Genomic DNA, 898,640 nt, shown 5'->3' with positions numbered 1-898,640 from the left:
TCGAGGAGGTAGATCCCAGCGGCGACGCCCGCGCCGAGCAGGAGGTTGACGTTCCCGAAGAAGTAGTTCACCACCATCTGGGAGCTCAGATAGCAGAAGGCGAAGATCACCACCACGTCGATCCAGCCCAGCGGCCGTCCGAGGTCTTCGACGTACCTGACTGCGAACACGGTGAGCGCCGCTGCGACGAGTGCGTTCACGCCCAGGAACAGCCAGTAGCCGGTCGTGGGCGAGACAAGCTGCGTGGGGAGAAAAAAGAGAATGGTGATCGGCGGGTAGAGATACTGATAGAACTCGCTCTCCCCAGGCGGCGAGACGTCGTAGATGCTCCCACCGTCCAGCAGGGCGTCGACGGCGTAGTAGTAGACGTCGTAGTTCACGCCGACCTGACGGGCGGGATCGACGCCGAGCGGTTGCAGGGTGGCGCCGAAGTAGGACTGGAGTTCGTGCATCCCGAAGACGACCGGGACGAGCAGGAGGAGCCAGGGGATCGGGTAGAACCGGGCGACGAGCGGCCGATTCGACCCTGGTAGCTGCATGTGGCGAGCGCTACACCGGATCTATACAAGGGTTTTGTGACACGTCACGGCCCTCGGCAGCGAAACGGAGATCTAGAATGCAGTGAGTGACGAAGAATTCGAGTCGGCAACGAGAAGCGCGGAGACGACCCGCCGAGATCTGTAGCTAGCTCTCAGCGCCCGTCTCTGCCAGTCTCGCCTCCACGTCGCCGACGAGCGCCGTCAGGGCCTCCGCACGGACCGTCTCCGCGTCGTCGGAGTCTCGCTCGTCGGTCACTTGCTCGACGAGGGCGTCCTGCGGATCGCTGTCCGCCAGCTCGAGGACGCGCTCACAGACCGCGTCCGTCATCTGGGGAACGAGCGCACCCACGGTGTCCCAGACCGCGTCGGAGCGGTTCTGCATCGGCAGCTCATCGGCCGCCTCGGTGGCGAGCGCTCCGACCAGCTCGTCGTACTCCTCGGCGTCCAGCTCCCCGTGGAGTTCGGCGTCCATTGATTGGGGGTTGCCCGCCAGTCGTATGATGGTTTCGACGATCCATCGACGATCGATTTCGGCAGCTACCTGCCAGCTGTGGCGGCGGTTGCTTTTTGCCACCACGGCCACTCTCAGTGCCCATGCTGGACTATCTCGACCTCGAGGCGGAGCTGACAAGCGAGGAACGCCTCATCAGAGACACCGCCCGGGAGTTCGTCGCCGACCGCGTCCGACCGGAGATCGGTGACTGGTACGAGGCCGGTGAGTTCCCCGACCACCTGATCGAGGAGATGGGCGACCTCGACTTCTTCGCGCCGAACCTAACCTACGGCGATCTGCCCGGCGTCGGCGAGCGGTCCTACGGTCTCCTGATGCAGGAGCTCGAAGCCGGGGACTCCGGCATCCGGTCGATGGCGAGCGTCCAGGGTGCCCTGGTGATGTATCCGATCGCAGAGTACGGCAGCGAGACCCACCGTGACCAGTGGCTCCCCGATCTCGCCAGCGGCGACGCCGTCGGCTGTTTCGGACTGACCGAGCCCGATCACGGCTCGAACCCCTCCGCGATGGAGACGCGTGCAAAGCCGGACGGCGACGGGTACACTCTCTCGGGGACCAAGACCTGGATCACGAACGCCCCGATCGCAGACGTCGCGCTGGTCTGGGCCAAGCTGACAGAGGACACCGAGCACGGCGATGCCGGAACGGTTCGGGGCTTCCTCGTCGAGGCCGATCGTGACGGCTTCTCCGCCAGCGAACAGGACGGAAAGCTCTCGATGCGGGCCTCTGTCACCGGCGAGCTGTCGCTCTCTGACGTGCACGTTCCCGCGGACGCGATTCTGCCAGGCGTGTCGGGGATGAAAGGGCCGCTCTCCTGCCTCACGCAGGCCCGATACGGCATCGCCTGGGGCGCCGTCGGCGCGACCCGGGACTGCTTCGAGACCGCTCGCGACTACGCCACCGACCGCGAGCAGTTCGGTGGTCCGATCGCACAGTTCCAGCTCCAGCAGTCCAAGCTCGCGGAGATGGCCAGCCAGTGCACGACTGCTCGACTGCTCGTTGAGCGACTCGCAGAACTGAAAGAGCAGGGCGACCTCCGGCCCCAGCAGGTCTCGATGGCGAAACGGAACAACGTTCGCGTCGCGAGGGATCAGGCGCGGGTGGCACGCGAGATGCTCGGCGCCAACGGGATCACGATCGACTACCCGCCGATGCGCCACGCGGCCAACATGGAGACGGTCTACACGTACGAGGGCACCGACGACATTCACACGCTGATTCTGGGTGAGGATCTGACTGGGATCGCTGCCTACGAGTAACCCTGTGACCGGCCACGCGGCCCGGAACGTCGGTGAGTGGTCGCGTCGAAACTCCGCTCGATCCATTCGCCCGATCGTGCCAACAAAAAACTTATTCTGGGCCGTTGCGGAGCCGATCGCATGCCCTCCAGACGGACGGTACTTGCCACGGGAGCCGCGTTCGGCGGCGTCCTCGCCGGCTGTATCTCGGTCGACAGCGACAGCTCTGACACTTCGGACGCAACACTCCGACTGGAACGAATCACGGATCGACAGCTAGCCGATCGGACGATCGACCGGTACGACGTTTCCAGGCCGGTCGTCGACGACGCGATTACCGCCGATCGCGCGATCACCACCGCGCCCGAATCGATACCGGACGAGAGTGTTGGCCGGAGAACCGGGGGCGGGTACTATCGGTTGAGCGTCTCGGAGTCGGCCCCGCGCTGGAGCGAGTACACCGTCGGTCTCGCGCCCGCGGATGACGTGATCGACGCTTCCGATGGGTCGGTACCGACGTCAATCGCGGAGCTTCCGCCGGTCGATCAGGCCGTCATCGCAGATGCATTCGACAGCGAGGCCGACGGCGGGGCGGACCACTCTTTCGAGGACGGCCCAACCGTCGAACTGTTCGCGAACCACGTCTACGACGTGGCGGAGATCGTCCGGTCGGCGATCGTCGACGGCCCGACGGATGCGCTCGAACACGAGGGATCGTCGTACGCCGTCCATGTCGAGTGCGTCCGAACGCTTCCGAGCATCGCGACCGTCTCGGCAGAACACGTCGCGGAGGACGCCGAGGAGTACGGCGAACTGGTTCGTTCGGAACGGGCGATCGAGCTCTCGGGGCTGTCGGCGGCGGAACGAGAGGTCGTCGAGGCTGCGATCCGCGACGAGTACGAAACCGGCGCGGACGACGAGACCTTCGGTTCGGTGATCGATCGACTGCAGTCACGGGGACGATTGTCCCAAGGCGGTCGGGGCTCGCTCGTCAGGTACGACGACGCCACCTACGAGCTGTTCGTCTGGGGGCTGGAGCACTACCGAGGAGAGCGAGCATGACGGACGACGGAACGGAGCAACCAGACGCCGGTGCCGCCGATCGGGAAACCGACGAGAGACTGCTGGACTCCACGAACCGACGGCGTTTGCTCGGTGCAGCGGGCGGCGCCAGCGCCGCTGCCCTCGCGGGCTGTTGGGGGGAACACACCCGGGCCATCGACTTCCAGGAGGTCACAGTCGCGGAGCTCGCGGATCGGGCCTCGATTACCGATCACGATCGCGACGAGCTCGTTGCCGCGATCGAAGCTCACGGAACCGTCGTCGGCACTGAACCGTCGCCGCCCTTCGCGAGCGAGGACGTCGTCACGACCCCGTCGGGTCCCTACCTGCTGCTCGAGGTCACGAACGCGGTCGAGTCCTGGCAGGAACTTGCCGTCGGCTTCGAACCGATCTCGAGCACTGTCGAGGGCGAAACACTCAGCGCCGAAGAGCTCCCGCCGATCGATCGGTCGGTGCTCTACGACGCGTTCGAGGAGCCGAAGGGGTACGGCGAGACGATGTCGTTCCCCGGGGCCGAATCGATCGCCGCGTGGGGGACGCGCGTCGAAGCTGCCGTCGAAGACACTGCCGGTGTTTTCGGACCCTCGGAAAACCGGATCCTCCTACGAGACGGCGACCGCTACCGAATCCACGCCCGGAAGCGAACGCACGCCTCACTCCGATCCGAGTACGAGGCGGTCGACCGGTGGGACGACCCGAGCGAAGCCGGCAACTGGATCGCCCAAGAGAGGGCGATCGAGCTACAGAACCTCTCCGAGGCCGAGCGCGAGGTCGTTCGCGACGCGATCGACGGCAGGTGCAAACGCAGCGGGACGGACGGCGAAGCCTTCGACTCGATCGTCGAGACGATACAGTCGCGAGGGTCGACCAGCGCTGAACGCTACGGAATCACCGGATACGTCGTCCGGTGGCAGGGTGCCACGTATTGGGCGGACCTCAACGCGCCAACCGGCCCCTAAAGCCGGTCGCACCGGACCGAAAACGGCCAGACGAGACCGCAACGGCCGAACCGACCGCTCGCTCTGGCCGTCCGGAACGACACGCCTTTCCCGAGCGACGGCAACTCCTCGTCCATGGAGCCCAAGCGGGAACTCGCCAGCGTCGACCTCCGCGCGCTCATCGGCGAACTCGGGAGCTACGAGGGCGCGATCGTCGACAAGGCGTACCTCTACGACGACGGGCTGCTCCGCTTGCGGCTACGCGATCACGACCGCGGTCGGCTCGAGCTGTTGATTCAGGTCGGCGAGCAGAAACGGATCCACATGTCCGATCCGGATCTGATTCCCGACGCGCCGGAGCGGCCGCCGAACTTCGCGAAGATGATCCGGAACCGGATGTCCGGCGCGACGTTCGAAGGAATCGAACAGCACGGGTTCGACCGCATCGTCAAGTTCGATTTCGAGCGCACGGACTCGGACACCTCGATCGTCGCCGAGCTGTTCGGTGACGGGAACATCGCGGTGCTCGACGACAACGGGAGCGTCGTCGACAGCCTGGACACGGTCCGACTCCACTCCCGAACCGTTGCGCCAGGATCGCAGTACGAGTACCCCGATGCCCGCGTCGATCCGCTCTCGCTGACCTACGACGGGTTCGTCCAGCACATGAACGACTCGGACACCGACGTCGTTCGGACGCTCGCGACGCAGCTCGACCTGGGCGGCGAGTACGCAGAAGAACTCTGCGCCCGTGCGGGCGTCGAGAAGGAGCTGTCGATCGAGGCGGCCGACGACGAGGCCTACGAGCCGCTCTACGACGCGATTCAGTGGCTCGCCGACGCACTCGAGATGGCGGATCTCGACCCTCGCGTCTACTACGACGATCCACCAGAGGACGTGGCAGACGAGGAGGCCGCCGATCGCGGTCAGCCCGTCGACGTCACGCCGCTACCCCTCGCGGATCACGAAGCGCTTGCGAGCGAGCCTCACGACACGTTCAACGCCGCGGTGGACGGCTACTTCCGCGAGCTACGGGCCTACGAGTCCGACGCCGGTGAGTCCACCGGCGAGCCCGACCGACCGGATTTCGAGGGCGACATCGAGACGCAGGAGCGGATCATCGCACAGCAGGAGGAGGCAATCGTCGGGTTCGAGCAGGAGGCCCAGTCGCTACGCGCCGCCGCCGAGGCGCTTTACGCTCAGTACGATCTCGTCGACGAGTTGCTCCAGACCGTTCGGGCCGCCCGCGAGGAGGGCCACGACTGGGACGCCGTCGAGGACCGTCTTGCGGAGGGAGCCGACCGAGGTATCGAAGCGGCGGAGATCGTCGATGACGTCGATCCACAGAACGCCCGGATCCGCGTCGAGCTGGAAACCGAGGGAGATGAGGGAGACGAGAGCACGGAGCACGACGCCTGGATCGACGCAGAGGAAGGCGTCGAGCACAACGCCGACCGGCTCTACACCGAGGCAAAAGCAGTCGAAGAGAAAAAGGCAGGCGCCGAGTCTGCGATCGAAGATACGCGCGAGCGTCTCGCCGACATCAAGACCCAGCGCGAGGAGTGGGAGGCGCGGGACGAGGACGACCAGGAGCGGGAGTCCGAGACCGAGGACGACGACGAGGACGACGGCCGCTCGGACCAGGAGTGGCTCGACATGCCCTCGATCCCGGTCCGAAGCCGCGACTGGTGGTACGACCGGTTCCGTTGGGTCCGGACCTCCCAGGGCTTCCTCGTAATCGGTGGGCGCGACGCCGACCAGAACGAGGAGCTCTTCCAGAAGTACCTCGAACCCGGCGACCGCTTCCTCCACGCACAGGCCCACGGTGGCCCGGTCACGATCCTGAAGGCTGCCGATCCCAGCGAGTCCGGTGCCGACGTCGACGTTCCGGAGGCCGCCGAGCGGGAGGCTGCCCGCTTTGCAGTCACGCACAGTTCGATCTGGAAGGAGGGCAAGTTCGCCGGCGACGTCTACGCCGTCGACCACGATCAGGTCTCGAAGACGCCCGAGAGCGGAGAGTTCCTCGAGAAGGGCGGGTTCGCGATCCGCGGCGATCGGACCTACTACGACGACGTGGAGGTCGCCTGCTCCGTCGGGATCCAGTGCGAACCCGAAACGCGGGTCATCGGTGGCCCGCCCGAGTCGATCGAGGAGCGCGCCGTGACGACGATCTCCGTCGAGCCGGGGAAGTTCGCCCAGGGCGACGTCGGCAAGCGGATCTACCGGGAGTTCCGCGAGCGCTTCGCCGACACTGGGTTCGTTCGGAAGGTCGCCAGCCCGGACCTGATACAGCATTTCCTGCCGCCGGGAACGAGCCGCATCGCAGAGGAGTAGACGCCGCCCGGTCTTACTGCACCGACTCGAGCACGTCGCCAATCCACTCGAGATTGCGCTCGGGAAGCACTCCGTATCCATAGAATGAGAGGCGGTCGGCGCCCGCTTCGAGTGCAGCGTCGACCTGGTCAGCGAGTCGATCTTTGGTGTCGAGGATCGGATGTCCGGCGAGGATGCCTGCGGTCACGGGGACGTCGAGGAGTTCCTTCGTCGCGCGCACGTCGTCGCGGACGACCGCCGGGTCCTCGTGGTAGGCGAGGACGGTCACGTCGTCAGCGACCTCCGAGAGAGCAGTCAGATCGAGCCCGTGCTTCCAGGAGTGTTCGACGCCCATTCGATCGTCGCCCAGTCCGCCCATCTTCAGGTAGTAGGTGAAGTCGGCGGGCGCGATTTCGTCGGCGAACGACTCGAAGAGGTCGGTGAGCGTGTCCCGCCGAACGTCTGCGTACGCCGCGACAGCACGGTGCTCTGCCAGCCCCCCTCCGACGTCGGTGGTCGAAGCGAGGCCACCGTCGAACCGCGCCTCGAGTCCGGCTCGAGCGTTCTCGCGAGCAGTCTCCACGTCGACGCCTGCGTCGCGAGCGTTCTCCTGGCAGTGATCACAGAAGCAGAGTCCGAAGAGGAACTCGCCGAGCGGGCCGAGCTCCGTGAAGAACTCCTGGTGGTGCCAGCCATAGCCCGTGCCGTACTGGTAGTCGGCCAGCTCCATCTCGATGGCGTCGAACCCGTGGTTGTTGGCGACGTCGCCGACGAGCGCGCGGCCGTACTCCTGGACGGCGGGGTTCGAGGGGCAGAGTCCCCAGACGAGCGAGTCCCCGAACGGCGAGCGGATCGTCGCGTCGGGGTGGTTGCGACCCTGCTGCGAGCTGTGAAACGGGACGGTCCACGATCGCAGCGAGATCGGTGACCCGTCGAACGCGTTCGCGATCTCCGCCGCCCAATTCGCATCGCCCATCGTTTCGTTGACGTCCGGCGTTATCTCGCCGTATCGCTCATCCTCGGGCTGGAAGTAGGCGCTGGCGTCCGCGAAAAACGTCTTGCGCTCTGGATTGTGCGGATTCAGCGTCTGGACGGAGTGCATCGTCGTCGCCAGGTTCACCGTCGAGATCCCGAGGGTTTCGAGGCGATCCGCCGCCGATTCTGGGCCTTCGTCGATCAGGTCCCACGGATGCGCCCAGATAGCGGCGTTCACGCCGACCACCTCGGTTCGTCGATCGGAGCGATCGGACGAGGAACGCGTTCGTACGGTAGCCCTTCGAGCACCTGATCGGTCGCCACGCCGAACGCTTCGTCCGTCGTCACGTCGTCGGCGAACCTATTCGTCTCGTATTCGGTCGTGGTACCGGCGGAGTGCATCGGCCAAACGAGGGTCCGGTGGTGAGGTAAACAACCCGGTCGGTTCCGTGTACGGCGCGTTGAAATCAGACACTGGCTCGGCTGACTATCCGATCCTGAGAGCGTCAGTTTGCCAGACGGTACTCGGTCACCGCCAGCACTCACCAAACTGTAAAGTGGCCGATCTCCGTGGGTCCGGACAGTATCCGTGGCGACCGAGAACCCAGTGTGTCCCGAGTGCGATGGCCCGATCGGGACCACGTCGGCCGTTTGCATGCACTGCGGCGCCGATCTCGTTGATCGTCATCCCTCGGACTCCGACGACGCTACTGCGAAGCCACGGACCGATACCGTCTCGCCGGATGCGAGCGAATCGCCCCTCGACTTCGACGTGGTCGAGTCGTCCCACTCGGAGGAGACAGCCACTCGGTCTGACCTTCCGGCGGAGTACCGATCGCGGAGTGACCCCGTGGATCACACGAACCTCTTGCCGGACGGATTCGCCCGCAAGGCGGCTGCGTTCGTGCTGTCGCTGGCCGCGGGGCTAGCGGTCGGAATCGGTAGCATGTACGTCCTCTCGGAGATACTCTCGCCGTCGATGGCCTTCTTGCTGGGCGTGGTCTGCTGGCTGGGGTCGACTGCGGCATTTCTGCGGCTCTCTCCCGGGTAGACCGAGCAGCACAGCGATCACTCGAGCTCGCGCTTCGTCTTCTCGATGACCTCGACGTCCCCGATTCGAGTCGACGGATACGCACCGTCCTGATTTTTCTCCGCTGATTTCACCATATCCCAGACGACGTTGAGACTGGTGGTCACGCCCTCGAGTGCCTCCATCTCGCAGCCGGTCTTCCCGGTCGTCTCCACGGCCACGACTGCGACGAGCGCCTCGTCGACGAGTTCGAACTCGACGTCGACGTTCGTGATCGGGATCTGGTGACAGAGTGGGATCGTCTCCCAGGTGTGTTTGACTGCCTGAATCGCGCCGATTCGTGCCGTCGCGAGCACGTCGCCTTTCCCGATCTCGTTGGCGTCGATCGCCTCGATCGTCGATCCCTGCAGGTGAATTCGACCGCGTGCGACCGCTCGCCGCGCGGTGTCGGGTTTCTCGGCGACGTCCACCATGTCGACCGACCCGTCGGCGTCGGTGTGGGTGAGTTCTCCGGTGCGTTCCAGTTCGCCGACGGCGCGATCCTCGCGGTCGGCACGCTCGTCGGTGCCGCCCTCACTCACGCTGCTCACCCCACATCGTGAGTGGAATCTCCTCGAGGAGATCGGTCGCGAGCAGGCCGTAGCCGCGGTCGTCGACCACCGAATCGCCCGACCTGCCGTTGACGAACGCGGCGATGGCGCCGGCCTCGAGGAGCGGTTGCGTCGAGGCGAGCGCCCCGCAGATCCCGGCGAGCACGTCGCCGGTTCCACCCGCTGTCATCCCCGGATTCCCCGTCCGATTGACGCGGGTGTCCTCGCCGTCGCTGATCACGTCGTAGGGTGCCTTCACCAGCAGCGTCGCGTCGAGCTCCGCGGCGAATGCCTCGACGGCGTCCGCCCGCGATCGCCAGTCGTCGGCTTCGGGGCCGCCCATTGCAGCTAGTTCACCACGGTGTGGCGTACAGAGCAGCGTCGCGTCCATCTCACCTGGCTCGAGATCTGGAACGACCCGCAGCGGATCGGCGTCGACGACGACTGTCCCGCCCGCGGACGCGAGGAACTCCCTGGCAGCGTCGAGTGTCCCCTCCGACCGACCCAGTCCAGGTCCGATCACCGTCGTCGTTCGCTCGGCCTCGAGATCGAGGAGGGCGTCCACGTGTCCCGGCTGCACCAGGTCGCCGGGGAGCGGATGCGTGATGATACTTTCGTCGTACCCCTGGACCTCGTCGGCGACGGACTCCGGGCAGGCGACGGTCACGAGATCGGCACCGGCGCGGAGCGCAGCCTGTGCGGTGAGTGCGGGTGCGCCAGTGTAGGGACCGCCACCGATCACGAGGACGTGCCCGTGATCTCCCTTGTGGCTGTCTGCGGCTCGATCGAGTGCGAGGAGGTCTCCCCGCTCGACGAACAGGTCCGCGGCGTCCGGGATCCCGATGTCGGCGATTTCGACGGTGGCGTCGAGTTCCGACAGACCGGGCTTCTCGTCGTGAAACGTGACGACGTGGTCGGCGTCGACGGCGGTACCCGCTGCCGTCCCTGCGTCCGCGTCGATTCCGGAGGGGACGTCGACGGCGAGGACGGAAGCGTCGGCGGCGTTGATCCGCTCCGCGGCGGTGGCGGCCGGTTCTCTGAGGGCGCCAGTGACACCGGTCCCGACGATCGCGTCGACGACGAGATCGGCGTCGTCGAAGAGCGCTCCTACCGATGCGTCACTGGTCTCCGTATGGAGTGCGGTCGCGTCCCGAATTTCTCGAGCGTCGAGTTCGGCCGACTGCAACGCCACCCAGTTGTCGCGAGCGATCTCCGTCGAGATCGCCTCCGCACGGCCGAGCAGGAGCGTCGTCACGTCACGGTCTTCGAGAAATCGTGCCGCGACGAACGCGTCCCCGCCGTTGTTTCCGCGACCGGCGACGATCGCTACCCGATCGCCGGGATCGGTTCGCTCGCGAACCGCGCTGGCAACGGCGTTGCCGCTGGACTCCATGAGCTGCTTTTGCGGGACACCGAGCGCCGCGGCGTTGGCGTCGACGGCCGCCATCCGGTCGCTTGTGATCATGGCGATGCGTTCGACGCGGGAGGACAAAGGTCCCGGGGAGGCACACGGCCGACGGAACTGCCAACTCCGTTTTGTACAGATATCGTGTCGATCGTTGGTGTGGTCGGCTGCCAGAGAGCAGCATCAGACGTCCGGCACTCCGGAGATACCAGCCAGTCGCGTGCGGGAATACTACTCCATACGGTCGCATACCTTCCGAGTTCTTTGAACTGAACAGAACTCAGTACTGTACGTTCGTGGCAATCCCAAGGCCTTAAGCCCCAGCGAGCCGGATTGGAACGATATATGGAGCTCTCGGTAGTGGTCCCCACTCTCAACGGACGGGACCAGCTCGGTGGCTGTCTCGACGCACTCACCGAGCACGTCCCGGGGGCGGAGGTCGTCGTCGTCAACGGCCCATCCGCTGACGGGACTACCGGAATGGTCTCCGAGCGCGGTGACGTGGATACGCTCGTCGAGATCGCGGATCGGAACGTCAACGCGGCCCGGAACGCGGGCCTCGAGGCAGCGGCCTCCGACACGATCGCGCTGTTGCGGTTCGATCGCGTTGTAGACGACGGCTGGCTCGACGCGGTGCAGGGAGGGCTCGCCGGCGGCGCCGACGTCGTCACGGGACCGACCAGGACGACGCTCGAGGGCATTCAGGAACCGGCGCGCTCGATCGCTGGCCGATCGGTCACATTCTGCAACGGTGAGAACGTCGTCTTCTCTCGAAATGCCGTCGAGGCGCTCGACGGATTCGACGAGTATCTGGAAGTAGGTGGCTCTCGGGACGCCTCTCACCGACTCGCCGGGATGGATTTCGACGTGGAGTGGGTGCCGGAGATGAGCGTCCACAGCCAGTACGGAGCCGACGGTGGCGAACTCGATACCGACCGTCGGGCACGCTACCGCTCGCTAGCCTATCAGCTCGTCAAGAACTACGGTCTTCGACCGTCCGTGGTCGTACGGTCGCTTCGCGACGCGGCGACGGACGCCGTCGGCGCTGCACGAGCGGTGCTCGATGGAGAGGGCCAGTTCACGAGCTGGTTCGGACACGGCCGAGCGGCGATGGCTGGCCTCGCCGTCGGGGCCAAGGACGGATTGGGAGCACGTCGGCGCGATCGGAGTCGTCGTCGAAATCCCAACGGTATCTCGGCGCGGGCCGACCGCGTAGTGCAGCGCTACGACTGGCGATAGACTCCGTTTCGGGTCTCCTCATTTTTCGATCTGATTCGCGTTTGCTCACTCGTCGATCGGTGCCTCGTCTCCTCACTCGTCGATCGGTGCCTCGTCCCCGAACTCGCAAGTCATCCGCACGAGCTCCTCGGTATCACCCTCGGGAACCTCGATCTCTGGATCGAACAGCTCGAATCCGACTGATTCGTAGTACGGTACGAGCCCACGACGACAGAGCAAAGCCAGCCTCGGCAGCTCGGTCAGACCGGGATGGTCGACGACGCCCTCCATGAGCGTCGCACCGATTCCCTCACCCCGCCGATCACTCGCAACGACGACGTCGTACACCATGGCGTAGTACCGATAATCAGTGATCACTCGTGCAGCAGCGACGAGTCGATCGCCCGTGCGAACGCCGACGGCGACGTCTGTCTCTTCCAGGCAGCTGTAGACGCCATCGACGTCACGATCTGCCCACCACTCGTACGCTTCGTAGAGCTCCGTCAGTTCCGGAGCGTCGTTCGCCGTCAGGTCGACGGTCTCGGGCACGACCGCATCTCAGTTCAGCGACGGTAAATCGGTTGCTCCGGCGTGCCAAACGTGCACGCAGCCGAGCGGATTCCGCGTAGCTCCGCTCTGTCACCTCACCCGACGGGCGTGTTCTCTTCCTGTGGCGCGAGCGCTTCGATGACGCGGGCTGGGTTCCGATCGAACGCCCGGCGGAGCTTGTCTTCGGAGACGTCCAGCGTGAGTAGCTCCATTACGCCCACGTTCGGATGGCTCGCTGGCGCTCCGCTCCCGAACAGCACGCGATCGGGATGTTCGAGCAGTGCTCGCTCCAGGGGCTCCCGGTAGCGGACCAGACTGGTGTCGAGATACGTCTCGTCGTACTCGTCGAGCAGGTCGATCGACCGGTCCATCAGCTCACGCTGGAGCGGGTGGCCGCCGAAATGGCCGAGGATCGTCGGGAACGACCGTTCGAGCAGTGTTTTCGCGATGCGGTCCGGTGGAAACGCCTCGCCACCGGGAACGAGCACGGGGAGGTCGACGGCCTCCAGTTCGTCGAGGGTCTCCTCGTCGAGCAGCCCGTCGCGAGCGGGATCGAGCACGAATCCATGGAAGCGGTCATCGTACGCGTACTGCTCGATCTCCTCGGGATCAGTGTGGGAGTCGTCAGGCCGCGAGACGGCGTCTCGAAGACGGTTCGTCGCCGAATTCGACACCGAACGAGGGCCGCTGAGCCTGGCGAACGCGACGAACGGCCGCTCGACGCTCAGGCGCGCGACTGCGTTGTTGTACTGCAGATAGCGGCTCTCGGGGTTCGTCTCGGGAACGACGACCGCCCGGACCACGCCAGCCTGGCGCATCTCCCGTTCCAGCCGGTCCGGGGAGATCATCCGACCGCGGGCGGCGACGTCCTCGTCGACGGACAGCCGCGCGTGGACGTCGACGACCCGGAACCCGTGCTCCAGCTCCAGCATTGGTTCGTGGTACCATCCCCGCCTACATAACCGTCCTGCCTACGACGGCGTAGGTAGCCACCGAAGCAGAGCAAGGTGATAGAGGTGGATCGGCCCCACGGGGAACCTCGGTACTCTTCTCCTCCATCTCCTCACCTCACGTCAGCGTCGTCGATGCCCGATGGCGAGGTTCGGGCAGCTCCTGCCTTCCATTTGCTGACGATTATCGATTCTCGGCACGGAACACCCACGACGAAGCCGCAAGCGTTTACACTGCCGCCCTACGAACGTTCGGTATGGCTAACTGTCCGCTGGCGGACGACTGTCCCAGCTTCTCGGAGCGCATCGAGGGGATGGGTTGTTCGCATTACGGGGACCGGGGTGGGAAGGAGTGGTGTAACCACTACAGCCAGCCCATCGACGATCTGAAGACCCAGCCGGTGAAGCAGGGCGAGGAGGTCGTCGTCGACGTCGAGGACATTCACGAGAGCGGTGCGGGCGTCGGTCGCACTGACGACGGCTTCGTCGTCCTCGTCGACGGCGTGCTGCCTGAGGCTCGTGCGAAAGTCGAGATCACGAAAGTGCACTCGAACCACGCAAAGGCCGACGAACTCGAACGCCTCCCCATGGACCCCGACGAGGAAGAGGAAGACGCGGACGACGACGAATCCGCCGAGAGCGACGATCACGAGAAGCAGGAGGAACGACGTCCCCACCTCGGCAGCCGCGAAGACTTCTGGGGAAGCTGATCGGTCCGCCCCGAGCAAATTTATGATGTCTCCCGGTGCGTTCCAATGACGGAACAAGACGGGGTCGACGACGCGGATCTCGCAGAGTCTGAACCAAGCGAACCGACGACTGGTGAGACTGACGAGGATGACGGCACTGCGGGGAGCGTTGCCGATCCTGACGCAGCCGCTATTCTCGACCGCGCCGGCTACGTCGCCGAGGAGAACGTCCTCACCCCACGGCAGGCCGAGGTGCTGGCACTCCGCGAACGCGGGCTTACACAGACCGAGATCGCCGACCGTCTCGGCACGTCGCGGGCGAACGTCTCCAGCGTGGAGTCGAGCGCTCGGAGCAACGTCGAGAAGGCGATCGCTACCGTCGCCGTGGCCGAGGCGCTCGAAGCGCCCGTCAGCCTGCGAATCCCCGCGGACACCGACCTCTACGACATACCCGATCGGATTTACGCCGCCTGCGACGAGGCCGACGTCAAAGTCGATGCCTCGACGCCGGAGCTCATATCCAGGATCACCGATCACAGCGACGCGGCTTTCGACGGCCGCCGGCTCGTCGAGTCGCTCACCGTATCTGTGACTGCGGAGGGCGAGATCAGCGTTCGCGGGCCCTGAGGAGGCCCCGGGATGCTGGTCGTCTTCGACGCGTCCTAGAACTCGGTGCCCTGGCGAGTTGCACCAGTCCTCTCAGAAGAATCCCCACTCATCGCGGAGCGTTTCGTAACAGCTCTCGTACTGCTCGAGGACCGCTTCTTCGTCGAAACTCGCGAACGACTCGTCGAGCGTGCGCTGTTCGAGGTTCCCGGCGTCCCTGATCGCCTGCGCGGTCTCGCGAGGGTTTGTCGTCCGGAATCCACGCTCGCGCCCCTCCACGAGCTCGTGGGCACTGGAGTCGGCGTGGTACTCGACGATTCCGACGCAGCCACAGGCGAGCGCCCAGAGTAGCTCGGTGGCGAAGACGCAGCGCCGGGCAGTCTGGGCGAACGCGTGGGCGCCCCGGTAGATCGCGACGCGCTCCTCCCGGTCGCAGGCCCCAGCGAAGGTGACCCGGTCGTCGATCCGGAGGTCCTTCGCCTGCTGTTCGTACTCCTCGCGAGCGGGCCCGTCGCCGACGATCGTCGCCGACCAGCCACGGTCGCGGAGTTCCGCGAGGCCGAGAAAGAGGCTCTCGAGGTTCGCGTCTTCGTCGAGACGCCGTGCGTAGACGACGTCTCCGTCGTCGTCTGGGTCCACGGACTCGATCTGTTCCATATCGATCGCATTCGGGATCACCTGCAGTTTCGCGTCCGTCGCGCCGAGTTCCAACAGCTGTCGACGGGTGAGCCGTGACGGCGTGACGATGCGTCCAGGTCGTGAGAGCGCCTGTCGAGTGGACCAGTCGCTCGCAGAGGCCAGCGACGGATCGTACCACTCAGCAAGCACCGGCGCTCGCGCGAGCGTCGCCCCGACGCGGGAAGCGACCACCGTCGACGGCCGAGTCGCGACTGCGTGGATGACATCTGGCTTCGACTTTCTGATCGCCAGTGGCGCCCATGTACTGAACGCCCGCTGGTCGTTCGCGTCGGCGATGACTGCCCGGTAGGTGACGTCGTCGACGGTGACCGTAGATGAGATTTCCTCTTCTCGTGCGGCCTCCGGATCCGCCGTATTCCGGTCCGGCGAATCTCGATCGGGTGAATCTCGGCCATCCCTACCCCGGCCGGAGGAATCGGAGTCCCCTGAATCGGGATCCTGGTCCGCCGCCGCGACGCCGGTCTCGTCGGGTGCACGCTCGCTTGCTTCGCCGGCAGCCGGGGTCCCGGCGGGCGGAAGGTCGTCCGGGTCAGCCGCTGGGGCAACGTCCGGCGCAGCTTCGTTCGTCCCTGTGGCGATTTGCTCTGCTCCATCGGCAACGGGGCCAGCGCCTTCCCACCAGCGGCCACAGCAGACGGTGACCTCGTGACCGCGGTCGGTCAGTCCGCGAATGAGCCGTTGCAGTCGCCGGGTGTCGTCCGCGTCACGGTGGTGAATCGTCTCGGGCGACACGACGGCGATTCGCATACTGCCATCGATGAACAGCCCGGATAAAAATCCCACTGGCCTGCTTCGACCGATCGATCGACAGACAAGAGCGGACATCGTACGAGATCTGTGAACGAAGAATCCAGATCCGCGATGGAAGATTCAGATCCGGGACGAAGGATCCCCTCTGCGAACGAGGTTCCCATCGGCGGAGGTTCGCTCGCCGCGAGCTTTTTGGCCGCTGCTCCAGAACTCGACCCATGTCCTACGATCTCGAACGGTATCTCAACGTTCGAAGCGCTCACGGTGCCTCGTGGGCGCCGGATGGCGATTCGATAGCCTTCCTCCTCGATACGACCGGCGTTCCGCAGGTCTGGACCGTGGACGCTCCCGGCGCGTGGCCCGTCCAGCACACGACGTTCGAGGAGCGCGTGACCTTCGTCGACTACTCGCCGACCCGAAACGAGCTCGTCTTCGGTATGGACGAGGGCGGCAACGAGCGCGCCCAGCTCCACCGCCTCGACCTCGACGACGGCCAGATAGACGATCTGACGCAACGACCCGATGCCAAACATCGATGGGGTGGTTGGGACAGCGAGGGCGATCGGTTCGCCTTCGCCTCAAACCGACGGGACGAGGCCGTCTTCGACCTGTACGTCCAGCACCGCGAGGATCGTGGTGACGACGCGGAGCTGATCGCCGACGGCGACGGCTGGCTCTCGCTTGCCGGCTGGAGTCCGAGCGACGACAGACTGCTCGTCCACGAGGCCCGATCGAGCTTCGACCACGAACTCCACGTTCTCGACGTCGCCAGCGGTGACCTCCAGCAGGTGACCGATCACGAGGGCGATATTCGGTACTCGAGTCCGGAGTGGGCGCCAGACGGGGAGGGGATCTACCTCGCGACCGACGAGGACGCCGACACCCGATCACTCTGCTACCTCGAGCTCGCTACTGGTGACATCGAGACGGTCTGGGACGGCGGCGACTGGGAGGTTGGCGGAGTGGTCGTCGACGAGGATAGCGGGCTGGTCATCGCGTCCCGAAACGTCGACGGCGACACCGATCTCGCGGTCGGGTCGCTTGCCGGATCGGCCGAGATCGATCCGCTTCCCGCGCCACAGCTCCCAGGGCGCGTCGCCGGTGGCGTCGACGTGGCACCGGACGGAACGCGGTTCTCGATCACGACGACGGGCAGGAGCACGAACGCGAACGTTTTCGTGGTCGACGTCGACGACGCCGACGTCACGTCGATCGCTGGCACCGGCTTCCGGGCAGACGCTGGACGCGACGGGAGCCAGAGCGACACCGACCCGCTCTCAGTCGAACGCTGGACCGACGCTCCGACGGCGGGCATTCCACGGGAGACCTTCCGCGATCCGGAGCTCGTTCGCTACGAGACGTTCGATGGACGCGAGATTCCGGCGCTGTTCACGATGCCTGGAGACGACGGTGCAGACGGAACCGCCGCCGAGGACGGCTCGCTTCCCGTGATCGTCGACGTTCACGGCGGCCCGGAGAGCCAGCGAAGGCCCTCTTTCAGCGCGGTCCAGCAGTACTTCCTGGCGCGCGGCTACGCCCTCTTCGAGCCAAACGTACGGGGATCGACAGGTTACGGCAGAGAGTACACTCACCTCGACGACGTCGAGCGACGGATGGACTCGGTCGCAGACCTCGCCGCGGGCCACGACTGGCTCGCAGAGCATCCCGCAATCGACGACGACCGGATCGCCGTCAAGGGCGGCTCCTACGGCGGGTTCATGGTTCTGGCAGCGATGACGGCGTATCCCGACCGCTGGGCTGCGGGCGTCGACGTCGTCGGAATCGCGAACTTCGTCACGTTCCTCGAGAACACGGGCGACTGGCGCCGCGAACTCCGCGAGGCCGAGTACGGCAGTCTCGAGGACGACCGCGACCTCCTCGAGCGGATCAGCCCGATCAACTCCATCGACTCCATCGACGCGCCGCTGTTCGTCGCTCACGGCGCGAACGATCCCCGCGTGCCGCTGGGAGAGGCCGAGCAAGTCGCCGACGCCGCTCGCGAGCAGGGCGTTCCCGTGGAACTGCTGGTCTTCGACGACGAGGGTCACGGCTTTAGCAAGCTCGAGAACCGCATCGAATCGACCGAGCGAATCGCGTCCTTCCTCGACGAGCACGTCTGAATTCGGACCACGACGAAGGCGGCGCCGCCCGATCGGTGACGCTCCGATACACTCTCAGCAGTCCTGATGGATGGGGGAGTCGAAAAGTGAGAGAGAGATAGCGACGACGGATGAACGAAGCGCCGAAGAAGTAACGAAGTGACGAATTGCCCAGATACTCTCCCTGGCAGCGATCGGATCCGCGCACTATCGGTCAGTTAGCGTCGGTGCCGGACTCGTACGGCCAGTCGCCGATGATCTTCATCCCTGTCGCGAGATCCTCGTCCTCGAGTTGATCGGCGATCGCTTCCGCAGACCTGTGGTCGACGTCGGTCTCCTCGTCTGCGAGTCGGAAGACGAGTTCCGCGATGAGAATCGACTGCTCGCGAAGGTTCCTCGGTTCGAGTTTGTCGAGGGTGTCAGCGCGGGTGTGTCCCCAGCCACGACCTTCGTAGTCAGTCTCTGCCATCAGGTGGTAGCCCGGCACGCCCCACTGTACGTATGGCCAATGGTCGCTGTGGGGTCCAAGCTTTGGCGTCGTCTCGATCGGATGATCGAACTCGTCCGCGACGCTCTGGGCAACGGCGTCGAGGGCATCGAATCCGTGCGTGAAACACGTGAGCGTGCGTCCACGGACCACGCCGTCGTTGTTGACGATCGCGCGGATCGAATCCCGATTTCGCTGGGCCGCGTCGTACTCGGATCCACGGAGGCCAACCTCCTCACCACCGTATGCGAGCAAGTGGACTTGCGTATCGAGTTCCGTTTCGCGGGCGGCGAGAGCGTTCGCGACCTCCACGAGAACCGCCGTTCCCGCGCCGTTGTCACCTGCTCCTTCGGCAATGTCGTGAGCGTCGACGTGGCTCGTCAGCAGTATCTCCTCCTCGGTGTCCGGTCCGACCGTCGCGTGGACGTTCTGACTCGTCGCGGCGTGGACGTCGGCGTCGACTGTCACCGTCACCTCCTCGCTCTCCCAGCGGCGCTCGAGCCGGGACCCGACCTCCTTCGAGACGCCGACAGCGGGAATATCGCCGATCGGATCTGCCGCCGTCCCGACGCTGCCAGTGGGGGCCAGACATCCTTCGACGTGGTTCCGGAAGACGAACGCCGTCGCACCGGCCTCCACCGCGTGATAGTACTTCTCACGGCGGTGCAGAAAGCGGTCGTACCAGTCGGGGACGTTGCTCGCAGCCATCACGACCTTCCCTTCCAGGTCCTGCTCGAAGTCCTCGGGAAGTCCGTAGCCGACGTCGACGAGTTCGCCGGTCGCGTCTCCGGCTGGGCTTCGTGGGAGCGCGATGGAGTCCTGGGTGGTGTCACCGGCCTGCACGGCTGAGGAGCCACGTGTCCAGCCCTGTAGTTCGAACGTCTCCAAATGTGCGTCGCGGGCGCCCGCGTCGGCCAGTGCATCTCGCGTTGCCTCCGCAGCACGGCGTTCCCCCTCGCTTCCTGCCATTCGATTGCCGACGTCGACCAGGGTCTCGAGGTGATTCCAGCCGGCGTCGCTCGTGAACGTCTCGCCGATCCACTCGGTCATAGCTCCACACCCGTAGCGGTGCGCAAAATGTCCTCGGGATGGTATCGGGCGATCGAGGCGGTCCCCTTACGATTTCTCTCAGTCTCTTTGATCGGCCTCCTGAAACTGGAATGATCGCACGTCGGATAAGGAGAGCATTGCTCGACGTCGAAACGGAGCTAACCGTCCGAGCGCTCGTACCGGTTCCGGAGCAGGATGGCGGTCCCGTTCATCACGAGCAAGACGAGTAGCAAGGTGACGACGCCAGCGGGAACGACGCCCCGCGGGAACGGCTCTGGCTGACCGTACCAATTGAACAGCTGGAGCGGCATCGCAGACACCTGATCAAAGACGCCCGACGGAGCTGCGGTCCGTGCGGTTACGGCTCCGATCAAGAGGAGCGGCGCCGTCTCACCGATGGCGCGGCCGAGGGCGAGGATCGTCCCCGTAAATATTCCTGGCAGTGCTTCGGGGACGACGACGTTGCGCGTCGTCTGCCATCTGGTTGCGCCCATGGCGTCTGAGCCACGTCGGAGATCGTCGGGGACGGCGCGAAGCGCCTCCTGCGCGGAGATAATCGTGATCGGCAGGATGAGCAAGGAGAGCGTCAATCCCGCAGTCACGACCGTTCCGAGTCCAAATCCGAGCATGTTCGCGAACAGGGCCAGCCCCAGGAGCCCGTAGACGACGGAGGGGACCGCAGCGAGGTTCGCGATGTTGATCTGGATCAGACGTGTGAGCGAGCCGACGAGCCCCTCGTCGGCCGTGTACTCCTCGAGGAAGATCGCCGTTCCCACGCCGAAAGCGAAGGAGAGCACCGCCACGACGGCGATGACCAGTACGGAGCCAACGATCGCCGGATAGAAGCCGGCCTCGCTCGCCGTGCCCGACGGCGGGTTCGTCAGGAATCCAGAGTCTAGCCACGGGTCCGGACCGGCAATACCGAGCGCGTTTGCCACTATGGTGCCGATAACGATTCCAATACCGAGAACTAGCGGTGCGAGCAGTCCGATCCGCTCCGGTGACGTTCCGGCGGTGTCGAATGCGTATCGTCCGGCGGGAACGAGCCCGATCAGGAGGAGGAGACCGTAGCTGGCGGCGATGCCCTGGGTTCCGATTGCGAGGCTACCGACGACGAGGACCAGTAGCGTCACCCCGGCAGTGGTCATCCAGCCCGCGTCGGTTTCTGGCTCATCGTCGAGCCAGGCCGTCGCGACGGCTACCGGTACGGCCAGCGCCCAGACGTGGAAGACCCAGTACGGGACGGTAATGAGGAACACACGGTGGATTGCCACAGCGGCGAACAGGCCGAGAACTCCGACGGGGATCCGAAGGCGACCAAGGATGGATGTGGGGTTCTGGCGTGCGTATGCCACGCATCCGACCGCAGGCAGCACGGCCAGAGAGTATACGAGGAACCAGAGCTGTGGGTCGAGTATCTCGAAGACCACCACGAGACCTGCGGCAAACACGGCACCGCCCAGGATTCGTCCGAAGAGACCGTTCGCAGCTCCGCCGACCGGTCCATCGCGGCCGGTGACGAGCACCGTCCCCGTGACCGGAACCACGACGGCGAAGAGGTAGAGTAGCTCCCAGTTCAGCGTGGGGATAGAGACGCCGACGGCGGCCAGAGCGGTTTCGAGGAGGAATGCCGCCGGCGCGCCGACGAGGAGCGCGGCGCCCGCCCGTCGAACCAGCCACTGGTCATCGAGCCGATAGCACCACAGCGCGAGCATCGGGACGACGAGAGCCGCGACGTAGGTGAGGATCCACCCCGTATCTGCAGCCGCAAGCCCAAATGCGTCCACGACGACGAACACCAAGAGTACTGCCAGGGCGACAATGCCGAGCACCGAGGATCCGAAGGAGACTGCCTCGAACACCTTTCCGCGAACCCTGCTGACCGCGCCGAACTCCTGTTCATGCTCAGTTGCCATCTCAGTATTCCTCCCTGTAACGTTCGGCGACCACGTCACTCGCGACGTTGAGGACGAGCGTTCCGACGAACAGTGTCAGCCCGAGAGCGAATAGTGCGTCGTACGCTATCGAGCCGCCGGTGAGTTCACCGCCGCGGGTGTGGACCATCGCCGACGTGATGGTCATGCCCGGTTCGAGCAACACTTCGCCGGGATGAACGTAGGGGATCACCCCACCGGCCTCTCGGACGGTCGGCATATTCGCCTGCGTCCCCGCGGCGACTGCGATAATCATGGTCTCGCCGATCGCTCGCGAGACTGCCAGAATGTAGGATGAAGCGATCCCGGACACCGACGCTGGCACGACGACGCCGGTCGATACCTCGAACTTCGTCGCGCCGAGTCCGTAGCCCGCCTGTCGGAGGTCGTCTGGCACGGCGCTCATCGCGTCCTCGCTGATCGAGGAAACCATCGGAATCGTCATGATTCCGATCATCAGCGACGCCGAGAGCAGGTTGAACGTCGGCAGTCCGGGGAAGAGTAGCTGGAGAACGGGTGTGACGTAGACCAGCGCAAAAATACCGTACACGATCGTCGGGACGCCGGCGAGGATCTCGAGCAACGGTTTTAGAATCGCTCTGACACGCCCAGATGCGTACTCGCTGAGATAGATCGCGGTGAGCGTGCCGATCGGAAGGGCGACGATTGCGGCGGTGATCGTAACGAACAGGGTCGCGAGCGCGAGCGGGAGGATCCCGAAGACTTCGTTCGAGGCGCGGAACGTGGTGCCGGTGAGAAAGGAGCCGGCATCGTACTCGGAGAAGAACTCGGCGGATCGGAGGAGCAACATTGCAGCGATGCTGAGGGTCGTCGCGAGCGTGAGAACCGCACAGCCGACGAAGAAACCGGCGTACCCGCGCTCACGGAGGTCAGACAATGCACTGTCGCGCGTGAGGTCCGGAGCGTCTGGCTCCGCGCTCATACTGTCACCTCCCAGATTGTGTCGTTGAGTTCGGTGAACTCCTCGCCTGCGAGCTCCGGCGAGTTCGGGACGTAGCCGACTTCGTCGGCGACCAGGGGTTCGCTCGTGCTTCGCTTGAGAGCGTATCGGGCGAACTCCCTGACGGCCTCTCTCTTGAGGGCTGATTTCGCGACGTAGGTGTACAGCGGACGCGAGAGGACGCCGTACGCTCCAGAGGATGCGGTCTCGAGACTGGGAACGACGCAGCCGTCTCCGCTATCGACGCCGAGTGCTTTGACTGCCTCTGGGTCGTAGTAGGAGAAGCCGAGATAGCCGATGGCGTATTTGTTCCCCTCCACGCCGGACCGGATGTTGTTGTCCTGTTCGGTTGCCTGGTAGTCCGTCGTGTGCTCGACGTCTTCTCCGACGACGTGGGTGTTGAAATAGTCGAACGTGCCGGAGGTGTCGGCGGCACCGAAGCGGGCGATCTCTTTGTCGGGGAACGACGATCGGACCTCACTCCACCGTTCGGCGCCGTCGGTGCGCCAGATCGAGGAGAGCTCATCGACCGTCAGACAGTCGACGAAGTCGGCGTCCTTGTTCACGATGACGGTAATCGCGTCCCTCGCCAGCGTCAACTGGAGGAACTCGACGTCATTGGACTGACACTGTTCGACCTCGGGTTGGCGAATCTCTCGGCTCGCGTTGTTGAAATCCGAAGTTCCAGCGCAGAAGTAATCCGAGAAGCCCGCCCCCGTTCCTGTCGACGTGGTGTTGATAACGACGTCGTCGTGATCGGCAGTGAACTCTTCGGCCATGCTTCGCATGAGGGGAAAGACGGTCGAGCTGCCCCTGACGTCGATCGTTCCAGAGAGCCCCGATCCAGACGATGCATTGCTCCGGAACTCGACACAGCCCGAGAGCGCTACGCCCCCTATTCCCGCGATTGCAGCAAGTGTTTCACGACGCGAGACGGTTCGGCGGTCCGACGCTGTGCCGCCTGGCATTAGCAGTACGTATCGACAGGGTACACTAATACCGTGCTATTTCACGTATATACTCCGACCATCACATACACATTCATGGGTAGGACTATATAGAATGTCTCTCACTCCTGTACAGCCGGTGGTCCACGAATTCGTCCAGTAACGGCCGGGAGCAATACTCGGTGAATCCTCGAGGCCAATCGCTGACGGGTGTCGTCTCGTCTGAGAATTGCCAGTCGTGATCGTCCGGAGCGCAACCGATTTCACCCGACTTGCAGTAGATGGCATACATGACGAGTTCGCCTGGCCCCCTCGCGGATCGGGAGTGGCGATTGATCCCCGAAGAGTCCCGCTCCGGACCGATGCAGATGGCGCTGGAGGAGGTCGCTGCGGAGACTGCCGTCGCTGGCGGTCCACGGACTGTCCGTGCCTTTCGTTGGGAACCGAGCACGCTCTCGCTGGGCTACCGACAGGAGCCCCATACGGTCGACTGGGACTACTGCGAGACCGAAGGCATTGGCGTCACCCGCAGACAGACCGGTGGTGGTGGGATCTACCACGATTTCGACGCCGACATTTCCTACAGCGTGATCGCACCAGCGGAGGAGCTACCGGGCGATCTCATGGAAACTTATGCGTTGCTCTGTGAACCGGTTCTCGACGCGTTCCGGCGCATGGGCGTCAGCGCGGCGTTTGCCGATGCCGAACAGCCCGCGATCCACGAGCCGACATGTTACCTCAGGGCGATCAATCCGGCACACGACGTCGTGGCGACTGCAACGGCCGGACGTGCCGGTGATCCCGAAGCCAACGATTCGGCTGATCCTGCCCCGAAGAAACTCAGCGGCAACGCCCAGTACCGACAGCGCGAGGCCATCATCCAGCACGGCTCGCTCTCGTACTCGCTCGATCCCGAACGACATCTCGGCGTCTTTTCCGATCCGGGCGTGGATTCGTCGCGATTCCGGGAGCGCGTCACCTCGATCACCGATCATGTCGACATCGTGCGTGCGGAAGCGGTCGATCACCTCGAATCGGCACTCGTCGACTGGGCCGACGCCGAGATCGGCTCCTGGTCGGACGAAGAACTCGACCGCGCACGAGAACTCGCCGACAGAAAGTACGCGAGTAAATCGTGGCTCCGGGAGCGAACTGCGCCAGACGCCTGAACTGCATCCATCCCCGATTCCGGCGGTAGCGTCGTTCCCGTTCGATTGGCTGCAATCGAAGTCCCTTTGCTGGTCGGCTGGCTCCGTTCGGGCATGAAGATCGGAGCACACGTCTCGATCGCCGACGGCGTCCACAACGCCGTCGAGCGACAGCTCGACGTCGGCGGAAACTGTGGCCAGATATTCACCGCTTCGCCCCAGGTCTGGAAGGGTCCCTCTATCGACGAGGACGAAGCCGAAGCGTTCCGCGAGAGAACCGCTGAACAGCTCGATGGACCCTGGCTCATCCACTCCGCGTACCTCGTGAACCTCGCGACTCCCAAGGACGATCTCCGAGCGAAGTCAATCGATAGCATGCAGGCGGAACTCGACGCCGCGGACACCCTCGGCGTCGAGTACGTCAACGTCCACCTCGGCGCGCACACGGGCGCCGGCGTCGAGCAGGGACTCGACAACGCCGCGGAGACGCTCGACGCACTCGACGTTCCCGACGGCGTTCAGATCCTCGTCGAGTCCGACGCCGGATCGGGAACGAAGCTCGGCGGCGAGTTCGAACATCTCGCTGGCGTCCTCGACCGAAGCGAGCAGGATCTCGGTATCTGTCTCGATACTGCCCACAGTTTCGCCGCGGGGTACGATCTCGCGACCGAAGCTGGCGTCGAGGCGGCCATCGACGAGTTCGACGACGTCGTCGGCCTGGAGCATCTGAAAGCGTTCCACCTCAACGACTCCAAACACGCCAGCGGTACGAACAAGGACGAACACGCCCACGTCGGTGAGGGCGAAATCGGCGAGGAGGGTATGACCGCGATCCTCACACATCCCGAGGTCCGTGACCTCCCGTTCGTGCTCGAAACCCCCACGGAGGACGGCAAGAGCTTCGAGTGGAACGTCGACCGAGCGCGGACGCTCCGCGAAGACGCATAGGGAACCAGCGAGTTCTCGCGGTTGATTTCCCGCCAAGCCAACTACGGAGGACCCTGTGATGGGTACTCGAACGTGGAATTGAATACGTAGTCGATGGTGTGATCGAATTATCACGTGGCGATCGCTCTCGCCCAATTCTTCGGTCCTGGCATCAGGAAGACGGCTATCGCCGTACGAAAAAATTCGACGGGATCTTATCCGAATGTTTTCGGACCAAAAACACTCGTTCATTTTATATCCGGTGATAATTTTGATAATATGAATGGGAGATCTGTACAAATATTACGGTTCTTTTAATAGCTTCTGGCCTCTTTTCGGTGGCAAGTGGCCACCACCGGCCACCACAAATCATGACTGATATCGGAGGGGTGCTCGTCGGGACACTGGGAATGATAACCACTGCCGCCTCGGGGTGGTACGTGGTTCGTGGTCCGTTCTTCGGCTACCCAGTCCCGCCCGCAGAGTACTTGCTCGCAGCGTGTGGCGTGTTCATCGTGGCGACGTACCTGTTCGCCTGGGGACTGGACAGGAACTACCGCTCGTTCAAGACGGAGCGGCCAGACATCGACGAGGAGCAGAATCAGACGCTCGATATGCCGTTCGGTCGCCGATAGCTGCTCGCCGTTGTCTCCTCGATCGAGTTGCTACACGCGCTTACTACCAGACGGTGAGTGCTATTTATGTCGATCTACGTTGAGAGCCATCCAAGTGCGTCCGGTTCAGGCACCTGGGGCCGACACCGGATGTTCGACATTGCGGATCATCCGGCTGATCTCGGGGGACTGCTGTTGCAACGCTTCGGGGTGGACGCCGATGGCTGCGATTAGGTCGCCCTCGTGTTTGACTTTCGTCACGTGAACGTACAGCGTCACGTTACGATCGCCGATCATGGTCTCGGTTTCGAACACCGTGACGTTCGCAGCGTAGCCAAGCATGGGCTCAGTCCGCTGAGAGACCTCCCTGAGCTCCCCGATCTGACCGATCTGTGACTCCAGTTCTCCCTGGAACTGATCGACCAGTTCGCGGTTGGACATCCGCGCAGCAGGATTGACCGACTGGCCACCGATCGAGACGTCCGGCGTCGAGATCACGACGAATCCGCCGGTGTCCCGGTCGAACTGCTCGAGGTTCGACGTCCGATTGTAGATCACGGCGTGATTGGTCGTGTTGATGTGTCGTTCCTGACCCAGTACGTCGACCGTCTCGTTCAGGTGGACCGTTCGGTACTCGGAGAACGTGAACTCCGTCTCATCGACCGTCTCCTCGTTCACTGCTGCGGGCTCACCGTCCATCTGGACGCCGTCGCCGATGACCAGGCCGACGCAGCCACCAGTGATCATCACCGCGAGCACAGCGAGGACGAGTACCCCCTGCCGCTTCATGGCCCGTACTGAGCAGGGATCGGATAAAGGGCTTCCGGGGGTCTACGAACAGAGGTCACGATATCCGTGATACGCTGCAGTCACGGGTGTGCGCGGAGGAGTCTCGAAAGCTTCCGCACTGACAGACCCGACTATCCGCCGTAGTGCAGTCGCGCGAGCCGGGCGAGCGTCGGCACGTCTCGCAGGTGGAGTAGTTTGGCAATCGCTCGCTTGTTGCCTTCGTTGGCATCTGCGAGAGTGTCCTTCTCCGAGCGTCGCAGATCGCCCATTAGCTGATCGTACCGGCTGTTCGGTGCGAGATACAGGAGTTTGGTGAGCAGCAGGCGCTTGTTGGCGTTGGGGGCGACCTCGTCGTGCCAGAGATCGTCGTAGATCGACATCTTCTCGGTGGAGGTGTTGACCTCTCCGGTGAGTGCGTGATCGGCGACGATCGCGGCCGCACGCGCGGACTTCATACACTTGTGGATCCCCTCGCCCCAGAGCGGATCGATCGTCGGGACGGTGTCGCCGATCGCCATGAACGACTCGGCGGAGAGCGAATCCGGCGGCTGGATGTGTGCCGACCCACGGTGTTGTTTGCCGGCGATGCGCTCGGCGTTCTCGAACCGCGGGTCGTTCTCGAGCCAGTGATCCAGGTAGCCGTCGATCGTTCGGTCCGCCGAGGAGTAACGCTGGTAGCTCTCGTTTTGGATGTAGCAGAGTCCGACCTTCGCCGTGTCACCGCCGGTGTGGAAGATCCAGGAGTAGCCACCCGGTGCGAGGTCGTGATCGAGCCGCAGCATCATGGCGTCCTCGAGATCCGCGTACCCCTCGACGTCGAGGTCGACGCCCTCGAACTCGTACTCGATTCCGATCGCCTGATTCCGTCGCTCGAGATTGCTCACGCCGAGCTTCTTCGCGAGCGGGGCGCTCGGTCCGGTCGCGTCCATGACGATGTCGCCGTAGATCTCCTCGTCGCCGTTGTACGTCACGCCCACGAGCTCGCCGTCCTCCTCGAGGGGCTTGGTGACTCTGGCGTCGAAAATGTACTCGGCGCCCTTCTCTCGGCTGTCCTCGACGAGATATCGTTTGAACTCGGCGAACTCGAGCACTGCCCCGGGCTGTTCCTGTACGTAGTGATCGTTCGGGGACTCGAGAACGACCGAGTCGGTGAACTGCATCACCACGTCGTCGGGAATCCCGAACGTCGCCATCATGGACGGGAAGGTTCCGCCAGTCGATTTGTTCGATTGGGCAGGGAACTCGTCCTCGCCTTCCGTCTCGAGAACGACCACGTCGTATCCTCGCGCGGCGACGTCCCGCGCACACTGCGCGCCTGCCGGTCCTGCACCGGCGATTACCACGTCGTAGTGGTCGTCCATGGGCAAAGGTCCGCCCTGACGGTTATGAATATTGCTGAATGGTGCGCACGGTGCAGTCGGGTTTCAGCCGTCTGGCGTGGGTCAGAATCCAGATCCGGCCACACGTTCCTGCCGGCCAGATACAGACGTCGAGTCCGAGCACCTCGCCGGCTTCCCAATGCCTTTGACCGAACGACGGCAATTTCTTTCCATGAGTGAGCAACTCTCAGCGGCTGCCGATTGTCCGTCGATCGGCGGTGCACCGGCACTCGGCGTCGGAACCTGGCAGAACGAGGATCCCGAGCAGTGCGCGGCAAGCGTGAAGACGGCGCTCGAAGCCGGTTACCGTCACGTCGACACCGCACAGATTTACGGGAACGAATCTGCCGTCGGCGATGGGATCGCCGCTGCGGACGTGGATCGCGACGACATCTTCCTCGCGACGAAGGTCTGGATCGACAATCTCGATTTCGACGACGTGATCGCGACGACGGAAGAGAGTCTCGACAAACTCGGCGTCGACGCCGTCGATCTTCTCTACGTTCACTGGCCTGCACGCGCGTACGAACCCGAGGAGACGTTCTCGGCGTTCGCCGAACTCCGCGAGCGTGGCCTGATCGACCACGTCGGTATCAGCAACTTCCTCCCAGAACAGGTCGACGAAGCCATCGACGTCTCTGACGTACCGATCGAGTTCCATCAGTTCGAGATTCATCCGTTCCTCCCACAGCGAGAGCTCGTCGACCACTGCCAGGACCGTGACGTGACGGTCGTCGGCTACTCGCCGCTCGCTCGCGGTGGCGTTCTGGACGATCCGACGATCGGCGAGATCGCCGAGAAACACGGCGTCAGCGAAGCACAGGTCTCGCTCGCGTGGCTCCGACAGCGCGACGTCGTGACCATCCCGAAGGCGACCAGCACCGACCACGTCCACGACAACTGGCGGAGTCTCGACCTCGAACTCGACCCGGACGACGTCGACCGAATCGACGCGATCGATCGTGAGGAGCGGTGCGTCGACCCCAGTTTCGGCCCCTGGAACTGACGACCGAGTTGGCGATCCGAACTCGTCTTTGCAGGTAACTGCGTGCCCGTAGTGCAGAAACGGTGCCTTTTGACCACTACGTTGCTTTCTATACAGCTTTTCCCACAGCCCACTGGACGTTTACTCCGTACCGCTCCTCCCGTTCTCACTCAGACCGCACGATGGGGAAATCGTCCCAGTCATCTGCTCTGGCGTTTCATCGGCCTTTGTCGTGGTATCGGTCCGTCGTCCCGAGCCGTGGCTAGAGGTCGCCGTCGTTCCCCAACATTCAATTCCCGGCGGCGCGCACAGATCGTGTATGGCAGCCGGCTCTGCGCGCGGCGGCGTCCTCGACGGGGTCAAGATCGACCTCCGGCGGCTCCACGACACGTGGATGGAGCTCGTCTTCCCCCGGCAGCGGCAGGCCCACTCGGTCCTCGGTCGGTGGACCCCGAACACGACCTCCGGCAAGATCGCTTACCGCGCGTGGAGCGCGGTCGGCATCCTGATGGTCGGCATCCTCTACCCGCTCGCCCTCTTCGGCGTCGTAACGCGCTTTTACTCCCGTCGTATCGACACGTTGATCGCTGGCATTGGCATTCTCGGCGTCGTCATCGTCGCCGCCGTCGTCTGGGGCGGGCTGACGATACTGGCTCACTTCCAACTATCCTGGGAAGGGTTCCTCGCCGTCGCGGCAGCTGGCGGAGTCGCCACGTTTTCGGCCGGACTCGCCGCGCTCTGTACGCGCTATGGCGGCCGCGGCCTCACGATCACGATCGCTTATCCCGCTGCGATGACGGCCATTTTCCTCCCGCCGGTCGTTGCCGCGCTCTTCTCCGGCGTCGTCGGCGATGCGATCTTCCCGCGGAGCGAGGATCTCGCGATCTGGCTCCTCGACAACGTTCTGTTCGTCGGGGGTCTCAACGAGTCGATTCGCGACGCCTTCGATCTCGAAGGGTTCGCGTACGTGCTCATGTGGCTGGGAATCTCCGTGCCGCTGGGCTGGCTCCTCGGACTGGTGGTCTCGCTCGCGGGCGTCATCAGGCCAAGTGGCCAGTCGTCCTCCTCGTCGTCCTGAATACAGGCGCGGCCTCGTTGGACCTCCGGCAGTCAACGCCGAAAAGCCCGGTATTTTCAGGCTGCAGCGGCTTATTACGGCCATGGTCGAGTTCGACCCAGTTACGACGCTAGTCGCGTTCCTCGCCGTGATCGCAGTTGGTATCGGCGGCCTGGTTGCGATGGGGTTCATGGCGCTGCAGACGACCCTGATGATGGTCGCACCGTCGATGGCAGTGTTCGGTGTGATCTGTCTCGCGATCGGTGTCAAGTTCGGCGAGTATCGGGCGACGCAGTAGGTCGTATCGGTCGCAGTAATCGACAGTTTTCGACGGACCCGTCCGCGTCGACAGTCGGTGTGCAGCGCATTCGCTGATCGTTTTGGTCGGCAGAAACGTCCTGGCTGAGATTTGAACTCAGGTCCCCGGCTCCGCAGGCCAGGAGGATAGTCCACTACCCTACCAGAACTCATCCTATCATAGGACCCGACCGCACTAAAGGGGTTACGATGCGGAACCGCCGTAGGGTGAAACACACGGTGCCTCGAATATGGATACCATACCCGCCGCGAGCGACGTCCACACCTTCTTGTCCGAGACCGCGGCGAGGAGCGGGTATGGGACACACGATGCCCACGGAATACGGCCGATCGACGCGAGTCGAAAACCACCAGCAAGCGCGGCGATTCCGCGCCAACGACAACGCTTAAACGGCGCCCAGCCATGCTGAGCGATAGAATGGGCGTCATCGAGGAGATCCACGAGGACCTCGAGGCCGACGTGGAGCTCGAGGAGTTTCGCGAGCGGGTCGAGGAGCGGGTCGAGCGGATGGGTGGGCTCGCCGACGACGAGACTGCCGCCATGCTCGTCGCACACGAGCTCGACGAGGACGGCGGCGAGGTCGAGGGCGTTGCGGAAATCGACGCGGGAATGGAGGAGGTGAAGTTCGCCGCCAAGGTCGTCTCGCTGGGCGAACTCAAGACGTTCGAGCGCGACGACGGCGGGAGCGACGATCAGGATACGCTCGAGGACGAGAGCACGGAGCGCGAGGAGACGACCGAAACAGAGGCCGATCCTGCAGAGCGAGCGGAAAAGGAGCAGCCCGAGGACGCGGATCGTCCGAACGAGGGCCGTGTGCTCAACGCCGAAGTCGCCGACGAGACCGGCCAGCTCCGGATCGCATTCTGGGACGCGCTCGCCGCCGACGCTGCCGAACGAATGGAGCGCGGCGACGTGATCAAGATCGCGGGCCGGCCTGCCGAAGGCTACCGTGGACTCGAAGTCAACGTCGACAAGGCCGAGCCCGCACCGGGCGTCGAGGTCGCCGTCGATCTCGACGGCACCACGGAGATCGACGACCTCACGCTCGGACGCTCGGACGTGAACGTCGAGGCGCTCGTTCTCGACACGGAGTCGGTTCGGACCTTCGATCGCGACGACGGCTCGGAAGGGAAAGTCGCAAATCTCGCAATTGGTGATCCGACTGGACGGATCCGCGTGACGCTCTGGGACGGCATGGCCGACCGGGTCGAAGAGATCGATCCGGGGATCTCCGTCGAGGTCGTCGACGGCTACGTCCGCGAGCGCGACGGCGATCTCGAACTGCACGTCGGCGAACGTGGTGCGATCGAAGAACTCGACACGTCGATCGAGTACGAGCCGGACTCGACGCCGATCGGCGATGTCGAGATCGATCAACAGGTGGATCTGGTGGGCGTCGTTCGGTCCGCGGATCCCAAGCGCACGTTCGATCGCGACGACGGCTCGGAGGGACAGGTCAGAAACCTTCGCGTGCAGGACGACACTGGCGACATTCGCGTCGCACTCTGGGGGGACAAGGCCGACCTCGACGTCTCCCCCGGCGACGAGGTCGCGCTCGCCGACGTCGAGATCCAGGATGGCTGGCAGGACGACCTCGAAGCGTCCGCTGGCTGGCAAGCCGCGGTAACCGTCCTCGAGCGCGACGACGGAATGCCTTCGGCCGGCGGCGGTACGGCAGACGGAGACGCAGATCTGTCGGCCTTCGGTGGCGATGGTGACGCCGGCGATGACGGCACTGGTGACAGTGACACTGGCGGTGACGAAACGACCGAGGATCGACCGGCCTCGGAAGCGGCAGCCGTCACTGCCACGGATGGAGCGGCACAAACGACGACGGACGTGACCGAGGACGCTACCACGGCCGAGGCAGGCGAAGCCAGCGTCGTCACTGTCGGCGAAACCGTCGAGTTCACGGGCGTCGTGGTACAGGCCGGCGATCCGATCATCATCGACGACGGCGAGCAGACCGTCCGCGTCGACGCGGACACTGACGTGCACCTCGGCGACGAGATCACCGTTCGCGGCGAGGGCGTCGAGGACGACCGGATCGCAGCAAACAACGTCTTCTGACCTCGCGGTGACGATTCGTTCCGGTCGAATCGAGGCGTTTGCCGGTTCGAGCGCGCCGTAGCGGCACGCAGAGCAAAACGTTAACGGCAGCGCTCCACCGATGATGTGTATGAGCGTCGAGCTCCCCTTTGCACCGGTCGATACGATCATTCGACGGAACGCCGGCGACCTCCGGGTGAGCGCGGAGGCCGCCGAGGAGCTCGCGAGACGGGTCGAAGAACGCGGCGCGGATCTGGCGGTCGGTGCCGCAGATCGCGCGACTGCCGACGGCCGAAAGACGCTGATGGCGGAGGATTTCGGCGTCGAAGCCGCGATCGACAAACAGTCGCTCGAACTCCCGGTCGCGCCGGTCGATCGCATCGCGCGGCTCAAGATCGACGGTCAGTATCGGGTTTCGATGGACGCACGTATCGCACTCGCAGACATCCTCGAGGATTACGCCGACAACGTCGCCGCCGCGGCGGCAACTCTCGCCCGACACGCGGATCGTCGGACGGTGAAAGCCGAGGACGTCGAGACCTACTTCGCGCTGTTCGACGCCACGTGACATGCATTTCGGGTACAGCGACCGCTGTCTCGGCCACGATCCAGGGCGACGACACCCGGAGTCACCGGACCGCCTCCGGGCGATCCGTGAGGGACTGAAACGCGAGCACAGCGTCGAGTACGTCGACGCGGAGCCGATCGATCTCGACACGGTCAGATCGATCCACGATCCGGAGTACGTCGACGAACTACAGGAGTTCTGTGCGAGCGGCGGTGGTGAATGGGATCCCGACACCGTCGTTGGAGAGGGCACCTGGGAAGCAATTCGGACGAGTGCGGGGCTCGCTCGGTGGGCAGCAGAGCGGGCGATGGACGGCGCCAACGGACGCGAGACTCCGTTCTCGATCGGCCGTCCCCCAGGCCACCACGCCGTCGAAGACGACGCAATGGGATTTTGCTTCGTCAACAACGTCGGGATCGCTGCGCAGACTGCTCTCGATCACGGAGCGGAGGGCGTCGCGATCCTGGATTGGGACGTTCACCACGGCAACGGAACGCAGGACGTTTTCTACGACCGCGGCGACGTGTTCGTCGTCTCCATCCACGAGGACGGCATCTACCCCGGAACGGGCGAAAGCGACGAGACCGGCACCGGAGCCGGTGCCGGGACGACGCTGAACGTTCCGATGCCTCCCGGCGCTGGCGACGCTGCCTACGCCCTCGCACTCGAAGAGTTGGTCCGCCCGGCAGTTAGCGGCATGGATCCCGACTGCCTCCTGATCAGTGCGGGGTTCGACGCACATCGACACGATCCAATCTCCCGGATGCGCGTCTCGACGGAGGGTTACGGCTGGCTCGCGTCGCTGGCCCGATCGATCGCGGAGGACGTCGATGCGGGGATGGGCTACGTTCTCGAAGGGGGATACGGGTTGGACGTGCTCGCAGAGGCGGTGACGAAGGTCAACGAAGTGTGTTCGGGCTACGAACCCGTCGAGCCCGAGGACGATCCAAGCGATCAGGTCAGGTCCCGTATCGACGCCATTGCGACCAGCCACCAGGCGATCGGTCCGGACTGATCTGCCGGAGCGAAATGGGAGACAATCATCCGGCCGGCGTGCTCATCCGATCCGCTTCTCAGGGTTCGGGGTCGAAGTACGCTGCGAGTTCGTCCGCGAACGTCGGTAGTAGTTCCGTGAGTTCAGGTCCCGTGAGCAGATCGTAGCCGCTTTCGAGACGTCGCTCGACGCCCGCACCGTGGTGCCCGTCGAAGATGGCGTCGCTATCGAGGAGTTCGACGGCGTGCGTCACGTCCCGCGGGCGTTCGACGACGTATCTATCTCCATCGACGAACGGCCCGTAGACAGAGTCGTCGGTCGCATAGGTTTCATAGAACGCCTCGGCGTGCTCGCGTACGTGGACGGGCGGGCCCTCGTGGCGCTCGATGGCCGGCCGTTCTACGACTTCGAGCTCGACCAGCAGGATTGCATCGCCATCCGCGACGGCCGTAGTCGAGCGAAGCACGTCGAACCCCAAGCGTTCGAGGAGCCCGACGATGCCCCCGAGCGATGCCCGAAGCTGCGGGTAGAGGTCGTCTTCGACGAGATCCGGTGCGGTGAACCGAATCGCGATCGGCGTGGTGCCTCGTCGCTCGACCTGCGACCGGAGCGCGTCGGAATCGATCGCGGCCTCCTCAGAGGTGGTGGGCGTTTGTGTCTCGAAGGCTTCGACGTCTGGGCGCTCGAGGAAGAGCCTGGCGTGGTGTTGTAGCCGAGCGACGTTCGCCGCCGAACAGACGGCTGCGACGTTGCGCTCGGGGTCCGTCGGATCGATCATCACGAGAGGGTCCTCGAACGTCGCCGTGCCGTGTTCGTTGGGATCCAGCTGGACCGGTGGGTGCCAGTCTGCTGCGGCCTCGAGGAACTCTCGGAAGCCGCCGTACTCCAGAGCGAGCAGCTCCGTAAGATAGCCCGATAGTCCGCGCGTTCGGAGGTCGCTCCCGTAGATGCCAATCCCCGTCGCGAAGGCTTTCGCGAGACGGACCTCCGTCGCGAGATCGTCGTCGAGCTGTCTGCGGACGTACTCGGTGTGGAACGGCGTCCGATCGACGGCGGACCGGATGTCCGTTGCTGCGTCGAGGTCGTAGCAAGGGACGACGTCGACGTCCACGTCCTCCAGATCGCCTTCGTCGACGGCCCCAGTCACGTAGGGGTGCTCTGCGTACTCCTCGTGACCGTCCCCGAGGACGGCGTGCCCGACGGCGAGTCCGTGCTCTTCGAGCGCGTCCCGATCGAGATCCGCGGGGAACTGCAGAAAGATGTCGACGTCGCGCTCACCCGGAAGCCAGGTGCTGCGCGCGGTCGACCCCACGAGCACCACGTCGGCTTCGACGGGCAGCTCTTCGATCGCCGCGACTGCTCGCGCTCGGAGCCGCTCGGTGGCCGCCCGGAGCGCCGCTCGCTCGCCTTCGTCGGGCGTGACGAGCGTGCGTGCCCGTTCGAGCACCGCATCGAGGTCGTCGCTCATTCGGTCGTGGCTTCCAGTGTCTGGGCCGAAAGCGTTCCGGTCGGCGTGTCAGCCCGTGGCGTAATCCCCTGAAAGCGAAAGCCTAATCAAACGCTTCCGGGTTATTTGGAACTGCAACGGGCCGCCATAGCTCAGTTGGTAGAGCACCACGCTGTTAACGTGGTTGTCCCAGGTTCGAGCCCTGGTGGTGGCGCTTCTCGGGTTTCGTTTGCTTCGGTCCTCGTTTCGTTGCCAGATCAGCACTCTCTCCGCGATCCGCAACGGCACACGAATCGCAATGACTACGATTCCCTAGGGGAGCAGCTACTCGCTAACTCCGGGACTCACCCCAGCACGACGGGATCGACCTTCAGATACTCGCGCAGGAGCACGGTCGCGTAGGAGCCTTTCGGCAGCGCGAAGGTGAAGCGGGGATCGTCGCCGCCGTCAACGGTGAGGTCCGTGCGGACGGTGATCGCGCGTCGCGTACCCGTCGATCCGAAGGGGTCGGGCAGATCGAACGCATCGTTCGTGAGATCCAGATCGTCGAGCACGCTGCGTTCGATTTCGCCGGGCTCGCCGTCGCCCAGGTCGGTGTCGGTCCCGACGAGCGGCGCAGTAACGAAAGCCCGGCCGCGCTCGCAGTGCCGAGAGATCGTGTCGACGCGGTCTTCGGTCACGCGCTGGAGGCGGTCGGTGTCCGGCAGGGAGAGGTCCTCCGGTGCGTCGGCGTCGTTGAAGCAAACGACGTCCCCGGCGACGGGCTCGTGAAACGGTAACCCGCGCTCGAGGCGCTGGGAGAGGATCGCGTTGAACGCGTAGGACTGTGCCGCGTGCACGAACATGCGCTGGAGATTCTCTGGCAGGTCCTCCAGTGCTTCACGGAACGCGGCCTCGTTCTCGGTATCCTCGCCGGCGGTCTCCTGACGGTCCAGTGCGTGGAGGAGCGTTCGCTCGTACCCGAGGCGGTTTGGCATCGCGTCGAGTGCGCCGGCCCAATCGCCGTCGGTCATGCACTTGCCAGCCACGGCCCGTGCCTCCTGGCTGGAATCGGGCTCGGAGTCGTAGCCGTCGCCGACGTAGATCCGTACCGCTTCGCGCCACTCGCCCCGCACGATCGCCAGACCGACAGCGTGAGTGATCGGCCGTCGACTTCCGAACCGTTGCTGTCCGAAGTAGTTCGGCACCGCGACGGACTTGGTGGCGTCTTCGGAACTGTCTCCCGGGAGATCGCCTACCGCAAATGCAGCCAACGAGTTCGTGATTGGGTCGACATTCTCGGGCCGTTCGGGATCGGTGATCGTGATCTCGAACTCGTTTCCGACGAGATCGCCCAGCTCGATCGAACGACCGAGCCGCCCGAGTAGCTCGATCTCAGCCTCGTCGATTCCGCCGGGACCGGTTTCGTCGGTGTAATCGGTCCCGTCGCCGCGATCGGTTTCTTCGCGACGGTCGGGTTCTTCGCCCAGATCAGTCCCACTTCCACGGTATCCCGTACCGGGCACTGCCGCCGGATCGACGTCGTCGATCGAGAAGAGTTGCGTCGTCACCGCCCGCTTGTCCTTCGTCCCGGCCCAGTGGACGCGTTTTCGGCTGATACCCATCCGATCGGAGAGCGTGCTCGCGAAGTCGTTGGTGTCCCAGCTTCGGAGGGTCGCCCGAATCACGACGTGTGGGTACGCGCCAGGATCGGCGTCGATCGGCTCGGGATCGATCCGTTCGATCTCTCGGACGCGGAACGCGTCGGGACTGGTGCGAAGTCGGCCGCCGGTTCCGTCGACGTCGCTGACGTAGTGTTCCATGCCGACGGCTCGTTCGGCAGGGTGAGCAACGCGGAGCGAGCGGGCAGCTTCCGAGCCGTCGGCGTCGTCGGCCATCAGTAGAGGGAGAGGTCGCCGGTGATCTCGTCGACGGCTCGATCGCTTCCGGGGCCGACGGCCAGCGCCGTGACGGTGCCGGGTTCGAGCTGTGTGTGGCCGGCGTCGCGGATGATCGCGTGCGGGAGTCCCGACCGTTCGGCGCGGTCGGCGAGTTCGAAGAGCTGATCTTCGCCGTCGGCCTGGAGCACGACCTTCTTCTGGCCACTGCCCTTCCACTCTCGGCGGTTCGGTCCGTCCGTGTCCTCGTAGGCCGACAACGAGGCGTGGGCGACCTGCGCGGCGAGCTTGCCCTCGCCCATGTTGATGTCCGTCCGGGCGACGATGGCCTGTTTCATGCTCGCTGGTGGGCGCCCGCAGCCTAAACGTCTGGCTACTCGCGGGCGAAACGGAGGCCTGGCGACGGCGCCTGCTTCGAACCAACCTTTATCGCCTCATTAGACCAACGTGCATACACTGACCGACATGCTCGATCGGATCTGTATCGGCGTCGACGGGTCGGACTGCGCGCGACGGGCGACAGCTGTCGGTATCGCCATCGCCGAGGCGGCAGGTGCCGAGGTGGACGTCGTCCACGTCGAGGTAACCGGTCGCGGCATCGAGTCGTGGGACTCCCAGGCGGTGCTCGAGGACCTCGACGACGCGATCGAGGGCGCGAGCGTCTCGGTGGAGCGCCACGCAATCGACGGACCCGCTGCAGCGTCGATCGTCGAGTTCGCGACCGATCGCGACGCTGACATGCTTGTCCTCGGCCGTCGAGGTCTGGGTGGCGTCAGCGATCGACTCCTCGGGAGCGTCGTCCACGCGGTCTTGCGCCGATCCACGGTGCCAGTCCTCACCGTCCCCGATAGGACGGGACCGTTCGAGTGCACCGACCTGCTCGTCCCGACTGACGGCAGCGAGGCTGCCGAGCGGGCAGCGCCGCTCGGGGCGACGCTCGCCGGTCAACTCGACGCGAGTGTTCATAGCTGCTACGCGCTGGACCTCCTCACCGTCGCAGGACCGTTCAACGCGGGTGGGGTCGACGAAGGGACGATTGCCGGCTACGAGGAGGACGGACGTGCGGCGATGGATCGGCTGGTGGAGCGACTCCACGAGACCGATTCACGTCTGCCCGTCGAAACGGACGTGATTCGAGACGTACCACACGCCGCAATCCGCGAGTATGCTCGCGACCACGACATCGATCTTATCGTGATGAGTTCGACTGGTGGGTCCAGTGCCCTTGGGCAGGTCCTCGGCAGTACGGCCGACCGGGTGCTACGGACGGTGGACGTTCCCGTCCTCGTCGTGATGAGCGGTCAGTGACGGTCACGGGCGCAGCCCCGATCCAGCGTCACTCGGCCGAAGCGCCGCGGTCGGTCCCGCCACCTGCGCCGATCGAGCAGGTTCGCGGGTCGCCGGCCCGTGCGAGAAACACCAGTAGAAGTGCGATTCCGCCGACGCGCAACAGCGTCCCGTCGTAGGGCAATACCGCCATCGCGCCGACGAACCCGAGCGCCCCGAGTACACCGGCCCCACAGCTCGCACAGCCCGCTGCGAGTACGCCTGGCAGAATCCCCGCGATGCTCGTCGCGCCAGATCGGCGTCGGTGCCTGAGGAGTGTGACGGCGTTCGTCACTGCGACGCCGGTGAGCAGCGAGTAGACGACCACCAGGGCGAGCCCGAGCCAGCCCCTCGTCAGGTACACTTCGCGCGTGAGTACGGAAACCCCGTAGGTGACGTCCGTCACGTCTCGTTCGAGAAGCTGGCGGGTGAACTGGGGGTAGGTGCTCAGCACGAGAAGAACGTACGTCCCGATCGTGACGAGCCCTGCCCCGAAGAGGCGAACGTCGGTGGTGAGTGGGTAGACGAGCGCGGCACGGAGATCGGCCGCACTGCGGCGGAGGCGGCGTCGGTCGACGCCGATCACGTCGCCAACACCCGATCGATCGCCGTCTCGAAGTTGTCGTAGGGATGTGCACCCACCAGATGGCCCGCCTGGTCGGTCTCGCGGTTGTATACCACGAACCCGGGCGTGCCACGGATTCCAGCTGACTGTGCAGCCGAGGCGTCCGCATCGAGCTGGTCGCGAATCGCATCGCCGCGCGTCTCCCGACAGGATTCGACGTCAGACAGGGAGACGTCCGCGACCCGTTCCGTAACGTCGGCGAAGGTCGCGTCGTCGGCCCAGCCATCGCCGGAAGATCGCTGGACGTCGAACACCTCACCGTGCCAGTCCCAGTACGCGTTCGGATCGTCGCCGCGGACCTGCTCCCAGACGCACCGATCCCAGACCGCAGCGGGCATCGAGTACTCGCCGATGTTCGGATACAGGAGGAAAGGGATGCGCACCTGGCCGGCGTCCACGTAGTTCCGCCCGATCTTCGCGAGGGTGTTGGCCTCGAAGCGCGCACAGAACGGACAGAGGTAGTCGGTCCAGTAGTAGAGGTCGACCTGCGCATCGGGTTCGCCAACGATGGGACGCCCTGACAGTTCGATGCCGAGTCCGCTGGCACCGGAGCCCTCGTGGATCGTCGCGGGCTCGTAGGTCGAGTCCGTCGACGGTGAGCGCGTCGCGAGGTACGCGACGCCGGCGCCGAACCCGAGCGTCGCACCGCCAGCGAGGATCGCCCGACGTCGCGTAATCGTGTCTTCGTCGTCCATCAACGTGCAATACTATCGCCATCCGCCTCAAGGGACTTTCGTCCGTCAGACACGGGGAATTGGCGTGAATCGGGGGCACCGAAGCGAAAATCGGCGGGGCGCGGGAGTCGATGGCGGGAACTGACGGGACGCTGGCGTGATGGCGGGAACTGACGGGACGCTGGCGTGATGGCGGGAACTGACGGGACGCTGGCGTGATGGCGGGAACTGACGGGACGCTGGCGTGATGGCGGGAACTGACGGGACGCGGGCGTGATGGCGGAAACCGACGAGTTCGCGTTCGCCGAGGACTGAATTGACCGTCCGTGGGTTGCGCCGAGACGCATCGCTCCGATCCGTCGTGTACGATGCCCCAGTCCGGGGCATCGAATCAGTTGTAGCGGAGACCGCAGGAAGCTTCAGGGCGCAACAGGAGTCATCGCGGCGTGCGCCCGACAATCGCGGCTCAGTTCGTGTAGCGATCGATCAGCGACGCGAGCTGGTCCTTGGACTGGACGCCGACGATCTCCTCGACCTGCTCGCCCTCGGCGAAGAGCACGAGCGTCGGAACGCCACGGACGCCGTACGCAGCAGCGAGTGGCTGGTTCGCGTCGACGTCGATCTTCGCGACGGTCGCCTCCGTCTCGGCTGCGAGCTCCTCGACGACGGGCGCGATCATCTGGCAGGGACCACACCAGTCGGCGTAGAAGTCAGCCAGCACGACGCCTCCCTGGTCGACGAGTTCCTCGAGGTCGTTCTGACCGTTCACGGCGACCGGCGCGTCGTTCGTCTCTGCGCTCTGATTCGTAGCGGTATCAGTCGTCATCACTATCGACTACGGGCCGGTCGGTACTTAGGGGTTTTGGATAGATCACACAATACTATGAAACACTCTATCGGCCAGTGCGTACTGAAACTCTCTGACGGGCGAACAAGTCGAACGACGACTCGGGAGGAACGTAGTAGCGCCCATCAATACGCACCGGGAAATCGGCGATAGAAGACTACGGTTCAGGAAAACGGCGTTAACCCTGGACGGACGCAGCCGGCTCGGCCTCGTCGTACTTCGTCTCGAACTCCTGAATGAGCTGGCCCATCTTGGCGTACCAGTCGTTGAGCATTCGCTGCATGTCGTCGGCGATCTTTCCGGGATCGGTCGGCGAGTAGACGTGGTAGTAGCCGCCCTGTTCGTAGTTGACCTGCTCCTTCTGGATGAACCCGGTCTGCAGGAGTCGCTGGACGGCACGGTAGGCGGTCGATCGCTCGCGATCGACTCCGTCAGCGATCTCATCGACGGTCAGTGGGTCCTCTGCGGACACCAGGGCCTGGAAGCAGTCTTTGTCGAGCTGCTTCAGCCCGTGAAAACACTCGAGGAGCCCCTCACACTCCATGTCCTGCTGGAGTTGTTCGGACATCGAATCTGGCATAGTTATCGAGCGAACGTTGCCACCGCGGCGGCAAAAGACTTGTGCATGGTCCCTACAATTCTGGAACTGCGAGCACCGTTCGGAGACCGTGATGACGCTTCTCTCCAACCGATCCGATACAGACACGCCTCGTGCCACTTGGTCGCTATGGGACATCGAATTCGCAGGTCGTGAATCGGCACTCGGAGACACCGTCCGATCCCACAGCGAAAGCGAGGAGCGCCACGACAGCGTGGACGTCTACGTCAGCGACAGCCGCGACGGAGGCGGCTCCTTCTCAGTCCGGGATCGAGGAGCCGGAGCCGTTGGACTCCCGGAGCGCACTCAGGCTACTCTGGACGACTGCACCGCTGACCAGGAGCGCGGAGCCGACGATCAGCACCATACTGACGACGTTGAGCTCCGGGATACCGGTCACGTTGCCGATCTCTCGGACCGCGACCGCGACTGCGCCGCCCAGGAGCATCACGCCGAAGTACACCTTGATCTCGTCTTCGTCGACGATGCTCGTGGCCGCGGACCCGACGCGGGCACCCAGTGCGCTCCCCGCGAGCAGCGGGACGACGATGCCGAGGTTGACGCCGCCGTCCATCGCGTAGAGGAAGCTGCCGATCCCGCCCGAGAAGACGATCTCGAACAGGTCCGTCCCGACGGCGATCGGGACCGGCACGCCGATCAGGTAGAACAGCGCGGGCATGCGGATGAATCCGCCGCCGACGCCGAGAAAGCCCGACAGCAGGCCGGTCGCGAACGCCACGCCGAGGATCATCCACAGCGAGACGGAGACGCCGCCCCGTAGGTCGATCATCGGTGGAACTCGGTACGACTGAATTTTCTTGGCGATCTCGGGGATGTCGTCGGAGAGGTCCTCGTCGGGGTCGACGTCCTCGACGTCGTGGTCGACGCCACCGCCGCCGTCACCCTTGACCGCCTCGTAGGTGACGAACGCACCGATGCCACCCAGCAGGACGACGTAGGTCACGCTGATGATGCTCCCGGCCAGGCCAAGTTCCTGAAGGTGGAGGACGATCTCCTTGCCGACCTCGATCCCGGCAGTCGTCCCGGCGATCATCAACACCCCGAGCTTGTAGTCGACCTGCCCGAGGTCACGGTGTTTCAACGTCGCGATAACGGAGGTCCCGAAGACGAACGCCAACCCGCTCCCGACGGCGACGCTGGATTCGTAGCCCATGACCAGCAGCGCCGGCGTCACCAGGAAGGATCCGCCCATCCCGAAGAAGCCAAACAGGATGCCGATCAGGAGGCCGAAGCCGACGAACAGCGCCAGCATCGCCACGCTCATTCCAAACAGTGCCATCGTGTTAGCTCGTGAGTCGATCGATCAGTTTCTGGCCGATCGCCTGTTCCACTGCGCCGTAGCCGACGTAGAGGATCATCGCCTCCACGAGGACTACGCCGATCAGCGCTGCTGCCTCTGCCCACGCCGGCAGCCCCGACAGACCGATCATCGATACTCACCCGCTCCGTTGCACAGTTGTGTGCGAATCATGCTTTTCTACTCGAATCAACGTACCCGGAGCGACCTAATAACGGTTGTGGAAGTACAGTGCAAGATTACTGCGCTGGTGCGTATGGCTATCCCACCGAGATATACGCATAACGTATGCGAATACTGGAGGTTCAGCGCCCGGACGATTTTGGCGGGATTTTCCCGGGTCGAGGGTTCGCGCGCGCCGACCGTTCGAGCCGGCGCTCCGACGCTCTGTCAGGCCAACGCCCTAGCACCGCCGACAAATACTCTGCACCGAATATTGGGCAAACAAAACAATATTATGCGTTCGCCCGCTACACACGTACATGCGAGCAATTTACGCGACCGACCTCTCGGCGGCGAGCGAGGCGGCGATCGAGAACGAAACCTGCCTCGAGTGTCTCGAGCGGATCGGCGTCGACACGTTCCACCTCGTCACCGTCATCCCGTCGAACGTCCACGCTGGCATGCCGGGAATGCGCTTCGAGGAGCGCAGGGAGCAGGCGCTCGACCGCTATAGCCGCGTGATGGAGGCGGCAGGCTTCGACGTGGAGACCCACGTCGTCCGCGGGACGCCGTATCGACGGATCAACGGGATCGCCGAGACTGTCCGCGCTGACCTCACGATCGTCGGCTCGCGCGGGAAGAGCCCGCTGGAAAACAGGGTGATCGGGTCCACCGCCCGGAACCTCGCACGCACGACCGTCGTCCCACTCGTGGTCAACCGGATCGAGCGCGAGGCCGAGCAGCCCGACGTCCTCCGCGAGCACCTCTTCCAGCGGGTGCTCTTTGCGACGGACTTCTCCGAGAACGCCGAACGCGCGTTCGATTCATTCTCCTACCTCCGACACGCGACCCAGGAGGCCACGCTCGTCCACGTCGAGTCCCCGAAGGACCCGATTCCGGACGAGGGCGAGCCCACTCCCGAGGAGCGCCTCGACGAGCTCGCCGAGACCCTGGAACAGTGGGACATCCAGACCGAGACCGACGTCCGGCGGGGCGATCCCTCCGAGGAGATCCTCGCCGCCGAGGAGGCGTTCGTCCCCACCACGACGCTCGTTGGGTCCCGCGGTCGGAGCCGGATGCGACGGCTGCTGCTGGGTAGCACCTCCGAAGACGTCGTCGCACGTGCGAAGGGGAACGTGTTCCTCGTCCCGCCGCCGCGGACGGCCTGATCGCTCGCCGTTCGGACGACGGCCGTCGTTTCCAGGACCGCGTGAGGCGATCTGAGCTACCGCGCGAAACGACCCGAGCTTTCGCGTGAGATGACCTGAACGACTGCGTAGCGGCCGATCGTAGCGACGGAGCGACGACAACGAAGAAGAAAGAGGAGCCTACCGCGCCGGGCGTCGATCCTCTGCAGTCGACGGCGACTCGGACGCGTCAGTGAGTCGATCGACCGACTCGGCGACGTCGCCGAGTGCTGCCGTCTGCTCTTCTGCCGAGGCAGCGAGCGACTCCGATTCTGCCGCGACGCGATCGGCGGCGTCGGCGAGACCGTCCATCTCTGCCGCGATCGCTTCGGCGCTTCGCGCCTGCCGATCCGTTGCCTGCTCGATCTCCGCCATGCCGTCGGCGGTTTCGTCGGCCGCCTCGTGCACCGTGTCGAGCCGGTCGCCGAGCGATTCCACCCGCTCGGAACTGTCCTCGAGCTGGGCCGCGGTGTCGTCGATCGCGTCCGAGACCTCCCGGGCGATCGTCCGGAGCTCCTCGACGGTTTCGGGAAGCTCCGCGAGCTGGTCGCTCGTATCCTCGGCGAAGGATCGGACCTCCTCGCCGAGAACGTCGAGCGCCTCGCTCGAGGCGTCGCTCCGGCTCGCTTCGACGCGGGCGTTGGCAGCGAGGATCTTCGTCTGGTTCGTGACCTCCTCGATCGTCTCGACGACGTCGTCGATCCGATCGGCCTGCTGCTCGAGGCGTTCTGTCGCTGCCACGGCAGCCTGCGTTTCGTCGCGGAGATCGTCCATCGCAGCTGCGGTCTCCTCGGCCTCCTCGACGCCCGCGCTCGCGATCTCCTCGGTGCGTTCGCCGAGCGTCCGGACGGTGCCGGCGGTGCCGGCGATCTCCTCGACGGTGGCGCTCAGGTCCTCTGCCTCCTCGGCGGCGGTGCGGACGCCGTTTGACTGGTCGGTCGTCAGCTCGTGGATCGTCTCTGCGCTCTCGGCCACGTCGCCCGCAGCGTCGTGGAGATCGTCGAGTGGCTCCTGCACGTCGGTTTCCACGTCGCTGGCGAGCCGCTGCCGACGTTCGATCTCGTCTTCGAGCCGGTTGCTGTAGGAGTCGACGTAGGTGTCACACGCCACCTGCACGTCGAGGTTGATGATTCGCAAGAGCGCGAGGAGGTCCGCGACGCCGTCGTGGATCGCGTCCCGGACGGTCGACTCGAAGGCGTCGTCCAGCTCTCCCGGGTTCTCTGCGTCGTCGTCCCCGAGCGCTCCCAGCACGCTGCCGAACAGCCCGTCCGAGCGCTCGGCTTCGGCGCGCTCGACGGCCCACTCTTCGATCGCGTCGACGACCTGATCCTGAATTCGCTCGTCCAGTTGCTCGAACAGCAGGTCGTAGTAGACGCCGTACTGGCCGATGTAGTGCTTGAGCGGCATGTCCAGCAGCTCGTGGAGCTTTCCGATCCGCGCCCTGTTCTGGAAGTACGCTTCGTCGTACTCACCGGTCGCGAGCGTCACGAGGTAGGCCTGCTGTGTCAGCTTGAGTTGCTCGACTGACTTCTCCGATCGGCCGATGACGTCGGTCGTTTGGTCGTACCGCGTGAGGTTGACGTAGAAGCGTTCCGCGATCTCCTCGCGGTGTTCGCGCAAGAGTGGCTCCATCGACGCGAGTCGGCGCTCGTCCTCCGCGTCGAACCCGATGAACTCCTTCCGCCACGCAATCTCGTCGCGATCCAGCCCGATGTCGTCGGTCAGCTGATCGGCATCGACGTTCGCGTTCAATTCCCCGCGACCGAACACCTGCTCCGGCTCCATATACGGAGATGGCAAGTCCGGTTTCAAAATCCGTCAGCCGGGTTCCTCCCGAGCGGGAACGGGGAAGTCGTTTTTAAAAGCGGTGCCGAATATGTCCGCCGTTACGCGGTATCGGACGATGCGGATCGACTGGCGGTTCACACCAGCGAGAGCAGGGCGATCGCGCCGAAGCCGACGACGAACGCCAGCACGAAGGAGCCGGCCCACGCGCCGAGCGTCACGCCGATCTTCCGCGGATCGATGGCGTCGCCACCGCCCACCGCTGCGCCGCTCCCGATGATCGCACTGACGACGATCTCGTTGAACGACACCGGCACGCCGAGCAGGACGGCGAGCTGCGCTATCAGAAAGGAGGGAACCAGCGCGGCGATCGAGCGGCGCGGTCCCAGCGAGGAGTAGTCCTGCGCGAGCGACTTGATCATCCGCGGCGCGCCGGTCCAGGAGCCCACGAGCATCCCGAACCCGCCGCCAACGAGGACGACGATCGGCGAGATCGCGCCGACCTCGTCGAGCAGCGGGAGCAACGGACCGACCGCGAGGCCGACCTGACTACCGCCCGCCGAGAAGGCGACGAGCGAGCCGAGCGAGAGCAGCACCCGCCGTAGTCCGCCTTGCTCGTCACGACTGACGTCCCAGCGGACGAGCACAGCGACGGCCAACGCGATCGTGAGCGTGGCTGCCAGCACAGACGCAGTTCCATCGACGCCGACCGTCCGCCGTATCGCACCGACGATCGATCCCGCAGACGTACCCGGACCGACGAACGCGAACTGGAGGTTGACCACAACCGCTGCGACGAGGGCGGCGAGCAGCGGGATGCTCAGTCGCTCGGGGACACCATCTCGGGGCAGGACGCTCGCGATCGCGAAGGCAATGCCACCACCGACGAACGGCGTGAACACCCAGACGGCCCCGATCTGTCGGTAGGTCGCCCATTCGGGCGTGCCGCCGAGCGCGAGGCCGACGCCGACGACGGCGCCGGTGACCGTGAACGCCGTCGCGATCGGGTAGCCGGTCCGGATCCCGACCGCCATCAGGCCGGCACCGATTCCCAGCGCGACGATCACGCCCGTCGCGGGCAGCGAGACGCCGCCCACGAGCCCGCTTCCGAGCGTCTCGGAGACGTTCGCGCCCTGCGTGACGGCGCCGGCGAAGCCGAAGATGCCGACGACGAACGCGGCGCGCATCGTCGAGATGGCGTTGGCTCCGACGGCTGGTGCGAAGGGCGTGGCGCCGCTTGAGCCCGCGCCGATGACCCACGCCATGAACGTGCTGGCGAGGGCCGCGATCAGGAACAGGGCGACGATCGTGGGATCCATCTATGACTGGTGAAAGTGCGGGTGCCGGCTGGAGAAACTGGGAAACAGCGTTGGTGGATTACTCGTCAGTCGGCACTGGTTGGAGCGGCCTCGTCGCTGGGCGATCGGCTCCGGAACACGCCCTGGGCGTACGCGCCGATGAACATCCCGGCGATCGCCCAGAGGATCGTGACGTTGCCGATCCCGACGCTGGCGTAGGCGGCGCCCGGACAGATTCCGGAGAGTCCCCAGCCGACGCCGAAGATAGCGCCGCCGACGAGCACGTTCCGGTCGAAGGGCTTGAGCCTGCGCTCGAAGTCGTCGCCGGACAGGACCGCCCGGCCCAGCAGCCGCGGAGCCAGGAAGTACGTGACGCCGGTGACGGCCGCTCCGCCGAACATCACGAACACCAGCCCGAAGTCCTCGAACTGGAGGAAGTCGAGCACGACCTCCGGTCGCGCCATGTGGCTGTAGGCGAGCCCGAAGCCGAATATCAGGCCGCCGAGGATCACCAGCGGCGCGAACAGCGGGTGTCGCTGCGCGGCGCTCCCCGCCATTACGGCGTCACCCCGGCTGCTGCGACCAGTTGCGCTGTCACGATCGCGACCAGCAGGAACGTCACGACGCCAACGATCGACGTCTTCGACGCAGAGCCGACCCCGCAGACGCCGTGTCCGGAGGTACAGCCCTTGCCGACGCGGGTGCCCACGCCGACGAAGATGCCGCCGACCAGGAGCCGCCACGGGTGGACGTCGGTCGTCCAGGCGCCGCCCTGGATCGTCACGGCGTAGACGGCCGCGCCCAGGACGATGCTACCCGTGAACAGGAGCCGCCAGTCACGCGAGGCGACGTACCGCTGGAAGCGAGACTCGCCGGACACGTAGGACAGCGTCGACTCGAGGAACGTGCTCGCGCCGGCGCTGATGCCGGTCCCGAGGTAGATGACCGCGGTTCCGAGGCCGACGAGCAACCCGCCGACGGCGTACCGACTAATCCCGTTGGGAAACGGGTCGGATGCGATCGAAGCGGGCGCGAGGTCGACCGCGCTGGTGGCGGCAACCAGGTCGGCCGCAAGCGCTACGGTGATGAGGTCGGACAGCATTGGCTACCGAGTTAGTCCCCCGCGAGCGACTCCTGGCTCGCCGCGCAGTTGTTCGGACCGAGTTCGAGCGTGAACGCTTTCTCGTCGTCGACGGTTTGCTGGCCGAGGTTCGTCGCGATGATCGACTCGTAGTTCGCGGGACGGGGCGGCATGTCCGAGAGGATCAGCTCCACGAACTCCGCCTCGTCCATCGACAGCGCGTCCATGCGCTCTTTCAGGTCACCGATCGGAGCGGTGTAGGTCCCGTCGTCGGCCGGCACTGCCGCGTCGCTGAAGTGCGCGCCGCCGACGAGCGTCTCGTCGGGCAGCGTGAGGACGCGCTCCTGGAGCGACTCGTAGAGCATCCGGGCAGCGTCGGGCGCACCGTCGTCGCCCTCTTCGAGGTCGGGGCGCGCGACGCTCTCGATGAACAGGCCGTCGCCGGTCGCGAGCAGGCTGTCGTCGACGAGGTAGGAGGTCATCCCGGTCGTGTGGCCGGGCGTGGAGACCGTCTCGATCGTCGCGTCGCCGACGGCGAACTCGTCGCCGTCCGCGGCCTGCGTCAGGTCGTCGGCGTACGCGACGCCGCGGTCGACCGCTGCGGCGGGGATGACGCCCTCGACTCCTTCGTCGTCCAGATCACGAACACCGTCAGTTCGCTCCGCTCCTGACGAGCCCGCGAACTCGTGGAGTTCGCGGACCCCCGAAATGTGATCCGCGTGAATGTGGGTGTCGATCGCGTACAGGAGGTCGGCGCCGAACGCCTCGGCGTCCTCGAGGTATCGATCGGTGAACGCCCGCAGGGGATCGATCACCGCGGCCTCGTCGCCCTCGACGAGGAGGTAGCCGAGACAGCCCGAGGAGGGCCGCTGGTACTGGTAGAGCGTGCCCGCGCCGTCGTAGTCGTTGACCTCGACTTGCTCGTAGATGCGCGCCCAGCCGTTCATCCCGTCCTCCAGGTGGACGACGTCGTAGCCTGCCTCGATGAGACGGCCCGCGACGTACTCGCTGGCGCCGCCCTTCGCACACAGGGCGACGATCTCCTCGTCCTCGGGGAGCTGGTCGAAGACGGTCTCGTCGATCTCGTCCTCGAGGAACTCGAAGTAGGGGACGTTGATCGACTCGACGCCGTCGCCGTCGATGCGCCACTCGGCGTAATCCGAGCTCATCCGGGCGTCGAGAATGGTGAGGTCCTCACCGGCGTCGACGCGTGCCTTGAGCTGATCCGGTTCGACCGATTCGACCGCCACGTCGGGCGTGGGGAAGTCGTCAGCGTTCATGTGTCGTGTACCTCCACGTTCCAGAGGCGAGCACATAAGAGTTTGCATAGTAGTTCGGCAATCGCACAATACAGCAATCGGCGAGACGCGGCGAGATCGTTGCAGATGAGCCACTACGCCCATACGCAAGAATTATTAGATATCTCGTACGGGGCAGTAGTTCGCAGATCGCACAAGAACCGATATCCTTTAGTGATCGGCCTTGGTATTGTGCGTTAACTCCAATACAAACCAACGGAGTGATTCACCGATGACAGACGCAATCGACGTTACTGAGACGCTCGACGTGAAGGGAGCATCGTGTCCAATGCCGGTCGTCAAGACGAAGTCCGCGATCGACGACCTCGCCGAGGGTGAGGTCCTCGAGGTACTCTCGACGGACTCCGGCAGCATGAGCGACATCGACGGGTGGGCGAGTGGGACAAAGGGCGTCTCGCTCCTCGACCAGGTCGAGGACGGCGACCTCTACAAACACTACGTGGAGAAGACCGCATAGATGAGCACCGACGCAGCCGAGACGGAGGAGACGCCCGAGGAGAAGGCCGCCGCGAGTGGCGACGAGGCCCCGACGGCGGACGGGGCGGACGTCCCACAGACCGAGGCGGAGCTACAGGCCCGCATCGAGGAACTGGAGGATACGGTCACGACGCTCGAGCGCGAGGTCGACGACGGGCCGATGAAGATGACGATCATCGCGACGAAGGGCACGCTCGACATGGCGTACCCGCCGCTGATCCTCGCGAGCACCGCGGCCGCCTTCGGCTGGGACGTCGTGGTCTTCCACACGTTCTGGGGCCTGGACATCCTCCACGAGGAGAAGTCCTCGAACCTCCAGCTGTCCTCCGTCGGCAACCCGAACATGCCCGTCCCGAACGCGCTCGCCGCGCTCCCGGGCATGGACCGGGTCACGACGAAGATGATGGCGAAGAAGATCGACGACAACAACACCGCGACGATCGAGGAACTCATCGAAGTGTCCCTCGAGCAGGGCGTCGAGATGCAGGCCTGCCAGATGACGATCGAGCTGATGGACTACGACGAGGACGATTTCTACGACGACGTCACAGTGGGAGTCGGCGCGGCGACCGCGCTCGAGCACATGGCCGAGTCGGACGTGCAGTTGCTGGTCTGAATCGCGCTGTACACGTTGCCTGACCAGCCCCACCGTTTACTTCTCTCGGCGATTTGGCCCGCGAGCGGCGCCCCTGCTGATCAGATGCAGCCGTCTTGCGATCGCCGTTGAAGACCGATGTCATTTGGACGGATTTGTGATACTCGCTGAGAAGGAGCTTTATGATTATTATTTGAATAGTAAATAGCAATGACAATGGCCTCAATTAGTTCTACAGGGACCCATTGGATTTTAACCTTCACAGTGCGTTTTCGGGACGATGTCGGATGTGAGTCGTTTACGTGAGATTGTTGAAGAGGAGGTTGAGAAGAGGGAGGAGCTCCGCGATGAAATTTCGTTCGACCAATGCGAGCAAATCAAGGAGGTTGGAGAGTTTTACCGTGATTCGACTCTATCAGAGGCTGCCAGAGAGTTCGATATTAGTCGTTCTGACACAAGGGAGCTTGTTATCCAATATGTGAAATTAGTGAATTATCCAACAGCTAGAGTTACCTGGGAGGCAATATTTAGTGGAGTCCAGTTCTATGGCGGCCAGAATTCTTTCGACGAAATTGTGGATGAATCAGAATCTTCAGCCGAGGAGGTCAGGATGTCAATACGTGAATTTGTGGGGATGACACTGGCAGAAGAAAATCGGGAGATAGATTTGAGATCGGTCTCGATATTTGAAGGCGTAAAATATCCAGAGGGTGTTGTACAGTCGGTCGATGCCATTCATGAAACCGTAAATCAGGTTAGTAGGCAAGTTGCTGAATCAATCCAACCTGTCGCGCCCAACTTGACGTCGATGTTTCAAGACATGATAGATCAGTTTAGACCGCTTATTCAACAACTTCAAGAGTTTGCCAGAGAGGTCCGGGAGGCCATTGAAGAGGGGATATCTAACTTTGAAGAACCTTCTAATTACGATCCAGAAATTATCCAATTAAATTCTGTTGCTCAGGCTGCTGGGACTCAGTATCTTGACGAAGTACTAAATGGCATGGCTAATATTCAGGAACATCCATTAGACCCTTATTACAACCGGTTAGAAAGGGGAATCGAAGAGTTCAGGGATGGAAGGTTTTTAACACCGGTTTTTAGCTTTATCAGTGTTCAGGACGGCATAATGCATTGGCTTTGTGAGCAGGAAAATGTATCACCTGATTACATGAACCGATTTGGAGACCCAGTTTATAAATGGGACACCAAACGTAACAAACTGGCTGAACTTCACGTTGAATGGTATGGGGTTTCCACTGGAAATTTTATCAATAATCTTGAATCATTTTATGCCCATAGAAATGCGATCATGCATGGCGATCCCGTCGCGTTCTTCGATGAAAATATCGCTACAATATCATTACTATTCTTGTCGATGACTCTTGACACAGCTCTCAACTATTCAGATCAAGAAATAGACTTCGCTTCCTGAACAATGCCAGGGAAACCGTGGCATTTTACTAGATTATCGGCCCTGATGGCCTCTGAAACTTCAAAAACCGAGTCCAACAAATGAATCAGTCAAACCTGATTGATCATCTGCCTTTGGAGTTGGCGAATATTCGTGCTGATCCTCAATTCATCCATTCTGATCAAATCCTCGGAGATTCTACTTGATCGTACGAGGAATCTCGTTGAGGAGTGGCGGGCATTGAGAAACCATATACGAAAGGACTAGTGTCACCGATTCAGTTCACGCATATGCTTGCTCCGATTCCTGTATCGCGTTCCGAGCTTCCCGTGGTTTTTCAATTAGTGCCTGTTCGTAATAGGCTTCAATACATTGTCTAATCAACTTCACTCGATCGCGCTCGGAAAGAATTTGGTCGACTTTCTCCCATGGGAGGTCCATCAATTCGTCAACAGTCATCTCTTCCCAAGTTTCCATTCGCCGCTGTGATTCGTCTTCGAATTCTTGCAAAATCTGATCGGCTTTCTCTTCCGACAGATCAGGAGTACCGGAAGGATCTAATCCACCAATCAGTTCAATCAGCTCTCCAACCTCGACATCCGTGTCAGCGTCCACCAAGTCTGCAACCCTGTATAAATGATACATCATTCCAGCGACCGAATCTTCATTTCGGTCTGGTTGGGGCAGATGGGCCAAATGGTACGCCATCCCGGCTGCTGCGATGACACGATTTTGAACCTCGCTACTCACCCTCAATCGCACCCAAATAGGCAGAGAATTTACCTTCGAATCGAGTTTAATAGTTGTTGGGATCAGTTCTTGAATCAGTTCTTCGTCGCGTGTCCGAGACGTTCGCATACGACGGCCCACTGAGATCACCTCAGCAAACAGCTCTTGCACCTCCCGGTGCCATTTGAGAGTTTGTTGACGTTTACGTTCTCTTCTACGCGACCAAAGATCCCATCGTTTATTCACAGCAAATATCAGAATAGCTCCCGCTACGCTAGCTATTGAAATCTGACCCCAGGTAACGTCGAAGGGGAGCATTTCAGTATGATTGGCCCTTTGAAATACATTAATCTGATCCCTTGAAGCCAATCGACCCCCTCCCAACAGGAAACAGTTGAAGCAAACTGGTTGGCGAGGAATGAGCAATACTCATGAGAAGATCTGACCTCGTTTCCCCTCCAAAAGGATTCACCGACATACCTCATATGAAAACGGATGGCGTGTTAGATACGCACCTGCGATTCAGTACGATCCGGTAGGACCGTCAGCGACTGAAAGCCAATTAGAGCCACTAAAACGGCGCGAAAGCGCTTAGTACTCATCCTCCAGCCCGCCCAACAACCGATCAACCTCCTCCGCCGTGTTCACTGCGTGAACCGACGCCCGAATAGCGTCCGGAAATGGCAGCGGTCGAACGACGATCCCCTCGTCCGCGAGCCGCTCCACCGTCGCCTCGGGATCGGGAACGTCGATCGTCACCAACCCTGACTCCGGCTCGGCAGGACTCAATAGCTGCTCCTCCGGCACCCCGTCGGCAAGTCGACCCGCCAGGTCGAGCGTCCGCTCTTCCATTCGATCCACGCCGACCTCTTCGATCGCTTCGATCGCTTCCGCCAATGCGACGTGTGACGCCGGGTTCGCGGAGCCGACCTCGAATCGCTTCGCGCCGGGTTCGAACGCGAACGGCTCGGCGGTGGGCTTCTCGACGCTCCGGTAGCCGACGGTCCGGGGTTCAAGCTCCTCGGCGACCTCGCGGTCGACGTAGAGGAAGCCGCCGCCCCAGAGTCCGAGGAGCCACTTGTGGCCAGCGGCTGCGACGGCGTCGGCGCCCCACTCCGAAACGTCCAGTTCGGTCTGGCCGGGGACCTGCACCGCGTCGACCAGCGTGAACGCGCCGGCGTCGTTGGCGATGTCGACCAGCTCCGCGACCGGCAGGCGGGTGCCGTGGGTCCAGGTGAGCGCGCTGAAGCAGGCGAGGTCCGCGCCCTCGACGGCCTCGGCGAACTCCTCGGGATCGACGCGGCCGTCGGTGGTCTCCACGACCCGGACCTCGACGCCCTCGCGTTCGAGGCGCTGCCACGCGAGGATCCCGGCGGGGTGTTCGAGGTCGGTGCGGACCACCACGTCCCATGGCTCCCAGTCGATCGCCCCGGCGATCGCGTTGATGCCGGCGGTGGTACTCTCCGTGAGCGCGATCTCCTCGGCCTCGGCACCGACGAAGTCGGCGACCGTCTCGCGGACCATCTCGAACGTGTCGAACGCCGTCTCGTAGGGGTCGTCGACGATCGGCGACTCGTACTCGTGGCTCTCGATGAAAGCTTCGGCTGCCTCGACGACGAACCGCGGGCTCGGGCCGTGCGCGCCGAAGTTGAAGTACGCGCCATCCTGCAGCGCGGGGACGTCGGCGCGCAACTCCAGCGGCGTCATCGCCTCGCCCGTCCCGCGTGGATCTCGCGACGTCATTGCGACGATGCGTCCGCTGCGCGTGCTCGACCGATCGCTCGTGCCATGGCTAGCACGTAGCCCAGCCCGTACTTCACTTCGGGGTCGCGCATCGCCCTCGCCATCCCGATCGCGCCGACGGGTTCGGGCTCCGCGCGCTGGGCCTCGCCGATCCCCTCGAGCATCGTCTCGATGCCGTCTCTGGTGTCCGGCGCCGCAGCCGTGTCGGCGACCTCGCCCAGCGATCCGCCCATCGCCGCGAGCGAGCGGACCATCTCGTCGTCGAGCGCGGCGGTGGCCAGCGAGGCGATCGACGCCAGCTCCGCGAGGTCGTCGAGCGTGCCCGCCCGCTGGAGTTCGAGCATTGTCTCCAGCGCGTCCCCGAGTTCCTCGCCGTTGTCGCCGACGGTTTCGGCGAGTGCGACGGTTTCCTCAGTCGCGAGGCCGTCGGCGGACTCCGCGAGCGTGGCGCCCGTTCCGGCGAGTTCGGTGACCATCTCGTCGGTCATCGCGCTCTCGCCGAGCGCGACGACGTCGAGCAGTTCGTTGACGGCGTCGAGCCGGCGGACGAACTCGGCGACCGCCTCGGGGTTCTCCGCGATCGCGGCTTCGAGGGCGTCGCTTTGGCCTGCCTCGGCGCCTTCCGCGACGCCGCCGTCGGCGATTTCTGGATCGTTCTCGGTCATGATCTACAGTAGCCCCCGCGCGGTGAGCCAGTAGGACTCGTTGTACGACAGCTTCGACCAGTGCAGCGCCGTCGAGGGCGGCGCGGGCGACGGCGGGGTCTCGTAGTCGAACTCGACGAAGCTGGCCTCGTCCATGCCGGTCTCGATGAAGCACAGCGTCTTGCCGTCGTAGGTCGCCGTCGCCGGGCGGCCCCTGACGTCGCTGGCGATCCGCTGGGCGACGACGCCGGCCTGGTAGTGGGCAACGCTGCCCGCTTTCGGGACGCCAGTGTCGGCGGTGTCGCCGAGTGCGTAGACGTCCTCGGCGGCCGTGGCTTCGAGCGTGTGGCTGTCGACGTCGACCCAACCCTCGTCGCCGAGGCCCGCCTCGGCGATCAGGTCCACGCCTGCATGGGGTGGGATCGTGACGAGAAGGTCGTAGTCGATGGAGTCCCCCTCCATCGTCTCGATGGTCTCCGCGTCGGGATCGATCTCCTCGGCGTTGACGAACGTGTGCACCTCGATCCCGCGCTCTTTCATGATCGGCTCGGCCCACTCGGCGATGTGCGGGTTCCCGTGGACGCGCTGGATCGGGTAGGTGTAGACGACCTCGACGTCGTCGCGCAGCCCACGCTTCCGGAACCAGTCGTCGACCATGAACGCGAACTCCAGGGGCGCCGCTGGGCACATGTGTGGCGACCCGACGACGCTGAGGACGACCCGCCCCTCCTCGAAGGCGAGGAGGTCCTCGCGGAGCGCCTCGGCCCCGTCCTCGCTGTAGAAGTCGTGCCCGGCCTCCGCGAGCCCCGGCACGGTCTCTGGCGCGAGCGTCGAGCCGGTCGCGAGCACGAGGTGGTCGTAGCGCACCGTTCCGGCGCCGTCGCGAGTCCGCAGTTCTTTCGCGTCGCTGTCCAGGTCGGTGATCCGGTCGATCCGGAGGTCGATCCGGTCGTCCACGAGGTCCGAGAGGGCCCGCCGGCCGTCCTCGGGTTCGCGGAGTCCGAAGGGGACGTACAGCCAGACCGGTTTGTAGACGTGGTCGGGATCGTCGTTGTAGAGGGTGACCTCGACGTCACCAGCGTCGATCTCCCGTTCGAGTCGATCGGCGAGGTCGTTGGCGAGGACGGTCCCCCCGGTCCCCGCGCCGACGATGACGACGTGCTCGGTCATGCTTTCTGTACGTAGATCGCGTAGTGGTCCTCGGCCCCCTCGACCTCGAGCACCTCGTTGCCGGACTCTTCGGCCCACTCCGGCACGTCGGTCAGCGACTGCTCGTTGTCGCTCAGAAGCTTGACGACGGCTTCCGAGTCGATGCCACGGATCGCCCCAATCAGGTCCATCAGGGGTCCCGGGCAGCTTGCTCCCCGTGCATCCACGATCGTCGCCGGATCGATGTCTGGACTCGGCATTGTCACAGGTGCAGCTACGACGTCCGGGCTCTTAATATTGTGCGTCAGTTCCAAGATTGTGGTAATCTACACACCGAACCCGTTCTACCCCTCCATCATTCTGCACCCCGTAGGCCCACTGTACAGCTTCGGCCACACTCTACCCCCTCACCCAGGTAGTCAGAACGAACTCAGCTTGACGCGGCAAACGGGATAGACCATGCCGACCGCGGCGTTCCAGATCACCGGGAGTCTCGCGTTGATCGTGCCGTTGCCGACGAGTGCGTCGATTGTCGTGTACTCGTCCACGGCGTGGACGGTGTCGGTGCTCAGCGCACACTCGACAGTCGGAATCTGGGCGTTCCGGAGGGTCTTCGCATCGCCACCGCCCGTAGCCCGTCGTCGCCGACATCTTCGTCGCTGACGAAAGCGAACGACAGCGTCACCGGTGGCGGATCGTCGGCTTGGCGATAGGGACAGGGCGAATTCAGACGGGTGGCTACGACCCCCAGGATCCGATCCTTTCCACTCTGACCCACTTCATTCCGACGACAACGAGAAGCACCAAACACTTGGTGCGCGCCGTGATTGCTGGAAACGTGCTTCCGCCGACGCCGTTCCACCGTCCGGTCACGTTCTTCTCGGACGCGCCCAGGTGGGCCCGTTCCCCCGCGGTCGCGGTCGGCGTCGCGGTTGGGTCGGCTCTCCTGCTGGCGATCGCGGTCTACGCGCTCGGCGTGGAGTTCGCCTCGCAGTTTTCCGAGACCGTCACGGTCGATAACCCCGCCTACCCGGGCGATCAGTTCTGTGAGATAAACGACGGATCGTTCCCAAGTGGACCGGAGGGCCACGATCCGTGTGACGAACCTGCGACGGTCGAGCGCGACCCTGGGCCGATGGTTCGGGAGGCATTCAACGAGGTCGCCGTCTACGCCTTCATCGGCTGGATGCTCGCGTGGGCCGTCGGAGCCATTCTGTTGCACGTCGGCGCGAAGGTCGCCGATGGCGTAGCTGACATGAGCGACACGTTCGCGATCGCAGCCTGGAGCGGGGTTCCGTCTGCGGTTGCGACGCTCCCGACGGTGGCCGTGATAGCGTACGCACTCCGATCCGAGGATCTAACGTTAGAGGATCCAGAAACGACGCAAGCGGCGATCGAGGCCGCACTGGCATCGGTCGAGCCGATCCTCCTCGTGTTGGCGGTCGTCGGGACGACCTGGCAGGCCGCAGTCTGGTACGGTGGATTGCGCGGGCTGCACGATCTCGACAGACAGAAGGCCGGGGTCGTCGCCGCCGTCTTCTGGGTGATCACACTCTTGATGAGTGTATAGTGCCAGGCCACTCGATCCAGCCGCCGCCGACGGTTGGCCAAAACCGCGCCAGACCGCACCATTTACGCCGACCGCCGCGCAGACGACAGGTATGATCCTCTCGGACCGGGACATCCGTCGTCGGCTACAGGACGGCGAACTCCTGATCGAGCCGCTCGACGACCCCGACATGCAGATTCAGCCGGCGAGCGTCGACATGCGCCTGGGCCGTGAGTTCCTCACCTTCCGGCAGTCGAACATTCCCTGTATCCGACCGGATCAGGGATCGGTGGCCGCGGACTACACCGAGCGAACGACGATTCCCGGCTCCAGCGGATCGGGCCAGAAAACGCTCCAGGACGTCGCCGACGAGACCGACGAGCAGACCGATACCATCGACGACGAGTTCATTTTACACCCGGGAGATTTCGTGCTCGCGACGACGAAGGAGCGGGTCGCGATCCCCGACGACCTCATCGCACACGTCGAGGGCCGGTCCTCTCTCGGGCGCCTTGCGATCGTCGTCCACGCGACCGCGGGCATCGTCGATCCTGGATACGAGGGCCAGATAACGCTCGAACTGTCGAATCTCGGCACTGCACCCGTGGCATTGACGCCGGACATGCGAATCTCCCAGCTGACCTTCACCAAACTCAGCTCGGCGGCGGAACGGCCCTACGGCAAGGAGCGTGGCTCGAAGTACCAGGGTCAGAGCGGTCCGCAGGCCTCGAAGATTCAAAACGACCGCGAGTTCGGCGGCGATCAGTAACGGCTGCCGCCTGCGCCAGTCACTACGTGGACTGGGCCACCTCGATCCACTCCTCGGCTCGGCTCGTCGCGACGTCAGCTTCGTCCGCGATCGTCTCCGCAGCTGCGTCTGCGAGTTCCGTCATCGAGTGAATGCCGCCCTCGTAGAGCCGTTCAGCGTACGTCGGGCCGAGTCCGTCGATCACTTCGAGCTGCTCGATCGTCTCTTGTTGCGTATGCCCTCCTTCCTGTCGTGCGTGACCGCTGTCGTTCTGTGCGTCATCGTGATGCGTCGTTCTGGCCTGCTGCGCACCGCGGGTCTGTCCATGGACGGCGCCCCCCTCGTCCGCAGCCTCCAGCCCCTGTTCGGTTGCTGTCACCGTCTCTGATGCAAACTCCTCGCCCTGCCGCTGGGCTGTCTTGGCGACGTCACGAGTCCGACCGGCGCTTTCGATGGCCTGCTTTTCGACGGTAGCGTGGGCGTCTAAGGCCGAATCGACTGATTCGACGACAAGATCGCGCTGCTGAGCGGTGAGGTCCTCGAACGCGTCGAGGAACGCGTTTTCGAACGCCTCCATCGCTGCAGCGCCCTCGTCGTCGTAGGCTTCGAACTGGCGGTCGACGATCGCGCGGAACTCGTCGCCGTTCACCGTGGCCTGGACCGCGTCCGTCTGCGCGTGAAAGAGTCGCCGAGCGAGTTCGGCTCCCTGCTCCTGGGCTTCTCGCTGCATCGCGAATCCATTGTGCATCGTCGTCTGCATGGTGTCTCGCTGTGCCGTGAGCAGCTGCTCGAACAGTCGTTCCCCGAACTCGATCGACCGTCGTTGCAGTTCGAACGCCGCCGCCATGGGATTGGTTGCTGTCGACATCGGGTTTCGTCTGGATCGGGGGGTTCGGCGCCGTTAAATAGTAGTCCCGAACCCTGGGACAACGCCACCATTCCAGTCGCTCCGCACGACGGGATCCTCGGTAACGAGCCGATCGTCCATCTCCGCGCAGCCTGCGATCCTCCACGACGTGAGCGGTAACTCCAGCCGTGTCGAGAGTAACGAGATCATGCGTGCCCTCAGTCGGCACCAGCGCCCTTCAGCAGTCGTCCGACGTGGTCGAGTTCGTCATCGTTGACCGTATGGCCCATTCCCAGGTAGATCTCGACGGTTACGTCCCCACCGAGGGTGTTCAGGGACTCCGCGGTCGCGTGGACGCGATCCTCGGGGATGTGCGGATCGACGTCGCTACAGCCGAGGAAGATCGGCGTGTCGTCGAGATCGGCGTTGGCCTCCGCCAGCGTCGCTTCTTCGTCCCACTCGATACCCTCCGGACCGATTCGTCCGCCAGAGAGTCCAGCCAGCCCACCGTAGCTGGCGGGGTTCCGAGCGAGGAACTCGCTGGAGAGGCAGGCGCCCTGTGAGAACCCGAGGAGGATCACGTGGTCGCGGCCGACGGCGTCGGCTGCACGATCGACGACGCGTCCGAGCAGGTCCAGGGCGCTCGTGAGGTGGGGCTCGTTGGCGTCGATCGGCGCCAGAAACGAGTTCGGGTACCAGGTGTTTCTGGTCGCCTGTGGGGCGAGAACTGCGGGCTCGTCGGCGCCACTGCGCTTGGCCGCCTGTTCGACCAGTTGGACGACGCTGCGTGCCGTGGCACCGCGACCGTGGACCGCTACGACGGCGATAGACGCGTCCTCGAGGTCCGCGCCCGCCGTCACGACGTCCGCTTCTCCGTGGGGATCGCTCATGATACTTCGAACGCCGTCTGGACACTAAGGGCGTCTGGTGGCGGCGAGCGGGGGAGGGTTCAGGGCACGGTATCGCGCCCGATTCGAGCGCGCCAAACTCCGAGGAAACTGCTCGATCTGAACCGGTGTGGACGACAGTCTGGCCACGGAGTGGGACTCGCCTTGGGCCTCACTCGACGGAGACGGTTCGCGTTTCGACGATCGGGTCGATGGGGAGTTCCGGGAAGACGACCTGGATCCGGAGTTCGAGCTCGTTGGCGTCGGCACCGAAGCAGGCGACCGGGACCGTCGTTGCGTCGCTGAGGTAGGTCTCGTCGGCCGTCATCTCCACGTCGTTGACGGTCACGCGAACACCCGCCTGTGCTCCGCCGCCACGGTTGCGGATCGTCGCCTCGCAGAAGGTCCGCTCGCCCGCAGCGATCGAACTCGGGAGCTCCCCCCACTCGATTTCGATTCGTGGAAGCGCCGCCGCGGCTTCGACGATTCGCTCGGCGACGCCGTCACCGACGCCCGCGGCGGCGATCGTCGTTGGCGATGCGCCAGCCACGTCTACCGGCGAGTCGAAGCCGGCCTTGGCCAGCGACTGGGCGCGCCCCTCTCCGACGCCGTCGATGGCGGTCATCGCCGCGGCGTCTGGACCGACGCCGTGTTCGATCCGGGCCTCCAGCCGACAGCACTCGTTTGCCGCTTCGGGGCCAGCGAACTCCTCGAGGACGGCACCGAGTGCAGCGAGCATCCGGAGTGCGTTCTGGCGAATGATCCACGCGTCCGAGCGGAGCGAAGCTGGGGTAGCGCCGGAGACTGCCGCCCGGAGGATCGCGAGAATCTTCCGCTGGCCGTCGGGGAGATCCGTCCCTCGCTCGCCGAGCACTGCGTCGATGGCGTCGGCCTCGTCGCTCCGTGCGGCGACGTCGTCGAACTCGACGGCGGTTGCGACCGCCCGGAGAATCCCGGCCTCGTCGACGTGATCGCGGGTCGCCAGGTCGTGGAACCCACGGGCCGTCTCGAGGCGTAGGTAGAACTGGGAGGCGAGGCGGCCCAGCGCAGTGGGGGCAACGCCATCGGTCCCGCCTGGCCCGTCGAGGTCGAGGAATCCGTCCCCCGCGAGCGAAGCGAGCGTATCGTCGATCTCTCCGGCGAGTGCCTCGCTCGAGTCGTCCGCCCCGTCGTCGGCTGCGACCCCGTCGGCTCGGACGGCGTAGAAGGTCGTGTCGAGCCACTCCAGTGCGTCCGCTCGGGATTCGATCGTTCCGACGCAGACCTCTGCGAGCAGGTGTTCGGGGAGGTCGTTGGAGAGGTTCGAGTGGATCTCAGTGCCCTCGCGGAGCAATCGTCTGTAGCGGTCGGCGTCGGAGCGGTCCGTGACGACCCAGCCGTACCCGACGTCGTCGTAGCCTGGACGGCCTGCGCGGCCGAGCATCTGGAGGACGTCGAGCGGGCTCATCTCGACTTCGCCCTCCAGCGGGTCGTGGTATTTCGTGTCCCGGATGATAACGCAGCGTGCGGGAAGATTGACGCCCCACGCCAGCGTCGATGTCGAGAACAGTAGCTCGATCTGGCCCTCACGGAACCACTGCTCGATCAGGTCCCGGTCGGACTTCGAGAGTCCGGCGTGGTGGTAGGCGACGCCGTCGAGGACGCCCTGCCGGAGTTCGTCGTCCTCGAGTCGTTCGGTTTCGGTGTGGAAATCGTAATCCCCTCGCGCGCCGATCCGGACGTCGCGCTCTGCCAGCTCGTCGCGTGCCTTGGCGGCCGCCCGCTGGGTGTCCTGGCGAGAGGCGACGAACACGAGCGACTGTCCGTCCTCTTCGAGATGTGGCTGTGCGAGGTCGAGCGCGCGGTAGAGTCGCCGGTATTTGTCCGCGAAGGAGTTCTCGCCGTGGCTGTAGGTCTTGACGTCGGCATTGAGTTCGACGGGACGGTGATCCTCGTCGAAGTCAAAGGTGGTCGCGTCGGGTGCATCGAGCCACTCCGCGACCTCCTCGACGTTCGGCATCGTCGCGGAGAGCGCGACGATCCGTGGATCGCAGAGCCGGCGCAGGCGCGAGACTGTGACTTCGAGTGCGCTCCCGCGGCGTTCGGAATCGAGCAGGTGCACCTCGTCGACGACGACGGTTTCGACGTCGGTGACGAAGTCGTACCGGCGGGTGTCGTGTTTGCGCGTCGCGGAGTCGACCTTCTCGGGCGTCATGACGAGGATGTCCGCGCGGCGAGCGCGCCGGGGGTTCAGATCCCGCTCGCCCGTGACGACGTAGACCGAGTAGCCAAGCTCCTCGAAGCGTTCCCAGTCACGTTCTTTCTCGTTGGTGAGCGCCCGCATCGGCGCGACGAACAGCGCCGTGCCGCCAGCGTCGAGCGTCTTGCAGATCGCCAGCTCTGCGATCGCGGTCTTGCCGCTGGCCGTCGGCGCGCTCGCGACGAGGTTGTGATCGGTCTCGAGGATGCCCGGAATCGCCGCTCGCTGCATCGCGTTGAACTCCTCGAACGCGAACGCGTCAGCGAAGTTCGGCAGAACCTCGGCGACTTCCATCTACACAACGAGGCGCTGTCACTCCTCATAGGCGTTTCCGTCACTGGACCGTGCGGAGTGAATGTGGAACTGGTCGGTGACCGATCGACTGGCGCAGTTCGTCGCGGTGGGAAGGCAGTCCCCTGATAACTTGCTGGCGGAGCGTTCTTGCCGGACCCGTTCCTACCATCGGGCGGCCGATGACGACGGCACCGACTCCGAGCCGGTCTCGGCAACCGGCCATGAGGAGCCCTATGAGTGCCGAGGCCCAACTTCGTTAGTAGGCTTCGTCGCTCCGGCGTGGCGAGGACGATTTGCTCGTACTTCTGATCGGTGAAGCTCGCATCCCCAACTGTTCTGCTACTGTCAGTCTCCGGTGTAGCAATCCGCCGTTCGATATCTGTAGCCGCGATTGCCCGATAGGGTCACTTTCACAATCCGAATGGGCGTACGGTCAACCGTGCCACCAACGCTCTGGCTCAGTATTGCATTGTTACTGCTCGTTCTCGGCGTAGTTGGAGCCGTCACGCCGCTCGTCCCCGGCCCGTTGCTCTCGGTTGCCGGCGTTCTTCTCTACTGGTGGAGCACCGGCTTCGGGGAGCCAGGGATCGTCTTCGTCGTCGGCGTCCTCGCCGTCGGGATCGGGGCATTCCTCGTGGATTGGCTCGCCGGGGCGATTTCGACCAAGGCGGGTGGTGCGTCCACGACGAGTGCCGTCGTTGCGGCGATCGTCGGATTTCTCGCGTTCTTCGTTGCTGGTCCGGTAGGCGTTCTGGCCGGCGTCGCAGTGGCCGTGTTCGCCACGGAGTTCTACCTGCAGCGCGACCTGCGGAAGGGGTTCAGGGCGTCCATCTACGCGACAGTCGGATTGCTCGCGTCGGCCGTAGTGCAGGTGCTCATCACGGCAGCGATTCTGGTTGGCTTCCTCCTCGTGCTGGCAGTATAGCTGGCGTTCGTTGGCTGGTCGTCCCTCCTCCGCAGTGAGTTCTACTGTTTCCTCGTGAGGACCTCGACGACGCAGCTCGATCGACGCCGCACCCGGCTGCATTCACCTCTCGCAGTTCTGCCTCGAAGCGGTCACTGGGAACCCCCAGCGGGCGATCGCTCAGACCGGCGAGGTGATCGTCCCGAAGTAGACCTGCCAGGCAAGCAGGGACTTCGCGACCAGACTGAGCAGAATGTAGGTTTTCTCGCCGAATAGATAGTCCTCCCAGCGCCAGAATCGCCGGTACTGGAAGATCATGGTGAGCGCGAAACAGTTGAAGAACAGGAAGATCGAGACGTAGATGTAGAGGACGAAGTCGGGCACGTTCCCACCGCTTGCGGTGAGCGAGCCTGCGATGGCGATAGCGATCACGATCCACGGAACGAGGCCGGCGATCGTGCCGACGACGTACGGCGACCAGTCGACGTCCTCACGTGCGAACTCGTTTCGGGACTCCATCAACAGCCCTGAGAGGTTCATCACGGCCACGAGTCCGAAGAGGGCTACGAGCGTCCCGCCGTCCCAGATCCCAGCGAGCATCGCGACCACGACGATCATCAGCGACGCGCTCACGGCGTACTCATACCAGCGGTAGGGGTTCATCCCCCGTTCCAGATACGCGACGTAGCTGTCGTACCGGAGCGTCGCGATTGTGGCGTGGGCCAGCGCCGAGACGAAGAGGAATCCAGCGACGAGTAGCGGCAGGGTGACCTCGGCCCACTCGACGCTGATTGGGGCGATCGTCTCCGTGGCAGGATCGAACTCGTATCGCGTCCGAGTGATCGGCCAGCGAACGGGTGAAGCGAGCGCCACCATCAGTGCGCCCTGGAGAAAGTGAATGACTGCCATCACCGCGTTCCAGCGACGGAGACGTCGATACCGTGAGGCGTCGACAGGCGAGTTCGCGTCGGTGGACGAGGCCGGGGTCTCTGCGCTACCGGTCTGTGTGCCATCGGGGCTCGTCATTCGCGAAACAACGCTTCGGCGTCGGAAATGTATACGGGGCTACAACCTGGTCCCCCTTTTCAGGCGTCGTCGGGACGCACCTCCCGCAATTACTGATTCGTCGAGATGATCTCGACGACGTCGCGATGTTCCAGCACCGTGTCAGCGCTCACCTGTCGGCTGTCACGGCAATCGATTGCGTGGAGAAACCCGTCCCCGATGTCGGAGTGGAGGTGGTAGGCGAACTCCTCGGCAGTCGCGTCCGCAGGGAGGAGGAAGCAATCGCGGAATGGGCCGTTCGTCCAGTTGCCCGAATCCGTGCCGGGAAACACGGCTTTGAGATCGAGCACGTCGAAGGCCGCGGCCTCGAGCGCGCGCTGGACGCCGGTGCCGTCGTAGCGCTCGACGAACGACTGGATCTGCTCGAGCCCCGCTGCTTTCTCCTCGGGGAGGTCGCCGACGATCTCGAACTCGGCGTCGCCTGGCGTGTACTCGATCGCTCCCTGCTCGTTCGCGTTCTTTAGGGCCTTCTCCGCGTGCGCGGAGACGGGAACGAACTCGAGGTGATCGTACTCGGGGTCGTCGGTGATCGACTCCCAGTTTTCCTGCGCTTCGGGCGTGTCCATCTTGTTGGCGGCGACGACCATCGGCTTGGTCCGTTTGCGGATCTCGCGAGCGAGCGACTCTCGCTCCTCTGGCTCCCACTCCATGGGCGTAACCTCGAGGCCGAGACCGAGAATTACCTGCTTGACCTCCGCTGCAATGATTCCAAACGCGGAGAGTTGCTCGGCGAGCACGTCCTCGGGATCGTCGTCGGCCATGTGACGGTCGGCGTAGCGCTGGATTCCCTTCTCGAGGATGTCGAGGTACCAGGCGTCGAGTTCGTCTTCGAGGAAGTCGATGTCCTTGCGGGGGTCGTGCCCTTCCGTGGACTCGCCTTCGAGATCGGTCGTGCCGGAGAAGTCGACGACGTGGACGAGGACGTCGGTCTCGTTCAAGTCGGTCAAGAACTGGTTCCCGAGCCCCTTCCCCTCGTGAGCGCCGGGGACGAGCCCGGCCACGTCGACGAGCTTGACCGGGACGAACCGCGTACCGTCCTCGCAGGCGCCGACGGACGGCTGGCAGGTCTTCTCGAACTCGGGTGCGGCGCAGTCCGTCCGGACGTACGCTTCGCCGATGCTGGGGTCGATCGTGGTGAACGGGTACGCCCCTTCGGGCACGTCGTTCATCGTCGCAGCGTTGAAGAACGTCGACTTGCCCACGGAGGGCTTGCCGACGAGACCGATCCGATAGCTCATTGCAGATGGATTCGCGTGGGTGCCTATACGGATTTCCAACTCGATCCCCGTGTGCGTGAGGTTGTCAGTGGTGACTATCTGATCGCGTTCCGTGTAGGTGGGTATTTTCGTCTGGAGTACCAGGTTCCGGTAATGACGTTCGAACTGGGAACTACACCGAACGGAGGCCCGCATCGATGAACCCAACGCGCGTCGACTTCGCGGTCGACCTCGCGTACGGCGTGATGATCTTCGTCGCAATCATCCTGCTCGTCCAGGTCGGTACCGGTATTGGGATCGCATTCGGTCTGGGCGTGCTGGCGTCCTACGTAATTCACGTCGCCTGGAAGATGGCCCGGTTCGATCCCGACTGGATGACGCGACAGGTCGCCGAACGCGTCGAACAGACCGTCGGGGAGACGGTGAGCAAAGAGGTCGAGGACACTGTCAGTAAGGAAGTCGAGGAGAGCGTGAGCGGAACGGTCAGCAAAGAGGTCGAAGAAACCGTGACTGACACGGTGAGCAAGGAGGTCGAAGAGACCGTCAGCGACACCGTAAGCAAGGAAGTGCAGGACACTGTCAGCAAAGAGATGGAAGAGACGGTGAGCAAGGAGGTCGAGGAGACCGTCAGCGACACCGTGAGCAAGGAGATGGAGGAGACGGTTAGCAAAGAGGTCGAGGACACTGTCAGCAAGGAGATGGAAGAGACGGTGAGCAAGGAGGTCGAAGAGACCGTCAGCGACACGGTCAGCAAAGAGATGGAGGAGACGGTGAGCAGGGAGGTAGAGGACACTGTCAGCAAGGAAGTCGAGGAGACAGTGAGCAAGGAGGTCGACAACGTCGCCGAAACCGTCGGCGAGACCGTCAGTGAGGACGTAACCAAGACGGTCGAGGAGACGGTACACGACGAAGTCGAGAAGAAAGTCAACGAAGCCTCGGCCGAATCTGACGAGTCCGACGAGGGCAAAACGGCGACGGCGGACGAGGACTGAACGCTCGGGTGCCGTGGGCGTGCGTCGGTCTGATCGGTTAACCTATTTTTGCTCGCAGTCCGGCTGTTCGCGCAGACTCGCCAGATCTAGACCATTCGTAGCATCCCGTGTACGTGAAGCCGCGGGCACAACTGCGTGGACGAGATTGCTGGCGCCCCGTGCCAGTTGCTCCTCACGCGCGTCTTCGATCGATTTTGTACCGGGAATGCGGGCGGCTGTGGGGTCGGAATCCGGACAAACGATTTGACGCTGGCGACCGAACAGATCCGTATGGTCCCCTCCGAAGATAGCGATCGAGTCGAAGGCGTCGACTTCGCAACAATCGATGAGGTCCTGGACGACGTCTCCTTCCCGATCACCGCCGACGAGCTGATCGACCAGCACGGCGACGTCGCGATCGAGCGAACCAACGCAGACCCGATCACGCTGGCCGAGCTGTTCGACTTCATGGGCGACGACACGTTCGAGTCGGCCGACGGCGTCCGCCAGATGGTCATGAGTCAGATGCCACGCGAGAGCGTCGGTCCCTCGAACTACTCGGATCGGGGGGGTGCGACGCCCACGGAAACCGAGGCTGCGGAGGCTGCCGAGGAGCAATCCAGCAGCGACCTCCAGGACGGCTCGGCGACGGACCGGGACGTCGACGCGGACGGCGAACACCACGATGACGACGATTACGAGACGGAAGACGAGGCTGACGGTGACGCGTAATGCGCCATCGCCAGCGTACCAACGGCCAGTGGCCACTGTCGCTCCGGTCAGTCCGACGCAGTCGTCTCCAGATCGTTGCAGGTGACTGATGCACAGCTCCACGGACCGGCGCACTGTGCTCGACCGGCGGCTGGAGCGTCGGTCGTCAGCAGATCCCCGACCACCCGTACTGCCGGCTATCTGGAACACCCATCGTCCCTGTTCCGGCACGTGAGACCTGACGATAGCACGCAACCGTCCGACGACGCCCTCCACCGATCATGAACGTCCAGCTCATTCGATTGAACGATGCCGTAGCGATGGTAGAGGAGCCGTTACTCCGGCCGAGTGATAGCTGTTCACACATCATGGCGCTACACCTCGATGTGCGAACGCCCGGGACTCTTGGCGTCCTCCGCTGTATCGGTAGCAGGGATGGCCGAGTCCACATTCCTGGGTTCGTCGACCGTAGCGTGCTCCGGGTCGTGGAGATGGACTCGGAGTACGCTGCAAGGATGGGGCCGCAGCTCCAGATAGACGGAACAGAGGCTATCCTGTCCGTTCTCGACGAGTACGGGAGAACGGAGTTTCTGGGGTACGAAGACCCGATTCTCTACCGGTTCGACGGCGCCGAGGACCAGCTGCACCTCTACTGTACGATTCCGTTTTACGATCCCGAAGAGGAGGGTGCAGTGCTCTACCTCGGGCACGCGAGCGGCCCCGATCTCCATTCACTCACGATGCAGGAACCAGTGCTCGGTCCGGAGTCCGGCGTCCATCACGGTGCGAAAGAGCCCGCAATCGCTCCGGTGTCCGCCGAGGGCCACCGGTACAATCTCGTCGAGTCGACCGACACCGAGGATGGAACGACGTACTCCGTGCTGCGGTCGGTGATCGCGAGCGATCCCAGCGGCCCCTGGGAGTACGGTGATATTGTGCTTCACCCGGCGCGTCGAGGAGAAGAGTGGTGTGCCGGCCACGTCTCGCCAGGCCCGTTTCTCCCGCAGTCGTTCCTCGATGTCGGCGACGGGAAACGCGTCGGCTTCCTGAATGGTCGCGAGACGGAGCGCTGGCATGGGGATACACTCGGGTTCGGCGCGTTCACGATCGGGCTCATGCTCTACGATTACGAGCAGGGTGTCGTCGAGTGGATCTCGGAGGAGCCGTTGATCGAGGATCCCGACGCTCACACGATCACGTTCGCAAGCGAGTTTCGCCAGACCGCCCCCGATCGTGGACTCATCTACGCGCACGTCGACGACTCGTTCATTCGGGTCTACCAGGTCGACGCCACGGCGCTTGAGTCCTACCTCCCGTAACTGCCGGCCGCGGATCGAGTTCAGTTTCGGCCAATCGGCGCGTATCCGCGGCAGGCCATTCGGCGGAGCTGAGGTCTCTCAGTAGATCCGGGTTCGTTCAGTAGATCTCGTCAGTTCTGAAAGCCTCAGTGACTGTTCTTCGAGAGAATATGTGTTCGGTCGCCAGAGGGACGCCGCCCGCCTGGTCACTCGGGATAGAGTTCGTGCTCGCGTTCGACCCCGTCGATTGCGTCGACGTCCTCTTTCGTGAGCTCCACGTCCAGCGCTGCCCAGTTCGACTGCTGGTGGGTTCGGCTCGATGCCTTCGGGATCGGATGGATTCCTTTCGCGAGCAGCCACGCGAGGCTCGCCTGCTCGGGCGCGATCCCGTGGCGATCCGCGACCTCGACGACGGCGTCCACGGAACTGACCTCACCACCCGACAGCGGCGAGTAGGAGACCAGCGGATATCCGTGCTCTCGGGCGTGTTCGAGCCGGTCTTCGGGCTGGAAGAGCGGATGGTACTCGACCTGATTCGCTGCCGGCGGGCGTCCCAGCACTTCCTCGAATCGGTCGATGTCGGGCAGTTCGAAGTTGCTGACGCCGATAGCGTCGATGAGTCCGTCCTCACGAAGTGATTCCATCGCTGGGAGCGTGCTCGATGGCTCGTACTCTCCCTTCGGGCGGTGGATGTACAGCAGTTCGACCGAATCAAGGCCGAGCCGATCGAGGCTCGCTTCGGTGCTTTCCCGAACGTCGTCGAGCTGGTCGATCCAGAGTTTCGTCGCGACGACCAGCTCCTCGCGATCGACGCCGCTCGCGGTGATCCCATCGCCGACGACGGATTCGTTGTCGTAGATTTGCGCGGTGTCCAGATGTCGGTAGCCGAGGTCGATCGCCGAGCCGATCGCGTCCGGGTCGTCGATCCCCATCGTCCCGAGACCGAGTGACGGTAGTTCCATACGGCCCGTTCCGAGCCCAATCGGAACTGTGTGCCGATCACGGCAGTTCAGACGGCGGTCAGCGAACCGTATAGCCGCCGTCGATGACGACCGACTCTCCGGTCACGTAGCTCGACGCGTCGGACGCGAGATACACGACCAGCGGCGCGATCGCCTCCGGTTCGGCGAACTCGTCGACGAGCATCTCCGATCGCCACGTTTCGAGTTGTTCGTCCGCTTCGGCGTCGAGCCCGGTATCCACGAAGCCGGGATTGACGTTGTTCACGCGAATGTCGTCCTCGGCCCACTCGGAGGCGAGTTGGTTCTTGAGTGCTTCCAACCCGCCTTTCGACGCCTGATAGTCGACCTGGTGTTTCGGGTAGTTCGCGACGAAGGCTGACATCGACGAGACGTTGATGAGTACCCCACCGCCGCCCTCGCGCATGACCTCGCCAACGTACTTCGCAGTCCGATAAGCCCCGGTGAGGTTTACGTCGAGCGTGTGCTGGAACTCCGCGACCGATTTTTCCTCGACGGCGTTGTGCTGGACGATTCCGGCATTGTTGATGAGGATGTCCACGCCGCCGAACTCGTCGACGGTCCGATCGACCATCGCCTGGACGTCGGATTCCTCTGTGACGTCCGTCGGGACTGCAAGGGTCTGCACGCCGAACTCGTCGGCGATCTCTTCGGCAGCACGGTCTCCAGCCGCGGCATCGCGGTTGGCAATCACGACGTTCGCTCCAACGTCTGCAAGCCCGTCCGCGATCGCCCTGCCGATGCCACGGTTCCCGCCCGTCACAATTGCCGTCCGTCCATCGAGCCGGAACTGATCGAGGATACTCATGGCTACGTGAAGGTCGGGATCTCGGTTAACGCTGGTCGTACCGGCGATGGAACCACCCAACGCTCCGATCCTGTTGGGGTAGTTTCTGTGCTGCCTACTCGACGATCGCGGGCGAACGATCCCTTGCCCGACGACTTACCCGTCCTGAGTCCCTGTCTTCGACCGAATGCGAACCCTCCAGCTGAACCCCTACGAGGGAGTTGCCTGGGACGCCGTCGAGGCCCACCAGGCGCAGCTCCACGCACACACCTCCCACCCACTGACCGAGGGGCACAGCGGGACCGACCCGCCCGCCACCGTCATCGACGACTACGCCGAAGCAGGCTACTCGGTTCTCGCGCTCACCGGTCACGAGTACGCGACTGATGGCACGACGTGGCCATGGAATGACTGGGAGCGCTCCCCGGACCAAATCGGGATGATGGCGATTCAGGCGGCCGAGCTCGGGGGCAGTGAGGACGGACTCGATCGCGACCTCTTGAGCTACTTCTCACAGCTCGCAGATACCGCCGGAATGACCGTCTCCGACGCGCTCACGGCAATCGGTGAACGGGACGGGCTGGCGGTCTTTCCGCATCCCGGTCGTTATCCCGAGGACGCGGCGTGGTACGTCGATCACTTCCGCACTCACCCACATCTCCTCGGGGTCGAGGTGGTCAACGCAGCGGACAGATATCCGACGGATCGCGACGTGTGGGACGCGCTCCAGGGCCTGCTCGGCAACGATCGGCCTGTCTGGGGGTTCGCCAACGACGACTACCACGGCCGAGGCGCTGGCTACTCCTTCGATCGATCCCGCAACGTCCTGTTCCTCGAGGACCTCTCGGCGGCTGCGGTCCGCCAGGCGCTGGTCGATGGACGGTTCGTCTATCAACACATCGTCGAGGGAGACCAGTCGGGTCGAGACGGCAGCGCTCGCGAGGCTGCGCTCGAACCTCCCGTCATCGAGGCAATCGAGCACGATCCCGATCGCGGCGAACTCCACGTCCAGGCCCGTTACTGGACCGAGATTCAGTGGGCGTCTGCCGGCGAGATCGTCGCGACAGGTCCGCGGCTGCACTACCGCGACGTCGACGGCATCGGCGAGTACGTTCGGGCGAGACTCGTCGCCGAGAGTGGTAGCGAGACGGGGACGCAGCCGTTCTTGCTCGGCCAGACGTAATCCGCGGCTTTGGGGACTGCCGCAGTTTCGCCGCCGTTGCTCACCCTACTGAAAATTCTGCTGAGGTCGGCGATTCACTGTGCATCGTCGGAGTCCGAACCGGACGCTCGATCGTCGGATGCCTGTTCCTGGCTCGCCCGTTGTTGGGCTGGATGACCATCAAGGTCGCTATCGGCTTGGGCCGGTGGCTGCTCGTCGTCCGCGCGCTCTTCGCTCCAGACGGCACCACCGCTGGCTGCGTCGGGACGTAGATCGCGATACGCACCGTCCTCGAACTCCGAGAGGAACGCTCTGTAGGCGGCCTCGGCGTCCTCGAACTGATCGTCCATCCGGTCGAATGCGCTATCGAGCGATTCGGTTTCGTTGGGAAGATCGATCGAGCCGTCGGCGTACGTACCGGCGAGCTCCTCGCTGGTCGTCGGGTAGCTGCGTTCGCCGAGGTCGGCACGTACCGACGCGAAGACATCCTCGATGGACGACTCACGTTCGTTCTTCCGCCGTTTCGATCCAGCCTCGACGTCCTCGTGATCGTTCGCCATACAGCGCATTCGCCCGGAACCCAGAAACGTCCCGTGCCGGCACAGGACGGGTGCGGTTTGTGCACGATCGACAGACGTGAGCCACCCGACGCTCGTCACCGCCCGTAGCTGCCTGCACACACAGCGCGACGACTGAATGCCTCGGCAGCCGGACCTAGACGTGGCGATCCCACATGACGACAGACTCCACCGAACAGCTCCTCGTCGACGGCCTCCAGGAGCTGTACTACGCCGAAGAGCAGCTACTCGACGCGCTGGAAACGCTCGCTGAACAGACCGAGGACGAGCAGACCAGCCAGGCCTTCTCGGAGCATCGCGAAGAGACCAAGGGCCAGATCCACCGACTCGAACGGATCTTCGAGGACATGGGCGTCGATTCCGAACCCCGCGAGGAACCCGTTATCGATGCCTTGATTCAGGAACACGAGGCGTTCTCCAGCGAGAACGACGGCGAGGTGCTCGATCGGTACAACATGGCCACGGGCCAGAAGACGGAGCACTACGAGATCGCTGCCTACGGCAACCTCACGTCGATGGCCGAAAAGCTCGGCTACGACGAAGCTGCCGACCTGCTCGAACAGACGCTTCGCGAGGAAGAGGAGGCGCTCGAGGAGGTCACAGAGTCGAGCGAGCAGTTCGACCGACAGAAAATCTCGAGCGACTGACGGCCTGCAACATTCCGCTCCGGTCCGAGCGGATGCTTGCCCAATGACACCTGCCCGGGCGCCTTCCCCCGGGCAGTTGGTCGTTCGGCGCGGCTTCCGTTACTCTGCGTCGTCAGCCGTTCCGACGAGGAGCGTGTCTTCCATGAGCGCTCCCGTCCCCCGCCGCAGCTGTTCGGAGAGCGCCTGATGTGAGACTGAGAGCTCTTCTGAGAGCTCCTCGAGTGTTACTGACCGTGGCACGTCGTAGTATCCCCGTTTCGCTGCCTCCACGAGCGCGGCGTACTGGTCGTCCGTGAGCCCGTAGCGACCAGCCGGATCGCCGTCCATCTCCCGGATCGACTCCACGTCGAACGTGAGGCCGTGTTCTGCGACGAACTCGTGAGTCTGGGAGAAGTACTCCCGATTCGGGTAGAGCGCCCGGAGCTGCCACGTTCCGTCTCGACCGTGTGCGTCGAGCACCGTTGCCTCCCCGTTGGTGATCATGTGGAGCAGCAGGCGAACGTGATCGACCCACTGCATCTGGTAGAGGGCTTCCGCCTCGAAGAGTGACAGGCAGTTCACCGCATCGACTGTCGGGTCCGCTTCCAGGGCCGCTTCCACGGCATCGTTCTCCCTCGAGCGAACCCAGAGGAGAGGCAGAATCGAGCGCTCGCCGCTCTGGACGATACGTTCACACTCGAACTCGACCTCGGGCAGTTCCTGAAGGGTATGGCTGAGCGCGAACTCCTCGGCGGGGACCGTTCCGCGAATGATGATCGCCACGACTGCTCGTACTGCTTCATGGCCCAAGAATCGACTTCCGACGTAGGGGCCGGCTGGCTACGAGGTTATTCCCGATCGGGCCCCGTTCCTGGCCCGTCCCTGCTGACCAGTCCATCACGGCTGATCTGGTGAGGTGCGGTTTCCCCGACGAAATCGCCCGAAATTCTCGTGGCGCGTTGATCGGCACTTCGGTCCGACGGGATCGATCCGTCCTCGAACTGATCTACACGTTTTCGAGGTGTCGTTCGAGGCTTCGTGCGTTCCAGACGTTGGCCTTCCAGAACGCGTCGAACAGCGTACCGAGCACCGGAACCGATCCAACAATGGCGTCCACCACGACGAGCGAGAGCATCTTCGCGATCGTGCTCCGCGGCGCGTCGAGGCGGTATGCCTCCGCGATCGGGTACAACGATAGTGCTGCTGCGACTGTGTCACCACCCGCTGGCAAGATGCCGAGTAGTGGATCGATTCCGAACCGGACGTCCGTCCCAGGGATCCGGATCGACTCGTCGAGGAGATGGGCGACGCCCTCGACGCGTTCGAGCGCAGCCTGCTCCCTCTGTGTCATGTCCGACCCGCTCGCTGGGTCGTCGATCGTTACGTCGATCGTCCGAGACTGGTTCACGTCCTCGTCCGTCAGTGACTCGGCGGGTCGATCCTGCTCCATACACTCCATTGGGCGCTCGGGACGAATAGGCGGGCCGCCTGCGAATGCCGGGTACCACCGATCCGGTGGCGCCGAGCACTCTCTGCTCGGAAAACCGAAGGGTGATCGTTGGCAAGAAAAGGACCGATGCGAATCGTTCTGCCAGCTCGTTGCCGACGTTCGTGGATGAATATCCAACTGAATAGGATTTCTTCGAAATATCGCGTGTGAAACAGTGTCTCGAGCGTACAGATACGGAACCCTTATCCGTCGCTCGGGCATCCATATGATTGCAATGGCAAACGGTAAGGTTGACTTCTTCAACGACACAGGCGGCTACGGCTTCATCGAGACCGACGACGCGGACGACGACGTTTTCTTCCACATGGAGGACGTTGGCGGCGAGGATCTCACTGAAGGTACCGAACTCGAGTTCGACATCGAACAGGCCCCCAAGGGCCCCCGCGCGACCAACGTCGTTCGGCAGTAACTAACCGGTTCTACGTCGTCGGTTTCCGACGACAGAATCGATTTTCGTAGTACTACTCCCTCGAGAGAGTTCGTTGCGTCGGACGGTTTCGACGACCGAACTCGACTCGGTGAGCACCTGCTTCGGTTTGGGGACCAGCCCTGGCCTCGCTGTGGCGGCTCTCCCGGATTCTCTCAGTCTGCTGTTCCCAATTCTCTGAACTAGCCTACAATCCCACCGAGCTCACCGCTTGCCGACGTTCCACTCGCCATGTACGGATTGGTAGCAATCCCCAAAGTAAACACACTACAACGTTCTTCGAGTGGAAGGGAACGAACTCGTTTAATAATCGTGAAGAAATGGGCGTACGGCAGGATTCAATGACAGAACCTTAGTACGCGCGAAAACAGATTCCTACCGACGCACGTCTATCGCGAGTAACTGGGAACCTACGTATGAAAGATACCTACGACCTCATCATCGTCGGCGGGGGGATCAGCGGTGCGTCGTTGCTCTACACCGTCGCATCGTTCACGGACGTCGAGTCGGTCGCACTGATCGAGAAGGAATCCGAGATCGCTGCGATCAACTCTCACCACACGAACAACTCACAGACGCTTCACTTCGGCGACATCGAGACGAACTACACGCTCGAGAAGGCCGAAGAGGTGAAGGAGGGCGCGGAGATGCTCGCCGGCTACCTCGAAGACGTCGATCCAGAACGTGAGCTCCACAGCAAGCGCTCGAAGATGGTACTCGCGGTCGGCGACGACGAAGTCGAGGAGCTGGAGGCCCGCTACGAGGACGAGGGGTTCGGCGACCTCTACCCCAAACTCGACGAGATCGGCCGCGACGAAATCGCCGACCTGGAGCCGAAGGTCGTCGAGGGCCGGGACCCCGACGAGGAGATGCTCGCCCTCCAGACTCCCGACGGCTATACCGTCGACTACGGCGCGACGGCGCAGTCGTTCGTCGACGCCGTCGCCGAGGAGACCGGTGTCGACGTCCATCTCGGTACTGCGGTCGAGGACGTCCGCGAGACGGTCGACGGGTTCCTCGTAACGACTGCCGACGGTGACAAATTCGAGAGCGACGCAGCAGTCGTCGCTGCTGGCTGTCACAGTCTCCAGTTTGCCCAGAAAATGGGCTACGGAGAAGAGCTCTCACTGCTCCCCGTCGCCGGGAGCTTCTTCGTCGCGAACGAAGGGCTGCTCAACGGCAAAGTGTACACGCTGCAGATGAAGAAGCTGCCGTTCGCAGCGGTTCACGGCGACGCCGAAGTCCACGACGGCGATCTCACGCGCTTTGGCCCGACGGCGAAAGTCGTCCCGACGCTCGAGCGCGGGGACTACGACACCATCCGGGACTTCTTCGACGTGTTCGCACTCAACGTGGATTCGTTCGCGAGCTACACCTCGATCCTCGCCGACCGCGTCCTGTTCCCCTACGTGGTTCGAAACCTCGTCTACGACCTGCCGGCGGTTGGCGAGCGCGCCTTCCTCCCCCACGTCCAGAAGGTGGTTCCAACGGTCGAGTCCGGCGACATCGAACGGGCGGAGGGCTTCGGTGGCATTCGTCCGCAGATCGTCGACACCTCCGAGCGCTCCCTCGACATGGGCGAGGCGAAGATCACGGGCGACGGCATCGTGTTCAACGTCACGCCGTCTCCGGGCGCCTCGACGTGTCTGAAAAACGCGATGCGAGACACCCATCAGGTGCTCGAGTTCCTCGACGGCGAGTACGAGTTCGACGAGGAGGCCTTCCGCGATGCGACGATCGGCAACTTCCCACGAGCCGGATCGCCGACGACAAAACAGCCCATCGCCGCTGACGACGACTGAGTCGGCGCGTCGGTTCTTACTGCGTCGACGTCCGGAACGCTCGCACCGTGTCTCCCTCGTGGACGACGGACTGCTCCTCGGCCGTGAGTTCGATTTCCGTGAGGTCCTCGTCCGCGAACTCCTCGCTCCAGTCCCGGTAGTAGAGCGGCACGTCGTCGTCCACGTAGTTCACGGTCGTCTCCGAGCCGTCGCCCTCGTTCTCGATCGAAATCAGGAGGTCGCCGGTGATTCGGATCAGTTCGGAAAATACCCAGCTCGAGCTTGGGTGAATGTGCTGGAGCGTCTCGACGGAGTACACTGCGTCGAAATGGTCGTCGGGAAACTCCTCGACGACCGCTTCGATCGCGTCGTGATAGAAGGTTCCAGTTTCGGCGAGTTCGGGATACGTCTCTTCCATGACGTCAAAAGCGTCGGCGTTGACCTCGATGCCCGCGAGGTCTTCGTAGCCACCGTCTCGCAAGTGTGCGAGGTGTCGTCCCGAGCTACAGCCGAGTTCGAGCACACTCGCGTCGCTATCGAGGGTGCGATCTAGAATGCTGCGAACCGACTCACTCGTTTCGTCGGGTCCGTAGTACGCGTAGTAGCCCGGCGAGTACTCACCGGAGCGTTCCGCCCACTGGCGACGGACCTCGTCAGATTTCACACCGAAGATGGTCACCGCGTACGGAAAGGTTCGTCGTCGTGTGGGCGAGCACACGGAACTCTCGCGCGACCGTAGTGGCTCTTTTTAACGGCTGAACTATCCGACAGATGCGCTGATCGACCCCCATTGTCGTACGCGACAGCGAGTGGACGCCCTCAGTGGGATTTCCTCAGGTGTCGTCGGACGTGTTGTCCGTGCCGGTGGTGTTGTCACCGTCAGTCGTATTTCCGTCGGTGGTGTTTCCGCCGTCGGTCGTGTTCTCACCGTCGGTCATATTACCGTCGTCCGTGGTATTCCCGTTCTCGCCATCAGTCGTGTTTCCGCCGTCACCGTCGGTGGTGTTCCCGTCAGTACCGTCGTCGGTACCGGTGTCGTCGTCTGTTTCGCCATCCGTCCCTGTCCCGTCGTCCGTTCCCGTTCCGTCGTCCGTATCCGCGCCGTCGTCCGTCCCGGTGCCATCGTCCGTTCCATCGTCGGTGCCGGTGTCCGTCCCGTCGTCCGTCATTCCCCCATCGCCGGTGTCGGTGCCTTCGTCGTCCGTTTCGTTTCCATCGCCACCGCCACCGCATCCCGCCAGCCCGACCGTGATCGCACTCGCGAGGAGTGCCCCGAAGCGCCTCCGCGACGTATTGGATCGTGACATGCGTGTCCTTCTGGTGGGTCTTCGGCCCTTTGTTATGAAGCGCGTCAGCCCAGTATCCCGGTCGTAGCGACAAGGACGACCTGGTACAGCGGAGACATCGGCGTGGGTACGTCTGACCGAGAGCGTATCACTGGAGAGACCCCAATCGCCTGCCATCGGCCCGTAACGCTGGAGTACGTCCTATCGGTCTGACTACTGAGAAGAGTAAGTCCTGCGGCAGTGAATTGTTCGAGGCGCTAGACGGCGACCCACGCCAGGTAGACCAACGTGGCACCGATTCCGGTGCTGACGACGGCGTGGATGCGGAGTCGGTCCAACAGGGCGTGGTCGTCATCGTGCTGGTGGGCGACGTGGTCGTGAATCTCACTTCCCGTCTCACAGCGTGGTAGGAAATCCATCGCGACGTGGAGGAAGGTTCCGGCAGCGAACCCGAAGACGACTGCCTGGACGTTTCCGTCGGTCGGCCCACCGATCATGCTCACAGCGAGCGCTGCAAGGCCGACGCCAGCTGCCGGGAGCAAGATTGGAGCGACCGATCGGTCGGATCGAACCAGCCGACGAGCTGCGGCGTAGCCGGCAGGCCCCTTGTGCGAGACGATAGCGAGCCCGAGCAGTGGGCCGAGATCGGGCATCGCTGCGTAGACGACGCCGATGATGATGCCAGCAGACAGCGCGTGCGCAGTGAGCTCAGCGACCGTTCGGTCCATCGGAAGTTCGAGGTGGGTGAGCCTGTGGCCGATGGTGTGCCCAGCGAACCCGACGAGCAGGCCGATCGCGACCCCGAGACCACCGTATCTGGGATCGGCGTTCGTCGCCTGCGGGATCAAGAATAGCGCGGCGCTGGTCACCATCGCACCGGCGGCGAGTCCGTACCCCCACACCATCCCGCGCGGGTGTTCGTTCCTGGCGCGCATGCCGAGTACCGCACCGCCGGCCATCGCTCCGAACGCTACCCAGCTAATGACGAGGAGTTTCGGTGCGGGCGCGATCGTACTCACGGCTGCAGAGAGCGCAACCAGTGCGACGACGGCAGCAACCCCGAGATACGTCTCCGACGAAATTTCGTCCCGGGAGAGGGTGACGTTCATCGTGTTATTAACCACTGGACTGGATTTAATATGCCTATCGATGCAGTGCGCTCGGCGTTCCTACTGCAGTCCTATCAGCAGCTACGAGGCCGGAGAGACAGATCCGCACGTCGCCGCAGAACAGTTACTGAATGTGGCCTTCGTCCCGGAGCTGGTCGGCGTCCTGCTCGGAGTAGCGCCACTCGATGTTCGCCTTCTCGTCCTGCCAGTCCCAGGGCTCGACGAGGACGACGTCGCCCTCGCTGATCCAGGTTCGATATTTCATTCGGCCAGGGATTCGACCCATCCGGTCCTCTCCGTCGGCGCACTGCACGCGAACGTGATTTCCGCCGTTGTGCTCTGTGACTACCGCGAAGACCTCGTCGTCGGACGGCATCCGAAGATTCCGTCGCTCTTGTTCCTCGCTCATGCACGGTAGTAAGACCTGCAACCGTTTAAAGTGCCGCGGAAGTCGCGGTACCATCCCACACGGATCGCAGCGGTGAGAAGCAGGAAGCGGGACTGCAATTGCGAACGGATGGCGGTGAGCGAAGCGCTACGACCGACTGAAAATCCGAATGGCTGGGGCGAGTGAGTGTGAAAAGATGACATCGACTCGTCGCAGTGGAGCGTCGGTGAGATACTCGAGAAGGTTCAGCTAGTCGAGAGACGGCGTTTCGTCGGCAGCCGGCGTCGGCTCGTCCGTTCCGCCGTGGCGATAGAGCGGCGCGGTTCCGAGCGCAGACCGATCGCCCTCATAGCGACCGTACGTCTCGAGGAGGGATTTGAGCGCCGGACAGTGCTGGCCGAGCAGGCAGCTCTCGCCCCACTCGGGCCAGTAGTGGTCCACCGGACGACGGACGTCGATCGGGCCCCACGGTTCTGGCCGGTACTCGTAGTGGCTGTACACCTCGATACAGTCTGGCCGCTCCCAGAGGTGGACGTGCCACTGCTTGGATCGGTCCTGTGGATCGAGTCGACGGTACGAACCGTCGTCGGGAATTCGAAGTTCGGGGTGGAGTTTCTTCGCAGAGATCGGATTGTAGGAGTACGACCGAGCCTCGAGGATCGATCTAACCTCGGCGAGGCTCACGTCCAGCGAGCCGACGAACTCGGATGGCTTCAGCGTGAAGACGCCGTAACACCGACCGGGAAGGATCGAATCCGCAACGCCACCCACGGCGTGACGGAGACGGTGTTGCAGCTGTATCATAGTCGACTACTTATCTACCTGCCTCTTGAATCGTGGTGGTTTCGGGTTACGAAATCGGCAGACGACGGCCACAAATGCGAACATATCTCGAACGTAGGGATCCATCCGAAACCGGAGCTATCTATGGGTGCAGTTTCGGACGTGGTGGCGTCAGCCGAGAGCGGTCTCGAACGTCGTGACAGCACCAGAGACCACGGAGAGTGAGTGGAGCTACCGCTCACGGCTTTACTGTGCCGGAGACGGCCCCAGACACCTAGACTCCTTCGACTGTACTCCGAAACGCCCGAACGTCCTCGAGTGCCGCGTCGACGGCCTCCTCGACCGAGGAGGGTCCATCGTCTTTCAGATTACCAAGCTTGGTCTCTACCCGCGCGAGCGTTCCGTGATCAACCGAGTAGTCTCGCTCGGCGAGGTCGTGGAGTCGATCAGCCTGGTCTTCGATCCGTGCGGCGAGTTCCTCGGGTGCCTCCGCTGTGACGTCGCGCAGACGATCGCTGGCGGACTGCAGCTGCTCTCGTGTCATATTCTTCGCTTCTCATTGCCGGTACAAAACTCTTGACAAGATGCTCGGACTCACGTCACCCGTGGTAGCAGACGGTTTCTGGTACTGTGGTAGGAAGGGTAGTCATCCTCACGAACATCGAGAAGCTTCCCTCGAACGTTCGCTGGGCCTTCGAACATGGTGCTCCGTGGATGGTGGGATCACGGCCGGGACGATACGATCGTCACGAACGGAACGCTTAGGCGACAGCCACGACCACGCATTTGCATGTCCACGAGCGATTGGGACGACTGGCTTGTTCGCGAAATCGAAGCGGCGGATCCGAATGGACTCGCCACCTGGTATCTCGGCTGCAACGGGTTCGTCGTGAAAGCAGGCGACGGAACGACGATCTGGATCGATCCGTACGTCGGCCTGGGGGATCCGCCACGAACTGTACGGATGATCCCGATTCCGTTCGATCCAGCGGACGTCGAGGAAGCAGACGCGATCCTGGCGACCCACGAACACACAGACCACGTTCACGGCCCGAGCCAGGCGCCAATCCTCGAACGTACCGACGCGGAGTTCTACGCACCCGACGATAGTCTCGCGGTCGCTCGCGAGGACGAACAGTGGCAGACCGAGTTCGATATCGATGACGAGCAGTTTCAGGAAGTGGCAGAGGGCGATCAATTCGAGGTCGGTTCGGTCTCTATCACGGTCGAACACGCCAACGACGCTGACGCGACCCATCCCGTGTCCTACGTCTTCGAGTACGACGGAAGGACGCTCTTCCACGGCGGCGACACGAAACCCTCCGACGAGTTCGCTGCCATGGGCGAGGAGTACGACGTCGATCTGGGAATTCTGGCGTTCGGCTCAATCGGCAACATCGACGACAAGGAGACCGGAGAGCCAGAGCGAACCAAGTGGTACAACACCGAGAACGAGATCGTGGACGCAGCCAGCGACCTCCAGTTCGATCGGCTGCTCCCGAGCCACTGGGACATGTGGCGCGGGCTCACTGCCGATCCGACCGCACTCCACCATCACGTGAACAGCTTCTCCCATCCTCGCGATCTCGAGATCGTGCAGATCGGCGATCGCGTCGACGTGTAGGTCGTTTACCGGATTGCTCGGGGCGCACGTTGCCGCAGTTCGGGCAGTTCGGTTCTACTTGTTGCGTTCCGCTGGCACCGGGGCGGTCTCCGGGCACTGTTCGTGATTGCGCACTTCGCACGTCCGCTGCACTCTCGCAGCCATCCTCACCGCCAGACCGTCGTGCTCTCTTCTCGTTGGAATTCTTCGACCCTGGAGATCTACACCGATCCAGCCAGGAACGGATCGCTCCTGCGACCTGTCGATAGCGATCCAACACTCTGTCGTCCTCGAGTGGAGCCCCACTGTGTGGAACTGCGATCGCTCGATCGATCGCCAACGTCGTGCGGACCGCTGTGGGGAGGTCGTCGGTTCGTGTGACGATCGCGCCGAGGACTGGAACGCCGAGGGTCCGGGCCATTCGGACCGTCTTCTCTGCGTCCTCCGTACTCTCTCGTCGATTGGTCGTGACGACGATCGCGGCGTCGGCTTCGCGAAGTGGCGCTGTCGCTGCTGGCCCTGCGCCTGCGGGACAGTCGAGGAGAGCGATGCCATCCTCCGGCTGGATCGCGTCGAGCGCTGTGGGGACGTCGAGGTCTTCGAGCGCGCGTGGGGCGGGCACGATCTCCACGCCGGTGGCGTCCCGCTGGATCGGTTCGTCGGGTGCCTGTTCGGAAGCCCCGTCGGCCGTCTCGATCAGATCGGTCAGTGACGGATCACGATCGACGTCGGCCATACGGTGGAGGTTGGGCATTCCGGCGTCGAGGTCGACCGCTCGGACGTGGACTCCGCCGGCACCGAGCGCCCGGGCCGTCGCCAGCGTGGTCGTCGTCTTTCCACAACCGCCCTTACCGCCAGCGATCGCGATCATAGCGGCTCTGGCCGCGGGCTGGTATTTGAAGGTGTGGCCGTCCCGATCGCCGCTGCCACCCACTCACTGCTGGAGCGTGTGACCACCGGACACCGGCGGCGTTTTGAACCCACCGGGAGAATGCGATCACAATGGACGAGGATCTTCGCGATCGGGTGCGTGCGGCCGCAGAGACGCACGCCCTGATCAACGCGGTCAAGCACGAGAGCGATCCGGCCGTCGGCCCGATCATGGGGCCGATGATGGGCGATCACCCCGAGTTTCGGGAGCACGGCGACGAGGTTCCTGGCGTCGTCGGGCAGGTCGTCTCCGAGATCGGCGAGCTGAGTCACGAGGAACGCCGCGACCGACTGGCCGAACTCGATCCCGACGCTCTCGCAGAGATCGAGGCCGAAGACGAGGGCGAGGAGCACGCGCTTCCAGACCTGCCGAACACCGAAGAGTACGACCAGATTCGGATGCGTGCCGCACCGAACCCCAACGGCCCCTGGCACATCGGGCACGCTCGCATGCCGGCGGTCATCGGCGAGTACGCCGAACGCTACGACGGCTGGTTCTGCGTGCGCTTCGACGACACCGACCCAGAGACGAAGCGGCCCGATCTCGACGCGTACGACGCGATCCTCGAGGACGTCGAATATCTCGGGTTCGAAACCGACGCCGTCTACCGCGCCTCCGACCGGATGGAGACCTACTACGGCTACGCCCGGGAGCTGATCGAAGCCGGCGGTGCCTACACCTGCTCGTGTTCGGGCGAGACGTTCAGCGAGCTGAAAAACGACGGCGAGGCCTGTCCGCACCGCGAGCAGGACGCCGAGGACACACTCGCTGATTTCGAGCGGATGGTCGACGGCGAGTACGAGTCCGGCGAGAAGGTGCTTCGCGTGCGAACCGACATCGAACACAAGAACCCGGCCCTCCGTGATTTCGTTGCCTTCCGGATGGTGGACACGCCCCATCCCCGAGAGTCCGCTGCGCACTACCGGTGCTGGCCGATGCTCGATTTCCAGTCCGGCATCGACGATCACGAGTTGGGGATCACGCACGTCATCCGCGGCATCGACCTCCAGGACTCCGCCAAGCGCCAGGGGTTCGTCTACGACTACTTCGATTGGGAGTACCCCGAGGTCGTCCACTGGGGACACGTTCAGGTCGACGCGTACGAGGTTCCGATGAGCACGTCCTCGATCAAGGAGCTCATCGACGACGGCGAACTCGACGGCTGGGACGACCCGCGCGCGCCGACGCTCAAAAGCTTGCGGCGCCGCGGAATTCGCGGAGAGGCTATCGTCGAGGCGATGGCCGGCCTCGGCACCTCGACGTCGAACGTCGACCTCGCGATGAGCACCATCTACGCGAACAACCGGGAGATCATCGACGACGACTCGGATCGCTACTTCTTCGTTCGCGACGGCCTGGAAGTCCCGCTCACCGGCGGTCCGGACGAAGCGAACCCGCCGCTTCACCCCGATCACGCGGACCGCGGCGACCGATCGATCCCTGTCGGCGAAACGGTGCTCGTCGAAGCAAACGATCTACCCGGCCACGGCGAGCGCGTCTGGCTCAAAGGGCTGGGCTGCGTCGAGAACATCCGCGACGCCTTCCAGTTTACCGGCGACGACATCGAGGTCGTGAAATCCGGTGCAGTCGACGTGATTCACTGGGTCCCCGGCAAGGAATCCGTCCCGTGCCGGATGCGGACTCCCGACGGCGACGAGCAGGGACGAGCCGAGCCCGGCGTGGGCGAGCTCGACGCCGACGAGGTCGTCCAGTTCGAACGGGTCGGGTTCGCGCGAATCGACCGCCAGGACGACGCGGAGACGGTGACGTATTTCGCGCACGACTGATTCATCTACGAGTAGATCACTGCACTGGCCATCTACACGAACTGATCGGATATATTACAAAAACTCGGTTCGGCGAACCCTTTTGCTACAGTCGCCACAACGTAGCCGTATGAGTCAGCACGACGCCATCGAATCCGAGGAATCGATCCTCGAGTGCGTCGACTGCGTCGATCCTGCCGAGGCCTTCTCCGTCATCGGTAACGAGACCCGGTTGTCGATCCTCGAGACCCTCTGGCAACTGGAGGAGTCGCCGGTGAGCTTCTCCGAACTCCGTCGCGAGGTCGGTATGCGCGACAGCGCGCAGTTCAACTATCATCTCGGCGAACTGACCGATCACTTCGTCCGCAAGGCCGACGATGGGTACGAGCTCCAGCACGCCGGCGAGAAGGTCGTCACGGCCGTCGTCGCCGGATCGATCACGGAGAAGCCAGACATCGAGCCGTTCCCCGTCGAGGGAGAGTGCTTCGCCTGTGACGCCGGGCTCCAGGCCGTTTACGAGGGCGAACGCCTCGCGATCGAGTGCGTCGAGTGTGGGCACCAGCACGGCAACTACGACTTCCCGCCGGGCGGGCTGACCGACCGCACGCCGGCGGAGATCGCGGAGGCGTTCGACCAGCGCGTTCGCCACCTCCACTGTCTCGCGGCCGACGGGGTCTGTCCGGAGTGTAGCGGGCGGATCGATCACAGCATCGAGGATGAAGGGGACTGCTGTCTGGGCGTTCCGGTTCGGGTCGAACACGAGTGCCAGCAGTGTGGCCACGAGCTATGCTCTGCGCCGGGGTTGCGACTCCTCGATCACTCCGCCGTCGTCAGCTTTCATCGCGAACACGGGATCCACCTCGACGAAGAGCCGTACTGGACCCTTCCCTGGTGCGTCGGAGGGGGATATACGGAACTCGTCGACAGGGATCCTGTTCGAATCGAGCTCCGGGCATCGATCGACGGCGAGGAACTGCTTGTGACGGTCGATGGTAATCTCGACGTCGTCGAGACCGCCATCACGACGCAAGGCTGACCCTCGAGGAGTGGATTCTTGGAGGAGGAAGAACGGTCGATTCCGAAAGGTGTGGCTCGCTCAGATAGAGGTACCCAGCGCCGCCGCGATACCATTTGTCCATCCAAAACCATACTGGAGACGGTACTCCCCGCTATCGTCGGCCGTCGTCACCGATTCGACGTCGTATTTCTCGGCCATCCGCCCGGTCTCCTCGAACGCCGACCGGTTCAGCGTCACCCATCTCTCCGCGATTTCGTCGGCGAGATCGTCGTGACCGTATCGCCGCAGCCCGGTGACCGCCATCCACTGTAGCGGTGCCCAGCCATTAGGGGCATCCCACTGCTCGTCGGACGTTTCGAGCGTCGTGACGAGGCCGCCGGGGTGGAGGAACTCCGCTTCCAGCCGCTTCGCGACTGCGTCGGCGCGTCGCTGCTCTGCAGCTCCGGTAAACAGCGGCGCCACGCCAGCGAGTGTCACGCGGTCGGCTGCTCTGGCGTCAGTCCAGCAGTAGTCGACGTAGAAGGACGCGTCGTCGTCCCAGCAGTACTCCTCGATCAGCTCGCTTCGCCGAGTTGCTGCCGCGGCGTAGCGCTCGGCGGCGTCGTCCTCCCCGATCAGGGGAAGCCACTCCGAGAGGGCCGATTCGACGCCGAAGAGCACCGAATTGAGGTCGACTGGGAGCATATCTGTCGTACGGATCGACGCGAGATCCGCGGGGTTGGCAAGCCACCGCGTGCTGAAGTCCCATCCGGACTCGGCGGCCGCCCGGAGGTCACGAAACAGCCCGGGTCGATCGTCCGTCGGAACCTCTGAAGCGAGCGTTCGATCTTGCCAGTAGGATTCCGGTCGGGGACGCGCTCTGTCGTCCCAGTACCGATTGCCGAAGGTGTCGTCTGGTAGTGCGACCACGCGCCGGTGGCTTCGGTCGCTTTGCGCACCGGACGCGTCGATCCGGTCAGCCCCGTCCATCCAGAACTCGTGCTCTGTCCGGAGCGCGTCGACGTAGGGTTCCACGGCCCCCGGACCACGTTCGCGCTCGAGGATCCGGAGCATCCGATAGAACAGGGGCACCTGTGAGCGACTGTCGTAGTAGACGCGATTTCCGAGCGGAACGAACTCGAAGCGCTCCAGGAGCGACGCGACGTTGTCGATCATCCCCTCGACGAGTTCGAGCCTATCACACGCGGCGAGCCCTTCCGCGGTAAAGTAGCTGTCCCAGTAGTACATCTCACGGAAGCGCCCGCCCGGGACGACGTGAGGATTCGGCAGTGGAATCAGAGTAGTTCCGGCGGTCGGGTCGATTTCGAAGGACCGCGTCAGTGGATCCCAGAGTGCCTCGATGTGTTCGTCCATCGTCCGGGAGGGGTCGAGTTGGGGATTCGCTGCCACCGGCTCCGGGAGCCGGAAATGCTCGTCGACGAACGATTCGAGATCGAAGGTTGCTCCGTCACTAACGGCGAGATACCGCTCGAGTAGGAGATCGACCGGCACGCGAGGCTCCGCGTCGACGAACTGTTTTGGGTCGTCGAACAGCTCGGCGTGCTGGACTGCACGGAACAGTTCCCCGGATACCTGCGGGTAGCTGCTGTAGTCGAATCCGCGGGAGGTCATCGCTTCCAATTTATCCCAGTATTCATAAATAATTGTTGGGTCATCCCGACAAATCGATGGGGAGAAGCGATCTAACCTACGTCTTACAAGTCCCTTAGGAATGATTAATTATAAGTGCCGTAAACGAATAATGTTGGGGTACGCCGATGACCCGCATCTCCATGCGGTCGGTCAGCAAGTACTTCGACGGGGGTGAGACAGTCGCCAACTACAAGCTCGATCTCGAGGTCGAGGACGGGGAGTTCCTCGTCTTCCTCGGGCCGTCTGGCTGTGGGAAGACGACTGCACTCCGGATGATAGCCGGCCTCGAAACGCCATCCGAGGGTGAGATATACTTCGACGACGATCGGGTCGACGGGTTGGCGCCCGCTGACCGGAACGTCGCGATGGTGTTCCAGAACTACGCGCTCTATCCGCACATGAACGTGCGGGAGAACATCGAGTACCCGCTCAAGGTCAGGGGCGTTCCACCGGAGGAGCGCGACGAGCGCGTCGCCGAAACGGCCGAACTGCTCCACATCGAGGATCAACTCGGAAGCGATCCCGCGGAGATCTCCGGCGGGCAACGTCAGCGAACGTCACTCGCACGAGCGATCGTCCGCGAGCCGTCCGTGTTCTTGCTCGACGAACCGCTGTCAAATCTCGACGCGAAACTCCGTCTGGAGATGCGTTCGGAACTCAAACGCCTCCAGAACGAGCTCGACATCACGACGGTCTACGTCACCCACAACCAGGAGGAAGCGATGAGCATGGGTGACCGAATCGCCGTCATGAACGAGGGGACGATCCGGCAGGTCGCAGAACCCCAGGAGCTGTACAAACGCCCACAGACGACCTGGATTGCCAACTTCATCGGCTCCCCGCCGATGAACCTCTTCGAGGGGACCCAGCAGAACGGCACGCTCGATCTCAGGGAGGACAACACGCTGCCGATGAAAGGGGAGACCGCCTCCGAATCGGTTTCGCTCGGGGTTCGGCCGGAGGACCTCACCGTTTCGCCGGATGCGCCAGACAGTGACTGGACCATCCAGGGGACCGTCGAAACCGTCGAGCCTCTGGGAGAGTACGTCCTCGTCAACGTCGACGTGGCCGGATCGCTCGTGAGCGTCAAGGTGCCGACGACGGACGTGAGGCCCGGTCAGCACGTCCACTTGTTGTTCGAGCCCGAAGACGCCTACCTCTACGACGGAGACGGGATGCTCGTCGCCTGACCATGTCCCTGGAAAACGACCCCGACGGTTGGTTCGATCGCGACGTCGACTGGGAGAAGCTGAAGGCGATCCTCGTCTTCATGGTTCCGGGGCTGACGCTGTTCGCGATCTTCTCCGTCTACCCGATGGTCTACTCTGTTGGGGGAAGTTTCTGGGTCTGGGACGCCTTCGACCCGATGCATTTCGTCGGCCTGGACATCTGGGTCGAGACGTTCCAGGACGAGGCAGTGATCAACTGGGACAACATCAAAGAGCTCGAGTATCCGATGGGGGCACTTCCCCAGAATCTGATCTGGATGGTCATCCACGTCCCACTGAGTACGTTCCTCGGTCTCGGACTCGCACTTCTCTTCTCCGACCTGCGAGGGCGACGCATTCTCCGGTCGATGGTGTTCCTCGCGTTCACCACGCCGACCGTCGTCATCGGGCTCGTCCTCCTGTTTGTCTACGACCCGCAGGCCGGAATCTTCAACGAACTCCTCCGGACCATCGGCCTCGAGGGCCAGGTCAGGAACTGGCTGCAGGAGCCCCAGCTCTCCATGTACGCGCTGATCCTCGGCGGAGTCTGGGTCCAGACCGGCTTCAGTATGCTCCTCTACAGTTCTGCACTCGCGGGGATCGACCCGTCCTTGCTGGAGTCCGCCCGCGTCGACGGCGCTAGCAGATACCGACGGTTCAGAGACATCATCTGGCCGCTCGTCAAGCCAGTGACCGCAGTCGTGGTGATCATGGGGATGATCTGGGTGCTCCGGATCTTCGCCATCGTCTACGCCGCAGGTGGCCCCTCTGGTGGTCCGAATGGGGTCTACTCGGTCCTGGGACTGGAGGTCTACCAGTCGGCGTTCTCTCATCCGATCGAGTACGGGAGGGCGATGGTCGTCGCTCTCGTCGAGCTATTCATCGCGCTCCCGATGGCGTACTACATCGCTCGCATGGACTAGATCACAATGACTGATACACCACACACCGACGGGGCGGCAGAGTCGGAGACCGGATCGAGTCGAACCGACGGCGGGACGCGCGTGCGGTACGACGTACCGGACACGGCTCCGACCGACGACCGAGATCTCAGCACCCGGCTCGTCGACTCGTTGCCGTCGGCTCCGCGTGCCGCTCGCTACGCGATCGCCATCGGAATCGCGCTGCTCTGGCTCGTTCCCCTGATCGGTCTCTTCATGGCCTCGGTTCGGCCACTCAGCGAGATCATCCAGGGCTGGTGGACGTTCGAGAATCTGACCATCACCTTCGAGAACTACGAGCAGGCCTGGAACTACGAATCCGGACCGATGCGACAGGCGCTGGTCAACACGGCGATCGTGACGATTCCGGCCGTCCTCGCAGTCACGCTTTTGGGGACGATGATCGCCTACCCGTTCGCTCGGTTCGACTTCCCGCTCAAGACGTTCCTGTTCTTCTTGCTGATCATCGTGATGGCAGCGCCGCCGGAGCTCGTCGCGATGGGGAACTACAACACGCTGCAGGATACCGGCCTCTTCGACACCTACATGGGGCTCATTCTGGTCCACATCGGGTGGGGAATGGGGTGGGTCGTCATGTTCCTCCGTAACTACTTGCTCGGACTTCCGAAGGAGCTGGAGGAAGCCGCACGCGTCGACGGTGCGTCGCGCTACCAGATTTTCAAGTCGATCGTGCTGCCCTACTCAGCCCCCGCGCTCGTGTCGGTCGCGGTCATTCAGTTCACCTGGGTCTGGAACTCCTTCTTCTTCCCACTGGTGTTCATGCGGTCCCAGGAGAACAAGCTCGCACCGCAGGTCCTCCCGCTGATGAAGGGTCGACTCCAGATCGACTGGGGCCTCGTTGCCGCTGGATCGGTGCTGACGATGATCGTCCCGGTGCTTCTGTTCATCGTCCTCCAGCGGTACTACAAGAAAGGGATGGTCGCTGCGGTTGCGGACTGACTGCGGCGTTTCGTTTTTGGAGTTTCCGTTACTCCGCCGATATTCGGTCTTCCTACAGTTCTCGATGTTGCTCGATTCGACTACTGAGTATTGCAATTGCTCATCGCGGAGTGACGTGGACAGCGAACCGTTTGGATTCCGGGAGATCAAAGATCTCCCGACGTCGCGGCTTGCGCCGCGACAGCCCCCTACCGCTCGCGCCCGCTCGCTCGCTGTGCTCCTCGCCTCCCAGTGGTCGGCTGCGGTGCTTGACTTCGCGAGCGAACGCGAGCGGACGGCCCCTTCCAGTCCCACCCGGTGGATTTGGGGAGGGTCTTCGCCCCGGTGGAGCATCCAGCGGACTGTAGCCGGCGGTCGATCCCCAGTGCAAGGCACGCCCGAGGAACCCCCGCACTTCGCTCCCCGGGACGGCCTCCGGTTGAGGCTAGCGAGAGCAAAGCCCTCGCGAGGTAAGAAGGATCCCGATGCTTCGATACTTCGGAAGGGGCCGACTGGTCGTCGCAGCTACCAAAGGTAAGCCGAGGGGAGTGAGGCGAACGTCGAAAGACGAGCGAATCGACGTCTTTCGGAATAAGCATCACAGGTGAGCGAAGCTAGCCGAGGAGCGTCGTTCGAAAGGCGCGGAGCGTCTTTCGTGATCACGAGAGAGCATTGCCGTATCGGACGACAGCGAGTTAGCCGCGTCGGGCGAGAGGGGGTTCCGTGGCTGTCTGCTGTGCTGATTCACTACCTAGAAATGATACACTCAGTAGTCGAGTACACCGAACAGCCAGTACGAAGATCACGCACCACGCCGACTCGTCGAGAATACAGTTCGACCGGCGACTACAGAGCGCCGATCAGTACGGCAGCATGTAGGTGTAGGTAGCGACGATAGCGACCCCTATCGCGAGGAGCTGGGAGACGAAGAACGCTCTGGAGGAGGCCCATCCGAAGTAGAGGAGTGTGCCAACGGGGATCAGTGCGACCAACGACGCCATCAACCCCTTCGTGAAGAGAATCGCGAGGAACCCCGTCGTCACGAGAATGAGGAGATCCATCCCGAGCGACACGAGATTTCGGCGGCGGAGCTCCTCGGGGTCGAACATCCCCCCGAACCGTCGGGATGAGCTCTCGTCTGCCGTCCGATTAGAGTTCGATCCGGTGGACACGGTTACTCGCTGAGGGTTTCTTCGTGGGCAGTGTCGAGCGACGACGTGATATCGTCAACGTCCGTGTTCGGCGAGGCCCAGAGGCCCTTCAGCTGGGACCAGAACTCGCTCTGGAATGGGTCGCCGAGGGCGTCGTCGAGGTCGGGCACGACGGTGACCTCGTTCGCGAGCTGTGGCAGCTGTGCCATGACCTCGATCTGGTAGGCGTCGCTCGGTACCTGGGTGTTCGTTGCGATGAAGCCGCCGCGTTCGGCCCAGACCTCCTGGCCACCGGCGGAGACGATCGAACTCACGGCCTCTTTCGCGTCCTCAACGTTGCTCGAGTAGGTCGGGACAGTGAGCCAGTTGATGCTGGACGTGATCCCGTTGCCACCGGGCATCCGGAACACGCCGAGGTCCGAGGGGTCCTGTACTGCGTCCTGGGCCGGCGTGAAGGAACCCATGAAGTACAGGGGACAGGAGCCGTCCCAGAAGTACTCGTACTGGACGCCGAAGTCGCGTGTCACGCTGAAGTACTCCTCGTCGTGGAGCATTTTGATCTCCTCGAACGCGGTCGTGACGCGATCGTCGGTGAACGATGCCTCCCCGTTGATGAGGTTCTGCTGGAGTTCGGCACCGTTCTCCTGCCGCATGAAGAACCCCTCCGTAATGTCACTGAGGGGCCACCCAGTCCCGTTACCGGAGGCGATCGGCGCGTCGACGCCGTCGATCTCTGCGATGTCGGCGAGTAGCGTCATGAACTCGTCCCAGCTCTCGGGTTCGGAGAGATCGTGCTCGTCGAAGAAGGACTTGCGGTACCAGAATCCAGGTTTGAGGTCCATCTTGAACGGTGCGGCGTAGACGCCCCCCTCCCCGCTAACGCGGTCCGGATCGACTGCGAAGTTCTCCGCATCCCACGTGTCACCCAGGTCTGCGAGGTGACCGTTCTCCCCGTCGGCCATGACGCGGGCCGGTGACGGCATCACGACGATGTCCGCCGTCGCGGTCCCGTTCTCGTAGTCGACCAGCGTGTTCGATAGCAGCGCGTCGGTCGTACGGGAGGAGTAACTGAGACTGAGGTCCGTCTCCCCCTCGGCGTAGTCCATTACGGCCGAGAAGTCCTCCTGCTCGGCGTCGGCCCAGACGCCGATGATCTCGACGTCCGAATCACTACCGCCCGAATCGTTGAAGCAGCCTGCCAACCCGGCGGTGGCGACGACAGATGCCGCCCCCGTCGTCTTGAGTACGTCTCGTCGCGTTCGGTGGGATCGTTGCTGATCGTCAGGCATCTCATTAACAACCATGGCAATCCCATTACTTCAAATTTATTGATTAATTACGGACATAGTTACCGATAAGTGTCCCGGAGCCGGCGAAGGTGGCCCCCGAGATCCGCCATTAAGTATCCGGGCGACATCTCTTCGTTCATGGGAGACGTACCAGCCGACGTGCATCCAAACCGTCCCAACCTGGTCCTCGTCCACTGTCACGACCTCGGGCAACACCTGGGATGTTACGGGGCCGACGTCGAGACCCCGAATCTCGATCGACTCGCAACAGACGGCGTTCGGATGAAGAACAGTTTCTGTACGGCGCCCCAGTGCTCGCCCAGCCGTTCGAGCATGATGACCGGCGCGTATCCACACGAAAACGGCGTCATGGGCCTTGCGCACATGGGCTGGTCGCTCGACGACGACTGGATGACGCTCCCGAAGTATCTCCGCGAGGCTGGGTACTCCACGCACCTCCTGGGGTTCCAGCACGAAGTGCCGGACGAACCGGAACGGCTGGGATACGATCAGGTCGACGACGGCACGAAACGTGCACTCGAACTGGTCGACGTCGTCGACGAATTTTTCTCGACACGTGCTGCGGATGGCGAGCACGCAGGAGCGGGATCTCCGTTTTTCGTCTCCATCGGTATCGAGGAGCCCCATCGACCGTTCCGTCGAGAGTACCTTCCAGAGGACGTCTACGAGGACTCCGATCCCGACGCGACCGATACCGCCGATTTTCCCTACCTCCCGGACGCTCCGGGCGTTCGAGAAGACGTCGCAGATCTTCACTCGCTGATTTCAGGGACGCTCGACCCCGCAGTCGGCGAATATCGCTCCGCTCTCGAGGACGCCGGCCTCGCCGACGAAACGCTGTTCGTCTTCACCACCGACCACGGGCTCGCGATGCCGCGTGCGAAAGGTACGTGCTATGACGCCGGTCTGGAAACTGCTCTGATGCTCTATCAGCCGGGCGTCGTCGACGGTGGAGCGGCCCGGGAGGAGCTCGTCAGCAACGTGGATTTCACGCCGACGATGCTGGACCTCCTCGACGTCGAGCCGCCGACTGACGTTGCGGGGAAATCCTTCGCACCAGCGCTTCGCGAGACTGGCGAACATACCTACGAGTCCCGAGATCGCATTTTCGGCGAAATGACCTGGCACGATCGCTACAATCCGATTCGTGCGATCCGCACGGAGCGCTACAAGTACGTCCGAAACTTCTCACTACTCCCTCGCGTGTTCGTTCCGATGGACGTCGCTCCGACGCCCGCTGGCCGGGCGGTTCAGGAGGAGTTCTACGTGGAACACAGGCCCGTCGAGGAGCTCTATGACCTGGAAGCCGATCCCCACGAGCTGGAGAACCTCGCATCCGATCGGAAACCGTTCGAGACGGCGGACGAAGCCGGCGACGCGGATCCAGAGTACGCCGATGTAGTCGATCGGCTTCGCAAGGAACTCTTCGAGTGGATGACGAACTCGGACGATCCCCTGCTCGATGGTCCCGTTCCGTATCCCTCGATGGAGTAACTGACTCGTTCTACCCGCTAGTTTCCGGACGCAGAAATTTTCCACAGGCTGCGTTTCTTCGTCGTCGCTCCTCGTACCCGCCGTACTACCATTCTCTTTGCCTCTCGTCCCTCACCACCCCGCTGCCGGACGCGAATATTCGCCAAACTCGATACTTTTTACCTACTGGAGTGGTCAACTCGTGTCAATGGATACCGAGGAACTGTCGGAGGTCCTCCAGGCAGCGGACCTCTCGTTCTACCAGGCTGACGCGTACGTTACACTCCTCGAACTGGGAACTGCCTCTGCGACCGAAGTTGCGCGGTCGAGCGAGGTGCCCGACGCGCGAATCTACGACGTGCTCCGGGATCTGGACGAACTCGGCTACGTCGAGCTCTACGAACAGGACACGTTCCAGGCCCGCGCGACGGATCCGGAAACCGTCGTCTCGAACCTCACACAGCGCGCCAACCGCTTCGAGAGCGCGGCAGAGGAGATCACCGATCGCTACGAGCAGCCGACGCTCGACAGCCATACAGTCAGTATCGTGAAGCGATTCGATACCGTGCTCGAAGCGGCACGGATGTTCGTCGCGGACGCCGATACGCAGATCCACGCGACGCTGACGCCAGACCAGTTCGAGGAGCTGCGAGACGACCTCGCCGAGGCAAAAGGGCGTGGGGTCACGGTCAACGTCACGCTCCTCTACCGTGGTGACGATCAGGAACTCGATGCGCCTGACTTCCAGGGCGTCTGTACGGAAGTCCACCGACGCCCGCGCCCCTCCCCGTTCATCGTCACCTCCGATCTCCAGCGAACTGCGTTCGCGTCCAATCCTGCGGCCATCGAGGATTACGGCATGATTCTCGAGAACCGGTCGTTCACGTACGTGTTCTTCTGGCACTTCCTCATCTTCATGTGGCTTCCGTGGCCGGTCACGTTCTCCGATGAGCCGGGCGGAACCCCCACGCGGTACGCCGACGTCCGACAGTTTCTGCTGGAGTACATCCAGCCGATTCGCGAAGGCGCACGCGTCAGCGTCGAGATCGAGGGCCGCGATACCGAAAACGATCAGGACGTGACGATCTCCGGTGTCGTGGTCGACACCGAGTACGTCTCCGAAGCCGCAGCTGCTCTCGATTCGGAGTTGCTCGAACTCGCCGGGACGGCGACGATCGTCGTCGATGACGGTACCGAACGCCACACCGTCGGCGGTTGGAGCGCGACCTTCGAGGACGTCGAAGCGAAGCAGATCACCGTCACTGGTCTCGAGGCCGCTGGTTCCGAATCCGAGTAACCGCTCGTTTGGTCGATTCGCGCGGTTCCGTTCGCTCGTGCTTCGTATTGCATTGTGCGAGTACTGCCAGTGGATGCACGTGATCTCAACGACCAGATCGAATGTAGCCGTCGTAGACTGGTAACGAGGTGGATGCGTACCCTAGTCGAAGCTGCTCCTACCTGTTCCAGGACGTAACTACACTGAAGGGGGAATCTCCTGTCGCGCTGTCACATGGTGGGGACTCCGTCCGAGCAAGAGCCAAAACTGCTAGAGCAGACCCGAATGCTCGTTGCCGTCGGTTTCTTGCTCCTATTCTTCGGCATTGCCACGTTCACGATTATCGGTGGAGACCTCGGTACCGGGCCGCTCGCCGACGACGCTGGACCGTCCGGAGTCGAGGCGCCGCCATCCGGGACGAACGACACAGTCACTGGTGACGATCCGGACTCCTCGGGGAACCCTGTCGGTGATGGAATGTCCAGCGAGGTGAACGACGGAGCCACGGATGAAGATGACGGAGGGGCTGGAGAGGACGATGGGGATCCTGGTGTGGAGGATGCCAACCCTGCGAACGAATCTGCCAACGCGACGGTGAACGAGACTGCGCAGGACCAGAGTAACACGGACGACACGGAGGATGACGGTCAGGCTCAGGACGCCGGCGAGCAGGATAGCGGTTCCGCCGAAGACGGTGACGGCGCAGACGGAACCAGCTCACAGGACGCAGACACGACATCGGGTGGGGACGACGATAACGAAGACGACAGCGAACAGGATGCGGATACGAACCCACAGACGGACTCTGAAACGAACCCGAAGCCGAATCCTGAGACGAGCGACGACAACTCTGCGACGCAGGGCGACTCCGCTGACGGTGATTCCACCGATGACAGTGGTGGCGCGAACGACGACGCCGACGAATCAGGTGATGATGCAACGGATGGGGATTCCTCGGAGGGGCCCAACGACGCACAGCACTCGGATTCGAACGACCAAGAACACGATGAGACCACCGACGGGGTCAATGAAAGCGAGCAATCAGAGTCTGGCGACGAATCCGAATATTCCGGTGAGTCAGGGGAGTCCGAAAACGCAGAGGACGCAGGAGATTCTGACTCCTCAGGGGAATCCGGCGATGCGCAGGAGATAGAGGGTTCGAACGAGACCGACGAATCCTCGAACTCCAGACGGTCCATCAGCGAGTGTCGGTTGATCACCGAACCGGGCACCTACGAACTCACGCAGGACATCCAGGGGGCCTCGGGGATACCCGTGGGGCTCGGTAACGGGCTGGAGCGGTCCGTCTGTATCGGGATTCAGAGCGCTGGCGTCACGGTCGACGGGAACGGACACGTCGTCAGCGGGGTCGGCGCCTCATTGAGCGTCGGCGTGCACGTCTACGATCCGGCCGGTTCCAGCGTCGATGCCGTTACCGTTCGCAATCTGCAGGTCGAGGGGTGGAGTAACGGCATTCAGGTCGGCGTCGATTCCTGGGCCGTCAATCCGGCTGGTCCCTCGTCGGCGCGTTTCGAGAACGTCGCTTCGGCCAGAAACGGCAATCACGGGTTCTTCATCACGGGCGCAGGCACGCAGCTCGTGTCGGTCTCGGCGACCGACAACGACGGTAGCGGGATCGGTATCCTCGATGGGAGAGCACTCTCTGTAGCGGGTGCGGACGTTTCCGGGAACGCCGAAGACGGCCTGGCGCTGTTCGAAGGGGTGTTCGACAGCGACTTCGATAGTGTGATGTCGCAAAACAACGGGGAAGCCGGCGTTTCTGGAGGCATCGGCGTTGCCGGCAACCGGTTCACCGATCTTTCCGTCGACGGGAACGGTGAGCCCTTCGACGGGTTCGACGGAACCGAGAACTCGTTCGAAGATCCGAGCCGCTTCGACAATACGAACGCCGATTCGGAGGGTGCTGAAGACGGCCAGAGCGGAACAGAGAACGACTCTGAATCGGGCGACGATGCGAACGACACCGAGGATGAAGCAACTAACGAGGGTGACGACGGAACGGAGTCGGACGGAAACGGAACTGCGGAAGCCGAGAACGAGAGCGTTGACGACAAGGACGCGAATGCAACGGGCAGAGAGGACGCCACTGACAACGAGAATACTACCGAGGAAGGCGCTGCTACCAGCGACGAGGATGACACCAATCAGTCGACGGGTGACGACGATACTGGCATCGAGCCTCCGAAGGGGACCGAATCCACCAACTCGTTAGACACGAACTCGACCGCGGATGGTGAGGAACCATCCAAAGACGGGGGGTCGGCATCCGAAGACGCGGACGACACCCCCGGTGAGGACGACGATAGCGACGCTTTCGAAGACGCGGAGAGTGAAGAAGAGGAGGAAGAGGAAGAAGAGGAGGAACAGGAAGAAGAGGAGGAACAGGAAGAAGGCGACGACGATTCTGAAGACAGAACAGAAGACGGTAACCACGGAGACGGTGGCGATGTCAACGAATCTGAAGCAGTAGACGCTGGGGCAAGTGACCCGCTACCGTCCCTGTCTGTTACTCTGTTTCGGTAATCGAATTAGAGCGGGCTCTACTCGTTCGCGTCGACGTATCGCTTTGCGAAGAGGATCCCACCAAACAAACCCAGAAGTGCGCCAGCACCAACGTACATCGAGAACTCTTGGGTGGCGACCAGTGTCAGTGTCGTGCCCAGAAACGCACCTTCAGACGCTGCTAACAGGTACGCTGCAGCGGCACCGTCCGTTGAAACGTGGGACGGAGTCACGGCTATTTCTGCTCTGATTTCCGAAGTAATAAAGGCTGATGCACTCCGGTCTGGTAACTGGGCCAGTTACTGGGGTCCGCTGTATTGGTAGCGTTTCCAATGGTGGCCTCTGAGATTTTCAGATAGATTGAAGATGAAAATGGGTTCGGGCGGATTTGAACCACCGATTTCGGCCTTGTAAGGGCCGCGTCATAACCAACTAGACCACGAACCCGCCGCTGGAAAATCACCGAGCCGCGCAGATAACCCTTTCTGTCCCGGGCACGAACCCGTCGCCGTGCAGCGACGGTACGTGCTGACGCTGGTCGTCGGACTGCTTCTCGCGGTCCTCCTCATAGCAGCTGGTGCAGCACTTTACGAGCCAAGCGATCCGGAAGGGTCCGCCGTCATTTACGATGGAGACAAGCGCGTCGCTACTGTTGATCTCGAGATAGCTGATGACCAAGACGAACGATGGGAGGGGCTGAGCACCCACGATTCGCTGGCCGACGACGAAGGAATGCTGTTCGTCTACGACGAGCCGGGGAACCACACCTTCGTCATGCGGCAGATGGACTTCGGGATCGACATCATCTACGTCGACGCCAACGGTTGCATCACGTCGGTCAATCCGGCCCCGGAGCCGGGACCAAACGAGACGGGTTCGAACCAGGAGTATCCCGGCTACGGACAGTACGTCATCGAGGTGCCGATCGGTCTGGCGTCCGAGAACGGAATCGCCGCTGGTGATCCGGTTCGAATCGAGTACGGCGGCACTACCGTAGACGGGGCGGAAGAGACCTGTTTCGAATCGTAGGCCTAAAACGCCTCGGCTGCCCAGAATGTGCAAATGAGTGCCGGTGACGTAGCCGTCGACGACGATCCGTTCGAGGAGCAACGAGAACGGGTCGAAAATCCGATGAAGCGTCTCTTTCGGGTGTATGGAGTTCCGAATCTCCGCTATCTCATCACAGGTATCGTTTCCTCGATCGGCGCTCGACTGCTCGACCTCGTTCCGCCAATTTTGCTCGGTTTCGCCGTCGACGCGATCTTCAGCCAGGAGAAGTCCTACGCTGCGATCTGGCTCGTTCCCGACGGCTGGATTCCGGCGAGCCAGGAGGGTCAGGTCTGGTTCACCGTCGGGCTGATCGCCGCGACGTTCTCTGTTGGAGCGATCTTCCACTGGACGCGGAACTGGGGATTCAACGCGTTCTCACAGAACATCCAACACGCGATACGGACGGATACCTACGACGCGATGCAGGGGCTGGACATGGACTTCTTCGCCGACAAGCAGACCGGCGAACTCCTCTCGATCCTCTCCAACGACGTCAATCGCCTCGAGCGGTTCCTCAACGACGGCCTGAACTCGCTGTTCCGCCTCTCGGTGATGGTGCTCGGGATCGCCGGCGTGCTCTTTTACTACAACTGGCAGCTCGCGCTCGTGGCACTCCTGCCGGTTCCGCTCATCGCCGGCTTCACCTACGTCTTCATCCAGATCATCCAGCCAAAGTACGCAGAGGTCCGTTCGACGGTCGGCAACGTTAACTCCCGTCTCGAGAACAACCTCGGCGGCATCTCCGTGATCAAGGCCTCCACGACCGAATCCTACGAATCGGATCGCGTCGACGACGTCTCGCAGGATTACTTCGACGCGAACTGGGATGCGATCGACACGCGAATCAAGTTCTTCCCGGGTCTTCGCGTGCTCGCCGGCTTCGGCTTCGTCGTGACCTTCCTCGTCGGCGGTCTCTGGGTCGTCTCCGAGCCTGGGCAGGGTCCGTGGTTCTTCACGGAGCCGATCTCGACCGGTGAGTTCGTCACGTTCATCCTACTGACCCAGCGGTTCATCTGGCCGATGGCGCAGTTCGGGCAGATCATCAATATGTACCAGCGAGCGCGCGCATCCAGTGCTCGCGTCTTCGGGCTGATGGACGAACGCGGACGGGTCGAGGAGTCGCTCGACGCCAAGGAACTCGAGGTGACCGAGGGTTCCGTCGAGTACGAGAACGTGAGCTTCAGCTACGACGATCCCGCGACGCTCGATGACGACGAATCGGTCGAGCTGATTCTCGACTCGGTCGATTTCGACGTTGACGGTGGTGAGACGGTCGCACTCGTTGGGCCCACGGGCGCGGGCAAGTCGACCGTCCTAAAGCTCCTCCTTCGCCTCTACGACGTCGACGACGGGTCCGTCCAGATCGACGGCACCGACGTGCGCGACGTGACACTTCCGAGCCTCCGCCGACAGCTTGCCTACGTACAGCAGGACACCTACCTGTTCTACGGCAGCGTCGAGGACAACATCCGCTACGGTAGTTTCGACGCCTCTCGCGAGGACGTCGTGGACGCAGCGAAAGCCGCGGAGGCTCACGACTTCATCACCAACCTCCCCGAGGGCTACGACACGGAGGTCGGCGAACGTGGCGTCAAACTCTCCGGTGGGCAGCGCCAGCGTATCGCGATCGCTCGTGCTGTCCTCAAGGATCCGAAGATCCTGGTCCTCGACGAGGCGACCAGCGACGTCGACACCGAGACGGAGATGCTGATCCAGCGATCCCTCGACGATCTCACGGAGGACCGCACCACGTTCGCGATCGCACACCGGCTCTCGACCATCAAAGACGCAGACCAGATCCTCGTCTTCGAGGACGGCGGCATCGTCGAGCGTGGCTCGCACGAGGACCTGCTCGCACGCGACGGTCTCTACGCGCATCTCTGGGCTGTACAGGCTGGTGAGATAGACGAGCTCCCCGATTCCTTCGTCGAGCGAGCGGCCGAGCGGAGAGCGAAGACGGACGTGGAGACTGACGACGACGATTGATCGGTCGCGACGAGTTTCTATCCCTAGCGCATCGTCACGTCCTCCTGCGGATCGTGACAGTCTCCAGTAGGTGACTCCCTTTCGCCTGGCGCTTGGATCAACCGCTTCACGGTTACGGCTGTTCTGTCCGATCAGTTGTTCGAACGAAGCAGGTATCGAAGCCGCTCAGTTGCTCGTGACACTCGGTCTCCCGAGCCGCTTAGTTATTCGCGTTGTCCAGTTGTCCAAGCCGATCGATTTGTACGGGCTGCCCAACTGGCAAGACGATCAGTGCCGCTCGGTCGGTCCTCGGATCGATTCTCTACACCGCCCTATCGTGTTGGAACGAGGTTTCGGAGGATCCCACCGACGTCAGGAACGAAGTCCCCGTTGTCAGGCAACATGGGGTAGAGTGCGCCGAGGAGCAGTCCCCACACTACGTGAGAGACCAGGGTGATCACTGTGAGGTTCGGGATGGTTGCATCGAGGTTGACGGCCATCATCCAGACTGGCATGACGATGCCCGCACCGACGAGCCACAGCACCAGTCCCCAGCCCAGTCCCAGGGCAGTCGATCCCCGAACCGTCGACGCAACGTCGTCGAGCGGTGCGACAGTGCAGCCAGCAGCGAACAGCAGCGCGAAAAGGATGCTGTGGAAGAGGTGGGCGACCCACCCGACGAGCCCGTGCTCGACGCCGTACATCGCGCCGAGGGTGGGCATGATGCCCGCGATGTGGTCCATGAGTAGCCCCATAGCAAATCCGGCAACGAGTGCTGCGACGGACACTCTGAGGAGGTCAACGACCGGCACGCCCAGAGCGAGAGCTGGCGTCGATCGCTCTCGCGTCCGCTGGAGTGTCACAGTCACCGACGCGCCCCCGTCGCTGGTAGCTGCGATCGCGCCGTCGTACTGCTCGACGAGGAGCCGAACCATCTGCAGACCGTAGCCGAAGGACGGATCGTCGTATTCGGGGAGAGAGCGTGCTGCGAGCACTTCTTTCGCTGTTTCGGGAAGACCGGGGCCGTCGTCACGAACGGTAAGTTCGACGGTCCGTCCGTTCGGGGTCAGTTCGATGGCGACGTCTGGGTTCGGTCCAGCGTGTTCGATTGCGTTCTCGACGAGCTCCGCCACGAGCAGTTCGAGTCGATCGTCAGCACGGACGAGGGTATCGTCGGGAATCGATCCGGCGACCGTCACCTCGACGTCGTCTGGGAATAATTCGAGCGTTCTCTCGACTGCGTCGCCGAGATCGGTTGGGGCGACCTCCCCCGTCGTTCCGGCGAACTCGTTGACGTGATCGACGGTTCGCTCGATCTGCTCGGTCGACTCTCTGATTGCGGTGCTGGCGTCTTCGATCTCGTCGTCCTCGATCCCGTGGGCGTACCCTTTCACGATCGCTGCGACGTTGAGAATTTCGTGGCGAAGCCGTCGGTTGACGAGCATCGCTCGCTCGGCGTACTGGACGAGCTCTTCGTTCTTCCGTCTGCTTCTGGCAGTACGATGGCCGACGATCGCTCCGAGAATTGCGCCGCCCAGGAACACGTTCGCGATCACGATTCCGGACTGTTCCCAGAGCTGGTCGAGTGGCTCGCCCTGGAGCACCGTGTTCAGCGAGGCTGTGGCGAGGACGAGCACCATCGTGAACGTTCCAAGTACGGACCAGCGCCAGACAGTGTGAGCGTAATCGTGCGAGACCGCTCCGACCCCGATTGCGACGCCGTAGATCGTCAGGCCCAGTCCCGCTACGAGAGGGACCAGAATAGCGAAGACGAACGTGTCGACTTCGGCCCGTGTGGCTCCGGCGACCAGGAATCGAGTCAGGAAAAACGCGAGAAAGGCGAGCCCGAACCCACTCAGGCGAATTCCGGGCCGCGAATCGCTCATGACAGACCGGTGGGACGAGCGACGCAATAAGTGTCGGGGAACTGGATCGCAAGAGAGCAGGTTCGCCTCCGACGTTGTCTGTCGACGATCTCGAAGCGACGCGTGGACGCTTGTCGACGTGCGAAGGGTTGCCCGCGTCCAGATCGCTGGGGTTGAAGAGCGTCGGGTCCGATCGTCTGGTCATGAATCTCGCGGAGGTGGCCTGGCCCGACGCCGCGGCCGTCGACACCGATCTCGCCGTCCTTCCGGTTGGTAGCACGGAGCAACACGGCCCCCACGCACCACTCGCGACGGACACCATCGCCGCCGAAGCCGTTGCGAAGGCTGGCGTGGATGCGTACGAGGGTGACGTCGTCGTCGCTCCGGCGATTCCGGTCGGCATCGCCGAGGAGCACCGCCAGTTCGACGGCACGATGTGGGTGAGCGAGGATACCTTTCGTGCGTACGTCCGCGAGGCAGCAGCGAGCCTCGCCTACCACGGTTTCGATCGCATCGTCATCGTCAACGGCCACGGCGGCAACGTCGACGCACTCCGAGAGGTCGCGGGCAGTCTCTCTCGCGACGGCGACGCCTACGCGGTGCCGTTCACCTGGTTCGACTCAACCGACGCTTCCGACATGGGACACGCGGGCCCCGTCGAGACGTCGATGCTCCTGCGCGTCGAACCCGATCTCGTCCGCGAGGACCGACTCGAGGAGGCAGTCGCCGGCGCGAGCGAGGAGTGGGGCGATTGGGTCGCCGGAGTCAACCTCGCCTTCGACAGCGTCGAGTTCGCCGAGAGCGGGGTCGTCGGCGATCCGAGCGCTGCGGATGCCCAGCGTGGCGAGGCACTGCTTTCGGCCGCTGCGGAGGCGCTCGCGACGCTGCTCGATGCCGTCGCAGAGCGCGATCCGCCGTCGTCCTACGATCGCTGACCGGGTGCTGGAGTCTGGCGGTTTCAGGATCGGAACGCGTTTTTCGTTGGCAGTTCACTCGTTCGTATGGCGTCCGTCTCCGGGACTGTCTACACGCGCGAGAACTGTGACCTGTGCGACGACGCAATCGAGACGCTTCGCTCCGTAGCGAGCGAAGAGGACGTCGACCTCTCGCTGTCGATCGTCGACGTCGATGAGGATCCAGAACTCCGTGAGGAGTACGGTGAGCGAGTTCCCTACGTCCTTCTCGACGATCGGCCTGCATTCAAGTACAGCGTCGATCCAGTCGCTGCACGGAGCACGCTGCGCGCACTCGCCGACGAATAGCCATCGGACGCTCGTTTTGTTCCTACCGAATACGTTCGGCACAACGCGGAGTTGGCCAGCGATCGGACGTACGAGCGCATGCCACGACTGGACCTGCGCGACGTTTCGCCGCCAAAGCGCCATCCACTGATCCACGAGGCCTTCGACGAGATGGACTCCGGCGACACGCTCACGATCGTCAACGATCACGAGCCAAAACCACTCTTCTATGAGTTCCAGGCCGAGGTCGACGCGTTCGACGTCGATGGATACGAGGTCGAGAAGACTGGCCCGAACGAGTTCGAGGCCGAACTGCCCAAGGAATGACGACCGAGCTGGTTTCGCTCGACGATCTCGAGTCAGAACCACACGCCGTGCTGTTCGAGGACGAACCCAAGACGATCAGGCTCGCGCTCGAGGCCGGTGACGAAATCGCAGCACACAGCCACCCCGATCGCCAGATCGTGTTCCACCTCCTCAGTGGGTCGATCGCGGTGGTGCTGGACGACGAGGAACACGAGCTTTCTCCCGGCGACGTCGCACGATTCGACGGTGATCGGGACATCTCGCCGCACGCGCTGGAGGATAGTACGGCGCTCCTCGTGCTCGCGCCACGGGCCGACTCCTGACGTCGTCCGTTGCAGCGGGACGCCTGTGGGCGGGCCGTCCTACTCGGTCGCGGCGTCGATCGCCTGATCGAGGTCGTCGATCACGTCCTCGACGTCTTCGAGACCGACGGAGAGGCGAACGAGGTCGTCGGTGACGCCGCTGGCGAGCTGTTCTTCGTCAGTTAGCTGCTGGTGGGTGGTCGATGCGGGGTGGATGATTAGCGTCTTCGCGTCGCCGACGTTCGCGAGGAGGCTCGCGAGCTCCGTCGATTCGACGGTCGTTCGCGCTGCGTCGTAGCCCCCCTCGAGACCGAAGCAGATCATCCCGCCGTAGCCGCCGTCGAGATACTCGGACGCTACGTCGTGGGTTTCGTGATCGTCGAGACCCGGATAGGTCAGCCACTCGACCTCGGGATGGTCGTCCAGATGTTCGGCGACGGCCATGGCGTTCTCGCAGTGGCGCTCCATCCGGAGGGGAAGCGTCTCGAGTTTCTGGGTCGTCACCCAGGCGTCGAAGGGCGCCTGCTGATTGCCGAGGTCCCGCAGCGCGCGAGCCCGTGCCGTCATGCTGAAGGCCAGTTCGCCGAACCGTTCTTTGAAGTTCACGCCGTGGTAGGCCGGATTGTCGCCGGCGATCTCGGGGTAGTCCTCCGCGGTCCAGTCGAAGTCGCCGCCGTCGATCAACACGCCGCCGATCGTCGAGCCAGCACCGTGGATCCACTTCGTGGTCGAGTGCCAGACGAGGTCGGCGCCGTGGTCGAGCGGGTTGCAGAGATACGGCGTCGCAAATGTGTTGTCGACGAACAGCGGGGCGCCGTTCTCGTGGGCAATCTCCGCGATGCGCTCGATGTCGGGCGTCACGAGAGCGGGGTTGCCGATCGACTCCAGATGGACGTAGGCGGTATCGTCGTCTATCGCGTCCGCGTACGCGTCGTAGTCCAACGTATCGACGAAGCGCGTCTCGATCCCGCGCCGGGGTGCAGTGTGGGTGAAGTAGGTGTAGGTCCCGCCGTACAGCGCCGATGCCGTAACGACGTTGTCGCCCTCGCTCGCGAGCGTGAACGTTGCAAGGTCGAGCGCTGCCATTCCGCTCGACGTTGCGATCGCACCGACGCCGCCCTCCAGCGATGCGAGTCGCTGTTCGAGAACGCCGTTGGTGGGGTTCATGATCCGGCTGTAGATGTTGCCGGGCTCCTCGAGCGCGAAGAGCGACGCCGCGTGCTCGGCGTCGTCGAACTCGTAGGACGTGGTCTGGTAGATCGGGGGCGCGCGTGCCCCAGTCGTCGGGTCCGCCTCCTGTCCGGCGTGCAGGCTCCGCGTGTGGAAGCCGAGATTGTCGTCTGACATCGGCTGGACGTTCTCAGCGGTGGCGCAAGAAGGTTGTGAGGAAGCTGTCCGGCCGAAGGCAACTCACTCCGTCGAGGAGGAGACGATCGTCGCGGTCGGCGACCGCTCGACGAACAACGAGTAGGCGAGGGCGACGAAGCCCAGCGCTGTGAATGCGCTCTGAACAGCGATGCTCTGGAGTAGCGATGCGGCCGTGAGCTGGTGAAGCGATCCGCCCAGAAGCGTTCCCAGCGTCACGAGCCCGAGACCCACGCTCAGCGCTCGAAGGGCTCTCGATCCGGTTCGGGTGTACGCACGGTAGGCGAGGAAGACGATCGCACTCCCGAAGACGAGCGTCACAGTGTTCGCAGCGACGACGGCGGTGGTGAGAGCGTCCATTCAGATCACCCTCCCAAGAGTATCAGCCGCTCGACTGTTGGTGAACTTTCGGTCGCGGTACGGGCGGCGCGAAGAGGAATTCCGGATGGAGTGTTCAGTAGAAACGCGGTTCTTGCTGACGTGTTCGGTGGCAACGGCGGGGAGGCCGTCTGGTAGCGGGGCGTGTGGCATGGTTAGTTCGTCTCGACCGTCGCAGATTCAGGCGATCGGAGCTGATCGTCGGCGAACCGCTTGATCACTTTCTCTTCTGCTCGGTGAAGCGTCTCAGAGCAAGTAGATTTCGCGATATCCAGGGCATCGGCCAGCTCCGTCATCGAAGACTCTCGTGGCGTGTCGTAGTAGCCCATCTCGATCGCGGTCGTAATGAGTTCGCGCTGTCTGTCCGTCAGGAGTCGCTCGGACTCGGCCCGTGGGCTCACGTACTCGACGTCGAACTCGAGACCGAAGGCGTCGAACTGACGACCCAGTTCGGAGAGGCGATCCCGGGAGGCCGTCAGCTCCAGCGTCGTGGTACCGTCGACGATATCGACGGGGAGTTCGATCGGCATTCTCGACTCGCGCGCGGAGAAGAGGAGGAGCGGCTGGGTCGTCTCGAACTGGACCATCGCGCGGTCCTCGCCGGCCTGGAGGAGTTCCAGTCGCGTGATTGCGTCGTGATCCTCCATGTCAGCGAGCACCGGTCGCGGATCCGACGCAGTGAGTTCGACGAGGCCGAATCCGGCGTCACCCCCCGGAAGCGCTGCGAGCACCCGGAAGGTGGCGCTGGGATGTTTCGTGGACACGTCCTTGATCCACGTCCCATCCGGGAGCGTGACGGTGAGTTCTGCGTGGGTCATCTGGCGATCTCTGGTCAATAATACTGAACACAGCCTTGTATGATCGGGTCCGATTCCCACGTCCTGAGAAATCGAGCGCCTGCCAATATGCCACTTGAGGGGGCGAACGCAGCCGCTCGATCCGACGGACGTGATTCCCGCACACTGTTCGGTTCCCGCAGCTACCACTTCAATTTATTAGGGAGGAGTCCCGATACCAGAGCATGAACCGGGACGACGATCGGGCTGGAGACGAGTACTCTCAGCCTCGCGTCCCCGCCCCGCTTCGCGATCGCGTTCACGAACTCTTCGTCGCCGAGCGGGGCTACGAACCGGCGAGCTTTCAGGAAGCCCTCAGCGTCGCCGTCGACCTCGCCGCTCAAACGCAGGACTCCACTGCTGAGTCACGCACAAACGAACCGGGCGCTGGCAACGCGGTGGAGACTGACACTGAGAGTATAACGGAAACTGACGCCGGGACTGAGATCGGAGCTAACTCGGAGCAGTCCGGGCCGTCTTCACACTCCTCCGAGGGCACCGAGATCGACCGGGCCCCCTCGACTGAGCCGATCGATGCCGTCGTCGACGAGCCTGCCCTCGATAGCCCCGATGGCGAGTCGGTGAGCTTCGACGAGTACGTCGACGGGCTCGAAGAGACGCGACAGGACCCATCGCCGTCCGTCGAGTCGATTCTGGATACCGAGCACGCCGACAGCGTCGTACGAGAACTCGCAGCGGAGGTCCTCGAGGAGATGACCCAGGACGCGTTCCAAGAGCTCGAACACGGCGTCGATCACGGCGTCGGCGCGGGAGTGACCGACGGGATGGGATCAACTGCGACTGCCGATGGATCGGGAACGGCACCGTCAGATACCACGGGCGACGGCGTTCCTGACTCGCTCACCGCAGACCCGAAAAGCGACTGTGCCGTCTGTGGCCGATCACATCCGGTGAGCGTTCTCCACACGACGATTCTCGAAGACGAAGGCAGTGTTGCGTTGGTCTGTCCCTCCTGCGCCGAGTGACGGACTGATTGCTGGCCTATTGACTGCTCCGTGCGTTTCTCATCCGCTGCTCTATTCCCTCTCTCGTTGGCTCTGTTCGCCGTCGATCGGCAGGTGATCGTCACTGCTTTGCGCCACCAGTGGTCAGTGGCGTCCATGTCGACGCTGGATTCGGTCGCAACGGTGGTACACGTGCTCGTCGGGGGCCTCTGGATCGGTGGTGTAGTGTTCGTCGCACTGGCGGTGCTTCCGCTGGGTCGGGACGCCGACGTCGATCCGCAGCCGCTGGAAACCGTCGTCGATCGTCTTCTTACGCTTTCGAGGTTCGCCGCGGTGGTGATGCTCGCTTCCGGGGCGCACGTCCTCTATCACGTCACCTTGGGTGGTGAGGTCAGCACTGAGCCATTGACCAGCAGTGGTCGGGGGCACCTGATTCTCACGATGGTCGTCCTCTGGCTCGGCGTGACGGCCACGGTCGAGATCGGTGCCAGCAAACTGTTCGACGGTCTCGACGCAGGGAAACTCCGCGAGCCGACGCGAGCAGCGTTGCCGTGGTTTCGTGCTGCGGCCGTCCTCGGCATCGGCGTCCTGACCGTCGGCGGAATGCTCTCGGCCGGGGTAGGGTTCTGAACGCGCACTCGGGTCGGCTGGAGTGAGCAGCGAACGCAGTGAACCGGAACCACTACCTGCCGGCACCCCGCAGCCCGGGACATGTACGTAGGCGTCATCGGTCTGGGTCGGATGGGGCAGATCGTCGTCGATCGGCTACTCGACGCCGGTCACGACGTCGTCGCGTTCGACATCGACGAAGAGGCAGTTGCCGACGCTGTCGACGCCGGGGCCGAGCCAGCGGAGTCGATCCCCGACGTCGCCGACGCGCTAGGCGAGGACGCGCGTATCTGGCTCATGGTCCCCGCCGGGGATCCCGTCGACGCTGCGCTGTCCGAGCTCGACGGGCACGTCGACGGAGACGATGTGATCGTCGACGGCGGCAACTCACACTTCGAAGCGTCCGTTCGGCGCGCCGATGCCACGGACGCCGCGTATCTGGACTGTGGGACCAGCGGCGGTCCCGCGGGAGCCGAACTCGGTTTTTCGCTGATGATTGGCGGCCCGCAGTGGGCGTACGACGAACTGGTGCCGGCGTTTGACGCCGTCGCGACCGGGCCCGACGGCCACGATCGAATGGGACCCGTCGGATCGGGTCACTACGTCAAGATGGTTCACAACGGGGTCGAGTACGCGCTCATGCAGGCCTACGGCGAAGGGTTCGAACTGCTCGCCCGGGGTCGCTACGATCTGGACCTCGAATCCGTCGCGCGGACCTGGACCAACGGTGCCGTGATCCGCTCCTGGCTCCTCGACCTCTGCGAGGAAGCGTTCCGCGAGGAAGGCTCCGATCTGGGCGACGTTGCCGACCACGTTGAGGGCGGCTCGACCGGTACCTGGACCGTGCAGGAAGCTCTCGAGCAGGAAGTGCCGGTCCCGCTCATTTATCAGGCGCTGGCGGAGCGCTTCGATAGCCGCGAGGATCGGTTCGCCCGCAAGCTTGCGAACCGCCTGCGGTACGGTTTCGGCCGTCACGAGATCGTTCGGGAGTGACGACGACGGCGACGACCTGCGAGGGTTACGCTTCGACGACGTCGTCGGAGCGATCGAACTCCATTGCTGCAGCTACTTCCTCGGCGAGGTCCGCTCCCCAGAGTCGTTCTGTGAGCCAGCATCCCAGATCGAGACCTGACGTGACGCCGCCGGCAGTGACGACGTCTCCGTCGTCCACGACGCGCGCGTCGACCACTTCGGCGCCCGCTGCTCGAAGATCGTCGATCGCGCCGTGATGCGTGGTCGCCGGTCGTCCGTCGAGCAGGCCCGCCGCTTCGAGGATCATCGCCCCCGTACAGACCGAAGCCACGACCGCGCCCTGTTCGTGCGCACGACGGACCGCCTCTGGTAGATCTCCTGACTCGACTTCCGCTCGGGCCCCGGCGTCCGCACCATCGTTCCAGCCACCACCCGGCACCACGACTACGTCTGCGTGATCGGAGAGCGAGCCCTGTGCAGCGATCGTCAGATCGTGCGCCCCGGTCACGTTCGTCGCTCCGTCGAGTGTGACGAGATCCACCGCGGCGGTAGCGCCACCGTCCACCGCGTTCTCGAGGACCTCGTACGGGCCGAGTGCGTCGAGTTCGTCGAATCCCTCGAAGACGACGATCTCGATGGACGACCGGTCGCTGGAACTCATAGACCGGCCCTTGCTTCGCATCGACAAAAAGACTCGGTGCGATCTGATCCGAACAGCTTCGGGGCGACGCGGTCAGCGGATCACAATGTAGATAAACCACCGTTTCGAACGCCCATGCAAATGGAACTCGGTCTGCCCCTTGCGGTCGGGCTCGGTCTCACGGTGCTCACCGTTCTGGTGCACTTCTCCCGCGGGACCGGCTGGTCGGCCAACGAGGACATCTCACAGGCGGTGCTCGAACAGCGCGCGCAGTCAGTCCCCGAGACCGACTTCCCGGAGCCGTCGAACCGGACCTTCGGCGCGGGCGGCGGTGGCGCCGTCGCCGTCGGCGAGGGTGAGGAGGGTGCCGAGCTCGAGGAGGGTGGTGAGGATGATGGGGCCAGCCCCGGAGACATCCCCGACGACGAAGTCGAGTATTTCGACGTCGAGTTCGTCAAAGAAGGCGAGACGATCGAAGTCTCGAACGACGAACCGCTGCTCGATCAGGGCGAAGACGAAGGCTGGGACCTCCCCTACGCCTGCCGAGAAGGCCAGTGCGTCTCCTGTGCAGGTCACATCCCCGATGGCGACGCGCGAGACTTCGTCGAACACGACGATCAGGAGATGCTCGACGATCCCGAACTCGAGGATGGATACGTCCTGACCTGCGTCGCCTACCCGCGTGCTGACTTCTCGCTCGAGACAAGCGAGTCGCCCTGAGCGGTCGGAACTGCGCTTTTCTTCGTCCGACGTTTCTGCTGTCGCCAGCATCGCAGAGCCGCCAGTTCGTTCTTCGAATCGACGCCGCTGAGGAACCCCTGCTGAGATTGCAGTCACCGACTGGTTTCTGACGGGCGTGTGCCCTGTGTCTGGTCCCCACACCTCCCACTACTTTCATACCCGAACCCTCGGTAGCTGGACGGTGTGTCGCGACAGTCGAACCGCGAGAATCTGACAGGCGGTGGGCTGGCTCGCCCGCTTTTCCGGTTGGCGTGGCCGATCGTCATCATCCAGCTCCTGCAGGTCACCTACAACATCGCGGACACGATTTATCTGGGCTGGTACGATCCGACGTCGGTCGCTGCGATCAGCCTCGCCTTTCCCCTGCTCTTCCTGATCATCTCCGTAGCTGGCGGATTCACCACTGCCGGCTCGATCCTCGTCGCGCAGTACACAGGTGCAGAGGGGGAGCGATCGGCGGGGAGGGTGGCCGGCCAGACGCTGGCGTTCGTGGGGACGCTGTCGGTGGGACTCGCGATCGTGGGCTTTCTCATCGTGGATCCGGCGCTGGGGTTCCTCCCAACGGACGCCGAGACCGGCGAGGAGGTCGTCCCGCAGATGGCGGCGTACCTGAAGGTCCTCTTCGTTGGGCTGCCCGCTATCTTCGGCTTCTTCGTCTTCTCGGCGCTCATGCGGGGCTACGGCGACACCCGGACGCCGATGCGGATCATGGTTGGCTCAGTTGCGCTGAACGTCGTCGCAGACCCGATCCTCATCTTCGGGCTCGGACCCGCCCCGGAGCTCGGGATTGTTGGCGCCGCGATCGCCTCCATGGGCGCACGCGGGCTCGCCACGATCGCGGGTCTCTACGTCCTCTTCCGGACGAATCGCGGCCCGGCGATCACTCGCAAGGATCTCCCCTTCGATCTGGATGTCATCCGCCAGATCCTCCGGATCGGCGTCCCGAGTGCGCTCGAGCAGTCGATGGCCGCCGTCGCAATGGTCACGCTGACCGTCATGGTTGCGCAGTTTGGCCCGCCGGTCGCAGCTGCGTACGGCGTCGGTAACCGCCTCGTCTCGCTGGTCTTCCTCCCAGCGATGGGCGTCGGGCGCGCGACGAACACGATGGTCGGGCAGAACCTCGGCGCGAACAAGCCCGATCGCGCGGCCAAAGCCGTTTGGCTCGGCGTCGGCGTCGCCGGCGGGGTGATGGCGCTGGTCGCAGTGGTGGCGGTGCTCATCCCCGAGCCGATCGTGAAGGCCGTCCTCGGTGCGGACACCGAGCACACCGCGGAGTCGATCCGGCTGGGCACGGAGTATCTCCGGATCCGCTCAGTGGAGTTCCTGTTCATCGGCGTGATGCAGGTAATCCTCGGCGGGTTCCGCGGTGCGGGCAACACCCGCACCGCTCTGGGGATTTCGTTCGTCACGCTGTGGGTCGCCAGAGTGCCAACAGTGTACTATCTCGCGATCGTCGCGGGTTGGGGTGCCACCGGCATCTGGGTCGGGATGACGATGGGCCACATCCTCGGGACGCTGGTAGCAGTGCCGTGGTTCCTTCGTGGCACCTGGAAGCAGGCGGTCGTCGATTCAAACGATTCGCGGGCTCCCGAACCGGCGGAGGGGTAGCTACGGACGCGTTCGTGTTTCGATAGCTGCTACCATCGTGGTAGGCTCGTCACTCAGTGGATCCATCCCCTGGTTCCGGACCAGAATCGTAGTCCCGGCTCCCTGGTCGGCCAGCGTCGTGGGCGCGGATCGCCGAGTGAAGATTTCGACCCTGTCAGTCTCATTTCACTCAGTTCCAATGGTACGAACTGCCTCTGGCCATCGATCACGTCCGGGCCATCGCAACACTCAACCGACCGAGTCACCTCGTTTCAGCCGATGACGGCGGATCCCACGACCGAGCAACACGTCATTCTCTTCGATGGGGTCTGCAATCTCTGCAGTGGGTTCGTCCAGTTCGTCGTCCCCCGAGATCCGGACGGAACGTTCGCGTTCGCGTCACTCCAGTCCGACGTCGCCGACGATCTACTGGCTGATCACGACGTGGATCCGAACGCCCTCGAATCAATCGTCCTGATCGAGGGCGATACGGCCTACGTCAAGTCGGACGCAATTCTGCGAATCGGCTACCATCTCGGCCTCCCCTACCGCCTGGGGTGGCCGTTCCGGTTCGTCCCCCGTCGGTTCCGGAACTGGTGGTACGACGTGGTCGCCGAGCGCCGGTATCGGTGGTTCGGCAAGAAAGACCGCTGCATGGTGCCGGAAGGTGACCTCCAGTCGCGGTTTCTGGACTGAGATAGTTCACGTCTCTCACTATCGTTCTGTACGAAGCGCGACTGATAGCGCAGCAGCACAGTTGGGATCCTATGCGTGGCTGCTCGAAGATGAAACATTCGCACGAACGAACCGATCAGGGTGACATGATCAGTCCGAGGAGGACGAGGATCGCAGTCCGCTGACGCGGCTCGAACTTCGTTCTTTCACGTCGTCGATGCGTTCGCGCGCGGAGAGGCGCGTCTCACCGAAGGCAGCGCCAACCATTGCACCGAGTGCGGCTCCGGAACTGGCTGCGTTTCGGCTGAAGAGACCACCGAGGCCACCACCGATCGCCGCGCCCATCGCTGCGTACCGTGCTCGACTCAGCGCCCGCTTGATTCTACTCGGGGACATTACCAGATAGTAAGCGCGAGAACGGAATAAAGGTATGGTTGAGTGATCCCAGCGTCTGGGCTATCGGACGTGAGAGTAGCCTCTCAGTTGCTCTCACAGTGTACGTTCGATATATCGCTCGATTCGCTGGACGCGGACGGGATCGTACGTCCAGAATCCGCTCCACGTCCGCGGTTCGATCTCGTACGCGACGAGAGCGATCGAACCGTCGGTCCCGTCGGGTGGATTGAACAGTACGAACCAGCTTCGTCGGAAGTCCTCTGTTTCGCCAGCGTGGACGATCCCGCGGAGGTCCTTGGGAGGCAAGTCCTCGGCGGTGCCATAGAGGTGCACGTCGAGATCCGTGTCGACGAGTGATTCGTACACCTTGCGAGTACCTATTTCGTCCTGAATGCGACCGAGCTCCTGGAAAGACGCCCGGAGCGTACCGTCTCCTGCTTCCCAGGCACGGCGTTCGATCAGCCTGGAAATAGCGATCAACACGAGCTTCTCCCGGTCAGATTCCGGGTACCCGCGCAGACGAAACGGGTGTTCGTCCATCGCCATGAGCACCTCCGGAATGACGACGTCCTCTAGCTCCCGCGTCCCAGTCCGATAGATATCCGAGTTGACGTACAACAGATGATCCCCGATCTCTGCCATCGGAGATCGAGCGACGACGGTCCCGTCTTCGACGAGCAAAAGGAGATCCGTCTCCGCATCGGCGGCTTCGCGCTCGATCGTGGGAACGTCCCGCTCGGGGAACGTCGCCCCGAGAAGCGACGTTACCTGCTCGGGCTCGGTCCTGTTGAGCACCACGAGCGTTCGATCCTGCTCGGGGAGCTCGTCCACGAAGGACTCAAGCGTCACAGAGGGACGTTGACGATTTTGCGGTCTAAACGTTCTGGCCGTGGTGACAGCTCTGCGGTCGGCCGGGACGACCATCGTCACGATGTCCCGGGTAGTTACCGATACGAATACCTTTTGTGACCCCTCTTCGAAGCGATTTCCATGGCTGATTTGGACGATGCCCTCCCAGCACAGCGATTTCTCGAACGTGACTGGGACTACTGCATCGTCCTCGACGCGTGCCGATTCGATCGTTTCGAGGCCCACTACGAGGAGTATTTCGTCGGGAACCTACAGAAGTTCCTCAGCCCCGGTTCCTCGACGCCAGAGTGGGCATATCGGACCTTCACCGGAGATCACGACATCGCCTACTTCTCGAGCAATCCGTTCATCAACGGGCTCGGAATCCCCCTCAACGAACTCAAATGGGGCGCTAGCTGTGACTACCCCTGGACGGCGACGGACCACATCGAAGACGTGATCGACGTCTGGCAGGACGGCTGGGACGACGATCTCGGCACGGTGCCACCGGACGCACTCGCCGAGTCGCTGGCCACGCACCGCGAGCTTGCAGAGGACGCCGAGCGAGTCGTGTTACATTACATGCAGCCCCACGCACCATATCTGGACAGGGGGACAGGTGGCAAGCTTTCGACGATCAAGGAAGCCTTCGAAGCACAGGGGGAACGGGCCGACGACGCGGAGCCCGGCGTCATCGAGCGTATCAGTGACCGTGTTCGTCCCACGGTCGAGTCGGCACTGGACGGCAACTCCTTCGCGCAGAAAGTGGGTATGTGGCTCGAACTCGACAAGCGGAATCTCCTCCGCTCGGGCACTCGGGAGGCGGCGTTCGACCACTACGACCGCAACCTCGAGATCGCACTCGATTCCGTCGTGGAGCTGATTCCCGAGCTCGATGGCGACGTCGTCGTCACGGCAGATCACGGCGAGGCCTTCGGCGAACAGGGCGTCTGGGAGCACCACATCGAGACGCCGATTCCACCGCTGATCGAGGTCCCCTGGATCGAGGTCGAAGACGTCGTCTAGATCCTGCTTACACCCTTCGTTTCGTCCCAGGAAACGAGCTCGCCCCCACCGTCTTCGCCGTGGCAAACGTCTATAGCATTGACAGCCCATTCTCGAGTCATGACGCACGTAATCGTCGTCGGAGGCGGCCCAGCCGGGCTCACCGCTGCACTGTTCGCCGAGAAGAATGGCCTCGAGGCAACGGTCTTCGACACCGACGAGACGTGGATGCACAAGGCGCATCTGTTCAACTATCCAGGCGTCGGCTCGGTCGACGGCTCCGCGTTCATGGAGACGCTCCGGACGCAGGTCGACAGCTTCGGCGTCGAGCGCAAGCAGGGCGTCGAGGTGGCCTCTGTCTCCGACACCGGCGACGGATTCGACGTGGAGACAGACGACGGCGAACTGCACGAGGGCGATTACGTCGTCCTGGCGACGGGCGCAAATCGCGATCTCGCGGAGTCGCTTGGATGCGAGTTCGACGGGGACGTCGTCGACGTCGACGTGACGATGGAGACCAGCGTCGAGGGCGCGTACGCGACGGGTGCGATGGTCCGCGCCGAGGAGTGGCAGGCCGTCATCTCCGCAGGCGACGGTGCATCGGCTGCCCTCAATGTCCTCTCTGAAGAGATGGGCGAGCACTACCACGACTTCGACGTGCCGGCTGACGCCGAGCAAACGTTCGGCTCCTTCGGCGAGGAGTGAAGCGTCGTCGATATGGCAGATCCGCTGGGGCGGCCAGTTGCCAGCCCAAATTCGGCGCGAGGGATTCTCGGCATCGAATCGTAGCCCGTCGTTGAGATCAGCCAATCGCGGTGCTCGGTCGGAAATTGCTGGGATGGGTGGCGTATCCACGTCGCCTATCCACGCCGAGTCTCTCGAGGATCGCGCTCCCTGGCGCGACGAAAGCGGCAACGGCCACACCGTTAACGTCGTCCGACGCCTGATACAACTCATGCCAACCGATATTCCTGGGATTCACCACGTGACGGCCATCGCTGGCGACCCTGGACGAAACCTCGAGTTCTACACGCAAACGCTGGGCCTCCGTCTCGTGAAACGGAGTGTGAATCAGGACGACGCCGGCACGTACCATCTGTTCTACGGCGACCACGGCGGATCTCCGGGGACCAGTATGACCTTCTTCCCGCATCCCAACGCCCGCTCCGGGACGATCGGGAACGGTCAGGTCTCGACCACGCAGTTCCTGATTCCCGGCGATTCCGTCGACTACTGGACGGATCGGCTCGACGAGGCGGACGTCGAGGTTACGGGGCCAAGCGAGCGTTTCGGTAACACCGTCCTCGCCTTCGACGATCCAGATGGACTTCCCCTCGAACTGGTCGCTCGCGACGACGCGATTGCCGGCGATCTCCCGGACGGTCCAGTCCCCGATGAGCACGCAATTCGGGGGTTCTACGGCGTCTCGCTAGCGCTTGCTCGCGGCCGAGCAACGAAAAATCTCCTCGAGACGATGGGCTTCGAGCCCGGCGAGACAGAAGACGAACGGCAGCGATTCGTGGCCGGCGGCGACCTCGGATACGTCGTCGAAGTTGTCGAGGACGAGTCGCGATCGGCAGGAACGCAGGGAGCAGGGACAGTTCACCACGTCGCGTTCCAGGTAGCTAGCGTGGAGCAGGCGGAGTGGCGCGAGATCCTGCAGGATCATGGTCTTCGCCCGACAGAGATCATCGACCGCAAGTGGTTCGAATCGGTCTACGCCCGGACCGCTGGCGGTGTTCTCTTCGAGTTTGCAACGAAAGAGCCCGGTTACACCGTCGACGAACCGCTCGATGAACTGGGGGAGCATCTCGTCCTCCCGGAGTGGCTCGAGGACCGCCGCGAGGAGATCGAGGCACAGCTACCGCCGCTGGACGTCAGCAAGAGCGCGGACTGAACTGGATCGACAGTGGACTGTGGCCCGATCGAACTGCCACGATACCGAATTTTGATTCCAAGTGGTGAGGGGAATCTTCCTTGCTCTCGAAACTGGACTGCCATAGATCTATGTGGCACGAGGTCGAACCTCGCTGTGTGCACGAACTCGACGATACTGATCTCGAGATCCTCGAACTGCTCGGCGAGGACGCACGTCGACCGTACAGCGAGATCGCCGACCAGGTTGGGATGTCCGGGCCTGGGGTCTCCGATCGCGTCGATCGACTCCGCGAGGCCGGCGTGATCGAACGGTTCACCGTCGACCTCGACCGGTCACAGATCCGTGGCGGTTCGCCAGTGCTCGTCCAGGTCTCTGACGGTGGTGAATCGGTGGAGCGGCTGCAGGAGGATCTCTCCAGTGCAGACGCCGTCGAGCACGTGTTCGTGACCGCTGCTGGCGACCTCACGTTCATCGCGCGTCCTCCAGAGGGATCGGTCCGAGAGTGGCTCGACGACCGACTCGATCTCGGGACAGTGACCGTCGACGTTACGCTGCTCGACGAGGTGAACTGGACCCCGTCGATCGGTGGTACCGCCTTCGCGCTTGCGTGCGCCGAGTGTGGCAACACCGTCGACAGCGAGGGGGAGCAAGAGACAATCGACGGTGATCGGTACCACTTCTGTTGTTCTTCCTGTCGCTCACAGTTCGTGGAGCGTCACGATCGGATCGCCGAAGAGGCCTGAATCGCTTCGAACGCGAGATTCGGGTCCACTAGTAGTTTGGATTTCGAGGGACAACGTGCCTAAAGGAGGAACCCCTATTAGCTAGCAATGACGAATAGGACTACGCACCTCACGATTACCGGGATGAGCTGCGCGAACTGCTCGCAGACCATCACCGAGCGCGTCGAGTCACTCGACGGCGTCGAGCGCGCCGACGTCAACTACGCCACCGACGAGGGCTCCGTCGAGTACGATCCCGACGCCGTCGCGCTCGGGGAGATCTACGACGCGATCGATGCGGCTGGCTACGGCGCCGTCGACGAGTCCCGCTCGATCGCGATCACCGGCATGAGCTGTGCGAACTGCGCGGACACCAACGAGGACGCGCTGGGCTCCGTTCCTGGTGTCGTCGACGTCGACGTGAACTACGCCACGGACGAAGCGTCGGTCCGCTACAATCCCAACGACGCCGACCCTGAGGACCTCTACGACGCCATCGAAGGCGCTGGTTACTCGCCGGTCCGTGAGTCCAGTAGCCATGCTGGTGGTGAATTAGGTGAGGCCGGCGACGGTGCCGAGGATGGGGGAGCCGCCGACGACGGGCGATCCAGCGCCGACGCCGCTCGAGACGCAGAGATTCGCAAACAGCTACGGCTGACGCTGTTCGGAGCGGCGCTCTCCATACCGTTCCTGCTCTTCCTATTCGATCGGTTCGTTCTCGGCGGGAGTTTCGTCCCCGAGACGCTGTTCGGCGTCGAGTTCGGCTGGCTCGAGTTCGCGCTCGCGACGCCGGTCCAGATCGTACTCGGACGGCCGTTCTACAGGAACTCCTACAACGCGCTCGTCAACAACCGTCGCGCCAACATGGACGTGCTCATCGCGATGGGCTCCTCGACGGCGTACGTTTACAGCGTCGTCGTCCTCCTCGGCCTGATCGCGGGGAGCCTCTACTTCGACACTGCCGCGCTCATTCTCGTGTTCATCACGCTCGGGAACTACCTCGAGGCCCGTTCGAAGGGCCAGGCCAGCGACGCCCTGCGACAGCTTCTCGAGATGGAGGCCGACACGGCGACCCTCGTCGACGAGGACGGCAACGAAGAGGAGGTGCCACTCGAAGACGTCGAGGTTGGCGATCGCATGAAAATCCGTCCCGGCGAACAGATTCCCACCGACGGCGTCGTGGTCGATGGATCGTCGGCCGTCGACGAGTCGATGGTCACCGGCGAGTCCGTTCCCGTCGAGAAATCAGACGGAGACGAGGTCGTGGGCTCGACGATCAACGAGAACGGCGTGCTGATCGTCGAGGCGACCAAGGTGGGCGAGGACACGGCGCTCCAGCAGATCGTCGAGACCGTCAAGGACGCGCAGTCCCGCCAGCCCGAGATTCAGAATCTCGCGGACCGCATCTCCGCGTACTTCGTTCCGATCGTGATCGGAAACGCTCTCTTCTGGGGTGCTCTCTGGTTCCTCTTGCCAGATCTCGTCGGCGGATTCGTCGGTGCACTACCCGTCTGGGATCTCGTGGGTGGCGGTCCCGAGTCCCTCGGTACCTTCGAGTTCGCAGTCGTCGTCTTCGCTTCCGCGGTGCTGATCGCCTGCCCCTGCGCACTCGGGCTCGCGACGCCCGCCGCGACGATGGTCGGGAGCACGCTTGGCGCGAAAAACGGCGTCCTGTTCAAGGGCGGGGACGTCCTCGAACGTACGAAAGACGTCGATACCGTCGTCTTCGACAAAACCGGGACGCTGACCACGGGCGAGATGCAGCTGACGGACGTCGTCACGGCGGAGTCGATGGCCGACGGAGCGGACGACGGGGCCGCTCCGGACGGCGGTGCGGTCGCCGGAGAAGCCGAAGATCGGTCGTCAGTCGACGAGGACGAACTGCTCCGGCTCGCTGCGAGCGCCGAGAGCGGAAGCGAACACCCACTCGGCCAGGCGATCGTCGAGGGGGCACGCGACCGCGATCTGGACGTCACCGATCCCGAGTCGTTCGAGAACGTCGCCGGTCAGGGCGTGACTGCCACAGTCGACGGGCACGAGGTCAGCGTAGGCAATCATCGACTGATGGAGAGCGACGACGTCGACGTCAGTGGTGCAGAGGAGACGATGGATCGCCTCGAGTCCGAGGGCAAGACGGCGATGTACGTCGAGATCGACGGCAGGCTTGCTGGCGTGCTCGCCGACTCGGACACGATCAAGGAGTCCGCGAGCGACGCCGTCGCCGCACTCCAGGATCGCGGCCTCGACGTGATGCTCATCACCGGCGACAACGAGCGGACGGCCCGTGCAGTCGCGAGCGAGGTCGGCATCGACCCCGACAACGTTCGGGCGGAGGTCCTGCCGGAGGACAAATCCGACGCAGTCGAGTCGATCCAGTCCGGGGGCCGGAAGGCGATGATGGTCGGTGACGGCGTCAACGATGCTCCCGCACTCGCAGTAGCTCACGTCGGGACGGCGATTGGCTCCGGAACGGACGTCGCAATCGAGGCTGCGGACGTCACGCTAATGCGCGACGATCCGCTCGACGTCGTGAAGGCGATCCGGATCTCGGAGGCGACCCTTCAGAAGATCAAGCAGAACCTCGTCTGGGCGCTCGGCTACAACACCGCGATGATCCCGCTCGCGTCACTCGGGCTGCTCCAGCCCGTCTTCGCTGCTGCAGCGATGGCAATCTCCTCGGTGTCGGTGCTCACGAACAGCCTCCTCTTCCGCCGGTACACGCCCGACCGGGATTACCGGCTGTTTGGCTTCCTGCGACGGTAAGTTCGAGTCTTCGTTTTTGAGCAGTGGTGCTGTACCGTCCGCTTCTTCGTTCGTTTGAGGACACTCGGTCTACGCATCCGCCGCAATGAGTTCCACGTCGTCCCCGACGGTGATGGAGTCGCCGCGATCCGCGTCGTCGACGGACGCGATCACCATCACGGTGTAGAAGTGATCGAAGGCCGCGGAGTCGGCCCAGTCGGGGAACGTCTCCTGGCGTTTCTCGACGAATCGCTGCTGGAACCCTTCGATCGCCTCCCCACCGTCAGGATCGCGACTCGGCACGACACACCGGCCACAGGGAGTGACCCCCTCGATGCGAACGTCTCCAATACGGACCGCCGGTGCGGCCTCGCCGACGAGACGATCCTCCCAGAAGGCTGGAACGCCACCGATCTCGATGTTCGCACGGAGACGCCGTCGAGCGCCGTCCAGAGATACGCCGTCGAACCAGGACGCGACCGTTTCGAGGGTCGCGGTGCTGATCACCGAGGGCCCCATCTCCGGACGGTCGACGAATCCGGTTGTGTCGTTCCGTTCCAGCGTGCAGTCCACAGAGAAGATGGATCCGAATAGCTCGGCGGCACCCTCCGATTCGGCCGGTAACTCGAACTGCTGGGCGAGCCCATCGACTGCTGGGCCGCCTACAGTGAGCGCTCCTTCGTCGGGATCGTAGGCCGTCTCGACGTCGTGCACGAGCGGCGTTCGCTTTCCGTTGACGACGTCGCCGTCACCGTCGTATATCGCGTACTCCCGGTCGTGTTCGAGTGTGCCGCCCTCGAGGATCTTCGCCCGGGCCAGGGGGCAGCGATCGAGCCCTTTCACCGGGTAGGCGTCGATCCGTTCGACGTGCGCCATCGAGTCGACAATGCAGTGCGCACCGATTAGAGTTTGTCCCGAATCGGAATCGGTGGACGTTCGTCGATGTTGAGGGCCGCTGGCTCGGACCGACGACGGCATCCGACGGTGACCTCTCTGGTCCCGAATCGGTGTCTTGGTAGATCCGCCCCCAGTTTATTGATGATGGTAGGTGAACCACCACCCGATGACCGAAGCGGACGACGCCGTACGAGTCTGGCTGGTGGAACGAACCTACTCTGACGACGAGCAGAACCTGGTGATACTCACCTATGCGACCCCGGACGGTGAGCAGTATTTCCGCAAAGAGCGTGCGCTAACGTCGTTCAACGACGTTCGGGACACGACTGCGGCTGTGGACGCGGAGCCCGACAATCTCGGGCCCGTCGAGGATCCAGAACTGCGAGAGCGGTACGCGGACGAAGCGACGCGGATGGCGAACGAACACGATCCGGAACACGTGATCTGAGACGCGCATCGATTCCCTCGTGCTCCCCGTGGATCTACGACGCCGAATCGTCGGTTCGGAGGATCGACAGCAGCCGGCCGCGGTAGACGTAGCCGAGTACTGATGCCCCGAGCAAGACTACTGCGAGCATCGTTGCACCGACGAAATCGCCGCTGCCGAGTCGATCGCCGAAGACGTTGATCAGGAAGAATCCTGGCGCCCGACCCACGAGCGCAACTGCGACGAGCTTCCGTAGCTTCAGGTTCGTGAGTCCGCCCACGAAACAGAGCACGTCGTCGGGCAACCCCGGAATCAGAAAGAGAACGAAGAGCGTCGCGAGAACGTTATCCTCTCCGATTGCATCGAAGGTTTCCACGATTTCGGGATGGACGATCTCTTCGACGTAGGAGCGGCCGTACCGACGGGAGAGCCAGAACGCCGCAGTGCTCCCGATCGCGATACCGATCATGTTGTAGAACGTCCCCAACCAGGCGCCGAAGAGATAGCCAGCGACAATGGCGAGCACCTGCCCCGGGATCGGCGCAATGAGTACCTGCAGCGCCTGGAGGACGATCAACGCGAGCGGTGCGAACACGCCGAAACTGGCGACGAACTCCCGGGCGTCGTCGGGATCGAGCAGGAACTCGAATCGATCGACGACGAGCAATCCGGCCGCAAGTACTACGACCGCCGCGACGACGGCGTGAAAGAAGAAACGCCGACGAGCCGTCCCGGAACTGAACACTTGTGGCGACCGGGTGATCCCCATACAGAGAACAGTCTGGCCATGCGCACATGTCGTTTCGGATCGACGACCCACTTTTTGCAGTTCGGGCCGAAGGACGTGGTATGGTTCCCGACGCTCCAGCGGAGATGACGGCCGAGGACCGGTCAGCAGTGCTCGGTACCGGTGGTGTGGGTGTCCTCTCGCTCTCGACGGATGGATCCGATGCGCCACATGCCGTGCCCGTCTCCTACGGGTTCGACCCAGTCGAGGAGGTGTTCTACTTCCGGCTCTCCACTCGACCAGGGAGCACGAAAGGAGAGGTCGACGGCCGGTCGGCGAGTGTCGTCGTTCACGGAGACGACGGTGACGGTCACTGGAGCGTCGTCGCTCGAGGGACGCTCGTATCCACGGACGAAGCGTCGGTCTCCAACGAGTCCCTGGCGGGGTTGGACCGGGTCAACATTCCACTCGTCGACGCGTTCGACGCACCGATAGAGGAGATTACCTTCGCGTTCGTCCGACTCGACCCCGATTCACTGACCGGACTCCGTGTCGACTGAGGGCTGTACTACTGCGTTACTCCGAGTATCCTTCCTGGAGGAACGTACCCTCGGTCTCGTAGACGGTGAGGAGCTCCTCGATGAACTCAGCGTGGGATTCGCCCTCCTCGCGGTAGTCGTCGATTCGCTCCCAGACGTCGTCGTCGAGTTCGATGGTGTGGGGCATGGGGATCGCTCCGACATTGTGTAGGGGTTCCACCCGTATCAATCGGTCCCCGTACGGGAGCGTCTGGAGAACGAACCGACGCTACGTGGCATCGAGCAACGCGATCGCGGCCTCGCCGGAGGTCTCCCTGAGGTCCTCGTAAAACTGGCCGACTGCGGAGAACGACGTTGGCGAGTGTCCCCGATCCACGAGCGCCGTCCCGAGCGCTCTACCGTCTGCCTGACGATCTGCGAAGCCGCCCTGCCCTCGTTTGTCGTTCACGCGATCTCAGACGACGAACACGGGTCGCCCCGCATTCGAGACGACTCGGTCGGTGACCCGCCCGAGGTGGCTGGGGTCGGAGTGTGAGTGGCCCTGGTAGCCGACGACGATCATGTCCGCGTCGATGGCGTCACCGTATTCGACGATCTCGTCCGACGGCCGCCCGTGCGAACAGCGCGTGAGAACGTCGATGCCGAGCGACTCGGCGCGGTGCGCGACCTCGTCGAGCTGTTCCTGCCCCCAGGCCTCGATCTCGTTGGTCGCGAGCTCGGCGCTGCTAAGGGCCGGCTCCGCGAAACGCTCGGTGTCGACGACGTAGAGTGCGTGGAGCTCCGCACTGGTCTGCTGGGCGAGTTCGAGCGCGTGCGTCACTGCTCTGGTCGCCGAGCCACTGCCGTCTGTCGCCAGAAGGATGGTTTCGTACACGCCGTCGTAATTGGGCGAGCACGCCAATTAGTAGCACGTGCGTTGTCCATAGATACGGTCACCGTAGCAGAGCGCAGAGAACGTATTGTGGCGAGGACGCAGGGCTTACCAGCAACAATGGATGTGATACTGGGCCGCGGTATAGCTTCGAGCGACCGATCAGATCGGCGTACCGACCGAATGATCGCGCGTACCGAGTGGAGCCGCAAGCTACGCCAAAGAGGTGGCCAGTAGCTGGCAACGCCGTTATTTGGCCGTTGACGTTGGAATAGGCGCCGTGAACGTTCGCCGTCGCGATGGCATCGCTCTGGCCATACAGTGCTGCCAGGCCGTTGTGGGTCCCAGACCCTCTCGCCCTCCCCGCCCGTTCCGAACAGGGGCGAGTTCGGCTCTCTTCGGCGAGCGACGACGAGGTGAATCTCCATGAGCGACGAGCTACCGCCACGATCGACTGCCCGGCGCTGGCTGACCTCGACCAACCACAAAGACGTCGGCATCCTCTATATCGTTACGTCGCTGTACGTGTTCGTCTTCGGCGGCCTGATGGCGCTGCTCTTTCGGACGCAGCTCTGGACGGCTGGCGAACTGTTTCTCACCGGTATCCAGTACAACGAGGTCGTCTCCGGCCATGGGCTGTTGATGATCTTCTGGTTCATCACTCCCCTGGCTGCAGGATTCGCGAACTACTTCGTCCCATTGCAGATTGGCGCCGACGATCTCGCATTCCCCAGACTGAACGCGCTGTCGTACTGGCTGTACTTCGTCTCGTTGCTGGTCTATCTGAGCTCGTTCCTGATCGGCACCACCTTGGCCACTGGCTGGACGATGTACGCGCCGCTGAATCTCCCGATGTACACGCCAGCGATCGGCGGGACGGTGACCGTGGCCGCGCTCGCGATACTCATGCTCTCCTCGACGATCGCGTCGGTGAACTTCATCACCACCATTCACTACTGCCGCGCGGAGGGGCTCTCGCTGCTCAACGTGCCGCTGTTCACCTGGACCTGGCTCCTCACCGTGTGGATGATGCTGTTCGCCTTCGCGACGCTTCTCGCCGCGTTGCTTCTCCTCGGCTCAGATCGCGTGCTGGGGACGCTCTTCTTCGTGGGTGAGGGACCCGGTGGCTCCCTGCTCTGGGGGCACCTCTTCTGGTTTTTCGGCCATCCGGAGGTCTATATCGTCTTTTTCCCGCCGCTGGGGCTCATGTTCGAGATGTTCCAGACGTTCTCTGGCCGGCGGGTGGTCGGGCGAAAATGGGTGATCCTCGCGATGATTCTCATCGCGCTCCAGAGCTTCCTCGTCTGGATGCATCACATGTTCCTGACGACGATCAACCTCGAGATGAAGACGCTGTTCATGGCGACGTCGATAGGCATATCGCTGCCATTCGACCTCATTGTCTTCTCGCTAATCTACACGCTCGTCAGGGGAAAGATCCGTTTCCACACGCCGTTCCTGTTCGCCCTCGGCGGGCTCATTCTGCTGATTCCCGGGGGTATTACGGGCGTGTTCCTCGGTGCAGTCGTCCTCGACTACGAGTTCCGGGGGACGTACTGGGTCGTCGCACATTTCCACTACATCATGCTCGGCGGCGGTGGCACCGCACTCATCGGCGGACTCTACTACTGGTTCCCGAAAATGACCGGGCGGATGTACGACGAGTTCCTCGGGAAGCTGCACTTCGCGGTGTATTTCCTGGGGTTCAATCTTGCCTTCGGCGCGCAGTTCGTCGGCTGGGAGACGCCGCGGCGGGTGTTCGACTACGCTCCAGGCCTGACCGAGTGGCATCAGGTCATGACGATCGGCGCGTTCTTGCTTGGCGGCTCCTTCCTGCTCATGTTCTACAACTTCGCGAAGAGCATTCGATCAGGCGATCAGGTCGAGGGCAGTCCCTGGCAGTACGTGCGGACCGCGGAGTGGGCAACTGCGTCGCCACCGCCACTCGAGAACTGGCCCGGTCGGCCGACGTACACCTCAGGGAGCCTCGAGTTCGTGAGCCGAGCCGCTCCAGACGGCGGTGCGGCACAGTCCGCCGACAAGCCGGCGATCGAGAGTGCCCGGGAGCACCCCAGCCATAGCAGCCCTTGGCCCGTGGTTGCGGCGGTTGGGACGGGGCTGTTGTTCCTCGGCATCGCACTCGCACAACGGAGCATGCTCGATGCAGCAGTGGTCGGCATTGCGGGGTTCCTCGTGACCACGTACGGCGCACTCCAGTTCGGTCTCGAAGAGTTCCACGCGCCGGAGTCGCCAGTCGCTGCGCGGTGGCCGTTCGACGGCGTCGGGAAAACCAAACTGGGCATGTGGGTGTTCCTCGCCTCGGACGTGATGGTCTTCGGGGCGATCGTTGGTTCTTACGTCTTCGCCCGGGCCAATCTCGGTTGGAACGCCTGGGAGACGGTGCCGCCGTCCGCGATACCGGGCCTGGTGAACACGTTCGTTCTCCTGACGAGCAGCTTCGCTGTCGTGCTCGCACTCGAGTACGCCAGACGCGAGCGACAAGCCGGAGTGGTCGCCTCGCTGGGAGCGACGCTCGTGCTGGGATTCGTCTTCCTCGGAATCAAGGGGTGGGAGTGGAGCGAGGAGTTCGCACACGGCGTCTACTGGGACAGCTCCATCGAGGCGTCGACATACTTCGTAACGACCGGGCTCCACGGGATTCACGTCATTCTGGGGATGTTCGTCGCTGGGTTCCTACTCTGGCGGTCGTGGAACGGCGCATATCTCGACGATCCGCGCCCGATCGAGTATTTCGGACTCTACTGGCATTTCGTCGACATCGTGTGGGTGTTCCTCTTTCCGCTGTTCTACCTGCTGTGATTACCCCAGAGCCACTGGCGTAGAGGACGCTCTACCACGCCGGATCAGTCTTGCAGCGACCCCGATCCCGGTTGCCAAACCCGCAGCTCACGAACTGGGCATCTACACACCCGTCAGTAACGGCTTCATACCTTTTTTCATGGCTACGCGGATTTCGAGCATGGCAGCCATCGAGTGTTCGAACCTTAGCAAACGGTTCGGCGACGTCCTCGCCGTCGACGATCTCGATCTCACTATCGAAGACGGAGAGATATTCGGATTTCTCGGACCCAACGGTGCAGGCAAGTCGACGACGATCGACATCCTTCTCGACTTCGTCAGACCGAGTTCGGGAGCAGTTTCGGTCATGGGCCACGATGCCCAGACGGAGGGACGGACCGTGCGGCAACGGACTGGCGTCCTCCCCGATGCGTACCACGTCTATGATCGCCTCACAGGGCGCCAGCACGTTCGCTTCGCCTGTGAGATGAAGGGCGTCGACGACGATCCGGTCGCACTCCTCGACAGAACGGGCGTCGCCGGGGCTGCCGACCGAAGGGCTGGTGGCTACTCGAAAGGGATGCGCCAGCGACTCGTCCTCGCGATGGCACTGGTCGGCGACCCCGACCTGCTCATTCTCGATGAACCGTCCACTGGGCTAGATCCCAACGGCGCTCGCGAGATGCGCGAGATCATCCAGGCCGAGAACGACCGGGGGACGACTGTGTTCTTCTCGAGTCACATTATGGAGCAAGTCGAAGCGGTCTGTGACCGGGTCGGGATCATCAACGAGGGCCATCTCGTCGCCGAAAACTCGATCGACGGACTCCGCGACGCAACCGAAACCGGCGAAATACTCGTGGTCAGCGTCGGGCACGTCGATCAGACCACCGTCGAACGCGTACAGAGCATCGAGGGGGTATCGGGTGCAGCGATCGAAGACGGGCGCGTTCGGCTCTCCGTGACTGGTCGATCCAAGTTTCGAGTGCTCGAATCGATCGACGATGCGGTCGGTCCCATCGAGGATTTCGAGGTCATCGAGGCCTCACTTGAGGACCTGTTCGCGCGTTATACCACCGGCAACCAGGGAGATCGGATGTGAGCTCCCTCACAGTAGCCCGGAAGGATTTCCGGGACGCAATTCAGTCACGGGCACTCTGGGCGCTCGTCCTGACTTTCCTCGTCTTCTCCGTGATCACGGCCTATGGATACACGGAAGCTCCCGAACTGTTCGGTGGTGAGGCCGAGGCGACCTTCGGCGGACTCGTGTTCTTCTTGCTCGCATTTACCGCACTGTTCGTTCCGCTCGTTGCGATCGTCGTCGGCTACAAATCCATCGCCGGTGAACGCGAACTCGGGAGTATCAAACTCCTGCTCTCCCTACCGACTACCCGGAAGCAAGTTTTCGTCGGGAAGGTTCTCGGGCGAGGTGCCGTGCTGATGACGGGGCTGTCGATCGGCATCGTCGTTGGACTGCTCGTCGGCGCTGTACTGATCGGGTCGATCGACCTGTACGCGCTGGTCGCGTTCGTCGGCCTCACCCTGCTGTTCACGGCCGTCTACGCGGTGATCATGGTGAGTATCTCTGCCACGACCGGGTCGACGACCAGAGCGACCACGTACGCAATCGGCTTTTTCCTCCTCTTTGAGCTAATCTGGGACGTGGTCCCGCTCGCGATCGTCTACGTCGTCGAGGGGTTCTCGATTCCCTCGGAGTTTCCGCCGTGGGTGTACATCGTCACGCAAGTCTCCCCGTCGACCGCGTACTCTTCGGGACTGCTGGCACTGTTGCCGGATATTGCGGACTCCCTCGGTGAGAATACCGGTGGTGGCACGGCAGGAGACGTCGGGAGCGGACCGGAACCGTTCTATCAAACCCCGGAACTCGGTCTCGTGATGCTCGCGTTCTGGCTCGTCGTCCCACTCGTCGTCGGCTACGTTCGGTTCGAACGTGCAGATCTGTGAGGTGACCGCTATCCGGCCAGTAACCGGGGCCGATCGCGCCATTGTCCCTCCCACCTGTCGAGAATGGTGATCCCGTTTTATCGCACTGGGCCACGTTATACCCTCACACGGGTTGGCGCTCCCGCGATAGCGCCGGAGAATCTCCAATGAATGGAATCAGCGGTTCGACGACGATCGTAACGGGCGGTGGATCAGGTATCGGTCGGGAAGCAGCGTTGCGCTTCGCTGAAGAGGGTGCGAACGTCGTCGTCGCTGACGTCGACACCGACGGCGCAGCAGAGACTGCAGATCTCGTTCGTGAGGCCGGCGGCGAGGCGACGGTCACGGACACCGACGTGAGTGATCCAAACGACGTCGAGGCGATGGTCGACACGGCGGTCGAGACCTACGGCGGACTCGACTACGCGTTCAACAACGCCGGGATCGAGGGCGAGTCTGAACCCGCAGGCGAACACCCACTCGACAACTGGGAGCGGGTGATCGACGTGAATCTCAAGGGCGTGTTTCTGTGCATGCGCTATGAACTCCCGGCGATGCTCGAGTCAGGAGGCGGTTCGATCGTCAACACGTCTTCGATCGCCGGCATCGTTGGGTTCCCGAACCTGAGCCCGTACGTCGCGAGCAAGCACGGCGTCATCGGACTGACGAAAAACGCTGCACTCGAGTACAGCGGTGAGGGCGTCCGTGTCAACGCGATCAGCCCCGGCGTGATCGAGACGCCGATGGTGCAACGATCACAGGAAGACGATCCCGAGCAGATGGAACAAGTGAAGGCAGCAACCCCGATCGGCAGGCTCGGCGCTCCGGACGAGATCGGCGACGCCGCCGTGTGGCTCTGCTCGGAGGACGCCTCTTTCGTGACCGGCGAGACGCTGGTGATCGACGGCGGCTACGTCGCGCAGTAGCCGTCAGCTCCATCTCAGGGAGCGTTTCGCCCTCAAAAGTCCGAGCCCAGGACTGCCGCTATGCGCTCGGCACTGTCCTGCAACAACGGGAGATCGTCAGAGAAGACCTCGACGGCGACGGTTCCGTCGAATCCCTCCAGATGCTCCTCGACGACGTCGAAATCGATCTCCCCCGCACCGATCGGTATATGCGTGTCACCGCGGCCCCGTGCATCGTGCACGTGAAGGTGTGAGACGAGATCGGCATTCCGTGAGAGGAAGCGGTCGATTGCATCGTTACCCCCTTCCATGTATCCATGCCCGACGTCGAAACAAACCGGAGCGTCGGCGTCCCGCGCGAGATCTGCGAGCACAGACAGCTGAATGCCCTGTTTCTGGTGCCCGACGTTCTCGACGACGACCTCGACGTCGTACTTGGCACCAACCGCGACGATGCGACCGAGCTGCTCGCCGATCGTGGGTCTCAGATCGGTGTCGTAGGGGTTCCGCGCGGTCGCGTGGAGGACCGCTTTGTCGGCGTCGAGTGAGCCGGCCCACGCCAGGAGATCGTCGAGGTAGTCGACGATCGCGTCGTTGAGCTGTTCGACGGGCGTTGCGACCACCTGTTGAAACGGAAGGTGAACGCAGAGATCGCAGTTCGTGGTGGCCAGCGCCTCGCGTAGCTCCGGCGCGGCCGCATCGGTGGGTAACGGCTGTGCCTCGCCGACACCGACCTCCGCAAAGTCGAACGGTTCGCCAACGGCTTTCAGTCGCTCGATCGAATCGCCAACGGTGACGCCCACGTCCATACTCCCGATTCCTCGCCCGTTCCCTTGAACGTCAGCGTCGTGGTCGATACGTCGTCTCGGATGCCACGTCCTGGGGACCAATCCATTCGTGGCGTCACGTGATTCGGGCCGGCACTTTAAAGCGAATCTCGTGACAAGGTCAGTTGTTCCATGACTGATTCCCCTCCCAGCGACATGTCTGCTGACTCCGGGGAGGACGGGATCGGTCGCGAAGTTCTCGACACCGACGCCGGCCGAATCGTCTTCGATCCGAACGGCAACGGGTCAGTCGAACGGACTGCACACCGGCTGGCTGATCTCGACGGCGGACCGCCCGCCCACTGCACGATCGAATTCGACCCGAGTGGCGCCAGGAGCAGCGAATCCGGGTCACTCGCACTGGAGCGACATCTCGAGAAGCAGCCCGGCATCTTCGACGCGATCGCGTCGTTCCGAAGCGGTATCGTCCGCGTGACCTACGACGACTCTATACTCTCCGCCGCCGACGTCGAGACGCTCGTCCGCCGCCGGGGGCTGCATCGAACCGATAGCTCGACGACGGAGTCGGACGCGCAGTCGGGGACCGATTCCGACGACGCAGCCACTGGTGACGACGCGAAGCTACGGCGGGAGGCTACATTCGTGGGAATAACGCTGATCGGGATGATGACTGGGCTGCTCGGACATTGGTTCGGTGGGCCAGCGGCAGTCGTCTGGCTCGGCTACGGCGCCGCCTATCTTTTCGGCGGTTGGTACGGGCTCCTCGGCAGCATCGACGTGCTGCGTCAGCGGGCGGTCGACATCGACCTGCTGATGATTCTTGCGGCGCTCGGGGCACTGGCGATCGGCGCCCCCTTCGAGGGCGCCATGCTCCTCTTCCTGTTCTCGCTGTCGAACACCCTCCAGCACTACGCCACCGGCCGCTCGCGACGGGCAATCAGGTCCCTACTACAGATGCGTCCGGAGACCGCGCAGGTCCTCCGCGACGGCGAGGAGGTGACGATCCCGATTGACCAGGTTGACGTCGGCGATACGATCGTCGTTCGGCCGGGGGATCGTATCCCACTGGACGGGGTGGTGGATTCCGGTGAGAGCACTGTCGATCAATCGTCGCTCACCGGCGAATCCGTACCAGTGCCGAAAGCGCCGGGAGACGAGGTGTTCGGCGGGACGATCACAGAGAACGGGAGCCTCGAAATTCGCGTCACGCGTCAGGCCCACGAGTCGGCCATTGCACGGCTCATCCACATGGTCGAGGAGGCCCACAGCGAGCGTGCACCGACGCAGCGGCTCATCGACCGACTCGAACAGCCCTACGTGCTGGCAGTACTTGGCATGACAGTTGCCGCGATGGTGATCCCGCTCGCTCTCGGTGCCGAGCAAGGCCCGACGATCTATCGCGCGATGACGTTCATGGTCGCTGCCTCACCGTGCGCCGTGGTGATCTCGACCCCAGCCGCGGTGCTTTCGGCGATCACGGCCGGCGCACGACAGGGCGTCCTCTTCAAAGGCGGCGAGCACGTCGAAAGCGTCGCCACCGTCGACGCGGTCGCCTTCGACAAGACCGGGACGCTCACCGAAGGCGACACCAGCCTGACCGACGTCGAGGTCGTTCAGGATGCGACGCTCTCTGGCTCCCCGCTCACGGAGGATCGCCTCCTCGCGACCTGCGCCGCCGTCCAGGCTCGTTCCGAACACCATCTCGCAGAAGCGACCGTCGACGCCGCCGAAGAGCGCGACCTCGACGTTCCGGCGGCGACCGGGTTCCAGGCGATCGTCGGAAAAGGCGTCAGCGCAACTGTCGACGACAGGACGATCCACATCGGTAACCCACGCTACTACGAGAGCCTCGAGGGCCCGGACCCGGAGGGGGTAGCGACGGGGCTCGATGCGCTCGAAGGTCTCCAGCAAGACGGGAAGACCAGCGTCCTCGTCACGGCCGAGGAAAACGGGGAACGAACGGTGCTCGGCTGGCTCGCGTTCAGCGACGAGATTCGGGAGGGTGCTGTGGAGATGATCCAGTCACTTCGCGATCTCGGCGTCGAGGAGATCGTCCTCCTCACCGGCGACAATCAGCAGGTCGCCGATCGGGTCGCCTCGGAGCTTGGGATCGACACCGTCGGCGCAGAACTCCTCCCCGAACAGAAGGTCGAACGCGTCAGCGATCTCGTCGCCGAGCACGAGACCGTGGCGATGGTCGGCGACGGCGTCAACGACGCCCCTGCCCTCGCGACGGCCGACCTCGGGGTCGCGATGGGCGGCGCTGGCACCGACGTCGCGCTCGAGACTGCCGACGTCGTGTTGATGTCCGACGACGTCTCGAAGCTGCCCTACGCGCTAGGACTCGGCCGCAGGACGCAGCGGACCCTCTACGCAAACTTCGCGATCGCGTTCGGTGCCATCGCGGTGATGGTCGTTGCGATCCTCACCCAGGGTATCCCACTGCCTCTTGCTGTCGTGGGCCACGAAGGATCGACGGTTCTCGTCTCGCTGAACGGCCTTCGGCTGCTCGGGTTCCGCGGCTAAGAATTTTCACCTTCTTTTGGCTCCTCTCTTCGCCCTCTTCCTCTATCCCCGCACGCCAGCGACTGGCAAGTACGGTGTGACTGTCTTTACTCGATGACGGAGCCAACTGTTCACATGGTCGAGACACTGCTCCACGTGAGCGACTCGATGGCCTTCGCCAGCAGCGACGCGGAGGACGACTCGATCGACCTCGGCGGCATCCCGATCGTCGTCCAACGAGTGATCGACCGCGACGTCGACGCCGTCGTTAACACCGGCAATCTGTTCCGTTCGCTGTCGCCGGGCGAAGAACCCGCCGAGGGGGTCCGACGGACGGTCGAACAGCTCGACGACGCCGATATTCCGTTCGTGCTGCTGAAAGGGACCCGTGAGACGACTGGTGAGAGCGACGTGATCGATGCCGCGGTGCGACGATCCGCCGTGACGAAAACCGGAATTGTAGTTTACGGAAAGGTATAATGGGTTCGCGTCTACGATCCGGACACGTCCCCTTCGATGGCTTCGACGGAACCCACAGATTGGCGCCAGAGAATCACCGCTGGTCTGGACGCGGTCGCGGCCGGCTTCGAGCGACGCGTCGAGATCGATTTGCGGGCGCTCGCAGCGTTCAGGATCGGGCTCGGCTCGTTGATCGTACTGGATCTATTGCTCCGAACGAGGGACTTCACCGCCTTCTACACCAACGACGGCGTCCTTCCCACGAAGGCACTGTACTCGGATTACACCGACGTTCACTCGCTCCACGCGTGGCTGGGTGAGTGGTGGCTGGTCGCACTCCTCTTCGTGGTGGCCGCGGCCGTTGGCGTCGCGCTCGTCGTCGGGTACAGGACGCGGACGGTGACGCTCATCTCGTTCCTCCTACTGTTTTCCCTGCACAACAGAAATCCGATGGTGCTCAACGGCGGGGACATACTGTTCCGGCTCCTCGTCTTCTGGGCCATCTTCCTGCCCCTTGGCGAGCGGTGGTCGATCGACGCCCGCCGGATCGATCGCGAACGATCCAGTGTCGCCACGATGGCGACGTTCGCTGTCCTCGCACAGATCGTGATCATGTACGTCTCGAACTTCGTCCACAAGACTAACGGCCAGGATTGGATCCAGGGGAAAGCCGTCGCCTACATCCTCCATCTGGACCAGTTCAGCGTGTTTCTCGGACCGTATCTCGCAGAGTACACCGGACTGTTGAAGCTGTTCACGTGGGGGTGGCTGTTCCTCATGGCGTTATCGCCGTTCCTGTTCGTCCTGACTGGCTGGCCACGGGCGGTGGTCGCGACGGGGTTCATGGGAATGCATCTGGGTATGCTCGTGACGATGCAGATAGCGATCTTCCCGCTGGTCGTCGTCGTTGGCCTCCTCCTCTTCTATCAGGCCCCTATCTGGGACTGGTTCGAGGCAGTGGCGAGCCGATTCGTCACCGCGGATGGATCTGCGAGGGGTCCTGACCTGCTCGGCACCGCTCGTCGCTCGGTGTCTGGAGCAGGGGGGTCCGTTGCCAGTCGTCTCCCGACCGCGTCCCTGAACCGTCTCCCTCGGATCCCCTACCCTGCAGAGATCCCGGGCGTTCGCCCGACCCTCTCGATGATCATTCCGGCCGTATTCATCGCGTTGATCATCATGTCCAACGCGCATGCACTGGGGTATACGGCCGAGCCACCCGAGCAGGGACAGACGTTGCTCGACAAGACGGATACGGACCAGTCCTGGCAGCTCTTTGCACCGAATCCGCTCAAGGATACGCGGTGGTTCGTCGCCGAAGCTACGTTGGCAAACGGCGAGACGGTCGACGCGTTCACCGGTGGTAACGTGACGTTCGATCGGCCGCCGAACGCGGCGGATCGGGCGGGGACTGCCCGGTGGCGCAAGTATCTCGCGAACATGTTCACCGCGGGCAACGAGAACCACCAGTCCTACTTCTCCAACTACCTCTGTGGCAAGTGGAATCGGAGCCACGACGTGAAGATGGAGAGTGTGGAGCTCCACGGCCTCCACGAAGAGGAGACGCCGTTCGGACCCGACGTGGAGATCCAGCGCACACGGTTTTCAGAGTACGATTGCTCGGGGCCGTTCGTACAGGACTAGCGGCGGTCGAGATCCGGTATTGTCGGTTCGATTTCAGCTCGATTCAGCCGCTCGGAACGTAGGTATCTGAGTGAGTTCGCTTCCTAACTCGTCACATTCCCGCGCGGTGACGATTCGGCACGGCGACACCCTACCGGTATTCCCTGGGCTACTCGACGCATCGAACGGCACGTTACCTCGCGCTACAGGCAGTATAACGAAACGGGACGACCCCCACCGTTCACGCGATGTCACTGGCAGAAACCGTCTCCAAGATCGATACGCTCACCGAGGAACAGCGAAACTGCATCGAACTCTGTAACGAAGCCGTCGAGATCTGTGAGTGGTGTGCAGACGCCTGTCTAGGCGATGAAGACATGGAGGAGTGCGCCCGGCTCTGTCGGGACGTCACGGACCTCGCCTCGCTCCACGCTCGGTTCATGGCACGGGACTCCCAGTTCAGCTCACAGCTGGCCGAAGCCTGCGCAGACGCTTGCGAAGCCTGTGCCGAGGAGTGCGAACAACACGACGCAGACCACTGCCAGGCTTGCGCAGAGATTCTCCCGGAGTGCGCCGAGAGCTGCCGATCCATCGCGTCGGCGTAACCCGGAACTGGGAGCGCGGAGCCTCGACAGCGACGCTATTTTGCCCGCCGGGCACGTGTCTCTCTCCGTGGCCGTTTACGAACGCGAAACCCGCGTACACGCCCCCTTCGAGGACGTATGGCAGTTCCACGGGACGACCGACGGGCTGGAAGCGCTCACGCCATCGTGGTTCGGACTGACCGTGGAGTCTGTTCGAGGTCCCGATGGCGAGCCTGACCCTCCAGAACTGTTCGAGGGCTCTTCGATCGAACTTTCGGTCCGCCCGTTCGGTATCGGACCTGGCCAGCACGTGACCTCCATCATCGAGCGGCGCGAGCAAACGGACGGTGCAGGTCTGTTCCGTGACTCAATGATCGGCGGTCCGTTCGCCGAGTGGGATCACACCCACGCGTTCTACGCTGACGATGGTGGGACGATAGTACGGGACCACGTCGAGTACCAGCTTCCATTCGGACCTCTCGGCAGGCTCACAGCGAAAGCGATGGTCGCCGGACTCGCCCCCGCGTTCCGTTACAGACATCGACAGACGCGAGCCCTTCTCGAGGACTGACCACGCTGGACAGTCCAGGTATATAGCACACGCCAGGTAGTACAGTGGCGACGCGTGGTCAGCCAACGGCGCTGACCGCTGCGCCCCACAACGGGCAAGACCCCCGGCCATCACGATCCAGACGTGTTCGAACGCGTCACGGGTCGCTCCTGGTCCGGTGCTCACCTCGCGCTCGCCGTCGCAGTGTTCGGCGTGGCCTGGAGCGCCATTCTCGTCCGCTGGAGTGACGCACCCAGCGACGTGGTCGCGTTCTATCGCGTGCTGTTCACACTCCTGGCAGTCGCACCGTTCGCGATCGGCCGCCACCGGGATGCATTCGGTCGCATCGCCGGACGCGACGTCGTGGTCGCGAGCGTCGCTGGGATCGCGTTGGCCGTCCATTTCGTCACGTGGTTCGAGAGTCTCGCGTGGACGAGCGTCGCCGCCTCGGTAACGCTGGTCCAGACGCAGCCGGTGTTCGTCGCGATCGGTGCTGCGCTGGTACTCGGCGAACCAGTCGATCGACGGACGGTAGGCGGGATCGTGCTCGCCGTTCTGGGTGCCGGTGCCCTGACGGTCGCTCAGAGTGGGGCGTCGGTTCCGGCTGGCGGTTCGGCGCTGCTCGGTGGCTCACTCGCCGTCGTCGGCGCGATCTCCGGCGCCGGCTACGTGCTCGTCGGTCGATCGCTCCGCCAGCGAATTTCGATCCTCCCCTACGTGACCGTCGTCTACGCCGCTTGCGTCTCCACGCTTCTGGTCGTCGTCGCGATCGACGGCGCCGCAGTCGTCGACGTTATGGAGGGAAGCAGTTCGGGGGACCATCTGCGTGCGATCGTCGACGCTAGCGCCTTCGTCGGCTACCCCGCAGAGGAGTGGGGTCTGTTCGTCGCGATGGCGCTCGGACCCGGACTCCTGGGCCATACCGTTGTGAACTGGACGCTCGAACATCTCCGCTCGACGGTCGTGAGCGTTGCACTCCTCGTCGAGCCGGTGGGTGCAACTGTGCTCGGCGTCGTGCTCCTGGGCGAGGTAGTGGGCAGCGTGACAATTGCCGCAATGGGACTGGTGCTCGCTGGAATTTACGTAACGGCGACGGCAAATCGATCGCCGACGGAGCGTACGGATCAGCGGGAATCCCGCGTGTGAGCTGAGACTACGTTCCGTTGGGCCGCGTTCCATCCGATCCGGCGGGGGAGTCACTCTCTTCGAGATCCAGGGTGGCACCGTCGCCGTCGAGGCCCAGATCGGCGCCGTCGATCGTCCGGCGGTAGACGCTGGTTCGTCGGCCCCGTTTCGAGGTCTGTTGGCCCTCACAGACCAGCAACCCTGCTGCTTCTAACTCCTCGATGCGACGATAGCAGGTCGCGATAGGTATCGCGAGCTCGTCGCTGAGTTCCTGCGCCGAGACCGGACGATCGGCAGCGGAGAGGATCCGCGCGGCGTACTTGCCACCGAGGGCCGCCAGCGTCGATTCGACCACGCTCGGATCGTCGACGGGCTCCCTCGCCATGGCGGCGTAGTTCCAGTGATGGCGGTTTGTATCTTTGGGCGGCCTCGGCTCGGGCATGGCATTGGGGAAGAGGTCAGTCCAGGCCGTTTCGACACTCCCGCTCAGGACTGATGGATCCGAAGTGGATCGATCAACACCACGTCATCACCCCCGATGCGAACCTTGCCGCGCACGTGTCTGATAGAGCCGACGGTCGCACGAATTTCGTCGACGGTCGTCGGATCGCCAACCTCGGAGACGAGCCACCCCGGAACGTGGCCGTCGGTTCCGCAGCCGTGAAACACCACGACTGCGGTGGTCGAGTCAGAGTTCGCACCGAGCAACGACGCCGCATCGGCAATTTCGACGGTGTGATCCCGTACGTCTATCACCGATCCTGGCTCTGCATCGTCCAGCACCCCGGTGCGGAGCACCGTAGCGACCCTGTCGAGCTTGACTGCGTAGGTTTCATCGCCAACGAACAACGGTAACACGTCGATTCCACTCCTGCGATCTCCACGTTGATCGCCCATTCACTTTCGATCAGAAGACCATCGTATTAACACCTTTTGTCAATGAATATTCGCGAAGCGTGATCGACCGCAGCCGTCGACGGTCGTCTAACGGTCCATCGTACCCAGATCAATTGCTTGGCAGTAACTGCTGATGGCAGTGAGACAGAGCGAAAGAGAGCGAAAGAGAGAGTGAGATAGAGAGAGCGAGATACTGCCGGAAACCGTTCATCTGGATCAATATAGTCACTCGGGGGTCAGACTTAACAGGACGGCCATCTTGCTGAAACCCGATGGAGCTGCCGGAGGAACTCGTCGGGATCGAAGAAGAACTCGACATCGACGAGGAAACGGAGCCCGACGTTGCACTGGGCGAGACCGACGACGACCGGCCAACGCAGGAGGAGCGCGAAGAGCGGGAGCAGTTCGTCCGCTTCTCGTTCGGCGACGAAGAGTACGCGCTCCACGTGAACGCCGTCCGTCGGCTCGTGGACGTCGGCGAGCGTACGCGCGTGCCTCGGACGGCCGAAGCGATCGACGGGATCACCGACCTCCGCGGAGAGATTACCGCGGTGATCGATCCACGGAAACTCTTCGACCTCCCCGAGTCAGACCGTGACGTGGACCTGCAGGAGCTCATCGTCTTCGCGACTGGCCCCGAGCAGGGTAACTCCGGCATTCGCGTCGACGCCGTGGATGGCGTGGAGGCGACCCCGGTGTCGCAGGTGATCCTAGAGCCCGAGGACGTTGACGCTGACGTCGAGCTGGTCACCGAACTGCTCGAGGACCCGCTCGTCGCCGGCCTCATTCGCGAGCAGGGTGACGACAGGAACGTCGCCTACGTGCCCGTGATGGACGTCGACGCAGTGCTCGACGTGGCGCGATCTGTCAGCGTCTGAGTCGATCGAATTGGATTGTCCTCAAGGGGTGCGCTTCTCACGAGCAGATCGTGTGCAGACGAGTCTGACATCGCTCAGTACTGCGCGTCCGCCAACTCTGAAGACTACGGTCGTCCTACTCAACAGAACGGGGAGATCGCTCCTGGGGCCGTTGAGCTAGGCCGGTCGTCAGCTACCAAGCTGCAGAACACCCGTTAGCAGGCTCCTACGGCAGTTATTCTGGGGAGCGTGCGTAGCAATGGCCGGTAGGACGAGCTTGTGCCCATTGTTATCACATTCGATATTGTGGCGGTAGCATTTATGGTCCACCTTCGCCAATCCGCTCGTGGTGTACCAAATGTCGACAGGGGTCCTCATCGTAGACGACTCTCATTTTATGCGGAACCTCCTCAGGCAGATACTCGAGGAGGAGTACCACATCGTGGGAGAGGCGTCAAACGGTGCCGAAGCGGTGAAGCTGTACAAAGAACACGAGCCGGACATCGTGATGATGGACATCGTGATGCCGAAGTGTAACGGAATCAAGGCGACAGCGGCCATCAAGAAGCTCGATTCCGACGCGCGCGTCATCATGTGTACGAGCGTTGGCCAGCGCGAGAAGATGAAACTCGCAGTCAAGGCTGGCGCCGACGGCTACGTGACGAAGCCGTTCGAAGAGCCAAGCGTCAGAAAGGCACTCAAGGACGTCGTTCCCGCATGAGCGAGGTACTCGTCGTCGACGACTCGCAGTTCATGCGTACAGTGCTCACCACGGTGCTCGAAGAGCACGATTTCGACGTAGTAACTGCTAGCGACGGCGAGACCGCGATCGACGCAGTAGCAACGCACGAACCAGACGTGATCACGATGGACGTAGAGATGCCCGGAATGGGCGGGATCGAAGCCGTCGAGGAGATCATGAACGAGCGTCCGACGCCCATCCTCATGCTCAGCGCTTACACGAAGGAGGGAGCAGATGCGACGCTCGACGCGCTCTCTCGCGGCGCGATCGACTTCCTTCCCAAGCCAAGCGGTGAAATTTCCGCCGACATCGGCCAGCTCGAGGACGAGTTGATCGAAACCGTCGAAGCCGTCCAGGGCGCGGACGTCGGCACAGTTGCGGCGTCCCGCGCAGCATCAGCGGCGCGGACCGCCGCCGATGCCGAGGCAGTGGTCCGCGAAGCGAGCGCCACGGTCGAACAGGCGCTCAGTAGCGGCGAATCGTCGAGTACGACGTTCGGCGGGCCGACGGCAGGAACCACGGCCGACGGCGAGCCGTCGATCGAAGCGGCCGACGACAGAGCCGTTCCCTCGACCTACGACGGATCGCCGACGATCGTGATCGGTGCGTCGACGGGCGGTCCGCGCGTGCTCGAACGAATACTCAGCGATCTGCCCGCCGAACTCAACGCCCGCGTGCTGATCGTCCAGCACATGCCGTCGAGCTTTACGGACCGACTCTCTCGCCGACTCGACGGCTTCAGCGAGTACGACGTCCGCGAGGCAGCAGACGGTGCGCGCGTCACGCCCGGTGAGGCGCTCATTGCCCGGGGCGACTACCACATGGAAGTGGCCTACTCCGGCCCCGAGCACTGCAAGGTCCGGCTCACCGAGTCCGAGCGCCTGCACGGCGTTCGACCCGCGATCGACGTGACGATGCTTTCCGCAGCGCGCGAAGTCGACGGAGCGCTGATCGGCGCGGCGCTCACCGGCATGGGCCGGGACGGCGCGCAGGGCATCAGCGCGATCAAAGGCGTCGGCGGTGCGACGATCGCCCAGGACGAAGCAAGCGCGCCAGTGTACGGTATCCCCAAGCAGGCGATCGCGACGGGTGACGTCGATCGCGTCGTCGCCGACGAGGATGTCGTCGATACGCTGGTCGAGATTGCGATCGATCAGGACGAGAGCGGCCCACCGGAGGTGGACGTCAATGGCTGATTATCTCGATGCGTTCGCACGCGAGAGCGAGGAGCAGATCACCGAGCTGAACAACGCACTCCTCGAGTTCGAGGACGATCCCACGAACGAGGCAGCGATGGAGCAGATCTTCCGCACTGCCCACACGCTGAAAGGCAACTGCGGTGCGATGGGGTTCGAGCCGGCGGAGGACCTCGCGCACGCGATCGAGGACCTCCTCGAGGCGATCCGGTCGAACCGCGTCGCCGTCTCTCCGGAGCTCATGGACGCGATTTTCGCGGGCGTCGACGAACTCGACGCGATGATCTCCGAGGCCGTCGAGACCGGCGCGGTCGAACGCGAGGCCGACGAGGAGATCGCCACGCTCAGGGAGTACGCAGACACGGAGGGGATCGCCTCTCCGACCGATCCCGAGATCGACGAGTTGCTCGACGCCGTCTCGACGCCGTCGGACGACGAACACAGCGTCTATCACGTGCGGCTCGACGTGGCCGGTGACCCCGCGGTCCACGGCCGGGCCGTCGTGGACGCGCTCGACGACGCGTTCGAACTGCTCGGAACCGATCCCGCTGGGGAGACGATCGATGCCGGCGACTACGATGGAACGGTCGACGCGGCGTTCGCGAGCGTCGTCCAGCGAAACGCAGTCGAAGCTGCCCTGGAACCGGTCGACGCCGTGGTCGATCAGGTGATTTCCGACGTCTCCGACCGCGTCGACGATCCTGCAGCGTCCGGAGACGCTGCTGGCGCCGCTACAGCGGGAGCGCCTGCTGCGGCAGCGGACAGCGACGAGGACGACGTCTCGACGCTCTCCGTCGACGAACTGCTCGAGGACGACGACGTCGACCAGTTCGACGATCTCGACGAGATGGCCGAAGACGTCGGTGACACCTCCGAGTTCGAGGATCTCGGCGACGCCGGATCGTTCGCCGACCTCGGAATATCCGGCGACGACATCGACGTCGGCCCCGTGGACGACGCGGCGCCAGACGCCGAAGCAGCAGATGACACTGCGACGGATGAAGCCGTAGACACGGCTCAGTCGGACACGGGCGCCGACGCACCAGACGACGAGGAGGTCGAAGACGCCGCAGCCGAGTTCGCCCAGCTCAAGGAGGAGGTCGAGCCCGTCGGGTTCGACGAACTCCAGGACGAACTCGCCGAACTCGAGTTCGACGAGTACGATAGCGACGACGAGGTCGGCTTCGACGAGCTGCTCGAGGACGACGAACTCGATGACGACGGCTCGTTCGCCGAGTCTGCCGTGACGGCAGCGGCGGCGGACGACGCGGCGCTCGTCGACGACGGAGACGACGTTGATGCTGCGGCTGACTCTCCCGGGGAGACGGACGCAGCCGACGACGGTGCGACGGTGGACGCAGGGTCGCCCGACGCGACCGCGGAGGACCTCTTCGGTGGCGCAGGCGGCGACGATACAGCGACAGACGCGACGGCCGATCCAACTGCAGATGGCTCCGTCGAGGCAGAGGCAGCAACTCCGGACGCAGACGAGAGGGGTGCTGAGGTCGAGGAGACCGGCGACGCCCTGGACGAAGAGCCGGCGTCGCCAGCTACCGACGAGCCTTCCCCGGCCGTCGAGGACAGCGATATTTCGCCTGCAGTCGAGGCGCACGATTCCCAGGCTCCAACGACTGCAGACGATACCGAACCGGTCGTCGAAGACGTCACTGCCGACGACGAGGCGTTCGACGCGGCGGAGATGCTCGACGCGGAGTCTCTCGACGAGAGCGCCCAGTCCTTCGGCGAAGGAGGCCTCGATCTCACGGACGAATCCGTAGACGAGTCTCCCCCCGATGCTGAGGAGGAAGTGCCCGCCGGCGCCGACGAACTCGATCTCGACGACTCCTTCGGCGAGATGGAAGCCGAGGCTATCGACGAAGCGGCGGCCGAGGCCGACATAGTGTCCGACGCCGGCGGCGACGACCCGCTGGATCTCGGCGAGAGCGACATCGACTTCGGGGACGGAACGATCGCAGGTGCCGACGACGGAGACCAGTCCAGCTTCGCTGATTCCGTCGACGAGGGACTCGCAGTCGGCGAGGCGCTCGAAGACGATTCCTTCGGCGACGGGTCAGCGACCGCTGACCTCGAACCAGACGCCGGAACTGCCGCCGATTCAGACGCTGCGGACGACGAGATGGAGCCCGTCGACGGGTTCGGTGACGATGACGACAGCGTCCTCGATCTCGACGACAGTGCCGTCGCTGGCAGCGAGGCGCCGCCGGAGGGCCAGGAGGATTCGCTGGACCCGATCGACGCCGAAGAGGTCGGCACGGGCGCGCGCATCGAGGGCGACGCCGCCGCTGGCTTCGACGACGGCGTGGATGCAGAGTTCGATGACGTGGATGCCGGGTTCGACGACGTAGACGACGGACTCGACGACAGCGTCGATGCTGGCTCTACCGCAGAGGGTGACGCTGGTCAGATGGCCGATGCTGCATCTGGCAGCGACGAATCGACGACCAGCGCACTCGACGATCCCGGGTTCAGCGACGCCACCGAGGCAGACGACGAGGGGCCGGACGTCGACGAGGAGCGTATCGATCGGATCCGGAGCCTCGGCGTTCCGTACAGCGACGAAGATGCGGCGGCCAGCGCTGGGGGGACCCAGTCGATCCGCGTCGACGTCGCCGCACTCGACGAGATGCTGAACATGGTCGAGGGGCTCGTCACCAGCCGTGCCCGACTACGGCGTGCGCTGATCGAGAACGAACCCCGCGAGGTGCTTGACGACGAACTCGACGACCTCGAGGATGTCACGAGCGAACTACAGGACACCGTCATGGACGTGCGACTCGTCCCGCTCCGGACGGCAGTGAACAAGCTGCCCCGGATCGTACGCGACGTCGCACGCGAGGAGGACAAGCAGGTCGACCTCGAGATGGTCGGCGAGGACGTCGAACTGGATCGGTCGATCCTCGACGAGATCGGCGATCCGCTCGTTCACCTGGTCCGCAACGCGGTGGACCACGGGATCGAGACGCCGGAGGTTCGTGAGGCGGCTGGGAAGCCGGCGGAGGGATCCGTCGAGCTCAGGGCCACCCGCGAACGCGACCGCGTCACGATCACCGTCGAGGACGACGGGGCCGGCATCGAAGTCGATGCCCTGCGTGACGCGGCCGTCGAGGAGGGGATCCACACCCGATCCGAGGTCGACTCGATGGATGACGACGACGTCCTCGAGTTGATCTTCCACTCGGGCTTCTCGACGGCAGCGGAGGTCACCGACGTCAGTGGGCGCGGCGTCGGGATGGACGTCGTCGCCGAGACGGTCGATCGTCTCGACGGCACCGTCTCCGTCGACACCGAGCCCGGCGAGGGGACGACGATCACGATGGAGTTGCCGGTGACGCTGGCGATTGCAGAGGTGCTGTTCGTCGACGTGGGGGGCGAGGAGTACGGTATTCCAATCAAAACCGTCGACGAGATCGGTCCGGTGGTCGGCGTCGAGACCCAGGACGGACAGGAAGTCCTGGTGAGCGACGGCGGCGAGGACCGACGCGAGCTGATCCGGCTGGACGAAGCGCTGTCCACTCCGGGACGGTCTGACCCGAACTCGGGAATGCTCGTTCACCTCCGGAACGACGTTCGTGAGGCAGCGATCCACTGCGATCGCGTCCGCGAACAGCAGGAGGTCGTCGTGAAACCCTTCGAGGGCGTACTCGGCGACGTACCTGGACTCAGTGGTGCGAGCGTTCTCGGTGACGGGGACGTGGTAACGATCCTGGACGTTGAAACGCTATGATCGCATACGAGGTTCACAAATGACGCTAATGGTCGATATTCGGAAGTTGAGCTTCATCAACGAGATGGCAAAAGTAGGGACGAACGGCGTCGCCGAGAACATGTCCACCCTCACGGGAGAGGACGCCCAGATGGAGGTGACGACCACGAACTTCGTCGAGATCGAGGACATCAAAGCCCAGCTCGACGCCGGCAAGCGCGTGGGCGTCCGGACGCGGCTGATGGAACCCCCACACGGCCACGTCCTGATCCTCTTCCCCGAGTCCAGCGCGAAGAAGATCACCGCGCTCATGCTCTCTGACATGGTCGACGACATGTCCTCCGTCTCCGGAGAGATGGCGCGCTCCGCAGTCGAAGAGCTCGGCAACATGATGGCGTCGGGATTCATCGACGGCTGGGCTGACGTGCTCGGAACGACGATCGACGTTGCTACCCCGCAGCTCGTCTATGCCCCCGCGGGTGAGATCGTCGAGCGAACCGCCGGACTTGGCGGCGACGATCTCGCACTGTTCTTCGATTCGAGTCTCAACGTCCCCAGCTACGAGATCGAGGCGGAGATCTACGCCTTCCCCGATCTCGAGGAGTTCGTGGAAATGGTCAACAATCTCGAGACCGCCACAGCATGAGGCTCGACACTACGGCACTTGGAACCTTCCACGAGATGGCTCGGGAAGGGGCCGGGATCGCCGCTGGCCGACTGACGGGCATCGCCGAAGTCGAGGCCCGCGTCGGTATCACGAAGCTGAACTTCGTGCGCGGCAACGAGATCCGAAAGGAGCTGGCCGCCGGTGGCGAGAAAGTTGCCGTTCGCGTCGAACTCTCTGGCGCGATCGAGGGGCACTCTATGGTCGTCTTCGACGCCGACAGTGCACGTCGCGTACTGGAGACGCTGCTCGGTGAGGAGTTCGACGACACCGCTCCGGCGGTGGCCGATGGCGAGGACGCTGCCGTCGACGCGACTGGCACGGACGCGGGAGCAGACGCAGCTGCCCCAGCGGAGTTCGACGAACTGAGCCAGTCAGCGATGGAAGAGGTCGGCCAAATCATCAACAGCGGATTCGTGGACGGCTGGGCGGACGTCCTCGAGACTGCGATCGACATGACCACCCCACAGTTCGTCCAGGGGACCGATCCGGAGCCCTTCCTCGACGGAATCGACACCACGCCGGGCGAAGAGGATATGGCGATCATGTTCCGCAGTCAGATCGAGGCTGTGGGTGAAGCAATCGGTTTCACTCATTACCTCTTTCCCGACCACGACGACTTCGCTGATCTCCTCGATCGGCTCCGCGAGACCGAGGGCATCGAGTACGACAAGCTGGTCGGATTCGATCGCATGGCCCAGCGTGGGGCGGAGGAGGTCGCCGACAACATCTCGACGATGACCGGGTTCGATACGGAGATCGAGCTCCGCCGGCTCAACTTCGTGCCGATGGCCGCGATTCCACAGGAGCTTGGCAACCGGCAGCTGATCGCCGTCGCCTTCGAGTTCGAGGGCACGCCGAGTGGCTATCTGGTCTTCTGTTTCGAAGAGGAGTCCGCGGCGACCGTCGTCGAAGGTATGCTTCCGAGTGCGCCCGACGACGCGTTCGGCGAGATGGGACAGAGCGCGATCAAGGAGCTCTCGAACATCATGGCGAGTGGCTTCCTCGACGGTTGGGCGAACGTGCTCGATACAAACATCGACCACACGCCCCCGGAGTACTCCCACGATCTCGGAGCCGCCGTGATGGACCCGATCGTCCTCCAGTTCGGCGATTCACAGGAGTTCGCGTTCGTCTTCGACACGCACGTCCAGGCAGCCGAACGCGGGTTCGACGTGGAGATCTACGCGATCCCCGACGAGGACGATCTCGAACGGGCTCTCTCACAGCTCGACGTCGATCGCATCGACGACGAACCGATCGAAGCGGACTTCCCGATCGACGAGGCCTGATTCATGAAAACGTATGGCAGTGAACCGGGGGCGCCGACGCCCCAGCAAGTCCAGGTCGGCATCTCGGAGTTCGTCGTCACGGACGCCGATACGACTCTCAAGTCCTACGGGCTCGGCTCGTGTCTGGCTGTCGCGCTCTACGACGACCAGGCCGAGGTCGGTGGCCTGGCACACGTGATGCTTCCGAGTGGCGACGAGGCCGGCTCCGAACCCACGAACCCGGGGAAGTTCGCCGACACCGCGATCCGCGCGCTCCTCCGACGCATGGTCGAGGAGGGAGCAACGTACACGGACGTCGAAGCCAAGATCGCCGGGGGCAGCGACATGTTCGAGTTCGAGAGCTTCGGCGAGGGCGTCGGGATCCGGAACGTCGAGGCTGCGAAGTCAGAACTCGAGAAGCTGGGCGTCCCGCTCGTCGCCGAGGACGTCGGCGGCAAGAAGGGTCGTACCGTCGAGTTCAACGCGACCACTGGCGTGCTCACCATCACCGTCGCCGACGGCGAAGTCGACGACGGAGAGGGCGCCGGAGTGACCGAACTGTGAGCGAGGTCGATTCGGACGCCGGCTTCGACGATCTGGCAACGTTCGTCGAAGACGAAATGTCGTTTGCGACGAGTCATTACAACGATAGCTACCTCAAGCGCCGGTTCACGTCTCGTATCAGGCGGACCGACACCGAGAACTTCGAGGAGTATCACGAGCTCCTCGTCGGGAATCCCGAGGAGCAACAGGCGCTTCTCGACGCGCTCTCGATCAACGTCACCGGCTTCTTCCGGAACCCCGACGTCTGGGAAGGGATCCGCGAGCGCCTCCGCGAACTGACCGAGGAGCGGTCGATCGTTCGGGCGTGGAGTGCCGCCTGTGCCGACGGTCGCGAACCGTACTCGCTGTCGATGCTTGCACACGACGACGCGAGGTGCGACCCAAAGCGAGTGCGGATCCGTGCGACGGACATCAACGACGAGTCCCTCGATCACGCGCGGAACGGAATCTACGAAAATACCCGCACGATCGACGTGGACGAGCAGCTGCAGTTTCTCTCGAACTACCACAGTTACGTCGAGCGATCGGGCGATCGGTTCCGGATGCGCCAGAACGTCCGCGCTCCGATCCGTTTCGAGAAACACGACCTCATCAACGACGAGTCGAAGTCGGAGTTCGACCTCGTCATGTGCCGGAACCTGTTCATCTACATCGACAACGAGTACAAGCAGCCGGTGCTGTCGACGATAGCGGAGTCGATGCGCTCGGGCGGCTATCTCGTCATCGGGAAGGCGGAGACGATTCCGCCAGCGCTTCAATCCGCATTCGAAGTCGTGGACAGTACCCTGCGGATCTACCAGCGCGTCTGATCCGCAACTAGAGCTCCAGCGATACGGTTCAGCCGCACTGACCGAACGATCGTCTCTCCTCGTGCCCTCATTGTCGAAGGCCATACGTCACAGCGGACCCTTCACCCAGCCGTGGAACTCGGAGTGCTCGGCTGGCCCGACGACTCGCCACGACTGACCGTCGACCATGAGCAGTTCGCGTACGCCGGGAACTTCGCTACCGGTCGGACGGGCATCGCCGTCGCCGTCGAAGACGACGTGGCGCTTCCAGAGGACGGTATCTGGGAGCCCGCCAGCGGCGAGGTGCTGGCAGCCGCGTCCTTCGACGAGGATCGAGCCGCACAGGCCGCCCTCCGAATTCGCTACGTCTCCGTTCGCGAGGATCGGAGGGGAGAGCGAATTGGTCCGACGTTGCTCGCGTTCGTCGTTGATCACGCCGTCGGCGCTGATCGCGGGTACGACCGCGTCAGAATCGGCGTCAACAACCCGATCGCGTACCAGGCCTGCTATCAAGCGGGGTTCGAATTCACCGGAGAGGAAAGCGGGATGGGCGAGCTCGTACTCGAAGCACCGGCAGGTGGGGAACGGTCACGGGAGGACTATCGGGACGGGCTGGCGCGCTTCGGCGAGCGCGACCTCCCAGAGAGACAGACAGCTGTCGTCCAGCGACACCTCGGTACTACAGTGCCGACCACTATCGACCTGGAGTAATCGTCCCCTCCGCCGATTCGCTATGACGGGGATTCAAGCCCAGTGATGGCATAGCTGGCCTCAATGGGGAACGCAGCTCTGCGAGATCTCGCCGCGATCGAGAGCGTGTCGATCGACACGCTCGCCGGTGACGTCGTCGCTATCGACGCCCACAACTGGCTGTATCGGTATCTGACGACGGTCGTCCGATTTACGCGCGATGACGCCTACACGACGCCGAACGGCGAAGAGGTAGCGAACCTCATCGGCATCTGCCAGGGCGTACCGCGGTTTCTCGAAAACGACGTTACGCCGGTGTTCGTCTTCGACGGCGCAGTCACCGAACTGAAAGACGACGAGGTCGCCCAACGCAGGGAGGAGCGCAAAAAGCGAGAGGAACAACTCGAAGAAGCCCGGGAGTCTGGCGATGCGACGGAGGTCGCGCGACTCGAGTCCCAGACCCAGCGCCTAACTGAGACGATCCAGTCCACCTCCCGTGAGCTACTACAGCGACTGGACCTTCCCGTGATCGAGGCGCCCGCTGAAGGCGAGGCCCAGTGTGCCCACATGGCGAGTATCGGCGACGTCGACGCAGCAGGAACGGAGGACTACGACGCGCTCCTGTTCGGATCGCCGATCACGTACCGCGATCTCACGAGTAGTGGGGACGTCGAACGAATGGACCTGCAGGCAACACTCGACCGACACGACATCACCTACGAGCAGCTCGTCGACGCCGGCATCCTCTGTGGGACGGACTTCAACGAGGGCGTCCACGGCATCGGGCCCAAGACCGCCATCACTGCGATCAAGGAACATGACGATCTCTACGGTGTTCTCGACGATCGCGGCGAGACCCTCCCGCACGCCGATCGCATCCGGCAACTGTTCTTCGATCCGCCGGTGACCGACGAGTACGATCTCGATCTCACGGTCGAGCCGGACGTCGAGGCAGCGCGGGAGTTGGTCGTGGACGGTTGGGGCGTCGCCGAGGACGAAGTCGACCGCGGGTTCGAGCGGATTCGAGAAGCGACCCAGCAGACCGGACTCGATCGCTGGAGCTGAGTTCGTCGCCGCGGTCACACACACACACACACACACACACACACACCTATACGTCATCGCCGCTCGCGTCGGATTCGTCAATCCGGTGCGTTTTACTCCCGGCCCGAGAATTCTCACCCATGACGGAGGATTACCGCACGGAGCGGGATAGCCTCGGCGAGATGCAGGTGCCGGCCGACGCCTACTGGGGCGCACAAACCCAGCGCGCGGTCGAGAACTTCCCGATCTCGGACCGGACGTTCGGTCGTCGGTTCGTTCGCGCACTCGGCATCGTGAAGAAGGCCGCGGCACAGGCCAACCTCGACCTCGGATTGATTCCCGAGGAGAAAGGCGAAGCCATCGTTGCCGCAGCGAACGAAGTCATCGTCGGCGATCACGACGACCAGTTCCCTGTCGACGTGTTCCAGACCGGCTCGGGGACCTCCTCGAACATGAACGCCAACGAGGTCATCGCTAACCGAGCGACGGAGATCGTCGGTGGCGAGATCGGCAGTCGGGAGGTCCACCCCAACGATCACGTCAACTTCGGTCAGTCCAGCAACGACGTGATCCCGACGGCGATGCACGTTGCCGCGCTCGAGGCGGTCGAGAAGGATCTCGTCCCGGCGCTGGTGACGCTGGAGGAGGCGCTCGCGGAGAAAGAGGAGGAGTTCGATGGCGTCGTCAAAACCGGCCGGACGCATCTCCAGGACGCCACGCCGGTCCGCCTCGGCCAGGAGTTCGGCGGCTACCGTACGCAGGTCGAGCGGGGGCTGGAACGGCTCGACACCGCCGGCGACCACCTCGAAGAGCTGGCACTCGGAGGAACGGCCGTCGGAACGGGACTCAACACCCACGAGGAGTTCGCCGAGCGTGCTGCAGAGTACATCTCCGAAGAGACCGGTCTTCCCTTCAGCGAGGCCGAGAACCACTTCGAAGCCCAGGCCGCTCACGACGCGATGGGCGCCGCCCACGGCGCACTGCGAACGATCGCCGGCTCGCTGAACAAGATGGCCAACGACCTCCGGCTGTTCGCCTCCGGACCACGCAACGGGCTGGGCGAAATCGAACAACCCGAGAACCAGCCAGGCTCTTCGATCATGCCTGGCAAGATCAACCCCGTCGTTGCCGAGTCCGTCAATCAGGTCCACAAACAGGTCGTCGGCAACGACGCCGCAGTCTCGGCGGGATCGGCCCGTGGCGAACTCGATCTCAACCTCTACAAGCCCGTGATCGCTAGCAACTTCCTCGAATCCACGCAGCTCCTGGCCAACGCCAGCGGCACCTTCGCAGAGAAGTTCGTCGCGAAACTCGAGGCCAACGAGCCACACTGCGAGTCACAGGTCGAGCAGTCGATGGCGCTCGCGACCGCGCTGAACCCCCACATCGGCTACGACAAAGCGAGCAAAGCCGCAAAACAGGCGCTTGCAGAGGACAAGACCGTCCGCGAGATCGTGGTCGAGGAGGGCTACTTGAGCGAAGCGGAGGCCGACGAGGTGCTCGATCCCGAATCGATGACTCGTCCCGGTATTCTCGGCGAAGAGTAGACCGAAAGCCACGGCTCGCCGTCTGATCCTCAGCCTTCGTTGTGTTCACCATCACTGAACCAGGCAGCCTACCCGTCGTACACAGTCCCACGACGTCGAAATTACTCTTCGAACTGCTGCCGCCAGCCAACGTGCTCGTCGATCCGTGCGAAGGCAGCCGTCGATCGCTCGTCCCCCGCAGTAGCGACGACGTCGCCGAGCTTTGCGAGGCGTTCCAGACCGTCGGCATCGTCGAAGGCCTCGACGTCGAGTCGTGAGGCCGGGACAGTCGCTTCAATGACGGCGGCACAACCCCGATTGACGGTCGGAACCACCCGATCGCGAACGCCGGATTCGACCGGACTGAGTGACCACTCGACGATCTCCGTGCCCTGATCGTCGGTTCGGCCTCCCTCGTCGACGATTATCCGGGTCCATGCGTCTGCAGAGGCAAGAATCGGGGCGTCGGTTTCGAAGACGCCGAGGGCTGCCTCGACGAAGTCCAGCGGGTCGCGCGTGAACTGAACGAACGCCTCTGCATCGGTGGGGCCTGGTTGGAGTTTTTCGTCTATTTTCGTCGGAGAGGTTTCCTTCCCGCTTGTATTGACGTCTGAGCCACTGATTGCGTCGAAATTCCGTCGCGTACGAGTCTTCCCGTAGGTCCGGGCAGTCATCGGAGTGTCCGAACCTGGCTCGACGGAATCCGTATTCGCTGCATCCGGTGTGATTCCGAGTGCCGCCTGATTCCACAGACCGTTCGGCCCCTTCGTCGCGACGATGGTCTCCGTGACGCCAGTGAGTCGCGTCGGCCAGCCGTCGACCAGCTCGCCGTCGGGGTCGATACCGGGGCTGGGTTCGTGGCTCACGCCGACACCTCTTGGCGAATCATGGCAACGAACAGCCCGCCGGCGAGGACGTCCGCGGTCGTCCCAGGGTTGATACCGCGTTCGACCAGCTCCTCGGCAAAGGTGCGGACGGATGCTCTATCATCAGGATCGATCGTAGCCGCGCGATCCCTGACCGATTCTGCCGTCGCCTGGTCGTGCTTCGTCGCGACGAGCGTGTCCGGCTCCTCGGCGAGCAACTGCAGGTGGACGCTGGCGGCGCGGTCTGGAGACGGGCCACCGCGTTCTGCGAGCCATTCGGCGGCAGTGAAGGTTCGTTCGAACTCATGGGTCCACTCGGCTGCGATTCCGTCACGGTCAACGGCCGACGCCATCACGTCTTCCAGTGTCAACCCACGTTCTCGAACTGCCGGGACAGCGTCGGCGCCGCGACGGACGTCCAGCAGTTCCATTTCGGCAGGCGGATCGTCGACGCGGACGTCGACTTGATCGAAACACCGATAGAAGGATGCCGCATCGTCGACGGTGGTCTCCTCGACGACGTCGCTCGTCGTTGCTGGCGTCAGCGTCCGATCCGAGGCGGCTGCGCGGACCAGCGGAGCCAGCAACAGGAGGGAGCCGAACTGGGTGTTGGTGCCGGCCGCGCCAGCCATCCCCGCAACCGCTGACTCCAGCCCCTCCCCGAGTGGACTCCCGAGTGCGAGCTGATCGAGTCCAGCACGTGCGCCGGTCGCGCCCGCGAGGAACTGATCGAACTGAAGGTCTGCGAGGTCACGCTCGCGGTCCACGTTGCCCGGCGTCGGCGTCGCTGCGACCTCGAAGAGGAGGGCACGCTCTGCCACTGCCGCCGGCGTGGTCATACGGCGTTCGTGGCACCGGCAAGCAATAAGGCCGATGCCACCGGCGGCAGTCGCCGTGGGCTCGTACCCGGAGCGTCCGCGCTCCCAATTTGTCGATCAGGGTGCGACGTGCTCGGCGTCGAACCACTGCTCGGTTGCCGTCCGGACTCGCTCTAGAACCGCTGGCTCTGTGCTGGGTCGCCCCACACTCACGGCGTCTGCTCCGTACTCCAGATACTCGCGGACGCTGGCTTCGTCACGGACCTCGTTGTTGGCGATCACGAACGCGTCGGTCTCGTTTACCACGTTGGCGACGATCGATTCGGTATCCATCGCGTCGACGTGGAGGACGCCGGCGCCTGCGGCATCAGCCCTCCGAGCGACGTGGGGAAGGTCGACTCCGTCGAGTTCGGCACGAACTTTGACAGAGACGGTTGCACCCGCGGCACTCGCCGCCTCGACGTACGTCACGAGACGATCCGGATCTCGGAGAAGGGTCTCACCCGTCCCCGAGGCACAGAGTTCGGGCTGGCGACAGTGGGCGTTCACCTCGAGAACGGCGCCGTAATCGGCACAGATCTCGGCCGCGCGGGCAACCGGGTCCGGCGTTGCAGCGCGGACGTTCACTGCCGGGAGTAGCGGTTCCCCCGCGAGCGAAGCGAGCTGCTCGTCGATCCAGTCGAACGGATCCGCAGGGAGGAACTCGTCGCGGTCACGCTCGACGAGCTCCCGGGCAGCTTCACGAGTCGGCTCGTCGAGTGCGATGCCACCGAGAAAGGCGGCGCCGACGTGGGGCAGCGCCCCCTTCGCCCAGTTGGCGTCGGACTGACCGCTCAGGCTCGCAGCGGCGACGCGTGGCTCGAAGGAGGGGTGTGTATCCCTTCGATCGTTTTGTATCGCTTCACTCGCGCCAGAATGGTTCATATAGGTCGGTGAGTGGCCGGTCAGACCTCGTCCAGTGCGCGCTCGACGGCCTGCACCACGCGCGCGGCGTCCTCTCGGTCGTCGATCTCTATGTCAGTCCGGACGACGGGCCGATCGAAGTTCGTGTCGTCGTCCTCGTCGACGACGAAGGCGTCCGCGAACGGATACGCCGTCGCCAGGCCTGCCGTCGACGGTTCGGCACCGACTGCCTCCATCAGTTCGGCCACCGGACCGGAGAACGCTTCCTCGCCGCGGAACGGCGACACTGCGACGACGGTCGACTCCGCGAGCGCGTCGCCAATGCCGTCCAGAGCGAGCATCGGCCCGATGCTCGTGACGGGGTTGGAGGGACCGATGACGACGTCGTCCTCGAGCGCTTCGAGCACGCCCGGCGCGGGATCCGCCGTCGAGGAGCCGCGGAACTCGACGTTCTGGACGTCGGGCTCACCGTCACGTGCTACCCAGTACTCCTGGAAGTGCATGACTTCCTCGGGCGTGTGTACGAGGCTCGCGACGGGATCGTCGCTCATCGGGAGGAGGTCCAGCGTGACGCCGAAGGCCTCACAGAGCCGCTCCGTTACCTCTGAGAGCGTGTGGCCCTCGTCGATGAGGCTCGTTCGAGTGACGTGCACCGAGCGGTCGCGGTCGCCGATCTCCATGAACTCGACGGCGCCGGAGAAGCGGCGCCAATCGGCGATCGAGCGGCCGGCCGTCTGTGCGTCGTCTTCGAGATAGCGGGGGCCCGGTTCGAGCCCCATCGCCTTCCCGATGTCGTGGAGTCCGTCGTGGGTTCGAGACGTGTCGCCGCCGATCCCCCACCAGCGGTCGCGGTTCAGGACCCCTCCACCCTGGTAGAGCAGGGTGTCGAGGTCGGGACAGACCAGCAGCCCCCCGAGCTCGATGTCGTCCCCCGTGTTCGCGATGACGGTCGTCTCCTTGGGGTCGTACGCGACGGCAGCCCCGTCCAACAGCTTCGGCGTTCCGGTCCCGCCGGAGAGGAACGTTACCATGCTCTGACCCATTGGAGCACGCCCCCTTAACGATGTTCACCGTTGCAATCCAATCAGCCAGGTCGATTGACCGAAAGTACCTGTACTGAGGACCAGCGGAATACACAGTGTTCGCAAAAGAGGGCCCTATGCATTCCCTCAGAGACCCGATCTCGACGATTGCCGTGATTCCCTCAGTATATTTATTTGAATGGGTTTGTAATTTTCCGTCGTGAATGATCCCATCGAATGGGACAGGTCGGGAACGGTAGCCCTGGCTGGTGGGACACTCCTCGGAATCGCTTACGCTATCGGTGTCACGTGGTACGCAAACAGAATGGGGTATCCGATCCTCGACGTCGGTAACCCGGTGGTAGTATTCGCGTTCTGTGTGCTGATCGTCGCCGGCATGGTCCCGGCGTTAGCGCTAATCCGAGGGCACGTCGTCACACCCGGTCTCGTCCTTGGCATTGCTACGTACACCTGGATTACGTCCGAGGGGGATCCAGGTCCGGGAGATCCCCTGGCCGGGTTCCTGTACCTGATGCCATTCTGGATCGGACTGATGGCAGTCCTTGGCGTGGGAGAACGCCGCGTTCGCACCGCGACGCTCCGTGTTTTGACTGTCGACTCAAAGTAAGTGGTTAGCCGACAGTTGCGGAAGCCAACTGTATCGGCGCCGATGGAGCGATCGATCAGCCGTCCAGCCAATCGACGAACGACCCCTCCAGCAGCGTCGCCCGCTGACGTTCGAAGTAGTCGTGCTGGGCAGTCTCGATCGCTTCCGTGAGATCTGCGCCATCTTCGGCGGCTGCGCGCGCTCTGTCACGTTTCCAGGTGGCTGGCGTTACACGGCACTCGACGCGCTCGCGGAGCGGCTGTAGGTAGGCGTCGATCTGATCGTCCGTGAGATCCTTCGCCCGCAACCCCGCTTCGGCGTGGCCGAGCAGATCGTCGTAGATCCCCTCGATACGCCGCGTCTCGTGACCGTCTTCAGTGATCCAGCAGAGATCGGCGTCCAGCCCGTCCCGCATTGCGGCGTAGAAGTTGTCGTAGGCCGTCTCCCACTCGAGTCGATCCACGGGATGATCGCTCTGGGGAAGCTCGACCATCAGTCCGGCGAACGCAGCGAGGACGGCGACGGAGTCGCGGACAGTTGGCTGGCCGGCAATTGGCCGGAATTCGATTCGGGCGTTCGCAGCGGACTTCGAGGGACCGTCGAACACGGGGCGAACCCACCGCCAGAAGCTCCCGTGTTTGTGTCTGAAGTGGGCGAACGCGTCGTCGTAGCGTCCTTTCGACTCGACGTCGGTAGGGACGAGTAGTTCGTCGTCTGCGACGCGATCGACGGCCTGTTCGGCGGACTCGATCTCGCGAGGGAACCGGACCTTGCCAGCGGTTTCACTCGGTGCGTTGAGCACAGTCTCGAAGACGGCGATGCGGTGAGCGTCCCAGCCGTCTTCGATAGCGTCCTCGATCGTCGTTCCGTCGTCGTAGCAGTCCGGCGGGACGAACGGGCTGTTCGCACAGAGCGCCAGCAGCGGCGCTGCGACGCGCAAGGCGTAGGCAAAGTAGTTGGGAAGGTCCGTCGCCTGTGGAACCTGGTAGTGGGGCTGGATGGAGGTGATGAGGCTCTCGGGCATCACCGTGTCCGCGTCGAGAGAGACGTGTGGTGCGTCGAGGACCAGCCCGACTCTCGCAGCGTCGCTGTTGGCCATCGCGTGGTAGCGAACGGCGTCGCTCATGTTCGTCGCGATGGTGACGTCCGCATCCGTCGCTGACGCCATCAGATACTCGCGTGCAGTCTCACCGTGGGGTGGGATCGTCCAGATGCCGTCGCTGACGAGGCGCATGCCCTCCGTCCGCGTGACGTCGAGTGCGGCGGCGAGTCGGCTCTGGACTTCCGCTTCCTGTGATCTGAGGCCGTACTCGTTGAGCGGCTGGGGGCTCGTGCTCATCTCCGCGTTGTGGAGGCCAAGCTCCTTCTCGAAACCGATCATCGAGAGCAGTCTGCGTGGCACCCGCATGAGATGACCGGCGTCGCTCACTGGGGAGCGTCCCTCGGCCGTATCGGATTCCGCGACGGCGTAGAACTCGTACTCGAGACCGATGCTCCCCTGCGGGTTATCGAAGACACCGTCTCCAATCGCATCCTTGAGCTTGGCGCGCTCGTGCTCGACCTCGGCGCGGAACTCCGCGTGGTCGACGTCCCTGAGCGATGCGACGTCTTCCACGAGATCCACGTCTGCCATGCCCGTCGTTCCAACGGCGACGACCTTGAAGGTGGGGAACACTGGTGCCGATCGGCGTCGACGCACGCCTGCGATTCCGCCACATCACACGGTCAGACGGTACCACGCCGATCTACGACGACCCGATTCGCTTAACAGCGATCCCCCGAAACCTCGAATCGATGGAGTTCGAGGCGTTCGCCGATCGCGCCCGCGAGATCGAGGCTACGGACGCCGACCTCGACGTCATATCGTTGACTGCGGCACTCTTCGACGCCGCTGACGACGACCTCGCGGTCGTCGCCCGGTTCGTGCAGGGGCGGGTGTTCCCCGCCTGGCAATCACGAACCCACGACATCGGTCCCAGTCGCTGCTACGCGGCACTCGCCCGCGCCGCAACGCCCGGCGTCTCCGCCGTGACCATCGAGGATCGGCTCGCAGAGCGTGGCGATATCGGTGACGTGGCCGCGAGCCTCGACCTCGGTGGTCAGACGGGGCTCGACGCGTTCGCAAGTGGTGGTGGCGACGGTTCTGGTGTTGATGGTGCCGGTGGTGGAGCACCCAGTGACGGAGCGGATGCCGCGGAGGTCACCGATGGAAGGACGGTCGCCGAAATCTTCGCCGAGTTCGATGCGATCGCGGACGCGTCCGGTTCGGGAAGCGAGGAAGCGAAAGAAGACCGCCTGTTCGCTCTATTCAGTAACAGTTCGCCAGAAGAGGCGCGCTACCTCGCTCGACTCGTGCTCGGCGAGATGCGTATCGGCGTCGGACAGGGAGCCGTCCGCGACGCGATTGCGGAAGCGTTCGACGTCCCGGTCGATGCGGTTTCTCGCGCGCTACAGGTAACCAACGACTACGGGCTCGTCGCAGAGCGTGCTCGTGAGGGTGGTGAATCCGGTCTTGCAGAGCTCGGCCTCGAGGTCGGCCGTCCAGTTCAGGCGATGCTTGCCCAGGCAGGCACCGTGACGGACGCACTGGAGGAGTGGGAGGAGGCACTCGTGGAGACGAAACTCGACGGCGCACGCGTGCAGATTCACGTGGCTGCCCCCGACGATCCAAACACCGCAACCCTGGACGGCCAGAGTGAGCGGGACGCGACGGAAGAGAACGGAACGCACCGAGCAGATTCCGGTCCGGAGCCTCGAGTCCGGCTCTTCTCAAGAAATATGGAGGAGGTGACGGATGCACTCCCCGAGATCGTCGAGTTCGTCGCAGCCCACTGCGACGGGCCGGCGATCCTCGATGGCGAGGTCGTGGCGGTCGACGAAGAAGGCGATCCGCTGCCGTTTCAGGAGATCCTACGGCGGTTCCGACGGAAACACGACGTGGCTGCTGCTCGCGAAAACGTCGCCACCGAACTGCACGTCTTCGATTGTCTGCACGTACCGCGGCGCGTCCACGAGGAACTCGGGTTCGACGCCGTACCGACCGGCGCCTCCGACGGGGGCGATTCTGCGGCGGACGCGGTGGTTTCAGACGGCACTGATCGAGACGACGATCAGGCTGGGCTAGATAGCTGGGCTGACGATCAACCGGCGGATCCAGCGCCGGACGAACACTCGAGATCCTCAGATGGCCCGGGTGTGGACCTCCTCGACGCTCCGCTGAGTGCGCGACGGACATACCTCGAAGCGGTGATGGAACCGGGCGTCGTCGACGCCATCGTCACCGACGACGCCGAGGCAATCGAGTCCCTGGAGCAGGACGCACTCGCGGCCGGTCACGAGGGGATTATGCTCAAGAATCCCGAGGCCGCGTACACGCCGGGACGCCGCGGAAAGGACTGGCGCAAGCGGAAACCCGACGTGGAGACGCTCGATCTCGTCGTCACCGGTGCCGAATGGGGCGAAGGACGACGGGCGTCGCTGCTCGGAACGTACGAACTCTGCGCGCCGACCGATGACGGCTACGCGACTGTCGGCAACGTCGCGACTGGGATCACTGACGAGGAGCTGGCCGAGCTCCACGAGCTCCTCCAGCCACACGTCCTCTCGGAAACTGGGCAGTCCGTCGAGATCGAGCCTGCAATCGTCTTCGAGGTCGGCTACGAGGAGATCCAGCGCTCGCCGACGTACGACTCGGGCTACGCACTGCGGTTTCCGCGCTTCGTCACGGTGCGAGAGGATCTGGATCCGGACGCCGCGGACACGCTGGAGCGCGTTGAACGGCTGGCTGAGGAGCAGTAACCGGACAAGAAGCCGCTACGTAGAGGAACCCGATTTCGCGTTCCCTCGTGCCGCCTCGATCGACTCGACGTAGGCCTCGGTCACGATCTCGAATATCGCCTCGCCGGCTGCCTCGCTGGCCTTCCGCGGATCACCGAGCACGCCCTTCGGAGCGATCGACGCGAACCCTTCTTCGAGGAGTCGGTCCGTTGAAATCTCTCCCTCCACCCCGACCTCGATGCGATCGTCTCTGACCAGTTCGGGATCCGTGGCGAGGATCATCGATGTCTCTGCCGCTCCGGCGTGGATCACTGGCTCGTGGTAGTCGACGCTCGCGGCCGCGAGCCCCTCGTTCAAGAGCTCCATGTGGTGATCGAGATCCGTCAGCGCGATCAGCGTCGCGTCGAGATCGTCTGCGATCGATTCGACTGCTGCATCGACCGGCTCGAAGTTCCCGCCGTGGGTCGGGACGAGGACGACGTGTTCGAACCCGTGGTGATCCAGGGACTCGCAGTAGTCCCGGACGAGCGCGGCAAGCGTTTCCTCCCGGAGCGAGATCGTTCCGGGAAATTCCATGTGGTGCTCAGAGCAGCCCGGTCGGATGCTCGGCGCGGCGAGGGCGTCGCCGAGTTCGGTTGCGATCCGACGGGCCATCTCGTCGGCGTCGATGGTGTCCATGTTCAGTGGAAGGTGGGGCCCGTGTTGTTCGATCGCGCCGATTCCCACGATCACCGTCCGCGAACCGTTTTCCAGAGCACGCTCCACGTCGGTCCAGGTATGCTCCGCTAAGGAGACTGCCTCAGAAGACGTCACAGCAATAGCTTCAGCCGCGATGGGAAAAACGTTCAGGTCACGTGCTAGCAGGACCCGTCCTGGCCTACGTCGGCTACTCGATTCCGAGTTCCTCGATCAGCGTCTGGGCCGCCGCTGCGGAAGAACCTGGACCGCGGGCAGTGATCAGATCACCGTCGACGGTGACCGAGGTATCCTGATCGAGTTCGGCGTCCCAGTGGGCGCCAGCGGCTTTTACTTCGTCCTCGACCCAGTAGGGCATCTTCCGTCCGTCTGGCATCAGGTCGTGCTCGTCCACGATACCCTCCTCCCACTCGTTGGGGAACCCTGTGACGGAGCGCCCGGCGACGAGGAAGCCGCCGTCGGCCTCGCGGGTGAACGCGAGGAGGCCCACGGCGTGACAGACGACGAGTGCCTTCCCGTCGGAGCCAGCAACCCCCGTTCGGAGCAGTTCGCGGGCGTGTTTGTCCTGATTGACGTCCCATTCAGTGCCGTGGCCGCCGGGGAAGACGACTGCGTCGTAATCGTCGGCGTCGACCGTCGCGACCTTGACGGGATTCTGGAGGCGCTCGTCGGATCGGGCGACCTCTGTGACGTGTTCGGCCTGCTCCTCGCCGACGTTCTCCGGATCGACGGACCGTTCGTCGGGCTCCGGTGCGGCCCCTGTCGGTGTTGCGACCGTCACCTCGACGCCGGCGTCGGTGAGCGTTTCCAGGGGTTCGACGCACTCCTCGCCCCAGTAGCCGTGCTCGCTGACGACGAACAGAGCGGATGTCATCGTCTGAACTACGGCTCGCTCCCGAAAAACGCTGGTGCTACCCCACAGCTACGCGAGATTTTTACTGAACTGACTGGGGTCCTACCGGACGACCGGTCGACCGTGCGGGGCGAACGCAGGACATTTCCCCGGCCGGGGCAGATCGCGATGTATGCGAATCCAGGACCGGTATCACGTCGAGGGCGGTGCCGAGCGGATCACCCTCGTTCCGGACAGCCTGGACGACCTCTGGCACCTCCAGTACGTCGTCGAGCCGGGCGACCGGGTCGCTGGCGACACCCACCGGCGGATCACTCGCGACGACGAGGAGCTCCGGGACACCGGTGGCGAGCGCGAGCATCTCTGGGTCGAGATCGCCGTCGACACCGTCGAGTTCCACAAGTTCGCCAACCGCCTGCGCATCGGCGGCGAGATCGCGGACTGCTCCCGGGAGGACCAGCTCGGACTCCACCACACGCTCAACGTCGAGGTCCACGACGAGATCGAGATCGAGAAACATTTCGCTGCGGATCAGATCGAGCGCATCGAAGAAGCCGAGGCTGCCACCGACCAGCCCGACGTCGCCATCGCGACCGTCGAGGAGGGCGAAGCCGCGGTCTACACCGTCGAGGCGTACGGCACCGAAGAACGCGCGACGATCACCTCGACCACGGGAAAGGGTGAGTTCGCGCGCGATCGCGACGAGTTGTTCGACGAACTGGCGACCGTGCTCGGACGGATGGACGCCGATGCGATCGTTCTCGCTGGACCGGGGTTCACCAAGCAGGACGCACTCAAATACGTCGAGAACAACGATGCCGAGCTCGCCGAGCGCATCCGAACGGTCGACACGAGCGCCGGTGGCGACCGGGGCGTTCACGAGGTTCTCAAACGCGGCGCAGTCGACGAGCTCCGGGAGGAGACCCGCATCGCGGAGGAGGCAGCGCTCATCGACGAACTAACCGCACGTATCGGGAGTGACGAGCCAGTCTCATACGGACCCGATTCGGTCGCGGAGGCGACGGAGTTCGGCGCCGTCGAAACACTGCTCGTACTCGACGACCGGTTGCGCATAGAGCGGGCCGGTGAGGGCGAGTGGTCGATCGACGCGGATCACGTCGTCGAACGTGTCGAGCAACAGGGCGGCGACGTCGTCGTCTTCTCCGGCGAGTTCGATCCAGGCCAGCAGCTCGCCAACCTCGGAGGCATCGCCGCGCTGCTCCGGTATCGGATCGACTAACGGGCGCGTCCATACTCGCCCTGTTCTCTGTTTGGAGTCCTTGCAGTGCGTCCAGCGTGCTATCGTTGATCGATCGTCACGGAGAGTCCGTCCTGAGCCATGCGCGCGTCGACGTCGTATGAAGCGGTCAGGGAATCGAGCATCGCCTTTTCGTGCCCGTCCGCGTGGGGATACCGGTGCGTGAGATAGAGCCGACCGATATCGGCGTCGGCCGTTGCGAGCGTCTCTCCGAGCTGTGACGGCGTCGGATGGTTGGAGACGTCGATGCCATCGGGAAACGAGCAGTCGTGAGCGACGACCGCCGTCCCATCGAGGAAGGTTGCGAGCTCCTCGATGGCTTCCGAATCCCCACTGAACGCGAATCGGTCGTCGAACCGATACGCCAGACAGGGCATCGAGTGCTGGGTCCACTGCGCCTCGACGTCGAATCCCGCGACAGTCGTCGATCCCGGGCCGATCTCCCGGACGGTGAGCTCGATCTCGTCGTCCATCTGCTCGTGAGCCTCGAAGAGGTCGTCGAGCAGCGACTCGGTACCCTCCGGACCGACGACGGTGAGGTGCTCCTCCCCAGCGAGGTATCGCGCGTTGCAGAGTGGGAGGAGATCCGAAATGTGATCCAGATGATGGTGAGTCAACAACACCGTGTCGATCGCTTCGTAGCCTGGGCCGTGGCTCTGGAGCCGATGGATGACGCCGCTCCCACAGTCGACGAGAACTCGGTTGCCAGCGTCCTCGACGACGATTCCCGCCTGGTACCGGTCGCCCGTGGGCATCGCACTCCCAGTTCCCAGAAACGTGACGCGCATACTGGGCTCGATGCGACGGGACGGTTTCAACCCGGCGACGAGACCTCAGTCGTCTGCCGGAGGCGTCGAGCCGCCCTCGACGATTGGAACCGTAACGTGGATCCGACTCGCAGCATCGTCGTCGATCCGGAGTTGCCCACCAGCGGCCCGGACGGCCCAGCGAGCGATCCAGGGCGAGATCCCTGTGGCATGCCGAAGTTTCGTCTCGTCCAGTCCTTCCAGAGCCGCCCGCTGTTGCTCACAGAGTTGGCCGTCGGTCTCGAGGGTGACAGTCACGCACTCGTTCGATACCTGTGGATCGAGGCGGATGTACGTCGCGTCGCCGTGGTCCGACAGCGTTCGACAGAGCTCTTCGACGGCGACCCCAGTACGGCGATCGACGGATACCGTCGGAACGGTCCCAGCGATCTGGAACTCCCCGGAAAGGGACGCCGAGATTGATCGTCTGACGCGGGTCGTCGCGTTCCCGAGTTTCGTCGCGGTTGCCGTCTCGGTCACGGACTGCATCCGTCCTGCAGACGTTGCAACACCCCGGAGATCAGATGCAGCCTCGACGATCATGGCCGCCTGCTCACGGGACCGCGGATCGTCGGACGATTCGGCGATGGTTTCGGCGTAGCCGAGCAACACGGTTAGATCGTTTCGAAGGTCGTGGCGGAGGACGCGTCGTAGGACGGAAAGCTGCTGATCGCGCACTCGCCGGGCCGTGACGTCTCGAAACTGAAGATAGGCGGCGACGTCGGCCCCCGGAGCGGGAATGCCACGAACCGAAAACTGGCGGTGGCCGGCGGGCGTCCGTTTGGTCGTGACGGTCTGGGTCGAAACGCCGCCGATGGCTGTCCCTGCGACCTCGCGCTCGGTATCGGAGAGGCGCGTCTGGCGACCGAAAGATCCCTGCTCGGTGTCTGAGACGCATCGGCCGTCGAACTGCTCGAGATACGCCCGGTTGACGACCTCGATCCTGGGTGTTTCGGCACTCCGAACCGCGGCAAGGGGTTGCGGGGCGTGCTCGAACAGCGCTGCCGAACCTCCGATCGACGGCCCAGGGCGAACCGTAGCCTGTTCGTTGCTACTTGCGTCGCTCACTGAGCGTCACCCGCTGTAAACTGATGAATCGATCGCGCCGTATCGTGTACGAAAAACGTGACGTTGCCCGGGCTGGGTGGGACCCGGGGGCAGTCACCTGCGTCGGCAACGTCTTCTGTGGTTGGATCCGGCATCGTGGGGGAGAGGGGTGGGCGCGGCCAGTTCGCCGGCCCGATCACGACTTTGGCCCGGAGGTTAATAAGATTACCGTTGGCAATTTCCTCTGGAGTAGGGGCCGGTTACTCCAATCAGATCCACGATATTGGGGTCCGCTGTGCCACACCTTGGGATGCGAAAACCGCAAGTAGAGACGCCGGAGGCAGTCGCCGTGGCGAAGGCAAGGATATTTACTCACTCGACGCGTATTAGACTCCAATTGTGCGACTGAGGCAACCAACTGACTTCCTGGTGCTGGAAGCGCTCCACTCCTACGGCAGGAACGTCGCTCCGAACGTAGCAGAGATCACAGGCAAGAGTCGGAAAAATGTCAACAATCGCCTTCCCGTGCTCGACGACTACGGTCTCGTCCGCAAGATCGGGCCTGCGGATCGGTCAGGGCTCTACGAGATCACCGAGCGGGGTCGCGTCACTCTACAGCTCCGAGACCAGTACGATGCTGCAGACGATTTTGACGCACTCGTCGATCGACGCGCCGACTCACAGAGCGCGAGTGCAGCGACGGCGGAAGCGGCGGTCCGCGGTGGCGACGGCGACGAAGCCACTGACGAAGACTGATCTATCGCCCCTCACGTATCAGCAGTTTTCAGTAGGACTCGTTCCTCAACCGCAGGTGTCGGCTCACTCGTCGCCGAGACTCGAGAACAGTTCCGAGGCCGTGAGGTCGGCCGCATCCTGCGGAACGTCGTCGCGCTCCTCGCCCTGGGGCGATCCCTCCTCGACGCTTTCGACGAGATCCGCGACGTTGGCCTCGCGGCCTGCGTCGGCATTCTCCCCCGTTTCAGGCTCGGTATCGGCGATGTCACGTTTTAGTTCGTCGAACAGATCGTCCATCGGATCGTCGGCATCAGTCGCCGCCGCGGCCCCGCCGTCGATCGCGAGTGTGCCGCCACCGGCGTTGCTAGTCGCTTCCGGATCCGGATCTTCTGGTTCGAGTGAGACGTCGGAGAGGTCGCCGAAAACGGACTGCACCTGATCGTCGCTCGCTTCGACGTCTTCGCCTGCGGCCGCTGCTGTGGTGCCAGAGCCAGCATCGTCGCCTTCGACGGAGTCGAGAATCGACTCCGGCGAGTCATCGACGTCGAAACCGAGATCGGCGTCGGTGGGTTCGAGGTCGTCGAGTGACTCCGTCGCCGGCACGTCGAGAGAGATGTCGGACTCGTCCGCCTCGTCGGACTCGTCGCTCGGATCGTACCAGGACGGAACTGGTGGTTGCTCGTTTGCGAAGGCCGGAGGCTGGTCGGCCGCGAGTATCGGCGCGCCGAAGATCCGCAGCCGGTCGCCGTACCGCTTTTCGAGCGCCGCAAGCTGGTCGACGCTCATCATCGCGAACCGCCAGCGGCCGCGTGGAGCGACGAGACGAACGATTCGGAGCCCTGCAGGTGCGAGTAGCTGCTCTTCGACGTGGTGGAGCAGCGCAGGGTAGTTGTCCGAGCCCAGCTCACTGTCGGGGTAGTCGAATCTGGTCCAGAACTCGGTCCCCTGGGCGTCGGTCAGCCGGACGACGAACTTGCCCTCGGCGAGGGTATCGGCCCACTTCGAGGGCTGAATCGTGATCGAACAGCCGTAGGGCGCGAGCAGTTCGTCGAGGTGAACTTCGGGAGCGTGGTTCCAGTATTCGGCGGGTGCGTCGATGCCTCGTGCCGACGCGGCGATGGCGTCGCCGAGCTGATCGTGAAGCTCGGCGTTTTCGGTGCCCGGTAACACGTCTGTCAGATACGCATCTAGCGAACGTTCCGGTCGCTCGCGGTCTCCGTGGGCGTCGGCGATGGCCGACTCGGTCAGCCCAATTCCACGGAGAACGGCAACGTACTCCTCGATGCGTTCGGATGACGACCGCTCGGGCATATGCTCTATGTGTTGAGCAGTCGGGCCGGACGAATATAACTTTTGACCACCATACTGTTCGATAGAAGCCGAACATGATTGGCGGCCGACGCTCGCGGCCTCCAGTGTCCTCGAAACGCAGATAGAGGAACGAACGTTGCAAACGATGAGAGTGAAAGCAAAACGTGACCGGTGGAGCGGGGCCACTTTTAATCTAGCAACTATGGCTGCAACCCCAGCTGACGGCCGAAGCTCAGGTATCGGATGCCATACAAAACGTGTGCTGGTCGTCTCTGGACTATGGCCCTTCGATTCGATCAGACGACCGATCCGTTCGAACTGCTCGGTGATATCGTTGTGACCGATCCGCTTGCCGCACCGATATTGCTCGTCGGAGTACTCCTGTTGACCGTCACCGTCGGCGTCGTTGGGTTCCTGACGATCGGTGCCCTGCTGGAGTCCATCGCGACGCCACTGGACTGAATCTGGTTCTACTCATGCTGTTTCACTTCCAGACTGAGAAGCGACCGCAAAAGAGCTACTGCATCGCCCGTTCGACGGCGTCCGCGGCGAGATCGATCGCGTTCTCAAGATCGGGACCAAGCGGGGAGCCAACGACGACCCCGTCGACTACCTCGACGATGGCTTCGAGCCGGTCGGCGACGTCTTCGGGCGTTCCAGCGACCGACAGCGCGTCGATCATAGCCGGTGAAACGGCGTCGAACGCGCGTTCGAAGTCCCCGCGTTCGAGTGCTGCGCCGATCCGGTCCGCCCGATCCGTCTCCAGGCCGTGGCGATCGAGCACTGGTTGCTCTGCCCCGGCCGCGATGAACGCGACCGGTCGCCGGGCGAGCTCGCGGGCAGCGGTTCCGTCCCGAGCGATCGAGACGCTCGCGTACGCCAGCATCTCGGGATCGACGTCGTCCTGTCGCTGGGATTTTCCTTCCTCGACGCGGTCACGAGCCCACGACAGATCCTCCGGGTGTGCGGCGTTCACGAGGAGCCCGTCGCCGTATTTTGCCCCCATGCGAAGCATGTCGGGCCCCTGTGCGGCGACGTAGGCCGGGAGCGGCTCGACGTCGTACTCCAGACCGGCGTCGGCGGCCTCGAACGTTCCGTTCACGCTCACGCGCTCGCCGTTCCAGAGGTCTCTGGCGACCTGCACGGTCTCGAGGACCCGGCGAAGTGGTCGCTCGCGGTCGATCCCCAGCGAGTTCAGCGCGGACGCGTCGCCAGGTCCGATACCGAAAATGGCACGGCCCGCACTCGACTCCTGTAGCGTCGCCATCCGCGATGCGAGCGCGACGGGATGCGTGTCGTAGGGGTTCGCCCCAGCAGTTCCCACGCCGATCGTGTCGGTCGCGGTGGCAATCCGGGCCAGCGCAGTGAACGGGTCGCGGTTGAAGTAGTGGTTCGCGACGAATACCGAGTCGAACCCAGCGTCCTCGGCGTGGCTCGCCAGTTCTGCGACCCGCTCGATCGGATGCTCCGGCGTCAGTTCGATGCCGGCTGGGCCTGCAGTTGTGTGCGTCACGTAGAACCCCCCTCGAAACTCCAGTCCCGCAAGGCATCCCGAACGAGGTCGTCGTCCACGTCTCGAAAGAGGTTCTCGCTGCCGTCGTGAGCGCCGAACTCGAAGTCTCGGACCACGACGATCGGAATGCCATCGTCGCCCTCCCCGGTGATCAGATTCGCCGTTCCAGCGAGCTCGTCGACGATCGATTCGTTGGTTACTTCGAGTTCGTGTCCATCCCGATCGGTCTCGCCGCGCCAGTCGCGCGTGGCGGAAATGCCATCGTAGCCGATCGCGACGCCGGTCTGGCCGTGTCGGAAACAGCGACCACAGGTGTCAGTCACCACGACGCCCACGTCGGCGTCGAGGTTCGAGCGGATGCGCGCAGCGCTTGCACTAGGGGCCTCTGGAAGGAGTAGCAGGTCGTCGTCGGGGACGTTCGATCGATCGATACCGGCGTTGGGCGCCACGTGGCCGAACGTCGTTGCCGCGAGGATGAAAGGCGCCTCGAGGACGAGTTCGTCGCTCTCTTCGATGACGGCCTGTGCGAAGCGTGGGTCCTTCTCCTCGCCCGAAATCGCTTCGAGCCGGTCTGCGATCGATCGCGCCCGCTCGCTCGCGGGAAAGGCGGAGAGGTCGAACGCACGATCCTCCGCCTTGGAGACGATCGTGCTCGCGACGCAGACGACGTCGTCGTCGCGGAGCGTCGTACGCTCCTCGATCAGCGCCGCGACGTCGTCTCCGGGGCGGACCTCCGGTAGCCCCTCTATCCCGATCGCGTTCATACCAGCGGGGTCGGCGCCGGACGTGAAAAGGTATCCGCTACCGGTGACGGCTCTACGAGAGCTGCGAGCAAAGACGCAACCCCTACGACCAGGACGTGTCGGGGGCTTTTTGTCTGGCCCAGACACTGGTCGCATTCGATGGCAGCGGTGGCGACGGAGTGGGAACGGGCGGTCCTCTCGCTTCTCGACGATGAGTACGCCAGGCGGATTCTGGTGGCGATCAGCGGTGAGGCCAAATCCGCCGGCGAGCTCGCGGACATCTGCGACGCGTCCGAACCCACGATCTACCGTCGCCTCGACCGACTCGGAGAACACGATCTGGTCGAGGCTCAGCAGGCGCTCGATCCCGACGGCCACCACTACAAGACCTATCTCGCCAGCGTCGAGCGCGTCAGCGTAGAGATCGACGGCGACGGCGTCGTAATCGAGATCGTCGAACGGGAACGCGATCCAGCCGATCGGTTCACCGAACTCTACGAGGGGCTCCGATGATGGGGAACGAAATCGCGTCCTCGGTCACGCCCGTGGCTGGAGGAAGTGCGGCCATTCCCCTCCAGGCGACACAGGCCGAAGGCGGCTCCGCGCTGCTGGTGGGGCTCGTACTCGTAACCTTCGTCGTCGCTGCAGTACTTTCGATCGGGATCGCCTATCGGCTCTACGTTGGCTATCGTGGGTCGGGCGACCGATCGATGCTCGCGATCGCCGTTGGACTTCTGCTCGTGACGACGGTACCGACGGTGATCCGCATCGCCATACCGACGATGGTCGGTGACGCCACGCGGCTCCGTATCCTCGCTGCGACCTCCTCGGAACTCGCCGGGTTGTTGGCTATCGTCGTGGCTGTCAGAACGCCGGCACGGACGCGTCGACGTGTCAGACGAGAGCGAGCGACGATCCTCCCGCTCGTGATCGCTACAACAGTCATCACGATAGATCACCTGGTGTGGATCGCGTACAGTGTCACACCGCTGGTCGGGAGCTACGTGACGTGGCTGGCCTACAGGGGGTACCGCCGAAACGACAGTGCACCGATGGCGTTTCTCGCGATGGGGATCTTGTTCCTGACTGTAGTTCCGACGATTGCGGCGTTCGGTATCGGGCCGGTACTCGGTGCAAGCGACGCCGGATCGCTGCTCGCAGCCTCGCTCTCACAGGTTGGCGGACTCCTGTCAGTCTACTACTCGCTCACGCGTGCGTGAGATTGACCAAAACGTTTGATGTCCCGATAGCGTCTGCTTTCCCGCCCTTTGCTGTGTGATCTATCCGAACTCTACACGCCGTGTGCACGCAACAAATCGCACGAGGCGAGGCTGTACTCGGCACGTTTTTCATATCGTTCGTCGAATCGAATATCGATGGCCGCTGTGACGTCTCGGATGATCAGCACGCTCAGATGGTTCTTCGGAGTGGCGATCCAAGGGCGAACGTACCGACGGCTCCTCTTTCTCGCCCTCGCCTTCCCGCTGGGAATCGTCTATTTTGTTGTACTCCTGATGATGTACACTCTGGGGATCGCGCTCGCGATAGTCCTCGTCGGGATCCCGATACTGGTTGTGGCAATCGGTGCGACCGTGGGGTTTCTTGCGCTCGAACGGGTTCTTGCGAAACGTTTGCTCGACGTCGAGTTCGACCGGTCGATGCAACCGGAGCTCGACTCTGCCCACGAAGTGATCCACTCGCTGGTGGTGACTCGCCGCACGCTCCTCGGGTTCGTGTATCTGCCGAGCAAGTTCTTCGTCGGGATCGGTGCGTTCGTCCTCCTCTGGTGCACCGTGGGAGTGAGTATGGCGTTACTACTCACGCCGTTGTACTACGGCGGTGCATCTGTCGGCATCCACCTGCCAGAGACGATGCACCTGTCGGCGGATCTGGTCGTCGGCTGGGGCACTCGTGAGATCGAACTCGTGGTTCCGATTACTATCGGGAGTTGGATGGCCAACTCGCTGCTCGACGCGCTCGGCATATCGGTGATCGGACTTGTCATGCTCGTTATTTCGCTCCACCTGACGAATCTTGCGGGCTGGATCCTCGGACTGTACAGCAACGTGATGCTCCGGTAACGGGGCGTCCAGATCCGGTGCGTTCATTGTCCGTTTCGACGAGATGCGCGCATGGACGGGGAAGCGCCTGCGGGAGAGAAAACAGCGAACGGAGACGAGGAGGATCGGGACGAGCACGGCTGGTTCGAGGCGGAAGTCTGCATCGTTGGCGCCGGGCCAGCCGGACTCACAGCAGCGATCTACACTGCCCGTGCTGGGCTGGATACGATCGTCGTCGACGGCGGCCCGTCGATTCTCGAACGAAACGCACATCTCGAAAACGTCCCCGGATTTCCGGGCGGCGTCGACGCGCGTCGGTTCCTTCGCGGGACCGAACGGCAAGCGGTAGATGCGGGGGCTCGCGTCGTGGACGCTCACGTCGAGGGAGTGACGCAAGACGGTGACCAGCTGGTGGCGACAACAGCCGATCTGTCGATTGCCGCGAATCGACTCGTCGTAGCCTCGTGGTCGGACTGTTCGTATCTCTATCCACTCGACGTCGCCACCAAGCAGCGCGGGACCAAGACGTTCCTGGAGACCGACGGGGATGGCCGAACCTCGGCCGACGACGTCTACGCTGCTGGCAGGATCGCTGGCATACCCCACCAGACCGTGGTCGCCGCCGGCCACGCTGCCGAAGTTGCTATGACAGTTCTCTACGACGCAGACGTTCCGTTCTATCACGACTGGGTGACTCCGGAGGGGTATTTCACCGATCGTGGTCGGGACGTTCCGCCGGGCTGTGAGGAGATCGACGCCGAAACGCGCCGCGAGCGTGAGTCCGTGAGTCGAGAGCGACAGAGAGCTCTCCTCGAGGAGCCACCAGACGAACCACGAACTCACCCGAGTCTGGGCGACGAGACCGACCCCGAAGAGTGAGATTGGGGGGTAGTGAGTACGTGATCTTGTGAGTGAGGGATAGAGAGATTTACCTACACGCCGACATCGGCGCCATCCGGTACCGACCGTAACGGCCAAACCACGGCCGGGCGAAGGGGTTTCCATGACCGACGGTCTGTTCGTGGCGTTCGAGGGGCTCGACGGCGCCGGCACGACGACCCAGGCCGAGCGAACGGCGGAGTACGTCGACGCCGAAACTGGCCGAACGTCCGCGCTCTCTGCCGAGCCCACCGACGGACCGGTCGGGACGCAGATTCGGCGCTGTCTGGAGGGCGAAATCGACTTCGACGCCGAAACGCTGGCCCTGCTGTTCGCTGCCGACAGACTCGATCATATCGACCGAGATATCGAACCCAGCCTCGCCGCTGGCGACGTCGTTCTCGTCGATCGATACTCGCTGTCGTCGTTTGCGTACCAGCACGCCGACGGCGTCGATGGCGACTGGCTCCGATCGATCAACGATCGAGCGCGTTCCCCCGACGTGACGTTCTATCTCGACGTTCCACCCGCGGTGTGTATCGAGCGGCTCGCCGACGACGGTGGGGGAACCGATCGCTTCGAACACGCAGAGACGCTCGAACGCGTCGAGGCGGCTTACGAGCGAGCGATCGCAGCCGAACGTGACGCAGGGAACGACGTGCGCGTGATAGACGGTACGCGTTCGGTGTCGGCGGTATCGGACGATATCGCGGCGGTCGTGGACGAACTACTGTAGCACACCGGCTCGCAGTTGTCGCACGCAGGATCCGACGCAGACCAATTCTGTACCCCGATCATTCGGTTTCGACGTGACCAGTTCCTGACCTACCGGCTCGCAGACCTTTTTGAGTGTGCCGTTCGTATAGAGTCGTATGGAGATACTCGTCACCGGCGGAACGGGGTTCATCGGGACGGCACTCGCCACCGAACTGGCCGACCGCGACCACGACGTGAGCGTGCTGTCGAGAGACCCAGAACCCGAGGAGCTTCCCGAAGGCGTCCAGGGTGTCGTCGGTGACGTGAGCGCATACGATTCGATCGAGTCGGCGTTCGATGGCGTGGACGCCGTCGTCAATCTGGTCGCACTCTCGCCACTGTTCAAGACGCCCAGTGGTCTCACGCACGAGGGCGTCCACCTCGATGGGACGAAACACGTCGTCGAGGCAGCCGAGGCCCACGACGTCGACCGCATCGTTCAGATGAGTGCGCTGGGCGCCGACCCGGATGCATCGACGGAGTATCTCAGAACCAAGGGCGAGGCTGAAACCGTCGTTCGCACCGCAGATCTCGATCACGTCATCGTCCGACCCTCGATCGTGTTCGGCGACGGCGCGGAGATCGTCCCCTTCACCAAGCGAGCCAAGCAGATGTTCGCGCCCCTGGTTCCTGTGTCACCCCTTCCCGGGGGTGGAAAGACGCCGTTCCAGCCCATTTACATCGGCGACCTCGCGCCGATGCTCGCCGACTGCGCAGACAAAACCGATCACGCGAATCAGACCTACGAACTCGGTGGGCCAGAGGTCCTGACGCTCGCGGAAATTACTCGCCGGGTGTACGAGGCCGACGGAAAACGAATGCGCGTGGTCCCGATCCCGATGCCCCTCGCCGGCCTGGGACTCTCGGTGCTCGGCGTCGTTCCGCCGTTCCCGTTCACCGCAGAGCAGTACCGCTCCCTGAAAGTGGACAACACCGTTTCCGAGAACGACGTGAGTGCGTTCGGCCGATCGCCATCGGAACTGACCACGTTCAGTTCGTATCTTGGCATCGCCGACTGAGTCCTCGACCCGCTCGTTTGGAGAGGATCCAGGTGCCGTCAGTTCAACAAGTCGTGTTGGCGTTCGGCAGTGATTTCGCGTACTCACTAGACTAGCAGTCGTGGCCGACTTGGCGGTAGAATCTTCCTTCCAAAAAGTAACACTTCACTCATCGACAGTACCGACGCTGATCCTTTCCTAATCGTAATCACACGTCGCCACGACCTACGGAACTGCGCCAGACTGGTTTCCGTGACTTAAATCGCGAACCCCGGATGGAATACTGTGAGCTCGAGAGAGCGCCTGCAGAGCAACGATGTCGACATTGTGGTGCGGTTTGGTGGCACGACCCCATCGCACGTGTCATGCTGACCAACACAAGGCTTATCACCCTAATCCTGCTTTCCTACCGTTACGAGGCCAATTTCAAGATGAAACTGGCGATGATCGGATTCGGCCAGGCCGGCGGGAAGATCGTCGACAAGTTCCTGGATTACGACCAGGCTACCGGGAGCGGTATCGTCCGCTCGGCGATCGCTGTAAACACGGCCAAAGCCGACCTAATGGGACTGGACAACGTCCCCCAGGAGAATCGCGTTCTGATCGGGCAGTCCCGGGTCAAGGGACACGGCGTCGGTGCCGACAACGAACTCGGCGCCGAGATCGCCGAAGAAGACATCGACGAAGTCCAGGGGGCCGTCGACCAGGTACCCGTTCACGAAATCGACGCCTTTCTGATCGTCGCCGGAATGGGCGGCGGCACCGGGTCTGGTGGTGCACCCGTTCTCGCCAAGCATCTGAAACGGATCTATACGGAACCCGTCTACGGCCTGGGCGTCCTCCCCGGCTCCGACGAAGGAGGAATCTACACGCTCAACGCTGCTCGTTCCTTCCAGACGTTCGTTCGGGAGGTCGACAATCTGCTCGTCTTCGACAACGACGCCTGGCGACAGGCCGGCGAGTCCGTAGAGGGCGGCTACGCGGAGATAAACGACGAGATCGTCACGCGCTTTGGGATCCTCTTCGGCGCTGGCGAGGTCGAAGCCGGCGACGAGGTCGCCGAGTCAGTCGTCGACTCCAGTGAGATCATCAACACGCTCGACGGCGGCGGCGTATCCACCGTTGGCTACGCTGCGGAGGACGTCGAACCCCAGGGCGGGGACGGCGGTCTCCTCTCCCGCTTCACTGGCGACGAGCCCACGGACAATCTCGACACCGCACACACGACGAACCGCATCACGAGCCTTGTACGCAAGGCTGCACTTGGTCGACTCACTCTCCCCTGTGAGATCGAGGGGGCAGAACGTGCGCTGCTCGTTTTGAGCGGTCCGCCGATGCATCTGAACCGGAAAGGCATCGAACGCGGCCGGAAGTGGCTCGAAGAGCAGACCGGTTCGATGGAGGTTCGCGGTGGCGACTACCCAGTTCCCCACTCCGGGAAAGTGGCGAGCGTGGTCCTGCTCTCCGGCGTGAACAACGTCCCACGGATCAAGGAGCTCCAGCAGGTCGCCATCGAGGCACAGGACAACATCGACGAGATCAAACAGGAGAGCGAGCAGAATCTCGAGAATCTTGTCGAGGACGACGAGGATGAGCTGGAGCCACTCTTCTAAGCTCGGGCTCGTCGCCGTCGCCGTTCTCGTGCTCGTCGCCACGGTTGGTGTGGCGAGTGCCGTCTCGGTTACGCAAGAGGATGCGCCCGAGGAGGCCGAGGTCGGCGATTCGGTGACGATCACCGTAGAGCTAGGAGAGCTGTTCACCAGCGAGAGCGCGTGGCAACTCAACGGACAGACAGAGCTCCAGAACGCGCAGTGGACGATCGAACTCTACCAAGGGGATACGTTACTGAACACCCACGAGAGTAGCGGTGATCAACCGGATCCGGTAACCCTCGAGGAAAGTTCGACCGACGCCGATCGCGTCGTCGTAAAGATCAGTGGGACGACGCCGGAGGTATCCTCCTACTCCTATGAGGAGCCAGCGACTTTCAAAGGGGGTGAAATCGTACAGGTGATCGGCAACGGTGAGGAGGTGAACTACCTCTCCGAACACCAGGTCCATCACTTCACCTCCGCTGACCCGGGCAGCAAAGAAGCCCGGACGGCACTGAACGACGCCGACGCGGCGATTCAGTCCGCATCCGACGACGGAGCGGACGTCTCTGACGCCGAGTCGTCGTTCGACGAGGCCGTCACGGCGTACGACAACGCCGAGTTCACCAACGCAGTCTCACTCGCCGAGGAAGCTCAGTCCCAGGCCGAGTCGTCCGGCTCTGGTGGATCTGACGGCGGGTCGTCCACCGACGACGGATCCAGTACCGATGGGAGTTCTGATGGAACTTCCGGCGACGGGTCCACTGACGGTACCAGTGCTGACGGGGCCGACTCTGGCGGAAACACGAGCCAGAACGGTGACGACAGCGGAAACGCTTCCTCCGACGGCGGTTCGGACGATTCCGACGACGGGGGTCTGCTCTGGCCGATTCTCTACGGGGTCTTCGGCCTCCTCATTCTCGGTGGCATTCTCGGTGGCGTCTACTGGTACCAGCAACAGAGCCAGGGACCGAACCGCGACCCGCTCGGGTAGCGGACGACACGCCTTTCTCGGGGCGCTCACAACGCGGAGCTATGGACGTTGCAGTGCCGTTCGACGCCGTCGATCCGAAGAGCCGGCTCTCCGGTGTGTTCGACGCCGACGAACGGACGTCATTCGCACGGGTACTTCTTGTCGACGTTCTTGATGCTGTGCGAGCCACTGGTCACGAGCCGACAGTGTACGCGACGGGGCCAGCCGAGGTTGACGCGGAGGTCGTCGTCGATGAGCGGGGACTCGATTCGCTGTGTAACTCACTCCTCGACGATCCCCCAGTCGCCGTCGTCATGGCGGATCTCGGACTTGCGACGCCTGCCGCCCTGGAGCGACTGTTCGATGCTGAGGGTGAGGTCGTCGCAGTGCCAGGGCTCGGCGGGGGAACGAACGCACTGGTCGTTCGCGACGATACGTTCTCGACCGATTATCACGGTGTCTCCGTCCGCGATCATCGACAGATTGCGAGCGACGCAGCGCTCGAGTGGACGGAGATCGACTCGTTACGGTTGGGCGTCGACGTCGACGAGCGTGCCGACCTCGTCGAAGTGCTGCTCCACGGAGACGGCGAGGCACCCGACTGGCTCCGGGCCCACGGATTTGCCGTCGCGGTCAGAGACGGCCGTGCGACCGTCGTCCGGGAGAGCTGAAAGCAGGTCGGTCTGCAGGATCCGGCGGCGTCTCCGAGTGCGGCGACGGGTGCCCCGAACCGAACGCATTTGCCCGCGGAGCGGCGATCCGCGAGTGTGATTCCCGGGGCCGCCGAATACGACGTCGACGTGACCATCGAAACGGAGGACGTGGAGCGACTGCTCGACGTGGGTCCCGACGACGTCGAAGCGGCCGAGGAGCTATCCTTCGCGCGTAACGTCTTCATCCCGCTCACCACTGCCTGCCGGTACACCTGCACCTACTGCACGTACTTCGATCCACCGGGTGAGGCGACGCTCATGTCGCCGGCTGATATCCGTGACGTGTGCGAGCGCGGCGCCGACGCCGGCTGCACCGAGGCGTTGTTCACCTTCGGTGACGATCCGGACGATCGGTACGACGAAATCTACGACCAGCTCGCCGAGTTCGGGCACGACTCGATCCACGAGTATCTTCGCGAAGCCTGTGAAATCGCGCTCGACGCCGGGTTGTTGCCCCACTCGAACCCGGGCGATCAGACGCGCGAACAGATGGCGACCGTCGCAGATCTCAACGCGAGCATGGGCGTCATGCTGGAGACGACGGCCGACGTCGGCGCGCACGCTGGCCCCCGTACGAAATCGCCCGGGCAGCGTCTTCACACGATTCGCACCGCTGGCGAGCTCGGCGTCCCGTTCACGACGGGCATCCTGCTCGGGATCGGTGAGAACTGGCGCGATCGGGCCGAGAGCCTGCTCGCAATTCGCGATCTACACGAGCGGTACGATCACGTACAGGAGATCATCGTCCAGCCGGTCCGCGAGAACGAGCGCTGGCACGGCGACACCCCTGGCCTGGAGACCCTTCGCCGAGCGACCGCGATGGCCCGCGCTGCGATGCCGGAGGAGGTCTCCATCCAGGTGCCGCCGAATCTCGCGCCGGCAGGTGAGGTCGTGGACTGTGGCATCGACGATCTGGGTGGCGTCTCACCGGTCACGGACGACCACGTCAATCCCGACTACGCGTGGCCCGCGCTCGATCACCTCCAGACCATCGCAGACGGCGCGGGCGTCCCACTACTCGAGCGGTTGCCTGTCTACGAACGCTTCGTACCCGCCGAGCTGCAAACGGCTGATAACGAGTCTCTGGCTCCGACTACTGCAGAAGAGCCGATCCAGATGGAGTCCCAGTCTCGCTGGCTTTCCGATCGGATTCGAGACGTGATCACGGCCCACGACGACGCCGGTCATCGGTACCGGCGTGTCCTCGCGAACGAGTCCCTCGAGTGAGCCCGTCTCGGCCCCAGCCGGATCCGCACCGAGACGACCCCGCAAGCCTTATGGCCAGCTCCGTTCGTTAGTGTACACATATGGACGCTAGAGAAGAGGTCGCGCCCGCCGTGCGCTCCATCCTGGACGCTGCCGGAGCGCGAGAGCCACCGGATCGGCGCCTGTCGGTCGATCCGCGATCGCTTCCAGGGGCGGTGGCCGACGCCACAGCAGACGGCCGGACGCCAGTGATCGCAGAAGTCAAACCTACGAGCCCGACCGCAAACGGGACGCGCGAGGACGATCCCGTCGAGCTCGCCGAAGCGATGGTCGATGGTGGCGCCACTGCACTCTCTGTGCTTACGGAGCCGGAGCATTTCGGCGGAAGCCCGGAGACGCTCGAACGCGTGCGGGACGCCGTCGACGTTCCCGTGCTCCGGAAGGATTTCGTACTGAAGGATGGCCAGCTCGACGTCGTCGAAGCCGACGTCGTACTCCTCATCGCCCGGTTCGTAGACGATCTCGAGGGACTCCTCGTCGCTGCGCGGGAACGCGGGTTCCAGGTCCTCGTCGAGGTACACACCGTGACAGAGTTCGAGACAGCGCTCGAGGCCGGTGCGCACGTCATCGGGGTCAACAATCGGGATCTCGCGGCGCTGGAGGTTGATCTCGGGACGACCGAAGCGGTTCTGGAGTCCGTCGACGTGCCCGAGGACGTGACAGTGATCGCAGAGAGTGGCATCAGTTCTGCTGCTGACGCACGCCGGATGCGAACAGCGGGCGCCGACGCGTTGCTGATCGGGAGCGCGATCATGGACCACGCAGCAGCGGGAAGCGATTCGGGAACAGCAACCGTGCGAGCGAACACCGAGACGTTCACCACCGCGGAACGAGAGGGGCAGCCATGAGCAGTGACGCGACGTTCGGGGACTACGGCGGGCAGTACGTTCCCGAAGCCCTGATGCCGGCTATCGACGAGCTGACGGATGCCTACGAGCGCTACGTCCTCGACAACGAGGACGGCTTCATGGACGAGTTCCGTGCCCGCCTGCAGGATTTCGGTGGCCGACCGACGCCGATCCAGCGGGCCGATCAGCTCTCCGAGCGGTACGGATGCGACGTCTACCTCAAGCGGGAGGATCTCCTCCACGGTGGAGCGCACAAACTCAACAACGCACTCGGCCAGGTGCTGCTCGCGAAGTACATGGGCAAAGATCGGATCATCGCCGAGACAGGCGCCGGCCAGCACGGCACCGCGACGGCCATGGCCTGCGCACACCTCGATATGCCTTGCGAGATCTACATGGGCCGGACGGACATCAACCGACAGCGTCCCAACGTCTTCCGGATGCGGATCAACGGCGCAGAGGTAAATCCGGTCGACGTGGGCCGCGGGACGCTCAAAGAAGCCATCACCGAGACGTTCCGCGACTGGGCCGGGACCGTCGAGGACACTCACTACGTCGTCGGCTCTGTCGTGGGGCCGCACCCGTTCCCGAGCATGGTCCGGGATTTTCAGGCAGTGATTTCCGAGGAGGCTCGAGCGCAGTTCCGCGACCGTACCGGGGGGCTTCCCGATACGGTCGTCGCCTGCGCCGGTGGCGGGTCGAACACGATGGGATCGTTCGCGGCGTTCATCGACGACGATGGCAGCGACGGCGACGATCGCGTCGACCTCCACGCCGTCGAAGCCGGCGGCTCCTCCCTGCAAGTCGACGAGGAGGCCGGGGTCGCCCCCAACTCCGCGACGCTCTCGACTGGCGAGGAGGGCGTCCTTCACGGCGCACGGACGAAGCTCCTTCAGGACTCTGACGGGCAGATCATGGAGTCTCACTCCGTCTCTGCCGGCCTGGACTACGCTGGCGTCGGGCCGGAGCTCGCCCAGCTCGTCGACGAGGGTCGCGTTACGCCGGCAAACGTCGACGACGACGTCGCGCTCGCCGCGTTCCACCGACTCTCCGCGACGGAAGGTATCATCCCAGCTCTCGAAAGTGCGCACGCACTCGGTTATCTCGAGGAGAGGATCGGTGTCGTGGAGGAGACCGAGAAGGGTGGCGCGGCCCTCGGCGACTCGATCCTCGTCACGGTCTCCGGTCGCGGCGACAAGGACCTCGAAACGGTCATCGAAGAGTCCGCCGACCGCGATCTCGACGCAGCGCCTGACATGGACGTCTTCCGTGAGGGGATTCGATGACGGGAGACGCCACGACGTCCGGCACTAGCGGCTCGGGCGATCTGGACGGATCCACGCTCTCCAATGCGTTCGCAGAGGGCCCGGCTTTCGTCCCGTACCTGGTGGCGGGCGACCCCGACTTCGAGTCGTCGAAGGCCTATCTCGAGGCACTCGACCGCGGTGGTGCGGACGTCATCGAACTCGGGCTACCTTTCTCCGAGCCGATGGCTGAGGGACCGACGATCCAGACTGCGATCGCGCGAGCCCTCGAAGGGGGAATGACCCCCGACCGGTATTTCGAACTCGCGGAATCACTCGACGTCGAGGCCTCGCTCGTCTGCATGACCTACTACAATCTCGTCTACCAGTACGGTACGGAGAGTGGGCCACGGCCCTTCGTCGAGCGAGCCGCCGAGGCGGGGATAGAGGGGCTCGTCATCCCCGATCTGCCCGCTGAGGAGGCTGAGGACCTCCGGGCCGCATGCGACGAGTTCGGGCTCGATCTGATCTTCATCGTCGCACCGACGACGGACGGGGATCGGCTCGATCGAATGCGGGAACTCGTCTCGGGCTACGTCTACGTGCAGGCCCGGCTCGGCACGACCGGCGCGCGAAGCGACGTCTCGGATCAGACTGCCACGATCCTCGAGCGCGTCGCCGACTGGGAGGTTCCCCGGGCCGTCGGTTTCGGGATCTCTTCTGGCGAGCACGCAGAGCGGATCGTCGCTGGCGGCGCCGACGGCATCATCGTCGGAAGCGCGTTGATCGACGTCGTTGCGGAGGGCGTCGAGACCGGACGACCGGTCCGCGAAACGGCCAATCAGCTGGAATCGCTCGCGAGCGAACTGACCGAGGGAGCGGCGGCCGGCGCTCGCAAAAACCGTTCCGAACCGGAAGGGCAATAACCCGGGATTGCCACAGATTGACACACGACCACACACGCCTTTCGAGCATGACAACTGGAACGACAGCGCGACTCTCGCGCATCGGCACCGACGGCAGCTACCTGATCGTCCCGATGGACCACGGGCTCACGATCGGTGCAGTACAGGGACTGAAAACGATCGAATCGACCATCGACGCGATCACGAGCGGGGGAGCGGACGCAGTGTTGACCCAGAAGGGAATCGCACCCCGCGTACATCCGAACAAGAACGGCGCCGGCTACATCGTTCACCTCAACGGATCGACGACGATCGGTCCTGACGAATCGGACAAACGCCAGACTGGCACGGTGAAGGAAGCCATTCGCGCCGGCGCGGACGCCGTCTCCTTTCACATCAACGTGGGGAGCGAGTACGAACCGGCACAGCTCACCGAACTCGCAGAACTCACCGGAGAGGCCTCGGAGTACGGTATTCCGGTACTCGCGATGGCCTACGCCCGTGGGCCGGGCATCGACGAGCAGGACGCGGAGTCGCTGGGTCACGCCGCACGGCTCGCCGAGGAAACGGGCGCAGACATCGTAAAGACGGCCTACAGCGGCGATCCGGAGAGTTTCCAGCACGTGATCGACTCGACGCGCCTGCCGGTCGTCATCGCTGGCGGCTCCAAGGGAAGCGATCGCGAGACCATCGAGATGGTCCGGGGCACGGTCGACGCTGGTGGCGCGGGCGTGTCGATGGGCCGATCGATCTTCCAGCACGATGATCCCGAAGCCATTACGCGTGCCATCGCGGCAGTAGTTCACGACGACGCCTCCGTCGACGAGGCGCTCGAACTGTCCGGTCTGGCCGTCGAAGCCTGATCGGCACGACCCTCTCCTGCTCAACGACACGACCGCAGTCGGTTGACTGCTGGTGAGTTCGATTGCAGTCGGCATCCAGGTCCGATTCAGTCCGATTCTGAACCAATAGTGTCGGTCTGTCGAACCCGTTTCGTACCGGCACCATCCGTCTTCGGCCTCACAGATCGCTCTACGACTAGATCAGTCCATATCGGACGTATCAGTCGATTGTCGCAATCTGTTCTCCCCATCGGCACCGGCGATACGTGCGACGGTGATCCTCCACTACAACTTTAGGTACGATGCCGCGACCAGACTCCGTCGTGCGAAGGGCCTCCCTCGTCGTCACCGTGCTACTTCTGACTGCTACGGTAACACCGGCCAGTGCAGTCGCAACCACCACGGAGAGCGGCCAACTCTCGTCACAGTCGGGAGACGCACTGACAGCTGCAACTGGTGTCGGATCGCCCCCTCCCAAAGCGAATGTCACGGGATTGCCCGACTCGGGCCAGAGCGACGCATCTGAACCGTCACTCGTCGGCTTCGTTGCGAATCCGTACGCCGACGAGGACGCTGGCGAGTACGTCGTCGTCGAGTTTCCCCATCCAACCAACACCACAGGCTGGACGCTCGTCGACGACGCAGGCGCCGTGGCATCGCTTCCGGCTGCAACGCTCGAGGATCGCGTCGTATTGTCACCGGAGCCTGAAGCGGTCGAACTGAACGAGTCCGTCCCAGTTCACCCACTCGGTGGCCAGCTCCAACTGGCCAACGGTGGCGACGCCCTCGAGCTACGTCGAACCGACGGGAGCGCGGTCGCTGCGACCAGCTACGACGATGCTCCTGAGGGTGAACGCTATGCGCTGACTGACGACGGATGGCAGTGGCGCGTGCCGGGCACGACCTCTCTCGATCCCGTCACGACCGAGCCAGATCGAGCAACCGCGTTCGTCTTGCCAGACGCACCAGCCGTCGTCGAGAGCCAACTCCGGGCTGCTGAGCAGCGAATCCTGCTCGGAGGATATACGCTCACGTCGGATCGAGTCCTCGAGGCGCTGCTAGACGCAGAGAGCAGTGGGGTCACGGTTCGCGTGCTCCTCGAGGGGTCTCCGGTCGGTGGCGTGAGTCAACAGCAAGCGGACGCACTCGACAGGCTGAGGAACGCCGGCGTGCAAGTGACGGTCCTCGCTGGTCCAAAGGATCCCTTCGGCGTTCATCACGCGAAGTACGTCGTCGTCGACGATAGCGCACTCGTGCTCACGGAGAATTTCAAACCGGCTGGGACCGGTGGCCACTCGAGTCGCGGCTGGGGCGTCGTCGTCGAGGGCGGCGAGACCGCAACCGAACTGGCATCGTTGTTCCACGCGGATCGAACGGGCCCTGGCGCAGTCGACTGGACAGACCACAGATCGTCGATCGATCCGGTTCCAGGCGGATCGAGCACCCAAACGTATCCCACGCATTTCACGCCCAAAGACGTCCCTCTCCAGCAGGCCGAGCTACTCGTCGCACCGGACAACGCACGCTCGAACGTCGAGACGTTGCTCAGATCGGCGAACGACTCGATTCGGATCCAGCAGATGGGAATCGAGGGAATCGACGACCCGCTCCTCCAGGCAGCGATCGACGCGGCACGCAACGGAACCGACGTCGAGGTACTGTTGAGCAGCGCCAACTACGCCGTTGCTGAGAATCGGGCCCTCGTCACAGCAATCGACCGTCTCGCCGAACGGGATGCCCTACCCATCGATGCGAAACTCGTCGATCCACGCGGTCGATTCTCGAAAGTCCACGCGAAGGTCGCGATCGTCGACGAACGCCACGTCGTGCTCGGGAGCTTGAACTGGAACCCTGCAGCGTACGAAGAAAATCGAGAAGTCGTACTGGTGCTTACCGGAGAGGAGATCGCAGCCTACTACACAGCGGTGTTCGACGCCGACGCGAGAGACGAACCGCTGTGGCCAGTGCCGACGGGGATCGTCGTTGCAGTCTGCGTCCTCTGGGTCGCGCTCGCGCTACTCGCTGTCGCTCGAATCAGATGGGCGGCGTAGAGACGCAGCCACAGCAGAAACAGTGAGGCGAACCGACCGACGATCGTTACTCGATCGCCGTCGTGGTCGTTCCGAGATCTTCGTCGATCTCCGCCGCCGCCATCTTCTCGACGAGGGAGTCGAGCACTTCTTCGCGGCGTCCCTCGACGTACTTGATCGACCCGACGACGAGGTGACCACCGCCAGAGACGCCACCGCCGACGATATCGTCGGTGAGTTCGCTCACCATCTCCGGTATGTCGAGTCGGACGCCGTCGGACCGGAGAACGGCAAAGTCTGGACCGAAGCCGATCGAGATCGCGGGTTCACCATGTTCCTCGACCATGTGGTCGTGGACGGCGCCGGTGGTCTTGCCGGGGGCCGGGTAAGTGAAGCGGTGCGCGTGATTCTCCACGTCGATTCGGTAGAGCGAGGCGCCGTTCTCGAGATCTTCGGACTCGACGTGGGGAAGTGCAGCGTCCAGTTGTGTGTCGATCGCTTCGCGCGAGCGCTCGGCGAGGAGGTCAACGAGTTCCTCGTGACGCTCGGGATCGTCACAGCCGACGTTCAACACGTCGTCCACGAGGTGTCGGCCGTCGTCGTAGCGCAGCCAGTGAGCGGTGTAGTCCAGAGCCTCGCCGACGTCCCGGAGATCATCTTCGTCGTAGCCCGATTCGTCGGCGAGGTCGATGTAATCTGCCATCGCGTCGGCGTCCGATCGGTCACAGAGGCCAGCGACAGCTGGGACGTGAGCGAGTTCGTCGGTCGTCTCCTGGGGTTCGGGATCGACCATTCGTGCCAGTTCGACGCAGAGCATCCCGGTGGTGACGGCGTAGTCCTCACCGTGGAGGTACGGGTTGACGTGCTCCTCGACGAGATGGGCGACTGCGTCGGGATCTGGATGGTGGTGGTCGACGACGACGATCGGGACGTCGTAATGCTCGAGTGTTTCGTAGGACGGAACGTCCTCCTCGGTCGATCCGTTGTCGAGCATGCAGACGAGTGGGAGTTTCTGCCCGTGGCGAGCGCGATCCTCCAGCGCCTGCGTGAGATCGCGCGTGGCGTCTTCGAGTTCGTAGAACGGTGCCTTGCTTGGCAGCCGACGGATCGCGTGGTCTGGCGCCTCGGGATCCTCGCTCACGTCGGCGACGAACCGTTCGAGAGCTCGCTGGAGAGGCACGCTTGCACACATTCCGTCACCGTCCGCGTGGTGACGAACGCTCACTGGGCGACCCTCGAGGATCGACTTGCGGAGCAAGGTTGCAACACGCTCGAGCTCCGGCCACATCTCGTCGAGTGCGCTCCACTCGACCAGTGGATCGACGTCGTTTGGAGCTGCTCGCTCTGCGACGGCGTCGTCGATGGTCGCCTGCGTCTCAGCTGCCTCCTGGCTTTCGAGTACGGTCAGCTCGTCGATTTCGAGCTGGAGACTCTCCTCGTGGCGCTCGACCGAGCCGATCACTCGAACGACGTCGCCGACGTCGACTTCGGGGTATGCCCGAACGCCAGCAGATTCGAACGCAGCCGCAGGGACGATCCCATGGCCGTCGAGAAGCTGGAAGATCGTCGGGCCACCAGTCTGTCGGACCTGGGCGATCTCGGCCTCGAGCTGGATCGTCGTCTCGAGATACGTCTCGAGTTGGCCTGTGGTGATGACGTCGTAGTCGGGCGTGACGCGTTCGAGCGTCGCGCCGATCGGCTCGATTCCGGCGGGGACGAAGGCGAGATCGCCGTTCGCCTTTCGCTCGTCGAGCTCGACCACGAGGTCGTCGCCGACTTCGTAGCTGTCCGCAAGTGCGGATTCGTGTACGAGGCCGGAGACGGACTCGGTGAGGTCGACGAACACGCCGTACTTGACGACGCCGTTGACGGTCGCAAGGTAGGGGCGGCCGGACTGGACGTCATCGACCGAGCAGGCAGGGTCGAGATCGTAGACGACGGACGCAACGTCAGAGTCGCTCATGTTGAACATTGGTTCGCTTGGCCGACGGTTAACCCCTTTGGGATCGGCCGCAGGCCCGCGAACCCCGCCGATTCCTGGTGCAGGAGGGGCGCGCCAGGGTGCGATCGCCAATGTGCTGATTCCGGAACGTTTAGCAGTCACAGGCTCCGATTTTGATTATGGGCCTCTTCGGCAGGCTGTTTCGTTCCAGTGACCTTCTCGGTATCGCCGAGGAAACGCTGGAGTTTGCACTCGAAGCGAGCGAAGACGCCCATCCGAACGAGTATATGGCGTTTCTCCGGGGCACGGAAGCCCACGATCTCGGCCTCGAGCGAGACGGGATCGTGATCACCGACGTGCTCGTCATCCCGGGGACGAAATCCAACTCGGTCAGTGCTACTGTGAAGACCAACATGATCCCGAATGACCGGTCTGCAGTCGGATCCGTCCACTCGCATCCAAACGGCGTTCTCCAGCCAAGCGCAGAGGACCTCGCGACGTTCACGCGCGGCGACGTCCACATCATCATCGGCGCGCCGTACCGACGCACCGACTGGCAAGCCTTCGACGAGGAGGGGCAGCGTCGACCACTCGACGTAATCGACGTCGAACTCCCCGAAGGCGACGATTTCTTCCACTTCGATCAGGCTGACCTCGACCGAACCGCAGGTGAGCACCAGTGACCGACGCCGACGCGATCCCCGGCGACGATACCAGTGGAGATACAACGGTCGTCGCACAGGGAACCTTCGACATCCTCCACACTGGCCACGTTCACTACCTCGAAGAAGCTGCGAGCTTCGGCGACGAACTCCACGTCATCGTCGCCCGGGACGCCAACGTCTCCCACAAGCCGACGCCGATCGTTCCAGAACAGCAGCGCCGGGACGTGATCGGCGCGCTCTCGGTGGTCGATGAGGCACGTCTCGGCGATTCCGACGACATCTTCGTCCCGATCGAAGATATCGATCCGGATCTGATCGTGCTGGGCCACGACCAGCACCACGACGAGGACGCACTTGCAGACGCACTCGCAGAACGCGGTATCGATTGTGAGCTTCGTAGAGCGTCCGCTCGCCCTGAATCTGGCGACGACGAACTTCTCTCTACTGGGCGAATTATCGACAAAATCCTCCGCGATCGGTCCTGAACGACCGGATTCGTTTTTCAGTTTATTGTAACGACCAGCCCCGAGGCTGCCGCCTCAGAGGTCGGGCCAGGCGGCTTTCGCACGCCGCCAGGAGGTGACGTCCTTGATCCAGCGCGCCGCGATCGTCTTCTTCAGCAGGCGAGCCGGGACGGAGCCGAAGGTGTCGAAGAAGGGCACGACGTCGACGTCGTGGGCGACAGCGTCCTCGCCGATCGAGACGACGGTCCCCTTGTCGTCGTACCGCCAGGATTTGAGCGGCCGGCCCTCGATCGTCCGGGCCAGATTCACACCGGCGACCTCTGCGGCCTGCCAGGCTGCCTGCGCCGTTGGTGGCGCCACGTCGTCGTCCTGTGCGACCAGTGCGGAGTCACCGATAGCGAAGACGCGATCGTCAGAGGTCTGGAACGTGTCGTCTGCGGTAAGTCGGTTGTGCTCGTTGTCGAGCCCAGAGTCCTCCATCGCATCGCGGCCACTGATCCCGCCGGTCCACACCAGCACGTCGAAGTGGAGGTCGTCGCCCTCTTCGAAAATCACGGCTTCGTCGGTTGCTTCGGTGATCGGGTCGCCGGTGAGGATTTCGATACCACGCGCCTCGAGGCGCTTCCGGAGGGCCCTCTGGATCGATGGATCCTGTCCAGGGAAGATCTCGTCGAGCGCCTCGACGAGGACGATGTCGATGGGCGCGTCGTGTTCGTCGCGATACTCTGCGACCTCACCCGCGGTCTGAATACCGGAGAGGCCGGCCCCACCGACGACGACGGTTGCTGGATCGTCGTGGGTCGCATCGGCGGCCGCCGCTGCCACGTCATCGTGGATGCTGAGGGCGTCGTCGAGACTCTTGAGCGTGTGTGAGTGCTCGGCGAGACCGGGAATGCCGTAGAATGCGGTCGCACTGCCGATCGCAACGAGTACGTAATCGTACTCGACGTCGTCCGCGTCGCCGAGTTCGACGAGCTGGGCATCGGTGTCGAGCCCGGTCACTTCGCTGTGGACGAACGTCGTCGACGGCGACTTCACTTCGTCGATTGGGATGACGATGGAATCCTGAACCTCGGGATCACGGATACAGCGATGGGACTCGTGAAGAACGAGATGGTAGTCCGTATCTGAAATCCAGACGAGATCCACATCGTCGAGCTCCGACTCGAGACGTTGCACCGCGCCGGCACCCGCATACCCTGCGCCGAGCACGGCGACCGTCGCTGACATGTGCGGTATTCCGCGATGCCCCGATACAAACCCTGCGAATCGCACGCCTGCGTGCCATCAATTCACGTCCATCACTGTTCGTGACAGACCAGATGGTCCGAGGAAATCGGCGATCGCTACCTGCCGTTGGTGAATCGTTCCTTCGTGGGCGAACGAATCAACGTATCCCGAACGACGAACGGCCAGGTCGAGCCTGAATTCAGTGGGACGGCTCTTCGGATGGGGCCACCATGTCGTCGATTCGCAAGATGAGGATATTCGCGCTGTCGTCTTTTCCGTCCACGGTGCCTGTGACTTGCAGCTTCGAGAGCGGGGTCGGGCCGACGATTACCTGATCGCCCTCGTCGATTCCGCGGATCGACCCCTGCAGGTGGATCTCTGCGCGGCAGAGTTCGGGGTGATGGACGCTGTTGAGGTCGATCTCTTCGACGGTCGCACCTTCGAGTAGCTCACCTTCGTGGAAGAGAGGGACGCTCGCTGCGTCGTCCATCTGCTGGACGTCGAGGGCCTCGTACGCCGTCGGTGTTGGTTTGTACCCGCCTTTCGGACCGGGAACGCCCTCGACGAGCTGGAGTGCTTTGAGGCTCTGCATCTGGTTCCGAATCGTCCCGGGGTTGCGATCGACTTCCTCGGCGATCTGCTCCCCCTTGACCGCATTCTCGGATTCCTCACCGTAGAGGTTGACCAGTGCGGTCAGAATCGTCTTTTGGCTGGGAGTTAGCTCGATCGATGACATGCACAATCTTTGCTCGTAGATTTCCTTAAAACCGTGGGTACCGTCCTCGAACGTCGCATCGGGCGATTCGTCGGATCAGGCACGCTCGAGTTCCGCTGAAACTGCCGTCACGAGTACTTCCTGGGCGACCTCCTGCGGCAGTGCACAGGTCTCAGCTTGTGCAGCAGCCCGAACCGTTACGACGCCGAACGGTGCAACGTCGGTAAGCTCGAGCACTGCTCCTGGCTCGATACCGCGGTCAGCGAGATACCGGAGTATCTCCGGGTCGCCGTCCTCGATGCGCGCAACGGCGACGCGATCCTCTGTCTCGAACTCGGTCAGCGGGACCCCCTCGTCGGCGGGCGGTGGATCGAGCTGCTCGTTCGGAATTGGATCGCCGTGGGGGTCGACCTTTGGGTCGTCGAGGAGCTCCGCGAGACGTCGTTCGAACTTCTCAGAGATGTGGTGTTCGAGGCGGTCGGCTTCGTCGTGGACTTCGCTCCAATCGTAATCGAGGTGTTCGGTGAGATACGCTTCGAGCAGCCGGTGGTGTCGAAGCACCTCGAGTGCGACCGTCTCGCCTTCTTCGGTGAGTCGGACGCCCTCGTACTTTTCGCGGTCGACGAGACCGCGCTCTTCGAGCTTCTCGAGCATGCTTGTGACCGTCGGCGACGTCACGTCGAGATGCTCGGCGATCTCGGAGGTTCGGATACGCTCCTCCTCGTCCTCGCCCTGGAGGTAGTAGATCGCCTTGAGGTAGTCCTCCATGACGTCGCTCAGCATCATGCGCCGAGTTGGGTCGGCCGTCTTCTATACCTGCCGATCGTTCACCCGCTGGCCATCCCCGATCCCCGTCCGTTCGCGGGCATCGACCCGTCACGCTTTTTTGAGTCCCCCGTGGAGTACACTGTATGACACGGGGTGACCTGCGGTGAAGCAATCGACGCTCGACATTCTCCGATGTCCGCTTGACAAGGCGGAGCTCGATCTGGACGTCGAGGAGCAGGACGGCGAGGAGATTCTCGATGGAACCCTCACCTGCACCGACTGTGGCGAGACCTACGAGATCGACGAGGGCATCGCGAACCTGCTCCCGCCGGACATGCGGGAAGAAGCTCCCTCCTGAACGTCCGACTCGGTTCTTCGATCGTCGACGTGCGATCGGCAGATAGGCCCGTTCCGATGTTGGGGTTCTGGATCGATTTTTGAATCTCACCGACGCCCGCGAACGCGGCGAACCTTTTTGCCCGCTGCCTGAGCAGTATGCCCCGTGACAGACGCGCTCGTGGTTCACCTCAACCGCTCGGAACATCACGCGATCGAGCCCGCGAGCGACAGCATCGAGACCGACGGACCGTTCGTGGTGCGCGTCCAGAACCACGGCGAAGGGAGTCACATTCACTGCTCGATCGCTGGTGACCTGGCGAGCACTGCGACGGTGGCGGAGGGAAACCCATTCCTCGAACCAGAGGAAGTCGTCGAGATTCCAGTCGACGTTCGGACGGACCTCCGGCCAGCGCGGGGAACTCTCGAGCTCTCGACTGGTTACGGCAGGGAGTCCGTCACGATTGGCGTGCTCGTTCGAGAGTCTTCCTCCGTTCCGACGAGCCCGATCGAACGCGATCCTGCTGATACGGAAAGCAAGGGAGCGACCAGTAACTCACCCGCACCGGCCGCATCGACCGCTGGCTCCACAGAGGTCGCTGAACAGGGCAGCGACGAAGAGTCTACGCACGCTGTCGGGGGAGTGGTGACGACGGTCGAGGAGACGACCAGCGCCGTGGTCGATTCACTAACCCCTCGTCTGGATGCCGGGACAGGTCTGCTAGCTGGACTTTCTCTCCTGGCGGTACTCATCGCGATCGGTGCGTGGCAGTTCGTCGACGGGGCAGTCGTCCGGCTCGCCGTGATCGTCGTCCTGGCTACCGTCGTCGGCACAGTTGCCATGCTAATTCGACGATAACGCACTCATGCGACGTGCCACCGACGATCTCTGGGTAAAATTTACTCCCCGTCTCCGTTCGTCGTCTCGACGCCACAGAGATTGCCGTCCTCGTCGAAGCGTTTCGCTCTGAGATATCGGGCCCGGTAACGGTTCGCCCCGTCGCCGACGTCGGCCTCCCGAACGTCGTCGACGCGACCGTCCGCGACGGCGTCGATCAGCTCCTCGAGCTGGTTTTTCTCACTGGGCGTGAGTTCGAACTCGTAGGTTCGCTCGGATTCGCCCTCCAGAATCGTCCACTTTCGCGCGGCCGCGACCACGAGCGAACAGGGCTCACGGCAGGGGAACTCGCCGTCGCCCGCTGGCGCGGCGAGCTCCTCGTCATCGTCGTACTCCCACTCGCGGCGTTTGAGACACTGTGAGTCCACGCAGCAGGCCTGAGCGACCCATTCGACGGCCTCCCGTGGAAGCTCCTCGACGACCTCGTAGATGCCGGTCTGTCGCTCGGCTGTGTCCCGCCAGTTGTCGATATCGAGATCGCCTTCGCCCTCTCGGTACCAGTTCGGAATCGTCGCGGGGTAGAAACACTCCACCGCGCGAACGAGTTCGTGTGGCCCCAGGTCGGGGAAATGCCACCCGCGCTGGAGCGTCGGAGCCGTCTTCAGAGGGCGATAGCGACCGTCCTCGTCCAGTTTGGAGAGCTCGCGAGCGTCGAGTGGATCGTGATACTCGGTGAGATCAGCCCCGTCACTGGTCACGTCGTCTGCGTGACACAGGGCGTACTGCCGACTGTACTCGCCAGCGTCACCGTCGGGATCGAGAGAGACCGTGACGTGCAGTTGGCCCCACGTCGCGTGAACTCCCGATTCGAGTCGGTCCAGCCGCTCCGGCAGTTGGGTGGTGTCGGTGCCTTCCAACCACCGCAGGAACGCCACCCGGTCGTCTCCGGGTGGGACGCCTCGCTCCCAGAAATACCAGTTTCCGCCGTAGCTGGAGTGGTCCGACGCGAGTGATCGGAACGTCGATTCGTCGAGATTGTCACGGCGGTCGCCATCGACCGCGAAGACGTACTCGCCGGCGGCCTCGTTCTGACCGTCGCCCCCTGACCGCCTCGCTGCAACAAGACCATCGCAATCGACCCCGTCCTCGGCGGCCGCGACGAAGGCGTCCAGCTGTGCGTCCTCCATATGCGGCCGATCGCACCGGCGAGAGAAAAGTGGGGCGCTTCCGGCGGTCGAACAACCGCTCTGGTGTCGAGAAAACCGGGCGGTTGGCCAGTACTCAGTCGTCAGCGGGGCCGGAGACTCGTGTCCCCTCACGTACTTGCTCGATCGCATCACCGACGTCAGCGCCAGCATCAGCCGCACGCTCGAGAAGTACGTCCGCCATGAGCGGTTCGGTACCGACGGCGCCAGCATACCAGATCTGTTGGCCGTCGACTGTTGCCGGCGTCTCCCAGCCCTCGCGATAATCCTCGGTCAACCCCATATCCTCGGGGATGTCCTCCTGGGTGTGGTAGCCGTCGGCGACGAACAGTGGAACGACGACTACGTCGTCGCTATCGAAGTACTCCGTTACGTCGTCGACCTCCGGCTCCTCGTCCATGAACAGCGCCTCGACCTCGTCGAATCGGCCCCGCTCGCGGATGCGATCGGCGTGGTACTCGATCGCCCTCGCGGAGTGCTCGTTGCGCTTGGTCCCGTGACCGACCACCGCGAGTCCGAACCCTTCGCCGACGTCCGGATCGCCGCTCACTGATTCGGCCCTGCGGACGATGACGTCGGACATCGCGTCGTGGGTGCCGGCTGGCCCGGCGTAGTGGACTCGCTTCTCCACGTCGTCTGCAGTGTAGGTCGCGTGGCTCGCGCTGACGCCGTCGCCGGATTCCCAGTCGGTGACGTCCCATCCCTCGAGACGCAGCTCCCTGGGGATCACCTCTTCTGTGAAGTAGCCCTCGCTGATGAACAGTGGAACGACGAACACCTCGTCGGCTGCGACCGTCCGGAGCGCTTCCCTGAAGTGAGGCTCTTCCTTCCAGAACGCTTCGCGAACCTCGTCGAAGGCGCTGGTCGCGCGGATCGTATCCGCGTGGGCAAACGTCGGCGCACTCGATTCAGGGTTGAGATGCGAGCCGTGGGCGACGATCACGAGTGCCTGCATACCCAATCAGTGGTGACGGGTGGCTTTCAGCCCTTCGTCCGGCGACGCTTTTGCACCGATGGAGCCTCGCGTGCTTAAAGGGGATTTTTCGGTGGAGAGAGATAGAGAGTTCTGTTGAATACGGATAGAGAGAACGAGGACAGAGGGGATGGCGGGTGAGAAGAGAGGCAAAGGACGGCGAGGCATTGCAGCGAGGATGCACAGAGTGAACGACAGTGAGGAGTGGCACTGAGCGGGACGAGTGAGGCGGAGGGACGGTTTGCAGGGTCTGCAACAGTCGTGTCCGGTTGAAGTGGGGCGGAGACGACTGTTCGAATGCAGTCCCTCTGGCGCCGGTCGGCCCTCCTGACCGACGAGTGTATCGACTCTGGGAAGAGCGGTGATGGATCGACACTGCCAGGCTGAATCCGTCCGGTGGAGAAAATGTCGGATCGTTTCGTGCGATCGTTTCACTCGGTATAGTACGATTTATGGTTGTTCCCGCGACGAATGACGAGTAACATTGCTCACTGCCCGCCACGTCCTTCTCGCGCTCGTCGTCCTCGGCGGGGTCACGCTCGCTGGCTGTAGCTTCACGTCCCAGGACACCACGTATCCGGACGAACCGCAGGTCCGCGACCAGCTCGCATCTATCGAGACGCTCGAAGCGGAGGTCGTCACGGAGACCACGGTCGATGGCAACGAAACGACGGTGCGCACGCACCTCGTTCGAGAGTTCGATACTGGGCACTATCGATCGTCTGTAATCGATGGGCCAGCCGAAGGGATGACGGTCGTGATGAACGAATCGGCGATGCAGTTCTACGATCCCAGTTCGAATACGCTCCAGTACATCGACCGACCGGCGATCAACGCAACCGCGATCAATCGCACCGTCGATACGGTGAGCACCATCTACAATCGTCTCGACGATGGCGATACGAACACTGATGGCCAGATCGGGATCTCCCCCGCACCGACGGTCCCCTCGACGGGCACTGGCTCGAACGCGGGTCAGCCCTCGATGATACTTCCAGTCGGCGACAACGTCACCGTCACGAACGCTGGCATGGACACCGTCGACGGCCGCGAAGTGCGCGTCGTCGACCTCGACTCGACCGACGAGAAGAGTCTGATCCAGAACGCGACGTACTACATAGACACGGAGTGGCATCTACCGTTGCAATCCACCGTCGCAGTCGAGGTCGGCAATCAGACGACCGTCACGACGTCGACCTACACGAACGTCACCATCAATGGAGCTATCGACGCGGGAACGTTCGAATTCCAGGCACCTCCGACGACGACCGTCGTCGACGGACCGAACGGGAGTTTCCAGCAATTCGACGAACGGGCGTCGCTCGTGGAGGCAACCGACGAGACGGTCCCCGACCCATCCGTACCGACAGGCTACGAGTTCGAGAGCGCAGAGGTCTACCCCGCGGCGAGTGGCCAATCGCTGACGATCGTGTACGCGGGAACGTCGGACTCGATCACCGTCACGAAGCGGACCGAGAGCGATGTGAACCTCACGAACGGGGAGCAGATCGAAATCGCGGGCGAGCCCGCCCGCCGCGTCTCGGTCGGTCCCAACGACGCAATCGTCTGGACGTGCGCTGGCACCACCTACTCGGTCGTTGGTCCAACAGATGGCCCATCGATAGCCGACGTCGCGGCGTCCATGGGCTGCAACTGAAGCTCGACCCCACGCCTGTATCCCACTTCTCCACCTCGCCAGACCTTGGAGTGCCTGCAGCCGACGCTACGGAGTTCGCTTAGGGGTAGGGCGAACGAAGCCGCGGGGCGAGTCAGCACACGACGAGTGGGAGATCGCGGGACGACGGTCGGACGCCGAAATCACTCGGGACGATTGTAGAGGGAGTACGTGATGAGTGCCAGCCCCGCGACCTGTAGCAGCCTGACCACCAGTGTCAGTGGATCCTGCAGGGACGCATCGAGGTAGCCAGCCCGCAGAAGCAGGGTGCCGACGAACGCGAGGGTGTAGGAGCCCGCCGTGAGCAACAACAGACCTGCAGAGAGCTGACGCATCGACGCGCTGTGGTGGCGACGAAACCCTCTGTACGCCTGGTAGCCGACGACGAGCCCGAGGAGCGTCGCGAGGAGCGACGCCGCGAGAATCACCAGCTGCAACGTCGTCATCCCGAGCATTAGAGACCCTCCCACATGCGAGTGAAGCGATCTGCAGGGTCCTCCGCGGACGCCTCGGCTCGTTCGACCTCCAGAACCGGATCCGCGTCCTCGAAACGAACGCGGACCTCCTCGAGGCGCGATGCGTAGACGCTCCGGTGGTGGCCCTCCGGATCGTACTGCATCTGCTCCTCGAGGAGATCACAGTCAGTGAGTCGATCGATGCGCCTGTATATCGTCGACCGGGACGCGTCGCACCGGTCGCTGAGTTCGGTTGCTGACATGGGTTGGGCACTCGTTTCCCCCAGAATCGCCCGTGCGTACTCGTCGTCGAGGAGAGCGAGGATCTCCGACTCGTCACACTCCTCGGTCACGGTGTTCCTTCGCTACCGGTCCCGTATAAATGCCCTGTGACTGTCGCAGGCTGCGGGAAGGCCAGACCAAGAGGAAGGAGGCGGCTGGTGTCGGAAGGTTTTCGAGCCGTCGCGATCGAACTCGGCCGTATGTCGGTTGCTGCGCGGACCAGACGAGCGGTGAAAGCGGATCCGGCACTCTACGACGCGCTTCGGGACGGTGTCGTCAACTACAGCGCCGCGGCACGATCCCTGAACGTCGAGGGCGACGAGGAGTCCATCGCGACCGCTCTCCGACGGTTCGCCGACGAGCTGGACACACGCCAGGAGGATCAGCGACGCGTGAGCGTTCGGCTGCACCGCGGCGTCGCACTCGATTCAACCGCGGCTCGCGGTATCGATTTCGAGGCGAGTGGTGACGTAACGGCGATCGAGGCGAGTGGTGACGTCGATCCTCGTGCGCTCGAAGCTGTGCTGGGCCGGCTTCGGACGGCAGAAATCGGGGTCCTCCAGACAACCCTGACGGACGAGTCTCTCGTGGTGGCGGTAGAGCAACGTGCCGGTGCGGATGCACTCCGCGTCACGGAAGACGCGCTCGAAGGGCCCCGGTAACGCCTGCGCCGCTCCATCGGACGGTCCACGAGACCGGAGCGTTGAAACGCCGTCCCGCTGAACGACTGCCCATGACGTTGCGGCTTCACGATACGCTCTCTGGAGAGACGACGGAGTTCGAGCCGATCGAGGATACCGTCACGCTCTATCTCTGTGGCCTGACGACCTCCGACCCCGCACATCTCGGCCACGCGCGAGTCTGGCTCCACACGGACGTCCTCCACCGGTGGCTCGAGTACTCCGGCTACGACGTTCGCCACGTCGAGAACTTCACCGACGTGAACGAGAAAGTGCTCGCCCGCGTGGGCGAGGACGGCGATAGCGAGGCAGAGGTCGGTCGTCACTACGTCGCCGAGTTCCTCCGCGACATGCGATCGCTACGACTCGAACGCGCGACTGTCTACCCCCGCGTCACGGAGCACGTCGACGAGGTGATCGAGATGGTCGAGACGCTCGTGGAGAAGGGCTACGCCTACGAGTCAGCCGGCTCGGTCTACTTCGACGTCACCAGCTTCGACGAGTACGGGAAGCTCTCGGGCCAGCAGATCGACGAACTCGAGACGCAGGGACCGGAGGACGAGCTCGCCGAGAAGCGTCATCCGGCCGATTTCGCGCTCTGGAAGGCCGACGGCGTAACGCCCGGTGAGATCGTCGATCATCAGCACGACGGCGCGGCAGATCCCGCCGACGCCTGCGAAACGGCCCAGACCTGGGACTCGCCCTGGGGAGAGGGGCGCCCAGGCTGGCACATCGAGTGCTCGGCGATGTCGACCACCCACCTCGCGGATACGTTCGACGTTCACGTCGCCGGCGAGGATCTCGTCTTCCCCCACAACGAGAACGAGATCGCTCAGGCGGAGGCGGCGACCGGCGAGCCTTTCACCAACCACTGGCTGCACGTCGGTCTGCTCGAGACTGGCGAGGAGAAGATGTCCTCGAGTCTCGGGAACTTCTACACCGTCGACGAGGCGATCGAGACGTTCGGAACGGACGTCGTCAGAACGTACCTCCTCTCGGCAACCTACTCGGAGAAGCAGACGTACTCCGAGGCAGCGCTCGACGAAGCTGCAGAGCGCTTCGACCGCATGGAACGCGGCTATCAACGGGCTGTCGGCGTTGCGGACTCTCCGGACGCACACTCGAAGAGCGTCGACCAGTCGCTACGTGCCGCCGTTGACGAGGCACAAGAGCAGTTCGCGCAAGCGATGGACGACGACCTCAACACCCGAGAGGCACTCTCTGCGTTGCTGGAACTCACCTCGGCCATACACGAACATCTCGACGCCCACGACGCTGCGGATTACCAGGGACTTCGGTCGGCGATCGAGACGTACGACGATCTGGGGGGATCCGTCCTGGGGCTCTCCTTCGGGGACGTCGGTGACGGGCACGTCGACCTCACTGCAGAGCTGGTGGAGCTCATTCTGGAACTTCGTGAGCAGGAGCGGGACGCTGGCAACTACGGGCGTGCGGACGATCTCCGCGACGAACTACAGGCAATCGGTGTCGAAGTCCACGACACGGACGATGGGCCAGAATTCCGGCTGTAGGAACGAGACGGAAACTGTACTCTGGGCCTGTACGTCGACCCTGCTGATGTGGAAGTAGGTTTTCTTCGCGCTTTCAGGGCCCGTGTCGTCGCTGCTAATATCTGATTCCCGCAGCGCTTCGTCGAAGTAGACGTTCTGGCCACCAGTCACGTCGCCCCTACTCTTGAAGATAGTACCGTCACGGGTCACCAGCGTAGAAATCGAGATCGTTTTCGAGGAATATCGGCTACGGAAAATTTGTCCCAGGGCGTCAGTCGTCTACCTGCAGCGACGTTTCGGAAAGATGGAGGTAGTAGAACGGTGCGTCGCCGACGGTCTCGTATAGTTGAATATTCTGAAGTTCCGAGCTAATCTCCATCTCTGTGTTACCGAAGTCGTAATCCTCCGCGACGAGTGCCCCGCTGGCGTCGTTATTCCCTCTGAAGAGATTCACCTCTGAATTTGGAGCATAGATGAGACCGTGGAAGTCGGTGTTCTGTCCCTTGTCACCAATCTGGTCCACGTCAGAGTGGAAGAATAGACGGAGCTGTGAAGCCTTACCGTACGTACCGATCTCTCCACTCCCACCGCCGGACGACACTGCTTCGCTCGTCGCGTACACGCTTACATTGTTGTTGCCAATGATGTCGACGTCGGATTGACTATCGAAGATTGGCGTTTGGTCCGAAGCTATCTGTATATCACCGTCGGATGTGTCGAAAGTGACACTTCCGCTCGAAAGATTGCCGTCGTCGTAATATAAACCGGATTCATCGATGACACCGTCGTCTGGAAGAACTTTCCCCGATTCTTTTGCTTCTTCGAGTTTGGCCTCGACCATCGGCGTTGCACTGGGTGCGTCCGTCGAATCTGCAACCTTATCTGGGTCGATGTCGAAATTATCTTCTAATTCTTTGTCACTGTGCTCACCTCCGACCAAGACACCATTCTCTAGACCATCGAGTTCGAAGGGCACGCTGAACTGGATCTCGAGGACGCCCTCCTCCCCGTCGTCACAATCCTCCGCTGCTGATCCGTCGGTCCTGCTCCGGAAGTACTCCTCCCACCCTTGACAGTACTGGCTCTCGATCTGGATCAACACGCTTCCGTCCGTGAGGGGGTTGTAGTGATTCGGTTGATCAGGATAGAGGTTGGTGGACTCCGATGCAACCATCGATCCGGACGTATCGCCCGTTGCCGAGAAATTGCTGTCGACAGTCACGATCGGGAACGTGATTGTCGGATCGGGGTTCGCCCGGTAGTGGAACTCCGGAGATCGAACGAGTGAAGATCCACCGGTCGGATCCTGGCGCCAGACGCCACCGCCCTGATAGGCGATTTCGGTGCCGTCGGACGCTTCGTAGACGATCGCACCCAGGGACCGCTCCATCGTCAGCAGCTGCTTATCGTTGGTCCGGTTGGTGACCGTAATGTTCAACCTCCCAGTATCGCTAACTGCGCGTACCTTCCCCGAGTCGGTCCCCAAGATCTCGAAGTCGGCCTGACTGCTTTCTCCAGCGGCGATCCGATCACCAGCGGCGGCCAGCTGTGCCATCGACTGTTCGGCCTGTTCGTACTCGGCGGACGATTGCGTGGCGTCCGAGAGCGATATACCGACCAGAAACAGCGCCATGGAGGCGACGGCGGTGATACCCAGGAGTAGGACGAGTCCGAGCACCGGTGTCAGGCCTCGGGAATTCATATGGCGAGTAAACGAACTCGTATGTCATATAGTTATTATATACCTCCAATCATAACACTAGATAGTTCATCAATTTACTCGAATTAATCGCCGGAATATACTTGATAATACATCCTGACGCGTGATAATTTCCAGAGCGAACTACCGTTTTGGCCACAATCTATATATGTTCGTTTGTAATTTGCCACCCACCGAAGGTCGGAATTCAGCCTCGGCCGATCGATTACTTGGGCCGTTTCGTCGCTCGCACGGTCTACGGGCAGAGGATTTACCGGGACCCTCCCGTACTGGTGAACCGAATGCCGGACCAACGCGCGACGCTCGCCGAACTCGCGGACGCCGTCGGTCGTGGAACCGACGACGGGTCGCTGGACTCTGAACGTGCCGTCCAGCTTCGAGCCGTCGAGCCCCTGCTCGAGACACTCGATTGGGACATCCGCGGTCCAGACGTCGTTCCGGAAGCGGACCTCTGCGGGCTGACGATCGAGTACCTCCTGCAGATCGAGGAAACGCCATCGGTCGCCGTCCGAACGGTGGAGCCCGGAACCGATTCACTGGACGACGCTGCCTCCCAGCTAGAATCGGTGCTCGTCGATGGGCGTCCGTCGCGTGGTATCGTGACCGACGGCCATTCGATCGCTCTACTACTAATCGAGGGCGGGGACGCTCACCGCCGTACGATCTCGTTTGTCGACCTTCCCGACCACGCCGAGGCACTCGGACAGTTCCACCGGTCAGTTCTGGAGGAGGCAGCCACTCACGATCACGCCGACCGACGAGCGGCTGCACAGCGGTTAGCCGAGAATCGCGACGCAGTCGAAGACGCAGTGACTGCAGAGATCGTTTCGGAGACTGGCAGTGAGTTCCGCGACGTCGTGGCCGCGGAGAGTAGCCGCACAATCGACGCGATTCTGGAGGCGCTGGACCCGACCGATGACAACGAGCGAGGCTCCGCCGAGGTCCAAGCCGAACAACTCCAAGAGGGCGTAGACAGCCCCGAAGACAGTGATGGCGGAGTCGACGTCGAGGACAGAGCTGACGGAGAAGGACCTGACGAACCACGCGACGAAGCTAGCGATGCGGCCGAATCCGAGAGTACGCCCGAGCAAGCGAAATCAACGGGTCGTTCGACAGCCGGGACTACGAAAACCGACCGCCTGACCAACGGCAGTTCCACCGACGGCTCAGGAGCGGGATCCGACGGCTCGTCGCCCCGCGGCGAGTACGTAGTCCGCTTCTTCGGCGGTGCGAGCTCCGTCGGCGCTGTTGGCACCCAGTCACCAACCGGGACGGTCGTCGGGACCGTTCGGTATCTGCTCGAAAATCACGACCTCGAATCTAGTCTCACGCTACCCTGGCAGACGTCGAGTGGAGCGACCCTCCTCGCAGCGTCGGGTGAATCGCCGGACTGGACGACCCTCGAGAACGCGCAGGGCAAGGCGGTCGCAGTGCACTCGATCGACGATCCGGCAATCGCGAGGGAAGGGATCGAAGAACTCGCTGACGCTGCCGGCCTCCGCGTCATGTTCCAGGGCGACTGGTAGCTACAGATCGGTGGAGAGCGGCTCTGCACTGGATCCGCATGAGAGTTCCTCAACGCTGAGAGAAGGAGAGAAAGAAAAAGAGAGATGTCATCCGGAGCGACGACCATTTCTCGATTCAATCCGTTTCGGGAATAGCGACTGCGCCCACCACGAACGCCACCACAGCGAAGGCCACGAGCACTCCCAGATCGATCCAGGGGTGACCGCCACCGTACATAGCGTCCCGTGCCCCCCGTGCGAAGTACGTGAGCGGAGAGAGATTGACTATCGGCTGGAACCACCCCGGGAGTTGCGAGGGAGTGACGAAGGTGTTCGAGAGGAAGAGCAGCGGCAGCCCGATCGTGTTACTCGCGGCGACCGCGCCGTCTCTCGAATCCGTCACGCGCCCCAGGATAGTTCCGACGCCACAGAACGCGACGATTCCTGGGACGACGAACAGCGGCAGCGTCCAGAGATCGCCGAGGGGCGCGCCGGTGAGCGCCACCACGAGCCCCAGGATCAGTGCAGTAGCGAGACTAACGATTGCCACGTTGACCGCTACGTGCGCAGCCAGCCATTCCCAGCGTCGGAGTGGCGTTGTAGCGAGCTTCTCGAAGCGATTTCCTTCCCGATGACGTGCAACCTCGCTCGACATCCGCGAGAGCGGCGTGAACAGCACCACGACTGCCAGATAGCCCGGGACGTAGTACGCGGGCGACTCTGCGAAGAGGCCGCCGCTGCCGGGATCGGTCCTCACGAGCGCGCCGAAGATCACGACGAGAATCGTCGGGAAGAGGAACGTGAAGAAGACTGCAGTGCGCCGACGGAGGAAGGATCGCCAGGCGACGCCGAACTCAGAGCGAAGTCGGCCAATGCGGCTCACGAGCCGTCACCTCCACGTCCGTCGGCAGGGCGTGCAGAGTCAGGACTCAACACTGCATCTGCCGAGACATGTTCGCCAGCGATCTCGAGATACGCGTCCTCGAGTTCGGGACGACGCCACTCCAATCCCTCGTAGGAGACGTCGACAGCCGAAAGTCCCGCGACGATAGATTCGATCGCTTCGGGACGCACGTCCGTAACGACGACGCGACCGTCCCCCGTGGTGGTGCAGTCGAACCCTCGTTCGCGGATCGCCGTTGCCGCGGAGTCGACGTGAGCGCGATCGTCGCTGCTCACTTCGTCCTCGACTTCCACGATTACGCGAGGGGGTCCGCCGTGTTCGTCGATCAACGACGAGGGCGTCCCAGTCGCACGAATCCGACCGTCTGCCAGCAGTGCGACGCGATCGGCGATCCGTTCGGCTTCATCCATGTCGTGCGTCGTAACGAGGATCGTCGCACCACCATCCGCAAGTGAAGCGATCTGCTCACGGACGGTCCGCCGACCAGCAGGATCGATTCCGGTCGTGGGTTCGTCGAGGAGGAGGACGCGTGGATCGTTCACCAGCGCAGAACCGAGGCAAACTCGGCGCTGCTGGCCACCTGACAGGTGTTCGTAGCGCGTCGAGCCAGAATCCGCCACGCCGATGGAATCGAGGAGCGCGTCAGGATCACGGGCGTCGTCGTAGAGACCTGCGTAGTAGTGCAGGAGCTCCCGCGCAGTGAGACGATCCGGCGGCGAGAACGCCTGTGGCAGTACCCCTAATCGGTCGCGGCGCACGGAGGCCGGGTCCTCGCCCAGCACCTGAATCATCCCGTCGTCTGGCGTCACGGTGCCCGTAAGCGAGCGTAGCAGCGTCGTCTTTCCAGCGCCGTTCGGGCCGACGAGCGCGAGCACCTCTCCTTCGGAGATCGTCAGCGAAACGTCGTCGAGCGCGACGGTATCGCCGTACGTCTTTCGAACGCCGTCGGCGACCAGCACCGGACACATGGGTGACCGTGAGCGTGGGACCGGGAAGGGCGTTCCGGGTTGCTACCGTGCGTTGCAGGAAGCGCACCCAATTCGTCGAGATGAGAACGAATGCACCCCAGTTACTGAGGTTATTCGCTCGACGCCGATCGACCGCGAAGCACTGGTCGCCAGTAGAGCAGTGCGACAGTGACGACGTAGAGCACCATCCCACCCTCGTACGCGATCGGTGCGACGACGGCCAGGAGCCCGCCGCTTGACGCCCCGACGGCCCCGGTGATCACCGCTGCCACGAGCGGCATCGTACAGCTAACGCAGGAAAAGAGGCCGACGAGCCCGACCGTCGCGAGGCTCGCAGCGTCGAGGAGCGTCGCGTAGACGAGATAGGATAGCGCTGCGAATCCGATCACGTACGGCGGCATCAGCGATACGTGGATCAGATCGCCGTTGTAGAGGGCGTAGGGGCTCCACCCCGGCGGCTGCGGACCGTACATCACGAAATCGAATCCCAGGGCGGGCGTGTTGCTACCGAAGGCCGCTCCCGGCGCGAACATATTGCTCAGAAAGCCGAGCGCGACGAAGTACAGGGCTGCCAACACGATCGCGAACCGTTTCCGTCGTGGTTTCGCCTCCGGAGGATCGGTCCGTATCAGCGCCCAGAGTCCGACGTTGATCCAGACGAACGGGAACAGGAGAAAGGCGAGATCCGGCGACCGGCCGGTGATCGCGAGATACGTGAGGACGAAGAGCGCCTCGACGTTGACCAGGACGAGGCCCCAGACCACAGTGCTGCGACGAGGGCGAGGGATCCGAGCGTCGATGGTGGAGGCGGCTTCGTGCATTGTGACAGGCCGGATTCAGTTAGAGCCCGATCGCATCGAGTACGGCGGCGTCGAGCAGCAGTGCGTCGACGACGATCGCGACGAGAACCAGCCCGAGATACGCATTCGAGGCGTGGAACGATCGCAGTGCAGCGGACTCCGTCTGCTCCTGATGGAGGCGAATCGCGGCCCAGAGGAAGACTCCGCCAGCGACGACGCTCGTCAGCGCGAACAGTGGGCCGAGCGACGATACGGTGCCGAGGATAGCAGCAGCGGCGAGCGTCGCACCGAGGTACCAGAGCACGTGCCGTCGAGCGGTCGCCTCCCCACGAACGACGGGGAGCATCGGGAACCCGCCGCGAGCGTAGTCCTCCTTGTACGCGAGCGCAAGATTGTAGAAGTGTGCCGGCGTCCAGAGGAAGATGACGCCAGCGAGCGCGAGCGCGGGAATGCCGATCTCGTTCGTGACCGCGGCCCAGCCGATCAGAGCGGGGAGTGCGCCTGCGCCACCGCCGATGACTGTGTTCTGGACGGTGTTGGGCTTGAGAAGGACGGTGTAGATCACGCTGTAGTATGCGATAGCGACGAGCCCGAGAACCGCCGCAAGCCGGTTGATGGCGAGGAAGGCACCAAGCGAGGCGAGTGCTAAAACGAGCCCGAAGGCGATCGCGTTCCGAACCGGAATCAGATCGACAGCGAGTGGCCGATCGGCGGTCCGGTTCATCTGCTGATCGACGTCACGCTCGAGGACGTTGTTGAACGTGCCACTCGCGCCGATGGCGAGGACGCCACCGAGCATCGTGAGGAGGAACGTTCGCGTCGAAATCGCGGGGCCCGCGGCGAGCGCCATCCCTGCTGCCGCGACGAGACAGAGGAGCCACATCAGGCGTGGCTTGGTCATTCGGAAGTAGGCCAGCACGACGAGTTTCAGGCGAGCAACGCCGCCGGCAGGAATGTCCCGTGGCTCGGCCTCACCCTCGATCGGGGCGGGATCGTCCATGGGTTCGCGGTCCTCGGCACTCGCGGTCCGGGCGTCGAGCGACCACGCGAGCGCTGCGAGGACGCTGGCGAAGATCGTGAGCCCGAGTCCGAGGTGGAATACCCCGAGTATCCCCGTGGCGCCGCCGGACGTGGCTGCAATAGCGCCGAGTCCTATCTGCACGGGGTAGAGGGCGAGCGCGAAGAGAAGTGCGGCGCGAACACGACGGCCGCTTGCTCGACGAACGGCGAGCACCGTCGTGGCGAGGACGAGACCGCCGACGAGCAGTGCGGCGATACGGTGGCCGATCGCGATCGCAAGTTGTGGCTCCTCGAGCGCACCGAGAGCACCTTCGCACGCTGGCCAGGTTCCGCACGTCGACGCGGCCTCGGAGACTGCGTTCGTCGCACCGAGGATCACGAGAAGGTATGCGCCGATCGCCGTCACGGCGAGCAGCGTCGTGAACGAGTTTCCACCCTCGATGTCGGTCTCGGCGGTCACGGCTGTTGTCGAAACCTTCGCCTGTGCGTATTTAGTCCCCGCGCTTCGGCGATACCGGTGACGGTTGCGGCGGGGAAATAGAACACCGAGAAAGCCCCAATACTTGGGACCGGTGCTGTAGTCGGATCGCCAGTATGCGAAATCGACGCGCGGCTGCTCCGGGATAGGGCGCAACTCTCACCGATCGTCACATTCCCATACTTTCGGCGGGGTCGGGAACGGGGAGGTCGTGTGGCGCGACGCCGAGCAGTTCCGCCGCGTGATCGAGTGCCATGTCGAACCCGTAGTACCGTTCGAGTTCGTCCCCGTCTGCAGACGGTCGCACTTTCAACATCGCGTAGCCCTCGCGGTTTTGGGCGATCGCAGCGGTAGTCCCCTCACGATCGAACTCGAGAATACGTTCGGTCGTTGACTCTCGGTAGCTCGCCGTGATGCCGGACTCCGTCACGGAGGCTTCGGTCATTGTGCAAACTCTGCGAGCCCTGCCCTCGTAGCTGTCGGTTCGAAGCGGGCTGATGACCCACAATGCCGTTCGGGCCCATCCGCAGACCGCAAGAATCCTGTCGGCACCACTCCAGGGGTCGAGCATGACCAAGTGGCTTCAAAGCGGGCTTCGTCGCGACGTATGTATCGTACTCGCCGGCGAGGGCGAGCTCCACGGCCAGCAGCTCAAATCTCGAATCGCTACACACTACGACGAGCGCATCGACCCGTCGACGTTCTACGGCGCACTCGACTCACTCGTCGACACCGGTCACGTGGCCGTTCACGAGGACGGGCTCCACGACGCCTACGCGCTGACAGATGCAGGACGTGCGATGCTGGAGTCGCAGTTCGAGTGGATGCGCGAGCACGTCGAGAACTGAATCGGCAGGAAATCGGGCGAATCACCGTCTCTTCGAGAACTACCACGATCACCCGCCTATACTACTTGAACTACTCCTCCAGTACGCGCTCGCCGATCGTATTCCGCAGCACCTCGCTGGTCCCCTCGTAGATCTCGTTGAGCTTCGCGTCGCGGTAGAACCGTTCTGCGGGGAAGTCCTTGACGTAGCCGTAGCCGCCGTGGATCTGAATCCCTTCGTTGGCGACCTCCCGAGAGATTTCGGAGGCGTAGAGCTTCGCCTGCGCGGCCTCTTTCACGTAGCTCTCCCCGCGGATCTTTCGATCCGCCGCGCGGTGCATCAGGAGCTTCGCAGACTGGACCTTCGTGTCCATGTCCGCGATCTTGTGTTTGATCGCCTGGAACTCACCGATGGGCTGGTCGAACTGCTCGCGTTCGGTCGCGTACTCGCTTGCTGCCTCGAGTGCAGCCCGGGCGATACCGACGCCGCGAGCAGCGATCGTGATTCTGCCTCCGTTGAGCGTCTTGAGTGCCTGGACGAACCCCTCACCCTCCTCGCCGAGGCGTCGATCGGCAGGTATGCGGAGGTCGTCGAAGCGAAGCTCCGCAGTGGGACAGCCTTTGTCGCCGAGTTTGTCTTCGGTCCCCTCGACGTTGAACCCCTCGTCTTCCTCGGGACGAACGACGAACGACGAAATGCCCTTGCGCCCGGCGTCGGGATCCGTCTTGGCGAACACGGTCACTGTGTCCGCGACGGAGCCGTTGGAGATCCAGAGTTTGCCACCGTCGAGCACGTACTCTTCAGCGCTTTCATCGTACTCGGCCGTCGTCTCCATCGCGGGAACGTCGCTCCCGGCACCGGGCTCGGAGAGTGCAAACGCGCCGATATCGCTGCCTTCCGCCAGTGGTGTCAGGTACTCCTCTTTCTGAGTTTCGTTGCCGAACTCGTAGAGCATGTTGCCGGCCAGCGAGACGTGGGCGGCGACGATCGTTCCGAGGCCACCACTGCCCCGCGAGATCTCCTCGAGCGCGATCGCGTAGGAGTGGTAGTCCAGGCCGGAGCCGCCGTACTCCTCCGGAAACGGCGCGCCCATGATCCCAAGCTCGCCGATCTGTTCGACCAGCTCCGCCGGGAACTCGTCGGTCTCGTCGATTTCGGCAGCGCGGGGGACGACCTCCTCGTCGACGAACTCAGCGACGGCGTCACGGATCTGGCGTTGCTCCTGGCTGAGACTGAAGTCCATACACCCCTTTGAACGGAGGGGCCCTTCAGTGTCTTCCCCAGACCTTGCGTGTGGATGACCCCCACTGGTAACAGGCGGAACTACTGACCGCTGGTATCGATTGCTCCAATCGGCCGAATCAATCGATCGAGGCAGTCGGTCGAACCAATCGATCGGATCGATAGATTAGACGCTCCGAACGGAGCGCTCTGCGACGAAACCGAACTCACCGACCGAACAGACCGACCGGAACAGACCGATGGACAACATTACTCCGCGACGAGCTGTTCTTTCTCCCGCTTCGTGAGCGACTTGATCTCGTGCTCGCGAGAGAGTGCATCTCCACGAGAGGAGTGTTCCTCGACGTGAACGAGTTCGACTGGCGTGCGGCTCCGCGTGTACTTCGCACCCTCTCCGTCGTCGTGCTCCTCGACTCGCCGCTCCGGATCCGTCGTGTAGCCGGTGTAGAGGCTGTCGTCGGCACAGCGCAGCACGTAGACGTAGTGCTCTGCCACAGTGGAAGGGTGCAGGCCCAAACGAGGAAGCTTTCGGTTCGGTGCAATCTCTGGGGCACCGTCACGCGGGTACGCCGATACGTCCCGCGGAAATCGATTCCGCCAGTCGGCACGATCCTCAGTTGGCCGCGTCGCGCACTCTGGCCTGCTCGGCGATGCCGGCGTTGGTCGAACAGTTGGGGCAAGCCTCGATGCGGCCGCTTTCGAGGGCGAAAACGCGGGCGAACTTGTCGGAGACGTGCGCGTTGCAATGATCGCAGGTGGGCATTGTCGGGAACCGCTCGGTGGAGCGGCGACACCCCTAGGGCCTGCAAAGCAATATTGTTGTCTCCCTACGGTCGTATTTGGGACGCAAACGATCGTACTTGCGGAACTCGACGTATTCTCGCGTAGCAACCGCTGCTTATCGGGCTGCGGCGATCGATCGCGCTATCAGACCAGCCTGGGCGCCCGCAACGAATCCAGCGTCGACGTTCACGGTCGAGAGCACTGTACAGGACTGGAGCATCCCTGCGAGAGCAGCCTCGCCTTCGCCACCGAAACCGTAGCCACTCGATACGGGTAGACCGATCACCGGAACGTCGACGAGGCCGGCGACCACTGTGGGCAGCGCTCCCTCACGCCCGGCAGCGACGATCAGCACGTCCGCTGCCCGGAGCTGTTCGACACGGTCGATGACTCGCGCGATCCCCGCGACGCCGACGTCTTCGACGCGATCGACGCGGGCACCCATCTCGCTGGCGATCGTGGCGGCTTCACCGGCTGCCTCTGCGTCGGAGGTTCCGCCCGTAACGATTCCGACGGTCGCATCGAGACGCGGTGGCTCGAAATCGGAGGCGTGGGCGACGACGGTCCTGGCCCGCTCGTCCCAGCGAACCGTCGCCTCTGGTACTGCCTCCTCGAGGGTTGCAACCACTGCGTTCGCGTCCGAAGAATCCGTACGGGTCACGATCGCTCGGCCCGTCGTCGCCACCGCCGTCTCGGCCAGTTCGGCGATCTCCTCGGTGGTCTTGCCGTCGGAAAGGATCGCCTCGGGAACACCACGACGGCGCTCGCGCGCGGCGTCGAACCGGCCGGCATCGACGGAGGCGTACCCGGCCAGCTCGGCCTCAGCTTCCGCGGGCGAGAGATCGCCAGCAGCGACCGCATCCAGAATGTCTCGCATGGGCAGTTCGTGGTCCCGGGGGGCTAAGTGCGGTTCGCTCGCGGAGTGACGGAGTCCGAGTGGGCCAAAAACCGTCAGTCGTCGATTCTCCCTACGATGCCCACGATTCGACGCTACAACCGATCGATCAGCGTGTTCGCAGTGGTCGATCCGACACCATCCACGTCCTCGAGCTCGTCCCTAGAGGCAGAGCGGATTGACTCGATGCTCCCAAATCGGGCGAGAAGCGCCTCGCGCGTCGTCGATCCCACGCCGTCGATCTCGTCGAGTGCCGTCGACACGTCGTCACGGACCGTCTGGTGGTACTGTACGGCGAACCGGTGCGCCTCGTCGCGGACGCGCTGACACAGCCTGAGTGCCTCGTCGGGAACGTCGATCCGGCCGTCGCTCCCGAGGATCCGATCGCCGCTGGCATCCCGGTCGCCGATCTCACCTTTCGCAATCGCGACGAGCGGAATCTCCCAGCCCGCTGCGTCGATCGCACGCCGTGCGGCGTCGAGCTGATCGCTGCCGCCGTCGATCAAGAGGACGTCGGGGTCGGGCCTGTCGTCACGACCTTCGACGGCGCGAGCCGCGCGCCAGCGAAGCAGTTCGTACATGCTGCCGGGATCGTCGTTCCCCTCGGGAAGCTTCTTCCGGCGGTAGCCGTCCGTCTGCTCTGCACCGTCGACGGCGAGCACGTTGCTCCCAACGGTGGCCTTCCCGCCGGCGTGACTCACGTCGAACCCCTCGACTCGCTGTGCGGAATCGATTCCCAGCGCGTCGGCGAGCGCGAGACAGGGATCCCGTCCCGGGCCTGCTCGCCGGGCGTTTTTTAGGGCGAGATCGACGAGTCTTGCCTCCCGTCCGGCACCGGGAACCCTTACGTCGACGTCTCGATCCTCGAGCCAGGCGCGAACCTCCGCATCCGCTGGCTCCTCCGGGAGCAGGAGTACGTCTGGCAGGCGGCGATCAGCGTAGTACTGTGGGACGAAGGCCGCGAGCAGCGACGCTGGGTCCTCCCGTGCGGACTCGGGGACGGCCAGAGGGGGACGGTGACGGTCGACCAGCTTGCCGCCCTCGCTTTCGAGCACGGCGACGGTCGGCTCTCGTCCCTCGACGGCGGCGCCGAGGACGTGCGTCCGAACGCCGTGGCCGCCATCGTGACTGCCGGCGTGCGAGACGACGTCTTCGCCCTCGCCGTGAAACGCTTCCACGGTCTCCAACCGGTCGCGAAACGACGCCGCCCGTTCGAACGCCTGGTCCTGTGCTGCAGCACCCATCCGTTGGCGGAGCGGATCCGCGAGCGCCCCGGTTTCACCCTCGAAGAATCGTTTCGCAGCGAGTACGTCCTCCGCGTAGGCCTCTGCGGATATCTCACCAGTGCAGGGCGCCGTGCAGAGCCCGATCTCGTAGTCGAGGCAGGGACGATCCCGACCGCTGTATTTGTGATCGGAACAGCCCCTGAGTCCGTACAGTTCACGGATCGCCTTCACGATCGTCTCGAGTTCGCCGCGGTCGGTAAAGGGGCCATAGACGGTCGCTCCCTCGTCTGGATCGCGGGTGATCTCGATCCGTGGAACCTCGTGGTCCGTAAACTGGACCAGTGGATAAGATTTATCGTCGGTAAGGCGGACGTTGTAGCGTGGCTGGTGGCGCTTGATCAGGTTCGCTTCCAGCAGGAGTGCCTGCGTCTCCGTGTCCGTGACCGCGACTTCCACGTTGTCGGCGTTCTCGACCATCCGCGCGATTCGCGTGCCGCGAGGATCGGCGTAGGAACGAACGCGATCCCGAAGATCGACGGCTTTGCCGACGTAGAGCACGCGTTCGGTGCCCGAGGAGCCAACCGTGCCGTCACCACCGCCCACTCCGTCCGACGTCCCCGCGTCGGTGTGACCGCCGGCGTCAGCGTCCGCGGGATAACCGCCAGCAGCGTCGCCGCCAGCACGATCCTCGGTCGCCCGAAACTGGTAGACGCCCGACTCTCTGGGCAGGTCGTTCGCCAGCTCGCGGACCGCGGCGGTGTCCATCGACGCAGGCTACGCTGTCTGGCGTTGATGTGGGTTTCCCTGTGGGACGACGGAGAGCCAATACAGAGCATCTTTCCGACGACCGCAGCCAGTGGTTTACACCGCTGGTGGTGCTTGCGCTTCCGCTTCCGGCACGTCGATCGCAGCGTCGATCTCTGCGACCGTCGCGTCGTCCACGCCCCAGGATAGCACCACGTCGTCCTCGCCAGCGATCTCGATGGCGAGTCGATCCTTCCGCGTCGCGAGCTGAACGGTGAGGAGCCCGACCCCCACAATCGAGAGCACTGCACCGAGAGCTAGCAGTGCGAGATCCAGCGCGTAGAACACCCCGAGCATCGAATCGACGGTATCGACGACGCCCATTCCCTGCGCACCGGAGAGGTCCGGCCGCGGGAACAGTGCCTCTGGATCGACGACGAGCCCGACGAGCACGAGCAGGCCGCCACCGACGCCGAGTTTCGTCGCCTTCGAGAACAGATCGAACGGCGAGACGCCGCGTTGCTCCACGCCGAGCACGTTCGGTCGGTCGATAGCACGGTAGCGCGGGCCGTCGCCCTCCGGCGTGAAGACGAGCACGCGGTGGCTGGTCACGACGATCGTGCCAGCGCCGACGTCGACGGTCGATTCGACGGACTCGCCGTCGAAGAGCAGCTCGTCGACGCGCTCGCTCCAGTCGGCCATCTGGATCGGTTTGGCCTGCCGCCCCAATAGCATCTTTGGGCGGCAACCGACGGGACGGACGAGACGGGGCAGGACGAAAGAGACCATCGGCGGACGCCTGACTCGCACGCCACCGGTGCCCGCGCGGTCACGCCACCTTCTTGGTCGGCCTCGTCGTGGACCGCAGTATGAGCGAGGACGCGCAGGTCCGGTGCTGGCTGGTCGAACGCGATTACTGGGACGAGGACGTCGTCACCCTCGTGTACGCGACGCCCGACGGCGAGCAGTACTATCAACGGCAGCTCTCCGGGGCCCTGCTCGTGAAAACCGACGTGACGGCGGCGACGACGGTCGAGCCGGAAGAGCTGGAAACCACCTCGTCCGAGGATCGGGAGCGCTACGCCACCGAAGCCGAACGGGTCGCCGCGTCCCACGATCCCGACGACCTGTTGTAACCGGGATATCGGCTGGACTCGCCTCACCATCGAAAGAGGCCGCACAGCAGATCGGGCGGAACGAAGGGGTGCTCGTCGGCGTCTCGGCCGGGCAGCAGCGGCCGCCGCTGGCGACCACGCGCGGGAACATCCCAGGGCAACGATCGTGGCCGTGCTCCCAGACGGCGGAGAGCGATACCTCTCGACGGATCTATTACCAGCACCTGCTGCCGAGCGCTGAGGCGGCCGAACGACCGTCCCATGGATTAGCCCGCAGATTCGAGCCGTTCCTCGAATGACTCGGCGGAGAGCTCCGGCACGTCGTTTTCCTCGGCGTCCTCGCGCTTTCGCGTCCCGGGATTCTCGCCGACGACGAGATAATCGGTGTTCGAGGAGACGCTCGAGGTAACGTTGCCGCCCTGGCGCTCGATCTGCTCGGTCGCCGCAGAGCGAGTCAACGACGGCAACGAGCCGGTGAACACGATCGTCTCGCCATCGAACGCCTCCCCAGCGTCGTCGACGTCCGGTGACTGTGGTTCGACGTGTTCCAGTAGCGCATCGAGAACGCGCTGGTTCGCCTCGGCCGCGAAGAAATCGCGGATGCGCTCGGCGACGACGGGGCCGACGTCGTCGACGGTCTCTAGTTCCTCGCGGCTCGCGTCCTGGATCGCTTCGACGCTCCCGAACTCGCGTGCGAGCGTTCGAGCCGTCGTGCCGCCGACTTCCGGTATCCCGAGCCCCGTGAGGAAGTCAGCGAGCGTAGGATCACGTGCGTCGTCGATCGCGTCCACGAGCTTCGTCGCTGCTCGCTCGCCGAAGCCCTCTAGCTCGGCGAGATCATCGACCTCGAGTTCGTACAGATCCGCGAGCGTCTCCAGTAACCCTGCCTCGACCAGCTGATCGACAGTCTCCTCTCCCAGCCCTTCAATGTCCAGTGCGCCGCGACTCGCGTAATGCTGAATCCCACGCCGACGCTGTGCTGGACAGTCCAGGCCCGCTGGACATCTGGCGATCGGCCCCTCACGTTCGAGCAGGGTTCCACAGACGGGACACTCCTCAGGATACTCGAAGTGGCCGTCGCCGTCGTTGCTCTCGACGACCGCCACGACTTGCGGAATCACGTCGCCAGCACGCTCGATGCGGACGCGATCCCCGATGCCGACGCCCAGTTCTGCGATCTGATCGGGATTGTGCAGACTCGCACGGGAGACAGTGACGCCGCCGACGTCGACGGGATCCATGAGCGAGACGGGCGTAGCGCGGCCCGTTCGACCAATTTGCAGAACGACGTCCCGGACGGTGGTCTCCTCCGTTCGTGGCGGGAACTTGTAGGCGAACGCCCAGCGAGGATGACGGCTCGTCGATCCCAGCGCTTCCTGTGGCTCCCGACCGTCGACCTTGATCACCGCGCCGTCGACCTCGAAATCGAGATCGTCACGGTCGGCCACGATCTCGTCGCGATACTGGATGGCGCCATCGATCGAGTCGACCCGCTCCATCCGATCGCTCACTGGGAGACCGAGGTCGGAGAACGCCTCGTGTTCCGCCCACCGCGACGGCCAGGGATCCGACGTGTGGAGGACGTCGAAGGCGACGAAGGCGAGGGGTCGCTCGGCAACGATCGACGGGTCCTGCTGGCGGATGGTGCCGGCGGTGGCGTTCCGCGGATTCGCGAACGGCTCCTCGCCGCGCTCGACGAGTTCGCGATTGTACGCCTGGAACTCATTGCGGGGCATATACAGCTCTCCGCGAACGGCGAGCTCCGACGGGGGATCGCCGGTGAGGCGCTGGGGGATCGTCGGAATCGTCAGCGCGTTGCTCGTCACGTCGTCACCTTCGGTGCCATCACCGCGGGTGACGACGCGCTGGAGCGAGCCGTCCTCGTAGACGACTTCGAGTGAGACGCCGTCGAACTTCGGCTCACAGACGTACTCGACGTCACCCACTTCTCGGCGGACCCGGTCGTCGAAGTTCCGGACGTCGGCTTCCTCACCACTCTGGGCGATCGATCCCATGTGTGCGACGTGTTCGACCGTCGGGAACCCGTCGACGGGCTCGCCGCCGACCCGGTTCGTCGGGCTCTCTTCGGCGTCGAGGTCGAACGCATCCTCGAGATCCTGGAGTCGATGGAATAGGTCGTCGTAGGCGCTGTCGGCAACGAGAGGATCGTTCTCCACGTAGTACCGGCGGTCGTGGTGCCGGATCGCCTCGCGAAGGAGATCGGCCTGCTCGCGGGCGTCCGCCGCCGGGAGGTCGTCGACGGGTTCGAACTCGGTGGGCGGGTCCTCGAGATACGGATTGTCCGCGTCGGCCATTGACGTGACTTTCCCGGGCGATCGTGGATAAACATTCGCGATTCGGCACCAACTGGCCTCGGTCGGCGGTGGAACGATCGGATTCGGGAGCTCCGGCGCGTCCGACTGCTTTTTCGAGGGCTGGACACGGATACCAAAAATCGGATATTCCCGCGCTGTGAGTCATTAGCCAACGGTGGAACACGTGACGAAGAAACAGGAGTATACGGACGATTACGACGACAAGACCCTCTACATCCCCGGTCCGACGGAGGTTCGTGAGGACGTCATCGAGGAGATGGCCCAGCCGATGTTCGGTCACCGGATGGATCGGATGACCGACCTCTACACCACGATCGTCGAGGACACGAAGGAGTTCCTCGGCACCGACAACGAGCTCATCGTCCTCACCGGCTCCGGCACGGAGTTCTGGGAGGCGTCGACGCTTAATCTCGTCGACGAGAACATCCTCGTCCCGACATGCGGAAGCTTCAGCGAGCGACACGCCAACGTCGCGGAGCGACTCGGCAAGGACGTCGACCGGCTGGAGTACGAGTGGGGCCAGGCAATCAAGCCCGAGGACATCCGGGCGGAACTCGAGGCCAGCGACAAACACTACGACGTCGTCGCGACCGTAATGAACGAGTCCTCGACCGGCGTCCGTAACCCGATCGAAGAGATCGGCGACGTGATCGCGGAGTATCCGGACACCTACTTCGTCGTCGACGCCGTCTCCGCACTGGGCGGTGACTACGTCGACATCGACGAGCACGAGATCGACGTCATCTTCGCCTCGACGCAGAAGGCGTTCGCGATGCCGCCGGGGCTCGCGGTCTGCGTCGTCAGCGACGATGCCTACGAACGCGAGCTCGAGAAAGGATCTGCGTCGTGGTACGGCGGGTTCCAGCGCACGCTCGATTACTACGACCGGAAGGGGCAGACCCACTCCACGCCGGCGATCCCCATCATGCTGGCCTACCGCAAGCAGATGAAGTACATGCTCGAGGAGGGCCACGACGGTCGCGACCAGCGTCACCGCGAGATGACCGAGTACGTCCACGACTGGGCCAGCGAGCACTTCGACCTGTTCGCCGAGGAGGGGTATCGCTCCCAGACCGTCTCCTGCATCGAGAACACCCAGGACATCGACGTTGCCGAGACCATCGAGACCGTCTCCGAGGAGTACGATTACGTCTTCTCTAACGGCTACGGCTCCCAGCTCGGGGAGAAGACGTTCCGCATCGGTCACATGGGTGAACACGACGTCGAGAGCATCCGCGATCTCACCGACGCTATCGAGGACGTCGCCGGACTGTAACCCCGATCTCACGCGCGCCCTGAATATCCCAACAGCGTTCTCGAACGTCTTTTTCGATCTACCGACCGTTCACAGCTCCTCTACAGCCACGTTCAGTTACAACTGCAGTTTCGTGCGTTATCGTTCACGAAAAACTATGCCCATTGGTTCCATGGACCGACCATGGATCTCGGACTCGAAGACAAGACTGCCCTAGTCACGGGCGGTGCAGGCCGCCTGGGAAGCGAATTCTGTGAACACCTCGCTGGAGAGGGTGCCCACGTCGTCGTCCTCGACGTCGACGAGGAGGGTGCAGCGGCAGTCGTCGATGGGATCGTGGAGGCCGACAAACCGGGTTCGGCAATGGCAGTCGAGTGTGACCTCACCGATCGGGAAGAGGTGGGAGCCACTGTCGCATCCATCGAGGCGGAGACTGACGGCGTCGACGTGCTCGTGAACAACGCTGGGTTCGTCGACGCTGTCTCGCGGATCGGTGAGTTCCCCGACGACCTCTGGGACCGCGACGTGGCGCTCAATCTCACGGGTGCCTACAACGTCACGAAGGAGGTCTACCCCCACATGAAATCCCGCGAGTGGGGCCGCATCGTCACGATGTCCTCGATCGCGGGCTGGCGAGGGAGCTTCGCGCAGGTCTCCTATGCAGCCACGAAATCCGGGCTCATCGGCTTCGGAAAGGCGCTCGCGCTGGAGGGCGCAAAGTATGGTATCACCTCGAACGTTCTCACCCCGAACATCGTCGTCGGCGAGCTGGCGGATCTGAGCCCCGAGGAACTCGAACAGTTCAACCCGCAGTTCGAGCGCATCCGACAGGCCACGCCGATGCAGAAACTGGGGCGGGAGGAAGACGTCGCGCCGCTGGTCTGTTTCCTCGCCAGCCAACACGCCCGTTACATCACCGGGCAGGTCGTCGGCGTGACTGGCGGGGCGGACCTCTTCTCGTACTGACCGGATCGGCGATACGCTTCGCCGAATGCCTGGGCAGCCACGCTTCGCTACCAGTAGGAATACTCTCCCGACCCGTACAGGAGCGTGCTTGGGCGACGCGTCCATCGGGGAGGGGACGAGCGATTTGCCGACGGTCGTAACCGGCCGGTCGCGAGAGTTCATACGACCGAGGCTCACCGACGACGTTTTCCAACGATCACGGGACTCGAACACCGTGGTCCGGAACGATTACCTTCCGATTGACCCAGAGGGTTGTCATGGACGAAGAGGACGAGACGGCTGCTGTCGAGGACGTCTACGACGAAATCGCTGCATCCTACGCCGAGGGATACTGGTCGGACAATCCCCATCAAGCCGAGCTCGAGTTCCCCGCGACGACAGACCTCATCCCTACCGTGAGCGGTGAGAGGGTCCTCGATGCCGGCTGTGGCAGCGGCGTCTACACCGAGTGGCTGCTCGATCGAGGCGCCACGGTCGTCGGCGTCGACCTGAGCGAGGCGATGCTCGAGGAGGCCCGAGACCTGGTCGGGACCCGAGCGACGCTTCGCCTGGGCGACCTCTCTGAGGGCATTCCCTTCGCCGAAGACGGGGAGTTCGACGGCGTCGTCTGTGCCCAGGTTCTCGACCACCTGCCCTCGCTGGAGGCACCATTTCAGGAGTTCGCCCGGATTCTGGAGGAAGGCGGTTTCCTCGTCATCTCGGTCCGACACCCACTCCGGAACGCCAGCGAGTACGAGGACTGGACGTACTACGAGACCGAGCGTCAGATCGAGGATTGGGGCGTCGAGACGCCGCACTACACACGGCCGCTCCAGTCGATCCTCAACGAACTCGTGGCTGCAGGCTTCCAGCTCGAGCACGTCTCCGAACCCGAACCGACGGAGACGTTCAGGGAAGCGGCGCCGAAGGAGTACGAGCAGTTATCGAAGCGACCCCAGTTCCTCTGCCTGAGGGCGAGGAAGCGGTGACGACGCAGACACCGGAGCTAATTCACATTCTCGAATAGACGACTACCCCAGCGGCAGGCGTTACGGTGAAATGCCGTACACGTCGCCCTCCCAACCGCGCAGTCGGTCGTCGTAGACGGCCTGTCCGCGGTCGATGTCGTCGATCCGCGCGAGATCCGCCTCGTCGATCGACCAGCCGAACAGATCGAGGTTCGCCCGGACGTGATCGGGGCTCGTCGACTTCGGGAGCACCGTCACGCCGCGGTCGACGGCCCACTTCAGCGCGATCTGCGCCACCGACCGATCGTATTTCTCTCCGATCTCCTGCAGGACCTCGTCCTGGAAAATCTCCGTCCGGCCCAGCGGCGCAGCGGCTTCGATCGTCACGTCGTTCTCGCGGCACAGTTCGACGAGTTCCGGTCGCTGCAGCCATGGGTGGAACTCGATCTGGTTCACCGCGATGTCCACGGGTGAGACGTGCAGCGCTGCCGAGAGCTGGTACGTGTCGAAGTTCGAGACGCCGACGTTTCGCACGAGGCCCTCCGCTTTGAGATGTGCCATCGCCTGGAGCGTCTCCCGGACGGAGATCGCGGGGTTGGGCCAGTGGATCAAATAGAGGTCGAGATACTCGGTCCCGAGCTTTTCGAGGCTCTCCTTGCACGATTCGATCACCGACTCGTAGTTGAGGTTCTTGGGCAGGACCTTCGAAGTCAGGAACAGCTCCTCGCGATCGACGTCCGCATCGGCGATGACGTCGCCGATCGTCGCCTCGTTCATGTACCCCTCCGCGGTGTCGACGTGGGTGTATCCAGCTTCGAGGCCTGCCCGGAGTGCGTTCTCGAGATCCTCTCCCTCGATGTTCCAGGTTCCCTGTCCGACCATCGGCAGCTCGTCGCCACTTGGAAGTCCCGTAGTTGGAGTCGTCATCGGATAGAGCGAGGATCGTCGGGGTCCTAATGGCTGTGGCTGCGGCAGTTCGGTGGGTCGAGACAGCTTCGCCCGGCCATGTGGCGAAATCACACATCGTGGGGAGCTTTTTTACACTGACTCACGATCGCCAGTTCGTGAACGTCCGACCTACGACAGCGGCAGATCGAGAGGCCATCATCGACGTCCACGAGCGGTCGGTCTACGAACTCGCTGGAGAGCACTACCGCGAGGCGGTTCTCGACGCCTGGACGGACCTTTCTCAGGGAGACGATTCCGACGGCGAAGCCACTGAGGACGACGTTCAGCCCGAGAACGGTCGTCGGTACGTCGCCGAGGTCGAAGGCCGTGTCGTCGGGTTCAGCGACGTCCGGTTCGACCCGCCCGAGTACCTCGAGGAGCCAGTCGACGGTGGCGTGCGCGCCGTGTACGTCGACCCAGACGTCGCCGGAGAGGGCGTCGGCTCGTCGCTACTCGCGACCCTCGAAACCACGGCACGCGAAAACGGTCTCGGCTCACTCGGGCTCCTCGCGTCCCTCAATGCACGGGGGTTCTACGAGCACCACGGCTACGAGATCGTCGCCGAGACCACGTTCCAGTACGGCGAGGACATCGAAGGGCCGGCGGTGGAGATGCGAACCGACCTCTGAGCGGCGCTGCCTGGCGTGAACGCGCTCAGGCGTACGCCTCGAACTCCTCGCCGAAGACGAGGAAGTAGCCAGTCCCGACGAGACCGATCACGGCGGCGACGACGAACGCCACTTCCGGACTCACGAAGTCCCAGAGCGCGCCACCGATCGCCGCACTGGGGATCACGATCGTGTTCCGCAGCAAGTAGTACGCACCAGTCACGCGGCCCCCGGCACCAGCTTCCGCCGGACCGACGATCAAGGCCTTATGGGAGGGGAGGCCCGCGAATCGCAGGCCGGAGAACGCGAACACGACGAGGAGCGCGTTCGGGCTGGCGGGCGCGTAGATCAGCACGATCGGGAAGATCGCGTAGACCGCGAATCCGAGCGCGACGACGGGTTTGAGTCCCACGCGCTCGGCGATCTTCGCTGCAGGCGCCATGACGAGCAGTGCGACCAGCATCTCGACGCCCAGCAGGTAGCCGAAGAAGGCCGCCGGTGAGACGTTCAGGTCGAAGGTGGTTCCCGCGAGCGTGATGGAGTCGAGTCCCACAGCCAGAAAGTCGGTAACGACGAGCACGAAGAAGACGTACACCATCCCGTTCGCGAACCGGACCAGCGTGTCGCCGATCAACAACGGCCGGAGCGGCGCCGGCATCGCTGCGAGATCGTCTCGGAGCTGTGCGACGCCCTCGAAGGAATCGCCGATCGAGTCTTCACTCGCGTCGTAGAGCACGTGTTGGGCCAGCGTACCGATCACGCCGAAGACGATGCCCACCGCGAGCACGTACTGGAAACTGACCGTGAAATCTGGGTGGAGACCGATCAGGACCGCCGCGAGCACGGGCCCGATCAGAAACGCGGTTCTGCGGAACGTCTCGGTGCTCGCGAACCCAGCGGCTAGCCGGGATGGCTCGGTCGCCTGCTTGACGACGGCGAAGGTCGCACCCAGGCCGAACGACTTCCAGGCCTGTGCCAGCAGCAGACCGACGAAGATCCAAATCCAGGAGGGAATCGTGAGGCCGACAACACTGATCGGCCCAATCCCGGGGGCGATCAGCCAGACGACGAATCCCAGCGTCGAGAGCAGTCCAAAGAGCGTCAGCGCGTACCGCGATCCGATCCGGTCGGAGATCGCACCACCTGGATACGGATAGACCGCCGAGACCACGTTGCCGACGGTGCCGAACAGACCGACGACGAATCCACTCGCGCCCAGCACGGAGAGATACTCCGGGAGAAATCGGCTCGTCATCTGGAAGCCGAGGCTGAACGCGAACATCGCGAGCGAGAGCACGAGGACGTCCCGCTCGAGCGCGAAAAACTGCCGGAAGGCGTCTATCGGTCCCCCGACCTCGGCCTCGTCGGTCCCCATAGATCCCCGTGCCAAGCCCGGTGACTAAGGTGTTGTCCCAGCGGCGAGCGCGTCAGTCGCGTCGGCTGCCAGTGGATCCTGCGAGAACCCCTGGAACCGAACCGCTAAAGGGGGTAGGGGTATCCACCTTGGACAATGACGTCCCTCGGGTCGGCGGAGGCCGCACCGGGTGAGCGAGACACCGGGCGGCTGGTCGTCGGCGAGACACGTGATGGAAGCGAGTTTGGCCTCCCCGTGGCCGTGATCAACGGCGCCGAGGACGGCGACACACTTTATCTGCAGGCGGCCAGCGACGGCGACGAACTGAACGGCGTCGGCGTGCTCCAGCGAGTCGTGCCCCAGCTCGATCCAACCGAGCTCGCAGGGACGATCCTCATCGTCGGCATCGTCAACTACCACGCCTTCCAGGTTGCAGAACACCGGAATCCCATCGACGATACGAAAATGAACCGGACGTACCCCGGCGATCCGGAGGGTACGTCCAGCGAGCGGATCGCCGCGGCGACCTTCGACGTCGCGTCCTCCGCGGATCTGATCGTAGATCTCCACCAGGGGTCGACGAGTCGGATGATCGACGAAGTTCGTGTCCGTTGTGGCAACCGCCACCGGCTCCACGATCAGTGTCTCGAACTCGCGAAAGCCTTCGGCTGTGGCCACGTGCTCGACCAGAAAGGACCCGACGGACAGCTCGCTCGCGAGGGCCCCGACGCTGGCGTTCCCACTGTCGATCCCGAGCTCGGCGGCTGCGTCGGCTGGGACGAGACGTCCATCCAGGCCGGTGTCGAGGGCGTGTTCAACGTGCTCAGACACTACGGGTTCCTCGATGGAACCGTGGACATCGAGGCACAGATCCGCGCCAGCAGTTTCGAACAGTACGGGTCGCCGTGTGGCGGGCTGGTCTCGATGCACGTCGACCTCGGCGAGCGCGTGGCTGCAGGTGACGAGATTTTCACGGTGACCGACGTGTTCGGGCAGCAAAAAGAGACCGTGACGGCGACCGAACAGGGAATCTGCTGGCGCACCCGTCGACTCCCACAGGTAGCGACCGGCGAGTACGTCTGCTCGATCGGCACGGAGGTCGACCAGTACTGATGCCGGTCGACGACGCGACGCCCACGGACCTCGAGTGCGCCGACTGTGGTGTGACGTACGACGCCGGTGCCGACGAACCGTGGCGCTGCTCCTGTGGCGGCCCGCTGGATTACGCGGAGAATCCGATTCCGGACGGCTCGCCACCGCCGTTCTCTCGACTCGACACGCGCCGTGGGCTCTGGGCCTTCTTCGAGTTCCTGCCGATCAGCCAACAGGTAAGTCTCGGCGAAGGATTTACCCCGCTCGTCGGCTCCGAGACGTGGGACGCACAGTTCAAACTCGAGTACGTGTTCCCCACGGGCAGTTTCAAAGATCGCGGCGCGACGACGACGCTCTCCCGCGCAGCGGAGATCGGCGTCGACACGATCGTCGAGGACTCCTCGGGCAATGCGGGCGCGTCGATCGCTACCTACGCCGCCCGCGCCGACGTCGACGCCGAGATCTACGTCCCTGCGGAGCTTCCACAATCGAAGTTGATGGCGATTCAACGCGCTGGTGCGAAACCCGTGCGCGTCGAGGGCACGCGAGAGGACGTGAGCGACGCCTGCATCGACGCAGTCGAACGTGGCGATGCGTGGTACGCCAGCCACGCCTGGAACCCTGCCTTCCTCGCTGGAACGATGACGTTCGCGTTCGAGGTCGCTGCACAACGGGACTGGTCGGTGCCGGACTCAGTGGTGCTCCCGACGGGTAACGGCACGCTCAGCCTCGGTGCCTACAGAGGGTTCAAAGCGCTCTACGACGCTGGAATGATCGATCGGCTGCCACGGATGCTGGTCGCGCAGGCCCGAGGGTACGCCCCGATCGTGGACGCACTCGACGGCATCGAGATCGATCCGGCAGAGGAGGCAGATGCCGACGAAGAGACCGCGGCGCCATCCGACGGTCCGAGAACAGGCGGCGGACTCGGCATCTCGATCGGTGACGACGACTCGCCCCTCCCGGACAACGAACTGGCCGATGGGATCCAGATTCGGGATCCCCCGCGAAAAGATCAGATCGTCGAAGCCATCGAGGCCACGGACGGCGCGGCCATCGAGATTGGCGAAAACCAGCTCGAAATCGCGCTCGATCGGCTTCACCGGTCGGGGTTCTACGTCGAACCGACGTGCGCCGTCGGTCCCGCTGCACTGCGTGCGTTCCGCGACGAGGGGCTCGTCGGACCCGACGAGGACGTGGTCGTCGCGCTGACGGGGAGCGGTCTGAAGACGCTGTAGACGCTGGAGGTCTCCCGAGGACCGTTCGCTGCAACGCAGTCCGCCCCGGCTATCGGCTAGTTCCCTGTCACGCGGTCTCCCGCTCGCGTCACGTTCAGCGCCTCCTCGTGGAGTTCGCCGCTCGTTGCGACGATCCCGCGAGCGTCGTGCCGCCAGCGCTCGCCGTCGACGTCGGTGACCCGTCCGCCCGCCTGTCGCACGAGGTGAGTGCCGGCGATCGTGTCCCAGGGATGCGCGTCGACGTTCGCGAGCGTGGCGTCGAGGGCACCGTCAGCGACGAGCGCGAGTTCGTACTGGGCGGAGCCGATCCGCCGACAGTCCGCGAACGTGTTCACGACCGCGCCAGCGATCGCAGCGAACTCGTCGCGTCGCTCTCGGGACCACCAGAGCGTCGGGCACGCGGCTGCAGCCTCTGGATCCGTCGTCTCCGAGACGTAGATCGGCTCTCCGTTTCGGGTGGTTCCCTCGGCTCCGGCGGCGTAGACGTCGTCGAGTGCAGGCGCAACGACGGCGGCCGCGACCGGTTCGCCGTCCACGACAGCTGCGACGGCAGTCGTCCAGTTGTGCACGCCGCGAACGTAGTTTGCCGTGCCGTCGATTGGGTCGATCACCCAGGCGGGCCCGGTCTCCGGGACCGTGCTCGGCGTCTCGTCCTCTTCGCCGACGATCGGATCGTCGGGGAACGAGTCACGGATCTCCGAGACTACCGCTCGCTGGGCGGCGCGATCGGCCTCAGTGACGAAGTCGGTCGGTCCATCTTTGGTCTCGATCAGAATGTCTCGCCGGAAATCCTCGAGCGCTCGCTCCCCGCCGGCCTCGGCTGCGGAGCGGGCGACGTCCAGCCGCGTCGCTACGTCAGTCATAGCGCACTGTCGCAGTTCCGGAACTATCCTGCTTCCGGTCTCGGTTGCGTTCCGCGAGCGATACGGAGCAGGAAGATCGGTACGTAGCGCTGGGAGGTTCTCCCAGCCAGAGTGGCCTGATCGAGGACGCCCCTCGGCCAGGGCCGCGGGTCACAGCTCGGGGTGGATTGGTCCGTCGAACCCACCACGGACCAGTGGCTTCGCGACGTGACGGCGCGCGACTGGCGGCACCTCGTACCACCCCTCTTCGAGCGACCGATCGATCGGACGCTCCATCTTGCCGGGTGCATCGGTCCTGCAGTCCCGGCACCGATACCCCTGGTCCGCGCCGGCGCTCTCCATCGTCCGATCGCAGTCAGGACAGATCGGCGTCGTCAGTTCGGTGCGCACCAGATCGCGGATCGCGAACTTCTCGAGTTTCATCGTCCCGTCGCTCACTTCGCCACAGACCGTTACGACGTCACCAGAGCGGAGGGCTCGTACCCGGTCGCGGAACTGTTTGGTCGGCTCGAATGCAACGCAGGGAACTGACTCTCCCTGGGAATCGCTCGTGCCGGCACCGTCTCCATCCCCAGCTTCGATTGTCAGAAAGACGTGCCCGCCTTCTCTCGTTTCGGGTGTTGTCGCAACTGTTCCGTCGATGCAATACGCGTGATCGTCCTCGATCTCGTGGAGATCGGCGTCCCGGAGGTGTGCGTCGGTTCCCTGGTTCGTGATGAAGGTAGCGACGCGATCGACTGGCTCGCTCTCGATGGCACCGGCGACGTCCGCGATTTGGTCGCGGTCGTCTCCCCGGATTCCAAAGAGAACGGGACAGGGCGTCCGCGGAACGCAGACCGCAGTACCGGTCGATCGATCGACGGTGTCCCAGACTGCAGGCTGGCTCTGGGCCGCTGCGTCGAAAACGGATTCGACGTCGACCTCTCGCTCGGTACCCCAGCGGGAACGTTCGCGATACGCAATCTGTTCGTAGGTCCAGTCGTCGAACGGGCTGCTCCAGGCGCCGATTGCAGCGAGCGCGCCGATCCGGCCACGGCCAGTCCCCCAGCCAACGTGCTCGAAGCCGTGCTCGTCAGCTAGAGCGACCGCGTCTCCAAGTTCGTGGTGACCGCGTACGGCGGTTTCCGTGAACGCGGCTACGTCGTCGGGCAGCTCCGCCGGATCGGCATCGGCGACGACGAGCCCCGGATTTGCGTCGCCACCGGTCGTCGCAGCGAGGTCGGCAATCGTCTCCCGAGCGATCTCGAAACACGCATCTGCGGCCACAGCCCGATCCTCGTTCGTCTCGCCGGCTTCGACGTGGAGAGCGAGCGCCGCATTGCCGCGCGTCTTGTGCTCGACAGCAGGATTGCACCGGACCAGCAGCTGTCGGCGAACCTCGAAGCCCGCGTCGTCGAGGCGCTCGCCGATTCGCGCAGCGACGTACGTCGTACACATCCCGCGCTCGCGGGAATCGGTGTCGTCCAGGCCGACGACTGGCATCGGTTCGGTCTATCCCTCCACGGACATAAGAGGTTCCGCTCGGGGATCCATTCCGGTGACTGCGGGCAGTCAGGCGGTGCCATGCGCCGACCGAGGCCGTGCCCGTACGAAAGGGGTAGGAAAAGGTGGTGGCGAGCGCAAATCTAACCAGTATAAAAGTATTCGCCCCGTGAAACCTGGGTGATCGCCAGACGTGGCTCCGATTGGCCCCCACAACACTCTTAAGGTACGAACCCCCTATTCCCGTCTATGTCACGGTCCGCACTGGTCGGGAACGTGATCGCGATGCTCGAAGACGCGGGCTTCGCGGTGAGCGACCGGTGTGCAATTCGGCCACGGAGTTTCGATCTCGCGGCCCGCCGCGGTGAAGAGCTGTTGCTCCTCAAGGTGCTACGAAACGTCGACGCCTTCGACGCCAACACCGGCGAGGAGATGCGCCGAATCGGTGCGTATCTCGACGCAACGTCGCTCGTCATCGGTCTCCGGACGCGAGACGAGCCCCTCAAACCGGAGGTCGTCTACCTCCGTCACGGCGTCCCGGTTCTGAGCCCGGACACGGCACTGGACCTGTTCCTCGAAGGAGTGCCGCCGCTGATTTACGCGGCTCCGGGTGGCCTCTACGTCAGCATCGACAGCGACGTCCTCGCCGACGAGCGCGAGGAACGAGGCTGGTCTCTCGGCCAGCTCGCTAACGAACTTGGCGTCTCGCGACGTACCGTCTCAAAGTACGAGGACGGAATGGACGCCTCGATCGAGGTCGCGGCCCAGCTCGAGGAGCTCTTCGGCGACGGGCTGACCAGCTCCGTGAACGTCCTCGGTGGGGCCGAGGAGATTCGCGACACGGAACCGACGCCGGACGCACCAGAAGCCGATCCCGACGACGAACCGATGGTCGCGGTCATGCACCGCGCAGGCTACCGCGTCCACCCGACGATCCGCGCACCGTTCAAGGCGGTCAACGAGGACGGCGACACCGACGAAGGGATCGTGCTCACTGGACACTCCGAGTTCACGCAGTCCGCGGAGAAGCGCGCCCGCATCATGGCCTCCGTCGGCGAGGTCGCCGAGACGCAGTCCGTCTACTTCGTCGGTTCGACCAATCGCGACTCCGTCGGCGGCACCGCCCTCATCGAACGCGAGGAAGCAGAAGAGATCGACGACGCCGATAGATTACGCGACCTGATCCGCGAGCGGTCTGACGCGGAGCCGGCCTAAGTGAACCGACCGGCATCGCCGCTCGGTACTGACGAGCCGATTTCTCGATTCGTCGCGTCAGGTAGCGCCGCCGTACGTTTCCTCGAGATACGCGACGATGTCGTCGCTTTCTGCCATCCCCTCGACGTCGTGCTCGGGATCGACGAGTACAGGGACGCCGGTCTGTCCGCTGACTTCCTCGACCTCGGTTCGCTCGCCGTGAGATCGGGGAACCATCCGGGACTCGTAATCCAGGCCCAACTCGTCGAGCGTGTTGATCACTTTCGCACAGTACGGACATCCCTCCAGTTCGTAGAGGACAAGGTCAGAGTCTACCATCGACCACTAGTTCGACGACGATCCCCTTCAGGTCGGCGGTGGCGGGCATTCGGGTTGCACGAGCGATCCGTATCTCTTCGTCGCCACACGGTTGCTTGCTAACCGAGTAGATCACGACTAGGAAAGCAGGTCGGACTGTTTACGGACCGAAGAGGTGCGATCCAGCCCACCTGCGACCGATCATGGTGCCTGCAGTTCGACGGATGGCATCTCGAAGAATGCCGTTTCGTACCCGTCGTGTCTGGAAAGCTGTGGCGGCGAACCGATCTCGATCGTCGGTGCAGAGTCGAGAGCGTCCTCGAGTGCGACGCCGTAGTGGTGGCCGAGCTGATCGTCGATCGTTTCCACGAGCTCCACCGTGTCGCCATCGAAACTGGCAGAGAGCGAACTGCTGGCGAGCGCGATCCGGTTGTACGGCGTCCGCATCGACACTGCGAGATATTGGCCCTCGCCCTCGACGCCCGCCGGCGGCGAGTCGAGCAGTCGACCGACGAGGACGGCGTCACTGGAGGTGCCGCTGCCCAGGGACGTTCCCGGAAGATCCTCGGTGATGGGGACGCGCCCCGGCGGGGGTCCCATGCCGTCCATCGGCTCGATCGCCTCGCGATTGCCGCGCCGGTTCTCCGCGATCTCGTCGATGTTCAGGTCGAGGACGTCGCTGCTCTGGAAATCGATCGAGAACGTCGTGCTCTCTGGCTCCTGGAATCGGCCCACGAATGTACCGGCTGTGCGGACGGCGATCGGATCGAAGGAGATCCTGACCTCGTAGCTCCCCTCGCCGGGCAAAGCGACGTTGTTGCCGAAGTGAAAGCCCATCCGCTGGGCGAGCATCGACCAGAGCTGATAGCTCTCGACGGGCTCACCATCCTCGAGCAGCGTGCCCGTTGGCTGGCGCGGAAGCACGACGCCGGTCTCTGGGTCCCACGCCGAGACCATCAGATGCATCGAGTCGTCTTCGGAAACCTCGACTCGGCTGGGGGCCGACCCAGTGACGGTCCAGAAACGGTGTGGATAGGTGTAGTGGAGCGAACAGCGAGCCTCGTCAGCGAGATCCTGCATCCCGTACGTTCCCATCTGCTCGCTGGATGCTGGCAGGTAGACCGCTTCGGGCCGGTCCTCGACAAGCGGCGCACCGCTCCAGACGGACTCGGTTTCGAAAAAGTCCGTGCAGCCAGCGAGCACTGCACCCACCCCGACGCCAGCACCGCGAAGGACGCTGCGGCGATTCATTGACGGACGTAGGAGAGACGACGGATTAGAGGTTCTGCTTCGCAGGTGGCGACCCCATTATTTCAGGGGCATCGCAGTGAGAGGACGGTCGGTAGTGGATCAGATCGGCGACACCGTCGGGAGCGAGATGATCCAGAGGCTCGCGATCGTGAAGCAAACCATCACGAGGATGAACGAGTACTGGCTGCGAATCGCCTGAACGCGTCCCGGGAAGGTGTCGATCGCCGTTCCGTGAGCGAGCCAGACGGCGAGCACGTGCCCGAGCAGTATGGCAGCTGCCTCGACGTGCCCGAACCACGACGGAAGCACGATCTGTGATGGATTGAGCGTGGAAAACGGCGCCTGAGCGACGGTAGTCAGCGTCGGCCACAGCGAGAGGAGGAAACCGCCGTAGTGCGCAAAGTGGTAGCCGGCGGCGATCGCGAGGAGCGGCCCTGCGAAGCGGTAGCCCAGATACCGCGTCGAGAGGAAGGTCTGAGCGCGGAGGCGAGAGCGCTGTGCAGCCAGAAGATACGCCCAGAAGAAGAGCCCGAAGGTCGTCAGCAACAAGACGGCGTACACGATCGGCGACGGAACTCCCAGGTCGGTGATCGAGCTAACGACCCGAGTGCCTGGCCGGGTCGCAATTGCTCCGCTGAACGTGAGTTCTGCGACGAGGAGGACGGCGAAGGCCACGCCGGATCTGTCGTCGAAGACCTCACCGTCGCGTAGCCGAGCACCGAACGGTCGTAGTTCGACGCCGTCGTCCGTACGTTGCAGTGGTGCAACGGCGCCATAGTATCGGTACCAGACCGAGAGTGGGTCGGCGCGGCGGAACCAGACGTCTTCACCGAAGGTGATTGCTCCGAGGAGCGTGAACGCCGTGTATCCCAGGACGAGCGTCGCCAGCAGAGCCGGATCGCTCGTGACGGGAAGCACGACCTCGAGCCAGATCAAGACGAGGAGTGCCCCGACCGCTGGCCAGGTCCCGGCGCGATCGGGATACTCCCGGAATCCAGACGGGAGCAGGCTGGCGATTCGTCGCCACGGGTCGAGCATCGGCCACGGATTGCCGAACACGTACGCGACGATCGTCAACCCAGCGCGACCCCCGACGAAGACGAGGAGCACGCCGAGGTTCACCTGCCCGATCTGTGGGCCGAACAGTCCGACCGCGACGATCGTCACGAGACCGAGGATACCGATCGCGCCACCCAGCAGCGTCCCGATGCGTCTGGCTGCCGTCGGAATGCCGAATCCGGCGCGTTTGCCGTGGAGTGCATCGAGGAGCTCGCGATCAGTGACGAGCATCGACATGAGTCCGGAGGCACCGATCACGCCACCGCCAGTGATTGCGTAGAGCCAGGTCGGCACCGACACTTCTCCGCGACTCCCCAGCCCAGCGGAGACGTTGCTAGCTGCTACGACGTCGATCGAGGCGAGCAGCGCGATCGCGAGCGCACCCGAGAGCACCCCACGCCGCACGTGCCTGTTCATCGGCGAGACCTTTCCGTGGGAGCGGCAATTAGCTGTCGTTCTTTACTGCGGCCGGGCGGTCTGTAGCCGAATATCTGGGGGTCGATTCGCAGCACTTCGACGCGATGCCACGCTTGGACACCGCCGTCGAAGTAAAGGGTTAAGTGCAGCCGGCGGGGATCTCAGTGTAGATGACGAGCGTCCGCTTCTATACCGGGGTGTACGTCCTGCTGGTCGCCCTCGTATCGATGAAGATCGTGTTCTTCGAGACCCTTTCCTACGACGTAGCGCTCGCGCTCACGATGCTTTCCGCCGTCGCAGAGGCCATCGTGATCGCTGGCTACTACCAGCACCTCCGTTTCGAGCCCCGTTCCCTGACCTACGTAATGCTCATGGGGGTCGCTGGCGTGTTGCTGGTCACCTTCGCCGCCGCGTTCTCGATCCTCTGATCGGGCGTCACGTTTCTTCGAACACTGCGTCTTTGCTCAGCCACCAGCTCTCTACCATTCTTGGAACGCCACGCAGCAGACGCCACATCGGCTGGTAGCGATCGAGGCTCCGATGTCGTGCCACCTCTGACACACACTGGCAGCGGAACCACTCCACCCGATCGACGAGAAATACCGTGTTCGAAGAGCGAAATCGAAGCCATCTGACACTGCAGCGCAGGACCGGCGCGAGTGACTACCCGTTTCTGGCAGGCGGGAGTCAATCACAGTGCTGACGCTGACGAACAGGTGGCTGTGAACTCTGTGAGTAGCAAGCAGAGAGTTGGATCGGTAGCCCCTCGTGAGTGCGAACGGCCACACGACTGGGTATCAGAGGACGCAATGGAGGCTGGATCCAAGGGGGCCAGCCCCAGTCAGCTGAGGGAAAGGAAACGTCGCGATCGATCAGGCGCCCGTGATGAGGTTGCCTGCGATAACGAGTACGACGATGATGCCGAGAACGAGCGACGTGATGAACGTGGCCCCGGCACTGCCGAAGCCTGCGTTCTCGACGATCGAGTAGGTGCCAAGCGTGATGCCGATCCCTGCGGCAAGGACCGAGAGCAGGAGTTGCGGTTCGGCGAACGCGTGCCCCTGCAGGTAGAAGATGACGCCACCGAAGGCGCCGACCGCCAGGAGCGCGAAGGAGACGAACAGCGCGTCCGTACTCGACGCCCAGTGTTTCGCCTGCTGTCGTTGGGAGACGAAACCGCTTCCAGCGGCCTCCTGTCCGAGCAGCGTCGGGTGACGGCGCCGTGACAGCGTCAACACCGCGAGGATCCCCAGGACGATCAGTCCGGAGAGGACCGCGCTCGCAGCGAGTGAAGCCTCGACCATGTGCGAGGCGAGTGGACGACCGCTATTAAACCCTGCCGGATCGCCCGCGGCGAGCCCCCAGTGTGGCGGTTCCATCGGGCCCGATTTCGTCCCTGAACGGGCAGATCACCACGGGACCGACAGAATGTTCCCGCTACAGTCCTTCGAAACGAGCAATGGCAACGCAGGAATCGCAGCCCCTGGACGTCGCCGCGATCCGGGAGGACTTCCCCATCCTTCAGCGACGCGTCGGCGGCGAGGTCACGCCCGGCACGATCGGCCAGGACGTTCCCGACGGCCAGCGAGTCGTCTATCTCGACAACGCGGCGACGACCCAAAAGCCCGAAGCGGTCGTCGACGCCATCACCGAGTACTACTACGGATACAACGCGAACGTTCACCGCGGCCTCCACCATCTCAGCCAGGAGGCCTCCGTCGCGTACGAGCTCGCACACGATCGGGTCGCGGATTTCATCGGCGCATCGGGCGAACGCGAAGAGATCGTCTTTACGTCGAACACCACAGAGGCAGAGAATCTCGTCGCCTACGCCTGGGGACTGAACGAACTCGGTCCCGGCGACGAGGTCGTGCTCTCGGAGATGGAACACCACTCCTCGCTGGTGACCTGGCAGCAGATCGCAAAGCGAACCGGGGCGACGGTGCGATACATCCGCGTCGGTGAGGACGGTCGTCTCGACATGGAGCACGCGCGCGAACTGATCGGCCCCGACACCGCGATGGTCTCTGTCGTCCACGTCTCGAACACGCTCGGGACGATCAACCCCGTCTCGACGCTCGCAGACATGGCACACGAGCAGGACGCATTCATCTTCGTCGACGGCGCGCAGGCAGTCCCCACGCGTCCCGTCGACGTCGAGGCGATCGACGCGGACTTCTACGCGTTCTCCGGTCACAAGATGCTCGGCCCGACCGGCATCGGCGCTCTCTATGGCAAGAAGCACATCCTCGAGGAGATGGACCCGTTCCTCTACGGCGGTGACATGATCACGAAGGTCACCTACGAAGACGCAAGCTGGAACGAACTCCCCTGGAAGTTCGAGGCCGGAACGCCACGAATTGCCCAGGGCATCGGCCTCGACGCCGCGATCGACTACCTCGACGACCTCGGGATGGAGAACGTCCGCGAGCACGAGGAGCTGATCGCCGAGTACGCCTACGACCGTCTCTCGGAGTTCGACGACATCGAGATCTTCGGGCCCGAGCCCGGTCCCGACCGCGCCGGCCTCGTCGCCTTCGAACTCGACGGTATCCACGCCCACGACGTCGCCTCGATCATGAACGACCACGCCGTCGCGATCCGCGCCGGACACCACTGCACGCAGCCCCTCCACCAAAAGATGGGTATCACCGCCTCTGCGCGAGCGTCGTTCTACGTCTACAACACCCGTGAAGAGGTCGACGCGCTGATCGACGCGATCGACGACGCTCGGCAGCTGTTCGCCTGATTGGGCTGTCTACCTGGTCTACTTTCGATCGAGACCGAACCTTTTCGTCTCGCGGCGTGACGAAGCAGGCATGACGAGCAGTCGTACGTTCGCCGCGACGACGGTCATGCTGGGAGTCGCCGCATACGCCCACGCGCTCTTGACCTGGTCGCTGGAGGGCGCCGTTGCGCTCTTCGTCGGTGGTGCCGTCCTCGCCTTCGTCGGCGAGGTGATCGTCGTGAATATTGGGTGGCTCGAGCACCACGTGGGTCCGAAAGTAGCCGGCGTGCCGCTGTACGTCCTGCCAGGTTGGACGGCCATTATCTACGTCGCCGTCAGGGTCGCACTCGTCATCACCGATGGCTGGATGGTCGTCCCGATCGCGGCTGCGCTCGCGACGGGCTACGACGTGCTCGCAGACAATCGCAGCGTCGAGGACGGATACTGGACGTACACCGACGACCTGCCGGGGCCACAGCACGGCGAGGTACCGTGGTGGAACTACGCAGGCTGGTTCGCGATCAGTGGAGTAACTGCTTCCCTCGTCGTGCAGTTCCTCTAGCTCGGACATTCCCAGGCAGATCCTCGATGCGACGACCGCTCACCGCAGTCCAGGATTCGGATAGTGGCCGATCGTCTCGAGTGCCTCCCACTCCCCTACAAGGCAAGTATTGAGGACCTCGTGATGCTCCTCGTCGATTTCGAAGACTTCCTCGTCGCCAGCGGCCGACGCAGCCTCCACGTCTTTCGTCTCCATGTAGACGTAGAGATACTCCACGCCGTCGCTTTCGCGGATGAATGCTGTTTCTGTCTAGACGCCCTCGTGCTGGAGCATCTCGACGACTTCGTCCTCGCGGTCGTGCAGTTCCGCGTACCACTCGCGGAGTCGGTCGGCCTTCCCGGGTTCGATCGAGGCGCGGGCGAGCGTGACGTCCATCGAGAATGTCGCCGCAGTCGAGTCAGGAACCGATTTCGGTATGCCTCCGAAGGAGAATCCGAGGACTTCGTGACCGCTAACTGGTGGAGGCGGTGCTGTGGCGGACGATCGCAGCACCCGCGCCGAGCGGAGCGAGGCGCGGTCTTTTTTAGTGGAGATTTTTTGCGCGAGGGGTTCCCGCAGCGAGCGACCGAAGGGAGCGAGCGAGGAAACCCGAGCGGAAAAAAGGTCCTTTAGAAGCCTTTTCCGAGCAGTTCGCGCGCGATGATGTTCTTCTGGATCTCCGTCGTCCCCTCGTAGATCTGCGTGATCTTCGCGTCGCGATAGAGGCGTTCGACGTCGAAGTCGTTGACGAACCCGGCGCCGCCGTGAATCTGGACCGCCTCGTTGGCGACGTCCACGGCGGTCGCGGAGGCGAACTCCTTGGCCATCGAAGCGAGCGCGGTGAGCTGCTCGCCCTCGTTCTCGACGCTCCACGCGGACTTGTAGGTGAGCTGGCGTGCGGCCTCCGTCCGGGTGTGCATCTCGGAAAGCTTGTGCTGGATGGCCTGGAAGTCGGAGATCTGGCGGTCGAACTGCTCGCGCTCCTGGGCGTAGTCGAGCGCGCGCTCGCAGGCGCCCTTCGCGATACCGACGCCCTGAGCGGCGACCATCGTTCGCGTCTCGTCGAAGAACTGCATGAGCTGGAGGAAGCCAGCGCCCTCGGTACCGATCAGGTTCTCCTGGGGCACGCGTACGTCGTCGAAGATGAGTTCGGCCGTGTCGGAGGAGCGAATGCCCATCTTCCCGGTGATTTTCTCGGCGGTGAACCCGTCGCGATCGGACTCGACGAGAATCTGGGAGAATCCGGAGTATCTGTCGTCGGTGTCGTCGGTCTTGCACATGACGACGAAGTAGTCACCGACGCTCCCATTGGTGATCCACATCTTGTTCCCGTTGATCACCCACTCGTCACCGTCCTTCTCCGCGGCGGTGGACACCGAGGAAACGTCCGAACCCACGTCGGGCTCGCTGATCGCTGCGCCCATCACAGCGTCGCCAGCCGCGATCGGCTCGAGATACTTCTCCTTTTGCTCCTCCGTGCCGTTGGCCATGATCGAGTCGGCCCCGAAGGCAGCGCTGGTGATACAGAGGCCGATCCCAGGGTCGACGGCGAAGAGCTCCTCTGTAATCAGTGCCATCTCGAACGGCGTGTAGCCCGCGCCCCCGTACTCGACGGGAATGTGCGCGCCGGTCAGCCCCATCTTCGCAGCCTCGTCCATCACGTCGTAGGGGTAGGATTCCTCCTCGTCCAGTTCGGTGGCCACGGGCGCGATCTCGTTCTCGGCGAACTTGCGTACCTCGTCGCGAATCGCTTCCTGCTCCTCGGTCAGTTCGAAGTCCATAGGGTGACAAGGAGCGCCATCCCCAAGACGTTTTTACTCAGTTATAAACTCCAGAGGCGTTGCAAGACCGTCGTGAGGGCAACGTTGAAACGACCGGGTGGCAAAAGGAGTGGTATGGAGTTCGACGAAATCAACCGCATCACGGTTCTCGGTGCAGGAAATATGGGCCACGGCATCGCGGAAGTCGCCGCGATGGCTGGCTACGACGTGACGATGCGCGACATCGAGGAGGAGTTCGTTCAGGACGGCTACGAAAACATCGAGTGGTCGCTGAACAAGCTCGCAGAGAAGGACCGGATCTCCCAGGACGAGGCGGACGCCGCCATCGAACGCGTCACGCCGATCGTCGACCTCGAGGAGGCCGTCGAGGAGGCAGACGTCGTCATCGAAGCCGTGCCGGAGGTTATGGACATCAAGCGAGACACCTACGAGGAGATCGACGAGTACGCGCCCGATCACGCCATCTTCGCCAGCAACACGTCCTCACTCTCGATCACCGCACTCTCGGAGTTCACGGAGCGTCCCGAGCAGTTCTGCGGGATGCACTTCTTCAATCCACCAGTGCGAATGGACCTCGTCGAGGTCATCTCCGGTGCCCACTCCAGCGAGGAGACCCTGGAAACCATCGAGGCACTGGCGGAAGACTTCGACAAGTCACCGGTCCGCGTGCACAAGGACTCGCCAGGCTTCGTCGTCAACCGCGTACTCGTCCCGCTGATGAACGAGGCTGCGTGGCTGGTCTCCGACGACGAGGCGACGATCGCGGAGGTCGACTCCACGACGAAGTTCGGAATGGGCCTGCCGATGGGAAGCTTCGAGCTGGCCGACCTCACCGGCATCGACGTCTCCTACCACGTTCTGGAATACATGGAGGAGGAACTCGGTGACGCCTACGAGGTCGCACCGCTGATCGCGGAGAAGGTCGAGGCCGAGGAGCTCGGCCAGAAGACCGGCAAGGGGTTCTACGACTACGAGAACGGCGGCGTCGACATCCCCACGGACGCGCAGAGCGATCTCGTCGCCTCCCGACTCCTGGCCTGCATGGCCAACCAGATCGCGTTCCTGGTCGGCAACGACGTCGCGGGCCCGGACGCGATCGACCGCGCCGTCAAGCTCGGTGCTGGCTTCCCGGACGGCCCCGCCAAGCTGGCCGACGAGCACGGCCTCGACGACCTCCTGGCGACGCTGGAGACGGCATACGACGAGACCGGCCACCCGCGCTACGAGCCCGCACCGTACTTCGAGGAGGCCGCAGAGGCAGGCGGGTTCCACGCGGCAGAGGACGGCGGCACGACGGACGACGAAGCCGACGCACCCGATTTCGAGACGATCAGCGTCGAGTATCCCGGCGACATGGTCGGCAAAATCGTCATCGACCGGCCACACCGCATGAACACCATCAGCACGGAGGTGCTCGACGAACTCGGCGTCGCGATCGACCTCCTCGAGGACGACGAAGACGTCCGAGCCATCCTGCTACGGGGTGCTGGCGATCGCGCGTTCTCCGCCGGCGCCGACGTCCAGAGCATGGCGGCGGGCGCGAACCCACTCGACGCCGTCGAGCTCTCGCGGAAGGGGCAATCGACGTTCGGCAAGCTGGCCGACTGTGACATGCCGGTCGTTGCCGCCATCGACGGGTTCTGTCTCGGCGGCGGAATGGAGCTTGCAACGTGTGCGGACATCCGCCTCGCGACGGAGCGATCGACGCTGGGTCAGCCCGAGCTTGACCTGGGGCTGCTACCCGGCTGGGGCGGTACCCAGCGGCTCCAACAGATCGTCGGCATGGGACGCGCCAAGGAGATCATCCTCACCGCGGACCAGTACGAGCCCGAAGCTATGGCCGACTACGGCTTCGTCAACGAGATCCACGAGGTCGACGGATTCGACGAGGTCGCACAGGAGTACGCCGCAGATCTCGCTGCCGGTCCGCCGGTCGCACAGCGCTACACCAAGCGCGCCATGAAGAAGGGCCGCGAGTCGACGGAAGCAGGGCTGGAGATCGAATCCCAGGCGTTCGGTCAGCTGATGAACACCGACGACCTCATGGAGGGCGTCACGGCGTTCATGGGCGACGAGGATCCGGAGTTCGAAGGCAAATAGGCCTGCGCGACCGGTCGGCACCGGTACCGATGGCAGTCGTCTGTACCGTTCGCAGTCGATGTACACGCGTCCGTAGATCGGCCCCATTCCGTGCGTCGATCCACGCACACTTTTTGTCTGGAGGGGTCGTAGGTCAGCTGCATGTCGCTCGAGGCCGTGATTGCGTCGGTCGAGCGGAGCGAGCGAACGCTGACGGTGTTCAATCCGAACGACGGCGAGGCCGACGCGTCCGGCGTCGTCGACGATCTCCGGACGACGCTGATCGATCGCAACGTCGAGGTCCGATCCGAGACCACGGAGTCGGGACGGCCCAGGGATTTCGCCGTTCTCGCAATGGACGGCGTGGTGCTCGCGACGATCGACGTCGAATCCCTCGAGTCGATGCTCCAGGCAAGTGATACGGCGTCGGGGAAGCTGGGCTTCGATACCGAACCGTACGCGGACGTCCTTCGTCACCTCCAGGAGACGACGTTTACCTCCTACGACCGGTCACGGATGCTCGAGGCCACCAGAGAAATAGAGGATCGCGCATTTCGGGTCGGCCACGGCGAATTACACGCGGGGTTTCAGACCGTCGACCGGCTGGAACTGCAACGAGAACCCTACGAACAGCTGGTAAATCGAGGCCTGTCCGTCACTGCGTACGCCACACCTGCAGACGCGCCGTTCGAGCTACCGAATCTCGTCGTCCGGACCACCGACGCCGAGGAAATCGCGGTGCACTGGTTCGTCGCGTACGACGGTGGCGGAGAGCCCAGTCAGAAGTGCGCGCTCCTCGCCGAGGAGCGATCTGACGGGTTCTACGGCTGCTGGACGTACGACCCGGACGTCGTCGACTGGATTCTGACGCATCTCCGCGACCGATACGGCACGAACGAGTGAGTCTCGTCCGCCACACACGGGGCCATAGTACTCTCAGCGGGGCGGAGGAATCACAGTCGAGCCCATCCGATCAACGTTAGGCCACCGGCTTTATGAGAGAGTACGTCAAACCTCGGGTAGGGACCCCCCGGAATCACATGTCTGAAGACGCACCCGAGATCCTGGTCGTGGACGACGAATCGCGGCTCGCAGATCTCTTTGCCGCGTGGCTGCAGGCAGACTGGAACGTCGAGACCGCCTACGACGGCGAGACGGCGCTGGAGAAGATGGGCGAGTCCGTCGAGATCGTTCTCCTCGACCGACGGATGCCCGGGCTCTCCGGCGACGAGGTGCTCGAACAGATCCGCGAGGAGGGGTACGACTGCCGAGTCGTGATGGTAACTGCCGTCGACCCCGATTTCGACATCATCGAGATGGGGTTCGACGACTACCTCGTCAAACCCGTCTCCAAGGACGATCTGCTCGACATCATCGACCGTATTCAAACGCGATCCACCTACGAGGCAGACATTCAGGAGTTCTACTCACTCGTCTCGAAGAAGTCTCTCCTCGAATCCGAGAAGTCCGAACGAGAACTGGAGGACAACGAGGAGTACCAGGAGCTCGCCGAACGCGTCGACGAACTCGAAGAGTCAGTCGACCACTCTGTCGGACAGCTCTCGAACCACGACGACTTCGTCGGGGCCTTTCAGGATCTTCCGGGCAGCGACGACGCATGAGACGCCGATAGTTCTCTGAGGCGGAGTGTTCATCGGTGAAATCACGGCGACGAGACGCGTCGCCGCCGAGCATCGGACCGCGGATCGCTACGTTCGCACCGGCGTCAGCGCTCACTCTTCCGCGAGTTGCAACCCCGTTCCGGCGCCGCGTGGAATAGCGATCGTCCCGTCGATCACCGGCGCAGGATCCGGGCCGAGATCCTCCGCGAACCGATCCCCCGTCGCGAGTCCGCAGGCACCGATCGGCGCCAGCGCACCGGCGACGTGTACCGCACCGAGCCGTCCGACGACCGCGTCGACAGTCGTCGAGATCACTGGCTGAACGCCCTGCTTTCGAACGCGACGTGCGAGCCCCACGGTCTTGTCCGGCCCGCCGAGGACCATGGGCTTGCACACGATCACGTCGGCTGCCTCGACGTCCAGCAACCGATCGAGATCGGCCGTCGCAACCGATTCGTCGAGCGCGACGTCGACGGCACCGCCGCGCAGCTTCGCGTGGCCGACGAGATCACCAGCAGCGAGTGGCTGCTCCACGTAGGACACGTCGAACTCGGCGAGTCCATCCAGTGCCGCCTCCGCAGTCGATCGATCCCAGGCCTCGTTGGCGTCGGCGCGGAGCTGCGGACCCGGTCCGACGGCGTTCCGAACCGCGCCGATGCGGTCGAGATCGGCCTCGAGTGATTGCGCACCGATCTTGATCTTCAGGCAGTCGAACCCAGCCGCAACTGCTCGCTCCGCGGCCTCGACCGTCTCCGCAATTGATCCATCGCCGATCGTTGCGTTCACGCGAAGTCGTCGAGATCGCGAACGAGAGCCGCCGCCCAGCTGTCGAACGAGCGGCACGTCGAGACGTCTGGCTCGAAGGTCGGCGAGCGCGAGCGCGAGCCCGTGGCGGGCTGCTGGCGCGTCTGCGATCTCCGCGAGCGTCGGATCGGGGCCACGGAGGCCGATCAGGTCCTGTGCCCGGTCGAGGGCCTCCGTACATTCCTCGAGGGATTCAGTCCAGCCCGGTAGCGGCGTCGCCTCCCCGAGACCGCGGCGATTCTCCGTCCGGAGGCGCACGAGGAATCCCGATCGGGACTCGATTACGCCGTCGGCCGTCCGGAGCGGGTCGACGAGGTCGAGGTCGAACCGCTGGAGATCGAGCTCCACTCAGTTCACCTCCGAGAGAGTCACACCACCACCCCGAACGCGAACGTGACGGCGTAGACGAACAGGAGCTGGCCGGTGCGCTCCAGCGCGGGATTGAGCGCCTCGCCGTCCGTTCTCGTCCGGACGATCTGTGTCAGTGCAACGCCCAGCGGAAGGGTGACGAGCGGAACGAGCACACCGATCGGATAGCCAAAACCCAGCCAGAGCACTGGCGGTACGAGGTACGCGAGAGCCATCATCGCGAAAAACTCGACGCGACTCCAGCGGTAGCCGATCATCACGGCCAGCGTTCGCTTGCCAGCTTCCCGGTCGGTCTCCAGATCACGAACGTTGTTGATCACCAGAATCGTCGTCGAGAGTCCCGCCATCGCGAGACTCGCGACGACCGCTTCGGGAAGGATCGCCCCACCAGGCGGCGATACGATCGGTGGGTTCGCGAGCGTTGCAGCTGCCTGCACGTAGGTCGTTCCGGTCACTGCGACCACGCCGAAGAAGACGAACACGAAGAGATCACCGAGCCCTTTCGACCCGAGCGCCGGTCCGCCAGCGTAGGCGTAGCCGCTCACCACGCTCGCGAGCCCGATCACGACGATCGGCAGCCCACCGACGTAGACGAGGTAGATCCCCAGCACAATTGCGAGGCCGAACGTGCCAAAGGCCGCTATCTTCACCTGTTCAGGTGGGATGAGTCCGGCGTTCGTCGCGCGGGTGAACCCCTCACGATCGGCGGAGTCGACACCGCTGACCGCATCGTAGTAGTCGTTCGCGAAGTTCGTACCGATCTGGATGAGGAGGGCCCCGACCAGCGCTGCGAGCGCGGGTAACGGAGCGAACACTCCTTCGTGTACCGCGACGGCCGTCCCGACGATCACCGGTGCCGCACCAGCTGGAAGCGTCTGTGGTCGCGTGGCCAACACCCAGGCCCGAGCACGGGATGGCTCGCCGCTCATTACCCGTTCTCGGGAGCCGGTCGGCCTTAACCTTGGCATCTCGGCGACGGTTCTTTGATACGAGAACACGAAGCTCGTGCAATGGCCCGACCGTTACTCAGCCGTCTCTGGGACGCCAGTGAGGCCACTGACTCCGAGAGCCCTGGGAAGAACGAATCACCTGCTGACTGCGAAGCGGCGGATCCAGAGGAGCGAACTGACGCGGACACGGACTCGAACGACGTCTGGGACATCATTCCATCCCGAGAGTACGATGGAAAGTACGTGGAATCGGGTGGCCACTCGCGAGGCGAACAGGAGCAGGCGCTCCGTGAGATTCAGCGGCAGGCCGCCGAAATCGAGGGTACGGACGACCCACAGGAGTTCGCGCAGGACGGCTGAGAGAACTGTTCGGTAGTCAGTACCGCCAGGGGTAGTCGTCGAAATCTGGCTCGCGCCCCTCGACGAACGCGTCGCGCCCTTCCGCTGCCTCGTCGGTCATGTAGCCCAGCCGCGTCGCCTCGCCGGCGAACACCTGCTGGCCGACGAGCCCGTCCGAGTCGAGATTGAACGCGTACTTGAGCATCCGCATCGCGGTCGGACTCTTCGAGGTCATCTCCTCGGCCCACTCGAGCGCGCGCTCTTCGAGGTCTTCGTGGGGGACGACTTCGTTGACCATCCCCATGTCGGCGGCCTCGTCGGCGTCGTAGGCCTTCCCAAGGAAGAACACCTCACGGGCCTTCTTCTGTCCGATCTGTCTGGCGAGATACGCGGAGCCGAATCCGCCGTCGAAGCTCGCCACGTCGGGATCGGTCTGCTTGAACGCCGCGTGCTCCTCGCTGGCGATCGTGAGATCGCAGACGACGTGGAGCGAGTGGCCGCCGCCGACGGCCCAGCCCGGAACGACGGCGACGACGGGCTTGGGAATGTGTCGGATCTGGCGCTGTACCTCCAGAATGTGGAGCCGGCCGACGTCGGATTCAGAGCCAGCGGTATCATCACTCCCCTCGTCGTCCTCGTCGTCCCCGCGATACTCGTAGCCGTCCGCGCCGCGGATTCGCTGGTCGCCACCCGAGGAGAAGGCCCAGCCGCCGTCTTTCGAGGACGGACCGTTCCCGGTCAACAGGACGCAGCCGACGTCCGTCTGGCGCTTCGCGTGGTCGAGCGCGGCCGAGAGCTCGTCGACCGTTCGCGGGCGGAACGCGTTCCGGACGTCGGGCCGATCGAACGCGATTCGAACCGCGCCGATGTCCACGGCGCGGTGATAGGTCACGTCCTCGAACTCGACTGCGTCCACGGGCTCCCAGCGAGCCTCGTCCATGATCGCGGAGGTCATGGTCATCGGTGGGTTCGGCCTCCTGAAAGCACTTTCCCGACGAGGGGACAATCCTGCATGCTCTGCGTACTGGGAACGGTCGAACGAAAATCGGGAAGGGAGAGCGATCCGTCTGGCGGTGTCCTTTTTGGTACTGGAGGGTGATTGATCGGACGATTCGAGCCCTCCACATGCCAACCACGTACTACGATCTGCTCGAGGTCGACCCCGACGCCGACCAAGAGACGATCCGGGACGCCTACCGCGAGAAGGTCAAGGAGTACCACCCGGACGTCTCCGATCACCCCGACGCAGGGGAGCGGTTCAAGCGAGTCAAACGCGCCGAGATCGTACTCACCGATCCCGACGAACGAGCGACGTACGACAGACTCGGACACGACGCGTACGTGAACGGCGACGAACCAGAGTCCAACCAACCGACTGGGGACGAGGTGCGGTGGGCCGCAGCCCGGGCGGCCGAGGGTGACCACGACGCAGGCGGTGGCCGGAGCGCAGGCTGGCGCGAGCGCGAAAGGCAGGCTCGACGACGGGATCGTACGGAGTGGTTCGGTGGGGGCAATGGCGACGACGATCCGTTCGACGATCCCTTCGATACGGAGTCCGGAGATGGTTCACGTGGCAGCAATCCGCGAGAGACCGTGGGGAGCGTGGGCGGCCGGGACGATAGTTCGCCAGACGGTGGTGGCCTGGGTGCGGAACGAACGGCGACCGACGGGTGGGGCACCGCGAACGATCAGTCTGCCAGTCACACTGTTCACGAGTGGGGCCCAGAGGAGCGGACCACAGGTATCCCCCGACCGAACTGGACCCAGGACGACGTGGTCCTGCTCGCGTCCTCGATCATGCTCTATCCACTGCTGCTCGGACTGACGGCAATGCCGGCATTTCCGGTCGTCGCGCGCGCCGCGATCGGTCTCTGTGCGATCGCACTCGTCGCATTCTTGCTTCCGCGACCGGCCTTCGGCATCCCGGTGTTCGGCACCTGGAGCATCCTGCTCCCCGCGGTGCTCGTCGGGCTCGAAGTGTCACCACTCTCCGTCGTCGGTATCGTACTGCTCGCTGGCGTCTGGCTCCCGCTCGGCTACTCGGTTGCCGTCGCGATGGTGCTGGTGCGGTAACTCCACATCGCGGTCGGTACCCTTCTCACGGTCTCGCCGACTCCGCGAGGATCGAATCGAGTTCTGCGGCGAGAGATTCGCGCGTACGATGGCTGGACGCGGCGTCGAAGCGAAGCTCGATCACGTCGACTCCGTCGCGTCCGATCGACGACGAGCATGCCGTCTGGAGTGCGTCGAGTGACTTCACGCGTTCGTACCCGAGATCGTAGAGCTCGGCCGTCGGCTCGAACTCCAGACCGTGAGGCGTCTTGAACGCCTCAGTGAACGGCGGCTCGAACGACTCGATCGGCAGCGCGTGGAAGATGCCGCCGCCGTCGTTGTTGACGACGACGAGCGTCGCGTCGAGGTCGCATCGGCCCGCAGCCAGCAGTCCGTTCATGTCGTGATAGAAGGCCAGATCGCCGAGGATGCCGACGAGGGGTTCCGCACCGCCGCTGGCAGCGCCCAGTGCCGACGAGACGATACCGTCGATGCCACTCGCTCCGCGGTTCGCGAGCGCGCCGATTCGCCGGTCGTCGGGCGCACCGAACCGGTCGAGATCCCGCACGGGCATGCTGTTCGACGCGAAAACGGTCGCCTCCTGTGGAAGCGAGTCGAGGACGGCAGGCACGACAGCGCCTTCGAACGGTTCGTCGTCCCGAGCGTCCGCGAGCACCGACCAGTGTTCCGACTCCGCGGCCGCGAACCGCTCGCGGTACCGCACGCGTCCAGAGCCAGTGGGATCGACGCCGCGATCCCGGAGCGATGCCTCGAGTGCGTCGAATGCCAGCGGTGGATCCGCGCGCAGCACCGCAGACGCGGAGAACGTCGCTTCGCGCCACTCGCCCGCGGGATCGATCAGCACCTGGTAGGCGTCCGTCTCCCCGAGATACGTTCTGAGGGCCTTCGACGTTGGGGAAGCCCCCGTCCGAACGACGACTGACGGCTCGGGCCACTCCGCGACCGCATCCGAACCCACGTAGGCGTCGTAGCCGCCACAGACGAGCGCAGGTTCGTCGCTGGCAGCCGATTCTGGACCGGGACCGAACCGCGCCCCCGAGAGTGGATCCGCGAGCACCGGTGCGCCTGCCGCTGCGGCCGCCGATCGGATGGAGTTGCCACTCGAAATTCCGGTGTGGTGTTCCCCGGCGTTCACGCTCCGCGTCCCGTCCGAACTCTGCTGCCCGCCCGCACTCCGCTGCCCGCCCGCGCCTTCGACGACCGGGTCGGCAGGCCCTGCGACGAACAGGACACGATCCGATTCGGCAATTCTGTCAGCGAGTGCGTCGATGCGGTCCTGTGACGGACGGTGTGACCCGTCGTCCGTGTCCACGAACGGTCCGTCGCGGCCGCTGACGCCCAGACCGTCTGGATCCTTGGGATCGTCGCCCTCGACCTCGATTGGTTCGAGGGGTTTGCGGAACGGGACGTTCAGGTGAACCGGGCCAGCGGGCGACCCGCTGGCGCTTGCAACTGCACGCGCGGCGTCGACGCGCAGCCGTCGGAGTTTCCGATCCGTCGGTTCGGGCTCCGGGAGTTCGCGAAACCATCGGACTGCGTCCCCGTAGAGCTTCGTCTGATCGACGGTCTGGTTCGCACCGCTGTCGCGCAGCTCCGGGGGGCGATCCGCCGTCAGCAGGACGAGCGGAACGCGGGCCTGGCTCGCCTCGATCACTGCGGGGTGGAAGTTCGCCGCTGCGGTACCAGACGTGCAGATCAGTCCGAGCGGGCGACCGGTTCGGCGAGCGCGGCCAAGCGCGAAGTAGCTCGCGGAGCGTTCGTCGAGGTGGGAAAAGACGGTCAGCTCGTCGTGATCGTACGCCGCTACTGTCAGCGGCGTGGATCGGCTCCCCGGAGCGATGCAAACAGCGTCGAGACCATTCGCGACGAGCTCGTCGACGAGGATCTCGGCCCAGAGTGTGTTCCGGTTGGGCGCGGTCATTCCGAGAGCGCCTCCAGCATCGGACCGTACTTGAGCTGTACCTCGTCCCACTCGCGGTCGGGCTCGCTGTCCGCGACGATGCCGGCGCCGGCGAAAAGCGTCGCCGAGTCACCGTTCGCGATCGCAGAGCGGATCGCGACCTCGAACGTCCCGTCACCGGCGGCGTCGAACCAGCCGACTGGTGCGGCGTACCAACCCCGATCGAACGCCTCCGTCGATCGGATCGTCTCAAGAGCGGCCTCGGGTGGGAGACCGCCGACTGCGGGCGTCGGATGGAGCGCCTCGACGAGTGAGAGAACGTGCTCGGCGTCGGAGAGCTCCGCTGAGATCGGCGTCTCGAGGTGCTGGACCGTCGCGAGCGTCCGGATCTGGCGCTGTCCAGTCCTGACGGATGCCGCGAGCGGCGAGAGCTGCTCCCGGATCGCCTCGACGACCAGTTCGTGTTCGTGAGCGTCTTTCCGGCTCTCCTGGAGCTCCTGGGCAAGCCACTCATCTTCTTCCTCGGTGTCGCCGCGGCCAGTCGATCCCGCGAGTGCTCGCGTCTCCACCGAACGACCCGAGAGGGAGACGAGTCGTTCGGGGGTCGCACCAAAGAGCGTCGCGTCGGTGGTCGGACTGAGCAAATAGCGCGTGCAGTCGGGGTAGGTGCCGGCGAGTCGTTCGAGCGCGTCCGAGGGCGAGAGCGACCCGTTGAGCGCCAGCTCCGTGGATTGGGCGAGTACGACCTTTCGGAGCGAGCCGGCGTCGATCCGTTCGATCGCGGTACGGAGCTGCTCTCGCCACTCGTCCTGTGAGGGGTCCCGACTGCGTTGTTCGAACCCCGGCGGCGCAGCGGGAGGGCCGGGGTCAGGGAGATCAACCAGCTCGTCGGCAACGTCGTCGGCCCGTGCACTTGCGGCGCCCGCCTCGGCGTCGGTGAGTGTGACGGTCAGTCGGGTCTCGTCTCCGTCGCGGACGACCTGAATCTCGGGCAATACGAAGTAGGCGCCGGGGAAGCCGGTCCACGGGTGGCCCGGCTCGTGGTCGCCGTGGAAGGCGAACCCGCCGAACAGACGCGGCCGTGCAGCGCGAGGCGTGCTCTCTTCGAACGTCCCGAAGAGCTCGTCGGCCTGTGATTGGATCGACTCGAAGCGGTCCGACCCGCTCGCCGTGAGTGTCGCAGCGGCGCCACACCCCACCAGCGAGGGGTCCTCGGGTGCGCGCCAGCACGCCGTCGGGGGACCGAACGTCTCGAGTACCGCCCGGAGGGAGACGTCCGGTATCGTCCGCGTGTGCGAGACGAGAGCGCCATCCCCCGCGACGACCGACACGGCTCCGGTCCCGTCCATTGACGGTGAGTCGGGGCCGCTGTCCCTTCAGGCTATCCCATTCGGCGAATCGGTCGGCGACGGTGAATCGCCGCTCTCGTACAGGGAGGCACGATCACGTCCCAGGCTGTCCACCAACGTCCCATTCCCATCGGCCGATTCCAGGAGTGCGCTCGTCGTGGGCCGCCCCGTCAAAGTTAAATACCCCTCTGCCGAACCGCCGCACGTCCGATGCCAAAGGTCGAGATCACGGTCCCGGAGCACCTCGAGATGCAGATCGCCCAGCTCGTCGAGAAAGGGGAGTTCGTCAACCGAGAGGAGGCAATCGAAGAGCTCCTCTCCACGGGCCTCAAGGCCTACAAGACGAGTGGACCCATGGACGACGAGAACGAACCTGGTGGCCTCGAAGACGACGGTATGATGGGCCACGACGACGAATACGTCTTCTGAGAGCGCGCGTGGCGAACGGCAGCGTCCTCCACACCGGACCGAACTCCCTACGCCGTCCGTCCGATTCCGCACGCCCGACACCGGCCGATAGTACCGTCTGAACGATGCCGGATCGTCGCCGCCCCGTTCCCTCTGGCGTTCTGGTCGCGACTGGCGGCTTCACCGGCGCGATTGCCCGGTTTCTCGTCGACGAGGCCATGGGAGCGTCGTTGCAGTCGACGCTCCTCGTGAACGTCGTCGGGAGTTTTGCCCTCGCACTGCTACTGGCGAGGCTGCTCAATCCGAGCGGGTCGGAACTCCCCACGGGGCGACGGCGACTGCAACGGTTCGGTGCGACCGGCTTTCTCTCCTCGTTCACGACCTACAGCACGTTCGTCGTCGGGACACTCAAGCAGGAACCGGCAGTCGCCGTCGGATACGTTCTTGCGACCTACGCCGCGGGCTTCGCGGCCGCGGGCCTCGGCCTGGCTGCAGGAAGGTGGCGGGGTGAGCGCAGGTGACGCCGATCGGCGCGGTACTCACAGTGAGCCAGGCGAGCAGCGGCGGATCGGGAATCGAACCCGTCCTCCTCGTCGGCGTTGGCGGCGCAGCAGGAGCACTCACGCGATTCGCAATCGGCGAACTGATCTCCATCGATCGGTACCCTGCGTCGGTGATCGCTGTGAATCTGCTGGGATCCGTGCTCGCGACGCTCTTATTCGTTCGCTCCCCCGGAGACGAGTTGGTTCTCCTCACCGGTGTCGGATTCTGTGGATCGCTCACGACGTTCTCAACGTTCTCCGTCCAGACGGTACGTCTCTGGACAGAGGATCGGCCCGCAGCGGCGATTTCCGTCGCATTTGGAACGTTACTCGCCTGTCTGGTCGGCGCGTCGCTCGTAGTGGCTATCCACTCGACACTCTGAGTGAATCCAATCGAGGTGCGCGTAGAAAACCGCGCCGACCGTCGTTGAGAGACCGTTAGGCGAGCAGGGCGGGAACGCCGTAGGCGACGACGAGCCCAACAGCCGTCACCACTCCGCCGATCGCCGCTTCTCGCATCGTGAACTCACTCTGCGGCGCGGTCGTGCGACCGGCCGGCTCGCTGTCGTGGTCGTGTGCGTCGTGGCCGTGACTCTCGTCCCCGTGATTGCCGTGGTCGTGATCGTCGTGGCCGGCGCCGTCGTCATCGCTATCGTTGGCGATCTTTTCCAGGTCGATGTCGGGACCGACGGAGTCGGACTCCTTCTCGTCGTCGCTCATACGAGCACGTCGTTGCGCTCTGGCCTTAAACGCAGCCATCCCAGTTCACGTAGCAACCGTTCGGAGGCCGATCAATTAGACGCGGGCTAGAAGGGCAATCGTTCAAAGGCCGCGGAGGCTGTGAGCAGCGCCACGGGATCGACCGCGGATTGGCAACCAACACGACCGACTGGCGAATACTGCACGCGAACGCACGGTTTTTCCCGACTGCGATGGTAGCCAGAGGTGAATGGGACTCACGAAGCGGATCATTCCCTGTATCGACGTGGACGTCGACGAGGACGGGAACGCCGCGGTCTACACCGGTGTCAACTTCGAGGATCTCGAGTACACCGGCGATCCCGTGGAGATGGCCAAGCGGTACAACGAGTCCGGCGCCGACGAGTTCGTCTTTCTGGACATCACTGCCTCCGCCGAGGGGCGCGAGACGATGCTGGAGACCGTCTCCGCCGTCGCCGACGAGGTGTTCATTCCGCTCACCGTCGGTGGCGGGATCCGCACGCGCGAGGACGTCAAGGAGACGCTTCGGGCCGGTGCCGACAAGTGTTCGATCAACACTGGCGCGCTCCAGCGTCCCGAGCTGATAGAGGAGGGTGCCGCCGCGTTCGGTTCGCAGTGTATCGTGATCTCGGTTGACGCCCGGCGCCGCTTCGACGAGCAGGGGGAACACTACGAACAGGTGGACGGCGAGTCCTGCTGGTTCGAGTGCACGGTCAAAGGCGGCCGCGAAGGAACTGGCCGCGACGTCGTCGAGTGGTCGACGGAAGCCGAGGATCGCGGTGCCGGGGAGCTGTTCGTCAACTCGATCGACGCCGACGGGACGAAGGACGGCTACGACGTGCCGCTGATGAACGCCGTCTGTGACGCCGTCGACACGCCAGTCATCGCGTCGTCGGGCTGTGGTGGTCCCGAGCACGCGTACGAAGTGTTCACCGAGGCAGACGCCGACGCGGCGCTCGCGGCGTCGATTTTCCACTTCGACGAGTACACGATCCGGGAAGTCAAGGAGTATCTCGACGACCGCGGCGTTCCCGTTCGACTGTAGGTACTCCGGGGCGTGGTGAGGTCGGCACTATCCTACCGAACCAAGAGAAAGAACGCTTCGACGATCAGGCTGCTTTGACGGCCTCGGTCAGCTCGTCAGTCTTGGCCTTGACCTGCCCGGCCGCGTCTTCGAGCGTTTCGAGGGGATCCTGGCCGTCGGTCTTGATCGTCAGAATGGGGTCGGTCTGGCCACCGGACTGCTCGGGGTTCATGTCGTAGGTCGCCGCCTCGACGCCGTCTGTCTCCAGCAGCGTCCCCTTCAGCACGTTCATGAAGGTGTGGTCCTCGTCGGCGATTTCGATGGAGAGTTCCTCGTCGGATAGGTCGATGACCCGCAGATCCATGCTACAGAGTACTGAAGCACCGCGTTTGTAGCTTTCGAAGCGTGACCAGTCTGGAGGTGTAGTGACCAGCCAGGGGAGCGGTCGGGAGGACTGCGCACGCCCTAGCGCTATCGAAGCCGCCATTCTGCTCGGGCAGACCGACCGAATAGCTGACAAGGGACCTGTTCGTGACCTTGTACAATGGCACCCTCCCCGATGCAAATCGTCGTCGCCGTGGTGCTGGCGGCGACCGTCGTCTCGCTCTGGCTGTTCCCGGGTCGCGATCGCTGGCAGTCGAAGCTTCAGGAGCGATTTATACTCGGGGTTCCGTGGGGATCCCTGATCGTCGTCGTGGTGAACGTCGCCTTCTACCTCTTCGCCCAGAGCGGCCTCCAGCAGTGGGGATCGCCCGTCATCTACGCCTTCGTCTCCTGGTCGTACTTCTACCCACTCGGGGTCGTGACCTCCGGGATTGCACACGGCTCGCCGGCGCATCTCGTCGGCAACATGGCAGGGACGATCGTCCTGGCCCCGATCGCGGAGTACGCCTGGGGTCACTACGCTCATTCGGAGCGATCCTCCTCCGCAGTGGACGCAGACGAGGAGACTGATCGGAACGCCGAGGAGCGGCACCGAGACCACGAGTCCGACGAGCAGACCGGATTCGAATGGGGTACGGACTCGACAGCGACCAGTGCCGGTGGCGCGGACGAGCCGTGGGACACCGACGACGAACTGCTCCCCGATGCGCCCTCTAACGGGACCGATCGAACGATCGTGGAGCAGCCGTTCCTCCGCGCGTTCGTCTTCTTCCCCGGCGCGCTGTTGGCGATTTCGCTGATAACGTCTGTCTATTCGCTCGGTCCGAGTCTCGGATTCTCCGGCGCGGTCTACGCAATCATCGGGTTCGCGGTCGTCTACTACCCGCTCGCGGCGGTCGTCAGCGTCGTCGCTGCCAGCGGGCTGGGCGTCATCTGGCAGACCGTCACGAATCCGATCGTCAGAGGATCGGTCGAGGCGGGCGGTCCAGCGCCACCGAGCTGGGCGGGTATCGGGTTCCAGGCCCACGCGCTCGGCTTCCTGCTCGGCGTGTTTGCAGCGCTCGCTCTCCTCTCGAGGCGTGACCGATTGCCCTCGCCGGGGCGGGTGTTCTTCGGCATCCTCGGCGTCGGTCTCGCCCAATCGCTCTGGCTGGTCGTGTGGCCCGGTGGCGACGACGTCTTCGTCCTCTACCGTGCGGTCGGAGTGGTGGCGCTGTTCGTGGTCACTGCGCTGGTCACGGTCGCGGCAACTTCCGAACGCACTGATCAGCTGCTCACGAAGCGAACGGCCGCGATCGGGATTCTGGCGATCGCGACAGGTCTGCTCGCGTTCCCGAGCATCTTCCTCGGTATCGTCGCCGTCGACGACGGCGGCGTCGCCGGCGCACAGGAGGTCGAGATACGCGATTACACCGTGGCCTACGCCGACAACGTGACCAGCGGCCACGGTACCGGCTTCGACCTGGGACTAGAGGACGACGCGCTCGCGAGTCAGATCACGGGGGTGGTCGTCACCAGCGAGCAGCGCGATGTCTGGACGATCGGGATACGGGAAGACCAGCTGGCGTACGCCGGGAAAGACTCCGTCGTCGTCGGCGGACCCGGATGGTCGGAGACGGTCGACGTGGAACGAAGCGGCTGGATCGTCGCCGGGAACGACACCGCATTCGCAGTCGACCTGCACCACGACGGCGAAACGACCAGATCGTTCTCGACGGACCCATCTACTGCCGACGCACGAATCGACGGCTACACCACGACGATCGTACCGACGGAGTCGGCTTTCGAGCTCCAGGTCACCGACCAGTCCGGGACCGTCGACACCATCGCGATTCCCGAGGCGAACACCACGACCGATCTCGATGGGCTCCGGATCACCACCGAGTCCGACGGCGACGTCAGGCGAATCTACATGGAAACCGACGACGGACGAGCGCTCGTCGCGACCGAAGAGACCTACTCCTGAGAAGTACCGGCGACGTGCCGATTTCGTCGATCGGTGTCGCTCACTCGCCACCGCGTTTCCGTGCTTCCAGTGCCGCCATGGGTTCGAACACTCCGACTCGAGTGCGGCGATCCATCGGCGGTATGAGTTGCGTACCAGATGTACGCCGAGAGTACGGGGGACCACACGACATATAGCACGGCGGTTCTAGGGCCCGGGCATGGACTGGTCGCCGTTCGCGGCTCTCATCGTTCTCGCCTATCTCGTCGCGCTCGCGATCGCGTTGCATCTCGGAGACACTGAACGCTGGCGCGACCGCATCACTGATCGGTTCGTGTACGGTGTTCCCTGGGGAACGATCGTCACGATCGCCCTCGTGCTCTCAGTGTATCTGTTCGTGCAGGGCGGCTATCGGCACTGGTACGAGCCAGTCGTACTGCCGTTCCGGGCCTGGTCGTATCTTTACCCGGTCGGTATTCTTACCGCGGGCTTCTCACACAGCTCGGCGGGACATCTTATCGGTAATCTCGTCGGAACGGTTGCGCTCGCACCGATCGCTGAGTACGCCTGGGGGCACTACCCCGGCGGGAGCCGACGGGACCCAGAGCGTCGCCAATCGCGTGACCTTCGAAACCAGCGTGGGGGCACGGACGAACTCGGAAAGCGTGTCACCACCCGCGTCCAATGCGCACTGGAAACGCCCTTGATCCGCGCCGTCGTCGCGTTCCCAGCCGCCGTGGTCTGTCTCGGTCTCCTCACCGCGCTGTTTGCGGTCGGACCGGTGATCGGATTCTCCGGCGTCGTCTTCGCCTTCGGTGGGTTCGCGATCGTTCGGTATCCGATCACCACCATCGTCGCGCTGTCGGTCGCGAGCGTCGTCTCGACGACGTACTACGCTCTCCAGTCGCCGATAGTTCGGGCGGGAATCTCCGGCAGCGCGCCCAGCCCGCCGGGGTGGGCGACGATCGCAGTCCAGGGCCACGCGCTCGGCATTCTGATCGGCGTGTTGCTCGGGCTCGCACTTCTCTACGATCGCGGAGTTCGGCCAGACGTCGGCCGCGTACTACTAGCGATGCTCGTCTACGGCATGGGACGGGGACTCTGGGCGATCTACTGGTTCGAGGGGAACGGCGTCTACGTCCTCTTCCGAGGACTCGGCGTGAGCCTCGTCGTCTTGTTGGCTGTCGCCGTCGCAATCGCCGCCACGGCGAGCGATCGTCCATTCCCCGAAGCTCTGGCGTCGCTTCCGCGGTCACCGACGACCAGACAGGTTGCAGCAATCTGGCTCGGTCTCCTCGCAACACTCGTGGCTCTCGCCGCAGTGTTCTCTGTGGTCTTCGACTGGCAGACGACGATCGTTGTCGCGGTCACCGGTGGCGCCGCGCTGTTTCTCGCACTACCAGCGATCTGGGCGCTCTCACCGATCGAACTGGACGATCTCCCGAGCGGTCGCCAGACCGCCTTCGGCGCACTACTCGCCGTGTTGATCCTCATCTCCGTCCCCGCGATGTTACCCAATCTCGTCACCGTGGGGGACGATCCAGTGCCCAACGAACAGTCGATCACCGTGGAGGGGTACAGCGTAACCTACGCCGAGGACGTCCGGAACAGAATGATCCCGGCAATCGACCTCCCAGTCGTCGCGAACCGAACGACAGTACCGACAAGCGGGGTCATCGTCGTCAACGAGGATCGGCACATCTGGACGACTGCGCTATCCAAACAGTATCTCGCGAGCGAGGGGAGCGGCTCGATCACCGTCGGCGGGGTCGGCTGGCGCGAAACGGTCGACGTCGAGCGATCAGGCTGGAGCGTCACGGGCAACGACAGCGCCTACGCCGTCGATCTCGCCCACGATGGGGACACCGTTCGGACGTTCACGAGTTCGCCCGCCGTCGGTTCGCCGGTGATCGAAGGGCATAGGGTCGCCGTCGTACCCGGGGAGAATCGGTTCCGCCTCCAGGTGTACGAGGACGGGGAGATCGTCGGCGACGCCAAAATCCCCACGGTTGGATCTGAGACCGTGATCGGCCCACTTACGCTACGAACTGCACGGGTCGACGATCGCGTGACGATTATCGCGACGGCGGACGAGACGCGAGTCCCGATCGCACAACACGAAACCTATCGAACCGACTGATCCGAGGTGTAGACGGTGAGAAAACGCGGCGGCGGACGCGAATGCCGGGAGTGAACCGGCGTTAGTGCCACTCGATCCGATACACTTCGGCGTCGAGTGTTCGCGTCTCGTCCTCGTGGAAGGAGAACTGATGTTCGAGATCGAACTCGGCCTCGAAAGCGTGCGTAATGTCGCCACCGACGTCGCCCACGTACGCCTCGAGGAACGACTGGCTACCCTCGTTGTGAACGGAGTAGGAGACGCCGGCGATCGACCGAGCAGTCTCCAGAAACTCCCTGTCGGCGCCCCGGTTCCCGTTCTGCGCGCCGAAGGGGGGATTCATCACGACCGTCGTATTCGAGCGGTCGGGCACGATCGGCGTACGCGTCGCGTCTGCCTGAACCCACTCGATCTCGCTCGTGGTGCCGATCTTCTCTTCGTTCGTTGCCGCAGTGTCGAGGGCATCGCTATCCAGTTCGACGCCCACGACCAACTGCGCGCCCCGGAGTGCCGATGCGAGAGCGAGCATGCCAGTACCGGTGCCGAGATCCACGACCGTCCGTCCGCCGAGGTCGTCCTGCATGTCGGCGACGTGGACGATGTAAGCGGCGAGCTCTGGAGGCGTCGGGTACTGTTCGAGATCGACGCGAGGATCGTCGAACCCGGCGACCACGCCCAGGCGCTGGGCGAGCGAGCGACGCGTGCTCATCAGTCCTTCAGTGCCGCCTCTCCTGCGGACCCCTCGACGTCGAGGGAGAGCCCTTCGCGCTGTGCACGCTCAGCACACGCCGTCAACGCCGTCCGGGCCGAGTCGCTGAGCTCGTCGTCATCGATTCGGACGGTGAGGCGGTTCGCACCCAGAAAGACGGCCGCGCGAACGTGCCCCCGGATTCGATTGGCTTCGGTTTCGGTAGCGATCGAGCAGTCCTCGTCGAAGCAGGCGTCGACGACCAGCTCTACCGGCGCGATTCCCGTTTCGGCCAGCTCTGCGTGGAGATCTCGGAGGTGTTCGGGCGACGTCGAGTCGAGCGACGCGGCGTCGATGCGGACCGGCGTGACCGAATCGACTGGCTCGTGTTCGACGAGCGCGTGAGGGGTGGTGCTCATGGCTGTCGCCGAATACACTCGGCGTATACAAAAGCATTTGCAAATGCGTCATAGTAATCATATTGTACGACGGCACACTATATTACGCCACAGAGCCCCGAGCATTCTAGGCATAGTAGCCGTCAACGACCCGTTCACGGCCCGTCCGCGCTTGGGCAATCATTAAGGCCCGGCCCCGAATAGCTCGCAGTATGGACTGTCCACGGTGTGGCGGCGAGATCGAGACGTACTCGCTGTCGGGTCACGACGCCGAAATCTGCGAGAGTTGCGGATACGTCGGCGTCGCAGTCGAGCATCAGAGCGAGCCCGAGGAGTTCGAATCCTGGAACGACGCGCTACAGCGCTTCTACGACGACCACGCTTCGTAACTGTCGACGTTCGTACTGGGCTGAGCCACTATTAGCTCGTAGTTTTTTGCCGCCCACTCTTTCGAACGGTAGCACAGCCGCTCCGCGAACGGACTCCAAAAAATGTGGGTGGCAGCGACGTTACTCGTCTGCTGCTGCGGCTTCGCCTTCGGCGTCTGCACTCTCTGCTTCCTGCTCGTCCGAGCGAGCGGCGACGAGCCCACCGCGTGCGACGGAGTAGAGCGGCTCGTCTGCGTGGGAGACGCCACTGATCGAGAACGGAATGTTGGCGTCCTCGAGGTGGTCACGGAACAGCGCCTCGAAACCGTCGGGGCTCGAGGTGCCGCCGGTGACGACGACGGGCACGTCGAGACCTTCCTCGACGTCCTCCTCGTCGACCTCCTCGACGATCAGGTCGATGACGTAGTCGAGCAGGTTCTCGTAGTAGATCGACAGTGCGCCTTCGACGCCACCGACGTCCGTCTCGAAGTCGAGTTCGAAGTCCTCCTCCTTGATGGAGGTGACCTTGTCGACGGGCGTTCCGGTGGCCTGGGCGGCCTGCTCGTCGATCCAGTCGCCACCGCGGGCGACGGAGAACTTCATGACCGGCACCGCGTAGTAGGACAGGCAGACGTTGGTCATGCCAGCCCCGAAGCTGATACCGAGTCCAGTGAAGGAGTTGTCCGCGAGTTCGCTGTAAACGACGGCCATCCCCTCGTTGATCGGCTCTGCGTCGTAGCCCATGTCGCCGAGGAAGGATTCGATCGTCTTCTGGTGATACAGCGTCGAGAGGTCCGTGTCGATCGGATCGGCCGGTGTGGAGAAGTAGAGCTTCTCGCCCGGTCGGTCGGGCTCGCCGATGACCTGCTCGATGATGAGCTTCATCATCGGGATGGCGGACTTCTCGTCGGAGGAGAGGATACCGTCCTGCATCGGGCGGCGGGTCTCCCGGTTAAAGATGTTCGCGAAGTTCAGGGCGTCGTCACCGACGACGTACACCTTGTCGTCCTTGCGAATGTGAAGGACTTCGCTTCGCGAGAGCATCTGCTCGGCCATATCCGAGTAGTCGATCTCTACGAAGGAGTTGCGCTGCTGGACGAACACCGTGTCGTTACCATCCTGCTGTGCGGACAGGATGTTCATGGTACCGACGTCTAGGCCTTTCGCCATGTCAGGATACACCGTCCCGGCCGGTAATAAAACTATGTGAAATAATTTCGAGTGGTAGAAATCCCAATTAACAAGACTCCGCCGGGGTCGATGATACCCTTTAACTGAAGCCGAGTCGCTGCAGTACCCGGCTCAGGAACCCATTACCGGCAGTCGGCGCGTTCGAGGGAACCTGATCTTCCTGCTTTTGCTTTTTCAGTTCGTTGAGCGCAGCAGTCTGGTTGTCGACGGTCGATTCGGAGGTAGCCGTCTTGGTATCGCCGCCTTTGAGATTCTTGAGCCCCTGGACCTGTGAATCGACGCCGCCGGACTCGACGCGCTTGTTTCCTTCCAGTCCGAGACCGCCCGCTTCCAACTCGTCGTCGGCGAAATCGGTGTTGAGTTTGAGTCGGCGATTGTCGGACTTCTCGACGCCGCCCCAGGTCATCTCCACGTCTTCCATCGCGTTCTCGATGTCCGCTTCGATCTCCTCGGTCGTGTAGGTTACTTCCTCTTCCTCGTCTTCCTGGGCCTTGATTTCCGAAGGCGCTGGGGCCTGGGCTTCGTGCAGATGGTGGCCGATCAGCGCTGCACCCGTCGAGGCGGTCACGACGGTGAGACCGACGGCGTACGCGCCGACGACGTAGAGCGTCTCCGTGGGATTGTGATCGAACCAGTCGGGATAGATAGCTGCGAACCCGATGACGGCGCCGAGGATGATCGCGAGGCCCATCCCGGCCGCGTACGTCGCTCGCTTCTCCACGGGAAGCAAGACGACGAACGATATCATCGCGACTGGGACGGAGAGCATCCCGCTCGCGTAGGCGATTCGTGCGACGGCGAAGTAGCCATCGTCGCGGATACCGTAGATCGCAGTGCCGAGGACGAACAACACGAGTGCGAGAAGCGCGAGACCGATCGCAGTGAAGAAGAGGCCAAAGCCGAGGTAGACGTCTGTTTGTGTCTCCGGTTCGCCGATGTAGCGCTCGTACCATTCGAAGAGTACGTTGTTAGGGGATTCGTCGCTCGTCATTGCGAGTGAGTTTCACCCCCAACCTCATCATTGTTCTGTTACCTCCCAGATACCAGATAGTTGTCTTGCGCTACTCCGAGCGTTGACATTCGAAAACTGGGACCGATCGGATACCTGTCGGTAGTTATCGGGCGTGTAGTTTCGGTACAAACGGAGCGACCGGCCGGGATCGTATGGTCGGATTTTGGAGAAGTATGCGGTGGATTCTCCCAAAAATACTACCAGCGGCTATTGGCAAACCCAGGAGTGGCCCTGGAGTGTCGCCATTCGCAGCGAGTCGTCCCGTGACCCATACCTCAACCGCAGTCGATCACGATGACGGATTCCGCTGAGCGCCCGGCGCGACAAAGCCGTCAAGTGCAAGCCGTCCCGAGATCGTAGTATGCGAATCGGCGTGCTCTCGGACGTTCACGCGAACCTCCCGGCACTGGAGGCTGTGTTGGACGACCTCCCGCCCGTCGACGCGCTCCTCAACGCTGGCGACATCGTCGGCTACAACCCCTGGCCAAGTGAGTGTCTCGCGACTGTGCGTGAACGAGACGTTACGTCGGTGATGGGGAACCACGATCGCGCGGTGGCCACCGATTCGAACTTCCGATTCAACGGGATGGCTGCTGCGGGCGTGCGTTACGCACGCGAAGCACTGGATGACCACGATATCGAGTGGCTTGCAAGCCTCCCGGACGAACGAACATGTTTCGAGGGGCAGGTCCGGATCGTTCACGGTCACCCCGACGACCCCGATCGCTACACGTACGTGGAAGACTTCTCGCCGTCGCTCCTCGATGACGAGGACGTACTCGTTCTCGGCCACACGCACGTCCAGCACGCGGAACGCTACCCCGAGGGAATCGTCCTGAACCCGGGGAGCGTCGGCCAGCCGCGTGATCGCGACCCGAGGGCTGCCTACGCCGTGCTGGACCTCGAGGACCAGACCGTCGAGTGTCGCCGCGTCAAGTACGACGTCGATCGCGCAGTCGAGGCCGTCCAGGACGCAAATCTGCCTGGCAAGACCGGAGAGCGACTCCGAGACGGGCGGTAGCTCCGGATAAATGATCGGTGGAATGAGCACTGCGGCATCGATCTTCCAGCCGCCCGAGACTACACCCGCGCACCTTTTGTCGTCCCGTCGGCTATCGACCGCCAATGAGCGAGCCGAGCCCGGAGGTCTACGAGGAGGGGCGCGGAATGGACGCGCACAACCAGGTGATGCGTTCCATCCGTGCGGAGAAGGATGCGGAGTACGACCCCCGGGAGCCCACGCGCGTCTGGATCGACGAGGACAACACCCCCAACGGCGTTCGCGAGTCCCTGACGATCGTTCTCAACACTGGCGGCTGTCGCTGGGCGCGGGCAGGCGGCTGTACGATGTGTGGCTACGTCGCGGAGTCAGTCGACGGCGGTGAGGTCAGTCACGAGGCGCTGATGGCCCAGATCGACAGCGTGCTCGCCCACGAGGAGACACACGCCGAGGAGCCCTGCGAGCTCGTCAAGATCTACACCTCCGGTTCCTTCCTCGACGAGCGAGAGGTGAGCGCAGAGAGTCGCCGGGCGATCGCTGACACATTCGCCGATCGGGAGCGAATCGTCGTCGAGTCACTCCCTGATTTCGTCGATCGGGAGACCCTCGCAGAGTTCACCGACCGTGGTCTCCACACCGACGTCGCGATCGGTCTCGAGACGACGAGCGACCGAATTCGTCACGACTGCGTCAACAAGTACTTCGCGTTCAGTGATTTCGAGGACGCGTGCGCGGAGGCCGTAGCCGCGGACGAAGCCGCCGGAACGGCCGAATCGGATCTGGACGTCGGCGTCAAAGCCTACCTCCTGATGAAACCCCCTTTCCTCAGCGAACGGGAGGCCATCGACGACATGATCGACTCGGTCTACGACTGCGCCGAAACGCCGGGCTGTCACACGGTCTCGATGAACCCCTGTAACGTCCAGCGCTACACGATGGTCGACGAACTCTACTTCCAGGGTGGCTACCGGCCGCCGTGGCTCTGGAGCGTCGCCGAGGTCCTCGAGTCGACCGCAGACGCAGACGCCATCGTCATCTCCGACCCCGTCGGCCACGGCTCCGATCGAGGCCCGCACAACTGCAAGGACTGCGACGACCGCGTCCAGCGTGCGATCAAGGATTTCGACCTCCGCCAAGACCCCACCGTCTTCGAGCAGGTCGACTGTGAGTGTGAAGCCACCTGGGAGGCCGTCTGCGAGCGCGAATCCGGATACAATCTCCCGCTGGCACAGTAGCGCTCGCGCCTGTCCATGGACCGCGCGGTCCAACTGTATCCACAGCCCTCACTCTCAGTCTCTCTATTTCTGTCTCGGTTCAGGACACGACCACAGACGGCCAGCTTCTTGTAGAGCTCCGCACCACAGATGGCCAGACCTATACGACGATCGACGATATCGGAATTCGACAACCCTTACAATTAAGGACTCGTCAACCGACGGCTCGAACGTGGTTTACAGCACCGGCAACACGACGGTCGATCGGGCGACCGAGCGCGTGCTCGCTGGGGAAGAGCTCTCCCGGCGCGACGGACTCGCGTTGATCGCCCAGCCGGTCGAGGATCTCGCGCCAGCAGCGGACTACGTCCGCGCACAACGCAACGACGACACCGTCGACGCCTGTTCGATCGTGAACGCGAAGGCCGGCAACTGCGCGGAGGACTGTGGCTTCTGCGCCCAGTCGGTCCACTTCGATACGGGCATCGACACGTACGGATTCCTCGATCCGGAGGAGATCCTCGCGGCAGCGAAGCGTGCAGAACGCGACGGCGCACAGCGCTTCGGCATCGTCGTCGCGGAGAAAGGCGTGAACAAGGAGCAACGACCCGAGGAGTGGGAGCAGGTCCTCGAGGCGATCCGACTCGTTCGCGACGAGACGGACGTCGAGGTCGACGGATCGCTGGGGATACTCACCGAGGAAGAGGCGGAGATCCTCGTCGAGGAGGGTCTCAACCACTACAATCACAATATCGAGACCTCGCCGGAGTTCTTCCCGGAGATCGTCGACACGCACACCTTCGAGGACCGCGTCCAGACGCTCGAGATCGCCAAGGAGGCGGGCATGGACCTCTGTGCGGGCGTCATTCTCGGCATGGGCGAGAGCCCCACCGATCGGGTCGACGCCGCTATCGCGCTACAGGAGATCGGCGTCTCGTCGGTTCCGGTCAACGTCCTCAATCCGGTCGCTGGCACGGATCTCGGCGAGCGACTCGGCGACACCGCCGACATCTCCACCGAGGAGATCATCAAGGCGATCGCCGTCTTCCGATTCCTTCACCCGGACGCACGCGTCCGCCTCACGGGCGGGCGCGAAGTGAACCTCGAACCCGACGAACAACACCTCCCCTTCGAAGCCGGCGCGGACGGCATTCTCACCGGCGACTACCTGACGACGAACGGCAACGACGCCGCGGACGACCTCGACGTGATCGAACAGGCAGGCATGGAGCCCAACATGGACGCCAACGAGTTCGATCCCGACGAGGTTCGAGCGCGTGCCGACGGCGGGGACGATGCAAATACCGCGGCGGACGCTTCCAAGCCGGAGACGGCCGCTGGCACGGCCACGAGTAAGGCTGGCGATCCGCGAAACGACCGCGGCGACGCACCCGACACCGAAGCGACGAACGCGAGCGACTGAACGAGCGATTACGAAAGCACTCACGACCTATGGAATCCATCGACTTCGCGGTACTCGGCACGGGCGGTATCGGACGACGAACGCTGGAGGTCAGTCAGCGAAAGGAGGGCCTCAATGCGGTCGCGGCCTGCGATCGCCACGGCGTCGCTATCGACCACGAGGGGCTCGACGTCGACGAACTCCTCGAGGCGACGGAAGGTAACATCGCTGGCGACGGACGCGGCGACACGGACAGCGAGCCGCTCACGGACGGGGGCGTCAGTTCCGACGACGCGACCACCTCGGCCAACGTCAAACAACACGGCGAGGACGCTGGCGTCGTCGCCTCCGAGCAGGCCGAGCCGACGGATACACCGATCGACGACGTTATCGCCGAATCTGATCAGTTCGACGCGGTCCTGATCGCACTGCCGAACCTCGAACACGACTTCATTCCGCGAATCGCGGACCGATTCGCCGACGCGAACTACTCCGGCGTCCTCATCGACGTCCTCAAACGATCGCGCGTGATCGACATGCTCGACGATCGTGCAGACCGATTCGAGGAGACCGGCATCACGTTCGTCTGTGGCGCTGGCGCCACGCCCGGCTTGCTGACGGGCGCTGCGGCCCTCGCCGCGCAGTCGTTCGTCGAGGTCGAATCCGTCGACATCTGGTGGGGCGTCGGGCTCAAATCCGGCTACGAGGACAACCGCGGAACGGTGCGCGAGGATATCGCTCATCTGGATGGCTATACCGTAGAGACAGCACGCAAACTTTCCGAGGAAGAGATCGAGGCGATCGTCGACGAGCACGACGGCGTGCTCGAGTTCCACGATATGGAACACGCCGACGACGTGTTGCTCGAACGCGCTGGAATCTGCGACGCGGAGGACGTCACCGTCGGCGGGATCCTCGACCTCCGGAACGACGAAAAGCCAACCACGACGACGGTCACGGTCACGGGTACGACCTTCGACGGTGAGACGGGGACGAACACCTTCGAACTCGACGACGACACGTCGATGGCGGCGAACGTCAACGGCCCCGCGCTCGGCTATCTCCAGCGCGCCGTCGAACGCAACCGAAGCGGTGACTACGGCGTCTACGGTCCTGCCGAACTGATGCCCGGATTCTGAGCAGGCGCAGGGCGCAACCACACCCTGCCACAACCGTCCGCCAGTGCGAACCGCGACGCCTAAATCCCCCACCACCAAGGCTCACGTCAATGCGAGAGCGCGGGTTCGACCTCGACGCTCGCCTCCAGAACCGTCGACACCGGGACCTCTATCGCAACCTCCAGCCGGCCGACTCCGTCGGTCCACGGGCGCGCTTTGGACCCGATCCGGGAGCCGGCCTCCCGGTCCTCGACGCCGAGAGCGATCTGGTGTTCGCCGCGAACAACTACCTTGGACTGGCAAACGACGAGCGCGTGGTCGAGGCGGCCCAGCGGGCCGCCGACGTGGTCGGGACCGGTGCCGGTGCGAGTCGTCTCGTGACCGGCGACACGATGGTCCACCGGGATCTCGAAGCGAGAATCGCCGACGCCAAACACGCGGAGCGGGCGCTGGCCTTCTCCTCGGGCTACGCAGCAAACGTCGGGACGATCGCTGCACTCGATCCCGACGTCGTATTCTCGGACGCACTCAACCACGCCAGCATCGTCGACGGGTGTCGACTCGCCGACGCCGACGTCGTGGTCTACGATCACTGCGACCCGAAAGATCTCCGCGAGCGGATGGACCGACGCCGATCCGGTCCCGCTGCAACGGACGAGGCTATGATGGCAAACGGTGGGACAAGCACCGAGGCGGAATCCTGGCTCGTCGTCACAGACTCCGTCTTCAGCATGGACGGGACGATCGCGCCGCTGGAATCGCTCGCCGACGTGGCCGAGTCGGCGGGCGCGTGGCTCATGGTCGACGAAGCCCACGCGACGGGTTGCTTCGTGGACGGTGGCGGGATCGTCCAGCGTGATGGGCTCGAGGATCGCGTCCAGATCCAGCTCGGCACGCTCTCGAAAGCGCTGGCGAGCCAGGGCGGCTACATCGCCGGCTCGAACGAACTCGTCGAGTATCTGGTCAACGAGGCGCGTTCGTTCGTCTTTTCGACTGGGCTCGCGCCGTCAGCCGCAGCGGCAGCAGGCGAAGCGCTCCACCTCGCACGGACGACGGATCGCCGAGCCCGACTCTGGCGGAACGTCGACAAGCTCCGGGAGGGCCTCGAGGACGTCGGCCTCGAGGTCGCAGGCGAGAGCCAGATTCTCCCAGTGCACGTAGGCGACAGAGCAGACGCCCTCGCGCTGTCGGAGGCGCTCCGCGATCGCGGGATCGTGGCTCCGGCGATTCGGCCGCCGACGGTTCCGGCTGGAACGAGCCGGATCCGCGTCGCACCGATGGCGACTCACTCCGCGCCTGAGCTGGAGGCCTGTGTGAACGCTTTCGCCGAAGCAGCCGAGGAGATCGGGGTGATCTGACAATGGGCGACGGCGAGGAACGGGTGCTGAGCGACGCAATAGAGGAGATTCGAGATGGCCCCGGCGTCTTCGTCGCTGGCTCTGATACCGGCGTCGGAAAAACGGTCGTGACTGCCGGGCTTACCGGCTGGCTCCGTGAGGATGGCCTGGGTGCACGTGCGATCAAGCCTGCACAGACGGGCGCGCCCGAAGACGACGACGCAGCTGTGATTTCCGCCGCTGCCGGTGGGGACTCGGATGCCAGCACCTGTTGCAGACGGCTCGGTCCGGCACTCGCACCACGCACCGCTGCCGAGCGCGAGGGCGTGGCACTGGCATACGACGAAATCCTCGCAGACTGTCGTGACGAAATGGAGTCGTCGGGGTTCCCGATCGTCGAGGGGATTGGCGGACTGCGCGTTCCCCTCGCGGGCGAGGCCGAGGTACTCGATCTGGCGGTCGATCTCGGACTCCCCGCGATCGTCGTCGCGCGCTCTGGACTTGGAACACTCAACCACACCGCCCTCACCGTCGACGCACTCCGGTCCAGAGGTGTCTCCGTGCCGTTCGTCGTCCTCAACGAGTACGAGGGCGCCACCATCGCAGAGCGAACGAACCCCGACGAGCTACGCAGAATGCTCGACGTTCCAGTCGCGAAGCTCGCGCCGTTCGACGCGACGAACGCCTCTGAGATTGTGCCAGCAGTTCGGGACGCGCTCACTCCGCCTTTCGACGAGGACGATTTCGTCGACTGACTCGGTATTACCCGGCGAGCGAAGGCGGCATACCCGATACTCACAGTTCGATGGATTTGGGGACGGCGTCGCTCGTCTCCAGTCCAGTGCAGCCAGTACTGGGGAGGCCGTCTGGCGTTGCAACTGCTGGGATATCAGGAGTGAATAGCGGGGTAGTATTCGTTATAGTCTCGGGCCAGCGCACAACCGACGACGAGTGCCAGACTCCCTATGGCTGCAACACAGCCTCGGTAGACTCACGCTCGCCGTCGACGTCGTGGAGAACGTACGTCGCGAGATCGCTTTTGCGGTGTTGGACCATAAGATGCGTCCGGAAGGCGTTCGCGTCTGTGGATTCGTGCTCACACCACGGACAGAGGAGGGAGGACTGGGAGGTCATCGTGCGTTCGAGTGACATACTCCCCGGACGGTATTGAATCGTTCGTCCCTCCACACGATGATACGACAACGATCAGAAGAACTCGTCCAGACCGGACTGATCGTCGGGATCGTCGGAGGTGTCCTCGCCGATGGCCGCTTCATTCGTCCCAGCTGATCCATCTCCAGCGTCGCTCTCGGCATCGCTCGACGATCCGTCCGCGTCGGCGTCTGCCAACGTGGACTGGGAGTCGCTCGCGGCGCCAGCGCCCCCCGATACCTCCGCATTCTGGCCGTTTCCAGCTGCGGACTCGTCGTCCGGGTCGTCGTCCCGAGTTGCGCCCTCGAATGCACCCTGGGACGCATCCACCGCCGTCGACTCCCGGAGTTCCTCGGCGTCGTCGACGATCGACTGTACCTTCTTGGTGTCCTCTCCACTCCCCGTGATAAAGGCGAGTTCGCCCGCATCGAGATCGTAGGCTGCAGCGACGGCGACGGTCACGTCGCGGGGCTTGCAGTGGTGGGTCATCGCCGAGAGATAGGGAAGCACGCGGCGGCGTGCCGTCCCGAGAGAGCAACCCTCCCGTTCGGCGATGCGCTGGGCGATGCCGTCGCGCGTCGAGCGCGTTCCCTTGGATCGGCCGAGTTTCGTCCGGAAGCTGGGAGGGCCGTAGCGAGTCCAGCCGCCTTTCGACTCCTGGCGTGAGGCAGCGACGCCTGCGACCATCGCGTCGCTCGCGTAGCGCCAGTAGGTGTAGTTCTGCGTCTCGCGCACCCGACCCAGCCACCGGTCCGCGTTCGAAAGGTGATCGTATGCGTCCGCGAGCTCGACGCCCGCGTAATCCTTCGGCATGTTGTCCTCGATCCACTGGATCAGGTCGTCGGGGTTCTCCTCGACGTCGTAGGATTTCTTCAGTGCCGCTTCGGCACCGTCCTCCTTGATGAGCGCGTCGAGAAAGTCGAAGATGTCGACGGTGCCATCGCGCTCGCCCGTCGAGACGTCGGCCTCCGTGATGCGATCTCGGCCCTCCGCGATCGCCTGTAAGTCGTTGATCGCCGAGCGGAGGTCACCGCTCGTGCGCTGGGCGATCGCCTCCAACGCCGCGTCCTCGAACGCGACGTCCTCCTTGCGGCAGATATCTCGCAGCACCGGGACGATCGAGCGTGCGGAGACGTCACGGAACTCGATCTCCTGGCACGCGTTGCGTAGCCCGCGGGACATTTCGTAGAAATCGTTTGCGACGAGCACGATCGGCTGATCCGCGTCTTTGACGACGTCGGTCACGGCGCGAGAGCCACCGTAGTCTGCGTTGCCGTGGAAGTTGTCCGCCTCGTCGAGAATCACGAGTCGGCGCATCCCGCCGGTGAGCGTCGCGGATTTCGAGGCCTCGCCGGCGATGCGCTCGACGACGTCCCGCGTCCGGTCGTCGCTCGCGTTCAGCTCCATGACGTCCCATTCGAGGTCGCTTGCGAGCGCGTGCGCAGCAGAGGTCTTCCCGACGCCTGGCCGACCATAGAGAATCGCCGCGTCGCCGTGGTCGCTCCAGGTCTCCGCCCACTGCCGAAGGTCGTCGCGTGCGGCGTCGTTCCCCCGGACTTCGGCGAGCGTCGACGGGCGGTATTTCTCCGTCCAGTCCATCGAAACCCAGTTGGGAGGGTCGGGGGTTATGGCTTGCGGAGCGGTGGTGAACGCAGTGCAGTGAACGCGGGCCGCCGACAGGAACCGCTCATTCCAGTGGCCCGCCGAGGTCCAGACTGTACTCCAGTGCCCGGTCCACGTCGAGGAGCACCGGCTCCGGAACCGAGCCGACGATTTCGACGATCGCCCGCTCGATTTCGACGGTGGTGGGTTGGCTACACAGGGCGACGGCAGCCTCCGCGAGCCCGCTGTCCTGTGGCTCGAGCACTACCTCGTGTGGGTAGCGTTCGGGACCGAAATCGGTCGTCAGTGGCACGACGACCGTCGTCGAGGAGTGATCGTTGCCGACGTCGTTCTGGACGACGAGACACGGACGGTGACGCGCGGACTCACCGTTGCCGCCTTCGCCTGCACTGCTTCCTCTACGTCCAAATGCCACGACGACCACATTTCCGCGTGAAACCTGCATCGGAACTCACCACGTGGGAACGTCGTCGGGGTCGCCACCATCGTCGTCCGGTGCAATCGCGCGAGCGACGGTACGGTCACGGTCGTTCCACTCCCGGTAGCCCTCCTCGAGTCTGTCGTCGACCGTCCGCTGGGCGATGACGATCTTGTCGTCCTCCGAGCGGACGACGACTTCGTCACCTCCGCGGATACCGAACCGCTCACGCAGCTCCTTCGGTATCGTGATCTGCCCGCGCTCCCCGACGATCCGCGTGTCCCGGGCCATTGTCGTCCCTGAATACACCGATAGCCTGCAAAAGGATTGTGCATGTAACTGTACCACACGAACGGTGCCCGTGGATGGTGGCGGAGAATGTGGTGTCGAGCGCTATGGGCCGACGCTGGACATCGTGAGGATCGAAAGCCCCGAGTGGACATCGACGCCAGTCCGTCCGATCGACAACAGACTCGGACCCGATAGCGATCGAGCGTGCCGCTACGAACGTATCTGCCGTAAGCGCTAACTGTTGGCCACGTAACGTCGGGCTATGGGAGAGGGGCCGCGTGCCGAGCTCGCCGAGAAGATCGCGGGGGAGGTCGCCCTCAGCGACGATCCGGGGGCAACGTTGCGCAAGTGGCGCACCGATTTCGACGTAACGCAGACCGAGCTCGCGGAGAAACTCGACATTTCGTCCTCGGTCATCAGCGACTACGAGAGCGGCCGCCGTGACAGCCCGGGCATCGCAGTCGTTCGCCGGATCGTCACCGGACTGCTCGATATCGACGAACGTCGTGGCGGGAGCCGCATTCGTCAGTACGGCAGAGTGCTTTCTGCCGGCTTCGCGAGCGACGTCGTGCTCGATCTCAGGGAGTACCCCGCTGCGATGCCCGTCGACGACGTCTTCGACGCCATCGACGCCAACGGGCTCGTCGAGGGCGAACGGGATCGGATCACGGGACACACGGTCATCGACAGCGTGGAGGCGATCCAGCGGCTCTCCAGCGAGGAGATCTTCAATCTCTACGGACAGTCGACGAGCCGCGTCCTCGTGTTCACGGGGTTGACGCGAGGCGAGTCGCCGCTGGTCGCACAGCGCGTCGTCTCGCCGACGCCGAACGCCGTCGTGTTGCACGGCATCGACGAGGATGACCTCTGGGAGCACGCCCCTGATTTGGCGCGCGTGGATGGGTTCGCGCTCGCGACGTGTACGACGCCGCTCGACGACGTGCTCGACGACCTGTCGTCGCTTCCGTAGCTCGCGAGGGATGGCTCAGCTCACGCTGCCGTAACTGTGTCTCGACTACTGGCCGTCCCGACGAGCAGAGAGCAGAACTCGCGAACGCGGCGTTACCTCGACGGTCGCTACTCCACGTACCGGTACTGCCGTTCGCCCATCCGGCCCCAACCATCGAAAACGAACTCGCTGTCTGGGGTAGTCAGCGCCTCGATGTCGGTATCGAGGTCGTGGTTGTGGGAGTCGTGGATCGTCTCGTACTCCTCGAAAGAGATGTCGTACCGGGATTCAAGCTGTTCCCCGACGTTCATCGAATCGATCTCCTCCCGCCAGCCATCCAGCACGGTTTCGTCGTGAATTTCGGCCTGGGCACCGGAGCCGTAGGACGCAACGAGAAGCTTCGATCCCGACAGATCTCGGTCGGTCTCGTAGGCGTCGAGCAGCGCGCTTGCACGCGCCACGTGCACCGAGCCAGTGTACCAGTTGCCGACCTCGCGTGAGACGTCCAGCGTCGGCTCGATCCGCTCGTCGTACCACGTCTGATACCGATCGGTCTCGGCGAGGTCGTCCGTGTACTCGCTGAGCGCTTCGCGGTAGGCTTCCGTGTCCTCGAACTCGTCCTCCTCGGGCTGGGCGCCGATCTCCTCGGCGAGCTCGGCCTCGATCTCCGTCCCGCGGACGAGGTTGCGATATCCCAGCACGGCGGCCTTGCGGACCATGCCCGGGAACGGCGTGTGGAAGGGAACGTAGGCGAAATCGTGCGGGTGCACGTCGCCACCCGACGCCTCCTTGTAGTCCTCAAGCGCCTCCCGCGTCCGGGCGAGATAGACCTGCATCGAGCGTTTGCCGTCGACGCTCGGGAACTGCTGGTTCGGCTTGAGGAAGTCCGTCTCGTCGGCGCTCCCGATCCCCTGGGCGTGGGAGAACTCCACGACGGAAGGATTCTCGGTGATCCACAGCGCGACAGCACCGGCACCCTGCGTCGCCTCGCCGGGATCGTCCCGTGCGTACAGTGCGGTGTCCGTCGCGATCACGATCGCACCGCGACCACGATTCCGGCCGGAGGCGATCCAGTTGAACGCGTCGTTGACGCTCTGGGTGCCCGCGATGCAGGCGAACTTCCGTTCGCCCTTGTTCGCGTGGTGGAAGTCGTCCTCGTACACCTGCTCGAGACAGCCCGCGACGTACGTCGAGACGGGCTTCGAATTGTCGAAGGCACTCTCCGTCGCGACGTCGATGCGCCCGACGTCCTCGGGCTCGAGCCCCTTGCGCTCCATCAGCCTGTGGGCGGCGTTCGCACCCATCGTGACGATGTCCTCGTAGCTGTCCGGGAACGAACTGGCGTGGAGGCCAAGCCCCTTCGTGTACTTGCCCGGATCCTCGTCCTGTGCCGGTGCGAACGTGCCCGGAAGGTCCAGTTTGAGATTCCCGACCCAGAGCTCCATTGCGTCGATCCCGACGGCTGTCATACTAGGTGGGTGGCCGTCGGCGTGGGATAAGGGCTTGTCGATCAAAGGTTCGTCAGATGTCGAGAGGCAGAAGAACAGAAGCGCTGGAAGCGACAAACAGAAACAGGCCGATTGTCGTGATCTGCGGTCAGGGGACGTCTATGCTGAAGGTTTCCGATCCCGTTGTTCCGTCAGCAAGTGTATAGAACGTGGTAACTGAGAAACTTTCGCCAGACATATCGATTCGCTGTCCGTTCTGCTTCTGGAACTCATAAAGGTATATTCTGGCAGAACTCCCCTGAGACATGGTCGGATTCCCGTTATTGTCGAATCCATCGGCGTCGAGGTCTATGTCAGCCGGCAACGACACACCGCCGTTGAAGTCGTTCCAGCCATCGCTGACATCAGCGGATACGTAGAGTTCAGTCCGGCGTGGCTGATCGTTCGGCCTTACGCCGTCGCTTATCGACTTTGCCTGACCACTCGTTTTGTTGATCACCATTCTGGTAATTTCAGCCTCTTGGCCCAGATCGTTGCTGATCGTGAACTCGACTCCGCCGGGGACGTTATCATTTTCGTCCGGCCCGTCAACTGCGACGGCGTCGTCGTTGTAGGTCATTTCGGATACCAGATTCACGACTTCGATCGCTATCGTGTCACTGCCATCGTTACCCGACGCGAGTACGTCGATAGTACCGGTATCGACGGCGGTGAGGTTAGTAGTCACAGCTCCGTCCGTTCCACTCGATGCCGAAGACGGATTGACGTACCCGACGCTCGTATCGTTGACCGCGAAGGTGATATTGATTCCGTTGAACTGGGGGTTTAGGGCCGCGTTGAGCTGTAGTGAATCGTCGGAACTTGCGCCAACGTCCCAAGTACAATGATTCGAATCGCACTGGGAGAGTGACGTATCGGAGTTTTCACTTTCCGACGACGGATCCGTCCAATCCACGCTATACGCACCGCCGCCCCCGCCACTGCCCCCGCCACTACCGCTGTTCGCCTCGGAAACGTCGTAGCGAGTCGTTTCGGCCACACCGTCGCCGACTTCGACCAACGCCATTCGAAGATCGTACTGTGGTCGGTCGAGTTCGACCAGGATTCGTTCGCCATCGTAGCGCGCCACTCGCGTATCGGGAGTCCCGTCCGAAAATGTCGTCCCAACTGTCTCGTTCCAGACGCTTGGGGTTTTCGTCGGCATCCACAACTGAATAGGCCCAGCTGAGTCGTTCGTAATCGAGATGGGACCCGTAGGCCCGCTTATCGTCTCCGGATCGATTGAGATAGGCTGCGTTCCCTGCTCGGAGAGATTTCCCCGGAGGACGGTCAGCGTCAGCGAATCTCCGCGGACAGCGCGTTGTCGAGTTAGCGTGTTGGTCGCGTTGTTCTCAAAGACGTTGAACGCCAGCGAGTGTTCGATATTCGTGACGCCAGCGTAATCGAATTCCGTATAATGGGGCGTGTAGACGATTCGGTTGGTCGTGTGGTTACCTGTGACGAGATCCGTGGGATCACCAGACCCTTCATACGATCCCTGAACTTTGACATTACCCAGCGAAATGTTGCCTGCCTCCTGAGTCCGCAAGGCTCCCCGAATTGGGGGTGGATTCAAAAAGATAGTCCGCGGCGGGTACTGATCGCCGAGTTTTACCGACACCGCATTACTCTGGCCTAGGGTCCCGGCATTGCTAATCGAGTTACGCAGTTCAGTCAGTTGCTGGCGGACCTCCTGATTGTGATTAAACTCGACCTCGGCGTTCTGGTCGGGAACGACCTGCACCTGATACATCGTGATCGCAATAACGACGAAGGCGAGCAAGATGGCTGCCCCAACCTGCACGGACTGCCCACGCTCGTCGTTTAGAAGCCGCATTTCGAGAAAATTAATCGTGGGCAAGGTAAAACGCTTGTTGCCGCTACGGACTGCGGTATGATGATACTACCCGGATCCAGCGAGTCTTAGTTAACGATCCTACTTGTAATTGCGTGGCTGAGGTGAACGACGGTCGACCCGCCGTTACTCTTCGGCGTCTTCTTCTTCGACGACCTCGGGATCGCTCATCGCGCTCTGGAGGCTATCGAGTCCGTTGATCCACTCGGTGACGAGTCCGTACTCTAGCTCCTCGGCGACGCTGATGTCGAGGTCCTCGCCGTCGATGACGAGCGTCCCCGCCTGCGCGGCGAATCCGAGCGCGGCGTCGAGGTCCTCTTCCGCTTCGGCGTCGGCTGCTGCGCGGAGATACTCGCCGACGTCCGCGTCCTCGGCCGGACCGCCCACGACGTACTCCTCTGCAGAGTAGAAGACGCACATGAGACTCGTCTGAACGCCATCGACCAGGATCGCCGTTTCCTCGTCGTCGAGACCGGGATCGTCGAGCACGACTTCACGAATGTCCGCGATCTCGCCCATCGCCTCCTCTTCGTCGAGGTGGCCGTCCTCGTAGGCCGTGACGATCTTGGCGATCGCCAGCGCCGCGTCGTCCTGCAGATTCAACAGGAGGCGGGCGGAGTCCTCGTCCTCGGGATCGATCTCTTCTTGAGATATGCGGTCGATCCAGTTCTGCCAGCGATCCTCGGAGTAGAACTCCTGTGGCGGCTCGCTCATACCCGAGCAAACGGGTGTGCAGTGAAATGCCTTTCTCTGCGGGACGGCGATGGGTTTCGAATCGTACGTGGCGATCGCTGGCGAGAGGAGCCCGCTCCCGGATGAATGCGGTTCTACGACAGGCAATCGTGAGTAGACTGATCCCCGAACTGCTACCGATCGGTACCGCCGACGCGACCGGCGACTCGCCGAGACGGTCAGAGTCGGTCCCTGTGCTCCGACGCCAGTTCCTCCGCGCGATCGAGTGACGGCGTGGCCTCCCAGCGGACCTGCTCGCCAGCCCCGTAAGCGAGTGCCTCCTTCAGTTCGTCGGTGAGTACGCCGGCTCCGACCTCGACGACGTCACCGTCCGCGTCGCCGATTTCGTAGACACCGTAGCGTTCGGGAGCTTTCCCGACGGTAGTGCGGGAGAGGTCCTCCCAGGCTTTCCGGAGCGGCATCGGTCACTCCTCCAGCTGGTCCTGGCCGTTCTCGGCAATCTGGGCGCCCTCCTCGGCTTCGGTATCTTCGCGAACGATTTCGTAGGAGGCCTCACCCATCTCGTCCTCCGCGAAGACGAAGATGCGACCGCGAGCGACCTCCGGCTCGCCCTCGATCACGATCGCGTGGCCCTCGGCGCGGGCGGTCACGCCGGGGAACAGTTCGGTCTCCTCGCCGGGCTCGACGAAGACGCGGCCGACGCCAGTCTCCTCGAGGATGTCGTCGTGGGTCGAGCGATCGTTGACGTACGTGAGCACGCCCTCTGTGTCGGTGGGATCCGTGACGAGGACCTGAACGAGCACGCCGGGACGAGTCCGGACGGAGCCCTCGCGTTTCGCCGGAACGCCGTTGTAGAACGCCTCCCGCTCGTCGAGATACTCGACGACGACGCCCTCCTCCCGGAGATCTACGGGGAGGGTCGACGGGGAGACGGTCGATCGGTGGGACATACCCGTCGGTTGGTCGGTGACCGGGAAAAGAACCGCGTTCGCGTCACGTCACGTCACGTCGCGTTTGGATGCGTCACTGCACGCCACACGCGACCGGCCGCGATCTCCACCCCCTCGACTGGTACCTCCTCCGGTCAGGCACCCCTCGACCGCCACCGGGCGATGAACGATACCAGTCCGTCGCAGGCGCTTCCGCGGAACGACACCGTCAATGGTATGTGGTGGCGAACGGAGGGACGGATATGGACGGTCGGGCGAAAGCACCGGGCGCGGGGACGATCTGCAACGCACTCGCGAACGGACAGGGATCGGCGTTCGCCATCGAGGCCTACACCACTGCGAGCGTCTCGCTCGACCCAAAACGAGACGGTGTCGACGGCACGATCGACGGAGCACCGGACGCGGACACGTCACTGATCGAGCGCTGCGTAGCGCTGACCATCGAGCGCTTCGGTGACGGCGAGGGCGGTACGGTCCGCACCGACAGCGAGGTTCCGATGGCTGCCGGCCTGAAGTCATCGAGCGCGGCGGCGAACGCCACGGTGTTGGCGACGCTCGATGCTCTCGGCGTCGCTGACGAATCGGATCCGACGCTGACAGCCACCGACGCGACCGACCGAGTGGACGCCTGCCGGCTCGGCGTCGAGGCAGCACGCGACGCTGGCGTCACCGTCACCGGCGCGTTCGACGACGCCTCCGCCAGCATGCTCGGTGGCGTCACCGTCACCGACAATACCGACGACGAGCTGCTCGCCCACGAAGACCGGGACTGGGCAGTGCTCGTCTGGACGCCCCCGGAGCGGGCCTACTCCGCGGACGCCGACGTCGAGCGCTGCCGGCAGATCGCCGGGACGGCCGATCTCGTGATCGAGCACGCCCTCGAGGGCGACTTCGCTCGCGCGATGACGGTCAACGGGTTCGCGTTCTCCGCCGCGCTCGAGTTTCCGACGGAGCCGATGGTCGAGGCCCTCCCCGAGGCTGCGGGCGTTTCGCTGTCCGGCACCGGGCCGAGCGTGACGGCCGTCGGGGATCGGGAGGCACTCGAGACGGTGCGCACGGGGTGGGCGGAACGCCCTGGAACGATCAGACTGACGACCACGCAGACCGAGGGAGCAACTATCCAATGACAGACCACGAGGAAACCCAGACCGACGACGCGCCCGAATCGATCACACGACTGCTGGCCGATGGCGGTGAGCCGAGCGGGGCGAGGGGAACCTCCTCGGAGCTTCGCTCCGACGGTGGTGAGCGATCGCAGCGCGATCGCGATCCTCGTCAGGGCCTCAGGCCTGACGGTGGTGAACGCGAGGGAATGCAGGACATGGCCCTGGACGAGCTCCGCGAGGAGATCGAGTCCATCGACCGGGAACTCGTCGAGCTGATCGCCCGCCGGACGTACGTCGCAGACACGATCGCGGCGGTCAAAGACGATCGCGACCTGCCCACGACCGACGAGCAACAGGAGCAGCGCGTGATGGATCGCGCGGGCGTCAACGCCGAGCAGTTCGACGTCGACGCCAACCTCGTGAAGGCGATTTTCCGGCTACTGATAGAGCTGAACAAGGTCGAGCAGCGAGAGAATCGGTAGGTACGCCGCCTCGGTCGCGGTCACGTTTCGGCCGGTGTCACCTGCTGCGGGAGCGAGAAGCGCGAACGCAGTGGTCAGTGCTCGTGATCAGTCGAGTCGCCGTGATCGTGTGGCTCGCCGGCCTCGTGAACGTGTTCGTGGGGATGCGCGTGCTCGTGCTCGCCAGCATCCGGGATCACCATCACCTTGACACGGCGGACGGCGTCGAAGTCCCGGAGCTCGTTCACCAGTCCGTGGATGCGATCGCCATCGCCGCGACAGAACAGGGATTCCAGACAGAGATCGCCCTGGTGTGAGTGGCTCGTGTTGAGAATGACGTCCTGAAAATCGTGCTGGACGCCGTGGAGCTCGCGGATGACGTCGTGGTGGCGGTAGTCAAAGCCCACCAGCGCGACGAGATCCTCTCCCGCGCCTTCGAGACGAGTGTGAGCCTCGACGTACTCCAGCATTGCCTCACGGACCGCCCGAGAACGGCTATCGATGCCCTGCTCCTGCCAGACCTGATCGAATTCCTCGAGCAGCTCGTCGGGGACGTTCAGACTCGTTCGCACGAGTACATCGAGAGGAGCCCGAACCAAGAGTCTGCGGTCTCTCCACTGCCGCGTATGCAGAGGTGGGCGTCTGGGTAGTAACAATCGCTAAACGGGGTCGTGGTGTGAATCACATCCAACCGATGGTACACGGAGAGGCGCCCGGCGTTCTCGCCGGAGCGATCGTTCTCGGATTCGCCCACGAGGAGGAGTTCGAGATCATCGCGCTCTGTACCGGCTCCTCACACTGTCTGGAACTCATGCTCGCGTACGCGATAACGGTCGTCCTCGGCATCGTCGGACTAACGATGCTAGTCGTTGCAGGCTACCAGCACTTCGAGGAACGAGTCGAACGGATCACGCCCTACCTGCCGGCGTTCTCCGCAGCGGTGCTGATCGTGATGGGGACGGGTTTCGTGTTCGGAATCCTCTGAGAGCAGATGAGTACGTGGACAACCCCGATGGATCGAGCGGTCAGATCACTGGCTCCGGGACGCCGACTCGTCGTTCGCTGACGCTGACCCGTCGCCGGACGTCGCCGAATCCTGCGAGCTCGGGACCGGATCGATCGGGGCATCACGGAACTGATCTGCTGGTCGATCGTCTTGCTCGGCCAGCGATTCGAGTAGCCGGTCCGCGATCGTCTCGCGGATCTCACCGGCGACGTCACGGTCCACGTCGATCATCTTGCTGTCGTCGCTGACCAGACTCCGCGAGCCGGCGACGTCGACGTGAAGCGTCGCGAGCTGCCGACGGCGCTGGAAGATCGTCTGGGAGTCCGCGACCGTCTGTACCCGGTGATACGGGACGATTTTCGTGGTTCGGCTCCAGAACCCGTGGCGAGTGACGACGTACTCGTCGGTGAGCGCGTAGCCGAGATTCCGCCACTTCAGGTGTGCTGCGACGGGGATCAGCGGCGCGGCGAGAGGCACGATCCACCACGGACCGTTCCAGACGCCGCTGGCCACCGCACTGTAGGCGATCGCAGTGAGAATCCCGAGGACGATCGCGTATCGCGCCACGTAGCGGGTCCGCGCCCGTTTCGGCGGGCGTTCGAACGCGGGGAGATCCACAGGCTCGATCTCCTTCGCGAGCTCGAGGACGCGATCGCGTCGGGCGATCGGCACTGCAGCCTGCGAACCGCCTTCCTGCCCCGGAGAGAAGCCGGCTGTCTCGGCAGTCAGCGAGGCGTAGCCGACGAACCGTGAGAGCACGTTCTCGGTGACCGTGACCGCCTGCACTTTCTCGAGCGGGATGGTCCCCGAGAACTTCTGGAGGAGCCCTCGCTCGTACCGGAGTTCGTCGTCGACCGCGAACAGCTGGAAACCGTAGTAGTTCGTCACCGCGTACGCGGCGCTGAGGACCGCTGTCGCGAGGTAGATCGCGAGCACGATTGCCGGAACGAATAATACGGCAAGACCGGCGCTTCCGCCAGCGAGCTCCGTGATCTCCGGAACGAACGGCGTGAGGGCGAAGAAGACCAGCGGGAGAATTCGGGAGTCCAGCGAAACGACGCCCAGAACCCCCAGCTCGCGCGGCGTCATCTCGAAGAGGAGTTCGCGTCGGTCGGCAAGGGTTCCAGCCTCGGTCGCTGCGGCGTCCGCAGCAGATGCATCCCCCGCGGTTTCCTCGGTGCGACTCCGGCGCTTGCGCTCGCTGATTTCGTTTTGAAGTCGGTTGGCCTCGGCGGCACCGACGTACTGGAGGTGTGCCTCGGTGCCGCTCCCACCGGCGGTCTCGACGCGGACTTCCGCGAGCCCGAGCGCTCGCTGGACGATCGTCCGTTCGATCGATACGTTCTGCACGCGGCCGTAGGGGATCTCGCGGGAGCGCCGCGATACAACGCCGGCGTCGATGTCGAGCGTGCTCTCGGTCAGCGCGTACTCATAGCGGCGATAGTAGGCGTACTGCCAGCCCACGATCGCGATCAACCCTGCGATGATCACCATCCCGGCGACCGCGAACGCGAGCGCGCCGTCGAGGAACTGTGGAACGCCGAAGAAGGCGAAAAAGGCGATTAGCACGACGTTGCCGGCGGTGCGGGCCGCACGATACGGGATCGAAAGCGGGTGGAGCTTCATACGGCGGTGTCGTCCTCCGCTGCGATCGCGAGCTGTTTCAGCCGGCGCTGGTGCTCGGTCGCGCGGTCCGACTCGATACCGGGGATCGTAACGTCGGCCCCACGCGATCCGGCGGTGTAGACCACGAGCGTCGACAGGCCTGCAACTCTGGCAATCGGCCCACGAGCGGTGTCGACGTGCTGTATCCGGACGAACGGAACGACGGTCCGGACGCGCGTCACAACCCCGCGTTCGAGATAGATCGCGTCCTCGCGGAACTCGTACTGCCAGGCGCGATAACGCAAGACGGCGTGGGTGACGAACAGTGCGAGTAGTGCGGTCGTGATCGTCGCGGGGACGAGCAGGCTGATCTCGAGCCACTGCCACGCGGCGGCAAAAGCGATGGCCCCGAGAACGAGCGACCAGACGACACCACGAGCGATCCAGATCGTCCGAATCCGCGGGTGGAGCGAGCGTTCGGAGACGGTCAGCTCGGAGGGGTCGACGTCGGTTGCGTCGAGATTGGAGTCATCTAACGAATCGCCAGATGACTCGGCGGCGTCTTCAGATCCGTCAGTGAGGTCGGGATCGTCACCGGAGGCTCCTCGCATACGTACGTCAATCTGCCCCGAAGCATCAAAAAGGGCCGCGTCGCGTCCCAGCCGTTGCTACAGTTCGATCCACTGGCTGTCGACGTCCTGATCGAGGAGTCGCCAGCGGTGCTCGGCGCCAGTTTCGCTGGGCCGGACCTCTACAACCGCGTCGAACAGCGGTTCGAGTAGCTTCACGTGATCGTCGTCGGGCGCGAGCCGCAGGTGGAAGTGGCCCATTCCGTTGACGTCGCGAACGCGGGCGGTGACGACGTGTACCAGTCGGAAGACGGTCTCGGGATCGTGCTCGGAGAAGAGGGGACCGAGCGAGTCGAGGCAGACGCGAAACTCCGCCGGCTCCAGTCCTTCCTCGGCAGTCAGACCGTCGATCTTGTCCGCGACCGCCTGGCCGAGTGGCCCGAGCAGGTCGCTGTCGACGATCGTCGCGTTGCACTCCACGCCGGGATCGCCGTACGTGATAAGATTCGTGTCTCCCGCGGCGTCCTCGGGTGGAAGCCAGCCACAGGAGCCGCCGGGCGACGTTCGAACGACGAGCCGGGTCCGCGGCGCGTCGGTCCCGAGCAGTCGACGGCAGACCGCGTCGTGGGCGGAACGGTCCGCAGTACCGACGACGACCACGTTCGAGCCCGTTCGCTTGAGCGTGGCGAGTGCCTCGGAAAACGTGGACCCGTCGGGGCCCTCGCCGCCCTGTTCGGACCGCATTCTTGCATTATTCTGATTTCAGTATCCAATAAGCGTTGTGGCCAAAATTACCGACGTGATTCTCACAGAACAAATGTGCGGGCGACGTGTCACTCGTTTTTCGAACGGCGTTGTCGATAGCTGGTTTCGAACGATCGGGTGATACTACTCTCTGGTCGCAGACGAGTTCCAGCGATACGCTCCAGAACACGGGTGAGAACAGTCACTCACAGCCTAGGCCCGGAGCTATGAATAAGATCGTATGTTGTAGGAGAACTTCGACGCCGAGGAATGTCGGAGACGAAACCGGTTCGCCTTCTCAGAGTTGCTTGGAGACGTATGGACCGTCTTGCCGGTAGTCGAGTTGCTCACGGTAGTACTCGCGTGCGCCGATCCCAGCGATGACGGCGAGCTTCGAGTACCCTTTCTCCCGAGCCATCGTCTCCGCGCGCTCGACTAGCCGGCGGCCGTGCCCCTGGTGCTGGAACCCCCCGTCGCTCTGGTTCGAGTCGGCGGAGGCACCGTCGACTGCAACACCCGATCCCTCGGAGCCAGCGTCAGTCTCTCCGATTCCCAGCTCGTTACCGTAGACGTGGAGCTCGCGGATGATCGCGGCGTCCTCGAGCTCGCGGCGGATCGGATCGCCGGGCTCGCGAAGTCGGCAGAAGCCGATCAGGAGGTCCCGGTCGAAGTCCTCGATCGAGACGAAATGTTCGGTCCCGCCGGCGGCTTCGTACGTATCGACGCGGAGTTCGGGATCGACCGGCTCGGCGTCGTTCATCCCGACCTCGCGACACCGGATACAGTCACACGTCCAGCCGTGGTCGTCCATGCGCTTGCGGGCGAGCTGTCGGAGGTTTGACTTCCAGACGCCCCCTTCGATCACGGTGGCAGGGATGTCTCGCTGGACGCGCTGAAGTCGCGTATAGCGCGGGAGCATCGACTTGATCTCCGCGACGAGTTCCGCCGCCTCCTCGTTGCCCAGCGGTTCGAATTCGCCACGCCGGAACATGTCGTAGGTTACAGTCCCCTCGACGATCAGGGTGGGGTAGATCTTGAGATAGTCCGGCCGCCACTCTGGGCGTTCGACGAGCCGGCGGAAATCCTCGAGCACCATCTCCTTGGAGGCCCCGGGCTGGCCGGGCATCATGTGAAAACCGACCTTGAACCCCGAATCCCGGAGCCGGCGGTTCGCGGAGACCGACGCTGCCATGCCGTGTCCACGGTGCATCTCTCGGTTGATCCGCTCGAACGTCGTCTGGACGCCGACCTCGACCTTCGTGCCGCCGAGTCGGAGCATCCGGTTCACCTGCTCGGGATCGCACCAGTCCGGCTTGGTCTCGAAGGTGATCCCGATCGCGCGCACGTCGCCGGTCTCGTTCTCGGCGATGACGTCCTCCGTGTAGTGGTAGTCGGACGCGCGCCACTCCGCTCCGTTCTGGCCGCTATCGCGCTGTGGCCGACGATTGGGAGCGAAGCTCTCCTCCTCGGATGGAGTCGGCTCTGCGTCGGGATCGAAGTCGTTCATCGCGCGGAGCGCCTCTTTCACGAACCACTCCTGGTAGTCGTGGCTCCGGGCGGTCATCGTGCCGCCCATGAGAATCAGCTCGGCCTTGTCCACAGGGTGGCCGATCTTTCGAAGCTGGTTGAGGCGGAGCGTGACCTGACCGTACGGGTCGTAATCGTTCTGTTCGCCACGGGCTGCAGCTGGTTCGAGTCCGGTGTAGCTCTGAGCGGAGTCGAACTCCGAGTCCGGCCCACCCGGGCAGTAGAGGCACTTCCCGTGTGGACAGGACCGGGGGCTGGTCATGATCGCGACGGGAGAAACGCCCGATGCTGTCCGGACGGGCTTCCGGTGAAGTACCTCCGCGAGCTCATCGCGGCGGCCGTCCGGAGCCCGATCGAGCAACTCGGTGTGTTTTGGCACCTTCGACGCGGAGTACTTCGAGCAAACGTCGAGTTTGGCAGATTCGACGTCGTCGCGCTCGAGGTCGCCAGCCAATACCCGTTCGACGAGCTCCTCACACGCCTGCTCGAACCCGTCGTCGGTGCTCATCGGCGGGAAATCGGGGAGGTTCGGGAATAAGCGTGACGCTACCAGTGGCGCAGAGCTGCCCGAAGGTGGTGCCCTCCTCGTGGCCAGAAACCCCCCAGAGAGCAACCAATGGTTTAACGATCGGGCTCGTAGCGCCGTCCAACGGCCAGCCATGGCAATCGAGAACCACCCGAGCGTCCGAGACCTCGTGCGGCGGACGCTCGACGCGCCTGGGGACGCCCGCGAGGCGCTCCCGGTGTTGCTGGACGCCCTCGACCACGAGGACCCAGTGGTTCGCGTCGGCGTCGCCTGGGCTATCTGTGCTGTGACCATCGCGAATCCAGACGACGCACCCGACGTCGTCCAGCGTCTCGAGGGGACCCACGGCCACACGGCCTCGATGGCAGCGACGTGGATCCGCCGCGAACTAGAACTCGATGGAACCGACGGCACGCCGGGCGATCTGCCTGCCCGACGGTCCGAGCAGGCGGACGGGACGGTGGAGGACGATACTGCGGAGCACGATCCAAACGCGCCGGCTCGCCCATCGCAGGGTGCAAAACTTCAATCGTCTCCCCCGGAGGAAGAGTCGGCGAACGACGCTGGAACCGACGACGCCTCGACGTCCGGTAGCCCCGTGCATGAGCGCCCGGACCAGGTCGTTCAGAACGGACAGTTCACGCTCGAACTCGATCGGACGAACTTCGACTCACTCGAGATCGTCGAGCGCGTGGCGTCGGATCGCAACTCCTGGACGTATGCAGGGATCGCGAGCGTGAACGCCGAGCGCCACGCCGTGCTCGTCCGGACCTACCGACCGCCACAGGGTGCGCGACTCTCAACGTTCTCCGGAGCCTTCGAGACGGCCGTCACCGACTGGGACGGCGTCGACGACCACGAGAACGTTCTGAGCGTCCACGACTACGGTCGGCGACCGCATCCCTGGATCGTCACGCAGTATGCCCCGCGGACGCTCCGGTCGGTCGGTCGGCTTCCAGTCGAAGCCGCACTCTCGGTCGGACTCGACGCCGCGACCGGACTCGGCCACGCCCACGAGCGCGGGATCACCCACCGGTCCCTCGATCCGCGTGCAGTCGCGCTCGATAGCGAGAACGGCCGGGCGATTGGCCGGCTCGCGAACTTCGGGATCGTCGACCCCTTCCGGACCGTCGACGGGCCGCTTCCGCTCGACTCGCGGTACGCCGCTCCGGAACTGTTCGACTCCGACCACGGCGCGGTCGACTGGCTGACAGACGTGTACCACCTCGGAGCAGTGCTCTACACTGCTTTCACCGGACGACCACCGTACGAGGAGTCGTTGGTCCGGCGCGGCGGCCCCGTCGGCCTCTCCTACCAGCCGCCGTCGAGCGTCGCCGACGGGGTGCCAGTCGCTGCGGATCGAATCGTCGCGAAGGCGATGGCGACTCACAAGATCGCACGCTATGAAAGTGCCGACGAGTTCGCTCGCGACCTCACGAGCGCGCTCAGCGAGGTCGAGGACGGGACATGACGCTGGCGGCGGCCGCGATACTCGCTCGAGGCCCACCGCAAGCGCCTGGATCGGCACTTATGCAACTCCAGACTTCGCCAGCACCCGACGTCGGCACCGCCGTCGTGACGATCGTCGGCGCGGCGTTGCTCGGTGGGCTCTCGCTCCGGCTCGCGTACCTGGCCGTTCGGACCCGAAACGCCGTTGCACGGCCGCGAGCAGCGCTTTGGGAGTACTTCGGCTTCGCCGGCGTCGTCGGCGTGCTCTATGCGGCCTTCGTCCTGCTGGGGCTCTGGATCGACGCCACACTCCCGTTCGTCGACGGACTCTTGCTCGCGTTCGTCCTCTGTTTCGCGCTCGCGATGCGGGAGGCCTACTTCAACGCCGCCCTCGCGAACGCCGAACGCGACCGTCTCGGCGAGTACCGAATGCGCCGGTCGCTCGAAATCGCCTTCGTCGCGCTGGTGCTCGTCGTCTCCGTCGGTCCCCTGTTGGGCCGCCCGGAGCTGTTTACCATCATCACTGCAGCCAGTGCCGTCGCAGTCGTGGGCTACGGGCTCTACTTCCAGCTTCGCAGAAGCCGTCGACCGGGCACCCGCGGAACGCTGATCGACACGCTTCTCCGGCAGACCGTCCCGGTGATCGTCTTCGCTGGCGGCGCACTCGTCGCACCCGCTCTCGCCATCGTGGTCGCGTCAGAGACCGTGGCCAGCGCAGTCGCCGGCGTCTTCGTGGTCGTGACCGCGGCGTCGCTGATGACTGTCACGATCAAGCTCCACCAGCATCTGTCCTCGCGGCGCTGAGTCGGCTGCAGAGTCGTTGGTCGGTCAGAAAAGGTCGGTACGCCCAGCTTTGGTAGGTGCCGTCACCGCTGCTCGGAAGGAAGAACGAAATCGAAGAACGTTCGTCGTCGGCCAGTCAGTTCAGGCTTCGATCGAACTCGCCAGCACGCCGACGACTGCCTCGATGGCGGCATCGCGATCGCCGGGGAGATACTCGAGGTGACCGTCGGCGCCGCCGACGGCCTCGATTCCAGGCGCTGCGTCGTCGGCCGACGCCGCGATCTCTCGAACGTCGACTGGCTGGGTCGAGCGAACGAGCAGCTCGTCCTCGCCAGCGCCGATCGTGACGACTGCCCCTGCCGCTTCCCCGCGCTCGCGGCGGTGCACCTCGTCGATGAGGAGCGCCGTCGGTGGGAAGTCAAACCGGTGGGTAAACGCGTCGGTGTCGAGGACGGCGAAGCGAACGCCGCCGGTCTCGCGTACGACGAGATTGTCTCGCGCGGTCGCAACCTCGGTGTCGAGCTTCTCGCGGAACTGCTCGGCGACGTGCTCGGCGAGGCCGGGCGCGCCCTCGAACAGGAGGTCGGCGACGAGCTCGCGCTTGTCGTTGTAATGCTGGTAGTGCGCTTCGAGCGCGAGCGCCTCACGGATCGCCCGGCGCTCGTCCTCGTCGACGCCGGCGTCCTCCGCTGCCGCGAGGTACGCGCCGGGAACGTCCTCCCAGTAGCCGATCGAGGGGACGTGGACGAGATCGTCGGTGACGGGGGGCGCGATCGTCGCGCCGAGTGCGCTTCCCAGTGCAGCGTTCGACAGCTCGGTTTCGACGTCCGCGAGATGGGGATTCACGACGGGATCGCCGACGGCTTCGACGCCGTCGTCGGGCTGCGCGACGTCGAGCACGACGCGATCGACGTCGTAGACGTCGAGTAGCTCGACTGCCTCGCGTGCCTCGGCAGAGCTTCCGACGCCGACGAGTACGATCAGGGGAAGCTGCTCCCCGTGGCGCTCGCGGTCCTGAAGCATCCGGGTCAGGTCGGAGGTAGCCGCGTCCATTCCGTAGAGCGGGTCGTCGAGCGGACGGCGGTGAACGACGTGGTAGTCGGGTTCCGCGCCGCCTGCGTCCGATCGGGCACGGGCGAACGCGCCGCGCTCGATGGCTGCGCCAGCGGCATAGCCGTCGGCGGTTGCAGGGTGGCGAAGCACGACGGGGCGATCCGCTGCCAGCGCGCGACGAATCGCGGTCGCTGCCTCGACGATGCCCGCTGCGAGTGGCTCGGCCGGATCCGACTCCGCGACGAACTGCGCCGCGTCGGGTCGGACGGCCTCGGCCATCGCCTCGTCGACTCGCTTGGCGATCGCGTTCGCCTCGTCTGCGCCGAGTTCGGTCAGCGTCTCGGTCTCGACCTGAAGGTCGCCGCGACGTCGCTCGACGGTTCCGTCGAGTCTGACGACGTCGCCGACCTCGATCTCGGGATAGGCGCGGATTCCGGCGCCGTTGAACGCTGCGCAGTCAACGGTTCCGGAGCCGTCCTGGAGTTCGATGATCGTCGGACCACCAGTCTGATGAATGCCCGTGATCTCGCCCTCGAGGCGAACGAGCTCACCGACTGCGTCGTCGAGTGCGTCGATCGACGCAGAGGTCGGCTCGTCGGGTGTCGCGGTCGCGTCGGCTGACGTATCTTCCGCGGCTGCAGATTGGGATGCGCTCGCCGACGGTGCTGCCGATTCGTCGTCGGCACCGGCGTCGTCAGTGGACTCGCCTGCTGTCTCCGCGTCTTCGTCGGCCGCATCGCTCGCCGCAGACGTCTCGGTATCGTCGACAGTTTCGGGTACGTCTGTATCGTCGCTCGCCTCGTCGCCTCCGTCAGCACCGCCGCTCGTGCGTTCACGAGCGGGCATCGGCGTCTCACCGCCGTCGCTCTGGCGCTGACGGACGTTCTCATTTCCCGACGACTCGCCTCCGCTCGCGGCCGCGTCGGTCGACGAGCTACCGCCGTCTGCAGATGCTTCGTCGCCCGATTCGTCGAACACTCGCTCGCCATCCGGCCCGTCCACGAGCAGCCCGCGGAACTCTCGCTCCGCCTGGCGGATCGACCACGCGAGGTCGACGTTGCCGTTGTCGCGAACGCCCGTGACCTGGACGAACACCTCGTCACCGGGCTCCCAGGTGAGACTCTCGAGTCGCTGATCGAGCTCGCTCTGGTGGAGCAGGCCGGTGACGGCGTCGCCAATGTCGACGAACACGCCGAAATCTGCGTAGCCGTCTACGGTTCCTCTGTAGTATCGATTCGGGGTCAACTGATCGGGGGAAGTGCCCTCGAAGACGAAGCCGACGTCCTCCTGATGGACGTCACAGACCTCGCCATCGGTGGCCGTCCCACAGATGATGCAAGAACCCATTACACGACAGGAATCACCCCGGCCTAAAACGGTTGTCGGAATGCCCGTGGCGCCATGTTCACTGGTATCGGTCTGCGTTCCTTCGATTGCCAGGGCATGCCTCGACGCATCTCATGGGAGCAACGACAGTTCGGCGGGAAACAGCCAGTAGAGGTAGCTGGGTCGCACGCGGTTCAGATCATCATCTAAGGGAGACGCCACCGTGTAGTCGGCCGTAGATCCGACCACAGGCATTTCCTTTCAGTCTCTCGCACTTGGCCAGTCATCTCTCCCACTCTGCCAGCCCTCTTTTCTCTCTCGTGCGCGACCCACCGTATCGACCGGCGCATTGGCTTTGGATCCAGAGACGTCCAATTCAGGAGAATGAGAGTGAATCGGGACCAGTCTCGAGGGAGTAGTCACCGAGTACCGAGAGCGGAATGCTCGATTATCACCAGCTGAAACTCTACGGTGGAGAGGCCATAGCTGGAGGTGAAACTATCTCAGATACCATCCAGCATCTCTGTTCGTAGTTGCCTGTTACCGTTGGTAAGCAGACTGTAGTATCAATTCTCAATCTATGAAATTTCGAGCATATGCTTATGTGCGATGTCCGAGAAGGGTAGAGTATGGCAACGACGGACAACTCGATCGATGGTATGACCGAGCACTGTGACGGCTGTGACATGGACACGCTCCACCAGGTCAACGTCCAGATCAAGACCGAAAGCTCCAGCTCCGAGAACGCCCACTACTCCCGCGAGCCCTACCGCGTGAAGGAGTGCCAGCAGTGCGGCGAGCGCTCCAGTCAACGGATGAACAACGCCTGAACCGAGGCTGGGCCTGAATCCGCCGTTTCGTTCAGCGATTCCGCGCGCTATGCAGCGACGCAGCGATTTTCTCCTCGAGAGCAGGTGACTGCCCTTCGTTTACTCCACGATCGTCGACTCGATGGCCTGCTCCAGATCCGCGCGGAGGTCTTCGACGTGCTCCAGCCCGACAGAGAAGCGGACGAGCCCGTCACGGAGTCCCGCATCAAGACGCTCCTCCCGGGGGATCGCCTGGTGGGTCATCGCCGCCGGCTGCTCGATCAGACTCTCGACGCCACCGAGAGACTCTGCGAGCGTGAACACGTCCGTCGCTGCTACCATCTCGGAGGTCTCCTCGAGAGTCGCGTCGAGTTCGACCGAGACCATCCCGCCGAAGTCGTCCATCTGCTCGGCAGCGACCTCGTGGCCCGGATGTGAATCGAGGCCTGGGTAGTAGACGCGCTCCACCGCGTCGTGGTCGGCCAGCCACTCCGCGAGGGTGTTCGCGTTTTCACAATGCCGGTCCATCCGCACAGGGAGCGTCTTCGTTCCCCGCAGGACCAGAAAGGACTCGAATGGGCCGGGCGTCCCGCCTGCTGCGTTTTGAACGAACCCGAACTGCTCGTCGAGGTCGGGGTCGTCTGTGAGCAACGCTCCACCGACGACGTCGGAGTGCCCACCGAGATACTTGGTCAGCGAGTGGCAGACGACGTCGGCACCGAGCTCGAGGGGACGCTGGAGATACGGCGTGGCGAACGTGTTGTCGACTGCGCAGACGGCGTCGTACTCGTGAGCCACGTCAGAAGCACCGTCGACGTCTACAACCGAGAGCAGTGGGTTCGTCGGCGATTCGAGCCAGAGCAACTCGGTGTCCGGCGTCATCGCCGCGTCGAGCGCGTCGAGGTCCGTCACGTCGACGAAATCGACCGCGAGATCGTGGCGATCGTAGACCTGCGTCAGGAGGCGATGGGTACCGCCGTACACGTCGTTGCCGGCGACTACGCGATCGCCCGCTTCGAGCGTGTGGAGGACGGCGTCGATCGCGGCCATCCCCGAGGCGAACGCCCGACCGTGCGAACCGCCTTCGAGGCTCGCGAGGTTCGCTTCGAGTGCGCCCCGCGTGGGGTTCCCCGTGCGTGCGTACTCAAATCCCCTGTCCTCACCGGGAGCGTCCTGTTCGAACGTCGTGCTGAGCTGGATCGATGGCATGACTGCGCCGGTATCTGCGTCTGGAGACTGGCCCGCGTGGATCGATCGGGTCTCGAACCTGTCCATACCGCCCCGTCGTGCGCCGTGATGTAATCGTTGGTGGTCCCCAGGTATCGGCCGCCTACCGGTTTCCCCCACCGAACTTCCGCCGTCGGAACCGTTAATCGGGTGCTCGTTCACGGCCGGACATGGTCAACGATTCTCCCAGGATCGGCTTCGTCGGCCTGGGCAACATGGCACGCCATCACGTCGAAAACCTCCTCGAGACGGACGCCGAGATCGCAGCCGGTGCGGACGTCGTTCCCGAAGCCCGCGAGTCCTTCGCCGCAGATTTCGGCGCCGAGACCTTCGAGGACGTCGGCGAGATGTGTGACGTCGTCGACGCAGCGTTCGTGACGACCCCCAACCGCTTCCACGAGGACGCGGCGCTGACGATCCTCGAAAACGACGTCGGACTCTACCTCGAGAAGCCCCTCGCGCACACCCTCGAGAGCGCCGAACGCATCGCGAACGCCGCCGCTGACTCGGACGCGATCGCGATGGTCGGCCTCCACAACCGCTTCGCGGGCGGCGCGGAGGTCCTCGACGCTTATCGGCAGCAGGGACGGTTCGGCGATATCAGCCACGTCGAGATCGAGTACGTCCGCAGGCGAGGAATCCCCGCAATCGGCACCTGGTTCACCGACAAATCCACCGCCGGTGGCGGCTCGCTGATCGACATCGGCGTCCACGCCATCGACCTCGGGCTTCACCTCGCTGGCCACCCCGACGTCGTCGAGGTCTCGGGCACCGCCCGGAGCCAGTTCGGCGACCGCGACGACACCGCCGACATGGACGTCTGGGGGACGCCCGATCCCGACGGCGTCTTCGACGTCGACGACTCCGCGAGCGCGTTCTTCCGTGCCGACGACGGGACGACCTTTTCGCTGGAGTGTGCGTGGGCGGCCAACCGGAAGCCGAACCAGGAAGTCACGCTTCGTGGCACCGACGGCGGCGCCACGCTCGATCTCAGCGCGGGCGAGACCACGATCTACGAGGACGGCGTCGACGGCGTCGACCACGTGTCGGACGCCCAGGTCGAGACCGAGAGCAGGGACGCACACGGCGCGTGCCAGCAAACGTTCCTCGACGCGCTCGAAACGGGCGAACAGCCCGAGCGCAACACGATCGAGCAGGCACTGACCGTGCAGCAGGTTATCGATGGCGTCTACAGATCCAGCGACGCCGGTCGAGCGGTGCAGCTGGACTAACAGCGGGCAAGTAGTCCAGTTGGGCGAGTAGCTGACGGGCACTCCGGTTTGAGGAATGGCACGCGCGCCTGAGTTACTCTTCTATGGCGAACGTCGCCGTCTTCGTCGCCTGAGTCTCCGAAACCCCATCCATCACCGAGAGCGTGGTCGTATACTCGCCAGCGGCAGCGCGGCCGGCGAGTAGAATCTCGGTGCCAGTGAAATAGCCGTCGAGCTGGTCGGGTGCGAGCTCGTCCTGGAACGTCCGCTCGGACTCGACCACGACGGAGCCATCGGGATCCTCGACTGTTACGGTCTGCTGGAGGTCGATCGCGACCGTTGACTCACCGGATCCGTTATCGTCGGCCTCGGACTCGATCGGCTCGCCGGCGATCCCGGAGTAGTCGGCGTAGAGCCAGATCGGCTGGTCGGGGGCGTACGTCGAGGACGGCTGGAGCTGGTACTCGTCGAGATCCTCCGGTCGGTCTGCCGTGAAGACCAGCTCGGCGATCGCGATCGGGCCGCGAGCCGCCGGGTCTGCGCTGTCACTGCTCCCACCGCTATCGTCGGAGCAGCCAGCCAGAGCAGTCGCAGTGAGGCCCGCACCGGCGAGCAGCACTCGACGGCGCGAGAGGTACGACACGGGGTCGCATTCGACCCAGCCGGAGAAAAGGGGTTCGGGACTGCCGGCCCCGTGAACTTTAACCGAGCACTCGGTGAATCGATCAGTATGGAAATCGGCGTACTCACCGTCCCACTCGGCGGACAGGATCGCACGGATGCCTTCGAGTATCTCGCAGACCTCGGCGTCGGCGCCGTCGAACTCGGTGCCGGTGGCTACCCCGGGCAGGACCATCTCAATCGAGCCGCGCTGCTAGACGACCCCGAAAAGCGGGAGGCGCTTCTCGACGACGTAGCCGAGTACGACCTCTCGATCAGCGCGCTCGCCACGCACAACAATCCGATCCACCCCGACGATGAGCGCGCCAACGAGGCTGATCAGGAGATTCGCGAGGTCATCGAGCTCGCGGACCTGCTCGACGTCGACGCCGTCACCTGCTTCTCCGGGCTCCCCGCCGGTGCACCCGGCGACTCGACGCCGAACTGGATCACCGCACCGTGGCCCGAAGAGCACGCCGACGCCCACGAGTACCAGTGGGAGGAGGTCGCGATCCCCTACTGGGAGGACATCGCCGACCACGCGGCCGAGCACGACGTAAAGGTCGCTATCGAGATGCACCCCAACATGCTGGTCTACGAACCCAGCGGGATGCTCCGACTCCGCAACGCCACGAACGACTGGGTCGGGGCGAACTTCGATCCCTCCCACCTCTACTGGCAGGGCATCGAGGTCACCGACGCCATCCGGCTCCTCGGAGAGGAGGACGCTATCCACCACTTCCACGCCAAGGACACGAAGGTCTACGAGGCCAACGCTCGCACGAAGGGCGTGCTCGATACGAACGCCTACACGGACGAGCCGAACCGCTCCTGGCTGTTCCGCTCGATCGGCTACGGACACGGCGAGTCCCACTGGAAAGACGTCGTCTCGACGCTCCGAATGGTCGGCTACGAGGGCGCGCTCTCGATCGAACACGAGGACTCGCTCACTTCGGGCAAGGAGGGCCTCGAAAAAGCCGTCGACATCCTCGACCGTGCGGTGTTCGAAACGGAGCCCGGCGACGCCTACTGGGCCTGAATCGCCGGTCACCGATCGAACTGGTACAGCTTTCGCCGAACGCACTTGTCCCCGGAGCGCGTGGCTGGCCCCATGCCACCAGATGACACGGTCGACGATGACGCCGTCGACGACCACACGTCTCACGACCTACCCTTTCTCGAGGACGCGCTTCCAGCGGACGCCATCACCACGAGTGACGACGTTCGGGACGCCCACGCCACCGACTGGGGAACGGACGACGGGACTGCACCGGACGCGGTCGTATGGCCGGAGACGACCGAGGAGGTGTCCGCTGTGCTGGCGGGCGCGACAGAGCACGGGATTCCCGTCACGCCATACGCTGCCGGCACCAGTCTGGAGGGGAACCCGGTCCCCGCCCACGGCGGGATCAGTATGGACCTCACACGGATGGACAGCGTTCTCGAGGTCCGACCCGAGGACCACCAGCTCGACGTCGAGCCGGGCGTGATGGGTCCAGCGATCGAGGAGGCGGCCGGCGAACACGGCCTGTTCTTCCCGCCGCTCCCCTCCTCCGGCGACATCTCGACGATCGGTGGTATGATCGCGAACTCGGCCAGCGGGATGCAGACGGTCAAGTACGGCGAAATCGCCGACTGGGTGCTCGAACTGGAAGCGGTGCTCGCCGACGGCTCGGTGATCACCGCGGGAAGCAGGGCCGTCAAGACCTCCTCGGGCTACAATCTCCGCGACCTCCTGATCGGAAGCGAAGGTACTCTCGCCGTCGTGACGAGCGCGACGCTCGAACTCGCCGGACGCCCGGAACAGATCCGCGGTGGCCGCGCACTGTTCCCCACGCTCGACGACGCGACGGCAGCGGTCACCGACGCCGTCCAGTCCGGCGTCGACGTGGCGAAGATCGAGCTGATCGACGCCGAGAGCGCTCGGATGGCCAACGCCTACACCGGCGCCGACCTCCCAGACGAGCCGATGGTCTTCGTCGAGTTCCACGCCGACCACGGAATCGAGGAAGAGATCGCATTCTGCGAGTCGATCTTCGAGGCGCACGGAGTCGAGCGCTTCGAGATCGCCGACGACGACCGGATGGACGACCTCTGGCGCGCCCGCAAGGACCTCGCCTTCGCGGTCCGCTCCTACGATCCCGACCTCGAACCGCTCCACCCCGGCGACGTCACCGTACCGATCAGCGAGTACGGTCCGCTGATCCAGTACGCGAAAGAGCGCGCCGCCGAAGAGGATCTCCTCGTTCCCTGTTTCGGGCACGCGGGCGACGGCAACGTCCACTACTCCGTTCTCGTCGATCCCGACGATCCGGACGAGGTCGAGCGCGGCGAGGCACTCTACAGCGAAATCGTCCAGCGCGCCATCGACGTCGGCGGCACCGCGACCGGCGAGCACGGCATCGCCCTCGGCAAGCGCGAATTTCTCGTGGCCGAACACGGCGAGGTGACCGTCGAGGCCATGCGCGCGATCAAGCGAGCGCTCGATCCGACGGACACGCTGAATCCCGGGAAGATTTTCCCGGAGACGGCCGAGGGCGAGCGCGTCAGAGCGGACGTGCCAGAGGAGTAGTCGGCGAGGAGGTCGCAGAAGGTCGCGATGTTCGCGTTGTCGATCCTCCTCTCAGTCGTGGTCCAACCTCCTCTCAGTCGTGGTCCAACCTCCACTCAGTCGTGGACCAGCACGTCCACGACGTCGACGCCCTCGCTGCCATAGGCCGTGCGCAGCGTTTCGTCGAGCTCGTCGGGCGTCTCGACGAGATGGCCGGTTGCACCGTGACTCTCCGCGTTCGTCGGGATGTCCACCGGCGGATCGAACCGGATGCTGTCCCACTCGTAGTCGTCGCCCTCACCACCGAGGAGGTGTGCGGCGTTGTCCGCCAGGATGCGGTAGTTGCGGTTGTCGGGAATGACGACCGTCAGATCGACGCCCTGCCGGACTGCCGAGTAGATGGAGTGGGGGTAGTAGAGATAGGAACCGTCCGCGACGAATCCGACGACGTCACGGGGATCGCCTCGCTGACTCTCGGCGATCGCCGCGCCGACAGATGCAGGGAGGCCGTAGCCGAGACCGCCGCCCTTGTTGGAGACGTACTGCTCGGGTGCGAACTCCCAGCGCGTGAGCATCGCGTACTTCGACGTCACGCCCTCGTCGACGACGAACGCGTCGCCAGCGACGGCCTCCAACGCATCCGCGAGCGCCGCCTTCGATGCCCGAGGATCGTCGGGCGCGTCGTCTTCGCCAATCTGGTCCATCTTCGCCCCGACGAACTCCCTCTGCGCGGCGACGTCGGTCAGACGCTCCTCGCGCGTCGCGTCGTCGAGGCGTTCGGCCACTCGATCGGCGAGCTGGGCCGCGACCTCGCCGGGATCGCCGATTACCGCGGCGTCGGCCGGCTGGTTCTTCCCCAGCTCCCAGGCGTCGTCGCCGACGTGAATGCAGGTCGTCTCCTTGGGCACCAGCGGTCCCTCTCGGTGGGTGAGCGTCGTGTTCGTCGAGCAGCCGACGAGACAGAGCACGTCTGCGCCCAACAGATTCCGCGCGAGATCTTCGTCGGGCGGTACGTAGGAGACGAACTGGTCGTGGTCGGTCGGGAAATCGATCTCGGACGCGAGGATCTCCGCGTGGACCCGCGCACCCGCGGCCTCGGCCAGATCGACCGCGGCGTCGATCGCGTCAGTGCCACTTCGCGCGATGCCGTCTCCCACCACGAGCACCACGTCGTCGGCATCGGCCACGAGATCCGCGGCCCGCTGAATCTGCGCCTCGTCGCCACGACCGGCCGTCGGGATCGGGCCCAGTCGCTCGATCGCAGCGTCAGTCTCGGCCATCGCCACGTCGACCGGGAGCGAGAGGAAGACCGGCCCGGTCGGCGGCGTAAGCGCGGTCCGCACCGCACGCCGGAGCATCGTCGGCAGCGCCTCGACGTCTTTCACCGTCGCCGACCACTTCGTCCACTGGTCGACGAGCGCCTCCTGATCGCCCGTCAGCAGTGGCTCCTCGTGTTCGAAATGGCGCGCGTGGTTGCCAGCCGTCACGAGCAGCGGCGCACCAGCCACGGACGCGCCGTAGACATTCCCGAGGCCGTGTGCGAGCCCGGGCGCGAGGTGAAGATTCGCGACGCCCAGCGGGAGCACCGCACGGTCCTCGGCCGGATCCGCCCGATCGCCCGGTTCGCCACCGCGACCACCGGCTTCGTCGGCGTGGTAGCGCCTGGTGCTCGCGTAGCCGGCAGCCATCCCAGTCGCGATGTCCTCGTGCGCGGCCAGGACGTACTCGAGGTCGCTGCGCTCGGTCGCGTCGACGATCGGCAGCTCCGTGGTGCCAGGGTTGCCGAAAATGTGGCTGACGCCGTAGCGCTCGAGCGCGTCGACGAACAGATCGCTGCCGGTCCGCTCATTCATAGGCGTGTCAACACGACACGGGGGTAAAATGGTACCGCGTGACAGGGCCTCAGCAATACTGTCTGCCGGAAGAGTGCTATTCAGCCTGCTGGAGTGGACAGATGCGGCAGCATCGACGCTGATCGGTTGCACTACTCACGCTGTTCAAACGAGCCATCGTCTGATGGACGGTCACAGAACGTAATAATCGAGGCAGATTCCAATGCCGAGGAGGCCGTTTGCGAGGACGAGTGTGATCAGAATATTCGTCGGTGTGAGGATGGTGTAGGCAATCACCGGGAGGGCAAGGACGAGGGCGAGTATCGTGGCGGCATGGTTCTGGAGGAGACGCATAGAAATTGGTTCAAACTACGCGCAAATATAGGAAGGGGACGGTGCAGTAGCCCCCGAGGGAGGGCAATCCAGAGCCCGTCAGTCGTCCTCGGTCGTGATGTCCGCGGAGAGTCCCTGCGCCATCGCGATGCCCTCGTCGTTGTTCATCGTCCAGGCGGTCCGGTCCGTGACGGACTCGATGACCTCGCGGGCACTCGGCGCGCCCTTGCCCGATTTCTTGACGCCGCCGAAGGGCAGGTGGACCTCGGCACCGATGCAGGGGAGATTCGCGTACGCGAGCCCGGCCTCGGCGTGATCGCGGTAGTAGTTGAGCTGGCGATAGTCCTCCGAGATCACAGCGCCGGCGAGCCCGTAGGGGACGTCGTTGTGGATCTCGACGGCGTCCTCGATGTCCCCCTCGTACTCGACCAGCGCGACGTGGGGACCGAACACTTCCTCTTTGAGACAGCGCAGCGTCGGATCGTATCCGATCTCGTAGACGAAGGGTCCGACCCAGTTGCCGCTCGCGTGACCGTCCGGAATCTCGTCGTCCGCAAGGTCGGCGCGATCGACGAGGACGTTCGCGCCCTCCTCGCGTGCCAGCTCGTTGTACTCGTGGACCTTCTCGACCTGTCGCTCGTCGATCGCTGGTCCCATGAACGTCTCCTCGTCGAGCGGATCACCGACGGCGACGGACTCGGCGAGGTCGACGAACCGGCGTTTGAACTCGTCGTAGACGTCGGTGTGGACGATCAGGCGCTCGGCAGAGACGCAACGCTGGCCTGTCGTCTTGAACGAACTCATCACCGCGGAGTGGACGGCGATGTCGAGATCTGCCTTCTCGGTCACGACGATGGCGTTCTTGCCGCCCATCTCCAGCGCAACGTCGCGGCCGGGCTGGCCACCGATCTCCTCGGCGATGGACTGGCCGACCTCCACCGAGCCGGTGAACAACACCGTCGGCACGCGATCGTCCTGCACGATTGCGTTCCCGGCGTCGCCGTAGCCCTGGACCATGTTGAACACGCCGTCGGGGATACCGGCGTCCTCGAACATCTCCGCGATGACCTGGCCACACCACGGCGTCTGCTCGGCCGGCTTCCAGACCACGGTGTTGCCCTCGACGAGCGCCACTGCCATGTGCCAGAAGGGAATCGCGACCGGGAAGTTCCACGGTGTGATACAGCCGACGACGCCCCGCGGTTTCCGGCGCATGTAGGCGTCCTTCTCGGCGATCTCGCTGGGGATCACGTCGCCGTGTGGATGCCGGGCGTTGCCCGCGGCCCACTCGACCATGTGCCAGGCCTCGGTGACGTCGGCTTTGCCCTCGGAAATCTCTTTGCCACACTCCTGGGTGACGATCTCGCCGAGCTCCTCGTGCCGGTCGCGAAGCTCGTGGTAGATGTCCCAGAGGTACTCGGCGCGGTCGATGTAAGAGAGCGCGCGCCACTCCTCGTAGGCGTCCTCGGCAGCCGTTACTGCAGCCTGCACGTCGTCCGGGGTGCCGCGCTGGATGCTCGCCAGCGTGTCTCCGGTTGCCGGATTCTCGCTGTCGAAGGTTTCCGATCCTGCGCCGTCGATCCACTCGCCGTCGACGTAATGTCCGTAGGTATCTCCAGGGGACGACATACTTGCAGTATTTTGGTCTGAGCGTGAAAAATCCACCCGTCTATCACCAGCCGGCGTTCGGAATGTGTGTACATTGGGGCGCGCAATCGTACACCCGGCCGTACAGCGATCTCGCAGCGGTTCTGGAGCGGAGGTCCGAGCACGCCGGTGCAGGACCGGGGCGCACTAGCACAGAGCGACGGCCGCTCAGGCAAAGTGGGTGGCCCCTCCCGGGCATGCTGGTCGGATACTCTCACAGCACGATGATCGATGGAGTCTGCAGTCGTAGCTCGGTCGGGCCCGGAACAGGGAAGTGACTCGCGGTCCCGCACTCCGCCATGTTCGATCGGCTGCTCCGCGGCGGGACCGTCTCGGAGCTCGAGTCCGAACTCGAGGCGGCCCGCGAGCAACAGGAGCACCTCGAAGCGCAACTCGAAGCGGAGAAGCGACGGCGCGCCGACGCCGTCACCGACCGACAGGCGGCCCAGGAGCAGGTCAACGATCTCGAAGACAGGATCGCCCAGCTAGAGGGGACCGTCGATCGCCTCCGCGACGGCGAGCGAGAGCTGTCCTACCGCGGTCGGCGCACGCTCGATCGCCGGGCGACCGAGCGGATCCTCGACCGGCTACAGAGCGTCGACGCGCCCCCCGACGGAGCGTTGACTGCCGTCGTCCGGGATCCGGTCCCCGACGAGCTACGAGACCAGTTCGGCGACAGAACGTCGCTCCTCGAACGGGCAGCGCCCTGTATCGCACTCGCAGACGAGGATCGACTGATCAGCGTCGCACTGCGTCCGCCGGTCCTCCCCGATTCCGAGATCAGGTGGGACGCGACATTCGACGTCGACCGATCGAACTACCTGCCTACCGGGAGCTTCGCCTTCGCGCTGGTGCGCTCGGACGTGTTCGCGCTCGGGGAATACCGCGGCGAGGAACGGCTCTCCTTCGAGGGGTTCGAGAGCGACGTCAAGGGCGATCACTCGAAAGGCGGTTTCTCCCAGGGCCGCTTCGAGCGCAGGCGGGACGCCCAGATCGACGAGCACCTCGACGCAGCAGCGGACGCTCTCGAGAGCCGGGACGTCGAGACGCTCTATCTCACGGGCGATCGAGGTGCCCTGGACGCACTGGACGATCGAGTCGATGCCAAGGCGAGCGCAGCCGTCGACGCTTCCGGGAAACCCGAAGCCGCACTCGACGACGCCTTCGAAGACTTCTGGCAGACGAAACTGTATCTGATCTGAGTTCGGATCGCTGACGGCGGTTTCCCGCTACTCCGCTTTCGTTTCCTCCCCTAGTCCATCGTCTGATCCAGCTGCAACCACGTGGTCTCCGCTCCACTATCTCCCGTTGCGCCCGGAATGCCACGCTCGTCGGCGATTGCAGCGTGGAACGCTTCGAAGGTAGGGCGACCCTGCTCCCGGTATCGGGACGCTCGATAGAGCACCGCCGGATCGTCGTCGAACTCCGCGAGATCCAACATCGCGGTCACGGCTCGTTCGCGGTCGAAGGGGTACGACTCCTCGATCAAAAACAGCTCCACGAACGTCACCAGCGACACCTGCAGATCGTCCTCGTGCTCGGCGAGCAGTGACGCCGCCCGGTTGGCCCTGGACTCGTCCTCGGTGAAGAGGGCGAGCCAGACCGAGAGGTCAGCGTACATGCTCTTCGGCCTCCGCGTCTCCCCGCTGGCGCGCCGCCGCGCGCAGCTCCGCCGCGGAGGCCTCGCGTAGTTCGTCGCTGCCCGACTCCCGTAGCGATTCGATCGGATTCTCTGGGATGGGGACGAGCTTGATCCCGTCGTCGAGTTCCACGACGCGGTACCGATCGCCAAACCGCTCGCGGAGATCGCTGGGAATCGTGATTCTCCCTCGCTTGTCAGTGCTCCGCTCGACTCCCATGCCCATGTACAGCAACTCAGTGGGCCTACTTAGTTCTATTCCCATTAGCGCCAAAATACCCATTACTCTGTAGTATCCCATTTTGAGATACTATTCCCACACGATCACCTGCGGTCAGATGCCCCGGTGACTGACGAATTGTAACGCAGATCGGAGAAGGAGGACGATCAGTTCGCTGCGGGGGAGAGCCTCACACGAGGAGACCGATCCGCCAGATACCGCTCCGAGACCGTGCTCACAGACCCATACACGACCCAACACCGAGACCCCACTCGGAGCGTTCGGCGTGATCGATGCACGGCGTACCGGGACGACATCATTGAAACCCAGGGCGGTCGAAGGATCATCCATGAACCATCGACGACTCGGTTCGACGGATCGCTACGTATCGGACGTCGGCCTCGGCACGTGGAACATCGGTGGCGGAGCGTGGGGCGAAGTGCCCGACGAGACGGCTCGCGACGTCGTGCGATCGGCACTGGACGCCGGGATCGACTTCCTCGACACGGCCGACGTCTACGGCGACGGCGCCAGCGAGTCGCACATCGGCCACGTTCTGGAAGAACGCGAGGCCGACGACGTCTTCGTCGCGACGAAGGCCGGTCGACGACTCGACCCCCACGAGGCCGGCCGCTACAACGCCGAGGAGCTCCGCCCGCACGTCGAACGTAGCCGCGAGAATCTCGGCGTCGACACGATCGACCTCCTCCAGCTTCACTGTCCGCCGACTGACGCCTACTATCAACCCGAGACGTTCGAGATGCTAGAGCAGTTTCAGGACGACGGGCTGATCGACAACGCGGGCGTCAGCGTCGAACGGGTCGAGGAGGCGCAGAAAGCCATCGAGTACGACGTGATCGACACCGTCCAGATCATCTTCAACCCGTTCCGCCAGCGACCGCGGGAGCGCTTCTTCCAGGCGGCGAACCGCTACGACGTCGGGATCATCGTCCGAGTTCCGTACGCGTCGGGACTCCTCACGGGAGCGCTCGATCGGGACACCGAGTTCGGCGAGAACGACCATCGGAACTTCAACCGCGAGGGCGAGGCGTTCGACGTCGGCGAGACGTTCGCGGGCGTCCCCTACGACGTCGGCCACGACGCGCTCGACGCGATGGAGCCCCACCTTCCCGACGACCGGACGACCGCGGAAGCGACCCTGCGCTGGATACTGGACCACCGGCAGGTCTCGACGGTTATCCCCGGAACGACCTCGCCGACACACGTCGAGGCCAACGCTGCCGTCTCCGATCAGCCGGGACTGTCGAATCAAGTACACGGCGCCATTCGGGACGTCTACGAAGAGTTCGTCGCCGAGCACGTCCACCACCGCTGGTAACTGTCACTCCACAGAGCATCGATCGTCACTCCCCGCCTGCCCCGTCTCCTCGAAAGGCTACTCCTCGGCGCTGAGCTGTCGAACCGAAAGCACCGGCACCGGGCAGGTTCGGACCACTCGTTCGGCAACGCTGCCGATCAGGAACCGATGTTCACCGTGACGCCCGCGCGTCCCGGTCGCGACGACGTCGACGTCGTGCTCGCGAGCGTAGTCGGCGATGGCGTCGGCCGGCCGACCCTCGATCACTGCCGGCGTAATCTCTCGATCCGTCGCCGCTAGGACGGTGTCGACTGCCCGCTCGGCGTCCGATTCCAGCGCGGCGCGAAGCTCGTCGCGAAGCCGATCCGGCGACGAGTCGACTTCGGTCTCGTCGACGACGGAGAGCGCGTGAACGTCGGCTTCGAAACGCTCCGCGAGGTCGAGCGCGACGTTGACGCAGCGGGAGACGCTCTCGGATCCGTCGGTCGCGATCGCGACGGTCTCGATCATAGCCACTCGTTTCGGGGGAGTCGTGGAAAAGCCACCGGTCGTCGGCCGAGCGGGTCGAGGGAGCGGCTGCTCGGCGTCGAAGTGGAATAAGAATGGCAACTAAAGAGAGAGTTTGAAGGGAAGCGTATGAGGTTTGAAGGGAAGCGTATGAGAGGGGTGGAGGAAAAACGGCTGCAGACCGACGGAAAAGACCCGATCAGCTCGTGGTGACGGTGACGGGGCCATCGAAGCCGAGGATGATGGCCTGTGCGAGGTCGCCGAAGACGGCCTTGCCTGCAGGCGAGCGCTGTCGCCCGTGGACGAAGATGTGGTCAGCGTCGTTGGAGCGGGCCTCCGCGAGAATTTCCGTCTCGTCGTCTCCGATGCGTCCGACGGCAGTGAACTCGCCGTCCGCCCCGAGGACCTCCTCGCCGACCGCGCGGGCGAACCCTTCGGCCTCCTCGACGCCCTTTGCGACGCCGTAATCGACGTTGATGCCGGGGATCGAGGAGAGTTCGCCCTGACGCTCCTCGAACTCCTCGTCGGACGTGACGTAGAGCAGACGGAGCTCTGCGCCCGCACCATGTGCGAGCTCTGCGGCTTCGGCGACCAGATTCTTCGTAGCTTCCGTAGCCTCGACGACGACGAGTGCGCGTTCCATGGAAGCACGATTCGGGAGGGGGGATCAAAGTCGTTCTGCCTCGAGAGACGGTGAGGGGACCGGGACGCCGGTGATATTTGCCAGAGCTGTCCGGATCCGCCGGCGTCGGTCGGGTGGTTTTTTGCCGACCGCGGGCGAGAACCATCCATGGCGCCCGAGGACGCACCGCTGTCGGTCGAGACGGTACTGGTGCCGGTCGACGGTACCGAGGAGGCCACCGAAGCGGCGGAGTACGCGATCGCGGTCGCGGACCGCTACGACGCAGACGTGGCTGCCGTCTACGTGCTCGCCGAGGCAGTTACACGGGCGATCGAGCGCGACGCGGTCGACCACGATGCCGTCGCGGAGGAGACCAAATCCTATCTGGATGGGCTGGCCGAAACGGCGAGCGCCGCGGGCGTATCACTCGACGCAACCGTCGCGTATGGCTTTTCACAGACCAAGAAGACTCAGCATCCCGGAAGCGTGATTCTCGACACGGCCGACGAGATCGGTGCGGACTTCCTCGTCATCCCGCGTGAAGACCAGCGCGAAGACGAGCGCGACACGCTGGCCAAAGCCGCGGAGTACGTGCTGTTGTACGCGAGTCAGCCGGTGCTCTCCGTCTGAAAACGAGATTCTACGAGCGCAAATAGCGGATCGCGCATCACCTCTGTGTTGCTATCGCCCTTCTCGGACTACTCGACGCCAGCCAGCAGGAGCGACATCTCCATCTCGAAGCTCTCGGCGTCGCTGGGCTCGAAGCCGACGGACTTGTAGAGTGCGATCGCCGGCCGGTTCCACCGCTCGACGGTCAGCCAGACCCGATCCACGCCCTCCTCGGCGCCGTATCCGAGCAGCGTTTGGATCAGTTCCGTCCCGATTCCGGCGCCCTGATAGGGTTGGTTCACGAAGATCGCGAGCTCCCAGCCATCGTCGTCGGGCATGAGCACTGCGTGACCGACGACGTCCTCGTCGTCCCACGCCAGGACGTTCAGCCCCTCCTCGAGCAACGTGTCGAGCCAGGAGCGGATTCGGTCCTCCTGGGACGGCGGGATCCCCTGCGCGCGGTCGGCCGGATCGAACGCGACGTACATCTCGACGATCGGCTCGGTGTCTGCGTCCTCGACGACCTCGAACGTGATCCGTCGGCCCTCGGCGTCGTCCATCTCCCGTGGAGGTCCAGGGAACGGACCAGCTGGTTCGTCCGGATAGATTCGCCCGGTCATCGTACGAGTCTCACCGATAGCTGTGCGTTCAGAAGGACGAACTCAGTCGTCGAGCCCAGTTCGATCTTCCCCATCGGACTCTGCTGTCCGCCACCGATCGCGAGCTGTTCGTACGGTCCAGACTCGGCGAGTTCGACGAGCGCGCTCGCGGGATGGTCGGCGGTGATACGTTCGATCGACCACGACACGGCAGCGTCGGCGAGTTGCTCACGGACCGACGACTCAACGTCGTCGAGTGACTGCTCGCCGAGGGCGAACACCGCGACCGTGAGTTCGTCCCCAGCGTCCGCTGCGCGCTCGAGGACGCCCTCCAGCGCCCGACCGGACTCCTCGCTCCCCTCGACACCGACCAGCACGTGCATCGACGGTGGTTTCAACGGGCCCCGGCAAAAGTGGTTCCCTCGGACGCCCGGGACGATAACGGCGCTCGGCCGATAGAGCGACTCCTGTCTCACTACGAATCGGCTCAGTCTTTTCGGACATCCCCTGGTCCACTGTTGGGAGCCGTTCGTGCCCCGGAAACAGGCGTGACCGCTAGAAGGAGACCTGATCGGGCCCGATCGGGGAGCCCGGCGGCGTCGGATCGCGGTCGCTGTAGAACCGGCGGCCGACGGCGCGGTGAGAGACGCCGGAATAGACAGCGTAGCGAGCATCTTCGGCGGACTCGTAGACCTCCTCGTCGAGCGTTTCGAGGGCATCAGCGATGCATTCGGTCCCGTTCTGGATCTCCAGTTCGACGTCGCCGTATCGCTCCAGGAACTCGCTCGTCGTCAGCGGATACTGCTCGTCGTCCATGTTCGCATCGGTGGCTGTCGGGATCATCAAGCAATAACACATGAACGACCATGATAAATCTTGGCTGCTAGGCACCTTTGAGTGTACATATTCTTTAATGGACCTTAATGATAGTTGTCTGCCCGGTCCCAGAGCCCCAGGCCGTCAAGTGACACACCGGCAGAGGGACCGACAGCAGCGAAGCCGACGTCAGGCCCCGGGGTGATCCGGAACGTCCTTGGCCAATGCAACCCCTGAAGGTGACATGGTCGTTGCGGACCTGCACGTCCACACGACGAACTCCGACGGGGAGCTACGGGTCGAAGACATTCCCGGGGCAGCTAGACGTGCGGGAGTCGACGTCGTCGCCATCACGGATCACGATCGACCACACCCAGAGCTCGACCGGCCAGTGGCGGACGTCGGCGGCGTGACCGTGGTTCACGGCATCGAACTCCGGGTCGAGGTGCAATCCGCCGGCGACCACGCCGACGAACCGGTCGCCGGCCAGCGCGTCGACCTGCTGGGCTACGGGCTCGACCCGACACCTGCGCTCGAATCCGAATGCGAGCGCATCCAGCAAGATCGCATCGAGCGTGGCGCTCGCATCGTAGAGCGCGTGGAAGAGCACCTCGGCGTCGATCTCGACGTGGAGTCTCGTCCAGGGATCGGCCGACCTCACGTTGCGCGCGCAGTCGCGGATCACCCGGAGCTGGAGTTCGACGTGCAACGCGTGTTCGACGAACTCATCGGAGACGGTGGCCCCTGCTACGTCGCGCGGGACGTCCCGAGCTTCGAACGAGGGCGTGCACTCCTCGCGGAGGCGTGTCCGCTCGTCGGCCTCGCCCATCCGCTCAGATACGACGATCCGGCCGCCGCGCTCTCGTTGGCGAGCGAGCTCGACGCCGTGGAGCTTTGCTACCCCTACGAACGGCCGGTCGATCCCGCTCGCCAGCCGTCGACTGCGCCAGTCGAGCGAGCGATCCAGCGCTACGACCTAATTCCGACTGGTGGCTCGGACGCCCACGGGACCGAACTGGGAGTCGCCGGCCTCGGGAAATCCGGGTGGGAACGGGTCGCCCTCGAACTCCGCTGAGTCGCCGCAAACAGGCCTGGAAACTGACCGACCAGCCACGCCCGCGTCGAACACGGTGATACGCCCTGAGGACGGCAATCAGACCCAGACGTCGCTCGTCTCGCAGAGACGTTCCACAACGTAGCCTTGAAACCACCCGGTCGCCTACGATCGTCCATGCAGTGCCACTACTGCGAGAAACCCGCCGCATACGCGGCGGAGTCTGAGGGGGTGAAAGTCGGCCTCTGTGAGGATCACTTCCAGACGCGCATCGAGGAACTCGCCGAGGCCGACACGCTGGAGTCCATCCGCGAACGGGTGGACGTCGATCGCCAGGAGTAGCCACTCGTATCGGAACGATTCAGTCCTCGTTTGCTCGCAGATACCTGTTCTCTCCCATGTCACCTGTCGTCAGGTACACGTAAGTACCACCGACATCGGTCAATCACGCTGCTCGCGCACGTTAGCCCCGGCTTTCAGACGGCTAGTTCTGTCGCAGGCTCACGACCGAGTGGCCACGCCTGACGGTTCCGCCACGTTCAAGCCACCCGCCCGCGCAGTCGGCGACATGACGCGATCTGTCTGGCTGAAGGCCGACGAAGACGTCGGCGACTGGGACGAGCGAAAACGACGGATCACCGCCGGTCTCGAGTCCGGCGTGGACTGGGTCCTCGTCGACGAACAGGACGTTGGACGCGTAAAGGAACTGGGCGACGTGAACGTCGCAGCCTTCGCCACCGGCGGCGACGCAGCGATGATCGACGACGCGGAGGGCGACGGCGACGCCGGCGCCACCGCCGACGCGTACATCGTTGGCAAGGACGGCGAGGGAGACGGCACCGTCGACCTCCCGAACGACCTCTCCGGCTCCGCGGATCTCTCGACCCTCCGACGGGACGACGACCGCGCGAACGGCTCGTACGTCCGCATCTTCGACTCGGACTACGAAGGGTTCGCAGAGGCCGCCGCCCAGGACGCCGAGTACACGATCGTCATCGGAGAGAACTGGCAGATCATCCCCCTGGAGAATCTCATCGCCCGGATCGGCGACGAGACGACGCTGATCGCTGGCGTCACCGAGGCAGAGGAAGCTCGAACGGCCTACGAGACCCTCGAAATCGGCGCCGACGCCGTCCTCCTCGACAGCTCCGATCCCGACGAGATCCGCCGAACCGTGGCCGTTCGCGACGAGTCCGAGCGCGAAACGCTCGACCTGCAGTGGGCAGAAGTCACGGGTATCGAGCGCGCTGGATCGGCCGACCGCGTCTGCGTGGACACGGGACAGCTCCTCGAACACGACGAGGGGATGCTCGTCGGCTCGATGAGCCGGGGACTCTTCTTCGTGCACGCGGAGACCGCCGAATCACCCTACGTCGCGTCGCGACCCTTCCGGGTCAACGCCGGAGCCGTCCACGCCTACGTCCGAACGCCTGGCGGCGGCACGAAGTACCTCTCCGAACTGGAGAGTGGCGACGAGGTGCAGGTCGTCGATACTGACGGCAACACGCGAGAGGCGGTCGTCGGCCGAGCCAAGATCGAACAGCGCCCGATGTTCCGTCTCGAAGCGGAGATCGAGACCGACGACGGCGTCGACCGCGTCGAGACCCTCCTCCAGAACGCCGAGACGATCAAGGTGCCGACGAAAGACGGCCGCACGGCCATCACGGACGTCGAGGAAGGTGACGAGGTACTGCTGTACTCCGAGGACTCCGCCCGCCACTTCGGCGAGGCAGTCGAAGAATCGATCATCGAGAAGTAGCGACCCTCGTCGACGATTGTGAGGGCCGCCGCCGAAGGGCACTCAAATTCGAGACCGCGACGCCCAGGCCGCGACACCGATCCATGAAGGTTAGCCACTACTTCGAGTGGGAGGGGGCGATCACCGGCGGCTTCGCCCAGTCTGTCAACAATCAGCGGACGATTCTCGATCGCCGCGGGGTCGAGTATACGACCGAGCCGACGCTCGAGGCAGATCTGCTCCACCTCAACAATATGGGGCCACGGTCGATCTACTACGCCAAACGAGCGAGACGAGCTGGCGTCCCCGTCGTCGCTCACACCCACAACACTGCCGCGGACTTTCGGGAGAGTTTCGTCTTCTCGAACGTCCTCGCGAAGCCGCTCCGGCCCTATCTTGCCTACGGCTACTCACAGGCCGACCACCTGATCTGTCCGTCAGCGCACAATCAGGACGTGATCGCCGAGTACACGGACACGCCCTCAACGGTAATCTCGAACGGGTTCGACGCCGATCGCTTCGAGGGCTGGGACGATCCTGAGCTCCGAGCGGAGTATCTGGAGCGCTACAACCTGGAGCCGCCGGTCGTGTTCATGTTCGGCCACGTGATCAAGCGCAAGGGCCTCCGGACGTTCGTCGAGACCGCTCGCGCAATGCCCGACCTCGACTTCGTCTGGTTCGGGTACATCAACCCCGCTGGCGGGACGCTCGACAAGTATCTCCAGCCCCGAGAGACGCGACAGCTCGTCGCCAACTCGCCGGAGAACTGCACGTTCACCGGCTACATCGAGGATCCACGCGGTGCACCTGCTGCCGGGGACGTCTTCTTCTGGCCCTCGAAGAACGAGAACGAGGGGATGGCGCTGCTCGAAGCGATGCACTGTGGGAAACCCCCGGTGATCCGTTCGATCCCGACCTACGAGTGGCTCGACGACGGTGAAGACTGTCTCAAGGCCGACGAGGAGTTCGTCGAACCCCTTCGAGAGCTCTGCGAGGACCCGGAGCGACGCGACGCGATCGGTTCGGCGGCGGCACGGACCAGTGAGCAGTTCTCGCTGGACACCGTCGGCGATCAGCTCGTCACGCCCTATGAAGAACTCGTCGACGGACGCGCCTGACTGGCGTCGCCGATCAGGCCAGAATCTCGTCGTTACCGACCTGTTCGAGGTTCGGGAAACGTAGTACGAGGCTACTCGCGGCGAAAAGGGGACTAGTCGCTATCTGGCGTTTCCGATCGCTCAGTCACGAACAGGGAGCGGATCCGATCGGAGAGTGCGCCGATCGCAAGTCCCAGCGATAGCGCGAGGATGCAGGCAACGACGATCCAGGCAAGCTCCGGATGTCCGGTGCCGGAGTGCAACAATAATTCGACCATAGGTACTCTGTGGGCAGTACTGTAAAAGAGGCTACGGTCGCAGCGGTGTCCGCATTTGTATGGCTCGCGTGCGTCTCGGTGTACACCGGACCCACGGCAGCGATTGTTCTTCGCGTCACCAGACCGTGACGACCGGTCAGCGGCCCTACGCTACCGGCGTCCGCTCGACGACAGTGCCTTTTACTGTCGGATACTGCTCGACGATCTCACCCTCGTCGAGATCACCCTCCGCGACCATCTCCTCGAGGAGCCACCACGCGACTTCGACGTGGTCGGATTTGACCGTGTAGAACTCCTCGGGCACGCCGAGCGCGTCCAGGCGGCTCGGCTCTACCCACGCCTTGCCGTACACGAGGGTCCCGTCGTCGGTGACGTCGTCGAACGGCCGCCGGACGTTGCGGGCGATTCGCTTGAGGCGGCGACGATGTTGGGCGGCGTCCTTGAACACGGAGGTACAGAAGTAGACCTTTTCGTGGTCGCCCATCTGCTCGAGAATTTCATCGCGCGTGTCCGCGACGGCGCTCATGTGATCTTCCTTCCGCTCGAATCCTTCTTCCTGCATCCGTCGGTAGTTGCCGTCGCTGAGTTCGAACTCGTTGACGTTACAGAAGTCCGCGGCGCCCTCATCGAGGAACTCGAGGAACTCCTGCTCCGCGCGGATGCCGGGGATCTCGAAGGCGGGCGTGAGCCCCTCTTCACGAGCGATGTAGAGGATGTCCTCCCACTCCGTTCCGTGGAGATCGCCCCACTTCTCGAGAGGTGGGTGGAAGCGGATCTCGTCGAGACCGGCTTCGGCGAGCCGTCGCATGTTCTCGCGGCCGCCGGGGATCCCGGTGTAGAGATGCGTGTGGTGATCCTCGCCGAACTCGTCCTTCAGCAGTTCGAGGTAGTGGCAGGTCCGCCCGAGCGCTTCCTGGGGCTCCCCGCCGGTGATCGAGGAGCCCAGCGCGTCCATCCGGTGGGCCTCCTCCAGGACGTCCTCGTCGGACTCGACCTTTCGCTCGTTGGCGTAGACGTCGGTGACGTTCTTCCGGTTCTCCCCGAGCGGGCAGTAGAAGCAATCGCGCTCGTCACAGTAGCCATAGACGAAGAGTACCATCTTGCCGCCTTTGGCACACTGCTCGCAGCCCTCGGAGATCATTCGACCGTCGATACCCGCCACAGAGGCAAAAGCGCCACGGAGCGTAGCTGCGGGGCGAAAACATCGGCCAGTCGGACGAGTCAGGCACTGGCTGGCCCGGGCACGCCACGGTGAATGGCACTCACCCCGTGACACCCACAGAGTATTCAAGTATCGGGAGAGTACCAAATTGTAATGCACACACGCCGTTCACTGCTCGCAGCAGGCGCGAGCGCCGGACTCGTCGCATCAGCCGGCTGTCTTGATTTCATCCTCGGAGACGACGACCTCTCCTTTTCGGCGACCAAGCCGAGCGTCTCCAACGCGGCGCTCACCGAGACTGGTTATCAGAAACAGCGCCAGCGCGAGGAAACCCTCGAGCGAAAGTTCGAGGCGGGTGGGAGTAGCCGCACCGTCGAAGTCAGCAACTGGTACGTCGAGTACGACCGGACGATCGACCTCTCCTTACTCGGCGGCGAACAGCGCGCGACGACGTTCACTGCGATCACCACGCCGAAAGCCAAGGTGCTCGGTCAGACGTTCAACCCTATCGACGATATGAGCACGAAAGACCTCGTGGAGACGGTACAAGACCGCTACGAGGGCTTTGGAAACCTCGAAGCGCAGGACGAGCAGACGGCGACGCTGCTGGGGAAATCGACCACGGTCACTCGCTTTACCGGCACAGCAGAACACGCCACCGGCGCCGAAATCGACATCGAGCTGCAGGTGACAGAGGCCGTGGGCTCGAACGGCGATTACGCCCTCACCTACGGAGCGTATCCACAGCGCATCGCCGACTCCGAGCGTGAGCACTACTTCACGCTCCTCGGCGGCGTCGAGCACGACGGATAAATCGATCTGCACGGCAGACGGGCGAGCGGGCCCAGACGGATCGACCGACTTTACGCGTCTGCTGCCTTGTCGATCTCGCCTTTCAGCAGTGCGACGTCGAACTCGTGGTCCGGCCGGAGGTTGACGAAATCCAGATAGCTGCTGGCGTCGACGACGGTCTCGACGTCGTAACACTCCATCGCGATCTCGACCGTCCGGGCGGCCCCGATCCGCGGAGCGAGCACCGCCAGCAGGCAGGCGAGATCGTACGCCCGAGCGTCGCTGAGTCCCTCTGCTTCCACGAGAGTTGCGTCGATGAAGAACGGAGCGCCGTCCACCACGAGGACGTTCTCTTCACGGAAATCGCCGTGGGCGAGACCGTTCTCATGCATCGTCGCGAGCGCGGCACAGGTCGCTTCTGCGACCGAATCGAGCTCCTCGGTCGCCAGTTCGCCGAGGGTTCGGTAGTCGGGGAGGTACTCGAGGACGACGACTCCGAGCCCGGCCTCCTCGAACACCTCGACGGGCTCGGGCGCGTCGAGGCCTATCTCCCGCATCTTCCGGGTCGCCTCGATCTCGTGTTCGCCCATCTCGAAGGGGCCGTCGAAGCGCGCGAAGAAACCCTCCGTCCCGCTGGTCAACATCCCGAGGTTACGAGCGCTGGTGAGAACGCCGTGCACGCGGGCGTTCTGTGGCGTGATCACCTTCACGAACCACTGCTCGTCGACGACGAGCGGCGTCGAGAGCCAGTTGTCGGCGTCCATGAACTCGATCCGGACGCTGTCGCCGTCGGAGCGCGCAGCGAGCTCGGCTCCGATGGCCTCCAGAGCCGACCACTCCACGGTTCCCCGGACGAGCTGGCGAACGTTCACACCGGTCGAACGGCGGGTACCGGTAAAATTGTTGCTAGGGAGGGATCTGAAGGGTATCCGAGAGCCCATTCCCAGTTGGGCTGAGACAGAGCCGTCCGAGGGCGCTGCCTTTTTGCCCACCCCCGATAACGATCGTTCATGAACTTCTCCCTGCCGGACGAGCACCGCATGATGCGCGACAGCGTGAGGGACTTCTGCGAGGCCGAGATCGAGCCGATCGCACAGGAGATCGAAGACGAACACCGGTTTCCGCAGGAGATTTTCGACGAACTGGGACGGCTCGACGTCATGGGCGTCCCGATCGCCGAGGAGTACGGCGGTCTCGGCGGTGATCAGTTCATGTACGCCCTCGTCTGTGAAGAGCTGGGGCGGGTCTCTGGCTCGGTCGGGCTCTCCTACGCAGCACACGTCTCGCTGGGATCGAAACCCATCGAACTCTTCGGCACCGAGGCCCAGAAGGAGGAGTGGCTCGAACCCCTCGCATCCGGCGAGGGCATGGGCGCATGGGCACTGACCGAGCCCGGCAGCGGCTCGGACGCCTCGGACATGAACACGACGGCGACGAAAGACGGCGACGAGTACGTACTCGACGGCACGAAGCAGTTCATCACGAACGCGAGCGTCGCGAACTCGGTGCTCGTCAAGGCGGTCACCGATCCCGACTCCGGCTACGACGGCATCTCGACGTTCATCGTCTCGCCCGACGACGACGGCTTCTCGATCTCGACGGTCTGGGACAAGATGGGGCTCAACGCCTCGCCGACCTGCGAGGTACAGCTCGACGGCGTCCGGATCCCCGAGGACCGGCTGCTCGGCGAGGAGGGAGAGGGCTGGAACCAGACGATGAAAACCCTCCAGGGCGGACGGATCTCGATCGCGTCGCTATCGGTCGGCCTCGCCCAGGGTGCATTCGAAGCCGCGAAGGAGTACGCCGTCGAGCGCGAGCAGTTCGGCCAGCCGATTTCGAAGTTCGACGCCGTCCGCGATATGATCGTCGCGATGCATCGCAAGACCCACCGCGCACGACTCCTGACCCACGAAGCCGCGTGGCGCTACGATCAGGGCGAGCGCGTCGTCGACGAGTCCGCGCTCGCGAAGCTCGACGCTTCGGAGGCAGCCCGCGAGGTCGCCGAAGACGCCGTCCAGGTGCTCGGCGGGTACGGGTACACCGAGGACTTCGCCCCACAGCGATTCTACCGCGACGCGAAACTGATGGAGATCGGTGAGGGGACCAGCGAGATTCAGCATCTGGTGCTCGGGCGAGAGCTCGGACTCTGAGGACGCCGGCACGAAAAAGAAAAAACGACGGAGCAGGGAAACCGCGATCTCAGGGCCAGGTGCCAGCCTGGTCGTAGGAGTCCATGACGCGCTGGATCGCGACGACGTAGGCCGCCGTGCGCAGGTTCGCGAGATCCTTCTCCTCGTAGGCTGCAATCAGATCGTCGAACGCGTCGACGATGATCGTCTCGAGCTCGTCGTTGACCTTCTCCTCGGACCAGTAGAACCGCTGGCGGTTCTGGACCCACTCGAAGTAGGAGACGGTGACGCCGCCGGCGTTCGCGAGGATGTCGGGGACGACGAGGACGTCCTCGTCCGTGAGAACGTCGTCTGCGTCAGGCGTCAGGGGACCGTTGGCAGCCTCCGAGATGACGTCTGCGGAGACCTCCTCTGCCAGATCGGCGTCGATTGCGTTCTCGAGTGCGGCCGGAACGAGCAGTTCGACGTCGAGAGTCAGGAGCTCGTCGTTGCTGATCTCCCCGTCGGCGCCGGCGAAACCGGCGACGCTGCCGGTCTCGCGCTTGTGATCTTTCGCGGCGACGGGGTCGAGTCCGTCCTCGGCGTAGACGCCGCCAGAGGAGTCAGAAACAGCGACGACCGTCGCACCCAGCTCGTCGGCGAGCTTCGCCGTAATCCAGCCGGCGTTCCCATAGCCCTGGACTGCAACGGTCGCGTCGGCGATGTCGCGGCCGAGATACTCGAATGCCTCACGCGCAGCGAGGACGGTAGATCGCCCAGTCGCCTCGACGCGACCCTCGCTGCCGCCACTGTCGAGATTCTTCCCGGTGATGACGCCGGGCTCCGTAGTGTTCTCGAGGGTCTCGTAGGTGTCCTTGATCCAGTTCATCTCCCGCTGGCCGGTGTTGACGTCCGGCGCGGGAATGTCTCGGTCCTCTCCGATGATGGGGCGCAGCTCTTTCGCGAAGGAACGGGTCAGCCGCTCGAGCTCGTCCTCGCTGTACTCGCCGGGGTCGATCGAAATGCCACCCTTGCCGCCACCGTAGGGGATCCCGACGGTCGCACACTTGTAGACCATCCAGCCCGAGAGGGCCTTGACCTCGTCTCGCGTGACACCCGGGTGGTAGCGAATACCGCCCTTGTAGGGGCCACGGTCGCCGTTGAACTGAGAGCGGTAGGCCCGAACGGTCTCGAGGCCACCGTCGTCACGCTCGAACGTGAGGTTGGTCTCGAGAATTCGCTCTGGATTTTTCAGCCGTTCGACGAGTCCATCCTCGACGTCGAGATGGACAGCCGCGTCGTCGATCTGTTCTTGGAGGCTTTCGAACGGATTGACCTCGTTCGACATACGTGGAGGGTCTCGGGTTTCACTCATAAGCGTGACGAACCATATGTAGCGAATGTTCGGAAAAGAAGCCGTCAGACCCCAATATACTGGACAATTATCGCCTAAAATTGTATTAGGAATATTATTCCGCGTCGGTGGAAATCGAGACCGATAGCCCGGCTGCTCGTGCCCGGTCGACGATCCGTTCTGCCCTCGCGATCAGCGGTGCGTCGATCATCTCACCGTCGACGGCGAACGCACCCTGACCATCTGCCTCCTCGCGAGCGGCGAGCACGCGGCCCGCCCAGTCGCGCTGTTCGGCACTCGGCGTGAACGCCTCGTTGAGAATCGGGACCTGCGCGGGATGGATCGCGAGTTTTCCATCGAACCCGAGCGCGACGGCATCGGTCGCGTCCGATTTGAGACCGTCCTCGTCCTCGAACGACGTCCAGAGCGTATCGATCGCGTCCACGCCGGCTGCCGCTGCCGCGGTAACCACGCGCTGGCGTGCGTAGGAGCTCTCCCGTCGATCGTCTGCAGGCGAGGAGCCGACGTCAGCCGCGAGATCCTCCGTGCCGATCACGAGCGCGTCGGTCGCGCCAGCCTCGGCGATCGCGGGAGCTTGCTGGATTCCCGCGGCAGTCTCGACGAGCGCAAACACGGTTCGTGGAAGCCCGTGGGACCGGAGTTCGCCACCGATTCGCCTGACGTCCGAACCGGATCGAACCTTCGGCAGGACGACACCGTCGACCGCGTCGCTCACCGGCGCCAGCGCACGAACGTCCGCGACGTACGCACACTCCCGCTTCGCCACCATCTCCCGCCCCTTTTCGGTCTCCACCTTCGCCTCCTCCGCCTCATCCCCCTCCCGGGAGGCAGTCACAGAACCGCCGCCGATCGGATTGACGCGAACGAGACACTCCGCATCGGGATCGAACGAATCGTCCGCGAGCACCGAGCGAACGGTTGCACGAGCGCTGGCTTTCTGATCGGGCGCGACGCCGTCCTCGAGGTCGAAGACGATGACGTCTGCGCCGGTATCCGGCGCACCTTCGAGCATCGCTCTGCGATCCCCTGGAGTGAACAGAACGCTACGACGAGCCATGGTCGGTCTCTCGAACGGCACGACCGTAAGTCCACGCCCGGCCGTTGGTTGGGGCGCCCCACCCGAGTCGTCCGCGGTTCCACTGGAGTTACGCAGCGTCGGCGGCGTCACCGCGTGCGAACGCGAGCAGTCGATCCGCCGCCACGACGCCGTCCGCGAGCGTTCCCGCTTGCGCTCCCTCCTCGAACCTGACGAACCCGGGCGTGCTTCGGATGCCGAACGTCTCGAGCGCGGAGAGATCCTCGCCCGGATCGACCATCGCGACGACCCCATCGAGTTCGCGAGCGACGCCGCCGAGGATCGGCTCCTGGGCGTCGCAGGCCGGACAGCTTCGGGTGTAGAACTCGGCCAGGACGAGCGGCTCTGCTTCGACGAGCTCCCGAAGCTCCGGTACAGTGACGCGGCGGGGTTTCGATTCAGTGGACATACAGAGTGCTATGGCCCGCAGGTCCTTGGCCCTCGTGCTCCCGGAACCGTGGAATCGGTGGTCGAGAGCGAACTGGGCGGCGTATCAGGTGGGAGGGAACCAGAGCCACGCATCAGGAGGCACTGGTCTACCGTCATCAAAAAGTCGGTCGCGCGGGAGACGACAGCTGATCCACCACAACCGATTTCTCCCGCCCGTCCGTCGCCCAATGCATGCCCGGTCGGTACTACGAGGAGTTCGCGGTCGGCGAGACGATCCGTCACGACAAACGCCGGACGATCAGCGAATCGGACAACCAGCAGTTTTGCGATCTCACGATGAACCAGCAGCCCCTCCACCTCGACGCCGCGTTCGCCGAGGAGACGCAGTTCGGCCAGCGCATCGTCAACGGGCTCTACACTCTGTCCCTCGCCGTCGGGATATCGATCCCGGAGACCACAGACGGCACGATCGTCGCGAACCTTGGCTACGACGACGTCGAACATCCCGCACCAGTATATCACGGCGATACGCTTCGCGCGCAGTCGACGGTAACGGACCGCCGAGAGACGAGCGACGGCGAGCGCGGGGTGGTCACCATGCAGGTGGAGGCGTTCGTCGTCGACCCCGGGGAAGGCCACGAGGCAGACGATCGAGAGGCCATCGACGACAGTGACACCACCGGCGGACGAGAGACCACTGACGACGGCGAAGTACTCGTCTGCTCGTTCGAGCGCACGGTTCTCTCCGAGAAGCGACCGGACGAGACCCCCTGATACCCCTCGAACGCAAGCGATTAGGGGTAGCGCCCGGTGTATGCCACCATGGCAGAGCGGTCCGAAACCGGCCCTGGATCGGCCGTCGATGCTACGGAGTCGGCCGTGTCGACAGATCCGTCTACGGCCACCGAGGCTGGTGATGCGGACCGAGTAGTGAGTGATGTGGATGGAGTAGTGAACGAGGCGGATGGGGTAGTGGGAGAGGCGGACAGTGGCTCGATCTCCGGAGTAGTTCAGGGTCTGCGTGGGGAGGTACGCGACGACGATGGAGAGATTCGGCTTAGCAGACGCGAGGCGCTGGCCTACGGAACTGGCGCGGGCGCCGGGCTCGGCGGCTGGAAAGCGCTCCACAACGTCGTGCTCGGCTACGGGATCGTCGCGGGCACGAACGTCCTCGAACAGGATCTCGGCACGCTCGCCGACGAGCGCTTCGCGGTTCGCTCCGGCGTCACGAGTCTCGGTGCGTACGACGTCCGCGCGGATGGAGACTCCGCGGGGCTCTACGACGACGGCGAGCGGATCGACGGCGTCGCCATCGAGGATTCGACCGCTGCCGCAGCGCGGATCGACGCCGAGTACGATCTCGACGGCGCGCCATTTGCCCAGCTCCACGCGGACATGGGTGCACTGGCCAACGGCGACGTCACCTACTCGTTCACGCAGACCGATGCGTTCCTCGATCGGATAGCGGCCGCCGAGGCCAGGCCGTACACCGTCGACGCGCTCCGCGGGCCCGTTTTCGACAGCCCTGAGGCCGAGTTCGTCGCCGAGTTCGCCGACGTGCCTCCCACCGATGCCGGTGGGCTGATCGGCGGACTCAAACATGGTTTTCGCAAATACAGCTCCTACGACATTCCACGGTATCTCGCCGGCTCGATCCAGGACAACGTCATTCTCGGCGCGCACAATCTACGGCAGTACTTCGAGTCGCCGACGGATTTCGAAGCGCTGGCCAACGGCGAGAACACCGGTCTCTTCTGCACCGAACTGGTCAACCGCTCGATCGAGGCCTTCCACTCCGTGCCAGCGACCGAACAGTCGCCGCCGGTGGTGGCCGGCAGCGTCTACGACGAGCGCCACAAGCACTCCTACACCGTGCTCGCGAGCGCGGTCCGCGAGGACGGCGAGCTCGTGATTCCCGCAACGTTCGTCGACTACACGCACTCGACGCTCTACGACGATCTCCATCTCCGCTGGCTCATGGGGGAAGGCGTCGAGGCCTACAACGATCGACATCGCGTAACCGAGATTTTCTGGAACCGATACACCTCGATCTGAGACGGGGGCTGGTCGCTGGGCCTACTCTGACAGCAGAGGATAGCGAGGCGGACTCGACCCCGAACTACCCGCACCGACCGGAGAAACGCCTATAGGCGTGAACCTGTCATAGTCACGCATGGTGGTCCAAACGGAGCGCGACGACATGACGTGGTACGAGTGCGAGAAGTGTGGACTACTCTTCGACGATCGGGACGACGCGAGCCAGCACGAGGAGAACTGCGATTCTGAGGGCCCATCCTACATACAGTAGGAGCCCGAGCTGCTGGCTCTCGGTCTGCGATCTCAGTGCTCGCCCTCTCGACTACTGCGGAATACAGTTGTAGATTGGTGAGTCCGCACAGCAGTCCGCTTCCAAGCGTTCGTTGTCCATGTCACACTGCGGTCAGCGATTGCAATACTCAGTAGTCGCGGATCAGGCAGCGAAACGAAACCGCCGACAGAAATCGACGCCGCTTACGCCAGCTCTTCGATCGTCTGCACGATCTCGTCGGCGTACTCGTCGGTGCCGAGCTTCTCGGCGCCCTCGAGCTGCCGTTCGAGGTCGTAGGTGACCTTCCCGTTGGAGATCGTCTGCTCGACGGCGTCGTGGATGAGATCCGCGGCCTCCTGCCAGCCGAGGTACTCGAACATGAGGCGGCCAGAGAGGATGAGCGCGGTCGGGTTGGCCATGTTCTGGCCGGCGCGCTTGGGCGCGGAGCCGTGAACGGGCTCGGCGAGCATACGCTGCTCGCCGAAGTTGCCGCCAGGTGCGATGCCGAGGCCACCGATCTGGGCGCCGGCAGCGTCGGAGAGGTAGTCACCGTTGAGGTTCGGCATTGCGAGCACGTCGAACTCGTCGGTGCGCAGCTGCATCCACTGGAGCATCGCGTCGGCGAGGCGCTCCTCGACCATGACGGCGTCCTCGGGGATGTCGACCTCGTCCTCTTCCTCCCAGAGGGAGTCGGGTGCAGCGAAGACGTCCTCGTCGGGGTACTCCTCCTCGGCGACCTCCATGCCCCAGGTGCCGAACTGCCCCTCGGTGAACTTCATGATGTTGCCCTTGTGGACGAGCGTGACCTTGTCGCGGTCGTTCTCGAGGGCGTAGTCGATCGCCTCGCGAACGAGGCGCTTGGATCCCTTCTCGGTGATCGGCTTGATGCCGATGCCGATCGGACCGTCGTGCATGACGTCGTCGAAGCCCATCTCTTCCTCGACGAAATCGCGGACCTTCTCGACGTCCTCGGTGCCCTGCTCCCACTCGATGCCGGCGTAGACGTCCTCGGTGTTCTCCCGGAACGTGACCATGTCCATCTCCTCGGGCGCTTTCATCGGTGAGGGAACGCCGTCGAGGTAGTAGGTCGGGCGGACGTTCGCGAAGAGGTCGAGCGTCTGGCGCAGCGCGACGTTGAGCGAGCGGTAGCCGGCGCCGACGGGCGTCGTCAGCGGGCCCTTGATCGCGACGCGGTGGTCACGGATGGCGTCGACCGTCTCGTCGGGGAGGTTGACGTCGTCGCCGTATTTGTCTCGGGCGCTCTGACCAGCGTAGACGCGCATCCAGCTGATCTCGCGGCCTGTCGCGTCCGCTGCGGCCTCGAGGACCTTCTGTGCGGCGGGGCCAACGTCCTGCCCGATGCCGTCGCCGTGGATGATCGGGATGATGGGGTTGTCCGGAACGTCGAGTCCGTCGTCGCCGGCCGTAATCTTCTCTCCGTCGGCCGGGACGTCGATCTTGTCGTATGCCATGTCGCGCGATTCTTGATTCGCGCCTAAAGGGGTGCCGTTTCGCGCGGCCAGTGTCAACCGTTCGCACTCGAGTGGATTGGTGGGTACAGCGGCGGAACCGTCATGCCTGCGGAGTGCTACGCTCCCAGCGTGCGCGGCTCCGTAACACTCGGTGACGGCGTACGAATCGAGACCGGCGTCGGGACGGTCGTCGCCGACGCGAAGCGTCCCGACGGCGACCTCGTCGTCTGTTCACACGCCCACACCGATCACCTCCCAAACACGCGGAGCAGATCTAACACCGACCATGCCACAGCGACGATCTGTTCCCCACTCACCGGGGCACTGGCAGGTGTTCGGCGAAGCACGGAGCTCGAAGTCGGCGAGCATCCGGACGTCACGCTCCTCCCCGCTGGCCACGTCGCGGGCTCGCGTGCAGTCCTGATCGACGACGGTGACACGCGCTACTGCTACACCGGAGACGTCTGCACCCGGGACCGCTGCCATCTGGATGGGTTCGAACCGCCAGACGCCGACGTGCTCGTGATGGAAGCGACCTACGGCAAACCTGGCTACGTCTTCCCCGACCACGACGAGATCGAGCGAGCGATCTTCGAGTGGCTCGAAGCGACGATGCATCGCCCGGTCATTCTCGTGGGCTACGCGCTCGGCAGGGCTCAGAAGCTCCAGCACATCGTCGAGCGCTCGGCACGGACACGCTGTCTGATATCCGAGGACGTCGCAGCGGTCAACGAGCCCATCGAGCGACTCGCGGACGTTACGTTCGACGTCGAGCGACTGGAGGACGTGCTCGATCCTGATGGCGATGAGACGCTCGACCCCGACGGCGAGGAGTCGCTCGAGCCGGGCGACGCCCTGGTGGTGCCGTCGAACGTCGCCAGCAGCCAGCGCATCCAGCAGGCCACAGAGGGGACGGACGCGCTCACTGCCGGTTTCTCAGGGTGGGCAGCAGGTCCCTCCTTCCGTTATCGCGGGGGCTACGACGAAACGTTCCCCCTCTCTGATCACTGTGACTTCGAGGAGCTCCTCGCACTCGTCGACGCAGTCGATCCCGACGCCGTCTACACCCAGCACGGCTTCGCCGACGAGTTCGCCCAGGAGCTGGTCAGTGCGGGCTATCGGGCCCGCTCGCTGCGCCGAAACCAGGCGACGCTTTCGGATTTCTAGCCATTCAGTTTCGGACGATACGAGACAGAGAGCTCACGCGACGCGCTAGGCTGCCTCTGTACTCACATCCCTGCATCGTGCTCGCACAATCCAACGTCCCGTGTAGTCACAACCACGAGCACCGTGCACTCACAGCTCCGAGCCACGGCGTATTTCACGATCGCACCCGACGATGGACCCATGCACGGAGACGCGCCTCAGAACGGGAGGCAACGATGGATCTGATCGTTCACGGCGGGGCGGGAAGCGCCCCCGACGAGCCAGCGAAGCGCCAGCGAGTCCTCGACGAAGCCGTGACGGCAGGGGTCGCCGAGCAGAATCCGCTCGACGCCGTGGAGGTAGCGATCCGCGTGCTCGAGCACGATCCGCGGTTCAACGCCGGGATCGGCGCGAGCGTCCAGGCCGACGGCGTCCCCAGGACGGACGCTGGACTCATGACGGAGGATCGCTTGATCGGCTCTGTCGCGTCGATGCCGGGCGTCGAGCACGCCGTCACCGCTGCTCGCGTCGTCATGGAGGAGACGCCACACGTCCAGGTCGCGGGCGTCCACGCGGTCGATCTCGCCGAGGCATTCGACGTACCAGTCGCGGTCGATCTCTGGAGCGATCGAACGCGCGAGCGGTGGGAGGAACTCGACGCACCGCCGCACCACCCCGAAGTCCAGCTCGACTGGGTAACGTCGAACTACGGCGGGGGAGACGGGCCAGCAGGTCCGCTCGATACAGTGGGTGCGGTGGCTCGCGACGGCGACGAGATCGCGGCAGCGACCTCGACTGGTGGGCGCTGGGCCGCCCTCGCCGGCCGCGTGGGCGACGTTCCGCAGGTCGGATCTGGCTTCTTCGCGACGGCGGCCGGTGGTGCGAGCGCGACCGGCTCGGGCGAGGACATCGTCCGGACGACTGTCGCGAAGGACGCCGTCGCGGCCATCGAAGACGGCCTCGAGGCAGACGCAGCAGCGGACCGTGCGATCGACGCATTCGCCGAACACGCGGAGGGTACGGCCGGCGTGATCGTCGCCGACGCGGAGGGCGGTCTCGGCAGTGCGTTCGACAGCGAGGCGATGCAGACCGCCAGTGCGCGACGGTAACGGGCACGCCGACGGCGGCACGCTGGCGCTACGGTTGCGACCGTCGATTCGAGCGTAGCTAATCGGATTCGGAGCCGTCGGACCCCTCCGCAGTGGTGGGCTCCGCATCGGAGTTGAAATCCTGCTGGTGATCACTCGAGGATTGCCAGAGCATCTCGGCAGTGAACTCGGATGAGTCACCGTCGTCGCGATCGCCAGCAGCTGCCGGATCGGCCACCCCACACCCCCCTTCGGGACCCGAGTCACGGCTAGGGCTGCTCGATGGAGGCACATCGGGGATTTCGGGCTCGGCGTCACCATCGGGCCGGTTGCGCGTCGCAGCCGCGGCCCGTGCCTGTTCACGGGTGCGCGCCATCAGAGACTGGTGAGTGTCACAGACGGCGTCATCACCGGGGCGACACTGGACGTACGTGCCGTCGGGTTGGAGCTCCCAGGCGAGTCGATTGTCGGCGAGGTTGATCCGGAGGATCTCGTCGAGCTCCGCACGGAGCGCTTCGTCCTCGATCGGCGCCACTGCCTCGACGCGGTTGTCGAGGTTTCGGACCATCCAGTCAGCGGAACCGACGTAGTACTCCGGATCGCCGGCGTTTCGGAAGTAGTAGACTCGGGAGTGTTCGAGGAATCGGCCGACGATCGAGCGAACCGAGATGGTCTCGCTGAGCCCCTCGATCCCGGGACGAAGTCGACAGATGTCCCGCACGATCAGGTCCACGTCGACGCCCGCCGAGGAGGCGCGGTACAGTTCGCGGACGAGCGCTGGGTCCTCCAGGCGGTTGAGCTTCGCGACGATTCGCGCGTCGCCGCCGTCCGCCGCGATCTCCGCCTCACGGCGGACCTTCTCGGCGACCGCATGGCGGAGGTTCTCCGGAGCGACGAGTAGCTCACGGTAGTCGTCGGGCAACGAATGACCGGTGAAGTAGTTGAACAGCTTGACGAGATCCTGACCGAGATCTTCGTCGGCCGTGAGCAGTCCGAGGTCTGTGTAGGTCTTGGCGGTCTCGGAGTGGTAGTTCCCGGTGCCGACGTGGGAGTAGAGCTGGACGCCGTCGTCCTCCTCACGCACGACGAGCGTCGTCTTCGTGTGGGCCTTGTAGTCGATCGTTCCGTAGGCGACGTGGATGCCTTCCTCTTCGAGGGTCTCGACCCATTCGAGGTTCGCAGCCTCGTCGAAGCGCGCCTTCAGTTCGACCATGACCGCGACCTGTTTCCCATTGTGTGCGGCCTCGATCAGGCTATCGATGATCTTCGAATCCGCGGCCGTCCGGTAGATCGCGGCCTTGATCGCGAGGACGTCCGGATCGTTCGCGGCCTCGTCGATGAATCGGTGGACGGTCTCGTCGAAGGAGTGGTATGGATGGTGGACGAGCACGTCGTCGTCGCGAATCGCTCCGAAGACGTCGTCGTGGCGACCGTCAGAGAGCCGTGGATGTGGTTGTGGCGTCCAGGGCTCGCGGGAGAGATCGGGCCGATCGATATCGGCAAGCTCCATCAGATCCCGACCGTCGTGAAGCCCCTCGACGTCGACGACCTCGCGCTCGTCGAGGTCGAGTTGGTCGACGAGCAGTTCACGGACCGCCTCGGGAGCGTCCGCGTCGATCTCGAGGCGTACGACCGTCGCGAACCTGCGCTCGCGAAGCACTGCCTCGATGCGCTCGATGAGGTCCTCGGCGACCTCCTCGTTCCGACGAACCTCGGCATTTCGGGTGACCCGAAAGAGCGTGTGATCGACGATCTCGACGTCGGGGAAGAGCAGGTCGAGGTTCGCGACGATCAGCTCCTCGATCGGCAGATACCGACCGTCTGCCAGTTCGACGAACCGCGGTCGGTTCCGCGGAATCTTGACCCGGGAAAAGGTCGGCTCGTCGTCTTCGTCCTCGCGTGTGAGCACGCCGAGCGAGAGACTCCGGTTCGAGATGAACGGGAACGGATGAGCGGGGTCGAACGTGAGCGGCGTCAGCGTCGGGAGGATCGAGGCTTCGAAATACTCCCGCATATCGGTCTGCTCGTCGGCGGACAGATCGCCGTGATCGAGAACGTGGATGCCCTCATCGGCGAGCCGTCCACGGAGGTCGCCGTGGAAGAGGTCCCACTGGCGTTCGAGGAGCTCGTGGCTCTCCTCGAGGACGGACTCCCACTGCTCTTTGGGCGTCATGCCGTCGGCGGTCGGCTCCGTCACGTCTGCCGCGATCTGCTGTTTGAGCCCGCCGACGCGTTTCATAACGAACTCGTCGAGGTTCGTCGTCAGAATCGAGCAGAATTTCACCCGATCGAGCAAGGGCGTGCGCTCGTCTTCGGCCTCGTGGAGCACCCGACGTTGGAAGGCGAGCTCACTCCGTTCGCGGTTGAAGTAGAGCCGTGGATCGGCGGGATCGAACTGCTCGTCGCCACCGGGGACCGCCTTGGTGTCGGTGGCGTCGATCGGCGCGTCTGACTCATCGTCCGCACCGGTCCGGGACCTCGGCTCGACTTTCGGCCGCTCCCGTTTCAGCGGCGGCGTACGTGCAGGCGCGTCGTCCCGCTCCCCCTCTCCGCTCATGCGTGCTCACTTGACGGCGACACGATCTGATCGGCCGGTCGGTTCCACTCCTCGAACCGGCCGTCGACGCTCGTCACCTCGCCGTCACCGTGTCGATAGGCAGTGAGCCGGCCGCCGTAGACGCAGCCTGTATCGAGCCCGACTGCGTGCTCGGTCACGTAGGGAGCTTCGAGAACGGTGTGTCCGAAGTAGACCCGGTGCGGACCGTCGTACTGCTCGAACCAGAACGGGCCGTCGTACCCCGCTCCTGCAGGGACCGAGCGAATCTCCGTGAGCGTACCCGCGTCCTGCTCGTCGAGTGGAGTCCGGGGATCGATCCCACCGTGAGCGACGATCGCGTCGTCGAACGTAATCACGTCCGGGAGGTCGCGGAGATACGATCGGTCGGACGCCGAAATCGGTGGCTGAGTGGTCGCGCCGTCGAGGACCTTCGCCTCGTTGTTGCCCAGAACCGAGTACGCGTTCGGCCGATCGCGAACCCACTCGAGGACGGCTGCGCTGTCTGGGCCTTTCCGGACGAGATCGCCGACGAACACGAGCAGGTCCGTCGGGGCGGGATCGAGGCGTCCGATCAGGGCCTCGAGCCGGTCGATGCAGCCGTGAACGTCGCCGACGACGTAACAGTCCTCGTAGTCGTCGGCGTCGAGACGAAGGTGATCGACGGTCGAGCCGAACGTGGGTGGCGAACCTTGCATGGGCGCTGTAGGAGAAGACGCCGCGAAGCCGCTGAAAGGGTTTATAATAGGGGTGCTGTTGGCTATTGATCGGTACGTAACAGTATGGTACAGTATAATGCGATACACCGACGGTCGCTTCCGGCAGTTCGACGGTCGTAGTGGTCGCGAAACGTGACGGGACAATCGACGGAGCAGCAGTTGCTATCGTCGATCGTCGTACCGGACAGTTATTATCGTCGTACGTCACTCTGAGGAGCGATGGCTCTGACCAGACGAGGACGTGTCGACGACCGGTGCCCGTGGTGCGGGAGCACCCCGTTGAACGTTCACGGAATCGTCGACTGTCCAGCGTGCTCCTGGACGAAATCCGACGGCATTTCTGACCGATCGCGGATCGTAGAGTCGGATCAGCGGCCGAAACCTTGAATCGGCGACCACCCCACCGTTTCGATAGTGACGGCACTTTCGCCGATCTCCGGAGCGGTTCTCGGACTACTCGTCGTCGGCGTCGGCGCTGCGGTAGTTCTGGGGGTCGTGGCGTGGCGTCGGCGGGACACGCCAGGCTCGAAAAGTTTTCTCCTGTTTCTGGGGACCGCTGCACTCTACTCTGGCTCGACGTTCGCAGCGATGATTACTCCGGGTCCGGATGTCGCTACTGCACTTTACCACGTCGCGACGGTCGGTGGCGTCGCGATCGGCGTCGCCTGGGTTCTCTTTGTGATCGAGTACGCGGGCTACTGGGACAGTCTCGAGTGGTGGAGCCACCTCGCGATCTGGGGACTGCCGGCCGCGTACGGGGTCGTCGTTCTCACCAACCCGTGGCACGGGCTCGTGATGTCGACGGAGGTCACGACCTACGAGTCCCTGACCCTCGTGTCACCGTCCTTCGCTCTGCTCGGGATTCTCTCGATGATATACCTGCTGGGGCTGACGCTCTTTAGCTATGGCCTGCTTGGCTACCTGTTTTTGCGTACTCGGAACGTTCACCGGAAGCAGACCGGCGCGATCTTGCTCGGCTCACTCGTTCCGATGGTTGCGTACGGTATCTTCCTCGGGGGACTCGGTCCACATCCTGCACTCGATCTCACGCCCGTGGCGTTCGCGCTGGAGGCGATCATCGTGGGATGGGCGCTCTTTCGATATGACTTTCTCGCGGTCTCACCGATTGCGACGGAGCTCTACCTCCAGCGGATGGCAGATCCACTGCTCGTACTCGACGAACGCGATCGACTCGTCGACTTCAACGAGTCGGCTGCGGCGGTGCTCGGTCTGGAGAGTTCCGAGACGCGGCCCCACGTCCGCTCGATCAATCCCACGTTAGGGCGTGCACTCGGCGACGACGGCGGAACGGTCGATCTCTCGACGCCAGACGGCCCAGCGACGTTCGATCTCACCGAGACGACTATTCACGACCGGCACGACCGCATTCGCGGGACGATGGTCGTGCTCCGGGACGTGACGGAGCTCGAGGAGCACCGCGCCGAGCTACAGCGAAAGAACGCGCAGCTCGAACAGTTCACGAGCGTCGTCTCGCACGATCTGCGAAACCCGCTGAACGTCGCGAAGGGATTCGCCGAACTCGCGAGAGACGAGGACGATCCCACCGCACTGGAGCGATCCATCGACGCGATGGGCGATATGGAGACACTGATCGAGGACCTGTTGACGCTCGCTCGCGAAGGACAGACCGTCGGTGAGCTCGAACTCGTCTCCTTCCGTGAGATCGTCGAGGCCGCGTGGGAAGAGTCGCCGACAGGCGATGCGTCCCTGGAGTTTGCCGACGACGAGGACTTCGAGTGTTTCGCCGACCCCGATCGGTTCCAGGAGCTGCTCGGGAACCTGTTCCGCAACTCCGTCGAACACGGCATGCCCGACGACCCAGATGGAACACAGACAGCGTCGAGCGACGATTGGAGTGCTGGTTTGGAACCATCAGCCGATTCGAGTACCGCGGTCGCACAGAGCGACGCGGAGGCGCCGAGGCTCACCGTGACCGTCGGCAAGCTCGAGGATAGCTCCGGATTCTACGTGGAGGACGACGGGGTCGGAATCCCGGACTTCCACGCCGATTCGGTGTTCGAATCCGGCTTCTCGACGTCGGGTAGCGGCACTGGCCTCGGACTCGCGATCGTCACCTCGATCGCCAACGGCCACGGTTGGGGCGTCACGCTCCGCGAGAGCGACGCGGGTGGCGCCCGGATTGAATGCAACGGGCTCCGGATCGCGGGGCAGGACTGAGAACACGGTCAGGGACCGTGTAGTCGCAACGCCTTTGCAGCCTACCGTCGAAACGGACCCAATGGCCGACAGCGACCTGGACCTCGACGCCGAGCAGTACGAGAAACATCGCGAGGCGGGCGAGATACTCGCGCAGGCCCGCGCGGAGACCGTCGAACGCCTCGAAGTCGGCGCAACGCACACGGAGATCGCGGAGTTCGCCGAGGATCGCATCCGCGATCTCGGTGGCGAACCCGCGTTCCCGCTCAACATCTCGATCGATCACGAAGCGGCCCACGCGACCGCCACCGTCGACGACGACCGAGTGATCGGGGAGGAGCTCGTCAACATCGACATCGGCGTTCACGTCGACGGGTGGCTGGCCGACTCCGCAGTCACCGTCGATCTCACTGGAGAGTGGGACGACCTCGTCGCGGCGAGTGCGGAGGCCCTCGACGCCGCGATCGACGAGATCGAGGCCGGCGTCCAGACGGGCGAGATTGGCGGCGCCATCGAGGCCGCCATCGACGATCGCGGTTACAATCCCGTCGTCAATCTGACGGGGCACGGCCTCGGCCGCTGGGAGCAACACGCCTCGCCGAACATCCCCAACCGAGAGGTGTCCCAGGGCGCCACGCTCGAGGCCGGAGACGTCGTCGCTATCGAACCGTTCGCGACCGACGGCCGCGGCAAGGTGACTGAGGGTACCCACGAGGAGATTTTCGCGCTCGAACACGAGGGGTCGATCCGAAACAGGGACGCCCGAAAGGCGCTGGCCCAGATCACCGAAGAGTTCCAGACGCTTCCGTTCGCGACGCGCTGGCTCGCGGTCAACCGGCCGGAGATGGCCCTTCGGCGCCTGAAGCAACACGATCTGGTCCACGGCTACCCGGTCCTGCAAGAAGAGGAGGGAACGATGGTGAGTCAGAAGGAACACACCGTGATCGTGACCGAGGACGGCTGTGAAGTCACGACGCAGACGGAGTAGCCGAGCCTGGTAGGACAGTTTCTGGCGGATAGCGTAGCGCGCTATGCAATCGGTTGGCGCGTTCGTCAGTCAGTCAGCCAGTCTGCGTGTGTCGTATAACTGGTATCGGCAGGACTGTCGCTGTAAACAGCAGCGGTGTTCGGCCGCTTTCTCCAGGGGCGAGATCCGGGCTTCACGAGCAGCGGACCACGGGTATCGAACCAGGAGCGGGGAATTACGGGTAGGTAACCCCGAGCGGTGGACCACGCACAGCTACGAAACCGAACGGCAACGCGCTCGAAACTGCACTGCGAAAAAAAAAGCCGATTACAGTCGACCGGTTTCCTGCACTTCGACGGACTCGACGTCGTCGACACTCGCGAAGGCCTCCTCGACGGGTTCGGTGCCACCGGCGCCGTCGGCAACGATCACGGTGGGGAGCAGGGCGACGAGTCCGAACGCGACGTCGTCGCGACCGAACCCGTTGATCTCCGCGCCCTCGGGCAGGGCGTCGGCAAGTCGCTCTTCGAGGTCGTCGAGGTCGACCTCGGGGCTCTGGGGCATGACCTTGATCTGCGCGGCGACTTTCCCCATCGTTATGGCCCCGTGAACCCGCAGGACGGGCATTTGTAGAGGTTGCTCTGCTTACGGCACTTCGAGCACCGGTGGATCCCGGTGCCACACTCTGGGCAATCAAAGGACGCGGCGTTCGTGCCAGCGACGTTGATCCCACACGAGACGCACTTCTGCGCTCGCTTCTGTCGGGATTCGCTCATGGATTCCGATTCCACAGCCCTGGGGTTAAGGGTTGTCTTTCCGCCCGCAGGCGGGATGGCGAGTACTGTCATCTATTCACACAGGGACTGTGGATTCACGTTGCGAGCAGCATCGGCCCGATCAGGACCCCCATGCAGTGAACGCGAAAGGCACCGAAACGGACGGGGATCATCCCGACACACGTGGCGGCGACGAACAGTCCGATGCCCAGCGCGCCGGCAAAGAGGAAGGAAATCCCGACGAGCAGCGCCAGGACGGCGCCAGCGACGATCCGGTGATCGATGCTGCCGACGACCGAAAGATACCGATCGCCGACGGTAAGCGTGACCGCTGCGGAGAGTCCGCCGGCCAGCAACACGCTGGCGATCAGTATGGGTATGTTGAGCGGTGCGCCGAGCCGATCCACTCCGACGAGCACGCCAGTCCTGGGGCTGCCGATGGCCCAGAGCGCGAACAGTGCGAAAATCGAATTGGCCGTATCGACGCCACTCGTCGCGATCAGGTAGCCACGGTCGGAGATATCGCCGGGCATCGCGACCAGCACAGCCACCGCAGCGATCGCGGCAGAGATCCCGGGCAGGTAGCCGACGACCGCGCCGGCAATCGTTCCGGCGAGAGCCGTCGCACCGACCGCACTCGGTCGCGTGCAGATCGCGGCGTCTCCCTGCGGTGGCACCCCGCCGCCCCGCATCGCCTCCAGCAGAATTGGCGCACCGAACAGTCCCGCGAACAGCGGTGCGAGCACGCCACCTGCGGCGAGTGGCGCCGCAGGGTCGGCGTCGAGAAATCCCCAACCCAACGCAGCCGCGCCGAAGAACGTGAGCGCGCCAGCGGCGCGGGAGCGCCGCGTGTGTTCCATCGCGAGCATTCCGACGACCACGACCGCAAGAATCACTCTGAGATTCGCGACGATCAGCGGGTAGCCGCGAAGCATGAGTCCGGTGATCGGGATCGCCAACGGGACGGCAACGACGACCGCCAGGGCGCTCCCGAGCACGGAGAGTCGTATCGCCTCGCGACCACGGCCGTTCCGGACGAGCCGGTGGCCAGGGAGTGCCGAGACTGCCATCTCAGCGTCGGGGACGCCGATCGCCAGCGCCGGGATGGCGTTGAGAAACGTGTGCGCGACGCCGGCAGCGAGCATTGCCGCGGCGATCGCAAGCGGTGGTCCGGGCAGCCCTGCCGCGACGCTCGCGAGCACGAGCGCGACGTTGTTTGCGTGGAGGCCCGGAACGAGCCCGGTGGCCGTGCCCAGCGCCGTGCCGGCAGAAATCGCAGCGAGCAGGAAACAGGTTAGCTGGAGATCGACGACTGGCGTCACACCGGGCAGACCCATCGCGAGAAGGTCGCCGCGGGATCGTACTTGAGGCTGAGGAGCAGCGCGACCGACGACCTCGGCGGTGGGTTCGGTCTGTGCAGGCCCTCACCGATCGACGTCGCCCATGATCGGATCGAGACTTCCGAGCGTCGCAACGAGGTCCGCGAGGTAGCCGCCCTCGGCCATCTCCGGGAGCGCCTGGAGGTTCGAAAACGACGGGCCGCGGATCTTGAAGCGGGCCGGCGTGTCGGTACCGTCGGATCGAACGTAGATCCCGAGCTCACCCTTCGCGCTCTCGACGGCGCGGTATATCTCCGCGTCGCGCTCGGGTTTGATCGTCCGTGGGACGTTCGTTTGAACTACGCGCTCGTCGTCTGGCCACTCCTCGAGTAGATCGACGCACTGCTCGACGATTTTTGCGGATTGTTCGAGTTCGCGGAGACGGACGAGCACCCGTGCAAAGTTGTCACCGCCGTCTTCCGTGACGACGTCCCAGTCGAGATGATCGTAGTACCCGTAGGGGTCGTCCCGGCGGAGGTCGTAGTCGATGCCCGAACCGCGAGCAACCGGGCCAGTACACCCATAGGATTTTGCGACGTCTGGGTCGAGGACGCCGGTATCGATCGTCCGGAGCTGCATCACCTCGTTGTTGGTCAACAGCGCGTGGTACTCCTCGATGGCTTTCGGGATACCGTCCATCACGTCACGGACCAGCTCGAAGAAATCCTCTCGGGGTGACGGCAGGTCCCAGGCGACCCCGCCGAGCCGGAAGTAGTTGAACATCAGGCGCTGACCGGTCAGCTCCTCGAGGACGTCCTGCACCCGCTCGCGCTCCCGAATCGACCACATGAACATCGCGGTGAAGTCCCCGACGATGTCGAGGGCGTACGTCCCTGCCGCCAGCAGGTGGCCGAGCATTCGTGAGAGCTCGGCGGACATCGTGCGAATCACCTGGGCGTACTCCGGTACGTCGATGTCTGCGAGATCCTCGGCCGTTCTGGCGTAGGCCCACTCGTTGCAGAGGCCGGCACCCGACCAGTCCCAGCGATCGGGGTATGGCATGATCTGGTGTCTGTAGGTCCCCTGTTGGCACATCTGCTCCTCACAGCGGTGGATGTAGCCGATGTCGGGCTCGACGTCGAGCACCTGCTCGCCGTCGAGGACGACTTCGAGGTGGAGCACGCCGTGCGTCGCCGGGTGATGCGGACCGATGTTGAGAAACATCGTGTCGGAGTCTCCCGCAGGGTTGCTCCGGCGATGGTCCTCGGCGAGGGGATTCGCGTGCTCGCGGAGCGTCACGATCTGTTGCCGGTCCTGATCGTAGTTCTCGCGGAGCGGGTGGCCCTGCCAGGTCTCCGGAAGGAGGAGCCGTTCGAGATTCGGATGATCGTCGAACTCGACGCCCAGGAGATCGTAGGCCTCCCGCTCGTGCCAGCGCGCGGTGTCGTAGACTGGCGAGGCGCTCTCACTCGTCGGATCCGTCTGCGTTGTCGGCACGACGACGCTCAGCTCGTCCGTGGGATCTGCGTAGGTTCGCAGGTGATAGATCGTCTCGAAACGGTCGGCGTACTCCTGAGCGGTGACGCAGGCACAGTGGTCGTACCCAGCGTCACGCTTGAGCGTCGAGAGTACCCGTTGCACCTCGTCGGGCCGTATTACGATCGCTGGCGCGTTCTGGTGTGAATCGGTGTCCAACACACAGTCGGCGATCGAAGCCGGGACGACCGACGGCAAATCTCCAACTGCGTCGTCAGCTACAGATTCAGCTTCAGTTTGAGGTTCAGATTGCGGTTCACCCGCAGAGTGTTTCTGCAGTGATACCGTCCCGTCCGTCGACTCCGAATCCCCCAGACGCCGCTGGTCGCGTTCTTCGTGCACGCGTGGGCGTTTGGACCAGAGTGGACTGGACCTGCTGCCTCTATAGAGAGGCTAATTTAAGTCCGATCGGCAACAGCCTCCGACCGATGCGATCGATACGGCTCGCGGTTACGATGCCGACCGACGAACGCCATCCGATGCACCAGTTCGCGATGGACCACGGCGGCTACGGCGCGTACTGGCAGCTTCACTGGGAGGGTCGACCGGACGACGGCATGACGTTGCTGTTCTACGTCGAGGGACCGCGGGAGCCCTACTTGGACGCCCTCGAAGAACGGGTCCCCGACGCGACCCACTCCGTCACCGACGCCGAGGGAGATGGGTTCTACCTGTACGTTCACGCCGATATCGACGGCCTGGATCGGGGACTGGCAGACGCGATCGACCGCCCGGGCGTCCTCCTCGTTCCCCCACTGGAGTACCGCATGGACGGCACGCTCGTCGCGTCGCTCGTCGGCCCCGCCGAAGCGCTATCGGCCACAGTCGAAGCGATTCCAGACGCGATCGATCCCGACATCTTGCAGATACGGCCGTACGGGGAGCGATCGTTCCGGGCCGCTGGCGCTCTCACCGATCGACAACGGGAGATCGTCCAGGCAGCACTCGACGTCGGCTACTACGACGAACCACGACAGGCGAGTCTCGAGGACGTAGCAGCAGAGACTGGCTGTGCAGCGAGTACCGCCGGCGAGCACCTCCGAAAAGCAGAGGGAGCAGTCTTGGAACGCGTGGTCAGTGGACCGGTAACGGAGCCGGGGGTCGGTCGCCAGCCAGCGGATCGCGGCGATTCCTAACGCGTCGACCGCGGGTCGTTGGTTGGGCCGTCAAGTGGACCGATAGCTGCGGAGAAAGGAAATTCGGCAGACGTCTGAAATGGTGATGTGGCGGCAGAACAACCGGAGTTCTGGGGTGGCGTTACTCTTCGATCGAGAGCGTGTAGAGGCGCTTGCGCGCGTCCGAGAAGGAGAATCGAGAGTCGACTGCGCCTTCCTCCTCGAGTCGGTTAAGCGCGTAGCGGACGGTTCGGGGCGGAAGCAGCGTCTCGTCGGCGAGTTGACTCTGCGTCAGCGTGTCGTTGTACTCGAGCACTTTCGCGACGAGCTTGGCGCTCGGTGGTAGATCGCGGACGTCGTCCCAGGACGCCGTCGACCCCTCTGTGTCGGCCAGCGCGGACTCGGATGCACTCATCGTGCACGCAGCTACTGGATACCGACTAATAATATTTCCTCTTTGAATTTATTACTATCATGAATCAAGCGGCAACAGGGTCGCAGGATATATCCGGTGTGTGCTCCCTCGATTGGGACCCGCCACGTACTGTCGTCACCCGAAGTCTCTTATGAACCAACCGCCTATTCCGCCATCAATGAGCGACACCGCGGAGGAGGTCGAGTTCCCCTACGACGAGCAGGAGGCCTCCTTGTCAGACAAGATAGAGGCGCTGCAAGAACGCCTGGAGGTCCTCGAATCACAGAACGAGGAGATGCGGGACAAGCTCCTCGACGCGAACGCCGAGAACAACAAGTACCAGCAGAAGCTCGAGCGGCTGACCCACGAGAACAAGAAGCTCAAGCAGTCGCCGCTGTTCGTCGCCACAGTCCAAGAGGTAACAGACGAGGGCGTCATCGTCAAACAGCACGGCAACAATCAGGAGATGCTAACGGAGGTCACCGACGAGCTCCGGAACCGCCTCGATCCCGACAGCCGCGTCGCCCTGAACAACTCCCGTTCGATCGTCAAGGCGCTCGAAGACGAAACGGACGTCCGCGCACGCGTCATGCAGGTCGAGGAGTCCCCCGGCGTCACCTACGGCGAGATCGGCGGGCTCGAAGAGCAGCTTCTCGAGGTCCGCGAAACGGTTGAGATGCCGCTCATCAAGCCCCAAGACTTCGAAACCGTTGGCATCGAGCCGCCGAGTGGCGTCCTGCTCCACGGCCCGCCAGGTACGGGAAAGACGATGCTCGCGAAAGCCGTCGCGGAGGAGACCGACGCGACGTTCATCAAAATGGCCGGCTCCGAGCTCGTCCACAAGTTTATCGGGGAAGGCGCGAAGCTCGTCCGCGACCTGTTCCAGGTCGCACGCGATCACGAGCCCGCCGTCATCTTCATCGACGAGATCGACGCCATCGCCGCCAAGCGGACCGACTCCAAGACCTCCGGGGACGCCGAGGTCCAGCGGACGATGATGCAGCTCCTCTCCGAGATGGACGGGTTCGAAGACCGCGGCGAGATCCGCATCATCGCAGCGACGAACCGCTTCGACATGCTCGATCGAGCGATCCTCCGACCTGGCCGCTTCGATCGACTCATCGAAGTGCCCAAGCCCAACGAGGAGGGTCGGACGAAGATCTTCGAGATCCACACCCGCGACATGAACGTCGCCGACGACGTCGAGTTCGAGCAGCTCGCCGCGATGGCCGACGAGGCCTCGGGTGCCGACATCAAAGCCGTCTGCACGGAGGCAGGAATGTTCGCAATTCGCGACGACAGAACCGAGGTCCGCGAAGCCGACTTCCGCAACGCGTGGTCGAAGGTCAAGGCCAACGAGTCCGAAGACGACGGCGTCTCGAAGACGTTCGCCTGATCGACTCGGATCGGCTTCGTTTCGGCTACGACACCACGACGGATTCCTACCGACGACAATTCACCTCCTCAGAACATCGAGAGAACCAGCCACGGCACCACGAACAGCACGCCAAAGATCACGAGCAAGAGGAGGGCGTAGCCGGCGGCCGTTCCAGCAATCGTTGCGAACGCCGGGTGATCGAGACGGTCGCGAACGTCTGAGGCGGAGTACTCCATGCCAGGCTTAACGAGCGCCCGGGTGTTAGACGTTCCCCTCAGGCGGCCTCGAGTCGGGCGATGGCGCGCGTCCCACCACTCTCGGAACGTTCGAGATCGAACTCGCCGCCGTAGTAGCCGATCGTCCAGCGGGCCAGCCACAGGCCCATCCCGCTCCCGTGTTCGAGCTGGTCCATCTTGGTTTCGCCCAGGACGACGCGTCGTTCGTCCTCGGGGATCCCCGGCCCGTCATCGACGACGGCGAGTTCGATCCGACCGCCGGCTCGCTCGGCGACGATCTGGATTGGCTCGCCGTCGCCACCATACTCGATCGCGTTCTCGATGAGCCCCGCGATGGCACCGTCGAGCTCCGGCCCGGCGAGCACCCGATGATCGCCGACGTTCACCTCGACGGACGCATCCGGATATCGCTCCCTCACCTCTGCCATGGCTCCGTCGACGATCGACGATACTGGCCGGCGTTCCAACTCGGGATCGCCCTCGACGAGGCGCTGGATCGCCTGCACTGCGTCGTGCATCTCCCCGAGACCCGCCGCGATCTCTGAAACTGAGCTCGCGACCAGGTCCACGTCGTCGCGATCCTCGAGCTGGGCCGAGACGCCGTGCAACAGCTGTGCCTCGTGCCGGAGGTTGTGTCGGACGAGCCTGTTCGATACGGCGAGTTTCTCGCGCTCGCTGGCGAGGGCTTCCGCCCGGATACGTCGGACGTCGTTCATTCCGATGAGAACGTGGGCGAACGCGCTGACGGCGAGTACGTTCGCGATCAGAAAGGACGGTGCTGAGATGTTACGATAGAGCGAGGAGAGGTAGAGCACTGCGCCGAGTACGACGACGCCGAGCACGTTCCAGCCCGCAACGCGTGCAGCGTGGGGCGTCGACACGTCAGTCGTGTAGAGGTAGACGCCCGCACCGACGAGGACGAGGGCCAGAACCGTTCCCAGCCCCGCGAGTCCGAACCCCAGCGGCGGCTCGTCGAAGGAGAGGAGCCGGAGGAGGTTGGGCACGAGGATAGCGAAGCCAGTGACGCTGACGACGCTACAGACAGCTACTCGTTGAAACGAAACGCGCATAGATCGTTCAGGGAGCGTCGCCCCAAATGGGCTATGGCCACTTGCGGCTGGACTCGCCGGAACCTGGCCGTCTATCTGCTACACAGCAGGCCCCACCGATCGGGCCCCTTTTCTTCCCCGTCCGTCTATCGGACTCCAATGACGCGGATCGACGTGGTCGACAACCACGGGCAGTTCACCCATCTCGAGCAGCGCGCACTGCGGGATCTCGGCATCGACTGTGAGATCATCGACAACGACACGCCACCAGAACAGATCGACGCCGACGGCCTCGTGCTCTCGGGCGGTCCGGACATGGACGATCGCGGACTGTGTGGCGAGTACCTCGAACTGGACGTTCCGGTGCTCGGCATCTGTCTGGGAATGCAGGCGATGGCTCTCGAACTCGGTGGCGAGATCGGTGGCGGTGACTACGGTGGGTACGCAGACGTAACGGTCGACCTCCTCGAAGAAGACGATCCTCTCACCGGCTCGCTGTACCCCGAAACGCGAGTCTGGGCGAGCCACGCCGACGAAGTGAAAGTCCTACCAGACGGCTTTACGCTGACGGGACAGAGCGACGTCTGTGACGTCGAATCGATGAGTAATCCCGACCGCGACCTCTACGGCGTCCAGTGGCATCCAGAAGTCGCCCACACCGAAGAGGGCGAAGCCCTGTTCGAGAACTTCGTCGAACTCTGCGAATAGCTCCGAGACTGTTGGGGCGTGAAATACTCCCTCCGATTGGAGGAACCCGTAGATCTCCCTAGAGCGTCGGTCAGTTCCATCGGGCTGGAGATTGCTACAGTGAGCCAGGACTGGCGACGAAAAGCAACCGTTCTGGAGCGAATCGCTATCTCCAGAAATGTCCCGAAGGAATCGGTAGCCGACGGAACTCAGGGCTCGTCGAAGAGATCGTCGACCGCGCCCTGTGCTGCGAGTGCCGCATCGTCGGCGACCTGCTCGGGATCCGCGTCGCCGTCCGCCTCGACGTAAACGTCGATCTCGAGTACGCCGTCCTCGAAACTCACGGCGATGTCGACGTCACTCACTTCGCTACGGTCGAACCGCGAAAAGACGACCTGCTCGGCTGCCTCGGCCGCCGTCTGGACGACCTCGTCGTCGGAGATTTCGTCCGATTCGCCGTCCGCGGCGTCCGAAGCTGTCATCGTTAGTCGCCGCCAGCGCCCGGACCGCCGCCCATACCGCCCATCGGGCCACCGCCGCCCTGGAGCATCTCCTGTAGCTCCTCCTGAAGCTCCTCGAACTGCTCCTGGACGCGCTCTTCCTGCTTCTGGAGCGTCTCGGTACGGATCTCGAGACTGTCGACCTTCTCTTCGAGCTCGGACTTCGCCGTGTCGTAGTCCGTCTCGAGGAGGAGCTCGCCGACCTCTCGGTACATGACGGTGTCCTTATCGACGTCCTCGAGCTCTTCGAGGGCGGACTGAGACTCGGTGAGCGAGGTCTCTGCCTCGTTCTTCTGAACGGCGACCTCCTGTGCGGTCTCCTGGAGATCCTGCAGTTCCTCGACCTTCTCTTGTGCTTCCGGCGGCAGACTACCCTGCATACATCTCAGGTCGGCCCCTGTACTGAAAAAGGGAGTGCATTCGGGACCGAGCGGATGACGAACGTGGTCGCCGAGAGAATCGGAGACTGCAAAGGGACACGGCGAATTGTCGACCGAATCAGCGGGCCGCGATCGCCGTCTCCTCTGCCGCACCGATCAGCGTACACCAGGTTCGTTTGGCCGCGCGGAGCGCCGTGGGATCTGTGGCATCGATATCCACGATGACTGTCTCACCTCTGCGGCGAACGCTGGCCTTTGAGCGATCACCGTCGATGTCGCCGGCGTCGAGACGTACGGCACGCTCGACAGTGTCGGCGAGGTCAGAATCCGCGTAGGAAAACTTGAGCGTGGCTTCGATCGCCACGGCGTTACTCGACGCTGATCTCCTTGACGTCGGCGCCGCGCTCCTTCAGCAGGACGCGGTGGCCACAGTATGGACACCGAACGCCGCCGTACTCGTCGAGGGAGACGTCACGCTTGCACCGGGAGCACTTGTAGGCGCTCATGCGTCGGCGGTGTCTTCGTCCTCGTCCTCGGCGAGAGCGGCGCGGATGGACCGTCGGACCGTCTCCCCTGCGGGAGTCTGGGGTCGGTACGCACCGCCGGTGAAGGTGTGGTTGCACGACTCGCACTCCCAGATTCCGGTGTCGGTCCGGACGACGCGCTCTTCGCCACAGTCGGGGCACTCGTGATCTGCGCGCGTGTCAGCTTCGATCTCGGCGACTCGCTTGCGAGCGACGCGCCCGTAGCGTGCGCCGAATCGGCCGGCGCTACCGGTCCGACTCGAATTGCTGGCCATAGTGAAAGGTCATATCCGTGGCGCGCTGATAAAGGCTGCGAACCCGGGATGGAGCGGTCGAGGCGATGTACCACGGTTTCGAGTCCATCACTGCCGCTTTGGAGTTCGTCATTGGCAGTTGCTGGCTGGTCACCGGAGGTCGGCCTCCTCGAGGGCGGCATTGATGTCCTCCCGGATCAGCTCCCCGCCGTCGGCCTCCCTGGCAGTGGTGACGACGCGATTCTCCTGGACAGAGGAGCCATCGCGCAACAGCATGCGCACGTTCCCGCCCGCATCCGCGCGAGTGGCTTTCGCGCGGAGCCCGGACTGAGACCCTTTCCCGCCAGCGTTGATCGGGCCGGGGATCACCTTCTTTACGTGTGGATGCCCGGCGACAGTTCGAATCGCGCGCATCCCTTCGCGGCCGCCGATCAACGTCGAGTGGGAGCCGCCGATCTTCTCCACGGGTGCGACGTCGACCACGTCGAGTGATCGTTCGCCGCGGCGTTCGATCGCAGTTGCAACCGGATCCTCGCCAGTGACCCGGAGGAGCTCGTACTGGCTCTCGCCCTGAATCTCCCAGAGGACGTCTCGTTCGCCAGCGGCGTAGACCGTTTCCGGTCGTTTGCGGTGAATCTCGTCGGCGATCCGACCGGCGTAGTTGCGCAGCTCTTTGATCGCGTTCTCGCCGTCCTCTTCGGTGGTCCGGACGACACTCGTCCCGACGGTCTCGTCCTCGTCGAGCATCGTCAGTTCGGCCCGTTCGCGATCGGCGTCGATCACCACTGCGTCGGCGTTGGCGGAGTTACAGACCAGGCAGTAGTCGCCCGGTCTATCGAGTGGTTCCGCACATCGCCGGCAGTCCATCGACCGTATTTGGTCACCGGCGGGAAAAAGCAGCGCGGATCCCCGCCGGACGACGAGGGTGCGAAAAGCCGAAGTGAACTGGCTCATTCGATTCAGTCATCTTCACCACTGGCCGGAGCGGCAGCGCTACGGCCGACGGCCGCACGAACGCGGCACAGCCATGACACGATCAGTTCAGGACGCGCTCGCATCGCACTCTGTAGAGACGGCGGTTCACCAGCCGCTGCACGACGCGCGCCCACACGAGGTCTGCGAGGTGACGTACGACGGGCAGCGCGCCATATGTAAGGTTGCACAGCATCCTCTCGGTGACCCCGAACTCGAAGGGCGTATCCTCCAGTTCGTCGACGAAGCGACGACCGTTCCAGTGCCACCGATTCTGGCAGTCGGACGGGACTACTTCGTCGCAGGCTGGTGCACCGATCTCCCGAAGGATCCGACCGTCGACGAAGCACGGTGTCGTGCGATGGGGACCAGCCTGGCTCGACTCCACGAATCGGCGAGCGAACGGTTCGACGCGCCAGGACACCTCACGACCGACGGCACGCACCTAGCACTCGACGCAGACGCTCACTGGAGCGAAACGCTCCGTGTGGTTCTGGAGGATCGACGCCAGTTTCTCGAACCTCGAGGGTACGGCGACGTCGCTACGGAGGTACTCGACCTCGTGGAATCGTTCCCCCACGCGTTCAACGATCTGGGATCCCCGACGCTTCTCCACGGCAACCTACTTCCCGAACACGCCGGGATCGACCGATCTACCGATCCTGCCCGGGTCGCTCGCGTCATCGACTTCGAGCACGCGCTCGTGGGGCCGCCAGCCTTCGATTTACTACGGTCGATCGGCCCGATGTTCGGTCCACCCGACGCCGTGCAAGACCCCGAGGGCAGGAGGGCCTTTCTCGATGGATACGCGGCCGTTCGACCGCTCCCACAAGATCTCGAGGAGACGCTTCGACGTCTCAGCGTGGTCAACTGCGTGTCCTACCTCCGCGCGCTACACCTGCAACGCGGCGACCGTGACGCCCCCGAGTCGGTGGCACGGCGGGCGCGAGGGCTCGCTACATACGTCGAGGAAACGACCCGCGAGATCCGTGAGACGCTCGGCGGTGAGTAATCGTGGTGACGTAGCGACCGAGAAACGAAGCGATCCAGAGGGTCGGGAATGTGGAGTCCTTACCGCTGCGCGACGGGCGTCCAGCTCCGATCCCGCTCGCCGACGTAGTTCGAGGTCGGTCGAATCAGTCGGTTATCCTCGAGCTGCTCGAGCGAGTGCGCCATCCAGCCGCCGGAACGGGAGATGCCGAACGTGGCCGTGAACAGCTCGCGGGGGATACCGACGCCGTGGAGCAACGCAGCGGTGTAGAACTCGACGTTGGTCTCCAGTCGGCGGTCGGGCTTGTGCTCTTCGAGAGCCTCCACGGCGACCTCCTCGTACCGCTCCGCTGCCTCGAAAAACTCCGCGTCGCCGCCGTCGCTGTAGAACTGCTCGGCCGCCTCCGAGAGCACGGCGGCACGAGGATCCCGGACCCGATAGACGCGGTGCCCAAAGCCCATGATCCGCTCGCCGGCGTCGAGCTTCTCCTGAACGTACCCCTCCGGATCGCCGGACTCGTACACTGCCTGGAGGTCCTGCAGCACCGGCCCCGGTGCGCCACCGTGCAGTGGTCCCTTGAGCGTGCCAACCGCAGCCGTCGCCGCGGAGACGACGTCGGACTCCGTCGAGACGACGACGCGCGCCGAGAACGTCGACGCGTTGAGGCCGTGATCGACGACCGTGTTCAGGTACGTTTCGACGCCGCGGGCCTCGGCCTCAGCGGGCTCCTCCCCGTTGAGCATCCAGAGGTAGTTCGCGGCGTGCCGAAGATCTTCACGCGGCTCGACGGGCTCCTCGCCCTGCCGGTACCGCCAGTAGGTCGCGACGATCGTCGGGAACACCGCGATCACGCGGCGCGCGTCAGTCTCGGGATCTTCCTCGCCGGTGCCGAGATTTGCGGCCGCGGCGCCCATACGCAGCGCGTCCATCGCCGGCTTCTCCTCCTCGGCAGCCTGCCGGAGGACCGCCCGAACCTCCTCGCCGATCTCCCTGCGGCCGGCGAGATCCGATCGAAACGCTTCGAGTTCGTCCGCGTCGGGCAGTCGATCCTCGAACAGCAAGAAGACGGTCTCCTCGTACGTCGCGTTGCCCGCCAGCTCCGCGAGCGGGAAGCCACCGATGACGAGCTGGCCCTCCTCGCCGTCGATGTAGCTCAAGCGCGTCTCGGCGACGGTGATTCCCTCCAGTCCGCGCGCGACGTCGGAATCGGCCATGTGATGTATTGCTCGATCGGACTGTAATGTCTTACCATCCCGGTGCGACTCGCAGTCTGAATCCCCACTCACAGGAACCCGAGCGTCCTCCTCTCTGCTGACGTTCAGACTGGTGGCTCGTTCGGCCAGCATACAATCCGTCCGCGAAATCGTCCGACCGAACGCGATCAGACCACGACGATAGCTCCTCAGCCACTCAGAACGGCCACGAGCACGACCGTCACGACGAGTACGACCAGCAGGATGCTGCGGCCGATCCCCGAGCGGAGAGGTCGATAGCGCTCGCCAGGCTCGCCGAGCACGCCTTCGCTCCCGGGGACGCGTCGCACGTACCCCTCGGGATCCCGAGCGACGGCCATCGAGGTGTCCGCCAGGACCACGGCGCCGCGATCGACCAGTGCGTAGAGTTCAGTGATGGCAATCACGAGCCAGCGTGTGCCGTAGAAGCCGACGCGATTGTAGAGAGCGTCGACGTCTGGGACGGAGCCGATGCGGTGAAGCGGCGCACGAAGGATCGCGAACCCGACGAGGCCGGCCGCCGCGAGGGCGAGTCCCTCCAGAATGTGGCTAGTAGTGAACACCTCGAAGGCGTAGTGGCTGGCCTCGAAGGTCTGCCAGCTGAGGATGTGACCGCCGGGAAGGAGTTCGTAGAGTGCAGCGGGGTAGATTCCCAGCAGCACGCACAGCGATGCTACGGCGATCATCCCGACGCTCTGACCGAGGTTCGCGTCGCGAATCTCGCCCTCGTAGCTCCCCTCGACGAACGCAAAGTAGCCGAGTTTGATGAAGGAGAGGAAGGTCCCGACCCCGCCGATGAGCAGCAGGTACCAGAGCGCTTCGTACTTCGCGTAGTGATGGGCCTCCGCGAGCACCATCCCCTTGGAGACGAACCCGTTGAACCCGGGGAACCCAGCGATCGAGAGCGCTGCAACAGTGAACGTGATCGCCGTTAGCGGCATCTTGCGACCGAGCCCACCGATCTCGTCCAGCGACTCCTCGCCGGTCCGGTAGATCACGACGCCGACGGCCATGAACAGCAGGCTCTTGTAGAGAATGTGATTGAACACGTGCCCGAAGGCGCCGGCGACGGCGAGCGTCGAGCCGATCCCGACGCCGGCGATCATGTATCCCACCTGTGACTGAATGTGGTAGGAGAGGAGCCGGCGCATGTCCGACTGGAGCAGTGCGGCGAACGCGCCGAAGACCGCCATCGCGCCGCCCATGTACGCGATCCAGAGGTGACCGTCCGGGAACGCCCGGTACATGCCGTAGACGCCGGTCTTCGTCGTGAACACGCAAAGGAAGACGCTCGCTGCGACGTGCGGTCGCGGGTACGTGTCCGGCAGCCACGCGTGGAGCCCGACGAATCCAACGTTGACGCCGATGCCGACGGCCGCCAACACCTGCGCGACGGTGCCTTCCATCCCGGTGCTCGCCGAGAACAGCAGGCTCCCAACTTCGGCGTAGTGCCAGACGATCGCACCGAGCAGCAGGCTGCCGCCGATGCCATGGAGCAGCGCGTAGCGGAACCCTGCCCGGACCGCAGCGCCGCCGTAGTGCCACACGAGCAACGTCGACGTGACGGCCATCAGCTCCCAGAAGAAGATCAAGGTCAACCAGTCGCCGGCGAACACGGCACCGAGGCTTGTCCCGACGTAGGAGAGGGCGAAGGCCGTCTGTACGCGGTCCGCGCCGCTGGCCCATGAGTACAACACTGCCACCGCACCGATGAAACCGAAGATCAGCCCCATCAGCGACGAGAACTGGTCGACGTTGAACAGCACCGCGTCGAAGGTACCGAACAGCTGGACGGAGTAATGAGTCCCCGTCGGCGCGAACCACGCGATCGCAGCCGCGCTGAGCGTCGCCGCGATCCCCAGGGCATGCCCGACCGTCCGCGGCAGCTTCCAGGCCAACAGCGCGGCCACCAGCACGAGCGCTGCGGGATGGATGCTTTCGAGCACCATCAGGCGCTCACCCCCTCGACGATGACCTCGACGAGCTCCAGGAACTGGGCCTCGTACGGGACGATACCCAGGACGAGGGCGCCAGTTGCCACCGCGAGGATCGGCCCGAGCATCAGCCAGGTGCTCTCCTCCCCGGTCCAGCGGCGGCGCTCCCAGCCATCGGGGCCGGGGCCGCCGTGGTGGGCGTGGTCAGCGTGGTCGTCGTGGTCATCGGCGATTGTCTCCTCATCGTGGCCGGCTGAATCGTCGCCGACGTCGACCGAGTCGTCGGATTCGGCGGCAACTGCCGGGTCGTTTTCGGTAGCGGAGTCGCCGGCGTGATCGCTCGGATGTCGGTCAACTGCGTACTCGCCGTCTTCCAGCGGCGCCGGATCGTCGCGTCCGTCGGAGGAGCCAGCGAGTGCGCCGCCCATTCCGGAGCTTTCACCGTGAGAGCCGTGCGAGCCGGCAGGCTTGAGAAGCTGTATGTTTCGGGGGCCTTCGCGGCCACCGAGCGGCCCGCTGATGAGGGGTTTCTCGTCGGCACCGTCGGGCGACTCGAAGAAGGCTCCGTAGACGATCGGCCAGAAGTAGGCGATGTTCAGGACGCCGGAGACGAGCAGCGCGACCGCGAAGATCGCCTCGTTGACCTGCACCGCGCCGACCAGGAGGAACCACTTGCTGACGAAGCCAGCGACGAGCGGAATCCCTGCCATACCGGCCGCGGCGATCGAGAAGGCCGTCATCGTCAGTGGCATCCGTTTACCGATGCCATCCATCTCGGGGATATAGTCGGTGTGCGTCTCGACGTGGATGATCCCTGCACAGAAGAACAGGGTCAGCTTCATGAACGCGTGTGCGGGGATGTGGAGCAGCCCGCCCGTGATCGCGGTCGGCCCCAGCAACGAGAGTCCGAGCACGATGTAGGAGAGCTGGCTGATCGTCGAGTACGCCAGTCTCCGCTTCAGGTGGTCCTGTCGGAGGGCGATCACGCTCGCTGCGAGCAGGGTGAACGCGGCCACCGCTGCGAGCGGTAGTCCCACCCCCAGATCAGAAACCACGTCGGGACCATAGACGTCCAGTATCACGCGGGCGACCCCGAACGCCCCGGCTTTGACGACCGCCACAGCGTGCAGCAGTCCCGACACCGGCGTCGGCGCGACCATCGCGTCGGGGAGCCAGGAGTGAGCGGGCATCAACCCAGCCTTGATGCCGAACCCTGCGGCGAGCATCGCGAACGCCGCCTTCGCGAGCGTGGGATCGGCCGTCGAGAGCCCCTGCGCCGTCGCACCGAACGTCGTGGTGCCGGCGAGCACGTAGACGAGCGCGGTCCCACCGAGCACGAGCACGCCGCCGCCGAAGAACGTGTAGAGGAGGTACTTTCGGCCGGCCGCCCGCGCCTCGTCGGTCTCGTCGTGGGCGACCAGCGGGTAGGTCGCGACGGAGAGCAGTTCGTAGAAGACGAAGATCGTCAGGAGGTTCTCCGCGAACGCGATCCCGACGGCCGCGGCGAGGCTTCCCGCGAACGCAGCGAAAAACCGCGTCTGGGAGTGCTCGTCCAGCCCGCGCATGTAGCCGATGGCGTAGAAAGCCGTGAACACCCAGAGCAGACTCGAGAGGAGTGCGAACAGCATTCCCAGCGGATCCGCACGGAGTGCGAACTCGACGCCGGGCGCGTAGGTTCCAAGCGACCACCGAAACTCGTCACCGTTGAGCACCGCCGGGAGCATGCTCGCGACGATCGCGAACTTCCCGAGCGCGGTGAGCACCGAGATCGAGTCCCGGACGTTCGGTCGCCGGTAACTGGCCACGATCAGCGGGATCGCGACCGTCGAAATCGCGACGGCGAGCAGCGGCCGGAGTGACTCGACGGTACTCACTGGCCGAGCACCTCCGTTACGAATGGCTCGAGGGCGTCCGCAAACTCGGCGCCGGCGAAGCCGAGTAGGATCGCCAGGATTGCTGCCCCCACGGCGACTGCGACCACGCCGAAGGGTGCGCCAGGTGTCGGGTCAGACAGATGCTCCTCGGTCCCGTCGTCGGCCGAGTTTCCACCGTCGGCAGCCATCGCGTGATCGTCCGAGGTATCCGCTGGCGCTTCGGCCCCGGCTTCGTCACCGCTCGGTGCGGGCGTGAAGTACAGCTGTTCGAACAGTCGAGCGACGTAGGCGAGTGTGAGCACGGTAGAGAGCAGGATGACGACCGCGACGGGCCAGAGGTCAGCGTTCATTGCACCGATGACGATGTACCACTTGCCGAGAAAGCCGACCGCCGGCGGGACACCGACGAGCGTCAGCCCCAGCAGCGCCATCGCCGCGGAGAGGACGGGCGACTGGCGACCGAGACCGGCGAGGTCGTCGATCGTTCGGGCGTCCGAATCGAGGGCAAGTCCCATCGCGGCGGTGAACAGGCCGCCCTTGACGACCGCGTGGCCGACGAGGTGGATCACCGCGCCGATCAGCGCGGCCTCGGCGGCGCTTGCACCGGCATCGGGATGCACGGCGATCCCGGTCGCGAGGACGACGAGGCCGAACTGCGACACGGAGGAGTAGGCGAACGTTCGTTTGATCCGCGACTGCATCACGGCGAGAGCGCTGCCTGCGACGACGCTCACCGACGCTACCGTCACGATCACGGTCGCGACGATCGGCGTCGCCTCGAAGAACGCCGGCGTAAATACGGACAGCGAGATGCGGAGGAACGCGTACGCGCCGATCGTGGAGACGAGCGCGGAGATCGCCACGGTGACGCCGTCGGGCGCTTCGTCGTAGGCGCCGGGCTGCCAGGTGTGCAGCGGGAAGATCGCCGCCTTCACGAACAGCCCCGTGGCGATGAACGCGAAGCTCGCGAGCACCAGCGGATCGGTGTACATTGGCCCGTCGACGAAGGAGGGCTCGCCCGCGAGCGTCGCGGCGAGGTCGGCCATGTTGAGCGTGCCGGTGGCCATCAGGAGGTAGCCGACGCCGAGGAGGTAAAGGGAGGCGCCGGTCGTCCCGACGATCAGGTACTTGAGCGCGGCCACGGCGGCAGGAGCACTCCTGTTCGACGCGACGAGCGTGTACGTCGCGATCCCAGTGATCTCGAGGAACACGAAGAGATTGAACACGTCACCTGTCAGCGAGACACCCATGAGTCCGCCGATCAGCATGAGATAGGCGGCGTAGAATGGCACGCCACGCGGACCAGCACGCCGGGTCACCGCGAGTACCGATAGGGCGATGAGAGCTATGAGGCCCACCATCGTCGCCGATAGTGCGTCGGCGACGAGTTCGATGCCGACCGCAAACTCGTTTTCGCCCGGACGCCCGTACGCACCGAGTTCGTGAACGAGTCGCCCCGAATCGCCAAAGACGGCACTCGCGAGCCACGCGGCCAGCCCGCCTTCGAGCACCAATGCGACGAGCGAGATCGGCCAGCCCGAGCGCGGCCACCGCAGTCCAGCGAGCAGCACCACTGCTGCGGCGACGATCGGGAGCGCGATCAACAGGACCGGTGCGACCGTCGGATCAGTCATCCGAACGCACCTCCCGGAGGACGTCCTCTTCGAGCGTGCCGTACTCTGCGTAGATCCGGACCAGCAGCGCGAGCGCGACGGCGGTCACGGCGATCCCGACGACGATGGCAGTGAGCACGATCACCTGGGGAAGCGGGCTGACGTACGTCGCTTCCTTCCCGCCGTGGTGAACGATCGGCGCCTGTCCGCCAGCGAGATACGCACTGGCGATGAAAAAGAGGAAGAGTGCGGTCTGGAAGAGGTTGAGCCCGATCACTTTCTTGACGAGATTCTGGCTGGAGACGATCATGTAGAGGCCGATGCCCAGCAACAGTGCGAACAGGACGTACGCGTACCGGCTGGTCAACACGTCGACGAGCGGCGTCATTCTTCGTCACCTCCATCGAGGTCGTGCTCGGGATACGATCCCGGCCCGGAGCTCTGCCAGGCGGCGCCCTGGCCGACGAACCCCGCGGCGATCGTGAAGAAGAGGCCGATCACGATCGCCGAGACGATCGGGGCGATGCCGACGATCTCGACCCCTTCGAGCGCGTACTTCTTCCCGTGGTAGAGGCCGAACTCGTCGCTGTAAACGGCGTGTTCGAGGAATCGACCGCCGACGAGCAGCGGCAGGAGGCCGATCAGCGCGAACGCGAGCACCCCGCCGCTGGCGAGCCCGACCACCGTTCGATTGGACAGCCAGTCCCGCGTGGGCTCGATCCCGAACGCGAACGCGATCATCAGGATCGTCGTGCCGACGACGGCACCGCCCTGGAACCCGCCGCCAGGCGATCCGCCGCCGTGGAAGGTCAGGAACAGGCCGTAGGTGAACGTAAACGGAGCGACCACGCGGACCGTGGTCATGATGACCTGGCTCTCGACGTACGTTCCGCCCGGCCCCATCGCGTCCGTCTCCGTCGGTAGCTGTGAGTCCGTCGACGATGGCTCATCGTTCGCCTCCCTCGACGAGGTCTCACCGTTCGCCTCCGTCCCCTCGGTGGGATCCTCAGTCACGAGTAAACACCTCCGTGTGCAGGACGACCATCGTCGCCACGCCGGCGGCGAACACCACGACTGCCTCGCCGAACGTGTCGAACCCGCGGTAGCCAGCGAGCACCGCAGTGACGGCGTTCTCGACGCCCGTGTCGTGGTAGGCCTCCTCGATGTAGTACTGGGAGACCTCCGGATTCGAGACGATCGGGGCGTCCGACGCACCGATTTCGGGGAAGCTGGTGACGGTGACCAGAATCACGGTGGTGAACGCACCGACGACGAGCAGCCCCGACCAGTGGATCGATTCGAAGATCTCGTCTCGACCTGGTCGAACCGTCTTGGCGATCGTCAGGAGCAGCAGGAGCGTCGTGACGCCGGCGCCGATAGCGGCCTCGGTCATTGCGACGTCTGGCGCGAGCAACACGGCGTAGTAGATCGCCATCCCGAGGCTGTAGGCAGCGAAGACGATGATCGCCGCGAGCACGTCCCGAAACGCTGCGGTCGCGAGCGCTGTCAGCAGGACGAACGCGAAGAGCACGAGTTCGATCGCGCCGGGACTCACTGGACGTCACCTCCGCTGTCGGCCGGAACGGTCCCGGAGTCTTCAGCACCCGCGCCGGAGTGGGCGCCCTCAGCACCGTCCTCGGTAGCCCAGGGCACGATACCGTCTTCGTGTGCCGCGCGGGCGATCGCGTGGGCTGCCGTCGGGTTCGTGACGAACATGAAAAACAGCAGGAGGACGGCCTTGACTGCGGTCGCGTCGGTACCGATCGCCAGAGCGACGCCGGCGAGAGCGAATCCTGCCCCGAGCGTGTCCGCCTGTGAGGCGGTGTGCGCTCGCGTGTAAATGTCGGGGAGACGGAGGACCCCGACCGTCGATACGAGCGTGAAGAACAGCCCGATGAGCACGCACGCGACGATGGCGATGGCCCGGAACTCGTTCATTAGATCACACCTCCGCGATCGACGGTGAACTTCGAGATGGCAACGGCCATCAGGAAGTTCAACAGCGCGTAGATCAGTGCGACGTCGAGGAGCGACTCCTCTCCCAGACCGACGGAGAGGAGTGCGAGGACGACCACCGTGTTCGTCCCGAGGACGTTCACCGCGAGCACCCGATCCTGCATCGTCGGACCCTTCACGACGCGGTAGAGCAGTGCGATCGCGAGGACGACGAACAGCGCAGCCCCGACGAGAAAGGCGTCCGCGACGAACGCGTCGAGATCGCCGCCGAGCAACAGCGGCAAACTCACGAGCCGTCACCTCCATTTGAGCCACTGGCGTCGTTGCCCTGACTTGGCACGATCTCGGCGACGTCACGGTCGCTGAGGCTGTCGATCCGCATCGCTCGACGGCCGTAGAACACGAACCGGACGCCCCGCTCCAGCGATCCGTCGAAGAGGTCCTCGCGAGCGGACGGCAACAACGTGTGGATCAGTAGCTCCCGGCCCTGTACGCGTACCGTCAGCGTCCCGGGCGTGAGCGTGATCGAGTTCGCGAGAGAGGTGATCGGCAGCGCACCGTATACCGCCGGCTCGATCCTGACCATCGTCGGGTCGATCTCCTTGCGCGGGTCAAGGATGACCGCGGCGACGACCAGATTGGCGACCACGATCTCCCAGAGGAGATACGGAACGTAGACGAGGAACCGAACCAGCCGCATCGGCGTCTGCGTCGGCGTCGGATCCCGGCTGAGCGAGATTCGCGACAGCGTTCCCGCGACGACGATCGCCGTAATCGAGCCGGTCACCAGATCGAACGGTGACACGGCTCCTGCCAACACCTGATAGAACAGGAAGGACAGGCCCGTGAGTGCCCCGATCCGGCGGGCACTCGATCGTCCGACGAGGGGCGCACGGCGGACCCGTTGCTGGACCGGTGCCTCCTCGATGGACAGCGTGGCGTCCCTGGACAGTTCGTAAGCGAGTGGGCGCAACAGCGGCGCTCCGATGCCCGGATCGTACTCGGGATCGAGAACGATTCGTCCAGCGCCTCTCGCACGTGCGGCGTCGATGAGCGTGGCCGCGACGTCGGCGGGGCTGAACAGATACTGATCCTTGCCGACGGTGTCGGTTCGGATCTCGATCCGATCCTCGCCGCCCGCGTCCTCCTCGGCCCAGACCCTGACGCGATCGAGGAGCTCCTCGGCGTCGTCGAGTTCGGGCGTCTCGTCGGCGGGATCGAACTCGTCGGGCGCGTGAACGTAGACGAAGTGAACGACTGGACGGCTATCGTGGTGAGCAGAGTCGACATCGGCCGTCCCATCGGCCTCGTCCGATCCAGCAGAGACCGCTTCCGACCGGCCGTCTGGCGCACCGGACGCGTCGGCCGATCGATCCTCCGAAGCACCATCCGTGGGTGCATCGGCGGTCCCGGTCTCGTGGCTGTCGAGTGCGGAATCGACGACGTACTCGATCGTCTCCCGGAGCGTCGACGACGGCCCAACCGGGACCAGCACGGACCGACCCGCTGCTGGCGCGTTCCCCCGATCGTCGTCGCCTGCGTTCTGGCGCATCCTCTGGGAGCCCTCCGTTGCTCGCCCTTCATGTGATCCGCCGAAAACGGTTTCGTTCTCCCACGCCCGTCGCCGGATTCGGACGGCGCCAACTCGATGAGCATCCACCAAGATACCGTCCGGCTCGACGCTCGCTTCAAAAAACGCCTCATAAACCGATCGGGATCAACGGATCGACGCGACCTGCACTCCGGATCGCCCTACGCGACGAGCCCGACGACCCAATCGGAAACCATCTCGCCGATCGCCGCCTTCGAGCCCGATGCGCTTTCGACCGGCGAGCCGGTCTCGTCTTCGGCGGAGTCGACGAACAGCGCGCGCGTCGAATCGGAACCCATCACGCTCGCGTCGTTGGCGACGACGAGGTCGAGATCGGCCCGTTCCATGATCGCACGCGCTGCCGCGACCATCGCGTCGTCGTTCCCGCTCGTCTCGGTCTTGAAGCCGACGATCGGGAGGTCCGACCGGGCTTCCCGGGCACCGTCGATGAGCTTCGGGGTCGGTTCGAGATCGAGCGAACGGGACTCGCCCGATCGAAGCTTGTCGGCGTGGTCCGGCGTCGTGTAATCACCGACCGCCGCTGCAGCGACGAGTGCGTCGGCGTCTACGATCGCGTCCTGCAGTGCCTCGAGCATGGCTCCAGAGTCCTCGACCTCGACCAGATCTGCGTAGGGCACGCCGGGATCGTCCGCTTTGGGGTCGGCACCCGACGCCGAGAACGGTCGCGGGCCGACCGGACCGTGGATGACAGTGACGTCGGCACCGCGAACGTAGCAGGACCGAGCGACAGCCCGACCCATCTTACCGGAGGAACGGTTCGTGAGCACCCGGACGGGATCGATCGTCTCGGCAGTCGCCCCTGCAGTAACGACGACCGACTCGCCAGCGAGATCGGCGGCGCCGGCCGCGGTGTGTGCGGCGCGAGCGGTCGCCAGCGCGATCGCGTCGTCGGTAGCGATCTTCGCTTTCCCCTCCTCCATTCGAGGATCGACGAACTCGACGCCCCAGGATTCGAGCGTTCCGATCGCCTGCGGAACGCCGGGATGGTCGTACATCGGCTCGTGCATGGCCGGTGCGACGACGACCGGCACGTCAGCGCCGATCGCGGTCGTCGCACAGGTCGTCACGGTCGAGTCGTCGATCGTCGCGGCCATCTTCCCGATCGTGTTGGCCGTAGCCGGTGCGATCAACAGGACGTCGGCCCAGCCATCGCGTCCGCAGAGTTCGACGTGCTCGACGGCGCCAGTCAGTTCGGTGACCGGCGGTCGACCCGTCGCGTACTCCAGCGCGTTCGGGTGGACGATTCCGGATGCGGCGTCTGTACACACCGCACGAACCTCGGCACCGCGCCGACGCAGCTCGTGTGCGAGTTCGACGGTTCGCACTGCTGCGATGCTACCGGTGACGCCGAGCGCGACCGAGACTCCCTCTAGCATCTTCCCGGGAGTTGACACCCCCCGGGGTTATCGCTTTCGCCAAGATTCCGCGTTCGTACGTGCCGTTCACGTCGACGCTACAGCGGTGCGAACCGATCGATCACCCAGCAACTCTCCTCGGAACTGGTCGAGTACCGACTGAGTTCGAACCGGTACCGGTAGTCGGTCCCATCGTCGGTCGCCGTCGCAGTCACGACGGCCGAACCACCGTCGACCACCGGTTCGTCGAGTGCGACGGTCCTGGCGTCGTAGAAGGGAAGCCGATCGTTGCTCTGCATGCGCTGGAACCAGACGCCCCGCGGTGAGCTCACGATCTGGCGTGGGTCCCAGAATCGGCCCATTACGACGAGCCCGCGGGTGAGACTCGATCCGCGAACGACGTCGATCGATAGCTGTACCACCTCACCAGGGCCGCGCTCGCAGTTCGGCTCAGACTGGTAGATCGGCGCGCTCGCTGTCGTGTAACTGCCCGCACTGGACGGTTCGGTCGCGTCGACCATGCCGGAAGAGGACGACCCACCGAATGGGATTCCGGTCGCGACGACGAACAGCAGGACGCCTGCCAGGACCAGTGCCACTCCTGCGCTCGCAGCCGCCGCTCCCCGTATCCGTGATGCCCTGAGCGGCGGGAACGGACGGCAGCCGAGCGGCCCGTCGGTGGCGTCGTCCAGTCGAATCCCCGGCTGCGACGCGAGCAGCCGTTCGCGCGTCTGGTCGTCCAGCGCGTAGAAGAGTCGGTCCCGAATCCCGGCGGGGTCGACGATCTCCGCCTCTGGCGTCCCCCGTGGAAGCTCCGAGTCGCCAGCGACGGTGTAGGGAGCGACGACCACGTCGATCGGTACGGTCGTCGACGGTGCCCGTCGCAGACTCGGTGCGATCCGCCGAGGAGGCAAAACGAGTAGCCGCCTGGACCCACCCTGTCGGGAGAGCTCGAGGACGTGGCCACTTCGATCGACCGTCCAACCTGATTCCCGCCAGAGCGCCGCAACGAACTCGACGAACCCGTCGGCATCGAGCGCGAGCAGCTGGCGCTCGAGCGAGCGCGTCGAGAGCGTCCCCATGCGGGATCAGTACGTGGCGTGCTCACAAGTCGGTGTCGGCGGCGGAACCGACCGACTGAACGAACGGCGAGAGTCGGAGCTGCGGAGATGCGATACGTGTCGGCAGCGATTCGAAACGCGTCTGGTCGCACCGACGAGCTACCCATCTCGAGTAGCAGCGTTTTTACTGCCGAGTGGCTGATCGGTGTACAGATGACGTTCGTGACGACATTGGAACTCGAGAGCGGCGATCGACGGGCACTGGAGTCCGTCGTCGCGGACATCAAGGATACCGTCGAACGCAAGGGGGCGGAGTTCAAGGGACCACACACCCCGCCACCGGAAGATCTCTCGGTGCCACTCTTTGGTTCACTCGAGCGAGGCGATCAGTTCGAGTCGTGGTCGTACACGGTGTACACCCGCACCGTCGAGATCGTTGGCCACGACGAACTCGCGAGCGCAATCGCGACCCGGGAGTTCCCCGATCAGATCCACGTCGAGGCCGACGTCCGCTCGATTCAGTAGTCCGCCCGGCCGGTCTTCCTGGTTCGCAGTCTCTCGACTTCCCTGTCTCGACGATCGGTGCACAGTCGATTCACAGTGCCACTCGGAGTTTCCGGAATCGCCCACACTTACGGTCCAGCCGGCCTAACTGATCTACTGCAATGGTAAAAACCGCCCAGACCGTCTCCACCGAGGGGTTCAGCTCCGAGAACCATATCCGCGACTTCGAACTCACGATCGACGCGACCGGGGAATCCGCGCCGGACACACTCGAAGTTCTCATCGCCGATTACGCGTCCTGCTACGTGCCTGCGCTGCGCGTCGCCGCCGAACAGCGCGATGCCGGTGAGCTCGGTGAAGTATCGATTGACGTCACTGGCGAGCTCAACGACGACGACAAACTCGACGGAATCACGTTCGACGTCGACACGGACGCCGACCTCGACGCCGACACTGCCGACGCGATCGTCGAGCGAGCGAACGAACTCTGCAAAGTACACGACGCGCTGAAGTCCTCGCTCTACGCCGACGTCGACCTGTAAACAGCCGATCGGGATTCATCGACCCGCTGTCACGGCGTTTTGCAGTCAGTACTCTCCGACAGTCCAACTCGATAGGACTGCCAGTGATCATTTAGGGTAGGCGCGAGAACGTGCATAGAACACAGTGGTGCTGGAACACGTCTCGGCGATCGAGATCGTCTTCGCCGCCAGTATCCTCGCCATCGGCGCAGCCACCACAGTGATCGCCCGATACGCGTGGCAGCGCCGGCAGACCGCGGGAGCCACCTCTCTTGCAGTGCTACTGGTGGGCGTCGCGGTGTGGAACGTCTCACACGGCCTGCAGATCCTCTTCACGAATCGCGCGATCCTGTGGGCCACGCAGACGACGACGTATCTCGGAGTCGCTGCCTGCGTCACAGGCTTTCTGACGCTCGTCCTCGAGTTCACCGGCCGGAGCCACCTCCTGACACGCCGGACGATCGCCCTCCTGGCCGTCGAGCCAGTGCTGGTCGTAACAGTGTCTGCGACGAACCCGTGGCACGATCTCATGTGGGAATCAGCGGCAGAATCCAGCGATTTCGCTGGCCAGATGGGCCCAGCGTTCGTGGGGCATACGATCTACTCGTTCGGGCTGCTTCTGATCGGGATCGGACTCCTCATCCAGCAAACCGTCAACACCAGAGCCATATACCGTCGCCAGGCGGGGTTGATTCTACTGGGCGTCACCGCTCCATTCACCGCCCAAATTCTCTGGCTCGCCAGCATGACGCCAACGGACCTCACACCGATCGCGTTCGCGATCACCGGCGTCGCGGTGGCATGGGCAATCACGCGGAACCGCCTGATCGATCTCGCACCGATCGCGCGCGATCAGGTCGTCGATACACTGCCGGATCCGGTGATCGTCCTCGACGATCAGGACAGGATTACGGATTTAAACGACGCTGGAAGCAGCCTTTTGGGGAATCCGGAGGGCGGACTGATCGGGACCGATTTCGGCGTCGCGTTCGACAACGACGAGGTCGTCGACCTCGTCAGGGACGCAATCCAGACGAAACGGATCGTCAGGCTACCCGTCGGCGACACCATCCGTATCTACGAAATCCGCGTGACGCCGATCCAGGACCGCCGCGGCACGACGCACGGACGGGTACTCGTCTTCCACGACGTCACCGATCGAGAACAGAGCCGCCAGGAGCTCGAACACCAGAACGAGCAGCTCGAGCGATTCGCTAGCGTGGTCTCGCACGATCTCCGGAACCCACTGAGCGTGGCCGAAGGCTATCTTCCGATGGCTCGAGAGACGGGCGAGGACGAGCATTTCGAGGCGATCGAAGAGTCCCTAGAGCGCATGAATACGATCATCGAGGACGTGTTGACTCTCGCACGAGAGGGTTCGCGCATCGAGGACCGGGAACCGGTGTCGCTACAGGAGGTGACGACCACCGCCTGGGAGCAGGTCGACACGCGCGACGCGACGCTCCGGTGTGATACCGACGTGACGATCGGTGCGGACGCGAACCGCCTCCAGCGACTCCTCGAGAATCTCTTTCGAAATTCCATCGAGCACGGTTCGAAGACTCCTGGGTCACAGCCAGGGCAGAGTGCCGGGGCGGGCAGCGCTGAGAATACCACTGCCGACCTTGCAGCGAACCACCTCACCGTGACGGTCGAGCCGATTAAACCGGCAGACGACGACCAGGTCCCCGAACCTGACGACTGGGGATTCTTCGTCGAAGACGATGGGGTCGGGATTCCTGCGGACCGTCACGAGGAGATTTTCGAGCCCGGACACTCCTCCTCGAGTAACGGCACCGGGCTTGGCCTCTCGATCGTGCAGGGCATCGCCGAAGCCCACGGCTGGTCCGTGCGTGCGACCGATGCGGCAAACGGCGGCGCACGGTTCGAGATCACCGGTGCGCCGCCGATCGGCCACGCAGCAGGCGTCGGCGAATCGGCGGAGGCCGGTGCGCAACGCTGAAACGACTGCCAGCCCCAGTTTCGTGTATGAGTGCGTGGACTGACCAGTTCGTCGGAGATCGCATGGCGGTCGATCGGGAGTTCACCCAGCGCGTCGCTGCCTCGGAGTTCTCCAGTCAGGAGTGGGGGACGATCATGACTGCCGTCGAGTTCGACATCGAGGAGCCGGAATCGCCAGAGCGAGCACGAGTCGTCGCCGACACCGAGAAGATCGCTCAGGTCCTCCCCGCGATCGATCAGATGCGAGATGGGATGGGCATGGGCGGAGCACCGGGCTCCGGCGGCGGGAGCGCCGGGGCGGACGACGACTCCTCGCGCGGCGGGAGCGGTCTGTTCGGGTCGATCAAATCGTCCCTCGGCATGGGCGACGGCGACGATGGCGAACACCGAGCGGAAGCGGCTGCTGCTCTCGCCGACGAGTACGCAGCGCAGTTCCAGGAGCATCTCGAGCAGCAAGGGAAGTGGGAGCAGGCCTGCGAGGTTGCAGCGTCTGTCGGCGATGCCGAGCGCGGCGAGACCGTCGGCGATCAGGTCGATTCTGCGGCGACCGACACTGCCGGCGATTCCGACGACGCGAGCGACGAGTAACCGTCAGCGCAAGCCGTCCCCACCAGGACCTGCGAACACCTCCTGTCGCTCTGGCCGATCCAGAGTGCAGTCAACGTCGGACGCGCCGAAAGACGCCATTTCTCGTTCCTCAGGTCCGCTATATCCGCCATACAAACCATCATCGCCCGACCCAGTCGTTTGCCAGTGTACAGTCGAGCGACGGCAGCAACGAACCAGCTCACCAATCGTACTACTCAATTTCGAAATCTGATACACAACCCATTTAACGAATAGAGTTGTATCGATATACACATGCGCCCCGGAACGGCATCCCAGCTCACCCGCGACGGCCGGACGATCGTCCTCGCGCACGACCACGGGCTCGAGCACGGGCCCGAAGGGTTCACGGAGGTCCCCGAGCGCCTCGACCCAGAACAGATCTTCGACCTCGCCACCCACGACGCGGTTGGCTGTCTCGCGGTACAGAAAGGGCTCGCGGAGACGTATCTGCCCTCGTACCCGGAGGTCGACGTCCTGTTGAAATGCAACGGCACCAGCAACCTCTGGAGCGGCGAGCCGTACTCGCCACAGACTTGCTCGGTCGACTACGCGGCCGATATCGGCGCTGCAGCGATCGGCTACACCGTCTATCCCGGGAGCAACCGGGAGTGCGAGATGGTCGAAGAGTTCTCAGCCGTACAGGAGGCTGCTCGCGAGCACGATCTTCCCGTCGCCCTCTGGTCGTACGCGCGTGGGCAGCCCATCAAGCGGACGCGTACCCCCGAGACCGTGGCGTACGCGGCCCGGATCGGTCTCGAACTCGGTGCTGACTTTACCAAGGTCAAGTACCCCGGCAGCGCGGACGCGCTCGGTCACGCCGTCGACGCTGCAGCTGACGCGAACGTGCTGATGAGCGGTGGTTCGAAGACCGACGACGTCGGGTTCCTGGAGACGGTCGAGGGTGCCATCGACGCCGGCGTCGCTGGGCTCGCGGTTGGCCGGAACGTCTGGCAGCGAGAGCGCCCCGAGCGGATGCTCGACGCACTGGAGCAGGTCGTCTACGAGGACGCGCCGGCCGAGGTCGCTGCCGAGTCGCTCCGTCCGGTAGCTGCGTCGGGCGACGACTGAGCGGACGTTCGCTCATCGAAACGGCGAAACTGGGAACCGAGCGGGCCAGCAAAACATTCCGCTGGTCGTCGATTTTTTTTTTTTCGAGACCACCGAGTGCTCCGGACGTCCGACTGCTCCGATCTCTTAGAGCCGGTCGATTACGGCAGTCGTCACGTCCTCCGTGCCAGCGTCACCGCCGAGATCCGGCGTCCGCGGCCCCTCGGCGAGCACGTCTTCGACCGCAGTCCGCAGGCGATCTGCTTCCTCGCCGTACTCGAGGTGGTCGAGCAACATTGCGGCGGAGAGAATCATCGCCGCGGGGTTCGCGATTCCCTGGCCCGCGATGTCCGGTGCGGAGCCGTGGACCGGCTCGAACAGCGCGTTTGCCTCGCCGACGTTGGCGGAGGGCAGGAGACCGAGACCACCGACGATCCCGGCGGAGAGGTCCGAAAGCATGTCGCCAGCGAGGTTCGGACAGATAACGACGCCGTACTCCTCGGGGCGCTGGACGAGATGCATCGCGAGCGCGTCCATGAGTGCGGTGTCGTACTCCATCCCGAACGAATCGCCGACCTCCTCTGCGACGTCGAGGAAGAGGCCGTCAGTCTGTCGCATCACGTTGGCCTTGTGGGCGATCGTCACGTCGTCGAAGTCGTTCTTTCGGGCGTACTCGAATCCGAACTCCGCGATGTCGCGGGAGGCCTCCTCCGTGACGACTCGGGTCAGCGTCCGAACGCCGTCGGTAATCTCGCTCTCGATGCCGGTGTAGACCCCCTCCGTATTCTCGCGGATGAAGACGATGTCCGTCTCGGGCTGGATCGCGTCGAGACCGGGGTAAGACCGGGCGGGGCGCACGTTCGCGAATGATCCGACGATCGAACGGAGCGGGAGAATGACGTCCGCTGCCGTCTCGCCCGCCGCGCCGAACAACGTCGCGTCGGCGTCGGCAGCGAGGGCTCGCGTCTCCTCGGGGAGAGCCTCTCCAGTTCGCTCGGCGACGGCGTCGCCCGCCTCGCCCTCGACGAACTCGAAGTCGACCTGCAGCGCGTCCAGCACCTCGACGGCGGCGGGCGTGACCTCCTGCCCGATACCGTCGCCGGGGATCACGGCGATCTCGTGAGTCATGGCTATCTGGAGGGAAAGCGAGGGGGAAAGTGGTTCGGTTCAGAGCGAGCGTCGGCGATCTCCCGCGCCGGCGTCGTGATCGATGTGCCGCGCGATCAGTCGGTCTCGTCCTGGTTCATCCACGCACGAATTCGATCGAGCCGCTGTTCGTTCAGCCGCACGCCCACGGCAGCGTTCGAGCAGTCTTCCGAGCTGTCGAAGGCAGAGTTGATGCTGAGGAGCGTCGCTCGACCGTCGATCTCGGTCCAGATCGGGGAGCCGCTGTCGCCGTTGGAAAGCGGGCCACAGTAGTAGTGGTAGCCGTCGTCCGTGCCGATCGCCGAGGGCTGGGGCGCAGGATTCGATCCGATCTGGCGCCATCCCGTCACGTTATGGACGTAGCCGGCCTGGAAGAGCGACCGGGTGTGGACGTCTCCGAGTGCCGAATCGGGAATCGCCATCGTGCCGGCGTCCGTCCCGACTGGCCGATCCAGGACGAGCAGCGCGAGGTCGTCTACTGGCGGGTCGCCATTCCACTCAGGGTGGACGTGAATCTCTGTGACGTTCGCGCGACCGAAGGGTGCGACCGCCGGCTCACCCGGTGCGTCACGGAAGCCAGGCGTGAACGTCATCGTGTCGGGATCGTATGGCTCGCCCTGCTGATTCGTAACGACGTGGGCAGCAGTGAGGACGTGGTACTCGGAGACGAGCACGCCGGTCGCGCTCCGGACCGTTCCGATGGTAGCGTAGGGATACTGCGTCGTGTTCGGCACGTCGTGACGACCGGGAACGGTCTCGGGCGAGAGTGGCTCGTCGGGCCAGTCCGGCGGTCCGAGCGTCGCTGGGGCGTCTGCCGCGCTTGCTGCCGCTCCAGATCCCTCCATGCCAGCACCGGCATCGAATGGGCCAGTGCTATCGATATCCAAGGTGCTGGCGCCGAGCACTGAAACGGCCAGTATCGACACGACTACCGCGACCGCGAGGATCCGCCGGCGCCGGTAGGACCCCATTTCTGGGCGTAATCACTGGTTACCGGGTTTACGTCCATCGACGGGTTGGTCAGCATTCCATGCCCGACTCCTCCCACATCAGTGCCAGTTACGTACGCCATCGGCGACGGCAGCGGAACTGGAGATTGGGGGAGTGTGTGTGGAAAGGGAGAAGAGAGGGAGAGTCTGGACTATGGGATCGGAATCGACGAACGATGTTCGAGAACGAGTGCGACGTGCGTTCGGAACGGATCAGAAGAGGCGCGGCGTGATCTTACAGGTAGGGCAGCGAGTCGGCCGTCGCCTGGATTGACTGTTCGTTGGCCTTCATCAGCGCCGTGGTGTCCCAGTTGCCCTCGACGAGCGCCTCCCGCTGCGCGCGGTCGACGCTGACGCTAATCTCGTTGCCCCCGTAGGTCACGGTCTCTGCGGCGACGTCGACGTCGATGTCGCCGTCGGGGTTGTCCTCGACCCACTGCTGCAGGTCGTTGATCGACTCGTGATCGGCGGTGACCGTGGGCATGCCCAGCGCGAGACAGTTGCCCGCGAAGATCTCCGCGAACCCTTCGCCGACGAACGCGTCGATGCCCCATCGCATGAGCGCCTGCGGGGCGTGCTCGCGAGAGGAGCCACAGCCGAAGTTGTCGTTGACGACCATGACCGAGGCGTCCTGGAACCGCTCCTCGTTCATCGGATGCTCCTTGGGCTCGTCGTCGTCATCGAAGCGCAGGTCGAAGAAGGAGAACTGTCCGAGTCCATCGAAGGTGACGACCTTCATGAACCGCGCCGGAATGATCTGGTCGGTGTCGATGTCGTTCCCGCGGATCGGGACGCCGGAGCCGGAGACGTACTCGACGGCGGGAATGTCCTCCGTCGCGTCGCCGCTGGAATCCTCGGAGCTCATGCGAGGCTCACCTCGTTCATTTCTCGCACGTCAGAGACTTCGCCGTTGATCGCCGCCGCGGCGACCATTCGGGGGTTCATCAGAACGGTTCGACCGTCCTTGGAGCCCTGTCGGCCGACGAAGTTCCGGTTCGAGGAAGAGGCGCAGGCCTCGTCGCCCTCGAGCTGGTCCTCGTTCATCCCGAGACACATCGAACAGCCCGCGTTCCGCCACTCGAAGCCGGCTTCCTCGAAGACGTCCTTGAGCCCTTCCTGTCTGGCAGCCTCCTGCACGCGCTGGCTGCCGGGGACGACGAACGCGCGAACGTCGTCGGCGACCTGGCGACCCTTCACGATCCGTGCCGCACGGCGCAGGTCGGGCAGGCGAGCGTTCGTACAGGAACCGAGGAAGGCGACGTCGACGTCGTAGCCGTTCATCGTCTCGCCGGGCTCGACGCGCATGTGTTTCTGGGCGCGTCGGGCCGTGTCCTGTTTGGCCTCGGGCAGGTCTTCTGGTGCAGGGATCGGGTCGTCGATGCCGATGCCCTGCCCGGGCGTGGTGCCCCAGGTGACGACGGGGTCCAGTTCGCCGGCGTCGATCTCGACGACGTCGTCGTACTCGGCGTCCGCCTCGGATCGGATCGACTCCCAGTAGGGCTTCAGCTGGTCGAACTCCTCGGAATGGTCCTGAAAGTAGTCCGTCTCCTGCATCCACTCGTAAGTGGTCTCGTCTGGCTGCACGTAGCCTGCGCGAGCGCCACCCTCGATCGACATGTTGCAGATCGACATCCGACCTTCCATGCCGAGGTTCTCGATCGTCTCGCCGGCGTACTCGTAGACGTAGCCGACGCCGCCCTCGGTACCGAGCCGACGGATGATCTCGAGGATGATGTCCTTGGCTTCGACGCCCTCCTCGAGTTCGCCCGTGATCTCGATCCGGCGGACCTTCTGTTTCTCCATCGCGATGGTCTGGGTCGCGAGCACGTCTCGGATCTGGGAGGTTCCGATACCGAAGGCGAGCGCACCGAACGCCCCGTGGGTGGAGGTGTGCGAGTCGCCACAGACGATCGTCTTGCCGGGCTGGGTGATTCCCTGCTCCGGGCCGATGACGTGAACGATCCCCTGATTGCCGGACGTCGGGTCGGAAAACTCGATACCGGCGTCGCGAACGTTCTCCTCGAGCTCGGCCATCATGCGCTCGGCTGCGTCCTCCTCGTAGGGCCGAGACTGGTCGGCCGTCGGGACGATGTGGTCGACCGTCGCGTGAGTCAGGTCCGGCCGCGCAACCTCGAGGCCACGCTCCTGGAGCATGCCGAAGGCCTGCGGGCTCGTGACCTCGTGGATGAGGTGGAGCCCGACGAATAGCTGGTCCTGGCCGTTCGGCAGCGTGGTAACTTTGTGCTGGTCCCAGACCTTGTCGTAGAGGGTGCCCTCACTCATCCGTGACTTCCTCAGCTACGTCGGTCGATTCCCTCCCTTCGGCGTCGCCGTGCTCTGCGCCCCGCTCGAACGTCGCATTCGCGCCGGTGTCGCTGGGTGCCTCGTGGTCGACGTCCGCCATCGGCATCTCGTCCGCTGCGTCCTCGGACGCGGGGGTCGGCTCGCCACCGTCGGCAGCGACGCTCGGTCCGCGGCCGAAGATGGAACCGAAGGTCGTGTTCCGGTCGGGGTGGGTATGATCGATGCCGCCCATCGTGGGACGGCCTGTGCTGTCCGCGTCGTCTGCGCCGTGGTCGGTCGGTGTGTCGGGTGTCATCGGTCTTGTTCGGTGTTTGAAATCTGTGGGCTCGGAACTCTAGTCGTCCGCGGGCGCCTCTGCAGCTGCCTGGTCGTTCTCGTCGGCCCAGGCGAACAGGGCTCGGAGGCGCTCGCCGACGTCTTCGATGTCGTGGTTCATCTCGGCGTCGCGCAGCTGCGTGTAGCTCGGGCGGCCGGCCTGGTTCTCCGCGATCCACTCGCGGGCGAACGTGCCGTCCTGGACGGCCTCGAGCGTCTCCTCCATGTTCTCGCGGACGTGGTCGTCGACGATCTCGTCGCCGCGGACGAGACCGCCGTACTCGGCGGTGTCGGAGACGGAGTTCCACATCTCCGCGTGGCCACCTTCGTACATCAGATCGACGATGAGCTTCAGCTCGTTCAGACACTCGAAGTAGGCGATCTCCGGGGAGTAGCCGTTGTCGACGAGCGTCTCGTATCCGTGCTTGACCAGTGACGTGACGCCGCCACAGAGGACGGCCTGCTCGCCGAAGAGGTCGGACTCGACCTCCTCCTGGAAGCTCGTCTCGATGACGCCCGCGCGGGCACAGCCGATGCCCTGGGCGTACGCGAGACCGGTGTCGTGGGCGTCGCCGGTCGCGTCCTGGTAGACTGCGAGCAGTGCGGGCGTCCCCTGGTCACGCTCGTAGTTCCGGCGGACGAGGTGGCCCGGACTCTTCGGGGCGACCATCGTCACGTCGACGTCCTCCGGCGGCTCGATCTGGTTGTAGTGGATGTTGAACCCGTGGGCGAACTGGAGCGTGTCGCCAGCGTCGAGGTTCGGCTCCACGGCGTTCTCGTAGACGTCGGGCTGGACCGTGTCGGGGACCAGCACGGAGACGACGTCGGCCTGCGCGGCTGCCTCGGCGGGTGTCGTCACCGTGAGGCCAGCGGACTCTGCGTCCTCGCGGGAGCTGGAGTCCTCGCGAAGGCCGACGACCACGTCGACGCCGGATTCGTGGAGGTTGAGTGCGTGCGCGTGCCCCTGGCTCCCGAAGCCGAGTACGGCCACTGTCTCGTCGTCGATGTGCGCGCTGTTCGCGTCGTCGTCGTAGTATACCGTCGTGGTGAATTCGTCTGCCATTGTGGGATCTGTAATCGTGTTTGGTGTTGTCGGTGAATCGGTCGTCTAAGCTATCAGTCGTCGTTCATCGGCGCGTTCGGCGGGTGGCCAGACTCGGCCGTTTCGGTGGCTCCGCGTGCCAGCGCTGCCGTCCCGGTCCGAGTGATCTCGCGAACGCCAAAGCGCTCGAACGCTTCGACGGCGTTCTCGATCTGGGGTCGCTGGCCGGTAATCTCGACAGTGATGGTCTCCGCGCCCGCGTCGACGGCCTGGCCGCCGTACATCTCGGCCAGCGCCTGCACCTTGTCGGGATGCTCGCTGCTCACCTTGATGAGTGCGAGTTCGCGGAGCGTCGCGTCCCGTTCGAGCTCGCGGACCGCTGCGACGGGGACCAGTTTTGCGAGCTGTTTCTTCGCCTGCTCGACCCCCGGGCGGGTTTCCTCGATGACCAGTGTGATTCGCGCACGGTCGGGGTTCTCCGTCAGGCCGACGGTCAGGCTCTCGATGTTGAACTGTCGCCGGCTGAACAGCGAGGAGACCTGCGCCAGAACGCCGGGCTCGTGAAGCACCAGCGCGGAGAGGGTGACGCGCTCGGGATCGAGCTCGGCCTCTGCCTCGGGGTCGATGCGGATTCCCTGGGCGTTGCGCTTGCCCTGTGGCTCGGGGCGCTCCTCGGGGAGTGGTCCGTCGAGGGCTTTCGAATCGTCCGGCGTCGTGGATGTGTCGTTGCTCATCGTTGGATCACCTCAGAGTTGCCCCTCCGACAGCGCGAACTTCCCGTTGTCGCCACCGCTGGGGACCATCGGGTAGACGTTCGCCTGTGGGTCGATTCGGAAGTCGATCACGCTCGGACCGTCGTAGTCGACCGCTTCCTCGACGGCGTCGGCGACTTCGTCGTAGTCGTCGACCGCCCAGCCGCGGGCGCCGAATGCCTCCGCCAGCTTGTCGAACTCGGGACACCAGCCGTACTCCGAGGCCGCGTGGCGGCCCTCGAAGAAGGCGTCCTGCCACTGGCGAACCATGCCGACGTACTCGTTGTTGAGCACGGCGACGGTGACGTCCAGCTCCTCGCGGACGGCGACGGAGAGCTCCTGTAACGTCATCAGGAAGGAGCCGTCGCCCTCGAAACAGACGACGTCCTGATCGTCGTCGGCCGCCAGTCGGGCGCCGACCGCCGCTGGCATGCCGTAGCCCATGGTTCCCAGTCCGTGACTGGAGACCCAGGTCCGGGGCTCGGTGAACTCCCAGTACTGGCAGGCCCACATCTGGTGTTGCCCGACGCCCGTCGTGACGATCGCGTCGTCGCCGGTCGCCTCGTCGAGGGCCTCGACGACGAACTCCGGCTGCAGCGGGCGATCCTCCGGGACCGGGTAGTCCATCGGGTACTCCTCCTTCCACTCGACGCACTGGTCGCGCCACTCGTCGGCGTCCGGCGCGCGGTCGATCTGGTCGTGGAGCTGCTCGATCACCGTTCCCGCGTCGCCGATCAGTGGGTAGTCCGCGTGGATATTCTTGGAGATCTCGGCTGGGTCGATGTCGACGTGGACGACCTCCGCGTCGGGCGCGAAGGTCTCGATGCCGCCAGTCAGGCGGTCGTCGAACCGTGTCCCGATGCCGATGAGCAGATCGGTGTGGGTGATCGCCATGTTGGCAAAGCCGGTGCCGTGCATGCCCGCCATCGACATCGAGAGTTCGTGGTCCTCGGGGAAGGCGCCCAGCGCAGGCATCGTCGTGACGACCGGGAGCTCGTACTCTGTCGCGAACTCGTAGAGCTCCTGACTCGCGTCGCCCTTGATAATCCCACCGCCCGCGAGGATCGCAGGCTGATCTGCTTCCTCGATCGCACGCGCAGCAGAGACGACGTTCGTCCGATCCGCGGACTTCTGGACCGTGTAGGTCTCGGGCATCTGCGGCGCGCCGGGTTCGCGGTCGGTCTCGCCGTTCGTGACGTCCTTCGGCAGGTCGACCAGCGTCGGCCCGGGACGACCGGAGTCTGCGAGTGCGAGCGCCTCGCCGACGTCGTCGCCGACGGTGTCCGGATCGGTTGCGAAGCTGTTGTGCTTCGTGATCGGATCGGTGACGCCCGTCGTGTCGGTCTCCTGGAACGCGTCGTTGCCGACCATCTCCGTCGAGACCTGGCCGGTCAGGGCGATCATCGGGTCCGAGTCCATGTCGGCGTCGGCGATCCCCGTCACGAGGTTCGTCGCACCGGGCCCGGAGGTCGCCAGACAGACGCCTGGATCGCCCGAGACGATGCCGAATGCGTCCGCAGCGTGGGACGCGCCCTGCTCGTGGGCCATCGTGACGTGGGTGAGCTGCTCGGAGTCGTAGAGGGCGTCGTAAACGGGCATGATCGCCCCGCCCTGCACGCCGAAGAGATACTCGATGTCCGCGTTCTCGAGCGCGCGGACGACCGACTGCGCACCGGTGCCGACCGGTCGCTCGGCTGCTCGCTGGTCGGATTCGTCGGTCGGCGGTTCGTCCACGCCGGGATCGGATCCCTCGTCACCAGCGCCGCGTTCTGCGGCGGAGCCGGGCGCGGTCGCACCGGCCTGGCCGGCTGCCGTTTCACCACCGTCGGGGACGGGCTCGCCGTTAGTGGCGTCCGCCTCGTCCCGTTCGTGGTCGCTCATCGATACTCACCTCCCGGTGTGGTCGGAGTCGTGATAACGGATGGTTGCGCGGGCGGGCGGGACGCTCTCGCTGTGGTCGGCGGGCGATACGGACGACGTGGTCGGGTGTGGCATGGACGTGCGTGTGGGCTCATGGATGAACGACGCTGCTGGTCGGAAACTGGACGACAGACGAAGGAAAGGGTGGTATCAGGGGCTAGGGAGCCCCTACAATAATCGCGACGACGTCGCTGCTCTCCGGGGTTGCGGACCGGGAGCGAGCGCGTCGGGTCATGTCGTGCAGTTGGATGTGATCTCGGGGTATTTGTTCCTTTCGGAGCGCCCGCGGCGGCTGCTCGCCGCGAGACCGAGCCCCGAGCGGACGATCCAGTAGCGGTCACGTCGCTGCTCGACGATCGCTGCACGCTACTGGAACTGTGGTGAGCGGTCCGGGACATGGGAATCACCTACGCCCGGACCTCCTCTTCCTCGAGGGAGACGCCGACCTCGCGAGCGAAGCGCTCCAGCTCCGCCTCGGTGACTCGATCGCCCTCGGCGCCGTAATCCTTGACCCGCCGGGTGACCGCCCGGACCTCCTCCTCGGAGGGGGCAAAGCCCGCGCCATCCAGGCGCTCCCGGACGGAGTGGGTCCCGGTGTGCTTGCCCAGCACCAGTTCGCGCTGTGCCCCGACCATCTCGGGCGTCATGACGCCGGGCTCGAACGTGTCGGAGTTCTCGATCACGCCGGCGGCGTGGATGCCGCTCTCGTGGGAGAACGCGTTCGCGCCGACGACCGGCTTGTTCGCCGGGACCGGCATGTCTGACTTCTCCTCGACGATCCGAGAGAGCTCCGTGATCCGGGTCGTGTCGATCCCGGTGTCGACCTGGAACAGCGACTCCAGGGACATCACGTACTCCTCGTAGGCGGCGTTACCGGCACGCTCGCCGATGGAGTTGACCGAGACCTGCGCCTGATCGGCACCGGCCTCGATTCCGGAGATGGCGTTGGCCGTGGCCATCCCGAAGTCGTCGTGGGTGTGGACGTCGATCCGCGCGTCGGTGTGGTCGGTGACCGTGTCGATCAGGTCGTAGAACCGCCGCGGCGCGGCGACCCCACAGGTGTCGGGAATGTTGATCCAGTCGGTACCGGCCTCTGTGACTGCCTCGATCACGTCGAGCAGGAACGTCTCGTCGGTCCGCGTGGCGTCCATCGGCGAGAACATGCAGGTCGCGCCCGCGTCGGTGACCTGCTCCACCGCGTCGACGGCGTTCTGACGGACCTCCTCCCGCGTCGCGTGCATGGAGTCCTCGATCTGGACGTCGCTGGTCGAGACGAACACGTGGACCATCTCCGCACCGGTGTCCAGTGCCGCCTCGATGTCCTTATCGACCACGCGAGCGAGCCCACAGACGTCGTTGCTGGTGCTCTTCGCGATATCTCTGACTGCCTCGAACTCAGCGTCTGAGTTCACCGGGAACCCCGCCTCGATGACGTGGGTGCCCATCTCGTCGAGGATCGCCGCTATCTCGCGCTTGTCCTCGTATGAGAAGGACGTGCGAGGCGACTGTTCCCCGTCTCTGAGCGTCGTGTCGAAAACACGTGCCGTCTCGATCTCGTCAGTTGAATCCAGTGTGCCCTGGAAGAACTCGATCCGCCTGGCTGGTGCCAGACGAGTCGTCGGAATGCGACATTGTGTTCGTTACAGAACGAATCTGCCTACATAAGTCTGTCCCTGTGGTTCCGTGAAATCGTATTCGAGGACGGGGAGTCGGGCCGTCGTTCGTGCAATTTTTGCGAGTGGCGGGATCCCGAGTGGTCGTTCGTACGAATTTTGCGGTGAAACGGCCCTCGCTGACGGCCCGAACACGGTCCGTCGCCAGCAACCCGAAGCTTGGCCTGTCGACGGTCGCGGTCAGACCGGTAGTTTCCGCATCATCCCTGGCAGACGATTCCAGAGCCGACGCCTGATACCGCCACGGAGCCCCGCGATCCGATCCATCTCCGCATCGGTCAGCTCGAACTCGAAGACGGCGAGATTGGCCTCGAGGTGCCCCCTGCTGGTGGCCTTCGGGATCGCGACGACCTGTTCCTGCTGGACGGCCCACCGGAGCGCAACCTGGGCGGCGGACTTGTCGTACTTTTCGCCAATCTCGGCGAGCGTTTCGTCAGTGATCGCCTCGCCGCGACCGAGCGGGCTGTAGGCAGTCAGCGCGACGCCCTCCCGCTGGCAGAACGCGAGGAGATCCGACTGATCCTTGTAGGGGTTGTAGAGGACCTGATCGGTGACGATCGGAGCATCTGCGATTTCCATCGCATCTTGAAGCTGTGACCGAGTGAAGTTGCTCACACCGAGGTGTCGGACTGTGCCCTCGTCGTGGAACTCGTCCATCACGCCGAGCGTCTCCTCGAAGGACACGCGGGGATGGGGCCAGTGGATGAGAAGCAGATCAACGTAGTCGGTGTCGAGTTTCTCGAGGCTCCGCTCGAACGACGCGCGGGCGTCCCCAGCGCGAAGGTTCCCGCGATCGAGCTTCGTCGTCAGGAAGACGTCCTCGCGATCGACGCTCGATCTCGCGATCCCCTCGCCGACCTGTGCCTCGTTCCCGTACATCTGGGCGGTGTCGACGTGACGATAGCCCAGGTCGAGCGCGGTCTCGACAGTCTCGGCACAGGAAGAGCCAGTGTTCTGCCAGGTCCCGAGACCGAGTGCGGGGATCTCGGCACCGGCGGCTTCGACGTGGTGCATACCCACAGTGAGAGCCAGAGTCACAAGAAACCACCTCGGCGGACGGTCACGGAGATCCACCCGGCGGTAAGACACCTTTTTGCACACCCCCACCGAAGCGCGACCATGTCGCTCGACGATCACGCCGAGGATCTCGCCTCCGACCTCGGTGTTGACAAAGAGGAGGTCAAAGCGGACCTGGAGAATCTGGTCGAATATAGCGTCCCGGTCGACGAGGCCAAAGAGAGCCTCCGCCGGAAGTACGGTGGAGGTGGCGGAGGGGGCGGAAGCTCCACGCCATCCGTCGACTCGATCGCGGAGATCGACACCGAGACGGGGAGCGTCAATCTCACCGCTCGGGTGCTCACCGTCGGGACGCGAGAGATCTCGATCGACGGCGAGGACCAGGTCATCCGGGAGGGTGACCTCGCCGACGATTCGGGGATCATCGAGTACACCGCCTGGGAGGATTTCGGCCTCGAAGCCGGTGACACGATCACCGTCGGCAACGCCGGCATTCGCGAGTTCCGCGGCAACGCGCAGGTGAATCTCGGCTCCTCGACGACGGTCACGTTCGAGGAAGAGGCGCTCGAGGTCCCCTACGAAATCGGGCCGGAGCGCTCGCTGACGGATCTTCAGGTCGGCGACGCCGGGCGGACCGTCGAGGTGCTGGTCGAGGAAGTCGAGACCAGAACAATCGACGGCCGCGACGGCGAGACGACGATCAAATCCGGCGTCTTCGGCGACGAGTCCGGACGGCTACCCTTCACCGACTGGGGCAACCGCGACGAACTGGAGGCGGGTGCTGCGATCCGCGCCGAGAACGTCCACGTCCGTGAGTTCCGCGGCGTTCCCGAGGTCAGCCTCTCGGAGCGGGCGACCGTCGAGACCGTGGACCGCGAGATCGAGGTCGGCGAGGAAGTCACTCGCCGCTCGATCCGCGAAGCAGTCGCGACCGGTGGCATCTACGACGTCGAAGTCGTGGGGAACGTCGTCGACGTCCGCGACGGCTCCGGCCTCATCGAACGCTGTCCCGAGTGTGGCCGCGTCATTCAGAACGGCCAGTGTCGCTCCCACGGGGAGGTCGAGGGCGAGGACGATCTGCGCGTGCGTGCAATTCTCGACGACGGCACCGACACCGTGACTATCGTCCTCGGGCCCGACAGGACCGAGGAGATCTACGGCGGCGGACTCGAGAAGGCGAGAGAAGCCGCTCGCGACGCGATGGACCAGACCGTCGTCGGCGAGCAGATCGCCCAAGAGATCGTCGGCAGGGAGTACAGAGTGCGCGGGCACCTGTCCGTCGACGACTACGGCGCGACGCTCGACGCCTCCGAGTTCGAAGAATCCGACGACGAGCCAGCGAGTCGCGCTGCCGATCTCCTCGCGGAGGTGGGCCAATGAGCAGCGCCGGACCGGGCCGCCGCGAGGTCGCCCACCGACTCTTCGCTGCGGAGTACGACGACGCCACGCTCGAGTACGCCGAAAGCGACGAAGAGCGCGCCCCAAACTACGTCGTCACGCCGAGTGGAACGCGGATCAACCGCCTGTTCGTTGTCGGCGTGCTCACCGCTGTCGAGCAAGTGAACGACGACACCGTTCGCGCGCGGATCGCCGACCCCACCGGTGCGTTCGTCGTCTATGCCGGCCAGTACCAGCCCGACGAACTCGCCGCGCTGCAGTCCCTCGAAGCGCCGGCGTTCGTCGCGGTTACGGGGAAGGCCAACACCTTCTCGCCGGAGGGCTCCGATCGCGTACTTACATCCGTTCGCCCAGAGAGCGTCACGGAAGTCGACGCCGAGACGCGCGATCGCTGGGTGACGACGACGGCCGAGCACACGCTCGCTCGAATCCAGACTGCGGCGAGCGCCCTGTCGAAGGACGAGCGGGGCGAATCGCTCCGAGCAGCCTTGCTGCGCGACGGTGTCGATCCGAGTCTGGCCGAAGGAGTCGCGCGCGCCATCGACCACTACGACACCACCGCCGACTACCTCGGCGCGCTCCGCGACCTCGCCGTACAGGCGCTCGAAGTCGTCGCCGGCGAGCGCTCGGAAGTGGAGTCCATGGATCACGAACCAGCCGGTGGCGAGGGTACCGTGACCGCGAGCGATCTCGCCGCACTGCTCGGCGAGGAACGCCTCGCGGCGACGCGTGCAGCCGACAACGTCGACGTCGATGCGCTACTCGGCGACGTAGACGATGCGGCCCCGGGAGCGTCCGAATCCGACGCTGCTGACTCGGCGGAGGAATCCGCCGACGCCGAATCGACGACACCCGATTCCGAGTCTGATCCCACCGGAAATTCGGTTTCCGATCCCGATACCGAACCCGAATCGACCGGCGCAGCAGACTCGGAGGATGGGAAAGTATCCGAGGAAACTGGAGGCGCCGAGGCAGAGACCGACGAGGCCGCCGTCGAGGATACCGCCGCCGAGACCGAGGAGCCAGCCGACGCTCCGGATGATCCAAGACCTGCCGATTCGGACGACGACGGTGACGACGCGACGGCCGATGCCGATCCCGAGACCAGTGAAACGGCGGCGGAGACCGCCGACGCAGAGCAGGCCGGAAACGACGAGATCTACGAGTTCGACGAGGAGGAGCGCGAGCAGATCGAAGCCGAGCACGGCGTCGAGTTCCAGAGCGGTACCGAGGTCGAGCCGGCGGGCGAGGCCGACATCGAGACCGATGCAGAGGAAGGGTCGGACGCCGAGGCCGAAACGGGGGCCACCGACGACGGAGCAGACGACACCGACGAAGCCGACACCGTTGACGAAGCCGAAACCGACGACGAGAGCGCTACCGAGGAGACCGAATCCACCGATGCATCCGACGACGATGCCGAGGGGGACGTCGATCTCGAAGCAGCCCTCGTCGAGGAGATGGACGCGCTGGACGACGGCGACGGGGCAGATCGGGAGGCCCTGATCGACGCCGTCGCAGGAGAGACCGGTGCCGACGCCGAGGCGATCGACGACGCGATCGACGACCTGCTGATGAGCGGGCAGTGTTACGAACCCAGCGAGGGGACGCTCAAGCCGATCTGATGGCGACGCTCGAACCGGTTGCCGGCGCGCCCGCCGCGACTGCGCAGATCGGCACCGATCGAGCGCTCGTTATCGCGGACTACCACGCCGGCATCGAAGTGGCACTCGCCATCGAACGTGGCATCGAGGTCGAATCCCGCGCCGAGCAGCGACGCGAGCGACTCGTCGATCTCGTCGAACGGACGGCGCCGGACCGACTCGTTATCCTCGGCGACCTCATGCACTCGATCGGCGATCCGGGCGGTCGCGAGCGCGACGAGATCGAATCGCTCGTCGCGGCGCTGCCGGAGCTCCCGATCACGCTGGTAAAGGGCAACCACGACGGGGCGATCGAGGAGTGGGTGCCACGCGTCGAAGTGACCGACGGAACCGGCGTGCGGCTCGGGGAATTCGGCTTCGCGCACGGGCATACCTGGCCGTCGCGGGCGGTCGTCGCTGCCGACGTCGTCTGCGTCGGCCACGAGCATCCCCAGGTCCGTCTCGAAGACGAGGTCGGCGGGAGCAGGGTCGAACGGATCTGGCTTCGCGGACCGATGGCCCGAGCACCCTTCGCGGAACGCGATCCCGATCTCGATTGGGCAGCACCGGAGCTCGTCGTACTGCCGGCGTTCAACGAGCTCGCCGGTGGAACTTGGGTCAACGTCGAGGGGCAGGAGTTTCTCGCCCCGTTTCTACCCGAGGGCCTCGGCAGTGGGGACGCGTTCTTGCTCGACGGCACGCGGCTCGGAGACTACCGGACGGTTTGAGCGAACAGCTCCGGGTGCTCGGCGCCGTAGATTGGACCGACAGAAGCACGGGGTCGGGACCCCAGCCACGAAATCCCGACCCGAGGCAGGAGGCGTATCGCGCTGGTTACTTGGACTGCCCAGTTCAGAGTCGACGGGACACCGTCGACAAAGACCCATATGGCAGACAGCCACATATATGCCCTTCTTGCGGCAGATTCTTCAATTTCAAATGGTGGAACCATCCAAGCGACCATCAACCACACCAAAATTTGGATATACGGCGTGTGCAATGATTGCGAGTCTCTGAACAGTGGACGAGTGCCCACAGAGTATGCATATCGCCAGTACGGGCACTTGCAATCCGTTTCAAACACATTCGCCCAATATATAGGCCGATTAGAGGAATAAGATGCAGTATTAGGGAATTTCTTATGCGTGTTCACTGTTTCCACACGTCCATGCACGGAATCGACCCATACGAGCCGACGGACTCGACTTTCGAATGTCCAAGTTGCGGTGCAAGATCGGACGCACGCGGCGAGTGCGAGAACTGTTCGATCACGCTACGGAACATCTCCGTGGCGCGCGAATACGCTGGCAGCACCCGGCAGCTCGGTGTAGTGAGTAGAGAGTAGGGAGTGAGGACAGATCGAGGGAGAACGAGGGAAAACGACGATCTACGGGAGATGCCCCCTCACACGCTTCGCGTCCGACCACTGCGCTTAACGGCTCTGCACCACTAGGCCTGCCGATGAGTCGGGAGTCGGGAGCGGACGCCTTCTCGCATCTTGGGCCAGCAGTCCGCACTGCGCTCTCCGAGCGCGGCTTCTCCACTCCCACCGAGCCACAGCGCCTCGCGATCCCACCGATCGCGGACGGTCGCCACACGCTCGTCGTCGCACCGACCGGGACCGGCAAGACCGAGACGGCGATGCTCCCGGTGTTCGACGCAGTCGCCGAGGCCGAGCACAGGTTCGGCATCTCGGCGCTCTACGTCACGCCGCTGCGCGCACTCAATCGCGATATGCGCGACCGGCTGGACTGGTGGGGGGAGGAGCTCGATCTCGACATCGACGTTCGCCACGGCGACACCACGGATTACCAGCGAAGCAAACAGGCCGACGATCCGCCGGACGTGCTCGTGACGACGCCGGAAACCCTCCAGGCGATGTTCACCGGGAAGAAGCTCCGGAGGGCACTGTCGGACGTCGAGCACGTCGTGATCGACGAGATCCACGAGCTCGCGGCGTCAAAGCGCGGAGCACAGCTCGCAGTTGCACTCGAACGACTGCGCGCGCTGTCCGGACCGTTCCAACGCGTTGGCCTCTCCGCGACGGTCGGCGATCCCGAGACGGTCGGCGCGTTCCTCAGTGGTGGCCGCGGCTGTGCGGTCCGCGAAGTCGACGTTGGCAGCCGGTTGTCCCTCGACGTCCAGGTGCCAGCGGTCACGCCGGCGGACGAGGATCTCGCGAGCGAGCTGATGATCGAGGAGGAGTTCGCGAGCCACGTCCGCGCAATTCGGGACGTCGTCGCGGCCAACGAGTCCACGCTGATCTTCGTGAACACCAGACAGACGGCGGAGGCGATGGGCTCGCGGTTCACGCAGCTCGCCAGCGACGACGACGCAGTCGACGTCGGCGTCCACCACGGCTCGCTCGCCAAGGAGGCCCGGATCGAGATCGAGGATTCGTTCAAATCCGGGCAACTCGACGGACTCCTCTGCACCTCCTCGATGGAGCTGGGAATCGACGTCGGCCACGTCGATCACGTCGTCCAGTACCAGAGCCCGCGACAGGTGACGCGGCTGCTCCAGCGCGTCGGACGGGCCGGTCACAGGAGCGATCAGGTGTCGGCGGGAACGGTCGTCGCGACGCGGTCGGACGACGCCTTCGAGGCGATGGCGATCGCGCGCCGATCACTCGACGGAGAGGTCGAGCCGGCGCCGATCCACGATGGGAGCCTCGACGTGGTCGCGAACCAGATCGGCGGGATCGTCGAGGGACAGGGTGGGATCCACGCCCGCCGAGCGTTCGAGATCGTCACCGGAGCGTACCCCTTCCGGGACCTGGAGCAGGAGACGTTCAAGCACGTCGTCCGCGAGCTCTCGAAAAACCGTATCGTATACCTCGACGAAGACGCCGATCGCATCGAGTCCTCGGGGACCTGGCGGTACGTCTACGAGAATCTCTCGATGATCCCGGACGAGGAAACCTACGCCGTCGAGGACGTCGCCTCCGGCTCCCAGATCGGGACTCTCGACGAGCGGTTCGTCGCGACGTTCGCCGAGCCCGGCGCCGCCTTCATCCAGGGCGGTCAGATGTGGCGCGTGACGAACGTGGACGACGACGATGGCTCGCTGACGGTCTCGCCGGTCGAAGACCCCTCCGGCGAAATTCCCTCCTGGATCGGCGAGGAGATCCCCGTCCCGCGACCGGTCGCCGAAGAGGTCGGCGAACTTCGCGGGGTCGCAGGTCAGCAGTTCGAGCGCGGTGCCGATCGCGCAGCGGTCGCTCGGGACCTTGCGAGTCGCTATCCGATCGAGGCCGATCACGTCAAGCGGACGCTCGACCCCATCGAGCGCCACGCTGGCGAGGCGCCGCTCCCGTCGGACCGCCGGATCCTCCTCGAGCGAGAAGGAGGCAAGATCGTTCTCAACGCCTCGTTCGGCCACGACGCCAACGAGACGCTCGGGCGTATGTTGTCGGCGCTACTGGGCCAACGGACCGGCTCGTCCGTCGGACTCGACGTCGACCCCTACCGCATCGATCTCGAGGTCCCCGGCGTCGTCGATGGACGAGACGTGATCGCCGTGCTCGAAGAGACCGATCCCGACCACGTCGAACCGCTGCTCGAACTATCGCTGGACCGATCGGAAGCACTGGCGTTTCGGCTCTCGCAGGTCGCGGAGCATTTCGGCGCGATCAAACCCTGGCAGGGCGATTCGAGCCCGCCAGCGAGTCGACTGCGCCAGTACCTCGCCGACACTCCAGCCTACGACGAGGCCAAGCGAGAGGTGTTCCACGAGGACCTCGACGTGGCGGCTGCGGCGGACATAGTGCGATCGATTCAGGCAGGCGAGATCGAGACAGAGCTTGTCGGTGGTCGGACGCCGATCGGCACCGCCGGGCGAAGCTCCAACATGGAACTGCTCGTTCCCGAGAACGCCGACGCCGGCGTCGTCGAGCAGGTCAAAGACCGAATTTACGGCGACGACGTTCGGCTGTTCTGCGTCCACTGCCAGGACTACGATCGCGTGAAGCCGGTGAAGCGAGTCCGTGAAGAGCCCTACTGCCCCCACTGCGAGTCGACGATGATCGCCGCGCTCCACCCGTGGGCAGACGACGCCGTCGCTGCGATTCGGACCGACGAGAAAGACGACGAGCAGGAGAAACGAACCGAGCGAGCCTACCGCTCGGCGAGTCTCGTACAACACCACGGAAAAGTCGCCGTGATTGCGATGGCAGCCCGTGGCGTCGGCCCCGATACCGCAGCCCGGATCATCAACAGACACCGGGAGGACGAGGCCGACTTTTATCGGGATATTCTGGAAGAGGAACGGCAGTACGCCCGGACCAAGTCGTTCTGGGACTAAGAGTGCGGTTTCAGTACAAACACTCTCTTTCTGACACCCTTTCTTTCACTCATTCACACCCATCTCCGCTAGGCCAAGACCGCTTATCCACAGTAGATCGCACTCTGCAATCCCACAGTTCGAAGAAAGCCGGTTCTACCGAGCCGGAACAGTAGGAGACGAGACCGCGAAATAGACGGACGGCGGACGGATAACGGACGGGCACCGCCGCCGCCAATACGGCACTCCGGCGGGTACGCAAACCGTACTGAAAGTATACGTCGTCGTTACGGCGAACCCACTCGCACTGCCGAGTGGGAAACCCTTTTGCGACCTGGGGCGAAACGAATCTGCGTATCATGAGCGTCACGCTGAAAGACTTCTACGCGGACTGGTGCGGGCCGTGTAAGACGCAGGATCCGATCCTCGAGGAGCTTTCCGAGGAGTGGGGAGATCGCTTCGCCGTCGAGAAGGTCAACGTCGACGAGGAACAGGAGATCGCCAACGAGTATCAGGTGCGCTCGCTGCCCACCCTGATCGTCGAGAACGACGAGGGTGTCGTGGAGCGGTTCGTCGGGGTCACCCAGCGGGATGATCTCGAGGACGCGCTCGAGCAGGCCGGCGCGTAATCGCTTTTTTTCGGCGTATCGTTGTTGCTGGACCGCTACCTGTGCCATAGCGAGAAGATTGTGCGACGGTGATCGATCGTCGAAGAAAGATCCATCGTCGACGAAGCGATGAGTTCAGAGTGACAGTGGCGTGGCCGACTCCCAGCGCGGGGCGTACAGCTCCTGGACGTCCGCCGCGAACTCGGGATCCTTGAGGTCGATGACGCCGAACGGTTCGTCGGGTTCCAGCGGATGGGTGACGTGGATCGTGACCTCGACCGCGTCGATGAGATTGAACGTTCCAACGATGTCCTCCGTCGTTCTGACCTCGTAGTTGGGATGCTCCGAGAGCGTCCGGCGGTGACGCTCGCCGACGGTTTCGGGGAGTGAGTCGACGAGTCCGGGCGTGAGCAGGACGTCGACGTCGACGCCACGGTCCAGCGCCGACTCGAACTCGTCCACGGCGAGGACTCCGAGCTCCGAGACGTCGAACAGCGGCGATCGGTCGGATGCGACGACGACGATGCGATCGTCCGCAGCGGCGAACCGCTCCATGAGGAGATCGATCGCGTTCTCGGCACCGACGGCAGCCGTCCAGAACTGCTCCTCGACGGGCTCGGCGGCGTCGAGCTCCGCGGAGAGATCGTCGACGATCTCCTCGTACTGCTCGGCCTGGGCGTCGAGCTCCCGTTTCTTGTCTTCGAGGAGCCGATCGAGCGCGGTCGCTGGCTCGACGGCGACGTATTTCTTCGGTCGACTCGCCGTCTGGCTGCGAACGAGATTGTACTGTTCGAGACTGTTCAACACGTCGTAGATCCGGCCCATCGGAACGTCACTGGCCCGTGACAACTCCTTGGCAGTTGCGGGACCCGTGTTGAGGAGGGCACGGTAGGCCCGAGCTTCGTACTCGGAGAGGCCGAGATCCCTGAGGCTCGCCATATGCAGTGGTGAGCGACGACGGACCATAAACACTGCGTTGGTTGTTTACGACAGCTCTGGCGCAGGAGATCTGCTGGGACTCAAAGGTGCTCGGCGACCCGCTCGCTCAGCTCCTCCGGGTCGAAAGCTGGCTCGGATCGCTCTGTGCCGGCGACGACGTACGCCGCATTTGAATCGAGGTCCCGTTCGCGCCCGATCGGCTCAGGGGCGGCGCCGATGTCGGGAACGACGATCGCCTCGTGGTCCGCCAGACGAAGCGCTGCCCGGTGGAGATCGCTCCCCGCGGGAGCCGAGAGGTCGATGCGGACGGTCCCACGCAGCAACCGCCCAGCAACGGTCCCGAACGCCGCGGCCTGTGGGCCGAACCGCTCGTGCGCACCAGCAAACGCTTCTACGGTCTCACGAGCGACGCTCCGGTAGCGGTCCACGCCCGTGACCTCCGCGAGGTCGAGCAGCGCACCGGCGAGTTCGACGTTGGCGTCGAGCGGTCGCAGCGGACGATCGAGCAGCCCCGGACCGGACGCCGGGCCATCGACGAACGTCTGCCCTGGCCGACGCCGTTCGATCGTTTCGTCCGCGAGGTACCGTGCGAGAGCGATCGGTCCGGAATCGGCGTCGCTCCCATCACCAGCATCACTGGCACCAAATTCGCCGACGTCCGCCTCCGGCCCCAGTACAGCCCGGACGGTCACCAGCGTCCGAATCGTCCGTGCTGCGTCGAGGAGCAGCCCACGCTCGCCCTCGACGGCGCCTGTGGTTTCCTCAGCCTCGCCGCCGCCGATCTCGTCCCTACCGTCGGCCCCAGCAGCGACATCTCGGAAGTGAACGATTTCGCCGCCCTCGACCAGCTCCTCGGTCACCGTCGCCAGCGCACGCTCGGCGAACGCGCGCGCAGTCTCGTCGTCGGTGACGGCCGTGACGGACAGGAGCGCGTCGATTGCGAGCGCGTTCCAGTCCGCGAGCACGGTTTCGTCGACGCGTGGCGTCTCCGCTCGATCGCGCTCGCCAGCGTCGAGTGCGTAGTAGTCCGCGCCGTCGCCAGCGGCCTGGCTCGCGGCGAAGGCACCGCGGCTTCCCGGCACCGAATCCGTCCACAGTGTCGTCGTCAGGAACTCTACGCCCCGCTCGGCCGAGCGTCGATAGGCCTCGTCGCCGGTGTAGCGATAGGCCGCCGTGAACGCCCGAATCAGTCCCGCGTTTGCGTCGAGGAGCTTCTCGTAGCTCAGGCCGCCCCAGTTTCGCTCGGCTGCGCTGCGATGGAAGCCACCGTCGTGCTCGTCTTCGAGGTTCGCGGCCACCGCGTCGAGCGTCCTGAGTGCCATCTCGCGGTCGCGCTTTAGGGCAAACTCGATGGCTCTTGGCATCGGGAACTTCGCACCAGTTCCCCAGCCGCCGGCCTGCTCGTCGAAGTTCTCCCGAAGCGTCTCGAGGAGGTGCCCCTCGATCGAGGTGTCGAGCGTTCCGCCCGGCGGCTCCTCGTCGGTGAGAGCGCGCGGAACGCGGCCGGCCGCTGCCCCACTCTCCTCCCACGTGCGGCGGACGCCCTCGATCGCCCCGCGTATCCCCGAAGCAGTGAGCGGGCCGGTACCGTTGAGCACCTCGCCGTCGGGCGTCAGGAATGCCGTCGACGGAACGCCGCCCATCGCGTAGCGGTTCGCGACTCGAGGCTGTCGATCGACGTCCGCCCGCACCGGAATGAACCCGTCGTCGATCGCTGCAGCGATGCGGGGCTCGCCGTAGGTCTCCGCGTCCATCCGGCGACACTCTTCGGACCACGTCGCAGTCAAAGAGAGCAATACCGGTACGTCTGCTTCCGCAGCGTCGTCGAAGGCCGCCTGCCCCCACGGCCGCCACTCGACGTGCCCACCGGGCGGCCACGACGGCACCCCGGGTGACGAATCGGCCGCTGCCCGTTGCTCGGCCTCGGGACTCCCAGCAGGAGCCGGCTCCGCCTCGGATTCCTCGGTCATGGTCGCGCTTGTCCGGCGGCGGGTAAGTGGCTTCGGAGTCCGAATGCGACTGCGTCACGAACCCCCCGAGAGCCGCTCAGATCCGGCGGTAGCCCGTCGGCGTCTCGACGATCTCCCCGCTTCGTTCGAGTTTCTGGAGTGCTCGATCCACGTACTCTCGCGACACACCGTTTTCGGCCGCGTAGGCTCGAACTGTATCCGCAGCCGGCTCGTCGTGTACCTCGAAGGCGTCGAGCACGATCTCCCGCTGGCTCCGGGTATCCCGGTCGGTCTCGTCCGCGCGCTCACCGGCCTCGGCGACGGCATCGGGGTCGATGCCGGCCGCTTCCAGGCGCTCCTCGTCGTCGACCACGTCCTCCTCGATCGAAGCTTCGAGGTCGCCAAACGACGGCGCATCGTCGCCCGCGCCGCGCCGGTTCGCGACCAGCGCCGCACGCGCCTCCCGGGCGTCGTCGGCCTCGGTCGTCTCGGCGAAGTGGCGGAGTCGGTCAGTCCGGTGGCGTGTGCCACACCGCGGACAGGTGGCGGAGTCCGCCCCGACCTCGATCACCCACAGCGACGAACACTCCGTGCAGCCGACGACCGCGTACATTACGTCTGGATCGGTCGCCATCGGGCAAGAACGTTTGCGAACGCACCGACGGTCAGTGGATCGGTAGCGAGGAGATCCATGCACAGGTTGAAGGCACAACGGGCGACCACCGAATGCTGTGATCTGACGGACCACGCCGGTCGGTCTCGCGCTCGTGTGGCAATCCGATCGGAGGAGTCGAACTCGCCGCCTGCTTGCCCCGAATACCCCACTAAAAAGTTGCTCAGACTGGCTCCCCGAAGGCGTACATCGTCTGGTGGCCAGTGACCTCGACGGTGAGCCAGTCGCCGGGCTCGATGCCACGCTCGCCGGCGTTCTGGACGATGATCTGTCGGTAAGCGCCGTCCCGGCATTTCACCGAGTCGGCGGTGCCCTGCTCGACGACGAGGACCTCTTGCGTCTCTCCGACCATCTCCTCGTAAACGTTACCGACGAGGTCGCGCTTGACCTCGCTCATCTCCTTCGAACGTTCCTTCTTGACCGTCCCGCCGAGCCCCTTCATGTCCGCCGCATCGGTTCCCGGACGCTTCGAGAACCGCGTGACGTTCACCTTCTCCGGACGGACCTCCCGGAGGAGTGCCATCGACTGCTCGTGGTCGGCGTCGGTCTCCGTGGGGAACCCACAGATGAAGTCCGTCGAGAGTGTCCACTCCCCGAGCGCGTCGTCGAAGGCCTCGACGACCTCGAGGAACTCCGAGACCTGGTGCTGGCGGCGCATGTCGCCGAGCACGTCGTCGGATCCGGACTGGACCGGTACGTGGAGGAAGTTGTAGAGCTCGTCGTGCTCGGCGAACACCGCGGCGAGCTCCTCGCGGATTCCGTGGACGCCCTTCGGGTTCGCCATCCCGACGCGAACGCGGAACTCCCCGTCGATCTCGGTGCAGATACGATCGAGCAGCCGGTGGAGACGTCGATCGCCGTCGTCCCAGCCGTAGACGCCAGTGTCCTGCCCGGTGATGCGGAGCTCCGTCGCGCCGGCGTGGACCAGCGCGCGGGCCTTGTCGACGTTCTCCTGGATCGGCGGCGAGTCGATCTTGCCGGTGGCCTGCTTGGTGATGCAATAGGAGCAGTCGCTCATGCAGCCACGGGCGATGGGCAGAATACCGACGACGCCGTCGAGAATCGGCTCGGCGTCGGGGGTCGTCGTCGGACACTCGCCGTTGCGGACGTGCTCAGGCACTTCGTCCCAGTGGAGGACCTCGGCGTCGACGCCGGCCTCGTGGAACGTCTCGCCCTGTGCCAGTGCCATGCAGCCAGTGATGACGAGATCGGCAGGGGTCTCGTCGTCGAGCTCCTGTGCTCGTGCGAGCATGTTCCGCTCGGTCTTCTCGACGACCGTGCAGGTGTTGAGAATCGCGACGTCGGCATCGGTGGGTCCCGACGCGGGGCTGTGGCCGCCGTCGCGGAGGGCCCGCTCGATCTGACGGCTCTCCCCGCGGTTGGAGGTGCAGCCGTAGGTTTCGATGTGGTAGCGGGCCATCGGTTATCCCCTCTAGCGGAACCGCGGGCAAAAGCCCGACGGATCCGAGACCGGCGGACAGATGCCGGCGCGCCGCTGTGCAACGGGTCAATAGCTAAGTGGGTACACGTCCCATCGATACGTATGTTTGGCGACGGGGACGACGGCTCCGTCATCTGTATCGCTTGCGGGACGGAGCTGTCGCGGTCGGCTGCGAGAGAGTACGACAAGGAGGGCGATCGCTGGAATCGCGAGGAGAAGACGTTCGAGTACCTCTGCAAACCCTGCGATCGTGACCGATCCCACCAGCCCCGACGTGGCCTCGAAGCGGACCTCGTCGCGAGCGGTGCGGGAGAGTGCGACCGCGACGAATTCCTCGCACGCCTCTGTGGTCAGCTCGAAGAGCGTGCGACCGAAGAGCCCTGAGGAGACGCTGAAGCGAACAGGTGGCGACGCCAGGTTTGCCAGCAGAACCGCGATCGAACGCCGATCAGAGATCCGTTCGTTCGAACCGCATGAGCGCCAGCATCGGCAGGACGACGATCCACCAGCAGAGGACGACCCCGGCAAAGGCGGTGACGGTGACGTCGTCAGTTCCCGCCAACGCTTCGTAGGAAGTTCCGGGGGCGATGAGTCGCCCGGTCGCCACGACGGGCGACATCGTGTCCACGTAGACGAGCCACCACGGATTCGACGGAACGTCGACAAATCGATCGACGACCCAGAGCAGACTCCGTGGCAAGACCTGCCAGACGAACGTGAATCCCAGGAACGCGGCGAAAGCCAGCGTGCCGCTGAAGTTGGTCGTCTTCAGCGCCGTCGAAATCGCAATGCCGATACCCAGATAGGAGAGGCCCATGAGAACGCCTGCACCGACGAGCGTGGCAGCCATCTCCGGCGGCGCGAGTTCGCCTGCACGGACGCTCGCAATGAACAGCCCCGTCGAGACGGCCACGAGTACCGCGGAGACGATCGTCACCACGGTCGCCAAATACTGGCCCAGCACGATCGACCGCCGGGAGATGGGCTGACCGAGCAACAGCCGGAGGCGGCCGTCTTCGCGTCGTCCAGCGACGTCGTCGTGTGCGATCGTAACGGCCGTCGCGGGAACCAGCACGAGCATAGTGCCAGCCAGGAGGCCGAACAGCGCCGAGCCGTCGTTTCCGGAGCCGAGGGCGGCCGGTCCCGTCCAGTAGCCAATCAGTCCGAATATCAGTGCGAACGCGATGATCGTTCCCGGGAGCTCCCAGTTTCGCCAGGATTCGCGGACCCCCTGTCGCGCGACGAGACGCCAGCTCACGCCGTCTCACCCGTCGTGGCGACGAAGAGGTCTTCCAGAGAGCTCTCGTCGGTTTCGAAGTCGACGACGGTAGCCCCATCGCGCCTCACTGCGTCGACCACCGCGACCTTCCTGGCGTCACTGCACGAAACGGTTATCGTCGAACCGTCGACGCCGACGACGGTCACACCGTCCAGGGCACGCACTGCGTCGACTGCTCCATCGACCAGGCCGTCCAGCGTGATCGAGAGCTGCCCCTCGACGCCGACGCTTTCGCGCAGACCGTCGATCGAGTCGACAGTGAGCAACTCACCATCGCGGAGGATCCCGACCCGATCCGCGACCGCCTCGACCTGTTCGAGGATGTGACTCGAGAAGAAGACAGTCGCCCCACGGTCGGCAGCATCGCTGACGATCTCTCGCATGCGACGGACGCCGTGGGGGTCGAGGCCGGTCGACGGCTCGTCGAGGATCAGGAGATCGGGATCGTCGACCAGCGCCATGCCGAGTGCGAGTCGCTGCGCCATCCCCTTCGAGTAGCCACTCGCTTCGCGCTTGCCTTCACCGGCGAGGCCAACCCGTTCGAGCACGGCGTCAGGGTCCGCGTCGGCGTTTCTAGCTTCGATGGCGAACTCGACGTGCTCCCTGCCGGTTGTTTCTCGCATCGGCCGGTAGCCTTCCGGCAGGATGCCAGTCTTTCGCCGGACGGCGACCGGATCGGACTGGACGTCGTGGCCAAGCACCGTCACGTCGCCGTACGTCGGTCGGGCGTAGTCGATCAGCAAATCGATCGTGGTCGACTTCCCAGCACCGTTCGGGCCGAGGAAGCCGAACACCTCACCGCTGTCGACGGTGAGATCGAGGTCGCGGAGGGCAACGACGTTCCCGAACGCCTTCGAGACGCCGTCGAGTTCGATCGCGGGCATCGACGGATCGTCGAAGGGACGGCGTTTAGTTCGTCTGGTTCGCCGAGAATCGGCGCTGTGAGATCGACGTCGGGTCACCCCCACAGAGCCGGCCGCGAGTCCGCCCCGACACGCATATGGGTGGCTCCGTCGTAGCGCGGGACATGACCGACGCGGATGCGGGCGCAGAGGAGACCGCTGCGGACTCCGATGCGGACGCTGAATCCCCGGACGACGAACGGACTGAACCCGACAATCAGGGCCCCGTCTGCATCGACGACGAGCTCGCGCGCCACGTCGAGAACAAACGCGACGAGCTCCTCGAGAAGTTCGAGATTCCCGACGGCTTCCCGCCGGAGGTGCTCGAGGAGGCCGAGGCCCGCACTGAGGACGTCGGCTCCGAGATCGAAGGCGAAGCCGAGGAGCGCCAGGATCTCCGCGACCTCACGACCTGGACCGTCGACCCCGTCGACGCACAGGACTTCGACGACGCGATCTCGATCCAGCGCGAGGGCGACGACTACCGCCTCTGGGTCCACATAGCGGACGTCACCCACTACGTCCACCCCGACTCGGCGATGTGGGACTCCGCGGTCGAACGCGCGAACACGGTCTACCTGCCCGGCTACACCGTTCACATGCTTCCGCCGGTACTCGCCGAAACCGTCTGTTCCATCGTCCCCAACGAGGACCGACTGGCCCACACCGTCGAGATGGAACTCGACGGCGAGACGCTCTCCTACGAAAACATCGAGATCTACAAATCCGTCGTGCGGAGCGACTCGAGGCTCACCTACACCGAGTGTGAACATCTGCTCGACGAGCCCGACACCGCCGGCGACTACCTCGAAGACCCGGCCGTCGATCTCGGCGAGCGCATCGAGCTTGCTTTCGAGCTCGCCGACCGAATGCACGAGCAGCGCAAAGAGGACGGCTCGCTCGTGCTCAACCCCAGCCGGGACCGCGCCCACACGATCGTCGAGGAGTGCATGCTCAAAGCGAACAAGGCAGTCACGCACGAGCTGATGTGGGATCGTGGGGTCGAAGCGATGTACCGCGTGCATCCCCAGCCCAGCCCCGACGAGTGGGGGAACGCACTCCAGGAGATCCAGGAGCTCGACGGCGTCTCGATCCCGGCAGAGACATGGGACGAACCCCGCAAGGCCGTCAACGCGACGCTCGAATCCGCACCCGAACGACAGCTCTCGGACATCCAGTGGGCCGTGATGAAGGTCATGCCCGCCGCGAAGTACATGAACGACCCATTCGGCGGTCACCACGCGCTGAACTTCGAGATCTACGGCCACTTCACGAGCCCCATCCGCCGGCTTTCGGACCTGATAAACCACTGGATCGTGCACACCAACGACGTGCCCGAGGACCTGATCGCGATCTGCGATCGCGCCTCGGACAAGGAACGCGACGCCGAGCAGTGCGAACGCGAGTACAGACAGTTCCTCGAGGAGGTCGGCCTCGACGCCGACGCCGTCAACAACCGCGGAATCGAAGTCGTCGACGATCCCGACGACGCCGACTATACGCTCTGAGCCGTCGGCCTTGGGCAACCCGATCCGTTGTCACGACGTCGAGAGTGGAAGGTCAGGGATATGTGGCGCCACACCCGAGCCACGGGCATGGACGCCGCCGACGGACGCACGCTGACCTGCGGGGACTGTAACTGGCGGACCAGCGAACTCGCAAAAGATCGCTGTCCGGAGTGTGCTGGACAGCTCGCGGTCGAGTACGACGAAGACGTGATCGACGCGGACGGACTCGAACTCGACGACCGAACCGGCGGTCTGTGGAACGCCCCTCAACTGGTGCCCGCGACAGACGATCCAGTGACGCTCGGAGAGGGCGCCACGCCACTCGTCGACTGCCCCACACTGGCCGACGAGCTCCAGGTGAGCTCCTGTACCGTCAAGGACGAGGGGCAGAATCCGACCGGGACCGCAGCCGATCGATCTATCGCCGTCGCCGTGACGGCCGCACGCGAAGCGGGCGCGACCGACGTTGCACTGCCGACGACCGGCGCCGACGGCGTCGCCGCGGCAGCCTACGCAGCCCGGGCGGGCCTCGACGCCCACGTCTTCGTTCCGACCCGCTCGACCCACAGCACCAAGGCCATGATCAACGTCCACGACGGCGACATGTCCGTCGTCGAAGGGCGGTACCAAAACGCAGAGGAGAGCTTCGAGTCCGCAATCGCTGAGGAACCCGATTGGACCGCCCTGGATCCAACCAATGCTGCCGTTCGCACGGCAGGCTATGCGACGATCTATCCGGAACTCGTCGCGGATCGGGACGGCTTCGCGCCCGACGCTATCGTCGTGCCGACCGGCCACGGAGAGGCGCTTGCGGGGCTCCACGCCGCTGCGGACCTGTTCGAATCGCTGGGCGTGGTCGAAAGCGTCCCAACCTTCCACGCAGTGCAGGCAGAGGGGTGCGCGCCGATCGTTCGCGCCGCCGACGCGGGAGCAGACAGCGTCACCGCGTGGGAGCAGCCCGATACCATCGCTGGCGCGATCGAAGTGGCAGACCCCGCACTCGGCGATCGAGCGCTCGCAGCCCTGGATCAGACCGGCGGAGAAGCCGTCGCCGTCGACGACGAGGCGATTCTCGCCTCGGCCTGCCGGATCGCTGCCGCGGAAGGGCTCGAAGCCAGCGTCGCGGGCGGTGCCGCGGCCGCCGGCGCGTGGGAGCTGTCCATCGACGGCGCCGTCGACGAAAGTGACGACGTGGTCTTGCTCAACACGGCCGCCGGCTCGCTGGATTCGGACGTCCTGCGAAGCCACCTGATGCGAGCGGGCTGAACGCCGAACTCGGCACCGAAGTCTGCTCTCAGACCACCGAATCGACGTCAGTTACCACGAGCACTTCCGTCGGACCTGGCTGGAACCGGTACTCGACCTCGCGACTCTCGACGGTACAGCCGGCCTCTCGGAGCGTCGCCATCACGGGATCGACGTACTCGGATCGCTCGGCGTCCAGTGACTGGAGCCCCGCAATTCGGAGCTCTTCACTGGCGACGCGGGCCAGCTCCAGCGCGGCATCTCGGTGAAACCCGATCCCGAAGCGATCGTCGTAGAGAAAGAGAAGATTCGCCGAACAGACGAGATCGAACGCACCGTCGTCGAAAGGCAGCGCCGGGAGTGCCGCGTCGACGTATCGGTCCGGTTGCCGCGCGTAATCGGCGAGGAAGCGCGTCGCTGCCGCTCGTGCGTATCGCTCTCGGGTGGCGACGTCACCGTAGAAGGACCAGTCGAACAGGTCGGTCTTCGCCTGGAGCTGGTCGACGACGTCGTCGACGGCCGACGAGCAGGTCTCTTCGAGCGTCGCAACCGGTGGTCCGTACTCTGGGTCGACTGCGACGGCGTCGGTACCCACACGTGCGGCGACTGCCGTAAACGACCCCGGGCCGCCCGGACAGTCGAGTATGCGACGATCGACGAGATCGTGAACGGCGAGATCGAACAGCTCGCAATATTCCTCGAACGTGCGTCCGTAGAAGGCGGTGCCGTCCGAGACGACGAATCCATCCTGTGTCATGGCTTACTAAATATACAAATCTGTCCATTAATGATCTTTCTTGTCCATAGTCAATAGCACACATACACAGAGAAATGACGCTCCCGAGCCACGTCGTCGATCGCCGGAACCGCATAGTTGAAACGGCAGAAACAGATCCGCTGGCGTATGGAGTCAGTCCTCGTCACCGGTGCACTCGGCGTCGTTGGCAGATGGACAGTCGATCGGCTCGCGAAGGACTACGACGTGGTCGCCGTCGACGTGGAACGGCCGGAGGATCCACGCCAGGACGTCGAGTACCGCGCAGCAGACCTGACCGAACAGGGGCCAGCCTGGGAGCTGGTGCTCGCCGAGGATCCGGACGCAGTCGTTCACCTCGCCGCGATCCCGACAGTGGGCATCCGCGCCGGCGCGGAGACGTTCACGAACAACGTCACGGCAGGGTACAACGTCCTCACCGCCGCTGGCGAAGCCGGAGTCCCCGTCGCCTGGGCGTCCAGTGAGTGTGCCTACGGAGAGAACTTCGCCGAGGAGCCCCGCGTCCCGGAGTATCTCCCGATCGACACGGAGCATCGAACCGATCCCGAGGATCCCTACGGCACCTCGAAGGTCGCGACGGAGGCAGTCGCACAGAGCGTCGCCCGCAAGTACGGCATTCAGGTGACGACGATCCGTCCGACCTGGGTGCAGGAACCCGGTGCCTACCACACCCCGGATGCGCGCGCCGAGTTCGATCCAGACGACCCCGGACGCCACGGCAACTACTGGTCCTACGTCGACGTCCGCGACGTCGCGGAGCTGTTCGTCGACGCTCTCGAGGTCGGCCACGACGGGCACGAGATCTACAACGCCGTCGCCGACGAGAACTTCATCGACTACCCGACAGTGGACGCAATCGAGGCGGGGTTCGGGACCGTTCCCGAGCGCTGTGCAATCGAGGGTGACGACTGCGCGTACTCGAACGCGAAGGCCGGGGACGAACTCGGCTGGGAGCCCCAGCACAGCTGGCGGACGGCCGAGAACGAGACAGTTCCCCGACCGGAGCTGTAGGCGATCCTCCTTGCGGTGGGGATGAGTGAGGATGGGATGGTGGGGATTCGAACCGAAGGAAGACGGTTGTGCTCGCTCGCGAACTCGCTGCGCGCACTGCGACTTCCATGATTCGAACCCATCTGAACGCACCTGCTGCTCACTGTCGTTTTGGAGACGATCGCTCGCGGCTCAGTACTTCGCCGGAAGACTCGCTCCGCTCGTCTTCCGAGCCCTGCGCTCTCGTGCGCTCGCGCAGGACGCTGCTCACGAAACCGAGCCGCTCCCTTCGGTCGCGACTCGTATGCGAGGGATGGGATTCGAACCCACGAACTCCTACGAGAGCGGGTCTTAAGCCCGCCGCCTTTGGCCAAGCTCGGCCACCCTCGCGCGTCCCGTGATTTCACACACCCAGACAAGTCGGTTTCGCCTACGGCTTCTCGGGATCGAGATTACCAGTCGACGCTGATCGTCCCGTCGCCGTGGGGATCCGGAGCGATTTCCTCGTCGGTGCGGCGATCCACGACGTGGATGCAGCCATCGCCCTTCTTGGCGGGGCAGACCTCCGCTGCGCGCACGTTTTCCTCGAGTTCGTCCTCACCGACGAAGTAGGAGTTCGGCTTCGCCATGCCGCTGAGGATGTCCATCTCCCAGTTCTCGGCGACTTCGGCACACTTTCCGGCGCCGAAACAGGCGTTCGCCTCGAAGATGATCTTGTAGGGCTTCTCCGCGATCGGTGGGCCATCGTCGCCGACGTCGGCGGGATCCTGCACCTCCGCGTCGAGATCGCTCATTGGAAGAGATCTGGCACCGAGGCCGCTTTCAGGTTACGGTTCCCGCGAGTTACGTCGGGTCTGCGTCCTCCGCTGCATTGCCGGTTTCTTTCCGTGTCCACTTCTTCTCGACGTCGCCGTTCGCGACCACCAGCATCGAACCGTCCGCTTGCTCTAGACGACATTTCCGCAGTTCGATCGCGCGAACGACGCCCTCGCCTTTCTCCGTCACGACCCGATCGCCGACCTCGAAATCCGGGTCCCGCAGGAGATAGATACCCGCCACCGTGTCTTCGATCATCTCCGAGAGTGCGTACGCGACGCCCAGGGCGACGAAGCCGGTCGTGGTGCCCATGCTCGCCGCGATCTCTCCCATGCCGAGGATCGACAGCAACGAGAGCGCGACGGAAAACCAGAGGAAGATGCCGACGATCGTGACGGCAAGGTCGACCACCAGCGCTTCCCGCTCGCCGTAGATCCGACCGAGCACCCGCCGAAGGGCGAACAGGGTAATCTTGATCCCGACGTACGCCAGCACCAGCAAGATCAGGACGCGGACCAGAGTCGGGACAGAGGTCTCCACCCACGTCGCAAGACGATCGCCGGTCGTGTCGGCGACCTCGGACGCGAAGCTGCCAGGATCGAATGCCATGCGGAGGGCTTGCTCTCGGGAAAGTTGAACGCTTGGGAGAAAACAGGAACGGCCAGCGGACGCTGGGACTACTCGAAGGGATGCTCGAGCACGACGGTCTGCTCGCGCTCGGGGCCGAGCCCAACCGCGTACAGCGGCGTGTCGATCTGCTCGGCGACGTACTCGAGATACGTTCGAGCGTTCTCGGGTAGCGCCTCGTACCCCTCCGCTGCCACGGCCGACCAATCGGCCTCCGGCCAGCCGTCGAACGATCGGAAGGTCGGCTCACAGTCGGCCCAGCGCTCGGTCGTCGAGGGAATCGTCTCGATTTTCTCGCCGTCGAGTTCGTAGCTATCCCCGACTTTCACCGTCTCGAGACCGGCGAGCACGTCGACGTGGTTCACGGCGAAGCCGGTGAACCCGCTCGCGCGCGCCGCGTGACGGAGCATCGGCAGGTCGAGCCAGCCGACGCGGCGGGGTCGGCCAGTGACGGTGCCGTACTCCCCACCCTCCTCTCGGATGTAGGACGCGAGATCCTCCGGCGTCGGATCCGACCCCGTCGCGGCTGACTGCTCCCCGGCGTCCACGCCGTGGCCGCCTTCGCTCGGACCGAGCTCCGTCGGCATCGGCCCGGTGCCGACGCGTGAAAGGTAGCCCTTGACGACGCCGACGACTTCGCCGTCGCCAACGGTCGTGACGCCGAGTCCCGAACCGGTCGCAGCGTAGCCGGCGGTCGGGTTCGACGACGTGACGTACGGGAAGTTCCCGTGGTCGATGTCGAGGAGCGTTCCCTGTGCGCCCTCGAGCATGACCTGTTCGCCGTCGTCGATCGAATCAGCGAGGAACTCGCCGGCGACGACGGTCATTCCCTCCTCGTCGAGACGCTCGCCGTAGGCGCGGTACTGCTCCAGGACTGCGTCGGTGTCGAACGCCTCGGCAGCGGTGAACCCGTCGAAGGCGAGGTCGACGGCGTCGAGGTCGATCTCGTAGACCTCTTCGATCAGCCGACGTTTCTGGGGGATCACGTACTCGAGACGATCGCGCAGCACCTCCGCGTCGAGGAGATCGCCGACGCGGACGCCGCGGCGGCCGGCCTTGTCCTCGTAGGTCGGGCCGATGCCCCGCCCGGTGGTGCCGACTTTCAGGTCGTCGTCGCTGCGGACGTCCTCCTCGAGGTTGTCGAGAATCCGATGGTAGGGCATGATGACGTGCGCCCGCTCGGCGACGCGCACGTCCGGATCGAGCCCCTGTTCGTGGAGGTCGTCGAGTTCGTCGAACAGCGTCGCCGGGTTGACGACGCAGCCGTTCCCCAGCACGCCAACCTTGCCGCGAACCGCACCGCTGGGAACCAGCGAGAGCTTGTACGTCTCCCCGCCGTGAACGACAGTGTGCCCCGCGTTGTCACCGCCCTGGTAGCGCGCGACCACGTCGGCAGACTCGCCGAAGACGTCAACGATGCCGCCCTTCCCCTCGTCGCCGAGCTGCGCGCCGACGATGGTGACAGTCATTACGAGGCGAGGTTTCGCGTCGCGGGATAAACGAATTACGATGTGCCCGGCCCGGAGTGCTCACCCCGAACCGAATCGACTGGATCGAACAGCTATGATCGAAGGAGACACGAGAAAGACACCCCCGTACTATGGGCACCAGTATCGGGGACCGGAACCGTTAACCACTCCCACGGGTGAGTTTGCGCCATCGGCGTCGGTTCGTCTGTGGATCATCCCCGCTCCTGACGACAACATTTAAAGCCCCCAACGACAAGTTAACACGTGCCATGATAGATCGGCTCGAAAAGGAGGTAGACATGCTGGAACGCCATCTGCAGGTGCTGCGGATGGTCATCGAGAACGAGCCCATCGGCATCGTGAAGATGTCAAACGAGACGGGCTACCCACATCACAAGGTTCGCTACTCGCTCCGGGTCCTCGAAGAGGAGAACCTCATCGAGCCCTCGAGTCAGGGTGCGATCACGACCGAGCGTACCGCCGAGTTCATCGACGAACTCGACGGCAAGATCGACGAGACGGTCGACACGCTCGAAGGGATGAAGCTCGAAGACGCAGCCGAACTCGAGTCCTGAACTCGATACAGTTAGATCGATTAGATCGCCCGCAGCCGACCCTTACGCGACGGTTCGCCGCCCAGAGAGTCAGACCCCGCGTTCGCAACCGCGTCGGCTGAAGCAAGGTTTCTGCGCACACGTATCCTCTGGGGTATCCCCAGAATGTAGAATAGGAAGTAGTAACGGACAGTCCCACTCAAATCGACCAACACTACCACTCCGGTCGACGGATCTGGTACACCGATCGACCGACCTACCGACCCCGTCGCCCCTTACAGCTCGGGGACGTTGAGGTGGAGATCGTCGCCGCGCGCCTCGACGAGACAGAGATGGTACCCCTGCTTGCGAGAGAGCTTGACGTAGCTCTTGCGTGAATCGCGACTCAGCAGACTCCCGCTCGTCGCTTCCGAGGCCGTCTCCAGCGCCGCCGGCTCGAAGAAGCTCCGCGTAACGAAGAAGGCACTCGAGAGCGCCATCGAGTGCTCCTTCACGCGGCTGGCTGCCTCCTGCAGATCGACGATCATCCGACCCGTCGCGGGATCGCGGGCGTCGTTCATATTCGCGACGAATAGCGCTTCACCCATCTTGTCCCGAACGACGACGTCGAAGGTCTCGCTGGGCGCACCCTCCTCGTCTTCGACGGCGTCCCGGGTCACCTCCCCGTGGAACTCGACGCGGTCGACCTCTGGGAGCGCATCGTAGAGGTCCCGGAGATCGGACGCAGAGCCAGTCTCCCGAATTTCGTAGGGGAGCGTCCGCACGAGCCACTCGACGAAGCGGTAAGCCATCGTTTCTGGCAGAAATGTCTCGAACGGTTCGCCGTCGACCGTCGTGCCCTCATCCTCGAACTGGGTGTGGACGTCGAGCCGAAGATTCTGGTTGACCTCACCTGCGTCCGCGCTGCCGTCGTGGGCCGCCTCCAGGGTCGGAGCGCTCTTGGAGTCGTAGCGGACGAAAAGGTCGGTGCCCTCCAGAGCCGCCCGCGGCGTCATCGCGCCGCCGGAGGTGGCACTGGGCCCGCCACCGGTCCCACTGGGCTCAGCGCGCTCGGCGGCAGCCTCCAGTTCCTCGATCTCGTCTTCGAGCGAGCGGATCTCACCGCGAAGCGTCTCGTTCTCTTCGGTCAGCGAGTCGACGCGCTCGACGAGCCGGTCTCGTTCCTCGGCGATATCGTCGCGCTCCTCTTCGAGATTCTCCGCCCGCTGCTGGAGCCGATCGATCCGATCTTCGCGCTCGAGAACTTCCTGTTCGAGGGTATGTTCGGTGTCCCCGGATTGGTCGTTCGCGGATTGCCTCTGGCCAGATCCGCGCTGCTGCGTGGAGCTCGACTGTTTGTTCGCGGCGGACTGCGTACGCGAGCGGGACCGTTGGCTCGCGGGGGACTGCTGAGTGGATTGGTCTCGTGCGCGTCGATCCGACTGAGCACCGGTCTGCTGACCGGAGCGAGCGTCGGCCCCGGCACTCTGGGTCGCCATCGGCGGTTCGGGCTCCTCGCTGTGGTCTGGATCGAGTGAGGGAACTGTGGTCGCCTCGCGCCACGCGCTTTCCGACCGGTGCCGATCACCGCCGTCGTCCACGCCTGCGCTGGCTGCGCCCTCGTCTGCGTCCGTGGCGGGACTCGGTGCGTTTCCGGTGGGAGCGGTCGCAGCCGATTCATGGCCAGTTCTCGTTCTGGACCCGCCTGCACCGTCGGCAGCGGAGTGTCGCGACCCCGGCTGGTCGTCGTTCGAAGCGCCGACCGGCGAATCGCCTGCGGTGACCGAGGCGGTGTCCTCGGAACGGTCACCTGACCGCGAGCGTCGTGATGGTGTATCCTCACTCGTACCAGTCGAGGGAGCAGTTTCAGCCTCGTTCGCTCCCTGGTCCGTACCTGCAGTATCGGCTTCCGGCATCGGTTCCGCTGCAGCCGATTCGTCGCCGGGGTCTGGGTCGTCACTGCTGGAAGGCGACGGTTCCGGTTCGGCTCCATCGGCTGGCGGAGCGGGGGTCGCAGTCTGATCCTCGTCAGCGGGCGTGCGATCGTCGGAATCGGGTGATGGAGTCTCCTTGCCTCGAGACGCCTCGGCCCGGGATTCGTCTTCCCCGCCAGCGGACCGCTCGGTGCCGGAAGCGGATGCAGTCGCGGCGCCAGCGGTACCAGCGGTATCAGCAGTGGCAGTGGCGTCAGAACTCTCAGCGGTGCCAGTGGCGTCAGCGGCATCAGCGGCTGGAGCGGCCTCCGGTTCCGCAGAGCTGTCAGCCGCGGCAGATTCTGTCGCGCCAGCCCCGGACGTCTCTGGCTCCTCGGGCTCCGGGACGTCGGTCACCTCGACGTCTACGTCGATGACCTCGTAGATGCCGACCTCGTCGTCGGCGCGCTCGAACGCGTCCTCGCCAGTGATCATCTTCCCGCTGTTCCCGACGAAGGCGACGCTCATCGAGGCGCCGCCGTGATAGAGCTGGTAGTAATCGCCGCTGAGGACGTTCTCGCTTAGCTCCACGTAGCCGGTGAAGGCGCCGGAGGACAACGTCTCGTGGACCTGCGAGATCGACGTATCGTTGGTGTAGTATTTCGCCCGCGTGTCGCCTCCCGTCACCTGCATCGCGTAGAGAAGCGGCAGCGAAGGATGGGGTGCCTTGTGAGCGGTGCCCTGAGCGTTCTCGACGTCATCGAGATCGCCCTCGAACACGCCCACGGTCTTGCCGTTGACGAAGAACAGCCAGGTGCCGCCGGCGCGCACGACACCCGAGAAGTCTGCCGACGCGAGCTGCCGGAGGCCATCGTACCCGTCCTCGAACGGCCGGGTCGGCCACCCCTCGACGTCGGCTTCGATGCGTCGCTCCATACCCAGGATAAGCCGGAGTCGACCCAAATACTTTCCGCCAAGCGGGATCCGATTCGGGAATGCAGCCGTCGGTAGTAGGGACGAGCCGCCTCGGTCGGGGTCAAGCAGCTACCGAAATCGAGACGGCGGAGAGAAGAGTGCGGTAGGCAGACAGGAGTGGATAGGGAACCGGGAGTACGACGGAAGAGAGACGGGAAAACGGCTCCTCGCCGGAAGAAACCGATTCAGATCTTCCCTTCTGCGTCGTCGGCCAGCTCTTCCATCCGCTTGCCGATCCGGCCGGCCGAGGAGAACTCGTCTTCGCTCATCGCCGACGCAAGCGCGTTACCGAGGACGAACACGGCGTGTTTGTGTTCGTTCTTGGACTTGTGGACGTGGTCGGGCTCGATGTCCAGCTGGGCGTACGGCTCGAACAGTTGCGGGTCGACGTCCTCACGCTCTCTGAAGTGGCGCATGATGGTCACCATCTGTTCGTGAAGCTCCAGAAGCTCGTCCTTGTGCATGTTGAAGCCCGGTAGGCAGGTTCGGCAGTTAAGGGTTGTTTCACACACGGTAACAACCCCCACAGTCCTGTCGCCGCCCAGCACAAACGGGGACGTGCCCCGTGGTACCAAATGGCGGCAGACACCGACTACCGCGCCGCTTGCAGTGTATTCTCAGAGGGTCCAACGAACCGATCGCCAGCCAGCGGAGCGTCTGACGATAGTTTTTGTACCTCCATTCCATACTGATTTCTAATGCCCGAGTTCCGCGTCGCGGTCGATTCGGAGACCGCGGACGCCCTCCAGACCGAGACCGATCTCCTTGGATTTCGGGACTCCGAGAGTTATCTCTCGTGGATCGTCGACAACCGTGCCGCGATCGAACAGGGAACCGAATCGGCGGAGCTGCTCGACTCCTACCGCGATCGGCTAGTCGCACTCGAAGAACGGCTCGCGGCCGAAGGCGTCGATCCCGCTGACGTCGAGACGGGTACGGACCCGCTCTCGAACGCGACGCCAGCGAACGCGGGGGCCGCCGATCCAACGCCCGGCACGACGACCACGAGCGAACGGCCCACCACGAGCGAACAGTCGACGTTCGATGGGAGCAACGCGACCTCCAACAACGCGACGTCGGCAGCCGCGAACGTGAACGCGACATCCACGCACAGGAAATCATCGTCCGCGGCCACGACCTCGACGTCCGCGAAAACGCAGGCAAGCGCGAACGGTTCCGAGGAGACGGAACGTGCGGCTTCGAATCTGACGCGCACGACGAACTCCCGATCTGACGTCGACAGAATCGAGACGAGCGCGGACCGGAGCCCCAGCATCGAAACTGGCGGCAGTTCCTCGAGCCCGTCGGCGACCGGACACAGCGACGGTGCAACAGAGGACTCCAGCGCCGACGAACCGAGAGCCGCCTCCGACGGCGGCGTCCGCGCGGAAGCGGAAATCACGTCGATGCACCTCCAGCCCGAGCGCGTCCAGCGCGTCCGTGAGGACCCCGTGACCGAGGACGCAGGATCGCTCAAAGACGTCGAGATGGATCGGCTCGACGAGATGAGCCGTCGCGCCGTTGCCCAGACACGCAAACAACTGGATCGCGAGGTCGAGACCGGACTCGACTACTCCTCCGCGACGACGCTCCAGAATTCGGACGTTCGGCCCGGTGAGGACCTCGCCGACCTGGACCGGCTCGACGTTCCCGGGCGGACCGAGGGCCTCGTCGAGGCGCGCCGCGTCGTGGTCGGCCGAGCGCTCGCCTACCTCCACGACGCTGGCAGAGCCAGGAAACGGGACTTCATCGCTGAACTGTTCGAGGACTGGCCTGCGGGCTATGAGAGCACCGCCGGCTGGTGGCGCTGCGTTCGCGAGTCGCTCAAGCAGGTCGACGCCGTGACCGCGGGACAGGTCTGGACGTACGACGCCTAACGTACCGGTCCGGACTCAGTGCCCGCCGCCGAGTCCGTCTCGTGCGGCCGAGCGCTCCTCTTCCTCGAGTTTCTCGAAAGCCTCGGTGACGACCCAGCCACCCAGCGCCACCGCACCGACCATCTCCGGAATCGCGATGCCAGCGTCGGTCAGAACGAGCGTCCAGAGCAGCCACGTCGCCAGTACGAGCACACCCAGACCTGCTGTCACTGCACCGCGACGTCGCTCGCCGGTTTCTGCCAGTCCGAGCCCGTAGACGAGGAGAAAGCCCATCGTCGCGATGAAGTGGACGATCGCCGCCGGAGCGTGCCAGCTGTGCGGGAGATGAAACACGCCGACTGCGGCCAGGGAGAGCAACGCGAGGGCGAGCGTAACGGCGCCCGAGCGCTTGAGAGGATGGTCGGCATCGCGATAGAGGAGCCACGCAAACGGGAGGCCGCCGAATCCAGTGACGATCAGGCTCCCGTTGAACAGGAAGAAGGAGGGGCGGTCCACGAGGAGATCGAACGAGATCGACCGTCCCGGTGGCAGTTCGCCGGTGTGTGAGAGCGCGCTGTTCAGCCACGAGAAGGAGGGATCGACGATCGTCGCGAGGAAGATGCCCACGAGCACGATCGGCGGCGCGAGTATGCCAGCTCGGATCGCCGTCTCACGGCGGTTCATAGCGGTGGTGACAGCCCGCGAGCCTTGAAGCTACGTGTTCGGGGACGCTCGTCACTCGGTGTGTTCCTCTCTGGGGAACCACGCGAGGTCGTGCGTCGCCGTGAGATCCACGCAGACCTCCTGCTCGAGATCGACGTTCGCCGAGTGGTTGTGCATGCACTCGACGGTGTCGCCGTTGTCGAGTTCCACACGGTAGAGAACCGACGGGCCGAGATACCGACGGTAGGTGACGGTGCCGTCTGGCTCGACCGAGTCGGGGCACGGTCTGGCGACGACGTCGTCCGGGCGGACGAGCACGTCGACGGTCGTCCGGTCGTAGGCGGATGCGAGCCCGTGGATTCTATCCCGCGGAAGTTCGCCGATAACGGTCTCGACTGCGTCGTCGTGAACGTAAGAGGAGAGGAAGGAAGCGTGACCGAGAAAACCCGCGACGAACCGAGAAGTGGGGTGCTGGAACACCTGCTCGGGGTGGCCCACCTGCTCGATCGACCCCTGGTGCATCACGGCGACGCGATCGGAGATCGAGAGCGCCTCTTCCTGATCGTGCGTGACGAATACGGCGGTCACGCCGGCCTCGATTAGGATCCTCCGGACCTCCTCGCGCGTCCGAACTCGGAGGTCCTTGTCGAGATTCGAGAACGGCTCGTCGAGGAGGAGAAGATCCGGCTCGGGCGCGAGCGCTCTCGCGAGCGCGATCCGCTGTTGCTGACCGCCGGATAGCTCTCCCGGCTGGCTGTCTCGCTGATCACCGAGTCCCACGAGATCGAGGAGCTCGTCGACCCGCGCGGTCCGCTTCTCCGATGCCCAGTCCTGAATGCCGAAGGCGACGTTCTCGGCCGCACTCAGGTGAGGAAAGAGCGCGAAGTCCTGGAAGACGAGCCCGACGTCTCTGGACTCGGGCGCAGTCGAGGAGTCACCGTCGGCGACGCACTCGCCGTCGATGGTGATCGAGCCCGCGTCGGGCCGCTCGAGTCCGGCGATGGTTCGGAGCGTCGTCGTCTTGCCACAGCCAGACGGGCCAAGCAGGGTGACCAGTTCCCCGTCCTGAACGGAGAGTGAGAGTCCGTCGACTGCGCACTCGGGGCCGAACTCCTTTTGCAGCCCGTCGACCTCGAGAATCCGCTCGCAGTCCTTGGATTCGTCCTCTCGGTCGGTCTGGGAGGCGGGCGCACCGACGCCGTCGCGATCGGCGTCCTCGGTCGCCTCTCGCTGCACGCCGGACGCCGACTGCCGTGCAGTGGTATCGATCCGGCGTCCGTCGGTAGGGTGATCTTCGGCAGCCATGGATGGGGTATCTGCCATCTCGAAACCGATCGTCGGTAGCGAACACCGACGCGGATCGGAGACGGCGCGTCGTCGTTGCAAGTGATTTAGCACGAAGGGCTTTAGGCTTTCCTAAACCCCTACAGCAGCCGCTTCGGCCTCGACACCTGTAGGAACGAATCGATCTGCCGGGCAGACTGGTCGAGCGAGCTACTCCTCGGGGAGGTCGTCGATGAGGACGACTGCCTCGCCGTCGATGATAGTCGTGTCCTCGTCTTCGTCGTGGATTTCAGTGGTAAGCCGATACTGGTTCTCGCCGAGATCCTCGACGACTTCGACGTTCGCGCTGACGCGGTCGCCGATTCCGACCGGAGCGCTAAACTTCAGATCCTGAGAGAGGTAGATCGTTAGACCGGGCAGGCGCGCGAGAGCCGCGCTAATGAGTCCGGACGCCAGGGTCCCGTGGACGATGCGGCCTCCGAAGCGGGTCTGTTGGGCGAAATCGTCGTCGAGATGGAGTCGGTTGGTGTCACCGCTCGCGTGTGCGAAGGCGTGAACGTCCTCGTCGGTGAGACGCTTGGAGAAGGTGACTGTCTCGCCGACGCCGATGTCTTCGCGACGATCGACGGATCGCTCGAACGTCCAGTCCGGTTGCTCGCCGGCGACGGACGGTGCGTTGGACTCCGCAAGCTCTCCATCGTCCGTGGTGTCTTCCGTGACGAAGGCGGAGAAGGCGGCCCGATTCGCAGCCGCTGTACTGCGCACGACGGTGTTTGTGAGGTCCATCCAGGCATCGGCAACGCCCGCAAAGCCAGTCGCCCTGCTCGTGTCGGACATACGATTCGTAGGAGTGTCTGGGTACTTGTGTGCATTGGCTCGTGTCACCTAAATGGACGATTACGGAGATCTGCAGCCGATTTCACGGGAACGCTGCTCCATCGTTGATATGGGACGGCATCCGAGAATCACGGTATCGAGGGGAGGATTCTGGATGTCGAGAGCATCGGGCATCTAACCAGTGGGAGCGTCCAGAGCACCGCAGTGAGGCCGGCAAGTGTGTTGAGCGCAGGACGATCGGGAGATCGCCGTACGGAACCGGCGTGGAGCACCAAACACCACTCAACACCATTGAATACCATCTGAGGGCAAGCTTTATGCTCCCCAGCGCCCTATACGTGAGTGATGACGGACGACAACGCAGGGTTCCCCTGGCCGCCGGCGATGTTCGCCGAGCAGTTCCAGGAAGCAAGCGAAGACGCCGCGGAACGGCAGCAGGAACTGTACGAGCAGTGGCTCTCCATGGGCACTGGCGGTGCAAGTGGCGGGCTCTCCGACCTTGGTGCACTGAGCACCGGAACCGCGACGTTCAAATCTCGCGTACAGAGCGGCGGCCGTATCTCGATCCCGGACGCCGAGCGCGAGGCCCTCGACATCGAAGAGGGTGACATCGTCCAGACGATCGTCGTCCCCGTCAAGCGAGATCGAGACGAGGAGTGACCCAATCATGACCGACACCAACCCCCTCACGACCGCGTTCGACATCCAGCGCAGTGCGATCGAACAGACCCACCAGCTCACCCACGAGACACTCGAGGCCCAGAAGACGGCCGTGCACGCGATGGCCGACGGGCTCGAGACGCTCGAGCAGGTCAGCGAGCAGAGCGCCAATCTGAGCCAGGAGGCCGCCCACGCCTACCTCGACGCGATCGAGCAGTCCGTTCCCGAGGCCGACCTCGACGACCTGCGAGCGCTCGTCGACGACGGCTTCGAGAACGCAGAGGAGATCCAGGCCGAGTCCTGGTCCGCGATCCACGAGGCCACCGACGAGGGCGTCACGAGCTTCGAGACCGCGGCCGACAACTACGGCGAGTTCGTCGACAGCTCCTTCGACACGTTCCTCTCGGCCCACGAGCAGGTCGAGGAGAACGCCGAGGAGTTCGAGGAGATCGACGTTTCCGCCGACTGAAGCCCCCTTTTTGAACTACCTGCGGCTCGATACACCACCACGAGCAACCATACCAATGAGTGAGCAAACCACGACCCCGCCCGCACAGGAGAACTGGACCGAGTTCGTCGAGAACATGAACGAGCAGATGGTCGAGGCGTTCGAGGCGAACGTCGAGGCCCAGTCCCAGTTCGTCGAGACCTGGGCAGAGACGCTCGCGGAAGGCACTGACGACGATCGCATCGGCGACGGCGTCGAGGGCTACGCCCGCGCCTATCAGGTCTGGATGGACGCTGCCGAAGAGATGGCCGGTCAGGTCGCCGAGGAAGGCGGCGACGTCTCGCCGGAGGACGCGCGAGACCTCTGGCTGTCGAGCGCCAACGAGGCGTTCAAGGAAGTCATGTCTACGAGTGCGTTCGCCGCAGTCACGGGCGAGACGGTCGAGGACGCACTCGAACTCCGGCAGGCCGCCGACGAGAACGCACAGGAGACGCTCCACGCGCTGGGCATGGCGACGGAGCGGGACATCCGCGAAGTCGGTGACCGGCTCGTCGAACTGGAACGGCGTCAGCACGCCATCGAGGAGAAGCTCGACGACGTGCTAGACGCACTCGACGAGGAGTGATCCAGGTGACCACGATGCAGAACCCCTACGCAGGCTTCCTCGACGCCCAGCGGTCGGCCTGGGAGCAGGCCACCGACGCAGCCAAGAAGCTCGGTGCAGCGCCAGACGCCAACGAGACGATCACGTCGGTCGACGTCGGCGAGACGCCCAGCGAGGTCGTCTACGAGGAGAACAAGCTCCGGCTGCTCCACTACGAGTCACAGACCGAGGAGCAACACGACGTGCCGATTCTCATCGTCTACGCGCTGATCAACCGGCCGTACATTCTGGACCTCCAGCCCGATCGCTCGGTCGTCCGAACGCTCCTCGAAAACGGGTTCGACGTGTACATGATCGACTGGGGAGAGCCCTCCCTGCTCGACAGGTCGCTCACACTCGAGGACTACGTCGTCCGGTACGTCGACAACTGCGTCGACGAGGTTCGCGAGCGTTCCGGCCAGGACTCGATCAACCTGCTCGGCTACTGCATGGGCGGGACGATGTCATCGATGTACACCGCTCTCTACCCCGAGAAGGTCCGGAATCTCGGCCTGATGGCCGCTGGCCTGTGTTTCGCCGAGAGCGGCGGCATCCTCGAACTGTGGGGCGACGAGGACTACTTCGATCCCGACGCCATCACCGACACGTTCGGGAACGTCCCGGCGGAGTTCCTCGACACCGGGTTCGCGCTGATGGACCCCGTCGAGAACTACGTGACGAAGTACGTCCGGTTCTATGAAAACATGGAGGACGAGGACTTCGTCGAGAACTTCGCGCGCATGGAGGAGTGGCTCGGCGACGGCATCGACGTCGCCGGCGACGCCTTCGAGGAGTTCATCGAGGACATCTACCAGGAGAACAAGCTCTACGAGAACGAACTCTACCTGGGCGATCGCCACGTCGACGTCACCGACATCGACGTGCCCGTGCTCCAGATCGTCGCCGAGTACGATCACCTCATCCCGCCGACCGCCTCCAAACCGTTCAACGACGTCGTCGGCACCGACGACGTGACGACGATGGAGTTCCCGACCGGCCACATCGGGATGAGCGTTTCCTCCCGATCGCACGCCAAACTCTGGCCCGACGTCTGCGAGTGGTTCGAGGAGCGCTCACAGGTGGGCGAGGACGCCGAGGCGGACGAAGATGGCGCGTCCGCTGAGGATCGAGAAACGGACGAAGACGATGCGACCCGAGACGAAGCGGCCCCGGACGGAGTGAGCGGCGATGAAAGCGGCGAAGCGAGCGACGAAGAGAGCGGAAGCGCGGACGTTGACGTCGACGACGGAGCCGAAGCGGCGACTCTCCAAGACGTCGACGGCATCGGCCCCGCCTACGAGGATCGGCTCGAAGACGCTGGCGTCACCACGCTGGCCGAACTCGCCGACGCGGACGCAGCGGCGCTCGCCGCCGACACAGAGGTCGCGCCCAACCGCATCCTCTCCTGGATCGAGCAGGCCGAGCAGCTGCACGAGTAGGCGACATCGTCGGTCCATCTCGGGACCACCTTTTATTGCCGGTATCGTCCTTTGTACAGCTAGTGACCGCGGGACCGCCGCGACTCGGTCCCACCACTATGGAGGCTTCATCATGGAAGGACGCACCTGTCTCGTCACCGGCGCATCGAGGGGAATCGGCCGCGGCATCGCCGAGCAGCTCGGCGAGTCCGGCGCCAACGTCGCAGTCAACTACAGATCCTCTATCGAGGACGCCGAGAAGGTCGTCGAAACCATCGAGGCCGCCGGCGGCTCGGCCATCGCCACGCGCGCCGACGTGACTGGGCGCCGCGAGGTCGAATCCATGCACGACGAGATCCACGATGCATTCGGGCCCGTGGACGTCCTCGTCAACAACGCCGGGATTACCCAGGACACGAAGTTCGAGGAGATGACGCGCGACGAGTGGGATCAGGTCATCGACGTCCACCTCGGTGGGGCGTTCAACTGCACACAGACGTTTTTCGACGACATCAAATGCTCCGAGGAGGGGCGACTCATCTGCATCTCGTCGATCGTCGGCAAACAGGGGAACTTCGGACAGGCGAACTACGCCGCAGCGAAAAGCGGCCTGTTCGGGTTCGTTCGGACGCTCGCGCTCGAACTCGCAGAGTCCGGCTCGACGGCGAACTGCGTCGCACCGGGCTTTACCGAGACGTCGATGCTCGAGACGGTACCGGACCGGGTTCGCGACGTCATTCTGGAGGAGATTCCGCTGGATCGGTTCGGGACGATCGAAGACGTTGCAAACGTCGTGGAGTTCCTCGCGAGCGAAGAGTCCTCCTACATCACCGGCGAGGTCCTCGACGTCAACGGCGGGATGGACCTGTAGATCGGTGGACAGCGGTACGGGTTTCTGAACCATACGAACCGCTGAAACGGATGTCCGGGCGCGGTAACTACTGCATCGAACGACCGCCAGTGGCGAGACTACTCCCGCCGCAGCGCTTCGATCGGATCCACTCGCGCGGCCCGCCAGGCCGGGTAGAGCCCAGAGACGATGCCCACGCCGATGCCGACGAACACGGCGATCACGATCCAGTCAATCGGGTAGATCATCGGAAAACCGGCGTAGCCTACGAGCAGGTAGCCAGTCCCGATTCCGAGCATGACGCCCCCGATCGCGCCGATGATACCGAGGATCAGCGCTTCGACGAGGAACAACTGGACGATGTCACGCTGGCGCGCCCCGACCGCCTTCATGATACCGATCTCCCGAGTGCGCTCGGTCACGCTGACGATCATGATGTTCGCGATTCCAATCGCCCCGACGAGCAATGCGATCCCCGCGATCCCGGCGATGAATATCGTCACCTGGTCAAAGATCTCGCCGACCTGTGCGAGCAGCGCGTCGAACGTCTGGACGGCGATCTGCTTGTCGTCGTCGACGAGATGCTCGGCGTCGGACTCGCCGGAGTGGAAGTACTCGTCCGCGGCGGACTGGACCGCACTCAGATCCTCGATGCTATCGACCCAGACGGTAAGCGACGAGTACGCGATCGCCTCAGTCCCGCGGTGTGTATCGACGGTGACGTTGTAGTACGGATCGGCAGGCACGTAGACCGACGTACCGGTTCCAGGCGCCTGGTTTTCGGCAGCGTAGATACCCGATACCGTGAAGCTACGGCGGGTGCCGTCAGTGAACGTTACGCGGATCTCCTCGCCAACGCTGACGTTGCCACCGAGCGATTCGGCGAGTTCGGTGTCGATAACCGCCTCCCCCTCATCGGCGAACGCCTCACCGGCGACGAAGCTGCCGCTGACGTTCTTGGAAAACGACGCGGGTTTTGCGATGCGAACCGTGAACGAGACGGTGGTCTCGCTGCCGCGTCTCACCTGCGAGGCGGGTATGGTCCCATCGGGATCGACGAACTCGACGCCGTCGATGCGCTCTATCGCTTCGACGTCGTTCTGGGTGTAGATCGGATCGGAGAACGTCTGGAAGCCGAATCCGCCATCGACCTCGCCCTGGGTCTGGACCAGTACGAGCGTCTGATCCTCCGTGTCGAATCCGCCGAGGACGTCCTCCTCGAAGGCACCACCGAGCACCATGAACGCGATGATGCTGCCGATGCCGATCACGATCCCAATCGTGGTGAGCGTCGAACGAAGTTTGTGACCGGTGATCGCTCGCCAGCTGATACGGATGCTCTCACGGATCCTCACGCACCCTCACCTCCGTCGGGCTCGGTAGGAGCGTCTCGGTCGTCGAGAACCGTCGGTCCCGAGGGGACGACGTCGGAGACGTCCTCGATTCGCTCGAGCTGGCCGTCGACGAGCGTGACGATGCGGTCGGCGCGCTCCGCGATGTGTCGCTCGTGCGTGACCATGAGGATCGTTCGTCCCTCGGCGTGGAGTTCGTCGAAGAGATCCATGATCTCCCTGCCAGTCTCGCTATCGAGGTTCCCCGTCGGCTCGTCGGCGAGGATCAGCGTTGGTTCGTTGGCGAGCGCACGCGCGATTGCCACGCGCTGGCGCTGACCGCCGGAGAGTTCGTTCGGCGCGTGATCCAACCTATCTCCGAGCCCGACTCGCTCGAGCAACGTCCTGGCGCGCTCGCGACGGTCCGCGTCGACGACGTCGTTGAACACCATCGGCAGGGAGACGTTCTCGGCGGCGGTGAGCCGTGGCATCAGATTGAACGTCTGGAAGACGAATCCGATCTCTCGCCCGCGAAGACGCGCCCGTTCGGCACCGGAGAGGTCCCCAACCGACCGGCCGTCGATTTCGATCGTGCCCTGATCCGGCGTGTCGAGACAGCCGAGCAGATTCATCAGCGTGCTCTTGCCCGAGCCGCTCGGGCCCATGACTGCCGTGAACGATCCCTCCTCGAGCGTCAGCGTCACGTCCCGGAGGGCGTGGACCGGCTCGCCCAGAAAGAAGGTCCGACTGACGTTGCGCGCCGCAACGACGCCGGTTCCGGTGCGTTCACCACCGCGATCTGTACGAGCCATCTATATCATGATTCGACGGCCTGCTGTATAAAGGCCAATCCAGCAGTGGCGGGAATAGCAGCCACAGATGGCCAAAACACTGCGGCGTCGATCCGCGGAGCGCTCCGGATACCTAAACGAGTGAGCGTACCGACCAATAGAGCCCCTGGATCGCGTTTCGAACGCTCGCTCGTGGGGCGAATCCAGCGTCGGGATCACCCACCGGTTCGAACTCCTCGTCGATCGTCGCCGCAGCGACGTACAGAATCTCGCCCGTGTGACGCCGGCGACCCCGATCGTCGGCGACCCGCAGGAGCGTCACACCGTCGGACGTGCCGACGATCCGGTAGACGCCGGGGCGCACAGACGCACCGTCCGACCGATAGTGCTCCCCGATCTCTGGCATCGGTGAGAGGTCTGATCGCCAGCCCCCTGAACGTGACGGGCCGATCGGACTGCAAGCCCTGTTCGGATTCAGTTTCACCACGTGGTTCCCTATCGTTGAAGTGCGATCTCCACGCGACAGTTCACATGCCCGAATCTGTCGAAGCGCTCCCGGACTGGGACGTTCCCGGTGCGACGGAGCAGCCCTATCCGGCCGTCGCAGCAGAGATGCAGTCGACGCTCGCAGGGGACTCCTCCGGCCACGATCTCGCCCACGCCTGGCGCGTGTTCAGCCTCGGGCGATCGATCGCAGCCGACGAGGACGCCGATCCCCACGTCGTCGGCCTCGCTGCACTCGTGCACGACCATCACCGGGTCGTAAACGGTCACGAGTTCGTCCACCCCGAGGCGACGCTGGAGGACGTCGAAGCGATCCTGACCGACGCTGGGGTGACCGATCGCGAGACGATCGACGCCGTCCAGCACTGCGTCGCCGTCCACGACGACTACGAGTACCGTGACGATCCGAGACGTCCAGATAGCGTCGAGGCCGCCGTCCTGCAGGACGCCGACAACCTCGACGCACTCGGCGCCGTGGGCGTCGGTCGCTGCTTCGCGTTCGGCGGCGATCGCGGCATTCCACTCTGGCGGCCAGACGGCGAGGAGCCCTGCGTCCTCGGGCACTTCGACGAGAAACTCTACCGACTCGTCGACGAGTGCAACACGGAGACCGCTCGCGAGATCGCGGCGGACCGGACCGAGTTTCTCGAGACGTTCGCCGAACGGTTCCGTCGGGAGTGGCGCGGGGAGAGATAGCTGTCTCGGCAGAAGTCGTAGCAGGCCGACTGCCACAGGGGCCGATGGCCCCAGTATCGGTGGACTCACCTCGGCCGAGCGGATCGTGGAAACGACACTGCTGTTTGTGGACGTGCACCAAAGTACTTTGGCCGGGCAGCGCGTGTGTATCGAGTGATGGCCACGCCCGAACAGGAGACCGGAACCGGATGGGACCGGCTCTACGTCGACGGCGAGTGGCGCGAGGCATCGAGCGGCAAAACGATCCCCGTCGAAAACCCGTCGACACGGGAGGAGTTCGCGGAAGTCCCCGCGGCGACGGAGGCTGACGTCGACGCGGCCTACGAGGCAGCGGAGGCTGCACAGCCCGAGTGGGCAGCGAAATCGCGAGAGGAGCGCCTGGAGTACGTCCAGGCGGCGATGGATGGCCTACAGGCCAGGTACGAGGAGGTCGTCGGGCTGCTCGCACAGGAGGGCGGAAGCGCCTCCGGCAAGGCGAGCGGCGAGGTCGCGATTTCAGTATCGGACTTCCGAACCGCGATCGAACAGGAGCCACCCGCCGACGAGGAACGGGATTCGGCATTCTTCGGCGAGAGCAAGACACACCACATCGTCCAGGAGCCAGTGGGCGTCGTCGGCATCATCTCGCCCTGGAACTACCCCCTCCACCTCTCGACGCGGGCGCTGGCACCGGCACTCGCGCTCGGGAACACGGTCGTCCTGAAACCCGCGACGGACACCCCGATCACCGGCGGGCTCCTGCTCGCCGAGATTGCAGACGAGGCAGGGTTCCCCGACGGCGTCGTGAACGTCGTCACAGGGCGCGGCTCCGACATCGGCGACCGGATGGCCAGCCACCCGATCCCGCGGGTCCTCTCCTTCACCGGCTCGACGTCCGTCGGCAAGTCAGTCGCGAGCGCTGCCGGGAGCACGGTCACCCTCCCGGCGCTCGAGCTCGGCGGGAACGCTCCCAACGTCGTGACCGAGGACGTAGACGTCGAACAGGCCGCGAAGATCGGCGCGGTGGGCTCTTTCACCCACCAGGGACAGGTCTGTATCTCGATCAACCGTCACCTCGTCCACGAGGACGTCTACGACGAGTACGTCGATCTCCTCGTCGAGCACGCCGAGTCGCTGGCGGTCGGTGATCCCTCGGCGGATCCGAGCGTGGACTTCGGCCCGGTCGTCAACGAGACCCAGCGCGACGACCTCGTCGAGTTCGTCGAGCAGTCCGTCGATCAGGGGGCCTCCCTCGAGACCGGCGGCGAGGCCGATGACCTGTTCTTCGATCCGACGGTGCTCTCCGGGATGACCAACGACATGGCCGCAGCCTGCGACGAGCACTTCGGCCCGATCGCGCCGGTGATTCCGTTCGCCGACGACGATGAGGCGATCGAGCTCGCCAACGACACCGAGTACGGCCTCTCCGCCGCCGTGCAGTGCGACGACGTCGAGCGCGCACGGTCGCTGGCCGACCAGATCGACGCCGGGATGGTCCACGTCAACGACCACCCGATCCAGGACGAGCCCAACGCTCCATTCGGCGGGATGAAGCAGTCCGGACTGGGTCGGTACAACGGCGAATGGATCGTCGAGGAACTGCTGGAGACCAAGTGGATCTCCGTCCAGCACGAGGAACGGGAGTACGACCTGCTGTAAGCCCACCTTTTTTTCGAGGAGGGTTTCCTCGGTCGCTTCGCTCGCTGCGGGAACCCTCCTCCAAAAAATCTGGACCAAAAAAAACCGCAGGCTCCGAGCTTCGCTCCTCGCCTGCGGAGAACCGCTGGCTGCCTCCGGTCGCTCGCGGATGCTTCTTCTAAAACTCCGTAATGACCGGAATCCCGATCGTCTCGTAATCGTCCATCGATGCGAGCGTCTCGGGCGCGTCCTCGAGTGAGAGTCGCTCGCCGATAATCTTCTCTGGCTGGAGCGTTCCCCGCTCGATCAGCGTGAACAGCTCGTCGTAGCGGACCAGCGGCATGCCGTAGCTGCCGTGGAAGTCGATCTCCTGGAGGGTCATCTGATCCACGGGGACGGAGAGATTACCGCCGGTGTCGCCTTCGGAGAGTCCGATCTGGACGTGCGTCCCGGTCCGGTCGAGCGACCGAACGGAGTTCTGGCATGTCTCCTCGATCCCGAGCGCGTCGATTGCCACGTCGGCTCCGTTACCGTCGTTGGCGGCGTAGACCTCGCCGGGAACGTCGTCGACCTCGGCGCCGTTGATCGTCGCCGCGGCGCCGAGTTCGCGGGCCCGATCGAGCTTCGCCTCCTGCACGTCGACTGCGATCGGCACCGCTCCGAGCGCGTCGGCGATGTGAACCGCGGAGAGGCCGACGCCGCCACAGCCGTGGATTGCCACCGTATCGCCCGGGCGGAGTCCCGCGCGGTCGGTGAGCCCGTGGTAGGCCGTCATGAAGCGACAGCCAAGCGCTGCCATCTCCGCGAAGTTGACGCCATCGGGTAGCTTCGTGACGTTGAAATCCGCCTCGCGCACGGGAAAGGCCTCAGCGAACGCGCCCGGAGCGGCGCCGATGAATCCGAGCGGCATCGAGGTTTCACAGACGTTCGAGTGACCGTTCTGGCAGTAGGGACAGGTCCCGTCGCCGAGGTGGAAGGGCACCGTGACGCGGTCGCCCTCCGAGAGCGTCTCGACGTCGGCCCCGACGTCCGCGACGACGCCCGTGGGCTCGTGACCGAGGATCTGGCCGGGCGAGGGCGAGATGCCCATCCACTCCCAGTCCCCACGCCAGGCGTGCCAGTCGCTCCGACAGATCCCGCAGGCCTCGGTCTCGACGACGACCTGGTCCGCTGTCGGCTCGGGATACTCGACCTCCTGAACGGAGAGCGGTTCGCCGTGTTCCTCGAGGACTGCTGCTCGCATTAACGGTTACTTCGTCAAGGTGTGCCAAAAATCCACGTGCCCTCGTCGACCAGTGTGCGGTCGCTCTCCGAAGGGCGATTCGGAGCGGGGGAAAGAGAGCTGTGCAGCGAGCGGCCAGAAGCGGATAGTTGGAAGCGGGCTGTGGGGAATGGACGGTGGGAAGCGGACAGTTGGAAGGGCTGCGGGAGCGGGTGGTGAGAAGCGGGCTGTGAGGACCGGACAACGATGAGTCCGGGAACAACCTACTCAGGTCTGGGACGGCGCGTTCGCCGCGACCTGCTCGGTTAGCTCCTCGTCGACGAACTGCTCCCGGAGGGTCTGTTTCGAGAACTTCCCGGTCGACCCCTTCGGAATCTCGTCGATGAACCGGACGGCGTCGGGTGCCCACCACCGCGGGTACTCCTCGGCGACGATCGCCTGGACGTCGTCGCGGAGGAGGTCCTCGTCGGCGCCCTCGCGCGGGACCACGAACGCGGCGGGTCGCTCGTCCCAGCGATCGTGGGGCACCGGAACGACGGCAGCCTCGACCACGTCGTCCAGACTCATGATGCGATTCTCGACCTCGACGCTGGCGATCCACTCGCCACCGCTCTTGACGAGATCGTCCAGCCGGTCGACGACGTCGACGTACCCCTCCTCGGTGACGCGGACGATGTCGCCGGTCTTCAGGTAGTCGTCGTCTGTGACGGATTCGGCGGTGGCGTCGGGCGCGTTGAAATACTCTGTGCTGACCCACGGGCCGCGCATCCACAGTTCGCCGAGGCTCTCGCCGTCCCAGGGGACCTCCTCGCCGTCCTCGTCGACGACTTTGAACTCGACGCCCGGGAGCGAGACGCCGGCGGAGTACGACCTGATCTCGTCGAGTTCGTCGCCGGTCGGATCCTGGCCGGGTTTCGGGGCGTAGGCGTGGGTAACCGGCGTCGTCTCCGTCATGCCGTAGCCGGAGACGAGGTCGACGCCGTGGGACTCGCGCCACTCGCTGATGAGGGATTTCGGGGTCGAGGAGCCGCCGCTCGTGAAGTAGCGGATCGTCGAGAAGTCGACCTCGTTCTCGCGAGCGTACTCGAGGAGGTCCATGAACACCGTCGGCACCGCCGCCGAGAGCGTGACGTCCTCGGCCTCGATGAGCTGGGCCAGATCCTCCGCTTCCGGCGCCGGTCCCGGAAGAACTGTCTTGGCACCCGCGGCGATCGTCGCGAACGGTCGCGACCAGCCGCTGACGTGGAACATTGGCACGTAGGTCAACTCGACGTCGTCCGAGCGTATACCCACCTCGCCGGTCATGAGCGCCATGACCTGCGTCCAGTACATCTTCTGGGTGTACTCGACGCCTTTCGGTTTCCCCGTCGTCCCGGAGGTGTAACACATGCCCGCGGGCTGGTCCTCGGGCAGCTCCGGGAACTCGTACTCTGGGTCCCCGTCGGCGATGAAAGATTCGTAGTCGACGACCGGCTCCAGCGACGTCTCTGGGACCTGATCGCCCATCACCACGTACTTTTCGACGGACGAGAAGGCCGTCTCGTCGTAGGCGCCCTCCAGCTTCTCGAGCATGACCGGATCGACGACGAGAATCCGGTCCCCGGCGTCCTCCACGATGTGCTGGATGTGGGCGTCGGGCAACAGGAGATTGATCATGTGAACCTGCGCACCCATGCAGGCAACGCCGTAGTAACACTCCTGGTGCCAGTGGTTGTTCCACGCGAACGTCGCGACGCGATCGCCGCGTTCGACGCCCTCTCGCTCGAGCGCCGACGCCAGCTTGCGACAGCGCTCGGCATACTCCGCGAACGTGTATCGATGCAATCCCTGGTGCGTGCGCGATACGATCTCCTGATCGGGATAGATGCGCTCGCCACGCCACAGGAACGATCGAAGATTGAGGTTGGCGCCTCCTGGCATACGAATTGATAACTATCCCCAAAGATGATTAAACTAGGTATCGATCCACCCGGCCGGTCGTCGATTCACCAAACCAGTCGCCGATTCCGGTCGCTGTCGTCCAGCTGTCGAGGGAGAGCCGTGGGCTGGCGAAGATTTATTCGGTCGCCACCTGACGTGCCAGTATGTCACAAACGATGGAGGCAGACCGATGAGCGACGCCGTATTGGTCGACGTCGAGGACGAAATCGCGACGGTGACACTGAACCGCCCGGATCGGATGAACCCCGTCACGGGACCGATCTCCGAAGCGCTCCGTGACCGGCTCGACGAGCTGGAAACGCGCAACGACGTCCGCTGCGTGGTGCTCGAGGGGAAGGGCCGCGCGTTCTCGGCGGGGGGTGACATCACGGGGATGAAAGAGCGCCTCGACTCGGACATCTCGCTGGACGAATCCACGGCGCAACTCGAACGCGGACTGAGCGAGACGATGGTGAAACTGGTACGGTTCCCGAAGCCAACGGTCGCGAAGGTCGACGGCCCCGCAGTGGGTGCGGGAGCAAACCTCGCGATCGCGTGCGACGTCGTCCTCGCCAGTGAGGGTGCCAGCATCGGCTTCACGTTCAATCAGGTCGGGCTCAGCGTAGACGGCGGAACGTCCTATCTCCTTCCAAGAGTGGTCGGGGTCAACGTTGCGAAGGAGCTCGTGTTCACTGGCGAAATCTGCGACGCCCACAGGGGAGAGGAACTGGGGCTGTTCAACCACGTTTACGACGCGGAGGCATTCGACGAGGAGGTCGCCGCAATGGTTGGCCGGATCGCAAACGGCCCGACCGTCGCCTTCCGTCACGCAAAACGCCTCCTACAGGATGGTATGGAGAAGTCGCTTCCGCGGGCGCTGGAAGACGAGTCGACAGCACAGGGAGTCGTCTTCGACACGCACGACCACGAGGAAGGCGTCGACGCGTTCCTCGAGGATCGCGACCCCCAGTTCGAGGGGCGATAGCCGACGGCCCCACGGAGCCACGCTACCGACCCGCACACTTTCCTACCGGGACCGCGAACGCTCCCTCATGTCTGACCGGCACCAGGAGTATTTCGAGCGCCTCGTCGACCTGGACGCCCTCGAGTCCTTCCTCGCGGCGGAACTCGGTCCCGCCGATCACTACGAGGTCGAGCGACACGAGCAGGGCCACTCCAACGAGACGCTGTTCGTCGACTGGGGCGATGCGGAGCTCGTCCTCCGCCGGCCACCGCCCGGATCGACCGCCGACACCGCTCACGAGGTGCTCAGAGAGTACACCGTCATCGACGCGCTGCAGGACACAGCCGTCCCTGTGCCACCGACGGTGACGGCGAGCGAGGATCACGCGATCATCGGGAGCGACTTCTACGTCATGGAACGCGTCGAGGGGAGCGTCCTGCGCGACGGCGAGCCCGACGCGTTCGCGAACGGTGAGGCTCGCAATCGGGTCGGAACGCAGCTCGTAGATACGCTCGCAGATATCCACGGCGTCGACACAACAGCAGTCGGGCTCGACGAGTTCGGTCACCCCGAAGGGTACACCCAGCGCCAGGTCGAGCGCTGGGGGAAGCAACTGGCCTGGGCGTTCGAGGTCACCGCCGAGGAGCGCGAGGTACCGGAGCTCGGTCGCGTCGGTAACTGGCTCGAAGACAACTGTCCGGCCGACCATCCCCACACGCTCGTCCACGGCGATTACAAGCTCGACAACGTGATGTTCGGTCCGCAGCGACCCGTCGAGCTGGTGGCCGTCTTCGACTGGGAGATGGCCACGCGGGGCGACCCGCGCTGTGACGTCGGATGGATGCTCTCCTACTGGCGCGACGCCAAGGACCCGGAACCGGTCATCGACGAGCTCGTGACCGACTTCATGGAACAGTCCGACTACCCGACGCGGCGAGAGCTCGTCGATCGCTGGGAGGAGCGGACCGGGCTCGAGTACGCCGAGGAGCACGACCGATTCTATCGCACGCTCGCAGTCTACAAGCTCGCTGGACTCGGGGAGATGTTCTACCGTCGCTACCTCGAGGGGAACTCGGACAATCCGATGTACCCGAAGATGGAGGATCGCGTGCCAGCACTCGCCAACCGTGCCGTTCGGATCATCGAGGGAGAAGAGCCACTATGATGCGATCCTGGCCTGCACTCGGTTGGGGAGCGCAGTCCGTGGGTGAGGACCGATGAAGTACGAAACCGTCGAGGTCGGGAACGTCGACGAGTTCGGGAGCTACGAGATGACCGAGGCGGAGATGATCGCCTTCGCGGAGAAGTACGACCCACAGCCGTTCCACGTCGACCCAGAGGCCGCCGCGGAGTATCCCTACGGGGGCCTGATCGCGTCGGGCTGGCACACCTGTGCCGTGACGATGCGCATGCTCGTTGCAAACCAGTTCCGGGAAGGCGAGAATCTCGGCTCGCCAGGCGTCGACGAACTGCGGTGGCACCAGCCGGTGCGACCTGGGGACGAGCTCAGCGTGCGCGTGGAGGTCACGGAGAAGCGGCCTCTCGAGAGCGACCCCGAGCGCGGCCTCGTCAAATCGACCGTCGAGACGAGTACGGCGGACGGAACGGTCGTACTCTCCTGGAAATCCAACGTCTTCGTGCGCCGGGACCCCGAAGCGTGACGGACCGAGTCTGCGACCGACGCTCGCTGCCCGCGGCAAGGCGGTGCAGTAACCTTAACGTTTGATAATGGTGGATGCCGAGGGAGGCATATGGTCGTGGACAGTGGCTCGATCGAGCGTGTAGGCGTCATCGGCGCGGGAAACATGGGCCACGGCATCGCGGAAGTCGTAGCGCTCGCGGGGTACGAAGTCGTGATGCGGGACGTCGAAGAGGAGTTCGTCCAGGACGGCTACGAGAACATCGAGTGGTCGCTGCAGAAGCTCTCGGAGAAGGGACTCATCGAGCAGGGTCCAGCCGACGTCCTCGATCGCATCGACACGACGACCGAGCTCGCAACGGCGGCCGAAAACGCCGATCTCGTCATCGAGGCCGCACCCGAGCAGATGGAGATCAAGCACGACGTCTTCGGAGAGCTCGACGACGCCGCGCCCGACGACGCGATCCTCGCCTCGAACACGTCCTCGCTGTCGATCACGGAGATCGCCGAGGGGACGGATCGGCCCGAACAGGTGCTCGGCCTCCACTTCTTCAATCCGCCCGTGAAGATGGATCTCGTCGAAGTCATCTACGGCGAGGCGACCACCGACGCCACCGCCGACGCCGGCTACGAGTTCGTCGAGTCGATACAGAAGACGCCGATTCGCGTCAAGAAGGACGTCCACGGGTTCGTCGTCAACTCGGTACTCGGGCCGTTCTCGAGCGAGCCCGCGTGGATGGTCTCCCGCGACGAGGCGACCATCCGTGGCGCGGACGCCACCCTGGTCCACGAGCGAGGCTACCCGATGGGCCCCTTCGAACTGGCCGACATGAACGGCATCGACATCGGCTACCACGTCCGCTCAGAGGCGGGCGTTCCGATCCCGCCGATCATGCAGGAGAAGGTCGACGCCGAGGAGTTCGGCCGCAAGACCGGTGTGGGCTACTACGAGTACGAGGACGGCGACGGCGCGGATTACGGTCCCGACGACGCGGGCGACTTCGACTGGTTCCGCGTCGAGGCGATGATGGTCAACGAGGCTGCCAAGCTCGTCGGCGACGACGTCGCAACGCCGGAGGCCGTCGACACTGGGATGCGCCTCGGCGCCGGGTTCCCGGAGGGCACCTGCAAGCGCGGCGACGCGCTCGGACTCGACCGCATCCTCGAGCAGCTCCGCGAACTCCACGAAACCCACGGTGACGACCGCTACGAGCCCGCGCCGTACCTCGTCGAACTCGTCGAAGCGGGCCACACTGGCGAAGAAGCTGGCCAGGGGTTCTACGAGTACGACACCGGCTCCGGGCCGAGTGAGTACACGACGCTCGAGTGGGAGCTCGACGAGGACGGCCTGCTGGAGATCGTGCTGGACCGGCCCGAGCGCCTCAACGCTCTGAGCGACGACATGAGCTTCGCAATCGTGGATCTCCTGACGTCCATCGACGAGGAAGGGGTCCGCGCGGTGACGTTCGAGGGGGCCGGCGATCGCGCGTTCTGCGCCGGTGCCGACGTCGGCGGCTTTGCGGGAATCGAACCCGCGAAGGAGTCCGAGCCGACGAAAGTGTTCCAGACCGTCGCCGAGTTCCCACGACCCACGCTCGCGATGGTCGACGGATACTGTCTCGGCGGCGGCCTGGAGATCGCGCTGGCCTGTGACCTGCGAGTCGCTACGGAGGGCTCGGAGTTCGGCTTCCCCGAGATCAACCTCGGACTGCTGCCCGGTGGCGGTGGAACCCAGCGCGCGATCAGGATGCTGAGCGACGCTCGCGCCAAGGAGCTGGTGTTCCGGGGCGAGCACATCTCGGCCGAGCGCGCCGAGAACTGGGGCCTCATCAACCGCGCAGTCGAGCCGGCAGCGTTCGACGAGGTCTGCGAGGAGTACGTCTCCGATCTCGTAAGCGGGCCGCCGATTGCCCTCCGGAAGGCAAAACGCGTGATGAACCAGGGGCGGGATCAGGATCTGGACGCGGGGCTCGATCTCGAGAGTCAGGCGTTTGCACTGCTGCTGACGACCGACGACGCGGCTGAGGGCACTGCGGCGTTCTCGGAGGATCGCGAGCCGGAGTTCACCGGAGAGTAGCCCGCCGAACGGTCACTCGCCGTAGCGAAGCACTGGCTCCAGTTCCGTCTCGTCGACGTCCTCGAACAGATCGCGAGCGATCGTTCGCAGGTGCACCTCGTCGGCGCCGTCGACGATTCGGAACGTCCTGACGCTTTCATAAAAGTCAGCGAGGGGCAGGTCCCGGCCGATGCCGTTTGCGCCACAGAACTGGACGGCGGTATCGATCGCCTGACTCGTAGCGCGCGCCGCGAACACCTTGCTCGCAGACACTTCCGTCCGCGCCTCACGCCCGGACGAGATCGCGGCCGCGGCCGCGCGGACCATCGCTCGCGCGGCCTGGATCTGCGTCTCGCGCTCGGCGATTTCGAATCGAGCATGTTGTTTCTCCGCGAGAGTACTGCCGAATGCCTCCCGCTCGGAGATGTACGCACGCGTAATCGAGAGCGCTCGCTCGGCCATCCCCGAGAAGCGCATGCAGTGTGTGAGCCGTGCGGGGCCGAGGCGCTCCTGAACGTGCGTGAACCCCTCGCCCTCCTCGCCCAGGAGGTGCTCTTCGGGAACGCGGACGTGATCGTACTTGATCTCCGCGTGTCCAGTGCCGAGAGAGTGGCCGCCGAGGTGCGGGATATCGCGAACGACTTCGACGCCGTCGGCGTCGGCGGGGACCACGAACACCGAACAGCCCGCGTAGGGGTGGGCGTCGGGATCCGTGCGGGCGAGAACGAGCAGAATGTCGGCCTCGATTCCCTGCGTGGTCCACCACTTGTGGCCGTCGATGACCCACTCGTCGCCGTCTTTCTCCGCGGTCGTCCTGATCATCTTCGGATCCGATCCCGCGCCCTGGAGCGGCTCGGTCATCGAGAACCCGGACGCGATCTCGCCCGCGACAAGGGGTTCGAGATACTCCTCCTTCTGGAGCTCCGTGCCCTGCATCTCGAGGAGGTGCATGTTCCCCTCGTCGGGCGCGTCGACGCGCATCGCCATCGGGCCGAGGATGCTCCGACCGGCCTGCTCGAACGCCGGGAGCACGTCCCGGAACTCATAGCCCATACCACCGTGTTCCTCAGCGATCTGTGGAGCGTAGACGTCGTACTCGCGGGCGGCCTCCCGGAGTTCGTCGATGGTAGATTCAGAGACGCCCATCCCGCCGGAGAGTTCGCGTTCGATCGGGAGCACGACCTCGTCCATGAGACGCTCGGCACGCTCGCCCAGTTCCTCGGCCGTCGCGGAGTCGTCGAATGAGAACATTGTGTGTTACCGACTCACGGAGGGATGAAAAGCGTTCGTCCGCATCGTTCCTGATAGACCCGCACTGTAGTGGGTCGACCGGAACCCGTCGGCGAGCTGAAGCGGTGGTCGATCTGCCAGCGAGCGGTCTTGCTCTGCGGACGGCGATAGATTCACCTCACTGACCGGCAAACGGCGAGACGTGACCGACGATCCCGCGGTCGAGGCAGTGTTCTGGGACATCGGCGGAGTGATCTTGGACGCCGACTCGGTACGGGCAGCCCACAGAGCGTTCGTCGACGAGCTTGTGACGGACCATTCAACGAGCCACACGACCGAAACCGCGCTGGAACGCTGGCGAGAGACGGTGGGCGAGTATTTTCGGGAGCGCGATGGCACCGAGTTCCGGCCCGCGCGCGACGCGTACCAGCTCGCCGTCGACGAAATCCTCGGGGAACCGGTCGATCCCGACCGGTGGCAGCCGGCGTTCCGGGCCACGCTCGAGACCCACGCCCGGACAAATCCCGGGGCCGTCGAGGCGATCGATCGCCTCGCGGACGCACCGATCCACCTCGGCGTGATCAGCGACGTGGACGACGCCGAAGGCAAGCGGCTCTTGCAGACCTTCGGGGTGCGAGAGCAGTTCGATTCCGTGACGACCTCCGAGGAAGTGGGCCGAACCAAACCCGATCCCGCGATGTTCGAGACGGCACTGGAGAAGGGAGACGTCGACGCAGAGCGGGCTGTGATGATCGGCGACCGGTACGACCACGACGTCGCGGGCAGTGCCGAACTCGGCATGACGACCGTCGCGTACGGGGCTGAGGAGGGACCGGCGGTCGACTATCGGGTCGAGGATCTCCGCAAGATCCCGTCACTATTCGGGTTCGAGGACTAATTGCGCGTCTCACTGGTTTCCGATCGCCGCGATTTCGAGGTTTAGACGACGCCCTCTTCGATTCTTGGGACGCCCGAGATTCCGACCGTCTCGCCGACCATGTACGACGAGGCCGGACTGGCGAGGAACTGGGCGAGATCAGCTATCTCGGCGCTCGTGCCGATGTTGCGGTCGACCTCCGAGCGCTCGACTTCGTCGGCGGTAATGCCCATCTGTGAGGCCACGCCGGGCGTCGCGACCAGACCGGGTGCGATGCAGTTGACGCGAACGTCCCGATCGGCCCACTCGGCCGCCAGCGAGGACGTGAGGTTGATCACACCGGCCTTGGCTGCCCCGTAGGGACTCATCAGCGGCGAGCCGTCCTGGCCGGCGATGCTCGCGAGATTGATCACGCTGCCGCCGCCATCTGCGAGTGCCTCTGCGGCCGCGTGCGTGCAGTGGTACGTTCCGGTGAGGTTGATGTCGACGATCGTCTTCCAGCCGTTCGGGCTGATGTCGTCGAACTCGGCCATGAAACTCGCTCCGGCGTTGTTGACGAGGACGTCGATCCCGCCGAAGCGCTCGACGGTCGCCTCGACGAGTGCGTCAACCGCATCGCGATCGGTGACGTCGCACTCCACGGCGAGTGCCTCGCCTGGCCGGTCGCTCTCCTGAATCTCCGCCGCGACGGGGTCGACGTTCTCCTGCTCCCGCGAGCAGATCGCGACGTCAACGCCGCCGGCCGCGAACTGCTCGGCGATCGCCCTGCCGATACCGCTGGACGCACCTGTCACGATCGCCCGCTTGCCGTCGATTCCGAACCGCTGAGTGGCATCGTCAGTCATGTGAAATGCTACCGAGGGAGTCGGCACGTGGTGGCATAAAACCAGGCGTAGGGGAAGAACAACTCTCATCGGCGCAGTTCGTAGATCGAATTCGCTCCATTTCTGGATTCAGCCGAATCGTGCCACTAGGTACCGAGGCCCGTGCAATTAAGACCAGCGGGACCAACTGCTTGCTACATGCGCACTGCCGACGGGGACCCGGCTGACGTCGTAGCCGACCACGGATTCCTCTCGTGGCTCGATCTGCAAGTCGAGTCTCTCGAGGAGGGTCGAGCCGTGGTGGTCGTCCCGGACGACGAGAAACTCAGAAACGTCGGGCAGGACACGTCGCCGATCCACGGCGGCGTCATCTCGACGCTGATCGACTCCGCGAGCGCGTTCGCACTGCGGACCACGTTCGAGGATCCGATGGCAGCTGATCTCACGACGACGAACCTCGAGGTTTCCTACCTCCGCCCAGCGACGGGCGATCTCACGGCGACCGCGAACGTCGTCCGGGCAGGTGGGTCGATGGGCGTCACCGACGTGGAGGTCACTGCACCGACGCCCGACGGCGAGGACGTCGTCGCCGTCGGACGAACCACGTACCGCCTTTTCAGAGGTGACGACCAGTGAGCGGCGGCTTCCACGAGATCGAACTCGGTGACACCCACGTCACTGGCGGACGGACGATCACCGAGGCCGACGTGACCAACTCCGCGGGCGTCAGCGGCGACTTCAACCACCTTCATACGGACGCCGAGACGATGGCAGACACCGATTTCGGAGAGCGGATCGCCCACGGCGCACTCGTGTTTTCGGTGGCGACCGGGTTGCTGTGGCAGAGCAGGGACGGCGAAGCTCGGGAGCACGTCGTCGCGTTCTACGGCGTCGATCACCTCCGGTTCGTCCAGCCGTGCTTTATCGGCGACACGATCCACGTCGAACACGAGGTCGTGGAGAAGGAACCCCGCGACCACCCAGTCGCGACCGGCGTCGTCAGATACGACGTCACCGTCCTGAATCAGCACGACGAGACAGTGCTCGCCTGCGAATTTCTGTCGCTGCTACGGTAGTCGACATCGGACGTAGAGACGCGATCGACGCCGAATCGACCGTTTTCACCGTCACCTGAATCGATGTATCCCAACCCGCCTGGAGAGGCGTCCCTCCCGATGGTTCGCCAGCCAACTGGAGCCGACTGTTCAGCCCCAGGAGACACAAACCCCGAATATGACGGGTTGCTAACCAGTAACAACAGCCAGCCAGTGTGTTAAAGTTTACCACGTTGGACGTTACACATCCCCATATATTTATTAACAATGAACATGAAGAATTGTTCGACACACTATCGGGTGACCCTATGACAGACCAACCAGCCACGAACGACCGTAGTACATCTTCGACGAGGTACGTCGGACGACGACGATTCATCGCCGCAGCAGGTGCAGCAGCGGGGATGTCCACACTGGCCGGCTGCGTACCGGGCGGCGGTGGGGGCGGAGGGGACGCAGAGGGGCCGATCACGATCGGACATCTGGCACCGCTCCAGAACCCGCTCGGGGTCGGCTCCAAACGGACGGCGAACATGGCCGTCGACCAGATCTCTGAGAACGGCGGCATCATGGACGAGGAAGTCGACGTCATCCACGCCGACACGGAAGGAAATCCCGGCACTGCCGAGTCCGAAGCCGAGCGACTCGTCATCGAAGAGGAGGTCGACGTCATGGTCGGGACGTTCGTCAGCGAGGTGACGCAGGCGATCATGGACTTCGTCGCCCAGGAGGGCGTCCCGCTGATCGTGACCGGGTCCGCTGCGCCGAGCACGGTGACGGAGTTCATCGGCGACGATTACGACCAGTACAAGAACTTCTTCCGAACCGGACCGATCAACTCCAACTTCCAGGCGGAGGCGATGGTGAACTACGTGAATCACCTGAACGAGCTCCACGGCTGGGATTCGTTCGCGCTCCTCGCAGACGACGCGGCGTGGTGCCAGCCGTTCGTGGACACGTTGCCCGGAGCCCTGGACGAAGAGGGGTACGATCTCGCCCTCAACCAGTCGCTGAACATCAACATCGACGACTTCAGCCCGGTGATCAACGACGTGGTCGAGTCCGATGCCGACGCCGTCATCCGTTTCTTCGCACACATCAACGCGTCACCGTTTCTCGTCGAGCGGGCCCAGCGCGAGCTCACCTTCGGGATCGAGGGGATCCACGTGACCGGCATGCACCCGGCCTACGCACAACTGACCGAGGGCGCGGCGACCTACGAGACCACCTCCCAGTCCGGCGGGGGTGGGACGACCGACATCACGGAGGAAACGCTTCCGTTCGTGGAGGCCTATCGCGAGCGGTTCGCGGACAGCGACCCGCCAGTCGGCCACCCCATGTACATGGGGTTCAACACGTACGACGCGATCAACGTGTACAAGGAAGCGGTCGAGCGCGGGGGCACCTGGGACTACGCCAACGATCTCGACGGCATCGTCGAGGCGATGCTGGAGACGGATCACACCGGCGTCGCCGGACAGATCCAACTCTACGGCCAGGACGCGGAGTACCCACACGACGCCATGGAGACGCGGGACGACGAGGGCACCATCTCGAACTTCCCGATCACGCAGTGGCAGCCACAGGGCGCCCTCGAGTGCGTCTACCCAGAACAGCACGCTACCGCCGAGCACATGGAACCCACCTGGTAGACTCAGATGCTCAGCGGACTCCCAGCGGTGCTGATCAACGCAGCACTGATAAGTGCGCTCTACGCGCTCATCGCGATCGGCTTCACGATGATCTTCGGCGTGGGCGGGGTCCTCAATCTCGCTCACGGAGCGCTCTTGATGGCCGGCGCGTACGTCTACTTGCTCCTGGCCCGAGACACGATTTCGGTACCAGTATTCGAGTCGATGACACTCCACCCGTTGCTCGCGTTTCCGTTGGCTGTCGTCATCGTCGCCGTCCTCTCCTATCTGTTGTACGCCGTGATCGTACAGTTCGTCGAGGACAATCCGGTCGTCACCTTCCTCGCGACGATCGTCGTGGCACTCGCTGCGACCGAAGTCGTCCTGCACTACGCGGGGTCGGCGACGCACACGTACACCCTCATTCCCGACGGTATGCTCCCATCCACGATCGATATCGGTCCGGTCGACGGGATCCTGACCGTCGACGTGGTCGGATTCGTCGTCTCCTGGATCTCGATCGGACTGCTCTGGGTTTACGTGACCAAGACCGACAGCGGTCGAGCGATCCGCGCGACGTCGATGACGGAGCGGGGTGCACAGCTCACCGGCGTGAACGTCCACGCGGTGCGGGCCCGGACCTGGCTCGTCGCTGGCGCCCTCGCTGGAATCGGGGGCGTCTTCCTGGGGGCCTCGACCTCCGCGACGCCGAACATGTGGTTGCACCCGCTCTCGCTGGCGTTCATCATCGTCGTGATCGGTGGAATCGGCTCGATCAAAGGGTCGATCGTCGCCGCGTACCTGATCGGCTTCTTGCAAACGGGAGTGGGAGAGTACCTGGGCCAGAACTTCCGGGGCATCCTCTCGCTCGTGTTGCTCGTAATCGTCCTGTTCGTGCTACCGCAGGGACTGTTCGGGAGGGAGTTCGACCATGAGTAGTGAGTCACCGTCCGTCCGCGTCACGCGGCGGATGAAGGGAACGCTCCGCTCGGCACTACTGCCGGTCTGGAACGTTCTCTGCATGCTGCTCGCGCCGCTGGATCGAGCGCTCCAGCCGATCGCCAACGTCTACAATCGGACGCTCGGCGGTCACTTCGGAGAGATGAACGGGCTGCAGTTCGCCGTTATCTCGCTTGGCTTCGCTGCGATCGCGACGGTTCCGTTCTGGAGCCCCTTCTACAGCGAGACGCTGAACATCACCTTCGCGGTGGCGTCGATCTGGGCGATCTTCGCGATGAGCTGGGACATTCAGAGCGGCTACACCGGCTACATCAGCTTCGGCCACTCCGTCCTGTCGGGCGCGGCTGGCTACACGATCGGTCTGCTGATCCTGCACTACGATCCCTCGATGGGGCCCGCCACGACGATCCCGGTGGCCGTCCTGGCCTCGCTCGTCCTCGGCCTGGTGATCGCAGTGCCGTCGCTCAGGCTCCGCGGCCCGTACTTCTCGCTCATCACGCTCGTGGGAGTGCTCCTCTTCACGAACCTCATCTTCGCGTTCAGCGGCTGGACGAACGGCGAACTTGGGATCCACCAGGTTGACCCGTTCACCTACGAGCCGTGGGTCCGCTACTACTACATGGCGATCCCGATGCTCCTCGTCGCACTCGGGCTGATCTACATATCGAGGTCGAACGTCGGGATGGTGCTGGTGACCATCCGAGAGAACGAGCGAGCGGTCTCCTCGGCCGGTCTGGATCCGACGAAGTTCAAGATCTCGTCGTTCGTCCTCAGCTCGATCCCGATGGGGATCGGGGGTGCGCTGCTGGTCTACTACGGACGAGCGATCAATCCGACGAGCTTCGTCGAGATCTCGAACAGCATCGAGATCATCGCGATCGCCGTGATCGGCGGAATGGGATCGGTCGTCGGTCCACTCTTCGGCTCGTTCCTGTTCTTCTTCCTCGAGGAGGAGTTCCTCAGAGACGTCATCGGGGACTCGTCGCTCCGAACGCTGGTCCTCTGGCTGTTCGTGCTGAGCGTGCTCGTGTTTGCCCGCAACGGCGTGTTCCGCGTCATCTGGCACGGTCTCGGCGCCGTCAGGGGTGATTCGGAGTGACGCTCCTCGAAGTCGACCACCTGACCAAGCATTTCGGCGGGCTCGTCGCCGTCGACGACCTCTCCTTCTCCGTCGACGAGGGCGAGATCGTCGGGCTGATCGGACCGAACGGATCTGGAAAGACGACGGTGTTCAACTGCATCATGAGCACGTACATCGCCTCCGAGGGAGAGATTCGGTTCGACGGTGAGGACGTCACGAGCGAGAAGACCCACGGGGTCGTCAACCACGGCCTCTCGCGGGTCTCACAGGAGTCGAACCCGATCAACCTGCTCTCCGTGGGCGGCAACATCAAGCTGTTCATGCTGCCGAACAGCTTCCTCGCCTGTGCGCTCCCGGACGCGGTGCTCGCTCGCAGGAGCGACGGGGGCCCCGGCGTCGTCGACCACGCCGAACGTGTTGGCCTGGAGGACAAGATCGAGGAGACGCCCGACTCCCTGCCCCACGCAGACGTGCGGCGGCTGGAGATCGCGAAGGCACTCGCAACTGATCCCGACATGCTCCTGCTCGACGAGCCCTTCGCGGGCATGAACCAGGCGGAGATCCGAACACTCTCCGAACAGATCGAGCAGTTCCGCGAGGACGGCATCTCGATGGTCGTCGTCGACCACAACATGCGCGGGCTGATGCAGCTCGTCGACAGAGTCGTCGTGATCTCGAGCGGACAGAAGCTCGCCGAGGGACCACCCGAAGAGATCGTCGAGAACCAGGACGTCCAGGACGCCTATCTCGCCGGCGAACACGGAGGGATCTGAGATGGCAGACGATCCACTCCTGTCCGTCGAGGCCATAGAGGTCTTCTACGGCAAGACGGAGGCACTCTCCGACGTCTCGCTGTCGGTCGACGAAGGCGAGATCGTGGGAGTGATCGGCCCGAACGGGGCCGGGAAGACGACGCTCTTGGACGCCATATCCGGATTCAAATCCTTCGAGGGGTCGATCACATTCGACGGCACCGATCTGAGCAAGATTGGTCCGGAGCAAGCAGTCAGAGAAGGGCTGATCTACTGCACGGAGAAACGGGACCTGTTCCCGTACTTCTCCGTCCACGAGAACCTCCTGATGGGCGCACAGGCCCGCGACGACAGGGACGCCGTGCGCGATGATCTCGAAGAGGTCTACGAGCTGTTCCCGCGACTCGACGAGCGTCGGGAGCAGGAGGCAGAAACGATGAGTGGCGGGGAACAACAGATGCTCGCCATCGGCCGTGCGCTCATGGGTGATCCGAAGCTCCTGATGCTCGACGAGCCCACGCTCGGCCTCGCACCGGTCATCGTCGACGACATCAGCGAGGCCATCGAGCGGCTCCGAGACGAGGGGCTGACGATCCTGCTCGCCGAGCAGAACTCGACGTTCGCGCTCCGTCACGCCGATCGTCTCTCGCTTCTGGAAAACGGCGAGGTCGAACTCCAGGGCTCCGCCTCGGAGTTCCGGGACAACGAGTACGTCCGCGACGCGTACATCGGGATCCACTGAATCGGGCCGGATCCCTCACCCCAGCCGGCTGTCCGCGACTGCACCGGCTCCACTGATCGGGTGCCGACCACCCGGCCGAACCTATTTGCACTGTGACGCCCACCCACGGGTATGCGCGACGTCTACGTGATCGGTGCGGGACAGACGCCCTACGGCGCGTTCCCCGAGCGGAGCTATCGCGATCTGTTCGCGGAGGCCTACGCCGAAGCGCGCGACGCCGTCGACCGTCCCGTCGACCCGGCGGACGTCGACGAGGCGGTCGTCGGCACGCTCGGCGTCGGCGGCCGCCAGCTCGGACTGCCCGGACCGGCGGTGACCGAGCACGTTGGACTGCACGGCGTTCCCTGCTCCAGAATCGAGAACGCCTGCGCAGCTGGCGGTTCGGCCGTCCGGCAGGGAATCCAGGCGATCCGGAGCGGCCACGCCGACGTCGTACTCGCTGGGGGCTTCGAGGCGATGACCGACGCCTCTGCCGACGCCACGAAGTACTGGCTCGGCGTCAGCGGCGAAACGGAGTGGGAGCGGCTCACGGGAACGACCTTCTCGGGCGTCTACGCACAGATGGCCAGCGCGTATTTCGACGCCTACGACGCATCGGCCGACGATCTGGCGCACGTAGCAGTGAAGAACCACACCAACGGCTCGAAGAATCCGAAGGCTCACCTGGACTTCGAGTGCTCGCTGGAGGACGCTCGCGACGCTCCAGAGGTCGCCGCGCCGCTGAACCTCTATCACTGCTGTCCGACCTCCGACGGCGCTGCCGTAGCCTTTCTCGCCGCCGGGGACGTCGTCGACGAGTACACCGACGAGCGCGTTCGGATCGCCGGGGCGGGTGCCGCCAGCGATCACGTTGGCCTGGCACAGCGTGACCGCTACACGGCGATCGACGCCAGCGAAACCGCGGCAGAAACTGCCTACGATCGGGCCGACGTCGGACCCGACGACCTCGACGTCGCCGAGGTCCACGACTGTTTTGCGATCGCGGAGCTACTCGCCTACGAGGATCTCGGCTTCTGCGACAGAGGCGAGGCGGCCACGCTGCTCCGCGAGGGCGTCACCGACCCCGACGGCGAACTCCCGGTCAACACGTCCGGCGGACTCAAGTCGAAAGGCCACCCGATCGGCGCGACGGGCGTCGGGCAGGTCGTGGAGCTCTTCGAACAGCTCACCGGCCGCGCGGGCGATCGACAGCTCGACGACCCACGGCTCGGGCTCGCACACAACGTCGGTGGCAGCGGCGGCGCTGCAGTCGTCCACGTCTTCGAGCAGGAGGGGGTGGTTCGATGACGGGGGTCGAGGGCGTCGGCGCCTACGCACCCGCCTACCGGATCGATGCCGAGACGGTCGCCGACGCCTGGGGCCAGTTCCAGGCCGCCGGCATCTCACAGACGTCCGTCCCCGATGCAAACGAGGACGCACTCACCATGGCCTACGAGGCTGGCACCCGCGCACTCGCCGCCGCCGGCCGGGAGGGACGGGAGGTCGACGGACTCTTCCTCGGGACGACGACCCCGTCCGTCGAGGAGGAGGCGCTCACTCCGCGGCTCGGGAGCACGCTGGGGCTTCCGACGGACATCGAGACGCGACAGCAGACTGGAAGCACTCGGGCTGGCGTCGACGCACTCGCCGCAGCGCTCGACGCCGCGTCGAACGACGGCCGAGGGACTGCAGGGACCGAATCGGTGTATCTCGTCGTCGCGAGTGACGCGCCGCGGGGGGCACCGGACGATCGAATCGAGCACGCAGGGGGCGCCGGTGCTGCGGCACTCGTGATCGGACCGGCCGGTCCCGGCGCAGTCGTCGATCGCGCAGAACGCGTCAGCCCTCGTCCCGGGACGAGATTCCGGCAGCGAGGCTCGGCCGAGACCACTGGACTCGGGATCACAGAGTACGATCGCGACGCATTCCGCGAGACCGTCGGTGCAGCGGCAGAGGCACTCGACGTCGAGCTCGGGAGCGACCGCTCCGACGTCGACGCTGTTGCAGTTCAATCGCCGAACGGGAAGCTCCCCTACCGCGCTGCAGGGGCGATCGGGGTCGATACCGACGCCATCCGGACAGGAACGACTGTTCACGATCTCGGTGACACCGGAGCCGCCAGCCCGCTCCTCGGACTCGCAAGCGCCCTCGCAGACGGCAATCAGAACGTGGTCGTGATCGGCTTCGGCTCCGGCGCGGGCGCGACGGCGCTTCTGATCGACGGCGAAGACGTGCCCGTTCGGACCGCTCTGAACGGCGATCAGGAGCTGAGTTACGCCGAGTATCTCCGCATCCGCGGCGAGATTACCACGGGTGAGCCCGAGGGAGGTGGCGCGTACGTCAGCGTCCCAAGCTGGACGCGCACGATCCCGCAGCGCCACCGACTGGTCGCGGGGCGCTGCGAGGAGTGCGGGGCACTCGGGTTCCCACCCTCGGGTGCGTGTCCCCGCTGCGGGACGCTCGACGAGTACGACACCGTCGAGCTGCCAGGGACGGGGACCGTGCAGGCGGTGACCGAAATCGGCCAGGGCGGTGCACCGCCGGAGTTCACCGAGGAGCAGGCTCGGAGCGGCCCCTACGTCAGCGCGATCGTCGAGCTCGACGGTCCGGCTGCAGACGAGACGGAAACCGCATCGATGCCGGCACAGGTGATCACGGTCGGCGACGATGCCGTCGAGATCGGCGATGGCGTCATGGCCACTATCCGCCGCATCTACACGCAGGAGGGCGTGACCCGTTACGGCACGAAGTTCCGACTCTCCGGGGACTAGCTCGGACGCTTTTGGAAGTCGAGCCAGTCGACCCCTCATCGTCTGGTCACCGACCACACGGTCGACGCCCCGCAGCCTCCCGAGAGAGTCCGAAGCGTTCACGATTCTGAGCGCCTCGGACTTCCCGGGTCCGCGCTCGAGGATCGTCCCAAGCAACTCGAGCAGCTCCTCGTCGTCCGCCTGGAGAACCCGAACCACCGAGCACGTGTTCAGAAACCAGTCAGCGCACGAGCGTTACTGTTCGGGCCTCACCGCGTCGTGACGGCCTGGGATCTCCGATGTGGACCCGCCGGTGCGATCGAAAGACGGCGGAGACCAGTCTAGAGAATCTGATCCGAGATGATGTTCTTCTGGATTTCGGAGGTCCCCTCGTAGATCTTCGTGATGCGGGCGTCGCGGTAGTACCGCTCTGCCGGATAGTCGGTGACGAACCCGGAGCCACCGTGGACCTGAACGCCCTCGTCGGCGACGTCGACGGCGACGTCGCTCGCGAAAAGCTTCGCCATGCTGGAGAACTTCGCTGCGACGTCCTGGTTCCCCTCCTCGATCTGACTGGCGGCGCGGTAGGTGAGCGACCGCGCGGCCTCGACCCGGGTCGCCATGTCGGCGAGCTTGTGCTCGATCGCCTGGAACTCCTTGATCTTCCGGCCGAACTGCTCGCGCTCGTTGGCGTACTCGATCGCGGCGTCCAGGGCGCCCTCGGCGCAGCCGACAGCCTGCGCGGCGACGCCCGTCCGGCCGACCGCGAAGAACTCCATGAGCTGGTAGAACCCCTCGTCCACTTCACCGATCACGTTCTCCTCGGGGACGCGGACGCCGTCGAAGATGAGCTCCGCGAGATCGGAGGCACGGATACCGAGCTTGTTGTCGATCTTCTCCGCGGAGAACCCCTCGAGATCCGTCGGCACCAGGAATGCGGTGATCCCCTCGTGGCCCGCGTCGGGGGTCGTCTTGGCCATGACGACCGCCACGCCCGCGACGGTGCCGTTCGTGATCCACATCTTGTTGCCGTCGATGACCCACTCGTCGCCGTCTTTCTCCGCGGTCGTCTCCATCCCGGCGACGTCGGAGCCGTGGGCGGGCTCGGAGATCGCTGACGCAGAGGCCGTCTCGCCGGCAGCGATCTTCGGGAGCCACTCCTCCTTCATCCACTCGTCGCCAAAGCGGGTGAGCATGTTCGTGCCGAAGGACGCGCTTCCGACGGCGGAACCGATCCCGGGATCGGCACGCCAGAGCTCCTCCGTGACGATGACAGACTCCAGCATGTCCATTCCCGCACCACCGTACTCCGTCGGAATGCTCGCGCCGACGAAGTCGTACTCCGCTGCCTTGCGACGGATCGCTTCTGGGTATGTCTTGTTCTGGTCGTGTTCGGCCGCGACGGGTTCGATCTCGTTCTCACCGAACTCGCGGACGGCCGTGCGGATGGCCCGGTGCTCGTCGGACAGGGTGAACGCCATGCATGTGGATCGTTGTCCAATACCAAAGTATCTTCGTGGGCACCCGAGTCCGTCACGATCGATCAGAAGAGCCAGCGGACGCCAGATCAGTGTCGTAGCGACACGTCGTCCTCGCCGTCAAGCACCGGATTGCTGCCGAGGAGCAGTTCCAGCGCGATCCGGCCGTCCGACGTGAACGCCTCGCCGGTCGCGGGGTCGACCAGCCCGCGGTACGGTGCCAGCGTCAAGATCGTCTGGAGCGCGCTGTAGCCGAGCGCGAGCGGCATCAGCGCATGCCCCAGTTCGTGGAGAACGACGACGAACGAAGAGAGTGAGAGATGCCAACGCAATCAGAGAGATCGAAGAAAGCCCGAGCGGGAGCGCCGGATCCGGTCAGACCGGTTCGAACCGGTAGCCGTCCCAGTCCTGTGCGCTATCCTCGTCCTTGATCCCGACGCCGGGTTCGCGCAGCTCCTCGACGTAGACCGGTCGGACCTCGTCGCCGGTCTCGACGCCGTCTGTGGTCAGCTGCCCCAGGGCGCGGACCGAATGGACGTCGTCGCCGGAGGGGTCGGGCACCTCGAACTCGACGATCGCGAGGTGGTTCGGCTGGCGGACGCCGGGCGGCGTCGCGGTACTCGTCGTCCAGGTGACGACCTCGGCCGTGTACTCTGCGAGGTCGACTGTCTCGGCCGGCTCGGTGCCCTCCGGCCCAGTGGGATGGCCGGGGTAGCTGATCGCGCCGCTCTCGTAGCGCGTCGCGGCGAAGGGCGGCTGTGCGTCCGTTCCGCCGTCGGTCGTCTTCGGGGTGCGATCGTCCTCACTCATGCTGCCTCACCTCCGGACTCGAGAATGGTCGTAATCACGCAGTTTCCGAACCCACCGACGTTACACGCCAGACCGACGTCCGCATCGACCTGCCGCGGGCCAGCCTCGCCGGTCACTTGCTCGTAGATCTCGACGCCCTGCGCGACGCCGCTGGCACCGAGTGGGTGTCCCTTGGATTTCAGCCCGCCGGAGGTGTTGATCGGGAGCTCGCCGTCGCGGTCCGTGCGGCCCTCTTCGACGTGCTTCCAGGCCTCGCCGGGGTCGGCGAAGCCGAGGCCCTCCATCTGGAGGAACTCGAGGATCGTGAACATGTCGTGGAGTTCAGCGACGTCGACGTCATCTGGACCGATCCCGGCCATCTCGTAGGCCTCCTGGCTACTCTCGACGACCCCGCCCATCGTGGTGGGATCCTCGCGCTCGTGGACGACGTGCGTGTCGGTCGCGCCGGCGACCCCCGAGATGATCGCGTACTCGTCGGCGTACTCCTGCGCGACGGACTCCGGACAGAGCAGCAGTGCCGCCGAACCGTCCGTGATCGGGCAGAAGTCATAGAGCCGGAGTGGATCAGCTACGATCGGCGACTCGAGGACCGTCTCGAGATCGACCTCCTTCCGGAACTGCGCGTGGGGGTTTTCGACGCCATTTTTGTGGTTCTTCACCGCGACCTTCGCGAGACTCTCACGGGGCGCGTCGTACTTTTCGAGGTAGTGCCGCGCGGTCATGCCCGCGAAGGACGGGAGCGTGACGCCCTGTTTGTACTCCGCGGGATGCGTGATCGAGGCGATAACGTCCGTCGCCTCGCCGGTCGTCCTGTGGGTCATTTTCTCACCGCCGACGAGAAGCGTCATCTCGCTGGCACCCGAGGCGATGGATTGCCACGCCGCGTAGATCCCGGCGCCGCCAGACGAGGAGGTCTGGTCGACGCGCTGGCTGTAGGCAGGCAGCAGATCGAGGTCGTGTGCAAGGGCGTTCATGATGCCGCCCTGGCCCTCGAACTCGCCGCTGGCCATGTTTGCAGCGTAGACGTGCTCTACGTCGCTCGGCGCGACGCCGGCGTCCTCGAGACACTCCTTGCCAGCCTCTGCGAGGAGCTCCTGGACCCAGGCGTCGCGCTCGCCGAACTTCGTCATCGACGCGCCGACGACGGCTACCGGTTCGTCCATGCACGGGACGTCGGCGGGATCCACCTTATATTCACCCGGAATCGCTCGTCTCGTGGATCAGTCGGTGGCCGCCGACCGACGTTAAAATACCAAAAACAAACGCGGTGTTGGACCCGGATCAGTTGCCTTCGATAGCGTCGATGACCATCGCAGCCGCGACGACGGCGTCCCGTGGGACGTCGTTGGCGTCGTCGATCGTGATGTCGTAGCGGTCCTTCATGCTGAACTGCCCCTCGATGTCGCCGACGTGGTCGCCGTCGACGTCAGTGATCTCGTACTTGTGGGGGATGAATCCGCCGTACGGAACGAACCGACGGGCGAGCTCAGCGGCCAGGCTCTGGAGCTCGATCTCGGCGATCAGCGCCTCGTTCTTCGGGTGGCGGATCTTCCAGTGGTCGTTGAACCAGGACCAGTTGTGATCGAGGACGACGACCGGCTCACCGGTCTGCTCGTCCGTGAGCGTGTAGTCGCCAGCGACGTCGAGGATGCCCCCAGCCTTCACGGAGAACAGCTCCTCGCCGTCGGCGTCGACGAATGGAAACTCCTCCTTCATCTTGAACATCTTCTGCTTGCCCTTGAACACGAGGTCGCCGTTTGAGTCGTGTGCCTCGTACTTGTTCCGAACAAGCGACTGAACGACCTCGTACTCGTCGTCGGTAAGATCGACACCGGAAATGCCGTCGACGTCGTCGGTGACTGCGCTCATTTCGTTTGTGAGTAGTCGAGATGCCTGTAAAATTTATTGATATCGAGCCACGGGAGGAACATCCTCGTAGAGTCGGATTCCCGTGCGTCGGCATCGACGATTGCGCGGGAGAGTGACGGTATCGGTCGCACGGAGGCATTTTCATCGGCCGAGTCGCTCCCCCGTTCATCGACCACCGCAAATCACTCGGCATGGGCGAACCACGTTGCGCGTATGGAGTTCCACCACGCTGGGATCGCCGCCGAGGACGGCGCTGCGACGGCGGCGCTGTTCGCCGATCTTCTCGAACTGGAGATCGTCCACGAGGAGTCACTCGATGGGATGGAAGTCGTCTTCCTCGACGCCGGAAACGGGCAGCTCGAAATACTGGAGCCCACCGACGACGGACCGATCGCCAGCTTCCTCGAGCGTCAGGGGCCCGGAATTCACCATCTCGCATTCGCGACGGATGACATCGCGGAGGCCCTCGAGCACGCTCGCTCGCTTGAGATCGAGCCGATCGACGATGAACCCCGTCCTGGCGCCGCAGGACACGACGTGGCATTTCTCCACCCGAGCGACACGGCCGGGGTGCTGGTGGAGTTCGTCGCTGAGTGAGGCCAGCCAGATGAACCTGCCCACAGGACCGACACAAAGAACCGACTCGACGGACTGCGAGAACGATTATCCGAAGCTCTCGACGAGCGCGTCGTCGGGATCGACGCCCGCCGCCTCGAGCGCTTCCAGCGATAGCTCACAGAAGGACTCGAAGCCGAAGACGTAGACCTGGCCAGCCGACGCGACCGACGAAACGGCCGAACTGAACGACGATTCGTCACCAGTGATCGAGACGCTTGCACCGCCGTCAGCCAGTGCGGAGAGGCGTGCCTCGTGGGCCGGAGACTCGTCGAGGTAAACGATCGACGCGTCGTGGCCGGCCTCGCGGGCACGTTCGCCGATGCCGACGGCCGGGCCGACGCCCGGGCCGCCTGCGAGCACGACGACGTCGCCGTCGCCCTCGTAGGTCACGTTGCCGAAAGGTCCCTCGATGGTGAGTACGTCGCCGGATTCGAGCGCTGCGAGCCACGGCGTCAGATCGCCGTCGGGGTCGATCCCAACCGTGATTTCGAAGGTGTCCTCCACGGTCGGGGAGGAGAGCGTGTAGTGTCGGGCGATCTCCTCGCCACCGTCGGACGTGTCCGACGTGTCGCCGGCCCCGTCAGAACCGCCAATCGCCGCGCGGACGAGGACGAACTCGCCCGGGTCAGCGTCGAACGTCTCCGGTGTGGCGAGTGTGATAGCGATCGTGTCCGCACCGACATTCGTCACGTCGCGTACCGTCACTTCCGTCGCTTCCATGGTTGAAGGTAGTCCGAGCGCGCCCTTCAGGGTTGGCTTCCGGCTCCAACGGGACCGTCTCGCGGCCCATCAACACACGCATCGAGTGAGGATTGCGTGCAACGACCACCCAAAGGTACTCCGATCGCGGTAAAACGTTCGTCCAATTTGAGATTATTTCCCCGCATAGAACCCTTTGATCGTACTCGAAAGAGAGATAGAAGCTGCCGTCTGCCGAAATACTCCTTGTCGTTTGGGGCAAATACTACGACACCGGGCACGAGAACTGCCGATCCGAAAGACTCTCCAGCGAGCCACTCCACGTTCAGAAGCCTTTTCTCCCGGCGATAGCTACGCCCGCCCACAAATGGCCGAGGACCTGAACTGGGCGATCGGTGGCGAAGCCGGCGACGGCATCGACTCCACCGGGAAGATCTTCGCCCAGGCCCAGTCGCGGGCCGGCCGGCACGTGTTCACCTCCAAGGACTTCGCGTCTCGGATCCGGGGCGGCTACACCGCCTACAAGATCCGTTCCTCGACGGACCGAGTCCAGAGCGTCGTGAACCGGCTGGACGTGCTCGTCGCACTGACACAGCGGACGATCGACGAAAATCTCGACGAACTCCACGACGGCAGCGTCGTGGTCTACGACGGCGAGCGATCCTGGGAGGCGGAGATTCCCGGCGACATCACTGGCGTCGACGTACCCCTCAAATCCCTCGCCGAGGACGCGGGCGGTGCGATCATGCGAAACGTGGTCGCACTTGGCGCCGTCTGTGCGATCGTCGACTTCCCCGTCGAGAAGCTCGACGAAGCCCTGGAGAAGCGTTTCGGAGGCAAGGGCGAGAAGATCGTCGAGAACAACAAGACGGCAGCCCGCAAGGGCGCCGACTACGTCGAGGAAGAGTACGACGGGTTCGACTACTCCCTCGAAACGACCGACTCGGACTACGTCCTCCTCAACGGCGATGAGGCGATCGGCATGGGCGCCATCGCCGCCGGCTGTCGGTTCTACGCCGGCTATCCGATCACGCCCGCGACGGACGTGATGGAGTATCTGACGGGCCGCATCGACCAGTTCGGTGGCCACGTCGTCCAGGCCGAGGACGAGCTGTCGGCGATCAACATGGCGCTGGGCGCCGCTCGCGCTGGCGCTCGCTCGATGACGGCGACGTCCGGCCCCGGGATCGACCTGATGACCGAGACGTTCGGGCTCGTCGCAACCTCGGAGACTCCGCTCGTCATCTGTGACGTCATGCGAGCCGGTCCCTCGACGGGGATGCCGACCAAGCAGGAGCAGGGAGACCTCAACTCACTGCTCTACGGTGGCCACGGCGAGATCCCGCGGTTCGTGATCGCCCCGACCACGATCTCGGAGTGTTTCCACAAGACGATCGAGGCGTTCAATCTCGCCGAGCAGTACCAGACGCCGGTCTACCTCGTCGCCGACCTCTCGATGGCGGTTACCGAGCAGACGTTCGCGCCCGAAGAGTTCGACATGGACGCCGTCGAGATCGACCGCGGAAAGGTGGTCGATGATGACTCCATCGACCATTATCTCGACGAACAGGACCGCTTCCAACCACACTACGACGCCGCCGACGGCGTCAGTCCGCGTGCGTTCCCCGGTACCGACGGCGGCGCGCACATGTCTACCGGCCTCGAACACGACGAACTCGGGCGCCGGACCGAAGACACCGACGAGCGAATCGATCAGGTCGAGAAACGCCAGCGCAAGGTCGAGACGGCCAAGCAGGAGGAGGACTGGTCCTACCGCGATTACGGAGATCCCGACGCTGATACGCTCGTGATCTCCTGGGGCTCGAACGAGGGCGCCATCGTCGAAGCGATGGACGCACTCCAGAGCGAGGGCACCGACGTTCGGTTCCTGTCGGTTCCCTACATCTTCCCGCGGCCGGACCTCAGCGAGGAGATTGAAGCCGCCGAGCGAACGGTCGTCGTCGAGTGTAACGCCCAGGGGCAGTTCGCTGACCTGATCGAACACGACGTACTGGAACGAGTCCAGCGCGTCACGAAGTTCGACGGCGTCCGGTTCGACGCCGACGAGCTGGCCGACGCGATCCGCGACGTCGTGGACGGGTCGGCCGCGGCAGACGAGGTGACAGCATGAGCTCCGACGTCCGCTTTACAGACTTCAAATCCGACAAGCAGCCCACCTGGTGTCCCGGCTGCGGTGACTTCGGGACGATGAACGGCATGATGAAGGCGCTGGCGAACACGGGCAACGACCCGGACAACACGTTCGTCGTCGCCGGCATCGGCTGTTCGGGCAAGATCGGGACGTACATGCACAGTTACGCGCTCCACGGCGTCCACGGCCGCGCGCTGCCCGTAGGCTGTGGCGTCAAGATCGCTAACCCCGATCTCGAGGTCATGGTCGCTGGCGGCGACGGCGACGGTTACTCGATCGGTGCGGGCCACTTCGTCCACGCCGTTCGTCGGAACGTCGACATGACCTACGTCGTCATGGACAACCGCATCTACGGGCTGACCAAAGGCCAGGCCTCCCCGACCTCTCGCGAGGACTTTGAAACCTCGACGTCGCCGGACGGCCCGAAGCAGCCGCCGGTCAACCCCCTCGCACTCGCTCACGCAGCGGGCGCGACGTTCATCGCTCAGTCCTTCTCCTCGGACGCACAGCGCCACGCCGAGATCGTCCAGGAAGCGATCGAACACGACGGCTTCGGCTTCGTGAACGTCTTTTCGCCGTGCGTGACGTTCAACGACGTCGACACCTACGACTACTTCCGCGACTCGCTCGTGGACCTCGCCGAGACCGACCACGACCCCTCCGACGAACAGCAGGCCAAGGAGGTCATCATGGACGGCGAGACCGAGCACATGGGCGTCATCTATCAGGACGACGACTCCGTTCCGTTCAACGAACTCCACGGCGTTACCGAGAACATGGCCGAGATCCCCGACGGTGCACCCGACGGCGCGATGGATCTCGTTCGGGAGTTCTACTGAACCTTTTTCCGCCGTCGCGGTCGCGCGGGGCGCGACCGCTCGGCGCAAAAACGTTCATGAAAAAGCCGCGCCAGCCGCCGCGCAGCTCCGCATCAGCACCGCCACGGCGCAGCTACGGCGCCGCATTTGCTCACTCTTCCTGCACTATTACTGCCGCCGCTGACCGCAACCGCTCGGCCACCGCTCTGCACCACACCATTGCGGTACCCTACAGGAAGAACCGATAGCGCAGTCTACCTTACTACTCGGACGACGACTCGACCGTAATCGTACCTGTCATCCCCTGGCCCTCGTGGGGGATGCAGAAGTACTCGTACGTGCCGGCGGTCTCGAAGGTGTGCTCGAAGGACTGGTCGCTCTCGATCAGGCCGCCGGAGGTGAACCCGTTTCGTGCGTCCTCCTCCGAATCGAAGCCACCGGATGCGAAGTAGGCCGCTCCTTCGGGGATACCGTCGTCGTACGCAGTGACGGTGTGGCCGACGGTGCTGTCGTTCTCCCAGGTCACCGTCGCCCCAGTCTCCACCGTGAGGCTGCTCGGCTGGAACTCCCGCGTGCCCATGGTTACGGTGTTGCCGTCGCCACCCCCGCCGCCATCGTCACCGCCCATACAGCCGGCGACGGCAACCCCGATGGCGGCCACGCTTCCAGCGCCGAGTCGGCCGATCAGTTCGCGTCGCGTGTGCGTAGCTCGTACCATGATGGAGTAGAGGCTGGCTGGCAGCCAGCAGACCGTCGTCACTGGCCGTGTGTGCTATTCACAATGTACGTCGCTGAGTGGTAAAAAGGTACGCCGGGAACCCGCCGTACGACTGTGGACAGTAGGTTATTCGACCGTCGTCGTGTCGACGTCTTCTTTCTCGCCCTGGTAGATCTCGTAGCCGTCCTGGGCGACCTTCTCGGCCAGCACTGCACATTTCACTCGCATCGGCGAGATGTCGACGCCGAGCATCTCGATGACGTCGTCCCGATCCATTTCGACGAGCTCCTCGACGCTGGCCCCCGTCAGTTGCTCGGAGAGCATCGACGCGGACGCCTGACTAATCGCACAGCCGTCGCCGCGGAATGCGACCTGCTCGATCTCGCCGTCGTCGAGTACGACGTCGACGGCGATCTCGTCGCCGCACATCGGGTTCTCCCCGACGTGCGTGTAGGTGGGATCCTCGATTTCACCGTAGTTACGCGGGTTCTTGTAGTGATCGAGGATCTGCTGACGGTACATGTCCGAGCCCATGCTCATCGTTGGAGGGAGGTAGGAAGACGCGGAGGAAAAGGGTTCCGCACGGTGTGTGAGACCCCGACAACCGGAGGTGCTGCTGGCTCGACGCGAGGGGTCCGATCGGCTCGAATCGGGACCCGAGCGGCACAGCTGTCGCTACGCAGGCATCATTGCTACCAGGTTGCTGAGAGTGCAGCCGCTGACGGATCGTTGCGAATCGGAGGAAGACCCCGGTTTACAGGTCGCGGGGCTGGACCGTCTTCCGGTCGTTGGCCTCTGCGCGTGCGGCGGCCTCCTCGAGGAGCTCCTCGACCTCGGCGTCGAGCTCGTCGTAGAAGTCGGAGGCGACGTTCTTGTCAGCGAGCGCTTCCTTCACGGCGGCTTTGACAATCAGATCTGCCATACAGATTGGCGTTTTCCACTCTCCCCTATAAGGATTCCTGAATCGGCCGGGGTCCTGGGGCTCCGTTCCGCCTCGACGGGCGCTGGTACGGCCAAAACCACCAAATTCCTCTCACCGTTCGCCCGTAGAATGGGCTGCCTCGACGGTGCGCACGGCGGCCACGTTCTCCGGTACGTCGTGGACTCGAACGACGTCCGCGCCGCGTTCGGCCGCCAGGGTAGTGCCGGCGATCGTCGGCTCCAGCCGATCACCGTGGTCGTAGCCCGCTGCCCCGAACATCGACTTGTGAGAGTGACCGACCATGATCGGGCACTGTAGCGCCTGGAGCTCGGGGAGACGATCGAGCAGTTCGAAGCTCTCCTCCGCGGATTTTCCGAAGCCGAGGCCAGGATCGATCAGAATCTGCTCACGATCGAGCCCGGCCTGCTGGGCGAGGAGCACCCGCTCGTGGAGCGATTCGATCACGTCCCGGACGACGTCGTCGTACTCCACGTCCCGATCAGGATCGACCGGGGCGTCGATGCTGTGCATCAGGACCAGCGGCGCGTCGTGCTCGGCAGCGACGAACCGCATCGCGGGATCCTGCAGCCCGGAGACGTCGTTGACGATGTCCGCCCCCGCTTCGAGAGCCGCCGCTGCGACCTCGGCGTTTCGCGTGTCGATCGAGATCATAGCGTCCAGATCGGTGATGCGCTCGATGACGGGAACGACGCGATCGATCTCTTCCTCGTTTGGCACCGGATCGGCGCCCGGTCGCGTCGACTCCCCGCCGACGTCGACGACGTCCGCTCCCGCCTCGACCATCGCTTCGGCACGCTCGACGGCTGCGTCGACGCGGTCGTACTCCCCGCCGTCGTGGAAGCTATCGGGCGTGACGTTACAGATGCCCATCACGGCGGTTCCCTCCTGCCATGGGTATCTCGGCTCTGGCTCGGGCACCTGAATGCCGAGCTGCCGGTGGAGCTCCTCGCCGACCCGCGGGAGCCCGTAGGGCTGCTCGGCGAGCGCCTCGCCGAGCTGGCGGAACTGCGAGAGCGTCCCAAGCAACACGACACGGAGCAACTCGCCGTCGTGAGTGACGTCGGAGACGGCACACTCCCCACCGAGGGCGAGCAGCTCCTGTTTGACGTACTCCGCCTGTCGGCGCTGCAGACGCGTCTCGACCACGCGGTGGACGGCCTTCCCGCGCATCCGCCAGACGCCAGCGTCGGTCACGCCTGCCCGTTCGAGCGTCGTGCGGGCCTGACCGAGCGTGTCGACGCGTTTGGGCGTCTGGAGGCGCGTCCACCTGCCTCGCGCCTCGGCGACCGTGAAGAGCGATCCCGTGACGAGCACGCAGTCGTCGGGACCGGCGCCATCGAGGACGGTCTCGACGGCCCCCTGAACGGAGCCGCCGGCCTCGACGCGATCCGCGCCGGCGGATTCGAACACGCCAGCGAGGACCCCAGGATCCTCCGCACGGTCGAGATCGGGATGGCACGTCACCACGCGGTCGCAATGGGGCAACGCCTCGGCCATCTCGCCCTGTGGTTTGTCGTGCATGATCCCGGTCGCGAGGTGAAGTTCGTCGTAGTCGAACTCCGCGAGGACGTCGGCGAGTCGCTCGCAGGCGCTGGCGTTGTGTGCGCCATCGAGGACGACGAGTGGCTCCTGAGAGAGGACCTCGAAGCGCGCCGGCCAGTGCGCCTGTCGAAGCCCGCGTGCGAGGTCCTCGGTGGCGAGCGCCTCCCCACGGGCACCGAGCACCTGTCGAGCGAGGACTGCCGCCACACCGGCGTTCTCGGCCTGGTGTGCGCCGAGCACTGGCAGGCGCGTGTCGACGGAAAGCGCCTCTCCCTGGACCGCACCCGATAGTTCGATGGCAGCCTCGGTGTGATTGACACGTCCGCCGTAGCTGGCGACGACGTCGGGCCAGCCCTCCGGCGGCGTCCAGCCGTCGTCTGTAGCCCGATCGTCCTCGAGGCCGACCGTCACCAGTTCGCCGACGCGGTTCCGGAGCGTCGCGAGCGCGCTGCCCTCCGCGGCGGTGACGAGTGGCCGGCCCTCCGGTGCGACGTGGGCCTTGTCGCGGGCGATTTCCTCGACTGACTCGCCCAGCAACTCGGTGTGTTCGAGGCTGACGTTCGTGACCGCGCTCGCGATCGGATCCACGACGCTCGTGGCGTCGAGTTTCCCGCCGATACCGACCTCGAGAATCGCCACGTCGACGTCTTCCTGGGCAAAATGCCAGAGCGCCATCGCCGTCGTGGTCTCGAAGAAGGTCGGCGACGCGCCCTCGACGCCGCGATCGACGACGTACTCCCGGGTCTGCTCGACGAACCGCGTGACTGCACCCTCCGGAATCTTTCGGCCGTCGACGCGGACCCGCTCGCGCAGATCCTCGAGATGCGGCGAGGTGAAGAGGCCGACGGAGAGTCCAGCCTCCCGAAGCACGCGCTCGGTCATCCGTGCCGTCGACCCCTTGCCGTTCGAGCCCGCGACCTGTACGAACTCGACGGCGTCGTGTGGATCGCCGAGCTCACCCAGCAGGTCCGCGGTCGACTCGGTCCCCGTCTTCGGGCCGAACCGCCGGAGGCCAAAGAGGAAGTTCGAGGCCTCTGGATAGTCCATACGGACGGTTCCTATCGCGTCGCGCTTTATCCTGTCGGAACCCAGGGTGCGTGGCGACGGACGATGCGAGGGCCGGCGTCTGAGCTGAACGGTTCCCCGCGAGTTCGGTCCCCAACTCCTGAAACTGGGCGTCGATCGCGATAGAAGTCAGCGGGCAAGCGCGGACCTCGAAGCAGCCGAGCGGCAGGAAGACAGCGGGTTAGAAGATCTCGAGCAACGTCGCTGCCAGAAGCGCGACCCACAGCACCAGGCCACAGGTGACGAGCCCGTTGATGCGGCGCTGACGAGCCGCCCGACGGGCCGCACCGGCGGCGATGAGGCCGAGGGCGAGTATGATCGCGAGCCGCTGGAGCAACACCGGAATCGAGATCACGTCGACGCCGAGGTAGGTGTAATCAGCGACGATACCGATCGCGAGCCCGATCGATGCCGCGAGGGCCGCGTCGATCCGTCGCTCGACGCCGCTCGCGAGTGTGTAGGTCGCGATCGGCAGTCCCAGCGCGATCAGCGGGTACAACAGCCCCGCGATCTGGTGCATCGTCAGGTAGGTTGCGTGACGCTCCAGGGCGATACCGCCGAAGCGGACGGTCAGCACGATGGCTGCATTGACAACTGCGAGGAGCCCCAGTCGGAGCGAGAGCCTGTCGAGGAGCGAACGGAGTCGCCGGCGGTCGACCGGCGTCAGACTGTGCTGGAGGTACCGTTCGACGTCGACGGCCAGCCCGCCGACGACCGAGAGACCGAGGAACAGAACGACCATCGAGGCCCAGCCGTCCGAGTCGGAGCTGTCGTCGTTCTGGACGTAGCTCCGCCAGATGTTCTCTACCCGAGGGTCGCCGAGGAAGACGCTCTCGACGTGGTCCTGCGTGGAATCACTGCCGGAGACCTCGTGACGGAGGGTGAACCAGTCGAAATGCTCGCTGTGGGCCTGCATCGCCACCCACGGCTCGCTGTCGGTCGGCGACGCGTACAGGCGGATGTGATGTCGGTGGCCGTAGTAGGTGCCGTCCTGAAGCTGTGCGGTTTCGTCGACCCACTCTCCGCCGTCGGCCGTTCCGTCGTCGACGTAGGCGTACCGGGTCGCTCCCTCCGTGGACTCCCAGTCGATCGCGAGGTTCTCACCCGCCGTCCCGTTCAGCGGGCCGCCTTTGTTCATTCCGGGCGGGCCGGGGCCTTCCGCCTGCTCCTCGGGCGGAAGGTTCTCGAAGTCGGTCGCACCTTTCTCCCGGAGCATCCCGAGCACGGTCCCGGTCTCACCGCGGACGACCACGTTGATCGGACTCGTCCGGCGGAAGCTCTGTTCGGAGCTGAGATACGGCCAGACGCCGCTCTCGTAGCCGTCGAAGCTGACCCGCCGGTCGCGGTGGTCGTCTGTGAGCGGCTCCGAGGGGGCCGCGGCCGGAGGAGCGACTGCAGCCAGCAGGATGATCGTTACCGTTGCGACGCCGAGAGCGGCGCCGGCGATCGTCAACTGCCGTCGCATTGAGACGTAGGTTCGCAGTACTGGAAGTTAGTGCTGCCGGATGTGGACATCCTCGGTCACCGAAGCGGCTGCCACAAAAAACGAGTGTGCGCCGCTCAGTCGTGTCGGAACGCCCGGCTCCCGGTGAACACCATCGCAATGTCGTGCTCGTCGGCAGCCTCGATCACGTCCTCGTCGTTGACCGACCCACCAGGCTGGACGATCGCATCGATGCCCGCCTCCGCGGCGGCCTCGACGGCGTCCGGGAAGGGGAAGAACGCGTCCGAGGCCATGACAGCGCCCTCGGCGGATTTGCCATCGGCGTCTGTCTCGGCCTTCATCTTCGCGATCTCGACCGCGTCGACGCGGGAGACCTGCCCCGCACCGACGCCGACGGTCTCGGTGCCGGTCGCGAACAGGATGGCGTTGGATTTGACGTGTTTGATCGTCTGCCAGGCAAACTGCATCGACTCGATCTGCTCCTCGGTCGGTTCGACGTCTGTCACGACCTCGAGATCCTCCCGGGTCGGTGCCTGCGTGTCTCGCTCCTGAATCAGCCGACCGCCAGCGAGTCGCTTCTCGGTGAACTGCTCGGTCGGCGTATCGAGCGTCCCCACGTCGAGTACGCGGAGATTGTCCTTCGTCGTCAGTTCCTCGAGCGCGTCGTCGGTGTAGCCCGGCGCGACGACGACCTCCTTGAACGAATCGACGATCTCCGCTGCGGTCTCGGCATCACACTCGCGGTTCAGGGCGACGATTCCGCCGAAGGCGCTCTTGGCGTCGGTCGAGAGCGCGTCGCGGTAGGCGTCGGCGAGCGTGTCAGCGACGGCGGCGCCGGCGGGGTTGGTGTGCTTGATCACAGCGGCCGCGGGTTCATCAAACTCTTTGACCAGCCCGAGCGCGGCGTCAGCGTCGTTGTAGTTGTTGTACGAGCACGCTTTGGCGCCCTCGTTCAGTTGGGGAGCGCCGACGACGGTCGCCTCCTCGCAGGTGTAGTCTGCGTAGAGGGCGGCGTCCTGGTGAGGGTTCTCGCCGTAGCGGAGGTCGGCGGCGCGGTCGCCGGTCGCGAGGAATCGGAGGGGTAGCTGCTCGTCGGCGTTCTCGGGCGTCGAAACGGTGCCGGCGTCGGCGTCGACGTCGACGCGATCCTCGGCGAACCACTTGACTGCACGGGGGTACGCGGCGAACTCGCCCTCGTAGAGCACGCGATCCGAGAGGTCGTCTGCGTCGTCGCCCTCGTACACGGGCACCGGCTCCTGGGTGACGATCGGACCGCCGTCGACGAGACCGTCGACGACGTTGCCGTCGTCGTCCGTCGCGTCGGTGACGACGTGGACGGTACAGCCCGTCAGATCGACGCCGGCCTCGAGCGCGTCACCCCAGGCGTCCATCCCGGGGAAGGAGGGCAGCAGGGACGGGTGGACGTTGAGGGTCGTCGGCTGTGCGTCGAGGAAGCTGTCGGTGAGAATCCGCATGTAGCCGTCGAGACAGACGAGGTCGTACTCGTAGTCCGCGAGCGCGTCGTTGATGCGTTCCTCGTGGCTCGCTCTGCTCTCGTCCTCGGATCGCTCTACGACCTCCGTCGGGATTCCGCGGTCGGCGGCCGTCTCGAGAATCGGCGCGTCCGCGTCGTTCGCGAGAACGACCCCCAGCTCCGCGCCGCCTGGCGATCGCTCGTGGACGTTGATCAGATTGCGCCCCCGGTTGCTTGCGAGACCCGCAATGTACGTCATAGCTGGATGGCGTCCGCGTCGAAGCAAAGGGATTGCGATCCCCAGCGGGAGAACGGAACGTCGATCACCCAAAATCGCCTGGAAGCGCGACTCCTGGCGACGATTACAGCTCGACAAACTTGTCGACGTGCCCCTCGAGAAGTCGAACGAGCATCGCGGCGAAGTCCGTGTCCTCACTCCAGAACGCCGATTCGCTACCGGACTCGGCGATCACCGAGAGCAAGACCGTTCGCTCGTCTACGACGACGAACCGACCGTCGGGCCAGCTATCGCCATCGTAGATGACGGGGAGAATGACCGTCTCGACGTCGGTGTCGCGAAACGGCTCCTCGATACCCGAATCGGCGCTGATAACCGTGACGTCGACGTCGGTGGCGAGCTGGACCAGCGTCGATCGGAGCTCGTCGGTGACCCTCGATGCGCCGGTCCCAAGCTGGATGGACTCCTCTGCCTCAGTCACGAAGGACTCGATGCGTGCGTTCACGTTTTCGGCGCCGGAGACCGTCCAGATCTCCTCCTGACGAGGTTCTCGGTCCGCGTACCGAGCGTCTAGTTCCTCGAGTGACTCGAACGCTCGCTCGTGTTCGCGCTCGAAATCACGGCGGAGCTTGCTTCTGGCCTCTTCGAGTGAAACGGCACGGTAGCGCTTGGGCGATCCGTGCTGGATATCGACCAGGCCCCGCTCCTCGAGATCTTCCGCAGCTCCGTAGACCTGCGATCGTGGAACGTCCGCGATGGTCGCCGTGTCACTCGCCGTCCCGCTGTCGATCTGCTGGAGCGCGACGAACACCTCCGCCTCGTACTTCGAGAGGCCGAGCCGCTGGAGTGCCGCCGCCGGATCCGTCATCGATCTCGGGTCTCCGTAGCTCTCGACTGCTGGCTCCCTGCGAGCATCACGGGTCGAGTCTCACTCATCCGCAGCCGTCACCTCGCCGGTCGCGGGCGCAGCGGCGTCCTCTTCGAAGGCCTCGGACGGACCGAGATACTTTGTCCAGATCACCAGGAAGCTCGGAAGGAGGAACACACTCCCGAGGAACGCGTAGATGATCGTGATGCCGGTGATGATCCCGAACTGCTGAATCGGCGGCACGATCGCGAACGCGAGCACGCCGAACCCACCGACTGTGGTGCCGGCGCTGCCGAGCAGCGCGCCGCCAGTGCCGGTGACCGCGTCACCGATCGCGTCCCAGACGTCCTTGTCGCGACCGAGTTCGAGCATGTAGCGCTCGGTGACGTGGATGTTGTACGCCACCCCCAGCCCAATTGTCAGGCTGGTGATCGTCCCTGTTATGATGTTGAACCCGATGTCCATGAGCCACATCGTACCCAGGATCCAGGCGACGCTAAGCACGATCGGCGTGAGCGTCACTGCGCCGAGTATCGCGCTATCGTGAACGTACCAGTAGGCGACCATCAGGAAGGCGATGACCGCGACGATGGTGACGATCAACGTCTGAATGACAGTGTCCAGCAGTTCCTCTTCGATGACGCTGAACACGACGATGTCACCCGTCGCAGTCGCGGTGGCTCCCGTCTCGCCGAAGCTATCCGCGAGATCGTAGCTCGCGGACGTGGTAGCGCTCCGGGTCGCCGGGCCAGCCTTCGTGACGATCATCTGCGCTGCCTCGTAGTTGCCGTCGTCAGTCCGGTAGATCGTGCTCGAGGCCTGGGCTGGTGTTGCCTCGAAGTAGGCATCGTACACCGACTTGATGTTCTGGTCGGGTACGTTGTCGCCGTCAGTGTCTGCAGCAGAGAACGTTGCGTTGAACGACGAGTCGGGGTTCTCTGCCGCGAACGTCTGCATACCACGGAGCGGACTCCGGAGCTCAACCTGTCCGTTCGCGAACGTGTTGAAGGCGTCCGATTCCGCCGCCTTCTGTTCGGCTGCAGCCATCTCCTCGAAGGCCTCCGGCGAGGAGACGTTGCCGCGTATCAGTATCGTCGAGCTCTGGTCCTGACCGAAGTGCTGGCCGACGTAGTCGAGCTGACTCTTGATCTGATAGTCGCCGGGTGCGAAGGGCTCCGGCAGATTATCCAGATAGCCTGGCGGATCCTCTGCGATGAAGTCCTCCGTCTGGAAGCTCGTATCGATTTGCGTGGCCCCGTAGACACCGCCGAGGGTCAACAGGAGCGCGATCGCGACGACCGCCCATGGAGCACGCTTGGCGAACGTTTTGCCGCCGGTGAGGAACGTCGAGAACGCCCCACCGCCGGTACCGAAGGCGCGTTTCTTTCGATCCCAGCCGCGGCCTTCGAGGAACTCGTCGAGTTCGATCTTGACTGCCGGGACGAACGTGCCGTAGATCAGCAGCGTCGCTGCGATCCCGAACGCACTCACGATCCCGAAGTGCTGGAGCGGCGGTAGCGGGCTCGTCAGGTTCGAGAGGAACCCGATCACCGCCGTGATTGTCACCCAGACGAGTGCTCCACCGACGCCGAGTAGTGCCGGTCGCATCGTCTCGCGGGCACCGCCGTTGTCGTCCTCCTCGCGCTGTTCGCGATGACGCATCAGGACGTGTATCGCGTAGTCGATAGATAGCCCGATCAACAGCACGGGAACGGTGATCATCAGCTGGCTGAACGTGATCCCAGACCAGCCCATGAAGCCGAACGTCCAGATGAGGACGAGGGCGATACCGACTACGCCGAGAAGGATGTCGAACAGATCTCGGTACGCGATCGTCAGTACGACGACGACGAACAACAGCGCCAGCGGCATGACGATCATCAAGCTGTCGTTCATCGAGCCGCTCAGTTCGTCGCTCACGACGCCAGCACCGAAGGTGAACGCCTCGCCACCGTATCGTTCGTCGACGATATCGTTCATCGCGACCTGCGCGTCGACGATGGCTTCCGGAGCGGCACCCTGTCCAGTGCTCTCCCCTGGTGGGACCTCCTGGCTCACCAGCATCATCCGGGCTTCCGCGGTGGTGGATCCGGGGTCGTACCCGTTCGGAACGAACGCGAAGAGCGCGTTCTCGCCACTGCTCTTCGATAGCAACGTGGCGATCGTCTCGTTGTACGTCGCTCCGTCCATCTCCGCCAGGGTTGCTCGTTGCTCCTCGAGAGTCGCCGATTGTGCGGCGGCCCTACCCTGGTTTTGCGTTATAACCGTCTTTGCAACGGCATTCGAGAGGCCACTGAGTGGGTTCTCTCCCAGGGTCGAGTTTACCGTTTCGTCCTCGAGAAACGCTTGTTGGAGTTCGATCTCCTGGATCAACGCTTCCTGTGAAAGGGCGTCTCTATCCTCACTGCCCCGGAAGATGACCTGCGCACTCGTCGAGTTCGCATCGGTTGCTTTGAAGTTCTCGTTGACGTAATCCTGCGCTTCTTCGGCGTTAGAACCGAAACCGAACTGATTGAGCGAGGACTCCTGGCTGACTTGCATAACTCCCCCACCCATCACTGCGGTGAGCAGGAGAATTACCAGGATAACTGTCTTGCTACGATTCGTTATGATATCGACGAACCGGTCGATCGCCGACATTATTCACGCCTCCAGCCGGTGGGGTCCGACATGCTGTTAGTATGATCCTACATACAGGAAGGTTTAACGCTGACGTTTTCCTGACAGACTATTCAGTCGGCTCGGTGATCGTCCCGCGCAGTTGCAGTCTCCTCATCCACTGCTACCTCACTCGCCGCAGGCGAATCCCCACCGTGAACGGTGTCTCGCCGTCGAATTCCCAGGGAATGGACGCTCTCGGTTGCGTCGTCGATCGCCAGCACCTCGCCGGGTTCGCTCGGCAGGCGCTCCACGAGGGCCCCCGAGAGGTAGGTCGGCTGCGCCGCTTCGAGGGCGTCGATGCCGCGTTCGTCGGTGAGCCGGTGGGCCAGCAGGAGGTCGGATTGGGAGATCGCGACGTCTGGCACGACGTCTGGACGCTGCGTGGCCAGTACGAGACTCACGCCAGGTGCGCGTCCACGTGTGAGCACCGTCTCGAGCGCTGGCGCCGCTACGCCGTCGAAGAAGGTGTGTGCCTCGTCGATCGCGAGCCACGGCAATCGTGCGATGCGTTCCTCGACGCGGGCCCGATAGAGTCCCTCAGCGATCCCGCGTACGACGGCGTTCATCGGGGCGTCGTCGAGTCCAGACACGTCGACGACAGTGGCCTCGCTCCCGCCGAGCGAGATGGCGTCCAGGCCGTCAGGATCGAAGACGCCCCAGTCAACAGCGAGCGTGAGATGGTTCGCGGCAGCGCGACGATCACTCCCTGGAGCGTCGGCGTCCTCGACGACGCCCCGCATCGCTTCGAGCGAGTCCGCAGCGCGGGCCGCCTGCCAGACGAGACTGCCCGCGCCACTCTGAGGCGAGAGCCCGAGGAGCGCACACCACGACCGCGGGTCGAGTACCGACGGATCCACGCGTGGCGACTCGACCACCCGTGTTTCGACGGGCGGAGCCGAGGCCGGCAAATTCCCCCGCGTCGTCGCGAGCGTGTCGAAGACCCCCATCGGATCGATGACCACCGGCGCGACGCCGTCCGTCCTCGCGAGCTCTTCGGCGAGTACACCAAGGGTGTATGACTTCCCGTAGCCGCGTTTTCCGACCACGAGTGCTGCGTGGGGGCCGTCGAGATCGAGTTCGACCGGTGCGCCGCTGCTGCCGTCGAGTGCCCTGTAGCTGCCGATGGCCGCCGTCGGGCCGGCAGCCGCAGGCTCCTCGCGTCCGATGACGACTGTCACGGACGTGAGTCGCCGCCCGATCCGCCTTCAAGCTGTGGCGAACGTCGGTTGGCGTCACCGGCACGCTCGACCGACTGATCGCACTGGGAGGAGGCGTCGGGTAGATGAAAAGCAACGCAATACCGCGCCGTCACTCGCGGACGAGCACCGCACTCGCCGCGGCGCCGCCGACGGCCGTCGTGAGCAGATACCCGCCAACGCTGTGGATGGTGACGGCAGCCGCGATCGTCGCGCCGCCGGCCGTCGTGAGCACCGCCAGCAGGGCGACGTTTATCGCCTCGGTCCCACCGAGACCGCCGGGCGTCGGGAACGCGCTCCCCACGCGTCCCAGCGGGACGACGAACAGTGCGACGTAGAGTGGCACGTGCGCATCGAGCGCGAGGAAGGTCGTCCAGAGCGCGACGGACTGGAGCACCCAGCCAAGCGCCGAGAAAGCGAGCGCAGCACCCAGGCGACGGCGGTTCCCAGCGAGACGTTCGATGGCAGCGACGAACCCGGTGACGCGCTGCCCGACGCCGTCGAGGTGGCTGGCGGTGACCCGTGGGATCGGCCCGACGATCCGGTCGGCGACGGTGCGGGCGGGAGCCCGAACGACGCCACCGATCCGCCGGCGGTAGCGCCAGGTGAGAATAGACGCCGTCGGCAGCAAGATTGCCGCGCCGAGGACGGCGATCGGCAGGAGGCCGAGCTCTGAAGAGCCGGTCTCGACCGTGAGGAAGTAGAGCGCACCGAATGCGGCGAAGACGAGCGAGGGGACGACGTTGATCGCGTCGAGGCTCGCGATCGACGCCAGACTGACCTCGTAGTCGGTGTCCGTGGTTCGCGTGATGAGTAGGGCCGTCACCGGCTCTCCACCGGCCTGCCCGAACGGCGTAACGTGATTCGCGAACGCCGCTGCGGCGTGGATCAGGGCTGCCTTGTACAGCGGGACCGACACGTCGAGCCCGCCGAGGACGATCCACAACGCGACGCCCCATGAGAAGTTCCAGAGCAGGACGAGCACTGCAACCACGGCGATGAGCCCGAGATCGGCACCGCGCATCTCGGCGAAGACGGCTCCGGCGTCGACGATCCAGAACATCACCGCAAACACCGCTGCGGCGACGGCGAGACCGACAGCAGTCGCGAGGAGGTCCTCTCTGGCCACGCCGGCGCTACCCAGCCTGCTCGAATCAATCCATCGGAGCGAGCCGGCGAGGGCAGGCGCTGCCAGACGAGCCGTATCGAGATGAGAGCCGGGTGGCCGGAGATGGGCCTTCTCTACTCGCGTCGTGCCTTCGACAGCACTTTGACCCGGCCACGCGACGGTTCGGCCATGCCCGAGCCGCTCTACGCCGTTTCGCCGCTCGATGGCCGGTACGCCGGCCGAACCGAGCCGCTCCGCGAGTACGCCAGCGAAGCCGCGCTCATGCGAGCCCGCGTGCAGGTCGAAGTCGAGTATCTGATCGCCCTGGCGGACGTGCCGGCGACGCCACTCGCGATCGACGACGACCAGCGCGCCGAACTCCGGTCGCTCTACGACGAGTTCGACGCCGACGACGCCGACCTCGTCAAGCGCATCGAGACCGAGGGCGCCCGCGGCTACGCGGCGACGAACCACGACGTCAAAGCGATCGAGTACTTCGTGCGCGAGGGGCTTCCGGCCGATCTCGAGGCCGCGAACTGGATCCACTTCGGTCTGACCAGCGAGGACGTCAACAACCTTGCCCACCGGCTGCTGGTCCGGGACGCACTCGAGAACGTAATCGAACCGGCCATCGTCGAGGTCCGGGACGAACTCGCCGACCTCGCACGGGAGTACCGGGCCGTCCCGATGCTCGCCCGGACCCACGGCCAGCCGGCGACGCCAACGACGTTCGGCAAGGAGATGGCCGTCTACGCCGGCCGGATCGCGGATCTACACGCCGACGTGCGACAGGCACGGACGTCCCTCGCCGGCAAGCTGGGTGGGGCCTCGGGCACCTACGCGGCCCACACAGCGGCCTACCCCGACGTCGAATGGCGATCGTTCGCCCGCGAGTTCGTCGAGGACCTCGGACTCGAGTTCACGCCGCTCACGACGCAGGTCAACCCTTGCGACGATCTCGCGCGAGCGTTCCACGCGCTCGTGCGGGCGAACAACGCGCTGCTCGACCTGGAGCTCGACGCCTGGCTCTACGTCTCCGATCGGTATCTCGGCCAGGAGGCGGCGGCGGGCGAGACCGGCTCCTCCACGATGCCCCACAAGGTGAACCCGATCGACTTCGAGAACGCCGAGGGGAACCTCTCGAAGGCGAACTCCGACCTCGAGTTCCTCGCGGAGTACGTCACCACCTCGCGACTACAGCGCGACCTCTCCGATTCGACGGTCAAGCGGAATATCGGAGGCGCATTCGCCCACTGCCTGATCGGCTACTCGAAGACCCTCGACGGGCTCGGCAAGGTCGTTCCCAACGAACAGGTCATGCGCGAGGAACTGGAGGCCACGCCGGAGGTCATCGGCGAGGCCGTCCAGACGATCCTCCGCCGCGAGGGCCACGGCGACGCCTACGAGCGAGTCAAGGAGCTTACGCGAGGCAAGTCGGTGACGCTCGAGGACTTCCACGGCCTGTTCGAGGAGCTCGACGTGCCTGAGTCCGTTCGCGAGGAACTGCAGGCGCTGACCCCGGCGAGCTACACCGGCGTCGCCGACGAGCTGGTCGACGACCTCGACGAGACGGCGAACTGATCGGGCCGAAACGGATCTCACTCGCTCACTCACCCTCAGACACAGTCTCACATCCCTTTGAACGTCATCGCTGCGAGCGTCAGGTCTTTCTCGCCAGCGGTCGCTTCCCCTCGCATGCGAATCGCCCGATTGCTGACGCCGGATGGTCCCGTCGCGGGTGAGTACAAGGATGGCGTCGTGCACGCTGATGACGGCCGCTACGAGGTGGGGCAAGACGGTCGCTTGCTTCCGCCCTGCGAACCGAGCGCGCTCTACTGCGTCGGTCGGAACTACGCGACCACGCTCGACCAGATGGATTACGAGCGGCCCGACGAGCCGGACTTCTTCATCAAGCCACCGGCTGCTCTCCTCGCTCACGGTCAGCAGATTTCGTATCCCTCCTTCACCTCGGAACTGACCTACGCCGGCGAGCTCGCGGCGGTGATCGGCGAACGCTGCCGGAACGTCTCGGAATCGGCGGTCGACTCTGTCGTGCAAGGCTACACGGTCATGAACGACGTCGACGCGCTCGACCAGCAGGGTCGGACCGCCAGAAAAGCGTTCGACGGCTCGGCGCCGCTTGGCCCCTGGATCGAAACCGACGTCGACCCCACCTCGATCGACGTGCGGACAGACGTCGCGGGCGAGCGCCGTCAGTCAGCGAACACGGAGATGATGCTCTTCGGCGTCGCGGAGATCGTCTCGTATCTCTCCGAACGGTTCACGCTCCGTCCCGGCGACGTCGTAGCGTTCGGCAGTCCGGAAAACCCCGGGCTGATCGAGCCGGGCGACGATGTCGAAATTACCTACGAGGGCGTCGGGACGCTCCGGAACGCCGTCCAAACTCCGTAATCTGCGACCGGCCAAGGTTGGTGAATCGTCGATCCCCGCTCCACACATCCGTCTCGTCGATCCCACTGCCTCAGGCCTCCGGATCATCGGAACCTTCGTCGGAACCACCGTCAGACGACACTTTCCACTCACCCAGCTCCTTGGGATCGACGTGAACGAAGACGTCGTCGACGGAATCGAGATCCCGAATAGACTCGACGACAGCCGACTCGATGTCGTGGGCTTCCGCGAGCGTGCGATCGCCCTCTACCTCGATGTGCAGCGAGACGTCGATCTCGGGGCCGACGTAGTGTGCGATCACGTCGTGGACCCCCTCGACGTCGGGATGCGCATGGGCGCGAGCGAGGATCTCCTCACGGAGCGGCTCGGGCGGGGCAGCGCCCAGCAGATAGTTGAGGTTGTCCCGGACGATGTCGATCCCCGAGTAGCAGACGAAGATGGCGACGACGCCGGCGGCGACCGGATCGAGGATCGGGTAGCCCACCTGCGCGCCGGCGACGCCGAGCAGCGCGGCGCCGGAGGCCAGCACGTCGTTACGATTGTCGACGGCGGTCGCTGCGACCGCCGGTGAGTTCTCACGCTCGGCGACCCCCTTGCAGTACCGGTAGAGCCACAGCTTCGCGACGATGGCAACGATGAGCACCGCGACCGCGCTGGCGCCCGCGGGGGCCTCTACACTCCCTGCGAGGACAGCGGTTACAGCACCGTAGAGGATGGCGAGTCCGGCGAGGATAATCGCGCCCGCGATGAACAGCGAGACGAAGGGCTCGATTCGCTCGTGGCCGTGTGGATGTTCGAGATCGGGCGGCTGCGTCGTCAGGTAGAGCCCGGCGAGGATGACGAGGCTGTAGGAGGCGTCCGCGAGGCTGTTGACCGCCTCGGAGCCGACCGCGAGCGATCCCGAGAGATACCACGCGCCGGCCTTTGCGAGTACCAGCCCGACGTTGACGGCGAGTACGACGGCTCCCGCCCGCCGGAGCGCCTGACGACTCGACACGCGCCACGGTTGGCAGAGGCGCGTCAAGGGGGTGTCGGTCCAGGCGACGGTGGGAATCGCTGTCGCGTCCGGCGCTCAGTCGGCACGATCCCGACAGCTGTCGATACCGTCGGCGATAGCCACCCACAAGAAATTAGTCGCGTGATACGTTTCTGTACAACAGCGTTAGCAGTGACGGACTATCTCCCCTACTCTGGCTCCGCACTCGACATCGCCGTCGTCTACGCCGTCGTCAGCGGTGCCTGGATTCTCGTGTCCGATCGGCTCGTCGCGGCCCTGATTGTGGATGCACAGCTGTCGAACACGGTGCAGACGGCGAAGGGATGGCTGTTCGTCGCTGGCTCGTCCGTCTTTTTGTTTGTTCTCGTCCGACACGGTCAACGATCCAGGCGACAGACGAACCAGCGACTGGACCGTGCGCTCCAACAGACGACCGTTCTCCACCGGATTCTACGGCACAATCTCCGGAACAGCTGTAACGTTATCGCGGGCAATACGGAGCTCGTCGCGTCCCACGTCGACGAAGATGGTCGTGGCCCCGATCCACAGTCCGAAGCCCATCTGGAGACAATCCGAGAGCAGACCGAACAGCTCGTGTCGATCACGGAGAAGACGCGACTCCTCAGAGATCTCGTGCTTGAGGAGACCAACGAGGAACCCCTCGATCTGGTGGCGCTCGTCGAAGACAGGATCGCCGTCACCGGCGGACGGTATCCGAACGCGTCGTTCACGGTCGACGCGACCGACCACTTCGAGCTCGAGGCCGATCCACGGCTTCAGGAAGCCATCGACGAACTACTCGAGAACGCGGTCGAACACAGCGATCGCGATTCGCCGTCCGTGCGCGTCGCGCTGAACCGTCAGCCAAATGGAACTGTCCACGTCGACGTCGCCGACGACGGCCCCGGAATGCCGGAGATGGAGCGGGCGGTGCTGGAGGAAGGGATGGAGAGTCCGATGTTCCACTCGGAGGGGCTCGGTCTCTGGATCGCGCGATCGGTCGTCGTGCAGGGCGACGGCGAGATTTTCATCGTCGACAACGAACCGCGTGGGACGGTCGTCAGGATCGTCCTCTCCTGATCAGTTCCCAGAAAACAGTGCGGAGCGGCCGTTGGAGTGGCCCTTTGGATAAGTAGTCGGGATTAGTCGAAGGAGATCTGAACCGCCCGAGCGGCGTCGTCACCCGGAACTGTCGCACCCTTCTGCTCCGCGAACGCCGCGTGAAGCCGATCGTACGTGGCCTCGAGGGCCTCGACGATCACCGTCGTGTCCGATATGACCGGCATGAAGTTCGTATCGCCGGTCCAGCGAGGCACGACGTGGGTGTGGACGTGGTCGTCGATGGAGCCACCGGCCGCGTCGCCGCCGAGATTGAGGCCGACGTTGAACCCCACCGGGTCGAACGCCGTCTCGAGCGCGTCGATCGTCCGTGCTCGCAGTTTTGCGTGATCGAGCATCACCAGTTCGTCGAGATCGCGGAGATCACCGCCGTGGGGCGTCGGGATCACCATAACGTGCCCCGGGCTGTATGGGTAGTTGTTCAACATGACGAACGCGTGCTCGCTCCGGGCCACGATCAGGTTCTCGCGATCCTCGTCCATTTCCGGGAACTCACAGAAGACGCACTCCTCGACGGTCTCGTTTGTGTCCTCGCGCTCGATCCACTCGATGCGCCAGGGGGCAAACACCTGGTCCATGCTCGCCACCTCGCGAGCCGGCACCAAGGGAGTTGTCGTCCGGCGAGGCTGCCCCGCCGACCAGTCCCCGGTGAGCGATCGGAGGAGGTCGTGAACCGCGGTGGCACTCGAGGCACCGGATCGGTGAGCGCGCGGCGGTCCACTGTGTCGCAGCCGAGAGGTGGAGAACCTCTTTTAAACCTTTGGTCGACCATCGGCGCTATTCCTGAAACAATCCCCGAGAGAGCGTTTTGAACGATATAGACGCGTCTCGACCACTGAACCGAGATATACCGGCGCCGTCGTGCGATGAACGGTCCAAAACTCCCCGAACGGACGAGGGTACTTATACTCCGAGTTGGCGGAGTAATGGATGGCATGGCGACGACTGACGGCGCATTCGACGGGCTCGACGAGTACTGTGAGGCATGTGAAGCGGACACTCTCCACCAGGTGTCCGTGCAGATCCTTGCCGAGAGCAGGAACCCGGAGAACGCGGAGTTCTCACGAGAGCCCTATCGAGTCGCCGAATGCCAGCGGTGTGGCCAACGCGACAGTCAGCGGATGAACAACGCCTGAGGGCACCGCCTGCACGGCGAGAGACAGGCGAGCACTCTGGCGAATCCGTCACGTCAGACGCCCGATGGGCACACCGTGGGGACCCCTTGGCACCACTCTCACTTCCCCAATTTCCGATTTTGCCGGATCCAGATACTACCCGTAGCGACGCTCGACCCCAGCTACTCGGCCGAACCGCCGCCCTCCGTCGTCAACGATCCAATTTCGTGAGCGATCGCAGACGCCTGGTCTGGCGCGAGCGCGACCTCGATCTCGTTGCCCTCGTCATCGGCGAAGGCCAGCTTGATGCGCTCGTCGCCGAAGGGTCGCGCTTCCGCGGCGTCGACGTCGTATAGTTTGGCCGTTCCTGCTTTGTTCGTCGCGCCGACGTTCTTGATCGATCCCTCCTTCAGTTCGATCATGAACTCCTCGAGCTGGAGTGATAGCACGCCCGTGACCACGACGCCGGCGGGAAAGTATCCGTGGGTCCGGTAGCGGCCTCGCGGAAGCAATCGAGTGGCTAAGCAACGAATCACCTATCGACCGAACCCGTTCGTCCCCGATCATTAGGTGCCGGGGGTCGTGACTCACACTGTGTCCAGTGCAGCGACGGTCTCTCGTGGCGCTCGCGGGTTCGTACTGGCAGGAGCCGTGTTTCTCGTACTCTGCACGCTGGCCGCGTTCACCGAAGCGCCGCGCACCACGGTCGTCGCGATGGGGCTCTACGGCTTCGTGTTCCACACCATTTTCGGGAAAGCGTATGGACTGCTACCGGCGTACTTCGACCGCGAGCTCGCGCTCCCGCGGGCGCCACTGACCCAGCTTCCCCTCTCGGTGGCTGGAACGCTCTGTCTCGCAGTGAGCTCAGGCATCATGGCAGCGGAAAAGCTTCCGATCGAACCGAGCACGGCCACAGACGTCGGGGCGCTCCTCTGGGCGATCGGTGCAGCGGCGTTTCTCGTGACGATCGCGCTGACGATCCGCGACAATATGACGGGCGCCGAGACCGGCACGGCCGACTCGAAAGCCCATCTCGCTAGCCTCGACCGCGTCGCGAACGCGGCGATGCCGATCGCACTCGGCTATCTCGCGATCGCCACCTACTCGCTGGCCGGGACGGTTCTCGACCTACCCGGACCGATCGACAGCTCGATCGGGATCTCCCACCTTCTCGCCGTCGGCACCGCAGCCCTGCTGGTGTTCGCGATCGGCGCTCGCCTGCTTCCTCGGCTGCTTCGCGCCGACGTTCCAGATCCGATCGTCTGGGTCGTGCTCGCGAGCGGTGCCGCGGGCCCGGCGCTGCTGGTCGGCTGGTTCGATCTCGGGATCGGAGCACGATCCGCCGACGGACTGCTCCACGGTGCGATCGCGCTGCTTGCGGTTGCCGTGCTCGGTCACGCAGTACTGGTCGGGCTGCTCGTGCGACGGGCTCCGGCGCCACGGCTCGGCGCTTACGGGGTGGTCGCTGGAGCCATCGGCGGCCTCGTGACGGTCGGCGCTGGCGGCCTGATCGGGCTCGGCGAGCGGCTGTCGCTGATTTCGATCCACCCGCGGCTCGGACTGCTCGGATTCCTGGGCCTGACGATCCTCGGCGTCGTCTACCACTTCTACCCGCCCGCAGTCGCTGGCGAGCGTGGTGAACGGGCCGCCGAAACCTCGATGCTCCTTCTCGGTGGCGGACTCTCGATCGAGTTAGTCGCCGTACTCGCTGGCGACGGACGACCCGGCGACACCGTCGCACTGGCGATCGACGCGGGCCGCGGACTGGCGGTGCTCGGCGCGCTGGCCTACGCCGGACTGTTGCTCGCGATCGTGGCCCAGCGGTACCGCTGAATCACTCCGCAGCCTCGATGGCCTCGCGCCACTCCGCGACGATCACGTCGCCGCTCGAGGCACCGATCCGCTCGGCACCCGCCTCGAACATCGCCGCGGCCTCCGCCCACGAGCCGATGCCGCCGCTGGCTTTCACCGGCAGATACTCCGCCATCACCGCGACGTCGTCCGCCGTGGCACCACCGCCGTTGAACCCCGTCGCGGTCTTGACGTGCGAGCAACCGGCCTCCGCTGCGATCTCACAGGCACCCTCGAGCTCCTCCTGATCGAGCAGCGGCGCACAGACGATCGCTTTCACGGGCAGATCAGTCGCGCCGACGATCTGTGAGAGATTCTCGCGGACGGTCGCCCCGTCGCCAGCCGTGATTCGCCCCACGTTTACGACGGCGTCGAGTTCGTCGGCGCCGTCGGCGGCTGCCGTTGTGGCTTCGCTGACCGCGCTTTGCGGAGTGTACTGGCCGTGAGGAAAGCCGACGACAGTGACGACCGCACCGCCACTACCTGCTCCGAGGACGGCTGCAGCGCGATCGACGTAACACGGTGGTACGCAGACGTTCGTGCCGAGACGGTCGGCCGTCGCCGCCGCTCGGTCCACGTCGGCCGGCGTGGTGGTCGGTCCGAGCACGGTGTGATCGATGCGTGTCGGAAGATCGGGTAGCGCCGCGGGATCGTCCGCGATGCTGCTGCGACCGTGGGGTCCGGAGCCGGTCATACCGGCGAGTCGGTCGCGACCCAGATAGTCGTTCGCGATCGAACTCGAACCCGTCCGCCCGCGGTTCACTTCTTGCCGGATTTCGCGTTCCCGAATTCCACGGACGTGGTACCGTGCCATTGCCACACGATATCGTTGCCGAACCCCGTTCGTTATATATCTCCCCCGTGTTGCCTTGAGAATAATGAACCCGTCTGTCGTGGTTGGAGCAGCCGGGGGCGGTCCGATCGTGGGGACGATCCTGCAGGTGAGCGGGGTGCTCCCCGACGGGTTCGGGCTGCCACCCCTGCCGTACGTCGCGGCGTTGCTACTCGGGCTGCTCACGGTGGGCGCACTGCTCTGGACGCTATCGCCGCCAGTAACGAACGCGACGGTCGTCGCACTCGCACCGTGGATGATGACCGGCGGCGTACTCCACGGACTGCATCAGGTTCGAGAGTTTCCGGGCTGGGTGGAGCCACTCTTTGGAACACCGGCAGTCTACGCGACGGTCTCCATCGTTGCCGGCTCGGTCTGGGTGATGACGACGCTCTACTCCGCGATGACCCAGGGATCGCCGAACCGACATCTCGGCGTGATCGGTACCGGCGTCGTGGTGACGTTCACGATTCTCGGCCTCATCGAGGCGTTCCAGAACGGCACCCTCGATACGCTCCCGGTAGCGGTGACCATCGCGGCGACGGGCGTCGCGGCAGCGATCACCTGGGCGATCATCGGGGTGCGCTTCACCGACTCCGCGGCGCTCGCGTCGTGGACCGGGATGGTCGTCGTCCTCGCCCACGCCCTCGACGGCGTCTCGACGGCCGTCGGCTACGACATGCTCGACGTGCACGAACGCTCGCCCGTGTCCGAACTGATTCTCGACGCGGGTTCTGCCCTTCCGACTGCGGAGTTCATCGGCGCAGGCTGGCTGTTCGTGCTCGTGAAGCTCCTCGTCGCCTCGGCCGTCGTCGTCCTCTTTCGCGAGTGGCTTCGGGAGGAGCCCCAGGAGGCTCGACTCGCCCTCGCCGCGGTCGCTGCTCTCGGCCTCGGGCCGGGTATGAACAACGTGATTCTGTTCGCCATCTCGGGCTGAGTCGGCTCGTATTCGGGCGATCGCCGCCGTGCGGTAGCTTCCGGACGTCGTCCGGAGTGGACCGGCCGATTTTTCTCACGGCCGCACGGACGATCGAGCAATGACCGACGTCCTCGTCGCCGGCCACGTCAACTGGGACGTGACGCTCGTCGCCGACAGGCTGCCGGGCGCCGACGAGGAGGCAGTGATCCGCGAGCGACATCGAAATGGTGGCGGCAGCGCAGCGAACGTCGCGAGCGGGCTTGCAGCCCTCTCAGTCGAACCGACGCTACTCGGGAGCGTCGGCGACGACGAACCAGGCCGGCTCGTTCGAGAATCCCTCGCAGAACGCGGCGTCGACGTCGACGGCGTCCAGATCGTGTCCGGAGAGACGAGCACCAAGTACCTGCTCGTGACGGGCGAGGACGTCAGCGTGCTCGGCCTCGACGGCGTCAACGAGGCGCTGGACCCCGAAGACGTCGGAGCCGAGGACGTCGCCGACGTCGATCACGTCCACCTGACTGGCCAGCGCGTGGGAACGGCCGAGCGACTCGCCGCACTCGCCGTCGAGGCAGGCTGCTCCGTGAGCCTCGATCCGGGCCGACGCGCTGGAGAGCGGGCGTTCGACGGCGTGATGAACCACGTGGATCTGGTGTTCGGCACCGATCGGGAGATCGCAGCGCTGTTCGACGAATCTGGCACTGACCGCGACGACGAAGGAAGGACGGAAGGGGGGACGGAGACTGTCACTCCAGACGACGCGATCGTGGTCGAAACCAACGGTGCCGGCGGTGCGACCTGTTGCGATCCCGCGAGCGGAGAGCACTCCCATCCAGGCTTCGAGGTCGAGGCCGTCGATACGACTGGAGCAGGCGACGCGTTTGTCGCGGGCTTCCTCTCCGTCTGGCTCGACGGCGGAGAACACGGACGAGCGCTCGAGGTCGGGAACGCCTGCGGCGCGATCGCGAGCCGGCAGGTGGGCGCACGCTGTGACCTCGATCCCGACGTCCTTGCGTCGTTTCTCGAGTGAGGATGGAGTGGTGGGATTTTTCTCGCGACCCGGCCAAGCCGGGGTATGGCAAAGCAGCCCCACCTTCTCGTCGAGGAGGGCGACCTCACGGACGTCGCGCTGGTGCCCGGAGATCCCGATCGCGTCGAGCGGATCGCCGAGCACTGCACCGACGTCGAGTGGGTCGCCTCGAACCGAGAGTACACGATCGCGAACGCGGTCTACGAAGACAGGCCGCTGACGATCTGCTCGACGGGGATCGGCAGCCCCTCCGCGGCGATTGCCGCCGAAGAGCTGGCCGCTGTGGGGGTCGATACCCTCCTGCGAGTCGGGACGACTGGTGCGCTCCAGTCCGGGATCGAAATCGGCGACATGGTCGTCGCGACCGGCGCGGCGAAAGACGAGGGGACGACGAAACGCTACGAGTCCGCGACCGTCCCGGCGGTGGCGGATTACGACGTTCTGACCGCGCTCGTCGACGCCGCGCGAGCCAACGACGAGGCCGTCCACGTCGGCCCGATCGCGACGGACGACGCCTTCTACGCCGAAACGGAGGCCTACGTCCAGGACTGGGAAGACGCGGGCATGCTCGCCGTCGAGATGGAGGCTGCCGCGTTGTTCACGCTCGCCCGACGTCACGACATGCGAGCGGGTGCGATCTGCACCGTCGACGGGAATCTCGTTGAGGGGACGCAGAAGGGCGAAACCGACGACGAGGAGCTGCCACCCAAGGCCCGCGACAACGTCGACCGAGCGATTCACCTCGCCCTCGAAGCGACGACGGACCTGTAGCTCCGACCCTGGAACCCCAACCTTGGATTCCACCCGGGGCTCCGGCCCTGGAGCCCCGACCCCAGAACTCCGATAGCGACTGTCGCTCACCGGATCCCGGACCGAACGGGCCAAGGCACCTGAGTACGGAGCCGTCAGATAGCTGAGACCGATGGGTAGGGTCCGCGACGGTCTTCGACGGCTACGACGACGACTGCGCCGGATCGAACGGCGCGAACAGTCGGCGCTCCGTCGGTGGATCGAAGACACCGACAACATGATTCACGCGTCGGTTCTCCTGTTCGTTCCACTGACGATCGCCGCCGTGACGGCGCTCGCCAACTCCGTCCCCTCACTTTCGTTCCTGCTCTTTCCGCCGCTTGCCTCCGGCGCATACACGCTCTTTGCCGATCCGGAGGGTCGCTACGCCTCGCCGATCCGGTTCGTCGCGGGGCTCACGATCGGCGCAATTTGTGGCTGGATCGCGCTAGTTACTCTCGGGAGTCCCGGCAGTGGGGATGTCAACGCCTGGGCTGCAATGCTCGCAGTGCTCCTGACCGGCGGGGCAACGTGGGCGCTCGACGTCGAGGAACCGAGTGGGTACTCCGCAGCACTCCTCTTGCTCGTCCAGGAGGCGCCGCCGACAGTCTACGTGATCAGCGTCGCGATCGCCAGCACGATCGTCGCTGGCGTCTACGTCGCCTGGCACGACACGATCTACGAGAATCGTGCGGAGTTCCTCTACGCGACGACCGGCCGAGACGACGACGTACTCGTCCCGATGGTCGATGGATGCGAGTCGATCGCTCGACTCGGCGCGCGGATTGCGAGCGGCCACGACCAGGGCCGACTCGTGTTGCTTGGCATCGCGAACGGGCCCGAGGAACGACACGCGGACGGTGAACAGCCTGAATCAGGTGACGGGGATTGCGTGGGGGCCAGTGATGCGCAGCGGCCCGACCCCGAGCACAGCGGGTCGCCCGACGCCGAGAGAAAACAGCCTGTCGATGCCGGAACCGTTTCTGGCGGGGACGAGGACGACGCTCGGGGCACGCACGGCAACGAAACTCCCGGTGACGATGGCAGCGAAGACGCCACACACAACGACCCGGAACGGCCCGCCGAGCAAGCGATCGTCGACCGTCTCGAAGCGCAGGCCGACGAGCTCCGCGACGCCACCGGCACGAACTGCCAGGTCGTCGTGGCTCGTGGCTCCAACCCCGCCACAGTTACTCGGGAAACCGCCCGCGAAACGGGCTGTGACCTGATCCTGGCACCGTTCCACGGCCCCGACGAGGACGGGTTCGTCACGTCGCTGTTCGCGAGCGAACTCGACGTGGCGGCCGCGCGCGTCGATCGGGAGCGCTGGCTGCAGGTGCTCGTCCCGATCCGGTCGGCCGGCGATCTCGCGCACCGCAAGGTGGATCTCGCCCGACGAATCGCCGGTCCGGCGGGCCGCGTGACAGTCGCCCACTGTATCGACTCCGAGACGGAGCGGCGCAAGGCAGAGGCGATGTGTGCCAACGTCGTCGACGCCTACGAGGGCCGATTCGGAACGCTCGTTGCCCGCGCCGACGTTCAGGAGTTTCTCGGCGATCACGCGCCGGCGAACGATCTGATCGTTCTCGGTGCGAGCACGGACCGTAGTCCGGTGTCGCGGATGCTCTCACCTCCGACGTACGAACGCGTCCACACCGTCGATACGGACCTCCTGGTCGTTCACGCTGGGCGGCCCTGAACCGGTTCGCGACCAGGCCGTCGGGAGTCCCGGATCTGGAGTCCTCGTGAGTGGACGCTCCCCCTGGCCGGCGCTTTGCACCCCTCGCACGTCGCCGGCTCGCCGTTGCCGGTACTGGTTTATCCGTGGCGTCGTTGCCACAGTGCATGAGCCTCCCCTCCGAGTTCGTTCTCGGCCTCTACATCGGACTGCTGACGGGGATCATCCCGGCACTCGTCTCGGGCGTTCTGGGCTTCGTGTTCAAATACTTCACCGGCGTGACGCTGCCTGGACTCGGAGTCGTCGTTCTCGCCGTGGCGATCGCCGGCGTCAACGGCGGGCTGCTCGGACTGATCGACCCGACGGTCTCGCAGTCGCCGCGCCTGCTTGTCGCCCTCGTCGTGATCATGATGCTCGCACTCTACGCGCACAACCAGGGCGACAAACTGGGGGCGACGATGCCGAGACGATTCTCCTTACGGTCGCTACGCAAGCAGACCCTCTCGGCCGACGTGATTAGCGTCGTTGGCGGGATCGGCCAGGTGACGGTGACGCCAGTCGGCGAGGTCGACGACGTCGAAGGGTATCCGCCACTTGGACCCGACCTTCGCGCCGAACTCTCGGAGGGCACCTGGGATCTGCCCGCCGACCTTCCCATCTCCGAGCTCGAGACGCGTCTCGAGGATCGCCTTCGCACCGACTACGATCTCGCCGACGTAACCGTCTCGATGGACGATCGGGGGCAGGCCTCCATCGCCGCGGCGCCGCCGATGGGCGGGCTCTCACGTCGGGTTCCCTCCGGGCACCGTGCCGTCTCGGTCGCGGCGCTCGTTCCGACGGGGATCGCCCGCGGCGAACTCGTACGGATAGAGGTCGGCAACGAGCGCTTCGACGGCGTCGTCGTCTCCGCTCGATCGGCGTCAGCGAGCGGGTCTGGGAGTTCGACCGCGACCGACGGCGGCGCCCCGGTCGCGTCCGGGAACGGGGGCCACCTCCTGACCGACGGCGGTGGTTCCGGTGACGCAGCGTCGATCCTTCCGGCCACGACGTCGGCACCGACCACGACTGGCGGAGACGGCCGCGTGACCGTTGCGCTCCCGCGATCGCGGGCACTTCAGTTGCTCTCCCACGATCGAGCGCGCATCGTCGTTCGATCGCGTGGCCGGCGACGCGAGTTCGAACTACTCTCCCTGTTCCGACGCTCGGGCAAGCGTATCGCGAAGCTCACGGTGACCGCCGGTGGGCCCCTCGATGGAACCTCGATCGGCGAGGCGGCCGTCCGGGACAGATCCAACGTCGCAGTGCTCGCGGTTCGAAGCGTCCGATCCGATACTGGCAAGCGAACCTGGACGTTCTCCCCCGACGGCTCGACGACACTGACGGCCGGCGACGAACTGTTCGTCGTCGGATCCCGCGGTGCGATCGACGCGTTCCAGGGTGAGGCCGCGTGATCCACGAATCGGTCGACGTGGTGCCAACCGCGGCCCGTATCCTCGCGATGGGGATCGGTGCGGCAGCCGTGGCAGCGGTGGCCGCGTTCGTCTATCGCTGGTACAGCGGCGGCTCGATCCCAGAGGGCGTCCCGGTCCTCCTCGGCGTCTCCATCGTCGCGACGGCGCTGAACACGACGGCGACACTCCAGAAGAGCCTCGTCGCGGACCAGCTCGTTGGCGGGTCGGCGGCGGGATTCACGCTGGCTGCCTTCGCAGCAGGTGCCATCGCGGCCGACGCGGGGCGGCGGTTCGGCGAGCGCCTCGCCAGCGACTTGCCGCAGTTGGATACGGTTCGAACGATGGAGTCCGACGTCGGCTCGCTGGTCCGTGCTGCCGGTCGAGTCATTCGCGTCCGCGTCCCCGAGACGATCGAGGACATCGACGGCTACGAGCCGGTCCCGGCCGACGTCAAGGCCGATCTCGCGGGAACGACCTTCCTGTTTCCCCGCCGGATGACCGTCGGCGAGCTCCGGGAGCGTCTCGTGGAGCGGCTCAAGCGCGACTACGAGGTGGGACACGTCGACGTCGAACTCGACGACGAGGGCGGCGTCGAGTATCTCGCGCTGGGCCGTCGGCTCGCCGGCGTCGGCCAGACGCTCGCGCCGGGAACGGTCGCCGTGGCTATCCGGGCGGATCCAGCGTTCACGGCCACGCCTGGCGATCGCGTACAGATCTGGCAACCGCCCGAGCGGGATCAGGTCGATGCTGCTGGTAGTGACGGCACTGCAACAGAGGGTGGCTCGGCTACGCAGGGCCAGGACGGCGTTGCCGCCGAGACTCACGACGGATCCACTGAGCACCGCGAAGGACCCGTTGAACCCCACGAGGGGTCCACCGGGCAGCCCCAGGACGAACCTGGGGGCGACCCCCGCACTGCCCCCGGCGATCAGCAGCCGGAATCTGGTACCGTCGACGAGTCTCCGAGCGAGCCGACACAGATCGCGACTGGAGAGCTTCGGGCCGCCGTCGGGGACGTGGTGACAGTAGCCGTCGACGACGCGGACGCCGACCTGCTGGAGGACGACGTTCGGTATCGACTGCTGACCCTCCCCGCCTCGGTCCAGACCGAGCGGGAGTTCGCCTCGCTGCTCCGGAACGCCGAGGAGACGATGAGCTCGGTCGCGGTCGTGGCAGGGAGCGATCTCGACGGACAGCCCGTCGAGTCGATCGAGCTGACCGTCGCCGCGCTCCAGAGCAACGGTGACGTCACTGCGATCCCGGCCGGCGATCGAATCCTCAGCGCTGGCGAGACCGTCTACGTCGTCGGACGGCCGGAAGGAATCCGAAAGCTGGAGGCGCGAGCGGCCACCAGTAGACCCGATTCCGCGACGTCGGACGAACGAACCGAAGGGCCGGCGACCCCGCCGAATCCCGACGATTGATCGACCGACGCGACCCGACATTCCTTTGGGCTGGCACACCCAGGCGCGAGCATGCACTGGAAGCTCTTCGCGGACCTCGCGGAAGTCGCCGGAACCGACACCGCGGCTGCCGACGAGGAAGCGACGACCGTCGGGGAAGCCCTCGACGCGCTCCTCGCGGACCGACCCGCGCTCGAAGATCGCGTACTGGACGACGACGGCACCGTGTACGAGCACGTCAACGTCCTTCGGAACGGGACCGACGTGACGGCGACGGAGGACGGCCTCGAAACCCAAATCGACGACGGCGACGAGCTGGCGCTGTTCCCGCCGGTCAGCGGTGGGTGAGCGAGGCCAGAGGAACGCCACCGGTGTTCGATAGCCGGAAGCGTCGTCGACCTACCGACCAGTGAGATCCGCTGCCAGAACGAAATCCGGTTCGTCGCCGATCTCGACGCGACAGGCCGCGAGGTCGCTGACGTGGCGAACCGTTTCGGGGATCAGAACGCGCGTCTGGTCCGCACCCACGGCGGCTGCGTCGGCGGCGATCGCTGACGTAAGCGACGCGCAGGCGTTGACGTCGTCCCAGGCAGCAGCGCCGAAAATGGCGATCCGTTCTTGCTCCCCCTCTTCCTCGTCCTCCTCCGTCCTTCGTTCGTCAACGCGTGACCGAACGGCCATCGCGACGGTGCGGTCCCCGTGCTGAATCGCGATGGTTCCAAGCCCCTCGTCGTCGGTGGGTTCCCCGCTGGCTGCTGCACCCCCGGCCGCCGCTGCGTCGAGGTCGTCACGGGTGAGCTCCCGGACGGCCCACGTCTCCGCGTCGTCGGCAGCGAGTCCCGAGAGCTGCTCGCGCGCGTCGCTGTGCGTCCAGTAGCGCCAGGCAGCCGCGGGATCGAGGACAGCTTCGGCGTCGTCGGGGCCGTGATCGGACGGATCCGCGCCTGCGGTCGGCTCGGGGCTGGCAAAACGTAGCTCCGTGGCTGGCTCGAACCCCGTCGCTCGGGACTGGCCGAGCCCGGCCCCGTTCCAGGAGAAGACCATGTTCCTGGCGACGGTCGCACCCTGCTCGTGCGCCCAGTCGAAGCCAGCCTCGACGATCCGGCTGCCAACGCCATCGCCACGGTAGGCCGGATGGACGCGCATGCCCTGCGCCCAGACCTCCTCGGCGGAGAGCATGGTGAACTGTGCGATGCCCGCGACGGCAGGTGCGCCGTCGGGAACGGCGCTTTCATCGGTGACCTCCGCAACCAGCGTCCTGGCGTCGTCGTTCTCGACCCACGACTCGAAGACGCGCGGGAGATACTCGAGACCATCCCGGTCGGGCCAGGATTCCGCGGCGATCGCCTCGATTGCCGTTGCGTCCTCCAGCCGAGCGTCGCGGACCGCGAACGAACTGGTCATTCCCACGGCGTCGATCGCTCGGTCAGTTCGCCGGCGATCGGGGTCCGCATCGTTTCGGCGACGGCGTCGGGGCGGTTCGCGAGTGCCCACATCAGCTTCACCGTCGCGGTGCCCGGGAGGAGGTCCTCGCCCTCGATGACACCGGCGTCGAGGAGATCCCGACCGGTGTCGTAGACCCGGTCGCAGATCCGGCCGTCGATGCACTGGCTGGTCATGACGACAGGCGTACCGTCCTCGATGGCGTCCTCGAGAATGGGGACGAGGTCGGTGTTCACGTGGCCGAGACCGGTACCCTCGATCACGAGGCCGTCGGCGTCCTCGGCAGCGATCTCGACGATGCGCTCGTTCATGCCCGGAGCGAACTTCACGAGGTCGACGTTCGACTCGATCTCGTCGTGCAGCGCGAGATCGGCGTCGCCGCGCTGGGCGTACTCGCGGCGGAAGCTGACCCCAGCGCCCTCGGCATCGACGTCGGCGTCACCGCCAGGGTCCGCGTCGCCGGCAACGGCGTAGTCGACCTCGCCGAGCGGTGCCGCGCCGACGGTCTCGAAGGCGTCGCGGCGGGACGTATGATTCTTCCTCGCGCGCGTCCCGCGGTGGAGCGCACAGACGTCGTCGGACTCGGAGGCGTGCATGCAGATGAGAACCTCCGCGCAGTCGGATTTTGCTGCCTCGACGGCACAGACGGCGTTCATCACGTTGTCCGAGGACGGTCGGTCCGCAGAGCGCTGACTGCCGGTGAAGACGATCGGGACCGGCGAGTCGAGCATGAAGGAGAGCGCGGCGGCGGAGTACTGCATCGTGTCCGTGCCGTGCATGACGACGACGCCGTCGGCGCCGGCCTCGATCTCCTCGTGGACAGCGCGGGCGAGATCCCGCCAGACGTCCGGCGTCATGTTTTCCGAGAGGATGTTCGCGACGACGCGGCCCCGGTAGTTCGCCCGGCCGGCGAGATCCGGTACGGCGCGCAGCACGTCCTCGGCGTCGAAGCGAGCGGTCACCGCGCCCGTCCGGTAGTCAACCGTCGACGCGATCGTTCCACCCGTCGAGATCAGCGAGATCGTCGGGAGCGCCTCGTCGAACGACACTTCGGTGTGGCCGTCGGCGTCCGTCTGTGCGCCCTCGATCTCGTGGACACCGGTCTCGAGGACCTCGACGTCCGCGTCCTCGCGGTCGATCCCGACGTTGTAGCCGCCGTCGAGCTTCACCACCAGATGCTCGCGCGTCGAAGAGGGGAGCATGACGCCCTCGTAGGTCTGGTCCGCTCGATCGACGCGGACCCGGTCGCCTGCGTTCATACTGGCGCGTTCCGTCCCGCGGCTCTTGAACCCTCCCGTTCGAGGGACGCATCGCGGGACTTCTCCCGCTCGGCTTGATCGGCCGCATTCGCTTGCGGTATCGTATCAGCTGGCAGCATCGTATCGACTGGCGCAATCGTATCGGACCGTCGGCTCGACCAGTCCGAGGGCTTAGGCCTCGGGACGAACAACGAACACCACATGACGCCCTCCACCCGGATGACGCGCCGTCGAGCGCTCGGCGTCGCTGTCGGCCTCGCGGGCTGCATCGACGGCACCAGTGATTCCGACGACGGCGCGAACGCCGACGCAGGCACGGACGATGGGAACGGAAACGGCGAGGCACTCGCCGACGTTCCCGACGCCGTCGCGCTGGAGCCCGTGCTCACCGGCATCCAGCAACCAGTGGGGACGGCGTTCGCATCGGCGGACGGCCTCCAGTACGTCGTGCTCCAGTCCGGTCGCGTCCTCGGCGTCGACGGGGACGGCCAGCTCGATTCGCCAGTCCTCGACCTCACGGAGTCCGTCGAATCAGGTGGCTACGAGCAGGGGCTCCTGGGGATCGCGCTCCACCCGGAGTTCGCGAGCAACCGGCGTGCGTTCCTCCGGTACAGCGCGCCAGTCCGGGAGGGCACGCCGGAAGAGTACAGCCATACGTTCGTTCTCGCGGCATTCGAAGCCACCGAGGACGGCACGCAGTTCCGCCCCGAGAGCGAGCGGACCATCCTCGAGATCCCCGAACCGCAGGCCAACCACAACGCCGGCGACCTCGCGTTCGGCCCGGACGGCCACCTCTACGTCCCTGTCGGTGACGGCGGGGCAGGTGGCGATCAGGGCCTCGGACACGTCGACGACTGGTACGACGCCGTCGATGGCGGCAACGGCCAGGACGTCACAGAGAATTTGCTCGGCAGCATCCTCCGGATCGACGTCGACAGCGAGCCTGGCGACGACAGCGCAGGTGCCGCCGACCAGCCCTACGCAATTCCCGAGGACAATCCGCTCGTCGGCGAAACCGGGCTCGACGAGCACTACGCGTGGGGACTGCGCAACCCCTGGGGCATCGCCTTCGACGGCGAAGACTGCTACGTCGCGGACGTCGGCCAGAGCAGCTATGAAGAGGTGAATCTCGTCGAGGCTGGCGGAAACTACGGCTGGAACGTCAGAGAGGCGACCCACTGTTACGGCGCCGATTCCTGTCCCGACGTCACACCCGCGGACGTGCGCGGCGGTGAACCCCTGCTCGACCCGATCGTCGAGTACCCCCACGACGGCCAGGGGATCACCGGGAACTCCGTCATCGGTGGCCACGTCTATCGCGGCGACGCGATTCCCGAGCTCGACGGTGTCTACGTCTTCGGCGATCTGAGCGCTCAGGGACGGCTGTTCGTAACCGCTGCTGGCGAGAATGGGGATGAGGGACTCTGGCCACTGGCGTCGCTGCAGACGGAGGGCGCGGGACTACAGTCGATATTCGCGTTCGGGCAAGATGCCGACGGGGAGCTGTACGTGCTCGGCAGCGGTGACGACGGCGGTGGAGTGTGGCGGATCGGTCCCAGAGGATAGTAGGACGCATGGAGGCGTCAGCGTGGCTTCCGCTGCTCAGAAGCGGTGAATCAGGAAGTCAGTGGAGGGATTTGAACCACGGTCGCACGGTCGCCTCGCTTCGCTCGGCGCTGCGTGCTCCCTGATTCAAATCCCTCCAGGTGGCTGCTTCGCTCCTCACGTTCGTTCGTCGCAGAAGCAAGCCGGTGGAGGGATTTGAACCCTCGGCCTAATCCTTACGAAGGATTCGCTCTAGCCAGTCTGAGCTACACCGGCGTGCACTCCTTCGTACCCAAGTTCGGGAAATAAGGGTTCCGAAAGTCCGTGCGGGCTCACCGACGCGAGAGCCGAACGTCGAGGCAGACGTTCACTTCGTGTGGCGCATACGAACGGACGATACGCTCTGTCTCGACCTCGACGTCGTAGCCCGGCTCTTCTCCATCGCCCGCGCGCTCCGCCGCGGCTTCGATCGCCTCGGTCCCGGGGCCAAACGGATCGTCCTCGTGCTGGATGTCGTAGAAGTGGAGTACGCACTCCTCGCCGGCGATGGCCATCGCCGCGTCGAGGAACTCGTCGGCGCTGTGGGGAAGATTCATCACGATTCGATCGGCCCACTCTGCGTACTCGTCGGCCGTCTCGCGAACGTCGGCGGCGATTCCCGTGACCGCATCCGCGACGCCGTTGGTCTCGGCGTTGGCCTCGAGATACTCGATCGCGACGGGGTTCTTGTCGACGCCGACGGCGGTCGCATCGCGCTGTGCCGCGGGGATGACGAAGGGGCCAACGCCAGCGAACATGTCGAAAACCTGCTCGCCGGCGTCGATCTGCTCGGTAACGCGGTGGCGCTCGGTCGCGAGCCGGGGCGAGAAGAACACCGCCGCGAGGTCCACGGCGTAAGAGCAGCCGTACTCTCGGTGGACGGTCTCCGTCGACTCGCCGTAGAGGACCTCCCACTCGCGCACGCGGAGTTCGCCTTCGATCTTCGAGGCGCGGTTGAGAACCGTCTCGACGGGAATGTCGGAGGCGACGATCGCGTCAGCGAGCGCTCGCGCCCGATCGGAGTCGTCCTCGTCGATGACGACGACGTCGCCGACGCGTTCGTAGCTCGGGTCGAACTCGAGGCGGTCCGCTGGCATCGTCTGCGTCTCGCGATCGCCCGTCTCGTGATCGACGACGTCGAGGTCGGACGGCACGGCGTCGGGATCGACGATCGGCACGAAGATATCCTCGCCCTCTACGGCGATCCGGCGATCGCGATCGAGGAGGTCCGCGTTCTCCAGTTGCTGGCGCACGGCCTCACCGTCGGTGCGCGGCGCGCGGACACAGGGCGACTGCATGTCACCGTCTCGGACCCGGCGTTCGGTAAGGCTGACGTTCCGACCCGGCGGACGGATCCCCGGATCGGTGCCGCCACCTGGAGTCCTCCGACCCCGGGAGATATGCCACCGGGGCCCGTCGTATCGCGCATGGATCTCGGACTCGACGGCAACGCTGCACTGGTCACTGCGAGCACGAGCGGGCTCGGGCTCGCGAGCGCACGAGCACTCGCACGCGAAGGTGCGAACGTGGCAATCTGTGGCCGAACGAAATCCGACCTCGACGAAGCGAAGGCGACGGTCGAGGCCGACGGCGGGGGCGACGTCATGGCGCGCCAGGCCGATATCACCGATCCCGACGACGTAGAGGACCTCGTCGAGACGACGGCGGAGGCCTACGACGGCATCGACCACGTCGTCACCTCTGCTGGCGGCGTTCCCAGCGGTGCCTTTCTCGATACCGACGATCGGGACTGGTACCGCGCCTACGACATGCTCGTGATGAGCCACGTCTGGACGCTCCGGGCGGCCCATCAACACCTGACTGAGAGCGATGCGGGCTCGGTTGTCTCGATCACCTCGACGAGCGTCAGTGAGGCGATCGACGGGCTCGTGCTCTCGAACGCGGTCCGGCGAGCCGTCGTCGGCACGATCGATACCATCGCCCGCGAGTGGGCACCGGACGTTCGCGCGAACGTCGTCATGCCCGGTGCTCACGAGACGCCGCGGATCGAGGAGCTGATCGAACAGGCACTCGACCGCGGTGAGTACGACAGCTACGAGGCGGGCCTCGAGGACTGGGCTGCACCGATCCCGCTCGGTCGAATCGGCGATCCGATGGAGCTCGGCGACGTCGTCGCATTTCTTTCGAGCGAGCGCGCGAGCTTCGTCACCGGGGCGACGCTCCCGATCGACGGCGGACGGACGCGGAGCTAGGCGAGTTCCACACGGAACGTGCAAATAACCAAGTTCCAGGAATACCGGCGGGTCGCGCTCACCAGGTCTCGACGTCGCCGTCGGTGACCGCTTCGACACAGGACCCGCAGTCCGCGTTTCCGGCCTCGTAACACGTCGGCCGGCCCTTGTCGTCCAGCGGCGCAAGCCGGCGTTCCTCGTAGCGTCGGCAGACGAGTCGGACGCGACCGTCGTCGTCGGTTGGCAGTGAGCCGGCGCCGCGAGCGTTCGAGAAGGCGTCCTTCGCGTCGCCAAGCTGGCTGCGTGCGTTCTTGAGGTTACCGAGGAAACCACTGGCTCCACTCGTCGACTCCTCCGGTGAGTCCGATTTCGTCTCCTCGGAGTTGGCGTCCGCTGCGGGCGCGTCCGCGTTCTCCACATCGTCGCTCACACTGACCACCCGTTCATGCGTCGGCGCTACGTGAGCAGGCCTAAAAAGGGGCAGGACGGCCAGACGGATTGGAAAACGTTGCGGAGGACCGTTGGGAGGAGTCGAAGAGTTCGATCGGTACCAACTCCCCGGCAGGGTGTCGCTGCTTCGGCAGATCGGCCGCGATACCGGCCGACACACATTTTACTCGCAACAGCAAGAAAGCCTTTTTACCCAGTGGTATCTCCTCACACCCATGTCTGAATCCGAGGCCAGGAGGCCCTTCGAGGATCCCTCCCTGCCAACGGAAGAGCAGATCGACGACCTCCTCGACCGGATGACGCTCGAGGAGAAGGCAGGGCAACTCGTTGGGATGCCCCTTGGCGACTTCGACCGAGGCCGCGACGTCGAAGAGGCCAAGGAACTCATCGACGAGCACAAGCTTGGCTCGGTCGCGCCATTCGGCTGGGGCGGCGCCTTCTACTGGACGCCCGAGGAGTGCGCGGAGGTCGCACGCGAACTCCAGGAGTACGCACGTCAGGAGTCGCGCCTCGGCATTCCGCTGCTGTTCAACGCCGACGCGGTCCACGGACACGCCTACGTCAAGGGCGCGACGACGTTCCCGAACGGCCTCGGGATGGCGGCGACCTGGGACACCGACCTCACCGAGCGAGCTGGGCAGGTAACCGGTAGCGAGCTTCGTGCGACGGGCATTCACCAGAACTACGGCCCGACCTGCGACGTCGGTCGTGATCCCCGCTGGGGCCGCGCCCACGAGACCTACGGCGAGAGCCCGTATCTCGTGAAGGAGCTCGTCGGTGCGGAGGTCACTGGCCTCCAGGGCGAGTACGGCACTATCGGCGACGACTCCGTCATCGCGACGGCCAAGCACTTCCCGGCGTACGGCGAACCCCGACGCGGCGAGGACGCCGCACCGGTCGAAGTGTCGAACTCGACGCTCCGGCGCGTCTTCCTGCCGTCCTTCGAGGCGGCCATCGAGGCCGACGTCGGCTCGGTGATGCCGTGTTACAATTCGATCGACGGCGAACCCGTTCACGGATCTCGGCGCTTCCTGACCGAACTCCTCCGCGAAGAACTTGGCTTCGACGGCCACGTCGTCTCGGACTGGGGTGGCGTCGACCATCTGCAGGAGGACCACAAGGTGACGCCAGACAGCAAGGCCAGCTCGCGACTCACGCGAAACGCTGGCCTCGACGTCATCTCCGTGGGGATGGGTCGCCACGCCGAGCACACCGTCGAGCTGGTCGAGGAGGGCGAACTCTCCGAGGCACAGATCGAAGAGAGCGTCCGGCGCGTGCTCCGCGCGAAGTTCGATCTCGGCCTCTTCGAGGGCGAGACGGCCGATCCCGAAACGGCCGAATCGACGCTTCGCGACGACGACCACGTCGAAACGTCCAGGGAGAGCATCCGCAAGTCGCTCACACTGCTCCAGAACGACGGCGACGTGCTCCCGCTCGACGATCCCGAGGAAATCTTCGTCGGGGGGCCCAACGCCGACGACCTGATCGCCCAGATCGGCGGCTGGTCCGTGATGGACGAAGAGGAGGTCCCCGGCAAGACGATCCGAGAAGGGCTCGAGACCGTCACCGACGCCGAGATCAGCTACGAGCGCGGTGCCGGCATCGCCGAGTACGACGACGTCGAGGCTGCTGCGGAGAAGGCCGCCGAAGCCGACGTCGCAGTCGTCGCCGTCGGCGAGGACTGGTACATTCACGAGTTCGGCCCACAGCAGGACGCTGGCCACCCGACGGGTGAGTTCCCGACGCGTACGGAGCTCGAACTTCCCGATCCCCAGCTCGAGCTGGTGCAGGCGATTCAGGAGACAGGTACGCCGACGGTCGGCGTGCTCGTTACCGGTCGCCCGCTCGCGACGCCGTGGATGGCCGAGCACCTGGACGCGCTCCTGATGGCCTACTTCCCCGGGAGCGAAGGTGGCGAAGTGCTCGCCGAAGCGCTCCTCGGTGAGGTCGAGCCAGCGGGTCGCCTCCCGATGTCGATTCCGAAGTCTGCTGGCCACCTTCCCAGCTACTTCAACTACCTCCGACATCCCCGCCCGATCGGTGACGACGAACACACCGACTCCTACGACCCACTGTTCGAGTTCGGCCACGGGCTCGGCTACGCTGAGATCGAGACGACCGACCTCGCACTCTCCGAGTCGACGATCGGCCCCGCCGAGAGCGTCGAGGTCGACGTCACGGTCGAGAACACCGGCGACCGGACGAGCAGCGAGGTCGTCCAGCTCTACGTAACCGACGAGTGGAGCACCACCGTGACGCCGATTCGCGAGCTCAAAGGGTTCGAGCGCGTCGAACTCGACGCCGGCGAGACGGTGACGGTGACGCTCGAACTCACCGCGGACGAGCTCGGAGTCACGGGTCCAGAGCCGCCACACCACGTCGAGGAGGGCGCCTTCCAGCTCCGCGTCGACGAGCACGAAGCCGAGCTCTCCGTCGAGAGCAGCTACTGAGCGGAAGGTAGCATTCGCCACAACCTCGACGACTGCGAACAGTACCCGACGGCTCGACTCCGTTTCTCCTGACAACGCCGATCGACCTCTCGAGTAGCATCCCTCTCGACCCGCGCTTCACTTTCACTCCGGCTTCCACTGGTTTATATGCGATACCGACCTAGCCTCGCTTGCCTCCCACCCAAACACACGAGGAGGCGAAAGATACCGATGGCAGATCTACGCCAACACGCGGAGGAAATCCGCGACCGATTTGACGATCACCTCGACGTCGACGTCGAGGAGGTACAGGAGAAACTCGAGACGCTCGTCGAGCAGTACGCGGTCCCCGTCGAAGAGGCCCGACGCAGCGTCGAGAGCAGCTACCGCGAGGAAGCAGGGATCGAGCGCGAGGACGTCGCTGGCGGCTCCAGCGATCTCGTCGAGATCACGACGATCGACGCCCCCGAGGAGTGGGTGACCGTCGAGGCAGTCGTGGTCGAGCTGTGGGAGCCCCGCAGTGACTCGATCGCCCAGGTCGGCCTGCTCGGCGACCCCACCGGCACGGTGAAGTTCACGAAGTGGGCGACCTCCGACCTCGATGAGCTCGAGGAGGGACAGGGCTACCGACTCGGCAACGTCGTCACTGACGAGTACGAGGGCAACTTCTCGGTGAAGCTCAACCGAACGACCACCATCGAGGAGCTGGACGAGGAGATCGAAGTCGGCGACGACAGCGAAGAGATCGACGGCGCGCTCATCGACGTCCAGTCGGGCTCCGGCCTGATCAAGCGCTGCCCAGAGGAGGAGTGCACGCGCGTCCTCCAGAACGGACGGTGCTCGGAGCACGGCGACGTCGAAGGCGAGTTCGACCTCCGAATCAAGGCCGTCCTCGACGACGGTCTCGAGGCCCGCGAGGTCATCTTCGACAAGGACGCAACCGAGGCGCTCACCGGCATCGAGCTGGAGGAAGCCAAAGACATGGCCATGGACGCCCTCGACACGGAGGTCGTCGCAGAGGAGATGACGACCGACGTGCTCGGACGCTACTACCGCGTCTCGGGTCCAACCTTCGGACGCTACCTGCTCGTCGACGAGATGGAGCAACTCGGCGAGCCAGAGGAAATCGAAGACACACTCATCAAAGCGAGGTCGATCTAGATGTCAAGCGCACCCACCCGCGAGGTCGCCCAGCGCGTCTTCGCACGCGAGTTCAACGACGCCAGCTACACCTTCAAAGAGTCCGACGACGAGCGCGCCCCCAACTACGCGCTCATGCCGACCGGTGCACGCGCCAATCGCGTGTTCTTCGTCGGCACCCTCACCGAGAAAGAGGACGTCGGCGACGACAGCGAGTACTGGCGTGGCCGTATCGTCGATCCCTCCGGCACGTTCTTCGTCTACGCCGGACAGTACCAGCCCGACGCCGCGTCGATGCTCCGGGAGCTCGAAGCCCCCGAGTACGTCGCCGTCGCTGGCAAACCCCGGACCTACGAGACCGAGGAGGGACAGGTGAACGTCTCCGTCCGACCGGAGTCGATCACCGTCGTCGATCAGGGCACCCGCGATCGCTGGGTCGTCGAAGCCGCCGAGCGCACCATCGAGCGTATCGAAGCTATCGACGACGAGACAAGCGAGTACGCCACGATGGCGCGCGAGCAGTACGGCGAGGACACCTCCGAGTATCTCGAAGCCGCCATCGAGGCGCTCGAAACGATCGAGGGCGAGGCGGCACCGACGCCGTAGCTCCCCGCAACTCACACGCTCCGCTGGGAGTTTCCCGGCGACGCTCCCCTTTCTTCCGTACAGCGACGGCTCCTGCCCCGTCCACCGGCGACGGCGATCGGTTCGGACGTTGCTACGCTCGATCGGCCGAACCCCACCGGGTGGGACTGAGCGGAATCTTCGATTCTGCGAAGGTCGAGAGGCGAGCGGAGCGAGTCTCTCGGGACTGGAAGGGGCCGACCGGTCGCTGGATCTACCGAAGTAAGCACTGCACTGAGCGAACGCAGTGAGCGAAGGAAGCGCGCAGCGAGATAGATCCAGCGAGCGGGAGGGGGCTTCCAAGACGGCATCCGCGACGTAGTTTCAGAACCAACTGTGTCGCCGATTTGGTTTCTTCCTTTCAAGCGCTAGACGGGCGTCTGACGAACGGTTAAGTACGATGAACACCCATATCGATGACACCATGGGCAACAAGAACAAGACGATCTCCTTCCGGGTCAACGAGGACTCCTTCGAGACTCTGCGGGAGATCGCGGAGGAGCGGGACATCTCCCTCTCTGCCGTGTTTCGGGACTACGTCGACATGCTGGTCGCTCACGACGGGCAGGTAGAGGTCGTGCCCGAGCACGAAGTGCGGGACAGCGCCGAAGAGTCGACCTCGGAGTTCCCGCCGAAAGTCACTGTACCGAAGAGCTTCGTTCGCGAGCACGAGCGCCTCGAACTCGAGGCGGAGCATCTACGCGAGCAGCTCGACGAGCACAAGCAGTACGTGACCGCGCTGCGTGAGGAGCTCGAATCGACCGAAGACGGCGAGGACGTCATCCACCTCGAAGAGCTCGACGAGGATCGTGGTGAGACGGACGAACCCTTTCGTCTCGGCTGAGGCGCACAGTATCGAGCGCCACGCTAGCCGGACAGATCAGCGATCGCGGCTGCTGCCCGACGGCGGGCCTCATCGTCACCCTCGACGTCGGCCAGGGATTCGACAGCCTCGAGGATCCGAACAGCCTGATCGAGAAAGGACAGGACGTCGCCGGAGTAGGCGTAGACCATATAGTCGGCGGACATGACGTCGACGATGGCCTCCGGCGAGTGACCCTCCTCGCGTAGTTCGAGCAGGTAGACCAGGAACTTCTCCTCCGGGCAGCCACAGTAGGGATTCGCGTTGCAGTCGCAGTCCAGAAAGTCCTCGGCGAACTCAAGCACCTTCTCCCGGGTCGCTTCGTCGAGCTTCTCGAGCCCGTTGCCCTGGAAGAGGAGATCGAGGGTCGCACCGGAGAAGGCACCACGCGGGATCGACGTCTCGAGCTGACTCGAGAGCTGCCGGTGGTTCTTCACGTAGATCTTGTCGGTGATCGCCACGGTGACGCCGGTAGGGGGAGCAACGCTAAAAGCACCACGTCACGGGCACGGACGCGATTCGATCGGGAACCCGTGGCACGCGTCGGGGCCAGTCGTAACCTATAACACCGCACCACGGGGTACAATCGAATGCGTGTCCGGGTTGGGGTAGTGGTTATCCTTCAGCCTTGTGGAGGCTGAGACGCGGGTTCGATTCTCGCACCCGGACTTCTCCGCGAGGAACGTAGTGACGAGCGGTGTAGCCGGAAGGCGAGAGTCGAACCCTACGAGTCGCGCGCAACGGGCGAAGCGAGTGAGCACGTCTCGGTTCGGTTCGATTCTCGCACCCGGACGTTTTCACAACGACCGCAGGGAGGAGTGGCAAAGCTGGAACGCGAAACCGAATCCTGCCAGTCGCAGCGGCCGAGAGAAGCGACGCCGACCGTCTGGCTCCGGTTCGATTCTCGCGCCCGGACGTTTTCGCCACGCCCTCGCGAACGGAGTGAGCGACGGCTCGGGGGCACTGCCACTCCGGTGAACGAACGTGAGAAGTGGTAAAGCTGGACGTCGATAGTGAAATCCTAGGAGACGTGGGTACCGAGCGAACCGACTAAGCACGTCTCGAGCCAGTTCGCGCATGCAATCTCTGTTGCTGCTGGGAGCCATCTCACGACCGACAGGAATTCACAGAGAACGAATCGTTCAGAGCACCAGCTGCTGGAGCTGCGTCGATCGCCGTTGAATGTCCACCGCAGGGTCGAGACCGGGATCTTCAGCCAGCCGGTCGAGTGCGAGCATCGGATCGCTTCCTTCGTCCTCGAGCTGGTCGACCAGCTCCTCGATCTCCGAGCGGTTAGTGGCGAGCGCATCGAGCAGATCGACGAGGAGGACGACGCCGACTCCTGCGTCGCCCGCCGGCAACTCCTCGCTGATGGCGTCGAGGTCCTCGGCCGTCGAGTCTCCGGCATCCGACTCGATCGTCAGGCAGTTCGTACACACTGTGACCGTTTCGTCGGGGGCGAACTGCTGGAGCGAGCCTGGCACTGCGTAGTCGACCATTGCCGCTTCGCACAGAGAACATGGCATACCCAGAGTCTGATAGACGAGGGTGTAAATGGGTGCGGAATCAGGGACGACGGCGTAGCCGCTGAGTGATCGGCAGTGGTGAAAAAGTGGGGAAAACGAAACGGGAAGGGCATCGAACGGGGAGGCGGCAGTCAGTTCGACGTTCCGGCAGCGACTGCCTCTTCGGCGGCGGCGGCCTCTGCTTCGGCCCGCTCGGCCTTTTCGGCTTCCTCCTTCTTGTCCTTGATCTTCTTCATCCGGAAGATCTCTTCTCGCTCCTGTTCTTCGAGTTTCTGCTCGATGTACTCCTTGTTGTCGTGGAGTTCGGGGAGCAGCTTGAACTCGAGTGCGTTGACGCGGCGTTTGGTCTTCTCGATCTCGTCGAGCATCTTCTTCATCGCTGTCTCGACTTCCGCAGCGAGAATGATCGACTCGAGGAGCTCTTCGTATGCTTCGGCAGCCTCGTCGATACGTGCGCTGGTGCCGAGAACACCGTAACCACGCTGATCGAGACTCTTCTGGACGCTGGTCGACTCGATCTGGGGGACGACCACGCCCATGATGTTCTTCGCCTCGGTCGAGATTTCGGGGTGGTCCTTGAGCGCAGTCGCCGCGCCACGGACCGCGACGTCGCCCTCCATCGCGCGGGCCATGTCGATGGTCTGCTGGGCGTCCTGATAGTCGGACTCGACGTTCTCCCGAACGGACTGAGCCTGATCGAGAATCTCCTTGAACTCCATGATCAGCCCGTCACGCTTCTTCTCCAGGGTGTCGTGCCCACGCTCGGAGAGCTCGATCCTGTCCTCGATCTCCATGAGGTTCTTCCGGGTGGGTTTGACGTCCTTGGCCATTGGCAGACGGTTACCAACGGACGGGGGTAGTCCTTACGATCGGGCGTCGGAAAAGTGGGACCAGCGCACGGCAAAACAGCCGTCCCTGCGGTCAGTATCGACGGTTCGCTGGCTCCCTACCGGGGAGTCGCGACGTGCTGTAGCCGAACACGACGTAGCCCAGCGGACCCGCAAGCGCCAGCGACAACACCGATTCGAGGAAGAGGTCGGTTCCGGCGACGAACCGAAACGCGGTGAAGTTGATCACTACCCACAGCAAAAGCGTGTAGGTAGCGTACTCGCGGAACGCATCGAATCGGCTTCGCATCACGCGTACCACTCACACGCACCACTATATAGTTTACCCATAGTTGCGGCTACAACAGCACCTCAATGGCGTGGAAGAAACCGCGCAATCGATCGGCGCAGTTGATGCCATCGACTCCTGGTCGAACCAGAACGGCGAAAAGTGAGATCAGCTACGAAGACCGTCAGTCCGCAGAGAGTTCTTCGGCCGCTTCGTCTTCGTAGTGCTCCTCGATGAGCTCCTCGTCGATCCGGTTCAGTTCGTCGCGTGGGAGCGTCGAGAGCAGATCCCAACCGACGTCGAGGGTCTCCTCGATCTCGCGGTCGGTCGTGAAGCCCTGCTGGACGAACTCCTCCTCGAAGCGGTCCGCGAAGTCGAGGAAGCGGTTGTCACGCTCGCTGAGTGCTTCCCGACCCACGATGTTGACGAGGTCGCGAAGGTCCTCGCCCTCTGCGTAGGCTGCGTAGAGCTGGTCGGAGACGTCCCCGTGGTCCTCGCGCGTGAGGCCCTCGCCGATGCCGTCGTCCATCAGCCGAGAGAGGCTGGGGAGGACGTTGATCGGGGGCTCTACGCCCTGCGAGTTGAGGTCGGGGTCGACGATGATCTGCCCCTCCGTGATGTACCCCGTCAGGTCCGGGATCGGGTGGGTGATGTCGTCGCTGGGCATCGTCAGGATCGGAATCTGCGTGACAGATCCCTCCTCGCCCTCGATCCGACCTGCTCGCTCGTAGAGCTGTGCCAGGTCGGTGTACATGTACCCGGGGTATCCCCGACGACCGGGGACCTCCTCCCGAGCGGCGCCGATCTCGCGCAGCGCCTCGCAGTAGTTCGTCATGTCCGTCAGGATGACGAGGACGTGATAGTCCTTGTCGAAGGCGAGATACTCGGCGGTCGTCAGCGCCATCCGTGGGGTGACCGTCCGCTCGACTGCGGGGTCGTCCGCGAGGTTCATGAAGACGACAGAGCGCTCCAGCGCGCCGGTGCGCTCGAAGTCCTGCATGAACTCGTTGGCCTCCTCCTGAGTGATCCCCATCGCACCGAAGATCACTGCGAACTCCGAGTCTTCCTCGTCCTCGTCGGAGGCATCCTCGGGAACGCTCGCCTGTCGAGCGATCTGAAGTGCCAGGTCGCTGTGAGGCTGACCCGAACTGGAGAAGATCGGAAGCTTCTGGCCGCGGACCAGCGTGTTCATGCCGTCGATAGCCGACACGCCGGTCTGGATGAACTCCTCGGGGTACTCCCGGGAGTAGGGATTGATGGCTTCGCCGACGATGTCGCGTCGCTCGTCGGGGACGATGTCCGGTCCGCCGTCGATCGGTCGACCGGAGCCGTCGAGCACCCGACCGAGGAGGTCCTCGGTGACGGGCATCTTCATCGTCTCGCCGAGGAAGCGAACGGAAGCCTCGCGGTTGATGCCTTCCGTTCCCTCGAAGACCTGGATCGCGACGACGCCGCTTTCACTCTCCAGAACCTGACCGCGCTTGGTCTCGCCGCTTGGCGTCTCGATCTCGACGATCTCGTCGTACCCGATTGGCTCGTCGACCTCCGCGAACACCAGCGGTCCGCTGACCTCGGTGATCGTCTGGTATTCCTTCATTGTTAGTACAGCTCCTGGAGTTCCGCGGCGACGTCGTCTTCGATCTCCGAGACGAACTCGTCGGCCTCGTCGTCGGGGGTCGTACCGATTCGGTTGAGGCGGTTGACGGCGTCGATGTCCGTGATCTCGTCGATCGGGACGCCAGCGTCGAGGGCCTCGAACGCCTCGTCGTTGAAGGTCTGGATACCCTCGAGGATGCGGAACGCCTTCTCCGGCGGGCAGAACGTGTCCACGTCGTGGAGCGCGTTCTGCTGCAGGAACGCTTCGCGCAGGTACCGGGCGACCTCGAGCGTGAGCTGCTGGTCAGCCGGGAGCGCGTCACGTCCGACGAGCTGGACGATCTCCTGAAGTTCGTCCTCCTCGTCGAGAGTGTCGATGGCCCACTGTCGTACTTCGGGCCAGTCCTCGTCGACGTTCTCGACGAACCAGTCGTCGAGCTGGCTCCGGTAGAGCGAGTAGGACTCGTTCCAGTTGATCGCCGGGAAGTGCCGGCGCTCTGCGAGGTCGGAGTCGAGCGCCCAGAACGTCTTCACGATCCGCAGGGTGTTCTGGGTGACCGGCTCGGAGAAGTCACCGCCAGGCGGTGAAACCGCGCCGATCGCGGAAATCGACCCCTCGTCGCCGTTGATCGTCTCGAACTTGCCGGCACGCTCGTAGAACTCTGCGAGTCGTGCTGCGAGGTATGCGGGGTATCCCTCCTCACCGGGCATCTCCTCCAGTCGGGAGGAAATCTCGCGCATGGCCTCTGCCCACCGTGAGGTGGAGTCGGCCATCAGCGCGACGTCGTAGCCCATGTCGCGGTAGTACTCCGCGATCGTGATTCCCGTATAGATACAGGACTCACGAGCAGCGACGGGCATGTTCGAGGTGTTGGCGATGAGACACGTGCGGGCCATCAGGGGCTTCCCGGTCTTCGGGTCCTCCAGGTCCGGGAAGTCCTCGATGACCTCAGTCATCTCGTTGCCACGCTCACCACAGCCGATGTAGACGACGATGTCCGCGTCGGCCCACTTGGCGAGTTGCTGCTGGGTGACGGTCTTTCCGGAGCCGAATGGGCCCGGAATCGCCGCCGTCCCGCCCTTGGCGAGCGGGAAGAGACCGTCCTGAATGCGCTGTCCGCTGACGAGTGGCTCTCGCGGCGTCCGCTTCTCCTCCGCGGGACGCTGCCGTCGAACCGGCCACTCCTGGCGCATCGAGATCTCTTCGCCGCTATCCAGCTCGACGACGGTCTCTTCGACGTCGAAGGAGCCGGAGTTCGCTGCGACGACCTCGCCGCCTTCGGATCGGGGCGGAACGAGTACCTTGTGTTCGATGCTCTCGGTTTCGGGAACCGTTCCGAGGACGTCGCCGGGCTCGACCGCGTCACCCTCTTCGACCGTCGGCGTGAACTCCCAGGTTCGATCGAGATCGATCCCGGGGGCGTCGACGCCGCGGTCGAGGAAGGCAGAGCCCATCAGCTCCTCGAGCTCGTCGAGCGGGCGCTGAACGCCGTCGTAAATCGTGTCCAGCAGACCAGGGCCGAGGTCGACGGAAAGCGGCGCTCCCGTGTTCTCGACGGGTTCGCCGGGGGCAACACCGGAGGTCTCTTCGTAGACCTGAATCGTCGTAATGTCACCCTCGATCTCGATGACCTCGCCCATGAGGCCCTCGGTACCGACGTAGACGACGTCGTTCATGCGGGCCTCAAGCCCGGTCGCGGTGACGACCGGGCCGCTGACGCTCTCGATCTGCCCGTCCTCGCGAACGGAGTCAGTGTCAGTTGTCGTACTCATTGTGTGTCAGTCCATCAGGTCGATACCGATGGCTCGTTTGATCTGGTCGCGCAACGCTCCCCCGCCCGCGTCACCGCCGATGGTGACGACGACGGGTTCGACGCTCGTCTCGACGGCCTCGCGGATCTCACGCGAGAGGTGTTCGAGGTCATCCTGGTGCATGACGACGATACCGACGCCGTCGTCTGCCAGGGTGTCCTCGACCGCATCGTCGAGATCGGCCGGTTTCTCGTCGTCGGGAACGTTCGCGAACCGTCGGACGCCGGCGAGCCGGAAGCCGGTCGTGAACTCGGGACTGCCGATGACTGCTATCTCCTGGCTCATTGGATAACCAGCTCCTCTTCGATCTGTTGCTGGTCGAGCCCGACCTCCTTGCCCCGGGCGATGGCGCGGATGTTCTCGACCTCGAGTCGCTTCGCGAGGACGTAGGACATCACGGCGGTGATCGACACCGGGTAGACGTTCGAGAGGTGGTCGGTGTACTCCTGGAGCGCGGCGTCGAGCGCGTGCTCGAACTCGATGAGGCTGTCTGCCTCGCGCAGTTGGTCCAGCGCACCGGAGAGCTCGTCACCGTACTCGCTGTCACGGAGGATCTCGACGAGTTGGTCGGGATCGCCACCGATCGTACGCAGTTCGTCTGCGCTGAACAGATCCCCGCCCTCGATGACGTAATCGTCCGGGTCGATGTCGGCACCGCTCCGGGCGACGCGGAGTGCGTTCCGCGCGTTCAGGAAGTCGATCTCGGCGACGAGGAACTCCTGATACAGTGCGAGTGGCCCTTCCTGCTGACGGGTGTCGTCGACCTCGGCGAGCAGTTCGGAGTAGAACGCGCGATCGACGGCGTTCTCGAGGGGAATCAGCACCTCCTCGTTCTCGAACTGGTCGTAGGCGGCGACGAGTGGCTCCTCGAAGAGGGTCCCCTCGAGGGCCTCGACGATCGCCTCGATCGAGTCTGCCTCGACGATACGGTCGAGAACGGTCTCGTCGAGCTCGCCAGCCTGAATCAGGTCATCACGGATCTCCTCTGGGGACGAACCGGAGTAGACGCCCCGAATCGCGGTTTTCACGTTCCAGGCGTCGTAAAACCGGAGATAGCGGACGATCTGCTCGTGGAGTTCGCCCTCGGACCAGCGAAGCAGATCGTCGAAATGCTTCGCGAGATTCCTGTTGAGCGCGTACTCGATGAGGTCCACGCCGTCGTGGCGGGACGCCAGCGCGTTGATCTCCGTCTCGTACTCCGACTCCTCCATGAACCGGGCGATCCCGCCCGGGCCCATCCGAACGAGCTTCCGATAGTCTTCGTCGTCGAACAGCGCCGCACGACGCGATCGAACGCGGGCGTTGACGAACTCGGGGTTCGAACTTCCGCCCGTGTCGCGAGTCGTGCTGGTAGGTGTCATTGCTCGAACAGATTCTCGCTGACAGTCTGAAGGTTGTCCTCCCAGACGTCATCGAGGATCGAGTCGAAGGTGTTGTTGATGCGCACTCTGGACGCCTCGCTCTCGACGACGACGCCGCCGAGGCAGTCGTACTCCCCGGCCTGATCGAAGCCGTCGTACTCCGCACACAGCGACGCGACGAGTTCGGCGTCGTCGGGTCGGCAGTACACCGACACGTCGTTGCCGGCATCGAACTCCGCTGCCGCTGCGTCCAGTAGTGCTGCTGTCAGTTCCTCGCGGCGTTCGCCCTCGAGCGCAGCCAGCTCCGCCTCGACGCGGTCGTGAACCCGCTCGAGTAGCTCTCGACGGGCTTCGAGGCGCTCTTGCTTGGCCTCGAGCTCGGCGGCAGAGAGGCGCTGCTCGCGCTCCTGCTCGATCTCGCGTTCGACCGATTCCTCGGCCTCATCGCGAATACGATCCGCGTCCTCGCGGGCCGCCTCGAGGAGCTCCTCCGCACGCTCCTCGGCGTCCTCGCCGATCTCGTCAGCGCGCGCGTGGGCTTGCCCCTTGATGTCCTCGACGACCGTGTCAAGACTCATTGTGGAAAACGGTCCTCGTTACGGGACGACGAAGATGGTCACGAGCGCGATAATGATCAGCGTCTCCGGAAGCGCAGTGAAGATGAGCCCCGGAACCAGGTTGTCGCTGTCCTCGGCGACGGCGCCGACTGCGGCCGAACCGATCCCACGCTGGGCATAGCCCGTACCGATCGCCGCAAGTCCGACCGCGATAGCGGCCGCACCCTTGTTGTTGAGGAACAGCTTCTGAACGCTTTCCTGCTGTAGTACGATGCTCGCAGCGTCGATTGTGTCGATCATGGATTGAGTTTACGTAGTGCTCTCAGTCGAATCTCGATCCGAACCGAACGGATCGTAGTTCTCCCCACTGCCCTCATAAAACTTCCCAAAGAACTCGACGTACTCCAGGCGAATAGCCTGAATCATGGCGCTTACGCCAATCGCGAGTACGACGAGGTGGCCGATCAGCAACACCAGCAGCCCACCGATTTGGCCGGCTGGGCCTGCGTGCCAGAGCCCGGAGAACACGATCTCCGCGCCCTCGTGAGTCTCGGCGTAGTGAGGGCCGTGGTCAATCATGTAGTGGTACGCTCCCTTCTCGTCCTGGTAGGCACCGAAGTACAGCATGTTCACGACCAGCGCCATCCCTGCCTTCGAGAGCAACACCGCGGTCAACCGGGTGTAGGATAGCGTGTGTGCGAACGGCTGTGCGACCTCCGGAAGCTCGTGGGTCGGACCCACAGCCAGGAGGACGATGCCCAGAACGAGCAGCCCGATGCCGACGTAGCCGATGCTCGGCGCGAAGCCGGCAAAGCCGAACGCGAACGGGTGGCCGTCGAACGTCGTGAAGAGGAGTTCGGGTTTCGTGCCCTCGAGGTGGGTGCTGAACACCCACACCCAGATGCCAGTCAGCATCGCGAGCCACGAGCCCGACTCCAGCACGGCGTCTTTCAGTCCGTGCAGCGTGTAGTTGTCGACGAAGTCGAAGATCCACCCGATCGTGAGGTGGACCCAGCCAGCCAGGACCGCGACGACGAGCCAGCCGGTGGCCCACTCGCCGTAGCTAAGCCCTTTCCGGAGTGGTGGATGACCGCCCCAGATCCACTCGCCGAGCTGGTGGAGCCCGAAAATCTCTCCGTAGAACACGCCAAAGACGATCGTGAGAATGCCGGCCCAGACGACGACCATCCCGAACTGCTGGATGGCATCGCTGTCGAACCGGCGCATGGCGAAGAGCCCGATCAGGGCGTAGACGGCGCCATATCCGACGTCCCCGATCATGAAGCCGAAGAACACGGGGAACGTCAGGAAGAGCACGATCGTCGGATCGAGCTCGGAGTAGTTCGGGCGACCGACAGCCCCGACGAGCACCTCGAAGGGCGTCGTCGGTTCGGGATTGTCCTGCACTGTCGGAGGATCGTCGGGAACGGTGACGACGCCGCCATCGGCGGCCACCTCTTCGTCCGACGCCTCGCTAGCGGCACCGGCGCCCGCTGCGCCCGCCGCTCCAGTCGAACCGTCGCCGTGAGAGTCGCCAGTTGCGTCGTCGTGGTTGGCGACAGCGCCGTGTCGGTCGTACTCGGCGCGTTCGAGTTCCTCGAACTCGATCCGGTCACCGACGGCGTCTCGAAGGGCGCCCTCGACGGACGCGAGGTCCGACGTCGGGATCCACCCCTCGGCGACGAAGCTGTTCTTCGTCGTTGCAAAACGCAGCGGCGCCTCCGCCTTCTGCACCTGAGTGGTCAGATACTCCTCTGCGGCGAGGAGGAACCCACCGACCTTGAGTTTCAGCTCCTCGAGATCGGCGGTCAGGCTCTCGAGTTCTGCCTCGAGTTCTCGGCTCTCGTGGCGGAGCTCTTCGACGACCTCTTCGGGGGACCCGTCGGTGTCGGGTACCTCGAGACGCGTGAAGTCGACGCCGACGAGCGGATCTGCGACGGCGTCTTCGTGGTCGACACCCTCTGCGGGAGCGACCGCAGCAGCGACGACGCCGTCGCCGCCAAACAGCTCGACGGCGCGGACGTCCTCGGACGCTCTGTACGCGTCCCGGACGGCGCCCTCGTCGCCCTCACCGACCACGACGCTGATTTCGTCGTAACCCGTGAGGAGGTCGAGATCGATGCCGAGCCGCGCAAACGGCTCGAGCGCACCGATCCGCTCCTCGAGCTCCCGGCGCTCCTGACGGAGCTCCTGGCGACGGTCGTCGAGTTCGTTGACCTCGGATCGGACCGAGGCGAGTCGCTCCTCGAGCGACGACGGGTCGAACCCGTGCTCGGGTCGTACCTCCGTCGCGTCGAGATCGAGCGTACTCTCGAGTCCGCGGACGGTGACGAGTCGCTCGGAGGCCTCGTCGGCCCCCTCCACGGGATCCCCGTTGTCGAAGGAGTCCCAGGACCCATCGTAGTCCGTGAGGTGGACCCGATTGAGTTCGTGCATGGCCTCGATGACCTCGTCCATAACGGACTTGGAGCCGGTCACCGCGACCTTGCTCATCCGCTCAGGTCTGAGCATGCACCGCCGTCTCTACAAGATCGAGGACGTCGTCGACCACGTCGTCCAGGCGCTCTTCAGCAGCGGCTTCGAGCTCCTCCCGGTCGTCGCGGCCGTCCTCGAGAATTTGGTCTCGCTCCTGTTCGATCTCCTCGCGGGCAGCCTCGAGTCGTCGCTCGCGCAGATCGCGCGCCTCCGCCTCCGCATCCTCGCGGATCTCCTCGGCGCGCTCGCGGGCTTCCGCGAGGCGCTCCTCGCGATCAGCCTCGGCCTCTGCGACGATCTCGTCAGCCTCCCGCTCGGCCTCCTTGACACGTTCCAGAACTTCTGGCCTCGGCATATGCGATACGCAGCCGTGAGTTGTCAGGACCCGCTTATACCGGTTGCGAAAGACCTCGGTGGAAGAAACTGGAGCCGGGCCTCCCACAGCCTCTACCGGTGGAACCGCATAGCCAGCGTTATGGCGACCCTCTCCGAATCCAATGGCGATGGGAATCCTCGAGGACAAGGGTCGGGCCCGGCTGTTTTACAAGTACCTCTCGCGGATCTACGATCGGATCAACCCGTTCATCTGGACGGAGTCGATGCGGGACGACGCGATCGACCGCTTCGACGTCGACGCCGATGATCGCGTCCTCGACGTCGGCTGTGGGACAGGCTTCGCGACGCAGGCCCTCGTCGAGGAAACCGACGATGTCTATGGACTCGACCAGAGCCCTCACCAGCTCGAGCGAGCCCTCGGGAAGCTCGGCGACGACGATCGCGTCGAGTTCGTCCTCGGCGACGCCGAGCGACTCCCCTACGAGACCGACAGCTTCGACAAGGTCTGGTCATCCGGATCGATCGAGTACTGGCCCGAGCCGGTCCAGACCCTCCGCGAGATCCGACGCGTCTGTCGGCCCGGTGGAACCGTGCTGATCGTCGGACCGAACGAGCCGAAATCCCGGATTGGTCGCGCACTAGCGAACGCGATCATGCTCTTCTACGGCGAAGCAGAGGCCGACAGGATGTTCGAGGCAGCAGGGTTCGAGGAGGTCGAGCACTGGACCGACGGTCCTTCCCACAAGCCGGACGTCGCAGTCATTTCGATGGCCCGCGTTCCCGAGTAACGGAACGAACAGCTACCCGCCGACGATTCTGGCATCGACGCGTGCTGGCGACGCGAATGAGAACAACTCAGTGAGATCGGTGGGCTGTACGGCCCGACGGCTCTCAGCCAGGGTGTACGCATAGCGAGGAGATTGCTCGACGACCGGCCGGTTTCGACGCGGCCTAGTTGCTCTCGGCCTGGTACTGCGTCGACCACTCGATGGACGTGCTCACTGCAGCGTCGTCCGACGCGACCGAGACCACCGGCGATTCGTATGGGAGCACGACCCAGGCAGTTCCGTTCGTGCCGGTCCTGGAGACGGGCGTGCCTCCGACGGCTACAGAGACGTTCGAGACCGGCTCGCCGTCTTCCGTCACGGTTACTTTAGCGGGCCCGCTCGGATATGTGGGTTGAACGGCGAGCGTGAGGTTGCCCGCGGTCGTCTCGGACGGCTCCTCGATCGGCAGATCACCGTCGAGTTCCATTCGCTGGTACTCCCAGAACACGTTCTGTGAGACAGCGTCGATGTAGCTGCGGAGCGTTCCGTGCTCGTAGCTGGCCTCCCCCTCGCCCAGTACCAAGTAGAACTGCCCGATGACGCCGTCAGAACCCCTTCCTACCGTCGTGAAGTCGTAGTTCGAGGCGTACTGTGAATAGAGTTCATTCTGGGTGAGATCGAACGCCTCGCTATAGGTGATCCCCTGCTCCGGCCCATCAACGAGCAGGTCGTCCCTGTTGGCCTCGCGGTGGTATGTGCCATCCTCGATCATCGAGAGGACGGTTCCGTTGCGGGAGACGGACACGTAGACGCGCTGTGGCGGACTATCACCTACGACCACGTCACCCAGGTACGAGCGAACAGGTCCCTGTCGGGCGATTAGACTCCCCTGAAGCGCCCTGATCTGCGCAGCGACACCGGTTGCAGATACGTCGTCGGCGAGTCCGTCCGCGGCGGTGGGCGCGATCAGGTCAGCAGTCTGTTCTAGCTCCTGGGCGCGTTTGTGGATGCTGACGAGTTCGATCAGAAAGCCGCGCTCGCTCAGCTCTCCGTTTCGGTAGGCGATTCGGGCGGATCGTTCCTCGGATCGAAGGCCCTCGACGTCCGTTTCGAGATCGTCGACGGCCTCCTGCAGGACGGATCGTTTTGCTGCGGTGCCGTCCGCGCTCTCGAACCGTTCTCGCAGAAGGTGCCGCTGGTAGGCACCCTCGAGGTTCGCGCCACTGCCGTCGAGTGCAGCGGCCGCTTCCGCCCCGATGACTACCGATCCGTGGCTAGTTTGTCCGGGGAGCACCACCCGTTCTGGCAGCGCGAGGTCGCCTGCAGGCTGTGGCTGGACCGTGTGTCCAGTGGCGGCACCGGTCGCCGGCGAATCGGCAGCGAGCTGTGGGCCGGCCGCGCCGGGCGCCGCCATGGCGAGCAGAAGCACCAGACAGGTGACGACTGCGATCCGCGGTCGCGTGGAGGGGACCATTGCACGAGCGTATACACACGGTCCTCATAAGCTAACCGACAGTGCTCCATGTGAACCGACCGCAGTCCCACGGCGGTCTGCGCGATCGTCGCTTCCGGCATCCGCACGAATAGAGCCGATATTCTCCCAGGAGGACGATGCAGATGCCACGAAACCGTTTCAAACGGCTTCAGACGTTTTATTGGCCATAGAAAACATTTTGCCCCCGGATCGTGGATGCGGTGGTATGCGGACCACCGCGGCCGCCCTGACCTGCTGCCTCCTGATCGTCGCCCTCACGGGAGCGACGGTCGTCTCTGGCGCGTCCTCCACGCCCTCCCCAGTTGCGAGCGACAGCGGCGTCGATCTCGCCCCGATTCAGTCCGGAGATACGTCGAACCTCACGAGTCCCGAGACGATAGAGATCGAGATCCAGTCCGACGGGGACGCTCGATTCGTTCTCTCGAAGGAGTTCCCTACTGCGAGTGAGAACCAGAGCGCGGCGTTCGATCGCCTCGCTGCCGAGTACGAGAACGGCGAGCACGGCCGTCTCGGCTACGGAACCTACGTGGAAATCGTCGACGATGTCGCTGCAACGACGGGGCGTTCCATGGAGTTGGTAGAGAACGGTCCACGGACGACTCGAGACGGCGACGACGTCGGTACGCTCGAGTATCGGTTCACGTGGACGAACTTCGCGACCGTCAACGAGGCCAATCTCACCGTCGGCGACGCCTTCCACACGGGCCAGGGAATCTGGCTCGGTGGACTGTCCAGCGGCCAGCAGTTACGTATCCAGGCGCCAGAGGGGTACTCCGTCACCGAGAGCCCCTCCGGTCCCCAGATCGACGACGACGCGCTGGTCTGGGATGGACCGGTCACCTTCGAGGAGGCGGATCTCCGCGCGACCTTCGAGGAATCCACCAGCACCTCGACCTTTGGCATGACAATCGTGCTCGGCCTCGTCGTCGCCCTGATCGTGCTGACGGTACTGCTCTTCGGGTGGCAAGTCCTGAGCGACCGTTCCGACGACGACCGCTCCGACGATCTGCTCGACCGCGCAGGAGAATTTGTCGCCGCCCTACCAATCCTCGGAGAGCGCCCAACGCGCGACGAGCAGCCGAACGGCGGGACGGACCACGATAGCGCGTCGTCGAGCGCGAACAGCGGGACGACCGCCGTCGCCGACGCTGAACCTTCGCCGGCAGCCGACGCCACCGAACAGTCCGCTTCCCAAGAGACTGAGACCAGTAACGGCGATGCGGAGGGCGAGTCTGTGGACCCAGAGCTCCTCTCCGATGAGGAACGAGTCCAGCAGCTACTCGAGGAAAACGGTGGGCGGATGAAGCAGGCGAACATCGTCACCGAGACCGGCTGGTCGAACGCGAAGGTGTCCCAGTTGCTCTCACGCATGGACGAGGAGGACCGCATCGACAAGCTCCGGATCGGCCGCGAGAACCTCATCACGCTCCCGGACGTCGACGTTACGGACCCGGAGTGAGAAGAACGGCTCTGTCGTTTACTCCGACGGAAGACTTCCGATAACGGACGATAGTGTGCAGAATCGAGGCATTACGCGTGAAGTTGCAACTCTCGTAGGGTTGCTTCCAGTTCCGCAAGGATTTATCTCCCGACCGCCCCAGATTTGAACCATGCAGATTCTGGTAACGGTGAAGGAGGTCGGCCAGCTTGGCGACGAAGTCGTCATCGAAGACGGCGAAATCGCCGAGTCTGCTCTGGAGTACGACCTCAACGAGTGGGACGAGTACGCGCTCGAATCCGCCGTGCAGCTGTCGGAGGCCTACGACGACGTGGAGGTCGTCACGGCGACCATCGGGCCCGAGCGAAGCGACGAAACGATCCGGATGGCCCTGGCGAAGGGCGCAGATCGCGCCGTCCGAATCTGGGACGACGCGCTTACCGCGGATGGGGCCGGTGACGAGACGCCAGCAGACGGTCTTCTCGACACGCGCGTTCGAGTCGAGCTCCTCTCGGCCATCGTCGAACGCGAAGAGCCGGATCTCGTCCTCTCTGGGGTCCAGTCGGCCGACGCGGCGTTCGCCTCAACTGGCGTTGCACTTGCAGAAGAAATCGACGACGCGTGGGCGGCCGTCGTCAACGATCTCGAGGTCGATCCCGACGCCGGCACGGCGTCGGTTCATCGCGAGCTCGAGGGGGGCATCGAAGAGCTGACCGACGTACCACTGCCCGCAGTGCTGACGATCCAGACCGGAATCAACGAACCTCGCTACGCGAGCCTTCGAGGAATCCGGCAAGCACAGTCAAAGGAACTGACGGTGCTCGATCTCGACGATCTCGGGATCGGAACCGACGCAGTCACCGGAGCGCTCGAAACGACCGCACTTTACGAGCCAGAGACCACCAGCGACGCGACGATCTGGGAGGGCGACGCCGAGTCGACCGCCGGGGAGCTCGCTGCATTCCTCCGTGATTCGGGGGTGATCGAGGGATGAGCGACGTTCTCGCAGTCGCGGAGCATCGTCGCGGCGATCTGCGACCGATCAGTCACGAACTGATCACTGCAGGACGAGAGCTCGCGGATGCGACCGGCGGAGAGCTCCACGTCGCAGTGATCAGCGGCGACGTCGAAGCCTTCGCCGACTCGCTGAACCGGGAGGGCGTCGACGCAATTCACACGATTACCGACGGCGAGGAGTTCAACCACGACCTCACCGTCGAGAGCCTCGACGCGCTCTGGTCCGCTCTCGACGCGAGCTATCTCGTCGCGCCGAACTCGGTCAACGGGCTCGACTACGTCCCCGCGATCGCACAACGTCTCGATCTCCCGCTCGTCACCGACGCGATCGGGCTCTCACTCGAGGACGGGCTCGAGGTCACCCGCGAGCGATACGGCTCGAAGGTCGAGACGACCGTCGCAGTCGCCGACGATGCCGGCGCTGTAGTCTCGGTTCGCGACGGCGAGTGGCCGCCCGCAGAGGGCGTCGGGGATGCGACCGTGGAGTCCTTCGATCCCGGTGTCGACGAATCGGCGATCCACAGCACCGTCACGGGCTTCCAGGAGGTTGGCGCGGGCGACGTCGACATCTCAGAAGCCGACTTCGTCGTCTCGATCGGCCGCGGAATCGAGGAAGAAGAGAACCTCGAACTGATCGAACGGCTGGTGGACGCGACCGGCGCGACGCTCGCGGCCTCCCGGCCGGTCGTCGACAACGAGTGGCTCCCGAAGAACCGGCAGGTTGGCCAGTCAGGCAAGACCGTGACGCCGGACATCTACATCGCGATCGGGATCTCCGGCGCCGTCCAGCACGTCGCCGGGATGAAGGGCGCGGAGACGATCGTCGCGATCAACACCGACCCCGACGCGCCGATCTTCGACATCGCTGACTACGGGATCGTCGGCGACCTCTTCGAAGTGGTGCCCGCGCTCATCGAGGAGTTCGGCGGCGAAACGGCCTGAGAACGCACAGTTCGGTCGATTTTTGCTAGACTCGGTTTTCCGTGTACTGTACGATAGGCCGGCAATTCTCGAAGAAACAGCAGAGCGAACGCGAAAAAGGTCCGACGGCCCCGGGCGTTCGAGGTCTCGAAATCCAACACCTGCTGGCCGGTATCGGGCTTTACTCGGTAACCAATACGGCCGCAGAAGAACGAGTTCCAGGCGCTCAGTCGTCGCGAAGATACCAGCCGTCCTCGTCGCGATCGACGATTCCCTGTTCGGCGAGAGCGACGAGTCCATCCTCGACGACGGCTGGCGGGGCGTCCACGGCCTCCGATAGCTCGGTGGTGTCCATCGGTTCATCGGCGAGTCGGACGAGCAGATCCGCGTGGAGTCGGCCATCGCTGTCGGCGTCACCGTCGACGGCGTCGCAGAGCTCCTCGACAGTCTCGGTTATCCGCCCCTGGACCCAGCGCTGGGCCATGGAGAGCTCGTTCTCGAGGTCCTGCAGCTGACTCAGCTCCGTCGCGAGCTCGCCAGGGTTCTGGCCGCCATCTTCGAGCGAGACGTCGACGGTGAGGTAGCGCCAGGCGGTAATGTCGAAGCTCCGGCTCGCCGGATACGCGCTCTTGGCGCCAAACTCGTATGGCGAGACGTTGACCTCCAGCCTGAGATTTCGCGAGATATGGAAATATTTCCGGCGACGCTCGTCCATCCTGCTCTCGACGAGCCCCGCCTCCTCGAGCTTCCGGAGGTGGTCGATCACGGCCTTCGGGCTCACGCCCAGATACTCACTGATCTCCGTCACGTAGCAGGGCTTGCGGGCGAGGAGGCGAAGGATACGGCGGCGATTTTCGTTGCCCAGCAGGTCCAGCAGCGCGGCGGAGTCCATCTACTCGTAGTTTGCGACCCTGGCGGCAAAAGGGTGTCTGCACGGATCGTGCGAATCCCACGAGTGCGACGACTCCTGACCGCAGGACAGAGTTACTCTGCGGCCATCATACGAGGGCCGCGAGCGTCGCGATCAGGGCACCCACGCCGGAATGTCCGTTTCCACCACTACTGCCTGGGCCGTTTCCGTTGCCAGCGTCGGGGCCGTTCCCGTTCCCGGTATTCGCACCGTTTCCGTTGCCGGCGTCGGGGCCGTTCCCGTTCCCGGTATTCGCACCGTTTCTGTTGCCGGCGTCGGGGCCGTTCCCGTTCCCGGTATTCGCACCGTTTCCGTTGCCGTTACCCGCTCCGGCCCCGTTTCCCGTGCCAGTGTTGGGCCCCGTTCCGTTCCCGGAATTGGTGCCGTTTCCAGCGCCAGTAGATCCGTTCCCCGCTCCCTCGCCCGGATCGTCAGGCGGTCCGTTTCCCGATTCGCCCGGAGTGCCGTTCGGTGGCCCCTGCCCGTTCCCGGGGTTCTCTGGCGGACCCCCGTTGGAGGCGCCCGCGAGACCGCGTGCGATCGATGCGACCTGCTGACCGGAGAGCTCGCTAGCGTTCTGTCGGAGCGTCTCGAGCTTGCTCGTGTTCACGCCGGAGGCGATCGCGTCCGTTTCGGTCGCGTTCACGCTCGATTCGATCGACTGAAGCTGGGCGGCCGCACCACTGATTTGCGCGCGGTAGGCCGTCGGAGACATGTTCTCCCGCTGGCTTTTGAGATTCTCAACGCGCTCCTCGATGGCTGCGAGTCGGTTCGCGAGATCGTTCGTCTGGGCCTCGACGAGCGCCGCCTTCTCGGTCTGATTCGCAGCAGCGTACTTCGCCTGGTAGACGCCCTGATCGACATCCCCCTCGGTGCTGGCTTCAGTCGATTGCATGAATCCGGAGATCGACTGGCCGAGCGTGACGTTGTCGACGCTACCGTTCTCGGTGCCCGTTGTGTCGTCCTGAGCGACTGCAGGGAGCGCGACGGCGAGTGCAGCTACGGCCAGGAGACAGAGGACGAGGGCGACGCGAGTTCGCATGTACACCATGCCAGGGGCCCATACTGCAAAAATAACGGTGTTCGTTCCGATCGTTCACGAACTGCCGAAAGAACCCGCTACGTGCCCGAGAGCGTTTATTAACGATTCTTAGCCGTTATTCCCGAAGTACCGTTGGGAGATGTTCGGAGACGGAATCTGAGCCAGTGTGACTGAGAGTTTGTGGATGAGAGTGTTTGCGTATGGAGCGTTGGCGAGCGTGGGGTGAAAATGGGAACCGACGCTGATCTGTTCCTCGGTACGATCCTCGACAGGCACCCTGCTGTGAGCAGAACACTCCGATGGTCGACGGCCACCCGGCGTCGATCGGTGGTCGCTTTCGACGCCCGTTACCAGGTAATCCACCGAAACGAGATCCATGGCATTGAGATGCTACATAAACCTTGGCGGACACGTTCATATGCATGTGATTCGTTAGCATAGTTGTACCACATGTTCGAGGAGTTCTCGAGCGGCTACTACCTCGGCCGGCTGTACGTGCAGCCGACCGACGAAAACGCGGCTGTGATCGACCGTGAGCAGCACGAACACGTCAACCGCGAGCTCTACGCGAGCGGTGAGGGGCTCGAACGACTCGACGCCCCGCTCGTCATGAAAATCCACGAGCAACACGTTCCCGTGCACGGTGAGGACGGCGTGCCACGGGACACACTGCTGTTGCCCGAGTCCATGGTCGACGAGACGCGCATCGAGAACCCACCAGCACTGACCGAAGTCTTCCTCGCCAAGGCCGACCGCGCGAAGCAGCTCCTGCGGATCACCGGCCGGGACGGCGGTACGCCTACGTAGTGGGTGGGTGTCCGACCCACTTCCTGAGCGACACCTCAGCACCGACCCGCCGCAAGCGCTATTATTGCAGTACCACAACCCTCCGAGCGAGCGGCCTGCATGAGTCGAACAGAGCGCATCCTGCTGGATGGTACCGGCCGATTTCTCCAGGTGGTCAAGGACGGCCGGACCATCGACGATGCCAACTGGATCGAAGGACGGGTTTTGCTCTCGAGCGAGCGGCTCGTCCTCGCGGGCAACGAAGGGACCAGAACGATCCAACTGGAGAACGTCGACGAGTTTGGCGGCCGGTACGACGTCAATCAGGCCATTACGAGAGTCTCACACTATACGAGCGTACGCATTGGCGAACAGGTCCTCCTCGTCACCACTGCAGCTGACCCCGAGGCGCTCGAGGGGAAGCTCTATAGCGCACTGCTCGATCACGAACGCGTCTTCGCACGCCACCCCGCGGTCGAAGGCGGCGTCCTCCAGGGGACTGAGTGGCATACGGCACAGCTCAAGACCGAGACCGACGTCCTCAACGTGGCACTGACCAACGGCACGCTCGCGGAAGTCGAACTCGACGACATCTCGGAGCTCACCGCAGCCGAGCAGACGCTTTCGGTCGGCAATCTCGACGCGGAGGAACGGCGCGTGCTCAAAGTCGAACACTCGAAGGACGACGGCACGAGCGTCCAGACCTACCTCTCCGGGACCGACCGGCAAGTCCGATTCCTCGAATCCTTGCTGCGTGAGGGAGAGGCGCGCTCCGCGATCGGCGTCGAGCTTACGGTCGACGAGAAACAGGTCTTGATGGCGCTACACTCCGGCGTCTCTCCGTTCGAGATTCCGGAGTTCGTCGACATGGAGGTCGACCGCGTCGAAGAGATCTACCAGCGACTCGTCGATCTCGACGCGCTCAACGAGGTCCGCACCCGTTTAGAAGTCGAACTCACCGCGCGCGGGCGCAAGATCGCGGGCGGTGCGATGGACGACGAGTAGCGTCTCGTAGCTGCCAGCGGTCAGGACTCCACGTCGTCGAGCCGGTGAATAGCGACCAGCGCGCCGTCGTGAGTGAGCGCACCGGTGTCGGCGTCGGCGACGAGTCCTTCGTCCGCTAGCTTTGTGAGCACCGCCGGAATGTCGATCGATTCCTCGGCTTCGTCAGCACCGGCCCGTCGATCGGCGCCGACGGCGCGATCGGGCTCGGAGAGGACTCGCGGTAACGAATCGACCGCGACGCCCGCGTAGAGTGCGACGAGCGTTCGCTTCTCGACGTCGTCGAGTTCGACGTCCGCGAGGATTTCGTCGGCCCGGTAGTACTCCGAGCGGAGGATCCGTGCCAGAACGTTCAGTCTGCTCGACGTATCGTGACGAATCTCGGTCGTCACGGTGGCGTCACCGTCCCGGTGGCGAACCCCCAGAAGAGGACGGCCGTTCCCACCCTCGCGTCGACGGTACTCGACGCCGACGACGTCGTCGAGCGAAATGACCAGATCCACCGCCTCGCCTCGGAATCGGAGCGAATCCTCGCGTGGCACGACCGAGACCTGTTCGGTGTCGGTTTCGCGGACGCGTCCGCCCTCACGAGCGGGATGTCGAATCTCGGCAGGATGGCCGCGGAGGATCGCCTTGTACAGAAAGAGTGCGAACCGATCGATGCGGTCGTGTTCGCCCCGGATTACCGCAGTCCGGCGGTCGTCACCGACGGAATATGCGACCAGAACGGACTGATCGAAGAAGCTGCCGAGGTCCTCAGGGATCTTGCTCACGACGACGTCGAACACGTCGTCGAGGTCGATGACGGTCCGGCCGCTGTCGCTGGCGAGCACCAACTGGTCCTCCGAGAGGAGGACTCTGGCCTGCAACGGCTCGTCGCTGTCGGCGCCATCGTAGATGGCTTCGGCGACGAAATCCGCGACCACGGATCCGGACATCGACGTTCGTGGCCGATTCGCCACGGCGTCACATATCAGTTCCGGCACCATCGAGACGCCGTGCCCCGACCCGACCCTCGTTCGTAATCGGTCCGCCACCTGTGAGGACGAGGTCACGGCTCCTGGCATCCCGCGATCTGTCGGCATATAGAATTATCCCTGTAGATAATTTCGCGGCATAAGAATCTCTGGCTACGCGTCGAAGAAATCTCCCAACAGACGATCGTACAAAGGGATAATCGATCGATAGCGGCGCTACGATTGATCGATCGATCGCCGAGTCGAGAGGGGAGAACATCCGAGATTCGGCAGAGAGAGCAACTGAATGTCGGAAAAACAGCCGAAATATTGAAGTGATAATCGGACCCCTTTACAGTACAATGCTGGCGCTCGATCCCGCACCTGTCGGTGACGCTGCGGTCGCGATCGCGAGCCCGACGGTTGCCCTGGGCTCGCTCGCGGCGATCGGGCTACTGGGCGTTACTGACTGGATCCTCGGTGACGACGAGTCGCCGGAATCGGCCGATCAGCCGTCCGAGGACGCCGGGAGCGGGATGTTCGACGAGCCCGAAACCGCCGGCGATGGTGGTCTCGTCGGCGGCGACGACGGTGGCGACGAGTTCGCTTTCGACGACGGCGGGGACGACGCGTTCGACGATTTCGACGTCGGCGGGATGGACGACGATGGCGACGGTGGGGGCGGCAGTGCACAGGTGCGTGAACTAGAGGGGCGAATGGACGAGCTCGAAGACGAAGTATCGAGCATCTCGTCGACGGTCTCGACAGTCAGAACCGAGAACGAGCAGATAAGCGAGTCCGTCGACGACATCGAGGAGAACGTTCGGAAACTGCTCGACATCTACAAGATGGTGACCAAGGGAGTCAATCCCTTCGTCGACGAGAACGGGGGCGGCAGCGGATTCGCTGGGGCTGAAGGGTCCTCGCTCGGCCTCTTCGACCAGGACGACGAGGAGGAAGCCGAGTCTGAAAACCTCGACCCAGACGTCACCGACGCCGATGCCGAGGAGTTCTTCGACGACGACTTCGAGGACGAAGAAGAGATCGACGAGGTGGAGGAAGAGGAGGCGGAGCAGAGTGAGGGTGAAGGGGAGGAACTGGCCGACGCGGACGAGGAGGACGACGAACCAATGGCACAGAGCGACGACGCACCGACGGACGATGAGGGCGGCGCAAAGAGCTTCGACGAACTCCGCGAGGAGTACGAGGAAGGCGCTGAATGGAGTGAGGAGGATGAGGAAGAAGAAAATGCAGAGGACGACGCCGAGGCCCCTGACGAGGAGAGCGAGGCCGAAGAGGAGGCGGCCGAAGCCCCGGACGTATCCGACGAGGGCGCCCAAGCGGAGGCAAGCGACGACGTCGACGAGGGGCGGGTCGACGGCCTCTTCGACGAGGCAGAGGATCCTGCGGAGGGCCAAGGCGCTGGTGCGCACCAGCCCCCCGCGCAGCCCGCGGCCCAGCCCGCCTCGCGTGCCCCTCCCCGGAACGGTGCGAGACAGCCGGTCGCGGGCGGAGCGGGTGGCGAGAAGCCCTACCTCAGGGAGCTCCCCTCCGGCTACGTCTCCGACCTGCTCGTCATGGAGTGGGTCGAGTTCCTGGTGACCGAGAGCAGCCCCGCGGGCGCACACCGGGCGATCACCTACTACGAGAACGTCGGCTGGATCGGCCACCGCGCCGCCGACCAGCTCCGCGAGTTCGTGGACGGCCACCCGGAAGCAGCCGACGACGAGGGCGAGTCCGGCGCACTCACCATGGATCACCACACCACGAGTCTGCGCTACGTCGCCCGGATCACCGGCGACTTACAGGAGAACGTCCTCGCGTCGTGGGACGACGGCGACAACCGCTGGCTGCAGCGCTGAGTTGAGCGCGTTCGTGTCTGTTTGCTGAGAGGCGAGCCGCACTCTCCATTCTACCAGGGCGATTGGTCCAACTCATCCGCCCCAGTGACTCACCTCCAGACATATCATCGCCCTTATCGAAACTGCTGGAACGCAACCGCGATTTTATCGCGTGATAACGGGGCGGATACGCTTAAGAGCCGGTCGGTAAAAGAACGGGCAACCGATGGCAGAGAACGTGTTGATCGTCGACGATTCGGACTTCATGCGAAACCTCCTGCGGGAAATTCTCGATGAAGAACATCAGATCGTGGGCGAAGCAGAGAACGGCGTGGAAGCAGTCGAACGGTACAAAGAGTCCGAGCCGAACGTCGTGATGATGGACATCGCGATGCCGATCCGCGACGGCATCGACGCGACGGCGGAGATCAAAGAAGAGGGCCCGGGCACGAGCGTCATCATGTGCACCTCCGTCGAACAGGAAGAGATGATGAAGGAGGCGATCAAGGCCGGCGCAGACGGCTACATCACGAAACCTTTCCAGAAGCCAAACGTCCTCGAAGCGATCGACGACGCCGTAAACGCCTGACCATGCGCGTCGATCTCAAGACGCTCGGCACGTTCAACGAGCTCGCAAATCGGGGTGCCAGCAGCGCCGCCAAATCGCTCTCACAGCTCAGCGACACCGAGACGACCGTCGGCACCACGAGTGCAGATCTCGTGCCCGTAGGCGACATCGCGGATCGCTTCGACAGCGGCGCGACGTTCGTCGGCGTCGAGATCGGGTTCGAGGGTGGGATGGAGGGCTCGATCGTGCTCGTCTTCGACCGTGAGAGTGCTGGCCGACTCCTCGAACGGATCGTCCCTGCCCACTGGGACGACGTCGACGCGACCCTCGACCGGAGCACCGTCAGCGAGGTCTCGAACATCATGATCGGTGGGTTCGTCGACGCCTGGGCAAACCACTTCGACACGCGCCTCCAGCTCGGGCCGCCGACGTACATCGCCGGCGCAGCGGCTGACGTCATCCCCGGAAGCGTTCCGACGTGGGACGAACGTCGAACGGCGCTGACCTTCACGAGCCAGCTCCAGACGCCAGGGCCCGAACCGCAGAGTGGTCGCGGATCCGATGGAAGCGAACCGGCAGGGGCATCGGACGCGCCCGACGCGGACATCGACTTCCACATCTACATGTTCCCCGAGCGGAGCTCCTTCGCGGCCGTCGTCGGCGAGGCCGTGCCGGACCAGGAGTTTCCGATCTCGATCGAGAAGCTCTCGGCCTTCACGGAGATGACCAAGCGCGGCGCTGGACGGGCGGCGGACAAGCTCAGCGGGATGACGGGTATCCAGACCGACGTCGAGGTCGGCCGGACCACGTTCGTCCCGATCGAGGACGTCTCCCGACGCGCTGCGACGGGTCATCGGATCGGCTCCGTCGCACCGCTCCAGGCGGCGCCGGGAGGGTTCATCGTCATCCTCTTCGATGAAGCCTCGGCAATCACCGTGGGCGACGCACTGCTCCCGATCGAATCCGACGAGGACGGCCTCACCGATCAGCATCGCTCCGCCATCGAGGAGATCGGGAACATCATGACCAGCGGGTTCATCGACGGCTGGGCGAACGCACTCGACCGGAAGATCCAGCACGATCCGCCGGAACTCGTCGAGGATTCGGCCGCCGTGACGCTCGCCTCCCTGGTCGACCGACTCGACGCCAGCCAGGAGCACGCATTCCTCCTCGACGCGACCGTGCGAGCCGCGGGCCGCGAGATCAACTGCGACCTCTACGCCATCCCCGACGAACGCTCCTTCCAGGAGGTCCTCGGCGAGATGACCATGACCGAAGCACGGGCCGCAGCCTCCGACCCCGACGAGCTCGAGCCCGCGGCGTACGACGATCTGCGGTGACCAATACTCTGAGAATTAGCTGCGGTGACCGGTGGCCTGTGAATTCGGAGATAATGAACGCCAGTGAACGCCGTCGATCGCGACCGATGCGCGTTCACTGGCGACCGAACGCTTTCGACACCCTCTTGGCCGAATTGTCCGAAGGACGTGTAGATGGAGTTCCTCCAGCGTCGTCGGTCACTGGTGGAGGACCGCCTCACCGAGGTCGTCGAATCGGTGGATCCAGCGGAGCTCTCCGCCGAGATGGAACACGTCGCACTCGCCGGCGGGAAGCGCGTCCGCCCGATGGTGACGATCCTGGCCTGCGAGGCGGCCGGCGGTGAGCCGGAGGACGCGGTCGACTACGGCGTAGGGGTCGAACTCGTCCACAACGCCTCGCTCGTCATCGACGATATCATCGATCGCTCTGAGGTTCGCCGCGGCACGGACAGCGCGTGGCTCGCGTTCGGGCACGGCCCTGCGATCGTCGCCAGCGACGGGCTGCTCGGGGAGGCCTTCCACCTTTTCGCGGCCGACGGGCAGGCCACCGAGGTCGTCACCGGAGCGATGGTCGAACTCGGAGAGGGGGAGGCGACGGAGCTACAGGCGATTCCGGACGGTGAAGCGGAGTATCTCGAACTTGCACGGCGGAAGACGGGCGCGCTATTTCGTGCAGCCGCGGAGCTCGGAGCGATCGCCGCCGACGCGGACCAGGAGACGATCGACGCGTTTGGTGAGTACGCCGAGCGGGTCGGCGTCGCGTTCCAGATCCGTGACGACGTGCTGGACGCAACCGCAGAGGCAGACGACCTCGGAAAACCGACCGGCCAGGACGCCGCGATGGACCGGCCGTCGGTGGTCCACGTCACCGATCTCGATCCCGAGGCGGCGGACGTCAGGGCTCGCGAAGAGGCCGACCGAGCCCTCGCAGCACTGGACCGGGTCGATCTGGCCAACGACACCGCGGAGGGCTATCTCCGCGATCTGGCCGAATTCGTCGTCGTCAGGGAGCGATAGTGATTCGGCTTCGTGCGGTGCGCCAAACCTCCAAGAATCGTTAGGACGTCGGGTCCGCGTCGCGAGGGAACCGGGATTCTGCAATCGCGAACGCGAGCGTGCTCGAGACGCCCAGCAAGAAACTGCCGGCGAGCGCCACCGCGAGCGCTGACAGTGCGACTTCCCCGAGGACGTAGCCGCTAGCGGCGTAGAGCACGATTGCGATCGCGCCGACGTAGAACGGAGCGTTGAGATAGCGCCACTCGAGGGTTCCAGCGAGATACTCGTCGGTGATCTGGCCGAAGCTCGTAGTGAGCCCCGCCGCCGCGAACCACGCGATTGCACCGTAGAGAATCGCAGCGCCGACCTCGATGGCACCGAGTGCGGTGTCGGCGTCGGCGCGCACCGACTCCAGTTGCTCTACCCCGTTGATGCCGCCGACGAGGAGAATGACCGCCGCCACGAGGGTCGTCACGATTGTCACGCGCCCATCGTAGAGCCCGTTCCGGAGACGGTCGACAGTCCGGTCGAGTGTCGACCCCAGTCCGAGCCCTCGTCCGAGGAGGTAGAGGCCGATGAGCCCGGAGGTGAGACCCAGCACGATGCCCGGCATGTCGAAGTAACTCGCGACGACTGCCAGCGGATAGATCATCAGGAGGATCCCCAGCGGGATGAGCAGCGTCCCCCGGGTTTCCGGATCGTCGAGTACCTGCTTGATCGTGTAGTACATCGATTCGAGATCCTGGGCCTGCCGGACGACGACCCGGCGAACGCCGTCGACGGACACCCGGGAACGGATCACGGGCATGACGCTCTCGTCTTGTGCGCCGTCGGTGACGACCAGCGCGCGGACCTCCTCACCGGTTTCGAGCCCCGCGAGGATCTCGTCGACTTCCTCGCCGACACGTCGGTTCGCGCGCACGTCGTCCCCGTTCTCACCTGCGACGGCAGCGACGACGACGGTCTCGTCGGTGACTTCGGTGGCGACGTTGACGCCTTTGAACAGCACGTTCACGTCTGAGTCCTCGGGATCGGCCGTCGCGAGCGCCACGGCGGCCTCCTCGACGCCGTCCCGGCCGACGACCGGCGTCTCGATGCCGGTCTTCCGGCCGATGTCGTCGTCGAGGTCGACACAGAGGACCAGCAGCATTGCTCGGGAGTTGTCCGTCGCCCCATACAACAGTTCCGGAGGCGCAGAGATTCGTCGAACCAAACCCCGCACGTCGCACCTGTCCAGGGGCATTTATCGGCGTTAACGTGTAGCAAGGTGCCTGGACGTGTGCGGGTAGCGGCCGTTCGCAGCAGCTCCACCGGCCCGTGACTCTTGTAGCCGTGCAATCAGTCACTCACGATCGCGTCAGGGGCCCACAACCACCCGGCGAACGAGAAAGGTTTATATAGAATTGCAAAATAGGTTCTACCGACTCACAATGTCCGAATCACGCCAGCGACGCATGGGTGGACAGCCCATGTTCGTGCTTAGCGAGGACAGTTCTCGAACGAGTGGCCGAGACGCCCGTCAGGCCAACATCTCCGCGGGGAAGGCAATCGCCGAAGCGGTCCGGACGACACTGGGCCCGCGCGGCATGGACAAGATGCTGGTCAGCGACGGCGACGTCGTCATCACCAACGACGGGGCGACGATCCTCGAAGAGATGGACATCGAGCATCCCGCCGCAGACATGATCGTCGAAGTCTCCCAGACCCAACAGGAAGAGGTCGGGGACGGCACGACGACGGCGGCGATCCTCACCGGTCGCCTGCTCGCCCAGGCCGAGGATCTCTTCGACGACGACGTCCATCCGACGACGATCGTCGAGGGGTACCACCGCGCCGCCGAGATCGCCGCGGAGGCCATCGACGACATCGCGATCGACGCGGCCGTCGACGAGGACGTGCTCCGCACCGTCGCGGAGTCCTCGATGACCGGCAAGGGTACCGGCGGCGTTACCGCCGAGTCCCTCGCACAGGTCGTCGTTCAGGCAGTCACGCAGGTTCGCAACGGCGAGGACGTCGCACGCGAGAACATCACAGTTCACACGCAGGCGGGCGCGTCCTCCGCAGCGACCGAGCTCGTCGAGGGGATCGTCCTCGACGAGGAGGCCGCCAACGCCCAGATGCCCGCGTCCGTCGAAGACGCCAGCGTCGCCGTGCTCGACGTCGAGCTTGGCGTCCGCACCGGTGACGTCGACGCGGAGTACACCGTCGAGAGCGTCGATCAGCTCACCCAGGCCATGGAGGCTGAAGAGGGTGAGCTCCGCCGGCACGTCGAGACGCTCGAGGAGGCAGGCGTCGACGTCGTCTTCACCACCGAGGACATCGACGACCGCGTCGCCGCCCAGCTCGGCCGCGCAGGCATCCTCGCGTTCGAGAGCCTCGGCGGCTCCGACGCGACGGCCGTCACAAACGCCACCGGCGCGACGCGCGTTGGCGACATCGACGACCTCGAGGAGTCGGACCTCGGTCACGTCGAGACCGTCCGCACCGAGACCTACGACGACGACCAGCTCGCGTTCATCGAGGGCGGCGCCGCAGCGAAGGCCGTCACCATCTTCTGCCGCGGTGGCACCGAACACGTCGTCGACGAGGTCGAGCGCGCCATCGAGGACGCGCTGGATGTCGTCACCGCAGCCGCAGAGACTGGCGAGGTCGTCCCCGGTGCTGGCGCGACCGAGATCGCGATCGCGGACCGCGTGCGCGAGGAGTCCGCGAGCGTCGAGGGCCGCAAGCAGCTCGCCGTCGACGCGTTCGCCGACGCCATGGACGCCATCCCGCGGACGCTCGCCGAGAACGCCGGTGCGGACCCGATCGACACGCTCGTCGATCTCCGCGCCCGTCACGATTCGGAGGGGCGCGCGGGCCTCATCGCCGAGGACCGCGAGGCAGAGGTCGGTGACCCCGTCGAGCACGGCGTCCTCGACCCCGCGACCGTGAAGCAGGAAGCCGTCGAGAGTGCGACCGAGGCGTCGACGATGATCGTTCGCATCGACGACGTCATCTCCGCGGAGTAATCGGCACCGTAGCGGTTCGATCCGTACCGAACCAGTTCGGCAACGATCCTTTCGTTCTCGCGGCAGTCGTTTTACGTGAAGCGGTGGTCTGCGCGGCCAGACCGCCGAATCGCCGGCCACGTACCGCGAGCGATCGCTTCACCCATACCCGAACATGTTTGGGCCGATTCCCCGTTCGTGGGGATCGACGACCCCCTTTCTTGGGTGTAGCAAGAATCCTCACCTGTAATGTCACACGTCGATCCATCGATGGACCGTCGGGCGGTGCTCGCAGCTGGTGCAGGGCTGGCGGCGGCCGCTGCGGTCCCGGGCGCGGCCACGGCGCAATCCGACGAACTCGAATCGTGGCTCTCCGAGGCGAACAACTACGACGAGATCCAGGACATGACCGGTCAGGACGAGGTGACGGTCGACGTCGGCGCCGGGAACGGGCTGGCGTTCGGGCCGGCCGCGATCCGCGTCGATCCCGGGACCACGGTCGTCTGGGAGTGGACCGGCAGCGGCGGTCCACACAACGTCTCCGAAGTCGATGGCGCATTTCGATCGGGTGACGCCACGCCGGAAGCTGGCACGACCTTCGAACACACCTTCGAGGAGGTGGGCGAGTTCCGCTACGTTTGTGAACCCCACCAGGGCGCCGGGATGAAAGGCGCCGTCGTCGTCGGTGGTGGCGCAGGGCCTGACCCAGCGGCGCTGGTCGAGGAGTTCCTCGCCGACGCGAACAACTACGACGGCGTCACGGATCTTCGGGGCCAGGACCAGGCCACGGTCGACGTCGGTGCCGGCAACGGGCTGGCCTTCGGGCCGGCCGCGATCCACGTCGATCCTGGAACGACGGTCGTCTGGGAGTGGACCGGCAGCGGCGGCCCCCACAACGTCTCCGAAGTCGATGACGCCTTCCGATCCGGCGACGCGACGCCGGAAGCTGGCACGACCTTCGAACACACCTTCGAAGAGGCGGGCGTCGCTCGCTACGTCTGTGAACCCCACCAGGGCGCCGGGATGAAAGGCGCCGTCGTCGTTGGCGGTGGCGGTGCTGGCGGCGCAGGTGGCGGCGGATCGGGTGACGGCAACGGGACCATCGGTTCGAGCACGTTCGCGGCCGTCACCGGCGTGTTCCTCGTCCCGATTCTCTTCGCGCTCGCGCTCCTGGGCAAGGAGCTCGCAAGCGACGATGAGAGCGACGAGGCCGTCGGCCACAGCCACCCCTGACTCACCGAAGCGAGATCGAATCGCCTGCTTCGACGCCGAACACCCCGTCGCCACGCCCGCGATTGACTGCGAACTCGACGTTTCCGTGGCTACCGACCGTGAGGAGTCCCGTGCCTGATTCTACCGCAGCGTACTGATCGACGACCGGCCAGCTCGTGCCGTCGACCTCGACGCGGTCACGTTCCGCGAGGACGTCCCCAGGCACGTTCGTTATCGCGTTGCCGAACCCGTCGACGACGAGTATCTGACCCTGGATTTGCAGGTCATCTGGGTCGTCGTCGCGCTCGATCACCGGATCGGGAAATCGGAGGTCGACGTACTCCGTTCTCGGTTCGAGGAACGGACACGCGTCCATCTCCGAGACGCCGCGTTCGTGGATCAGGGCCGCAGCGGGCGCGAACACGTCTCGGCCGTGAAACGTCGAACTCGCGGGATCGTCGACGAGGATTTCGAACGCCTCGATCTCTGTTGGCGTAGACGCGGCGCCCGGGTCACCGCTCTCGTCCGACGGCTGATCCGGAGAATCGACTGGATCGACCCCGCGGAGCCCACTGCCGGCGATTGCTGGAGGATCCAGAAGTTCGCGAGCGGCCGGGAGAACGAGTCCGTTGTCGGGGGCCACGAGCGCGTGCTCACCGACGCGGAGAGCGATCGCCGATCGGTCAGTCCCGACGCCAGGATCGACGACGGCGCAGTGGACGGCTGGCGGTGCATAGGGGAGCACCTCGCGGAGCCAGAACGCCGCAGTCCGAACGTCCTGTCGGGGAAAGTCGTGAGCGACGTCGAGGATCTCGGCGTCGCTGTGCTGGCGGATCGCGGCACGCATCGCTGCGGGGTAGGGCGTGCCGAAATCGGAGGCGAGTGTGAGCATCGCTGGCGCTGGTTTGTCGTCTCGATCTACTCCTCCGCGGCGTCGTCGGAGGCGACCTCCTGTAGCCGTCCGACGCCGTCGACGTCCTCGATCGCCTCGACGGTCGTCTCGGGGACGAGATGCTCCCAGGGATCGTCGGATAACATCCGCTCGCGAATACCGGTTCCCTCGTACTCCGCACGGTTGAACATCGGCAGTTCGCGGACCTCGACGCCCTCCTCTTCGAAGAGGCGCGTCACGAGCGGATTGTTGGAGTAGACGACATCGAAGGGCGGACAGAGGCTCTTCACGTGACTCGTCCACAGCGCGTTCCGATCGACGTCGACGATCGGAACGACGAACGCTTCGACGTCGAGCGTCGCCAGCGTTCGGGTGATCATCACGTGCCGTTCGCCGGCGGTGAACGGGTTATCGACGCTGTGAGACTTGTCTGCGCTCCCGATCCCGACGACCAGCTCGTCGCACTCGGTGGCGATCTCGCGGAGTACGGCCTCGTGTCCCTCGTGCAGAGGCTGGAACCGTCCCACGTAGAATCCCCGTTTCATGTGTACCCGTGTGTACGCGGCATTTATAAGGGTGGCGAGTGGTCCCAGTTTACCGATACTGCCGGTAGGCCGCCTCTATCCTGCGGTATCGATCGGACGAAGTGGGTGATCTGGGGGAGAAAGTATATCAGTCGCGCTACCCTCCGCCGATCTAGCGACAACGGTCTATGAGCAAGGATACGGAACCGGACGACGAGCCCTCCGATACCGGGGCCGACGGCGACGCGGAACGGCCCGCGTCCGATGGACCCGACGGAGGTGGTGACGAGCACCGTGCCGACGAGGCCGACGCTCCGAGTAGCGACGGGAGCGACGGCCAGACCGATACCACCGGTGATACTCCCGATCGACGGGGCAGCACCGAGCAACCGTCGACGCGACAGGACGAGCCGAACGACGGTGGCCACGCAGCCGGATCCGACGGCACCAACCACGGCCCGGAGGGCTCGGACCCCCTGACCTGGGAGGAGCGCTTCGGAGACGACGGAGCGGCCGACGACGGCGGAGCTGCCGATCCCGCAGGTGGAACCGCCGACGTCGACGGCGGTGCCACAGATGCAGACGAGCGCGCCTTCCCGCAGGAGGAAGGCCCCGAACAGATGTCTGAGGCCGACGGCGAGGTGCTCGGCGAAGACGTCGAAGAGGAACTCATCGCCGACGATTACGATCCCGAGACCGACGACGACCTGCTCGGCGGCCTCGACATCGAGTCCACGGGAGAGATCCCGATCCCCGACCGCCTCGTCGATCAGGTGATCGGACAGGACGACGCCCGTGACATCGTCATCAAGGCGGCCAAGCAGCGCCGTCACGTGATGATGATCGGGCCGCCCGGGACCGGGAAGTCCATGCTGGCCAAAGCGATGAGCCAGCTCCTCCCGAAAGAGGAGCTCCAGGACGTGCTGGTCTATCACAACCCCGACGACGGCAACGAGCCGAAGGTCCGGACGGTGCCAGCGGGGAAGGGCGACCAGATCATCGAGGCCCACAAGGAGGAGGCCAACAAGCGCAATCAGATGCGGATGTTCCTGATGCTGATCATCGTCGCGATCATCCTCGGGTACACCATCCTGACGCCGACGAACATCCTCCTCGGACTGATCGCCGCGATCGCGGTCTACTTCGTCTTCCGTTACATGCAGCGGGGATCCGACGCGAACATCCCCAACATGATCGTCAACAACGCCGACCAGACGGTCGCGCCGTTCGAGGACGCGACCGGCGCCCACGCCGGCGCGCTGCTGGGCGACGTCCGCCACGACCCGTTCCAGTCCGGTGGCATGGAGACGCCCAGCCACGACCGCGTCGAACCGGGGTCGATCCACAAGGCGAACAAGGGCGTCCTGTTCGTCGACGAGATCAACACCCTCGACATCCGGACCCAGCAGAAGCTGATGACGGCGATTCAGGAGGGCGAGTTTGCGATCACGGGCCAGTCCGAACGCTCCTCGGGTGCGATGGTCCAGACCGAGCCCGTCCCGACGGACTTCGTCATGGTCGCGGCCGGGAACATGGACGCGATGGAGAACATGCACCCTGCGCTGCGCTCCCGGATCAAGGGGTACGGGTACGAGGTGTACTTCGAGGACACCATCGACGACACCCCGGAGATGCGCCGGAAGTACGGCCGGTTCATCGCCCAGGAGGTCGAGAAGGACGGTCGGCTGCCCCACTTCACCCGCGGCGCAGCCGAAGAGGTCGTCCTCGAGGCCAAGCGCCGGGCTGGCCGGAAGGACCACCTGACGCTCAAGCTGCGAAATCTCGGCGGCCTGATCCGCGTCGCCGGCGACATCGCTCGTGCCGAGGACGGAGACTTCGTTACGCGCGAACACGTGCTCCGCGCGAAGAAGCGCTCCCGATCGATCGAGCAACAGCTCGCCGACGAATTCATCCAGCGCCGCAAGGACTACGAACTCAGCGTGTCCGAAGGCGCGGTCGTCGGACGCGTCAACGGCCTCGCCGTCATGGGCGGCGACTCGGGGATCGTCCTCCCCGTTATGGCCGAGGTCACGCCCGCGCACGGCGCCGGCGAGACGATCGCGACGGGCCAGCTCAAGGAGATGGCCCAGGAGGCTGTGCAGAACGTCTCCGCGATCATCAAGAAGTTCTCCGACGAGGACCTCTCCGAGAAGGACGTTCACATCCAGTTCGTCCAGGCCGGTCGCCAGGGCGTCGACGGCGACTCCGCGTCGATCACCGTCGCGACTGCGGTCATCAGCGCGCTGGAGGACATGCCGATCGACCAGTCCCTCGCGATGACCGGCTCGTTGTCGGTCCGCGGCGACGTGTTGCCCGTCGGCGGTGTCACGCACAAGATCGAGGCGGCCGCGAAAGCCGGCTGCGATCGCGTGATCATCCCGAAGGCCAACGAGCAGGACGTGATGATCGAAGACGAGTACAAGGAGATGATCGAGATCATCCCCGTCTCACACATCAGCGAGGTGCTCGACGTGGCGCTGATCGGCGAGACCGAGAAGGACGGGCTCGTCGACCGCCTCAAGTCGATCACGGGGAGTGCGCTGGACCAGCAGGTCGGTTCCGGCTCACCCAGCCCGCAGTAAGCCGTGCCCGACTGGACGGCCTTCGGGGCCGTCGCCGGGCTCATTCTGTCTCTCGTTCTCGGCCTCGCATGGATCACGAGCGGCGCACTCGGCGGTAGTCGAGACCCACCCGACGACCTGCACTCTCCTGACGACACTGCGACCAGCGACGGAATTGGAGCGAGCGAGGGGGCGGAAGCGAACGACAAAGCAGAGTCGACCGACAGCGCTACGCCGCGTTCGGCCACAGTACCGACCGAACACGCGGAGAGCGACCCCGATATGGAGCAGGTCACGGAGCCAACGGCCGCCCCCGAGCCGGCAAGGAACGATGGCGTCGATTCGATACCGACGGCGGCACTGCTCGCCAACGTCGCATTGACCCACGGCGGTCTCGGCCTGCTCCTTCTCGGTGTGGCGGCCCTGACCGGAATCCCCACAGAGGCTTTCGGCGTCACCGCAGCAACCTGGAGCACGGGCGCTCTCGCCATTCTCGGCGGAATCGGCCTCGGCCTCGCTCTCGCCGCGTTGAACGTCGGGATCGCCGCCTCGTTCGACCGCATCGGCATCGAGTACAGTGAAGATCTACGGAGCGCGCTCGCGCCGGAGTCTACAGCCGGCTGGCTCCTCTTGTTGGTGGTGATCCTCCCGCTCGTCGCGGGGTTCGAAGAGCTGCTCTTCCGTGCCGTGTTGATCGGCGTCGCCGCGACGGCGACCGGACTCTCGCCGTGGCTGTTCGTCGTTCCAGCGACGATCGCGTTCGCGCTCGGGCACGGACTCCAGGGCAAGGGCGGCATCGCAGTGACGGGGCTCCTCGGTGGCGCACTCGGCGTCGCGTTCGTCGTGACGGACAGCCTGGCGCTCGTGGTGATCGCTCACTACGTCGTCAACGCCGTCGAGTTCCTGCTCAAGGAGCGGCTGGGTTGGGAGTTCGGCCGCACGGACTGAGGTTGGGTCGCAAGTCGCCAGCGGGCCCGATCAGGCCGCTTCGAGGCGCTCGAACGTCTCCGCGACGAGCTCGCCGGTCTGATCGACGATTCCCTGCATCGCCTCGTCGTCGGGTGCGATCCCGAGCAGTCGGCCGATTTTCATGATTGACACGTGGTAAACGCGCTGCTGACCGGGTTCTTCCTCCCAGATAACCATATTGCAGGGAAACAGGCCGCCCATCTTCGGAGTCACGTCGAGGACCGCGTCGGCGACGGCAGGGTTGCACGCACCCAGGACGTAGTAGGGATCGCGATCGGCGTCGACCTTCTCGTTGAGCATCTCCGAGGGGGAGAACTCGACGGGAATGCCGAACCCGACGTCCGTGCACACGTCGCGAACGAACTCGATCGCCGCCTCGTGGTCCATCTCGAGCGTGGTCTGGTGTTCGCCGTAGTCCTCGGGCTCGATCTGGGTCGGGTCGATCGGGAGCGTCATGGTTGATAGTTGGTCCGCGAGCGCAAAGGCCGTTGGGTAGCGGTCGCCCAAACACGGCTTCACCGCCCACGGGCCGTGGTGGCCGACCCCGCTCGAGAGCCGCGACAGACCGCCGCCGGTATCGCAAAGCCTGATACCCTAGCCCTCACAACCAGCGCGCATGGCAACCTCGAGCGCTCCCGGGAAAATCTACGTGATGGGGGAGCACGCAGTCGTCTACGGCGAGCCAGCGGTGCTCTGTGCGGTCGAACGCCGGGCACGGGTGACCGTCAGGGAGCGATCCGACGGTGGCCTCAGGGTGGACTCTGAGGACCTGACGCTCGACGGATTCACGATCGAGTACGGTGCGAGCGCTGGCGAGGATACCAACGTCGACGTGCCCGAACACCTCCTCGAGGCCGCGACGGGGTACGTCGACGAGGCAGTCGCGCAGGCCCGTGACGCGGCGGACGCGCCCGACGCCGGATTCGAGGTCGAGATTCACAGCGACATTCCCCTCGGAGCGGGACTCGGCTCCTCGGCGGCGGTCGTCGTGGCGGCCATCGACGCGGCGACGCGAGAGCTCGGCGTCGAACTCGATCGCGAAGAGATCGCAGACAGAGCTTACCAGGTCGAACATTCAGTACAGGACGGACAGGCCTCCCGCGCGGACACGTTCACCTCGACGATGGGCGGGGCGGTCCGCGTCGAAGGTGACGGCGGGGAGCCGATCCCCGCACCGGATCTGCCGCTCGTGGTGGGCTACGACGGCGGTGCCGGCGACACGGGGAAGCTGGTCTCGGGCGTGCGCGAGCTCCGCGATCGGTACGAGTTCGCGGCGGACACCGTCGAGACGATCGGCGACCTCGTCGAAGAGGGCGAAAACGTCCTCGCGGACGGGGACCTCGACGAACTCGGGGAGCTGATGGACGTGAACCACGGCCTGCTCTCGGCGCTGGGCGTCTCCTCCCGATCGCTCGACGCGATGGTCTGGGCAGCACGCGACGCCGGCGCGAAAGGAGCCAAGCTCGTCGGCGCCGGCGGCGGTGGCTGCATCGTCGCGCTCGACGACACCGACGAGAGCGAGACGGCACTCGAGTACACGCCGGGCTGTGAGGAGGCCTTCCGGGCCGAACTCGCCGAGGACGGGGTGCGTCCCGAGTGAGCCCAAGCGACCGGAGGTCGCGACGGGCTCCAGTCCACGATCGTCTCCGGCGGAGGCGATCGCCGTGACGACGGTTCTGAAGCTCGGTGGAAGCGTCATCACCGAGAAAGACCGCCCAGAGACGCTCGACGGGCCAGCGCTCGACGCCGCGGCGGCGGCGATCGGCGAGGTGACCGCGTCGATCCGCTCGGGAGGAGACGACGCGAGCGCAGCAGACTTCGCCCCCGCCGAACTCGTGGTCGTCCACGGCGGCGGCAGCTTCGGTCACCACCACGCTGAGGCCCACGACGTATCCACGACGGCCGGTACCCACGATCCCGAGGCCGTCCTGGCCATCCACGGCGCGATGACCACGCTGAACCGGTTCGTCGTACAGCGGCTCCGTGATCACGAGGTGCCGGCAGTTCCCGTCCACCCGCTCTCGGCAGCGAACCGCGACGACGACGGGTCGCTCACGCTGCCCGCCGGACAGATCGAGACGCTCCTGGCGGAAGGGTTCGTTCCCGTGCTCCACGGTGACGGCGTCGCCCACGCCGGAGAGGGAGTCTCCGTGCTGAGCGGCGACGAGATCGTCGTCTCGCTCGCCGACTCGCTCACTGCCGAACGGGTCGGCGTCTGTTCGACCGTGCCCGGCGTGCTCGACCAAGCCGACGAGGTCGTCGACTCGATCGGGGCGTTCGAGGACGTCGAAGCGCTCCTCGGCGGGAGCGACGCCACAGACGTCAGCGGCGGCATGGCAGCGAAGGTCAGGGAGCTACTCGCACTCGAGGGCGCTGCGTCGATCTTCGGACTCGACGATCTGCCGGCGTTTCTCGGTGGCGGACAGCCGGGGACGACCGTCGGACGATCCCCGTAACTGGCCACGTCCGTACGAAGTGACCGCGCCGCCCATCTGCGCGCCGGGAGGAAAACACCTAACAGATCTGTCTGTGTGCGTGGACGCATGGACGAAGGCGACACGCTCGCGAACGCGCTCGTCGGTGGAGCAGTCACGTTTTTCACCGGGAACTTCGTGCCGTTCGCACCCGTCCTCGGTGGTGCTATCGCTGCCTATCTCGAAGGCGGCTCTCGTCGGGACGGTGTCCGGGTGGGCGCCTACTCCGGGTTTATCGCCTACGTGCCGCTACTGGCACTCACCGTCGTGGTCTCCAGCGTACTCGGAGTCGTCGGCTTCGGGATCGGCTTTCTCAATAGGGGAGGGGTCGGTCTGGGCATTGCCGGGTTCCTCGGAGCGATCGTGTTCCTTCTCATTCTCGTCGTGAGTTTCCTCTACTTCGTCGGCGGTGGCGCTCTGGGCGGCTGGCTCGGAAACTACCTGAAGCACGACTCCGATCTGGATCTCTGAGCAGGCTTCCTGGACGGCCTCGCGTTGTGCTACTCGCCACCAGTGCGAATCCGACCAGGATCCGTCCGTCTCGTGGTCAGCACGATCGACGCAGAACGGCCCGGATCGGCGTACCCACGCCCTTTATCACGCTCGGACGAATAGCTCGATATAACCGAGCAAACGGTCGCCCCGGGACGATGCGGGCGACCGGCGCTCCGCCGCACGACGGCGATGGCTGGGCAGCAGGCCCACGTCGCCCGACGGCGGACGTCTCGACGCAGTCGGGAACCTGCGACCGGTTGGCTGAGCCGACCGTGTTCGCCGGGCGCCGGTCGTCACGCGCTGGGGTGTCCGCCTCGGACACCAACTATGGAAATCGAAATTGCCACGATCGGCGGCTACGAGGAAGTCGGCCGCCAGATGACTGCGGTGCGAGCGGGCGACGACGTCGTCGTTTTCGACATGGGCCTGAACCTGTCGAAGGTTCTGATCCACGACAACGTCGAGACCGAGCGGATGCACAGCCTCGATCTGATCGACATGGGAGCGATCCCCGACGATCGCGTCATGAGCGAGCTCGAGGGAGACGTGCAGGCCATCGTGCCGACGCACGGCCACCTCGACCACATCGGCGCCATCTCGAAGCTGGCCCACCGCTACGACGCACCCGTCGTCGCGACGCCGTTCACGATCGAGCTCGTCAAGCAGGAGTTCGAGAGCGAGCAGAAGTTCGGCTCCGAGAACGACCTCGTGAAGATGGAGGCTGGCGGTACGATGTCCATCGGCGATTCGGGCGTCGAGCTCGAGTTCGTCAACGTCACCCACTCCATCATCGACGCGATCAACCCCGTCCTCCACACGCCAGAGGGGTCGATCGTTTACGGGCTCGACAAGCGCATGGACCACACGCCGGTCATCGGCGACCCGATCGACATGAAGCGGTTCCGAGAGATCGGTCGCGAGGACAACGGCGTCCTCTGTTACATCGAGGACTGTACGAACGCCGGAAAGAAGGGTCGAACGCCCAGTGAGTCCGTCGCTCGTCGACACCTCAAGGACGCGCTCTACTCGATGGAGGATTACGACGGCGGGATCGTCGCGACGACGTTCTCCTCCCACATCGCACGCGTGAGCTCGCTCGTCGAGTTCGCCAAAGACATCGGCCGACAGCCGGTCCTGCTCGGCCGTTCGATGGAGAAGTACTCGGGCACCGCCGAGCGACTCGACTTCGTCGACTTCCCGGAGGACCTCGGGATGTTCGGCCACCGGAAGTCCGTCGACCGCACGTTCAAGCGGATCATGAACGAGGGCAAGGAGGATTACCTGCCCGTCGTCACCGGCCACCAGGGCGAGCCCCGCGCGATGCTCACCCGAATGGCCCGCGGCCAGACGCCGTACGAGCTGGACGCTGGCGACAAGGTCGTCTTCTCCGCCCGGGTCATCCCCGAGCCGACCAACGAGGGCCAGCGCTACCAGGCCGAGACGCTCCTGGGCATGCAGGGCGCTCGTATCTACGACGACATCCACGTTTCCGGCCACCTGAACAAGGAAGGCCACTACGAGATGCTCGACGCACTCCAGCCCCAGCACGTCATCCCGGCCCACCAGGACATGAGTGGGTTCTCGGACTACGTCAACCTCTGTGAGGACGAGGGCTACAAGGTGGGTCGTGACCTCCACGTCACGCGCAACGGGAACCTCATCCAGATCGTCGAGTAGCGATGACCGATCAGGAGGCCCGGGAGGCAGCGGTGCTCGCCACGATCCGCGAGCGACGCGAAGTCGTCAACGGTGCCATTCCCGAGGAGATACCAGTCGTCAAGCCCGAGCGACTCTACCAGGCGTCGCGGTACCTGCTGGACGCGGGCGGGAAACGACTCCGCCCGACGATTTCGCTGCTCGTCGCCGAGGCGCTCGCGGACGTCGAGCCGGGCTCGGAGAACTACCGAGAGTTCCCGACGCTATCGACGGAGTATCCCGAGATCGACGTGCTCTCCGCAGCCGTCTCCGTCGAGGTCATCCAGTCCTTCACGCTGATCCACGACGACATCATGGACGACGACGACCTCCGGCGGGGCGTCCCTGCAGTCCACCAAGAGTTCGACCTCGAGACCGCGATCCTCGCGGGCGACACGCTCTACTCGAAAGCCTTCGAGATCATGCTCGGCACCGGCGCGGCCGACGACCGGAGCGTTCGAGCACTCGACGTCCTCGCACGGACCTGCACCGAGATCTGTGAGGGCCAGGCGCTCGACGTGGAGTTCGAGGATCGCGACGACGTTGCCGTCGATGAGTATCTGCACATGATCGAGCAGAAGACGGCGGTGCTCTACGGCGCTGCGGCGAGTCTCCCGGCGGTGCTGATGGGGGCCGACGACGAGACCGTCGACGCGCTCTACCAGTACGGGCTCGACGTCGGCAGGGGGTTCCAGATCCAGGACGACGTACTCGATCTGACCGTCCCCTCCGAAAAGCTCGGGAAACAACGCGGCTCGGACCTCGTCGAAAACAAGCGAACGCTCATCACGCTTCACGCACGCGAGCAGGGCGTGGACATCGCCAACCTCGTGGAGACGGACTCCGTCGAAGCCGTCACCGAGGCCGAGATCGACGAGGCCGTGGCGACGCTTCAGGAAGCGGGGAGCATCGAGTTCGCGCGAGAGCGCGCGGAGAGTCTCGTCGACTCCGGAAAGTCCCATCTCGAAGTCCTCCCCGACAACGAGGCGCGGACGCTCCTCGAGCAGACGGCAGACTACCTGATCGAACGCGGGTACTGAGGAGTCATCTCGGCGCAGTCTGTTTTTCTTCCGGCCAAATCGCGTGGTCAGACACGTGATTGTTCGATCCGCTCGCAGCTACTGGTCGGCCAGCGGCGCGTCGAGCTAGAGCGGTTCGACCAGATTCCGGAGCGCTGCGGCGGGGTCCTCGGCCTTCGCGACGCCGCTTGCGAGCAGAACTCCCGTTGCACCGAGATCACCTGCAGCGACGACGTCGTCGCCAGTCGAGATTCCGGCGCCGCAGTAGACGTCCACGTCGGGATCGACGTCGGCGGCAGCGGCGACCGCGCCTTCGACGACGTCCGGGTCGGCCTGGCTGACCGGCGTTCCGGTGCCGATGAGCGCCGGCGGTTCGACGGCCACGGCGTCGGGCCCGAGTGCCGCCGCGGCGGCGACCTGCTCGGGGTTGTTCGCACACGCGACGACGTCGAGATCTGCGCGTTCGGCCGCCTGGATACCGGCGTCGAGATTAGCGAGCGTCAGTCGACGCTCCGAGTGGTTGAGGAGCGTTCCCTCCGCGCCGGCTGCGGCGACCGACTCCGCAAGCGTCGAGCCAGTGTTCGAGCCGTGCTCGACCGGACTGACGTGCTGGGCCCAGGTCTCGACGCCGGTCTCCGCGACTGCACGTAGGTCGGCCGCCTGTGGCGCGATGGCGATCCGGGCATCGGCGTCGTCGGCGACGTCCGCGGCGGCCGTCGCGATCTGGACTGGATCACAGTCGTAGGCCTTCAGATTGACGAGGACGAACATACACGAACTGGCGGTCGGGAGCGGGAAATAGGTTCGTGATGCTGAGCGGACGAAGCGCTCGCTACCGAACGATGTGGTCGGTGATATCTTCGCGAATGATCGTCTCGCAGTAGACACAGCGAACGCCGTTGTCGAGCACCTCGAACGTCGTGTCGACTGGCTCGTCGCCCGCCGTGATGCAGTCGTGGTTCGGGCAGGCGAGCACGCCCGTCACGGACTCCGGGCGGTCGAGTCGTTTCTTGTCGACGACCTCGTAATCACGGATGATGTTGATCGTCGCGTCCGGCGCGATCAGGCTGAGGACGTCGACTTCGTCCTGGCTGAGCTCGCGGTCCTCGACCTTGACGACGTCCTTGCGGCCGAGGTCGTCGCTCTCGACGTTCATCCCGATCGAGACCGTCTCGCCACCGGTACCGTCGATGCCCAGCACTGCGAGGACGTTCAGCGACTCGCCGCCGGGCACGTGGTCGATGACGGTCCCGTTCTGGATCTTGGAGATCCGGAGTTCGCGCTCGCTCATCGCGCGTCACCTCCAATTGCGCCGACGTCGGCGTCCTCGAGCAACAGATCGAGCAGCGCCATCCTGACCGGCACGCCGTTGTGAGCCTGCTGAAAGTAGTTGGCGTGCTCGGTGTCGTCGATCTCCGGTGCGATCTCGTCGACGCGGGGCAGTGGATGAAGCACTGCGAGATCGTCGTCGGCTGCCTCCAGCGTCTCCGAGTCGATTCGGTACTCGCCGGCGACCTGTCGGTACTCGTTCTCGTCGGGGAACCGCTCGCGCTGGATGCGGGTGACGTATAGCACGTCGAGTGACGGCAATACCTCCTCGAGTTCGGTGTGCTCCCGGACCTGCGCGCCGGCCTCGTGGAGGTCGTAGCGCACGCCGCGAGGAAGCTGGAGGCTCTCGGGGCTGATGAAATGTTGGCGGGCGTCGAAGGTCGTCAGCGCGTGGGCCAAAGAGTGGACCGTACGGCCGTACTTCAGATCGCCCATGATGCCGATCGTGAGGTCGTCGAGCCCGTGAGCCTCCCGGATCGTAAAGAGGTCCAGTAGCGTCTGTGTCGGGTGGTGGCCCGCGCCGTCGCCCGCGTTGAGCAGCGGAACGTCGACGAACTCCGAGGCCATCTTGGCTGCGCCCTGTCTGGGGTGGCGAAGGACGAGCGCGTCGGCGTACCCCTCGATCACCCGGATAGTGTCCGCGAGGCTCTCGCCCTTCTTGACGCTCGAGGACTCGACGGAGCCCATGTCGACGACGTCGCCGCCGAGGCGCTTGATCGCCGCTTCGAAGCTCATCTTGGTGCGCGTGCTCGGCTCGAAGAAGCAGAGTCCGAGCAGGGCACCGGCGTGACGGTCCGCGACTGCCGACGGATCCGCCGCGATCTCGGCGGCGCGGTCGAGGACCTCCTCGACGTCCCCCCGCGAGAGCTGTCTGGCGGTGAGCACGTGGTCGTGACGCATTGGCTGATTGGGAGTGCCGGGAGCCCTTGAATGCACAGGGTCGGCCCGGATGAATGGCGGTAGTTGTCACAGCCCGTCTGGCCATCCAACCGAGGGCACAACGACGAACCCCAATCCAGGAAGCTGGACTAACCGGACGGAAGAACAGCCGAATCGAACGATTCGAGGGAGAGTACGGGCGAAAAGAGCGGAGTAGTCAGGCGCCGATGACGCCCCAGAGCGGGTCGACGATGAACCGGAGCGACTTGTAGCTGATGTAGATCGCTGCGACGGCCCAGGCGGCCAGCGCACCCTTGGGGAGTTCGAGGGAGCGATCCGTCCGTGCCTCTGCCAGGCGCGACTCGAACTCGAAGTAGTCGGTGATGATGATACCGACGACGAGGAAGAGGACGATCGCCCCCGCCTCCAGCCGAACCGTCGTGTAGTAGACCGCCGCGAGGAATAGGAGGACGTTCGAGAGCGTGTGGGGCGCGAACCGCTCGACTGCCTCCGCTCCATCTTCCTCGTTCTGTCGAACGTGTCGCCGGTGACCGATCCACCGGGTCACGGCGTTGAACAACACGAGTGCCAGAAGTACGTACGCCGCGTGGGGATAGAGGAGATCCAGCGGCCCAAAGATCGAGGTCGGATCCATGTTCGAGCAAAGGACGGGCGACCCATTAGTGTCTTTCCAATCTCGGGTGGGCGCATGCGAGGATCCGCGCTAACAGGGCCAGGTACAGGGACGAACTGCCGTTCGTGACAGTCACCGAGGGTCGCGAACGCTCTCCTCGACGACGAGTACCCCCAGTTTGCCGGCTGGAGTGAGCGACACTTCGACGTCGCGACCGACTGTCGTGAGCACCGCGCCGTCGGCCTCGACGGTGACGTCGGCCTCGTCACGCTGGACGCACACCGACACCCGTTCGTGCGGGACGACCCAGCGGTCTCGATCAGTTCGAAACGGCGCCACGGGGACGATCGCGAGTCCGGTACCCGGCTCGAGCAACGGGCCGTCGCCAGCGGCGGCGTAGGTGTAGCTTCCCGCTGGCGTCGCGATCACGACGCCGTCAGCCCGGACCGTGTCGAGCGCGCCGGCCCGCTCGTGCTCGATAGCGAACTCGGAGATGCGAGCAGGCTCGGCCGTGATCATCGTCACCTCGCGGAACGCCGTGGCGTACACCTCGTCGTCGACGGCGACCTCGAGCATCGGAGCCTCCTGCTCGGTGGTATCGTTCGCGACGATGGCTTCGACCGCAGCTGCGAGATCGGCGCGTGGGACGCTCGGCAGTCCACAGTCTACACCGACCGGGAGCACCGGAACGGCCGGCTGCCGACGTGCAATCGCGCGCAGCGCCGACGGGCCGACGGTGACGATCGCGGCGAGATCCTCGGGGAGCTCTGCGGGGGAGTCCACGGCGCACGGGACGGCGCCAGCGGCCTCGATCACTGTGCCAAGTTGCTCCCGGTCCGGCGTCTCGGCCGTCGCCGACACGCCGAGAACAGGAGCATCCTCCGTCATAGCGCCCGCTTCGTACTCACCGGTTATATGCGCCGTGGACCGACCGTCGGCAGGTCCGATCCTCGGTACCTGACCGTCAGGACGCTCGTCGTGTCGTGATCGACCGACGACCAGTCCGCTCGCTCGGCCGTCGTGGACTGACCGACGGCACTCGCTCGATCCGTGTGGCCCGAACACCAGCACGGTCAACCGATCGGCGCTAACTGACCGACGGGGCTCTTGATCGTAGAGTCATCGGTCGATTTTCACCGATCTACGGGCGCGCCCGCGTGTCTGAACCTTTTTGCACCTCCCTGCTCCACTGGCGAGTATGCGGGAGACCCTCGCCGAATGGCGGCCCGACGTCGACGAAGCCATCGAGGAGGTCCTCCCACGGGAAATCGACGAAGCCTATCTCGAGGAGTACTTCGGCGAACCCTCCTACAGCTACGACCCCCAGGCGATCCAGACTGCACTGGCAGACCCGATCTGGGATCTGCTCGATCGGGGCGGAAAGCGCTGGCGCGCCGTACTCTTTCTCGTGCTCGTCGACGCCTTCGGCGAGGAGCCAGAGAACTACCTTCCCTACGCGACGATCCCCGAGATCCTCCACAACGGAACGATCATCGTCGACGACGTCGAGGACGGTGCCTCGATGCGCCGCGGTGCGCCCGCACTTCACCACGAGTTCGGGCAGGATATCGCTCTCAACGCCGGCAACGCGATGTACTTCATCCCACTGAAGATCGTCACCCACGATCCGGGTGAGCTGGGTAGCGACACGCGTCTGCAGGCTTACGAGATGCTGATGCACGAGCTCAACCGGACCCACCTCGGCCAGGGGATGGACATCTGCTGGCACAACGAACAGGAGATCCGCATCGACGAGGAGGAGTATCTCGAGATGTGCGCGTGCAAGACCGGCTGCCTGGGGCGCATCGTGGCCCGACTCGCAGCGATCGTCACCGAGCAAGACGACGAAACCGAGCGCGCCGTCGCGCAGTACGCGGAGAAGGTGTCCGTGGCCTTCCAGATCGGTGACGACATTCTCGACGTGGAGCACTCGCTCGGCGAGGCCGGCGAGTTCGGCAAGGAGTTCGGCAACGACGTCCGCGAAGGGAAGAAGACGCTGATGGCGATCCACGCGATCGAGCACGCGCCCGAAGAGGAGGCCGACCGGCTGGCCGAAATTCTGGCCGCCGACGCCAACACCGACGACGAGATCCTCGAGGCGATCGAGATCCTCCAGTCTGCGAACAGCGTCGAGTTCGCACGCGATACTGCACTCGAACTCGCTGCGGACGCTCGCGGACAGCTGGACGACCTCGACCTCGCTGAGGGTCCCGAGTCCGACCTCCGCGCATTCACCGAGTTCGTCGTCGAGCGGGACGTCTAACCGCGGTTCGGCGGCGGGCCACGTGCGACGCGGGTAGATGCTTCGAACCGAAACCGACTTTCGCGGACTGCCCGGAGTACTCATCGACATGGATCCGGGGACCGTCGCAGTGTGCCCGCTCCCGCGGGGTGGCCGCCTGTGAGTAGCGACCGCAGGGTCCTCGGCGCCGTCGTTGCGAGCACCTTCTTCGTCGGCTTCGGTGGCGGCGTCGTCTTTCCCATCCTCCCAAATCTCGGAGCAGTCCTCGGGATCACACCGTTTCTCGTCGGCATCATTCTGAGCGCCAATCGGTTCGTCCGCCTCGTCGCCAACGCGCCAGCAGGCGCTCTCGTCGACCGGATCGGCACACGGACGCCGTTCGTCGTCGGGCTAGCCATCGAGGGCATCGCCACCGCCGGCTACGTGCTCGCGCTCCGGATGGACGCGGCCGGACCGGTGATCCTCGGCGGCATCGATCTTACCGGCGCTGAGTGGTGGTTCATTCTCGCGCGCGTCTGCTGGGGGCTGGGAAGTGCGCTGGTCTTCGCCACGGCCTATACCATCGCGACGGACGTCTCCTCCGGCGGCTCGCGCGGGATGGACATGGGAATCGTTCGCGGCGGAATCGTGCTGGGGTTCCCCGCGGGGCTCGTCCTCGGCGGCGTCGTCAGCGAACTGGCGAGCGTGCAGGCCGCCTTCTGGGTCGCCGCCACGTTCGCGCTGTTCGCGAGCGTCCTCGCCTATCTCACGGTCCCCGAGACCCACGTCGAGACCGAACGCGATACCGTCAAACCCTGGGACGTCGATACGGCGATTCCGACGCTGACCGTCGGCGCTGTCAACTTCGCGGTCCTGTTCGCCTACATCGGCGCGCTGTTCGCGACGCTGGTGCTCTTCCTCGACGCGATCGACGTCGGCGTCCTCGGACTGAACGCCCAGGGATCCTCCGGCGCCTACATGGCCATCACAGTGCTCGCAGCCGCAGCGTGTATGCTGGGCGGCGGCAAGGCCAGTGACGTGCTCGACTCGCGTGTGCCGATCCTGCTCGGGTTCCTCGGCGTCTCAGTCGTCGGTTTCCTCCTGCTCGCGGCCGTGGACACCGGTGCCACCGACGAGATCCTCTCCCCGGCCATCGCCCTCGGCGTCGCGTGCGTTCTGGTCGGCGCTGGCCAGGGTGGGGTCAGCGGGCCGATGACTGCATTGCTGGCGGATCTCACGCCCACTGAGCGGACCGGCCGTGCGATGGGAACGAACAACGTCTTTGGCGACATCGGCGGCGGGCTCGGCCCGCTGATCTCCCTACCGCTGGTCGACGTGATCGGGTTCGGCGGCATCTACGCTGCCTGTGCCCTGCTCCCGGCACTCGCGGGAGTCGCGTTGCTCGCTGGCGTCTACGTGGAGACCGGCTCGATTCGGCCGGGAACCGGTAACGCCGCGAGGCCGGAGCCAGATTCGACCGACTGATCGGAGTTCTGGACCAATTGACCGCGTTGCAGCGGCGGCGGTGCTCGGAGTGAAGACCGGAGAGGGAGGAGAGATCGGTAAAAGAAACAGAGAGTCTGTGTGAGGGGTCTGCGCCTGAATCGAGTGAACGCAGGTGGAACTCTAGCTCCCGCTGGAGTTCGTGGTGTTGCCGTCGTCCGTGGTGTTCCCGTCAGTCGTGTTGCCGCCAGTGCTCCCGCCGCCATCGGACGTGTTGCCGCCGTCAGTGGTGGTGTTCCCTCCGTCAGTCGTGTTTCCGCCAGTGGTACCGTTGCCATCGGTCGTATTACCACCGTCAGTTCCCCCCGAGCCGTCGGATTCGATCTTCTGGTAGCTAACCTCAGTCTCGGTCGCGACGGGCTTGAACAGGTAGGAACCGTTGCCGCGCCGGACCGGCGTGAAGTCGGCCAGGAAGGTGGTTCGGTACCCTTCTCGCACGTCGAAGGATTGGTTGAACTTCAGCGGTGCGTTGCCGGGCGTATCCACCTCGGCCTCGCTACCGTCGGTGAGGGTGCCACTGATGCCTGCGATGTCCAGCTGGAGGAACTGGTAGGTAGCGACCTCGAGTTCGTGTTCGCCGACCAGCTGCTGGGCGTCGCCCTGGAGCTGCGTGAGGTCGGCCTCCTGGGGCTCGTCGAACCCGTAGTAGGTTCGACCGCCGGAGTCGTCCTCGGAGTCGTCGGCGTCGGATTCCTCGGCCTCGTTCTCTCCGTCCGTTTCATCGTCGTCATCGTCTGCGCCGCCGTCCTCGTCGTCAGTGTCGTCTGCGTCGTCGCTGTCGGGATCGTCGTCGGTCTCGTTGCTCTGGGATCCCGACGCGGTGTCGCCGCTTGAGCTGTTTCCGTTGCCGCTCGCCTGCTCGGGCGGTCCGTTCCCTTCGTCGTCCTGTTCGGTCGTGTTCCCGCCGTCACCGTCGTCCGTCTCCTCGCCGTCCTCATCGGTGGACTCGGTGTCGCTCTCATCGTCGCCGGAGTCCGTCTTTGGACCGACCCAGATGCCGTCGAGCGTCACGATACACGACTCGAAATCGCCGATGTCGCCGGGATCGTCCGAGACCGCTGTCGAGAGAAGCCCGGTACTCGACCCGCTACCGTCGTTCGAGGAGTCGGAGTCCGAGCCTGGAATTCTGTCCGCACAGCCAGCGAGTCCGGCCGTAGCGCCCGCGGCGAGGGCACCAGTGAGGCGGAGATACTCGCGGCGGTCGACCAGCGTATCGGGCGTACTATCGTTTGGTTGCATGTGTAGAGGTCAAGGGAACACAGATACATCAACCGGGTCGGCCGACGCACCGAATTCAGGACGGTTAACGCCAGTTTTGCCGGATTAAACGGTTCGAAACGGTCGGCAGTCGTGCGACGGATCGGTTCTGCGTGCTGAAAACTGGATACGCGGACGCGTCGGTATCGAAGCCACTGGCCAGTACCCCGTCGAGATACTCCGTCGGCTGTCTCGGCCGGGGACAGAAATGGAACGTAAAAACTGGACGGGGAGAACGAAACGGAGGCGGGAGAACTGAAAATGAAAGACGCTTCGCCGCGTTCGAACCGCCCGCTCTACTCGACGCGAGCGATCAGGTCGAGGATCGTTCCCTTCTCCTGAACGCCGACGAGCTGTTCGGCCTGCTCACCGTCGGCGAACACGATGAGGGTCGGGACGCTCCGGACGCCGTAGGACTGCGCAATCTCCTGTAGCTGGTCGATGTCCAGCTTCGCGACGGCCGCTTCGCTCTCGGCGGCGACGTCCTCGACGATCGGCTCGAGCATGTCACAGGGACCACACCAGTCGGCGTAGAAGTCGACGAGTACGACGTCGTAGGTGTCGAGGAGCTCCTCGAAGTGGGCGTCGTCCTCCACGTGGATCGGCTCGGCGGGCGTGCTGGCGCCCTCGTCCCCCGGCGTTGATTCGATCTCGGCGTCTTCGGTGTTACTCATCGGTCCATCGTACGTGCCTGTACGGAAAAACACTGACGCTGGACGACCCTCGGGGTGCACGACCGCACGGAGCAGCTCAGATCCGCACTGGCCGGGAGAACGGGACCGTGCCGGAACCGACCAGCGAACCGAACTGACCGCGAACGACGTGTTCCCAGCACCACCGGTCCGAAACGCTTAGTGGGGGCGCCTCCCCATCCCCAGCCATGATGGACGTTCTGCCGCTCGTCTTCGGGTTCGGACGCCAGGAGCTCATCGCCAACGCCGGAATCGCAGGCGGCATCGCGATGGCACTGGCCGTCCTCGCGATGATCGTCGTCTCGGTGCTCCCGGCATTCTCCGAATCCTGGGCCGATCGCCTCGGAACGAGCAATACGACGCCGACGGGCCCGGATCCAAAAGAGGTCATCCCTGGTCGAGAGGAGCCGATCTCGGCGCCGAGTGCGCTACAGTCGGGCGGCGGCGCCACTGGCGACGACGCCGCGGGCGGGGAGACTGCGGTTCCCGAGCCCGAAACTGCGGGCACAGACGACGGCGACGCCGAGGCGGCCGACGGCGACGACACCGACGGCGACAGCGCCGGCCGCGCCGAAGAGGCCCGAACCAACGCCGCCGACGAGCGATCCGACGAAGAGTAACTCTGCTGCGGGGCTGCTGTACCCGTAGTTCTACCGCACCGATAGTACGTACGCGGCCTCAGCTGAAGAACTGCAAGAGCTCCTCTCGCTTTTGCTCACGGAGGTGTTCGCCGACGGCGTCGGTCATCGGACCGATCGAACCGCGTTTGGCCGTGATCGGCGCGATGGTGTCCTGCCACTGCTGCCAGGGCGGGTGGAGCCCGAGCCGCTCGGCGATGGCGTCGAGCGTCTCGTCTCGATCGTCGGCCTTGTCCATCTTGTTGACGGCGACGACGGTCGGAATTCCGAGCTCCTGCAGAAAGCCGAACAGCTCGACGTCGTGGGGGATCTCCCCGCGACCCTGGTGGCGGTCGATGATCTCGACGGCGCTGTTGGCGTCGAGGACGAGAATGCCGACGAGGATCGAGTCGGCGTACGTCTCGAGATACTGCACGATGGCGGTCTTGATCTCCTCCCGACGTGACTCCTCGACGCCCTCCATGAAGCCAAAGCCCGGGAGATCGGTGAGAACGAAATCCGGACCGGTCCAGTCGTAGTGGTTCGCGGCCTGGGTGACACCCGGCCGACGGCCGGTGTCGACGCTGTGGCCGGTGAGTTCGCGCATGAGCGTCGATTTCCCGACGTTCGATCGCCCGAGCAGTACGACCTCGGCCGACCGATCTGGACGCTCCTCGATCATGGCTGCTACGAGGGAGTCGACGCTGATAGCCTCCGTGGTTCCACACGAACTGCGTCGACCCCACCGCGATGCAGGGGGTTTTTCGCGGCGCAGTTCGATGACGGCGCTGTGCGACTCGTCCAGGTCACGATCCCGACCGGCAAGCGGCAGGCGGTCACCGACGCGCTCGACGACGAGGGCGTCGACTACGTGCTCTCAGACGAGACGAGCGGTCGCGAGTACGCAGCCGTCGCGCACTTTCCGCTGCCAGCGAGCGCGGTCGAGCCGATTCTCGAACGGCTCCGTTCGGCTGGCCTGGACGAAGACTCCTACACGATCGTCGTCGAGGCGAACACGGTCGTCTCACGGAAGTTCGACGAACTCGAAGAGCAGTACGCAGAGGACACGGACGAGGACCGAATCGCGAGACAGGAGCTCCGGTCGGCCGCGAACGACCTCATCCCGGCGAGGCGGAACTACCTCGTGTTGACGGTCGTGAGCGCGATCGTCGCGACCGCCGGCCTCCTGCTCGACTCGCCGGCGACCGTCGTGGGCTCGATGGTAATCGCGCCATTGGTTGGCCCGGCACTCGCCGCGAGCGTCGGCACCGTGATCGACGATCACGAGATGCGCACGCGAGGCGTGATCTATCAGGTCATGGGGATTGTCGCTGCCGTGACCAGCGCGGCCGCCTTCGCCTTCTTCGTCCAGGCGACGAACCTCGTTCCCCCCGGGCTCGACGTGCTCGCCGTCGAAGAGATACGGGAGCGACTCGCGCCGGACTTCCTCTCACTGGCAATCGCACTCGGCGCGGGCGTCGCTGGCGCGCTGTCACTGTCGACCGGCGTCTCCGCGGCCCTCGTGGGCGTCATGATCGCGGTCGCGTTGATTCCGCCGGCCGCTGTCGTCGGGATCGGCATCGCGTGGGGACAGCCGACGCTCGCGATGGGATCTGCTGTGCTCGTCCTCGTGAACGTCCTCTCGATCAACCTCGCTGCGCTCGCGGTCCTCTGGTACCAGGGGTACAGGCCGGAGCAGTGGTTCCGGGCACGAGACGTCCGGACGATGACCCTGACGCGGATCGCCCTGCTTGCCGGCGTCATCGTCGTTCTCTCGGTGTTCCTCGGTGCGGTGACGTTCGCCGGCTATCAGGGCGCGGTCGCCGAGCAGAAGATCACGGACACGGCCGATTCGACGGTGTCGGAGTACGAACAGCTCACGCTGTTGAGCGTCGACGTCGAGGGGAACCAGAATCCGCTCCGTGGAACGCCTGAACGGGCGGTGATCACGATCGGAAAGCCGGCTGACGCGCCACCGCCACAGATCGCCTCGACGTTGCGCCAACGGATTCGCGATCGGCTGGGCGAAGACGTTGCCGTCGAGGTGCGGTATCTCGAGTTCCAGACCGCGGGCCAGGAACGCTAACCGTCCGGTCGACGGCCGGCAGAGAGCAAACGATCGTGCCGATTGCACCGAAACGCCAGCCAGGTCGGTAACGACGTCAGTGACTCCTTTCGTCCAGAGATACGGTCGCCAGTACAACCCCCGATCGACAGAACCGTCCTCAGCCGTCGTAGGGAAGCTCCGGTTCGAACCCAATCCGCTCCACCGCGTCGTCGATCAGTGCGTCGAGCCCGTCGTTCTCCGTGACGCTGACGTAGTGGTCGGCGTCGACCTCCTCGGAAAGGTCGGCCTTGTTGCAGACGGTGAGGACGGGGACGCCAAACTCTGCTTCGAGGTCGTCCCGGAGCGCGAGCTGGTCCTCGAGGGGGTAGCCACAGGACTCGGAGGCGTCCACGAAGACCAGCACGCAGTCCGAGAGATGCTCGAGCGCGCTGACGGCCTGGCTCTCGATGTCGTTGCGGTCCTCAGCAGGTCGGTCGAGCAGCCCCGGGGTGTCGACGAGCTGGTAGCGAACGTGGTCGCGCTCCAGGTGACCGACGCCGATTCCCGTCGTCGTAAACGGGTAGGACGCCGTCTCGTTGCGGGCTCGCGTGACACCGTTGACGAAGGAGGATTTGCCGACGTTGGGGTAGCCAGCGACGACGATCGTTGGCTCGTCGGGGAGCAGCTCTGGCAGGTCTCGGAGCTGCTCGCGAGCGTTCCGAACGAGCGTGAGGTCGTCGTCGACCTGTTCGACGACGTCGGCGAGTCGCGCGAACGCCTGCTTGCGATGTTTGCGCGAAGCGTCACCACCTTTCGCGACGCGGGACTGGTACTCGTCGCGTAGCTCCGTCGCCTTCCGGCTCGCCCAGCCGACCTGTGAGAGCGCCTGTCGGAGCGCGTCGATACCGGCCGTTTCCGTCTCGTTGCCCTCGCCGTCTCGCGTCACGCGGACGATGCCGTTGCCAGCGAGCACCGCGTCGGCGAGCTCGTAGTAGAAGGGGTCCATCTGGTCGAAGTCCGGCCAGCCCTTCACCACGTTCTGGAGGTTGTCTCCGATCACGTTCGCCGCTGTCTGGAGCATCGAGAGCTGGGCGTCGACGCCGGATTTCGCCCGGCCAGCTCTGGCCGCCCGGGAGAACGCCTGGTCCTCGAGCTCCTCGGCGGTGGGCGTCCCGGGGAGCCCCTCGAATATCATGGGCCACGGTACCCGGCGAGCACCCAAAAGGCCACGCATCCGTGCTCGCGGCCCGAACGGCCACCAGTGAACGCAATCGGAGTCGAGGGAGTGATCGGGGTCGGCAGGATGCGACCGAAGTCGCTCCGCTCCCACGGACAGCTTTAGGCGTCAGCGATGGGTAGACGATCACAATGCGACGACGTCATCTCCTGGCTGGGATCGCGGGGACCGCCGGGGCGGTGGGGGTCGTGGGCGCCGGCTCTCTATTGACCCAACAGAGCTCTGGGTCGTACGGACCGATCGGCTCCGTCGACGTCGATGGTGCACGAGAGCTGGTGACCAGCACCGACGGCACCGTGGCCTATCTCGCCGTCGACGACGGCATCGCGACCGTCGACCTCTCTTCGCCGTCGGCACCGACGATCCTTGCCGAGCGCCGCGGGCTGCTCGCCGACGAGGCGAACGGGCCGCTCGAACTGCTCTGGGACATCTCCGTCGACGGCGATCGACTGCTCGCGGCTGGGCCTGCAAATGGGCTCGCGGACTCCTCACTCCACGCTGCGCTTCTGTTCGACGTCGGCGATCCCGCAGATCCCCAGCTCCTCGACGCACACCGGACCGCCTCTCCGATTCACAACTGCCACCTCGAGGACGGCACTGCCTATCTCACCTCCTACAGCGAGAGTGGCAACGCGCTCATACTGCTGAACGCGAGCGACGAGCAGCTGGACGAGGTCGGTCGGTGGTCGCCACTCGACGTCGATCCAACCTGGGGTGACGTTCCGATCGCGCTCTGGCAGCTCCACGACGTCGCCGTCCAGAACGGCGTCGCCTATCTCCCATACTGGGACGCTGGAACCTACCTCGTCGACGTGAGCGACCCTGCCGATCCGGCCCATCTCGGCCACATCGGCGGCCAGGATCCAGCCACCCTTACTGCGGATAGCATGTTCGAACTCCAGGTGAATCTGCTCACCCTACCCGGCAACAGTCACTTCGCAGAGCCGGACGAGTCCGGCGACCTCCTGGCCGTCGGTCGAGAGGCGTGGGCCGTCGACGTCGGCGACTGCGTTCGTGGCACGTCCGGAGGGATCGACCTCTACGACGCGAGCGATCCGACCGACGTCGGCCACCTCGCGACGATCGATCCGCCACAGTCCGCTACACCCACCCGGAGCGGGCAGTTCACCACGGCGCACAACTTCGAGCTCCGGGACGATCGTCTCTACTCGTCGTGGTATTTCGGCGGCGTGAAAGTCCACGACGTCAGCGATCCGCGATCGCCCGACCAGCTCGCGTGGTGGCGCGATCCAGCGGTAGCCTGTTTCTGGACGGCTCGAAGCGCCGTTCCCGGGGAGCAATTCGTCGCCAGTAGCGCCGGGGACGCCGGCGGCTTCGACGACTCGATTCAGGGGCGCGTCTACGTCTTCCCAGACCGCGCCGGCAATCAGTCGAACCCGCCGGATCTGACCGAGCCTCCCGCAGGTGCCGATCCGCTCCCCGAGTGTTGAGCAGCTCTGGCCGTCACTGAACGACACCCGACCGAAGCCGTCCACAGGTGGTTCGCGTCAGTGAGGCCGTCAACAGGGGTTGACTGGAAGGGGCTTCCAAAGGAACGGAAACCGTCGAGCTACTCGTGGACGAAACCGGTCTTCCTCCGCGGCCGTTCCCCAAACAGAACCCCTTTGGAGCGCGAACGCCTATTCGAATTCATGAGCGAGGTCCGCGACGAGGAACTGGCCGACCGGGTCGAGGAGTGGCTCGCTCGCCAGATGCCGATCATCCAGATGCACGGCGGGACCTCGAACGTCCGCAAGGCGGATCCGGAGACTGGCGAGGTCGTCATCGAACTCGGTGGCGGCTGTGCCGGCTGTGACGTCGGCGACATCACCTCGGGCAACATCGAGGAGGAGCTGATAACGTGGGAGGAAATCGACGAGATCACCGTGCGAGTGCCAGAGAGTGGCGAGTCATTCGGCGTCGATCAGGAGGAGTCGATCATGGGCGTCGACCGGACCGAGGGCGGCCGCGGTGACGTGAAAGGCGGTCGCTGGTCCTGAGCAGTCCGTCGCAGTACAGCGATCCTCTGTCTCGCGAACCAGATTGGCGGTAGAAAGCAGCTCTGCGACGCCTATCGGCTGCCAAGCTTCTCGCGACTGATCTTCACGCCCGCCGGCGTGACGATCAGCTGATCGTCGCCCTTCTTGACGATGTCACCGCTGACCTCGTCGGCGACCTGACGAAGGTCCTCGACGATGTGCTCTGTGGTCTGGTCTTCCGTACGGAGGCGCGTGATGTCCGCGACCACGAGGTGACCGTCGTAGACGGCGTCCTTGATCTCGAGTGCGTCCTGCTGGTCGGCGATCTCCGCGACGTAGACTTGCATGGAGGCCTCCTCGACCGTGGTGTCGACGCCGCCGACGTCGAGATCGGCGTAGTCGTCGAGCTCGCGGGAACCACGCCCGCCGAGGATTGTGCTCATCAGTCCCATAGGTTTCAGGACCGCCGGAACTGGTAAAGGTCTTACGTCAGACGATCTGATCACATCGTTGAAACGTAAGACACTATCAGCGGTAGCCGCCCACGGAGCCAGGATGCTGCCTCCCTGCGAATGGATTGATTGGTGACTCAGGAGACCTAGCCTGCTGGTGCCTGCATTTTTTGAAACATAATACGTAGTCAAACGGCAGCTGGCATTTCTCTAAAACTCCCAAGTGAAATCATGACTGAACAACGCCGATATTTGTACAATAAATCATCAATTCCTGCAGATATATTTAATAATCTCAGAATAAACATCCGCCACCCATTTCCTAAATTTTCCTACATGTTCGAATCATCTTACTATAGTCGATATCCAAAACACGACTACTGAAAATATAGATAGTATGGAAACCACAGTTGAAATCGGAGTATATACTGAACTTGCAATCCAAGATACTTCCAGCAATATAAATGATATATTTATAGTGATTATAATTAAGCACAATTTCAATAATACTGGCATCGGTTTAGGCTGCATATGCTCTAATTAAGAGGTGATGGTAAAGTGTTTTTGCAGCATTACAAGAGTATGAAAAGACTCAATAGCTATTTTCACTAGATATTGTCACTTCACCGCGATGGTAATAGACTTTGCAGATTTTGAAACATATTATGATAAATAAATCAGATTTCAATTGTTGGCGCGGGCATCACCCAAGAATCCCCGGCACCGCCAACGCTGACAGAGAGAGCACCATATGCTATCCCAAAGGAAACATTCGATGGGAGATCAAAGGGAGACCATGTGTGACCAAAATGCCCATAGACGTTATGATCCTCATCATCTCTTTTTTCGATTGTTCCGCGAAAACTTCCATAATTATTATAGGGGGGGCCGGTGGTGCTAACCGCCAGATTTGTCTTTCCAATTACGCCTTCAGGGTTCATATCAATACGTGGAGAATTTTGACCTCTGAAGGTCCCTGGCTCAGGCTCCCACCGCGATCCTGCGAATGAGATTGCATATGCGTCCGACGGCCCGTCCTCATCTACGGCAGAGCCGTGCCCCCAATTCATGACACAGTTTAAATTAACGCCATACATATTATCATATTTATGCCACCCGATAAGACTCACTTCGGATTTGTTTTTATTGTACAGTGATTGAGTCCCAATCTGGTTATCAGAACTAGATTTTGGACCACCATATGTAGTGCGCTTATCTTTTGAATGTGATATATCATGTTCTTCGAGTAGATCAACTGCTTGGTCAACCTCACCATTTTCTAGAAGTTGTGAAAGTTCTTCAGATATTCCCACTTCTTCGGCAGTGTTATTTTTTGCCTCTGCCTTATCCGTTGCAAGCAAAGCTCCTCCAAATAGAACTGCGCCTGCCGTCTTTAGAGCTCTCCTTCGTTTAAAGGATCGGCCATTTATGTGAGTGGTTCGGTTCTCTTCTTCGCCTTCTTTGTTGTATTATCGGGCCACAATATTGAATTTGCCCCCATAGTATTGAATGTTAGGGTCATGTTCACTATGGCGGGCAGGAATTGGAATAAGACGGAAAAAAATGATTTTTCAGCATCTATACCAGAATATTCTTTCCTTGTTCGCTGATTGATACGGTTTCGGTTTGGATTATATCGAGCGAGAAGCAAGGCCGGGGCTGCCGATGATGCTTAATATTCAGCCCACCTAGGTGGTCTAATACTTTCGAATACTGTTTCAATCCTACTTGGTTTCGCATCTAGCGGCTCCGGTGGGTCAGCCACAACAAGATAACAAATCCGGGTGTTCAAAAATAGAGCAAACCTCAATGTGGACGTTCTAACCGTGATCCAAGATAATGTCAATAACATCTATTGTTTCTCATTCGGGCCAGACATGAGGAGTGTGGTTCATCCAATATTTGACACGGTGGGAGCTACCATTATTGCTTACGCATTCTTTCGTGGGTTGCACGATCAATACGACGATGACGAAATCGCGTATTTCATCGGTGAGGTGGCACCATTTGAGGACGTATGCCAACATTATAGCTCGGTTTCATGGAATGAAGGCGATGGAGAGACCGGAATCGAATTAGACGAATATGAGAATTACATTGAATATATTTACATTTGATGCCTATGACAACATTTTGGACTAACAAACTCGAGCAGATTGGGTTCGTGACTGAAGTTCCGGGAGCACCGTCGCTCGGCACAGCGCTGACGGTGCTGGACGTCGAACTCGGGTCGTGACCTTCAGCATCTGCGTCCGGGAGCGCTACACCGATCCCGACGGCGAGGAGCAGTACCGCTTCGGCGTCGCGGTCACCACCCGTCTCGCCGCCGTGGGGACGCTCTGTCCGTTCGCGAACGAACACGGTGCCGTCGCCACCCAGAGCCTCGTCAACGTCGAACTCGGCGAGCGCGGGATCGAGTATCTCGCCGACGGACTCCACGTCGAGGACGCCCTCGACGCGCTCCTCGCTGCCGACGACGGCGCCGCCCAGCGACAGCTTCACGGCGTCGATCGCGAAGGGACGTTCGCGTTCTCGGGCGATGAGTGCAACCCCTGGTACGGCCACCGCGAGGAGGAGAATTTCACCGTCGCCGGGAACCTGCTCACCGGCGAGGACGTGATCGACGCGACCGCCGAGACCTACGCAAGCGCACGGCACGACCAGCAGGCGGGGCCCGATCGCGATGGAGACGCCACTCCGCTCGCCGAGCGCCTGATCGACGCGCTCGCCGCCGGTCACGCCGAGGGCGGCGACAAACGAGAGGAGCTCACCGTCCAGTCGGCCGCCCTGCTGGTTACCCGGACAGAGGACCGCGCATTCGAACCGTCCTACGACGATCTCCGGGTCGACGCCAGCGAGACTCCAATCGAGAACCTCCGCGAGACCTACGAACTCGCCCGCGAGAGCTACGAGGCGACCCTCGAACGCTACGGCGAGGCGTACGAGGACGACGATATGGACGCCGCCAAGGACGAGTGACGGCGGCCGGTCTCCCGGCAACGTAGCTGCCTGCACGGACCACCGGACGTAGCACGACTATATCCTCCACAGCTGGGTGGGACTGGAAGGGGCCGACCGCTCGCGGATGCTACCGAAGGAAGCACCGCAACGAGCGAAGCGAGTGAGGAGCACAGCGAGATAGCATCCGCGAGCGGGAGGGGGCTTCCAAAGCGGTGGCTGCTGTCGCGGTTTCGCCACCCAGAAGAACTCACAGCAACCCTACACCACGAACTCGTAGAGATCGTCGCCGACGTGGTGGACCGATTTCACGACCTTTCCGCTGTCGCCGTCCATCTCCTCGCCGCCGACCATCGCGCGGCCGATCCCCAGCACCTTCCCGTGGGACTCCTCGGCGATCGCGACGAGATCGCCCTCGTCGATCGTCTCGTCGGCCTCGACGATTCCCGGTCGCATCACGTCCGCGCCATCGGAGACGAAGGAGACGGCACCGGCGTCGACGGTCACGACGTGCGTCTCCGGCGAGAACCGGTTTGCGCCCCGCACTGTCAGGAACGGTTCGGGCTCGCCATCGTCGTCCTCGACGTAGAGGACGTCTGGCTCGCCGTCGACGAGCACGAGATCGAACTCGCTGTCGGTCAGCTCCACGAGTTCGTAGCTGTCGCCGTCGACGTCGACGCCGAGCTGGTCAGCCATCGCTGCCTCGACGTCCGACACCTCGTCGCTGCGCAGGTGGTGGCGCGAGCTGATCTCCATTGTCGAACTGTCCGTGCAGGGCGCCCCTATGTGTTGCGCTTGCGAACGGTACTGGCGATCGAAAGTCACGGATCGTGCGCGGAAGAGGCGCTTCAGCAGTTAGGCACCGAATGGACCGTCCGTGAGATCGTGGGTGATCCCCCCAACGAGTGCGGCCACACCCAGGGCAGCGAGCGCGATCCCACCGTACAGCCACATACTCTCCACCACCCCGATCCGATCGCCCGCAGCGACGAGCCAGAGGCCAGCGGTCAGGGAGATCCCGCCAGCGACGATCAGCTGAACAGAACGCTCCATACGAAGATGCTCGCCGTCGCCCCACTTCGGTGTTGGCCCGGGGCGATCGGAACGACGCGGCTGAATAGAGCCCGTTGGAATAGTGGCCGTAGGGATTGTGACCGTCGGAACACGCATTAGTGGCGCCGCCTCGAACCCGGAGTATGGACACGCCGACGCTGGTCTTCGACGACGACTGTGGCTTTTGCACGTACTGGGTGGAGTTCGTCGCCGAGCGATCCGACGTCGCGATCGTGGGCTTCTCCGAGCTGTCCGAGGAGCTTCGGGACCGGCTTCCCGCCGACTACGAGGAGTGTGCACACCTCCTCGTCGACGACGAGATCTACTCCTGTGGCGCGGCGATGGAGGAGGCCTTCCTCCGGACGGGGATGGGCGGGCCACTCGCCGATGTCGCTCGGTTCGGTCGCGGGTTCGACGAGTACGACCAGCTCCGGGAAACCGCCTATCGGTGGGTCGCGGACAACCGGGGGACGCTCGGGAAGTTCGTCTCGCGGCCGCCGCCCGCGCGGGATCGATCCAGCTGAGTACTCGGGCGGAGAATCCATAGATCGACGCTCGATGCGGCTGCCGATCGTCGCTACGTCGAGGGGATCTCCTCTGCGGACACCGGCGGGACGTAGGTGTTCTCGCGCTCGCGCACCCACCAGTCCCCACTCTCGGCACGCTCCTCGGGCGTGGTGTACCGGTAGCGATAGCGATCGACGCGGACGTAGGTCGGTGCCTCGCCGTCGAAGGGATCGTCTGCGAGCAGTGCGATCGTGGCGTCGTCTCCGGCGAGCAGCTTGTCGAGAAAACGCGTGAACCACGGAATTCGCCGCGGTGTCCGGCGCATGGCCGCGAACCAGAGCTGCCAGTCGAGCCGGAGGTGGTACGGTGCGATCTGGCGCGGTCGCCTGCCGGGATCGGTCGGCTTCCCGGTGAACCGGTACGTGCGCCACTCGGTGTCGTCGGTGATTCGCTCGTCGGTGGTGCCCTGGATCACCAGCTCGTAGCGATCGCGAGTGATCGATCCGAAGGCGCCGTACGTGTTCACCAGGCTGAGCGGGTCGTAAGCGGTGTTCATCACCTGCCGCTCGGAGAGCATATTTTTGACCGGATGGACGCTCAAAATTGCGACGAGCAACGCGAGCGTCACTGCTGCGATCTGGAGTGCAACGGGCGCTGTGGACGCGGCGCCGACGGAGTCGGGACCGGCAGGAATCGCCCGGGTGATCGCAGCGACCGGTACGAACGCCGAGGCCAGCACTCGATCGCTGAACGCGGCGATCGCCTGCACGATCGTCAGCGCGTTCAACCACGAGAAGTTCCCGGTGAGCAGCAGCCAGGCCTGAAACCCGACGATCGCCGCGCCGCCGACGGACGACCACGGTTGGGGAGCGAACAGAAGAAACGGAACCGCCAGCTCGACGACGTGGTTGCCGAGCACCTCGAGCCGGTGGAACCGATCCGGCAGGTGGTGGGCGAACCACGAGCCGGGGTTCGGGATCGGCTGCGTCTCGTAATGGTAGTCCATCGCCGTCAGATCCCGCCAGCAGTCGTCGCCGCGGAGCTTGATCAGCCCCGCTCCGAACATGTTGCGGAAACACACCCACTTCACGAGCCAGATCACGACGATGGGCGGTCCCGCAGGGCCGGCGCCCAGAAAGACGGCCAGAAACCCGGTCTCCAGCAGCATCGACTCCCAGCCGTAGCCGTAGAACAGCTGGCCGGCGTTGACGAAAGAGAGGTAGAGAGCCCACAGGGCGAGCCACAGCGCCATCGACGCGGCGATCGCGTACTCGCCAGGGAGCCAGATCGTGAGCCAGTACGGGCCCGCGAGCAGCGCGACGGCCGAGAGGACGACGCCGCTCCAGGCGGCGATTCCGATCGCGCGGTCGCTGGGGACGAGGTAGAACAGGCTGGGACGATCGGCGAACTCGGCCCGGTCGACGTACCGATCGAGGGGCAGAATGCCGTTCTCGCCCGCTAGAGGACGAAACTGGGTCGCAGCGACGAGGAACGCGAGCAGGTAGAGCACCGCCAACCCCCGCTGGAAGAGAAAGCGAACCAGCCAGTAGTCCTCCGAGCCGGTGAACACGGGCGGATTCTACGCGTCGCGGTCGACGTAAGCGATGGGGTCGGCCAGGGGACGCTCGGACTCACCCACTGTCGATCGCCGAGGAACCCGACTCCGGTGCCGTGGAGTTATTGCAGGCCGGAGCGTTTTCCAGGCAAGATGCGATTCGTCGAAGAGATCGTCGCCGACGCCTTCCTGCCGACGGTCCGCGCGATGCTCGCCGAACGCCTCCTCGACGCGGGCCGAACCCAGCGCGAAGTCGCGGAGCTGCTGGGCATCAGCCAGAGCGCGGTCTCGAAGTACGCCGGCGGCGGCGTCGAGCGCACCGAGCGCATCGAGTCCGACGAACGGGTTCGCGAGGCCGTCGACGATCTCGCGTCGGGGCTCGCCAGCGGTGAAGTCACGCGCGTCCAGGCGCTGATCGAGCTCGAGGTGCTGATCAGGGAGCTGGAGGACGGCGACCTGCTCGCCGCAATGCACGAGGACGCCGTCCCGGAGCTCGCAGATCACGGCGGCGGCTTTCGCGTCCACGACCCCGACAGCGAACTGCGGACGAGCGAGCGGACGCTCGCCTCGCTACGACGCGGGCTCCGCACGCTCGAGTCCACATCCGGGTTTGCCGGACTCCTCCCGAACGTCGGCTCGAACCTCGTTGCCTGCGTTCCCGGCGCGACGACGATCGACGACGTCGCGGCAGTTCCGGGACGAATCGTCGACGTGAAAGGCCGCGCCACGGGCGCTGGCGATCCAGAGTTCGGCGTCAGCGAACACGTCGCCGGCGTCCTGCTCGCTGTGCGGGAGGCAGGGAGCGACGCCCGCGCCGCCATCAACGTCCGGTACGATCCCGAGATCGTCGCGACGCTCGAATCGCTCGGTCACGAGACCGTCGAGTTTCCCGCAGAGGAGGACACGGCAGAGGCCATCCGGGAAGCGATCGAGCGCACCCCCACAGCTACCGTCGCCTACCAGAGCGGCGGGTTCGGCGTCGAGCCCAACGTCTACCTGATCGGAGAGGATCCCCAGACGCTCGCGGCGACTGTCCGGGAGCTCTGTGGGTCGTGACGGAACCCACTGGGTCGCCGGGGGCTGCTGAATCGGCGGAGTCAGCGGGGCCATCCGAGTCGACGGGACAGACCGCTGCGGACCCCGACGACCGGTCCGACAGTAGAGGCGGCTCCCAGTCCAACCGACAGTCCAGACGCACTGCCAGCGCTACAGCGTTCTACGACCGCTGGGCGCGGCTCTACGAGCCGATCGCGGCCCACGCTCCCGGCGTGGGACGGCTCCGTCGACGCGCAGTCGACGCCCTCCGGCTCGAACGCGGCGACACCGTCGTCGAGATCGGCTGTGGAACCGGCGCGAACCTCCCACTCCTCGCTCGCGACGTCGGTCCGACGGGCACCGTGATCGGGATCGACCGCTCCCGCGGCGTGCTGGAGCGGGCACGCCGGAACACCCGCGGCTATCCGCAGGTCGAGGTGCTTCGGGCGGACGGAACCCGGCTTCCGATCGACACTGGTCCTGCCGCGCTCGAGAATGATGCGACCGACACTCTAGTGGGCGAGACCGAGGGAGTGCAGGGCGATACCGACGGGATGGAGAACGAGATCGACGGTGCGCAGAGCGAAATCGACGGCACGCAGGGTGACGTCGACGGTATCCTCGCGACGTTCGTCGTCGGGATGCTCGACGATCCGGCAGCGGCGGTCGACGACTGGATCGATCACCTCGCACCGGACGGACACGTCGCACTCCTTCACCTCCGGCGGAGCGAGCACGCGATCGCGCCGATCGCGAATCCGGCACTCGAGCTGTTCACCGTGCTCTCGACGCCACCGACCACGAAACTCCGCTACGACCGCGAGCTCTCGCGAATGCTGGATCGGCGGGTCCGCGCGGCCGGCGATACCGTTTACCAGCGGACGGAGCCGTCGATCACCGAATCACATCTGTTCGACCTCGTCGAGCTGACGGCCGGGCGACGGGCCTGAAAAGACAGCGTTCGAATTCTCTTGCACCGGTGGCGAGCTACATCCCCTCGTGGGCCTTGATCCGCTCCCGGACGTCGTCGGGGATCGGTACGGTCTCCTCTCCTCTGCGGTCGAGGAACACCAGCGTCGTCTCCGCCGTCGCCACCCGCTCACCGTCGGCGACGATTTCATAGCGCATCGGCACGCTACTCGTTCCGAGTTCTGGAACTTCGACCGTCACTGCGACGGATTCCTCGGCCTCGATCGGGCGCTCGAAGTCGATTTCGATGTGTGCGATAACGAACGTGAACTCGTCGAAGCCGACTTCGAAGACCGTATCGAGATAGTGCAGGCGGGCCTCCTCCACGTACGTAGCGATCACTGCGTTGTTGACGTGTGCGAGCATGTCGAGATCACGGTAGCGAACGTCGATTTCCTTCGTGACGGACATACTCGGTTGTCGAGCGGATGAGGCATCAAGCCGGCGGTGAACGAGACGTTCGCCGCTGGTGGGGAGACGTTCGCCAGTGATAGGGAGACGTTCGCCAGTGGTAGAAAACCGTCAGCAGTTCGAGAACTACTCGGCGTACAGTTCGGCGTGCGTCTCGCAGAACTCGGGCTCGCGGAGCTGTGCGTCGATCAGGTCTGCCTGGTAGTGGGCGTCGAACAGGCGACAACGCTCGCTCTCACAGAACGCCTCGCCGGTCGCGAGGAGGTGGACTGCAGCGAGAACGTAGCCGCGGAGAGCCTCGGTCGTCCGCGGGTCGTCCTCGATTAGGAAGTCGCCCTCGACCTGGTTTTCAAGCACCTCCCGGGGCGGCGAATCGCCCGAAAGCAGTGCGTGGCGTTGCTTTTCCTTGTAGTAGGCTTCGGGTTTCGCCGGCGCCTCGTAGAGCCCCGGCACGGAGATCACGGCGGGCTGGCCGAGGACGGCGACGCGCTTGTGCCAGCGGCCGTCGTGGTCGCCCCATGTGCCGATCGCTCGATCGAGGAGGGCGACGTGTGCGTGATCGAGACCGGCGTCGTCCGCGGGCATCGCGGCGTTCAGCGCGGACTGGACCTGAGTGCCGTCGTAGAGCACGCCGCCCTCGCGCTCTGGATCGTCCAGCGCTCGCTCCTCGTACCGTACGATCCCGAGCATCGTGTTTCCCGTCGCCGGATCGTGCGGGTCGGCGACACGAGCTTCCGCGAACTGCTCGGCGAGGTCCTCGGTCCGGTGTTCATCGAGAAACCGGTCGCGAACGTCGACCGCGGCGTCGACGCGAGCATCGAGCCACTCGGCGATCGGCTCGGCCGCTGCGACCGTCGTCGGTGCTGCGTAGAGTGACACCCGATCGACCATCGGCTCGCGGTTCGTGAGCGGAGACCGTCAGCCCATCGGTCCGTCGATGGACGGGGTTCGGATACTGGAAGATTGATACGGGCAGCCTGCTGAGTCCGAGCAGTGTCCGGTTCGAAAAGTCCGAAGAATCTCACAGAGGGTAGTCTGGCACGCCCACTCTTCCATCTCGCGTGGCCGATCGTCACGATCCAGCTCCTCCAGGTCACCTACAATCTCGCCGACACCATCTTCCTCGGCTGGTACGACCCGACCGCCGTCGCCGCGATCAGCCTCGGGTTCCCGATCCTCTTCCTGTTGCTCTCGGTCGCGGGCGGCTTCACGACTGCCGCCGCGATCCTCGTCGCACAGTACACCGGCGCGGAGGGCAGCGAGGACGCCGGCCGCATCGCCGGACAGTCGCTCGCGTTCGTCGGCCTCCTCTCGATCGGACTCGGGCTCCTCGGCGTCCTCGTGACCGATCCACTCCTCGCATTCCTGCCGGCGAACGCCGAAACGGGCGCGTCGGTGCTTCCGATGATGGGCGACTACCTGACGATCGTCTTCCTCGGAACGCCCTTCATCTTCGGGTTCTACGTGTTTACGGCGCTCATGCGGGGGTACGGGGACACGTACACCCCGATGCGTATCATGGCGATCAGCGTCGCGATCAACGTCGTGCTCGATCCGATCGTGATTTTCGGACTGGGTCCAGTTCCCGAGCTCGGGATCGAGGGCGCCGCGCTGGCGTCGGTGTTCTCTCGGGGTCTCGCAACGGTGGCCGGCATGTACGTGCTCTTCCGGACGAACCGCGGTCCGGACATCAGCCTCCCCGACCTCCGGCTGGAGCGTGAGACCGTCACGGAGATAGTTCGCATCGGAACGCCGACCGCCCTCGAGCAGTCGATGGTCGCGTTCGCGATGGTGCTCCTGACGGCACTCGTCGCACTGTTCGCACCGCCGGTCGCGGCGGCCTATGGCGTCGTCAATCGGCTGGTCTCGCTCGTGGTGCTTCCCGCGATCGGCGTCGGGCAGGCAACCGAGACCGTCGTGGGGCAGAACCTCGGGGCGGAGAAGCCGGACCGCGCCGAACGAGCTGTGTGGCTCGGAGCGACTGTCGTGGGCGGGACCATGATCGTCGTGGCCGTGATAGCGGCAGCCTTCCCGGAGCCGATCGTGGCGTCGATCCTCGGCGCGGACTCCGAGCACACGGAGGAGTCGATCCGGCTCGGCAGTCAGTATCTCAGGATTCGCTCGGTCGAGTTCGCGTTCATGGGCGTCCTGCAGGTCTTCCTCGGCGGGTTCCGTGGGGCAGGCAACACCAAACACGCCCTCGCGATCGCGCTGTTGATCCTCTGGGGTGCCCGCGTTCCGGCGACCTACGGGCTCGCGATCTGGCTCGACTGGGGCGCGCTCGGCATCTGGATCGGGATGTCGGTCGGCGACATCGTGGGCGCACTCGTCGCGGTTCCGTGGTTCATGCGTGGCACGTGGCGCGAGTCGATCGTCGATCGCGGCGCGGTCGGCGGCGGCGGTGCGGCGTCGCTCGACGAGTGAGAGTACGCCCACCGTTTTCTCCTCGGGGTGCTCGCGATGCTGGCACCACGCCTTGAAAAACGCGGACGAAAAAAACCGCACACCCCACCGCAACCGCAGAATTGTCAGCTTCTGCTCGGCAGCGACGTTACCGCTCTTCGGAGTCCAGCACGCGAATCCAGTCCCACCTTTTTCGACTCGGGTGCGCCGTTGGCGCACCGCTCGTCGAAAAACGTGGGCGAAAAACCGCACACCCCACCGCGACCGCAGAATTGTCAGCTTCTGCTCGGCAGCGACGTTACCGCTCTTCGGAGTCCAGCACGCGGATCCAGTCCCACCTTTTTCGACTCGGGTGCGCCGTTGGCGCACCGCTCGTCGAAAAACGTGGGCGAAAAACCGCACACCCCACCGCAGCCGCAGAATTGTCAGCTTCTGCTCGGCAGCGACGTTACCGCTCTTCGGAGTCCAGCACGCGAATCTGGTCCCCGCGAACGGTGACCGGAATCGGGACCGTCGCCTCGTACAGCTCGACTGTTACCTGGTCCTTGCCCTCGTCGAGACGCTGGACCTGTGCCTTCTCGCCCTTGAACGGGCCAGCGACGAGTTCGACGATGTCGCCCTCGGCGATCCCTTCGACGTCCGGCTTTGGCGAGAGGAAGTGCTCGACCTCGGAGAACCCGCTCCCCGCTGCCTCGCCGCCGCGCTGGACGACGCCGCGTGCGTGAGGAATTTCATCGAGGATGCGCTCGAAGACCGCCGCGCTGTCGGCCTCGACCATCACGTAGCTCGTGACGGAGTCGGGGGCGAGGACGGCGTGGATCGTCTCCTCCTCGCGGTTGATGATCATGTCCGCGACGGTCTGCTCCTGGCTGGCCGTGGTTTTGACGTGGAAGATTGACATTGTCAGGAAGGAAGGGCGCCCATCAGGAGGAAGATCAGGAAGCCGAGCGTGCCGATCAGCAGGATCCCAGCTCCTGCGATCTTGGCGACCTGGGAGAACTCCTCCCAGGACGGGGTGCTCGCCATCTTGAGCACCCGCACGTACGAGCTGAGGTCGGTTGGAACGCGCATGGTCTTGTCGTGGGCTACTCCAGCGCGGTTTTTCTATCTGTTGATGTGGACGGCAGCGGTCCCCGGCCAATTCGGGGGCGCAATCGGGGTCAGGACGTCCGTTCCGGTGAGACCAGCAAGGTGTCGATCGCGTCCGGAACGACCAGCACGTCACTCCCCGGTTCTATTGCATCGGCGACGGACTCCATCGATCGCATCAGGCATTCCTCGACGATCGCCGAGGCGTCTGGGTCCGACACGTTCGTCACGTAGACGTCGTGCTCGCGAAGCACGCGGGCGAGGACGAACGCTCGCTGAGCACCGGGTTCGTAGCCCTTCGCCATCGCGTCGTAGAGCGAGTCGGGCGTCGCCGCGTTCGAAAGCCACTCGTAGAATCGCTGCTCGCCGGTGCCCTGGCCTGCACCTTCGGGTAGCTCTGCGGGGATCACGATTCGCCCACCATCTCGGAGCGGGTTTCGATCCCCAAGGGCGACGTAGGTCGCCGCGCGACTCGCCTGGTAGAGATTCGCGTCCTTCGGCGCGCCGATGCCCGCGACGACGGCGTCGTACTCGCGGTCGATCGGCACCGAAAGCGCCTCTCGTGCGGCCTCGGCGAGCTCTCGAACCACGGGCCGTGGCGAGCCTGCTACGACGTCGAGGATCCCCGAGGGACCGTGGGTCACGTTTACGCAGAAGTCGGGTCCGACGAGCTGTCCCGCTCGATCGACGAACTCGCGGAACGGATTGTTCGCAACTCGCCCGAGTCGCACGCCGTCCTGGCCGAGCAGTTCGGGGCCGTGCGTGTGCCGAATAATCGGTTCGCCGCCGGCGCCGATGGCGACGGTCTTGGCGCCGCCGGAGAAGCCCGCGTACTGGTGTGGTTCGACCATCCCGGTCGCGAGCACGAAATCCGCTGACGCGACCGCAGGGTGGAGGTCGATCGACACGCTATCGACCGTCCCGACCTCGACAGTCCCCTCCGGATCGTGATTGATCGCGAGATCGGCGTACTCGCCGTAGGCGTCTGCCAGCTCCGCATCGGTCAGCGGGCGGTGCAGTCCGAGCCCGACGACGATCGTCACGTTCTCTCGATCGACGCCCGCCGCGTCGAGTCGGCCGAACAGCGCGTCGAGGAGCACGTCGTCGGGCGTCGCACGGGTCACGTCCGTAACGACGATCGCGATCTCGTCGCCCGCGTCTACCCTGTGTGCGATCGGCGGGCCGAGCGGTCGGTCAAGCGCTCGTTCGGCAGCAGCAGCGACGTCGACCGGCTCACCACCCGTGGGCTCGGCGACGGTCACGTCGCAGTCCGGAAGCTCGACGTCGATCCTGTCCTCGCCGAGCGGGAGTTGCATACCGGATCGTCTTCGGTGCAGTAGCAAAAACGGTGCGCACCGATCGGTCGGGACGGGACCGTCCGCCAGCAGCTTTGCCTACCGCCCTCAGCCTGTGCCAACCGTCCTCAACTCTGCGCCCACTGACCTCAGCCCTGCGCCCACTCGACCATCCGTGCGTAGACCGGATCCGAGCGGAGTGCGTCGGCGTCGCCAACCAGCACGAGCTGGCGTTTCGCTCGCGTCAGCGCGACGTTCACGCGGCGATAGTCCTCGAAGATCGGACTGTCGAGATCCTCGGTCGCGACGAAGGAGACGACGATGACCTCCTTGCTGGAGCCCTGGAAGCGATCGACGGTGTCGACCGCGATAGCCGTCGTACCGTCGTCCCCGCCGACCCGATCGTCGTCGGCGAAGTGATCCTCGAGCCGGTCCCCGATCGTCGCGACCTGGGCGCGATAGGGTGCGATCACGCCGATGTCGCCGGGATCGAGACCGGCGTCGAGATAGGTCTCGACCATCTCGGCGATCCGGTCGGCTTCGACCGCGTCGGTGCGACCCGCGTCGTCGCCACCAACGTCGAGGAAACTTACCCGATCTGCAATCTCGGCGGGGAGCGCGTCCGCGTCGACGTCGTCGAGATCTGCGAGCGCGTGCCCGGCGACTCCCGGCGTCGCCGGCCGGAGCGCGCCGTCGTAGAACTCCCGGGAGGAGAATGCCTGGATCGCCTGCGCCATTCGGTACTGCTCCTCGAGGGAGACGCCGGCTTCGGGGTACGTCTCGAGAAGGCGCTGGAATAGGGAGGTCGAGAGGTCGACGTCAAATGGCGTGCTCGGGGCCTCCTGCGGGCCGGATTCGGCCTGCACGACCGGCGGGAGCTGCTCGTGATCGCCGACGAGAACGAACCGATCCGCCCGTTCGATCGCGGCGAGCGTTCCGGGCTCGGTGAGCTGAGAGGCTTCGTCGACGACGGCGACGTCGAAGGACTGCTCGCTCATGATCGTCGAGCCACAGGAGGCCGCAGTTGCGGCGACGACCGATGCGGATTCGAGGGCATCGACGAGCTCCTCGGGATCGCCGCGACGCTCCAGCCGAACGTCCTGCATGTCCTCGCGAACGCCGTTCGCGGAGCCGACGCGGATCGCATCGTCGAACTCCTGATCCTGCAGCGCTTCGAGCGCGTTGTCGACGGCTCGGTTGGTGAACGCCGAGAGCAGGACGCGATCTCCCTGATCGACCAGGGCGCGGACGAGTCGCGCGATTGTGTACGTTTTCCCCGTTCCCGGCGGCCCGTGGATCAGTGCGAAGTCCTCGGCGGCAACGGCACGCTGCACGGCGGCGTTCTGGGCGTCGTTGTTCGGGACGAAGGGCTCGGGGTCGCTCTCCTCGCTCGAGCCGAGGACGGCGTCGTCGAACGCCGGCTCGGCGCGCTCGAAGAGCACGTCCTTGCGTCGCTCGTCGCCCTTGAGGACGCCATCCATCAGCGCGGCGACGAGCCGATCGGCCGTGATCTCGGAGGGGTACTGATCCAGTCGCGTGAGTTCCACCGGCTCGTCCGCTGTGACCACGACCAGTTCGGGATCGAGCCGCTTAATCCGGCAGAACTCGGCGTGGCCCTCGATCGGATCGCCGTCGCTGGCGAGGGCGAAGTCGCCCTCACGGAGCTTCGAGACCGCGGCGCTGGGGCGCCGGGCGGTGAGTCGCCAGCGCCCGCCGGGGAGCGCCTCCTTCCCCTCGAACTCGAGGTCGACGAGCGCGCGGTCGTCCGCGGCCCGTTCGGCGGGCGTCTGCTCCCAGAGCTTCCGGTACTCGTCGTGGATCGCCCGTCGTTCCAGCTCGATCGCGTGGTAGAACGCGTCGAAGTAGTCCCGCTCGGCGTCGGGGACCTGCCGGCCGATGGCGCCGGCTTTCGACTCCTGGCCGAGCCGCCCCGCGACGACCATGCAGGTGTCCTGCACGAAACACCGGTCGCAGTTCGCATCGGCCTCGTGACCGGTCGGCACGCTCACGTCGTGTTCCATCGCGGCCAGCTCGTTCCGTGCGCGCAACGCGAAATCGAGCAGGCCGTCGGAGAGGCTGAACTCCTTGGCCGGTGAGAGGTCGCCGCCGGTCTCCGCGCGGTCCAGAGTCGCGTTCTTGGTGTAGAGGAGGATGCCGGTGTCGACGGGAACCCCGCGCTCGCGGAGCATCAGCGCGTACATCGCGGCCTGAATCTTGTCGTGAAAGCGTGGATCCGAGCGGGTGTTCTTCCCCGTCTTCAGCTCGACGGGCATCCCGCGACGGACGGCGTCGGCGCGCCCCTTGAGTCCCAGCTGCCTGGAGATGAGCAGCTGTTCGCTGCGCCAGTCGTCGCCGTCGGTGAGCGTACCCTGGTCCAGCCAGCCCTGGATCGCCTCGGCGTGTTTCGTGACGGTGTCGGTGACGGCCGCGGGATCGAGTTCGAGGAGGCCGATCTGGAGCCCGGACTCCTCGACGCGATCCTCGACTGCCGTCGGTACGTCCACGCCGCGCAGGAGGTCGCCGAACACCTCGTGGACGATCGTCCCGAGCACCAGCGGCTCGGCGAGTTCGGCGTCGTCGATCTTCGAGAGGTAGTACTGGCGAGGGCACTGGACCCACTCCCGAACGTCGGTCACGTCGACGAGGAAATCCGGCTCCACGACGACGAGGGAGTCCGGCGTCGTCGACGCCGAGTGAACCGCGCCGGTTGCTGGGCTGGTCGCCGTTCCGCCGTCCGTCGTCGGTTCCTGGTCGTCGGCGGGGGTCGAATCGGTCGAACTCGTAGCGGCGTCGACGTTGGCGGGTGCGGCGTCGGGCGCTTCCTCCCAGTCGGGATCGGTCACGCCGAGTTCCATTCCGGGGTCGAGGTAGCCGGCGGTCTCCGCCCAGCTGTTCCAGAGCGTGACGGTCACGGGACCGTACTCGTCGCTGCGGAGCGTCACCTCGACGAGCTCGCTGGTCCCGCGTTTCGTGGAGACCTCCCGGACGTCGCCGACCTCGAGTACCCTGCCGCGTAGCACGTGCAGATTCGGATCGGCATCGGTCAAAACGCTGTCGCACACCGCCGATGGAGGTATCACGCTGGCGGCCTCGGATCCGATCGTGCTAGATCGCAGATCCGTCCTGCGACGGACCGGCGCTGCGCTGGCGACTGCGTCGGTCGCGAGTGTCGCTGGCTGCCTCTTCGGCGACGGAGGTAACGACGACGGCGACAGCGACGACGGCGGCTTTCTCGCCGTCCTCCCGGACCCGCGACCGCACGTCGTCCCGAGCTTCCACGTCGCGTTTTCGTACGACCCGGTCGTGCTCCGGAACGAACTCGGCGCGGATCCCATGCCGAATCTCGCGGGTGAGTTCCTCGCGATCGTCGGCGAGATGGACGGAACCGCAGTCGCGGACGTCGATCGGCTGGCCGGGCAGACGGTGCAGCAGGTCGGACACACGGGCGACCTCTCCTTCGCATCGCCACACGGCACGGATCTCGTGATCGAGGGATCGATCGACGCCGACGGGGCGGCGAGCTGGCTTGCCAGCCAGGATCAGCTGTCGGACCTTGGCGACGAGGCGGGCTACCGACGGTTCGGCAACGGCGGCCAGATCGTCGAGGCGTTCACGGTCGACGACGCGACGCTGACGTTCGGCAACCGCGAAGTGACGGACGTCGACGCGAGCGGGCTGGTAACAGCGGCGATCCAGGCGCTCGACGACGGGTTCGACGCGAGCGACTACCCCTCGCCGGAGCTCCAAGGCGTGATCCAGGCGCTCCCGGCGGGGACCGCACGGATCGCGACGACGTTCGACCTCGTCGCCGAGCGGCCGGACTCCGGCACCGAGGCCTACGACGAGGCTGCGGGCTCGCTCCTCGCCGCCGGACTCGGCGCGACGATCGGCGCAGAGACGACCGAGGTGACCCGAGTGCTGCGCTACCGCGAGAACCGCGCGCCCAGCGCCGACGCCGTGCAGACCGCCACGGAGGCCGCAGTCGCAGCGGGTCACGTCGCCGAGGGCGACTGGACGGTCAGCAGAAGCGGGCGAACGGTCCGGATCGAGGGGTCGGTTTCGACCGCGGCGCTACAGGATCGACCGGTGCTACTCCGGCGGGCCGTCCCGGTCCCGGCCTACGCAGATCTCACGGCCCCCATCGATCCGGCGACGCTTGGTCGAGACGCACCGCCGCGCACCAGCTGGTCTGCGACACAACGCGACGACGGCACCATTGTGATCGTTCACGAGGGCGGCCCAGAGGTCGATGATCTCACGGTCAACTACGTCGTCGACGGCGACCAGACTGCCGAGGAGTGGGTGGGCCCCGTCTCGTCGGGCGACCAGTTCGTCACTGCGCAGGCGCCGGACCCCGACAGCACGCTCGACCTCGTCTGGGCGAACGGGACGGCGAACGAGACGATCCTGCTCCGGGCCGGAATACCGGGCGAGTGATCGGATTCGAGGATCGGTTCACGGAGGACCGCTCCCCTGCCACGACCACCCACGGTTAAGGTCGTCTCGACCGTATCTCCGTCTGTATTATGGAGCTTACCTGGCACGGCCACTCGACGTGGCACGTCTCCGTCGGCAGCACCGACTTCCTGATCGACCCATTCTTCGACAACCCGCACACGAGCCACTCCCCCGGAGACGTCGACGCACCGGACTATCAGCTCCTGACGCACGCCCACGCTGATCACATCGCCCACGCGGGCGAGTTTTCGACCGCGACGACCGTCGGGACCCCCGAGCTCACCGGCTATCTTGAAGACGAGCAGGGCCTCGAGGACACGATCGGGATGAATCTCGGCGGCACGATCGAGTGTGGCGATGCCTTCATCACGATGGTCCAGGCGATGCACACGAACGGCGTCAACACGGGCTACGAACACGAGGCCGGCATCCCCGCGGGCTACGTGATCAGCGACACCAAACCGACGCAGCTCGACGACGAGGAGAGCGAGACGTTCTACCACGCCGGCGACACAGCGCTAATGACGGAGATGCGAGACGTGATCGGTCCGTTCCTCCAGCCCGACGCCGCGGCGGTCCCCTGTGGAGATCACTTCACGATGGGCCCCCAGCAGGCCGCCGTGGCGATCGACTGGCTCGACGTCGATCACGCGTTCCCGATGCACTACGACACGTTCCCGCCCGTGGAGATCGACGTACAGGATTTCGTCAACGAGGTCGCCGGAACGGGAAGCGACGCGGACGTTCACGTGCTCGACGGCGACGAGTCGTTCTCCCTCGAACCCTGAGACAATCATTTCCCCTGGGACAGTCGTTTCCCCCGAACGCATCGCAGGTCGCTCGACCGATTCCCGGATCCGCGTACAGGGTTTATGAGGTGCGAGCCGCTACGATCGGGCGATGCCTCCCGAGGACCCCCGACGTGGACCGGACTCGTCGGGGGGTGGCCGACGTACCGGGACCGACCCACCAGACGACGGCCAACCGGGTGACGGGGGTGACGATTCACCATACTGGAGCAGCACGTCTGCCAATGGTGGAGCCGTCGACAGACGAGACGGCGAATGGCCCGCAACGCAAGGCGACCCTGGCGACACCAGTGTGCCGCCGCCGTCCCCGCGAGAGATCGAACGCGCATTCCACGTGACGGAGGTCAGGACGGAAGGCGATCGCGTATACTACTTCGGGCACGCGCTCGTAGAGGAGGGGCTCGCGCGAGCGCTCTCGACGACCTTCGAGCGTGCAGGATACGAGATATCACACGTCGAGCGTGCCGGCGAGGACGTGGTCGTCGCGCGGCCGCAGACGACCGACGACGGCGGCCTGCCGTGGACGCACCTCCTGCTGTTCGTGTTGACGATCGGGTCGACGCTGGTCGCCGGCTCGTACTGGTTCTACGTCGATCCCGTCCAGGAGCCCGGACAGATCTGGCGAGGATGGCCGTTCTCGGTCGGGATCATGACCGTTCTGGGAATCCACGAGCTCGGCCACTACGCGATGACGCGCCGACACGGCGTCGACGCGACGTTGCCGTACTTCATTCCGGTACCGACGCTCATCGGCACGATGGGCGCGGTGATCCGGATGAAAGGGCGGATGCCCGACCGCAGGGCGCTGTTCGACATCGGCGTCGCCGGCCCGATCGCCGGGATCGTCGCGACAGTCGTTGTGACCGTGATCGGACTCCATCTCGATCCCGTGACGGCGCCGGCCTCGCTCGCGAACGCGGAGAACACCCAGGAGATAGCGATTGGCTTCCCGCCGCTATTGCAGTTCCTGGCCTGGCTCACCGGGCAGCCGCTCTACTTCGAGGATCCCGCGAGGACGGTTCACCCGCTGGTCATTGCCGGCTGGGTCGGGATGTTCGTGACCTTCCTCAACCTCATCCCCGTCGGGCAGCTCGACGGCGGCCACGTCGTCCGCTCGCTCGCACCGGCCTACCAGCAGGCGATTTCGGTCGCGATCCCGCCGATTCTCTACGGGCTGGCGAGCTACCTGCTGGTCGTTCGGAACGTCGCACCGCGCAACGTGTTGCTCTGGGTCATCTGGGGGACGATCGCCCTCGGACTCGCCGTGCTCGGGCCCGCGACGCCGATGGACGACGACACCGAACTCGACCGGAAACGACGGCTCGTCGGCATCGCAACGTTCGTCGTCGGACTCTCCTGTTTCGCGCCGGTGCCGATCGCGATCGTGAGCTGAACGGGTGCGGCCCCGGGCCCCGTTCCCGACCGCCTTTCACCCGTTCTGACAGGATGTCGGTGGCACTGCGACCGATCAGTTCTCGCCGTGCGTGTAGCCGCGATCGGGCAGGGGTTCGCCGTCCATCGTGAGCGACTGCGCGTCCTCCCTGTCCGCTTCGGTCACCTCGCCGATTTGGGTGAGCGGAACCGGACACGCCGCCGTCGCGGCCTCGACATCCTCGGTCGGAATGGTACAGACCAGCTCGAAGTCCTCGCCGAAGAACGCGCCCAGTTCCAGTCGGTCGGCAGCGTCGGTGGCAACGTCGTCGACAGCGGCGTGGATCGGTACCAGCGTGGAGTCGACGTCGACGCCACAGCCGCTGGCTTCCGCGAGCTGGTGGAGCGACCGGGCGAGCCCGTCGCTACTGTCCATCATGGAGCTGGCGACAGGTGCGAGTGCTTCACCCGCAGCGACCCGTGGCGGGAACCGGAACAGCTCGTTTGCCCGCTCGAGTAGCTCCGCGCTCTCCTCCGTCTGGCCGCGCTGGAAGAATCGGAATCCGGCAGCCGATCGGCCGAGGTCGCCAGTCACGCAAATCGCGTCGCCGGGTTCCGCGCCGCTTCGACGGACTGGATCGTCGGTCTCTCCGAGCGCCGTCGTCGCGACGGTGAACTCGACGTGCTGATCGAGGTCGCCGCCGACGTACGCCGCCTCGACGGACTCACAGACGTCGTTGGCACCGGCGACGAACTCCCTGAGATCGTCGTCCTCGAAGGATGGCGCCGCGTAGACGGCGACGGCGGAGGTGGCGTCGGCACCCATCGCCGCGACGTCGGAGAGCGATGCGCCGACGGCCCGCCAGCCCGCCGTGTAGCGCGTCGTTCCGTCGGGGAAGTCCGTCGTGTCGTGGAGCATGTCGGTGGTGACGACCTGGCCGTCGACCACCGCTGCGTCGTCCCCCGCGTGGGGCAGCGTCTCCCCCAGCATCCGGAGGGCCGATCGCTCGTTCATGTGGTGATTTGGGTGCGCGACGTGGTATAAGGGTACGGACGCCGATCGGCGGTAGGTCGTCCGAGTGCCCGAACGCTCGAACGCTCGAAGGCCCGAATGCCCGACGCTCGAACTCCAGAACGCTCGACCGCTACTCGGGAACCGCCTCCATCCCAGTCAGAATCCCGAACAGCGCGGTCCAGTGATTCCGGACCGTGAGCGGCGATCGGCGGACGATCGCCAGCGGCTCTTGCGTCCAGCGGCAGGCGTGTTTCTCGAAGTGAGCGTCGGCACGCCAATCCTGAAATTTCGCGATCGGACCGACGCTGCTGCGGCCGTGTTCGAGCAGGAGGACCCGTCCCTCCGGTTTGCAGACCCGGGCCATCTCCGCGAGCGCGGCGTCGGGATCGGGAAACGTACACGTCGAAAGCGAAGAGATCACCGTGTCGAAGCTGTCGTCGGGGAAGTCGAGGTCCTGGGCGTCCATCTCCCGCAGGTCCTCGCCGAGCACGAGGTCGTCGTGGCGATCCGCGGCCCGGTCGAGCATCGCCGGGCTCGCGTCGATACCGGTGTACGCAACCGATTCTGGGAGGTAGGCGCGGTTCGTCGCGAGTCCGCAGGCGACGTCGAGCACCTCGCCATCCGCGGTGTCGAACGCGCGCCGGCGGTACCGGCCGCTGAGGAGGCGGTTGAGCGCTGCGAAGCGATCGAACGTAGCGGCCTGGTCGGCGTAGACGCTCCGGACGTCCGCGAGCGTGCTCGACCGAGAGTCGGCGGAGTCGCGCGCCATTCGTTCGTGTGTCTTCGGAGGGCTGGGACGGGCAAAACCGCTTCCCTAATCCAGAAGGGCCACTATACGTAGCTACCAGATCGGCGCCACAGGACGAACGACGCCGTCGCAGGCCGAACGCCGTCGCAACAGCCCCACCCGACGCATACCAAATGAACCCAACGACCACCACCCCTTTCACTGGACCGGCCCCGAATCCGATGCCCTTTAATGCCACGCCGGGGAAGCAGAGGCCATGACGACGCTCTACGACGTCCCCGCCGAGGACCTCATCGACGCTGTCGCCGAGGATCTCGCGGATCGACTCGAGGAACCGGAGTGGGTACAGTTCGCGAAGACCGGCAACGACAACGAGCTCCCCCCTGAGCAGGAGGACTTCTGGTCCCGACGTGCCGCCAGCGTCCTGCGCAAGGTCGCCACCGACGGCCCCGTCGGCGTCGAGCGACTCTCGACGGCCTACGGCGGCACAAAGCGCGGGTCCAACCGATACGTCGTCTCCCCCGCCAGCCGAGAGGACGGCTCCAAGAACGTCATCCGGACGATTCTGCAGGACCTCGAGGAAGAGGGCCTGGTCGAACAGGCCGGCTCTGAGGGCCGCATCGTTTCGGACGACGGCCGTGCGCTCCTCGACGAGACGGCGGACGAGGTCCTCGAGGATCTCGATCGGCCCGAACTCGAGCGCTACGCCTGAACGCGGATCGACCGCGATCCCGTCGCCCCCTGCAGCCCCGAATAGGGCAGTCCTGAGTTCGTTGTTTTCGTTTCGTTCCTACGGCCACGTGTGCCACAATCGCCACGTCACTCCTCACGTCCACGGCCAGTTTTCCGCCGAATAGCGCTGAATTTCCTCCGAATAGCGCGGAGTGTTCCCGCGTCACACGCACGGGCGCGAGACTTAAGCGTGCTGACGGCGAATTTGAAATACATTGTTCATCGGCCATGCACTTCTGGCGTTCGCCCTCGCGGTGCTGATCGCGGAGTGGCGAGGCTGGCCGGCCCACCGAGCACTCGCACTTGGAGTCGCAACCGGCCTGTTCGCTGCACTCCCCGACGTCGACGTGCTCTGGGCCGTCGTCGCGATGGATCCCGCCGCACTCGTCGCTGGCACGCAGATTCGCCCCGGCGAGTTCTGGGGAACGGCTCACGGCGTCCATCGCTCGATGACGCACTCGCTCGTGGCCGCGGCGATCGCAGGCCCGGCGTTCGCACTCTGGACCCTCCGGCGCACCGACGGCGATCGTAGCGAGAATGGCCGTCGCGTCGGCGACGATGCTGACATCGGCGACGCGCGCGAGAACAGACTGCTCGAGGCGCGAGTCCTCCCGAGCCGACGGTCACTCGCAGGTGGCGCCATCGCACTCGTCCTGCTCGCAGTGCTCGTCGGCGCTTCCGTCGTCGCAGACGGGTTCGTCGGCGGCTTCGTCATGACCGCGTTCGTCCTCGGTGGCATCGGAATCGCCGCCGGTAGCAGGCGGTATCTCGGACTCTCCCCGCGCGTGATCGGGATCGCCGCCGTCGCCGGAATCGCCTCCCATCCGTGGGGCGATCTCGTGACCGGCGAGCCGCCAGCGCTGTTCTATCCGCTGGACGTCCACCTGCTCACGAGCCGCATCGCCCTCAGCGCGGATCCGACGCTTCACCTGCTCGGCGCCTTCGCCATCGAGTTCGCGGTCGTCGCACTGGCAGCGGCCGTCCTCGCCCGACACGTGGGGCTCTCGCCGCACCGGCTGGTCGATCGGCGGGGCGGTGCGGGAGCGCTCTACGGCGCCGCAGCCGTCTTGATGGTCCCGCCGACGATCCACGTTTCCTACCAGTTCGTCTTCTCGATCCTGACCGTCGGCGTCGTCTGTGGCGGTATGCGTCGATCACAGCGCCGGCCCTACTCGCTACGGGCGCTCTATCACCGTCTGATCGGAGACCCCGAAGCAGCGCTTCGGACGACGTTCACGGCGCTTGCCGGGATCGCGATCGCACTCGCGAGCTACGGTGTCGTCTATCTCGTCGTCGGCTGAACGGCGGCCCTCGGACCGTGGGAACTATCGATTCCGTCGGCGTCGCGATGCCGATTCCACACAGATAGCAGATGCCACACTGGTAGCAGAGTAGATGAGCGGAGCAGGCTACCCGAGTGGCGAGTAGGGAGCCGTGAGGCTCACCGCAGTTTGGTCACACAACGTTATTATATCGACTGCCAGTAGGACGTGTCATGTCAACGAGCGGCCTCGGAGAGCTACTCGCGGACGGCCGACGCAACGCTGCCGCGTCGTGGCTGTTCGTCGCCGTCGCGGCAGCCGCCTGGATCGGCGGGGTCATCGTCGCCGGACCCCTCTGGTCGGTGTTCGCACTCGCGGTCGTCGTGCTCGCGGTGCTCCCGCCGATCGTCTATCGATCGCGGTACGTCATGTTGCCCTGGGAGGTGCTGGCGATGGCGTCGCTGCCGCTGATCGGGCTCGCCATCGGCGCACAGCGGCTCTCCGGGCCGTTGTTCGCGTATCTTGCGATCGCGGCTGTAGGGCTCGTGATCGTCGTCGAACTGGACTCGTTCACGTCGATTCGTTCCTCGCCAGCGTTCGCGCTCGTCCTCGTCGTCGCCGCGACGATGGCCGCGTCCGCCACGTGGCAGCTCCTGCAGTGGTACGCCTCCATCCTGCTCGATCGGAGTTACGACATGACCAACGACGAGCTGATGATCGAGTTCGTCTACGCCACGCTCGCCGGCTTCGGCGCCGGCGGACTGTTCTGGGCGTACTTCCGACGGATCGCACTCACCGACCGCGTCCCAATCGATATCCAGGATCAGGTCGCGCAGTCACCGTCCACCGACGACGCACAGGAGGGCAACGATGTCTAGGGTTGCCCGCCTCCTACCGTCGGAGCGCCGCCAACGGCAGCTCACGCGAGCGATGGAGATCGCGCTGGTCGGACTGCTGTTCATCGGCCTCGAACGCGGCAACCCCGGCATTATCGTCAACACCGGCGTCGCACTGGCCGTCATCCAGCTGCCGGCGATTCTTCAGCGAGACTATGGGCTCCCGATGGACGCTCGGCTCACTCTATGGATCTCCTCCGCAGCCTTCCTCCACGCGGTCGGCGTCGTCGGAATTCCTGGCATGGGGTGGACGTTCTACAAGGGGCTGTGGTGGTGGGATCACGTCACCCACTCGCTGTCGGCCTCGGTCGTCGCCGCGGCGGGCTACGCGACAGTTCGTGCCATCGACATCCACTCCGACGACGTCCAGATCCCTCCGCGGTTCGCGGCCGTCGTCATCCTGATCTTCGTGCTCGCATTCGGCGTGCTCTGGGAGCTCCTCGAGTTCGCGATCGGGATCAGTGCCGACCTGTTCGGGATCCAGGGCATTCTGACCCAGTACGGCGTCGAAGACACGCTCAAGGACCTCACGTTCAACACCATGGGCGGGCTCATCGTCGCCATCTGGGGCGGAATCTACCTCACCGACCTCTCGAGTGCGATCAGCGAGAAGATCGGCGTTCGCTGAACCACTCTACTCGTCTCGCTTCCGAGAGGTACGAACGTATTTGCGAGTGGCTCGCTTACCCTTCCACACGCCCTCCATGTCGAACGGATCCGCCGATTCGCCACAGGACGACGTAGCGTCACCGCCCCGCCGACCGTGGGCGCGCTCCGCCCGACGCGCGACCGCGGCCGTCAGTGGTCCGGTTCGAGCGATCGCATTCTGGAGCGCGACACTCCTCCCGTTCGTGTACGTCCCACTGCTGGTGCTCGGACTCGACACCAGGCGACGAGCGGGCCTCTTCGCGTTGCTCCTGCTGGTCCACATCTTCGCACTCCTGCTTGGACAGTCCTACAGCTCGGAGTGATCGTACGCCAAGGAGTGGTGGTCACGACCGGGCGGAAGCCCTGGCGTGCGACCTGAGACGCCTGACCAACTGTGGCGGATCGCCAGCGCAGGAGTGCAACGTTACCGCGTCGACTCCGCGAGATCGATCGCCAGTTCGACCGCTTCCTCGGCCGTCTCCCCGAACACGTAACAGACCGGCTCGACGCCGAAGGCACCGCTGTGGTAGCAAACGGTCGGCACTGATCCCCGCTCCTCGAACAGCGCGGTCAGCCGCTCGCAGCGATCCTCGTACTCCGGATCGAACTCGATCGGCTCGATCCCGCGGTCGCGGGCGGCTGTGAGGAGCGACTCGTCGAGCGCAAGATTGATCGCGCCGCGAACGTCGGGATCGACGGCCATCGCTGCGAGGACGGCGGAGGCGACGTTCCGGGACGCGCCGAACTCTGGGTTCGCGGGCACCTCGATCCGACCACGCATCCTGATGAGTCGCCCCGGAATCGCCGCGACGTCCGCGGGCTCGACCGCACCGGGAACCGCGGTCGCGACGTTGGTGCCGACGTTGGGGATCAGCGGCGCCATATCCGGGGTCGCGCCGAGTTGACGCGCGGCGCGACGTACTGCTGCGAGGGCCTCTCGCTCGGCTGCGACGGCTTCGTCGGTGCCTCGCACGCAGAGGTCACAGCCCAGTCCCTCGAGGGCGGGCATCGCCTGCTCGTGCAGCTCGCAGATTGGGCCGCGGTCCTCGAACTCGCGAACGGTCGTGAGCAGCTCCGCCAGCGCGTCGACCTCGTCCAGCGAGCCGTCCGCGAACCCGTCTGCGATTCGCTCGACGGTTGCCACCATTCGCGGATGCTCTGCGATCGGCTCGGCTATCTCGACCTTCCCGTTGAGGTGGTTGCTGACCGCGGCCTGAGTGATGCCGAGCCGGTCCGCGATGGCCTGCTGTGTCAGCCCCCGGTCGTCGAGCTCGCGAGCGAGCATCGCCCTGGCCGTCGGGACGAACTGCTCGGCGACGATCTCTTCGGGGAGCCGAAGGGTCATAGAACGGCGTACGCACAGGCCCTACAAAGCCGGTCGGGTCTGGAGACGAGCGACGGTCGTATCGAACGATCCGATCAGTTCGAGACGACGGGCTGTTCGAGCCCCGGATCAGTTCGGAGCGCCCGAGCCGGCGCGTCGGTCGAGCACGTCACGAACTGCCCGCACCGCGACGCCGAGCGTGCCCAGCCCGAGGACGGCAGCGAACGCCACGACGGCAGCTGCGGTCGGCTCCGCCATTCCGCCGTCGACGAGGGTGTCCCACTCTCCGCGAACGAAGTCACCGGCAATCACGGTCGTGACGGCGACGAGCAACACGCCGCCGACGTTGGCACCGATCGACGGGCGAACCGGCACGGCCTCGGGATCGTTGAGCAGGGCGAGAACGACCACGAGTGCGAACGGCGTCCCGACGAGACCGAACGCGAGCGTGAGCGAAAGCAGTTGGAAGAAGGCGCCACCGAGGAACGGCCCGATCGCACCGGCGGCCGCGAACGCAACGATCGCGATCCGAAATCTCGCGTCAGAGACGGAGGGCTCCCAGCCTAGCTTGTCGGCGACGAGATACGGCGGCACAACGGTGTTCGCGCCGAGCGTCGTGACCGCGGCACCGGCGAGACCGAGCAGGAAGAGGTTCTCCGCCTGCCCGCCAACGGCGGGGCCGAGAGCCTCAGCCGCGCCGAGAGCGGACTGGCCCTGGCCGGGATCGAGCACGGTCGCCGCGACGACGAAGATCGCGAGACTGTACAGTCCGAAGGCGACGAGCATCGAGCCGGCGACGTCGACGCGCAACAGCCCCTCGTTCTCCGCGGTCCAGTCACGGGCACGCATGGTGTAGCTCTGCATCGTAATCAGCGTGACGTGGACGGCGCCGCCGAGAATCGCGGCGGCGAGCAGTGCGGCGTCGACGTCGGGAATCGCTGGGACCAGTCCGCCGGCTGCGGCCCCGAGATCCACGGGGACGAGAAACACTGACGCGACGAAGAGCACGACGACGGCGGAGACCAGCACCTTTGCACCCCACTCGATCAGCGCGTAGCCGCCCCCAGCGAGGCCGACCGCGAGGATCACCGCCCACGCGACGCCCCACAGCTCCGGGCTGCCCCCGACGAGCGTCGACGAGACCTCCGCGACGGTCTTCATGATCACGATCTGGGCGAGCCCCGCCGCGAGGACGACGTCGAGGACGAGGAGCCACGCCCAGACCTCGCCGAGGTGTTCCTCGACGACGGCGACGATGCCGGCCTCGGTATGCAGGCCGACGAGCGCGGCGAGATACTGTGCGAGCGCGCCGAAACCCGCCGAGAGGACGACCACCCAGAGGAGCGTGTACCCGTACCCCGCGCCCGCTGCCACCAGCGACGCCATCGTCGCAGGGCCCGCGGCGATCGCACCTGCAATCCAGGTCGGGCCGACGTGCGCTGCGACCCCGCGGAGCCGTCCAGCGCTACCGTCACTGCTCGTTTTACTCATACCCCCACTGTCTGGGGTTCCGGCAAAAGCGTTCAGATTCTCCTGTCCGATCGTGGGCGACCGGCATCGCGGCCGGGCCACTGTGGCCCCAGATACGCTGGTGGCCGCATCCGACTCAGTCGCCAGACGATCGCCGGCCGCAGCCGACGCCGCTCCAGCGTCGGTGGTGCAGTACCGAGATCAGACGACGTGCACTGCGCCGACCATCCCGACGGTCTCGTGGGGCACGCAGATATACTGGTACGTGCCGGTCGACTCGAAGGTGTGTTCGAAGGTGACGTCGTCGCCGGCTTCAGCCGTTCCGGAGTCGAACGACCCGTCCTCGGCCTTGACGTTGTGTGACTGTCCCTTCCCGGTCCACTCCCAGGTGACGGTGGTGCCGCTGTCGATTGCGATCGCGGGCGGGCCGAACTGGTAGCCGTTGGATCCGGCGCCGACGTCGACGGACACCGAGCTCTCTCCGGTCCAGTCCACCGTCCCTTCGTAGAGATCCGTATCGCTGAACCAGTCGCCGTAGTCTGGCTCGTCGTCGATGTACTCGTACTCCCCGTTCCCGTCGTCGCCACCATCGTCTCCGTCGTCGCCACCGCCATCTCCACCGCCAGAACAGCCTGCCAGCGAAGCGGTTAGCAGGACGCCACCAGCGGCGGCCATAAAGCTACGACGGTCGGTGGATTCCGATGTCATCTGTGTGGGTGCCTCCACCCGAACCAATTCGGCCACGGAACAAGGGCGGTTCGTCGGTTCTCAAGAACCGGGAAGCGATGGGAACTAGTTGGGGGCAAGGCCCTCCGAGTGGCTCACACGACGTCGACCGCACCGACCATGCCGCCGTTCTGGTGTGGCTGACAGACGTAACGGTAGGTGCCAGCGGACTCGAACGTGTACTCGAAGGTCGCGTCGCCGCTCGCGGTCGCCCCGCCGGAGCTGAACGTCTCGTCCGTCGCGACGACGTTGTGAGGACCGCCGGTACCCGACCACTTCCAGACCACCGTCGTCCCCGCGTCGATCTGGATCGCTGGCGGGGCGAACAGTCGTCCCTGATCGCCCGCGCCGACGTCGACCGTGACCTCGTCCCGGCCGGTCCAGTCCACAGTCCCCTCGAAGTTACCGGTGTTGTCGAACCAGCCGTCGTAGTCGGGGCCGTCGTCGAGATACTCCCAGTCGTCGCTGGTCGCGCTGACGCCGTCGCCGCCGATACAGCCCGCGAGCGCAGCGGCGATCGCACCGCCGGTCGCTGCGAGAACGCTGCGTCGGTCGATCGATGAATCGAAAGACATCGGTTCGGTCACTGGATTCGCGTAGACCTGAGAACTACAAAAGCCGTCCCGTTCGTTCCCGATCGGTGAGAGCGACGGACCGGCGAGAGGCGACCGAATGGAGGAACGGAACTACTGCGATCGAGCGGAATCCATTTGCCGGACCACGACAAGCACCCGGACGTGTTACGTCTGGCCGTCGCCACGCAGGCGGAGACCTTCGAGCGGCTGGTCGAGCCACTCGCCGATCGCGGGATCGAGGTGGACCACCTCCAGACGCGGGAGCGCACCCTGCCGCTCACGGGAGCGGGATCGGACGAGGAGCCGGCCGCTGTAGCCTTCGGTGAGACGGAGTACGACCTCGGCTACGTCTACCCGCCTCGTGACGTCGAGGGCGCAGTCGCCGACGTCCTGCTCGACCTGCCGTGGCTCAACGGTCGAACCGCCGTCCAGACGTCGCGGAACAAGGCGGCGGTGCTGGCCAGGTGTGCCGAGGCGGGACTCCCGGTCCCCGAGACGGTGCTGGTCTCGAACCCTGTCGACGAGTCGGCGATTCGGGACGCGGTCGAGCGGGTCGGTACGCCTGCCGTCATCAAGCCGACGTCGACGACGCGCGGCGTCGGCGTCGCGAAAGTCGGTGACGCCGACTCGGCACTCGGCGTCGCGGACTACCTCGAACTCGTCCACGAGTTTCCCGCGACGGGCGACAAATCCTATCTCGTCCAATCGTTCGTGCCCGACGCGCGAGACGTTCGCGTCATGACCATCGACGGCGAGTACGCCGGCGCCGTCGAGCGCCGACGCGACGACGGCGGCTGGCGCCACAACGTCCACCGAGGCGCGGAAGCGACGGCAATCGACCCCGATCGGGGGCTCCGGGAGCTGGCGGAGTCGGTCGCCCAGGAACTCGGGATCGACCTGCTCGGCGTCGACCTACTGGTCACCGACGACGGCGCCGTCGTCTCAGAGACCAACGCACGACCCACGGTGGACGACGCCTCGAAGTACGAACCGGAGTTCTACGATCGGCTCGCGGCGACGATCGAACGCGTCGCTGGGGAGAACTGAGAATCCGCAAGGAGAGCCGGCGACCGCGAATACCGCTACAGCCGATCGCTACAGACTGATCGACGCCGAGTCGTCCGTACGCTCGAACGTGACCTCGAGAACGCCGTTGTTGAACGACGCGTCCGCGGAGTGTTCGTCGACTGTCGTCGGGAGCGTAATGTGCTCCTGTAGCGCGCGCTGTTCGCTTTCGACGTCGAGGGTGAGCATCTCGCCGTCACACCGCAGGGAGAGGTGGTCGCGCTCGACCCCGGGCAGGTCCGCGACGACGCGCACCTCCTCTTCTGTCTCGTGAACGTCGACGTGCGCGTCGGCGCCAAAGCCCGTCTCGTCGATCGTGGAGGCACCGCCGGTCATCACGTCGTCCATCAGCCGCTCGATCTCGCGGAAAATGTCGTCGAATGGGTCATCCCGATCGTCGCGGCGCATGAGCGTGGGTGGTACCCCACCCGGCAAAAGCCTTCTGCCCCGTGCAATCGTGTCGCATGGACCGACAGAACGACCTGCGCAGCAACGACGAGGCCCTTGCGCCGCTGTGCGACGATCGCCGCCAAGGCCTTTCGTATTATCTACGCGCGAGCCAGCGGTGGCTCGCGTTCGCAGCCTGCTGCACGCTACCACAGCGCGTACATTTCCAGACGAAGGCGCCGAGTTGCTCGTACCCGTTTGCCAGACCGCCGCCGTGGCTGGTGCCCCATTCGAGTCCGCAGTCGGAGCACTTGTCGGGGTGTCGGCCCCCGCCGGCGCCGGCGTCCTCGCTCGCGAATCCTGCACCCGGATCCGCCTCGAGCGACTCCATCAAGATGCGACGGTCGGTCTCGTCCATCGAGGTCCTGATCCGTTCGAGCGCCGCCTTCGTCTGGTCGATCCGCTCCTGGATGTCCTGGTAGGTCTCGTCCTCTGAAAGCGCCGTCTCGCTCTTGCCGACCTGCATGTTCGCGGCGTGGGTCGTGTACTCGAAGAAGGCCGAGACGGCTCGCTCGTACGTGGCGATACGGGCAAGCCGACTGACGGCCTCCCTGAGGTCGTCCTCCTCGAGTGGTGTGAACAGGCAGATGTCGTAGCCAGCACCCTCCAGCATCGGCGGCTCGTCGTCTCCCTGCACGAGAATCGACCGCGCAAAGGGGTTTCTGACCCCCAGACTATCGAGGAGCTGCTGCTTACTGTCGTCGGAGACGCCGGCGCCGAGGACCGCGACACCGATCTTCGGCGAGATCAGCTCACTGGCGCCCGCGGGAGAGTTCGCAGTCTCGACCGGGAACGGCGAGTCGATCCACGATGCGTAGCGATCGGCGCGGTTCGGCCCGTCGGCTACGAGGACCGTCGGCGCCGAAATCGCTGGCGTATCGGCGGCTCGCGGTACCTCCTCGGAGGTTTCCTCGTCGGAGTCGTCACCGAGGGACGCGCTCATATATTCTTCGTGTCAACGCTACCTCAAAAGTGTTCTCGCTGCGTTCTCATCGTGTAGAATTCGATTCGACAATCGCCGGACGTGGGACGCAAACAGAATGAAAACGAAATAGAGTTTCGTGATATTCAGTTGGGCCTGAAACGGTCGGTATATCGGAGTCGTGCGCGTCGCGCAGAGACCGAACTCAATCGTCCGCAGCACCGGCCTCTCGCACGTCCCGTGCGGGTCCGACGGGCCGGTCGTCGAGACCGAGTGCGACGTTCGTCATTCGCCGGCTCCGATCGGCGTCGGCCAGGCCCGTGACCGCTCGGACGGCGTCGACGTTCTCCGGGACGACGTCGGCCTCCTGGTGAATCGCCTGGAAACAGCTGATCTCCCCGTCCGAGACGGAGATCGAATCGGCCCAGACGCAGTTCTCCCAGACGTCACCTCGCGGCCGGTCGGCGTCCTTGGCGATCTCCTTGAGGCCGCCACAGCTCTCGACGCCGAGGTCGCCGGGGACGAGGAACAGCCGCGGCTCCGCAGCGAGGCGGTCACGGACCGTCGCTTCGTCGAGATCGGGCGCGGCCTCGTCCAGCGTAACGGAAACCGCGTGGAGGTGCATCCGCGTCGCCGGCACCGTCACGCCCATCGTGTCGACGTCGACGTCGGGGAGGACCGTTCGCACGTCGGGGCCGTGGTGGGAGGGAATCTCGATCGGGTCCGGCAGGATGTCGTCGATCGGGCCGCGGTCGGGCTGGGCGGGATCGCCACCCCGGCGTACGAGCGTTACGCGGGCGCGCTCGACGCCCCAGGCGTCGTCGAGCGGCGCGAGCAGCCGGGCGAGCCCGGTCGTGTTACAGGAGACGACGCGCACCCGATCGGCACCGATCGCATCGTCGAAATTCGCGCGGGCGACGAAGCTCGCGTCGGCGACGTCGTGTCGTTCCGCGCCCTGGAAGATAGCCGGCGTGTCACGAGCCGCGTACTGGGGTGCGTTCTGCTCACCGACGCCGCCCGGCGTCGCGTCGACGATCACGTCGCTCTCGTCGATCAGCGACTCGACCGGTCCCGAGAGCGGGATCCCTGCCTCGTCGAAGCGGTCCGCTCGCTCGGCCGGCGCGTAGACCGAGAACCCCTTCGACAGCGCACTCCGGGCGCCGGCGTCGGGGGAGCGTTTTGCGACGCCCACCACGTCCATGTCCGGCTGTGTTGCTATCGCGTCCGCGACGCGTTTGCCGATGGTACCGTAGCCGTTGACGCCGACGCCTACCATGCACAACGATCCGGCTGCCGACACCATAAACATTCCTAAAGATCATTATAGATCCCTACTCGGAATAGAGTACCCGGGCGACAACAGCGGGGCCGGCCGGACCAAAATCGGGCGAAGCGTCCGGGGAGCAAGTGCAGCCACCACAGTCGTCCAGCAGCGTACGGCCCAGTCCATTAGACAAATACTTTACCCGCACTGCACGAACATTCGACCATGAGCACCTCGAGCGATTCCGTGCGCGTCGGACTGAACGGCTTCGGACGCATCGGCCGCAACGTCTTTCGTGCGGCACTGGACAGCGACCAGGTCGATATCGTCGGCATCAACGACGTCATGGACGTCGACGACATGGCGTACCTCCTCGAGTACGACACCGTCCACGGGACGACCGAGGGCGTCGAGATCGACGGCGGGGACATCGTCGTCGACGGCACCACGTACCCGACCTTCTCCGAGAAGAATCCCGCCGAACTCCCCTGGGACGACCTCGACGTCGACGTCGCATTCGAGGCCACTGGCCTGTTCCGCACCCACGAGGACGCGAGCAAGCACGTGGAGGCAGGCGCAGACAAGACGATTATCTCGGCACCGCCCAAGGGCGAGAAAGAGGTCCTGACGGTCGTCTACGGCGTCAACCACGACGAGTACGACGGTGAGGACGTCGTCTCCAACGCCTCCTGTACGACGAACTCCATCTCCCCGGTCGCGAAGGTGCTCGACGACGAGTTCGGCATCGAGTCCGGCGTCCTGACGACGACACACGCCTACACTGGCTCCCAGAACCTCATCGACGGCCCGAAGGCCAAGCGTCGACGAGGCCGCGCGGCAGCCGAGAACATCGTTCCGACCTCGACCGGCGCCGCACAGGCGACTACCGAGGTGCTCCCGCAACTCGAGGGGAAACTCGACGGTATGGCGATGCGCGTCCCGGTCCCCGACGGATCGATTACGGACTTCGTCGTCACCCTCGACGCCGACGTCACCGAGGCAGAGGTCAACGCAGTACTCGAACAGGCCGCCGCAGGCGACCTCGAGGGCGTGCTCGGCTACACCGAGGACGAAGTCGTCTCGAGCGACATCGTCGGTGAGCCCTACTCCTCGATCGTCGACGCCAACTCGACGATGGTCATGGGCGATCAGGTGAAGGTGCTCGCCTGGTACGACAACGAGTTCGGCTTCGCGAACCGGATGCTCGACCTCGCAGCCTACGTGACCGCCGAGGCCGCAGCCGAGGCCTGATCTCGGATACAGACGCAGGCCGCGTCGTTTTCCGTCGGATCGTTCGAATCGATCGGTTCCCCGATTCGGCGCTTTTTTGCCCCGTTCGCGTACAGTAACGAGCATGGCAGGCTTCCACACCACCGACGACCTCGACGCCGGCCAGCGTCTGCTGGTCCGGATCGACGTCAACGCCCCGATCGAAGACGGCGCAGTCCAGTCCACGCGCCGCTTCGAGCGACACGCCGAATCGATCCGCGAGCTGCTCGACGACGGGCACGCTCTCGCGATCATGGCCCACCAGGGTCGTCCCGGTCGCGACACGTTCGTCACGCTGGAACAGCACGCTGACGTCCTCTCCGAACTCGTCGGCGAGGAGATCAGCTACGTCCCCTCGACGTTCGGCGAGGAGGCCATCGAGGCAATCACAGAACTCGAATCTGGAACGGGCGTAGAGGATCCCGGCGACGCCATCCTGCTGGAGAACGTCCGAATGACCGACGGCGAGCTGCCCGAAGAGCCGCCGGAAGTCAAGGCACAGACGGAGTTCGTGCGCACGCTCGCCAACGCCTTCGACGCCTACGCCAACGACGGTTACTCCGTCGCGCACCGATCCCACGCGTCGATCGTCGGCTTCCCCGAAGTGATGGACGCCTACGCTGGCCCCGTCATGGCCGACGAGTACGAGTACAACACCTCCGTCGAGCGCCGCGAGTTCGACGGCGACGTGACGATGGTGCTCGGCGGAACGAAGGCCGAGGACGTCATCGCGGCGATGGACAACCTCGAAGATACGGTAGACACCTTCCTGCTCGGCGGCGTCGTCGGTGAACTGTTCCTCCGTGCGAAGGGCCACCCCGTCGGCCACGATCTCGAGGACGGTCCCGATCTCTACGACGACAACTACGAGAAGAACGCCGATCTCATCGACGACGTCCTCGAGCGCTTCGGTGACCGCATCGAGACGCCCGTCGATCTCGCGTACGAGGACGAGAACGGCGAGCGCGCCGAACACGCCGTCGCCGACGTCGAGGAGAAGACCGTCTCCTACATGGACGTCGGTCACGAGACCGTCGAGCTATACCAGCCGATCGTCGAGGACTCCGCCGCGGTGCTCGTGAAGGGGGCGCTGGGCGTCTTCGAGGACGAACGGTTCAGCTACGGGACCGTCGAGGTGCTCCGTGCGGCTGGCGAGTCCGATGGCTTCTGCGTCGTCGGGGGCGGCGACACGTCCCGAACCGTCTCGATGTACGGGCTCGAGGAATCCGGCTTCGACCACCTCTCGATCGCCGGCGGTGCCTATCTCCGTGCGCTGACCGGCGAAGGGCTCGTCGGAGTCGAGGCGCTCGAACGCGCGGCCGAGCGGATGGACGGCTAGGTCATCCCTCGCGGATCGGCCCGGTCGAATCGACTGGCACGTGCGCGCTTTTGAGAAGCGTTTTTCCGGGACAGACGTGGCAGCCTATTCGAGTGGCGTCCACCGGGACGGCGACCTACCGAACCCGCGAACGCGGTACTCGACCGCTCCCTCCTCCGTCTCGCGAAGCTGGACGACGCCGTCGAACTCACCAGTCAACGTGTTGACCGTCTGTTGGTCGTGACTATCGTCGTCGAGCGTGAACACGGCGAATCCACCGCTGGATTCCACCCGGTTCGTGTAGATGTGGAGGAACTTGAACACGGTCTCGACGTCGAGATACTGCAACAACGTCGAGATCGAGACGAGTCCGTGCCTGACGTTGGCGACGCCTCTGTCGGCGAACCGTTTCGTCAGTTTCGCCGTGCCGATGGAGATGCCGGTCAGATCGCCGGGGGACCCGACGTACTCCGTCGCGACCTCCCGAATGCCGTCGCGATCGTCGGTGCCAGAACTGTCGATCAGCCCCACCCGATTGCGATCGAACTCGGGCTGGATCCGTTCGAAATCCCGAAGGATCGAGGCGGCGCTTGTCTTGGTCGTCACGAGTAACATGCCGTCGCCGTCCCCGTTCCCGGCGGCGAGCATCTCGATTGCGATCTGTCGCTTGCCGACGAGCGATGGCCCACTGATCAACACGGTCGTCCCCGGCGGCAGTTCGTCGAGTTCGTCTCCTGGAAGTACCCCAGAAACGTCGTAGGTAGAACTCACTCCTCATCACCCAGCTGATCCGCTCCCTCCTCGCCCGCCGCATCTTCAGTCAGTTCCGATAGCTCCCTGACTGCGCTCACGAACTCGAGATCCGACTCCATGTCCCCAAGTGTCTCGTCGGCCTCTTCGCGTTGCGCGTCGATGCGTTCGTTCAGCCGCGCGTACTCCTCGCTATCTTCGAGTTTTGCCTCGGTCTTCTCGGTCTCGAGTGCGCTCCGTCTGGCGACGAGCGAGTAGTACTCCTGAAGCGCCTCCGATTGCTCGGCACGATCGAGCAGCGTCTCGATGGTCTCCAGCAGCCCATCCCGCGTCGGCGGTTTCGTCACGTACTCGTCGAACCCCATCTCGACGACGTCGAAGTCCGGGTCGACCGCACTGACCATCGCGACGCGGGTGTCGATCCCCCTCGATCGGATGGCAGAGAGCACGTCCGCACCGCTCATGCCCGGCATCATCCGGTCGAGGAGGACGACGTCGACGTCGTCGTCGACTGCGGCTAGCGCCGCGTCACCGGTCTCGGCGGTGCGAACGTCGTAGCTTCCCTGTAGCCAGATCTGATACGTCTCGGCGACGTCTGGCTCGTCTTCGACGATCAGGACGACCGGTGCGTCTGTCTCCGTCATAGTGAGTTGTCCGATGTCATGGCTGGATATGGTTCGGTATTGGCGTCGAGATACGTCATGCTATGGGCCGTCACTGGACGATTCGGGGCTGTGAGCCGGATCTGCGACGGTCGAATCACCCGTCGCCATCTGGATATCGCGGGAGAGCTCCACGACGAAGGTGGCACCACCCGCTTCGTTGTCGACGACACTGACCTCTCCCCCGTAGCGGCCGACCATCGCGTCGACGAAGAAGAGACCGAAACCCGATCCGGTCTCTTTGGCGTGTCCGGTCTCGCCACGGCGGAAGATCGTCTCCTTTCTGTCGTCGGGAACACCGCTACCGTCGTCGGCGATCTCGATCGTAACGAACTCCTCGCCCACCTCGACGCTCGTTCGCACCGTAATCTCGCCCTCGTTGTGCTCGATGGCGTTGGTCAACAGATTTCCGAGGACGTCCGAGAGGAGTTCGTCGGCCTCGACGGAGGCGGTCTCGGGCAGATCTCGCTCGAACGTCGCGTGCGTATGCGTGGTCCGAAGCCGATCGAGTTGCTCGTCGATCAGCGCCGTCACGTCCGTGGTCGAGAGCGACGTCGACGCCTCTGGCGCGGTCAACGCCTCGATGACGCGCTGGACGCGACCTGTGACGTCGGTCACGTTGCCACACCACTTCACGATCGTTTCGGCGTACTCCTGCTGTTGGCCGGTGGTTTGCTCGGCGAGGATCTCGGCGCGCGAGCGAATCACCGTCATGCCGTTGAGCACGTCGTGGCGGAGGATGGAGCTGAAGAACTCGAGCTGGTCGGTCTGACGGCGAAGCTCCTCCTCGCGACGGGCCCGATCGATCACGGCGACGAGGTTGGAGGCGAGCACTCGGGCGCCGTAGACGTCCACTTCGTCGAACGGCCGGTCCCCAGTGGTCCCGACGTTCATCACGCCGATATCGCCGATCGGTAGCACGATCTCGTGTTCGACCGTCGTGTCGGGGTTGAGGGCGCCGTCGCTGGCGTCCGGATTCTCGAGAACGAACACCTCGCCCGATGCGAAGGCTTCCCACGATTTGCTCTGGCTGTCGCTCGTGTACGTTGGGGGCTCACCGAACTCCTCGATCGCAGCGTCGGAGGCCGCAGCGGGAAGGAGCCGTTCGCCAGCGTCGTCGACCAGCCAGATGCCAACGAGTGGCGCATCGAGCAGTTCGCCCGCGGCCGCTGCGGCAGCCTCACAGACGGCGTCGACGTCTGCGGCGTCGATCACCGTCCTGGTTGCCTCGTGGAGCCGTTCGATCATCTCGCGACGTCGTTCGAGCTCGTGGCGGTACGTTTCGCGATCGGTCACGTCCCGCGCGAGCCCGATCATCTTCGTCGCTCCGTCGTCCTCGACGATCTTCCCCCGAAGATCGATCCAGCGATACTCGCCAGACTTGTCAGCGACCCGAACGTCGACTGAGGTCACCGAATCGGCGTTGCGTGCCTCCGCGACGCCCTCGAAGACGGTGGCGTGATCGTCCGGATGAATCATCTCCACGAACTCCGTGAAGTCACCGGAGAACTCGCCCGGATCGTAGCCGAGGATCCCGTGCATGCTCTCGTTCCAGACCAGTTCGTCCGTGTCGACGTTCCACTCCCAGATCGCCGGACTCGCGCCGCCGAGCGCGAGGTGGAGCCTGCTGGACGTCTCCTCCAGCGCAGAGACCCGCTGTTTGCGGTCGGTGACGTCCGCAAGGATCCCGACCATACGACGGTCGTCGCCCGAACCGATGAGGCGCCCACGCGCCTCGGCCCACATGACCGTCCCATCGGTCCGCTCCATCCGGAACTCGGTCTGGTACATCTCACCGCCGTCGAGGGCTTCCTCGACTGCGGATTGCATGGCCGACACGTCGTCGGGATGAACGAACTCGGCGAAGTCGTCGAACGTCCCGCCGAACGAGCCAGCATCCAGGCCGACGAGCTGTTCGAGGCTCTCGTTCCAGACGACCTCGTCCGTCGCGAACTGCCACTCCCAGATCCCCATGCCCGTCCCCTCGAGGGCGAGCTGTTCGACCTCACGATCACGGCGCTTTCGCTCGCTGACGTCTCTGACGATCGCGACGACCTGACCGTCGTCGAGCGCCGAGAGGGAGAGCTCCTGCGTGAACTGCTCGCCGTCGGCGCGGACACCGGTGGTCTCGCCCCGCCACGTGCCGGTTTCCTCTAGCTCCGGGGCGATCTCCGTCTCGACGTGTTCTGCGTCGTCATCAGGATATCGGATTCGCCAGTCTTCCCCCAGTACCTCGTCTCGAGAGTCGAACCGGTGGAGTTCGAGAAACGCGTCGTTGACGAGCGAAAACGTGCCATCGGGACCGACGATCGCGATGGCGTCGGTCGACTCCTCGATCGCCGCGCGGACCGATCGGGCTTCCGATGCCTGCTCGCGTCGGCGGGCGTCGTTGTACCCGAGCAGGACACCGATTCCGCCGCCGATCGTTCCGAAGTATGCCACCATCCCGGCGAGCAGTCCGACCGATACTCCGTCGGCGAGGAGAAGGATCGTCAGGGCGCCGAGGAGTGTACTTCCCACGACCGTTCCCCCAACCCACCTGGCGATGGAGAACGTCCAGTCCGGCGTGGCTCCCCGGTACAGCAACCAAACGCCGTACGCCGTGACGCCCACCGACGTCCCGACTAGCACCACGACCGCACCCGTCTCCAAGAAGAGACCCCTCGCGGCGGCTACGGCGGTGACGATCGATCCACAGAGAAGCCCGACGCCGAGAAGCGCGACGGACCACTGTTTCACCGTTCGCGTAGATGCGCGCACGGTCATCAAATGCGACGACCAGGCATAAAGGCAACCGCTAGATACGACGGTCTCTGGAGACGCCGGTCATCCCACTCCGGTGGCTGTGTGAGAAAACTACTGCGTCCAGCGCGCGAGACGGGGTGAGAAGAACGGTTGAAGCGCTACTCGTCGAGGCGCTTCGAGATGAGCTCCTGAATGTCGTTGCGAAGCTCTTCGACCTCGACCTCCTCGAGGACGGGGACGAAGAACCCTTCCACGAGCATGTCGCGTGCCGCCTTCGGGTCGACGCCGCGAGAGGTCATGTAGAAGAGGTCCTCCTGATCGACCTGGCCGACCGTCGCGGAGTGGGAGGCCTCGGTGTCGTGGTTGTTGATGATCAGCTTCGGGGAGGCGTCGGCCTCGCTCTCGTCGGAGAGCATCAGCGTGTTCTCCCGCTGGTAGGAGTTCGTGTCCCAAGCCATCGAGCCGACGTCCTGCACGCCCTCGTAGACGGAGCGAGCGACGTCGTCCACGACGCCGCGCATCACGAGGTCGGCGGTCGTGTGCTCCGCGCGGTGCCAGACCTTCGAATCCAGATCGAAGTGCTGGTCGTCGCGGCCGAAGAAGGCGCCGACGATCTTCGTCTCCGCACCGTCGCCGTTGAGCTCGGTGGAGACCTCGGTCTTCGTCAGTCGGGAGCCGAGGTTGCCGTCGATGAAGGAGACGGTCGAGTAGGTGCCTGCGTCGGCGCGCTTGAGCGTGTAGTTGTAGGTGTCGTCGTCGAGGTTCTGGAGCGCACCGTACTGGACGTGGGAGTTCTCGCCGGCGGCGACCTCCACGATCCCGCTGTAGTAGCGCTCACCCTCGACATCGGCGTCACCGGTAGACTGCCGCTCGAGGATCGTAACGGAGGAGGACTTCTCGGTCACGACGAGGGTGTAGTTGAACAGCGAGGAGGAGTTCATCCGCGTGCGGATGGCCACGTCCTCGGCGTCGACCTCTTCGGGAACGTAGATGACCGTTCCAGTCGAGAACAGCGCCGTCGATAGCGCCGTGAGGTAGTTCTCCTGCGGGTCGACGACGGAGCCGAAGTGCTCCTCGAGCACGTCGGGGAGCTGCTCGACGGCCTCCGCGATCGAGAGGACCTCGATCTCGTCGGGACCCTCCTGGTCCTTCTCCTCGGCCGCGTTCAGAGGATCGACGAAGGACTCGTAGTCCAGATCGTAGAGGTTCGTCCAGGTTCGGCCCGGCGTGCGGATGACGTCGGGCATGTCGAGCTCCTCGAGTGCGTCGAGGGCCTCGAGACGGGTCTCGAGGAGCCACTCGGGCTCGCCCAGCTCCTCGGAGATCTGGCGGACGGTGCTTTCGTCAACCGCGGTGTGTAGCTGCGTTCTCATTTGTCCGGACATCTTACCCGAGGCTTCCCTCCATCTCGAGCTCGATGAGACGGTTGAGCTCGACGGCGTACTCGATGGGCAGTTCCTCCGTGATCGGCTCGATGAACCCGGAGACGATCATCTGCTTGGCGTCGTCGTCGTCCAGCCCGCGGCTCTGGAGGTAGAACACGTCCTCGTCGCCGATCTTGCCGACGGTCGCCTCGTGGGCGACGTCGACCTTCGACTCCTCGATCTCCATGTACGGCATCGTGTCGCTGGTCGACTCGTTGTCGAACATCAGCGCGTCACACTCGACGGCAGTCGAGGAGTTCTCGGCGCCGTCGGCGATGTGGACGAGACCGCGGTAGTTCGTGCGGCCGCCGTCCTTGGAGATAGATTTGGACTCGACGGTGGACTTCGTGTTCGGCGCGTTGTGGTAGACCTTCGCGCCGGTGTCGATGTCCTGCCCCTCGCCCGCGAAGGCGATGGTGATGTGGTTGTCGCTGGCACCCTTCCCCTTGAGGATCGTCGAGGGGTAGAGCATCGTGGCCTTCGAGCCCATCGACCCGGAGACCCACTCCATACGACCGCCCTTCTCGGCGATCGCGCGCTTGGTGTTGAGGTTGAACGTGTTCTTCGACCAGTTCTGGACGGTCGAGTACTGCACGTGGGCGTCCTCCTTGACGAAAACCTCGACGCCGCCGGAGTGGAGGTTGTGTGCGGCGTATTTCGGTGCCGAGCAGCCCTCGATGTAGTGAACCTCGGAGCCGGCCTCGGCGATGATGAGCGTGTGCTCGAACTGGCCCATCCCCTCGGAGTTCATCCGGAAGTAGGCCTGAACGGGCATCTGGACGGTGACGTCCTCGGGAACGTACACGAAGGAGCCGCCGGACCAGACCGCGCCGTGGAGCGCCGCGAACTTGTTGTCGCTCGGAGGCACGCATTTCGTCATGAAGTACTCCTTCACGATCTCTTCGTGCTCCTGCACGGCCTCGTCCATGTTGCAGAAGATGACGCCCTTCTCCTCCCACTGCTCCTGCATGTTCTGGTAGACGACCTCGGACTCGTACTGGGCGCCGACGCCGGAGAGGGCCTTCTTCTCGGCCTCGGGGATGCCCAGCTTGTCGAAGGTGTCCTGGATGTCCTCGGGGAGGTCGTCCCAGTCGTCCGTGGCGTCGCGTGCCTCGACGTCTGGTCGGATGTAGGGAACGATCTCCTCGATGTCGAGCCCGGAGAGGTCGGGAGCTCCCGGCCAGTCGTCGGGCATCGGCAGTTCGTGGTACTGCTCGAGTGCGCGGAGGCGTCGCTCGAGCATCCAGTCGGGTTCGTCCTTGTCCTCGGAGATGAGGCGAATCGTGTCCTCGTCGAGGCCCTTACCGGACGTCACCGCGGAGGCCTCCTCCTTGCGGAAGTCGAACCGTTCCTCGGTGTTCGTCTGCTGTAGTTCGTCGTCTTCTGAGCTCATTGGTCGATCATGGGGTCGCTGGGGGTATAGTCCTGTTCACGATGCCGGCAGTTCGAAACCGTCATCGGTTACGCCGTCTCGCACACTTCCTCGCGCACCCAGTCGTAGCCGCGGTCCTCGAGCTTCTCTGCGAGCTCGGGACCGCCGCTCATCGCGATCTGGCCGTCGAGCATGACGTGGACGCGGTCGGGCTCGACGTAGTCGAGAATACGCTGGTAGTGGGTGATCTGGAGGACACCGGTGCCCTGCTCGTCGCGGAGGGCGTTGATGCCGTCGGAGACGTCCTGCAGGCGGTCGATGTCCAGCCCGGAGTCGATCTCGTCGAGAACGGCGATCTCCGGCTCGAGGATGGCGGCCTGGAGTACCTCGTTCTGTTTCTTCTCGCCGCCGGAGAAGCCGGCGTTGAGATACCGCTGTGCGAAGGACTCGTCCATGTCCAGCAGCTCCATCTTCTCCTGGAGGATCTGCTGGAACTCGGCGACACCGACCTCGCCCTCGTCGGCGGGACCCTCCATCGGGGAGGTGTCGTAGCCAGAGTCGTCTTCCTCGTCGCCGTCTTCCGCGTCGGCTTCGTCCTCGTCCTCGAAGAGCTCCGCGCGCTCGTCGAGCTTGGCGTTGAGCGCCGTGCGGAGGAAGTTCGCCATCGTGACGCCCTCGATCTCCGCAGGATACTGGAAGCCCAGGAACACGCCGATCGCGGCGCGCTCGTTGGGTTCGAGTTCGAGCAGGTTCCACGTCTGCATGTCCTCGGGGATCTCCACGTCACCGCCGAAGTCGCCGTCGTCGAGGTGCAGGAGGACCTCGCCGCCGGTAACCTCGTACGCGGGGTGACCCGCGATGACCTTCGCCGTGGTCGACTTTCCGCTCCCGTTCGGTCCCATCAGCGCGTGAATCTCGCCGGCCTCGACCTCGAGGTCGACGCCTTCGAGGATCACTTCGTCGTCCTCTTCGGCCACTTCGGCCTCGAGTTGATTGAGTTCGAGTCGTGCCATCTTGTCGGTCGACTAGTGGTTCGAGCGGCCCATAATGCTTTCGTAATCGACGGCAAAGCACTTCCACATTCGACAAAATATTTTTCCCATTCCGAATCCGGAGCGAACGTGATCGGCATGCGCCAGCGACGGTCGGAAAGAGCGTTTCGCAGAATTCGGAGTGCTTCAGCCCGATTCAGGGTCGTTTCGTGGGACGTGCACCGCTCGCCTCGTTCAGGCGCGCGGGTCGTGTGACCTCTTCAACTAGATCTCCGACGCCATCCACGACGTCAGCCGTCGAGCATCGCTTCGGCAGCCGTCTCGGCGGTGAGGACGTGGTACTCCGATCGGATGTCATAGGGGAGCTCTAGCTGGACGCCCGACGCGCCGTCGTCTGTGATCCAGTTCACGACGTTGTTCGGGTTCTGTCCTGCGAGCTCGGTGTCCGTGACGACCTCGACGACGACGTCGGCGTTCGCATCGTCGTACGCGGTCTGCAGCCGATTGGCGACGCGATCCCGAGCCTCCACACCAAGTCCGCCGACCTGCACGGTGTCTGCACTCGTGCCGTGAAACGCGATCGCAGCGTCGAACCCGACGTCGGCGATCGAGTCCAGTTTCGGGAAGGACGCCCGTGAGAGCGCCGGCGAGGTGATATGCCAGCGATCGTAGGCGCCGGCGTCGCCGTTGTAGCCGTAGCAGGCCCAGCCGACTGTGTCGTAGTTTTCCGCCACGTGAACGGCCTGGCGGCCAGTGTTGTACTCGACGACGCCACCGTGGGGTGCGAGCGCGACGAGTCCGGCGTCGATTGCACGGCTCCCACCGACGAGCCGCTCGACGAACTCGTCGTTCGACCAGGCCTGCTCCCGGCTGTCGAGGCTGGGGTGTGGAACGTGTGCGGAGACGCTCCCGTCGGCGCCGTCGCTCGCGCCGAACTGGGCGAGCTCGTCGGCCTCCGCTGTGACGGTGTTCTGGTCAGTGTTGACGATCTCCGCGACGGTGAAACACTTCTCCTGAAACTCGACGTCCCCGGAAGGCTCGTCGACGGCGACTCGCACCTGCTGGCCCGCCTCGATGCCGACTCGCGACGCGAGCGTTTGATCCACCGTGCAGTAGTCCCCGCCAGGATAGGGCCCAGAAACCGACGCCGCGGCGAGCGTCGCGTCGTGTCGCTCGATCATTCGTCCCTGCGTTTCGTCGTCCTGAGACGACTGGAGAGCTTCGGTAGCGGCCAGTGCACCACCGCCGACGACTGTCCCTGCCGCCAGTAGCGCTCGTCGCCGGGAGAGCTTCATCGGAATGGGGCCAACCATGACTATTGGTAACAACTGGCAACAGTTAAGCGTGCATGTGGTGACCCACGGCGCTACGCGCGTCGCAGGCTGAAACCGACCACCACGCGGTTCGGTCTACCACCGGTAGCCCAGACAGGATGACGTGCCGAAGAGACCTCACATAAAGCCAGAGAGACCGGTCTGTTCCTGGCCGCTCTCGACTTCCTCCCAGGAGACGTCCAGTGCCTCCAGTATCCGTTCGATCGGTCCCTTGAGCGTCTTGTCGAGCATCTTCTCCCAGTCGATTTCGAACTCCTCGGGCAGCTGATCGGCGTACTCGATGCAGATGACGCCGTCACCGGCCTCGACGTCTCGCTTGAACTGGAGATACAGGTCGTTCTCCTGTGGGTTGAACCCGCGCTCGTTCTCCAGCCGGCGGAAGAACGTGGGGTGAACGTCCTCGAGGTAGAGCCGCTTTGGCTTGCTCCCGCGATCGAAGTTCGTCCCCAGCAGCATGTTCGCGAACTTCGCGCCACGGACCTGCGCGGTGTCGGTGTCGTAGTTATCGAGGCGTTTCCCGATCCCGCCAGGAATCCCAATGTCGGCGGGGTCCGCCTGTCCGGATTTGAACTCCTCGATGCGCTCGTGGACGTAGTCGGTGACGTCGTCGATCGCCTCCCCACGGACGATCATGTCGATGACCTCGAGCTGGACCTCCTTCGTGACGGGCGCGATGTCCGATCGCTGGTACTCGAACCCGGTGATGTCCACGTCGTCGACGCTCTTGCCCTCCTTCCAGACGATGTGGCCGGCGTAGCGCTTCTTCTTGCCCGCCTGGAAGAATCGCCGGTAGAGCTTCTCGAACTCGATCTGGAACCGGTGGTCCTGTGCGTTGAGTTCCTCGCTCGCGAACTCGTCGTAGGAGTCGTTGATGTGCTCCTCGATCTCGAAGGACTGCTCGATGGCCGTCTCCGTGGAGACGTCACCGCCGAGCTCCAGCATGATCGAGTCGGTGTCGCCGTAGACCACGTCTCTGCCGAGCTCGTTCGCCGCCTGCTCGGTGAACTCGATGACCTCGCGGCCCGTCGCCGTCACCGCAGCGCCCATCTCCTTGTCGTAGAGCCGGAAGCGCTCCCAGCCCAGCACGCCGTACAGCGAGTTCATGATGACCTTCACCGCGGCCTGCTGACGGTCGAAACGATCGTAGTCCGCGGAGGTGGGATCGTGCTCGTTGCGTGCAGCCTTCTTGGTCTCGCGCTCGGTGAGTAGCTCGTCGACCATCTCGCGGATGATCCCATCGGGCTCCTTCCGGAAGTGGGTGCCATTGGGCGCGACGAACGTCTCGCCGTCGTAGCGCTCCGGATCGACTTTCGTCTCCGGCGACGCGTTCGTCGTCACCATGCACATCGGGTACAGGCTCTTGAGGTCGAGCACGCTCACCATCTCGCGAACGCCCGTGATCGGGTCGAAGACGGCGCCTCCCTCGTACTCCTCGCTCTCCTGTTGACCTTTCGAGGGGAGCACGAACTCGCCGTTGACCTTGTGGAGGACGAACATGTCGACCGCGTCGCCGGGCGTCGTCGCGTCCTCGAGCTTGCAGCCGACGAAGGTTCGCACCTCATCCCAGAACGCGATCACGTCCTGTTTGCGATCGAGTTCGACGCAAAGCTCCACGTCGCGAACGTTGTACTCGAGCAGCCGCTCGGGATCCTGCTCCCAGAGATCGCCGAGGTCGCCGGTGTAGCGTTCCTTCCCGACACCGAGTTCCTCCTCCGCGACGGCATCCAGTCGGTAGGAATCGAGCTCCGAGAACTGCGTGCGCTGGTAGGCGTAGAGCAGGTCGAACACGACCCGTCCCTTCACGTCCGGCGCGCCCCAGTTCGACCGCCAGACCTCGTCGACTCGGGAGAGCCGTTCGATGGAGAGGTCCTCGTCGACGTCGAACCTGCCGTCGAGTTCCTCCAGCCGGTCGAGGACGTACGGCATGTCGAAATCGTCGAAGTTCCAGCCGGTGAGCACGTCCGGATCGGTCTCCTCGACGTAGGCAAGATACGATTCCAGCATCGCCGCCTCGCTCTCGAACGCTCGAACCTCGATTGCAGCGTCGTCGGTGATCGGATCGTACTCGAGCTCGTCGAGGTCGCCACTCCACTGGGCGTCCTCGCCCGGGAAGATCCAGCCGACGTACTCATCACGGACCGAATCGTGCGTGGTGAGACAGACGATCGGCTCCTCGCCGTCTTCCGGGAAGCCATGGCGATCGTCGACCTCGATGTCGAGCGTGTGCACGCGGGGCTCGGCGACCACCTCGACGGGCTGGATCTCGTCGTGATGGATCGTGATCGGCTCGCGCTCGCCGCCGGAGTCCCGACCGTCGCGTCGGGCTGGCACCCGAATTCCGCTTTCGATACCCTTGTCGATGAGGAGCCGGTTCGGGAACAGTACGTCCGCCTCGTAATGGTCGAACTCGTCGCGAACCTGCCCGACGTCTCGCGGCGTGCGACCGAAGATCTTCAGGAGCTCGTCGCCGCGGATCGACTCGTACCCCTCCTCGTAGTCGACGATGCCGTCGTAGCTCGCGAGCGAGTCGGGCGCCACCGACGCTACTGGCGCGTAGAAATATGGTCGAAACCCGCGAACGCGCACGTGCTCTCTGACGCCCTCCGACGTCCGTCCGAAGACGTGGACGATCGGCGTCTCGTCGCTGCCGGTGCCCTCGATCGTGTAGTCGATCTGCATCACGCGAAGCTCGACGGTGCCATCCGCATCGGGAAGCGTCTCCACCATCGGATCGACGACGTCGTCGCTCCCGTTCTCGCCCTCGCCGGCGACGTACTCGGCCTCGGCAGCGGGCCGGGCGTCCTCGCCCGAATCGGCCCACGACGAGAGGTCCTGCTGGCCCGCGTCAGTCATGATCAGCGACTAGGCGAGCCCCGACAAAAACACCGGGGATTCCGGTGGCGTCGGCGGAGCGGTGAGAGCATCACCGCCGGTTGGACGGCCGTCGACCGTCCCGCTGACTTCCACCCGTCGGCCGCGGCGGCGGTGTCACCGTTTCAAACCAGCGGACCGCAGCACGCGGCTTTAACACCGAGCTGGATGAACGAGAGACCATGCAAGCAGTTCGCTTTCACGAACACGGCGACACATCGGTGCTCCGCGTCGACGAGGTGCCCGATCCAACCCCGGCTGCGGACGAGGTCGTGATCGCCGTCGAGTCAGCGGGCGTCAACCCCGTCGATGCGTACTTCCGGAGCGGCGCGTACGAGCCATTCACGCTCCCGATGATACCCGGCGTCGACGCTGCCGGAGTGGTCGAGACCGTCGGCGACGAGGTCCAGGGGGTCGCGAACGGTGATCGCGTGGTCGCGACCGGCCTCGGAAAGGATCACTTCGGCGGCTACGCAGACCGAGTCGCGATCCCGACCGACCGCATGGCCCTGCTTCCCGAGGGCGTCGACTGCCGCGAAGCAGGTGCGGCGGGCGTGGTCGCAGTCACCGCCTGGCGGGCACTCGTCGATCACGGGGATCTCCGCCCGACGGAGCACTGCCTGATCCACGGCGGGAGCGGCGGGGTCGGCCACGCCGCCGTCCAGATCGCCGCTGCCGCCGGTGCGAACGTTATCACGACCGCAGCGCCGGCGTACCACGACGAGCTCGCTGCGCTCGGCGCCGACGTGGTTCTCGACTATCACCGCGACGATCTCGCGGACGCTGTGATCGATGCTGCCGACGGCGGCGTCGATCTGACCGTCGACCACCGGCTCGACGACTACCTGCAGTTCGACGCCGACGTCGCCGCGAAAAGAGGGCGCGTCGTCGGCATCGGCGAGAACGATCCGGCGATCGGCTTCGAGAACGACGGCGCAGCCAGGAGCAAGGATCTCTCCGTTCAGTTCATGAGCATGTTCAACACGCCTCGTCTCGCCGACCCACTCGGACGGATCGCAGCGCTACTCGGCGAGGGAGATCTTGGCATCGAGATCGCAGAGACGTACTCGTTGGAGGACGCTGCTGCCGCCCAGGAGGCCGTTCTGGAGGAGTCGTTCCTCGGCAAGCTGGCGATAACGCCCTGATATCCTTCGAGCGGCAGTTTCGACGCCAGATGAGCGTTCCTACCCCCTCCTATTGCTGGCCTAGGCAAGTCATTCTCGCTGGGAGGCGGTTCGCATACCACGGGAGAGAATCGAATCGCAAGCGGGCGCGGGGCCGAAACCCATATACCGCGTCGTTCGGCGAACGGCCCGAAGGGTTAAACACCACCAGAGGGCTCGGCGGTAAGGGCTTTATTCGATACCCCCATCCACACCAGTAGGTGACGACGATGCCAGAAACCCCGCCGTCCGACGGCACTGAACTCGAGCCCGAGGAGCGGCCGCCGGAGGAGACCGTCGACTTCGTCGAGACGTACGATACCGACGACGGAATCGTGTTCTACGACGTCGACAATCCGCTCGCGTGGCTCGAGTCCGACCGAGTCGTTCCACTCGACGAGACACTCTGAGGGAGACCGTCGGGCGAGCACGCTGTCCGTCTCTATCCCGAGAGGAGTCCGGTGCTGGCGTCTGCGAGACGGTGTCCTTATTCTTCGAGCGGACGATCTCTCGAACACGTGACCGACGAGACGACGGAACGCGGCGAACCGCCGGCCGATCAGGAGGACGCCACGGACTCCGACGATCAGCCGACGGATTTCGTCGAGGGGACCTTCGAAGCCAGCCCGCACGAGCCCGACCCGCCGAGTTTCGACGTTACCTCCGGCGAGGACCTCGTCGAAAATCTTCCCTCGGGCGACGAGGTCTCCGCGGACGTCCGCCGGTCCTTCTGGGAGATGGTCGTCCTGATCAAGATCGCGCTGCTCGCGCTCAGCGTCGGTATCATGCTCGCGTACTTCCAGGGTCGGTTCGACCTCGCAGCGGGCCTCGGGCTGGTCGCCGCTCTCGCGGGCGTCCGGGTCCTTCTCCGGATTCGATCGTTCGACGGTGAGTAGTTCGGCTCCGATCGTCCGACGGTGAGTAGTTCGGCTCCGATCGTTCGACGGTGAGTAGTTCGGCTCCGATCGTCCGACAGCGACTAGTTCTGGTCCGAGTATCCGAGCCGCGGAATTCGTCCAGGTGTTGTCTCGTCCGCAACGCAACAGCCTTCGAAAAGGGTACCCACCTGCAGCCCGGACCACGACCATGAACACCGTCGAGGACGAGAACGGACGGCGATTCGTCCTCCGAAAGCGATCGAGCGACGCCTGGCTGGTTCGCGATCCCGCCACGGGTGAGGAGTCATTTCGTGATCCCTCGGATCTCACCCTCGTCACCGAGGCCGACGCGCTCGCCACTGCAGCCGACGGCATCCCGGCCGCGGTGCGGACGCTCCTCTCCGCGGTTCCAAACGAACGCGTGCTCGGCCTCGTCATCACGATCGTCGATCGCGAGGCCGTCGGCGTCCGATCGCTCCTCGCAGAGACGACGCTCTGTGAGTCTGATCTTCACGGCGCGATCGCGGAGCTGGTCGCCGCAGGCCTGCTCGCCGAGACGACCGTCGCCGGCGAGCGAGGCTACGAGGCGACGAATCTCGCGAGGGATTCGATCGAGCAGCTCCGCGAGGAGTAGCCAGGGTCGTCGCTCGGCCGATCGAGGCGGAAAGAAGAGCGGATGCCACCGCACGCCCGGTCAGTCGTCAAGCGCCGCCAGGTCGATCGGCCCGCGCTCGACCGACGCCCGGTTGGTGCTCGGATCCTTCCGCACGCGAACGTGCGCGTCCGCGGCGTCGAGCAGCTCGTCGTCGTGGCTCACGACCAGAATCTGCTCGACGCCGAGCTCGGTCATCGCGTCGATCAGCTCGACGAGCTGGCCGACGTGACCGGAGTCGAGGAACACCGTCGGCTCGTCGAGGATCAGGGGCGGCATCGGCGCAGCGCCTTCGATACCCTCAGCGAGTAACCGGTAGATTGCACAGCGCAGGCTAAGGTTGAACAGCGCGCGTTCGCCGCCGGAGAGCTGGGTAGGCGCGAGCGGTTCGCCGTCGCGCTGGTAGACCGTTAGCTCGTAATCGCCGGAGAGTTCGATCCGATCGTAGGCGTCGTTGCGGTAGACCAGCTCGAACGTCTCGTTGAGCAGCTGTTCGAGGTGGGCGACGTTGCGCTGGCGGAGTTCGGCGCGGAGCTCCCCGTAGGTCGCTTCGAGTTCCTCGGCCTCGGATTTGAGCGAACCGAGCGCGTCGCGCTCCTCAGCCAGGGAGTCCTGGCGCTCACGGAGCGACTCCAACTCCTCGATCTGGGCCGTCACGCTCCCGATCGTACTCTGTAGCTCGTCGCGTTCCTCCCGCGAATTTTCGAGCTCGTCGGTCGCATCCTCGAGATACGACTCGGCGCGATCCCGCTCCTCGCGGGCGTCCTCGATGCGATCCTCGTCGTAGGCATCTTCGATCTCCTGGACGCGTTCGCGGCGCTCCCGGAGCGTCTCGCGGCGCTCCTCGTTTTGCTCGGCGAGCAGCTCCCGGCGCTCGCGGATCGACTGGACCTCGTCGTCGAGATCGTCGAGCGCTTCGATCGTCGACACGATGTTCTCGAGGCGCTCCTCGCGCTCGCGGAGCGCCTTCCGCTCGGCGTTGAGCTCCGCGATGGCCTCGCGTTCCTCGTCGGCTGCCTCGCGGTTTGCCTCGGCGGTGTCGCGCGCGGATTCGGCGTCCGCCGCCAGCTCCGATGCCTCCTCGCGAAGCGTCTCGGCGCGCTCGCGCTTGTCCTCGATCGTCGCTTCGCGCTCGGAGAGCAGCTCCGTGACCGACTCGCGACGCTCCTCGATACGCTCGATCTCGCTCGCGGCGTCGACGAGCACCTCCGCCCGTTCGAGGCGGTCCTCACAGGCGTCTCGGCGCTCTTCGAGTTCCTCGATTTCGGCTTCGATCTCCTCGAGCAAATCGCGGTCCTCGCCGAGTGCGTCGACGTGTGGCGAGTCCTCGACGGGCTGGCCACACTCGGGGCATTTCCCTTCCTCGAGGAGCTCCTTGCCGCGCTCGATGCGATCGACGACGGCCTCGCGGTTCGCACGGAGGTCCGCGATCTCGGCCTCGACCTCCTCGAGTTCGGCGTCGATCTCCTCTTGGTGGTCGGCCGCTCCGTCGGGATCGACAGGCGCGTCCTCGAACTGCTCCAGCAGCGCCGAGCGTTCGTCCTCGAGATCCTCGAGGTTTTCCCGGCGCTCTGCGAGTGTCGCCTCGTCGTCCTCGATTTCGGCGTCGAGTTCGTCGGCACGCTCGCGCGCCGATTCGGACTCCTCTTCGAGCTCCGATGCGGTCTCCTGGGCGTCCTCGGCCTCGCTGGTGAGCTCCTGAATGGCGAGGCGCTGATCTTCGAGCTCGTCGCGAAGTTCGTCGTCGCGGGATTCGACGGCCTCGAGGGCGTTCTCGACGGTTTGGAGGTCGATCGGACCTTCCACAGAGTCATCGGCAGCGTCGAGATCGCTGGCGTCGAGCAGCTCCGTTCGGCGTTCCTCGAGCGTCTCGCGTTCCTCGCGACACTCCGAGAGTCGGTCCTGTAACGTCTCTCGCTCCTCGGCGGTTGCTGCGATCCGATCTTCGAGCTCCTCGATTCCCTCCCGGAGCTCGGACAGCTCCTCCTGCTTCTCCGCGAACTCCTCGAGGATGGATTCGGCGTCGGCTTTCGTCTCCTCGGCCTGCTCGATCTGCTCCTCGACGTGGTCGATCTCCTCCTCGATCTCGCCGAGCTCCGTTTCGAGCTCGTTGAGCTGGCCGTGGAGATCCGCCTCCTCCTTCTCCGCGATCTGTTTCTCGACGTCGGTGACGGCGCCCTGGACCTCGCCCAGCGCGTCCTCGACGGCGAGCCGCGCGTCGCCGGCCCGGTCGCGGTACTCCTCGAGCGCGCCAAGCTGGAGCAGTTCGTCGATCGTGTCCTGTCGCTCGCTCGGCGTCGCGTGGATCAGTTTGTTGACCTCGCCCTGCCGGACGTACGCGCAGTTGACGAACGCGTCGGCGTCCATCCGCAGGAGGTCGACGACCGCGTTCTCGACGTCCCGCGCCCCTTCGATCGTGTGTTCGGGCGTCTCGAGGATGCAGGTCGCCGTCGTCGCTCGTTCGCCAGTCGCGCGAACCCGGCGACGAATGCGATACTCCGCGCCATCGTGTGCGAACCAGAGCTCGACTTCCGCGTCCTCCGCTCCGGTGGAGACGAAGTCATCGAGCGTCTCGTCGAGTGCGCGGGCCCCATAGAGCGCGAAGAAGGCTGCTTCGAGCAGGGTGGTCTTCCCGCTCCCGTTGGGGCCGTGGACGACGATGACGCCAGCGTCGAGATCGATCTCGGCCTCGCCGTAACACCGAACGTTCTCGAGGCGCACGCGCTGGATCCTCACGGCGACACCTCCGGAGTCACAGGAAATCCTCCATGGACACCTGACCGTCGCCACCGGCATCCGAATCGGACGCCGGCTGGTCATCTCCGGACGGTGCGTCGTCGTCCGGTGTCGATTCGTCGTCTGGCGTCGGCTCGTCCTCGGCTACGGGTTCGTCGTTCGCGGCAGTCGTTTCGTCGTCGGCTGTCGTTCCGTCGCCAGAAGTAGATTCCTCTGACGTGCTGGATTCATCGCTCGAGGAGAGGTCCTCGGCGTCGTCCTCTGAGTTCGTCTCTTCGACAGCCTGCTCCGAGCCAGTGTCTTCGCCATCGCCCACCAGATCCGCCTCTTCGACGTCGATCTCCCCGTCGGGGACCGGCTCGAAGGCCTCCTGGCCCTCTTCCCGACGTTCCTCGACACGTCGGCGGACGGTCTCGCGAACGTTCGAATCGGCGATCGAGCCGTCGCGAATTGCGCGATCGAGATCGCGGGCAGCAGCGCTCAGACCCATCTCGCGGACGCGTCGGCGAACCGCCTCGTCGGGGTCGGCGAAGGACACGTCGTGCTCGGTCTCGGCCTCCTCGCGCTCGCGGCGGTCGTTGACGCGGGCGACGATCGCACCCTGCTCGGTCGCGAGTTCCTCGATCGGGCCCGGTGCGATCGGCTCGCCCTCGCCCTCGATCGTGACGATCGTGACGGCGTCCTCGTGGTCGAACTCGCGGACCCGATCGCGGACGAGCTCCGCACCCTCGCCCTCGTCCAGTTCGACGTCGACGAAGACGAACTCGCGACTATCGAGCGTCCGGCGGGTGATCCGTAGCTCGCCGTCCTCGACGGTGACGATGTTGTAGCCGCGATCGGCGCGCTCGCTGGCACTCGCTCGCTCCGTCGATCCGGGGTAGGTCACCCAGGTATCGGCGACCTGCTGCTTGCCGGGAATGTGATTGTCGCCCAGCAACATCGCGTCGAAGTCGATGGACGCGGAGTCGAGCAGTTCCTCAGTGTCCCACTCCGCGGGGTCGAACGGCGCGAAGAGGCCGTGGGCGACGAGCGCGGTTGGCGGTGCAGCGCTGCCGTCCGCAGCGGCTTCGGGAGATGTGAACTCGTACTCGAGATCGTCGCGCTCGCTCTCGGGGACGTGGTCGAGCCCGTAGAGCGCGAGCGTGTCGGCGGCTCCGTCTGCCCCGGCTTCGTCCTCCTCGGTCGAGCCGACGATCCGGGGCTCGTCGTCGAGGCGTTCGGCCAGATCGAGGTCGGCGAAGAGATCGAGCCACTGGCCGGATCGCTTGGCCTCGTGGTTTCCGACGATCGCGAGGAAGGGGATGTCGGCCGCGCGTAGCTCGCGAAGCGATGCGACGACTCCCTGGAGGTCCTGAAGATCCGGGCGGCGATCGTGGAAGAGGTCGCCCGCGTGGACGACGGCGTCGACGTCGTCGGCGATCGCGTCCTCGATCACGGCCTCGAACCCCCGGAGGAAGTCCTGCCGGCGGCGGGGATCGTGGTACTGCTGGTAGCCCACGTGGGTGTCCCCGGTGTGCAGTACCCTGGTCACTATGCTGGACACGCTGCCGAAGGGGTTTAGCAGTGACGTATGGGCGCGGTGGAAGTGGTCGGCGATCGGAACTCGGGCTGCAGTGGTTCGACGCGAACGGGCGAAGAGAGTGAGAGACTGGAGGTGTGCCTTCGTCGGAGGAGAGGCAGAACACGAAACTGCAGCCCTACAGCAACGGTTCTACGATCCCGCGACCGGCAGCGAGTAGTTCGTCGATCCGCTGATCTGTCTCGGCCTCGGCGTAGATCCGTAGCTTTGGCTCGGTGCCACTTGGCCGAACGAGTAGCCAGGTGCCGTCGGCGAGCATGCACTTGACGCCGTCGGCGGGGTTCATCGATTCGACGGCCGATCCAGCGATTTGCTCGGGGATCGCGCCCTCCAGATCCGCCATGACTGGCCCCTTGTTGTCGTCTGGACAGTCGACGCTCACGCGGTCCTGTCGGAGGTCACCGTAGGTCTCGCGGAGCCGAGCGATCCGCTCCTGCAGGGGCTCTTCCGCGTGGGCGGCCGCGGCCAGCAGCGCAGCGAGTGTGCCGTCCTTCTCGCGAACGTGGCCGCGGATCGAGAGGCCGCCGCTCTCCTCGCCACCGATCAGAGCGTCCTCCTCGGCCATCGCCTGGGCGACCCACTTGAATCCGACCGGCGTCTCGGCGACCGACGTGCCGTGGTCGTCGGCGATCCGATCGACGAGACTCGACGTCGAGACCGTCCGGACGATCGGGCCGGAATCGGACTGGAGCAGATACTCATAACACGCCGCGAGCAGCTCGTTTGCGTCGAGAAAGCCATCGGCGGTGACGATCGCCACCCTGTCCGCGTCCCCGTCGTTGGCGATCCCGAGATCTGCATTGCCGGCGGCGACCAGCTCGGAGAGCTCTTCGAGCATCTCGGGTTCGGGATTCGGTTCGCCCCCGCCGAAGGTCGGATCACGGCCACACCGCAGCCGGACGACGTCGGCGCCCGCACGCTCCAGCGCCTCGTCTGTCACACCACGTCCACTGCCGTATATCGCGTCGTATGCCACCGTCAGTCCATCGAGATCCGGGTCGACGAGGTCCAGCACCGCGCCGATCTGGGCCTCGATCAGATCGACCTCCTCGATCTCGCCGTGCTCCTCGTCCGGGAGCGGGTCGGGCTCGCCGAGGCCGTCCTCGATTCGGTTCGTGATCGTCGGCAGCGCCGGCGCACCATCGTGGGGGATGAACTTCACGCCGCTGTACTCCGGCGGGTTGTGCGAAGCCGTGACGACGAATCCGCCCGCGAGGTCGCGCTGGACGATCGCGAGCGCGACGGCGGGCGTCGGACAGTCCCGATCCGCGAGGAGCACGTCGTGGCCACCGGCGGCGAGTACCCGGGCGATCTCCTCGGCCCGGTCGCGTGCGCCGTCTCTGGCGTCGTAGCCGACGACGAGGGGTTCGCCGGCGAATCCGTCCTCCGCGAGCAGGTCGACCACTGACTGCGCGATCGCGTGGAGGCGCTCGGGCGTAACGAGGTCGGAATGGGCCCGCCAGCCGTCGGTTCCGAAGGAGATCTCGTCCATACGCTCACGACAGCGCCGCCGGGCAAAAAGGTTCGTCAGATCCCTGGACGGCACCGACGGAGGGGCCGCGACGGCGCTGGACTCGCCTCGATCCGTCAGTCCGCTACCGCGCCCTCGACGCCGAGCTCCGCGGTGGGATCCTGAATCCAGAGGTCGCCGAAGAGCTGGTCCTGCTGGAGCCGAATCTCGCCGCGGTTCGCGAGGAAGAGAACCGACAGGAACGTGTGGACGCGAGAGCCGCCGGCGTCCTCGACCTCGCGGAAGAGCACCTCGGGCCGGCCCGCGTCGTAATGTTCGAAGAGCTCCGCACGAACGTCCTCGATGATCTCCTCGATGTCCTCGCCGTGGGTCCGCTCAGTGACTTCCTGAGCGGTCGGCTCGCCGTCCATGCGGCGATCGTCGTCCATGTGATAGTCGACGGTCTGGGTACCACGGTCGAAGCCGGCGGGTGACTCGCTGGTGTCGTACTCGCGGCCCTCTTTCCACCAGGAGCCCCGCTCGGCCTCGCGGAGCTCCCTGACGAGCTCGTCGAGCGTCTCGGGCGTTCCGCGGACGTGTTTGCGCTGCAGGCGGCGCTCCATCTCGTCCTCGAGGGAGTCGACCGGGTCGAACGCAGGTGGCGCGTCCTCCGGCGCTTCCATCGGCGCGTCCCACTCGTCCTCGGCCTCCTCTGCGACTTCGGGATCGAGGAGCACGTCACTCTTCAGCCGGACCAGCACGGACGCGTAGAACAGCGCGCGACCCGACTCGCGGAGGCTGCCCTCGTCGAGCGCGGCGAGGAACTCCTCCGTAACCTCGACGACGTCGATGTCCCAGGGGTCGATCTCGCCGTCCTTCGCGAGCTGGACGAGCAACTCGATCGGTTCGACTTCGTCGTCGGACTCCTCGGCGGAATCGTCGGGCTGCCCGCCGTTCTCCTCGGCGATCTCCTCTGCGAGGAGGTCCGCCTCCTCCACCGGGCCAGCGTCGGCGCTGGGCGTGCCAGTCTCGACAGCTGCCGTCCCGCCGTTGGCTGCGACGGCCTCGTCGCCACCGGCGTCGCTATCCTCGCCGGAATCGCCCTCGCCGGGCGGTGATCGATCCTCGTGACCGGTGATGTCGAGTGGGATCTCGTCTGCGTCGTCCGCATCGTTCGAGACCTCCTGCGTCGGCTTCGCCTCCTCGTCGGCCTCGTCGTCTCGCGGGTCGGTTCGCTCACCGTCGGATCGAGGATCCGACGAGCCACCGTCAGACCCGCCGTTCTGACGGGCATCCGACTCGCTTTGCTCGTCGGATACTCCGCTCGCTTCGCTCGCGGAGACCCCGCTCGAGGTTTCCGAGACTCCGTTCGTCGGCTCCGCCGCCTCCGGAGTCTCGTCAGTCATCAGCAGGCACCCCCTCACCACCGAGGTCGATCCCGGTGACTGCACTCACGTTGTCGTCCTGCATCGTCACCCCGATCGCGCGCTCGGAGCGTTCGAGCATCGCCGAGCGATGGGAGACGACGACGAACTGCGCGTCGCCGGCGAGCTCGTCGACCATCTCACCGACGCGCTCGGCGTTGGCGGCGTCGAGGAAAGCGTCGATCTCGTCGAGCGCGTAGAACGGTGCCGGGTCGTGGCGCTGGATGGCGAAGATGAAGGAGAGCGCGGTGAGTGACTTCTCGCCGCCGCTCATCGCCTCGAGGCGAGCGACCGGCTTGTCCGCGGGCTCGGCCTTCATCGTCATGCCGCCGTCGAAGGGATCCTCCTCGTCTTCGAGAACGAGCTCGCCGGTGCCGTTGGAAAGCCGCTCGAAGATGCGCTGGAAGTGGTCGTCGATCGCCTCGAAGGACTCCATGAACGCCGATTTCTTCTGGCTCTCGTAGGACTCGATGCGGTCGGTGATCCCCTCGCGCTCGTCGACGAGCGTATCCTTGCGCTCCTGGAGATCCTCGAGATCGGCCTCGACGGCGTCGTACTCATCGATCGCCTTCATGTTGACCGGCTCGAGTGTGGCCATCTCGGATTCAAGCTCGCCGATGCGACGGCGTACTTCGTCGTGGTCGGGGACCTCCTCGGGATCGTAGGCGTCGACCTCCGCCTCTAGCTCCTCGATCTCGGAATCGAGCGTGCTCGCACGCTCGCGGTGTTCGTTCAGCTCCGTCCGGGCGCCCTGGAGGTCGGATTTGACCTCGTCGCGAGCGTCGACGGCCTCCTGGACCGTATCGCGAAGCTCCGTGCGCTCCTCTTTGAGGTCGGAAAGCTCCTCTTCCAGCGCGAGTATCTCCTTGCGAGTCTCCTCGAGGGTCGCCTCCTGGGCCTCGATTTCGTCCTCGAACTCGGCGATCTCGTCTTGCTGGTCGGCCTTCGTCTCCTGGGCCTGTTCGATCTCGTCGTTGAGGTCGTCGATGGCGTCCTCGGCGTACCCCTTCTCGAGTTCGTACTCGTTCCGGCGGGCCTCGAGGGCGTCCATCCGGTCCTCGAGGTCGGCGATCTCGCCCTCGATCTCCTCGGCCTCGGCGGTGAGCTCGGGGACTTCGGAGTCCGCGAGCTCGCTTTCGATCTCCTCGATTTCGTCGTCGAGCGTCGCGATTTCGGAATCGACCTCCTCGAGGGACTCCTCCAGCTCGTTCATCTCCTCGTCGACGGCCTCGCGCTGGTCTTCGAGGTCCGCGACGCGCTCCGTCTGGGCCTCGATCTCCTCACGAACGTCGGCCATCTCATCCTCGACGCGATCGACGTCGGCCTGCAGCGACTGGACCTCTTCCGTCGCGTCCGAGCGGCGGTCGCGGGCGCTGTCGATGCGCTCCTCGAGATCGCGGATCTCCGATTTGAGGTCGCTCCGGCGGTCCTGAAGCCCGTTGATCTCCTCGGCGACGCGCTCGAGTTTGCCTTTCCCGGTCTTGGTGAATGAGTACCGGGAGCCACTCGTCGACCCGCCGGTCATCGCACCGGACTTCTCGACGAGGTCGCCCTCGAGCGTGACCATGCGGAATCGGCCCATGTACGCGCGGGCCGTCTCCATGTCCTCGACGACGAGCGTGTCGCCGAGCACGTAGGAGAAGATGCCCTCGTACTCGCCGCCGAAGTCGACGAGGTTGTACGCGAAGTCGACGACGCCGGGGTCGTCGGGCGCGCTTGGCAGGCCGCGCTTGTCCATCTCCGTCAGCGGGAGGAAGGTCGCACGGCCCGCGTTCTGGGCCTTCAGATAGTCGATGCAGTCCTCGCCGACGCCGTCGTCGTTGACGACGACGTTGGCCAGCCGGCCACCGGCGGCGGTTTCACAGGCAGTCGCGTACCGATCCTCGACACTACCGAGCTGGGCGACCGTGCCGTGGACGCCCGGCTTTTCGGCGTTCAGGATCGTGGATACAGCGCGGCCGTAGGAGGAGTCGCCGCTTTCGCCGGCCTGGGCCTCGAGCTGTGCGTATTCCTGTTGTTTGGCCTGGATCTCGTCGTCGAGCGCGTCGAGTTCTTCCTGCTGGTCGCGCTTTTCCTCCTGCAGATCGTCGACGACCTCGGCGATGTTCTCGCGGTTCGCCTCGGCCTTGCGAAGCTCGGATTCGAGGTCGTCGCGCTCTGCCTCGAGCTCCGGAAGCTTCGCCTCCAGATCCTCCCGCTCGGCCTCCGCCTCGTCGATCTCGCTGGAGCGGCGGCGAGCCTGGTCGAGCAGCCGGTCCTGCTCGCGCTGGAGCTCGTTCTTCTCGCCGCGACGCTCTTCGCGTTCCTCCTTCGCCGTCTGCAGTTCGTCTTTGAGCGCCTCGAACTCCGTGTCGACGGCGTCGATGCGCTCTTCGACCTCGGCGAGCGCCTCCTCGCGTTCTTCGAGTTCGGATTTCACGGAGGACTGCTCGACCTTCGTCTCGCGGATCTGGCGTTCGAGCTCGTCGATCTCCTCGTTCTTCCGGTCGAGTTTGACGAACGCGTCCTTCCGTCGGGCCTCGGCCTCGTCGATGCGCTCTTCGGCGAGTTCGATCTTGTCTTCGAGGCGGGCGATCTGGTTCTGGATGGCGTCGACCTCGCGTTTGAGCTCCATCTGCTCGTCTTCGCCCTTGCGCTCGATCTCCGCGTTGAGATCCTCGAGATCTTCCTGAAGGCGGGTGACACGCCCCTGGCGTTGGTCGAGTTCGGACTCGAGCTCTTCGAGTTCGGACTCGCCGTCCTCGATCTCCGCCTGGATCGACTCGCGTTCCTCGCGTTTCTCCTCGAGTTCGGCGGCTTTGAGGTAGCCCTCGTACTCCGTCTTCTCCTCGCGAAGGTCGCGGTACTCGAGGGCGGTCTCCCGCTCGTCGGCGAGCTGTTCGAGCCGGTCTTCCTTCTCCTCGATCCGGAGTTCGGCCTCGTCGATGCGCTCCTGGACGACCTCTAACTCTTCGAGGGCGTCCTCCTTCTTCGCGTCGAACTCCGCGACGCCGGCGATCTCGTCGATGATCTCCCGACGCTCGCCGGCGGTCATGTTGATGATGCCGGTGACGTCGCCCTGCATGACGACGTTGTACCCCTCCGGCGTCACCCCGGCCTGTGCGAGCAGGTCCTGAATGTCCGAGAGGTTGACCGACCGATCGTTGAGATAGTAGTAGGAGTAGTAGTTGTCCTCGGTCTCCTTGACGCGCCGTCGGATCGAAATCTTGTCGACGTCGCCCACCTTCTCGGTGCCGGCGGCGTTGACGACCTGTGCCCGGCTGAGCCTGCCGTCCTCGTTGTCGAGGATGACCTCGACGGTTGCCTCCATCGGCCCCGCTGCGTCGGCGCCGGCCTCGTGGCCGGGATTGTAGATGAGGTCAGTCAGCTTCCGCGCCCGGATGCCTCTGGTGCGTGCGAGGCCGAGCGCGAACAGCACTGCGTCGATAATGTTAGATTTTCCCGATCCGTTGGGCCCGGAGATGGTAGTGAAATCCTCGTAGAGCGGGATTCGGGTCTTCCGCCCGAAGCTTTTGAAATTCTCGAGGACGAGTTCCTGAATGTGCATGCCTTCTGGGCCCGGGGACGGGCCCGGTCAGGCGACGATGATGTCGTCGCCGAGACCGGAACCGCTCCCCTCCGCCTCGTCTGCTTCCTGATTCTCGGGCTCCTTATCCGCTTCGACCGCCTGCTCGACCTCGTCCGGTGCCGCCTCTTTCGTCGGTGCACTCTCCGCTGGCGCTTCGCGGATCTGTGAGTCCTGAACGACGTCTGCGGCGTCGACGTCCAGCTGCGATTCGATTACGCGGAGGCGCTCTTTGGTCTCGACGAGCTCCTCGGTCAGTCCCTCGATCGTCGACTCGAGCTCCGAAACGGTCGTCTCGAGCTGCTCTACCCGGTTCGACATACAGTAATGCCCCCGCGCCGGCACCTTAAGTATTCGTCAGACGAGTGTAATATAATAGATACGTCCGAGTTCCGAGAACCTGGCCCGGTCGGGCCTCCGTGCCGACCGGCCCGACGAGATACCAGTGGTTCGAAAACGGCCCTCGACCAGCATCTCCGCACTGCTCGGCAGTGCAATCGTCTTTCCGGCTCGATTTGGTCAATCGCTCCCGCTTCCCGATTCGACAGTTCCCGATCCGAAGGCAGTGGGTTCACCATCGCCACCGGTCCAGTAGATCACGATCCGGTCGCCGGTGGTTACGTCCGAGAGGACGAGCTGGTTCCCCAAAGAAACGATGCCCGGCCCCTCGCCGCCGAGCTCGCCCCACGTTCCTCGCCGTTCTCCGTCGACCTCGATCACGATCGAGGTCGGGCTGACGGAGTCACCGCCGGCGTGCGTAATGTTCGCCGCGACGCCGCCATCGCGGTCGATCGTCTCGACCGTGAAGTCGGCGACTGGATCGCCGGGATCGTTCGCTCCCCACGCGTAGGACGCAGCCGTCAGTCCGAGAATCGTCACGAGCAAGAGCACCCCGATACCGACGGACGCGAAGACGAGCCAGCGAAACTGCTCGCGCGTGAGTCCGTCGTCGTCCTCCGACATGCACGATCGTACCCATTCAGGAGAGGTAAGTTGCTCGCACCGAGATCGAACGTCGACACCGGGCGGTGGCACGGATCGACCGCAGGATCCAGCCGATCAGATGTGGCCCATCGCCTCGAGGCGCTCGGGGAGGTAAGTGTCGGTCACGAAGTCGAGACCGTGCGACGCCAGGGCCTGCTGTTCGGACTTCTTCCCGATGTCGAGCTGCAGTTCGATCTGTTCGCGCCAGTAGTCGGTCTGGAACCGTGGGTCCTCGAGCTCGCTTTCCAGCGCGTTGACGTCGGAGTCCGCGAGCGGATCGGTCGGCAGGTCGTACTCGACGATGTCCTCTGGCTGGATGCCGATGAAGTCGGCTTCCGGGGTCGCGAGATACTCCGAGAGGTGTGCGGACTTGATGGAGCCGTAGGCGACGGAGCCGTAGATCCGGTAGGACCAGGGGTCACCGTCAGTGAACACGACGACTGGCAGGTCGAGCTCGTCGTGGAGGCGTTTGGTGAGCCGGCGAGTCGCCCGCGCCGGCTGGCCGCCGAGGTGGACGATGATCGTATCGTACTCCTCGTCGAACCCGTTCTCGACGAGCCGGTCGCGCATCCCACCGGTCTCGACGCACAGGACGAACTCGGCGTCGTTCTCGAGGAACTCGATGGTGTCGGGGTTGTTGGGAATCTGATAGCCGCCCTGCCCGACGTCGAGCTGGCAGTGGATCTCCCGGTCGCCACGGTTCGTCTGCTCGCGGAGGTGTAGCGGTCCCATCACCTTCGCGCCAGACTCCTCGGGCCGCATGTGGAAGTCCTCGCGAGTCACCTCGGTGACGATCTCGAGGTCTTCGACGAGCTGGTTGGACTCGTCCTGATCGTTGAACTGGGCCTCGTCGTTGTCCCAGGATTCTGAGAGGTAGTACAGCTCCCGGAGCGTCGAGGAGCGGTCCTGATCGAGCTGCTCGGCGAGGAAATCGACGGTGTAGACGGCCTTCAGGAGTTTCCGGGCGCCGCGAACGCTGTTCGCGGATCTCGTCGACGTGCGGTCGCCGTAGACCCAGACGTCCTCCTCCTCGGAGTACTCGATGTTGGATTTCGTCCGGGTCGGGATGGTCATGCTCGGGATGTCGCCTGCGTTCATCTGGTCGTAGATGTCCGCGGCGAGGTCGATCAGTTGCTCTCGGGCTTCGGCTTCGTTGAGGCGGGTGTCGGCTGTCATTGGTAGAGATCGTGGTGTGGTGTATCAGTCGATGCGGTCGGTCACTCGCTCACCGTCAGCTTCGGATCCTCGACGCCGTCGACCTGCAGGTCGTACTCGGCGTCGCCGTCGATTTCGTACGCGAGGGTGGCCGACTCACCCCCGCCGACGGACGGCTCCCAGGTGAGGAAGTACTCCCCGTCCATCTCCGTGACGCTCGCACCGTCGGAGACGTCGCGGGGTTCGGCGGTGACGATCTCGGTGAGCTTCGGGGACTCCGACCGGTCGCTGTTGTTCTCGACGGTCACCGAGACCGTTGTCGCGTCGCCGTTTGCTTCGACCGAGCGCTCGATCAACACGTTGTTCATGATCCGGGCGAGCGCGTCGTCGAAGACCGGCTCGTCCTGATCGGTGACCTCCGCTACCTTGCGAGCCATCTCCGGGAGGATCTCGCCGAGCTTGTTCTGTTTGTGCTTTCGCTGTTGCATCGACTGACGCTTCTTGAGGAAGCTCTTGAGCTCGCGAGCGGCCTCGCGAATCGCCAGTTCGATCTCGTCCTCCATCGCCGGCACGTTCGCGACGGCGTCCTTGGACTCGCTGGTGAAGGGGACGTTCGTCGACGCGACGTGAACCATGATGACTGCTGGGCCGTTCGGGATGCCCGAGCCGCCGGGCTGCTCGAGGTTGTAGTTCCGCCAGCCGATCGATTTCACCACGTCCGTCGTCGCACAGGCGCCTCGCTGATAGACCAGTGGCACGCGGTTCGCGAATCGCATCACGTCGACGGAGCCCTCCTCGGCGATCTCACCGCCGTAGGCGATCCCGGCTTCGACGATGAAGGGATCGCCGCCGTGGACGTCGGCGTCCCGCGTCGAGGCCGCGTAGAAGTCCGCGTCGTACTCCTTTTTCAGCCCCGCTTCGATCAGCCCGTCGGTGATCGGTGCGAGACAGGAGGTTGGCGGCGCCATCACGTCGACGGAGCGCATCCCTTCGAGCAGACTGCTCGCCGAGTTGCGATCGTCCTGAAGCGAGCGGACTTTCGGCGGCTCGTCGGGGACCGTCCGCGAGATCTCCCAGAGCGCCTCGATGACGTTCTCGCGGGCCGTATCCCCGATCGAGACGCCGTCACCCTGCTTCTCGGTCATGTCCGCGGAGCGCGCCACGTAGTCCTCGAGCTCGTCGAGCGTGAGGCGATCACGCGGGCCGGTCTCGGCAGTCAGCTTCTCTGCGATCCGGCGGGCGAGCCCGTCGAGCGTCTCGTCGTCCTTCCGGTCGCTCGTGGCGTCGTCGATGAGCGCATATACGTCGGCTCGACGGCGTGTTTCGGCGTCGAGATTGGCCTCGGCGTCGCCCATGCTCGCTTCCCCGTCGTCCCCGGCCGCCGCGTCGCCAGTCACCTGCGCCCAGACCGCTTCGACCGCGTTTTCCCGAACTGTGCTGCCGAACGCTTTCGGATGCTCCTCCTCGACGGCGTCGGCGGCGTTGTCGGCGATCGTCTCGAGTTCGTGGTAGCTCATCCGCTCGCGTTCCTCGAGGACGTTCGCGATTCGATCTGCGAAATCCGCCGTGGCCTCTTTCCCCTTGTTCGAGACCGCTTGCTGGACTGCGCGACGCACGTCCGCGTCCTCGTGGCTGTCTGGCGACGACCACGATAGCTCGCGGCCGAAGTGCTCGTCGCGGAAGGAGTCGATGATGCCGTCGGCGGTCTTCTTCCCGACGCGCGTGAACTCGCCCTGGAGAAACCCGGAGACGGAGTGGGAGTCCGTCGCCTTCAGCATCTTCAGGAGGGTGCCGAGCTCGACGCCGTGAGGGTGTGGCCGGATTTCGTCGGTCTCTGCCGGAAGCTCGTCGGTCGCGCGCTCGAACTTCAGCGGCTCGTCGAGCCCCGGTTCGCGGAGTTCGATCCGGGCGTGCGGGTTGACGACGGCAGTGTGGAGGACGTAATCGTGGAGCTGCTGGCGGGCGCGCATGTTCGCCTCCATCTCGAGTTCGATGCGCGTGCCGTGGGGCCGATCCCAGGTCGTCTCCTCCTCGGCGCGGATCTCGGGCTCGTTCTCGTCGGTGTCGATGATCAGCTCGAAATACTGTGCCCGGTCGGCGCCCTTCGGCCGAGAGGTAATCTCGGCGGGCTTCCCGCTCGTAAGCTGGGAGTAGAGGACGGCGGCGGAGATCCCGATCCCCTGCTGACCGCGGTTCTGCTCACGGACGTGGAACCGGGAGCCATAGAGGAGCTTCCCGAAGATCTTGGGGAGCTGCTCTTTCGTGATCCCTGGTCCGTTGTCCTCGACGGTGAGCCGGTAGTAGTCTCCGACCTCCTCGATCTCGACGTAGATGTCGGGAAGAATACCGGCCTCCTCCGTGGCGTCGAGTGCGTTGTCGACCGCCTCTTTGACCGCAGTTACGAGTCCTCGGGCCCCGCTGTCGAACCCGAGCATGTGCTTGTTCTTCTCGAAGAACTCCGCGATGGAGATAGCTCGCTGCGTCTCGGCGAGCTCCTCGGCAACTCCCTCCTCGGCGCCGAGGGTCTGCTGGAAGGACGTCATTACGGACCGGATAACGCCCGGGATGGTATAAGTCGTCCGCAACCAGGGTGAAAGTGGAGCGAAACTGAACGACGGCGCGGCGGTGACCGCTACTGTTGCCCGTCACGGTCCGAGAGGCCGGCTGATCGGGCAAATCGTCCGCATGTTCGCAGAATCGCACGACGACGCCGCATTGATCACACAGCCAACTACTGGGGCAGGTAGCACCTACAGCGGAGAGCGTAGGAGTACTCCGATACGACCGAAGCCCTCCGAATTCCAGGGGCCTAAGCCCCATTCGGGCAGTAACGAGGAATTGCTCGACGGAGGTTCGAGTATACTTCACCAGACTACACCCCGAAGATTAGTCGTTCCTGCACTCGCTCGCGCGCGAGCGCGCACACGGGGGATTTATGACCCCTGCACCGTAAGGCGGAATCAGGTTTTATGAACGGCGACGATCCGGCCTACGGCGCCGAGGAGATTCAGGTGCTGGAGGGCCTCGAAGCGGTCCGGAAACGGCCCGCGATGTACATCGGTTCTACCGACACGCGAGGGCTTCACCACCTCGTCTACGAGGTCGTCGACAACGCGATCGACGAGGCCCTCGCGGGCTACTGCGACTCGATCGGCGTGACCATCCACGAGGACGACTCCGTCACCGTCTCCGACGACGGTCGCGGGATTCCTGTGGATACCCACGCCGAGTACGACCGCCCTGCCGTCGAGGTCATCATGACGATCCTCCACGCCGGCGGAAAGTTCGACAACAAGTCCTACCAGGTCTCCGGAGGGCTCCACGGCGTCGGCGTCTCCGTGGTGAACGCGCTCTCCCAGCGGCTCGAGGTCCAGATCAAACGCGACGGCGCGCTCTGGACACAGTCCTTCGAGCGGGGCGAGCCCGCGGGGGACTTCGAACGAGTTCGCGATCTCGACGACGGAGAGGACACGGGCACGGAGATCCGGTTCTGGCCCGACCACGACATTTTCGAACACACGAACTTCTCCTTCTCGACGCTCGAGAGCCGGCTCCGAGAACTTGCATTCCTCAACTCCGGTGTCGAGATCGTGCTCACCGACGAGCGGGAAGAGGGCGATGACGACGCCTCGCTCAGCTCCGTCTTCGAGTACGAGGGCGGCATCCGGGAGTTCGTCACCTATCTCAACGAGACGAAGTCGGTGCTCCACGACGAGGTCATCTACTTCGAGGACGCGGACGACGCCGCCGGTGCGGAGGGCGAGGTCCACGTCGAGGTGGCGATGCAGGCTACCGAAGAGCTCCAGGGCTCGCTCCACGCCTTCGCGAACAACATCAATACGCGCGAGGGCGGCACGCACATGACCGGGTTCAAGACCGCTCTCACCCGGACCGTCAACGACTACGCCTCCGAGGAAGGGATGCTCGCGGATATCGACGGCACTCTCAAGGGCGACGACATTCGCGAGGGACTCACCGCCGTTATCTCGATCAAACATCCCGACCCGCAGTTCGAGGGGCAGACGAAGACCAAGCTCGGGAACTCCGAGGTTCGCGGCGTCGTCGAGAGCGCCGTGCACGAGCACCTCGGCACCGTCTTCGAGGAGAATCCCGACGTCGCTCGGGCCGTGATCTCGAAGGCCGTCGAGGCAGCCAAAGCCCGTATGGCGGCCAAGAAGGCCGAAGAGCTGACTCGCCGGAAGTCCGCACTCGAGAACACGGCGCTGCCCGGCAAGCTGTCAGATTGCCAGGTGCAGGATCCCGACGAAGCCGAGCTGTTCGTCGTCGAGGGCGACTCCGCAGGCGGCTCCGCAAAACAGGCCCGCAACCCCGAGAACCAGGCCGTGCTACCGATCAAGGGGAAGATCCTCAACGTCGAGAAACACCGCCTCGACCGGATTCTCGAGAACAACGAGATCCGCTCGTTGATCACCGCGATCGGCACGGGGATCGGCGACGAGTTCGACATGGAGGAGGCCCGCTACAAGAAGATCATCATAATGACGGACGCCGACGTCGACGGCGCCCACATCCGGACGCTGCTGCTGACGCTGTTCTACCGCCACATGCAGCCGCTACTGGAGGCCGGCTACGTCTACGCCGCGAAGCCGCCGCTCTACCGGGTCCGCTACCGCGGCGAGACCTACGACGCGATGACCGACGCCGAACGCGACCAGATCGTCGCCGAGAAATGTGACGGCAACCCCACGCAGGTCCAGCGATTCAAGGGCCTCGGCGAGATGAACCCCGATCAGCTCTGGGCGACGACGATGAACCCCGAGAACCGTCGGCTCAAGCGCATCACCGTCGAGGACGCCGCAGCAGCGGACCGCATGTTTTCGGTGCTGATGGGCGACGCCGTCGAGCCCCGCAAGAAGTTCATCGAGGAGCACGCCCCCGAAGCCGAGTGGGTCGACATCTGAACAGTCCATGCGTTCACAGGACACACCCCAGCCACACATCACACGACACAGCAACACATGACACGACACCGAAACCGGACGCGGCCGATCCATCGAACGCCCTCGGCCGGAGGTGAGGCATGAGCTCCGATCTTCCACAGGAGGGCAACATCGAGGCCGCCGACGTGGAGACGGTCCGCGTCGAGGACGAGATGGAGCAAAGTTACATCGACTACGCGATGTCCGTCATCGCCGGGCGGGCACTGCCCGACGTCCGCGACGGCCTCAAACCCGTCCACCGTCGCATCCTCTTCGCGATGCACGAGATGGGCGTCACCAGCAACTCCGGTCACCGGAAATGCTCCTCGATCGTCGGGGAGACGATGGGTGACTACCACCCACACGGGGACAGCCCGATCTACGACGCCCTCGTTCGGATGGCCCAGGACTTCTCGATGCGGTATCCGCTGGTCGACGGCCAGGGGAACTTCGGGTCGATGGACGGCGACCCGCCCGCGGCGATGCGGTACACGGAGGCCCGGATGTCGGAGATCTCCGAGGAGCTCCTCGAGGACATCGGCAAGGACACCGTCGACTTCTCCTCGAACTACGACGATAGGCTCCAGGAGCCCGAAGTGCTCCCCTCGGCGTTCCCGAACCTCCTCGTCAACGGCGCGTCGGGGATCGCCGTCGGGATGAGCACGAACGTTCCACCACACAACCTCGGTGAGGTGATCGACGCCGTCGTCCACCTCATCGACAACCCCGACGCGACGGTTCGGGACCTGATGGAGCACGTCCCCGGCCCGGATTTCCCGACCGGCGCGAACATCGTTGGCCGTGACGCGATCTACAAAGCCTACTCTGGCGGCCGCGGGCGACTCCGCCTCCGCGCCGAGTACGAGCTGGTACGGGAGGAGAACGGTTCGGACCGGATCGTCATCACGGAGATGCCCTACCAGCAGAACAAGGCGCGGATGGTCGAGCGGATCGCCGAGGACGTCAACGAGGGTACGATCGAGGGGATCAGCGACCTCCGAGACGAGTCCGACCGCGAGGGCGTCCGCGTCGTCGTCGAGTGCAAGCGCGGCGCGAACGTCGAACTCGTCGAAAATCAGCTGCTCGAACACCACCTCGAGCGAACGTTCAGCGTCATCCTGCTCGCGCTCGTGGACGGGCAGCCCCAGGTCCTGACGCTCAAGCAAGCCCTCGAGCACTACGTCGACCACCGTCGCGAGGTCGTCCGCCGGCGCAGCGAGTACGATCTCGAGGAGGCCGAACACCGCGCGCACATCCTCGAAGGCCGACTCCACGCGCTCGACAACATCGACGCCGTCGTCGAGCTGATCCGGAACTCCGAGGACCGGTCGGAGGCGGTCGACGGCCTGCAGGAGGAGTTCGACTTCACCGAGGAGCAGGCGATGCACGTCGTTCGAATGCAGCTCGGCAGCCTCACCTCGATGGAGGCCCAGGAGATCCGCGAAGAGTACGAGGACGTCCAGGCCGAAATCGAGCGCCTCGAAACCATCCTCGGCGACGAGGACGAGCTGATGGCGGTCATCAAGCGGGAGCTCCGCGAGGTCCAGGAGGAGTTCGACGACGACCGCCGGACGAAGATCATCGAGGACGACGGCACGGTTACCCACGAGGATCTCATCCCCGAGGCGGAGTCCGTTATCGTGCTCACCGAGGAGGACTACGTCAAGCGGATGCCCGCGGCGCGCTTCGACGACCAGCGGCGCGGTGGCAAGGGCGTGATCGGCGCCGACGTCAAGGAGGGCGACCGGGTCGACAGGGTGGTCACCGCGAACACGCACGACACGCTCCTCTGGTTCACCGAGTCCGGCGAGGTCTACGAAACTCGCGGCTTCGAGATCCCCGAGATGGGCCGGACCGCCCGCGGGACGGCGGCGGTCAACGTCCTCGACCTCGAGGACGACGAGTCCATCGCCACGGTGCTGGCCTACGACGAGATCGACACCGACCAGTACATCGTGACCGCCACGCGAGAGGGCTACGTCAAGCGGACGGTCGCGACCGCCTTCGAGAACGTCCTCTCGACTGGGATCATCGCCGCCGACGTCGACGAAGACGACGCGATCGTCGACGCCGCGATGACCTCCGGCACCGACGATCTCCTGATCGCCAGCGAGGGCGGAATGGCGATCCGGTTCCCCGAAACCGACGCCCGCGCCATGGGCCGGAGCGCCCGCGGGGTCGGCGGCATCGAGCTCGTCGGCGACGACATTGTCGCGGGGATCACGGCGATCTCCGACGCCGACGGCGAGTTGCTGACCGTCACCAGGAACGGCTACGGCAAGCGCACCAAACTCTCCGAGTATCGCCCACAGTCCCGCTTCGGCAAGGGACTCGTCGACATCGAGACCGTCGATCGTAACGGGTCGACCGTCGCCGTCGAGGCCGTCGACGCCGACGACCATCTCGTGCTCTACTCGCGCGATGGCCAGATCATGCGAACCCGCGCCGCCGACGTCTCCGTCGTCGGTCGAAACACGATGGGCGTCATCGTGATGGGCGTCGAGGAGGGCGACGAGGTAGCAGACGTCGCCGTACTCGACGTGAGCGACGACGAGGAAGGAGAGGAAGAAGCGGAAGAAGCGGAAGAAGCGGAAATAGAAGTAGAAGACGATGCCGGCGAGGCAGCCGAAGACGACGTGGAGTCCGAGTCGAACGGCGAGGAGTGATGGGACGGGAGTACGACAAACTCGTCCGTGACGAGATCCCGGCCGTCATCCGGGCCGACGGCGAGGAGCCGATCACCCACGTCGCCGACGACGAGGAGTACGAGCGCCGCCTCCGAGCGAAGCTCGTCGAGGAGGCCGAGGAGTTCGCCGAAAGCGGCGAGACGGACGAACTCGCCGACGTCCTCGCGGTGATCGACGCCTACCGGAAGCAGACCGATCTCGATCGGGACCGACTCGAGGCGCTACGAGCGGAGAAGGCAGCCGAGCGTGGTGGCTTCGACGACCGCATCGTGCTCGAACGCGTCGAAGAGTGAACGATCGGTGACAGTCAAGTCGAAGAGTGAACGATCGGTGACAGTCAAGTCGAAGAGTGAACGATCCGCAGTGTCCCGGCGGAACGTTTTTGACGCTCTCAGCGGTACCAGTGATCGTCCGATGACCCTTTTCGCCTGATCGGGAGCGTTCGTCGCTGGCTCGCGAGTTCGATCCTCGCACGGCTCCCCGTCAGCTGGTCGCCGTCATCTCTCGTCCCGTCGAATTGGTTGCTGTAGCGAGCGACCGTCAGCGCGGGGACGGCCACGATTCGGTGGTGGATCATCTGCGGCACGCTCTCGAACACGACGGTCTGGAGCGGCGCGTCCGTCGCGCTCGAAGGCGTCGCCAGCCGTCTCGGCGGCTGGCGAGCCGCGTTCGATCGGCGCCGCGACGGATCGAACCGAGAGCGACAGCTACGGGTAATCCATGCAAGCAATCGCGGTACGGCGACGACGAGACGAACCGATCGATGCAACCGAACTGCGCGGCCTCGCGGAGACCGCCGGTTACGAGGTGATCGAGACGATCGGCCAGCGGCGCACGGAGGATTCGACCTACCACGTCGGGCGCGGAAAGGCAGAGGAGCTGGCCGAGCTAGCAGCAGAAACGAACGCCGACGCGATCGTGATCGACGATCAGGTGACGCCACAGCAGGCCTACCACCTCGAAGAACTGTGCCCGCCGGAGACGCGGGTGCTCGGCCGATACCGGCTGGTCCTCGAGATCTTCGCGGATCGCGCGACCGACCGGACCGCACAGCTACAGGTCGAACTCGCCGAACTACGGTACGAACGGAAGCGGGTGCGGGCGGCGCTCAAACTCGAAGAGGACGCCGCGAACGAGCGCCGGACGCTGGGTGAGTTCGAAGCCAGCGAACAGGGCGAGATCAAACACATCGACGAGCGAATCGAGGCCCTGCAGAACGAACTCGACTCGACGAGAGCAGTTGTCGAGCAGCGGCGTGAGCGGCGGAGCGATGCCGGATTCGATCACGTCGCGATCGCGGGCTACACGAACGCCGGCAAGTCGACGCTGTTGCGACGGCTGGCCGACGAGGAGAGCGCACTCGATGAGGCTGCCACGAGCGAGGACTCGCCGGAGCTGACGGAGCGAATCACGGTTCAGGATCGACTCTTTGAAACGCTCGAGACGACGACGCGCCGAGCGACGATCCAGGGACGGCGCGTCCTCCTGACGGACACGGTTGGCGTCGTGAGCGACCTGCCACACTGGCTCGTTCGGTCGTTCCGGTCGACGCTGCGTGCCGTCGAGGAAGCGGACGCGGTGGTGCTGGTCCTCGACGCGAGCGCGCCGCAGGAGCGTTTCCAAACGCGCCTCGAGACGGCAGTCGAAACGCTTACCGATCGGACCGACGCGCCGGTGCTCCCCGTCGCGAACAAGGTCGACGCCGTGGACGAGGAGCAGTTGTCAGCCCGGCGGCGACAAATTCGCGATCGGCTGTCTGGAGCGGATCCGGTTCCGATCAGCGCGCTCGATGGAGTGGGATGTGAGACGGTCCGGGGACGGATCGCCGATCTTGTTCCATCTGAAACGGTCGATCTCACGCTGCCGAACTGTCCGGAGACGATGCGTTTGATTTCGACGGCCTACGACGAGCTGTCGGTCGATACCGCCAGCTACGAGGGCGAGTCCGTGCGGATCGTCGCGAGTGGACACCCTGTCGCGGCGAATTGCCTGAAGACGCAAGCGGAAGAGCTCCCCGGCCGCTGAGGACATTGTGAACATATGGCACGAACTGGATATCCCTCACCATCGATGTACGTGAATGTCGATACGTATTAGTGCGAGCGCCGACGGCTTTCGCTCGGTATGACAGCAGACGACGGTGCGTTCGGCAGCTACGGGGGACGGCACGTCCCGCCGGTCATGGAGGAGCCACTCGAGCAACTCACCGAGGCATTCGAGAACGTGGTTCCGAGCGACGAGTTTCAGGCGTCGCTTCGCGAGACGCTGGAGGAGTACGCCGGTCGGCCGACGCCGCTCTATCACGCCGAGAACCTCTCGGATCGCTTCGGTGCGGAGATCTATCTCAAGCGCGAGGATCTGCTCCACGGCGGCGCACACAAGATCAACAACACCGTCGGGCAGGGCCTGCTCGCGAAGGCCGCGGGGAAAGAGCGGCTCATCGCCGAGACGGGCGCGGGCCAGCACGGCACCGCGACGGCGATGGTCGGCGCGATGCTCGACATCGACACAGAGATCTACATGGGCGCGAAGGACGTCGAGCGCCAGCGGATGAACGTCTTCAGGATGCGCCTGATGGGCGCCGAGGTCAACGAAGTCACGCAAGGGGGTGAGGGGCTCGCGGACGCCGTCGACGCCGCGCTCGAGGACTTCGCCAAGAACGTCGAGGACACCCACTACCTCGTGGGCTCGGTCGTCGGACCGGACCCGTTCCCACGAATGGTTCGCGAGTTCCAGTCCGTCATCGGGCAAGAGGCACGCGAGCAAATCCAGGAGCGTGAGGGCCAGCTTCCCGACGCCTGTGTCGCCTGCGTCGGCGGCGGCTCCAACGCGATCGGGCTGTTCCACGCCTTCCGCGACGACGACGTGGCGTTCTACGGCGCAGAGGGCGGTGGGGAGGGCGCGGATTCGAACCGCCACGCCGCCCCGCTCGACACCGGCACCGACGACGTCCTTCACGGCATGCAGACACGCGTCATCGACGAGGACGTCGACGTTCACTCCGTATCGGCAGGTCTCGATTACCCCGGCGTCGGCCCCGAGCACGCGATGTTCCGCGAGGTGGGCCGCGCCGAATACGTCGGCGTTGAGGACGACCGCGCGCTGGAGGCCTTCCGGACGCTCTCCGAAGAAGAGGGGATCATTCCTGCTCTGGAGACCAGCCACGCGATCGCGCTCGCGGAGGATCTGGCCGACGAGCACGACGTCATCGTCATCAACTGCAGCGGACGCGGCGACAAGGACGTGGACCAGGCCGCCGAGCAGTTCGACCTGGCGTAGCGGTCGACGGCACTATCCAGTAGTCGAACAAACCACTGAAGCGAACTCCGCTCCTGCCAGAATTGTCTCGCGCACTCCCTCAGACTCGTTCTCTCATTCTCTCAGTGGTCAGTCGTCTCCGGTCAGGCCCGCCGCACTCGGATCGAACTCGCCACGGGCGGGCTCTGGGACGTAGTCCTCCAGATCGACGTCGTCGAGGACGATCCGCGCGCCCTCCTCGGCAGCCTTGTAGGAGGCCATACAGAGCTCGACGACTTCGAGACCGTCGTAGAGGTCTTCGCGAGCGTTCTCACCGTCGCGGAAGGCGTCGACCACGTGGCGATTCTGCTGGAGATAGCCGTAGGCGTTGGCCTCGTCGGGAATGACGGGCATCTCGCCCTGGCCAGCCTGTTGTTTCTCGACGACGTAGCCCGTCTCGTCCTCCACGTCGCTGGAGAAGAACACGTCCGTTCCAGATTCGAGCGTGTTGATCGTCCCGGAGTACTCCGGGCCGAGTAGCTCGATCGTGATCCGGAGTCCGGTGCCGACGTAACACCAACTGTTCGTGGCCTCACCCACGACGATCTCGCCGTCTTCGGTCTCGTAGAACACGGTCGCGTGGGCGTAATCTTCCGATGGCTCGGATCGGTAGTCCACGTCGAAGTTCTCCGCGAGTTCGTCGGCGTACTCGTCTCGAGTCCACTTCAGGGTCGAGAGGTCACAGCTCACGGCGACCGGCGTGAGCGCCTCACCGCTGGCGGACTCGAGCAGATGTTTGTTCACCTTGTGTGAGTGACACATCATGTCGCTTAGCACGCCGCCGCCCTGCTTCTCGCCGTCCCAGAACCACGCGGAGTGGGGCCCGGCGTGTTCTTCGGCCGATCTGGCGAGGTAAGGGCGGCCGGTCGCCGCGGCACCGTCCCAGAGGAGATCCTTGAGTTTCGCGACGCCCGGCATGTACACCTGATTCTCGAGGTAGGCGTGCGCGACGTCGATCCGTTCGATCAGTTCGACGACGCGCCTGGCTTCGGCGAGATTTCGCGCGAGTGGCTTCTCGATCGCGATGCCCGTGAGCTCCGCGCCGTCCTCGATCGCTTCGACGACGCTCTCCACGACGTCGACGCGGGTGAAGTTCGGGCTGGTGATCCAGAGCGCGTCGACGTCCGGATCGCGAGTGAGTTCGCCGACGGACTCGTGGACCGCCGGATCACCGCACTCGGTCTCGCGGATCGAGTCGGCCACTCGCTCGGCCGTGCTCGTCGTGGGATTGTAGATTCCCGCGCCGTGGGCGTGGCGAATGCCGCGAAGCGTTTCGGCGTGGAACGTCTCGGTGATGAATCCGGCACCGACGAAACCGATGCCGAGTGAGTCTGTCGAGGACATTACTGTCTGTGAGATTCGCGCAGTCGACCATAAGCGCCGCCCCTGTTCCGGTATCCAAACACTGTCGCCGTTCGTCTCGCCACGTCTCGACCTCAAACCCACCGATAGCGCCGCTACCGGACGGCAGGGCCGCCAAAGGGTACTTTATTACGTTACGGACGGAAAAGTCGCGTCGATGAGTATGCTGACGACGCCCAGCGGTCAGCCGATGGAGTGTGAACGCCGATGATGCGCGCGATCGCGGTCGAACGCGGCGAGACCGATCCACGCGTTATCGAGATCGAAGAGCCCGAACCCGCCGACGGCGAGGTGCTCGTCCGCACGCTCCGCGTCGGTATCGACGGCACGGATCACGAGGTCATCGGGAGCAACCACGGCGGCTACCCCGAGGACGAGGAGTTCCAGATCCTCGGGCACGAGGCCATCGGCGTCGTCGAAGATGCCGGCGAGACCGACCTCGAGGACGGCCAGCTCGTCGTCCCCACAGTGCGCCGGCCGCCGGGTGGCGACGCCCACGGATCGGGTGGCGAGCCCAACGAGTTCTTCGACCACGACGAGCCGGACATGGCGCCCGACGGCGAGTACGTCGAGCGCGGCATCGCCGGCGCCCACGGTTACATGGCGGAGTATTTCACCAGTGAACCGCGCTATCTCGTTCCGGTCCCCGAGGAGTTCGCAGAGATCGGCTTCCTCGTCGAGCCGATCAGCAACTCCGAGAAGGCGTTCGATCTCGCCACCGCAGCACGCTCGACCTTCGAGTGGGACCCCGAGAGCGCGATCGTGCTGGGCAACGGCCCGCTCGGGCTCCTCACCCTCGCGATGTTCGACGCAAAGGGGTTCGACCGATCGTACTGTCTGGGTCGCCGGGATCGGCCGGATCCGACGATCGACGTCATCGAGAAGCTGGGCGCGACCTACGTCGACTCCCGCGAGACGCCCGTCGACGAACTGCCCGACGCCCACGAGCCGATGGATTTCGTCTACGAGGCCACCGGCTACGCACCCCACGCGTTCGAGACGATCGACGCGCTCGCCCCGAACGGCGTCGGCGTCCTCCTCGGCATCCCCGGCGATTGGGAGTTCGAGATCGACGGCGGCCGACTCCACCGCGAGTTCGTCCTCGAGAACAAGGCCCTGCTTGGCTCGGTGAACTCCCACGTTCCGCATTTCGAGGCTGCCGTCGAAACGCTCGGCGAGTTCCCGGAGTGGTTCACCGACGCGATCGTCACGCACGTCTTCGAGCCCGAGGACGTCGACCACGCCTTCCAGACCGGCGACGATCGAATCAAGGTCGTCGTCGAGTTCGACGATCTGTAGACTGATTGAGGGAATAGGTTCTCAGGCGGGGGATTTCGGTACCCCACCTCGCCGTGGTCCGAAGTCTTTTGCGTCGGCTGTTACTCGAAGAACGTATCCGAGTCAATACATCGGATTGCAACCACTCATGACAACGGAATACGGAGCCAGCTACTTCGGCGTCAGGAATCGAACCCACGCAGAGACCGATCTCGAGCGCTTCGAGGACGCGGGCCTCAACGCGGTCTTGCATACGTTCAGCGAACGGGACAAACGCTACTACGAGGAGACGATGCAGGACATCGTCGCCTCGAGCAAGGACCGCGGATTCGAGGTCTACGTCAACCCATGGAGCGTCGGCCGCGTCTTCGGCGGCGAGGCGTTGTCGCAGTTCATCGGCGAGCATCCCGAGTCCCAGCAGGTCACCTCCGAGGGCCAGCGGATCGCCGCCGCCTGTTTCAACGCGCCTGATTTCCGGGAGTACATGCGCGAGTGGACGGAATCTGCAGCAGGACTGGGGGCCGACGTTCTCTTCTGGGACGAGCCACACTGGTTCCTGCCGGAGTGGTTCGAGGAGGAGTTCGCTGACGACGAGTGGGGCTGTCGCTGTGAGCACTGCCAGGCACGGTACGAGGACACCTACGGCGAGCCGATGCCGGAGGAGGTCACCGACCGCGTTCAGGAGTTCAAGGCCGACCAGCTCATGGATTTCCTCGAGGAGATGATGGCGATCAGCCGGGAGGAGGGCTGTGAGAACGCAGTCTGCCTGCTCCCGAGCGAGGACGCCGACCACGGCCTCAGCGACTGGGACCAGCTCGCAGCGAGCGAGTACCTCGACGTGCTCGTCACCGACCCCTACTGGGGCGTCTTTCCGGAGGCCGAGGGCCCCGAGGAGTTCGTCGGCTACTTCTCCGAGAAGGTCGCCGACATGGCAGAGGAGTACGACCTGCGTGGCCAGATCTGGATTCAGGGCTTCCGCCTGCCAGCGGGCTCGACGGAAGAGGTCAAGACCGCCACTCGGACCGCAATCGAGAGCGGCGTCGACAGCGTGATGCTGTGGGGGTACGACGGCTGCAAATCCATCTCCGACATCGCCTGCGAAGAGCCCGAGGACGTCTGGAACGGGTTCCTCGAGGAAGTGCAGGCGGCACAGGAGTAGCGATTCGACCCGAGTCCCGGTGGCGGAAACGCATCGGCGTACGCAGCCGGTAGCAGGGCGTCGGGAGTCCAAACGAGTATCCCACGCCGCGCCCTACACTGACCGATGCGTTCGCTGTTCCGCTCGAGCACGATTGCGGCGCTGGTCGTCGCGCTGGCGCTCGCCACGAGACCGGTCGCGGCTCACGTCGAGTATACCGCGGAGAACCCCGAACGGACGGAGCCGCTCGCGTTCCTCACCGACGTCGTCTCGGAGCCGTTCAACGCGGCGCTGTTGCTCGGCGGCGCGGTAACTGTCCTGCTCGCCGTCGTGGCCTATCTCCGGATCTTGCCGCTCCGCCGTGACGTCGCCGTGTTCCGCGAGGCCGTCACAGAGTACGAGGATCTGCTGCCCTGGCTCCTCCGATTGAGTTTCGGGCTTCCACTCGTCGGCGCCGGATTCGCGGGCTACTTCGTGAGCCCGGCCGTGACGCCGTCGGGCACTGGCCTTCTCGCGATCAGCCGGCTGTTTCAGATCGCGATCGGCTTCGCGTTGCTGTTCGGTCTGGCGACGCGAGCCGCGGCGTTCGTCGGGCTCGTGAGCTATCTCGCAGTCGCGGTGATCGAGCCGCGGATCCTGCTCGCGATGGAGTACGTTCCGGGATTCCTGGCGATCGTGCTACTGGGGAGCGGTCGGCCCAGCGCCGACAGGGTGCTCGAGACCGTCGCGTCCGCCGAGGGAACCGTCTACGGCCAGATCGACCCGATCCATCGGCTGAGCGGCTGGTTCCGAGTTCGCGTCGCCCCCTACCACGAGTACGTCCCGACGGTGATCCGCGTCGGGCTGGGCGTCAACTTCGTCTACCTGGGGCTCGTCGAGAAGCTCCTCGCTCCGGGAACCGCCCTCTCCGTCGTCGACAAGTACGACCTCACGGCGGTCGTGCCGGTCGATCCAGGGCTCTGGGTGGTCGGTGCCGGCGTCACCGAGATCGCGCTCGGCGTCGCGCTCGTCCTCGGTGCGTTCACCCGCGCGGATTCCCTCGTCGCACTGCTGATGTTTACCCTCACGCTGTTCGCGTTGCCGGACGACCCCGTCCTCGCCCACATCTCGCTGTTCGGGCTCGCGTCGGCGCTCATCGTGACCGGCCCCGGTCCGTACTCCCTCGACGACAAGCTCGTCGGGTGGTTCTCCAGCGCACCCAGCGGAGCGGACTCCGGAACGCCGAGTCCCGGTGGAGAGTAGCGCGGACGGCAGCAGATCGAAATCCTCCCACCGGTATTCACTCCCAGTACCCGACACGCAGAGCGAAATTGACAGGAGGCCACGATCCTCACGTCCCGGCATGGCACAGACCGTCGGCGACCTCCGCAACGAGATCAGACTCGCAGTCGACCGGTTCGAGCGCCCCGATTCGGCCGGCTTCACCAAGGAGTCACTCGCTGCGATCTGCGAGGCCGTCGGCTACGGGATCGACCACGACAGCTACCCACCGAAGGCGGCGATGCGAGCTGGGATCCGCGAGTCGATCGACGAGTTCGAACCCGAACCCGATGCCGCCGAGCGGTCCTTCCGCAAGGCCGACCTCCAGACGATCGCTGCAGAACTCCGCGAGGAATAGCTGGGTGGTGGGGCGCCTACCCTCCGATCGCTCCGACCCCTTCGATTCCACTGATCCCCAGATCGTTCCCACCGATCCCATCGCTTCCATGCTGGCCTTCAGAACGGCAACTGTTCTGCTAGTGCGACCCGATACCGCCCGCTCAGCTCTCTGACGACCAGCAAATCGCGCTCGTCGACGCCGAGGAGCCACAGCGCGCCGAGGTAACTCACGATCCCTACGACCAACGCGACCGCGATCCCCAGCGGCCCGCCGACGAGCCTTCTGACCCCGGCCATCACTGCGATCATCGTCGCGCCCGCGCCGAGTGGCGTGAGGAAGGAGCGATCCCACGGCCAGAGGCCCTCGAACCGCCTGAGCATGAGCACCTGCAGGAAGTTTTGCACCGCGATCGCGAGGGAGGTTCCGAGCGCCGCGCCGACGAGGCCAAAGGTTACGACGAACGCGTAGGTCAGACCGACGTTCAGGACGGCGAGGAGCCAGTCGAGTGCCATCCGCGCGTACTGGTGATCGGTCATCATGAGCAGCCAGCCGGTCGCGCCGACGGCGCTGCCGACGAGCACGCCGCCCAGGTAGACCCCGAGCGGGAGATAACCGCGCGTGTACGTGTCGCCGAACAGTCCGAGCAGCTCCCGGCCGAAGACGAGCTGCACTGCCACGATCGGAAGTACGGTCGTCACGATCAGCCGCGTCGCGGAGGTATAGACCGCGTTCAGCGTCTCGACGTCGTCGTCCGCGTAGAGGTCGGAGGCGACGGGCGGGAGGAGCTGATTGAACGCCATGAGCGGAATCCACGCGATCGCGACCAGAACGAGAACGACGTTGTAGATCCCGGCTGCGACGGCGGTGAGCAAGGCGCCGACGAGAAAGACGTCGACGCGGTTCTGGAAGATTTTCCCGAGACTGCTCATCGCGACCGGAGCGGCGTAGCGGTAGTAGTCCGCGGCGTCCGATCGCGTGATCCGGAACGTCGGTCGAATGCCAGTCACGCGCGTCGTCACCGGCACGCCAATCGCGACGAGGACCGCCATGCACGCCACCATCGCGCCGGCGATCCCGACGACGGAGTAGCCCAGCGCGAGCGCCGCGAGCGCGCCGAGCAATCGGGCTGCTGGTCGGAGGAGCTTGTTGAAGAGCACCTCGCCTCGTGCAGATCCCACGGCACGGAAGATCGCCGAGAGGATCATCACGAGGCCGATCAGGACGACGAGGACGGCAAAGATGCGCAGGGCCGGCGTGAAGGCAGAATTATCGACGGTCGCGGCGTCGATAGTCGGCGCGAGAAGCCAGATCCCACCGGCGATCAGCGCGCCGACGACGAGCGTCGTGAGGTAGGCGAGCCCGGCCGTTCGTGCGCGTTCGTCCGGATCGTCCTCCGTGGCGGGGAGGTACCGCTGGAGTGCGGGCACGCTGCCGAACGTCACCAGACGGACGAGCGTCTCCGCGATCCGCCAGGCGAAGGCGTAGACTCCATACGCCACGGGACCGAGTCCACGGGCGAGGACGAGCTCCGTCGCCGAGACGAGCGCTCGTTGCACCGAGACGCCACCGCTGGTCACGACCGCACCGTGGGCGATCGTCACCAGTGCCTCTCGCTCCGCCGTCGAGACCGCCGATTCGTCGCCGTCCGGTTGCTCATCGGATCGCTCCGTCACTGTTCACTTGCCGATTTCGGTGCCGAGTGATAAAGCGCTCCGAAGCCGGAACGCGGACCCGGCACTCGGGTATCACGAATCTATATGTACCGTCCAATTCTCGGCGGAATCATGTGCTCTGGCGCACCGGTTGCCGCGATGTTCGGTTTGCTCATCGGCCCACCGCTCTGGAAATGGCCCCGAGGCATCGCGAAGTTCCAGGAGTGGTTCGACGCCATCGGGCGAGCATCCGCGGGGCCGGTCGAGCCCGCGGAGTGGAAGGTCGGCATGACGTACGTGACCGGAATTGGGCTGACGATCGTCGGTATTCTGGGCGCTGCGGTCTGTTTCCTGCTCTGAGGGGCGGGAATAGACGTCGGTAGCGAGTGCAGCGTACTGGTGAGATCACCCTAATCGCGGCAGTTTCCGCCAGCCGAACCTTTGTGACCCGGCGCGATCATCTCCGCGTATGACCTACCGATTCGTCGGCGCGAACTTCGATCAGATGCACATGAACACGAACCTCGAGTGGGTCGCCGACCACCCCGACGCCGAAATCGTCGGCGTCTGCGACGAGGACCCCTCGACCTCGACCGGATCGCTCGACGACGCCGTCGAGGAGCACGACATTCCCGAAAGCGCGGTGTTCGACGATCTCGAGGCCTGCATCGAGGCGACCGATCCCAATGTGGTTCTGGGCTGTCCGATGAACTCCGAACACGCCGAGTTCGTCGAGCGGGTCGCGCCCTACGACGTGCACGTCGCACTGGAGAAACCCCTCGCTGACACCCTCGAGAACGCCGATAGAATGATCGACGCGATGGCCGGAACCGACGGGCTACTCGCCCTGAACTGGCCCGTGATGTGGGATCCCACCAAGCACGCAGTCCGCGAACTCGTCGCGGACGGCACGATCGGCGACGTCGTCGAAATCCAGTACTACGGCGGGAACGCCGGCGCACCTCCTGCGGACAGCTGGTTCTACGATCCCGCGGCCGGCGGTGGCTCGATGCTCGACTACCTCGGCTACGGCGCGACCTTCTCGACGTGGTTCCGCGACGGCGAACTCCCCGAATCCGTCACCGCGGAGGAGTACGTTCCCGACGACCTCGACGTCGACGTCCAGTCCTCGACCGTCGCACGGTTCGAGGATGGTCTCTCGGCGTTTCAGACCTCCTGGCGGATGCCGACGAACCCCTGGGAGATCGAGCCGCAGCCGATGAAGGGCTACGTGCTCGTCGGAACGGAAGGGGCGATCTCGACGGTGGAGCGCGGCGTTCCGATCCGCGTCCAGACCGACGAGGAGCCCGAGGGGTACGAGGTCGAGCCCGAGCCGCTGGCCGATCGCTTCCAGAACCTGATCTACTACCTGATCGATCGGCTGGAGACCGATGAGGCGCTCGAAGGGCCGTGCGATCCCGAGTTCTGCCGGGACGCCCACCGGATCGTGGAGACCGCGAAACGGAGTGCGGAGGCGGGCGAGCGGCTCGATCTGGTTGAGTAGTAGCGGTATCGTCAGGTCGCGATCCAGGCAGACAGAACAGGCGGCCAGCGGTGCGGTGGAGGTCGGGACGCCCACTGCGTCGCTCCTCGGGATGCTGACGGTGACGCTCGTTTGGCGCTGGCGACCGTACTTCTACGGGGACCCAGCGGAACCTATTTTTACCGCACGTGTATCGTATCTAACGTGAATCGTCGATCCCTGCTCCAGGGGCTCGCGGTCGGGTCGATCTCGGCCACCGCCGGGTGTCTCTCGTCGATAGGTCTGGGATCGAGCGACAATCAAGCCGCGACGGTGACCGACGTCGGCGTGGAAAATGCGGGAAATCTCACTGGATACGGCAATCTTCCGTGTGATATCTCCCAGGCGGAGTCGCTGGCGACGCCCGTGAGCGCTTTGCAGTTCGGTAGCGGTGGCGGCGAGCACTGGATCTATCTGATTCTCGATGCCGACGAACCGATCACCGTCGACGTCGACGTCCAGCTGGGCTCGAGCACGATCTACGAGGAGAACGTAGAGCTCGGCGAGGATCGGTACACATCCTACGAGTTCACGTCCGGCGCAACGTATTCGATCGACGTTTCCTACCGTGGCTTCAGTTCGGCGGTCGCGGTCCACGAAGACAGAATTCATACCCCGGACCGACCGTCCCTGAGCGTCTCTGGACAGACCTGCTGCCTCGATCTGAACGGTGTCGTTCACCAGGAATCCTGGCCCTGATACGCAGCGAGGTAGCATCGTTCCGCCACACGTTCTGTCACTCCAGTGGAAGGAGCGTTACTCTCGGTCCGACGAGAATTCCCCGAGAGCACGTGATGCAGAGCTTTCAACGCGAGAACGGCGACCGTGAGAACGACGACCGATACGACCGCACCGTACCGGTGGAGGGATCGATGTTCGGCGAGGTTCACCCCGAGGCTGGTGTCGCCAGGCCAAAACCATCGTCGCGCTCCCAGTGTGGGCTTCCGTACGGTCCTCTGGAATGGCTTCTCGCTCGCGGTTCGGCTACCGCGCCGGCGGTGGGACGTACGTCGACAGATCTGCTTCGCGCAGATCGACTTCCTCACCCTCCTCCGCAGCCTTGTACGCTGCCATGCAGATCCGCAGGACGCGCAGACCGTCTTCGACGTCGAGCGTGCCGTTCTCGCCGGCGCGGAACGCCTCGACGGCGTCGCGGTTCTCCGCGACGTAGCCGCCGTCGACGACGGCGCCGGCACCGATCGGCATCCGGCCGCTCGTCGCGGCCTGCTTCTCGGCCCAGCCCTCGCCGTCGCCGAGGTCGTCGGAGAAGAACACGCTCGAGGACTCGTCGTCGGTCATGACCTGCCCGGAGTACTCCGGACCGAGCAGCTCGATCGAGCGCCGGACGCCGGAGCCGACGTAACACCACGAGCCGGTGGCCTCCGAAATCAGAGGATCGCCGGCGTCGGACTCGTAGCGCACGGTCGCACGGGCGTAATCGTCGGATGGGCTTTCACCCCAGTCGACGTCGTGGGCTTCCTGTAGCTCCTCGGCGTACTCCTCACGGCCCCACTTGAGCGTCTCCGTATCCGCGGAGACCGAGACCGGTTCGAGGCCGCCGTCCTCGCTACCGGGCTTCGAGAGCAGGACGTGGTTGCCCGCAAGCGCGTGACAGAGCATGTCCGTCAGCGCGCCGCCTCCCTGGAGTTCGCCGTCCCAGAACCACGCGGAGTGGGGACCGCCGTGCTCGGCCTGCGAGCGTGCGATGTAGGGGCGGCCTGCCTCCTCGCCGCGCTGCCAGAGGAGATCCCGGAGTTTCGCGATGTCGGGCTCGAACGGCCAGTTCTCGAGATAGGCGTTCGGGATGCCCGCGGACTCGATGCGATCCGCGACGTGCGTCGCTTCCTGCATGTTTCGCGCGATGGGCTTCTCCATGGCGATGCCGTCGATCAGCGCGCCGTCTCCGCCGGCATCCTCGACGGCGTCGACCGCCGCGTCGATCACGTCGACGCGCGTGAAGTTCGGGCTGGTGACCCAGAGCCCGTCCACGTCCGGATCCTCGACGAGTGCGGCCACCTCGTTCTCGCCGTACACTGACGGATCGCCACGACCCTCCTCACGGCACGTCTCGGCGACGGCTTCGGCGTTCGATCGCGTTCGGTTCTGGATGCCTGCGACGTGAACGTCCGGGAGGTAATCGACGCTCGGAAGATGCATCTCGCGGGTGATGAACCCACAGCTGACGACGCCGATGCCGAATGAGTCCGACATAGCAGGTGACTGGGCCACGTTCGTGGATAGTTCCTCGGATCGCGGCCAGCTGGGAGCCCGATTGCCATAGCGACGATGCCTGCCGCAGGGTCGGCCAGTTAGAGTTCGTCGTACCGGATCGGATCGACGCCGGTTTCCTCGACGTACGCCAGGACGCGCTCGTCGGTGAACATCCGGCGCTGGGCGTCGCGTTCGGCCGCAATCTGGCCGGGCTCGCCGCCAGGGAGCCAGATGTCCGCCATCTCCTCGTCGTCGTACGCTGGATGGCCGACGACGATGTAGGTGCCCGGTTCGGGTTCGTCGAGGTGCTCGAGGAGCCACTCGGGCCCCTCGCCGATTCCCTCCGCACCGGGCAGTGTCGGCACACCCCACCAGTTGATCAGCCCCTCTCGCTCACAGAGATCGTCGAACGCGTCTGCGAACCACTCCGAGGCGGACTCGATGAGCATGTGCGTATCCGCGTACTCCGGCTCGAAGCCGACAGTTCGGAGTCGCTTGATCTGAGCGGTCGCCTCCGCGAGGATCTCCTCCCGGTCGGGATCGGACTCGAACAGCGCTTCGGGAGATCGGTGGAATCGCCCCTCGTCGGTGACGAGGGACGGCACGTCGTCGACGTCGAGCACAGGGCCCCACGTCGGGTCGACCCACTCCGAGGAGAGGGTGAGGTGCGCGCCGACGCAGAGACCGTCGACGCCAGCGAGCCGGGTGGCTGCGTGCTCGAGCGCCGGGGCGGGTGCCATGACGCTGACGTTCCGGAGGATCCCATCGTCGAAACACTCGCGGATCGCGTCGTTCGCACTCTCGGCGAGTCCAGCGTCGTCCGCTCGCGTGAGCAGCCGGATTCGGTCGTGGTCGGCATCCACCGTCATTACTGGCACCTTCTGTGCCGTCGTGCTAAGGCTGCCGGCCAGGACTGCGCCGTCACGGCGTAGCTCTCTGCCGGCAGGCGAGGTTTCATGTCCGTGTGCAGAGGCATCTCTAGCATGACGATCGACATCGGTATCGTCGGTGCTGGGAACAGGGGCGAAACGCACGCGGGCGAGTACGCGGACGTCGACGGCGCGGAGGTCGTCGCTGTCGCGGACGTCGACCAGGACGCCTCGGAATCGCTCGCTCAAGCCGTCGGCGGGACAGCCTACGGCGACTACAGCGAGATGCTCGACGACGCCGACCTCGATGCGGTCGACGTCTGCGTCCACAACAATCTCCACCGGCCGATCACGGTCGACGCCGCCGAGGCTGGCTGTCACGTGTTCTGTGAGAAGCCGATGGCGGCGACGTACGCGGACGCGAAGGCGATGATGGACGCGACGGAGGAGGCCGGCGTTCACCTCGGGATCCAGAACTTCGAGCTGTTCAGCGAGGAGACGCGCGCCGCGAAGACCCTCCTCGACGGCGGCGATCTCGGCGATCCCTACTTCGCCCGCGGGGTGTTCTCGCGGCGGCGCGGTCGCCCCTACATCGACGGCTACGGCACGCCCTCGTTCGTCACGAAGGACAGCGCCGGTGGCGGCCCAGTCATCGACGTCGGGACCTACGTCGTTGGGCGACTGCTCTACCTGCTCGGCAACGAATCCATCGAGCGGGTCTCCGGTGCCACCTTCGAACACACCGACGACGCCTACGACGAGGAACTGGTGGGAGACAACCGCGATGAGTACGTCGACCGCCTCGACGACTCCGGCTACGACGTAGAGGACTCCGGCATGGGCTTTGCCCGTCTCGCCGACGGATCCCTGCTCACGCTTCGGGCGGCCTGGCACATGTTCCTGCCCGACGACTCGGACGTCCTCGCCGGGACGAAAGGAGGCGTGCAGTTCGACCCCTTCGAGTTCTACACCACGACCGGCGACTACCAGGCCACCGTCTCGCTGGATCTCGAGGAGTTCGAAGGCCGGCAGGCGTTGCTCGAGGGGGACACCGGCTACGACTTCGAGCGTGGCGTCGGTCAGTACCACCACTGGATCGACACGCTCACCGGCGAGGCAGAGGAGGTCGTCCCGACCGCCGAAATCGCGTTGAACTCCATGCTCGTCATGGAGGGGATCTACCTCTCACAGGAGGCAGGACGGGAGCTCACCGCCGAGGAGATCGCCGAGCGCTCCGAGTCGGCGTCGGTCGACATCTAAGCAGCGGTCGCGTCTCTTTTCGCACTCTCGAGGTGTCGGCAAGCCGGAGGGGCAAGGAAACCGCCTTTTAGCGAGGCCGACTCCAGTGTGGTATGGCCAAGACTGCCATTCAGCTGTATACGCTGCGCGACGTCGACCTGCCCTTCGACGAACTGCTCGAAGCGGTCGCCGACGCAGGGTTCGACGGCGTCGAGTTCGCCTATCGCGTCCCCGACGAGGATCCCGAGGCCGTACGTGCCGTACTCGACGAGACCGGCCTCGAGGCCGCCGGCGCCCACATCCACCTCGAGGACCTCGAAGACGACTTCGAGGAGACCCTCGAGTTCTACGAGACGCTCGGCGTCTCCGACTTCGTCGTCGCGTGGCTCGACGAGGAGTATTTCACCAGCCGCGAGGGGCTCGACGACGCGATCGAACGTCTCTCCGCTGCCGACGACCGCCTCGCCGAGCACGGCCACACACTCCACTACCACAATCACGATCAGGAGTACTCCGACTTCGACGGCGAGCCCGGCTTCTTCACCTTCATCGACGAGAGCGAGTTCGGCCTCGAACTCGATCTCGGGTTCGTCCTGCTGGGCGGCGACGATCCCGCGGAGCGCCTCCGCGCCGTCGGCGACCGCTGCAGTCTCGCCCACGTCAAGGACGTGGACGTCGACGCGGGCCACTCCGTCCCCGTAGGATCCGGAGACGTCGACATCGAGGCAGCCGCGGAAGCGTTCGGCGACATCGGCGGAGAGTGGCTGATCTACGAGTACGAGGGCGACGATCCGCTCGCCTCCCTCGAGGACGCCAGTGCGACGATGCGCGATCTGGTGTAAGCCGGTCGAGTACGGATCGTCGTTTAGATGCGGATTTTTTGTGCGCTCGATTCGGTAGCTCTTGCTCGACTGGACTACTAGGTATTGCAGTGGCCGAGCACAGAGTGACATGGAGAGCAACAGCTTGGAAGCCCCCTCCCGCTCGCGCCCGCTCGCTCGCTGCGCGCGGCCTCGCTACGCTCGGCCGTGCTTTCGTCGCGAGCGAACGCGAGCGGTCACCGGGAGACCGGAGGTCTCCCGAGCAGACGGACGTAGTCCGTCAACGGCCCCTTCCAGTCCCACCCGGTGGATGTGAGGAGAGTCTTCACCCCCGGTGGATCGCGCCGGGGAGCGGTAGCCGGCGGTCTGTCCCGAGTGCAACGCACGCTCGAGCATCCGCCGCGCTTCGCTCCCCGTAGAGGCGTCCCGGGTGGGACTTCGGAAGGGGCCGACTGCTCCGGGAAGCACGACGACCTAAGCACCGCAGGCCGAAGGCCGAGGAGCGCAGCGAGTCGCGCGAGCGGAGCAGGAGGGGGCTGTCGCGGGCCACGCCCGCGACGTCGGGAGACCGAAGGTCTCCCGGAATCCGGGGGCGGTCTGCTGTGCTGTTCCACCTACCCAGAGCTGCAATACCTAGTAGTCGAGTGTCACACCGGAGGCACGCACCGAGTATCAGCAACTGCCGCAGATTTATCGCAGCGGGCGACCCATTCCGCGTATGGACGTCGAATCCTTCGATGAAGCCGAGACCACGGAGGCAGTCGAGGGCGTGCATCTGTCACTCCTCGCGGGAGCAGATCGGATGAACGTGCAGGGTTTCGCGATCGAGCCGGGGGCAGTCGTCCCCGAACACAGCCACGACAACGAACAGACCGGCGTCGTTTACGAGGGGGAACTGACCTTCGTCGTGGACGGCGAGGAGCTTGTCGTCGGCGAGGGAGACACGTACGCGATCCCGGCGAACGAGCCCCACGCGGCCGAGAATCGGGGCGAGACGACGGTTCGAGGGATCGACACGTTCAGCCCGCCGCGGACCAACCCGAACTGGGAGGAGTAGGGGTCGACTCGACGAACTCGGTTGGACCCCGACGCCTATTTCCCCTCGGCCCCAGGGAGAACCATGGACGCAGCGGCGCTGCTCGATCGGCCGTACGACGACCCGGTCTCGCTCCTCTCGCCGGACGGCGAACTCGCCGACGGGTACGAGCCGTCGCTCTCCGACGCGGAGCTCGTCACGCTCTACGCCGACATGCGGCTCTACCGACGGTTCGACGAGCGAGCAGTCAGTCTCCAGCGCCAAGGTCGGATCGGGACGTACCCGCCACTGGCCGGACAGGAAGCCGCGCAGGTGGGAACAACCTACGCCTTCGCGCCCGAGGACTGGATGCTCTATCAGTACCGCGAGCACGGTGCAGCCCTCTCCCGGGGAGTCGTCGGTGGGTACCTGCAGTACTGGATGGGCCACGAGGCCGGGAACGAAGCGCTCGCGGACGCGAACGTCTTCCCGCTGAACATCTCGATCGGCTCGCAGGTCCCCCACGCCGCGGGGCTGGGCATGGCGATCGACTACGAGGACGACGACGCCGTCGTCTGCTGCCAGTTCGGCGACGGCGCGACGAGCGAAGGCGACGTGCACGAGGGAATGAACTTCGCGGGGGTGTTCGACGCGCCGGTGGTGTTCGTTTGCAACAACAATCAGTGGGCGATCTCGGTCCCGAGGGAGCAACAGACCGCGAGCGCGACGATCAGCCAGAAGGCCGAGGCCTACGGCTTCCGTGGGATCCAGGTCGACGGAATGGACCCGCTGGCAGTGTACGAAACGACCGTGGCCGCCGCGAACCAGGCGCGGGAGCCAGACGCAGCACTCGCAGACGAGACGGTCGGACGGGCGACGAAGCCGACGCTGATCGAGACGCTGACCTACCGCTACGGCGCGCACACGACCGCCGACGACCCCACCGCCTATCGCGACGAGGCCGAGGTCGAGGCCTGGAAGGAGCGGGATCCGATCGACCGGATGGAAACGTTTCTGCGCGCGACCGATCGGCTCGACGACGAGCGAATCGAGGCGATCGAGGAGCGCGTGGAGACGACGGTCGCCGAGGCGATCGCCGAGGCCGAGGCCGTCGACGCCGATCCCGCCTCGATGTTCGCATACGTCCACGAGGAGCAGCCCCAGCGAGTGGCTACCCAGCAAGCCGAACTGGAAGGCCTCCGAGAGCGCCACGGCGACGACGCACTGACGCGCGACGAGTGAGCACCGAGCACGCTCCCGATTACCAGGGGAAACCCACTATACCCTCCCACGCGAACGGCCGAGCGTGAGCGACGACGAGGACGGACGCCGACACCACGAACTCTCGCGCCACCCGACGACGGGGCCCCGCAACTCGTTACGGCACTGGCCCGACGCGAAGCATCCGCTGCGGATCGTGCTCAACTACGTCGTCATCGTCTGCTGTCGGATCTCCCCGAGCCTGCGTCTGAAGAACTGGCTGCTCAGACGGATCGGCGTGGACGTTGGAACTGGCGCCGCGTGGGGGCTCGAGTCGACGCCGGACGTGTTCTGGCCGGAGCTCGTCACCGTCGGCGAAGACGCGATCGTCGGATACGACGCCACAATCCTCTGTCACGAGTTTCTCCAGGAGGAGTATCGCACTGGCGAGGTGGTCGTCGGCGACCGGGCGATGATCGGTGCCGGGGCCATCGTCCTCCCCGGGGTCGAGATCGGTGCGGACGCCCAGATCGCCGCGAACTCGCTCGTGGCCGAGGACGTTCCGGCAGACACGACGGTCGCCGGCGTCCCCGCAAAACCACTCGATTCCGCAGCCGCGAGTGGCTCTTCGGACGAGAGCGCCGCTACAGAGGCGAATAGCTCCACTGAAGAGTAACGTTGCAGCGAACTGACAGAAAGGCGGCCGGTATGCGCCTGAATCCACCGCCACTCAGTTTCGCTCTCGCCGGACGCCGTGCTCGAAGACCTGGCCGTTGGGCACGACGTACTCCGCCTCGTCGTCCTCGAGATGCGTGACGAGGACGCCGACCTCCTGAACGACCCCCTCGCGGTCGCCGATCGTCACGCGATCGCCGATGCCGTAGGGCTCGCGCAGAAGCAGGTAGATTCCGGCAGCAGCAGAAGAGAGCAGGTCCTTCGTGGCGGCCACGGCGACGATGACGGCGGCGAGCACGTAGATCGCCAGCAGGACGAGCAGTGCCATCGTCGCGATACCGAGCTGTCCGAGCGCGATCAGGAAGGCGACGTAGATGACGGTGTACTTGACGACGCGGGGGAGGAGTGAAACCTCGGGCAGTTTGACGCCGCGGAGTCGTTCGCTGACGATCAGCTCTGCCTTGTCTGCGGCGACGAACCCGACGACGACGACCATGAACGCGATGAAAACGTTCGGGATGAAGACGACGATTCGCTGCCAGATCCAGTCGGTGTCGGCGGGACGGAAGGCGTAGATCGCGGTGAGCACGGTCACGCCGTAGACGAACCAGGAGAGCATCCGGGAGACGATCGAGACCGTCGACGTCCCGAGACTCTGCGCGGTCCGTTCGAAGGCCGTACCTTCGACGGATTGGGGCACCCCAGCCGCCTCGAGCACGCTCTTGCTCACGCGCCCCAGCAGGTAGCCGAGAACGACGCCGACCAGCACGATCATGCTGATCAGGAGGATCGGCCAGTCGAGGAGCCACTCCGGAAGCTGCTCGGTGTCGGGAAGCTGCGCCAACGCAACCATCAGTACTCCTCCGGATCCAGCTCAAGGACGAGCGACCCGCCTTTGAACGCTCGCACCATGCCGTCGCTCTCGGAGAGCACGATCGCCGTCGCTTTGGTGTCACGCGTGACCGCACCCGCGGCCATGTGCCGCGTTCCCAGCCCTTTCGGAATGTCGACGCCCTCGGCGGAGGGTTCGAGGTAGCGGTATGCCGAGACGATCTTCCCCGCGTCGGAGATGACGAACGCGCCGTCGAGGCGCGAGAACTCCTTGAGCATCACCTTCACGATCGGGTCCCCGACGTGGACGTGGCTCTTCTCGAAGGGGTTGTAGGACAGCGGCCGGGATTTGTTCATCACCTTCCCGGCGTCGCCGACGACGAACAGCGCGCCGACGGGCTGTCCCTTCTGCCCCTTCTTCCCCAACTCGATCACGAGCTCGAGCACCGAGCGGAGGACGTCCGGCTCGGCCCGGGTGTTCTCGAAGAGATCGTAGACGCCAGACGTCGAGTCGGCGTCGACGCGGACACGCGAAACCGTGTCGAGATCCTCGTCGAACACGGACGAGATGCAGGCGACGACGTCGCCATCGTCCAGTAGACCCTGCTCCAGTGCGCCTTCGATGCCGAACCGAACCCGATCGTAGACGTCCTGAAAGGCAACTGGCAGCTCGACGAACGGATCGGCGTCGAGGTCGTTCTCGCTCGCGACCACGACGACGTCGACGTCCGCGTCGACGAACTGCTCGTAGAAGGACGTGGTCGGCGAGAAGAGGAGGATACCGTCGACGTCGCCCAGCACCGTTTCGAGCAGCTCGTTCGGGTCGACCATTGGACGAACGGTCGGAGGGAGAGGGAAAAAGTGTTGTGACCGCGAGAGGCGACGGTCTCGGCCGGTACAGTGATTCGGTGCGAACGAGTCAGGACGCTGTCACAGTGGGTTGTGGGCGGTAGCGGTACGCACCCTACGGGCTCGCCGATCAGCTCGGCGAAGCCCGAATGTTCAGCGTCTTGCGGAGGATCTGCCCGAAGCCGAACGAGCAGCCGATGTACCAGACAATCCACGCGCGCATCGGGCCGAGCAGGCCGTCGTTCCAGTCGACGCCACCAGCGATGGGCAAGATCATGTCGTGACCGTTCTCAACGCCGATACCGCCCTGGCCGATCGTCCACCACAGCCAGAGGAAGACCGGGATCGTGAGCAGCATGACCCAGACCATCGGGCGGAACTGGGATTTCATCATCCCGAGCTGGTCGCCCATCATATCCATCTGCTTCTCCTGAATGCGCTCGACGGCCTCGTCGTCGCCGCGCTCTTTGGCCTCCTTGCGTTTGTCCTGGATCGCACTCATCCGCTCTTGATAGACGGACATCGTCTCCTGATCCATCAGATTCGCCATCAGGAGCGAGGAGTACAGCCCCGTGAGCAGCGCGACCGAGAAGATCACGAGATAGAACGGCAACACGTTCAGCAGTGGGCCGAGCGCGAGGTCCAGCGCTCCGCCGACCGCGTTCTGAACGGGGTCGAAGTAGTAGCCGACCATCATCATGACCGCGCCCACCGCGGCGAGCTTGTCCCACTGCGACCAGGAGGCAGCCTCCTCGGCTTCCTCGCCGATCTCCGGAATGTCCGAGAAGTCGAGATCGACGACCTCCGCGTCGGCGTCACCGTTCAGGGCCTCGTCGACGCCGTCGGGATCGGTCAGGTCGAACCCACCGTCGTCGTTACTCTCGAGGAGCCCCGTCTCGATGATGCGCCCCCACTGCCCGCTCGTGAGGTCGTCGTCGACGTCCTCCCAGGCGACGCTGCCCCCGTTGGACTGGGCCACCGAGTGGACCGTCCGGAGGGCGTCCTCCATCTCCTCGCCCTCCTGGACGAGCTGCTGTACCTTCCGCGCGGTCCGTGCCATTGCCGAAGGTTACGAGGGCGCCGTAATCAACCTTTCACATCGGGTGTCTCGGCTGTATCGGCTACGGCACGAGAAACTCGAGTGATGGAAAGTCGATCGACGGCCGTGGGTGTCTCTGCGAGAGCACGGACGGTGAGAGAGGAGGGAAAAGGAGGGAGAGATGGGGGAAGGAAGAAGATAGAGAAGAGAGAAAGAAGAGAGAAAGAAGAGAGAAAGAAGAGAGAAAGAAGAGAGAAAGAAGAAAGGAAGAAGAAAGAAATTGGGTCGAGAGCGTTATTGCGCGTCTTCGACGGCGGACTGGAGGTCCTCCCAGACCTCGTCCGGGGACTGCTCGCCGTCGATGCGCGCGAGGTCGCCCTCGTCGTCGTAGAACTCGACGACCGGGAGCGTATTCTCCTCGAAAACGCGCAGGCGCTCGCGAGCGGTCTCCTCGGTGTCGTCGTCACGCTGGATCAGCTCGCCACCACACTCATCACAGACGCCCTCTTCCTCGGGCGGAGCGTACTTGACGTGGAAGTTCGTGCCGCAGTCGTCACACACTCGGCGGCCCGTCAGTCGGTCGATCAGCTCATCGTCGGAGACGTCGAAATACGCCGCGACGTCGAGATCGGTGATCTCCGCGAGATACTCGGCCTGGTCGACGTTCCGCGGGTAGCCGTCGAGCACGAACCCGCTGCCGGAGTCCGCGGCCTCGGAGAGTGCGGCCTGGACGATCTCGTTCACGACGGGATCGGGCACGAGCTCGCCCGCCTCCATGTACTCGCGAGGCGTTCCGTGCTCGGTCTCCATGTCCTTGTTCGCACGGAGGGCGTCGCCCGTCGTGACGTGTTCGACGCCGTACGTCTCGACGAGGTTGGCGCTCTGCGTTCCTTTTCCTGCACCTGGCGGCCCGAGCAGCAGAATCTTCGGCTGACTCATACCTGATCGAAGCGCACCGGCGCCTAAAACCTTGCAGGATTCGGAACACTCCCCGTGCCGGCGCGCCAGCCGGACACCCGTGGCTTTTCGGGGGCGCTCCACCATGGAAAGCTATGACCAGATTCGACGCGGCAGCAACCGCCGAACGACGATCCCTCGTCGTAGACGTGATCGAAGCCCATCGCGAACGCGGGAGCATCTTCTGTACGGTCGAAGCAGACACGCCGCCCGACGGCCAGGTCGACGAGGGAGCGCTCGCTGAGGAGGCCGCTGAGGAAGCGGACGATGACGCAGCGGACGACGAGGAGCCCGACGCCCCCGCCTGGATCCAGTTCAGCGACGCGGAGTCACAGCTCAACCTCGACTGCACCGACGAGGAGTACGACCGGATCACCGACGTGCTCGGAACCGCCTCCGCGTTCACCATCGACGAACAGGCCTCACCTGAGGACGCCGACGGCCGCAATCTCCGGGTCACGACCTACGCCGATGCGGAGCGGATCGCTGCAGTCGTCGACCGGATATTCGTCGACGGGTTCGATTACGACGAGGACTACCGGCTCTGGGCGACAGAGATCTGACGGCCGGGAGTAAGAGAAGTGCGCGAAGTGCGAGAACTGAACGGCGAGTACCTGCAACCGACCTCCCGACAGTCACTCGCTCGACGTGGTCTCGAACCGCGTCGTACACCAGTGACAGAAGTCGAGGTCCTCGTCGAGTTCGTGCCCACAGACGGGGCAGTCCTGCGTCGACCCGCCCGCCGCTTCGCGAGCGTGGCGTACCTTGAGACCGCGCGCGATCGTGTACGCATCGACGATGCTGAAGACGAAGACGGTGACCACGACGAGGAGGCCGATGGTCGAGGCCTCCGCCGTCATAGCTTCTGACGCATCAGCGATCGACTGAGGATCCGTGATGGAGGCTTCGGATATCGGTCCCTGTGGGATCGCAAGCATCACCGTTCCGACGCCGAGTACGAACCAGAGCAACGAGCGAGCCCACTCCCGGAGATAGAGGTGGCCCAGACCGGGGTAGAGGAAGGCGAGAAGCGCCGCGAGCCAGGGGCGAGGTCGTCCCATAGGGGCGCTTGCTGACGCGATGGTTTATGCTTCCGGGTTCGGAGCGAGTTCGGTGACGAGCTCGGCGAGCGACGCCACGTCGAACTGCCCAGGCGCGGTAGCGTCAGCAGGATCGACGGGAGCGTACCCGATTCGGGAGCCGTAGATCGGCGCGACGGCGCGTGAGTGACGGCCGGGTTCGCCCATCGCCATCGTCGCGACGGGGCTGCCCTGCGCCGTGAACTCCCGGGTCACGGAGAGCAGCCGGGGCACGTCGTCGACGGACTCGGCTGTCGTGACGACCTTCCCGACGTCGCCGTGCTCCGTCGCTGCGCTCGCCAGCGAACGAAGGTCCTCGATCGACGGCGTCCGGTCGAAGTCGTGGACGGACGCGACGATCGACACGTCCTCCGGGATCCGATCGGCGATGCCTGCAGCGTCGCCGCGTCGCATCGCCTCGAGTTCCACGTCGATCGCTTCGACGGCATCGTACTCTGCGGCTGTCGCGAGCGCGTCGAGTCGGTCGGCGTCGTCCGCTGCCTCACCACCCTCCCACTCGACGCGGTTCGTCGCGATGATCGGGAGATCGGCGTCGTACGCCTCGAACGCTGCGAGCGCGTCGCCATCGGCGAGGTCCATCCGAAACTCGGCGGCGTCGGCGTGTTCGCGAGCCATCGGATGCGTGGCGTCGGCGAGGTCGGCCGTTGCAGCCGCGAGGACGAACGAGTCGAAGTCCATTGACATCAGCCACTCCGTCGAGCACAGTCAACCTTTCCACCCGCAACCGTCAGGAGAACGCCGGCTAGAGGCGGAAAATGGAGGAAAGTACAGGCCGAAAACGGAGCGCAACCGGCCGAACGATCAGGCGACGCCGAGACTCTCCTCGGCTTCGAGGAGTTCGTGATAGCGGTTCCGAATCGTGACCTCGGAGATGTCCGCAACCTCGCTGACCGCCGCCTGCGTGGTCTTCTCGTTGGTCAGGAGCGCAGCGGCGTACACTGCCGCGGCCGCGAGGCCGACCGGCGACTTGCCGCTGTGGACGCCCTTCTCCTTGGCGTTCTGGAGCAGCGAACGAGCCCGGTGCTCTGCCTCGTCGGAGAGTTCGAGTCCGGAGGCAAAGCGGGGCACGTAGCTCTCGGGGTCCGCCGGACGGACCTCGAGGCCGAGCTCGCGAACGACGTATCGGTACGTACGTGCGACCTCGTTTTTCTCCACGCGGGAGACGTCGGAAATCTCGTCGAGGCTGCGCGGGACGCCAGCCTGTCGAGCCGCGGCGTAGACGCAGGCCGTCGAGACGCCCTCGATGGATCGCCCGGGAAGGAGGTCTTCCTCGAGCGCACGTCGGTAGATGACGCTGGCTGTTTCACGGACGTTGTCCGGGAGGCCGAGCGCGGAAGCCATCCGGTCGATCTCACCGAGCGCCTGCTTGAGATTGCGCTCCTTCGAGTCGCGGGTCCGGAACCGCTCGTTCCACTTGCGGAGGCGCTGCATCTTCTCGCGCTGGCGGGCGCCGAGTGAGTTACCGTAGGCGTCCTTGTCGCGCCAGTCGATGTTCGTCGAGAGCCCCTTGTCGTGCATCGTGTTGGTCGTCGGGGCACCGACGCGGGACTTCTCGTTTTTCTCTTTGGAGTCGAACGCGCGCCACTCGGGGCCGCGATCGATCTCGTCGGTCTCGACGACCAGACCGCAGTCGTCACAGACCGTCTCTCCGTGCTCCTCGTCGTTTACGAGCAAACCCCCGCACTCTGGACAGGAGAGGTCCTCCGAAGTCTCCTCCTCGACCGTCTCCTCGTCGGCTCGCTCGCTGGCTCGTGTGCGTTCTCTCATTGCGATGGATGGTACCGGGACAGGAATCGCGACGCGCCCGGCTGTCGTCGCCTACAGCTTTTCCGAGAATGCCGTATAAGCGTGCCGGTATTGCTACGCGAGACGGCGCGAAACGCCTGAAAACGGGCGCTGCATTCCCGACGGCAAATCGTGAACGATCGATCGAGTAATCCAGAAACCGCCGACGATCGCACCTACCACCGGCTCTCGATCTGGCCTGGGTTCTGGATCTCGTCCACAACGCCGTCCTCGGCAGCATCGTGGTAGATCCGACCCCAGAGGGCTGCCTGGACGAACGTGCTGTACACCAGGAAGACGGGGATCAGGAACAGCCACGGGATGATCCCGATGATCGTGATGATCAACAGGAGTGACACGAGGAAGAAGGCCATCTGGAGCACGAAGCTGATCCCGAGCTGGTAGGCGAGACCGATCCAGAACTTGGCCGTGGCGACGAACCGAACGAAGCGGAGGTTGCCGAAGACGCCACGGACGCTCCCAGTGCCGTAGAACACGGGCGGAATCGCTGCGACGAACAGCAGCGATGGGAAGTAGACGAGCATCGCGAGCGCGGTCTGATCGGCGACTAGGAGCCCGAGGAACGCAGCCATCGCGGGTACGAGTAACACGGCGATGGCGACGAACAGCCGAAGGCCGTCGACGAGCAGCCCCCACCAGTCACCGATCTCGGGCGGCGCCATCTCTTCGATGGCCGCCGCTCGGCCGACGCGGTACTGATAGCCGGTGAGCATGAACATCGGGACAACGAGGATCGAGAGGACGAACAGGAGAGCGCCGAGGACCAGCGACTTAAACCCGTTCGCGAGCGGATATTTGAAGCTGAACTCGAAGACGTCGAGCGTGAAGGGGTTCGCCGGAACGTTCACGCGCGAAGGCCCTTGCGATTCGCCGGCCCCCTCGTCGAACTCGACGTCGTCGAGCGCGGTGCCACAAGCGGTGCAGAACCGGTCGTCGGGATCGACGTCTGACCCACATTCCGGGCACGTAGCCATGAGCGGGATTATTCCCGGATCGCACATAAACGTCAGTGGGGCGTTGCACGCCGTGCGACTGTACGCGGGAGGCGGGGAGGGACTGCCGCCGGCACCCCACTTATCACAGTGGATGGCGTTGGCCGACGCATGGGAGCACTCCTGGCCGACGAAACCGCCGAACGGATCCGAAGCGTCAGTCGGACGGCCCTCGGCGAGAGCTGCCGATCGGTGACCTACTTCACCAAGGACGACTTCGAGCAGCTCTACCTCCGGAGCGACCTCGAGAAGGACGCCGACCTCACGGGGTTCATCGGGCACGAGTGGCGCGGATTCCGGCTGACCCAGGCAGCGTACGAGGGGACCGAACTCGGCACGTACGAGTTCACGATCCGCGCGTTCGAAAACGGCTATCTCATCCGCGTGACCGGCGACCGCGACGGCGTCTTCGTCACGACCGATCCTCGACCCCTCCACGACTTCGAAACGGTCGCGGACGCGATTCGCGAGGTCTTCCGCGAAGAACTGGACTGATCCTCCGCAGAGAGACGGACCACCTCCGCGAAGAGCCAAACCACGCCGGCCCCCTCCTGCGGACCGCAACCCCCAACAGTGAGCGACGCCACTTGTGAGACCATGAGCGACGAGCCGAACGAGCCCGCACGACGTGCGTTCGAGAAGCACGGCGCACTCGAACGCTCGGAGAACGGGTATACCGTGACGACGACGGCGTTCGATGCCACCGTCAGCGCCGAGCCAATCGAACAGGAAGGTCGCGACGCCCGGTTCGAGGTCGAAGTCGGGATGCCGAGCCTCGACGCTACCGTCGCGGGCGACGGCGTCGCGGACGTCGTGGAGGACGGCTGGTTCGAGACCCTCGCACTTCGGCTCGAGGACGCCTACGAGGTCGCAGAGGTCGATTCCGACACCGAGCCCGAAATCGTGCGTTCTGACGGTCGCGTCACGGCCCAGTTCGCCTTCCTCGCCTGGAACGCCGACACCGGCGTCGATGACGCGAAGGCAATCGTCGACTTCGTCGAAGGCACGTACGTCCAGGGCGTGATCCCTGGCTACGAGTACGAAGATCCCGTCGCTGGCCTGCTCGGTCGGGCGACCCAGCAAGCGGGCAGCGAGGACGGCGGTGCTGAGCGAGGCGGCACGCCGCTGTAGTTGGCGGATTGCACCGTCGAGTGGCGGTATTCAGCGATCAAAGCCCAGCATCCGCGAGCGACTGAAAGGAGCGAGCGGTTCACCGAAGGACGCGTGCGTCCTTCGAGCTGCTCGAAAATCGGAGATTTTCGGCATGACGAGGCGGCTCTGCCGCCTCGAACCACCTCTTTCGCTCGCGGTGCTCGCTCACGAGGACACCGTCCCGAACGAGCGCAGCGAGTGAGGGACGGCCTTTTTTGGTCCAGATTTTTTGGCGGAGGGTTCCCGCAGGTCGATCTCCGATCGACCGAGGAAACCCTCCGCGAAAAAAGGTGGGAGTCAATCCATTGCGATGTACGTCCGCGTGTCCTCGACGCCGTCGATGGCCTGAATCGAGGTCGCGGAGACGTCCTTCACCTTGCCCGGCGTATCGACCTCGACCTTGGCGATCAGGTCGACGTCGCCAGCGACGATGTGGGTGTCGACGACGCCTTCGATCCCGGAGATTTCCTCACGAAGGCGGTCGGCTGCGCCGGTGTTTGCCTTGACCATAACGTAGGCAGTCACCATCAGTTGACACCTCCTGCTGCAGCGCGGCCAGCCTCACCGACGACGAGCTGTCGCACGTCGTCGAGGACGCCGAAGTCGGCGAGCACGACCAGCCGGTCGCCGTTCTCGAGCGATTCGTCCGGTGAGGGGATCTCGAGTGCCCCGTCGGACTTGCCGAACGCGAGAACGGTGGCGTCGGCCGGCAACTGGAGCTCGCTGATGGAGTAGCCACGGATCGGTGCCGTCTCGCTGATCGTGAGTTCGACGACCTGCAGGTGCTGTGCGATATCCGCGATCGCGCGAATGTCGCCGCCGAGCAGTGCGTTCTTCGCACCGATCGCACCGAGGCGCTCGGGGTAGACGATCTCGTCGACCTCCGCAGCGTACTTCCGGTAGATCTCTTCGCGGTAGTCCTCGTCGATGCGCAGGACCGTGCGCGCGCCACGATGCTTCCCGATCATACAGGCTGCGAAGTTAACGTTGAGATCGCCGGTGAGCGCACCGAGCGCGTCGGCGCCGTCGATGCCGGCCTCCTCGAGGATCTCCTCCCGGGAGCCGTCGCCCTCGACGACTTCGTAGCCCTGGCCGCGCGCCCGCTCTGACTTTGCAGCGTCGCGCTCGACGATCACCACGTCGTGTCCCTCTTCACTCAGAACGCGTGCCGTGCGGAGTCCCACACGACCGGCGCCAATGATAACGAACCGCATGTCGGGAGCTACACCCCGCCACTTGAAGAAGGTTTGCAAACTGGCGACCCTCGGAAGTGGAATCACCGGCACACGACGGGGGAAGTATTTTGTTATATGCGAACGTACCACACAGACCGATGGTTCACGCGTTCGTCATGGTCAAGACGGCAGCGGGCTCCTCGGAAGGGCTGGTCGACACGCTCCGCTCCGGCGGCGCAGTCACCGAGGCTCACATCGTCGCCGGCGAGTACGACATCATCGCGGAGCTCGACGTGACCGAAGTGTACGACGTTCTCGATACGGTCGCGAACCAGATCCGATCCCTGGACGGCATCGGCGATACGCGCACGTACATCTCCATGCAGTAAGATCGCAGCTATGCAGTAAGATCGCAGCCAACGAGTGGGACGCCCCATGTAGAGGACCTCAGCTTTGCAGTAGGATCGTCCGACGTGTGAGATCGGAGAAGAGGGCCGAGGTTTCGACACCCCGAAGTACCGAGCTCTCGTACTGCGAGTATGTCGCTGCTGACGGGACTCGGCGTCGCGCTCATCGTCGCGATCCACACGGTCGTCGCCGTCGTGTTGACGCGCTTCTTCCGGTTACAGCTCGATACCGACTGGGGAGCGGCGATCTACGTGCTCGTCCTGATTCCACTCGCGCTGCTCGTTTCGGCGGCGCTGTTGAGCGGACTGCTCGGGCTCGGTGGGAACGTCGGCGGTCGCGACGTCGTCTTGCAGCTGATCATCGTCCTGCCGCTCTCCCTCGGCATCACCATCGACGTGTTCTGGATGCCCGCCCCGGAGGAGATCGAACTGTCCGACGCCGCGTGAGATCGGGACCGACACGCCGACGGGAGCAGCGACAGTGATCCACGGCCCCCGCTAGATTTTAGGATAACCTAAATTATTTTCGCCAATTGCGAACTCCTTTTGCATCCGATCCCCAAGGGACCGCATGGGCCTCCTGGGAGAGCTCGCGCTCGTCTTCGTCGCTGGGCTGCTGACGGCACTCGCGACGGGTATCGGCGCGCTTCCCTTCTTCTTCGTCGACGAGTTCAGCGACAGATGGAACGTCGGACTGTGGGGCGTCGCATCGGGGATCATGCTGACGGTGTCGGTGTTCGGGCTCGTCGACGAGGGGCTCGCCTACGCGGAAAGTGGGTTCCCCAGTCTACTGGTGGCCGGGCTGCTCGCGGGCGTCGTCCTGGTCGTCGTCTCCGACCGGATACTGGACGGTGTCGACCTCTCCAGCGACGACGAGCAGACTGCCCAAGCCGACGCGGAGGATCACCACGGAGCGGTCGCGCCCGAGGCGAAAGCTTTCGCGGAGGGCGATCTCAAGAAGCTCGTGCTCATCCTGGGCATCCTGACGGTCCACAGCTTCCCGGAGGGCGTCGCGGTCGGCGTCTCCTTCGCTGAGCTGGGACTCGACGGCGGGCTCCGGATCCTGGGCTTCTCGATTCCGCTGCTGGCCGTGTTCATGACGATCGCCATCTCGATTCACAACATCCCGGAGGGGACCGCGATCGCCATTCCGATGCGGGCGATGGGTCTCTCGAACTGGCGGATGGTCGGCGCAGCGGTCTTCTCCAGCCTCCCCCAGCCCATCGGCGCCGTGATCGCGTACGCGTTCGTCTCCTGGGCGCAGTCGTTCCTGCCCTTCGGCTACGGGTTCGCGGCCGGTGCGATGGTCTTCCTTGTGCTGACGGAGTTCATTCCTGAGGCACTGGAGACGGGCGCCGACCTGCCGGATCGGGGACGCAAGGCGCTGGTGATCGGTCTCGCCGCCGGCTCGATCGCGATGCTCCCGGTCGTCACGATCTAGCTGTCGTGGGGAAGACGGTCACCGAATACGATCCCCGCTCGTTTCGACACTCCGCGACTCGCCGATCGATAGTACGAGAACAGTTTGCCCCAGCGCCGCTCAGATCACGCCCGTATACTCCGCCGCCTCCCGCGCCGCCGTTTCCTCGAGCCCGTCACCCAAGATGGTGTACCGGTCCCGGATTTCGTGGGCCGTGGTGAGCGCCTCGATCACCTGCTCTTCAGAGACGCCGAGGTCCGCAGCCGTCGTTGGTGCGTCGATCGAATCGAGCGCGTTCCGAATGTCGAGCCACATGCCTCGCTCGCCGCCGGCGCGACTGCGTCGCCCCGAGGTTCGGCTCGCGTGGCTCGACGAACCGCCGTGCAGATAGGCGGTCACGATCGAACCGACGCCTGCCTGGTGGCCGTGGAGTGCGGCACCCGGTGCGATCCGATCGAGCTGGTGGCTGAAGAGATGTTCCGCTCCACTGGCAGGGCGAGACGAGCCCGCGATCGACATCGCGACGCCGGAAGAGACGAGCGCCTTCACGACGATCCAGGCGGACTCCTCGAGCCCGGGGCGGACGGAGTCGGCGTTGTCGACGAGGATTTCCGCGGTCATCTCCGAGAGGGCTGCGCCGTACTCCGAGTAGGGCACGTTCTTGAGCCGGCGCGCGAGTCGCCAGTCGAGGACGGCGGTGTAGTTGCTGATGATGTCCGCACAGCCGGCGGTGGTCAGCTCCCACGGCGCGTCCGCGAGAATCTCGGTGTCAGCCACCACCGCGAGAGGCGGATCCGCCGCGATCGAGTGGCGCGTTCCCTGGTCGGGGACCGACGCCCGCCCGGAGACGATCCCGTCGTGGCTCGCGGCCGTCGGCACGGAGACGAAGCCGCGGTCGACTTCCTCGGCTGCCATCTTCGCGATGTCGATGGGTTTCCCTCCCCCGACGCCGATCAGGAACCCGGGATCGACCTCGCGAGTCCGCTCGATGACGCGTTCGATCGCGTCGAAGTTCGCGGCGTCGACCTCGACGATCACTGGGTCCTCGCCGTCGGCTGCGAAGTCCTCGGCGATCCGCTCGGCAGCCAGCTCCCGCGGCGTCGGACTCGTGACGATCAACGGCCGACCGTGGAGGTGGAGGTTCGCGACGGCCTCGACGGTGTCGTCGACGACCCCGTGGCCGACGACGACGTTCCGGGGCAGCCGAATCCACGTAGACTTGTCGAACATGGGGGATCGTTTCGATGGGATCGTTTAGTAAGTGCGGGTCGGTCACCGCCACAGTCCGTGCAGGTCGCCACCGAGGCCCAGTTCAGTGGCCAGCGGACGCTCGTTCAGGAATCCAGTGACCGAAGCACGCCTTCGGTGTCGGCGGGGTCGGGCCCGGGATCGCGCTCCGTGTCGTACGCCGTCGTGACGGTGTCGGCGATCGCGTCGGTAGGATCGACGGGCGCCCAGCCGAGATCGTAGAGTTTCGCCGTCGAGAGCAGGTGAGGATTCGGATTGTAAAGGGGAAAGTCGCCAGCTTCGAGGCCGCCATCGGCGAGGTCGCGTTCTACCGCAGTCACGATCTCGACGTCGGCGTCGAGACCGGTCGCGATCTGTTCGACGACCTCGCCGAGTGTGAGCACGCGATGATCGCCGACGTTGTACGCTTCGCCGGGCGTTCCCTCCTCCGCGACCGTTCGGATGGCCCTGACGACGTTCTCGACGGCGACGAGGTGGTGGATGTTGGTGCCGTCGCCGGGAACGAGTACGCGATCCTGGGATCGGACGCGTTCCGTCCAGTAGTTCAGGCGACCGGTGTAATCGTGAGGGCCGTACACGATCGTCGGACGAACGCTCATCGCACGGACGCCGTCCTCGGCTGCCTCGAACACGGCTCGGTCGCCCTCGGCCTTCCGGGCGCCGTAGCTCTCGTGGCTATCGTCGACCGCCTGCTCATCGCTGCACGGTTCGAGCGCGGTCTGCCCCTCGCGTTTGGGAATCTCGTTCGTGCCGTAGGCCGAGCCGCTGGAGACGAAGACGTAGGCGTCGACGTCGGCGAAGATCTCGGTCGCCATCCGGACCTCGCCGGGGTAGTACGCGACGCAGTCGACGACGATCGACGGATCGACTTCGTCGCGGGCCTGTTCCAGTGCCGCGTCGCTCGTTCGGTCGCCCGTGAACTGTGCGACGTCGTCGTTCTCGGCGAAGGGGTTGTCGTGGTTCCCGCGGTTGAATAGCGTAACCTCGTACCCCGCGTCGAGGAGTTCGGTGACGAGATGCCGGCCGATGAAGCGCGTGCCGCCGATGATGAGAGCGCGAGACATACGACGACCTTAGAGACAGGGGTTGAAAATACGGTCGGGGCTGCCGGAACCCCAACTCGCCTTGGCGTCAGCGGTCCGCGGCGAGAGGCTCGGCAAGCTTCTCGATGGGGTGGGTCGCGTCGGTGTCCCGGAGGTCGAGGAACTGCGAGCGGCAGGAGGTTCCCGACGCCACGACCTCGGGATCGGTCCCCGCCTCATCGGCGACAGCGTCGACCTGATCGAAGAGGATCCCGCCGATCGCTTCGCTCATCGAGAAGTGCTCGGCCTCGTAGCCGAAGGAGCCGGCCATACCACAGCAGCCCGAATCGAGCACCTCGACCTCGTAGCCGGCGCGCTCCAGCACCAACTGTGCGTGGTGCTCGCGACCGATCGCGGTCTGGTGGCAGTGGCCGTGATAGACGAGCGGGTCCTGGCGCTCGTCCACGCCGCCACCGAACGCCACGTCGAGATCGAACCGATCGAGATACTCCAGCACGCCGTACGTGTGCTCGGCGACCGTTGCCGCCCGATCGCTTCCGAGCAGCGTCGCGTAGTCCGACTGGAACATCGCCGCCTCGGAGGGTTCGACCGTGACGACGTCCCAGCCGTCCTCGACCGCCGGTTCGAGCGCACCGACGTTCTGCTCGGCCCGATCGCGTGCGCGATCGAGCAATCCCTTCGAGAAGGCCGGCCGGCCGCTGTCGGTGACGCCCTCGGGAACGGCGACGTGGACCCCGGCGGCTTCGAGCACCTGAACCGCGGCCCTGCCGATCTCCGGTTCGATATACTCCGTGTAGGTGTCGGGAAAGAGCAGCGCCCGACGATCGGCGCCGTCGGGATCCACGCCGGCGTCGCGGTCGTCCATCCAGTCTGAGAAGGAGGTTCGAGCGAACGTCGGGAGTTCGCGCTCGCTGGCGATTCCGACGGTCTTCTCCGCGAGCCAGCCGGATCCGGGCACGGCCGCAAGCCAGTTCGAGACCGGCGCGGTCGCGCTGCCGACCTTCGCCCAGCGCCGGATGTCCCCGAAGAGGCGGTCGCGGACCGAGGCGCCGTGCTCTTGGTGGTGCTGGTGAGTGAGTTCGGCTTTCAGCGTCGCCATGTCGACCTCGCTGGGGCAGTCCCGCGCACAGCCCTTGCAGCCGATGCAGAGGTCGAGAATCTCTTCGACGAACTCGTCGTCGGTGGCGCTGGGGAGGTCGCCGCTCATTGCCTGCCGGAGGGCGTTCGCACGGCCACGCGTCGAGAGTGATTCCTCCTCGGCGGCGCGGTAGGTCGGGCACATGACCCCGCCGGTTTCGGACTGGGTCCCCCGACAGCCGCCGCAGCCGTGACAGAGTTCGACCATCCCTTGCATGCCGTTTTCGTTCTCCCACTCCAGCGCGGGATCGAACTCGGCGTCGAAGGCGTACTCGGGATCGAACCGGAGGTTCTCGGCCATGTCGATCGCGCCGATCTCGTCGCCACAGACCTGCCCCGGATTCAGGAGCCAGTCGGGGTCGAACGCTGCCTTCAGATCTCGGGAGAGCGCCCAGACGTCCTCGCCGTAGAGTTTCCGGTTCCACTGACTTCGCGCGCGGCCGTCCCCGTGCTCGCCGGAGACCGAGCCGCCGAGTTCGACGACGAGATCGGTGACGTCGTCGGCGATCGAGACCATCTGCTCGACGCCCTCGAAGCTCTTCGTGTTGATCAGCGGGCGGACGTGCAGCACGCCTGGCCCCGCGTGTGCGTAGAAGGACGCGAACGTGTCGTGCTCTTCGAGAATATCCTCGAAGCGCTCGACGTACTCGGAGAGATGCTCCGGGGGAACTGCACAGTCCTCGATGAAGGAGATGTGCTTCTCGTCGGTCGTTCGCGAGAGCAAAATTGGGAGCCCGGATTTCCGGAGTTTCCAGAACCGCTCCCGTTCCGCACCGTCGTGGGCCTCCAGCCCGGCGAACGCACGGTGGTCGGCCTGGGTCCGGACCTCGCCTGGCGGCGCAATCTCCGTCGTTCGGACGTCCGCCGGAACGCGATCGGCGAGGAGATCGGCAACCTGCTCCCGGCCGTGGGCGTCGTCATCGGCGTAGAACTCCACGAGCAGGAGCGCGCCAGTCCCCTCCGGCACGACCGTGTTCACGAGCGCGCCGAACTCCTCGGTCTCGCGAGAGAGGTCGAGGAGCACCTCGTCGAGGACCTCCACGGCGGCGGGATCGTGTTCGAGAATCGGTTCGACGTCCTTCATCGCCGTGACGAGATCGTCGTAGGCCAGCAGCGCGACCGACTTCGTCTCGGGAAGCGGCTCCAGGGAGACGGTAGCCTCCGTGACGATCCCGAGCGTTCCTTCGCTGCCGGCGAGAAGTCGCGCGAGGTTGACCGTCTCGCCTCGCTCGGACGGGGAGCTGTCGAGATCGGACTCGGCGTCGTCCAGATCCGACCCGGCGTCGTCGAGACCACCCCTAGCCTCGGCAACCAGACGGTCGAGGTTGTACCCCGAGACGTTCCGCTTCATGTCGGGATAGGCGTCCTCGATCGTCCCGGCGTGGTCGTCGACGATCCGGCGCACTGCGTCGTAGATCTGCGGGAGGAGAGCCCCATCGACGGGATCCGGGTCGGCCTCCCCACGGATGGTGTCGAGGTCGACCTCGCCGAGCGTGGTGACCGTGCCATCAGCCAGTACCACCTCACACGATTCGACGTAGGCGTCGGTCTTCCCGTAGACGAGCGAGTGCGCGCCCGTGGAGTTGTTCCCGATCGCACCGCCGAGTGCGCTCTTGTCGCCCCACGCTGGATCGGGTGCAAAGGTGATGTCGTGGGGCTCGCAGGCTGCGTTGAGTTCGCCGAGCGTGACGCCGGGCTGGGCGCGTGCGATCCCTGCCGCGGAGGGGGCGACAGCGTCGGCGTCGGGATCAGCAGCGACATCGGGGGCGCCTGCGGGATCGGGGTCGTCGTTTGGGGCCGGATCGACCTCGATCACGTCGTCCATGTGCCGCGTGAAATCGAGGACGACCGCTTCGTTGACTGCCTGTCCGGCGAGACTGGTACCGCCTCCGCGCGGGAGCACGGGGACGCCGTCCTCGGCACAGTACTCCATGACCGCAGCGACGTCGGCCGTCGAGGTCGGAAAGACGACGCCGACGGGCGTCACCTCGTAGGCGCTGGCGTCCGTCGCGTAGAGCTGGCGACTGTACTCGTCGAACCGGACGTCCCCATCGATCCGGTCGCGGAGGGCAGCGACGAGATCCGGGCGGTGTTCGTCGCCGCCTTGATAGTCGTAGTCCGCGCGTGGATCCGTCGACGGATCGGGAGCGGACCGTGCGTTGGGGTCCCGAGAACCCCCTCCGGATTCCATACCTGAGCGTGGTCGTGCCGACGCCAAAGGGGCTTCGCTCGTTTCGGTCTGCAGGCGATCGACTCGGGCAGGATCGTTATCGCGTAGAGTAGAACGCTTCGGCGAGCGTTCGAGCGCACTCCCGCAGGAACAGGATCACGGAGACGAGGATACCGACAATTTCCAGAAGAGGCCCCCAATCGGCAGTTATTGTCGCCCCCACGACGACGGACTGGATCGCGAAGAGCATGTAGAGGACGTCTCGCTGCCGTGAGTCGTTCATCGTTTCGTCGTGTTCAGTCCGAATAAATGAATCTTCGGGGACCGACTGCGGACGCGTAAGGCCAACAATTGGAGGGGGGAACGATCCCAGTGTCAGGATCAGCCGCTCACCGTTCCGCCAAGAGTTAAGAGCCAGCCCCTCGACCCACGCCGTATGGAAGCGTCTCACGGCGGGCTCCAGTCCGACGGCGGTCTCGAGGAGCTCACCACGCTCGTCGGTCGCGAAGTGTACACGAACAACGGCGTCTACGTCGGCGAGGTCGAGGACGTTCGCCTCGACGTCGGCGCCCAGACCGTCACGGGGCTCGCACTCGGCGAGATCAACGCCGACCTGCTGGCCAAGCAGATCGAAGGCGGCCAGCGCGGCGCGATCGTTCCCTACCGCTGGGTCCGCTCGGTCGGTGACGTGGTCATCGTTAGCGACGTCGTCGAACGGCTCGGCGTCGACGCCGACGACGACGCGATGGCGTAGACGGGACTGAATCTATTCTCGAACGGTTTCAGACACACACGCCACAGCCACGGCAAACCACGTGGATTCCGGGAGATCAAAGATCACCCGACGTCGCTGGCGTGGCCCGCGACAGCCCCTCCCGCTCGCGTCCGCTCGCTCGCTGTCGTCCGAGAGAGCGGAGCTCTCTCGTGATCGGACGAGAGCACAGCTCTCGTCGACCTCGCGGGATCAAAGATCCCGCTCAGTCACGAAAGGCGCTTCGCGCCTTTCGAACGACGCGCTTCCCTCGCTCCCTTCGGTCGCTCGGTCCAGTGCTTGACTTCGCGAGCGAACGCGAGCGGTCGGCCCCTTCCATTTCCGGAAGAGCAAGCTCTTCCGACCTTCGCGGAATCGAAGATTCCGCTCAGTCCCACCCGGTGGTCAGAGTCAATAGTACAGGTACCCCTGTGGGACGTACAATCAGGCTGTACTCGGTAGCTGCACCGTCAGCCAAGATCGACGTTAACTCCCGTTGGTCGACTCGCTTCCCTCGACGCCCATCGCATCGAAGAGTTTGGTTTTGACCGCTTCCTCGGTGAGCTGGAGCAGCGTGGTACGGTTGTCTTCGTTGACCTCGATCCCGGTGAAGATGCCGAGTGGAATGTCGGCGCTGGCCTGCGTGGAGTGGCCGACGGCCTCGCCCATCTCGCCGAAGGCGTCCTGGAGCACGCGGCCGATATTGAGCCGGATGTCCTTCGAGCGAGCAGCGAGGTAGATGTTGTCGTCCGCGATGCCGAAGACGGCGGTGGTGGTGATCCCCTCGAGATTGAGGAGATGTTGGGCCGCCTGGGCGAGCGCCTCGCGATCGGTGAGGAACCCGGCGTTGGAGACGAGATGGGAGCCCTGGACCTCGCGGTTCGTGATCGCCTCCGCGAGCACGTCGAGCGTCTCCGGCGACATGGAGGGGGATTCGACCTGCTCGAGGGTGTCGTGGTTCGCGAAGGGGTAGAGGTAGGCCGCCGCGGTGAGGTCCGCGGGGCTGGTGTCTCGCTTGAAATCCAGGGTTTCGGCGCGGATGCCGTAGAGGAGCGCGGTGGCGACCTCCTCGGCGACGGTCATGTCGAACTCCTGGATGTACTTCGTCATGATCGTCGACGTCGAGGACATGTTCGGGCGCACGTCGACGAACTCGGCGTCGTGCTCGTCCTCCGGCTCGTAGTGGTCGACGAGAATGTCGACGTCGAACTCGAAGGTGTCGCCAGCGGCCTGCTCGTGATCGACGATCGCGAAGGTGTCGTAATCCGCCGGATCGACGTCGACCCAGTCGAGGAGGTCGATACCGAGCAGATTCACGAACGCCCGGTTCTCCTGATGGCCGACCTCGCCGACGTAGATGATGTCCGCCTCGACGCCGACGTGTTCCGCGATCGCCTGCAGCGCGGCCGCGCTCGCGATCGAGTCCGGATCGGGGTTGTTGTGCGTGACGATGGCCAGCCGAGACTCGCTCGTCCCGAGGACCTCCTCCAGCTTGCTGGCCTTGTGTTCGAGTTCGCCGGACTCCAGGGAGCGGAGGGCGAAGTCGGCGATTACGTCGGAGGGGTTGATGACGACGTCGGCGCCGAGTGCTTCGAGTTCGTCGCCGGCGACGGGGTCACTCGCTCGGACGACGACGAACGCGTCCCCGCTTTGCTCGCGAATGTTCCGGACTGCCTCCTTGTTGGACTCCACGTCGGAGGACATGATCAGGACGACGTCCATCGTCGCGACCTCCTCCGCGACCTCGGCCTCGCGGATGTCGGCCGTTCGTGCGTCGAGATCCTGATCGCGCAGCGCTTCGACGCGGCCCTCGTCCTGGTCGATGATGAGCAGGTCCTTGCCCTGCTCGACGAGTTCCTCGGCGACGAGGTGGCCGACGCTGCCACAGCCGAGGATGGCGTATGTCGACATCGACGTGACGGTGACCCCGGTGCTCATATGCGCCGTCGTACCGCACCCGTCCCCTTAACGCTCCCGACATTTCGTTTCCAGACGGATACGGCGCAGTCACGCGATCGTGGCCCATTCGTCAGTGGTGCCATTGGCGATTAGTGGTACTGCAGCGAGACGTTCCAGCGGCGCTCCTCGCGGGAATCTGGCCGCGGAGAACCGGCAAGCCACGTGAAACGAAACGATCTTACTCGGGCATCGATCCCGCCACACCGTGAACGAACGTCGGCTCCAGTTCTGGTCGCTCTACCTGACGCGGTTCGCCCAGGGGTTCGGCTTCATCGCGCTCACCACGCTGCTGGGGCCCTACATCACGGAACTCGATCCCACGGCGACGACGATTTTCGGCCTCACAATCGGTGCCGGAATCGTCATCGGCCTCTTCACCTCGGGATTCACGCTCGCGCAGACGGCGGCCGTGATCCCGATCGCTTGGGGCGGCGACCGCTACGACAAGCGGACCTTCCTCTTGCTCACGATCGGGATCGGTATCGTCGTCTACGCGCTCTTCCCGTTCGTCTCCTCGCCGTGGGGCTTCATCGGAATGCGAGCGCTCCAGGGGATTGCCGTCACCGGCGCGGGGCTGATGAGCCTCTCGCTGGTCGGTCAGATCGCCGACAGCGGATCGCGGGCGAACGCCATCGGCAAAGCCAACGCCGCCGGGCTCGCGGCGTCGATCTTCGGCTCGATCGCGGCGGGCCTCATCTACGACGCGCTGGGCTTCGGCCCAGTCTTCACCGTCATCGTCGTCCTGCTGGTCATCGCGTGGATCGGGGTCTACGCCTTTCTCGAGCCCGACGAGACGCGCATCGAGGGGTTCCCGTTCTCGGATCTCGCCGTCAACCGAAAGATCGCCACGATCGCGAGCTTCCGCGCGCAGTACGCCGTCGCCGTCACGCTCGTGCGAACGTGGGTCCCGATCTACGCCGGCGTCGCCGTCGTCGACGGCGGGCTCGCGGTCAGCGGTCTGGCGATCAGCTTCACGGTCGCCTCGGAGAAGTTCACCAACATGCTCTGCCAGCCCGTCACCGGGCGTCTCTCCGACCGGCGCGGCCGCGCCGCGTTCGTCTTCGCCGGCGGTGGCGCATACGGACTCATCGCGATCGCGATCCCATCGTCGACCTGGATCGGCACCGCCACAGGGACGGCCGTGGCCCTGCCGCTGATCGGCTCGGTGCCCGCCGCGTACTTCCCACTGGTCGGGTTCTCGGCCCTGCTCGGAATCGCGGACGCGTTCCGCGAGCCGGCGAGCATGGCGCTGTTCGCCGACGAGGGTGACGGCGAGGGCGTCGCGTCGAGTTTCGGCATCCGGGAGCTGATCTGGCGTCCGGGGAGCGTCGCGGGACCGCTGCTCGGCGGCTGGCTGATGACGTCCCTGGGGATGGCATGGGTGTTCTACGTCGGCGGGGCCTTCGCAGTGACTGGCGCGTTGACGTTCTTGGCGATCCTGATCTGGACCCACGGCGCGGGTGGGCTTCGCAAGTGGTGACGGGCGCCGGCGCGTAGGCGGTAACGAAACGCCTTTACTTGCCAGCGAGGAATTCGAGAGCGAGGGCCGGTAGCTCAGTTAGGGAGAGCGACGGACTCTTAATCCGTCGGTCGTGGGTTCAAATCCCTCCCGGCCCGTACAGCAAACCCCGAGCGACGCGAACGAGTGAGCGAGCGAGGCGGTGCAGCGAACCGGCCGGGAGGGATTTGAACGAGGCGAGTCGCAGCCCGGAACGGTCGAGCGAAGCGAGACCGCACGCCTGGAACGTCTCGACGTTGTTCAAATCCCTCCCGGCCCGCTCCTGCGACGTCGTCGAGAACGTACGTGAGCGATCAGAAGCGTCGCTGTAGGGATACAAATAATGGAGAGCGCAGTCTCGCGAGCATAGCGAGCGAGGAAGCGATCGACCGTGGTGCAACTCCCGCTCCCGATACGACGAACCGGCCAGCAGAGCGAGGCGGACACCGATAGCCTCGCCGCTACCGGGGATGCGGTGGACCTATCTGGAGGCTAAATCTCGTCGAGGAGTGACTGCTTTTTCTCTTCGAACTCCTCGTCAGTGAGGATCCCCTGTTCGTGGAGTTCAGTGATGTTCTTCAGTTGTTCCGTCGGATCGGTACCTCCACCGGACGAGGAACTCTGGTCCTGGTTCCGAAGCCGCTCTATCTCGGAGCGCAGTTCGACGAACTGGGCGAGACTGTCTTTCGCGAACAGCACGGAGTTCTCGTCGGAGGCTGCATCGAGCGTCCCGTCGTCACTTTCGGAGTACCCCGATTGTCCGAACTGAATGTATCCCTTCGTCAGCGTGCTCGGTTTCTTCAGCTGCACGCTCGTGATGTTTTCCAGACGAATTTCCTTGTCGCCGCTCCCGAGGTGGTTGATCTTGTGGAGCCCGATATCGTCCCGGGAGATCCGTATCTTGGTCTCGAAGAGGATCACCTGCCCGTTCGATCCTTCAGCAACCAACAGCGCATCGTCAGGAGCATGGGAGCTCGCCGATCTCCCGCCGTTGGAACTAGAGGACGTGGGGTTGGGACCGCCTCCATTCTGAGAGAGTTCGGTCCCGCAGGACTCACAGAACTGATCGTCGGCGCGTACCGTGGCGTCGCAGGATGGACAGGTCGAATCCTGGTCCTGTGACGGGATTTCGGACCCACACTGTTCACAGAAGCTGAAATCGTCGCCGACAGCCGCCCCGCAGCTCGGACACCGAGTCATACGATACGGTCCCCGAAGATACACTTAAGGGCACGGGCCAGTCGACTGGTCGATCGATCATCTGGCGAGGTACCCCGCTCATACCGGCGCTGGGAACAGCTCGTCGAAGACTTTCCGTTCGGCTTTCCGGAGGTGTTGGTGGAAGGTCGAAGGTGCGACGCCGAGCGAGTCGGCCACGTCCTCCGCGGACGCGTTTCGGGGCCACTCGAAGAAGCCAGCGTGGTAGGCAGCCTCGAGTGCTGTGCGCTGTCGGTCAGTGAGCGCCGTGGCGAACTGTCGTTGGAGCGGCTGGGATCGCTCACGACTCCGCGTTATCTGCCGGCGGCGGACCATCTCGGCGGTCGGATACGTGTCCTCGACAGCGTCGATGACGCGGCGAACCTCGACGGATGGGGGAAGGTGGATCAAGAGATGCATCTCGCCGCTCTCGACGGTCACGGAGTCTACAGAGCCACCGAGTGAGGCGAGGACGGAGAGCACCGGCGGATCTGTCATTCGAAGCTCGAACGTGACCGGATCACCGTCCGAACGAACGGCGACCGACTCCCACTCGGGCAACGACGCCACGAGTGTCTCGACTGTCTCGAAAGCGTCGTCGCTCGCGCTGCCGTAGACGAGGAAGGAGTCGTCGCCAGCCGGCACGGCGTGGTCGAGCGTGATCCTGCCCTCCGTCTCCACCGCAACGTCGAGAGCCGCGAACACGTCCTCGATCTGGAACTCGAGTTCGACGAGGTCGTCGCTCATCAGCGCCTGCTTGCGTTCGGTTGCCGCGATCGCGTGGCCGACGACCTCGCCGAGCTGAGCGATGACGGTTCGTTCCTCGCCGGTGAACGCCGCTGGTCGCGCTGCGTAGACGTTCAACGCGCCGTAGAGGGTCCCTTCGTGAACGATCGGGATGGCCGCAGAGGAGCGATAGCCGTAGTCATCGATGAACTCTCGCCAGGGATCGTATCGTTCGTCGGTCTCGATGTCGTGCGTAACCTGGACCGACCCGGTTCGAAGCGCTCGCCCGGTAGCACCCCAGCTCTCATCGTCCGCCGGATCGACGGAGATTCGCATGTCGTCGAGGTAGCCCTCGACGCCCGCTTCGGTGCGCAGTTCCACAGTCTGCGTTGCGGGATCGACGTCGCCAGTCCACGCGAACAGATACGAGTCAGTGGCCGCAAGTCGTTCACAGACCGTCCGCTCGATCTCTTCGCGCGTGGACTCTTCGATCACCGCACTGGAGATCTCGCGGACGACTTCGTTGAGGCTGTTCAGCGCCGAGAGCTGCTCGCGCTGGCGAACCAGCCTGCGATCGTGGCTGTGGCGCTCGACCGCAGCCGCGAGCACGTTCGCGACGGCCTGCACGAACGTCGCGTCCTGTTCTGAGAACTCCCTGGTGTCGCGATCGTGCGTACCGAGGATCCCCCACGGATCGTCAGGAGCGCCGATGATCGTGGAAATACCGCTCCGAACGTCGTGATCTCTGAGGAGGTCGGGGCCACTGAACCGTGACTCGGTCGTCAGATCCTCGACGATCACGGGCGCTTCGGTCCCGAGCGTGTGGGCGGCCTGAGAGTCGTCTTCGACCGCGGAGACGGTCGCCTCGCCGACGAGACCGTCGGCCCAGCCGACGCCCTCCCGGAGTCGAAGTCGATTGGCGTCGGAGTGAAGCTCGAGCACCTTGCAGAAGTCGGTATCGAGGGTTTCCGCGACGGCCTCCACGACTTCTTCGAACAGGACGTCGAGGTCAGGCTCCTCGAGGGCGCGCTGTCCGAGGTCGCTCACGACCGCTTGCTGTCGAACGCGGTGCTGAAGCTCACGTTCACGCTCGACGCGATCACTGACGTCGCGAACGACGCCGACCTTCCGGAGCGTCGGGTCGTCGAACTCCGGCGCGGTGAAGCGGCTCTCCGCGCGAACCCGAGACCCGTCCGCGCGGTGAACGTCGGCTTCGAGCACGGCACTACCGCCAGCGTCCTCGATGGTCCGAGTGAGATCGGCAGACTCGTCCATGGTTTCGTCCGAAACGACGAGCGAGGCGTGCGCCCCGAGAAGCTCTTCCCGATCGTAGCCGGTCAGCTCGACGTAAGCGTCGTTGACCATGACGAATCGGTACTCGTCGTCGAGCACGTAGATGCCGTCGCCGACGGTGTCGACGATCGCCTCGTAGAGTCGGAGATCGCGCTCGCGTGCTCGCTGTTCCGTGACGTCCTGTGACATCCCCATGGCGGCGACGATCTCGCCGTCCTCGCGAACAGGGTGGACGTGACACCGGTAGCTCCGGTCGCCGATCTCAGGTTCGAACGAACTCGCCTCGCCGGCGAGAGCAGCCTCGTACTTCGGAACGAGCACGTCAGCGACCGGCTCCGGCAACACGACGTCGAGGCGCTCGCCCTCCAGATCCTCGCTCGACTTGGCCGTCGCCTCGATCGGCGATCCGCCGACGATCCGGTAGCGAAGCGACTCGTCCACGAGCGCGACCGCCCCGTTAGGGATATGTTCGACGAGCAAGCGAAACTCGCGCTCGGGATTCGAGAGAAACGCCGCCTGCGGATCGTCCTCGGCAGCCGGCGCGGATTCCGCGCCAGTCGGTGCTGGCTGCCACCAGACTCGCGCGTTCGCTCCGACTTTCTTCGTCTCGATCTCGCCCAGTTCGACCAGCCGATCCAGGCGTGCGTAGACGGTCCGTCGCTCGAGATCGAGATCTGCCGCGACCTCCGGCGTCGTCAGTGGCGCAGTGTGTTCCGCGAAGACGGCGGTCGTCTCTCGCAGTGCGGGAGACAGCGAGGGGGAATCCATCTATGAATGGAGAGGGCCACGGCACAATGAGAGTTCCGTCGATGGAACTATGGGTCGGTGGCGATCCGAGGACTGCTTGGCAACAGGAGTGCAGGAAACAGGCGAGGACCGTCGGATCGGCACAGATTTCTGCGTGCCAGCCCGCCGTGCACGAGCCTAATTAGTTCTAGCGTGATCTTAGGGTGCAACGGTGCGTCGAATCAGGTAGCGTCACACACCAGGTGACTCACCATGTCCCAGACGAAGACTACAATCACGACCGCGTATCCGAGTATCGCACAGTTGACCGAAAGCGAACGGCACGCGCTGTTGATGGACGAGCGTCGTCGTACCGTGTTGTCCGTGCTCGCTGGATACAGGACTGCGGTGGACCTGTCCACAGTAGCGACGGAGGTCGCTCACAGAGAAGACGGGTGTGACGCGAGCGACGCAACGTCGGTTGATCGCATCCGCGTGACCCTCCACCACATGCATCTGCCGAAGCTCGAATCGCACGGTATCGTCGAGTACGATGCAACCACGAACCGCATTCAGCCGGTCTGAAGGCTCTTCTGTCGGGACAGCTGGTAGCGTCCTGCGATCGACGTCGTACCGGGAACCACACCGGTTTGCACGTCACACGGTACCCTCCGGGTTTCTACTATCACAGCGTACGGGAGAGTCTTCGCAGCTGCTTCAGAGCCATCCCGGAGTACCGTCAATCCACTTCGGGCTGCTGTGGCTCGCTCGTAGCAACGGGGGATTCGCCTGTAGCGACGGTGACGTACTCGAGGAGAGTACTTTGCATCCAGGTGCCGTAGCGTGAGACCGAGTTGCCGTGATTTATCCGACTCCTGTTCGACGTGCCCGATACGATGGCCATCTCGACACTGGAGATCGCACTCAGACTGGTCGCAGGGCTGGCGCTGATCCTCGCTAACGCCTTCTTCGTCGCGATCGAGTTCGCACTGACCCGCGCCAGACAGTACCCCGAAGAGGAGTTCGACGAACCGGGACTGCGCCGCGCGTGGGAGATGACCCAGGATCTGGAGCTCTATCTCACCAGCTGTCAGGTGGGGATTACGGCGTCCAGTATCGCCGTCGGGATCGTCGCCGAGCCGGCCCTCGCCGCGCTCTTCCATCCGATTTTCCAGAACACGGCACTCGCCTCGGTGGGCGCGGGAGCGATCCTCGCCTTCCTGATCATCAACCTCGTCCACCTGACCCACGGCGAGCAGACGCCGACCTATCTCGGCGTCGAGCGCTCGAAGACGGTCTGTCGGTACGGCGCGACTCCGCTCTACTACTTCTACCGCTCGATCGCACCGATCATCACCATGGGCGACTGGATCGCGAAGAAGACGCTCGCGCTGTTCGGCGTCGAGATGTCCGGCGAGTGGCTCGAAACGGAGGTCGAGACGATCGAGTCTCGCGCCGAACTCCACGCGCGGATGGACGAGGTCCTCGAGGCAGGGGACCTTCCCGAGGAACGGCAGACGGAGATCCTCAACGCGATGACCGTTGGTGAACGCCCAATCGGCGAAATCGCGGTTCCGCCGGAGGACATTCTTGCGATTCAGACGAACGACGAGTACGAGACGAACCTCCAGCGGATCGCCGGGAGCCCGCACACCCGGTTCCCCGTCGTCGGCGACGGTCTTGAGGACTTCCGGGGAATCCTCTACGTGCCGGAGCTCCTCGACCACCGGGAGGCGCTCACGAACGACGAGGTCGACTTCGAGTCGCTGGCGCACGAGCCGCTGTGGCTCGACGCCGATGTGACCGTCAGCGATGCCATCGACGCCTTCCAGCGAGAGAGCCAGGAGCTGGCGTTCGTCCGCGATGACGGCGAACTCGTGGGGCTCCTCACGGTAACCGACGCACTGGAGACCGTGATGGGAGACGTCCGCGACCCGATGGACGAACGCGAAGGTGTCGAGTAATCGGAAACGGGCTCCCGGCGACACTGCCGACCGGTAGTTCCCACGACAACCCACTTGAGAGAAAAGTCCTTGTGGCTCCCGCGAGTGAGTGTGCCCATGGACCTCGCGGCACTCGCACGATCGCTCCGATCGGAAGCAGAACGCTCGGAGGAACGCCGCGGGATCGTTCTCGCCGGCGAGCGCGAGGCTGGCCTCGAAGCAGCCCGGCTCGTCCTCGGCGCGGCCGACATCGACTTCGGCGACGTGACCGTCGTCGGCCCGCCCAACCAGCTTCCAGCCGACACGATCGCGACCGACCGCGCAGAGACGCTGCTCGGGACGACCCGCGAGGCGGTCGTCTTCGATACGCACGACGCGCTCCGACCGAACGCCGTCGGGCAGGTCGTCGGTGCCGTCGACGGCGGTGGACTGTTCGTTTTCCTCGCGCCCCCGCTTTCGGAGTGGGCCGAGCACCGGGACGGCTTCGATCAACGCCTCGCCGTGCCGCCGTTCGACGCCGGCGACGTCGGCGGCCGATTCAAGCGCAGGTTCCTCGAGCGCCTCCAGGTACACCGCGGTATCGCGATCGTCGACGTCGACGGTGAGTGGGTCGAGGACGACGGTCTGACCGATCCCGCGCCCCGGCTCGAAGACGGACGGGACGGCGGCAAGCCGACTGGGACGTCGTTCCCGGCAGCCGCCTACGACCGCTGTCTTACGACCGACCAGGCCAAGGCGCTCGCAGCCTTCGAAGCGCTCGAAACCAGCCCGTCCGCCGTCGTGCTCGAAGCCGACCGGGGCCGGGGGAAGTCCAGCGCCGCAGGGCTCGCGGCGGGCGCCTTCGCTGCCGGCGGCGAGGACGTTCTCGTCACTGCACCGCAGTACGACGCGGCGCAGGCGATCTTCGAGCGCGCGAGCGAGCTGCTGGCGGATCTGGATCTCGAGGTAGCCACCGACGGCGATCCGCCGACGGAGCTGCGCGTCCCTTCGGCTGCCGAGGTATCCGGCGACGGACCGTCCGACGGCAACGGTGACGAGGAGGCACAAGAGGCCAGTGAACAGGCAGGAGGAGAGGCAGGCGGAGAGGACGGAGCGGAGACCGACAGAAACGCACCCGACGTCGCCGAAGGTGGCCGAATTCGGTTCCTCGATCCCGCCGACGCAGTGGCCGCCGTCGCCGACGGATCGACCGACGGCGACGACGATGTCCGGGGCACCGGCCCTGACGTGGTGATCGTCGACGAAGCCGCCGCACTTCCCGTGACGCGACTGGAAGCGCTGCTCGCCGCGGACCGGATCGCGTTCGCGACGACGATCCACGGCTACGAGGGCGCTGGACGTGGGTTCTCCGTTCGCTTCCGCGATCGGCTGGCGGAGGGACGCCACGAGGTCACCGAATGCCGCCTCGACGAACCGATCCGATACGCCGCCGGCGATCCCATCGAAGCCTGGGCCTTCGACGCACTGTTGCTCGACGCGCGGCCGGCCGTCGAGCAGGTCGTCGAGGACGCAACCCCCGGAAGCGTCGAGTACCGTCGGCTGCCGCCGGACGACCTCCTCGCCGACGAGCACCTCCTTCGGGAGGCGTTCGGCCTGCTCGTGCTCGCGCACTACCGCACCGAGCCCGACGACCTCGCGCGGGTGCTCGACGCGCCGAACGTCGCTGTGCGTGCGCTGGTCGAGGACGGCCACGTCGCCGCGGTCGCGCTGCTGGCGCGCGAGGGCGGTCTCGGCCCGGAGCGACGCGCCGGGATGTACGACGGCGAACGGATCCGCGGCCACATGCTTCCGGACGTATTCACGAGCCAGCTTCGCGACGAGCGCGCGGCGGTGCCCGTCGGCGCCCGCGTGCTACGCATCGCGACGCACCCGGCTGCGCGGCGGCGCGGGCTCGGCTCTCGCCTGCTGGCCCGGCTCCGCACCGAAGCGACCGACGGCTTGCCGGAGTGGACCGACGCACCGACGCCGCCGGAATCCGAGCGGGAGGGGAGCGGTCTCGACTGGCTCGGCGTCGGCTACGGTGCGACCCCTGGACTCCTGCGGTTCTGGGCGAGCTGTGGCTACCGGACCGTCCACCTCGCGACGACGCGTAACGATCGCAGCGGCGAGTACTCCGCGCTGATGGTCGATCCGATCTCCGAGGTCGGCCAGGAGCTCCACGATCGTACCGCGCGGCGGTTCGGCCGCCGAATCGGCGACGTGCTCGGCGACGCGCTCGAGGACGCCGATCCGGACGTGGTGCGGGCCGCGCTCCGCACGACCGACGCGACCGCGGCACCACCGCTCAATCTGACCGACTGGGAGTGGCGCGTCGTCACCGGCGCGTCCTACGGCCCGGGGCTCGCCGACGTCGCTCCCGGCCCCTTCCGCTCGCTGGCAGTGCGCCACCTGATCGATCCGCTCGATCCGGAGGCGCTCGACGCCGATGCCCAGCGACTGCTCGTCCGGAAGGCGCTGCAGACCTGGAACTGGGACGCCGTCGCCGAGGACCTCGGCTACCACTCGACGGGAATGGCCATGCGAGAGTACGGCGATGCGTTCGAGCCGCTCGTCTCCCTCTACGGGACGGACGTTGCGCTCACTGAACGGGCGCGGTATCTCGACGAGGACGAGACCCCGGCGCTGGAGGGCGAGACGCTCCCGGGCGGCCAGTCGGGTGGCGACGCTGGAACCGACCAGTCCTGACGGCGAACTGTCGGGGTAGGTGGTTCGAGGAGAGGGTTCGGGGAGAATGTGGTTCGCGGAAAGGGGAGAAGGTGTTTCGCAAGGACGTGGTTCGTTCGAGGCCGTCGATTGGAGGAGCCCCGGCACCCACTGCTCAGATCGCGTCGAGTGCTTCCTCGATTGCGGCGCCAACGACGTCGTACTCGTCGTCGGGAACGGCGGTCAGCGGCGGGCGAACCGCGGCGCTGTCGATGACGCCGCGATGGACGAGCCCCGCTTTGGAGACGCTCGCGAACCCGTGATCGTCGCACGCGTCGAACAGTGGCGTGATCGCGTCGCTCGCCCGACGAGCGGTCTCGCTCTGTGGCTCCGCGAGGATCGTCTCGAAGACCTCCGGGACGACGTTCGCGAGCGCGTTCACGCCACCGTCGAGGCCAGTCCGGAGACCCGGCAGAAGCAGGGTGTCGTACCCCTGCAGGACGAGAACGTCCTCGGGCGTCTCGCGGACGAGGTCGAGCGTGTAATCGAGGTCGCCACTGGAGTCCTTGATCGCCAGCACGTCGTCGCGGCCGGCGAGGCTGGCGACCGTCGTGACGTCGATGGAGCTCCCGACGTAGACCGGAATGTTGTAGAGCAGTAGCGGAAGCGGCGATCGGTCCGCGACGGCCGCGAAGAACGCCTCGACGCCAGCCGGATCTTTTGACGTGTGGAAGTACGGCGGGGTCGAGACGACGGCGTCCGCGCCAGCGTCGGCGGCTGCCTCTGCCTTCGCCACGGCGTCGTCGATCGCCGGCGCTGAAACACCAGCCACGACCGGAGCGTCGTCGCTCGCGTCGACGACCGTCTCGATCACGGCGGTCTGCTCTTCCGCAGTCAGGCTCGCGAACTCGCCGGTCGTGCCACAGGGGAAGAGCCCGTCGACGCCACCGGATTCGACGTGGTCGACCACGGCCGCGAGCGCGTCGTGATCCACAGCGCCGTTTTCGTCGAAGGGCGTCACGAGCGGTGGCGTCTCGCCAGCAAGCGCGGTCTGGAGTGTCGTCATGGCGCTCCGTCCGGCCGCCGGGCCGATAGCATTTGCCGTCCCGGCAGCGGTGATGGGGGAGATCAAAGGATCGTGTATCCCCACGCGCTGCTCCCCAGTATTCGGAGTCCCGCAAAACCCCTCTCCTCACACTCTCTATCCCGCTCTCCTTCCCGCTCGAAACGACGTCGCACCACCGCAATCGCCACGGTCGAATGAGCCACCCACCGACAAAGCACGGTATCCCTGCACATAGCGCGTGTGGAGCGCTGTCACGCCGGCCTGTCTTTGAACACGCTTTTAATGGACCCCTCCGATAGAATGGAGTACAGCCTGCACCGGGTTGATGAAGCTCCTAGCCACACAGGACTACGCCCGCTGACGGCGGGCCCGGAACGCCGAAGAGGCGTCCGGGACGGCAGGGGAGCCCGAGCCCGAGTGCAGGAGGTGATCCAATGCCAGTATACGTCAATTTCGACGTTCCAGCCGATCTTCAGGACGATGCCCTCGAGGCACTGGAGGTCGCCCGGGACACAGGTCAGGTGAAGAAGGGAACGAACGAGGCGACAAAGTCCATCGAGCGAGGTAACGCCGATCTCGTCGTCATCGCGGAGGACGTGCAGCCCGAGGAGATCGTCATGCATCTCCCCGAGCTCGCCGACGAGAAGGGCGTCCCGTTCGTCTTCGTCGACGAGCAGGACCAGGTCGGCCACGCCGCCGGCCTCGAGGTCGGCTCCGCGGCCGCGGCCGTCGTCGACGCCGGCGACGCCGAAGAGGACGTCGAGGACATCGCCGACAAGGTCGAGGAACTCCGGTAATCGCCCATGAGCGCCGAAGAGTCCGAGGCCGGTTCCACGCCGGCTGAAGTCATCGAGGTGGTCGGCAAGACCGGCATGCACGGCGAAGCCATGCAGGTCAAATGCCGCATCCGCGAGGGCGACAATCAGGGACGCATCATCACGCGCAACGTCCTGGGCCCCGTCCGAGAGGGCGACGTGCTCCAGCTGCGCGAGACGGCCCGCGAGGCCGACTCCATCGGAGGTCAGTAACGATGCCCCAGACCCGAGACTGCGACTACTGCGGCGACGAGATTCCCCCGGGCACGGGCACCATGTTCGTGCGTACCGACGGGGCCACGATCCACTACTGCTCTTCGAAGTGCGAGAAGAACGCCGATCTCGGGCGCGAGCCCAGAGATCTGGAGTGGATCCAGGACGAGGAGGCCGAGGAGCTCCGCCGCGCCGAGGAAGGCGAAACGGAGGCCGAGGAGTCTGCGGCCGACGAGGAATCCGAGGAGCCAGCAGCCGACGAGGCGGACGCTGCTGACGAGGAGGGCGACTCCGAGGAGGCAGACGATTCCGAGGAAGATGCGGACGACGCCGAGGATGACGCGTCCGCTGACGAGGAAGCGGAGGACGACGAGGAATGAGCGAGCGCACCTTCGTGATGGTCAAGCCCGACGGCGTCCAGCGCGGGCTGATCGGCGAGATCGTCTCGCGACTCGAAGAACGCGGGCTCAAGCTCGTCGCGGGCAAGTTCATGCAGATCGACCGTGATCTCGCCGAGGACCACTACGGCGAGCACGAGGACAAGCCCTTCTTCGACGACCTCGTCGGGTTCATCACCTCCGGACCAGTCTTCGCGATGGTCTGGGAGGGACAGGACGCGACGCGACAGGTCCGTCGGATGATGGGCGCGACCGATCCCGCGGACGCACAGCCCGGTACGATCCGGGGCGACTACGGGCTCGACCTCGGTCGGAACGTGATCCACGGCTCCGACCACGAGGACGAGGGCGCGAACGAGCGCGAAATCGACCTGTTCTTCGACGAGGTCGAACTGGTCGACTACGAGCGCATCGACGAGACCTGGCTGTACGAGTAGCCAGTCACTCGATTCTTCGCGGTTTCTTTCGATTCGATAGCGGCGAGGCCGTCCGGCCAGCCCCAGCTATAAACAGCCGGGCGACTATCCTGCAGTGTGGTAGCCGATCGCACACGCAGAGCCGTCCTCGGTGCCGCACTCGGTGGCGGCCTCGCCGCGACCGCAGTCCCGACGATCCGCCAGTACCTCCGCCAGTTCGCGCCGCTCTCCGGTGGCGTCTGGGAGGCGGCACAGCGGGACATCGGCGGCGACTTCTCGAGTCCGTACGGTGACGCGACGATCAGAAAAGACGAGTTCGGCGTTCCCCACGTCGAAGCCGAGAACGAACAGGCCCTCGCGTACGCGACCGGCTACGTGCACGGCGCCGACCGGCTGTTTCAGATGGATCTCGTGCGCCGGCAGATGCGCGGGACGCTCTCGGCGGTCGCGGGCTCCGCGACGGTCGAGACCGACGAGTTCCACCGGCGCATGGATTTCACGGCCGCCGCGAAAGCGACCGTCGAGCGACTCCGCGGTACCGAGACGGAGCCGATCGTCGAAGCATACGTCGAGGGCGTCAACCTCGCGCGGCGACGCGAGGGGCTTCCAATCGAGTTCGAACTCCTCGAGTACGAGCCCGATCCGTGGACCGCCACGGACGTCATGCTCGTCGAGAAGCAGATCGCGTGGGCGCTCACCGGGAACTTCCGGCCGCTCGAACGCTCTGTCGTCGCCGACGAGTTCGGCGAGGATACCGTCGAACGACTGTATCCCGACCGGATGGATCACGACTCCCCGATCCTCCGCGATCGCGAGCTGGCATCGGGATCACGGGAGCTTCCTGGCGGAATGGCCGGAAATAGCAGTAGAAGTAGCAGCAGTAGCAGTAGGAACCTCGGCAGCGTCGGTTTTGCCAATCACCCCGCATCGGACCAGACGGTAAATCGATCCGATTCCCAGGGGAGCCACGAACTGTCCGAGCCGACGGAGAGCGGCTCCGGCGACCACCGCGTCGGCGCCGAGCTGGCCGCGTGGTGTTCGCAGTTCACGTCACCGGACGGCGTCGGCTCGAACTCCTGGCTCGTCTCGGGAGCCCACACCGCCCACGGCGAGCCGATCGTCTGCAACGATCCCCACCTGACGCTGATGGCGCCGCCGGTCTGGTACGAGCAACACGTCGAGTGTCCAGTCTACGAAGCCCGAGGAGTCGCATTCCCGGGCGCTCCATTCGTCGTCATCGGCGAAAACGGAGCCGGCGCGTGGGGGTTCACAAACGTCGGCGCGGACGTCTGCGATCACTACAGCTACGAGACCGACGGCGAGGGTCGCTACCGGTACGGTGAGGAGTGGCGCGAGTTCGAGACGGAGACGGTGACCATCGCAGTAGACGGCGGCAGCAACCGGACGATCGAGCGCCGCAAGACCGTCCACGGCCCCGTCGTCGAGGAGGCCGATCAGGAAGTCGCCGTGGCCTGGACCGGGCTCGCTGGAACGGAGACGTTCGCCGCCGTTCGCGATCTCGGCCACAGCGAAGGCATCGACGACGTTGTCTCCGCGCTTCGGCGGTTCGACGCACCCACGCAGAACGTCGTCTACGCAGATCGGGACGGGAACACACTCTACTGGACGACGGGACGAATCCCGATTCGGCGGAACGACGGGGCGAACGGTGGCAGTGGAGACGGTGAGGCGGTTCGCGGAGACAGAATCTTCGACGGATCGGCACGAGAGGGCGAATGGTCGGGGTTCGAGCCCTACGGGACGCCGTCCTGGGAGGGGTTCGTGCAATTCGAGGACAAACCCGGGCTCGTCAATCCCGACTACGTCGCTACCGCAAACCAGCGCGTGATGGACGATCCTGGCTTCTACCTCGGCGACGGCTACGCAGCCCCGTTCCGCGGCGCGCGGGCCTACGAACGCCTCGACGAGGCAGTCGCCGGCGCAGAGGGTGGTGGAGCGACGATCGACATGGAGACGATGGCCGACGTTCAGCAGGACGTGTTCGATCGGCGCGCGGAACTGCTCGTCTCCGATCTCCTCGACGTTCGGTCGCAACTCGAGGGCGACGCCGACGCGCTCGCGGAGACCCTCGACGCGTGGGACGGCCGGATGGAGACCGACGCCCGCGGTGCACTCCTCTTCGACCAGCTCCTCGACGCATTCCGCGAGATCGTCTTCGAAGACCCCTACGACGCTGCCGGGCTCGAAGACAGCCCGCTCCCGAACGACTGGATCCTGCTGACGCTGTCCGCCGACGATCCGTGGTTCGATCGATCGGACGTTCCCGCACGCGAGGACGCACTGATCCAGGCGGCCGAGCGCGTGGCGACCGACGTCGACGAGGACGGCCTCGACGACTACGGCGACGTCAACAAACTCGGCATCGACCACCCACTCGGCGTGGGGTTCCTTGGCTACGACGCTGCGAGGGCGGACGGCTCCGCTGCGACGCTGAAGAACGTTCGCGTGGACAGCGACGTCGGCAGCAGCTGGCGAATGATCGCGCCACCGAACGGCGACTCCACGGCGATCCTGCCGGGCGGCAACAGCGGCGATTACTTCTCCGACCATTACGACGACCAGCTCTCGATGTGGCTCGACGGCGAGTACAAGTCGATGGCCGCCGTCCACGGCGGGTCGACGTTCGCGACGTTTGCCGGTGAGGGAGGTGGGGACGCGTGAGCACCACCGACGACCTGCAGACGGCGCTCGATCGCATCCGGGCCGACCAGCAGGGCCGCTGGATCGCCACTATCGTCGGGATCGGCATCGGCATCCTGGCTGCCACGATCGATCCGGTCGGGATCGTCCTCGGGGCGATGCTGGTCGCACTGCCCGCACGAGATCCCTACCGCGGTGTGTTCCGCGGGCTCGGCTTCGGGCTGCTCGTGGTCGGGCTCCTGGCCGTCCAGTTGCTGCTGGCGGGGACGCTCGGACCCGCCGTTGGGCTGGGACTCCCCTTCTATCTCGCAGTCGGGATCGGCGTCGGATTCGGGGTGCTTGGCGGGCTGGTCAGGGGAATCGTCTGACCACCGCGACGGCACTGCGAAAATGGAACCGCGATTCGATCAGTCGTCCGCGCTCGGTGCCGCCCCTCGAACCTCGATCTCGCCAGCGTCGAGTTCGGCCTCGACTTCGCGGGCGGCCTGGACCATGTTTGCCATCTTCTGGTAGGCGGCCTCGCGGGGAAGGAGCTTGACGCCGCAGTCCGGTGAGACGACGAGCTGCTCGGGGGGCACGACCTCGAGCCCCTTCTTGATGTTTGCCTTGATCTCCTCGACGGACTCCACTTCTGCGACGTGTGCGTCGAGGACGCCCATCGCGAGGTCGGCCGTGAACTCGTGTTCCGTGAACACGTCGAGCTGTTCGTAGTCGCCGTTGGCGAGTTCGAGGTCGAACTCGTCGACGGGGAACTCGAGGATCTCGGGGTAGATCCGGGAGTAGTCGCCGTAGCAAACGTGGAGCCCGATGCGGACGTCCTCGGGGAGGTCGGCGACGACGCGCTCGAGGGCCTCGCCGACGATTGCGTGGTCGTCCTCGTGCTGGGCGAGTGCGGGCTCGTCGATCTGGATGTACCGGCAGCCGGCGTCGACGAGCTTCTCGACCTCTTCGTTGACGAGGTCGGCGAGATCGTTGGCCAGGTCGGCGGTCGTCTCGTAGTGCTCGTTGAACACCCAGCGCGCGAGCGTGTAGGGACCCGTGATCGGGACCTTGACGGGGCGATCGGCCACGTCAGCGGTGAACTCGTACTCCTCGACGAGCCACTGCTCGCCGTACTCGACCTCAGAGACGACGGAGGGCTTGTCGAAGTAGTTGTGGCCCCAGACCTTCACGGGCCCGTTGAACTCGTAGCCCTCGATGCGCTCGGCGAAGTACTCGACCATCTCGGTGCGGCGCATCTCGCCGTCGACGACGACGTCGAGACCCGCTCGTTCGTGCTCCTTCGTGATGAGGCGGGAGGCGTCGTCCTCCGCTTCCGCAAGGGTCTCCTCGTCGACGGTCTCGAGTTCGACCTGATCGACGTCCTCCTGGTGGTGACAGCGCTCGCGAACCCGGTTCAGCCACTTGGGCTTCGGGTACGAGCCGACGACCGTCGTGAGCAGGAACTGGTCGTTCGGGTGGTCCTCGGGTCGGAACTGCTCTTTCGTCATGCTTCCACCTCCGTCGTCGCGGCAGCGGTAGCGAGCGCCTCGAGCTTCTCGCCGAAGCGGTTCGTCGGGAGGAAGAACAGGTCGGTGTTCGCGGTCGCGTAGATCCGAACGTAGTCGGCGGCTGGCGTCTGCTCCTGGAACCACTCGACGCGCTCGCGGATCGTCTCCGGAGACTCGACGAGCGTGTTGCGGCCGTCGACGAGCCCGAGCAGGACGTCGTCGGTCGCACCGTACTCCTGGGCGTTGTAGACGTTCGCGTCGTGGTCGGAGACGAGATCGAAGCCGACGGCGTCGATGTCGGCGTCGAGGAGGTGCGCGTAGACGCGCTCCTCGAGTGCGCCGTAGACCGGCTGGACGGCGACCTCGGCGTCGGTCGCGGTCGCGACGGCGTCGATCGCTTCGCTGGCTCGCTCGTCGAGCCCATCACCGGGAGCGGCCTGCACCAGCGACGGCTCGAGGAGCGTCAGCTGTTCCACGTCCGGGAACTGTGCGACTTCCTCTGCGAGGAACTCGCCGACGGCATCGACGAACGCGGCCGTCTCGCCGTACTGCTCGTCCGTCGCGAGATCCGCGAGCGTGTATGGACCAGGGAGGACCGCTGCGAGGCCAGCGTCGTGATCACACGTGACCTCGGCGGCCGCTTCGAGTTCGGCAGCGACGTCGCCGCTTGCCTGGAGTTCGTCGGTGACGACCGGCTCTCGGTAGAAGTTGTTGTTGTCGTAGTAGCGGACGATTCCGCGGGTATCAACGGCGTCAGCGACGGCGAGTGGGTGGGCGAGCATGTCGTCCCAGCGAAGCTGTCCCTCGACGACGAGGTCGAGGCCGGCGTCGATCTGCTGGGAGAGGACCTCTTCGCGCGCCTGCTCGTAGACTGCGGTGATCTCGGCGCCTTCCGAGCCGTCGATCAGATCGTGCTTCTGATGGCCCTTTAACCCCTCCAGATCCCGCTTCGCCCAGTCGGGCAGCGGGAACAGTCCCGGCGTCGTGGAGACGAGTTCCGTCATGGTAGTAGGTCGTAGGTAATGACGGGCTTTAATATTTGCTCTTCCATTTTATACACCTCAGTTATTCAACCGCAGCCCACCGTCCGAAATGGGGCGAGGGCCATGCGGAGAGTTCTCTCGAACGGACCGGTAGTGCCAGAGTACCGAGAATACAAGATTATCGAGGGTATCGAGGGTATCAAGAGCACCGAGAGCACCGAGATAGTCGGGCCGAGACCGGCACTCACCGGAGCAGCTTCAACACGGTCAGCGTCTCGAAGGGGAAGGAGTGTTCGGCGACCGCCGCTGCTGAAAAGCCGGCCTCGGCGGCCAGTTCGACGACCGACTCGACGCCGGTCAGCGAGGAGACGAGCACGAGGACGCATCCATCCGGTCGAAGCACACGACCGACGTCTGCGAGCAACGGCCGCACGACCTTCAGCCCGGACCCCCCACCGGAAAGTGCGACCTCCATCCAGTCGGAGCGTTCCTCGTCTGGATCCGTCGGCAGGTACGGCGGGTTGCAGACGACCACGTCGACAGTATCCGCTGCGAACGCGTCGAGGAGATTCGCTCTGAGGACCTCGAGACCGCGCTCGCGAGCCTGCCTGCACGCGATCGGGTTGAGATCCGTGCCAATGACGGTGGCGCCCGTCTCGTTCGCGAGATGAGCGCCGACGTAGCCGGAACCAGTGCCGACGTCGAGGACACGATCGGTACCGTCGACGTGGTCGGTCGCTGCGGTCGCGAGCAGCCGTGAGTCCTCCGCTGGCTGGTAGACCGACTCCGTCTGCCCACGTCGCTCCGCGAGATTCGGATCGGACACGTCGGTCACCCTCGGTCGTTCGACGCGGAGGACTCGTCGTCGGCCGCCACCGTGTCGTCCTCCTCGGCGGCGTCCTCCGCTGGCCACTCCTCTTCGTCGTCCGTGCCGTCGCTCGATTCGCTCCCGGTACCGTCAGTTCCCTCGCCGTCCGTGCCAGTAGCGTCACGATCGCTGGTCGACGTTGCGTCGTCAGATTCCTCGTCCGATCCGTTCGATCCCTGCCCGTCACGTTCGGACTCCGATCGGCGTTCGGTGTCGTCGGCCGGACCAGCCGCCGCAGGCTCCCCCATCACGCGGAACCCACCTTGCTCCTCGCGACCCGTAAGCTCCCGCTGCGGGAACGGGATCTTGACGCCCTCCTCTGCGAACCGATTCTTGACGTTTCGGATCATTCGCGTTCGCGCACGCCAACGGCGACGAGAGCTAGGGTGTTCGATCCAACCGCGAACGCCCAGCGTGACCGACGAGTCGTCGAACTCCTTGACGACGGTTTCGGCGCGTGGCACGGACATGATCATGTCGATCTCGGAGACGGCTTCGGTGGCGATCTCGCGAGCGTGCTCGACGTCGGCCTCGTAGTCCACGCCGACTTCGACCTCCATGCGAAGCCGCCCTTTACGGGAGCGGTTCTTGACCATCCGGTTTCCGATCACGTCGTTTGGCACCATCACGAACTCGCCGTCGAACGCCTGAATCCGCGTGTTCATCAGCGTGATGTCAGTGACGATGCCCTCGGCCTCCTCGGCACCCTCGCCGACGCCGATCCAATCGCCGACCTCGAACGGACGCGAGAACATGAGCACGAATCCCGAAAGCGCCGCACCCAGCGTCTGGCGTGCAGCGAAGCCGACGACGATCCCCAGGAATCCTGCCCCGATCAGCAGGCCACCGAGATTGATCTCCCAGACGCCGAGGATGAAAATGATGCCGACCGTCCAGAGCACGATCTGGGTGAGGCGATAGCTGATCTCCCGCTCGTGCTCGCTCATCGCGTCGCTCTCCTGGGTGACGTCGTCGAGCAAGCGACGAGCGACGCTCGTAAACACCTGTATGGCGACGAGCACGACGATCGTGACTGCGATCAGGGGCGCCCGTTCTTCGAACTCGAGGTGCCCGAACTGTTCGACCACCGACTCCGTCTGGCCCCAGAGATCGATGATGGCAAAGAGCGCGCCAACGACGATCGCGATCGAGATGGCCGAGCCGATGAGATCCACCGCGAGCGGCGCGATCTTGTCGGCGAGCCGCTGGCGAAGCCGCTGTACGAAGTAGGCGCCAGCCATCGCAGCGAGGGCGATCACGACCGAGACGGCGACCTGTGCCTCGACGCTCGAGACGGACTCTCCCAGACTGAACATCACCTCAGGCCACCCCGTCCGTCGACGCGAGTACGGAGAGTGCTGCGAACGTCGATGGGGGCACCGTTCCCGGGCGTGCACTCATCAGGTCGTCGTCGGCCGCCTCGACCACGGCATCGGGATCGTCGAGCCCGGAGATGTGCGCAGTATTGCGAATCGCGTTTCGCATCGTCTTCCGTCGCTGGGTGAAGACCGCCTTGACGAAATCCAGAAAGAACTGGTCGTCGTCGACCTCGTACTCCGGCGATCGCGGTGTCGAACGGACGATCGCGCTGTCGACGGCCGGCGGCGGCGAAAACGCTTCCGGCGGCACCGGTTCGACGAGTTCGACGTCGGCGTAGTGGCCCGCACTCACCGTCAGCCGTCCGTACTCCGAGGACCCCGGCTCGGCGACCAGACGGTCCGCGAACTCACGCTGGACGGTGAACACGAGTGGCTTCCCCGTCGGGAGCAGCCGGAATATGAACTCACTCGACGCGCCGTAGGGCAGGTTCGAGATCGAGGCGTCGAACGCAGGATAGCTCTCCGTCAGCGCGTCCCCCTCGATCAAGTCGAGGCGACCGGCTGCGATCGCATCGGCGAACTCCTCGCGCAGGAAGGCCGCGAGCGTCGAATCGCGCTCGATAGCCGTCACGCGATCGAACTGCTCGAGCAGTCTGTCGGTGAGCGCACCAGTCCCAGCCCCGATCTCGAGAACGTGCTCGACGCCGTCATCGCGGTCGGGCGCCGAGTCCGCCGCCTGAAGTCGCCCGTCGGACTCGTCATCGACGTCGGTAGCGTCATCGAGATCGACAGCAGGAGCGAGATATCCGGGCAACCGATCCAGCACCCTGTCGTCGACCAGGAAATGCTGGTCGCGATCGGGGTTCCCCGACACCCCGGCGCGAGCAAGCAGCCCGTCTGGATCCCTCATTATCCCGGGGTTGGCAGTCGCCCGACGTTAAAGCTCCGGCACAGTACGATCGTCGACGGACGGAGCGTCAGCCGAGTACCGGAGACGAGCAACGACCAGGCAGTCACTCCTCGTCCCGACGTGCGAACAGACGGTACTTGAGATCCTCACCGGTGATCTCCTCGAAGATCCGCTCGCGGATGACGTCCTCCGGATCGTGGAGGCCGTCGACGCGTTCGCCTACGTCTTCGAAGTCCTCGAAGGGACCCCGCTTGCGTTCGTCGAGGATCGAGTCCCGAAGCTTGTCGCCGATACCGGGCAGGAGATTGAGCTGGTGGAGGCGAAGCGTCACCGGGCCAGCGTCGTCGTAGACGGCGACGAACCGGTCCTCCTCGTCCTCGAGCAGCTCGTCGATCACGTAATCGAGCTCCGAACGAGCGCCACTCGAGAGATCGTCGTACTCGATCTCGCGGACGTGGTCGACCGCATCCCACGCAGAGGAGGGCTCGACGGCCACCTCGTCGCCGATCGAGGCGTCGCCGTCATCTGCGAGTGCGAACTCGTAGAGCCGGAAGTCACGCGTGTCGACGCCGTAGCCAACTGCAGAACGGCGATACTGCGGTCGGTCGTCGTCGCTTCGACCGTGGGGGAGATAATCGAGTACGACCGCGCGACGGATCTCCTCGTCGCTCTCGGTGTCGCTCATAATAGGTTCCGTACGGCGAGTAACCACTTAAAGAATCGGCTGGAGATCGGGGACGTCGACGCGAGTAGCGTCCGCGAAAACGAATCGAGGACTCAAAAAGCGAATCGGGAGCTCGGCACGGCCCCCGACTTACGCGTACTTCGCGACGACCTGGAGAATCTCGTCGAGTTCGTCGCCCTCGAGCGTGTATCGCTCCTGAGCGAACACGGAGCGGAGCTCGTCGCGGTTCTGTGGCAGGAGATCCGCGATCTTGTAGGCCGTCTTCTCGTCGACTTTCTCCAGGTCCTGTAGCTCTTCGACGAGTTCGACGGACTCCTCGGCGTCGAGCACGGCGAAGCGGTTGACGTGCTCGACGGCGCGGGCGAGCTCGTAGCGCATCTCGCGATCCTCGTCGACGGCGCGGCCCTCCTCGATGCCCTCGAGCAGTTCCTTCGCCTCGGAGATCGTCAGATACTCCTCGTCGATCGTCTCCTTGAAAATCGTCATTCCTGTGCCGTCAAGTGCGCGGCCGTTGCGATGATCGTCTTCTCTTTGCCACCGTCGTCGATGCGGACCTTGAACGCGGAGCCCTGCTCGCCGACGACGACGCCAGTGTGGCCGTTGAAGCGCGGGTGGAAGCGGCCGTCGGAGACGCTGGGGTCGAGTCGGAGGTGAACGGACTGCCCCTCGTCGAACTCGGCGATGGCCCGCTGTGGCGGGGAGGTTCCCCGCTGTCGTGGGTCGTTCGAGAGCTTCTCGCGGGTTCCCCGGCGAGGTCCATGAGAGTCGGGCATAGTCGTGGGCAACGGTATCCCGGCCGCGGGTATAAAACGTGCGTTCTCGTCTCGAGAGAGGGTCGCTGAGAGGGCGTCGAGGGACGGGCACCATCGAGCAGCGATCATCGACTAGCAAGGAGTGGCTATCCGCGCCCCTGGGCGAGACGTTCCGGGGATAGAGGGAAAGAAAACGAGACGGGGAATGTTGAGGGAAGAATCGGTAAAGTGTGAGCCGCGACCGCAGTCGATCCATAGCGAACGTACAGCGTCGAAGACCGCGGAGAGAAGATTACTGACCGCGCGCCTGGTAGCCAGCGTAGAGCTGGCGGCCGAGCGGGATGAGCACCCAGAACGTGAGCGGGCCCAGAATCATGAACCAGAACATCGCGTCCATGATGAGGTACGCCATCTGCTCGTAGATGTTCGACGCCGGTGACACCTCGGCGGTCAGCTGCTTCCCCCCGAAGCTGGGGGTCCGGTACCACCCGGCCAGGATCATCCAGATGAGGCCTGCACCGGAGAGAATTCCGAAGCCCTTGACGAATTCGTCGGCCATCGATTTACTGTTCGTCGTCCGCATCTTTAGGGTTTCCCATTCCTTCAGCACGGAACCGCGCGGCGAACGCGTAGATGGCCGCACCCAGAACGATCGCGCCGACGCCGACTATCGCGACTGGGAGGTTCACGTCCTCCGCAGGCGCGCTTGCACGGGCCGTTGCACTGTCCAGTGCGATCATCCCACCCACGACGAGCGCGATCGAGAGCAGCGTCGAGAACACGGTGACGGTCTTGTAGAGATCCATCGGCACGATGACCTCTGGACGGCCGCCGTCGGCGTCGGCTACTTCTGTATCACTGCTCGGTGAATCAGCGTCCACAGAATCATCGATCTCTTGCGACCCGTCGAAACTATCGGACATCCGCTATCGCGGCGGTCGAAGTCGGTAGTACCGTCGGTTGAGGTCGTACATGTACCCTTCCCGCATCGACTTCAGGACCGCGTAGGCGATGGTCGCCCCGATGAACGGCAGGACAAAGCTCAGCCAGAGCTGCATGTGACTGGTCCAGATGGGGATTCGGGCCGCCATCAGGTTCTTGATCGCCAGCAGGCTCAGCGTGAAGGAGAGGATAACTCCGAACACGCCGACCGCCGACCAGAACGGCTGCTCGACGGGCCGTCGCGCGCTCCCCTTGTTCAGGAACGGCACGAGGAACAGCATCACGATGATCGGACCGTGCAGGAGCACTGCGAAAGTCCGGTCTGTCGCGATGGTCTGTCCGCCCAGAACAGCGAGCTCGAGGTTGAGCGCCTGGGTCTTGAGGATCCCGAACGACCAGTAGAGATACCAGTCGGGCAGGATGACCGCAGGCGTCGACGTCGGGTTCGCCGGCGCCTCGAGTGGCGGCGGCATCGTCGCCGAGACGAACAGAATGACGCCCACGAAGAAGCTCGTGATCGAGAGGTTCCGAATCATCTCGTGGGGCCACGCCGGGAATCCGAGAACGTCTCGCTCGACGTAGTCGGAGTCGTCGCGCAGCACCTGATCCTCCCGCCGGGACCGCTCGAAATACTCGTAGGTCAGCCGCGAGAGGCCGTCAGTGCGCTCCTTGCGCTCCCGGAACGACGGCGAGTCGTCGTCCGCGGGCGTGATCGCACCACCGTCAGTGCGAAGCTCTGACGAGGGGCCCCTCTCGTCGCTCGGCTCCCCACCGTCAGTGCGAAGCTCTGACGAGGATCGGCTCGTTTCACTCGCCTCACCACCGTCCGTGCGAAGCTCCGCCTCCTCGGCCGTCTCGGCAGCCGTTCGATCGTCGTTGGTGTTTGTGTTCTCGTTCATTGGTCGATCAGTGTGGTTCTGCGATGCCCTGCATCCAGACGATACCTACGTGGATCGCGATGAGCGACGTTACCACGAACGGCAGGACGAACACGTGGAGGATGTACATCCGCATCAGCGTTGGCGCGCCCGGAGAGAACCCACCGAACAGCAGCTGGGCAGCCCACTCGCCGATCAGGGGCACAGACAGCGCCATCTCCAGACCGATCTGTGCGGCCCAGAACGCGAGCTGATTCCACGGGAGCACGTAGCCCGAGTACCCAAACAGGAGCGTCAGGAGGATGAGCACGACGCCCAGAATCCAGTTCAGCTCCCGGGGCTCCTTGTACGCGCCCGTGAAGTAGACGCGGATCATGTGCAGGAAGACCGCGGCGACCATGAACTGAGCCGCCCACCGGTGGATCGACCGGAGCATGAACCCGAAGTTCAGATCGGTCTGGATGAACACGATCTGGTTGTAGGCGATCGTCGCGTCGGCGCCGGCCGCGGAAGTCGCAGATGGCGAGTAGTAGAAGCCGAGCAACGCCCCCGATATCGCCAGTAACACGTACGCGATTATCGAGAGCGATCCCAGCGAGTAGAGCGGGTACCAGTACCAGAACTTGTTGTCGAGGTTATACTGCTCGGTGTGGCTCTTGGGCATCTGGAGGTTCGTCTTGTAGTATGCGTCCTCCAGTAGCTCCAGATAGTCGACGAGGCGGAGTCGCTTGTCGAGCCACATCAGCGTGAGGAGGTAGCCTCGCTCCACGCGAGAGAGCTCCTTGTCCTCGAGCCAGTCGCCGCGGTCGAACTCTTCTGTGCGTTCCAGACTCATATTAATCAGACCGCGGTAGTGCGATGAAGTCCTGTTCGATGATCGTGAACGGGTCGTACACCGACTGATGGCACTGGCAGTAGATCGAGTCGCCGGCACCGTACGCCATGGCGTCGGTCTGCCCCGGATCCTTGTATCCCGGCACGCAGCAGAAGTGCGTACACTGGTTGTGGATGGCGATGAACCCGTCGACGGTGCTCGCCTCGAGCCACTCGTCGTCTTTTGCGGCCTCCTCGATCAGCGGGCTGCGGATCAGCTGAACGGGGATGCGGTCACGGGGCTCGAGTTCGGTCGAGCGCCAGGTGACCTTCGCGGGCTTGCCGATCCCACTTTCGCCGATGACGTTCCCCCAGCCATCGTAGTCCGAGAAGTGTTCGGCACGTACCGGGTCGCCAGCTTCGACCTGGTTGGACTGCCAGTCGTATGCCGGGTTCGCAGTGTACCGGATCGTGTTGTCGAGGTCGGCGTCGGGCTCGATTGCCGGATTGTTCTGCGAACCGCAGTACTGGTACCAGGTCGTCGAGTAGAGCTTTCCGCCGAGTTCCATCTCGGCGATGGGGACCGTCTGACCGCCGACCTGCTGCATCTCGACCTCCGGCCAGATGCCCTTGAGATTCCCTTCGTCGTCGTATTCGAGTGGGATCTGTGGCATCCCGCGTGGCGCGGGGCCGCCGGTCTTTTCGATGCCCATGTAATCGGTCGGGCCACCACCGGCGCCCGGCGGTGCTGTCAGACTGTCGATCATCGATGCAGCGGGAGCGACGACACCCGTTAGCGCCCCTGCGCCGACGACGCCCTTCACGAAGCGCCTGCGATCCGTGTCTTCCGGATATTGGTCGTATGGGTCGTCCATTGTTACTTTTTGTAGTAGGGGTAGATCGCGCGCTTGAGATTCTCACCGAGGTCGCCGCCGAGCTGTTCGCCGTCGGCGCCGTCCTCACTCACGTAGAGGTCCTCCCACTTCCGGCGGCGCTTCTTCACGATCATCACGTCCGGGAGGAACTCCTTCCGGTAGATGGCGAGGATCACGCCGAGGTTGATGAAGAGGAGGCCGAGCAGCAGGCCCAGGTAGACGTTCCCGGACTCGCGGACGCCCCAGCTCTCGAAGAGGCCGTACGTGAACAGCCCGACGAACACGACTTCCAGCACCGTGAGGAGGACGATCGCCACCGCGGCCCCGGCACTCTCGTCTGCGGGTTCGTAGCGGTGAATGTCGCCGTAGTTGCTTCCTTTCGTTGCCATGTTAGTCCTTCTTGTTGGGTGCTGCAGTGTGTGCGGACTCGCCGTACTTCAGGAGATAGAACGTGAACACCAGCGTCATGAAGATCCCCATGAACGCGAGCGCGCCGACGAAATGCTTCTGCACGGGGATACCCATGTGGGCAGGGTCCGGAGGCTCGTAGCCACCGCCTCCACCACCGCCGCCACCCTCGGCGACCTCGATGGTTCCGGCCATTCCCGGCGCGTGAGGCTCACAGAGATACTCGTAGGTGCCGATGGTCTCGAACGTGTGTTCGTACGTCGTCCCAGTTCCGGAGACGTCCGGGTAGCCCTCCCAGTTCGCGCCCTCGGGCTGGCTCTGCGGTACGACGTTGTGTCCGTCGGTTTCCCAAGTGAAGGTGACGGTAGTTCCCGGCGCGATTGTCACGTTCGAGGGAGAGAAGGTGAACATGTCGCCCTCGGGGCCCACGATGATCTCCTGGGTCCCGCCGCCTGATCCGCCACCGGCATCGGACTGGTTGCCACCACCATCGCTCTGATTACCGTCTGTGGTCGTTCCGTTGCCGCCAGTGGACGAATCGTTTCCACCGGGCCCCGTCGTGTTGCCATCGTCCTGTATGGCACCCACTCCGCCCTCGGCCGCGGCCGCTGACGCCGTGGCGCTCGTCGCCGCCGCGGCCCCCGCGGCCCCGCCGGCTGTTCGGAGGAAGTCCCGCCGTTTCATACAACCTGACGCTCGGGATTGGCCCCGCTTAAACCCACCGATGCGGTCGGATCCGCGGCGTCCGGTTTACCCCCTGGAGCGTGCCAGATTCCCCCTGTATGGCGGGAGTCGGCTGCTGCTTCCAGACGGCGGGTCCCGACGTCGCGTTGGTGTTCGATTTCCGGGCTGCTGTAAAGTAGTTCGTCGCGGGGTCAGGCGTCGCCACGATCGTCCTCGGAGAGTTCACGCGTCCCGGACTCCGTCGGGAGGAACGCCGGTCGTTCACCGTCGTCGAGTCCCATGTTTCGCAGTCGCTCGCGGTACTCCTCTGCGCGGAAGGTATCGGAGAGTCGGGCGTTGGCGACGGTCGCAAACAGCGTGAGACCGACGCCGACGAACACGATGCCGACGACGATCATCACCGCGAGCGACCCGCCACCCGCACTGGCGATCCCCCCGGCGCTGGGAGCACCGTACGACGCCGCGAACGAATAGAGCGCCGCGAGCACGAGAAAGATCCCAGCCAGAGATAGTACGCCCGCGACGACCTGCATCATCATGTTCCCCAGCTCGTCGCTGGTCTCGGGGACCTCCTCGGGGTGGGGCAACAGGAAGTCGGCGTCGGGGGCGTCGGGCACGTCGTAGCTCTCCATCGAGCAAAGCGCCACGACCGGTTTCGTATCCCGGAGCACGGTGCCGAAGCCCTCGACGGAGCCGTCGGGCTCGACCAGCGCGTACCCGGAGTCGGTGTACGCGATCAGACAGGGCTGGCCCTCGTGCGTGGCCCGCTCGACGACCGCGAAGACGTCCCGCGTCGCCACGCGGTGTTGGAGATCGGCCTCGACGCGATCGAGCAGCGCCTCGCCGGTAATCCAGCTGTCGGCGTCGAAAGCCGCGTCCCACTCCTCGGGCTCCATCTGGGCCATGTCGGCGGGCCCGAAGTCGTCGAAATCGTACTCCTCCTCGACGCGCCGGCGCAACGTCTCCAGCTCCTCGGAGTCCGACACCTCGTCAGCTCCGTTGGCACCTTCGCCCCGTGATTCTGCGGCATCCGCGTCGGCGGGGGTCGAGGGCGGGTCCGGCGCGTCGCTCATTGCCGCACCGTTCGTTCGGCGATGCCGTTAGGGTGACGATTCGGCGCCAGCCCACGTCCGACGCTTCCGTTGCAGCGTCCGGCGGCGTTCCCAGTCCTCGGGGCGTGTCTGTTCCCTTTTTACGCCGGAGGTGCCAATCCCCGGTCGATGGCGCTGGGTTTCGCGGCGAGTGCAGTCGATCCCGTGCAGCTGGAGGTCCCGTTCTGGCTCCTCCAGTCGGGCTTCGGTGGCCTCTTCGACAGCGTGCCACGCAGGACCGAGATCGCAACCCTCGTGGCGCTACTCGTCACCGCGAGTCTACCCTTCTACCTCTATGGCGCGTGGATCGTGATCGACGCGGAGGTCGTCACCTGGTCGGTGCTCATGCACCACCTCCGGTATATCGCCGTCGGGCTGTTGCTCACCACCACACCGGTCGTCACCTGGATGGTCCCCAGACTCCTCGAGGGGTTCACCGGGACGACGGCAGTCCACGTGTTCTTTGGATTACAGTCCTATGCCTTCCTACTCTTTGCGCTCACAGGGATCTTCCACATCTTTCGCGCCAAGCGCGCACACTCGCTGTACGAGGATCCCGATCAGGACGTGGACATCGGCGAACTACACGAGAACATGGGCGCGTGGCGTTTCCGGCTCCGCGTCGGCGTCTTCGGCTACCTGCTCACCTGGATCGTCGCCTGGGTGCTCGGCCTCCTGTTGCTCCTCTTGCGGTGGGAAGTGCTCCTGTTCTGAGATCGGTTCGTCCACCGAGTCTGGAGCGCAAAGAGTTGTTCACCAGGGCTCGCCACTCGCGAGGTCGACGTCACTCTCTGCCTTCGCCGAGGGACAGACATCCGCAAGCACGCAGTCGCTGCAGGTGGGATTTTGCGCCGTGCAGACCGCTCGCCCGTGGTCGATCAGCAGATGCGTGAACTGCACCCACCGATCCTCCGGAACGACCGGCATCAGATCCTCCTCGATCGCCGGCGGCCGGGACTCCTCTGTCAGGCCGAGTCGCTGAGAGATCCGCTGGACGTGCGTGTCGACGACGATGCCCTCGACGACGTCGTGGCCGTGCTGGAGCACCACGTTCGCGGTCTTGCGGCCGACGCCCGGCAGCTCCGTCAGCTCGTCCATCGTGTCCGGCACCTCGCCGTCGTGCTCCTCGACGATGATCTGGCAGGCCTCGCGGATGTAGGAGGTCTTGTTGTTGTAGAAGTTGATCGAGTTCAGATCCTCTGCGAGCTCCTCCTGGGATACCTCGGCGTACTCCTCGGCGCCGTCGTACTTTGCAAAGAGGTGCTCCGTTTCCGTGTTGACCCGCTCGTCAGTGCACTGCGCGGAGAGGATCACCGCGATCAGTAGTTCGAGACGGTTCGAGAAATGTAGCGAGATCGTGCTGTCGGGGTACTCGTCTTCCAGACGGTCGACGACCTCGCGCGCCTGCTCGGATCGCGGTTCCAGTGGCTCGCCCATGGAGTGGTGCTTTCGCGGGACCCGCTTCAGCCTCTCGATTGCGGCTAGGGAGTGTTGGAGGAGGAATGATATAGGATACGGCGACAGCAACCGCCTACGGAAGCCCCCTCCCGCTCGCCGATCCTAACTCGCTGCGCGCTTCACTCACTGCGTTCGTTGCAGTGCTTGCTTCGTTACGATCGGCGACCGGTCGGCCCCTTCCGAAGCCCCACCCGGACTGGATGACCACGTCCGCGAAATCCTGGTGGACCTCCCCGGCGCGCGCTGCGCCGGCCTCGTGCCGGCGCTCTTAGCGTGCGAGGGATGAGCAGCGCAGGCCAAAGGCCGAGCAGCGCAAGAGGTTGGGGAGGCCCGAGGTGCGGTGGGGGACATCGAAAGGGGCAGGACGGTCGGCGGTCCCCGGGCGACGGTGAGCCGAGCGAATGCGAGGCGAACGTCGAAAGGTGAGCGAAGCGAGCCTTTCGGAACAAGCACTGGAGGCGAGCGGAGTCCTGCTGAGCGGAGCGAAGCAGGGCTCGAGAGACGAGCGGAGCGAGTCTCTCGGCGCGAGCCGAAGCGCGCAGCGAGCCCCGGGTCTCCGAGCGGCCTGGGGCTTTCGGAGGCCGCTGTAGCCCTAACCCCATCGTCACCTCCACACCCCCTTTTCCCTAGCCGAACGTTCAAGCCGCACCCGCGCAACGACCAAGCCAACGAATGCGCCGACACTACGACCATGCCCGCGTCCAGGAGTACTGGCAACACGTCTGGGAGCGCGAGGACGTCTACGCCTGCCCGGACGACGCGGAGGATCCCACCTACGTCCTGGGGATGTTCCCCTACACCTCCGGAAGCCTCCACATGGGACACGTTCGGAACTACGCGATCACCGACGCGTACGCTCGATACCGCCGGATGCAGGGCGATACGGTCCTCCACCCGATGGGCTGGGACGCGTTCGGGCTGCCCGCGGAGAACGCCGCGCACGAGCGTCTCACCGATCCCGAATCGTGGACTCGCTCCTGCATCGATCGGATGCGCGACGACATGGAGGAGCTCGGTTTCGGCTACGACTGGGACCGCGAGATCACGACCTGCGATCCCGAGTACTACCGCTGGAATCAGTGGCTGTTCACCCAGTTCCACGAGGCGGGGCTCGCGGACTACCGCGACGCGACGGTGAACTGGTGTCCGGACTGCGAGACGGTCCTCGCCGACGCGCAGGTCGAGACGGGCGAGGAGACGAGCTTTGCGGACGCGGGCGCCGAGTCACTCGAAGACCCACTCGACCCTGCCGCACAGCGAGCCGCTGACGCAGAATCCGACGAGGACGCGCCGAACAGTGCAGCCGGCGAGAGCGAGACGCACGAGGACGGCGGCGTCTGCTGGCGGTGTGGCACGCCTGTCGTCACGCGCGATCTCGAACAGTGGTTCCTCAGGACGACCGAGTACGCCGAAGAGCTCGAGGCCGGACTGGACGACCTCGACGCATGGCCCGAGGGCGTGCGGAACATCCAGCACGACTGGATCGGTCGCCAGGAAGGCGCGGAGATCACCTTCGACGTCCCCGAGTTCGGCGACCTCTCGGTGTTCTCCGCTCGCCTCGACACCATCCACGGCGCGAGCTACGTCGCAGTCTCGCCGGGCCACGACCTCGCTCGCGAGCGCGCCGACGCGGACGCAGCGTTTGCGGACGAACTCGACGCACTCCGGACTGGCGATCACGAAGACCCGACGGAAGGCGTCGACACCGGCCTCACCGCAACGCATCCGCTCACCGGTGAGTCGCTCCCCGTCTACGTCGCGCCGTACGTCCTCGAAGACGTCGGCACGGGCGTGCTGATGGGCGTGCCTGCCCACGACGAGCGCGACCACGCCTTCGCCACCGAACATGGGCTGTCGATCGAGCCCGTCGTCGAGCCGGCAGACGACGGCAACGAACCGGCCGACGGTCCCGAACCGTTCACGACCGACGGCGTGCTCACAGAGGCGGCGGGCGAGTACGCCGGGCTCGACAGCGCTGCTGCGCGTGAACGGATGCTCGCGGATCTCGACGTCGCGGAGCCCTCGACGACCTACCGCCTGCGAGATTGGCTCATCTCGCGGCAGCGCTACTGGGGCACGCCGATTCCGATCGTCCACTGCGAGGACTGCGGCCGCGTGCCGGTGCCCGAGGACGAGCTGCCGATCACGCTCCCAGAGTTCGAGCACACGACGGGGAACCCACTGGAGGCCGCGGAGGAGTGGAAACAAACTGAGTGCCCGGACTGTGGCGGTCCGGCGGAGCGCGAGACCGACACGATGGACACGTTCGTCGACTCCTCGTGGTACTTCATGCGCTACCTCTCGCCCGACCTCGAGGAGGCTCCCTTCGACGCCGACCTCGCCGAGGAGTGGCTCCCCGTCGACGTCTACGTCGGTGGTGAGGAACACGCCGTGCTCCACCTGCTCTACATTCGGTTCTTCGCGCGTGCACTCGCCGATCTCGACCTCGCGACCCATCGCGAGCCCGTCGAAGAGCTCGTCAACCAGGGGACGGTGCTCCACAGCGGTCGGCAGATGTCCGAGGCCTCCGACAACGTCGTCGCACCCCACGAGTACGGACCGGAGACGACGAGATTGTTCGTCCTCTCGGCTGCTCACCCCGAGCGCGACTTCGAGTGGACCGCGCGCAACGTCGGCGCCGCCTACGACCTCCAGCAGGACTGCCACGGGCTCGTCGTCGACTTCCTCGAGCGCACGGAGGTCCGCCGCGATCGGAAACCGCGCGACGACCACCTCGACAGGGCGGTCGACCGGGCGATCGAGTCCGTCGCCGATCACTACGAATCCGTCCGGTTCAACAGGGCCGTGACCGAGATTCGAGAGCTCGTGGGACTGTGCAACCGCTACAGCGCGTACGGACGACCCCACGACGAGAGTTACGAGCGTGCGCTAAAAGCCATCGCCGCGCTGATCGCACCGCTCACGCCCTACCTCGGGGAAGAGCTCTGGAACCTCTTGCGCGCCGACGGCCTCGTGGTCGAAGCCGACTGGCCAGAGACGAACACCGACGGCCCCGCCGAAGACTGGGCCGCCGAGCGCCGACTCGTCGACGACACGCTCGCCGACGTCAGGGAGATCGTCGACGTCGTCGACATCGACGATCCCGAGCACGTCGAACTGGTCGTCGCGCAGGACTGGAAATACCGCGCCTACGAGATCGCGCAGGCAGCCGGCCGCGACGAGCCGATCGTCGGCAACATTCGGGCGGACGAGGCGGTTCCCGATACCGACGACGCCGCGGCGTTCGCTGGCGAGCTCGCCCGGGATGGACAGGGACTCGAACCGGTCGTCGACGGCGACCGTGCGTTGACGTTGCTCGCGGACGCCCGATGGCTGCTCGACGACGAGTTCGGCGCGAACGTGACGGTTCGACGCGCAGCGGACGGCGACGAACTCGCCGAGAAGGCGACACCGCGGAAGCCCGCGATCCACGTCAACTGAGACCCACGTCGACGATACGACGCTATCGGGCGTGGCCGGCAGTAGCTGGCCACCCTTCCCGAGGGTTTCACCGGTGTAATCGTCCCTCCAGTGGCTACTCCGAATCCCTTGCCCCGTCCCGATCGTACGCTCCGGCCCGCTCCAGTTCGCCGCGGCGTTCGACGACGCTCGGCGTCCGGCAGACGCCCGAGGCACCGGCGACCTGGGGCACCGTACAGTTGTTGCAGTCCTCACAGAGCGCGGCGACGCCCTCGACGTCGCTCGCTCCAGGCGACTCCGACTCGCTCGCGGTCCGATCTGCGAGCAATCGGGCGGGGAGCTCCGGCTCGGCGTAGAACGGTCGCGCCATCCCGGCGAGGTCGCACGCGTCACCGAGCAGGCCGTCGATGTGGTCGCGCTCGCGGAGCCCACCTTCCAGCATGACGGGAACGTCCACGCGATCGCGTACCCGACGTGCGAGATCGGCGTTCCAGCCCGGCTCCGAGCCGAACCGACGGGCCTGTACGCGGTTGAGGAGCTTGACGATCCCCGCGCGCCACCGGCTGCCGAAGGCGTCTGCGTAGGCTTGCTGAAACTGCGGATCCGACCAGGATCGCTTGGGATACGCGCCCCGGACGATGCTCATGTCCCAGGTGACGGACGTTCGAACCGGCACGAGCGCGTCGAACCCGATCGCCTCGAGTCGGGCACAGATCGACACCGCGTCGTCGTCGGTGAGATGGCGGCGGACGATTCTGGGCGCGGGCCGCTCGGAGGGAACCTTCGTAACGATCGGCACGGCCGAGGGGTCGCGATCGGTCTCGGCACCGACGCGTTCGCGGATCTCGTCGTGGACCGCTTCGAGAAAACACACGCCGTCAGCGAACCGGTCCGAGCGGCGATTGTAGAACGGCGAGAGGAACTGCTGAACGATCCCCATGTTCGCGCCGGCGATGTGGATACCGTCGTAGCCGGCGTCGACGGCGCGGGCCGCTGCGCGGCCGAAGTCAGCGGCCAGCTCCTCGACCGCAGCCGTATCGAGCACCCGAGGGGAGAACTCGATGACGCCGAGTCGATCCAGCGTGCGAAGCTGCCAGGGTGGTTCGGAGACGGCGAGCTGGTCGAGATCGGGCCGCTCGGAGCGATACCCGGCGTGCCAGACCTCCATGCTGCGGAGCCCGCCGTGAGCGAGCTGGCAGAATATCCGCCCGCCGTGGTCGTGGATCGCCTCGGGCACAGATTCGAGGCCGGCGACGAACTCGTCGTCGGCGAAGCGAGTCATGCCCGGCGCGGCGCAGCCACCGTCGCTACGGACGATCGTTGCGCCCTGAAACACGAGGCCGGCGCCCGATGCCGCCGCGGGTTCGAGTTCGGCGGCGAGGCGGTCGGCGGTCTCCTCGTCCGTGCCGGCACACTCGAGCAACGGAGCGCGATAGAGCCGGTTCGGAAGCTCCAGACCGCCGATCTCGATCGGCTCCCGGAGCGTCGGCATCTAATCGGCGTTGGTGGGCGAGCGTCATGAACCCGTCCCCGATCGAGCCGTCGGTTCGATTACGCTACCGATGCGGCAATCGCGACCTCGAAAGCCATCGGCCAGCTCGCGCGGTTTCTGTCGGATATTCTCGCTCGCTACGCTCGCTCGAATAGGGCCGACAGAAACCGCGCCACCTGGGCGGTCAGCGGGGCCGACCGCCTATAACGTGGCGGCTTCGCCGCCACGCTGGCCTCGCCCTTTCAGTCCACCAGGGATCGTGGTTCTCCACCTGTCGTCGCTGGAAGAGTGGCCGATCAAGAGTAGAGCAAAGGGTCCCGAGCGCAGCCCGATTAAGCTTCCTCCGGAGCGCCGGCGGCCGGCTCGCCCAGCGACAGTCGCAGGAAGGCGGGCGTCGCGACGAGCGCGATCGCGATCTCCAGGCCGCCGGCGACGAGGAAGGCAGCGAGGTAGCCACTCGCGTCGGCGACGGTCCCGCCGATCAGGAAGCCGGCGAGAAAGCCGACGCTTCCGAAGAGATTGAACCCGGCCATCGCCGACCCGCGATCCGATGCGTCTGCGAGATCGGACACGAGCGCCATCGTCGCGGGCGAGACGAGAGCGCCGAGGACGCCGACGAGCACCATCCCGGCGGCAGCCAGCGCGATCGTCGGCGCGATGCCGACGGCGATCACGCCGCCGCCATAACAGAGCGATCCGACGACGATCGGGACGGTTCGACCGATGCGATCGGAGAGCGCACCCAGCGGATACTGGAGCAGGGCGAACGGCGCGAAGAAGGCCATCAGCACGAACCCGGTCTCGCCGGGACCGATGCCGAAGGCATCCTGGAAGTACAGCGTGCCGACGAGGGCGAAAAAGCCCGCCGTGAACCGGTCGATCAGACCGAAGGCGTAGGGAACGAGGAGCGTCGGTGTGCGCCGAACGACGGAGAGGGCAGCCCGCGGCGACCGATCGCTATCGGGAGCGCGATCCTCGACCCGCGTCACGAGGAGCGCGACGGCGGCAAGGAGCGCTGCAGCGAGGAGGAGCGGCGCGAGCGGATCGACCTCCGAAAGCTGGCCGCCGATCGGCGCGCCGAGTGCAGTGCCGCTGCCGATCGCGATCCCGGCGGCGCCCATGTTCTTGCCGTGGCCGCCCTCGAGATCCATCAGCATCGTAATCGCGAGCGAGAAGGGCCCGATCGTCGCCGCGCCCTGGAGGACTCGCAACAGCAGGACACCAGTGAACGTCAGATCGATCACCGCCGGCAGGACGGCGAGGGCGACGTAGCCGACGGCTGCGGCGATCGCGCCGATGACGATCCATGGCGTGCGTTTCCCCGTCGCGTCCGACAGCGCACCCCAGAGCGGCACGCAGACGACGAACGCTCCGAACTCCGCTGCGAGGAAGTACATGCCAGCGTCGAGTTCGGTCTCGGCGCCGAGGGCAGTAACGAGACCGCCGATGCCGGGATAGAGGAGTACCTGCGCGAAGAGAACGATCGCGACGACCGCGGCGAGGAGCGCTCTGTCGCGACGAACGGTCACGATTCCAGGCTTGGCGTGTGAGTGGGATAAACGACGCGTTCGCGGCCGCGAAGCACGATCCAAACCCGGACCGGTCGAGAACAGAGAACCGAGCGGAGCGATAGCAGAGCAGTCAGCGAACGCAGCGAACGAGTCCGGGAGCGATCCCCCGTTCGCACTACTCTTCGCTCTCGTAGCTCTCGCCGACTGCGCTCGGGACCCGCGTCGCACCGACGAGCGTCAGCACGACGATCACGGTCACGTAGGGGAACTGCTCCAGCAGCGACGACGGCAGATCGACGCCGATCGTCCCGAGCTGGATGCGCAGCATCTGCGCGGCGCCGAACAGCAGCGACGCGAGCGCAGTGAGGATCGGGTTGTAGTTCCCGAACAGGTAGGCGACGATCGCGATCCAGCCGCGACCGTCGACCATCGTCGTCCCCGTTCCCGTGAACCCGTTGCCGATGCCGATCGAGAGCATCCCACCGGCCAGCGCCGCGACGGCACCGGAGAACATCACCGCGGCGTAGCGCACGCGGCGGACGGACACGCCCGCAGTGTCGAGCGCCTCCGGGTTCTCGCCAGCGGCCTGAATCCAGTAGCCATAGCGGGTGCGATAGAGCACGACGTAGGACGCGAGCACGATGGCGATCGTGACCCACAGCAGCGGGTTGGCGTCGAACAGCAGCCGCCCGAGCACGGGAATCTCGGCGAGTACCGGCACCGTGACGGTGTCGAGGCTCGACAGCGGCGGACTGGAGACGCCGCCCCACATCACGACGGCGGTAAAGGGCCCGAAGCCGAGGCCGAGGAACCACACCGCCAGCCCGGCCACGATCTGATCGGCCTTGTATCGGATCGTCAGCACGGCGAAGACGGCGGTGTAGATCAGTCCAAGCAGGACGGTCGCCACGAGCGCGATCCAGAGATCGAGCTGTGACGCCGAACCGCCGGCGAGGATCCAGGAGACGGCGGCGGCGTTGACCGCGCCGAAGATCATGAACCCCTCCAGACCGATGTTGAACACGCCGCTCTTCTCGGCGTAGAGCCCACCGATCGCGGCCAGCGCGATCGGCATCGCCGCCTGCAACGCTCGCTCGGCGAACCCGACGGTGAACACGTCGCCGTAGGGGAGACCGAGCCAGAACTCAATGTCCACGAGTTTCGTGAGTGGAACGTCCGTGAGCAGCGCCGCGACGAAGACGAAGCCGAGCAGCGTGGCGACGACTCCGAACAGTCGCCAGCGGTTGTCGTAGACGGCGTCCGAGACGACGTCCGCTGTGGACCGCTCGCCGTCGTCGGATTGTGAGCCGCGTTCTGAGTCCTCGGAGCTCATTGCTCATCACCTCCGACGTCCATCCGCTTGCCAGCCATCCGGAACAGCTCCGGTGCCGCGACGAACAGGACCACGAGTCCGACGACGCCGTCGATCAGCTGTCGCGGAACGTCCGAAGACTGGTTGACGAAGTTCCCGCCCGATTCGAGCCCGCCGAACAGCAGCCCCGCCGGGATGACGCCCAGCGGATTGTTGGCTGCGAGCAGGCTCACGGCGATCGCGTCGAATCCGAAGGTCGGGAGCGTCGCGGGGTCGCTGAAGTAGCTGAGTACCATGATGACGTAGACGGCGCCCGCGAGCCCGGCCACCATCCCGGAGAACGTCATCGTCGCGACGATGGTACGCTTGGCGTCGACGCCGGAGTAGGACGCCGCATCCGCCTGGTGACCGCTGGTGACGAGATCGTAGCCGAATCTCGTGCGCTCCATGATCCAGAAGACGAGCCCAGCGGTCAGGAGCGCGATCGCGAGCCCGACGACGGAGAAGGACGTCCCTTCGAAGATCGGCTGGGGGAAGGAGACGTGCTCGGGGAAGCGCTCCGTCCGGACGAAGAACGTTCCACCCGGTCGGAAGTACGCGTCCAGGAGCCAGAACACCACCCCACTCGCGACGAAGTTGAGCATGATGGTGGTGATGATCTCGTTAGCGCCCGCGTACGCCTTGAGGATCCCCGGAAGCATCGCGTAGAGTCCACCGGCCGCGATCGCAGCGATCGTCGCGACGACGATCACCATCGCACCGCCGGCCGCTCCGCCGGGCAGCGAACCGGCGATCGAGACGATCGTTGCCGCGGCCGCGAACCCACCGACGACGAACTGGCCCTGCACACCGATGTTGAACACGCCGGCGCGGAACGCGATCGCGACGGCGACGCCCGTGATGATGAACGTCACCGTCGGGCGTAGCGTCTGTGCGAGTCGGTTGTTCGTGCCGAACAGGTCCGCGACGCTGTAGGTTCCGAAGATGCCGTAGACCATGTTGTCGATGAACAGGACCGGATCGTATCCCGCAGCGGCGACCACGACGAGCCCGATCAGGAGTGCGAGGAGCGTCGAAGCAACAGCGATACCGAGACGCTCGAAGATGGAGGCGTCGACGAGCCGCGCCAGCGCGCGGCGGCCCAGCGAGTCGTCGCCACCGGCGTCGGTGCCGTCGCCGCTAGCGTCGTCAGAAGCGGCTGGAGTGGTATCCGTCGAACTCACTGGTCGTCACCTCCATTTCCGTGGGTAGTACCGGAGTCGGGCTCCGACCCGTCGTCCAACTCGTTCCCCGTCATCAGGAGACCGAGATCTTGCTCGGTCACCGCTCCGGGATCGACCACGTCGACGAACTCGCCCTCGTACATCACGGCGATCCGATCGGAGAGCTGCTGGATCTCCTCGAGTTTCGAGGAGACGAGGAGCACGGCCAGCCCCTCGTCGCGCATCTCGCGCAGCCGGTCGTGGATGAACTCGATCGAGCCGATGTCGACGCCCCGCGTCGGGTGCGCCGCGACGATCGCCCGGGGATCGTGTTCGAACTCCCGGCCGACGACGAACTTCTGCTGGTTCCCGCCAGAGAGCGACTCCGCCATCGCTCCGGTGTCGTGTGGTTCGACGTCGTACTCCTCGACGATCGACTCGGCGTGGTCGCCGACGGCGTCCCAGTCGACGACGCCACGGCGGACGAACGGCTCGACCGTCTGATTGCCGAGCAGGGCGTTCCGCTCGAGGTCGTAATCGAGCACGAGCCCCTCGGACTGGCGATCCTCTGGGATGTACGCGATCCCGTCCTGAATCAGGGAGCGTCTGCTCGCGTCCGTGATGTCCGTACCCTCGTACGTGACCGTGCCGTCGGCGACGGAGCGAAGCCCGACGATCGATTCGGCGAGTTCGCTCTGGCCGTTGCCTTCGACGCCGGCGACGCCGAGGATTTCGCCCTCGCGAATCTGGCAGTCCACGCCACGGACCGTCGGACGGCCGCGATCGCCGATAACCTGGAGATCCTCGATCGTGAGAACCGGGTCGCCTGGCTCGGTCGTTCGGTCGTCGGCGTCGAAGAGCACCTCTCGACCTACCATTAGCTCCGCGAGCTCCTCGCGGGACGCGGCATTGGCCGATACAGTACCGACGGCGTGCCCGTCGCGAAGGACGGTGATCTCGTCGGCGGCCTCCATCGCTTCGCCGAGCTTGTGCGTGATGAAGATCAGCGAGCGGCCGCTGGCGGTCAGCTCCGCCATCACCTCGAACAGCCCGTCGACCTCCTGTGGCGTCAGAACCGCCGTCGGCTCGTCCAGCACGAGGATCTCCGCGCCGCGGTAGAGACTCTTGACGATCTCTACGTGTTGTTGTGCCCCGAGATCGAGCTCGCGAACCGGCGTGTCGAGCTCCTCGTCGACGTCGAAGCCGTACCGCTCGCAGATCTCCTCGACGTCGGCCCTGGCGGCGTCCTCGTCGACGAGACCGCCCCTGGTCGGCTCGGTTCCCAGAATGACGTTCTGGAGCACCGTCATCGGCTCGACCAGCTGGAAGTGCTGGTGGATCATCCCCACGCCGGCGTCGATGGCGTCGCGTGGCGAGTCGAAGTCCCGTACCTGTCCGTCGACCCGGACGGTTCCCTCGTCCTGCTCGTACAGGCCATAGAGGACGTTCATCAACGTCGTCTTTCCGGAGCCGTTCTCGCCGAGCAGCGCGTGTACGGATCCACGCTCCAGGTCGAGATTGACGTCGTCGTTAGCGACGACGTCGCCGAACCGCTTGGAGATGCCCGAGAGCTGTGCAGCGTAGCTCGAGCCCTCGCCCGTCGTGCTCGACCCCTCGGCACCGGCGTCGTCGGTATCAGTCCCACTCATGTCAATCGGTTTGTGTATAATTGCATGCAACCAGTCGAAAAACCGCAGGTGGCTCAGTTACAGCCGGAGGCGCTGCAGGGAACGGTGATCTCCCCGTCGACGATTGCCTGGGTCGCTTCGTCGACGTTGGACGCGACGTCGTCGGGGAGTTCCTCGCCGACCGTCTGGCCGGGGACGAACTCGACTGCTTCCTCCTCGAGCCCGAGGACCTGCCGTCCTGCGACGCTATCGAAGTTACCCTCTGCGACTGCGGATGCGACGCTCCGGGTCCCCTCGTTGATGAACTTCACCGCGGAGCCCATGATGACGTCCTGGTACTCCGACAGCGTCACGGACTGGTCGGCGTCGACGCCGATGGCGAACCGGTTCGCACTCTGTGCTGCCGGGAAGACGCCCTCACCGGCTGCAGCAGCGGCCTGGTAGACGATGTCGGCGCCGTCGTCGTACTGCGAGCTGGCGATGTTGGTCGCCGTCTGGGTGTCCTGATAGTTGCCGACGTAGCCGACGCTGACCTCTACGTCGGAGTTGACCCACTCCGCACCGGCAACGTAGGCGTCCTCGAAAGCGTTGATGAGCGGACCGTCGACGCCGCCGACGAATCCGATGTGCGCACTACCGGACTGTGTGGAACTGGACGCGAAGGAGAAGTCCCTGGTCGTCATCGTACCCGCGGCCACGCCAGCGAGGTAAGACATCTCGTGGTTCGCCCAGATGCGCCCCGCGACGTTGGGCTGGTCGACGTGGTCGTTGATCAGCATCCAGTTCTGATCCGAGTACTCCGCTGCGTTAGTCTGGAGTCCCGGGCTGTGCTCGTAGCCGACCAGAACGATCAGGTCGTAGTTGGGGTTCGAACTCGACGCGAGATCGGCCTGGGTCGTCTCGTAGTTCGAGGGAGACGTCTCTTCGACCTCCTGAATCGACATGTCATAATCCTCCGCGGCCGCCTCGAGACCCTCTACCGCGAGCGTGTTGAACGCCTGGTCGTCGAAGCCGGCGGAGCTGGATACGATCGCGACGTTGGTCGTTCCACCGCCGTTGCCGCCGTCGCTACCGTTTCCACCGTCCCCATCGTCGTCGCTGTCGCCGCCGCCACTACCGCTCAGACACCCAGCCAGTGCTGCACCACCAACGACGGCTCCGGAACGGAGCACGTTGCGGCGGTTGATGCGGGACTGGCGTCCGGACGCTGTTGACTCGTCTGTTCGCTCATCATCTCCCCCGTTGGACGACATAACAACTGTATGGAATGGCAGTGCAGGATATATATTTGGCCGATTACATAATGGAACTCTGTGAAATACTAACGGAAATCGTAGTTAGTGTTTCAGCCAGGACTATTAGATGAGTGAAATCGTGCGTTGTACGAGGCTCGACAGGGCGAAATATACGGGGAGAAGGCGGATTGCCCTGCGCTGAATTCAAACGGAAACCATGCACACAGCAACATCAACGTACCGGTATTTCTGACGATATCGCGTCTGCCGGTAGTCTGGTATCTGATATGTGGGCACTATCACGGCCGCGAAACGCCGTCGAACCAGCCTGGGACTGATAGCATCACACGAACCTGACTCATCCGGGTGGCAAACGGCCGGGTTGCCGCGTCCAGATTCTCTGCATGATGATCGCCTGCCCCGGACGTACTCGTTCAGGTGCTCACAGCGGATCGGGGCGTTAATGGGTCCCGCCCCGTTCCGACCGCGTAATGGCCCTGTTCGCCTTTGACTTCGACGGCACGCTCTCGGACTCGGAGATGACCGTGCTCCTCGGCGACAAGTACGGTGTCGCCGATCAGATGGACGAGATCACGGAACGGGCGATGAACGACGAGATCGAGTACGCCGAGAGCCTCCGCCAGCGAGCGGCGCTCCTCGAAGACCTTCCCGACGAGAAGGCACAGACCGCCTTCGAGGAGGTCGTTCTCCGGCCCGGCGCTGCCGAGCTGATCGCCGAGCTGCGCGACGTGGGTCACCACGTCGCTATTCTCACCGGCGGCTTCGAACGCGGCGTCGCCGAGGCGCTCGCTCGCGAGGGCGTCGACGTCGACACGATCGTCGCGAATCGGCTGCCCGTCACCGACGGCGCGCTGACCGGCGGGGTCGAGGGATCGCTCATCGAGGGGACGAAGGACGAGGCTCTCGAGGAGCTCGCCGGCGACCAGTCCGTCGATCTCGTTGATGCGATCGCCGTTGGCGACGGCGCCAACGACCTTCCGATGCTCCAGGTCGCGGGGCTCGCGATCGGGTTCGAGCCCAAATCCGCGGTCGCGCCCCACTGCGACGTCGAGGTGACCTCGATGGCGGAGCTGCGAAAGCTGCTCGTCGACGACGGGTACCTCGCGGACTGAGCCGCTCGTCGAGAGTCGCTCATCCAGAGCTGCTCGTCCAGAATCGGTGTGCTGCACGATCTCCTCGACTCTTTGCCGTGCAGTCGGGCACAATAGGGAAACCCGTGGAGTACATCGGTCGGCTCGATGCTGATCTCGCCGCTCGTCGTCCTCTCGCTTCTCTCCGGCGCACTCTGTCTGGTCTCTGGCTGGCTCGTCCGTGGCCGGTGGTCGAAGCCAGGATCCGTCTGGTTCCAGATCGCCGCAGCGTCGTCGGGGATCTGGTCGATCGGGTACGGCGTCGGGCTGCTCACGTTCGATCTGGGGTTCAGGCGGCTCTTCGAGCTCCCCCTCTGGCTGGGCCACGGTATCGCGCCGGTCGCATTCTTCCTGTTCGTCGCGGCGTACACGGGTCGGCGCGCGGTGCTCGACCGGCCGATCGTTCTCGGGCTGTTCGTCGTTCCGGCGATCACGATCCTGGCCGTGCTCACGAGCGGCGAACACGCGCTCATGTGGTCGCAGTACCGTATCGACGACGCGTTCGGCGCGGCGACGGTTAGCTACGACAAAGGACCCTGGCTGTACGTTCACAAGGCATACTCCTACGCCGTGTTGCTCGCCGCGGGGGCGATCCTACTGGAAGTGCTCGTCGAGCGCGACGCGCTCTACACCGTCCAGGCCCTCTCGATGATCGCCGTTGTGATCTCGCTGGGTGCCGGCAGCCTCGCGTGGGTGCTCGGCGTCGGCCCGTATCCGCAGGTCACGACCACGCCGCTGTTGTTCGGCTGGGTGTTCGCCTTCGCCGCCACCGTCTTCTTCCGTGCGCCGATGTTCGACTCGCCGCCCGCCGCGCGCCGACTCGGTCGCGAGCGGCTGCTCGAGGAGTTCGGCGACGGCGTCGTCGTGCTCGACGACGGCGGTCAGATCGTCGAGACGAACCGGGCCGCCATCGCGCTCCTGGCTGCCGACCACGAGGGCCGTCTTGTCGGTCGATCGATCGACGAGATCGCCACCAGTGCAGACGGTGAACCGATCCCGCTCGACTCCGGCCGGCACCGCGTCTCGCTCGTCACCGAGACCGGCAGACAGCCGTTCGAGATCACGGTCTCGGCTATCCGCGACGAGAGCGGCTCGATGCTCGGACGGACGCTCGTCTTCCAGGACGTCAGCGAAGAGACGAGACGCCGCCAGCAGCTATCGGTGCTCAATCGGGTGCTGCGTCACAATCTCAGAAACGACATGACGGTGGTGCGAGCATACGGCGAAGAGCTGACCGCGCTCGATGACGACGATCAGGCCGCGATGGCGGAGACCATCGTCGAGGAAGCGGACGGCCTCCTCTCCCTCGGCGAGCAGGCCAGGACGATCGAAGCGGCGCTCGCCGACCCGGACCGGGAGCCGCAGACCGTCGAACTCTCGGCGATCGTGGAGGACGTCCTCGATCCCTATCGCGACCGCGCAGCGATCGCCGTCGAGATTCCCGACGGGTTCCGGCTCCACACCGAGCCCGAATCCCTCGGTGCCGTGCTGACCGCCGCCGTCGACAACGCAGTCGAACACGGTTCCAGCGGAAACGGCGACGACGAAGAGCTAGCACTCACCGTGTCCGCGTCCCAGGCAGAGGACTGGGCGAAGGTCACAGTCCGTGACGACGGCCCCGGCATTCCCGACCACGAACTCGAGCCGATCCGCGCTGGCACCGAGACCGACCTCGAACACGGCAGCGGCCTGGGCCTCTGGCTGATCACGTGGGGCGCAGGCAGCCTCGGCGGTGAGGTGACGTTCCGGAACGGATCGGATTCAAGCGGCACGACCGTCGAGCTCAGGCTCCCGCTCGAACCGACGTAAAACGGCCAGCTGTGCCGAGATAGCTGTATGATCAGAGGCTGCGGCCGATAATTCCGTTCAGAACAGACTCGAGTGGACCGGCGGGATCGTATCTTCCTCCGGCACGTCGCCGTCGGCGTCCGTGACGGCCTTGCCCTCGACGCCCGCTTCGAGGAAGTCCGACAGCGGCGGGCCGACGGTCTCGGGCTCGACGAGGAACGCGTCGTGACCGTGGTCGGACTCCGCGACGTGGTGGGCGACGCGGACGTCGGTCTCCCGGAAGGCGTCGGAGAGCTCCGCAGCCTGCGCGACGGTGAAATGCCAGTCGCCGGTGAAGCTCATGACCAGCGCCTCGCCGGTGAACGCCGCGAGCGCGTCGGCGTCGTCCTCGTAGCCGGAGGCGAGGTCGAAGTTGTCCATCGCGCGAGTGAGATAGAGGTAGCTGTTGGCGTCGAAGCGCTCGGCGAACTTCCGGGCGTTGTAGTCGAGGTAGGACTCCACGTCGCGGTAGGGGAAGAAGTCGGCCGCTGGATCGGAGGGGAAGGTGTCGCGCTCGGCCTCCCGCCCGGCGGCCCGCCGGCCGAAGCGCTCCTCCATCGAAGCCTTCGAGAGGTAGAGTACGTGGCCGAGTTGCCGGGCAATCTGGAGGCCATGGCTCGGATCGGGCTGGTCTTCGCCGTAGTAGTGGCCGCCGTTCCAGTTGCAGTCGCTGGTGATCGCGCGCTGGGCGATCGCCTCGATCGCGAGCGACTGGGCGTCGAGTCGAGGGGCGGCGGCGATCGGAACGGCTCGGCGGACGTCGTCTGGATAGCGGCTCACCCAGTCGAGGACGTTCATCCCGCCGACGGAGCCGCCGACGACGGCGTGGAGGCGGCCGACGCCGAGCGAATCGAGCACCGCGCGCTGGACCCGAGTCCAGTCGCCCACGGTGACTGGCGGAAAGTCGGTGCCGTAGGGGTCACCCGTCTCGGGGTTCTCACTGGCGGGGCCGGTCGTGCCATAACAGGAGCCCGGATCGTTCACGCAGACGACGTAATACTCGTTCGTGTCGATGGCCTTCCCCGGACCGACGACGTCGGACCACCAGCTCTGGGCCTGGCCCTCGGTCTCGGGCACGTGAGCGAGCGCATCGTCATCGTCGGCGTCGTCGAACCGGCGCTTCGCGACGTGCGCGCTGCCGGTCAGCGCGTGACAGACGAGCACGGCGTTGTCGCCGGTGAACTCGCCGTAGGTCTCGTAGGCGACCGCCAGATTGGGGATGGACTCGCCGCACTCGAACTGAAACTCCCCGAGATCCTCGGTCGCTACCGTGGTCGACATGGCGACACCTCCGTCGGCGGGGTATTGCAGTCTGTCGGTCCCTCGGTCGGCACTACGCGATCAAGCCCGCTTTCCGCGTCCGACCGGTGTGAAGGCGCCGATGCATTCATTATCAACACGCATACAGTGCCATAAGGATATAACCCACAGTTACGGCAACATCTGCAGGAGTCATCTTCGATCTGGCCGTTTCGTCGGTCACCGTCGCCATGGCGTGCCGCCGCTCGACCGAGGAGAAGATCTATGCGTCGTTCATTCGAACGCCAAAGCAATGAACGAATCTCGGCAGCGGGACTTGCTCGTCATGACGATCGCCATCCAGCTCTCGATCGTCGTCGTGATTCTTCCGGAGCTCTTCCTACTGCTCATCGTCAGCGGCTTCATGACGCTCAGCGTGATTGCAAACGAAGTGATCCGCCGTCTGGACGCCTACGCCGAGGGGTGAGTGCCGTCCGGTTCCGGGCTCTCGATGGATTCTGGAAGGCCAGCCGGAGAGCAGTTTACTCCGTCGCAGCCTCGATCCCGGCGTCGATATCTGCGAGGATATCCGCGGGATCTTCGATACCGACGGAGAGCCGCAGCAGATCGGGCGAGACGCCTGCGTCGCGCTGTTCCTCGGGGGTCAGCTGCGCGTGGGTCGTCGACGCCGGATGGATCACGAGCGTCTTCGCGTCGCCGACGTTCGCGAGGAAGCTCGCGAGTTCGACGCGCTCGCAGAATCGTTTGCCCGCCTGGAAGCCGTCCGTCAGCCCGAATGCGATCATGCCGCCGTAGCCGTCGACGCGCGTGCCGGCACCGCGGCTGGCGTCGTCCGGGGGATCGCCGAGGTAGCGGCTGGCGTTGTCGTGCGTCTCGTGGGAGTCGAGCCCGGGGTATGCCACCCACGCGACCTCCTCGTAGTCGTCGAGATACTCCGCGACGATCGCCGCGTTCTCGCAGTGCTGGCGCATCCGAAGGGAGAGCGTCTGCATCCCCTGGAGGGTCTCCCAGGCGTCGAAGGGTGTCTGCTGATTGCCGAGGCTGCGGAGCGCGCGCAGGCGGACGGCGGCCGCGAGCGGCGCGTCCGCGAACCGCTCGCTGAAGTCCACGCCCTCGTAGGCCGGGTTCTCACCCGCCAGCTCCTTGTAGCCGCCAGCAGCCCAGTCGAACTCACCGCCGTCGACGACCACGCCGCCGACGGTGGTGCCGGCGCCGTGGAGCCACTTCGTCGTCGAGTTCCAGACCACGTCCGCGCCGTGTTCGAGCGGCCGACAGAGCGCGGGCGTCGCGAACGTGTTGTCGACGACGACCGGCACGTTCTGCTCGTGGGCGATCTCGGCGACGCGCTCGAAGTCCGGCGTCACGAGCGAGGGGTTGCCGATCGTCTCGAGGTGGACGTAGGCGGTGTCGTCGTCGATCTGCTCCTCGTACGCATCGTACTCCAGCGTCGGGACGAACCGGGCCTCGATCCCGCGGCGCTCGGCAGTCTTCGAGAGATACGTCGTCGTGCCGCCGTAGGTGTCCGTCGAACAGACGACGTTGTCGCCGGCCCGCGCGAGGACCAGCGTGATCGAGTCGAGCGCGGCCATGCCGCTGTCCGTGGCCACGGCGCCCGCTCCGTTCTCCAGGGAGGCGAGACGCTCCTCGAGAATCTCGACCGTCGGATTCGAGATCCGGGAGTAGAGATGGCCGCCGCGTTCGAGCGCGTAGCGGCCCGCCGCCTCCTCAGCATCAGGGAAGACGTAGGACGACGTCTGGTGGATCGGTGGCGCGCGAGCGCCCGTGGCGGGGTCCGGCTCCTCCTGCCCAGCGTGGACCGCTCGCGTGCCGAGGCGGCGGCGTGGAGCACCATCGCTTCGCCGGGGCTCCGCGTCCGAAGGCTCCTCGTTGCTCATGTACGACGTGCATATGGCTCGAAGCGTCTATAACCACCAGTTACGGCAAGACCTGACGAGAACTGAGAGCGACCACCGTGTGAATCTGCAAGAGTGACTTCTGAGACCGCGACCGCGAACAGCCAGGAAGCCCCCTCCCGCTCGCGTCCGCTGTTCCGGAAGACTCGCTCCGCTCGTCTTCCGACGTTCCGCTCGCTACGCTCGCGGAACACTCGCTGCGCGCTTCCCTCGCTCACTCCGTTCGCTCGGTCCAGTGCTTGCTTCCTCAGCGAACGCGAGCGGTCGGCCCCTTCCAGTCCCACCCGGTGGCCGGCCGTCAGTTTGCGCGCGGTGGACGGCGTCGGCTCGCGGAGAGCAGTGGTCGGTCGGTAGCTATGCCTGGATCAGACCAGCAGCTCCACGTCGTAGCCGCGGGCCTCCATCGCGTCGAGAAGGTCGGCGACGTGCTCGTGGCCGCGGGTCTCCAGATCGAGCTCCACCTCGGCGGCGTTCATGTCGATGTCGCGGGAGCTGCGGTCGTGCTGGATCCGGTAGATGTTGGCCCGGTGTTCGGAGAGGATCGCGATCAGATCGTCGAGCGCGCCGGGGCGGTCCTTGAGGACGGTCTTGAGCTTGACGTACCGGCCAGTTTCGACGAGTCCGCGCACGATCACCGTCGTCAGGGTGTTGAGATCGATGTTTCCGCCACAGAGACACGGGACGATCGTCTCGTCCTCGGCGAACCGGAACCGATCCTGCAGGATGGCAGCCAGCGGCGCGGCACCGGCACCCTCGACGAGGGTCTTCGATCGCTCGAGGAGGTAGAGCACCGCCATCGCGATCTCGGGATCGGAGACGGTGACGACCTCGTCGACGCGCTCCTGGATCACCTCGAAGGTCCGGTCTCCCACCCGTCGCGTGGCGATCCCGTCGGCCATCGTGTCGACGGAGTCCCGCTCGTAGATCTCGCCCTTGTCCAGCGACTGAGCGAGGCTCGCAGCGCCGTCGGCCTGGACGCCGATCACGCGAACGTCGGGTCGCTTGGCTTTGATCGCGGTCGAGATCCCGCTGATGAGCCCGCCACCGCCGACGCCGACGACGACGGTGTCGACCTCGGGACACTGCTCGAGGACCTCGAGACCGATGGTCCCCTGGCCCGCCATGATCATCTCGTCGTCGAATGCGTGGACGTAGGTGCGGTCCTCGGTCGCCTCGATCTCGTGGGCACGCTCGGCCGCTTCCGCGTAGTCCATCCCGTGGAGTTCGACGGTGGCACCGTAGGACTGGGTTGCCTGGAGCTTCGAGATGGGCGCGTGCTCAGGCATGACGATCTTCGCGTCGACGCCGAGCCGCGAGGCAGCGAGCGCCACGCCCTGCGCGTGGTTACCTGCACTCGCTGTGACGACACCCGCCTCTTGCTCCGCGGTGGACAACGTCTTTATGCGGTTCGTCGCGCCGCGGATCTTGAACGCACCCGTGCGCTGGAAGTTCTCGAGTTTCAGGTGAACGTCCGCACCGGTCATCGCGGAAAAAGTATGCGAGTGCTTCAGCGGTGTGTCCCGGGCGGTCTCGGCGACGCGCTCGCGGGCAGCTTCGACGTCGGAAAGAGAGAGCATAGGGCGGACTTCCCACCCTCGACTGTTAAGCGGTTCGGGGCCGGGAGAGACGTTATCGAGTCTCGTCCTCGCCGAGCACGTCGGCAAGCAGCTTCGTCTGCGCAGCGGCGAGATGCTCGGCGAGCGTCGACGGGCAGATGTCGAGCGCTTCCGCGACCTCGGAGGCGTTGGCACCCCGAGGATACTGATAGTAGCCCAGATCGTGGGCCGTCTCGAGGACTTCGAGCTGTCGGTCGGTGAGCTTGTCGAGATCCACGCGGATCAGCTCGTCTTCGGGCTCGACTTCCACCGTGGCCTGCTCCTCTGCCGTCTGCTCGCGGTCCGTCACGAGCGAGGATCCGTTGTCGGGTCCACCACGCTGGGCGTCGTCGGATCGGCCGAAAGACTCGGAGTCCCAGATGCCGTTGCGGCCCTGGCTCGCTCCACCGTCGGTAGCCGTTCGATCGTCCGTTCGCGAGGATCGACCCGCAGCCGATTGGTCCGTCTCGCCGGACGTGCCGCTGATCGTCGAGTCATCGTCCAGCAGCGATCGGTCGTCCCCCGTGCGCTGGCGTCCCATAGCAGCCCTTCAGGGATTCACCCCGAAAAGCGGGGCCGCGATTCTCGGCTCACTGGAACGACGGCCGAACCAGTTCGGGCTCGCCGGCAGTTCCCACAGGAGAGCGCTCGAAACACCCACTCTGAACGTTACAGGGGCGCTGTGATGGACCCGCTCAGGACACGGCTCAGGACACCAATCAACCATAAGCAGGCCTCGCACAGGATCGAGATGGCACGAGGTCAGATCCCGATCAGCCGCCAGTAGTACGGGCTCACGAACCCCTCGATCACTGCGGCGACGACGAACAACACGGCGAGGCCGACGAGCACCTGAAAGGCGCGGTCGATCGCCGAGGCGAGCCGGTCGCGGTCCACGTCGCCGAACGCGTACCCCCAGCCGACGCGGCCGAGGTGCAGTCCCAACGCGCCCGAGAACAGCAACGCCGGAATCTCGATGACGCCGTGGGGAGCCACGAACGCGAGCAGGATCTCTTGATCCGCCTCGAGCTGGTAGAGGAAGCCGACGTTCGCTCCGTTGAATGCCAGCGAAACGATCGTTGGCACGCCGACGGCGATGCCCGCGAGAGACTGGCCGGCGGCGACGGACCAGTTGTTGGCTGCGTAGTGGAAGAACGCCGCGATCGGCCCCTGTCGGCCGATTCGCGTCTCGATCGAGGCCACGAACAGGTCGTCGACCTGCGAACCTGCCCAGAGCCCGACCCAGACGCCCGCAGCGAGGACGACGGTACTGATCGCAACGAGACCGAGGTGGCCACGAGTGAACGAGACGAACGCAGACCAGCCGCGGGCAACTCCCCCACGCAGTCGTTCGATTCGTCCACGCTCGGGGATCGGTGGCGACGCGAGTGCGACGCCGGCGTCCTGGGCGTACAGCGACGTCTTCGCGAGGTCGAGCAGCGGGAAGACGAACACGAGCGGCACCAGCGTCGAGACGCTGACCGCGCCGAACTGACTGAACGCACCTCCGATCATGTTCGCGACCATCACCAGACCGAGCGCGAGCGCGCCGTAGCCGATCGACTGGAGGAGGTTCCCTCTTACGTGGCCGTATCCGTTCTTGAGAGCCGGAATCGCGCCGGCCCCCTCGACGACCGCTGCCGGCCGCGCGAACGCGAAGAGGAGCCGGACGAGTAGAGCCACCGGAATTGCGAGGAAGAACATCGGAATCGCTGGGATCACGAGCCAGATGAAATCCGCCAGAACCGCGATGGCGATCATCGCAGTTGGAATCCCGAACAGCACCAGAATGGCGAGGAACTCCAGCACTGCGAGCCCGAAGAACGTCCACGTGTGCTCGAAGACGCCGTCGACGCCAGCGCGCGTCGGCGCCTGGGTGGAGGCAGTTCCGTCCGCACCGGCCGTCGGCCCAGGATCGGTCGAACCGGTCTGCGCGCCCCCGGTGAGCACTGCGAACACCGTGTGCAGTCGCCCCGCAGCAACGGCGGACTGCATGACCGCGAAGAGCAGTATGGAGACCAGCGTCGTAACCACGAGAATCGCGATCACCGTCGGCGTGAGGAGGTCGAGCAGCGCTTCCCCGAGCGCCTCCTCGTCGATCGCACTCGCTTCGGTCGTTCCCCTCGTCACGCCGTCGATACTGATCGGCGCCGCCGGCTCCAGCTCCGCACGAACCGCCTCGAGGCGGCCGCTTCCCTGAAGAGAGAGGTAGGCGAGCAGGAGACCCAGGAAGGGCACCACCCGAACGATCACCGGGACGGCGACGCCGGCGACGTAGAAGGGAAGGACCTGCGATGGGCGGGAGCCGAACGATCGGGCGCTGTTGCGCACCGCGTCGTCGAGACTCATCGCTTCTGCGTTCCGGGGGATACCACTTGGAGATAGGGGTCTCTCGCAGAGCCGGACAGTCGCCACAGGATAGAAGGCCCTCCGTCCGCCCGACGACGTTCGATCGCGAGGGATCCCGGGCTCCGATCACCCCCCGATACGATCGTTACCCGTCTGAATCGCTCGCGACCGGCGAGTCGACGGACGTGCCGCGATCGGCCATCATCGACGCTGCGCGCTCCGCCCAGTCGCCGCGAGCGAACCCCCAGAGCACGATCGCGAACGCCCAGACGTGCCAGCTCGCGACGGCGACGTAGATCGCCAGCGGCCCGAACCCGAGCACGAGCCCGCCGATGACGGAGACCCCGAGATAGACCACGAGCAGACCCGACGCCCGGGCGACGAGCGGAGTCCGCGTCTCGCTTGCACCCTGGAGGGCGCCGGAGAGCACCACCATTCCGGCGACGAACGGTGCGCCGATACCGTACGCGCGAACGAACGCGGTCGCGTGGCGCGCCGTCGCGGCGTCGCCGGTGAACAGCGTCACGATCGGCCGCGCTGCGACGACGAGTCCGAGACCGATGCCGCCGACGAACAGGACGCCCAGTGCCGTCGTCGCCCAGCCCTCGAACCGCGCGTCGTCGGGCTTGCCGGCGCCCAGCGACTGGCCGACGACCACGCTCGCTGCGACGTGGAGCCCTCGCGAGAGGGGACTCGTCACCTGCTGGTAGACGCGGCGCCCGATCTGGTAGCCCGCGTTGACGGGGGTTCCGAAGTACAGCAGCAGGGCATTGAACGGGAACTCGACGACGGTCGCGAACAGCCCTTCCGCGATCTTCGGAGCAGAGACCACGAGCAGCTGCTTCGCGATCACGAGCTGCGTGGGGCGTCGGAGCCCCGCACCGCGCACGCCGAGTGCGAGCACCGCCAGCAACGCGCCGGCGGTGAACACGTTCCCGATCGCCGTCGCCAGCCCGACGCCGACCACCTCGAGGCGCGGCGCGCCGAGCAACCCGAGCCCGAGAATCACCGACAGCGCGACGTTGAGCAGGTTCGAAACGACGTTGACGTACATCGGCGTCCGGGTGTCGCCGGTCCCCTGGAGCGACCGAGCGGCGATCAGCGAAACGTGTCTGGCCGGCGCAGTCGCGAAGATGATCGCGAGGTAGGTGCCGCCGAGATCCGCGACCTCGGCGACCTCCTCGGGATCGCCCCACTCGCCGATGAGTGCGATCGCTGGCTCGCCGAGCAAGAATCCAAACAGCATGAACGGAATTCCGGCGAGCGCGCCGACGAGCAACGCCTGCGAGATCGCCTCGTCGCGCGTCGCCTCAGCGCCGGCGCCAGTGTCCTGACTCGAGAGCGCGATCGCGCCCGTTCCGAGACCCAGTCCGATCCGCAACGGCAATCGAGCGAAGAGATCCGCGAGCCCGATCGCCGCGACGGCGATCGGCGAGAACAGCGCCGTGACGAGGACGTCCGTCGTCCGCATCCCGGTCCGCGTGACCTGCTCGACCATCATCGGCCACGAGAGGGAGAGGACGCGCCGCCAGACCCCAGCCACGCGTCCGCGATCGACCATACACGCCGATCCCGTCGGGTGCTACTTCAGTGCGCGGATGGGGTGGGGTGTCTTGCCGCGATCGGGGATCGACCGCCAGACCAGCCTCGCCCGACGGCTACCAGTACAGCGTGCCCGACGGCCACCGCTAGACGCTCCACTCCACAGACCACAGGGATATCGCGATATTCGTCAAACGATCTTGGGAGGGACTGGAAGGGGCCGACCGCTCGGCGATATCTGGCGACGATGAGCCGAGCACTGCGAGGCGAACCTCGACAGACGAGCGAAGCGAGTCTGTCGGTGCAAGGACCGCAGGCGAGCGTACGCGAGCCGAGGACCACAGCGAGCCAGGATCGTCGAGCGGGAGGGGGCTTCCTGGCTGTTCGCGGTCGTTACGAGCCCAGAAGAAACGCCTGCACCTACTCCCCAGCTTTCTCACGAGCAGCGGCGACAAGCAGCGGCAGCGTAATCGTCGCGTCGGCGTAGACCGAGACGTTCCGCGCAGCAGGCTCGAGCTTGCCCCAGGATCGGGCCTCGTCCAGGGTCGCGCCGGACAATCCGCCAGTGTGGGGCGGATCCATCGTCAGCTGGACAGCGTACTCGTAGGCATCCGGAGCGACCAGCATCGTCTGGAGGACGAAGTTCTTCGGGACACCGCCACCGACGACCAGCGCACCCGAGGAGTCGGCCTCGTGTGCGAGGTCGTTCAGGCCGGTCATGTCCCCGAGCGCGTCGAGGGTCAGGTCGGAGGTCTGGTTGTAGATCCAGGCCTGGATCCCCAGCACCGAGTCCTGCACGGCGGGGCAGTAGATCGGCACGTCGTTCTCGTAGGCTGCGGCAGCGATACCGGCCCGCTCCTCGACGTCCTCGCGCTCGTTGATTTCGGCGTTCGCCCGGCCGAGTTCGGCTGTGAGCTCCTCGATCGTGACGGTTCCCTGCTCGGCAAGCGGCGGGAAGACGTGGTCGCGGAGGTGGGACTCGAACAGTGCGAAATGCTCCTGTGGCAGGTAGACGTTGTAGATGCGGTCGACGCCCTCCTCGCGGAGAGTTTCGTCGTGCTCGCGCTCGCTCTTCTCGGGGTGGCCGCTCCGGCCGTGGTGGTGTTTGCCGCCGATGGCCTCGATGGCGTCGTGCGTGAGGTTCGCGCCGGTCGTCACCAGCGCGTCGACGTGGCCGTCGCGGATGAGCTCCGCGACGATCCGGCGCATCCCCATCGGAACCATCGCGCCCGCGAGGCCGACGAAGGTCGTCACGTCGTCCTCGAGCATCTCGGCGTAGATGTCCACGGCCTCGTGGAGCGTGGCGGCGCCGCCACCAGCTGCTCCGTACTCCGCAGCGAGCTCTCCGACTGTCGTGCCCGCGGCCGCCTCGGCGTGGCCGACAGGATCGTGGTGGAACTCATCGCGCTCGGGCTCGTGACCGGAGCCGTCGGCGTCGTGGCCGTCGCCGTCGGCTGCTCCGTCCTCTGGCATGGCCGCGGATCGGCCCGCCACCCGTTTGAACGGCGCGGTTCGGACCGATTGACCGCTCTGTGCCAGCGGCCAGTCTGTGTCAACGGCCAGAGGACGACCGATCGACCGGAGCGTTCAACTTTGCAGTGGTCGAACCCCGCGCTCGATGGGAGCGGCACCGACGGTCAGCATCGTGATCCCTGCGAAAGACGAGGCCGACTACCTGCCGGAATGTCTCGACAGCGTCGGCGCACTCGAGGGCACCCAGCCCGCCGAGACGTTCGTCGTCGACGGCGACAGCGACGACCGGACCGCCGAGATCGCCCGCTCTCGCGACGACGTCCGACTGATCGAAGGGCCTGGCGAGAGCATCGGCGGCGGCCGCGCCCTCGGCGCCGAGCACGCCGACGGCGACTGGCTCGCGTTCGTCGACGCCGACACGGTGCTCGAACCGTCGTATCTCACGGAGATGCTATCGTTCGTGCGCGAGAACGATCTCGACGCAGCGACTTCACGGTGCCACATGGACGGAGTGAGGCCGAAGCTGATGCAGGCGACGATCAACCGCGTCTTTCCACATCTCCGCCGGCCGATCCTGCCTGGATTCAACTTTTTCGTCGACGCCGACGTCTACGACGCCGCCGGCGGTTTTCCGGAGGTCCCCAACGAGGACACCGCCTTCTCCCGGCATCTCGGTCGCGAGTTCGACACCGCCTACCACCCCGACGTGCTCGTCGAAACGTCCGGCCGCCGGATCCACCGCTACGGTCTCACGGGGACGCTTCTACACTACGTGTATCTCGACGTCGGCCGGCTCCGCGCGGAGTATCGGTGAGGGAGACGGAGCCGTCCACCCAGTTGCTGCCACGAGCCTCCATTGCGAAGTTCCGTCGCCAGGTTCCGTCGCGAGCACCCTCTCGCGGCCCGCAGTATATAAACGGCCTCACCCATCAGGGATACGTCGAAGCCGACGGATCGCAGAGTATACGCCACCGATGCAGACAGTCACCTCAGCCGACGGCACCGAGATCGCGTACGACCTGCAGGGTACTGGCCGCCCGCTTCTCCTGCTCCACGGCGGTGGCGGCCGCCAGTACTGGGACCCGCTAGCGCCTCGTTTCGTCGAGGACTACGCTGTCGTCCGTCCGGATCGGCGGGGGTACGGCGACAGTAAGCTTGCCGAGGCGTACGGCCTCGAGCGCGAGATCGAGGACGTCCAGGCGGTGCTCGAGGCAGCCCGTACGGATTCCGCCGTCGAGGACGACGAGCCGATCCTCGTCGGCCACTCCTTCGGCGGCCTGCAGGCACTCGAAACCGCTCGCCTGGAGCCCGTCGCCGCGATCGCCGCCTACGAGCCCGCGATCCTCGTCGGGGAGTGCAGCGAACGGTCGGACCTCGCCGACCAGATGGCGGCCCGTCTCGGAATGGACGACCAGCGCGGCGCGATGAAGCTCCACCTTCGTGAGGTCCTCCACACCGACGACGTCTCCGACGCCGAGTTCGAGGCCTGGCTCGAGGGGTGGCCCCACTGGCCCGAGGCCGCCCGGGGCGCCGAGCGGACGCTGGCGATGGACCGCGTCGTCGAGACGTACGAGCTCCCAGAGACAATCGATCTGGGTGCCCCCGGGCTGGTGCTATCCGGAACGGAGGGCCCCTCGCACCTTCGAGACAGCTCGCGGGCGCTCGCGGAGGCGCTCGTCGACGGCGAGTTCCACGAGTACGAGGGCGTCAGCCACATGGGCCCCGCGGAAGCGCCCGAACGGGTGACCGAAACGCTGTGGGAGTTCTTCGACGCGAACGGCTGCTCACCGCGGGCCGCGGGCTCGCTCTGAAACGGCCGTTTCGTCCCCACTGGCAGCGACACGCCCGACCAACCGCATCTACAGACCGGTCGGATGTTCGATGTACGTCGTCGTCATGCCCCACTCCTCGGCGAGTGACTGCAGCGCCTGCACCCCGCCGGTCTCCGTCGCGTAATGCCCAGCGAGAATCACGTTCACGCCTGCCTCGCGGGATTCGTGGTAGACCTTCTGTTTCCCCTCACCGGTGAGGAGGACGTCAGCCTCCGCGGCCGTGGCCTCCCCGAGCCAGTCCGCACCGCTGCCGGTGACGATCGCGACGTTCGAAACCATCTCCGGGCCGTGATCGAGCACCTGCACCCCTCTCTCCCCGGTCGGGAGCTCCGTGGAGAGCTCCGTCGCCAACTCCTCGAGTGCCATCGGCTCTGGAAGAACGCCCCGCTGTCCGACGTGCTTTGGGCCGTGCTCACCGAATGGAGCACGGTTCCCCAGTTCAAGTCGGTCAGCCAGTCGGGCGGCGTTGCCCAGGTTTGGGTGGCCATCGAGGGGCAAATGCGCGACGTAGAGTCCAACCTCGTTCTCGATGAGCGGAGCGATCCGATCGTGTGCCCTGCCCGTCACGCGATCGAGTGACCCCCAGATAATTCCGTGGTGGGTAACCAGCATATCCGCGTTCCACTCGATCGCGGCCTCGATCGTCGCGTTTGCAGCGTCGACGGCGAAGGCGACCCGCTCCACAGTACCGTCCTCGCTACCGACCTGGAGACCGTTTGGGCTCGCGTCGACGTCCGCGTACGCCGCGACGTCGAGTGCGTCGTCGAGTTGCGAAACGAACTGGCGTCTGTCCATAGCTGACCATTCACAGGACGACGGAAAGGGCGTTGCGGTCGGACGGATCGCTACGGTGGGCAGCAGCGGGATCGGAACGAGAGAGAGGATCGGACGACAGCCGCGCCGACGAGTGTCAGTCGCCAGCGGACGCGTGCTCGTAGACGAACGTCCGCAAGAGCTTCGCTGCGACGGATGCGGCTTGCCCGTCGTCGCGGTCGTTGACCTCGACCACGTCGAACCCCTCGGCGTGGGGAGCGACCCGCTGGACGACGTCACGTGCCGTCGCCGAATCGAGTCCGAACGGCTCCGGCGTGCCGGTACCCGGTGCGAACGCGGGGTCGAGGGCGTCTACGTCTACCGTGAGGTAGGTCGATCGGCCGTCGTCGATCCCGGCCCGTTCGGGGGTCCACTCCGCGACGGCAGCCGGTTCGACGACCGTCACGTCGGCCTGGCTCGCACGATTCCACTCCGCTTCGCTCCCGGCGCGAGCACCGAGCACTATGACCTCCTCGGCGGTCTCGAGAGCACGCCGCATCGCGCAGGCGTGGCTGAGCTCGTCGCCGTCGTAGGAGCTCCGCAGATCGAGGTGTGCGTCGAGGCTCACCACCACGTCGGGCTCGACAGCGCGAACGCCCGCCACGGTGACGGTGTGCTCGCCGCCGACGGTTAGCGGCACGACCCCGTCGGACTGGTACTCCACGAGCACGCTCTCGAGAAAGTCCAGATACTCGGCGGCGTCGGGCCATGCGCGCACGTCGCCGTGATCGTGGACCACAAGCGTGGAGAAGTGGCTCTCCGTATGGTGGTCGTAGTCTTCGAACGGACGAGCAAATTGGCGGACGCGATCCGGGCCGAATCTCGTGCCCGGTTGGAAAGAGGTAGAGACGTCGAGCGGTGCACCGACGATCGCGTAGGCGGCGTCGGCCCGGTCGGCCGTCGCGCCTGGGAACATCTTACGTCTGGACGATCTTGCGCTGCTCGTCCATCTCGAGGTACTCGATCTGCTGGTCCGGCGAGAGTTTGTCGTCACCGGGGACGCGGATCGTGATCGTCTCGTAGGTTTCGAGGTCCATTACCTGAGCGACGTCGTCGCTCTCGACGCTGACGACCTGCCCCTGCTTTCGCTCGATGATCGGGACCCAGACCTTGGCGTCGACGGGCTGGGACAGCGAGCGCTTCTGCCCGTCGAAGACGCCGGCTCCCTCGATACGAGCCTTGGCGCTTCCGTGCTTGCCCGGCTTGGCAGTGCTGTACGAGTTGATCTTGCAGGCGGCGTCGTCGATCATCACGTAGTTGCCCTCCTGCAGATCCCGCACTTCCTTCTGCTCTCTTGCCATGCAGCGGCGTTGCCACCCGATTGTGATAAACGGTTTGGAATCGCGGGCTCGCGGCCGAACGCGACCGATTCGGCGGCCCCACCATGGCCGCATTCGAACGCGTCGACGGCCACCGCTGGAGTACGGTCCGAGGCGCTCGCCCAGCCCTCGTGGACGGAGAGAAATCAGTTCTCGCCGGGGCCTTGCCGCTCGCGGAGATTCTGACGCGTGAACTGGGGCTGGGCGCGCATCCCGCGGCGACGGCGGAACGATCGATAGAGGAACAGGAGCAGGAAGACCGTGACCGCACCTGCGACGGCAGTCTGCTCGATCGAGGCCGCGACGAAGAGGATCGTCGTCGCGACCACCCCCGCCGCAGCGAGCATCCCGATTACCAGCCGTTTCGCGAACAGGTCGAACAGCTCGTTCGAGTCCTGAATGTCGGCCCTGACCCGGAGATTCTCCCGGTCGATCCGGTCGAGCGCCCGCTCGAGTTTCGGCGGGATACGAGCCGCGGCGGCGCCGGATTCGCGGAGCTGTTCGCCGGCGTCCTCGACGGCTCTGCGGACCGTCTCCTCGCGGTAGCCCTCCCTCGTGAGATACTCGGTCGCCGTCGCGATGAAGTCGAAATCGGGATCGAGCGTGACGCAGACACCCTCGACGACGGTCGCGACACGCAGGACCAGTGCGAGATCCTTGGGGAGTCGGAACGGGAACTCGTAGATCGAGTCCTCGATCTGTCCGACGATCTGCTGGATGCGGTACTGCTCGATGTCCTCGCCGCGAGCGTCCTGGATGGCGAGCTCCATGACCTCGGCCATCACCGCGCGATCTGCCTCCGGCGAGAGCGTGCCGATCTCGATCAGCGCGTCGAGGATTCCGTCGATATCCTGCTCGGCAACGGCGACGTAGAACTCGACGATCTTCCCCTGCACGAACTCGTCGACCCGGCCGGACATCCCGAAGTCGTAGAACACGATCGTGCCGTCGTCCTGAACGGCGAGATTTCCGGGGTGGGGATCGGCGTGGAAGACGCCGTCGTCGACGATCATATCGAGGTAGGTCCGCTGGAGCGTCTCTGCGACGGCAGTCCGGTCGACCCCACGTCGATCGAGTTCGTCGATACTGTCGACTTTCGTCCCGCCGAGATACTCCATCGTGAGCACGCGCTCGCTGCAGTGAGAGTCGATCGGTTCCGGAATCGCCACGTCGTCGGTCCCCGCGAAGTTTCCGCGGATTTCCTCGAGCATCCGCCGCTCGCGGTCGTAGTCCATCTCCTCGCGGATCGTCTTGTCGAACTCGTCGGCGAGATTTCGCAGCGAGAACGCCCGTGATTCGCCGACAAGAGCCAGCAGGAGCGGCAGCGACCAGCGAACGACTCGGAGGTCGGCAGCGACGAGTGACTCGACGCCCGGCCGGCGGACCTTGACCGCGACGGCCTGCCCGTCGATCTGGGCGCGATACACCTGCCCCAGACTGGCGCCGCTGATCGCCTCGCTGTCGAAGGATTCGAACCGATCACCGACCGGGCCGAGCTCCGCCTCGAGGACCTCCTTCGCGTCCGCCCACTCGGCGGGCGGGACGTCGTCCTGGAGGCGGGAGAGCACGGAGACGTACTCCGGCGGGAGCACGTCCGGCCGCGTCGAGAGCAGCTGGCCGAGCTTGATGAAGGTCGGCCCCAGCGTGAGCAAGGAGTCGAGCAGTTCCTCCGCGCGGCGCGTTCGTTGCTCCGAGCTGACGCGACGGCGTCCGCCGAAGAGCAGAAATCTGCGGCGGTCGCGTGCCCACGCGAGCAGGAGGGGGAGGAACTGCCGGAGGACGCGGAGGAAGCGCCAGTACGGTCGGAGGGCCGCCACGGATCTACGCGTCCCCGACCTCGATCTCGGTGACGTCAGTCGATCGTTTGGGAATCGTCAGTTCGAGCACGCCGCGCTCGATCGAGGCGTCGGCGTCCTCGGCCGTGACGTTCGGCGGCAGTGGCAGTTCGACGTCGAGAAAGGCGTCGCGTTGCTCGGCTACGAACCGGTAGCCGGCGGTGTCGGGTTTGTCGCGGTGGGCCTCGATCCGGAGACTCCCCGTCGACGCAGTGACGTCGAGCGTCTCCTCCGTGACGCCCGGAAGGTCGATGAGGATGCGGTACGCGTCCTCGCTCTCGAGGAGGTCGGCGAACACGGCGTCTGGAAGGGCGGTGAGAGCGGTTCGGAGGCCGGACATAGACCGCCGTTCGATCGCTTCGGCGAAAAGTCCGGTGGTACGGGCTCGCGAGGCGGGGTTTTTGTAGACCGAGTATCGCCCATCCACGGCTGTATCTACCCACAGATCGGACCGTCGAACGGGCGGTTCTGGCCTCGCCACCGCAACTTAACCCCCCGGCTGCCCTACCCTCCGGCATGGCCGACGCCATCGAGCCGGTCGACCTCGCTGAACGGCTCTCCCGCGGCGACCGAGTCGGGATCGTCGACGTCCGGAACCGCGACGAGTTCGAGGAGTGGCACGTCGACGGCCCAGACGCCGACGTCACGCAGATTCCCCACGCAAAGTTCCTGCAGGCCCAGGTCCGTGGCGGCGCCGCCGACCTCGTCGGTGACGTTCCACAGCCGATCGTGGTGGTCTGTGCGATCGGCGAGTCGAGCGATCACGCGGCCGAGCTGCTGCGGGACTCCGGGCTCGACGCGATGAATCTCGCGGGCGGGATGGAGGCCTGGGCCGACGTCCTCCTCGCCCGGACGCTCGACACGCCCGACGGCGCAGAGATCGTCCAGTACCACAGGCCCGCGACGGGCTGTCTTGGCTACCTCGTCGTGGACGGCGCCGACGCCGCCGTGATCGACCCGCTCCGGACCTTCGCGGATCGCTACGAAGACCACGCGGCGGAGTCCGGGGCCGACCTCCGCTACGCGATAGACACCCACGTTCACGCCGATCACGTGAGCGGGCTGAGAGCCGTTGCCGAGGCGACCGACGCCGCCGCGCACGCCCCAGCCATTGCCTGGGACCGCGGTCTCGATCTCGACCCGGAACCGACGTCGCTGGCCGACGGTGACGTACTCGAACTCGGCGAATCGACGACGATCAGCGCGATCCACGCGCCGGGACACACCGGCGAGATGACCGCGCTGCTGGTCGAGCAAGCGTCAGAGGACGATGCCGAGACCCCGGCGGGTACGCTTCTGACCGGCGATAGCATCTTCGTCGACGGCGTCGCGCGGCCGGATCTCGAGGCGGACGTCGATCCCGCCGACGCTGCCGCACAGCTCCACGATACGCTGCACGGGATCGCCGCCACGCTGCCGAATCGCACGCTGATCGCGCCCGGCCACGTCAAACAACGGACTCGGGCGAACGACGACGGCACCTACGCTAGGACTCTGGCGACGCTCACTGACCAGCTCGACGGTTTCGCGCAGGACAGAACGTCGTTCGTCGCAAACGTGACCGAGGAGCTGCCGCCCCCGCCAGCGAACGCCGAGCGAATCGTCGCGGCGAATCTCGGAATGGAGACCATCGAGGACCCGGACGAGGTCGAACTCGGACCGAACAACTGCGCGGCCTGAGTACTCCGGTGACGGTCGATTCGAAACGAGTACAGAGAGAGCAGCGAAAAGTGCAGAGAGACCGGAGAGAAAGCACCCTGGAAGCCGCCAGAGGCCGGTCTCAGTCGTCCGCAGCCGCGGTCACGTCGTCGGCCGAGTCGGCGTCGTCCTCGATACTCGGCGGGTAGACGCCCCGATCGAGCCGCAGATCGGACTGCGGACGTGCCATGCAGGTCAGCGCGAACCGGTCGGACTCCGCCTCGGTGAGCGCTCGAGCGGCAGGCTGGGTCACCTCGCCTTCGAGAATCTCCGCTGAACAGGCCAGACACATGCCCACGCGGCAGGAATACTCCTGGGCGATCCCCTCCTCGATGCACCGGCTGAGGATGGTCTCGGTGTCGGCGACCGTGATGGTCTCACCGGTCCCCACGAACTCGACGGTGTAGTCGGTCATTGTCCGGTTATCGTTCGGCTGCCGGCAAAACCGTTTCCCTGTGGCGGGTCCCTACGAACCACTCACACTGGGTCATGGACTCCCATCCGGAGCACCTGTTTGATTCGACTACTGAGGAAATCAGTTCTAGGTGGGTGTATCTGGACAGCAGACGGCCACGGATTCCGGGAGACCGGAGGTCTCCCGACGTCGCGGACCACGCCCGCGACAGCCCCCTCCCGCTCGACGCAGCTACCTCGCTGCGCGCGTCCTCGCATTCGCTCGGCCGTGCTTACTTCGGTACCTCCGACGAGCGGTCGGCCCCTTCCGGAGTACCGAAGGATCAAACATCCTTCGTACCTCGCGAGAGCTTTGCTCTCGCTCAGTCCCTCCCAAATCCCGTCACAGGGAGCGAAGCGCGGCGGAAATTCGGGGTCACTTCGCAGTCGGGGATCGACCGCCGGCTACAGCCCGCTGGACGATCCACCGGGGCGAATATCTGTCAAAAATCCACGGGGCGGGACTGGAAGGGGCCGACCGCCCGCGTTCGCTCGGGAAGTAAGGACCGCAGCCGACCGAAGGGAGGCGAGGAGCGCAACGAGCGAGCGGGCGCGAGCGGGAGGGGGCTTCCAAGCTGTCTGCTGTCCAGCGTGCTCCGCGGTCGGCCACTGCTGTACTCAGTAGAACAGTAGAACCGACGAAACCGGACTCCCTAGCGGGAATCCAGCGTACGAACGCCCAATCCAGACAAGCCGCGTCGTTCACTGTCGCTGCCCCGCCGCCGTATAAAGAGTTTTCTCGCTCCGTATCGCATCGCCGCACATGCCAGAGTACGACGTGGTCGTCGCCGGCGCCGGAACGGCCGGCTGTTACGCCGCGACGACTGCGGTCAACGCCGGTCTCGACGTCGTGATCGTCGAGCGGAAATCGGAGGACGAAGCGGGTCACATCGCCTGCGGCGACGCGCTGAAAGGCGCGGACGCGTTCCCCGAAGCGATCCCCAAAGAGAAAATCGAGCCGGCATTCACCAACACCGGCGTCGACCACGGCCGCTTCGAGATCCCCTCCGAAGATACGGTCCTCGAAATTCCGGTCCCGGGCGAGCTCGCGGTGATCGACCGGTGGGAGTACGGCCGACGGATCATCGACGCTGCGGAGGACGCCGGCGTCGAGCTCCACTACGACACCGTGGTCCAGACCGTCGTGCAGGACGACGACGGGACCGTCACGGGCCTGAAGACCACGCGCAAGGGCGAGCCGGTCGAGTACGACGCCGACGTCGTGATCGACGCGGCGGGATCGCTGAGCCTCTTGCAGGACGAGACGGACTTCGAGGGGACGACCTTCGACACGAACGTCACGTACAGCCAGTTCTGCTCGGCCTACCGCGAGATCGTGCACGTCGAGGAGCCCGTCGAGTGGGAGGACGCGCTCGTGTTCAAGCCGACCGAGCGCGCGGCCGGCTACCTCTGGTATTTCCCACGCACGGAAACCGAGATCAACGCCGGGCTGGGCTTCCAGATGACCGAGGAGCCGATGCAGCTCGTGGACGACCTCAAACGCGATCTGAAGGACCGGCCCGAGTTCGAAGGCGCGGAGGTCGAGGACAAACTCGGCGCCGCGCTGCCGACGAGGCGGCCCTACGACTCCGCGGTCGCACCGGGGTACATGGCCATCGGCGACGCCGCAGGTCACGTCAACCCGACTACCGGCGGTGGCATCGCTGGCGCGGCGTACGCCGGCAAGTACGCTGCCGAGGCGGCCGTCGACGCGCTCTCCAACGGCGGCCCGACCGAGGACGCGCTCTGGGAGTACAACGAACGCGTGATGGACCACTTCGGCGCGCGCTACGCCGCCCTCGACGTCTACAACATCCTCTCGACGGCCGTCGACATCGACGAGATGATGGGACTGCTCGCGGCGATGCCCGGTGAGAAGATCGCCGAGTCGCTCTACGAGGGATCGACGGATCTCTCCTGGCGGCTCAAGGCCAGAATGGCAATCGACAGCTTCGGCTACTGGCGGGACATCTACGGGCTCTACAAGACCAAGTCCGTCGCCGACGAGCTGCTCGCTCACTACGAGTCCTACCCCAGCTCGCCCGCCGCATTCGACGACTGGCAGCGCGAGCGCGACGAAATCATGGACCGCGTCTACGCCACGACCGGCGCGGATCCGAAGTACTGAGCCGTGGCGGACAGTTCCGGAGCATCGGACGAAGAGCACTCCCGTTTTGGCGACGACAGCGAGGACGGCTTCTGCACTCGCCACCGGCCGCTCGTCGCTGACGCACGCGACCTGCCGTTGCCCGACGATTCGGTAGAGCTGGCCGTCACCTCGCCGCCGTACCCGATGATCGAGCAGTGGGACGAGATGTTCGCGAGCCTCGATCCTGCGATCGGCGACGCACTCGCAGAGGGCGACGGCGAGCGTGCCTTCGACGCGATGCACGAGATACTGAACGAGGCGTGGGCGGAGCTCCAGCGCGTGCTCGTTCCCGGCGGAATCGCCTGCGTGAACGTTGGCGACGCGACGCGCACGCTCGATCGGTTTCGCGTCTACCAGAACCACGCGCGGATCGTCGACGCGTTCGCCGAACTGGGCTTCGACCCGCTACCGGAGATCCTCTGGCGCAAGCCAGCCAACAGCGCCGCGAAGTTCATGGGCTCGGGCATGGTCCCGCCCAACGCCTACGCAACGCTCGAACACGAGTACGTACTCGTCTTCCGGAACGGCGAGCGGCGATCGCTGGAGCCCGGCGCCGATAGACGGTACGAGGCCGCCTACTTCTGGGAGGAGCGCAACGAGTGGTTCTCCGACGTCTGGACGGACGTCCGCGGCGAGCGTCAGGCCCTCACCGACGACGAACTCCGGGAGCGCTCTGCGGCCTACCCGTTCGAAATTCCCTACCGTCTCGTGAACATGTTCTCCGTCTACGGCGACACCGTGCTCGATCCGTTCTGGGGCACCGGAACCACGACGACCGCTGCAATGGTCGCCGCGCGCAACTCCGTCGGGATCGAGCGCGATCCGGGGCTCGTTCGGGCGTTCGAAGACGGCGTGGACGCGGTCCCAGATCGCTCGCGTGCCCTCACGAGTGACCGACTCGCGGCTCACCGATCCTTCGTCGCGGAGCGCCGGGCCGACGGCGACGACCTCGGCTACGAGGCCGGGCACTACGACGTCCCCGTCCGGACCAAACAGGAACGCACCATCCGGCTCTACGAGGTCGACGCGATCGAGCGAACCGCCGACGGCTACCGCTGCCGACACGCTCCGGTCGAGTCCCAGTGATCGGCTGCCACTCTGTGACGGTTGCCCGGCGATCAGTGGGGATCCATGTTTACGAACACCGGCCAGCTCACTACCACTGGTTCCCAGTCGATGCCCTGATGGCCCAGATAGCACGCCCCGACGCTGCCACGAGCGGCGCCGAGTGAAAAAACACATAGCCGTGCTCGTTGAGGATCGCTTATGGACGCGATCGTCCTCGCCGGCGGGTACGCCACCAGACTCTGGCCGATCACCCGCCATCGGCCGAAGATGTTCCTGCCGATCGGCGACACCACCGTCGTCGATCGGATCTTCGAGGAGCTCGAGGCCGACGACCGCATCGACGACGTCTACGTCTCTACCAACGAACGGTTCGCGGAGGCCTTCGAGCAGCATCTCGCCGGTGCGAGCTACGAGAAGCCACAGCTCTCCGTCGAGGACACGAACGAGGAGTCCGAGAAGTTCGGGGTCATAGGCGCGCTCGCTCAGCTCGCCGATCGCGAGGCGCTGACCGACGACACGCTCGTGATCGCGGGCGACAACCTCATTAGCTTCTCCGTCTCGGAGTTCCTCGATCATTTTCAGGCTGCGCAGGCGCCCACGATCGCAGCCTACGACGTCGGCTCGCGTGACCGAGCGACCTCCTACGGTGTCATCGACGTCGAGGGGGACCGCGTCGTCGATTTCGAGGAGAAGCCTGAACAGCCCGCGAGCACGTTGGTCTCCATCGCATGTTATGGGTTCCCGGCGGACACCCTCGGCCTCCTCGAAACCTACCTCGCTGGAGACAACAATCCCGACGAGCCGGGCTGGTTCGTCCAGTGGCTCGTCGATCGCGAGCCAGTGAGCGCCTTCACCTTCGACGAGGCGTGGTTCGACATCGGGACACCCGAATCCTACATCGACGCGGTCTCCTGGTATCTCGATGGCGGACAGCTCGTCCATCCCGAGGCAGAGGTCCGCGAGTCCGATCTCGGCGAGAACGTCCACGTCATGCGCGGTGCCGAGATCATCGACACGGAACTCGAACGAGCGATCGTCTTCCCCGACGCCACCCTCCAGTCCTGTGAGATTCGATCCTCGATCATCGACGAGGAGACGGTCCTCGAAAATCTCAATCTCGCGGGCGCACAGATCGGCGCCCACACCCGCATCGCCAACGGCGGCGAGTGAGCGTCCGTCCTCACTCACCTTCGGTCGCAAAAACACTGCGCCACGTTGACACGCCACCCCTGCCTTTGATACCAGCCGTTCACAAGACGCTGCCATGAGCGATCACGGCTACGACGAGCAGATGGCAGCGATCTACGACGCGATGACGGCCGATCGCGAGACCGACGTCGAGTTCTACGTCGACAGAGCGACGGCGGCCGACGGCCCGGTCCTCGAACTCGCCGTCGGCACTGGCCGGATATACCTCGAGGTGCTCGCAGCGGGCGTCGATGCTGACGGCGTCGACGTCTCCCCCGAGATGCTCGAGATTCTCCGCGACCGCGCCGCCGAGCGGGGCCTCGACGCCTCGGTCTGGGAGGGCGATATGACCGAGCTCGCGGGCACGACTTCCCCTACGGCCGTCGACAGCAAGTACGGCCTCGTCTACTGTCCGTTCAACGCGCTCCAGCATGCCAAATCCGTCGACGCCCAGCAGGCCGTCTTCGAATCCGTCTACGACGTCCTCGAACCCGGCGGCACGTTCGTCTTCGACGTGTTCGTCCCCAGCTTCGACCTGATCGAGGCGGCCTACGGCGAGTGGCAACCCCTGCCCGTCGAGTTCCAGGGCACCGAACACGAGCTTCGCACCAGGAGTGAGTTCGTGGACGAGCCTCGCCAGATCGTCGAGGTGGTGAAACAGCTTCGCGATCGTGAGGAAGACGTCGTTCACGAGACGAGCCACCGGATCAGTCCACTGCCGTACCAGCAACTGGAGCTGCTGGCTCGCGCGTCACCGTTCGAGTCCTGGTCAGTCCAGGGCGGCTTCGAGAGGAGTGCGCCGAGCACGGCGAGGCGGTCCTCCTCGAAGCAGGACTCTGACGGCGTATCTCTCGAGAACGGTGACACCGTCCAGGTCTGGACCCTGCACCGGGAGGCCTGATCGCGACCCTGCCTTCGCGCTGCTATCGTGAACAGTCACGATCCACTGGATAGGACTGAGCAGAATCTCCGAATCTGCGAAAGTGCGAATAGCTTGCTCTTCCGGGACTGGAAGGGACGACGAGCGGGAGGGCTTCCTGGCTATTCACGAGTACGGATTCTCGTACTCGGACGATGTACCGCAGTACCCGCTTCACTCCAGCCAGGCGTCCTCGATCTCGAGGTGACCGCGAGTGCCTTCCCACACTGGTGAGGCATCCCACTCGATCCGACGATCCATGTGCGGCCCGTCGACGACGAGCGTCTCGAACTCACCGCCCTCGCCGAGCAGGTGGACGCCGTACTCCTCGCCCAGTGCCCGCAGCTCGTCCAGCGCGTCGCGATCGAGCGTCCGACCGAGCCACTCCTCACTCAGGCCAGCGGCCGCGACCTGGATGATCCGAATCTCGAAGCCAGCGTCGAGCATTTCGGCGGCGAGCTCCTCGGGATCGCGCTGCCAGAGCGGCGCGAACAGGTCGACGTCGAGTCGCTCGGCCATCGCCTCGATCCGGCTGGTCTGGAACTCGCTCTCGATGGCGCCCGCTGTGATGCCGGCGAGACCGCCCGCACCGCTCGCTTCGAGGTCGGCGTCGAGATCCGCGAGCGCCGCTTCCAGCGGTTCGAGCTCGGCGTCGCCCTGTGCGCCGGAGTCCGTCACCGTCCCCGCGTCGAGATCGCCCGGATCGACCTCCACGAGCTCGGTTCCGATCGACTCGGCAGCGAGTCCGGCAAGCTCGGTCGCGGGGACGTGGTACATGTAGGAGTCCTCGCCGGGGTGGACCGTCACGAGCTGCTCGACCGGGAGCTCCTCCATCTGCGCGCGGTAGAGTGCGAACGACGAGTCCTTGCCGCCGGAGAAAAGGCTCGCCCATGCGCCCTGCATAGGTCTGCTCGGAGTGGCGCGCACTTACGGACTGCGATGCGGCCGGCAGCCCGCAGGGCGTGTGGTGGTCGCGGGCCTGTCGGCTCTCCGAAACCCGTTTCCGCATCGGATCGCTACCTCGGGCAACTGATGGTCAGAGAGGTCGCTCCCGAAGCCGTGCAATCGAAACTCGACGCGAACGAGGCGGACGTCACCGTCGTCGACATCCGTTCGCCCGGCGACTACGAGCAGGGCCACGTTCCCGACGCGATCAACGTGCCGCTGCCGGAGCTCCCGCGGCGCGTCGACGAGCGCGAATGGGACGCCGAGGAAATCGTCTGCGTCTGCGCGATCGGCCAGAGCTCGATCCAGGCCGCGCGGCTCCTCGGCAGCTACGAGGGGATCGAGGCAGACGCCGTCGCGAGCCTGCAGGGTGGCTACCGCGACTGGGACGGCGATCTCGAATCCGCCACGTCGAACGGAGGCGCGGACAGCTCCACCGCCGCCGACGAGGGACCGGAAGCACCGTTTTAGCGCTCGGGCCGCTAGCGGATCTCTCTCTCTCTCAAGCCTCCTCTGCGATCGCGCCGCATACTAGCCGTCCGTTTTCCTCCGCGCTACCGCGTGCCAGCGTGGCCAGCCCGACCACGCCCGGTACGAGCAAGAGCAGGAGGTTGCACGCCGTCTATAGCACCTCGTTCGTCAGGGCAGTCTGCACGACGATGGACAGGAAAATCGCGTAGACGAGCATTCCGAGCGGTGAATGCGTGGCGCCTTCGAGGAGCCACGAGAGCCCGTAAAGCGTCACCCTACACCAGTCCCAGCAGCTCCGGCCCAGCGGGGCCGAATCGATGGGAGGGGCCGAGCCAGTAGTAGTAGTGCTCCGGCGAGCACGCGAACAGCCCGCCAGAGAGCAGGCACGACAGCGGGAACGACTCGGCGTGGGAGTGTGAGGCGATCGCACATCTGACAGCCACCCTGGGGAGGAGTCCGATCGAACCAGAGCGATCGGGCCAGTAAGATCGGATCGGGCTGGCCGATCCGGAGCCACCAGAACTGACCGATTCGGCGGCCCTCGTCAGTGAAGGGGCGGAGCCGCCGAAACGAGTGTCAGAGCCGGAGCCGACTGGCGTCTCCTGTCAGCTCGCGATAGGTTACTGTTCGACGAATTCTGAACACGCCGACCGTACGTCACGTATTCGGCTGTTTCGGCCCGTCAGAGTACAGTTCTGCGATCCCATACAGATCGTCGGTAATCTGCCGTTTGGTGACCGGGTGCGGTAGATGGGGCTGTCCATAGCAAAGGCCCGTGGCACATTTGATTCAGGCGTATGAGACGGGCCACGAGCCGTAGAGCAGCCGCTGGCGGTCTGACGGTGATCACGGTGACGGTCGCCACCGTCAGTGCGGGAGCCGCACTCGCCCGGGCGGGCATCGCGGCCGCGCCAGGGTCCCCGAGCGTCGCACTCACCACCCTGACCGTGACGCTGGCGCTCTGGTCCGAGTACGCTCCGCGGCCGCGTCGCACGCTGGATCGGCTACAAGCAGCGGCCGTCCGGATCGGGCTGGCGATCGGTGTGCTCGCGTTCGCGGGGTGGCTCGGCGTCGGGTTCGTTCCGGCGCCAGCGGTACTCGCCGTGGTTGGCGTGGTGACAGCGGTCATCGTGCCCGTCTTCCAGACGATACTCCGGTCGGTCGTCCGCCCCCAGCGCGTCGTCCTGGTCGGGGACGACGCGGGCAAACTCGGCGACGCCGTCGCCGAACTGGAAGCGAGCCCGATCGGGCACGTCTCGCCACCACGCCTCTCGCTCGCGAGCGCAGCACCAGATTCCCTCGACGTTGAGCGACTTCGTACGGACGGGGGCCTCTCGCCCACCGATGAGGGGGAGGCTGGTACGACGGAAGCGGATGCCTCCGGTGACGTCGAGGGAGATGGCGGAACGACGTCGGAGCGGTCGACGGAGTCTCACGAAGCGGGGCGTGAGGCAAGTGAAGGTGGAGGAACTGGCGCCGGAGATGGCAGTGCGTCGGCAGACGTGGAGTCGCTGGCAGATGGGTCACGGACGACGGCTACCGACGATATCGGCGAAACCGATGGCGACGGATCGCGCGATCCTCCGCCGGTATCGACCATGGAGACGGCGGCGGGACCGTCCGCCACGGGCCCTGCGACCGAACGGATTTCGGGACTGACGCGCCTGCAGAATCTCCTCGTCTCTCGGGACGTCGACGCCGTCGTGCTGGGGTTCTCCGCCTCGGATCGCCAGGAGTTCTTCGGAGCGCTGCGCGTCTGTCGAGAACGGGGCGTCGACGCGAAAGTCCACGCCGTCCACGCGCCGGCGACGCTCATCGACGACGCACCGGCCGCTCGCAGTGGGAAAGAGGACGACAGGAAAAGCACCGGCGAGCACGCCGAACAGACCCGCTCCGATCCGCAGATCCTCGACGCGAACGTCGAGCCACTTCCTCTCCACCGTCGGGTGGCCAAGCGTGGGTTCGACGTCTGTTTCGCGACGGTGGGGCTCGTGGCACTCGCACCGCTCGTGCTGGTGATCGCCGTCGCGATCAGGCTCGACTCGCCGGGGCCTGTGCTCTACGGACAGTCCCGGACGGCCAGGCTCGGTCGCGTGTTCACGCTCTGGAAGTTCCGAACCATGGCAGACGGTGCCGAACGAGATACCGGGCCGACGCTCAGCGACGAGGACGTCGGCGACGTGGACGCTCGCGTCACCCGGGTCGGGCAGGTGCTGCGGGCCACGCATCTCGACGAGATCCCACAGCTGCTCTCCGTGCTCGCTGGAGACATGACCGTCGTCGGCCCGCGACCAGAGCGGCCGGCGCTGGAGTCCGAGATCACGGCGGACGGCATCGAGTGGGAGCGCCGGTGGTTCGTGAAACCCGGACTGACCGGACTCGCACAGATCCACGAGATCACCGGGTTCCAGCCCGCCGAAAAGCTGGCCCACGATCTGGAGTACGTCGAGCGCCAGTCGCTGGCCCTGGACGTCCGGATCGTCATCGAACAGCTTCGTCTCGTCGTGGTGGACGCGCTGGCGTTGCTCGCGCCGGGTGAGGACGAATGAGGCGGCTCGCTCTCGCGGTCTCGATCCAGGTGATCGCAGCGTGAGAATCCTCCGCGTAGCCCAGACGCTCCACCCGGACGTGACCGGCGGCGGTGCCTACCACGTCCACGCACTGAGCCGCGATCAGGCGGCGATGGGCCACGAGGTTACGGTGCTGACTGTCAGGCAGCCGTCGGATGGGCGAGGGACGGGGTCCGATCAGTTCGAAGGGCAGCCCGAGCGATCGGGAGCAGGGGCCGGTAGGTCAGGAAACGAGCCCGATCGATCAGAACAGAGTGTAGCCGAATCGAGCCGACCACACGTCGAGTCGCGAGATGGCTACACGGTCGTGCGGTTCAACACGACCGCGCGGCTCCTCGGAAACGCCCTCTCGGTGGGGTTGGCGCGGTATCTCCACGCAGCCAACGAGTTCGACGTCGTCCACGCGCACTCCCACCTCTACGCGTCGACGAATCTGGCCGCACTGGAACGGCGCCGCTCGGCCACTCCGCTGGCGATCACCAACCATGGCCTCTACTCACAGACTGCCCCGGCCTCGATCTTCGAGGCGTACCTCCAGACGGCCGGACGCTGGACGTTCGAGCAGGCCGATCTGGTCTTCTGTTACACCGACGTGGACGAACGGCGGCTCCGGGACCTCGGCGTCACCACGCCGGTCGCCGTCGTGCCCAACGGCGTCGACACCGAGCGGTTCCGGCCCGACGGTCCCGAGAGCGAGCGGCTCGACGCTGCGGGACCGACCGTTCTCTTCGTCGGGCGACTCGTCGAGGGCAAGCGACCGCAGGACGCCATCGCAGGGATGGAGGAGATTCGCAAGTCGGTCCCGACCGCGACGCTCGCGGTGTGTGGCGACGGGCCGCTGCGCGAAGAGCTAGAGGACGACCCGGCGGTCGCCGATTCGTCCGACAGCGACAGCGCGGTGGCCGTCCTCGGCCACGTCGACTACGACGAGATGCCCGCGGTCTACCGGGCAGCCGACGTACTCGTCCTGCCCAGCCGCGCGGAGGGAATGCCCAGGACGGTGCTGGAGGCTCGCGCGTCGGGAATCCCGGTGGTGACGACGGATCTCGATCACGTCGCCGCGCTCGACGACCCTGGCGTTCACACGGTGCCCGTCGAGGACGTCGACGCACTGGCCGCGGCCGTGATCGAATCGCTGGAGCTGGATACGGACGGCGCCGGCCGTGCAACTCCTGCGGCGGCGGTGTCGACGACCGACGCGGTGAGCGATGGGGGGTCGGTGACGGACCAGCTTGCCGCTCGACAGTCCTCCGGAGCCGATCGGGCGAGCAGACCCGCGGGAGCGGCTTCTCGCGAGAACCTCGACTGGCGATCGACAGTCCGCAGGACGACGCGAGCGCTCGAAACACTCGCCGAGAGGCACTCATCCTCATGAACGCTACACCCACAGCCCCGACCGTCAGCGCCGCCGATCTCGATCCCGAGCGTGCCGAAGAGATCGGTGACCGAACCCCACGAACCCCCGCGAGAGTCGATTGCGCCGATCGAGCCGATCCGACTGGCGAGAAACCGACAGCCAGCGACGCGAAAACGGCCGTGTTCTTCGACGGCTCACCGCCCTCTCACGGGGGCGGATCGGAGATGGTCTGCCGGCTCCTGACGCGCCTCGACCAGGACGCCGTCCGCCCGGTGCTCCTCGCCCACACCGAGGACCGCCTCTGCGAGCGGCTCCGCGGCGAAATCGCCGTCGACGTGGTGCCCTTCAGAGGGTCGCTGGATCGGTACGACGGCCAAATCCTGGAGCAGTCGACGCTGCGCTCGATCGGCACGGTGGCGCGGCTCGGCCAGTTCAATCTCGAGGCCAGATCCGTGCTTGGAACCGCCGACGTCGTCTGGTGTATGAACCTCCGGAGCCTGCTCACGATCGCGCCGTTCGCGGTCGGGAGCCGGACGCCGGTCGTCTGGAACATCGGCCTCGGACAGCCCTCCGAGGGGCTCTATCGCACCCTCAACAGCGTCGGCCTGCGCCTCGCAGACCGGGTGTTCATCGAGTCAGACGGGCAGGCTCGCCGGCTGTTCACCGACGAGCAGTACGAGCAGTACGCCGACTCGCTTCGGATATTTCCGAAGGGGATCGACGTCGAGCGGTTCTCCGCACGGCGGGCAACGCCACCGCTCAGCCAGCCGCCCTACACCATCGGGACGGCGGCCTCCCTCACGCCGCGAAAGGGCGTCGACGACTTCGTCTCCGCGGCGATCGAGCTATCCGCAGAGCGATCCGACGTCCAGTTTCTCGTCGCGGGCGAACCGCCACACGACGCCGACCGTGAGTACGCCGAGGCGCTCCGCCAGCGGGTCGCAGAGAGTGACAGCGTCGCCGAGAGTGACCACGACGCCCCCGTCGAGTTCCTCGGCTGGGTCGATGACATGCCGTCCTTCTACGACCGCCTCGACGCGTTCGTCCTTCCCTCGCGCAACGAGGGCGTCCCCGGCGTCGTCAGAGAGGCGCTCTCGATGGGGCTGCCAGTCGTGGCCACGGACGTCGGCGGGACGCGGGAGGTCGTCCGGGACGGCGAGACCGGACTCCTGATCGCACCCGACGCGCCGATCGAAATCGCCGCCGCACTGCGCTCGATCCTCGGCAATCCGGATGCCGCCAGGGCGATGGCGAGACGCGGACAGTCACTCGTCGAAGAGAGGTTCTCCGTCGAGGCGTACGTCGATCGCTACGAGGCGTTTCTGCAGGAGGTGGCCGAGTCGTGAACACGACGAACCCCACGGGATCGGGCCGGCGCCTGCCGCGCAGCGAGACCACCCCCGACCGCCCGAACGTCGTTCTCATCGTGATGGACACCGCCAGGGCTCGCGACGTGCTCGGGCGGCCGGACGTGACGCCGAACCTCCACCGGATCGCCGAGAACGGCGAGGTCGTGACCAACGTGTTCACGACGGGGCCGTGGACGCTGCCCTCCCACGCCTCGATGTTCACGGGGCAGTATACGTCCGATCACGGCACACACGCCGGGTCGAAGACGTTCGATCCGGACGTCCCGCCGATCGCCGAGGTGCTCGCCGACGAGGGCTATCAGACCGCGGCGTTCTCGAACAATAGCTGGGTGAGCAGCGACGTCGGCTTCGATCGCGGGTTCGAGACGTTCAGATCGGGCTGGGAGCTGTTCGAGAGCGACGTGGATCTCATCCGCGTCGCGAAACGACGCGACGGCGCCATCGACAAACTGCGTGGTCTCGGCGCGGAGCTCTCATTGCGCGAGCTGCCGCCGACGGTCGCGAACGTGCTCCACGCGAAGCTCATCCGACATCGCTACGACGACGGCGCGTGGCTCACGAACCGACGGATCGAGCGCTGGCTCGATCGCACACAGGATGCGACGCGGCCGTTCTTCGCGTTCGTGAACTATCTCGAACCACACCTCGAGTACCGACCGCCGCGCGGCCACCGATCGCGCTTTCTTCCGGAAGACGCCGATTTCGACGACGCGAGTCGCGTCAATCAGGACGCGTGGGCCTACATCGCCGGGGTGGAGTCGATGACCGAGCGTGACTTTGCTCTCCTTCACGCGCTCTATCTGGGCGAACTTCACTATCTCGATCGTCGGATCGGTGCGCTCTACGACACGCTCGAGAAGCGCGCGCTGCTGGATGACACGGTCGTCTTCGTCGTCGGCGATCACGGGGAGAATCTGGGCGATCACGGCCTCATGGACCACCAGTACTCGCTCCACGACACGCTCACGCACGTCCCACTGGTCTGTCATACTCCCGAGGGCATCGACGTTCCCCCAGCCGGCGCCGGACTCCGCGAACTGCGGGACCTCTACCCGACGATCCTCGATCTCGCCGGCGTCGACCACCCCGCTGATCCCTCGATCACACAGCAGTCGCTCCTCGATCCGCGTGATCGCGACTACGTCATTGGCGAGTACGTCACTCCCCAGCCCGACGTCGAGACGCTCGCCGAGCGCGTCGACGCCGTCGAGGTCGATCTCGATCAGTTCGATAGCGGGTTACGGAGCATCAGAACACCGGGATGGAAGCTCGTCGAGAGGACCGACGGCAGCGAGGCGCTCTACAGCGTCGGCCGGCCAGCAGCGGTGGTCGACGATTCGACGACGGACGCGGAGACGGCCGTCGGGTCGTACTCGAACGCGAAGACGGCAGTCGATTCGCGGTCGGAGCAGGCACCGGCCGGGCTTGCGGCGCGGCTTCGGGACCGGCTCCACGACGAGCACGGCGAGATGGCTGGAACGGGGGAGCGTTCTGGGGAGGACACCGAGGAGGAGGCAGACGTCGGTGCAGCTACCCAGCAGCGCCTCGAGGACCTCGGCTACATCTAGGCGAGGCCGGGTCTGGACACTCCCGCCGTGAGGTACCGGTACCGCCCTGTTGGTCCTACCAGGCCCGCATCCAGCCGATCGATGCGGCGACAGAGTCGACTGCCGCCTCTACGTCCGCCCCGACCTCGCGAACGTCGAGCGACTCGCCGAAATGGTGGTAGGATAGCGCGGCGACGATGCCGACGGTGATCCAGAGCGATCGGAACGTCTGGACGCCAGTCACGAGTCCGGTCGCCATGACCGCGACAACGAAGCTTCCGAGGAAGGCGTAGGCCGGGTCGTGCTCGCGGGCGAGGCGAACGCTCTGGACGACAACGGAGGCGAAGAGAGCATAGAACGCGACCGCGCCCACCACACCCGTCTCCGAAAGGATCGTGAGGTGAGTGTTGTGGAGCCGCGGGTACGGGCCGCCGAACCCTGCCTCGCGAACGTAGTTCTGGGACTGTCCGTACCCGATACCGAAGATCGGATGATCGAGAAAGGCGTCGACCCCGTGTTCCCACCGGCGAACGCGCGTGTCGGCGTTCTTTGCGGATGATTCGACGGAGGAGATGACGCGGTCGCGTATCCACCGGTCGGACTCCAGAACGACGTAGCCCGCTGCGGCCGACAAGGCCGCCGGGACGACGAACGCCGGCTTCGTGTACGGACGGAGATTCAGTCCCGGATAGAGCACCGGGAGGAGGATAGCGCCGGCCGCGGCCCCGATCAGCGATCCACGGGACGCGGTCACGATCAGGCTCGCGGCGAACAGCGGGATCGTGAGCGAGAGCAAGCCTCCGAGGTAGGGGCGTTCGGGCTGGAGCGTGCCGACGAGATACGCCGCGAGGAACCCGTTCAAGAGGAGGTAGTTCGCGTAGATGTTGGGGTTCTCGAACGGCCCGGTCGGACGAAGCTCGCCCATGAACAGCCCCTGGCGTGCCGACTGGACGGCGAACACCGCACCGACCAGCACCGAGACCAGCGCCAGCACCTGCGTCCGCCTGATGGTGTCCCGCGTACAGAGCACGAAGATACCGACGAACCACGCGATCGCACCGAGGAGCTTCAGCAGGACCATCGCCGAGTGTTTGGGGACGAGATACGGCGGGTCGGTCGCCAGCGCCAGCACCACAGAAAACGTCGCGATCGCGACGAACGCGAACGCGGGGTAGGTGAATCGCGGCAGACGGCGGATACCCACGACGCCGAGCAGCCAGGCCACGCCGACGACGCCGATCAGCAGATCGCCGTAGCTCAGATTTATCACGACGATACGGGTCACGTAGAGGTGAAACGGGTAGAGCGCCATCAGGAGGGCGACGGCGACGAGCCCGAGCCGTTGGTCGAGCTGCCGATCCCAGTACGCGCCGGACATTGACCAGAATCGAGGGGCCGACGGCCTATTGTTCGAGCCGGCTTACCGACCGGTTCGACGGTGCGACCGAAGACGGCGTGGACGGCGATGCCGCCGGAGAGCAGGGGCGTTCCACCGGCACCGATCCGCCGCCAAGTGCTCCGGTTTTACGACCGAGACGGTGGGGCGTGAACGGCGAATAAGGACGTGGCGAACCGCTCGATCAAACCGCTGCGGCCGAGTAACCTCGTCGTACCGGCCCTCACGGCGAGTGCTCGATCGCCGGAACCGCGGATTCACAGCGTTCCTCAGCCGCCGACGTGGTGAAGCAACCCGGCGAGCTCCCCGCGCTCGACGCCGCCCAGCGCGACGAACGCGACGCCGTAGACGACCGGCGCGAGGACGAGCGTCAGCGGCCACCACGGCGCTACCACCCAGAAGGCGGCAGTCATGATCGCGGTGGCAGCGATCGGTGCGGCGACCGATCTGAACGGCGGCACCACCGGGAGCCAGTACTGGAAGGCGATGGCGGTCGTCCCAGCCGCCAGCGCGAACGTGACGATCGTCGCGATCGCCGCCCCCTGAATGCCGATCGTGGGCAAGAGGAGTGCGTTCAACGCCACGTTGACGATCGCTGCGACGCCCTGAATCCGGAGCGGGACGCTCGTCTGGTCAGCAGCGTAGAACAGCTCCGTGTAGATCTCGGAGACGCCCTGAAGGAGAATGCCGATCGCGAGCAACACCAGCAGCGGCGCCGCCTCCGCCGCGACGTCGGGCGTGGTGAGCAGGTTCAGGATCGACTTGCCGATGAGCCAGAGGCCACCGATCGTCGGCACCGCGAGCGCGATGAAATACCGGAGCGCTGTGATCGTGAGATCGCGGACGCGCGGCCGCTCCTCCGCCCAGAGCCGCGAGAACTCCGGGAACAGCGTGATCGAGAGCGGCCGAACGTAGAGGAGCATCCCCTGTGCGACCTGGTAGGCGACGGAGTAGACGCCGACCGCAGTCGCCCCGAGGACGGCGCCGACGAGCAGCCGATCGGCCTGCGTGAGCGTCGAACGAGCCACGTCCGTGCCCATCGTCGGCACCGAGTAGCCCAGAAAGTAGCGGAACCGTTCGAGCGAGGGGCTCGCGACGCCCACCTCTCGAACGATCGCGAGGTGAATGCCGCCGACGGCGACCGCCCGGGTCGCGACGACGACGGCGAGCACGCCGGCGATCCCGAAATCCGTCAGCAACACTGTGCCAGCCACCGCCGCGATGTGGCCGTAGACCACCGCCACGTCCGAGAGGGAGTAGTACTTGATGCGCCGGGTGGCGCGGAGGTAGCCCTGGCCGAAGCGCAGCCAGACGGTCAGTGGAACGAGCGCCGAGCCGACGAGAAACGTCGTCGCGAACGCCCGATCTCCGAGCGTGTACGTCGCCAGTAGCGGCGCGGCCGCAGCTACGACGAGCATACTCCCAGTCCCGGTGAGCAAGAGCGCACTCGCGAGCGTCCAGTAGGTGACCGATCGGTCCTCACCGTACTGCTGGAAGAACTGGACGATCCCCGTATCGAGGCCCAGCAGCGTCACCTGTCCGAGCAGCGTGGCGACCGCGAAGACCTGTGCGTACGCGCCGTAGGCCGCGGTTCCGAGGTAGATCGTCACCAGCGGGATGACGACGATCCCCCGGAGCTTGAGCGAGATCTTGACCAGCGTCGTGACCAGCACGTCCGTGGACAGCTTTGCCGCGAGACTCACGCTGACTCAGACTGCGGGCAGCGAGGGGTAATAGTAGGCGCCGCCACGGTACGCAGAGCAGAACAATCCCCGTGTGACGCCATCGGGTAGTCATGACTGGCGTCTGTGGCGGGGTCGCCGAGGGCGGCCGGCGCAGCCTCCGCGAGCTCGCCGAAGCGCTCCACCGGTTTGGCGACGAGATCGAGCGGCGGGCCGTCCGGGCCGACGCAGCCGTCTCGCTGGTCAGCCATCACACCGCATCTCAGCCGGTCGAGGCCGCTGATGGGACCTTGCTGTGGTGCTGGGGACAGGTGTACGGTCACGGGACAGAGTACCAGCCTCGACGGGAGGTGGCACCAACCGCGACGCCCGCCGAATACTGCCGAGATATCTACGATCGCGACGGGTTCGACACCGTCGCGACCCTCAACGGCGAGTACGCGATCGTCGCCTATCACCCAAATGGCACCGTTGCAAGCCGGGACAGCGGTGGACGGATCAGCCTCGTCACCGACCGGCTGGGGACCCACCCGATCTATTGGACGCGAACCGACGACGGCGACGTCGTTTTCTGTAGTTCGCTGCAGATCCTCGCGGCTCATCCTGGGGTATCCGTCGCCTTCGACCGGGAGATCCTCTATGAATATTTTGCGTTCCGGCGCACCTTCGGCCTCCGGACGCCACTCGAGGGCGTCGCGCTCGCTCACCCCGGCGCGATCACGACGATCGACTGCGCGAGCAACGCCGTCGATACCAGCGTCTACTGGCGGCCCGAGCACCAGGCGACGGCGAGAGACCGCGGGGCCGCTCGGCAGGAGTACGTCGACCGGTTTCGGGCGGCGGTCGCGGATCGCGAAGGCACCGCTGGTGGGGCGAGGCCAGTGCGCCGGCATCGACAGCCCCGCGAACCGACTGCACGCGAAAACGACGAGCCACTGGTCTCTGCGACGAGTAGTGACGGCGCCACCGCGAGCAACGGAGGTCGGGCAGTGGAGCGAACTGCCGACGGCGAGCTCGCCGGATCTACCGAACCCACCGCGCAGACCGGCGTGCTCGTCAGCGGCGGGAACGACTCGCGTGCGATCGTCGCAGCGCTGGACGCGCCGCCGGTCGGTTTCCACGTCACGAGCGACGAATCGGCAGTCGAGACCCAGGTCGCCAGGCGCGTGCTCGACGTGGCGGAGGCCGAAACGCGCATCCTCCATCGGGATAGCGAGTATCTCGCCGACTCACTCGAGCCGAACGCGTCGCTGTGTGATTTCGGATCCTGGTTCAATCAGGCGCACGTCTACGAGTTCGCCGAGGAGCTCCGGTCGTCCTGTGACCTGCTGTTCACCGGGCTCTACGGCGACGTCTACAGCGGCGGAACGCTCCCGAGCTACTCCGTCCCTACCCCGCTCGGTCGGCTTCCACTCCCGCTGCTCGATCGACCCGAGTCAATCGAGGAGTATCTCGGCTTCTACCTCGATGGCACCCTCGACAAACACTCCCATCGGCTGCCGGACTACTGCCGATCGTCGAGCGACGCTCGCGGCGTGCTCGCTGGGAATATCGGACGCGTCGACGGCGAGATCGACCACCACGGTGTCCGATACGGCGACCTCACGGACCTGCTGTTCGCCTCGATCTACCCCGTCACGAACCGGCACTCGTTCCTCTTCTACGCGTCGCTGTGTCAGACCATGCCGGCGACGAACCCGCATTTCGACTACCGGCTGCTCGACTGGATCCTCGCTCAGCCGCTCGGACGGCTGCTCAGGACCGACGTCCAGAACGCGGTGATACGGGAGTGCTCGCCCGAGCTCGCGGAGATTCCACACGCCGCTCGTGGCGTCGCCCCGCGTCGGTCGTTCCCGGTGCAGTACGCGAGCCATCGCTTGCAGGGCGGCCGGCGCCGGATCCGGACGCGGCTCTCTCACTCGGAGACGCGGGGCGTCGGCTTCACGACCGACCTCGACGAGCTACTACGGTCGCGACCGCTAGTCCACGACTGCATGCGCCGCAAACGCGACGTCGTCGATCGGTACGACTGGCTCGACCCTGCTGGGATTCGCTCGGAGTACCGGGCCCACTGCGAGGGGTCGAACCGCCGCTCGGAGCTGCTCTGTCTCCTGACGTTCCTGGCGATGCCGATCCACGAGCACGTCAGTCTGGAGGATCGCACCGACGTGGAGGTGTCTGCAGAGTAATATGTTCCAGACAGATACTGGGTGCGGACGGCGGGCGGTGCATCGGAGGCGACAAGCGGTGCATCGGGGACGACGAGAGGCGCGACGGAACCGACGACCGCCACGTGCAGCGTCCCGCCGCCGAGGTGGTGCCTGATGGCGCCGCTGGTATCCGTCTTGCTCCCTGCCTACGAGGAGCTCGAATTCCTCGAGCAGGCGGTCGACAGCATCCTCCGCCAGAGCCACGACAGGATCGAAGTGATCGTCGTCCACTCCGGCGATCCTGCCGGCTTCCCGGAGCGGGTCCGGGCGTCGCCGGCAGTGACCTACGAGCACCAGGAGCCACGCGGCGTCGCCGCTGCACGGAACCGGGCGCTCGATCTCGCGAGCGGATCGGTGATCGCCTTCTGCGACGCCGACGACTACTGGCATCCAGCCAAGCTCTCGGCACAGCTCCCGGTGCTTGACGGTGACGTGGATCTGGTCTACTCCGACGAGTACCTGCTCCGAGGAGGAAACGCCTACCAGATCGACTCGCCGCCGATCCGGGATCCGGATCGCCACCACGTCGACGTGTTCCGCAACGGCGGCGGCGTGGGCTCGCGCTCGGTGATCGCCCGGGCAGCGTGTTTCGAGGACGAGCGGTTCGACGAGCGATTCGAGGTCCGAGAGGACCAGCACCTCTGGACGCGGCTGTTCGCATCGTTCACCCCCGCTCGCGTCGCCCGGCCGCTCTCCTACAAACGCGAGACTGCTGGCTCGCTCAGCTCCGACGTCGATCGTGCCTACCGCCTGGAACGGCTCGAGATCGAGGACCTCTGCCAACGGTTCCCGGAGCTGCGCCCCTATCGCGAGGAGCGCGAGCGACAGATGCGCTATCGCTACGCGAAACGGCTGCTGGCCAACGGGGGGCGCGCGACAGAGGCCAGGGGCGTGCTCCGCGGTCTCGTCGCCGATGGCGCTGCCGACGAGCGTATTCTGACCTTACTGCTCCTGTCGGCGCTCCCAATCGATCACGAGTCCACGACGCGGCGTCTGCAGGATCTGCTCTGGACGCTGCAGTCCTACCGCCGAAAGCTACGCGACGAGGAGCGACGGGGACCGGACCCGTGGATCGCGGACGGCGAGCGAGCGGACTAGGTGCGCCGACGTACCCGCGCCGAATCTTCGCATCTTCAGCGCATCGACAGTTCCCGATCTCGCGTCCACGCCCGATAGCGTCCCGCGATGGCGCCAGCGAACAGCCAGAACGCGCCCATCGATGTGTGGTTGTCCCAGATCTGATCGAGCAGGGCAATCGCCAGAAATCCGAGCGCGCCGACGCAGAGCGCGGTGGCGACGGCGGCGTCGGGGGCATCGGACCACGCGAGGCGAATCGCGCGAACCGCGATCGCGAACACGGCAGCGAGCCAGAGCCCGAGGCCGACGAACCCGGTCTCCGCGAGGTGGGAGTAGACGATCGAGTGGATAGCGACGTCGTCGCTGAACCCGATCTCGGCGGCGACTGGCTCGACGTTCCCGCCGCCGTAGCCAACGAGCGGGTGATCGAGCGCGAGGGCGTAGGCCCGCCGATAATCTGCCAGCCGCGTCTCCAGATTGTCACCGGTGACGAGCGGGAAGACATCGAGAACCAGGTCGGCACCGACGACCGCGACGATCACCGCCATACCTACCGCTGCGGCGGTGGCGGTGCCGAGCAGTCTGGGACGCTCGCGCTCGAAGACGGCTCGATACCGGGGCGGCCAGTAGCGGCTGCTCGCGAGCATCACTGCGAGCACGATCGTCACCGCGAAGCCGAGGACGGCCGAGTCGTACTGCGAGAGCGGCACGCAGAAGGTCCCAAGAAAGAGGATGCCGGACAGCGCGAGGAGACGGAACCGAGCTGTCAGGTCGGGATCCGCTACCATCCAGACGAGCACGGCGACGGCCGGGAGCGCGAGCGAGACGAACGCCGCGTTGTTCCCGACCAGCCCGCCGAGGAAGCGACCCATCGGCATCGCGTGCCCGAGCAACACGATCGTGAGCTCGTTGCTGCGCGGGGTTTCGCCGAGCGTCGAGACGCCGAGCGAGCCGCGGTTCGCGAACTGTGCGAGCGCGAAAGCGGCGTGACCGATCATCGCGAGCACGAACGCGCCGGTCAGACTGCGGAGGGTCGCGTACCCGACTGCGAGGAGCCCGGCGGCGACCACAAAGTAGGCGACGTACCGCAGTTGCGTGAGGCCGAACACGGCGGCCGTTCGCGGGTCGTGAGTGGCGAACGCCGCGCCGAGGAGCGCCCAGATCGCGAAGCCGGCGAGGAACGCTGCCGGCCAGCCGATCGTGCGCCAGGACCGTCCCAGTAGCTCCCTGGGAGTCCGAATCGAAGCGCTCGCGTCGGTCTCGAAGAGCCAGAGTACGAGGAGTACCGCGCCGGCAACGACCGCGAGATCGCCGATCACCACCGCGAGATCGACGGTTCGCTCTGGCCCACGCAGGAGCGGCACGTCGGCGTTCACCGTCGCGAGAACTGGGATCGCCGCCACGACGCTGGGGACGACGCTGCGGGTCGCGACGGCGAGGAGACCGTACGTGCCGAGGGCGATGGCGAGCACCGGGATCGGCGGGACGTCCCCGGCCACGACGACTGCCGGTACCAGCCAGATCACCAGCACCGTCAGCAACCCACCGAAGGCGAGCGTCGTCTCCGGGGCCGCCACCGACCGCGGATCGATCACCGACCACGTTCGGCTTCCGCTTGCTTCGGCGGTCCGGTCAGTCACGTGGCGCCGAGAGGGGAAGCGGACGGAAAATTATGCGCTGCGAAACGCGTCTTCGAGGCCGCTACTGACGCGGCTGCAGCAGCCGTGGCTCCTCCGCCATCTGTCACCAGCAGCGATCACGGACAGCAACCGACAACGAACGCCACTCAGCCACCGACGACGATCACCACGCCGCCCCCGAGCAGCGCGAGCGCGCCGAGGCCGAAACAGACCGCCCAGAAGGGAACCCGCTTGACGACGCCGAGCAACAGGTCGATCGTCAGGTAGCCGACGAGCACGCTGGCGGTGAGCGCGATCGCGCCCGCGGCGACCCCGATCTCGGGGAGCCCACCGGCGTCCAGCACGACCAGCGCCGTCGCACCGAGGCCGGCAGGAATCGAGAGCAGGAATGAGAGCCGGAACGCCGCGGGACCGTCGTACCCCTCGAACAGGAGAACGCTGGTCGTCATGCCCGATCGGGAGACGCCCGGGAGGATCGCGAACGCCTGTGCGGCACCGACGAACACGGCGTCGGCGAACGTCGGCAGCTCGCGCTCGCCCAGCCCGACGGCGTCGCTCGTGCGCTGGACGACGCCGGTGAGGATCAGGAGGACGCCAACCCCGGCGACGAAGACGCCCCCGCTGACCGCGCTCGCGAGATCGACGGCCAGCAGATATAGCGGCACGCCGACGAGCCCGGTCGTGACCGACGCGATGAGAACGAACGACGGCTCGGCGTTGCCGGCCGCGAAGGCCGCTCGCGGTCGCCAGGCCGATATCCCCTCGCTCGCTGCACGGATGTCCTCGCGATAGTAAACCGTCGCGGCAATCGTGGTGCCGAGGTGGAGGAACAGGGAGAGCGCGAGCGCGGTCTCTCCGGATTCCCCCAGCGCCGTGAACAGCATCGAGAGGTTGCCCTGACTCGAGATGGGGAGCCACTCGAAGACCCCCTGGACGATCCCGGCGAGCAGCGCCACCAGTAGCTCCCGCCACGCCATCGAGCGACCGTTCCGGTGGCGGGCGCATTAACAGCGGCTGATTACCGGCAGAAACCGTCAGGATGCCCGCTCTCCTTCGTTCGGTCGACCCCCGTAGCGGTCAGAACCGATCGGTGCGGCCAGAGGCAGTCCATGCGTCCCGCGGTGCCCTCGCGGGCACGTGGACGGATCGCCCCTGGAGCTGCTCGACGCGGCCGGCGAAGGCGAACCGATCGCCCTCCCAGCTGGGTTCGGTATTCGCCGCGGCGGCCGCCGCAGCGGCCTCGCGGTCGCGAACGTGGGCGCCGATGGCGGCCACGATCGCGGCGGCTTCCTCGGTGGACGCGCTGGCCGGAATCTCGATGTCGACGTCGGAGTCGAGGGCGTTCGCCTCACCCTCCGCGGCCCGGGCCGCCGGCTCGACGTCGTCGTATGCGTCCTCCGGATCGACTGGGCTTGGTTCGGCCATTTACAGTGGGATGTTGCCGTGTTTCTTGTCGGGGTTCGACGCCCGCTTGGATTCGAGCATCTCCAGGTCGTCGATCAGGCGCGGGCGGGTATCGATCGGATCGATCACGTCGTCGAGGTAGCCTTTGTCCGCCGCGGTGTAGGGGTTGGCGAACTGCTCGCGGTACTCGTCGATGAGCTCGTCGCGAAGCTCGTCGGGATCCTCCGCTGCCTCGAGCTCGTCGGAATAGAGGACGTTCACCGCTCCCTGCGGGCCCATCACCGCGATCTCGGCCGTCGGCCAGGCGTAGTTGACGTCCGCCCCGAGATGTTTCGAGGACATCACGCAGTACGCGCCGCCGTAGGCCTTCCGCGTGATGACGGTCAGTAGCGGAACCGTCGCCTCGGAGTAGGCGTAGAGGAGCTTCGCGCCGTGGCGGATGATCCCGCGGTGCTCCTGGTCCGTGCCGGGCATGTAGCCGGGCACGTCGACGAAGGTGAGGATCGGGACGTTGAACGCGTCACAGAAGCGGACGAACCGCGAGGCCTTCATCGAGGAGTCGACGGTGAGCGTCCCCGCGTTGACGCGGGGCTGGTTGGCGACGATGCCGACGGAGCGGCCGTCGAGCCGACCGAAGCCGGTGACGATCTCGGCGGCGAACCGCTCGCCGACCTCGAACAGCGAGCCCTCGTCCAGAACGGAATCGAGGACGTTCGTCATGTCGTAGGGTTTCTGCGGACTCGGCGGGACGATCTCCCGCAGCTCCGCGTCACGGCGATCGGGCTCGTCCCAGGGCTCGACGCGCGGCGGATCTTCGACGTTGTTCTGCGGGAGGTAGGACAGCAGGCGCCGGACGTCGTCGAGGGCCTGTTCCTCGTCGTCGACGGCGAAGTGGGCAACGCCGGTCGTGGAGCTGTGGGTACTGGCGCCTCCGAGCTCCTCGTGGGTGACCTCCTCACCGGTCACGGTCTCGATGACGGACGGGCCGGTGATGTACATGTGGCTGGTGTCGTTCACCATGAAGATGAAGTCCGTCATCGAGGGGGAGTAGACGGCTCCGCCGGCGCACGGGCCCATGATCCCCGAGATCTGTGGGATGACGCCGCTGGCCTCCTGGTTCCGGCGGAAGATCTCCGCGAAACCTGCCAGCGCGTCGACGCCCTCCTGAATCCGGGCGCCCGCCGAGTCGTTCAGCCCGATCAGGGGCGCGCCGACCTCCATCGCCTGGTCCATCACCTTCGTGATCTTCTCTGCGAACACCTCACCGAGCGAGCCCCCGAAGACGGTGAAGTCGTGGGCGAAGACGAAGACGGTTCGACCGTCGACCTCGCCGTAGCCCGTCACCACGCCGTCGGTGAGGAGCTGGCGTTCCTCCATCCCGAAGTTGTGGGTGTTGTGGGTCCGGAGCTGGTCGAACTCGTTGAACGTCTCGTCGTCGAGGAAATACTCGATCCGCTCGCGTGCGGTCTTCTTGCCCTTGTCGTGCTGGGACTCGATCCGGGCCTCGCCGCCCCCGAGCAGCGCCTCCTCGCGAAGCTCCTCGAGCTCGTCGAGGCGATCCTCCATCGTCACGGCGCGAACCCTCCCGCGGTCATTTGATGGTGACCGACGGCGACCGACCGGAAAAGCGTTCCGAACACCACGACTGACCGCTGTCTTCCCAATCTGTACGGGTCGTTCGAATCGCTAGGCGCCACCGGCTCGAAACGGCCCACGAGAGCCCCTCAGTACCGATTCGCTACCCACGCGGTAGCGACAGAGACCTCGCGTCCTCGGTCCGGGCGGGCAGCCGAACGCTCAATGCACTCCCGTTCCAAGCCGTCGGTATGGACGGCGAGGCGTTCCGCGAGCAGGTGACCGACGAGATGGCAACGGAGCTCGACCGGTTAGGATCGGAGAAGCTCCTGATCGCGCTGACCGACGCCGACCTCGAGGAGGAAACGGTGCTCGAGGCCGCGGCAACGAGCGAGCACGCGGCCAGAACCACGTTCGAGCAATGGGCCGAATCCGCCGACGACGAGCAGGCTCGCGAGGTGTTCGCGGACGTCGCCGAGCAAGAGACCGACCACTACGAGCGCGTCGCTGCACACCTGCCTGACGGGTTCGAACCCGCAGATGGCGGGCCGCTCCACGCCCACCTCAGACAGCAAGACGACTCGATCGCGCGCGCAGCCGGGCTCGTCGGGCGGGGGCTCGTCAGCGACCGGACTCACCTCCAGGTGATCAGCTTCTTCGTCAACGAGGGCGACACCGAACTCTCCGACCTCTTTCGAGATCTCCGATCCGAGACGGCGGACTCGCTCGAGGCGGGGCTCGATCTGCTCGACGCGTTCTGTGAAGAGGACGCCGACTGGGAGGCAGCGGCGGGCGTCGCCGAGTACACGATCCAGATCGCCTACGACGACTACGCCGACGCGCTCGCCGGGATGGGGATGGATCCGAAGCCGATCTGTTGAGGCGGCCGGGTTCCGACCCGGGCTGGTAGCGAGGCGGCGTGCTCGTCAGTCGTCCTGGGCAGGCGCCGAGACCGTGGGCTCGTCGGCGACGTCGGGGTAGGACTCGACGCCGGCGTACTCGACGAGCTGCTCGCCGAGTTCACGCACGCGTGACTCGATGTCTTCGTCGTGGATACCATCCTCGCCGACGGTGTCGTACGCTGCCGGAATCCCGACTTCGAGCGGAAGCGTCCACGCGTTGAGCGTCCGGGCGACCGTCCGGAGGTGCATCAGCGCGGATTTGGGGTAGTCGCCGCCAGCAACTTCGAGCAAACCGACGGTGGTGCCTGCGATCTGATCGCGCTTCACGTAATCGAGGGCGTTCTTCATCGGCGCGGCGAAGGAGCCGTGGTAGTTCGGCGTCCCGAGGAGCACGGCGTCGGCGGCGTCGATCTCCGCTTTGAGCCGCTCCGCGTCGCCGAGTTCGCGGTCGTCGGGATCGAACACGGGGAGATCGTACTCGCGAAGGTCGATCAACTGGGTTTCGGCACCGGCGTCGCTCGCGGCGTCGAGTGCCTCACGTAACGCGATTCTCGTCTTGCTCGCGTCGCGTAAACTGCCGCAGATCGCGACCACAGTCGGCGGCGAACGGCGTTGCATTGGCTGGACGAACGTGCTGGAACACCGTAAGCACTCGCTGAACTCGTTTACTGTTAGGAATCCGAACTGAATCGGCGCAGTGCGACCTTAGAACGTCACCGTCGCTCCGCTAGAATACTCCTCCAGCGAGTTTGGCACCTGGACAGTTACGATGGTCTCGCTCCCCGTGCTGGTCGTGATGGTCAGCTCTGCTGACTCGCCTGCCACAAGCGGTGCAAGGCCGCTGTTATCGCCATCCCCGGATACGTTCGCTCCGAGTGGGATCACGATATCGTACTGATCACCGTCTTCAGACATGACGTCGTTCGACGTGTCTGCGGCAGTGATCGCCTCGGTCTCGAAGGCGGTCTCGCCGCCTGCTGCGACAGTCGTGTGGACCAGATAGGCCAGGGTATCGGTCACGAGAAACTGGACAGTCAGCTCTGTCAGATCAACCGATGCGCCAGTGGCGGGTGAAACCGTGAGCCGGACCTCGCCGATCGACTCGCCGTCGGCACCGACGGTTCCGGCCGTCGAGAGGACCTCGACGGTGTTCGCGGTCTGCACCCCGGCCTCGTCGCCGGTGTCGCCAGTGGTCCCCGATCCGCCATCGTCGGATCCGCTCCCGTCGGACGACGCGGTCTCACCATCGGCAGCATCGTCGTTCGTCGCGTCGCCGTCGGATCCGTCGCCGCCAGCGTCGTCTCGGGAGCCGTCACCGTCCGATCCCGAGCTACAGCCCGCGAGGACCGATATCCCGGCAATCCCACCGATGGTCGTCACGAGGTCGCGCCGCTGCAGCGTACGATCCGCCGTCGATTCACTCTCGTCGGTCCCGTCGTCCCCCGCACTCGTCCGTCCAGACATCCTCGTGCGATCGGGGATCGAGGGACCGGTTAAATCCGGTGGGCGATCTATCACGAGAGATAATCCATCGGCAGACGTGAGTACGGTCGAACCGCCGGACGCTGGCGCCAGACTTCGCTACAGTGATATCGACCCACAAAGCTTGCGCCACCCTGACGTGTGACCTTGGAGAACTGGCGGGCCGCTCAGAGTTCGCCAGAGACAAGAAGATCCCTTCCGGTCAACTGCCGAAATTGAAGCCGACGGTTCCGTCGTCGAACAGCGGTGGACGAGCGTAGCGAGTCCGCGGAGCTCGACGGGTCGTTTTCACTCCTCGTCGAACGCCGGAATTCAGAGGTTTCCAGGCACGATCTTGCTCAGGGAGCAGGATCGAACACCGCGAATCGAAGATTCGCGAGCTCGACGAAGCTCCGACTCTCTACGCTTCGTCGAACAGCGTCTCGCCGTCGACCATGTGCTCGGCGACGGCGTCCTCGTCGATCGTGACGCCGAGACCGGGCTCCTCGGGGATCTCGATGTAACCGCCCTCGATAACGTCCTCCTCGACGAGGTCCTCCCACCAGCCGAGCTCGTAGGAGTGGTACTCGACTGCCAGCGAGTTCGGGATGGCGGCGCCGACGTGGGCGCTCGCCATCGTCGCGACGGGCGAGGAGACGTTGTGCATCGCGACCGGCACGTAGTACTGGTTCGCGACGTCGGCGACCTTCCGGGTCTCGCGCATTCCGCCGACCTTCGGCATGTCGGGCGCTACGATGTCGACGGCCTGGTTCACGATCAGGCGACGCTCCTCGGTGACGCGGTAGCGGTTCTCGCCGACGCAGATCGGCGTCGTTGTGGACTTCGTGACGTTCTCCTGGACTTCGAGATTCTCCGGGGGAACGGGGTCTTCGAGCCACCAGACGTCGTACTCCTCGATGGCGTCAGCGAGGCGCTTGGCGGAGCCACCGGAGAACGTCCAGTGGCAATCGAAGGCGACGTCGGCGCGGTCTTTCACGCGCTCGGTGACCTTCTCGACGATCTCGGCCTTGTGGCGGATCTCGCCGGGCCGCAGGTGGCGGTTCGCGCGGTCCTTCTCGAGACCGCTCGGGACGTCGAGGTCGAACTTGAGGGCGTCGTACCCCAGCTCCTCGACGACGCGCTCTGCCTCGTCGGCGCAGGCTTCGGGGTCGGCCTCTTCCTCGGTGTGGCAGTCACAGTAGACGCGCATCTCGTCGCGGTACTTGCCACCCAGCAGCTGGTAGGCCGGAACCTCGAGGATTTTGCCGGCGACGTCGTGCAGCGCGACCTCTATACCGGCGATCGCGGTGACGGTGATGCCCTCGACGGAGCCCTCACCGGACATCTTCTGGATCAGGTGCTCGTAGAGCCGGTCGATGTCGAGGGGATTCTCGCCGACGACGAACGGCTTCATCCGCTCGATGAGCTCGGGAACGCCCGCGCCCCAGTAGGCCTCGCCGGTGCCGACGACGCCAGCGTCGGTGTAGATCCGGACGAGCGTCCACGGGAAGTTCCCGTCGACCATCGTCGTCTGAACGTCCGTGATCTCGACGTCACGGCCGCCGCCTCGTTTGGCCTCGACGCCCATCGTCTCCGCGGAGAGTTCCCGCATCGTGTACTCCGCGTTCGGGTCGTGCAAGTCCGTGTAATCGATGTCGTTACTCATCTGAGAGCGATTTTTCCGGGAACGGGTAATTGTGTTGCGGTCTCTGCGCGCGGGCGACTTGGTGGCAGCCAGATGCAGGACTCACAGCCGGCAACGGGGTGCCGCGGCGCAAACGACTATCCGAGTCGGTTCCGAACGATCGACCATGCGAGTCATCGACGCGGACGTGCTCGTCACCGGACGCGACGAGCCACCGATCGAGGACGGACGGATCGTGATCGACGAAGCGAGCGGCCAGGTCGAATCGGTCGGCACGCAGGAGGACGTGGACGACCCGAGTCAGGCAAATGGCGACGTCGCCCACGAGCAGTACCCAGCAGTGACGCCGGGGCTGATCGACGCCCACCTGCACCTCACCGGTGCTCGCTCGATGGACCCGATGCAGTGGGTGATCGAGTCTTCGGAACTGGGGGCTGCCCGCGCGACCGCAGACCTGCGAGACATCCTCGCAGCAGGGTTCACGTCGGTCCGCGACGTAGGATCGGAAACGGGACTCGGGCTCCGGGACGCCGTCGACCAGGGCGCAATTCCCGGTCCGCGGATCTACACCAGCGGCCAATCGATCAGCCAGACCGCCGGCCACGGCGACAGCCACTTTCTGCCCTACGACTGGGTCGCCGACAGCGACCGCGGCATCGGGACGCTCGCCGACGGCCCCGACGAGTGCCGGAAGGAGGCCCGCAAGCGCATCCGCGACGGCGTCGACGTCCTCAAGATCATGACCACCGGCGGCGTCCTGAGCGAGAAGGACGCACCGGACCAGAGCCAGTTCACCGACGCGGAGGTCCAGGCCTTCGTCGAGGAGGCCCACCGCGTCGGCATCCCCGTCGCCTCCCACGCCCAGGGCGCGCCCGGAATCAAGACCGCGCTCCGCAACGGCGTCGACACCATCGAGCACGGCTTCTACCTCGACGAGGAGTGTATCGACCTGTTCGAGGAGACCGACGCTACCTTCGTCCCGACCCTCTCGATTATGCACCGCCTGATCGAGCACGGCGCCGACCACGGCGTGCCCGAGTACGGCCTCGAGAAGTCCCGCGAGGCCAGCGAGTCACATTTCGAAGCAGTCGAGCGGGCCTACGAGGCCGGCATCCCGATCGCCACGGGAACGGACTTCATCGGCCCCGAACTCGTCCCCCACGGCGAGAACGCACTCGAGCTCGAACTGCTCGCGAACGAGGTCGGGATGGACGAACACGACGTGCTCCAGTCCGCGACCCGGATCGCGGCGCGGACGGTCCCGGACGACGACGTGGGGACCCTCGAGGTCGGCAGCCGGGCCGACGTCCTCGCACTCGGGAGCGATCCGCTCGAGGACGTCTCGGCAGTTCGGGACGTCGAAGCTGTCTGGAAGGACGGCACAGCAGTCGGTCTGTAGTCGCCCCGGGAGAGGATACTTCTCGACGAAACGAGACTGGGAGAATCGACTGCACCACGCCACACAGTTCGCCTCACTATTAAATACGATCGGGCACCAGCAACTGGTGAGTACCCATGAATATCGAACTCACGCACCAGCCGTCCTACACGCACGTCGTCACCGATCTCGAAGCAGGCGAGACCATCCTCGCCGAGCCGGGTGCGATGGTCAGCCACACCGACTCGATCGAGATCGACACCACGACGAGTCGAGACGGTCTCCTTTCCTCGGCGAAGTCCATGCTCGGGGGCGAGTCGGCCTTCGCAAACGAGTTCACCGCCACTGGGAGTTCAGGGACCGTCACGCTCGCGCCGCCGACGCCAGGCGACGTGAAGCACTTCCAGCTCGACGACGAGACGCTCTACGCCGTGGACGGCTCCTATCTCGCCTCCGATCCCGCGATCGACATCGACTCCGAACTCGGCGGCCTCAAGACCATGCTCGGCGGCGCGGGTCTCACGCCGCTCGCACTCAAGGGCACCGGCGACGTGCTGATCGAGGCCTTCGGCGGGATCGAGTCCGTCGAGCTCGCAGCCGACGAGACGTACACCATCGACAACGAGCACCTCGTCGCCTGGGAAGGCTCGACGGACTTCGACGCCCGCCGCGTCGGCGGCCTCAAATCCACGATCCTCAGCGGTGAAGGCCTCGTGCTCGACTTTACCGGACCCGGACGCGTCTGGTACCAGACCCGCGGACTCGACTCGTTCATCGCCGCCCTCGGCGAGATCGTGACGGGCGAAGACGACGGGCAGGGGAGTCCGGACATGGACTTCTTCTGAGCGTCCCGCGAACGGTCCGGCCAGCCAGCCACGGGACGGATGGCCGCGTTTATGCCCTCGGCTCGCGCACCGTCACACATGGTAGCCGACACGCTCCAGCGCATCGAGGAGGCAGGCGTCGTCGCCGTCCTCCGTGGCGTCGAGCCCGAAACAGTCGAGGACGTCGCCGACGCGGTCGTCGCGGGCGGCGTCACCGCTCTCGAGGTGACCGCCGACTCCGGCGACGCGATGGACATGATCGAGACGCTCACCGAGACCCTCGGCGACGAGGCGCTCGTCGGCGTCGGAACAGTCCTCGACTCGGAAACGGCCAAGGCGGCGATCGACGCCGGCGCCACCTTCGTCGTCTGTCCAACCTTCGATCGCGGCGTCATCGAGACCTGTAACCGCTACGGCGTTCCGGTCGCACCGGGCGTCTTCACGCCGACCGAGGCCCAGCAGGCATACGAGGCGGGCGCGGACGTGGTGAAGATCTTCCCAGCGAAGACCGGTGGACCGGCTCACGTCTCCGCCGTCAAAGGCCCGCTCGGCCACCTGAACATCATCCCAACCGGTGGCGTCGGCCCCGACAACGCGGGCGAGTATATCGAGGCCGGCGCGATGGCCGTCGGTGCAGGTGGATCGGTCCTCGACCACGACGCCGTCGAGGCGGGCGAGTACGAGCAAATCACCGAGAACGCCGAAGCACTCGTCGAAGCCGTCGAGGACGCGCGCAACTGATCGGCCACAGGAGCGCCGCAGATCCCGCGGAGAGGGGCCGCCGCGACCAGCTACGTTCCAGATACCGACCGACGGCGCGGGAGTTTATGATCCAGTCCAGCGAACGCTCACTCCCGGATCCGAATGCCGGGTGACCCAATGCCACCCGATACTGCCCCTCCAGATCTCACGATCACCTGTTACGTCCGCCCAGCACTCGTCCTCGACCCGATCGACGCGAAGATCGAGACCCTCCGCACCGCCGAGCGCGAGGGGCGCATCGACAGCCTGCTCCTGCGGAGCTGGCCCGGCGACGTCGCGCTGGTCGACGACACGCCCCACCCGGAAGTCCTCGAGCAGTACGACCGCTTCGAGCGCTGGGCAGACCGCGCCGGCGTCACGATCTCGCCAGCGTTCCAGACCCGCGAAACGACGTCCCTCGCGACCGACCGAACCGTCGAGCGCCTCGTAACGCCCTCGATCTGTCTCGCCTGTCACGACGGCGACCGACTCGTCGGCGTCTTTCCACACACCGACGGCGAGACGACCCACACGGTGCCGGAGGCGATCGCCGCCCTCCGGACTGGCTCGCTTCCCGAGCCACTGGTTGGACGCGAGAGCGTTGCGGAGCGGACGGTCCCCCGGCCGGTCAGTACATCGGACGACGGCGACCGTCCCTCGCGTTCCTACCCTAGGCGCTCGACGAAGAGGCCACCGCCTACCTGCCCTGACTGTGGCACGGGTCTGACCAACGTGCAAGGAATCCTCGATTGTGGCAGCTGCGAGTGGGTCGGAGCTGACCGCACGACGGCGCTCGTCGCGGGCCGCTGATCGGGCGCTCGCTACCGGCTCACCGCCCGTGCTCTTCGTGGGCCGAGGCGAGATGTCGCGAGGCCAGCGCCGCGAGCAGGGAGAGTTCGCCCGCCAGCGCGCCGGCAGCGATAATCTCCGCGAGTGCGTCGGCGTTGCTTCCCGCCGGGTCGCCACCGCCCGCGACGCCGAGGACGTCGAGTGCTTCGGACTGCGTCGGGAGTGTCGTCCCGCCGCCGACCGTCCCGACCTCGAGACTCGCCAGCGAGACGCTCGCGTAAAGTTCGTCGCCGCGGTCCTCGATCGTCGTGATCGCGTTCGATCCCTCGACGACCTGGGCGGCGTCCTGGCCGGTCGCGAGGAAGGCCGCTGCGACGACGTTCGCGGCGTGGGCGTTGAACCCGAGAGCACCCGCTTTGGCCGAGCCGATCAGGTTCTTCCGGGTGTTCGCCTCCTCGATCGCGGCTGGCGTCGTGCCGAGGCGCTCCTCGACGACGTTGGCGGGGATCCTCACGTCCGCGACGACCGTCCGCCCACGGCCTTCGATCGCGTTGATCGCGGCTGGCTTCTTGTCAGAACAGAGGTTCCCCGAGAGTGCGACGAGATCCGCCGGCGTTTCGTCCTCGACCAGCGAGGCGGCCTGGCGGGTGGCGATCGTAGCCATGTTCATCCCCATCGCGTCCTTGGTGTCGTAGACGAACCGGAGGAAGACGGAGTCCCCGACGACGTACGGATCGACGGTCAGTAGCTCGCCGTGGTTGGTCGTCGACTCGGCGGCGGTGCGAAGGTCGTCTTCGTGCTCGCCGACCCAGTCGACGACCTGCTCGGCCGCCGCGATGCCGGAGACGCGGAACACCGGCGCGCGGGTCATACCGGTCTCGACCACGCGAGCGTCCGCGCCGCCAGATTCCGTGATCACGCTGGCGCCACGGTTTACCGACGCGATCAGCGCGCCCTCGGTGGTCGCGAGCGGAAGGTAGTGCTGTGATGAATCGTCCGCGCCAGTTCCTGCGGCCCCGCCGTTCACCGCGATCGGGCCGACGACGCCCATCGGGAGCTGTGCCGCACCGAGCATGTTCTCGACGTTCGACTCGGCGTCGTCGGCCGGGAACGAGTAGTCACCGACGGTGGAGAGGTCGGCCCCGGTGTCGGCCTCGATCGCCAGCCGGCGCGCGGTCGCGGCGGTGTCGGCGTCGGCGTGCTCGGCGAGCTCGTGGAGACGGAGCTCGCCCTCGGTGACGCGATCGGCGAGATCCTGGGCGTCTGTCATTGCCGAGTCGTCGGTGGCCCGGGGCCTAAGAGTTGCTCTTCGGGAAGCGCCGGCGGAGTTGACGAGGGATCATCCAGAGATATCTCGCCGAATGCGGCGAAGATACTGTCAGGACGCCAATGAACCGCCGCAATCGGCCGACGCGCTGGTGTCGCCGGTGACGGCTTTAGATGCACGCCGGACACGGACTCGATGAACGTGGCAGTACCGCAGACGCTGGCGGGAAATGGACCGAGGCCGCTACTCTTCCTCGTCACTCCCACCGTACTTGAGAATGAAGAATGTGAGGCCCAATACCAGTCCCATGAAGGTGAACAACCACGTCGTCAGCGAGAGCGCTGCATCCGGGACCTCTGGCGGCCCCGTTTCAACGGCTTCGTCGCCGCCGGCGCCCTGTGAGACGGTGACGGTTCCGACCATCCCCGACGCCTCGTGTGGGATGCAGAAGTAGCCGTGCTCGCCTTCAGTCTCGAACGTGTGCTCGTAGGTGCCGCCGCCATCGATGCTACCGCCACCCGGATACGCACCCCGGGCGGCGGACTCGCTGTCGAATCCACCGCTCGCCCAGTAGCTCGTACCCTCGGGAATCTCGTCCTCGTAGGCCGTGACGCTGTGTGGGATGGAGCCCACGTTCTCCCAGACGACGGTCGTTCCTGGCGCCACCTGAACGTTCGCCGGCTGGAACTCGAGGGAGTCGGTCATGTCGACGGTCGTCGACGCCTGGGCCGCTCCCCGCGAGGACGCCGCACCGATCGCCACTGCGCCACCCGCGGCTCGGAGAACCCCGCGCCTGGACCGCTGACGTACCTCGGTCGGTTCGGCCATGTCGGGCGTTGGTGCCGGGCCCCCAAAGGAAGCGAGTGGTTACCCGGGGCTAGGGAGCCAACGGAGGATACTGCTGGTTAGCGACCGAGGTGTGCACCTGAGGCGGGGAGAGACCCTCAGTTGACTGTCTGCAACCGGCGAGCCGCGGGTTGCGGTTCGTAACAGGACATCCGAGCCGGACGGCGAGCGAAACCGAGAACCGACGTCTCTCGCGAGCGCGTTCTGCTCACGTGGCAGGAGTACGTACCCGCCCGGAACCCCTCACTCGCCGAGCTCGTCGGGCGGCAAGTCACCGAGCGCGGACTCGTCGCCGACCGACGTGACGATCGAAACGTCACCGCCAGTCTCCAGTACGATCGCCTCGACGTCTTCGAAAGAGCCGAGCTGTTTCTTTCGAACCGCGGAGCGAAGGTCGGCTTCGCTCAGTCGTTCCTCGAGCATCGCGTCCTCCAAGAACTCCCCGCGGTAGTACAGCAGCGACGGCGGATTCGTGACGAGCCGCTCGAACCACGGCCACCGGGTCTGGCTCTTTCCGACCACGTACTGCATCCCCAGCAGGAGTGCCAGCGCGGTCACCGTCTGGGCGAGGGCGACGTCTGAGGAGATCATCGAACTGCCGAACACGGCGCCGATGGCGATGGTGACGATGAAGTCGAAGGCGTTCATCTTCGCCAGCGTTCGACTGCCGGAGATCCGCAGGGATATCACGAGGATGACGTAGATCGCGACGCCGACGGCGATCGTTCGAAAGATCGGTTCCCAGCCGTCGAAGACGTAGGTAACGCGCGTCATCGTTAGTTCACCGGCGGCCACTCTCGTGCGTCGGCGGCCACCATTCCGAGGAGCTTGCGGCGGCGGTCGGTGCGCGTGCGCATCGTCTCGTCGAACGCGTCCTTCGAGACGGTCGGGACGCCAGCCTCGCGGAGCCGATCGAGCGACGGCGACGGTGGCGGATCGTCTGCCTCGGTGATGAACGCCGTATGCAGCGTGTGGAGGTAGCTCTGGACGCTCGCCCTCGCGCTCGTGAGGAGTACCTGATTGGGACGGTGTTTCTCTGGCACGCCGCATTCGAGGAGGGTCGTCGCATCGTCGAACACCGCGACGGCGAGTGCCGACGACGTCGCCGCCCGATCGCTGTAGTAGTAGTGCAAGATTGGGTACGCCTGGTGTTGCTCGGCCAGTCGGTCGAGATCCGACGCGAGCGCGTTCATCGGAACCTCGAACCCATCGAAACGGTCGCCGTCCCAGCCGGTTGCGACGAACGACTCGCTTCGCTTTCCGAGCCCGGTCACGCTCGACGCGAACGACCGTTTGTCGACGACGGCTTCGAGGACGTTCAGAACGTAGGAGACGCCGAGCGTTACGAACACCATGCCGCTCGCAGTGGTGAGTGACGCAGCAATCTCCCAGATCGGGCTCGACGGCGTGTAGTCGCCGTTCCCCATCGTGAACATCGAGTAGCCGACGAAATACGTGCGACCGACCCAGGTCGCGGTCCCGCCGTCACTGGTGTCGATGAGGGAGGCTTCCCCTCCGGCGAAGCAGAACGTCCAGCCCGCCCAGAGGAGACCAACCCACGTCAAAAGCGTGGACACGAGGATGAGCGGCCCCGCGAGGCTGAGTACTTTCGTATGCCGTCCGCTGACGCGTCGCATGAACTGCCAGATGCCCGTCGAAAGCCTGGCGGAGACCGGACCGGCACCGCCGTCGACCCACAGCGTCGTCCAGAATAGATCGACGGTCGCGACCACGAGCAGCCCGACGCCCAGCGCGAGATAGAACGGGTTCATCCAGCTACCACGACGTATGCGGCTGCGATATCCCGACGATGCATACGCAGGTGGGAACTCACTACGGCGAGTTTGTTAGCATCCGCTTTCGAGCGAGGGCAGCGCGTAGAGGTGGCGTTCGTGGCTCAGACCCCAGTTTCGCACAGCACGGAGTCCACAGAGCGCACCCGCGGCATCGCAAACGAGTCTCATTTCGGATGGACGGTTCGGCCAGACGGTCTACAGGATCGACGACGCAGGACCGCACCCAACCTCCGGCAGCGCAGTAGGATTCTTTCACTGATCGACAAAGGAGCAGATCGACCTGTAGAAGAGCTCTACTCTCCAGAAATAGCCACAGAACCGGCAGGGGATCTCGAAGCACCACCGAAAAATGGCGCAAATTTTGTATCGCATAATGTAGTTTATGTCCGTAACAAGTGGTCGGAAATCGTACATAGAATCGCCGGAGGGCGGAGCCTTCGAGTTCCTACACGCGGAATTCGGGCGCCGCGGGCCGATCTCCACGAACGCCGCTGGAAACTGACCGGTCTGCAACTGCTGGGGTAGCTCGGTCCAGAACGAACCTCGGTTCGTGCCTCGGGCGGCGATCCGCCCGAGTTTCGTCTCCGCGCCACACCCGGATACGACGAACCGGAACGAGCGTCCGTCCACGCCCGCTTCGATCGTGACAGTCCAGCCGTGGCCGTGGGAGTAGAGGAAACGATTGCGTGGCCGAATCCGGCACCGTCGGTTCTGGTGATCTATCCCGGTCGAACACCTCCGGTCAGACCACGTTGGGATGCCAGCGCCGTCTACAGGGCGGCGAACGCGGTAACCGGCTACGGCGCGGATCGAGAGCGGCCCGATCAGGCGTCCCCGTCGCAGTCGTCCGGAAACGCATTGCAAAAGGGGTTCAGAAGACAGCGACGCAGCCGCGAACGATAGCGTTCGGTGGGGTGCCGTCGACCAGGGCGCCTCCGTGTCAGTTCGCCAGCTGCTCTGCGAGCACCGCGTCGACGTTGGCGACGAACGACTCCGCCGTTCCCGCAGGGATCGTCGCGCCCGCTGCGACGGTGTGACCGCCACCGCTTCCCTCAACGGCAGCAGCGGCTTCGGCCATCGCCTCGGAGAGGTCGACCCCTCGACGGACGAGCCCGCCGGTCGCCCGTGCAGAGACCTTCACCTCGCCGTCGTCGTCCGCGAAGGCGACGATCGGCATCGACGGATCGACGCCGTCGGCACCGACGGCCATGCCGGCCACGATGCCGACGATCGTCGCCGGAATCTCGCTGCCGGCGTCGAACCACTGGCAGTGGGATTCGACGGTGACGCCAGTCTCCTCGACCCAGCTGACGCCACGCGAGAGATTCCGTCGGTGCTCGGCGAGGAGGTCGGTCGCGTCCGCGAGCGCCTGCTCGCGATCCCCCAGACAGACCGCCAGTCCGACCGCAGAGCGGTCGTACCGGGCGGTCGCGTTCAGCAGCGTCGCGAACTCGCTGGCGTCCCGGAGCTGCGTCGCAGTGGCCTCGCCGGCGAGCGTATACGCAGTCCCGACCATCTCGTCGATTCGATCCGCGGGGACGCCCCGCTGGATCGCCCGCTGGCAGAGGGCGCTGGTGATCGCCTGTCGCTCGGCGGGGGTGAGCGACGCCCACCGTCGCCAGTCGCCGTCCGTGCGGAGATCGAGATCGAGACCGTCGAGAAATCGGGCCGCCGCGTTCCGATCCGTCGCGACCCCGGGCACCCGAATCTCGTCGGCGTGGGCGAGTAGCTGCGGGAGCGGCTTGGTCTGCGTGCCGTACACCGCGAGGTCGGTCTCCACGTCGAGGACGCCCGCAGCCTCTCCTTCCGCCGCGATCGTGACGTTCGCACCGACCAGTTCGCCGTCCTCCTCCTGGCGATCTCCGACGGCACCGACGATCGCCAGCGCGGCGAGATCGCGATTCCGTTGATCCGGTTCGCTCCCCGGTTGGATGGCGTGGTCGGCCGTCAGAGCCGGCGGCTCGGCGCTCTCCGCTGTCAGTTCCCCAAGTGCTCTCGCAATCGCGTAGGCCGCACCCGCCCCGGAACACTCACGAGCCCCATCGAGCCCGACCAGCAGCGGATTCACGTGATAGGGTGCGTCGGCATAGGCCTCCGACGCTTCGTCGGGTGGCGTCACCATTTGCGCGTCTGACGGGACTGCATCCGGCGCCAGCGGCTGGTGGTGATCCGCGACGACGGTCGATTCCGGATCGCAGTGCGCGTAGATACCATCGAGCTGTCCGCTCCCGAAGTCGGTCAACAGGAGGACGTCCTCGACCTCGGCCGCGAGTCGCTCCAGCACCTCGTCGTCGAGCTGGTCCTCGAAGGTGACGTCGTGGGGGATCCCCGCTCGATCGAGTGCCGCGGCACCGACCGCCGCACTGGTCAGTCCGTCCGCGTCCGCGTGCGAGGCCAGCAGCACGTGGTCGGCGTCGACGAGTCGGTCCGCAGCGCGTTCGGCTCGCTCGGCCAGCGCCGGAATCGGCACGCTCATCTGGACCGTTATAGCCGCGGTTCCGACGTTAAACGTGTGGTCTGGGACAGCGCGATCGGCCGACTACCACTGCTGCAGAGAAACGACCCCCATCCCACTCACTCGGGGGAAGAGAGGACGAGGACGAGCCGGCGGTGCCCTTCGAAGGTGAGCGAACAGCCGCTCACGTCGAGATCGATCGGGCTGCCATCTGGCGAGGCCAGGGTGAGCCGTCGGTCGAAGGAGTCCTGGCTGGCGAGCTCGTCGAGCGTGGCGTCGGAAAGTGCGAGCAGGTCGGCGGGATCGACGTCGAGGAGTGTAGACGGCTCGTACTCGGTGAGATCGGCGGCGGCAGCGTTGATTTCGACGATCTCGGCGATATTGGCATCGTCGGGGTCGATCAACACGACGCCGTCGCTGACGCGCTGGAGGACGGCTCGCTGGGTGGCGGAGACGGTTCGCAACGCCTGTTCGTTGCGTTCTCGCTCCGTGACGTCGGTGATGAACCCCTCGAGCATCGGATCGTCTTCGTCGGCGACGGCGTCGGCCTCGATCGCACGGCCCTGCTCCCAGAGAGTGCGACGCTCGCCGTCGTTGCGGATGATCCGGTAGGTGACTTCGAAGGGCTCGCCCTCGTCCATCGCTCGCTCGACGGCAGAGCGCGTCTGCTCGCGATCTTCGGGAACGAGGACATCTGCTTCCCAGTCGACCTCGCCGCTGATGAGCTCCTCAGGGTCGTAGCCAGTGAGTTCACGACAGCCCTCGCTCACGAACTCCATGGGCCACCCCTCCGAGATCCGGCACCGGTATGCCATTCCGGGGAGGTTCGCGAGCAGCGTCTCGTATCGGCGTCGGGCCTCCGCGAGATCGTTCTCCGCACGGTACCGGCGGACTGACTCCTCGATGCGGTTCGCGAGCACGGCGTACTGGTCGGTACCGGTCTCCTTCTGGAGGTAGTCGGTCACTCCTCGGGAGATCGCTTCGCTGGCGATCTCCTCGCTGCCCTTGCCGGTGAAGAGGATGAAGGGGAGATCCGGGTACTCCTCGCGAACCGCGGCGAGAAACTCCAGACCGTCGGTTCCGGGCATGTCGTAATCGCTGACGACGGCGTCGAATGGCCCCTCGGCCAGGAGCGATAGCCCGGTTTCGGCGTCGGTGGCGGTCGTGACGGAGAGTCCCTCACGCTCGAGGAACGTCGCGGCGAGATCGACGAGCCCCTCCTCGTCGTCCACGTGGAGAATACGCGGGGACGCTGGATCGTCCTCGATGGCGTCACCGACACTATTCATTCACTGAGATAACGAACCGGGTTGTAAAAAACACCATGGCTAGCTATACCAGGGTATGCACCTCGGCCTGTCGCAGGCTATCGGCCACGATCGACCAGGAACAGCGATCCCGTCCACCGACTCTCGTGGGCCGAGATGGGGAAAGGGTGCGAGAGGCCGGCGTGGGAGTTCGAGTGGACGCGGAATCGGGCTCGGGGAGAGACGGTGAGTCGAATCGCCGATCCGGTTCACGCGCTGGCCCCGGAGGAGAGCTGATCACAGACGGTGGCTGATGACCGACGGTGGCTGGTCCCCGACGGTCGCTGATTCCCAACGGTCGCTCATGCACGAGGACCGCGAATCACCTATCAGTCCTCGCGACGGTCCACGGCGTCGACCACGTCGCCGATCAGCTCGTCGACGTCGGCCATCGACGGAACCACGTCGACGGAGAGTCCGTGCTCGCGCGCCGTCGTCGCGGTCGGCTCGCCGATGACGCCGACCACCGCGTCCTCGAGCCCATCGCGAGCGGCATCCTCGACGTCACGATCGGCTGCCGCCGCCAGGAAATGCTCGACGGTCAGCGAGGAGGTGAAACAGACGCCGTCGAGCTCGCCGGCCGCGGCCAGCTCCGTCGACGTGCCTGCCTCGGGCGGCCGCCGAAGCTCGTAGAGCACGGTCTCGTGCACGTTCGCGCCGGCAGCCGCCAGCCCGTCGAGGAGCACGTCGCTCCCGTGATCGGACCGGGCGACCTCGATTTCGGCGTCCCCGGGCTCGATCGCAGCAGTCAGCGCCTCGACGAGTCCCGTTGACGTGTACTCCTCCGGAACGACGTCCACGGGATAGCCGGCCTCGCGCAGCGCCGCCGCGGTCGCCGCGCCGATCGCCGCGATGGTCGGAGAGTTTGCGTCGGAGTCCGGCGCAGCGTCACCCGGCGACCAGCCCGCGTCTGCCACCAGCTCGACGCCGGTCTTGCTCGTGAAGATCACGACGTCGGCGGCTCGCTCCGGCGTCGCGCCAGTCGGCTCGACCGCGAGCATCGGATCGCCGATCGGCTCGACGCCGGCCTCGGTGAGCTCGGACACCGCAGACGCCAGCCGCTCGTCGTCGGGGCGAAACACCGCAACTGTCGGCCGTTCGTCGCTCATTTCTGGGAGCCTCCGGCTGATCCGGGAGTCCGATCCGACCCCGGCTCTGGGGACGCGGACCCCTCGTCACCATAGGACGACTGCAGCACCGACAGCACTTCCTCGCGAGTCGCAGCGACCTCGCCGATCACCGTCACGGCCGGGGGCTCGATTCCGGCCTCGTCCCTGACGCGTTCGATCGTTTCGAGGGTCCCAGTTGCTACCTGCTGATCCGGCCAGGTCGCGCGCTCGACCAGCGCGACCGGCGTGTCGGCGTCCATCCCGGCCGCCCGGAGCGCCGCGACGTACTCCGGCAGCTTGCCGACGCCCATCAGGACGACGAGCGTGCCGCCGGTTGCCGCCAATGCCTCCCAGTCGACAGCGGACTCGTCCTTCGTCGGATCCTCGTGGCCGGTCACGAGCGTGACGGAGGAGGCGTGATCCCGGTGCGTTGCGGGAATGCCCGCGACGGCGGGACCGCCGATCGGCGAGGTGACGCCCGGTACGACCTCTACCGGAACGTCGTGCTCGGCGAGATACTGGAGCTCCTCGCCGCCGCGGCCGAAGACGAACGGATCGCCGCCCTTGAGCCGGACGACGTCTGCTCCCTCCCGCGCCAGTTCGACGAGGCGCTCGTTGATCGCCGACTGCGGCGTTCGTTCGCCGCCGGCGCGCTTGCCCACGTCCTCGCGCTTCTCGGCGGGGATCGTCTCGATGATCTCCGGGCCGGGCAGCTTGTCGTGGAGGACGACGTCCGCGTCGTCGAGCAGGCGCCGCGCGCGGACGGTCAGTAGCTCTGGGTCGCCGGGACCGCTCCCGACGAGGTAGACCGTTCCGATCGCCGTATCGTCACTAGCCACGCTGTCGTCCTCGCTCACGTCTCATCACCCGTCGCGCTCGCTGCGCCGTCTTCGGCGGCCTCGGCGTCGGCCTCGCCGGTCTCGCGTTTGGCCGCCTCGATCAGCTCCGCAGCCCCCGCGTCCGCGATCTCCGTCGCGAACGACCGCGCGGCCGACGCGTACCTTTCTGCGGGCAGGTCGCGACTCATTTCGACGGTCTCGCTGCCGTCCCTGCTGTAGGCTGCAGCGACGACCCTGACGTGGCGGCCCTGGAGACTCGCGTTGACGCCGAGAGGCGCGACGCAGCCACCGCCGAGTTCGGCCAGAACGATTCGCTCGACCGTCGTCGCGATCCGGGTCGGTCGGTGGTCGAGGATGGTGCGCATGAGGTCGACGGTCTCGCTGTCGGCAGCCGCCGTGATCGCGAGTGCGCCCTGCCCCGGCGCCGGGACGAACTCGTTCTGTGGCAGCTGCTGTGCGTCGACGCCCTCGAGGAGGCCGATGCGTTCGAGCCCGGCCGCCGCGAGAACGATCGCATCGTACTCCGTCTCGACGTCGAGGTCGAGCGCCCGGCGTTCGATGTCGGTCAGGCCCTCGCGCCACTCTTCGATCGCCGCCTCGGCAGCGGGCGTCGCATCGGGCGCCTGCACGGCCCCGGAATCGTCGGCGTCCTCGCGAGCAGCATCGGCGCGACGCTGGCGCTCGGCCTGTAGCGTCGGGGCGAGCAGTTTCGCGACGCGGGTGTCGACGTTCCCGCGCAGTGGCTCGATCTCCAGATCGGAGCGCCGGGCCTGAAGCTGTGCGCCACGGCGGAGACTCGACGTTCCGACCGTCGCCCCGCCCGGCAAATCCTGAAGCGTTCGGCCGTCCGGCGTCACGAGCACGTCGCCGGATTGTGCGCGCTCGGGGACGGCCGCGACCACGAGATCGTCGGGGCTCTCCGTGGGCACGTCCTTCATCGAGTGGACGGCAGCGTCGACCTCGCCGTCGAGCACGGCTTCATCGAGCGCGCGAACGAACGCTCCCGTCCTGCCGAGCCGGTGGATCAGCTCGTCTCGTACCCGATCGCCCGTCGTCTCGATGGTGACCAGCTCCGCGTCGCGACGGCGCCGCTCGAGTGCGTCCTGCACCGAGCCGGCCTGGATTCGCGCGAGCTCCGAGCCCCGCGTCGCAAGCCGAATCGGTGGCGTGGAAGTCATGGCTGGTGGTGCGAGACGGACGGGGAAAAGCGCCGCGTTCGGCCTTCGAGAGGGCCCCGCATTCTGGGCCGGGGCGATCGGTCAGTTTCCGTCGACGAGCTGTTCGAGCTGCTCGGGCGGGACGGCACCGCGGGCGGCGTACTCGTCGTAGACGAAGGTTGGTACGCCGGTGACGCCGAGTTCCTGGGCGTCGTCGAACGCCGCATCGACCCGTTCGCGGCGGTCCTCGTCCGCGATCGCCGCGCGGACGTCGTCACCGTCGATCCCGACGGAGTCGGCGATGTCAGCGAGTACGTCGACGTCGCCGATGTCCCGGCCCTCGACCCAGAGCGCGTCGAAGATCGCCTCGTCGAAGGCCTCCCAGAGGTCGGGGTGGGCTTCCTGGACGTAGTGGGATGCGATCTGCGCGTCCAGAGAGTCGACGTCCGGTAGGTCATCCATGCCGAGCATATCGTCGGCGCCGTAGCGCTCCTGGAGCCGCTCGACGTTCTGTCTGGCCTGCTCGAAATACTCCTCGTCTTTGCCGTCGTCGACGGAGTGGTCGATCTCGCCGTCGGGGCCGCGCTTCTGGGCGCGGAGGTCGAACGGTCGCCACTCGACGGGGAGTTTCTCATCGCGATTCGACTGGTAGGCCTCGAGGGACTGCCGCCCGAGGTAGCAGAACGGGCAGACGTAGTCGGAGAACATCGTGATCGGTTTCGCGTCGTCGGGCATGCACAGCCGTTGACGCCTGCGACTGAAAGGAGCGTGGGTGGCGGAAGGCCGCGAGACGGCCTCGTCGAAGGCTGACGGGCAGATACAGTCGATGGTTCGCCCGCCTGCGTCCAATTGGCGATCTTGTGGCACCCAAATGGAGGGCCCATGGAGACCGGCGTAGGGAAATTCCTATCGCGCCATCCGATTTACCATATAAAGAAGGTGCGACGCGAGGGGCTTTTCCGGACACGGAGCAACCTGCATCCATGGTCCAGAACGTCGCCGGCATCGTGGCCGACCTCGAACCCGAGGACGTCCACCTCCTCTCCGGCGTCGAACACGGGATGCGGTTCTCGGAGTGGGTAGCACGAAACAAGCTGCCCGACTTCTCGGGACTCACCACCGAGAACGTCGACTACAGGCTCGAACGCTGCGTGGACCGGGAGCTCGTCGAGCGGAAGACGATCCAGTACGAGGGGTTCAAGCTGACCTACGAAGGGTACGACGCGCTGGCCCTCTACACGTTTGCGGAGCGCGAGTCGATCACCGGCGTCGGCGCGAGTCTCGGCGTGGGGAAAGAAAGCGACGTCTACGAGGTTGAATCCTACCGACCGCTGGCGCTGAAATACCACCGCGAGGGCGTCACCAACTTCCGGAAAGTCGCGAAAGAGCGCGACTACACCTCCGATCACGACCACGTCTCCTGGCTCTACACTGCCCGGAAAGCCGCGGAGCGTGAGTTCGACGCACTCGAAACGCTCTACCCCGACGTCTCCGTTCCGCAACCGATCGATCAGAACCGCCACGCGATCGTGATGGCGAAGATGGACGGCGTCGAGCTCTCCCGTACCCGACTCGAAGACGAGCAGATCCGGGGCGTCCTCGAGCTGTTGCTCGACGAGATCCAGACCGCCTACGCTCGGGGCTACGTCCACGGCGACATGAGCGAGTACAACGTCTTCGTCGCCGAGGACGGCGTGACGATCTTCGATTGGCCCCAGGCGATCCCGACCGACCACGAGAATGCCGAGGAGTATCTCGATCGTGACGTCGAGAACGTGCTCGGGTACTTCGAGCGCAAATACCCCGGGTTCGTGGGCGACGTTTCGGCCTCCGCGATCGCCGATGCAATCCGCGACGACGAGTTCGAGTCGATCGCGTCTCTCGCGTAGCCGCTGACTGGCGGACCGCTCGCCACATTTTGCCACTCGACCGAGTTCGAACAGTCAAACGTCCAATAGGTATGGCGACCTGCGCCGCACGTATATATCAATTATCGCTATAGCAAATCCGATTAAGCGGTTTCGAGAGACAAACTCGTCGAGTTCGGAGCGACAACACGCCAGAGACCGGAATTTCGGGCGAGGAGCAGGTACCTCTCCGGACCACAATTGCTCGGAGCGAGGCGATGATTCAGCTCACGGGTCGAAAAACGACTCCACGACCGCAGCCTCGGCCTTCCGGAGATGAGAGTGCAGCGTCGATGGAGCAATATCCATGGATTCGGCCACCTCCTCTGCCGTCGTGTCCCGGGGCCACGAGAAGTAGCCAGATCGGTAGGCGGCCTCGAGGACTTCTCGCTGACGCTGTGTCAGGTCGTCACTCTGGGGACGGAGCACCCGCTCTGTCCGCGTCCGTTCGAACTGTTCGGTTTTGGACTGCAAGGATACCTCGGGAAATCGCCTGCGGACGCGGTCGACGAGTGATCTGACGTCGGCGTCGCAGGCGACTTCGACGTCGTACGTCACCGTACCCCGCGTGGCCTCAACAGAGCGAACGATCCCACCGGATTCCACGAAGGTTCGCAACGGTACGTCCCCGGTCAGAGTCCATTCGAGAGTCCACTCGTCGTCTTCTCGAACCGTTCGAACAGCGCCATCAGCAACCGACGCGAAGGTTTCGACAACACCCGCGGGCTCGTCGCCGAGAATCGTGAGATAGACGACCGTACGACCTTCTCCGGCCGGAATGAGCCCATCGAGCTCCAGCGACGTGTCTTCGCCCGTCACCACCGCGAGCGGGTCGGCATCGTCTGTCGACGTGAACTCGAGGGAAACAGTGGCGTCCGCCGACAGCAAACGCCTGGTTTCCAGCGCGTTGATCGCGTGGCCGATCGTCTCGCCGAGCTCGAGGAGAACGTCTCGTTCGCGATCACTATAGCGAGGTCGCTCCGTGCAAAGGGCCAGGCCGCCGTAGACCGTCGTCCCGTAAAACAACGGCACGACGAGCCACGTATCCGACGCGTCGGTGGGGCGGTGATCGCCCTCACCGTTGCCTCCCATCGAGTCGGCAGACGAGTCGATGGAGGGATCGAACGTTCGTCGAATACGGACGCCACCGTCACTCCGCGCTGCTGGGGATCGTGAGAGCGCGGGTACCGACAGTCCGGACGGATCACGATCGCCGCTGACGGTCAAGCTCTCCGCGTCGCCGTCCCAGGCCCTGACGTCGCCGATAGAGGCTGCGACGTAGAGGTCCGTATCTGCCAGTCGATCGCACACTGCGCTTTCGATTTTCTCGCGGGACTGTGCAGTAACGAGCGCCTGATTAACACCTCGAAGAACGCTGTTGAGCTCGGATAAGCGTTCGAGTTCGTCGCGTTGCTCGGCGAGCATGCGAGTACGTCGTTCGCGCTCGGTAACGTCGCGGGCGACGAGCGTGTGACCGACCGGCCCCTCCTCATCGGCGAAGATCGGGGAGGTCTGGAGCTCGTAGATGCAACCCTGCCGTTCGATCTCCACCGAGTCCGTCGATTCGTCGACGAGGTCCGTCGATGCGGGCACCCCATCGAGGACGTCGTCGATCGACTCCCCGAGGGCCGCCTCCCGTTCGACGTTCAGCAGCTCGAAGGCAGCGGCGTTCGCATCCACGACCAGCTCTCGCTCGTCGAGGACCACAACCGCGTCCCGCATCTGCTCGAGTGCCGCCCCACGGCCGCGGCGGAGCGCCCTCGGCATCATCTGGCGAGTATCGAACACCTGCCGGAGGTACGCAATCCGACCGTCCTCCAGCCTGGCGTCGAAGATCGTGTCGATCGTACGCGTATCTTCTGCGGGTGGAATACCGAGGATACCGCGCCTGGAGCTGGCGGTCGTCTGCGTCGATGCGACCAGCCGGTCGCCATCGGCGACGATCCAGTCGATTTCGAGATCGAAACTCTCGTAAGCAGCCATCGACTCGGCGAGTACTTCCTTGATCACCTCTCGGCCTTCGTAAGCGTCGCCGGTGACGGCCTCGAACGTAACGTCCGCGGTCGTGACCTCGTCGAGAACGCCGACGCCGTCGTCGCCGAGGACCCCCTCGAGAAACCGCCGGAGCGGACACCCTGGCTGCGTCGAGTCGTCTGCCATATATTGCCCTCGACCGGACCCTCCAAAAAACAGGGGGCTCGGACGGGAGTTGCGTCGTATCTGCGTCAGGCGCCACTCGACCCCCAGACGAGGCACTCCGAGACAGCCCGGATCGCTGCGAGGTCGGCTGATCGTCCGCGTCCTGAGAATGGTGGGCGATCGACCACCGCAGCGCTTCGAAGCGTTTAACCGCCGAAACCCCGGACGTTCGAATAACTCGCTGGCAGTCGGGCTCCAGCGGGCACCCGTCCACGGGACGGGCCGGGATGTGACCCTGGCCCTCGGTCGCCACCTGGCGATCGTCGGGAGAGCCGAACTGACCACCGTAAATCCCGATGGTCGGTCGGCGAACGGGTTGAACCACGCAACGCCCGAGGAGAACACAATGGCACGAAGCTTCTATTCGCACATCCGAGACGCCTGGCGCAACCCGGGCGACGGTAAACTGGCGGAGTTGCAGTGGCAGCGCAAGCAAGAGTGGCGCGAGCAGGGCGCAATCGTCCGCGTCGACCGGCCCACTCGCCTCGACCGAGCGCGCGAGCTCGGCTACAAGGCGAAGCAGGGCATCGTCGTCGCACGCGTCTCCGTCCGCAAGGGGACCGCCCGGAAGCAGCGCTTCAAGGCCGGCCGACGGTCCAAGCGCCAGGGCGTCAACCGCATCGGCCGCCGTAAGAACATCCAGCGGATCGCCGAGGAGCGCGCGAGCCGGAAGTTCCGGAACCTCCGCGTGCTCTCCAGCTACTGGGTCGGTGAGGACGGTTCCCAGAAGTGGCACGAAATCGTGCTCGTCGATCCCGAGCACCCCGCGATCGAGAACGACGACGACCTCAACTGGATCTGCGCCGACTCCCAGTCCGGTCGTGCGTTCCGGGGCAAGACCGGTGCGGGAGCCTCGAACCGTGGCCTCCGTAACCGCGGCAAGGGTGCCGAGTCCAACCGGCCCAGCTCCTCTGCCGGCTCCGACCGCGGTCACTGATCGGTCGATCGGGTTTCTTCGAATCGATCCAGTCGATCCGTTCGACTGGGTCGGTATTTTTCCCACAGTTTCGTTCTCTCGAGAGCGTTGGCCGGGTAGACACTACGTTCGGAGAGCCATTCCGTTCGACAGACAGCCACTGAGCAACAGTTCAGAAGACGGGGCCAGGAGCGGCCCCAATCCCTCACGCTGCACGCCGCTGGGAGATTAGACGTAGCCGTCTGGTGGTCGAACTTCCGTGGCGGCGTCGTCGGCAACGGGGCCGATTCCCTGAACGAGATCGATGTACTCGGCGATCGATTCGTTGTCGAGCGTGCCAAGGAGGCAGCCCTCTTCGAGAACGACGACGCGATCGCCCTCGGACGTGGCGAGAAGCTCCAGCACCTCGAAGGCAGGGGTCTCAGGGGTGGCAGTCGGTGGATCAGGCGACATGACGTCGGCGACTACCGTCGTCGACCGGTCGGCAGCGGGAACGGTGCGAATCGCACCGAGTGAAACGATCCCAACGACGCGACCGTCCGCGTCAACGACGGGATAGCCGGACCGACGGTCCTCCAGCATCAGTTCGAGGAGCCGCTGGACCGTCAGGTCGTCGTCGACGGCCGTCGAATCCGCACGCAGCAGGTCACCGGCGGATACGTCCCGGAGGAGATCCCGAAGCGCCACGACCCGCGACTCGGCGCCAGCCGCGACGTAGACGAAAAAGCCGACGAGCGCGAGTAGTGGTGCGAGGTTCAGGATTCCCAGGACTACCATCGCCGCACCGAAGAACCGGCCCGTCTTCGCCGCGATCGAGGTCGCCTCGACGTAGGGTCGACGGCTGGCCAGCAGCGCACGAAAGATTCGACCGCCGTCCATCGGAAACGCCGGCAACATGTTGAAAATCGCCAACGTCAGGTTGATCACCGCCAACCATGCTACGACGAAGATGAGCATGGCAGGGGCCGATGACGGGATCGCGAACAGCGCGAGATAGCAGACGACCGCGATTCCCAGGCTCGTCGCCGGTCCCGCAAGCGCGACCCAGAACTCGATCGACCAGTCTTCCGGAAGATCCTCCATGCGAGCAAGTCCGCCGAAGATCCACAGCGTGATCGACGCGATCGGAATGCCGTAGCGCATCGCCGTGACGGAGTGGCCAAGTTCGTGGAGCAACACGCCGACGAACAGCCCCAGTGCACCGGCAACGCCGATGATCCAGGGGTTGGAGCCCTCCGTCAGCGGCTCGACCTCGATCGAAGTGGGCGAAACCGCGTTGACGACGTCGCCGTAGAGTTCGATCTGGCCGGCGATCAGCCAGACCAGGATCGGCAAGAAGAGCAACAGCGACGCGTTGATCCGGATGGGGATGTCGAAAATGCTGCCGACCGTGATGCTACGCATTATCTACTGTATGGCAGATAACTGCATAAGGATTGGTGCGGGCGGGCACTCTCAGTTCGCCGGATCTGGAGCGGACGACCCGGAGAGACGCACGATATAGCGAGCACCGACGTGTTTGTCGAGGAGGGACGATCCCAATCGTCGGTCGGCCGAAGATCCACGACGGTGCCGACGACGTGTCAGAGAGCGCCACGGCTTAGTACGACCCACCAGTACCACCGAGTCGTGAGAGAACCCACGCCCACCACGCCGCCGGTCGGACTGTCGATCGCCGGCAGCGACTCCGGTGGCGGCGCCGGCATCCAGGCTGACCTCCAGACGATGGCGGCCCACGGCGTCTACGGAACGACCGCAATCACGGCAGTGACTGCACAGAACACCCGTGGCGTCGAGGCCAGCCACGTGCTGCCAGCCGACGTGGTCGAGGCACAGTTCGACGCCGTCACATCGGACTTCGACGTCGGCGCAGTCAAGACCGGCATGCTCGCGACGGCGCCGATCGTGAAGTTGGTCGCGAATCGAATCGGTGAGATCGACGCACAGGTAGTGGTCGACCCGGTCATGGTCGCGACGAGCGGCGACCGGTTACTCGAACCGGACGCCGAGGCCGCCTACGAGGAGCTGATCGGTGAAGCGACGCTCGTCACGCCCAACGCAGACGAGGCCTACGTCCTGACCGACCTCGAGGTCGAGGACGTGGAGACGGCCGAGACGGCGGGCGATGCGATCCTCGGCCTCGGCGCCGACGCGGCACTTGTCAAGGGCGGTCACGTCGAAAGCGATCCAATTCGAGACGTGCTCGTGACGGCAGAGGAGAGCTACGTCTTCGAACACGAACGGGTGAATACCGATGCGACCCACGGATCGGGCTGCACGCTCTCCGCGGCGATCGCCGCCCTGCTCGCCCGTGGCGAGCCACTCCCTGCTGCCGTCGAGGCGGGCACGGCATTCCTCGAACGCGCCGTCGCCCACCACTACGACGTTGGACAGGGACCGGGTGCGGTGAACCACCTCGTCGACGTCCGAGCACGTACGGATGGCGACCGTACGGACTGACGCTTAGAACTCGCCGATCCGGGATTGGTCGCCGACGTCTTCTCCTGCCAGTGACGCCGCACGCTCGATCGTCTCTTCGAAGGGGTCGCGCTGGCTCCGATCGTAGAGCGTGGCAGCAGGATGTACCGACAGCAGAATTCGCTGGCGACGGTCGCCGATGGTCGCCTCGACGACGTCGCCGGCCTCGGACGTGATGGCAACGTCGCGTTCCAGGAGATGCTCCGCGGGAACCTTGCCGAGCGTGACGAGGATCTCCGGGTCGACTTGCTCCAGCTCCTGGACGAGATACCCCTTGCAGTGTTCGAGTTCGGTCGCGGTCGGATCCCGGTTGTCCGGCGGCCTGCAGCGGACGCAGTTCGTGATCCTGACGTCGGCCCGCGAGAGGCCAGCGTCACGCAGGGCCTCGTCGAGAACGTCACCGCTCCGGCCCACGAACGGCTCGCCCTCTGCGTCTTCCTGTGCACCAGGAGCCTCGCCCACGAAACAGAGGTCCGCCGTCTCGGGACCGACGCCGTTGACGATCCGGCTTCTGGATTCGACGAGGTCCGCACAGCGCGTACACTCAGTCACGTCGACACCGGTCATCGATCCGTCCCCGGAGTTGCTCATTGCGCAGTGGTAGGGCAGACCGGGATTTAATCGCCGGGGTGTGGCCGGCGACGGAGCGAGACGGCACGAGACGTCACCTGCGTGCCGCACCAGCGCGCGCGACCAGACGTGCGACTCGGAGCGGTTCGGGACGACCTCCCTCTACAGTGAATTGCTCGAGCACAGTGGCCGCCTCCATCTGGTCGATCCCGCCCGTCCGAAAGAACAGGTCGTGACCGTCGACGGTCGTCCCGTGGCGCTCGGGAAGCCGTCGGTACCGTTCGAGCCGATCGGCCAGCTCGTCGCCCTCGAAGGCCGATCCGAGCGCGTCTTCCAGTCCGTCGCTCTCTTCGTAAGTCACGGCGATCACCGGCCGATCGATTCGTTTGGCCAACCGTTCGGGCTCGAGGAGATTGTACCACGCGAGCGCGATTCCAGAGACCAGGCAATACCGAACGTCCTCGCGCTCGAGGTCCTGGTACAGCGACGCCACTGCGTCGGTGACGTCGGTTCCACCGACCGTACAGCGACCGAAGGAGCAGCCATCGACGACACGATCAGCACGACAGACCACGCCAGCGAGCGTGCTCTCCGTAGCGTCCGGGCCGTAGGACTCCGCGACGCCCAGCGCCCGGACGCCAGAGTGCATCAGTTTGCGTCCTGTTCTTTGATGTCCGAGAGGCGATCGATGAGTTCGTCGTTCGAGGCACCGATCTCGAACTCGACGTCGCCGTCGTGATCGGTCTCCTCATTTGCTACGTTCTCCTCGTCGAGATCGGTGTCGATCTCCTGGTTCCCCTGCTCGGATTCGTCGTAGCTACCGAACCCCATGTACGTGTAGTTATAGACATTAGGCGCCAATAAAATCCACGGCAGCCCAGTGGCGAACGCGACGCAGCCGATCCGTGCTACGACTACCGCGAAACGTCTTCGGCACCGCTCTCGATGAGCGCCTCGACCTCCTCCTTCGTGACCGACGCCACGTCGCCGGCGATCGTGCGCTTGTAAGACGCCGTCGCAGCCGCGTACTCGAGGGCGCGGCCGACGTCGTCGCCGGAGAGCCGGCGTGCGAGGAAGGCACCGACGAAGGCGTCGCCGGTCCCGATCGGATCGTACGTCTCGGCCTCGTAGACGTCGTGTTCGTGGACGACGCCGTCGTGAATCGCGAGCGCACCGTGCTCGCCACGCGTCACTACGACGGTCTGGAGATCGTACTCCGCGATGAGGTGGTTGGCGAGCTCCGTCGGGTTGCCCTCATAGCCCAGCACCTCCCGGGCGTCCCGGATCGCGACGAAGAGGACGTCCAGTGCGGGGAATAGCTTCGTCAGCGTGGCGTTGGCCTCCTCGGGCGTCCAGAGCTTCGAGCGGTAGTTTACGTCCATCGCGGTCCGAAGGCCAGCCTCCCGGGCGCCCTGAAGCAGGTGGTAGGTCGTGTCCCGGGCCTGCTCGGAGAGCGCCGGCGTGATGCCGCTCGTGTAGAACAACCTGGCGTCTTCGAAGACGGTCGGATCGAACTGGTCGGCACCGACGCTCGCGATCGGTGCGTCGTCTCGGTCGTAGATCACGTTCGTCCCGCGAGGCTCACCGCCGTGTTCGAGGAAGTAAAGCCCCTGGCGGCCGTCCTCCGTCCAGGCGATTTCGGTGTCGATACCGTGGCTGCGCAGCTCCGAGGCGACACGTCGGCCGAGCGGCGAGTCGGGAAGCGCGGAGAGCCACGTCGAGACGGCGCCAAGGCGCTCGGCCGCGATCGCGGTATTGGATTCGGCGCCACCGACGTACACCTCGAGTTCCTCCGTCCGCTCCAGGCGCTCACCCTGTGGCGCAGAGAGACGCAACATCGTCTCTCCGAACGTCACGAGGTCGCTCACTGCGATCGCCCTCCAGCGGCGTCTCCTGTCATGCTCTGGCAATTGGCAGGCCGGATAATAAGTCCCGGCGTTCGTCGTCGGAGCCTGAGGATACCCTAGTCCTACCGAGCTCTTCGGCGGTCAAACGGACCGGAAATCCACTGAAAAAATCTGCCAGCCCAACAGACCCAGCCGGACCTGAAAATTGCTCTATGGAGAAGGTGTGACGGTGAAACGGAAAGCAAAACTGAACCGAACTGGCCAGCAGTCGGACCGTCCTCAGCCGACGAGGTTGCCCGCTGCGTCGAAGGCGACCTCGGCGACCGGACCGACGCCGACCAGCAGCCCGACCGTCACGAGCGCGGCGACGAGCACAGCGACGTAAAGACCCGTCGGCGTGCCGTCGAGTTCGTGTCCACCGTCGGTCGGTTGGTCGATCCACAGCGCGCGGATCAGCCGCCAGTAGTAGAACAGGGAGAGTGCGCTCGCAGCAAGACCGATCGCCGCGAACCACCAGAACCCGTTCTGGATGGCGCCGCCGAACAGCATGAACTTGCTCCAGAACCCACCGCCGACCGGCAGGCCGGCGAGGCTGAACAGGAGCACCGTCACGGCCGCGGAGGCGACGGGCGCCTCCTCACCGAGACCAGCGTAATCCTCGAACGTCCGGCCGACGTCCCAGTGCTCGGCGAGTGCGACGAACAGGAACGCGCCAGTGTTCATGAAGCCGTAGACGAACAGGTGGAGCATCCCACCGGCGAGCACCCAGTCGTTGTGGGCGCCGCCGCTTTTGAGCGCCGCCAGCGCGATCAGCACGTAGCCGGCGTGGGCGATCGAGGAGTACGCGAGCATGCGCTTGACCTCGTCCTGGGTTGCAGCTGCGAGGTTCCCCAGGAGCATCGTCAGGACCGCGAGCACGCCGAAGACGAACACCCAGTCGATACCTGCGTCCTGCATCGCTCCGAGCGGGAACGCGGTCGTGAACACGCGGAAGGCGATCAGGAAGCCAGCGGCCTTCGACGCGGAGGAGACGAACCCGGAGATCGGGGCGGGCGCGCCCTCGTACGCGTCGGGCGCCCAGAAGTGGAACGGGACGCTCGCGATCTTGAAGCCGAAGCCGGCGACCATGAGCAGGACGCCCAGGCCCAGCACGCCGGTCTGATCGACGCCCTCGGTGACGGCAGTACCAACGTCGGAGAGCAACAGCGAGCCCGTCGCCGCGTAGACGAGGCTGATGCCGTAGACGAACACCGCCGAGGAGAGCGCGCCGATGAGGAAGTATTTGAGACCACCTTCGACGCTCCCGCGGTTGTCCGTGAGGAAGGAGACGAGTGCGTAGGACGGCAGGCTCGCCAGCTCAAGCGCGACGAACACCGTCGCGAGGGAGTTGGCGTGTGCCATGAGCACCATCCCCGTCGCCGCGAGCAGGAGTAGCGAGTAGAACTCGCCCTTGTCCGGGAGGTCTTCGAGGTAGTCGTAGCTCCCCAGGACGACCAGGGAGGTGACGCTCGTGACGATCAGCGTGAACAGCAGGCTCGCCTCGTCGGCAACCAGCTGATCCGAGAACAGCGTCGTTCCCAGCTCCGGCCCCATGCCGAAGAGGAGTGCGATCGCCGATCCCAGCGCCGCGAGCGTGCCGGCGAGCGTGACGCCGAACACGGCGCGGTGGTTCGTCGAATCGGGGTCGAGCGCGTCGACGCCGAACAGGGCGAGCGCTGTCGCGATCATCACCAGTGCGGGCGCGAGGTGGAGGAACCAGTCCTCACCACCCAGCGTATCGAGTGCCATTCAGGCACCACCCCCGTTCTCCGCAGCGGCGTCGACAATCGGCTGCGTTGCGCTCTCGACCATATCGAAGACGACGTCGGGTGCCACGCCCAGCAGGACGATCAGGCCCAGCAGGACGAACAGCGGCGCGACGTCGTGGAACGGCGCGCGGCCGATCTCGTAGTCGGTCTCGAGCCGGAACGGCCCGAACAGTGACTTCTGCATCGCCGAAAGCAGGTAGCCGGCCACGATGACGATGCCGAACATCCCGAGCGCGGTGAAGATCGGCGAGTACTGCAGCCCCTCGGCACCGAAAGCACCGATGAAGACGAACAGCTCGGCGGCGAACCCGGACATGAGTGGGAGGCCCATGTAGCCGAATGCGCCCGCGACGAACACCCACGAAGCGACCGGCATCCGATCCGCGAGCCCGGACATGTCACCAACCATGCGCGTGTGCGTCGTGTTGTAGATCACGCCGACGGTCATGAACAGCAGGCCCGAGATGAGGCCGTGTGAGAGCATCTGGAAGGTCGCACCACCGACGCCGTAGACGGTGAAGGCCACCAGCCCGAGGATGACGTACCCCATCGACGAGACGGAGGAGTACGCGACGATGCGCTTGAGGTCGCGCTGTGCCAGCGCGAGCATCGCGCCGTAGAGGATCGAGATGACCGCGATCGCAGCGATCAACTCGGCGTTGGCCATGGCGACCTCCGGAAGCATCGTGAAGTTGAATCGGAGCAGCGCGTACGTCCCCATCTTCAGCAAAACGCCAGCCAGCAGCACCGAGACCGGCGTCGGTGCCTCGACGTGTGCGTCCGGTAGCCACGTATGGACCGGAACGATCGGGACCTTCACCGCGAATCCAGCGAACATCGCGAAGAAGCTGACCGTCGCCAGCTCTTCAGGGCTGAACGGTCCGACGCCCTGGAGCTCCCCAGCGTGGATCGCCTGTGAGATCTCCGGCAGAGCGAACGACGTGATCGTTCCGTCGAGCCCGGCCAGTAGACCGAGGAAGCCAACGAACAGCACTGCGCTCGCGACGTTCGTGTAGACGAGGAACTTGATCGCGGCGTACTTCCGGCGAGGACCGCCCCAGACGCCGATCAGCAGGACCATCGGCACGAGGACGCCCTCCCAGAAGACGAACCATACGAAGAAGTCCAGCGCCGTGAACACGCCGATCAGCGCAGCCTCCATGAAGAGGACGAGCGCGTAGAACTGGGACTGGCGCTCGTCGATCGGCGTCCACGCGGAGACGATGGCAAGCGTGGTCAGAATTGTCGAGAGCACGACCAGCGGCAGGCTGATGCCGTCGACGGCCGCGAGCCACTGGACGTCCCAGGGACCCATCGAGAGCAGCGTCGTCCCCGACAGCGAGGATTCGAAGCTCTTCGCCGCCGAATCGAACATCAGGTTGCCGCTGCCGTCGAACTGCCAGAACATCCAGAGGCCTCCAAGCAGCGGGCCGAGGCTGATGCCGAAGGCCAACTTCCCCGCGAGCCGGTCCGGAGCGAGCAAGACGGCGATACCGCCCAGCAGCGTCACCGCGAGCAGCGCTTCGATGATCACAGGAACCACCCCCCGACGATACCGACGGCGACGACGAAGACGATCAGACTCATTACAATGACGAGGACGTAGTTCGTGACTGCTCCAGACTGGATCCGGCGCACGCGTTCGCCCGAGAACAGGCTCACGCTACTGGTCGCGTTGACTGCGCCGTCGATGATACCCTGGTCGAACGTGTTGCTCGCTCGAGCGACGGGTTCGGTGACCCCGGTAGCCAGCCAGACCTGGAACTCGTCGAGGTAGTAGTTGCGCTGCACGACGCGGCCGACCGGACCGAGCCGGTCGGTCATCCGCTCGGGCTCGGGGACGTCGTAGATCGACTTGGCAAGCAGTGCGCCCCCGAGTGCGAGGCTGAGTGAGATTGCGCCGAACACGATCGGTGCAAGCTCCGCAGACGGCGGCGGCGAGCCTTCGTGGAGTCCAGCAACCTCGTGGACGAGGTGGCCGTAGTGGTGGTACGTGAGGCTACCCATCCACTCGCCACCGTTGGCTGCAGTCCCGCTGTCGAGCCAGTTCTCGAGGTAGAGGATGTCGTGGTTGCCGATCAGCTCCGCAACGGGCTTCATGTTGAGTAGACCCGTCACGGTAGCGAGGACGCCCAGCACCGCCAGCGGGCCCTTGGTGTTCCAGCGAAGCGGCTCGGGATGCTCGGCGTGCTCGCTGCGAGGCTCACCGTGGAATGTGAGGAACACCATCCGGAAGGTGTAGAAGCCGGTGAGGAACACGGCGAGCAGACCCATCGCGTACGCCGCGAGGAACAGGGGCTGCTCCAGACCGATCAGGAGTGCGTCGTAGAGCACCTCGTCCTTCGACCAGAAGCCCGAGAAGGGAACGATGCCCGCGAGAGCGAGCGAGCCGGCGAGGAACGTGTAGTACGTGACCGGCATCTCGCGCTTGAGGCCCCCGAGCTTCCACATGTCCTGGTGATGGTGTGTGGCGACGATCACCGCGCCGGCGCCCAGGAATAGCAGTGCCTTGAAGAAGGCGTGGTTGAGCAGGTGGAAGCTCGCCGCGACGTAGCCGCCAACGCCGAGTGCGAGCATCATGTACCCGTACTGCGATATCGTCGAGTAAGCGAGTACCTGCTTGATGTCGTCCTTGACGACGCCCATCGACGCCGCGAACAGCGCGGTGAAGCCGCCGATGAAGGCGATGATCGCGAGCACCGTCGGCAGCCCGGCGTAGAAGCCAAACATCCTCGCGACCAGGTAGACGCCCGCTGCGACCATGGTCGCTGCGTGGATGAGCGCGGAGACGGGGGTCGGGCCCTCCATCGCGTCGGGGAGCCAGGTGTGCAGCGGGAACTGGGCGGACTTGCCGATCACGCCGCCCAGCACGAGCAGGCCGAGGATCGAGAACCAGGTTTGCGTATCGAGGTCGCCCGGCACCCAGATGTGGTCGGCACCCTCACCGGTTTCGAGGAAATGCGAGGCGATCTGGGGAAATCCGCCATCGGCGAAGCCGGACGTCCCGAAGGTAACCAGAATGCCGACGACGCCGACGAGGAAGAAGTAGTCACCGAAGCGGGTGACCAGGAACGCCTTCTTCGCGGCGCTCGGCGGCGCCTCCTCGCGGAACCAGAAGCCGATCAGGATCCACGAGCAGAGGCCGACGAGCTCGAAGAACATGAACGCCATCAGCAGGTTCGAGGAGAAGACGAAGGCGAGCATGCTCGCCGAGAACAGACCGAGCCCGGCGTAATATCGGGGGAAGCCACCTTTCTCGCGGTGAAGCTCGTCGTCGTTCATGTACCCCATCGAGAAGACGTGCACGAGGAATGCCACCAGCGAGACGAGGACGAGCATCATCGAGGAGAGCGGATCGACGAGCACGCCGAAGGTGAGCTCGAAGCCGCCCGCGTCGATCCACGTGTACAGTTCGTTCTCGTAGTGAGCGCCCGAGGACCGTACCGTGAGGAACGCCCACAGCGAGAGCGCGAGCGAGCCAGCCGTCGCGGCGATGCCGGGGAGTGCACCTTCCTTGGGCAGCCACCGACCGACGGTGACCGACACGACGAATGACAGGAAGGGGAGCGCTGCGATCAGCCAGACGAGATCGAATGCATTCACCATCTTACCACCTCATCTCCGTTGGCAACGTGACGTCCGCCTCGCCGAAGTTCCGGGTGAGCACCAGGATGATGCCGATCCCGATCGCGACCTCCGCCGCTGCGAGCCCGATCGTAAAGAGCGCGAACACCTGTCCGGTCGCGTTCCCGTAGAAATGTGAGAATGCGACCAGATTGATGTTCGCAGCGTTGAGCATGAGCTCGACGGAGATCAGGAAGATCAGTGCGTTTCGGCGCGTGAGGATGCCGAAGATCCCGATACAGAACACGGCCGCCGAAAGCACGAGATACCACTCGACTGGAACCGTCACGCGTCCTCACCCCCGGTTGCGTCGGCGGGCTCGGACTCGTCCTCGCGCCGTGCGAGGTGAATCGCTCCGTCCAGCGCCGCGTCGAGCACCAGCGCGATGATGATCAGCGCCGCCAGGAACCCTTCGGAGGGAATCTCAGTCGGGTTGGCGTCGATCAGCGCGTAGCCGATCGTGTCGACCATGCTCGCGCCGCCCGGGAACCCTGCGGCGTCACCGAATGACGCGCCGAGGAAGACCCAGGCCATCACGCCAAACAGCGCGACTGCAGCCAGCCCGGGAAGCATGGTGCGTCCGGACTTGATCCCTGGTCGGCTCATCGGGTCACCTCCGTCGCCGCGCCAGGTGTTCCCCCGTTCAATCCCCCGTCCTGGACCCCAATTGTGGAGGACAGCGTCGGTGTACTCATGCCGACACCTCCTCTTCGTCCTCGGCCCGGCGCGTCAGCATCACGGCGAACGTGATCAGGATCAGCACGCCACCCACGTAGACGAGTACCTGGATGGCGGCCAGAAGCTCCGCCGCGAGCGTCACGTACAACGCTGCGACGGTCACGAGCGAGACGCCCAGCAGCAGTGCTGCGTGCCAGACGTCGCGCACCGTGACGGCGCCGAGGCTGCTCCCCACCAGGACGACGGCGAGCAGCGCGAACGCGATCGTATCGAGTACCATTGGAACAACCTCTTGCTGGCGCCCCTTTCAAGATTTCGAGACGGTCGCGCGAGCGCGTGGGCGCTGGCGGTCGAACGAGTACGAAATACGGGTGATACGGCGAACCAGCACCCGAAAATGACGGGTACCCCTCCTTGCAGAATGACGTGATGAATTCTTGAGCAAAGTGTGTGGGCCAGTTGGGGTCTACTCCCACGGTCTGTTCCCGCTCCGATCGACCGATCCAGAGCGCCGATCGGCGTGGGCGTTCGCCCATCGTGAAACTCCGATGAACCGCGTGGGCGCGACTGACAGGGAAGGAGCACAGAATGGAGGAGACCACCGAGGCTGGTCGAGTGGCTGTCGAAATGCTCTACAGACAGAACCCTCCGCACACCCAAATCGCTACGTGAAAACAGGACCGAACGCTCCGAAAATCAGCCAGCCAATCAGGAGTCGCTACTGGTAGTCGACTTCGCCCTCGCCCTCGCCGATCCACGCACCGCGATCGGGCTCGCGCGATTCGAGCGGGTCGATGTCCTTGTACCACGGGACGGACATTAGCTGCTCCTTGTTGTAGACGAGGTCGTCCTTCGTGTCGCCGGTGAACTCGAAGTTCTGTGTCAGGATGATCGCGTCGACGGGGCAGACCTCCTCGCAAAGTCGGCAGTAGACGCACTGACCGATGTGGAGGTTGTACTGCTCGCCGTTGCGCTGCTCGTCCGTGACGATCTGGATGGTGTCGTTCGGACAGACGTTCTCGCACTGGCGACACCAGATGCAACGCTCCTGGCTGAACTTGTGGACCCCGCGGAACCGGGCGCTGACCTCCGGCGTTTCCTCGGGATACTCGACGGTGAACGTGTTGTCACCGACCGCGCGCTTCATCGTCGTTGCCATCGCTTTGAGAACGCCGATCATGCTGTAATCACCTGGAGACTCGCGAAGGCAAACTCGACGTCACCCTCGAGGAACCCGACCAGCACCGCGGTCAGGATCAGGTTCGCGAAGGCGAGGACGAGCAGGCCCTTCCAGCCGATCTCGATCAGCTGGTCGATGCGCACCCGGGGGAACGTCTGTCGCGCCCACTGGGTGAACAGGAAGAACGCCCACATCTTGACGATTAGCCAGACCGGACCCGGCAGGACCGGGCCAGCGCCGCCGCCGAGGAAGACCACGGCCGCGAGCGCACCACCGAGGAAGATGTGGAGGAACTCCCCGAGGTATATCAGGACGAAGTAGACCGAGGAGTACTCGGTCTGGTATCCGGCGACGATCTCGGTCGGCGCCTCCGGGATATCGAAGGGGTTCCGCCCGACCTCGGCGAGGTTCGCCGTCAGGAAGAGGATGAACGCGAAGGGGTTGACGAACGCGTACCACGCCGGAATTCCGAAGCCACCGACCGAAACGAGCGTCTCCGTCTGGGCGTCGACGATGCCCGAGAGCTGGAGCGTGCCCGCGAAGATGACGACCGATCCGGCCGAGACGATCAGCGGAATCTCGTATGCGATGTTCTGGGCGACCGCGCGCAGCGATCCCAGCATCGAGTACTTGTTCTTGGACGCGTAGCCACCCATCACCAGTCCGACGGACGTGACGGATGCGATCGCGAAAACGAGCACGAGACCGATCTCGGGATCGGCGAGTTGCACCTGCACGCCACCGATCTTTCCGAATGGGATCACCGCGAACCCGAGCATCGCCGAGCCGGCGACGATGATCGGAGCGATGTCCCACGCGGGGCGATCCGCACCCTCCGGAACGATGAGCTCCTTCGAGAGCATCCGGAGCGCGTCCGCGACGATGATCAGAGTACCGCCCGGACCCATTCGGTTCGGACCGAGCTTACCCCAGAACGCCGCGGCGATCTTCCGCTTCGCCCACGGACCCGCGAGTGCAGCGTTGATCAGCAGTACGTTCGCGATGACGAATGCGCCGATCAGCGCGGCGATCGCGGTTCCCGCAACTCCGAGACCGTCGAGCCGGAGGACGTCCGCTAGCCACTCGGGAAGCATGGTGGCACCGTTGGACTGCAACAGTGTGACAGCGGCGAGCAGCGGTCCGAAACCGGCTGACATCACCGATCCACCTCCCCGAGTACGATATCGAGGCTACCCAGCGCGGCAACGAGGTCCGGGATGTACTCGCCCTCCGCCATCGCGGGCAGCGACTGGAGGTTCGAGAAACACGGCGAGCGGATCTTGAACCGGCCGGGCTTGTCGGTGCCGTCGGCGCGGATGTAGATGCCGAGTTCGCCCTTCGCGCCTTCGACGGCACGGTAGATCTCAGTGTCTCGCTCGGGTTTGAGCGTCCGCGGAACGTTCGACTGGATCTCGCGTTCATCCTCGGGCCAGTCCTCGAGCAGGTCGATACACTGGTCGATTATCTTCGCGGACTGCTCGACTTCGCGCATCCGCACGAGGAGGCGCGAGTAGTTGTCGCAGCCGTCCTCGGTGACGACGTCCCACTCGAGCTCGTCGTAGTAGCCGTAGGGGTCGTCGCGGCGGAGGTCGTAGTCGATGCCGGAGGCACGGGCGACCGGACCCGTGCAGCCGAAGTCCTTGGCAGTCTCCGGGTCGATGACACCGGTGTCGATTGTCCGGAGCTGCATGATCTCGTTGTTGGTCAGGAGATCGTGGAACTCGCGGGTCGCTTCCGGCAGGCCGTCGAGAAAGTCCCGGGTCAGCTCGAAGAAATCCTCCCGGGGCGACGGAAGGTCCCAGGCGACGCCGCCCAGGCGGAAGTAGTTGAACATCAGGCGCTGGCCTGTGAGCTCTTCGAGGACCGACTGAGCGCGCTCGCGCTCGCGAATCGCCCACATGAACGTCGCGGTGAAGTCGCCGTTGATGTCCAGCGCGAACGTGCCCATCGCGAGCATGTGGGAGGCGATGCGGCAGAGTTCGGCGCCCATCGTCCGGATGACCTGCGCGTACTCGGGCACCTCGATGTCGGCGAGGTCCTCTGCGGTGCGGGCGTACGCCCACTCGTTGAGGAGACCCGCCGAGATGTAGTCCCACCTGTCGGGGTAGGGCATGATCTGGTGGCGGTAGGTGCCCTGCTGGCACATCTGCTCCTCACAGCGGTGGAGATAGCCGATGTCGGGATCGACGTCTAGCACCTGCTCGCCGTCGAGGACCGTCTCGAGGTGGAGCACGCCGTGCGTGGCGGGGTGGTGCGGTCCGATGTTGAGGAACATCGTGTCGGACTCGCCCTCCTCCTCGCTGCCTCGGTGGTCCTCCAGCAGCGGATTCGCGTTCTCGCGGAGGGTGACGATCTGGGGCCGGTCCTGATCGTAATCCTCGCGAAGCGGGTGACCCTGCCACGTGTCGGGCAGGAGAATCCGGCGAAGGTCGGGGTGATCGTCGTAGTCGATGCCGACGAGGTCGTAGGCCTCTCGTTCGTGCCAGCTCGCAGTCTCGTAGACGGGAGCGCCGCTCTCGCTCGTCGGATCGTCGCGAGCGGTGGGGACGACGACGCTGACCTCGTCGGTGGGGTCGGCGTACTTCTTGAGGTGGTAGATCGACTCGTAGCGGTCGGGATACTGCTGGGCCGTGACGCAGGAGCAGTGATCGTAGCCGGCTTCCTCCTTGAGCGTCGAAAGAACCGCCTGGACGGCGTCCGGGCGAATGACGATAGCGGGCGCGTTCAGGTGCTCCTCCGTGTCGAGAACGTGATCGCCGAGCAGAGATTGTAGCTCCGCGACCTTCGCCTCAGTCGGCTCGATCGCCTGCTCGCCCGCGTCATCACCGGACTGCTCTTCGCCAGTACTCATTCAGCGGTCACCTCGATCATGGCGAATCAGCCCAGTTGTACCGCATCGCGAGGTCGTCCTCGTCGATCTCGTCGGCGAGCTGGTCGACGACCTCGTCCTGTTCCATCTCCGAGAACTGCTGGAGCTCGTAGGGTTTGACGACGACCGGCGACGACTCGCCGTTCGCGACGCGCTCCTGCAGCTTCGCGATGCCGTATAGCAGCGCTTCCGGGCGGGGCGGACAGCCGGGGACGTGAATGTCGACGGGGATTGCCTCCTCGGCACCCTTCACGACGTTGTACCCCTCCTGAAACGGACCGCCGGAGATCGTACAGGAACCCATGCCGATGACGAACTTCGGCTCGGGCATCTGGTCGTAGACGCGCTTCATCCGGGGAGTGAACTTGGAGACGATCGTCCCCGGAACGATCATGACGTCCGCCTGGCGTGGCGACGCGCGGGGCACGCCGGCCCCGAATCGGTCGCTGTCGTGTTTGACGGCGAACGTGTGCATCATCTCGATGGAACAGCACGCGATCCCGAACTGGAGCAGGAACATCGAGGAGCCCCGCGCCCAGTTCATGAACTTGTCGAACTTCGTGAGAATGAACGGCGACGACCCGAATGCTTCCCGGAGCTTCGAGTTGAACCGGTCGTCGACGCCCTCTCCGCGACGGGCGTCACGCGTGTCTGTCACCGGCGCTGTACTCCCCGAAATCGCGGTGCGTGGTTCGTCACTACTCATAGCTGGTCCTCCCTTCGTGCCCGGACCGTCGCCCGCGACGAGCGGATCCACTCGACGGCGCCGTTGCGCCACGCCCAGACGAGCCCCATCACCAGAATCGACAGGAAGGCGAGCATCGGGAAGAGGGCCCGAGCGAGCCCGACTTCACCGATCGCCTCTCGGTAGACGGCGAGCCACGGCAAGATGAACACCGTCTCCACGTCGAAGACGAGGAACAGCAGGGCGACCATGTAGTACTGAATATTAAACCGGATTTCGGTCCCCCCGGTCGGCACCTCCCCGGACTCGTAGGTGGCGCGCTTGTGTCGTTCCGGAACGCTCGGTCGAAGCAGTGCGGAGATCGCCATCATCGCTACCGGGATGCCGACTGCCACGATTCCGAGCGCGCCGATTGCGATCCAATCACTCATTCCTCAGTGTCGAGCGGAGCTTTGTGAGCCTCCCATATAAGGGTTCAGAACTACGTTTTCGCCGCTTCCTCTCGTGATTTCTTCCAGCTACGTGTGGCCGAAGCTGGCATCGTCGCCGACGGACGAACGACCGTCGTCGGGCCGACCGCAGTACCGGGGGTTCGCAGTCGGCGCTCGCCTGGAAGCCCCACCGGAATTTACACGATTGCGACCCACCGCCTACCGGCCGACCGAGCCAGTTCCGCAATTAGTCGGGAGGCTTCCCAACGAACTCTGGCCCGGCCGTCCACCGTACACCACTCGATGTGGCCAAGCTCCGGGTGGGACTGGAAGGGGCCGACCGCTCGTCTGCGTAGGCGACGGTGAGCCGAGCACAGCGAGGCGAACCTCGACAGACGAGCGGAGCGAGTCTGTCGGTGTAAGCACCGCAGCCGAGCGAGCGCCAGCGAGTGAGGCAAGGCGCGCAGGGAGCGTACGCAGACGAGCGGGAGGGGGCTTCCAAGCGGTTGTGCATCGGCCGTACTCCTGTTCCCAGTCAGCCGTGAGCACCGACCCTCGGCGATCGACCGACGTTCGCCGGGAGCGCAACGGCTAAACGGCCCACACGGCGAGGCGAGCGTGTGTCGCTGCTGCTCTCGCTGCTGGCAATGCTGGTCCTCCTCGCCGCCGGGACCGCCGCACGGAGAGTCGGTATCCTCGAACCGACCCGGCGGGAGCAGCTCAACGCGTTCGCGTACTACGTCGCCCTCCCAGCGCTGATCCTCTCCTCGACGTACGACCAGCCGCTCTCGGAGGTCCTCTCCGCGGAGCTCCTCGTGGGCGTTGCCGGCACGCTCCTGGCCGTCGCGGGGATCGCTTCCGTCGTCCACGGCCGAACGGCCGATCCGGCGACGCGGAGCGTCGCGACGGTACAGTCCTACCACTCGAATCTCGGCTATCTCGGCGTGCCGGTCGTCGCCACGACGTTCGGCTCACTGGCGACGGCGAAGGCCGCGCTGATCCTCGGCGTCGCGGCCCTCGTCCAGATCGGGCTGACGGTGACGATTCTGACGACGATGAACGACGCCGACGCCTCGCTGACCTCCGAACTCGGCAGCATGTTCGCGAATCCCGCGATTCTCTCGGTTATCGTCGGACTCGCCGCCTCCGTCGCCGGCATCACGATACCCACGGTCGCGGACACGGGACTGGAGTATCTGGGACAGCTCGCTCTCCCGATCGCACTGCTGTGTGTCGGTGCAGCGCTCACGCTCGACGCCGACGCAATCCCCTTCGGAACCGTCAGCGCCGTCGTCGTCCTCAAGCTGGTCGCGATGCCCGTGATCGCACTCGGTGCGTTCGTCCTCGTCGGCGCGGACGCCTCGACGGTCCGCGCTGGCGTCGTGATGATGGCGATGCCCTCGGCCGTCTCGACGTACGTCTTCGCGAGCGAGCTCGGTGGCGACCGCCAGCTCGCCTCGATCAACGTGTTCGCGACGACGGTCTGCTCCGTCGCGTCGCTGCTGCTCGTCGTCCAGGTCATCCGGATCGTCGTCTGAGCAGATTGGGTCGTCTAAGGAGATCCGCGAGCAGCCAGTCGGTGTCCAGAGCCGCCTATCTGTGCCGCACCCTGTGCTGTTTCTCAGTTATCCATCTGGTCGTGGTACGCGGGCGTGCCCATCTCGTGGAGGCCCCGCGAGTCCTCGCCGACGCCGTGGCGGAGATCGTCGTGGTACGCGACGAGGCGCTCTTCGAGCTCGTCGTGCTGGCGCGCAAGGATCTGGACCGCAGACAGCGCCGCGTTGAAGGACTTGCCAGCGTCGACGGCGGTCAGTGGCGCGCCCTGGGGCATGCCGATCACCGAGTCCACGGACTTCTCCTGAACGGGGACGCCGATCGTCGGCAGCGGGTACGCAATCGAGGCGGTCATATTCGGCAGATCCGCGGACTTCCCACCTGCACCTGCGATGATGACGTCGATCCCGCGGTCGGCCGCCGTCTCGGCGTAGGCCGTCATCAGGTCCGGCGTCCGGTGGGCCGACGTGACGTACGTTTCGAAGGCGAAGCGGGCCTCGGGCGGCTCGGCGTGGTCGGTCTGTTCGGCGAAGCCGAGGTGCTCGACGAGCGCGTCGTAGGCACCCGGACGCCGCCCGCCGGTCATCATCGTTTCGAGGTCGGAGTCCGAGCCCATCACGATCCCGATCTCGGGCGTGTCTTCGGTCGGTCGATCGGCCTCGGCCTCGCGCTCGAGATCATCGATCAGATCGGCGACTGCATCGGTCATAGGCGATCGTTTGCGACGGGGGGCAATCAAACGGAGGGATTGAGAATGCGCAAATGGCGAGTAGAAGTTTGAAAAAGACTACCCCGTATTAACGGTCCCAGAAATGCCGTGAATAAAATACCACATATATTTACCACATCCAAGACACATTGGGCGTGAATGATGCGACGTCGGGACGTTCTTACGACAGTCGCCGCAGGCTCGATTGCCCTCTGTGGCTGCATGGGCGATGGATCCGGTCAGAGAAAGATAGGGATCGATGGAGTTCGATTGTTCAACGACGACGGCAGTGGCCACTGGATCACCCTCCGGATCATCCGTGGCGAGGAGGATGTCGTGTTCGAGCAGCGCTTTCGACTCCCCTCGACCGACCTGACGAGAGTCGACCAGCCTGTGAGTCAACCCGGCGAGTACACCCTTGAGGTCGCCCAAGATGGAGAAATTACACGAGAAGATCTGGCAGAGTACGCTAGCGAGAAATACTCCTGCGTCGGGGCGACGGCCAGGATTACCGAGGGAGGCAGCGTAGCACCGATCGAGGTCACCCAGTACACGGAGTGCTGAATTGGCAAGGCGATTCGTGGCAAAGGTCGGTAGAGACCGGTTGACTGTATCGGTTATCGAGGCCGCTACGTCACCGCAGATAGACAAGTAGTCGACCCGGTCGTGGGAAATTCGCGGGCGGTTCGAGCTACTCGAACGTCACGCCGTCCCGCAGCTCCCGCACGCGGTCAAGAAGCGCGTCGCGATCCTCGATCCCTGTCCCGTCCGCAGTCAGCGTGACGTGCCCGAGCTTCCTGAGCGGCCGGACCTCCCGTTTGCCGTACCAGTGGAGGTGCGCGCCGTCGGACTCGAGGAGGTCGTCGACGCCGTGGATGGACGCAGCGTCTTCGGTCGACTCCCCGTCGTAACGGACCATCTCGGCGATGGGACGCGACCGGTCGGTGTCGCCCAGCAGGTTCGCCATCACGGTGGGCGAGCGAATCGCCGTGTTCCCGAGGGGAAGCCCGAGCACCGCGCGGACGTGCTGCTCGAACTGAGAGGTGACCGACCCCTCGATCGTCCAGTGGCCGGAGTTGTGGGGGCGCGGCGCGATCTCGTTGACGCTGATCCGGGCGCCGTCCTCCGCGGCATTCTCCGCGTCGGTGCCGTCCTCCGCGGCATTCGCCGCGTCGGTGCCGTCCTCACGGGGGTCGCTGTGCTCGAAGAGTTCGATGCCGTAGACGCCGCGGCCTTCCATCTGCTCGAGGACGTCCTCGGCGACGGATTGGGCCTCCTCGAGTACGGCGTCGTCCGCCCGCGCGGGTGCGATGGTCTCCCGAAGGATCTCCTCGCGGTGGACGTTCTCGCCGGCGGGGAAGGCGCCGGTATCCTCGGCACCCTGCACCCCGATCACGGAGAGTTCGCGCTCGAAATCGACGAATCGCTCGGCCATCGCCGGGCCGCCGATTTCCTCCATCGCCTGTTCAGCATCGCTCTTCGACTCGACCGGGAAGTTCCCGCGGCCGTCGTAGCCGCCAGTGCGGGCCTTGAGCATCAGCGGCGCACCGAGGGCGTCGATCGCGTCGCGGAGGTCGTCGGCGTCGTCGACTCGTCGGAACTCCGGGACGGGAATGCCCGCGTCCTGGAGCGTTCGCTTCTGGACGAGCTTGTCCTCGATAATGCTCAGCGTCTCGGGCCTGGGATGAACCTGGACGCCCGCCTCCTCGGCTGCACGTTCGAGACCGTCGGGGTCGGTCAGTTCGATCTCGAAGGTAAGCGCGTCGGCGCGCTGGGCCAACTCTGCGATGGCCTCGGCGTCGTCGAACGCCGCGACGATCTGATCCCGTGCCACCGCGGACGCCGGGCAGTCCGGCGTCGGATCGAGCACGATCACCTCGACGCCCAGCGGCGACGCGGCCTCGGCGAGCATCCGGCCAAGCTGGCCACCGCCCACGATTCCCAGCGTGCGGCCCGGCGGCGTCAGCGAAGTCGACATGTTCACGCAGCGTTCTTCGAGCGGGCTGTTAAGGATTGAGATCCACGACGGACGCTGGCCGCTCATGGGGCGAATCGCGACGTTCGGTGTGGTTTTCGATGCATCCGCGAGAGGTCCGACCGCCAAGGTGTGCGAACGAACACCGAACACGACCCAGAGCGACAAGGTTGATAGGAGCGAACGCAAAGAAGCGGGTATGACAACCGAGATTACCGTCGAAGGCATGACCTGTGAGGGCTGTGAGGACGTCGTCGTCGAGGCCCTGGAGATGGCCGACGGCGTCGAGTCCGCCGAGGCCGACCGCTCCGAAAACAGCGCGACCGTCGAGGGCGACGCCGACGTCGACGTCCTCGTCGAGAAGGTCGAGATGGCTGGCTACGACGGTTCGGCGTAAACGCGACAGCCGCCTTTTACTTCGAAATCGCCAACAGCCCCGAATAGCTTGTGGACACGCCAACCCATCTCCGAACCGATTCGGTTTTGACCCGGTCGCGGCCTACTCATCGGCGTGCAGAACGTCACGGACCGCACGAGCAACCCCTTCGGGATGTCGCCACCGTGTGAGCACCAGTGCTCGGAGGGCGTCGAGGCGGTCTACGGCTACGGCGACGCGAACGCCGACATCCACGTGATCGGCGACCATCCTGGCATGCACGGCGGTAGCGAGACCGGTGTTCCCTTCACCGGGACCGACTCCGGACTCGCCGTGCAGGAGGTCCTCGAGGGGGTCGACCTCCTCGACGATCCGGGCGACGCGCCAGCACTCGACGGCACCTTCCTGAGCTACCTCCACATGTGTTGTCCGCCAGACGGTGCGACGCCCTCCAGCGCAGCCTACACAGATCTCGAACGGTTCTTCGACGCCGAACTCCGTGCGATCGCCGCGCACGTTCTCGTTCCCGTGGGCGAGCGCGCGACCGCACACGTGCTGAAATCCTACACCGCGGAGTCCCTCGCAGATCTCTCGACGAACGGAACCGCCGACCGTGCCGGATTCGAAGACGAGGCCACGGACGTCGACGCGGCGCTCGACATGGAGCGACTCCACGCCACCGAGATCAAGGGCAGCGGCTGGCTCGTCTTCCCCATCCGGGATCCCGACGACTGGAATGACGGAGACAGAGACGCCGCAATCGAGGCATTCTCCGAACTGCTGGCACGGGACTATCGTCAGATCTCCGATCTCGGCCGCTTCCTCGCCGACGACGAGTCCTATCTCGTGCGCTGAATCGGTTGGGGGCAGCGAGGATCAACTACTGGGTATTGCATAACTGGAGTTGGTGGGTCAGCACGGCAGACCGCTTCGGAAGCCCCCTCCCGGAGTCCCTCCCTGTAATTTGCTCAGTCGAGCGAAGCAACAGTGGTGAGCGGTGGCGCGCGTTTCGTGGGTGCGCCAGCACCCGCGTAGCGTGCGAGGGACGACCGAGCGGACGCGAGGGAGGAGGTTGGGGAGGACGAGGTTGCGGCAAGCGGTGCGGAGCGGGGTGGGACTTCGAAAGGGGCCGGGCGACTCGGCTGGCCCCGGGCGACGGTGAGCCGAGCACAGCGAGGCGAACGTCGAAAGGTGAGCGAAGCGAACCTTTCGGAATAAGCACCGCAGCCCGAAGGGCAAGGTGCGCAGCGAGCCCCGGGACATCGAGGGCTCGGGGGCTTTCGGAGACCACTGAAACTTCAACACTCTCAGAAATTGCTTGCAATACCCATTGGCGAATCGAGCATGCAGAGCAACGACGAGGGAAGGAAGCCAAGCTTCACGCGAGGGACACACCAAATCACCGAGACCCTAGCCGACACCGACACCGATTTGGCGCCGAGTTTGCAACGGGTGGCTATGAAACTGATCCCGGAGAGCGACACGGGAGTGGCGCTGGCAGCGGGCGCGTTCACCCTCCTGTTGTTCCTGCTCGGGATCGCCATCGTCTCGGCAACGAGTCCGACGGGCGTGGGGCGATTCGAACTCGTGGGGTTCGGGGTCGGCTTCGGGCTGTTCATCGGCATCTACTTCCTCTCGATGTCGGCCGACCGGCTTCTCAAAGGCGACGACAAGGAGCAGTAGCGCGGCAGAAAAATCAGAACGCCATCGCAGTAACGCTCCCGAACTGAGCATCCGGAGAGATCCGTGCGGCGAACGAAACGGGATAAACCGCCCGATCCCCACCGCATCCGTGATGGATAACAAAAATAATAACCCTCCACAGGGTAGCTTCGGCCGTGACCGCAACGCAGGTGACGCTGTTCCAGCTGGACAACTACGGCCCCTGGACCGTGACGCCCGAGCCGCGTCCGGAGCCCGAACTCCAGGCGCTACAGGCCAGGCTCTACGCGGATCTCGCCGACGCCGTCGGTGATCGGGGCGGCTACGTCTTCGTCACCCGCTTCGATAACGTCGTCGCCGTGACGAACGGCCTCGACCGCGAGGACCACCGCGCGATCCAGGCCGCAATCGCCGAACGCTACCCGGTGACTGTGAGCGCCGCGATCGGATACGACGAACGTCCGGCCACCGCGCTCGCGGAGGCCACCGAACGGCTGCAGAACCAGGGCAGTGCACAGGACGCAGCCAGGACCGAGGTGCTCGTCGGCGAGCCACTCCAGGCTGAAACTGGGTCGGGCAGTGCCAGCGGTACTGCGCCCGGCACCGTACGCGTCGCGCATTTCGACGTCGTCGACGTGACGGGGCAGCTCACCGATCAGGTCGACGCCTACGGCGCACATCTGGAAGTGCAGGGCGCCACGCAGACGCTCTCGCGCTACTGCTACGACCAGCACGGCGCACTCGCCTTCTTCGTCGGCGGCGACAACGTCATCGCGATCTGCCCGGATCTCGACGTGGCGGCGTACGAGGCCGTGATCGAGCACGTTAGGGAGACCGTCGGCGTCCAGTTCCAGGTCGGGATCGGCGACGGCTCGACGGCCACTGAGGCCGGCATGGCAGCGAAGTTCGCCCTCGAGGACTGCCGGCGCGACGGATCCCGCGTCGAGGGGCTCGCGGCGCCGACTGCCGACTGACATCACTTCTCACTCCCCGCTCAGTCGGTACAGGGACGTCATAGCGACTGAAAGCCGGTCCGTGGACCGACCGATCGACGACATCCTCCAGCGCGTCGGACCAGCCCCGCAGAGTACCGGTGGTGCAGCCACAGAAAACTACGGATCAGTTCCCATCAATAGCGCTCTTACGGATGTATTGCTAACCGCTAGCACTGTTAGAAACGCTCCGGTAGTTTCTTTGCGTGGTTCGTTGAATTACCGTCTACCATGAGCATCACCACGTCCCCCACCGAAGCACCGCTCGAACCGCTGCCCGACGACCTCGACAGCCCTCGTGCGAAACTGGTCTTTCTCACGCTCTCCGTGGCGGGACCCACGACGGTTGCCGAGCTTCAGAACGCGCTGGACGTCCCGAAGCTAACCCTGCTCTCCGTGCTCGACACGCTGGCGAGTCGAGAGCTGGTCGAACGGACCGAGAACGGCTACGTCACCGCCGCCTGAGGTCGACGACGGCGTCGTGTGATCGACCACCATCTGCAGCCGGGGTTCGAAGGCTTTATTCGCGCGCTGGGTCTGAGCATTCGGTAGTAATCATGGTCGACAAGCCCGCCTCTATGTACCGGGAGATCAGCAAGCCCCCGTATACGCGACGGGAGTACATCAGTGGGATCCCCGGCTCCAAAATCGCCCAGCACCAGATGGGCGACTCGTCGAGACAGCCCGAGGATTACCCCGTTCAGATCAGCCTCCGCGTCGAAGAGGAGGTTCAGCTCCGCCACGACGCGATGGAGGCCTCCCGCCTCTCCGCGAACCGATACCTCATCGAAGAGCTCGGTGAGAACAACTACCGGATGGTCCTCCGGAAGTTCCCCCACCACGTCATCCGGGAGAACAAGCAGGCGACGGGCGCGGGCGCGGACCGCGTCTCCGACGGAATGCGCCAGGCGTTCGGAAAGGTCGTCGGCACCGCCGCGCGCATCGACGCGAACGAGCGACTCCTGACCGCGTACTGCGAGGTCGAGCAGGCCGCTGCAGTGAAGGAAGCTTACCGTCGCGCGTACAACAAGATCTCGCCGCCGTGCCGTATCGAGGTCGAACGCGGCGAAGAGCTACTCGTCCAGTAGATCCCGATTCGCAGGCGGGCGATTCTCGCAGTGCCTCTTCGACGGTGAGCGGATAGCTCCCCGCAGCGCGGAGTCGTCCACGTCGCGCCGGCGGACATCTCTCTCTTCCGAGACGGCCGCAGTACACAGTATTACTCCAGTCCGAAGCGGTAGAACAGCAGCCTCGCAAGTGCAGTACACGAAAGACGATCCACTGACGCCAGAGAAAAACGCCATCAGAACCCCCGCTACGGCGCGTAAACGCGAGGTCCAGTGTAGACAGCGAGAGGATACGATCGCAAACACACCGCCGGTCGTCAGTCGCCGGCTGACTCGGTACCGGTAGCTGCTGGGCCGCCAGCCTCGACACCCTCCGGACTCGGAGGCTCCGCACGAGGCAATTGGAAGGTGACGATCGTCCCAGTTGGCTCGTTATCGGCGAAGCTGATCTCACCGTCGTACTGCTCGACGATCCAGGAAGCCAACCAGAGACCAAGCCCGCTGCCGTGCTGGAGCGGCGTCTCGCGATGCTCGCGAATTGCCTCGATCTCGTATGGATGGATCCCGGGGCCGTCGTCGGCGATCGAAACCGTCGCCGAATCAGAGTCAACCGCATCGATGGTGGCAGTCACAGAAGCGGTGCCATCGTTGTGACGGACGGCGTTGTCGAGCACGTTCTCCACGGCAGTCTCGAAGAGGGCTCCCGCGGCGACCCAGGGGTCGTCCTCTGCCTCGATCGTCAGGGACGCATCGGGGAACTCTTCGCGTACGTGTGACACAGCAGGCGAGACGAACGACTCGGCGGGACGAACGTCGGTCGCAACTTCGGCGTCGAGCGTGTCGTGGATCGCACGAGCTTTCTCGCCGATCTCGACGAGTCGGCGAGCCTCGTCCTTGATCGCGTCGACGTGCTCGGTCGAGCCGCCGCCGTCGTCGAGCATGTCCGATCGGCCGAGAATCACGTTCATGTTGTTGCGGAGGTTGTGCCGGAGGATACGGTTCAGCACGTCTGTTACTTCGTAGAGTCGCTCGAACTCCTCTTCGCGCTGTTCGAGTTCGTCACGGGACCGGACCAGCTCGCCGATGGTCCGTTCCCCACTCGAAACGACCAGGAACGCGAACACGGCACCGAGCAAACTGAACGCGCCAGTGACAGGGACGAGTAGCGACCGGTGAGCAGTGAGGAGGAGCCAGCCAGCGACCAGATAGCCGACGAAAAAGCATGCGATCGAGACGCCTGCAGCGGTCCAGTACTGCCGAAACCGGCGACCGTCGACGAGACCAAGCAGCGATCGGATCTGCACGAGCGCGAGGAGAAGCACCAGCGCACCGATCAGAAACGGAATGGCCAGTGCGATACTCTCGGTTGACGGCACAGTTACGCGACCTCGTCCGGGTTCGGTCCTCGTTCCACCCGACTGCTCTTGAATATCACAACAATCACGTCGCCGTCGTTTGGGTGAGCAACGTGTTCCTGATCACCCGATAAAACAGTTCGGGCCGTTCGTGTTAGCCAACTATCTCGTCGTGGACTCGAGGCAAGCCTCAGCCGAGGAACGTTCGAAAACGCGACAATACCAGATGCGATCCGACCCGGAGATCCCGGAAGGACCGCGACGGCACCATCCCTCGGGCCACCAGAATCAAATCGAGTCGACGGTTGGGGTTTGCATCCCAGCGAACACGACGTCGGGCGACCGGAATGAGTGGAGCTGACTCCCGACTCTCAACTATCGAAATCGACCGACTGCGCCCGTGGCCGTTTGGGGCCGTGTTCCAATCCGGTTTTTCGGCGAGTGAGACGAGTATGGAATCCCCCGAGCCAGCGGCTATATCAGTTGGAAACGCAGAAAACCGAGTCGGCCACGAAACGACTGTATTCCGGATCCGCCCTCCCCGATTTGAACGGGGGACAAGTCGATCTACAGTCGACTGCTCTACCAGTCTGAGCTAAGGGCGGGCATCGTGTGAGTCAGCCGGACGCGGATAAAAGACTTACCTTTCCGCAAGACGGCGACCAGCCGACGAGCCCCGGCACGTGTGCGACACTGCGCCGCGACCTCGCGTCACAGCTCGTCCTACACTCACGAAAAAAAACAGAGTCGCGCGTATCAGGGTCGCGCGTGTGCGTGTGCACGATGAGATATCGCCATCAGCTCGTATCCAGACGGTGGTCACGCACCTGGTCCGGGCAGGTACCGAGTGATTCGACCCCGAGCAACCCTGTGAAAATACGGGGACACAGCTCGAGCCCAATGCAGCAGACGGCACGCGAGCAGGTTGGCTGCTACAGCGTGGTAGCATGCGCGTAAACGTCATCTAAAACACGGAGAAGAACGATCGCTTTCCGGGGCGTTTCGTGCCGCGGGCCCAGCTTTCCAGCCAGACCTGAGGAGGAATGCGTACTACGCCGCGCGAAGTGTGCGGAGGAGAAGCGCAATTTGTAAACAACCAGTAACGACTGTGAGTGTAGCGGTATCGGAGAGTACGGGGTGGTTACTCTCCGCCTGCCACGGCGACCGGCGTGGGGAAACCGATCAGTGACCGAGCAGTTGTTGCACCGGGAAAGCGGGGCGAAAACGGCGAAATACTGATGCTGTAGCGTCTGTTAGGCTCGTTTACACCAGTGTGGTACGCCGGCGTTACCTTTATTACCCTTGCCTCAGAGGATACGTCTGCGTAAGACGGTCGTCTTACACGCGACGGCACCCCCCAAATGCCGGCGCCCTACCCGGGTTTACGCGTGCAGGACTCGATGCGTGTACGACACGCGCCCGCCGTCTTACTAAACGGGGAGCTACTAACCATGGAGCGTGTGACACTCCGCATTCCGAAACAGCAGATCGAAGCAGTAGAACGTATGGTCGAGTCGGGCGAGTTCCCGAACCGGTCCGAGGCCATTAGAGCCGCGGTCCGAGAAAAAATCAAGGACCAGGGAGAACCGGTCCACGAGCGCACTCGAGAGCGCACATGGGCGAAGGTGTAAACGATGCAAGATATCGTCCAGGACGCCCTCGAGAACGCAGAGCAGGAAAAGCGCGATATGGAGGACGTCTCCACCGACGGTGACGAGTTCGGGGACCCCCGGATCGTCATCGTCGGGGCTGGTGGTGCGGGTAACAACACCATCAACCGCCTCTACAACATCGGCGTCGACGGTGCCGAGACCATCGCGATCAACACGGACAAGCAGCACCTCAAGATGATCGAGGCCGACACGAAGATCCTCGTCGGCAAGTCCCTGACCAGCGGACTCGGTGCGGGCGGCGACCCCAGCATGGGCGAGCGCGCAACCGAGATGGCCCAGGGAACGATCAAAGAGGTCCTCGGCGAAGCCGACCTCGTGTTCGTCACCGCGGGCATGGGTGGCGGCACGGGCACTGGCGCGGCGCCAGTCGTCTCGAAGATCGCCAAGGAACAGGGTGCGATCGTCGTCGGGATGGTCTCGACGCCGTTCAACGTCGAGCGAGCACGGACGGTCAAGGCCGAGGAGGGGCTGGAGAAGCTTCGCGACGAAGCCGACTCCATCATCGTCCTCGACAACAACCGACTGCTCGATTACGTCCCGAACCTCCCGATCGGCAAGGCGTTCTCGGTGATGGACCAGATCATCGCCGAGACCGTCAAGGGGATCTCCGAGACGATCACCCAGCCGAGCCTCATCAACCTGGACTACGCCGACATGACGACGATCATGAATCAGGGCGGCGTCGCCGTCATGCTCGTCGGCGAGACCCAGGACAAGAACAAGACCGAAGAGGTGGTGAAGGACGCGATGAACCACCCGCTGCTGGACGTCGACTACCGCGGTGCGTCCGGTGGACTGGTCCACATCACTGGCGGCCCCGACCTCACGCTGAAGGAGGCCGAAGGCATCGCAGACAACATCACCGAGCGACTGGAAGCGAGCGCCAACGTCATCTGGGGCGCACGCATTCAGGAGAACTACAAGGGGAAGGTGCGGGTCATGGCCATCATGACGGGCGTACAGTCCGCACAGGTCCTCGGGCCGAGCACCCAGCGACAGGCCGACCGCTCGCGCGCCGAACTGGAGGATGTCGACTTCGACGCGGAGAACAACGTCGAGGCCGTCTCTGCTGGTGGTGCGCAGAGTGACGGTGGGCAGGACGTTCGCGACCGCGAGAACGGCGTCGACGTCATCCGGTAGGTTCGTCGCCGACCCGGTCGGGCGGCCATTCTTCGAACGCCACAAACGAGCAGCCACGCCACGGTGTCGGGCGTCCTGTATACAGGACTACTCGAGTGCACCGAACGGCTGAACTATTTGATATTTTAGCGACGGGGGCAGAATTAACATAACGACTATCAGAGAGGCCACCAATGAGCTACTGAGTTCCATGGTACGGACCACCCATTCGCGCAGGCGGATCCTGCAGGCATCGGGCGTCGCAATCGCAACGGCACTCGCCGGCTGTGGCGGGGGCGGCAGTTCTGACGAAGACGAGAGTACCGACGCGGACGTAACGGTAACGCTCGGTGGCGACCCGTCCTACGACCCACAGACCGTCGAGATCACCGTCGGTCAGACCGTCGCCTGGGAAGCGGCGAAAGGAAATCATTTCCTCAGCCTCCAATCGGGACCGGAGGAGAGTGACTGGGCGGGGACGGGTGCCAGCGCGATCGCCGCGGACCAGGTCCACACGCACACGTTCGAAGTTGCGGGCACCTACGAGTACAGCTCGAACAGCCTGTCTGGCACCGGCAGCGTCGTCGTCAGCGAGTAACCGGATCGCAGACGGACGTACACCTTTTCAGGCCAGCTCCATCGAAGAGAGCAACGAACAGGTTCGACAGACGTCACGCGCCGTCGACGAACCACAGCGATCGCACTCGCCGAGATCCTCCGAAACGTCTTCCCGAGCGTTCGCAGCCAGCTTCGCCAGCTCTTCGTACCCGGAGAGGATCGAGTGGCGCGTTCCCGGATGGTTATCCTCGAGTCCGTGGAGGAGCTCCTTGATCTCGCCGCGGTAGGCCTCCGACGCGTGGGGACACTCGGCGATCTGGGCGGGAAGGTCCCGCAAGTGGGCGTAGAGCGCGACCTCCGACTCGGGGACGTCGCGGAGTGGCTTCGCCCGGGGAACGAACGCGTCCTGTTCTGCGCGATCTTCCATGGGGCCCAGCGACGCCTCGAAATGTTTCGCGATCTGGGCGACGTCGCCCTCGAGGACGTTCATCAGGGCGGTCTGGGCCTCGTCGTCGAGATTGTGTCCCGTCAAGAGGAGGTCCGCACCGAGTTCGTCGGCGTAGCGCTCGAGGACGTCCCGTCGGAAGACGCCGCAGTACGCACACGGCGCCATGTTCTCGGGGTCGTCCTCGGCGACGTCGTCCATTCGGACGCCGTGCTCGTCTTCGTAAGCCACGAGCTCGAGGGGAACGTCGAACTCCTCGGTGAACCGCTCGGCCGCCTCGACGCTCTCGTCGCGGTAGCCCTCGATCCCTTCGTGGATCGTCAGCGCGCGAAGTTCGACGCGAGGATCCTCCGCGAAGGTGTCCTGAAGGATCGCACCGAGGACGACGCTGTCCTTTCCGCCGGAGAGACCGAGCACCCACGTCGTCGGCGACTCGGGCGTGGCCTCGTCCGGCAACAGACCGTCCTCGCGAATTCGGCTCCGGACGCGTTTCTCGACGGATCGAAGAAAGTGCGTCTCACAGAGGTGCGTGCCGGCGTAGGCCGCGTGCGTCACGGCCTCGCGGTCGCACTTGGTGCACTGCATCGCGAGGAGGTATCGGTGGCAGAGGGATGACCGTTTCGCACCACACTGACGCCAGCGGCGGGCTCGCAGCCGACCGGGCCCCAGTCAGAAAGGTAGTTAGCCCTCGACGTCCGAGACACCGATATGTCAGCGTGGGCGCGCCGGTGCGCGTGGCTCGTTCTCGTCGTACTCGTAGTCTGCGCCGTGCTCTCGACGCCAGTGGCCGCCCACCAGGGACACGCCGGGCACGAGAATCAGCAGGACGACGACCTCTCGATCTGGCCGTTGTTCGTCGTCTTCGGGACAGTCTCTGCGGGTGGAACGCTCCTCGCGAGCCAGCGCCTCGACGTGCCGCGGGAGATCGCCGTCGGTCTCGCTGCTGGCGGGATCGCCATAGCGGTCGGCGCGGCGATCGTCTGGCTGACTTGAGACAGGGTTGAGCGGCCACGACGGTTCCCCAGCGATGTTCGATAGCACCACGCCGACGCTATCGATCGTGTCACGCCAGCGTGAGCGGTCGCGCGGCGTCGGCGTGAGCGGCCGTGCAGCGTCGGCGCGCGATCGGAGAAACGCCTTTTCACACGGCGATCCTCCACTCGGTATGATCCACGTCGCAATCGTTGGTGCGTACGGCAGTGCGGGGGTCGCAGCAGCGAGCGAGCTCGCCGACGACCCAGACGTCGAGTTGACGCTGATCGACGACGGCGAGCCCGGTGGCGGCCTCTGCATCCTCCGTGGTTGCATGCCCTCGAAGGAGGTGCTCTCGGCGGGCGCACATCGCTATCAGGCGCGTGCCGACCACCGGCTGGACGGCGTGCCCGAGGTCGACCTCGAAGCGGTGGTCGAAACCAAAAACGGGCACACCCAGTCGTTCGCGGAACACCGACGGGAGAGCGTCCACGACCTCGCGGAGCGCGAGGCCGTCGAGTTCGCCCACGGGACGGCCCAGTTCGTCGACGATCGCACGCTCGAGATCGCCACGAACGACGGGGATCGGACGATCGAGCCGGACTACGTCGTGATCGCGACGGGATCGACGGTCAACGTTCCCGATCTCCCCGGCATCGAGTCGGGCGACTACGCGACGAGCGCGGACGTGCTCGACGCGACCGAGTTCCCCGACTCCGGCGTCGTGATGGGCTTTGGATACGTCGGGCTCGAGCTCGTTCCCTACCTCAGCGAGGCCGCCGGGATGGATCTCACCGTGATCGAACACGACGAGCGGCCACTCGACGAGGCCGACTCGGAGTACGGCGACGAGATCCTGGAGCTCTATCGCGAAGAGTACGACGTCGACGTCCTCACCGAAACGACCGAGCAGCGCGTGGAATCGACCGACGACGGTGGCGTTCGTCTCCACGTGGAACAGGACGGATCAGCGGCGGACGGCACCGACGAACTGGCGATCGAGGCCGACGAGCTGTTCGTCTTCACAGGCCGTGAGCCGAACCTCGACGGTCTGGAGCTCACGAACACGCCAATCACCCCCGAGAACAGCTGGGTCGCGGATACGATGCAGACCCACGACGACGATCACGTGTTCGTCGTCGGGGACGCCAACGGGAAGGAACCGATCTTGCACGTCGCCAAAGAGCAAGGGTCCCAGGCCGCTGCAAACCTCCTCGCACACGCCCGCGGCGAGTCGCTCGAGCCCTACGAGAACGTCCGCCATCACGTGATCTTCACCGGGCTCGGTGTCTACCCGTACGCCGCCGTCGGTCAGTCGAAAACGGATGCGGAGTCAAGTGGGATCGACCACATTTCCGTGACGCGTGCGGCCAGCGACGACGGCGTGTTCAAAACCAAGGACGTGCCCGAGGGACTCGCGACGCTCGTGGTTGGCACGGACGGGACCGTGCTGGGCTACCAGGGCCTGCACCACCACGCCGACGTGATGGCCAAGACGATGCAGGTGGTCATCGAGCTCGGGCTCGACGTTCGGGAGCTTCCCGATCGCGCGTTCCACCCGACGACGCCGGAGATTCTCGACGGACTCTTCCGGGACGCAGTGGCGGCCCTGGAATGAGGTCCAACGTCCGACCGCGAACGTACCGCGGTTCCCGAGGAGTGGGAACGCAACCCCCCATATAGGGAGGAGCGCGAGCAAGAATCAATCAATGACGGATACCACCGCGCCCACCGATGCGGCCGAACCGCTCAGCGCGCGCCTTCGCGTCGAGCCCCACGAGTCGGCGGGCTGTGCGGTGCTGTCCGCCGGCGAGCGGGGTGACGACGTGGTTCGAACGGGCGGAACCAGCGCGAGCGATGACTGTGACTGCCGAGCAGCCGTCACCGTCGAGGTCGATGGCGGCGAATCCCGGGAGTTCGTGCAGGGCACCGTCGACGAGCATTGCGTCTGCCCGGCCTTCCAGGAGGTCGAGTGTGCCGCTGAGATTGCCGGGTTCGCCAGTGGTGCGCTGGTCGTCGAGGTCACGGTCCCGGACCGGGAAGCACTGCGCGATCTCGTCGCCGCCCTCAGGAACCGAGCGGCGACGGTTCACCTCGAGCGAGTACTGCCACTCAACGTCGGCGAAGAGAGCGACGACCTGCGAATCGACGCCGCGGCGATCACGGCGAAGCAGCGCGAAGCGATCGCGGTCGCCGTCGACAGGGGGTACTACGAACGCCCGCGGGGGGCGGATCTCGACGCGGTCGCGGACGCGCTGGGGATCTCCCGGTCCGCCGCGTCCCAGCGGCTCAACGCCGCGGAAACGACCCTGATCCAGGCGCTCGTGGCGAGCACCGACATCGAGCAGGCCGACGTGCCACGAAATGACGAACGCGACGGCGTCCGAGGCGACGGCAGAAACGAGGACGACGACGCAACCGAACGCGACACGCAGGACCGCCGACACCCAAGCACCGACACCGTCGGCCCGACCGAGGAGCCCATCGCCGAGTAAAAGCCTGTATTATCCAGCCGCGTCGTGAGGGGCCCCGCGGTCGTAGGTGTGAACGTAATGGCACGAGTACGCCTACGATCGAACGGGGGTGGAACCGCGTGTTGACCGACGGCGTCGCGTACGAGGTGACCGTCGAGCTGTCCGATCGCCACCGCGATCGGTTCGAGAGCTGGTTCTCGAACGTCGTTCTCGACTGGACGACCCAGCCGGACGTTCGTAGCTTCCAGGCGTTTCGAGGCGTGGACGACGACGGCGAGCGTCTTCGGCTCGTCTTCACGTTCGAGGACGAAACGGCCTGGGAGCGCTTCGTCCAGCGCAGCGCACACCGCGAGCGAATGGCGCATCTCGAGTCGGTCTCGGCCGCCGTCAGCACTGCACTCTGGGCACCGGGCGCCGTCTCGCTCACGGACGATGGCCCGGCCATCGTTCGGGCGGCGGACTCCGCAACGCGCGAGAGCCTCGAAAATGGCGACCCGACGCCGATCGGGCCCGAACTGTAGCGGCCCTCGATCCGCCCCTGGATCTCTTCGTGCCACCACCCGTCAGTGTGAACGCTGGTCGCAGTGAGTCGAACGGACGTCGACGTGACCGGACAGCGACCTGAGCTGACAACGACGTGAGCTGACAACGACGTGACCGAACAGCAACGTGAGCGGATAACGGTCGAGGCGGACGGCGGTGGAGACAGACAGCGCTGTGAGCAAACGCATCCTTATCGACGTCGGCACGGGAGACACTGACGTGGGAGACAACGACGAGGGAGATAACGCCCTGAGAGATACTGTCGTGAGCTGACTGCGATCGGAGTGACTGACTTAAACCCCTGTATACTTCGGGGGAACCCCGACCGGGAGCCAGCGCAAACGTTCACCCGTAAGGTGAGCTAACTGTGCCAACTGACACGGCGACGGTCGACACCCGGCTCTTTGGCCGGGACGTGGCGTACAGCTTCGACGGGCCATGGGGTGCGTACTGGCTCGTGTTGCTCCGCGTGATCGCAGGGTGGTGGTTCCTGAGCGCGGGGCTCGGGAAGGTCCTCGAGCAGGGGCTGCTCTACGATACCACCGGCTGGCTAGAGATGGGCACCCAGGGGAGCATTTTCCACCCGATGTTCGAGTGGTTCGCGGCCAACGCAGCGTTCGTGCCCAACCTGCTCGTTCCGTGGGGACAGATCGCGATCGGCCTGGGACTGATCGTGGGCTGTCTCACCCGCCTCGCAGCAGCGAACGGGATGATCCTGGCCACGTTCTTCTACCTCGGGAACGCGGGCTGGACCAACGGGATGGTCACCAGCGAGCTGTTCGGGCTCCTCGTGTTCGCGACCATCGCGCTGTTCGGCGCCGGCCGCGTCTACGGCGTCGACGGCTACCTCGAGGGAACCGAACTGCTCGAACGACATCCGCGGCTGCGATACATGATGGGGTGATAGAGCTATGCAACCACGCAAATCCACGGCAGACCTGATCGCCATGCTCGGTGGAGGGCTGATCGTCGTCGGGGTCGTCGTCCTCGGCGCGGTCAACACGCTGACGCAGAACCCACACCTCGAGCAGACCAACGACGCCGGTGCGGTCACCGCCGAACCGCTGGTGCCGCCGGACCTCCGGGCCTACATCGTCCTCGCCGGGCTCGCGGTCTGGCTGTGCTACGGCGTCTACAAGCTGGCACAGCCAGCAGAGCCGATCGATCGCCAGCGCGTCGCGCCGGCCGACGACTGAGCGTCCGGGCGCTCCGCCGGCCGCCGTCGTCGAGCGAACAGGAGGCAAACGGTGCGAATCGATTTTTCTTCGAGCTACCCTCAGACGGCAGTCAGGTAAGAGAACCGTTCGGTTTCGTGGAGCGACAGTACGGGCTGGGACTCCCCCGCGAGAACACCGTTTCGAGCGTTCGAACCCGGTAGTTCTCATTCCCGTCGGGTGGAAACGGTGCCCCAGTTATATGGGGTGTGCGCGTGAACTACCAGTTGAGGGATCACATATGGCAACTGATCGGAAACCTGCGGAACGAACGCTCGAAGCGGAACTGTTCGGACGTGACGTCACGTTCGACTACTCGGAGAGCTGGATCGCGTACTCGGTAGTCCTGCTCAGGGTAGCGATGGGCTGGATCTTTCTCCAGGCCGGACTGGAGAAGTGGACCGCAAACGGCATCGATGGCATCCAGGACCAGCCGCTGACTGGCGGATTCAGCGCAGCAGGCTACCTGAACAACGCGTTGCATCCTGACAACCCAGCGCAAGACCTCTTCGCCGAGATGGCCGGTGCGACCTGGGTCGACCCACTCGTCGTGTGGGGCCAGATCCTGATTGGTGTCGCCCTGATCGTCGGGATTCTCGTCCGATGGTCCGCGTTCTGGGGCGCACTGATGATGCTCCTGTTCTGGCTCTCACACCTCCAGGGCGGGATCCTCGCCGGCCTCCCGGTCGAACACGGATGGGTCGTCGACGAGACGGTCGTCTACGTCCTGCTCCTGTTCGGGCTCGCCGCGATCGGCGCCGGCCGGATCTTCGGACTGGACGCGAAGCTCGAACAGTCCGAGATCGTTCAGAACAACGCCTGGCTCCGGTTCCTGATGGGCTGACCGGGCCTGGCCCTCCACGAAGTAGCCGAGTAGACCGCGTCGGCGTTCAGTCTCCGTTTTCGATCGCCGTCTCGAACCCGCAATTCGTTCTCGCGACGCCCGCAGCACACACTGCGTGCTCGAAGTCAAAGTCGTACGCGTCAGTCGCAGCAGCGGCCGCGTCCGTCGCATCGAACTCCACAGGTGACGGCGCGTCTCGCTCGTACGTTGCGACCAGCGTGGGCTGCTCGACCGCCTTTACGAGCACGGCGTCGTTCCGGACGATGCCGACGTGGGCGGCGTCCTCGTCGAGCACGCCTGCGATTCGCGGCGTGTCGTAGTCGTCCTTCTCGTAGTCGAGGGCAAGCAGCGGCTCCGCGAGCGCGTCCCGGGCGGGATAGCCCAGCTCGATCTTCTCCACGATCGGATCGACGTGCGAGCCGTTGCCCAGCACGGCAGCTGCTCCGTCTCGGGGCCCCTCGGTGGTCGTGCGCAGGCAGTTGTACTCGACGTAGGGGTTGTCGGTGGGCGGTGCGTCAGCGGTCGGACCGACGGTCAGCGTGCCGTCACGGTCGCGAATCTCGCGGTTGGGGAACGATCGCGAGGACACGCGGTAGGCTGCGACGTCCGGTCCGACGACGACGAAACGTCCGACGTACATGCACCAGCGTCGGATGCGGCGTGGAATGTAGTTGTCGGAGCGGCTGCGGCGGCGGACCCGGCCGGAACACCAAGGATTCGGCGCTCGAACGCAGCCCCGTTCGCGGTGAGAAGGGTCCGCTATCGACCGCAAACGGAGTCGAATACCCTCGTCATGCGATCGTCTGACAGTAGTTCGACACCCCTCCGCCTTCGGCCGATTTCACTTCCAGTCTGCTTCGCCCATCTATAAGGGGGCGGACGTTCACGGACGACACGTGAGGGCGTTTCGCCCTCGCTTGTCACACGCTCCACCTGCGTTCGCGTCGGGATCGCCCGACCGACCATACGACCCGTTCGGCGCGGGGCGGGGACCCCGCCGCCGGACACCTTCGTTACACTTCCCAGCGGTGTCCAAAGGCTGTGCTGCCCCAGTGCGATGGTTCGATCGACAGGCCAGCGCTTGCGCTCACTCCAGTCGTTCGAACCGTCGGCACGGGACGTCGTGGTGCTCGACCAGCTCCTCGCCGACCTCGGGTTTTGCCGTCATGTAGACGATCTGCCAGCCGTCGTCGGCAAGCCTACGGAGTGCGTCGAACCCGGCCGACAGTCGCTCTGGATCGGCCGGGAGCAGCGGATCGTCGAGCAAGAGAAATCCGGTCCCGCCGGAGAGAATGCGCTCGGCGAGTCCGATCCGCGCGGCGAGATAGAGCTGATCGGTCGTCCCCCGACTGAGCTCGCGAGGCGTGCGGGCGGTCCCGTCGGCGGCTTCGACGACGAGGGTTTCGGCTGCCGGGTCGTAGGTCACGCGCTCGTACCGACCGTCAGTGATCGATGCGAACGTATCGGCGGCGGTGCCCGCTGGATCGAACAGATCGGCGAGCTTCGCCTCCTCGTCGGCACGGACGTCCTCCAGCGCAGCGATCGCCACTCGCGAAACGTCGGCGTCTCGGTCGAGCGAGGCTACGAAGGACTCGAGATCGCGAGCCGTCGCCGCGAGCCCGTCGACGGACCGCGCGGCGAGCCCGATCGGATCGTCGCGAAACCGACCGGTCGGGAGCCTGCCCAGCTCGTCGGCAAAGCGATCGACCGCAGCCTCGTGGTCGTCGAGGCGTCCGTCGAGTTCCGCGAGGCGCTCTTCGAGCGAGGACGTCCGAGATTCGAGCCGGTCACGCTCGTCCGAGTCGAACGCCTCCGCGGTAACGTCCGTGGCAGCAACGCCCTCGCGGAGCGACGCCAGTTCGTCCGCCCAGTAGTCGATGCGATCGGACGTCGACGCGGACGCGGTTTGGGGCTCGCCGAGCCGTTCGGTCAGGCTCGCCGTCGCCGTCCGTCGCTCCTCGCGGTAGGAGTCGGCCGCCGAGACGGCCTCGCGGTACGTTTCGACGTCCGGGACGCCGGCTTCACGAAGCAGTTCTCGGCGCTCCCGGCGGAGCGTCCGACGGCGGTCGATCGCGTCCTCGCGGTCGGTTTCGACGTCCGCCAGCCGTCGATCTGCGAGGTCCCGATCCTGCTCGATCGAATCGACGCGGTCGGCCAGCCGATCGCGCTCGTCCCGAAGATCTCGGATCGCCGGCGCGACGTCCGCGAGCGTCTCCACGTCGAGCCCGGCGTCCCGAGCAGCGGCGAGCAGGGCTCCGCGCTCGGCAGCCACACTCTGCGACGCTCGCCGCTGGTAGAGCGTCCAGGCACCCGCGATAAGAGCGAGAGCCGTCAGCCCCAGTGCAGCGGCGACGACGCCACCGACGGCCGCGGCGCCCGCACCGATCGCGCCCGCGATCGCGACAGCTGCGCCGAGTCGCACCGTCGACGCGTCTCCCGTCGAGATTGCGCTCTCTCGGTAGTCCTCGAGGCGATCCCCGAGTCCTTCGATCTCTCGGAGCCGATCCTCGAACGTCACGAGTTCCGCGTCGAGCGATTCGATTCGGTCGTCGAGGCGCTGGCGTTCCTTCCGGAGCTCCGCTCGCCGATCGTCGAAGTCGTCCAGTTCGTCCGCGATCCGGGCCAGTTCGGCGTCGATCTCGTCGAGGCGTTCGAGCCCCGACTCCGTACAGTCCCGATCGGCCAACGCCTCGGTCGCGTCGCGGACTGTCTCGAGCTGCGTCGCGAGGCGGTCGTGGGTCGCGAGCGTCTCCGCGGCCCGCTGGCGGTCGAGCGCCGTCCGGGTACGCTCGAGCTCCGCGGCGACTTCGACGCGCTCGCGCTCGGCCGATTCGACGCCGGAAGCGCGACAGTCGGCGACGTACGTGTCGATGCGCTCCGCGAGGTCGGCCGCCCGTTCTCGAACCTCCCTGACGTTGCCGTGCTTCTCGGCGCGTGCGAGGTTCAGGTTCGAGGGCGTCAGCCGGCCCGCGTCCACCAGTTCGGAACGAAGCGCGGCGATCTCGGCGGTGTGGAGGTCGGCGAGGCGACGCGCCGTCGCGTCGTAGAACTCGTGTTCGTTAGCGAGTCTGAGATCCGCATCGCGCACGACGAAGACGTTCCGGAGCTGCCGCGGCGTGCAGTCGGTCACGTCGCCGAGCGTGGTGCCGTCGCCGAGGACGTGCTCCTCGACGCTCGCTGGCGAGGGGGCGGTTGATGCGTGGCCGGCTGCGGCGGCATCCCCGGAGTCGGTCGGTTCGTCGGCGGAGCGCGGGGCGCCAACGTCACCGGCCGTCTCCAGAACGGCGTGGCCGACGGGCGGCTCCTCGACGCGACCGACGTCGGGCAGCACGTCGACCGCGTCGGGCGAACACAGTCGAAGCAGCGCGTCCAGTAGCAGCGTCTTCCCGGACTCGTTCGGCCCGTAGCAGACCTCCAGACCGCCGTCGAACTCGTGTTCGATACCCGAGAGCGGCCCGTACCGATCGACGCGAACGGAGCGGAGCCTCATCGTGATCCACCCCTCGCACGCGCACCCGTCACGTCAGGTCACCCGAGGCTGCGAGGTCGGCCATCGCAGCGAGCACGCGCTCGCGGGCGTCCTCGCGCAGTTCCTCTGGATCGTACGCCCCTGTCCCAGCGGCATCTGGGTCCTCGTCCGGGGACTCCCCCGCGTACCAGCTTTCTGCCACACCCGCACCCTCCACTGCCCCCGCCACCGTTTCGTCGTCGAGGCGTGCCTCGAACTCGCGGTAGATCGGATGATCGAGGAGCGCCGCGACCGAGCGGGTCCGGTTCTCGAACGGAACGTCGCCGCAGGCGGCAGCGAGCGATTCCGCGAACGCCGTTTCGTCGCGATCGACGAACCCCTCGACGGTGATTTCGGGTTCGACGATTCCGGCTGCTGGGCTCCGCGAGCCGTCCGCAGCCGTGGCGTTCAGCTCTCCCCAACTCTCGACCTGCTCGCGGACGGTCGCGAGAACGTCGTCGGCCTCGCCAGGCCGAACCGTCAGTGCCAGTTCGTCGTAGTGGAAGGCGTCGAGCTCCTGAAGGCGGATTTGTGGTGTGTCTCCAGCGTCGACGACTGCTATCGAGCGTCGGCCCGTCTCGGAGCGGGTGACCGAGGCGGGGGTTCCCGGATAGACGAACGTGCCCGCGCTGCCGGAAGCGGCGGGCAACTCGACGCGGCTCGCGCCGTGGTAGTGGCCTGCGAGTACGACATCGAACTCCAGGGCGGCCAGTGCACTCCGCGTGATCGGCGCGTAGCGGGTCGGCGCCTCCTCGCCCGCACCGGCTTCGGCGGCGCCTGGTGCCTCGAGGCTGCAGTGGAGTAGGAGACAGTCCAGACCGTCGAAGGGATCGCGGTCACGGAGCGCGACGAGCAGATCGTCCGACAGGGTCCGAGTGTAGGGGACACAGGTGAGTCGGATCGAGCCGTTGGCGACGGTGAACTGCTCGAAGGGCTCTGCAGTCGCGGGACGGACGGCGGCTCCGAAGAAGGCGTCGCCCTCGAACGCCTCGCGATCGTGGTTACCGGGGATCACGAGGACCGGAAACGGCCGGTCGGCGAACAGCGATCGGAGTTCGGGGCGGAGTCGCTCGGCGGCGCTCTCGTCCTCGAACAGATCGCCACCGATCGTCACTACGTCGGCGTCGGCGGATTCGGCCTCGTCGAGCACCGCCGCCAGCGCGTCCCGGCGCTCGGGAGCGTCCGGGTGGAGGTGAACGTCGGCGGTGTGGACGAGCCGCGGCATCGTGCAAGGAGGTGATCGCCCGAGGACAAAGGGATTCGGGTCGAAACGGGCTGTGAAATCCTACGTATCGGGAACACGCGTCCCAGCCACCACCCTGAAAGCGGCGGTGGGTTGCTACTGGGTTCGGTACGAATGCCCGAGTAGGACCCCTCCACACTCAAACACACCTACTACACGTCGCGCCAGGCGCCAGCGAATCGTTGGACTGCGGTGAGGTGGCCGACGATCGCGAAGAGGATCAGCAGCCAGCCGACGATCGTCAGCGATTCGATCGTATCGGGGTAGGCAGCCGTGGCGACGGCGGCGACGCCGATCAGCACGAGCCGATCCGCGCGACCGATCAGCCCACCGTACTCCCGACCCAGCCCGACGGCCTGGATCTGGGTGCCGAGATAGGAGGTCATCAGGACGCCGGTGACGGCAAGGAATCCGAGTGCGTACTGATCGATCCCGGCAGCGAGCCCAGCGATGAGCACGATGTCGGCGTACCGGTCGAGGACGTGATCCAGCAGATCGCCGGCGGGCGAGGCCACCTCGAGTCGTCGAGCGAGCGCACCGTCGACGAGATCCAGCCAGCCGCTCACGGCGACGAGTAGGCCGCCAGCAACGTAGTAGAGCGGCTCCGACCCCGCAGCGACGAACGCGCCCGCCGCAGCGATCGCGACGAGGAAGGCGATCACGCTCACGCCGTTGGGCGTCAGGCCCACGCGCGCCGCGGCGGTGACGAACGGCGAGAGTCCCTTGTCCGCCAGCGGACGGAGCCGATCCAGCGTCATGGGTCGAAGGGCAGCACCGCGGGCACAAATAGCCTGTGAGTCCAGAAGCCAGCGATGTGCAGTTCCTCGAGAGAGAGAGAATTGCAGTCGTGAATCGACGGAGACCAGCGACCTCCGACGGCGGCGAAAGTGGGGCAGCGACCGCCGGTACTGGAAACCCCCGGGCTTATACCGCTCCCGGTCCTTCGAATGTCCAATGAGCCAGTCCGATACGGACGTCGTCCGGCTGTTCGGCGGGCCGGGAAGCGGGAAGACCACGGCCCTGCTGGACCGCGTCGAGGGCATCCTCGAAGAGGACGGCGTCGACGTGAAGGACGTTCTGGTCGTCTCCTACACCCGGGCCGCCGCGGCCGAGATCCGCGAGCGACTCGCAGAACGTCTCGACGACGAGACGCCCCGGTCTCTCCAGGGGAACGTCTGCACGATGCACGCGAAAGCATACGAACTGCTGAACCTCTCTCGCGGCGACGTCGTCGGAGAGGACGACAAGGAGGAGTTCTGCGAGGATTTCGGTCTGGAGTTCGAGGACGAGCACAGCGGCGCGGGCCGTCGAACCGCCCGATCGACGACGATCGGCAACAAGATCATCGCGACGAGTCAGTGGCTCCAGCGAACCAGCCGCGACGTCGCCGACTGGTACGACGTACCCTTCCAGTGGGACGAAGAGGAGGTCCGGCTACCCCCTGACATCGACCCGAACGCCCAGGAGGGGAACAAGTACACGCCGACGTGGCCGACCAGCGACGACCGGATCGACGTTCCGGAGGCCATCCGAGGCTGGCGTGCCCACAAGGGAGAGAACGAGCTCACCGGCTTCGCCGACATGCTCGAGCGAGTCCAGCAGCGCTCGCTCCAGCCGGGGGTCGACTACCTCGTCATCGACGAGTTTCAGGACATCACGACGCTGCAGTACGACGTCTACGAGGAGTGGAAACCCCACGTCGAGCAGGTGCTGATCGCCGGCGACGACGACCAGGTCGTCTACTCGTGGCAGGGCGCCGATCCCGCTCTGCTGCTCGACGAAGACGTGGACGACGACAACGTTCTGCCGAACTCATACCGGCTACCCTCGAAGGTCCTCAACGCCGTCAACCGAGAGATCAGCCACATCGACAAGCGCCAGGAGAAAGACCTCGAACCGCGCATCGAAGGAGGCGCCGTCGAAGCGATCGACTCGCCGTCGATGCTCGACCTCGTTCGGGAGGTCCGCCGGACCGTCGAGGCCGACGACGGCTCGATCATGCTCCTGTTCCGGGCGCGCTATCAGATGTTCAGATTCATCGACGAGTTCATCGACGAAGGCATCCCCTTCGGCGTGATGACCGACCAGCGGATGTGGACGGACCGCCTCGGAGAGTTCGTCGACGCCATCGAGTACATCGAGGCCGACGAGCCGCTCTCGGCGCTCGAGGCACGCCGGCTCGCCGACATGCTCGCCGACTCCGCGTTCGGCTCCAACGAGCGCGACGACCTCTTCGACGCGATCGACGACCGTCAGGAGGAGTTGGAGGTCGACGACCTCGCGGATATCGAGGTCGAACCCGAGTTCGTCACCGACCACGTGCCGTTCATGCCGGGGCCCGCTTCGGCCGCCGACATGTCGCGGAAGATCACCAGCTTCCAGACGGAGAGCATGAAATCCTACTTCGCCGGGGACTACCAGGACATCGCCCGCGATCGCGTCCGCGTCGGCACGATCCACTCCGCCAAGGGTCGCGAGGCCGACCACGTGTTCCTCGGCACGGACCTCACCGAGAAGGTCGTCGAGCAGATGGCCGCGACCGTCGAGGACCCGACCGACGTCGATGGGTGTGAGGAGTTCACCAAGACGACCAACCCCGTCCCGATTCTCACCGACAACGAACGCCGGGTGTTCTACGTCGGGATGAGTCGTGCGCGCCAGCGCCTCGTCATCATGGAGAACCTCGTCGGCGGCGCGCCCACGCTGCCGATCGACGTACTGTTGACCAACGCACCGAGCGACCGCGAGGTCGAGGAACTGCTCGACGAAGCGAAAAAGCCAGTCCAGGCGGACTGATCGTGATGGGAGCGAGCCGAGAGTCCGTCGGAGGCGAGAGCAACTGATGTTCACCGGAATCGTCGAGGGCATCGGCGAGGTCACCGAGCGGAGCGAGTCCGACGGTGGCTTGTCGAGCGAAGCGAGGCAGGGCTCGTCAGATGAGCAAAGCGAGTCTGACGGTGGCCTGCGCGTTCGCATCGCTGCCGACTGGCTCGACAGTCTCGACCGCGGCGCGAGCGTGAGCGTCAGCGGCTGCTGTCTCACCGTCGAGGAGCGCGGCGACGGCTGGTTCGAGACCTTCCTCGCAGAGGAGACTCGCGCGGTCACCAGCCTCGACGACCTCGTCGTCGGCGACCAGGTCAATCTCGAACGCGCGATGCCTGCAGATGGCCGCTTCGACGGCCACGTCGTCCAGGGGCACGTCGACGACACCGTCGCAGTCGAGCGAATCGAGTCGGCGGGAGAGAACTGGCGCTACACGTTCGAGCTGCCGGCTGAGAGCCACTACGTCGTGCACAAAGGCTCGATCACGCTCGACGGCATCAGCCTGACCGTCGCGTCGATCGATCACGACGCCGGAACGTTCGACGTCGCAATCATTCCGGAAACCTACGAGGAAACCACGCTCTCCGCGCGCGATCCCGGCGACGACGTCAACGTCGAGTACGACGTGATCGCGAAGTACGTCGAGTCGATGCTGGACGATCGCTGAGACGCGGTCTACTACGCGGTTCCGTCGCTACGGATCGAACTCCGTCCGCTCCGGTGGCGGATTCAGGTCGGGATCGCCCGCGTCGTACTCGTCGTAAGCTCGCTGGTACCGCCGGAGTTTCCGGTAGAGGTAGTAGCCGACGATGGACTGGAAGCCGATCACGTAGACGACGACGCTCGAGAAGCCAGTGAGCGGGGAGACGTCCTGCAGCGCGTTCGAGCCCGGACCGACCGTGAGATTGTACGTACCGTGGAACGCAGCGGCGACGATCAGCCCCTTTGCCACGATCGGCCCGGCCCGGTCCGCGTTGAACTTGGCGAGTCCGAGATAGTAGCCCGCGATCGCGGAGTAGAGCACGTGACCAGGGCCAGCGATCGCACGCGAGGCGGTGATCCCACCGAGTGCACCCTGCGAGCTCGAGGCGAGCCCGCCCTCCGACTGGATGAGATCGGTGATGTAGATCGCGTTCTCGATCGTCGCGAAGCCCAGCCCGGCGACGGCGCCGTAGATCGCGCCGTCGATCACCGCGTCGAAGCGCTCGTCGGGGTAGGCGTAGAGCCGAACCGCGAGCAGCTTGACCGACTCCTCGACGGGGCCGACGACCAGATAGAAGAAGATCGCTATCGCGACCAGATCGCCGAACTGCTCGGCGACGCCACCGAGTCCACGGAGCGCGATGGAGTTGATGACGGCAGCGAAGCCCGCGACGACCGTCGCGAGCAAGAACGTGATCACGAGCAGCCCGATCGGTTCGCCGCTCGTCACGTCCGCATAGCGGAGATACGCCGCGATCGCGAGCGCGGGCATCACCGACATCACGACGAGCCAGCTCACGATCGGTTCGAGCACGAGGTCGAGCCCGGAGATACCGATGATAGCGATCGTGATCGCGATCGCCGTGAGAACGACGAGCCACTTCGAGCCGGTGACGGCGCCGGCGTACGCGCGAACCGCGATCCGATCGAGCAGCGATCGGGGTTCCCAGTCGGTTACTTCGTAGATCCCATCGTTTCCGGCGGCGCGTTCGACCGGATCCAGCTCGCCCATGGTCGACCGTTGCCGCGACGAGTCAAAGGCGTTGGTGCTCTCGCGAATGCGACCGGCTGGCGAGGGACTACTCGGCCGTAGGCAACCGGTGGGAACGGCGACGGCGAGATCGCGAATCGAGGATGCCACGTTCTTAGTAGGCGGCGCTCGATATCGCCGCGTATGCACTTCGATCAGCGAACCCAGCGAGCGCTTCGCGACCTCGGACTCGACGACGACGATCTGGGCGAGGCCGCCGAGAGCGTCGCGGCGCTCGTCGAGGCCGACGCCGTCGTCCTCGAGGAGTTCTTCGCCGACCACGCGGTCGTCTACTCGGACATGGACCAGGCCCACAGCGCCGAAGAGTTCCCCGAACACGAGGTCGATTTCCTCGACACCTACACGCACGCCGACGAGCTACGGGGCTGGCTCCGCTTCGCGGAGTGGGGCGTCTACGTCGAGGACGGCCGCGTGCTCGATGAAGACCTGGTCGAACTCACGCTCGGGCCGACCGTCCACGATCGCGTTCGCTTCGCCGCCGATCGGGAGCGTCTCGAATGAGAGCCGACCAAAGTGCGACCGCGTCGCGCCCGCACCGAACTACACGAAACGCGGTGACTCGATGAGCGCCGTCCAGCTCCGGGGAATCTACACGACTGCGCTGACCCGGCTGCTCCTCGACGCCGGATACGAGGTCGTCAACGCCTCCGACCCGATCGAACGCCGGTTCGACGCGACGTTCGCCTCTGCACCGCCGGCCGCGACGATCGACACGACCCGCGATCGGCAGGGTGTCGAGATTTCGGGCACGTCCAGCGCCGTCGCCGATCTCCGGGAGACGATCGCCGGCCTCGGAGTCGACGCGCTGGACTGGGCCGATCCCGCGCCGATCGGTAGCGTGAGCAACGCGGCGGTCAGTGGGACGCGCGGCGGTGGGGCGATCATAGACCTCCCCGGCGGCGCGACGGGCTACCTGCCGTTCGACGACGTCGACGGCTACGTCGACACCGGCGACCAGCTCCGTGTGCAGGTGACCGATCCCAGTCCGCCCTGGACCGACCACGACGCCCGCGTGTCGACCGAAATCGTGGTCGAAGACGCCGGCGAGTTGCTCACACTCGTTCGGGGTGCCGACGGCGTTCGGGCGAACGCTCCCGAAGGCGACGCCACCGCACTCGTGCGGACGACGGAGCTCCTCGACCTCGAGGTTCCCGACGGCTGGGGGCTCCGCTGGCACCGCGACGCGGCCGACGCAGACCTCGACGAGCGCAGCGCCGCACTCGAAACTGCGATCGACCGGGCCGAGACCATAGACGAATCGATCGACGACGCACCCGAGCCCGAGGACGCTGCGCCGCGCGCGGTCGTCACGCGATCGGACGCCGAGCGATCGACCGCGTGGATCTGGTTCGGTCGCGAGAGCCGGTTCGCCCTCGACGACCACCGACGGACGGTGACCACGACGATCCCCGGCCACCACCGGATCAAAGCTGCAGACCGGAGCGCGAGCGCTGGCGTCGACCTCGCGGAGGGGCTCCTTTCGACGACCGACGTCGACGAGGGGCTGCCCTTCGACGCCGTCGCTCGACAGTTCGGCCCGACGCACGGCGACAGGCTCGAAATCCACCACGGCAAGCCCGACGGTCGTCGGCTCGTTCTCGGCTCCGGCGAGGTCACCGACTACGATCCCGCGGGCACACTCACCGTTAGGCGCGAGATTTCGAGCTCGGGCGAGTACGACGGGCTCGGGACCCCACGCGAGCCCGGCGACGCGGCGATCACGAAGCTGAAAGAAGGCCGCTGGTGGTATCCGACGGCGTACCGCGGCCCCGACGGCGAGCGCAAGGGTACCTACGTCAACGTCTGTACGCCCGTGGAGCTGTTCCCCGACGCAGCCACGTACGTCGACCTCCACGTCGACGTGATCGACCCACCCGAGGGCGAGGCCCACGTCGTCGACGAGGACGAACTCGACGACGCCGTCGAGGCAGGACACGTGAGCGAAGCGCTGGCTAAGCGAGCGAAGGAAACGGCCGAGAAAGTTCGGCGGGCACTTTCAGACTGACCGAACAGCCACCGCCGAGCATCCGCGAGCGACTGCAAGGAGCGAGCGGTTCGCGCAGGCGAGGAGCAAGGCTCCGAGCCTGCGTCTTTTTTGGTCTTCTGGCGAGCGGAGCGAGCCAGAGCTCGCGAGAGCTTGCTCTCGCGGTGCAGATTTTTTGGAGGAGGGTTCCCGTAGCGAGCCTCCGGCTCGCGAGGAAACCCTCCTCGAAAAAAGGTGGGCGTTGGAGAAAGGTCCGGTGTTAGAAACTAGAGGCGATCTTCTGCAGGAAGCTCTGGTCGACTTCGATCTCCTCGCCGCCGGCCTCCGCGAACGCCTCGAGGGCTTCCTGCTGTTCCTCGTTGAGCGATTCGGGGGTCACGACCTGGATAGTGACGTAGAGATCGCCCTCGCCACGTCGGCGGAGTCGCGGCATCCCCTCGCCAGCGAGGCGGAACTCCTCGCCGCTCTGGGTGCCGGCGGGGACGTCGAGGTCGGCGTCGCCGTCGATCGTCGGGACGCTCACGGTGTCGCCGAAGACGACCTGTGGGAAGGTGACGCCCTTGTGGTAGCGGAGGTCGTCGCCCTCGCGTTCGAAGTCGGGATGATCGGCGATCTGGACGTCGATCAGGAGGTCGCCGTTGGGGCCACGGGTGGGGCTTGGCGCTCCCTCGCCTTCCATCCTGAGCGTCTGGCCCTCCTCGATGCCGGCGGGGATGTCCACTGAGAGCGTGGTCTCCTCGCGCACGACGCCCTCGCCCCGGCAGTCGCTGCAGGTCTCTTCGTACACCTCGCCGCTGCCAGAACAGCGCTGGCAGGTGCCGGTCTGCTGGACGCGGCCGAAGGGCGTCTGCTGGACCTGCTGGACCTGTCCGCGGCCGTCGCACTCCGGACAGGTCGTCGACTCGCTGTCGGGCGGATGACCCTCGCCATCGCAGGTGTCACATCGGGCAGGGCGCTCGACGGTCATCTGCTTCTCTACGCCGTGGTAGGCCTCCTCGAGGTCGATCTCGAGACCGGTGCGGAGGTCCGATCCCTGTCGGCGTCGGCTGCCGCGGCCGCCTCCGCCGCCAGCGCCGCCGAAGAACTGTTCGAAGATGTCCTCGACGCTGCCAAAGCCCTGGCCACCGCCAGCGGCGCCGCCGAAGGGACCCTGGCCGCCCGCTGCGCCGCCAAACGGTCCCTGGCCGCCCATGCCGCCGGCGCCCTGATCGAAGCCGCCGCGCTTCTCGGCCTCGACGAACTGGTCGTGGCCGAGCTGGTCGTAGGCCTGGCGCTTCTCGTCGTCGGTGAGGACCTCCTTTGCCTTCTTCGCGTTCTTGAACTTCTCCTCGGCGTCGGGGTCGTCGGAGACGTCGGGATGGAACTCGGCGGCCTTCTTCCGGTAGGCCTGCTGGATCTCATCCTCGTCCGCGTCGCGGGAAACGCCGAGAATATCGTAGAAGTCCTCGCTCATCAGTTACGAACGATACACCGTTGAGCTACTTCAAAAGCCCGGCATCGACTCGTCGGGAGACGAAGCAGTTCGTCCCACCGTTTAGGGCGCTGGCGACCGAACTTCGATCGATGCCCTCGAACGGAGACACCGCCCCCACGTTCACCGCAACGCTCGGTACGAGCGATCACGAGTCCTTCGACCTCGCCGATCACGTCGGCGATGGCCCCGTCGTACTTGCCTTCTTCCCCGGCGCGTTCACGCCGCCGTGTACCAACGAGATGGTCGCGCTCCAGGAGCACCGCGACGCGTTCCAGAACGCCGGTGGAACGCTCCTGGGCATCAGCGCGGACTCGCCGTTCGCGCAGGGCGCGTTCCGCGAGGAACACGGCCTCGAGTTCGACCTCGTCAGCGACATGGCCAGGGAGGCGATCGACGCCTACGACGTCGAGATCGACATCGAAGATCTGGGACTCTACTCCGTCGCGAACCGCGCGGCGTTCGTCGTCGACGGCGACGGCGTGATCACCTACAGCTGGGTGGCCGACGATCCGACGAACGAACCGGATTACGACGAGCTGCTGGACGCGATCAAGGCTGCCTGAGAAAACGCCGCAACCGGCCGCTACCGAATCGACGCTGGCTCGGCGTCGACGTCGTCGTAACAGTCCGCCGGTGGTGCGAACAGCCGGCCGATCGACGCCGCCCCAACGAGCTTCACGATGTCACCGAGGACGAACGGGAACAGCCCCATCGTCAACAGCTCCCAGGCGCCGACCGAGCCGCCGGAGATCACGGTCGACCAGACGAACAGCCAGGGCAGCCCGACGACGTACACCAGACCGCTTGCTACCGCGAGGACACTCAGCAACACAGGGAGCTGCTCGCGGACGTGGAATCTATCGACGACGTAGCCCACGAACAGCGTCGAGACGAACATCCCGACGAGATAGCCGCCGGTCGGTCCAGCGAGGTGACCGAAGCCGGCGCCCATCGACTGGAACCACGGGATTCCGACCGCGCCACCGCCGACGTAGAGCCCCTGGCTGAGCCCGCCGTAGCGGGCGCCCAGCACGAGGCCGGCGAGCAGGAACGCGAACGTCTGGAGCGTGATCGGAACGGGAGTGAACCACAGCGGGATCCGAACCTGGGCCGCGAGACCAGTGAGCGCGGCGAACCCGCCGACGAGCAGGAGCGTCTCGAGGACGTCCGCCTCGCGACGGAACCGGTAGAGCTGCCCACCAACCGTGCCCGACCACCGGAGCGAGTCGCGAGCAACGGACGAAACGCGCAGTTGCATACGCTATCGTTCCGCCGGCGCTACCAAATACCCCACGGCTCCAGGAGCTACTCGGCGAGTGGCCGACACGATCAGGACTCGGAGGGAGACTCGTCCGCGACGTCTGAGGACCGACGGCGACCGAGCGATCCGAACACGATGCGATCCAGCGGCTGTGGACTGTGTCGGTGGAGCACGAGGGCGACGTTTCCGAGGAAAGCGAGGATACCGAGTGAGACCAGCCCGCCTGCGATCAGAACCACGGAGCGGGGTCCCTCCAACAGCTCCCAGCCGACCAGCGTCGCAGTGCCCGCGACGAGCAGTATTCCATCGACTGCAGCGATCCGGTCGTCGTAGAGGTCGTCGATCATCGGTACCGGCTCGAATCCAAGCTCGTCGCTGTAGCGGTGAACCCACACGACGAAGGGGACGATATGATAGAGCGTCCCCACGACGACGAAGCCGACGACCCCCAGGAGCAGGAGGTGAGCGGTGCCGGGGCCACCGAAACGATGGTCGAGCGCCGTCGGATCCACCAGCCACGCGGGTGCGGTGAGAAGCGCCCAGCTCGCGAGCGCCACCGCGACGACCGCGTACCGCGTATGCATCGGCGTCCGCGGGACCTGCATCTCGACCAGCTTGCGTGCGAGAACGACGGCGAACGCGAGCGCCGCGACGACGATCAGGATGCCACCGACCTGCGCGACCGGGACGACCTCGAACAGCCGACCGCCGGCGAGCAGCACGACCCCTACTGGATGGCCGATCTCCTCGATCGCGCGAAGTCGGTGGTCCACGCCGTGCAACTCGGTCTGAGTGAACATCGTGCCGAGCTGGTAGAGCGCGCCGTAGATCGTCGTCAGCACGGCACCGAAGACGGCGAGCGTCGCGTGAGCACCGACGACGCCAGTTCTCGACACGCCGAACTCCGCGAGAAACGGCCGGGTGAAATCCACCGCGAGAGCGAGCCCGAGCAGCGTCAGGAGCAGGAAAAAGCCCAGCGAGAGCGCGAAATGTCGTTCGGTGACGTCTAGTTTGCCCGCCCTGGCGAGCGTCCGACCGACGTTGTAGACGAAGGTCCAGAACCCGACGAGCATCGTCGCGCCAGCGATCGCGAGCAGGTGGAGTTCCAGCGCGAGCAGCCCCGCGACGAAGGCGAGCAAGCCGGTCACGACCAGCACCAGCTGAACGCTGGCGAGTCGGCGGGAGTGCAACTCGACCCCAGACCAGACCGGCACGAACTGCGTCATCGCTCCCATGATCGTCAGGCAGACCCACCCGACGAGCAGGAGGTGGACGTGCGCGAGCCCGCTCAGGCCGGGCACCGCGTTCGCGACGTGACCGAGGCCAAGGAGCGTGCCGGCCAGGAGAAACGCCAGCCCGACCACGAAATGTCGGAGCGGGACCGTCATCGGCGGCTGTTGGGACGTGTCGACGCCGCCGGGAATCGCGCCCATGGTCGGACAGATGGGCTCGACGGGCCTGAGTGGACACCCGAAGGTGTTCCCCCGGTCGCTCAGCGTTCCAAGTGAAGGGGCCGTGGCACACACGGAATCGGCGTAGCGTCAGAACTGCGCAGGCTGAGAGGGAGAGCCCGGAAAGAGGGTTCCCAGGCTAAAACGGCGCGTTCGGCCGGTCAGGTCTCTCAGCCGGACGGTCGTTGGAAGCGTCAGTCGGCGGCGAACCGACAGAGCCAGCGTCCGCGCCATCCTCGGGCACCGATCCGGTCTCGCGGTACGTTGCCTCGATCTCCGAGAGTTGCTCGTTGATCGCCGCGGACTGGTGGTGGGTGGGCGCCACGCGAACGCGAACGAGATCGTACTCGTGGCGGTCAGCCAGTCCGTTCCAGGCCCGGAAGGAGCCGATCGTGAGCGTGTGGGACTGCGGACAGAACGGCGTCGTCGGCGTGAACTCCGCGCGGAGGACGGACGGGTCGTCGGAGTCTCTGGCATAGCGGTAACCGGCGCCGGTGTGACGCGTATCGAGGTTCAGCCGGGCGAGGTTGTAGTCGAAGGTCATGTCGTAGACGGTCCGCTCCTCGAATAGCTCCCTCGTGAGCCGATGGAAGGCGACGTGCTCCCCATCGACCAGTAGCTCGTGACCGTCGAGGAACGCGTTCGGGTTCGGGAGGTGGTCGGGGAGGAACTCGTCGTAACCATCGAACAGAGTGCCGTCGTCGGTGCCGAACGGCGATGGGAAACCGGCCATGTGCAGTTGTAGACCCTCACGCCACGTATCGGCCGTCCCTGACGTGTTCGCCTCCAGAGCGACACAGCCGACGAATATCTTCGGGAGTATCGCTTCCGGCACGGAGCTCGAAGCTCCGGTATGGTAGACGCCGACACCGCGCTCGAAGCGACGGCTGCACCGACCGATCGTCCTCGGGAGGTCCTCGACGCCCGCGAGCTTCCGCCGCCCGAGCCGCTCCGGAGCTCGCTGGAGCGACTCGCAGAACTGGACGCCGAGACGGTGCTGGTCCAGCGCAACGATCGCGCACCCCAGCATCTCTATCCGAAGCTCGACGATCGCGGATACGAGTACGAGACAGTGGAGCACGACGAGGAGGTGGTGACCGTCGTCTGGCGGCCCTGACCGCGAGCACCGAGTCCGAATCCGCAGGTCCAGACCTCGAACGGCCGATGCACCGTCGGCCCGGCTACTCCGCGGTGCTGTTCGTAATCTCGACGTGCCACTCCTCCTCGTCGACCCTCGTCGCGTCGTGGGCGAACCCGCGTTCGTCGAGCACGCCGTACAGCGGGACCGGCTCGAAGGTGTTGATCAGAAGGAGCGACTCGCCAGGAGCGAGATCGTCGAGCGCCGCGGTGATCGTGCCGAACGGTTCGCCGTCGATCTCGCGTGCGTCGAGGCGATCGGAGACGTCCTGCTCTGAAGGCATCGCATCACCGTCGGGGGCGCTGCAGGGTGTCGGTTGCTCCGAACGTGTTCGACTCCGTCAGCTGACGCTCCGGCAAGGACCGTGCTGGAGAACTGAAGGCCTTCACAGCGACGGCTCGGAGGGAAAGGCTGCGAACGAAAGCGGGACGATCCCAGTGACAGTGACTGCGGGATCAGGCAGCTTCGTCGGGGTCGACTTCGTCGGCGTCGTCCGTCGCGTCGTCCTCGGCTTCGGCGTCGGCCGGCTCCTCGTCGACGTCCTCTACGTCGGCGTCGACGTACTCCTCGTCGTCGGCAGCGCCAGCGTCGGGACCGGGGTTCGGGCCGCCAGCGGGGCCAGCGCCGGCCGGTCCGGCGCCCGCGGCGCCTGCACCGCCAGCCTCGGCCTGGGCCGCTCCCTCGTACATCTGCTTGCCGATCTCCTGCAGGACGTCCGAGAGCTCCTCGGTTGCGGTCCGGATCTGCTCGACGGTGGCGTCGTCGTCCTCGACGACAGCCTCGAGGTCGTCGACGGCGGCCTCGATGTCACCGCGGAGTCCGTCGTCGATCTCCTCCTCGTTCTCCTCGAGGAGCGTCTCGGCGCGCTGGATCGAGGCCTCGGCGTCGTTCCGAGCCTCGATGCGCTCGCGGCGCTTCTGGTCCTCCTCGGCGTGTGCCTCGGCCTCCTCCTTCATCTGGTCGATCTCGGTGTCGGAGAGACCGGTGCCGCCCTCGATCGTGATCTCCTCGGTGTTGCCCGAGCCCTTGTCCTCCGCGGAGACGTTGACGATGCCGTTCTCGTCGATGGCGAAGGTGACCTCGATCTGGGGCGTTCCAGCGGGGGCCGGCGGGATGCCGGTTAGCTGGAACTCACCGAGCAGCTCGTTCTCCTCGGCGATCTCGCGCTCGCCCTGGAACACGCGGATCTGGACGGAGGTCTGGTTGTCCGCGGCCGTGGTGAAGATCTTCGACTCCTCGGTCGGGATCGTCGTGTTCTTCTCGATGAGCCGCTCGAAGAGCCCGCCCTTGACCTCGACGCCCAGCGACAGCGGCGTGACGTCGAGCAGAACGATGTCGTCGACCTCGTCGCCGAGAACGCCGCCCTGGAGCGCTGCGCCCAGTGCGACGGCCTCGTCGGGGTTGACGTTCTTCTGGGCTTCCTGACCGACCAGATCCTCGACCTTCTCCTGGACCTGGGGCATCCGCGTGGAACCACCGACGAGCAGCACCTCGTCGACGTCGCCCTTGTCGAAGCCGGCGTCGTCGAGGGCCTGCTCCGTGGGTGCGACGGTGCGCTCGATGAGATCCGACGTGAGGGACTCGAACTTCGCCCGCGTGAGGGACTTCTCGAGGTGGATCGGCCCGTCGTCGGTCGCGGTGATGAAGGGGAGGTTGATCTCCGTCTCCTTTCGGCTGGAGAGCTCGATCTTGGCCTCTTCGGCGGCGTCCTTGAGGCGCTGGAGTGCCTGGCGGTCCTCCGTCAGGTCGATGCCGTGCTCGTTCTCGAACTCCTCGGTGAGCCAGTCGATGATGGCGTGGTCCCAGTCGTCGCCACCGAGATCGTTGTCACCGTTCGTCGCGACGACCTCGTAGACACCGCCACCCAGCTCGAGGATGGAGACGTCGAAGGTCCCGCCACCGAGGTCGTAGACGAGCACGGTCTGGTCGGCGTCCTCGTCGACGCCGTAGGCCATGGATGCGGCCGTCGGCTCGTTGATGATCCGCTCGACCTCGAAGCCGGCGATCTCGCCGGCGTCCTTCGTGGCCTGACGCTGACTGTCGGAGAAGTACGCAGGAACCGTGATGACGACCTTCTCGATCTCGTCGCCGAGATACTCCTCGGCGTCCCGCTTGAGTTTCTGGAGAGTCATCGCCGAGATCTGCTCGGGCGTGTACTCCTCACCGTCGATGTCGACGGTGTACCCCTCTTCGCCCATGTGGCGCTTGATCGACTGGATCGTGCGCTCGGGATTCTGGACGGCCTGGTTCTTCGCCGGCTTCCCGACGAGCTTCTCGCCGTCGTCGGAAAACGCGACGATCGAGGGTGTCGTTCGCTCGCCCTCGCTGTTTACGATAATCTCCGGATCGCCGCCCTCCATGACGGCGAACGCGCTGTTCGTGGTTCCGAGGTCGATCCCCAGAATTTTGTCACTGGTCATGCTGAACGTGCTTTGTAGGTTGTCCCGCTTAAACCTTGCTACACCACATCACGGCTCGGAATAAAATTCTCCCCCGGGGGCGCCGCAGACTACTCCGGGCGCCTGTGAGCAATCACTCGTCGTCCGAATCGGCGTCGGAATCCGTCGCGCTGTCGTCGTCCGCGTCCTCTTCGTCGTCCCCGTCATCGTCTCCATCGTTCACGTCGCTCTCGTCATCTTCGTCACTTCCTCGGTCAGTGTCGGTATCGCCGTCGGACGCATCGGCGTCGGCGTCCAAGTCGCTGGACTCGTCCGCCTCGGACCCGGCCGAGTCGACTGGCTCCGCTTCGATGAAATCGTCGTCCGCGGGCTCGACGGGCTCGGCCTCGGTCGCCGCGGGAGCGGGCTCCGCGGGCTCTGCCGCCTCGGCATCCGTTCCCGAGTCATCCCCGTCGCCGTCGTCGGCTTCTCCATCTGCAGCAGAGTCGGCATCTTCACCGGCAGCAGAGTCAGCATCCGCGTCTGCATCGGACCCGTTCGATGACCCCTCGGCCGCTTCGGCGTCCGCAGATTTCTCACTGGACGCGTCCTCGTCGTCGGCTCCCTCCACGGCATCGTCCTCATCCTCGCCATCGGCGTTTGCCGGCGGCCCCTCGCTTACAGTGATCTGGGCGGTCTTGAGCACCTTGTCGGCCATCTCGTAGCCGGGGGAGTAGACGTCCGCGATCGTGTCTTCGGGCTGGTCGCTCTCGACGCGCATCATCACTTCGTGGCGCTGGGGGTCGACGTCCTCGCCGGGATCGGGCTTGACTTCCGAGACGTTCTCGGCGTCGAGCACGCGATCGAACTCTTTGAGCGTCATCTTCACGCCCTGCTGGATCGACTCGACGTCGTCGTGTTCCTCCTCTGCCGCGCGCGTGAGGTTGTCGCGAACGTCGAGGAGCCGCTCGACGAGGTCCTCGGTGGCACGCTCTCGGATGCGATCCTTCTCACGATCCTGGCGTTTCTTGTAGTTCTGGAAGTCCGCCTTCGACTTCGCGAGGGCGCTCTCGAGCTGGTCGATGCGCTCCTCCTTCTCCTCGAGTTCGTCGGCCTGCTCGTCCACGCGCTTTTTGAGTTCGAGCGCTTTCTCGACGACGAGCTGAACTTCCGACGCCAGCGACTGGTCGTGCTCGGCGATGCGGTCGGTCAGATCGTGGCCGATCGGCGACTCGCCGTCCTCCGGAGGAGCCATCGTGGCACCGCTCGTTTCGGACGCCGTCGAACCGTCGCCAGACTCGCCGGCGTCGGCCTCGACCGCCTCGCCGGTCTCCTGGCTGGCGTCGGCCGACGCCTCGGCGTCTGTCTCGGCAGCCGCGTCCGTCGTCTCCGTCTCGTTTCCGGCATCCTCGGGCGTAGCGTCGCCAGGGCCATCGGACCCGGTGGCGTCACCACCGTTTTCGCCACCATCGTTCTCCTGCGCGGCGCCGCCAGTGGCGTCCGACCCGGCCCCGCTCTCGGGACCCTCGTCCTCGGTCATGTCAGTGAGCAGCCGGGCGGGGAGCATAAGGGTTCATGATCCGCGGAACGGCTGCCGAGTCGACCGTGAGCGCCGAGTGCCCGTTCCGTGGTCGACGACGGTGGGTTGGATGGCGACCGGGGGATACCGGGGGATACCGGGGGCTACCCAGAATGTTGGGGTGCCGGGAGTGCTGGGATGCTTCGAGTTCTGGGGGTGCCGGGCCCCTTCGATGACCACCGCACCCGATCGGGGACAGTGACTTGGCTGCAGGTGCAGTACTGTCACGCGTGCGTGCGTACCTCGCTCACCGCGACAGACTGGTGACGATCGACGACGCTACCGGTGAGGCGCCCACGGCGACGGAGCGCCTGCTCGGCCACGATCTCGAAGCCGTCGCTGCCCACGAGGCAGCGCCGGAGCGAGCCGTCGTCGGAACGTTCGACGACGGGCTCTATCGAACGACCGACGGCGGCCAGACGGTCGAGCAGATCGGCGACGCGCTCGATCACGACGCCGTCACCGCGGTCGCAGTGTCGCCGCTCGATCCAGAGGAAATCTGGGTCGGCACCGAGCCGAGCCGACTCTATCGATCTCGGGACGGCGGGGAGTCTTTCGAGCGGGTCCGGGGGATCACCGACGTTCCCTCCGCCAGCCAGTGGGCGTTCCCACCTCGGCCCGAGACGCATCACGTCCGGTGGATCGAACCGGACCCGACGGACCCCGATCGGATCCACGTCGGGATCGAGGCCGGAGCACTGCTCTACACCGAGGACGGCGGTGCGACCTGGACCGATCGACCGCCGGGGTCACGCAGTGACAACCACCAGCTCGCCACCCACCCGAACGCTGCCGGCCGAGTCTACGCCGCAGCGGGAGACGGCTACGCTGAATCCACCGACGGCGGGATGACCTGGACCGTCCACCACGACGGCCTCGACCATCGGTACGTCTGGAGCGTCCTTCCCGACCCCGGCGATCCGGAGCGAGTGCTCGTCAGTTCGGCGACCGGCCCCGGATCGGCGCACAGCCACCCCGGGGAATCCTACTGCTACCGTCGGACGAATGCACAGGAGAGCGAGGGACACAAAACCAAGTGGGAGCGTTTGGAAGGCCCCCTCAGCGGCGACGGCGTCCTTCGGGCCGTCCTCGCGAGCGACGGCGACGCCAGCCACGCGTATGCGGCGACGAACCAGGGTTGCTATCACTCGACGGATTTCGGCTCGAGCTGGTCCCGGATCGACGTCGACTGGCCCGAGGAACTCGCCGACCAGACGGCACGGGGGCTGGCCGTCGTCCCCGACCTGCCGTAGCAAATGGCGCCGTCGAGCCGCCGACGCGGCCAGATGCAGTCCCTACCGCGATGCAAGCAGTGCCGATGACGATCCGCCGTCGAAACACGTAAGCGCTGGCCCGCGTAGCCTCCGACGTGTACGACTTCGTCGTCGTCGGACTCGGGCCGGCCGGGTCGCGCTTCGCCCGTCGAGCCGCTGAGGCGGGCTACGACGTTCTCGCGTTCGAGCAGGGCAGCGTCGGCGAGCCGCTGGCCTGTTCGGGCCACGTGAGCACCGATCTGTGGTCGATCACGGGCGAGGGCGCACGCGAGGAGCTTCTCCAGAATGAGGTGTACGGGGCACGGTTTCACGTCGACGGCCCGGAGGCCGCGGTCGAGAGTTCTGCGACCACCGATTCCGGGGCACCCAACGGCACCGTCCCCGACGACGTGGCGCGGACGGACGGGCAGGATCTCGCGGGCGCCTACCCATTCTACAAGGACGAGCCGGTCTCGAACGTCATCGACCGGGTCGGGCTCGATCGCCACCTCGCAGAGATGGCCCGGGACGCCGGCGCGGACTGCCGAGAAGACCACACCGTCACCGCCGTCGAGGAGCAGGAGGATCGAGTGACCGTCACCGTTCGCGGCCCGGACGGTACCGAGGAGTACGAAGCGAAGATGGTCGCGGGCTGTGACGGCCCCCGCTCTCGCGTTCGAGACGCACTGGGGCTTCCAGAACCCGACGAGTTCCTACACGGCGTGCTGGGCTTCACCGACGAGCCCGATCACGCCGACTTCGTCGACGTCCACCTCACGGCACCGCGCTTTTTCGCGTGGCGCATCCCGCGGGGCGACGCCGGCGTCGAGTTCGGGCTCGCCGTGCCACCGGGAAAACACGCCGGCGACCAGTTCGAGGCGTTCTGTTCGGCCTACGGCGTGGAGGTCTCGCGGCGATGCTCCGGGGCAATCCCGATCGGACCGCCAGATCAGGTAACCGGCCACCGCGGGCTACTGATCGGTGACGCCGCGAGCCAGACCAAACCATTCACCGGCGGTGGGATCCGCTACGGAACGACCTGTGCTGATCACGCGGTGGAGCAGGTCGATCCCGACGATCCGTCGACGCTGGCGGCCTACGAGTCGGCCTGGCGAGCAGATCTCGGGCGAGAGATCCGGCTCGGCCACGCGATTCGACGAGCCTACTCCTTGCCGAAGACGGTTCAGCGCGCAGGGTTGCGGACGTTCTCCGGGGAGATCGGCGTCCACATGGATCGGCCGACGTCGCTGTTCTCGGCGAAGCAGCTGCGAGCGCTGTTGCCCTGATCGGACGCCCTTTGGCCTGCATAAATGGAGAATATAGGCCTGCTGAGAGTGATGAATTTGGAGTTCTGGCAGTAGACGGTGCCCCGTAACCGTGCCAGTTCGGGGCATGATTTACGTAGAGAGGACCCTAATGATCATTCATGGCACAGACAGACGTCGTCCCAACCGTCGAGGAAGACAACGAGCGGCTCATGCGGATGCTCGCGATCCTCATCGGTGGGTGGATACTCATGCTGTTCCTCGCGAGTCTCGCCCTCGTGCTCTGGGGAGACGTGCTCATGGATCTCTTCGCGTGAGGAATCCAGCACGACTTCCCCGAGCCGCACCGAGGTATACCCGGCAGGAGTGGCGATGGTGCACCGAGTGAAGTGGGGCGATGTGCAGAGTGAGAACTGAGCTGGTGCACCGAGTGCGAAACGGCGTTTCGTGAACTGTTGCACTCACGAGGTCGATGCGGGGCCGCTTCGGCACTACCGTGGTGTGCAATTACGTGACATGGCCAGGTCGAACCGGCGTCGTTTTCCGTTTCGAATCGAACCTTCACGTAATGTCCAGAACCGCCTCCGACGCGGACGAGGAGTTCGTACGCCGGTCCCTACGCATCGCGACGCTCTGGCTCGGCATCATCGTCGCGGCCGGCCTCTGCCTGATCTTCTTCAGCGACGCGTTTCTCAACACGTTCGCCTGAGACCGCCCGTCGCTCAGTTCGCCACGATTCACTCGCCCATCGTCAGCGCCTCGCTGGTCGCGACCTCGCCGAACAGCCAGTCGACGTGGTCGAGGGCGTACTCGCGGTGGTCCTCCTCGATCGCTCCGATCGCGTCCTCGATGAGAACCGGACGGTAGTCCCTGAGCCCGGCGGAGCCCGCCGTGTGCAGCACGCAGACGTTCGCGAGCGTCCCGCAGATCGCGAGGTCGTCGATGCCACGCGCAGAGAGCCAGCCGTTCAGCTCCGTCTGGTGGAAGGCGTCGTAGGTGTGTTTCTCGACGACGTGATCGTCGGATCGGACGTCGATTTCGTCGACGATTTCGGCGTCCCAGCTCCCCTCGAGGACGTGCTCGCCCCACTGGTCGAACTCGTCGTAGTAGTGCGCGTCGTCGAACTGTTCGGGCGGATGAACGTCGCGCGTGAAGACGACCTGCACGTCGGCCTCGTGGGCCCGGTCGACGAGCGCGGCGACGGGGTCGACCGCCGCCTCGCTTCCCGGCGCATAGAGACTGCCGTCGGGGTGGCAGAACCCGTTCTGAACGTCGACGACGACCAGTGCGCCGTCGCTGGCTGAGAGTTGCATACTCGGGTGTAGGCGGCTGGAGGCAAAAAGTGCATTCACGCAGCCTTCGGCCGCTGTGAGAGTACCCGACGAGCCTCGCCACCGGCTCACGCCCTGTTGATCCCCAGTGGTGCAGTTCGTCGGTCGCAGATAGGGTTCAGGAATACAAACCGTACTGGCCCTGTTGGTGCGAAATCGAACGTCGTGGCTGCCGCGAGGTTTCCCCCTCGTGTACCGGGGATCACACTTTTTACGCGTCGGATCCCACGTCGAGATCATGCGAATTCGCCCCACGGTTCCGGCAGTGCTCGTGGGGATGCTGTTGCTCGGACTCCTCGCGACGGGTGGCGTCGCTGCAGACGACCACGGCCAGCCACTCGAGGCGTGTGCCGTCGAATCGCCGGCGAACTTCTCGGCGCCCGAGGGTGGCGACGCGTTGGGCTACGTCGACGGCTACTGGTACGACGAGCCCATCGTGATCGAATCGAACGGATCCGACGGGGGTTCGGAGAACACCAGCTCGGGCGAACCCACCGGGTCCAGAGCGCTCAACGCCAGCGACGGGCTGGACGAAGCGGAGGCAGTTGCAGTGGTCGCGCGGACCGCCGCACGCGTGGAGACGCTTCGCTGTCTACCCTTCGACTCCGCGCCGGACGTCGACATCGCCAACCGGAGCGCCGTTCGCTCGGCACGGGAAGCGGAGCTTGCCACCCGGTCGTCGACGGTTCGTGAGTTCGACGACGCAAGACTTGCAGCCGCGTTGCTCCTCGGGACGAAGACGAACGCAACGAAAGCCCGCGCACAGACGATCGCAGGCTCGACGCGAGGGTTCTACGATTCCACGACCGACGAGATCGTCCTGATCAGCGACGGGAACGAGACCCACGTCGACGAGCCGACGCTCGCCCACGAACTGGTCCACGCACTCCAGGATCAGCAGTTCGGTCTGGGGCAGTTCGACGCGAACCTGACGGACGCGTCGCTCGCAGAGAGCGGGTTGATCGAAGGCGACGCGACGCTTGTCGAGCGGCGATACGAACGGCGCTGTCAGGCGCCCGGGTGGGGAACGGCCTGCCTGAACTACGACGCCGGAAGCACTGGCAGCGGGGATTTCCTGGCGATGGAACTCTTCTTCTTCCAGCCGTACAACGACGGCGGACGGTACGTCGAGTCGCTGTACGAGGATGGTGGGTGGGAAGCCGTGAACGCGCGATACGACGACCCACCGATCTCGAGCAAGCAAATCATGGTTCCCGACACCGGCGACGAGTTCGAACGCGCAAACGTCACCTTCGCGACCGAGGTCGACGCGAACTGGAGCCTCGTCGATCCCGAGGGACTGCCAGGCTACGACGTGCTCGGACCGGGGACGATCGGCGCCGCGATGATCGCACCGACGTTCGATACCGACGGTGGCGAGATCTACGGCGCCAAACGGATCAGGAACGACGTCGGAGAGAACCAGCTCGACCAGCTCAGACCGTACAACTACGACGTCGACGCCACGACCGGTTGGGACGGTGGCCGTCTGGAGGTCTACAGCAAGAGCACGGGTGAAACCGGTGTCCGATGGCGGACCGCCTGGGATAGCACGCAGTCCGCGTCGACGTTCTACCAGCGGTACGTCGATCTGCTCGAGATCCGTGGTGCCGACCGCTCCAGCGAGTTCGCCGGCACGTTCAACTTCCCGCCGGAGAGCAGCTACGACGGCCGCGTCTCGATCCGTCAGAACGGAAGTTCGGTGATCGTGGTCCACGCCCCGACGCTGGAGGACGTCCGATCCCTCGACGCCAGCGCAGCGCAGGAGCCAGCGGAACCACCGCCGTCCAACGGACCGAGTACGACAGAGCAGGTCACGGATCGGCTCACCGGCCTCGGCGCGCTCGCTGCGATCGGATCGGTGTTGGTCATCGGGCTGGTGGCGCTGGAAGTCGTCCGCCGTCGCTGAGAGCGGTTCGGGGCCACTGGGAGGGCGCCGGGGCTTTTTCGCCACGGCATCCAAAGGAGTGAGCATGACAACGATGGACCTCCTCGACGAGCAGGCGATTCGCGACGGACGGTCGACCGACGCCTACTTCCTGCGAACCGAGGAGGCGCTCGACGCCGCAGACCGGGACCCGACGGTCGTTGCCGAGGTGACTGCCGACCAGTTCCCAACCGGCGCGTTCGAGGTGCTCGCCGGCTGCTCTGACGCCGCGGCCCTGTTCGAGGGGCTCCCCGTCGACGTCGACGCGCTTCGAACGGGCCAGTGTTTCGACGGCGGCCCCGTCCTCCAGATTGAAGGTCGGTACCGAGCGTTCGCTCGCTATGAAACGGCGCTGCTCGGGCTCCTATCGCAGGCGAGTGCGTTCGCGACGAGAGCGCTCACGGCCACTCTCGCCGCGCCGGACTCACTCGTACTCTCATTCGGTTCGCGGCATCTCCATCCCGCAATCGCGCCGATGCTGGAACGGGCAGCGCTGGTCGGCGGTCTCGACGGTATCTCGAACGTCGCCGCGGGCGAGATGATCGGCAAGGAAGCAGGTGGGACGATGCCCCACGCACTACTGCTGTGTTTCGGCGAGGGGAACCAGGCGAACGGCTGGCGAGCCTTCGACGACGGCGTCGGCCCGGACGTTCCGCGGGTCGCGCTCGTGGACACCTTCTACGACGAGACAGTCGAGGCTCGCGAGGCCGCTGCGACGCTCGGGGACGCGCTCGACTCCGTGCGAATCGACACGACGGGCTCCCGTCGCGGCGATTTCCGGCACATCGTGCGGGAAGTGCGCTGGGAGCTGGACGCCCAGGGCCACGAGGACGTCGGCATCTTCGTCAGCGGCGGAATCGATCGCGAGGCCATCCTGAAGCTCCGGGACGTCGTCGATGGGTTCGGGATCGGGAGCTACGTGACGAACGCCGATCCCACGGACTTTGCACTGGACATCGTCGAGGTCGACGGCGAGCCGATCTCCAAGCGGGGGAAGCTGCCCGGCCGGAAGCGGGTCTACCGGACGAAGGACGGTGGCCACCACGTCGCGCTCGCTGACGGCGGAAGAACTGACGGCGGAGCAGGTGCCGACGAGACGATCCGTTCGGTCCCCGGCAACGCCGAGCCACTCCTCGAACCGCTCGTTCGCGACGGTGAGGTCGTCCGTGAGTTCGACGTCGACGCTGCCGCCGAACGAGCACGAACGGACGCCGAACTGGTCGGTTTCGGCGAGGAACGGGACTGAGGCAGGAAATCGTCGCGATCGGCCTGCACGATTCGTGACCGTCCCCCACGCCCTCCCCCGTTCCGCAACGCTTATACGGCACTCCGATGAAAAACAAGACGCGAAGGCGTCGGTAGTGTAGTGGTATCACGTGACCCTGCCACGGTCGCAACCCGAGTTCAAATCTCGGCCGACGCACTTCTATCGTACTCGACGCACGAGGAGCGTAGCGACGAGTGCGGCCGTACGGAGGAATGCACAACGCGGAGTTTGAACCTGTAGGTAGCAGCCCGCGAACGACCGAAGAGAGGAGCAGGACCGTCCTGCTCCGGTTCAAATCTCGGCCGACGTACGTTTTCCGGTCGCTCACTTCTCGAGCACGTTGCACGTCGTAGTCAGAGATCCGCTCCGAGCCTCAGGTGCCGTCGAAGCGCTGCAGTGAAACCCCCTCGAACGTGGCCTGTGTAGTCTCGCGGTGAACCGCACTACAGACGGCGAGACCGGCGTGAATCGGATCCTCGAACGGAATCGATCGCTGGTCGATCGGGAACCACTCCCGTCCGTCGGCCGAGATCGAGAGCGTGAGGACATCGCCGCCGCGGTCGATCCGGAGCCACTGGTAACTCTGGTCGTCGTCCCCGAGATGCTGGCTCGTCGTCGGTTCGGCCGCCTCGGTACACCAGAGCACCTCGATCTGCTCCCGGTTGAGACCGACGTAGCCGTGGCGGCTGTCCTCCTCGAGGTCGCCGCGGAGCATGATTCCAGCTTTGCTGAACTCGTTGGCATTCACCATGTCTGTGAGGCGGGCTTCGAGTCGACAGTCGCCCGAGAGCGTCGCGGAGGCGAAGTGGAAGTCGTTCTCACGCCCCCAGATGTCTTCGCCAGAGCCGGAGAGCGTCCACGCGTCGGATTCCTCGTCGTATGTGGCGCTCCCGGTGGTTCCCGGCTCACCGACGTCAGTCGAATCGGTGATCGCGACGGGCTCGCCAGAGGTCTGTGGCACGTCGAGATCGGTGACGAGCAAGCAGTTCCCGAGCTCGAAGCGGGCGCCGCCGGTGTTGCCCTCCGTCACCTCGATCGTCCAGTCGTACCCGGCTGCGACAGTCGACACGATCGCGAGTCCGGTGCCGGTGCCACCGTTCGCCGTCGAGTACCCCTGCTCGAAGATCTGGTCGCGCTCCTCGGCAGGAACGCCTGGGCCGTCGTCCTCGACGTAGAACCCGTCGCTGGTCGCGCCGATCCGGACCGTCACGTCCTCGCCGCCGTGGTCGATCGCGTTCTTGAGGAGGTTCTCGAGCATCGATCGGAACTCCTGCTCGCCGGCATAGACGACGGTCGACTCCGGAAGATCGATCTCCAGCGTCGCCGCATCGGTCGAGAGCACAGACCAGACGTTCCGGGCGATCTCGACGATCCGCTGCTGGATCGCGACGAGGGTCCCCTCCGGCCCCGCGTGGAGCGTCTGCTCGTCCCCGCGGGCGAGAATTGCGATGTCGTCGACGAGCTGTTGCATCCGATCGATCGAGTCCTCGACGGTGTCGAGCGCCGCGTCGTCGCCCTCGCGTGCGAGATCGAGGTAGCCAGTCGCGATCGAGAGTGGGTTCTGGAGGTCGTGGGAGACGTAGCTGGCGAACCGATCCAGTCGCTGGTTCTGTTGCTCGAGCGCCTGGCGTTGTTCCATGCGCTCGGAGACGTCCCGAACGTGCCCGACGAGACCGCGGATCTCCCCGTCGTCGTCTTGGAGTGGTACCTTGGTCGTCTCGATCCAGAACAGTGGCCCATCACCGTAGCCGGTAATATCACCGAGGATTGGCTCGCCGCTTTCGAGCACCGACCGATCCTCCGCGAAGTACGACTCGTTGAGGCCGAACTGGTCGTCGTGGAGCACCCGATCGGTTCGACCGAGCACCTCCGACTCGGAGGGCCACTCTCGGTTGCTCAACAACCGCAGGTATCGCCCGTCGGCGTCCTTGATCTGAAACACGTCCTCGATGGCGTCGAACAGCGTCTCGACGGCCCGGAGCTGGAGGTCGTCCCCCAGCCGTTCGAGGTACGCCTCGGCCTCCTTCGCCACGACTTCTGGAAGTTCGTCGTGGTAACCCGGCGGGACGATCGCCGCGACGCCCTCGGTCGTCGCGAGTGCAACGGACTCGTCGATCCGATTCGGGACGAGCACGACGGGAGGCGCACGATCCCTGTCGGCGAGTGCGTCGGTGAGGTCGTCCCTGTCGTCCGTACACTCTGGCGTCAGGACGAGGCAACTGGTGGCCTCTTCGAGAGCCGTCAGTGCAGCGGCGACCGAGTCCACTGCCGTCACCGAGTACTCCTCGAGAGAGTTCGACAACAGCTGCTCGAGGTGTCGTGGCCCGTCGCCGCTCCCAACCACGATCACTTCCGGCACCCCAGCGACGTAGCGTCGGCCGAACGACATCTTGGGATCCGTAACGGACGGCCCGGTATAAGCGCTATCGCCGAATATATCGTCTGGAACAGTGCGTGGGGAGCACTGTGGGGCTGCGGAAGGTTTTCGGCGCTCGGGGACTCTCCCGAAACTATGGCTTCCGTTCCCGATCGGTCCGATCTCGACGACGCCGACACCTGGAATCTCGAATCCATCTACGCCAGCGACGACGACTGGGAGGCCGCCTTCGAGGACGCCCAGGACGCCGTCGCGACGCTCGACGAACACGACGAGTCCGACGTCAGCGACGCGGGCGCGCTGCTCGAACTTCTAGAGCTCCGCGACGACACGATGCGGACCGTCTCGCAGGTCGTCACGTACGCGCGACTGCGCAGCGACGAGGACACCCGCGATCAGGAGTATCAGGCGATGAAAGGCCGCGCACAGACGCTCTCGGCCGAAGCCAAGAGCGCGGCCAGCTTCCTCGAGCCCGCCATTCAGCAGTGGGATCGCGACGACCTCGACGGATTGCTCGCCGAGGAGCCCGGCCTCGACCACTACGAGTTCCACCTCGAAGACGTTCTGCGGATGAAACCTCACACGCGATCGCCAGAGGTCGAGGAGCTGCTCGCAGATCTCTCGGAGGTTACCGGCTCGCCCGGAGACATCTACCAGCTGCTGGCGAACGCCGATCTGACCTTCCCGACGGTCGAGGATCCCGACGGCGAGCCCGTCGAGATCTCGCAGGCGAACCTGACGAATCTCCTGAAACGGCCGGATCGCGAGTTCCGCCAGACCGTCCACGAGGCGTACTACGACGAGTGGGAGACCGTCCGGAACACCGTCGGTGCCAGCTACGAGAGCAGCGTCACCGCCAACGTCCGTCTCGCAGAGGCGCGGAACTACGACACCGCTCGCAAGGCAGCCCTCGACGGCTCGAACGTCCCCGTCTCGGTCTACGACGCGCTCGTCGAGACCGTCGAGGACAATCTCGACGTGCTTCACCGCCACGCGGAGCTCAAACGCGACGCCCTCGAGGTCGACGAGCTCCAGATGTGGGACCTCTACGCGTCGATGACCGGTGAAGCAGAGCCGGAGGTCACCTGGGCGGACGCGACCGACCACGTGCTCGCCGCCGTCGAACCGCTCGGCGACGAGTATCGAGATCGCGTCGCGGCCGGTCTCGAAGGCGGCTGGGTCGACGTCTACGAGAACGAAGGGAAGCGCTCTGGCGCCTACTCCGCTGGGACCTACGACACGCAGCCGTTCGTCCTGATGAACTACCAGGACGACGTCTCCTCGATGTTCACCCTCGCCCACGAGCTGGGCCACTCGATGCACTCCGAGCTGACGAACGACGCCCAGCCCTACGTCTACAGCGACTACGATATCTTCGTCGCTGAGGTCGCATCGACGGTCAACGAGACGCTCCTGACGAGACATCTGCTCGACACCGTGGACGATGAGGCGTTCCGCCAGCGCGTACTCGAGGAGTATCTCGAACGGTTCCGCTCGACGCTGTTCCGCCAGACGATGTTCGCCCACTTCGAACAGGAGACCCACCGTCTCGTCGAGAACGGCGAGTCGCTCACGCCCGACCGCCTCGACGAGCTCTACGGCGATCTCAAGGCCGACTACTACGACCCGGCGGTCGTCGACGACCGGATCGCCCGCGAGTGGATGCGCATTCCCCACTTCTACTGGGCCTTCTACGTCTACCAGTACGCGACCGGGATCTCCGCGGCGGTCGCGATCGCGCGGGACATCGCCGAGGAGTACGACGACGCGACCGGAACGCCCGGCGACGCGACCGATCAGTACCTCGAGTTCCTCTCGCGAGGCGGTCGCGGCTACCCGCCCGAGCTGCTCGACGTAGTCGGGGTCGACGTCGAGTCCGGCGAAGCCGTCGAGGCCGCGATTGCGGAGTACGACGAGCGCCTGGACGACGTGGCAAAGACGCTCTAAACGACGACCGGCCGAGCGGCTGCGGCCGCCACCGTCCGCCCACGATCGGCCAGGAACTATCGTCGCCAGAATCCCTCTCCGTCAGCCGATCGTTCGCCGTGCGTCCGACGGAACGGGCACCCGCGACAATCACCGGACCCAAAAGGCACTTCTACAACGCCCTGCTATCGAAGATAACTGATGTCGCACAGTCCCTCGCTTCCGGACCGGCCGCGGCTGGAACTCGATCCGGAGATGGACGACGACGAGCGGTTGAGTGCCCTCCGCGATCACTACGTCGACATTCTCGAAGTACATCGCCAGCTCCGCGAGCAACTCGAGAGCGCCGACGAGCGCCGGCGCGAGCTCCGGGAGGAGGCCGATCGACTCGAACGCGAGAACGAGACGCTCAAGACCACCTCACTGTACGTCGCAACCGTCGAAGAAGTCGACGACGGCGAAGCGATCGTCAAACAGCACGGCAACAACCAGGAGGTCCTCACCGAGGTCTCCGAACGCATGGGTGAGCGGATCGAAGCTGGCGACCGCGTCGCCGTCAACGACTCCTTCACCGTCAAGACAGTCCTCAATCAGGAGACAGACGCTCGCGCCCAGGCGATGGAGGTCGACGCCTCTCCCACCGTCTCCTACGCCGACATCGGCGGGATCGACGAACAGGTGCTCGAGGTCCGCGAGGCCGTCGAGCAGCCCCTCGAATCCCCCGAGCAGTTCGACGAGGTCGGCATCGAGCCGCCGAGCGGCGTGTTGCTCCACGGCCCGCCGGGTACGGGGAAGACGATGCTCGCCAAGGCCGTCGCCAACGAGACCGACGCGACGTTCATCAAGATGGCCGGCTCGGAGCTCGTCCGGAAGTTCATCGGCGAGGGCTCCCGGCTCGTCCGCGACCTCTTCGAACTCGCCTCCGAGCGCGAGCCAGCCGTCATCTTCATCGACGAAATCGACGCGATCGCCGCCAAACGGACGGAGTCCAAGACCTCCGGCGACGCCGAGGTTCAGCGAACGATGATGCAGCTCCTCTCGGAAATGGACGGGTTCGAGGAGCGCGGTGAGATCCGTATCATGGCCGCGACCAACCGCTTCGACATGCTCGATCGCGCGATCCTTCGCCCCGGCCGCTTCGACCGACTCATCGAGGTCCCCGAGCCCGAGGCCGAGGGCCGCGAGAAGATCCTGCAGATCCACACCCGCGACATGAACGTCGCCGACGACGTCGACTTCGCGACGCTCGCCCGTGAGACGGAGGGGTTCTCCGGCGCCGACATCAACAGCCTCACCACGGAGGCCGGGATGTTCGCGATCCGCGACGACCGCACCGTGGTCGAGGAGCAGGACTTCCGCGAGGCGCTGAAGAAACTCGAGGAGTCCTCGACGACCGACGCCATCACGTCTGACGGCTACGCGGATTACGCCTACTAACAAGGACCTTTTTTGCGCTCGGGTTTCCTCGCTCGCCGACGGCGAAGCCGTCGGCTCGCTGTGGGAACCACTCGCGCACAAAATCTCCGCCAAAAAAGGCCGCGCCTCGGTCGCTTCGCTCCTTCGGCGCGGGTGCAGTGCTCGACGCAGAGAACCGCTCACTCGCTTCGCTCGTTCGCGGATGCGTGCTTCAACAGCACCGCACTACCGCCGCGCGAAAACCAGATATCCAGTGTGGCCGACGCCACGCGTCGATGGACGGGTACCGCGGTCGTCGACGTCGAGATCCCGCTGAATCGTCTCGCGAGCGTGAATATCCCGAAGGCCTGCCTCCCGGGCTGCCCCGACGACGTCACGCGTCGCTTCGACGAATGGAGAGTAGACCGCGAGCGCGCCGCCGTCGACGAGCAGGTCCGGCGCGCGCTCGACGACGGAAGGTGCGTCCTCGGTGTCGAGCGTGAGGACGTCGAATGGCTGAGTGTCGTCGTCAGCATCGTCGGCGATCAGCTCGTCGATCTCCTCGGTAAGGTCGCCAGTCCTGACCTCGACGTGATCCGCGAGGTCCGCACGCTCGAAGTTCTCGCGAGCGTTCTCGGCGAACTCCGGATCGCGTTCGTAGCTCAGCACGTCCGCGCCGGCGTTGGCGAGATAGGCCGCGAGGACGCCCGTTCCGGTGCCAGCGTCGAGCACGCGATCGCCCGACCCCGCACCGGTTTCGCCGAGCACGAGCCCGGCGTCACGGGGCATCATCGGAGCGCCCGTGCGGTCGAAGTGATCGAAGAAGTCGGGGAGACGCGGTCGGCGGACTGTGAACGCCTCGCCGATGTGCGTCTCGAGAGTCTCGCCGCTCTCGGGGTTCTCGGGGACCTCGAGGACGCCGAGATCCGTCTCGAGTCGCTCCCCCGGTGCGAGGAGGTACTCTCGGTCGTCCCGCACCAGGAGTACGTGCACCGTTACTCCAGCTGGGCGACGGCAGCGGCGAGGTCGCCGTCGTTCTCTTCGAGAGCCTCACGAGCGGCTGCCTCGCTGGCGCCCGTTCGTGTCTGGACCATCTCGACGTCGGCGTCGGGGATGCCGTCGTCCTCGTCGGCGGTACCGTCGCCAGCCTCGATCGCAGAGGCGTCGCCACCAGCGCCTCGCTCGCGCTCCTCCGGCTCGCCGACGACGGTGTAGGTCGCCTGGCCCCGTGCGTCCATCTTGGTGACCTCGGGGGCGTCGAAGACGTACTCGGCGTCGGCGGTCTTGATCACGACCTCCTCGGCGTCGAGTTCGTCCATGTCGATGCCCATCTGCTGCATCATCTGTTCCATCTTGCGCGGGTCGAACCCGCCGCCTCCTCCGAACATGCGCGAGAAATCGGCTGCCGCGGGCAAATACCTGACGCACCGGAGATTGCGGGGTTCAGCGCGGAATCGAAGAGTGAGCGTATGTGGGCTTCAGCAGCCGAAGCTACGGGGCTGCTCAGTTGAGCATCCGCGAACGACCGAAGGGAGTGAGCGGTTCTCCGATGGCGAGCACAGCAGGCCACCGGCCTTTTTTGGCGGAGATTTTTTGGAGGAGGGTTCCCGCAGCGAGCCTCCGGCTCGCGAGGAAACCCGACGAGAAAAAAGGTCCTTGTTAGTGATCGTCCTCGCGCCACTTGTGCTCGCACTCGGTACAGGTCAGGAACCGGGTTTCGGATTCGTCGGCGGCGCGGATCTGTTTCATCTCCCAGAACGCGCGGTCGTTCTCGCATTCGGGGCAGATCGCACCCGTCGTCGGCCCCATGTCCTCGACGTCGACGTCTGACGTGTCGACGACTTCGGACTCCTCCTGGCCCTGGGTCGTCACCATCGACGCGTCTTCCTCGGCATCGCGAGCCGCTTCGTAGCCACAGCTCTCACACACCCAGTTGCCGTCCTCCGTCTTCATCATCGAACCGCACTCGTCGCAGAATTGCATCGGTTCTCACAACTCGACCGCTCGCGAAGTTAAGCAGTCCGTTTTCCCGCAGCCTACAGGCGCGTCGCGTCTGGGATGTACTCGCGGAGTTCGGCCTCCAGCTCTTCGGCCGTCTTGTAGGAGTCGTGGCCGGTTTCGGAGATTATCGCACCGAGATTCTCCGATTCGTCGCCGAGTGCGATGGTGACGTCCCTGAGCTCTGCGGCGGCATCGGGTCGAAGTGTCGGATACGACAGCTCCTCGAGAACGCTGTCGAGCGTTTCGGTCGTGATCTCCCGTTCCATGTCAATTGGTTACACGCTCCCAGTACTTGATCGTATCGTTGGTTCGGCGGCCGTGGGGGCAGAGGCGGCGACTGCCGACGGGACGCACCAGGAGTGACCTGTTCGGCCAGATCACCTATCGGCGGTGGCTGCCGGGCCACCAACGCTTATTCACGGGTCGGCCCTGGGTGGCGTATGCCGACGGCAGTTCCAGCCAGCGAGTTCACGAAGCGTCTCGAGGCGGTCCGCAATCGGATCGCAGAAGCCGACGCGACCGCTGGCGTCTGGTTTTCCGCGACGAGCATCGAGTATCTCTCCGGGTTCGCCCACATCCAGACGGAGCGTCCGGTCGTGCTGGCGGTAACCCAGGATCGACTGGAGATCACCGTGCCGCGACTGGAGGTCGAACGCGTCGAGCCGAACCCGCGGATCGACGCGGTCCACCACTACCGGGACTACCCGGGCGGCGATCCGATCGGCGTCGTCGTCGAAATGCTCGACGGGCTCGACGCGGGCTCGGTCGCCGCCGACGCCGAGGGCGCGCCAGGCGTGATGGGGTTCGAAGGCCCGTCGCTCGCGACCGCGTGGGAGGCCGCCGATGGAACGAGCGGCGAACTGGACGTCTCGACCCAGTCGTGGGTCGATCGTATGCGCTGGTGCAAATCCGACCTCGAGGTCGATCTCGTTCGCGAGTCCGCGCGCTGGGCGAACCTTGCCCATCGCTATCTCACAGACTACACCGAGGTCGGCGCACACCCCGCGACGGTGAGCCAGCGGGCGTCGATGGACGGCTCGCGCGCGATGCTCGACGCACTGGGAAGCGAGTACGTCCCGCGGACGCGGGGGACAGGGCCCGTCCACGCGGGCTACATCACCGGCGAGCAGACCGCGCTGCCTCACGGCCACACGGCGAATCGGCGGCTCGAACCAGGCGACGTGGCGATCACCGGCGCCTCGGCGAACGTCGACGGCTACCACTCCGAACTCGAGCGGACGATGTTCCTCGGTGAGCCCGACGACGAACAGCGCCACTACTTCGAGCTCGCGACGGAGGCCCAGAAGCTCGCTATCGACGCGCTCGGCCCCGGCGTCGAGATCGCCTACGTCGACGAGGTCGTCGAGTCGTACTTCGAGGAGCAGGGCGTCCAGGAGCTCGCTCGGCACCACGTCGGGCACAACATCGGCATGGACGGCCACGAACCGCCGTACATCGACCGAGGATGGACTGCTCACTGCGAACACGAGGCGACCGGCTCCGACGCCGACGACGAGACGATGAAACCCGGGATGATCTGGACGATCGAGCCGGGACTCTACACCGAGTCCGAGGGGTACCGGCACTCCGACACCGTTGCGATCACCGAGGATGGAACTGACCGGCTGACGACGTTCCCCCGATCGATCGAGGGTAACACCATCCGCGTGGAGTAGCCGGCGGTTCGGGGGACGGTGGTGACCGTCGTGAGAACGGGGAGCGGCAGAGGGAGAAGGGAGTTGAATAGACAGGGAGAGAAAGAATGGAAGAGTGGGAGTAGTTCGATGGCGCATCCGATGCCGTCGCTCGTCGGTTGGTAGGAAAGTGGAGCTAGTGGGGAGTGCCACGAGAGTGGCCAGCGTGTGACAGCAACAGGCCGTATGGGGGTGGGAACATTAACGGTTGGCCGAGCGCGGTGGAAGTGAAATTCGGGGAGGGCGAGACGACGATTTGACGGTCAGACGAGAGGCAGACTAGCGTCTGACGGAGAAATAAGCACGATATCGAAGCGATTTTCGAATCAAACTGGAGGTATCGAAACGCGAGTAGAGGGAAGGGGATAGAGAGTAGAGAGGAGGAAGGGTAGAAGGGATGAAAGCAACTGCCCGCTCTCTCTCTTCTCTCCCTGGACAGCGGCCTACTCCGCGCTGGAAACGAGTTCGCCGCCGATCTCGCGCCACTCCGCGAGGCTGCCCTCGTAGATGCCGACGTCGTCGAAGCCGAGCCAGCGGAGAACGACGTAGGTGTGGCTCAATCGGCGCGATGTGTTGCAGTAGAGCAGCACGCGCTTGTCTGGGGTAATGCCGCGCTCGGCGAAGGCAGCCGCCAGTTCCTCGCGAGGTTTGACACCGCGCGTCTGGGGATCGACGGCCTCCTGCCAGTCGAAGCGAACGGCGCCGGGGATGTGGCCGGCGTCGTACTCCGATTGGTCGCGGGTGTCGAGGAGGACGGCGTGTGCGTCCGTATCGGGGCCGGCGCCGTCGTCGATCGCAGCACGGACGTCCTCGGCATCGACGAGCGGCGAAGCGTCGCCCTCGACGCGGATCGGCTCGACGTCCGTCTCGGGGAGTCGAACGGACTCGCTGTTCGTCGGGTAAGACTGGCGCCACGCGCTAAGGTCGCCGTCCAGCAGGTGGACGTCCTCGAAGCCGTAGACCAGCGCAGTGACGAGGAATCGAGCGGCGAAGACGCCGTTCGTGTCGTCGTAAGCGACGATGGTGTCCTCGCGCGTGAGTCCGTGCGAACCCAGCAGCTCCGCGAACGCTTCGGCACCGGGGAGGTGCCCGACGTCGTCGCCGTTCCCGGGGCCAGCTGCGCCCCGGAACTCGTCGAATGGGAGGTTGATCGCCGTCGGGAGGTGGCCCATGCCGTCGTACTCCCAGGCGTCCCGAACGTCGACGACGCGGACCGGCGCGTCGCTCCGCGGAGCACCCTCCTCGTCGAGGATTCGATCGGCCAGCCAGTCGGTCGAGACGAGCAGCTCGGTCATCTCCTCCTTGTAACGCGTCCCCCGGAATGAGTCTCCCGAAAGCGCGGCCCTCTTCGGTACCGGGAATTCTTGCTGGGTTCGAACGGCGGTGCTCGCAATTGTTCGAATCATCCACTGCAAGCGTCGCCAACGTCCGACGGCCCCACAGCCGCCCGCCGTCGAAGAAGCCAACTTACGGCAATATGCTCCGGTGAAACCGACGAGTGGCGGATCTATCCGACTGAGGTGGGTCTTTAGGAACGGAGCGTGTACAGGACTCTGTATGGTCGACGACACCTACGCCAACGACGTGCTCGTCTCGCCCGAGTGGGCAGAGGAGCGACTGAGCGAGTTCGAGAGCGACGATCCCGACCTTCGTCTGGTCGAGGTCGACGTGGACACAGAGGCCTACGACGAGGCCCACGCGCCCGGCGCCATCGGGTTCAACTGGGAGACGCAGCTCCAGGACCAGACCCAGCGCGACATCCTCGAGAAGGAGGACTTCGAGGATCTCCTGGGCAGCCACGGCATCTCCAATGAATCCACCGTCGTTCTCTACGGTGACAACAACAACTGGTTCGCTGCCTACGCCTACTGGCAGTTCAAGTACTACGGCCACGAGAACGTCAAGATCCTCGACGGCGGCCGTGAGTTCTGGCTCGAGAACGACTTCACCACCACTGACGAGACGCCCTCCTTCAGCGAGCAGGACTACTCCGCACGCGGCCCCTTCGAGGGCATCCGCGCCTACCGCGACGACGTCGAGAAGGCCGTCGAGCGGAACATCCCGCTCGTGGACGTCCGCTCCCCGGAAGAGTTCAGCGGCGAGATCCTCGCGCCCCCGGGCCTGCAGGAGACCGCCCAGCGCGGCGGCCACGTCCCCGGCGCGAAGAACATCTCCTGGGCCGACACGGTCCAGGACGACGGTCGCTTCCTGCCCCGCGACGAGCTCCTCGAGCTCTACGAGTCCAAGGGCATCACGGACGACCAGGAGGTCGTCGCCTACTGCCGCATCGGCGAGCGCTCCTCGCTGGCGTGGTTCGCGCTCTCGGAGCTGCTCGGCTACGAGGACGTGACCAACTACGACGGCTCCTGGACTGAGTGGGGCAACCTCGTCGACGCCCCGATCGAGACGGGCAGTAACTGAACGGCACGGTTTTCGATTCTTCTTCTTTCGAAGACGACGCAGCTGCACAGCGTCCGCGATCGGCCGGTGGACGCACTCGATGCGTACAGCGCCAAATCGGGTCTGGTATCGGCGCTGCCCGTACGAAGAGCGCCTGCATGGTTGTTCGGGGAGTCAGTGGTCCTCGAGCGCTACATCGGTCTCCCCAAGCCCGTGGGCAACGGCCCGCTCGACGTGCAGCGCCGTCGTGTCGAACATCGGCACAGCCGGCCGATCGTCTTGCTCCACGAGTAGCTCGATCTCGGTGCAGCCCAGGACGATGCCCTCGGCGCCCGCCGCGACCACGTCATCGATCACCTCGAGATACCGCTCGCGTGAGGCATCCCGGACGATCCCGTTGGTGAGCTCATCGAAAATGATCGTATCGACCGCTTCCCGGTCCGCACGGTCGGGGACGACGACCTCGATGCCCCGGTTGGCCAGGCGATCCCGATAGAACGACCCCTCCATCGTCGCCTGCGTGCCGAGCAGCCCAACCGTCTCGACGTCGGCAGCTTCGATTGCGTCGGCCGTCACGTCGACGATGTGGACGAACGGGATCGAGATAGCGCGTTCGATAGCCGGGGCGACCCTGTGCATCGTGTTCGTCGCCATCACGACGAAGTCGGCGCCACCCGCTTCGAGCTCCCCCGCCGCCTCCGCCAGATAGTCACCCGCAGCCGTCCACTCATCTGTCCGGATGAACCGCTCTACGTCGCCGAAATTGACGCTCCGAATCAGCAGGTTGGCAGCTCCGTGGCCGCCGAGCGCGTCGTTGACACCGCGGTCGATCTGGCGGTAGTAGCTGACGGTCGATTCGCTACTCATCCCGCCGAGCACGCCGACGATCCGGAGATCGTCACTGGCGCTCATTGCACACACCTGACCGGACGGATCCCGCGGTATCGAGACATACCCACTGCTTCGCGTGTGAGACTATCAATCGTCGCCTTCCATGAGAGGCCATAGCAGTGGGAGCGAAGGTCAGGGAGCAGAACCGCTACGGGCAGTCCTCACAGGCGATAGACACAGGCGAGTGCCTCACACCACCCGAAACACCCGAATCGTATCCCTCGACGTCGGCTCCCGAAGCAACTGCGCGAACCCACGAGCCGAAAAGACGGCCTTCCAGTCCCGGTGAAATAGCGGAAAGTCGTCGTTCACGATGCTGACGTCCGAATCCCCCTTTCCGCGATCCGGACTGTTCCCCTCGTTCTCCGCGGTCACGAGCAGGTCCGTCGTGATCCGCGAAAACTCGTCGAAGACCCACACGTCGTCGGGGTGGACGTGCTGGAGCGCCTCGACGGTGTAGACGACGTCGAAGGCGTCGTCGTGGAACTCCGGGAGCAGCGTTTCCATCTCGCCGGTGAGGAAGGTCCCAGTCTCCACGAGCCGAGGGTACTGTTCGGCCATCACCTCGAAGGACTCGTCGTTGATGTCGATCCCGGTGAGATTCGTGAAGCCTTGCGAACGGAGGTGTTCGAGGTGTCGACCGGAGCCACAGCCGACCTCGAGGATCCGCGGGTCCGCGTCCGCGTAGTGGGTGAGGACGTCGACGAGCGTCTCGCTCACCTCGTTCGGACCGATTTCGGCGTAGTAGGCGGGCGAGTACTTCCCGGTGCGCTCGGCCCAGCCCTCGCGTACGTCCTCCGGGTCCATGGACTCGATTGGGGTGGTGAACGCCAAGAAGGTCGCGGAATTGTGGTGTTCGGGTTGGGGTAACCACCGCTGCAGCATCCTCGAAAGCCCTCGGCCGACTCTGCTCGCGCGACTCGCTGTCGTCCGAGAGGGCGAAGCCCTCTCGTGATCACGAAAGAGCTCCGCTCTTTCGAACGACGCTCCTCGGTCGGTCGCTTTGCTCCCTCCCTGCGGTGCTTACGTCGTCGTGCTTCCCGGACCCGGCCTCGCCCTTTCAGTTTGCCAGAAGACGCAGTCTTCTGGCCGCCCGGAAATCTCCGATTTCCGCAGGCCGCCAGGGGCGGAAAACGTATAGCGCGTCGTTCCGCCGTGGTTGGCCGTTCAGCTATCGCGCGCTCGGATGCTCGGACGTCAGATCTCCACGATTGGCTAGGGATCGTGGGTTTCTCAAACGATTCGACATTCCTCTGTAGAGGCCGGCCTTTATCAAATATCCTACAGAAGGAAGCCGCCAGTCACGCAGACTGGAGTTGGGAGCCCGCTTTCCAACGTGGGCTCGACCGAGTTGGTCCACAGGTTTATCAGATATCCCACTGTAGTGGGAATCAATGGGAGCGAGCGAACAACGACGCGTCGACGAGAAGGGACGCATCACGATTCCCCAGGAGATCAGGGAATCCCTCCAGATCGACCCAGGCGAGGAGGTGGATGTGGGGCTCGAAGATGGTCGTATCGTCATACAGCCGAGCATCTCTCGTGAGGAGTTCGCAGAGAAGCTCGAGGGGTGCATCAACGAGGAGACGAGAGCGGACGATGCCGAGCCTATGGACCCGCTCGCGATGAAAGACGACTGGACGAGCGATTTACCGAACTAATGGACTGTCTCGACGCGAATATTTGGATATACTATCTCGACGAGGAGCTCGATGAGCACGACGCGGTCGTGAACCAAGTAGGCGACGTCGTCAGGGCCAAGCCACTGTTTCTGACGACGGTGCTCCAACTCGAGGTGCTCCACTACGTCTCGAATCAGCGGGCAGATTGCCGGGACGTCCTCGATACGTTCCTCACTGGTGAAGACGTCTGGGTGGCAGATCTGACGTCCCGGAACGTAGAGCGTGCGAGCGAATTGCTCGAGACTCACAAACAGGCCGGCATCGGAGGGCGCGACGCATCAGTCCTCGCGACGATGGAACGCAACGACGTCACTCGTCTCTGGACGCACGACGCTGCACTGCGACGTGTCGGCGAGCAGCTCGACTGGCTCGAAGTATCCGATCCGGTCGCGGACTGATAGAAGATCGCAGAGTGCCGTACTTGCCCTCAGATCCCGACGATGGGCTGGGGCTCGTACGGTTCTTCCAGGTACTCGACGTCCGAATCCGAGAGGTCGATCTCCAGCGCTTCGACAGCGTCTTCGAGGTGCTCGACGCTCGTGGTGCCGACGATCGGCGCGTCAACGTACTCGTTCTGGAACTGCCAGGCGAGCGCGATCTGAGCCATCGTCACGCCCTTCTCTTCGGCGAGTTCCTCGAGGCGAGCGTTGATCTCGCGGCCGCCGCCGCGTTCGTACTCGTCGGTGGGGTTGTGGAAGTTCTCGGGATCACCGCGGTTGGTCTCCTCGAGTTCGTCGAGCGGACGGGTAAGGAAGCCTTGGCCGAGCGGCCCCCACGGGATTACGCCCATCTCGTTGCGGTCACAGAGCGGGAGCATGTCGCGCTCTTCCTCCCGATACGCGAGGTGGTAGTGGTTCTGCATCGTCTCGAAGGAGACGAGGTCCTCGCGTTCGCTCGTTCGGAGGCGCTCGGCGAGCTGATGGGCGAACATCGAAGAGGTGCCGACGTGGCGCACGTCGCCCCGATCCACGAGGTCGTCGAGCGCGCGGAGTGTGGTCTCCGGCGGCGTATCCGGATCGACGCGGTGGGTCTGGTAGAGGTCGATGGTGTCGATGCCGAGGCGCTCCTTGCTCGCGGCGACGGCTTGCTCGATCGTCTTTCGGGAGAGGCCGCTCGCGTTCGGGCCGTCCTCGCCGACGGGGAACCGGACCTTGGTCGCGACGACCTGCTCGTCGCGGTCGTAGTCGGACAGAACATCCCCGAGAATTTCCTCGCTCTCGCCGTCGGAGTAGGCGTTGGCCGTGTCGAAGAAGTTCACGCCGAGGTCGATCGCCCGCTCGATAATCTCGCGGGACTCGTCCTCGTCGAGCATCCAGGGTTCCTCGCTGCCGAAGCTCATGCAGCCCAGACAGATCTTCGAGACCTCCATGCCTGTCGAGCCGAGAGTGGTGTACTCCATGACCACTACTGCCCCGGCGGGCGGGTAAGCGTTTCTCAGGCCCTCGCGATTGCCGATTTCGACCCCTGATGTGGCGGGGACCGTCGGCAGCTATGCTGCGGTGCCATGCCGGGTCGTCCGGTGATAGATCGAATCCTACCAGTCCGCGACGCTTCCATCCTCCGCGCGGCGCTTCGGGAGGTGGGATCGCTCGTACTCGCGGGACTCCGCCGCGTCGAGATCGACGTCGATGCCGAGCCCTGGTTCATCGGGTACCACCAGCCCGCCGAGGTCGGGATCGAAGCTGGCACCGCCGTGGAACACCTCGCCAACTGCGTCGCCGTAGCGCTCCTCGTAGTCGGTGAGCTCCTGTACGCCGAAGTTCGGGAGCGCGAGATCGAGGTGGACCGTCGCGGCCTGCCCGATCGGCGAGAGATCCGGCGGGCCGTGGAACGCCGTCTCGACGCCGTTACCCTCCGCGACCGTCGCGAGCTTTCGTGCTGCCGTGATCCCGCCGACGTGCGCGAGGTCGACCCGCAGAAAGTCGAGCTGTCCGTCCTCGACCAGCGGCTGGAGCGAGAACGGATCGGCCGACAGTTCTCCGTAGGCAATCGGTGTGGTCGTCGCAGATCGAAGGGCCTCGTACTCCGCGTCGTGCTCGGGTGCGAGAGGATCTTCGAGAAAGTAGAGTTCCGCGGGTTCGAGCCCCTGCGCGATCTGACGGGCAATTCGGGGCGACGCCCGGCTGTGGACGTCGACGATCAGTTCGGGATCGGGACCGAGCCGGTCGCGAACCTCGAGGACGCCCTCTACGACGCCGTCGAGATCGAGATAATCCCCCATCGGGTCGCCGACGTTCACCCGGAAGTGATCGATGCCGCGGTCGAGTGCTATCTCGGCGTTCGCCACGATGGCGTCCACCGAATCGTCGCCGCAGTGATCGTAAACCGTGGCGTACTCGCGGGTCCGTCCGCCGAGCAGGTCGTAGACCGGCAGGCCGGCGGCCTTGCCCTTCAGATCCCAGAGCGCCATGTCGACCCCCGAGAGGGCCGATTGCAGGACCGGACCGCCGCGCCAGTACGTGCCCCGATAGAGCGACTGCCAGACGTCCTCGATTCTGTGAGCGTCACGCCCGTCGAGTTCGGGGAAAACGTGCTCGGCCAGGGCCGCTTCGACGGCTTTCTCGCGACCGTTGAGCGTGGCGTCGCCCCAGCCGACCAGGCCGTCGGCCGTCTCGAGGCGGACGATCACGTAGTTCCGGCCGGGGTTCGTGAGCACGGCGTCGGCGTTCTGGATCTCCATGCCCGATCCGTTGCCGCCGCCCGCCAAGAATCCTCGCGCCGGGGCAGTTTGCCCGAGAGTAGTGGATCGGCCATCACCCACCACGGATCAGTCCGGATCCCGATGGGTACAAGCGCCGGGAGGCCGTCGCATCGCGCATGAACGCGACCGACGTCCGCGACGCCGTTCAGGAGCAGAAGGCGACCGAGCTCTCGCGACTCGGCTCCTCGAAATCCCTCTACGCCGCCACCGGCGGCGAGATGGAGTCCGACGCCGTCCTCGCGGCCGCAGCTGACGCGAGCCGGGCCGCGGCCGCCGTCTTCGAGGCCTGGGCCGACGACGAGGACGACGATCAGGCTCGCGAGGCGTTCGAGACGACCGCCGCCGAGGCCGCGGACCACGCCGAGACCGCCGCCGCGGAGCTCGAGGACTACCAGGCCGACGAGAGCGAGTCACCGCTCGGTGCGCACCTGCGAGAGATCGACGGGACCGTCCCACGGGCTGGTGCCGTCCTCGGCCACGTCCTCGTCGCCGACGCGCGGGCCTCCCAGTACGTCGGCTTCTTCGTCGGCAACGCGGATCCCCAGACTGCGTCGGTGTTCCGCGAGGTTCGCGACGGGCTCGACGCGCAGGAAGGCCGGGCACTGGAGCTCCTCGATTCGGTCTGTGAGAGCGACGACGACTGGGACACAGCCCAGGCCGCCGCGCTCCAGGCCGTCACCGTCGCCTACGAAGGGCACGTCCAGCAGCTCGAGGATCTGGGCGTCGACCCGAAGCCGGTCTGCTGAGCCGGATCGCTTGCGACCCGGCGTGGAATCAGGCCGGACACGGGTGACGTCGACCCAACGCTTCTTGCGGCCCACGCCCAACCGTGTGCATGGATCGCACGCGGCTGGCGCCACTTTGCTCTTCGTTCGCTGCTATCCAACCGCCGCCACGGCGCACCCATTCGGCTGGTGGCTCCGGGACGGCGCGGGTTCCAGTGGGTGAAGTGGATCGTCCGCGTCGACGTTCGGAAACGAAGCGATCCCGCGCAGTGGCTCGTCACGCTGATCAGCGGGTTCGATTGAGGAATGCGATTTCGTGGGGCAGTCTGACCGCACTGCAGCAGCGTTTGGAAGCCCCCTCCTGCTCGACCGGCCGCGGCTCGCTGCGGTCCCCAGTCGCTTCCCTCCTTCCGGTCCTTGCTTCGCCGGGGCCGGATCGAGCAGTCGGCCCCTTCCAGTTCCGGAAGAGCAAGCTCTTCCGACCTTCGCGGAATCGGAGATTCCGCTCAGTCCCGCCCGGCGGGGATCCGATCAGGTTTCGCGATCGGTGGATCGTCGAACGTCACCACTCGCCTGGGATACCGCACGCGACGCCGGCCGGATCCCCAGCGCAGCGCTCTCCCGACCGATCATCGGGGGGATTGGAAGGGGCCGACCGGTCGCGCGGCGTCACGATGTAAGGACCACAGCCGAACGAACGGAGTGAGTGAGGCGAGGACCGCAGCGAGTGAGGTCGCGCGAGCGGGAGGGGGCTTCCAAGCGGTCTGCTGTCGCTGTTGTCCTCGCGCCACAACCACTCCTACCAGATCGCCAACCCGAACATAGGTTCGAACGACATCTTTAGCAGGCACCGAACCGACCACTCCTCCAGTGCATACAGAGCGGATTCACGACGCGTTCCCCGCCCCCTCCTACCGCGGTCACCAGGAAGACGCCCTGGACCGCATCGCAGCGGCGTTCGACGACGGCAACGACGTGGTGCTCGTGCGCGCGCCCACCGGCAGCGGCAAGTCCCTCCTCGCGCGCGCAATCTGCGGAACTGCGAAGACGCACGACGATACGGACCACGCCGCCGAGGCCGTGGGCTCCTACTACACGACGCCGCAGGTGTCCCAGCTCGACGACGTTGGCGACGACGATCTGCTCGAGGACTTCGCGATCATCCGCGGGAAGTCGAACTACGACTGCATCCTCCCCGAAGAGCGCAACACGCCGGTCGATCAGGCGCCGTGTGCGCGCAAAGCCGGCTACGACTGCTCGGTGAAGGATCGCTGCCCGTACTTCGCGAACCGCAATCTCGCCGCCAACCGCCAGATTGCGGCGATGACGCTGGCGTACTTCATGCAGACCGCGGGCTCGGAGGTGTTCCGGAAGCGCGACGTCTGCGTGATCGACGAGGCGCACGGGCTCGCGGAGTGGGCGGAGATGTACGCGACGATCGACCTCGGGCCCTACACGGTGCCGGTCTGGGACGAGCTGTCGGTTCCGGCCCTGACCGAACAGGACGTCGGCTCGGCGGAGGCCGCCTTCCACTTCGCCGAGACGGCCATCGACGCCTGCGAACACCGGAAGGATGCCTTGCTCGGGCAGGCGGAACTCACCGCCAGCGAGGTCGCCGAGCGCGACCGCCTTCAGGAGCGCATCGGCGAGCTCCAGTGGTTCCGGGAGGATTACCGGGATCCCGAGAGCGCGACCGAGTGGCTCGTCGACCAGGCCGAGAACCGCGCGATGACGATCAAACCGCTCGAGCCGGAGCGGTATCTCCACCACACGGTCTGGGATCGCGCGAACCGCTTCGCGCTCCTCTCCGCGACGATCCTCGACAAGCAAGCGTTCTGCCGACAGGTCGGGCTCGATCCCGCGGACGTCGCGATGGTCGACCTGCCCCACACGTTCCCACTCGAGAACCGCCGGCTCTACGACGTGACCTGCGGGCGGATGACCACCGAGCACCGCGACGCCACGCTTCCCCGGATGGCCGAGACGATCGCCCACCTGATGGACGAACACGACGACGAGAAGGGGCTGATCCACTGCCACTCCTACGCGATTCAGGATCGGCTCGCGGAGCTCCTCAGAGACCACGGGAAGGACGCCCGCCTCTGGACGCACGACAGTCAGGATCGCGACGGCACCCTCGCCGCCTGGAAGCGCTCGGATGGCCCCGGCGTCCTCCTCTCAGTCAAGATGGAGGAGGCGCTGGATCTCGAAGGCGACCTCGCGCGCTGGCAGGTGCTCTGCAAGGCGCCGTTCCCGAACGCCGGCGACGCACGGGTCGCCCACCGGCTCGAACAGGATCGCTGGGCGTGGTACTACCGCACGACGCTCCGCACCGTCATCCAGGCCTGCGGGCGGGTCGTCCGCTCGCCCGACGACTACGGCACGACCTACGTCGCCGACGACGCGCTGCTGGACGTCTTCGAGCGCGCGCAATCGACCATGCCGGCGTGGTTTCAGGAACAGGTCGACGCGATGAGTGTACCCAAGATAGCAGGGCTGCCGGTAGACAGCGCGCCCGTGCCAGCAGGAACCGCCACGGCAGAGAGTGTCGGATCCACGGAGGACCGAGGAACCGCCGACGGATCGACTGCCAGCGATTCCGCCACGGCGTCGAACGGATCAGCAGCGGCGTCCACGAGCGGGGACGACGGAGAAAACGCCGATGCGAACACCGCGAACGAGACGACCGAGCAGGAAGACGCGGCCGACGCCGGACGAGACGATCAAAGTGCCAGGGGCTCCCCGCTGGGTGACGTCTGGGGAGACGGGTAGCTGTCACGCAACCCGCGAGGGCACGGTCGACGACCGTCCTACAGCGCAGACGCTCCCGCCGCGATCATCGAGAGCACCATCAGCAGGACGAAGAACAGCGCGATGATCTGCTGTCGGTCCATAGCTGTGTGTTGGGAAGCCACCGGTAAGAAAGGCTCGTTCAGATGCTCGCTCGCGGGGCGATCTCGCTGACGACGCCCGGTCCAACTGCACTACTCGATTCGTTCACCGACGTCGCGGGCTCGATGTCGTACTCGTCCCCGCTGACGGTAACGGTCGTCTCGGCGAGGAACGAATCGGGACCGACGAGCAGCGCGAGCGAGCCGTCGTCCACCCGAACGAGATCGAACGACGGTCCGTCGCTGGCGTCCCAGATGCCGTTCTCGCTCGTCCACCGGCCGTCGAGATACTCCGTCATCGCCGCCTCGAACGCGTCGGCAGCCGACTCGTTCTCCCACTCCGTCACCCAGACGTGGCGGAGCGACCGATCGGCGGCAGTGCCCTGGTCTGGCTGGATCGACTGGAGTGCGCCCCACTGCCAGCCGGCGGCGACGTCACGGGCGCGATCGGGCTGAATCTCCTTCGTGAGCGCGACTTCGGCGATCGCAGCACCCGGACGATCCTCGACCTCGGTGTGGTAGTCCGGGCGGTCGAGTGAGAGGCTGCGCTCCGGCGACCCGTCACCTGGTGCGTCGCCCCGGAGAATCGTGGCCGCGGTCAGCGGGCGATTCTCGTAGACGCCAAGGAGCTCCTCCGGACTGTCGAGTCGCTGATCGAGGTAGACCAATCCGCGGTAGTAGGGCCACTGGCCGAGCCGCTCCGCGGCGGTGGTCGACGGCGCGTTCCAGAGCCGCCTGACGCGATCGACCGCCGACTCGTTAGTGTACGCGTCGGCGACGAACTCCGCGCCGCCTTCGACCGTCGCCCGATAGGCGCGCGTCTCGTCGGACGGCGAAGAGACGCCGTAGTGCTGGTGCTCGAGGAACCTATCCGACTGGAACTGCACGACGTGGGCGTACTCGTGGACGAGCAGGCCCCCCACAGAGCGACCGGCCGAGCCGTCCTTCACGGAGGGAAGGAGCTCCTCGTTGACGTTGACGTCCGGCGAGAACCCGGTGACGTAGGCCAGGATTCCACCCGGCGGCGGATCGTCGGGATCGTCGTAGACGAGCAGCCGCTGGAACGCGGTCTCCTCCGTTCCGGCCACGGGACTCGTCAGGGAGTCGTCGAACTGCCGGATCTCGACGGTTGGCGTCACGTTCACGTTCTGAGCCATGGCGTGCTGTGTCCAGGCCCAGAGTTCGGTCTGGTCGGCGTCGATCTCGCCGCCGGTCACCTCGACCGGTTCAGTGATGTAGGAATCCAGGACGTCCTGCGACGGCGTCGGCCCCTCGGCGGCCGTCGCATCTCCTGACTGCGACGACCCCACCGCGTCGGGGACCGTCACCGGGAGCGCGACGGAGAACCCGACCACCAGGAGGGAGAGGACGAGCAGCGCAAGTAGCAGCCTGGAGGGCTTCATTGCACGGTGATTCGGGTGCACCGGCAAAGGGGATTGCGATCAGATTGATCGACGGCTGCGAGATCGACAAGTGACGCTATGCCCTGGACTGCCCCGGCAGGGGTCCGCGATAGCACCGTTTCTACTCGGTGCGTCTTTGTCGCAGGGGCCGGAACAGTGCGCAACCGGTTTGGCCCTCGACCGCCTCCGACCGGACATGGATCACGAGGAGGTCGAGACGCTGATCGAGGACGGCATTCCCGACGCGACGGCAACCGTCTCGCGACCGCGCGGCGTGGACGACGACGATCACCTCGCCGCGGAGGTCGTCTCCCCGGCCTTCGAGGGCGAGTCCGTGCTCGACCGCCACGAACTCGTCTACGACGCGCTCGGCGAGCACATGACGACGGACATCCACGCCGTCGAGCTCACGACGAAGACGCCTTCCGAGGCCGAAGAGTAGCACGTCCCAGGCCGCATATTTCGGTCGCCGGTGTAGCGAATCGACAGTGCAGTCGAGCCGCTGGTACAGCCGAGTACCGGTACAGCCGAGTCGCCGGTACCGACTGCAGAACGCCTTTGGCCCTTCGTGAGCTACCGACAGGCATGTCATTCGAGTCCGAACCGTCGCTCTCGCCCGAGGAGGCCCAGGAACAGGTCGATGCGGCCATCGAGCAGAACGAGGTCGTCCTGTTCATGAAGGGCAACGAGCTGATGCCCCAGTGTGGCTACTCCAAGCGCGCACTCGGCCTCATCGGCCAGTACCGCGACGACGTCGCGACCGTCGATACGCTGGAGGCGCTCGACGCCTACCGCGAGGCGCTCGAAGAACACAGCGGCTGGACGACGATCCCGCAGACGTTCGTCGATGGAGAGTTCGTCGGCGGTAGCGACGTGCTCGCCGAACTCGACGAGAAGGGCGAGCTCGAAGAGACGCTGACGGCCTGAGACGGCGGCCGCCCCGGGCTCGATCTGTGAGCCGAAGCTAGCTTTATCCAGTCCGAGGACGTACTCACGAGCGGTGTATGTCAATGACTGGCAAGCAAATCCTCCAGATCGCGGGCGACTTCGTCGAAGATTACGAGAACATGGTGCCGTTCCAGGCACTCCAGATGGTCGGCCACGACGTCGACGCAGTCTGTCCGGAGAAGGAGCCGGGCGACACGGTGAAGACAGCGATACACGACTTCCGCGGCGATCAGACCTACCTCGAGGAGCGCGGCCACGACTTCGAGATCACCGCGAGCCTCGAAGCGATCGATCCCGCCGACTACGACGCACTCGTCGTTCCGGGCGGGCGCGCGCCGGAGTATCTCCGGACCTACGACGAGGTCATCGAGACGGTCCAACATTTCTTCGAGGAGGACAAACCCGTCGCGACGCTCTGTCACGGCCCGCAGATCCTCGCGGCCGCTGGCGTGCTCGACGGCCGGACCGCCACCTCGTTCCCCGCAGTTCGCGCGGAGTGTGAGCGGGCCGGCTGTTCGTGGGTCGACGGCGTCGTCACTGACGGGAACCTCGTCACCGCGCAGGCGTGGCCAGACCACCCCGAGTGGCTCTCACAGTTCCTCGACGTGCTCGGCACCGAGATCGAACACGGCGAGCCACAGACCGCGGCCGCCGACGACTGAGCGACGTCGATGTGACCGCTCTGCACATCAATCTGAATCACGAACCGGACGAAAGAGATTCTCCACCTTTTCAGGATCCCCTGATTCTCGGCAACTGCCGACGGGTGATCGACGTACTCGGCGGAGTATCGACCACAGAGCTATCCGGCTGTAGAGCCAATTATTGTGGATGGCAGACGACAGGCGCGGTCGAGACAAGCAAGCACACGACGCCGAACACCGCCAGCAAGAGCGTGAGATCGCCACTGAGCTGGAGCGCGCGGACGAAAAAGAACCACGGGTGATCGCGGAGGAACTCACCGGTTTCGAGGCGGAACTCGACGCGGTATCGTTCCCGGCGACGGGAGCGGAGGTCGTCGAGACGATCGGCGACGTGCAGATCGATTCGGTCGAAGGGAGCGTCAGCATCGCTGAACTGGTGCCGGAGACGGACGAGGAAACGTTCGACTCGTCGGCTGCCGTTCGGGTTCAGGTACAGCGGCCGACCGTTGCCGCGGCCATGAAACGAGTCGTGGAAGCCAGCGATACACTGCAGAATCCAGAGTTCAGGTGGTCACAGCGCAAGGCGTACGAGCAGACCTTTCAGGAACTCGAGGAGATCGGCGCCGATGACGACGATGAAGGGATTCAGGCCATCACCGAGTGGATCGTCGAGCGAATCCACGACAAAGAAGCGCTCCCGAACTCCCGGGACGTGCGCCGAGAAGCGGCGAAGTTCTGTCGGAGGAACGGGTACGAGGTCCGGAACGACGAGTGGCTCGGGGTGTAGAGCGACGATCACGTGAGAGTTGGCCACAGACTGCTGGCACGCTCTACGGGTGACCGATACGCGCCTGTATTCAGCACGATCGCTTCGGCCTGAGTCCGGCCAAGCGGTTCACGAAACCTAAACCGATGAGCGGGCGCGTTATCGCGCGTCCTCGATCGCCTCGAGTGCCTCCGGGTTCTCGATCGAGGACATGTCGCCGAGCGTCTCGCCCTCGTAGGTGCCGGCGATCGCACGCCGGATGATCTTCCCGGACTGGGTCTTCGGGAACGCGTCGACGAAAAAGAGCTCGCGGGGGCGGAACGGTTTGCCAATCTCGTCGCCGACCCAGCTCACCAGCGCGGTGCGGAGGTCCTCGGTCTCCTCGACGCCGGACTCGACGACGACGTAGGCGACGACGGCCTGTCCGGTCGTCTCGTCGTCGACGCCCACGGCGGCAGCCTGATTGACGTCGGGGTGATCGATCAGGGCACCCTCGACCTCCGCCGGCCCGACCTTACGGCCGGCGACGTTGATCGCGTCGTCGGCCCGGCCGTGGAGAAACCAGAAGCCGTCGGCGTCGCGCTGGGCGAAGTCGCCGTGGTCCCAGAGATCCTCCCACGTCGACCAGTACTCCTCGATGTAGCGGTCGTCGCCGGACCACAGCGACTGGGTCATCGAGGGACAGGAGTCGCGCGTGACGAGGAAGCCACGGTCGGTGGTGTCGAGGATCGAGTCGCCGTCGGCGTCGACGACGTCGACGTCCATCCCCAGACCGGGCCCGCCGAGCGTGCAGGGTTTGAGCGGCTGGATCGGTGTCGGCATGAGGAAGCAGCCGAATATCTCGGTCCCGCCGGAGATGTTGAGTATCGGGCACTCCCCGCCACCAACGTTCTCGTAGAACCAGTTCCAGGATTCGGGATCCCAGGGCTCGCCGGTCGAGCCCAGCAGGCGAAGCGAGGAGAGGTCGTGGCCGTCGAGCCACTCCTCGCCCTGCTTGCGGAGCGCGCGGATCGCCGTCGGCGAGATGCCGAAGACCGAAAGCTCGTGGTCGTCGATCATCCGCCAGAATCGATCGGGCTCGGGGTAGTCAGGCGCACCCTCGTACATGAAGATCGTGCCGCCGAAGGCGTGGTTGCCCAGCAGCGTCCAGGGGCCCATCATCCAGCCGATGTCCGATACCCAGAAAAACCGATCCGACGGCTGGTGATCGAAGCCGAAGTAGATCTCCTTGGCCGACTGGAGGAGCGCGCCCGCGTGGGGCTGGACGATCCCCTTCGGTTGCCCAGTCGTCCCCGAGGAGTACAGCAGCATGGCGGGGTGCTGGCTCGGGAGCGATTTCGTCTCGTAGTACTCGTCGGCAGTCGCGACGGCGTCCTCCCACCACTCGTCGCGATCGTCGTGCCAGAGCACGTCGACCCCAGTGTCTGGATCGCTGGCGCCCAGACGGTCGTAGACGATCGTGTGCTCGACGCAGCCAGCGGCCTCGATCGCCTCGTCGGCGGTGTCCTTCAGGAAGACGTGGTCCCCCCGCCGGTAGAAGCCGTCCGCGGTGAAGAGCACGGAGCACTCGGCGTCAGAGAGCCGCGTCTCCACCGCGTCGACGCCGAACCCCGAGAAGATCGGGACCGCGATTGCCCCAATTTTCAGACAGCCATAGAGGATCGAGATGACCTCGGGGACCATCGGCATGTAGAGCCCGACGGTGTCGCCCCGCTCGATGCCGCGCTCTTCGAGGGCGTTCGCGACCCGATCGGCCTGCTGTCGCAGGTCCTGGTAGGTGATCCGCTGCACGTCACCGGGTTCCCCCTCCCAGATGCAGGCGACGTGGTTTCGCGTTCCCGAATCCCGTGCGGCGTGGCGATCGAGTACGTTGTGCGCAGCGTTGATCTGCCCGCCGGGGTACCAGTCGGAGAACTGTGGCCCCGCCGAGTCGTCTCGAACCGCGTCGTAGGGCTCGTCGAACTCGATGCCGAGCTCGTCGGGCAGGACGTCCCAGAACCACTCGACGCCTGAGTCCGGCTCTCCCTCGATCTCCGTCGTCGTCCGCTCGATCAGCGACTCGTACTCTTCGATGCCGTAGCGCTGCATGAACTGCCAGACGTTGGTCGACTCCACGAAGTCGGCGTCGGGTTCGTGGACGACCTCGTCGATGTCCTCGAGCGTATCCATGGGTCATCTGTAGCAAACGATCCCCATAGTTCTTGGTCAAACGATCGCGGTCAGACGAAACGGAGGGCTGCAGAACGCCTCGATCCAGGCGAGTGCGTAGCGTCGAGGAGATCGTGGAGTGCGATCGGATGAAAGAGCGAACGAACGATCGGGCAGACGAACGAGCAGGCGAACGGGCAAACGAACGAGCAGACGAACGGGCAGATGACCGAGCAGGCGAACGGGCAGATGACCGAGCCGGATCGGTGGAACGAGTCGGCGAACGGGTGGGAGCGCGTGTGACCTTTGGGCTGCCGATTACGCTGTAGAGACCCGCCGGTCGAGGAAGTCCGCCAGGATCTCGAACAGCCGGATCTTCTGATCGATGTCCGAGGAGGCGTGGCCCTCCTCGCCGAGTTCGACGTACTCGAAGGCGTCGCCCTCCTCGTGACCCAGTTCCTCCAGCCGGTCACGGAAGAGCCGTGCCTGCGAGACGGGGACACGGCGGTCGTTCACGCCGTGGACGAGCAACGCGGGTGCGCTCAGGTTCTCGGCGTACTCGATCGGTGAGCGCTCGCGGTAGAGTTCGGGGTTGTCCTCGGGCGTGCCGATGTTCTTCTCCAGCAGCTCGGTCTTGAAGTGAGGCATCGTCTCCTCGTACATCACCTCGAGATCGGTGAGACCGATCCAGGCGATACCGGCGTCGTAGAGGTCGGGGTACTGGACGAGCTGCCAGTAGGACGAGTAGCCGCCGTAGGAGCCGCCGAAGACGACGACCCGGTCGTCGTCCAGCCAGTCGTAGCGATCGAGGACCGTCTCGGCGGCGGTTGCGACGTCGCCCTGCTCGGCGCCGCCCCAGTCGTCGTAGAGCTCCTCGACGAAGGAGCGGCCGCGACCGGTCGAGCCGCGGTAGTTGATCTGGAGGACGCTGTAGCCCTGCGAGAGCAGGAACTGCGTGTAGAGGTCGAAGCTCAGAGTGTCCGCAGCGCGGGGGCCGCCGTGGGGGTTGACGATGAGCGGTGAGCCGTTCGAAGCACTGCGATCCTCGTCGGACTCTCGGTCCGACGGTGGTGAGGGGCGCTCGCCGGAATCGTAGAACAGGGCGCCGATCTCGAACTCCTCGTAGGGGTCGTGCTCGACGGCTGCCTGCCGAGTTTCGGGAACTCCGTCGGACTCGAAACGGAAGTACTCCGCGTCAGCGAAGTCCGCAGGGTCGAATGGGCCGTACTCGGCTTCGAGGAGGACCGCAGTCTCGTCGGAATCGAGATCGTAGGCGAGCAGCTCCGGTCGGCGGTCCGGCGTGGTGTGAGTCAGGAGCAGCCGACCGTCCGCGATCGTCGGGGAGCCGTCGGATCCCCGGCCGCCGCCAGCCGGGATCGTGACGCCCTCGGGGACCTCCAGTTCGCGACCGTCGCCGCTCTCCAGGTCGTAGACGACGGGGACCTTCGCAGCCCGGCGCGTGCGCACGGCGACGATCCGATCGGCCGATCCGGCGTCGTCCTCGAGGAAGGCGACGGGAGCCTCCTCGTACTCGCCCGTGCCGTACCACGTGACCTCGTCGCTCTCGAGGTCGTAGACGCCCACGCGGGAGAGGTCAGTCGAGTTATCGGTGACGAGCAGGCGATCGCCGTCGGGACCCCACTCCACGGCAGACGCCTCGGCACCGACCTCCCCGATGTCGAGCGTTCTCGGGTTCGAGCCGTCGGCGTCGGCGACGTACACGTCCACGTTGTTGTAGTCCTCGGCCTCGTTGGTGCCGTAGGCGATCCGCTCGCCGTCGGGGGAAAGCTCGCAGCCGAAGACGGCCCGCTCGTACTCGGTGATCTGCTCGATTTCGCCGTCGGGCAGGCGCCGGTAGAGGTTCATCTGTCCGCCAGCGGTCGACCCCACGTAGATCGTCCCGTCGTCGGCCACGTCTTGGAGAGAGACCTGGCCGTCCATCTCGACCACTGGCTCGGCTGCGCCGGCGTCGCCATCCGCACCCCCGGCGTTGCTTTCCAGCGCCTTCGCGTCGACGCCGAACCGCCAGACGTCGTTCTGTTCGTTCCCGCCCTCGTCCTGGTGGTAGTAGATCCTCTCGCCGTCGGGGCCCCACGCCATCGGCCAGCGGGCGTTCCGGGGGACCTCGCCGTCGGTCACGACGCGTCGTTCGCCGCTCTCGACGTCGATCAGGTGGAGCTCGTTCCGTCCGGTGTCGTCGTAGTACACTGCGACGGTCTCGCCGTCTGGCGACGCCGTCGGATGGTGGAATGACGGGAGGCTCGCGAGAGATTCGAGAACGTCCTCCGTATCGGTTTGCTGTGACATAGATGACGGCTCGCCCCGCGGGGAATCAATGCTTGGGAAACCGGCGGAACGTTCGTGTGAAATGCTGCACGCTGGTGCCCGAAATCGTTCGTCGGATCGGCGTGGGATGTGGGAAGTGGAGAAAGCAATGAGAGAGGGTGAGGAATGAAAGAGAGGGTGAGGAATGAAAGAGAGGGAGAGGAATGAAAGAGAGGGAAAAGAAGGAGGGACGAAGAGGAGCGCGTAGCTGAGCGATCGACCGGTCAGGATCGCCAGGCCAGTGCGTCGGGACCATCGGACTGGTCGCCCTCCTCCTGGCGGCGAACCGCCGCGACGACTCCGTAGACGAAGGGCGTGTCCAGCAGCGCGATCAGGAGTTTGAGGAGATACTGCCCGACGATCAGTTCGAGGACGAGATCCCAGCTCGTCACCTGTCCGACCCCGATCAAACGCGGGAGGACGCCGAAGGCCACGGTCACGAAGATCACCGTGTCGATCGCCTGGCTGGAGGCCGTCGAGCCCACGTTTCGCGCCCAGAGATGGTCGCCATCGGTTCGCTCGCGGATCCAGTCGAAGGCGATCACGTCGTAGTTCTGGCTGACGAGATACGCCAGCAGGCTCGCGATCACGACGTTCGTTCCCGCGCCGAGTACGGTCTCGAACTGGTCGGCAGGGACGCCCTGGCCCGCAGCGGGCGCGAGGATCGTCGACCAGACGAGCGCGAGCAGGACGAAGTTCATCGCGAAGCCGACGTTGACGAGGAGCTGCGTGGGTCGCCTTCCGTAGAGCTCGTTGTAGCAGTCCGTGGCGAGAAAGGTCACCGCGTACGCGAGCGCGGCGCCAGGCAGCGTGATCGCTGCGCCGACGATCGGGAGCGATACCGGGAGATCGAACGCGAGCAGCTTGGTCGCCGTGAGCTGTGCGGTGACGAGCGAGGTGACGAACAGTGCGATCAACGCGACCTGTCCGATCGTTGGGGCAGGTGCCCCGCGCGTGGACGTCGACGGCTCGGCGCTCATTACTCCCCGCCAGGCCGGCGTTCGGCAAGTAGGGTTCGATCCACCCTCGAGAGACGACGCCGCGAGCACCTGGTCCGGGCCTTTACGTAGGATGCCGCGGCGACTCGACCCCATGCCGTCCCCAGACGACTCCGGCGGCGCACCGGCACGCAACAGTGGTATCGATATCCGTTCCCCAACGGCGATTTTCGACGACGAACGGGCGATCGAAGGGCTTCCGATCCGGCTCGTGATCGCGCTGCTCGTCGGGGTCGCGGCGCTCTCCGTGATGATGACGATGATCGACGACGTCGGCGGTGTCGGAAAGACCGAGCTCGACGCCGAGCCGGAACCGGACACGATCGACGTCTCTGAAGATGCCAAGCGCGACGTGACGATCACCGTCGTCGATCAGAACGGCGAGACCGTCTCCGGGGCGACCGTCGTCCTCCAGGGATCCTCGGCAAGACTCTCCGATGGCACCCAGCACGCAGAGTCCGGTAGCGACGGGACCGCTACGTTCGACGGCATTACCCCCGAGCTCGAAGACAACCAGGACCAGGGAACGCTCGAAATCAGCCTACAGCATCCCGATTCGCAGTTCAAGGACGACCGGGAGAACGCCGAAATTCTCGTCTTGAGCTGAGTGAGCTCACAGTTGCAGACAGACCAGAGCCGCCGTTCGGGAGCGAGAGATCGGCGCTTGGTCGATCACGGTGGGCGTCAGGCCTGACTGATTCCGAGTGGCGTCAGTCCCAGTCGATCCAGTCATGCTCCCAGCCAGCCCGGCGCTGGGCAGCCTGATCGGCACGCTCGCGCTCCTCCCGTGCCGTCCGATTCCGCTCGACGGCGCCAGCCTGCTCGCCCTCGACCAGGAGCGGCGCGAAGGCGACGCCACCGAGTGGCTCCTGGCTCCCGTCGGGCTCGACGACGGTCAGCGACTGCTGGCCTGCGCCGAGCGGCATCGCGAGCTGCCCGTCGTCGGCCAGTTGGCGGACGAGGCGTTCGGGAGGCTCGACGGCCGCCGCTTCGACGAGAATCCGGTCGAAGGGCGCGTACTCCGCCAGCCCCTCCGCGCCGTCGCGACAGTCCACGAGGACCTCCGAGTAGCCAGCCGAAGCGAGATTGCTGCGCGCCTCGAAAACGAGCTGTCGCGTGATGTCGATCGCGTGAACGCGTCGGGGGCCGACGATCTCCGCGAGAACGGCCGCCGTGTAGCCTACGCCAGCGCCGACGACGAGGACCTCGTCACCCTCCGTCGGTGCCAGCGCCTCGAGCAAGCGGGCAGCAGTGCTCGGCGCCAGAACGCGGGTGCCGTGGCTTCGGTGTGCGGTGTCCGCGTAGGCGGCGCGCTCCTCGTCGACGAACTCCTCCCGTGGGACCTCGCGCATCGCGAGACCCACGGTATCGCTACGGACGACGGCCTTGGCCTCGTGTTCGAGGCTGTCGACCATATCGTCGCGCAGCACCGCGGGTTCCATACTTCGCTCTCCGGGATGGAGGGCCTTGAATCGCGCGCATGGAGCGGGATAGTGGGCAAACGAGAGTGTGGCTCGATACCGAATATCGTCGATAGTACGGGTTTTGGAGGACCAGACGGTCGGCTGCACGATCGGACTACCAGGAACCACGATCTGAGAAACGGTGGACGGTACGACAGCCCGATACGGAAGCACCCTCCCGCTGGGAGACTTTCTGAGGCCGTTGAATCGCACGTTCCCCTACTGGATACAGCTGCATTCCCTGGTAGTCGAATCGACGCGAACGGAGATCGCGGCGCAAGAACATTGGTGCTGGCGTCGGCAACCGCACATATCGTGAGCGATATCGTCACCTCCAGTCTCGATTTCGAGTGGCGTCCGGTGCTACAAGGGGCAGCGGTCACGGCGGTCTGTGGAACTGTCGCAGTGCTCGCGTTCGGTCGGCCGGGCTGGCTGTTCCCGGCGAGCGTCCTCGGCGGAGCGACCGCGGGGTTGCGCGGGGGCTACTACTCCCAGTCGGCGACCAACGGGTTCGTCGGGGTCGGCCTCGGGCTCCTCGCGATGCTCCCGGCGCTGTTCGCGTTTCGAGCGACGTATCTCACCGCATTTCCACGTGCGGGATCGGGGGCGGTCGAATTCGTCTTCCTGGGGTCGATCGGTGCGATGGCCGACCTGGCGCTTCGCGGGCCAATGATGCTCTTTTTGGGGTACATTAGCGGCGCGCTCGTCGCGCGAGTCAAGACCGCCCCCGAGGCGTCGCCGCGGCGGGGATAGCAACGAACCGATGGGGAACGGTGACCGGCGGAGAGGGAGGAGAGTGCGGTGACGGAGAGGAAGATAGTGGACGGGAGCGGACGCGATAATCCGGCGGAGAATCACTTTCCGCCGGCGACGCGCTCAGTCGCTGGCAGCGGGATCGGTGTCGCCAGCGTCAGTGCCAGGACCGCCAGCGCCCGAATCCCCATCGCCGTCTCTATCGCTGGCGTCACCAGCTCGCTCGCGGACGAGGCGCATCCGTTCGGGGATCGGCGGGTGGCTCTGGGAGAAAGCCGCGTACCAGGGATGGGGGAACGGGTTCGCGAGGTTCTCGCTGGCGAGCGTCGCGAGCGCTCCGGCCATCGGCTCCGCGTCGCCAAGCTGCTCGACGGCGTACCCGTCGGCCTCCCGCTCGTGTGCGAGGGAGAGCTGGTTGAGCAATGGTGCCGTCAGCTCCAGCAGCGGGTAGACGAGCAACACTGCGACGAGGAGGTGCGCGTAGGTCGCCTCGGCAGGCAGGCCGAACAGCTCCGGGAGCCAGTCGGTGCCGAGGAGCCAGCCAAAGGCCGCGAACACGACGCCCATCTGGAGGGCGCTGGCGCCGACGCGCTGCCAGATGTGGTTGAACTTCCAGTGGGCGAGTTCGTGAGCGAGGACGCCCTCTAGCTCCCGAGTCGAGAGCTCTTCGAGAAGCGTGTCGAACAGTACGACGCGTTTCGTCGAGCCGAAGCCCACGAAGTACGCGTTGAGGTGCGTCGAGCGCCGGCTCGCGTCCATGGTGTAGATGCCCGATGCCGAGAAGCCGGCCTGTTCGAAGAGGTCCTCGATCGCCGCGCGGGCGTCCTCGTCCTCCAGCGGCTCGAACTCGTTGAACAGCGGCGCGATGACGCGGGGGTAGAGAATCTGCATCAGCAAGCCGACGCCGATCACGAGCGCCCAGCCCGCGCCAACCCAGATCGGCGTCGCGAACGTCTCGACGAGCCAGAAGAGGATCCCGGCGAGCGGGAGCGTGATGACGAGCCCGATCGCGAGGCCCAACAGCTGGTCCTTGAGCCACAACTTCGGCGACTGCTCGTTGAAGCCGAAGTTCGCCTCGATCGCGAACGTCGAGTACGCCGAGAACGGCGCGGCGACGACGCGCTGGGCGACTAGGAGGCCGGCGACGAAGACGACGCCCTGCAGGATCGGGTCGAGGCCGGTGTCCGCGAGGAACTCGACGGCAGCAGTGAAGACGCCAGCGTAGAGCGCGCCGAGCAACAACGTGAGACTGACCCACGTCTGAAGCAGTGACGCACCGGTTCTGGCGCGCTGGTACCCCAGAATTTCCTCGTGATCGTCGACGCCGAGCTCCTCGGCGAGCCAGTCTGCGTTCTCGCGAACGGCCCGCCCGCCGTAGCGGACGTTCAGGATCGAGAGCGCCGAGTAGAGCGCTGTCGTCCCGACGACGAGGCCGACCAGGACGACGTGTGCGACGAGCATACCAGCTTGCTGGCGTGCGAGCGGGGAAACTGCTGCGATTCTGTAGCGGTTTCAGATGCGTACGCGGTGGATCTCGCCGTTCCGCACCGGCAGCCTCGAAAGCCCCCGCGCTCTCGACTTCCGAGAGACGTTCCTGCTCGGCCTTCGGCCTGCGCGGGCTGCGACTCTCGACGTCACACTCGCTGCGCTCGCGTGACTCGGGCGGCTCGCTGCGCGCTTCGTCTCGCTGACGCTCGCCTCCAGTGCTTGCGTCGCCGTCCTTCGTCGAGAGCGCGGCCCCTTTCAGTCCCACCCATGCCGGTTGACCAGGTCCAGTGGGTGGGACTGAAAGGGGCGGCCAGCTACGCGAACCCCGGCGAAGCAAGCACCGCAGCGAACGGAGTAAGCAAGGAGCGCAGCGAGCCGCGGGAGTCACGCGAGCGGAGCGAGCGTGACCTCGTTGGAGCTTGCTCCGACGGTGGCGAAGCTGGCCGGGGCTTTCGAGGCCGTGGTTGTCGCGCTCGTGGTTGTAGGGCCTGAACCGCAGCAAGCTACTCGCTAGAAACCGGCGCGAAGAGGAGCGGGAGCGAACGAGCTTGTCTGTGAGCGTTGCTTTGCGCGACCGAACCAACCGAGTTCCCTAGCTGTGGATGCCCATGGCCTCGATCTGCTCCTGGTACCGGTTCCGGATCGTGACCTCGGTGACCTGCGCGACGTCGGCGACCTCGCGCTGGGTCTTCTTCTCGTTACAGAGCAGGGAGGCGGCGTAGATCGCCGCTGCGGCGTAGCCGGTCGGGGATTTCCCGGAGAGGAGCCCCTCCTCGGCGGTCTTCTCGATGATCTCGTTGGCTTTGGACTGGACTTCTTCGCTGAGTTCGAGTTCCGAGCAGAATCGGGGGACGTACTTCTTGGGATCGACGGGTTTCATCTCGAGGCCGAGCTCCTGAGAGATATACCGATAGGTCCGGCCGATCTCCTTGCGCTCGACCCGCGAGACCTCCGAAATCTCCTCGAGGCTGCGCGGGATGCCCTCCTTTCGGCAGGCCGCGTAGAGAGCCGCCGTGGCGACGCCCTCGATCGACCGGCCGCGGATGAGGTCCTCCTTGAGGGCGCGGCGGTAGATGACGGATGCGACCTCCCGTACGGAGCGGGGAACTCCGAGCGCGCTCGCCATCCTGTCGATTTCGGAAAGCGCGAACTGGAGGTTTCGTTCGCCGGCGTCCTTGGTACGGATGCGCTCCTGCCACTTCCGCAGGCGATGCATCTGGCTGCGCTTCTTCGAAGAGATCGAGCGGCCGTAGGCGTCCTTGTCCTTCCAGTCGATGGTGGTCGTCAGGCCCTTGTCGTGCATCGTCTGGGTGGTCGGCGCGCCCACCCGCGATTTCTCCTGACGCTCCTGGTGATTGAACGCTCGCCACTCGGGGCCGGGATCGATCTGCTCCTCTTCGACGACCAGCCCACAGTCATCGCACACGAGTTCGCCCCGGTCGGAACTCTTGACGAGATCCTCCGAACCACACTCGGGACACTCCCGTACGGTCTCTTCCTCAGAGGATTGCTCCGAAGATTGCTCCGACTCGCGCTCCCGTTGACGGGTAGACCGTGTCATCGCATTTTTATAGTAGTTTGTTTCTCGGGCTTAAACCCTTCGCCGGTATTCGTCGGCTACTTCGAGGTCAGAAACCGGGGCGTTCTGGGGGACCCCGAGCCGTCTCCGCCATTGCCATACGCATTCTGACGCCCGAACGGAAACGTTTTCAGCCAGAACCCCTCACCTGCGCTCAATGCCCGTACTGGAGTGCGACGTGGAGCAGGCGCGCACGCGCCTCGCGGACGCCGGCGCAACGGTCGAGGCCGGCAACACCGATCACGAGCACTGGCGTGCGACGCTGGGCGAGGCGACCGCGGTCGCCTACGACGGCAAGGTCGTGATCCAGGGCGCCCAGCCCACCGACATCCAGGCAGTCCTCGCAGGCGAGGGAAGTGGTGGCGACACCGGCGCGGTGGAGCTCTACTTCGACGGCGCGAGCCGAGGCAACCCCGGGCCGGCTGCGCTCGGCTACGTGCTCGCGGCGGACGACGGTATCGTCGCCGAGGGCGGCGAGACTCTCGGCGAAACGACGAACAACCGCGCGGAGTACGAGGCGCTGATCCGTGCACTCGAGGTCGCGCAGAACTACGGGTTCGACGACCTCGACGTTTTCGGCGACTCGGAGCTCGTCCTCAAGCAGATCCGCGGCGAGTACGACGTGAACGTGCCCGAGCTTCGCGAGCGCCGGGTGCGCGCGATGGAGCTACTCCAGCAGTTCGAGGAGTGGAGCCTGCAGCACGTGCCTCGCGAGCTGAACGACCGCGCGGACGCACTCGCAAACGAGGCCCTCGACGATGCCTGAGGAAGAGTCGCCCGAGGACGATCCCTTCGACCGCCGCGTCGCACCCTACTCCGGCGAGACGGACCTCGACGTCGACCCCGTCGAGCCACCAGAGCGCGACGACGACGTGGTCGAGCCCGAGCTGCCCGACTCCGCCATCGAGGAAGCCGAACGACTCACCAGGCTCGCCCGGCGAGTGCCCGACGACGCCGAAGCCGAGAGCTATCGCGACCGGCGCGCGGAGCTTCTCGCGGAGTACGAGTACGCCGCGGTGATCCGCGAGGAGAGCGACGAGTCCGCCCCGACGCTCGTCTGCCATCCCATCGAGTGGCGCGACGAACAGGGAGCGATCGACCCGGCGCAGATCGACGAGATCGACCGGGCCGCGGACGTCGATCTCGGTACCGCGGACGACCCCGAGGCCTGGGACGCCGTCGCCGAGCGCAACGACTCCGTCGTCGAGCGCGTCCGCGAGACCCACGGCGATCTCCACGCCGCGAACGCCGACGCCTTCGCAGAGTACGTCTCGAACCACCACGCGAAACCCATCCCGGCAGTGACTGCCGCCGAACTCCGCTGGTTCCAGGAGGAGTACTACCCGCGAAACGTCTGGCCGAGCGACGACCAGCGTGCGGCACTGGAACAGTCCATCGCGTACGTCTACGACGAGCTGGACGTGCCGATGCCAACCACAGAGGACGCAGAACCCTAGCACGTCGGAGACTGCTTCTCGAGAAGACTGTGCAGTAGACCCAGCGACGCAACAGAAACGACGGAGGGACTGCGGCGAACGATGGAAGTGGTGAAGCTATGGAAGCAGCGAAGCGGTGGAAGCCTCGAACCGAAAGAAGCGGCGAAGCTACGGAGGTGGCGAAGCGATGGAGGCGGGGATGGAATCGAAGGGACCAGTCGGTCACCCGGTGCGAGAAACTCCGTCCAGCCGGCTACGAGTCGAGCGCGTCGTCGACGATCGACCGGACCTCCGCCGCGCGGTCTTCGTCGATGACGACGCGTTCGAGGGACCACTGGATCTGATCGAGCACGGCGGCGTAGCCGGCGTCGGTCAGCTCGTACTGGTTCGTGCGCTTGTCGAGCTCGCTCTTTGCGACGAACCCCATCTCGACGAGATCGTCGAGATTCGGGTAGAGACGGCCGTGGTTGACCTCGTCGTCGTAGTAGGCTTCGAGCTCGCGTTTGATCGCGAGCCCGTACATCGGCTCCTCCGCGAGAATCGTTAGTATGTGGCGTTGAAACGCAGTCAGATCACGCGCCTTCGAGCCGTCGACCGCCTGGGCCTCTGACATAGATGCACTGTTGTGAGCACATTACTTAATATTCGTGTTTGGGACAAGACAAGGGGGCGACCATGGCCAGTGGAACCGTACCTGGCCCTCTTCCGGCGGATTCGTCGAAAGATCGAACAGCCCTATCGTGACGATTGTATGACTAATTGGAGTGTTCGCCGCCGAATCCGGGTCGGTACCTGGCCGGATCGCCGATCTCGGACCAGCACGTACAGCGGGCCCACGACACTGGGTGCAATCCAACCGAGTGCAGCCAGGACCCAGGCAGGTCCGGCCAGCAGTCATGTGACTCTGACCACGACCCACCGTCCTGCGCAATGACCGGTGGCAACCGACGATAACGGAGCAGTTCGCGTCGGCTCGCGATGAAAAGGTCTATCTGGAATCTGGGACGATCCTCATTCGCATGGTCAACCTCTGGGAAGACCTCGAGACGGGGCCGAACCCGCCCGAGGAGATCTACGCCGTCGTGGAGTGCCTCAAGGGCGAGCGGAACAAGTACGAGTACGACAAGGATGTACCCGGCGTGGTGCTCGATCGAGTGCTGCACTCGAACGTGCACTACCCGAGCGACTACGGGTTCCTCCCCCGGTCGTACTACGACGACGAGGACCCCTTCGACGTGCTCGTCCTCGTCGAGGACCAGACGTTCCCGGGCTGTGTCATCGAGGCCCGCCCCGTCGCGCTGATGGGTATGGACGACGACGGCGAGCAGGACGACAAGGTGATCGCCGTCCCGACGGAGGATCCCCGCTACGACCACGTAGAGGACGTCGAGGACCTCACGGACCAGCAGAAAGACGAGATCGCCGAGTTCTTCGAGACCTACAAGAATCTCGAGGAGGGCAAGGAAGTCGAGACGCTGGGCTGGGAGGATGCCGACGCCGCGAAGGAGGCCATCGAGCACTCGATGGACCTCTACGACGAGAACTTCGACAGCCCCCGCAACTGAACGACGAGCCACTTTTTCGATCCGCGATTCAGCCGTAGCGTCGCCCAGATACAGACGTAGACACAGACACACAGGCGGGCGCAAACACAGATACGCACTTAGACACATTGTCCGCAACAGCGAACTGCGCGAGCAATTGTCCACCCTGGCGCCGGTGGGACCAGTGGGCGCCGCACAGTCCTCGCCGAGCGCCACCGTTTTCTCGGGGGATTCCTAACGGTCCTACATGCACCAGCCACACGTCGTGGGCGCGGGCATGACGCGCTTTGCTGCCCACGATCGCCCCCTGGCGGAGCTGTTCGGCGAGGCGGCCGTTTCCGCCCTCGACGACGCGAGTCTCGGCACCGACGCGATCGAAGCCTTCTATCTCGGAAACGCGATGGGCGGCCAGATCGAGAACGCGAGCCACCTCGCTCCACAGCTGGCCAGCCATATCGGGCTCGCCGGCATCCCCTGCCAGCGCTTCGAGGACGCCTGCGCGACCTCCTCGAACGCGTTCAAACACGCCGTCCAGGCCGTCGAATCCGGCAGACACGACGCCGTCCTCGTCGGTGGCGTCGAGCGCTGTACGCCAGAAACCGGGCTCGACACTGCCGAGATGACGACACAGTTCGCAACGGCGATGCACGAACTGTACGAACAGCCCGTCGGCCTCTCCTTCCCGGGCGTGTTCGGCCTGCTCACCGACCGGCACATGCACGAGTACGGGACGACCGAGGAACAGCTCGCCGAGGTTGCCGTCAAGAACCATTTCCACGGCTCGCTGAACCCCGACGCCCAGCACGGTCGCGAGATCACCGTCGAGGAGGTCCTCGACAGCCCCGTGGTCGCCTCGCCGTTCCGGCTCTACGACTGCTGTCCGTTCAGCGACGGCGCGTCGGCGGTCGTCGTCGCGAACGAATCGGTGGCCGAGACCGCGAGAGATCAGGGCGCAGACGAGCCGATCGCGGTCCAGGGCGTCGGCCACGCCACAGACGTCGTCCCGATCGCGGACAAGGTCGATCCGGGCGCGACGCAGGCCGCGCGCGACGCAGCCGAGCAGGCCTACGACGCAGCGGGGATCGGCCCCGGCGACGTCGACGTCGTCGAACTCCACGACTGTTTCACCGGCGCGGAGATCCTCGCCACGGAGGCGCTGGGCTTCTTCGAGGCCGGCGAGGGCGGCCCCGCCGCCGCGGAGGGGCGGACGCGACTCGGCGGCGAGCTGCCTGTCAACCCCAGTGGCGGCCTGAAGGCGAAGGGCCACCCGATCGGCGCGACCGGCACCGCCCAGATCGTCGAGCTCGTCACGCAGCTCCGCGGCGCCGCCGGCGAGCGACAGGTCGAGGACGCACAGGTCGGTCTCGCGCACAACCTCGGTGGGGACACCGCGACTACCCTCGTCAGCGTACTGGAGGCAGGAGCATGACCGACCGAGACCCCCAGCCCGACGGCGGCCACCCTGCCGGCGCGACGGATCCGACCTACGCCGAGTGGCGCCAGCATCTCTGGGAAGATCAGGTCCTGCTCGGTCAGCGCTGCCACGATTGCGGCCACGCTACCGCCGCGCCAAAAGCCGCTTGCGCACAGTGTGGCTCCCGGAGTATCGAGCGTATCGACCTCCCACCGGAGGGCGAGGTGTACGCGCGCACGCGGATCGAAATCGCACCCGCGGAGTTCGATGGGCCCTACACCGTCGCGCTAGTGGACCTCGGCGAGGCTCGCGTGCTCGCCCGGCTCACCGGCGAGCGCGAAATCGGCGAATCGGTGACGCTGACGGACGTCTACGAGGGCGACCTCGGCCCGGCGCCCGTGTTCGGCTGAACGATCGCAGTCGGCGGCGCTCTTTCGCGGAGTTGCGGAGGCTGCAACTCGGGGTGTATTTTTGTAGGAAGCTGGCGCGTACACTCGCGTGCATGTCGACCCTCTACAAATTCCAGTCGCTCTCCCCGGTCGCGAAACTCGTCGTCCTCACGGCACTGCTCGACCCGATCGGGCTCGCAGGCGGCTACCTCCTCGGGCCTGCTGCCGGCTTCGATCCGTTCATGGGCGCGGTCGTCGGCGTCGCGATAACGTCCTCGGTCACCTCGCTGTGGTTCATCGCCGGCCAGACCTGACAGACCGGATCGTCTTCGTCGACGACGGTTCGACACCCTTAATTGCCGAGCGCGATTCCTCTCGAATGCGTGGGACCGTAGGGTAGTGGTATCCTCGGCGCATGGGGTGCGTCGGACCTGAGTTCAAATCTCAGCGGCCCCACTTCCAGTTATCTAACTTCCATTACCTACGGGTTTGGCGGTGCTCTACCGCCCGTTTAGGAGGTCGGGAGGTGGTCAGTTTTGGCCGTTAGTCGTCAGCGCGCCGACCATTCCCGGTGCGGCTACTGCGGATCCCACGCGAGCCGGCGCTTCCGTCGCGTCTACGGCGACGCGAACAAGCGAGCCCACCGCTGCCCGGACTGCGACTCCTGGCCGCGGATCGCGGAGGGATCGGCCGCCGGTCACGACGCCGAAACGCCCGACCCACAGGAGAACCCGGGCCGCTCAGGCGGGAGGTGGTCGGCGTGAGTACCGGACTGGCGCGCTACGGGATCGAGGCGCCGACGGTCGTCCGCGCTCCAGTGACGGACCCGCAGGACCGGACGATCTGCCCGGAGTGCGGCCACCCGGTCGGTGGGACGCGTGGCACCCAGCGGATCGCCCGGCCGACCGTCCTCGACGAGGATCTCACCGACGCCGACGAGCTGCTCACGCACGGCTACCACTGCAAGGGCCACCCGAGTTGGGTGGTGCTGCCGAGCCACCCCGATTCGGTTCCGGACGGCTGGCTCTCTGTCGAGATCGAGCTGTCAGACGGCCGCGCTCGCGAGATCCCTGTCGCTGAACCGGAGGTGAGCGCCAGTGCGTAAACAGACGAGCCTCGAAGCGTTCGAGCCGGATCTCTCGGTGCTCACCGAGGCCGAGCGCGAAGCCTACCGCGCGGTGCGGATCGACGGGACCGGCCCGCGACCGTTCGCTCGCGAGACCGACCGATCGCCCGGTACTGTGGGCAACCTGCTCGCTCGCGCCGAGGAGAAGCTCGGGGAGGGATCGGCGTGAGCGATCCATCTACGACCGACAGTGAGCGCCAGGAGTGCGACCGATGCGGCACCGAGTTCGGCGCACTCGAACCTGTCACAAACATCCAGTTCAGCGGAGGTGTCGACGCGCTACGAACCGCGTGCGCCGACTGCATCGAGGATCTGGTCGACACCTGGAACGAGGGTGATGCGGTATGACTGGATCCGGCATGGATCAGCCAAGACCGCCGTATCTGGAGTGCGATGGCTGTGACTACACGGAGCCGATCGACGAGGGACAGCAAGCCGTCAACCCGCTCCTCCTCGTTTGCGAGGGGTGCGGCGGAGAACTTGAGGTGGTTCGATGACGACCGACGTGAATCGCTGCGATTGCGGTTGGTCCGAGGTCGGCGATCAGGTCAACCCGAACCGCCAGAAGTGCCCGGAGTGCGGCGCGCCCTTCTTCGAGCGCGAGGAGATCCGTTGGTTCCTCGATAATCCGACTGAAACGGCTGCTCAGTCAGCCCCGGAAACTGATCGCGGAGGGGAGCGATGAGCCGGCTCGTCGACGCCGCCCTCGGTATCGTGCTGGCCGCGTGCGGAGTCCTCGCCATCCGCTCAGTGATGCCCTGGATTTGGTGGGATCTGGTCGTGGGTGCCGTCCTCTTCACCGCCGAGGACGCTCCGATCAGCTTCGCCCTGGCCGTCGGGCTTGTCGTCATCGGGATCGTGATCGCCGTCGGGCATGCGGCGATCTGGCTCCACGAGAGAGGAACGCCTGAGACCTGCGGGATCGACGGATGTGACGAGGAGGCTGAGCCGATATGGGTCCAGGGACAGCTCCGCCTGCTCTGCGGCGAGCACACGGTTGATGTAGTTGAGATTATCGTTGAGCGGCGGAACGGAGGCGGATCGGAGTGAGCAGCCGGATCGCTCCCGAGGCCGATGAGTGCGGCCGGTGCGGAGGGACTGATGACGTCCGCTGGGTCGGCTGTCGGTGTCTCTGTGAGGACTGTCGCGAAGAACTGCGCGAAGCCGCGGAGGGGCCGCTGTGAGCGTCGACATCCCAGCCGACGACGGCCCCAGCGACGATGTAACTGGCTCGGCGAAAACGACGTTTCCCGAGCCGCGAGCCCACGGTGCTTCGGTGTGTGAGATCTTCGCCGATTTCGATCCCGCCCTACGAGATCGTCCGTCCGGCGATCGAGGCACCCTGTACGCTCGCGCCCTGTCCTACTGGCGAGAGCACGTAAACGACCCCGATAACGAGCCCTACGTAGCCGTCGAGGACTTCGAGGCCGGCTGGCTGCCCGAGGGGGACTTCGCGCTTGTCGTGAAGTCCTCGCGCTGGAAGGCCGGATCGGGTCGCGGTGACGACTACTCTGCGTACTACCAGCAGGACGTGATGCTCCGCGAGTGGCGCGAGAGCGACGACGGCGAGCGCCAGCTCGCGAAGCCGTCGACGGCGCTCCGAATCGAGTTGATGCCCCAGTATCGAGACATGGTGTACTCCAGCGGCGACCCGCTGGAGTGTCCCTACGGAGAGGGGACGCGAGCAGTCGCATGGACCACATGGGCAGATGGGCCGGAAGAGATCGAGTGGCGGATGTATCAGGCACTCCGGTCGGTCTACGGCCGCGACGCGCTGGATCTCGACGATCGGGTAGACGACTCCCGGCGGATCCAGAAGGCCGAGGCGCACGTCCGTTTCGACGTTGAGAAGAAGGGTGCCGTCGTCGAGACCGTCGACCAGTCCGAGAAGCTCCTCGCCTGGGGCGGCAGCACCGAGATCGAGACCAAACGGAAGCGCGTGAAACAGGGCTGGTTAGACGCTCAGACCGAGGTCGACCGCTGGCACCTGCTCGGGTTCGATCGCCAGCCGTTCGCGACCGAGGCGAAGGTCTATCAGATCCAGGACTGGCACAAGCGACCGCGGTCCGATCCGTTCGCGCATCCGAAGCTGGAGGCGTCCTTCGCGGGCTCTCTCGACGGCGAGCAGCTGCCTCACGCCGACGACTGGAGCGAGGTGATGGAGCACCTGCGTGGCGTCGTCGCGACGCACTGCCACTGGGCTGGCGTCGAGGCCGGAGATCTCGTCGCCGACGACTACTTCGACGGTTCCGGTGCCGATCCGTGGGTCTACGACCGGCCGACAGGCCGGCGTCAGATGCTCAAGAACCGATACGAGGATCTCGCGACGGACATCTATCGCGAGGCGCTGAAAGAGTCCACCACGGCCGTCTACGACATCCTGCGCGTCATCGCCGAGGAGACCGGTGCGACCTACGACACGCTGGAGGATCGCGTCGGGCTCCACCGCTCGACGATCCAGCACCACGTCGCGCGGCTCGCCGAGGAGGGAGTCGTGAAGCGACTCGGGAACCCCTGTCTCGTCGTGTTCGTAAGCCAGGACGTCCTGGAGCGCGCTCGCGAGATCGTCCGCGAGATCCGGCCCGACGACATGGCCGAGGACATGGCTGACCGCGCCGAGCAGCGGCGTGAGCACCGCGAGGAGCAACGGGAGACCGACGACGCGGAGAAGGACGCCGAGCCCTCGAGCGACCCAGCAGCGAGCCAGGAGAGCGACGCGATCGGCTTCGAGTACCTCGCCAGTCTGAGCGCTTCGATCGAGGAAATCGCCGCGGAGGTCCGCCGCGGTCAGCTCGGTGATCGCGACGTGCGGGTTCGCGTCGACGAGCTGCCGCCACCGCTTCGCCGGTAGGCCCGGCTCCTCCCGGTTGATTGCCCGCTGAATAGCCGCTGCACTCTTTCTCGCCACCGTTTTCGACGCTTTCGTACCCCATTATTGACCAATCCAGTCTGACCTATCGAGGAAGTGTGGGGAAGACCACTTTCACCTGCCTGTTAACGGAGCGGATTGCGCCCGATCGGGCCAGTTTTCGAGATTGAGCCAGTTTCGAGACCAGCTAATAGCGGGTTCCAGGGTTCCGTATTCGGCCGTTTCAGCCGATCCGCCACCGACCGGGATTGCCATGCCCCCCTACGGTAGTGCCCCTAAGGGGGAAGGGGAATTGCGCGGCGCGCAGAGCGCGCGCCGCGCTGGGTCGTTGGTCGAGGTCGGGAGATCGCGAGCGTCAGGCCTCAGCAACAGCGGGAGGGGCCACCCACTGTGCGGTGGTTACTCGGCAACCCGGATTGCTGAATTGCCTTAGGAGGGTCCCCCGGCGCGCAATAGTCCGGGGTTAGGCACCGAATCTTGCTGTTCTGTACCAATTCGCTGCACCCATGAACACGCCAGCGATGAAGCGGAGGACGATCAGTGGGATACCCGGGAAGAGGGACGCGAGGACCCCAACGAGCACGTGATAACGCCTGCCTGCTCGATACGCATCCCGCGGTGCAGCGAGTGGCCAGAAGATCATGTAGGCGATGAAGCCCTTCTCAGGTCCGAACATAGCCAATTTGTGAGACCGGTCTTTCGAACTTAAATCCCAAGCGCCGCGCTCGCGAGCACGCGCGAGCCGTCAGAACAGGTCCGCGATCGCGAGCTTCGCCTGCTCGGTCCCACGGTGATCGCCGCCACCGTGCCACCGGAGCGTCGGCAGCCGGCTCGCCGCGATCGAGGTCGTCTTGAGCACTTGCGCGCCGGTGCCACGCTTCCGGTACACCGCAAAGCCGTAGCGGCCGCCGGCTGCCTGGAGCTTCTCGTGGTACGCCCGATAGATCTTGAACGTTCCTGGCTGGCCGTCTGCGTGCATGTGGGCGGTCGCTTTGAACTCCCAGGGCGTCCCGCCCTTCCGACCGTCGTGCCAGCTCGCTCGCTCCAGCTCGACGCTGTAGGTTTCGGCGAGGTGGTACTCGCAGGCCGTTCCGAATTTGTTCGCTTTGTGGCTCGGCATCCTATCAGAACCGCGAGCGTTCGCGCGCTTCGCGCGTTTTATATATCAACTCCTCGGTACGTTTAGAGAGTGTCGAGGCCCCGCCCATGCCGGGAGGCCCGGCGCGCAGCGCCCGGCCGACCGGCCGCCGGTATGGGCTGTGAGGGGGTGTGCGGACGCGGACACGCGGACACGGCCACGCCGTCATGCAGTTAGGGCCTCCACTCTGTCCACGGCGTTTTGACGCTCTCCGTCCTCGATCTCGCCCCAGCGATCGTTTACCCAGGACTTGCCGAAGGGGACGAACTTGGCCGTCTCACGGTCAGAGAGGCCGTTTTGCTTGCACTCTCGGACGGTCCAGACCGCGACATCGTAGGCGACGTCCTCGGGATCGGGATCGTCGTCGGACTCGCCACCTGTCCACGACCACACAGCCGGGTCGTTCGTGTCGTAGCGCCAGTCTGTGGCCGGAATTCCCTCAATGCTGAATAGCTCGTCGCGGATCTCACCGCTCTTGATCCGATCGGCGACGATCGCCTTCTTCTGGCTCGTCTTCTTGATGACGACGCCGAGCCGCCAGAGGAGCGGATGGATCGAACTCGCGTCGTGAGCGATGTAGATCAGCATCCCGTTCCACTTCCGGACCTTGAACACGAGCGGCCCCATTTTCGTCCGGACCTGATACCCGCTCTTGCCGGTGCCAGAGCCCTTGCTGGAGAACTCGTCGCCGAGGAACAGCTTCGCCTGCTGTTCGTTCTCCATCGGATCACCGTCCTGCCGGAGCCAGTCCTTCATCGAGCGGAAGTTCGGCACGAACCCGTCGCGCTGGTCGCCGTCCTGGTCGGTCCACTCGGTCGTTTCCCGAAGCGTCGGGACGTTGCTCGCCACCTGCTGGACGCCGAGGAGGTGCTTCGCTCGCTGTGCGAGCAGGCACGCGAAGTCCGTCTTTCCGGACCCCATCTCGCCGATGATGACGATCACCGGAGCCGGCGATTCTATGATCTCGTCCAACTGCTGGACGGCTTTCATCCCCGAGATGTCGGCCCGCTCCTGCTGGTCGCCAGTCAGGTGCTTGAGCGTCGGCATATCGCCGCCATCGAGCGCGGTTCGGGCGGTCTCGGTCGCCGAGATCGCGCGGATCTCCTGGGTCTCGTCGAGCCGGTCGGCCTCGCCGGGCGCCAGTTCAACGTCGTCCCACGCCTCTGGATCGTAGTTCTCTGCCTGGATCGAGAGGAACCGCGAGACCTCCGGGTCGCGAACGATCCCGGTATGCTGGTGCGCGTCCGCATCGCGGACGCCGTAGCCGTCCTGGTGCTCGCGGAACTGTGCCGGCGTGTAGACGTCGTTATCGTCGGTCATTCGCTCCCTCCGTCGGCTGCAACCGGTTGCTCGCCGCCCTCAGGAGCGGGCCCTTCCAGGTCGCCGAGTGCCTCCTCGGCGAGATCGTCCGGGTCGACCATCGCAGTCTCGTCGACCTCCAGCGTCGGGAGATCGTCGGGACCGACATCCGTGGCGTCACCCTCGAACTCGTCGAAGACCTCAGAGACCGCGTTTTCGTCCATCAGCTTGCCCTTCTCGCGGGCTTCGGCCATGCGGTTCGTGAGGCGCTTCTGGATGTCTGCGCCGAACTCCGAAACGCTATCGCGCATGATCTGGAGCGCGATATGAGACTCGGTGAGTTTCTCGTAGATCGAGTCCATGTGGCTCTTGCTGGAGAGCAGCTTCACGTCCTCGACCTCCTCCAGCCAGACACCCTTCACGCGCAGCTCGCCGACGTCCTCCAAGTGCTCGAACTCCTGCACTGCCCAGGCGCTCCCGCCGTTAACCGGGTAGGGATTCGGGCCGTCGACCGACTTCTCGGCCCAGACCTCAGGGCTCACGTTGTACTTCTCCAGCACATCCTCGCGGGCGTTGACGTGATGGACCTCGACCCAGTTTCGGACCCGTAGCTTGCTGATCAGCGTCATGAAGAAGCCGAACAGCAGCGGCCCCAGCAGCAACGTCGCGGCGAACGCGGCGTAGACCCATCCCGGAACGCCCGGGAGCTGGGGCTGGAAGTACAGCAGCGCGACCGCGATCGAGATCATGATGCCCGCGACGAGCAGCTGGGCGTTGCCGACGATGTAGGTCAGCCGGTCGCTCCACCCGCCGAACGTCGTTGACGTATCGCTCATGATGCCACCTGTACGCCCGATTTCTCTCGCCAGAGCGTGACGATGGCCGCGAGCAGAGCGATCAGGCACGAGATCACGATCCCCGCGAACAGTCCTTGCGTCCCGCCGAAGGCGCCGAAGGGGTTGCTCGACTGTTGGCCCGTCGAGATGAACACGCCGCGGCCCTCGTCGATGGACTGGCTGGTCGTGATCGTCACCGCCGCGGCACCGCTCGGACCGCTCCCAGCGGGCATCTCGACCGTGGTCGTGCCCTCCGAGATCGTCCGCTCCTGGATCGACAGCGATCCGGCCTTCGCCTCCTCGGTGCTGACGACCTCCGAGATCGTCACGATCGACGTGCGGCTGGCTTCGAAAGTCAGCAAAAAGCGGCCGTCGCTATACTCCCAGTCCGTCAGGATCACGTCGTCGTCGACGCGTTCCTCGTATCCCATCGCCGCGTCCTGGCCGTTCGTGGAATTGTTTTGGGCTTGGGCCAGTGCCGGGCTCGGTACGGCAGCCGTCGCGAGGAGCGCGGCTACCAGCAGGCCGAGCGCGAAAGAAGTGGCACGCATGGGTTAGGAGTCGTCGCTGAAGATTTTATACCCGAACAGGCCCGTGAAGGCGAGCACGACCACGGAGACCAGCGCATTCAGGAATCCGCCCGGTCCCCCGTCGCCGAACAGCGAGAAGCCGCCCGAGTTGACGTTGATGTCTTGCCGGGCCTCCTCGGCGTCCTCTCGGCTCTGCTTGATGTCCTCAAGGACCGTTCGGATCTCCTCGACGGTCACGTCCGTTTCCTTGATCGCGTTGCGAGTCCATGCGACCTCGGAACTGCCGTCCTCATTTGCAATGATCGTGAACGGGTTCGTTACCTTGGTGAACGTGCCGCCAGTGACTTCTCCGGCATCGTTCGTGAGATTGTAGGCGAGGTAGAGGTCGCCCGCCAGATTCGACGGGTCGACCTGCTGGCCGACCGGAAACGTGTCGGGCTCGTTCTGCCGGTAGAATCCGAACTGGCCGTCGACCTCGATCGTTCCCTCACCGTTCGGGTCGTCGAACTCGACGACACTGGCAGTGTCGGCAACCCAGTAGCCTTGCGTCTTGAAGCCGACGACGACCTCGCGGAACGAATCGGCGTTCTCCATCGCGTCGAGCACGCCGGCCGCGCCCGTGATCTCCGCAGGGTCGATCTCGCCAGCGACGAGCGCGTCCCAGTGCTCGTCGATCAGGATGTCTACCTGATCGATCGTGCTCTGTCGGACCTGATCGAGCTCGTGGCGAGCCTGGGCGAACTTCGAGACGTCGAGGTAGGTCAGCGATCCCTCAAAGTCGGAGGTGTCGACCTCCGACTCGTCAACAGCGCTGTACTCCGAGGGATCGGGCTCCATGACGCCGGGGTCAGTGCCGCAGTCCTGCTCCGCTGGGTAATCGTCGTCGGCGTCGAGCACCTCCCAGTCTTCCCCGGTGATTTCGGGGAAGTAAATGTCGTCTGGATTGCCTCCGCCAGCAGCCCAACTGTTCCCAGTAACAGTGATCTGCGAGCCGTCGGGGAGTGATACCGTCTTGTCGTAGGAGGTTCCAGTCATATCGCGGACGGGATCGCCGTTGTAGGACCCCTGCGGCTTGCTGAACATCTGGAGGATCTTCGTGTCTTGAGTGGCGAAATCGTCGGACGCGATGAACTGCTGATCGTTGATGAGTTCGCCGATCCGAAGCTCCCAGTGATTCCAGTAGCCCTCGAAAGTCCGCGTCAGCATGGCGTTCGCGGCGTCCTTGGCCGCTGCTCGGCCGGTTGCCATGTCGGAACCAGCTTCGGCCTCATTCGCCGCCGCGTGCATCGCGTCGATAAGCCCTTCCTGGCGCATACCGCCCGCGCCGCGACGGGCCGCGGCCAGCTGGTTTTCGTCGTAGATCTGGCCCTTTCGGGCGCGGTTGTAGATCTCAACCCAGTTTTCCCAGTCGGCTTCAGCCTGCTCGGCCGACCGGTTGACCTCGCTGGGGCACGCGGCCTGTCCGACTGCGTAGCCGAGTGCGCCACCGACGGCGAGGCCGACACCGCCGGAAACGCCCGCGCCGATCGCGGCGCCCACTCCGGTAGCGACGGACTCGCAGTCCACGTCGACGGACGCGGCAGCGGCAGGGTCCGACGAAGCGACCATGAGAGTGCCGCCAGTGGCGGTCGCGGCGGCACCGGCGGCCGTCGATCGCATGAGCGTCCGGCGAGTGGTTGACAGGCCACCGTCGGCCTGCTCGATCTCCTCGCCGGTGTCGTTGCGCGTGCTCATCGGTCCCTCCACCAGTAGCCGACCGCGCCGACGAGCGCGATCCCGACGATCCCGCCGAGGATTGTCCCGCCCGATCCGCCGCCGGTCGTGCCGCCTCCGCCGCCGCTGCTGGCGTCGGACGAGACCGTCACGTCGTCGACCGCGGACGCGGTCGTCGCGGTCACGTTGACGGCGAACGTGTCGACGGCGCTGCTCGGCGAGAGCGTCGTGGCGTTCACCGTCGTCTCGCCGGGCGTGGCGGTGACCGTTTCGTTCGTCGTCGAGATCGAGGGGTCCTGGTAGGACTCTCCCACGAAACGAATCTCGATCGTCGCCGAGTCGGTCGCCGCGTCCGCGCTGGCGTTCCAGTCGATTGTCGTCGTGATCGTCCGGTTCTCGCCGGCGTCGACGCCGGGAACGGTCGTCTCGTTGCCGACCTGCTCCTGGGCGGCGACGGTGCCGCCGATCAGGATCAGGCTCCCGAGGAGTGCGATTGCCATGAGGACCACCGCGAGCAGCTTCCAGGCCGCTCGCTGGTCCGGGTTTGCGGTCACCATCGTCACTCGGTGTAGCTGATGTAGACGGCATCCGCCGCGATCAGGAGCCAGACGACGAGCGTGATCACGTCGTAGCTGGAGAGGAGCGTCTCAACGCTCGGGACTGCGACATAGAGCGGGACGGCCAGGAAGCCGCCCGCGATGAGCGCGAACTCCCAGTCCTCGTAGTCGCTCCCGTCGATCTCGTTCGTAGCGACGATCCAGCCCAGCGAGGCGAGCGTCGCGATCAGTGCCGGCGAGATCCCGATGCCGGCCCCGCTGATCAGTGGGGCCGCGAAGTCGTAGCCGCCGAAGACGTCGAGTTGAAGCACCCAGACGCCCAGTTCGATCCCCGCCGCGAGCGGGAACAGTACCAGTGCAACGATGTCCATCACGTCGATTTCATTTCTTGCCATACGCGACTGGGCCGGTTTCGGTGACCGACAAGATACTACGGGAAAACTAGGGACGGCATTGGTGTTCAGGCGGTCTACCCCCGAGTTTTATCACGGGGACCGGGACGCAGGTAGAGACATGGCAGTGAATAAACTCCGGAAGCTGGACAGCGACACGATCGGCGTCACCATCCCGAAGGACGATCTTCGGCTCGATGGGCTGCTCGACGACGCGGGCGACCTGGAGGGCGAGCACCACGTCCACATCGATCGGCAGGACACGGGCGAGTGGGAGCTGACGCTCGTCGAGGATCTATGAACGGGACGCCCGCCTGGATGGTCGCTCAGTTGACTCGGCCGGATCTCTGGGCGCTGGTCGCGGTGATGACGATCTCCCTCGCTCTCGCTATCGAGCTTGCTTCCTCGCCTGGGTCTGCCCTTCTCGGCTGGATGGCCGGTTGGTTCGGGACGGACGCCGCCAACTCCGCGATGGAGCGCCTGGACTGATTACAGCCACTCCACCTTTTCGCGCTCTCTGCGTTGGGCTTCAGGACTGAACGCGCCCTGGTAGTGATCGAGGAACGTTTCGAGATCGTTCCAGCCACCCCAGTCGCAGACGATCAGCGGGTCCACGTCTTGATCGGAGAGCGCCGTTGCCCACGTCCGCCGGAGATCGTGAAATGCGAGGAACTGCCAGCCGTCGTCGCCGGTCTCACTGCGGAGTTCATCGGAGGCCGAGCAGATCCAGCGCCGAAGCGAGCGCGTGCTCGTCACGTCGAGGAGCGAGCTGCTCGCTGGCTCGTCGCGAACGTCGGCGACGGTTTGGATCCGCGTCGCGAGATCGCGGGGGATCGGCGTCTCACGGAACTGGTCGCCCTTCCCGTGCCAGATCCGGAGCATCGTCCCGGCGTCGGTCTCGACGACGTGCTCGGGCGCGACATCGAGGACCTCGTGGGATCGGAGCCCGCACCGAACGCCCAGCTCGATCGCGAGCCGTTTCTGGGTGCCGAGGTCTCGATCGAGGAGTTTCCGCACGTCAGTCTGGCTCAGCCAGACCTTCATGTCGTCGCGATTGTCGTGTTCTCGCAGGTTCATAGTGACCGGTTAGCCCGTTTACCGGTCAGATTCGGTCCCGTAGATAGGCGTTTGGGTGGGGTCCCCTGCGTGATCGAGCCGAGATCCGTCCGGTACTCGCACGTTTCCGGACGGAGTCACTCCTCTATGCGAGCGGAAATAGAATAGTCCGGCTCTCCGTCCGGGTACTCCCCCCGAATATCGAGAAGGAAATCGAGGCTCGTCGATTCATCGGGATCGAGTACAATCGACCGCTCCTTGGTCCTGGGTGATCGATCAGCTTCGTCGATCTCGGCGACGACGGTCCCGGAACTCACCTCAGACGCAGTATTCGTTACGGTCACCGTCACGTCGACGCCGCCAGCGGAATTAGGCGCGTTCTGGACCTCCGTCACCTCCATACCCTCCTCAGTGGCCTCTTTGTCGCCCTCTTCGAGAATACCGGCGCAGCCGGCGAGTAGGGCAGTCGTTCCAACCATTCCCCCGATGAATCCGCGTCGAGATCGCATGGAGCCATCCACTGACGAACGGCCCTTGATTGTTGCGAACCGCCCTGGCCGTTGGCTACTCGTCGTCAGGCTCGGGGAGGCCCCGAGCGTCGAGATCCCCGTCGAGGTATGCCCGTCCGTCGTCGGTGATCTGATAGACGCCGTTGCCGATATTCACGATCAGTCCCTGTTTCGCGAGCAGCCTGCACCTCCTCCCCAGGTACTGATTGTTCCAATAAAGCCGCTCGTCCTCGCCAATCTCGCCGACCGGTTTCGGCCCCTCATCCCGTAGAAGCTCCATAATTCGCTCGTCCGGTTGAGTGAGCCACTCTGCGCTCAGTCTCATTTCCTCAGAGTTCTCCCGCTCTTGTTTATTCGGTAGGTAAACAGACCTGGTTATCATCAATTTGCATGCAAACATCATTGTTTCATATGTCAAGGTATCTATCTACTACCTCTAAGTAAGCGCAGTATATTTCAAAGTCACAACGGAGCCACACGGGACCCGCCGCTCGTCGGTCGGGTTCTCAGTAAGATGCGGACCCGGCGCAGACACGCCGGCCCGCGTGGCCTCCGTGAATCAAGCACGGAAGCATGAGATACGCTGTCCCGCCGGGGCTTGAAACCCCGGTACGACGGATCGAACCGTTCGCTACGAGTACGTCCACTTTCACCGAGCTTCAGAGGACCGACCTTTACGGGCGCGTCCATCGCCCCGATCGGATGTACTCAAACACACTCGCATCCGCAGAGGTGTTGGCATGACGGACGAGACGCTTTCCGCGACCCATCAGAGCCTCCAGCAGCCCCCGGAGGACCTGACTGCCGAGATCTACCGGGAGGCCCTCAAGGAGACGACCACGGCCGTCTACGACATCCTGCGCGTGATCGCGGAGGAGGCGGGCGCGGTCTACGGGACGCTGGAGGAGCGGACCGGCCTCGCTCGGTCCACCATCCGGTATCACGTCGCGAGGCTCGAGGACTCTGGCGTACTGGAACGGATCGGAAATCCGGTACTGGTCGCGTTCGTGAGCACCGCGCTGCTCGATCGAGCCCGCGAGATCACCCGCAAGGTGCGACCGGACGACCAGGCCGAGGACATGGCTGAGCGCGCCGAGAACCGGCGAGCGTATCGCGAGGAGCACCAGCAGTCAGTGGAGGGATCGGCATGAGCGTCGATCCCCACGAGGCCGAGCGCGAGCTGCGCGACGAGCCGAAGCCGACCACCCGCGAGGAGCCCCGCGGTGAGACGATCGTCGGCGATCCCGTCCGCGACACCGCGACGGACGCCGAGGTCCGCGACGCGATCGAGGGCGTCCTCAAGGAGCGTGATCGCGATGAGTGATCTCGTGGGCGGCAAGCCCGGCGTAGACTACGTGTCCTGCTACTACTGCTCGTGGAGCGGGCACTCCAGGTGGGACCCTCAGCGCGAAGCGGACGAACTGGAGCAGCACCTCCACGACGAGCATCCCGAGGAGCTGCCCGATCCGGATGAAATCGACCAGCGGAGTGATCGCGATGAGTGACGACGGCGACGAGGGACAGCCCGACGCTGACCCGCTGGCTGGCGTTGAGGAGCGCGGCGGCTACCCGCTGGGGACGCAGCCGGGTGGAGCATGACCTGTCCCGACTGCGGCGCTGCCCGCGTCCGTGAGTCCTCCAGTTGTCCGTACTGCCCCGAGTGCGGGTGGTCGAAGTGCTACGGTGGCACAGCGTGAGTGGCGACGACCTGGAGTCGATCGAGCCAGCGGAAGCTGTCGAGATGTGGCTCGATCACCAGCGCTCGACGCGAGCGGACTCCACAATCCAGACGTACAGCTACCGGCTCTCGCCGTTTGTCGAATGGTGCGAGCAAGAGGAGATCGACGACCTGAACCAGCTCGGTAGCCGCGACGTGTTTCGCTACGAGTCCCACCGACGAGCCGAGGACCTGACGATCACGACGCTGAATAACCAGATCGGGACCCTCAAGCTGTTCCTGGGGTTCTGCGAGCGAATCAACGCCGTCGAGGAGGGCTTCCCGCAGAAGATCGAGGTCCCGACCCCTGACGATTTCTCCGAGATGGTGAGCCAGGAGAAGCTCCCGGCCAGCCGCGCCGAGGAGATCCGGGAGCAGCTGCAAAGATTCTCCCGAGCATCCCGGCGTCAAGCGATGTTCGAACTCCTGTGGCACACCGGGTGCCGGATCGGTGGGCTACGGGCGCTCGACCTCGCCGACCTCTACTTCCAGGAGGACGACCTGGAGCGCCTACGCCACCGCGACGACGTAGACGAGGAGGTGCTGGAAGTCGTCGAGCTGCCGTTCGTGTTCTTCCAGCACCGCCCAGATACCGACGGCACGCGGCTGAAGAACGCCCTGGAGAGCGAGCGCCCGGTCGGCGTGACTCGGGAGGTCGCCGACCGGATCCAGGAGTACGTGACGATCAACCGAGTCCCGGCGAAGGAACACGGCCGTCGGCCGCTGTTCACGACGCAGAAGGGCGATTCGGCGAGGGTCTCGAAGTCGAGCATCCGGCGCGAGGTCTACATCATGACCCAGCCGTGCCGCTTCGGAGACTGTCCACACGACCGCGATCCCGAGAGATGTGAGGCGACCGAGCACGGGCTCGAAGCGCGGTGCCCATCGAGTCGGTCGCCCCACCCGATCCGCTCCGGCGTGATCACCTACCTGCGCGATCAGGGGTGGCCGCCGGAGGCCGTCGGCGAGCGCGTCGACGCGACACCGGAGACGATCCGGCTGCACTACGATTTGCCCGACAAGATTCGCCGCATGCAGTCGCGGCGTCAGCACGTTTCAGCGACCTACTGAGCAATCCAACCCATGAGCCACGACACCCAGACCAATCGACGATCGCAGAAACAGAGCCGCGGACCTCAGCGGCCCCACTTCCACTTTTTACGAGGAGAGGTTTCCTCGCTCGCTAGCGCTCGCTGCGGGAACCCCTCCTCGCAAAAACGTGGGGAAAAACGATCCGCGAGCTCGCCGACGGCTCGCTCGCGGTGAAACGCCTCGCTGCGCTCGGCGTATGCTTACCGCTGGAAGCAACGACCGAACGCGCACAGTAGTGAGGATAAATTTGAGTTCGACAGCGACGGGACTCGAGGATCCTCCCCTTCCCACAGCACTATCAGATTTCGGTGCAATCTCCCACTCATGAACCCAGACGTCGATGCCTTCGGCTCCCGTCGCTCGACCGTCTACGCACCGGAGGGGATCGTCGCGACCAGCCAGCCACTCGCCGCGGAGGCCGGCGTCGAACTGCTCCGCCAGGGCGGCAACGCCTTCGACGCCGCCGTCGCCACGGCCGCGGCGCTGAACGTCGTCGAGCCGACCTCGACCGGGCTGGGCGGCGACGCCTTCGCGCTCTACAAAACTGCCGACGGCGAGGTCGGCGCGATGCGAGCCTGTGGGGGTGCGCCAGCCGCCGCCACGATCGAGAACGTTCGGGAGGCCGTCGCTGCTGGTCACGGTGCGCCTGACCAGCAGGACGTCACCGATCCCGAGAACGCCACGATGCCGGAGTTAGGGCCACACGCCGTCACCGTTCCCGGGACCGCGCGGGGCTGGGAAGCCACGGTAGAGCGGCTCGGCAAACTGGAGTTCGCCGAAACGCTCCAGCCTGCGATCCGGTACGCGACCGAGGGCTACCCCGTCACGGAGGTCGTTTCGGCGCAGTGGCAACACGGTGAGGAGCGCTTCACCGACGAGAACGCACGCGACGCGTACCTCTTCGACGGCGACGCTCCCGACGTGGGCCAGTCGGTCACGCTGCCGAAACTCGGCGAATCGCTGGAGACGATCGCTGCGGAGGGCGCCGACGCCGTCTACGAAGGGGCCATCGGCGAAGCGATCGCCGCGGAGGTCCAGTCCCAGGGAGGGTTCCTCACCACCGACGACCTCGCCGAGTTCGCCGTCGAGTGGCCCGATCCGATCTCGACGGAGTACAACGGCGCAGAGGTCTACGAGCTCCCGCCGAACAACCAGGGGCTGCTCGCGCTCGAAGCCCTGAACATCGCCAGCGAGATCGACGCCGGCGAGCACCCCTACGAGTCGGCCGATCGCGTCCACGCCTTCGCCGAAGCGATGAAACTCGCGTTCGTCGACGGCCACCACTACGTCACCGATCCCGAGTTCGAGGACGTGCCGGATCTCGCGTCGACGGCCTACGCCGCAGAGCGCGCGAGCGAGATCGGGGATGAGGCGATCGAGAACCCGGAGATCGGCTTCCCGCAGGACGCCACCGGCGGCCCGCCCGGGCACGACCCCGCCGAGGACGCCGACACCGTCCTGCTCTGCACCGCCGACGCCGAGGGTAACGTCGTCGCGTTCATCAACTCCCGCTTCCACGGCTTCGGCTCCGGGCTCGTCGCCGGCGACACCGGCATCGCGCTCCAGAACCGCGGCGCCTCCTTCTCGCTCGATCCCGACCACCCCAACAGCCTCGAACCGGGCAAGCGGCCGTTCCACACGCTCGTCCCCGCCATCGCGAAGCTGGATCGCGACGACTGGGCAGCCTTCGGCGTCATGGGCGGCTACATGCAGCCCCAGGGCCACGTCCAGGTGCTCTCGAACGTCGTCGATTACGACATGCCCCTGCAGGCCGCCCTCGACGCGCCGCGCTGGCAATACCGCGAGGACGGCAGCCTGGCGATCGAGGAGCGCATGCACGACGGCGTCGCCACGACGCTCGTCAGGAAGGGCCACGACGTCGGGGTCCTGCCGCCGCTGCTGTTCGGTGGCGCCCAGATCGTCCGGAACGACGGTGGCGTGTTGTCCGGCGCGACGGAGCCGCGGAAGGACGGGCAGGTGTCGGGGTACTGAGTTCGGGTAGCTCATTCCGAGAGTGGCGCTGTGTCGAACGTTCTTAGTCGTCGGTTTTCCGAGCTGCCTGCTCGATTGGGTACTAGGGCATGCAGTTGTAGGTGGTGTGAATGGTACAGCAAACAGCCACGGAAGCCCCTCCCGGAGTATCGAAGGATCGGAGATCCTTCGTACCTCGCGAGCTTCACTCTCGCTCAGTCCCACCCTGTGATTTGCCCAATCGAGCGAAGTCACTGTGGAGAGCGGTGGCGCGCGTTTCGCGGCTGCGCGAGCAGCCGCGTAGCGTGCGAGGGACGACCGAGCGTATGCGAGGGAGGAGGCTGGGGAGGACGAGGCCGCGGCAGCCCTGGGGACATCGAAAGGGGCCGATCGCTCCGGGAAGCCGGGCGAAGCAAGCACTGGAGCGAGCGAAGCGAGTGAAGCGCACAGCGAGCCCCGCGACTGGAGCGATCGGGGGCTTTCGGAGGCAGCCGAACTGTTCAAAGCGAACCTGGCTACCGTGATTAGAAGACCCAACCAGCGTGCAGTGGAACGAATCTCAGAAAAATCGGCCTGATTCCCTAGTCGTCGCTTGCAGCCAGCCCGGAGTCGCTCGCCGAAACCTCCCCTTCAGCAGCCGCGGGCAGATGATCCCGCACGTCCTCGGCGTCGTTCTCGACGAGCACGCGGGAGTAGGCCTCGGGCATTACCTTCACGAACTGATCGACGACGGTCTCCCACTCCTCCAGCAGCTCCGCCGCTCGATCGCTGCCGGTGTAGGCGGCGTGGTTCTCGACGAGCCGGCGGAGCATGGCCTCGTCGCGATCCGACAGCTCTCGCTCCAGTTCGACCATGCCGGTGTTGAGCCGGGAGTCGAAGTCGCCGTCGCCGTCGAACACGTAGGCGATGCCGCCGGACATGCCAGCGGCGAAGTTCCGGCCGGTGTCGCCGAGCACGGCGACGACGCCGCCGGTCATGTACTCACAGCCGTGGTCGCCGACGCCCTCGACGACGGCGCGGACGCCGGAGTTCCGGACGGCAAATCGCTCGCCGGCGACGCCGTTGACGTAACATTCGCCCTGGGTCGCGCCGTAGAGCGCGACGTTGCCGATCGCGACGTTCTCGCTGGCCGCGTAGCCGGCGTCGGCAGGTGTCGAGATCGTGAGCTTCCCGCCGGAGAGCCCCTTACCGACGTAGTCGTTGGCGGTGCCGGTGAGATGCATCGAGACGCCCGAGGTGAGGAAGGCGCCGAAGCTCTGGCCGGCGGTGCCCTCCAGATCGACCGAAATCGCGTCGTCGGCCAGACCATCGCCACCGTGTTGCTTCACGACCGCGTTCGAGAGCGTCGCGCCGACGGCGCGGTCCTCGTTGCCGATCTCGGCGTCGAGCGTGACGGCCTGGCCGTCCTCGATCGCGGGAGTGGCGGCGTCGATGAGCTCCCAGTCGAGCTGCTCGTCGACCTCGTGGGTCTGCTCGCGGGTCTTCCGGCGCTGCTCGCCAGCCGGCTCCGCCAGCACCTCGGAGAGATCGACGTTCTTTGCTTTGGGATGGTCGACGTCGTCGCGCTGGGAGAGGAGGTCGACGCGGCCGACGAGCTCGTCGACGGTCTCGACGCCCAGCTCGGCCATGATCTCGCGGAGCTCCTGCGCGATGAACGTCATGTAGTTGACGACGTGTTCGGGCTCGCCGGGGAACCGCTCGCGGAGCTTCTCGCGCTGGGTGGCGACGCCGACCGGGCAGGTGTTCTTGTGACACTGCCGGGCCATCACGCAGCCGCCGGTGACCAGGGACGCGGTGCCGAAGATGTACTCCTCGGCGCCGAGCATCGCCGCGACGGCCACGTCGCGACCGGTCTTCATGCCGCCGTCGGCGGAGACGCGGATGCGATCCCGGAGGTCGGTCTCGACGAGCATCTGGTTTGCTTCGGCGAGGCCGAGCTCCCAGGGGAGGCCGGCGTTCTTGATCGAGGTCTTCGGCGACGCGCCCGTCCCGCCGGAGTGCCCGGAGATGTGGACGACGTCGGCGTTGGCCTTCGCGACGCCGGCGGCGATCGTACCGATGCCGGCCTCGGCGACCAGCTTGACGTTGATGTCTGCCTCGGGGTTCGCGGCCTTGAGATCGTGGATGAGCTGTTTCAGGTCCTCGATCGAGTAGATGTCGTGCAGTGGTGGCGGCGAGATGAGCCCGACGCCCTCCGTCGCGTAGCGTACGTGGGCGATCATCTCGTTGACCTTCTTCCCGGGAAGGTGGCCACCCTCGCCGGGCTTGGAGCCCTGCGCCATCTTGATCTGGAGCTCGTCCGCCGAGGTGAGATACTCCGAGGTCACACCGAAGCGGCCCGACGCAACCTGCTTCACGTTGCACTCCTTCTCGGTGTGGAAGCGCTCGGGCGGCTCGCCACCCTCGCCGGTGTTGGACTTCGCGCCCAGTCGGTTCATCGCGATGGAGTTGTTCTCGTGGGCCTCCGGCGAGATCGATCCGAGGCTCATCGCAGCGGTCGAAAAGCGCTGGACGATCTCGTGGACGGGCTCGACCTGCTCGATCGGGATCGGCTCGCGTTCGTCGTCGTCGAACTCGAGCAGCCCGCGGAGGGTCTGCAGGGTATCGTCCTGGTCGTTGATCAGTTCCGCAAACTCGGTGTAGGTCTCGTAGTCGCCGGTGCGGACCGCGCGCTGGAGCGTGCCGACGGTCTCGGGGTTCCACTGGTGGTGGATGCCGTCGGAGCGGTGCTCGAACTCTCCGTAGCGGTCGATCTCCGCGTCGGTCCACGCCGCTGCGTGGCGATCGAGGAGGTCCATCTCGATCTCGGGGAGGCCGATGCCGCCGGTACGGTTCTCCGTCCCCTCGAAATACTCCTCGACGAACTCCTCGTCCAGCCCGACCGCCTCGAAGATCTGGGCGCCCTGGTAGCTCTCGACCGTCGAGATGCCCATCTTCGCCATCGTCTTCAGCAGACCGTCCTCGACGGCACCGACGTAGGCCGAGATCGCCTCGTCGAGATCCGCACCGTCCTCGCCAGCGACGAGATCGGCGATCGTCTCGTAGGCCAGGTAGGGGTTCACCGCGCCCGCGCCGTAGCCGACGAGCGTCGCGACGTGGTGGACCTGTCGGGGGTCGCCGGACTCGACGACGAGCCCGACGTGGTTCCGCAGCCCGTTGCGAACGAGGTGGTGGTGGACGGCGCCGGTCGCGAGCAGGCTCGGGATCGGGACGCCGTCCTCGCCAGTGTCTCTGTCGGAGAGCACGACGACGTCGGCGCCAGCCTCCGCCGCCGTGGTCGCCTCCTCGCGGATGCGCTCGACAGCCGCCGCCAGTGCGTCACCGTACGCGCCATCGAAGCCGAGCACGTCGGGTTCGGGGTCGGGCGCGTCGTCACCCTCATCGATTGCGTCCTCGTCGACTGCCCCGTCGTGGGGCGGTTCGTACGTGATGTCGACGACTTCGGTGGTGAGCCCGTTCTCGTCCAGGTCTTTAATCGCCGCCGTCTCGGCGTCCGTGAGGACAGGGGAGTCGGCGACGAGCTGGTTCGCGTGGGCGGAGGACTCCTCGAGGAAGTTTCGCTGGTAGCCCAGCCGGGTCTCCATCGAGGTGACGAGCTCCTCGCGAATGTAGTCCAGCGGCGGGTTGGTGACCTGCGCGAACAGCTGTTTGAAGTACGTGAACAGCGGGCGGTTGTAGTCGCTGAGCACTGACAGGGGCGTGTCGTCGCCCATCGAGCCGATCGGATCCTTGCCCGCCTTCATCATGGGCTCGATGAGGTTCTCGAGTTCGTCGTGGCTGTAGCCGAAGGTGGCCTGTCGCTCGCGGAGATCGGGCGGGGTCTCTGCACCGGACCCCTCGCTGTCGGCGGCGCCGTCGGCCCCTGCAGACGTAGCGGACGCGGGCGAGAGATCGTCCTCGGCGACGTCGTCGAGGTCGACCTGCTGCTCAGCGACCCACTCGCCGTAGCGATCGTCGGTGAGATCCTCGAAGACCTCGTCGTCGGGGACGATCCGGCCCTCCTCGGGATCGGCGAGGAAACACTGGCCGGGCTGGAGGCGTCCGCGCTCGACGATGTCGCCGAAGTCCGGTTCGAGCGCGCCCGCTTCGGATCCCATGATCAGCGTGTTGTCTGCAGTCACGTCGTAGCGGCAGGGTCGGAGCCCGTTGCGATCCAGCACCGCGCCGACGTGCTCGCCGTCGGTCGCAGCGACGAGCGCGGGACCGTCCCAGGGCTCGACCAGCGAGGCGTGGAAGTCGTACCACTCCCGCCGAGCGTCGTCCATCGCGTCGTCGCCGCGCCAGGCCTCGGGGATGAGCATCCGGAGGGCGTGGGGCAGGTCGCGCCCGCCTGCGGTGAGGAGCTCCAGCGCGTTGTCGACGCTGGCAGTGTCGGACTGCTCGGGATCGTTGATGACCGGCTCGATCGCCTCGAGCCCGTCGGCGCCGAGACGGTCGCTCTCGAGGTCCGTCTCGCGAGCCCGCATCCAGTTGATGTTGCCCTGAATTGTGTTGAACTCACCGTTGTGGATGATTCCGCGGTAGGGATGGGCGAGATGCCACGCGCCGAGCGTGTTCGTCGAGAAGCGCGCGTGGACCATCGCGAACGTCGTCCGCATGCGGTCGTCCGTGAGATCGGGGTAGTAGTCCGCGACCTGATCGCCCTTCAAGAGCCCCTTGTAGACGACCGTCTTCCGATCCAGCGAGACGACGTAGAAGCGCTCGTGGCCGGCGGGCTGCTCGTCCTCGATCGTCGTCTCGAGATCGCGGCGGCCAACGTAGAGCGCACGGTCGAAGCCGTCGACGTCGACCGCGTCCACAGTCGCGCTGCTGGGTGCGACGTCGTCGGCAAGCAGGTCGCCCGACGGCGCAACGAACGCCTGGGAAACGACAGGCTCTGAGTCCAGAGCGGTCGCACCCAGATCGGCGTTGTCGGTCGGGACGCGGCGCCACGCGAGTACGTCGAGATCGTGAGCAGCGAGCTGGTCCTCGACGCGGCTCTGGAGCGCTTCGCGAGCGTCGGCAGACTGCGGGAAGAAGAAAGCGCCAACGGCGTAGACGTCAGGAAGTTCGGTATCGACCGCTGCATCGAAGAACTCGTCGGGGCGCTGGAGCAGGACGCCGGCACCGTCGCCGGTGTTCGCTTCGGCGCCGGTCGTCCCGCGATGTTCGAGGTTCTCGAGGAGCGTGAGCCCGTCCGCGAGAACGTCGTGCGTGGTGCCGCCGTCGAGATCCATCACGACGCCGACGCCGCAGTTCGATCGCTCATCTTGTGGATCGGCGAGCCCATGGGCGCGGTCGCCGTCGGACCGGCCGTCCGACGAATCTCGCCCCTCGGGGCTCGGCGTACCGCCATCCTCCCCTACGTGTGGCTGGGTCATAGCCAGCTGTGGCCACTCGCACAATAAGACCGTGTTCCTGAAAGGGTAAATGTATATTAATTGCATATAAGGATGTTAAGCCTGTTTCAGGACCGTCTGTTCGGAACACTCTCAGAACAAAACCACATCGATCGTCCAGATACTACGAGGAAATCGGCTTGTACGGTCGCTCTTCTGGGAATCTACTGTTCCTCGACACGTTCAGACGGCGGGGTTGGACGGTCACTCCGAACCGACGACCGTGACTGGTTTGTCGACGGCGGCCCTCGCACCGGGCGTGCACTCGATTCGCCTCGACAACGCCGTCTTCGAGGGCGAGAACGTCGTCTACCTCCTCGACCCGGTCGACGGGCCGACCACGCTGATCGACGCCGGCGTACCGTCGGTGAGCGTCCGCAAGAGCCTGGAAGAGGGGCTCGGCGAGGCCGGCGTCGCGGTCGCCGACCTCGATCGAATTCTCCTCACCCACTGGCACTGGGATCACTCCGGACTCGCCGGCGAACTCCAGGCAGACAGCGGTGCCGAGGTCTTCGTCCACGAGCGCGACGCGCCGCTCGTCGACGGCAGCGGTCGCGACGCGTACCTGGACCTCCAGCGCGCCTGTTTCGAGCGCTGGGGCATTCCCGACGCACCCCGCGAGGAGCTCCTCTCCTTCCTCGACGGGCAGGAAACACTCGCTGGAGAGCCCGCAGACGTAACGACGTTCACGCACGGCGACAGATTCCCGCTGGGGCCGGAGAGTAGTTCCAAAGAGAGCGACCCTCTCACGAGCGATACCGCGGAGTCCACCGGGACCACGCCCACCGAGGACGGGCAAGAACCGGAAACGGAGGCGCTCCGCGCGATCCACCTCCCTGGCCACGCCGACGGTCTCACCGCCTTCACGTTCGAGCGCCGCCCCGAGGCGTTCGTGGGCGACGTAATCTTGCCGAAGTACACGCCGAACGTCGGCGGCGCGGACCCGCGCGTCGAGCATCCGCTGGCGACCTACCGATCGAGCCTTCGCTGGCTCGCCGCAACCGACCTCGACCGCGCATATCCCGGCCACCGCGATCCGATCGAAGATCCCGCAGCCCGGGCCGAGGCGATCCTCACCCACCACGACGAGCGGACGGAACGCACTCGCGACACGCTGGGCGATATCGGGCCTGCTACGGCCTGGGAGGTCAGTGCGGAGCTGTTCGGCGACCTCGAGAAGATCCACATCATGCACGGCCCGGGCGAGGCGTGGGCGCATCTGGAGGCGCTCGTCACCGACGGCGAGGCCACCCGAAACGAGATCGACGGGACCTTCGAGTACTCGCCCGCGACGGAGTGAGAGGACGCCGATCGTCCACGAGAAGCCGTTGCCAGCCGCGAGAACCGCCAGATTGAGGCGGGCCGCCGACCCCGTCCACGTATGGACGCGGAGGTATCGCCAGGGACGGGAAACGCCGGGACGGACCGCACGGTCACCGTCATCGGCGTCGACCCTGCCGACCCACGGGCTATCGTGGAACTCCCGCGCTGGATCCCCGCGGATGCGACCGGACTCTACAGGGTGCCGACGCTCGATCGCCGGACTGTCTCGGGTCCCACGCTCCGCCAAAACCCGCCTGGAGTGGTGATCGCCGCCCTTCGGCGACTCCGCGGCGATCGGCCGTCGGTCCCGACGCTCGAAGACGCCACCGCGGCCGCCGCAATGGAGTGTAATCTACCGCTCCGGACGATCGACGTCAACGGTGCCGACCGCCAGCCAGCGGATCGCCGGCTAGCCAATCGCCAGCCAGCGGATCACCAGCCAGACACTCGGGAGCTCCAGTGCGCTGCCGCTCGACGAAGCCCCTGGTGGACTGTCAGCGCCTGGACGGTGGCGGCACTGACCGTCGGCGTGCCGATCGCCGCCCTCGCACTCCTCCTGCTCGCCGGTGGACTGCTCGTCTGGCTCCTCTCGGCGATGCTCGTGGTCGGCGCCGTCGCGTTGCTGGTCGGCTTCGTGCTGCTGTCCGAAGCGGCGGCGATTCGGCGCACTGACGCGTCGTTCGCGGGAGCAATCGCCAGCGCGGGCGTGGATTTCGACGCGGAACACCCGGTGCTCGTCGTGCCGGCCCGGAACGCACCGGGCGTCGCAGCAATCCTTCGCCAGCGGGGCGTCGCGGCGGACGCTCAACGCGTCCGTCCCGGAGCCGACCCGGTCGCGTGATCGACTGGACGGACCGCACTGACACCACCGTCGACAGGGAGGGACGGTTCCGGTCGCTGGATCCACGAGATCGGAGGAGCTCGTGGTCGTAAGAGCCACGTGGTGGCGCTGCCAGTGACCGGCCATGGACTACGATCGGCCACTCTTCTTTCACGTCATGGAGTACGCCGCGGCCGCCGACCGTGACGTGATCGGAATGGTCAGCGGATCGCCGGACTGGGAGCCGCCTGTGGCGCTGCGAGATGGGCTCGCCGACTACGTGAACGCCGACTCCGAAGCGTTTCAGTACCCACCGAGCGAGGGACTCGGCGAACTGCGCGAGGAGATCGCCGCCCGCCGGAACGTCGACGTCGAGCGCGTGATCGTCACCAACGGCGCCGGCGAGGCGAACTACCTCGCGATGGCCGGCGCACTCGATCGACACGAGGAGCGCACATCGGCGTCCGAGGAGCCGACGTTCGTTCTCACGGATCCGGTCTACCCGTACTACCCGGCCAAGAGCGACCTCCTCGACGCGAACCGAGAGTTCGTCGCCGCCGAGCCCGACGGGACGCTGGACCCGGCTGCCGTCCACGAGCAGGCGACGGCCGCCGGCGACGACCTCGCGGCGATCGTCGTCAACACGCCAAACAACCCCACAGGAGCCGTCTACGATCGCGCCACGATGGCCGAACTCGCAGCGATCGCAGGGGAACGCGACGCAGTGCTGATCGCCGACGAAGTGTACGATCGGTACGATTACACCGGGCGCTTCGAGAGCGCGCTGACCCTCGACGTCGACGACGTCGTCGTCACGAACGCCTTCTCGAAATCGATGGCGATCACGGGGCTGCGGGTCGGCTACGCCGTCCTACCGGAGGCGATGGTGGGCGGCGCGCGGACCCGCCACATGCTCGTCAACGTCGCGACGAGCCGTCCGGCACAGCAAGCAGTCCTCGAGGCGCTCCGCGAGACGGGGCCCGAGTACTACCAGCGCAATCGGGAACGGATGTCCGACCGCGTCGCGACGTTCACGGACGCGCTCGACGCCGCCGGCGCGGAGTACACCGAACCCGACGGCGGGTTCTACGTGATGGCGCGCTTCGAGGAGTTCCCGGGGACCCTCGAGAACGTCAAACGGCTCGTCGACGAGGTCGGCGTCGCGGGGATGCCCGGCGAAGCCTTCGGCGACGCGCGCGAAGAGTGGATCCGCTTCGCGCTCGTCACGCCCCGCGTCGAGGAGGCCGCCGACCGGCTGGCATCGTTCTTCGCGTGAGGACGACCGCGACTCGATCTGCTGCGATCAGACGCCGCCGGCGCGAAGCTGGCCGAGGACGTCCGCGGCATCTTCGATCGCGTTCGGCACGGCGTCGAGGGTTACCGCGAACTCCCGGATCAACAACACCTCGCCGGGAGTACCGTCCGCGTCTGAGAGCGCCTGATATTTCAGCCGGTCGCAGGAGGACTCGGCGACGCGGATCGCGTCGATCTCCGTCCGACAGGGTTCGCCGTTCAGGGCAGCATCGACGCCGCGGCTGAGTCGGTCGCACGCCGCGGCACTCCGCTGGGCGTGCTCGACCATGCTCGTCTCCGCCGCTGCGGACAGCGACGGGTCGATCGCCTCGAGTTCGGCGACGAACTGCTCGCACTCGCTGGCGATGCGATCCACCTCGTAGGCCAGTTCGAGTAGCCCTGGCGCGAATAGGTACGTCTCGGAGAACGCCGGCCGGTCGTCTGCGACTGATCGTCGGAGCGACTGGACCAGTTCGTCACAGCGAGTCTCCAGCGCCGAGCAGCGCTCGACGACGCCGTCGAACCCGGGGTCGTCCTCGGCGTGGAGCCTGATCGCAGTAGGGAGCAACGATACGCACTCCGCAGCAGTGCCCGCCAGTTCGCGCAACGAGTATCGAATCGACGCCTCGCCCTGCTGAGCCATATGGATCGGTTCGTCGTTTGCTGAAAGGGCGTTGCTATGAGCCCTCCGTGATCCTATAGAGCCGTCAATACCCCCCACGGAGCGGGTGCGAGTGTCGACATCGACGCCCTGAACCGTTCGGCGCGCCGAACGCGGGGTATGAGCGACATCGACGTAGAGCCCGTCGACGACGCCGGAAGCGACGACGAGGACGACGGCGACGTTCCACCGACAGCAGACGACGCGACGGCGTCGGACGAGGACCGGGCTGTCACGGCGGAGAGTAGCCACAGCGTCGGTCACGAAGAGTCCGAATCCCTCGACGTAGACCGGCTTCCACCGGTCGCGAGCGACACGCCGGAGTTCGTCCTCTACGGCGGCAAAGGCGGCGTGGGCAAGACCACGATGGCTGCAGCGACCGGCCTCTCCTCTGCGGCAGCGGGCACCCGGACGCTCGTCGTCTCGACGGATCCCGCCCACTCCCTCTCGGATACCTACGAAGCCGAGATCGGTCCAGAACCGACGCGGCTGCGCGAGGACCTGCCGCTCTACGCGGCGGAGATCGATCCAGAGGCTGCGATGAACGAGGGAATGTCGATGTTCGGTGACGCTGGCGGGGCGGGCGGCGATGCCGCCGGAGGTGGCACGTCGTTCGATCAGGCCGGCGATGGAAGCGACGCCGGTGCTGGCGGCGGGATGGGCGGTCTCGGTGCGATGATGGGCGGCGGCAACCCGCTCCAGTCGATGCTCGGCGGGACGATGCCGGGGTCGGACGAGGCCGTCGCGATGCAACAGCTCGTCGAGTTCATGGACGACGACCGATTCGATCGGGTGGTCGTCGACACCGCGCCGACCGGCCACACGCTTCGACTGCTCGAACTGCCGGAGCTCATGGACTCGATGGTGGGCCGGATCCTGACCATGCGCGAGAAGATGTCCGGGCTGATGGACGGCCTGTCGGGGATGTTCGGCGGCGATACGGCCGACCCGGAGGCCGGCGCCGAGAGCCTTCGCGAGCTCTCCGATCGGATCGAGAGTCTGCGCAAGACGCTCACCGATCCCGCGCTGACGGATTTCCGGATCGTGATGGTGCCCGAGGAGCTTTCGGTCATCGAATCCGAACGACTCCTGCGCCAGCTCGACGATTTTTCGATCCCCGTCGAGACCGTCGTCGTGAACAAGGTGATGGAGGATCTCGCGGACGTCACCGACGACGTGCCCGCCGAGGACGTCGTGGCGCCGAATCTGGAGAACTGTGAGTTCTGCCAGCGCCGCTGGGACGTCCAGCAGCGAGCACTGAGCCGCGCCCAGGAGGTCTTCCGGGGCCGAGCCATTCAGCGTGTGCCGCTGCTCGCCGACGAGGTTCGCGGAGAGCGGTCGCTGCGGGTCATCGCGGCGTGTCTGGAGTGAGGGCAGTTGACTGGCGTGTCGGTCGGCCAGGTCAGGAGAGGACCCGCCGTGCGATCGCGAACAGTCGATCCCGCCAGCGCGCAGGAAGGAACCGCCCGAGCATCGCCACGGAGCCGGGCACGCCGACAGGGTACCGGGCATCGGGATCCTCACAGGTCGCAGCGTGATGAATCGCCTCGGCGACGGCCCGCGGTGAGGCGGCAGCGGGGCCGCCACCACCGATCGCGTTCAGGTCCTCGAACGCCGACCGGAACCACGGGTAGGCGTCGGTGGGCTGTAGCTCGTCGAGTTCTGACTCCGCACGGTCCGTGAATTCGGTGTCGACGGGCCCCGGCTCGATCACCGAGACCTCGATACCGAACTCCGACACCTCCTGCCGGAGCGAATCGGAAAGCGCCTCCAGCGCGTGTTTCGAACTGGCGTAGGCGCCGCCACCGGCGAAAGAGACCCGCCCCCAGAAGCTCGAAACGTTGACGATAGCGCCCCGTTCCTGGTGGCGCATGTACGGCAGCACCTCCCGGATGAGCCGGTGTGGGCCGTAGACGTTCACGTCGAACTGCGCGGCCATCGACTCGGTGGGGATCTCCTCGATCGGCCCGAACAGGCCGTAGCCAGCGTTGTTGACGAGCGCGTCGATCCGGCCGTCCTCCTCCATGATCCGATCGACGACGCGCCGGACGTCGGGTTGCTTCGTGACGTCGAGCTCGTCGACGGCACAGCCCGCCTCGGCGAGCTCCGCGAGGTCGTCGGTGTCCCGCGCCGTCGCGTACACCGTCCAGTCGTCTTCGAGGAAGGTCAGTGCGGTTGCTCGGCCGATCCCCGAGGAACAGCCCGTGATCAGGACCGTCCCCGGATCGCGACCGCTGTCGCTCGACGCACCGTCGGTGGGGAGCTCCCCGCGACGCGAATCGTCCGGCATGGGCGGACTGTCGGCACGACGGGTGTTAACTCCCGATGGTCCGCCGGCCCAGGGGACACCGGGGAGCGAAGGTGGCTGGCCGCTCGCCGCGCCGTCTGCAGGGGCCCAGGACCCGCCGCTAGGACAGCGGTGCCATGAATGCGGCCCCCCGAACGCGACGACCCGCTCACTCTGCCGCGGTCAGCTCGCCGACCCATCGATCGGCCAGCCGGATCGGCTCGGGAAGCTTGTACTCCTCTGCGGTCGCGAGCGCGATCGCCGCGGCGGTCTCCCAGCCGACGCGGTGGCCTGGACTGACGTACAGCGGATTGATCGATCGGTTGGGTGAGTCGAATTGTCGCGTCTGCACGGCGGCGCCGACGACCGTCCCCCGATCCGTCTCCATCGCGTCGTCGGCTTCGATCTGGACGATCGTTCCCGCTGGCAGATCGTCGAGGGAGTCGAAACCGGCCAGATCCGGGCGTGGTGTCCCACAGAGCAGCGACTTCGCGACGCCGATCGCGGGCAGATCCACGGTGACGCCGACGTGGGTCGCGATGCCGGCCTCTCGGAAGTGGATCCGACCGCTGCCGTCCAGCAAGAGTACGTCCGGTTCGACGGAGAGTTCGGCGAGCGCCGCCAGAATGGACTCGCCCTCGCGGAAGGAGAGGAGGCCGGGGATGTAGGGAATCTGGAGATCGCTGCCCGCGTGGACGCGCTCGATGACCTCGCCACCGCGCATTGCGACGACGGCGCTGACGGCTTCGTCGAACTCGCCGGGTCCCGCGGGTTCCCCATCGCTGGATTGGAACGCCTGGTCGATCCCCGCGACGATCGGTAGCTCCGACGCACCGGTGGCCGGATCGTCGGCAGTTGCAGGATCGCCAAGTTCCGTCTGTTCGGCGTCGCTTCTGGCGCTCGAGGCGACCGCTGCTGGATCGAAGTCGAACTCGTCAGCGAAGATCGCCTCGGCGGCGATCTCACGCTGGAGAGACTCCATCGCCTCACGATCGAGGCACGGGTCGGGAACGAAGTCGGGCCGCTGAACGGTCACCATGCCAGAGTCCGCCTCAGAAGCGCCGGCGTCCGCCACCCATCCCACCGCCACCGCCGCCACCGAACTGGAGTTTCCGGGGCGCTGTCACGCCCTGCTCCTTGAGATACTGGCCGTACGCCAGCCCGATCAGCAGGCCGGAGAGGTGGGCGACGTGACCGATGCCGCCGGCGCCGGGGCCGCCGACGCCGAGGGCAAACACCGAGAGGACGCCGTACCCGATGGTGAGCACCCACAGCGGCATCGGGATCGCGAAGAAGAGGAGGACGCGAAGGTCCGGGTTCAGGATCGTCAGCACGCCGAGAATCGCGAGGATCGCACCGCTGGCGCCCAGCCCGGCCATCGGCTCGTCGAGCAGGAGCGGCACCGCGACTGAGCCGACGCTCGCGAGAATACCGGCACCGAAAAACAGCGCGGTGAACCGCTTGCTCCCGATCCTCTTCTCGACGATCGGGCCGAAGAAGTACAGCGCGATCGAGTTGAACGCGATGTGGGCGATCCCGCTGTGGGCGAAGATCGAGGTGACGTAGGTCCAGACGTTCTCGGGACTCGTCGTCCGTACCATGAACAGTTTCCCCTCCAGTCCGTAGATCCCGCCCTCGTTCGTGAGCCGGAGGAACAGCTGCGCCGCGAACGTCAGCCACATCGCGACCAGGAACACGAACGTCATGTTGTTCCGGAAGTAACCCCGCCAGCCGCCGGTGCCGAAGGGGTCGTCGAAGACACCGGAGTCGTCCTCGGTGCCGATCGATCCGATTCCCCCGCTCGCCGAAGGACCCTGTCCCGCGTTCGGGCCGCCCGCGCTCGGCCCGCCACCCAGCGCTCCGCCGCCCTCGCCACCACTCCAGGCGTTCAGCCCCGGGCAGTCGTGGGACTCGGGCAGTCGGTGTTCGGTACAGAACTGCCCGCCGCAGCGTTTGCACTCGTATGGCATGTTCTCCGATTTGCCACACGCGTCGCACTCGGCCATTGGGCCTGCTTGGCTCGGACACGTGATGTGGTTTGTGGTCCGTTCGATGGCGTGGACGAGCAGTGGCGTCGAAACCGGTGCCGAGGATCGGCGTGGCGAGTCGCGTTGCTGGCTCGAATCCGCGTCTTCCCCCTCCACACCAGAACCTCCCGCCTGTTCCCTCATCTTCCCCACCCCACCACACTCCGCACCGCCAGACTGCTCACTCCAGGCGCGCCGCCAGCCGCTCCCGCGTGTCGCGGATTCGTTCCGTGGCGTCGCTTCCAACGTGGTCGGCGAGGGACTCCGTCGCAGCGAGGAGCCACTCCGCGCGCTCCGCGAATCGGCGGACGTCGCCGGGACCGACGTTGTACCCCTCGACGAGCTGGTCGATCGGCGCGCCGTCGGCGTACTCGGCGAGCAGCCGGGCGGTTTTGAGCGAGGAGAGCCAGGCGTGGAACTCGCCCTCGAACTCCTGGATGGGACGAGCGAGTTCGCCCTCCTCCCGGAACGCGAACTCGGAGAGCTCGCCGGCCTCGGCCTGACCGACGTACCGCGTCGGCATCTCCGCGGTGTCACAGATCATCTCACAGACAGTCAGGGGCGTGATCCGGTCCAGGTCGTCCGCGCGTTCGAGCGCCGCGACGACGTCCGCGCCGGTCGCCGGGTCGACGTAGACCCGAGAGACGAGCGCGCCGAGTTCGGTCGCGACCAGCTGCTCGCCAGCGGATTCGGCTCCCTGATCGGAGGTCGCCGTGGGAGGCTCGCCGTCGCCGACGAGCATCCCGGCGTCGACCAGGCGGTCGATCGCGTCGGCAGCGGTCGCCTGCAGCGAATCGCCGTCGCTACGGTGGGCCCGGAACGTCTCCTCGAGCAACGACGCGAGCTGGACGCGGGAGTCCGCGATCCCGCCCGCGACGGAGGCCAGCACGTGCGGTCTGAGGGCCCGCGGTTCGTCCAGCTTCGAGGCAACCGGCGCCGGCTCGCATTCGAGGTAGCGCTCGCGAAGCTGCGCCCGTTCGTCCCCGTCCTCGGCGACGAGGATCGCCTCGCCGTAGGGGTCGAGCCCCGGTCGGCCGGCGCGGCCGAACATCTGGCGGATCTCGAGCGGCGAGAGCGGCTCGGTACCGCCGTCGCCGTAGCGCTCGTGATCGCGGACGATCACGCGCCGAGCGGGGACGTTGACGCCGGCGGCGAGCGTCGGCGTCGCACAGAGCACCCGGAGGTCGCCGGAGCGGAAGCCGTCTTCGACGAGCGATCTGTGGTCGGCGGCCAGACCAGCGTGGTGGAAGGCCACGCCCGAGGCAGCGACGTCCGCGAGCGATTCGCCCGTGATCGTTTCCGCTGCGTCCGAGAGAGCGGTCGCGGTCCTCGTTGCGTTCGAAGTTTCGTTTGCGTCTGCAGTTGCAGATGCAGTTTCGGCCGAGGCTGCAGATTCGGATGCTGGCTCGGATGCGTACTCGGATGCAGACTCGGTTGAGGACGTACGCGACTCGTTCGGTTCGGACGGCTCGACGTCGATTGCCAGCGCGCCGGCGAGCGTGGTGGCGAGCTCTCTGGCCTCACGTCGGGAGCTGACGAACACGAGACACTGACCCTCGGCGTCGAGTGCGTCCGCGACGAGGTCGACGGTCGGCGAGCGCTCCTCGTCGGTACTCTCGGAAGCTGTGGTGGCGGCATCGGCTGCAGCTCCAGCACCGTCCCCCCCGTCGGCGTCAGCATCGGCGACCGGCTCGATTGTTCGCTCTTCGCGGTCCTCTCCCCCACCGAGAACGAGCGATCCATCTGCGTAGATTCCGGTCCGTAGCTCGACCGGGCGCCAGTCGCTCCGAACGACGGTCGCGTCGAGCCACTCGCCGATCTCGTCGGCGTTGGGCACCGTCGCGGAGAGCGCGACGAGCTGGACGTCGGGGTTGAGGCGCCGGAGTTTCGCGATCGTGACCTCCAGGGTCGGCCCGCGGCCGGCGTCGTCGAGCAGATGGACCTCATCGAGGACGGCGCAGGCGACCCGCTCGACCCAGTCCGCACCGTGGCGGATCGCGGCGTCGACCTTTTCGGCGGTCGCCACGACGACGTCGTGGCCCGCGAGCTCCTCGTCGGTGGCGTCGAAGTCTCCGCTGGCGACGCCGACGCTGATCCCGGGGATCTTCTCGAAGGTCGCAGCTTTCTCCGTGGCGAGCGCGCGCAGTGGGACGACGTAGACCGCCGTCGGACTCGCTTCGCTCGACCCAGGAGCATCGTCGTCCGCTGGACGGCGTGACGCGGGGCCGGCGGCAGTGAGCGCGGCGAGCTGGGCGATCATCGTCTTCCCGCTGGCGGTCGGGACCGCTGCAACGACGGACTCGCCGGTACAGATGCCAGCGTCGACCGCGCTGGCCTGTGGCGGATAGAGTTCCTCGATACCCTGCGCCTCGAAGTGAGCGACGTACGCGGGGTCGAGGGGCAGGTCGGCGACGCGCATTGGGCCTACCTGGGCCGGCTTCCTACGTAAACGTTCGTCGAGCGGGGAGAAAGTGGATCGAATCGGCAGGCTGGCCGGGAGCCAGTGGTCTATTGCTCTGGACAGTAGGGTGGCGGCAAAGTGTTCGGACCGGTGGAGTTTTTCGCGCAGGCGCCCGACGCACGCATATGCACCCGAGCGAGCGACCACGCCGGCTCCGTCGCGACGGGCTCCGTGAGCTGGTCTCGGAGACCGACCTCGCCGCATCGGATCTGGTCGCCCCCGTGTTCGTCGACGCGACCACCGACGAGCGCGTGCCGATCGAGTCGATGCCGGGCCACGAGCGCGTCCCCGTCGACGACGCCGTCGAACGGACAGCGGAGGTCCTCGAAACCGGCGTCGAGACGATCATGCTCTTTGGAATTCCCGAATCGAAGGACGAGCAGGGATCGCGAGCCTGGGCCGAGGATGGCCTGATCCAGCGCGCGACGCGTGCGATCACCGCGGAGACGAACGCGACGGTGATCACGGACGTCTGTCTCTGTGAGTACACCGAACACGGGCACTGCGGCGTGCTCGAACCCGGTGTGGGGGGCGAAACCGAACACAGCGATGGCGACCAGGAGGCTGACCTCACCGTCGACAACGACGCGACGCTCGACCTGCTCGGCAAGATTGCGACTTCGCACGCGGACGCGGGTGCTGACGTGATTGCACCCTCGGGGATGATGGACGGGATGGTCGGTGCGATCCGTACGGCGCTCGACGACGACGGCTACGACGCCGTGCCGATCATGAGCTACGCCGCGAAGTACGAATCGGCGTTCTACGGGCCCTTTCGCGACGCCGCCGACGGCGCGCCGGCCTTCGGCGACCGGCGACATTACCAGATGGATCCCGCGAACGCCGAGGAGGCCGAGCGAGAGGTTCGCCTCGACGTCGAGCAGGGTGCTGACATGCTGATGGTCAAACCCGCGTTACCGTATCTCGACGTCGTTCGACGCGTCGACGAGTCCTTCGACAGGCCGGTCGCCGCGTACAACGTCTCCGGGGAGTACGCGATGTTACACGCGGCGGCGGATCGGGGGTGGCTCGATCTCGAGGACGTGGCGTTGGAGTCGCTGCTCTCGATCAAGCGTGCAGGTGCCGACGTGATCGTGACCTACTTCGCAGAAGACGTTGCAGAGCGACTCTGACTTTCGAAATCTGCCGTTTCTGTTCCAATTCCATCGGATTCTGAGCGTCGAATGCGGAGACGCCATACAGTCCGCCGATCGCCGCAGTTGACGTACGTCGATCGACGGACGGCGTCTCGATCGAACGAGAGTTCACGACCGTACACAGCTGGTTGGGATTCCCGGACGCGTCGCCAGCCCCCATCTGGCAATTCCTGCCGCGCGCGGCGGCCACATTCGGCCGAAGACGGTGCAAGACTTGCGAAATGGGCACTCCCGGCAACCGAGCTAGTTTGACGAACGTCCGAAACCCGTGATTCCGGACCGCGGTCTCCGACCACACAACCACCTTATATCCAACTATACAGATTATATCTCCGACGAGCGCCCCCCGATGACGTTATTATTGGACATACAACAACGCTAAGTCTTATATCCAAATGGTTCAAGCAGACTATCCGTGATGCGCAAGACGAACGATCACGAATTGGGTGAATCGAGTTACGATCGGAGGAAGTCCGGCTTCCTCGGTTCTAAGACCACGATCGGCTGTGAAGAGGTGCCGTCCGTATGTTGAGCGCTCTGCCCGCACAGATCAGCGCGGACACCGCCTCCGCGATCAACTACTCGTGGATTCTGGTCGTCTCCTTCCTAATCTTCTTCATGCACGCGGGCTTCGCCATGCTCGAAGCTGGGCAGGTCCGCTCGAAGAACGTCGCGAACCAGTTGACGAAGAACCTGCTAACCTGGTCGGTCGGGGTTCTCGCTTTCCTGCTGATCGGATCGGGGCTCGCCCCACTCGTGGGCGACCTGATCGGGTCGACCGGCGGCTGGGCATTCACGCCGAACAACTCGGCGGCATCCTGGGGTACCGGCTGGTTCTACGGCGCAGTGTTCGCGATGACGGCGGCGACGATCGTGTCCGGCGCGGTCGCAGGGCGTGCGAAGCTCCGCGCCTACATCGCGTACACCTTCCTGCTGGCAGCCGTGATCTACCCGGTCGTCCTCGCGATGACCTGGTCCGGTGCCTGGGTCACCGAGTTCCTCGATACTCCCTTCCAGGACTTCGCGGGCGGCATGATCGTCCACGGCATGGGCGGTATCGCCGGCCTCACCGCTGCCTGGATGCTCGGTCCGCGCATGGATCGGTACAACGAGGACGGGAGCGTCAACGTCATCCCTGGCCACTCGCTCACGTTCGCAGTGCTGGGAACGCTTCTGCTGGCCTTCGGCTGGTACGGGTTCAACGTCGGCACGGCGTCGATCGTCGTGCAGGAAAGTGGTGAGTGGGTGCTCAACGGGGGCGTCCTCGGCCGCGTCGTGTTGACGACCACCGTCGCAATGGCGATGGGCGCGATCGGCGCAGGCGGCGTTGCGTGGTTCAAGACCGGCAAGGTCGACACGCTCTACGTCGCCAACGGTATGCTCGCCGGCCTCGTCGGCATCACGGCGATTCCGAACGTCACCACGTGGTGGGGCGCGTTCGTCGTCGGCGGTCTCGCCGGTGCGCAGCTCCCGCTCGTCTTTGGCTTCGTCGAGAAGACGCTCAAGATCGACGACGTCTGTGCGGTCTTCCCGGTCCACGGCTCTGCAGGCGTGCTCGGGACGCTGCTCTACCCGTTCGTCGCGACCGACGCGGCGCTGGGCGGAACCAGTATCGGCGAAGCGTTCATCGCCCAGCTGCTGGGCGTCGCGATGATCACGGCCTGGACGGTCGCCGCGACCGCAGCGATCTGGGGCGGTCTCAAGGCCATCGGGCAGGCACGCGTCACGCCCGAACACGAGCGTGAGGGCCTCGACGTCTCCGAACACGGCGTCGACACCTACCCAGAGTTCGGCAAGCCCGACATCGCGGCGGATGGCGGCACGGCGATCCCGGAAGAGAAGCTCCGAACTGACGGCGGCGAGTTCGCCGCCGACATCGAGATGGTCATGGCCGTCGTCCGACCCGACCGCCTCGGTGCCGTGAAGAAGGCGCTCGCGGAAGTTGGCGCACCGTCGCTGACGGTCACGAACGTCTCCGGCCGCGGCTCACAGCCCGCGAAGAAGGGCCAGTGGCGCGGCGAGGAGTACACGGTCGACCTTCATCAGAAGGTCAAAATCGAGTGCGTCGTCTCCGACGTCCCCGCCGAGGAGGTCGTCGAAGCGATCCGCGAGGCCGCCAACACCGGCGAGCCCGGTGACGGCAAGGTCTTCGTCCTCCCCGTCACGTCAGCCACGCAGGTGCGAACCGGCGAGACCGGCGTCGACGCAGTCTGAGCGGACGGCTCGATCTCGAATCGGTTCGGTGCGGTTTCGCGTTTCTTCTTTCGGAAGCCAGGATCGAGGAGCGGCAGCGCCGATGAACAGCTACAGTAGTTTGGCGAACCGATTAACCACGGCAGGTGAGGCGGTTCCCGTTCAAAAGCGTCCGCGAGCGACCGAAGGGAGCGAGCGGTTCGCCGATAGTGAGGGACGAAGCCCCGAGCTATCGGTCTTTTTTGGTCTTCTGGCGAGCGGAGCGAGCCAGAGCTCGCGAGAGCTTCGCTCTCGCGGTGCAGATTTTTTCTAGGAGGGTTCCCGCAGTCGTTCGAAAGACGCTTCGCGTCTTTCGTGATGACGAGAGAGCTTCGCTCTCTCGAACCACGAGCCTCCGGCTCGCGAGGAAACCCGACAAGAAAAAAGGTAGGTGGTCAGGCGTAGATCTTGCCCTCGATCCGCGTTCTGGCGTCGACGGTTCCCGGAGAGGTCGGTTCGCCGCGCTCCAGCGCCATCGTCACGCCGACAGCGGCGAGTACCGCATCGAGCGCATCGCCGTCCGGCTCAGCGATCGCCGACTCTCGGACGTCAGGCGCGATCGTTGCCGGTCCCGCAACGAGCGAGTCGACGATCTCGGCTCGGCGCTCTTCGGCAGCTTCGTCGTCGTTTTTGTACCCCTCGGCGTCGAGTCCAAGCCGATCCAGCGTCACGGCAGGGCAGGCCTCGACCAGCCACGCGACGCCAGGGTTCGGCGGGAGCATCGGCAGCACGCTCGCAGCGTCGGCCTGGACGAGCGGAGCGAGCACCGACGAGATGGCGTAGTAGGTGCTCGATCGCATCCGGAGATTGTACGGAGAGAAGGGCGCACCGGTCTCGTCGTCGGTCGCGCGCTTGAGTTCGACGCGGTCGCGATCGAGTGTCTCCGCGCGATCGCGGCAGGCCTCGGCCCACTCGGTCGGCCCCGCTGCGTCGTTTGGGAATGCTTGCGCGAACGCCGGCCAGGTCCCCTCGTCGACGAGCTCGGCCGGGAGGCCGAACGGAACGTCCATGCCGATGATCGCGTCGTCGGCACCGGCGAGGAACGACCGGAGCGCCGGCAGGCACTCCTCGCGATCGGCGGCGGAGCCAGGGAGCGCCTCGCCGGGGAAACAGCCCTCGACGAGGAGCGTGCCCTCCCGCCGGGTTGCACTCGCCAGCCAGACGTTCCGTCCGGCGTCCTGTGCGCCGCTGAAGTCGATACCGTAGATCCGGCGGCGGCCCGTGGTCGAACTCACCGGAACCGCCCCCGCGCTCGCCGGTCGGGGCGCTGTGGCCGCGATCCTCGTCCGGTCGGACCGTACCGTGAACCCCCGTCACGTCGGCACATGCCAGACCGATTTCGGGGCCTCCTACAAGTAGCTCCTGCCCGATTTCGCCCATATCGACCCGGTCTGGCCGAATTCGACTCAGTCGCCGACAGAGGGAAGAACGACGACCGGCCGATCCGCGCCTGCCAGCACTGCCGCCGCGGTAGACCCCAGCTCGCCCTCGGGGAGCTCCAGTCCGGCCTCGGGGGACTCTTCGGCCGAGTCCATCGTTCCGGCGCGACGACCGAGCACGATCTCGTCCACGTCGAACGTCGAAGCAGCGTCGAGGAGTTCGGCGGCGACGTCGCCAAGACGCTCGACGGTGTCGACCTCCGGAACCGCCAGACGGACGCCGATCACGTTCAGTGCTTCTAGCCCGTCGCGTTCGGCCGTCGAATCGACGGCGAATCCTGTTGGAGTAGCCGCATCGGCAGTATCAGCGGTGGATGCGTCCACGGCGCCAGCGTCCTCTCCGGCCGCGTCGCTCTCCGTCGCGTGGACCGTGACGGCGACCACCTCGTCGTCGACACCGAGGCGTCTGCCGAGATAGTCACTCACGGCGGCCGCGGTGTGGACGGTGTCGACCGCAGCGAGATAGCGCATTATCCCTCGTTTCGCGCACTGGCCCAAAACCGTGGCGTCGCCCAGTTGGCGCGACGCAGACGAGCAGAGTGCGAGCACAGCCCACGATTGGGAGCGCGCTGACGGAAACCTACAAATGGCGAGCGAGCGATTTCGACATTGTGACGGAGTGGTACCCGTGATCGAGTGGCTTCGAACCCGGATACACAAGGCGTACGAGCGCCAGCTCGTGCGAGCGATCGACGAGCCGCCGGCGCACGTCGCAGTCATCCAGGACGGCAACCGCCGATACGCCCGCAAACACGGTGCCGACGCGAGCGACGGCCACCGCGAGGGCGTCAAGACGACCCAGGACGTCCTCGAGTGGTGCCAGACGCTCGGTATCGAGGAACTGACCCTCTACACGTTCTCGACGGAGAACTTCGATCGGCCGCAGGAACAGCTCGACGTCATCTTCGATCTCGCCGAAGAGAAGCTCTATGACTTCGCCGACGCCGATCGCGTCCACGAGAACGAGGTTTCGATTCGGGCGATCGGCGACGTCCCGCGACTGCCCGAACGGGTGCAGGAGGCCATCGATTACGCCGAGGAGCGCACCGAGGGGTACGACGAGTTCGTGCTCAACATCGCGCTGGCCTACGGTGGCCGGGAGACGATGCTCTCGGCGGCCCGCGACGTCGTGGACGCCGCGGCGACCGGGGAGATCGACCCCGCCGAGATCGACGTGGACACGGTCGCGGATCGGCTGTACGATCGGCGAGTCCGAGACGTCGACCTGATCGTCCGGACCGGCGGCGATCAGCGGACCAGCAACTTCCTCCCCTGGCACGCGAACGGCAACGAGGCTGCGGTGTATTTCTGTGCGCCCTACTGGCCGGAGTTCTCTCGCGTAGATTTCCTGCGCGGCCTCCGGACGTACGAACACCGAGAGGAGTCCTGGCGGCGCACCCGCGCCCGGCGCGGACTCGCGCTTGTGCGCGCGCTGGGGGGCGTCGAACTCGCCGAGGCACGCGAGACCATCAGGCGCTGTCGCGACGCGCTGCCAGCCGGAGAGCGACCGGCCGACGGCGAGCCGCCCGAGGTTCCCGAATCCTCCGACGTGGCGGCCTCGAGCGAGTGACTGGCGTCGAGAGAGAGAACCTACAGTCGAAAGCGACCGAGCGATGAGCGGCGGAATCGAGAAAGTCGCTATCGATCAGCAGCGCGTCGCACCGATGTCACTGTCCGAAGCGTCGCGAGCGGTCGGTATACTCTCTGATTGCGCGCAAATAGTCCCGTTTGCGGAAATCTCGCCAGTTGACGTCTGTGAAATACAGCTCCGAGTAGACTGACTGCCAGATCATGAAATCCGAGAGGCGCTCGGCACCGGTCTTGATCACGAGATCCGGCTCCTCTGCGAGGACGAGTTCGGACTCGATGTCGGCCTCGTCGATCTTCGCGGGGTCGAGGTCGCCGTTCGCGGCCTCCTCCGCCAGCGATCGGACGGCTTCCGTGAACTCGTGTTTGCCACCGAGACCGACGCTGACCTGAATCGGCGCGTCTGAGTCGGTGCGTTCGTCGGGCCCGTGAACGGCAGTATCGCGTGGCGTAGCGGCGGATTCGAGCCCGCGGCGTAACGGCGCGACTGCCTCTGGATCGAGGACGCTGACGTAGACGGTGACCCGCTCGGCGCCGTAGGCGAACGCCCACTCGAGAAACTCCGACAGCGTGTCGTATGCGCCCGGCTCGAGCAGGTCACGCTCGGTGATGACGAGCGCGACGTGGGCAGGCGGCGTGCCCTCGGCGGACCGTACCCGCAACGCGAGGTACCGATCGTAGAGTCCCACGATGTGGGCCGACGGCCGTCTCCATCTAAAACCGTCTGATTCCCGGAGCGAATCGGGCCCCTCTCGGACCCTCGCCAGACCTCGTCGACCCCCAGAACCTTTGCTACGGCCAATGCGCCAGTGGAATTACCCGCACGGCGCTGCCTGTGGCCCAGAGTAGGCACGGATTACCGCGCAGTCGGGGGTTCGGGAGCGTTAAGTGGTCCTCCGCGAAAGCCCCGATACTGTGAACTCGAGCGTGCGGCGAGCCAGCGCCTTCGGTGGAGTGGGGGCGCTCGCACTCGCTGCGCCGCTGCTGGGACGAGCCGCGATCGTCCCCTTCGTCGTCGTCGCCGCAGCAGCGCTCGCGATAACGCGGGGACCGGTGTTCGAGCTGTTCGCCCGCCCCGCTGACCGCGAGGCCGGGCGGCTTCGCGCACTCTTCGACTTCGCGCTCGCGGCGACCGTTCTCGGCGGCCTCTCCGTCTTCGGCGACCTCCCGGTCACGGTGTTCGCCGGCAGCGTGCTCCTCGTCGCGATCGGAAACGTCGGCGCGGAGGTCGTTAGAGCGCACTCCTCGGTCGCACCGACGCTTGGCTTCCTCGGCGCCGGGACCGCTGGCGCCGCGATCGGCATGGCCGGCACGACGCTGCTCGCCGGCGATTCGATCGAAGCGGGAAGCCTGCTGTTGCTCTGTCTGACCGGCGCGCTCGTCGGCGCGCTGATCCGATCGATGCTGTTCCCCAGGGACGAGCCCCCAGTGCTCCTGACCGTCGGGCTGGTCCTCTGGTTCCTCTCGGCCGTCGACGCTGGCGCGGATCCCAGCGCAGTCGCGATCGCCGTCGCAGTGATGGTGGTCTTCGGCGTCCTCTCATACGTCCTCGACACTGCGTCGCTGGAGGGCGTGCTCGCGGGCGTCCTGCTCGGGCTCGTCACGATCGTGCTCGCGGACTACGCGTGGTTCGGACTGCTGCTCACGTTCTTCGGCGTCGGCGGACTCGCGACGAAGTTCCGTTACGAGACGAAGCTGGAGCGTGGGGTCGCCGAAGAGAACGGCGGCAACCGTGGGGGAACGAACGTGCTCGCGAACTCGCTGGTCGCCGTCGGCGCGGTCTGTACGCTCGCCGCTGTCGAGGCAGGATTCCTCGAGGCACCGACGGCGCTCGTTCCATTCGCCTTCGCTGGGGCAGTCGCGACCGCACTCGGCGACACGCTCTCCAGCGAGATCGGCGGCGCGTTCGACGGCACCCGCCTAATCACCTCGTTGAAGCCGGTGCCGCCAGGAACCGACGGGGCCGTCACGTGGCAGGGAACCGCCGCGGGCGCGATGGGCACCCTCACCATTGGCGTGCTCGCCTTCCTCGCCTTCCCCGAGATTTCGCTCGTCGGCGCGGTCGCGATCGCACTCGGTGGCGCAACCGGCATGACCGTCGACTCGCTGCTCGGTGCCGTCATCGAGGGGACGATTCTCGGGAACTCCGGCGTCAACTTCACGGCGACGCTCGCCGGAGCGCTCGCGGCAGCCGGTTTCGCGGTCGCTGCTGGGGTCGTGACGGTCACCGGCGTGACCTTCTGACTGCAGTCGGCGTCGACTCCGCCGACAGACTGTGGGAACTACGACGACTTCCAGCAGTAGCTCTCTCGCTCTCTGGTTCAGCATCGCACGCCATATTGCGAATCCAACCGCGCAGCTGTCCAGCCATCAGGATCCTGCACCCCACACTGAACACTACCGCGCAACGCTACCGCAGCCGACTACTCGCCGAGGAGCGCCGACGCCGCCCTAATCCGGACGTCCGTCGGGCGTTTCGCGAACTCCCCGAGCTCGACCGCGACGATCTCGCGAACGCCCCGCTGGGCGGCGAGATCGAGGAGTCGCTGGTCGAGCGTTGCGTCGAGGACGATCGTCGCCGGAACTGCGTCCGCGTCCCGGAGAGACTCGAAGGCGTCCGATGCGTCGACGGTCGCAAGCTCCTCGGTCTCGCCGTCGAGAAACCGTGCCTCGTCGGTACCCACGATATCCTCGACGTGGTCGTGGATCGTTCGGGGGACGTCTGCGGCATCGGACGCGGCCGTCTCGGATCCGGACTGCTCCGTTGCCGCCGTATTCGTCGGGTTTTCCGAACGATCGGCGTCCGTTCCAAGCTCGTCGTCAGCACGCTCGGCAGCATCACGGCCGGCATTGTCGGGCTGGGCGGTCCTGGCTGTCCCCTCGTCGTCCTCCGAGGGCGTCGGATCGGTCGAATCGGCGCGGTCGTGGCCGTCCTCGGGAGCGTCGGCGGATTCCACCCCGTCGAGGTCGGTCACCGAGTCGCCATCCTCCTCGGCGAGCGCAGAGTCGTCGACCGCGTCGGGGCCGTCGGGATCGCTACCCGTGCTGGGCGTCTGGATCGCCGTCCCCCCGGAGGTTCGGGCTCGGGCGGCGTCGGCGAGATCGCTCGCACTGGCAGCGTCGCCGAGCGCGCCGACGTCGACGGTGCTCCGGAGCGCCGCGAGGATCTCCGATCGGGAGAGGTCCTCGACGGAGCGGTCGATGGGCGCGAAAGCCACCGCGTCGACGTCACCGATCTGCCGGAGCTCCTGGAGGATCAACTCGCCGCCGCGGTCTCCATCGAGAAACGTCGTGGTCCGGCGCTCGCGGCTGAGTTCGGCGACGGACTCGGGGACGTCGGTCCCCTCCACGGCGATGGCGTTCTTGACGCCGGCAGCGAGCAGCGCCTTCACGTCGGCGCGGCCCTCCACGACGACGATCGCGTCGCCGTCGGCGACGCTCGGCCCGGCTGGGAGCTCCTCGTAGGTCGTGACGTCGGCGGTCGCGACGCGGCGGCGGACCTCTTCGACGATCTCGTCGCTCGTCGCGCCTTCGAACTCCTCGAGTAGAAGCTGCTGGGCGCGGTCGACGACGTTCCGGCGCGTGGCTGCGCGCACGTCTTCGAGATTGGTCACCTCGATGCTCGCGCGGCAGGGCCCGACGCGGTCGATCGTCTCGAGTGCGGCCCCGAGGGTCGCAGTCTCGACGCGATCGAGACTCGTTGCGATCGTGATTTCGCCGGCGGACTGGCCGCCTGCGGCCTGTACCTCGACGTCGATCCGGCCGAGCTTCGAGGACTCCTGGAGCCGACGGATGTCGAGCTCCTCGCCGAGGAGGCCCTCGGTCTGGCCGTAGACGGCGCCGACGACGTCGCTTCGCTCGACGATACCGTCTGCAGCGAACGCGGCGTGGATGAGATACTTCGCAGAGTTGTCCATGGGTAGTGGGCGACGGGGACGTTCGATCGATCCGTCGACCCGAAGGTTGGCTCCATCTAAGACGATGAGCACGCAAAGTCCTATCGGATGAGAGAGATGCGAGCGACCGCACCCGATCTTGCGCCCCCAATTGGGCGGCCCTGCGCCAGTCAGCGCGATGCCTCGACGACGGACGCGAGCGCTGCGGTCGGGTCTTCCTCGAACCGGAGCGGCCGTCGCCACCACGGCCCCTTCCCGGAGTCCGCAGAGAGCTCGGTGACGATCGCGTTCGCATCGGTGCCACCCGCCGGCGTCGACAGGGGAATCGCGGTGTCGAGCAGCCCGGAGCGCTCGGGAGTGCCGAGCAGGAACACCGCCGCGTCGGTGGTCTCCCGTCTGACGTGTGCGTTCTCCGCGAGGCGCGCACGAACGCTCGCGGGACAGTCGTCGAGTTCCTCGCCGGCGATCGGGTCGCGATCGAGTTCGAACGCGCCGATCACGAACGCACCCCACTCAGGTGGGCGCCAGTCCTCGACCGCCGGGTCGCTCGACCCCTCGGCCACAGCCTCAGTGGGAACTGCGTCGGGAAGCGCACGTGGTGGTTCGGCCGATCCCTCGCCGTAGTCGACCGTCCGGAGCGTCGCGTAGAAGTAGACGAAGTCGCCCGATTCGAGGTCGAGCAGCGGTGCAGCCTTCACGCCGTAATCGTCGCCGTAGGTGTACTCGCTGCAGTGGGGATACTCGGCGAACGACGGATCGAGGTGGAGCTGCGTGTCGCGGTGGGCCGCTGGAATCTCGATCGGCAGATCGAGGTCGGCGTAGGTCGGGACGTCGTCGGCAGCTTCAGCAGCGATGGGCTCGCGCTCGGGGATCGGCACGTAGACAGCGCTCCCGTCGGGGTGAATCGGCCCACGGAACCCCGGTAGCGAGCTGTTGGCGCCGACGTTGATCG

862 protein-coding genes, 10 tRNA genes and 10 pseudogenes (2 of these 882 running past the window's edge) are annotated in these 898,640 nt (G+C 65.0%); 416 read left to right on the top strand and 466 right to left on the bottom strand.

Features of this window, described 5'->3' with window-relative positions; translation table 11 throughout:
* Positions 1 to 539: the beginning of a glycosyltransferase family 87 protein gene (locus MXF70_RS12045; RefSeq protein ID WP_248515873.1), read on the bottom strand. 985 nt of this gene lie to the left of the window's left edge; only the first 539 of its 1,524 coding nucleotides appear in the window; it begins with the start codon at positions 537 to 539; its stop codon lies beyond the left edge, outside the window.
* A gap of 145 nt (positions 540 to 684) precedes the next feature.
* Positions 685 to 1,011 carry a hypothetical protein gene (locus MXF70_RS12040; protein WP_248515872.1) on the bottom strand — a complete coding sequence of 109 codons (327 nt, stop codon included), beginning with the start codon at positions 1,009 to 1,011 and terminating at the stop codon, positions 685 to 687.
* Between the two features lie 122 nt (positions 1,012 to 1,133).
* Here MXF70_RS12040 and MXF70_RS12035 point away from each other — a divergent pair, with 122 nt between their 5' ends.
* The 4 genes from MXF70_RS12035 to rqcH all read left to right on the top strand — a co-directional run bounded on the left by MXF70_RS12035 (position 1,134) and on the right by rqcH (position 6,622).
* Positions 1,134 to 2,309, top strand: a complete 1,176-nt coding sequence (locus MXF70_RS12035; RefSeq protein WP_248515871.1) for an acyl-CoA dehydrogenase family protein — start codon at positions 1,134 to 1,136, stop codon at positions 2,307 to 2,309.
* A gap of 120 nt (positions 2,310 to 2,429) precedes the next feature.
* Positions 2,430 to 3,350 (top strand): hypothetical protein, encoded by a 921-nt coding sequence (locus tag MXF70_RS12030; RefSeq protein ID WP_248515870.1) that lies wholly within the window; start codon positions 2,430 to 2,432, stop codon positions 3,348 to 3,350.
* Positions 3,347 to 4,309, top strand: a complete 963-nt coding sequence (locus MXF70_RS12025; protein WP_248515869.1) for a hypothetical protein — start codon at positions 3,347 to 3,349, stop codon at positions 4,307 to 4,309. The genes MXF70_RS12030 and MXF70_RS12025 overlap by 4 nt, the downstream gene beginning before the upstream one ends.
* Positions 4,310 to 4,423: 114 nt before the next feature.
* Complete coding sequence (gene rqcH, locus MXF70_RS12020) at positions 4,424 to 6,622, top strand: ribosome rescue protein RqcH (RefSeq protein ID WP_248515868.1); 2,199 nt, start codon at positions 4,424 to 4,426, stop codon at positions 6,620 to 6,622.
* A gap of 13 nt (positions 6,623 to 6,635) precedes the next feature.
* On the opposite strand, the gene MXF70_RS12015 is transcribed toward rqcH, so the two are convergent.
* Together MXF70_RS12015 and MXF70_RS12010 are read right to left on the bottom strand one after the other, a co-directional pair.
* Positions 6,636 to 7,814, bottom strand: coding sequence for a beta/alpha barrel domain-containing protein (locus MXF70_RS12015; protein WP_248515867.1), 1,179 nt, complete (start codon positions 7,812 to 7,814; stop codon positions 6,636 to 6,638).
* Positions 7,811 to 7,978, bottom strand: coding sequence for a hypothetical protein (locus MXF70_RS12010; protein ID WP_248515866.1), 168 nt, complete (start codon positions 7,976 to 7,978; stop codon positions 7,811 to 7,813). Before MXF70_RS12010 ends, MXF70_RS12015 begins: the two co-directional genes overlap by 4 nt.
* A gap of 187 nt (positions 7,979 to 8,165) precedes the next feature.
* On the opposite strand from MXF70_RS12010, the gene MXF70_RS12005 reads away from it, so the two are divergent.
* A complete protein-coding gene (locus tag MXF70_RS12005) occupies positions 8,166 to 8,627 on the top strand; it encodes a hypothetical protein (protein WP_248515865.1) in 462 nt (153 codons plus the stop codon).
* A gap of 17 nt (positions 8,628 to 8,644) precedes the next feature.
* Here MXF70_RS12005 and moaC read toward each other — a convergent pair whose 3' ends face one another.
* Together moaC and MXF70_RS11995 are read right to left on the bottom strand one after the other, a co-directional pair.
* Positions 8,645 to 9,187, bottom strand: a complete 543-nt coding sequence (moaC, locus tag MXF70_RS12000; RefSeq protein ID WP_375140820.1) for a cyclic pyranopterin monophosphate synthase MoaC — start codon at positions 9,185 to 9,187, stop codon at positions 8,645 to 8,647.
* Positions 9,180 to 10,661 (bottom strand): NAD(P)H-hydrate dehydratase, encoded by a 1,482-nt coding sequence (locus MXF70_RS11995; protein ID WP_248515864.1) that lies wholly within the window; start codon positions 10,659 to 10,661, stop codon positions 9,180 to 9,182. Before MXF70_RS11995 ends, moaC begins: the two co-directional genes overlap by 8 nt.
* 285 nt (positions 10,662 to 10,946) lie before the next feature.
* On the opposite strand from MXF70_RS11995, the gene MXF70_RS11990 reads away from it, so the two are divergent.
* Positions 10,947 to 11,840, top strand: coding sequence for a glycosyltransferase family 2 protein (locus tag MXF70_RS11990; protein WP_248515863.1), 894 nt, complete (start codon positions 10,947 to 10,949; stop codon positions 11,838 to 11,840).
* A 72-nt stretch (positions 11,841 to 11,912) separates the two neighbouring features.
* Here the strand turns inward: MXF70_RS11990 and MXF70_RS11985 are convergent, their stop codons facing one another.
* Together MXF70_RS11985 and MXF70_RS11980 are read right to left on the bottom strand one after the other, a co-directional pair.
* Positions 11,913 to 12,368 (bottom strand): GNAT family N-acetyltransferase, encoded by a 456-nt coding sequence (locus MXF70_RS11985; protein ID WP_248515862.1) that lies wholly within the window; start codon positions 12,366 to 12,368, stop codon positions 11,913 to 11,915.
* A gap of 95 nt (positions 12,369 to 12,463) precedes the next feature.
* Positions 12,464 to 13,300 carry an amidohydrolase family protein gene (locus MXF70_RS11980; protein ID WP_248515861.1) on the bottom strand — a complete coding sequence of 279 codons (837 nt, stop codon included), beginning with the start codon at positions 13,298 to 13,300 and terminating at the stop codon, positions 12,464 to 12,466.
* A gap of 275 nt (positions 13,301 to 13,575) precedes the next feature.
* Here MXF70_RS11980 and MXF70_RS11975 point away from each other — a divergent pair, with 275 nt between their 5' ends.
* Positions 13,576 to 14,028, top strand: a complete 453-nt coding sequence (locus tag MXF70_RS11975; RefSeq protein ID WP_248515860.1) for a TRAM domain-containing protein — start codon at positions 13,576 to 13,578, stop codon at positions 14,026 to 14,028.
* Positions 14,029 to 14,073: 45 nt separating this feature from the next.
* Positions 14,074 to 14,634 (top strand): Tfx family DNA-binding protein, encoded by a 561-nt coding sequence (locus MXF70_RS11970; RefSeq protein WP_248515859.1) that lies wholly within the window; start codon positions 14,074 to 14,076, stop codon positions 14,632 to 14,634.
* Positions 14,635 to 14,706: 72 nt separating this feature from the next.
* On the opposite strand, the gene MXF70_RS11965 is transcribed toward MXF70_RS11970, so the two are convergent.
* Positions 14,707 to 16,059, bottom strand: a complete 1,353-nt coding sequence (locus MXF70_RS11965) for a glycosyltransferase (RefSeq protein ID WP_248515858.1) — start codon at positions 16,057 to 16,059, stop codon at positions 14,707 to 14,709.
* Positions 16,060 to 16,280: 221 nt separating this feature from the next.
* Between MXF70_RS11965 and MXF70_RS11960 the strand changes: the two genes are divergently transcribed.
* Positions 16,281 to 18,182: a S9 family peptidase gene (locus MXF70_RS11960; protein WP_248515857.1), complete on the top strand. Its 1,902-nt coding sequence runs from the start codon at positions 16,281 to 16,283 to the stop codon at positions 18,180 to 18,182.
* A gap of 193 nt (positions 18,183 to 18,375) precedes the next feature.
* Here MXF70_RS11960 and MXF70_RS11955 read toward each other — a convergent pair whose 3' ends face one another.
* The 4 genes from MXF70_RS11955 to MXF70_RS11940 form a co-directional block, all read right to left on the bottom strand.
* Positions 18,376 to 19,698, bottom strand: coding sequence for a M28 family peptidase (locus MXF70_RS11955; RefSeq protein WP_248515856.1), 1,323 nt, complete (start codon positions 19,696 to 19,698; stop codon positions 18,376 to 18,378).
* A gap of 158 nt (positions 19,699 to 19,856) precedes the next feature.
* On the bottom strand, positions 19,857 to 21,614 hold the full coding sequence (gene pstA / locus MXF70_RS11950) for a phosphate ABC transporter permease PstA (protein ID WP_248515855.1): 1,758 nt from the start codon (positions 21,612 to 21,614) through the stop codon (positions 19,857 to 19,859).
* A 1-nt stretch (position 21,615) separates the two neighbouring features.
* Positions 21,616 to 22,575, bottom strand: a complete 960-nt coding sequence (gene pstC, locus MXF70_RS11945; protein ID WP_259370359.1) for a phosphate ABC transporter permease subunit PstC — start codon at positions 22,573 to 22,575, stop codon at positions 21,616 to 21,618.
* Positions 22,572 to 23,561, bottom strand: coding sequence for a PstS family phosphate ABC transporter substrate-binding protein (locus tag MXF70_RS11940; RefSeq protein WP_248515854.1), 990 nt, complete (start codon positions 23,559 to 23,561; stop codon positions 22,572 to 22,574). The genes pstC and MXF70_RS11940 overlap by 4 nt, the downstream gene beginning before the upstream one ends.
* Positions 23,562 to 23,830: 269 nt before the next feature.
* Between MXF70_RS11940 and MXF70_RS11935 the strand changes: the two genes are divergently transcribed.
* The 3 genes from MXF70_RS11935 (at position 23,831) to MXF70_RS11925 (ending at position 26,250) form a co-directional block, all read left to right on the top strand.
* Positions 23,831 to 24,709, top strand: a complete 879-nt coding sequence (locus MXF70_RS11935) for a lipoate--protein ligase family protein (RefSeq protein ID WP_248515853.1) — start codon at positions 23,831 to 23,833, stop codon at positions 24,707 to 24,709.
* A 93-nt stretch (positions 24,710 to 24,802) separates the two neighbouring features.
* Positions 24,803 to 25,636 carry a deoxyribonuclease IV gene (locus MXF70_RS11930; protein ID WP_248515852.1) on the top strand — a complete coding sequence of 278 codons (834 nt, stop codon included), beginning with the start codon at positions 24,803 to 24,805 and terminating at the stop codon, positions 25,634 to 25,636.
* A gap of 350 nt (positions 25,637 to 25,986) precedes the next feature.
* Entirely contained in the window at positions 25,987 to 26,250 is a 264-nt protein-coding gene (locus MXF70_RS11925; protein ID WP_510631679.1) for a DUF8132 family protein, read from the top strand.
* Between the two features lie 105 nt (positions 26,251 to 26,355).
* Here MXF70_RS11925 and MXF70_RS11920 read toward each other — a convergent pair whose 3' ends face one another.
* Together MXF70_RS11920 and MXF70_RS11915 are read right to left on the bottom strand one after the other, a co-directional pair.
* Positions 26,356 to 27,018, bottom strand: coding sequence for a DUF6517 family protein (locus tag MXF70_RS11920; RefSeq protein ID WP_248515850.1), 663 nt, complete (start codon positions 27,016 to 27,018; stop codon positions 26,356 to 26,358).
* 131 nt (positions 27,019 to 27,149) lie between these two features.
* On the bottom strand, positions 27,150 to 28,379 hold the full coding sequence (locus MXF70_RS11915) for a digeranylgeranylglycerophospholipid reductase (protein WP_248515849.1): 1,230 nt from the start codon (positions 28,377 to 28,379) through the stop codon (positions 27,150 to 27,152).
* Between the two features lie 190 nt (positions 28,380 to 28,569).
* On the opposite strand from MXF70_RS11915, the gene MXF70_RS11910 reads away from it, so the two are divergent.
* The 3 genes from MXF70_RS11910 to MXF70_RS11900 all read left to right on the top strand — a co-directional run bounded on the left by MXF70_RS11910 (position 28,570) and on the right by MXF70_RS11900 (position 30,737).
* Complete coding sequence (locus tag MXF70_RS11910; protein WP_248515848.1) at positions 28,570 to 29,403, top strand: aldo/keto reductase; 834 nt, start codon at positions 28,570 to 28,572, stop codon at positions 29,401 to 29,403.
* Positions 29,404 to 29,701: 298 nt separating this feature from the next.
* Entirely contained in the window at positions 29,702 to 30,460 is a 759-nt protein-coding gene (locus MXF70_RS11905; RefSeq protein WP_248515847.1) for a hypothetical protein, read from the top strand.
* Between the two features lie 82 nt (positions 30,461 to 30,542).
* Positions 30,543 to 30,737 carry a DUF7333 family protein gene (locus MXF70_RS11900; protein ID WP_248515846.1) on the top strand — a complete coding sequence of 65 codons (195 nt, stop codon included), beginning with the start codon at positions 30,543 to 30,545 and terminating at the stop codon, positions 30,735 to 30,737.
* 96 nt (positions 30,738 to 30,833) lie between these two features.
* On the opposite strand, the gene MXF70_RS11895 is transcribed toward MXF70_RS11900, so the two are convergent.
* A tRNA-Arg gene (locus tag MXF70_RS11895) sits at positions 30,834 to 30,906 on the bottom strand.
* Positions 30,907 to 31,175: 269 nt separating this feature from the next.
* Between MXF70_RS11895 and MXF70_RS11890 the strand changes: the two genes are divergently transcribed.
* The 3 genes from MXF70_RS11890 to MXF70_RS11875 all read left to right on the top strand — a co-directional run bounded on the left by MXF70_RS11890 (position 31,176) and on the right by MXF70_RS11875 (position 34,390).
* Positions 31,176 to 32,828 (top strand): OB-fold nucleic acid binding domain-containing protein, encoded by a 1,653-nt coding sequence (locus MXF70_RS11890; RefSeq protein WP_248518401.1) that lies wholly within the window; start codon positions 31,176 to 31,178, stop codon positions 32,826 to 32,828.
* Between the two features lie 109 nt (positions 32,829 to 32,937).
* Positions 32,938 to 33,375: a histone family protein gene (locus MXF70_RS15330; protein WP_310736345.1), complete on the top strand. Its 438-nt coding sequence runs from the start codon at positions 32,938 to 32,940 to the stop codon at positions 33,373 to 33,375.
* 1 nt (position 33,376) lies between these two features.
* A complete protein-coding gene (locus MXF70_RS11875) occupies positions 33,377 to 34,390 on the top strand; it encodes a histone deacetylase family protein (protein ID WP_248515845.1) in 1,014 nt (337 codons plus the stop codon).
* Positions 34,391 to 34,448: 58 nt separating this feature from the next.
* Here the strand turns inward: MXF70_RS11875 and cca are convergent, their stop codons facing one another.
* Positions 34,449 to 35,837: a CCA tRNA nucleotidyltransferase gene (gene cca / locus MXF70_RS11870; RefSeq protein ID WP_248515844.1), complete on the bottom strand. Its 1,389-nt coding sequence runs from the start codon at positions 35,835 to 35,837 to the stop codon at positions 34,449 to 34,451.
* Between the two features lie 120 nt (positions 35,838 to 35,957).
* Here cca and MXF70_RS11865 point away from each other — a divergent pair.
* A tRNA-Asn gene (locus MXF70_RS11865) sits at positions 35,958 to 36,030 on the top strand.
* A gap of 130 nt (positions 36,031 to 36,160) precedes the next feature.
* On the opposite strand, the gene MXF70_RS11860 is transcribed toward MXF70_RS11865, so the two are convergent.
* Positions 36,161 to 37,693 carry a tRNA pseudouridine(13) synthase TruD gene (locus MXF70_RS11860; protein ID WP_248515843.1) on the bottom strand — a complete coding sequence of 511 codons (1,533 nt, stop codon included), beginning with the start codon at positions 37,691 to 37,693 and terminating at the stop codon, positions 36,161 to 36,163.
* Positions 37,693 to 38,031, bottom strand: a complete 339-nt coding sequence (gene pth2, locus MXF70_RS11855) for a peptidyl-tRNA hydrolase Pth2 (protein ID WP_248515842.1) — start codon at positions 38,029 to 38,031, stop codon at positions 37,693 to 37,695. Before pth2 ends, MXF70_RS11860 begins: the two co-directional genes overlap by 1 nt.
* A 109-nt stretch (positions 38,032 to 38,140) precedes the next feature.
* Between pth2 and MXF70_RS11850 the strand changes: the two genes are divergently transcribed.
* Positions 38,141 to 39,001 (top strand): universal stress protein, encoded by an 861-nt coding sequence (locus tag MXF70_RS11850; RefSeq protein ID WP_248515841.1) that lies wholly within the window; start codon positions 38,141 to 38,143, stop codon positions 38,999 to 39,001.
* 28 nt (positions 39,002 to 39,029) lie between these two features.
* On the opposite strand, the gene MXF70_RS11845 is transcribed toward MXF70_RS11850, so the two are convergent.
* From MXF70_RS11845 to MXF70_RS11820, 6 genes are all read right to left on the bottom strand, one after another.
* A complete protein-coding gene (locus tag MXF70_RS11845) occupies positions 39,030 to 39,605 on the bottom strand; it encodes a hypothetical protein (RefSeq protein ID WP_248515840.1) in 576 nt (191 codons plus the stop codon).
* On the bottom strand, positions 39,602 to 40,339 hold the full coding sequence (locus tag MXF70_RS11840; RefSeq protein ID WP_248515839.1) for a DsbA family protein: 738 nt from the start codon (positions 40,337 to 40,339) through the stop codon (positions 39,602 to 39,604). Before MXF70_RS11840 ends, MXF70_RS11845 begins: the two co-directional genes overlap by 4 nt.
* 445 nt (positions 40,340 to 40,784) lie before the next feature.
* Positions 40,785 to 41,144 carry a thioredoxin gene (trxA, locus tag MXF70_RS11835; protein ID WP_248515838.1) on the bottom strand — a complete coding sequence of 120 codons (360 nt, stop codon included), beginning with the start codon at positions 41,142 to 41,144 and terminating at the stop codon, positions 40,785 to 40,787.
* A gap of 199 nt (positions 41,145 to 41,343) precedes the next feature.
* Entirely contained in the window at positions 41,344 to 41,745 is a 402-nt protein-coding gene (locus MXF70_RS11830; protein WP_248515837.1) for a helix-turn-helix domain-containing protein, read from the bottom strand.
* A gap of 277 nt (positions 41,746 to 42,022) precedes the next feature.
* A complete protein-coding gene (locus MXF70_RS11825) occupies positions 42,023 to 43,048 on the bottom strand; it encodes a sulfite exporter TauE/SafE family protein (RefSeq protein ID WP_375140847.1) in 1,026 nt (341 codons plus the stop codon).
* 19 nt (positions 43,049 to 43,067) lie between these two features.
* On the bottom strand, positions 43,068 to 43,214 hold the full coding sequence (locus MXF70_RS11820; RefSeq protein WP_248515835.1) for a DUF7512 family protein: 147 nt from the start codon (positions 43,212 to 43,214) through the stop codon (positions 43,068 to 43,070).
* A gap of 349 nt (positions 43,215 to 43,563) precedes the next feature.
* Between MXF70_RS11820 and MXF70_RS11815 the strand changes: the two genes are divergently transcribed.
* The gene (locus MXF70_RS11815; protein ID WP_248515834.1) at positions 43,564 to 44,412 is read left to right on the top strand and encodes a universal stress protein; all 849 of its coding nucleotides are present in this window, start codon (positions 43,564 to 43,566) and stop codon (positions 44,410 to 44,412) included.
* Positions 44,413 to 44,571: 159 nt separating this feature from the next.
* On the opposite strand, the gene MXF70_RS11810 is transcribed toward MXF70_RS11815, so the two are convergent.
* The 5 genes from MXF70_RS11810 to MXF70_RS11790 all read right to left on the bottom strand — a co-directional run bounded on the left by MXF70_RS11810 (position 44,572) and on the right by MXF70_RS11790 (position 49,874).
* Complete coding sequence (locus MXF70_RS11810) at positions 44,572 to 46,215, bottom strand: globin-coupled sensor protein (RefSeq protein WP_248515833.1); 1,644 nt, start codon at positions 46,213 to 46,215, stop codon at positions 44,572 to 44,574.
* A 137-nt stretch (positions 46,216 to 46,352) separates the two neighbouring features.
* Entirely contained in the window at positions 46,353 to 47,534 is a 1,182-nt protein-coding gene (locus MXF70_RS11805; protein WP_248515832.1) for an inorganic phosphate transporter, read from the bottom strand.
* Positions 47,535 to 47,599: 65 nt separating this feature from the next.
* Positions 47,600 to 48,070 (bottom strand): YeeE/YedE family protein, encoded by a 471-nt coding sequence (locus tag MXF70_RS11800; protein ID WP_248515831.1) that lies wholly within the window; start codon positions 48,068 to 48,070, stop codon positions 47,600 to 47,602.
* Positions 48,070 to 48,615, bottom strand: a complete 546-nt coding sequence (locus MXF70_RS11795; RefSeq protein WP_248515830.1) for a YeeE/YedE family protein — start codon at positions 48,613 to 48,615, stop codon at positions 48,070 to 48,072. Before MXF70_RS11795 ends, MXF70_RS11800 begins: the two co-directional genes overlap by 1 nt.
* An 11-nt stretch (positions 48,616 to 48,626) precedes the next feature.
* Complete coding sequence (locus MXF70_RS11790) at positions 48,627 to 49,874, bottom strand: MBL fold metallo-hydrolase (protein ID WP_248515829.1); 1,248 nt, start codon at positions 49,872 to 49,874, stop codon at positions 48,627 to 48,629.
* Positions 49,875 to 50,124: 250 nt separating this feature from the next.
* Here MXF70_RS11790 and MXF70_RS11785 point away from each other — a divergent pair, with 250 nt between their 5' ends.
* The 3 genes from MXF70_RS11785 to MXF70_RS11775 all read left to right on the top strand — a co-directional run bounded on the left by MXF70_RS11785 (position 50,125) and on the right by MXF70_RS11775 (position 52,420).
* Positions 50,125 to 50,370 (top strand): sulfurtransferase TusA family protein, encoded by a 246-nt coding sequence (locus MXF70_RS11785; RefSeq protein WP_248515828.1) that lies wholly within the window; start codon positions 50,125 to 50,127, stop codon positions 50,368 to 50,370.
* Entirely contained in the window at positions 50,371 to 51,006 is a 636-nt protein-coding gene (locus MXF70_RS11780) for a DsrE/DsrF/DrsH-like family protein (RefSeq protein ID WP_248515827.1), read from the top strand.
* Positions 51,007 to 51,265: 259 nt separating this feature from the next.
* Entirely contained in the window at positions 51,266 to 52,420 is a 1,155-nt protein-coding gene (locus tag MXF70_RS11775; RefSeq protein ID WP_248515826.1) for a hypothetical protein, read from the top strand.
* Between the two features lie 261 nt (positions 52,421 to 52,681).
* On the opposite strand, the gene MXF70_RS11770 is transcribed toward MXF70_RS11775, so the two are convergent.
* From MXF70_RS11770 to MXF70_RS15445, 6 genes and pseudogenes are all read right to left on the bottom strand, one after another.
* Entirely contained in the window at positions 52,682 to 53,446 is a 765-nt protein-coding gene (locus tag MXF70_RS11770) for a hypothetical protein (protein WP_248515825.1), read from the bottom strand.
* A 273-nt stretch (positions 53,447 to 53,719) separates the two neighbouring features.
* Complete coding sequence (locus tag MXF70_RS11765; protein WP_248518399.1) at positions 53,720 to 54,835, bottom strand: aminotransferase class V-fold PLP-dependent enzyme; 1,116 nt, start codon at positions 54,833 to 54,835, stop codon at positions 53,720 to 53,722.
* Between the two features lie 32 nt (positions 54,836 to 54,867).
* The gene (locus MXF70_RS11760; protein ID WP_248515824.1) at positions 54,868 to 55,536 is read right to left on the bottom strand and encodes a helical membrane plugin domain-containing protein; all 669 of its coding nucleotides are present in this window, start codon (positions 55,534 to 55,536) and stop codon (positions 54,868 to 54,870) included.
* A gap of 3 nt (positions 55,537 to 55,539) precedes the next feature.
* Positions 55,540 to 56,685 (bottom strand): NAD(P)/FAD-dependent oxidoreductase, encoded by a 1,146-nt coding sequence (locus MXF70_RS11755; RefSeq protein ID WP_248515823.1) that lies wholly within the window; start codon positions 56,683 to 56,685, stop codon positions 55,540 to 55,542.
* Positions 56,682 to 56,924 carry a sulfurtransferase TusA family protein gene (locus tag MXF70_RS11750; protein ID WP_248515822.1) on the bottom strand — a complete coding sequence of 81 codons (243 nt, stop codon included), beginning with the start codon at positions 56,922 to 56,924 and terminating at the stop codon, positions 56,682 to 56,684. The genes MXF70_RS11755 and MXF70_RS11750 overlap by 4 nt, the downstream gene beginning before the upstream one ends.
* Positions 56,925 to 57,083: 159 nt before the next feature.
* Positions 57,084 to 57,317 (bottom strand): annotated as a pseudogene (locus MXF70_RS15445) (hypothetical protein); the annotation flags it as partial.
* Between the two features lie 170 nt (positions 57,318 to 57,487).
* Between MXF70_RS15445 and MXF70_RS11740 the strand changes: the two are divergent.
* Positions 57,488 to 58,234, top strand: a complete 747-nt coding sequence (locus tag MXF70_RS11740) for a Yip1 family protein (RefSeq protein WP_248515821.1) — start codon at positions 57,488 to 57,490, stop codon at positions 58,232 to 58,234.
* Between the two features lie 91 nt (positions 58,235 to 58,325).
* On the top strand, positions 58,326 to 58,982 hold the full coding sequence (gene dcd / locus MXF70_RS11735) for a dCTP deaminase (protein ID WP_248515820.1): 657 nt from the start codon (positions 58,326 to 58,328) through the stop codon (positions 58,980 to 58,982).
* A gap of 22 nt (positions 58,983 to 59,004) precedes the next feature.
* Here the strand turns inward: dcd and MXF70_RS11730 are convergent, their stop codons facing one another.
* The 3 genes from MXF70_RS11730 to MXF70_RS11720 form a co-directional block, all read right to left on the bottom strand.
* Positions 59,005 to 59,829, bottom strand: a complete 825-nt coding sequence (locus MXF70_RS11730; protein WP_248515819.1) for a helix-hairpin-helix domain-containing protein — start codon at positions 59,827 to 59,829, stop codon at positions 59,005 to 59,007.
* A gap of 197 nt (positions 59,830 to 60,026) precedes the next feature.
* Positions 60,027 to 60,698 (bottom strand): alpha/beta hydrolase, encoded by a 672-nt coding sequence (locus MXF70_RS11725; RefSeq protein ID WP_248515818.1) that lies wholly within the window; start codon positions 60,696 to 60,698, stop codon positions 60,027 to 60,029.
* A 169-nt stretch (positions 60,699 to 60,867) separates the two neighbouring features.
* Entirely contained in the window at positions 60,868 to 63,228 is a 2,361-nt protein-coding gene (locus tag MXF70_RS11720) for a DEAD/DEAH box helicase (RefSeq protein ID WP_248515817.1), read from the bottom strand.
* A 439-nt stretch (positions 63,229 to 63,667) separates the two neighbouring features.
* Here MXF70_RS11720 and MXF70_RS11715 point away from each other — a divergent pair, with 439 nt between their 5' ends.
* Positions 63,668 to 64,153, top strand: a complete 486-nt coding sequence (locus MXF70_RS11715) for a DUF456 domain-containing protein (RefSeq protein WP_248515816.1) — start codon at positions 63,668 to 63,670, stop codon at positions 64,151 to 64,153.
* A gap of 159 nt (positions 64,154 to 64,312) precedes the next feature.
* Here MXF70_RS11715 and heR read toward each other — a convergent pair whose 3' ends face one another.
* Both heR and MXF70_RS11705 read right to left on the bottom strand, forming a co-directional pair.
* Complete coding sequence (gene heR / locus MXF70_RS11710; protein WP_248515815.1) at positions 64,313 to 65,158, bottom strand: heliorhodopsin HeR; 846 nt, start codon at positions 65,156 to 65,158, stop codon at positions 64,313 to 64,315.
* Between the two features lie 89 nt (positions 65,159 to 65,247).
* A complete protein-coding gene (locus MXF70_RS11705) occupies positions 65,248 to 66,435 on the bottom strand; it encodes a redox-regulated ATPase YchF (RefSeq protein WP_248515814.1) in 1,188 nt (395 codons plus the stop codon).
* Positions 66,436 to 66,611: 176 nt separating this feature from the next.
* Between MXF70_RS11705 and MXF70_RS11700 the strand changes: the two genes are divergently transcribed.
* From MXF70_RS11700 to MXF70_RS11690, 3 genes are all read left to right on the top strand, one after another.
* Positions 66,612 to 67,406 (top strand): hypothetical protein, encoded by a 795-nt coding sequence (locus MXF70_RS11700; RefSeq protein ID WP_248515813.1) that lies wholly within the window; start codon positions 66,612 to 66,614, stop codon positions 67,404 to 67,406.
* A 270-nt stretch (positions 67,407 to 67,676) separates the two neighbouring features.
* The gene (locus MXF70_RS11695) at positions 67,677 to 68,117 is read left to right on the top strand and encodes a DUF5789 family protein (protein WP_248515812.1); all 441 of its coding nucleotides are present in this window, start codon (positions 67,677 to 67,679) and stop codon (positions 68,115 to 68,117) included.
* 347 nt (positions 68,118 to 68,464) lie between these two features.
* A complete protein-coding gene (locus MXF70_RS11690) occupies positions 68,465 to 69,415 on the top strand; it encodes a hypothetical protein (protein ID WP_248515811.1) in 951 nt (316 codons plus the stop codon).
* Between the two features lie 185 nt (positions 69,416 to 69,600).
* On the opposite strand, the gene MXF70_RS11685 is transcribed toward MXF70_RS11690, so the two are convergent.
* Positions 69,601 to 70,356, bottom strand: a complete 756-nt coding sequence (locus MXF70_RS11685) for an aldo/keto reductase (protein ID WP_248515810.1) — start codon at positions 70,354 to 70,356, stop codon at positions 69,601 to 69,603.
* A 58-nt stretch (positions 70,357 to 70,414) separates the two neighbouring features.
* Positions 70,415 to 71,182 carry an SDR family NAD(P)-dependent oxidoreductase gene (locus MXF70_RS11680; RefSeq protein ID WP_248515809.1) on the bottom strand — a complete coding sequence of 256 codons (768 nt, stop codon included), beginning with the start codon at positions 71,180 to 71,182 and terminating at the stop codon, positions 70,415 to 70,417.
* A 166-nt stretch (positions 71,183 to 71,348) separates the two neighbouring features.
* Between MXF70_RS11680 and MXF70_RS11675 the strand changes: the two genes are divergently transcribed.
* Positions 71,349 to 72,344 (top strand): CehA/McbA family metallohydrolase domain-containing protein, encoded by a 996-nt coding sequence (locus MXF70_RS11675; RefSeq protein ID WP_248515808.1) that lies wholly within the window; start codon positions 71,349 to 71,351, stop codon positions 72,342 to 72,344.
* Positions 72,345 to 72,418: 74 nt separating this feature from the next.
* Here the strand turns inward: MXF70_RS11675 and MXF70_RS11670 are convergent, their stop codons facing one another.
* Positions 72,419 to 72,883 (bottom strand): DUF5789 family protein, encoded by a 465-nt coding sequence (locus MXF70_RS11670; protein WP_248515807.1) that lies wholly within the window; start codon positions 72,881 to 72,883, stop codon positions 72,419 to 72,421.
* Positions 72,884 to 73,056: 173 nt separating this feature from the next.
* On the opposite strand from MXF70_RS11670, the gene MXF70_RS11665 reads away from it, so the two are divergent.
* A complete protein-coding gene (locus MXF70_RS11665) occupies positions 73,057 to 73,548 on the top strand; it encodes a YciE/YciF ferroxidase family protein (RefSeq protein WP_248515806.1) in 492 nt (163 codons plus the stop codon).
* A gap of 99 nt (positions 73,549 to 73,647) precedes the next feature.
* On the opposite strand, the gene MXF70_RS11660 is transcribed toward MXF70_RS11665, so the two are convergent.
* Positions 73,648 to 74,310 carry a helix-turn-helix domain-containing protein gene (locus tag MXF70_RS11660; protein ID WP_248515805.1) on the bottom strand — a complete coding sequence of 221 codons (663 nt, stop codon included), beginning with the start codon at positions 74,308 to 74,310 and terminating at the stop codon, positions 73,648 to 73,650.
* A 223-nt stretch (positions 74,311 to 74,533) separates the two neighbouring features.
* The gene (locus MXF70_RS11655; RefSeq protein WP_248515804.1) at positions 74,534 to 74,977 is read right to left on the bottom strand and encodes a DUF4112 domain-containing protein; all 444 of its coding nucleotides are present in this window, start codon (positions 74,975 to 74,977) and stop codon (positions 74,534 to 74,536) included.
* Between the two features lie 274 nt (positions 74,978 to 75,251).
* Between MXF70_RS11655 and MXF70_RS11650 the strand changes: the two genes are divergently transcribed.
* The gene (locus tag MXF70_RS11650) at positions 75,252 to 75,446 is read left to right on the top strand and encodes a cold-shock protein (protein ID WP_020445248.1); all 195 of its coding nucleotides are present in this window, start codon (positions 75,252 to 75,254) and stop codon (positions 75,444 to 75,446) included.
* A gap of 434 nt (positions 75,447 to 75,880) precedes the next feature.
* Positions 75,881 to 77,266: an FAD-dependent oxidoreductase gene (locus MXF70_RS11645; RefSeq protein ID WP_248515803.1), complete on the top strand. Its 1,386-nt coding sequence runs from the start codon at positions 75,881 to 75,883 to the stop codon at positions 77,264 to 77,266.
* A gap of 16 nt (positions 77,267 to 77,282) precedes the next feature.
* Here the strand turns inward: MXF70_RS11645 and MXF70_RS11640 are convergent, their stop codons facing one another.
* From MXF70_RS11640 to MXF70_RS11615, 6 genes are all read right to left on the bottom strand, one after another.
* Positions 77,283 to 77,909 carry a class I SAM-dependent methyltransferase gene (locus tag MXF70_RS11640; protein ID WP_248515802.1) on the bottom strand — a complete coding sequence of 209 codons (627 nt, stop codon included), beginning with the start codon at positions 77,907 to 77,909 and terminating at the stop codon, positions 77,283 to 77,285.
* Positions 77,910 to 78,078: 169 nt separating this feature from the next.
* Entirely contained in the window at positions 78,079 to 78,552 is a 474-nt protein-coding gene (locus tag MXF70_RS11635) for a hypothetical protein (protein ID WP_248515801.1), read from the bottom strand.
* 236 nt (positions 78,553 to 78,788) lie between these two features.
* Positions 78,789 to 79,640: a ZIP family metal transporter gene (locus MXF70_RS11630; RefSeq protein ID WP_248515800.1), complete on the bottom strand. Its 852-nt coding sequence runs from the start codon at positions 79,638 to 79,640 to the stop codon at positions 78,789 to 78,791.
* A gap of 124 nt (positions 79,641 to 79,764) precedes the next feature.
* Positions 79,765 to 80,049 carry a translation initiation factor eIF-1A gene (locus tag MXF70_RS11625; protein ID WP_259370356.1) on the bottom strand — a complete coding sequence of 95 codons (285 nt, stop codon included), beginning with the start codon at positions 80,047 to 80,049 and terminating at the stop codon, positions 79,765 to 79,767.
* A 228-nt stretch (positions 80,050 to 80,277) separates the two neighbouring features.
* Positions 80,278 to 80,832: a hypothetical protein gene (locus MXF70_RS11620; protein ID WP_248515799.1), complete on the bottom strand. Its 555-nt coding sequence runs from the start codon at positions 80,830 to 80,832 to the stop codon at positions 80,278 to 80,280.
* A gap of 253 nt (positions 80,833 to 81,085) precedes the next feature.
* Positions 81,086 to 81,355 (bottom strand): DUF7553 family protein, encoded by a 270-nt coding sequence (locus tag MXF70_RS11615; protein ID WP_248515798.1) that lies wholly within the window; start codon positions 81,353 to 81,355, stop codon positions 81,086 to 81,088.
* Positions 81,356 to 81,601: 246 nt separating this feature from the next.
* Between MXF70_RS11615 and MXF70_RS11610 the strand changes: the two genes are divergently transcribed.
* Positions 81,602 to 82,435, top strand: coding sequence for an MBL fold metallo-hydrolase (locus MXF70_RS11610; RefSeq protein ID WP_248515797.1), 834 nt, complete (start codon positions 81,602 to 81,604; stop codon positions 82,433 to 82,435).
* On the opposite strand, the gene MXF70_RS15440 is transcribed toward MXF70_RS11610, so the two are convergent.
* Positions 82,338 to 83,285, bottom strand: coding sequence for a MinD/ParA family ATP-binding protein (locus MXF70_RS15440; RefSeq protein ID WP_375140819.1), 948 nt, complete (start codon positions 83,283 to 83,285; stop codon positions 82,338 to 82,340). The two genes, MXF70_RS11610 and MXF70_RS15440, sit on opposite strands and share 98 nt — an antisense overlap.
* A gap of 131 nt (positions 83,286 to 83,416) precedes the next feature.
* Here MXF70_RS15440 and MXF70_RS11600 point away from each other — a divergent pair, with 131 nt between their 5' ends.
* A complete protein-coding gene (locus tag MXF70_RS11600; protein WP_248515795.1) occupies positions 83,417 to 85,132 on the top strand; it encodes a glutamate--tRNA ligase in 1,716 nt (571 codons plus the stop codon).
* A gap of 109 nt (positions 85,133 to 85,241) precedes the next feature.
* Entirely contained in the window at positions 85,242 to 86,147 is a 906-nt protein-coding gene (locus MXF70_RS11595) for an ArsR/SmtB family transcription factor (protein ID WP_248515794.1), read from the top strand.
* Positions 86,148 to 86,207: 60 nt separating this feature from the next.
* On the opposite strand, the gene MXF70_RS11590 is transcribed toward MXF70_RS11595, so the two are convergent.
* On the bottom strand, positions 86,208 to 87,740 hold the full coding sequence (locus MXF70_RS11590; protein ID WP_248515793.1) for a trehalase family glycosidase: 1,533 nt from the start codon (positions 87,738 to 87,740) through the stop codon (positions 86,208 to 86,210).
* A gap of 161 nt (positions 87,741 to 87,901) precedes the next feature.
* Between MXF70_RS11590 and MXF70_RS11585 the strand changes: the two genes are divergently transcribed.
* Genes MXF70_RS11585 through MXF70_RS11575 form a run of 3 tightly spaced genes read left to right on the top strand, consistent with a single transcriptional unit; the run spans position 87,902 to position 90,870 of the window.
* Positions 87,902 to 88,951, top strand: a complete 1,050-nt coding sequence (locus MXF70_RS11585; RefSeq protein ID WP_248518397.1) for an ABC transporter ATP-binding protein — start codon at positions 87,902 to 87,904, stop codon at positions 88,949 to 88,951.
* Positions 88,952 to 88,953: 2 nt separating this feature from the next.
* Complete coding sequence (locus tag MXF70_RS11580) at positions 88,954 to 89,892, top strand: carbohydrate ABC transporter permease (protein ID WP_248515792.1); 939 nt, start codon at positions 88,954 to 88,956, stop codon at positions 89,890 to 89,892.
* A gap of 6 nt (positions 89,893 to 89,898) precedes the next feature.
* The gene (locus MXF70_RS11575; protein ID WP_248515791.1) at positions 89,899 to 90,870 is read left to right on the top strand and encodes a carbohydrate ABC transporter permease; all 972 of its coding nucleotides are present in this window, start codon (positions 89,899 to 89,901) and stop codon (positions 90,868 to 90,870) included.
* Between the two features lie 839 nt (positions 90,871 to 91,709).
* Here the strand turns inward: MXF70_RS11575 and MXF70_RS11570 are convergent.
* Together MXF70_RS11570 and MXF70_RS11565 are read right to left on the bottom strand one after the other, a co-directional pair.
* Positions 91,710 to 91,958, bottom strand: coding sequence for a hypothetical protein (locus tag MXF70_RS11570; protein WP_248515790.1), 249 nt, complete (start codon positions 91,956 to 91,958; stop codon positions 91,710 to 91,712).
* 65 nt (positions 91,959 to 92,023) lie between these two features.
* Positions 92,024 to 93,289, bottom strand: coding sequence for an ABC transporter substrate-binding protein (locus tag MXF70_RS11565; RefSeq protein WP_248515789.1), 1,266 nt, complete (start codon positions 93,287 to 93,289; stop codon positions 92,024 to 92,026).
* A gap of 138 nt (positions 93,290 to 93,427) precedes the next feature.
* On the opposite strand from MXF70_RS11565, the gene MXF70_RS11560 reads away from it, so the two are divergent.
* From MXF70_RS11560 to MXF70_RS11550, 3 genes are all read left to right on the top strand, one after another.
* Complete coding sequence (locus MXF70_RS11560) at positions 93,428 to 94,804, top strand: sulfatase family protein (protein WP_248515788.1); 1,377 nt, start codon at positions 93,428 to 93,430, stop codon at positions 94,802 to 94,804.
* A 187-nt stretch (positions 94,805 to 94,991) separates the two neighbouring features.
* Positions 94,992 to 96,080 carry a TrmB family transcriptional regulator gene (locus MXF70_RS11555; RefSeq protein WP_248515787.1) on the top strand — a complete coding sequence of 363 codons (1,089 nt, stop codon included), beginning with the start codon at positions 94,992 to 94,994 and terminating at the stop codon, positions 96,078 to 96,080.
* A gap of 213 nt (positions 96,081 to 96,293) precedes the next feature.
* Positions 96,294 to 98,603 (top strand): right-handed parallel beta-helix repeat-containing protein, encoded by a 2,310-nt coding sequence (locus tag MXF70_RS11550; protein WP_248515786.1) that lies wholly within the window; start codon positions 96,294 to 96,296, stop codon positions 98,601 to 98,603.
* A gap of 352 nt (positions 98,604 to 98,955) precedes the next feature.
* Here the strand turns inward: MXF70_RS11550 and MXF70_RS11545 are convergent.
* Positions 98,956 to 99,029 (bottom strand) — tRNA-Val (locus MXF70_RS11545).
* Positions 99,030 to 99,092: 63 nt separating this feature from the next.
* Between MXF70_RS11545 and MXF70_RS11540 the strand changes: the two genes are divergently transcribed.
* Together MXF70_RS11540 and MXF70_RS11535 are read left to right on the top strand one after the other, a co-directional pair.
* A complete protein-coding gene (locus tag MXF70_RS11540; protein WP_248515785.1) occupies positions 99,093 to 99,611 on the top strand; it encodes a DUF192 domain-containing protein in 519 nt (172 codons plus the stop codon).
* Positions 99,612 to 99,644: 33 nt separating this feature from the next.
* Positions 99,645 to 101,618 (top strand): ABC transporter ATP-binding protein, encoded by a 1,974-nt coding sequence (locus tag MXF70_RS11535; RefSeq protein ID WP_248515784.1) that lies wholly within the window; start codon positions 99,645 to 99,647, stop codon positions 101,616 to 101,618.
* 311 nt (positions 101,619 to 101,929) lie between these two features.
* Here the strand turns inward: MXF70_RS11535 and MXF70_RS11530 are convergent, their stop codons facing one another.
* The gene (locus tag MXF70_RS11530) at positions 101,930 to 103,483 is read right to left on the bottom strand and encodes a sensor histidine kinase (protein ID WP_248515783.1); all 1,554 of its coding nucleotides are present in this window, start codon (positions 103,481 to 103,483) and stop codon (positions 101,930 to 101,932) included.
* A gap of 182 nt (positions 103,484 to 103,665) precedes the next feature.
* Here MXF70_RS11530 and MXF70_RS11525 point away from each other — a divergent pair, with 182 nt between their 5' ends.
* The 4 genes from MXF70_RS11525 (at position 103,666) to MXF70_RS11510 (ending at position 105,332) form a co-directional block, all read left to right on the top strand.
* Positions 103,666 to 104,397, top strand: coding sequence for a creatininase family protein (locus tag MXF70_RS11525; protein ID WP_248515782.1), 732 nt, complete (start codon positions 103,666 to 103,668; stop codon positions 104,395 to 104,397).
* Positions 104,398 to 104,463: 66 nt separating this feature from the next.
* The gene (locus MXF70_RS11520; RefSeq protein WP_248515781.1) at positions 104,464 to 104,724 is read left to right on the top strand and encodes a glutaredoxin family protein; all 261 of its coding nucleotides are present in this window, start codon (positions 104,464 to 104,466) and stop codon (positions 104,722 to 104,724) included.
* A 78-nt stretch (positions 104,725 to 104,802) separates the two neighbouring features.
* Positions 104,803 to 105,030, top strand: coding sequence for a DUF2249 domain-containing protein (locus MXF70_RS11515; RefSeq protein ID WP_248515780.1), 228 nt, complete (start codon positions 104,803 to 104,805; stop codon positions 105,028 to 105,030).
* Complete coding sequence (locus MXF70_RS11510) at positions 105,027 to 105,332, top strand: cupin domain-containing protein (protein ID WP_248515779.1); 306 nt, start codon at positions 105,027 to 105,029, stop codon at positions 105,330 to 105,332. Before MXF70_RS11515 ends, MXF70_RS11510 begins: the two co-directional genes overlap by 4 nt.
* Before the next feature lie 39 nt (positions 105,333 to 105,371).
* On the opposite strand, the gene MXF70_RS11505 is transcribed toward MXF70_RS11510, so the two are convergent.
* From MXF70_RS11505 to MXF70_RS11495, 3 genes are all read right to left on the bottom strand, one after another.
* A complete protein-coding gene (locus tag MXF70_RS11505; protein WP_248515778.1) occupies positions 105,372 to 106,658 on the bottom strand; it encodes an O-acetylhomoserine aminocarboxypropyltransferase/cysteine synthase family protein in 1,287 nt (428 codons plus the stop codon).
* A gap of 63 nt (positions 106,659 to 106,721) precedes the next feature.
* Positions 106,722 to 107,036, bottom strand: coding sequence for a DUF7521 family protein (locus MXF70_RS11500; protein ID WP_248515777.1), 315 nt, complete (start codon positions 107,034 to 107,036; stop codon positions 106,722 to 106,724).
* Positions 107,037 to 107,209: 173 nt separating this feature from the next.
* Complete coding sequence (locus tag MXF70_RS11495; protein ID WP_248515776.1) at positions 107,210 to 107,872, bottom strand: helix-turn-helix domain-containing protein; 663 nt, start codon at positions 107,870 to 107,872, stop codon at positions 107,210 to 107,212.
* Positions 107,873 to 108,075: 203 nt separating this feature from the next.
* Between MXF70_RS11495 and MXF70_RS11490 the strand changes: the two genes are divergently transcribed.
* From MXF70_RS11490 to MXF70_RS11480, 3 genes are all read left to right on the top strand, one after another.
* Complete coding sequence (locus tag MXF70_RS11490) at positions 108,076 to 108,876, top strand: hypothetical protein (RefSeq protein ID WP_248515775.1); 801 nt, start codon at positions 108,076 to 108,078, stop codon at positions 108,874 to 108,876.
* 135 nt (positions 108,877 to 109,011) lie between these two features.
* Positions 109,012 to 109,485 carry a copper resistance protein CopD gene (locus MXF70_RS11485; RefSeq protein ID WP_248515774.1) on the top strand — a complete coding sequence of 158 codons (474 nt, stop codon included), beginning with the start codon at positions 109,012 to 109,014 and terminating at the stop codon, positions 109,483 to 109,485.
* 81 nt (positions 109,486 to 109,566) lie between these two features.
* Positions 109,567 to 110,457, top strand: coding sequence for a decarboxylating 6-phosphogluconate dehydrogenase (locus MXF70_RS11480; RefSeq protein ID WP_248515773.1), 891 nt, complete (start codon positions 109,567 to 109,569; stop codon positions 110,455 to 110,457).
* A 25-nt stretch (positions 110,458 to 110,482) separates the two neighbouring features.
* Here the strand turns inward: MXF70_RS11480 and MXF70_RS11475 are convergent, their stop codons facing one another.
* The gene (locus MXF70_RS11475; protein WP_248515772.1) at positions 110,483 to 111,097 is read right to left on the bottom strand and encodes a DJ-1/PfpI family protein; all 615 of its coding nucleotides are present in this window, start codon (positions 111,095 to 111,097) and stop codon (positions 110,483 to 110,485) included.
* 120 nt (positions 111,098 to 111,217) lie between these two features.
* On the opposite strand from MXF70_RS11475, the gene MXF70_RS15265 reads away from it, so the two are divergent.
* The 3 genes from MXF70_RS15265 (at position 111,218) to MXF70_RS11460 (ending at position 114,100) form a co-directional block, all read left to right on the top strand.
* Positions 111,218 to 111,796 (top strand): 2Fe-2S iron-sulfur cluster-binding protein, encoded by a 579-nt coding sequence (locus MXF70_RS15265; RefSeq protein ID WP_259370354.1) that lies wholly within the window; start codon positions 111,218 to 111,220, stop codon positions 111,794 to 111,796.
* Positions 111,797 to 112,000: 204 nt separating this feature from the next.
* Entirely contained in the window at positions 112,001 to 113,425 is a 1,425-nt protein-coding gene (locus tag MXF70_RS11465; protein ID WP_248515771.1) for an MATE family efflux transporter, read from the top strand.
* Between the two features lie 258 nt (positions 113,426 to 113,683).
* On the top strand, positions 113,684 to 114,100 hold the full coding sequence (locus MXF70_RS11460; protein WP_248515770.1) for a thiol-disulfide oxidoreductase DCC family protein: 417 nt from the start codon (positions 113,684 to 113,686) through the stop codon (positions 114,098 to 114,100).
* Between the two features lie 129 nt (positions 114,101 to 114,229).
* Here the strand turns inward: MXF70_RS11460 and MXF70_RS11455 are convergent, their stop codons facing one another.
* A complete protein-coding gene (locus MXF70_RS11455) occupies positions 114,230 to 114,475 on the bottom strand; it encodes a hypothetical protein (RefSeq protein WP_248515769.1) in 246 nt (81 codons plus the stop codon).
* A gap of 93 nt (positions 114,476 to 114,568) precedes the next feature.
* Complete coding sequence (locus tag MXF70_RS11450; RefSeq protein ID WP_248515768.1) at positions 114,569 to 115,324, bottom strand: DICT sensory domain-containing protein; 756 nt, start codon at positions 115,322 to 115,324, stop codon at positions 114,569 to 114,571.
* Positions 115,325 to 115,465: 141 nt separating this feature from the next.
* Between MXF70_RS11450 and MXF70_RS11445 the strand changes: the two genes are divergently transcribed.
* The 5 genes from MXF70_RS11445 (at position 115,466) to MXF70_RS11425 (ending at position 121,693) form a co-directional block, all read left to right on the top strand.
* Positions 115,466 to 116,350, top strand: coding sequence for a hypothetical protein (locus MXF70_RS11445; protein WP_248515767.1), 885 nt, complete (start codon positions 115,466 to 115,468; stop codon positions 116,348 to 116,350).
* Positions 116,351 to 116,449: 99 nt separating this feature from the next.
* Entirely contained in the window at positions 116,450 to 117,034 is a 585-nt protein-coding gene (locus tag MXF70_RS11440) for an NAD(P)/FAD-dependent oxidoreductase (RefSeq protein WP_248515766.1), read from the top strand.
* Positions 117,035 to 117,284: 250 nt separating this feature from the next.
* The gene (locus MXF70_RS11435) at positions 117,285 to 118,226 is read left to right on the top strand and encodes a ring-cleaving dioxygenase (RefSeq protein WP_248515765.1); all 942 of its coding nucleotides are present in this window, start codon (positions 117,285 to 117,287) and stop codon (positions 118,224 to 118,226) included.
* 137 nt (positions 118,227 to 118,363) lie between these two features.
* Entirely contained in the window at positions 118,364 to 118,951 is a 588-nt protein-coding gene (locus MXF70_RS11430) for an AsnC family transcriptional regulator (protein WP_248515764.1), read from the top strand.
* A gap of 87 nt (positions 118,952 to 119,038) precedes the next feature.
* Positions 119,039 to 121,693, top strand: coding sequence for a heavy metal translocating P-type ATPase (locus MXF70_RS11425; protein ID WP_248515763.1), 2,655 nt, complete (start codon positions 119,039 to 119,041; stop codon positions 121,691 to 121,693).
* Between the two features lie 69 nt (positions 121,694 to 121,762).
* On the opposite strand, the gene MXF70_RS11420 is transcribed toward MXF70_RS11425, so the two are convergent.
* Positions 121,763 to 122,548, bottom strand: a complete 786-nt coding sequence (locus tag MXF70_RS11420) for an MOSC domain-containing protein (protein ID WP_248515762.1) — start codon at positions 122,546 to 122,548, stop codon at positions 121,763 to 121,765.
* Between the two features lie 187 nt (positions 122,549 to 122,735).
* Here MXF70_RS11420 and MXF70_RS11415 point away from each other — a divergent pair, with 187 nt between their 5' ends.
* Positions 122,736 to 123,017: a DUF7967 family protein gene (locus tag MXF70_RS11415; protein ID WP_248515761.1), complete on the top strand. Its 282-nt coding sequence runs from the start codon at positions 122,736 to 122,738 to the stop codon at positions 123,015 to 123,017.
* Positions 123,018 to 123,051: 34 nt separating this feature from the next.
* On the opposite strand, the gene MXF70_RS11410 is transcribed toward MXF70_RS11415, so the two are convergent.
* Positions 123,052 to 123,765, bottom strand: coding sequence for a TVP38/TMEM64 family protein (locus MXF70_RS11410; protein ID WP_248515760.1), 714 nt, complete (start codon positions 123,763 to 123,765; stop codon positions 123,052 to 123,054).
* An 80-nt stretch (positions 123,766 to 123,845) separates the two neighbouring features.
* On the opposite strand from MXF70_RS11410, the gene MXF70_RS11405 reads away from it, so the two are divergent.
* Positions 123,846 to 124,283, top strand: coding sequence for a pyridoxamine 5'-phosphate oxidase family protein (locus MXF70_RS11405; protein ID WP_248515759.1), 438 nt, complete (start codon positions 123,846 to 123,848; stop codon positions 124,281 to 124,283).
* Between the two features lie 16 nt (positions 124,284 to 124,299).
* Here the strand turns inward: MXF70_RS11405 and MXF70_RS11400 are convergent, their stop codons facing one another.
* From MXF70_RS11400 to MXF70_RS11390, 3 genes are all read right to left on the bottom strand, one after another.
* On the bottom strand, positions 124,300 to 124,449 hold the full coding sequence (locus MXF70_RS11400) for a DUF7557 family protein (RefSeq protein ID WP_248515758.1): 150 nt from the start codon (positions 124,447 to 124,449) through the stop codon (positions 124,300 to 124,302).
* A gap of 81 nt (positions 124,450 to 124,530) precedes the next feature.
* Positions 124,531 to 124,710, bottom strand: coding sequence for a hypothetical protein (locus MXF70_RS11395; protein WP_248515757.1), 180 nt, complete (start codon positions 124,708 to 124,710; stop codon positions 124,531 to 124,533).
* A 6-nt stretch (positions 124,711 to 124,716) separates the two neighbouring features.
* Positions 124,717 to 125,136: a universal stress protein gene (locus MXF70_RS11390; protein ID WP_248515756.1), complete on the bottom strand. Its 420-nt coding sequence runs from the start codon at positions 125,134 to 125,136 to the stop codon at positions 124,717 to 124,719.
* A gap of 423 nt (positions 125,137 to 125,559) precedes the next feature.
* Here MXF70_RS11390 and MXF70_RS11385 point away from each other — a divergent pair, with 423 nt between their 5' ends.
* The 4 genes from MXF70_RS11385 (at position 125,560) to MXF70_RS11370 (ending at position 130,802) form a co-directional block, all read left to right on the top strand.
* Positions 125,560 to 127,953, top strand: coding sequence for a cbb3-type cytochrome c oxidase subunit I (locus MXF70_RS11385; RefSeq protein ID WP_248515755.1), 2,394 nt, complete (start codon positions 125,560 to 125,562; stop codon positions 127,951 to 127,953).
* A 160-nt stretch (positions 127,954 to 128,113) separates the two neighbouring features.
* Positions 128,114 to 129,034 carry an ABC transporter ATP-binding protein gene (locus MXF70_RS11380; protein WP_248518395.1) on the top strand — a complete coding sequence of 307 codons (921 nt, stop codon included), beginning with the start codon at positions 128,114 to 128,116 and terminating at the stop codon, positions 129,032 to 129,034.
* The gene (locus MXF70_RS11375; protein ID WP_248515754.1) at positions 129,031 to 129,897 is read left to right on the top strand and encodes an ABC transporter permease subunit; all 867 of its coding nucleotides are present in this window, start codon (positions 129,031 to 129,033) and stop codon (positions 129,895 to 129,897) included. The genes MXF70_RS11380 and MXF70_RS11375 overlap by 4 nt, the downstream gene beginning before the upstream one ends.
* A gap of 146 nt (positions 129,898 to 130,043) precedes the next feature.
* Positions 130,044 to 130,802 (top strand): SDR family oxidoreductase, encoded by a 759-nt coding sequence (locus MXF70_RS11370; protein ID WP_248515753.1) that lies wholly within the window; start codon positions 130,044 to 130,046, stop codon positions 130,800 to 130,802.
* 32 nt (positions 130,803 to 130,834) lie between these two features.
* Here the strand turns inward: MXF70_RS11370 and MXF70_RS11365 are convergent, their stop codons facing one another.
* On the bottom strand, positions 130,835 to 131,590 hold the full coding sequence (locus tag MXF70_RS11365; protein WP_248515752.1) for a sugar phosphate isomerase/epimerase family protein: 756 nt from the start codon (positions 131,588 to 131,590) through the stop codon (positions 130,835 to 130,837).
* 150 nt (positions 131,591 to 131,740) lie between these two features.
* Here MXF70_RS11365 and MXF70_RS11360 point away from each other — a divergent pair, with 150 nt between their 5' ends.
* The 6 genes from MXF70_RS11360 to MXF70_RS11335 all read left to right on the top strand — a co-directional run bounded on the left by MXF70_RS11360 (position 131,741) and on the right by MXF70_RS11335 (position 138,433).
* Positions 131,741 to 134,095, top strand: a complete 2,355-nt coding sequence (locus tag MXF70_RS11360; RefSeq protein ID WP_248515751.1) for a heavy metal translocating P-type ATPase — start codon at positions 131,741 to 131,743, stop codon at positions 134,093 to 134,095.
* 114 nt (positions 134,096 to 134,209) lie between these two features.
* Complete coding sequence (locus MXF70_RS11355; RefSeq protein WP_248515750.1) at positions 134,210 to 134,554, top strand: metallophosphoesterase family protein; 345 nt, start codon at positions 134,210 to 134,212, stop codon at positions 134,552 to 134,554.
* Positions 134,555 to 134,590: 36 nt separating this feature from the next.
* Positions 134,591 to 136,174 carry an HTTM domain-containing protein gene (locus MXF70_RS11350; RefSeq protein ID WP_248515749.1) on the top strand — a complete coding sequence of 528 codons (1,584 nt, stop codon included), beginning with the start codon at positions 134,591 to 134,593 and terminating at the stop codon, positions 136,172 to 136,174.
* Between the two features lie 227 nt (positions 136,175 to 136,401).
* Positions 136,402 to 136,758, top strand: coding sequence for a four-helix bundle copper-binding protein (locus MXF70_RS11345; protein WP_248515748.1), 357 nt, complete (start codon positions 136,402 to 136,404; stop codon positions 136,756 to 136,758).
* 67 nt (positions 136,759 to 136,825) lie between these two features.
* Complete coding sequence (locus MXF70_RS11340) at positions 136,826 to 137,308, top strand: SRPBCC family protein (protein ID WP_248515747.1); 483 nt, start codon at positions 136,826 to 136,828, stop codon at positions 137,306 to 137,308.
* A gap of 123 nt (positions 137,309 to 137,431) precedes the next feature.
* Positions 137,432 to 138,433 carry a DMT family transporter gene (locus tag MXF70_RS11335; protein WP_248515746.1) on the top strand — a complete coding sequence of 334 codons (1,002 nt, stop codon included), beginning with the start codon at positions 137,432 to 137,434 and terminating at the stop codon, positions 138,431 to 138,433.
* 7 nt (positions 138,434 to 138,440) lie between these two features.
* Here MXF70_RS11335 and MXF70_RS11330 read toward each other — a convergent pair whose 3' ends face one another.
* A complete protein-coding gene (locus tag MXF70_RS11330) occupies positions 138,441 to 138,797 on the bottom strand; it encodes an ArsR/SmtB family transcription factor (protein ID WP_248515745.1) in 357 nt (118 codons plus the stop codon).
* 101 nt (positions 138,798 to 138,898) lie between these two features.
* The gene (locus tag MXF70_RS11325; protein WP_248515744.1) at positions 138,899 to 139,309 is read right to left on the bottom strand and encodes a chemotaxis protein CheW; all 411 of its coding nucleotides are present in this window, start codon (positions 139,307 to 139,309) and stop codon (positions 138,899 to 138,901) included.
* Between the two features lie 272 nt (positions 139,310 to 139,581).
* Between MXF70_RS11325 and MXF70_RS11320 the strand changes: the two genes are divergently transcribed.
* The 11 genes from MXF70_RS11320 to MXF70_RS11270 all read left to right on the top strand — a co-directional run bounded on the left by MXF70_RS11320 (position 139,582) and on the right by MXF70_RS11270 (position 152,396).
* The gene (locus tag MXF70_RS11320; RefSeq protein ID WP_248515743.1) at positions 139,582 to 140,187 is read left to right on the top strand and encodes a chemotaxis protein CheW; all 606 of its coding nucleotides are present in this window, start codon (positions 139,582 to 139,584) and stop codon (positions 140,185 to 140,187) included.
* Positions 140,188 to 140,524: 337 nt separating this feature from the next.
* Positions 140,525 to 140,887, top strand: a complete 363-nt coding sequence (cheY, locus tag MXF70_RS11315; RefSeq protein ID WP_248515742.1) for a chemotaxis protein CheY — start codon at positions 140,525 to 140,527, stop codon at positions 140,885 to 140,887.
* Positions 140,884 to 142,104: a chemotaxis-specific protein-glutamate methyltransferase CheB gene (gene cheB / locus MXF70_RS11310; protein ID WP_248515741.1), complete on the top strand. Its 1,221-nt coding sequence runs from the start codon at positions 140,884 to 140,886 to the stop codon at positions 142,102 to 142,104. The genes cheY (MXF70_RS11315) and cheB overlap by 4 nt, the downstream gene beginning before the upstream one ends.
* On the top strand, positions 142,097 to 145,849 hold the full coding sequence (locus tag MXF70_RS11305) for a chemotaxis protein CheA (RefSeq protein WP_248515740.1): 3,753 nt from the start codon (positions 142,097 to 142,099) through the stop codon (positions 145,847 to 145,849). The genes cheB and MXF70_RS11305 overlap by 8 nt, the downstream gene beginning before the upstream one ends.
* A gap of 19 nt (positions 145,850 to 145,868) precedes the next feature.
* Positions 145,869 to 146,474: a chemotaxis protein CheC gene (locus MXF70_RS11300; RefSeq protein ID WP_248515739.1), complete on the top strand. Its 606-nt coding sequence runs from the start codon at positions 145,869 to 145,871 to the stop codon at positions 146,472 to 146,474.
* A complete protein-coding gene (locus MXF70_RS11295; RefSeq protein WP_248515738.1) occupies positions 146,471 to 147,784 on the top strand; it encodes a chemotaxis protein CheC in 1,314 nt (437 codons plus the stop codon). The genes MXF70_RS11300 and MXF70_RS11295 overlap by 4 nt, the downstream gene beginning before the upstream one ends.
* Positions 147,785 to 147,787: 3 nt before the next feature.
* The gene (locus MXF70_RS11290; protein ID WP_248515737.1) at positions 147,788 to 148,327 is read left to right on the top strand and encodes a chemotaxis protein CheD; all 540 of its coding nucleotides are present in this window, start codon (positions 147,788 to 147,790) and stop codon (positions 148,325 to 148,327) included.
* Complete coding sequence (locus MXF70_RS11285; protein WP_259370352.1) at positions 148,324 to 149,136, top strand: CheR family methyltransferase; 813 nt, start codon at positions 148,324 to 148,326, stop codon at positions 149,134 to 149,136. Before MXF70_RS11290 ends, MXF70_RS11285 begins: the two co-directional genes overlap by 4 nt.
* Positions 149,137 to 149,247: 111 nt before the next feature.
* The gene (locus tag MXF70_RS11280; protein WP_248515736.1) at positions 149,248 to 149,826 is read left to right on the top strand and encodes a GNAT family N-acetyltransferase; all 579 of its coding nucleotides are present in this window, start codon (positions 149,248 to 149,250) and stop codon (positions 149,824 to 149,826) included.
* A 63-nt stretch (positions 149,827 to 149,889) separates the two neighbouring features.
* Positions 149,890 to 150,870: a flap endonuclease-1 gene (gene fen, locus MXF70_RS11275; RefSeq protein ID WP_248515735.1), complete on the top strand. Its 981-nt coding sequence runs from the start codon at positions 149,890 to 149,892 to the stop codon at positions 150,868 to 150,870.
* A gap of 119 nt (positions 150,871 to 150,989) precedes the next feature.
* Positions 150,990 to 152,396, top strand: coding sequence for a class II fumarate hydratase (locus MXF70_RS11270; protein WP_248515734.1), 1,407 nt, complete (start codon positions 150,990 to 150,992; stop codon positions 152,394 to 152,396).
* Positions 152,397 to 152,497: 101 nt separating this feature from the next.
* On the opposite strand, the gene MXF70_RS11265 is transcribed toward MXF70_RS11270, so the two are convergent.
* From MXF70_RS11265 to cofD, 4 genes are all read right to left on the bottom strand, one after another.
* Complete coding sequence (locus MXF70_RS11265; protein ID WP_248515733.1) at positions 152,498 to 153,241, bottom strand: DUF447 family spectrin-like domain-containing protein; 744 nt, start codon at positions 153,239 to 153,241, stop codon at positions 152,498 to 152,500.
* Positions 153,238 to 154,080 (bottom strand): triphosphoribosyl-dephospho-CoA synthase, encoded by an 843-nt coding sequence (locus tag MXF70_RS11260; RefSeq protein WP_248515732.1) that lies wholly within the window; start codon positions 154,078 to 154,080, stop codon positions 153,238 to 153,240. Before MXF70_RS11260 ends, MXF70_RS11265 begins: the two co-directional genes overlap by 4 nt.
* Positions 154,081 to 154,176: 96 nt before the next feature.
* On the bottom strand, positions 154,177 to 154,983 hold the full coding sequence (locus tag MXF70_RS11255; RefSeq protein ID WP_248515731.1) for a tRNA-dihydrouridine synthase: 807 nt from the start codon (positions 154,981 to 154,983) through the stop codon (positions 154,177 to 154,179).
* 20 nt (positions 154,984 to 155,003) lie between these two features.
* Positions 155,004 to 155,993 carry a 2-phospho-L-lactate transferase gene (gene cofD / locus MXF70_RS11250; protein WP_248515730.1) on the bottom strand — a complete coding sequence of 330 codons (990 nt, stop codon included), beginning with the start codon at positions 155,991 to 155,993 and terminating at the stop codon, positions 155,004 to 155,006.
* 211 nt (positions 155,994 to 156,204) lie between these two features.
* Between cofD and MXF70_RS11245 the strand changes: the two genes are divergently transcribed.
* Positions 156,205 to 156,612, top strand: a complete 408-nt coding sequence (locus tag MXF70_RS11245; RefSeq protein ID WP_248515729.1) for a hypothetical protein — start codon at positions 156,205 to 156,207, stop codon at positions 156,610 to 156,612.
* Positions 156,613 to 156,667: 55 nt separating this feature from the next.
* On the opposite strand, the gene MXF70_RS11240 is transcribed toward MXF70_RS11245, so the two are convergent.
* Positions 156,668 to 158,224 carry a glutamate-cysteine ligase family protein gene (locus tag MXF70_RS11240; RefSeq protein WP_248515728.1) on the bottom strand — a complete coding sequence of 519 codons (1,557 nt, stop codon included), beginning with the start codon at positions 158,222 to 158,224 and terminating at the stop codon, positions 156,668 to 156,670.
* A 161-nt stretch (positions 158,225 to 158,385) separates the two neighbouring features.
* Between MXF70_RS11240 and MXF70_RS15435 the strand changes: the two are divergent.
* Together MXF70_RS15435 and MXF70_RS15430 are read left to right on the top strand one after the other, a co-directional pair.
* Positions 158,386 to 159,654, top strand: a pseudogene (locus tag MXF70_RS15435) (ATP-dependent DNA ligase); the annotation flags it as partial.
* A gap of 135 nt (positions 159,655 to 159,789) precedes the next feature.
* A pseudogene (locus MXF70_RS15430) lies at positions 159,790 to 160,389 on the top strand (ATP dependent DNA ligase); the annotation flags it as partial.
* 15 nt (positions 160,390 to 160,404) lie between these two features.
* On the opposite strand, the gene MXF70_RS11230 reads toward MXF70_RS15430, so the two are convergent.
* Positions 160,405 to 161,181 (bottom strand): creatininase family protein, encoded by a 777-nt coding sequence (locus MXF70_RS11230; protein ID WP_248515727.1) that lies wholly within the window; start codon positions 161,179 to 161,181, stop codon positions 160,405 to 160,407.
* 73 nt (positions 161,182 to 161,254) lie between these two features.
* Positions 161,255 to 161,938, bottom strand: coding sequence for a type 1 glutamine amidotransferase domain-containing protein (locus MXF70_RS11225; RefSeq protein WP_248515726.1), 684 nt, complete (start codon positions 161,936 to 161,938; stop codon positions 161,255 to 161,257).
* A 151-nt stretch (positions 161,939 to 162,089) separates the two neighbouring features.
* Between MXF70_RS11225 and MXF70_RS11220 the strand changes: the two genes are divergently transcribed.
* Entirely contained in the window at positions 162,090 to 163,157 is a 1,068-nt protein-coding gene (locus tag MXF70_RS11220) for an mRNA surveillance protein pelota (RefSeq protein ID WP_248515725.1), read from the top strand.
* A 59-nt stretch (positions 163,158 to 163,216) separates the two neighbouring features.
* Here MXF70_RS11220 and MXF70_RS11215 read toward each other — a convergent pair whose 3' ends face one another.
* Together MXF70_RS11215 and MXF70_RS11210 are read right to left on the bottom strand one after the other, a co-directional pair.
* Entirely contained in the window at positions 163,217 to 163,963 is a 747-nt protein-coding gene (locus MXF70_RS11215; protein WP_248515724.1) for an MBL fold metallo-hydrolase, read from the bottom strand.
* Positions 163,964 to 164,008: 45 nt separating this feature from the next.
* Positions 164,009 to 165,049, bottom strand: a complete 1,041-nt coding sequence (locus MXF70_RS11210; RefSeq protein ID WP_248515723.1) for an ATP-binding protein — start codon at positions 165,047 to 165,049, stop codon at positions 164,009 to 164,011.
* 378 nt (positions 165,050 to 165,427) lie between these two features.
* Here MXF70_RS11210 and MXF70_RS11205 point away from each other — a divergent pair, with 378 nt between their 5' ends.
* Positions 165,428 to 165,784, top strand: coding sequence for a helix-turn-helix domain-containing protein (locus MXF70_RS11205; protein ID WP_248515722.1), 357 nt, complete (start codon positions 165,428 to 165,430; stop codon positions 165,782 to 165,784).
* Positions 165,785 to 165,847: 63 nt separating this feature from the next.
* On the opposite strand, the gene MXF70_RS11200 is transcribed toward MXF70_RS11205, so the two are convergent.
* Complete coding sequence (locus MXF70_RS11200) at positions 165,848 to 167,074, bottom strand: hypothetical protein (RefSeq protein ID WP_248515721.1); 1,227 nt, start codon at positions 167,072 to 167,074, stop codon at positions 165,848 to 165,850.
* Positions 167,075 to 167,353: 279 nt separating this feature from the next.
* Between MXF70_RS11200 and MXF70_RS11195 the strand changes: the two genes are divergently transcribed.
* Positions 167,354 to 167,536: a DUF8024 family protein gene (locus tag MXF70_RS11195; RefSeq protein ID WP_248515720.1), complete on the top strand. Its 183-nt coding sequence runs from the start codon at positions 167,354 to 167,356 to the stop codon at positions 167,534 to 167,536.
* Positions 167,537 to 167,591: 55 nt separating this feature from the next.
* Here the strand turns inward: MXF70_RS11195 and MXF70_RS11190 are convergent, their stop codons facing one another.
* Both MXF70_RS11190 and MXF70_RS11185 read right to left on the bottom strand, forming a co-directional pair.
* The gene (locus tag MXF70_RS11190) at positions 167,592 to 168,587 is read right to left on the bottom strand and encodes a 5,10-methylenetetrahydromethanopterin reductase (protein ID WP_248515719.1); all 996 of its coding nucleotides are present in this window, start codon (positions 168,585 to 168,587) and stop codon (positions 167,592 to 167,594) included.
* The gene (locus tag MXF70_RS11185; protein WP_248515718.1) at positions 168,584 to 169,351 is read right to left on the bottom strand and encodes a coenzyme F420-0:L-glutamate ligase; all 768 of its coding nucleotides are present in this window, start codon (positions 169,349 to 169,351) and stop codon (positions 168,584 to 168,586) included. The genes MXF70_RS11190 and MXF70_RS11185 overlap by 4 nt, the downstream gene beginning before the upstream one ends.
* 138 nt (positions 169,352 to 169,489) lie before the next feature.
* Between MXF70_RS11185 and MXF70_RS11180 the strand changes: the two genes are divergently transcribed.
* The 15 genes from MXF70_RS11180 (at position 169,490) to MXF70_RS11110 (ending at position 184,457) form a co-directional block, all read left to right on the top strand.
* A complete protein-coding gene (locus tag MXF70_RS11180) occupies positions 169,490 to 169,843 on the top strand; it encodes an ArsR/SmtB family transcription factor (protein ID WP_248515717.1) in 354 nt (117 codons plus the stop codon).
* Positions 169,840 to 170,550, top strand: a complete 711-nt coding sequence (locus MXF70_RS11175) for a DUF7521 family protein (RefSeq protein ID WP_248515716.1) — start codon at positions 169,840 to 169,842, stop codon at positions 170,548 to 170,550. The genes MXF70_RS11180 and MXF70_RS11175 overlap by 4 nt, the downstream gene beginning before the upstream one ends.
* 156 nt (positions 170,551 to 170,706) lie before the next feature.
* Positions 170,707 to 171,411, top strand: coding sequence for a sensor domain-containing protein (locus MXF70_RS11170; protein ID WP_248515715.1), 705 nt, complete (start codon positions 170,707 to 170,709; stop codon positions 171,409 to 171,411).
* Between the two features lie 51 nt (positions 171,412 to 171,462).
* Positions 171,463 to 172,269 (top strand): NAD(P)/FAD-dependent oxidoreductase, encoded by an 807-nt coding sequence (locus tag MXF70_RS11165; protein ID WP_248515714.1) that lies wholly within the window; start codon positions 171,463 to 171,465, stop codon positions 172,267 to 172,269.
* Between the two features lie 124 nt (positions 172,270 to 172,393).
* A complete protein-coding gene (gene tmk, locus MXF70_RS11160) occupies positions 172,394 to 173,005 on the top strand; it encodes a dTMP kinase (RefSeq protein ID WP_248515713.1) in 612 nt (203 codons plus the stop codon).
* 136 nt (positions 173,006 to 173,141) lie between these two features.
* On the top strand, positions 173,142 to 174,044 hold the full coding sequence (locus MXF70_RS11155) for a complex I NDUFA9 subunit family protein (RefSeq protein ID WP_248515712.1): 903 nt from the start codon (positions 173,142 to 173,144) through the stop codon (positions 174,042 to 174,044).
* 410 nt (positions 174,045 to 174,454) lie between these two features.
* Positions 174,455 to 175,636, top strand: coding sequence for a tubulin/FtsZ family protein (locus MXF70_RS11150; protein ID WP_248518392.1), 1,182 nt, complete (start codon positions 174,455 to 174,457; stop codon positions 175,634 to 175,636).
* On the top strand, positions 175,614 to 176,609 hold the full coding sequence (locus MXF70_RS11145; RefSeq protein ID WP_248515711.1) for a DUF4398 domain-containing protein: 996 nt from the start codon (positions 175,614 to 175,616) through the stop codon (positions 176,607 to 176,609). The genes MXF70_RS11150 and MXF70_RS11145 overlap by 23 nt, the downstream gene beginning before the upstream one ends.
* A 41-nt stretch (positions 176,610 to 176,650) precedes the next feature.
* Complete coding sequence (gene cofC, locus MXF70_RS11140) at positions 176,651 to 177,259, top strand: 2-phospho-L-lactate guanylyltransferase (protein ID WP_248515710.1); 609 nt, start codon at positions 176,651 to 176,653, stop codon at positions 177,257 to 177,259.
* Positions 177,260 to 177,355: 96 nt separating this feature from the next.
* Positions 177,356 to 178,528, top strand: a complete 1,173-nt coding sequence (gene cofG / locus MXF70_RS11135; protein WP_248515709.1) for a 7,8-didemethyl-8-hydroxy-5-deazariboflavin synthase subunit CofG — start codon at positions 177,356 to 177,358, stop codon at positions 178,526 to 178,528.
* 80 nt (positions 178,529 to 178,608) lie between these two features.
* Complete coding sequence (gene trpC, locus MXF70_RS11130; RefSeq protein ID WP_248515708.1) at positions 178,609 to 179,415, top strand: indole-3-glycerol phosphate synthase; 807 nt, start codon at positions 178,609 to 178,611, stop codon at positions 179,413 to 179,415.
* The gene (gene trpB / locus MXF70_RS11125; RefSeq protein ID WP_248515707.1) at positions 179,412 to 180,701 is read left to right on the top strand and encodes a tryptophan synthase subunit beta; all 1,290 of its coding nucleotides are present in this window, start codon (positions 179,412 to 179,414) and stop codon (positions 180,699 to 180,701) included. Before trpC ends, trpB (MXF70_RS11125) begins: the two co-directional genes overlap by 4 nt.
* A complete protein-coding gene (gene trpA, locus MXF70_RS11120) occupies positions 180,698 to 181,585 on the top strand; it encodes a tryptophan synthase subunit alpha (RefSeq protein ID WP_248515706.1) in 888 nt (295 codons plus the stop codon). The genes trpB (MXF70_RS11125) and trpA overlap by 4 nt, the downstream gene beginning before the upstream one ends.
* A 47-nt stretch (positions 181,586 to 181,632) precedes the next feature.
* Positions 181,633 to 182,427, top strand: coding sequence for a 2-amino-3,7-dideoxy-D-threo-hept-6-ulosonate synthase (locus tag MXF70_RS11115; protein WP_248515705.1), 795 nt, complete (start codon positions 181,633 to 181,635; stop codon positions 182,425 to 182,427).
* A 473-nt stretch (positions 182,428 to 182,900) separates the two neighbouring features.
* Positions 182,901 to 184,457 carry a phospholipase D-like domain-containing protein gene (locus MXF70_RS11110; protein WP_248515704.1) on the top strand — a complete coding sequence of 519 codons (1,557 nt, stop codon included), beginning with the start codon at positions 182,901 to 182,903 and terminating at the stop codon, positions 184,455 to 184,457.
* A gap of 46 nt (positions 184,458 to 184,503) precedes the next feature.
* Here the strand turns inward: MXF70_RS11110 and han are convergent, their stop codons facing one another.
* On the bottom strand, positions 184,504 to 186,408 hold the full coding sequence (gene han / locus MXF70_RS11105; RefSeq protein ID WP_259370351.1) for a Hef-associated nuclease: 1,905 nt from the start codon (positions 186,406 to 186,408) through the stop codon (positions 184,504 to 184,506).
* Between the two features lie 149 nt (positions 186,409 to 186,557).
* Between han and MXF70_RS11100 the strand changes: the two genes are divergently transcribed.
* Both MXF70_RS11100 and MXF70_RS11095 read left to right on the top strand, forming a co-directional pair.
* The gene (locus MXF70_RS11100; RefSeq protein ID WP_248515702.1) at positions 186,558 to 187,061 is read left to right on the top strand and encodes a JAB/MPN domain protein-containing protein; all 504 of its coding nucleotides are present in this window, start codon (positions 186,558 to 186,560) and stop codon (positions 187,059 to 187,061) included.
* Positions 187,058 to 187,528: an FAD synthase family protein gene (locus MXF70_RS11095; protein WP_248515701.1), complete on the top strand. Its 471-nt coding sequence runs from the start codon at positions 187,058 to 187,060 to the stop codon at positions 187,526 to 187,528. The genes MXF70_RS11100 and MXF70_RS11095 overlap by 4 nt, the downstream gene beginning before the upstream one ends.
* 54 nt (positions 187,529 to 187,582) lie before the next feature.
* Here MXF70_RS11095 and MXF70_RS11090 read toward each other — a convergent pair whose 3' ends face one another.
* The 3 genes from MXF70_RS11090 to MXF70_RS11080 form a co-directional block, all read right to left on the bottom strand.
* Positions 187,583 to 188,737 carry an NAD(P)/FAD-dependent oxidoreductase gene (locus MXF70_RS11090; RefSeq protein WP_248515700.1) on the bottom strand — a complete coding sequence of 385 codons (1,155 nt, stop codon included), beginning with the start codon at positions 188,735 to 188,737 and terminating at the stop codon, positions 187,583 to 187,585.
* 199 nt (positions 188,738 to 188,936) lie between these two features.
* Positions 188,937 to 189,473 carry an Rrf2 family transcriptional regulator gene (locus tag MXF70_RS11085; RefSeq protein ID WP_248515699.1) on the bottom strand — a complete coding sequence of 179 codons (537 nt, stop codon included), beginning with the start codon at positions 189,471 to 189,473 and terminating at the stop codon, positions 188,937 to 188,939.
* Positions 189,474 to 189,548: 75 nt separating this feature from the next.
* Positions 189,549 to 190,238, bottom strand: coding sequence for a metal-dependent transcriptional regulator (locus tag MXF70_RS11080; RefSeq protein WP_248515698.1), 690 nt, complete (start codon positions 190,236 to 190,238; stop codon positions 189,549 to 189,551).
* 145 nt (positions 190,239 to 190,383) lie between these two features.
* Here MXF70_RS11080 and MXF70_RS11075 point away from each other — a divergent pair, with 145 nt between their 5' ends.
* Positions 190,384 to 190,578, top strand: coding sequence for a methytransferase partner Trm112 (locus tag MXF70_RS11075; protein WP_248515697.1), 195 nt, complete (start codon positions 190,384 to 190,386; stop codon positions 190,576 to 190,578).
* A gap of 144 nt (positions 190,579 to 190,722) precedes the next feature.
* A complete protein-coding gene (locus MXF70_RS11070; RefSeq protein ID WP_248515696.1) occupies positions 190,723 to 191,415 on the top strand; it encodes a DUF7524 family protein in 693 nt (230 codons plus the stop codon).
* A gap of 41 nt (positions 191,416 to 191,456) precedes the next feature.
* On the opposite strand, the gene MXF70_RS11065 is transcribed toward MXF70_RS11070, so the two are convergent.
* Both MXF70_RS11065 and MXF70_RS11060 read right to left on the bottom strand, forming a co-directional pair.
* A complete protein-coding gene (locus MXF70_RS11065) occupies positions 191,457 to 192,581 on the bottom strand; it encodes a DR2241 family protein (RefSeq protein ID WP_248515695.1) in 1,125 nt (374 codons plus the stop codon).
* 94 nt (positions 192,582 to 192,675) lie between these two features.
* The gene (locus MXF70_RS11060) at positions 192,676 to 193,554 is read right to left on the bottom strand and encodes a CbiX/SirB N-terminal domain-containing protein (RefSeq protein ID WP_248515694.1); all 879 of its coding nucleotides are present in this window, start codon (positions 193,552 to 193,554) and stop codon (positions 192,676 to 192,678) included.
* A 502-nt stretch (positions 193,555 to 194,056) separates the two neighbouring features.
* On the opposite strand from MXF70_RS11060, the gene MXF70_RS11055 reads away from it, so the two are divergent.
* Complete coding sequence (locus tag MXF70_RS11055) at positions 194,057 to 195,229, top strand: LolA family protein (protein ID WP_248515693.1); 1,173 nt, start codon at positions 194,057 to 194,059, stop codon at positions 195,227 to 195,229.
* Positions 195,230 to 195,390: 161 nt separating this feature from the next.
* Here the strand turns inward: MXF70_RS11055 and MXF70_RS11050 are convergent, their stop codons facing one another.
* Positions 195,391 to 195,702: a DUF7521 family protein gene (locus tag MXF70_RS11050; RefSeq protein ID WP_248515692.1), complete on the bottom strand. Its 312-nt coding sequence runs from the start codon at positions 195,700 to 195,702 to the stop codon at positions 195,391 to 195,393.
* Complete coding sequence (locus tag MXF70_RS11045) at positions 195,702 to 196,055, bottom strand: winged helix-turn-helix domain-containing protein (RefSeq protein ID WP_248515691.1); 354 nt, start codon at positions 196,053 to 196,055, stop codon at positions 195,702 to 195,704. The genes MXF70_RS11050 and MXF70_RS11045 overlap by 1 nt, the downstream gene beginning before the upstream one ends.
* 129 nt (positions 196,056 to 196,184) lie before the next feature.
* On the opposite strand from MXF70_RS11045, the gene MXF70_RS11040 reads away from it, so the two are divergent.
* Together MXF70_RS11040 and cysS are read left to right on the top strand one after the other, a co-directional pair.
* Entirely contained in the window at positions 196,185 to 196,646 is a 462-nt protein-coding gene (locus MXF70_RS11040; protein ID WP_248515690.1) for a DUF7523 family protein, read from the top strand.
* A 71-nt stretch (positions 196,647 to 196,717) separates the two neighbouring features.
* Positions 196,718 to 198,196 carry a cysteine--tRNA ligase gene (gene cysS, locus MXF70_RS11035; RefSeq protein ID WP_248515689.1) on the top strand — a complete coding sequence of 493 codons (1,479 nt, stop codon included), beginning with the start codon at positions 196,718 to 196,720 and terminating at the stop codon, positions 198,194 to 198,196.
* Between the two features lie 250 nt (positions 198,197 to 198,446).
* Here cysS and MXF70_RS11030 read toward each other — a convergent pair whose 3' ends face one another.
* Entirely contained in the window at positions 198,447 to 199,877 is a 1,431-nt protein-coding gene (locus tag MXF70_RS11030) for a DUF7289 family protein (protein ID WP_445677847.1), read from the bottom strand.
* Positions 199,878 to 200,176: 299 nt separating this feature from the next.
* Here MXF70_RS11030 and MXF70_RS11025 point away from each other — a divergent pair, with 299 nt between their 5' ends.
* Positions 200,177 to 201,421: a hypothetical protein gene (locus MXF70_RS11025; protein WP_248515687.1), complete on the top strand. Its 1,245-nt coding sequence runs from the start codon at positions 200,177 to 200,179 to the stop codon at positions 201,419 to 201,421.
* Positions 201,422 to 201,536: 115 nt separating this feature from the next.
* On the opposite strand, the gene MXF70_RS11020 is transcribed toward MXF70_RS11025, so the two are convergent.
* From MXF70_RS11020 to MXF70_RS11000, 5 genes and pseudogenes are all read right to left on the bottom strand, one after another.
* The gene (locus MXF70_RS11020) at positions 201,537 to 202,283 is read right to left on the bottom strand and encodes an ABC transporter permease (RefSeq protein ID WP_248515686.1); all 747 of its coding nucleotides are present in this window, start codon (positions 202,281 to 202,283) and stop codon (positions 201,537 to 201,539) included.
* A pseudogene (locus MXF70_RS11015) lies at positions 202,280 to 203,203 on the bottom strand (ABC transporter ATP-binding protein); the annotation flags it as partial. The pseudogene MXF70_RS11015 and the gene MXF70_RS11020, both read right to left, overlap by 4 nt.
* A 179-nt stretch (positions 203,204 to 203,382) precedes the next feature.
* Entirely contained in the window at positions 203,383 to 204,093 is a 711-nt protein-coding gene (locus tag MXF70_RS11010; RefSeq protein ID WP_445677846.1) for a DUF7546 family protein, read from the bottom strand.
* Between the two features lie 19 nt (positions 204,094 to 204,112).
* Positions 204,113 to 205,552: a heme o synthase gene (locus tag MXF70_RS11005; protein WP_248515683.1), complete on the bottom strand. Its 1,440-nt coding sequence runs from the start codon at positions 205,550 to 205,552 to the stop codon at positions 204,113 to 204,115.
* Positions 205,553 to 205,739: 187 nt separating this feature from the next.
* The gene (locus tag MXF70_RS11000; RefSeq protein ID WP_248515682.1) at positions 205,740 to 206,015 is read right to left on the bottom strand and encodes a DUF7111 family protein; all 276 of its coding nucleotides are present in this window, start codon (positions 206,013 to 206,015) and stop codon (positions 205,740 to 205,742) included.
* A gap of 124 nt (positions 206,016 to 206,139) precedes the next feature.
* On the opposite strand from MXF70_RS11000, the gene MXF70_RS10995 reads away from it, so the two are divergent.
* Positions 206,140 to 206,418 carry a PadR family transcriptional regulator gene (locus MXF70_RS10995; RefSeq protein ID WP_248515681.1) on the top strand — a complete coding sequence of 93 codons (279 nt, stop codon included), beginning with the start codon at positions 206,140 to 206,142 and terminating at the stop codon, positions 206,416 to 206,418.
* 70 nt (positions 206,419 to 206,488) lie between these two features.
* Here the strand turns inward: MXF70_RS10995 and MXF70_RS10990 are convergent, their stop codons facing one another.
* The 6 genes from MXF70_RS10990 to MXF70_RS10965 form a co-directional block, all read right to left on the bottom strand.
* On the bottom strand, positions 206,489 to 207,640 hold the full coding sequence (locus tag MXF70_RS10990; protein WP_248515680.1) for an acyl-CoA dehydrogenase family protein: 1,152 nt from the start codon (positions 207,638 to 207,640) through the stop codon (positions 206,489 to 206,491).
* Positions 207,641 to 207,888: 248 nt separating this feature from the next.
* Positions 207,889 to 208,134: a GIY-YIG nuclease family protein gene (locus MXF70_RS10985; protein WP_248515679.1), complete on the bottom strand. Its 246-nt coding sequence runs from the start codon at positions 208,132 to 208,134 to the stop codon at positions 207,889 to 207,891.
* 118 nt (positions 208,135 to 208,252) lie between these two features.
* A complete protein-coding gene (locus tag MXF70_RS10980; protein ID WP_248515678.1) occupies positions 208,253 to 208,402 on the bottom strand; it encodes a DUF7563 family protein in 150 nt (49 codons plus the stop codon).
* Between the two features lie 135 nt (positions 208,403 to 208,537).
* Positions 208,538 to 209,299, bottom strand: a complete 762-nt coding sequence (gene larB / locus MXF70_RS10975; protein ID WP_248515677.1) for a nickel pincer cofactor biosynthesis protein LarB — start codon at positions 209,297 to 209,299, stop codon at positions 208,538 to 208,540.
* A 113-nt stretch (positions 209,300 to 209,412) separates the two neighbouring features.
* Positions 209,413 to 211,308, bottom strand: coding sequence for an excinuclease ABC subunit C (locus MXF70_RS10970; RefSeq protein WP_248515676.1), 1,896 nt, complete (start codon positions 211,306 to 211,308; stop codon positions 209,413 to 209,415).
* A 96-nt stretch (positions 211,309 to 211,404) separates the two neighbouring features.
* Entirely contained in the window at positions 211,405 to 211,989 is a 585-nt protein-coding gene (locus tag MXF70_RS10965) for a hypothetical protein (RefSeq protein WP_248515675.1), read from the bottom strand.
* A gap of 167 nt (positions 211,990 to 212,156) precedes the next feature.
* Between MXF70_RS10965 and MXF70_RS10960 the strand changes: the two genes are divergently transcribed.
* Positions 212,157 to 212,423 (top strand): DUF7967 family protein, encoded by a 267-nt coding sequence (locus MXF70_RS10960; RefSeq protein ID WP_248515674.1) that lies wholly within the window; start codon positions 212,157 to 212,159, stop codon positions 212,421 to 212,423.
* Between the two features lie 245 nt (positions 212,424 to 212,668).
* On the opposite strand, the gene ligA is transcribed toward MXF70_RS10960, so the two are convergent.
* Positions 212,669 to 214,717 (bottom strand): NAD-dependent DNA ligase LigA, encoded by a 2,049-nt coding sequence (gene ligA, locus MXF70_RS10955; RefSeq protein WP_248515673.1) that lies wholly within the window; start codon positions 214,715 to 214,717, stop codon positions 212,669 to 212,671.
* A 184-nt stretch (positions 214,718 to 214,901) separates the two neighbouring features.
* Here ligA and MXF70_RS10950 point away from each other — a divergent pair, with 184 nt between their 5' ends.
* From MXF70_RS10950 to MXF70_RS10940, 3 genes are all read left to right on the top strand, one after another.
* Positions 214,902 to 216,014 carry a pyridoxal-phosphate-dependent aminotransferase family protein gene (locus MXF70_RS10950; protein ID WP_248518391.1) on the top strand — a complete coding sequence of 371 codons (1,113 nt, stop codon included), beginning with the start codon at positions 214,902 to 214,904 and terminating at the stop codon, positions 216,012 to 216,014.
* Positions 216,015 to 216,176: 162 nt separating this feature from the next.
* A complete protein-coding gene (locus MXF70_RS10945; RefSeq protein WP_248515672.1) occupies positions 216,177 to 216,959 on the top strand; it encodes an SDR family NAD(P)-dependent oxidoreductase in 783 nt (260 codons plus the stop codon).
* Positions 216,960 to 217,216: 257 nt separating this feature from the next.
* Entirely contained in the window at positions 217,217 to 217,927 is a 711-nt protein-coding gene (locus MXF70_RS10940) for a class I SAM-dependent methyltransferase (RefSeq protein WP_248515671.1), read from the top strand.
* A 60-nt stretch (positions 217,928 to 217,987) separates the two neighbouring features.
* Here MXF70_RS10940 and MXF70_RS10935 read toward each other — a convergent pair whose 3' ends face one another.
* Positions 217,988 to 218,833: an aldo/keto reductase gene (locus MXF70_RS10935; protein ID WP_248515670.1), complete on the bottom strand. Its 846-nt coding sequence runs from the start codon at positions 218,831 to 218,833 to the stop codon at positions 217,988 to 217,990.
* Positions 218,834 to 218,970: 137 nt separating this feature from the next.
* Here MXF70_RS10935 and MXF70_RS10930 point away from each other — a divergent pair, with 137 nt between their 5' ends.
* Complete coding sequence (locus MXF70_RS10930; RefSeq protein WP_248515669.1) at positions 218,971 to 219,483, top strand: GNAT family N-acetyltransferase; 513 nt, start codon at positions 218,971 to 218,973, stop codon at positions 219,481 to 219,483.
* Between the two features lie 25 nt (positions 219,484 to 219,508).
* On the opposite strand, the gene MXF70_RS10925 is transcribed toward MXF70_RS10930, so the two are convergent.
* Positions 219,509 to 220,837, bottom strand: coding sequence for an MFS transporter (locus MXF70_RS10925; protein ID WP_248515668.1), 1,329 nt, complete (start codon positions 220,835 to 220,837; stop codon positions 219,509 to 219,511).
* Between the two features lie 135 nt (positions 220,838 to 220,972).
* Between MXF70_RS10925 and MXF70_RS10920 the strand changes: the two genes are divergently transcribed.
* Both MXF70_RS10920 and MXF70_RS10915 read left to right on the top strand, forming a co-directional pair.
* Entirely contained in the window at positions 220,973 to 221,929 is a 957-nt protein-coding gene (locus MXF70_RS10920; protein WP_248515667.1) for a succinylglutamate desuccinylase/aspartoacylase family protein, read from the top strand.
* Positions 221,929 to 223,146 carry a threonine synthase gene (locus MXF70_RS10915; RefSeq protein WP_248515666.1) on the top strand — a complete coding sequence of 406 codons (1,218 nt, stop codon included), beginning with the start codon at positions 221,929 to 221,931 and terminating at the stop codon, positions 223,144 to 223,146. The genes MXF70_RS10920 and MXF70_RS10915 overlap by 1 nt, the downstream gene beginning before the upstream one ends.
* 56 nt (positions 223,147 to 223,202) lie before the next feature.
* Here the strand turns inward: MXF70_RS10915 and MXF70_RS10910 are convergent, their stop codons facing one another.
* Together MXF70_RS10910 and MXF70_RS10905 are read right to left on the bottom strand one after the other, a co-directional pair.
* Positions 223,203 to 224,009: an inositol monophosphatase family protein gene (locus tag MXF70_RS10910; RefSeq protein ID WP_248515665.1), complete on the bottom strand. Its 807-nt coding sequence runs from the start codon at positions 224,007 to 224,009 to the stop codon at positions 223,203 to 223,205.
* A 150-nt stretch (positions 224,010 to 224,159) separates the two neighbouring features.
* Positions 224,160 to 225,491, bottom strand: coding sequence for a tRNA(Ile)(2)-agmatinylcytidine synthase (locus MXF70_RS10905; RefSeq protein ID WP_248515664.1), 1,332 nt, complete (start codon positions 225,489 to 225,491; stop codon positions 224,160 to 224,162).
* A 249-nt stretch (positions 225,492 to 225,740) separates the two neighbouring features.
* Here MXF70_RS10905 and MXF70_RS10900 point away from each other — a divergent pair, with 249 nt between their 5' ends.
* The gene (locus MXF70_RS10900) at positions 225,741 to 226,706 is read left to right on the top strand and encodes a transcriptional regulator (RefSeq protein ID WP_248515663.1); all 966 of its coding nucleotides are present in this window, start codon (positions 225,741 to 225,743) and stop codon (positions 226,704 to 226,706) included.
* A 57-nt stretch (positions 226,707 to 226,763) separates the two neighbouring features.
* Here the strand turns inward: MXF70_RS10900 and MXF70_RS10895 are convergent, their stop codons facing one another.
* The 3 genes from MXF70_RS10895 to MXF70_RS10885 form a co-directional block, all read right to left on the bottom strand.
* The gene (locus tag MXF70_RS10895) at positions 226,764 to 227,024 is read right to left on the bottom strand and encodes a glutathione S-transferase N-terminal domain-containing protein (RefSeq protein WP_248515662.1); all 261 of its coding nucleotides are present in this window, start codon (positions 227,022 to 227,024) and stop codon (positions 226,764 to 226,766) included.
* 180 nt (positions 227,025 to 227,204) lie between these two features.
* Entirely contained in the window at positions 227,205 to 228,254 is a 1,050-nt protein-coding gene (locus tag MXF70_RS10890) for a DUF7350 domain-containing protein (RefSeq protein WP_248515661.1), read from the bottom strand.
* A gap of 99 nt (positions 228,255 to 228,353) precedes the next feature.
* The gene (locus MXF70_RS10885) at positions 228,354 to 229,730 is read right to left on the bottom strand and encodes a hypothetical protein (protein ID WP_248515660.1); all 1,377 of its coding nucleotides are present in this window, start codon (positions 229,728 to 229,730) and stop codon (positions 228,354 to 228,356) included.
* A 170-nt stretch (positions 229,731 to 229,900) separates the two neighbouring features.
* On the opposite strand from MXF70_RS10885, the gene MXF70_RS10880 reads away from it, so the two are divergent.
* Entirely contained in the window at positions 229,901 to 230,158 is a 258-nt protein-coding gene (locus tag MXF70_RS10880; RefSeq protein WP_248515659.1) for a cytochrome C oxidase subunit IV family protein, read from the top strand.
* 444 nt (positions 230,159 to 230,602) lie between these two features.
* Here MXF70_RS10880 and MXF70_RS10875 read toward each other — a convergent pair whose 3' ends face one another.
* Positions 230,603 to 231,034, bottom strand: a complete 432-nt coding sequence (locus tag MXF70_RS10875) for a hypothetical protein (protein WP_248515658.1) — start codon at positions 231,032 to 231,034, stop codon at positions 230,603 to 230,605.
* A 155-nt stretch (positions 231,035 to 231,189) separates the two neighbouring features.
* On the opposite strand from MXF70_RS10875, the gene MXF70_RS10870 reads away from it, so the two are divergent.
* Positions 231,190 to 232,479, top strand: coding sequence for an aminotransferase class V-fold PLP-dependent enzyme (locus MXF70_RS10870; protein WP_248515657.1), 1,290 nt, complete (start codon positions 231,190 to 231,192; stop codon positions 232,477 to 232,479).
* Positions 232,480 to 232,549: 70 nt separating this feature from the next.
* Complete coding sequence (locus tag MXF70_RS10865) at positions 232,550 to 233,020, top strand: carotenoid biosynthesis protein (RefSeq protein WP_248515656.1); 471 nt, start codon at positions 232,550 to 232,552, stop codon at positions 233,018 to 233,020.
* A 39-nt stretch (positions 233,021 to 233,059) separates the two neighbouring features.
* Here the strand turns inward: MXF70_RS10865 and MXF70_RS10860 are convergent.
* Positions 233,060 to 233,395, bottom strand: a pseudogene (locus MXF70_RS10860) (DUF6176 family protein).
* 233 nt (positions 233,396 to 233,628) lie between these two features.
* Entirely contained in the window at positions 233,629 to 234,780 is a 1,152-nt protein-coding gene (locus MXF70_RS10855) for an acyl-CoA dehydrogenase family protein (protein WP_248515655.1), read from the bottom strand.
* 114 nt (positions 234,781 to 234,894) lie between these two features.
* Between MXF70_RS10855 and MXF70_RS10850 the strand changes: the two genes are divergently transcribed.
* The 3 genes from MXF70_RS10850 (at position 234,895) to MXF70_RS10840 (ending at position 238,481) form a co-directional block, all read left to right on the top strand.
* Entirely contained in the window at positions 234,895 to 236,880 is a 1,986-nt protein-coding gene (locus MXF70_RS10850) for a 3-hydroxyacyl-CoA dehydrogenase/enoyl-CoA hydratase family protein (protein ID WP_248515654.1), read from the top strand.
* A 141-nt stretch (positions 236,881 to 237,021) separates the two neighbouring features.
* The gene (locus MXF70_RS10845) at positions 237,022 to 237,762 is read left to right on the top strand and encodes a DICT sensory domain-containing protein (protein ID WP_248515653.1); all 741 of its coding nucleotides are present in this window, start codon (positions 237,022 to 237,024) and stop codon (positions 237,760 to 237,762) included.
* A 137-nt stretch (positions 237,763 to 237,899) separates the two neighbouring features.
* Positions 237,900 to 238,481, top strand: a complete 582-nt coding sequence (locus tag MXF70_RS10840) for a HalX domain-containing protein (protein WP_248515652.1) — start codon at positions 237,900 to 237,902, stop codon at positions 238,479 to 238,481.
* 111 nt (positions 238,482 to 238,592) lie between these two features.
* Here MXF70_RS10840 and MXF70_RS10835 read toward each other — a convergent pair whose 3' ends face one another.
* Complete coding sequence (locus MXF70_RS10835) at positions 238,593 to 239,633, bottom strand: mandelate racemase/muconate lactonizing enzyme family protein (protein ID WP_248515651.1); 1,041 nt, start codon at positions 239,631 to 239,633, stop codon at positions 238,593 to 238,595.
* Positions 239,634 to 239,653: 20 nt separating this feature from the next.
* On the bottom strand, positions 239,654 to 240,583 hold the full coding sequence (locus MXF70_RS10830; RefSeq protein WP_248515650.1) for a 1,4-dihydroxy-2-naphthoate polyprenyltransferase: 930 nt from the start codon (positions 240,581 to 240,583) through the stop codon (positions 239,654 to 239,656).
* 81 nt (positions 240,584 to 240,664) lie between these two features.
* On the opposite strand from MXF70_RS10830, the gene MXF70_RS10825 reads away from it, so the two are divergent.
* The gene (locus tag MXF70_RS10825) at positions 240,665 to 240,964 is read left to right on the top strand and encodes a hypothetical protein (RefSeq protein ID WP_248515649.1); all 300 of its coding nucleotides are present in this window, start codon (positions 240,665 to 240,667) and stop codon (positions 240,962 to 240,964) included.
* Positions 240,965 to 240,980: 16 nt separating this feature from the next.
* Here MXF70_RS10825 and MXF70_RS10820 read toward each other — a convergent pair whose 3' ends face one another.
* Positions 240,981 to 241,898, bottom strand: a complete 918-nt coding sequence (locus tag MXF70_RS10820) for a 1,4-dihydroxy-2-naphthoyl-CoA synthase (RefSeq protein WP_248515648.1) — start codon at positions 241,896 to 241,898, stop codon at positions 240,981 to 240,983.
* Positions 241,899 to 242,068: 170 nt separating this feature from the next.
* Here MXF70_RS10820 and MXF70_RS10815 point away from each other — a divergent pair, with 170 nt between their 5' ends.
* The gene (locus MXF70_RS10815; protein ID WP_248515647.1) at positions 242,069 to 243,016 is read left to right on the top strand and encodes a J domain-containing protein; all 948 of its coding nucleotides are present in this window, start codon (positions 242,069 to 242,071) and stop codon (positions 243,014 to 243,016) included.
* A gap of 25 nt (positions 243,017 to 243,041) precedes the next feature.
* Here MXF70_RS10815 and menD read toward each other — a convergent pair whose 3' ends face one another.
* Together menD and MXF70_RS10805 are read right to left on the bottom strand one after the other, a co-directional pair.
* Positions 243,042 to 244,937 carry a 2-succinyl-5-enolpyruvyl-6-hydroxy-3-cyclohexene-1-carboxylic-acid synthase gene (gene menD, locus MXF70_RS10810; protein ID WP_248515646.1) on the bottom strand — a complete coding sequence of 632 codons (1,896 nt, stop codon included), beginning with the start codon at positions 244,935 to 244,937 and terminating at the stop codon, positions 243,042 to 243,044.
* On the bottom strand, positions 244,934 to 246,265 hold the full coding sequence (locus MXF70_RS10805; protein ID WP_248515645.1) for an isochorismate synthase: 1,332 nt from the start codon (positions 246,263 to 246,265) through the stop codon (positions 244,934 to 244,936). Before MXF70_RS10805 ends, menD begins: the two co-directional genes overlap by 4 nt.
* Before the next feature lie 210 nt (positions 246,266 to 246,475).
* Between MXF70_RS10805 and MXF70_RS10800 the strand changes: the two genes are divergently transcribed.
* The 3 genes from MXF70_RS10800 (at position 246,476) to MXF70_RS10790 (ending at position 247,598) form a co-directional block, all read left to right on the top strand.
* On the top strand, positions 246,476 to 246,694 hold the full coding sequence (locus MXF70_RS10800; protein ID WP_020447808.1) for a ribbon-helix-helix domain-containing protein: 219 nt from the start codon (positions 246,476 to 246,478) through the stop codon (positions 246,692 to 246,694).
* A gap of 104 nt (positions 246,695 to 246,798) precedes the next feature.
* The gene (locus MXF70_RS10795; protein WP_248515644.1) at positions 246,799 to 247,194 is read left to right on the top strand and encodes a fluoride efflux transporter FluC; all 396 of its coding nucleotides are present in this window, start codon (positions 246,799 to 246,801) and stop codon (positions 247,192 to 247,194) included.
* Positions 247,191 to 247,598, top strand: a complete 408-nt coding sequence (locus tag MXF70_RS10790; protein ID WP_248515643.1) for a fluoride efflux transporter FluC — start codon at positions 247,191 to 247,193, stop codon at positions 247,596 to 247,598. The genes MXF70_RS10795 and MXF70_RS10790 overlap by 4 nt, the downstream gene beginning before the upstream one ends.
* Positions 247,599 to 247,653: 55 nt before the next feature.
* Here MXF70_RS10790 and MXF70_RS10785 read toward each other — a convergent pair whose 3' ends face one another.
* The gene (locus MXF70_RS10785) at positions 247,654 to 247,935 is read right to left on the bottom strand and encodes a DUF7550 family protein (RefSeq protein ID WP_248515642.1); all 282 of its coding nucleotides are present in this window, start codon (positions 247,933 to 247,935) and stop codon (positions 247,654 to 247,656) included.
* Between the two features lie 229 nt (positions 247,936 to 248,164).
* On the opposite strand from MXF70_RS10785, the gene hisF reads away from it, so the two are divergent.
* Positions 248,165 to 248,980, top strand: coding sequence for an imidazole glycerol phosphate synthase subunit HisF (gene hisF / locus MXF70_RS10780; RefSeq protein WP_248515641.1), 816 nt, complete (start codon positions 248,165 to 248,167; stop codon positions 248,978 to 248,980).
* Positions 248,981 to 249,044: 64 nt separating this feature from the next.
* Here the strand turns inward: hisF and MXF70_RS10775 are convergent, their stop codons facing one another.
* Positions 249,045 to 249,323 carry a DNA-directed RNA polymerase subunit L gene (locus tag MXF70_RS10775; RefSeq protein ID WP_248515640.1) on the bottom strand — a complete coding sequence of 93 codons (279 nt, stop codon included), beginning with the start codon at positions 249,321 to 249,323 and terminating at the stop codon, positions 249,045 to 249,047.
* 180 nt (positions 249,324 to 249,503) lie between these two features.
* On the opposite strand from MXF70_RS10775, the gene MXF70_RS10770 reads away from it, so the two are divergent.
* Positions 249,504 to 251,309: a rhomboid family intramembrane serine protease gene (locus MXF70_RS10770; protein WP_248515639.1), complete on the top strand. Its 1,806-nt coding sequence runs from the start codon at positions 249,504 to 249,506 to the stop codon at positions 251,307 to 251,309.
* A 199-nt stretch (positions 251,310 to 251,508) separates the two neighbouring features.
* Positions 251,509 to 253,428 (top strand): rhomboid family intramembrane serine protease, encoded by a 1,920-nt coding sequence (locus MXF70_RS10765; protein ID WP_248515638.1) that lies wholly within the window; start codon positions 251,509 to 251,511, stop codon positions 253,426 to 253,428.
* Positions 253,429 to 253,489: 61 nt separating this feature from the next.
* Here MXF70_RS10765 and MXF70_RS10760 read toward each other — a convergent pair whose 3' ends face one another.
* Positions 253,490 to 254,116 carry an METTL5 family protein gene (locus MXF70_RS10760; protein WP_248515637.1) on the bottom strand — a complete coding sequence of 209 codons (627 nt, stop codon included), beginning with the start codon at positions 254,114 to 254,116 and terminating at the stop codon, positions 253,490 to 253,492.
* Entirely contained in the window at positions 254,116 to 254,514 is a 399-nt protein-coding gene (locus tag MXF70_RS10755) for a DUF7961 family protein (protein WP_248515636.1), read from the bottom strand. Before MXF70_RS10755 ends, MXF70_RS10760 begins: the two co-directional genes overlap by 1 nt.
* Before the next feature lie 191 nt (positions 254,515 to 254,705).
* On the opposite strand from MXF70_RS10755, the gene MXF70_RS10750 reads away from it, so the two are divergent.
* Positions 254,706 to 254,882 carry a zinc finger domain-containing protein gene (locus MXF70_RS10750; protein WP_248515635.1) on the top strand — a complete coding sequence of 59 codons (177 nt, stop codon included), beginning with the start codon at positions 254,706 to 254,708 and terminating at the stop codon, positions 254,880 to 254,882.
* 120 nt (positions 254,883 to 255,002) lie between these two features.
* Here MXF70_RS10750 and MXF70_RS10745 read toward each other — a convergent pair whose 3' ends face one another.
* A complete protein-coding gene (locus MXF70_RS10745; protein WP_248515634.1) occupies positions 255,003 to 256,031 on the bottom strand; it encodes a disk-shape morphogenesis protein volactin in 1,029 nt (342 codons plus the stop codon).
* 100 nt (positions 256,032 to 256,131) lie between these two features.
* On the bottom strand, positions 256,132 to 257,043 hold the full coding sequence (locus MXF70_RS10740) for a cell division protein CdpA domain-containing protein (RefSeq protein ID WP_248515633.1): 912 nt from the start codon (positions 257,041 to 257,043) through the stop codon (positions 256,132 to 256,134).
* Positions 257,044 to 257,425: 382 nt separating this feature from the next.
* Here MXF70_RS10740 and MXF70_RS10735 point away from each other — a divergent pair, with 382 nt between their 5' ends.
* The 6 genes from MXF70_RS10735 (at position 257,426) to bioD (ending at position 263,890) form a co-directional block, all read left to right on the top strand.
* Positions 257,426 to 258,085, top strand: a complete 660-nt coding sequence (locus tag MXF70_RS10735) for a metallophosphoesterase family protein (protein ID WP_248515632.1) — start codon at positions 257,426 to 257,428, stop codon at positions 258,083 to 258,085.
* A gap of 104 nt (positions 258,086 to 258,189) precedes the next feature.
* Positions 258,190 to 259,299 (top strand): archaeosine biosynthesis radical SAM protein RaSEA, encoded by a 1,110-nt coding sequence (locus MXF70_RS10730; protein ID WP_248515631.1) that lies wholly within the window; start codon positions 258,190 to 258,192, stop codon positions 259,297 to 259,299.
* 211 nt (positions 259,300 to 259,510) lie between these two features.
* On the top strand, positions 259,511 to 260,701 hold the full coding sequence (bioB, locus tag MXF70_RS10725) for a biotin synthase BioB (protein WP_248515630.1): 1,191 nt from the start codon (positions 259,511 to 259,513) through the stop codon (positions 260,699 to 260,701).
* Positions 260,702 to 260,730: 29 nt separating this feature from the next.
* Complete coding sequence (bioU, locus tag MXF70_RS10720) at positions 260,731 to 261,819, top strand: (S)-8-amino-7-oxononanoate synthase BioU (RefSeq protein ID WP_248515629.1); 1,089 nt, start codon at positions 260,731 to 260,733, stop codon at positions 261,817 to 261,819.
* An 89-nt stretch (positions 261,820 to 261,908) separates the two neighbouring features.
* A complete protein-coding gene (locus MXF70_RS10715; RefSeq protein ID WP_248515628.1) occupies positions 261,909 to 263,156 on the top strand; it encodes an aminotransferase class I/II-fold pyridoxal phosphate-dependent enzyme in 1,248 nt (415 codons plus the stop codon).
* A gap of 2 nt (positions 263,157 to 263,158) precedes the next feature.
* The gene (gene bioD, locus MXF70_RS10710; RefSeq protein WP_248515627.1) at positions 263,159 to 263,890 is read left to right on the top strand and encodes a dethiobiotin synthase; all 732 of its coding nucleotides are present in this window, start codon (positions 263,159 to 263,161) and stop codon (positions 263,888 to 263,890) included.
* Positions 263,891 to 264,098: 208 nt separating this feature from the next.
* Here the strand turns inward: bioD and MXF70_RS10705 are convergent, their stop codons facing one another.
* The 4 genes from MXF70_RS10705 to MXF70_RS10690 form a co-directional block, all read right to left on the bottom strand.
* Complete coding sequence (locus tag MXF70_RS10705; RefSeq protein WP_248515626.1) at positions 264,099 to 264,287, bottom strand: hypothetical protein; 189 nt, start codon at positions 264,285 to 264,287, stop codon at positions 264,099 to 264,101.
* 54 nt (positions 264,288 to 264,341) lie between these two features.
* Positions 264,342 to 265,886 (bottom strand): replication factor C large subunit, encoded by a 1,545-nt coding sequence (locus tag MXF70_RS10700; protein ID WP_248515625.1) that lies wholly within the window; start codon positions 265,884 to 265,886, stop codon positions 264,342 to 264,344.
* Between the two features lie 88 nt (positions 265,887 to 265,974).
* Positions 265,975 to 266,355 (bottom strand): type II toxin-antitoxin system PemK/MazF family toxin, encoded by a 381-nt coding sequence (locus MXF70_RS10695; RefSeq protein ID WP_248515624.1) that lies wholly within the window; start codon positions 266,353 to 266,355, stop codon positions 265,975 to 265,977.
* Positions 266,356 to 266,361: 6 nt separating this feature from the next.
* The gene (locus MXF70_RS10690; protein ID WP_248515623.1) at positions 266,362 to 266,619 is read right to left on the bottom strand and encodes an AbrB/MazE/SpoVT family DNA-binding domain-containing protein; all 258 of its coding nucleotides are present in this window, start codon (positions 266,617 to 266,619) and stop codon (positions 266,362 to 266,364) included.
* 262 nt (positions 266,620 to 266,881) lie between these two features.
* On the opposite strand from MXF70_RS10690, the gene MXF70_RS10685 reads away from it, so the two are divergent.
* Positions 266,882 to 267,589, top strand: coding sequence for a helix-turn-helix domain-containing protein (locus MXF70_RS10685; RefSeq protein ID WP_248515622.1), 708 nt, complete (start codon positions 266,882 to 266,884; stop codon positions 267,587 to 267,589).
* Positions 267,590 to 267,696: 107 nt separating this feature from the next.
* Here the strand turns inward: MXF70_RS10685 and hmgB are convergent, their stop codons facing one another.
* From hmgB to MXF70_RS10660, 5 genes are all read right to left on the bottom strand, one after another.
* Positions 267,697 to 269,037, bottom strand: coding sequence for a hydroxymethylglutaryl-CoA synthase (hmgB, locus tag MXF70_RS10680; RefSeq protein WP_248515621.1), 1,341 nt, complete (start codon positions 269,035 to 269,037; stop codon positions 267,697 to 267,699).
* Between the two features lie 127 nt (positions 269,038 to 269,164).
* Positions 269,165 to 270,892, bottom strand: a complete 1,728-nt coding sequence (locus MXF70_RS10675; RefSeq protein WP_248515620.1) for a hypothetical protein — start codon at positions 270,890 to 270,892, stop codon at positions 269,165 to 269,167.
* Between the two features lie 144 nt (positions 270,893 to 271,036).
* Positions 271,037 to 271,624, bottom strand: coding sequence for a DUF2150 family protein (locus tag MXF70_RS10670; RefSeq protein ID WP_248515619.1), 588 nt, complete (start codon positions 271,622 to 271,624; stop codon positions 271,037 to 271,039).
* A 197-nt stretch (positions 271,625 to 271,821) separates the two neighbouring features.
* A complete protein-coding gene (locus tag MXF70_RS10665; protein WP_248515618.1) occupies positions 271,822 to 272,064 on the bottom strand; it encodes a DUF7508 domain-containing protein in 243 nt (80 codons plus the stop codon).
* A gap of 3 nt (positions 272,065 to 272,067) precedes the next feature.
* A complete protein-coding gene (locus tag MXF70_RS10660) occupies positions 272,068 to 272,553 on the bottom strand; it encodes a DUF5796 family protein (RefSeq protein ID WP_248515617.1) in 486 nt (161 codons plus the stop codon).
* A 242-nt stretch (positions 272,554 to 272,795) separates the two neighbouring features.
* Between MXF70_RS10660 and MXF70_RS10655 the strand changes: the two genes are divergently transcribed.
* Together MXF70_RS10655 and MXF70_RS10650 are read left to right on the top strand one after the other, a co-directional pair.
* Positions 272,796 to 273,680: a shikimate kinase gene (locus MXF70_RS10655; RefSeq protein WP_248515616.1), complete on the top strand. Its 885-nt coding sequence runs from the start codon at positions 272,796 to 272,798 to the stop codon at positions 273,678 to 273,680.
* Positions 273,681 to 273,865: 185 nt separating this feature from the next.
* Entirely contained in the window at positions 273,866 to 274,141 is a 276-nt protein-coding gene (locus tag MXF70_RS10650) for a chorismate mutase (protein WP_248518390.1), read from the top strand.
* 74 nt (positions 274,142 to 274,215) lie between these two features.
* On the opposite strand, the gene MXF70_RS10645 is transcribed toward MXF70_RS10650, so the two are convergent.
* Positions 274,216 to 274,692, bottom strand: a complete 477-nt coding sequence (locus tag MXF70_RS10645) for a CopG family ribbon-helix-helix protein (RefSeq protein WP_310736344.1) — start codon at positions 274,690 to 274,692, stop codon at positions 274,216 to 274,218.
* A 158-nt stretch (positions 274,693 to 274,850) separates the two neighbouring features.
* Between MXF70_RS10645 and MXF70_RS10640 the strand changes: the two are divergent.
* Positions 274,851 to 275,105, top strand: a pseudogene (locus MXF70_RS10640) (hypothetical protein); the annotation flags it as partial.
* Positions 275,106 to 275,150: 45 nt separating this feature from the next.
* Here the strand turns inward: MXF70_RS10640 and MXF70_RS10635 are convergent.
* From MXF70_RS10635 to MXF70_RS10620, 4 genes are all read right to left on the bottom strand, one after another.
* Complete coding sequence (locus MXF70_RS10635; RefSeq protein ID WP_248515615.1) at positions 275,151 to 276,752, bottom strand: PH domain-containing protein; 1,602 nt, start codon at positions 276,750 to 276,752, stop codon at positions 275,151 to 275,153.
* The gene (locus MXF70_RS10630; protein WP_248518389.1) at positions 276,749 to 277,222 is read right to left on the bottom strand and encodes a PH domain-containing protein; all 474 of its coding nucleotides are present in this window, start codon (positions 277,220 to 277,222) and stop codon (positions 276,749 to 276,751) included. Before MXF70_RS10630 ends, MXF70_RS10635 begins: the two co-directional genes overlap by 4 nt.
* 177 nt (positions 277,223 to 277,399) lie before the next feature.
* Positions 277,400 to 278,044: a DUF7504 family protein gene (locus MXF70_RS10625; RefSeq protein WP_248515614.1), complete on the bottom strand. Its 645-nt coding sequence runs from the start codon at positions 278,042 to 278,044 to the stop codon at positions 277,400 to 277,402.
* Between the two features lie 298 nt (positions 278,045 to 278,342).
* The gene (locus MXF70_RS10620; RefSeq protein ID WP_248515613.1) at positions 278,343 to 280,079 is read right to left on the bottom strand and encodes a tRNA uridine(34) 5-carboxymethylaminomethyl modification radical SAM/GNAT enzyme Elp3; all 1,737 of its coding nucleotides are present in this window, start codon (positions 280,077 to 280,079) and stop codon (positions 278,343 to 278,345) included.
* Positions 280,080 to 280,230: 151 nt separating this feature from the next.
* On the opposite strand from MXF70_RS10620, the gene MXF70_RS10615 reads away from it, so the two are divergent.
* Positions 280,231 to 281,568 carry a protein kinase domain-containing protein gene (locus MXF70_RS10615; protein WP_248515612.1) on the top strand — a complete coding sequence of 446 codons (1,338 nt, stop codon included), beginning with the start codon at positions 280,231 to 280,233 and terminating at the stop codon, positions 281,566 to 281,568.
* A 59-nt stretch (positions 281,569 to 281,627) separates the two neighbouring features.
* Positions 281,628 to 282,350 carry a hypothetical protein gene (locus MXF70_RS10610; protein WP_248515611.1) on the top strand — a complete coding sequence of 241 codons (723 nt, stop codon included), beginning with the start codon at positions 281,628 to 281,630 and terminating at the stop codon, positions 282,348 to 282,350.
* Between the two features lie 120 nt (positions 282,351 to 282,470).
* On the opposite strand, the gene MXF70_RS10605 is transcribed toward MXF70_RS10610, so the two are convergent.
* Entirely contained in the window at positions 282,471 to 284,729 is a 2,259-nt protein-coding gene (locus MXF70_RS10605) for an OB-fold nucleic acid binding domain-containing protein (RefSeq protein WP_248515610.1), read from the bottom strand.
* 608 nt (positions 284,730 to 285,337) lie between these two features.
* Here MXF70_RS10605 and MXF70_RS10600 point away from each other — a divergent pair.
* Complete coding sequence (locus MXF70_RS10600; protein WP_248515609.1) at positions 285,338 to 285,538, top strand: DUF7835 family putative zinc beta-ribbon protein; 201 nt, start codon at positions 285,338 to 285,340, stop codon at positions 285,536 to 285,538.
* Between the two features lie 99 nt (positions 285,539 to 285,637).
* Here MXF70_RS10600 and MXF70_RS10595 read toward each other — a convergent pair whose 3' ends face one another.
* Positions 285,638 to 286,792: a cystathionine gamma-synthase gene (locus MXF70_RS10595; protein ID WP_248515608.1), complete on the bottom strand. Its 1,155-nt coding sequence runs from the start codon at positions 286,790 to 286,792 to the stop codon at positions 285,638 to 285,640.
* Between the two features lie 122 nt (positions 286,793 to 286,914).
* Here MXF70_RS10595 and MXF70_RS10590 point away from each other — a divergent pair, with 122 nt between their 5' ends.
* Positions 286,915 to 287,976 carry a Gfo/Idh/MocA family protein gene (locus tag MXF70_RS10590; protein ID WP_248515607.1) on the top strand — a complete coding sequence of 354 codons (1,062 nt, stop codon included), beginning with the start codon at positions 286,915 to 286,917 and terminating at the stop codon, positions 287,974 to 287,976.
* A gap of 73 nt (positions 287,977 to 288,049) precedes the next feature.
* Here the strand turns inward: MXF70_RS10590 and MXF70_RS10585 are convergent, their stop codons facing one another.
* Positions 288,050 to 288,598, bottom strand: coding sequence for a hypothetical protein (locus tag MXF70_RS10585; protein ID WP_248515606.1), 549 nt, complete (start codon positions 288,596 to 288,598; stop codon positions 288,050 to 288,052).
* Positions 288,599 to 288,685: 87 nt separating this feature from the next.
* Here MXF70_RS10585 and MXF70_RS10580 point away from each other — a divergent pair, with 87 nt between their 5' ends.
* Both MXF70_RS10580 and MXF70_RS10575 read left to right on the top strand, forming a co-directional pair.
* Positions 288,686 to 289,654: a sugar phosphate isomerase/epimerase family protein gene (locus tag MXF70_RS10580; protein WP_248515605.1), complete on the top strand. Its 969-nt coding sequence runs from the start codon at positions 288,686 to 288,688 to the stop codon at positions 289,652 to 289,654.
* Positions 289,655 to 289,726: 72 nt separating this feature from the next.
* A complete protein-coding gene (locus tag MXF70_RS10575) occupies positions 289,727 to 291,187 on the top strand; it encodes an FAD-binding oxidoreductase (protein ID WP_248515604.1) in 1,461 nt (486 codons plus the stop codon).
* Between the two features lie 95 nt (positions 291,188 to 291,282).
* Here the strand turns inward: MXF70_RS10575 and MXF70_RS10570 are convergent, their stop codons facing one another.
* The 3 genes from MXF70_RS10570 to MXF70_RS10560 form a co-directional block, all read right to left on the bottom strand.
* Positions 291,283 to 293,019 (bottom strand): thiamine pyrophosphate-binding protein, encoded by a 1,737-nt coding sequence (locus MXF70_RS10570; protein WP_248515603.1) that lies wholly within the window; start codon positions 293,017 to 293,019, stop codon positions 291,283 to 291,285.
* A 171-nt stretch (positions 293,020 to 293,190) separates the two neighbouring features.
* Positions 293,191 to 293,352 carry a hypothetical protein gene (locus MXF70_RS10565; RefSeq protein ID WP_248515602.1) on the bottom strand — a complete coding sequence of 54 codons (162 nt, stop codon included), beginning with the start codon at positions 293,350 to 293,352 and terminating at the stop codon, positions 293,191 to 293,193.
* 78 nt (positions 293,353 to 293,430) lie between these two features.
* Positions 293,431 to 294,960, bottom strand: coding sequence for an aldehyde dehydrogenase family protein (locus MXF70_RS10560; protein ID WP_248515601.1), 1,530 nt, complete (start codon positions 294,958 to 294,960; stop codon positions 293,431 to 293,433).
* A gap of 317 nt (positions 294,961 to 295,277) precedes the next feature.
* On the opposite strand from MXF70_RS10560, the gene MXF70_RS10555 reads away from it, so the two are divergent.
* On the top strand, positions 295,278 to 296,180 hold the full coding sequence (locus MXF70_RS10555; RefSeq protein ID WP_248515600.1) for a Vms1/Ankzf1 family peptidyl-tRNA hydrolase: 903 nt from the start codon (positions 295,278 to 295,280) through the stop codon (positions 296,178 to 296,180).
* Positions 296,181 to 296,230: 50 nt separating this feature from the next.
* Here MXF70_RS10555 and MXF70_RS10550 read toward each other — a convergent pair whose 3' ends face one another.
* On the bottom strand, positions 296,231 to 296,599 hold the full coding sequence (locus MXF70_RS10550; RefSeq protein ID WP_248515599.1) for a PIN domain-containing protein: 369 nt from the start codon (positions 296,597 to 296,599) through the stop codon (positions 296,231 to 296,233).
* On the bottom strand, positions 296,589 to 296,837 hold the full coding sequence (locus MXF70_RS10545; protein WP_248515598.1) for an AbrB/MazE/SpoVT family DNA-binding domain-containing protein: 249 nt from the start codon (positions 296,835 to 296,837) through the stop codon (positions 296,589 to 296,591). Before MXF70_RS10545 ends, MXF70_RS10550 begins: the two co-directional genes overlap by 11 nt.
* Before the next feature lie 349 nt (positions 296,838 to 297,186).
* On the opposite strand from MXF70_RS10545, the gene MXF70_RS10540 reads away from it, so the two are divergent.
* Positions 297,187 to 298,176 (top strand): aldo/keto reductase, encoded by a 990-nt coding sequence (locus MXF70_RS10540; RefSeq protein WP_248515597.1) that lies wholly within the window; start codon positions 297,187 to 297,189, stop codon positions 298,174 to 298,176.
* 57 nt (positions 298,177 to 298,233) lie between these two features.
* On the opposite strand, the gene MXF70_RS10535 is transcribed toward MXF70_RS10540, so the two are convergent.
* Both MXF70_RS10535 and MXF70_RS10530 read right to left on the bottom strand, forming a co-directional pair.
* Positions 298,234 to 298,665 carry a universal stress protein gene (locus MXF70_RS10535; protein WP_248515596.1) on the bottom strand — a complete coding sequence of 144 codons (432 nt, stop codon included), beginning with the start codon at positions 298,663 to 298,665 and terminating at the stop codon, positions 298,234 to 298,236.
* Between the two features lie 196 nt (positions 298,666 to 298,861).
* Complete coding sequence (locus MXF70_RS10530) at positions 298,862 to 299,305, bottom strand: universal stress protein (RefSeq protein WP_248515595.1); 444 nt, start codon at positions 299,303 to 299,305, stop codon at positions 298,862 to 298,864.
* Positions 299,306 to 299,452: 147 nt separating this feature from the next.
* On the opposite strand from MXF70_RS10530, the gene MXF70_RS10525 reads away from it, so the two are divergent.
* A complete protein-coding gene (locus MXF70_RS10525; RefSeq protein ID WP_248515594.1) occupies positions 299,453 to 299,914 on the top strand; it encodes a universal stress protein in 462 nt (153 codons plus the stop codon).
* Positions 299,915 to 299,982: 68 nt separating this feature from the next.
* Here MXF70_RS10525 and MXF70_RS10520 read toward each other — a convergent pair whose 3' ends face one another.
* The 3 genes from MXF70_RS10520 to MXF70_RS10510 all read right to left on the bottom strand — a co-directional run bounded on the left by MXF70_RS10520 (position 299,983) and on the right by MXF70_RS10510 (position 301,335).
* Positions 299,983 to 300,513, bottom strand: a complete 531-nt coding sequence (locus tag MXF70_RS10520) for a GNAT family N-acetyltransferase (RefSeq protein ID WP_248515593.1) — start codon at positions 300,511 to 300,513, stop codon at positions 299,983 to 299,985.
* A complete protein-coding gene (locus MXF70_RS10515; RefSeq protein WP_248515592.1) occupies positions 300,510 to 300,875 on the bottom strand; it encodes a universal stress protein in 366 nt (121 codons plus the stop codon). The genes MXF70_RS10520 and MXF70_RS10515 overlap by 4 nt, the downstream gene beginning before the upstream one ends.
* A gap of 172 nt (positions 300,876 to 301,047) precedes the next feature.
* The gene (locus tag MXF70_RS10510; RefSeq protein ID WP_248515591.1) at positions 301,048 to 301,335 is read right to left on the bottom strand and encodes a DUF5789 family protein; all 288 of its coding nucleotides are present in this window, start codon (positions 301,333 to 301,335) and stop codon (positions 301,048 to 301,050) included.
* Between the two features lie 217 nt (positions 301,336 to 301,552).
* Here MXF70_RS10510 and MXF70_RS10505 point away from each other — a divergent pair, with 217 nt between their 5' ends.
* The 4 genes from MXF70_RS10505 to MXF70_RS10490 all read left to right on the top strand — a co-directional run bounded on the left by MXF70_RS10505 (position 301,553) and on the right by MXF70_RS10490 (position 305,218).
* Positions 301,553 to 302,383, top strand: coding sequence for a PHP domain-containing protein (locus MXF70_RS10505; protein ID WP_248515590.1), 831 nt, complete (start codon positions 301,553 to 301,555; stop codon positions 302,381 to 302,383).
* A 156-nt stretch (positions 302,384 to 302,539) separates the two neighbouring features.
* Positions 302,540 to 302,704 (top strand): DUF6757 family protein, encoded by a 165-nt coding sequence (locus tag MXF70_RS10500; RefSeq protein ID WP_248515589.1) that lies wholly within the window; start codon positions 302,540 to 302,542, stop codon positions 302,702 to 302,704.
* A gap of 226 nt (positions 302,705 to 302,930) precedes the next feature.
* Positions 302,931 to 304,121, top strand: a complete 1,191-nt coding sequence (locus MXF70_RS10495; RefSeq protein ID WP_248515588.1) for a 3-dehydroquinate synthase II — start codon at positions 302,931 to 302,933, stop codon at positions 304,119 to 304,121.
* Positions 304,122 to 304,204: 83 nt separating this feature from the next.
* Positions 304,205 to 305,218 carry a glycosyltransferase family 4 protein gene (locus MXF70_RS10490; protein ID WP_248515587.1) on the top strand — a complete coding sequence of 338 codons (1,014 nt, stop codon included), beginning with the start codon at positions 304,205 to 304,207 and terminating at the stop codon, positions 305,216 to 305,218.
* Positions 305,219 to 305,310: 92 nt separating this feature from the next.
* Here the strand turns inward: MXF70_RS10490 and MXF70_RS10485 are convergent, their stop codons facing one another.
* On the bottom strand, positions 305,311 to 305,475 hold the full coding sequence (locus tag MXF70_RS10485) for a hypothetical protein (protein WP_248515586.1): 165 nt from the start codon (positions 305,473 to 305,475) through the stop codon (positions 305,311 to 305,313).
* Between the two features lie 145 nt (positions 305,476 to 305,620).
* The gene (locus MXF70_RS10480) at positions 305,621 to 306,616 is read right to left on the bottom strand and encodes a radical SAM protein (RefSeq protein WP_248515585.1); all 996 of its coding nucleotides are present in this window, start codon (positions 306,614 to 306,616) and stop codon (positions 305,621 to 305,623) included.
* A 174-nt stretch (positions 306,617 to 306,790) separates the two neighbouring features.
* Here MXF70_RS10480 and MXF70_RS10475 point away from each other — a divergent pair, with 174 nt between their 5' ends.
* On the top strand, positions 306,791 to 307,450 hold the full coding sequence (locus tag MXF70_RS10475) for a DUF6517 family protein (RefSeq protein ID WP_248515584.1): 660 nt from the start codon (positions 306,791 to 306,793) through the stop codon (positions 307,448 to 307,450).
* A 50-nt stretch (positions 307,451 to 307,500) separates the two neighbouring features.
* On the opposite strand, the gene MXF70_RS10470 is transcribed toward MXF70_RS10475, so the two are convergent.
* Positions 307,501 to 308,301: an RIO1 family regulatory kinase/ATPase domain-containing protein gene (locus MXF70_RS10470; protein WP_248515583.1), complete on the bottom strand. Its 801-nt coding sequence runs from the start codon at positions 308,299 to 308,301 to the stop codon at positions 307,501 to 307,503.
* A gap of 138 nt (positions 308,302 to 308,439) precedes the next feature.
* Here MXF70_RS10470 and MXF70_RS10465 point away from each other — a divergent pair, with 138 nt between their 5' ends.
* A complete protein-coding gene (locus tag MXF70_RS10465) occupies positions 308,440 to 309,579 on the top strand; it encodes an acyl-CoA dehydrogenase family protein (protein ID WP_248515582.1) in 1,140 nt (379 codons plus the stop codon).
* Between the two features lie 49 nt (positions 309,580 to 309,628).
* On the opposite strand, the gene MXF70_RS10460 is transcribed toward MXF70_RS10465, so the two are convergent.
* The 3 genes from MXF70_RS10460 to MXF70_RS10450 all read right to left on the bottom strand — a co-directional run bounded on the left by MXF70_RS10460 (position 309,629) and on the right by MXF70_RS10450 (position 312,396).
* A complete protein-coding gene (locus MXF70_RS10460) occupies positions 309,629 to 310,885 on the bottom strand; it encodes a Glu/Leu/Phe/Val family dehydrogenase (protein WP_248515581.1) in 1,257 nt (418 codons plus the stop codon).
* Between the two features lie 121 nt (positions 310,886 to 311,006).
* On the bottom strand, positions 311,007 to 311,969 hold the full coding sequence (locus MXF70_RS10455) for an HpcH/HpaI aldolase/citrate lyase family protein (protein ID WP_248515580.1): 963 nt from the start codon (positions 311,967 to 311,969) through the stop codon (positions 311,007 to 311,009).
* Positions 311,970 to 312,057: 88 nt separating this feature from the next.
* Positions 312,058 to 312,396, bottom strand: a complete 339-nt coding sequence (locus tag MXF70_RS10450) for a thioredoxin family protein (RefSeq protein WP_248515579.1) — start codon at positions 312,394 to 312,396, stop codon at positions 312,058 to 312,060.
* A 212-nt stretch (positions 312,397 to 312,608) separates the two neighbouring features.
* Here MXF70_RS10450 and MXF70_RS10445 point away from each other — a divergent pair, with 212 nt between their 5' ends.
* The 3 genes from MXF70_RS10445 to MXF70_RS15260 all read left to right on the top strand — a co-directional run bounded on the left by MXF70_RS10445 (position 312,609) and on the right by MXF70_RS15260 (position 314,685).
* Positions 312,609 to 313,151 (top strand): MaoC family dehydratase, encoded by a 543-nt coding sequence (locus MXF70_RS10445; RefSeq protein ID WP_248515578.1) that lies wholly within the window; start codon positions 312,609 to 312,611, stop codon positions 313,149 to 313,151.
* A gap of 198 nt (positions 313,152 to 313,349) precedes the next feature.
* Positions 313,350 to 314,432: a hypothetical protein gene (locus tag MXF70_RS10440; protein WP_248515577.1), complete on the top strand. Its 1,083-nt coding sequence runs from the start codon at positions 313,350 to 313,352 to the stop codon at positions 314,430 to 314,432.
* 118 nt (positions 314,433 to 314,550) lie between these two features.
* Positions 314,551 to 314,685, top strand: a complete 135-nt coding sequence (locus tag MXF70_RS15260) for a DUF7128 family protein (protein WP_259370349.1) — start codon at positions 314,551 to 314,553, stop codon at positions 314,683 to 314,685.
* 203 nt (positions 314,686 to 314,888) lie between these two features.
* Here the strand turns inward: MXF70_RS15260 and icd are convergent, their stop codons facing one another.
* Positions 314,889 to 316,157: an isocitrate dehydrogenase (NADP(+)) gene (gene icd / locus MXF70_RS10435; RefSeq protein WP_248515576.1), complete on the bottom strand. Its 1,269-nt coding sequence runs from the start codon at positions 316,155 to 316,157 to the stop codon at positions 314,889 to 314,891.
* Positions 316,158 to 316,286: 129 nt separating this feature from the next.
* Between icd and MXF70_RS10430 the strand changes: the two genes are divergently transcribed.
* A complete protein-coding gene (locus tag MXF70_RS10430) occupies positions 316,287 to 317,324 on the top strand; it encodes an mRNA 3'-end processing factor (protein WP_248515575.1) in 1,038 nt (345 codons plus the stop codon).
* Positions 317,325 to 317,539: 215 nt separating this feature from the next.
* Positions 317,540 to 318,412 (top strand): isoaspartyl peptidase/L-asparaginase, encoded by an 873-nt coding sequence (locus MXF70_RS10425; RefSeq protein ID WP_248515574.1) that lies wholly within the window; start codon positions 317,540 to 317,542, stop codon positions 318,410 to 318,412.
* Positions 318,413 to 318,470: 58 nt separating this feature from the next.
* Here MXF70_RS10425 and ppk1 read toward each other — a convergent pair whose 3' ends face one another.
* Both ppk1 and MXF70_RS10415 read right to left on the bottom strand, forming a co-directional pair.
* Complete coding sequence (ppk1, locus tag MXF70_RS10420; protein ID WP_248515573.1) at positions 318,471 to 320,948, bottom strand: polyphosphate kinase 1; 2,478 nt, start codon at positions 320,946 to 320,948, stop codon at positions 318,471 to 318,473.
* Positions 320,945 to 321,643 carry a metallophosphoesterase gene (locus tag MXF70_RS10415; protein ID WP_248515572.1) on the bottom strand — a complete coding sequence of 233 codons (699 nt, stop codon included), beginning with the start codon at positions 321,641 to 321,643 and terminating at the stop codon, positions 320,945 to 320,947. The genes ppk1 and MXF70_RS10415 overlap by 4 nt, the downstream gene beginning before the upstream one ends.
* A 435-nt stretch (positions 321,644 to 322,078) precedes the next feature.
* Between MXF70_RS10415 and MXF70_RS10410 the strand changes: the two genes are divergently transcribed.
* Both MXF70_RS10410 and map read left to right on the top strand, forming a co-directional pair.
* The gene (locus MXF70_RS10410; RefSeq protein ID WP_248515571.1) at positions 322,079 to 323,863 is read left to right on the top strand and encodes a sensor histidine kinase; all 1,785 of its coding nucleotides are present in this window, start codon (positions 322,079 to 322,081) and stop codon (positions 323,861 to 323,863) included.
* Positions 323,864 to 323,924: 61 nt separating this feature from the next.
* The gene (gene map, locus MXF70_RS10405; protein ID WP_248515570.1) at positions 323,925 to 324,830 is read left to right on the top strand and encodes a type II methionyl aminopeptidase; all 906 of its coding nucleotides are present in this window, start codon (positions 323,925 to 323,927) and stop codon (positions 324,828 to 324,830) included.
* 306 nt (positions 324,831 to 325,136) lie between these two features.
* Here map and MXF70_RS10400 read toward each other — a convergent pair whose 3' ends face one another.
* From MXF70_RS10400 to MXF70_RS10385, 4 genes are all read right to left on the bottom strand, one after another.
* Entirely contained in the window at positions 325,137 to 325,403 is a 267-nt protein-coding gene (locus MXF70_RS10400) for an elongation factor 1-beta (protein WP_248515569.1), read from the bottom strand.
* Positions 325,404 to 325,405: 2 nt separating this feature from the next.
* A complete protein-coding gene (locus MXF70_RS10395; protein ID WP_248515568.1) occupies positions 325,406 to 325,585 on the bottom strand; it encodes an HVO_2753 family zinc finger protein in 180 nt (59 codons plus the stop codon).
* A gap of 95 nt (positions 325,586 to 325,680) precedes the next feature.
* On the bottom strand, positions 325,681 to 326,922 hold the full coding sequence (locus tag MXF70_RS10390; RefSeq protein WP_375140818.1) for a tripartite tricarboxylate transporter permease: 1,242 nt from the start codon (positions 326,920 to 326,922) through the stop codon (positions 325,681 to 325,683).
* 87 nt (positions 326,923 to 327,009) lie between these two features.
* Complete coding sequence (locus MXF70_RS10385; protein ID WP_248515566.1) at positions 327,010 to 328,638, bottom strand: NADH-quinone oxidoreductase subunit D; 1,629 nt, start codon at positions 328,636 to 328,638, stop codon at positions 327,010 to 327,012.
* A 230-nt stretch (positions 328,639 to 328,868) separates the two neighbouring features.
* On the opposite strand from MXF70_RS10385, the gene MXF70_RS10380 reads away from it, so the two are divergent.
* Positions 328,869 to 329,576: a helix-turn-helix domain-containing protein gene (locus tag MXF70_RS10380; protein ID WP_248515565.1), complete on the top strand. Its 708-nt coding sequence runs from the start codon at positions 328,869 to 328,871 to the stop codon at positions 329,574 to 329,576.
* Positions 329,577 to 329,697: 121 nt separating this feature from the next.
* On the opposite strand, the gene MXF70_RS10375 is transcribed toward MXF70_RS10380, so the two are convergent.
* Positions 329,698 to 329,970 (bottom strand): MarR family transcriptional regulator, encoded by a 273-nt coding sequence (locus MXF70_RS10375; protein WP_248515564.1) that lies wholly within the window; start codon positions 329,968 to 329,970, stop codon positions 329,698 to 329,700.
* Between the two features lie 178 nt (positions 329,971 to 330,148).
* On the opposite strand from MXF70_RS10375, the gene pan1 reads away from it, so the two are divergent.
* The gene (gene pan1, locus MXF70_RS10370) at positions 330,149 to 331,366 is read left to right on the top strand and encodes a proteasome-activating nucleotidase Pan1 (protein ID WP_248515563.1); all 1,218 of its coding nucleotides are present in this window, start codon (positions 330,149 to 330,151) and stop codon (positions 331,364 to 331,366) included.
* A gap of 68 nt (positions 331,367 to 331,434) precedes the next feature.
* Here pan1 and MXF70_RS10365 read toward each other — a convergent pair whose 3' ends face one another.
* On the bottom strand, positions 331,435 to 331,584 hold the full coding sequence (locus tag MXF70_RS10365; RefSeq protein ID WP_248515562.1) for a hypothetical protein: 150 nt from the start codon (positions 331,582 to 331,584) through the stop codon (positions 331,435 to 331,437).
* A 38-nt stretch (positions 331,585 to 331,622) separates the two neighbouring features.
* Positions 331,623 to 332,654, bottom strand: coding sequence for a sensor histidine kinase (locus MXF70_RS10360; RefSeq protein WP_248515561.1), 1,032 nt, complete (start codon positions 332,652 to 332,654; stop codon positions 331,623 to 331,625).
* 138 nt (positions 332,655 to 332,792) lie between these two features.
* Between MXF70_RS10360 and MXF70_RS10355 the strand changes: the two genes are divergently transcribed.
* A complete protein-coding gene (locus MXF70_RS10355; protein WP_248515560.1) occupies positions 332,793 to 333,341 on the top strand; it encodes a GMP synthase subunit A in 549 nt (182 codons plus the stop codon).
* Between the two features lie 188 nt (positions 333,342 to 333,529).
* On the opposite strand, the gene MXF70_RS10350 is transcribed toward MXF70_RS10355, so the two are convergent.
* The 6 genes from MXF70_RS10350 to MXF70_RS10325 all read right to left on the bottom strand — a co-directional run bounded on the left by MXF70_RS10350 (position 333,530) and on the right by MXF70_RS10325 (position 335,845).
* Complete coding sequence (locus MXF70_RS10350) at positions 333,530 to 333,802, bottom strand: DUF3194 domain-containing protein (RefSeq protein ID WP_248515559.1); 273 nt, start codon at positions 333,800 to 333,802, stop codon at positions 333,530 to 333,532.
* A gap of 2 nt (positions 333,803 to 333,804) precedes the next feature.
* The gene (locus tag MXF70_RS10345; protein WP_248515558.1) at positions 333,805 to 334,200 is read right to left on the bottom strand and encodes a prefoldin subunit beta; all 396 of its coding nucleotides are present in this window, start codon (positions 334,198 to 334,200) and stop codon (positions 333,805 to 333,807) included.
* Positions 334,201 to 334,318: 118 nt separating this feature from the next.
* The gene (locus tag MXF70_RS10340; RefSeq protein ID WP_248515557.1) at positions 334,319 to 334,564 is read right to left on the bottom strand and encodes a KEOPS complex subunit Pcc1; all 246 of its coding nucleotides are present in this window, start codon (positions 334,562 to 334,564) and stop codon (positions 334,319 to 334,321) included.
* Between the two features lie 4 nt (positions 334,565 to 334,568).
* A complete protein-coding gene (locus MXF70_RS10335; RefSeq protein ID WP_248515556.1) occupies positions 334,569 to 334,706 on the bottom strand; it encodes a DNA-directed RNA polymerase subunit P in 138 nt (45 codons plus the stop codon).
* Entirely contained in the window at positions 334,703 to 334,999 is a 297-nt protein-coding gene (locus MXF70_RS10330) for a 50S ribosomal protein L37ae (RefSeq protein WP_248515555.1), read from the bottom strand. Before MXF70_RS10330 ends, MXF70_RS10335 begins: the two co-directional genes overlap by 4 nt.
* A gap of 129 nt (positions 335,000 to 335,128) precedes the next feature.
* Positions 335,129 to 335,845, bottom strand: coding sequence for a DUF2103 domain-containing protein (locus MXF70_RS10325; protein ID WP_248515554.1), 717 nt, complete (start codon positions 335,843 to 335,845; stop codon positions 335,129 to 335,131).
* Positions 335,846 to 336,005: 160 nt separating this feature from the next.
* Between MXF70_RS10325 and MXF70_RS10320 the strand changes: the two genes are divergently transcribed.
* Entirely contained in the window at positions 336,006 to 336,962 is a 957-nt protein-coding gene (locus tag MXF70_RS10320; RefSeq protein WP_248515553.1) for a phosphotransferase enzyme family protein, read from the top strand.
* A gap of 59 nt (positions 336,963 to 337,021) precedes the next feature.
* Here the strand turns inward: MXF70_RS10320 and MXF70_RS10315 are convergent, their stop codons facing one another.
* The 12 genes and pseudogenes from MXF70_RS10315 to MXF70_RS10260 form a co-directional block, all read right to left on the bottom strand.
* Positions 337,022 to 338,155 carry a citrate synthase gene (locus tag MXF70_RS10315; protein WP_248515552.1) on the bottom strand — a complete coding sequence of 378 codons (1,134 nt, stop codon included), beginning with the start codon at positions 338,153 to 338,155 and terminating at the stop codon, positions 337,022 to 337,024.
* Between the two features lie 188 nt (positions 338,156 to 338,343).
* On the bottom strand, positions 338,344 to 340,125 hold the full coding sequence (locus tag MXF70_RS10310; RefSeq protein ID WP_445677856.1) for a Na(+)/H(+) antiporter subunit D: 1,782 nt from the start codon (positions 340,123 to 340,125) through the stop codon (positions 338,344 to 338,346).
* A complete protein-coding gene (locus MXF70_RS10305; RefSeq protein ID WP_248515550.1) occupies positions 340,122 to 341,981 on the bottom strand; it encodes a monovalent cation/H+ antiporter subunit D family protein in 1,860 nt (619 codons plus the stop codon). Before MXF70_RS10305 ends, MXF70_RS10310 begins: the two co-directional genes overlap by 4 nt.
* Complete coding sequence (locus MXF70_RS10300; protein WP_248515549.1) at positions 341,978 to 343,615, bottom strand: proton-conducting transporter transmembrane domain-containing protein; 1,638 nt, start codon at positions 343,613 to 343,615, stop codon at positions 341,978 to 341,980. Before MXF70_RS10300 ends, MXF70_RS10305 begins: the two co-directional genes overlap by 4 nt.
* Complete coding sequence (locus tag MXF70_RS10295; RefSeq protein WP_248515548.1) at positions 343,608 to 343,982, bottom strand: cation:proton antiporter subunit C; 375 nt, start codon at positions 343,980 to 343,982, stop codon at positions 343,608 to 343,610. The genes MXF70_RS10300 and MXF70_RS10295 overlap by 8 nt, the downstream gene beginning before the upstream one ends.
* A complete protein-coding gene (locus MXF70_RS10290; protein ID WP_259370348.1) occupies positions 343,979 to 344,608 on the bottom strand; it encodes an MnhB domain-containing protein in 630 nt (209 codons plus the stop codon). The genes MXF70_RS10295 and MXF70_RS10290 overlap by 4 nt, the downstream gene beginning before the upstream one ends.
* Positions 344,601 to 345,149, bottom strand: a complete 549-nt coding sequence (locus MXF70_RS10285; RefSeq protein ID WP_248515547.1) for a DUF4040 domain-containing protein — start codon at positions 345,147 to 345,149, stop codon at positions 344,601 to 344,603. Before MXF70_RS10285 ends, MXF70_RS10290 begins: the two co-directional genes overlap by 8 nt.
* A 77-nt stretch (positions 345,150 to 345,226) precedes the next feature.
* Positions 345,227 to 345,532, bottom strand: a pseudogene (mnhG, locus tag MXF70_RS10280) (monovalent cation/H(+) antiporter subunit G); the annotation flags it as partial.
* Positions 345,532 to 345,834: a cation:proton antiporter gene (locus MXF70_RS10275; RefSeq protein WP_248518387.1), complete on the bottom strand. Its 303-nt coding sequence runs from the start codon at positions 345,832 to 345,834 to the stop codon at positions 345,532 to 345,534. The pseudogene mnhG and the gene MXF70_RS10275, both read right to left, overlap by 1 nt.
* 2 nt (positions 345,835 to 345,836) lie before the next feature.
* The gene (locus MXF70_RS10270) at positions 345,837 to 347,102 is read right to left on the bottom strand and encodes a monovalent cation/H+ antiporter subunit E (RefSeq protein ID WP_248515545.1); all 1,266 of its coding nucleotides are present in this window, start codon (positions 347,100 to 347,102) and stop codon (positions 345,837 to 345,839) included.
* Positions 347,103 to 347,302: 200 nt separating this feature from the next.
* On the bottom strand, positions 347,303 to 348,538 hold the full coding sequence (coaBC, locus tag MXF70_RS10265) for a bifunctional phosphopantothenoylcysteine decarboxylase/phosphopantothenate--cysteine ligase CoaBC (RefSeq protein ID WP_248515544.1): 1,236 nt from the start codon (positions 348,536 to 348,538) through the stop codon (positions 347,303 to 347,305).
* Positions 348,539 to 348,615: 77 nt separating this feature from the next.
* Positions 348,616 to 349,599, bottom strand: coding sequence for a hypothetical protein (locus tag MXF70_RS10260; protein WP_248515543.1), 984 nt, complete (start codon positions 349,597 to 349,599; stop codon positions 348,616 to 348,618).
* 192 nt (positions 349,600 to 349,791) lie between these two features.
* Between MXF70_RS10260 and MXF70_RS10255 the strand changes: the two genes are divergently transcribed.
* From MXF70_RS10255 to MXF70_RS10235, 5 genes are all read left to right on the top strand, one after another.
* Complete coding sequence (locus MXF70_RS10255; RefSeq protein WP_248515542.1) at positions 349,792 to 350,103, top strand: uS10/mL48 family ribosomal protein; 312 nt, start codon at positions 349,792 to 349,794, stop codon at positions 350,101 to 350,103.
* 140 nt (positions 350,104 to 350,243) lie between these two features.
* Positions 350,244 to 350,624 (top strand): OsmC family protein, encoded by a 381-nt coding sequence (locus MXF70_RS10250; RefSeq protein ID WP_248515541.1) that lies wholly within the window; start codon positions 350,244 to 350,246, stop codon positions 350,622 to 350,624.
* Positions 350,625 to 350,748: 124 nt separating this feature from the next.
* Positions 350,749 to 352,566, top strand: a complete 1,818-nt coding sequence (locus MXF70_RS10245) for a histidine kinase N-terminal 7TM domain-containing protein (protein WP_248515540.1) — start codon at positions 350,749 to 350,751, stop codon at positions 352,564 to 352,566.
* A gap of 26 nt (positions 352,567 to 352,592) precedes the next feature.
* A complete protein-coding gene (locus MXF70_RS10240) occupies positions 352,593 to 353,153 on the top strand; it encodes a DUF5799 family protein (RefSeq protein WP_248515539.1) in 561 nt (186 codons plus the stop codon).
* A gap of 273 nt (positions 353,154 to 353,426) precedes the next feature.
* Positions 353,427 to 354,242 carry a class I fructose-bisphosphate aldolase gene (locus tag MXF70_RS10235; RefSeq protein ID WP_248515538.1) on the top strand — a complete coding sequence of 272 codons (816 nt, stop codon included), beginning with the start codon at positions 353,427 to 353,429 and terminating at the stop codon, positions 354,240 to 354,242.
* 126 nt (positions 354,243 to 354,368) lie between these two features.
* Here the strand turns inward: MXF70_RS10235 and MXF70_RS10230 are convergent, their stop codons facing one another.
* The 10 genes from MXF70_RS10230 to MXF70_RS10185 form a co-directional block, all read right to left on the bottom strand.
* Positions 354,369 to 355,349, bottom strand: coding sequence for an isocitrate/isopropylmalate dehydrogenase family protein (locus MXF70_RS10230; RefSeq protein ID WP_248515537.1), 981 nt, complete (start codon positions 355,347 to 355,349; stop codon positions 354,369 to 354,371).
* Between the two features lie 95 nt (positions 355,350 to 355,444).
* Complete coding sequence (locus tag MXF70_RS10225; protein ID WP_248515536.1) at positions 355,445 to 356,212, bottom strand: trypsin-like serine peptidase; 768 nt, start codon at positions 356,210 to 356,212, stop codon at positions 355,445 to 355,447.
* Between the two features lie 379 nt (positions 356,213 to 356,591).
* Positions 356,592 to 357,221, bottom strand: a complete 630-nt coding sequence (gene leuD, locus MXF70_RS10220; protein ID WP_248515535.1) for a 3-isopropylmalate dehydratase small subunit — start codon at positions 357,219 to 357,221, stop codon at positions 356,592 to 356,594.
* Positions 357,218 to 358,639, bottom strand: coding sequence for a 3-isopropylmalate dehydratase large subunit (leuC, locus tag MXF70_RS10215; RefSeq protein ID WP_248515534.1), 1,422 nt, complete (start codon positions 358,637 to 358,639; stop codon positions 357,218 to 357,220). Before leuC ends, leuD begins: the two co-directional genes overlap by 4 nt.
* The gene (locus MXF70_RS10210) at positions 358,632 to 358,955 is read right to left on the bottom strand and encodes a DUF7989 family protein (protein WP_248515533.1); all 324 of its coding nucleotides are present in this window, start codon (positions 358,953 to 358,955) and stop codon (positions 358,632 to 358,634) included. The genes leuC and MXF70_RS10210 overlap by 8 nt, the downstream gene beginning before the upstream one ends.
* Positions 358,956 to 358,994: 39 nt before the next feature.
* Complete coding sequence (gene ilvC, locus MXF70_RS10205) at positions 358,995 to 360,038, bottom strand: ketol-acid reductoisomerase (RefSeq protein ID WP_248515532.1); 1,044 nt, start codon at positions 360,036 to 360,038, stop codon at positions 358,995 to 358,997.
* 53 nt (positions 360,039 to 360,091) lie between these two features.
* Complete coding sequence (gene ilvN, locus MXF70_RS10200; RefSeq protein ID WP_248515531.1) at positions 360,092 to 360,751, bottom strand: acetolactate synthase small subunit; 660 nt, start codon at positions 360,749 to 360,751, stop codon at positions 360,092 to 360,094.
* 12 nt (positions 360,752 to 360,763) lie between these two features.
* Entirely contained in the window at positions 360,764 to 362,650 is a 1,887-nt protein-coding gene (ilvB, locus tag MXF70_RS10195) for a biosynthetic-type acetolactate synthase large subunit (protein WP_248515530.1), read from the bottom strand.
* Positions 362,651 to 363,096: 446 nt separating this feature from the next.
* Positions 363,097 to 364,314: a LeuA family protein gene (locus tag MXF70_RS10190; protein WP_259370428.1), complete on the bottom strand. Its 1,218-nt coding sequence runs from the start codon at positions 364,312 to 364,314 to the stop codon at positions 363,097 to 363,099.
* 228 nt (positions 364,315 to 364,542) lie between these two features.
* On the bottom strand, positions 364,543 to 365,376 hold the full coding sequence (locus MXF70_RS10185) for an aldo/keto reductase (protein ID WP_248515529.1): 834 nt from the start codon (positions 365,374 to 365,376) through the stop codon (positions 364,543 to 364,545).
* Between the two features lie 105 nt (positions 365,377 to 365,481).
* Between MXF70_RS10185 and MXF70_RS10180 the strand changes: the two genes are divergently transcribed.
* The 6 genes from MXF70_RS10180 to trxA (MXF70_RS10160) all read left to right on the top strand — a co-directional run bounded on the left by MXF70_RS10180 (position 365,482) and on the right by trxA (MXF70_RS10160) (position 373,330).
* Positions 365,482 to 366,759, top strand: a complete 1,278-nt coding sequence (locus tag MXF70_RS10180) for a Single-stranded DNA binding protein (RefSeq protein ID WP_248515528.1) — start codon at positions 365,482 to 365,484, stop codon at positions 366,757 to 366,759.
* A complete protein-coding gene (locus MXF70_RS10175) occupies positions 366,756 to 368,402 on the top strand; it encodes a hypothetical protein (protein ID WP_248515527.1) in 1,647 nt (548 codons plus the stop codon). Before MXF70_RS10180 ends, MXF70_RS10175 begins: the two co-directional genes overlap by 4 nt.
* A complete protein-coding gene (locus MXF70_RS10170; RefSeq protein ID WP_248515526.1) occupies positions 368,402 to 369,148 on the top strand; it encodes a metallophosphoesterase in 747 nt (248 codons plus the stop codon). Before MXF70_RS10175 ends, MXF70_RS10170 begins: the two co-directional genes overlap by 1 nt.
* Positions 369,149 to 369,561: 413 nt before the next feature.
* A complete protein-coding gene (locus tag MXF70_RS15495) occupies positions 369,562 to 369,765 on the top strand; it encodes a DUF7129 domain-containing putative zinc-binding protein (protein WP_445677845.1) in 204 nt (67 codons plus the stop codon).
* Between the two features lie 116 nt (positions 369,766 to 369,881).
* Positions 369,882 to 372,722, top strand: a complete 2,841-nt coding sequence (locus MXF70_RS10165) for a DEAD/DEAH box helicase (RefSeq protein WP_248515525.1) — start codon at positions 369,882 to 369,884, stop codon at positions 372,720 to 372,722.
* A 338-nt stretch (positions 372,723 to 373,060) separates the two neighbouring features.
* Positions 373,061 to 373,330 (top strand): thioredoxin, encoded by a 270-nt coding sequence (gene trxA, locus MXF70_RS10160; RefSeq protein WP_248515524.1) that lies wholly within the window; start codon positions 373,061 to 373,063, stop codon positions 373,328 to 373,330.
* Between the two features lie 114 nt (positions 373,331 to 373,444).
* Here the strand turns inward: trxA (MXF70_RS10160) and MXF70_RS10155 are convergent, their stop codons facing one another.
* The 4 genes from MXF70_RS10155 to MXF70_RS10140 form a co-directional block, all read right to left on the bottom strand.
* On the bottom strand, positions 373,445 to 374,248 hold the full coding sequence (locus MXF70_RS10155) for a TrmB family transcriptional regulator (protein ID WP_248515523.1): 804 nt from the start codon (positions 374,246 to 374,248) through the stop codon (positions 373,445 to 373,447).
* 80 nt (positions 374,249 to 374,328) lie between these two features.
* On the bottom strand, positions 374,329 to 376,218 hold the full coding sequence (locus MXF70_RS10150; protein WP_248515522.1) for a DUF255 domain-containing protein: 1,890 nt from the start codon (positions 376,216 to 376,218) through the stop codon (positions 374,329 to 374,331).
* A gap of 76 nt (positions 376,219 to 376,294) precedes the next feature.
* A complete protein-coding gene (locus tag MXF70_RS10145; RefSeq protein ID WP_248515521.1) occupies positions 376,295 to 376,810 on the bottom strand; it encodes a DUF5817 domain-containing protein in 516 nt (171 codons plus the stop codon).
* 223 nt (positions 376,811 to 377,033) lie between these two features.
* Complete coding sequence (locus MXF70_RS10140; protein ID WP_248515520.1) at positions 377,034 to 378,290, bottom strand: tRNA (N(6)-L-threonylcarbamoyladenosine(37)-C(2))-methylthiotransferase; 1,257 nt, start codon at positions 378,288 to 378,290, stop codon at positions 377,034 to 377,036.
* A 123-nt stretch (positions 378,291 to 378,413) separates the two neighbouring features.
* Here MXF70_RS10140 and MXF70_RS10135 point away from each other — a divergent pair, with 123 nt between their 5' ends.
* Complete coding sequence (locus MXF70_RS10135) at positions 378,414 to 378,695, top strand: DUF7562 family protein (RefSeq protein WP_248515519.1); 282 nt, start codon at positions 378,414 to 378,416, stop codon at positions 378,693 to 378,695.
* Between the two features lie 64 nt (positions 378,696 to 378,759).
* Here MXF70_RS10135 and MXF70_RS10130 read toward each other — a convergent pair whose 3' ends face one another.
* Positions 378,760 to 379,569 carry an ABC transporter permease gene (locus tag MXF70_RS10130; protein ID WP_248515518.1) on the bottom strand — a complete coding sequence of 270 codons (810 nt, stop codon included), beginning with the start codon at positions 379,567 to 379,569 and terminating at the stop codon, positions 378,760 to 378,762.
* Positions 379,566 to 380,474: an ABC transporter ATP-binding protein gene (locus tag MXF70_RS10125; RefSeq protein WP_248515517.1), complete on the bottom strand. Its 909-nt coding sequence runs from the start codon at positions 380,472 to 380,474 to the stop codon at positions 379,566 to 379,568. The genes MXF70_RS10130 and MXF70_RS10125 overlap by 4 nt, the downstream gene beginning before the upstream one ends.
* 143 nt (positions 380,475 to 380,617) lie before the next feature.
* Here MXF70_RS10125 and MXF70_RS10120 point away from each other — a divergent pair, with 143 nt between their 5' ends.
* Positions 380,618 to 382,000 carry an RNB domain-containing ribonuclease gene (locus MXF70_RS10120; protein ID WP_248515516.1) on the top strand — a complete coding sequence of 461 codons (1,383 nt, stop codon included), beginning with the start codon at positions 380,618 to 380,620 and terminating at the stop codon, positions 381,998 to 382,000.
* A gap of 87 nt (positions 382,001 to 382,087) precedes the next feature.
* Positions 382,088 to 383,266 (top strand): pyridoxal-phosphate dependent enzyme, encoded by a 1,179-nt coding sequence (locus MXF70_RS10115; RefSeq protein WP_248515515.1) that lies wholly within the window; start codon positions 382,088 to 382,090, stop codon positions 383,264 to 383,266.
* 28 nt (positions 383,267 to 383,294) lie between these two features.
* On the opposite strand, the gene MXF70_RS10110 is transcribed toward MXF70_RS10115, so the two are convergent.
* Positions 383,295 to 384,002, bottom strand: a complete 708-nt coding sequence (locus MXF70_RS10110) for a hypothetical protein (protein WP_248515514.1) — start codon at positions 384,000 to 384,002, stop codon at positions 383,295 to 383,297.
* A 147-nt stretch (positions 384,003 to 384,149) separates the two neighbouring features.
* Between MXF70_RS10110 and MXF70_RS10105 the strand changes: the two genes are divergently transcribed.
* The gene (locus tag MXF70_RS10105; protein WP_248515513.1) at positions 384,150 to 385,031 is read left to right on the top strand and encodes an NAD-dependent epimerase/dehydratase family protein; all 882 of its coding nucleotides are present in this window, start codon (positions 384,150 to 384,152) and stop codon (positions 385,029 to 385,031) included.
* Between the two features lie 284 nt (positions 385,032 to 385,315).
* On the opposite strand, the gene MXF70_RS10100 is transcribed toward MXF70_RS10105, so the two are convergent.
* The 4 genes from MXF70_RS10100 to MXF70_RS10085 form a co-directional block, all read right to left on the bottom strand.
* A tRNA-Leu gene (locus MXF70_RS10100) sits at positions 385,316 to 385,400 on the bottom strand.
* Positions 385,401 to 385,462: 62 nt separating this feature from the next.
* A complete protein-coding gene (locus tag MXF70_RS10095) occupies positions 385,463 to 385,804 on the bottom strand; it encodes a ferredoxin (protein WP_248515512.1) in 342 nt (113 codons plus the stop codon).
* Positions 385,805 to 385,853: 49 nt separating this feature from the next.
* Positions 385,854 to 386,435: a mechanosensitive ion channel domain-containing protein gene (locus tag MXF70_RS10090; protein WP_248515511.1), complete on the bottom strand. Its 582-nt coding sequence runs from the start codon at positions 386,433 to 386,435 to the stop codon at positions 385,854 to 385,856.
* 68 nt (positions 386,436 to 386,503) lie between these two features.
* Entirely contained in the window at positions 386,504 to 387,922 is a 1,419-nt protein-coding gene (locus MXF70_RS10085) for an adenylosuccinate synthase (RefSeq protein WP_248515510.1), read from the bottom strand.
* 269 nt (positions 387,923 to 388,191) lie between these two features.
* Between MXF70_RS10085 and MXF70_RS10080 the strand changes: the two genes are divergently transcribed.
* Positions 388,192 to 388,497, top strand: a complete 306-nt coding sequence (locus tag MXF70_RS10080) for a hypothetical protein (RefSeq protein ID WP_248515509.1) — start codon at positions 388,192 to 388,194, stop codon at positions 388,495 to 388,497.
* Between the two features lie 254 nt (positions 388,498 to 388,751).
* Here the strand turns inward: MXF70_RS10080 and MXF70_RS10075 are convergent, their stop codons facing one another.
* Both MXF70_RS10075 and MXF70_RS10070 read right to left on the bottom strand, forming a co-directional pair.
* On the bottom strand, positions 388,752 to 391,304 hold the full coding sequence (locus MXF70_RS10075) for a DUF7527 domain-containing protein (RefSeq protein WP_248515508.1): 2,553 nt from the start codon (positions 391,302 to 391,304) through the stop codon (positions 388,752 to 388,754).
* A gap of 224 nt (positions 391,305 to 391,528) precedes the next feature.
* A complete protein-coding gene (locus MXF70_RS10070) occupies positions 391,529 to 391,807 on the bottom strand; it encodes a UPF0058 family protein (protein ID WP_248515507.1) in 279 nt (92 codons plus the stop codon).
* A gap of 234 nt (positions 391,808 to 392,041) precedes the next feature.
* On the opposite strand from MXF70_RS10070, the gene MXF70_RS10065 reads away from it, so the two are divergent.
* Complete coding sequence (locus MXF70_RS10065) at positions 392,042 to 393,220, top strand: hypothetical protein (RefSeq protein ID WP_248515506.1); 1,179 nt, start codon at positions 392,042 to 392,044, stop codon at positions 393,218 to 393,220.
* Positions 393,221 to 393,235: 15 nt separating this feature from the next.
* Here the strand turns inward: MXF70_RS10065 and MXF70_RS10060 are convergent, their stop codons facing one another.
* The 3 genes from MXF70_RS10060 to MXF70_RS10050 form a co-directional block, all read right to left on the bottom strand.
* Complete coding sequence (locus MXF70_RS10060; protein ID WP_248515505.1) at positions 393,236 to 393,883, bottom strand: DUF998 domain-containing protein; 648 nt, start codon at positions 393,881 to 393,883, stop codon at positions 393,236 to 393,238.
* 51 nt (positions 393,884 to 393,934) lie between these two features.
* Positions 393,935 to 395,185, bottom strand: coding sequence for an ABC transporter ATP-binding protein (locus tag MXF70_RS10055; RefSeq protein ID WP_248515504.1), 1,251 nt, complete (start codon positions 395,183 to 395,185; stop codon positions 393,935 to 393,937).
* A 171-nt stretch (positions 395,186 to 395,356) separates the two neighbouring features.
* Positions 395,357 to 395,983 carry a MaoC family dehydratase gene (locus MXF70_RS10050; protein ID WP_248515503.1) on the bottom strand — a complete coding sequence of 209 codons (627 nt, stop codon included), beginning with the start codon at positions 395,981 to 395,983 and terminating at the stop codon, positions 395,357 to 395,359.
* Positions 395,984 to 396,328: 345 nt separating this feature from the next.
* Here MXF70_RS10050 and MXF70_RS10045 point away from each other — a divergent pair, with 345 nt between their 5' ends.
* The 5 genes from MXF70_RS10045 to MXF70_RS10025 all read left to right on the top strand — a co-directional run bounded on the left by MXF70_RS10045 (position 396,329) and on the right by MXF70_RS10025 (position 400,023).
* Positions 396,329 to 396,643, top strand: a complete 315-nt coding sequence (locus tag MXF70_RS10045) for an AbrB/MazE/SpoVT family DNA-binding domain-containing protein (RefSeq protein WP_248515502.1) — start codon at positions 396,329 to 396,331, stop codon at positions 396,641 to 396,643.
* A 7-nt stretch (positions 396,644 to 396,650) separates the two neighbouring features.
* Positions 396,651 to 397,112: a hypothetical protein gene (locus MXF70_RS10040; protein ID WP_248515501.1), complete on the top strand. Its 462-nt coding sequence runs from the start codon at positions 396,651 to 396,653 to the stop codon at positions 397,110 to 397,112.
* Positions 397,113 to 397,167: 55 nt separating this feature from the next.
* Entirely contained in the window at positions 397,168 to 397,716 is a 549-nt protein-coding gene (locus tag MXF70_RS10035) for a poly(R)-hydroxyalkanoic acid synthase subunit PhaE (RefSeq protein ID WP_248515500.1), read from the top strand.
* Positions 397,717 to 397,730: 14 nt separating this feature from the next.
* Positions 397,731 to 399,173 carry a class III poly(R)-hydroxyalkanoic acid synthase subunit PhaC gene (gene phaC, locus MXF70_RS10030; RefSeq protein WP_248518385.1) on the top strand — a complete coding sequence of 481 codons (1,443 nt, stop codon included), beginning with the start codon at positions 397,731 to 397,733 and terminating at the stop codon, positions 399,171 to 399,173.
* Positions 399,174 to 399,285: 112 nt separating this feature from the next.
* Positions 399,286 to 400,023 (top strand): beta-ketoacyl-ACP reductase, encoded by a 738-nt coding sequence (locus MXF70_RS10025; RefSeq protein ID WP_248515499.1) that lies wholly within the window; start codon positions 399,286 to 399,288, stop codon positions 400,021 to 400,023.
* A 98-nt stretch (positions 400,024 to 400,121) separates the two neighbouring features.
* Here the strand turns inward: MXF70_RS10025 and MXF70_RS10020 are convergent, their stop codons facing one another.
* The 3 genes from MXF70_RS10020 to MXF70_RS10010 form a co-directional block, all read right to left on the bottom strand.
* Entirely contained in the window at positions 400,122 to 401,357 is a 1,236-nt protein-coding gene (locus tag MXF70_RS10020; RefSeq protein ID WP_248515498.1) for an ABC transporter permease, read from the bottom strand.
* A complete protein-coding gene (locus tag MXF70_RS10015) occupies positions 401,354 to 402,145 on the bottom strand; it encodes an ABC transporter ATP-binding protein (protein ID WP_248515497.1) in 792 nt (263 codons plus the stop codon). Before MXF70_RS10015 ends, MXF70_RS10020 begins: the two co-directional genes overlap by 4 nt.
* A 112-nt stretch (positions 402,146 to 402,257) precedes the next feature.
* Positions 402,258 to 402,530: a hypothetical protein gene (locus tag MXF70_RS10010; RefSeq protein WP_248515496.1), complete on the bottom strand. Its 273-nt coding sequence runs from the start codon at positions 402,528 to 402,530 to the stop codon at positions 402,258 to 402,260.
* Between the two features lie 125 nt (positions 402,531 to 402,655).
* On the opposite strand from MXF70_RS10010, the gene MXF70_RS10005 reads away from it, so the two are divergent.
* Positions 402,656 to 403,324: an HD domain-containing protein gene (locus tag MXF70_RS10005; protein ID WP_248515495.1), complete on the top strand. Its 669-nt coding sequence runs from the start codon at positions 402,656 to 402,658 to the stop codon at positions 403,322 to 403,324.
* Positions 403,325 to 403,480: 156 nt separating this feature from the next.
* Complete coding sequence (locus MXF70_RS10000) at positions 403,481 to 404,962, top strand: aldehyde dehydrogenase family protein (RefSeq protein WP_248515494.1); 1,482 nt, start codon at positions 403,481 to 403,483, stop codon at positions 404,960 to 404,962.
* A 157-nt stretch (positions 404,963 to 405,119) separates the two neighbouring features.
* Here MXF70_RS10000 and MXF70_RS09995 read toward each other — a convergent pair whose 3' ends face one another.
* On the bottom strand, positions 405,120 to 406,184 hold the full coding sequence (locus MXF70_RS09995) for a zinc-dependent alcohol dehydrogenase family protein (protein WP_248515493.1): 1,065 nt from the start codon (positions 406,182 to 406,184) through the stop codon (positions 405,120 to 405,122).
* A 246-nt stretch (positions 406,185 to 406,430) separates the two neighbouring features.
* On the bottom strand, positions 406,431 to 408,083 hold the full coding sequence (locus MXF70_RS09990) for a long-chain-fatty-acid--CoA ligase (protein ID WP_248515492.1): 1,653 nt from the start codon (positions 408,081 to 408,083) through the stop codon (positions 406,431 to 406,433).
* Between the two features lie 190 nt (positions 408,084 to 408,273).
* Here MXF70_RS09990 and MXF70_RS09985 point away from each other — a divergent pair, with 190 nt between their 5' ends.
* The 4 genes from MXF70_RS09985 (at position 408,274) to MXF70_RS09970 (ending at position 412,763) form a co-directional block, all read left to right on the top strand.
* Positions 408,274 to 409,068: an enoyl-CoA hydratase/isomerase family protein gene (locus MXF70_RS09985; protein WP_248515491.1), complete on the top strand. Its 795-nt coding sequence runs from the start codon at positions 408,274 to 408,276 to the stop codon at positions 409,066 to 409,068.
* Between the two features lie 67 nt (positions 409,069 to 409,135).
* Positions 409,136 to 410,212: a phosphotransferase family protein gene (locus MXF70_RS09980; protein WP_248515490.1), complete on the top strand. Its 1,077-nt coding sequence runs from the start codon at positions 409,136 to 409,138 to the stop codon at positions 410,210 to 410,212.
* 52 nt (positions 410,213 to 410,264) lie between these two features.
* On the top strand, positions 410,265 to 410,708 hold the full coding sequence (locus MXF70_RS09975; protein WP_248515489.1) for a MaoC family dehydratase: 444 nt from the start codon (positions 410,265 to 410,267) through the stop codon (positions 410,706 to 410,708).
* Between the two features lie 90 nt (positions 410,709 to 410,798).
* A complete protein-coding gene (locus MXF70_RS09970; protein ID WP_259370347.1) occupies positions 410,799 to 412,763 on the top strand; it encodes a 3-hydroxyacyl-CoA dehydrogenase/enoyl-CoA hydratase family protein in 1,965 nt (654 codons plus the stop codon).
* 12 nt (positions 412,764 to 412,775) lie between these two features.
* Here MXF70_RS09970 and MXF70_RS09965 read toward each other — a convergent pair whose 3' ends face one another.
* Positions 412,776 to 413,993, bottom strand: coding sequence for an acyl-CoA dehydrogenase family protein (locus MXF70_RS09965; RefSeq protein ID WP_248515488.1), 1,218 nt, complete (start codon positions 413,991 to 413,993; stop codon positions 412,776 to 412,778).
* A gap of 181 nt (positions 413,994 to 414,174) precedes the next feature.
* On the opposite strand from MXF70_RS09965, the gene MXF70_RS09960 reads away from it, so the two are divergent.
* The gene (locus tag MXF70_RS09960; protein WP_248515487.1) at positions 414,175 to 414,870 is read left to right on the top strand and encodes an HAD family hydrolase; all 696 of its coding nucleotides are present in this window, start codon (positions 414,175 to 414,177) and stop codon (positions 414,868 to 414,870) included.
* 41 nt (positions 414,871 to 414,911) lie between these two features.
* On the opposite strand, the gene MXF70_RS09955 is transcribed toward MXF70_RS09960, so the two are convergent.
* Entirely contained in the window at positions 414,912 to 415,694 is a 783-nt protein-coding gene (locus MXF70_RS09955; RefSeq protein ID WP_248515486.1) for an SDR family NAD(P)-dependent oxidoreductase, read from the bottom strand.
* 177 nt (positions 415,695 to 415,871) lie between these two features.
* Between MXF70_RS09955 and MXF70_RS09950 the strand changes: the two genes are divergently transcribed.
* From MXF70_RS09950 to MXF70_RS09910, 9 genes are all read left to right on the top strand, one after another.
* Positions 415,872 to 416,309, top strand: coding sequence for a PaaI family thioesterase (locus MXF70_RS09950; protein WP_248515485.1), 438 nt, complete (start codon positions 415,872 to 415,874; stop codon positions 416,307 to 416,309).
* A complete protein-coding gene (locus MXF70_RS09945) occupies positions 416,306 to 416,749 on the top strand; it encodes a MaoC/PaaZ C-terminal domain-containing protein (protein ID WP_248515484.1) in 444 nt (147 codons plus the stop codon). Before MXF70_RS09950 ends, MXF70_RS09945 begins: the two co-directional genes overlap by 4 nt.
* Positions 416,750 to 417,132: 383 nt before the next feature.
* Positions 417,133 to 418,380, top strand: a complete 1,248-nt coding sequence (locus MXF70_RS09940) for an ABC transporter substrate-binding protein (protein WP_248515483.1) — start codon at positions 417,133 to 417,135, stop codon at positions 418,378 to 418,380.
* 6 nt (positions 418,381 to 418,386) lie between these two features.
* Entirely contained in the window at positions 418,387 to 419,298 is a 912-nt protein-coding gene (locus tag MXF70_RS09935; RefSeq protein WP_248515482.1) for a branched-chain amino acid ABC transporter permease, read from the top strand.
* Entirely contained in the window at positions 419,291 to 420,418 is a 1,128-nt protein-coding gene (locus MXF70_RS09930; protein ID WP_248515481.1) for a branched-chain amino acid ABC transporter permease, read from the top strand. The genes MXF70_RS09935 and MXF70_RS09930 overlap by 8 nt, the downstream gene beginning before the upstream one ends.
* Positions 420,415 to 421,173, top strand: coding sequence for an ABC transporter ATP-binding protein (locus MXF70_RS09925; RefSeq protein WP_248515480.1), 759 nt, complete (start codon positions 420,415 to 420,417; stop codon positions 421,171 to 421,173). The genes MXF70_RS09930 and MXF70_RS09925 overlap by 4 nt, the downstream gene beginning before the upstream one ends.
* Position 421,174: 1 nt before the next feature.
* Complete coding sequence (locus MXF70_RS09920; protein ID WP_248515479.1) at positions 421,175 to 421,894, top strand: ABC transporter ATP-binding protein; 720 nt, start codon at positions 421,175 to 421,177, stop codon at positions 421,892 to 421,894.
* A 111-nt stretch (positions 421,895 to 422,005) separates the two neighbouring features.
* Positions 422,006 to 423,181 (top strand): thiolase domain-containing protein, encoded by a 1,176-nt coding sequence (locus tag MXF70_RS09915; RefSeq protein ID WP_248515478.1) that lies wholly within the window; start codon positions 422,006 to 422,008, stop codon positions 423,179 to 423,181.
* Positions 423,178 to 424,644, top strand: a complete 1,467-nt coding sequence (locus MXF70_RS09910; RefSeq protein ID WP_248515477.1) for a zinc ribbon domain-containing protein — start codon at positions 423,178 to 423,180, stop codon at positions 424,642 to 424,644. The genes MXF70_RS09915 and MXF70_RS09910 overlap by 4 nt, the downstream gene beginning before the upstream one ends.
* A 320-nt stretch (positions 424,645 to 424,964) precedes the next feature.
* Here MXF70_RS09910 and MXF70_RS09905 read toward each other — a convergent pair whose 3' ends face one another.
* The 5 genes from MXF70_RS09905 to MXF70_RS09885 all read right to left on the bottom strand — a co-directional run bounded on the left by MXF70_RS09905 (position 424,965) and on the right by MXF70_RS09885 (position 428,780).
* Positions 424,965 to 426,104, bottom strand: a complete 1,140-nt coding sequence (locus tag MXF70_RS09905; protein WP_248515476.1) for an acyl-CoA dehydrogenase family protein — start codon at positions 426,102 to 426,104, stop codon at positions 424,965 to 424,967.
* An 86-nt stretch (positions 426,105 to 426,190) separates the two neighbouring features.
* Positions 426,191 to 426,370, bottom strand: a complete 180-nt coding sequence (locus MXF70_RS09900) for a hypothetical protein (RefSeq protein WP_248515475.1) — start codon at positions 426,368 to 426,370, stop codon at positions 426,191 to 426,193.
* 106 nt (positions 426,371 to 426,476) lie between these two features.
* Positions 426,477 to 426,911: a nucleic acid-binding protein gene (locus MXF70_RS09895; protein ID WP_248515474.1), complete on the bottom strand. Its 435-nt coding sequence runs from the start codon at positions 426,909 to 426,911 to the stop codon at positions 426,477 to 426,479.
* Positions 426,908 to 428,074, bottom strand: a complete 1,167-nt coding sequence (locus tag MXF70_RS09890) for a thiolase family protein (protein ID WP_248515473.1) — start codon at positions 428,072 to 428,074, stop codon at positions 426,908 to 426,910. Before MXF70_RS09890 ends, MXF70_RS09895 begins: the two co-directional genes overlap by 4 nt.
* A gap of 118 nt (positions 428,075 to 428,192) precedes the next feature.
* Entirely contained in the window at positions 428,193 to 428,780 is a 588-nt protein-coding gene (locus MXF70_RS09885) for an LURP-one-related/scramblase family protein (protein ID WP_248515472.1), read from the bottom strand.
* Between the two features lie 213 nt (positions 428,781 to 428,993).
* On the opposite strand from MXF70_RS09885, the gene mce reads away from it, so the two are divergent.
* Positions 428,994 to 429,377, top strand: a complete 384-nt coding sequence (gene mce, locus MXF70_RS09880) for a methylmalonyl-CoA epimerase (protein ID WP_248515471.1) — start codon at positions 428,994 to 428,996, stop codon at positions 429,375 to 429,377.
* Positions 429,378 to 429,443: 66 nt separating this feature from the next.
* On the opposite strand, the gene MXF70_RS09875 is transcribed toward mce, so the two are convergent.
* Positions 429,444 to 430,118 (bottom strand): FAD-binding oxidoreductase, encoded by a 675-nt coding sequence (locus MXF70_RS09875; RefSeq protein WP_248515470.1) that lies wholly within the window; start codon positions 430,116 to 430,118, stop codon positions 429,444 to 429,446.
* 346 nt (positions 430,119 to 430,464) lie between these two features.
* Between MXF70_RS09875 and MXF70_RS09870 the strand changes: the two genes are divergently transcribed.
* Positions 430,465 to 432,228 carry a 2-oxoacid:acceptor oxidoreductase subunit alpha gene (locus tag MXF70_RS09870; RefSeq protein ID WP_248515469.1) on the top strand — a complete coding sequence of 588 codons (1,764 nt, stop codon included), beginning with the start codon at positions 430,465 to 430,467 and terminating at the stop codon, positions 432,226 to 432,228.
* Positions 432,225 to 433,088 carry a 2-oxoacid:ferredoxin oxidoreductase subunit beta gene (locus tag MXF70_RS09865; protein ID WP_248515468.1) on the top strand — a complete coding sequence of 288 codons (864 nt, stop codon included), beginning with the start codon at positions 432,225 to 432,227 and terminating at the stop codon, positions 433,086 to 433,088. Before MXF70_RS09870 ends, MXF70_RS09865 begins: the two co-directional genes overlap by 4 nt.
* Before the next feature lie 241 nt (positions 433,089 to 433,329).
* Here the strand turns inward: MXF70_RS09865 and MXF70_RS09860 are convergent, their stop codons facing one another.
* The 10 genes from MXF70_RS09860 to MXF70_RS09815 form a co-directional block, all read right to left on the bottom strand.
* Entirely contained in the window at positions 433,330 to 433,785 is a 456-nt protein-coding gene (locus MXF70_RS09860; RefSeq protein WP_248515467.1) for a cupredoxin domain-containing protein, read from the bottom strand.
* A gap of 126 nt (positions 433,786 to 433,911) precedes the next feature.
* Positions 433,912 to 434,325: a Fe-S cluster assembly sulfur transfer protein SufU gene (gene sufU / locus MXF70_RS09855; RefSeq protein WP_248515466.1), complete on the bottom strand. Its 414-nt coding sequence runs from the start codon at positions 434,323 to 434,325 to the stop codon at positions 433,912 to 433,914.
* A gap of 214 nt (positions 434,326 to 434,539) precedes the next feature.
* Positions 434,540 to 434,707, bottom strand: coding sequence for a DUF1931 family protein (locus tag MXF70_RS09850; RefSeq protein ID WP_248515465.1), 168 nt, complete (start codon positions 434,705 to 434,707; stop codon positions 434,540 to 434,542).
* A 111-nt stretch (positions 434,708 to 434,818) separates the two neighbouring features.
* On the bottom strand, positions 434,819 to 437,317 hold the full coding sequence (gene folP / locus MXF70_RS09845; protein WP_248515464.1) for a dihydropteroate synthase: 2,499 nt from the start codon (positions 437,315 to 437,317) through the stop codon (positions 434,819 to 434,821).
* A 199-nt stretch (positions 437,318 to 437,516) separates the two neighbouring features.
* Entirely contained in the window at positions 437,517 to 438,800 is a 1,284-nt protein-coding gene (locus tag MXF70_RS09840) for a hypothetical protein (protein ID WP_248515463.1), read from the bottom strand.
* 95 nt (positions 438,801 to 438,895) lie between these two features.
* Positions 438,896 to 440,512 carry a bifunctional phosphoribosylaminoimidazolecarboxamide formyltransferase/IMP cyclohydrolase gene (purH, locus tag MXF70_RS09835; protein WP_248515462.1) on the bottom strand — a complete coding sequence of 539 codons (1,617 nt, stop codon included), beginning with the start codon at positions 440,510 to 440,512 and terminating at the stop codon, positions 438,896 to 438,898.
* Between the two features lie 103 nt (positions 440,513 to 440,615).
* Positions 440,616 to 441,359, bottom strand: coding sequence for a TrmB family transcriptional regulator (locus MXF70_RS09830; protein WP_248515461.1), 744 nt, complete (start codon positions 441,357 to 441,359; stop codon positions 440,616 to 440,618).
* A 60-nt stretch (positions 441,360 to 441,419) separates the two neighbouring features.
* A complete protein-coding gene (locus tag MXF70_RS09825; protein ID WP_445677844.1) occupies positions 441,420 to 443,999 on the bottom strand; it encodes an efflux RND transporter permease subunit in 2,580 nt (859 codons plus the stop codon).
* 92 nt (positions 444,000 to 444,091) lie between these two features.
* Positions 444,092 to 445,198, bottom strand: a complete 1,107-nt coding sequence (locus MXF70_RS09820; protein WP_248515459.1) for an ATP-binding protein — start codon at positions 445,196 to 445,198, stop codon at positions 444,092 to 444,094.
* 130 nt (positions 445,199 to 445,328) lie between these two features.
* Positions 445,329 to 446,345, bottom strand: coding sequence for a lysylphosphatidylglycerol synthase transmembrane domain-containing protein (locus MXF70_RS09815; protein WP_248515458.1), 1,017 nt, complete (start codon positions 446,343 to 446,345; stop codon positions 445,329 to 445,331).
* Positions 446,346 to 446,513: 168 nt separating this feature from the next.
* On the opposite strand from MXF70_RS09815, the gene purB reads away from it, so the two are divergent.
* Both purB and MXF70_RS09805 read left to right on the top strand, forming a co-directional pair.
* A complete protein-coding gene (gene purB, locus MXF70_RS09810; RefSeq protein WP_248515457.1) occupies positions 446,514 to 447,905 on the top strand; it encodes an adenylosuccinate lyase in 1,392 nt (463 codons plus the stop codon).
* Positions 447,906 to 448,019: 114 nt separating this feature from the next.
* Positions 448,020 to 448,736 (top strand): fumarylacetoacetate hydrolase family protein, encoded by a 717-nt coding sequence (locus MXF70_RS09805; protein ID WP_248515456.1) that lies wholly within the window; start codon positions 448,020 to 448,022, stop codon positions 448,734 to 448,736.
* 70 nt (positions 448,737 to 448,806) lie between these two features.
* On the opposite strand, the gene MXF70_RS09800 is transcribed toward MXF70_RS09805, so the two are convergent.
* Positions 448,807 to 449,733 carry a cation diffusion facilitator family transporter gene (locus MXF70_RS09800; RefSeq protein WP_248515455.1) on the bottom strand — a complete coding sequence of 309 codons (927 nt, stop codon included), beginning with the start codon at positions 449,731 to 449,733 and terminating at the stop codon, positions 448,807 to 448,809.
* 171 nt (positions 449,734 to 449,904) lie between these two features.
* Between MXF70_RS09800 and MXF70_RS09795 the strand changes: the two genes are divergently transcribed.
* Positions 449,905 to 450,813 carry a sensor histidine kinase gene (locus MXF70_RS09795; RefSeq protein ID WP_248515454.1) on the top strand — a complete coding sequence of 303 codons (909 nt, stop codon included), beginning with the start codon at positions 449,905 to 449,907 and terminating at the stop codon, positions 450,811 to 450,813.
* 62 nt (positions 450,814 to 450,875) lie between these two features.
* Here the strand turns inward: MXF70_RS09795 and MXF70_RS09790 are convergent, their stop codons facing one another.
* A complete protein-coding gene (locus MXF70_RS09790; RefSeq protein WP_248515453.1) occupies positions 450,876 to 451,430 on the bottom strand; it encodes an HIT family protein in 555 nt (184 codons plus the stop codon).
* Between the two features lie 357 nt (positions 451,431 to 451,787).
* Here MXF70_RS09790 and MXF70_RS09785 point away from each other — a divergent pair, with 357 nt between their 5' ends.
* Positions 451,788 to 451,988 (top strand): DUF7835 family putative zinc beta-ribbon protein, encoded by a 201-nt coding sequence (locus MXF70_RS09785; RefSeq protein ID WP_248515452.1) that lies wholly within the window; start codon positions 451,788 to 451,790, stop codon positions 451,986 to 451,988.
* 161 nt (positions 451,989 to 452,149) lie between these two features.
* Here the strand turns inward: MXF70_RS09785 and MXF70_RS09780 are convergent, their stop codons facing one another.
* Positions 452,150 to 452,416 (bottom strand): hypothetical protein, encoded by a 267-nt coding sequence (locus tag MXF70_RS09780; protein ID WP_248515451.1) that lies wholly within the window; start codon positions 452,414 to 452,416, stop codon positions 452,150 to 452,152.
* Between the two features lie 133 nt (positions 452,417 to 452,549).
* Here MXF70_RS09780 and MXF70_RS09775 point away from each other — a divergent pair, with 133 nt between their 5' ends.
* A complete protein-coding gene (locus tag MXF70_RS09775) occupies positions 452,550 to 453,800 on the top strand; it encodes a hypothetical protein (protein WP_248515450.1) in 1,251 nt (416 codons plus the stop codon).
* A 1-nt stretch (position 453,801) separates the two neighbouring features.
* On the opposite strand, the gene deoC is transcribed toward MXF70_RS09775, so the two are convergent.
* Positions 453,802 to 454,512: a deoxyribose-phosphate aldolase gene (deoC, locus tag MXF70_RS09770; RefSeq protein WP_248515449.1), complete on the bottom strand. Its 711-nt coding sequence runs from the start codon at positions 454,510 to 454,512 to the stop codon at positions 453,802 to 453,804.
* A gap of 184 nt (positions 454,513 to 454,696) precedes the next feature.
* Here deoC and MXF70_RS09765 point away from each other — a divergent pair, with 184 nt between their 5' ends.
* The 7 genes from MXF70_RS09765 to MXF70_RS09735 all read left to right on the top strand — a co-directional run bounded on the left by MXF70_RS09765 (position 454,697) and on the right by MXF70_RS09735 (position 462,265).
* Positions 454,697 to 455,587 carry a DUF63 family protein gene (locus MXF70_RS09765; protein ID WP_248515448.1) on the top strand — a complete coding sequence of 297 codons (891 nt, stop codon included), beginning with the start codon at positions 454,697 to 454,699 and terminating at the stop codon, positions 455,585 to 455,587.
* 100 nt (positions 455,588 to 455,687) lie between these two features.
* A complete protein-coding gene (locus MXF70_RS09760) occupies positions 455,688 to 456,596 on the top strand; it encodes an ATP-dependent ribose-1-phosphate kinase (RefSeq protein WP_248515447.1) in 909 nt (302 codons plus the stop codon).
* Between the two features lie 45 nt (positions 456,597 to 456,641).
* Positions 456,642 to 457,367, top strand: coding sequence for a nucleoside phosphorylase (locus MXF70_RS09755; RefSeq protein ID WP_248515446.1), 726 nt, complete (start codon positions 456,642 to 456,644; stop codon positions 457,365 to 457,367).
* A gap of 151 nt (positions 457,368 to 457,518) precedes the next feature.
* The gene (locus MXF70_RS09750) at positions 457,519 to 459,084 is read left to right on the top strand and encodes an HPP family protein (RefSeq protein ID WP_248515445.1); all 1,566 of its coding nucleotides are present in this window, start codon (positions 457,519 to 457,521) and stop codon (positions 459,082 to 459,084) included.
* Between the two features lie 146 nt (positions 459,085 to 459,230).
* Positions 459,231 to 460,514 (top strand): potassium channel family protein, encoded by a 1,284-nt coding sequence (locus MXF70_RS09745; RefSeq protein WP_248515444.1) that lies wholly within the window; start codon positions 459,231 to 459,233, stop codon positions 460,512 to 460,514.
* Positions 460,511 to 461,938, top strand: coding sequence for a DUF8167 domain-containing protein (locus tag MXF70_RS09740; protein WP_248515443.1), 1,428 nt, complete (start codon positions 460,511 to 460,513; stop codon positions 461,936 to 461,938). Before MXF70_RS09745 ends, MXF70_RS09740 begins: the two co-directional genes overlap by 4 nt.
* Positions 461,939 to 461,989: 51 nt before the next feature.
* On the top strand, positions 461,990 to 462,265 hold the full coding sequence (locus tag MXF70_RS09735; RefSeq protein WP_248515442.1) for a ubiquitin-like small modifier protein 1: 276 nt from the start codon (positions 461,990 to 461,992) through the stop codon (positions 462,263 to 462,265).
* 51 nt (positions 462,266 to 462,316) lie between these two features.
* Here the strand turns inward: MXF70_RS09735 and MXF70_RS09730 are convergent, their stop codons facing one another.
* Positions 462,317 to 463,321 carry a GNAT family N-acetyltransferase gene (locus tag MXF70_RS09730; protein WP_248515441.1) on the bottom strand — a complete coding sequence of 335 codons (1,005 nt, stop codon included), beginning with the start codon at positions 463,319 to 463,321 and terminating at the stop codon, positions 462,317 to 462,319.
* Complete coding sequence (gene gatD / locus MXF70_RS09725; RefSeq protein ID WP_248515440.1) at positions 463,318 to 464,619, bottom strand: Glu-tRNA(Gln) amidotransferase subunit GatD; 1,302 nt, start codon at positions 464,617 to 464,619, stop codon at positions 463,318 to 463,320. The genes MXF70_RS09730 and gatD overlap by 4 nt, the downstream gene beginning before the upstream one ends.
* A 201-nt stretch (positions 464,620 to 464,820) precedes the next feature.
* Here gatD and MXF70_RS09720 point away from each other — a divergent pair, with 201 nt between their 5' ends.
* The gene (locus MXF70_RS09720) at positions 464,821 to 466,185 is read left to right on the top strand and encodes a PQQ-dependent sugar dehydrogenase (protein ID WP_248515439.1); all 1,365 of its coding nucleotides are present in this window, start codon (positions 464,821 to 464,823) and stop codon (positions 466,183 to 466,185) included.
* A 180-nt stretch (positions 466,186 to 466,365) separates the two neighbouring features.
* On the opposite strand, the gene MXF70_RS09715 is transcribed toward MXF70_RS09720, so the two are convergent.
* Both MXF70_RS09715 and MXF70_RS09710 read right to left on the bottom strand, forming a co-directional pair.
* Positions 466,366 to 466,440 (bottom strand) — tRNA-Thr (locus MXF70_RS09715).
* Between the two features lie 56 nt (positions 466,441 to 466,496).
* On the bottom strand, positions 466,497 to 467,501 hold the full coding sequence (locus MXF70_RS09710; protein ID WP_248515438.1) for a class I SAM-dependent methyltransferase: 1,005 nt from the start codon (positions 467,499 to 467,501) through the stop codon (positions 466,497 to 466,499).
* Positions 467,502 to 467,630: 129 nt separating this feature from the next.
* Here MXF70_RS09710 and MXF70_RS09705 point away from each other — a divergent pair, with 129 nt between their 5' ends.
* Positions 467,631 to 468,416 carry an SDR family oxidoreductase gene (locus MXF70_RS09705; RefSeq protein WP_248515437.1) on the top strand — a complete coding sequence of 262 codons (786 nt, stop codon included), beginning with the start codon at positions 467,631 to 467,633 and terminating at the stop codon, positions 468,414 to 468,416.
* Between the two features lie 58 nt (positions 468,417 to 468,474).
* Here the strand turns inward: MXF70_RS09705 and MXF70_RS09700 are convergent, their stop codons facing one another.
* On the bottom strand, positions 468,475 to 468,825 hold the full coding sequence (locus MXF70_RS09700) for a DUF7091 family protein (protein ID WP_248515436.1): 351 nt from the start codon (positions 468,823 to 468,825) through the stop codon (positions 468,475 to 468,477).
* Between the two features lie 235 nt (positions 468,826 to 469,060).
* On the opposite strand from MXF70_RS09700, the gene MXF70_RS09695 reads away from it, so the two are divergent.
* From MXF70_RS09695 to MXF70_RS09680, 4 genes are all read left to right on the top strand, one after another.
* On the top strand, positions 469,061 to 471,295 hold the full coding sequence (locus MXF70_RS09695; RefSeq protein WP_248515435.1) for a glycoside hydrolase family 3 N-terminal domain-containing protein: 2,235 nt from the start codon (positions 469,061 to 469,063) through the stop codon (positions 471,293 to 471,295).
* 210 nt (positions 471,296 to 471,505) lie between these two features.
* Positions 471,506 to 472,435, top strand: coding sequence for a replication factor A (locus tag MXF70_RS09690; RefSeq protein ID WP_248515434.1), 930 nt, complete (start codon positions 471,506 to 471,508; stop codon positions 472,433 to 472,435).
* Complete coding sequence (locus tag MXF70_RS09685; RefSeq protein WP_248515433.1) at positions 472,436 to 473,020, top strand: RPA family protein; 585 nt, start codon at positions 472,436 to 472,438, stop codon at positions 473,018 to 473,020.
* A 442-nt stretch (positions 473,021 to 473,462) separates the two neighbouring features.
* Entirely contained in the window at positions 473,463 to 473,882 is a 420-nt protein-coding gene (locus MXF70_RS09680; RefSeq protein WP_248518383.1) for a DUF8146 domain-containing protein, read from the top strand.
* A 23-nt stretch (positions 473,883 to 473,905) separates the two neighbouring features.
* On the opposite strand, the gene MXF70_RS09675 is transcribed toward MXF70_RS09680, so the two are convergent.
* Entirely contained in the window at positions 473,906 to 474,361 is a 456-nt protein-coding gene (locus MXF70_RS09675; RefSeq protein WP_248515432.1) for a DUF5814 domain-containing protein, read from the bottom strand.
* Positions 474,362 to 474,497: 136 nt separating this feature from the next.
* Here MXF70_RS09675 and MXF70_RS09670 point away from each other — a divergent pair.
* Positions 474,498 to 474,569: transfer RNA gene (locus MXF70_RS09670), tRNA-His, on the top strand.
* Between the two features lie 473 nt (positions 474,570 to 475,042).
* On the opposite strand, the gene MXF70_RS09665 is transcribed toward MXF70_RS09670, so the two are convergent.
* From MXF70_RS09665 to ahaH, 11 genes are all read right to left on the bottom strand, one after another.
* A complete protein-coding gene (locus MXF70_RS09665) occupies positions 475,043 to 475,426 on the bottom strand; it encodes a DUF6276 family protein (protein WP_259370346.1) in 384 nt (127 codons plus the stop codon).
* A gap of 131 nt (positions 475,427 to 475,557) precedes the next feature.
* A complete protein-coding gene (locus MXF70_RS09660; RefSeq protein ID WP_248515430.1) occupies positions 475,558 to 476,256 on the bottom strand; it encodes a V-type ATP synthase subunit D in 699 nt (232 codons plus the stop codon).
* A gap of 91 nt (positions 476,257 to 476,347) precedes the next feature.
* Positions 476,348 to 476,563: a hypothetical protein gene (locus tag MXF70_RS09655; RefSeq protein WP_248515429.1), complete on the bottom strand. Its 216-nt coding sequence runs from the start codon at positions 476,561 to 476,563 to the stop codon at positions 476,348 to 476,350.
* 163 nt (positions 476,564 to 476,726) lie between these two features.
* On the bottom strand, positions 476,727 to 478,139 hold the full coding sequence (locus MXF70_RS09650; RefSeq protein ID WP_248515428.1) for an ATP synthase subunit B: 1,413 nt from the start codon (positions 478,137 to 478,139) through the stop codon (positions 476,727 to 476,729).
* Between the two features lie 2 nt (positions 478,140 to 478,141).
* On the bottom strand, positions 478,142 to 479,911 hold the full coding sequence (locus tag MXF70_RS09645; protein WP_248515427.1) for an ATP synthase subunit A: 1,770 nt from the start codon (positions 479,909 to 479,911) through the stop codon (positions 478,142 to 478,144).
* A gap of 6 nt (positions 479,912 to 479,917) precedes the next feature.
* On the bottom strand, positions 479,918 to 480,235 hold the full coding sequence (locus MXF70_RS09640) for a V-type ATP synthase subunit F (RefSeq protein ID WP_248515426.1): 318 nt from the start codon (positions 480,233 to 480,235) through the stop codon (positions 479,918 to 479,920).
* On the bottom strand, positions 480,232 to 481,311 hold the full coding sequence (locus MXF70_RS09635; RefSeq protein ID WP_248515425.1) for a V-type ATP synthase subunit C: 1,080 nt from the start codon (positions 481,309 to 481,311) through the stop codon (positions 480,232 to 480,234). Before MXF70_RS09635 ends, MXF70_RS09640 begins: the two co-directional genes overlap by 4 nt.
* A complete protein-coding gene (locus MXF70_RS09630; RefSeq protein WP_248515424.1) occupies positions 481,308 to 481,889 on the bottom strand; it encodes a V-type ATP synthase subunit E in 582 nt (193 codons plus the stop codon). The genes MXF70_RS09635 and MXF70_RS09630 overlap by 4 nt, the downstream gene beginning before the upstream one ends.
* Before the next feature lie 18 nt (positions 481,890 to 481,907).
* A complete protein-coding gene (locus MXF70_RS09625; RefSeq protein ID WP_248515423.1) occupies positions 481,908 to 482,168 on the bottom strand; it encodes a V/A-type ATP synthase subunit in 261 nt (86 codons plus the stop codon).
* A 9-nt stretch (positions 482,169 to 482,177) separates the two neighbouring features.
* Positions 482,178 to 484,361 carry a V-type ATP synthase subunit I gene (locus tag MXF70_RS09620; RefSeq protein WP_248515422.1) on the bottom strand — a complete coding sequence of 728 codons (2,184 nt, stop codon included), beginning with the start codon at positions 484,359 to 484,361 and terminating at the stop codon, positions 482,178 to 482,180.
* A gap of 4 nt (positions 484,362 to 484,365) precedes the next feature.
* Positions 484,366 to 484,698 carry an ATP synthase archaeal subunit H gene (ahaH, locus tag MXF70_RS09615; protein WP_248515421.1) on the bottom strand — a complete coding sequence of 111 codons (333 nt, stop codon included), beginning with the start codon at positions 484,696 to 484,698 and terminating at the stop codon, positions 484,366 to 484,368.
* A 148-nt stretch (positions 484,699 to 484,846) separates the two neighbouring features.
* On the opposite strand from ahaH, the gene MXF70_RS09610 reads away from it, so the two are divergent.
* On the top strand, positions 484,847 to 485,467 hold the full coding sequence (locus tag MXF70_RS09610) for a methyltransferase domain-containing protein (protein ID WP_248515420.1): 621 nt from the start codon (positions 484,847 to 484,849) through the stop codon (positions 485,465 to 485,467).
* 163 nt (positions 485,468 to 485,630) lie between these two features.
* On the opposite strand, the gene MXF70_RS09605 is transcribed toward MXF70_RS09610, so the two are convergent.
* Entirely contained in the window at positions 485,631 to 486,920 is a 1,290-nt protein-coding gene (locus MXF70_RS09605; RefSeq protein ID WP_248515419.1) for a DUF7096 domain-containing protein, read from the bottom strand.
* A 226-nt stretch (positions 486,921 to 487,146) separates the two neighbouring features.
* On the opposite strand from MXF70_RS09605, the gene MXF70_RS09600 reads away from it, so the two are divergent.
* The 3 genes from MXF70_RS09600 (at position 487,147) to MXF70_RS09590 (ending at position 490,338) form a co-directional block, all read left to right on the top strand.
* Positions 487,147 to 488,400, top strand: coding sequence for a helix-turn-helix transcriptional regulator (locus MXF70_RS09600; protein ID WP_248515418.1), 1,254 nt, complete (start codon positions 487,147 to 487,149; stop codon positions 488,398 to 488,400).
* Between the two features lie 151 nt (positions 488,401 to 488,551).
* On the top strand, positions 488,552 to 489,373 hold the full coding sequence (locus MXF70_RS09595; protein WP_248515417.1) for an electron transfer flavoprotein subunit beta/FixA family protein: 822 nt from the start codon (positions 488,552 to 488,554) through the stop codon (positions 489,371 to 489,373).
* A complete protein-coding gene (locus MXF70_RS09590; RefSeq protein WP_248515416.1) occupies positions 489,370 to 490,338 on the top strand; it encodes an electron transfer flavoprotein subunit alpha/FixB family protein in 969 nt (322 codons plus the stop codon). Before MXF70_RS09595 ends, MXF70_RS09590 begins: the two co-directional genes overlap by 4 nt.
* Positions 490,339 to 490,543: 205 nt before the next feature.
* Here the strand turns inward: MXF70_RS09590 and MXF70_RS09585 are convergent, their stop codons facing one another.
* Together MXF70_RS09585 and MXF70_RS09580 are read right to left on the bottom strand one after the other, a co-directional pair.
* On the bottom strand, positions 490,544 to 491,209 hold the full coding sequence (locus MXF70_RS09585) for a metalloregulator ArsR/SmtB family transcription factor (RefSeq protein WP_248515415.1): 666 nt from the start codon (positions 491,207 to 491,209) through the stop codon (positions 490,544 to 490,546).
* A 106-nt stretch (positions 491,210 to 491,315) separates the two neighbouring features.
* Positions 491,316 to 492,269 (bottom strand): hypothetical protein, encoded by a 954-nt coding sequence (locus MXF70_RS09580; RefSeq protein WP_248515414.1) that lies wholly within the window; start codon positions 492,267 to 492,269, stop codon positions 491,316 to 491,318.
* Between the two features lie 450 nt (positions 492,270 to 492,719).
* On the opposite strand from MXF70_RS09580, the gene MXF70_RS09575 reads away from it, so the two are divergent.
* Positions 492,720 to 493,076: a DUF5802 family protein gene (locus MXF70_RS09575; protein WP_248515413.1), complete on the top strand. Its 357-nt coding sequence runs from the start codon at positions 492,720 to 492,722 to the stop codon at positions 493,074 to 493,076.
* 99 nt (positions 493,077 to 493,175) lie between these two features.
* Positions 493,176 to 494,060, top strand: a complete 885-nt coding sequence (locus MXF70_RS09570; protein ID WP_248515412.1) for a CheF family chemotaxis protein — start codon at positions 493,176 to 493,178, stop codon at positions 494,058 to 494,060.
* Positions 494,061 to 494,080: 20 nt separating this feature from the next.
* Here the strand turns inward: MXF70_RS09570 and MXF70_RS09565 are convergent, their stop codons facing one another.
* Positions 494,081 to 494,995 carry a CheF family chemotaxis protein gene (locus MXF70_RS09565; protein WP_248515411.1) on the bottom strand — a complete coding sequence of 305 codons (915 nt, stop codon included), beginning with the start codon at positions 494,993 to 494,995 and terminating at the stop codon, positions 494,081 to 494,083.
* 380 nt (positions 494,996 to 495,375) lie between these two features.
* Here MXF70_RS09565 and MXF70_RS09560 point away from each other — a divergent pair, with 380 nt between their 5' ends.
* The 4 genes from MXF70_RS09560 (at position 495,376) to MXF70_RS09545 (ending at position 499,758) form a co-directional block, all read left to right on the top strand.
* Positions 495,376 to 496,875, top strand: coding sequence for a FlaD/FlaE family flagellar protein (locus tag MXF70_RS09560; RefSeq protein ID WP_248515410.1), 1,500 nt, complete (start codon positions 495,376 to 495,378; stop codon positions 496,873 to 496,875).
* Positions 496,876 to 497,080: 205 nt separating this feature from the next.
* Complete coding sequence (gene cheY / locus MXF70_RS09555) at positions 497,081 to 497,443, top strand: chemotaxis protein CheY (RefSeq protein WP_248515409.1); 363 nt, start codon at positions 497,081 to 497,083, stop codon at positions 497,441 to 497,443.
* Between the two features lie 2 nt (positions 497,444 to 497,445).
* On the top strand, positions 497,446 to 498,762 hold the full coding sequence (locus MXF70_RS09550; protein WP_248515408.1) for a chemotaxis protein CheC: 1,317 nt from the start codon (positions 497,446 to 497,448) through the stop codon (positions 498,760 to 498,762).
* Positions 498,763 to 498,915: 153 nt separating this feature from the next.
* A complete protein-coding gene (locus tag MXF70_RS09545) occupies positions 498,916 to 499,758 on the top strand; it encodes a polyprenyl synthetase family protein (protein ID WP_248515407.1) in 843 nt (280 codons plus the stop codon).
* A gap of 40 nt (positions 499,759 to 499,798) precedes the next feature.
* On the opposite strand, the gene MXF70_RS09540 is transcribed toward MXF70_RS09545, so the two are convergent.
* Entirely contained in the window at positions 499,799 to 500,887 is a 1,089-nt protein-coding gene (locus MXF70_RS09540) for a DUF373 family protein (protein WP_248515406.1), read from the bottom strand.
* Positions 500,888 to 501,206: 319 nt separating this feature from the next.
* Between MXF70_RS09540 and thsA the strand changes: the two genes are divergently transcribed.
* Positions 501,207 to 502,748: a thermosome subunit alpha gene (thsA, locus tag MXF70_RS09535; protein WP_248518382.1), complete on the top strand. Its 1,542-nt coding sequence runs from the start codon at positions 501,207 to 501,209 to the stop codon at positions 502,746 to 502,748.
* 228 nt (positions 502,749 to 502,976) lie between these two features.
* Complete coding sequence (locus MXF70_RS09530) at positions 502,977 to 503,960, top strand: halocyanin domain-containing protein (protein WP_248515405.1); 984 nt, start codon at positions 502,977 to 502,979, stop codon at positions 503,958 to 503,960.
* 1 nt (position 503,961) lies between these two features.
* Here the strand turns inward: MXF70_RS09530 and MXF70_RS09525 are convergent, their stop codons facing one another.
* Entirely contained in the window at positions 503,962 to 504,831 is an 870-nt protein-coding gene (locus MXF70_RS09525; protein ID WP_248515404.1) for an SAM hydrolase/SAM-dependent halogenase family protein, read from the bottom strand.
* 26 nt (positions 504,832 to 504,857) lie between these two features.
* Complete coding sequence (locus MXF70_RS09520; protein WP_248515403.1) at positions 504,858 to 505,376, bottom strand: nicotinamide-nucleotide adenylyltransferase; 519 nt, start codon at positions 505,374 to 505,376, stop codon at positions 504,858 to 504,860.
* 167 nt (positions 505,377 to 505,543) lie between these two features.
* Here MXF70_RS09520 and lonB point away from each other — a divergent pair, with 167 nt between their 5' ends.
* Both lonB and MXF70_RS09510 read left to right on the top strand, forming a co-directional pair.
* The gene (gene lonB, locus MXF70_RS09515; RefSeq protein ID WP_248515402.1) at positions 505,544 to 507,937 is read left to right on the top strand and encodes an ATP-dependent protease LonB; all 2,394 of its coding nucleotides are present in this window, start codon (positions 505,544 to 505,546) and stop codon (positions 507,935 to 507,937) included.
* Positions 507,938 to 507,940: 3 nt separating this feature from the next.
* Complete coding sequence (locus tag MXF70_RS09510; RefSeq protein ID WP_248515401.1) at positions 507,941 to 508,864, top strand: CPBP family intramembrane glutamic endopeptidase; 924 nt, start codon at positions 507,941 to 507,943, stop codon at positions 508,862 to 508,864.
* Positions 508,865 to 508,894: 30 nt separating this feature from the next.
* On the opposite strand, the gene MXF70_RS09505 is transcribed toward MXF70_RS09510, so the two are convergent.
* On the bottom strand, positions 508,895 to 509,341 hold the full coding sequence (locus tag MXF70_RS09505) for a DUF302 domain-containing protein (RefSeq protein WP_248515399.1): 447 nt from the start codon (positions 509,339 to 509,341) through the stop codon (positions 508,895 to 508,897).
* Between the two features lie 160 nt (positions 509,342 to 509,501).
* On the opposite strand from MXF70_RS09505, the gene mvk reads away from it, so the two are divergent.
* From mvk to idsA3, 5 genes are all read left to right on the top strand, one after another.
* Positions 509,502 to 510,485 carry a mevalonate kinase gene (gene mvk / locus MXF70_RS09500; RefSeq protein WP_248515397.1) on the top strand — a complete coding sequence of 328 codons (984 nt, stop codon included), beginning with the start codon at positions 509,502 to 509,504 and terminating at the stop codon, positions 510,483 to 510,485.
* Positions 510,486 to 510,549: 64 nt separating this feature from the next.
* Positions 510,550 to 511,341, top strand: a complete 792-nt coding sequence (locus tag MXF70_RS09495; RefSeq protein WP_248515395.1) for an isopentenyl phosphate kinase — start codon at positions 510,550 to 510,552, stop codon at positions 511,339 to 511,341.
* Between the two features lie 87 nt (positions 511,342 to 511,428).
* Positions 511,429 to 511,830 carry a DUF5518 domain-containing protein gene (locus tag MXF70_RS09490; RefSeq protein WP_248515393.1) on the top strand — a complete coding sequence of 134 codons (402 nt, stop codon included), beginning with the start codon at positions 511,429 to 511,431 and terminating at the stop codon, positions 511,828 to 511,830.
* Between the two features lie 351 nt (positions 511,831 to 512,181).
* The gene (locus MXF70_RS09485) at positions 512,182 to 513,531 is read left to right on the top strand and encodes a ribonuclease J (RefSeq protein ID WP_248515392.1); all 1,350 of its coding nucleotides are present in this window, start codon (positions 512,182 to 512,184) and stop codon (positions 513,529 to 513,531) included.
* Positions 513,532 to 513,533: 2 nt separating this feature from the next.
* Entirely contained in the window at positions 513,534 to 514,589 is a 1,056-nt protein-coding gene (gene idsA3, locus MXF70_RS09480; protein ID WP_248515391.1) for a geranylfarnesyl diphosphate synthase, read from the top strand.
* A 105-nt stretch (positions 514,590 to 514,694) separates the two neighbouring features.
* Here the strand turns inward: idsA3 and tpiA are convergent, their stop codons facing one another.
* The 5 genes from tpiA to MXF70_RS09455 all read right to left on the bottom strand — a co-directional run bounded on the left by tpiA (position 514,695) and on the right by MXF70_RS09455 (position 518,298).
* Positions 514,695 to 515,339 carry a triose-phosphate isomerase gene (gene tpiA / locus MXF70_RS09475; RefSeq protein WP_248515390.1) on the bottom strand — a complete coding sequence of 215 codons (645 nt, stop codon included), beginning with the start codon at positions 515,337 to 515,339 and terminating at the stop codon, positions 514,695 to 514,697.
* Positions 515,340 to 515,400: 61 nt separating this feature from the next.
* Entirely contained in the window at positions 515,401 to 515,859 is a 459-nt protein-coding gene (gene pyrI, locus MXF70_RS09470; protein WP_248515388.1) for an aspartate carbamoyltransferase regulatory subunit, read from the bottom strand.
* Entirely contained in the window at positions 515,856 to 516,797 is a 942-nt protein-coding gene (gene pyrB, locus MXF70_RS09465; RefSeq protein WP_248515387.1) for an aspartate carbamoyltransferase, read from the bottom strand. Before pyrB ends, pyrI begins: the two co-directional genes overlap by 4 nt.
* Positions 516,798 to 516,993: 196 nt before the next feature.
* Positions 516,994 to 517,431 carry a DUF7313 family protein gene (locus MXF70_RS09460; RefSeq protein WP_248515386.1) on the bottom strand — a complete coding sequence of 146 codons (438 nt, stop codon included), beginning with the start codon at positions 517,429 to 517,431 and terminating at the stop codon, positions 516,994 to 516,996.
* A 111-nt stretch (positions 517,432 to 517,542) separates the two neighbouring features.
* Complete coding sequence (locus MXF70_RS09455) at positions 517,543 to 518,298, bottom strand: NAD(+)/NADH kinase (protein WP_248515385.1); 756 nt, start codon at positions 518,296 to 518,298, stop codon at positions 517,543 to 517,545.
* A 310-nt stretch (positions 518,299 to 518,608) separates the two neighbouring features.
* On the opposite strand from MXF70_RS09455, the gene MXF70_RS09450 reads away from it, so the two are divergent.
* Together MXF70_RS09450 and MXF70_RS09445 are read left to right on the top strand one after the other, a co-directional pair.
* Positions 518,609 to 519,673: a polyprenyl synthetase family protein gene (locus MXF70_RS09450; protein WP_248515384.1), complete on the top strand. Its 1,065-nt coding sequence runs from the start codon at positions 518,609 to 518,611 to the stop codon at positions 519,671 to 519,673.
* 138 nt (positions 519,674 to 519,811) lie between these two features.
* Positions 519,812 to 521,116, top strand: a complete 1,305-nt coding sequence (locus MXF70_RS09445; RefSeq protein ID WP_259370344.1) for an MFS transporter — start codon at positions 519,812 to 519,814, stop codon at positions 521,114 to 521,116.
* 141 nt (positions 521,117 to 521,257) lie between these two features.
* On the opposite strand, the gene MXF70_RS09440 is transcribed toward MXF70_RS09445, so the two are convergent.
* Together MXF70_RS09440 and trxA (MXF70_RS09435) are read right to left on the bottom strand one after the other, a co-directional pair.
* The gene (locus MXF70_RS09440; protein ID WP_248515382.1) at positions 521,258 to 522,373 is read right to left on the bottom strand and encodes a DUF4382 domain-containing protein; all 1,116 of its coding nucleotides are present in this window, start codon (positions 522,371 to 522,373) and stop codon (positions 521,258 to 521,260) included.
* A 314-nt stretch (positions 522,374 to 522,687) separates the two neighbouring features.
* Entirely contained in the window at positions 522,688 to 523,065 is a 378-nt protein-coding gene (trxA, locus tag MXF70_RS09435; RefSeq protein ID WP_248515380.1) for a thioredoxin, read from the bottom strand.
* 206 nt (positions 523,066 to 523,271) lie between these two features.
* On the opposite strand from trxA (MXF70_RS09435), the gene MXF70_RS09430 reads away from it, so the two are divergent.
* On the top strand, positions 523,272 to 523,703 hold the full coding sequence (locus MXF70_RS09430; protein WP_248515379.1) for a hypothetical protein: 432 nt from the start codon (positions 523,272 to 523,274) through the stop codon (positions 523,701 to 523,703).
* A gap of 58 nt (positions 523,704 to 523,761) precedes the next feature.
* Here the strand turns inward: MXF70_RS09430 and engB are convergent, their stop codons facing one another.
* Positions 523,762 to 524,382: a GTP-binding protein EngB gene (engB, locus tag MXF70_RS09425; RefSeq protein WP_248515378.1), complete on the bottom strand. Its 621-nt coding sequence runs from the start codon at positions 524,380 to 524,382 to the stop codon at positions 523,762 to 523,764.
* 108 nt (positions 524,383 to 524,490) lie between these two features.
* Here engB and MXF70_RS09420 point away from each other — a divergent pair, with 108 nt between their 5' ends.
* Positions 524,491 to 525,786, top strand: a complete 1,296-nt coding sequence (locus MXF70_RS09420) for a TIGR00341 family protein (RefSeq protein WP_248515377.1) — start codon at positions 524,491 to 524,493, stop codon at positions 525,784 to 525,786.
* Positions 525,787 to 525,925: 139 nt separating this feature from the next.
* Here MXF70_RS09420 and MXF70_RS09415 read toward each other — a convergent pair whose 3' ends face one another.
* Complete coding sequence (locus MXF70_RS09415) at positions 525,926 to 526,942, bottom strand: NOG1 family protein (protein WP_248515376.1); 1,017 nt, start codon at positions 526,940 to 526,942, stop codon at positions 525,926 to 525,928.
* Between the two features lie 173 nt (positions 526,943 to 527,115).
* Between MXF70_RS09415 and MXF70_RS09410 the strand changes: the two genes are divergently transcribed.
* Positions 527,116 to 528,435, top strand: coding sequence for an LVIVD repeat-containing protein (locus MXF70_RS09410; protein WP_248515374.1), 1,320 nt, complete (start codon positions 527,116 to 527,118; stop codon positions 528,433 to 528,435).
* Between the two features lie 201 nt (positions 528,436 to 528,636).
* A complete protein-coding gene (locus tag MXF70_RS09405) occupies positions 528,637 to 528,984 on the top strand; it encodes a NifU family protein (RefSeq protein ID WP_248515373.1) in 348 nt (115 codons plus the stop codon).
* 71 nt (positions 528,985 to 529,055) lie between these two features.
* Here MXF70_RS09405 and MXF70_RS09400 read toward each other — a convergent pair whose 3' ends face one another.
* Positions 529,056 to 529,415 (bottom strand): cell division protein SepF, encoded by a 360-nt coding sequence (locus MXF70_RS09400; protein ID WP_248515372.1) that lies wholly within the window; start codon positions 529,413 to 529,415, stop codon positions 529,056 to 529,058.
* Positions 529,416 to 530,092: 677 nt separating this feature from the next.
* Positions 530,093 to 530,776, bottom strand: a complete 684-nt coding sequence (locus MXF70_RS09395) for a hypothetical protein (RefSeq protein ID WP_248515370.1) — start codon at positions 530,774 to 530,776, stop codon at positions 530,093 to 530,095.
* 871 nt (positions 530,777 to 531,647) lie between these two features.
* On the opposite strand from MXF70_RS09395, the gene MXF70_RS09390 reads away from it, so the two are divergent.
* Entirely contained in the window at positions 531,648 to 532,394 is a 747-nt protein-coding gene (locus MXF70_RS09390) for a DUF1028 domain-containing protein (protein ID WP_248515368.1), read from the top strand.
* Between the two features lie 240 nt (positions 532,395 to 532,634).
* Here MXF70_RS09390 and MXF70_RS09385 read toward each other — a convergent pair whose 3' ends face one another.
* Positions 532,635 to 533,129 (bottom strand): RNA-binding protein, encoded by a 495-nt coding sequence (locus MXF70_RS09385; RefSeq protein ID WP_248515367.1) that lies wholly within the window; start codon positions 533,127 to 533,129, stop codon positions 532,635 to 532,637.
* A gap of 99 nt (positions 533,130 to 533,228) precedes the next feature.
* Positions 533,229 to 533,426 (bottom strand): hypothetical protein, encoded by a 198-nt coding sequence (locus MXF70_RS09380; RefSeq protein WP_248515366.1) that lies wholly within the window; start codon positions 533,424 to 533,426, stop codon positions 533,229 to 533,231.
* A gap of 143 nt (positions 533,427 to 533,569) precedes the next feature.
* Between MXF70_RS09380 and MXF70_RS09375 the strand changes: the two genes are divergently transcribed.
* Complete coding sequence (locus MXF70_RS09375; RefSeq protein ID WP_248515365.1) at positions 533,570 to 533,950, top strand: DCC1-like thiol-disulfide oxidoreductase family protein; 381 nt, start codon at positions 533,570 to 533,572, stop codon at positions 533,948 to 533,950.
* Between the two features lie 53 nt (positions 533,951 to 534,003).
* On the opposite strand, the gene MXF70_RS09370 is transcribed toward MXF70_RS09375, so the two are convergent.
* Positions 534,004 to 535,503: a lipase maturation factor family protein gene (locus tag MXF70_RS09370; protein WP_248515364.1), complete on the bottom strand. Its 1,500-nt coding sequence runs from the start codon at positions 535,501 to 535,503 to the stop codon at positions 534,004 to 534,006.
* Between the two features lie 138 nt (positions 535,504 to 535,641).
* On the opposite strand from MXF70_RS09370, the gene MXF70_RS09365 reads away from it, so the two are divergent.
* Positions 535,642 to 536,544 (top strand): thiamine-phosphate synthase family protein, encoded by a 903-nt coding sequence (locus tag MXF70_RS09365; RefSeq protein ID WP_248515363.1) that lies wholly within the window; start codon positions 535,642 to 535,644, stop codon positions 536,542 to 536,544.
* A complete protein-coding gene (locus tag MXF70_RS09360) occupies positions 536,541 to 537,473 on the top strand; it encodes a class I SAM-dependent methyltransferase (protein ID WP_248515361.1) in 933 nt (310 codons plus the stop codon). Before MXF70_RS09365 ends, MXF70_RS09360 begins: the two co-directional genes overlap by 4 nt.
* Before the next feature lie 37 nt (positions 537,474 to 537,510).
* Here the strand turns inward: MXF70_RS09360 and MXF70_RS09355 are convergent, their stop codons facing one another.
* Together MXF70_RS09355 and MXF70_RS09350 are read right to left on the bottom strand one after the other, a co-directional pair.
* Positions 537,511 to 537,903 carry an acyl-CoA thioesterase gene (locus tag MXF70_RS09355; RefSeq protein ID WP_248515360.1) on the bottom strand — a complete coding sequence of 131 codons (393 nt, stop codon included), beginning with the start codon at positions 537,901 to 537,903 and terminating at the stop codon, positions 537,511 to 537,513.
* A gap of 126 nt (positions 537,904 to 538,029) precedes the next feature.
* On the bottom strand, positions 538,030 to 538,794 hold the full coding sequence (locus MXF70_RS09350) for a DUF7001 family protein (RefSeq protein WP_248515358.1): 765 nt from the start codon (positions 538,792 to 538,794) through the stop codon (positions 538,030 to 538,032).
* Positions 538,795 to 538,896: 102 nt separating this feature from the next.
* On the opposite strand from MXF70_RS09350, the gene MXF70_RS09345 reads away from it, so the two are divergent.
* Positions 538,897 to 540,327: an MATE family efflux transporter gene (locus MXF70_RS09345; protein ID WP_248515357.1), complete on the top strand. Its 1,431-nt coding sequence runs from the start codon at positions 538,897 to 538,899 to the stop codon at positions 540,325 to 540,327.
* A gap of 427 nt (positions 540,328 to 540,754) precedes the next feature.
* On the opposite strand, the gene MXF70_RS09340 is transcribed toward MXF70_RS09345, so the two are convergent.
* From MXF70_RS09340 to MXF70_RS09325, 4 genes are all read right to left on the bottom strand, one after another.
* Positions 540,755 to 541,207 carry a transcription elongation factor Spt5 gene (locus MXF70_RS09340; RefSeq protein WP_248515356.1) on the bottom strand — a complete coding sequence of 151 codons (453 nt, stop codon included), beginning with the start codon at positions 541,205 to 541,207 and terminating at the stop codon, positions 540,755 to 540,757.
* A gap of 2 nt (positions 541,208 to 541,209) precedes the next feature.
* Positions 541,210 to 541,377 carry a protein translocase SEC61 complex subunit gamma gene (locus MXF70_RS09335; protein WP_248515355.1) on the bottom strand — a complete coding sequence of 56 codons (168 nt, stop codon included), beginning with the start codon at positions 541,375 to 541,377 and terminating at the stop codon, positions 541,210 to 541,212.
* Between the two features lie 89 nt (positions 541,378 to 541,466).
* Positions 541,467 to 542,711: a lactate racemase domain-containing protein gene (locus MXF70_RS09330; protein ID WP_248515354.1), complete on the bottom strand. Its 1,245-nt coding sequence runs from the start codon at positions 542,709 to 542,711 to the stop codon at positions 541,467 to 541,469.
* A 128-nt stretch (positions 542,712 to 542,839) separates the two neighbouring features.
* Entirely contained in the window at positions 542,840 to 545,710 is a 2,871-nt protein-coding gene (locus tag MXF70_RS09325; protein ID WP_259370343.1) for an AAA domain-containing protein, read from the bottom strand.
* 82 nt (positions 545,711 to 545,792) lie between these two features.
* On the opposite strand from MXF70_RS09325, the gene MXF70_RS09320 reads away from it, so the two are divergent.
* The 3 genes from MXF70_RS09320 to MXF70_RS09310 all read left to right on the top strand — a co-directional run bounded on the left by MXF70_RS09320 (position 545,793) and on the right by MXF70_RS09310 (position 549,350).
* The gene (locus MXF70_RS09320; protein WP_248515353.1) at positions 545,793 to 547,127 is read left to right on the top strand and encodes a hypothetical protein; all 1,335 of its coding nucleotides are present in this window, start codon (positions 545,793 to 545,795) and stop codon (positions 547,125 to 547,127) included.
* Positions 547,128 to 547,216: 89 nt separating this feature from the next.
* On the top strand, positions 547,217 to 547,936 hold the full coding sequence (locus tag MXF70_RS09315) for a metal-dependent hydrolase (protein WP_248515352.1): 720 nt from the start codon (positions 547,217 to 547,219) through the stop codon (positions 547,934 to 547,936).
* Positions 547,937 to 548,249: 313 nt separating this feature from the next.
* On the top strand, positions 548,250 to 549,350 hold the full coding sequence (locus MXF70_RS09310; protein ID WP_248515351.1) for a site-2 protease family protein: 1,101 nt from the start codon (positions 548,250 to 548,252) through the stop codon (positions 549,348 to 549,350).
* Between the two features lie 75 nt (positions 549,351 to 549,425).
* Here the strand turns inward: MXF70_RS09310 and thiL are convergent, their stop codons facing one another.
* On the bottom strand, positions 549,426 to 550,343 hold the full coding sequence (gene thiL / locus MXF70_RS09305) for a thiamine-phosphate kinase (protein WP_248515350.1): 918 nt from the start codon (positions 550,341 to 550,343) through the stop codon (positions 549,426 to 549,428).
* Between the two features lie 130 nt (positions 550,344 to 550,473).
* Positions 550,474 to 551,112: a class I SAM-dependent methyltransferase gene (locus MXF70_RS09300; protein WP_248515348.1), complete on the bottom strand. Its 639-nt coding sequence runs from the start codon at positions 551,110 to 551,112 to the stop codon at positions 550,474 to 550,476.
* 235 nt (positions 551,113 to 551,347) lie between these two features.
* On the opposite strand from MXF70_RS09300, the gene MXF70_RS09295 reads away from it, so the two are divergent.
* The 5 genes from MXF70_RS09295 (at position 551,348) to MXF70_RS09275 (ending at position 554,952) form a co-directional block, all read left to right on the top strand.
* The gene (locus MXF70_RS09295) at positions 551,348 to 551,803 is read left to right on the top strand and encodes a 30S ribosomal protein S19e (RefSeq protein WP_248515347.1); all 456 of its coding nucleotides are present in this window, start codon (positions 551,348 to 551,350) and stop codon (positions 551,801 to 551,803) included.
* A gap of 235 nt (positions 551,804 to 552,038) precedes the next feature.
* Complete coding sequence (locus MXF70_RS09290; RefSeq protein WP_248515345.1) at positions 552,039 to 553,124, top strand: metal-dependent hydrolase; 1,086 nt, start codon at positions 552,039 to 552,041, stop codon at positions 553,122 to 553,124.
* Between the two features lie 194 nt (positions 553,125 to 553,318).
* A complete protein-coding gene (locus tag MXF70_RS09285; RefSeq protein ID WP_248515344.1) occupies positions 553,319 to 553,963 on the top strand; it encodes a hypothetical protein in 645 nt (214 codons plus the stop codon).
* Complete coding sequence (locus MXF70_RS09280; protein WP_248515343.1) at positions 553,956 to 554,609, top strand: DUF2238 domain-containing protein; 654 nt, start codon at positions 553,956 to 553,958, stop codon at positions 554,607 to 554,609. The genes MXF70_RS09285 and MXF70_RS09280 overlap by 8 nt, the downstream gene beginning before the upstream one ends.
* A 76-nt stretch (positions 554,610 to 554,685) precedes the next feature.
* Positions 554,686 to 554,952 carry a DUF8028 family protein gene (locus MXF70_RS09275; protein WP_248515342.1) on the top strand — a complete coding sequence of 89 codons (267 nt, stop codon included), beginning with the start codon at positions 554,686 to 554,688 and terminating at the stop codon, positions 554,950 to 554,952.
* Between the two features lie 101 nt (positions 554,953 to 555,053).
* On the opposite strand, the gene MXF70_RS09270 is transcribed toward MXF70_RS09275, so the two are convergent.
* From MXF70_RS09270 to MXF70_RS09255, 4 genes are all read right to left on the bottom strand, one after another.
* Positions 555,054 to 555,974, bottom strand: coding sequence for a thiamine-phosphate synthase family protein (locus tag MXF70_RS09270; protein WP_248515341.1), 921 nt, complete (start codon positions 555,972 to 555,974; stop codon positions 555,054 to 555,056).
* Positions 555,975 to 556,082: 108 nt separating this feature from the next.
* Positions 556,083 to 557,444, bottom strand: coding sequence for an NRAMP family divalent metal transporter (locus MXF70_RS09265; RefSeq protein WP_248515340.1), 1,362 nt, complete (start codon positions 557,442 to 557,444; stop codon positions 556,083 to 556,085).
* A gap of 180 nt (positions 557,445 to 557,624) precedes the next feature.
* Positions 557,625 to 558,131, bottom strand: a complete 507-nt coding sequence (locus MXF70_RS09260) for a halocyanin domain-containing protein (RefSeq protein WP_248515339.1) — start codon at positions 558,129 to 558,131, stop codon at positions 557,625 to 557,627.
* Between the two features lie 113 nt (positions 558,132 to 558,244).
* Positions 558,245 to 558,736, bottom strand: coding sequence for a halocyanin domain-containing protein (locus MXF70_RS09255; protein ID WP_248515338.1), 492 nt, complete (start codon positions 558,734 to 558,736; stop codon positions 558,245 to 558,247).
* A 150-nt stretch (positions 558,737 to 558,886) separates the two neighbouring features.
* Between MXF70_RS09255 and MXF70_RS09250 the strand changes: the two genes are divergently transcribed.
* Positions 558,887 to 559,771 carry an ATP-grasp domain-containing protein gene (locus tag MXF70_RS09250; RefSeq protein ID WP_248515337.1) on the top strand — a complete coding sequence of 295 codons (885 nt, stop codon included), beginning with the start codon at positions 558,887 to 558,889 and terminating at the stop codon, positions 559,769 to 559,771.
* A gap of 48 nt (positions 559,772 to 559,819) precedes the next feature.
* On the opposite strand, the gene MXF70_RS09245 is transcribed toward MXF70_RS09250, so the two are convergent.
* The 3 genes from MXF70_RS09245 to MXF70_RS09235 all read right to left on the bottom strand — a co-directional run bounded on the left by MXF70_RS09245 (position 559,820) and on the right by MXF70_RS09235 (position 562,434).
* Entirely contained in the window at positions 559,820 to 560,197 is a 378-nt protein-coding gene (locus MXF70_RS09245; RefSeq protein ID WP_248515336.1) for an Hsp20/alpha crystallin family protein, read from the bottom strand.
* A gap of 136 nt (positions 560,198 to 560,333) precedes the next feature.
* Positions 560,334 to 561,179: a HalX domain-containing protein gene (locus tag MXF70_RS09240; RefSeq protein ID WP_248515335.1), complete on the bottom strand. Its 846-nt coding sequence runs from the start codon at positions 561,177 to 561,179 to the stop codon at positions 560,334 to 560,336.
* A gap of 184 nt (positions 561,180 to 561,363) precedes the next feature.
* Positions 561,364 to 562,434 carry a type II glyceraldehyde-3-phosphate dehydrogenase gene (locus MXF70_RS09235; RefSeq protein WP_248515334.1) on the bottom strand — a complete coding sequence of 357 codons (1,071 nt, stop codon included), beginning with the start codon at positions 562,432 to 562,434 and terminating at the stop codon, positions 561,364 to 561,366.
* Positions 562,435 to 562,647: 213 nt separating this feature from the next.
* Between MXF70_RS09235 and gap the strand changes: the two genes are divergently transcribed.
* Together gap and MXF70_RS09225 are read left to right on the top strand one after the other, a co-directional pair.
* The gene (gene gap, locus MXF70_RS09230) at positions 562,648 to 563,673 is read left to right on the top strand and encodes a type I glyceraldehyde-3-phosphate dehydrogenase (RefSeq protein WP_248515333.1); all 1,026 of its coding nucleotides are present in this window, start codon (positions 562,648 to 562,650) and stop codon (positions 563,671 to 563,673) included.
* A 103-nt stretch (positions 563,674 to 563,776) separates the two neighbouring features.
* A complete protein-coding gene (locus MXF70_RS09225) occupies positions 563,777 to 565,030 on the top strand; it encodes a phosphoglycerate kinase (RefSeq protein ID WP_248515332.1) in 1,254 nt (417 codons plus the stop codon).
* 84 nt (positions 565,031 to 565,114) lie between these two features.
* Here the strand turns inward: MXF70_RS09225 and MXF70_RS09220 are convergent, their stop codons facing one another.
* The 8 genes from MXF70_RS09220 to MXF70_RS09185 form a co-directional block, all read right to left on the bottom strand.
* Entirely contained in the window at positions 565,115 to 565,780 is a 666-nt protein-coding gene (locus MXF70_RS09220) for an RAD55 family ATPase (protein ID WP_248515330.1), read from the bottom strand.
* A complete protein-coding gene (locus tag MXF70_RS09215; protein WP_248515329.1) occupies positions 565,777 to 566,403 on the bottom strand; it encodes a response regulator in 627 nt (208 codons plus the stop codon). Before MXF70_RS09215 ends, MXF70_RS09220 begins: the two co-directional genes overlap by 4 nt.
* A gap of 60 nt (positions 566,404 to 566,463) precedes the next feature.
* A complete protein-coding gene (locus MXF70_RS09210; RefSeq protein ID WP_248515328.1) occupies positions 566,464 to 569,187 on the bottom strand; it encodes a PAS domain-containing sensor histidine kinase in 2,724 nt (907 codons plus the stop codon).
* A 137-nt stretch (positions 569,188 to 569,324) separates the two neighbouring features.
* A complete protein-coding gene (sufD, locus tag MXF70_RS09205; protein WP_248515327.1) occupies positions 569,325 to 570,539 on the bottom strand; it encodes a Fe-S cluster assembly protein SufD in 1,215 nt (404 codons plus the stop codon).
* A gap of 13 nt (positions 570,540 to 570,552) precedes the next feature.
* Positions 570,553 to 571,983, bottom strand: coding sequence for a Fe-S cluster assembly protein SufB (sufB, locus tag MXF70_RS09200; protein WP_248515326.1), 1,431 nt, complete (start codon positions 571,981 to 571,983; stop codon positions 570,553 to 570,555).
* A gap of 68 nt (positions 571,984 to 572,051) precedes the next feature.
* On the bottom strand, positions 572,052 to 572,975 hold the full coding sequence (locus MXF70_RS09195; RefSeq protein WP_248515325.1) for an ABC transporter ATP-binding protein: 924 nt from the start codon (positions 572,973 to 572,975) through the stop codon (positions 572,052 to 572,054).
* A 269-nt stretch (positions 572,976 to 573,244) separates the two neighbouring features.
* Entirely contained in the window at positions 573,245 to 574,267 is a 1,023-nt protein-coding gene (locus tag MXF70_RS09190) for a poly-gamma-glutamate hydrolase family protein (RefSeq protein ID WP_248515323.1), read from the bottom strand.
* Positions 574,268 to 574,405: 138 nt separating this feature from the next.
* A complete protein-coding gene (locus MXF70_RS09185; protein WP_248515322.1) occupies positions 574,406 to 577,141 on the bottom strand; it encodes a DNA-directed DNA polymerase in 2,736 nt (911 codons plus the stop codon).
* A 200-nt stretch (positions 577,142 to 577,341) separates the two neighbouring features.
* Between MXF70_RS09185 and MXF70_RS09180 the strand changes: the two genes are divergently transcribed.
* The 4 genes from MXF70_RS09180 to MXF70_RS09165 all read left to right on the top strand — a co-directional run bounded on the left by MXF70_RS09180 (position 577,342) and on the right by MXF70_RS09165 (position 579,834).
* Positions 577,342 to 578,304, top strand: coding sequence for an NADPH:quinone reductase (locus MXF70_RS09180; RefSeq protein WP_248515321.1), 963 nt, complete (start codon positions 577,342 to 577,344; stop codon positions 578,302 to 578,304).
* Between the two features lie 248 nt (positions 578,305 to 578,552).
* Positions 578,553 to 578,732 carry a DUF7331 family protein gene (locus MXF70_RS09175; protein WP_248518380.1) on the top strand — a complete coding sequence of 60 codons (180 nt, stop codon included), beginning with the start codon at positions 578,553 to 578,555 and terminating at the stop codon, positions 578,730 to 578,732.
* Between the two features lie 108 nt (positions 578,733 to 578,840).
* Positions 578,841 to 579,218 (top strand): DUF7322 domain-containing protein, encoded by a 378-nt coding sequence (locus tag MXF70_RS09170; RefSeq protein ID WP_248515320.1) that lies wholly within the window; start codon positions 578,841 to 578,843, stop codon positions 579,216 to 579,218.
* A gap of 190 nt (positions 579,219 to 579,408) precedes the next feature.
* Positions 579,409 to 579,834 carry a DUF7346 family protein gene (locus MXF70_RS09165; protein WP_248515319.1) on the top strand — a complete coding sequence of 142 codons (426 nt, stop codon included), beginning with the start codon at positions 579,409 to 579,411 and terminating at the stop codon, positions 579,832 to 579,834.
* A 60-nt stretch (positions 579,835 to 579,894) separates the two neighbouring features.
* On the opposite strand, the gene rad50 is transcribed toward MXF70_RS09165, so the two are convergent.
* The 9 genes from rad50 to MXF70_RS09120 form a co-directional block, all read right to left on the bottom strand.
* The gene (gene rad50, locus MXF70_RS09160) at positions 579,895 to 582,588 is read right to left on the bottom strand and encodes a DNA double-strand break repair ATPase Rad50 (protein ID WP_248515318.1); all 2,694 of its coding nucleotides are present in this window, start codon (positions 582,586 to 582,588) and stop codon (positions 579,895 to 579,897) included.
* 16 nt (positions 582,589 to 582,604) lie between these two features.
* The gene (mre11, locus tag MXF70_RS09155) at positions 582,605 to 584,119 is read right to left on the bottom strand and encodes a DNA double-strand break repair protein Mre11 (protein ID WP_248515317.1); all 1,515 of its coding nucleotides are present in this window, start codon (positions 584,117 to 584,119) and stop codon (positions 582,605 to 582,607) included.
* A gap of 166 nt (positions 584,120 to 584,285) precedes the next feature.
* Positions 584,286 to 585,659 (bottom strand): phosphohexomutase domain-containing protein, encoded by a 1,374-nt coding sequence (locus MXF70_RS09150; protein ID WP_248515316.1) that lies wholly within the window; start codon positions 585,657 to 585,659, stop codon positions 584,286 to 584,288.
* A 95-nt stretch (positions 585,660 to 585,754) separates the two neighbouring features.
* Positions 585,755 to 587,023 (bottom strand): segregation and condensation protein A, encoded by a 1,269-nt coding sequence (locus tag MXF70_RS09145; RefSeq protein ID WP_248515315.1) that lies wholly within the window; start codon positions 587,021 to 587,023, stop codon positions 585,755 to 585,757.
* A complete protein-coding gene (gene smc / locus MXF70_RS09140) occupies positions 587,016 to 590,588 on the bottom strand; it encodes a chromosome segregation protein SMC (RefSeq protein ID WP_248515314.1) in 3,573 nt (1,190 codons plus the stop codon). Before smc ends, MXF70_RS09145 begins: the two co-directional genes overlap by 8 nt.
* A gap of 27 nt (positions 590,589 to 590,615) precedes the next feature.
* The gene (locus tag MXF70_RS09135; protein WP_248515313.1) at positions 590,616 to 590,927 is read right to left on the bottom strand and encodes a DUF7518 family protein; all 312 of its coding nucleotides are present in this window, start codon (positions 590,925 to 590,927) and stop codon (positions 590,616 to 590,618) included.
* Between the two features lie 198 nt (positions 590,928 to 591,125).
* Entirely contained in the window at positions 591,126 to 591,569 is a 444-nt protein-coding gene (locus MXF70_RS09130; RefSeq protein ID WP_248515312.1) for a type IV pilin N-terminal domain-containing protein, read from the bottom strand.
* Between the two features lie 96 nt (positions 591,570 to 591,665).
* A complete protein-coding gene (locus MXF70_RS09125) occupies positions 591,666 to 592,766 on the bottom strand; it encodes a DNA topoisomerase IV subunit A (protein ID WP_248515311.1) in 1,101 nt (366 codons plus the stop codon).
* Between the two features lie 41 nt (positions 592,767 to 592,807).
* Positions 592,808 to 595,288, bottom strand: coding sequence for a DNA topoisomerase VI subunit B (locus tag MXF70_RS09120; protein WP_248515310.1), 2,481 nt, complete (start codon positions 595,286 to 595,288; stop codon positions 592,808 to 592,810).
* A gap of 426 nt (positions 595,289 to 595,714) precedes the next feature.
* Between MXF70_RS09120 and gyrB the strand changes: the two genes are divergently transcribed.
* From gyrB to trpB (MXF70_RS09095), 5 genes are all read left to right on the top strand, one after another.
* Positions 595,715 to 597,667 (top strand): DNA topoisomerase (ATP-hydrolyzing) subunit B, encoded by a 1,953-nt coding sequence (gyrB, locus tag MXF70_RS09115; protein ID WP_248515309.1) that lies wholly within the window; start codon positions 595,715 to 595,717, stop codon positions 597,665 to 597,667.
* A gap of 119 nt (positions 597,668 to 597,786) precedes the next feature.
* Entirely contained in the window at positions 597,787 to 600,351 is a 2,565-nt protein-coding gene (gyrA, locus tag MXF70_RS09110) for a DNA gyrase subunit A (protein WP_248515308.1), read from the top strand.
* A complete protein-coding gene (locus MXF70_RS09105; RefSeq protein WP_248515307.1) occupies positions 600,351 to 600,665 on the top strand; it encodes a nucleoside triphosphate pyrophosphohydrolase in 315 nt (104 codons plus the stop codon). Before gyrA ends, MXF70_RS09105 begins: the two co-directional genes overlap by 1 nt.
* Before the next feature lie 427 nt (positions 600,666 to 601,092).
* Entirely contained in the window at positions 601,093 to 602,397 is a 1,305-nt protein-coding gene (gene hflX / locus MXF70_RS09100) for a GTPase HflX (RefSeq protein WP_248515306.1), read from the top strand.
* 99 nt (positions 602,398 to 602,496) lie between these two features.
* Positions 602,497 to 603,651: a tryptophan synthase subunit beta gene (trpB, locus tag MXF70_RS09095; protein WP_248515305.1), complete on the top strand. Its 1,155-nt coding sequence runs from the start codon at positions 602,497 to 602,499 to the stop codon at positions 603,649 to 603,651.
* Positions 603,652 to 603,759: 108 nt separating this feature from the next.
* Here the strand turns inward: trpB (MXF70_RS09095) and MXF70_RS09090 are convergent, their stop codons facing one another.
* The gene (locus MXF70_RS09090; protein WP_248515304.1) at positions 603,760 to 605,013 is read right to left on the bottom strand and encodes a Gfo/Idh/MocA family protein; all 1,254 of its coding nucleotides are present in this window, start codon (positions 605,011 to 605,013) and stop codon (positions 603,760 to 603,762) included.
* Between the two features lie 228 nt (positions 605,014 to 605,241).
* Between MXF70_RS09090 and MXF70_RS09085 the strand changes: the two genes are divergently transcribed.
* The 4 genes from MXF70_RS09085 to MXF70_RS09070 all read left to right on the top strand — a co-directional run bounded on the left by MXF70_RS09085 (position 605,242) and on the right by MXF70_RS09070 (position 609,065).
* Complete coding sequence (locus MXF70_RS09085; RefSeq protein WP_248518379.1) at positions 605,242 to 606,330, top strand: glucose 1-dehydrogenase; 1,089 nt, start codon at positions 605,242 to 605,244, stop codon at positions 606,328 to 606,330.
* Between the two features lie 127 nt (positions 606,331 to 606,457).
* Positions 606,458 to 607,468, top strand: a complete 1,011-nt coding sequence (locus tag MXF70_RS09080; RefSeq protein WP_248515303.1) for a hypothetical protein — start codon at positions 606,458 to 606,460, stop codon at positions 607,466 to 607,468.
* Between the two features lie 105 nt (positions 607,469 to 607,573).
* Complete coding sequence (locus tag MXF70_RS09075) at positions 607,574 to 608,689, top strand: DoxX family protein (RefSeq protein WP_248515302.1); 1,116 nt, start codon at positions 607,574 to 607,576, stop codon at positions 608,687 to 608,689.
* Positions 608,690 to 608,789: 100 nt separating this feature from the next.
* A complete protein-coding gene (locus MXF70_RS09070; protein WP_248515301.1) occupies positions 608,790 to 609,065 on the top strand; it encodes a hypothetical protein in 276 nt (91 codons plus the stop codon).
* A 98-nt stretch (positions 609,066 to 609,163) separates the two neighbouring features.
* Here the strand turns inward: MXF70_RS09070 and MXF70_RS09065 are convergent, their stop codons facing one another.
* Positions 609,164 to 610,720, bottom strand: coding sequence for a lipopolysaccharide biosynthesis protein (locus MXF70_RS09065; RefSeq protein ID WP_248515300.1), 1,557 nt, complete (start codon positions 610,718 to 610,720; stop codon positions 609,164 to 609,166).
* 111 nt (positions 610,721 to 610,831) lie between these two features.
* Between MXF70_RS09065 and MXF70_RS09060 the strand changes: the two genes are divergently transcribed.
* From MXF70_RS09060 to MXF70_RS09050, 3 genes are all read left to right on the top strand, one after another.
* Positions 610,832 to 611,059 (top strand): DUF6199 family natural product biosynthesis protein, encoded by a 228-nt coding sequence (locus tag MXF70_RS09060; RefSeq protein WP_248515299.1) that lies wholly within the window; start codon positions 610,832 to 610,834, stop codon positions 611,057 to 611,059.
* 109 nt (positions 611,060 to 611,168) lie between these two features.
* Positions 611,169 to 612,203: a Gfo/Idh/MocA family protein gene (locus tag MXF70_RS09055; protein WP_248515298.1), complete on the top strand. Its 1,035-nt coding sequence runs from the start codon at positions 611,169 to 611,171 to the stop codon at positions 612,201 to 612,203.
* Between the two features lie 183 nt (positions 612,204 to 612,386).
* Positions 612,387 to 612,920 carry a hypothetical protein gene (locus tag MXF70_RS09050; protein WP_248515297.1) on the top strand — a complete coding sequence of 178 codons (534 nt, stop codon included), beginning with the start codon at positions 612,387 to 612,389 and terminating at the stop codon, positions 612,918 to 612,920.
* A 285-nt stretch (positions 612,921 to 613,205) separates the two neighbouring features.
* Here the strand turns inward: MXF70_RS09050 and MXF70_RS09045 are convergent, their stop codons facing one another.
* Positions 613,206 to 614,432 carry a Gfo/Idh/MocA family protein gene (locus tag MXF70_RS09045; protein WP_248515296.1) on the bottom strand — a complete coding sequence of 409 codons (1,227 nt, stop codon included), beginning with the start codon at positions 614,430 to 614,432 and terminating at the stop codon, positions 613,206 to 613,208.
* A gap of 98 nt (positions 614,433 to 614,530) precedes the next feature.
* Positions 614,531 to 615,301: a ChbG/HpnK family deacetylase gene (locus MXF70_RS09040; protein WP_248515295.1), complete on the bottom strand. Its 771-nt coding sequence runs from the start codon at positions 615,299 to 615,301 to the stop codon at positions 614,531 to 614,533.
* Positions 615,302 to 615,415: 114 nt separating this feature from the next.
* Between MXF70_RS09040 and MXF70_RS09035 the strand changes: the two genes are divergently transcribed.
* The 5 genes from MXF70_RS09035 (at position 615,416) to MXF70_RS09015 (ending at position 620,252) form a co-directional block, all read left to right on the top strand.
* A complete protein-coding gene (locus MXF70_RS09035; protein ID WP_248515294.1) occupies positions 615,416 to 616,561 on the top strand; it encodes a Gfo/Idh/MocA family protein in 1,146 nt (381 codons plus the stop codon).
* A gap of 92 nt (positions 616,562 to 616,653) precedes the next feature.
* Positions 616,654 to 617,382 (top strand): sugar phosphate isomerase/epimerase family protein, encoded by a 729-nt coding sequence (locus tag MXF70_RS09030; protein WP_248515293.1) that lies wholly within the window; start codon positions 616,654 to 616,656, stop codon positions 617,380 to 617,382.
* A gap of 697 nt (positions 617,383 to 618,079) precedes the next feature.
* Positions 618,080 to 618,418, top strand: coding sequence for a cupin domain-containing protein (locus MXF70_RS09025; protein ID WP_248515292.1), 339 nt, complete (start codon positions 618,080 to 618,082; stop codon positions 618,416 to 618,418).
* A 63-nt stretch (positions 618,419 to 618,481) separates the two neighbouring features.
* Positions 618,482 to 619,618, top strand: a complete 1,137-nt coding sequence (gene pdhA / locus MXF70_RS09020) for a pyruvate dehydrogenase (acetyl-transferring) E1 component subunit alpha (RefSeq protein ID WP_248515291.1) — start codon at positions 618,482 to 618,484, stop codon at positions 619,616 to 619,618.
* Positions 619,619 to 619,682: 64 nt separating this feature from the next.
* Positions 619,683 to 620,252: an acyltransferase gene (locus MXF70_RS09015; protein ID WP_248515290.1), complete on the top strand. Its 570-nt coding sequence runs from the start codon at positions 619,683 to 619,685 to the stop codon at positions 620,250 to 620,252.
* 54 nt (positions 620,253 to 620,306) lie between these two features.
* On the opposite strand, the gene MXF70_RS09010 is transcribed toward MXF70_RS09015, so the two are convergent.
* The 4 genes from MXF70_RS09010 to MXF70_RS08995 all read right to left on the bottom strand — a co-directional run bounded on the left by MXF70_RS09010 (position 620,307) and on the right by MXF70_RS08995 (position 623,909).
* On the bottom strand, positions 620,307 to 621,104 hold the full coding sequence (locus tag MXF70_RS09010) for a mechanosensitive ion channel domain-containing protein (RefSeq protein ID WP_248515289.1): 798 nt from the start codon (positions 621,102 to 621,104) through the stop codon (positions 620,307 to 620,309).
* Complete coding sequence (gene dacZ, locus MXF70_RS09005) at positions 621,104 to 621,913, bottom strand: diadenylate cyclase DacZ (protein WP_248515288.1); 810 nt, start codon at positions 621,911 to 621,913, stop codon at positions 621,104 to 621,106. Before dacZ ends, MXF70_RS09010 begins: the two co-directional genes overlap by 1 nt.
* 148 nt (positions 621,914 to 622,061) lie before the next feature.
* Complete coding sequence (locus MXF70_RS09000) at positions 622,062 to 622,991, bottom strand: DUF106 domain-containing protein (protein WP_248515287.1); 930 nt, start codon at positions 622,989 to 622,991, stop codon at positions 622,062 to 622,064.
* Positions 622,992 to 623,264: 273 nt separating this feature from the next.
* Entirely contained in the window at positions 623,265 to 623,909 is a 645-nt protein-coding gene (locus MXF70_RS08995) for an adenylate kinase (RefSeq protein ID WP_248515286.1), read from the bottom strand.
* Between the two features lie 113 nt (positions 623,910 to 624,022).
* On the opposite strand from MXF70_RS08995, the gene MXF70_RS08990 reads away from it, so the two are divergent.
* A complete protein-coding gene (locus tag MXF70_RS08990) occupies positions 624,023 to 624,490 on the top strand; it encodes a DUF7975 family protein (protein ID WP_248515285.1) in 468 nt (155 codons plus the stop codon).
* A gap of 72 nt (positions 624,491 to 624,562) precedes the next feature.
* Here the strand turns inward: MXF70_RS08990 and MXF70_RS08985 are convergent, their stop codons facing one another.
* The 4 genes from MXF70_RS08985 to MXF70_RS08970 form a co-directional block, all read right to left on the bottom strand.
* The gene (locus tag MXF70_RS08985) at positions 624,563 to 624,988 is read right to left on the bottom strand and encodes a DUF6677 family protein (protein WP_248515284.1); all 426 of its coding nucleotides are present in this window, start codon (positions 624,986 to 624,988) and stop codon (positions 624,563 to 624,565) included.
* 24 nt (positions 624,989 to 625,012) lie between these two features.
* Positions 625,013 to 625,711, bottom strand: coding sequence for a type I 3-dehydroquinate dehydratase (locus MXF70_RS08980; RefSeq protein WP_248515283.1), 699 nt, complete (start codon positions 625,709 to 625,711; stop codon positions 625,013 to 625,015).
* Between the two features lie 117 nt (positions 625,712 to 625,828).
* Complete coding sequence (locus MXF70_RS08975; protein ID WP_248515282.1) at positions 625,829 to 626,794, bottom strand: transcription initiation factor IIB; 966 nt, start codon at positions 626,792 to 626,794, stop codon at positions 625,829 to 625,831.
* Positions 626,795 to 626,988: 194 nt separating this feature from the next.
* The gene (locus MXF70_RS08970; protein ID WP_248515281.1) at positions 626,989 to 627,807 is read right to left on the bottom strand and encodes a DUF4013 domain-containing protein; all 819 of its coding nucleotides are present in this window, start codon (positions 627,805 to 627,807) and stop codon (positions 626,989 to 626,991) included.
* A 129-nt stretch (positions 627,808 to 627,936) separates the two neighbouring features.
* Here MXF70_RS08970 and MXF70_RS08965 point away from each other — a divergent pair, with 129 nt between their 5' ends.
* Complete coding sequence (locus tag MXF70_RS08965) at positions 627,937 to 628,320, top strand: DUF7522 family protein (protein ID WP_248515280.1); 384 nt, start codon at positions 627,937 to 627,939, stop codon at positions 628,318 to 628,320.
* Positions 628,321 to 628,422: 102 nt separating this feature from the next.
* Positions 628,423 to 628,956, top strand: coding sequence for a DUF5813 family protein (locus MXF70_RS08960; RefSeq protein WP_248515279.1), 534 nt, complete (start codon positions 628,423 to 628,425; stop codon positions 628,954 to 628,956).
* A gap of 318 nt (positions 628,957 to 629,274) precedes the next feature.
* Here MXF70_RS08960 and MXF70_RS08955 read toward each other — a convergent pair whose 3' ends face one another.
* Positions 629,275 to 629,505, bottom strand: a complete 231-nt coding sequence (locus MXF70_RS08955; protein ID WP_248515278.1) for an Lrp/AsnC family transcriptional regulator — start codon at positions 629,503 to 629,505, stop codon at positions 629,275 to 629,277.
* A complete protein-coding gene (locus MXF70_RS08950; protein WP_248515277.1) occupies positions 629,505 to 630,191 on the bottom strand; it encodes a potassium channel family protein in 687 nt (228 codons plus the stop codon). The genes MXF70_RS08955 and MXF70_RS08950 overlap by 1 nt, the downstream gene beginning before the upstream one ends.
* A gap of 119 nt (positions 630,192 to 630,310) precedes the next feature.
* Here MXF70_RS08950 and MXF70_RS08945 point away from each other — a divergent pair, with 119 nt between their 5' ends.
* The 3 genes from MXF70_RS08945 (at position 630,311) to MXF70_RS08935 (ending at position 632,000) form a co-directional block, all read left to right on the top strand.
* Positions 630,311 to 630,541 (top strand): Lrp/AsnC ligand binding domain-containing protein, encoded by a 231-nt coding sequence (locus MXF70_RS08945; protein ID WP_248515276.1) that lies wholly within the window; start codon positions 630,311 to 630,313, stop codon positions 630,539 to 630,541.
* Positions 630,542 to 630,691: 150 nt separating this feature from the next.
* Complete coding sequence (locus MXF70_RS08940; RefSeq protein ID WP_248515275.1) at positions 630,692 to 631,006, top strand: DUF7991 family protein; 315 nt, start codon at positions 630,692 to 630,694, stop codon at positions 631,004 to 631,006.
* Between the two features lie 124 nt (positions 631,007 to 631,130).
* Positions 631,131 to 632,000 (top strand): ZIP family metal transporter, encoded by an 870-nt coding sequence (locus MXF70_RS08935; RefSeq protein ID WP_248515274.1) that lies wholly within the window; start codon positions 631,131 to 631,133, stop codon positions 631,998 to 632,000.
* Between the two features lie 99 nt (positions 632,001 to 632,099).
* On the opposite strand, the gene MXF70_RS08930 is transcribed toward MXF70_RS08935, so the two are convergent.
* From MXF70_RS08930 to MXF70_RS08915, 4 genes are all read right to left on the bottom strand, one after another.
* On the bottom strand, positions 632,100 to 633,209 hold the full coding sequence (locus tag MXF70_RS08930) for an NAD(P)-dependent glycerol-1-phosphate dehydrogenase (RefSeq protein ID WP_248515273.1): 1,110 nt from the start codon (positions 633,207 to 633,209) through the stop codon (positions 632,100 to 632,102).
* 104 nt (positions 633,210 to 633,313) lie between these two features.
* The gene (locus tag MXF70_RS08925; RefSeq protein WP_248515272.1) at positions 633,314 to 634,291 is read right to left on the bottom strand and encodes an NAD-dependent epimerase/dehydratase family protein; all 978 of its coding nucleotides are present in this window, start codon (positions 634,289 to 634,291) and stop codon (positions 633,314 to 633,316) included.
* A 67-nt stretch (positions 634,292 to 634,358) separates the two neighbouring features.
* Positions 634,359 to 637,598, bottom strand: coding sequence for an FAD-binding and (Fe-S)-binding domain-containing protein (locus MXF70_RS08920; protein WP_248515271.1), 3,240 nt, complete (start codon positions 637,596 to 637,598; stop codon positions 634,359 to 634,361).
* Between the two features lie 76 nt (positions 637,599 to 637,674).
* On the bottom strand, positions 637,675 to 637,860 hold the full coding sequence (locus MXF70_RS08915; protein WP_248515270.1) for a hypothetical protein: 186 nt from the start codon (positions 637,858 to 637,860) through the stop codon (positions 637,675 to 637,677).
* 153 nt (positions 637,861 to 638,013) lie between these two features.
* On the opposite strand from MXF70_RS08915, the gene MXF70_RS08910 reads away from it, so the two are divergent.
* The gene (locus tag MXF70_RS08910) at positions 638,014 to 638,331 is read left to right on the top strand and encodes a PRC-barrel domain-containing protein (protein ID WP_248515269.1); all 318 of its coding nucleotides are present in this window, start codon (positions 638,014 to 638,016) and stop codon (positions 638,329 to 638,331) included.
* A gap of 483 nt (positions 638,332 to 638,814) precedes the next feature.
* On the opposite strand, the gene MXF70_RS08905 is transcribed toward MXF70_RS08910, so the two are convergent.
* The gene (locus MXF70_RS08905) at positions 638,815 to 640,266 is read right to left on the bottom strand and encodes a DHH family phosphoesterase (RefSeq protein WP_248515268.1); all 1,452 of its coding nucleotides are present in this window, start codon (positions 640,264 to 640,266) and stop codon (positions 638,815 to 638,817) included.
* 226 nt (positions 640,267 to 640,492) lie between these two features.
* On the opposite strand from MXF70_RS08905, the gene MXF70_RS08900 reads away from it, so the two are divergent.
* Positions 640,493 to 641,767, top strand: a complete 1,275-nt coding sequence (locus MXF70_RS08900) for an MFS transporter (RefSeq protein WP_248515267.1) — start codon at positions 640,493 to 640,495, stop codon at positions 641,765 to 641,767.
* 63 nt (positions 641,768 to 641,830) lie between these two features.
* Positions 641,831 to 641,904, top strand: a tRNA-Lys gene (locus tag MXF70_RS08895).
* Between the two features lie 373 nt (positions 641,905 to 642,277).
* Here MXF70_RS08895 and MXF70_RS15510 read toward each other — a convergent pair.
* Complete coding sequence (locus MXF70_RS15510; RefSeq protein ID WP_510631678.1) at positions 642,278 to 642,985, bottom strand: zinc-ribbon domain-containing protein; 708 nt, start codon at positions 642,983 to 642,985, stop codon at positions 642,278 to 642,280.
* A gap of 78 nt (positions 642,986 to 643,063) precedes the next feature.
* On the bottom strand, positions 643,064 to 645,769 hold the full coding sequence (locus MXF70_RS08885; protein WP_248515265.1) for a bacterio-opsin activator domain-containing protein: 2,706 nt from the start codon (positions 645,767 to 645,769) through the stop codon (positions 643,064 to 643,066).
* Positions 645,770 to 646,000: 231 nt separating this feature from the next.
* On the opposite strand from MXF70_RS08885, the gene MXF70_RS08880 reads away from it, so the two are divergent.
* From MXF70_RS08880 to tmcA, 3 genes are all read left to right on the top strand, one after another.
* Complete coding sequence (locus tag MXF70_RS08880) at positions 646,001 to 646,312, top strand: DUF7344 domain-containing protein (RefSeq protein WP_248515264.1); 312 nt, start codon at positions 646,001 to 646,003, stop codon at positions 646,310 to 646,312.
* 317 nt (positions 646,313 to 646,629) lie between these two features.
* A complete protein-coding gene (locus tag MXF70_RS08875) occupies positions 646,630 to 647,691 on the top strand; it encodes a CNNM domain-containing protein (protein ID WP_248518378.1) in 1,062 nt (353 codons plus the stop codon).
* Between the two features lie 96 nt (positions 647,692 to 647,787).
* A complete protein-coding gene (tmcA, locus tag MXF70_RS08870) occupies positions 647,788 to 650,355 on the top strand; it encodes a tRNA(Met) cytidine acetyltransferase TmcA (RefSeq protein ID WP_310736343.1) in 2,568 nt (855 codons plus the stop codon).
* Positions 650,356 to 650,488: 133 nt separating this feature from the next.
* Here the strand turns inward: tmcA and MXF70_RS08865 are convergent, their stop codons facing one another.
* Positions 650,489 to 651,379: a dihydrodipicolinate synthase family protein gene (locus tag MXF70_RS08865; RefSeq protein ID WP_248515263.1), complete on the bottom strand. Its 891-nt coding sequence runs from the start codon at positions 651,377 to 651,379 to the stop codon at positions 650,489 to 650,491.
* Between the two features lie 434 nt (positions 651,380 to 651,813).
* On the opposite strand from MXF70_RS08865, the gene rpl7ae reads away from it, so the two are divergent.
* The 6 genes from rpl7ae to MXF70_RS08835 all read left to right on the top strand — a co-directional run bounded on the left by rpl7ae (position 651,814) and on the right by MXF70_RS08835 (position 656,250).
* Positions 651,814 to 652,176: a 50S ribosomal protein L7Ae gene (rpl7ae, locus tag MXF70_RS08860; protein ID WP_248515262.1), complete on the top strand. Its 363-nt coding sequence runs from the start codon at positions 651,814 to 651,816 to the stop codon at positions 652,174 to 652,176.
* Between the two features lie 6 nt (positions 652,177 to 652,182).
* Positions 652,183 to 652,407: a 30S ribosomal protein S28e gene (locus MXF70_RS08855; protein ID WP_020445117.1), complete on the top strand. Its 225-nt coding sequence runs from the start codon at positions 652,183 to 652,185 to the stop codon at positions 652,405 to 652,407.
* Positions 652,408 to 652,409: 2 nt separating this feature from the next.
* Positions 652,410 to 652,787, top strand: a complete 378-nt coding sequence (locus tag MXF70_RS08850; protein WP_248515261.1) for a 50S ribosomal protein L24e — start codon at positions 652,410 to 652,412, stop codon at positions 652,785 to 652,787.
* Positions 652,784 to 653,242 carry a nucleoside-diphosphate kinase gene (ndk, locus tag MXF70_RS08845; protein WP_248515260.1) on the top strand — a complete coding sequence of 153 codons (459 nt, stop codon included), beginning with the start codon at positions 652,784 to 652,786 and terminating at the stop codon, positions 653,240 to 653,242. Before MXF70_RS08850 ends, ndk begins: the two co-directional genes overlap by 4 nt.
* 96 nt (positions 653,243 to 653,338) lie before the next feature.
* On the top strand, positions 653,339 to 655,903 hold the full coding sequence (locus MXF70_RS08840; protein ID WP_248515259.1) for a penicillin acylase family protein: 2,565 nt from the start codon (positions 653,339 to 653,341) through the stop codon (positions 655,901 to 655,903).
* Positions 655,900 to 656,250 carry a hypothetical protein gene (locus MXF70_RS08835; RefSeq protein WP_248515258.1) on the top strand — a complete coding sequence of 117 codons (351 nt, stop codon included), beginning with the start codon at positions 655,900 to 655,902 and terminating at the stop codon, positions 656,248 to 656,250. Before MXF70_RS08840 ends, MXF70_RS08835 begins: the two co-directional genes overlap by 4 nt.
* A 39-nt stretch (positions 656,251 to 656,289) precedes the next feature.
* On the opposite strand, the gene MXF70_RS08830 is transcribed toward MXF70_RS08835, so the two are convergent.
* The 16 genes from MXF70_RS08830 to MXF70_RS08755 form a co-directional block, all read right to left on the bottom strand.
* The gene (locus tag MXF70_RS08830) at positions 656,290 to 657,372 is read right to left on the bottom strand and encodes a methionine synthase (RefSeq protein WP_248515257.1); all 1,083 of its coding nucleotides are present in this window, start codon (positions 657,370 to 657,372) and stop codon (positions 656,290 to 656,292) included.
* Positions 657,369 to 658,376 (bottom strand): 5-methyltetrahydropteroyltriglutamate--homocysteine methyltransferase, encoded by a 1,008-nt coding sequence (locus MXF70_RS08825; RefSeq protein WP_248515256.1) that lies wholly within the window; start codon positions 658,374 to 658,376, stop codon positions 657,369 to 657,371. Before MXF70_RS08825 ends, MXF70_RS08830 begins: the two co-directional genes overlap by 4 nt.
* 223 nt (positions 658,377 to 658,599) lie before the next feature.
* Positions 658,600 to 659,190: a HemK2/MTQ2 family protein methyltransferase gene (locus MXF70_RS08820; RefSeq protein WP_248515255.1), complete on the bottom strand. Its 591-nt coding sequence runs from the start codon at positions 659,188 to 659,190 to the stop codon at positions 658,600 to 658,602.
* A complete protein-coding gene (locus tag MXF70_RS08815; RefSeq protein WP_248515254.1) occupies positions 659,187 to 660,539 on the bottom strand; it encodes a mechanosensitive ion channel family protein in 1,353 nt (450 codons plus the stop codon). The genes MXF70_RS08820 and MXF70_RS08815 overlap by 4 nt, the downstream gene beginning before the upstream one ends.
* Before the next feature lie 4 nt (positions 660,540 to 660,543).
* Positions 660,544 to 661,452, bottom strand: a complete 909-nt coding sequence (gene rsmA, locus MXF70_RS08810) for a 16S rRNA (adenine(1518)-N(6)/adenine(1519)-N(6))-dimethyltransferase RsmA (protein WP_248515253.1) — start codon at positions 661,450 to 661,452, stop codon at positions 660,544 to 660,546.
* Positions 661,453 to 661,555: 103 nt separating this feature from the next.
* The gene (locus MXF70_RS08805; RefSeq protein ID WP_248515252.1) at positions 661,556 to 662,137 is read right to left on the bottom strand and encodes a DUF655 domain-containing protein; all 582 of its coding nucleotides are present in this window, start codon (positions 662,135 to 662,137) and stop codon (positions 661,556 to 661,558) included.
* 129 nt (positions 662,138 to 662,266) lie between these two features.
* Positions 662,267 to 662,623, bottom strand: a complete 357-nt coding sequence (locus tag MXF70_RS08800) for an RNA polymerase Rpb4 family protein (RefSeq protein ID WP_248515251.1) — start codon at positions 662,621 to 662,623, stop codon at positions 662,267 to 662,269.
* Positions 662,620 to 662,910 (bottom strand): 50S ribosomal protein L21e, encoded by a 291-nt coding sequence (locus MXF70_RS08795; RefSeq protein ID WP_248515250.1) that lies wholly within the window; start codon positions 662,908 to 662,910, stop codon positions 662,620 to 662,622. Before MXF70_RS08795 ends, MXF70_RS08800 begins: the two co-directional genes overlap by 4 nt.
* Positions 662,911 to 663,181: 271 nt before the next feature.
* Positions 663,182 to 663,448 carry a DUF7314 family protein gene (locus tag MXF70_RS08790; RefSeq protein WP_248515249.1) on the bottom strand — a complete coding sequence of 89 codons (267 nt, stop codon included), beginning with the start codon at positions 663,446 to 663,448 and terminating at the stop codon, positions 663,182 to 663,184.
* Positions 663,449 to 663,452: 4 nt separating this feature from the next.
* Positions 663,453 to 663,812 carry a DUF7315 family membrane protein gene (locus MXF70_RS08785; protein WP_248515248.1) on the bottom strand — a complete coding sequence of 120 codons (360 nt, stop codon included), beginning with the start codon at positions 663,810 to 663,812 and terminating at the stop codon, positions 663,453 to 663,455.
* A 3-nt stretch (positions 663,813 to 663,815) separates the two neighbouring features.
* A complete protein-coding gene (locus MXF70_RS08780) occupies positions 663,816 to 664,730 on the bottom strand; it encodes a cytochrome b family protein (RefSeq protein WP_248515247.1) in 915 nt (304 codons plus the stop codon).
* A 7-nt stretch (positions 664,731 to 664,737) separates the two neighbouring features.
* On the bottom strand, positions 664,738 to 665,544 hold the full coding sequence (locus MXF70_RS08775; protein WP_248515246.1) for a cytochrome b: 807 nt from the start codon (positions 665,542 to 665,544) through the stop codon (positions 664,738 to 664,740).
* 1 nt (position 665,545) lies between these two features.
* Positions 665,546 to 666,397, bottom strand: a complete 852-nt coding sequence (locus tag MXF70_RS08770; protein WP_248515245.1) for a Rieske (2Fe-2S) protein — start codon at positions 666,395 to 666,397, stop codon at positions 665,546 to 665,548.
* Between the two features lie 2 nt (positions 666,398 to 666,399).
* Positions 666,400 to 666,786, bottom strand: coding sequence for a DUF7318 family protein (locus MXF70_RS08765; RefSeq protein WP_248515244.1), 387 nt, complete (start codon positions 666,784 to 666,786; stop codon positions 666,400 to 666,402).
* 1 nt (position 666,787) lies between these two features.
* Positions 666,788 to 667,489: a plastocyanin/azurin family copper-binding protein gene (locus MXF70_RS08760; protein WP_248515243.1), complete on the bottom strand. Its 702-nt coding sequence runs from the start codon at positions 667,487 to 667,489 to the stop codon at positions 666,788 to 666,790.
* 191 nt (positions 667,490 to 667,680) lie between these two features.
* Entirely contained in the window at positions 667,681 to 668,562 is an 882-nt protein-coding gene (locus MXF70_RS08755) for a DUF7319 domain-containing protein (RefSeq protein WP_248515242.1), read from the bottom strand.
* A 243-nt stretch (positions 668,563 to 668,805) separates the two neighbouring features.
* Between MXF70_RS08755 and MXF70_RS08750 the strand changes: the two genes are divergently transcribed.
* Entirely contained in the window at positions 668,806 to 669,294 is a 489-nt protein-coding gene (locus MXF70_RS08750) for a DUF7321 family protein (protein WP_375140846.1), read from the top strand.
* Positions 669,295 to 669,333: 39 nt separating this feature from the next.
* Here MXF70_RS08750 and nth read toward each other — a convergent pair whose 3' ends face one another.
* A complete protein-coding gene (gene nth / locus MXF70_RS08745) occupies positions 669,334 to 670,017 on the bottom strand; it encodes an endonuclease III (protein ID WP_248515240.1) in 684 nt (227 codons plus the stop codon).
* 693 nt (positions 670,018 to 670,710) lie between these two features.
* Here nth and MXF70_RS08740 point away from each other — a divergent pair.
* Positions 670,711 to 673,479, top strand: a complete 2,769-nt coding sequence (locus MXF70_RS08740) for a leucine--tRNA ligase (protein ID WP_248515239.1) — start codon at positions 670,711 to 670,713, stop codon at positions 673,477 to 673,479.
* 94 nt (positions 673,480 to 673,573) lie between these two features.
* On the opposite strand, the gene MXF70_RS08735 is transcribed toward MXF70_RS08740, so the two are convergent.
* The 6 genes from MXF70_RS08735 to MXF70_RS08710 all read right to left on the bottom strand — a co-directional run bounded on the left by MXF70_RS08735 (position 673,574) and on the right by MXF70_RS08710 (position 681,856).
* On the bottom strand, positions 673,574 to 674,950 hold the full coding sequence (locus MXF70_RS08735; RefSeq protein WP_248515238.1) for an oxidoreductase: 1,377 nt from the start codon (positions 674,948 to 674,950) through the stop codon (positions 673,574 to 673,576).
* 332 nt (positions 674,951 to 675,282) lie between these two features.
* A complete protein-coding gene (locus MXF70_RS08730) occupies positions 675,283 to 676,479 on the bottom strand; it encodes an MFS transporter (protein ID WP_259370341.1) in 1,197 nt (398 codons plus the stop codon).
* Between the two features lie 157 nt (positions 676,480 to 676,636).
* On the bottom strand, positions 676,637 to 677,794 hold the full coding sequence (locus MXF70_RS08725; RefSeq protein ID WP_248515237.1) for an ABC transporter permease: 1,158 nt from the start codon (positions 677,792 to 677,794) through the stop codon (positions 676,637 to 676,639).
* Entirely contained in the window at positions 677,791 to 678,918 is a 1,128-nt protein-coding gene (locus MXF70_RS08720) for an ABC transporter permease (RefSeq protein WP_375140845.1), read from the bottom strand. Before MXF70_RS08720 ends, MXF70_RS08725 begins: the two co-directional genes overlap by 4 nt.
* Before the next feature lie 74 nt (positions 678,919 to 678,992).
* Positions 678,993 to 680,624, bottom strand: a complete 1,632-nt coding sequence (locus MXF70_RS08715; protein WP_248515235.1) for an ABC transporter ATP-binding protein — start codon at positions 680,622 to 680,624, stop codon at positions 678,993 to 678,995.
* A gap of 53 nt (positions 680,625 to 680,677) precedes the next feature.
* Positions 680,678 to 681,856 (bottom strand): BMP family lipoprotein, encoded by a 1,179-nt coding sequence (locus MXF70_RS08710; protein ID WP_248515234.1) that lies wholly within the window; start codon positions 681,854 to 681,856, stop codon positions 680,678 to 680,680.
* Between the two features lie 473 nt (positions 681,857 to 682,329).
* Here MXF70_RS08710 and serB point away from each other — a divergent pair, with 473 nt between their 5' ends.
* A complete protein-coding gene (gene serB / locus MXF70_RS08705; protein ID WP_248515233.1) occupies positions 682,330 to 682,971 on the top strand; it encodes a phosphoserine phosphatase SerB in 642 nt (213 codons plus the stop codon).
* 126 nt (positions 682,972 to 683,097) lie between these two features.
* Positions 683,098 to 684,798 carry a sensor histidine kinase gene (locus tag MXF70_RS08700; RefSeq protein ID WP_248515232.1) on the top strand — a complete coding sequence of 567 codons (1,701 nt, stop codon included), beginning with the start codon at positions 683,098 to 683,100 and terminating at the stop codon, positions 684,796 to 684,798.
* 57 nt (positions 684,799 to 684,855) lie between these two features.
* Here MXF70_RS08700 and metX read toward each other — a convergent pair whose 3' ends face one another.
* Positions 684,856 to 686,097 carry a homoserine O-acetyltransferase MetX gene (gene metX, locus MXF70_RS08695; RefSeq protein ID WP_248515231.1) on the bottom strand — a complete coding sequence of 414 codons (1,242 nt, stop codon included), beginning with the start codon at positions 686,095 to 686,097 and terminating at the stop codon, positions 684,856 to 684,858.
* Positions 686,098 to 686,368: 271 nt separating this feature from the next.
* Here metX and MXF70_RS08690 point away from each other — a divergent pair, with 271 nt between their 5' ends.
* On the top strand, positions 686,369 to 686,542 hold the full coding sequence (locus tag MXF70_RS08690) for a hypothetical protein (protein WP_248515230.1): 174 nt from the start codon (positions 686,369 to 686,371) through the stop codon (positions 686,540 to 686,542).
* A 55-nt stretch (positions 686,543 to 686,597) separates the two neighbouring features.
* Here the strand turns inward: MXF70_RS08690 and MXF70_RS08685 are convergent, their stop codons facing one another.
* The 6 genes from MXF70_RS08685 to MXF70_RS08660 form a co-directional block, all read right to left on the bottom strand.
* Positions 686,598 to 687,971: an O-acetylhomoserine aminocarboxypropyltransferase/cysteine synthase family protein gene (locus MXF70_RS08685; protein ID WP_248515229.1), complete on the bottom strand. Its 1,374-nt coding sequence runs from the start codon at positions 687,969 to 687,971 to the stop codon at positions 686,598 to 686,600.
* A 383-nt stretch (positions 687,972 to 688,354) separates the two neighbouring features.
* The gene (ilvA, locus tag MXF70_RS08680) at positions 688,355 to 689,566 is read right to left on the bottom strand and encodes a threonine ammonia-lyase (protein ID WP_248515228.1); all 1,212 of its coding nucleotides are present in this window, start codon (positions 689,564 to 689,566) and stop codon (positions 688,355 to 688,357) included.
* 52 nt (positions 689,567 to 689,618) lie between these two features.
* Positions 689,619 to 690,125, bottom strand: coding sequence for a helix-turn-helix domain-containing protein (locus tag MXF70_RS08675; protein ID WP_248515227.1), 507 nt, complete (start codon positions 690,123 to 690,125; stop codon positions 689,619 to 689,621).
* A 221-nt stretch (positions 690,126 to 690,346) separates the two neighbouring features.
* Entirely contained in the window at positions 690,347 to 691,933 is a 1,587-nt protein-coding gene (locus MXF70_RS08670) for a stage II sporulation protein M (protein ID WP_248515226.1), read from the bottom strand.
* Between the two features lie 145 nt (positions 691,934 to 692,078).
* Entirely contained in the window at positions 692,079 to 693,494 is a 1,416-nt protein-coding gene (locus MXF70_RS08665; RefSeq protein WP_248515225.1) for an MATE family efflux transporter, read from the bottom strand.
* Positions 693,495 to 693,895: 401 nt separating this feature from the next.
* Positions 693,896 to 694,948 carry a deoxyhypusine synthase gene (locus MXF70_RS08660; protein WP_248515224.1) on the bottom strand — a complete coding sequence of 351 codons (1,053 nt, stop codon included), beginning with the start codon at positions 694,946 to 694,948 and terminating at the stop codon, positions 693,896 to 693,898.
* Positions 694,949 to 695,093: 145 nt separating this feature from the next.
* On the opposite strand from MXF70_RS08660, the gene MXF70_RS08655 reads away from it, so the two are divergent.
* Both MXF70_RS08655 and MXF70_RS08650 read left to right on the top strand, forming a co-directional pair.
* Positions 695,094 to 695,762, top strand: coding sequence for a glycosyltransferase family 2 protein (locus MXF70_RS08655; protein ID WP_248515223.1), 669 nt, complete (start codon positions 695,094 to 695,096; stop codon positions 695,760 to 695,762).
* A gap of 160 nt (positions 695,763 to 695,922) precedes the next feature.
* Positions 695,923 to 696,759 carry an alpha/beta fold hydrolase gene (locus MXF70_RS08650; RefSeq protein ID WP_248515222.1) on the top strand — a complete coding sequence of 279 codons (837 nt, stop codon included), beginning with the start codon at positions 695,923 to 695,925 and terminating at the stop codon, positions 696,757 to 696,759.
* 48 nt (positions 696,760 to 696,807) lie between these two features.
* Here MXF70_RS08650 and MXF70_RS08645 read toward each other — a convergent pair whose 3' ends face one another.
* The 5 genes from MXF70_RS08645 to MXF70_RS08625 form a co-directional block, all read right to left on the bottom strand.
* Positions 696,808 to 697,575 (bottom strand): Nif3-like dinuclear metal center hexameric protein, encoded by a 768-nt coding sequence (locus tag MXF70_RS08645; RefSeq protein WP_248515221.1) that lies wholly within the window; start codon positions 697,573 to 697,575, stop codon positions 696,808 to 696,810.
* Positions 697,576 to 697,690: 115 nt separating this feature from the next.
* Positions 697,691 to 698,509 (bottom strand): agmatinase, encoded by an 819-nt coding sequence (gene speB / locus MXF70_RS08640; RefSeq protein ID WP_248515220.1) that lies wholly within the window; start codon positions 698,507 to 698,509, stop codon positions 697,691 to 697,693.
* 1 nt (position 698,510) lies between these two features.
* Positions 698,511 to 698,894, bottom strand: coding sequence for a translation initiation factor IF-5A (locus MXF70_RS08635; protein ID WP_248515219.1), 384 nt, complete (start codon positions 698,892 to 698,894; stop codon positions 698,511 to 698,513).
* Between the two features lie 164 nt (positions 698,895 to 699,058).
* Entirely contained in the window at positions 699,059 to 700,729 is a 1,671-nt protein-coding gene (locus MXF70_RS08630; protein WP_259370340.1) for an ABC1 kinase family protein, read from the bottom strand.
* Between the two features lie 4 nt (positions 700,730 to 700,733).
* Positions 700,734 to 701,087, bottom strand: coding sequence for an Hsp20/alpha crystallin family protein (locus MXF70_RS08625; protein WP_248515218.1), 354 nt, complete (start codon positions 701,085 to 701,087; stop codon positions 700,734 to 700,736).
* A 176-nt stretch (positions 701,088 to 701,263) separates the two neighbouring features.
* Between MXF70_RS08625 and MXF70_RS08620 the strand changes: the two genes are divergently transcribed.
* Positions 701,264 to 702,427: an MBL fold metallo-hydrolase gene (locus MXF70_RS08620; RefSeq protein ID WP_248515217.1), complete on the top strand. Its 1,164-nt coding sequence runs from the start codon at positions 701,264 to 701,266 to the stop codon at positions 702,425 to 702,427.
* 100 nt (positions 702,428 to 702,527) lie between these two features.
* Here MXF70_RS08620 and MXF70_RS08615 read toward each other — a convergent pair whose 3' ends face one another.
* Entirely contained in the window at positions 702,528 to 702,860 is a 333-nt protein-coding gene (locus MXF70_RS08615; protein WP_248515216.1) for a 2Fe-2S iron-sulfur cluster-binding protein, read from the bottom strand.
* An 801-nt stretch (positions 702,861 to 703,661) separates the two neighbouring features.
* On the opposite strand from MXF70_RS08615, the gene MXF70_RS08610 reads away from it, so the two are divergent.
* From MXF70_RS08610 to MXF70_RS08595, 4 genes are all read left to right on the top strand, one after another.
* Entirely contained in the window at positions 703,662 to 705,026 is a 1,365-nt protein-coding gene (locus MXF70_RS08610; RefSeq protein WP_248515215.1) for a geranylgeranyl reductase family protein, read from the top strand.
* Positions 705,027 to 705,137: 111 nt separating this feature from the next.
* Positions 705,138 to 706,133, top strand: coding sequence for a DNA-methyltransferase (locus MXF70_RS08605; RefSeq protein ID WP_248518375.1), 996 nt, complete (start codon positions 705,138 to 705,140; stop codon positions 706,131 to 706,133).
* 180 nt (positions 706,134 to 706,313) lie between these two features.
* Positions 706,314 to 707,285, top strand: coding sequence for a nucleotidyltransferase family protein (locus MXF70_RS08600; RefSeq protein ID WP_248515214.1), 972 nt, complete (start codon positions 706,314 to 706,316; stop codon positions 707,283 to 707,285).
* A 94-nt stretch (positions 707,286 to 707,379) separates the two neighbouring features.
* Positions 707,380 to 708,204 carry a class I SAM-dependent DNA methyltransferase gene (locus tag MXF70_RS08595; protein ID WP_248515213.1) on the top strand — a complete coding sequence of 275 codons (825 nt, stop codon included), beginning with the start codon at positions 707,380 to 707,382 and terminating at the stop codon, positions 708,202 to 708,204.
* Between the two features lie 192 nt (positions 708,205 to 708,396).
* Here MXF70_RS08595 and MXF70_RS08590 read toward each other — a convergent pair whose 3' ends face one another.
* Positions 708,397 to 709,125, bottom strand: coding sequence for a diphthine--ammonia ligase (locus MXF70_RS08590; RefSeq protein WP_248515212.1), 729 nt, complete (start codon positions 709,123 to 709,125; stop codon positions 708,397 to 708,399).
* A 129-nt stretch (positions 709,126 to 709,254) separates the two neighbouring features.
* On the opposite strand from MXF70_RS08590, the gene MXF70_RS08585 reads away from it, so the two are divergent.
* Positions 709,255 to 709,638, top strand: a complete 384-nt coding sequence (locus MXF70_RS08585) for a rhodanese-like domain-containing protein (protein WP_248515211.1) — start codon at positions 709,255 to 709,257, stop codon at positions 709,636 to 709,638.
* Positions 709,639 to 709,789: 151 nt separating this feature from the next.
* Here the strand turns inward: MXF70_RS08585 and MXF70_RS15255 are convergent, their stop codons facing one another.
* Together MXF70_RS15255 and MXF70_RS08580 are read right to left on the bottom strand one after the other, a co-directional pair.
* Positions 709,790 to 709,912 carry a hypothetical protein gene (locus MXF70_RS15255; RefSeq protein WP_259370339.1) on the bottom strand — a complete coding sequence of 41 codons (123 nt, stop codon included), beginning with the start codon at positions 709,910 to 709,912 and terminating at the stop codon, positions 709,790 to 709,792.
* A 1-nt stretch (position 709,913) separates the two neighbouring features.
* Positions 709,914 to 710,081: a hypothetical protein gene (locus tag MXF70_RS08580; protein WP_248515210.1), complete on the bottom strand. Its 168-nt coding sequence runs from the start codon at positions 710,079 to 710,081 to the stop codon at positions 709,914 to 709,916.
* Between the two features lie 354 nt (positions 710,082 to 710,435).
* Between MXF70_RS08580 and MXF70_RS08575 the strand changes: the two genes are divergently transcribed.
* The 4 genes from MXF70_RS08575 to MXF70_RS08560 are packed head-to-tail and all read left to right on the top strand — an operon-like array spanning position 710,436 to position 716,503.
* On the top strand, positions 710,436 to 712,187 hold the full coding sequence (locus MXF70_RS08575; protein WP_248515209.1) for a sugar transferase: 1,752 nt from the start codon (positions 710,436 to 710,438) through the stop codon (positions 712,185 to 712,187).
* A 40-nt stretch (positions 712,188 to 712,227) separates the two neighbouring features.
* Positions 712,228 to 713,583 carry a glycosyltransferase family 4 protein gene (locus MXF70_RS08570; RefSeq protein ID WP_248515208.1) on the top strand — a complete coding sequence of 452 codons (1,356 nt, stop codon included), beginning with the start codon at positions 712,228 to 712,230 and terminating at the stop codon, positions 713,581 to 713,583.
* Complete coding sequence (locus MXF70_RS08565; protein WP_248515207.1) at positions 713,580 to 714,911, top strand: glycosyltransferase family 4 protein; 1,332 nt, start codon at positions 713,580 to 713,582, stop codon at positions 714,909 to 714,911. Before MXF70_RS08570 ends, MXF70_RS08565 begins: the two co-directional genes overlap by 4 nt.
* On the top strand, positions 714,908 to 716,503 hold the full coding sequence (locus tag MXF70_RS08560; RefSeq protein ID WP_248515206.1) for a sulfatase: 1,596 nt from the start codon (positions 714,908 to 714,910) through the stop codon (positions 716,501 to 716,503). The genes MXF70_RS08565 and MXF70_RS08560 overlap by 4 nt, the downstream gene beginning before the upstream one ends.
* 55 nt (positions 716,504 to 716,558) lie before the next feature.
* Here the strand turns inward: MXF70_RS08560 and MXF70_RS08555 are convergent, their stop codons facing one another.
* Both MXF70_RS08555 and MXF70_RS08550 read right to left on the bottom strand, forming a co-directional pair.
* On the bottom strand, positions 716,559 to 717,860 hold the full coding sequence (locus MXF70_RS08555) for an O-antigen ligase family protein (RefSeq protein WP_248515205.1): 1,302 nt from the start codon (positions 717,858 to 717,860) through the stop codon (positions 716,559 to 716,561).
* Between the two features lie 287 nt (positions 717,861 to 718,147).
* On the bottom strand, positions 718,148 to 719,581 hold the full coding sequence (locus MXF70_RS08550; RefSeq protein ID WP_248515204.1) for a flippase: 1,434 nt from the start codon (positions 719,579 to 719,581) through the stop codon (positions 718,148 to 718,150).
* 92 nt (positions 719,582 to 719,673) lie between these two features.
* On the opposite strand from MXF70_RS08550, the gene MXF70_RS08545 reads away from it, so the two are divergent.
* Entirely contained in the window at positions 719,674 to 721,749 is a 2,076-nt protein-coding gene (locus tag MXF70_RS08545; RefSeq protein WP_248515203.1) for an asparagine synthetase B family protein, read from the top strand.
* 135 nt (positions 721,750 to 721,884) lie between these two features.
* Positions 721,885 to 722,868, top strand: a complete 984-nt coding sequence (locus tag MXF70_RS08540; protein WP_248515202.1) for a glycosyltransferase family 2 protein — start codon at positions 721,885 to 721,887, stop codon at positions 722,866 to 722,868.
* Between the two features lie 35 nt (positions 722,869 to 722,903).
* Here the strand turns inward: MXF70_RS08540 and MXF70_RS08535 are convergent, their stop codons facing one another.
* The 4 genes from MXF70_RS08535 to MXF70_RS08520 all read right to left on the bottom strand — a co-directional run bounded on the left by MXF70_RS08535 (position 722,904) and on the right by MXF70_RS08520 (position 727,457).
* Positions 722,904 to 724,487 carry an O-antigen ligase family protein gene (locus tag MXF70_RS08535; RefSeq protein ID WP_248515201.1) on the bottom strand — a complete coding sequence of 528 codons (1,584 nt, stop codon included), beginning with the start codon at positions 724,485 to 724,487 and terminating at the stop codon, positions 722,904 to 722,906.
* Positions 724,488 to 724,633: 146 nt separating this feature from the next.
* Entirely contained in the window at positions 724,634 to 725,464 is an 831-nt protein-coding gene (locus MXF70_RS08530; RefSeq protein ID WP_248515200.1) for an undecaprenyl-diphosphate phosphatase, read from the bottom strand.
* A 100-nt stretch (positions 725,465 to 725,564) separates the two neighbouring features.
* Complete coding sequence (locus MXF70_RS08525; RefSeq protein ID WP_248515199.1) at positions 725,565 to 725,912, bottom strand: DUF8022 family protein; 348 nt, start codon at positions 725,910 to 725,912, stop codon at positions 725,565 to 725,567.
* On the bottom strand, positions 725,913 to 727,457 hold the full coding sequence (locus MXF70_RS08520) for an acyl-CoA carboxylase subunit beta (protein WP_248515198.1): 1,545 nt from the start codon (positions 727,455 to 727,457) through the stop codon (positions 725,913 to 725,915).
* Between the two features lie 260 nt (positions 727,458 to 727,717).
* Here MXF70_RS08520 and MXF70_RS08515 point away from each other — a divergent pair, with 260 nt between their 5' ends.
* Positions 727,718 to 728,347, top strand: a complete 630-nt coding sequence (locus MXF70_RS08515; RefSeq protein WP_248515197.1) for a ferritin family protein — start codon at positions 727,718 to 727,720, stop codon at positions 728,345 to 728,347.
* A 45-nt stretch (positions 728,348 to 728,392) separates the two neighbouring features.
* Here the strand turns inward: MXF70_RS08515 and MXF70_RS08510 are convergent, their stop codons facing one another.
* From MXF70_RS08510 to MXF70_RS08500, 3 genes are all read right to left on the bottom strand, one after another.
* Entirely contained in the window at positions 728,393 to 728,986 is a 594-nt protein-coding gene (locus MXF70_RS08510; protein ID WP_248515196.1) for an NADPH-dependent FMN reductase, read from the bottom strand.
* Between the two features lie 87 nt (positions 728,987 to 729,073).
* Positions 729,074 to 729,832 carry a hypothetical protein gene (locus tag MXF70_RS08505; protein WP_248515195.1) on the bottom strand — a complete coding sequence of 253 codons (759 nt, stop codon included), beginning with the start codon at positions 729,830 to 729,832 and terminating at the stop codon, positions 729,074 to 729,076.
* A 418-nt stretch (positions 729,833 to 730,250) separates the two neighbouring features.
* Positions 730,251 to 731,495, bottom strand: coding sequence for a mandelate racemase/muconate lactonizing enzyme family protein (locus tag MXF70_RS08500; RefSeq protein WP_248515194.1), 1,245 nt, complete (start codon positions 731,493 to 731,495; stop codon positions 730,251 to 730,253).
* Positions 731,496 to 731,640: 145 nt separating this feature from the next.
* On the opposite strand from MXF70_RS08500, the gene MXF70_RS08495 reads away from it, so the two are divergent.
* The 4 genes from MXF70_RS08495 to MXF70_RS08480 all read left to right on the top strand — a co-directional run bounded on the left by MXF70_RS08495 (position 731,641) and on the right by MXF70_RS08480 (position 735,227).
* Positions 731,641 to 732,873, top strand: a complete 1,233-nt coding sequence (locus tag MXF70_RS08495) for a metal-dependent hydrolase family protein (protein WP_248515193.1) — start codon at positions 731,641 to 731,643, stop codon at positions 732,871 to 732,873.
* A gap of 116 nt (positions 732,874 to 732,989) precedes the next feature.
* Positions 732,990 to 733,697: a TIGR00266 family protein gene (locus MXF70_RS08490; RefSeq protein WP_248515192.1), complete on the top strand. Its 708-nt coding sequence runs from the start codon at positions 732,990 to 732,992 to the stop codon at positions 733,695 to 733,697.
* Positions 733,698 to 733,775: 78 nt separating this feature from the next.
* Complete coding sequence (locus tag MXF70_RS08485) at positions 733,776 to 734,417, top strand: bifunctional 4-hydroxy-2-oxoglutarate aldolase/2-dehydro-3-deoxy-phosphogluconate aldolase (protein ID WP_248515191.1); 642 nt, start codon at positions 733,776 to 733,778, stop codon at positions 734,415 to 734,417.
* A gap of 138 nt (positions 734,418 to 734,555) precedes the next feature.
* Complete coding sequence (locus tag MXF70_RS08480; protein ID WP_248515190.1) at positions 734,556 to 735,227, top strand: HTH domain-containing protein; 672 nt, start codon at positions 734,556 to 734,558, stop codon at positions 735,225 to 735,227.
* Positions 735,228 to 735,246: 19 nt separating this feature from the next.
* On the opposite strand, the gene hmgA is transcribed toward MXF70_RS08480, so the two are convergent.
* From hmgA to MXF70_RS08430, 10 genes are all read right to left on the bottom strand, one after another.
* The gene (hmgA, locus tag MXF70_RS08475) at positions 735,247 to 736,476 is read right to left on the bottom strand and encodes a hydroxymethylglutaryl-CoA reductase (NADPH) (protein ID WP_248515189.1); all 1,230 of its coding nucleotides are present in this window, start codon (positions 736,474 to 736,476) and stop codon (positions 735,247 to 735,249) included.
* 240 nt (positions 736,477 to 736,716) lie between these two features.
* The gene (locus tag MXF70_RS08470) at positions 736,717 to 737,235 is read right to left on the bottom strand and encodes a plastocyanin/azurin family copper-binding protein (protein WP_248515188.1); all 519 of its coding nucleotides are present in this window, start codon (positions 737,233 to 737,235) and stop codon (positions 736,717 to 736,719) included.
* A gap of 327 nt (positions 737,236 to 737,562) precedes the next feature.
* Complete coding sequence (locus MXF70_RS08465) at positions 737,563 to 738,093, bottom strand: DUF421 domain-containing protein (RefSeq protein ID WP_248515187.1); 531 nt, start codon at positions 738,091 to 738,093, stop codon at positions 737,563 to 737,565.
* A 2-nt stretch (positions 738,094 to 738,095) separates the two neighbouring features.
* A complete protein-coding gene (locus MXF70_RS08460; RefSeq protein WP_248515186.1) occupies positions 738,096 to 739,091 on the bottom strand; it encodes an ion channel in 996 nt (331 codons plus the stop codon).
* A 964-nt stretch (positions 739,092 to 740,055) separates the two neighbouring features.
* Positions 740,056 to 741,591, bottom strand: a complete 1,536-nt coding sequence (recJ, locus tag MXF70_RS08455) for a RecJ family nuclease (RefSeq protein ID WP_248515185.1) — start codon at positions 741,589 to 741,591, stop codon at positions 740,056 to 740,058.
* A gap of 98 nt (positions 741,592 to 741,689) precedes the next feature.
* Positions 741,690 to 742,859, bottom strand: coding sequence for a response regulator (locus tag MXF70_RS08450; protein ID WP_248515184.1), 1,170 nt, complete (start codon positions 742,857 to 742,859; stop codon positions 741,690 to 741,692).
* A gap of 347 nt (positions 742,860 to 743,206) precedes the next feature.
* The gene (locus tag MXF70_RS08445) at positions 743,207 to 743,986 is read right to left on the bottom strand and encodes a uroporphyrinogen-III synthase (protein ID WP_248515183.1); all 780 of its coding nucleotides are present in this window, start codon (positions 743,984 to 743,986) and stop codon (positions 743,207 to 743,209) included.
* Positions 743,983 to 744,843 (bottom strand): uroporphyrinogen-III C-methyltransferase, encoded by an 861-nt coding sequence (gene cobA / locus MXF70_RS08440; RefSeq protein WP_248515182.1) that lies wholly within the window; start codon positions 744,841 to 744,843, stop codon positions 743,983 to 743,985. The genes MXF70_RS08445 and cobA overlap by 4 nt, the downstream gene beginning before the upstream one ends.
* Positions 744,840 to 746,003: a hydroxymethylbilane synthase gene (gene hemC / locus MXF70_RS08435; RefSeq protein WP_248515181.1), complete on the bottom strand. Its 1,164-nt coding sequence runs from the start codon at positions 746,001 to 746,003 to the stop codon at positions 744,840 to 744,842. Before hemC ends, cobA begins: the two co-directional genes overlap by 4 nt.
* A gap of 81 nt (positions 746,004 to 746,084) precedes the next feature.
* Positions 746,085 to 746,717: a DsbA family oxidoreductase gene (locus MXF70_RS08430; RefSeq protein WP_248515180.1), complete on the bottom strand. Its 633-nt coding sequence runs from the start codon at positions 746,715 to 746,717 to the stop codon at positions 746,085 to 746,087.
* Between the two features lie 248 nt (positions 746,718 to 746,965).
* On the opposite strand from MXF70_RS08430, the gene MXF70_RS08425 reads away from it, so the two are divergent.
* Positions 746,966 to 747,871, top strand: coding sequence for a serine/threonine-protein kinase RIO2 (locus tag MXF70_RS08425; RefSeq protein WP_248515179.1), 906 nt, complete (start codon positions 746,966 to 746,968; stop codon positions 747,869 to 747,871).
* Between the two features lie 246 nt (positions 747,872 to 748,117).
* Here the strand turns inward: MXF70_RS08425 and MXF70_RS08420 are convergent, their stop codons facing one another.
* Entirely contained in the window at positions 748,118 to 750,049 is a 1,932-nt protein-coding gene (locus MXF70_RS08420; protein WP_248515178.1) for a bacterio-opsin activator domain-containing protein, read from the bottom strand.
* A 385-nt stretch (positions 750,050 to 750,434) separates the two neighbouring features.
* Between MXF70_RS08420 and MXF70_RS08415 the strand changes: the two genes are divergently transcribed.
* On the top strand, positions 750,435 to 751,025 hold the full coding sequence (locus MXF70_RS08415; protein ID WP_248515177.1) for a 50S ribosomal protein L15e: 591 nt from the start codon (positions 750,435 to 750,437) through the stop codon (positions 751,023 to 751,025).
* A gap of 207 nt (positions 751,026 to 751,232) precedes the next feature.
* On the opposite strand, the gene MXF70_RS08410 is transcribed toward MXF70_RS08415, so the two are convergent.
* On the bottom strand, positions 751,233 to 752,408 hold the full coding sequence (locus tag MXF70_RS08410; protein ID WP_248515176.1) for a site-2 protease family protein: 1,176 nt from the start codon (positions 752,406 to 752,408) through the stop codon (positions 751,233 to 751,235).
* A gap of 225 nt (positions 752,409 to 752,633) precedes the next feature.
* On the opposite strand from MXF70_RS08410, the pseudogene thiD reads away from it, so the two are divergent.
* Positions 752,634 to 753,458 (top strand): annotated as a pseudogene (thiD, locus tag MXF70_RS08405) (bifunctional hydroxymethylpyrimidine kinase/phosphomethylpyrimidine kinase); the annotation flags it as partial.
* 9 nt (positions 753,459 to 753,467) lie between these two features.
* Here thiD and MXF70_RS08400 read toward each other — a convergent pair.
* From MXF70_RS08400 to MXF70_RS08330, 15 genes are all read right to left on the bottom strand, one after another.
* Positions 753,468 to 754,073 (bottom strand): uracil-DNA glycosylase, encoded by a 606-nt coding sequence (locus tag MXF70_RS08400; RefSeq protein WP_248515175.1) that lies wholly within the window; start codon positions 754,071 to 754,073, stop codon positions 753,468 to 753,470.
* A gap of 73 nt (positions 754,074 to 754,146) precedes the next feature.
* The gene (locus MXF70_RS08395) at positions 754,147 to 754,701 is read right to left on the bottom strand and encodes an endonuclease dU (RefSeq protein WP_248515174.1); all 555 of its coding nucleotides are present in this window, start codon (positions 754,699 to 754,701) and stop codon (positions 754,147 to 754,149) included.
* Positions 754,701 to 754,883: a DUF5786 family protein gene (locus MXF70_RS08390; RefSeq protein ID WP_248515173.1), complete on the bottom strand. Its 183-nt coding sequence runs from the start codon at positions 754,881 to 754,883 to the stop codon at positions 754,701 to 754,703. Before MXF70_RS08390 ends, MXF70_RS08395 begins: the two co-directional genes overlap by 1 nt.
* A gap of 83 nt (positions 754,884 to 754,966) precedes the next feature.
* Positions 754,967 to 755,920 (bottom strand): bifunctional 2-dehydro-3-deoxygluconokinase/2-dehydro-3-deoxygalactonokinase, encoded by a 954-nt coding sequence (kdgK1, locus tag MXF70_RS08385; RefSeq protein WP_248515172.1) that lies wholly within the window; start codon positions 755,918 to 755,920, stop codon positions 754,967 to 754,969.
* Positions 755,921 to 756,178: 258 nt separating this feature from the next.
* Positions 756,179 to 757,687 carry an NADH-quinone oxidoreductase subunit N gene (locus MXF70_RS08380; protein ID WP_248515171.1) on the bottom strand — a complete coding sequence of 503 codons (1,509 nt, stop codon included), beginning with the start codon at positions 757,685 to 757,687 and terminating at the stop codon, positions 756,179 to 756,181.
* On the bottom strand, positions 757,688 to 759,241 hold the full coding sequence (locus MXF70_RS08375) for a complex I subunit 4 family protein (RefSeq protein ID WP_248515170.1): 1,554 nt from the start codon (positions 759,239 to 759,241) through the stop codon (positions 757,688 to 757,690).
* Positions 759,238 to 761,313 carry an NADH-quinone oxidoreductase subunit L gene (gene nuoL / locus MXF70_RS08370; RefSeq protein ID WP_248515169.1) on the bottom strand — a complete coding sequence of 692 codons (2,076 nt, stop codon included), beginning with the start codon at positions 761,311 to 761,313 and terminating at the stop codon, positions 759,238 to 759,240. Before nuoL ends, MXF70_RS08375 begins: the two co-directional genes overlap by 4 nt.
* Position 761,314: 1 nt before the next feature.
* A complete protein-coding gene (nuoK, locus tag MXF70_RS08365) occupies positions 761,315 to 761,620 on the bottom strand; it encodes an NADH-quinone oxidoreductase subunit NuoK (protein WP_248515168.1) in 306 nt (101 codons plus the stop codon).
* A complete protein-coding gene (locus MXF70_RS08360; RefSeq protein WP_248515167.1) occupies positions 761,617 to 761,937 on the bottom strand; it encodes a hypothetical protein in 321 nt (106 codons plus the stop codon). The genes nuoK and MXF70_RS08360 overlap by 4 nt, the downstream gene beginning before the upstream one ends.
* Positions 761,938 to 762,022: 85 nt before the next feature.
* Positions 762,023 to 762,289: an NADH-quinone oxidoreductase subunit J gene (locus MXF70_RS08355; RefSeq protein WP_248515166.1), complete on the bottom strand. Its 267-nt coding sequence runs from the start codon at positions 762,287 to 762,289 to the stop codon at positions 762,023 to 762,025.
* A 438-nt stretch (positions 762,290 to 762,727) separates the two neighbouring features.
* Positions 762,728 to 763,189: a NuoI/complex I 23 kDa subunit family protein gene (locus tag MXF70_RS08350; protein WP_248515165.1), complete on the bottom strand. Its 462-nt coding sequence runs from the start codon at positions 763,187 to 763,189 to the stop codon at positions 762,728 to 762,730.
* Positions 763,186 to 764,346: a complex I subunit 1/NuoH family protein gene (locus tag MXF70_RS08345; RefSeq protein ID WP_375140817.1), complete on the bottom strand. Its 1,161-nt coding sequence runs from the start codon at positions 764,344 to 764,346 to the stop codon at positions 763,186 to 763,188. The genes MXF70_RS08350 and MXF70_RS08345 overlap by 4 nt, the downstream gene beginning before the upstream one ends.
* Positions 764,346 to 766,040, bottom strand: coding sequence for an NADH-quinone oxidoreductase subunit D (locus tag MXF70_RS08340; RefSeq protein WP_248515164.1), 1,695 nt, complete (start codon positions 766,038 to 766,040; stop codon positions 764,346 to 764,348). Before MXF70_RS08340 ends, MXF70_RS08345 begins: the two co-directional genes overlap by 1 nt.
* A 16-nt stretch (positions 766,041 to 766,056) precedes the next feature.
* Positions 766,057 to 766,764: an NADH-quinone oxidoreductase subunit B gene (locus MXF70_RS08335; RefSeq protein WP_248515163.1), complete on the bottom strand. Its 708-nt coding sequence runs from the start codon at positions 766,762 to 766,764 to the stop codon at positions 766,057 to 766,059.
* Entirely contained in the window at positions 766,761 to 767,174 is a 414-nt protein-coding gene (locus MXF70_RS08330) for an NADH-quinone oxidoreductase subunit A (RefSeq protein ID WP_248515162.1), read from the bottom strand. The genes MXF70_RS08335 and MXF70_RS08330 overlap by 4 nt, the downstream gene beginning before the upstream one ends.
* A 620-nt stretch (positions 767,175 to 767,794) precedes the next feature.
* Between MXF70_RS08330 and MXF70_RS08325 the strand changes: the two genes are divergently transcribed.
* Entirely contained in the window at positions 767,795 to 768,712 is a 918-nt protein-coding gene (locus MXF70_RS08325; RefSeq protein ID WP_248515161.1) for an AEC family transporter, read from the top strand.
* An 83-nt stretch (positions 768,713 to 768,795) separates the two neighbouring features.
* Here MXF70_RS08325 and MXF70_RS08320 read toward each other — a convergent pair whose 3' ends face one another.
* Positions 768,796 to 769,437 (bottom strand): AIR carboxylase family protein, encoded by a 642-nt coding sequence (locus MXF70_RS08320; protein ID WP_248515160.1) that lies wholly within the window; start codon positions 769,435 to 769,437, stop codon positions 768,796 to 768,798.
* Between the two features lie 159 nt (positions 769,438 to 769,596).
* Here MXF70_RS08320 and MXF70_RS08315 point away from each other — a divergent pair, with 159 nt between their 5' ends.
* Positions 769,597 to 770,001, top strand: a complete 405-nt coding sequence (locus tag MXF70_RS08315; protein ID WP_248515159.1) for an Ig-like domain-containing protein — start codon at positions 769,597 to 769,599, stop codon at positions 769,999 to 770,001.
* Positions 770,002 to 770,128: 127 nt separating this feature from the next.
* On the opposite strand, the gene MXF70_RS08310 is transcribed toward MXF70_RS08315, so the two are convergent.
* A complete protein-coding gene (locus MXF70_RS08310; RefSeq protein WP_248515158.1) occupies positions 770,129 to 771,415 on the bottom strand; it encodes a 5-(carboxyamino)imidazole ribonucleotide synthase in 1,287 nt (428 codons plus the stop codon).
* 196 nt (positions 771,416 to 771,611) lie between these two features.
* Between MXF70_RS08310 and MXF70_RS08305 the strand changes: the two genes are divergently transcribed.
* The 6 genes from MXF70_RS08305 to MXF70_RS08280 all read left to right on the top strand — a co-directional run bounded on the left by MXF70_RS08305 (position 771,612) and on the right by MXF70_RS08280 (position 775,530).
* Positions 771,612 to 771,809 carry a heavy-metal-associated domain-containing protein gene (locus MXF70_RS08305; protein ID WP_248515157.1) on the top strand — a complete coding sequence of 66 codons (198 nt, stop codon included), beginning with the start codon at positions 771,612 to 771,614 and terminating at the stop codon, positions 771,807 to 771,809.
* Positions 771,810 to 771,923: 114 nt separating this feature from the next.
* Positions 771,924 to 772,643: a uracil-DNA glycosylase family protein gene (locus MXF70_RS08300; protein ID WP_248515156.1), complete on the top strand. Its 720-nt coding sequence runs from the start codon at positions 771,924 to 771,926 to the stop codon at positions 772,641 to 772,643.
* Between the two features lie 603 nt (positions 772,644 to 773,246).
* Positions 773,247 to 773,471 (top strand): hypothetical protein, encoded by a 225-nt coding sequence (locus MXF70_RS08295; RefSeq protein WP_248515155.1) that lies wholly within the window; start codon positions 773,247 to 773,249, stop codon positions 773,469 to 773,471.
* 155 nt (positions 773,472 to 773,626) lie between these two features.
* On the top strand, positions 773,627 to 774,424 hold the full coding sequence (locus MXF70_RS08290; protein WP_248515154.1) for a GTP cyclohydrolase IIa: 798 nt from the start codon (positions 773,627 to 773,629) through the stop codon (positions 774,422 to 774,424).
* 249 nt (positions 774,425 to 774,673) lie between these two features.
* Positions 774,674 to 774,907 carry a helix-turn-helix domain-containing protein gene (locus MXF70_RS08285; protein WP_248515153.1) on the top strand — a complete coding sequence of 78 codons (234 nt, stop codon included), beginning with the start codon at positions 774,674 to 774,676 and terminating at the stop codon, positions 774,905 to 774,907.
* Between the two features lie 92 nt (positions 774,908 to 774,999).
* Positions 775,000 to 775,530 carry a 50S ribosomal protein L16 gene (locus MXF70_RS08280; RefSeq protein WP_248515152.1) on the top strand — a complete coding sequence of 177 codons (531 nt, stop codon included), beginning with the start codon at positions 775,000 to 775,002 and terminating at the stop codon, positions 775,528 to 775,530.
* 296 nt (positions 775,531 to 775,826) lie between these two features.
* On the opposite strand, the gene MXF70_RS08275 is transcribed toward MXF70_RS08280, so the two are convergent.
* Complete coding sequence (locus MXF70_RS08275) at positions 775,827 to 776,885, bottom strand: sensor histidine kinase (RefSeq protein WP_248515151.1); 1,059 nt, start codon at positions 776,883 to 776,885, stop codon at positions 775,827 to 775,829.
* Positions 776,886 to 777,395: 510 nt separating this feature from the next.
* Positions 777,396 to 777,469, bottom strand: a tRNA-Tyr gene (locus tag MXF70_RS08270).
* 846 nt (positions 777,470 to 778,315) lie between these two features.
* Between MXF70_RS08270 and cdrS the strand changes: the two genes are divergently transcribed.
* From cdrS to MXF70_RS08255, 3 genes are all read left to right on the top strand, one after another.
* A complete protein-coding gene (gene cdrS, locus MXF70_RS08265) occupies positions 778,316 to 778,495 on the top strand; it encodes a transcriptional regulator CdrS (protein ID WP_248515150.1) in 180 nt (59 codons plus the stop codon).
* Positions 778,496 to 778,498: 3 nt separating this feature from the next.
* Positions 778,499 to 779,677 carry a cell division protein FtsZ gene (gene ftsZ / locus MXF70_RS08260; protein ID WP_248515149.1) on the top strand — a complete coding sequence of 393 codons (1,179 nt, stop codon included), beginning with the start codon at positions 778,499 to 778,501 and terminating at the stop codon, positions 779,675 to 779,677.
* Positions 779,678 to 779,867: 190 nt separating this feature from the next.
* Positions 779,868 to 780,254, top strand: a complete 387-nt coding sequence (locus MXF70_RS08255) for a cupredoxin domain-containing protein (RefSeq protein ID WP_248515148.1) — start codon at positions 779,868 to 779,870, stop codon at positions 780,252 to 780,254.
* Between the two features lie 27 nt (positions 780,255 to 780,281).
* Here the strand turns inward: MXF70_RS08255 and ncsA are convergent, their stop codons facing one another.
* Positions 780,282 to 781,244, bottom strand: a complete 963-nt coding sequence (gene ncsA, locus MXF70_RS08250) for a tRNA 2-thiolation protein NcsA (protein ID WP_248515147.1) — start codon at positions 781,242 to 781,244, stop codon at positions 780,282 to 780,284.
* Between the two features lie 123 nt (positions 781,245 to 781,367).
* On the opposite strand from ncsA, the gene MXF70_RS08245 reads away from it, so the two are divergent.
* The 7 genes from MXF70_RS08245 to MXF70_RS08215 all read left to right on the top strand — a co-directional run bounded on the left by MXF70_RS08245 (position 781,368) and on the right by MXF70_RS08215 (position 786,706).
* Positions 781,368 to 781,652 (top strand): hypothetical protein, encoded by a 285-nt coding sequence (locus MXF70_RS08245; protein ID WP_248515146.1) that lies wholly within the window; start codon positions 781,368 to 781,370, stop codon positions 781,650 to 781,652.
* A gap of 172 nt (positions 781,653 to 781,824) precedes the next feature.
* Complete coding sequence (locus tag MXF70_RS08240; RefSeq protein WP_248515145.1) at positions 781,825 to 783,249, top strand: FAD-dependent oxidoreductase; 1,425 nt, start codon at positions 781,825 to 781,827, stop codon at positions 783,247 to 783,249.
* Positions 783,250 to 783,340: 91 nt separating this feature from the next.
* Positions 783,341 to 784,126 carry a helix-turn-helix domain-containing protein gene (locus tag MXF70_RS08235; RefSeq protein ID WP_248515144.1) on the top strand — a complete coding sequence of 262 codons (786 nt, stop codon included), beginning with the start codon at positions 783,341 to 783,343 and terminating at the stop codon, positions 784,124 to 784,126.
* 98 nt (positions 784,127 to 784,224) lie between these two features.
* A complete protein-coding gene (locus MXF70_RS08230; protein ID WP_248515143.1) occupies positions 784,225 to 784,626 on the top strand; it encodes an antibiotic biosynthesis monooxygenase family protein in 402 nt (133 codons plus the stop codon).
* Positions 784,627 to 785,015: 389 nt separating this feature from the next.
* The gene (locus MXF70_RS08225; protein ID WP_248515142.1) at positions 785,016 to 785,552 is read left to right on the top strand and encodes a TQO small subunit DoxD; all 537 of its coding nucleotides are present in this window, start codon (positions 785,016 to 785,018) and stop codon (positions 785,550 to 785,552) included.
* A gap of 7 nt (positions 785,553 to 785,559) precedes the next feature.
* On the top strand, positions 785,560 to 785,844 hold the full coding sequence (locus MXF70_RS08220; RefSeq protein WP_248515141.1) for a hypothetical protein: 285 nt from the start codon (positions 785,560 to 785,562) through the stop codon (positions 785,842 to 785,844).
* A gap of 259 nt (positions 785,845 to 786,103) precedes the next feature.
* A complete protein-coding gene (locus MXF70_RS08215) occupies positions 786,104 to 786,706 on the top strand; it encodes a DoxX family protein (protein ID WP_248515140.1) in 603 nt (200 codons plus the stop codon).
* A 46-nt stretch (positions 786,707 to 786,752) separates the two neighbouring features.
* Here the strand turns inward: MXF70_RS08215 and MXF70_RS08210 are convergent, their stop codons facing one another.
* The 4 genes from MXF70_RS08210 to MXF70_RS08195 all read right to left on the bottom strand — a co-directional run bounded on the left by MXF70_RS08210 (position 786,753) and on the right by MXF70_RS08195 (position 792,215).
* Positions 786,753 to 787,346 (bottom strand): IMP cyclohydrolase, encoded by a 594-nt coding sequence (locus tag MXF70_RS08210; RefSeq protein WP_248515139.1) that lies wholly within the window; start codon positions 787,344 to 787,346, stop codon positions 786,753 to 786,755.
* A gap of 447 nt (positions 787,347 to 787,793) precedes the next feature.
* A complete protein-coding gene (locus tag MXF70_RS08205; protein ID WP_248515138.1) occupies positions 787,794 to 790,196 on the bottom strand; it encodes an ATP-binding protein in 2,403 nt (800 codons plus the stop codon).
* 28 nt (positions 790,197 to 790,224) lie between these two features.
* On the bottom strand, positions 790,225 to 791,439 hold the full coding sequence (locus MXF70_RS08200) for a metallophosphoesterase family protein (protein ID WP_248515137.1): 1,215 nt from the start codon (positions 791,437 to 791,439) through the stop codon (positions 790,225 to 790,227).
* A gap of 170 nt (positions 791,440 to 791,609) precedes the next feature.
* Positions 791,610 to 792,215: a CDP-alcohol phosphatidyltransferase family protein gene (locus tag MXF70_RS08195; RefSeq protein ID WP_248515136.1), complete on the bottom strand. Its 606-nt coding sequence runs from the start codon at positions 792,213 to 792,215 to the stop codon at positions 791,610 to 791,612.
* Positions 792,216 to 792,411: 196 nt separating this feature from the next.
* Here MXF70_RS08195 and MXF70_RS08190 point away from each other — a divergent pair, with 196 nt between their 5' ends.
* Together MXF70_RS08190 and MXF70_RS08185 are read left to right on the top strand one after the other, a co-directional pair.
* Positions 792,412 to 794,253 carry a UvrD-helicase domain-containing protein gene (locus tag MXF70_RS08190; RefSeq protein WP_248515135.1) on the top strand — a complete coding sequence of 614 codons (1,842 nt, stop codon included), beginning with the start codon at positions 792,412 to 792,414 and terminating at the stop codon, positions 794,251 to 794,253.
* Between the two features lie 46 nt (positions 794,254 to 794,299).
* Positions 794,300 to 794,947 (top strand): riboflavin synthase, encoded by a 648-nt coding sequence (locus tag MXF70_RS08185; RefSeq protein WP_248515134.1) that lies wholly within the window; start codon positions 794,300 to 794,302, stop codon positions 794,945 to 794,947.
* Between the two features lie 27 nt (positions 794,948 to 794,974).
* Here the strand turns inward: MXF70_RS08185 and MXF70_RS08180 are convergent, their stop codons facing one another.
* Positions 794,975 to 795,994: a PrsW family intramembrane metalloprotease gene (locus tag MXF70_RS08180; protein ID WP_248515133.1), complete on the bottom strand. Its 1,020-nt coding sequence runs from the start codon at positions 795,992 to 795,994 to the stop codon at positions 794,975 to 794,977.
* 162 nt (positions 795,995 to 796,156) lie between these two features.
* Here MXF70_RS08180 and MXF70_RS08175 point away from each other — a divergent pair, with 162 nt between their 5' ends.
* Both MXF70_RS08175 and MXF70_RS08170 read left to right on the top strand, forming a co-directional pair.
* Positions 796,157 to 796,534: a DUF7532 family protein gene (locus MXF70_RS08175; RefSeq protein ID WP_248515132.1), complete on the top strand. Its 378-nt coding sequence runs from the start codon at positions 796,157 to 796,159 to the stop codon at positions 796,532 to 796,534.
* A gap of 61 nt (positions 796,535 to 796,595) precedes the next feature.
* Positions 796,596 to 798,038: a ribonuclease FAU-1 family protein gene (locus MXF70_RS08170; RefSeq protein WP_248515131.1), complete on the top strand. Its 1,443-nt coding sequence runs from the start codon at positions 796,596 to 796,598 to the stop codon at positions 798,036 to 798,038.
* A gap of 238 nt (positions 798,039 to 798,276) precedes the next feature.
* On the opposite strand, the gene dnaJ is transcribed toward MXF70_RS08170, so the two are convergent.
* The gene (gene dnaJ, locus MXF70_RS08165) at positions 798,277 to 799,470 is read right to left on the bottom strand and encodes a molecular chaperone DnaJ (RefSeq protein WP_248515130.1); all 1,194 of its coding nucleotides are present in this window, start codon (positions 799,468 to 799,470) and stop codon (positions 798,277 to 798,279) included.
* Between the two features lie 110 nt (positions 799,471 to 799,580).
* On the opposite strand from dnaJ, the gene MXF70_RS08160 reads away from it, so the two are divergent.
* Positions 799,581 to 800,054, top strand: a complete 474-nt coding sequence (locus tag MXF70_RS08160; protein ID WP_248515129.1) for a redoxin domain-containing protein — start codon at positions 799,581 to 799,583, stop codon at positions 800,052 to 800,054.
* A gap of 20 nt (positions 800,055 to 800,074) precedes the next feature.
* Here MXF70_RS08160 and MXF70_RS08155 read toward each other — a convergent pair whose 3' ends face one another.
* The 3 genes from MXF70_RS08155 to MXF70_RS08145 all read right to left on the bottom strand — a co-directional run bounded on the left by MXF70_RS08155 (position 800,075) and on the right by MXF70_RS08145 (position 802,936).
* On the bottom strand, positions 800,075 to 800,749 hold the full coding sequence (locus MXF70_RS08155) for a biotin transporter BioY (RefSeq protein ID WP_248515128.1): 675 nt from the start codon (positions 800,747 to 800,749) through the stop codon (positions 800,075 to 800,077).
* A 71-nt stretch (positions 800,750 to 800,820) separates the two neighbouring features.
* On the bottom strand, positions 800,821 to 802,185 hold the full coding sequence (locus MXF70_RS08150; RefSeq protein ID WP_248515127.1) for a hypothetical protein: 1,365 nt from the start codon (positions 802,183 to 802,185) through the stop codon (positions 800,821 to 800,823).
* A gap of 157 nt (positions 802,186 to 802,342) precedes the next feature.
* Positions 802,343 to 802,936, bottom strand: a complete 594-nt coding sequence (locus tag MXF70_RS08145; protein WP_248515126.1) for a DUF7998 family protein — start codon at positions 802,934 to 802,936, stop codon at positions 802,343 to 802,345.
* Between the two features lie 120 nt (positions 802,937 to 803,056).
* Between MXF70_RS08145 and MXF70_RS08140 the strand changes: the two genes are divergently transcribed.
* Positions 803,057 to 803,320 carry a DUF2249 domain-containing protein gene (locus MXF70_RS08140; protein WP_248515125.1) on the top strand — a complete coding sequence of 88 codons (264 nt, stop codon included), beginning with the start codon at positions 803,057 to 803,059 and terminating at the stop codon, positions 803,318 to 803,320.
* Between the two features lie 64 nt (positions 803,321 to 803,384).
* Here MXF70_RS08140 and MXF70_RS08135 read toward each other — a convergent pair whose 3' ends face one another.
* The 3 genes from MXF70_RS08135 to MXF70_RS15325 all read right to left on the bottom strand — a co-directional run bounded on the left by MXF70_RS08135 (position 803,385) and on the right by MXF70_RS15325 (position 807,259).
* Positions 803,385 to 803,624: a DUF2249 domain-containing protein gene (locus tag MXF70_RS08135; RefSeq protein WP_248515124.1), complete on the bottom strand. Its 240-nt coding sequence runs from the start codon at positions 803,622 to 803,624 to the stop codon at positions 803,385 to 803,387.
* A 172-nt stretch (positions 803,625 to 803,796) separates the two neighbouring features.
* A complete protein-coding gene (dnaK, locus tag MXF70_RS08130) occupies positions 803,797 to 805,761 on the bottom strand; it encodes a molecular chaperone DnaK (protein WP_248515123.1) in 1,965 nt (654 codons plus the stop codon).
* A gap of 112 nt (positions 805,762 to 805,873) precedes the next feature.
* Positions 805,874 to 807,259, bottom strand: a complete 1,386-nt coding sequence (locus MXF70_RS15325) for a nucleotide exchange factor GrpE (RefSeq protein WP_248515122.1) — start codon at positions 807,257 to 807,259, stop codon at positions 805,874 to 805,876.
* A 269-nt stretch (positions 807,260 to 807,528) separates the two neighbouring features.
* Between MXF70_RS15325 and MXF70_RS08120 the strand changes: the two genes are divergently transcribed.
* The 4 genes from MXF70_RS08120 to MXF70_RS08105 all read left to right on the top strand — a co-directional run bounded on the left by MXF70_RS08120 (position 807,529) and on the right by MXF70_RS08105 (position 810,525).
* Positions 807,529 to 808,551, top strand: coding sequence for a WD40/YVTN/BNR-like repeat-containing protein (locus MXF70_RS08120; protein WP_248515121.1), 1,023 nt, complete (start codon positions 807,529 to 807,531; stop codon positions 808,549 to 808,551).
* Between the two features lie 116 nt (positions 808,552 to 808,667).
* Complete coding sequence (locus MXF70_RS08115) at positions 808,668 to 809,837, top strand: geranylgeranyl reductase family protein (RefSeq protein ID WP_248515120.1); 1,170 nt, start codon at positions 808,668 to 808,670, stop codon at positions 809,835 to 809,837.
* A 140-nt stretch (positions 809,838 to 809,977) separates the two neighbouring features.
* Positions 809,978 to 810,133: a hypothetical protein gene (locus tag MXF70_RS08110; RefSeq protein ID WP_248515119.1), complete on the top strand. Its 156-nt coding sequence runs from the start codon at positions 809,978 to 809,980 to the stop codon at positions 810,131 to 810,133.
* A gap of 251 nt (positions 810,134 to 810,384) precedes the next feature.
* Entirely contained in the window at positions 810,385 to 810,525 is a 141-nt protein-coding gene (locus tag MXF70_RS08105) for a hypothetical protein (RefSeq protein WP_248515118.1), read from the top strand.
* Between the two features lie 28 nt (positions 810,526 to 810,553).
* On the opposite strand, the gene MXF70_RS08100 is transcribed toward MXF70_RS08105, so the two are convergent.
* A complete protein-coding gene (locus MXF70_RS08100; protein ID WP_248515117.1) occupies positions 810,554 to 811,129 on the bottom strand; it encodes a cysteine hydrolase family protein in 576 nt (191 codons plus the stop codon).
* A gap of 256 nt (positions 811,130 to 811,385) precedes the next feature.
* Between MXF70_RS08100 and MXF70_RS08095 the strand changes: the two genes are divergently transcribed.
* The 3 genes from MXF70_RS08095 to MXF70_RS08085 all read left to right on the top strand — a co-directional run bounded on the left by MXF70_RS08095 (position 811,386) and on the right by MXF70_RS08085 (position 814,497).
* Positions 811,386 to 813,056, top strand: coding sequence for an Hvo_1808 family surface protein (locus MXF70_RS08095; protein WP_248515116.1), 1,671 nt, complete (start codon positions 811,386 to 811,388; stop codon positions 813,054 to 813,056).
* Between the two features lie 64 nt (positions 813,057 to 813,120).
* Complete coding sequence (locus tag MXF70_RS08090) at positions 813,121 to 814,320, top strand: nicotinate phosphoribosyltransferase (protein WP_248515115.1); 1,200 nt, start codon at positions 813,121 to 813,123, stop codon at positions 814,318 to 814,320.
* Positions 814,321 to 814,426: 106 nt separating this feature from the next.
* Positions 814,427 to 814,497: transfer RNA gene (locus tag MXF70_RS08085), tRNA-Gly, on the top strand.
* Between the two features lie 217 nt (positions 814,498 to 814,714).
* Here the strand turns inward: MXF70_RS08085 and MXF70_RS08080 are convergent.
* The gene (locus tag MXF70_RS08080) at positions 814,715 to 816,730 is read right to left on the bottom strand and encodes an ATP-binding protein (RefSeq protein ID WP_248515114.1); all 2,016 of its coding nucleotides are present in this window, start codon (positions 816,728 to 816,730) and stop codon (positions 814,715 to 814,717) included.
* 123 nt (positions 816,731 to 816,853) lie between these two features.
* Here MXF70_RS08080 and pepF point away from each other — a divergent pair, with 123 nt between their 5' ends.
* Together pepF and pan2 are read left to right on the top strand one after the other, a co-directional pair.
* Positions 816,854 to 818,665: an oligoendopeptidase F gene (pepF, locus tag MXF70_RS08075; protein WP_248515113.1), complete on the top strand. Its 1,812-nt coding sequence runs from the start codon at positions 816,854 to 816,856 to the stop codon at positions 818,663 to 818,665.
* Between the two features lie 180 nt (positions 818,666 to 818,845).
* On the top strand, positions 818,846 to 820,081 hold the full coding sequence (pan2, locus tag MXF70_RS08070; protein ID WP_248515112.1) for a proteasome-activating nucleotidase Pan2: 1,236 nt from the start codon (positions 818,846 to 818,848) through the stop codon (positions 820,079 to 820,081).
* 204 nt (positions 820,082 to 820,285) lie between these two features.
* Here pan2 and MXF70_RS08065 read toward each other — a convergent pair whose 3' ends face one another.
* The 4 genes from MXF70_RS08065 to MXF70_RS08050 form a co-directional block, all read right to left on the bottom strand.
* Entirely contained in the window at positions 820,286 to 821,032 is a 747-nt protein-coding gene (locus MXF70_RS08065) for a tRNA (adenine-N1)-methyltransferase (RefSeq protein WP_248515111.1), read from the bottom strand.
* 2 nt (positions 821,033 to 821,034) lie between these two features.
* Positions 821,035 to 821,427, bottom strand: a complete 393-nt coding sequence (locus tag MXF70_RS08060) for a nascent polypeptide-associated complex protein (RefSeq protein ID WP_248515110.1) — start codon at positions 821,425 to 821,427, stop codon at positions 821,035 to 821,037.
* 271 nt (positions 821,428 to 821,698) lie between these two features.
* The gene (locus tag MXF70_RS08055; protein WP_248515109.1) at positions 821,699 to 822,022 is read right to left on the bottom strand and encodes a transcription factor S; all 324 of its coding nucleotides are present in this window, start codon (positions 822,020 to 822,022) and stop codon (positions 821,699 to 821,701) included.
* A 53-nt stretch (positions 822,023 to 822,075) separates the two neighbouring features.
* A complete protein-coding gene (locus tag MXF70_RS08050) occupies positions 822,076 to 822,306 on the bottom strand; it encodes a DUF5789 family protein (RefSeq protein ID WP_248515108.1) in 231 nt (76 codons plus the stop codon).
* A 174-nt stretch (positions 822,307 to 822,480) separates the two neighbouring features.
* Between MXF70_RS08050 and MXF70_RS08045 the strand changes: the two genes are divergently transcribed.
* Entirely contained in the window at positions 822,481 to 823,716 is a 1,236-nt protein-coding gene (locus MXF70_RS08045; protein WP_248515107.1) for a M24 family metallopeptidase, read from the top strand.
* A gap of 461 nt (positions 823,717 to 824,177) precedes the next feature.
* Here MXF70_RS08045 and MXF70_RS08040 read toward each other — a convergent pair whose 3' ends face one another.
* Entirely contained in the window at positions 824,178 to 825,029 is an 852-nt protein-coding gene (locus MXF70_RS08040) for a sulfurtransferase (protein WP_248515106.1), read from the bottom strand.
* 262 nt (positions 825,030 to 825,291) lie between these two features.
* Between MXF70_RS08040 and MXF70_RS08035 the strand changes: the two genes are divergently transcribed.
* On the top strand, positions 825,292 to 826,155 hold the full coding sequence (locus MXF70_RS08035) for a sulfurtransferase (RefSeq protein ID WP_248515105.1): 864 nt from the start codon (positions 825,292 to 825,294) through the stop codon (positions 826,153 to 826,155).
* Between the two features lie 153 nt (positions 826,156 to 826,308).
* Here the strand turns inward: MXF70_RS08035 and MXF70_RS08030 are convergent, their stop codons facing one another.
* Together MXF70_RS08030 and MXF70_RS08025 are read right to left on the bottom strand one after the other, a co-directional pair.
* Positions 826,309 to 827,046: an aspartate/glutamate racemase family protein gene (locus MXF70_RS08030; protein WP_248515104.1), complete on the bottom strand. Its 738-nt coding sequence runs from the start codon at positions 827,044 to 827,046 to the stop codon at positions 826,309 to 826,311.
* A gap of 168 nt (positions 827,047 to 827,214) precedes the next feature.
* Positions 827,215 to 827,832: a class I SAM-dependent methyltransferase gene (locus MXF70_RS08025; protein WP_248515103.1), complete on the bottom strand. Its 618-nt coding sequence runs from the start codon at positions 827,830 to 827,832 to the stop codon at positions 827,215 to 827,217.
* 587 nt (positions 827,833 to 828,419) lie between these two features.
* Here MXF70_RS08025 and MXF70_RS08020 point away from each other — a divergent pair.
* Together MXF70_RS08020 and MXF70_RS08015 are read left to right on the top strand one after the other, a co-directional pair.
* Positions 828,420 to 828,686: an AbrB/MazE/SpoVT family DNA-binding domain-containing protein gene (locus tag MXF70_RS08020; RefSeq protein WP_248515102.1), complete on the top strand. Its 267-nt coding sequence runs from the start codon at positions 828,420 to 828,422 to the stop codon at positions 828,684 to 828,686.
* Positions 828,686 to 829,105: a type II toxin-antitoxin system VapC family toxin gene (locus MXF70_RS08015; protein ID WP_248515101.1), complete on the top strand. Its 420-nt coding sequence runs from the start codon at positions 828,686 to 828,688 to the stop codon at positions 829,103 to 829,105. Before MXF70_RS08020 ends, MXF70_RS08015 begins: the two co-directional genes overlap by 1 nt.
* A 29-nt stretch (positions 829,106 to 829,134) precedes the next feature.
* Here MXF70_RS08015 and MXF70_RS08010 read toward each other — a convergent pair whose 3' ends face one another.
* A complete protein-coding gene (locus MXF70_RS08010) occupies positions 829,135 to 830,106 on the bottom strand; it encodes an aldo/keto reductase (protein WP_248515100.1) in 972 nt (323 codons plus the stop codon).
* Positions 830,107 to 830,241: 135 nt separating this feature from the next.
* Positions 830,242 to 831,387, bottom strand: a complete 1,146-nt coding sequence (locus MXF70_RS08005; RefSeq protein ID WP_248515099.1) for an enolase C-terminal domain-like protein — start codon at positions 831,385 to 831,387, stop codon at positions 830,242 to 830,244.
* 137 nt (positions 831,388 to 831,524) lie between these two features.
* On the opposite strand from MXF70_RS08005, the gene MXF70_RS08000 reads away from it, so the two are divergent.
* From MXF70_RS08000 to MXF70_RS07995, 3 genes and pseudogenes are all read left to right on the top strand, one after another.
* A complete protein-coding gene (locus MXF70_RS08000) occupies positions 831,525 to 832,154 on the top strand; it encodes a rubrerythrin family protein (protein ID WP_248515098.1) in 630 nt (209 codons plus the stop codon).
* Between the two features lie 147 nt (positions 832,155 to 832,301).
* Positions 832,302 to 832,436, top strand: a pseudogene (locus MXF70_RS15245) (molybdopterin-dependent oxidoreductase); the annotation flags it as partial.
* A 567-nt stretch (positions 832,437 to 833,003) separates the two neighbouring features.
* A complete protein-coding gene (locus MXF70_RS07995) occupies positions 833,004 to 834,905 on the top strand; it encodes a helicase C-terminal domain-containing protein (protein ID WP_248515097.1) in 1,902 nt (633 codons plus the stop codon).
* 160 nt (positions 834,906 to 835,065) lie between these two features.
* Here MXF70_RS07995 and MXF70_RS07990 read toward each other — a convergent pair whose 3' ends face one another.
* Positions 835,066 to 836,427, bottom strand: coding sequence for a hypothetical protein (locus MXF70_RS07990; RefSeq protein ID WP_248515096.1), 1,362 nt, complete (start codon positions 836,425 to 836,427; stop codon positions 835,066 to 835,068).
* Between the two features lie 196 nt (positions 836,428 to 836,623).
* Between MXF70_RS07990 and MXF70_RS07985 the strand changes: the two genes are divergently transcribed.
* The 4 genes from MXF70_RS07985 to MXF70_RS07970 all read left to right on the top strand — a co-directional run bounded on the left by MXF70_RS07985 (position 836,624) and on the right by MXF70_RS07970 (position 838,806).
* Positions 836,624 to 836,869 carry a BolA/IbaG family iron-sulfur metabolism protein gene (locus tag MXF70_RS07985; protein ID WP_248515095.1) on the top strand — a complete coding sequence of 82 codons (246 nt, stop codon included), beginning with the start codon at positions 836,624 to 836,626 and terminating at the stop codon, positions 836,867 to 836,869.
* A 143-nt stretch (positions 836,870 to 837,012) separates the two neighbouring features.
* The gene (locus tag MXF70_RS07980; RefSeq protein ID WP_248515094.1) at positions 837,013 to 837,354 is read left to right on the top strand and encodes a glutaredoxin family protein; all 342 of its coding nucleotides are present in this window, start codon (positions 837,013 to 837,015) and stop codon (positions 837,352 to 837,354) included.
* Between the two features lie 83 nt (positions 837,355 to 837,437).
* Positions 837,438 to 838,037 carry a DJ-1/PfpI family protein gene (locus MXF70_RS07975; protein ID WP_248518373.1) on the top strand — a complete coding sequence of 200 codons (600 nt, stop codon included), beginning with the start codon at positions 837,438 to 837,440 and terminating at the stop codon, positions 838,035 to 838,037.
* A gap of 169 nt (positions 838,038 to 838,206) precedes the next feature.
* Positions 838,207 to 838,806, top strand: coding sequence for a DUF5789 family protein (locus MXF70_RS07970; protein ID WP_248515093.1), 600 nt, complete (start codon positions 838,207 to 838,209; stop codon positions 838,804 to 838,806).
* A 138-nt stretch (positions 838,807 to 838,944) separates the two neighbouring features.
* Here the strand turns inward: MXF70_RS07970 and MXF70_RS07965 are convergent, their stop codons facing one another.
* The 3 genes from MXF70_RS07965 to MXF70_RS07955 all read right to left on the bottom strand — a co-directional run bounded on the left by MXF70_RS07965 (position 838,945) and on the right by MXF70_RS07955 (position 844,238).
* Positions 838,945 to 840,954: an AMP-binding protein gene (locus tag MXF70_RS07965; RefSeq protein ID WP_248515092.1), complete on the bottom strand. Its 2,010-nt coding sequence runs from the start codon at positions 840,952 to 840,954 to the stop codon at positions 838,945 to 838,947.
* A 297-nt stretch (positions 840,955 to 841,251) separates the two neighbouring features.
* Positions 841,252 to 843,240: a prolyl oligopeptidase family serine peptidase gene (locus MXF70_RS07960; protein WP_248515091.1), complete on the bottom strand. Its 1,989-nt coding sequence runs from the start codon at positions 843,238 to 843,240 to the stop codon at positions 841,252 to 841,254.
* Between the two features lie 242 nt (positions 843,241 to 843,482).
* Positions 843,483 to 844,238: a queuosine precursor transporter gene (locus MXF70_RS07955; protein ID WP_248515090.1), complete on the bottom strand. Its 756-nt coding sequence runs from the start codon at positions 844,236 to 844,238 to the stop codon at positions 843,483 to 843,485.
* A 112-nt stretch (positions 844,239 to 844,350) separates the two neighbouring features.
* Between MXF70_RS07955 and MXF70_RS07950 the strand changes: the two genes are divergently transcribed.
* The gene (locus tag MXF70_RS07950) at positions 844,351 to 844,863 is read left to right on the top strand and encodes a carboxypeptidase-like regulatory domain-containing protein (protein WP_248515089.1); all 513 of its coding nucleotides are present in this window, start codon (positions 844,351 to 844,353) and stop codon (positions 844,861 to 844,863) included.
* 103 nt (positions 844,864 to 844,966) lie between these two features.
* Here the strand turns inward: MXF70_RS07950 and MXF70_RS07945 are convergent, their stop codons facing one another.
* A complete protein-coding gene (locus tag MXF70_RS07945; protein ID WP_248515088.1) occupies positions 844,967 to 845,698 on the bottom strand; it encodes a protein-L-isoaspartate O-methyltransferase family protein in 732 nt (243 codons plus the stop codon).
* Positions 845,699 to 846,034: 336 nt separating this feature from the next.
* Here MXF70_RS07945 and MXF70_RS07940 point away from each other — a divergent pair, with 336 nt between their 5' ends.
* Entirely contained in the window at positions 846,035 to 846,472 is a 438-nt protein-coding gene (locus tag MXF70_RS07940; protein WP_248515087.1) for a hypothetical protein, read from the top strand.
* Positions 846,473 to 846,595: 123 nt separating this feature from the next.
* Here MXF70_RS07940 and MXF70_RS07935 read toward each other — a convergent pair whose 3' ends face one another.
* Entirely contained in the window at positions 846,596 to 847,933 is a 1,338-nt protein-coding gene (locus tag MXF70_RS07935; RefSeq protein WP_248515086.1) for a M48 family metallopeptidase, read from the bottom strand.
* 619 nt (positions 847,934 to 848,552) lie between these two features.
* Positions 848,553 to 849,521 (bottom strand): transcription initiation factor IIB, encoded by a 969-nt coding sequence (locus MXF70_RS07930; protein ID WP_248515085.1) that lies wholly within the window; start codon positions 849,519 to 849,521, stop codon positions 848,553 to 848,555.
* A 175-nt stretch (positions 849,522 to 849,696) separates the two neighbouring features.
* On the opposite strand from MXF70_RS07930, the gene rnhA reads away from it, so the two are divergent.
* Both rnhA and MXF70_RS07920 read left to right on the top strand, forming a co-directional pair.
* Entirely contained in the window at positions 849,697 to 850,305 is a 609-nt protein-coding gene (gene rnhA, locus MXF70_RS07925) for a ribonuclease HI (protein WP_248515084.1), read from the top strand.
* The gene (locus MXF70_RS07920; RefSeq protein ID WP_248515083.1) at positions 850,298 to 850,996 is read left to right on the top strand and encodes a DUF7108 family protein; all 699 of its coding nucleotides are present in this window, start codon (positions 850,298 to 850,300) and stop codon (positions 850,994 to 850,996) included. The genes rnhA and MXF70_RS07920 overlap by 8 nt, the downstream gene beginning before the upstream one ends.
* Positions 850,997 to 851,228: 232 nt before the next feature.
* Here MXF70_RS07920 and MXF70_RS07915 read toward each other — a convergent pair whose 3' ends face one another.
* Positions 851,229 to 851,588 carry a PadR family transcriptional regulator gene (locus MXF70_RS07915; RefSeq protein WP_248515082.1) on the bottom strand — a complete coding sequence of 120 codons (360 nt, stop codon included), beginning with the start codon at positions 851,586 to 851,588 and terminating at the stop codon, positions 851,229 to 851,231.
* Between the two features lie 406 nt (positions 851,589 to 851,994).
* On the opposite strand from MXF70_RS07915, the gene MXF70_RS07910 reads away from it, so the two are divergent.
* From MXF70_RS07910 to MXF70_RS07845, 14 genes are all read left to right on the top strand, one after another.
* Positions 851,995 to 852,540 (top strand): inorganic diphosphatase, encoded by a 546-nt coding sequence (locus MXF70_RS07910; protein WP_248515081.1) that lies wholly within the window; start codon positions 851,995 to 851,997, stop codon positions 852,538 to 852,540.
* A gap of 226 nt (positions 852,541 to 852,766) precedes the next feature.
* Positions 852,767 to 853,948, top strand: a complete 1,182-nt coding sequence (locus tag MXF70_RS07905) for a thiolase domain-containing protein (RefSeq protein ID WP_248515080.1) — start codon at positions 852,767 to 852,769, stop codon at positions 853,946 to 853,948.
* A complete protein-coding gene (locus MXF70_RS07900) occupies positions 853,945 to 854,343 on the top strand; it encodes a Zn-ribbon domain-containing OB-fold protein (RefSeq protein ID WP_248515079.1) in 399 nt (132 codons plus the stop codon). The genes MXF70_RS07905 and MXF70_RS07900 overlap by 4 nt, the downstream gene beginning before the upstream one ends.
* A gap of 92 nt (positions 854,344 to 854,435) precedes the next feature.
* The gene (locus MXF70_RS07895) at positions 854,436 to 854,636 is read left to right on the top strand and encodes a DUF8141 family membrane protein (protein ID WP_248515078.1); all 201 of its coding nucleotides are present in this window, start codon (positions 854,436 to 854,438) and stop codon (positions 854,634 to 854,636) included.
* A gap of 71 nt (positions 854,637 to 854,707) precedes the next feature.
* Positions 854,708 to 854,778, top strand: a tRNA-Pro gene (locus MXF70_RS07890).
* Between the two features lie 80 nt (positions 854,779 to 854,858).
* Positions 854,859 to 855,086: a DUF7563 family protein gene (locus MXF70_RS07885; protein WP_248515077.1), complete on the top strand. Its 228-nt coding sequence runs from the start codon at positions 854,859 to 854,861 to the stop codon at positions 855,084 to 855,086.
* Positions 855,083 to 855,427: a hypothetical protein gene (locus MXF70_RS07880; RefSeq protein WP_248515076.1), complete on the top strand. Its 345-nt coding sequence runs from the start codon at positions 855,083 to 855,085 to the stop codon at positions 855,425 to 855,427. The genes MXF70_RS07885 and MXF70_RS07880 overlap by 4 nt, the downstream gene beginning before the upstream one ends.
* Entirely contained in the window at positions 855,420 to 855,617 is a 198-nt protein-coding gene (locus MXF70_RS07875; RefSeq protein WP_248515075.1) for an RNA polymerase sigma factor sigma-70 region 4 domain-containing protein, read from the top strand. Before MXF70_RS07880 ends, MXF70_RS07875 begins: the two co-directional genes overlap by 8 nt.
* The gene (locus tag MXF70_RS07870) at positions 855,614 to 855,796 is read left to right on the top strand and encodes a hypothetical protein (RefSeq protein WP_248515074.1); all 183 of its coding nucleotides are present in this window, start codon (positions 855,614 to 855,616) and stop codon (positions 855,794 to 855,796) included. The genes MXF70_RS07875 and MXF70_RS07870 overlap by 4 nt, the downstream gene beginning before the upstream one ends.
* Positions 855,793 to 855,945, top strand: coding sequence for a hypothetical protein (locus MXF70_RS07865; protein ID WP_248515073.1), 153 nt, complete (start codon positions 855,793 to 855,795; stop codon positions 855,943 to 855,945). Before MXF70_RS07870 ends, MXF70_RS07865 begins: the two co-directional genes overlap by 4 nt.
* The gene (locus tag MXF70_RS07860; protein WP_248515072.1) at positions 855,942 to 856,133 is read left to right on the top strand and encodes a hypothetical protein; all 192 of its coding nucleotides are present in this window, start codon (positions 855,942 to 855,944) and stop codon (positions 856,131 to 856,133) included. The genes MXF70_RS07865 and MXF70_RS07860 overlap by 4 nt, the downstream gene beginning before the upstream one ends.
* Positions 856,130 to 856,498 carry a hypothetical protein gene (locus MXF70_RS07855; RefSeq protein ID WP_248515071.1) on the top strand — a complete coding sequence of 123 codons (369 nt, stop codon included), beginning with the start codon at positions 856,130 to 856,132 and terminating at the stop codon, positions 856,496 to 856,498. Before MXF70_RS07860 ends, MXF70_RS07855 begins: the two co-directional genes overlap by 4 nt.
* Positions 856,495 to 856,632: a hypothetical protein gene (locus MXF70_RS07850; protein ID WP_248515070.1), complete on the top strand. Its 138-nt coding sequence runs from the start codon at positions 856,495 to 856,497 to the stop codon at positions 856,630 to 856,632. Before MXF70_RS07855 ends, MXF70_RS07850 begins: the two co-directional genes overlap by 4 nt.
* Complete coding sequence (locus tag MXF70_RS07845; protein WP_248515069.1) at positions 856,629 to 858,299, top strand: DUF7845 domain-containing protein; 1,671 nt, start codon at positions 856,629 to 856,631, stop codon at positions 858,297 to 858,299. The genes MXF70_RS07850 and MXF70_RS07845 overlap by 4 nt, the downstream gene beginning before the upstream one ends.
* Before the next feature lie 481 nt (positions 858,300 to 858,780).
* Here the strand turns inward: MXF70_RS07845 and MXF70_RS07840 are convergent, their stop codons facing one another.
* The 8 genes from MXF70_RS07840 to MXF70_RS07805 form a co-directional block, all read right to left on the bottom strand.
* On the bottom strand, positions 858,781 to 858,993 hold the full coding sequence (locus MXF70_RS07840) for a hypothetical protein (protein ID WP_248515068.1): 213 nt from the start codon (positions 858,991 to 858,993) through the stop codon (positions 858,781 to 858,783).
* A gap of 69 nt (positions 858,994 to 859,062) precedes the next feature.
* The gene (locus tag MXF70_RS07835) at positions 859,063 to 859,437 is read right to left on the bottom strand and encodes a PD-(D/E)XK family putative nuclease (protein ID WP_248515067.1); all 375 of its coding nucleotides are present in this window, start codon (positions 859,435 to 859,437) and stop codon (positions 859,063 to 859,065) included.
* A 183-nt stretch (positions 859,438 to 859,620) separates the two neighbouring features.
* Positions 859,621 to 860,775, bottom strand: coding sequence for a hypothetical protein (locus MXF70_RS07830; RefSeq protein ID WP_248515066.1), 1,155 nt, complete (start codon positions 860,773 to 860,775; stop codon positions 859,621 to 859,623).
* Positions 860,772 to 861,590, bottom strand: coding sequence for a hypothetical protein (locus MXF70_RS07825; RefSeq protein WP_248515065.1), 819 nt, complete (start codon positions 861,588 to 861,590; stop codon positions 860,772 to 860,774). The genes MXF70_RS07830 and MXF70_RS07825 overlap by 4 nt, the downstream gene beginning before the upstream one ends.
* The gene (locus tag MXF70_RS07820) at positions 861,587 to 862,141 is read right to left on the bottom strand and encodes a DUF8063 family protein (protein WP_248515064.1); all 555 of its coding nucleotides are present in this window, start codon (positions 862,139 to 862,141) and stop codon (positions 861,587 to 861,589) included. Before MXF70_RS07820 ends, MXF70_RS07825 begins: the two co-directional genes overlap by 4 nt.
* A gap of 3 nt (positions 862,142 to 862,144) precedes the next feature.
* The gene (locus tag MXF70_RS07815; RefSeq protein ID WP_248515063.1) at positions 862,145 to 863,854 is read right to left on the bottom strand and encodes an Env/VP5 family phage fusion protein; all 1,710 of its coding nucleotides are present in this window, start codon (positions 863,852 to 863,854) and stop codon (positions 862,145 to 862,147) included.
* Positions 863,851 to 864,390: a hypothetical protein gene (locus tag MXF70_RS07810; protein WP_248515062.1), complete on the bottom strand. Its 540-nt coding sequence runs from the start codon at positions 864,388 to 864,390 to the stop codon at positions 863,851 to 863,853. Before MXF70_RS07810 ends, MXF70_RS07815 begins: the two co-directional genes overlap by 4 nt.
* Positions 864,391 to 864,392: 2 nt before the next feature.
* Positions 864,393 to 864,785: a DUF8023 family protein gene (locus MXF70_RS07805; protein WP_248515061.1), complete on the bottom strand. Its 393-nt coding sequence runs from the start codon at positions 864,783 to 864,785 to the stop codon at positions 864,393 to 864,395.
* Between the two features lie 118 nt (positions 864,786 to 864,903).
* On the opposite strand from MXF70_RS07805, the gene MXF70_RS07800 reads away from it, so the two are divergent.
* Together MXF70_RS07800 and MXF70_RS07795 are read left to right on the top strand one after the other, a co-directional pair.
* A complete protein-coding gene (locus MXF70_RS07800) occupies positions 864,904 to 865,083 on the top strand; it encodes a DUF8053 family protein (RefSeq protein ID WP_248515060.1) in 180 nt (59 codons plus the stop codon).
* Positions 865,080 to 865,271 carry a hypothetical protein gene (locus MXF70_RS07795; RefSeq protein ID WP_248515059.1) on the top strand — a complete coding sequence of 64 codons (192 nt, stop codon included), beginning with the start codon at positions 865,080 to 865,082 and terminating at the stop codon, positions 865,269 to 865,271. The genes MXF70_RS07800 and MXF70_RS07795 overlap by 4 nt, the downstream gene beginning before the upstream one ends.
* Here the strand turns inward: MXF70_RS07795 and MXF70_RS07790 are convergent, their stop codons facing one another.
* The 3 genes from MXF70_RS07790 to MXF70_RS07780 form a co-directional block, all read right to left on the bottom strand.
* Positions 865,272 to 865,859: a tyrosine-type recombinase/integrase gene (locus MXF70_RS07790; RefSeq protein WP_248515058.1), complete on the bottom strand. Its 588-nt coding sequence runs from the start codon at positions 865,857 to 865,859 to the stop codon at positions 865,272 to 865,274.
* A gap of 116 nt (positions 865,860 to 865,975) precedes the next feature.
* On the bottom strand, positions 865,976 to 866,347 hold the full coding sequence (locus MXF70_RS07785) for a hypothetical protein (RefSeq protein ID WP_248515057.1): 372 nt from the start codon (positions 866,345 to 866,347) through the stop codon (positions 865,976 to 865,978).
* Positions 866,348 to 866,402: 55 nt separating this feature from the next.
* On the bottom strand, positions 866,403 to 866,672 hold the full coding sequence (locus tag MXF70_RS07780; protein ID WP_510631687.1) for a winged helix-turn-helix domain-containing protein: 270 nt from the start codon (positions 866,670 to 866,672) through the stop codon (positions 866,403 to 866,405).
* 460 nt (positions 866,673 to 867,132) lie between these two features.
* On the opposite strand from MXF70_RS07780, the pseudogene MXF70_RS07775 reads away from it, so the two are divergent.
* The 5 genes and pseudogenes from MXF70_RS07775 to ggt form a co-directional block, all read left to right on the top strand.
* Positions 867,133 to 867,480, top strand: a pseudogene (locus MXF70_RS07775) (helix-turn-helix domain-containing protein); the annotation flags it as partial.
* Between the two features lie 14 nt (positions 867,481 to 867,494).
* Positions 867,495 to 867,671, top strand: a complete 177-nt coding sequence (locus MXF70_RS07770) for a hypothetical protein (RefSeq protein ID WP_248515054.1) — start codon at positions 867,495 to 867,497, stop codon at positions 867,669 to 867,671.
* Entirely contained in the window at positions 867,664 to 867,852 is a 189-nt protein-coding gene (locus tag MXF70_RS07765; RefSeq protein WP_248515053.1) for a hypothetical protein, read from the top strand. Before MXF70_RS07770 ends, MXF70_RS07765 begins: the two co-directional genes overlap by 8 nt.
* A gap of 188 nt (positions 867,853 to 868,040) precedes the next feature.
* Positions 868,041 to 869,135, top strand: coding sequence for a tyrosine-type recombinase/integrase (locus MXF70_RS07760; RefSeq protein WP_248515052.1), 1,095 nt, complete (start codon positions 868,041 to 868,043; stop codon positions 869,133 to 869,135).
* Between the two features lie 345 nt (positions 869,136 to 869,480).
* Positions 869,481 to 871,148: a gamma-glutamyltransferase gene (ggt, locus tag MXF70_RS07755; RefSeq protein ID WP_248515051.1), complete on the top strand. Its 1,668-nt coding sequence runs from the start codon at positions 869,481 to 869,483 to the stop codon at positions 871,146 to 871,148.
* A 560-nt stretch (positions 871,149 to 871,708) separates the two neighbouring features.
* Here ggt and gltB read toward each other — a convergent pair.
* The gene (gltB, locus tag MXF70_RS07750; protein WP_259370338.1) at positions 871,709 to 876,487 is read right to left on the bottom strand and encodes a glutamate synthase large subunit; all 4,779 of its coding nucleotides are present in this window, start codon (positions 876,485 to 876,487) and stop codon (positions 871,709 to 871,711) included.
* 277 nt (positions 876,488 to 876,764) lie between these two features.
* On the opposite strand from gltB, the gene MXF70_RS07745 reads away from it, so the two are divergent.
* The 3 genes from MXF70_RS07745 to MXF70_RS07735 all read left to right on the top strand — a co-directional run bounded on the left by MXF70_RS07745 (position 876,765) and on the right by MXF70_RS07735 (position 879,924).
* On the top strand, positions 876,765 to 877,805 hold the full coding sequence (locus MXF70_RS07745) for an MBL fold metallo-hydrolase (RefSeq protein WP_248515050.1): 1,041 nt from the start codon (positions 876,765 to 876,767) through the stop codon (positions 877,803 to 877,805).
* 81 nt (positions 877,806 to 877,886) lie between these two features.
* Positions 877,887 to 878,669 (top strand): hypothetical protein, encoded by a 783-nt coding sequence (locus MXF70_RS07740; protein WP_248515049.1) that lies wholly within the window; start codon positions 877,887 to 877,889, stop codon positions 878,667 to 878,669.
* Between the two features lie 124 nt (positions 878,670 to 878,793).
* On the top strand, positions 878,794 to 879,924 hold the full coding sequence (locus MXF70_RS07735) for a pyridoxal phosphate-dependent aminotransferase (RefSeq protein WP_248515048.1): 1,131 nt from the start codon (positions 878,794 to 878,796) through the stop codon (positions 879,922 to 879,924).
* A gap of 27 nt (positions 879,925 to 879,951) precedes the next feature.
* Here the strand turns inward: MXF70_RS07735 and MXF70_RS07730 are convergent, their stop codons facing one another.
* Positions 879,952 to 880,584 carry a DUF47 domain-containing protein gene (locus MXF70_RS07730; protein WP_248515047.1) on the bottom strand — a complete coding sequence of 211 codons (633 nt, stop codon included), beginning with the start codon at positions 880,582 to 880,584 and terminating at the stop codon, positions 879,952 to 879,954.
* 138 nt (positions 880,585 to 880,722) lie between these two features.
* Between MXF70_RS07730 and MXF70_RS07725 the strand changes: the two genes are divergently transcribed.
* Complete coding sequence (locus tag MXF70_RS07725) at positions 880,723 to 881,973, top strand: ArsA family ATPase (RefSeq protein ID WP_248515046.1); 1,251 nt, start codon at positions 880,723 to 880,725, stop codon at positions 881,971 to 881,973.
* 31 nt (positions 881,974 to 882,004) lie between these two features.
* On the opposite strand, the gene MXF70_RS07720 is transcribed toward MXF70_RS07725, so the two are convergent.
* The 4 genes from MXF70_RS07720 to MXF70_RS07705 form a co-directional block, all read right to left on the bottom strand.
* Positions 882,005 to 882,892 carry an SDR family oxidoreductase gene (locus MXF70_RS07720; RefSeq protein WP_248515045.1) on the bottom strand — a complete coding sequence of 296 codons (888 nt, stop codon included), beginning with the start codon at positions 882,890 to 882,892 and terminating at the stop codon, positions 882,005 to 882,007.
* Positions 882,893 to 883,058: 166 nt separating this feature from the next.
* Entirely contained in the window at positions 883,059 to 883,925 is an 867-nt protein-coding gene (locus MXF70_RS07715) for an endonuclease V (RefSeq protein ID WP_248518371.1), read from the bottom strand.
* A gap of 16 nt (positions 883,926 to 883,941) precedes the next feature.
* Positions 883,942 to 884,895: a rhomboid family intramembrane serine protease gene (locus MXF70_RS07710; protein ID WP_248515044.1), complete on the bottom strand. Its 954-nt coding sequence runs from the start codon at positions 884,893 to 884,895 to the stop codon at positions 883,942 to 883,944.
* A gap of 202 nt (positions 884,896 to 885,097) precedes the next feature.
* Entirely contained in the window at positions 885,098 to 887,335 is a 2,238-nt protein-coding gene (locus MXF70_RS07705) for a DEAD/DEAH box helicase (protein ID WP_248515043.1), read from the bottom strand.
* A gap of 167 nt (positions 887,336 to 887,502) precedes the next feature.
* Here MXF70_RS07705 and hemB point away from each other — a divergent pair, with 167 nt between their 5' ends.
* Entirely contained in the window at positions 887,503 to 888,510 is a 1,008-nt protein-coding gene (hemB, locus tag MXF70_RS07700; RefSeq protein WP_248515042.1) for a porphobilinogen synthase, read from the top strand.
* A gap of 549 nt (positions 888,511 to 889,059) precedes the next feature.
* Positions 889,060 to 890,748 (top strand): ammonium transporter, encoded by a 1,689-nt coding sequence (locus MXF70_RS07695; protein WP_248515041.1) that lies wholly within the window; start codon positions 889,060 to 889,062, stop codon positions 890,746 to 890,748.
* Between the two features lie 413 nt (positions 890,749 to 891,161).
* On the opposite strand, the gene MXF70_RS07690 is transcribed toward MXF70_RS07695, so the two are convergent.
* Positions 891,162 to 892,001, bottom strand: a complete 840-nt coding sequence (locus tag MXF70_RS07690; protein WP_248515040.1) for a DUF429 domain-containing protein — start codon at positions 891,999 to 892,001, stop codon at positions 891,162 to 891,164.
* Between the two features lie 171 nt (positions 892,002 to 892,172).
* A complete protein-coding gene (locus MXF70_RS07685; RefSeq protein ID WP_248515039.1) occupies positions 892,173 to 892,676 on the bottom strand; it encodes a universal stress protein in 504 nt (167 codons plus the stop codon).
* Positions 892,677 to 892,833: 157 nt separating this feature from the next.
* Here MXF70_RS07685 and uppS point away from each other — a divergent pair, with 157 nt between their 5' ends.
* A complete protein-coding gene (gene uppS / locus MXF70_RS07680) occupies positions 892,834 to 893,775 on the top strand; it encodes a polyprenyl diphosphate synthase (RefSeq protein WP_248515038.1) in 942 nt (313 codons plus the stop codon).
* Between the two features lie 97 nt (positions 893,776 to 893,872).
* On the opposite strand, the gene MXF70_RS07675 is transcribed toward uppS, so the two are convergent.
* On the bottom strand, positions 893,873 to 894,481 hold the full coding sequence (locus MXF70_RS07675) for an undecaprenyl diphosphate synthase family protein (RefSeq protein ID WP_248515037.1): 609 nt from the start codon (positions 894,479 to 894,481) through the stop codon (positions 893,873 to 893,875).
* 226 nt (positions 894,482 to 894,707) lie between these two features.
* Between MXF70_RS07675 and MXF70_RS07670 the strand changes: the two genes are divergently transcribed.
* Positions 894,708 to 896,036, top strand: a complete 1,329-nt coding sequence (locus MXF70_RS07670) for a DUF92 domain-containing protein (protein ID WP_248515036.1) — start codon at positions 894,708 to 894,710, stop codon at positions 896,034 to 896,036.
* A gap of 179 nt (positions 896,037 to 896,215) precedes the next feature.
* Here MXF70_RS07670 and dnaG read toward each other — a convergent pair whose 3' ends face one another.
* A complete protein-coding gene (gene dnaG / locus MXF70_RS07665) occupies positions 896,216 to 897,709 on the bottom strand; it encodes a DNA primase DnaG (RefSeq protein ID WP_248515035.1) in 1,494 nt (497 codons plus the stop codon).
* A 149-nt stretch (positions 897,710 to 897,858) separates the two neighbouring features.
* Positions 897,859 to 898,640: the 3' portion of an Nmad3 family putative nucleotide modification protein gene (locus MXF70_RS07660; RefSeq protein WP_248515034.1), read on the bottom strand. 16 nt of this gene lie beyond the right edge of the window; only the last 782 of its 798 coding nucleotides appear in the window; its start codon lies beyond the right edge, outside the window; it ends in the stop codon at positions 897,859 to 897,861.

The organism is Salinarchaeum laminariae (genome assembly GCF_023204835.1).
Taxonomy (GTDB): Archaea; Halobacteriota; Halobacteria; order Halobacteriales; family Salinarchaeaceae; genus Salinarchaeum; species Salinarchaeum laminariae.
Note: the sequence above shows the minus strand (reverse complement) of the source record. Positions and strands in the feature narration are given on the sequence as shown.

What these genes read in the sequence shown, in the direction of transcription:
- MXF70_RS12040 (WP_248515872.1), bottom strand. Translation starts at nt 1,011, where the DNA reads ATGGACGCCGAACTCCACGGGGAGCTGGACGCCGAGGAGTACGACGAG.
- MXF70_RS12035 (WP_248515871.1), top strand. Translation starts at nt 1,134, where the DNA reads ATGCTGGACTATCTCGACCTCGAGGCGGAGCTGACAAGCGAGGAACGC.
- MXF70_RS12030 (WP_248515870.1), top strand. Translation starts at nt 2,430, where the DNA reads ATGCCCTCCAGACGGACGGTACTTGCCACGGGAGCCGCGTTCGGCGGC.
- MXF70_RS12025 (WP_248515869.1), top strand. Translation starts at nt 3,347, where the DNA reads ATGACGGACGACGGAACGGAGCAACCAGACGCCGGTGCCGCCGATCGG.
- rqcH (WP_248515868.1), top strand. Translation starts at nt 4,424, where the DNA reads ATGGAGCCCAAGCGGGAACTCGCCAGCGTCGACCTCCGCGCGCTCATC.
- MXF70_RS12010 (WP_248515866.1), bottom strand. Translation starts at nt 7,978, where the DNA reads ATGCACTCCGCCGGTACCACGACCGAATACGAGACGAATAGGTTCGCC.
- MXF70_RS11995 (WP_248515864.1), bottom strand. Translation starts at nt 10,661, where the DNA reads ATGATCACAAGCGACCGGATGGCGGCCGTCGACGCCAACGCCGCGGCG.
- MXF70_RS11990 (WP_248515863.1), top strand. Translation starts at nt 10,947, where the DNA reads ATGGAGCTCTCGGTAGTGGTCCCCACTCTCAACGGACGGGACCAGCTC.
- MXF70_RS11980 (WP_248515861.1), bottom strand. Translation starts at nt 13,300, where the DNA reads ATGCTGGAGCTGGAGCACGGGTTCCGGGTCGTCGACGTCCACGCGCGG.
- MXF70_RS11975 (WP_248515860.1), top strand. Translation starts at nt 13,576, where the DNA reads ATGGCTAACTGTCCGCTGGCGGACGACTGTCCCAGCTTCTCGGAGCGC.
- MXF70_RS11970 (WP_248515859.1), top strand. Translation starts at nt 14,074, where the DNA reads ATGACGGAACAAGACGGGGTCGACGACGCGGATCTCGCAGAGTCTGAA.
- MXF70_RS11965 (WP_248515858.1), bottom strand. Translation starts at nt 16,059, where the DNA reads ATGCGAATCGCCGTCGTGTCGCCCGAGACGATTCACCACCGTGACGCG.
- MXF70_RS11960 (WP_248515857.1), top strand. Translation starts at nt 16,281, where the DNA reads ATGTCCTACGATCTCGAACGGTATCTCAACGTTCGAAGCGCTCACGGT.
- MXF70_RS11955 (WP_248515856.1), bottom strand. Translation starts at nt 19,698, where the DNA reads ATGACCGAGTGGATCGGCGAGACGTTCACGAGCGACGCCGGCTGGAAT.
- pstA (WP_248515855.1), bottom strand. Translation starts at nt 21,614, where the DNA reads ATGGCAACTGAGCATGAACAGGAGTTCGGCGCGGTCAGCAGGGTTCGC.
- pstC (WP_259370359.1), bottom strand. Translation starts at nt 22,575, where the DNA reads ATGAGCGCGGAGCCAGACGCTCCGGACCTCACGCGCGACAGTGCATTG.
- MXF70_RS11940 (WP_248515854.1), bottom strand. Translation starts at nt 23,561, where the DNA reads ATGCCAGGCGGCACAGCGTCGGACCGCCGAACCGTCTCGCGTCGTGAA.
- MXF70_RS11935 (WP_248515853.1), top strand. Translation starts at nt 23,831, where the DNA reads ATGACGAGTTCGCCTGGCCCCCTCGCGGATCGGGAGTGGCGATTGATC.
- MXF70_RS11930 (WP_248515852.1), top strand. Translation starts at nt 24,803, where the DNA reads ATGAAGATCGGAGCACACGTCTCGATCGCCGACGGCGTCCACAACGCC.
- MXF70_RS11925 (WP_510631679.1), top strand. Translation starts at nt 25,987, where the DNA reads ATGACTGATATCGGAGGGGTGCTCGTCGGGACACTGGGAATGATAACC.
- MXF70_RS11920 (WP_248515850.1), bottom strand. Translation starts at nt 27,018, where the DNA reads ATGAAGCGGCAGGGGGTACTCGTCCTCGCTGTGCTCGCGGTGATGATC.
- MXF70_RS11915 (WP_248515849.1), bottom strand. Translation starts at nt 28,379, where the DNA reads ATGGACGACCACTACGACGTGGTAATCGCCGGTGCAGGACCGGCAGGC.
- MXF70_RS11910 (WP_248515848.1), top strand. Translation starts at nt 28,570, where the DNA reads ATGAGTGAGCAACTCTCAGCGGCTGCCGATTGTCCGTCGATCGGCGGT.
- MXF70_RS11905 (WP_248515847.1), top strand. Translation starts at nt 29,702, where the DNA reads ATGGCAGCCGGCTCTGCGCGCGGCGGCGTCCTCGACGGGGTCAAGATC.
- MXF70_RS11900 (WP_248515846.1), top strand. Translation starts at nt 30,543, where the DNA reads ATGGTCGAGTTCGACCCAGTTACGACGCTAGTCGCGTTCCTCGCCGTG.
- MXF70_RS11890 (WP_248518401.1), top strand. Translation starts at nt 31,176, where the DNA reads ATGGGCGTCATCGAGGAGATCCACGAGGACCTCGAGGCCGACGTGGAG.
- MXF70_RS15330 (WP_310736345.1), top strand. Translation starts at nt 32,938, where the DNA reads ATGAGCGTCGAGCTCCCCTTTGCACCGGTCGATACGATCATTCGACGG.
- MXF70_RS11875 (WP_248515845.1), top strand. Translation starts at nt 33,377, where the DNA reads ATGCATTTCGGGTACAGCGACCGCTGTCTCGGCCACGATCCAGGGCGA.
- cca (WP_248515844.1), bottom strand. Translation starts at nt 35,837, where the DNA reads ATGAGCGACGACCTCGATGCGGTGCTCGAACGGGCACGCACGCTCGTC.
- MXF70_RS11860 (WP_248515843.1), bottom strand. Translation starts at nt 37,693, where the DNA reads ATGGCCGACGACGCCGACGGCTCGGAAGCTGCCCGCTCGCTCCGCGTT.
- pth2 (WP_248515842.1), bottom strand. Translation starts at nt 38,031, where the DNA reads ATGAAACAGGCCATCGTCGCCCGGACGGACATCAACATGGGCGAGGGC.
- MXF70_RS11840 (WP_248515839.1), bottom strand. Translation starts at nt 40,339, where the DNA reads ATGGACGACGAAGACACGATTACGCGACGTCGGGCGATCCTCGCTGGC.
- trxA (WP_248515838.1), bottom strand. Translation starts at nt 41,144, where the DNA reads ATGACGACTGATACCGCTACGAATCAGAGCGCAGAGACGAACGACGCG.
- MXF70_RS11830 (WP_248515837.1), bottom strand. Translation starts at nt 41,745, where the DNA reads ATGCCAGATTCGATGTCCGAACAACTCCAGCAGGACATGGAGTGTGAG.
- MXF70_RS11825 (WP_375140847.1), bottom strand. Translation starts at nt 43,048, where the DNA reads ATGAGCGTGGCGATGCTGGCGCTGTTCGTCGGCTTCGGCCTCCTGATC.
- MXF70_RS11820 (WP_248515835.1), bottom strand. Translation starts at nt 43,214, where the DNA reads ATGATCGGTCTGTCGGGGCTGCCGGCGTGGGCAGAGGCAGCAGCGCTG.
- MXF70_RS11815 (WP_248515834.1), top strand. Translation starts at nt 43,564, where the DNA reads ATGCGAGCAATTTACGCGACCGACCTCTCGGCGGCGAGCGAGGCGGCG.
- MXF70_RS11810 (WP_248515833.1), bottom strand. Translation starts at nt 46,215, where the DNA reads ATGGAGCCGGAGCAGGTGTTCGGTCGCGGGGAATTGAACGCGAACGTC.
- MXF70_RS11805 (WP_248515832.1), bottom strand. Translation starts at nt 47,534, where the DNA reads ATGGATCCCACGATCGTCGCCCTGTTCCTGATCGCGGCCCTCGCCAGC.
- MXF70_RS11800 (WP_248515831.1), bottom strand. Translation starts at nt 48,070, where the DNA reads ATGGCGGGGAGCGCCGCGCAGCGACACCCGCTGTTCGCGCCGCTGGTG.
- MXF70_RS11795 (WP_248515830.1), bottom strand. Translation starts at nt 48,615, where the DNA reads ATGCTGTCCGACCTCATCACCGTAGCGCTTGCGGCCGACCTGGTTGCC.
- MXF70_RS11790 (WP_248515829.1), bottom strand. Translation starts at nt 49,874, where the DNA reads ATGAACGCTGACGACTTCCCCACGCCCGACGTGGCGGTCGAATCGGTC.
- MXF70_RS11785 (WP_248515828.1), top strand. Translation starts at nt 50,125, where the DNA reads ATGACAGACGCAATCGACGTTACTGAGACGCTCGACGTGAAGGGAGCA.
- MXF70_RS11780 (WP_248515827.1), top strand. Translation starts at nt 50,371, where the DNA reads ATGAGCACCGACGCAGCCGAGACGGAGGAGACGCCCGAGGAGAAGGCC.
- MXF70_RS11775 (WP_248515826.1), top strand. Translation starts at nt 51,266, where the DNA reads ATGTCGGATGTGAGTCGTTTACGTGAGATTGTTGAAGAGGAGGTTGAG.
- MXF70_RS11770 (WP_248515825.1), bottom strand. Translation starts at nt 53,446, where the DNA reads ATGCTCCCCTTCGACGTTACCTGGGGTCAGATTTCAATAGCTAGCGTA.
- MXF70_RS11765 (WP_248518399.1), bottom strand. Translation starts at nt 54,835, where the DNA reads ATGACGCCGCTGGAGTTGCGCGCCGACGTCCCCGCGCTGCAGGATGGC.
- MXF70_RS11760 (WP_248515824.1), bottom strand. Translation starts at nt 55,536, where the DNA reads ATGACCGAGAACGATCCAGAAATCGCCGACGGCGGCGTCGCGGAAGGC.
- MXF70_RS11755 (WP_248515823.1), bottom strand. Translation starts at nt 56,685, where the DNA reads ATGACCGAGCACGTCGTCATCGTCGGCGCGGGGACCGGGGGGACCGTC.
- MXF70_RS11750 (WP_248515822.1), bottom strand. Translation starts at nt 56,924, where the DNA reads ATGCCGAGTCCAGACATCGATCCGGCGACGATCGTGGATGCACGGGGA.
- dcd (WP_248515820.1), top strand. Translation starts at nt 58,326, where the DNA reads ATGATCCTCTCGGACCGGGACATCCGTCGTCGGCTACAGGACGGCGAA.
- MXF70_RS11730 (WP_248515819.1), bottom strand. Translation starts at nt 59,829, where the DNA reads ATGTCGACAGCAACCAATCCCATGGCGGCGGCGTTCGAACTGCAACGA.
- MXF70_RS11725 (WP_248515818.1), bottom strand. Translation starts at nt 60,698, where the DNA reads ATGAGCGATCCCCACGGAGAAGCGGACGTCGTGACGGCGGGCGCGGAC.
- MXF70_RS11720 (WP_248515817.1), bottom strand. Translation starts at nt 63,228, where the DNA reads ATGGAAGTCGCCGAGGTTCTGCCGAACTTCGCTGACGCGTTCGCGTTC.
- heR (WP_248515815.1), bottom strand. Translation starts at nt 65,158, where the DNA reads ATGACGAGCCCCGATGGCACACAGACCGGTAGCGCAGAGACCCCGGCC.
- MXF70_RS11705 (WP_248515814.1), bottom strand. Translation starts at nt 66,435, where the DNA reads ATGAGCTATCGGATCGGTCTCGTCGGCAAGCCCTCCGTGGGCAAGTCG.
- MXF70_RS11700 (WP_248515813.1), top strand. Translation starts at nt 66,612, where the DNA reads ATGAACCCAACGCGCGTCGACTTCGCGGTCGACCTCGCGTACGGCGTG.
- MXF70_RS11695 (WP_248515812.1), top strand. Translation starts at nt 67,677, where the DNA reads ATGGTCCCCTCCGAAGATAGCGATCGAGTCGAAGGCGTCGACTTCGCA.
- MXF70_RS11690 (WP_248515811.1), top strand. Translation starts at nt 68,465, where the DNA reads ATGGCGCTACACCTCGATGTGCGAACGCCCGGGACTCTTGGCGTCCTC.
- MXF70_RS11685 (WP_248515810.1), bottom strand. Translation starts at nt 70,356, where the DNA reads ATGGAACTACCGTCACTCGGTCTCGGGACGATGGGGATCGACGACCCG.
- MXF70_RS11680 (WP_248515809.1), bottom strand. Translation starts at nt 71,182, where the DNA reads ATGAGTATCCTCGATCAGTTCCGGCTCGATGGACGGACGGCAATTGTG.
- MXF70_RS11675 (WP_248515808.1), top strand. Translation starts at nt 71,349, where the DNA reads ATGCGAACCCTCCAGCTGAACCCCTACGAGGGAGTTGCCTGGGACGCC.
- MXF70_RS11670 (WP_248515807.1), bottom strand. Translation starts at nt 72,883, where the DNA reads ATGGCGAACGATCACGAGGACGTCGAGGCTGGATCGAAACGGCGGAAG.
- MXF70_RS11665 (WP_248515806.1), top strand. Translation starts at nt 73,057, where the DNA reads ATGACGACAGACTCCACCGAACAGCTCCTCGTCGACGGCCTCCAGGAG.
- MXF70_RS11655 (WP_248515804.1), bottom strand. Translation starts at nt 74,977, where the DNA reads ATGGAGCAGGATCGACCCGCCGAGTCACTGACGGACGAGGACGTGAAC.
- MXF70_RS11650 (WP_020445248.1), top strand. Translation starts at nt 75,252, where the DNA reads ATGGCAAACGGTAAGGTTGACTTCTTCAACGACACAGGCGGCTACGGC.
- MXF70_RS11645 (WP_248515803.1), top strand. Translation starts at nt 75,881, where the DNA reads ATGAAAGATACCTACGACCTCATCATCGTCGGCGGGGGGATCAGCGGT.
- MXF70_RS11635 (WP_248515801.1), bottom strand. Translation starts at nt 78,552, where the DNA reads ATGTCACGATCCAATACGTCGCGGAGGCGCTTCGGGGCACTCCTCGCG.
- MXF70_RS11630 (WP_248515800.1), bottom strand. Translation starts at nt 79,640, where the DNA reads ATGAACGTCACCCTCTCCCGGGACGAAATTTCGTCGGAGACGTATCTC.
- MXF70_RS11625 (WP_259370356.1), bottom strand. Translation starts at nt 80,049, where the DNA reads ATGAGCGAGGAACAAGAGCGACGGAATCTTCGGATGCCGTCCGACGAC.
- MXF70_RS11620 (WP_248515799.1), bottom strand. Translation starts at nt 80,832, where the DNA reads ATGATACAGCTGCAACACCGTCTCCGTCACGCCGTGGGTGGCGTTGCG.
- MXF70_RS11615 (WP_248515798.1), bottom strand. Translation starts at nt 81,355, where the DNA reads ATGACACGAGAGCAGCTGCAGTCCGCCAGCGATCGTCTGCGCGACGTC.
- MXF70_RS11610 (WP_248515797.1), top strand. Translation starts at nt 81,602, where the DNA reads ATGTCCACGAGCGATTGGGACGACTGGCTTGTTCGCGAAATCGAAGCG.
- MXF70_RS15440 (WP_375140819.1), bottom strand. Translation starts at nt 83,285, where the DNA reads ATGATCGCGATCGCTGGCGGTAAGGGCGGTTGTGGAAAGACGACGACC.
- MXF70_RS11600 (WP_248515795.1), top strand. Translation starts at nt 83,417, where the DNA reads ATGGACGAGGATCTTCGCGATCGGGTGCGTGCGGCCGCAGAGACGCAC.
- MXF70_RS11595 (WP_248515794.1), top strand. Translation starts at nt 85,242, where the DNA reads ATGAGTCAGCACGACGCCATCGAATCCGAGGAATCGATCCTCGAGTGC.
- MXF70_RS11590 (WP_248515793.1), bottom strand. Translation starts at nt 87,740, where the DNA reads ATGACCTCCCGCGGATTCGACTACAGCAGCTACCCGCAGGTATCCGGG.
- MXF70_RS11585 (WP_248518397.1), top strand. Translation starts at nt 87,902, where the DNA reads ATGCGGTCGGTCAGCAAGTACTTCGACGGGGGTGAGACAGTCGCCAAC.
- MXF70_RS11580 (WP_248515792.1), top strand. Translation starts at nt 88,954, where the DNA reads ATGTCCCTGGAAAACGACCCCGACGGTTGGTTCGATCGCGACGTCGAC.
- MXF70_RS11575 (WP_248515791.1), top strand. Translation starts at nt 89,899, where the DNA reads ATGACTGATACACCACACACCGACGGGGCGGCAGAGTCGGAGACCGGA.
- MXF70_RS11570 (WP_248515790.1), bottom strand. Translation starts at nt 91,958, where the DNA reads ATGTTCGACCCCGAGGAGCTCCGCCGCCGAAATCTCGTGTCGCTCGGG.
- MXF70_RS11565 (WP_248515789.1), bottom strand. Translation starts at nt 93,289, where the DNA reads ATGCCTGACGATCAGCAACGATCCCACCGAACGCGACGAGACGTACTC.
- MXF70_RS11560 (WP_248515788.1), top strand. Translation starts at nt 93,428, where the DNA reads ATGGGAGACGTACCAGCCGACGTGCATCCAAACCGTCCCAACCTGGTC.
- MXF70_RS11555 (WP_248515787.1), top strand. Translation starts at nt 94,992, where the DNA reads ATGGATACCGAGGAACTGTCGGAGGTCCTCCAGGCAGCGGACCTCTCG.
- MXF70_RS11550 (WP_248515786.1), top strand. Translation starts at nt 96,294, where the DNA reads ATGGTGGGGACTCCGTCCGAGCAAGAGCCAAAACTGCTAGAGCAGACC.
- MXF70_RS11535 (WP_248515784.1), top strand. Translation starts at nt 99,645, where the DNA reads ATGAGTGCCGGTGACGTAGCCGTCGACGACGATCCGTTCGAGGAGCAA.
- MXF70_RS11530 (WP_248515783.1), bottom strand. Translation starts at nt 103,483, where the DNA reads ATGAGCGATTCGCGGCCCGGAATTCGCCTGAGTGGGTTCGGGCTCGCC.
- MXF70_RS11525 (WP_248515782.1), top strand. Translation starts at nt 103,666, where the DNA reads ATGAATCTCGCGGAGGTGGCCTGGCCCGACGCCGCGGCCGTCGACACC.
- MXF70_RS11520 (WP_248515781.1), top strand. Translation starts at nt 104,464, where the DNA reads ATGGCGTCCGTCTCCGGGACTGTCTACACGCGCGAGAACTGTGACCTG.
- MXF70_RS11515 (WP_248515780.1), top strand. Translation starts at nt 104,803, where the DNA reads ATGCCACGACTGGACCTGCGCGACGTTTCGCCGCCAAAGCGCCATCCA.
- MXF70_RS11510 (WP_248515779.1), top strand. Translation starts at nt 105,027, where the DNA reads ATGACGACCGAGCTGGTTTCGCTCGACGATCTCGAGTCAGAACCACAC.
- MXF70_RS11505 (WP_248515778.1), bottom strand. Translation starts at nt 106,658, where the DNA reads ATGTCAGACGACAATCTCGGCTTCCACACGCGGAGCCTGCACGCCGGA.
- MXF70_RS11500 (WP_248515777.1), bottom strand. Translation starts at nt 107,036, where the DNA reads ATGGACGCTCTCACCACCGCCGTCGTCGCTGCGAACACTGTGACGCTC.
- MXF70_RS11495 (WP_248515776.1), bottom strand. Translation starts at nt 107,872, where the DNA reads ATGACCCACGCAGAACTCACCGTCACGCTCCCGGATGGGACGTGGATC.
- MXF70_RS11490 (WP_248515775.1), top strand. Translation starts at nt 108,076, where the DNA reads ATGAACCGGGACGACGATCGGGCTGGAGACGAGTACTCTCAGCCTCGC.
- MXF70_RS11485 (WP_248515774.1), top strand. Translation starts at nt 109,012, where the DNA reads ATGTCGACGCTGGATTCGGTCGCAACGGTGGTACACGTGCTCGTCGGG.
- MXF70_RS11480 (WP_248515773.1), top strand. Translation starts at nt 109,567, where the DNA reads ATGTACGTAGGCGTCATCGGTCTGGGTCGGATGGGGCAGATCGTCGTC.
- MXF70_RS11475 (WP_248515772.1), bottom strand. Translation starts at nt 111,097, where the DNA reads ATGAGTTCCAGCGACCGGTCGTCCATCGAGATCGTCGTCTTCGAGGGA.
- MXF70_RS15265 (WP_259370354.1), top strand. Translation starts at nt 111,218, where the DNA reads ATGGAACTCGGTCTGCCCCTTGCGGTCGGGCTCGGTCTCACGGTGCTC.
- MXF70_RS11460 (WP_248515770.1), top strand. Translation starts at nt 113,684, where the DNA reads ATGACGGCGGATCCCACGACCGAGCAACACGTCATTCTCTTCGATGGG.
- MXF70_RS11455 (WP_248515769.1), bottom strand. Translation starts at nt 114,475, where the DNA reads ATGTCCCCGAGTAGAATCAAGCGGGCGCTGAGTCGAGCACGGTACGCA.
- MXF70_RS11445 (WP_248515767.1), top strand. Translation starts at nt 115,466, where the DNA reads ATGGCTGATTTGGACGATGCCCTCCCAGCACAGCGATTTCTCGAACGT.
- MXF70_RS11440 (WP_248515766.1), top strand. Translation starts at nt 116,450, where the DNA reads ATGACGCACGTAATCGTCGTCGGAGGCGGCCCAGCCGGGCTCACCGCT.
- MXF70_RS11435 (WP_248515765.1), top strand. Translation starts at nt 117,285, where the DNA reads ATGCCAACCGATATTCCTGGGATTCACCACGTGACGGCCATCGCTGGC.
- MXF70_RS11425 (WP_248515763.1), top strand. Translation starts at nt 119,039, where the DNA reads ATGACGAATAGGACTACGCACCTCACGATTACCGGGATGAGCTGCGCG.
- MXF70_RS11420 (WP_248515762.1), bottom strand. Translation starts at nt 122,548, where the DNA reads ATGGCGCACGTCGAACGGATCGACGCCTACCCGGTGAAAGGGCTCGAT.
- MXF70_RS11415 (WP_248515761.1), top strand. Translation starts at nt 122,736, where the DNA reads ATGACCGAAGCGGACGACGCCGTACGAGTCTGGCTGGTGGAACGAACC.
- MXF70_RS11410 (WP_248515760.1), bottom strand. Translation starts at nt 123,765, where the DNA reads ATGGGGATCACCCGGTCGCCACAAGTGTTCAGTTCCGGGACGGCTCGT.
- MXF70_RS11405 (WP_248515759.1), top strand. Translation starts at nt 123,846, where the DNA reads ATGGTTCCCGACGCTCCAGCGGAGATGACGGCCGAGGACCGGTCAGCA.
- MXF70_RS11400 (WP_248515758.1), bottom strand. Translation starts at nt 124,449, where the DNA reads ATGCCCCACACCATCGAACTCGACGACGACGTCTGGGAGCGAATCGAC.
- MXF70_RS11385 (WP_248515755.1), top strand. Translation starts at nt 125,560, where the DNA reads ATGAGCGACGAGCTACCGCCACGATCGACTGCCCGGCGCTGGCTGACC.
- MXF70_RS11380 (WP_248518395.1), top strand. Translation starts at nt 128,114, where the DNA reads ATGGCAGCCATCGAGTGTTCGAACCTTAGCAAACGGTTCGGCGACGTC.
- MXF70_RS11370 (WP_248515753.1), top strand. Translation starts at nt 130,044, where the DNA reads ATGAATGGAATCAGCGGTTCGACGACGATCGTAACGGGCGGTGGATCA.
- MXF70_RS11365 (WP_248515752.1), bottom strand. Translation starts at nt 131,590, where the DNA reads ATGGACGTGGGCGTCACCGTTGGCGATTCGATCGAGCGACTGAAAGCC.
- MXF70_RS11360 (WP_248515751.1), top strand. Translation starts at nt 131,741, where the DNA reads ATGACTGATTCCCCTCCCAGCGACATGTCTGCTGACTCCGGGGAGGAC.
- MXF70_RS11355 (WP_248515750.1), top strand. Translation starts at nt 134,210, where the DNA reads ATGGTCGAGACACTGCTCCACGTGAGCGACTCGATGGCCTTCGCCAGC.
- MXF70_RS11350 (WP_248515749.1), top strand. Translation starts at nt 134,591, where the DNA reads ATGGCTTCGACGGAACCCACAGATTGGCGCCAGAGAATCACCGCTGGT.
- MXF70_RS11345 (WP_248515748.1), top strand. Translation starts at nt 136,402, where the DNA reads ATGTCACTGGCAGAAACCGTCTCCAAGATCGATACGCTCACCGAGGAA.
- MXF70_RS11330 (WP_248515745.1), bottom strand. Translation starts at nt 138,797, where the DNA reads ATGGCGAGGGAGCCCGTCGACGATCCGAGCGTGGTCGAATCGACGCTG.
- MXF70_RS11325 (WP_248515744.1), bottom strand. Translation starts at nt 139,309, where the DNA reads ATGGGCGATCAACGTGGAGATCGCAGGAGTGGAATCGACGTGTTACCG.
- MXF70_RS11320 (WP_248515743.1), top strand. Translation starts at nt 139,582, where the DNA reads ATGGAGCTGCCGGAGGAACTCGTCGGGATCGAAGAAGAACTCGACATC.
- cheY (WP_248515742.1), top strand. Translation starts at nt 140,525, where the DNA reads ATGTCGACAGGGGTCCTCATCGTAGACGACTCTCATTTTATGCGGAAC.
- cheB (WP_248515741.1), top strand. Translation starts at nt 140,884, where the DNA reads ATGAGCGAGGTACTCGTCGTCGACGACTCGCAGTTCATGCGTACAGTG.
- MXF70_RS11305 (WP_248515740.1), top strand. Translation starts at nt 142,097, where the DNA reads ATGGCTGATTATCTCGATGCGTTCGCACGCGAGAGCGAGGAGCAGATC.
- MXF70_RS11300 (WP_248515739.1), top strand. Translation starts at nt 145,869, where the DNA reads ATGACGCTAATGGTCGATATTCGGAAGTTGAGCTTCATCAACGAGATG.
- MXF70_RS11295 (WP_248515738.1), top strand. Translation starts at nt 146,471, where the DNA reads ATGAGGCTCGACACTACGGCACTTGGAACCTTCCACGAGATGGCTCGG.
- MXF70_RS11290 (WP_248515737.1), top strand. Translation starts at nt 147,788, where the DNA reads ATGAAAACGTATGGCAGTGAACCGGGGGCGCCGACGCCCCAGCAAGTC.
- fen (WP_248515735.1), top strand. Translation starts at nt 149,890, where the DNA reads ATGGGGAACGCAGCTCTGCGAGATCTCGCCGCGATCGAGAGCGTGTCG.
- MXF70_RS11270 (WP_248515734.1), top strand. Translation starts at nt 150,990, where the DNA reads ATGACGGAGGATTACCGCACGGAGCGGGATAGCCTCGGCGAGATGCAG.
- MXF70_RS11260 (WP_248515732.1), bottom strand. Translation starts at nt 154,080, where the DNA reads ATGACCACGCCGGCGGCAGTGGCAGAGCGTGCCCTCCTCTTCGAGGTC.
- MXF70_RS11255 (WP_248515731.1), bottom strand. Translation starts at nt 154,983, where the DNA reads ATGAACCATTCTGGCGCGAGTGAAGCGATACAAAACGATCGAAGGGAT.
- cofD (WP_248515730.1), bottom strand. Translation starts at nt 155,993, where the DNA reads ATGGTAACGTTCCTCTCCGGCGGGACCGGAACGCCGAAGCTGTTGGAC.
- MXF70_RS11240 (WP_248515728.1), bottom strand. Translation starts at nt 158,224, where the DNA reads ATGGCAGACGTGGATCTCGTGGAAGACGTCGCATCGCTCAGGGACGTC.
- MXF70_RS11225 (WP_248515726.1), bottom strand. Translation starts at nt 161,938, where the DNA reads ATGACATCCGCTCTGTTCGTCGTCAGCGAGCACGGCTACTGGGGCGAG.
- MXF70_RS11220 (WP_248515725.1), top strand. Translation starts at nt 162,090, where the DNA reads ATGCGAATCCAGGACCGGTATCACGTCGAGGGCGGTGCCGAGCGGATC.
- MXF70_RS11215 (WP_248515724.1), bottom strand. Translation starts at nt 163,963, where the DNA reads ATGCGCGTCACGTTTCTGGGAACTGGGAGTGCGATGCCCACGGGCGAC.
- MXF70_RS11200 (WP_248515721.1), bottom strand. Translation starts at nt 167,074, where the DNA reads ATGCCCGAGCGGTCGTCATCCGAACGCATCGAGGAGTACGTTGCCGTT.
- MXF70_RS11195 (WP_248515720.1), top strand. Translation starts at nt 167,354, where the DNA reads ATGGCCCTTCGATTCGATCAGACGACCGATCCGTTCGAACTGCTCGGT.
- MXF70_RS11185 (WP_248515718.1), bottom strand. Translation starts at nt 169,351, where the DNA reads ATGAACGCGATCGGGATAGAGGGGCTACCGGAGGTCCGCCCCGGAGAC.
- MXF70_RS11180 (WP_248515717.1), top strand. Translation starts at nt 169,490, where the DNA reads ATGGCAGCGGTGGCGACGGAGTGGGAACGGGCGGTCCTCTCGCTTCTC.
- MXF70_RS11175 (WP_248515716.1), top strand. Translation starts at nt 169,840, where the DNA reads ATGATGGGGAACGAAATCGCGTCCTCGGTCACGCCCGTGGCTGGAGGA.
- MXF70_RS11170 (WP_248515715.1), top strand. Translation starts at nt 170,707, where the DNA reads ATGGCCGCTGTGACGTCTCGGATGATCAGCACGCTCAGATGGTTCTTC.
- MXF70_RS11165 (WP_248515714.1), top strand. Translation starts at nt 171,463, where the DNA reads ATGGACGGGGAAGCGCCTGCGGGAGAGAAAACAGCGAACGGAGACGAG.
- tmk (WP_248515713.1), top strand. Translation starts at nt 172,394, where the DNA reads ATGACCGACGGTCTGTTCGTGGCGTTCGAGGGGCTCGACGGCGCCGGC.
- MXF70_RS11155 (WP_248515712.1), top strand. Translation starts at nt 173,142, where the DNA reads ATGGAGATACTCGTCACCGGCGGAACGGGGTTCATCGGGACGGCACTC.
- MXF70_RS11150 (WP_248518392.1), top strand. Translation starts at nt 174,455, where the DNA reads ATGAAACTGGCGATGATCGGATTCGGCCAGGCCGGCGGGAAGATCGTC.
- MXF70_RS11145 (WP_248515711.1), top strand. Translation starts at nt 175,614, where the DNA reads ATGAGCTGGAGCCACTCTTCTAAGCTCGGGCTCGTCGCCGTCGCCGTT.
- cofC (WP_248515710.1), top strand. Translation starts at nt 176,651, where the DNA reads ATGGACGTTGCAGTGCCGTTCGACGCCGTCGATCCGAAGAGCCGGCTC.
- trpC (WP_248515708.1), top strand. Translation starts at nt 178,609, where the DNA reads ATGGACGCTAGAGAAGAGGTCGCGCCCGCCGTGCGCTCCATCCTGGAC.
- trpB (WP_248515707.1), top strand. Translation starts at nt 179,412, where the DNA reads ATGAGCAGTGACGCGACGTTCGGGGACTACGGCGGGCAGTACGTTCCC.
- trpA (WP_248515706.1), top strand. Translation starts at nt 180,698, where the DNA reads ATGACGGGAGACGCCACGACGTCCGGCACTAGCGGCTCGGGCGATCTG.
- MXF70_RS11115 (WP_248515705.1), top strand. Translation starts at nt 181,633, where the DNA reads ATGACAACTGGAACGACAGCGCGACTCTCGCGCATCGGCACCGACGGC.
- han (WP_259370351.1), bottom strand. Translation starts at nt 186,408, where the DNA reads ATGTTCAACATGAGCGACTCTGACGTTGCGTCCGTCGTCTACGATCTC.
- MXF70_RS11100 (WP_248515702.1), top strand. Translation starts at nt 186,558, where the DNA reads ATGGGCCTCTTCGGCAGGCTGTTTCGTTCCAGTGACCTTCTCGGTATC.
- MXF70_RS11090 (WP_248515700.1), bottom strand. Translation starts at nt 188,737, where the DNA reads ATGTCAGCGACGGTCGCCGTGCTCGGCGCAGGGTATGCGGGTGCCGGC.
- MXF70_RS11085 (WP_248515699.1), bottom strand. Translation starts at nt 189,473, where the DNA reads ATGTCATCGATCGAGCTAACTCCCAGCCAAAAGACGATTCTGACCGCA.
- MXF70_RS11080 (WP_248515698.1), bottom strand. Translation starts at nt 190,238, where the DNA reads ATGATGCTGAGCGACGTCATGGAGGACTACCTCAAGGCGATCTACTAC.
- MXF70_RS11065 (WP_248515695.1), bottom strand. Translation starts at nt 192,581, where the DNA reads ATGGAGGACGCACAGCTGGACGCCTTCGTCGCGGCCGCCGAGGACGGG.
- MXF70_RS11060 (WP_248515694.1), bottom strand. Translation starts at nt 193,554, where the DNA reads ATGCAGGCACTCGTGATCGTCGCCCACGGCTCGCATCTCAACCCTGAA.
- MXF70_RS11050 (WP_248515692.1), bottom strand. Translation starts at nt 195,702, where the DNA reads ATGCTCGGGATGACGACGTTGCAGCTGGTGATTCTCGCGGCGTCGCTC.
- MXF70_RS11040 (WP_248515690.1), top strand. Translation starts at nt 196,185, where the DNA reads ATGTCGGTTGCTGCGCGGACCAGACGAGCGGTGAAAGCGGATCCGGCA.
- cysS (WP_248515689.1), top strand. Translation starts at nt 196,718, where the DNA reads ATGACGTTGCGGCTTCACGATACGCTCTCTGGAGAGACGACGGAGTTC.
- MXF70_RS11030 (WP_445677847.1), bottom strand. Translation starts at nt 199,877, where the DNA reads ATGAATTCCCGAGGCCTGACACCGGTGCTCGGACTCGTCCTACTCCTG.
- MXF70_RS11025 (WP_248515687.1), top strand. Translation starts at nt 200,177, where the DNA reads ATGCCGGACCAACGCGCGACGCTCGCCGAACTCGCGGACGCCGTCGGT.
- MXF70_RS11010 (WP_445677846.1), bottom strand. Translation starts at nt 204,093, where the DNA reads ATGCACGAAGCCGCCTCCACCATCGACGCTCGGATCCCTCGCCCTCGT.
- MXF70_RS11000 (WP_248515682.1), bottom strand. Translation starts at nt 206,015, where the DNA reads ATGACCGAAGCCTCCGTGACGGAGTCCGGCATCACGGCGAGCTACCGA.
- MXF70_RS10995 (WP_248515681.1), top strand. Translation starts at nt 206,140, where the DNA reads ATGACCAAGTGGCTTCAAAGCGGGCTTCGTCGCGACGTATGTATCGTA.
- MXF70_RS10990 (WP_248515680.1), bottom strand. Translation starts at nt 207,640, where the DNA reads ATGGACTTCAGTCTCAGCCAGGAGCAACGCCAGATCCGTGACGCCGTC.
- MXF70_RS10980 (WP_248515678.1), bottom strand. Translation starts at nt 208,402, where the DNA reads ATGCCCACCTGCGATCATTGCAACGCGCACGTCTCCGACAAGTTCGCC.
- larB (WP_248515677.1), bottom strand. Translation starts at nt 209,299, where the DNA reads ATGCGAGACATTCTGGATGCGGTCGCTGCTGGCGATCTCTCGCCCGCG.
- MXF70_RS10970 (WP_248515676.1), bottom strand. Translation starts at nt 211,308, where the DNA reads ATGGACACCGCCGCGGTCCGCGAGCTGGCGAACGACCTGCCCAGAGAG.
- MXF70_RS10965 (WP_248515675.1), bottom strand. Translation starts at nt 211,989, where the DNA reads ATGGCCGACTGGAGCGAGCGCGTCGACGAGCTGCTCTTCGACGGCGAG.
- MXF70_RS10960 (WP_248515674.1), top strand. Translation starts at nt 212,157, where the DNA reads ATGAGCGAGGACGCGCAGGTCCGGTGCTGGCTGGTCGAACGCGATTAC.
- ligA (WP_248515673.1), bottom strand. Translation starts at nt 214,717, where the DNA reads ATGGCCGACGCGGACAATCCGTATCTCGAGGACCCGCCCACCGAGTTC.
- MXF70_RS10945 (WP_248515672.1), top strand. Translation starts at nt 216,177, where the DNA reads ATGGATCTCGGACTCGAAGACAAGACTGCCCTAGTCACGGGCGGTGCA.
- MXF70_RS10940 (WP_248515671.1), top strand. Translation starts at nt 217,217, where the DNA reads ATGGACGAAGAGGACGAGACGGCTGCTGTCGAGGACGTCTACGACGAA.
- MXF70_RS10935 (WP_248515670.1), bottom strand. Translation starts at nt 218,833, where the DNA reads ATGACGACTCCAACTACGGGACTTCCAAGTGGCGACGAGCTGCCGATG.
- MXF70_RS10925 (WP_248515668.1), bottom strand. Translation starts at nt 220,837, where the DNA reads ATGGGGACCGACGAGGCCGAGGTCGGGGGACCGATAGACGCCTTCCGG.
- MXF70_RS10920 (WP_248515667.1), top strand. Translation starts at nt 220,973, where the DNA reads ATGACGTCCCTCGGGTCGGCGGAGGCCGCACCGGGTGAGCGAGACACC.
- MXF70_RS10915 (WP_248515666.1), top strand. Translation starts at nt 221,929, where the DNA reads ATGCCGGTCGACGACGCGACGCCCACGGACCTCGAGTGCGCCGACTGT.
- MXF70_RS10910 (WP_248515665.1), bottom strand. Translation starts at nt 224,009, where the DNA reads ATGACTGACGTAGCGACGCGGCTGGACGTCGCCCGCTCCGCAGCCGAG.
- MXF70_RS10905 (WP_248515664.1), bottom strand. Translation starts at nt 225,491, where the DNA reads ATGCCAGTCGTCGGCCTGGACGACACCGATTCCCGCGAGCGCGGGATG.
- MXF70_RS10900 (WP_248515663.1), top strand. Translation starts at nt 225,741, where the DNA reads ATGTCACGGTCCGCACTGGTCGGGAACGTGATCGCGATGCTCGAAGAC.
- MXF70_RS10895 (WP_248515662.1), bottom strand. Translation starts at nt 227,024, where the DNA reads ATGGTAGACTCTGACCTTGTCCTCTACGAACTGGAGGGATGTCCGTAC.
- MXF70_RS10890 (WP_248515661.1), bottom strand. Translation starts at nt 228,254, where the DNA reads ATGAATCGCCGCAGCGTCCTTCGCGGTGCTGGCGTCGGGGTGGGTGCA.
- MXF70_RS10885 (WP_248515660.1), bottom strand. Translation starts at nt 229,730, where the DNA reads ATGAACAGGCACGTGCGGCGTGGGGTGCTCTCGGGTGCGCTCGCGATC.
- MXF70_RS10880 (WP_248515659.1), top strand. Translation starts at nt 229,901, where the DNA reads ATGACGAGCGTCCGCTTCTATACCGGGGTGTACGTCCTGCTGGTCGCC.
- MXF70_RS10875 (WP_248515658.1), bottom strand. Translation starts at nt 231,034, where the DNA reads ATGGTCGAGGCTTCACTCGCTGCGAGCGCGGTCCTCTCCGGACTGATC.
- MXF70_RS10870 (WP_248515657.1), top strand. Translation starts at nt 231,190, where the DNA reads ATGGCAACGCAGGAATCGCAGCCCCTGGACGTCGCCGCGATCCGGGAG.
- MXF70_RS10865 (WP_248515656.1), top strand. Translation starts at nt 232,550, where the DNA reads ATGACGAGCAGTCGTACGTTCGCCGCGACGACGGTCATGCTGGGAGTC.
- MXF70_RS10855 (WP_248515655.1), bottom strand. Translation starts at nt 234,780, where the DNA reads ATGGACTTCGAACTGACCGAGGAGCAGGAAGCGATTCGCGACGAGGTA.
- MXF70_RS10850 (WP_248515654.1), top strand. Translation starts at nt 234,895, where the DNA reads ATGGAGTTCGACGAAATCAACCGCATCACGGTTCTCGGTGCAGGAAAT.
- MXF70_RS10845 (WP_248515653.1), top strand. Translation starts at nt 237,022, where the DNA reads ATGTCGCTCGAGGCCGTGATTGCGTCGGTCGAGCGGAGCGAGCGAACG.
- MXF70_RS10840 (WP_248515652.1), top strand. Translation starts at nt 237,900, where the DNA reads ATGTCTGAAGACGCACCCGAGATCCTGGTCGTGGACGACGAATCGCGG.
- MXF70_RS10830 (WP_248515650.1), bottom strand. Translation starts at nt 240,583, where the DNA reads ATGAGCGGCGAGCCATCCCGTGCTCGGGCCTGGGTGTTGGCCACGCGA.
- MXF70_RS10825 (WP_248515649.1), top strand. Translation starts at nt 240,665, where the DNA reads ATGGCCCGACCGTTACTCAGCCGTCTCTGGGACGCCAGTGAGGCCACT.
- MXF70_RS10820 (WP_248515648.1), bottom strand. Translation starts at nt 241,898, where the DNA reads ATGACCTCCGCGATCATGGACGAGGCTCGCTGGGAGCCCGTGGACGCA.
- MXF70_RS10815 (WP_248515647.1), top strand. Translation starts at nt 242,069, where the DNA reads ATGCCAACCACGTACTACGATCTGCTCGAGGTCGACCCCGACGCCGAC.
- menD (WP_248515646.1), bottom strand. Translation starts at nt 244,937, where the DNA reads ATGACCGCGCCCAACCGGAACACACTCTGGGCCGAGATCCTCGTCGAC.
- MXF70_RS10805 (WP_248515645.1), bottom strand. Translation starts at nt 246,265, where the DNA reads ATGGACGGGACCGGAGCCGTGTCGGTCGTCGCGGGGGATGGCGCTCTC.
- MXF70_RS10800 (WP_020447808.1), top strand. Translation starts at nt 246,476, where the DNA reads ATGCCAAAGGTCGAGATCACGGTCCCGGAGCACCTCGAGATGCAGATC.
- MXF70_RS10795 (WP_248515644.1), top strand. Translation starts at nt 246,799, where the DNA reads ATGCCGGATCGTCGCCGCCCCGTTCCCTCTGGCGTTCTGGTCGCGACT.
- MXF70_RS10785 (WP_248515642.1), bottom strand. Translation starts at nt 247,935, where the DNA reads ATGAGCGACGACGAGAAGGAGTCCGACTCCGTCGGTCCCGACATCGAC.
- hisF (WP_248515641.1), top strand. Translation starts at nt 248,165, where the DNA reads ATGGGACTCACGAAGCGGATCATTCCCTGTATCGACGTGGACGTCGAC.
- MXF70_RS10775 (WP_248515640.1), bottom strand. Translation starts at nt 249,323, where the DNA reads ATGGATCTGCGGGTCATCGACCTATCCGACGAGGAACTCTCCATCGAA.
- MXF70_RS10770 (WP_248515639.1), top strand. Translation starts at nt 249,504, where the DNA reads ATGGCACCCTCCCCGATGCAAATCGTCGTCGCCGTGGTGCTGGCGGCG.
- MXF70_RS10765 (WP_248515638.1), top strand. Translation starts at nt 251,509, where the DNA reads ATGGACTGGTCGCCGTTCGCGGCTCTCATCGTTCTCGCCTATCTCGTC.
- MXF70_RS10760 (WP_248515637.1), bottom strand. Translation starts at nt 254,116, where the DNA reads ATGAGCACGCGTCGCTCGCTCGCCCAGCGCCTGGGCGTGGTCGCCGGG.
- MXF70_RS10755 (WP_248515636.1), bottom strand. Translation starts at nt 254,514, where the DNA reads ATGAGCACCACCCCTCACGCGCTCGTCGAACACGAGCCAGTCGATTCG.
- MXF70_RS10750 (WP_248515635.1), top strand. Translation starts at nt 254,706, where the DNA reads ATGGACTGTCCACGGTGTGGCGGCGAGATCGAGACGTACTCGCTGTCG.
- MXF70_RS10745 (WP_248515634.1), bottom strand. Translation starts at nt 256,031, where the DNA reads ATGGCGAAAGGCCTAGACGTCGGTACCATGAACATCCTGTCCGCACAG.
- MXF70_RS10740 (WP_248515633.1), bottom strand. Translation starts at nt 257,043, where the DNA reads ATGACGAGCGACGAATCCCCTAACAACGTACTCTTCGAATGGTACGAG.
- MXF70_RS10735 (WP_248515632.1), top strand. Translation starts at nt 257,426, where the DNA reads ATGCGAATCGGCGTGCTCTCGGACGTTCACGCGAACCTCCCGGCACTG.
- MXF70_RS10730 (WP_248515631.1), top strand. Translation starts at nt 258,190, where the DNA reads ATGAGCGAGCCGAGCCCGGAGGTCTACGAGGAGGGGCGCGGAATGGAC.
- bioU (WP_248515629.1), top strand. Translation starts at nt 260,731, where the DNA reads ATGGAATCCATCGACTTCGCGGTACTCGGCACGGGCGGTATCGGACGA.
- MXF70_RS10715 (WP_248515628.1), top strand. Translation starts at nt 261,909, where the DNA reads ATGCGAGAGCGCGGGTTCGACCTCGACGCTCGCCTCCAGAACCGTCGA.
- bioD (WP_248515627.1), top strand. Translation starts at nt 263,159, where the DNA reads ATGGGCGACGGCGAGGAACGGGTGCTGAGCGACGCAATAGAGGAGATT.
- MXF70_RS10705 (WP_248515626.1), bottom strand. Translation starts at nt 264,287, where the DNA reads ATGTCACTCGAACGCACGATGACCTCCCAGTCCTCCCTCCTCTGTCCG.
- MXF70_RS10700 (WP_248515625.1), bottom strand. Translation starts at nt 265,886, where the DNA reads ATGGACTGGACGGAGAAATACCGCCCGTCGACGCTCGCCGAAGTCCGG.
- MXF70_RS10695 (WP_248515624.1), bottom strand. Translation starts at nt 266,355, where the DNA reads ATGCAGGTTTCACGCGGAAATGTGGTCGTCGTGGCATTTGGACGTAGA.
- MXF70_RS10690 (WP_248515623.1), bottom strand. Translation starts at nt 266,619, where the DNA reads ATGGCCCGGGACACGCGGATCGTCGGGGAGCGCGGGCAGATCACGATA.
- MXF70_RS10685 (WP_248515622.1), top strand. Translation starts at nt 266,882, where the DNA reads ATGGGAGAGGGGCCGCGTGCCGAGCTCGCCGAGAAGATCGCGGGGGAG.
- hmgB (WP_248515621.1), bottom strand. Translation starts at nt 269,037, where the DNA reads ATGACAGCCGTCGGGATCGACGCAATGGAGCTCTGGGTCGGGAATCTC.
- MXF70_RS10675 (WP_248515620.1), bottom strand. Translation starts at nt 270,892, where the DNA reads ATGCGGCTTCTAAACGACGAGCGTGGGCAGTCCGTGCAGGTTGGGGCA.
- MXF70_RS10670 (WP_248515619.1), bottom strand. Translation starts at nt 271,624, where the DNA reads ATGAGCGAGCCGCCACAGGAGTTCTACTCCGAGGATCGCTGGCAGAAC.
- MXF70_RS10665 (WP_248515618.1), bottom strand. Translation starts at nt 272,064, where the DNA reads ATGCCGCTCCGGAAAGCCTGGGAGGACCTCTCCCGCACTACCGTCGGG.
- MXF70_RS10660 (WP_248515617.1), bottom strand. Translation starts at nt 272,553, where the DNA reads ATGTCCCACCGATCGACCGTCTCCCCGTCGACCCTCCCCGTAGATCTC.
- MXF70_RS10655 (WP_248515616.1), top strand. Translation starts at nt 272,796, where the DNA reads ATGGACGGTCGGGCGAAAGCACCGGGCGCGGGGACGATCTGCAACGCA.
- MXF70_RS10650 (WP_248518390.1), top strand. Translation starts at nt 273,866, where the DNA reads ATGCAGGACATGGCCCTGGACGAGCTCCGCGAGGAGATCGAGTCCATC.
- MXF70_RS10635 (WP_248515615.1), bottom strand. Translation starts at nt 276,752, where the DNA reads ATGAAGCTCCACCCGCTTTCGATCCCGTATCGTGCGGCCCGCACCGCC.
- MXF70_RS10625 (WP_248515614.1), bottom strand. Translation starts at nt 278,044, where the DNA reads ATGCGGTCCGAACAGGGCGGCGAGGGCCCCGACGGGTCCACGTTTTCC.
- MXF70_RS10620 (WP_248515613.1), bottom strand. Translation starts at nt 280,079, where the DNA reads ATGAGCACCGACGACGGGTTCGAGCAGGCGTGTGAGGAGCTCGTCGAA.
- MXF70_RS10615 (WP_248515612.1), top strand. Translation starts at nt 280,231, where the DNA reads ATGGCAATCGAGAACCACCCGAGCGTCCGAGACCTCGTGCGGCGGACG.
- MXF70_RS10610 (WP_248515611.1), top strand. Translation starts at nt 281,628, where the DNA reads ATGCAACTCCAGACTTCGCCAGCACCCGACGTCGGCACCGCCGTCGTG.
- MXF70_RS10605 (WP_248515610.1), bottom strand. Translation starts at nt 284,729, where the DNA reads ATGGGTTCTTGCATCATCTGTGGGACGGCCACCGATGGCGAGGTCTGT.
- MXF70_RS10600 (WP_248515609.1), top strand. Translation starts at nt 285,338, where the DNA reads ATGGCAACGACGGACAACTCGATCGATGGTATGACCGAGCACTGTGAC.
- MXF70_RS10595 (WP_248515608.1), bottom strand. Translation starts at nt 286,792, where the DNA reads ATGGACAGGTTCGAGACCCGATCGATCCACGCGGGCCAGTCTCCAGAC.
- MXF70_RS10590 (WP_248515607.1), top strand. Translation starts at nt 286,915, where the DNA reads ATGGTCAACGATTCTCCCAGGATCGGCTTCGTCGGCCTGGGCAACATG.
- MXF70_RS10580 (WP_248515605.1), top strand. Translation starts at nt 288,686, where the DNA reads ATGGAAATCGGCGTACTCACCGTCCCACTCGGCGGACAGGATCGCACG.
- MXF70_RS10575 (WP_248515604.1), top strand. Translation starts at nt 289,727, where the DNA reads ATGCCACCAGATGACACGGTCGACGATGACGCCGTCGACGACCACACG.
- MXF70_RS10570 (WP_248515603.1), bottom strand. Translation starts at nt 293,019, where the DNA reads ATGAATGAGCGGACCGGCAGCGATCTGTTCGTCGACGCGCTCGAGCGC.
- MXF70_RS10565 (WP_248515602.1), bottom strand. Translation starts at nt 293,352, where the DNA reads ATGCGTCTCCTCCAGAACCATGCCGCCACGATACTCGCCCTCGTCCTT.
- MXF70_RS10560 (WP_248515601.1), bottom strand. Translation starts at nt 294,960, where the DNA reads ATGTCGTCCCCTGGAGATACCTACGGACATTACGTCGACGGCGAGTGG.
- MXF70_RS10555 (WP_248515600.1), top strand. Translation starts at nt 295,278, where the DNA reads ATGTTCGATCGGCTGCTCCGCGGCGGGACCGTCTCGGAGCTCGAGTCC.
- MXF70_RS10550 (WP_248515599.1), bottom strand. Translation starts at nt 296,599, where the DNA reads ATGTACGCTGACCTCTCGGTCTGGCTCGCCCTCTTCACCGAGGACGAG.
- MXF70_RS10545 (WP_248515598.1), bottom strand. Translation starts at nt 296,837, where the DNA reads ATGGGAGTCGAGCGGAGCACTGACAAGCGAGGGAGAATCACGATTCCC.
- MXF70_RS10540 (WP_248515597.1), top strand. Translation starts at nt 297,187, where the DNA reads ATGAACCATCGACGACTCGGTTCGACGGATCGCTACGTATCGGACGTC.
- MXF70_RS10535 (WP_248515596.1), bottom strand. Translation starts at nt 298,665, where the DNA reads ATGATCGAGACCGTCGCGATCGCGACCGACGGATCCGAGAGCGTCTCC.
- MXF70_RS10530 (WP_248515595.1), bottom strand. Translation starts at nt 299,305, where the DNA reads ATGGAACGCGCACTCGTCGTCGTCGAGGCTACGGAAGCTACGAAGAAT.
- MXF70_RS10525 (WP_248515594.1), top strand. Translation starts at nt 299,453, where the DNA reads ATGGCGCCCGAGGACGCACCGCTGTCGGTCGAGACGGTACTGGTGCCG.
- MXF70_RS10520 (WP_248515593.1), bottom strand. Translation starts at nt 300,513, where the DNA reads ATGACCGGGCGAATCTATCCGGACGAACCAGCTGGTCCGTTCCCTGGA.
- MXF70_RS10515 (WP_248515592.1), bottom strand. Translation starts at nt 300,875, where the DNA reads ATGCACGTGCTGGTCGGTGTCGAGGGGAGCGAGGAGTCCGGTCGGGCG.
- MXF70_RS10510 (WP_248515591.1), bottom strand. Translation starts at nt 301,335, where the DNA reads ATGATCCCGACAGCCACCGATGCGAACATGGACGACGAGCAGTATCCG.
- MXF70_RS10505 (WP_248515590.1), top strand. Translation starts at nt 301,553, where the DNA reads ATGGTCGTTGCGGACCTGCACGTCCACACGACGAACTCCGACGGGGAG.
- MXF70_RS10500 (WP_248515589.1), top strand. Translation starts at nt 302,540, where the DNA reads ATGCAGTGCCACTACTGCGAGAAACCCGCCGCATACGCGGCGGAGTCT.
- MXF70_RS10495 (WP_248515588.1), top strand. Translation starts at nt 302,931, where the DNA reads ATGACGCGATCTGTCTGGCTGAAGGCCGACGAAGACGTCGGCGACTGG.
- MXF70_RS10490 (WP_248515587.1), top strand. Translation starts at nt 304,205, where the DNA reads ATGAAGGTTAGCCACTACTTCGAGTGGGAGGGGGCGATCACCGGCGGC.
- MXF70_RS10485 (WP_248515586.1), bottom strand. Translation starts at nt 305,475, where the DNA reads ATGGTCGAATTATTGTTGCACTCCGGCACCGGACATCCGGAGCTTGCC.
- MXF70_RS10480 (WP_248515585.1), bottom strand. Translation starts at nt 306,616, where the DNA reads ATGATCTCCGAGGGCTGCGAGCAGTGTGCCAAAGGCGGCAAGATGGTA.
- MXF70_RS10475 (WP_248515584.1), top strand. Translation starts at nt 306,791, where the DNA reads ATGCACACACGCCGTTCACTGCTCGCAGCAGGCGCGAGCGCCGGACTC.
- MXF70_RS10465 (WP_248515582.1), top strand. Translation starts at nt 308,440, where the DNA reads ATGAACTTCTCCCTGCCGGACGAGCACCGCATGATGCGCGACAGCGTG.
- MXF70_RS10460 (WP_248515581.1), bottom strand. Translation starts at nt 310,885, where the DNA reads ATGTCGAACGAGGTCAATCCGTTCGAAAGCCTCCAAGAACAGATCGAC.
- MXF70_RS10455 (WP_248515580.1), bottom strand. Translation starts at nt 311,969, where the DNA reads ATGGCTCGTCGTAGCGTTCTGTTCACTCCAGGGGATCGCAGAGCGATG.
- MXF70_RS10450 (WP_248515579.1), bottom strand. Translation starts at nt 312,396, where the DNA reads ATGTCCACTGAATCGAAACCCCGCCGCGTCACTGTACCGGAGCTTCGG.
- MXF70_RS10445 (WP_248515578.1), top strand. Translation starts at nt 312,609, where the DNA reads ATGCCCGGTCGGTACTACGAGGAGTTCGCGGTCGGCGAGACGATCCGT.
- MXF70_RS15260 (WP_259370349.1), top strand. Translation starts at nt 314,551, where the DNA reads ATGGTGGTCCAAACGGAGCGCGACGACATGACGTGGTACGAGTGCGAG.
- icd (WP_248515576.1), bottom strand. Translation starts at nt 316,157, where the DNA reads ATGGCATACGACAAGATCGACGTCCCGGCCGACGGAGAGAAGATTACG.
- MXF70_RS10425 (WP_248515574.1), top strand. Translation starts at nt 317,540, where the DNA reads ATGGATCTGATCGTTCACGGCGGGGCGGGAAGCGCCCCCGACGAGCCA.
- ppk1 (WP_248515573.1), bottom strand. Translation starts at nt 320,948, where the DNA reads ATGAGCGGAGAGGGGGAGCGGGACGACGCGCCTGCACGTACGCCGCCG.
- MXF70_RS10415 (WP_248515572.1), bottom strand. Translation starts at nt 321,643, where the DNA reads ATGCAAGGTTCGCCACCCACGTTCGGCTCGACCGTCGATCACCTTCGT.
- map (WP_248515570.1), top strand. Translation starts at nt 323,925, where the DNA reads ATGGCCGACAGCGACCTGGACCTCGACGCCGAGCAGTACGAGAAACAT.
- MXF70_RS10400 (WP_248515569.1), bottom strand. Translation starts at nt 325,403, where the DNA reads ATGGGGAAAGTCGCCGCGCAGATCAAGGTCATGCCCCAGAGCCCCGAG.
- MXF70_RS10395 (WP_248515568.1), bottom strand. Translation starts at nt 325,585, where the DNA reads ATGAGCGAATCCCGACAGAAGCGAGCGCAGAAGTGCGTCTCGTGTGGG.
- MXF70_RS10390 (WP_375140818.1), bottom strand. Translation starts at nt 326,922, where the DNA reads ATGGGTCTGCCCGGTGTGACGCCAGTCGTCGATCTCCAGCTAACCTGT.
- MXF70_RS10380 (WP_248515565.1), top strand. Translation starts at nt 328,869, where the DNA reads ATGCGATCGATACGGCTCGCGGTTACGATGCCGACCGACGAACGCCAT.
- MXF70_RS10375 (WP_248515564.1), bottom strand. Translation starts at nt 329,970, where the DNA reads ATGAGTGCATCCGAGTCCGCGCTGGCCGACACAGAGGGGTCGACGGCG.
- pan1 (WP_248515563.1), top strand. Translation starts at nt 330,149, where the DNA reads ATGAGCGACACCGCGGAGGAGGTCGAGTTCCCCTACGACGAGCAGGAG.
- MXF70_RS10365 (WP_248515562.1), bottom strand. Translation starts at nt 331,584, where the DNA reads ATGGAGTACTCCGCCTCAGACGTTCGCGACCGTCTCGATCACCCGGCG.
- MXF70_RS10360 (WP_248515561.1), bottom strand. Translation starts at nt 332,654, where the DNA reads ATGCGCGTTTCGTTTCAACGAGTAGCTGTCTGTAGCGTCGTCAGCGTC.
- MXF70_RS10355 (WP_248515560.1), top strand. Translation starts at nt 332,793, where the DNA reads ATGACGCGGATCGACGTGGTCGACAACCACGGGCAGTTCACCCATCTC.
- MXF70_RS10350 (WP_248515559.1), bottom strand. Translation starts at nt 333,802, where the DNA reads ATGACAGCTTCGGACGCCGCGGACGGCGAATCGGACGAAATCTCCGAC.
- MXF70_RS10345 (WP_248515558.1), bottom strand. Translation starts at nt 334,200, where the DNA reads ATGCAGGGTAGTCTGCCGCCGGAAGCACAAGAGAAGGTCGAGGAACTG.
- MXF70_RS10335 (WP_248515556.1), bottom strand. Translation starts at nt 334,706, where the DNA reads ATGAGCGCCTACAAGTGCTCCCGGTGCAAGCGTGACGTCTCCCTCGAC.
- MXF70_RS10330 (WP_248515555.1), bottom strand. Translation starts at nt 334,999, where the DNA reads ATGGCCAGCAATTCGAGTCGGACCGGTAGCGCCGGCCGATTCGGCGCA.
- MXF70_RS10325 (WP_248515554.1), bottom strand. Translation starts at nt 335,845, where the DNA reads ATGGACTGCCGGCGATGTGCGGAACCACTCGATAGACCGGGCGACTAC.
- MXF70_RS10320 (WP_248515553.1), top strand. Translation starts at nt 336,006, where the DNA reads ATGACACGATCAGTTCAGGACGCGCTCGCATCGCACTCTGTAGAGACG.
- MXF70_RS10315 (WP_248515552.1), bottom strand. Translation starts at nt 338,155, where the DNA reads ATGGCCGATTCCGACGTCGCGCGCGGACTGGAGGGAATCACCGTCGCC.
- MXF70_RS10300 (WP_248515549.1), bottom strand. Translation starts at nt 343,615, where the DNA reads ATGACTGATCCGACGGTCGCACCGGTCCTGTTGATCGCGCTCCCGATC.
- MXF70_RS10295 (WP_248515548.1), bottom strand. Translation starts at nt 343,982, where the DNA reads ATGACGCCGCTCGTCGACGTGTTGACCAGCCGGTACGCGTACGTCCTG.
- MXF70_RS10270 (WP_248515545.1), bottom strand. Translation starts at nt 347,102, where the DNA reads ATGCGCCAGAACGCAGGCGACGACGATCGGGGGAACGCGCCAGCAGCG.
- coaBC (WP_248515544.1), bottom strand. Translation starts at nt 348,538, where the DNA reads ATGCTAGAGGGAGTCTCGGTCGCGCTCGGCGTCACCGGTAGCATCGCA.
- MXF70_RS10260 (WP_248515543.1), bottom strand. Translation starts at nt 349,599, where the DNA reads ATGGGGACGCTCTCGACGCGCTCGCTCGAGCGCCAGCTGCTCGCGCTC.
- MXF70_RS10255 (WP_248515542.1), top strand. Translation starts at nt 349,792, where the DNA reads ATGACGTTCGTGACGACATTGGAACTCGAGAGCGGCGATCGACGGGCA.
- MXF70_RS10250 (WP_248515541.1), top strand. Translation starts at nt 350,244, where the DNA reads ATGGTAAAAACCGCCCAGACCGTCTCCACCGAGGGGTTCAGCTCCGAG.
- MXF70_RS10240 (WP_248515539.1), top strand. Translation starts at nt 352,593, where the DNA reads ATGAGTGCGTGGACTGACCAGTTCGTCGGAGATCGCATGGCGGTCGAT.
- MXF70_RS10235 (WP_248515538.1), top strand. Translation starts at nt 353,427, where the DNA reads ATGCGCCCCGGAACGGCATCCCAGCTCACCCGCGACGGCCGGACGATC.
- MXF70_RS10230 (WP_248515537.1), bottom strand. Translation starts at nt 355,349, where the DNA reads ATGACTCACGAGATCGCCGTGATCCCCGGCGACGGTATCGGGCAGGAG.
- MXF70_RS10225 (WP_248515536.1), bottom strand. Translation starts at nt 356,212, where the DNA reads ATGGAGGGATCTGGAGCGGCAGCAAGCGCGGCAGACGCCCCAGCGACG.
- leuD (WP_248515535.1), bottom strand. Translation starts at nt 357,221, where the DNA reads ATGAGCTCCGAGGATTCCAGCGGCGACGCGACGGAGGACATTCCCGCC.
- leuC (WP_248515534.1), bottom strand. Translation starts at nt 358,639, where the DNA reads ATGAGTGAGGGCACCCTCTACGACAAGGTCTGGGACCAGCACAAAGTT.
- MXF70_RS10210 (WP_248515533.1), bottom strand. Translation starts at nt 358,955, where the DNA reads ATGACACCCGACACACCGACCGACCACGGCGCAGACGACGCGGACAGC.
- ilvC (WP_248515532.1), bottom strand. Translation starts at nt 360,038, where the DNA reads ATGGCAGACGAATTCACCACGACGGTATACTACGACGACGACGCGAAC.
- ilvN (WP_248515531.1), bottom strand. Translation starts at nt 360,751, where the DNA reads ATGAGCAACGACACATCCACGACGCCGGACGATTCGAAAGCCCTCGAC.
- ilvB (WP_248515530.1), bottom strand. Translation starts at nt 362,650, where the DNA reads ATGAGCGACCACGAACGGGACGAGGCGGACGCCACTAACGGCGAGCCC.
- MXF70_RS10185 (WP_248515529.1), bottom strand. Translation starts at nt 365,376, where the DNA reads ATGCACCACGTCGAAGCCGCCGGTGCCGAGATCCCCGCACTCGGTCTC.
- MXF70_RS10180 (WP_248515528.1), top strand. Translation starts at nt 365,482, where the DNA reads ATGTCGCTCGACGATCACGCCGAGGATCTCGCCTCCGACCTCGGTGTT.
- MXF70_RS10175 (WP_248515527.1), top strand. Translation starts at nt 366,756, where the DNA reads ATGAGCAGCGCCGGACCGGGCCGCCGCGAGGTCGCCCACCGACTCTTC.
- MXF70_RS10170 (WP_248515526.1), top strand. Translation starts at nt 368,402, where the DNA reads ATGGCGACGCTCGAACCGGTTGCCGGCGCGCCCGCCGCGACTGCGCAG.
- MXF70_RS15495 (WP_445677845.1), top strand. Translation starts at nt 369,562, where the DNA reads ATGCGTGTTCACTGTTTCCACACGTCCATGCACGGAATCGACCCATAC.
- MXF70_RS10165 (WP_248515525.1), top strand. Translation starts at nt 369,882, where the DNA reads ATGAGTCGGGAGTCGGGAGCGGACGCCTTCTCGCATCTTGGGCCAGCA.
- trxA (WP_248515524.1), top strand. Translation starts at nt 373,061, where the DNA reads ATGAGCGTCACGCTGAAAGACTTCTACGCGGACTGGTGCGGGCCGTGT.
- MXF70_RS10155 (WP_248515523.1), bottom strand. Translation starts at nt 374,248, where the DNA reads ATGGCGAGCCTCAGGGATCTCGGCCTCTCCGAGTACGAAGCTCGGGCC.
- MXF70_RS10150 (WP_248515522.1), bottom strand. Translation starts at nt 376,218, where the DNA reads ATGACCGAGGAATCCGAGGCGGAGCCGGCTCCTGCTGGGAGTCCCGAG.
- MXF70_RS10145 (WP_248515521.1), bottom strand. Translation starts at nt 376,810, where the DNA reads ATGTACGCGGTCGTCGGCTGCACGGAGTGTTCGTCGCTGTGGGTGATC.
- MXF70_RS10140 (WP_248515520.1), bottom strand. Translation starts at nt 378,290, where the DNA reads ATGGCCCGCTACCACATCGAAACCTACGGCTGCACCTCCAACCGCGGG.
- MXF70_RS10135 (WP_248515519.1), top strand. Translation starts at nt 378,414, where the DNA reads ATGTTTGGCGACGGGGACGACGGCTCCGTCATCTGTATCGCTTGCGGG.
- MXF70_RS10125 (WP_248515517.1), bottom strand. Translation starts at nt 380,474, where the DNA reads ATGCCCGCGATCGAACTCGACGGCGTCTCGAAGGCGTTCGGGAACGTC.
- MXF70_RS10120 (WP_248515516.1), top strand. Translation starts at nt 380,618, where the DNA reads ATGACCGACGCGGATGCGGGCGCAGAGGAGACCGCTGCGGACTCCGAT.
- MXF70_RS10115 (WP_248515515.1), top strand. Translation starts at nt 382,088, where the DNA reads ATGGACGCCGCCGACGGACGCACGCTGACCTGCGGGGACTGTAACTGG.
- MXF70_RS10110 (WP_248515514.1), bottom strand. Translation starts at nt 384,002, where the DNA reads ATGACACAGGATGGATTCGTCGTCTCGGACGGCACCGCCTTCTACGGA.
- MXF70_RS10105 (WP_248515513.1), top strand. Translation starts at nt 384,150, where the DNA reads ATGGAGTCAGTCCTCGTCACCGGTGCACTCGGCGTCGTTGGCAGATGG.
- MXF70_RS10095 (WP_248515512.1), bottom strand. Translation starts at nt 385,804, where the DNA reads ATGAGCGATCTCGACGCGGAGGTGCAGGATCCCGCCGACGTCGGCGAC.
- MXF70_RS10090 (WP_248515511.1), bottom strand. Translation starts at nt 386,435, where the DNA reads ATGGCATTCGATCCTGGCAGCTTCGCGTCCGAGGTCGCCGACACGACC.
- MXF70_RS10085 (WP_248515510.1), bottom strand. Translation starts at nt 387,922, where the DNA reads ATGACTGTCACCATCGTCGGCGCGCAGCTCGGCGACGAGGGGAAGGGC.
- MXF70_RS10080 (WP_248515509.1), top strand. Translation starts at nt 388,192, where the DNA reads ATGATAGATCGGCTCGAAAAGGAGGTAGACATGCTGGAACGCCATCTG.
- MXF70_RS10075 (WP_248515508.1), bottom strand. Translation starts at nt 391,304, where the DNA reads ATGGAGCGACGCATCGAAGCCGACGTCGAGGGGTGGCCGACCCGGCCG.
- MXF70_RS10070 (WP_248515507.1), bottom strand. Translation starts at nt 391,807, where the DNA reads ATGCACAAGGACGAGCTTCTGGAGCTTCACGAACAGATGGTGACCATC.
- MXF70_RS10065 (WP_248515506.1), top strand. Translation starts at nt 392,042, where the DNA reads ATGCCCGAGTTCCGCGTCGCGGTCGATTCGGAGACCGCGGACGCCCTC.
- MXF70_RS10060 (WP_248515505.1), bottom strand. Translation starts at nt 393,883, where the DNA reads ATGAACCGCCGTGAGACGGCGATCCGAGCTGGCATACTCGCGCCGCCG.
- MXF70_RS10055 (WP_248515504.1), bottom strand. Translation starts at nt 395,185, where the DNA reads ATGGCAGATACCCCATCCATGGCTGCCGAAGATCACCCTACCGACGGA.
- MXF70_RS10050 (WP_248515503.1), bottom strand. Translation starts at nt 395,983, where the DNA reads ATGTCCGACACGAGCAGGGCGACTGGCTTTGCGGGCGTTGCCGATGCC.
- MXF70_RS10045 (WP_248515502.1), top strand. Translation starts at nt 396,329, where the DNA reads ATGACGGACGACAACGCAGGGTTCCCCTGGCCGCCGGCGATGTTCGCC.
- MXF70_RS10040 (WP_248515501.1), top strand. Translation starts at nt 396,651, where the DNA reads ATGACCGACACCAACCCCCTCACGACCGCGTTCGACATCCAGCGCAGT.
- MXF70_RS10035 (WP_248515500.1), top strand. Translation starts at nt 397,168, where the DNA reads ATGAGTGAGCAAACCACGACCCCGCCCGCACAGGAGAACTGGACCGAG.
- phaC (WP_248518385.1), top strand. Translation starts at nt 397,731, where the DNA reads ATGCAGAACCCCTACGCAGGCTTCCTCGACGCCCAGCGGTCGGCCTGG.
- MXF70_RS10025 (WP_248515499.1), top strand. Translation starts at nt 399,286, where the DNA reads ATGGAAGGACGCACCTGTCTCGTCACCGGCGCATCGAGGGGAATCGGC.
- MXF70_RS10015 (WP_248515497.1), bottom strand. Translation starts at nt 402,145, where the DNA reads ATGGCTCGTACAGATCGCGGTGGTGAACGCACCGGAACCGGCGTCGTT.
- MXF70_RS10010 (WP_248515496.1), bottom strand. Translation starts at nt 402,530, where the DNA reads ATGCCAGAGATCGGGGAGCACTATCGGTCGGACGGTGCGTCTGTGCGC.
- MXF70_RS10005 (WP_248515495.1), top strand. Translation starts at nt 402,656, where the DNA reads ATGCCCGAATCTGTCGAAGCGCTCCCGGACTGGGACGTTCCCGGTGCG.
- MXF70_RS10000 (WP_248515494.1), top strand. Translation starts at nt 403,481, where the DNA reads ATGGCCACGCCCGAACAGGAGACCGGAACCGGATGGGACCGGCTCTAC.
- MXF70_RS09995 (WP_248515493.1), bottom strand. Translation starts at nt 406,184, where the DNA reads ATGCGAGCAGCAGTCCTCGAGGAACACGGCGAACCGCTCTCCGTTCAG.
- MXF70_RS09990 (WP_248515492.1), bottom strand. Translation starts at nt 408,083, where the DNA reads ATGCCAGGAGGCGCCAACCTCAATCTTCGATCGTTCCTGTGGCGTGGC.
- MXF70_RS09985 (WP_248515491.1), top strand. Translation starts at nt 408,274, where the DNA reads ATGAGCGACGCCGTATTGGTCGACGTCGAGGACGAAATCGCGACGGTG.
- MXF70_RS09980 (WP_248515490.1), top strand. Translation starts at nt 409,136, where the DNA reads ATGTCTGACCGGCACCAGGAGTATTTCGAGCGCCTCGTCGACCTGGAC.
- MXF70_RS09975 (WP_248515489.1), top strand. Translation starts at nt 410,265, where the DNA reads ATGAAGTACGAAACCGTCGAGGTCGGGAACGTCGACGAGTTCGGGAGC.
- MXF70_RS09970 (WP_259370347.1), top strand. Translation starts at nt 410,799, where the DNA reads ATGGTCGTGGACAGTGGCTCGATCGAGCGTGTAGGCGTCATCGGCGCG.
- MXF70_RS09965 (WP_248515488.1), bottom strand. Translation starts at nt 413,993, where the DNA reads ATGTTCTCATTCGACGACTCCGCGACGGCCGAGGAACTGGGCGAGCGT.
- MXF70_RS09955 (WP_248515486.1), bottom strand. Translation starts at nt 415,694, where the DNA reads ATGACTGACGATGCCACTCAGCGGTTCGGAATCGACGGCAAGCGGGCG.
- MXF70_RS09950 (WP_248515485.1), top strand. Translation starts at nt 415,872, where the DNA reads ATGCGCACTGCCGACGGGGACCCGGCTGACGTCGTAGCCGACCACGGA.
- MXF70_RS09940 (WP_248515483.1), top strand. Translation starts at nt 417,133, where the DNA reads ATGTCCACACTGGCCGGCTGCGTACCGGGCGGCGGTGGGGGCGGAGGG.
- MXF70_RS09935 (WP_248515482.1), top strand. Translation starts at nt 418,387, where the DNA reads ATGCTCAGCGGACTCCCAGCGGTGCTGATCAACGCAGCACTGATAAGT.
- MXF70_RS09930 (WP_248515481.1), top strand. Translation starts at nt 419,291, where the DNA reads ATGAGTAGTGAGTCACCGTCCGTCCGCGTCACGCGGCGGATGAAGGGA.
- MXF70_RS09920 (WP_248515479.1), top strand. Translation starts at nt 421,175, where the DNA reads ATGGCAGACGATCCACTCCTGTCCGTCGAGGCCATAGAGGTCTTCTAC.
- MXF70_RS09915 (WP_248515478.1), top strand. Translation starts at nt 422,006, where the DNA reads ATGCGCGACGTCTACGTGATCGGTGCGGGACAGACGCCCTACGGCGCG.
- MXF70_RS09910 (WP_248515477.1), top strand. Translation starts at nt 423,178, where the DNA reads ATGACGGGGGTCGAGGGCGTCGGCGCCTACGCACCCGCCTACCGGATC.
- MXF70_RS09905 (WP_248515476.1), bottom strand. Translation starts at nt 426,104, where the DNA reads ATGGCGTTCACCCTGTCCGACGAGCACCGGGCCATCCGCACGGCCGTC.
- MXF70_RS09900 (WP_248515475.1), bottom strand. Translation starts at nt 426,370, where the DNA reads ATGCCGCTCGCGCTCGGCTACAGCGCGCTCCAGACGATCTTGACGCTG.
- MXF70_RS09895 (WP_248515474.1), bottom strand. Translation starts at nt 426,911, where the DNA reads ATGAGTGAGGACGATCGCACCCCGAAGACGACCGACGGCGGAACGGAC.
- MXF70_RS09890 (WP_248515473.1), bottom strand. Translation starts at nt 428,074, where the DNA reads ATGGACGAACCGGTAGCCGTCGTCGGCGCGTCGATGACGAAGTTCGGC.
- MXF70_RS09885 (WP_248515472.1), bottom strand. Translation starts at nt 428,780, where the DNA reads ATGAGCGCAGTCACCGACGACGTCGACGGCATTTCCGGTGTCGATCTT.
- mce (WP_248515471.1), top strand. Translation starts at nt 428,994, where the DNA reads ATGGAGTTCCACCACGCTGGGATCGCCGCCGAGGACGGCGCTGCGACG.
- MXF70_RS09875 (WP_248515470.1), bottom strand. Translation starts at nt 430,118, where the DNA reads ATGGAAGCGACGGAAGTGACGGTACGCGACGTGACGAATGTCGGTGCG.
- MXF70_RS09870 (WP_248515469.1), top strand. Translation starts at nt 430,465, where the DNA reads ATGGCCGAGGACCTGAACTGGGCGATCGGTGGCGAAGCCGGCGACGGC.
- MXF70_RS09865 (WP_248515468.1), top strand. Translation starts at nt 432,225, where the DNA reads ATGAGCTCCGACGTCCGCTTTACAGACTTCAAATCCGACAAGCAGCCC.
- MXF70_RS09860 (WP_248515467.1), bottom strand. Translation starts at nt 433,785, where the DNA reads ATGGTACGAGCTACGCACACGCGACGCGAACTGATCGGCCGACTCGGC.
- sufU (WP_248515466.1), bottom strand. Translation starts at nt 434,325, where the DNA reads ATGAGCATGGGCTCGGACATGTACCGTCAGCAGATCCTCGATCACTAC.
- MXF70_RS09850 (WP_248515465.1), bottom strand. Translation starts at nt 434,707, where the DNA reads ATGGCAGATCTGATTGTCAAAGCCGCCGTGAAGGAAGCGCTCGCTGAC.
- folP (WP_248515464.1), bottom strand. Translation starts at nt 437,317, where the DNA reads ATGGACTATCCAGAGGCCTCGAACTTCCTCTTTGGCCTCCGGCGGTTC.
- MXF70_RS09840 (WP_248515463.1), bottom strand. Translation starts at nt 438,800, where the DNA reads ATGCGACGGCAGTTGACGATCGCCGGCGCCGCTCTCGGCGTCGCAACG.
- purH (WP_248515462.1), bottom strand. Translation starts at nt 440,512, where the DNA reads ATGACGTACATTGCGGGTCTCGCAAGCAACCGGGGGCGCAATCTGATC.
- MXF70_RS09830 (WP_248515461.1), bottom strand. Translation starts at nt 441,359, where the DNA reads ATGACGGATCCGGCGGCGGCACTCCAGCGGCTCGGCCTCTCGAAGTAC.
- MXF70_RS09825 (WP_445677844.1), bottom strand. Translation starts at nt 443,999, where the DNA reads ATGTCGGCGATCGACCGGTTCGTCGATATCATAACGAATCGTAGCAAG.
- purB (WP_248515457.1), top strand. Translation starts at nt 446,514, where the DNA reads ATGCCCGAGCCGCTCTACGCCGTTTCGCCGCTCGATGGCCGGTACGCC.
- MXF70_RS09805 (WP_248515456.1), top strand. Translation starts at nt 448,020, where the DNA reads ATGCGAATCGCCCGATTGCTGACGCCGGATGGTCCCGTCGCGGGTGAG.
- MXF70_RS09790 (WP_248515453.1), bottom strand. Translation starts at nt 451,430, where the DNA reads ATGGACCAGGTGTTTGCCCCCTGGCGCATCGAGTGGATCGAGCGCGAG.
- MXF70_RS09785 (WP_248515452.1), top strand. Translation starts at nt 451,788, where the DNA reads ATGGCGACGACTGACGGCGCATTCGACGGGCTCGACGAGTACTGTGAG.
- deoC (WP_248515449.1), bottom strand. Translation starts at nt 454,512, where the DNA reads ATGACCGGCTCCGGACCCCACGGTCGCAGCAGCATCGCGGACGATCCC.
- MXF70_RS09765 (WP_248515448.1), top strand. Translation starts at nt 454,697, where the DNA reads ATGAACCCGTCTGTCGTGGTTGGAGCAGCCGGGGGCGGTCCGATCGTG.
- MXF70_RS09760 (WP_248515447.1), top strand. Translation starts at nt 455,688, where the DNA reads ATGACCGACGTCCTCGTCGCCGGCCACGTCAACTGGGACGTGACGCTC.
- MXF70_RS09755 (WP_248515446.1), top strand. Translation starts at nt 456,642, where the DNA reads ATGGCAAAGCAGCCCCACCTTCTCGTCGAGGAGGGCGACCTCACGGAC.
- MXF70_RS09750 (WP_248515445.1), top strand. Translation starts at nt 457,519, where the DNA reads ATGGGTAGGGTCCGCGACGGTCTTCGACGGCTACGACGACGACTGCGC.
- MXF70_RS09745 (WP_248515444.1), top strand. Translation starts at nt 459,231, where the DNA reads ATGAGCCTCCCCTCCGAGTTCGTTCTCGGCCTCTACATCGGACTGCTG.
- MXF70_RS09735 (WP_248515442.1), top strand. Translation starts at nt 461,990, where the DNA reads ATGCACTGGAAGCTCTTCGCGGACCTCGCGGAAGTCGCCGGAACCGAC.
- MXF70_RS09730 (WP_248515441.1), bottom strand. Translation starts at nt 463,321, where the DNA reads ATGACCAGTTCGTTCGCGGTCCGCGACGCTCGGCTGGAGGACGCAACG.
- gatD (WP_248515440.1), bottom strand. Translation starts at nt 464,619, where the DNA reads ATGAACGCAGGCGACCGGGTCCGCGTCGATCGAGCGGACCAGACCTAC.
- MXF70_RS09720 (WP_248515439.1), top strand. Translation starts at nt 464,821, where the DNA reads ATGACGCCCTCCACCCGGATGACGCGCCGTCGAGCGCTCGGCGTCGCT.
- MXF70_RS09710 (WP_248515438.1), bottom strand. Translation starts at nt 467,501, where the DNA reads ATGCAGTCGCCCTGTGTCCGCGCGCCGCGCACCGACGGTGAGGCCGTG.
- MXF70_RS09705 (WP_248515437.1), top strand. Translation starts at nt 467,631, where the DNA reads ATGGATCTCGGACTCGACGGCAACGCTGCACTGGTCACTGCGAGCACG.
- MXF70_RS09695 (WP_248515435.1), top strand. Translation starts at nt 469,061, where the DNA reads ATGTCTGAATCCGAGGCCAGGAGGCCCTTCGAGGATCCCTCCCTGCCA.
- MXF70_RS09690 (WP_248515434.1), top strand. Translation starts at nt 471,506, where the DNA reads ATGGCAGATCTACGCCAACACGCGGAGGAAATCCGCGACCGATTTGAC.
- MXF70_RS09685 (WP_248515433.1), top strand. Translation starts at nt 472,436, where the DNA reads ATGTCAAGCGCACCCACCCGCGAGGTCGCCCAGCGCGTCTTCGCACGC.
- MXF70_RS09680 (WP_248518383.1), top strand. Translation starts at nt 473,463, where the DNA reads ATGGGCAACAAGAACAAGACGATCTCCTTCCGGGTCAACGAGGACTCC.
- MXF70_RS09665 (WP_259370346.1), bottom strand. Translation starts at nt 475,426, where the DNA reads ATGCCATGTTCTCTGTGCGAAGCGGCAATGGTCGACTACGCAGTGCCA.
- MXF70_RS09660 (WP_248515430.1), bottom strand. Translation starts at nt 476,256, where the DNA reads ATGGCCAAGGACGTCAAACCCACCCGGAAGAACCTCATGGAGATCGAG.
- MXF70_RS09655 (WP_248515429.1), bottom strand. Translation starts at nt 476,563, where the DNA reads ATGCGAAGCCGATTCGATGCGTTCCGCGAGTACGCTACCTACACGCTT.
- MXF70_RS09650 (WP_248515428.1), bottom strand. Translation starts at nt 478,139, where the DNA reads ATGAAGGAATACCAGACGATCACCGAGGTCAGCGGACCGCTGGTGTTC.
- MXF70_RS09645 (WP_248515427.1), bottom strand. Translation starts at nt 479,911, where the DNA reads ATGAGTACGACAACTGACACTGACTCCGTTCGCGAGGACGGGCAGATC.
- MXF70_RS09640 (WP_248515426.1), bottom strand. Translation starts at nt 480,235, where the DNA reads ATGAGCCAGGAGATAGCAGTCATCGGCAGTCCCGAGTTCACGACCGGC.
- MXF70_RS09635 (WP_248515425.1), bottom strand. Translation starts at nt 481,311, where the DNA reads ATGACACCTACCAGCACGACTCGCGACACGGGCGGAAGTTCGAACCCC.
- MXF70_RS09630 (WP_248515424.1), bottom strand. Translation starts at nt 481,889, where the DNA reads ATGAGTCTTGACACGGTCGTCGAGGACATCAAGGGGCAAGCCCACGCG.
- MXF70_RS09625 (WP_248515423.1), bottom strand. Translation starts at nt 482,168, where the DNA reads ATGATCGACACAATCGACGCTGCGAGCATCGTACTACAGCAGGAAAGC.
- MXF70_RS09620 (WP_248515422.1), bottom strand. Translation starts at nt 484,361, where the DNA reads ATGAGCAAGGTCGCGGTGACCGGCTCCAAGTCCGTTATGGACGAGGTC.
- ahaH (WP_248515421.1), bottom strand. Translation starts at nt 484,698, where the DNA reads ATGCCGAGGCCAGAAGTTCTGGAACGTGTCAAGGAGGCCGAGCGGGAG.
- MXF70_RS09610 (WP_248515420.1), top strand. Translation starts at nt 484,847, where the DNA reads ATGGGAATCCTCGAGGACAAGGGTCGGGCCCGGCTGTTTTACAAGTAC.
- MXF70_RS09605 (WP_248515419.1), bottom strand. Translation starts at nt 486,920, where the DNA reads ATGGTCCCCTCCACGCGACCGCGGATCGCAGTCGTCACCTGTCTGGTG.
- MXF70_RS09600 (WP_248515418.1), top strand. Translation starts at nt 487,147, where the DNA reads ATGCGGACCACCGCGGCCGCCCTGACCTGCTGCCTCCTGATCGTCGCC.
- MXF70_RS09595 (WP_248515417.1), top strand. Translation starts at nt 488,552, where the DNA reads ATGCAGATTCTGGTAACGGTGAAGGAGGTCGGCCAGCTTGGCGACGAA.
- MXF70_RS09590 (WP_248515416.1), top strand. Translation starts at nt 489,370, where the DNA reads ATGAGCGACGTTCTCGCAGTCGCGGAGCATCGTCGCGGCGATCTGCGA.
- MXF70_RS09585 (WP_248515415.1), bottom strand. Translation starts at nt 491,209, where the DNA reads ATGGACTCCGCCGCGCTGCTGGACCTGCTGGGCAACGAAAATCGCCGC.
- MXF70_RS09580 (WP_248515414.1), bottom strand. Translation starts at nt 492,269, where the DNA reads ATGCGAACTCGCGTCGCCCTCGTCCTCTGTCTCCTGGCCGTAGCTGCA.
- MXF70_RS09575 (WP_248515413.1), top strand. Translation starts at nt 492,720, where the DNA reads ATGTTCGAGGAGTTCTCGAGCGGCTACTACCTCGGCCGGCTGTACGTG.
- MXF70_RS09570 (WP_248515412.1), top strand. Translation starts at nt 493,176, where the DNA reads ATGAGTCGAACAGAGCGCATCCTGCTGGATGGTACCGGCCGATTTCTC.
- MXF70_RS09565 (WP_248515411.1), bottom strand. Translation starts at nt 494,995, where the DNA reads ATGTCCGGATCCGTGGTCGCGGATTTCGTCGCCGAAGCCATCTACGAT.
- MXF70_RS09560 (WP_248515410.1), top strand. Translation starts at nt 495,376, where the DNA reads ATGCTGGCGCTCGATCCCGCACCTGTCGGTGACGCTGCGGTCGCGATC.
- cheY (WP_248515409.1), top strand. Translation starts at nt 497,081, where the DNA reads ATGGCAGAGAACGTGTTGATCGTCGACGATTCGGACTTCATGCGAAAC.
- MXF70_RS09550 (WP_248515408.1), top strand. Translation starts at nt 497,446, where the DNA reads ATGCGCGTCGATCTCAAGACGCTCGGCACGTTCAACGAGCTCGCAAAT.
- MXF70_RS09545 (WP_248515407.1), top strand. Translation starts at nt 498,916, where the DNA reads ATGGAGTTCCTCCAGCGTCGTCGGTCACTGGTGGAGGACCGCCTCACC.
- MXF70_RS09540 (WP_248515406.1), bottom strand. Translation starts at nt 500,887, where the DNA reads ATGCTGCTGGTCCTCTGTGTCGACCTCGACGACGACATCGGCCGGAAG.
- thsA (WP_248518382.1), top strand. Translation starts at nt 501,207, where the DNA reads ATGTTCGTGCTTAGCGAGGACAGTTCTCGAACGAGTGGCCGAGACGCC.
- MXF70_RS09530 (WP_248515405.1), top strand. Translation starts at nt 502,977, where the DNA reads ATGTCACACGTCGATCCATCGATGGACCGTCGGGCGGTGCTCGCAGCT.
- MXF70_RS09525 (WP_248515404.1), bottom strand. Translation starts at nt 504,831, where the DNA reads ATGCTCACACTCGCCTCCGATTTCGGCACGCCCTACCCCGCAGCGATG.
- MXF70_RS09520 (WP_248515403.1), bottom strand. Translation starts at nt 505,376, where the DNA reads ATGAAACGGGGATTCTACGTGGGACGGTTCCAGCCTCTGCACGAGGGA.
- lonB (WP_248515402.1), top strand. Translation starts at nt 505,544, where the DNA reads ATGAGCAAGGATACGGAACCGGACGACGAGCCCTCCGATACCGGGGCC.
- MXF70_RS09505 (WP_248515399.1), bottom strand. Translation starts at nt 509,341, where the DNA reads ATGACGCTCCCGATCGACCCGACCCAGATCGAGCCCGAGGACTACGGC.
- mvk (WP_248515397.1), top strand. Translation starts at nt 509,502, where the DNA reads ATGGCAACCTCGAGCGCTCCCGGGAAAATCTACGTGATGGGGGAGCAC.
- MXF70_RS09490 (WP_248515393.1), top strand. Translation starts at nt 511,429, where the DNA reads ATGGACGAAGGCGACACGCTCGCGAACGCGCTCGTCGGTGGAGCAGTC.
- MXF70_RS09485 (WP_248515392.1), top strand. Translation starts at nt 512,182, where the DNA reads ATGGAAATCGAAATTGCCACGATCGGCGGCTACGAGGAAGTCGGCCGC.
- idsA3 (WP_248515391.1), top strand. Translation starts at nt 513,534, where the DNA reads ATGACCGATCAGGAGGCCCGGGAGGCAGCGGTGCTCGCCACGATCCGC.
- tpiA (WP_248515390.1), bottom strand. Translation starts at nt 515,339, where the DNA reads ATGTTCGTCCTCGTCAATCTGAAGGCCTACGACTGTGATCCAGTCCAG.
- pyrI (WP_248515388.1), bottom strand. Translation starts at nt 515,859, where the DNA reads ATGAGCGAGCGCGAACTCCGGATCTCCAAGATCCAGAACGGGACCGTC.
- pyrB (WP_248515387.1), bottom strand. Translation starts at nt 516,797, where the DNA reads ATGCGTCACGACCACGTGCTCACCGCCAGACAGCTCTCGCGGGGGGAC.
- MXF70_RS09460 (WP_248515386.1), bottom strand. Translation starts at nt 517,431, where the DNA reads ATGGATCCGACCTCGATCTTTGGGCCGCTGGATCTCCTCTATCCCCAC.
- MXF70_RS09455 (WP_248515385.1), bottom strand. Translation starts at nt 518,298, where the DNA reads ATGACGGAGGATGCTCCTGTTCTCGGCGTGTCGGCGACGGCCGAGACG.
- MXF70_RS09450 (WP_248515384.1), top strand. Translation starts at nt 518,609, where the DNA reads ATGCGGGAGACCCTCGCCGAATGGCGGCCCGACGTCGACGAAGCCATC.
- MXF70_RS09440 (WP_248515382.1), bottom strand. Translation starts at nt 522,373, where the DNA reads ATGCAACCAAACGATAGTACGCCCGATACGCTGGTCGACCGCCGCGAG.
- trxA (WP_248515380.1), bottom strand. Translation starts at nt 523,065, where the DNA reads ATGAGTAACACCGAAGACGCCGAGATCGAATCAACGCCGGGGGACGAG.
- MXF70_RS09430 (WP_248515379.1), top strand. Translation starts at nt 523,272, where the DNA reads ATGATGGACGTTCTGCCGCTCGTCTTCGGGTTCGGACGCCAGGAGCTC.
- engB (WP_248515378.1), bottom strand. Translation starts at nt 524,382, where the DNA reads ATGATCGAGGAGCGTCCAGATCGGTCGGCCGAGGTCGTACTGCTCGGG.
- MXF70_RS09415 (WP_248515376.1), bottom strand. Translation starts at nt 526,942, where the DNA reads ATGATATTCGAGGGGCTCCCCGGGACGCCCACCGCCGAGGAGCTCGAG.
- MXF70_RS09410 (WP_248515374.1), top strand. Translation starts at nt 527,116, where the DNA reads ATGCGACGACGTCATCTCCTGGCTGGGATCGCGGGGACCGCCGGGGCG.
- MXF70_RS09405 (WP_248515373.1), top strand. Translation starts at nt 528,637, where the DNA reads ATGAGCGAGGTCCGCGACGAGGAACTGGCCGACCGGGTCGAGGAGTGG.
- MXF70_RS09400 (WP_248515372.1), bottom strand. Translation starts at nt 529,415, where the DNA reads ATGGGACTGATGAGCACAATCCTCGGCGGGCGTGGTTCCCGCGAGCTC.
- MXF70_RS09385 (WP_248515367.1), bottom strand. Translation starts at nt 533,129, where the DNA reads ATGGAGATCAGCTCGCGCCACCACCTGCGCAGCGACGAGGTGTCGGAC.
- MXF70_RS09380 (WP_248515366.1), bottom strand. Translation starts at nt 533,426, where the DNA reads ATGGAGCGTTCTGTTCAGCTGATCGTCGCTGGCGGGATCTCCCTGACC.
- MXF70_RS09375 (WP_248515365.1), top strand. Translation starts at nt 533,570, where the DNA reads ATGGACACGCCGACGCTGGTCTTCGACGACGACTGTGGCTTTTGCACG.
- MXF70_RS09365 (WP_248515363.1), top strand. Translation starts at nt 535,642, where the DNA reads ATGCGATTCGTCGAAGAGATCGTCGCCGACGCCTTCCTGCCGACGGTC.
- MXF70_RS09355 (WP_248515360.1), bottom strand. Translation starts at nt 537,903, where the DNA reads ATGTCCGTCACGAAGGAAATCGACGTTCGCTACCGTGATCTCGACATG.
- MXF70_RS09350 (WP_248515358.1), bottom strand. Translation starts at nt 538,794, where the DNA reads ATGGTCGATCGGGTGTCACTCTACGCAGCACCGACGACGGTCGCAGCG.
- MXF70_RS09340 (WP_248515356.1), bottom strand. Translation starts at nt 541,207, where the DNA reads ATGTCAATCTTCCACGTCAAAACCACGGCCAGCCAGGAGCAGACCGTC.
- MXF70_RS09335 (WP_248515355.1), bottom strand. Translation starts at nt 541,377, where the DNA reads ATGCGCGTTCCAACCGACCTCAGCTCGTACGTGCGGGTGCTCAAGATG.
- MXF70_RS09330 (WP_248515354.1), bottom strand. Translation starts at nt 542,711, where the DNA reads ATGCAACTCCCGCTCGGCGAGGACAGGATCGACGTCGAGCTTCCGGAC.
- MXF70_RS09315 (WP_248515352.1), top strand. Translation starts at nt 547,217, where the DNA reads ATGGAGCTTACCTGGCACGGCCACTCGACGTGGCACGTCTCCGTCGGC.
- thiL (WP_248515350.1), bottom strand. Translation starts at nt 550,343, where the DNA reads ATGAACGAGCGATCGGCCCTCCGGATGCTGGGGGAGACGCTGCCCCAC.
- MXF70_RS09300 (WP_248515348.1), bottom strand. Translation starts at nt 551,112, where the DNA reads ATGGCGCGCGACTCCGCCGACTCTCGGTCGAGCACGCTCGCGGACGTC.
- MXF70_RS09295 (WP_248515347.1), top strand. Translation starts at nt 551,348, where the DNA reads ATGACGACGCTCTACGACGTCCCCGCCGAGGACCTCATCGACGCTGTC.
- MXF70_RS09285 (WP_248515344.1), top strand. Translation starts at nt 553,319, where the DNA reads ATGTCAACGAGCGGCCTCGGAGAGCTACTCGCGGACGGCCGACGCAAC.
- MXF70_RS09280 (WP_248515343.1), top strand. Translation starts at nt 553,956, where the DNA reads ATGTCTAGGGTTGCCCGCCTCCTACCGTCGGAGCGCCGCCAACGGCAG.
- MXF70_RS09275 (WP_248515342.1), top strand. Translation starts at nt 554,686, where the DNA reads ATGTCGAACGGATCCGCCGATTCGCCACAGGACGACGTAGCGTCACCG.
- MXF70_RS09270 (WP_248515341.1), bottom strand. Translation starts at nt 555,974, where the DNA reads ATGACCCTTCGGCTCCCCGAAGAGATCGTCGCCGAGCAGTTCGTCCCG.
- MXF70_RS09265 (WP_248515340.1), bottom strand. Translation starts at nt 557,444, where the DNA reads ATGAGTAAAACGAGCAGTGACGGTAGCGCTGGACGGCTCCGCGGGGTC.
- MXF70_RS09260 (WP_248515339.1), bottom strand. Translation starts at nt 558,131, where the DNA reads ATGACATCGGAATCCACCGACCGTCGTAGCTTTATGGCCGCCGCTGGT.
- MXF70_RS09245 (WP_248515336.1), bottom strand. Translation starts at nt 560,197, where the DNA reads ATGCGCCGCGACGATCGGGATGACCCATTCGACGACATTTTCCGCGAG.
- MXF70_RS09240 (WP_248515335.1), bottom strand. Translation starts at nt 561,179, where the DNA reads ATGAGCGCGTCCCTCGGTGACGACTCCGACGAGGAAACCTCCGAGGAG.
- MXF70_RS09235 (WP_248515334.1), bottom strand. Translation starts at nt 562,434, where the DNA reads ATGGTAGGCGTCGGCGTCAACGGCTACGGTACCATCGGCAAACGCGTC.
- gap (WP_248515333.1), top strand. Translation starts at nt 562,648, where the DNA reads ATGAGCACCTCGAGCGATTCCGTGCGCGTCGGACTGAACGGCTTCGGA.
- MXF70_RS09225 (WP_248515332.1), top strand. Translation starts at nt 563,777, where the DNA reads ATGGCAGGCTTCCACACCACCGACGACCTCGACGCCGGCCAGCGTCTG.
- MXF70_RS09215 (WP_248515329.1), bottom strand. Translation starts at nt 566,403, where the DNA reads ATGACGGAGACAGACGCACCGGTCGTCCTGATCGTCGAAGACGAGCCA.
- MXF70_RS09210 (WP_248515328.1), bottom strand. Translation starts at nt 569,187, where the DNA reads ATGACCGTGCGCGCATCTACGCGAACGGTGAAACAGTGGTCCGTCGCG.
- sufD (WP_248515327.1), bottom strand. Translation starts at nt 570,539, where the DNA reads ATGAGAACGCAGCTACACACCGCGGTTGACGAAAGCACCGTCCGCCAG.
- sufB (WP_248515326.1), bottom strand. Translation starts at nt 571,983, where the DNA reads ATGAGCTCAGAAGACGACGAACTACAGCAGACGAACACCGAGGAACGG.
- MXF70_RS09195 (WP_248515325.1), bottom strand. Translation starts at nt 572,975, where the DNA reads ATGGCACGACTCGAACTCAATCAACTCGAGGCCGAAGTGGCCGAAGAG.
- MXF70_RS09190 (WP_248515323.1), bottom strand. Translation starts at nt 574,267, where the DNA reads ATGGTTGGCCCCATTCCGATGAAGCTCTCCCGGCGACGAGCGCTACTG.
- MXF70_RS09185 (WP_248515322.1), bottom strand. Translation starts at nt 577,141, where the DNA reads ATGACTGACGCGGGCCAGCAGGACCTCTCGTCGTGGGCCGATTCGGGC.
- MXF70_RS09180 (WP_248515321.1), top strand. Translation starts at nt 577,342, where the DNA reads ATGCAAGCAGTTCGCTTTCACGAACACGGCGACACATCGGTGCTCCGC.
- MXF70_RS09175 (WP_248518380.1), top strand. Translation starts at nt 578,553, where the DNA reads ATGCCAGAAACCCCGCCGTCCGACGGCACTGAACTCGAGCCCGAGGAG.
- MXF70_RS09165 (WP_248515319.1), top strand. Translation starts at nt 579,409, where the DNA reads ATGAACACCGTCGAGGACGAGAACGGACGGCGATTCGTCCTCCGAAAG.
- MXF70_RS09150 (WP_248515316.1), bottom strand. Translation starts at nt 585,659, where the DNA reads ATGGACGAGATCTCCTTCGGAACCGACGGCTGGCGGGCCCATTCCGAC.
- MXF70_RS09145 (WP_248515315.1), bottom strand. Translation starts at nt 587,023, where the DNA reads ATGACTGACGAGACTCCGGAGGCGGCGGAGCCGACGAACGGAGTCTCG.
- smc (WP_248515314.1), bottom strand. Translation starts at nt 590,588, where the DNA reads ATGCACATTCAGGAACTCGTCCTCGAGAATTTCAAAAGCTTCGGGCGG.
- MXF70_RS09135 (WP_248515313.1), bottom strand. Translation starts at nt 590,927, where the DNA reads ATGTCGAACCGGGTAGAGCAGCTCGAGACGACCGTTTCGGAGCTCGAG.
- MXF70_RS09130 (WP_248515312.1), bottom strand. Translation starts at nt 591,569, where the DNA reads ATGTCGGAGGACGACGACGGACTCACGCGCGAGCAGTTTCGCTGGCTC.
- MXF70_RS09125 (WP_248515311.1), bottom strand. Translation starts at nt 592,766, where the DNA reads ATGACAGCCGACACCCGCCTCAACGAAGCCGAAGCCCGAGAGCAACTG.
- MXF70_RS09120 (WP_248515310.1), bottom strand. Translation starts at nt 595,288, where the DNA reads ATGACGTCCTTCCAGCAGACCCTCGGCGCCGAGGAGGGAGTTGCCGAG.
- gyrB (WP_248515309.1), top strand. Translation starts at nt 595,715, where the DNA reads ATGAACGGCGACGATCCGGCCTACGGCGCCGAGGAGATTCAGGTGCTG.
- gyrA (WP_248515308.1), top strand. Translation starts at nt 597,787, where the DNA reads ATGAGCTCCGATCTTCCACAGGAGGGCAACATCGAGGCCGCCGACGTG.
- MXF70_RS09105 (WP_248515307.1), top strand. Translation starts at nt 600,351, where the DNA reads ATGGGACGGGAGTACGACAAACTCGTCCGTGACGAGATCCCGGCCGTC.
- hflX (WP_248515306.1), top strand. Translation starts at nt 601,093, where the DNA reads ATGCAAGCAATCGCGGTACGGCGACGACGAGACGAACCGATCGATGCA.
- trpB (WP_248515305.1), top strand. Translation starts at nt 602,497, where the DNA reads ATGACAGCAGACGACGGTGCGTTCGGCAGCTACGGGGGACGGCACGTC.
- MXF70_RS09090 (WP_248515304.1), bottom strand. Translation starts at nt 605,013, where the DNA reads ATGTCCTCGACAGACTCACTCGGCATCGGTTTCGTCGGTGCCGGATTC.
- MXF70_RS09085 (WP_248518379.1), top strand. Translation starts at nt 605,242, where the DNA reads ATGCGCGCGATCGCGGTCGAACGCGGCGAGACCGATCCACGCGTTATC.
- MXF70_RS09080 (WP_248515303.1), top strand. Translation starts at nt 606,458, where the DNA reads ATGACAACGGAATACGGAGCCAGCTACTTCGGCGTCAGGAATCGAACC.
- MXF70_RS09075 (WP_248515302.1), top strand. Translation starts at nt 607,574, where the DNA reads ATGCGTTCGCTGTTCCGCTCGAGCACGATTGCGGCGCTGGTCGTCGCG.
- MXF70_RS09070 (WP_248515301.1), top strand. Translation starts at nt 608,790, where the DNA reads ATGGCACAGACCGTCGGCGACCTCCGCAACGAGATCAGACTCGCAGTC.
- MXF70_RS09060 (WP_248515299.1), top strand. Translation starts at nt 610,832, where the DNA reads ATGTGCTCTGGCGCACCGGTTGCCGCGATGTTCGGTTTGCTCATCGGC.
- MXF70_RS09055 (WP_248515298.1), top strand. Translation starts at nt 611,169, where the DNA reads ATGACCTACCGATTCGTCGGCGCGAACTTCGATCAGATGCACATGAAC.
- MXF70_RS09045 (WP_248515296.1), bottom strand. Translation starts at nt 614,432, where the DNA reads ATGTCGGACTCATTCGGCATCGGCGTCGTCAGCTGTGGGTTCATCACC.
- MXF70_RS09040 (WP_248515295.1), bottom strand. Translation starts at nt 615,301, where the DNA reads ATGACGGTGGATGCCGACCACGACCGAATCCGGCTGCTCACGCGAGCG.
- MXF70_RS09035 (WP_248515294.1), top strand. Translation starts at nt 615,416, where the DNA reads ATGACGATCGACATCGGTATCGTCGGTGCTGGGAACAGGGGCGAAACG.
- MXF70_RS09030 (WP_248515293.1), top strand. Translation starts at nt 616,654, where the DNA reads ATGGCCAAGACTGCCATTCAGCTGTATACGCTGCGCGACGTCGACCTG.
- MXF70_RS09025 (WP_248515292.1), top strand. Translation starts at nt 618,080, where the DNA reads ATGGACGTCGAATCCTTCGATGAAGCCGAGACCACGGAGGCAGTCGAG.
- pdhA (WP_248515291.1), top strand. Translation starts at nt 618,482, where the DNA reads ATGGACGCAGCGGCGCTGCTCGATCGGCCGTACGACGACCCGGTCTCG.
- MXF70_RS09010 (WP_248515289.1), bottom strand. Translation starts at nt 621,104, where the DNA reads ATGGTTGCGTTGGCGCAGCTTCCCGACACCGAGCAGCTTCCGGAGTGG.
- dacZ (WP_248515288.1), bottom strand. Translation starts at nt 621,913, where the DNA reads ATGGTCGACCCGAACGAGCTGCTCGAAACGGTGCTGGGCGACGTCGAC.
- MXF70_RS09000 (WP_248515287.1), bottom strand. Translation starts at nt 622,991, where the DNA reads ATGGCACGGACCGCGCGGAAGGTACAGCAGCTCGTCCAGGAGGGCGAG.
- MXF70_RS08995 (WP_248515286.1), bottom strand. Translation starts at nt 623,909, where the DNA reads ATGAGTCAGCCGAAGATTCTGCTGCTCGGGCCGCCAGGTGCAGGAAAA.
- MXF70_RS08990 (WP_248515285.1), top strand. Translation starts at nt 624,023, where the DNA reads ATGACCAGATTCGACGCGGCAGCAACCGCCGAACGACGATCCCTCGTC.
- MXF70_RS08985 (WP_248515284.1), bottom strand. Translation starts at nt 624,988, where the DNA reads ATGGGACGACCTCGCCCCTGGCTCGCGGCGCTTCTCGCCTTCCTCTAC.
- MXF70_RS08980 (WP_248515283.1), bottom strand. Translation starts at nt 625,711, where the DNA reads ATGTCAATGGACTTCGACTCGTTCGTCCTCGCGGCTGCAACGGCCGAC.
- MXF70_RS08975 (WP_248515282.1), bottom strand. Translation starts at nt 626,794, where the DNA reads ATGAGAGAACGCACACGAGCCAGCGAGCGAGCCGACGAGGAGACGGTC.
- MXF70_RS08970 (WP_248515281.1), bottom strand. Translation starts at nt 627,807, where the DNA reads ATGGCTACGTGCCCGGAATGTGGGTCAGACGTCGATCCCGACGACCGG.
- MXF70_RS08965 (WP_248515280.1), top strand. Translation starts at nt 627,937, where the DNA reads ATGGGAGCACTCCTGGCCGACGAAACCGCCGAACGGATCCGAAGCGTC.
- MXF70_RS08960 (WP_248515279.1), top strand. Translation starts at nt 628,423, where the DNA reads ATGAGCGACGAGCCGAACGAGCCCGCACGACGTGCGTTCGAGAAGCAC.
- MXF70_RS08955 (WP_248515278.1), bottom strand. Translation starts at nt 629,505, where the DNA reads ATGGTGACTGCCTACGTTATGGTCAAGGCAAACACCGGCGCAGCCGAC.
- MXF70_RS08950 (WP_248515277.1), bottom strand. Translation starts at nt 630,191, where the DNA reads ATGCGGTTCGTTATCATTGGCGCCGGTCGTGTGGGACTCCGCACGGCA.
- MXF70_RS08945 (WP_248515276.1), top strand. Translation starts at nt 630,311, where the DNA reads ATGGTTCACGCGTTCGTCATGGTCAAGACGGCAGCGGGCTCCTCGGAA.
- MXF70_RS08940 (WP_248515275.1), top strand. Translation starts at nt 630,692, where the DNA reads ATGTCGCTGCTGACGGGACTCGGCGTCGCGCTCATCGTCGCGATCCAC.
- MXF70_RS08935 (WP_248515274.1), top strand. Translation starts at nt 631,131, where the DNA reads ATGGGCCTCCTGGGAGAGCTCGCGCTCGTCTTCGTCGCTGGGCTGCTG.
- MXF70_RS08930 (WP_248515273.1), bottom strand. Translation starts at nt 633,209, where the DNA reads ATGTTCGACAAGTCTACGTGGATTCGGCTGCCCCGGAACGTCGTCGTC.
- MXF70_RS08925 (WP_248515272.1), bottom strand. Translation starts at nt 634,291, where the DNA reads ATGTCTCGCGCTCTCATCATCGGCGGCACGCGCTTCATCGGCCGGCAT.
- MXF70_RS08920 (WP_248515271.1), bottom strand. Translation starts at nt 637,598, where the DNA reads ATGGAATCCGGAGGGGGTTCTCGGGACCCCAACGCACGGTCCGCTCCC.
- MXF70_RS08915 (WP_248515270.1), bottom strand. Translation starts at nt 637,860, where the DNA reads ATGAACGACTCACGGCAGCGAGACGTCCTCTACATGCTCTTCGCGATC.
- MXF70_RS08910 (WP_248515269.1), top strand. Translation starts at nt 638,014, where the DNA reads ATGGAAGCGTCTCACGGCGGGCTCCAGTCCGACGGCGGTCTCGAGGAG.
- MXF70_RS08905 (WP_248515268.1), bottom strand. Translation starts at nt 640,266, where the DNA reads ATGAGCACCGGGGTCACCGTCACGTCGATGTCGACATACGCCATCCTC.
- MXF70_RS15510 (WP_510631678.1), bottom strand. Translation starts at nt 642,985, where the DNA reads ATGACTCGGTGTCCGAGCTGCGGGGCGGCTGTCGGCGACGATTTCAGC.
- MXF70_RS08885 (WP_248515265.1), bottom strand. Translation starts at nt 645,769, where the DNA reads ATGGATTCCCCCTCGCTGTCTCCCGCACTGCGAGAGACGACCGCCGTC.
- MXF70_RS08880 (WP_248515264.1), top strand. Translation starts at nt 646,001, where the DNA reads ATGTCCCAGACGAAGACTACAATCACGACCGCGTATCCGAGTATCGCA.
- tmcA (WP_310736343.1), top strand. Translation starts at nt 647,788, where the DNA reads ATGGACCTCGCGGCACTCGCACGATCGCTCCGATCGGAAGCAGAACGC.
- MXF70_RS08865 (WP_248515263.1), bottom strand. Translation starts at nt 651,379, where the DNA reads ATGACGACACTCCAGACCGCGCTTGCTGGCGAGACGCCACCGCTCGTG.
- rpl7ae (WP_248515262.1), top strand. Translation starts at nt 651,814, where the DNA reads ATGCCAGTATACGTCAATTTCGACGTTCCAGCCGATCTTCAGGACGAT.
- MXF70_RS08855 (WP_020445117.1), top strand. Translation starts at nt 652,183, where the DNA reads ATGAGCGCCGAAGAGTCCGAGGCCGGTTCCACGCCGGCTGAAGTCATC.
- MXF70_RS08850 (WP_248515261.1), top strand. Translation starts at nt 652,410, where the DNA reads ATGCCCCAGACCCGAGACTGCGACTACTGCGGCGACGAGATTCCCCCG.
- ndk (WP_248515260.1), top strand. Translation starts at nt 652,784, where the DNA reads ATGAGCGAGCGCACCTTCGTGATGGTCAAGCCCGACGGCGTCCAGCGC.
- MXF70_RS08830 (WP_248515257.1), bottom strand. Translation starts at nt 657,372, where the DNA reads ATGACGAAAGAGCAGTTCCGACCCGAGGACCACCCGAACGACCAGTTC.
- MXF70_RS08825 (WP_248515256.1), bottom strand. Translation starts at nt 658,376, where the DNA reads ATGACGGAACTCGTCTCCACGACGCCGGGACTGTTCCCGCTGCCCGAC.
- MXF70_RS08815 (WP_248515254.1), bottom strand. Translation starts at nt 660,539, where the DNA reads ATGTTCAGTCTGGGAGAGTCCGTCTCGAGCGTCGAGGCACAGGTCGCC.
- rsmA (WP_248515253.1), bottom strand. Translation starts at nt 661,452, where the DNA reads ATGAGGGATCCAGACGGGCTGCTTGCTCGCGCCGGGGTGTCGGGGAAC.
- MXF70_RS08805 (WP_248515252.1), bottom strand. Translation starts at nt 662,137, where the DNA reads ATGAGCGACACCGAGAGCGACGAGGAGATCCGTCGCGCGGTCGTACTC.
- MXF70_RS08800 (WP_248515251.1), bottom strand. Translation starts at nt 662,623, where the DNA reads ATGACGATTTTCAAGGAGACGATCGACGAGGAGTATCTGACGATCTCC.
- MXF70_RS08795 (WP_248515250.1), bottom strand. Translation starts at nt 662,910, where the DNA reads ATGCCCGACTCTCATGGACCTCGCCGGGGAACCCGCGAGAAGCTCTCG.
- MXF70_RS08790 (WP_248515249.1), bottom strand. Translation starts at nt 663,448, where the DNA reads ATGGCCGACGAATTCGTCAAGGGCTTCGGAATTCTCTCCGGTGCAGGC.
- MXF70_RS08785 (WP_248515248.1), bottom strand. Translation starts at nt 663,812, where the DNA reads ATGTCCGATAGTTTCGACGGGTCGCAAGAGATCGATGATTCTGTGGAC.
- MXF70_RS08780 (WP_248515247.1), bottom strand. Translation starts at nt 664,730, where the DNA reads ATGAACGAGAACACAAACACCAACGACGATCGAACGGCTGCCGAGACG.
- MXF70_RS08775 (WP_248515246.1), bottom strand. Translation starts at nt 665,544, where the DNA reads ATGAGTCTGGAACGCACAGAAGAGTTCGACCGCGGCGACTGGCTCGAG.
- MXF70_RS08770 (WP_248515245.1), bottom strand. Translation starts at nt 666,397, where the DNA reads ATGGACGACCCATACGACCAATATCCGGAAGACACGGATCGCAGGCGC.
- MXF70_RS08765 (WP_248515244.1), bottom strand. Translation starts at nt 666,786, where the DNA reads ATGGCAACGAAAGGAAGCAACTACGGCGACATTCACCGCTACGAACCC.
- MXF70_RS08760 (WP_248515243.1), bottom strand. Translation starts at nt 667,489, where the DNA reads ATGAAACGGCGGGACTTCCTCCGAACAGCCGGCGGGGCCGCGGGGGCC.
- MXF70_RS08755 (WP_248515242.1), bottom strand. Translation starts at nt 668,562, where the DNA reads ATGAGCGACGCGCCGGACCCGCCCTCGACCCCCGCCGACGCGGATGCC.
- nth (WP_248515240.1), bottom strand. Translation starts at nt 670,017, where the DNA reads ATGGGCGAGCCACTGGAACCGCGATCCGAGCAGGCGCGCGAGGTCGTC.
- MXF70_RS08740 (WP_248515239.1), top strand. Translation starts at nt 670,711, where the DNA reads ATGCGCCGACACTACGACCATGCCCGCGTCCAGGAGTACTGGCAACAC.
- MXF70_RS08735 (WP_248515238.1), bottom strand. Translation starts at nt 674,950, where the DNA reads ATGCCGACGCTCCGGGAGCCGATCGAGATCGGCGGTCTGGAGCTTCCG.
- MXF70_RS08725 (WP_248515237.1), bottom strand. Translation starts at nt 677,794, where the DNA reads ATGAGCTCCGAGGACTCAGAACGCGGCTCACAATCCGACGACGGCGAG.
- MXF70_RS08715 (WP_248515235.1), bottom strand. Translation starts at nt 680,624, where the DNA reads ATGAGTGGGACTGATACCGACGACGCCGGTGCCGAGGGGTCGAGCACG.
- MXF70_RS08710 (WP_248515234.1), bottom strand. Translation starts at nt 681,856, where the DNA reads ATGTCGTCCAACGGGGGAGATGATGAGCGAACAGACGAGTCAACAGCG.
- serB (WP_248515233.1), top strand. Translation starts at nt 682,330, where the DNA reads ATGGCCCTGTTCGCCTTTGACTTCGACGGCACGCTCTCGGACTCGGAG.
- MXF70_RS08700 (WP_248515232.1), top strand. Translation starts at nt 683,098, where the DNA reads ATGCTGATCTCGCCGCTCGTCGTCCTCTCGCTTCTCTCCGGCGCACTC.
- metX (WP_248515231.1), bottom strand. Translation starts at nt 686,097, where the DNA reads ATGTCGACCACGGTAGCGACCGAGGATCTCGGGGAGTTTCAGTTCGAG.
- MXF70_RS08690 (WP_248515230.1), top strand. Translation starts at nt 686,369, where the DNA reads ATGAACGAATCTCGGCAGCGGGACTTGCTCGTCATGACGATCGCCATC.
- MXF70_RS08685 (WP_248515229.1), bottom strand. Translation starts at nt 687,971, where the DNA reads ATGAGCAACGAGGAGCCTTCGGACGCGGAGCCCCGGCGAAGCGATGGT.
- ilvA (WP_248515228.1), bottom strand. Translation starts at nt 689,566, where the DNA reads ATGCTCTCTCTTTCCGACGTCGAAGCTGCCCGCGAGCGCGTCGCCGAG.
- MXF70_RS08675 (WP_248515227.1), bottom strand. Translation starts at nt 690,125, where the DNA reads ATGGGACGCCAGCGCACGGGGGACGACCGATCGCTGCTGGACGATGAC.
- MXF70_RS08670 (WP_248515226.1), bottom strand. Translation starts at nt 691,933, where the DNA reads ATGAGTCTCGACGACGCGGTGCGCAACAGCGCCCGATCGTTCGGCTCC.
- MXF70_RS08665 (WP_248515225.1), bottom strand. Translation starts at nt 693,494, where the DNA reads ATGGTCGATCGCGGACGCGTGGCTGGGGTCTGGCGGCGCGTCCTCTCC.
- MXF70_RS08660 (WP_248515224.1), bottom strand. Translation starts at nt 694,948, where the DNA reads ATGCCAGAGGACGGAGCAGCCGACGGCGACGGCCACGACGCCGACGGC.
- MXF70_RS08655 (WP_248515223.1), top strand. Translation starts at nt 695,094, where the DNA reads ATGGGAGCGGCACCGACGGTCAGCATCGTGATCCCTGCGAAAGACGAG.
- MXF70_RS08650 (WP_248515222.1), top strand. Translation starts at nt 695,923, where the DNA reads ATGCAGACAGTCACCTCAGCCGACGGCACCGAGATCGCGTACGACCTG.
- MXF70_RS08645 (WP_248515221.1), bottom strand. Translation starts at nt 697,575, where the DNA reads ATGGACAGACGCCAGTTCGTTTCGCAACTCGACGACGCACTCGACGTC.
- speB (WP_248515220.1), bottom strand. Translation starts at nt 698,509, where the DNA reads ATGTTCCCAGGCGCGACGGCCGACCGGGCCGACGCCGCCTACGCGATC.
- MXF70_RS08635 (WP_248515219.1), bottom strand. Translation starts at nt 698,894, where the DNA reads ATGGCAAGAGAGCAGAAGGAAGTGCGGGATCTGCAGGAGGGCAACTAC.
- MXF70_RS08625 (WP_248515218.1), bottom strand. Translation starts at nt 701,087, where the DNA reads ATGTCCGGCCTCCGAACCGCTCTCACCGCCCTTCCAGACGCCGTGTTC.
- MXF70_RS08620 (WP_248515217.1), top strand. Translation starts at nt 701,264, where the DNA reads ATGGCCGACGCCATCGAGCCGGTCGACCTCGCTGAACGGCTCTCCCGC.
- MXF70_RS08615 (WP_248515216.1), bottom strand. Translation starts at nt 702,860, where the DNA reads ATGACCGACTACACCGTCGAGTTCGTGGGGACCGGTGAGACCATCACG.
- MXF70_RS08610 (WP_248515215.1), top strand. Translation starts at nt 703,662, where the DNA reads ATGCCAGAGTACGACGTGGTCGTCGCCGGCGCCGGAACGGCCGGCTGT.
- MXF70_RS08600 (WP_248515214.1), top strand. Translation starts at nt 706,314, where the DNA reads ATGGACGCGATCGTCCTCGCCGGCGGGTACGCCACCAGACTCTGGCCG.
- MXF70_RS08595 (WP_248515213.1), top strand. Translation starts at nt 707,380, where the DNA reads ATGAGCGATCACGGCTACGACGAGCAGATGGCAGCGATCTACGACGCG.
- MXF70_RS08590 (WP_248515212.1), bottom strand. Translation starts at nt 709,125, where the DNA reads ATGCAGGGCGCATGGGCGAGCCTTTTCTCCGGCGGCAAGGACTCGTCG.
- MXF70_RS08585 (WP_248515211.1), top strand. Translation starts at nt 709,255, where the DNA reads ATGGTCAGAGAGGTCGCTCCCGAAGCCGTGCAATCGAAACTCGACGCG.
- MXF70_RS08575 (WP_248515209.1), top strand. Translation starts at nt 710,436, where the DNA reads ATGAGACGGGCCACGAGCCGTAGAGCAGCCGCTGGCGGTCTGACGGTG.
- MXF70_RS08565 (WP_248515207.1), top strand. Translation starts at nt 713,580, where the DNA reads ATGAACGCTACACCCACAGCCCCGACCGTCAGCGCCGCCGATCTCGAT.
- MXF70_RS08555 (WP_248515205.1), bottom strand. Translation starts at nt 717,860, where the DNA reads ATGTCCGGCGCGTACTGGGATCGGCAGCTCGACCAACGGCTCGGGCTC.
- MXF70_RS08545 (WP_248515203.1), top strand. Translation starts at nt 719,674, where the DNA reads ATGACTGGCGTCTGTGGCGGGGTCGCCGAGGGCGGCCGGCGCAGCCTC.
- MXF70_RS08540 (WP_248515202.1), top strand. Translation starts at nt 721,885, where the DNA reads ATGGCGCCGCTGGTATCCGTCTTGCTCCCTGCCTACGAGGAGCTCGAA.
- MXF70_RS08530 (WP_248515200.1), bottom strand. Translation starts at nt 725,464, where the DNA reads ATGGCGTGGCGGGAGCTACTGGTGGCGCTGCTCGCCGGGATCGTCCAG.
- MXF70_RS08525 (WP_248515199.1), bottom strand. Translation starts at nt 725,912, where the DNA reads ATGGCCGAACCAAGCCCAGTCGATCCGGAGGACGCATACGACGACGTC.
- MXF70_RS08520 (WP_248515198.1), bottom strand. Translation starts at nt 727,457, where the DNA reads ATGGAGGATCGCCTCGACGAGCTCGAGGAGCTTCGCGAGGAGGCGCTG.
- MXF70_RS08515 (WP_248515197.1), top strand. Translation starts at nt 727,718, where the DNA reads ATGGACGGCGAGGCGTTCCGCGAGCAGGTGACCGACGAGATGGCAACG.
- MXF70_RS08510 (WP_248515196.1), bottom strand. Translation starts at nt 728,986, where the DNA reads ATGCAACGCCGTTCGCCGCCGACTGTGGTCGCGATCTGCGGCAGTTTA.
- MXF70_RS08505 (WP_248515195.1), bottom strand. Translation starts at nt 729,832, where the DNA reads ATGTCTGGACGGACGAGTGCGGGGGACGACGGGACCGACGAGAGTGAA.
- MXF70_RS08500 (WP_248515194.1), bottom strand. Translation starts at nt 731,495, where the DNA reads ATGAGTAACGACATCGATTACACGGACTTGCACGACCCGAACGCGGAG.
- MXF70_RS08495 (WP_248515193.1), top strand. Translation starts at nt 731,641, where the DNA reads ATGCGAGTCATCGACGCGGACGTGCTCGTCACCGGACGCGACGAGCCA.
- MXF70_RS08490 (WP_248515192.1), top strand. Translation starts at nt 732,990, where the DNA reads ATGAATATCGAACTCACGCACCAGCCGTCCTACACGCACGTCGTCACC.
- MXF70_RS08485 (WP_248515191.1), top strand. Translation starts at nt 733,776, where the DNA reads ATGGTAGCCGACACGCTCCAGCGCATCGAGGAGGCAGGCGTCGTCGCC.
- MXF70_RS08480 (WP_248515190.1), top strand. Translation starts at nt 734,556, where the DNA reads ATGCCACCCGATACTGCCCCTCCAGATCTCACGATCACCTGTTACGTC.
- hmgA (WP_248515189.1), bottom strand. Translation starts at nt 736,476, where the DNA reads ATGACAGACGCCCAGGATCTCGCCGATCGCGTCACCGAGGGCGAGCTC.
- MXF70_RS08465 (WP_248515187.1), bottom strand. Translation starts at nt 738,093, where the DNA reads ATGACGCGCGTTACCTACGTCTTCGACGGCTGGGAACCGATCTTTCGA.
- MXF70_RS08460 (WP_248515186.1), bottom strand. Translation starts at nt 739,091, where the DNA reads ATGAACCCGTTCTATCTCGCGCTGGGCGTCGGGCTGCTCGTGGTCGCG.
- recJ (WP_248515185.1), bottom strand. Translation starts at nt 741,591, where the DNA reads ATGAGCGTGCCGATTCCGGCGCTGGCCGAGCGAGCCGAACGCGCTGCG.
- MXF70_RS08450 (WP_248515184.1), bottom strand. Translation starts at nt 742,859, where the DNA reads ATGAATAGTGTCGGTGACGCCATCGAGGACGATCCAGCGTCCCCGCGT.
- MXF70_RS08445 (WP_248515183.1), bottom strand. Translation starts at nt 743,986, where the DNA reads ATGAGCGACGAACGGCCGACAGTTGCGGTGTTTCGCCCCGACGACGAG.
- hemC (WP_248515181.1), bottom strand. Translation starts at nt 746,003, where the DNA reads ATGACTTCCACGCCACCGATTCGGCTTGCGACGCGGGGCTCGGAGCTC.
- MXF70_RS08430 (WP_248515180.1), bottom strand. Translation starts at nt 746,717, where the DNA reads ATGCCCGACGACGCGAAACCGATCACGATGTTCTCCGACTACGTCTGC.
- MXF70_RS08425 (WP_248515179.1), top strand. Translation starts at nt 746,966, where the DNA reads ATGGTCCAGAACGTCGCCGGCATCGTGGCCGACCTCGAACCCGAGGAC.
- MXF70_RS08420 (WP_248515178.1), bottom strand. Translation starts at nt 750,049, where the DNA reads ATGGCAGACGACTCGACGCAGCCAGGGTGTCCGCTCCGGCGGTTTCTC.
- MXF70_RS08415 (WP_248515177.1), top strand. Translation starts at nt 750,435, where the DNA reads ATGGCACGAAGCTTCTATTCGCACATCCGAGACGCCTGGCGCAACCCG.
- MXF70_RS08410 (WP_248515176.1), bottom strand. Translation starts at nt 752,408, where the DNA reads ATGCGTAGCATCACGGTCGGCAGCATTTTCGACATCCCCATCCGGATC.
- MXF70_RS08400 (WP_248515175.1), bottom strand. Translation starts at nt 754,073, where the DNA reads ATGAGCAACTCCGGGGACGGATCGATGACCGGTGTCGACGTGACTGAG.
- MXF70_RS08395 (WP_248515174.1), bottom strand. Translation starts at nt 754,701, where the DNA reads ATGCACTCTGGCGTCCGGGCGCTGGGCGTCGCGGAGTCCTACGGCCCG.
- MXF70_RS08390 (WP_248515173.1), bottom strand. Translation starts at nt 754,883, where the DNA reads ATGGGGTTCGGTAGCTACGACGAATCCGAGCAGGGGAACCAGGAGATC.
- MXF70_RS08380 (WP_248515171.1), bottom strand. Translation starts at nt 757,687, where the DNA reads ATGGCACTCGATACGCTGGGTGGTGAGGACTGGTTCCTCCACCTCGCG.
- nuoL (WP_248515169.1), bottom strand. Translation starts at nt 761,313, where the DNA reads ATGGTGAATGCATTCGATCTCGTCTGGCTGATCGCAGCGCTCCCCTTC.
- MXF70_RS08360 (WP_248515167.1), bottom strand. Translation starts at nt 761,937, where the DNA reads ATGAGCCGACCAGGGATCAAGTCCGGACGCACCATGCTTCCCGGGCTG.
- MXF70_RS08355 (WP_248515166.1), bottom strand. Translation starts at nt 762,289, where the DNA reads ATGGTACTCGATACGATCGCGTTCGCGCTGCTCGCCGTCGTCCTGGTG.
- MXF70_RS08350 (WP_248515165.1), bottom strand. Translation starts at nt 763,189, where the DNA reads ATGATCGGCGTTCTCAAAGCGATGGCAACGACGATGAAGCGCGCGGTC.
- MXF70_RS08345 (WP_375140817.1), bottom strand. Translation starts at nt 764,346, where the DNA reads ATGTCAGCCGGTTTCGGACCGCTGCTCGCCGCTGTCACACTGTTGCAG.
- MXF70_RS08340 (WP_248515164.1), bottom strand. Translation starts at nt 766,040, where the DNA reads ATGAGTACTGGCGAAGAGCAGTCCGGTGATGACGCGGGCGAGCAGGCG.
- MXF70_RS08335 (WP_248515163.1), bottom strand. Translation starts at nt 766,764, where the DNA reads ATGAGTAGTGACGAACCACGCACCGCGATTTCGGGGAGTACAGCGCCG.
- MXF70_RS08330 (WP_248515162.1), bottom strand. Translation starts at nt 767,174, where the DNA reads ATGAGTGATTGGATCGCAATCGGCGCGCTCGGAATCGTGGCAGTCGGC.
- MXF70_RS08320 (WP_248515160.1), bottom strand. Translation starts at nt 769,437, where the DNA reads ATGACCGATGCAGTCGCCGATCTGATCGATGATCTCGAGCGCGAGGCC.
- MXF70_RS08315 (WP_248515159.1), top strand. Translation starts at nt 769,597, where the DNA reads ATGATGCGACGTCGGGACGTTCTTACGACAGTCGCCGCAGGCTCGATT.
- MXF70_RS08310 (WP_248515158.1), bottom strand. Translation starts at nt 771,415, where the DNA reads ATGTCGACTTCGCTGACGCCGCCGGGCCGCACGCTGGGAATCGTGGGC.
- MXF70_RS08305 (WP_248515157.1), top strand. Translation starts at nt 771,612, where the DNA reads ATGACAACCGAGATTACCGTCGAAGGCATGACCTGTGAGGGCTGTGAG.
- MXF70_RS08295 (WP_248515155.1), top strand. Translation starts at nt 773,247, where the DNA reads ATGAAACTGATCCCGGAGAGCGACACGGGAGTGGCGCTGGCAGCGGGC.
- MXF70_RS08285 (WP_248515153.1), top strand. Translation starts at nt 774,674, where the DNA reads ATGAGCATCACCACGTCCCCCACCGAAGCACCGCTCGAACCGCTGCCC.
- MXF70_RS08280 (WP_248515152.1), top strand. Translation starts at nt 775,000, where the DNA reads ATGGTCGACAAGCCCGCCTCTATGTACCGGGAGATCAGCAAGCCCCCG.
- cdrS (WP_248515150.1), top strand. Translation starts at nt 778,316, where the DNA reads ATGGAGCGTGTGACACTCCGCATTCCGAAACAGCAGATCGAAGCAGTA.
- ftsZ (WP_248515149.1), top strand. Translation starts at nt 778,499, where the DNA reads ATGCAAGATATCGTCCAGGACGCCCTCGAGAACGCAGAGCAGGAAAAG.
- MXF70_RS08255 (WP_248515148.1), top strand. Translation starts at nt 779,868, where the DNA reads ATGGTACGGACCACCCATTCGCGCAGGCGGATCCTGCAGGCATCGGGC.
- ncsA (WP_248515147.1), bottom strand. Translation starts at nt 781,244, where the DNA reads ATGCAGTGCACCAAGTGCGACCGCGAGGCCGTGACGCACGCGGCCTAC.
- MXF70_RS08245 (WP_248515146.1), top strand. Translation starts at nt 781,368, where the DNA reads ATGTCAGCGTGGGCGCGCCGGTGCGCGTGGCTCGTTCTCGTCGTACTC.
- MXF70_RS08240 (WP_248515145.1), top strand. Translation starts at nt 781,825, where the DNA reads ATGATCCACGTCGCAATCGTTGGTGCGTACGGCAGTGCGGGGGTCGCA.
- MXF70_RS08235 (WP_248515144.1), top strand. Translation starts at nt 783,341, where the DNA reads ATGACGGATACCACCGCGCCCACCGATGCGGCCGAACCGCTCAGCGCG.
- MXF70_RS08220 (WP_248515141.1), top strand. Translation starts at nt 785,560, where the DNA reads ATGCAACCACGCAAATCCACGGCAGACCTGATCGCCATGCTCGGTGGA.
- MXF70_RS08215 (WP_248515140.1), top strand. Translation starts at nt 786,104, where the DNA reads ATGGCAACTGATCGGAAACCTGCGGAACGAACGCTCGAAGCGGAACTG.
- MXF70_RS08210 (WP_248515139.1), bottom strand. Translation starts at nt 787,346, where the DNA reads ATGTACGTCGGACGTTTCGTCGTCGTCGGACCGGACGTCGCAGCCTAC.
- MXF70_RS08205 (WP_248515138.1), bottom strand. Translation starts at nt 790,196, where the DNA reads ATGAGGCTCCGCTCCGTTCGCGTCGATCGGTACGGGCCGCTCTCGGGT.
- MXF70_RS08200 (WP_248515137.1), bottom strand. Translation starts at nt 791,439, where the DNA reads ATGCCGCGGCTCGTCCACACCGCCGACGTTCACCTCCACCCGGACGCT.
- MXF70_RS08195 (WP_248515136.1), bottom strand. Translation starts at nt 792,215, where the DNA reads ATGACGCTGGATCGGCTCCGTCCGCTGGCGGACAAGGGACTCTCGCCG.
- MXF70_RS08190 (WP_248515135.1), top strand. Translation starts at nt 792,412, where the DNA reads ATGAGCCAGTCCGATACGGACGTCGTCCGGCTGTTCGGCGGGCCGGGA.
- MXF70_RS08185 (WP_248515134.1), top strand. Translation starts at nt 794,300, where the DNA reads ATGTTCACCGGAATCGTCGAGGGCATCGGCGAGGTCACCGAGCGGAGC.
- MXF70_RS08180 (WP_248515133.1), bottom strand. Translation starts at nt 795,994, where the DNA reads ATGGGCGAGCTGGATCCGGTCGAACGCGCCGCCGGAAACGATGGGATC.
- MXF70_RS08175 (WP_248515132.1), top strand. Translation starts at nt 796,157, where the DNA reads ATGCACTTCGATCAGCGAACCCAGCGAGCGCTTCGCGACCTCGGACTC.
- MXF70_RS08170 (WP_248515131.1), top strand. Translation starts at nt 796,596, where the DNA reads ATGAGCGCCGTCCAGCTCCGGGGAATCTACACGACTGCGCTGACCCGG.
- dnaJ (WP_248515130.1), bottom strand. Translation starts at nt 799,470, where the DNA reads ATGAGCGAGGACTTCTACGATATTCTCGGCGTTTCCCGCGACGCGGAC.
- MXF70_RS08160 (WP_248515129.1), top strand. Translation starts at nt 799,581, where the DNA reads ATGCCCTCGAACGGAGACACCGCCCCCACGTTCACCGCAACGCTCGGT.
- MXF70_RS08155 (WP_248515128.1), bottom strand. Translation starts at nt 800,749, where the DNA reads ATGCAACTGCGCGTTTCGTCCGTTGCTCGCGACTCGCTCCGGTGGTCG.
- MXF70_RS08150 (WP_248515127.1), bottom strand. Translation starts at nt 802,185, where the DNA reads ATGGGCGCGATTCCCGGCGGCGTCGACACGTCCCAACAGCCGCCGATG.
- MXF70_RS08145 (WP_248515126.1), bottom strand. Translation starts at nt 802,936, where the DNA reads ATGGCCGGTTTCCCATCGCCGTTCGGCACCGACGACGGCACTCTGTTC.
- MXF70_RS08140 (WP_248515125.1), top strand. Translation starts at nt 803,057, where the DNA reads ATGGTAGACGCCGACACCGCGCTCGAAGCGACGGCTGCACCGACCGAT.
- MXF70_RS08135 (WP_248515124.1), bottom strand. Translation starts at nt 803,624, where the DNA reads ATGCCTTCAGAGCAGGACGTCTCCGATCGCCTCGACGCACGCGAGATC.
- dnaK (WP_248515123.1), bottom strand. Translation starts at nt 805,761, where the DNA reads ATGACCAGTGACAAAATTCTGGGGATCGACCTCGGAACCACGAACAGC.
- MXF70_RS15325 (WP_248515122.1), bottom strand. Translation starts at nt 807,259, where the DNA reads ATGACCGAGGACGAGGGTCCCGAGAGCGGGGCCGGGTCGGACGCCACT.
- MXF70_RS08110 (WP_248515119.1), top strand. Translation starts at nt 809,978, where the DNA reads ATGGCACAGACAGACGTCGTCCCAACCGTCGAGGAAGACAACGAGCGG.
- MXF70_RS08105 (WP_248515118.1), top strand. Translation starts at nt 810,385, where the DNA reads ATGTCCAGAACCGCCTCCGACGCGGACGAGGAGTTCGTACGCCGGTCC.
- MXF70_RS08100 (WP_248515117.1), bottom strand. Translation starts at nt 811,129, where the DNA reads ATGCAACTCTCAGCCAGCGACGGCGCACTGGTCGTCGTCGACGTTCAG.
- MXF70_RS08095 (WP_248515116.1), top strand. Translation starts at nt 811,386, where the DNA reads ATGCGAATTCGCCCCACGGTTCCGGCAGTGCTCGTGGGGATGCTGTTG.
- MXF70_RS08090 (WP_248515115.1), top strand. Translation starts at nt 813,121, where the DNA reads ATGACAACGATGGACCTCCTCGACGAGCAGGCGATTCGCGACGGACGG.
- MXF70_RS08080 (WP_248515114.1), bottom strand. Translation starts at nt 816,730, where the DNA reads ATGTCGTTCGGCCGACGCTACGTCGCTGGGGTGCCGGAAGTGATCGTG.
- pepF (WP_248515113.1), top strand. Translation starts at nt 816,854, where the DNA reads ATGGCTTCCGTTCCCGATCGGTCCGATCTCGACGACGCCGACACCTGG.
- pan2 (WP_248515112.1), top strand. Translation starts at nt 818,846, where the DNA reads ATGTCGCACAGTCCCTCGCTTCCGGACCGGCCGCGGCTGGAACTCGAT.
- MXF70_RS08060 (WP_248515110.1), bottom strand. Translation starts at nt 821,427, where the DNA reads ATGTTCGGAGGAGGCGGCGGGTTCGACCCGCGCAAGATGGAACAGATG.
- MXF70_RS08055 (WP_248515109.1), bottom strand. Translation starts at nt 822,022, where the DNA reads ATGCAATTCTGCGACGAGTGCGGTTCGATGATGAAGACGGAGGACGGC.
- MXF70_RS08050 (WP_248515108.1), bottom strand. Translation starts at nt 822,306, where the DNA reads ATGGAACGGGAGATCACGACCGAAACGCTCGACAGCGTTCTCGAGGAG.
- MXF70_RS08045 (WP_248515107.1), top strand. Translation starts at nt 822,481, where the DNA reads ATGCCGACGGCAGTTCCAGCCAGCGAGTTCACGAAGCGTCTCGAGGCG.
- MXF70_RS08040 (WP_248515106.1), bottom strand. Translation starts at nt 825,029, where the DNA reads ATGACCGAGCTGCTCGTCTCGACCGACTGGCTGGCCGATCGAATCCTC.
- MXF70_RS08035 (WP_248515105.1), top strand. Translation starts at nt 825,292, where the DNA reads ATGGTCGACGACACCTACGCCAACGACGTGCTCGTCTCGCCCGAGTGG.
- MXF70_RS08030 (WP_248515104.1), bottom strand. Translation starts at nt 827,046, where the DNA reads ATGAGCGCCAGTGACGATCTCCGGATCGTCGGCGTGCTCGGCGGGATG.
- MXF70_RS08025 (WP_248515103.1), bottom strand. Translation starts at nt 827,832, where the DNA reads ATGGACCCGGAGGACGTACGCGAGGGCTGGGCCGAGCGCACCGGGAAG.
- MXF70_RS08020 (WP_248515102.1), top strand. Translation starts at nt 828,420, where the DNA reads ATGGGAGCGAGCGAACAACGACGCGTCGACGAGAAGGGACGCATCACG.
- MXF70_RS08015 (WP_248515101.1), top strand. Translation starts at nt 828,686, where the DNA reads ATGGACTGTCTCGACGCGAATATTTGGATATACTATCTCGACGAGGAG.
- MXF70_RS08010 (WP_248515100.1), bottom strand. Translation starts at nt 830,106, where the DNA reads ATGGAGTACACCACTCTCGGCTCGACAGGCATGGAGGTCTCGAAGATC.
- MXF70_RS08005 (WP_248515099.1), bottom strand. Translation starts at nt 831,387, where the DNA reads ATGGAGATCCAGAACGCCGACGCCGTGCTCACGAACCCCGGCCGGAAC.
- MXF70_RS08000 (WP_248515098.1), top strand. Translation starts at nt 831,525, where the DNA reads ATGAACGCGACCGACGTCCGCGACGCCGTTCAGGAGCAGAAGGCGACC.
- MXF70_RS07990 (WP_248515096.1), bottom strand. Translation starts at nt 836,427, where the DNA reads ATGAAGCCCTCCAGGCTGCTACTTGCGCTGCTCGTCCTCTCCCTCCTG.
- MXF70_RS07985 (WP_248515095.1), top strand. Translation starts at nt 836,624, where the DNA reads ATGGATCACGAGGAGGTCGAGACGCTGATCGAGGACGGCATTCCCGAC.
- MXF70_RS07980 (WP_248515094.1), top strand. Translation starts at nt 837,013, where the DNA reads ATGTCATTCGAGTCCGAACCGTCGCTCTCGCCCGAGGAGGCCCAGGAA.
- MXF70_RS07975 (WP_248518373.1), top strand. Translation starts at nt 837,438, where the DNA reads ATGACTGGCAAGCAAATCCTCCAGATCGCGGGCGACTTCGTCGAAGAT.
- MXF70_RS07970 (WP_248515093.1), top strand. Translation starts at nt 838,207, where the DNA reads ATGGCAGACGACAGGCGCGGTCGAGACAAGCAAGCACACGACGCCGAA.
- MXF70_RS07965 (WP_248515092.1), bottom strand. Translation starts at nt 840,954, where the DNA reads ATGGATACGCTCGAGGACATCGACGAGGTCGTCCACGAACCCGACGCC.
- MXF70_RS07960 (WP_248515091.1), bottom strand. Translation starts at nt 843,240, where the DNA reads ATGTCACAGCAAACCGATACGGAGGACGTTCTCGAATCTCTCGCGAGC.
- MXF70_RS07955 (WP_248515090.1), bottom strand. Translation starts at nt 844,238, where the DNA reads ATGAGCGCCGAGCCGTCGACGTCCACGCGCGGGGCACCTGCCCCAACG.
- MXF70_RS07950 (WP_248515089.1), top strand. Translation starts at nt 844,351, where the DNA reads ATGCCGTCCCCAGACGACTCCGGCGGCGCACCGGCACGCAACAGTGGT.
- MXF70_RS07945 (WP_248515088.1), bottom strand. Translation starts at nt 845,698, where the DNA reads ATGGAACCCGCGGTGCTGCGCGACGATATGGTCGACAGCCTCGAACAC.
- MXF70_RS07935 (WP_248515086.1), bottom strand. Translation starts at nt 847,933, where the DNA reads ATGCTCGTCGCACACGTCGTCCTGGTCGGCCTCGTCGTCGGGACGACA.
- MXF70_RS07930 (WP_248515085.1), bottom strand. Translation starts at nt 849,521, where the DNA reads ATGACACGGTCTACCCGTCAACGGGAGCGCGAGTCGGAGCAATCTTCG.
- rnhA (WP_248515084.1), top strand. Translation starts at nt 849,697, where the DNA reads ATGCCCGTACTGGAGTGCGACGTGGAGCAGGCGCGCACGCGCCTCGCG.
- MXF70_RS07920 (WP_248515083.1), top strand. Translation starts at nt 850,298, where the DNA reads ATGCCTGAGGAAGAGTCGCCCGAGGACGATCCCTTCGACCGCCGCGTC.
- MXF70_RS07915 (WP_248515082.1), bottom strand. Translation starts at nt 851,588, where the DNA reads ATGTCAGAGGCCCAGGCGGTCGACGGCTCGAAGGCGCGTGATCTGACT.
- MXF70_RS07910 (WP_248515081.1), top strand. Translation starts at nt 851,995, where the DNA reads ATGGTCAACCTCTGGGAAGACCTCGAGACGGGGCCGAACCCGCCCGAG.
- MXF70_RS07905 (WP_248515080.1), top strand. Translation starts at nt 852,767, where the DNA reads ATGCACCAGCCACACGTCGTGGGCGCGGGCATGACGCGCTTTGCTGCC.
- MXF70_RS07900 (WP_248515079.1), top strand. Translation starts at nt 853,945, where the DNA reads ATGACCGACCGAGACCCCCAGCCCGACGGCGGCCACCCTGCCGGCGCG.
- MXF70_RS07895 (WP_248515078.1), top strand. Translation starts at nt 854,436, where the DNA reads ATGTCGACCCTCTACAAATTCCAGTCGCTCTCCCCGGTCGCGAAACTC.
- MXF70_RS07865 (WP_248515073.1), top strand. Translation starts at nt 855,793, where the DNA reads ATGACTGGATCCGGCATGGATCAGCCAAGACCGCCGTATCTGGAGTGC.
- MXF70_RS07860 (WP_248515072.1), top strand. Translation starts at nt 855,942, where the DNA reads ATGACGACCGACGTGAATCGCTGCGATTGCGGTTGGTCCGAGGTCGGC.
- MXF70_RS07855 (WP_248515071.1), top strand. Translation starts at nt 856,130, where the DNA reads ATGAGCCGGCTCGTCGACGCCGCCCTCGGTATCGTGCTGGCCGCGTGC.
- MXF70_RS07840 (WP_248515068.1), bottom strand. Translation starts at nt 858,993, where the DNA reads ATGTTCGGACCTGAGAAGGGCTTCATCGCCTACATGATCTTCTGGCCA.
- MXF70_RS07835 (WP_248515067.1), bottom strand. Translation starts at nt 859,437, where the DNA reads ATGCCGAGCCACAAAGCGAACAAATTCGGAACGGCCTGCGAGTACCAC.
- MXF70_RS07830 (WP_248515066.1), bottom strand. Translation starts at nt 860,775, where the DNA reads ATGACCGACGATAACGACGTCTACACGCCGGCACAGTTCCGCGAGCAC.
- MXF70_RS07825 (WP_248515065.1), bottom strand. Translation starts at nt 861,590, where the DNA reads ATGAGCGATACGTCAACGACGTTCGGCGGGTGGAGCGACCGGCTGACC.
- MXF70_RS07820 (WP_248515064.1), bottom strand. Translation starts at nt 862,141, where the DNA reads ATGCGTGCCACTTCTTTCGCGCTCGGCCTGCTGGTAGCCGCGCTCCTC.
- MXF70_RS07815 (WP_248515063.1), bottom strand. Translation starts at nt 863,854, where the DNA reads ATGAGCACGCGCAACGACACCGGCGAGGAGATCGAGCAGGCCGACGGT.
- MXF70_RS07810 (WP_248515062.1), bottom strand. Translation starts at nt 864,390, where the DNA reads ATGGTGACCGCAAACCCGGACCAGCGAGCGGCCTGGAAGCTGCTCGCG.
- MXF70_RS07805 (WP_248515061.1), bottom strand. Translation starts at nt 864,785, where the DNA reads ATGGCAAGAAATGAAATCGACGTGATGGACATCGTTGCACTGGTACTG.
- MXF70_RS07800 (WP_248515060.1), top strand. Translation starts at nt 864,904, where the DNA reads ATGGCAGTGAATAAACTCCGGAAGCTGGACAGCGACACGATCGGCGTC.
- MXF70_RS07795 (WP_248515059.1), top strand. Translation starts at nt 865,080, where the DNA reads ATGAACGGGACGCCCGCCTGGATGGTCGCTCAGTTGACTCGGCCGGAT.
- MXF70_RS07790 (WP_248515058.1), bottom strand. Translation starts at nt 865,859, where the DNA reads ATGAACCTGCGAGAACACGACAATCGCGACGACATGAAGGTCTGGCTG.
- MXF70_RS07785 (WP_248515057.1), bottom strand. Translation starts at nt 866,347, where the DNA reads ATGCGATCTCGACGCGGATTCATCGGGGGAATGGTTGGAACGACTGCC.
- MXF70_RS07780 (WP_510631687.1), bottom strand. Translation starts at nt 866,672, where the DNA reads ATGAGACTGAGCGCAGAGTGGCTCACTCAACCGGACGAGCGAATTATG.
- MXF70_RS07770 (WP_248515054.1), top strand. Translation starts at nt 867,495, where the DNA reads ATGAGCGTCGATCCCCACGAGGCCGAGCGCGAGCTGCGCGACGAGCCG.
- MXF70_RS07765 (WP_248515053.1), top strand. Translation starts at nt 867,664, where the DNA reads ATGAGTGATCTCGTGGGCGGCAAGCCCGGCGTAGACTACGTGTCCTGC.
- ggt (WP_248515051.1), top strand. Translation starts at nt 869,481, where the DNA reads ATGAACCCAGACGTCGATGCCTTCGGCTCCCGTCGCTCGACCGTCTAC.
- gltB (WP_259370338.1), bottom strand. Translation starts at nt 876,487, where the DNA reads ATGACCCAGCCACACGTAGGGGAGGATGGCGGTACGCCGAGCCCCGAG.
- MXF70_RS07740 (WP_248515049.1), top strand. Translation starts at nt 877,887, where the DNA reads ATGGACGCGGAGGTATCGCCAGGGACGGGAAACGCCGGGACGGACCGC.
- MXF70_RS07735 (WP_248515048.1), top strand. Translation starts at nt 878,794, where the DNA reads ATGGACTACGATCGGCCACTCTTCTTTCACGTCATGGAGTACGCCGCG.
- MXF70_RS07730 (WP_248515047.1), bottom strand. Translation starts at nt 880,584, where the DNA reads ATGGCTCAGCAGGGCGAGGCGTCGATTCGATACTCGTTGCGCGAACTG.
- MXF70_RS07725 (WP_248515046.1), top strand. Translation starts at nt 880,723, where the DNA reads ATGAGCGACATCGACGTAGAGCCCGTCGACGACGCCGGAAGCGACGAC.
- MXF70_RS07720 (WP_248515045.1), bottom strand. Translation starts at nt 882,892, where the DNA reads ATGCCGGACGATTCGCGTCGCGGGGAGCTCCCCACCGACGGTGCGTCG.
- MXF70_RS07710 (WP_248515044.1), bottom strand. Translation starts at nt 884,895, where the DNA reads ATGGCCGAGTGCGACGCGTGTGGCAAATCGGAGAACATGCCATACGAG.
- MXF70_RS07705 (WP_248515043.1), bottom strand. Translation starts at nt 887,335, where the DNA reads ATGCGCGTCGCCGACCTGCCCCTCGACCCCGCGTACGTCGCTCACTTC.
- hemB (WP_248515042.1), top strand. Translation starts at nt 887,503, where the DNA reads ATGCACCCGAGCGAGCGACCACGCCGGCTCCGTCGCGACGGGCTCCGT.
- MXF70_RS07695 (WP_248515041.1), top strand. Translation starts at nt 889,060, where the DNA reads ATGTTGAGCGCTCTGCCCGCACAGATCAGCGCGGACACCGCCTCCGCG.
- MXF70_RS07685 (WP_248515039.1), bottom strand. Translation starts at nt 892,676, where the DNA reads ATGCGCTATCTCGCTGCGGTCGACACCGTCCACACCGCGGCCGCCGTG.
- dnaG (WP_248515035.1), bottom strand. Translation starts at nt 897,709, where the DNA reads ATGGACAACTCTGCGAAGTATCTCATCCACGCCGCGTTCGCTGCAGAC.